Origin of the sequence: Polynucleobacter sp. UK-Mo-2m-Kol15, from assembly GCF_018881505.1 — a bacterium.
Lineage (GTDB): Bacteria > Pseudomonadota > Gammaproteobacteria > Burkholderiales > Burkholderiaceae > Polynucleobacter.
This window is the reverse complement of record NZ_JACVQC010000001.1, coordinates 1288350-2176649: the sequence shown is the minus strand read 5'-3', so window position 1 is coordinate 2176649 and position 888300 is coordinate 1288350. Positions and strand designations below refer to the sequence as shown.

The following is an 888300-nucleotide window of genomic DNA, read 5'->3' as shown; positions in this document are numbered from 1 at the left end:
TTATTTAATACCCCACTGTTTACTAAAAATCTGGAAACTGCTTATTCCAAAATGTATGAGTGTTATCAGGCAGATTTGCCGGTAGACCATATATCCATCTGCTAGGAAGATTTTGGGGGGTTGAAAGATTCAATAGTTTCGGACTACTCGGCTACTTTCCACTCCCCAGACTTACCGCCATTCTTCTCAAGTAGTTTTACCTCCCCCATCACCATACCTCTATCAACGGCTTTGGCCATATCGTAGATTGTGAGTAGGGCGACTTGGACTGCGGTGAGAGCTTCCATTTCGACGCCAGTAGGGCCAGTGGTCTCGGCTCTCACTTGGCAGGTAATGCTGCTGCTTTCTTTGTTCAGAGCAAAATCAAGGCTTACATGTGTTAGGGCTAATGGGTGACACAGCGGGATTAAATCCGGCGTCTTTTTAGATGCCTGAATGCCTGCAATTCTGGCAATACCCAAAACATCCCCTTTTTTATGGGTTCCTGCTTCAATCATGCTCAGGGTCTCTGGCAGCATAGTGATTCTGCCTGTAGCAATGGCAAGACGATGCGTATTGGGCTTGTCCCCAACGTTGACCATATGGGCTTGCCCGCTGGCATCAAAATGAGTTAGTTTGTTCATGGGATAAGTTTTACCATATAGGGATGAAAGTCATAAAGACATCACAAAAATCATCGATATTTAAGCGAATTTTGGCTAGCCAGCTCATTTTGGCCTTAGCTTGCCCTGGTGCCGGCTTTGTCTACGCGGCTGGACCTGTACCTTCACCAATCACGGGCGATGTATCGGTACAAGGTGAGTCAGCAGCTTTTCAAAATTTGGGCAGAGCTGTGCAGTCGCCTGATGCCCGCTCCTCTAACCTACCAGCACGTAATACACCCCAAACTCAACCAAGTTTTGTGCTCCCAGATATGGGCGATCCTGGTGGTGATAGTTTAAGCCGCTTGGATGAGAAAAAGTATGGCGAAATGATCATGCGCCAGATTCGTCCAGATGTAGATTATTCCAATGATTTACCAATCTATGATTATTTAAATCAAATGGAGCGACGCTTATTACAAGCAGCAAAACGTTTGCAATTGGCTGGCGCTAATGAGCTAGGTAGTGGCGCCTATAACTTTGAAGTATTCGCAGTTAAAGACAGCAGTATTAACGCATTTGCCTTACCTGGTGGATTTATTGGTTTTCATACGGGGCTACTAGTTAGTGCCGAAACAGACTCTGAAGTTGCCTCAGTTATGGGTCACGAGACTGGCCACGTTTTACAACGCCACTTGGCTCGCCAGATGGATAGGCAGACTACTAATACGATGATCGCTCTTGCGGGCATATTATTGGGTGCCTTAGCTGCTTCACGTAATCCAGGCGCAGCTGCTGGTCTGATGCAGGGTGGTCAAGCAGTGGCCGTGAATAACCAGCTTTCTTATTCAAGAGATGCTGAGCGCGAGGCTGACCGTATCGGTTTTCAGATCCTGGCGGCAAGTGGTTATGACGTAAATGGCGCCCCGGGGTTTTTTCAGCGCCTACAAAAAGCTACCGGAATTATGGATAACGGTGTTCCATCCTATGTACGTACTCACCCCTTAACAACGGATCGTATTGCGGACATGCAAGATCGTGCTCGTAATGTCGCCAATAGAAATGTGCCGACAGCACTAGAGTTTTATTTTATAAAAGCACGTGCTCGCATGGAGCAGTCTGGAAGTTCGAGCCAGATGTATGACTTAAAAAATATCTTTGAATCTTTGAGTAAGCAATCTAGTCCTGGCAAGCAAATGGAGGGTTTTTATGGACTTGCGCTAGTTGCTCAAAAACAGGGGAAGTTTGATCAAGCTGCAAGCTATTTGCAGCAAGCGCGTAATCTAGCCAATGGTGCTAGTGCGCCAGGATCACCGATACTGCAACAAAGCTTATCTTTGGATATTACAGCTTCCGAGTTAGCGTTAGCTAGAGGCAAGGGTGATGAGGCTTTGCAAATTGCTCAAGCGACTTTAAAGGCCTATCCACAGTCCTATGCTGCTGGTGCGGCGATGATGAGTGCCTACCTGAAACTAGGGCGCACTAATGATGCGATTAACTGGTTGAGAGCGCGCACCAGATTGCAGCCAAACGAAGTAGTTTGGTGGAGCATGCTTTCGAATGCCTATGATCAGGCAAAAAATGTGCCGATGCGCCATTACGCACTAGGAGAAAAGTATGCACTTGAGGGTGCTTGGCCCTCAGCAATCGAACAGCTCAAGATTGCAAGATCGTCTGGAGGGGCAGATTTTTATCAGGCATCCAGTATTGATGCACGCTTACGTGAAATGCAAAAGCAATACCAAGAGGAGTTGAAGGAGCAGGGTAAAAATATGCCCGGCTAATTAATTTCTAGGCGCTTTCACAAAATGAAAGCGTTCACTGAGTTCAATTGAGTGGATGGGTTCTATTGGAATTTTTTTCCCACTCCATAACCATAAACCTCTAAAGCTGCAGGCATCTTCATGGACTGTGGATTGCTCTGAGAAAATATCTAAATCATGATCGTGCAGTAACGCAACTGATGTCAATGCAGTTCTAGTGAATATCGTCTTATCGATTTGATCAGATAGCGATTGTGTAATTGATCCGGTGATGTAGACGTTACCCTTTTCATCAATTAGGGCACTTTGTGGCTCTATCTTTCCGCCACACTGATTTAATAGTTGTATGCCGCTTTCGCTGGGAATCATTCTGGCAATCCATGGCGTGGCATCCAGTGTGATAAATACCCTTTGAGCACCATTTTGAAAAAAATATCTACCCAGAGAGTCGCATGCATAATTTCTGGAAATGAAATCATTGAGGGCTGTATGCTGAATAATGGTCCCGGCTAATTGATTGGCTTGCGCAAATTCATCACGCATGCGCCATTGGCCTCGACGATCAAGTGCTAGCCAGCCAAAGCAGTGTGGTACATTGGGCCACTTAATTAGCGACCTAAGTACTTGCTCATCCATGAGACAGTAATTTTTTGATCGTCATGAATTAATGTAGACCGTGTGGAGTCGATGGTGCATCAAAAGTATCCTCAGTAGAATGACTTGCATGCAAGTGAGCAATTCGCCAGCCTTGACTATCTTGTAGTAAAACTAAAGTGATGTTGAGAAAGAACTCCGTTTCAATTTGATCATCACGTAGATGTACTGCTTCAGTAGTGTCGTATATTGCAGCACCTAAAATAGAGTGGCTAATACAGGCAATAGGTTCTAAAAAAAGTGCTTGTTTTGCCAAGAGGCGCTCCAAGCCTGCCCGAATTTCTGCATGACCACTTAGGCGCTGACCTTCTGGGAGTACGCAAGTAATCGAGTCATCATCTAACCAGATCGCCAAAGCGCCTTTGACATCGCGATGTTTTAAGGCATCACGCCAAGCATCTACTACTTCGTCTGCGTTATGAAATAGTCTGGCTAGTTTTGACATGGCTTACTTTCAATATATGACGCTACAAAATTAACGAAGTGTCTGAATGGCGCCCAATACGGTGGCTGGCGAAATATCTTTTAGGCATTTGAGATGTCCCAATGGACATTCTCTTTTGTGGCAAGGACTACAAGGCAGGTTAAGCCAAATCACTTTAGCTTTATCAGATAGCGGTGGAGTATGGTGCGGATCGCTTGAGCCAAAGATGGCTACTTGAGGAATCTTTAATGCAGCGCCGATATGCATTAAACCGGAGTCATTGCTGACTAAGGCTTTACTCATACCAATGAGTGCAATCGCTTCGTCAAGCGAAGTCTCGCCGCACCAGTTATGTATTTTCAGGGTATTGCTTTTTTGAGTCCTGATGCGCTCACCTAAAGCATGATCACTTTTACTGCCTAGAAGAATCACTTGAGCATCTGCCTCATTGACGATTAACTGCTGAGCTAGAGTAGCGAAGTGCTCGATGGGCCAGCGTTTTGTTGCTCCGTACTCGGCGCCTGGGCAAAGCACATAGATCGATTTTTCATCGATCGCGGCTGCTTGCAGCTTAGTGCTGATAAATTGTTTGGCTGAAAGTGAGAGGTTTAGCTTCGGATCCACGGGCTGATTGGTATCAATCTCTTCTGCATGATCTATGACATTGCAGAGCGCAAGGTAATGATTTGCCATCGGCGGACGATGTAGTTTGCTAGGATTATCCAAAGCAAAATTGATTAGCCCAAAGCGCATCTCTCCACGATAGCCAATGCGTAGTGGAATATTGGCGAGCCAAGGGATGAGGGCAGATTTCAAGCTATTAGGTAGAACAAAGCAAGCATCATATTGATTTAATTTGAGTTGCTTTGCGAGTTGCTTGCGTAAGCCCCATTGCAATTGCTTGTGCTCTAGGCGAGCCTCAATGACTTCATGGGCTTCTGCGCAGGCACGATAAATCGGTGTAACCCAGGGACTTGCTAGGACATCTATTTGAGACTGCGGGTAAATAGCTTTGAGATTCAACAGCAGCGGCTGCGACATTACAGCATCACCAATCCAGTTGGGGGCGATGATCAGAATACGATTCATATGAGGTATCCCGACACGGCACCCCGCTCTAGGGTGCCCATAGGATTAATGCCCGTGAGGCTCGGTACCAGGAATGAGCTTGTACTCAGTGCCACAGTAAGGACACTTCGCCCAACCCGTCTCAGCAACATCTAGGAATACACGTGGATGTGAATTCCAGCTAGGGGTTTTATTGGTTGGGCAATGCAAAGGCAAATCTGCATTGCCGTCAACCATGACAACTTGAGCTTCACTCATTCTCTGATTCCCTATTACTTAACGTAAGTTAACCAAGATTTGTACTTATCAGTTCTGCCGTACACCGCATCAAAATAGGTCTTTTGGATTCGCTCAGTAATTGGACCGCGTTTACCGTCACCAATAGTGCGGTCATCCAGTTCACGAATCGGCGTTACTTCAGCAGCGGTGCCAGTAAAGAAAGCTTCATCAGCGGAGTAGACCTCATCACGGGTAATACGTTTTTCACGTAATTCGAGACCAAGGTCTTTTACGATTTCAATAATGGAGTCACGGGTTATGCCATCTAGGCATGAAGCGAGATCCGGGGTGTAAACAATCCCATCGCACACCATGAATACGTTTTCACCGGAACCTTCAGAAACATAACCTTCTGTATCCAATAAAAGTGCTTCATCGTAGCCATTGGCAGTAACTTCCTGGTTGGCCAAAATGGAGTTGATGTAATAGCCAGACGCCTTGGCACGCACTAACGAGGAGTTCACGAAATGGCGAGTAAATGAGGAGGTTTTAACGCGGATACCCTTGTTAAGGCCATCTTCCCCCAAATAGGCGCCCCATTCCCAGGCAGCGATCGCCGTATGGATGCTATTACCTTTTGGTGAGATGCCGAGTTTTTCAGAGCCAATAAAGATAATTGGGCGGATATAGCAAGATTCCAGCTTATTGCTGTTAACAACCTCAATAATGCCGCTAGTGATTTGCTCAGGGGTCCATGGCATATTCATCTGGAAAATTTTAGTTCCATTAAAAAGGCGCTTAACGTGCTCTGGAAGGCGGAAAATGGCGGTGCCTTGGGGAGTTTTGTAGGCGCGAATACCTTCAAATACCCCCATACCATAGTGGAGACTGTGGGTTAGCACATGAATATTGGCCTCACGCCAGGGAACAAGCTTCCCATCGGACCAAATAAAGCCATCGCGGTCAGACATCGACATTTTTTCTACCTTTTAATAAGTAATAAATTGGGTAACTGAATTCGGTAAAACAGGACGCCAGCCGGGGATTTAGGCCCCTCTGCCTTTTAAAGCATCCCAGCCTTTATTGTAGAGCAGGGAGCGAAGCTAGGCAGCCCAATTCCTTTGGGGCGGGAAGTCCAGACGATTTAGAATGGAGCATTGCCCATAAATCATTAACTTTGCCCATTCTCATGCCGGAATCTCTCTTTAAAGTAAAACGCCTTAGTGAACTAGCAGCAGCAGGTCTTCTCAAAGGAAAGCGGGTTTTCATTCGCGCCGATCTCAATGTGCCTCAGGATGATGTCGGCAATATTACGGAAGACACCCGAATTAGAGCTTCCATGCCAGCGGTTCAGATGTGTTTAGATGCCGGAGCGGCGGTGATGGTGACTTCTCATCTAGGTCGTCCAACTGAGGGTGAATTTAAACCTGAAGATAGTTTGGCTCCAGTGGCGGATAGAATTGCAGCCCTTCTAAATAGAAAAGTCCCGCTTATCAGCGATTGGGTAAATGGTGGCTTTGAAGTGAATCCAGGCGAATTGGTATTGCTGGAGAACTGTCGTCTCAATGTGGGCGAGAAAAAGAATAATGATGAGTTGGCCAAGAAGATTGCCGCTCTGTGTGATGTGTATGTCAATGATGCTTTTGGTACTGCTCACCGTGCCGAAGCAACTACCCACGGTGTCGCGAAATTTGCACCGATTGCCTGTGCTGGGCCCCTAATGGCGGCAGAGCTAGACGCATTGAGTCGTGCACTCGCAAGTCCTAAGCGCCCTCTTATAGCGATTGTTGCTGGCTCTAAGGTATCTTCGAAACTCACTATCCTAAAGGCTTTAGCTGACAAGGTAGATGAGTTAATTGTTGGCGGTGGCATTGCCAATACTTTTATGTTGGCTAAAGGCTTGCCAATAGGTAAGTCTTTGGCGGAGCCAGACTTGGTGAATGAGGCGCGAGAAATTATGGAGATTATGGAAAAGCGCGGTGCGCATGTTCCCATTCCTGAAGACGTAGTTGTTGCGAACGAACTTTCTCCATTAGCGCGTGCAAATCGTGTTCCTGCAGATCAAGTTGCAGAAGACGACATGATCTTAGATATTGGCCCTAAAACTGCCGCGCGTTTATCGATCATGTTGGCGCATGCTGGCACGATTGTTTGGAACGGCCCATTGGGCGTATTTGAAATTGATCAGTTTGGCGGTGGCACTAAGATGTTGGCAGCAGCAATTGCCCATTCACCTGCATTTTCAATTGCTGGTGGTGGTGATACCTTGGCGGCAATTGCGAAGTACGGTATTGAGAATCAAGTGGATTACATCTCAACTGGCGGTGGCGCCTTCTTGGAGTTCTTGGAAGGTAAGACCCTGCCAGCCTTTGCAGTATTGGCTGAAAGAGCGAAAGAATAAATATGTTGAGAGCAACAAAGATCATTGCCACGCTAGGACCTGCGTCGGAAAAGCCTGAAGTATTGCGCGAGATGATTCGTGCAGGCGTAGATGTTGTCAGGATGAACTTTTCTCATGGTACGGTTCCTGACCACAAAGCACGTCATGATTTAGTTCGCAGTATTTCTGCAGAAGTTGGTAAGGAGGTTGGCATCATGGCTGATCTTCAGGGCCCAAAAATTCGCGTAGGTAAATTTGTCGATAGCAAAATTCTTTTGAAAGAAGGCGCGCAATTTATTCTAGATGTTGCCTGTGAGCTTGGTAGTCAAGAGCGCGTAGGCTTGGATTACAAAGAGTTGCCACAAGATGTCAAGCCTGGCGATCGCCTCTTATTAAATGATGGCTTGGTTGTTCTTCGCGTAGAGAGTGTTAAGGGTGGAGAAATCTTTACTCTGGTAGAGCAGGGTGGACCGCTCTCTAATAACAAAGGCATTAATCGTGCTGGCGGTGGTTTGACCGCGCCAGCGCTGACAGAAAAAGATATTTCAGATTTGGATGCAGCAATTGCGATGGGCGTAGATTTTCTAGCGATCAGCTTTCCAAAAGATGGCGCAGACATGGCCTATGCCCGTAAGTTGGCAGATGCTGCAAGTGCTAAGCATGGTGTTGGTAAGGTTCGTACCATTGCTAAAGTTGAGCGCGCTGAAGCGATCGAGCCAGATGCGTTAAATAGCATCATCGCAGAGAGCGATGGCATTATGGTCGCGCGTGGTGACTTAGCTATTGAGGTTGGTAATGCTGCTGTCCCTGCTTTACAAAAGCGTATGATTAAACTCGCGCTCGAGGCTGATAAATTTACGATTACAGCAACACAAATGATGGAGTCCATGATCAATGCTCCAGTGCCTACCCGAGCTGAGGTGAGCGACGTAGCTAATGCAGTATTGGACGGTACTGATGCCGTCATGCTATCTGCAGAATCTGCAGCCGGTATGTATCCTGTACAAACGATTAAAGCAATGGCTGAGATTTGCGTTGAAGCCGAAAAGTCGGATCGTGTAAAGCTGGACACTGATTTCCTAGATCAAACCTTCACACGTATTGATCAAACGATTGCTTTGGGCGCGCTATTTACGGCACATCATCTCAATGCCAATGCTATCGCCGCTTTGACTGACTCGGGATCTACTGCGGTGTGGATGAGTCGTCACAATATTCACTTACCTATCTTTGCCTTAACTTCCAAGATTGCAACTCAGCGTGCCTTGAGCACCTATCGCAATGTATTTCCCATTGGACTGGATTACACCAAGCAACGTGATACTGCATTGAAGGAGGTAGAAGATTGCTTGAAGAAGGTAGGCGCAGTGAAGCAGGGTGATGTGGTGGTGCTGACTTCGGGTGAGCCTATGGGCGAGCCTGGAGGCACCAATTCACTCAAGATTATTCAGGTGAAGTAATTCACTTTAGAGCATAACCCTTCAAATTCTTTATCACTAACATTTCTAATTAAGAGGTCATCATGGCTTTAGTATCTTTACGACAACTCTTGGATCATGCTGCTGAAAATGGCTATGGCTTGCCAGCATTTAACGTTAACAATTTAGAGCAAGTCACGGCGATCATGGAGGCTGCTCATGAGGCAGATTCTCCGGTCATCATGCAAGCATCTGCCGGTGCTCGTAAATATGCTGGTGAATCTTTCTTGCGTCATTTAATTTCTGCGGCAGTTGAAGCTTATCCACATATTCCAGTCGTAATGCATCAAGACCATGGCCAAAGTCCAGCAGTGTGTATGGCTGCTATTAAGAGTGGCTTTACTAGTGTGATGATGGACGGCTCTTTAGAGGCTGACGGCAAAACTGTTGCTAGTTATGAATACAACGTAGATGTGTCTAGAGAGGTGGTGAAGTTCTCTCACTCTATTGGGGTTACTGTTGAGGCTGAGCTAGGCGTTCTTGGTTCTTTGGAGACTATGCAGGGTGATAAAGAAGATGGTCATGGTGCTGATGGCAAAATGACGCGCGAGCAATTGCTAACAGACGTTGAGCAAGCGGCTGATTTTGTAAAGGCTACACAGTGCGATGCCTTGGCGATTGCTATTGGCACTAGCCATGGCGCATATAAGTTTACTAAGAAGCCCACTGGTGACATCTTGGCAATCGAGCGTATTAAAGAGATTCATACACGGATTCCGAATACGCATTTAGTGATGCATGGTTCGTCAAGCGTTCCGCAAGAGCTGCTCGCCGAGATTCGTGAGTTTGGTGGCGATATGAAAGAAACTTATGGTGTGCCGGTTGAAGAAATTCAAGAAGGTATTAAGAACGGTGTTCGCAAGATCAATATTGATACTGATATTCGGTTGGCGATGACTGGCGCGATCCGTCGCTATCTGTTTGAGAACCCGAGCAAATTTGACCCACGTGATTATTTAAAGCCTGCGCGTGAAGCAGCTAAGAAGGTATGTATCGCACGTTTTAATGCCTTTGGTAGCGCAGGCCAAGCATCTAAAATTAAGCCCATTCCCCTGGAAAAAATGGCTGAGCTGTATAAGAGTGGCAAATTAGCCCAGATCGTGAAGTGAAGTAACTATGCCAGCTTTGTATGCCACCTCTATTAAGTCATTGCCTTTGCTCTCCAAAGGGAAAGTGCGTGATGTCTACGCATTGGGTGATGACAAGCTACTCATGATCACTACGGATCGCTTGTCTGCATTTGACGTAGTGATGGGTCAGCCTATTCCCGAAAAGGGTATTGTGCTTAACCAAATGGCCAACTTTTGGTTTGCTAAGTTAGCTAACGTAATTCCTAATCACTTGACGGGCATTGATCCTGAAAGCGTTGTGCCTGCCGATGAGGTGGATCAGGTTAAAGGTCGTGCAGTAGTGGCCAAACGACTGAAGCCAATTTTGGTTGAAGCGGTAGTGCGTGGTTACCTAGCTGGTAGTGGTTGGAAGGATTACAAAGAAACTGGCAAGGTTTGCGGCATCACATTGCCAGCAGGTTTAGAAAATGCACAGAAGTTGCCTGAACCTATTTTCACGCCTGCCGCTAAAGCAGAGTTAGGTGAGCATGATGAAAACATATCCTTTGACAAAGTCATCGAGATGATTGGTGAGAAGTTAGCCAATCAAATTCGTGAGGTCAGTATTCGCTTATACAAAGAGGCTTCGGAATACGCCGCGACTCGCGGCATCATCATTGCTGATACCAAGTTTGAATTTGGTTTGGATGATGCTGGCCAGTTGGTGTTGATGGATGAAATCCTTACTGCCGATTCTTCTCGATTTTGGCCGGCTGAAACCTATCATGTGGGCGCAAACCCCCCTTCCTATGACAAGCAATTTGTTCGGGATTGGCTCGAAACGGCCATGGTCGAGGGTAGGCTTTGGCCAAAAACCGCACCAGCACCTGCGTTGCCAGTAGATGTTATTGATAAAACAGCGCAAAAGTACCGCGAAGCCCTCGCTCGCCTCACTAATGCCTAATTTCCTTGGGGCTCTAAAAAAGGCTGGGATAATAGCTTCTTAGTTAGATTAACGATGTAAATCAGGGCATTTGGAGAGGTAAATGAGCAAAAAGCCGGTAGTCGGAATAGTAATGGGATCCAATTCAGATTGGGATACCATGCAACACGCCGCTCAAATACTGGAGCAATTTGGTATTGTTCATGAGGCCAAGGTGGTATCTGCCCATCGTATGCCAGATGACATGTTTGCCTACGCCGAGAATGCCTCCAAGAATGGTCTAAAAGCCATCATTGCTGGTGCTGGTGGCGCTGCGCATTTACCGGGAATGTTGGCATCAAAAACCATTGTGCCTATTTATGGCGTCCCAGTTGCCAGTAAGTATTTGCGCGGAGAGGACTCTCTCTATTCCATTGTTCAGATGCCAAAAGGCATTCCAGTTGCGACATTTGCCATTGGTGAGGCAGGGGCTGCAAATGCAGCACTGCACGTGATTGCTAATTTGGCAGTCAACGATTCTGCCTTAGCAAAACAGTTAGAAGAGTTTCGTGCGAAGCAGTCCGATACCGCGCGTTCCATGAATTTGCCTGGATATTAATCAGATGGCAGATCGTATGGAGCCTATTTTGCCGGGCTCATATTTGGGAATATTGGGTGGTGGTCAATTGGGGCGAATGTTTACACAAGCCGCTCAAGCCATGGGGTACAAGGTCTGCGTTCTTGATCCTGGATCGGACAGTCCTGCTGGATCGATTGCGGAAAAATTCATTCAGGCTGATTACACAGACTCTGCTGCTTTAAAAGAGATGGCTGCCCTGTGTAAATCTGTCAGCACCGAATTTGAAAATGTTCCAGCGCAAGCCTTGGATGAGCTGGAGTCTTTAGGTGTCTTTGTAGCGCCTCGCAGTAGTTGCGTTTCATTGGCTCAAAACCGCGTTGCTGAGAAAAAGTTCTTAGCCACCTGGAAATCTGAGACCAATATTGGCCCTGCACCTTACTGTGTTATTGAGCATGATGCTGATATTGAGCATGTGCCAGCCGACCTATTCCCAGGTATTCTGAAAACTGCACGAATGGGTTATGACGGCAAGGGTCAAATTACTGTTTATGACTCTAGTAACTTAGTTGCAGCTTGGGTAGGGTTAGGAAAAGTGCCTTGTGTTCTTGAAAAGCGCATGGATTTAGATTTTGAGGTATCTGCTTTGGTGGTTCGTGGATATGATGATGCTGTAGTGGCATATCCTGTATCTCAAAATATTCACCGCAACGGTATATTGCATACCTCTACTGTGCCAGCGCCATCACTTAAGCCTGGACAAGAGAAAAAAATGATTGAAGCTGCTAAAGCGCTGATTCGTAAGATTGATTACGTGGGTGTTTTATGTGTAGAGTTCTTCGTTCTAAAAGGCGGAGATATTGTTGCAAATGAAATTGCCCCGCGTCCCCATAACTCTGGTCACTACACCATGGATGCCTGTGTCAGCAGTCAGTTCGAGCAACAGGTTAGAAGTATGGCTCGGTTACCCCTGGGTGACACACGCTTGCTAGCCCCTGTCTCTATGCTCAATATTTTGGGCGATCTTTGGTACGAGGGTAGCGAAGATAAGGCAAGAGAACCCGCTTGGGATAAGGCGCTCTCTCACCCGGATGCCAAGTTACATCTATATGGCAAGTCCGATCCACGCATCGGTCGCAAGATGGGGCATATTAATTGTTTAGGCGAGTCACTTAGCCAAGCGCGTAATAATTGTGCGGTGGTCGCTGTTGAATTAGGGATCGAGCCCTAGCAATGTCTGGTGATGGTAGCGTATTGCATACAACTGCGGTAATTAAAGAAGCAGTACAAACTCTACGAGACGGTGGTTTGGTCGCCTTTCCGACCGAGACGGTTTATGGCTTAGGAGCGGATGCTAAAAACCCTGAAGCAATTAAACAGATTTTTACCGTTAAGGGCAGGCCATCTAATCACCCGCTGATTGTGCACTTGGCGGCCCCCGATAAGTTCGATGAAGCTCAAGTTGATTGGGTGCCAGTGCTAGCGCCATGGGTAAGGGATTTATCAGAAGATGCCCTCAAACTTATTCAAGCTTTTTGGCCGGGCCCACTGACCTTAGTCTTTAAAAAAGATAAAAGTGTTTTAAATGAACTGACTGGTGGTCAGGATACCGTTGCGATTCGTGCACCTGCCCATCCGATTGCACAAGAGTTGCTTCGGAGGTTTAAGGGTGGGGTGGTTGCTCCATCGGCCAATCGTTTCGGAAAAGTATCTCCCACAAGTGCTGCCGACGTGCGAAGTGAGTTTGAGGATATATTGGACTTGATGATTTTAGATGGCGGTGATTGCGAAGTTGGGATTGAGTCGACCATTATTGATCTATCTTCCGGTGATCATCCGATCTTGTTGCGGCCAGGCCTCATTACTCCCGGAGAAATTTTTAGCAAGACTGGTATCAAAGTCTACTTACCTAGTGAGCTTGGCTCAATAAAACAGAATAGCGATACACCAAGAGTCTCTGGCAGCCTACGAGCTCATTACGCTCCGACAACCTCTTTGAGAATGTATGCACCAGGCAGAGTCTTGGATGCGCTTAGTGAATTCCCCGATATCAAGTCAAGAGTGGCGGTTGCCGTATGGGATTCAGACTCTTCGTTAGGCGAAGATGGGCATCCATCCGTGCATTTTGAGGAGGTGATTGTGCCTAGTGATAGCGCTACATTTGCAAGTCGTTTATATCGATCTTTGCGAGATTTAGATCAGCAGGGCTGGGATTTGATTCTGTATCCAGAACCGCCAGCAGGCGAAGAGTGGGATGGCGTCCGAGATCGACTTCAGCGAGCGTGTTTTGGTTCTGGACCATCATCAAGTAGCCACGATAAAAGTTGATCATGCGCGTCTAAACCTCTCCACGCATTGGGGTGATTAATGAATGAGGTCACCGCATACATCTTTCCAGACTTACTCATTACATAGCCTGATATAGCCCTGACATCAGCAAGTGATCCTGTTTTGATTCGAGCCTCAGGTTTTTTCTTTAAGTGCAGAAATTTCCGTAAATGTGCCATCAGCCGATTGCGCATCGTACCATCTGTACCCGCAATCGGTAGGCTGTTGTAAAACGTTTCCGCTACGGATAAGTTGCGAGCTACAACTAATAGTTGATTCATATGCTCAGCTGAGATTGCCTCATTACGTGATAGACCGGAGCCATTTTCAATTACGAGTTCTGGGAACTGAAGCCCTAAACCCTTTAGCCAACTCTGAATGACGAGCTCCCCATTTTCAGTGCTCGCCGGTTTACCCATCTTCTCCAGAGCTAAAGTCAGCATCAGCTGTCTAGCCATGACGTTATTGGAATACTTATTAATATCTTGGACGTCATCAGCTAAAGGAATTCCCTCAAACTGCAGCAGCATTCGCGCCGCTAGGGGAACGGTAGCAGACTTGCCGGTGGGTGCTTGAGTCCAAGTTCCACCTGCCAATTCCCAGGCTGCAGTGAATCCTTGAGTCAGAAAAGTGTTGGCATCTAAAGCAACGACGTTGTAGTTCACGCCTTTACAAGTATTTGGAAAGCTGCCAGAGAACTGCGCAGTGATGAGTCGGTTGGTGATGGCTCTATCGCCCTCGGGATCTAAATTAAAGCGAATATTACTTTTCCAGCTATCGCAAGATTGATTAACCAATTGCATTTGATTAATTACTTTGAGTTGGGATAGAGGTGGAGTGTAGCTAATATCAATAAAGTCGGCAGTGCGCGATTTACTTAGTTGAAATGCAAGGGTTCTAAAAGCATATAGCAGGGGATCGGGAGGCACGTTGTAGGCACGTAGAGATTCGCCATCAATTGTATTGTGTTCCATCACGCTGGGAGCATAGGCACTTCTATCAAAGAATAGGTTGCCATCAATTTTTTGGATACCTAGATTTTGTATCGCCTTCATCATTTTGGCGAGTTCTTCTGGAACTAGCTTTGGATCGCCGGTACCCTGTAAATACAGATTACCCTTAAGGATGCCTTGACGAATGAATCCATCGGTATAGATATTTGTACGCCAACGATATTGAGGGCCCAGCATATCCAAGCCTGTTAGGGTGGTGATGAGCTTCATAGTCGAGGCTGGATTCATGGCCTGCTTGGAGCGCCAGTCTAATTCTGTTTTTGCCTTCACTTTTCCTGGACGCTCTAGCTCAATTTCTACCACTGAAATACTGATCGCCTCTTTGGGAATCTGATTCTTTTCAAGGCTTACAGCTACAGCCTTAGGTATGTACCGAATTGCAGCATCTTGGGAGGTCGATTCAGCAGAATGCACTTGTGGGCTGAATAGCAAACATGCTGATAGATTGGCTAACAGGGTGGCGATTATGAGTGAGGAATTTTGGGTATGCATTTCCAATAGGATAAACCTTGTCGCACATCAGCTTATAACGACCCAAAATCACCGGTGATATCTTTTCTTATAAGCCTTGATAGTTTGATTTTGTTTTTCTAGAAGGGCTATGAATCGTTCAATACGTTCTAACAGAGGCCCCTCAACTTCAAGTGATTTACAGGCATCGATAAATTCATTAGCCTGTAATAGTTGTGACCCACCTTTGACTTTATGAACTAGGCTCTGAAAATGGGCTTCATTAGTTAGGGCATGATTATTGTCTGAGCGCAATTGAATCAAGGTCTCCAGGTGAACTTTTTCGATTTCTTCCAATATCACAATGATTTGGTGAGGATCATTTTTGATGAGATTAGAGAAGGCATCAAATGAATAAGGCTCATCGGTGCAGATGGAATTTTGGCTGGACTCAAAGTAGCGCATGAGCTCATTCTCAAGAGCGCCTAAGCTGAGTGGCTTGATCAGTACTCCGTTCATGCCAGAGGATAAAAATTGATGACGTGAGTCTAGAGCGTAAATATCAGCAGTGACGCCAATAATGATTAAGTTACGGTTGCCTAGGGATCGAATTTGTTTGGCTAATTCGGAGCCCTGCATACCAGGCATCGATTGATCTGTCAGCATCAGATCAAAATGATGGTCTTTGATTAACTCTAGCGCAACAGTAGCGTTCTCACAAACACAAGTATTGATCCCAAGCGCTTCTAACTGTAGCGATAAAATTTGGCGACTAGCTGGGTGGTCTTCAACCACCAAAGCATAAATATCGCAGTTTTTTTGCCCGGATTTTTTCGACACCAAGGTCCTAGATGAAGGTCTAGACGAATCAAAGCCTGGACCCCGTGGAGCCGCAACACTAGTTCTGGGAAGTGCTACTGAAAAGTGGATATTACTTCCAAAGCCTGGAGCACTATCAAAATAGAGATGGCTATTCATGGAGTTTACTAGGTGATTGGTAATAGTGAGCCCAAGGCCAGTCCCCCTTGTTTGCTCCGATAGATGGGAATCTTGAGTAGCGGGTAATTGTTCAAAGGCTTGTAGGGCTAATTTAATTTGCTCGCTCCCCATGCCTACCCCAGTATCGATGACCCTGAATTCAAGTAATTGACCCGCGTGATCATCTGCCAGGACGGTAATAGAAAAGTAGACTTCACCCTCGGTAGTGAATTTGATTGCGTTACTCAGTAAGTTCTGAAGAATTTGTCTTAGGCGCAAGGAATCAATCATGAGTACTTCCGCGATTCTGGGATCAACTGAAGTGTGGAGTAGTAGATTCTGTTTCTTAGCAACTGTTGAAAATGCTGCATGAATATCCATGATCAATTGATGAGGATTGCAAGGCTCCAGATTCAGGGTAAGCTTGCCAGCTTCAATCTTAGAAATATCCAATACCTGATTCAGCATACCCAAAAGAGATTCGGCAGAAGCTTGAGCACTCTTTAATAGTGGTTTATCTTTTTTGGGAAACTGCTCGCTACTAAGTAGTAGCTCTTGAACCCCCAAGATGGCATTCATCGGCGTACGAATTTCATGGCTCATAGTTGCCAAAAAAGCAGACTTGGCAGCATTCGCTTTTTCTGCCTCCTCTTTTGAGTGCAATAGGTCAAGAGCAGCTTGTTTCTGATAGAAATACTTTCTTTGGAGCTGGTAAAACATTGCCCCGCCAATTAGGAGGACGAAGATAGCGCTGAGCCAGGGGGCGATGTTTGACTTTGCTTCAGTTTCAATTCCTAAGGCAAAGAGTTGGCGCGAGGCCATCGGATCTAGGTCGCTTAGAAAGTGGCTCAATACACCATGCAAAGGGGCATCTTGATCTGGGATTAGCCAGCGATAGGCAAAAGGAGTCCGACTGTATAAACCATCTATTTTTAGATCTGAACTGTAAGTTTCGCGTATAAGTTGGTGAGCCAAGCGAATAGGCATGACTAGTGCCTCGATATCATTTTTGATGAGGGATTGAATTAAGTTATGCGTGGACCGTATTTCTTTACCCTCACTGCGACCATCAATGCTCGAGGGTGCATTCTCAAGGCCCCGATCAAAGTATGCAATCCTTAAATCAGGCGAATCTAGTCTGCCTGAGGATTTGGTGATAACGGCATCATGCCCCCAAAAGATGGGCTCAGAGAGGGATCCAAATTGCAGTACATAGTTATTAATGCTTGGCGGATCAATGATGAAATCTACCTCGCCTTTGCCAAGCTGCCTTAATCCCTCCGAGTCAGATTTTCTCCATACTGGTATGTATTGCTGTCGAGTACATTCTTCAATTTTTGATAGTAGCACCTGAAAAGGCCCTGCAGACACTTGATTTTTGGATGGCGTGAGATAGGGTGCATATTTTTCGTGAATACTAAATCGTACGACTGGATGGGCATCGATCCATGATTGTTCTACCGCACTAAAGGAGCCTGCATGTACCAGACCCTCATAGACACAAAAGAGTGCGAATATGTTTTTCAATATGAATCGATGCATACCGTCTTTAGCTTTCGATGATGTTATTCATGCGGCAGAACAAGATCAAATCTGCAATATTGTTAATACCTAATTTATCGAAGACTCTGGTTTTATAGGTTGCTACCGTCTTATTGCTAATGTGTAGCAAGTCCGATATCTGCTGATTTGTATTACCTTTGCCAAGATACTTCATGACCTGTAGCTCGCGATCGGATATCAGCGCCAATTTGTCGTTATCGCTCAGGGAGGTATTGCCATTCTTCCCATGCGTGAAAAAGGTATATCCCTGTGAGATGGCAACGCATGCAGCCAAAATGACATCAGCTCCAGCCGTCTTATTAACAAAACCATGTGCGCCTAAGGATCGAACTCTGCCACCATAGACTGCCTCATCTAAACTAGAGAGGACCAGAATTCGGACCTCTGGGTGCATCAAGCCAATTCGGCGTATGACATCAAACCCATCTGTCTTGGGCATATCCAAATCTAAGATCACCATATTGGGATTTACTTCTTTGATTGAGCGTAGGCACTCTTCTCCATTCTGTGCCTGTCCTGCTATCTCAAAAAGTAATTGATCCTGCAGCATACTTTTTAAAGCCATCAGCATAGCTGGATGGTCATCTACCAACATCACGCGTTTTCTCATTACTTGTCTCCGTTTTGGTTTTTATGAGGGTGCAGCGAAAAAATGGCCTTAGCGATACGGCTATCACTGGTGTGTAGCATTTGATGTCGGCTTATCGGAGGCATCATGAGTCCGCCATAGCAGTGTTGTGCTCCGATTGCCATGACATTCTCTAAATCCTTCACCAGGGTGACGTTGCTCGCATAGATTTGAGCGTAAAATTTCTGGTCAAGGGACATCATTTCGTTTGGCAAGCCCTTGGTTCGGAATTGGCCTATCTCGATATGAATGCCCTCGGGCTCAATTTCCTCAATCCAGCGGATTTGTAAGCTGGAGCCAGAAAAATGTAGGAGATGAATGAGGACTCCAAGGCGACGCATTCTTAGTAAGCCTTCGTTACAAGAATTGATGGAATCAGCTTCATTTAGCTTCTGAACTCCTAAGCTCACTAGCCCAACTGGAAGCCTAGAGTTGAGGATGAGATCGCTCAAAGCGTCTATGAACTTACTAGATGCCAAGTATTTCGCTGGCAAAGGCAGGATGCCCTGAATGAACCGACCACTGCGGTACCAGTACGTGATCGTGTCCAGCCCCTCCATGAACAATCGAAGGAGCTGCGTTTCAGTGGCGGTAAGTAATGGTGTAAATAAAGAGCTCGTCAGCTTAGTTCCTTGGCTATTAAAAATGGGTTCGTTACTAATCGCTTGTCGTTGGGACCAGGATTGGTGTTCTTCGAGCGCTTCGCTGCTAAGACCAAGCCAAGGCTGGCCACAGGCATCGCGCACTTCTTGGAAGGGTTTGTTCTTCCAGGCCTTTACAAGCGTGTACAGCCGGGATTTCGGGCTCATCAGCATTCTCCAGTCATTGAATAGCCAGTCTAGGCAGGTCAGATTGGAGCGGTAAGGGCTTAAGGCTTATTTATATGTAGGAAATCACCTACTTGCCTGACTCCATTATAGAAAGCCTGACAACCCATTTGAAATTTAAGATGAATTTGCTCTTGAAATCCCGAGAATCAGGCCTATATAATCAGCACTCCTTACACGCGAGTGCTAAAACAAACTAATTAAGCTCCATAGTTTGTTACCTTCGCGTTAAGAGATTGCATCACATTGATTTATATTGGTTTTTTAATTAGTTAACACTTACTAACATAGGAGAAGGAATGAATCTGCGTCCTTTACATGATCGCGTAATCATTAAACGTTTAGATCAAGAATCAAAAACTGCCTCTGGAATCATCATTCCGGATGCTGCTGCTGAAAAGCCAGATCAAGGCGAAGTATTGGCAGTTGGCCCAGGCAAGCGTGATGACAGCGGCAAGTTGAATGCACCAGACGTCAAAGTTGGCGATCGCGTGTTGTTCGGCAAGTATGCAGGTCAAACAGTTAAGGTCGGCAGCGATGAGCTTCTCGTCATGCGCGAAGAAGACATCATGGCTGTTGTACAGAAGTAATCGCTACCTAAGAAAGGAATTCAATCATGGCAGCAAAAGACGTCGTATTTGGAGATAACGCCCGTACCAAGATGGTAGAAGGCGTAAATATTCTTGCTAACGCAGTAAAAGTAACTTTAGGACCAAAAGGTCGCAATGTGGTTATCGAGCGTTCATTTGGCGGCCCAATCATCACTAAAGATGGTGTGTCCGTAGCAAAAGAAATCGAACTTAAAGACAAGCTCCAGAACATGGGTGCTCAGATGGTGAAGGAGGTTGCTTCTAAAACCAATGACATCGCTGGTGACGGTACTACTACCGCTACTGTATTGGCTCAGTCTATCGTTCGCGAAGGTATGAAATACGTAGTATCAGGCCACAATCCAATGGACTTGAAGCGGGGTATCGACAAAGCGGTTACAGCGGCACTCGAAGAGCTCAAGAAAATTAGCAAGCCTTGCACAACCACTAAAGAAATCGCTCAAGTTGGTTCTATCTCGGCTAATAGCGACCAAAGCATTGGTCAGCGAATTGCTGAAGCCATGGAAAAAGTAGGCAAAGAAGGCGTTATCACTGTTGAAGATGGTAAGTCTTTGGAAGATGAGCTTGAAGTTGTTGAGGGTATGCAGTTTGATCGCGGTTACCTCTCCCCATACTTCATTAACCAACCTGAAAAGCAAGTTGCCGTATTGGAAACTCCATACGTTCTCTTGTTTGACAAGAAAGTTAGTAACATCCGTGATTTGCTCCCAGTGCTCGAGCAAGTAGCGAAGTCTGGTCGTCCATTGTTGATTATTGCAGAGGATGTTGAAGGTGAAGCCTTGGCAACCTTGGTTGTGAACAATATTCGCGGCATCATCAAGACCTGCGCTGTTAAGGCTCCAGGCTTTGGCGATCGTCGTAAAGCCATGTTGGAAGACATCGCAATTTTGACTGGTGGCACTGTGATTGCTGAAGAAATCGGCCTCACACTTGAGAAAACAACTCTTGAGCACTTAGGTCAAGCTAAGCGTATCGAAATCGGCAAAGAAAACACCATCATCATTGATGGTGCTGGCGATGCTAAAGCAATCGAAGCGCGCGTGAAGAACATCCGTGTCCAGATCGAAGAAGCGACTAGCGACTACGACAAAGAAAAATTGCAAGAGCGTGTTGCGAAGTTAGCAGGCGGTGTTGCAGTGATTCGTGTTGGTGCTGCTACTGAAGTAGAGATGAAAGAAAAGAAAGACCGCGTTGATGATGCATTGCATGCAACTCGTGCAGCGGTTGAAGAAGGTATTGTTCCTGGCGGTGGCGTTGCTTTGTTACGTGCGATGCAAGGTATCAAGGGCTTGAAAGGCGATAATGCTGACCAAGATGCTGGTATCAATATTGTATTGCGCGCAATGGAAGAGCCAATTCGCATCATCGTTTCTAACGCAGGTGATGAAGCCAGTGTAGTTGTTAATGCAGTATTGGCCAGCAAGGGTAATAACGGCTATAACGCAGCAACTGGTGAGTATGGCGACCTCGTTGCTCAGGGTGTGATCGATCCAACTAAGGTAACAAAAACTGCATTGGTTAATGCAGCCTCTGTTGCCGCCTTATTGTTGACTACTGATTGCGCAATCTGCGAAGCTCCAAAAGATGATTCCGCTGGTGGTGGCATGCCTGATATGGGCGGTATGGGCGGTATGGGTGGAATGGGTGGCATGATGTAATTGCCCCTAACTTCGCCAGCTATCAAGCTGTAGAAACTAAAACGCCTGGTTCACAAGACCAGGCGTTTTGCATTGGTGCCTCTTAATCATTAATTTGGCTGAATTCCACCATCTTTTATCACTTTCTCATTTTAACTAGACCTTGTGCAATCCTTTCTTTTAGATGATGAGGTTTTTGAGATTCATTTTTTTCTCGTTCTAATGGTATTTTTTAGAGCTGAGGTATTGAAATTTACATTAAGGTAATAAAAAACCTCTCGAAGGCGAACTTTTATTTAATGCACTTGAATCTGGGGATCACTTCTCGCGAATCGTTAGGAGGGTTCCAACCGTTCCCGCGTAGACAACGACTAAGTCAATCGTTTCAGCCCCTGGATTTAAGCCACAGTGCCACTCTTTAAAATGTTCAACGAGGGGTTCGCCAGCCTTTAGTGTTATTTTTTCACCTATTGTGAGAAAGCATTAGTGCAAAAGCGACTAGAAAATATTTCAGGAATTTCATTTGGCCTTCTCGCCTTTGAGAATAAGAAAATGGCTAGTAAGTTTTACTAGCCATCTTAATTCACTACAGTCTGAACTTAGTTTGCCTGCATTAACTGACAGACTTCACCATATCTTCCACAACCTTCTTTGCATCACAGAAGACCAGCATAGTTTTATCCATGTAGAAGAGCTCATTATTAAGACTAGTAAAAATAGAGACTTAGCGCAGCGTTAAAAATAGTAAGAAAAACTAAATTCTGTCAGGTAAAAAAAATTATAAAATTAACTTCAGCGGGCCAAATTTGGGCCTGAAAAAAGAATGGCGCAGGAGTTATATAAGGTCAAATCCATCAACATATTAGCTAAGCGCAATTTGATGTTCATGGCGGCAAAGTAGGGCGCATTTCAATAAAAGAGGGGCACCCCTTTTTGATTTTCTAGAAACCGACCCCCACCATACCCCCACTCCCCATTTTTTAAAAAATGGTCCCATCTATCTACCTTCGTAAACTGTTTTGTGCGGCTGACCAGTTATTTTGTAAATTAATGTTCATTTAAGAGCTTTGATAATAAAATAGCCGGCTATGAACCCTCTTCAAATAGCCATACAAGCCTTTCAGGCTGAAAATTTTGAGAGTGCCAATTCAATGCTAAGGGTAGCTCTTCAAAAGGATATTAATGCTGCCAATGCTATTTTTGAAGTAGCGACTCATTTTGCAGAGAATGGAGGGGTTAAAAACGCATTAGTAATATTTGAGTGCTTAAAGACATACATCAAAAATGATGCCCAAATTCCATACAATTTAGGATGTCTTTACAGCATGCAAAGCAACTATGAAAGTGCTTATGAAAATTTTTACGAAGCACTTGCAATATCTCCAAAAGATATTGCTTCATTAGTTAATTGTGCGAGCGCTCTCCATGAGCTTAAACGTTTTGATGAGGCTATTTCCTATTTCGATATAGCCTTAAGTCTTGAATCTAATTACGCTCAAGCTTGGTCTAATAAAGGCAATTCATTATATAAGCTGAAGCGTTATGACGAGGCCATTACCAACTTGGATAAGGCGCTTTACCTTAATCCTGATGACTATAAGGCTTGGTCCAATAAAGCGCTCACCCTGCACGAACTTAAACGGTTTGATGAGGCAATTATTCACCACGATAAAGCGCTAAGTCTTAAACCTGACTATGCGAAGGCTTGGACTAATAAAGGTATTACATTAAGTGAACTTAAACGGCATGACGAGGCCATAGCTCACTATGATAAGGCGCTTAGTCTGAAGCCTGATTATCACGAGACATCTTGGAACAAAAGCTTATCTCTGCTATTGCTGGGTAATTTTGAAAAAGGTTTGCCACTATACGAGAGTAGATGGGATTTGGATGAAGTCAGCAAAATTGCAGGAAAACGTTACTTTGATAAGCCCACTTGGCTTGGGGTTGAATCGCTTCAAGGTAAAACAATCCTAATTTATGGGGAGCAAGGGCTAGGCGATTTCATTCAATTTTGCAGATACGTTAAATTGGTTTCTGATTTGGGCGCCAAAGTCATTTTGGAGACTCCAAAGCCACTTGCTAGTTTGATGGAAAATTTAGAAGGAGTCTCACAATTGGTCATTAAGGGTCAAGAGTTGCCACTTTTTGATTATCAGTGCCCTCTTTTGAGTCTTCCTTTGGCTCTTAATGTAAATATTTTTACAATTCCAGCGGATGTGCCTTATTTAATCTCCAATCCATCTAAGGTGGATAAGTGGCGGCTCAAGTTAGGGGAAAAAAAGAAAAAGCGAGTTGGCATAGCTTGGAGCAGTATGTCTGAATTTAAGGATGACCACAAAAGAAGCTTGTTACTTATGGATTTTGTTCAGGCACTTCCTTTAGGAGAATTTGAATATATCTGCTTACAAAAAGAAATAAAAGATTGCGACAAAGAATTTTTTGAAAATTATAAAAATATTAGATTTTTTGGGAATGAATTGAGAGATTTTTCAGATACAGCGGCTCTGATTGAAAATGTTGATTTAGTTGTTAGCACCTGCACAAGCATTCCTCATTTAAGTGGGGCTTTGGGCAAGGAGACGTGGATTCTTTTGTCTTATGTACCTGATTGGCGATGGCTGTTAGATAGAGTTGATAGTCCTTGGTACCCGTCAATAAAGTTATATAGACAGCCTTCTATTGGTGACTGGGGCAGTGTTTTAGGTAAAGTCAATTTCGATTTAAATCATTTTTAAGTTTTTCGGTATGAGTATCAGATACCGCCTAGTTTTACATGTTATTTACTTGACTGCGTTTTGATTATCGCAAGTGCTAATTGTTTAGGGTCGGCCCCATGTCTTGATTTGTCTATAGAACATATTGCCATGGTTCCCAATATCCGTTAAGTGTCGAAACATCGCACTCTTTGCACTGCCCTCTGCCAGCACTAGATTGGTGTAACCACCCTTATCCATTTCAGAATCAAGCTGCCTAGTCCACTTCTCTGCATCTTGTTTGGATTAGAACGACTTAGTGACGGGCTGCCGCCCTTTGCGGTGAACACGGGCTTACCATTTCCCGTGCCTATTTCTAAATGTTGCCATGTTCTACCCCTCAGTGGGGCAGATTTGAGCCTTGCACATCCTTCTCCGCCTCTAAGCCTTACCTAGTAAGGCCAACACTATTTAGGATACCGATTTCACCATATCTTCCACGACCTTCTTTGCATCACCGAAGACCATCATGGTTTTATCCATATAGAAGAGTTCGTTATCCAGACCAGCATAACCGGCGGCCATGGAGCGTTTGTTGACAATAATTGTTTTGGCCTTATATGCTTCTAAAATTGGCATGCCAAAGATTGGGCTGCCTGGAGTGCGAGCAGCAGGGTTGACCACGTCATTTGCGCCAAGGACTAAGACTACATCTGCTTGACCAAAGTCACTATTAATATCTTCCATTTCGAACACTTGATCGTATGGAACTTCAGCTTCGGCCAAGAGCACATTCATGTGGCCAGGCATACGACCTGCAACTGGGTGAATCGCATACTTTACTGTCACACCATGATGGGTCAACTTCTCTGTCAATTCTTTTAGCGCGTGTTGAGCTCGTGCTACGGCCAAGCCATAACCAGGAACAATCACCACAGTGTCAGCATTTTCCATGAGGAAGGCCGCATCTTCTGGAGAGCCAGTTTTGTAATTCTTTGGACCACCATCATCAGTGCCGCCAGCAGAAGCCTCGGCACCGAAGCCGCCAAGTAAGACTGCCAAAATAGAGCGGTTCATAGCCTTACACATGATGTAAGACAGAATTGCACCAGAAGAGCCTACGCAAGCGCCAGCAATAATTAACACAGGATTGTTCAAGGTAAAGCCAATACCAGCGGCTGCCCAACCAGAGTAGCTGTTGAGCATCGATACAACCACGGGCATATCTGCGCCGCCGATTGGGATAATTAAGGTCACACCCAATACCAAAGCAATCGCGCACATCACCAAGAATGCCTCGTGACTGCCAGTCATAAAGTACATGACGCCGCCAGCAACCATGCCGATTGCTAGGATCAGATTGAGTAAGTGTTGGCCAGCAAATGTCACCGGCTTGCCGCTAACCTTGCCAGAAAGTTTTCCGAAAGCGATGACGGAGGCTGTAAAGGTAATTGCGCCGATAAATGCCCCAATAAAGAGTTCAATCTTTTGTACACCAGTATGGTTTTGTGCTGGATTAAATACCGCTGCAATGGCGATTAATACAGCTGATAAACCTACAAACGAGTGCATAAGAGCTACAAGCTCGGGCATCTTGGTCATCTGTACACGTTTTGCTGCAAGAATTCCAATTACAGCACCGGCAACAATGGCGCCGATAATCAATGAGAACACTGGCTTAAAGTCAGGAATCATGAAAGTAGTAATGACGGCAAGCAACATGCCGACCATGCCAAAGGTATTACCTTGGCGTGAGGTTGTTGGTGAAGACAATCCACGCAATGCGAGGATGAAGAGCACCGATGAAATAAGGTAGGAAATCGCGGTTATGTTTGACATTATTGTGGTCTCTATAAGATCTTGTTCTAGTTTTATTTAGTGCCAGCTGCATCAGCCTTGGGGGCTTTTTTCTTGAACATTTCAAGCATGCGGCGGGTGACCATAAAGCCACCAAAAATATTGATTGAGGCTAAGAAGACTGCCACCGCACCAATGATGCTGGTGAGGGTAATCTCATCACCACCAATCACTTCAGTTTGAAGTAGTGCGCCAACAATAATGATTCCTGAAATAGCATTAGTAACAGCCATCAGTGGGGTGTGTAGTGCAGGAGTAACGTTCCAAACTACGTGGTAGCCAACAAAAATAGCCAGTACAAACACAGTGATGTTTTGGACTGTAAGGATGCTTTGAAAAGCAGCGAGATCCATGATATTTCCTTCGAATGTTCTTTATTAGTTTTTACGGACGGCTTGGCCGTCGCGACACATGAGACAAGCAGTAACGATGTCGTCATCCGTTGGGATGACTAACTTCGCCTCTGAGTCAACGATTAGCTTCATAAAGTCGAGCAAGTTGCGCGCATACAAGGCAGAAGCATCTGCAGCTACCATGCTGGCGAGGTTGGTGTAACCAATAATTTTTACACCATTTTTCATAACGATCTTGTCTGCTTCTGTCAGTGGGCAGTTACCTGAACCGTTATCCCCGCGACCAGCAGCTAAGTCGATCACGATAGAGCCAGGCTTCATATTCGCAACAGTATCGCTGTGTAACAAGACTGGGGGTTTGCGACCTGGAATCAAGGCAGTGGTAATTACAATATCTGCTTGTTGAGCGCGTTCTGCAACAAGGGCAGCTTGACGCTTCATCCAGGCTTCTGGCATTGGACGGGCATAGCCACCAACACCTTGAGCAATTTCACGCTCTTCATCAGTTTCGTAAGGAACATCAACAAACTTAGCGCCAAGAGATTCAATTTGCTCTTTGGCCGCAGGGCGAACATCAGACGCTTCGATAACTGCGCCTAAACGCTTTGCAGTTGCAATCGCTTGGAGGCCAGCAACACCGGCACCTAAAATTAGTACGCGTGCAGCTTTAACAGTACCAGCCGCAGTCATGAGCATTGGCATGAAGCGTTGGTATTCATTTGCAGCAACCATCACTGCTTTGTAGCCTGCAATATTGGCTTGTGAAGACAAGACGTCCATGCTTTGGGCGCGAGTAGTGCGTGGTGCAGCCTCTAATGAAAACGCAGTAACACCTTGCGCAGCCATGGCTGCAATATTGTCGTTATCAAATGGATCGAGCATGCCAAGGAGCACGCTGCCAGATTGAATTTGTTTGAGCTCTGCAGCCTCAGGCGCACGCACCTTGAGAACAATTTCTGCTCCAAGGGCATCGGTAGCGCTACCGATAGTCGCGCCAACAGCTTCATAAGCCGAATCTGGCTGGCTAGCTGTAAGGCCCGCATCTTTTTGAATAACGACTGTATGGCCTTGACCAATCAGCTTCTTAACGGTTTCCGGTGTGGCGGCAACACGAGTTTCCCCGGGTCTGATTTCCAGCGGTACTCCTATGCGCATGGCATGTCTCCAAATGCAAATTTTTCAAAAAATCTATTTTAATTAATTAGGCATGAGGCTGCCTATTAATTACCCCTGATCACCATTCCTTAAGGTTTCCTTCCAATCTTGGTAAGTTTGAAGGAAGACTTCTACAATGGGGTTTTTCAGCTTATATCGAATTTTCGCATTTTTTGATGATCCCGTTCAATTCTTCCGCAATCCCTGCCTCAAAACGTCATAAAGTCGTTATTGGGATGTCTGGAGGCGTAGATTCATCGGTTGCGGCTTGGATGCTCAAGCAACAGGGTTATGAAGTTATAGGCCTTTTCATGAAAAACTGGGAAGATGATGACAGTGATGAGTATTGCTCTGCACGTCAGGATTGGTTAGATGTGGTGTCAGTGGCGGATCTAATTGGAATTGATGTTGAGGCAGTCAATTTTGCCGCTGAATACCGTGAGCGGGTCTTTGCGGAGTTTTTACGGGAATATGCTGCTGGCAGAACACCAAACCCCGATGTTTTGTGCAATGCAGAAATTAAGTTCAAGGCTTTTTTAGATCACGCGATGAGCTTAGGTGCCGATGCTATTGCAACCGGCCACTATGCGCGGGTTCGCCATGAGGGTGGTAAAGTCCAGCTTTTAAAGGCCTTAGACGCCAGCAAAGATCAAAGTTATTTCTTACACCGATTAACTCAAAGTCAACTTGCCAATGTTCTTTTCCCACTTGGAGAGATTCCAAAGACGGAAGTACGCAAGATTGCTGAGCAAATTGGTTTACACAATGCACGTAAAAAAGATTCGACTGGCATTTGCTTTATTGGCGAACGCCCTTTTCGTGAATTCTTAAATCGCTACTTGCCGCGCACTCCCGGCCCTATTAAAACCCCTGAGGGTAAAACGGTCGGAGAGCATATGGGGCTTGCCTTCTTTACCTTAGGGCAGCGTAAGGGTATCGGTTTGGGGGGCAGTCAAGATGGCAATGGCGATGCTTGGTATGTTGCCCGCAAAGATATTGCCAACAATACTTTGTATGTTGCCCAAGGGCATGAGCACCCTTGGCTACTAGCGAATCAACTCTCTGCCATTGATGCCAGTTGGGTTGCTGGCGTCACTCCTGTGTTGGGACAGTATTCCGCTAAAACTCGCTATCGTCAGGCTGACTCCGCTTGTTCCATTACCACCGGAACTGAAGGGCCTCTTAGTTTTGCATTGGCTTTTCCACAGACTCAGTGGGCAGTGACACCAGGCCAGTCTGCCGTTGTATATGACGGAGATATTTGCTTAGGCGGTGGAATTATTTCCGCCTAAGTGCTCATAAATGGTTCAACAGTAATTTGCCAATTTAGGCTGCTGGGGGTGCTGTTTCAATAAAGGAAGGCCTTTGGATCAATTTTTGATACAAAGCATCCAGATTGGGATATTGCGCTTGCCAAGCAATAGTTGGGAAGCGGAATAGTAGATAACCTAAGGCGCATCCCACTGCAATGTCCGCCAAAGTCATCTGATTGCCATGGCACCAAGAGTTTTCGCCTAATTCACGGGACATTTGCTCTAAAGCTGCCTTAATTTTGCCTATTTGGCGATCTACCCAGACTGGACTTTGTTGCTCAGGTGGGCGCAAAGTTGCCTCTAGGCGGGCCAAAATTCCCGCATCTTTTATGCCATCAGCCAAGGCTTCCCAGGTTTTGATGGTGGCGCGTTCGCGACTTTCGGTTGGAATGAGCCTGCCGACCGGACTGAGCGTATCCACGTACTCTGCAATTACCCGCGAGTCATAGATGGCCTCGCCATCATCCAAAAGTAGGCAGGGAACCTTGCCCAAAGGGTTGTAATTAGTGATTTTTGTATCTGCAGCCCAGACATTCTCAATTTCTAGGTCTATATCAACCTTTTTTTCGAAGAAAACAATACGTACCTTACGTACGTAGGGGCTAGTGAGGGATCCGATGAGTTTCATAGGGTTTAGTATAGCTACCCCAGTCATATTGGGTTGCCCTCAACAACGATTAAAATCGGGGTTTATTGACACATTCAATGTAAAGGCGATATTTGTGAGTCAGCCGATTTCTACCCTAAATGCACTTTCCCCTTTAGATGGCCGCTATGCCGGAAAACTAGATGCCTTGCGCCCTTGGTTGTCTGAGGCTGCATTTATGCGTCAGCGGGTGTTTGTAGAGATCCATTGGCTGCTAGCTTTGGCATCAGCAGGCCTGCCAGATATGCCGAAAATTAGTACGGCCGATGAGACTTTTTTATTATCCTTACCAGAAAACTTCTCTGATGAAGATGCACAGCGCATTAAAGATATCGAGGCAGTTACTAACCATGATGTCAAAGCGGTTGAGTATTTTTTAAAAGAAAAAGTGGCCGGCCGTCCAGACCTCTTAAAAGCTAGTGAGTTTATTCACTTCGCTTGTACTTCTGAAGACATTAATAATACTTCGCATGGTTTGATGTTGCGTGGTGCTCGTGATGAAGTTCTGTTGCCACAACTCAGAAAAGTACTTTCTGTATTAACTGATCTTGCAATTGAAAATGCTAAGGTCCCCTTGTTGTCACGCACCCATGGTCAGCCAGCTTCTCCAAGTACATTGGGTAAAGAGTTAGCAAATATTGCTAAACGGCTAGAGCGTGCGATTACGACCATTGCAGCAGTTCCACTCCTGGGAAAAATGAACGGTGCAGTTGGTAACTACAATGCACACTTATCCGCTTACCCTAATTTTGATTGGGAAAACTTTTCTAAGAATGTGGTTGAGAAGCGCTTAGGACTGACATTTAATCCCTATACGATTCAGATTGAGCCCCACGATGGCATGGCCGAATTGTTTGATGCGATTGCACGCGCTAACACGATCTTACTAGATATGGACCGTGATTTTTGGGCCTATATTTCTATTGGCTACTTTAAGCAACGCACTAAAGCAGGTGAGATTGGTTCTTCAACCATGCCGCATAAGGTGAATCCAATCGATTTTGAAAATTCTGAGGGTAATTTGGGGGTTGCCAATGCTCTACTGCGTCATTTAGCAGAGAAGTTACCGATTTCTCGCTGGCAGCGCGACCTCACCGACTCTACTGTGCTGCGGAACCTTGGCCCAGCCTTTGGCCACAGTGTTTTGGCTTATGACAGTGCTTTGCGCGGTCTGGGTAAGTTGGAAGTAAATCATGCGGCAATTGCTGCTGACTTAGACGAGTGTTGGGAAGTATTGGCAGAGCCTGTACAAACTGTAATGCGTCGTTATGGCATCGAGAATCCGTATGAGCAACTTAAAGAGCTCACCCGCGGCAAAGGAATCAATCAGGCTGATTTACAAACTTTTATTCGTAGCCTACAAATTCCAGACGATGCAAAAGCATTGCTACTCGAGATGACACCATCTTCTTATTTAGGTAAGGCGGTCGAATTGACCGAACGTCTGAAAAAGTGAATTTGACTCCAAGCCTTGAGCGTACACCGCAGGATTCACAATACGGTGTCCGCCCCAAGATCTGGTTTGCTGTTTATCAATTGCTTTGGCATCTTCTGCTGCCATTTGCATTTATTCGCCTGGCTTTGCGCACTCGACATTCAACTGAATATTTAAATCATTTCTCTGAGCGCCTAGGCTTTGTTGATGGCAAAGCAATTGCCCGGGGATCCGTTTGGATTCATGCAGTATCTGTTGGTGAGACTAGAGCTGCTCAGCCATTAGTTGAAGCTTATTTAGCGCGTGGCGAAAAGGTTTTACTGACGCATATGACGCTCAATGGTCGGCGAACAGGTGCTACTCTATTTGCAAAAGCAATTACTGCAGGTCAGCTACACCAAGTCTATTTGCCCTATGACCTGTGCTGGTCTGTCGCTAATTTCATTCGTGTACTAAAGCCAAAGCTTGGTTTATTTATGGAAACCGAGGCCTGGCCAACCGTAGTATTTTATTGCGCAGAAATCGGCCTGCCATTATTTTTAGTAAATGCGCGTCTATCTGAACGTAGTGCTTCTCGTGTGAATAAGTTTGGTAAAGCAGGCAGAGCGTTATTTCAAGCATTTGCTGGTATCTTGGCTCAAACGCAACTTGATGCCCAGCGCTATCGTAGTCTTGGCGTCAAGCAAGTTCAGATTGTGGGTAATCTCAAGTTTGATGTTCCGCTTGATCCAAGTCTAGTTCAACAAGGCAAAGCTTGGAAAGAGAGGCTACATGCCAAGCAACGTCTTATGGTCTGTGCTGCAAGTACTCGTGATGGTGAAGAAGTAATTATTCTCAAGGCCTGGAAAGATCTCTTGCTTACTAATGCTTTTGAGATTAACCCTTTGCTGTGTCTCGTTCCTCGGCATCCAGAGCGATTCTCTGAGGTGGCAAGTCAAATTCATGGGGCTGGTTTGCAATTTCGACACCGTACGGCATGGACTGAAACGCCGAATGGAGAAGTCGATGTCGACGTGATTCTGGGTGATTCAATGGGTGAGATGCCGATGTATTACAGTGCGGCTGACTTGGTGGTCATGGGTGGCAGCATCCTTCCCTTCGGAGGTCAAAATTTGATTGAGGCATGTGCTGCTGGCTGCCCCGTATTGCTTGGTGAGCATACTTATAACTTTCAGCAGGCTGCTCTTGATGCGATTGAGATGGGTGCTGCAAAGCGTATTCAGGGCGAGCTTATCTTAAGCGAGTCAGTTGCCCTGATGGAGGCTTTAAAAGAATTGCTGCTTAATACGGTCAAGCTGGCAAAGATGTCGAGGGCTGCAACAGCCTACTCTATTGAGCATCAAGGTGCAACTAAGAAAATATTAGCCGCTCTCGAGCATCAGAATTTCACACTAAATTAAACTTGGGCTCCAAAGTTTGGGTCATCGCTCCGGGTAGTGTCTTCAGGTTTGCGCTCACCCTTTACTAAATCCTCTCGAGTAACACCAAGCCACATGGCTAGCGCTGCTGCCACGAATACTGAAGAGTAAATACCAAACAAAATACCGATGGTGAGTGCTAAGGCAAAGTAAAAGAGTGTGGGGCCGCCAAAAATCAACATTGCTAAAACCATCATCTCAGTGCTACCGTGAGTAATCACGGTACGGCTGATGGTGCTGGTAATAGCGTTATCGATAATCTCGCGAGTGTCCATCTTGCGGAACTTGCGGAAGTTTTCGCGAATACGGTCAAAGATCACCACAGACTCATTTACTGAATAGCCTAAAACAGCCAATACCGCAGCTAATACCGAGAGTGAGAACTCCCATTGGAAGAAGGCAAAGAAGCCAAGAATAATCACGATGTCATGTAAGTTCGCGATGATGCCTGCAACAGCAAATTTCCACTCAAAACGGAAAGAAAGGTAAACCACAATACCAATGATCACAAATAGCAGAGCCATCAATCCATCTATTGCCAGCTCTCGACCAACCTGTGGACCAACAAACTCGACGCGTTGAAGTTTCGGGCCAGAGGTGGTCGGTTCCAGTGCTTGCATGACAGACGCGCTTTGATCTGCTGAAGAAATTATTTTTCCTTCAGCATCTTTTTGAAGTGGTAGGCGAATCATCACATCACGTGAGCTACCAAAGTTCTGAATTTGGGTATCGGCGTAGCCAAGCTTTTCAACCTTCGATCTAATTGAATCCAGAGGCGCTGTCTGCGGATAAGAAACCTCCATCACTGTGCCGCCGGTAAACTCAATCGAAAGATGCAGGCCGTTCTGCCATAGGAAGAATACAGCCGCTAAAAAGGTGATTAAAGAAATTGCATTCAGCGCCAATGCATGGCGCATAAACGGAATATCTTTTTTGATTCGGAAAAATTCCATGGCTTATTTCTCCTTTGCGCGCCAAACTTGGCCGATAGCGAGTTTTTGAACTTTTTTACCTCTGCCGTACCAGAGGTTAACCAGGCCACGTGAGAAAAAGACTGCTGAAAACATGGAAGTCAAAATACCAAGGCAGTGCACTACCGCGAATCCCTTAATGGGGCCAGAACCAAAGGCTAGCAATGCAAGACCTGCAATTAAGGTCGTGACATTTGAATCTAAGATCGTTGCCCAAGCTTTATCAAAGCCAATGGCGATCGCAGTTTGTGGGGCGGCACCATTTCGTAGTTCTTCGCGAATACGTTCATTGATTAACACGTTGGAGTCAATCGCCATACCTAGCGCCAATGCCATCGCGGCAATACCTGGCAAGGTTAAAGTAGCTTGTAGCATCGACAAGATAGAAATCAAGAGTAGTAAGTTGACTGCTAGAGCGATTACTGAGAATGTGCCAAATAAGAGGTAGTAAGCAATCATAAAAATAGAGATTGCTCCAAAGCCAATAATCAGGGACTTAAAACCCTTTTCAATATTTTCTGCGCCTAGGCTTGGTCCAATCGTACGCTCTTCAATGATTTCCATTGGTGCTGCTAATGAGCCCGCACGCAATAAGAGTGCTAAGTCATTGGCACTCTCAGTAGTTGGTTGACCGGTAATTTGAAATTTAGAGCCAAACTCACCTTGAATCGTTGCAATTGTGAGAACCTCACCTTTACCTTTTTCAAACAAGATCATGCCCATCGGTTTACCAATATTTTCACGGGTCACTTCTTGCATCACGCGACCACCAGCGGCATCTAAAGAGATGTTGACTGCAGGACGTTGATTTTGATCAAAGCCGGCGCTTGCATCAGTAATGCGATCGCCGCTAAAGATGACTGATTTTTTGAATACACCCTGACGGTTTTCTCCGAAGCGGAATACATCCATGCCTGGAGGCGGGGTCTCACCAACTGCAATAGTTGAAACAATGGGATCTGCTAATCTGGATTCGAGGGTGGCAGTGCGGCCGATAATATCTTTGGCGCGAGCAGTATCTTGAACACCAGGTAGCTGAACAACAATACGCTCTGCACCTTGTTGTTGAATCACTGGCTCTTTAACGGCCAACTCATTCACACGCTTATTCAATGTAATGATATTTTGCTTTACTGCGTTATCTTGAATTTCTTTCAAGGCGGTGGCTTTAAATTCACCCACTAGTTTTGGGGATAAGCCGGTAGGCTTGATTTGCCAGGTTAGATCAGGCTGACTGGTCATTAAGACAGAGCGTGCTTTTTCAGCATCTTCAGTGCTACCGAAAGTCAAAGTGATGGAGTCTTGGCCGCGCTCAATACCTTGTTGCCGAATGGATTTGTCACGTAATTGACTGCGAATATCGGTAGCTAAAGAAGTGACCTTCTTTTGAACTGCACCCCTCATATCAACTTGTAACAGGAAGTACACACCGCCACGTAAGTCAAGACCAAGAGGCATCGGCAATGCATTCAAGGCATTTAACCAGCTTGGTGTATTGGAGAGCAGGTTTAATGCAACCGTGAAATTAGGATCATTTTGATCGATGTTTAATTTCTGTTGAAGTAAGTCGCGAGCACGAAGTTGGATATCGGTATTGTCAAAACGAATTTTTATTGAACCTACATTGCCTGTAGATTCAAAAAATATACCGGTGTTACTAATATTGTCTTCAGTCAGAATCTTTTCAACGCGAGACTGAGTCGCCAAATCAACCTTGATGGTTGGTTTGGCAGACGAGACTTGAACTGCTGGAGCCTCTCCGAAGAAATTAGGTAATGAATATAGTCCCCCGATTAATAAAGCAAACAGGATGACTATGTATTTCCAGAGAGGGTAGCGATTCATATTGAGTTACTTTTAAAAGCTTATTAAGAAGACTTCAGCGAGCCTTTTGGCAATACTGTTACGATGGCGCCTTTTTGCATTTGTACTTCAGTGCCAGTAGCAATCTCAACAGTCACAACTTGATCTTTTAATGCAGTTACTTTACCGATGATGCCGCCAACAGTGACTACTTCGTCGCCAACAGAAAGAGACTCAAGCATTGCTTTGGTTTCTTTTTGACGCTTCATTTGTGGGCGAATCATGATGAAGTACAGCACTGCAAACATCAAAATAAGGGGAAGGAAGCTCATCAAGCCACCGGAATCTGCACCCGCGGCTGGAGCCTGGGCAAAAGCGTTACTAATCCACATATAAAACCTCCATTAAGTACCAATTGGAAACTGCTTTAGTTTTAGGCTTTTAAAGCCAAGCCGTAACTCACAATTCTAAACTGTATGGGGGTTTGGGGCTGATTTAATGGCCTAAGGCCATTAATCCTGTCCGGGCTCTACGCCCCGTTGGCGATTTTGATGAAATTCCTCGCGATAGGCGCTAAAACGATCTTTGGCTAGAGATTCTCGAACCTCTTCCATTAGTTGGAGATAGTAGGAGAGGTTGTGGATGGTATTGAGCTGTGAGCCAAGGATCTCATTCGCCTTTTGGAGGTGATTTAAGTAGGATCTAGTGAAATTTTGGCAGGTATAGCAAGCGCAGGTTGGGTCGACAGGACGGTCATCGTCCTTGTATCCTGAATTACGTAGTTTAAGATCACCAAAGCGGGTAAAAAGCCAGCCATTGCGGGCATTTCGAGTCGGCATCACGCAGTCAAACATGTCAATGCCTAGGCTAACGCCCAACATCAGATCCTCAGGGGTCCCAACACCCATTAAGTAGTGGGGCATGTGTTCTGGTAACTTGGGGGCAGTGAAATTCAGAATGCGCTCAAATTCAGGCTTTGGCTCTCCAACAGACAGACCCCCAATGGCAATTCCATCAAAGCCCTGCTGACTTACTGCATCTAGGGAAAACTCACGCAGGTTTTCAAACATCCCGCCTTGAACAATACCAAAGAGGCCATTACCCGTCTCAAGCTCACGAAAGCGTTTTAAGGAGCGATCACCCCAGCGCAGCGACATTTCCAGGGAAGCGCGTGCGGTTTTTTCTGAAGTTGCTTGTCCCTTAACTTCATAAGGGGTGCACTCATCAAACTGCATAGCGATATCGCTATTAAGTACCGCCTGAATTTCCATCGACACTTCTGGAGACATAAATAACTTATCCCCATTGATTGGTGATGCAAAGGTTACCCCCTCTTCGGAGATTTTTCTCAGAGCGCCCAAACTGAAAACCTGAAAGCCACCTGAGTCTGTGAGGATTGGTTTATCCCAGCCCATGAAACGATGTAAGCCACCATGCTTCTTGATTACATCTAAACCAGGCCGAAGCCAAAGATGAAAGGTATTGCCCAAAATAATTTGGGCTTTAGCCTCATTTAAATCGCGAGGTGTCATAGCCTTCACCGTGCCATAAGTACCCACTGGCATAAAGATTGGTGTCTGCACGCTACCGTGGGGGAGGTCAAGCTGGCCGAGGCGGGCAGGGCTTGCTGAGTCGCGTGCCAGGATATTAAAGTGAACGGGTTTTGTCATGAGCTTATTTAGTTATTGCGGCTTAAGAACATCGCATCGCCGTAGCTAAAAAAGCGATATTGATTTTTAATGGCATGTTGATAGGCATTACGGATATTGTCTACCCCAGCAAAGGCGCTCACCAACATCAATAAAGTGGATTTTGGTAGATGAAAGTTTGTGAGCAGGCAATCTACAGACTTAAAGGTATAGCCCGGCGTGATAAATAAATTGGTTTCGCCACTGGTTTTTTGTGTCTGAGCATAACTCTCAAGGGCTCGCAGGCTGGTTGTCCCAATCGCAATGACTCTTTTTCCTGCTTTTTGAGTAGCCTGTATCGCTGCAATCGTTTCCGTAGGGACTGAGAACCACTCGTAGTGCATTTTGTGTTTACTGAGATCTTCCTCTCGGACCGGTGTAAAGGTTCCTGCACCCACGTGCAGAGTGATGCTGGCCTGTTTGACACCGAGTTCGCCTAGCTGCTTGAGAATAGCTTGATCAAAGTGCAAGCCTGCCGTAGGGGCTGCGACAGCACCGGGGTATTTGGCAACGACTGTTTGATAGCGAGTGGCATCTTCTTGATCTGGCTGATGTTCAATATAAGGGGGGAGTGGTAATTCGCCGAAGCGCTCAAGTAAATGAAATACATTCTCGGGGAAACGGACTTCATAAAATCGGCCGTCATAGCCAATCATCTCTACAGGAAAGGTCTCACCCGCTTTGTTATGCACATGAACAATGCTGCCGGTCTTAGGAACTTTGGAGGCTCTGATTTGTACCCAGGCCTGCATGTCTCCACTAATGCGCTCAATCAGGAGCTCAACATTGCCACCCGTCTCCTTTTTGCCATGAAGGCGAGCAGGAATGACCTTGGTGTCATTAAAGACCAGTAAATCCCCAGGTTTGATAAGGTTAAGAATGTCCTGGAACTGCCGATCAATCAATTGGGCGACATTACCCCCCTCTATATTTAGCTCTAAGAGGCGACTGTCCGTCCTATTAGCCAGGGGATGCTGGGCAATTAGTTCGGGTGGGAGGTCGTAATTGAAGTCGGAAAGTTGCATAGCATTACCATCAGGTATTGGATTTTAACGATGACGACTAAGCGACCGCCAACTGCACTCGAAAAGATGGGTTTAAACAGCCCTATGGCACTTGCTTTGCACTTGCCATCCCGTTATGAGGATGAGACCGAGCTCTTTACTATCGAGGAAGCCTTGGGTCTTGGAAGATTTCATTCCATTCAAACTCAAGGTACCGTGATTCGAAATCAGGTGATGTTCCGGCCTAGAAGGCAGCTTTTAGTCACGATTGAAGATGACACTGCCTCGCTACAACTTCGCTTCCTCAATTTCTATCCTAGCCAACAAAAGCAAATGGCGGTCGGTACTCATATACGAGTTCGAGGTGAGATTCGAGAGGGTTATCAAGGGGCTGAGATGGTTCACCCTACGGTTCGGGCTGTGACCTCAGATGCGCCATTGCCAGCGAGTTTGACTCCGGTATACCCAGCTAGCGCAGGAATCTCACAAACGATTATTCGCAAGGCCGTCTTACAAGCTTTGCGTGATAGCAGTCTGAAGGAGAGCTTGGCAGAATTCTTACCACCCAAACTGATGGCTGAAATTTTGCCTACACATGATTGGCCGCCACTGCAAGATGCCATTACCTTTTTGCACCAACCGCCTGCCGATGCCAATACCCAATCGCTTCTAGAGCGCACGCATCCTGCATGGCGCCGGGTGCAGTTTGAAGAATTGCTGGCTCAACAAATTTCTTTAAAGCGGGCTCATGCCATTCGTAGAGAAAGACGTGCTCCTTCATTTACTAAGGATTCGCAAGTAAGTAAGCAAAACAAAAAAAATGCCAGTATTGAGAAGGGCTTATTCAAAGTCTTACCCTTTGAGCTGACTAGCGCCCAAGCTCGTGTCTGGTCCGAGATCGGTCTTGATCTGTCGAATGCCTATCCAATGAATCGCTTATTACAGGGCGATGTTGGTAGTGGAAAAACCGTCATTGCAGCATTGGCTGCTGCGCGTGCAATGGATCACGGCTATCAAGCTGCCATCATGGCACCTACAGAAATTTTGGCTGAGCAACACTATCTCAAAATGCAGGAGTGGTTTGAACCCTTGGGTATCAAGATTGCATGGCTATCCGGTAGCTTGAAGGCTAAGGAAAAAAGACTTGCACAACAAATGATTGAGAATGGCCAGGCTCAACTGATTATTGGGACGCATGCTCTGATTCAGGATAAAGTGAGTTTTGCAAAGTTAGGTTTAGCGGTGATTGATGAACAACATCGTTTTGGAGTGAGGCAGCGTTTAGAGATTCAGCAACGGGTTGGCTCTGAATTGTTTTATTGCCATCAGCTCATGATGTCAGCTACGCCAATCCCTCGCACCCTGGCGATGACTTATTACGCTGACCTAGATGTATCTGTCATCGATGAATTGCCTCCCGGGCGAAAGCCTATTTCTACCAAGGTGTTGAAGGCTGCCCGCAGGGATGAAGTAATTAGCGGTCTACATGATTGGCTAGCCAAGGGATTACAAGCTTATTGGGTCTGCCCTTTGATTGAAGAGTCTGAGGTATTGCAATTACAGACTGCTGTTGAAAGCTTTGAACAGCTCACACAGGCATTGCCGAATTTCAAGGTTGGTCTGGTACATGGTCGCTTAAAAAGCGAAGAGAAGGCTGCAGTGATGGCTGCATTTAAGGTCAATGAGATTCAGTTGCTGGTGGCGACTACGGTGATTGAGGTTGGTGTAGATGTATCAAATGCAGCTCTCATGGTGATTGAGCACGCTGAACGTTTTGGTTATGCGCAGATTCATCAGTTGCGTGGGCGCGTAGGACGAGGTTCGGCAGATTCGGTCTGTATCTTGATGTATGCAGAACCTTTATCTTTAGCAGCTAAAGAGCGCTTACAAACCTTACGAGAAACTTCGGACGGATTTTTGATTGCGGAGCGCGACTTATCACTACGGGGTCCAGGCGAGTTATTGGGGGCAAAGCAATCAGGCGATGCGATGTTGAGATTTGTTGATCTTCAGCGTGACGCATGGCTGATCGAGCTAGCGCAGACTGCGGCAGAGCGTTTGCTAGCTGAGCATGGTGATCTAGTGGAGAGGCATTTAGAGCGCTGGCTTGGATCTCGCACAGAGTTTTTAAAGGCCTGATAATTAACTCATGAATATAAAACGACAATTTCTCTGATGCGTGATCGTATTGTTGCTTACGCCTATTTGATTCGTCTAGATAAGCCGATTGGCACTCTACTGCTATTGTGGCCAACCTTATGGGCACTTTGGCTAGCTAGCGGCGGCTTTCCTGTATGGCATCTGCTCATTATTTTTACGCTGGGAACATTTTTAATGCGAAGTGCGGGATGCGCTATTAATGACTATGCGGATCAAGATTTTGATCGTCACGTCTTAAGAACTAAAGATCGACCCATTACGAGTGGGAAGATTTCTGGAAAAGAGGCATTGGTCGTTGCTGGTTCTCTTGCACTAATAGCCTTCCTGCTCATTCAGCCCTTAAATGTTTTAACTAAAGAGCTTTCATTCTTTGCCTTGGCAGTTGCGATTTTCTATCCTTTTACTAAGCGCTTTTTTGCTATTCCGCAAGCGGTTTTAGGTATTGCCTTTGGCTTTGGCATTCCGATGGCTTATGCCGCGGTATTAGATTTCATTCCAATGGAAGCTTGGATTTTGTTTATTGGCAATATCTTTTGGGCTATCGCTTATGACACCGCTTATGCCATGGTCGATCGCGATGATGACCTGCGTTTGGGTTTGCGCACATCAGCTATTACTTTCGGTCGGTTTGATGTTCTCGCAATTGCACTGAGTTACGGCGCATTATTTCTGAGTCAGATTTGGGTTGCGCAATTGGCAAATCTCAGTAATTACTTTTGGGTGGGATGGTGTTTGGCTTTAGCTTGCGCTATGTATCACCTCAAACTAGTGGCTACTCGCAAGCGCGAGGATTGCTTTAAAGCTTTTCGCCACAACAACTGGTTGGGCGGATTTCTATTTCTAGGAATCCTCTTGGGTTTAACGCGTTTTTAGTTCTTACCTAACTCATCACCCATGGCCTTACTACGTTGGCTGGCGGCATCAATTGCTTTTTCAAGTGCGCCTTGCCAATCAAGTTGCTTGAGCATATCTAGGGCAGCAGCTGTTGTGCCACCTTTAGAGGTGACTCTTTCACGAAGTACACCTGCATGCTCATTGGAGTTATGGGCAAGCTGTGTTGCACCTTCCAAGGTGGCGTAAGCTAATTTGCGAGCAGTGGACGCATCAAGCCCAAGCTGCTCACCGCTTGATTGCATTGCCTCTAAGAAGGCAAAGACATAGGCGGGACCACTTCCAGAAACGGCGGTAACAGCATCCATCAGTTTTTCTTCATTAACCCAGACTGCTTGACCTACTGCATTACAAATAGTTTCCGCTAAGGTGCGATCTGATGCATTGACTGCGGAATCGGCGAATAAACCAGTAATACCCTTACCAATTAGGGCGGGGGTATTAGGCATCGCACGCACACAGCGCTCATATCCAAGCCAGCGAGTCATGTCTTTAAGACGAATTCCAGCTGCAATACTAAGGATGAGCGGACCTGAATCAGTTGCATGCTGAAGTTTTTTACCCAAAGACTGGGCAACCACATTGAAGTCCTGAGGTTTGATCGCCATGACTACAACATTAGTCTTGGAGAAATCAAAGGCGATTTGATCTAAAGCGCTGATGATCTCTACATCAAAATCTTGATGTAATTGCGAGCCAGTACTGGCATTAGCTTCGACTACAGATAGTTGATGGGCCCCAAAACCGTTGGCTAGTAAGCCGCTAATCATGGCGCGGCCCATGTTACCGCCGCCAATAAAAGTGATGTGGGCATTTTGGTTTATTTTTTGCGTGCTCATACTTTGTTCCTATCGCGCTTCCCAAAAATGGCGCTTCCTATACGTACCATAGTACTGCCTTCGACAATTGCAGCTTCCATATCGTCTGACATTCCCATGGAGAGGGTATCGAAGAAATCATACCCAAGGTCATTGCTGTGCTTTACTTTAATTCCAGTAAAGCACTCCCTAACGGCCGCAAAGGCCCTACGTTGTTGGCTGATATCGTTACTGGGTGCTGGGATGGCCATGAGGCCGCGAAGAATGAGATTGGGCAATTTAGCAATCGCATCACAAAGAGACTCCACTTCTTCAAGTGGGAGACCACTCTTACTACCTTCTTCACTGACATTAACTTGGATGCATACCTGAAGTGGGGATAAATCAGAAAATTCTCCGCGCTGACTTGAGAGTCGTTCTGCAATTTTGAGGCGATCAATGCTGTGCACCCAGTCAAAATGCTCTGCGACATCGCGCGTCTTATTGCTTTGCATTGGGCCAATAAAATGCCACTCTAGCCAAGGGCGCAATTTAGTAAGTTGTTGAATTTTCTCAACACCTTCTTGAACATAGTTTTCACCAAAGGCGGTTTGGCCAGCATGCATTGCTTCCTCAACCGCTATTGATGGAAAAGTTTTGCTTACTGCAAGCAGTTGAATATCTTCCGGATCACGTTTGGCTGCTAGGGCTGCTAATTCCAGTCTTTGCTTTACCAACATCAGGTTGGCGGTAACTTGACTCATTATTTGGTTCGATTGTTTTGGTTAATAAGTTGATCAACGATCTCGATCCAATGCAGGACTGGTATCTCATCTTGCTGGAGGTGTGTAATACAGCCAATATTTCCAGAAACAATCACCTGAGCACCTGATTCTTCACAAGCAGCATTGAGGTGAGTCAGTTTGTTATGGCGCAATTGTTCCGAGAGCTCGGCTTGGGTTACCGAATAGGTTCCCGCAGAGCCACAGCAAAGATGGCTGTCAGCACAGAGGCGAACGCTAATACCAATACTAGATAGAAGGCCTTCAACCTTACCTCGAATTTGCTGACCATGTTGGAGAGTGCAGGGTGGGTGATACACCACACCAGGCTTAGGATCCACGCCTACTAGAGCGATAAGCTCTTCTTGAAGTGCGGGAAGTATTTCTGAAATGTCTTTAGTTAGGCTCGATATTTTCTTTGCCTTAGCAGCATATTGCGGATCGTTGGCAAATAAATGTCCATAATCTTTCACCATTACGCCGCAGCCTGATGCGGTCATCACAATGGCTTCTACTCCTTGCTCAACTTGTGGCCACCAGGCTTCGATATTCTGTTTGGCATTATCTAAGCCACCAGCTTGATCATTGAGGTGGTAACGTAATGCGCCACAGCATGTAGCATTGGACGCACTAATCAATTCAATTTTGAGTGCATCTAAAACACGTGCCGTTGCTGAATTGATATTTGGTAGCATACCCGGTTGGACGCAGCCTTCGAGCAATAACATCTTGCGAGAGTGACGCGCTTGGGGTCTGGCGTAGGGATCGGTATTGCTAGCTAAAGCTTTATTTTTAGCTTCTGGAATCTTGCGTTGGATACCATTTGGCATGAGAGGGCGGACCAAACGACCAATTGCCATTGCTGAATTAAATAATTTTGGACTAGTTAAACCTTCTTTCAGAGCCCAACGAGTGAGACGCTGACCAAGGGGGCGCTTAGGCGTATTTTCTTCCGCCCACTTACGGCCAATGTCGATCAAATTGCCGTACTGCACCCCGCTTGGACAAGTACTTTCGCAATTGCGGCAAGTCAGGCAGCGGTCTAAATGCATACGTGTTTTGTCGGTCGGCACTTGCCCTTCAGCCATTTGCTTGATGAGATAGATGCGACCACGTGGACCATCAAGTTCATCGCCTAGAATTTGATAAGTAGGGCAAGTAGCAGTGCAGAAACCGCAGTGCACACATTTTCCAAGAATTCTGGCAGCCTCAATACCGTCGAGGGTATTGGCGAATTGGGGGGCGAGTTGAGTTTGCATAGGAATACTAAATGAGGTGCTTAAGGAAGGCGCGAGGTAGCAAATATGCCTGCTGGATCGAAAGAAGCTCTCAAGCGCTGTTGAACCGCCTCGAGTGCCACTGAGTGTGCTTGTTCGCTCAGTAGAGTGAAGCGTTGCTTAGATTGATCTACATTAACGCCTTGTTTAAAGCGAGTGGCGTGTCCGCCATGAGTACTGGCCAATGCTTTAATGGATGCAAAGGTTAGATCATCTCCTGGCGCCTTTAACCAACGTTGCTGCCCATGCCACTCCAAAATAATATCGTCCCCGATATTGTCCAGGACAAGAGGTCCGCAGGCAGCAGGCAGCGCTAGACGATATAGGGTATCGTCAGCCTTTAGATTTGTAAATGCAGATAATTCTTGCTCGCGTAAGTGATTCCAAAAAGTTTGTGCTGTGCTTGGATCTAATTCTATTGAATTGACTGCTGCACTCATTAGAGGAATCGCCGACTTAATAGCGGCGGCGGCACCAGCTAAGCGAATAGTCAGCTCACCATCACCACCTTTTGGGCTTCCAATCCAGCAGCTGGCTGATAGCGGTAGAGGTTGACCCGCCCATTCATTTAAGAGTTGCAGTGCACGAGCTTGAGTAATGTGACAGCGAAGAGATGTGATGGCTGCTGGACGTGGTAATACTTTTACGGAGGCCTCGAGCAATAATGACAGTGTGCCCATTGATCCTGGCAATAAGCGTGATACATCATATCCAGCAACATTCTTCATTACTTTGCCGCCAAACGATAAGTCTTGACCTTTACCATCTAAGATACGTGCACCCAAAACAAAGTCACGCAAGTTGCCAACACTAATACGGGCTGGACCTGCTAAGCCTGCAGCAATCGCACCACCGAAAGTAGCGGAGTCGCCAAAGTGTGGAGGTTCAAAAGCAAGTACTTGATTTTTTTCGGCGAGAGCTGCCTCAATCTCCTTTAATGGCGTGCCGGCGCAAGCCGTTATCACAAGTTCCTCAGGTTGATATTCTAGGATGCCAGAGTAGGGGCGGGTATTTAACTTGGCATATAAATTAGCATTGCCATACCAACACTTTGTGCCACCACCTTGGATAGATAAGGGAGTTTTATTTTTGGCTGCCGCCTGAATTTGCTCGCGAAATAACTCAATATTCTTTGTGTTAGATGCCGACATTAGAAACGCTCCAACTCAGGATACGGTAAGTTACCACCACTAATACGCATCCGGCCATATTCAGCGCAGCGGTTTAAGGTGGGAATCGCTTTGTCCGGATTCAATAAACGAGCTGGATCAAATGCTGCCTTAACACCCCAAAACGATTCACGTTCACCCTCGCCAAATTGAACGCACATGGAGTTAATCTTTTCAATCCCAACACCATGCTCACCAGTAATCGTACCATCGAGCTCAACACAGGCCTCTAAAATTTCAGTACCAAATTCTTCAGCGCGATGCCATTCTTCTTGATCGGCGCCGTTAAACAAAATAAGTGGATGCATATTGCCATCTCCCGCGTGAAATACATTCAAGCAAGCAAGGCCATATTTCTTTTCCATACCCTGAATACGTCGTAGCAGGGTACCAATGTTTCTGCGTGGGATGGTGCCATCCATGCAGTAGTAGTCTGGTGCTAATCGTCCCGCCGCAGGGAAGGCATTCTTTCTTCCGCTCCAAAACTTCAAGCGCTCAGCTTCATTCTGGGAAATCTGAATGCCGCTAGCACCGGCTTGTTCAAGAACTTTAGTCATGCGCTCGATTTCTTCTGCAACCTCTTCGGGAGTGCCATCGGACTCGCAAAGGAGAATAGTCTCAGCTTCAAGGTCATACCCTGCATGAACAAATTCTTCTACTGCACGAGTAGTGGCTTTATCCATCATCTCTAAGCCGGCAGGAATAATGCCGGCAGCAATAATGGCCGCAACTGCATCGGCACCTTTTTCAATATCGTCAAAACTAGCCATGATGACACGGGCCAATTTTGGTTTAGCAATCAGTTTGACTGTGACTTCCGTTACCACCGCCAGCATGCCTTCGCTACCCATCACAATTGCCAATAAATCCAGACCTGGAGAGTCTGGTGCAAGGCTACCGAATTCTACAATCTCACCGTTCATCAAAATGCCGCGAACTTTTAATACGTTGTGAAGTGTTAAACCATATTTGAGGCAGTGCACACCACCAGAGTTTTCATTCACATTGCCACCAATAGAGCAGGCAATCTGTGAGGATGGATCTGGGGCGTAATACAAGCCCAGGTGGGCAACTGCTTCTGAGATCGCTAAATTACGAACACCGGGCTGAACAACTGCAGTCCTAGTAAATGGATCAATATTGATGATCTTTTTCAGCTTGGCCAGTGAGAGTACCAATCCTTGGGAAATGGGCATCGCGCCACCAGAAAGGCCGGTGCCAGATCCGCGTGGGACGATGGGTACCTGCATTTCAAAGCAAATCTTCAAAATCTGGACAACCTGCTCCTCAGTCTCTGGTAGGGCTACTGCCAGTGGCATGCGTCGATAGGCAGCTAAACCATCACATTCATAGGGAATCGTGTCCTCAGGCTCCCACAGCAAGGCATGCTCTGGGAGGATGGGGCGCAAGGCTGATACCAGTTTGGATTGGAGGGCTGTAATAGCCGCAAGCTCGGGGGGTGGGATCACCATATTCATAAGAATCATTTTAGCCATTTACCTATAATTAGTTTCATGGGAAATCGACTTTCAAAAATAGCCACCAGAACTGGTGATGCAGGTATGACTGGACTTGGCGATGGCAGCCGAGTGGAGAAGGATCATTTGCGCATCTGCGCTATGGGTGATGTGGATGAGCTGAACTCTGAAATCGGTGTTTTGATGACTGAATCGATACCCGAAAGTCTTGCAGAGGAGCTCAAGAACCTCTTTTTGCAAGTTCAGCATGATTTATTTGACCTTGGTGGGGAGCTTTGTATTCCTAATTACACCTTACTCAAACCTGAACAGGTAGCCCAGCTAGATGTTTGGCTAGAAAAATATAATACGACTTTGCCCCCTCTAACTGAATTCATCCTTCCGGGAGGTACTCGTGCCGCTGCTCAGGCGCATGTTTGTCGCACAGTATGTAGACGTGCCGAGAGATCAATTGTGCGCTTGGGCTGGGAGGAACCGTTGTACGATGCTCCGCGTCAATATGTCAATCGTCTTTCTGATCTCTTATTTGTACTGGCGCGCGTACTCAATCGTGCGGCAGGTGGTCAAGATGTTCTATGGAAGCACGAAAAAAAAGAGACTAAATAAATTAGTCTCTTTTGAGGTTAATAAAGCTGCCTTACTTTATTTCTTTGCTTTTCTGCGATTCTTTACGGCTAGAGCTAAGCGTTGCAATACATTAACTGAATCTTCCCAGTTAATGCAGGCGTCAGTAATACTTTTGCCATACTCCAACTTGTTCGGATCATCTTTTCCTGGTGAAAATTTCTGTGCGCCATCATTTAGATGACTTTCAATCATCACACCAAAAATTTGATCTGAGCCAGATTCAATTTGCTCGGCAATATTTTCTGCCACCACAATTTGTCGCTCATGTTTTTTGCTAGAGTTTGCATGCGATAGGTCAACCATCAAACCGGCTGGAAGCTTTGCTGCTGCTAGCTCAGAGCAGGCTGCTTGAACATACTGCGCTTCATAGTTAGGCTCTTTACCACCGCGCAAAATAACGTGACAATCTTTATTGCCTTTAGTTTCAACGATAGAAACCTGACCATTCTTATGAACCGATAAAAAATGGTGCGGGCGGCCAGCTGCTTGAATAGCATCGGTCGCAATCTTGATATTGCCATCAGTGCCGTTTTTAAATCCGATTGGTGCGGAGAGGCCTGAAGCCAGTTCGCGATGCACTTGGCTTTCCGTTGTGCGTGCTCCGATAGCGCCCCAAGAAATAAGGTCAGCAATATATTGCGGAGAGATAACGTCCAAGAATTCGCTACCAGCTGGCATACCAAGGCGATTGATTTCCATCAGCACCTGACGAGCCATTCGTAAACCTTCTTCAATACGAAAGCTTTCATCTAAGTAGGGGTCATTAATCAAACCCTTCCAGCCAACGGTTGTGCGTGGTTTTTCAAAATAGACGCGCATCACAATTTCGAGTTCACCAGCAAAACGATTACGTTCTGCTAGTAGTCGCTGGCAGTACTCTAAGGCAGCACGTGGATCATGAATGGAACAAGGTCCAATGATGACTAAGAGGCGGTCATCTTTGCCATGAATAATGTCGCGAATCTTTTTGCGAGTCTTGCTGATGAGCGCTTCAGTAGGAGTCCCAGAGATTGGGAAGAAGCGAATCAAATGCTCTGGCGGTGGCAGGACAGTAATGTTCTGAATACGTTGATCATCTGTATCTGACGTTTTATCAACGGCAGAGTACCAGTTTGCGGGATTGGTATTTTGTTGGCTCATAAGACTATTTTAAGCCGTATTAAGCAGTTCCTCCGACAGTCAGGCTATCGATGCGTAAAGTTGGCTGTCCAACGCCCACTGGGACGCTCTGCCCCTCTTTGCCACAAACCCCAATACCGCCGTCTAATTTCAGGTCATTTCCGATCATAGAGACCTGTTTTAGGGACTCTGGGCCACTGCCGATAATGGTGGCGCCTTTGACGGGATATTGAATTTTGCCGTTTTCCACCCAATAGGCTTCTGAGGCTGAAAACACGAATTTACCGCTAGTGATGTCGACCTGCCCACCCCCAAAGTTCACTGCATACAGGCCACGTTTAATGCTGGCTACGATTTCTTGGGGATCATCCTTGCCGGCCAACATATAGGTATTAGTCATGCGGGGCATTGGTAAGGAGGCAAAGCTCTCACGTCGACCATTGCCGGTTAGGGGCATATTCATGAGCCGGGCATTCAGACTGTCCTGAATATAGCCCTTCAAAATACCATCTTCGATCAAAGTGGTGCATTGGGTGGGTGTGCCTTCATCATCAATATTGAGTGAGCCGCGGCGACCGGACAGTGTTCCGTCATCTACTACGGTGACGCCCTTAGCGGCAACGCGTTGTCCAATGCGACCAGCAAAAGCGGAAGAACCCTTACGATTAAAGTCACCTTCAAGGCCATGACCTACCGCTTCATGCAGCAGCACTCCAGGCCATCCTGGCCCCATAACTACCGTCATTGGGCCCGCCGGAGCAGGGCGAGAGTCTAAGTTAATCAATGCACCATCAACAGCCTCATCAACATATTGATTAATGAGTTCAGTGTTGAAGTAGTGATAATCATGACGAGCACCACCCCCTGATGATCCAGATTCGCGACGACCATTTTGCTCAGCAATCACATGAACCGATACCCGCACCAGTGGTCGCACATCAGCAGCCAATAAACCATCAGCCCTCACTACTAGCACTACGTCAAACTCGCCGGCTAGGCTGGCCATGACTTGAATAATGCGTGGGTCACGCGCTTTTGCGCGACGCTCAATTCCTTCAAGTAAAGCAATCTTTTCTTGAGGGGCGAGAGAGTCTAGGGGATTTAGGTCTGAGTAGAGGCCGTTAGAGACGGGGGTAAATATTTTGCTTGCAACAGCCCGTGTTCCGCCTTGAGGCCCAATAACTCGAGTGGATTTGGCTGCCTTATTGAGAGCCTCTAAATTAATTTCGTCAGAGTAAGCAAAGGCAGTTTTATCTCCATAAATCGCACGCACACCAACGCCTTGGTCAATATTGAAGCTACCCGATTTAACAATGCCCTCCTCAAGACTCCAGCTTTCGCTTCGGGTATGTTGGAAATACAGATCGGCATCATCGAGCTGATGCGTAAACATATCGCCAAAGGTGTGATGCAAATCTTGCTCAGACAGGCCGGTTGGCTCCAGCAAAATAGATTTAGCTAGCTTGAGAAGGTCGGCCTGTTTCTTGGGCTTAGTCCAATCACTTGGAAATAATGCTTCTGGTGCTCTCATTTTGATTTTGCTGAACTTTCTGTTTTAAAGCTTGCGATGATTTAGTGCGGGTAGCTTAGAGCGTACCTCTTTTAATTTATCTTTGCTGAGTGTGCCCTGAATAAAGCCTTCGCCTTCGGGCAGATTACTTAATACCTCACCCCAAGGGCCAATAAACATACTCTCGCCCCACGTGCGTCGGCGATTCAGGTGGAGACCACCTTGCGCTGAAGATAGTACGTAGCATTGGTTTTCAATAGCGCGTGCACGCAGAAGAATCTCCCAATGATCTTTGCCAGTAGTGTAGGTAAATGCGGCTGGAAGGATGTGGCAATCAACTTGTCCAAGGAGGCGGTACAGTTCGGGAAAGCGTAAGTCGTAGCAAATACTCAAGCCAAAATGCCATTCAAGCTCATTGACTTTGATTGTGAAGTGACATGGATTACTGCCTGCCGCAATAGTTTCAGATTCTTCATAGCGCTCGGTTTCAGTTTGAAAACCAAACAAATGTATTTTGTCGTAGCGAGCGATTTGTTTTCCCTCTGGATCAAACACTAGAGAGGTGTTGAGAACTTTGTTGGATTGTTTAGCCTCTAGGGGAATGGTGCCTGCAACAAGATAAATATTATTTTCTTGAGCTATTGCAGCAAGACGCTCTTGAATCGGGCCGGAACCTGCGACTTCTCGCACATGTACCTTGTCGGTATCTTTCAGGCCCATTAAGCAAAAATATTCTGGTAGCACGGCAAGCTGAGCCCCATTATTTGCTGCAATTTTAGTTAAACGTGCTGCAACGTCTAGATTCTCATTAATGCTAGGGGTCGATACCATTTGTATCGATGCCATATTGAGTTCAGAATTACTTCTTGGCATATTCATTTGCTTATCCTGATGTTTCGGGAGAGATGCTTTAGTTTACGGGCAGGCCTGCAGGGGTTGAATTCGGCGAGCTTGGCTTAGCTTGTTCGATTAGTAGATTTTTAGTGCGAATTGTCTCTAGAGTCTTGGAGTCTAGAGGTTGACCCTGCTGATCAAGTGGAATCACCTCCGGATTTTCCCAGGAGCCCTGAATCAAATAATCTGTTTGCATCGTACGATTAATTTGATTAGTAATGAGGTATTGGCCCAACACAGCCCCTAGGCCAATGATGGGGTTAATTACAAATGCTGCCAGCGAGCCAGCCGTAGCATCAATCGTGGGGAAGATGGTGATTCGTAAATCTTGAGTTTCTTTGGGGACGTTAATTTGTCCCGTCATGGCCACACGAGCCTGATCCAAAATCATGGTGAATTGCTTGGTTTGTGCGATTCCTTGCGCTATCTCAAAATTACTAGTGATGGAATTAAAAGGAGTACCTTTAGTAGTCAGGTTACCAAGGCTGCCTTTTAGGTCTAAAGTTGCAAATCTGAATAAGCTTTGTAGACTAAGAACATCAAGTAACTTTGCTCCGTCAGAATTCACCTCTAGTAAACGACCTTTAGCGAGATCAAGGCTGGCCTCGCCAGCAAGAGAGTCAAAATCTGGGGAAAAGAGCGTGCCAGACCACGAGAGTGAGGCATTGAGCTTGCCTTCTCCGCCCTCCACAGATTTGGTATTGCTCCAGTGCGCAATAATTTGACCTGCATCTTTAATGTCGGTATCCACGATTACAGAGCTCTGTTCTGCAGTATTTGCATTACGAGCATTCCATTGACCTTTGATGATGGAGTTTCCTTGTGGATTATTGATCTGAATTGACTCAAGCTTCATTAGGTCGTTGCTAGTTTTAGATTTAATCTTGACCGCACCCAATCTTGCCCTTGTCCAACTTAAATCATCGATCGTTAAATCTAAGCTCGGAATAGCATTTGGGCTGACGGGTGTTTTAAGTGCAGTCGATTTTTTTGTTGAATCTTCCTTAGCGACCAAGTCGGAAGATATGCGTTGATCTGAGACATTGAGTCGCGCAAGCTTTCCAGAGATGAATCCGCTAGGGTGATCACTACTGCTTGGATGCCATTGAACTTGGCCAGCAATTTGAGGTGAATTCAAGCGCAGTTGCCAGACAGCATTTTTTTGATGGGATTGCATGCTGAAATCGGGCCATTCACGATCCATGACGATTAAATTTTTAACTTGAGCAGAGATTTGTATATCGTTTTCCTCGGCATTCAAATGCTTGCTATCACTCGTTATGGTTTTTGGTTTTCCTGTTCCTATAAATTCTATCCACTGATCAAGATCGAGTTCATTACTGACGAGGTGAAGTGAAAGACCTTGCTGAGGTAATGATGCTGGAGATCCTATTCCCAATGCATTTTTTATCTCGTTAGTGGAATTAAGATTTCCTTGGAGAAAATATTGATCTCCCAATTTTCCTGTCCAGTCGGCACTTATTAGATTGTTTTTACTTACAGCATAGGTTTTTAGGTTTAGCTCGCCTAACATGGGTGCGCCGACTAATTTCTGGGCGGGTACGGGGGCGGCACTCGACCAATTGCGTAAATCAAACTTCAGGTTGGTTTGACTGCCTGTTTTATTAACATTAATTAGGCCTTCGTATTTGGCTGATCCACCCATCGCAGTGAGTAGCGCTGGGTGCACTTGAGATTGTAAATTTCCTGAAATGTAATCTTTGAGGAAGCTGGCATTGATGTTGCCTCCGATACTAAAGCTTGTATTACCAGCTGAAGATGGCGCGCTCGCTATCTTGAAGGACCCGCCTAAAAAGTTTGCCGTTACATTCTCAAGCTCTGGATTGGTCTCCGTAATTCTTATCTTACCCTTCAGATTTTCCAGTGGAGGAATTTCCCCCCATTGCACTTGATTACCGGGAAGGTTAATTTTTGCGTCGAATTTGACATCGTCATTTCCGGATAGCGGGATATTTAAGTCAAGACCTAAGTTAACTGGACCTTTTAAGGCGAGATTCTTGGCTAAGCTGGCTTGTTGTATGCCTATAGGCGATGCAAATAGATAGTCGAGGATTTCAGAGCCATCACCATCCGCCAAGCCATGGATTTGTATGCTTAGATTTTTGGCGCTTAGATTGGCAATTTGGGATTTGACGTTTGTCAGAGCTACTTTTTTATAGTCTGCTCTATCGATATCGATGTTTAAGAGTGCTTGATTGATGTCGATATTGCCGCTGACATTGCTAAATGCTTGCCAAACACCTTGGGCGCTTGGTAGCAAGGGACTTGGTTTAAAGATGGCCTTGGAAAAAGGGAGATGGAGTGTGAATTGTCCAATCTTTTCCGTGGGAAAAGGGATTTGATCGGGGTCTCCCTTGATGTGAAGGGTACCATTCTGGATGTCTCCAGCTTCAAACGCTTTGCTGAGATATTGCCTGATATCTTTATTGATAGTGGCTGGTAAATATCGATGCGCTGTTGCCAGTTTGGCTTTAACAAACTCCATATTTAGGGTCATGTAATCGGGTTGTTTGAGAGCGCCGATCAGATAGCTCAGATCAAAATTGGTGGTGACTTCAGAATTACTTAATTGCAGTTTCTTGGCATTGATTAGCCAACCCTCTTTTTGCTTAGACCAACTGATTGCACCCTTTGCACGATCTAGTTGAATTTCCGATGCAGTTAGAAAGTCACTCATCTCTAACCCTAGATTGCTGGAGTCTAGTGTGAAGCTACCTTGTTTTTGATTACTCAGGAGATTGCCAGATAAATTCGATGCTGAGGGCATGGATTTATTGACTCCAGTGAAGCTAATGTTGTTGAGCTTTGCACTGATTGTGAAATCGAGCTTATTCGCAGAAAACCAATTTCCGGGAATTGGCAGAGCTGATAAAGCGGATTGGCTTTCGGACCAATTCATCTCCACATTCTCTAGCTCGCCATTGGCTTTTGAAATTTTGATCCACTGATGAATCTTTTTTGATAAGGGAAGATTGAGTGCGAAGAGCGCAATATTTTCAACTTGTATTTTGGGTGATGAGAAACCAAACTCTTTAATTTCTCCACCATTCTTTGGTGGACGCCAGCGAAAGGTAATCGGGCTTAATTTATCCAGCGGTGCTGTTTTGGGGCTATCAATATTGCGCCATGCCAAGGTTTTTGTTGTGATGGAATTAAGGCCGCTATCCGTCTCTTGTACTAAATCAGTTTCCAGCCTACCAAACTCTAAAGGCTCCTCATTTTTATTTAATTGCACTCTGAGGCGATCTGCAGTAAGAGACAGTTGACCGCCATTAGTTATGCCACCATCTAGTTTCAGGCTGCCCTTGGAGTTGAGCTTACCCTCCAAGTCATAAAGTGGAAGGCTCAAGTCTTTTGAAATTTGGCTGAGGTTAAGCTCAGCCAGATCCCATGAAAAATTTCCAACCCAGTCTCGCCAATCACCCATCTGTCCGCCAAGATGGTGCACAAAGTCGACCTGGAGTTTAATTGGGCTTGGGCTCCAAGGTGTTTGTGCCAGTAGCTGGCCTTGATGACTGCGAATACCGTTTTTTAGATGTGCATTTTGAAGCTCAATAGAGGTTTTTAACTTTCGACTTTGTTGGTCTTCCCAAAAAATTTTGGCATTATTAATTTGGATATCGTTTTGGGAGAGCAGCCAGTTCTCGGTAGCAAAATCATTGTTGTTGCTGTGAATTGGAATTCCGGCAATCGAAACCACACCTTTCGCATCTCGCTGTGCATATAACTCAGCTTGATTAAGTGTAATCTCGTGAAAATAGGGAGCCAGGTGGTAGAGGGAAAGCCAGCTCAGTTGCCCGCTGATGTTTTGAATGAGCAGTGGTGGGTTAGGGGTGTTTGCACTATTAAATCGCAACCCTTTAATCGAAAAGCTTGGGCGCATTCCAGTCCACGATACTTGCACGTCATCCATCGTGACATTGGCACCCAAGCGAGCACTCATTAAACGTTCTAAGGTGGGTTTAGATTTCTCGATCTGGGGCCATAAAACAAAACGAACTCCAAGATGACCCAGGACAAGAAAAGCAACGGTTACTCCAGCAAGAATAAGGGCACGCTTACGCCAGGAGCCACCAGAACCTGGAGGACGTTGTTGAAGCAAGCTCTGCAGGCGAGTTCGAATGATGTTGCTAAGCATAGGCTCTATTATCGTTCAGCATTTGGTTGATCGCCAAGCTTCTGTGGTTTCAGTCTAGAGTCGGATTAAGATGGAGAAATGACCGATTTTGCTACCCAGATTGAATTTTTAAAGCATCACTCCAGCTATGCTCAGCGCTGGCTGAATTCTCGACCTGAGTGGGTGGATTGGCTGCAGTCTCAGGGCGCTCATAAAGTCGATATTGCTGGCATTCGGGATTTATTAAGACCCTGTCAGGATGCTTTGGCTATTCCGGAGCAGGATGAGGCTCAATTTATGGCGGATTTGAGGCTCGCAAGACAACGTCTGATGCTCTGGATTGCCTTCCGAGACCTCAATGGTATGGCTGATCTCAGTGAGGTGACGCATGGCTTAAGTCATTTTGCCGAGGAGGTGGTGGCCCTATCCATTGCCTATATTCGCGTAGACCTCCAGCGTCGCTTTGGTATCCCATGGAGCAAGGTCACAGATTCCGAAATGCCTTTAATGGTCGTGGGTATGGGTAAGCTGGGTGGCTTAGAACTCAACCTGTCTTCTGATATCGACCTCATCTTTTTGTATGAGCATGAGGGCGATACTCAGGATGGGCCTAAAAGCTTGTCTTATCACGAGTGGTTTAGTCGAATGGGCAAGCGCTTAATCAAACTATTGGCAGAGCACGATGCAAATGGTTTTGTATTTCGGGTGGATATGCGCCTCAGGCCCAATGGAGATTCCGGCCCCCTAGTTTGTAGTCTTGACATGCTTGAGGAGTATCTGTTGGTGCAGGGTAGAGAGTGGGAGCGCTATGCTTGGATCAAGGGTAGATTAATTTCACCCTTGCCAGAATCAGCCGCCTTTGCCTATTGCGAGAGGGAGCTCGATCAACTTATTCGCCCCTTTGTCTATCGTCGCCATTTAGATTACGGTGTGGTTGCCTCCATTCGCGAATTACATGCGCAGATACAGCATGAAGCTGAGAAGCGCTCATCCAATCATCATGGCCGATCTCGGGATATTAAGTTGGGTCGTGGCGGTATACGTGAAATTGAGTTCTTAGCGCAAATGTTTCAGTTAATGCGTGGTGGCACAGATCCTCGCTTTCGTATTCGACCCACCCTTGAAGTATTGGATTTGGTAAAGCGCCAGGGTATTTTGCCCACAGCAGAAGTTGACGATCTGAAGGCGGCCTATGTTTACTTGCGAAACTTAGAGCATCGTATTCAGGTGTGGGAAGACCAGCAGACACACTATCTTCCTGAAGATGCAGATGCTCGCTCTCGCTTAGCTGCAAGCATGCTCGGCCCCAATCAAATTCAAGATCAGGCTACCTTTTTATCCGAACTCGACAAATACCAACTCTCGGTAGCTCAGTATTTTGAAAAAGCTTTTGTGCTCGATGATGCTGCACGCCTCGACAATACTTCATTGCCAGCTGGGTGGGAGCCTAACGATAGCCTTTTCCCACAGTCTGTGGCACGTTGGTTAGCCTGGACTGATAGCTCCAAGCAAAGGCAGTTACCAGAGAAAAGTAGAATCATTTTCAACAATCTCATTCGCAAAGCTGCGGACGGCTTGCAAGTAGATCCACCTACTGCCATTAGTGCAGATCAGGCATTGCTACGTTTCTTTGATTTATTGGAGGCAGTTGCTCGACGTAGCGCCTATCTATCGATTTTGTCGGAGTACCCTCAGGCACTATTTAATGTTTTGGCTTTACTTAAAGCCTCTCAATGGGGTGCAGAATATTTAACTCGGCATCCCCATTTGTTGGATTACTTACTCAACTCGCGTACTGAAAAGGCGCTAATTGAAGACCCCGAGCAGTATTGGCGTGAAGTAAAGGCGACTTTAGATATGCGTCTTGATGACGTGATGGCGGATGGTGATGGCTCAGAGCAGGCAATGGATATTCTGCGCGTTACTCATCACACTGAAACCTTTATCACTTTGCTAGCCGACTTGGGAATTGGAGTTGATCAAGAGCTTTCTGTGGAGAAAGTGAGCGATCATTTATCTGCCTTAGCAGACTTAATATTACAGACTACCTTTGAGCGTGTTTGGCCTGGTGTTGCTAAGAAATTTGATTTACCTCCAGATGTCCCGCTATTTGCTGTGATCTCTTATGGAAAGTTGGGCGGCAAAGAATTGGGATATGCCTCTGACTTAGACCTGGTTTTTTTATATCAAGCCAAAGAATCCGATTTTGCGGCTCAAGAAATTTATGCCTTACTGGCTAAACGAATGATTAACTGGTTAACTGCTTACACATCGACTGGCACCTTGTTTGAAATTGATACCCGTCTTCGTCCAAATGGCTCGGCAGGATTTTTAGTAACCAATGCTAATGCGTTTATGAAATACCAACTGCGCGAGGGTGATAACGCTGCATGGGTTTGGGAGCACCAAGCTTTAACCCGAGCAAGATTCTCGGCTGGGTCAAGAATCGTCGGCGAATTCTTTGACGGTGTTCGTTTTGAGGTTTTAAGTCAGGATCGTGATGTAGATGTGCTACGCCATGAGATTTTAGAAATGCGTCGTAAGGTTCATGCCGGACATCCAAATCCTAGCGCCGATTTTGATTTAAAGCATGATGCTGGCGGTATGGTTGATATTGAATTTATCGTGCAATTTTTAGTCTTAGCATTTTCAAACACCTATCCACAATTGATTGGTAACTTGGGAAATATTGCCTTGCTAAGAATTGCTGGCGCAGCGGGCTTAATTCAAGCCTCAATAGCTCTTCAGGTGGGAGATGCATATCGCTTGCTCCGAGCGCGTCAACATCGCTTGCGTTTAGATGGCGCAGAAAAGACTCGGGTAGATTTGGGGATTGAACCTCAACTGATAGAAGCAAGAGAGGTGGTGCTGGCTTTATGGCAAGAAATTTTTCTTGCCCCTTCAGATGCTTGAAAAAATTAGTTTGACTCTAAGAGCTCTCGAGCATGGCGACGTGTAGTATCGGTAAGAGTCGTTCCTCCTAGCATGCGAGCAATTTCTTCAACTCGCTCAGCTCTTCCTAGCGGTATAACCTGGGAGAGAGTTTTATCCCCCGCATGTGATTTGCTGACTTTCAGGTGGTGATTACCTTGCGCTGCTACTTGTGGCAAATGGGTTACACAAAGAATTTGATGTGACTCACCAAGTTGGCGCAATAATTTTCCAACGGTCTCTGCAACAGCGCCCCCAATACCTGCATCCACCTCATCAAATATGAGGGTTGGTGTAAAGGAGGCTTTGCTTGTGATTACGCTAATGGCTAGGCTAATGCGAGCCAACTCACCGCCAGAGGCTACTTTCGCTAGAGGGCGTGGGGTACTACCGACATGGCCTGCAACCAAGAATTCAATTTGCTCAAGTCCATTGGCACCGCCTTCGGCCAAAGGCAGCAGAGCTATATCGAGTTGTCCACCCGCCATCGATAAATCTTGCATTGCGGCAGTAACTTGCTTGCCCAAATCTACTGCCGCCTTTTTACGTTTTTGTGAGAGCTGCTTGGCTTGCTTGAGGTAGACAAGCTCTTCTTGCTTCACCTTCTCACGTAAAGCCTCGATATTTTGCGAGGCCGTTAGGGCCTCTAAACGCTCGGTGGTGTCAAGAAGTAGCTTTGGTAATTCATCTGCTTCAGTACGGTATTTTCTGGCTGCGCTATGGAGGGCTTGCATGCGCTCCTCTACTTCACTGAGGCGTGCAGGATCTAAGTCCAGTTTTTGTAAATATCGATTGAGGGTATGTACCGCCTCATCTATTTGAATTTGTGCCGACTCTAATGCTTGGCTAATATCGCTTAGTGCGGAGTCATGTTCTGCCAGTGCAGTCACATTAGAGCTGGCTTTAGAAAGAATGGACTCCACCGAATTGTCTGAGTCGCTCAGTACATCAATTGCCTCTTGGCAGCCACTAATAATTTTTGCGCCATTCGCTAGGCGAGCATGCTCACTCTGAATTGCAGTCCATTCACCTTCTTGTGGGGAGAGTTCAGTGAGCTCCTCTAATTGCCATTCTAGGCGCTCACGCTCACGCTCAATATCTTGCCCAGCATTTTCAGCTTGCTCTAATTTACGACGTGATTCACTCAGGGTTTTAAATAATAGAGAAATCTCTGCAACAAGATCCAAATGATTCGCATGGCGATCGAGAAGTGCACGCTGCGCACCACCTTTAAGTAATAGTTGATGTGCATGTTGCCCATGAATATCTACCAGCTGATCACCCGCCTCACGCAGCTGCGCTAAGGTTGCTACGCTGCCATTAATAAAGGCGCGGCTTCTGCCGCTAGCCTCTATAGTTCTTTTCAGGAGCAGGCTTTGTCCTTCATCTTCAGTGGGGAAGCCTTGTTCGTCAAGCCATTGATTGAAATGCTCAATTTGTTGGCGATCAATCCGAAAAAGAGCGCTAATTTCTGCTCGGTTGCAGCCCTCACGGATCTGACTGCTATCCGCACGCTCACCCAATACCAAGCTGAGCGCATCTAAAAGAATGGATTTACCGGCACCAGTTTCACCGGTGAGGACTGTAAAGCCCGAGGAAAATTCTAGCTCTAGCTGATCAACAATGACAAAGTCGCGAAGCGAAAGTGTTTGAAGCATGCCTTAGCGTACCAAAAAATTCGACATCAGAATGTCGAGGGATACTCATTCCAATGCAGCTTCTCTCGCAAGGTTTTGTAGTCACTGTGACTGCGAGGGTGAAGTAGGGTGATGGTTTTCTCAGACTGGCGTACTTCGATCGTATCGCCTGTTTGCAGATCGGTTTGGGATTGCATATCAAAGTTCACAATGACTTCTCTGCCATCAACCACCTCAATGCTGACCACAATCTCTTGTGGCAATACGATGGGGCGATTGGATAAGGAATGTGGGGCAATTGGCACCAAGAGGATTCCTGCTACCCGTGGATGTAGAATGGGGCCGCCGGCTGATAGGGCGTAAGCGGTAGAGCCTGTAGGGGTCGACACAATCAAACCATCAGAGCGTTGGTTGTACATAAATGAGCCATTGACGCGCACTGCCAGCTCGACCATTCCAGAGATTCCGGAACGATTTACAACTACGTCATTTAGAGCCAAAGCCTGGTTAATCTTTTTGCCATTGCGTATGACTACTGCATCCAATAATGTTCTAGTATCGGCCTCATACTCGCCAGTAATAATTTGCGGCAAGACTGTTTGAACATTTTGAATGGGGATATCGGTCATGTAGCCTAATCGACCCATATTGATGCCCACTAAGGGGACATTGCTGCCCGCAAGCTGCCTTCCAATGCCAAGCATCGTGCCATCACCCCCCAAAACTACCGCCAAATCTATGGTGTCAGTGAACTCCTCCACTTTTTTGATGGGAAAGGCGGTGAGCCCAAGATGGCTTGCGGTAGAGCTCTCGACATAGACTTCGCAATTTTGCTGGCGAAGAAGGGCCGCCAGGTCCTTGAGGCGCTCTTGGATGCCGTCAGCTTGATATTTGCCGACAAGCGCAACCCGGCTAAATGCCTTTTTGCTGGAATTTGGGGATGGGCTTAACATATAACGATTAAACCATACGCATAAAATCCCTTCAAATATGGATGATCGTTCACGCGCCTTACTAAAAACCCTCATCGAGCGCTATATCGAAGAGGGGCAGCCTATTGGCTCAAGAACCCTGTCTCGATTCTCGGGGCTGGATCTTTCTGCGGCCACAATTCGCAATGTTATGGCTGATTTAGAGGAAATGGGCTTAGTTACTAGCCCCCATACCTCAGCCGGCCGTATTCCAACCCCAAGAGGCTACCGTCTCTTTGTGGATACGATGGTGACAGTCCGCCCTCTAGAAGAAATTGCCACTCGCGAGATGGAAAAAGGGCTTTTGCCAGATTCTCCACAAAGGGTGCTGAACTCCGCCGCACAAATTTTGTCTAATTTGACCCATTTTGCTGGGGTGGTAATGACACCTAAGCGGGCACAAGTGTTTAAACATATCGAGTTCTTGAGGCTTGGTGAAGGGAAGATCTTGCTCATTATGGTGACCCCAGAGGGCGACGTTCAAAACCGCATTCTCCCCACTACGCAGGACTACACCCCAAGCCAGTTAGTGGAGGCGGGTAATTACATCAATACGCAGTTCGCTGGTAAGAGCTTTGCTGAGGTACGCGCACACCTTGCCTCCGATCTGGATAACTTGCGTACTGATATTTCTGGCTTAATGGCCTTGGCCTTGCACAGTGGCGTGAGCGATTACGGTATGGGTCAAGGCGATATGCTGCTATCAGGCGAGCGGCGCTTGCTTAATATTGGTGATCTCAGTACCAATTTAGATAAGCTGCGTAAGATGTTCGATATGCTTGAGCAAAAATCGGTTCTCATGCAGTTGCTTGATGTATCCAGTCATGCCGATGGCATTCAAATCTTTATTGGTGGTGAAAGTGATTTACTACCATATGAAGATCTCGCCGTCATTAGTGCGCCATACAGCGTAGATGGTCAGATCGTAGGAACTCTCGGTGTGATTGGCCCCACTCGCATGGCATACGATCGGGTGATTCCGATTGTTGACATTACCTCTAAGTTGTTATCTGGCGCATTGAGCTCTTCATAAGCAGTCTATATTTTTAGCCCCCATTTAATTAAGACGGATCTTCCTTGAATCAAAATCCCCACTTACGCCCCTCCAAGACAGCAGTGCTATTGCTGAACTTAGGCACGCCTTCCGCACCAACCGCTAAAGCGGTGAGGGTTTATCTCAAAGAATTTCTATCTGATCCACGCGTCGTAGAAATCCCCCGCATTATTTGGTGGTGCATTTTGAACGTTATTATTTTGCCAATTCGCAGTAGTGCGTCCGCAAAGAAATATGCATCAATTTGGTTGCCAAAATTAGGTTCGCCATTAATGCACTACTCCCGCCTGCAAGCCAAAGAGTTAGGTGAAAAATTCGCTAACCATGGTGAAGTGGTGTTGGTAGATTTAGCGATGCGCTATGGTGAGCCCTCCACTCAGCAAGCCTTGGAAGCCCTACAGGCTCAGGGTATGGAGCGCCTTCTATTGTTGCCACTATATCCGCAGTATTCAGCAACAACTACTGCCTCTAGTTTTGATGAGGTGTTTCGTATTCTTGGAACTTGGCGCAATCAACCTGAGCTACGATTGGTAAAGTATTACCACGACAACCCTGCCTATATTGCCGCACTGCGCGACCAAGTGCTCGGCGCATGGGATAAAGATGGGCGTCCAGATTTCGCTGCTGGCGACTATCTTGTGATGTCTTTCCATGGTTTGCCTAAACGTAATTTAATGAAGGGTGATCCATACCACTGTGAGTGCTTAAAAACAGGACGTCTGCTGGGTGAGTCATTGGGCTTAGAGCCTGGACAGTATTTGGTGACCTTTCAATCTCGTTTTGGTAAGGCGGAGTGGCTTAAGCCTTACACGGCTCCAACGATTGAAAAGTTAGGCAAAGAAGGCTGCAGAAGAGTGGATATTTTTTGCCCAGGTTTTCCGGCGGATTGCTTGGAGACATTAGAAGAGATCGCCATGGAGGCGCGCGAGATTTTCTTGGAGCATGGTGGCAAAGATTACCGCTATATCCCTTGCCTAAATAGCAATCCAAAGTGGATTGATGCCATGTACGAGATTGCCCAGCAGCATTTGTCTGGCTGGAGTTTAGGCGCAGAGTCTGATGCAGTATTGCACGAACGTGATCGCCTAGCTGAGCTGGCAAAAGCCAAAATTGCTTAAACTCCATTGCACTTGAAATTACCTTAGTCGGCCCCATACTGTTGAGTAGTAGACATCCTGATAGAAAAGTGAATTTGTACCCATGACCCAAGATAATCAAAATCCATCTCCTGAGCAGGAAAATATTGCCGCCGATTCTCAGGCTGAGGGCGGTGCCGATGCGGTTCCTGCAGATGCCGAAGTAAAGACACCGGAGCAAGAAATTGCTGAGTTAAATCAAAAGTTAACAGAGATGCAAGATAACTATCTTCGCTCAAAAGCTGAAGGTGAAAACATTCGTCGCCGCGCTGCTGAAGATGTCTCTAAGGCGCATAAGTTTGCGATTGAAAGTTTTGCTGAGCATCTTGTGCCAGTAACGGATAGCTTGTATGCAGCTCTGAACGCAGAAGCGGTGGATGCTAAAGCGTTTAAAGAGGGCCTAGAAATCACCCTCAAGCAGCTACTTTCAGCCTTTGAAAAAGGTCGCATGACTGAGATTAATCCTGCCATTGGCGACAAGTTTGATCCTCACCACCACCAGGCGATTGCTTCAGTGCCCTCAGAGCAAGAGGCCAATACCGTAGTTTCAGTGCTTCAGAGGGGCTATTCGATTGCGGACCGTATCCTGCGCCCTGCCTTAGTCACTGTGAGCGCACCTAAATAAGCTATAAAACCCCTAAACCAGGGGATTTTTAACAAAAAGCGGGCTAAAAAAGGCAGATTTCTGCCTTTTTTGCTTATTAGCCCTTGAAATAGCTCTTTTCGACCCCATTTATTGAATATCGATTTATTCGCAGTTTGACGAGATTACACATAACTTAATTTTTGGAGCCATTATGGGAAAGATTATCGGAATTGACTTGGGAACCACGAATTCGTGCGTTTCCGTTGTTGAAAACAATGCACCTAAGGTTGTCGAGAACGCTGAAGGCGGTCGCACAACTCCCTCCATCATCGCCTACGTAGAAGACGGTGAAGTATTGGTTGGCGCGCCTGCAAAACGCCAATCAGTTACGAATCCTAAAAACACCATTTATGCAGTGAAGCGTTTGATGGGGCGTAAATTTACTGATGCGGAAGTGCAAAAAGACATCGGTTTAATGCCTTACAAAATTATTCAAGCGGATAACGGCGATGCTTGGGTTGAAGCGCGTGATAAAAAAATGGCGCCGCAACAAGTGTCAGCAGAAATTCTGCGCAAAATGAAAAAGACTGCCGAAGATTATCTTGGTGAAGAAGTCACTGAAGCAGTGATTACTGTTCCCGCTTATTTCAATGATAGTCAACGTCAAGCAACTAAAGACGCAGGCCGGATCGCTGGTTTAGATGTGAAGCGCATCATCAATGAGCCAACTGCAGCGGCATTGGCATTTGGATTGGATAAGCAAGATAAAGTGGATCGTAAGATCGCTGTATATGACTTGGGCGGCGGTACATTTGACGTGTCCATTATTGAAATTGCCAACGTGGATGGAGAGAAGCAGTTTGAAGTGCTCTCTACTAACGGCGACACCTTCTTGGGTGGTGAGGATTTTGATCAACGCATCATTGACTGGATTATTGCTGAGTTCAAAAAAGAGCAAGGCGTGGATTTGAGTAAAGATGTATTGGCATTGCAACGTTTGAAAGACGCTGCTGAAAAAGCTAAGATCGAGCTCTCATCTGCACAGCAAACTGAAATTAACTTGCCTTACGTTACTGCAGATGCAGGCGGCCCTAAGCATTTGAACTTGAAGTTGACCCGCGCTAAGTTGGAGTCTTTGGTAGAGGAGTTGATTAACCGTACAGCTGGTCCTTGCTTAACTGCAATTAAGGATGCCGGTGTGAATGTGGCTGATATTGACGACGTGATTTTGGTTGGCGGTCAGACTCGTATGCCTGCTGTTCAGGACAAGGTAAAAGCAATTTTTGGCAAAGATCCGCGTAAGGATGTGAACCCAGACGAAGCGGTCGCGGTTGGTGCAGCGATTCAGGGCTCCGTGTTATCTGGCGATCGCAAAGACGTGTTGCTCTTAGATGTAACCCCATTGTCATTGGGTATCGAAACTTTGGGTGGCGTCATGACTAAGATGATCCCGAAAAATACAACCATTCCTACTAAGCATTCGCAGGTTTACTCTACAGCGGAAGACAACCAGCCAGCGGTAACAATTAAGTGCTTCCAAGGGGAGCGTGAGATGGCTGCTGCAAACAAACTACTTGGTGAGTTTAATTTGGAAGGTATTGCTCCAGCGCAACGCGGTATGCCACAGATTGAAGTGACCTTTGATATTGATGCCAACGGTATTTTGCATGTAACTGCAAAAGACAAAACGACTGGCAAAGAGAATAAGATCACCATTAAGGCAAACTCTGGCTTGACTGAAGAAGAAATTCAACGCATGGTGAAAGACGCTGAAGCGAATGCCGATGAAGATAAAAAAGCATTGGAATTAGTAACAGCGCGCAATACTGCGGATGCTTTGGCTCACTCAACCAAGAAGGCTTTGGAAGAGCATGGCTCTGCCTTGGAGGCTTCTGAGAAAGAGGCAATCGAAGCTGCCCTGAAAGAATTGGATGAGGCCATCAAGGGTAGCGATAAAGCTGCAATTGAAGCTAAGACTGAGGCTTTGGGTAAAGCAAGTCAGAAGTTGGGTGAAAAAGCCATGGCTGCTGAACAAGCTAAAGCTGGTGCTGCTCCTGGCGCAGCTACTGGTGGTACGCAAGCTGCCGCTCCGGATGCTGACGTGGTGGATGCGGATTTCAAAGAAGTGGATGACAAGAAGTAGTCCCTTAATTGATAGCCATTTAACGTAGTTTAGAAGTACTTAAATAACAAGTCGGCCCCGTGCCGACTTGTGTCATTCAGGTTGTTGAGAGGAATTTTGTGCCTACAAGTAAACGCGATTATTACGAAGTGCTTGGTCTTGCGAAGGGTGCCAGCGATGAGGAGCTAAAAAAGGCTTATCGGAAAATGGCGATGAAGTATCACCCTGATCGCAACCCTGATAGCAAAACGGCGGAAGCGCAATTTAAAGAAGTTAAAGAAGCCTACGAAACCCTCACGGATCCGAATAAGCGTGCCGCTTATGATCAATATGGTCATGCAGGCGTGGATCAATCCAGCGGCTTTGGTGGTGGTGGCTTTGGCGGCGGCGGTTTTGCGGATGCCTTCGGTGACATCTTTGGCGATATCTTTGGGCAAGGAGGTGGACGACAGTCTGGACCGCAGGTGTACAAAGGTGCTGATTTACGTTACAACATGGAGATCACTCTCGAACAGGCTGCTGAGGGTTACACCACGCAAATTCGAGTCCCAAGTTGGAGTGACTGTAAGCCATGTCATGGCACTGGCGCTGAGCCTGGCAGTAAAGCTGAGAGATGTACTACTTGCGATGGTCATGGCCAAGTCCGCGTCCAGCAAGGCTTCTTCTCGATGCAACAAACTTGCCCTAAGTGCCGCGGTACTGGTGAATATATTCCTAAGCCATGTAAGACTTGCCATGGTAGCGGTAAGCATAAAGAACAAAAAACACTTGAAATTAAAATTCCTGCGGGCATTGATGACGGTATGCGCGTCCGCTCTGTTGGAAATGGTGAGCCAGGCGTAAATGGTGGACCATCCGGCGATCTGTATGTCGAGGTTAGAGTCAAGCCTCATAAGGTATTCGAGCGTGATGGCAGTGATTTACATGTTCAGATGCCAATTTCTTTTGCTACTGCAACGATTGGTGGTGATATTGAAGTGCCAACTCTTTCGGGGCGCGTCGAGTTTCCGATTCCTGAGGGTACGCAAACTGGTAAAACATTCCGTTTGCGCAACAAGGGGATTAAGGGGCTACGCTCCACGATGGTGGGGGATCTCTTTGTTCATGTTGCCATTGAGACCCCAGTTAAGCTAACTGATGAGCAGAAAAAATTACTGCAGAAGTTCGATGACAGTCTTAAATCAGGTGGCGATAAACATAACCCCCATCAAAAGGGTTGGTTCGACGGCGTGAAGAGTTTCTTTAGCTAATTCTTTAGATGAGCTGGTAGCTCAAAACACTTAGCCAGCAAAGCCGTGTTCGGGTCCGGGGAATTTTCCAGATTTTACTTCTCGAACATAGGCTTTGACTGCTGCCTCAATCGAGGTATGCCCATCTAAAAAGTTTTTAACAAACTTTGGTGCCTTGCCTGGGCTGATGCCAAGCATATCTTGCAGAACCAAGACTTGGCCGGAGCAATCTGCGCCTGCACCAATTCCAATCGTTGGGATATGGAGTTCAGCGGTAATTTTTTCACCTAGAGATGCAGGAATAGCTTCAAGCACCACCATCTGTGCCCCGGCTTCCTGGCAAGCAAGTGCTTGTTCAAGCATATGGGTGGCAGCATCTTTCGATTTACCCTGTACCTTATAGCCGCCTAAGAGATGGACTGATTGTGGCAATAAACCTAAATGAGCGCAGACAGGAACACTTCGTTTCACTAAATAGTGAATGATGTCCACTTGCCAGTCACCGCCTCCTTCAAGCTTGACCATATCGGCTCCAGCACGCATGAGTGCTGCAGAAGAATCTAAAGCCTGTTCGGGGTCGCCGTAACTAGCAAATGGTAGATCGGCAATGAGAAAAGCGGAGGAGTTAGCCCGATTTACGCATTCTGTGTGATAGGCCATCTGCTCGACTGTGACTGGGGTAGTGCTGCTATGGCCTTGAATGACATTACCTAGTGAGTCTCCAACCAGGATGACTTCCACACCACAGCGATTCAATAGTGCGGACATCGTTGAATCATATGCAGTGAGCATCGTAATCTTTTCACCCTCGGCGTGCATCGAGAGGAGCTTTGTAATGGAGATTGGCTTTTCGCCTTGTAAGTAACTCATTGCCTGAGTTTAATGAATTAATGTGCGGATTGGCTATAAACGTCTTTTTCACCACAATTACAGTTGCGGCAAGGGAGTTTTTCAATGCGCTGATCCGCTACCTTGGGTAAATAAGCTTTCAGTTCACCCCAGTTAGGTAAGAAGAAGTCTGGGGCAATTTCTAGCAAAGGCAGCAGGACAAAAGAGCGCTCAATGATTCTGGGGTGGGGGATGGTGAGTTCGGTATCAGCTTGGGATACACCTTCAAATGCCAAGATATCTAAATCAATTGTGCGGGGGGCATTGGTGTAAGGACGCTCGCGACCGAATTCTTGCTCGACTGCTTGGCAGACGTGTAATAAGCCATATGGACTTAGTTGGGTTTCAATTTCAATTACTGCATTGATATAGTCTTCGCCAGTAGCTTGGAAGGGCGCGCTCTGGTAGAAGCAGCTTTTGGCTAGGATTTGGAGTTCGCAGCGCTGTGCAAGGCACACAATCGCGTCAGTAATAAGCTGACGCGTGTCACCGATATTTCCACCAAATCCAATAAAAGCTCGAGCCATGCTCATTCCAAACGATAGAAAGCTAAATGAAACTACCGAATCTACTTTACTGAATTTTTCTCAAGTCTGCTTAGTCTGCTGCACCCTCAGTGGGAAGGGCTGATTTGGCTTTTCTGCGGCGACGTCGTTTTGCGGGGCCGGCACTATTGCCAACCTCATTTTTGATGCCAGCCATTAAGTCATCTTGCCCTGCTGGATCGCTAGCGATGAAGTTGGTCCACCACTCTCCTAAAGCGGGATTTTTCTCGCCCGAAGCACAACGCAGGAGCATGAAGTCATAACCCGCTCTAAAACGTGGGGATTCAATGAGCCGGTAGGGATAGCGTCCAACGCGTTTTTCGAAGCGGGGCTGCATAGACCAGATTTCTCGCATATCGCTTTCAAAGCGACGTTGAATTACCATGCCGCTACTTTGGCTCGCAATGGTCTCATCCATGGCATCATGCAGCGCGGGAATATTGGCAATCCCCTTGGCAATATTCTTTTTCCAATTGCTCAGTAGGTCTGGCCAGAGCAAAGTCGCAAATAAGAATCCTGCTGAGACACTTTTACCTGATTGAATGCGTTGATCTGTATTAGCAAGTGCAATGCGAACAAAATCATTCGCCTCTTTTGAATCTGCGCTCTCATCTAGGATGTGATCTAGTAAAGGTAGTAGACCATGATGTAGTCCCGCCTCCTTAAGGCCTTGAATCGAAGCCCATGAATAACCAGACATGAGTAGCTTGAGGATTTCATCAAAGAGACGGGCGGATGGAACATCATTAAGCAACTTACCTAACTTGGCGATGGGTGCGCGAGTCGCTTCGTCTAAAGTAAATCCTGTCTTTGCAGCAAAACGAATAGCACGCAACATCCGAATTGGATCTTCGCGGTAGCGCTTAGTAGGGTCACCAATCATGCGCAATGTTTTCTTTTGCATATCGGCCATACCGCCGTGATAATCGAGTATGGTTTCAGTGGCGGGATCGTAGTACATTGCATTGATGCTGAGGTCTCTTCGAGCAGCATCTTCATGCTGGCTACCCCAGACGTTATCACGCAGGATGCGGCCATTTTCAGCCAGATGCTCACCAGCGTTTTCCAGTAAGGCTCTGAAGGTTGATACCTCAATGATCTCAGGCTGGCCTTTGCCAAAGAAGGTGACATGCACAATCTGAAAGCGACGACCAATCAGACGTGCCTTACGAAATAGTTTTTGTACTTGCTCGGGCGTAGCATTCGTTGCAACATCAAAATCTTTGGGGCCAATTCCTAAAGCTAAATCTCTTACTGCACCACCAACAATAAAAGCATCATAGCCAGCTTGTTGTAATGTCTGGGTTACCTTCACCGCATTTTTAGATAGCAAATGCGGATCAATACGATGTGTTTTTTTGGGGATTCGTTTCGGTGAACCTGAGCTATGAGCCACAGTATGTCGGATCATGGGGTCACGACGAAAAATGCGTTTAATAAATTTGGTAATCATGCGAAAAGTTCAAGTATGGGCCAGTGACGTTTTGAAGCTTCATCACGCAGGCGAGCATCCGGATTAGTGGCAACGGGATTGCTCACTTTTTCCAGGAGGGGTAAATCGTTGATGGAGTCAGAGTAAAAATAACTCTTTGGTAAATGATCTAACGCAAGGTTTTGAGTGGAAAGCCAATCATGCACTCGTTGAATTTTCCCTTCTCGGAAACTAGGTATACCTTTAACTTCACCAGTGAAATTAGCGAGAGGGTTATCTCCTAGGGTCGCGGGTTCAGTGGCGACAAGGTGTTCAATGCCAAAACTTTCTACGATGGGCCTAGTAACAAAGCTATTGGTTGCAGTGACAACGCAGCAAAGATCACCGGCATCTTGGTGACGCTTCACTAAATCAATTGCCTGTTGACGAAGTTGACCAGTAATCACTTCTTGCATAAAAGCGTCATGCCATTCTTTGAGTTGTGCACGAGAATGCTCTGAGAGCGGTTTTAATGCAAAGCGTAAGAATTCTTGAATGTTGAGCTTGCCATCTTTGTAATCTTGATAGAAGCGTTCATTTTGCTGAGCATAGTATTTGCTATCGACTACGCCAATACGCGATAAGAACTGACCCCACTCATAATCGCTATCGCAGGGAAGAAGGGTGTGATCTAGGTCGAACAGTGCTAATTGAGTCATTAATATTTATTTTGGCTGCAAGAGCTCTCTCACAAGAGGTAGGGTGACAGCACGTTTTGTTTCTAGTGAATAGGAATCCAAAGCATCAATCAATGCCATCAGGTTTGGCATATCGCGATAAAAGCGATTTAACAACCAAGGCAATACATCTGGCGATAAAACCAAGCCGCGCGCTTGCGCTGCTTGGTGAAGCGCCTCTATTTTCTCACCATCGCCCAAAAGGTGAGTTTGAAAGACTAATCCCCACCCTAGGCGAGTGCGAAGGTCTTCTCTGAGCCTTAATACGCCAGGGGCGGCATTGCCTGACATGAAAATATGAACCGCTTTACTGGCCTGGATGGTATTCAGAATGCGAAATAAAGAGGCTACCAAGCGCTCGTCAAGTCGATCCACATCATCTACGGTGATGACAGAGGGCTGTTCACTTTCGCTAAGCGACGGCAAGCACTCCTCTAGGCGCACCCAGGAAATTGGTTCATTTGGGCTCAGGGAAAAGCGGTCCAAACCAAGTTGCTGAGCAGCATCGCCAATTGCGCTGAGTAAATGACTACGACCAGAGCCTTCTGGGCCCCACCAATAAATCCAGCGTTGATTTAACGGATTCTCACTTACCAAGCTTGGCGTCTTCATTTCCCAGGATTTGACTAAAGCCAATAGGGCGGAGTGCAGTGCTAAATTTTCCCCGGCTAAAAAATTACTTAAGCTGGGTTTGGGCGTGTGACCTATGTCGAGCGCAAACTGTTTTGGTAGTGAGGAGCTATTCATTGCTACTAAAATTTACTTCTGATACCACGGGCTTTGGGTATAGCGTGACCAAGCATATTGCAAAAGAACTAAGCCGACTGCACTCGTTGGTAATGCCAGAAGTACGCCAAAGAAACCAAACAATTTTCCAAATAACAATAAAGCAAATAGTACGGCAACTGGATGTAGGCCGATGCGCTCGCCTACTAGCCGTGGTGTGAGGAAGAAGCCTTCAATAAATTGGCCGAGCCCATAGATCACAAGGACGCCAATAATTGCACCTCCAGGCCCAAACTGCAAAAGAGCTGCAAGGATTGCCAAGGTGAAGCCTAATGTAATGCCGATGTAGGGAATCACAATCATTAGTGCAGTAAAGACGCCCAATGCCGCCGCACCCTGAATGCCAAGCAAACTTAAGCCTACGCTATAGAAAACTGACATGATGGAAATGACAATCAGCATGCCTCGGAGATATTGTGATAGCAGTCCGTCAGCATGCATGGCTAAGCCATGCACCGTTTCTTGTGCTCGAAGAGGTACGATTTTTCTAATGAGTTTAAAAAAGTGATCCCAGTCAATGAGTAGATAAAACATGACAAAGAGAATCAGAACTGCATTGACGAATCCAGCAATCACCGAGCTACCGGACATTAATACCGTCTCCAGAGTAGAAGACATCAGCGCATCGGAGTTGTCATTGAGGTGCGTAGTAATTTTTTGGGTAGCACTATCTTTCAGTGTGCTCCAGTCAAGATTGATGTGAAATTCGCTTAACTTGGGCCCAAGCCATGATTGGGTATTTTGAATCCAGGTCGGAAATTGCGCCTTGATGAGGGGAATTTCAGTTTTCAGGAGGGTAATAAAGAGGGTCAAAATCGAAAATACGACTGCCAGGCCAATAATCATGGCAATCCCAGCGGCTGCTGCGCGGGGTAGGCGATGCCTCTCAAGCCATAGGCATACTGGGCGCAGGGCATAAGCCAAAATAAATGCAGTTAGAAAAGGGGTAAAAATTTCAGCCATCGTGCTCGAATCCTCTAGAATTCAATGATTCTACCGACCAAGTTACGTTTCTTACTAATCTTCTATCTCTGCCATGAACTCATCTACTAATTCCCCCTCAAAAGGCCTTTCCTACCGTGATGCTGGTGTCGATATCGACGCTGGGGATGATTTGGTAGATCGTATTAAGCCCATGGCCAAAAAAACTATGCGAGAAGGCGTTCTGGCGGGAATTGGTGGCTTTGGAGCCTTGTTTGAGGTGCCAAAACGTTACAAAGAGCCCGTATTGGTATCCGGCACCGATGGTGTTGGCACAAAGCTTAGATTAGCCTTTGAGTGGAATCGTCACGATACGATCGGTCAGGATTTAGTTGCGATGAGCGTGAATGACATTTTGGTCCAGGGTGCCGAACCCCTCTTTTTCTTGGATTACTTCGCTTGCGGCAAGCTTACTGTAGATACTGCAGCAACTGTAGTTGGTGGCATCGCTAAGGGTTGTGAGCTATCTGGTTGCGCACTGATTGGCGGTGAAACTGCTGAGATGCCCGGTATGTATCCTCCGGGTGAATATGACTTGGCTGGTTTTGCAGTTGGCGCAGTTGAAAAATCCAAAATCATTACTGGCGCAACAATTGCTCCTGGAGATGTGGTCTTAGCAATTGCCTCAAGTGGCGCACATTCAAATGGCTATTCATTGGTTCGTAAAATTATTGATCGCGCTGGCGCCAAGCCGACCGATGATTTGGGTGGTCGTCCTTTGGGTGATGTCGTGATGGCGCCTACACAAATTTACGTGAAGCCACTACTTAAGCTTATTAACGAAATTAATGTGAAGGGTATGGCTCACATCACTGGTGGCGGTTTAGTGGATAACGTGCCACGTGTGCTTCCAGAAAATATTCAAGCTGTTCTCCATCGTGATAGCTGGAAAATGCCAGAACTCTTCCGCTGGTTACAGATGAAGGGTGGCGTAGCCGATGCAGAAATGGTACGCGTATTTAACTGCGGTATTGGCATGGTGGTAATTGTGTCTGCTGAGCAAGCTGATACCGCAATCCAGTCTCTGAAAGCTGAAGGTTTGCATGCTTGGACTGTTGGTGAGGTTGTAGAGCGTCCTACTGGAGCGCCGCAAACAATCGTTATTTGATTTCAGTAAAAATCTATCTACTGAGGCTTTGTTTGCAGTAGTCTAGCGCTGCCTGCAACTCATTTGGATTGAAGGGGTCATATATTTTTCTTCCTGCGATTGCGCGCAACCAAGTCAATTGTCTTTTACCAAGTTGCCGAGTAGCTGCCAGAGCCTTGGAGCGCATTTCAGTTTGATCTACTTCTCCTGATAAATACTCCCAGACTTGTCGATAGCCAACGGAGCGAATTGCTGGAAGGTCACCATGCAGATCCGAATTTTTTCTCAGTAGCTCAACCTCTTCTAACAATCCTCCCGCAAGCATTTCATCAAAGCGTTTTTCTAAGTTTTGATGCAAGCGTAAGCGATCGCTGGGCTCCAGTGAGATCAGGTCAATCCACTCTGGAATGGCTGAACCTTCTCTACCATCTTCGCTTGGTGAATCTGCCAGTAGCTCTGACATCGGCTTTCCCGTAATTTCATAAACCTCTAAAGCACGTTGTACTCGTTGAGAATCGTTGGGCTGTAAACGCGCAGCAGTGATGGGGTCAACTTTGGCTAAACCAGCGTGCATCGCAGGCCAGCCAATCGCCTTACCTTGCTCATCGAGACGGGCGCGGATCTCTGGGTCTGCTGGCGGTAGGGATGAAAGGCCATATGCCCAGGCCCGCCAGTACAGCATCGTGCCCCCCACTACAACGGGAATATTTCCGCGATGACGAATTTCTTCACTTAGTCTTTTGGCATCATTTGCAAAGCGCGCCGCCGAATAGGATTCAGTAGGCTCTAAGATATTAATCAGGTGATGCTGAACGGCAGCCTGTTCAGCCTGAGTTGGTTTGGCGCTACCAATATCTAATCCGCGATATACCAAAGCCGAGTCCATACTGATTAATTCAATGGTTTGGCCTAAAGATTGAGCATGGTCTGCCAATGCCATCGCGAGATGGGTTTTGCCTGCGCCTGTGGGGCCAACAATACAGAGTATGGGTGGCTTATGAGGTAAATGCGAAGGCTGAATGTGAGGTTCAGTTTGCATATCTCATTATAAGAATGAAATCTCGCAATCTTTGCGGAGATTGCAAAATCTTCGCTTAATGAAGCTTAGTTTGACCCTCTAGAGTAGCTATATGTTCACGAATATCTGCCGCATCTTCTGCGCCAGGCATCTCGCTTAAGTAGTGATGAAGATCAGCTATTGCAGGGCGTACATACTCTAGTTGCGCAAAGATCAAGCCACGGTCACGAACCTCTTCGGATGAATCTGGCAGCAAAATCACTAAACGTTCCTGAATTCCCAAAAGACGCTCCCAACGTTCATCTTCCGAATAAATCATTTTGAGATTTCTCATAAAGCGCGAGAGAATTTCTCGAGAGCTAGAGACCCTCAAAAAAATATTGAGTGGCAGACTGAGTTCGCCGCGATAACCTTTGGCATCTAGGTAAGGATCCAACATTTCTTGTAATTGATTTTTGGAGAGTGACTCACCATTTAAAGGGTCCATGATAATTTCCCCTTGCTGCAAGGAGATGCGCATCATGAAGTGATTTGGAAAGGATACTCCGCGAATATTTAAACCAATTTGCTGTCCGAGTTCCATCATCAAGATTGCCAATGAGATTGGAATACCACGGCGATTCTCAATGATCTGGTGAAGATAAGAGTTTTCGGGCGCGTAGAAGTCATTCGGGTTAGGGCCAAAACCTAACTCGTTATAAAAGAAATGTTTGAGCAATTGCAAACGCTGAATCGGTGGCGTATCAGGAGTGATGCGCTGCTTGAGTTTATTGCCCCACTGATCAATCTGATCGAGGACTCCCTGAACATCGAGATCGGGATACGCATGTTGTGCAACGGCTACTGTCGCCTCAGTTAGAGGGAGGTGTTCGTCTTCAGCAACGAGAGATGTGAAATAGTCGAGTTGTTGTGTTGGCATAAAAGCTATTTTGCATGACGTAAGAATTTTTGCCAGCGGATACCGACAAGACCTAAAGAGACAAAATAAACCACTGCAGCCACGGCCAGCCAAGCAGCAAGCAATCCAACGCGAATCCAGGGGCTTGATTGCAGTGCAATCCAATCATGCGCTGTAGCTGCGTAGTACAAGAGCATTGCAAAAGGAATTAAAGCAAGCAAGAGTTGCCCTAAATACTTTAACCATGCAGCGCTGGGCAGGGCGCCGCGCTGATGCAGGCCCACCCACAGTAGTGCAGCATTTAGGCAGGCTCCAGCGCCAACGGAGAGTGCTAGCCCGGCATGCCCAAGCCAAGGCACAAAAGCTAAATTAGCTAATTGGGTTGCCACTAGGACTAGCAAGCCAATCTTTACTGGCGTACGAATATCTTGCCGCGAGTAATAGCCAGGAGCCAAGATTTTTACCAAAATGAGGCCAATCAGTCCAACACCATAGGCTGCCAGCGCACGCTGTGTCATTAATACGTCTAGGGCATTGAATTTACCGTAGTGATATAGAACTGCCGCCAGTGGCTCCCCAAAGATAAAGAGGGTGATAGCGCAAGGTGCTGCCAATAAAAATGTTAGCTGCAATCCCCAAATTAACAGTTCTCCAGCATGTACCAAATCATTTTTTGCATTTGCTTTACTCAGGCTTGGAAGCAGCACTGTTCCAAGCGCCACCCCCAAAAGGGCAGTTGGAAATTCCATGAGGCGATCAGCATAGGAGAGCCAGGAAACGCTGCCTGTTTGTAAACGAGAGGCAATATTGGTATTAATGATGAGAGAAATCTGGGCGACTGAAACTGCAAATACTGCAGGCCCCATTAATTTCATGACGCGTCTAGCATCTGGATTGTTGATGGCTGCTTTGATGGCTCTCGGTAAAAGGCCTACCTTAGGCAATAAGCCAAGGCGGGATAACGCTGGAATCTGAATTGCGAGCTGTAGCACCCCCCCTAAAAGCACGCCGATGCTCAAGGCATAGATTGGTTGCTCAAGATGGGGTGCTAAAAAGATAGCGCTGCCGATGAGGGCGAGATTGAGCAAAACCGGAGTAAATGCTGGAATGGCAAAGCGGCCAAAGGTATTTAGGATTCCGGCTGACAGCGAAACCATCGAAATGAGGCCAATGTAGGGGAACATGATGCGGGTCATGACTACGCTCGCCTCATATTCTGGGCCACCCTCAAAGCCCGTAGCAATGGCAAAAATCAACAGGGGGGCGCCAATCACCCCAAGGAGTACTGTGAGTAACAAAGCCCAAAATAAGAGCGTAGCTACGGCATTGACAAGGATTTGGGACTGTTTTACATCCTCTTTGCTCGAGATTTCTCCTAAAATCGGGACAAATGCCTGAGAAAAGGCCCCTTCGGCAAAAAGTCTGCGAAGCAAATTGGGGATTCTGAAGGCCACATTAAAGGCATCGGTCCACTCTGAGGCCCCAAAACTACGGGCAATCAGGGTCTCCCGGAGTAGTCCGGTGATCCTGGAGAGCATTGTGAGGGAGCTGACCTTAGCAGCAGCAGAAAGCAGATTCATGGGCTAATTTTCCCCTATTTATCAAGCTACTGGGCTTTTTTAGTCCTTTAATGTAAAATCTTGGGTTTTGGTGGGCTAGCTTATGAATTTAGCGAACCACGCAGATTTCCAGTTAATCGTATTTTGTAATTTTTATATAGCAAGGTTTAGAGATGGCCAATACCGCACAAGCGCGTAAACGCGCACGGCAGGCAGTAAAACAAAATGAACACAACTCCAGTTTGCGTTCAAAGCTTCGTACCTCCATCAAGGCGGTTCGCAAAGCAATTGAAACTGGCGATAAGGCTGCTGCAGCCAAGATCTTCGCAGCAACTCAATCAACAATTGACAAGATTGCTGATAAAAAGATCGCTCATAAAAATACTGCATCACGTCAGAAGTCACGTTTGTCTGCAGCTATTAAGGCAATGGCAGCATAAGGTTTTTATAGTTTTAGGCAGGCTCTAGAGTAATCTGAGTCTAAGCCCGCTCCTTATCAGAGCGGGTTTTTGTTTTTAGGACTGGGATTGAGAATTCGGTTCGAATTCGCAGGCCTCTTCGATTGGTAGGTAATTGTCTTTGGCAAAGTTCATGACAAAGTCAAGCGCTCTCGGATCAAGATTTCTTAGTCTGGTATCAATAACAACGCATTTCACGTTTGCAATAAGCACTGGTCTAACATAAGGCGAGTAAGTGAAGCGGGGGTCACCAGTATCGCCTGGTGGGCGAAAAGTAGCCATAACTCCGCAAAGACGCTCTGCCCAGTCACTAGGGCGAAAAGGTTTGCCGGACGTTGTAATGCCTTGAATGAAAAGCTTTTTGTGGTTCAAGTTGGCGTAGAAATCGTTGTAAGGAATCAGTGTTGCTCAGCCCTCTAGCTTAACAGTCTGCGAAGGCCTTAAGATGACTTTAGGAACTATTTTCGTGCAGTTCGATGTCTCAAACAAAAAATGCAAGCTAAAACTCCAGTAGAAAGCTCAACAATGACATCTTTGGCAAAGCCTCAAGTGCCTGGCCAGGTTAAGCATTACTTGCAGTTTGCTGACCTGACACGCGAAGAGTATGACTATCTCCTCAAGCGCTCTGCTTGGCTCAAGACGAAATTCAAAAGTTACGAGACTTGGCATCCTCTTCATGATCGCACCTTAGCAATGATCTTTGAGAAGCATTCGACTCGTACTCGTCTTTCTTTTGAGGCAGGCGTACACCAGCTTGGCGGTCACGCTGTATACCTAAACACCCGAGATACGCAGTTGGGTCGTGGCGAGCCGGTAGAAGATGCTGCACAGGTGATTTCTAGGATGACCGACATCATTATGATTCGTACCTTTGGCCAAGAGATTATTGAGCGCTTTGCAGCAAATTCTCGTGTGCCAGTAATTAATGGTCTAACTAACGAATACCATCCTTGCCAGGTGTTAGCTGATATCTTCACCCTTGTAGAGGCACGTGGCCCAATCCAGGGTAAAACAGTTGCTTGGGTCGGTGATGCTAACAATATGGCCTATACCTGGATTCAGGCGGCTGAGTGTTTGGATTTCCAAATTCGTTTCTCTGCTCCAGAAGGTTATCAGTTGGACGACTCTAGATTGACTGAGAAAGCTTCAAAGCACTTGACTATATGTGCTGATCCAAAAGATGCCTGCAAGGGCGCTGATTTGGTCAGCACTGATGTTTGGACCAGCATGGGCTATGAGGATGAAAATACCTCTCGTATGGCTGCTTTTAAAGACTGGAAGGTCGATGAAGAGTTGATGTCTTTGGCCAAGCCAGAGGCTTTATTTATGCATTGCTTGCCAGCACATCGCGGTGAAGAAGTTTCTGCAGAAGTGATTGATGGTCCACAAAGTTTTGTTTGGGAAGAGGCTGAAAATCGTCTGCATGTTCAAAAGGCTCTGATGGAGTATCTCCTCTGCGGCCGCTTAGATTAAGTTATTTTTAAGCAATTTGTTTTGGTTGTTATTGGTTAATTTTTTTGATTGAATAAAAATCATGTCTGATATTAAAAAAGTAGTTCTAGCTTATTCCGGTGGTCTTGACACTAGCGTAATCTTAAAGTGGCTTCAAGATACCTATCAATGTGAGATTGTTACCTTCACTGCTGATTTAGGTCAGGGTGAAGAGTTGGAGCCGGCTCGCGCCAAAGCGCTGCAGTTTGGCATCAAACCCGAAAATATATTCATCGACGACTTGCGTGAAGAGTTTGTTCGCGACTTTGTGTTCCCTATGTTCCGCGCCAATACGATTTACGAAGGCGAGTATCTGTTAGGCACTTCCATCGCACGCCCACTGATTGCTAAGCGCCAAATTGAAATTGCTCGCCAGACTGGTGCGGACTCCGTATCACACGGCGCTACCGGTAAGGGCAATGATCAGGTGCGTTTTGAATTGGGTTACTATGCACTCGAGCCAGGAATCAAAGTAATTGCTCCATGGCGTGAGTGGGATCTCCTCTCGCGTGAAAAATTGATGGCCTATGCGGAAAAACATGGCATCCCAGTCGAGATGAAGCATAAGCAAGGCGGTTCACCCTATTCTATGGATGCTAACTTATTGCATATCAGTTACGAAGGTCGCCACCTCGAGAATCCAAATGCTGAAGCAGAAGAGTCAATGTGGCGTTGGACCATATCCCCTGAAAAAGCGCCGGATGCTCCAGAAGTAATCGAAATTGAATTCCGCGCTGGTGATCCAGTTGCGATTAATGGCAAAGCCTATAAGCCGCATGAGCTGTTGGCTGAACTCAATCGCATCGGTGGTATGCATGGTATTGGCCGTCTGGACTTAGTGGAGAACCGCTTTGTTGGTATGAAGAGCCGTGGCTGCTACGAAACTCCTGGCGGCACTATCTTGTTAAAAGCACATCGCGGTATCGAGAGCATTACCTTGGATCGCGAAGTGGCTCACCTCAAAGACGACTTGATGCCACGTTACGCTAGCTTGATCTACAACGGTTTATGGTGGGCTCCAGAGCGTCTTGCCTTGCAAACCTTAATTGATCATACTCAAAAGATGGTCAATGGTGTTGTGCGCTTGAAGCTCTACAAAGGATCTGTCTCTGTAATTTCACGTGACTCAATAAATACTTTGTTTGACCAAACTATCGCCACCTTTGATGATGATGGCGGCGCTTATAACCAGGCTGATGCTGGGGGATTCATTAAGCTCAATGCCTTACGCATGCGGATTGCTGAAATCGCAAGACGTAAGCGCGCCAAGTAATTAAGACAAACAACTAGCTAGTAACTCAGATTAGAAGGAATAAAGATGCAATTTGATCAAGTTTCTGTAGGAAAAAAAGCCAATGTATTTTTTGATGGTAAGTGCGTGTCCCATACCGTGACCTTGCCAAATGGTAATCGTAAGTCGGTCGGCGTTGTACTACCAAGCACCTTACGTTTTGATCTCAGTACCAAAGAAATCATGGAAGTCATCGATGGTAATGCTTTTGTCAGCATTAACGGCGCCCCAGAAGTCGAGTTCAAGGCGGGTCAAAGCTGGGAAGTAGAAAAAGGTGGTTATTTCATCATTCGTGCCGAGTCTCCAGTGCATTACGTATGCCATTTTGAGTAAGTGATTTGGTGAGCAAGGCGATCATTTCTATTTCGCCCAAAAGAAAACGCAGACCGAGGTCTGCGTTTTTTGTTTTATAGCTACGATCACCCTCTTATTTTTTAGGTAGCCCTTGAATAACGGTGCCGGGTAAGATGACTCTCTCGGAGAACCACTGTTTATTCATCTCAAGCGCATAACGAACAGCTGCTTTAGGGCAGTGGTTGTTAGTAGTTTCCGCTTGCATCTCTTCGATATTCACAATCTTGCCGTCATCAGCAATGAAGGCAATCGATAGGGGAATCTTCGTATTGTTCATCCAGAAGCAATGACCAGCTTTTTGCTCAAAGATAAAGAGCATGCCGGAATTGGTGGGCATGCTGATGCGATTCATGAGCCCAACTTCACGTGCTTTAGGGGTGTCAGCTAACTCTGCCTGAATGCGATAGATTCCAGCCTTGAGTTCAATTGTAGGTAGGCCAATGTTCTGTTGAGCATGTGCAGAAGTTGAGAGGATGCAAGCGATTGCCGCGAGTGAAAAAATGCATTGCTTGAGCTTGAGTAAACACATGATGTTTTGTCTGATGGGTGTAGGTGAGGTAATTCTAAGGTAGGGTCAGCTAAGCTAGAAAATATGGACGAAAAAAAACCCAGGAACAAGTCCTGAGTTTTTAATAATGATCTAAAGCAGATTAAGCTGCTTGGATATTAGTAGCTTGTTTGCCCTTAGGACCTTGGGTAATGTCAAACGTTACCTTTTGGTTTTCCTTGAGTGTTTTAAACCCAGGCATTGTGATTGCGCTGAAATGCGCAAACAACTCTTCTTCACCATCATCAGGTTTGATAAAGCCAAAACCTTTTGCATCATTGAACCACTTAACAATTCCGGTCGCCATGCGAACTCCATTACATAAACTTAAAACAACCGTGATGAGGGTGAATACTTTTTAATCAGTCTCGCTCTACAACACGCCTAAATAGGACTTCAAATGAAGCCTACCCCCTGATTGTTTGCCCTTTATGGTGGGGTGTCAAGGGGGTGGCTAAATATAGTTACGATTACCCCCCCCTTTTTTTATCGAAAAATGCCCCAATATAGTGTTTAAGGCCCTTTCTTGATGGTTTTTTTGCAACAAAGCCCTCAAATCCTAATTTTTTACATCTGTGTTTAGAATGTTTCACATGAGTCGTACAACGAAAAACCCCACGGTTGGTAATCCAAACAACCCTCACATTGAGGACACCATTCTTCTCGAAAAGCAGGCCGAGAAGCTAAAGGCGCCTTCGATGTATAAAGTTTTACTATTGAATGACGATTACACGCCAATGGAATTTGTGGTGATGGTAATTCAGGAGTATTTTAATAAGGATCATGAGACGGCTACACGGATTATGTTGCAGGTTCATTTAGTTGGCAAAGGCATTTGCGGTGTATTCACGCGAGATGTTGCGGCAACAAAAGTGCATCAAGTTATCGAGCTATCCCGCGAAGCGGGTCACCCACTACAGTGCACTATGGAGGAAGCATGATTGCCCAGGAACTAGAAGTCAGTTTGCATATGGCGTTTGTTGATGCGCGAGCTTCAAGACATGAATTTATTACAGTAGAGCATTTGCTTGCTGCCTTGTTGGACAATGCAACCTCAGTTGAGGTTTTAAAAGCCTGTGCTGTCAATATTGCTGAGCTCCGTTCTCAGCTTAAGAATTTTATTAATGACAACACACCAGTTGTTCCGGGTAACGATGAGGTTGATACGCAGCCAACTTTAGGTTTTCAGCGGGTAATTCAACGCGCCATCATGCACGTGCAATCCACTTCAAATGGGAAGAAAGAGGTTACCGGAGCCAATGTGCTCGTAGCCATCTTTGGCGAAAAAGATTCACATGCGGTCTACTTCTTGCAGCAGCAGGGCGTTACTCGTCTAGATGTGGTGAACTTTATTAGCCATGGTGTACGCAAAGATCAAGCTGAACCAGTCAAGCCTGCTGAATCTACTCAGGAGACGGAAGATGCAAGCTCCGGCGGCAAAGAGAGTCCGTTGGAGCAGTACACCCAAAATCTCAATGTTCTAGCTAAGCAGGGCAAGATTGATCCGCTGATTGGTCGAGATAGCGAAGTTGAGCGCGTGATTCAGGTGCTGTGCCGTCGTCGCAAAAACAATCCGCTATTAGTAGGTGAGGCTGGTGTTGGTAAGACTGCGATTGCCGAAGGTCTGGCTTGGAGAATTGTGAAGGGCGATGTGCCTGAGATCTTGGCTGATGCCACAGTCTATTCATTAGATATGGGTGCCTTATTAGCGGGCACTAAATACCGTGGCGATTTTGAGCAGCGCTTGAAGAGTGTTCTGAAGTCTTTAAAAGATAGCGCCCATGGTGTTTTATTTATCGATGAGATTCATACCTTAATCGGTGCCGGTGCTGCATCTGGCGGTACATTGGATGCAAGCAATTTGTTAAAGCCTGCCCTATCGAATGGCCAGCTTAAGTGTATCGGTGCAACAACCTTCACTGAGTACCGTGGCATTTTCGAGAAAGATGCCGCATTGTCACGTCGATTCCAGAAGGTAGATGTGGTTGAGCCAACCGTTGATCAGACGGTGCAAATCTTGCGTGGCCTCAAATCTCGCTTTGAAGAGCACCATGGAGTTAAATACGCTTCCGCTGCTTTAGTGGCTGCCGCTGAGCTATCTTCACGTTATATCAATGATCGCCATTTGCCAGATAAAGCAATTGATGTGATTGATGAGGCTGGTGCGGCACAACGGATCCTGCCCAAGTCAAAACAGAAGAAAACTATTGGTCGTCCAGAGATTGAGGAGATCGTAGCAAAGATTGCTCGGATACCGCCACAGTCTGTAACTGTAGATGATCGCAGCAAGCTACAAACTTTAGATCGCGATATTAAGAGCGTGGTATTTGGCCAAGATCCAGCAATTGAGGCCTTAGCCAGTGCTATTAAGATGACCCGGGCTGGTCTTGGTAAGATCGATAGACCGATTGGCTCATTCTTATTCTCTGGCCCAACTGGGGTTGGCAAGACTGAAGTTGCCAAGCAGCTGGCTTATATTTTAGGTATCGAGCTCCTACGTTTTGATATGTCGGAGTACATGGAGCGCCATGCGGTCAGCCGTTTGATTGGCGCACCCCCAGGATATGTAGGCTTTGATCAAGGTGGCTTGCTAACTGAAGCCGTAAATAAGAAGCCGCATTGCGTTCTCTTGCTTGATGAGGTTGAGAAAGCCCATCCGGATATTTTCAATATTCTCTTGCAGGTAATGGATCACGGAACCCTCACTGACAACAATGGGCGAAAGACTGATTTCCGCAACGTCATCATCATTATGACAACCAATGCTGGTGCAGAAGCAATGCAGAAGTCCACCATCGGCTTTACCAATGCTCGTGAGTCTGGCGATGAAATGGCAGATATTAAGAAGTTCTTTACGCCAGAGTTCCGCAATCGTTTAGATGCGATTGTTTCCTTCAAGGCGCTTGATGAGACCATCATCATGCGTGTTGTTGACAAATTCTTAATGCAGTTAGAAGAGCAATTGCATGAGAAGAAAGTGGATGCAACCTTTAGTCCAGCATTGCGTGCGCATCTGGCTAAGCATGGTTTTGACCCACTTATGGGTGCAAGACCAATGCAACGCATTATTCAAGATACGGTACGTAAAGCCTTGGCTGACGAGCTACTTTTCGGTAAATTGGCGCAGGGCGGTCATGTCGCGGTTGACATCGATACAGATGGCAAGGTTCAGCTTCAGTTTGATGCCCCAGTAGTTCCTGGCAAGCGGCCTAAGGCTGATGTGGCTCCGGTTGAGGAAATTTGACAGAAAATAAAAAACCACCTTCGGGTGGTTTTTTATTGGGTAATACTATTCGGATTAAATCAGCTGCGTCCTGTACTTCCAAACCCACCAGCGCCACGACTACTCTCCGTGAATTCCTCAACCACCTTGAGCTCCACTTGTTGCACTGGCATCACCACTAATTGAGCTAAGCGCTCCATCGGCTCTAGCTTGAATGCTGAAGAACCGCGGTTCCAAGTGCTCACCATGAGTTGACCCTGGTAATCCGAATCAATCAATCCCACTAAATTGCCGAGAACGATGCCATGCTTATGGCCTAGGCCTGAGCGCGGTAGGATGAATGCCGCATAGCGTGGGTCTTCCACGTAAATTGCTAAACCCGTTGGGATAAGGACTGTGTGTCCCGGGGCAATCTCAATGGTTTCATCAATACAGGCGCGAAGATCTAGTCCAGCACTACCAGGAGTTCCATATGCAGGTAATTGGTCGCGCATACGTTCATCGAGAATTTTGACTTGAAGTTCTTGCATGGAGTTTCCTAAAACTGGTTTTGAGTTTTATATTTTTTTGGCAACTAATTGAATGAGTTGACGTGCAAGCTGAAGCTTTTCAGCTTTAGCAATTTTTTTACTACCGCTTTCATCGACGATGAGTAGCTGGTTGAGATCGCTACCAAAGGTATCTGGACCAATGTTGCCGATGATCATCGGAATACCTTTGCGTTTACGCTTTTCTTCTGCATGCTTTTGAAGGTCCGTAGATTCAGCTGCAAAACCAACGCAGTAAGGATATGACTTACCGTTTTTTATTTTGACTATTTTCGCGACATCAGCCAGGATATCTGGGTTGGCTATGAACTCTAGAGTTGGAGCCAGTTTCCCCTGGCGCTTCATTTTTTCTTTAGCTGGCTTGGCAACTCCCCAGTCTGCAACAGCGGCTACCGCAAAGAAAATATCGCAGTTTGCAGATTGTATTGTGGCTGCGTGCATTTCTTTAGCGCTAACTACATTCGTGCGCGTAATTTTTCCAGTCGCAGCCAGTGGTGTATCTAGCTCGCAAGGACCGGCTATCAGGTGAACTTCCGCACCAGCCTCTACAGCAGCGCGCGCGATTGCAAAACCCATCTTGCCAGAGCTACGATTGGTAATGCCACGTACGGGATCGATTGCTTCAAAGGTAGGCCCGGCAGTAATTAAAACTCTCTTGCCTAACAAGGGTTTCTTTTGGAAGAAGGCAATTAATTGCTCGGTAATTTCTGCGGGTTCGAGCATGCGACCAAAGCCCACTTCGCCACACGCCTGAAAGCCACTTGCAGGGCCGAGTAATGTGACATTGTCTTTAATTAGTCGTTCAGCACTTCTTTGGGTAGCATCATGCTCCCACATTTGTTTGTTCATGGCGGGAGCAAGTAGTAAGGGGCAATCTCTCGCCAGGCAAAGCGTGGTCAGTAAATCATCAGCCAGGCCAAGAGATAGTTTAGCCATCAGATCTGCACTTGCTGGCGCAATCAAAATCGCATCAGCAGCTCTTGAAAGCTCAATATGTGCCATGTTATTGGCAATGCTGCTATCCCATTGACTGGTGTAAACCGGATTGCCTGTGAGTGCTTGCATGGTGACGGGCGTCACAAATTGCTGGGCAGCTTGCGTCATTACTACTTGGACACTAGCACCCTCTTGTATCAACTGGCGCGCTAGCTCGGCAGACTTATAGGCCGCAATGCCCCCAGAAATGCCGAGAACGATTTTCTTATTTAAAAGTGATTGCATGGCGCCAGCTTAAAGGGAATGGGGGGTTTTGCCAAATGACTTGCGTAATTCACCCCAAATAATGAGGGTCGCCCCAATGCAAATGGCACTATCAGCAATATTAAATGCTGGCCAATGCCAATTGGCGTAGTGCAGGTCAATAAAGTCCACTACAGCGCCATACATGATGCGATCTAGGACATTGCCTAGTGCGCCACCCAGAATGAGGCTGAGAGCCCAGCAGAGCATTTTGTCATCAAGGCTCTTGCGTAATAGCCAAAGAATATAAACAGAAGCCGCTAGGCCAAGGACTGTGAAGAACCAGCGCTGCCAACCAGAGCTCTGCGCTAAAAATGAAAACGCTGCCCCTGGGTTAAACAGTAACAACCAGTTCATAAATGGTAAAACAGGTTCGGGTACGCCTAACTGCAAATTACTCAAGGCAGACCATTTGCTCAGCTGGTCTAGCAAAAGCGTAACAATTGCAATCACTAGGTAACGGAGAAAGGAGAGATTTTTTTTCATGATGTATTGACAATCTTTTCGCTATTTTGTTTATGCGAAAAGACGGGATTCACCACTTCCAAAAAGATTGCTGATACAACGACTACACAATTCTGGGTGCTCGGCATTAGCGCCAACATCGGCGGTGTGATGCCAGCAGCGCCCACACTTTTTATATTGACTACCTCTCACCAGGACTTCGAGGCCACCATTACTCAATTCAATGTTGGCACTAGACGTAATGGTCACAAAGCGTAAGTCATCTTCAAGAGAATGCAAAATTGCAAAATCGATATCACCTACTTTGATGGTGAGCTCTGCCTGTAGCGATGAACCAACATTACCTGCTTCACGTTCAATTTCAATTGCTTTAGTTACTTCGGAGCGAATTTCACGAATACGGCTCCACTTAGCAAGAAGTTCGGTAGCTTGAGTGATTTCTGGAAAAGTGCCAAACTCTTCCATGAAGATGGACTCCTTGGTTTTTTCATCTGAACCATGCGGGAATGATAACCAGGCTTCCTCAGCTGTAAAGGAGAGAAATGGGGCGAGCCACTTGAGTAGATTGCGGGTGATATGAAAGAGGGCATTCTGCGCCGCACGACGCTCTTTTGAATCTGGTGCGCTGGTATAGAGACGGTCTTTCAGAATATCTAAGTAGAAGCCACCCAAATCTTCCGAGCAGAAAGTCAGCATGCGCACTACAGCAGGCTGGAACTCATAAGCCTTGTAGTGAGCCTGAACTTCATTTTGTAATTGATTGGCGAGAGCAACAGCATAGCGATCAATCTCAAGCCACTCGCTTGCAGGCATGCTGTGCTTTGATGGATCAAAGTCGGAGAGGTTAGCCAGCAAGAAACGCAAAGTATTGCGAATACGACGATAGCTTTCCACTACCCGTTTCAGAATCTCATCGGAAATGGTCATCTCACCGGAATAATCGGTAGACGCTACCCACAAACGAATAATCTCCGCGCCCAGCTTGTCGGCAACCTGTTGAGGAGCTATGACGTTACCCACAGACTTGCTCATCTTGCGGCCTTGACCATCGACGGTAAAGCCATGCGTTAGGAGTGCTTTGTATGGTGGCTTGCCATCGAGCATTGCGCCAGTAAGCAGAGATGAGTGGAACCAACCGCGGTGTTGGTCTGAACCCTCAAGATATAAATCAGCTAAACGACCATCAGCGCTTTCGGCTTCAGGGCGATAGAGCTCATCACGGTGTGAGCCACGAATGACGTGCCAATGCGTGGTGCCAGAGTCAAACCAGACGTCTAGAGTGTCACGATTCTTCTCATATTGAGCCGCTTCTTCGCCAAGCATTTCAGACGCTTCTAGTTTTTGCCAAGCTTCAATACCTTCTTTTTCAACGCGCTTGGCAATTTCTTCAAGCAACTCCACTGTACGTGGATGGGGCTCTCCACTTTCTTTATGAACAAAGAAAGCCATTGGGACGCCCCACTGGCGCTGACGTGACAAAGTCCAATCTGGACGGTTGGCAATCATACTACTCAGTCGTTGTTTACCCCAAGCTGGGAAGAAATCGGTGTTATCAATACCTGCTAATGCAGTCTCTCGCAAACTTGTATTGCCATCAGAAGGTTTCTTATCCATACTCGCAAACCACTGTGAAGTGGCGCGATAAATAATCGGAGATTTGTGACGCCAGCAGTGCATATAAGAGTGGGTATAGGTCTTATCTCGCAAGAGGCTTCCCGCCTCACGCATGGCCTCTACAATCTTCGGATTGGCTTTCCAGATATATTCATTGGCAAAGAGTGGCAACCAAGAAGCGTAGACACCATTACCCATGACTGGATTCAAGATATCTTTATCTGCGAGTTTGTTTGCTTTGCAAGACTTAAAGTCTTCTTCTCCATAAGCCGGTGCGGAGTGCACTACACCAGTGCCTGTGTCGAGCGTGACATATTCAGCAGGATAGATTGGTGAAAGTCGCTTATAGCCTTCATGTAATGGAGCAAGCGGATGCCAGAAAGAAATATTGGCTAACTGACTACCCAGGCAAGTGGCAACCACTTTTCCTTCAAGACCGAAGTCCTGCAAACAAGATTCCACTCGATCCTCTGCCAGGATGAGTAACTTGTCACCAGTATCGACCAAAGCATAGGTAAGTTCAGGATGAACATTGAGTGCTTGGTTTGAAGGAATGGTCCAAGGTGTTGTTGTCCAGATCACGATCATTCCAGGCTTAGTTGGAATTTCAGTCAGACCAAATGCTTTTGCTAGCTGAGGACGCTGTGCATCATCAAAAGCAAAGCCAACGTCTACGGTTGGATCAATCTTATCTTGGTATTCCACTTCAGCTTCAGCCAATGCGGAGCCGCAATCGAAGCACCAGTTCACTGGCTTTAGACCACGGAAAACATAAGCTTTTTCCCAGATTTTCCCAAGCGCACGAATCTCATCGGCTTCATTGCGGAAATTCATGGTGAGATAAGGGTTATTCCAATCACCTAAGACGCCTAAGCGCTCAAAGTCTTTCTTCTGCTTATCTACTTGTACCTTGGCGTAGGCACGTGCTTTTGATTGGACTTCAGCAGTCGGTAAATTTTTGCCAAATTCTTTTTCGATCTGAATCTCAATTGGCATACCGTGGCAATCCCAACCTGGGACGTATACAGAGTCAAAGCCCATCAGCCAGCGGGACTTCACGATCATATCCTTCAGGATCTTATTTACGGCATGACCAATGTGAATGTCACCGTTTGCATAGGGAGGGCCATCATGCAAAATAAATTTTGGCTGATTAGCATGCGCTGCACGAATCTTTTCGTAGAGTTTATTTTTCTGCCACTGTGCAACCCATTGTGGCTCACGTTTCGGCAAATCTCCCCGCATCGGAAATGATGTTTCTAGAAGATTGACGGGATAAGAGTTTTCTTTTTCAGACATAAGTTTTTTTCTGGAAATAATTTCTGGCATGCGCTGCATCAGATGCAATCGCTTTGGTAAGGGTATCGAGATCAGCGTACTTTGCCTCATCACGAATTTTTTCTAAGAGCTCTACGGTAATAATTTTTCCGTAGACATCACCGTTGTAATCAAAGATATGGGTCTCAAGTAATACGCGACCCTCATCTTCTACCGTTGGTCTTACGCCGAGACTGGCAACAGCAGGGAGTGGCTTGTCTTCAAGCCCCAAGACTTGTGCAGTAAATATGCCAGAGCAAGCGGGCTTGCGGTGATGTAGGTGATTGGCAACTGCAAGATTGAGTGTTGGAAAGCCTAGTGTGCGTCCCAATTTTTGTCCATGAATAACATGCCCAGAGATACCATAAGGGCGACCTAATAGTTTTCTGGCTTGATCCATATTGCCATTGGCCAAAGCATTACGTAGTGCTGAGCTAGAAATTCTTTCACCATCTTCTTGTACGGTGAGAATACTAGAGACTTCAAAACCAAATTGTTCGCCAGCTGCTTTAAGACTTTCAAAGTTACCAGCGCGTTTTGCTCCATAGCAAAAATCATCCCCGATCAAAATCCATTTAGCATTAAGCTGTTTGACAATGATTTCAGAAACAAATTCTTCAGGAGTGAGGCGAGCAAATGCACTGTTGAAATGCTCCACCACTACACGATCAATGCCGATGTCGGCAAATGCAGCTAGCTTATCGCGTAAATTTAAAATGCGCGGGGGAGCTTGCTCTGGAGAAAAGAATTCCTTGGGGTGCGGTTCGAAAGTCATTAAGCAGCTAACCAAGCCACGTTCTTGGGCGCCATCTTTAAGTTGTTTCAGTAGGGCGAGATGACCCCTGTGCACGCCATCGAAATTACCGATGGTTAAGGCACAAGCTGGTCCTGCAGAAAACTGGGTAGGGCCACGGAATACGTTCACTAAATCACTTTCAGGGTCGCTTTCGGGGTAACCATCAATTATATTGTGGGCATGCCATCTATCGTCACCTTAATCTCAGGCCGCGGATCTAATTTCGAGGCCATCGTCAAAACAGCTCAAAAAGAGCGGTGGCCGGTCACTTTTGCCGGGGTTATTGCCAACCACTCTGCAGCTAAGGGCCTTGATTTTGCTCGTTCTCAGGGTATTCCAGCCTTTAGCATTGAGCACCGAGAGCATGCTTCGCGTGAGTCGTTTGATGCTGCTCTCATCGCGAAAATCGATGAACTAGGGGCAGATTTAGTGGTATTAGCGGGTTTTATGAGAATTCTGACCCCAGGCTTTATCCGTCATTTTGAGGGTCGCCTGATGAATATTCACCCCGCCTTGCTCCCTGCCTTCCCAGGTTTACATACCCATGAGCGCGCTTTGGAGGCTGGAGTGGGCGAACATGGTGCCAGTGTGCATTTTGTTACTGAGGGTGTCGATGAGGGCCCCATCATCTGCCAGGCCTCAGTTCCGGTACTTCCAGGTGATGATGCTGATAGCTTGGCAGCGCGAGTTTTAGCAGCTGAGCATCAGATTTATCCGCGGGCCGTAAAATGGTTCCTAGATGGACGATTGCGAATAGAAGGTAATCAAGTTCAGGTTCAACCACCGGAGTCGCAATTAATAAAATTATGAGTAAAGAACGTTCATCACGCGGAGCTAGCCCCGGATCAAAATCTGGATCCCGCTTGGGCCCACAAAAAAGTTATGCCGCTAAATCAAAAGATCCATTGCGTCGCCCAGAGCGTCGCAATGCGAGTGGCAACATTATTGCCCTTGAAGGTCAGAAAAACTTTTCAAATGCCAAGGCTTTGCCTCAGCATGCCATTCATTTAGAGCGTTTAATTCCAGAGTTACTCAACTTTGAGCAGCCTGCTGATCGTGTGGTGAGTCGGTATTTCCGCTCAGAACCGCAGTTAGGAAATCGTGATCGCGCCTTGATTGCTGAGAGTGCTTTTGCCATCCTACGTCGTAAAAATGAGTTCTCACAATTTGCCTCAAGCGGCGAGGGATCCCAAGCTAGACGATTAGCCCTGTTAGGCTTGCTGTCTGCTTTGTCTGAGGGTGGTTTAGGTTCTGCTAATCGTGCAGAGAGTGCAATTGCCGATTTGGCGCACGTGTTGAAGACCGGTGAGTATGAATGGTTACAACGTTTTGCAACGGTTGACCCTAGCGCCCTCAATCCATTAGTTCGCAATAATTTGCCCGAATGGTTGTGGGAGGCATTTGGAAAATATCCCGGTGAAGAGTCACGTGAAGCACTGGCTAAATCACTCATGCATCCAGCCCTTTTAGATTTACGTGCCAATACGATGAAGACGACTCGTGAGCAATTGCTTACCGAGATGAATGCCCTTGGTGGTCGCTATCAAGCCATTCCAACTCCTTACGCTCCTGATGGTGTTCGCATCATGGGTAAGCCTGCTTTACAAAATACCATTGGCTTTAAAGCGGGGATGTTTGAAGTTCAAGATGAAGGTAGTCAGTTGTTGGCTTACTTACTTGCACCTAAACGCGGTGAGATGGTGGTAGATTTTTGTGCAGGTGCCGGCGGCAAGACTTTAGCAATTGGCGCAATCATGCGATCCACAGGGCGTTTGTATGCATTGGATACATCGGAGCGTCGTTTGGCCAATTTAAAGCCACGGCAAGCCCGTAGCGGCCTCTCTAACGTTCATCCTGTTTGGATTGATAGTGAGAATGACACCAAGATTAAACGCTTGGCCGGTAAGATCGATCGCGTTTTAGTGGATGCCCCTTGTAGCGGGATGGGTACTTTGCGCCGCAATCCTGATCTCAAATGGCGCCAAACCCCAGAAGGCGTTCTGGAGCTCAATCAAAAGCAGATGAATATTTTGGCATCTGCAAGTCGCTTGCTAAAGCCTGGCGGACGCTTGGTTTATGCCACCTGCAGCCTATTACCCCAAGAAAACCAGCAAATTGCAGAGGATTTTTTAGCAAAGCATCCAAATTTTGAGGTTGTTCCAGCTGCTGAGGTTCTTAAACCTTTGTTTCCTAAGGATAAAATTCCTTTAGGCTGCACTCCAGATAATCCTTGGTGGCAGTTATGGCCACATATTCATGGTACGGATGGCTTCTTTGGTGCTGTTTTCCAAAAGAAGGCTCTTGCTCCCGTAGAGATGAGTGATCAGGGCAAAGCTAAAGATGGGGAAAAAGAGATCAAGATCAAAGTCAAGAAGGTTGCTAAAGAATTAAAATAAGGGTTTAGATCTCCTTCAGGGAAACCCTTTTGAACACAGCTTCTAATTTTGATTTATTCCTTAATTGGCTATCCCATGGCTATTTAAATTGGGCATGGTGGCAGATCCTTATTTTTACTTTGCTAGCCACTCACATCACTATTGCTAGCGTCACCATTTTTTTGCATCGTTGCCAGGCGCACCGAGCTTTGGAATTGCACCCCATCATGTCACATTTTTTCCGTTTTTGGCTATGGCTAACAACGGGCATGGTTACCAAAGAGTGGGCGGCCATTCATCGCAAACACCATGCTAAGTGTGAGACTGAAGATGATCCGCATAGCCCGCAAGTTCTGGGTATTAATACTGTGCTTTCTCGTGGTGCTGAGTTGTATAAAAAAGAGTCACACAATCAAGAGACTTTAGATAAGTTTGGCCATGGCACGCCAGATGATTGGCTCGAGCACAACATCTATTCGAAGTTTTCTTGGCAAGGTGTGGCCTTGATGTTGATCATCGACGTCATTTTGTTTGGCGCAATTGGTTTAACCGTATGGGCAGTACAAATGCTGTGGATTCCAATTACTGCCGCTGGAATTATTAATGGCATTGGTCACTACTGGGGTTATCGTAATTACGACTGCGAAGATGCCTCAAGAAATATTTTGCCTTGGGGTATTTTGATCGGTGGCGAAGAGTTGCATAACAACCACCACACCTTTGCTACAAGCGCTAAGCTCTCTAGCAAGTGGTACGAGTTTGATATTGGCTGGATGTACATTCAGATGTTGAGTGCTGTGGGCTTGGCCAAGGTGAAGAAGACTTCTCCTAAGCCAGTATTGAGTGACTTACGTCCTGCCGATCAAGGCACGCTAGAAGCTATCATCGCAAACCGTTATGAAATCATGGCCCGCTATAGCAAGACTCTGAGCGCCTTCTTTAGCAATGAGGCTCAACATATGCAGGTGTTAGCAGCTCATTTAAAAGATGTGCGCGCTTGGTTAGTCAAAGATGAATCACGTTTGACTGCAGAAGAAAAAATCAAGCTAGAGGAGTTGATGGCCAGCAATGCGCAACTGCGCAAGATGATCGAGATGCGTCGTGATTTGCAGGCAATCTGGGGTCGTTCTAATGCCACAGGCGATCAATTGGTTTCTCAGTTACATGCTTGGTGTCAGCGTGCAGAAGAAAGTGGTTTATCGAGTCTGCGTGACTTCTCTTTAAGATTACGTCGATACGCTTAAAGGATGATTTAACTTTGATCTTGGTAAAAATCAAGACAATAAAAAACCCGCTGGTGTAGCGGGTTTTTTATTTGCTGTAAATAAATATCGAGTCAATAAATTATTTGAGCTTTGTTTCTTTGTAAGCAACGTGCTTGCGAATGGTTGGATCGAATTTCATGATCTCCATTTTCTCAGGCTTTGTACGCTTGTTTTTTGAAGTTGTATAGAAGTGACCAGTACCAGCTGATGACTCTAATTTGATTTTTTCTCTGCCGCCTTTAGCCATTTGTGCGCTCCTTAAATTTCGCCACGAGCACGGAGATCAGACAACACAGCATCGATGCCGTTTTTGTCGATAACGCGCAAACCAGCATTGGTTAAGCGCAAGCTAATCCAACGGTTTTCAGATTCAACCCAGAAACGGCGATTTTGCAAATTCGGCAAAAAGCGACGCTTCGTTTTATTGTTTGCATGGGATACATTGTTGCCAACCATCGGCTTCTTCCCAGTGACTTGGCAAACTTTTGCCATGACATAACTCCATTAATTGCGAAAAAAGAAGATTGTATCAGTCTCCGGGCACTTTCATCTACCCCTAATTGACTTTAGTTTTAGGGGTGAGGTGTTTCAGCCTCGAGTATTGGTTAAAAATTGCTATTAAGTTAGTAATCACTTCTATTTAAAGTCATTTTTCATAAGACCTGCATCTGAAAATGAGAAAAAACCGCTGTCACTGACAATACAGTGATCTAAGAGCGGAATATCCACTAATCGCAAGGCTTTGGCTAGCAATTTGGTTAATTCTTGATCGGCGGGACTGGGTTCTGGGTTTCCGCTGGGATGGTTATGGGCCACGATGAGGGCGCTGGCATTCCTAGCCAGAGCCTCCTTGAGGATTTCTCGGGGGTATACAGCAGTGTGAGTCAGAGAGCCCCTAAAGAGCTCCTGGCACTCGATTAGATGCAGACGTGAGTCGAGGTATAAACAAAGGAAGACTTCGTGTGGCAGGCGCCCAAATCGGGCTTGCAAGAACTCCCTGACATAGCCTGGCGATGAGAAAACAGAGTTTTGGGAGAGGGTTTCCTCAAGGCTGCGCTTGACGAGCTCATAGGCCGCCTGAATTTGTGACCATTTGGAAATACCCATACCGTGAATCTGGGTTAACTCCTCTGCAGAGGAGGATAGTAGGCGTGGCAAGTTACCAAAATGGTGAATAAGGTCTTCAGCTAAGGCCACTGCAGTTTTCCCTTTGAAGCCAACCCGCAAAAAGATCGCAAGTAACTCAGCATCGCTGAGGGCTGACGCACCAAGATTACGAAGTTTCTCCCTAGGCTGCTCCATTTTGGGCCAATCAGTAATGGGTGAGTGCATGCTAGGGCTGGGCCTAGATACAATTACCTTATGACTAAGCTTACGGTGCTGCCCAATTCCTTCCTGACCCTGAACTATCGGCTGACTTTGCCTAGTGGGGATGATTACATCAATACTTTTATCGATCGTCCTGCCACGGTGATGATTGGTTCGGGTCAATTTGCGCCTTGTTTTGAAAAAGTATTAATCGGATTGGGTGTGGGTGAAAAGAAAAGTGCCTTACTGCCACCAGAAGAAAGTTTTGGTGAGCGCAAGGAGGAGTTAATTCAGTGGGTTTCTTTGGGTGCACTCAAGGAAGGTCGCGATGATGATGTGGAATTTAATCCTGGTGACGTAATTGAATTTAATGCGCCCGGTGGCGCCCAATATGCCGGTGTGTTGCAATCGATTAATGAAGAAGGCGCCTGGTTTGATTTCAATCACCCGCTTGCTGGAAGGGCTGTCACCTTCGAAGCTGAAATTATTGCAATTCTCTAAATGATGAATAAGCAAATATCTTCGCACACTGCTACGCAAGACGTCCCAGAAATCGTGATGGCGCAGCCCCGCGGCTTTTGTGCCGGCGTTGATCGTGCAATCAATATTGTGAATGAAGCACTGACGCGTTTTGGCGCACCAATTTATGTGCGCCATGAAATTGTTCACAACGCCTATGTTGTCAATGGTCTGCGTGAAAAGGGTGCTGTGTTTGTCGAGGAATTGCATGAAGTTCCCAAAGGCGGCATCGTCGTGTTTAGTGCCCATGGTGTTTCTCAGGAGGTACGTCAGGATGCAGAGGCGCGCGGACTGCAGGTGTATGACGCTACATGCCCTTTGGTTACTAAAGTACATCTTGAGGTCGTCAAGATGTGTAAGGATGGTTTTACAGTTCTGATGATTGGCCATGCTGGACATCCAGAGGTTGAGGGTACGATGGGACAAGTCAAGGAAGGTGTTCATCTAATTGAAAAGGTATCTGATGTTGCTAAGCTACCTTTTAGTGAAAATGAAAAACTTGCTTTTGTGACGCAAACTACACTCTCCGTAGATGAGACAAAAGAAATCGTCGATGCTTTAACTCAGCAATTTCCAAATATTGTCCGGCCTCGCAAACAAGATATTTGTTATGCAACTCAAAACCGCCAGGATGCCGTCAAATTTATGGCGCCTCAAGTGGAGATTGTGATTGTGGTGGGAAGCAAGGCAAGCTCGAACTCCAATCGTTTGCGTGAATTGGCTGAAAAACTGGGTGTACCGGCTTACATGGTTGATGCACCAGAACAGCTTGAGGCTGAATGGTTTGTTGGTAAAAGGCGAGTGGGTCTCACTGCAGGTGCATCAGCCCCAGAAAGTCTAGCGCTCTCGATTGTGAAAAAGATTCAAGAGTTTGGGCCACGCAGCATTCGTAACTTAGAGGGCGTGGTTGAGGATGTCACCTTTTCACTGCCAAAGAATTTAGTTGGCTAACTACAAAAAATAAAGGAGCTTAAGGCTCCTTTATGACATTCCATCTGATTGCTTTTATGCAACTTGCTTGAGTAACTCTCTCAAGATATTGCACATCTGAAGAATTTCGTCATCGGAAACATTGAGTGCTGGCATAAAGCGCAACAGATTAGGTCTTGGTGAATTAATCAGCAAGCCTTCTGGACCTCTATCGCGAGCTAGCTCAACCAGTTTGCCACCAACATCACTATTCAATATAAGGGCGCGCAACAAGCCTTCGCCACGTTCACCATTGAGGTTAAATTCTGCGGATATAGAAAGCAATTCTTTGCTTAGCAACTCACCCTTAGCGCGGACTGCATCTAAAAATCCTGGTGCCAATAATTGCTCGATGACACTAATACCTACTGCAGTCATGAGTGGGTTACCGTTATAGGTGCCACCTTGATCGCCTGGCACAAAACAAGCAACTGCATCAGTTGCCATCAGGGCTGCCAAAGGAACGCCACCACCAATACCTTTACCTAAAGTCATGATGTCTGGTTCGATGGCGTAATGCTGATAGGCAAAGAGTTGCCCGGTCCGACCACAGCCTGCCTGGACTTCATCTACGATCAGCAGGATGTTGTTTTCTTTGGTGAATTTACGCAAGCCTTGCATAAATTCTTTAGTGGTGGGAATGACGCCGCCTTCACCTTGAACTGGCTCTAGCATGACCGCAACCGTTTTATCTGTCACTAGTCTTTTGACAGAATCCAAATCATTCAAATCCGCCTTGAGAAAGCCAGAAACTTGCGGGGCAAACATAGTGTCCCAGCCCGGCTTGCCTGATGCACTCATGGTTGCTATGGTGCGACCATGAAAACTGTGATCAAAAGTAATAATTTCAAAGGCACCAGATTTATTAAGCTGCCCCCATTTGCGCGCTAGCTTGATGGCACCCTCATTAGCTTCCGCCCCGCTATTGGCAAAAAATACTTTGTTAAAGCAGCTATTTTGGGTCAGAAGATTCGATAGGCGAATCATCGGTTCGTTGTAGAACGCCGGACTCGGATTAATCAGTTTCTTCGCTTGCGTATTGAGTGCCTCAATCATGCCAGGGTTGCTATGTCCTAGGCAGTTCACAGCCCAGCCCTGTAAGAAATCCAAGTAACGCTTGCCGTTGTTATCAGTCAGCCATGAGCCTTTACCTTCAACCATTGCCAACTCTGGCCGTGGGGTAATAAACATCACTGAGTGGGCATCTAAGGATTGGGCTGGCTTATTCATATCGTATGCAGAGGAAGATCAAATGAGTATTCTATTATCGCGCTTAGTGGCAGAGTTAGTTTATTGCGAGATCAGCAGCGCTAGTAAAAGAGTCTGCAAAAAATTCTTCCTCAGGTAGGCGACAAAGGGATAAAAAGTCCTGGCGGGCTGCATTGACCATAGCGGGGGCACCGCAGGCATAAACCTGATAGGGGCTCATGTCAGGATGGTCGGTCATCACAGCTTGATGAACAAAGCCTGTTCGACCAGTCCATTGGTCCTCTGGGAGAGCGTCCGAAATAACTGGGATGTATTTGAAGTCTGGAATATCCCTTGCCCATGATTGACAAAGTGTCTGAAGGTAGAGGTCGCTTGGGCGTCGCCCTCCCCAGTAAAGATAAATCGGGCGCGTAATCTTTTTGATCTGCATTTGCTCGATGATCGATTTGATGGGAGCAAAGCCGGTACCCGCTGCAACAAAAATGATGGGCTTCTTGGAGTCTTCCCTTAGAAAAAAACTGCCTAATGGACCTTCAAAACGCAGGATATCTTTTTCCTTTAACACGGGATCTTTTACGCCAAAAACAAAGTCGGTAAAGCGGCCGCCTGGTAAATGGCGAATGTGTAAATCGATTGGACCCTCTTGATCGGGTGCGTTAGCGATAGAGTAGGCGCGGCGCTGCCCATCTTTGAGTAAGAACTCTAAATACTGCCCCGCCAGAAACTGAAAGCGCTCCGCAGCTGGTAATTGCAATTGAAGAATCGCCACATCCGCAGTGGGTTTGGAGATGGTATTCACGCGACAAGGCACCTTTCGAATCGCCATATCGCCAGCTACTTGAACTTCACGTCCCTCAATCAGAAGGTCTGATTGAGGGAGCGCACAGCAAAACAAGGTGCCGCCAGCAGCTTCATCTTTCGGAGTTAAAGCAGTAGCACTATGTTGGCCGTGTTCCACTATGCCTTCTAGAATCTTGCCTTTACAGGATCCACAGGCGCCATTTTTGCAGCCATAAGGTAGGGTAATGCCTTGTTGTAGTGCCGCCTCCAGAATAGTCTGGTCCTTCTGGACAGTAAATTGTTTGCCGCTCGCCTTGAGCGTGACTTGGTAAGACACTCTCATTCCTTTCAATAAATCGTTACGATATAAGCTATGCAATCTTTCAGTAAACCTCGAATCCTGATCATCGGCTGTGGTGACATTGGCCTGCGTGTTGCCAAGCAGCTTGCTCGAAGTCATCGCTTATATGCCTTAACTTCCCAGAAAACTCGTTTTCAGGAGTTGAGAGCGGTTGGCGCGATTCCAATTTTGGGGGATCTGGACAAGCCTGATAGCTTGTGGCGCTTAAGTAGCCTGGCTCAAACTGTGATTCACTTGGCGCCACCCCAAAATACAGGTCATCGTGATTGCCGAACTCGCAACCTTCTTCGAATTTTAGCCCAACGCCCTAATACTGTTAGCCGCCTGGTTTATGTGAGCACTACGGGAGTTTATGGGGATCATGCAGGCGGTAAGGTAAGCGAGGTGACTCCAGTTAACCCTCAAAGTGAGCGAGCCAAGCGCAGGGTGGATGCAGAAAATTATCTCCGTCTTTGGGCTCCAGCCCATGGAGTCGCACTTACCATCCTGCGAGTTCCAGGTATTTATGCTGCCGACCGATTACCAGTTGAGCGCATACAGGCCAGAACACCCACCTTAAATCCAGCTGAGGATGCTTACTCAAACCACATACAGAGTGATGATTTGGCGAGATTGGTTTGTGCTGCCGTCTATCACGGTAAGCCACAGCGTGTGATTAATGCCTGTGACGGCGGTGAAAGCAAGATGGGCGATTATTTTGACGAAGTCGCTGATGCATTTGGTTTAGAGCGACCACCCAGAATGCCAGCCGAGGAGTTGGAGAAAATCGTATCCCCAATGCTGTGGTCATTTATGCGGGAGTCAAGGCGTGTAACAAATGAACGACTGGCAGAACTAAAAACTCCACTACGCTATCCCAGCGTGGCAGAGTTTCTAAAAACTATTTCCAAGAATCCTTAAGTCCGACTGTACGATTAAATACGGGCTGACCTGGTTTGGAATCGCTTTGGTCTGCAACAAAGTAACCATGGCGCTCAAACTGGAAGCGATCCTCCGCCTTAGCATCTTTCATACAGGGCTCTAAGTACGCGGTAATGGTTTGCTTAGAGTTGGGATTGATTGCATCAAGGAAATTCTTGTCACCACTATCTGGATGTGGATCATTAAATAAATGATCATAGAGGCGAACTTGCGCTGGTATAGCCTCTACTACGCTAAGCCAATGAATGTTGCCCTTCACCTTGTAATTGTTGGAGCCAGGAGTGCCGCTTTTGCTATCTGCAAAGTGAGTCGCATTAACTTGAATCACATTGCCATCAGCATCTACTTCAAATCCGGTGCACTCAATGACAAAACCGTACCGCAAACGCACTCGTCCTCCGGGCTGATCACCAATTGGTGGGTAGAGTCTGAAGAACCCCTTGATAGGTTCTTGCATAAAGTCATCTTCTTCAATCCACAATTCTTTTGTGAAATGAAACTCACGATTACCCCAATCAGGATGCTGCGGATGGCGTGGCGCTGAGCAAGGTTCACTCGCCGATATATCAAAGTTGTCAATCACTAGCTTAAGTGGCTTGAGGACAGCAGTAGCCCGTGGAGCCTTGGCTTCAAGATCATCCCGGAGGGCTTGATCCAGAGTGCTCATATCAATCCAACTATCGGCTTTAGAAACGCCAATACGTTCGCAGAATAAACGAATACTCTCTGGCGTATACCCTCTGCGACGGATACCAACGAGGGTTGGCATCCTTGGATCATCCCAGCCATCGACCTGTTTTTCTTCTACTAATTGCAGCAGCTTGCGCTTGCTAGTGATGGTGTAGGTTAAATTCAGGCGAGCAAATTCGTACTGATGTGGCACGGGATTTTTAAAGACCCCCAGCTCTGCTAATGAGGCAACAATCCAATCGTAGAGAGGACGGTTATTTTCAAACTCGAGCGTACAAATAGAATGCGAAACATTTTCCAGGGCATCAGAAATGCAGTGCGTGAAATCATATAGAGGATAGATACACCATTTGCTACCAGTTCGGTGGTGATCTGTGTGACGAATTCGATAGATCACAGGATCACGCATCACAATATTGGGATGCGCCATATCAATTTTCAGGCGCAGAACATGTTCGCCATCTTTATATTTACCATCACGCATCTGACGGAACAAGGCAAGATTCTCATCGGCGGTGCGATTGCGATAAGGACTATTTTTTCCAGCTTGACCAAAGTTACCGCGATTGGTGTGAATGTCATCCGCACTCTGACTATCCACATACGCTTTGCCATTCTGAATCAGAATTTCCGCAAACTCATAGAGTTGATCAAAGTAATCACTTGCGTGATAAAGGTGAGTACCCCAATCAAAACCTAGCCATTTGACCGCATCCAAAATGCTGTCAGCATATTCAACATCCTCTTTGACGGGATTGGTGTCGTCTAGTCGCATATTGCAACGTGCACCCCCAGTTTGATTGTTGTAATCAGCAGCTAGGCCAAAGTTGAGGCAAATACTTTTGGCGTGACCAATATGGAGATAGCCGTTAGGCTCAGGGGGAAAGCGTGTAATGATAGAGGGGATAGCTTGGCCATCACGATTGCTGCGGGATTGGTAGGCGCCACTTGCTAGGTCGTGATCAATGATCTGGCGTAAAAAGTTAGAGGGCTCAGCAGCAGTGCTGGCAGGCGATTTGGTAGGTTTGCTATCTTGGGACATGCGCCCATTGTAGAGAAAAGCCCCGTCTATAAAGAAAAAAGCCCGCAAACTGCTGCGGGCTCGTTTTTGGGAAGCATTCGAGAGTTAATCTTCTACGAAAGCCTCTTCACGGGTTTTCTTAACGGCCGGTAGGGCAACGATCACGACCAAAAGGGCTGCAGCGATCAGCAAACCTAAGGACAGTGGGCGGGTTAAGAAGGTAGTGAAATCACCACGGGATAGCAATAGGGCGCGGCGGAAGTTCTCTTCCATCATTGGCCCAAGAACGAAGCCAAGGAGTAATGGAGGAGGTTCGCAACCTAGTTTAAAGAAGATGTAACCAATAATACCGAAAGCGGCGGTTACATAAACGTCAAACACGGTATTGTTCACGGTATACACACCAATACAGCAGAACACTAGAATCGCTGGATAGAGGAGGCGGTAAGGAATTTTTAATAGCTTGATCCAGATGCCAATCAAAGGCAAATTCAACAGGATCAACATCACGTTACCAATCCACATGGATGCAATCAGACCCCAGAAAAGGGATGGATTGCTTGTCATCACTTGTGGACCAGGCTGAATATTATGAATGGTCATCGCACCAACCATCAAAGCCATCACAGCATTTGGTGGAATACCTAAGGTCAGCAATGGGATAAATGAGGTTTGAGAAGCAGCATTATTCGCTGACTCTGGACCTGCAACACCCTCAATTGCACCTTTACCAAACTCATGGCTGTACTTGGAAGATTTTTTCTCTACAGAGTAGGCACCAAAGGCTGCCAAAGCTGCGCCACCACCAGGCAGAATGCCCAAGACTGAACCAATTGTTGTGCCACGCAAGATAGATGGAATCATGCGCTTGATATCTTGTTTGGTTGGGATCATGGTGGTCACCTTGTTCAGGAAGCCCTCATCATCAGCTTTCTTCTCAAGGTTGTTCATGATTTCAGCGAAACCAAATACACCCATCGCCACAGAAACGAAGCCAATACCGTCACTCAACTCAGGTACATCGAAAGCATAACGTGACACTCCAGAATTGACGTCAGTACCAATTAAGCCCATCAAGAGGCCTAGGATGATCATGCCGATTGCCTTGATCAAAGAGCCGGATGCTAAAACCACGGCGCCAATTAAACCCAGAACCATGAGAGAGAAGTACTCCGCTGGACCAAACTTAAAGGCTAGCTGTGACAGTGGGGCTGCAAATGCAGCCAAAATCAATGTAGCAACGCAACCCGCAAAGAATGAACCCATACCGGCAGTAAATAGGGCAACACCACCGCGACCATTCTTGGCCATCTGGTAACCGTCAATTGCCGTGACCACCGAGGACGTTTCTCCTGGGATATTTAGCAAAATCGCTGTTGTTGAGCCACCGTACTGGGAGCCGTAGTAAATACCAGCCAACATAATTAAAGCGGCAATTGGGGGCAATGCATAGGTTGCTGGTAAAAGCATGGCGATCGTAGCAACTGGCCCAAGACCAGGAAGCACGCCAATTAAAGTTCCGAGAACGCAACCAATAAAGCAATACAGTAGGTTTTGGAGCGTAAACGCCGTCTCAAAACCGAGAGATAAATTAGCAAATAATTCCATTTTTCAGTGTCCCGATTTTATTGTTGTAGGAAGAATGGTAGGAGGGGGAACTGAAGCTTTAGACCTATCACAAATACGGAGTAGGTAAAGGCAATCAGAACCACAGCATTAATTAGCGCTACTTTCCAGCTAAATTCCTTGCTAGCGCTAGAGGCGATCATGACCAGAACTAAAACAGCAACAATAAACCCCATTTTTGGTAGGAGTAATCCGTACAGGATGATTGAGCCAGTAATGAGACCGATGACTTTAAAGTTGAATTTAGGAATTGCCTCAATTGTGGCTTTTGCTCCCAGGGATCTGACCAAAACTAGTAGGCCCATAGCAGCCATTAACATACCGAGCCAGAAAGGGAAATAACCTGGCCCCATCTTGGCTGCAGTGCCGTACTGGTATTTTGTTGCCACGCCGGCAAAAAATAAGCCAATGAGCATATACATAACCCCGGCGCCAAAATCTCGTTGATTACGAATTTTCAAGTTGAGCTCCTTATCGTATCGACTTTGAAGTCGATCTATTTATTGATGTTGAGGGATTGTAAGGCAGAATTGTGCAGGATTACATAGGTTTTGCCCCCAACAAGTGCCAATGCGATAATTATTCTCATGAAAGTCTCCCAAATTCGCCAGGCATACCTGGACTACTTCGCCCAAAATGGCCACCAAATCGTCCCCTCTAGCCCCGTGGTGCCTGGGGATGACCCTACCCTGCTCTTTACCAATGCGGGGATGAACCAGTTTAAGGACGTCTTTTTGGGCTTTGATAAGCGCCCTTATAGCCGCGCAACTACCGCCCAAAAATGTATCCGAGCGGGCGGGAAGCACAATGATTTGGATAATGTTGGCTACACAGCCCGTCATCACACCTTCTTTGAGATGCTGGGTAACTTCTCTTTTGGTGATTACTTTAAGAAAGATGCTATTCAATTCGCCTGGGGTTTGTTGACCGAAGTCTTCAAATTACCAGAAGAAAGGCTGCTAGTAACCGTTTACGCTGAAGATGATGAGGCTTACGAGATTTGGAATAAGCACATTGGCGTGCCTGCCGAGCGCATTATTCGTATCGGCGATAACAAGGGCGCACGTTACGCTTCAGATAACTTTTGGATGATGGGTGACACCGGTCCATGTGGCCCTTGTACCGAAATTTTCTACGACCACGGCCCGCACATTGCTGGCGGCCCTCCTGGGAGTCCGGATGAAGATGGTGATCGCTATATCGAGATTTGGAACAACGTATTCATGCAGTTCAATCGCGATGAGGCAGGCAATATGCATCCCTTGCCTAAGCCTAGTGTGGATACTGGCATGGGTCTTGAGCGTATTGCAGCTGTGCTACAGCATGTGCACTCCAACTACGAGATTGACCTCTTCGTAAACTTACTCAAAGCGGCTAAAGAAGCTGTTGATGCAGCGGGTGGCGAGAATTGCGATCCAAGCAGCCCATCGCTTAAGGTGATTGCCGATCATATTCGTGCTTGTAGTTTTATCGTGGTGGATGGCGTGATTCCAGGTAACGCTGGCCGTGGCTATGTACTGCGTCGTATTACGCGCCGCGCAATTCGTCATGGCTATAAATTGGGTGCACGCAAACCATTCTTCTATCAACTTGTTCCTGCTCTTGTCAAAGAGATGGGTCTCGCTTATCCAGAGTTGCAAGCAGCAAAAGATAAGGTGAGTGATGTAATTAAACAGGAAGAAGAGCGCTTCTTTCAGACAATCGCTAATGGTATGGAAATTTTGGAGGGCGCACTTGCCGGTGGCGCCAAGACGGTTGATGGAGAAACCGCTTTCCGTTTGCATGACACCTTTGGCTTCCCATTGGATTTGACTGCGGACGTATGCCGCGAGCGCAATGTCACAGTTGATGCTGAAGGTTTTGATTTGGCGATGCAAAAGCAGCGTGATCAAGCAAGAGCGGCTGGCAAGTTCAAAGTCGCGCAGGGCTTGGAGTATTCAGGTAAGCCGACTCAGTTCCATGGTTATGACACCTTAAGGCATGAGGGCGCCAAAGTGACGGCGCTTTATATTGATGGTGCTGCCGTGTCATCTGTTAAGGCTGGCGATGCGGCAGTGGTCGTTTTAGATAACACCCCTTTCTATGCTGAATCTGGTGGGCAGGTGGGTGATAAGGGTGAGTTACGCAATGAAGTAGTGCGCTTTGCAGTTGAAGATACCTTCAAGATTCAGGCTGATGTTTTTGGTCATCAGGGTGAAATTCAAGAGGGTGAGCTGAAGGTGGGTGATGTACTCAATGCCTTAGTAGATGCTCAGCAAAGAACAGAAGTCATGCGTAACCATAGTGCTACACATATTCTGCATAAAGCATTGCGTGAGGTTTTGGGTGATCACGTACAGCAAAAAGGCTCCTTGGTTGATGCCAGTAAAACCCGTTTTGACTTTACTCACAATGCCCCTATTACTGCTGCAGAGATTCGTCGGGTAGAGGATATTGTGAATGCCGAGATTTTGGCTAATACCGCCACTTCCGGAAAAGTCATGTCATTAGATGATGCGCAAAAAACAGGCGCCATGATGCTTTTCGGTGAAAAGTATGGCGATGAAGTTCGCGTACTGGAGATCGGCACTTCTAAAGAGTTATGTGGTGGAACCCACGTAGGTCGTACTGGTGATATTGGCAGCCTGAAGATTGTTTCTGAAGGTGGTGTTGCTGCTGGTATTCGTCGTGTTGAGGCGATCACCGGTAGAAATGCCTTGAATTTCCTGCAGGGTTTAGAAGACAAGATCAATGAAGCGGCGACGATTCTCAAAACCCATCCTGGTGATTTGGTGAATCGGGTTGCACAACTCCAAGATAGTTTGCGTCAAGCTGAGCGCGAGTTAGATAAGGTCAACTCCAAACTCGCTGCTAGCCAAGGAGACGATTTGGCAACACAGGCGATTGATGTCAACGGCATCAAAGTCTTGGCTGCCCGCTTGGACGGTGCGGACTCTCAAGTCCTACGCGAGACCATGGATGCCTTGAAAACGAAGCTGAAAACAGCAGCTATTGTGCTGGCCTCCGTTCAAGGCGATAAAGTCAGTTTGATTGCCGGTGTAACTGTAGACTCGATTGCAAAAGTCAAAGCGGGTGACCTAGTGAATTTTGTTGCCCAGCAAGTAGGTGGCAAAGGTGGTGGTAAGCCAGAGATGGCGATGGCTGGTGGTACTGATCCCAGTAAATTGGCCGCTGCCTTGGCTGGTGTGAAAGATTGGGTGGCCTCTAAGTGAGTGATGCAATTGAATTTAATCTCGAGGTCGATGCCATTGGCATGAACTGCCCACTTCCGATTTTGCGCACCAAGAAAGCGCTAGCCACCATGCAGTCTGGCCAAGTTCTGAAGGTAAAGGCTACGGATGCTGGTGCGGCTCATGACTTTCCTGCATTTGCTAAGCAGACGGGTAACGAACTACTCTCTAGCACTACAGAGGGTGATGTATTGGTATTTTTCCTCAAAAGAAGATAAGGTGCTTGGGGTGTTATAACCCCTAGCTCCAAAGAGAAAAAGGCAGAAAGTGATTTCTGCTTTTTTGCTTTCTCCTGCTGGATATTTATCCAAAGCTTAGGTTAAAGAGCGACTCTTTAGATAAGCTGCAAACTCGGTACGCACTTCTGGGTGACGTAAAGCAAATTCTACTGAAGCCTTGAGGTAGCCTAGCTTGCTACCGCAGTCATAGCGAACGCCGTCATATTCATATGCGAACACAGGCTCTTCTTTAAGCAAGGAGGCAATCGCATCAGTAAGTTGGATTTCGCCGCCAGCGCCAGGTTTGAGTGTGCGAATGTGCTTAAAGATCTCCGATGAAAGGACGTACCGACCGACTACAGCTAAGTTGGATGGCGCATCTTTAGGCTGTGGCTTTTCCACAATCCCATTTAAGCGATGGATACCTTTAGATACCTCTGCTCCAGAAATAATTCCGTAAGAGCTACTTTTGGATGGATCAATTTTTTCTACTGCCAAGACCGAACCATTTTGCTCATCAAATACTTTGAGCATCTGTTTGAGTACTGGAGGTTGACCGTCAAGCAAGTCATCGGCAAGGATGATGGCAAAAGGCTCATCTCGCACTAGTTTTTCTGCGCATAAGACAGCATGACCTAAGCCAAGCGCTTCAGGCTGTCGTACGTACACACAGTCAATGTGGCTTGGTTTGACGCTACGTACAATTTCCAGCAATGCTTGCTTATTCTTTGCTTCAAGTTCTGCCTCTAATTCATAGGCTTTGTCAAAGTGATCCTCGATTGCACGCTTGCTGCGACCAGTTACAAAAATCATTTCAGTAATGCCGGCAGCAATCGCCTCTTCAACCGCATACTGAATGAGGGGCTTATCCACCACATTGAGCATTTCTTTGGGGCTAGCTTTAGTAGCTGGTAAGAAACGTGTGCCAAGGCCCGCAACAGGGAAAACAGCTTTGGTAACGGCTTTAGTGCTTAATGGCATGACGATTCCGATCGTTTTATTGCTGCTTTATTTCAGTCGCTCTAATTGTGCAACAAGCTTCTCATGATTTTGCTCAAAACCAGCAAGGCGTTGTTTTTCTTGAGCAACTACCTCCTCTGGAGCTCGAGCCACAAAGCTTTCATTGCCAAGTTTACTGCGCGCTTTCGTGATTTCATTGGCCAGGCGCTCAATTTCTTTGCCAAGACGAATTCTTTCGGCAGCGACATCTACTTCAATTTTGAGTAGTAACTTGAGATCGCCAACCAAGGCCATAGGGGCGCCAGGAGCATCTTTTTCTAGAGCAGACTCGTCATCGTAGATTTTGACTTCAGATAACTTAGCCAGTGCAGTTAAGTATGGGCTGGCCTTTTTCAAGAAATCCTCTGGACCACTAATCCAGAGAGGTACCTTAAGCGCAGGAGAGACTTGCATTTCACCGCGTAAATTGCGGCAAGCGTCCACAATCGATTTAATCTGAGCTACCCACGCTTCGCTTTGCTCATCAATCTTGTCATACTGCGCAACAGGGTAGGGCTGCAGAGCAATGCTTTGTTTATGTTGTTGCGCTAACTCTTTACCAACCTTAGGCCCAACGGTTTGCCACAGGGTTTCGGTAATAAATGGAATCAGTGGATGAGCCATGCGCAAAATAGTTTCCAAAACACGTAACAAGGTACGACGAGTAGCACGTTGCTGTGCGGTGGTGCCGGTTTGCAGTTGAACCTTGGCTAACTCAAGGTACCAATCACAATACTCATCCCACACAAACTGATAGATACTAGTAGCAATATTGTCAAAGCGATAGTTTTGGAAGCCTTTAGCAACATCAGCCTCGGTTCTTTGTAATAAAGAAACAATCCAACGATCTGCCGCTGAAAAATCGAGGTAACCTTCTGGCCCGCATTGGTTGTCACAAGGTGCAAAACCATTATCTTCATCATTGCCAGGACAGTTCATGAGCACAAAGCGCGTTGCATTCCACAGCTTGTTACAAAAGTTGCGATAACCTTCGCAACGCTTTTGGTCAAAGTTAATATTGCGTCCAAGCGATGCGAGTGAAGCAAAGGTAAAGCGTAGGGCATCCGTACCAAATGCAGGAATGCCTTCCGGGAACTCTTTTTTGGTTTTCTTGCCAATACTTTCTGCTTGCTTGGGATTCATCAAGCCTGTTGTGCGTTTCGCAACTAAGTCTTCAATCTGGATGCCGTCAATCAGGTCAATGGGGTCCAAAGTATTTCCTTTGGACTTACTCATCTTTTGACCTTCTGCATCACGTACTAAGCCGTGAACATACACAGTATTAAATGGTACCTTGCCAGTAAAATGACAAGTCATCATCACCATTCTGGCCACCCAGAAGAAGATGATGTCAAAGCCAGTTACCAATACTGAGGATGGCAAGAAGTGATTGAGTGCTGGCGTCTGTTCTGGCCAACCTAGCGAGCTAAATGGTACCAAGGCAGAGCTGAACCAAGTATCTAAAACATCAGGGTCGCGGTTGAGTTGGCCGGTATAGCCAGCAATAGTGGCTTTAGATTTAGCCTCCTCTTCAGAGCGGGCTACAAAGATCTGGCCATCATCACCATACCAAGCAGGAATTTGATGACCCCACCAGAGTTGGCGAGAGATGCACCAGTCTTGAATATTTTCTAACCACTGGGTGTATGTAGTAATCCAATTTTCTGGAACCAGCTTGATATCACCCTTAGTGACTGCATCTAATGCTGCGCCTGCAATCGAGGAGCCCGGCTGATATTGATTATCAGGGCTCGGCTTAGACATTGCCACAAACCATTGGTCGGTTAGCATCGGCTCAATAATGGTTTGAGTACGATCACCGCGCGGTACCATCAATTTATGAGGCTGAACTTTGTCTAGCAATCCGGCCGCATCTAAATCAGCAACAATTTGTTTGCGCGCTGCAAAGCGTTCAAGGCCTTGATAAGCATTCGGTGCATTCTCATTAATCTTCGCATCTAGGGTGAGGATATTAATGAGTGGTAATTGGTGCCGTTGTCCAACAGCGTAGTCATTAAAGTCGTGGGCAGGCGTCACTTTGACTACACCAGTACCAAAGGCTAAGTCCACATAGTCATCTGCAATGATCGGGATCTCGCGATTACACAGTGGTAGCTGTACTGATTTGCCAATAAGGTGTTTGTAGCGGTCGTCTTCTGGGTTAACCATGACAGCGACGTCACCTAATAAGGTCTCCGGTCGAGTAGTCGCAACAGTCAGGTATCCGGAGCTATCTGCTAAGGGGTAGCGGATGTGCCACATAGAGCCATCTTCTTCCTCACTCACTACTTCTAAATCGGATACGGCAGTTCCTAAAACCGGATCCCAGTTGACTAAACGTTTACCCCGATAAATTAACCCCTGCTCATGCAAACGAACAAATACCTCAACCACTGCTTTGGACATCTTACTGTCCATCGTGAAATATTCTTTACCCCAATCAATCGAAGCGCCTAAGCGACGAATCTGTCGAGTGATGGTGTTGCCCGAAGTTTCTTTCCACTCCCATACTTTTTCTAAGAATTTCTCGCGACCTAAGTCGTGACGAGAAATCTTCTGTGCATCGAGTTGACGTTCAACGACAATCTGCGTAGCAATACCAGCATGATCTGTGCCTGGAACCCATAAGGTATTTTTGCCAGACATGCGGGCATGACGCACCAAGCCATCCATGATGGTTTGATTAAAGGCATGACCCATGTGCAAGGTGCCCGTCACATTCGGTGGTGGCAGTTGTATCGAGAAATCTCCCTTGCCCTCATCTAGGGTGGCGTCGGCAATACCTCGGCGTTCCCATTCCGGACCCCAATAAGCTTCAATTGGGGCGGGTTCATAGGATTTGGCTAGTTCCTCTATAGAACTAGCTAATAGGGAGTCGGGTGAATTAGGGGTATTGGAAGCATTTGGCATAAGAGGCAAATTATAATTGGGGCGATGTACTCAGACCTACTCGCAAACCTTAATCCAGAACAACGCGAGGCAGTGACCCTCCCGTCCGTAAATGAAAATGGCCAGGCTCAGTCAGCCCTGATTTTGGCTGGTGCTGGCAGCGGAAAGACCCGTGTCCTCACCACCCGTATAGCTTGGTTGATCCAAACTGGCCAAGTTTCGCCAATTGGCGTCCTGGCGGTGACCTTCACCAATAAGGCTGCTAAGGAGATGATGTTGCGCTTAAGCGCCATGTTGCCGATCAATACCCGAGGTATGTGGATTGGTACTTTTCATGGCCTTTGTAACCGTTTACTGCGTGCACATCACAAAGAGGCTGGTTTGCCATCCACTTTTCAGATTCTGGACACTCAGGATCAGTTGTCTGCTATTAAGCGCCTTTTGAAGGGCTTAAAGGTCGATGACGAGAAATATCCCCCTAAGCAATTGCAATATTTCATTGCACATGCCAAAGAGCGTGGTCAGCGTGCCAAAGAGCTATCTGTGGGTGATGACTTCCAGGCAAAAATGGCTCAATTGTATGAAGCCTATGATGAACAGTGCCAACGCGAGGGTGTAGTCGACTTTGCCGAACTCTTATTACGTAGTTATGAGTTACTCAAACATAGCGAAGCCATTCGAACTCACTATCAAGAGCGCTTCCGTCATATCTTAATTGATGAGTTTCAGGATACCAACGCCTTGCAATACGCTTGGCTCAAATTACTCTCCGGTCACGATGCAAGTCGTGTCAATGTCAGTGGTATGGGAAGTAGTGCGGTTTTTGCGGTGGGCGATGATGATCAAAGCATTTATGCTTTCCGCGGCGCCGATGTGGAGAACATGCGCCTTTATGAAAAGCAATACCACCCGATGATGGTAAAGCTCGAGCAGAACTATCGCTCGCATGGCCACATCTTAGATACAGCCAACTATCTCATCTCCAACAATACTGATCGCCTTGGTAAAAATCTACGTACCGATGCAGGACATGGTGAGCCTGTCCGAATCTATGACGCACCAAGCGATCATGCAGAGGCGGCTTGGCTTGTAGATGAAATCAAAGCCCTAGTCAGTAGCGGTATCAAGCGTACTGAAATCGCTTTACTCTATCGCAGTAATGCGCAGTCACGCATTATTGAGCACGCTCTATTCTCTGCAGCGATTCCATACCGCGTTTATGGTGGTTTACGATTCTTTGAGCGCGCTGAAATTAAGCACGCTTTAGCCTATCTTCGTCTTTTGGAAAATCCGAATGACGATACCTCTTTCTCACGTGTGGTCAATTTCCCGACGCGTGGTATTGGGGCAAGGTCAATTGAGGCGGTGCAAGATGCAGCTCGTGCCCAAAATAGCTCTTTGTATTTGGCGGCATCGACATTAGATGGCAAGGCGGGTGCTGCATTAGGCGGCTTCGTTCGTTTGGTAGATCACATGCGTGAAGCCACTCGTTACAACACCCTGCCTGAAACAGTCGAGTTTGTGATTCAGAATAGCGGTTTGATTCAACACTACCTCTCAGAGCGGGAAGGCCAGGATCGCGTAGAAAACTTACAGGAATTAATTAACGCTGCCACTGCATTTATTGCAGAAGAGGGTTATGGTCAGGATGCAAGCGCTGCCACACTCCCTGGCGAAAATGCACCTGGTTTAATAGAGGTATCACCGCTAGCAGCATTTCTCTCACACGCTTCACTCGAGGCTGGTGATAACCAAGCTCAGGCAGGTCAAGATGCCGTACAGTTGATGACGGTGCACTCTGCCAAAGGCCTGGAATTTACCTCCGTATTTATTACGGGCTTAGAGGAAGGTTTATTCCCACACGAGAACAGCATCAATGAACAGCATGGTTTAGAAGAGGAGCGTCGCTTGATGTATGTTGCGATTACCCGAGCTAAGGAACGTCTCTACTTATCTCATACGCAGTCACGCATGTTGCACGGCCAAGTGCGCTACAACATGCCTTCTCGCTTCTTAGAGGAGTTGCCATCCGATTCATTGAAGTGGCTCACCCCAAAAGTGAAGGATGCCCGTTGGGGTAGTGCTAGTGGTGGGAATAGTAGTCGTTCAGGATCTACTTGGCAAGATGGCTATACCCGTCAGCGTGAGTTTGGGTCGAATGATTTTTTTGATAGCGGCAATGAGCGTGAGCGACCTGCAAGACAAATTGGGCGCGTTGGCTCCGTCTCAACTTCAGTCAGCCGAATGGCCTCACCACCCCGAGGTAATTACCCTTTTACGATCGGGCAAAATGTTTTCCACACCAAGTTTGGTGAGGGGCGTGTGACTGGTTTGGAGGGTAATGACGCAGATGCGCGCGCTCAAGTGAATTTCAAGCGCCATGGCGTGAAATGGTTGCAGCTCAGTATTGCGAAGCTTGCTGCGATAGATTAAGCGATTAAAGTGGCTGACTCTTTTTCAGCGAAGCACGCTTTCCAGGTCGCAAAGAAAGAACAATGCATCACCGTAAGTCCTGCCATGGAAATCGGGGCAATGATGAATGATGCTGCCTGACCTAAATCTAGCGCATCAAAGATGGCGCCAATTGTTAATGGAATAGCAATTAAGATCGCACCCCAAATGGCCAGGTACAAAAAGAAAGCGCCGCGATTTGTCCAGCAAGCAATTGCGCTGGAAAAAAGTGCCTGTGGAACTGACATATCAGCCCAAGCAATAAGTACGGGGGAGAACCACATTAACATTGCCACTGGAACATACAGTAGACCGCCAAAAAATAGAATCAGATAAATTTGATTGATAGCATCAGGTGTAATGGGTTTATCGTTTGCCATCAGCGGGATTAACAGCTCAAAATCCACCAACAAACTCAAGATAAAACTCAGTGTCAGAATGAGTGCAGCGTAAATCAGACCCAATTGCAGAATGCGCTTACGAATCAAGGGTGTTGATTGAAGTGCAGCCAAATACACTGTCGGACGAATACGTTCTTTTTGAATCGCAAAGCGGCAAGCAGTCATAAAGCCAACCGATAAAGTGGGTGTGAGTAATAAGACAGCAAAAACGCCAATCACGGGTACGAGTACCGCTAGCTGTGCTGCAAATATGTACATAAATACCAACATTAAAAACCCCAAAGGGTTTTGTTTGAACAGCCAAATTCCTTGACGTATCCAGGTGTGGCCCTCTTTTGGGGCGACGGAGTTTAGTTTCATATGGCTTTGCGGCTTAAGAGAATATTTTCAAAATGACGAGGGTCATGTGGAGTAAGCATTTGCGCATCACGCGGCAAGTAAAAATCCCACAAGCGGGAAATCCAAAAACGTAGTGCAGCAGCTCGCATCATCAGGGGCCAGCTTGACTGCTCTTCACTGGTGAGAGGGCGAACAGACTGATATGCATCGATCAAGGCCTGAAGGTGAGCGGGATCCAAATCTTTTTTGTTATCAGCAAGACACCAATCATTTGCGGTGACTGCTAAATCAAATAACCACTTATCAGTACCGGCAAAATAAAAATCGAAGAAGCCACCGAGCCGATCTTGAGAGTGATCACTTGCGCTTTGGGGATCAAACAGTACATTGTCTCTAAATAGGTCGCAATGGCTTGCCCCTTGCGGCAGCAATGCATAGGCTGCAGAGGCAAAGAATTGTTCTTGCGTAGCAAGTTCGGTTGTGAGTAGTTCTTTTTGCTCATCGCTCAGATGTGACAAAACTTGTGGAACAGTTTTCTTCCACCAAGAAAGACTGCGAAGATTTTCTTGGGCGTGTTTGAAGTCGCTGCTGGCTAAGTGCATCTTTGCCAAATTTTCACCAACTAGGGCGCAATGCTTTACTGCGGGCACTAGTCTGGAAATGCCTGGGAGCTTGCTCACAATGGCTGCAGGCTTGCCTTTGAGGGTGAATAGAATCTGCCCTTGTTTATTCTCCAGCGGCTTGGGCACTGGAATACCTTTATTAGCCAAGTGGCGCATCAACTCCAAATAGTAAGGGAGTTGCTCTGCTGACAGTCTTTCAAAAAGAGTCAGAACGTATTCTTGTTTTTTGCCACCCTTCTCGGTGTCGAGAAAGAAATTGGAGTTCTCAATCCCACCATGAATGCCGCGAATATCAACCGCTCGCCCAATCTCAAAATTGCTTGAGATCCAATCGGAGATATCGCTCAGTTCAATAGGTGTAAAAACGGCCATTGCTAAAAATGAATTATGCGAATTGAGGGTGTACTGATTACCATTTAAAAAGGAATTTTGATACTAGGTACGCTGATGAGATCAGTTTCTTTTGGTACGCCGGGCATCACTGTGGCTGGAGGTGCCATTTCATAAGTGGTGTAGCGTGTCTTCACATCGACCTGAGTAGGTGCATTTGCATCTTTATATTCGGTAATTTCAGTACCAGTTGCTTCTTTGTGCTGAAAGGTCGGTTTACGACCTTCAGGTGCATTTGTACCTTGAGATGCGCTGACTGCGGGCGCTAAGGGCTGATTATTAATACGCTGTAGCTCTGATGGGCTCAGCGCTTGAGAATTATTTTGGGCATATGCTGAATGCGGGCCAAAAGAGGCAAAAGCTACTAAAAAGCTTGCCAGAACAAGAGCTTGGCTCAAAGAGGGTTGGAGTAATTTAGTTAGAGCATGCATCATTTTTCACCTTTTTAGGCCTATTTTCAGGGGGATTTGAATCTGATCCATAGGCAGTTAGCAACTAGATTGTACGATTGCGGTATGACTAAACATAGACTCTTGTTGGTAGACGGCTCTAGCTACCTCTATCGCGCCTTTCATGCCATGCCAGACCTTAGAAATGGGGCGGGAGATCCCACCGGGGCAATCTATGGGATGGTAAACATGATGCGCCGGGCTCGTTCGGAGCTCAAGGCTGACCACATTGCCTGTGTTTTCGACGCCAAAGGCAAGACTTTCCGGGATGAAATGTATTCTGAGTACAAGGCGCATCGCTCGCCCATGCCTGAGGATTTGGTTAAGCAGATTGAGCCGATTCATGCCATGGTGAGGGCTTTGGGTTGGCCTGTATTGATGGTTTCTGGGGTTGAGGCTGACGATGTGATTGGCACCTTGGCTTGCCAAGCAACTCAGGCTGGCTGGGAAACCATTATTTCTACTGGAGACAAGGATTTAGCCCAGCTAGTAAATTCCTCTGTTACCTTAATTAATACGATGACCGATGAAAAGCTGGACATCGAGGGTGTCATTGCAAAGTTTGGCGTGCCTCCCGAGCGTATCGTAGATTACCTTTCAATTATTGGTGACACGGTTGATAACGTGCCTGGCGTTCCCAAGGCTGGCCCTAAAACAGCAAATAAATGGTTAGCTGAGTTTGGTGACTTAGACAGCTTGATGGCAAATGCCGATCAAGTAAAGGGTGTTGTAGGTGAGAACTTGCGTAACAGTTTGCAGTGGCTCCCACAAGCTCGTCAGCTCATTACCGTCAAAACTGATTGTGATTTATCACTACATCTCCCTGGCTTGGATGACTTGCACGCGAAACCAGAGGATGCCCCGCTCTTACGCGAATTGTTTGAACGTTACGCATTTAAGACTTGGTTGCGCGATGTAGAGAGGCAGTTGGGGGGAGCGGTTCCTGATGCTGGCGGTGGTTTTGATTTAGCCGGCAGCCCCATCAAGAATAGTTCCGAAGAAAATGTAAACCTGGTAACCAAGAAGTTTGGCCCAACGGCCACAGAAGCAACTACCGCTCTATCTCAGGAAACGAGTGACTTGCAGGGCGCAATAGTCAAGAAATATGAATGTATTGTTGATGAAGTCGAGTTAGAGCGCTGGATTAAAAAAATTGAGGGTGCATCACTAACGGCTGTTGATACAGAAACCACCAGCCTAGATGCGCTAGCAGCTGAACTCGTTGGCATCTCTCTTTGTGTAAATCCTGGGGAGGCATGCTACATACCATTAGCGCATCGTAACGAGGGGACTCAACTCAGTCGTGAACTCGTTTTAACTCGTCTAAAAACCTGGCTTGAAAGCGCAACTCATTTAAAGGTTGGTCAAAACCTCAAGTACGACAGTCATATCTTTGCGAACTATGACATTGTTTTGCAAGGTATTAAGTTTGACACCATGCTGGAATCTTACGTACTCGAATCGCATATGCCGCACAATATGGACAGCCTGGCTGAGCGGCATCTCGGCATGAAGACTATTAAGTATGAAGAGGTATGCGGCAAAGGTGTGCATCAGATTGGCTTTGATCAAGTGGATCTGAAAGTTGCCACAGACTACGCGGCAGAAGATGCGGATATCACTTTGCGCTTGCATCAAGTTTTGTGGCCACAAATTCAAGCCAGTCCTGGTTTGCTCTATATTTATGAATACATTGAAATGCCTGCAATGCGTGTCCTCGGCATTATGGAGCGCAATGGCATTCGGATTGACTCGGCCTTACTGTCTCAACAAGGCCAAGAGCTTGGGAAGCGTCTGCTTACCTTAGAAGGTGAAATTCATAATCTAGCTGGACAACCTTTTAATATTCAATCCCCCAAACAGATTGCTGAAATTCTCTTCGGGCAGTTAGAGCTTCCTGTGATTAAGAAGACGCCATCGGGCGCGCCATCTACTGATGAAGAGGTGCTGCAGAAGTTAGCTGAAGATTATCCTTTGCCTGCGCGAATTTTAGATTACCGCAGCCTTGCTAAATTGATGTCTACTTATGTTGAGAAACTGCCGCGGATGGCTGATCCGAAAACGGGGCGTGTGCACACAAGTTTTTCTCAAGCAACTGCAGTGACGGGACGTCTGGCTTCGAGCGATCCAAATTTGCAAAACATTCCAGTGCGCACAGAAGAGGGTCGTCGCATTCGGGAGGCATTCATTCCTGCCGAGGGTTGTAAATTACTCTCTGCTGACTATTCGCAAATTGAATTACGCATCATGGCGCACATTGCCGAAGATGCAAATTTATTGGCTGCATTTGCTGCAGGTAAGGACGTACACCAAGCTACAGCGGCCGAGATTTTTGGGGTGCCATTAGAAAGCGTTACTTCCGAGCAACGTCGCTATGCCAAGGTCATCAACTTTGGCTTGATCTACGGCATGAGTGCTTTTGGTCTGGCTGGAAATCTGGGTATTGAGCGATCTGCAGCCCAGAATTACATTGCCAAATATTTTGATCGCTATCCTGGAGTCGCTCAATACATGGAGCGTACTCGCCTGGAGGCCAGAGAGAATGGCTACGTTGAGACAGTGTTTGGTAGGCGCTTATGGCTTCCAGAAATTAAGGGAAGCGGTCCCCGTCGCCAGGGCGCGGAGCGAGCTGCGATTAACGCCCCAATGCAGGGAACAGCAGCTGATCTGATTAAATTAGCCATGATTGCCGTTGAAAACTGGTTGGAAAAAGAGCAATTAAAGACCCGAATGTTGCTTCAGGTACATGATGAGCTGGTATTTGACGTACCCTTAGATGAGCTGGAGCTCTTGCAGGCAAAGCTACCAGACTTGATGTGTCAGGTGGCTAAGTTAAAGGTTCCTTTGGTGGTTGGGATTGGGATTGGCGATAATTGGGAAGAAGCACACTAAATTAGGAGACTAAAAATGACGGCAAAGAAAGATCAAGATGCAGTAACGGTATCTAGGGATAGAAGAGGCTTTATGAAGGCCTCAGCTGTGACTGCAACAACTATAGGGATTGGTTTTGTGGCTGCTTCCGAGCCAGTCCTGGCCGCAGCGATTGAAACCGATTTCACTGGAATTAAAGCGGGCGAGCAAATGATTCCGGTGGGAAGTTTCCAGTTGCCAGCCTACGTTTCTCGTCCAGAGAAGGCTAAGGGTAATTTACCGATCATCATTGTTATTAGTGAAATCTTCGGTGTGCACGAGTACATTGCAGATGTCACAAGGCGTTTTGCCAAGCTTGGATACCTTGCGATTGCCCCGGAGAAATTCATACGTGCTGGCGATCCCAACTCGTATGGAACCGTAGCAGAGATTCAGAAAAATATTGTTGCCAAAACTCCTGATGCTCAAGTCTTAAATGACTTACAGGCTACTTTGGTGTGGGCTGGTAAAAATGGTGGCGATCTCAAACGGGTTGGCGTAACTGGATTTTGTTGGGGCGGTCGCATTACTTGGCTCGCTGCTACTTTGCCGCAAGTGCGCGCTGGTGTTGCTTGGTATGGTCGTTTAGTGGGTGAGAAGACTGAAGGTAACCCAAGACATCCCGTTGATATTGCCGCTGATCTCAAGGCTCCAGTTTTGGGTTTATACGGTGGGGCAGATACTGGTATCTCTCTCGAGAGTGTTGAGCAAATGCGTACAGCTCTTGCAAATGCGGCTCCAAAAAATCCAGCAGCTAAAGCCTCTCGCTTTGAAATCTATCCTGATGCGCCGCATGCCTTTCATGCTGACTACCGGGCCACCTATCGTGAAGGTCCTGCTAAGGATGGTTGGGAAAAATGTATTGCCTGGTTTAAGCAAAACGGGGTTGCATAAGCTTCATGTCAGTACTGCAAAGCATATTGTTGGTAACGGCGCTAGCGGGAACCGCTAGCGTTCTGGTTGCTGCGAGTTTTTCTTTGTCTTTGCTCTCAAAGATGGTTGATAACATGGTGAGCGTGTCGGTCGGCATCTTGTTGGCTACCGCGCTACTTCATTCTCTGCCAGAGGCATTTACGATGGCGGGTGCAAGCCCCCAGCTCTTATTTGCTACTTTGCTGGCAGGCCTATTAGGTTTTTTCTTACTCGAAAAAATTGCTTTACTCCGTCATAGCCATCACCATGAAGGTGATGGTCACGGCCATCACCATGGTCATGATGCCGAAGTGGCTGGCCGCAGTGGTTGGATGATTCTAGTTGGCGATGGATTGCACAACTTTGTTGATGGTATTTTGATTGCCGCCGCTTTTATGGCTGACTATCAATTGGGTATCTTTACGGCGATTGCTATCATTGCCCATGAGATCCCTCAAGAGATTGGGGATTTCATCGTATTGCTTAATGCTGGATTCACCCGCACTCGCGCCTTGATGTACAACTTCATTTGTGGCTTAGCTGCAGTGGTGGGTGGTGTATTGGCTTACTTCTTTTTGGAGAAAGCTAACGCAGCAATGCCTTACTTGCTAGTTATTGCCTCCAGTAGTTTTATTTATATTGCGGTAAGCGATCTGATTCCGCAAATGCATCGACGTCCACACTGGGCGGAGTCCTTGCGTCAAACCATTTTGATTGCTTGTGGAGTTGGCTTTGTAATTCTGCTTTCGCTCTTACATTAAAGTGCAATTGGCCGACTTGGATCGGCGCACCATTCACTCCAGCTACCTGCATACAGGCGAGAGCCTTTAAGTCCAGCAACTTCCATAGCTAGAAGGTTTTGACAGGCCGTAACCCCGGAACCGCATTGATGAATTACTTCGGAAGCTTTGCTGGATCCTAGAAGACCATGAAAGTCTTTGTAAAGCTGCTCCGGAGTCTTAAATGATTTACCGGAGAGATTTTCTCTAAAACAGTAATTGATTGCATTGGGGATATGCCCAGCAACTGGATCTAATGTTTCATTTTGACCATGAAAGCGATCGTTTGCGCGAGCGTCAACTACCACATTCAATTTGGTCTGCAGATTGTGAACAAGCTCTTCAACGGTTACTAGGCCAACATAAGGCATTACTGGTACAGGCGTGCTTGTAGCTTGAGCTTGGCGCGGCAGCGTGCCGATGGGGCCATTCCAAGCATCTAGACCACCATCTAATACTTGAACATTGGCATGGCCGGTAGCCTTGAGCATCCACCATAAGCGACTGGCATATACGGAGCCCTGATTGTCGTAAGCAATGACTAAAGTTTTGGAGTCAATGCCTAGACTGGATTTAGTTTGTGCCCATGTCTCTGGAGTGGGAAGTGGGTGACGACCATTTTTACCGGTCTTTGTGCCCGAGAGATCCTGATCTAAATCGACGTAGAGCGCACCCGGAATGTGACCCTCTAAATACGACTTTCGGCCTGCTAGGGGATCAACCAAGTCATAGCGGCAATCGCACAGCAAGACATTTTCACCGCTATTGATGATTTCTTCTAACTGGTTTGCAGTAATGAGAGGCGTCATGGTAGCTTCCTATTTGGTGCGATATGGGTGTTACTGAATTATGCGCCCTGATAGTTCATGGCACGACGGTACCACTCATGAAAATGCTGCATGCCGTCTTCCATCGGGCTTTGATAAGGCCCCACTTCATTATGGCCTCGGGCTAGTAGGGCAGCACGACCAGCATCCATGCGTTCTGCAATTTCATCATCTTCGATACAGGTTTCCATATAGGCTGCACGCTCAGCTTCTACAAATTCGCGCTCAAAAAGGGCGATCTCTTCTGGATAATAAAACTCGACGATATTGCGAGTCTTGTTGGGGCCCATCGGATGTAATGTCGAAACACATAAAACGCCTGGGTACCACTCCACCATCACATTGGGGTAGTAGGTGAGCCAGATGGCACCATGGCGTGGAGTCTTACCCCCATGGTGGCGCAACACAGCTTCGTGCCACTTTTGGTAGACCGGTGAGCCAGGTATCTCTAAGTTTTTATGAATACCGACGGTTTGTACGCTGTGCCAGTCGCCGAATTCCCAGCGTAAATCCTCGCAAGAAACAAACTTACCAAGCCCAGGATGAAACGGAACAACGTGATAGTCCTCGAGGTAGACCTCAATAAAGGTTTTCCAGTTGTAATTGCATTCGTGAACTTCAACATGATCCAATAAATAGCCTTCAAAATTGAGATCGTCAGCTACGCCGAGTTTGGCTAGATCCGCCCGAACATCCCTTGGACCCTCAAATAAGAGTCCTTGCCAATTCTGTAGGGGTGATTTGCCAAGATGAAGACAGGGCTTATCTTCAAAATGGGGTGCACCCATTAGTTGACCATGTAAATCGTAGGTCCAGCGGTGTAAGGGGCAAACAATATTATCTGTCTTACCTTTGCCGTTGAGCATCAATGCCTGGCGGTGACGGCAAACATTAGAGAGGAGTTCAACGCCTGCTTGGTTTCGAACCAAAAGACGACCTTCGTTTTCTGCGCTCAGGGTTTGGAATGAACCGAGCTCAGGAACCATCAGTTCGTGACCAATATAGCCTGAACCCTGCTTGAATAGCAGTTCAATTTCACGCTGATAGAGATCAACGTCAAAATAGGCCGAAACCGGCAGTTGTAAATTGGACGGCGCAAGCTGCTGCGCGGTAGCCAGATTAGTCATTCTCCCCACCCCCGAAAATGTCAGCCGAAGCTAAGCGGAATAACCAATCCAACCATCGACGGATCGATATTGGAAAGGAAGGAGGGGATTATACCCATCTGGCCCCCGTCTCGCTTTAATATGTAGGCCTATATCTGTAAGAAATTTGAGGGAAACAAGCCAATGCCAGCGAAGAAATCTGAGGGTCAGAACCCCGGTCTTGAGGTGCAAATCGACCCAAGCCTGCGTTATGAGCAGGCTGTAAAGGAGTTAGAAAAGCTGATTTCTGATATGGAGTCAGGCAAATTTTCTCTGGAAGAGACTCTTTTGGCTTACCAACGTGGTGCAGCACTTTTGAAGCATTGTCAGGCTATGCTTGCTCAGGTTGAGCAGCAAGTTCGGGTATTTGAGGCGTAAGCCGCACTAAGAAGTGACCTTTATGAGCCATACACATTCATTTGACGATTGGGTTCGCGTTCACGGGCAGCGAACTGAATTGGCGCTCGATCATCTGCTCGATCTTGCCAATGCTAATCCCGCTCGTTTGCATGAAGCAATGCGCTATGCCGCTCAAGGTGGCGGCAAGCGTATTCGCCCTTTATTGGTTTATGCGGCTGGCGAGCTAAGCAATGACTCCGGCGAAGAAAAAAAATCCGCTTTAGATTCTGCTGCAGTTGCAATTGAGTGTATTCATGCCTATTCATTGGTGCACGATGATCTACCTTGCATGGATGATGATGATCTTCGTCGTGGACGACCTACTGTCCATAAAGCCTACGACGAAGCGACTGCTTTGTTGGTTGGCGATGCATTACAAACTCGTGCCTTTGAAGTCTTAGCAAATACACAGTGTGCTGCTGATATGCGATTGGCGATGATTAGTGCCTTAGCTAGTGCATCAGGCTCTCGCGGGATGGCTGGTGGCCAAGCAATTGATCTGGAAAGTGTTGGCAAGAAATTAGATCTTGCTGGCTTAAAACAAATGCATGCGATGAAAACAGGGGCTCTACTTTCCTGTTCGGTTCAGATGGGCGGTATTGTAGCCAAACTGAATTTCACTCAAATGCAGCATCTCCAAAGCTACTCCAAGGCTTTAGGTTTGGCCTTTCAAATTGTCGATGATGTCCTCGATGCAACTGCTGATAGTCAAACCTTGGGTAAAACTGCAGGGAAAGACGCTGCCAACGACAAGCCGACCTATGTAACCTTGATGGGTTTAGACTATGCCCAGAAAGCAGCAAAAGATTTGCAAGAAAAAGCAATTGCTAGCTTGGAGAGTTTTGGAGCTCAAGCCCAGGCTCTCAAAGATTTGGCTCTGTTAGTGGTTAATAGAGGCAAATAAGATTACTGAAGATTTGATGACTTTAAATTCTATTCACTCACCTGCAGATTTAAAAAAACTTCCTCGCGAGCAGTTGCCTGTTCTCGCAGATGAGTTACGTCAGTTTGTATTGGATTCTGTTTCCAAAACGGGCGGGCATCTTTCCTCGAACCTAGGAACAGTTGAGCTATCGATTGCTCTGCACTATGTCTTTGATACGCCGCAAGATCGAATTGTGTGGGATGTGGGCCATCAAAGTTACCCACATAAAATTCTGACTGGTCGGCGTGAGCGTATGAATACTTTGCGTCAGTTTGATGGCTTATCTGGTTTTCCACGACGCATTGAAAGTGAATACGATGCTTTTGGTACGGGCCATTCTTCTACGAGTATTTCGGCGGCCATGGGAATGGCGCGTGCTTTCCAAACCAAAGGGGAGCGGCAAGTTGCGGTTGCTGTGATTGGCGATAGTGCTATGACTGGCGGTATGGCATTTGAAGCGATGAATAATGCAGGCGTTTACGACGACTTGCCATTAGTAGTTATTTTGAACGACAACGATATGTCGATTTCGCCAGCCGTAGGTGCATTGAATCGGCATCTCGCCAGATTATTGAGTGGCAATATTTACTCAGCCACGAAAAAAGGGATTGATAGTGTTTTATCAATTGCTCCCCCATTGCGTGAGTTTGCAAAACGCTTGGAAGATCATGCAAAGGGTATGGTCTCACCATCAACTATCTTTCAAGAGTTTGGTTTTAATTACTTTGGACCAATCGATGGTCATGATTTAGATGCTCTCATTCCGATGCTGCAAAACGTACGCCGCTTAGCGCTTGAGGGCGGCGGCCCGCAGTTTTTGCACGTAGTGACTCGTAAGGGTCAAGGCTATGAGTTAGCCGAAGCAGATCCAGTTCTGTATCACGGGCCAAGCAAATTTAATCCAGAGGAGGGTATTAAGAAGTTCGCTACCCCTTCTCCAAAAACCTTTACTCAAGTGTTTGGTGAATGGTTGTGCGATATGGCGCATGCCGACCCATTGTTAATTGGTATCACGCCAGCAATGCGCGAGGGCTCTGGTCTCGTGGAGTTTGAAAAGAACTTCCCTAAGCGTTATTACGACGTCGGTATTGCTGAACAGCATGCGGTGACTTTTGCTGCAGGTATGGCATGCGAAGGTATGAAGCCGGTGGTAGCGATCTATTCAACCTTCTTACAACGTGCTTACGATCAACTTATTCATGATGTAGCGATTCAGGATCTTCCGGTACTGTTTGCGCTTGATCGTGCTGGTTTAGTTGGGGCAGATGGTGCAACTCATGCAGGTGCATACGATATTCCATATCTTCGCTGCATCCCCAATATGTTGGTCTTGACGCCGGCTGACGAAGCCGAGTGCCGTGATTTATTGACAACCGCTTTCCACCAGCCTCACCCAAGCGCAGTGCGCTATCCACGCGGTGCTGGTGTCGGAACTATACCTTCAAAAGAATTGCGTACTGTTCCCTTAGGTAAAGGTGAAGTGCGGCGTAAATCCAGCGCTCCTGCTGGTCAGCGGATAGCGATTTTGGCTTTTGGTACCTTGCTTTATCCGGCGCTCGAAGTGGCTGAGCAAATCGATGCCTCCGTTGCGAATATGCGTTTTGTAAAGCCGCTGGATCTGGAGCTTCTCAAATCCCTGGCTCAAGACCATGATTACTTTGTGACGATTGAAGATGGTGCAGTTCAGGGGGGTGCTGGTAGCGCCTGCTTAGAGGCGCTCTCTGCGATGGATATCAATAAGCCCCTATTACAACTAGGCCTTCCAGATCAATTCATAGAGCATGGCGATTACCAACTTTTGATGCGCAAGTGCGGCTTGGACTCCGAGGGCATTGCAAAGGCCATTTCCCTACGTTTTCCAGTGAAAACTACTGCAAATTCTGTGGACGCAGGCAAATAAGTCATTTTTGCTTGAAAATAGAGTTATGAACGACATCAATACCGCCTTTCTCAAACCGCAAACCATGCCGGATATACAGTCCTCGCATGATGAGCGCGCCTTGCCAATTGAGCAGGTGGGGATTCGTGGTTTGCGTCATCCCTTGAGCATACGTACTCAGACAGGTGTAATGCCAGCCGTTGGTAATTTTGAGATGGATGTCGCTTTGCCTGCGCATGTGAAGGGCACACACATGTCCCGCTTTATTGCACTCTTACAAAAACACAATGAACCTATCGATAGCGCATCTTTAGTTGCCATGGTGCGCGAGATGCTGCCATTACTCAATGCGAGCGAAGGTCGTATTCAATTTACCTATACACATTTCGTAAAAAAAGCCGCGCCTGTATCTGGTGTGGAGAGTTTGATGGATTACGAAGTGACTTGGACTGCAAAAGCAAAACAAAATACGTCTAGTGCAATCGATGTTGAATTAAATCTCCGTGCTGTAGTCCCAGTCATGAGTTTGTGCCCTTGCTCCAAAGAGATTTCTGAGTACGGTGCGCATAATCAACGCTCTCATGTGACGATGTCTGTAGATTTAGATCCGCAGACCAAGATGACGGTGGAGGATTTAGTTGCTGCCGCTGAGAGTCAGGCTTCTAGTGAGTTGTGGGGTTTGCTCAAACGCCCTGATGAGAAATGGGTTACCGAGCGCGCTTATGACAATCCAAAGTTTGTAGAAGACTTGGTGCGTGATGTGGCTGGTCAACTAAAAGGTAATGATCGTATTTTGTCTTTAGTAGTTGAAGCTGAGAACTTTGAGTCGATTCATAATCACAGCGCCTACGCTAAGATTAGTCTTACTAAATAGCCCTAAGCAAGATTATTGCTTGCCAAATCCCATCGGGGTTTGATGTCAAAAGCACCTGAAGTAGTTGAACCATTGTTTTCTGCAAGCATGCGCAGTGCGCCAGCAAAAGCAATCATTACGCCGTTATCGGTACATAGATCGACTGGCGGGTAGTGCACTTGAAATTGATTCTTTTTAGCGCTGGCATTGAGGGCGGTGCGCAATTGCAAATTTGCCCCTACGCCGCCTGCAAGAACTATATGTTTGCAGCCGGTTTGTTTGAGTGCTTTCTCTGACTTACTGACTAATACTGCTACCAGCGAATCAACAAAGCTTCGCGCAAGATCCGCATGAAAGGTCGCAATTTCTTCAGAATCAGTAATCTTCAAGGCTTCAAATTTTTTCACCTGGTTGAGAACCGCTGTTTTGAGTCCAGAGAAGGAAAAGTCTAAATCCCCTGAATGGAGCATTGGTTTTGGTAAATCAAATCGTCCAGATTGACCTTTTTCTGCTAACTTGGAGATGGCAGCTCCGCCCGGATAATCTAAGCCCAGTAATTTGGCGGTTTTATCGAAGGCTTCGCCAGCGGCGTCGTCTAAGGTTTCCCCTAGAAGTTGGTATTTACCAACCCCGCTCACCAGCATTAACTGGGTATGCCCACCCGAAACCAGTAGGGCAATAAAGGGGAATTCCGGTACGGTGAGACCTAAAAGCGGTGAAAGCAGGTGACCTTCGAGGTGATGAACCCCAATCGAGGGTAAGTTCAGGCCTTGGGCTAGGGATTTCGCAAAAGCACTGCCCACAAGCAAAGCACCCGCTAATCCAGGACCTTGGGTGTAGGCTACGGCGTCAATATCCTTTAATTGGAGCCCGGCTTCCTCTAAAGCATCATCTAAAAGGGGCAAAACGCGTCGTATATGGTCTCTAGAAGCTAATTCAGGGACAACACCCCCATAATCCCGGTGCATAGCGATTTGTGAGTGCAGAGCCTGACCTAGGATGCCCTGATGGGCTGGGGCGTGGTTTTCCCAGGGGGTGGTGTTGTATAGGGCCACCCCGGTCTCGTCACAAGAAGTTTCTATACCTAAAACAATCATTTTTTTGCTTGGTCGTGCTAGAATCGCATTTCAGTTAATTTTTCGATATTTTTCGAGCATATACGAGTTAAACAAGTATGACTACAGTCCGCCTCCGTGAGAACGAACCTTTTGAAGTGGCATTGCGCCGTTTCAAGCGCACCATTGAAAAAAATGGTCTTTTGACAGACTTGCGTGCCCGCGAGTTCTACGAGAAGCCAACGGCTGAACGTAAGCGTAAGAAGGCTGCTGCTGCTAAACGCCATTACAAGCGTATTCGCAGCCAGATGTTGCCTAAAAAGCTTTACTAATCGAATTTAAAAGCTCTCCTCACCGAGAGGCTTTGAAACCCGCTGACGGTGAAACGCAGCGGGTTTTTTCCTTTTGAATCACCAGCAATTTATTAGATACTGAATACCGGGAAAAATGCTATGAGTCTGAAAGATCAAATCACCGAAGATATGAAAAACGCGATGCGTGCAAAAGAAGTAGCGCGCCTTGGAACAATTCGTCTTTTATTGGCGGCTATCAAGCAGCGTGAAGTGGATGATCGTATTGTGATGGATGATGCGAGTGTGATCGCTACCGTTGAGAAGATGATTAAGCAACGTAAAGACTCTATCTCTCAATTTGAAAAAGCAAACCGTGATGATTTAGTTGCAATTGAGGCGGCCGAGATGGTCATTCTCCAAGATTATTTGCCTGCGCAGTTATCCGATGCAGAAGTAGAAGCGGCCGTAGCTGCAGCAGTTGCATCGACAGGCGCCGCTGGTCCGCAAGATATGGGTAAAGTCATTGGCGTTCTCAAAGGTCAGCTAGCTGGTAAAGCCGATATGGGCAAAGTTTCTGGTTTAGTCAAAGTTGCGCTTACGAAGTAAGTTAAAAATAAGCTAAAACTGCACATCTAAAAACTCAGCCTCATCCACTACTGATGGCTCTCATACCTCAATCCTTTATTGCTGATTTGTTAAATCGGATCGACATCGTGGATGTGGTTGGGCAGCACGTAAAGTTAAAAAAAGCGGGCGCGAACTTTCAAGGTTTGTGCCCCTTTCATTCTGAGAAATCCCCCTCATTTTCAGTATCACCCACCAAACAGTTCTATCACTGCTTTGGTTGTGGTGCGCATGGGTCTGCCATTAGTTTTCTCATGGAGTACTCGGGCCTTGGTTATGTAGATGCCATTGAAGACTTGGCGCGTTCTGCAGGCTTGGATGTGCCACGTGAAGAACGCACTGCCAATGATATTGCGCGCCAACAGCAGACTATGGCATTGAGTGAAGTCATGAGTGCCGCCGCTGATTGGTATCGTCAGCAACTCAAAGTCGCACCACGTGCAGTGGAATATCTCAAGGGGCGCGGTCTCACAGGTGAGATCGCTAAACGCTACGCCTTGGGATATGCACCCGATGGTTGGCAAGGTCTTGAAGCAGTTTTTGGCACTTATGCCAATGATGAAGTGGCAAAGACTTTGCTTGAGGGTGGTTTACTGATTCAGAGTGAGCAAGGTGATAGCAATCAAACAGCGCGTCGCTATGACCGCTTCCGTGATCGCATCATGTTTCCGATTCGTAACCCTAAAGGGCAGACGATTGGATTTGGTGGGCGCATCTTGGATCAAGGCGAGCCAAAGTATTTAAATTCTCCAGAGACACCACTATTTTCTAAGGGCAATACGCTCTATGGATTGTTCGAGGCAAGACAAGCCATCCGCTCTCAAGAGTTCGTTCTTGTATGTGAGGGTTATATGGATGTGGTGGCACTCGCACAGCTAGGCTTTCCGAATGCGGTAGCTACTTTAGGGACGGCTTGTACTGCGAATCATGTGCGCATGTTATTGCGCCAAACTGATCGCATTGTATTTTCTTTTGATGGCGACTCCGCAGGTCAGCGCGCCGCCCAACGTGCATTAGAGGCATGTCTACCCTTGATGTCCGATGATAAAGAGATTCGTTTCTTGTTCTTGCCAACTGAGCATGATCCTGATAGTTATGTACGAGCCTATGGCGCTCCTGCCTTTGAGAAGGTGATCAAAGAGGCCATGTCGATCTCGAGCTTCTTCTTCAAGATTGCCAGCCAAGACCATGAGTTGACAACTCCGGAAGGAAGAGCGCAAACGCATCATGCAGCAAAACCATTGCTGCTATCTATGCCGCCAATTGCTCTGCGTACACAAATTTTACGTGAGCTGGCTATTCGCACAAATTCAACGCCAGCAGAATTGGAATCCTTCTGCGGCTTAACTGTCATACCCCCACCAGTGCCGCAAGGTTCTTATGCAGGTATAAGTCAACGCGTACCTAACTTTGTGCAAGCCAATAGTGGTAACAGAACGCAGGGCGCACCTTGGCAAGTCTCTAAAGGTTCGGCGAAAAGAGCCCCCGTATTAAATATTTCACCCCCTCAGGCTCCCACAGATTTGGCGGAGCAGATGTTGCGAGTGTTGATTCAGTTCCCGCACCTAGGAAAAGCCTTGGATACCAACAAGCGAGCACTAGCTTTGCAGGCGTCTGAGTTACGCTCAGAAAAAGCCTTAGAGCTCATGAAGGATTTATTAGCTCAATGCGACCAGATTGAATTGATTCCCGGTGAAAATGGTAAGCCGCCAACGGTGGGTGCTGGAGCATTTGCCTTGTTTCAGGATCAGTTATCTCGGAGCGAATTAGCTCCGCTATATGAGGTACTTAGAAAGCGAGTGATGGGTTCGGATTTAGATCTCGAAGGTGCGATTGCCGACCTTGAGGGGGCCTTCAAAAAGCTTGAACTGACCCATTTGAAAACAGAAATGACGGAAATTGCTCAAAAGATAGCTGCTAGTACCGCAACAGAGCAAGATCGTGCTCGATACCGCGAGTTGGGCGAAAGATTGAAATTCTCTTAGAATTTTCTGATTTAGCCCTAGAAAAACCCGAAATTTGCCCCATCTTTTGAGTATGGCAGGGGGTAAAAAAGCCGCAATCGACTATAATCCTCTATTCCCAGAAAAAAACCGATTTAATTCAGCCACTTGCGCTTTATTTTGAAGAAATTTGGGGCAAGTGGACAAAGTGGCTGCATTTAATCAGTCGAGAACAATCATCAGTAACGTGAGTAAGTGCTAATAAATGCCTAATACCAAGAAAAAACCAGCCGCTAAATCAGCAAAGCTAGCAGTAAAAGCAAAAGCACCAGCTAAGCCAGTAGCAAAAGCCAAGGCGCCGGTTAAGCCAGCGACCAAAGCAAAGGCTCCGGCCAAAGCAGCTAAGCCAGCAGTAAAAGCAAAAGCGCCTTCCAAACCAGCGGCAAAGGCTCCCGCCAAAGCAGCTAAGTCTGTAAAAGCCCCAGCTAAAGTGGCTAAGCCAGCAGCAAAAGCACCCGCTAAGCCAGTGATGAAAGCTGTAAAGGTAGCTAAGCCAGCAGCAAAAGCACCCGCTAAGCCAGTGAAAGCTCCTGTAAAGGCGGCTAAGCCGGCAGTAAAAACCCCAGCCAAGCCAGCAACGAAAACTGTAGCTAAGCCGACAGCAAAAGTAGAAGCTCCTAAAAAAGGTAAAGCGGCTGCAGCTCCTAAGCCTGTAGCAGAAAAGCCAGCTAAGCCTGCTAAAGAAACTAAGGCAGCAAAAGAGATTCAGCCAGCAAAAGAGGTTAAGGGCAAAAAAGCAAAAGCAGTTGAGGTGGAAGCTGAGCTTGTAGCGACTGAAGAGGTAAAAAAAGGTCGTAAGCCAAAAGCTGATGCTCCTGCAGAAGGTGCTGAGCCAGTATTGACGGATCGTCAAAAAGCGCGCGAGCGTAAGGCAAAAGAGAAAGCACTCCTAAAAGAATTCGCAGCGCAGCAGTTGGGCTCTGAAGAGCAGCAAGAACTACGCCGTACCCGTCTAAAGACATTGATAAAGATGGGTAAGTCCAAGGGTTATTTAACTCATGGCGAAATGAATGACGTGATGTCCGATGAGTTGTCTGATGCGGATGCTTTAGAAACATTGATTAGCCTCTTAAACGACATCAACATTACCGTGTATGAGCAAGCTCCAGATGCTGAAACACTTCTCCTGAATGAAAATGCCTCAGCAACCACTTCCGAAGAAGAGGCCGAAGAAGAAGCAGAGGCCGCTTTAGCTACTGTTGATTCAGAGTTCGGTCGTACTACCGATCCAGTGCGTATGTATATGCGCGAAATGGGTACAGTCGATTTGCTAACTCGCGAAGGCGAGATCGTCATTGCGAAGAAGATTGAGGCTGGCCTGAAAGACATGGTGATGGCTTTAGCTGCTTGCCCAGTCACCATTGGTGAGATCTTAACTAACGTAGATAAGATTGCCAGTGGCGAGATAGAGATTGATCAGTTCGTGGATGGATTAGTTGATCCTAACGCCGAAGATATTAAGCTTGGGCCGGAAGAGCCAGAAGTTGACCCAGATGCTGAAGAGGGTGATGAAGAAGGTGGCGATGATGAAGGCGGTGGTGGCGGCGGTGCTGCTACAGCTAACGCCAAGCAATTAGAGGAATTGAAACAAATCTCTTTAGAGAAGTTTGCAATTGTGCGCACCCAGGCTGACAAGATGCGCCGTGCTTTTGATAAAGAGGGCTATAACTGTCCAGCGTATATCAAGGCACAAGAAGCTATTCGTGGGGAGTTGCTTGGTTTCCGTTTGACTGCAAAGAGTGTTGAGAAGTTATGCGACACCATGCGCTCACAAGTAGACCAAGTTTGGAAACTCGAGCGCGGTATTGTGAGCTTGTTGGTAGATAAAGTGGGCGTTAATCGTGGCGAAGTATTAAAAGACTTCCCGAAGATGTCGATGAACTTAGAGTGGGTAAATAAGCTACTCAAAGAAAACAAGCCCTATACAGCATTGTTGCAGCGTAACGTTCCAGCCATTCAGGAATTACAGCAGAAGTTGATCGATATTCAGACGCGTGTTGTATTACCACTCCCAGAATTAAAAGAAGTAAACAAGCAGATGATTGCTGGTGAGAAGCGTGCGCGTGAAGCGAAACGTGAAATGACTGTTGCTAACTTACGCTTGGTAATCTCGATTGCTAAGAAATACACTAACCGCGGTTTGCAGTTCTTAGACTTAATTCAAGAGGGCAATATCGGATTGATGAAGGCAGTAGATAAGTTTGAATACCGTCGTGGTTATAAGTTCTCCACTTATGCAACCTGGTGGATCCGTCAGGCGATTACCCGTTCTATTGCTGACCAAGCCCGTACGATCCGTATTCCAGTTCATATGATCGAGACGATCAATAAGATGAATCGCATTAGCCGTCAAATCTTGCAAGAAACTGGTCATGAGCCAGACGCTGCAACATTAGCGCTCAAGATGGAGATTCCTGAGGACAAGATTCGCAAGATTATGAAGATCGCAAAAGAGCCAATCTCCATGGAAACACCAATTGGTGACGATGAGGATTCTCATTTAGGTGACTTTATTGAGGACGGTAATACTCTAGCTCCAGCTGAAGCAGCATTGCATGACTCTATGCGCGATGTGGTTAAGGATGTTCTCGATTCCTTAACACCACGCGAAGCAAAAGTATTACGTATGCGCTTTGGTGTTGAGATGAGCACAGACCATACTCTTGAAGAAGTTGGTAAACAGTTTGACGTTACTCGTGAGCGTATTCGTCAGATTGAAGCCAAGGCCTTAAGAAAAATGCGTCATCCAAGCCGCAGCGACAAACTCAAGACTTTCCTCGAAGAGGATTGATTGCCAATAGTTGAATATCGTGAATTCCTTATAAAAAAGGATTCATGATTTGTAGTCTTTTATCAATTATTTGCCGGTGCTGCATATCTTCTGAGTATAGTTTTTCACAGCCAGCTTGTAGGGCTGCAGCAATAATCATTGAATCATAATGATGGTATCCATATCGTCTGGATACCATCAATCCGGTTTCAAAAGTATCTATATCAAGCAATCTTACGTTGAATGTAGACGTAAATAGATCCAAAAATTCATCTAGTTCACTATTAGATATTTTTATTTTTCTAATGCTGGCAGAAGTAAATTCATTAAGTACTTGAACGCTTATCACGTTTGATTGCTGTAAATTTTGACTAACCCAGTCTGCTTTTTTTGTATCTGATGATAGTAAATAAAGTAGGGTGTTGGTATCAAAAAATATCTTCTTAGCGTTCATTTAATTCAGATCTGTCAAAGTGAAAATCCGCGGGCATACGACCACGAAATTTTCTCAAACTTTGAATCCTATCCTGTAAAGAAGGCTTCTTCTTAACTTGGAAATGCTTTTTATCCGCGACATGAACCTCAATGTCGTCTCCTTCTTTCAGGTCTAAAAATTCGACTACTTGAGCGGGTAGACGAATGGCAAGGCTATTTCCCCATTTTGATACGACCATGATTTTCATCTCCTATAGATATACATATAATAATGTATATCTACATAAAAACCAACAATTCATCAAGCGCATGCCAATCAATAATTTAAAGAGCCCCTTCAATTACAATGAGAGCTTAGGGCCTATAGCTCAGTTGGTTAGAGCAGAGGACTCATAAGAAAGAAGCCCAAGGGGTCTTGTAACAAAGACCTCAATAGATTCAAGAGGTTAGTGGTGAATTAGGCAGTCAAAATTGCTTACACACCGCTTACACACCGTAGCAAAAACCGAGGTGTGTAGTAAATGCGGTTTTTATGTGGTTTTGCAGTGGTAAACACCAGCAGTAAGGTGTGTAGTAAATGTAACGATTTAGGGCCCATAGCTCAGTTGGTTAGAGCAGAGGACTCATAGCGAAAGTTGTGCCTTATGCGTGGAAACTGCATAAGGGATGGTGTCAAATTCGGAGAAAGCTAAATGCAGCCAAAAGCTGCACAAGCTAACGCCGAGCCAAGCTTCAGCGTGAAAGTGCTGTTGAAGGTGTAGAGACTAGACGGCACCCATCTAAGTCGAGTAATCGATATGATGAAGGCATAGTCCAGGGAGTAATGAAAATTACACAAACCGGAATCCTTTGGTCCCAGGTTCAAGTCCTGGTGGGCCCACCAGAAAAGCAAACCCTCATCAGTAATGGTGGGGGTTTTGTCTTTTGAACGTTGCTTAAAGTAACGGTCACTGCAAATATCGAGTTTATTTCTGTTCAGGGAAGTAAACTTATATTCGAGGTCGAGGCACACGATGAGGTGGACGTCATTTCGCGAGGCAGATATGAAAGAATGATTATTAATAAAGAGCAGTTTGAAGAACGTATGCGATCAAAATTGATTTGTTCTCAATAAATTCGTGAGGCTCGCTTAATATTTGTTGTGCCCATATATGAAAAAGAGTGAAAGAGTAAAAAGAACACATGGAATTCGAAATACCAGAAACCCTGGCCGATGCGCTACTTGGAACGATCAATGAGGATTCTCTGCTTGCTAGGCGGCTGAGGGAGTACGGCCTTTCCCGAGGCAAACGTGTGGTGCCCAGCCGCCTTTTCGATGCCGACTCACTCAACACACTCTATGACCTGTGCCGTACGGCCAACGAGCGTGAGCTGTTGTTCCAAATGCTGGCGCTAGATAATATCCACTCTGCGCCGGCTGCCCGAAAAATTCCCAGCTTGGAGCATCTGATCCCCGGTCTGATCGCTTGGCTGTCGCGCGACATGATCGATGGCTGGCTTTATAAGCTCGGCAAGGACGGTGTGTTACAGCCTTGGTTGGTCCATTCTATGCGCCATGTGCAGCCTGTCGATAGCGCAGCTTACGTCATCATCGGCCTGCTGGCCAATACCTTGCAGGCTGCCGGACGGGGGCCGGTCGCCGATCCGAGGCTAAGGTACACCGCCATGACCAATAGCATTAGCTTTCATGCCGAGGATATTTTGGATTTCACGATTCCCGAATTGATGACGGGTCATGGTTACTTCAAAGAATGTACAGAATTCAAAAATGAATACGAGACACACTTAAAGCGTTTCATGCAGATGCAGCCAAAGTTTGGTGCGCAGTTTACTGTTTCTGGCAATGTCTGGATGTCCAGCGAAGGGCCTCGTCCACAACTTGAATGCATGCGGCTGCAGGCAGGCACAACGGTGCGTTGCGTAAATGACGAAGAGCTGCTGGAACGTCACTTTGACACCACCGCCGATGCAACCTTCTGGCGCGGAAGCGGTATCAGCGAGGGTTTTGAACGGATTCCCCAACATTGCTATCTACACCTATTCCACCTAGATTACCACCGCCACATATGGGCGCATGTACAAAATGTTAGTGCGTATCGTTACAAGCCGGAATTGCGTGACAAGCTGGTTTTGCCGCATGCTCATCGCGACTTGATTGATATCTTGACCGCTGATCGTAACTTCCTGATGGAGGACATTGTGGAGGGTAAGTCGGGCGGCACAACTATCCTGTGCAAAGGCGCGCCTGGCCTAGGTAAGACGCTGACAGCAGAGGTCTATGCCGAGGTCGTCGAGAAACCACTATACCGCGTGCATTCTGGTCAACTCGGCGTGACGGCAAGCTCAGTGGAAGCCAACCTTTCGAAAATCCTGCGCCGCGCGGCGCGCTGGGATTCGGTGCTGTTGCTCGACGAGGCCGACGTCTACATTCGCCGCCGCGACAACGATCTCCAGCACAACGCCATCGTGGCTGAGTTTTTGCGTACACTCGAGTACTTCAACGGCTTGCTGTTCATGACCACGAACCGGGTAGCCGATATTGATGACGCCGTCTTGTCTCGCTGCATCGCCATCATCCAGTTTGAGACACCGACACAAGTGCAGGCGAAACAACTATGGAAATCGCTAGCGCAGCAGTTCAACACTGAACTGCCTGATGACCTGGTTGAGCATTTGATAGTAACCTATGCAGCTGCCAGCGGCCGCGATATCAAGGAGTTACTCAAGCTGACGCTCAAGTTTTGCAAGGGTAAGAATTTGTTACTCAGCGAGGAAGCCTTTGCTCAGTGCGCGGCTTTCCGCAGTATCGGTAAACCCGTCTAAGATGGCAACGTTTGACACGTCTTTCCTAGGAGGTTCGCTGCTGGGCCGGCTCAGTTTTCGACCCGGCACTGTACCCGACAAACCAGCTTTGCCCGCTGGTCGTCACGACCTGGGTATTGCTAGCGAGCGCGACGCCGTATTGATAGTGCCGGATGGTCTGCAGCCTGGAGTTCCAGTCGCTTTGCTCGTGATGTTTCATGGTGCCGGTGGTAGCGCCGACAAAGTGCTGCCATTCTTGATCGACCATGCGTGTCAGCGTGGCTTTTTGCTTCTGCTGCCGCAGTCTCAGTTTCCAACTTGGGACTTGGTCGTGGGCGGTAACGGCCCAGACCTGGAGCGGCTGGACAAAGCATTACACGAAGTGGCATCACGTTTTTCTATCAATCCATTCTATTTGGGATTTGCTGGCTTTTCGGACGGAGGCAGCTATGCGCTGTCAGCAGGCGTGACCAATGGCGACGTCGTTAGCCACGTGATCGCATTTTCCGCAGGCTTCATGTCAGTCTTCCAGCAAAACGGTCTCCCCCGCATTTTCATCGCCCACGGTTTGCAAGACGAGCAGCTGCCAATTGAAACTAGTGCGCGTCCTCACGTAGCCAAACTTAAGACCGCAGGTTATGACGTAACCTCCTTGGAATTCAGAGGTCCGCACCACATCGAGCCGCCAGTGGTTGCATTGGCAATTGATTTCTTCCTGACACCGACAGCGCAGCCGTAACAAGTCATGCCTCGGAGTAGTAATAGATCGGGCTAATAATTTGACTATAGAGTACATGGGAGTGCGGTCATGTTTAGGGGATGAGCGCCAAAGTGTTGCTTGGAAAACAATGCTAAATTTGGTGAAGGCATAGTCCAGGGAGTAGTGAAAGCTACACAAACCGGAATCCTTTGGTCCCAGATTCAAGTCCTGGTGGGCCCACCAGAAATAAAAGTACCAACCTTCGGGTTGGTATTTTTTTGTTCTAAAAATGAGGATTTACTTAGTGATAGTCCTGATGTTTAATTTGTTATGTCTTTGATATTAACTTTTGATAAATCTTCTCTACAGCGACTAAGTCATGATGAGCTTATAAAGCTCTCAACTTATTACATGGTGTGCATTCCTCATGTATTGATATTTGAGTTGTTGGGTGATTTATCAAAAGACGAGGCATCCTCTGAGAAGTCCGAAAAAATCGTTCAAAGTCTTTCACGAAATCTTCGCGCAGTAATACCAAAAATATGCGCTGATTCAAGAGGTTTAGCCGTTGGGAATCTTTTGGGGCAGCCCATTCCTATGGACGGACGAATCCCAATGGCGGGCGGAGTGCAGTATCTTGATCACGAGGGCAAATTAGCTGTTGCCTACGATGTACCTCAAGAGATGGAGGCAATGTTTCGCTGGCATTTGGGAAAATTCAATAGCGATGAGAGAGCGACATCTCTTCATTGGCGTCAATCTATAAAGGCATTTGATGTTGAGCGTTATAAAAAATATCTAACTAAATTGCATCCAAAAATAGATGGTCTTAAAACTATCTCAGATGTTGTGGGTTTTGTTGATAATTTATTAAAGTTACCAAATTATCAACGGGAGTTGATAGTAATACTGTGTGCTGAATCCATGAGCGGGGTCCGGATAAAAGATGAAGCATTGAGTCGATGGGACAAGGGTGGGTGGAAATCTTTTGAGGCTTTTGCTCCTTATGGCTTTCATTATTTAAGGATTAGCCTCTGTTTTTATATTGGTCTTCAAGTTGGGGCTATTTCTACTAGAAAATCTAATTGGGTAGATATTGAGTACTTAAGGTATCTGCCGTTTTGTAATGTCTTTTCTTCAGGGGATAAATTACAAATTGACCTAGCCAATGCGTTGCTAAGAAAGGATCAAGATTTGATAACAGCCGATCAACTTAAGTCTGATATGGCGAAATTACTAAATTGGTGGGATGGGCTTTCAAAAGAGGCCAGGTTTGAGGAGGCTGCAGAGTATGGAAGTCAGCCACCAGAATTGCCTGAGTTACATACCTTCAGTATTTGGAGTAAGAAGCACGGGAAAAGAAAAATAGGCAGGGGTAATTTGGCGCTAAAGATGACGGAAGAAGAAAATAAAGCATTGTTCGAAAAGCTTCGCCCTCAAATGGAGGTTATGGAGACTGCATTAAAAAATGCAAAAAAATAGTTGGTATTTCAAGCGTTACTTTAAGTAACGCTCACCACTCCATTCTTCACCAATAATCTCCACTCTTAGCCATACTTTCTTTTGGCTAAATTGACCTGAATTATTCAGCCAACTTGGTTGCTCTAGCTGGAGCTCTGAAGCTAAAGTATATGTATGGCAATTAAAAAAGAAAGTACACATCAAGTCATACACCGTAACCTAACCCTCTATCAACGCGAGCATAGTGCAGTATGGCAATGCCGCTATAAGGTAGATAACAAGTGGATACGGGCAACTACTAAAGAAACTCAACTTAATTTAGCCGTCAATAAAGCCAAAGAGCTTTTAGTAGAGGCAGAGATTCGTAAACGCTCTGGCATCCCAGTAGTGACCAAACGCTTTAAAGATATCGCCATGTTGGCAATTGATCGCATGGAGCGGGATTTGAAGGGTGGCTTAGGTAAATCAATCTACAAAGACTACATTCGTATTATTAATGAGCACTTCATACCCAGTCTTGGGCAAAGGCTAATCACCAATATTGATTACGATGCCCTGCAGCAGTACTACGATGATCGTGAAGCTAGGTATGGCTTGGCAATATCCAATAGTAATCGTAAAACTCAAAATGCCGCATTTAACAGAGTATTTGATGAAGCTATCGTGCGAGGTTACTTAACTGAGAGTAATCGCCCTAAGTTAGATGGCAAGACTAAAGAGAGTATACGTCGTCCGGCATTTGAATTGCATGAACTTAGAGCGTTACTGAAGCTCTTGGGTCCATACATAGAATCAGGCAGAACCAAGGATGTTCGGGAACGTCGTGAAATCTTGCGTGACTATGTAGAAATGTTGGTTGATACAGGGGCAAGGCCAGGTATTGAGTTACTTGATATGAAATGGAAGCAAATCCGATTCATGATGAACCCTATTAGTACAGTGACAGATCAATTAGATGAAGATGGTGAAGTCATTGAAGTGCATAGCCTGAACCGTAGCTGTGAGATGACAGTAAAAGGTAAAACAGGGCAAAGACAGATTATTGGGCGCTTACCTAGCATTAGGGTTTTAGAGCGGATTGCCATGCGGAACTATGGGGTGACTAGCTCAATTAAGGATCCATTGGCTGAGCTCATTAAAGCTACCAATGATGACTATATCTTTAGAACCAAAGAGGGTAGAGATTTAAGTGATGTCTTAAACCATATGTTCGATGGTTTCTTAGCGGACCATGGATTACTGATAGATCCCAAGACCAATCAAAAGCGGGTGTTCTATAGCTTGCGCCATACCTATGCCACGTTAGCGCTTACTCACGATATGGTGCCTATTCATACGCTAGCTAAACAAATGGGTACAAGTGTATTAATGATTGAGCGGCACTATAGCCATTTACAAGTAATACAGGCTATAGAGCAATTACGTGGAGCTAATACAAGAAAGCTCATTGAGGCTGATAACAAGGCTGCGGATAACTATCCAAGTAAGAAAAGGGCTCAAAAGAATGAGGCGTTAAAGATAGGGGCTGTGTTGGCCTAGATTGCTGAATTTTTGTGCAAAAAAGGTGTTGGCCTGTTAAAAAACACTCTTTTCTATATAGATAGATGCTAACATGTATAAAAATATCGATTTTCTATACATATTAAAAGAACATGCATACATCCAAAATACAGCCGCTTGAAAGTCTAGATGGCGCAAGATTTGATACTCCCGTTATTTTAAAAAAATTAGCGGAAAGCAGCAGGCTGCTTGCTGAGCTAAAAGGGGTGGCGGCAACCATTCCAAATCAAGGCATATTGATTAATACGCTTGGTCTGCAAGAAGCTAAGGATAGCTCTGAAATTGAAAATATCGTAACAACTCATGATGAGCTTTTTAAAGATGATCTGTTGCCAGAATCAGTTGATGGTTCTGCTGCCAAAGAAGTCTTACGCTATAGACAGGCATTAAGGGTTGGTTTTGCGCAAGTGTGTGAGTCAGATTTATTAACTAGTAATCATATTTTGCTAATTCAGGCAGAGCTTGAGCGAAATAATGCAGGTTACAGAAAATTGCCTGGCACTAGCCTTAAGAACTCCCAAGGCGATGTCGTATATGAGCCACCACAAGATCCCGAAGAAATTATTCAATTAATGAATCAGCTTGAACGTTTTATCAACGATTCTGATTTATATCAAGTTGACCCATTGATCAAAATGGCTTTGATTCATCATCAATTTGAGAGTATTCATCCGTTTTACGATGGCAATGGCCGTACAGGCAGAATTATTAACGTGCTCTATCTAGTTAAAGAACGGTTGCTAAACATACCCGTTCTCTACTTGAGTAACTATATTGTTCGCAATAAGTCTGAATATTATCGACTGTTGCAAGCGGTGCGTGATGATGGTGCTTGGGAAGAATGGGTGCTGTACATGCTAGAGGCTGTGCGCGATACCTCAGGTCAGACTATTAAAAAAATTAATGAAATAAAAAATGCTCTATATGACTACAAACATCGCATTAGGGATAAGCATAAATTTTATAGCCAAGATTTAATCAACAATCTATTTGCTCACCCATATACAAAAATTGAATTTGTTATGCGTGATCTAAAAATTTCCAGACTTACAGCAACCAAGTATCTTGATAAGCTTACTGAGGATGGATTTTTGGAAAAGAGAAAAATTGGGCGCATTAACTATTATATTAATATCGCTTTGAATAAAATCCTTTTAAGTTAAGAACCCAAAGCCTTCCGTAAATAGGGATCAATATCCCCTTGAGTCAGTAGCCACTCTTTGTAGTCACTAGGCACATCTGCAAACAACGCGCCTTTATATTTGCCAAAGGGCATAGTGGATGGGGTTCTAGCTAATTCAGATTCCCTATACAAATCCTCAACGGTTTGAATGCCTAGCTGCTGGCAAATGTGATCCAAGATCACAGCACAAATACCCACATCAGCAATGGCTGAGTGTGCGCTACGTAATTGCTCGCGTGCTGTATCGCGTTCCAAGTAATACATAAGCGCACTTTGATTGTGGCTATCTAAATTAGGCCATAGTTTGCGAGCTAGGGCTAGCGTACAGATACGTTTGACTTCAGGCTTATCAATCACTTCCCAGTCAAAGTCCACGTTATGCCCAATCATGAAGTCCACGTGACCGGGCAGGCAAAAACTAGCTGCCTGCGGGCAATCAATCAAATCCTCATCCATGATGTGATGGGTAGCTAGCGCGCCGAGGGTAATGGGTTTGCCAGGGTTATAACGCTGCACAAAGGGGTTGGTAACAGCAAAGGGCTCAAGGGACTCAAGCTCAACCCAAGCAGCTTCTATTAATACGGGTTCTTTAATGCCTGTGGCTTCGGTATCGAAAATAATGGATTTTGTCATTGTTAATGGGGCTAGTGGTTATGGGTGTAATTATGAGCGTTACTTTAAGTAACGCTTGGGATGGCTATATGGCTTTAAATAACCTTAGATATTCTCAAGCGGAGTAAACCACCATCTTAGCGCTATCTACAATTTGCACTGCAATAGACCCTTGCTGTTTCTTTCTCAGTGCCGCAGCTAGTGCATCATTAAATGAGCCATAGGTGCCAATAGCAATCCAAGCAGAGTAAGGGTTATTGAGTTTATGTAATGCTCTAAAGGTTTTTGACATTGAATGGCCTTCTAGTTGATTGAGGGTGGTTTGAGCGGCCTGTATCTTTTGCCTTGCACGCTCGGCTTTAACTGCTGCTTGCGCTCGTTTAGCTTGATCTTTAAGTGCTCGAATGCGAGCCTGTGCTGGGGTTAATGGTTTAGTTGGACTAGATTTAAATTCATAAAATCGCATACTGATATTTAGCTGCTGATTTTTAGTTATCAATACTCTGTAGGTAACATTAGGATCCAACGCTCACTGTCCCAGCAGGCGTAGAGAGCTATGGAATCGAGCGGAAAGGTCGTATAGGTAATTTTCTGAGTGGCTAGTACATTGCCATTGCCATCATCGAGCACTAGCTTAGCAGTACCGTTTTCTACTGTTAACTTACAACTGACAAATACTTCTGCTTTAGGTAAATGCAGGATATGACTGGCTATGGCATCCATCAGCCAATAGCAAGCTGCCTCTTGTGCCAAAAACTGAGCACCATCCGTTAGAAAGACTTTAGGCCAGAGAGGGTAGTAGTACTGCGTTCCATAAAATTGCTCCAAATGATTCAAAATCTGGGTTTTAGATAGATTCATTTTTGCTATACCTCACCATCATTTATTTATGAATTGGGTTTGCGCAATAGATCTAGTCAAAACCTTGCTCTTCTGACTCGTTTTCGGGATTTTCAATTCAAAGCGACTGCGTAGCTGTAGGCTCGCCGCTTCGATGGCTTCATCAAAAGTACCTATTTCAGCTTCACGCTTGAGTAGTTCAAGTACTTCAATGACATTTTCTAAATTAGTAGCCTCTACAGCAGTTTTGCCATTAGCTAGCTCTAAAACCTTGCTGCCGTAAAACACATTGATACAGAGCGATCCTGCGCTGCTGGTAAACCACCAAGGTTTAATACGCTTAAGCTTTTCAATGCTCTTGATATTGCCTTCTAGATCTTTGACGTTTTTATAGCGCTTGATAACAAAGTCTTTACCGTTATGTTTTGCCCTGGCTAATTCCAGCTGTTCCCATAACTTGCTAATCAGCTTGTTTCTACGCTGCACTATAGGGGGTTGATTTTTAGGCCGTTTTGCATCGGTAAATTTGAGGGTATTGAGGTTCTCTAGTGTTGCCATCGTGTTCTCCACAAGTTATTAGGACAACACAACAATATGATCAGAAAACCCCTTTGGACAACCGAAAAAAGGCCGTTCTTGAGCTCTTTTTTGACCTTAGAACACATAGGCACTTTTTTTACTGATCTTTATGTTCAAGCTAAATAAATTCATAAAAAGCAGTAAAAACAGTAAGGCATAAAGGTTGGCACGCCGAAGGTAATAGTGCTGCGAAACCCGTTCTGATGTGTGACGGTACGCAATTCAGATCCCTTACTATCTGGCCTCATTGCACTACCCAAGACCCTGGTTGTTTTGGATGCTTTAAACGACGCCCCTGTGTGGCAGTACCGTTTGCGATGTTGTATTAGTTGGTAGCGTAGAAATACGTGAATGTAGGCTAAATTGTCGAATGATTGATTAATTCGTCTAGGCTGAAAGTGAGTGGGAAAGCCAATGAAATAAACCCACAAGCTAGTTTGCAATGGTTCCTGATATAGACCGCAAACTAGCTGCGTATGACGGCACGTAATAGGTGATAGCAATACCTACCTATCTTGCTTCTTGCAAGTTGTGTGTATATCAGTTGAAAACCTCAGTGAAAGAGGCTTGCATGAGTTGAGCCCTTTATCAGGGCTTGGCTTGTGCTTCCTAGTGAAAGATCTTGAAATTGAACACTTTCAATTATGACTATAAAAAACAAAAAAAGAAGAAAATTGCGATGAGCGCAAGCGAAGAGCAGGCTAACGCAGTTAGCTTTAAAACACATCAATCAAAAGAGCTTAAGTAGATTGCTGCTCTAAAAAACCACGCCAACAGTAGCTACCATATGATTTTTCATTTTCCTTGGTTCTCTTTTGATCAATACAGTCTTTAAGTAGAATTTTTGAATCAAACCATTTTTTCCCATTCCAATATGCATAGCCACTATGCTTAGGTGATTGGTAATCCATATCGGATATTTCATAGATACCAGTTCTTAATGGATTTATATCACTTGGGAACCAAATAGTTTTTTTGTTGTATTCGTATTTCTTTTTTGTTTCCGTATCTTCTTCAAGGTAGGTATGCATCTTATAGTACTCAATATCTCGTTGATCTAAGATTTGATCAGACACACCATCTGTATTCCATGTATCCGAATGGATGCAGTGAGCGATCGTATTTCTAAAGTCTTGAATAAATTGCTCCTCTTCATCTGAGTCAATAAATCCAAATAACACGCTGACACTTGGCGTGAAAAAATCATCATCGAACTCTTCTGATTCATCATCTTCATTTTCTTCAGTAGAGAATTCATCGCCTCTTTCATAAGCAGCATATTTCTTAACTGCAGATGGATATAGCTCAGACATAATTGAATCAAGATTTTGGTGGATTTCTTCATGAACCAATCCAAAACCTTCAAGTTGATCAAGTAAGCTGTAAAGCTTGTCAAGATTCCTGCTTGGGCTATTTGTATATCGTGGATGCTGCGGCATTTTCTCTCCTCATTTGATCGGTTTGCATAGATTAATCTGAAAATATTACATCAAGCATAAAACTTGTGATTGCGCCTTTGTTTGAGACGAGATTACTTAGCTGCAGATATATTTTCGTGGCAGATCTGCCACGAAATTCCATTAAATTCCATGATTTTTCCACTCAACACATTACTTACGTTAAGTGTTGAGTGCATGTAACCACTTGAAAATCAAGCAGTTATTTTTCGGTAAATTTCACTTGAAAAACCCATCAATGTGAGTGTATTTGTGGCCATTTCCGGTAGGAATATGGCAGTTTTGACTACAAAATATAAGTACATAGATGGCAATACAAGGAGAGACCATGGCACAAGCAAAAACATTAAGCGATACAGAATTACAGCGAGCACTAGATTACACAGCAACTACTAAAGCAGCAGTGCGTAATCGCGCAATACTGCTGTTAACGCACTGGGCGGGTATGCGTATAGGTGAAGTGGCTAGCGTGCGCTACAGCGACGTTTTAAACGCTGATAAACAGGTATTAAGTGAGATTCACTTAGCGGCCAATCAAACTAAGGGTTCTAAAAGTAGGGTAGTACTCTTATCTGAAAGGATGCAGCAAGAGTTAGCCATCTATATCGCAGCGCATCCACCAAAGGATATGAATCGTCCATTGTTTCCCACACAAAGGGCTTTGGGATTCACACCAAACACCTTAACGCATGTGATTAATGGCTTATATCGTCAAGCAGGACTCAATGGCGCTACTAGTCATAGTGGTCGTCGTGGCTTTTTGACACGACTCAGTGAGAAGGGTGTATCAGTAAGGGTGATGATGCAGTTAGCGGGCCATAGTCAGATGAGCACCACACAGCGCTATATTGACACTCGTCCTGATATCCTGCGCAATGCGGTGGAGCTCATTTAGCCTATTTTGATTTTGTGGTTTTGCCTGCTTTGAGCTGCGAATATCTTGCCTGTAGTCGTTTGAAAATAGCATCCAGATCAAATGTGGGCAGTACCAACTTAGATGAACTTGGAAATTGTCCTCTCGCTGCTTGTTCAGCAACGCATTTGGCTTTGAGTAAATAGCGACTTGTCAAAATACTCAAATGAATCTTAGCGTCAGCATCTTGCAAGCGTTTTTTATTGAGGGTGATTTCCGTTTGGGCGTATTTTTGACTCACACCTGCATGTTTGCCAATCCGCCATAAGGGAATTTCTGGATATTGGGCTCTCGCCATCAATATGCGCAACATGATAAAGAGTGGCGCTGAGCGTAAGCGTTTGGCTACAAGTGGCTTGATAGCCCTTTGGGACTTACTAGGTAAAGGAACTGCCTCAGCATCAATCAGTTTAGAGATATACGCGAGTAATTGCCTTTTAGGTTGCCCAAGAGGAACTGCTAATAGTAAAGCCGGTGGATTGCCTTCACCAGCTCGCTGTTTATTAAAGTAATGCTCCAATGCTCTTCCAAAGAGGGGTTCGTACAGCTCTCCTTGACTGATGCCGGCAATCTTCTTAACGATGGGTTTGTTATGGGGTGATCCATACATAGCTAAACCTCGATTAGCCCACCACTCTTCAAATGAACATTGGAATATGTCGCCGTATTCATCATAGGTCGATAGCACTCGCGCAAAGTCACTAATGACATCGCGCTCTGCTTGTTTGGTGAGCGGTTTATCCGTATCTCGGTAAAGCTTAAGAATGAGTGGAGCTTGTTTTGATGGGGCTATCTTCTTAGTTCTAATCTCATGCGCTAAGGCATAGCTTGGGCTGATCCGCAAAAATTCCACCATCAGCATGACGTAGCCCTGGATGCCTTTAGTCGACCAATCTTTGGTGGTTCGTCCCGGAATAGTGGTGTTTTTAGGTGCTGTAGCCATTCAAATATATTAACACTTAAAGGTGACAATAAACAGGCAAATCAAATAGTTGCTAATAGATTCTACACTCATTTCATGGATCGAAACACAGTGTCTAGACCATAAATGAGGAGAATTAAAGATGAGAAATACAGTGAAATTGGGGATGGTCAGTGCAGACAAAATCATGTTGTCCGGCACTGGAATTGGATTGCTAGATGTTCATAGCACCATTGAGGAAGGCTTAAGCCAAGAAGAATTGGCACTTTATACAAAAGCCATTAACAAGGTCAATCAAAGTGAAAAATTGAACCGTAAAGACCTAAAGGTACTTGATCGAATTGATCGGCTCACCATGGACGTACATGGTATCTGCTTAAAGGATTCGAAGGTGACCAAGGCGCGCATAAAAGCAGCCAAGCGCTATGGCGTGCAATTTATTGATCGGGATGGTTTAGTCGATCATATGAATATGGCTTTGGGGCTTACGGACGACTCTAGTGAGGAAGAGGCTTTTTTTGACCCAATCATGGAATGCCTAAATGCCAATATGTGCTCGGACTGCATGAATAAAGTACATCACGCGGCATTTAAGATCGCCAATCAAATTGCACTCACGGAAGACGACGTCTGGATTATGCAGGAAGCATCAAGCATCCTATTTGAGGAGCTGGGATTCTCATTTGATGACTCGGAAATTGGCGATGCATTAATCGAAGCTTGCGATCGCTTGGGCATTAAATACAACCGCCATTCAGAAATGAACCCGGATAGCTCGATACGCCCAAATGCCCATCGCTACCACTAATAGTAAAGAATGCAGCGCCGCTATTGGCGCTGCATAAGCAAACCAATAAGGAAATCAAAAATGAAAAATAATCAATTAGTTGTGAATAAATCACTAATTAGCCAAGCTGAAGAGTTGGCCACAGAGCATGATCTATTTAATGACCAATACATTGTTACTGGCAGACGAAAACTCTATGAGTTATTGTCAAAAATTATGGGATTGGCTGAGCAGTTTGAAGCCAGCCCAGACAAGGAAGATCTACTCTTTAATATACGTTATAAGCTCAAAGAGGCAAACATTAAGGTGCAAGAAAACACCAGCGATGTTGCCTTGCTTGTCAAATACATTACTAGGGCTGACCGTAAAACGGCGCATGTCTATACCAGGGCAATCGAGACTGCTATGGCGTGCCACTTTAAGGCGGCCGAATTACCGCAAGCAATTATTGAGGCAGGCGGCTTGGAAAAAATGCGTCTAGCTGGGGTAGATGATGAGAAAGTAGACGAGAAGCAACAGCTTGAGGATGAGCGTTTAGAACTTACGCGTACTTATTTGCAGTCACGTGGCTACTTTCCATTTGCTAAGTTTGCGGCGCCCAATCAGTTCGATGGCATTAATAACGACAACTGCGAATTTGAGTATGTGGTGTGCACTGTTAGTAATGGGCACTACAACGTCGTCTGTAAGTTGCCAGCTGAAGTCGAGCTTGAAAACTATGCGCTTAAAAAATTAAGTGCCTATCTTTGTAAAGATATGGATACAGCTCGAGAAGGCGTTGCGAAAATGCGAATCAAGGCAAATGAAGAGCGAGAAAAGCTCAATCAAGGCAGTCGGGCTGTAGAGCAGATTGAGCTTGTTAACGAAGCCACTGTCATCTAAAAAAGGAAATGATCATGAACTTAGCTTTTGAAACCGCACTTAAAAACGATGTCAATCAAATAATTAATGCATTAAAAAATCATGAAAGCGTTATTTTGCAGTTTGAGCATCTTTCGCCTGAGGTACTGATTGATACGCCTGAGCATTACCGTGCTAGGTATACAGATCGGTATGGTGATTATGAATTTGAAATCACCAAAACCAGTGCTGGGTGGAAAGTTACTAGCTCGGGAATGGTGATTGGTACATTTAAAGATGCTGACTACATAAAGTGGGATTTTGAATCACAGCTTGCAAAATACACGCCAAAGGTCTTAGGCTAGGAGGTAACGTATGTGAATTGCAACCGTTACGTAAAGTAACGGTTGCTTTCGGGGGTTGTGGCAATACAGCAGCTATGTGAGTGATTAATCCATTTGACTTGTATGGAAAAGCTCTAAATGCAAAATACGAAGAAATATACTATTATTAGCTAATGAGAAAAATCCTGATAATTCTGGCCCTGCTAGCTTTATCGATACAAACATCCTATGCTACGGTTTCTGCTTACTGCCAAGAAGAGCAGGCAGCAGCTTCTCATGTTTCACATCACGAGCATGAGAAGCCAGTCAGTATTGCCTCAGCTAGCGATTCTGCAAGCTACGATTCTGATTGTGGAGTCTGTCATTTGGCGCATTCTCCAGCATTGCACTCCACTTTTACCATTTCAATTGCCACTACCATCTTTCATTATGAAGATGCTCGAGTGGAGTTTTTAGTCAATATTTCTCCTCCCCCTCCTGAAAAACCCAATTGGTTCGCTCTCGCCTAAGTTAGCGAGAGCCTCAACCTAATTCTTCTTCTCTCGCTAACTCTGTTTTGAACAAACAAATGGAGTTTTTATGTTGCGAGAGTATTCGGGCGTAGTTCGTCGCTGCGTCATTCAATTTACTGGATTGGTTTTTATATTGGGATCGCCAATAGCGTTTGCTAATGCCGAGCTTAAAGGTGGATCGACCTTAAAGTCCTTCTATGAATCTTCATGGGAGCGCCAACCTGACTATAAGTCCTATCAGTATCGAGTAGAGGCCGCGCTTGCTAAGCAAAAAATTGCTAGCAGCCTTTTGGTAAGCCCAGCTTCGGTTGAAGTGTCGCAAAAGACCGATAGAACTAACAGCAATCAAGGCGCTAGTGAAACCATACTGGGTTTAGATATCCCCCTGTGGTTATGGAATGAGCGGTCAAGCTCAATTAAATTAGCGGATGCAGAATATAAAAAGCTTTTGTCTCAATACTATCTATCCCAATTGAGAATTGCAGCTGAAGTAAGGGATGCCTATTGGAATTACCAGAAATCAAAAATTGAGTCTGATTTAGCGCTACGCAGAAATGAGAATGCAAAGAGCTTAGCTCTTGACGTTGAAAAGAGATTTAAGGCTGGAGACTTATCTCGCGCAGATCTTCATCAGGCCAATGGCGCCCTCGCATCATCAGAAGCTTTTTTGGTCGAAGCACAAGCCAATGTCATTAATGCTGAGCAAAGGGTGCGTTCTTTATTGGGAAGTGAGTATCTCAAGAAAATCCAATTCGGTGACATTGCTAAAAATATTGAACCGTTACCTAAGGTTCCTGAAAACCTGTCAGGACTAGATTCCAGTTTGCCAATCGTTACAGCACTTGTAGATCAGTTAGAGGTTGCCAAAAAAGCAGTTGACTTAGCAAAGTCTCAAACTCGGGCATCCCCACAATTGCAAATATGGACTACTAAGGGCCGTGAAGTCTATGGCGTTCCCTATCAGCAATCAGTTGCTGTTGGGTTAAGAATTCCTTTTGGCTCTGATGCTCGCAATACCAATAGATTGGCCAGTGCTACTGCTGAGATGGTCGATTCAGAGGTTCGATTGTCCTATGAGCGAGAGTCTGCATTAAGTAATGTGGAATCAAATGTGGCTTTAGTGAAGTCGGCAAAAATGAAGCTTGACGCCGCAGATAAGAGGTCTAACTTAGCCAATGAAACACGTCAATTTTTTGACAAATCATTTCGCTTTGGTGAAACCGATTTACCTACAAGATTACGTATTGAGCTTGAAGCAGTAGATGCAAGCAGACAGGCAGCGATTGCAAAAATCAATTATGCAGTTTCAGTTTCAAATTTACGACAGGCTTTAGGTCTGTTACCAGAGTAAGGTCACTTTAGCTATGAATTTATTAAATAAATACACTCAGTTGTCATCAAAACTATTAATTGCACTATCTCTGACAATCACATCGGTAGCTTATGCAGGGCCTGGTCATGATCATGGGGAGGAAAAACTCACTACGATACAAACTCAAGTATCACCTCGCTTTTATGCTGAATCTGATCTCTATGAGGCGGTAGGAGTGATCAATGGAAAGGAAATCACACTCTACCTAGATCGCTACTCCTCCAATGAATTGGTCAAAGGAGCTAAGGTTGAAATTGAGCTTGAGGGCTTTAAAATTAGTTCAGAGCCCCATGGTGATGGAGAGTATCTTTTTCGCCTAAAAAATAAAATTAAAGATCAGCCTACTGCGATCACCATCACGGTTAACGATGATGATGTTACCGACATACTAGCAGCCACTATCGATCTAAGTTCCTTTGAACGCCCCTCATTGATCACTTGGAAATCAGCAATAAAGATCTTGCTTTATTTCAGCCTCTTGATGGCAGTCGCCTATTTTTCTTATCGTAAGAAAGAGGTGTTGATGACGCATGCAAAAAAATTAATCAAACAAATAAAGGAGCGGGTATGAATCGCAAACAAAGAGATTTTGGATTTCGCTCTATTGTCCTTATTGGTTTATCTGTGACGCTATTTGCTTTTAAGGTTCATGCTGGGCAAGGTCATGGCGAGTCGGAAGCATCCCAAGTTCAGGGCGACGTCCCGAAAAGACAGTCGGACGGCAGTCTTTTTATTCCCAAGCCTGCGCAACGCCAGTTACAAGTGATGACAACTCCTGGCCAGTTCGGTGAATATGCCAAAACCTATGATTTAGCTGGAAAAGTCATCATGGATCCCAACTTTGGCGGTAAGGTGCAGGCGATTGTTGCTGGCCGTATTACGCCGGGACCAGCTGGTTTTCCATTGCCCGGACAGAAGGTTAGTAAAGGCGATGTCCTGGCGTATGTAACGCCAGAGGCTGGCCCAGGAAAATCAAGATCACTTGCGGAAAGTCGACTAAAGCGTTTGCGAGATCTTAGCGATACGGTTCCACGTAAGACTATTGAAGAGGCAGAAGCGGCTGTCGCGAATGAGGAATTAAGAGCCCCAGTCAGCGGAATTATTTCTACTACGGGTGTTGTATCTGGCCAAGTAGTACAAGCAAGAGATTTAATCTTTGAGGTTGTTAATCCATCCAAGCTATTAATAGAAGCGCTTGCCTACGACTCAAATCTGAGTAAGAACATTGCTGATGGCAAGGTGGATGTCAATGGCAAAGTGATCGAGCTCAAGTATCTCGGTGGTGGACAGACCCTCAGAGAGCAAGCTTTACCTCTTACTTTTTCTGCTAAATCGGATGATCTCCAATTTTTACCCATAGGCCAGCCCATTCGAGTATTCGTAAATACCGATAGCAAGGTCACTGGAGTAAAGGCGCTTTCAAAATCATTAGTCAAAAGTAGCTCGAACCAAACAATTGTCTGGATTAAAAAGTCCCCAGAAATATTTGAGCCAAGAACAGTTGTATATGAGCCTTTAGATGGTCAGAACATTGTTATCACTAGCGGTATTAAAGATGGTGAACGAGTCATTACTGATGGGGCATCACTCATCAATCAAATTCGTTAGGGACTAAGACATGTTTACTTGGTTATTAGATTTCAGCTTAAAAAATCGCATGATAGTGATTTTGCTTAGTGCTATATCTATGGTCTATGGTGCTTACACCTTAAGCAAGATGCCTGTGGATGTCTTTCCCGATCTGAATAAGCCTACTGTCACCATCATGACTGAGGCTGGCGGAATGGCTTCAGAAGAAGTTGAGCAACTCATTACATTCCCACTCGAAACGGCTATGAATGGTTTACCGGGAGTAGAGGCCATTCGCTCAGTATCTAGTGCCGGCCTCTCTTTCATATACGTTACTTTTGACTGGTCTGTAGACATCTATCGTGCTAGGCAAATGGTTTCAGAAAGACTCTCATCTATGGACGGAGCAATTCCGGATGGCATTGTTTCGCGTATGGGGCCCATTAGTTCGATCATGGGTGAGATTATGCAAATTGCCATTCCGATTGATGAATCTAAAATTTCATCCATGCAGGTTCGCGAGTATGCTGATTGGGTTTTGCGGCCCAGATTGATGGCTATCCCCGGGGTAGCGCAAGTCATTCCTATTGGCGGGCAGGTCAGGCAGTTTCAAGTACAACCCAATACTCGTCGTATGGCGGAGCTAGGTCTTAGCATATTGCAGATTGAAGATGCATTGCGGGGCTACTCTGCAAATACGTCTGGTGGATTTCTTGAGTCCAATAATCGTGAGTATCTTATTCGTCATATAGGGCGAACTTCTAGCCTTGAAGACTTAAAGAACATTGCCGTATCAAACCGCAATGGACAAACAATACTTTTAAGGCAAGTTGCGGATATTACCTTTGCACCAGCAGTTAAGCGAGGTGATGCCGGTTATGAAGGTGGGCCAGCAGTCATTCTAGGTGTACAAAAACAACCTTCAGCAGATACGGTAGCGCTAACAAAAAAGATTGAATCAGCTATTGCAGAATTAAAGCAGGGCTTGCCAACTGGCATGGAAGCTCCAAAAGTAACATTTAGGCAGGCGAGCTTTATTGATGCATCCATTAGCACTTTAGAGGGTAAGCTCATCGGCGCATCAATCTTTGTTGCTGTAGTGCTGTATTTCTTTTTAGGAACAATTCGCCCGGTCCTCATCTCATTAACAGCAATTCCAGTTTCAATTCTCTTAACTGCCCTGGTTTTTAAGTACTTTGGTTTATCAATTAATACGATGACCTTAGGAGGCCTAGCCATTGCAATCGGCGGCCTGGTTGATGATGCAGTAGTTGATGTGGAAAACATAATTCGTCGCCTTAGAGTAAATCTAGATAAAGCATCTTTAGACCAATTAAGTCCACTAGCGATTGTGAGAGCCGCATCGCTTGAGGTAAGAACCGGAATTATCTACGCAACAGCCATCATCGTTTTGGTATTCATCCCATTATTTGCATTACCAGGTATAGAGGGGCGACTATTTGTTCCTTTGGGTATTGCATTTATAGTCTCCACTCTTGCATCACTTTTAGTTTCAGTCACTATCACGCCAGTACTCTGCTTTTATCTGCTGCCCTCAATGCAGTCTCTGAGGGATCACGATACAAAGATTGTCACTTGGCTTAAAAGCCATTATGAGGTTCAGTTATCAAGGTTATTGGCGGCGCCTAAAAAGCCTCTGATGTATGCTTTTGCATCTGTCATCGTAGCTGCTGCCAGTGTTCCCTTTATGGCGAGCTCATTTTTACCGCCCTTTAACGAAGGGACTTTACTGATCGGGCTGCGTTTAAATCCTGGTGTCTCTCTCTCTGAATCGGCAGGCGTAGCTAGCCAAGCAGAAAAGTTAGTCAGGCAGGTTCCTGAAGTGACTTATGTTGGACGCAGGAGTGGCCGCGCAGAATTGGACGAGCATGCGGAAGGTGTACACGTTAGCGAGTTAGATGTTGGTTTTAAGCCTGCGGGAGATTTAGACCGCTCCATGGCTGAGATACAGGCAGATATTAGGTCAAGATTAGTTAACTTACCCGCTGCAATTGCGATCGGTCAGCCAATTTCACATCGAATAGATCATATGCTTTCAGGAGTGCGATCGCAAATTGCGATTAAGATCTTTGGCGATGATTTAGACGTGCTGCGTAGCCAAGCCGATCTTTTGAGATCCAAATTAGCGGGCATTGAAGGCTTAGTTGATTTGGAAATTGAAAAGCAGGTTTTAGCACCACAAATTAAGGTGCGAATTGATTACGATAAAGCAGCGCAATACGGAGTTTCAACATCTCAGATTATGGCCACCTTGCAGGGCATGGTTGAGGGGGAGAGACTCTCACAAATTATTGAGGGTAATCGACGGTTTGCCTTGGTGATCAAGCTACCAGACTCAGCAAGAAATTTAGAAGGTCTTGCTGATATCTTGATTGATACGCCAAATGGAAAAATTCCACTCTCAAAAATTGCTAGCATTGAGGATGGGGATGGCCCAAATCAAATTAGCAGAGACGGCGGTAAGCGAAGAATTGTCTTATCGGCTAATGCCTCCAAGCGTGCCCTGTCGGATATCGTGGCTGACATTAGAGCTGTTATTTCTAATCAGACCCTTCCAGAGGGATACTTCATTACTTTAGATGGTCAATTTAAAGCGCAAGAAGAGGCATCTAAAGTAATTGGCTTGCTATCAATTGGCTCATTTCTCTTGATGTTTGCGGTTTTAAATAATCGCTATAAGTCCATACGCTTATCTTTAATGATTATGTCTAACATTCCATTGGCTATGGTCGGAGCAGTGATTGGTTTGTGGATTTCAGGACAGCCACTCTCGATTGCTGCACTAATAGGATTTATCACGCTAGCAGGAATATCTGTGCGTAACGGAATCTTAAAAATTAGCCATTACCTAAATTTGATGCAGTCAGAAGGTGAATCGTTTAGTCTGGCAATGATTATTCGCGGATCAATTGAGCGCTTAAGTCCTGTACTAATGACAGCTTTGGTCACAGCTTTTGCCTTGGCACCATTGTTATTTGAAGCAGAGCGTCCTGGTACAGAGATATTGCATCCGGTAGCAGTTGTTATTTTCTCTGGGCTCATCAGCTCTACCTTATTGGATACTTTTTTAACGCCAGCCATGTTTTGGCTTTACGGGAAAAAAGCATCTGAAATAGCCTTGAGCAATATGAAAACTAACGAAGTATTTTAATTTAAAGGGGTTTATATGAAATCAATGATGGTGATTGCAACCTTGCTCATCAGTTTTACTGGCTTAGTTCAAGCTGGAGCTGGCCATGAATTAAAACCAATGCATGGCGGTGTCATAGTAGAGGCTAAGGACATTGATGTTGAATTGGTTGCAAAGCCTGATAGCTTATCGCTGTATTTGATGGACCACGGTAAACCGATACCTATAGATGGTGGGACCGCAAAGCTGACAGTCTTAATTGGATCAGATAAAAAAGATTTCGAGCTACTGCCTAATGAAGGGAAATTGGAAGTGAAAGGTAATTTCGCTATTCCCAAAGGGGCTAAGGCCATAGCAGTTATCAAAATAAAGGCGAAAGTGATTACAGCAAGATTTAATTTATAAGTTAAATCACCTCAATCTAGCCTATAGATTGGGCTGTTGTTAAGTAATCGGATTGCTATCGTTGATTAGTGGAGCCATGTTCCGCCAAGGTTCGCTTTGGGTCGTAAGCGGTCGTTGAATATAGTCTCGGAGTGGTAATGGATCGCACTAATAAAATCTCTATGAAATTCTGATTGTTAGAGTATTTTTACCTCAATGTGTAACAAAATGTCGTTTTAAACGACAAATCATCACAATAGTTGAACTCCAAAGCTTTTCATTAATAAAGCAAAAAGCCCAAAACTGACAACAGTCACCACAACACTTGCTCCCATAGTTAACCAAAAACCTAATTTAGGAAGCAGGTATGGAAATAATAAAAACATTGGTAGCGTAGGAATCACATACCAAAAAGTGTAATAAGCGTGGTTTGCTATTTTTTCTTCTGATTGATTCTCAATAAAAAGCCAAGTTAAGGTAAGTAGAGTTATCAAGGGCAGTGCAGCAATGAATCCTCCTAACTTATCGCTTCGCTTTGCCACTTCGCTAATGAATACAACTACTCCTGCTGTTAGTAGGTATTTTGTAATGATCCAAGTCATAAAAGTCCCAATAATTTTAAATGTTCATATTGTAAAAATATTTGATTGGTGTTAAAGTCGAATCATGTTGAAAAAGTTAATCCTTATTCTTTTACTTGTTAGTGCACCCTTGCAAGCATGGGCTGCATCGCAGATGCCTTTCCAACATTCTTCCTTGACGCTCAGTGTTGAAGCAACTGATGCATCACAACATAATTGTCACCAAAAAACCTCAGATTCTTCTGCTGATGACAACCACTCATCGCCCCAATCTAATAGTTGTAACTCTTGCGCTTTGTGCATGGCTTTTGCCTTTTTTTACTCAAAGCCAGCCATAACTCCGACTTCATACTTCGCATCTTTTAAGTCTAGAGATGTAAGTTTCATTAGTCACGACATAGCCGCACCAATCAAACCACCCATTCTTTAACTCTTCTAGCATAAGTCCGCCCAAAATTTGGGCTAGATTCTTATTGGAGAGTTAAATTGAAAAAAATTGTTATTGCTGTACTAAGCCTTGCTATATCTCAGGCATTTGCTAATCCATCTTCATGGATTGAGCAAAACAAACTTGTTGGTGAGATAGGTGGTTGGAGGGTTTACTCAAAGGAGCAAGTCTCACGCGAGAGCCCTGCCAATCAAAATGTATTTACTTTGAACCAGGCAATTGAGAGGGCATTAAATCAACAGCTTGATTGGACTAATTATCTTCGTGGCTCCGAGTCAACATCTGACTACTATCTCTTAACGCCTGCGCAACGCTCAGCATTACAAAAGCGTTCATCAATTATTTACGATACGACCAAGTCATATTATGAGCTGGTAGCACTTAAAGAAAAGCTGATACATATGGAAGATGTTCTTGATGCTGTAGAGGCAGCGTCTGAGCTCAGTGCTCGTATGTATAAGGTCGGGAATATTAATGAGCTGGCGCTTTTAAAGCAGAACAAGGCTTTATACAAAAAAAGGCTTGAATACAAAGCATTACAGGGCAAATATCTAGAAGCAAAGGAGCGTTTAATTCAGCGCATGAACTTTGATAGTCGCGATGTCAGAGTGGATGTTGATGCTCGCTTACCAGAACCGCCCAAAGAGCAAAGAAAGTTAAGCGCTAAAGAGTTAAAAGCCATTGGACTAGGGGACATCAATAATCCAGAGTCAGTAAAAACTCGCTCAACAGCGCGCCTCTCTTACGAAGGCTATTTAGAAAAATATCAGGGCGTTAAATCATATAAAGAAGAAATCTTACCAACTCAGAAGAAAATTTCTGAAGAGAATTTACTGAGATACAACGGCATGCTCATTGATGTGTTTCATTTGCTAGAAGATGTAGAAACTCAAAGTAAAACTGTGATGGACTATATCGATGTCAATACAGCTTTTTTAATTCAGTCTGCTCGATTAGACAAAGATCTAATGGATGTCCAGATGGATTTCTCAAATATTAATGTGAGGTAATCAATGAACACACGCAGAAAATTTTTAACTGGGGCGGCAGTGACAATGGCTGCGGCTGGTGTAAGTCGTCATGCTTTAGCAGGTTTGCCCGAGCCAGTAATCCAAAATAGCCCAAATACACAGAAACCATTGATACCTAATAGTGGCCGAGACTACAACCCAGTTGTGACTTTAAATGGATGGACCTTGCCATGGAGAATGAACAATGGCGTTAAAGAATTCCATCTTGTTGCTGAGCCTGTAGTGCGAGAAATGGCCCCAGGATTTAAAGCACATTTATGGGGATATAACGGACAGTCGCCTGGCCCAACAATTGAGGTTGTTGAAGGAGACAAGGTGAGAATATTTGTTACCAATAAACTGCCAGAGCACACATCAATTCATTGGCACGGCCAGCGTTTGCCAAATGGTATGGATGGTGTAGCTGGTTTAAATCAGCCAGCCATTCCATCAGGCAAAACTTTCGTTTATGAATTTACCGCTCGGCGTCCTGGGACGTTTATGTACCACCCGCATGCCGATGAGATGACTCAAATGGCGATGGGTATGATGGGTTTTTGGGTAACGCATCCAAAAGTCAAGAATCCCGACATTGATGAAGTTAATCGTGATTTTTGTTTTCTGTTGAGCGCTTACGATATCGATCCAGGAAGCTTCACCCCAAAACCAGCAACCATGCTCGACTTTAATATCTGGTCATGGAATAGCAGAGTCTTTCCTGGAATAGACACATTGAATGTTCGATTAAATGACAAGGTTCGGATTCGTGTTGGTAATTTGACAATGACAAACCATCCAATACATCTTCATGGCCATGAATTTCAAATTACGGGCACAGATGGTGGGCCCACTCCAAAAGCAAGTCGTTGGTATGAAGTTACGGCTGATGTTGCTGTAGGGCAGATGCGCCAAATTGAATTCTTAGCAGATGAAGAGGGAGATTGGGCATTTCATTGCCATAAAAGCCATCACACCATGAATGCGATGGGTCACGATATGGCAAATTTAATTGGGGTTGATCACCGCGGATTAGCTGGAAAGATAAAAAAGATTATTCCAGACTACATGGCTATGGGTGAGCGAGGTATGGCTGATATGACTGAGATGGAGATGCCATTGCCAGTTAATACCATTCCAATGATGACAGGTGATGGCCCTTATGGCTCACTTGAAATGGGTGGCATGTTTACTGTATTAAAGGTTCGGAAAGATCAGGCGCCTAACGACTATAAAAATTCTGGTTGGTTTAAACAGCCAGCAGGCACTAGGGCGTATGAGTGGAAGGGCGCCATGCCCGCAGCCAAGCGCAGTAATAATGCTGGCGAATCAGCGATGAATCGCGTTCAACCCAAACCCGAGGTAGAAGTACAGGTTAAAAAGCCAGGTACTAATAATCACAAACACTAGGAGCAAAAAATGAAAATAATTTATTTAATGATTGGTTTAGCAATATCTCAGCTTAGCTTTGCTCATGGGGATCAGCATAAAAAAATGAATCAACAGGCATCCTTTCAACAAGAGGAGTGGGGTATTGGCGGCACAAAGAATGAAGTGAATCGAACCATTGCTATATCAATGGGTGATGATATGAAATTTAAGCCAGAAAAAATCAATATCAAGGTTGGTGAAACTATACGTTTTGAGATTAAAAATAACGGAAAGCTGTTACACGAAATGGTAATTGGCACAAAGCAAGTGCTTGATAAGCATGCCGAGATGATGGTAAAGCATCCCAATATGGAGCATGATGAACCCTACATGGCACATATCTCACCTGGTAAAAAAGGTGAAATTATTTGGAAATTTAATCGTGCTGGAAGTTTTGATTTTGCTTGCTTGATTGCCGGGCACTATCAGGCTGGAATGGTTGGAAAGATTGAGGTACAGCAATGAAAAAAATAATAACCTTAATGATGTGTTTAGTAAGTTTTGCTGTTGGAGCTACCGAGTGGACTAAGGGCGAAATTCGTCGTGTTGATGCTGAAAATAAGAAAGTCACCATCAAGCATGAGGAAATTAAAAGTCTTGATATGGCACCGATGTCCATGGTTTTTAATGTTGAGACTACAGAAGTTTTAAAGGGAGTTAACCCTGGGGATCAAGTTGAATTTGTAGCGGAGCAAAAAGGCACTAAGCTATTCGCAAAGCAGTTTAGAAAAGTTCAGTAGGGGGCCTAGTTGAATTTAATTAAAGATGAAATGATGAAAACTGTTAGATCAGTAAATCAACAAAGAAGGCTTATTTCTTTTGGCCTAGCTTTGTTGCCGACATTGAGTTTTGCTGTGACTGAAAAGCAAGTTATCACGATGTGGCGCGGCCCAAAATGCGGTTGCTGTAAAGATTGGGCGGCGTACTTAGAAAAAAATGGTTTTAATGTAAAGGCAATTGATATCGGCAATACTGAAATGCGCCAAAAGCTGGGGATGCCAGTTCAGTTTGGCTCATGCCATACCGCTCAAATCAATGGTTATGTTATCGAAGGACATGTACCTGCTAAAGAAATTAAGCGACTCTTGGCAGAAAAACCCAAGGCAATTGGGCTCGCTGTTCCTGCTATGCCGATTGGCTCACCAGGCATGGATGGCGCTGAATACAAAGGCAGAAAAGATCCATACGATGTTCTAATAATTGGGCTGAATGGCGAGCCTTCTGTCTATCAGTCCTATAAGTAGATTGATATCCAAAATTCTGGCTGACTTTGCTCTAGGATGCCAATCTATTGAGCGTTACATAAAGTAACGCTTACTCCTCTTTAAATACTTTGGAGCAACGAAGTACTAAATGGTTGCTCCAAAATTCCTTTGGTTTTCAATACCAAAGAGTGAGCTAGCTCTTCTAGTAAATGAGTGAATTCGCTTACACATTTACTTACACACCGACATTGACCACCCGCAGAGCCCCTGTTTATGTGGCTCTATTAAGGGCTTCTGCTCTCATAATCCTTTGGTCCCAGGTTCAAGTCCTGGTGGGCCCACCAGCAATATCAATGACTTAGCGTGAGAGCGCTAGGTCATTTTTCATTAATGCGTAGTCGGTGTGTAGCAAATATCACCGTTAGACCCCAATACATATATGGCTCTAGCTTGGAGCAATGAACTACTTGTAGATTGCTGTGGGTGGGTAGATTTAACCTTTTTAAGTTTTTCTTTGCCAGGGGAGCTACGTTCCACATAATCGGTAAACTGTTACTAATTAAAGATAGTAGTTCTAATTAATACATAAATTTAAAGGGTTTGGGATGTCAATATTCTTAAAAAGAATGCTTATTGGGATTTTGTCCATTTCAATCGCAGCTTCACCAGCGTTTGCACAGACCATTTCTGAGTCCAAGCAAAAAAAACCAAACATCGTTTACTTTCTGGTTGATAACACTGGGTGGGGTTCTTTTGGTGTATATGGTGGAACAGTAGCAACGCCAAACATTGATAAGTTAGCTAGCCAAGGTATTCGCTTTAATAACTACAACGTTGAGGCTCAGTGCACGCCATCACGTTCCGCCATCATGACGGGCCGTCACCCCGTTCGATCTGGAACTACTTCAGTTCCTTGGCCCGGTCAAGGAAAGGCTGGCATGGCGCCTTGGGAATACACCATTGCTAAGCTACTTTCTGATTCTGGCTATGCCACTGCTTTATATGGCAAATGGCATCTTGGAGATACCCAAGGACGTCTTCCTAATGATCAAGGTTTTGATGAATGGTGGGGCATCCAAAATACTTGGTTTGAGGCAGGCTATACACAGTGGCCATTATTTAAAGAGAGCGGTCTTCCTGTGCCAATGATTTGGGAGGGCAAGAAGGGGCAGCAATCTAAACCAGTGATGCCGCTTGACCTCAAGATTCGTCCAATCATTGATGAAAAGTACATCATTCCTAAGACCGTTGAATACATCAAGAAAAATGCAGCAGCGGATAAACCATTCTTTGTTTATGTAGGCTACTCAGAAATGCATGAGCCACCCATGCCAAATCCAAACTTTTCCTTAAAGTCAAAAGCTCGTGGAGGTGTCTTTGCAGACTTAATTGCCGAGATGGACTATCGCGTGGGCCAAGTCATGGATGCTGTTAAAGAAGCCGGCGTAGAAGACAATACAATCTTTATTTTCAGTAGTGATAATGCTGGCGGTGGCGCAAGCCCTCAAATTGGTGGGGCAACCAATGGACCATTTCGTGGTGATTTCTTCAACACTCCATTTGAGGGAAGCATGAGAGTTCCTGCAATGATTCGTTGGCCAGGAAAAGTACCCTCAGGCGTCGTTACCGAGGAGATGTTTGCTGCCGTTGACTGGATGCCAACAATCGCCGGAATGGTTGGTTCATCTAATTTGGTTCCTAAGGATCGACCGATCGATGGTATTGATGCCTCAAATTTCATGTTTGGAAAGAGCAAAACAACGGGTCGTGAATATTATCCATTCTTTGGTATTGATGGTCAGTTGATGTCGATTAAATGGAAGATCTATAAAACTATCTACAGGTATGCGCAGTCTCCCGTATCCATACAGCAGCCCTTTGTGACAGCTCAGATACCGATGATTTATGACTTAAGTAGTGATCCGCATGAAGATAACAATCTCATGTATACGGATCTGACCTTAGGCTGGGTTTATGCTCAGAACTTTAAATGGATTGATGGCTACGAGCGCAGTGTCAAGGAGTACCCCAATATTAAGGTCGGTGAAGACTTCAAGGGTTACCCGAAAAAGTAATGACTGGGTATTCAGACTAGAGAGTATGGAGAGATAAATGTTATTAAAACAAATGTTGATTGGTATCTTATCCATTTCAATCGCTGCGCCAACCGTATTTGCGCAATCAGCCCCTAAACCAAAAAAACCGAATGTTGTTTTCATTCTTGCTGATAACGTAGGTTATGGAGACATGGGGCCCTACGGTGGCGGTGAATTAAGAGGCGCTCCCACGCCACGCACTGATGAATTAGCTAAGAGTGGGCTGAAGCTGACTCAGTATTTGGTGGAGCCAGCATGCACACCATCTCGTGCTGCATTAATGACCGGGCAATACTCCATTCGCAATGGTTTATCACTTGTTGCAGAGACAGGAACTCCTAGTACTCTGCCAGGCAAAGCTTACACAATGGGTAAATTGTTTAAAGATGCAGGTTATGCAACCGCAATTTTTGGAAAATGGCATTTGGGCGCATCACCTCAGAGTTTGCCTGGTGCTCACGGATTTGATCAGTATTACGGCTTACCACCAGATGTCTCTTGGGACTCTGCCACCTACGTTGCACAAGCTATACAAACACATTCCTATCCAAATGTACCGGATAAGGTTTTGTATGAAAAAGGGCCATGGATTACTCAGCAAAAGGGAAATGGACCGCTTCAGCGTGTGAAGCCATTTACGATGGAGGTCAGAGCAGAGATTGATAATGAATTGACTGAAAAATCAATTGCATTCATGAAGCAGGAGAATGCAGCTGGCAAACCATTCTTTCTTTATCTGCCATTCTCAATGGGTCACTCACCGAATCTTTCTTCAAAGCAATTCGCTGGCAAGTCCCGCATTGGTCAGTACGGTGACAAATTGATGGAGGGGGATTATCACGTTGGCCAAATCATGGATGCCCTCAAAGAAATGAACATTGAGGACAATACTATTTTGGTTTTTGCCTCTGATAATGGTAGTACTGGACAATACATGATGACTTATGATCGATTGGGTCTTGGTGCTCCTGACATGGGATCAAATGGTCCATTTCGTGGGGATTTAGGCGAGGCTACTGAAGGCGCTGTTCGGACTTTTTGCTTTATTCGCTGGCCTGGTCACATCACCCCAAATACCTCTTCATATGCCATGTTTTCGATCATGGACTTTATGCCAACCTTTGCCGCTATCTTAGGCGCTAAGCTACCAACAGATCGAGCCATTGATGGAGTGAATCAATTGGGCATGCTTACCGGTAAGAATAAAACAGGTGATCGCGAACATTTAATGTCATTTATCGGCGCGGATTTGGTGGCAGTTCGTTGGAAGCAGTGGAGAATGTATTTTAGGGATATGAATCGCACGGGCACTGGCCAGCAAATGCTTGGTGGCATAGCTGCTAATTCAGTTCCAATGTACTACCCAAAGGTTTACAACATCGAAATGGATCCGCATGAAGATTTGCAATTAGTAAATTACGAATCAATTTCAGTTAACGCATTCAAAGTAATTCAAGAGTATCTTGCCTCGGTTCAGAAGTTCCCTAACCCGCCACCTGCTAACTTGACTAACTTTAATCAGCGTTAAGAAAGAATGTTGAGTGCATAGCCAGATTTGCAAAAGAAGTTTAGGAATTTTTTCTAAACTTCTTTTGATTTCAATCAACTTCTTTTCATCACAATCAGCATTAGCGGACGAGGGAGGCGTTCCCTTCTGGATGTCTGGTCAATACGCCAGTATGGCGGCAGTCCCAATGGCAACTGGATGGTCTTTGGTGGCGATCCCTTATGTCTATAGCGGTAAGGCAGATAAATCAAAAACTTTTCAACACGGCACAAGTCTTAATGCCGGAGTAAGTACAAGAGAATCTTTGATTTTGATGCAACTGGGCTATGTTGGAGAAGAAAAAATTCTTGGTGGGCAATCTTATATTGGTTTTGGTTGGGGTCCAGGATCAAATACCACGACTGCATCTCTAAGCACTACAAATCCAGGCACGCAATTTAACCGGGCCAATACAAGCAATGGAAGTACTGATATCTACCCACTGGCTAGCTTGACATGGAACCAAGGCAATAATAATTACAAAGCATATGTAACAGGTGATATTCCAGTAGGTACCTATAATCGAACAAGTCTTGCGAGCATTGGAATTGGTCATGCTGCATTGGATGCGGGCGGTGGCTATACCTACTTGAATAGCAAGACTGGCCTTGAATTTTCTGGAGTACTAGGCGCCACTTATAACTGGATGAATTCCCAAACTAATTATAAGAATGGCATTGATTCCCACTTGGATTGGTCTGTTTCACAATTTCTGTCTCAAAACTGGCAGGTGGGTATCGCAGGATATGGCTACTACCAGCTCACGGCTGATTCTGGCAGTGGAGATAAAGTGGGGGCTTTTAAATCTCGCATCGCAGCGATCGGCCCACAAATTGGCTATCTATTTAATATAGGGAAGAATCAGGCTTACATCAATTTGCGCGCTTATAAAGAGTTCTGGGCGCAAAATCGAGTAGAGGGATATGCAACGATTGCAACGATTAGTATTCCGCTTGGAAATTAATGAAATGAAGAATTCGCAGCGAAGCATTTTATTTATTGCAGCTCTGTTGTTGCTGGTTTTCGGGGCCTACTTTTTTTGGGGCGGTACTTTATCTCAAAATAACAAAGCTATGCCCGCGATTAAGATTGGTGATGGTACGAGTGGTCCTAAAGGAATGGCGTGGATTCCTGCTGGTGAATTTCTCATGGGTAGCGATCATAAAAAAGCGCAATCAAACGAAAAACCTACGCATAAAGTGAGCTTAGCTGGATTTTGGATGGATACCACTCATGTCACTAATGATCAATTTGCACAATTTGTTAAAGAAACTAATTACAAAACAACTGCCGAGCAAGTTCCCGACTGGGAAACGATTCGAGTGCAACTCCCGCTGGGAACGCCCAAGCCACAAGCTTCAGTATTTGTCCCTGGGGCCATGGTTTTTGTTGGTACAAAGGCTAAAGTGAATCTTAATGATTACTCACAGTGGTGGGCCTATGTGCCTGGTGCAAATTGGAGACACCCATCGGGTCCAAAAAGTGATATTGATGGCAAAGGAAATCATCCGGTAGTTCAGGTGAGTTACGAAGATGCTTTGGCATATGCCAAATGGGCAGGCAAGCGCTTACCTACAGAAGCGGAGTGGGAGTTTGCTGCACGAGGCGGCTTGAATCAGGCCACTTATGTTTGGGGTGATCAATTGGAGCAAGAAGGAAAATTGCCAGCCAATATTTGGGATGTGAGGAAGCAGGCTTTTCCAGTAATCAGTCCTAAGGCTGGTGGTGCACTAGGCACTAGTGCTGTTGGAACCTTTCCTCAAAATGGCTATGGCCTATTTGATATGACTGGTAATGCTTGGCAGTGGGTTGCTGATTGGTATCGAGCGGACTATTTTGCGATGCAGTCAAAAGAGTTTGGCAATAATGCAATTGATAATCCCTTAGGACCTATTAATTCATATGATCCAGATGATTACGGTGTCCCACTCAATGCTCCTAAAAGAGTTATTCGCGGCGGATCTTTTTTATGCAACGAAGATTACTGTCAATCCTATCGCCCAAGTGCAAGGCGCGGAGCAGACCCGTATAGCCCAATGTCTCACTTAGGGTTTCGCTTGGTAAAAGACTAGGGGTGGTACTTCAGCCAAAGGCGCTAAGCTAATGAGCGTTACTTTAAGTGACGCTTACTCTCATAGCAATCTGTCTGGAGCAACGAAGTATTAATTGCTTGCTCCAAAAATCCTTTGGTTTTGAAAACCCAATAGTGAGAGGCTACTTCTTTTAAATCCATGAATTTGCTTACTTATCTGCTTGCACGCCGATACTGACTACCCGTATACACGCTATTTATGGGGCCCTATCATGGGCTTCTGCTCTCACAATCCTTTGGCCCTGGGTCAAAGGCCCTGGTAGGCTCTGACAATAAATTCAAATATCCCATTCCTCGCCAGCCCAGCCCATCTGCAAAAGGATAAATATTAGGAGCCTTGAGGACATATAAAGACTATCGTGGTAAATTTATCCATGATGAATTTATGGTTAACGTGAGCCCTTAAAGGCGCTCAATAAAATAGGAAAAAGAGGATAAGAATGAACTTACTAATACTTTCAATCTTATCTTCTTTCACCTTGTTGAGACGTACTTTTGGTTTGGCCTAGAAGTGGAAATCTGAGGATATAGTTATATGACAAGCCCAATATATTTGAAAGTAAATGGTGTAGATCATTCCATCGTAGCAGATCAGAACACCCCGCTTTTATACATTCTGAGAAATGATTTACAACTGATGGGTACACGTTTTGGGTGTGGCCTTGGCTTGTGCGGAGCTTGTAGCGTTTTAATTGATGGAAAAAAAATACACTCTTGCGATGTTCCTTTGTGGGATTGTGTAGGTAAAAATATACAAACCATTGAGGGGATTGGGACACCGGATAATTTACATGCCCTTCAGCAAGCTTTTATTGATGAGCAAGCTGCTCAGTGTGGCTATTGTGTCAGTGGCATATTAATTTCAGCAAAAGCATTGCTGGATCAGAATCCTAACCCCACTGAATCTGAGATACGCGAAGCCCTTGATCGAAATTTATGTCGTTGTGGCACTCACAATCGATTTGTAAAGGCAATAGAGAAAGTGGTAGCAATGGGGAGGGGGTCTTAAATGTCTCAGCAAATTAAGGCTTCTGTGCCTATGACTTTCTTAAGTAACACGCGATTAGGTCAGCGTGTGAAATTTAATCAGGATGGCACTGTAACCATTCGACCTGGTAAGGTTGAGATTGGGCAGGGCATTGTTTCTGCAATTGCGCAAATTGCCGCTGAAGAGCTGGATGTTAGTTATTCCAAAATACAGATTTCTCCTGTCGATACAAGCATTAGTCCAGATGAGGGCGCAACAGCCGGTAGTCGATCAATTCAGGATGGCGGAGGAAGTATGCGCTTCGTCTGCGCAGAGATCCGACAGTTATTTTTAGAGACGGTTGCAGCTAAGTTCAATATTCCGGTTGATTCTCTAAGGGTAAGTGACGGACTTATCTATAGTGAAAAAAGTGAACCAATATCCTCCTATTGGCAGCTTTTGGATGAGGTAAATTTAGAGCTTGAGCCTACCGGCAAAGCGCAGCCTAAAGATTCAGGTGCCTATGAACTCATTGGTACGCCAGCTCCACGAAAGGATATTTTAAGCAAGGTTACCGGGGCAGCTTTTTTGCATGATATGGTCTTGCCTGGCATGTTGCATGGCCGAATAGCTCGTCCCCCATCATTTTATGCAAAGTTAATTTCTTTGGATGAGTCCTTGATTTTGGCAATGCCAGGAGTTAAAAAGTTGCTGCGAGATGGAAGTTTTATTGGAGTTGTAGCCCAAAGAGAAGAGCAGGCTATTAATGCCATGCTAGCAATAAAAAAACATTCCATATGGAGTGAAGTAGATTCATTGCCTGACATGAACAGCATAGAGCAATTTTTATATGCCCAAGCATCTGAAGATGAAGTTGTACATGACACAACAACTGAAGCTCATCCTCCTGGGGAGAAAATCTCTGCTACCTTTACTAGACCTTATTTGGCACATGCATCCATCGGGCCTTCATGTGCTTTAGCTTGGAAGCGCGATGACTGTCTAGAGGTTTGGGCACATAGCCAATCTATTTTTGCACTAAGACTAGAGCTTTCCAAAGTATTAAAGCTTGAATTAGATAAGCTTATTGTTCGTCATGCGGAAGGTGCTGGATGTTATGGTCACAATGGCGCTGATGACGTCGCCTTAGATGCCGCTTTGCTGGCGATATCGATGGACGGAATTCCAGTGCGTGTCCAGTGGATGCGCGAAGATGAGTTTGCTTGGGAGCCTTATGGCCCGGCTTCGGTTGTAAAGCTTTTGGGGTCCGTAAATAAGGAAGGCCAAATTACATCATGGCAAGAAGAAATTTGGGGTAATCGGCATAGTGGCCGCCCTCGTGGTCAAGAAACCCCGGGGCTATTAGCTGCTTGGCATATGGGTGATGGAATACAAGCTCCAATGCCGGTCGACATTCCTTTTGCATTGGGAGGCGGCAGTCATCGCAATGCCGTCCCATATTATGAGCTTCCAAACTGTAAGGTGGTGAATCACGCAATACAATCGATGCCAATTCGGAGCTCATCCCTAAGGGCATTGGGCGCACATTTAAATATTTTTGCTATCGAGTCGTTCATGGATGAACTTGCTGCTGAGGCAAGCCTAGATCCTATTGAATTCCGTCTTCGTCATCTGAGGGATGAGAGGGCTATTGCGGTATTAAAGGCGGTCAGCGCTAAAGCCCAGTGGAAAATGGATGCAAAAGGCGATGGGACCCATGGATATGGCGTAGCTTTTGGACGTTATAAAAATAGCGGTGCTTATGCGGCGGTTATTGCAGAGGTTGTGATGGAGGATACTGTTAAAGTTAAAAAGATCTTTGCTGCTGTTGATTGCGGTCTCATCATTAATCCTGACGGCGTATTGAATCAAATTGAAGGCGGAATTATTCAGGCTTCTAGCTGGGCACTAAAAGAGCAATTACAGTTTGATAGAACCAGAATTACCTCGCTCAATTGGGAGGACTATCCCATACTCACTTTTAAAGAAGTTCCTCAGCTGGAGATTGAATTGATTAATAGGCCCTATGAGCCTTCTCTTGGGGTTGGTGAGTGTATGCCTGGTCCAGTTGCCGCTGCGATTGCCAATGCTGTGAATAGTGCTATGGGAGTTCGCGTCCGTAATTTACCAATGAATCAAGCGAATGTTATTGCAGCCATGGATTTATAAATCGCTTGGATGGAACGCTAAGCTTGATACAGTTCCATACACAAACTTTATTTATTCTGCAAGATAAGCATTATCAATATACATTTTGGAGTTAAGATGACATTAATAAGCTTAGAAGAATTTACAGAGAAAACAAAAGCTATTGGATATGATGAGGTATCTGTCCGTAAATGGGATCCCAATCAAATAAGCCATACGCATACGCATGAGTTTGCTGTCCATGCTGTAGTAGCGGAGGGAGAAATGTGGCTTACACGTGGTAATGACACTGCGCACTTAAAAGTTGGGGATACCTTCACAATGGATTCTGATACTCCCCATGCTGAGAAATACGGACCAAATGGTGCCGTTTACTGGGCTGCTAGAAAATTCCCTAAAATTTAAAAAACTTTTTAATGGTATCTGGAGATTCCTTGAATTTTAGGAATCCCTTAGCAAAGAGTTCTTCAGCTAAAGTATTAAGAAAAAAACGTCAGTGATTTGATTAAATGATCAAATCACTGACGATGTTTTTTTGTTACTTGGGTTGATATCCAATTGCTTTGACGATATTGCCAAACCGCTCATATTGCTTTGTAAAGACTTGTTCAAAATACTCTGCCGATTGAACAATTGGTGTAAGTCCAAGGCCTGGAAGTTTTTCACGAACTTCTGGAGATTGAATCGCTGTATTAATTGCATTGTTCAGGATGCGAATATGCTCTGGGGACATTTTGGCTGGCCCAACGAAGCCGAATTCGCCGGCAGCAGAAAAGTCTGGGATCGTTTCTGCAACTGTTGGTGTATTCGGAAACTGGGGAGCTCGTGCTTCACTGGTTACAGCCACCAATTTAATTTGATTGCTATTGATGAATGGAACCATTGCAGAAACGCCATCAGCAGCCACCATAATTTGACCAGAAACTAGATCCGTAGCAACCTGAGTAGCGCCCTTGTAGGGTACAAAGGTGAATGTGAAGCCCGCCTGTTTTGCGAGATCCTCAAACCAGAGATGGGGAAATCCACCCTCTCCATTTGTGCCTAAAGTTAATTTCCCTGGATTTGCTTTAGCCCAGCTAATCATTTCTGGAAGGGTGCTAAATGGAGTGTTATTGGTGCGAACAAGTACATTAAAGTTACGCACCGATAATGCGATTCGAACGAGATCTTTTGAGGTATCGAATTGACTATCTTTGGTTGTATGAGGCTGAACCCAAAGAGTTCCAGACTGTCCGGCGCCAATCGTATAGCCATCAGGATTGGCTCTTGCAACTGCTGCCATACCAATTCTTCCGCCAGCACCAGAAATATTTTCAACAATGACGCTTTGCCCAAGCACGCTTGACATTTTGCCTTGTACTAATCTGGCTAATATATCGATCGTGTTGCCTGGTGGAAAAGGAACGATAATTTTAATTGGCCTATTTGGGTAGGCCCCTTGAGAAAAAGAGGTCAAAGGAAACCCAAGCAAGCTCCCTGCACCAGCCTGGAGAATTAAGCGACGTTTTTTTGATAGCAAATTCATTTGTTGCTCCTAAAAGTTATTTCAAGATCACAAAAGCAAAAATCTACTCTACATTAGTTTCTATAAATTAAGCATCCTTGTAAAGATCTAAATTCAATACCCTATTAGCGTTACCCCCTAGTATTTGGAAACGCTCATCATCAGTTAGCTCAGGTGTATTCATGATGTGACCAACTGGATCTAACTCCCATGGAATGGGCCAGTCAGTACCAATCATGATTTGACTCGCCCCAACTTGGGCAGCTAGGTGGCGCAGGGCTTCACCAGTAAATACCAAAGCATCAAAATAAATTTGATTGAGATACTCAGATGGTTTTTTCTTGAGCTTGATATCCGGATTGCAGTTTGTGGGCGAGATGCGGCAACTCACATCCATACGCGGGGCATAGGAACCTAAAAAACCTCCGCCATGAGCTGCTAATACTTTCAACTTAGGATACTTATCAAAGATCCCTTCAAAAATTAATTTTTCCAGGGCAATGGTGGTATCCAGTGGATTACCGATAGTATTCGCCAGCCAACCATTTCCTTTAAATCGCGAAGCTAACTGAGGCGTGCTTTGAGGATGAATAAATAAGGTAGCCCCCAACTCTTCAGCCTTAGCTAGCACCGGATGAAAGCGCGGATTTGCAAAGTCATCTCCCAAAACGCTACCACCGATAGCTGCACCTTTTAAGCCATGTTTTGTCATAGCCTCTTCCAACTGCTTTACAGCCAAGTCAGGGAATTGCATGGCTAAGGAGGCAAAACCATAAAGTCGATCGGGGTATTTATCGTTTAACTCCGTTAGGCATTCATTGTTAATGGCGCAAATTTTCTCTGCACGTTCACGGTCAAGTCCATACCAGTACGGGTTTACGCTAATAATCTCTACATCTATCCCCATCTCATCCATACCGCGAATGCGTTCTCTTAATCCATCTTCCGTACGAATGAAATGCTCTTGAGCACCTAAGGTTGGCGGGATAACAGACAGGCCTTTGTCATCCAGTAAGTCCATCGCTTCTTGAAAAAGGCAATGAGCATGTATGTCAACAGTTTTGGCTCGTTTCCCATTGATGATGACTGGGCTTCTTTTAGCCGACCTCGTAGAGCCGCCGCCCTCATTCGGGATGATTGGGCATAGGGAGCATCCGCAAAAAAGTATCCCACCTAAACGCTTTGATTTTTTTCCAAATAAATTCCAATTGCTTGTCATTGAAGTCTCCGTTGATTATTGTGGATATTTGTTGTTATGATCCTAGCATGAAGTTTGCTAGGCTTATTTTTTTAGTGTAATTTTTTTTACTTATTCGGATAAGAGGGGTATCAGTTATGCTTCTGAGTCAATGGGTTGGATCAAGACAATTCTTAAAAAACTGTATTTTTGTTTTATCAGCTTTTAGTTTCTTGAATACACAGACTGCTCTCGCGCAGACTGTAGAGAATGTGCAAAACTACCCCTCTCGTCCAGTAAAAATTATTGTTCCCTTTGCGCCTGGTGGAGCAACAGATATAGTGGCTCGTTATCTTGCTAGCAAGATGGCAGAGGCAACCGGTCAGGCATTTATTGTTGAAAATAAAACAGGAGCCTCTGGCAATATTGCACTTGAGGCAGCAATTAAGTCCCCGCCTGATGGCTACACCCTTTTTGTTGGCAATGTCACTACAAATGCGATCAATGAAAGTGGCAACGGAAATGTCAAGCCTTCCCGAGATTTAGTTGGGATTACCGAGCTTGCAGAAATTCCTCATGTGCTTGCTGCTAGTGCAGATTTTCCAGCCAATACTGTGCCTGAGGCGATCGACTACCTTAAAAAAAATCCAGGTAAGGTAAATTATTGCTCTGCAGGAATCGGATCATATCCACACTTGGATATGCTTAAGTTTGCCAGAACAACGAATACAAATATTGTGCACATACCTTATAAAAATGGTGCTGCCGGTATGGTTCCATCGCTAATGGCTAATGAAACGCAATTAGCATTTGTTAATTTGGCCTCAACCAACGAGCAAATTAAAGCTGGAAAGATCAAGGCTCTTGCCACTACTGCGCCAGTGAGATTGGTGGAAATGCCTAATGTGCCAACTATGGCAGAGCTTGGTTATCAGGGTGTTGGCACCAATGCATGGCAAGGAATTTTTGTCGCATCTGCAACGCCTAAGCCGATCATTGATAAGTTGTATAGCCTGATTGTAAAAGTCATGTCTACCCCTGAGACAAAGGAAAGAATGAGTAAAGGCATGATGACTGTGGTACTGTCAAAGTCACCGCAAGCATGGACCGATCAAGTTAAATCTGAGACAGGCAAATGGGCTGAATTTATTTCAGAAAATAAAGTCAAATTTGAGTGAGCATTTATCAAGTTTGAAAAATGAATAAACCCTGCTCGTATCGAAGATTCACAGAATCTAGTATGGCTGTGCAAGTTTTCTGATCCACCCAAGAGTATTTTTTCTTTTTAGGTGTTAACTTTTATAACTTGTAGAGTGGCAGCGAAGTTCAAATCAATATAACTATTTTTAGGAGACGCAATGTTAAAAAAACTGAGGACTGAGCGCGATAATCAACAGTGGATGCTTGATCTCGCATTAAATATGCGTGGTCGTGTGCAGAATTTTGAGCGCGATGATATTGAAGTGCCTACAGGAAAGCGCGCTAGAAACTATCGAATGTTGCCGAAGGTATGGCTTGAAGCAGCTGAGAGGCATGAGCGCCTAGGAAGGGCCGCTATGGCGCGCGGAGCAAACTCTTCTGCGACTTACCATTTCGATCATGCGATTGAATCTTATCGCCATGCACAACACCCTATTTATTTTGATGATCATCCTGTTAAGAAGAAGCTAAATGCAAAGTTAGCCGAGGTGGTTGATTTGCGAAGTCAAACTGCAGACTATCCTATTGAGCGGGTAGAGGTTGAGTTTGATGATGGTAAAACAATATCTTGCCTCCTACATCTTTTGCCAGATCGTCGGAAAGCGCCTGTGGTGATCTATGTACCAGGAATGGATCAGACAAAGGAAGTGTTTCCGAAGGCTTACCATAATATTGGCTTGGCACGTGGGTTCCACGTACTAGCGATGGATGGTCCTGGTCAAGGAAATTCGAACATTCAAAAAATTAGAGCGGTGGGCGATAACTATGAGCGCGCAGGAGCGGCAGTTATTAGTTATTTAATGACCCGACCAGAAGTTGATAAGGATAAGATTGCCATTTACGGCATTAGCATGGGGAGTTATTGGTCACTGAGATTATCAAGTTATGATCATCGAGCTGCTGTCGTTGTCTCTTCAGTTGCTTGCTTTAATCCTAATAATACGATCTTCACTCAATCTTCACCCCGCTTCAAACAAATGTTTATGTATATGGCTGGCTATGAAGACGAAGCCCGTTTCGATGAAGAGGTTGCTAAGGATATGACTGTCAGGGGTCATTTGGATAAAATTAAGTGTCCAACCTTGCTGGTTACTGGAGAGTTTGATCCTCTCTGCCCTTTAGAGGATGCTATTGAGGCCTATGAAGACTTAAAAGTTCCTAAGGAGATGTGGGTTTTTGAAAACCAATATCACCCGCTATGGAGTATTGCAAATTTAGGCGGCATGGATTGTCACGATTATGTATTTGATTGGCTGCAAAACTTTTTCAATGGTTCCCATAAGCCAACTAAAGAAGGTAGTATTTCTTACATTAAAGAAAATGGCGATGGCCCATGGTCAGATTGTGAGTGGGAGCCGCCAGTTGAGCGTGGTCAAGCCTATTTCTAGCGCATCATATTGTTAGAGATATCAAGGCATTTCCAATAGGGGCTACAGGTTATCTTGCAGGAGGTTAAATGCAATTGGTAGCCCCAACTTTTAAATCATCAGAGGTGCTTTTAACTCATGAATATATGGAGTTAGGTTCGCTGATGGCTCAATTAGTCTCGGTTCTTGATGGTCAGCACCCCATTTTTTCAATGGGTGGGTGCCTCGCGTGACCCTTTAGATTTTGCTCATTACATTCTTTCTGAGGTATTAGTACTGAGGATAAATAGTGGTGCTGAGCAGGTTGGTTTTAGTTGACGGGAGTATGCTGATCCCAATACTCACTTTGATCATATTGGGCCGCTCCTCCTTATAAGCGTTACTTTAAGGAGTGCTTATAAATCGCTTAAAAAGTACTTTGGGGCAGAAAAATGTTGATTGAGGGCATAGCTAATTTATGGGCAACTTATCGCGAAACTTTAGCTTAAGATTAGATCTAAAGAGAATCTCAGCCTTATACTCAAAATTACATTTTATTTCTTTAGGGGTAATCTTGCATGCATCAAATGCTTAGTGAAAATTCTTTGCTTGATATTCTGGGTGAAGTAAATACAAAGCAACTTATCGCCTTGGATAAGTTGGGTAAACTCAATGCGAACATGGATATTTCTCAATTGCCATTTTGCCTGAGGGTTGTTTTAGAAAGCAATCTGCGTCATTCCAAAAGTGAGCAAGAATTAAAATCTATAGTTGATCTATTTGTTAATTGGCAGGAAGCTAGTAAAAAAGGTTCTCCAATAAATATCTATGCCACTCGTGTTTTAATGCAAGACTACACGGGTATACCAGTCTTGGTGGATCTTTGCGCGCTGCGCCAAGCTGCAATCAATAAAGGCATCAATCCTGAGCAAATTAATCCGAAAATTCCAGTGGATCTTGTGGTCGACCACTCCATTGTTGTCAATAGCTCAGGTAGCTCTTTGGCAGCTGCTGAAAATTCAAGGCAACAGTATGAACAAAATATTGAGAGATTTTCATTTTTAAAATGGGTTTCCCATGCTTTTGAAAATTTAAGAATTATTCCTCCTGACTCTGGCATTTGTCATCAGGTTAACTTAGAGTCTTTGGCGACTGCTTATGTATTGGAGCAGGGGGATAAGACTATCAATATCTTCCCTGAATTGGTGATAGGAGCAGATAGTCACACGACAACAATTAATTCTTTAGGTGTACTTGGGTGGGGTGTAGGCGGGATTGAGGCCTTAGGTGCATCCCTAGGAGAGTCATTGAATATGCCCATGCCTGAGGTGATTGGCGTTCGATTATCTGGGCAATTGGCGGCTGGTGTAACAGCCACCGACTGCGTCCTTACTGTTACTTCATTATTGAGGTCAGTTGGAGTGGTGAATAAATTCGTAGAATTTTTTGGGCCTGGAGCTGCCAGTCTTCCAGTGCCAGATCGTGCAACTATTGCAAATATGGCTCCAGAATATGGTGCTACCTGTGCCTTTTTCCCATGGGATGAGCGGACGCTTGAGTATTTGTTGGGAACAGGTCGGGATCAAGAAGGCCTGTTCAAGCAATATGCTCAAGCTGCCTCTTTATGGTCTGATGGCAATGTACAGCCTACATACTCTCAAGTGATTGAATTTAATCTTTCTGAAGTTGAGCCTCGAATTTCTGGCCCCAAAAAACCTGAAGAAAAGAGGGCGTTATCCGAAGTTCCAAGTTCTTTTCCTAATCACGATACCTTAAATTCTGATCTCAATAAATCAGGCATCCCAAATGGGGCTGTATTGCTTGCTGCAATTACTAGTTGCACGAATACATCTAATCCCCATCTAATGATTGCCGCTGGACTATTGGCAAAAAAAGCTGCCCTTCTCGGCTTAACTGTGCCGCCCTGGGTGAAGACGCTCTTCGCACCTGGAAGTCTTGTTGTGGGCGAGTATCTTGAGCGTAGTGGCCTGCAACATTTCTTAGACCAGCTTGGCTTCCAGTTATGCGGCTTTGGCTGTACTGCCTGCATCGGAAATTCAGGCCCACTTTTACCGCTAGCTCAAGAGGCAATTGAAAGTGACGGCTTGGTTGGTTGTGCAGTTCTATCGGGTAATCGTAATTTTAGTGGTCGTGTTCAACAGCAATTACAGTTCAATTATTTAGCTTCCCCTCCACTTGTTGTGGCCTATGCCTTAGCTGGCAAGATTACAGCTGATTTGAAGAGTGAGCCATTAGCCACGATTAATGGGTCTGATATTTACTTGGCTGATATTTGGCCAAGCAATCAAGAGATTAATGAAGTCCTATCAAAATGTCTGAAACCGGAATTATTTAATATTAGAAGAGCTGCTTTAAAAAAAGGGTCTGACTTATGGGAAGCATTAAATATTTCTAACTCTAAGAATTATGATTGGGATGATATTTCTGGTTTTGTTAAGCAGCCCCCATTCTTTACTAAAGGTTCGGCGTCATCCCCCCCAAAAATGCTAATCGAAAAGGCGAGAATTTTATTATTACTCGGAGATGGTGTTACGACTGATGATATTTCACCCGCTGGAAGAATTCAGCCCGGAAGTGTAGCTGGTCAATATTTACAAAAATTGGGTGTTTCTTTGGAGCGACTCCATACCTTTGGGGCTAGAAGAGGCCATTGGGACGTGATGCTCAGGGGCGCCTTTACGAATCCAAATTTGTTGAATGAGTTGGCTCCAGGAAAAAAAGGTGGATTTACCAAGGCCTTTCCTAGCGGGGAAATAACAGAAATTTTAAAAGCCTCGGTCGATTATCAAAAACTCGGCACCCCACTGATTATTATTGCAGGTAAAAATTACGGCACAGGGTCATCCCGCGATGATGCAGCTCGAAGCACAAGATTGCTGGGTGTTGCCGCAGTGATTGCTGAGAGTTATGAGCGTATTCATCGGTCTAATTTAGCTGCTTTTGGTGTTATGCCTTTGCTTTTCAAGCCGGGTGAATCACGTAAGTCTCTTAACTTGGATGGCTCAGAAACTATTACCATTTCTATGGGCGATTCTCCTCCATTGACTGGTGAGTTGGTCAAAGGTTCAGTCGAGAGAGTTAATGGGGAAAGGTTCGATTGTGATTTTATAAGTGCACTCCGGCTTGAGGAGCTGCCTTACTTTCAGTGCGGCGGAATTCTCCCATTCTTGGCGTATAAATTAACTGCTTCAAATTCTTTTTAAGGTGAATCTATGAAACGGATTTTTTACTTTTGCTTATTGCTGATCTTGAGTGCTAACGTTGTTGCGCAATCAAAGCAAATTACAATTTATGTGCCATTTTCTGCGGGCGGCTCTGTTGACATCATTGCACGAATTATGGGTACTCAAATATCCCAAAAAATGGGCATACCCGTCCTGGTTGACAATAAGGTAGGTGCCGGTGGAAATATAGCGACAGCCCTCGTAGCTCAGGCCAAGCCTAATGGATTGACATTATTAGCCCATCATCAGGGGATTACCTATAGCAATGCGCTATCTGACAACTTATCTTTCAATGCTCAGAAAGATTTCGCACCAATAGCAACAGTTGGTGTTACCCCCAATGTGCTACTGATTCCAGCAAGCTTGAAATTTAAAAATCTTCAAGAGTTTGTTGAGTTTGCAAAAGCAAACCCTGGGAAATTAAATTATGGTTCTGCTGGTATAGGTAGTAATGGACATTTGGCAATGGAGTTATTTCAGTCTGCCGCAGGTATAAAGCTGACGCATGTTCCCTATAAAGGAATGCCTCAGGCGATTAACGATCTTGCGGGAGGGCAAATTCAAGCTGTTCTAACAACTATTCCTGCTGCCTTACCTTTTATTCAGGGTGGATCAGTTAGGGCATTGGGTACATCCGGTCAAAAACGATCTTCAGTTTTGCCAGATATACCAACTATTCAAGAGGCTGGTATTAAAAATTTCTATTATGAGCCTTGGTATGGATTTTTTGCTCCCGCTGGAACTCCAGAAGCAGACCTTGATAAGTTAAGTGCAATTATTGTTGAGTCTTCAAGTTCTCCAGAAATTTCTAAAAAATTTACTATGGATGGGATAGATGTAAAGCCACTTGGTAGACAAAAATTTACCCCTCTCTTTATTGCTGATATTAAAAAGTGGGGAGACGTAATTAAAGGCCTGGGTTTGAAGGGGAGTGATTGATCATAGGACCCTGATGGATTTTTACTGTACCAAGAAATCAACTTTCTACTAAAAAGATATATGAGATTTTTTGGTGCCACAGTAATTACATAAAATACTTTGGCCCTAGGCTAAAGTCTTGGTGGATCTATCAGCAATATCAGCGACCAAGGGATTGGTTCTAAGTTATTTTTTCTGACTCCCGGCATGCATGATTGCAATATCTATTGAATTCAAAATAGAGAATTGCTAAATATATTCCTCTAGATAAGGATGTTAATTTTTTTAAAGTAAAAAGACGGTCTTCATGGTGGTTGGTTATGAGACTAAGGGTAGTACATCGAAGCAATTAATGAAAAGAGATCAAAATGAATATTGTGTATTTCAATAAAAAAATAGCACTTAGCCTTTTACTATCCTTGAATTTAATTACCCCAGGATTGGTACTTGCACAGCAAAATTCTGCTGCCCAAATTGAGGGAGAAAAGCTTACTCAATTATTCTGGGAGCAACAGAAAAATGTTGATTTAGTTGGCTTTGAAAAAACTATAGGGCCAAGTTTCCAGCAGGCAATATCAACGGGCGTACAAAACCGTAGCCAATGGATTGAGTTAATTTCAAAGGCAAAGATTGGTACTTATAAGCTCAGTGACATTAAGGTGACTCAATCTGATAATGTCTACACCATTTCATACAAAGTGAGTACCGGGACTGAAACAATCGCTGGCAAGAAAATGTCCACGGAGCCGCATTATCGGCTGGATGTTTGGCAGAAGAACGCTAAAGGCTGGCAAGTGATTTCTCATGCTAATTTAAATCCAGTACCATAGCCGTTATTTCTTAGAGTCACTTGCTTAAACTGTCCTTGAACTTCGTTAACAGAAGGTCTTCTTAATCATCAAGCTTATATTGAATCTAAACTTGGTTTTTTCGGGAGTAGTGTTTTACACATCCTTCTTGGTTTGTCAGGATTCAATTTCCCTGTACAAAATATCTAATATGATCTCGTTGGTGCGAGACCATCTTTAGCTAGACGCTTAAAAATAAAGGCTAAGCTATTTCTTGATAATGGATATAGATTCAAGCGTTTTCTGAAATGGGGTTGGTTGTATCGTACTAGGACCCCAAAAAGGATTGTTATAGATGACTAAGAGAAAGAACATTACGCCAAGTGATCCGCCAACCAAAGCGATCATCACAGCATGAATGCGAATATTTTTTGTTTTAAAGAGGGCTGAAAATATGATCAATAAAACTGCTGAAATAATTAGCGCTGCCCACATCGGTTTTGCAAGAAAGGATTTCGCACTTTCAATTCGATTGCGACGTAAGTCCGTATAGTCCGATAGCAAGCTCAGGCCTTCATTGTGGATTGCTGTCCCTTCAAAATTGGATGGTTTGTGATTTACAAAAATATTCTTGATGCGATCAAGACTTTTAAAAGCATTAATGTCAAACTGCTGCTCATTCAAAATAGGCCACTCTTGCTTAATGACTATATTGGCATATTGAATTATTTCAGCTTGGCCAGCTTTTTTTGCCTCACCTGGATAGGCATCCATGATTTGATAGAGATTAAATAATGTGTGTGCTTCCTTTGAAACCGTATCACTTACAGAATTGTAGTTTTGCCAAGCTGCAACAGTCACAAATGCAAATACAAACCCCACTAATGTGGGCATAGTGTTGGCAAAGATGGTTCCGAAAATACCATCATCGTCTAGACTTAGCCAGGTGCAATATTTTTGAATTAAAAAGAAGCACAAAAGGCTCAAAGCGATAGAGCCTAGCAGTAGGATGATAAGCAAACTAGCTTCAGATAGATTGGATATGTAGATCATTTTTATTTCCGATTATAGATTTGATCAAGTGTATACCGATGAGGGGCGGTAATGAGTGAAACTATGCATTTATATTCTGCCGCATTTAATCTGGCTTTAGAATTCTATTTTTGAATCGCCAAATTGACTTCTTCAAGCTCTTGAAAGTAATTTTCTAGTGCCATATATTCCTAGTATCTGTAAATTGGTATATTTTAATTATGGTGCTTAGACCTTGTTACAAATTACTGTTTTTCTCAACAATTTTGAGTTTTCTGCGTTAAAACTTACTGGAAAAGCCAAAATAAAGCAGTCTAGAGTCCGGGCGATTTGGGCTTGGGCTTAATGATCTCGCTTGTGCTAAATTTTATTCAATGAAAACATTTGATTACTTAGGCCTAGTCCTAAAGCATGAGCTTATTGCAATCAAGGAATCTCTGGTTGAGCTCCGTATATCCGCAATTGTGATTTTGCTATTCATTGGCGGAGTCATTGTGTACCTGAAGCCATTTCCTTTTACCGGTATTACGATAGCCACCTCTTATAAGGGGGGAGATTGGTACCAATTCGGTGAGGGTGCTATCGCCCCATTAAAGGAGCATGGCATTACTGTAGAAGTAGTTGCTACTAACGGGGCGATAGAAAATGCCGAAGAGTTAACTGATGCTAAGAGTAAGGTGAATGCTGGATTTGTATATGGTGCAGCGCTATCTGAGGATCAAAAAAAGCAGCTTTATTCTCTTGGCAGTGTTAGTTATGACGCAGTTTGGATTTTTTATAAAAATGAGCTGGCCACTAAAATTACCACCTTACAAGATTTAACTAAATTTAGAGTAGTCTTGCCTCCGAAAAAAAGTGGTTCTTATATTTTGACTAAAAAATTATTTGAGGCTAATGGAATTAACATTGATACCAACTCTCAATTTATATCAAGGTCATGGGAAGACTCAAGAGAGAATTTTTTATCAGGTAAGGCCGATGTCTATATTTTTATAGCAACCATGCTCGATCCACTTGTGCAAGAGTTAATACACTCCCCAAATATGGCTCTGTTTAATTTACCAGATGCCATCGCTTATCAGAAAAAATTTAATTATCTTGATGCAGTCATCATCCCTGCTGGATCAATTGACATTGAAAAAAAATTACCGGCACGTGACATTTCTTTAATTGCTACTACAACCACTCTAGCTGTACGTAAGGATCTGCATCCCGCGCTACAGCTGGCTTTATTAATGTCGGGCAAGCAAATCATCCAAGATTCCTCGCGACTATTTTTCTCTAAGCGCAATGAGTTCCCCGCCTATGTTGATCCTTCTATTCCCATTAGCCCTATAGCTAGGAATTATTACAACTATGGACCCCCAAAAACTGCAGAATACTTACCTTATTGGCTTGTAGTATTTATTGAACGATTTTGGTTCGTAGTATTGGCAGCATTTGCAGTTATTTATCCCTTATCTAAGCTCAACTTTCATTTACGTCGGTTTCGCTTCATCATTCGCGAGCGGACTCACTATGCAATGCTCTTAAATATAGAGAAAGAAATAACGGGCAAGCCACTCTCAAGCGAGGAGAAAGAAAGGCTGCTCAAAAAATTAGAAATGATCAATAAGCAAGCTCTTCAGCATTTTGTCCCTGTTGGTGATGAGCCTAACTATTTTTTATTCGTGAATGCACTGCAATTACTGAGAAATAAGATCGAGCGAAATTGATAACCATTTTTTTACGGATTGCTTTGGTTTAAGATTGCGCTAGTCTTTGATTCAAGTCTAGGCGGGGCCATCTGAAAAGAAAACTCTCCACAGAAATGGTAAGAGTTTAATTATTCCGACGGATTCTGAGGAATGGAGGGAAAAAGAGTCTCAGTGAATCCAAAGTTACTAAAATCTTTCACTCGCATTGGAAAGAGCGTGCCCAGGAGGTGATCACATTCATGCTGCACAACGCGCGCATGAAATCCCTCCACCGTTCTATCAATTAGTTCTCCGGTGCGACTGTATCCTTGATAACGAAGTTTTTTGTAGCGCGGGACTTTTGCTCGAATTCCTGGAACAGATAGGCAGCCCTCCCAGTCTTCCTCCTCGTGATGATCAATGATGGTGATACAGGGATTAATGAGAATAGTTTTTTCTATAGGTTCAGCATCTGGGTAGCGCAGATTTTTTTCGAAACCAAATACAACAATTTGTTTGTTAATGCCTAACTGTGGAGCAGCAAGCCCTGCGCCATTTTGACTATGCATCGTCTCTAGCATGTCATCTATTAATGTTTGAATCTCAGGAGATAGAATTTGATTAATTTGGACGGGTGTAGAGGCTCGAAGTAAGAGCGGATCACCCATTTTTAAAATTGATCGAATTGCCATGGGTATAGTTTATGTTTGCTGAATATATTAGTCAGAGATCAATAGCTGCGCACCCTAATTCAAATAAAGTGACTTCCCATATGAAACACATTTACTTTAAATAATCAAATACAACCTCGCCCGTATCGAGCGTCATATCGCATAATAGGTGCTTTGCACTGATAATCTCCAGAACGGGTAGATCGGCAAGAGGTGCAAGCGCGTGCTCAAATAGTTGAAGTCGCGCAGGCCCTGACCAGGCGCCATGCATTTTGACGTTCTTACAGTAGTAGCGCACCAGCTCACAAATGCGCGGAGTACCATCCACATGAGGAATAATTTTCAGCAAGTACCCAGGCGTAGTAGAGATCTTGCGTTCTTCTGCGGTAACATCCAATTCAGTGTATTTGAAGCCCATAGTGCCGGTAGCAACGCGTACCGTGCCGTAGTCTAGCGTTCCCACTAGTGCATCGAGCTCAACTCGCAGTTTTGGATTAGCTAATTTCTTAGGAAACCCCCAGATTTCACGGCCGGCTGCAAGCGGAGCTTCATCATCTAAATACATCATGTGGGAATAGGTGCCGGGTTTACCATCGGGCCCCATTACATGAATTACTTGGCCACTTTCTGTGAAATTGCCAAAGCCACTGGAATCTGGCATACGAATAAACTCAAAACTCACAAGTGGATCTGTAACTGTGAGAGGTTCTGGCACCACTGCTTGCAGTTTTTTTAGATCAGTACGGTAAGTAATAATAAAAAATTCCCGATTTACGAAATGGTATGGGGGCTTAGCGTATGCAGGGCTTCTGATGGGTACTGCAAAGGCATTATTGCGGATATCAGAAATATTCATATTGGCTTATCAGAAAAGGGGCGGAAGCATTATTACCTAAATAATTGATTCAAATTTCATTGATGTTACAAAATTATTATACGGAGAAAATAGACTCATCAAGCTAAAGAGTTTTTCTTAACGGTGCTAGCAACGAGCCCCTTACTTATTTTAGGGTGTAAATTTTGAGTGTCTTCAAACGGGAATATGGAATCATTAAAAACCATAATGCAAATCACATTCCAATTAAAATATGAGTTCGATGCTTTCTTTGTCCGCTACATTTAGCTTATTTATTTTTATAAGGTTCTTTATGAAAAAAATACTACCCACTTTAATTTTTGGATCCTTACTGAGTTTCAATACCTCGGTTATTTATGCCGATCCGCCTGTACAGTCATTCTATGCGGCTGTCATGAAGATGGTGCCAGAGGGTCAATTGGGGCAAGTTATCAAGCAGGAAAAAATTACTACCTCTGTCAAAGGGGCTCAGGCCTGGAGGATTGCCTATATCTCTTCTGATATTTCAGGTCGCAAAACAATTTCAACGGGTTTAATTGTGGCGCCAGTAGGATCAGTTCCAGCCGGTGGTCGCCCTGTAATGAGCTGGGCCCATGGCACAACTGGTGCAGCTCAAAACTGCGGCCCATCCCAAGTTCTTGATCCAGCAGTGCCTTTGAATGAGTATTTCTTAGTGGGTGGAAATTCTTGGACTGATTATGGAATTCCTGCTGTGGAGGAATTTATTAAAGAGGGTTATGTACTTGTAGCCACTGATTATCAAGGTCTTGGAGGCGGCGGTAGACATCAATATAGCGTTGCAGCAACTAACGCTATGGATACGATGAATGCTGCGCGTGCTGCAGTCTCAATGAAAGATACGGGCGCAAATAAAAAGACAATTGTCTATGGTTGGTCTCAAGGTGGTGGAGCGGTAATTGCTTTGGCAGGAATGCCTGAATATATTAAGCAAAAAGGTACCGTAGCAGATAATCTAGATATGATTGGATTTGTCGCTTTAGCACCACAAGATATTTCGATACTAGCGCCAGCAGGCAAGCTGGATCAGGCAGCCGCGGATAAATATTTCCAGGGATCACAAAAGATGTTTTTGGATAATGTCTTTAATTTTACCCATGCAACAATGTATTACTGGGGAACGCAAGCTGCCTTTCCTAATCTGAAGTTGGCTGATATTTTTACTGATGAAGGGGTAAAAGTTGCTAATGAGATTTATGGTAATAAATGTATGCATGCAGCTAGCGATACATTGAATTTTAACTATGGCTCAAGCTATGCAACTTTATTAAAGCAAGCTCCTACTAATTCGGTCGCATGGTCGCAGGCAATGCAAAAAGGTGGCGTTCCAGTAGTTAAACCTGTTGCACCAGTACAGGTCTACTTTGGATCTAAGGACACCGCTGTTCCACCGATGATGCACAAGCTTTATCAAGATCAAGCGTGCAAACTGGGTGGTAATGTGGGAAGAATGCAGTTACCTGGTGAGCAATCTCACTTTACGACTCCCGGATCATCTAAGTCATTTTATTTGGCTTGGGTCAAAGATCGTATTGCTGGTAAATCATTGGCTAATGCATGTTCGCAAAACTAGCATAATAAATTGAGTCAAAAGGAAGCCGCCTCTTTGGGCGGTTTTTCTTTGCATGGCTCCTCTGATGATCCTTTGGTTCCCTTGTGTTCTTTCTGTGCAGCTTAGTCTATCGCTAATAATTGGAAGCCCCAGGCCGTAGCCCCAAAAAATAGGCCTACTGCTGGTGTAAGGATCAGTTTTTTTTGATTATTAAGAGACTTTTATTTTTTTATAGCTATTATTGAGCCATGAAAATCTTAATACTCCGTTTGGTGTGGGTTTTGATTGGTTCATCAGTAGCAATTACTTTAGCTTTATGGGTTACGAAAGCCAACTCTCCACTGTTATTGGCCTCCTTAGGTGGAACTACCCTGTTTTTATTTGCACTTACAACCGCTCCAGCTGCGCAGCCAAGGGCGGTATTTGGTGCACATATTATTAGTAGCATTGTGGGAATATTGACATATCAATTGTTTGGCGACACTTTTTGGGCCTACGTCATTGCCTTGGTTGTAACGATAGGAGCCCTATTAATTTTGAGATGTGTACATCCACCTGCTGGCGCAAATCCTCTTATTATGATTCAAGCACATGCCAGCTTTATTCATCTTGGGGTAACAGTATTAGTCGGTGTAAGCATCATTTTTATGGTTGCGTTTATATGGAGTCGCCTTGGTATTGGAGTGAGAAAGTATCCAGTATCTTGGACTCAGCCTTCGCCTGCGTCCATCAACTGGAGTATTTGGGACGATTAAATTAAAAACTAAAATCACTCAGTGCGGGATGGTCATCCGGCCTTCTCCCTAGTGGCCAAAAGAATTTTCTACCCACTCCTTGATGGGTAAATCATTAATGGTGACAATGAAAAACTTTTTCTAATACTATTACCAAAGATTACGTTGCATGGAATAGAATTGTTAAGGAATCAGGAGTGGCGATTGATTAATTCTGTATGCGCCTTCTGTTGATAATGTAATTTATAAATATAGGGAAAAAATAGTGCCAATTACTAAGCAAACTATCTCATTGAAGAGTGCATTAACTATTGCCCAGACTGCACTTGAGTGCGGGAAAAGTAATGGGTTTAAGCCATTAGCTGTAGTTATCTTGGATTCAGGGGGACATTTAAAAGCCTACTTGGCGGATGATGAGACTAGTTTATTGCGCTTCAATATTGCTTTCGGAAAAGCATGGGGTTGCTTAGGTATGGGTTTTGCGGGCCGTGAGTTTGAGAGAAGGGCTGCAGCTCAGCCACAGTTCATTAACGCCTTACAGGCAATGTCTGATGGTAAGGTGGTGCCGGTTCGGGGTGGTGTATTAATCCACAGCCAGTCTGGTCAAATCATTGGTGCAGTTGGCATAAGTGGCGATAACTCCGCTAATGATGAGTTGTGTGCCATCCATGGCATTAAGGCTGCCGGCTTGATCGCTAATCATGGGGATTCCGAATAGATTTGGATTAGCAGGCTTTATGAAAGAGAAAGCCACCTTAGGGTGGCTTTTCTATACCGAATATTTCAGGCGAGCTTGATTTACTGAAGCTTCGTTTTGATCTCTTAATATATGCTGTCGCAATATATTTACTTGATCCAGTGTATGAAGCTTTCTTTGGTTCTCCTCACCTTTTTCAGGTTTATCAGCCAATCTTCATCTGCCTTCCTGTATCCCAGCGGAAGAAGAAGAACGCTGCGCAATGATTGTTCTTTTAGGTTCAAAATTTCATCTAATGCAGCTGGATTAAAGCCCTCCATTGGGGTGCAGTCTACGCCTTCTTCAGCAGCTGCAATTAATGCGGTACCCAAACCGATATAGGCTTGTTTTGCTGTATGAATAAAATTGATCTCCGCGCCTCTTGGCGGATAACCATCCAGGAGCTTGTTGCGATAAACCTCACGGTCTGCAAGCACAACATCGCGAATTTTATTTGTTAGATCAAATGCTGCATTGATGCGATCTACAGTGTAGTCATCCCAGGCTGCAAATACGAGTAAGTGGGAGCAATCTGTTATTTGCGACTGATTGTTGGCAATAGGTTTAATCTTTTCACGGATGTCTTTATTAGTGATGACTAATATTTCATAGGGTTGTAGACCGCTTGAGCTTGCAGTTAATCGAATGGCCTCAAGAATTTTATCTACCTTTTCTGGTGGTACAGATTTAGTCGGATCCATCTTTTTTGTTGCATAGCGCCACTGTAAGGTATCAATAAGACTCATTTGGGTTTCCTCTGGTTTTAATTAATACAACAAAATATTTACTCTAAGCTACCGTTGATTTTGCAAAGTCACCTGCGCTAGGTAGATCTGCCATGTGCCATGTATTCGTAAGGAGCTCCCTACATTGAACAAGGGGTAGGATATCTGCAGCGAGATCTAAGAATTTTTCGTCCAGTTGTTCATTTGTCATCGGGTTTTCAAGGCCACCAACAGCGCTCTCGATCACTTTATTGAGTACTCGACCATCATTCAAAGTGATTGTTACTTCACCAGATTTTTTGTGAAGTCTGTTATCAATTTCAACGACAATCTTTTCTCGTAGCGTAATCGTTTGAGGATTATTAACGGCATCATCGGAATATTGTTTTTCGCCTGCGCGGCCATCAATCAAAGCAATGGCAACAGAGTGGTAAACACTAAACTTCCCTTCAAGCCCAGTTTGAGGTGTTTTTTTGCCGCAAAGCTCGAGTTGATATGGGTTAGCTTTGATGTGAATCGATTTGATTTGATCTGGCTGAAGATGATGTTCGTTTCTAAGTTGTATAGCGCCATCGATTGCAGGGTGAATCACGATGCCACAAGCATATGGTTTGTAAGTGTCCTTAGCAATTTCAAAGCGTGAACCAAGATCTCCCAGCATTTCCTGATAATCTTGTTTGGTACTCATAGAGTTTGCCCAGCCAATACGAGATTCGATCATTTGATTTGAGCTCGTAAAATTATTCTGCGCTAATAGTGCTGAGAAGAATCCGTTCTCTGCAGCACGACCAGGGTTAAAGCTCTTATTCATGGATCCGAAGGAGTCGCGAAAGCCAACTGGTTGTGATGCGGCCAGACCAAGCGCCCAAATCATTTGTTGCTCACTGAGACGCATTAGTCTGCCAATGGCCGCTGCAGCGCCTATTGTTGGGTGGGTGCCAGAGACATGCCAGCCTACATCCGCGTGGTTTGGTGCTAATGAATTTGAGAGGCGAATGGTGTACTCAACTCCTAAATAAAATGCATTCATAAATTCACGGCCGCTGACAGGCTTTAACTCTGCATAAGCGAGTAATGCGGCAGCAATTGGTCCGGCAGCATGAACATTGGTTACTAGATGAGTATCATCAAAATCGAAAACATGACTACTGACCCCATTTATAAATGCTGCATTTAATGGGTCAAACCGCTCTTTTCGTCCTAATACCGTCGCTTGGTTTGAATTTGATATTGGTCTGAGGCTATTAATAGCGATATTGACAGCTTCATGCTGGCAGCTGCCAACAGTGACCCCAACAAAATTAACAAACGCTCTAGAAGCCTCTTGATGAATCTTCTCCGGTAGATCTTCATACCTCGTGCTTAGAGCATATTGCGCGAGAATTCTAGTCGCATCTTTGCCAGATTCAAATTGCATTTGATTGCCACTCATTAGTAGTCTTTCTAGATATTTAAATTTGATTTTTCACAGTATACTAATTTAAACGGTTGTTTAAATACGTCATTTTTTGATATTGCAAAGCAGCATTTATACCAATTTTTTATATTGAATACTGTTGCAATAAACACAATACTTATCCAATAATAAAAGCCGTGGATTGATGTGGCTAGTGAGTAAAAATGGTGGACTTTTGAAGTATTGCAATTTTGCAAGAATCCAAAATGATAGAGAATATATATGAGTCTATTTTTTGAAAAAACCATTAAATGTTATGGTGCTCGCATTGGTTTGCTGGCACTACTAATTAGTCTCTGCTCAATAGTTCATGCTCAGGACTACCCCAATCGCCCTATCAAAGTAGTCATTCCATCCTCTCCTGGTGGACCTTCTGATATTTTTGGTCGATCACTTCTGCAGCAGCTTGGTGAAAATCTTGGCCAATCCTTTGTTATTGAGAACAAGCCGGGGGCCGGCTCTAAGATTGGCATTCAACAGGTTGCCAAATCCGTACCGGATGGTTACACGCTGTTGATGGTCAGCAGTACCTTTGTCATCAATCCCTCTCTCTATTCAGACCCAGGCTTTGACCCTATTAAAGATTTTGTCCCTGTTGCCTTGCCGGTGAGCTCTCCAAATGTGATTGTTGTGCATCCCAGTTTTCCAGCAAAAGATATTAAAGAATTTTTTGCAATTATTAAAGCTAATCCTGGTAAATATAACTATGCGTCTCCAGGCGGTGGCACTGGACCCCATTTAAGTGCTGAATTATTAAAGCTCAGAATGAATTTGGATATTGCACACATTCCTTACAAAGGAGGTGGCCCTGCATTACAAGCGGTGCTTGCCAATCAAGTACCAATTGGCCTATCGGCCATTCCTCCAGCGACGCCTCAAGTGAAAGCGGGCGCCCTCAGAGCGCTAGCCTTAACGAGCACTAACCGCTCAACTTCACTGCCAGACGTACCAACCCTCAATGAATCAGGGGTATCTGATTTTGAAGGAGATACCTTGAGTTTTATTATGGCACCAGCAGGCACGCCTACAGCAATTACTCAGAAATTAAATCGAGAAATTAATAAGGCATTGGAAAACCCAGAGCTACGGAATAAATTGACGGCTATGGGTTATCAGATCTATAACAGCAGCCCGGAGCAGGTTACCCAAAAAATTAAAGTAGATATTGAGAAGTGGGCTAAGGTCATTAAAAGCGGCAATATCAAGCCAGATTAATTTCATTAGTAAGGTAGCTATTGTGGGTATTGAGTTTATGGATACATGTAGACTCTAAAAATATAAGCTTAGCAAATCAAAAGAAAATACTATTAAGGGAGACAGTTTTGAAACTAGTAACTTATGAATTAAATGGTGCAATGCGTATTGGGGCTGAGGTGGATGGTCGAATTATTCACCTGAATAGTTTTTTGGGTGCGAATGAGCAACTGCCAGAAAATATGGTGAGTTTTTTGTCTTTAGGGTCACCTGCGATGCAGTCAGCACAAAAATCGATTGCAAATTACCAGGCAAAAAATGACCCAAGTTTGGGTATTCCGACTGAGCAGGCTAATCTCCAGTCTCCTATCTTAAATCCCAGCAAAATTATGATGGGTGGTAGAAATTATCTAAAGCATTTAGATGAGTTGCGCAAGGAAGGGGCAAGTCGACAAGAAAAAATTGTTACCCCTCCAATGCCGCATATCTTCTCAAAATATCCTACAGCAATTACTGGCCCAAATAAGCCAATTATTTATCCGAAGATTGTTAAGCAGCTTGACCTAGAGGGGGAGTTAACCGTCATCATTGGTAAGCGTGCTTACTATGTTGAAGAAGATCAGGCTCTGGATTATGTTGCCGGCTACACCATCATGAACGATGTGTCTGCACGCTGTCTTCAAGCTCAAGGCTTGCTCTTGATCTCAAAGGGATTTGAGACTTTTTGCCCAATGGGTCCATATCTTGTTACTAAGGATGAAATCCCAGACCCACAGAACTTATCTGTTAAGACCTATCTGAATGATTTGGAGATATGTTCTGCCCATACATCTGAGATGTTATTTTCAGTAAAGCAATTTATCGCCAGCTTATCGAGAATCTTCCCGCTAGAGCCGGGTGATGTTTTAGCCACCGGATCTCCTCCTGGTCCAGGGATGTACCACAATCCTCCATTGCTTGCGAATGTGGGTGATGTCATGCGTGTCACGATTGAGGGAATTGGAACGCTTGCAAATCCAGTTGTTGCAGCAACCCGCTAATACACATAGGGAGTTCGCAATCATGATATGCCTTAAGAAGATATTTCATTGCTGGAAACAATTTATTACATTAGCTGTATTTGCATTTACTCCGGTAATTACCCTGGCGCAAGCCTATCCTAATAAGCCAATAACTATCGTAGTGCCCTTTGTTGCAGGTGGTAGCACTGATGTTACGGCTCGGGCAATTGGTCAAAAGCTATCGACGCAGTTGGGGCAACCTATCGTTGTTGAAAACAAGCCGGGTGCTGGTTCTACGATTGGAGTTGCTTATGTCGCTAAGGCGCCCTCTGATGGATATACGCTTTTGTTCACAACCATTTCGATGGCAATTAATGCAAGTTTGAGGCCTAAGTTGACCTATGACTCAATCAAAGACCTGCAACCCATTATTCAGATATCGTCTTTACCTTTAGTGCTGGTTATTAACCCTAATCTTCCCCCTAAAACTTTTCAAGAATTTATTGCATACGCCAAGGCAAATGCTGGGAAGTTAAATTACGCATCTTCTGGATCGGGAACTTCTCCTCATTTAGCTGGGGAGATGTTTAAAACCATGACGGGCATCAGCATGACGCACATTCCCTACAAAGGAAATGCGCCAGTGTTAAATGATTTGTTAGCAGGCCAGGTAGATGCCCATTTTGGTTTGGTCCCAGGAATGTTGCCGTATATTAAAAGCGGCAAATTACGTGCTTTAGCAGTAACCACTAAAACAAGAGTGGCCTCCTTACCGGATGTGCCTACCATTATGGAATTAGGCTATCCAAATTATGAGATCAACTCATGGCAAGGTTTGTTTGCGCCTGCCAATACTCCGCCAGACATCATTACTAAATTAAATGAAACGACCAATCGGATTTTGAGTGATCCAGAGTTTCGTGCAGTCTTGGCAAAAGAGGGTTCAGATCCTGTTGGCGGTAGTATTTCACAGTTCAGTACCCATGTAGTTAGTGAAGTAAATAAGTGGGCTAAGGTCGTCAAAGATTCTGGTGCTCAAGCCGACTAGTTAATCATGAGGGCGATTCAAATCTTTGCCTACGGAGGCCCTGAGGTTCTTCAGTATGGTGAGGTTTCTACTCGCGCCTTACGGGCTGGAGAAGTTCGAGTTCAGGCTAAGGCAATTGGTGTTGGCAAGCCGGATGCCTTAGTCCGTAAAGGTATATATCGCTGGCAACCACCAATGCCAGCGATACCCGGAAATGAGTTATCTGGTGTAGTCATTGAAATAGCAGGTAATACTTGTGGAGATGTAAAGATCGGTAACCGTGTCTTAGTTAGCTCTCGTGAGTTAACTGAGCGAGGTGGATGTTATGCAGAAGAAATCATTGTTCCCGCACAGTCCTTATTTAAGTTACCCGACTCCATTTCTTTTGTTGATGCAGTTACTCTTCCTAATTACCAACTGGCCGGAGCACTTTTATATGAGTCTGGAATAAAAGCACCGAAGTCTTTGTTGGTGCATGGTGCTGCTGGCGGTGTAGCAATTGCAGTAATTCAGTTGGCTCAATTAGATGGCATTACCGTCATTGGAACGGTGAGTAGCAATCAAAAGAAGATCTTTTCTGAGGCTGCAGGTGGCAAATATATTTTTAATAGAAATACGGAAGATATTGGACAGCGTGTTCTTGAAGTAACTTCTGGAGTAGGTGTTGATTTAGTCTTGGATCACCTGGGTGGCCCTGAGTTCTCCAGCAATATGAGCTATCTCGCTCCTTTTGGAACCCTGCTTTCCTACAATATTATGGGTGGGCTTCCCGACGATAACTTACTGGGCACGATGCGCTCCTTAGGCGCGATCAGTCCGGCTGTCAGATGTTTTACGATTCATACTTTAGATGCATTTCCCTTGGTAAGAAGAAATCTCATGCACCGGGCAATTGCTTTAGCTGCGGATGGAAGAATTTCGCCTCCCGCCGCAACTATTTTTCAGTTATCTAATGCAATAGAAGCTCATGAATTGCTCGATAGTGGCAATTTTTTGGGTAAGATCGTACTTACCCCTTAATGAACTGGCTCCAAAAAATAGTGAAGGGTTTATCTTTTAGTTTTTTTGAATTAGCCGTTCAAATGCATTAACGAATGACTCAGACGGCTGAGCGCCTTGTAAAAGATATTGATCGTTAAGAATGATTGAGGGAACGGAGCTAATGCCTAAATTTGTATAGTTAGTCTCTGACTCACGTACTTCCCTAGTAAATTCATTATGATCGAGTACCTCTTGAGCTCTATCCCTATCTAACCCAGAACGGGTGACTGCATCTAGTAGATTTTTCTGCTCATCTAAATTAACCGCTAAGCAAAAATAAGTGTTAAGTAATTCCTTTTTGAGAGCTGCTTGCTTCTCTAAGCCAAACTCTTTCCCCGCCCAATATAAAAGACGGTGAGCATCAAATGTGTTGTAGACCCTTTTGCGACCCTCTGGATGAAATGCAAATCCCGCCTCTAAAGCCTTGGTCCTTATATTGGCTTGATTGGCCTTAACCTGCTCTACGCTTAAGCCATACTTTTCGGTGAGATGTTCAATTGCATCTTGACCGCCCAAAGGCATATTGGGATTGAGTTCAAAAGGATGAAAATGTATTTCAAAATTCGCTTTATCACTGAATTGATTCATTGCCTGATTTAGATTCCCCAATCCAACAGCACACCAAGGGCAGGCTATATCCGATATATAGTCGATTTTGATCGTGGGTTTCATAGATTTTCCTAAAGGGGTCTATTAATGATCAGATAGGTATCAACAATTAATCTTAATTGACAGATTCTCGTAAGGCTTGAATAAAGTCAGTTGCGGCAGGGGTTAAGGGTCTTCCGGGTACCGATATTATCCCCACTGGCCCCGATGGTGTTGGCGGCTTTACCGAAAGTATTGCTAACTCATCTAGATTGGCATAATGCTTTGCTACTCTGCTGGGCATGACTGCCAACATATCACTTTCTTTTATTAGCAGCATATTGGTCAGTATCGATATAGACTCTACAACAACGCTTGGTGGATTGGCACCACTTTTTCTAAATGCTTCATCTAAGCGCTTGCGATAAATTGAATCTGGTGTCGGAACAATCCATTCTTCTTTTGCAAGAGTGGAGAGTTTAATGTATTTGCGTTTGGTGAGCCGATGATCTTTTTTGGCAACAATACTCATTGGCTCCTCATAAAGGGCTTCGAATTTAAGGCCTTCTCCCGCAAGATTATTTGATGCTCTTCCTACAAGTAGATCAAGCTCCCCACGCCAAAGCGCTGGAAGTAAAGTAGAAGTTGTGCCATCCCGAACAAGTAGAGTGTGATTGGGGTGACTCTTTTTAAATCGAAGTATTCCTCTGGGAACCAGCATTGGGGCAGCAACCTGTAGTGTGCCGATTGCAGTTCTCCCAGTCGTCCCCGAGGAAATCGCATTAATTTCATCGCGCGCATGATCAAGTGTGGTTAGGATCATGCGGCAATGTCTAATGAGGCTTTGACCATAGCCGTTTGGAGATACGCCTCTAGTATTTCGCTCAAACAAGTTAATTTTTAAAAGTCGCTCCAAATCACTTAGCAATCTTGTGGCAGCTGGCTGGGTCATTCCTACATGCGATGCTGCTTTATGAATATTGCGATGATCATCTAGGGCCACTAAAAGGAGGATTTGCCTCATTTTAAGACGCGTCCGCAGATACCAATCTGGCAATGCGATGCCGTCTTTTGTAGGGGTGTTTATAGATTTATTTAGCGTCATGGATAAAGTGATGCAAAAATTGGTATCGGTGGGGCTATTAATTGTATTGGTAATCTATAGGGCCTGTATCTAGAATGGTTTAATGAATGGTCTTGCTTACTTTAATGGGGGATTTATGTGGCGCCGTATCGGCAATAAAGGGGTTGGATTAATGATCGCCCTTACTAAACATTTTGTTATTCTGCTTGCATTGGCATTTCCAATGATGCCAATTGCCATGGCAGACGATACCTATCCTAATAAGCCAATACGGATTATTGTGCCCTTCACCCCAGGGGGGAGCCCTGATATTTTGGCTAGAGCAGTTGGTCAAAAAATCACAGAATCTACTGGGGTTGCAGTCGTCGTTGAAAACGTGCCGGGGGCAGGTGGAACTATTGGTGCCGATAGAGTCGCTAAGGCTACTCCAGATGGATATACTCTTTTAATGGGGCATGTGGGTACTCTAGCGGTCGCACCATCCGTCTACCCTCAATTACCTTACGATCCCATCAAATCTTTTGCGCCGGTAGCCTTGGTAGCAAAGGTACCTAATGTATTGGCCGTTAATGCTTCGATGCCAGTAAAGAATATTCCAGAGCTTGTCGCCTTTTTGAAGGCAAATCCTGGGAAGGTTAATTATGGCTCGGGTGGAAATGGCAGTGCAGCACACTTGGCGATGGAGTATTTTAAGATGAATACTCAGACATTTATTGTTCATGTGCCTTATCGTGGAACGGCGCCTGCAGTAATGGATACGGTAGCAGGACAAATTCAGATGGTCTTTACTGGAGCCCCTGCAATCATACCAATGGTTAAGAGTGGAAAATTAAAAGCGCTGGGTGTTTCCAGCTTGAAGCGCATGGATTCCTTACCTGATGTTCCTACTTTGTCGGAGTCTGGCGTCAAGGGTTTAAATGGGTTTGAAGCCGATCAGTGGTATGGTCTAGTGGCTCCAGCAGGCACACCGGCAGCTATTACTCAAAAGCTAAATCAAGTGGTAAATAAGAGTCTTTCTGCTCAAGATGTAAGTACTCGCCTGAGATCTGAGGGTGCAATTGCAGCGCCTACTACGCCTGAGAGTTTTGAGCAGCTGATTCAGAGTGAAATCAAACGTTGGCGCGCGGTTGTAATTAAAGCGGGCATTAAGTCGGAATAAGTTCTCTCACCACATGAGCTTAGTGGGTGAATAAATATATTTAGGAGATAAAAAATGGACGCAGTTAAAAGAATGCTGATTGTGCTTGGCTTATTGCTCAGTTTTAATTCGTATGCGCAAGAGTTTCCAACCAAGCCAATTAAAGTAATCGTAGGTTATGCGCCCGGGGGCGCGGTAGACTTAATTGCAAGAGCGCTAGGCAAAAGTATGTCTGAGATTCTTGGGCAACCTATCGTTGTGGAGAATAAACCCGGCGGAGGAACTAATATTGCTACTAAATTATTGATTGATAGCCCATCCGATGGATATACCTTGATGTTGGCTGCAAATGCCTTAGCCGCAAACAAGTCACTTTATAAGCCTCAGCCGTTTGATCCTGAATCGGATATAACGCCAATTGCCCTGGTAGGCAATGTCCCAGTTGTGTTGGCAACTACGATCAATAGTAAGTACGCGAATATCAGTGATTTAATTAAGGCTGCAAAATCCAGGCCAGATGACATTACTTTTGGCTCGCCTGGTAATGGGGCAACTCCACATATGGCAGTGAAATTTTTTGAGCAGGCTGCCGGCATTTCCTTAAAGCACGTGCCGTACAAAGGGGGGTCTGCAGCAATTACCGATTTAATTGGGGGGCAAATCGATCTAGTAGCAACCAATATGCTAGAGATTGCTCCTCAAGTGAAGGCTGGTAAGTTAAAGATATTGGCAGTGATGAGCCCAAAGCGCTCATCATTATTTCCAGAAGTGCCGACAATTGCAGAAAGTGGATTTCCTGGGTTTGAGGCATTTGTTTGGTATGGCTTAATAGCGCCCGCTAAAACCCCTACAGCGATAGTCAACAAGTTATATGCCGCAGTAGAAAAATCATTAGCTAGTAAGGAGATGATCGAGCGACTGAGTTCAGCTGGCGGCGAAGTGACGCCAGGACCAAAAAATCAGCTGGGTAATTTAATTAAATTTGAATCTAGGCGCTATGAAAAAATGGTGCGCGAAGCAAATATTCAACCTGACTAAATCAATTAAAAAGAGGCAATATGTTTAAGACTATTCGTAGGCTCTCAAGCCTTAGCAGAGGTTTGATTGTGGGATTTTTTGCAGCAAGTCTTCTTGCTGCATGTGCAATGGGTATAAAAAATGATGTTGCCCCTACCGGTGCTCTTCGTATGGGCTTATACCAGGGCTCACCAACCTCTTATCTGGCTGATGGCAATTTAACGGATAACCGAGGCATTGGATTTGGACTTGGAAAGGAATTATCTGCTTCGATGGATTTGTCTTACAAGCCGATTGTTTATGGCAAAAATGCCGATGTTATGGATGCCATCAAAGCTGGCAAGGTTGATATGGTATTTACCAATGCTACTGCGGCAAGAGCAAAATTTATTCAATTTTCTGAGCCGGTTATTAGATTGGAAAAAGGATTCTTACTTTCACCAAAAAGTAATGTTAAAAATATTGCTGAATTAAATAACGCCAATATAAAGATTGGCGTTAGTGTGGGTAGTAGTTCTGAACGCGAGGTGGCAGAGCTTCTGAATAAGGCTAAGTTGGTGAAGATGGCTTCTACCAAAGAAACGATTGAGCAGCTTATCTCCGGAAAGATCGATGCTTTTTCTAGTAATAAAGGCATCCTCTTTGAGCTCTCTGACCAGACTCCAGGGTCTAAGGTGATGCCAGAAGTTATCGGTTATGAAAGTATGGCCTTAGGTGTACCGATTGATCGCCCTAATGTAAAGCCCGAGTTAGACCAGTTTATTCGATCTATGCAGGCCTCTGGACAGCTTGCTGCGATCATTAGTAGATCAGGTTTGCGTGGCGTAGCCAAGTAAATAGTGGTGAATTTAGAAAAGATAAACCGATGATTATTGATTGCCATGGCCATTACACGACTGCTCCAAAAGCTTTAGAAGAGTGGCGTAACAAGCAAATTGCAAACTTAAATACGCCAAGTTTGAGCCCTAAAGTTTCGGATCTCAAGATCAGTGATGATGAGCTTCGAGAGTCGATTGAGGTCAATCAGTTAGCTAAGATGCAGGAACGGGGTATTGATCTAACTATATTCTCACCTCGTGCTAGCTTTATGGCTCACCACATTGGTGATTTTAATACCTCGGCTACATGGGGCTCGATTTGTAATGAACTTTGTTACCGAATTTCTCAGTTATTTCCGGATCAATTTGTTGGTGCTGCAATGCTTCCACAATCTCCAGGTGTAGATCCAAAGTCGTCACTTCCGGAGATGGAAAAATGTATTAAAGAATATGGCTTTGCTGGTATTAATCTCAATCCCGACCCCTCTGGTGGTCACTGGCAAGAGCCGCCTTTGTCAGATCCCTATTGGTTTCCGATTTACGAAAAAATGGTTGAATACCAAGTGCCGGCCATGATTCATGTGAGCACAAGTTGCAATACGTGTTTTCATACAACGGGAGCGCATTATTTAAATGCGGATACGACTGCTTTTATGCAGTGCCTTACTTCGGATTTATTTAAAGAATTTCCAGATCTCAAATTTCTAATTCCGCACGGTGGCGGTGCGGTTCCATATCATTGGGGTCGCTTTCGTGGTTTGGCGCAAGAGTTGAAAAAGCCTCTGTTGAGCGAGCATCTGCTTAAAAATATTTATTTTGATACTTGCGTCTATCACCAGCCGGGAATTGATTTATTAACAAAAGTAATTCCTGTGGATAACATCTTGTTTGCTTCAGAAATGATAGGGGCAGTTCGAGGTATCGATCCAGAAACGGGTTTTTATTTTGACGACACAAAGCGCTATATAGAAAATTCGGTGCAGCTCTCAGAGTCTGATCGTCAGAAGATTTATGAGGGCAATGCACGAGGATTATTTACCAGACTAGATCAACAACTGAATGCAAGAGGGCTGTAAAAGATGGGTATGAATAATTTGGGTATCGTAAAAAGAAATATCACGAGAGCCGATAAAGCAGTTATTGAGAAACTATCTAAGTTTGGTGTAGCTACAGTACATGAGGCTATGGATCGGACTGGTTTAATGAAAACCTATATTCGACCAATATATAAAGGCGCCCATTTCTGCGGTCCCGCAGTAACTGTTTTATTGCAACCGGGTGATAACTGGATGTTTCATGTGGCTGCAGAGCAGATTCAACCGGGTGACGTGGTTGTTGCGGCGGTAACCACAGAAAATGTAGATGGATTTTTTGGGGATTTATTAGCTACCTCTTTTAAGGCTCGCGGAGCTAAGGGTTTGGTGATTGATGGTGGCACCAGAGATGTTGAAGAGCTCGAGAAAATGAACTTTCCAGTTTTCAGTAAGGATATTTCTGCAAAGGGTACTGTGAAGGCCACTATTGGCTCAGTCAATATCCCAATCATCTGTGCTGGTGCTATGGTTAATCCCGGTGACGTAATACTTGCTGATGCTGATGGTGTAGTTGTTGTGCCTGCAAGTATTGCTTTGCAAGTAGCTGAGGCAGCAGAGCTCCGTGAAAATTTAGAGACTGAAAAACGTGCTAAATTGGCATCAGGAGTATTGGGTCTAGACATGTACAAAATGCGTGAAGCACTTGAAAAAGCTGGCTTGAAATATATAGATTAATTTCTAGTTAGATGAATTGCCTCTTTAAATCTCGTCAAATATTTACTGGGGCGATCTCTCTTTGGCCGCGGATCTAGATAGACAGCAGTTAAAGTCAGATCACCTTTCTTTTTAGTGGGTATTAGCGGTTCTGCGAGATTTGGCGTCACCGAAACTCATTTTCAAACTTACTACAACGGGTTAAAAGCGCTGTTTTAACTCCAACATTCTCAATTCAGCACAGAAAAAATACTGCAGTATTGCGAAATTCATACTGATATCCCGCTTAAACCATTTCATTTAATTCCAAAAAATGCATTGGCTTCATCAATGATTGAATCATATTCCCTGAGATTAGGTTTATCAGGATTGCCGCCCTCAATAAAGGTGCCGCCGATGACTCCAATATCTTGGGGTGCTGAGTCTGGCAAGTGCTTAGGAAAAATGTAAAAAGAGCGTTTTACCTTTTGACCGGATTCCGTCACCCCCTCGCCGAAATAAACCAAGATCATATAGTTCATATTTTCAGGGATTTGGTTTTTCAGCATGATCAAATGGCCTTGAACTGGAACTAGGGCTTTATCTTTAGTTAATTCTGCTGCACCCAGTCCGCTGCAGTTAAAAATGAACTTTTGCTCTAATTCATCAAAGGCATGAATTTTTCCTAAAACGATGTTGATGTGGTGTACATTTATGAAATCATGTAATTCGGCCATGAGTAGCGCTGTGTTCATAAAAATACCATCGTCGTAAACTACCATCTTACGAGTCGTACCATTACCAAAATCGAGCATCACCTCTTTGGCTGGATTCATGACTTTACCTACATAGGCCTCTAGACCAGAATCTTCTCGGCTATTGAAGTAGCTAGGGACTAAGCGGGCACCTTGTTTGAAATCACTGTTTTTATTTCTGGCGACATCATCATAAAAGCGATAGGCATCAATCCCGATTTGATCGATAACGGCCTGCATCTCGTGATCGTTATCCATGGAGACTGGAGCTAATAGACCGCCGGCGTAATGGGAAGCTAGGGCGTCCAACTTTTCAGCATAAATGGTGATATTGCGATAACCGCGTTTCACTAAATCATAGGCGGTAAAGAGCCCGACTAAGCCTGCGCCAATAATGGCAATAGGAGCTGACTTATCGGTTAAGGCGTTTCCTAGTGCCGAATCAATCAGTAAAGAATTAACGTACTTTGCTGACCCTGGCCCTAGAGTCCAGCCACTCCCACCATGCCCATAGTTATGTGCAATCACCTTGCTACCCATTTGTTCGATACTTAAATTAGGCATCCCATGCTTCATGGGGCGATAGCATAGAATTTTTTCACCCAAATTGGTTTGTTCAAATGCAGGCGGAATAATCTTTCGCATTTCAATGGGGTTAGTCATGAAAATCCTTGGCTCTGTTATTTAGTAAGCTACTAAAACGGGTGTGGGATGAGTATGCGCTTGAGTGTGTGCTTGATCTTAGAAATTCTCGGTAGCACAAGAGACTTTGCCTGATTTAATCGCCTTTAAAAATGTGGCGTAGTCAGCCTCATTTTGTTTGCTGTAAGTAATTGAAAACTTGACGAGAGCATCATCTAGGACTTCACTTTTTCCACAGTAGCCAGCTAGAACAGCAGGATCTCCTGAGCGGGCATGGGCGTTGGCTAATGCCCATCCAAAGAGTTTTGCAAAATCAGGGAATACTTTGGTGTTGATGCCGTCTCCCCCAACTGAAATTCCACCCTTCATATCGCGTAGCTGCCTTACATAAAAATCTGTTTCTGCTGTTTTGCCAAAACCGAGAAAGAGATCCGGTGCCCCTTGTATTAAGCATTGCCCATGAACGACACGCTCTCCTTCTGACTTAAATTGCGTATCTGGAAAAAAGTCAGCTAGAACTGATTTTTGTGCCTGTTTGGTTTGAAGGAAAAGCGGGTCATTTGCATCGAGCCCCTCAAAGTACATTACCCAGCAACCAGTGCCTACACTGCCAACCCCGACAACCTTTCTGGCCCAATCAATCCATTTATAGCGTGCTAATAAATTTCTGCGATCTGGTGCTAAAGACTGAATATAGGAATTTATTCCTTCATCATTGAGCTCGGTAATTTTTCTTCCATGAGGCGAGAATTGAGGATGTTCTATGAGTGGGGGGTTATCAATAAGTCGAATTCCCTCATCACTTAATTCTGTTAATTTTCCAAGCATGCCATGGCCAATATTTTTTCGAGCTTTATCTAATAAACTCTTTAAATATGCTTGACTTGCCGCATTTGCATTTTTTGCAGCAATACTTTTTAGCGATTTCTCATCAATATACATGCGCTTGAGATCAATATAGGGTACAGAAGCATATTGGTGAAGATTATTTCTGTATGCCCTGGAAATATTTCGCACAATATCCTCTCCATAAGCTTGATCTTGACCAAGCAACTTTGAAGCAATCATCGCACTAGCAGTCAGCCGCTTTAAATCCCAGTCAAAATTTCCAGGAAGAGTTTCATCAAAATCATTAATTCCAAAGACTAATTGATGTTCTGTTGTGGAAAAGAATCCAAAGTTGCTTACGTGCATATCTCCACATAATTGAACTTGAATGGAAGGGCTTGGGAGTCTGGCTAAGTCATGTGCCATGGTTGCGGCGCCGCCTCTAAAAAACGCAAAGGGGTCGGCCGCCATTCGAGCGTGGCGAATTGGGACGTACTCAGGAATTCTGGTTTTAGCTTGAGCAAGCAGAATCTCAATTGGGTCTTGGCGTTTACTCACTTCAGTAAATTGCCCAATTGAGGAACGATTAACCTCTTTGCGAATCGTTTTTCCTAAGCTAAACCGCTCTTGAGGGCTTGGATTCTTTTTAAGAAATGATTCGTAGAGTTTGCTAGGCATCGTTCTATGATCTCATAGATTTTGGACAGTAAAAAGCCCCGCAGAGCGAGGCTTAGTAGTACTTGGTAGGTCGGGCGAGATTTGATCTAAAGCCCCAATAAATTGAGCTTCAATCTAATCCACTTTACCCATGGACTTGACTACTTTAAGCATGCGATCGCCATCTTCCTTGGCAAACTTTTTAAAGTCATTCGAATCACGGTAGTCAAAAATCATGCCCCGCTGATCCATAGCAGTTTCAATTTGCCCAGATTGAACAGCTTCCTTGACCGCCTTACTCAAGGTATCAATGATTGCTTGTGGAGTGCCGGCTGGAACGAATAAACCATTCCAAATATTGTACTCAGCATCGAATCCCGCTTCGCGATAAGAGGGTACATTAGGCAGCAGCTTGATTCGCTTTGGGCCAGAAACTGCAATCGGACGAACTTTGCCGGATTCAATTTGGGGGATTGCAACCGAAGGGATGGCTGTAGTCATATCAACCTGTCCACCCAATAATGCAAGCATGGATGGTCCACCGCCACCAAACGGAACCTGTAAGAACTTGGCGCCAGCAGAGAATGCGAGCATTTCAACTGATAAATTAATGGGGCCAAAGTTACCAGAGGAAGAGTAGGTTAAGCCATTTGGTTTATCTTTGGCAGCCTTCATCAGATCATTTAAATTTTTCCACGGCGCATCAGTCTGCACCAACATCACCATGGGGTCATTTGAGATCATTGCGATCGGTATCAGTTGATTGACTTCGTATAAAGATGTTTTTCCTTGAGCACGCTCTGCATCTGGGGACACCATGATCGAAGAAAGTCCCATTAGCAAGGTATAGCCATCAGGTTTTGATTTGGCTACAAATGAATTGCCTACTTGACCACCAACACCAGGCTTAAAGTTCACTATTACTGACTGCTTTAAAACTTTACTTAAGGCATCTGCCAGAATACGTGCATTGGCATCCGAGGATCCTCCAGGAGGATTAGGTACGACTAAGGTAATAGCTCTATTTGGGTATGGTTCTTGTGCAAATGCATTAGAAATGCATAGGGCTAAGAGCAAGAGCGCGGGGGTAAGAATTTTCTTAATAATGATGATCTCCTTTATTTATTCGGTTAAATCTATTTTTATATGAAAAACTAACCCATTCATATTAATATAGATTTTTATTGAAATCTATGGGTTAAAGTGCGCTGATCGTACCTTAACCTGTTCATGGGGTTTTACTATGGCTATTTATCCGGAGATTACAAATCGTGCGGTTGTCATTACGGGTGCTGGTGCAGGGATAGGTGAGGCAGCCGTAAGAGCGTTCTATAGCCAAGGCGCCCATGTATTTCTGTTGGATATTGATCGGAAAAAAATTGAGGATATTGCCAAGGACTTAGGTGATAGAGCTCATGCAATCCAGACAGATATTACCGATCCCAAGGCAGTTTTGTCTGCATTTGAAGCGATAGATCAAATGGGCCACGGTGTTGATATTTTTATCAATTGTGCTGGCGGCTACCAAAAACTACTTACTGTAGAAAAAATGGATTTAGAGGAGTGGGATCAAACCATTGCCCTTAATCTAAGGGCTGCCTTTTTATGCTGCCAAGCGGCGATTCCGAGGTTAAAAAAATCAAATGCAGGTCGTATCATTAACGTGACTTCTATATCTGGGAGGACGGTGCATGCAGCCTCTTCCCCGGCTTATGGAGCAGCTAAAGCAGGGGTTACCCAATTAACGCGATTTTTAGCTTATGAACTCGGACCCTTTGGAATTACAGCAAATAGTATTGCGCCGCTAACCACTTTGACGCCCAGAGTAGCTGCTCTTAGGTCGGAGGAGGATTTTCAGCGTATCGCAGCACAAGTTCCGCTGGGTAGATTGGCTTGTGTTGATGATCATGTTTCAGCAATGTTGTATTTGGCTTCTGATGGAGCGGCCTTTGTTACTGGTGTTGCTTTAGATACCAATGGTGGCAGGGTCATGATGTAGTACTGATCAATTCAGAACTTAGGGGGACTAGCGTGAGAATTTCTAATATTGGCAAAGTATTTATCTGTGTGTGCTTGGCAATGGGCGCTTCTCAGCAATTGTTTGCCCAATCCTGGCCAAGTAGGCCCGTCACTTTTGTTACGCCATTGGCAGTAGGTAGCGCCTCAGATGTGGCCTTGAGGATTGTTTCAGAGCAGATTGCAAGTACCTTGGGTCAGTCAATTCTAATTGATAACCAAACGGGTGCATCTGGTGCAATCGGCGCAGAAAAAGTTGCTAATGCAACGCCAGACGGCTCTATTTTTTGTGGTTGCAACAATGCCATTTTGGGGGTGCTTCCTCATTTAAGGAAGGTGCCTTACGACCCATTAAAAAGTTTTAAGCCAATCGGGATGGTTGCAGTTTTACCAACTGTACTCGTCGTGAATGCGAATTCACCTTTTAAATCAGTCAAAGAGATTATCGAGTTCGCAAAAAAGAATCCTGGAAAAATAGAATATGCATCTGGTGGGGTAGGCAGTCCACAGCATATTGCCATGGCCATGTTTGAATCTATGGCGGGAGTTAAATTTACTCATGTTCCTTATAAGGGGGCGAGCCAGGCAGCGGTTGCTGTTGCAGGCGGAGAAGCTCCAATCATGTTTAATGCAATCGGTACGGTGCTGCCTCTGATTAAGTCAGGAAAGTTGCGCCCAATTGCTATTGCAGGATCGCAGAGAACACTGGTGATGCCTGACATACCAACGGTGAGTGAATCAGGTGTTGCGGGTTATAGCTATGCATCTTGGGTTGGTATTGTTGGACCTGCTGGAATTTCTGATGAGATCGTCACCAAACTCTCAGGGGCTATTCTCAAAACACTTTCTTCGCCAGAAGTTGTGAAGCGACTAAATGAAAATGGTATTGATCCATTCCCAATGGGCGCTTCTCAGATGAGTACTTTTATCGCCGCAGATAATCAGCGTATGGGTAAGTTAATTAAAGATGCGGGGATTACTAGTGAATAGCAATCAACCCAAATGGCATGGGCGGCAATTTCACTATCAGCCAGAAAAAAGTCATGTACATCCATTTTTAGTGGCTTTATGGAATGCTGTTAAAGAAGAAACAGATGGATCTGTTGATATTGAGGTCTTGGCCGATAATGGCGGATTAAAGCTTTCTCATCTAGAAATCGTTGATCGAGTCACTCGCGGAGAAATTGAGTTTTATGCCTTGATGGGCAGCATCATGGGCCCATTGGTTCCCGCAATGAATATACAAAGTCTCCCTTTTATCTTTAGAAATAACGATGATGTTTATAGTTCTATGGATGGCCTATTAGGGGATTTCTTGCGCAAGGAATTACAAGCTAAAGGTATATATCTACTGCCCTCTGGGTTGATGGAGAATGGCTTTCGTCACATAGTGACTAATAATCGGCCAATTTATACGGCTGCAGATTTAGAGGGATTATCCATTCGGATTCCTGAGGGGGCAGTCTTTGAGGATACATTTAAAGCCTTTGGGGCAAACCCCGTTCAACTATTTGTGCTTGAGTTGTATGAAGCCCTTCGAATAGGAAAGCTACATGCCCAAGAAAATCCATTGGCGATTATTGACTCTCTAAAGCTTTATGAGGTCACCAAGTATATTTCGATGACATCGCATATGTGGTCTGGATTTAATATTATTGGCAGCTTAAGTTTTTGGGAGTCCTTACCTACGAATTTTCAACAAATTATTCTTAAAAACGTGAAGAAATTTGTAGATTTGCAACGGCAACACACCATCAATCTGAATCACACACTATCTCAGTCTCTTCAGACTAAGGGCATGCTGATTAATGTTGCGGATACTTCTAGTTTCCGCGCTCATTTAGGTAAAAGTTTTTATCAAAAATGGAAAAATGAAGTTGGTGCGCAAGCTTGGGATCTGCTAGAGGCCCAAGTAGGTAAGTTGACCTAAGTATTGCTAGCTAGTTGCGCCAGCATCTGTCCAGCTTGCTACACGACCTGCACTGACCGCCTCTTCCGCAGTAAAGTTGAGTTCAACCTTGATGCCGTTGATTGGTTCCCGCATAAATAACTGATAGAGATTGGAGTTATGGGCCTTGCGTTCACTAAATTCAATACCATGATCAGTAAGGCGTTTAATAAACTCATTGATTCCATCGCAGTTAAAGCAGACATGGTCAATGCGCCCAGATCCTAATGCACCTGCCGCTGAAAAATCTTGACCTTCTCGATCGCTTGGAGTCTGTAAATAGGTGTTTTGATGTTCTGAGAACTTCGCCTTGCCGATGTGAAGAACATCCTGATCGCCGATATATAGCCAATACACTGGGAACCCAAAGTCTGGGTGGTCGCCACTGCGAAATCCTAGATTTTTACAAAACCAGTCTCTTGTACCCTCTGGGTCATGAGTGAGGATGAGGATATGCTCCATAAACTTTAAACCCATTTTTTACCCTTTCTACTGATTCGAAACGTATTGCGCTGCGGTCTATATGGCGCCATGACTAAAGATGATTTTTCTATAGTAAATCATTACAAGGAAATGGGTCAATTTTGGATGAGTTACTTAGCTGGCGATCTTGGAGCTAATTCATTATGCGGCCCATGTAGCAACGGTGCCCCATTGCTGTAGCGCTATCTGCTTGCGAAACTTAGTGATGCTGGTGGGTCGGGCGAGATTGGCCTCGTCGAACTTTGTTTTCGAACTCGCTACCAATAGATTGAAAGAGCTTATGTAACGACGACAGGGTCAATTGAACACAAAAAAACACGATAAAGCTCATTATTTGAATATCTACTTTCGGCCAATAAGAGACTTTAGATTAGTAGAGGTAAGGCTCTTCTAAGGCGTAGGTCGCACGTTCGAATCGTAATATCGGAGATATGTTCCGCCAGGGTCTGCTTTGAGTCGAAAATTGACCGACGGATCATGGATGGTTGATCCGTTAGTTAAGTTTGCTACCAATGGACTGATGCGACGATGCACATTGGTTAAGTGGATGCCAAATCGCTATACTGATTGCAATATTAAAATTAGATAAATGTCCATTTAAAGCCATGTCAACGATTCTAGGTACCCTTCTATTAGTATTAGCCACTTTTCTTGGGATTTCGTTAACTCTATTTTTTATCACGAAAAAATATTTATCCTTCTTCAAATTTGAAAATAATGGTTACCCAGCTATTTTCTCATTTGCAATTGGCACGACTTTTGGCCTGACTCTGGCCTTTATTTGCGTCTCTACTTGGCAAAACTACAAACATATAGATTCTGTAGTTTCAAAAGAAGCCACGACACTTACCACCATATATAGATCTTTGGAGGCATTCAAACCAGAGTTTCGAGATTCCTCTGCCAAGCTTCTTACTGCATATACTAAAAAAGTGATTGAGCAAGAATGGCCATTAATGTCAAATGGTCAGTTTGATCATGATGCCTACAAGGAGTTCCATCAGTTTCAGATTGGCTTACTCAACCATATCCCGCTCAATAATGCTGAGTTGCTAGCCCAGCAAGAGGAGTTGAGATTGATATCTGATTATTACGCGCTTCGCTTGGAGCGAATTACTAGTGCCAAATCAGCCTTAGATCACTCTATGATATTGACCTTAAGCTTGGGTGCTTTCATCTTTATCTTGTATCAGTGTCTTCATGCTATGTCAGATAATCGTCAGCATTTGGTGATGATTTCTTTACTTTCGATATCAATCAGTTTAATTTTCTTTTTAATTCTCAGTTACAACACTCCATTTTCGGGGCCGAATGCTATTTCTCCAGAGGCCATTCGAAAAGCGTTGGCATTATGGCAGATCGATTCTGTTGCACCATTACGCTGAGCTTGATTGAAACGTAAATAAGGAGCTTTGATTGAGCAAGCAAAAAGATGTCACTGAAGTTGATTGCGCACTAGTTGGCGCTGGAATTATGAGTGCTACTTTAGGAGTTTTCCTAAAGGAACTCTCTCCAGGCCTCACAATTGAGTTGTTAGAGGTGCTTAAGCATGAGGCTCTGGAAAGTTCCAACAGCTGGAATAACGCTGGTACTGGTCATGCAGCAAATTGTGAATTAAATTACACACCGTTACAGTCTGATGGCACTGTGAATATTTCCAAAGCCCTAGAGGTCAATACCGAATTTGATCTATCAAGACAATTTTGGTCTTACCTTACTAAAAAGGGAGTCATTAAAGATCCCGCCTCTTTTATTCATCCAGTGCCTCATATGAGTTTTGTATGGGGTGAAGAGCATGTCAGTTTTTTAAAGAAACGTCATGCTGCCATGAGTGCCCACCACTGTTTTCGGGGTATGGAATATTCAGAAGACCCAGCTCAGATTGAACAGTGGGTGCCTTTAGTAATGAAGGGAAGGGATCCTACTGAAAAGATTGCCGCCACACGAATTATTAATGGCGCTGATGTGAGTTACGGATCATTAACATCAAATTTATTGACGTATTTAAAAACGGTTGATGGTTTTAAGGTGTCATTTTCAGAAAAGGTGACTCATATAAGTCGCACCCCCGATGGGCGTTGGCGCCTAAGCATTAGAAACCAAATTACCGATAGCTTACGTTTTGTTATAGCAAAGTTTGTATTTTTAGGCGCTGGTGGAGCGGCCTTAACTTTATTGCAGCAGTCAGGAATCCCAGAGGCTGATGGATACGGCGGTTTTCCTGTGAGTGGAATATGGTTGCGCTGTGATGATCAGGAGATTGTGAAACAGCACGAAGCTAAAGTGTATGGCATGGCATCCGTAGGTTCCCCTCCAATGTCTGTTCCTCATCTAGATACAAGAATTATTGATGGGAAGCGTTCTATCCTTTTTGGACCTTATGCTGGTTTTTCTTCTAAGTTTCTGAAGCACGGTTCTTACTTTGATTTAATCAACTCTATCCGCCTAGGAAATATTCTGCCCTTAATGGCTGTTGGGCTGAGCAATTTTTCTTTAGTGAAATATTTAATCAAGCAAGTACTCCAAACTCAAAAAGAGCGCTTTAATAGCCTAGCGGATTTCTATCCCAATGTTGATCCAAAGAATTGGCTTGAAGAAACTGCAGGTCAACGAGTGCAAATTATTAAAAAAGATCAGAAGAGCATTGGGGTTCTGGAATTTGGTACAGAAATTGTAGAGTCTGCTGACTCTTCGATGGTTGCCTTGCTTGGTGCATCACCCGGTGCCTCTACTGCGGTTTATATCATGATCAATGTGATTGAGAAGATGGGGCCAACAGGTTTGTTACCAGCTGGTTGGAAGCAAAGAATGCAGACTATCATTGAATCATATGGGGAGTCCTTGATTACTAACGAAGCTCTTTGCAATAAAGTCAGGGCTGAGACTGCAGCAGTATTGGGTTTGCACAACATAAACTAATCAGCATTGAATCTGCAAATATTGCACTAGAACAGTGAGATGAAACCAAGCAGATGCTTATCCCATCTCCTGGGAGCAATTCAGGGTTTTAGAAAAGAAAAAGCCCCGCAAGAAGCAAGGCTTAGTAAAGCTGGTGGGTCGGGCGAGATTCGAACTCGCGACCAACGGATTAAAAGAAGTCATGTCCCTTCAAAAACCTATATAGCGTATGGCTTTGAGCGACCAAAAAATGAGCGTGCAATTGACTGTGCGATTGCTTTTTTGGTGCATAGCGCTAAATCTCGTTATTACATCAAGTCTCGGGTAATAGTAGATCAACCCCAATAAATAATTGTGTAATATATTACACAATTTATGCTATAGTGCACTTATGAACTTACGCGAAATTGGTCTCAAAGTCGGGCAGCGTCGTACTGATCTGGGCTTATCCCAGGAGCGGTTGGCAAAACTATGCGGACTATCAAGGTCAACCATCCATCATCTAGAGAAAGGTAGTTTGAATGATTTGGGCGCAGCTAAATTGCTGTCCTTGTTATCGCTCCTAGGGCTAGATGTAATTACGCAAGAGCACAGCAAAAAGCATCATGGCTTAGATATGGCCAGTAAGACAGCCAGCGTTAGTTATAAGACTAAATTACAAAGTGGTGATTTATCTCATTCGTTGGCCTGTGGAGATCTGCCTGAAAGTATTTATCCTCATGTGGCAACGCTATTGGATGAGGCGCCACTAGAAATTATTGTGTCTGCGGTTGAGGAGGCTGCCAAAAATAATCACGTTGCACCCAAAGTAATTTGGAAAAATATTAATCGGTGGGCGCACGAGATGCATTCTCTCAGATCGGCTTGGACTTAATTCATGAATAATATTATTGAACGTGAACTTCCCGAAGGGGTGTGGAGAGATTTACTTCCGCATGCGCTTTCTATTATTGATGATATTAAAAATCACGGAACGCCCGATCCATTTTGGACTTTTGGTGGTGGCACGGTATTAATGTTTCGTTATCAGCATCGGCTTAGTAAGGATATTGATATCTTTGTTCCAGATCCACAGTACTTAGGTTTTGTCACGCCACGCTTAAGTGATGTGGCTGCAGCCGTTAGCACAGACTACGTTGAAGATCAGAGCTCTTACGTGAAGTTAATTCGTCCAGAAGGGGAAATTGATTTTGTGGCATCCCCAAATCTCACTGATACACCTTTTGAAATATGGAATATTGGCGGCCAGCAGATTCGGGTAGAAACTGCTGTAGAGATTGTGGCAAAGAAATTGTGGCACCGAGGTGACAGGGCTACTGCTCGTGATTTATTTGATCTGTCATTAATTATTGAGCGAGAACCCGAAGCCTTAGTAAAAGCTGCCAAATTCTTGCGAAAGAATGCTGAGCCATTTATTAGTCAGATATCTAGCAGGGCAGCGGTATTAAAAGTGCAGTTCGCTGAGATTGATATCTTGAATTACAGGCCAAGCTATGACGAGGCAGCGCAGAGGGCAGTCACATTCCTAGGTTCACTTAAGTAAGAGTGATTGATAGGTACACAGGTAATAAAAAAGCCCCGTAGAGCGAGGCTTAGTAATGCTTGGTGAGTCGGGCGAGATTCGAACTCGCTACCAACGGATTAAAAGAAGTCATGCATCTTCAAAACCCCATATAAATCGATGGTCTATACGGCCAAAAAGTTATTGTGCTATTGAGTATGCGATTGCTTTTGGTAATGCTTAAGGTAATGCAGGAATTATTGCATGCTTGACTTTGGGAAGTCCAAATTTACGTACCTGCCATAAGTCATAAGATGCTTGTAGGGCAAGCCAAGCGCCCGCACTACCACCATGCTTCTCGCCAAGCCAAGCTTCAATACGCAAAGCCATTTCTGGAGAAATGCCAGCTTTGCCATTGATCACCCTGGAAAAAGCAGCGCGAGTTACGCCAAGCTGTTCCGACGCTTCTGTTACGGTGAGATCTAATGCTGGAAGAATGTCTTCCTTTAGCGTGAGGCCTGGGTGGGGTGGGTTGTACATTTTAGTCATCATCATTCCTATTCTTTTAGTGGTAATCCTGGTAGTCAACTAAAATTACATCTTCACCATCAAATTTAAAAGTCATGCGCCAATTTCCATTTACTGATATCGAATAATGGTTGGCTAGCTTATTTTTTAAAAGATGTAAGTTCCAGCCAGGAATATTCATATCCTCCCATTTCTTTGCAACATGCAATCTAGCTAATTGCCTAGCAAGCTTATTAGCATGGACGGCTTGGATTCCAGACTTTTTACCTGTTTCAAAAAAGAGTTGTAAGCCCTTATGGCGAAAAGTTTTAATCATGATTTAGTGTATACTGAAACTATACACTATGCAAGTAGTTTAGTTACCCAGCAATCTACATTCTCGAACAATTCGTTTTAACCAAAAGAAAAGGGACCACATTTCTGTGATCCCTTTGTATAACTGGTGGGTCGGGCGAGATTCGAACTCGCGACCAACGGATTAAAAGAAGTTGTGACTCTTCAAAAGCTCATATAAATCAATGGTTTGTATGTTCAAAAAGTCACTGTGCGATTAAGTGTGCGATTGCTTTTTAGTACAAAGTTCGATTCTGTGAACCAGATTTTGAAATCTTTAAACGGCACATAAATGGGGTATTGACATTTTGTAATCGATCGAATACAATTTCATATGTTTAAAGTTTTAGAAACTAATAATTTCCTTGAGTGGTTGGGTAGCCTTAGAGATCTACCAACTCGAATTAGATTGGCCAGGCGCTTAGATAGGGCTAGATTGGGGAATTTGGGGGATGTCAAGGTATTGACTGATGGCGTTCATGAAATGCGCGAAAAATTTGGGCCTGGTTGGCGCATGTATTACGTATTGAGGGGTAAAACAATTATTGTGATGTTGGGTGGTGGAGATAAGTCCAGTCAAGCCAGCGATATTAAAGCGGCAAAAAAATTAGCCAAGCTATTGGAGGATTAAATGAAAACTGTAAAAACAGAAAAGAAAATTAAAGTCAGTGATTTAGCTGAATTTGACATGACTCGCCATCTCAAAAGTAAACGTGCGATGACTGAGTATTTGAATCAAGTTATTGCTGATGGTGATGATGCTGAATTGGCTACTGCTTTAGGGCATATTGCTAGAGCAAAAGGTATGGCTGAGATTTCTAAATCAAGCGGCATTACTAGAGAAGCCTTATATAAAGCCCTAAAGCCTAATACAAAGCCACGTTTTGACACTGTATCCAAGGTCCTTGGCGCCTTAGGTATGAGAATCACAATCCATGCCTAATGGTTTGATAATAAAAAAGCCCCGTAGAACGAGGCTTAGTGATGCATGGTGGGTCGGGCGAGATTCGAACTCGCGACCAACGGATTAAAAGTCCGCTGCTCTACCGACTGAGCTACCGACCCAGTAAAACAAAGATTATAGCAAGAAGTTTATAGACGCTCCTTGGGTCTATAGGTGCCTACCTTCAAGCCCTTGTAGTTACAAGACAGCTATGCGTTTGCCCGTCTGGCAACTGGTGGATTTTTCGAGAAATAGTCCTTAATTCCCCTCAAAATCGCTTCGGCAATACGGTCTTGATAAGCATCGTCATTGAGGCGCGCCTCCTCCTGGGGATTGCTGATAAAGGCTGTTTCGACCAGGATAGAGGGGATATCCGGAGCCTTGAGAACTGCAAAGCTGGCTTGCTCAACTTTTGGTTTATGTAAGGGCGCAAATCCACTAATTTGCTTCAGAATCGATGTGCCCACTTGAAGTGAGTCTTTGATCTGGGCAGTGGTCGACATATCTAGCAATAGGTTGGCTACTTGCTTATCTTGAGTCTTGATATTGATGCCGCCAATCAGATCTGAAGAATTTTCTTTATTGGCCATCCAGCGTGCAGTAGTGCTAGTAGCCCCCATTTGCGATAGGGCAAAAACTGAAGCACCCCTAGCTCTTGGTTCGATAAAAGCATCCGCATGAATTGAGACAAACAAATCCGCCTCTACTCTACGGGCTTTTTGTACCCTGGTATGAAGGGGTACAAAGTAGTCGCCATCTCTGGTAAGAAAAGGGCGCATATAGGGATCATTCTCAATCTTGTCGCGCAGGCGTTTGGCGATGGAGAGTACTACATGCTTTTCTTTGGAACCCATGGCGCCAATTGCACCTGGATCTTCACCACCATGACCGGCATCGATTGCAATCGTGATCAAGCGCTTCTGTTTAGCTTGTGTAGGCAACTCTTTAATATCTGGAATTGCTTGGGCTACTGGCGCTCGTGGAGCATCTTTCCCCTTTTTTACTGCAAACTGCGCAATTAAGTCGATTTCTTCATTGGCTTTTTCTAAGGCGCTTTCTTTGCGGGCGCTACTCTTCACTAATTCCATTAAAGGATCTGGGGCGATCGCTGGATAGAGGTCTAGCACCATGCGGTATTGATACTCCGCAATCGGATCAAGCGTAAATAGCTGCGGCTTCACAGGCTCTTTGAGGTCAAATACTAAGCGCACCATGCCGGGTTGAAATTGCCCTACGCGAATTTGTGAAACATAAGGATCGTTCGGCTTCACCTTGGCTACCAAGTCCTTCAGAGTGGAATTGAATTCCATGCCTTGAACATCCACTACTAAACGATCTGGATTGGTGAGCAGCTGTTGGGTAATGGGTAGTGCTTTATCGGACTCAAGGGTGATCCGAGTGTAATCTTCTGCTGGCCAAATACGCACACCTAAGATCTTGGCACCCCAGGCAATCTCTGCTTCACTAAAGAAGAGTATGTATCCCAACATCTTTGCGGAAGTCTTGAGATGTTTTCTTCTGGAGGGGTTGATGGGGGGCTTGCGCATCGCTATTGGAGAAATATTGTCTCTAAGGCATTGTGTCCTTGGATTGAGATTGCCTCAATGGTAATGTTTCTTTCATTTTCATCATCGCCAGCCTTGAGGTGAATCTGAATATCGAATGCTGGAAGGGTGCCCTCAGCTTTTTCTGGCCACTCCACTAAACAAAATCCAGGCTCATCAAATAGTTCTGCAAAGCCAGCCTCTTGCCATTCCAGCGGATCTTTCATACGGTAGAGATCAAAGTGATTGGCTGTGATGGTTGCTGTGATAGTTACTGTAGTGGGTGGATTGCCACTCTTAATCTGAATGGGGTAAGGCTCACACAAGGTATAGGTTGGACTCTTCACTCGACCCACATATCCCAAAGCTTGTATCAGATGGCGGGCAAAGGTAGTTTTGCCGGCCCCAAGATCCCCCTCTAGGGAGATATTGAGGTGAGTATTTTGATCTGATTGAAAGAAATGGCTGAGACTGAGCGCAAGTTGTTGCGCTAAGGTAGCCGTACCTGCTTCTTGCCTACAATGTTGTGTAAATGAATTCTGAGCCATTTGCCTAGTTTATTCAATTATTGAGCTACATTCTGTATTCCTAATGACTTCTTCCTCAATACCGAGCCCTGTCGATCAGGCCAATCTTCGTGAATGGTTGGATGGACAATCTCGTCAATTGGGTTTTGATAGCTTGCGTATCACTGATACCCATCTTGGATCTGCTACGGATAGGCTTCAGGAGTGGTTAGAGCAAGGTAGACATGGGCGGATGGAGTATATGGCTAGACATGCTCAATTACGTTCTGATCCAGCCCTCTTGGTCCCGGGTGCAGTCAGGGTGATTTGCGTCACCATGAACTACCTCTCCCCTGGAATCAATTTTGATGATGAGTGGCAGCGTTTAGCAAATCCTACCCAAGCCGTGGTGTCGATGTATGCCCGTGGTCGCGACTATCACAAGGTGATGCGCAACCGTTTACAAGAATTTGCTCAGATGATTGAGCAGCAGATCGGATCATTTGGTTATCGTGTATTCACCGACTCGGCGCCATTAATGGAGGTAGAGTTGGCTCGTAAGGCGGGCTTAGGCTGGCGAGGTAAGCATACTTTGCTGCTGAATCAACATTCTGGCTCGACATTCTTTTTGGGAGAGATCCTAGTAGATGTTCCTTTGCCAATAGATCAGGAAGAGGAGTCGCATTGTGGGACTTGCCAAGCTTGTATCGAGGTTTGTCCTACGCAAGCGATTACTGCACCATATCAGTTAGATGCCCGTCGTTGTATCTCGTACTTAACGATTGAAAATCCAGATAGTATTCCAGTAGAGTTTCGTAGGGCGATGGGAAATCGTGTTTATGGTTGTGATGACTGCCAACTGATTTGTCCTTGGAATAAATTTGCACAACGTTCAGCCTTGCCAGATTTTGCAGAGCGTCATGGTCTTGGGAGGGCGAGTCTCTTGCAACTTTGGTCTTGGACTGAGAATGAATTTAATCAGCGTCATGAAGGTAGTGCTATTCGTCGTATTGGTTACTCTAGATGGCGCAGAAACTTAGCAGTAGCGATGGGAAATGCCTTGGCCGCTAGGGGCGCATCTCAGGTAGAGAAAGATTTACTGCGCCAAGCTTTACTTAATGCCTTACCCTTGGCGGATACTTTAGTCGCTGAGCATATCGAGTGGGCCCTGAATAGTTAACAAATTTTGGCAAAGTTTATCGCCAGCTCTTACAATCAAACCATGTCATCAGCTGATCAACCATCCATTGACCCTAGCGAAATTTTGCAAGAAGCTGCAGCGGCGCAGCGCTTTAAAAATCGTAGCGAAGCTTTTTGGGCTGGTATTCGGGATGCTTCAGGTGTACCTGCAATGGTCCTCTTTGCCGGTATGGTGGGGTTTGGTGCGATGGGTAAAACCAACGGCGTAGATATTTGGTTTACGACTGCTACTAGTTTCTTGATGTTCGCATTGCCTGGGCAAGTTGTTTTGCTAGAGATGATTATTACTGGATCTTCCATTCTGGCTATTGCGCTTGCTGTGACTTTAACTGCCACACGTTTTATCACAATGACCGTGACACTCTTTCCTCAGTTTCATCAAAAAGATCGCAATCATGGACTGTATGCATCCGTGCATTTTTTAGCTATGACGGCTTGGGCTATTTCAATGCGTGAGTTTCAGACGATGGAAGCGAGGCATCGATCAAGTTACTTTATTGGTCTTGGTTTACTGTGCTGGCTTGTTTCTATTCCGGCCACAATGCTGGGATATTTATTAGCGGGTGTAGTGCCCCCGTACATTACGCTTGGCCTAGTGTTCATCAACCCCCTATTCTTCTTACTGGCATTTACAGAGGTGGGATCTTGGACCAATCGAATCGCTATTGGTTTGGGTTTTTTGCTCGGACCACTCTTCTTTATCTTGGATAGCGATACCAGCTTGCTCACGACTGGCTTGGTAGCAGGTACTATTGCATATTTAATTGATCTTAAAATTCTGCGTAAGAGAGCGGGAGTGATGAGTTAATGAATGCTGCGCTAGAGGGATGGGGATTATGGATTGCCTTAGCAGCCGCGACTCTGGGCACTTATTTTTGTCGTGCTATTGGTGTACTACTCGCAAAAAAAATTAATCAAGATAGCGAAATCTTTCGCTGGCTTGCAGCTGTGACTTATGCGATGGTTGCGGCTCTCGTTGTCAGAATGATTTTGATGCCGCTCGGTCTCTTATCCACAGTGCCTATTTGGGTTCGTATCTTGATCTGTATCCTGAGTATTGCCGTGATGGTATCTAAGCCAACCCGCCGTCTAGTGCCTGCCTTATTGACTGGAACATTGTTGATAGTGGCATATGGCGTGATTCGTTAAGACATCATCACACTCCATCTGACAGATGCGCTGCCAAGATCTTGGCAATATGGACTGCTCCCTTTTGTGTACCATCGGCGATCTGATGTCGACAACTGGTGCCATCTGCAACCACCCAGCTGTCTTGTGCTTTCCGTATCGTGGGCAATAAGCTCAGCTCCGCCATTTGCTTTGATACTTCAATATGCTCCGTTTCATAACCAAAGCTACCTGCCATGCCACAACAAGAGGACTCAATGAGTTTGGGTTGCGCATTGGGGATTAACTTTAAGAGCTCGATTGCTGGTGTAACAGCATCAAATGATTTTTGATGACAATGACCATGAAATAGCACAGGGCGCGAGGCCGGTTTCAGTTGCAGCTGGAGCTTTCCATTTCTGAATTCGCTAGCTAAGAACTCTTCCAAGAGTTGTGCGTGCCGACTTACAGTAATTGCACGTTCACCAAAGCCCATGACTAGTGCTTCATCTTTCAGGGTGAACAGGCATGAAGGCTCAAGACCAATAATCGGAATGTCTTTTTCTGCAAAAGGCGCCAGATGATCTACTAACTCATCTAAGCTTGCTTTGGCCTGATCAACCATGCCAGCAGCCAGATAGGTGCGACCGCAACAGAATTCCTTGGAGCAGGTATTGGGTGTTGCGTTTACTTTTTGTTTATTGAAGCTCTTCTGCGGAATATGAACGCGATAACCGGCAGCCTTTAAAACTTGTAGAGCTGCCTGTAGGTTTTCATCTTCAAAATAGGCATTAAAGGTGTCGGCTAACAGCACCACACCCTGGTTGCCATTCGCATCTGGAGTGCTCAGTTCTGCTGGCGTAAATTGATAAGGTCTAATTGCATTCTGCTTACTCCAAAATGTATTTGCTTTCCAAGTTGGCAAACTTCTTTGTGCAGAAATGTCCATAAGCCATTCTTGCAATTTGGCGATAGGGGCAATGTGATTACGTAAATTTAGTAATGCAGGTAGCCCCGGAATACTACTGATGATGGGGGCATATTTGGGTAGATAGGCAACTGCTAGATCCCGCAGCGTATGTCCAACCCGTTTCTTATACGCCGACAAAAACTCAATCTTCATCTTAGCCATATCAACGCCAGTAGGACATTCGCGGCGGCAAGCTTTGCAGCTGACGCAGAGTTCCATGACTTCCTTGATGGCGTCACTACCGAGGGGTGAACTTTCGTCTTTGATATCCAGTTGATTAGAGAGTGCAAGGCGCAATGTATTGGCGCGGCCACGGGTGAGGTGCTTTTCATCGCGAGTAACCCGATAGCTCGGACACATCACTTCAGCATCAAACTTTCGGCAATGACCATTGTTATTACACATCTCAACTGCTTTGGCTAAACCCATCGCAGGGTCACCGCCGGTACCTGGTGCAGTGGTTTCTTCAGTGGCGGTATCATTCTGTACATTCCATGCGGACCAATCTAAAGCTGGTTGCAGCGGAATCACTTTGTAGCTTGGTGGAAAGCGGAAGTAACTCGCATCATCCATCTTGGGAGGGTTAATGATCTTGCCTGGATTGAACAGCCCGGTTGGATCGAAACGATACTTGATTTCAGTAAGCGCTTCAGTAATCTTTGGGCCAAATTGCCAAGAGATCCATTCGCCACGAGAAAGCCCATCACCATGTTCACCGCTATAGGCACCTTTATATTTACGCACTAATTCAGAAGCTTCTTGGGCAACTGCACGCATCTTCTGCGCACCATCCCGGCGCATGTCTAGGATGGGTCGGACATGCAGAGTACCCACTGAGGCATGCGCATACCAAGTACCACGTGAGCCATATTTTGAAAATACATCTGTGAGTGCTTGGGTATATTCAGCAAGACTTTCTAATGGGACTGCGCAGTCTTCGATAAAGCTGACAGGCTTGCCATCACCTTTGAGGCTCATCATGATGTTTAAGCCGGCCTTACGCACTTCCCATAAATTCTTTTGCAAACTAGCATCAGCCATCGGAACTACGGAGCCTGGAAGCCCGAAGTCGCCCATGAGATTTTCGAGTAACTTTAATTTCTCTAGAAGGGGGGCATGCTCTTCGCCTGAAAATTCCACCAATAAGATTGCCTCAGGAGTTGTACCGCCAGAGTCGATGAGAGCGGTTTCGATAGTACTTTTAAAACTAGGATTGTGGCGCGCTAAGTCAATCATGGTGCGATCCACTAATTCAACTGCAGTTGGCCCAAGCTTGACGATATGCTGCGCACTGTCCATTGCTTTGAAGAAGCTCGCGAAGTTCACTACCCCAAGAACTTTATGTTGAGGTAGGGGTGATAGTTTTAGTTCAAGCGATTTGAAGTAAGCCAGGGTGCCTTCACTACCCACTAATAGGTGCGCTAAATTAACGCTGCCGTCTTGGGTATAGGGGAGCTCGCTCTGGGGATGAAATATATCGAGGTTATATCCAGCTACGCGACGTAAGACTTTAGGGAAACGTGCTTCGATTTCTGGTTGAAGTGTAGTAGCAAGACCTTTTACAAAGTCACCTAATTGCCTTGCAACACCAGAGCTATTGGCATAATTTCCAAAGTTTGCAAGCTGGCCATTTGCTAACCAGGCGTCAATACCCAACACGTTATGTACCATGTTGCCATAAGCAATGGAGCGACTACCGCATGAGTTGTTACCCGCCATACCACCAATGGTTGCCTGCCCAGAGGTAGATACATCTACGGGATACCAAAGTCCATGCGGTTTTAGGGTTGCATTGAGGTGATCTAAAACAATGCCAGGCTCAACTAGTGCGGTCGCTTTTTCAGGGTCTGCATGTAAAAGCTTGCGAAAGTATTTAGTGTTATCGATTACTAATGCGGTACCAGTAGTTTGGCCGCACTGGCTAGTACCTCCACCACGCGGAAGAACGGGTACGCCAAGATCAGCTGCAATCTGAATAGCCGTCGCAATGTCATCGGCGGTTTTTGGTACAAACACGGCGACCGGCATGGTTTGGTAAATCGATGCATCTGTTGCATAACGTCCGCGACTGGCGATGTCTGTCATGACTTCACCAGAAGTTTCTTGTTGAAGACGCTTCGCTAACTCTGCCTTGTTAGCGACGAATTCTGGGGGTGGAAAATCCAGTGGCTTATTCATGCTGCAACTTTCTCTTGGGATTCTGTATCAACTAATTGAATAACAACATCACGTTTATTCATGACGTGTTGCATCATGACTGCGCGCATGCGAACGCTGTCACGTGCTTTTAATGCATCCAACATTTCTTGGTGTTCACCAACAGCCTTTTCCCACTTGACGCCATCCTGATTGGAGCGAAAGCGAAGTGCTTCAATGCGCGCATTCACTTGCGCAAACAACTGGCTCAAGACAGGGTTATTCGCTGCTTGATTAATGGCTTGATGAATTTTGAGATTCAGGCGGTAGTAGCTAGAAAGATCTCTACGCGCATACGAAGCCATCATTTCATATTGAAGCGCTTCAAGCTCGTTCAGCGCCTGATCGCTAATATTTTGTGCTGCCAATTCTCCTGAGTAGCCTTCTAAATTAGCAATCACATCAAAGGTATGAATAATGTCTTCGCGGCTTAGTTGGACTGCAATCGCACCTCGATTGGCAATCAATTCAACAAGGCCATCAGCAGCCAGGCGTCGAATCGCCTCGCGTATTGGAGTGCGGGAGACATTCAGTTGTTCTGCCAACTCACGTTCATTGAGTTTGCTACCGGGCATGATGGCGCCTTCCACCAGTAAAGATCGGAGCTTCTGGAAGGTTGCTTCGTGTAAGTTTTGGGTATTGGGTGGTGCCATGAGCATCATCTGAAATGCCTTAAATTTGTATACATATTTACTATAACCGATGAATAAGCATAAATAACGCTATAAAACGCTTATTTTATGAATATTTTGCATACAAAATTGTAAATTGCCAAAAAGTGCCTTACACTGATTCGTAAGATTAACAACAAAACCCAATGAGACTTCGCATGCTAAAACTGGATAACCACACCTCAGGACGTCATTTTTTACACATTCCCGGCCCAAGCCCGGTTCCTTCACGCATTCTGCGTGCCATCAGCTATCAAACAATTGATCATCGTGGACCGGAATTCGGAGCGTTTGGTCTCAAGGTTTTGGGTGGCATTAAAAAGCTATTTAAGACTGAGCAACCCGTCATTATTTATTCCGCTTCTGGAACCGGTTCATGGGAAGCTGCCTTAGTGAATGTCCTTAATCCTGGTGACAAAGTCTTGTTTTATGAAACTGGCCACTTTGCTCACTTGTGGCGTGTCTTGGCTAAAAAGATTGGCATTGAAGTTGAGGTGACAGGCAAAGCGGGCGCGGATACTTGGCGCTGGGGGATTGATGCATCTGTAATCGAGGAACGTTTGAGTAAAGATACTCAGCACGAAATCAAAGCTGTCTGTGTTGTTCATAACGAAACTTCCTCTGGCATTACATCGAATATTGCTGCAGTTCGTAAGGCGATTGATGCTGCGAAACATCCAGCGCTATTACTCGTTGACAGCGTTTCTGGTATTGGTTCGGCCGACTACTGTCACGATGCCTGGGGTGTTGATGTGACTGTAGCGGGCTCACAAAAAGGTTTGATGTTACCTCCCGGCATTGGTTTTAATGCTTTGTCACCAAAGGCCATTGAGGCAAGTAAGCACAGCAAAATTCCAAAGGCCTATTTGGCTTGGGATGAAATCTTGGAGTCAAATAAAACAGGTTACTGGCCCACTACTCCAAGCACCAATTTGATGTACGGTTTACATGAGGCAATCGATATGATTCAAACCGAAGGTTTGGACGCGGTATTTGCTCGCCATCAACGTCTGGGGGAGGCTTGTCGTCGTGCAGTTGCTGCCTGGGGTCTTGAGAATCAGTGTTTAGATTCTGACGCCTATTCACCAGTACTGACTTCGATCCTGGTTCCGGAAGGAATGGATGCGGATGTACTTCGTAAACATGCCTTAGAAAAGTTTAATCTTTCACTGGGAACCGGCCTCGGCAAGCTGAAAGGTAAGGTTTTCCGTATTGGCCATCTGGGTGATTGCAATGAACTAAGTCTCATGGCGGCCTTAAGCGGGGTTGAAATGAGCTTGGGTACTATGGGCTTTAAACCCAAGGCCAGTGGTGTAGTTGCGGCTCAAGACTACCTAAAGTAAGGTTTGGTCGGCAGACTCAACCTATAATTCACCATATATATCAATAGTATTAGAGATAGAGAGATTAATTATGTTGGCAACTAAACCCTATTTAACCCAGGCGGATGTTCAAAAGATATTGGATGCGGCTAATCAACATGCTGCTAAAAATAATTTTGCAGTGACGATTGCTGTTTGTGATGAAGGCGGTCACATGATGGGTTTAATTCGTCGCGATGGTTGCGCTCCACTGTCTTCATACATTGCACAAGAAAAGGCGCGTACTGCTTCCATGGGTAAACGCGAGACTCGTGTTTACGAAGAAATTATTAATAATGGTCGTCATGCATTTTTATCTGCCCCGCACGTATCGGGCATGTTGGAAGGTGGCGTCAATATCGTGGTAGATGGGTTTACCATCGGCGCAGTCGGCGTTTCCGGCGTTAAATCGGCGGAGGATGCTGAGACCGCTAAGGCCGGCATCGCAGCCATTCTGTAAGTTACCTTGACAAATACTGTTCCTGAAATAAATTCACCTACCGGCGCTACAGAGAGTAGCGCCACCCCAGCAATAATTACCTTTGCTGACTTTGGTTTAGATCCAAAGATTCAAAAAGCGGTATCTGAGCAGGGTTATAACACCCCAACTCCGATTCAAGCGCAATCTATTCCGCACGTTTTGGCGGGTAGCGATTTGATGGGTGCAGCGCAAACCGGCACCGGTAAAACGGCTGCTTTTGTATTGCCAATTATTCAAAAGATTCTGCGTCATGCTAGTAGCAGTGCCTCACCTGCTCGTCATCCAATTCGCGCCTTGGTATTAACGCCGACCCGTGAGTTGGCTGTTCAGGTTGCTGAGAATGCGGCAAGCTACTCCAAGTACACCGATTTGCGTGCTGCCGTGGTCTATGGTGGTGTAGATATGAAGGAGCAGGTTGCTACATTGCGTAATGGTGTGGAGATCTTGATTGCTACCCCAGGACGCTTGCTTGATCACATTGGCTCTAAAGTGGCTAATCTCTCTCAAGTAGAAATTCTGGTTTTAGACGAAGCAGATCGCATGCTTGATATGGGCTTCTTGCCAGACTTGCAGCGGATCATTGATTTGATTCCAGCGCAGCGCCAAACACTCTTATTCTCGGCCACGTTTTCACCAGAGATTAAAAAATTAGCGCAAAGTTATTTGCGTACACCAGTGACTGTTGAAGTGGCGCGCCAAAATGCAGCCGCAGATACTGTCAAGCAAGTAGTACACATGGTATCGAGTGCTGACAAGCAACGCGCGATTGTGCAAGTGCTTGAAGCGCGCACGCGTCAAGGTTTGTCTCGTCAGTGCATCATCTTTACTAATAGCCGTTTAGGTTGCGCAAGACTCGCTCGCTCTTTAGAGCGTGATGGTATCAAAGCGGGTGCGATCCATGGTGACAAGAGCCAGGGCGAACGTACTCTTACTCTAGATGCTTTTAAATCTGGTGTGATTGAAGCTTTGGTTGCCACTGATGTAGCTGCCCGCGGTTTGGATATTCCCTCAATGCCTTGTGTAATTAATCATGAGTTGCCATTTAATGCGGAAGATTTTATTCACCGCATTGGTCGAACGGGTCGCGCTGGTAGCAAAGGTGATGCAATTGCATTGGTTGATGCTAGTGAAAAACGCTTGCTCGACGATATTGAAAAGTTGATGAAGCGCAAGCTGGATATTCAACCTTTGCCTGAAGGTAATCCCAGCTATAGTCCTGCGTCTAGTAGAAACTCATCAAGATCAGATGCGCCAGCAAAAATGTCAGACCCATTTTTCTATAAGCCTTACGAGCCTAGCGCTGCTCCACAATCCAGCTCTAGCGCTACAAAGACGGAAGAGAAAAAAGTTGGCATCACTCCTGCAAGACCCGCGGTTGGTGCTTTGCTAGGTGGCTTTAAGAAGAAATAATTTTTCTATCCCAAGCCTGGGTGGCCGCCAAAAGCCACTCAGCAATCGAAGTGGCTTTTCCATCTGGAAGATCCCTTAATCCTAAATGTTTTGCGGCCTTACGTAATTCTTTTAAAGCCTCCTGCGTATTCTCAGTATTGATGGCACTCGCCAAAGTTTGCTTACTCAGTTTTTCGCCATACTCATCAAGTACCAGAGGTAAGTGTATGTAGTTTGGGGTTGGGTATTCCAAAACACTTTGTAAATGTATTTGCCGTGCCGTATTGCTGAGTAAATCTACGCCGCGCACAATGTGATTGATTCTTTGTTCGGCATCATCTACCACGACGGCTAGTTGATAGGTAAACACGCTGTCCCGGCGACGCAGAACAAAATCACCCACGTCTCGATTGAGATCTTGACTTTGCTTGCCTAAGGCTAGATCTTCAAACTCTATAGTGAGATCGATTGGTAGGGCGAGTCGTAAAGCTGCTTGGGTTAAGAACTTGTTTTCATCCTGGTGTGTGGCTATTTTTTGGGGGCGGCAGGTTCCCGGGTAGACCATTTCTTGATTCCGGGGTGTGATCACGCCCTGAGCCTCTAGGGTGCTGACAATACTTTGACGGGTGCAAGTACAGTAATAGACGATTTGGAGCTCATTTAGACGCTCTAGAGCCACTTTATAGCGCTCTAGGCGCTTGGATTGCCAGGTGGGCTCCTCGTCCCAGAAAAGGCCGCAGGATTGCAATTGGCGCATGATTTCTTGATCTGCCCCAGGAATGCAGCGGGGTGTGTCTAAATCCTCGATTCTCAGGAGCCATTTCCCTTGGTTTTGTCGGGCATCTAGCCAACTCCCGAGGGCGGCAACTAGCGATCCCGCATGAAGCGGTCCGGTAGGCGAGGGGGCAAATCGCCCGCGATAGCCGTCTGCTGGGGATGAAGGGTTTTGGAGGTTCGGCACAGCTAAAATGATCTCATGGCTTCACCCCGTTTTGTTCATCTTCGCCTCCATTCCGAGTTTTCAATTACGGATGGTGTCGTTCGCATTGATGATGCGGTAGCTGCAGCTGAGAAAGATGGCATGGGAGCCCTAGCGCTCACTGATTTAAGTAATTTATTTGGCTTGGTCCGTTTTTACAGCGCCGCACGTTCTGGCGGAATTAAACCGATTGCAGGTGCAGACATTTGGGTGAGTAACCCACAGGATCCCGATCAACCCTATCGTTTGTTACTCTTGGTTCAAAACCACTCTGGCTATCTCAACCTATGCCAGTTATTGAGTAAAGCCTCACTAGAGAATCAATCCCGAGGTAGGGCTGAGGTAGATCTCAAATGGTTTAGTGAGCCCGCTTCTAAGGCTGAAGATAAAGCAGCAAAAAGAACGCTGGCTCATGGATTAATTGCGCTATCTGGCGGACGCTGGGGTGATGTTGGTTCCGCACTTTTAGCTGGCCAAGAAGATCAGGCCAAAATTGCCGCTCAGCAATGGGCAAAGTTATTCCCCAATTCTTTTTATCTTGAGGTGCAGCGCGGCGGCCATCCTCAGGATGAGCAGCAGTTGCAGCTTGCCTGTCATCTTGCCAATGAATTGGATTTGCCGATTGTTGCTACGCATCCAGTGCAGTTTATGCAATGTAGTGATTTCACGGCCCATGAAGCGCGGGTGTGTATTGCGGAGGGCGAGCTCCTAGGCAATCCTCGTCGGATCAAAAAATTCAATGAAGAGCAATATTTCCTATCTCAGGAGGAGATGGAAAAGCGCTTTGCAGATTTACCAGTGGCGCTTGCAAACTCAGTAGAGATTGCCAAGCGTTGTAACCTGTCCTTGACACTGGGTCAACCTCGTTTACCAGATTTCCCAACGCCGCCAGGCATTACGCTCGATGATTATTTGTTACAGCAATCAGAGATTGGTCTAAAGCGCCATATGGAGCGCAATTTCCCTGATCCATCAGAGCGCGCTAAAGAAGGTGCTCGTTATCATGAGCGCTTGGTCTTTGAGGTAAAGACGATTGCTCAGATGGGTTTCCCGGGTTACTTTCTCATTGTTGCGGACTTCATCAACTGGGCAAAAAACAATGGTGTACCAGTTGGCCCTGGTCGTGGATCTGGTGCAGGCTCCTTGGTAGCTTACTCACTAGGCATTACCGATCTGGACCCTCTGCGATACAACTTGCTCTTTGAGCGTTTCTTAAATCCTGAGCGGGTATCCATGCCCGATTTCGATATTGACTTCTGTCAGCATGGGCGCGATCGCGTTATCCAGTACGTAAAAGATAAGTACGGAAAAGATGCGGTTAGCCAAATTGCTACCTTTGGAACGATGGCTGCAAGGGCAGCAATTCGTGACGTGGGTCGCGTACTTGAACAAGGCTATAACTTCGTTGATGGTATCGCTAAGCTGATTCCAAATAAGCCGGGTCAGTACATGACTATTGAAATGGCGAAGAAGGAAGAGAAGCAATTAGGCGAGCGCGAAAAGAATGAAGATGAGGTACGTCAACTACTGTCTCTTGCGCAACAGCTAGAGGGAATGACTCGCAACGTTGGCATGCATGCAGGTGGCGTGTTAATTGCACCCGGGCGCTTAACGGATTTCTGTCCGCTCTACACACAAGAAGCAAAAGACTCTAAAGATCAGGAGAGCGGCTCAGTCATTAGCCAGTTTGATAAGGATGATGTCGAGGCGATCGGTCTAGTGAAGTTCGACTTCTTGGGTTTAACGACGCTTACGATTTTGGCAGCTGCTGAGAAGTGGATTAAGACGCTACATGCCGACCGTCAAGATTGGAATATCGGTGAAATTCCACTCGATGATGAAAAAGCTTTTGAAGTTTTAAAGAATGCCAATACGGTCGCGGTCTTTCAGCTGGAAAGTCGAGGCATGCAAGGCATGCTTCGTGAAGCTAAACCTGACCGTTTCGAAGATATTATTGCGCTCGTCGCGCTTTATCGTCCAGGCCCAATGGATTTGATTCCAGACTTTATTGAGCGTAAGCATGGACGTCAAAAAGTAGAGTATCCAGATCCCCGTATTGAGCCTGTTCTGCAAGAAACTTACGGCATCATGGTCTACCAAGAGCAGGTAATGCAAATGGCCCAGATGATCGGCGGCTACTCTCTTGGTGGCGCGGATATGTTGCGTCGTGCAATGGGTAAGAAAAAGCCAGAAGAGATGGCGCAGCATCGAAAGATTTTTAGTGATGGTGCAAAAGCAGGCGGGATTTCAGAGGGCAAAGCCAATGAGATCTATGACTTGATGGAACGTTTTGCGGGCTATGGATTTAATAAATCGCACGCAGCTGCCTATGCGCTCTTGGCATACCAAACTGCATGGCTGAAAGCATACTATCCAGCTGAATTTATGGCGGCCAACTTATCGCTTGCAATGGATGACACCGATAAGGTCAAAATTCTGTACGACGATTGCTTAGCCAATCAGATTCGTGTGTTCTCGCCCGACATTAATACTGGTGTTTATGTATTCACGCCATTACGTGCGCCAGATGCTGCCCCTGATTCCCCAATCAGCCATATACGTTATGGTTTAGGTGCTGTAAGGGGCACTGGTGAAGCAGCAATCGAAGTTATTGTGAAGGCGCGTGAAGTTGGTGGACCGTTTAAGGATTTATTTGATTTCTGCGCACGCGTGGATCGTAGACAGGTGAACCGTCGGGCAATTGAAGCATTAATGCGTGCCGGTGCCTTTGACAGTTTGTATAAAGACGCCATTCCAAGTGATGGAAATCTTTACGATATTCGATCTACTTTATTGGCTTCTCTTGCGCGCGCAATTGAGGCAGCAGAACAGGCTGAGGCTTCAATTAATCAAGTGAGCTTGTTTGAGGTGGCAGGAGAAGATGATCGTCACTTACCGGAGTTGGTGCGCGAACTGCCGTGGTCTGAAAAGAAACGTTTACAGGATGAGAAAAGTGCTTTAGGCCTCTGTCTCACGGGTCATATGTTTGATGCCTATCGTGACGAGACTGCACATTTCATACGCCAGCCCTTAGCTAAGGTGACAGAGGGTAAGGACCAATTAATCGCTGGCATTATTACTTCTGCCCGAATGTTGACAGGACAGCGTGGCCGCATGATGATTGCCACGATTGATGATGGCACCGCTGCAATTGAGGTGACGCTATATAGCGAAGTTTATGAACCTAATCGTTCTTGGCTTAAGGAAGATGAGTTGCTAGTGGCTAAGGTTAATGTCACTCCTGATAAGTTTTCTGGTGGGATGCGAATAGTCTCTGAGGCAGTGATGGATATCACTGGCGCTCGAATGCGTTTTGCGCGTAACGTACACCTATCTATTGATTCTGCGATTGATATTAAGTCCTTACGGAGTCAAATTAACCCCTATCTCATGAGTAATCGCGTCCGAGACCCTAAGCTGGGGCCTGCGGCTGCAACTGGGTCAAGTAGTAGCGAGGGCTTGAAAGGATTGATGCTAACGGCTGCTGTCACTACAAGTGGTGGCGCTTGTCTAATGCAGTTCCCGGAAGATTTGCGCATCTATCCGGACGATGCTTGCTTACATAGCTTGTATCAAATTTTAGCAGCCAAGCAATCCCATGCTGTTCAGGTTCAGTACCACTAAATTGCTTTAGACAAAGCCAGTTAGGCTGTTTTATTTATGGCACTTTGCAGCGCTTCTATAACTTGATTTGGATCTAGCTGATCCAAACATTCACTATGACTACTTGGGCGATCTTCGCAGCCTGCTTTGCGGCAGGGGACGCATTCACCAGGCCCTTGCAAAATGGTGACATTACCAACTGTTTGCGAGCGCGCTCTTAATTGATAAGGCTGCTTGCCAACAAATCCATTAGGCCATGGTCCAAAGTTAGTGGGTGGCGTAGGACCAAACAAAGCAATAGTGGGCGTATTACATGCTGCTGCTAGGTGTGTGATTGAGGTATCCACGCCAACATAGGCAAGCGCTCCACGAATCAGAGTACCCGCTTGCGGGATGGAAAGTAAACCAGCGGTATCCACAATCTGCTTACGCGTATCTTCATCAAGCAATGAAAGAATATCTTTGTTGAGTTCAAGATCTTGCTTAGCAGAAGATGCACTCAGTACAATTTGCCAACCTTGTTGTGTAATCCACGTTAGCAATGTTTGCCAATAGGTAAGCGGCCAACGCTTGTAAGCAGTTAAGGGTCCGGGATGCACCACCACATAAGGCGAATGAATTTGAGTTGCAATACTGGGGGTAATCGGATCACCAGTAGGCGCACTGACAGAAATAGGCTTGCTAAATAGATCTTGTGGTTGTCGATAAAAGACCTCAAGCAGACGAAGCTTTTCCGTAATGACATGTTGCGCAAAATAATCTACAGCAACTGTATGCAAGCAAATGGATTTTTTCCAGGCATTCTGTTTATCACTTTTATTTCTTTTTGCCTTATCTTGTTCCGTGATACCTTGAGGGTGACCACCTAAGACTCCTACTCGTCGATGAGCTGCTACTAGACCATAAAAATAGGCGCGGTCACTCGGTTGCGTCACTACAGCTAAGTCGTAACGTTGAAAGAGTCTAAAAAATAAGGAAAGATATTCTGTGAGCTTGGGTCGATCTGAAGTTTCAATCGTCTGGGTGATATCGGCATTGCCCTTGAGCATCTCGAGCTTGCCACGATATCCTAAAAAGTGAAACTCAGCATTAGGCCAAAGCTCTCGTGCTTGTGAGATTAGTGGCGTAGTCACAAGGACATCCCCAATTTGGCGTGTCGCAATAAATAAAATTTTCTTAGGTTTTAGTTCTGAGAATACGGGCATGGGGCTAATGTAACTCAAACCTACTGTGCTTTAGCTAGAATTTTTTCACGTACGCGACGCGCATTTTCTGCAGCATTAGATTGATCGTTGATGCGATGGTAGAGGTGCAATACCTCTGTAGACCATGACCCAGATTGACGAATCAAACCTCTATTTTGTAGCCGGAAAACAAAATCAGCATCTTCATGCCCCCAGCCAGTCATGCTCTCGTCAAAGCCGCCAATGGCCAAGGCATCTTCTTTCCAGCAGGCTAAATTACATCCTTTGATGCGGCGCCAGACAAACTTCTTATAGTGTCGCCAAACGCCTGCTCTGAGTTTAATTTTGAGTGGCCAATATTTATTAATCCCACCAGAGAGTCGATAACTTAACAGCTGATTTGTAAATTGATTGAAGTCCCAGCGGGGCCAAGAAAGAATATTTTTGGTTAATTCCTCATTGAGCAACACTCGACTACCAGTAGTGAAATAACCTTTTTTTGCTAACTTGCGGTGTTGTGAAACAAAGTCGGGCTGCACAATGCAGTCTCCATCTAGAAATATAAAGTACTGGCCGGAGGCCTCAGCGCTTGCCAGATTGCGAATCAAGGCTAAACGAAACCCTAAATCTTCATGCCAGATATGCTTCATTTGCAGCTTAGACTTCAGCATGAAGTTATCAATAAAATTCTTGGTATCTACTTTAGATCCATCGTCCGCAATTAATACTTCAAATTCAGGGTCGGTTTGGGTTTCTAGGGACTGCAAAACAAAATCGAGTGCATCGATTCTGTTGTAGGTTGCAACAATAACGCTGATCTTCATTTTTCTGTTTGGTTTTGAATGAGCCAAATTTTTATGTAACGATAGTAGCTACCTTCAGCATTGGAGATTGCTAATGCAAGGCCCTGGTAGCCATCTAGAAATCCCGCTCTAATAAAATAAGTTCTAATGAATGCCCATAAGCCGTGCAGAATTGCTTTAAAAGGATTGCTTCTTCTGCCTTTAGCAAAAGCTTGTTCTGCTGAGGCCGTTGAATAGCGATCAATTTTTTGCAGAACTTGTGAGAAGTTCATAAAACTGAAGTGCAGCATTGGGTTTTCCAGTTTGGCTACCTGGCCATTGGGGACTAAGCGTTCATGAACCAGATCATCTGAAAAGCGGGCGCTACCCCGCTTAAATAATCTATCAACATAATCTGGGTTCCAGCCAGAATGACGAATAAATCGACCGCAATACCAAGAAAGACGTGGAATTGCAAAACAGTCCACTTGGGCTGGGTGATTAATCGCAGTCAGAATCTCACTTCTAAGGGCTGGGGTAAGGCGCTCGTCTGCATCCAGAGAGAGAACCCACTCTCCAGTTGCTAATTCGAGGGCACGGTTCTTTTGGGGGCCAAAACCAGGCCAATCTGCTGGCTGGACAATCACGGCACCATGGTTTTTAGCGATTTGTAGGGTGAGATCGGTACTATTGGTATCAACCACCACGATTTGCTCGGCAATCCCGTCTAGGGACGCCAAACAGTCGGCCAAATTGGCCTCTTCATTGCGAGTAATGAGTATGACGGATAAGGTGGGCATAATTCATTATATGAATGCTCAAGACCGTACCTCCTTAAATCGCTTAATTCAGTACCTCAAGCCCCATATTCGCCTGATTATTGGGTCTTTATTGGCCATGGCCTTGGTGGCAGGAGCTGAAACCTCGATACCCGCCCTGATGAAGCCTTTGCTGGATCGAGGCTTTACTGGGCAGATGGATGACAAACTTTGGCAGGTTCCTGTTTTCTTAGTGGGTTTAGCTTTGGTTCGCAGTTTGGCCCAATTTCTATCAAATTATTTGCTAACTCGCGTAATTAACTCCGTCTTGCTTAAATTACGTGAACAGATGTTCCAAACCTTATTAAATGCATCTACTACTTTTTTTCAAAAGAATTCTGCATCAAATTTAATTAATGCGGTTGTGTTTGAGGTGAATAACGTTCTTTCTATTATGGGAGGAATGTTGATTAGTTTGGTGCGGGATTCCCTCACTGTGGTCGGCTTAATTGGGTATCTCATTTATTTAAATTGGCAACTGACTTTAGTTGTCCTGATTATTTTCCCCATCATTGCTTTCATCATGGGCAAAATTAATAAGCGTCTGCGATCTTTAAATCGTGAGCAGCAGACCCTAACTAGCGAGTTGGCTTATATCGTTGAAGAGTCTGCAGCTGGATATAAGATTGTGAAAGTACATGGCGCCGAAGAATACGAGATGCGACGCTTCATGCAGAAGGCGGAACGATTGCGTCAATTTGCCATGAAGTCTGCGGTAGCGGGTGGCTTGAATCAACCAATCACTCAATTGGTTGCCTCTATGGCCCTGTCGATCGTGCTAGTGATTGCCCTGATGCAATCAGCTTCCGAGGGTACTACTGTCGGAGGTTTCGCTGCCTTTATTACCGCCATGATGTTAGTGATTTCGCCGATTAAGCACCTCGCTGATATCAATCAACCCTTGCAGCGTGGCTTAACTGCTGCTGAAATGATTTTCTCGCTCATGGATCAACCCTTTGAGGAGGATGAATCCCGCAAAGAGAATATGACGACTCTTGACAAAACTCGAGGTGGGATTCGATTTGAAGACGTTGGGTTTTCTTACCAACAAGAGGCTGGACGCAAGGATGCCCTCACCGGCGTCAATTTGAATATTAAGCCTGGCGAAGTGGTTGCCTTTGTTGGCCCATCTGGCGGAGGAAAATCTACCTTAGTAAATTTATTGCCTCGCTTCTTCAAACCCACTAGCGGGCAAATTTTCTTAGACGATATTCCGCTTGAGAATATTGTTCTAGCCGATGTGCGTAAACAAATTGCTTTTGTGAGTCAGGATGTCATTTTATTTAATGACAGTATTGCTGCAAACGTAGCCTATGGTGCTGTAGGTCTCGAGGGTATTGACCGTGGGCGTGTGATGGAGGCTCTCGAGGCTGCTAATTTAGCCGCACTGATGAGAGAGATGCCTGAGGGAATTGATACGCAAATTGGCGATAACGGTAATCGTTTATCTGGCGGTCAGCGTCAGCGTTTAGCGATTGCGCGGGCGATTTACAAGGATGCACCTATTCTTATCTTAGATGAGGCCACTTCAGCATTGGATTCTGAATCAGAGCGTCAGGTTCAAGATGCTCTAGAGCATTTAATGGCAGGCAGAACTACTTTGGTAATCGCACATCGCTTATCAACTATTGAGCATGCAGATCGGATTGTCGTGCTAGAGCATGGTCATATCATTGAGAATGGCTCGCACGAGGAGTTAATTGCTAAAGATGGCTTATATGCCAACTTGCATCGTATCCAGTTCTCCAATGCTTAATCTCTGAGACTTAACTCTTCTTGGAGTTTTTGATCCAAAGCCAAGAGCTATTGCAGATATCCGATAACGTTTTTTTGGTTTTCCATCCAAGCACTTTCTCGGCTTTATCGGCCTTGGCATAGTACTCGGGAAGATCGCCTGGCCGACGCTCAACCACCTGGCGTGGGATTTTCTGACCACTGGCTTCCTCAAAGCGATTTAGTAGGTCTAGTACGCTGTAACTAGACCCGGTACCCAAGTTGAAAGTATGACAGCCGAGATTACTTTGCAGCCAGATTAGTGTTGCTAAATGGCCTTCTGCAAGATCCATCACATGAATATAGTCGCGCTTGCCTGTGCCATCATGGGTTTCATAATCATCCCCAAAGATATTGAGTAATGGAAGTTTGCCATTAACAACCTGTCCAATGACTGGCATCAAATTATTTGGAATACCATTGGGATCCTCTCCTATCAGTCCAGTCTCGTGGGCGCCGACTGGATTGAAATATCTCAGGCAGCCAATTCTCCAGGAACTATCACTTGCACTAAGATCTCTCAGAATTTCTTCTACTTGGAGTTTATTGCGACCATAGGGATTGGTTGGGTTAGTTGGATGGTCTTCATCGTAGGGTAGATAAACTGGGTCACCATAAACAGTAGCGCTACTGCTAAATACCAAGGTGTTAATACCGACTGCCTGCATCGCCTGTATGAGGCTAATGCTACCTTGCACATTATTTGCATAGTACTCAATTGGCTTTTGAGATGACTCGCCTACGGCCTTTAATCCAGAAAGGTGAATGACCGCATCAATTTTTTCGTCGCGCAGTACTTTGGTGAGTTTTTCGGTATCCCGAACATCTCCCTCTGTAAATCCAATCACTTGTGAGGCAATTTTCTGAATGCGATCTAGGGTCCCAATATTGCTATTGCAGAGGTTGTCATAAATATGCACTCGATGGCCAGCGCTCGCTAAAAGGGCGGCGGTATGACTGCCTATATAACCCATGCCGCCCGTCAGTAATATATTCAAAAGAGCCTCGTAAAATAATTAACTGAGAACGATATCGTACTGCTCTTGGCGGAAGCTTCCTTCGGCCTGCAGCTTGATCGGTTTACTAATGAAATCACCGAGTTGTGCTAAAAACTGGTTTTCTTCCTCTAGAAAAAGATCAATCACATCAGGGGCAGCTACGATCCTAAATTCCCGTGGATTAAATTGGCGATGCTCGCGCACAATCTCCCGCAAAATCTCGTAACAAATAGTTTGTGCAGTTTTAACCTCGCCCTTGCCCTGGCAAGTGGCACATGGCTCACAAGTAATATGAGCGAGTGATTCTCGAGTACGCTTGCGCGTCATCTCCACCAAACCGAGCGAGGAAAAGTCGCTTACTGAGGTTCGCGCATGATCACGATCTAAATTACGATTGAGTTCATGTAAAACCGACTCTTGATGATCTTTGCTCAACATGTCAATAAAGTCGATGATGATGATACCACCAAGATTACGTAAGCGCAGTTGTCGAGCAATAGCTTGAGCTGCTTCAAGATTCGTTTTAAATACGGTGTCATCCAGATTGCGTGCACCCACATAACTTCCGGTATTGACATCAATCGTGGTCATGGACTCGGTTTGATCAATCATGAGATAGCCACCCGATTTGAGATCCACTCTTCTACCAAGCGCTTTGTTGATCTCAGCGTCGACATCAAATAAATCAAATAGGGCACGCTCGCCGCGATGAAGAGTGAGTTTGTCTATCAGATTTGGCATATATAGCGCAGCAAATCCTTTTAGCTTTTCAAAGTTTTCTGCAGAATCCACTCGAATTTGCGTTGTCTCCTCCCCAGCAACATCACGCAATACGCGCTCGGCCAGACTGAGATCCTGATAGAGTAGGCTAGGTGCAGCCTGATGATTCACGGCCTCCCGGATTTTTTCCCAGGTAGTACGCAAGTAATGCATGTCGTACTCAAGCTCCGTATCGCTGGCATCTTGTGCGCTAGTGCGCACAATAATTCCGCCTTTTTCATTGGCAGGCATGAGTCCTGCAAGGCGAGCCTTGATGGCTTCTCGTTCTTCGGGCTGGTCAATGCGTTGAGATACACCAATATACTTTTCTGTGGCCGCATCTGTTCCAGCTGGCGGGAGGTAAACCAAATTACGGCCGGCAATACTTAATTGCGTGGTGAGGCGCGCACCTTTTGTTCCTAGAGGGTCCTTGAGAACTTGCACTAAAACATTTTGCCCCTCGAAGAGTAATTTTTCGATTTGTGCTTGAGGGTTATTTTGAGTGATATCGGCAACGTGCATAAATGCAGTGCGCTCTAAACCAATCTCAATAAAAGCAGATTGCATGCCAGGCAATACTCGTACTACTTTAGCCAAATAGATATTGCCAACAATGCCGCGTTGACGCGTGCGCTCAATTTGAAGTTCTTGAACGGCGCCTTGCTGAATTAATGCTACCCGTGTTTCTTGGGGGGTGATATTGATCAGAATTTCTTCATTCATATGCGGGCAACTTTAGCGAAATCCAATAATTGATTAACTTCGAAAATAGGTAATCCCATGATACCGCTATAGCTGCCTTTAATTGAGGGAATAAAAGCCCCGCCAAGACCTTGAATGCCATACGCCCCAGCCTTACCAAAGGGTTCGCCACTCTGAATGTAGTTGGTGATTTGTACTTCGGTAAGGTGGGCAAACTCCACCTCAGAAACTTGAACCAAGCAAAGGGGGCTAGTTTTAGGGTCGATTACCAGTACAACTGCGCTCAATACTTCATGCACTTTACCGCTGAGCATTTGCAGAATACGTGCAGCATCAGCAGCATCCTTAGGTTTTCCGAGGATTTCGCCGGCGGGGTTGCCGGGTAAGCTGACGGTAGTGTCAGCGCATAAGATTGGCGCCCAAGGTTTGCCGCTGTTTTGCCACCTCGCTAATGCCACAGAACTTTTAGCAAATGTGACTCGCTCAACATAGTCACGAGCCTTTTCATGGGGCAGGGCGATCTCAAGAGACTCTGTATCTTCGCCCGGGGCAGCAGTCAACATTTCAAATGGGATGCCAATTTGCTTGAGTAACTCTTGGCGTCTAGGGCTTTGTGATGCAAGATAAATATAGGAAAACATCAATAACTTACTCGCGGTGATAGGGGTGGCCTTGCAGGATGGTCCAGGCTCGATAGAGTTGCTCGACTAGCAAGACTCTTGCCATTGCATGGGGTAGCGTCAAGCTTGAGAGGCGCCACATCGCTTGGGCCTTTTCTTTGAGGCTGGGGTCTAGTCCATCAGCACCACCAATTAAAAAGGTGATGTCAAAACCTTCTTGTCGCCAGCCTGCTAATTGAGTTGCTAAATTTTGCGTGGTTTGATCTTTGCCGCGCTCATCAAGAGCGATGATACGAGAGCCCTTAGGAATGGCTGCTGTAATTTTGACGGCTTCTTTGGCTGGGCTGAGATCAGGTTTAATCTCCTTGATTTCAATACTGCAATCAGCGGGCATGCGCTTAATGTAATCATGGGTTGCAGTTGCAACCCATTCCGGCATTTTGTGACCAACAGAAACAATCGTTAAGCGCATTGTTAAAACATTAATCTTCGTCGTCGGTCTCGCTTGCCTTCACAAGCCCTCTATCGGCAGCCAATTTGACGCGTACAGGTTTAGCCCCCCACATACCTTCAAGCTGGTAGTAAGCACGCAGTGCAGGTTGCAGAATATGAACGACGATATCTCCACAATCAACGAGCACCCATTCACCTGTCTCTAGACCTTCTACAGAGATAACTTCGCCACCTTTTGCATTGACCGCCTCTTTAACCGACATAGCCAAAGATCTAGTCTGGCGATTAGAGGTACCCGTTGCAATGATGACTCGATCAAACAGTTCACTGAGTTTAGTAGTGTCATAAACACGAATATCTTGCGCCTTGACGTCTTCTAGAGCATCGATCACGACACGTTGTAATTTTGTTAAGTCCATAGTTTCTTTAATATTTTTTCTACGATATTTTGTATATAAGGATGATCTTAGCCTGATTATTTATACAGACCCAGATTTGTGATGATTTCTAAAGCATGAGACGGAATGTGCTCTGAGGCGATATCGCTACGAGAGGCACTTTTGAGCTGATTTCGAAGCTCGGTGGACGATAGGTCTACTGAAAGACTGTTATCAAGGTAGATGCGGCCAAATAGGCTATTTTCAAGGGTATCTGTATCAATACACTGATGTTCTTCCAATAAGTTCGTAATTTCAGGGCTTATATGCGAAGACAGTGCATGCTGAGGTCTACTGGCCACAGCAAAATTTACAAAACCAAGCAATTGGTCCCATAAGTTCCAAGAGTGCAGATTTGCAAGTGAGTCAGCCCCCATTAACCAAGTTAAGTTGACCCCAGCCCCAAATCTTGCTCTGAGTGCTTTGACGGTGTCGATAGCGTAGCTTGGTCCTGCCCTATCAATTTCGATGCGATCTACCCCAATTTGAGTTGGGATTTTTAAATACAGAAATGCTCTCGCTAGATCAACAGCAGCCGCCTCTATGAGTTGTAGGCGGATTTTTGCAGGAGTGATGCCAGTGTCTTTTTGCCAAGGTTCACCACTTGGGATGAGAAGCAAGGTATCGAGATGTAATGCCTTTGCAAAATGTGTAGCTAGTTTGAGATGGCCAAGATGTGGCGGGTCAAATGTACCACCCAGAATGCCAATTTTTTTTGGGGTATTCAAATGCGCTAAGATCAAGTTAGGCGAGCCAGTCGCGCGGTTTAAGGTAATAGTCGTAAAGCTTGGCTTCGGGTGTTCCTGGTTTCGGCTGCCAGTTGTACCACCACTGCACTACCGGCGGCATAGACATGAGGATAGATTCTGTCCGTCCACCAGAGTGCAGGCCAAAAATAGTGCCACGGTCAAATATTAAGTTGTATTCCACGTAACGACCGCGACGGTATTCTTGAAACGCTTTTTCTTCAGGTGTGAAGCTATCTTTGTAGCGACGCTCGACAATCGGCAGATACGCATCAATAAAGGCATCGCCAACAGCGCGCGTCATCGCAAAGCTTTTCTCAAAACCAAGCTCATTAAAGTCATCAAAAAAGACGCCGCCAATGCCGCGGGGCTCTTCGCGATGTTTTAAATAAAAATACTCATCACACCATTTTTTAAAGCGAGGATAGAGCTCCTTACCAAATGGATCCAAAGCATCCTTAGCGGTTTGATGAAAGTGTTTGCAATCTTCATCAACACCGTAATAAGGGGTGAGGTCAAACCCCCCTCCAAACCACCAAACTGGCTCTTGACCGGGAGCTTGTGCAATAAAGCAGCGCACATTCATATGGGTAGTTGGCGCTTTAGGGTTGTTTGGATGAAAGACCAAAGATACCCCCATGGCCTCAAAGCTACGTCCTGCAACTTCTGGACGATGGTGTGATGCGGAAGGAGGCATTTGATCGCCACGAACGTGTGAGAATCCTACCCCACCTTTTTCTAATATATTGCCCCCATCCAAAGTGCAGGTGCGCCCATAGCCTTTGAGTTTGCTGTCTTCAGGCTTATGCCATTCATCAGCAATAAAGGCTTTGCCATCAATTGCACTCATGGCTGTAGTAATGCGATCTTGTAGCCCTAAAAAGTAATCTTTTAAGTCCGCAATATTAATTTGTGTGTGTTGAGATGTTGACAAGGTGAAATGCTCTTCGTATTGGGTGATATAAATTGGTTTGGTTACTTCACTGCACGATAGCCAATATCTTTGCGATATTGCATGCCATCAAACTGGATCTGAGATATCGCTTCGTATGCTTTTTGTTGTGCGCCACGAACGGTATCCGATAGACCCACTACGCACATCACTCGCCCGCCTGAGGTGAGCAGCTTTCCATCTTGTAACTTCGTACCAGCATGAAAAGTTAATTGATCTTCAGTATCAGTAGGTATGCCGGTAATGAGGTCGCCACTGCGTGGGGTATCAGGGTAGTTATGGGCTGCAAGCACTACACCTAAGGCAGTACGACGATCCCATTCCAAATCTACCTCATTTAGGGTGCCATCAACTGCATGATCTAATGCGTTGACTAAATCGCTCCGCAGGCGCGCCATGATCGGCTGGGTTTCTGGGTCACCCATGCGGCAGTTAAACTCCAAAGTCTTAATTTTGCCGTCAGGAGAAATCATGAGACCTGCATAGAGAAAGCCAGTGTAAGGAATGCCATCCGACTCCATACCTTTGACGGTAGGCATGATGACCTCGCGTAAAGCCCGTGCATGAATTTCTGGGGTCACGACCGGGGCGGGTGAGTAGGCGCCCATACCGCCCGTATTGGGACCTTGATCAGCATCGAGTAAACGTTTGTGATCTTGGCTAGTGGCCAAGGCTAAAACGTTCTTACCATCAACGAGCACAATAAAGCTAGCTTCTTCACCGCTTAGAAATTCTTCAATTACTACACGTGCACCAGCATTACCCAGCTTGTTATCAGCGAGCATCATATCGACAGCCGCATGCGCCTCTGTCAGATCCATTGCTACAACCACGCCTTTACCTGCAGCAAGTCCATCTGCCTTGATAACAATCGGTGCACCTTTAGTATCAATATAAGCATGTGCCTCCAATATATTTGAAAAGGTTTGATATTCCGCTGTTGGAATGCCATGGCGCTTCATAAATGCTTTAGAGAAATCTTTTGAGGACTCTAATTGGGCTGCGAGTTGAGTTGGCCCAAAAATACGCAAACCATTGTTGCGGAATAGATCGACTATACCCGCGGCTAAGGGTGCTTCTGGACCAACAACCGTGAGATGAATCTTTTCTCGCTTGGCGAAGTCTGCTAACTCTTGAAGATCTGAGATCGGTAAGTTTTCAATCCCAGCGGCGGCCTGCTTGGCTGTTGCTGTACCGCCGTTACCTGGCGCTACATATACGGTTTGTACTTGTGGGGATTGGGCTAGCTTCCAGGCCAATGCATGTTCGCGACCGCCGGATCCAATTAGGAGAATTTTCATAAAGAGCTAAAAGGTTTATTGATGAAGGGTGATTACAAGGAGGCGTTTGTGAATACTTCTTGAACGTCATCTAAGTTCTCAAGCGCATCTAATAGTTTTTGCATGCTCTCAGCTTGTTCGCCTTCGAAGTCGGTTTCCGTTTCTGGGCGCATCGTTACTGTAGCTAACTCTGCTTTTAAGCCTGCGTTAGCCAGGGCATCTTGCACCTTAGAAAAATCAGGGACTGGAGTGAGAACTTCAAATGAACCATCTTCGTGGGTGATGACATCCTCTGCACCCGCATCTAATGCAATCTCCATGAGCTGATCTTCATTAGTACTAGGAGCAAATAGCATCTGACCGCAGTGCTTGAACATAAAAGCAACTGAGCCTTCAGCGCCCATATTGCCACCATTTTTTGCAAAAGCATGACGGACCTCGGCAACAGTACGAGTGCGGTTATCCGTCAGGCAATCGACGATGATGGCAGCTCCATTGAGGCCATAGCCTTCATAGCGAATTTCTTCATAGTTAACTCCCTCTAGAGAGCCGGTACCGCGCTGAATTGCCCGCTGCACGTTGTCATTGGGCATATTGGCATCTTTAGCCTTATCGATTGCTAGGCGCAAACGGGGATTTGTAGCAATATCGCCTCCACCTAATTTAGCTGCAACCGTGATTTCTTTGATGAGTTTGGTCCAAATCTTGCCGCGCTTTTCGTCTTGACGTCCTTTGCGGTGCTGAATATTAGCCCATTTCGAATGGCCGGCCATACGGGTAAGTCCTTTTGATTAATTTGGCTTCAAGACCTCATTTTAAGGGCTTCTGAGCTCAAGAATGGGGCTCTAGCAACTTTTTTGTTACACTCTGACCTCTTAGTTCGCTTCAATGCAGTTTTTCCACTGCAAACACCTGCCCCGGTGATGGAATTGGTAGACGTGCCGGACTCAAAATCCGGTGCCGCAAGGCGTGGCGGTTCAAGTCCGCCCCGGGGCACCACTCTTTTCTTATCTTTTTCTGATTTACAGGCTAATCAAACCATTGTTTCCAATGGAAATTTCTCTAGCCAAGCTTGGTAATTGCGCCAACAGCCTTAAATAGAGATTCAATAGTTTCTGCGGAAATATTGCTAGTGATAAATACTGCTCTAGACGTGTGATCATCGCTTGGCCAGGCATCGAGCTTCACAGGGGGGTGAAATATATGCTGTACGCCCTGTATTACCACAGGGTTTCCTTCGATATTCAGAATACCCTTGACCCTCAAGAGATCGGCTCCCCTTAGTGTGGTTAGCAGCTCTAATGCAGACGATGCTGCTTCCCATGTAAAGGGTTCTAAAAACCTCAGTGAATGCGTTTTGATGTTCCGATTGTGTTTTTGAGAAAAATCGCCAAGATATTTTGGGGGCGCATTGCTTTCATCATTGAGAAACGTACCTAAAAAGCTCAGAGTTTTAGCGCTTGCTCTAGCTGAGGACAATCCTAAATTAATCAGGCTATAAGGATCTAAATCACCATTGATGACCAAGAGGATTTTAGCGCTCGGGTTGATTTCGGCAATTTGAGATTTGAGAAGATCAAGATCTGAAGAGGTGATCAGGTCAGATTTACTAATGAGTACTAGGTCAGCGATGGCAAGTTGTTTTACAACTTCCGCTTGATGTTCAATTTGGTACAAGCCATTAAAGCCATCTACCAGGGTGACTAATCCGTCAAGTCGATACTGAGCCTCTAGCATGGTGTCGCTTACTAGCGTTTGAACTACTGGGGCTGGGTCGGCTAATCCAGTGGTTTCAATAATGACTCGATCAAACTCAGGGATTTCTCCGGTATGACGACGGGCGAACAGATCTCGCAATGTCTCTTGCATATCCGTTCTCACCGAACAGCAAATACAGCCATTAGCCAACAAAGAAATATTCTCGGATGACATCGTCACCAAGTCATTGTCAATACCAATTTCTCCAATTTCATTAATTACTACTGCAACCCTGTTCATATCAGGGTGCAGGAGTAATTTAGAAATTAGTGTAGTTTTACCACTCCCCAGAAAGCCTGTGATGATGGTGACAGGTATTTTTCCAGATAGGTGGTCTCTTTGAAACGACACAATCTTGCTTAAATATTCATTTCAAGTATGTACAAGCCGCCACCAAATCGATCAATGGTGTAGACAATACGTCGATCATCAACGAACACATCATTTAGTTGGATTGCGCCGGAGGGGCTGAGCTTAGGTGCGCCTGGGACGTAATACGCAATTTCCTCAACCTTGTAAGGATTGGTCGTATCGTAGACACGAACACCCGCATTAAAGAAAGTTCCAATAATGATGTTGTCTGAAACAAAGGAGCATGGACCGGGTAGATTCTCATGCAGGTTATGCGCTCCAAATCGGCCGCCACGCTTTGCAAAGGCATCATATGAAGGGGCTGGAAAGGTGCCGATAGGAACTGGATTGCCTTCGTTGCGGGCATCCAAAACCCAAACTAATTTTGGCCAATCTGCGCCATTGTCACGCACACATTCGTCACTCACAATCCAAAGACCTCTATCGAATAAAGGCAAGACGGTGTGAATAAATCCATTGAAAGGTGGAGAGTGATTCCACTTGGAAATAACCTTAATATTACTTTTATCTGAGATATCCAAAACAAATGCGCCACCATCGATGTAGCCTACATACGCACGATCTGGATGTTGTGGAAATACATTAGTGTTGTGGGCTCTAAATCCAGTATCAAATTCCTTTGGAAGACGTGTTGGCTCAGGTTCTGGATCACCAACTCGAGTGCCGGGGTACCACCAGCGCCCAGCCTCTACTGGCTTGAGGGGGTTAGAGACATCAATAATTTGATAAAACTGATCATCTAGTGGGTTTTTTGGTTCAAAATCTGCGGCACCTGAAGACATGTGCACAAAGTTTTCATCAACAAACCACAATGCATGAACTCCGCGGGAGTGCGGTCCTGAGCAATCATAGTAGGAAAGTAATTTAGGTTCTTCGGGAACTGTAATATCAAAAAGATAAAACCCGACTCCCGGCATTCCTACCTTTTTTCCTTGCCTTGCAACTACCATCTTGTTGCCCACAACATCCAGGGAGTTTGAGCGAACCTGCATATCGGGCAAATTTGTTTGAATAATTAATTTAGGATTTTTCGGGTCAGTTACATCAACGGCCGTGAAATCTTTTGGAGCTGACTCATGGGCCATCCACAATATACGTCTGCCGTCATCTGTTTTTTGCATGGCAATACCTTCACCCATGCCGCCGAATCCCGCTAATTCATGATGGGCGAGCAGCTTCATATTAAGTGATAAGGTTTGGTCAGGGCGGGATGTGGGGGTTGGGTTGTTCAACATAAGAGCCTTTTGTAATAAATGTATTGAGGGTTATCTTTTTTAAATTTAAACGTTATTCTGATCTAATTCGATTATCTCTGATCAATTTTCCATATCTAGCATTCTCACTGGCTAAGAATGCTTTAAATTCATCGGCAGAGATATTTTGAGCCTCAAAGCCCATCTCTGCATAGCGTTTGACTAAGTCCGGATCGGTCATTGCCTTCTGAATCCCCGCTTGCATTTGGCGGACGATTGGCGCAGGGGTACCAGCAGGCGCATAAGTACCCCAGGAATTTACAGTAATGAAATTAGGTACTCCACTTTCAATAAAAGTGGGCACATCTGGCAATAAAGGAAAGCGTTTTGCTGATGTCACCGCTAAGGCTTTTAATTTTCCAGACTTAATAAATGATAAAACAGGCGCAGGATCCGTAAAGCTGAATTGGATCTGATTGGCTGCCAGGTCATTAATTGCAGCAATGCCTCCTTTGTAAGGTACATGCACTGTTTTAATTTGAGCTAGATTATTAAACATCTCTGCACCAAGGTGGGCAGCCGTACCAACACCGCCACTACCGTAATTAATCTCATCAGGCTTTGCTTTTGCTGCAGAGATCAGGTCTTGAGCGGTGTTGTAAGGCGATGCCGCATTCACCATCAATACGCTTGGACCGGTTGCAATGAGGTTAAGTGGAATAAAGTCTTTGGCCATGTCATAAGGAACTTTTGATAGCAAAGGTGTGACGATGGTGGAGCCTTGGGCGCCAAATAAAAAAGAATATCCATCTGGCGGCTGGCTTGCTGCATAGACCATGCCGATACTGCCGGCTGCACCAGGTTTATTTTCAACTAAGACAGTTTGTTTCCAAACATCACTCAACTTTTGAGCAAGTATTCGAGCCATGATGTCTGAGCTACCACCCGGCGGGTTGGTAACAATCATTTTAATTGGTTTATTTGGATAGCTTTGCGCTAAGACTGTGTGCGAAAAGAATGCCGCAAAAAAAACAATAAATATATATTTACGCAAGGCCATTGTCTCCATCGATACAGTTTTTCTTTGAGAACTTCTTTTTATCGAATTAGCATATAGGAGGCCTCAGCCTCAGTCAACACCAAACAAGTTCCGCACAAGTTTAATATTTGTTTTCAGAGTCGCCATTCCAACTGAAAACTGAGAAGCTCAATAACTTTTATATTTCGTAAGACTCCGATTCATTATTCATTGCCTGCTCAACAATTTTCTTTGTGAGTGTTGGTGAGAATAGCTCTATGAATGTGTACACAAAAGAGCGCAGGTAGGCTCCTTGCTTAACGCCCAAATGGGTCACATTATTTCCAAATAAATGCCCAACTGGGATGACTCGCAGATTGCGATCTCGATCTGCGTCATAGGCTAGTCCAGCAACAATTCCAACACCCATCCCAGTCTCTACATAGGTCTTAATCACGTCTGCATCAATCGCTTCTAAAAGAATATCTGGATTGAGATTGCGTTGTGCAAAAGCGGCATCAATCTTACTGCGGCCCGCAAAAGCTCTGTCATAGGTAATTAACGGATACTTTGCAATTTCTTCTAATGTAATAGTGGACTGATTAAGGAGTGGGTGACTTAGGGGCACCATGATGACGTGTTGCCACTGGTAGCCAGGTAGTGCCAGCACACCAGGCGTATTGGCAATACCTTCGGTTGCAATTGCAATGTCAGCGCGATCATGAATCAACAGTTCCGCTATTTGTCCAGGATTACCCTGCTGAATACTTACCCGCACCTTTGGAAAACGTTTTGTAAATTCAGTAAGCACTTTAGGAAGGGCGTAACGGGCCTGAGTGTGGGTGGTCGCAATCACAAAGCTTCCCTGATCTTGACTAGCAAAGTCTTTTCCTACCCGTCTTAAGGTTTCCACTTCATCCAGAATTCGCTCAATGGAGATAAGGATGCGTTTGCCTGGCTCTGTAAGCGAGCGGATGCGTTTACCATGCCTGCGAAAGATCTCAACACCAAGCTCATCTTCAAGCTCGATGATCGCTTTGGAAACCCCTGGCTGAGATGTAAAGAGGGCTTTGGCCGCCGTAGTCAGATTAAAGTTCTGTCTTACGGCCTCACGAACAAAGCGAAATTGGTGCAGATTCATATGGATTCCATTCTTTATATCAATTAAGATATAGGAATTAAATTCTATATGATTTTGATATATTAAGCTCTAGACACCCAACGCAGACTAGCGATTGCAAAAATAAAATATAGCAATGGTGGGGTAAGGGCGGTCAGTAGTGCTGGCCATGCGCTTAGAAGTCCAACGTTAGAAAATAGCGAATTGAAGAGCTGAAAGCTCATTCCCAGCATGATGCCGCCGAATACCTTGATACCTACGCCGCCGGCCCGGGCCTTAAGGTAGGCAAACGGCAGCGCTAATGCCAGCATGACAAAAATCGTAAATGGATAAATCACTTTTTTCCAGAAGGCAATAGAGTGACGTTGTTCATCTTGCTTGTTATCCCTGAGGTGGGAGATAAACCTACCAAGATTAAAGATAGACATTTTTTCTGGACTTACTAATAGAACGCTCAAAATCTGGGGTGTGACCTCTGATTGAAGGCTGACGATTGGGTGCGTAAAAGTTTGCGCTGAATATACTGGGTTAAGTGGGTCAGCTGATTTAGATTCTTTAAAACGGGTTTCAATCACGTCATCTAAAACCCAGGTGCCCTCTTGGTCAAAGCGTCCTGATACTGCACTCCGAATCGAGAGTAGACGATATACATCGTCAAACTCATACATCCGGATATTTTTAATTTCGCTGTCATGATCAATTTTTCCTACATTAATATAGCGGACTCCTGGTCTAATTGGTCCGCTGCCATCTTCATCGCGCAGACGATCTTTTACCCACACCCCAGTTTTAAATTGAGAGCCGTAAGACGAGCCCAGCGCCTTCATTCGAATTTGTTCTGACAGTTTTTCGGTGTAAGGTCCAATCCCTTCACTCATTACCAGCGTGAGAACTACCAGGGGTAATGAAATTTTAGCCAGGGTACTTAAACCCCTTCGCATATCCAATCCTGCAATCCGTAAGATTGTGAATTCGGACTGGCTAGCTAGCATTGCAAAAACATAAATACTTCCAATCAGGCAGGCGATTGGAATGATTTCCGAAATACGACTTGGCGCTTTTAAAAAAACATGTAGGAGAGCTAGTGGAAGGGTGTATTGACCTTTTACTGAACCAAGCTCGCTCAGGGTGTCAAAAAATAAAAATAGCGCGACCAGGGCAAATAAGATGAATCCAAAAGCTGAATAAATCTGCCTTGCTAGATAGCGTTCAAAAATGTAAGGGAATAGATATTTCATCTATTGGCCAAAAAAGAAGGTAGTTGACGGCGCCACCAGCTCAAGGATGGGTTGATGCGATTGCGAATCAGTAAATAGGCTATACCGAAGGCTAGGGCATGTATAGGCCATGCCGCCACAAAAACATTCATCTTGCCCTGGGATACCAAGTTTTGTGTGAGATTCAGTATGTTGCTATAAATTAGATAAATCAACACTGCGTAAAACATTGCAGTGTAGCTACCCAATCTTGGGTTGACATAGGCAAGTGGGATGGCAATCAATGCTAAGCCTAATGCCATTAATGGTAGACCAATTCGCCACAATAGTTCCGCTCGATTGGCATTGATTAACCAAGGTTCACTAGTATCAAGAAGCTGTCCAACAGTTTTTTCCCTATCTCGGTGCGGCGGGTCGAGTATCTCTTTGCCATAAACATTAGTAACGTAATTGGAAAATTCTAGGATTCTAAAATCTGGCTGCGTTGGAAGTCCGTCATATCGCCGACCATTATTGAGGACAATCGATTTTCCGCCACCCTCCGCATTTTCAATAAATCCAGTGGCAGCAATGGCGACGCTCAGTCGACCGTTTTTAGTTTCAGCGGTAAAGATATTTTTAACTTCACCTTTATCGACATCAAGACTTTCAATGAAAAATACACGCTCTGCTTTGGCCGATTCCCTGAACTGTCCTGCGGCAACCATAGAGACATCGCTACGCTGCTGAAAGCGCTGACTGATCAGGGTGGATTCACGGTTTGCCCAGGGCCAAACAAAGAGTGCCAATAAGGCAATGATGATAATCAGCGGGATCGCAAAACGCAGGATTGGTCTTATGAGGCTGGCGATACTCAACCCACTGGCGAACCAAACAATCATCTCGGAATCCTTGTACCAGCGTACCAATACGATTAAGACGGCAACAAACAGGGAAACAGTCAGCAGAACCGCCATGTAACCTAGGGTCGCTAGCGCTATGAGAACTAGAGCATCCTCTGGATTTACGGCTCCATTTGCTGCAAATCCTAGGATTCGAATGACTAGGGTGGTGATCATGATGGTTACCAGGACCAAAAAAACCCCACCAGTAGTAAAACTGAGTTCTCGGCGAAGGGCTTGGTGAAAAATCATGAGTAGATGATGAGTTAGCTGTTATTGGCCCACTCAAGAGGTGAACCTGCATCTCGGAGGATAATGGATAAATACCCATTTTTTTCCTTGAATTTGCTTAAAAATACCTTAAGACATCATGACTATTCAATTTAGCACCAAGATTTTCGCTCAAGCCGATCTCAATAACCCCAAGCAACTCAAGCCTTGCCTTGCTACCTTATTGGCACAGAACTCCGATTGCTTGGTTTTGGCCTATTCAAAGGCAGATTTAGATACTCTGGCAACCGCCAAAGGAAAGTCAGGGCTTTTGGTCGAGCTTGACCACTTGCTCGGAAATTCAGTTACCCATGCCAAACTCGTTGGTGATTTAGATGCTCAGCAGGCCTCCACCTGTGTCATTCGTGCTGAAAAATCCTGGGCTGCATCCGGAGTAAAAGTAAAGCGCATTCTTCTGGTCTCTTTGGGCGATGTTGCTTCTGCTGAAGCGCGTAACTTAAATTCTTATTCAAAAATTGCGCGGGCTGCTTTAAAGCAGTTAAGTGGTGGTTCTATTCAAAGCGCTTTGTGGTTTATCCCCAGTTTTGCTTTAGGGCATCGCGCTGATTTCATTGCTGAAGAGATTCGTTTGACCATTCAGTATGCAGGCGACCATGCTTATCGATTTGGAGTTCGTCAGCCTGCAATGAAGTTCAAAGTTAAAGACAAAGCTGATACCTTTACGCATCTTATCTTTGCTGGTAATGACGCTTGTGCAAAAGAACTCAAGTCTTCTGTACCAGAGGGTGCAGCGATGGTTGAGGGAATGAATCTGGCAAAAGATTTGGGTAATTTGCCTCCCAATATTTGTACGCCGACTTACTTAGGTAAAGCGGCGCAAGGATTAACTAAGAAGACTGGCTTAAAAGTTGAAGTCTTGGGTCGCAAACAAATTGAAGCCTTAGGAATGGGATCTTTTTTATCTGTAGCCAAAGGGTCCGATGTGCCGCCCCAATTTATTGTGATGCGTCACTTAGGTGGCAAAGCAGGTGAAGCTCCAATTGTGTTGGTTGGAAAGGGGATTACCTTTGATACCGGCGGTATCTCATTGAAGCCTGGTGAGGCAATGGATGAGATGAAATACGACATGTGTGGTGCTGCGTCTGTCATTGGCACTATGTATGCAACTGCCCTAATGAAGTTAAAAAAGAATGTCATCGGCGTGATCCCAACTTGTGAAAATATGCCCTCTGGTCAAGCAACTCGTCCGGGTGACATTGTGAAGAGTATGTCTGGGCAAACGATTGAAATTCTGAATACTGATGCCGAGGGTCGCTTAATTTTATGTGATGCTTTAACTTATGTTGAGCGCTTCAAACCTCAAGCAGTGATTGATGTGGCCACCCTCACTGGCGCTTGTGTCATTGCATTGGGGCACGTGCATAGCGGCGTTTTTTCCGATGATGAAGGTTTGGTTAATGCACTCACTAAAGCCGGCCACGCTTCTTTGGATACCGTATGGCGCCTACCTTTAGATGCTGCTTACCATGAACAGCTTAAATCCAATTTTGCCGATGTGGCTAATATTGGCGGCCGTCCAGCAGGTAGCGTTACCGCAGCCTGTTTCTTATCGCGTTTCACAGAAAAATATAAATGGGCTCATTTAGATATTGCCGGTACCGCTTGGAAGAGTGGCGCCGCTAAAGGTTCGACTGGTCGCCCAGTACCTTTGCTTGTGAATTACTTGTTGGCACAAAAGTAAATACAGAAGGCAATTCATGGCCCGTATTGATTTTCATAGCAACGTGAGTGATAAGTTGGAATACGCTTGTCGACTAGCGCGCAAGATCTGGAGTGCCACACCTGTTGGCGAGCCTGTGCGCAACATCGTGATGGTTGGCGAAAAAGCAGATCTCAAAAAGTTAGATGAAATTCTGTGGACATTTAGTGCTACGGATTTTTTACCCCATTGTTTTATTGAAGATGAGTTGGCAATCGATACACCAATTTTGCTAACGGATAATTTCCTATCGCCCGCTTTGTCTCATCTTCCGCATGCAGATGTTTTGATTCATTTGGGAATGCGCATGCCTAGCGATGTCTCTGCAATGCTTGCACGCTTTCCTCGGGTTGTCGAGGTTGTTACTACTAATGATGCCGAGCGTCTTGCGGGTCGTGAGAGATACAAAGCTTATCGTGACTTGGGTCACGAATTGCATAATTTTGATCAAGCTAAAGCATGATGATTCACCCAGAATTTGACCCTGCTGCGATTCGCATAGGTTCATTTGCTATTCACTGGTATGGCTTGATGTATCTCTTTGCTTTTGCGCAATTCCTCCTATTGGGTCGTTTGCGTATACGTGCTCCGCAATGCCAATCCTTGGGTTGGTCATACAAAGATCTTGAAGATCTTTTATTTGCTGGTGTTTTAGGTGTGGTCTTGGGCGGACGCTTGGGTTACACCATCTTCTATATGCCCGCTTATTACCTTTCTCACCCCTTGAGCATTTTTAAGATCTGGGAAGGTGGCATGTCTTTTCATGGTGGCCTCTTGGGTGTTTTGTTGGCATTGCTGTGGTTCGCTTATCGGCGCAAAGTTTCATTTTTTATTGTTAGTGATTTGGTTGCGCCGCTAGTCCCATTTGGCCTGGCATTTGGTCGCTTAGGTAATTTCATTAATGGCGAGCTTTGGGGAAGGCCAACTGACTTACCGTGGGCTATGGTGTTCCCGATGGTCGACTCCATCCCCCGCCATCCTTCGCAGATCTATCAATTCTTTGGGGAGGGGATTTGCTTGGGTCTAGTCCTATGGATCTACTCCAGCAAATCACGCAGGCTGGGGCAAGTTTCAGGCTTATTTTTGCTGGGGTACGGGATTTGCCGGTTCTTGGCTGAATTTGCGCGTGAGCCAGATGCCTACTTGGGGCTTCTAGGTCTTGGTCTATCCATGGGGCAGTGGTTATCGATCCCTATGATCATTTTCGGAATTTACCTTATAGTGAGAGTAAATACGAAAAAAAGCACTTATCAGTAGTTAAAAATCGGTTTTTCTGGGGCTTTTGTAGTCAATTTCTAAAAAATTGATAAATTTCCTATGAGAGCATCGATTTTTGGCTGAATTGGCTCAATTTCCGACTATTTCCACCCCCGCTGAAAGAGTTCCATGCTCGAGAAGTTAACTAAAGCTCGCAATTTGTCTAAGGCAAATAACGCTATTAAGCGTTTGATATCAGAGCGGGGGGAGTCGAATGCGCTCAGCATGGCAGATGATGTCGTGAATAACTATCGCAAATTAGGAAAAGATCAGCATGTCTCATTTTTTACCTTGCTGTTTGAGAAACTAAACCCTAAAGCGGATGAAGTGCTCAAGGCAGCACAAAATTTTGTTGCGGACTCCAGTGCGCGTAATTACATTCAGTTGCAGAAAGTTTCGGAGTCTCCTCGCCAAGAATTTTTTCGGCGCCTGAATCGTGCCAGTCAAGGTACTGCGGCAGTAGTTCAGATGCGTCGTGATTTACTTCAGTTGTTGGATAAGAAACCAGAGTTGGCTGCAGTAGATTTCGATATGCGCCATCTCCTCTCCTCTTGGTTTAATCCAGGCTTTCTGAAGATGCATCGGGTGGATTGGAAGTCCCCAGCAGATGTACTTGAGAAGCTCATTCAGCATGAAGCAGTTCACGCCATTGATGGTTGGGATGATCTGCGTCGACGCCTCCAACCCGATCGTCGTTGCTTTGCATTCTTTCACCCTCAGCTGCCAAGTGAGCCTCTCATCTTCGTAGAAGTTGCGCTCTTGCCTGAAATCCCAACGGTGATCACACCATTGGTTGATAAAAAAGTAGAGACTGTAGATCAGCCATCTCAATATAAGGTTGCTGCTTTTTATTCCATCAGTAACTGCGAGTCTGGTCTTCGCGGTGTCTCCATGGGTAATTTTTTAATTAAGCGGGTGGCAGAACAATTGCATGCTGAATTCCCTGGAATCAAAACATTCGTGACTTTGTCACCGATCCCGGGGTTTATGGATTGGGTTACTGCTGGTGCAAATTTAGGGGAGGGCGTGCCTGCTGAAAGATTAAAGCCCAATCTCAAGGTGGCCCGAGATGCTGCTTTGGCGGCGCTAAAGCTCGACAATCAATCATGGAGCGAGCGATTGAGTTCAGGTTGGCATCCCGACCTAGCTTCTGAGAAAGAAAAAGTAGCCTTATTGAGCTTGGCAAGCATGTATTTAGGGCTTGTTTCTACTGGGCGTCAGGGCAATCCAGTGGCGAAATTTCATTTAGGTAATGGTGCTAAGTTACACCTGGTTAATTGGGCGGGGGATTTGTCTCGCAAGGGCTTGCGCCAATCTGCTGGTTTGATGGTGAACTACCTCTACGACTTGGCAAGCGTAGAAGATAACCATGAGCGCTTTGCCAATGGTGAGATTGTCTATTCTAGGGCGGTAGGACGCTTAATGGCACCCTAGTGTTTACTCTGAGGCTAATTTCCGCTTTTAAGCGAAAGTCCTCGTAGAATGTGACTTTAGGACTTAGCTAAAAAAATGAAACCAGCGCAATAGTTGGTAAAAATAAAGGAGACAACTATGTTTACCAAAACAAGCAGAAACTCTGCATTCCCATTAAATGCTTTGAAAAAAGCGCTTTTCTTAATTTGTGCCGCTCCTCTCGCTGTGATTGCTCAAGAGTGGCCAAATAAGCCCATTACTTTTGTCGTACCTTTTCCCGCAGGCGGGGGTACGGATGCTTTTGCTAGGCCACTGGCAGCTCAGCTTACTGAGCAACTGGGCAAGCAGTTCGTGATTGACAATCGCGGTGGTGCGGGTGGAACAGTTGGTGCATCAGTGGCTGCAAAAGCAGCCCCAGATGGCTATACCTGGTTTATCGGTGCAACACATCACACAATCGCGCCATCCATGTATAAAAATTTGGATTACGACATTGAGAAGAGTTTTGTACCAGTAGCAATGATTGCTAACGTGCCACAAGTTTTAGTAGTAAATCCACAAAAAGTGAGCGCTCGTAATGCCAAAGAATTTGTTGAGCTCATGAAGAAAAATCCTGGCAAATATAATTATGCTAGCGCAGGCAGTGGCACAGTCCATCACTTGGCGGGTGAGCTATTTAAGATTCAAACAGGTACATTCATAACTCACATCCCTTACCGTGGAGCTGGTCCAGCGATGAGCGACTTGTTAGCTGGTCAAGTTGACTTGGAATTTGATGGTTTAGCCACTTCTGCTGCGCAAATTAATGGAGGCAAGCTGGTAGCGATTGCTTTAGCATCTAATAAGCGCTCATCTGCTATCCCGAATGTACCTACATTCCAGGAGGCGGGCCTGCCTGACTACGTGGTATCGACTTGGTATTCTATGTTCGCTCCAGTTGGCACTCCTAAGCCAATAGTGGACAAGATGATTGTTGAAGTGCAAAAGGCCTTAAATACGCCTAAGCTAAAAGGCATTTGGGAGAAGAATGGTTCCGATACTCCTTCTCTGACTGGTGAGGCTTTTGGAAAGCAGGTACAGGCCGATGTTACGCGTTGGTCTGCAGTAGTGAAGAAGTCTGGCGCCTCCTTGGATTGATTCGCAGTTTTATTTGATTGGTTTTGAGGCTCTCATGAATTTATATTCTTTGTTGGAAAAAGGTTTTCCAAAAGATAAGCAAGCATGTGCACTAGAAACGCATGATGGACTGTATTACTCCTGGAGTGATCTGGAGCGCGCCACTGCCAAGATGGCTAACTTGCTTAAGAGCCTCAAATTACCCGCTGGATCACGAATTGCTGCTCAGGTTGAGAAATCGCCTGAAGCACTCTTTCTGTACTTGGCTACGATTAAGGCAGGCTATGTTTATTTACCTCTAAATACGGCTTACCAAGCAGCGGAGATTCAATACTTCCTGGAGAATGCTGAGCCTGCAGTCGTGGTGTGCAGTAGTAAAAATTTCTCTTGGGTATCGAAGGTGGCTTTTAAGGCGGGCACTAAACATGTGTTTACCTTGGATGAGGATCGTAAGGGTACTTTATTAGAGCGTGCTGCTGGTCAAAGTGATCAGTTCAAAACAGTTGCTGTGAATGATGATGATTTGGCTGCTATTTTGTATACCTCCGGCACAACTGGTCGTAGTAAAGGTGCAATGCTTACCCATAAGAATCTGGGTAGTAATGCGCAAGTACTGCAAAAGTTTTGGGGTTGGAAAAAAGGCGATGTTTTATTGCACGCACTCCCAATCTTTCATGTTCACGGTTTATTTGTGGCTGCACATGGCGCTTTGATTAACGGTAGCAAAATGATCTGGTTGCCTCGCTTGGATACATCCCAATTGATTCATCACATGCCGAATTCCACTGTGATGATGGGTGTACCAACTTTCTATGTGCGACTTCTTGCAGATAAAAACTTCAATCGGCATGTCACGCGTAATATGCGCTTATTTGTTTCTGGTTCAGCACCTTTGCTGACTGAAACATTTAATACCTTTAAAGAGGTAATTGGCCAGCCAATTCTTGAGCGTTACGGCATGAGTGAGACCGTGATGTTGGTGTCTAATCCTTACAAGGGGGATCGTGTAGGTGGATCAGTTGGCCTGCCCTTACCAGGAGTTAAGGTTCGTGTAGTCGATGAAAAAAATAAGCCCTGTGGTGTTGATGAAATCGGTGGTATTCAAGTGAAGGGCCCAAACATATTCAAGGGCTACTGGCGTATGCCAGAGAAAACCGCAGAAGAATTTACTGAAGATGCTTGGTTTAAGACTGGTGATGTCGGGCGTTGGGGTGGTGATGCCAATGGTGGTAAAGCCCCTAAGAACTACCTCTGTATCGTTGGCCGCAGTAAGGATCTGATTATTTCTGGTGGCTATAACGTATACCCAAAAGAAATCGAAAGTTTTATTGATGACATGGACGGCGTAGATGAGAGTGCTGTGATTGGTATTCCACATCCTGATTTTGGTGAAGCAGTAATGGCAGTGGTTGTACCAAAGGCGGGTGCTAAATTAGATGCGCAGGCGATGATCGCAACTCTCAAAACGCAAATTGCGAATTTCAAGATCCCAAAGCGTTTAGAAATTGTTTCTGACTTACCTCGTAATGCGATGGGCAAGGTGCAGAAGAATATTTTGCGTCAGCAATTCACTAGCTAAGAGCAGTAAGGATATCGTCTTAAAATCCAAATGCCTTGCGGCTCTCATTAAACATGAATACTGAGAGCATAAAGAGCATCACGCCAAAGATGCGCTTTAGCTGAGCTACATTGAGCTTTCTGGCCATTTTTGCGCCAAGCGGAGCGGTGAATATGCTGAGTGCCACAATACAAAGAACCGCTGGAACATAGACAAATCCCAATGAGCCTTCTGGTAGATTCGGGTTTCCCCAGCTTCCATACATGTAGCCAATCGTCGCTGCAGCTGCGATCGGAAATCCCAGGCCAGAAGAGGTGGCCATCGCCGTATGTGTTTTTACATTGCACCAAAGCATAAAAGGAACAGTAATAAATGCTCCGCCTGCGCCAACCAGGCTTGCCAGGACGCCCGCTAGGGCCCCGAATGAAAAAAGACCAACAGAGCCGGGCAACTCTCGTACAGCCGTAGGTTTTTTATTGATGATCATTTGGATCGAAGTATGAACAATAAAAATGGCGAAGAATAAAGATAGCCAAGATGTATTGATTGCTTCGAAAATCTCGCTACCGCCAATGAGACTACCAATGACTAAACCAGGACTAAGTGCTGCTACTAATTTCCAGTCTATGGAGTTGTGTTTGTGGTGTGCCCAGATAGCCGAAGTGGTGGTGAAGAGAATGGTTGCCATGCCAGTTGCAATAGCCATATGGACGATGACGCTCTGACTAAAGCCCAAATGATTGAACACCGCAATCATGAAAGGGACGAGAATCATCCCGCCTCCAATACCGAGGAGTCCTGCTAGGAAGCCTGATATGCTCCCACACAACATCAACATGACTATATCGGCTATTGGCATGAATTCCCCGCCTTAGCCGCTAGGCCGTCATCCTGAACCCTAGGGTTCAAGGTGGAACGGCTACTCTGCTTCGGGTGCATTAAGAAGTTCAGGGAGTGAACAGCGCGAAGCTGCCACTTTGAAGATTCGAAACGCTCACGCCCACAGTGTAAAGATCGTTCCTGATGCTTGCGCATCGGTTCAAGGAACTATTGGCCTTGGCGAACCAGGCAGGGAAAGGCTTTGCATTAGAGCGTCCACTTGATCTTCCAGGGTATGAATTTCGCTCTGGAGTCGAGCAATCTCTTCAGGATTGGTGTGGGATGAAGTGCTCTGCGCAGGAGTTTGTTGGGTTGCAGTTTGCAATTGAATGAGATCTCCGGCTATCTTGAGGGCAGCCATCATACTGGCGCGTTCAATACTGCGATTACCACCATTAATTGCTAATTGAATTTGCTCATCGACCAATGTGCAGGCTGCACGAAGTAATGGCTCATGTTCGGTACTCGTTGCTAATGTGATCTTTTGACCGGCGAGGGTTACTTCAATGCGTTGTTGGCTCATTGTCATCCTCTGGATTGGTTGGTGTTGCGGGCTCACCGAGCAAGTTCAATTGACGTCCATCACTTTGTTCTGGCAGACGACTCAAGATATGCTGAATCCGTTTTTGTGCATCATCAATTTTGGTTTCAAGCTGACTACGATCTTGATGTAACGCCTTAACGGCATCGGAGATCAGCCGAATTTTTTTGGAGAGCCTTTGCAACGATGCGGCTATCGGATCAGATTCAGCGGGGTCGCTTGGGACTTGAGGGGTGTACTCGGTCATGTGAGCATTGTAGCTCTAGGGAAATACTTTGTGAAATCCCTGATTTTGGGCTTAATTGGGCAAGGCGACCCAATCAGCCCCCAGCTTTTCTAGGCGAATGCGATTATTAAATAAGGCTATAAGGGCTTTATGAGTGTCGGGTTCTTGACTCCCCCCTTGAAAATACAGTTTGCCTTCATTCAGCATGACTACATGATCAGCTCGGAGTGCAAAATGAATTTCATGTAATACAGTCACCAAGGTTTTGCCCTGAGTCAGCAAATTATCTTGCCATTGCAAGAAATCGGCTTGATGAGGAGGGTCTAAGTTGGCGAGCGGTTCATCCATCAGGAGGATATTAGAGCCCACAGCAATAAGACGTGCTAGTAGCACTCTCTGACGTTCACCTCCTGATAGTTGCTGCAGAGGGCGTTGGCGCAAATGCCAAATGTCGGTCTGTTGTAAAACTTCCTCAACTACGATGTGATCGGTCTTGGAAGGTAGGCATAGCCATCCTTGGTGAGGGATACGCCCCAGCATCACGGTGTCATACACACTAAGAGAGTCGCCAAATTCTCCCGGCGTATTTGAGACTTGATCCAACCAGGCAATTTTCTTTGCAAGATCTTTTGGGGTAAATGATGCAATGTTGATCTCATCTACCGTGATGGATCCATTCCAGCGGAGTAGACCAGCCATTGCTTGCAATAGTGAGGATTTCCCCGCGCCATTAGGCCCAATAACGCTAGTCCATTTTCCTTGGGGAATATCTACATTGAGCTCAGAAAGAATGGTGCTGGGACCTCTAAATACATTGAGTTGACGGATTTTCATGGGCGCATCCCTGCATTGCTTCGTCTCAGTAAAACCAGTAGATATAGTCCGCCCAAGACCGCCGTCACAATCCCAACGGGAATTTCAATCGGCGCAAATATGGTGCGCGCAAGTAGATCCGAACTGAGTAAGAGGGATCCACCTGCCAGACAGGAAAGCACAAGTTGTTCTCGTTGCCGTCCACTACAAAGCCTTCTAATTAAGTGGGGAGCCGCCAGCCCAACAAAGGCGATCAAGCCTGTTTGTGCAACAGCACAGCCTGTTGCAAGTGCCAGAACGCCAATCAGTACAAGGCGCAATCGATCTAGTGCCAAACCTAGGGTACGGGCAGTATTTTCACCAAGAGATAAGGCATCGAGTACGGGACAGATGATGAGGGTAATAATTAGACAACATGCTAAAGCGCTGGCCATGATTGCTGCACCAGACCAACTCAGCAATGTGGTGTTGCCAAGCATGAAAGACTGAATGCTTTGAAATAAATCAGGGCGGATGAATGTAAATAATGAGTTTGCCGCACCTAGAATCACACTGATTACTACTCCAGATAAAAGAAGTCGCAAGGAGCTGCGATAGCCGCCCGCTAAAAGTAGAGAGGCGAATACTCCAAGCAGCGCCCCAAGAAAGGCGCCACCATTTAAGCCCAGAATATCTAGCCAAGAGTTTCCAAGATAAGCAAAGCAGAGAATGCTGCCAACCCCTAGTAGTGCGCCCGATGCGCTTCCCAGTAGATAGGGGTCAGCTAATGGATTGCGAAACAGGCTTTGGGCAATACCACCAGCAAGTCCCAATAAGGCACCTGCAAGATAGGCGCCCAATGATCGTGGTAGCCGAATATCGAATACAACAGCTTGATCAGATCCCGATAAGTTCCAGCTGCCCCCGGTACTTCCGAGTAATGTGCCAAGCAATACCAAGAGCAGACTTAGACCGAGCAACAAAGACAAGCTGACCAGAAAATGATTTTTTTTCATTATTTAGATGATGACATCTTCTCTTGAATGCATTGAGAAATAATTAAGGCTGCCTCACCCATTCGTGGGCCAGGACGAACGAGAACATCATTTTGGTTGCCGGTAAATACACAAATTCTATTTTTAGAAACAGCCGGAATGGACTTCCATCCTGGACGCTTCAGAATATCGGCCACCGTCGATTCGGTGAGGAGAATAACATCGGGCTTAGTCTGAACCACGAACTCAGGATTAATTTTGGGGAATGGTCCAAGTGTCTTTGGGATGATGTTGTCCAGATTCAATTGAGTCAAGATTTCTCCAATAAAAGAGGTGCTTCCTGCTGCAAATGGCGCAGGATTTACCTCAAAGTACACGCGGATACTTTCATCCTGAGTAGATAGCTGTTTATTGGCGCGCATGATTTCTTTTTCAATTTGATTCCAAACTCGAGCACTTTCAGAGCTGCCCAAGATAGCATCAAGTTTCTGCAGAGCTCTTTTCTCATCGTTCATAGACTTCACCTCTAAGGCAAAAGTTTTAATGCCCAATTGATTTAGGCGTGCAATGACAGGTGAGGCTCTTTCTAGTAGAACAACATCTGGTTTGAGTTGCACTATTCGTTCGATATTGATATCTCCCATTCCACCAAGCTTAGGCAATTCTTGAATTGCTTTTGGCCAGTTTGAGAAGCGATCTGCTCCAACTAAAGCGGCACATTTTCCAAGGGCACAGACAGATTCTGTAAGTGAGGGTAAAAGACTCACGATGCGTTGTGGCGGCTTATCAAAAGCCACCACAATGCCTCGGTCATCCGATACTGAGATAGACGCAGCAAAAACAGGAAAGGAAAATCCTAAAATCAATACAGCAACCCCGACAGCTAAATAGCGGGAGCGGTTCCAGGGCTGCATTCTTTTACGTTCTCTCTCTTAGGTTTAAAGACTATATTTTGCTGTTATGAAGTAGGTTGTTGGTGTCGTGGGGTAATAGTAGTAGCCACTGCTTGAGTTATATCCGCCCGTAGTTGCATAAGAATTTCCTCCGATGTTCTTAATCATGAATTTAGTGTCCCATGACTTGACTCTGTAGCTAGCGTAAATATCAGCAGCTACATAAGAAGGAATTTTTGCTAATGAATTTGTGATAGACGGGTCTGCATCGTAGTTTTGATTACCAACGTAATTCACTACAGCTCCAGCACTCCACGAACTATTAAACATATATTGTGCGCGAGCATTTAATAGTAAGTCTGGAGCTAAGCCAACGCCAACCCCGGATATTGATCCAGTCGTGTAAGTAGATCTTTGTATTTTTCCGCCACCAGCAATAGTTAAATTTTTGGTGATATTGCTTGAGGAGTCAAAAAGGAAGCCAGTGCGATTAATATTCCCGGCAGTATTGATGTTGCTGCCAGAAGATGGATCGTAGCGAATTTCATTTTGAGTAATTGATTGAAATACAAGCGCTGAAAGATGGGCTTGACGGAGATTCCAATCTCCTCCGGCTGAGTATGTTTGTGAGATCTGCGGCTTTAAGATGCCATTGAAAACAGGGGTGTAAGTGTTTGGATCAAATCCCCAGAATTCATCAGTATTTGGGAATCGATAAGACTGATCCCATTTAATAAATATTTTTTGCCCTGCTTGATAGTTGTAGTTAAAAGCGACATCTCCAGCGTTAGCAGAGTACTTTTGATTTGCGCTAATAGTTGATCCGCTGGAGAGATCATTTGCCCTTGCATTTTGTGCTTGATGTCTAAAGCCCCCGCTAGCCTCTAATCCATCAACTACCTTTACCGGAATTCGGGATACGAGATATGCGGATTGATTGAGGATGCTGACGTTTTGTTGGAGGCTTGTGTTTCCAAAAGTGGATCCAGAAGAGCTACTTTGAGAGGCTTGATTAAAGTCATAACCTATCACTGTGCTTCCCCAATCCCCAAAATTCGCTTTGATCTTTGGTGCAACTGCAAGCTGCCAGTTAGGATATAGAACGTAGTAAGGATAGGCAGGGATGTTGGAGCTGGTATTTTTATTGGAATACGTTCCATCAATGTCAAACGTGAGACGATCATCAATTGCCTTGATAAAGCCAGCTCTGATTCCGGAATTATCGGTAGTGATTGATGAGCCAATGAATGTTGGCCTGGCTGACTGTGAGTTACCTCTTCCCGCCTGACCAAGTACAGCCCCCGGAGTTTGAGAGTTAGAGTGGTTAAAGAATATGTCAGCGTAAACCTGATCAATTCCGCCTAATGATTGCGTTACTTTGCCGTCAAATGAGTAGGCATTTGCTGCAGAGTTTTGTCTCCAGCCATCCGTGTTCGAGCTATTGGCTGTTAGTTGAATTGTTGTGTCATTTATTTTGTTGCGCAAAATTGCATTACCAATGACAGTGTTATAGCTTCCGTATGTAACTGATGCCTGATTGAGGTTTTTTACGCCACCATTGGTGATGATGTTAATTACCCCACCTACAGCCCCATTTCCGTACTGCACGCTTGCGCCACCTTGCAGGACCTCAATGCGTTCGATGGAGTCGATGGGTATAGATTCCCAGTTAATAGTGCCTAAATCAATCGGGTTTAGTCGTTGACCATCAACCAGAACCAGGGTGTTGCTATTTGCGCTAGCCCCATAGCCACCCATATCAATAGTGGCATCCAGATTTAAGGGGTTGCCACTAGAGCTTTTTACGTTTAAGCCCCCAATTTGAGAGAGCACCTCTGGAATATTGTTTGAACTTGAATTTGCAATTTCATCTCGCGTAATGACTTTTACGTTTGCCGGAACCTCATTGAGGTTTTCTTGAAAACGTGAGCCAGAGACAATGACTGTCGATGGAGAGTTTTGTGCTGCTGCGTTAAAAGATGTGACTGCGCCGCAAAGTAGGGCGACAAGAGTTTTACTGCTGAACTGCTGTTTCATGATGAACCTTCTGCCTTCGAATCACCTAGCTCACTTCCCCGTAAGCTGGGTCGAACAGAATTTCACATTGTGAGAGCTCACGCGTCAATTGGACATCCTGCCGGCTTGGCTGGAGATGCTTCATCGGCGCGCGAAGGTCCCCGTCCGCAAAATTCCACCTGTCTTGGCCGGTATCCGGGCTAGTAAATCTCAGAATCTGGCCTTCCCATGCTATTGACGCGCACAGTGGCTTATTCAGATTCCTGACACCTTTACCTTAAAGTTAGGGCGCATTTACTTACCGTTGCGGGGGCAGCACACGTTTAGTGTTTCCCGTTTAACTTTATTGCACTGCAATAAAGCACCACGACCCCTCAATTATATCCTATCGGTAGGGCTTAAACCGTTTGGAATGACAAAAAAGCCTACAATGCTCTTTCTAGGAGTAAAGATTCATGACGGTATTAGATAAGCACCCCGAAAAAAACCTGATTCGCTTGCAGCTAAGCCAAAACTCGGTCTTAAAAAGTTTGGATGCTGAAGCGATGGCCGATTTAGAGCGCAATTTAGTCATCTCGGACCTGAAGAAATCAGAAATCTTGCTTCATCAGGGTGATCATCAGATGGAGCAGTACTTTGTGCTTGATGGAATTTTGAAGCGCATTGTTTCAAGCGCGGATGCAAAAGAGATGATTCTTCGTTTTGCCATCGAAAAAGATATCGAAACGAGTTATGCGGCTTGGCGCCTTAAGACGGCAGCTCCTTATAGTATTGCCTCGGTGACCAAGGCTCGAGTGGCCCGCATGCCCCTGAAGAAATGGGCTGAATTCTTGGAGGTCCACAAACCCCTCAAAGAAAGCTTTGAGTTTGAAGTCATGCGCTTGATGAGTGAGATCATGGCTCATACCATTACGCTGCATATGCTGGACGCACCAGGTCGTGTGGAGCGCTTTTTACGCAAATATGAAGATTTATTTGAGCTTCTTCCCAAAAAAGAGCTTGCCGCCTACCTCAACCTCTCCCCGGAGACTTTGAGTCGCCTCAAAACAAAGCATAAAGAGCTCTTCGCATAGCCGGTCTCAGTTATTTCTAGAATTTAGGGGAAATTGACCGAAGTCAATGATGAACCCCATCCCCAAGCCTAATATGCATACCAGCCTTAACGGGAATATTGATAGTTACCCGTGGCAATACTAATAACTTAATTGGAGACAGTTGGCGCAAGCTAAATTGCACCGAACAAGCTGTGTGTTCGGGCGGTGTAATTAACTATAAATTTCTATGACAACAGACAATCAAAATACCCAAGTCACTGATGGATTTCATCTTGTCATTGACGCCTTAAAAGCAAATGACCTAGATACTATTTTTGGTCTGGTTGGTATTCCCATTACCGACTTGTGCCGTTTAGCGCAAGCAGAAGGGTTGCGCTTTATTGGTTTCCGTCATGAGCAGCACGCTGGTAACGCTGCAGCAATTGCGGGTTACATGACACAAAAGCCTGGTATCTGTATGACTGTTTCAGCACCAGGTTTCTTGAACGGCTTAACAGCATTGGCAAATGCTACTGTGAACTGTTTCCCAATGATTTTGATTTCCGGCTCAAGCGAGCGTGAAATTGTTGACTTGCAACAGGGTGATTACGAAGAGATGGATCAGCTCAATGCTGCTAAGCCATATTGCAAAGCGGCATATCGTATCAACCATATTGAAGACATTGGCATTGGTTTTGCGCGTGCCATTCGTGCAGCTGTTTCTGGTCGTCCAGGCGGTGTGTACTTGGACTTACCTGCACAACTCTTGGCTCAAACAATGCCAGTTGAAGAGGCTAAGAAATCTATCTTCAAGGTAATCGATCCAGTGCCACGTCAAATCCCTGCTGCTGATGCAGTGGAGCGTGCATTGAATGTGTTAAAGGGTGCTAAGCGCCCATTAATTTTGTTGGGTAAAGGCGCGGCTTACGCTCAAGCCGATGCTGATATTCGTGCATTGATTGAAAAGTCTGGTATCCCTTACTTGCCAATGTCAATGGCAAAAGGTCTATTGCCAGATAACCATCCACAATCTGCTTCTGCAGCTCGTTCATTTGTATTGGCTGAGGCGGATGCTGTGATGTTAGTTGGCGCTCGCTTGAACTGGTTGTTAGCTCACGGTAAGGGTAAGACATGGGGCAAAGATCCTAAGAAATTTATCCAAATTGATATTCAAGCGAATGAAGTGGATAGCAACGTACAAATCGATGCGCCATTAATCGGTGATATTGGTTCCTGTGTTGGTGAACTCTTGAAGGGTATTGCAGCAGTTCCAAAACCAGCTGCTGAGTGGATCGCTGCGATCAACGAGAAGAAGGATAAGAACTTGGCAAAGATGGCTGAAACATTGGCCAAAGAAGCTTCACCAATGAACTTCCATGGTGCATTGCGCGCTATTCGTGATGTGATCAAGAAGAACCCGGATGTGAACTTGGTTAACGAAGGTGCAAATACACTTGACTATTGCCGTGCAATCGTTGATATGTATAAGCCACGTAAACGTTTTGACTCTGGCACTTGGGGCATTATGGGTATTGGCATGGGTTACGCCATTGGTGCTGCTGTAACGAGTGGCCTACCAACAGTAGCTGTTGAAGGCGACAGTGCATTTGGCTTTAGCGGTATGGAATTAGAAACCATTTGTCGTTATAACCTGCCAATTACTACAGTTGTGTTTAACAACAACGGTGTCTACCGTGGTACTGACGTGAACCCTACTGGCGGCGCAGATGTTGCCCCAACAGTATTCGTGAAAAATGCTCGTTACGACAAAATGATCGAGGCATTTGGTGGTGTTGGTTATTACGTTACTACCCCTGCAGAGTTAGAGGCTGCATTGACTAAAGCAATTGCTGAAGGCAAGCCAGCCTTAATTAATGCGGTAATTGACGAGACAGCTGGTACGGAGAGTGGGCGCTTGACTAACTTGAATCCATCCACTGCTGGTAAGAAGTAAAGCTTAGGTAATAAATACATAGGTAATAAATACGTAATTTTTTAAGAGTAAATTTAGTAATAAATACGAAATACTTTAAGGAGAAGTAAACATGACTAAACCATTAGACGGTATTCGCATCATCGATTTCACACACGTGCAAGCTGGCCCTGCATGCACTCAGTTATTGGCTTGGTACGGTGCTGACGTGATTAAAGTTGAGCGTCCAGGCTCTGGTGACGTAACTCGTAGCCAGTTACGTGACATTCCAGGTGCAGATGCTTTGTATTTCACGATGTTGAACGGTAATAAGCGTTCTTTGACCTTAGATACTAAGACTCAAGAAGGTAAAGAAGTTTTAGAGAAGATGATCAAGACTTCTGACGTCATGGTTGAGAACTTTGGTCCAGGCGCTCTGGATCGTATGGGTTTTAGCTGGGCGCGTATTCAGGAATTGAATCCAAAGATGATTATGGCTTCTGTAAAAGGATTTAGCGATGGCCATTCATACGAAGACTTAAAGGTATACGAGAACGTTGCTCAATGTGCTGGTGGTGCTGCTTCTACAACTGGTTTCTGGGATGGTCCTCCAACAGTTTCAGCTGCTGCTTTGGGCGATAGCAATACTGGTATGCACTTGGCCATTGGTATTTTGACTGCATTAATGCAGCGTCAAAAAACTGGCAAAGGTCAAAAAGTATCTTGCTCAATGCAAGATGCTGTATTGAACTTATGCCGCGTTAAATTACGTGATCAACAGCGTTTGGATAAAGTTGGTTACCTCGAAGAGTACCCACAGTACCCACACGGTACCTTCTCTGACGTAGTTCCACGTGGCGGTAACGCTGGTGGTGGTGGTCAGCCAGGCTGGGTGTTGAAGTGTAAGGGTTGGGAAACAGATCCAAACGCATACATCTATTTCACTATTCAAGGTCATGCTTGGGAGCCAATTACTAAAGCTCTGGGCAAGCCAGAATGGGCGACTGACCCAGCTTACATGACTGCAGAAGCGCGTCAAGATAAGATTTTTGATATCTTTGCAACGATTGAAGAGTGGCTCAAGGACAAGACTAAGTACGAAGCTGTTGACATTCTCCGTAAATTTGACATTCCTTGTGCACCAGTTCTCTCGATGAAAGAATTGGCTGCCTCTCCTGATCTGCGTAAGAGCGGTTCAATCGTTGAAGTGGATCACAAGGTTCGTGGTAAGTATTTAACAATCGGTAGTCCAATCAAGTTCTCTGATTTGGAAATCGAAGTGAAGCCATCTCCAGTATTGGGTGAGCACACTGATGAAGTGTTGTCTGACCTTGGTTACAGCGCCGATGACATTACTAAGTTGCATGCAGCAAAAGCGGTTTAATAACAATAAGCACTATTTGTTTTAGCTTCAAAGGCGCTCCTAGTGAGCGCCTTTTTTATTAACCTAGATGAACTTAAAGTCTTTAGACTGATGGTATGAAAACAACCGTAGATTTACCCCAATTAATCGACTGTATTGGTGATGCCGTCATTGTTGTCGATGCCCATGAAAAGATTGTTCTTTGGAATCCTGCGGCAACCCGAATCTTTGGCTACTCTGAGGAGGAGGCGCTGGGCAACACCTTGGATTTGATCGTTCCTGAACGGCAGCGTCAAAGACATAATGAGGGTTGCAGGAAGTCAATGGAGACGGGTACCACGCGCTACGGCACTTCCTTACTTAAAGTACCAGCCAAACATCAAGATGGTCGCACCTTATCGATCGCCTTTACCGTAGGTATGTTGTTTGATGAAAAGCATCAAGCTAATGGCGTAGTGGCGGTAATTCGGGATGAAACTGAGCGTTTTACTGAAGAAAGGGCTCTCAAAAAACGTCTTTCTGAGCTTGAAGCTCGTTAAATTTCAGGTCAGATAGGGAATCTGAAGTATTCAGAGCGGGTGTGCCCAAAAAACAGGCATCTCATATCGCACCACAATCGGTCGCTGGTAAAATCGAAGTAATTCAAAATTTCAATCTTATTAGGACTTAAATCATGGCAAAAGCATTAGAAGGGGTGAAAATCCTCGACTTTACGCACGTTCAATCTGGCCCTACTTGTACTCAGCTGCTCGCTTGGTTCGGTGCAGACGTAATCAAAGTGGAGAAATCTGGTGAGGGTGATGCAACTCGTGGTCAATTACGCGATATCCCAGATGCTGATAGCTTGTATTTCACGATGTTGAATCACAACAAGCGCTCAATTACGGTCAATACCAAAACACCTCGTGGCAAAGAAATTCTAGAGCGTCTTATTAAGGAATGTGACGTATTGGTTGAGAACTTTGCACCTGGCGCATTGGATCGCATGGGTTTTTCTTGGGAGCGCATTCAAGAATTGAATCCCATGATGATCATGGCCTCAGTAAAAGGTTTTGGTCCAGGTCCTTATGAAGATTGCAAGGTTTATGAAAACGTAGCACAGTGCGCTGGTGGTTCGGCATCGACTACTGGTTTTGATGATGGCCCTCCCATGGTGACTGGCGCTCAAATTGGAGATAGTGGCACTGGCCTACATTTGGCATTGGGAATTGTGACAGCGCTGTATCAGCGTACGCACTCTGGTCGCGGCCAAAAAGTATTGGCTGCCATGCAAGATGCCGTGTTGAATTTATGTCGAGTGAAGTTGCGTGATCAGCAACGCTTAGAGCGTGTTGGTTTGATGCAGGAGTATCCACAATATCCTAATGGCGAGTTTGGTGACTCTGTACCCCGTGCTGGTAATGCTTCTGGCGGCGGTCAGCCTGGTTGGATTGTGAAATGTAAGGGCTGGGAAACAGACCCAAACTCTTACATGTATGTCATCGTGCAAGCTCCAGTTTGGGAAGCCATTTGTAAGGTAATCGGTCGTGAAGATTGGATTACTGATGTGCGTTTTGCATCACCGATGGCTCGCTTGCCGCACCTGATGGAAATTTTTGGTGAGATTGAAAAGTGGACCATGACTAAGACAAAGTTTGAAGTCATGGATATTCTGAATAAATACGATATTCCTTGTGGCCCAATTTTGTCGATGAAAGAAATCGCTGAAGAACCTGCACTACGTGCCACTGGCACTGTGGTTGAAGTGGATCATCCGATTCGTGGCAAGTATCTCACGGTTGGTAATCCAATTAAGATGTCTGATAGCCCAACCGATGTAACTCGCTCACCATTGTTGGGTGAGCACACTGATGAGATTCTTACCGAATTGGGTTACTCAACTGATGAATTGATTAGCCTTCGTCACGATAAGGTGATCTAAGATGCGTGTTGCTCTAATCGGGAGTGCGGATTTTGGTAAGGCTGCATTAGAGGCCTTTTTAGATCGCGGTGACGAAGTGGTTGCTGTTTTCTGTCCACCCGACAATCCCAAGTCAACTAAGCCTGAAGTGCTTAAAGAAGCGGCTATTGCAAGAGGCTTAACCCCCTTGCAATTTGCCTCACTCAAGGGTTCTGAGGCAGCGCAAGCAATGATTGATGCTAATGCAGATATTTGCGTAATGGCATATGTTCTGCAGTTTGTGCCGCAAGAACTCTGCAAAATTCCAAAGCATGGAACCATTCAATATCATCCTTCGCTTCTACCGAAGTACCGTGGCCCTAGCGCTATTAATTGGGCAATCGCTTTAGGTGAAGAAAAAACAGGTCTTACCATCTTCCGCCCATCTGATGGTTTGGATGAGGGTGAGGTGATATTGCAAAAAGAGGTTGCGATTGGACCAGATGACACTTTAGGTAAAGTCTACTTCGATCATTTATTTCCTGTGGGTGTAAAAGCCTTGCTGGAAGCAGCTGACTTAGTGGTCGCCGGCAAGTATCAAGAAATATTGCAAGACGAATCACAAGCCAATTACGAAGGCTGGTTTGGTGTAGATGCGGCACAGATTCATTGGGCAACACACATCACTCAAATTTATAACTTGATTCGTGCATGCAATCCTGCACCTGGAGCTTGGACTAAATTTGGCGAGCACAAGGTACAGATCTATGACTGTCATAAGCACGTAGTAGCGACATTTGGTGCCGTTAAAGGTAAGCCAGGTGAAATCACTCAAATTACTTTGGACTCATTCTTTGTTGCCTGTCATGGTGGGCAAATTGAGGTCCTCAAAGCTAAAGGGGTAGCTGGCAAAGTATCCGGTGCTGAACTCGCTAAAGAGTTAAATCTAGAGGTGGGGCAGTTCTTTACACTCTAATTAACTTGCTTAATGTGGAATAAAGCCATGCTATGGCCAGCATTTAAAAGTTGGGTATGTATGCAAACAATCGATTCTCTTGTTAATGACCTTAAGCTTCTTCCTCATCCTGAAGGTGGCTTTTATAGGGAAATGTATCGATCACCAACCATTGTTAATTCTGATGGCTTAGTGCAAAAGAGTGCTTACACCAGTATTTACTATCTCCTATCGGGCGATGACTTTTCCTCTTGGCACCGGATCAAGTCAGATGAGACTTGGTACTTTCATAGTGGCGGCGATGTAACCATTTATTTTTTTGATGAAAATAAGGCGCTACAAACCATTCAATTAGGGTTGGATTCAAAATGCTTGCAGGCCACTATTCCTGCCAATACATGGTTTGCTGCTAAGCCATTAAGTCAAAACTCATTCTGTCTGGTAAGTTGTGCAGTTGCACCCGGCTTTGAATTTACCGATTTTGAAATCGGTCAGCGGAATAGTTTATTAAATGAGTTTGGCAGATCGCTAGATGGCGTTAAAGCAATTGAGGGTCTTACAAGGGTTTGATAATCCTCGACTATATTTCGAGGTTATCAATCAAACGTGTTTTGCCAAGCTTAGCCGCAGTCAGGATGACGAGTGGCTCACCCGCTTGCAACTGTTCATTGGACGCTGGCGCTAAATCACTTTGCTGACGAATAGCAATGTAATCAGGCAACCAGCCACGTTTCGCCAATGAGGCGACGGCTGCTTTTTCAATTTCGGAGATAGATTGAGTATTACGGTCTTTCAATTGCAGGACGCGATCGCGAGCCTCTTTGAGCGCCTTCATTAACTCGGGTGCTTCAGCACGCTCTTCGGTAGAGAGATAGCCATTGCGAGAGGAGAGGGCTAGGCCATCTTCGGCACGAATCGTTTCTCCTGGAATGATGTCAACTGGCAAAGCAAACTGTTTCGCCATTTGGCGAATGATCATCAACTGTTGGTAATCTTTTTTTCCAAACACGGCTACTTTGGGTTGCACGCACGAGAGTAACTTGAGTACGACAGTGCAAACCCCTTTGAAGAAGCCAGGGCGGAACTCGCCTTCAAGAATGTCGCCTAGTTGCTGTGGTGGATCTACGCGGTATTCCTGGGGTTGAGGATAGAGATCACGCTCAGTTGGCGCAAACAAGATGTACACACCTTCTTTTTCTAGCTTATCAATATCGGCCTGCATAGTACGTGGGTAGCTATCAAAGTCTTCGTTTGGACCAAATTGCAGGCGGTTAACAAAGATGCTGGCTACTACTGGATCACCATGTTGTCTAGCAAGGCGCATGAGAGATAAGTGACCCTCATGGAGGTTACCCATGGTTGGCACAAAGGAAGCGCGATTTTGTCCGCGCAAGTGATCGCGTAACTCCTGTATATCGCTAATAATTTTCATGCAACAGGGGTGTAGGCGAGTCGAACGTAAATTGGAGCATATGGCTCAGCTTGGGTAATTTCAACTAAGGCTTCACGAGAGAGTTCTAGCATCGCAATGAAATTCACGATGACTACTGGTATTCCTTTGCCAGACTTAATGGCTTCTTCAAATAACTCACCGAACTCTACGAATTTAGTGCTTTGCAAGCGACGCAAAATTCGGGTCATGAAGTCACGCACAGATAGCTCTTCGCGAGTAATCGTGTGGTGTTGGTTCAGTTTTGCGCGGTGGAGCACATCACGCCATGCCATTTGCAAGTCATCTTGATTAACATCTGGCCAAGTTACTGCAACAGTTGTATCAACGTAGCCATGAGCAATTTGGAAGTCACGTCCTTGTTGGGGAATCTGATCAAGTTCTTGTGCTGCCAATTTCATGCGCTCGTACTCTAAGAGACGGCGAACGAGTTCTGCGCGTGGATCTTCAACATCTTCATCGCTATCAGCCTTCTTCATTGGTAACAGCATGCGAGATTTAATCTCGATCAACATTGCTGCCATGAGAAGATATTCTGCAGCAAGCTCTAGGTTGTGATGGCGGATTTGATCAATGTAGCTCAGGTACTGTTGAGTCACCTGCGCCATTGGAATATCGAGTACATTGAAATTCTGTTTACGAATCAGGTAAAGCAGAAGATCAAGGGGGCCTTCAAATGCCTCTAGAAAAACTTCTAGCGCATCAGGCGGAATATATAGATCTGTAGGGAGTTTAAATAGCGGCTCACCATATAACTTAGCAAATGCAGACGACATTCCATCGGTAACCGATGGGGTGCTATCTAATAACTCAGATTGAGCGCCTGGCTCAGCTCCTAGCTCAGTCATTCGAATAGACGTAAGCACGCTGCTTCAATTTTGCAGCTTTAGCTCGTCGCTGATCTTCGGTGCTCAGAGGCTCTTTATCCCAAAGGAGTGCCCGACCCGCCTGCTGGCCTGCTTCAATATCCGGTTTCTCGGATTTGAGTTCATTTAAGAACTGGGTGAATTCCGATGTATATCTAGCCATCATATTTCCTAAAATTCTCAATTAATTCAATAACTTACATAAATTACAGCGCAGCAACATTCTGCTTAGGTCATTATTATTAACGATTTTTCCTACAAACCAGCCGACTTTTTGGCTAATTCCTAAAAATTAGTCCTTTTGAGGCCATTTTTATAGGTTTGCTGCCAATAAAGTCTCGATTTGAGCGGTTTCAACGCGGGTCATCAGGTGCTTGTAGACTTTGATCGGATTTTGGCTGGAAAGAGGTGCTTTAACGTCATTCCAGCTCATGGCTGGCACCGAGAGGAAGTCCTCAACCTCTGCGGTGACTTGAGGTAGTACTGGCTTGAGATAGAGGCTCAGCAAACGGAATGCCTCTAAGGTGACACTGCAGACTCGCTGCAAATCAGATTCGCGTTCAGGATCTTTGGCAATTTCCCAAGGTTTGTTTTCATCAACAAAAGCATTGACCTTATCCGCTAGCTCCATGATGGTGCGCAAAGCTTTGGCATATTCACGGGCTTCATATAGTTCGGCAATTTTTTCGCTGACAGAGGCAATGTCAGTGAGCAGTGGATTATTCATTGCTGCGTCAGAAACCACACCACCAAAACGCTTTACTAAGAAGCCTGCACTACGACTCGCAATATTGATGTACTTGCCTAGTAGATCGCTGTTGACTCGAGCGACAAAGTCTTGAAGATTTAAATCTAAATCCTCCATGCTGTCATTGAGCTTAGTTGCAAAGTAATAGCGGAACCATTCTGGATTGAATCCAGACTCAATTACGCTATGTGCAGAAATTAAAGTGCCGCGTGATTTACTCATCTTCTCGCCATCAACTGTGAGAAAGCCATGCGCAAATACATTCGTTGGTGTGCGATAGCCTGCAAAGTGGAGAGTTGCCGGCCAAAAGAGGGTATGGAAATACAGAATATCTTTGCCGATAAAGTGGTACTGCTCGGTCCTTGTATCCGGTCTAACCCATTCCTCAAAGTTCATGCCTTTAGCCTGGCAGTAATTGAGGAAGCTAGCGTAATAGCCAATTGGCGCGTCAAGCCACACATAGAAATATTTACCCGGCGCGTCAGGGATTTCAAAGCCAAAATAGGGGGCGTCACGTGAGATATCCCAGTCGCCGAGCTTACTCTCGCCAGGCTGTCCAACCCATTCTTTCATCTTGTTGCGAGCTTCGGGTTGGAGCGGGGTCTTGACTTGTGTCCACTCGCGTAAGAAAGTTTCGCAACGAGGATCAGACAGCTTAAAGAAGTAATGGTCGGAAACTTTTTTAATGGGTGTTGCACCACTTACCACTGAGAACGGATTTTTTAAATCCGTTGGGGAATAGGTTGCTCCACACTTTTCGCAAGAATCACCGTACTGATCTTTGGCGCCACACTTGGGGCACTCGCCTTTAATGAAGCGGTCTGGTAAGAACATCTCTTTGACAGGATCGTAAGCTTGTTCAATAGAGCGCATTTCAATTAAGCCAGCATCGCGCAACTTGAGATAGATGCTTTGAGACAATTTTTCGTTCTCAGGGCTATCTGTGGTGTAGTAGTTATCGAAAGAGATTAAGAAATCATCAAAGTCACGCTTATGCTCCTTCCAAACATTGGCGATTAACTCCTTAGGTGTGAGGCCTTCCTTTTCAGCGCGCAACATGATGGGCGTGCCGTGAGTATCGTCTGCACCAACGTAATGAACTTCATGGCCACGCATTCTTTGGAAGCGAACCCAAATATCCGTCTGGACATATTCCACTAAATGCCCAATGTGAATCTGACCATTGGCGTAAGGCAAGGCGGAGGTAACTAGCAGGCGACGTTTGGGGCTACTCATGCGGGCTTAAATAAAATATTTCAATAATGGTTAATACAAGATTATGGGGCTTGGGGCCCTACTTCAGCACCAATTTTAGACTGCGGTTAAAGTTAACATCGATTTGAACCTATTTAAGAGGCGTTTTATGGCTTTGCCCCACAACATTCAGATGTCTCACGCCTCCGTGCCCTTGGTGCACGAGGTGCAGATTATGGATGAGGCAGGGCGCATCAAGACAACCCACATCCCCGGTGAGCGCCCTTTAACTATTTATCTGGATAAGCGAGAAGTTGTCACTCTCATGACCTTAGGAAGTGCTCCTGAGGCACTGGTATTGGGTTACTTGCGCAATCAACGCCTAGTAGAGTCGCCAGACGACATAGCCAGCATTCAGGTAGATTGGGAGACCGACTCGGCAGCGGTGAAGACCCATCGCAGCACGGTAGATATCGATGCCCTCACCAGTAAGCGGGTAGTGACTACGGGTTGTGGGCAGGGTACGATGTTTGGAGGCTTGATTGAGGAGATGGCAGAGATTCGCTTGCCAGATGGCCCTCAATTAACCCAAGAGGCAATAGTGTCGCTCATCGATAGCATTCGGGTGCACGACACTATTTACAAAAAATCTGGCTCTGTTCATGCCTGTGCGGTTTTTGAACGGGATGGCAATGACAGTGTTCGTCTACTCCATTTTATTGAGGATGTCGGGCGTCATAACGCCGTTGACTCGATCTCTGGTCTGATGTGGCTTGCAGATAAGCCAGGCAAAGACCTGATTTTCTTCACTACTGGGCGCCTTACCTCAGAGATGGTGATTAAAGGTGCTCAGATGGGCATCCCTTTCTTAATGACGCGCTCCGGTATGACCTTAATGGGCTTGGAGCTTGCCCGCAAAACTAATCTCACCCTGCTATCTCGCTGCTCTGGGAAGCATTTTGAGATTTTTAATGCCCCTGAGAGGGTCATTTTTACCTCCCCGCCGATTGCTTCGTAAATTCGTGGGCATATGGTCTGCGATGGTTTTACAATTCGCCCATGACTATTAAATCTGACTACTGGATCCGCCGCATGGGCGAGCAAGGCATGATCAGCCCATTTGAACCTGGGCAGGTCCGCCAAGATGCTGCCGGACAAAAAATTGTGAGTTATGGCACTTCAAGCTATGGCTATGACATTCGCTGTGCTGATGAGTTCAAGATTTTTACGAACATCAACAGCACCATTGTTGATCCCAAGAATTTCGACGAGCAATCATTTGTGGATTTCAAGGGGCCGGTTTGCATTATTCCCCCAAACTCTTTCGCTTTAGCTAGAACTGTTGAGTACTTCAAGATTCCACGTAGTGTATTAACTGTTTGCGTTGGCAAAAGTACGTATGCACGTTGTGGAATTATTGTGAACGTAACTCCTTTTGAGCCTGAGTGGGAGGGTTACGTCACGCTTGAGTTTTCAAATACGACTCCACTGCCTGCAAAGATTTATGCCGGCGAGGGGTGCGCGCAAGTACTGTTCTTTGAAAGCGATGAAGTGTGTGGTACATCGTACAAAGATCGTGGTGGCAAGTATCAAGGCCAAGTCGGCGTCACTTTGCCGAAGACTTAATCTGCTTAATCTGCTTAATCGCCATATTGGCGAATTTAAAGGGTACTCATGAAATTTCGTTTTCCAATCATCATTATTGATGAGGACTTTCGCTCTGAAAATATTTCAGGTTCTGGTATTCGCGACCTAGCGGAGGCGATTGAAAACGAGGGCATGGAAGTGATTGGCTTAACCAGCTACGGTGACCTCACATCCTTTGCACAGCAGGCCTCCCGTGCCTCCAGCTTTATTGTGTCGATCGATGATGAAGAGTTTATTTCCGACTCTGAAGACCATGACTTACCTGCATTAAATAACTTACGTGCTTTTATTACCGAAGTACGCAAGCGTAATGAGGATATTCCGATCTTCTTGTATGGTGAGACCCGTACCTCACGTCATATGCCGAACGATATTTTGCGTGAGTTGCATGGTTTTATTCATATGAATGAAGATACGCCAGAGTTTGTGGCTCGTCATATCATTCGTGAGGCGAAGGTATATTTAGATTCATTGGCGCCACCATTCTTCCGTGCACTTACTAATTACGCTTCTGAGGGTTCTTATTCTTGGCACTGCCCAGGACACTCTGGTGGTGTGGCTTTCTTAAAGAGCCCAGTTGGTCGGATGTTCCATCAATTTTTTGGTGAGAATATGCTCCGCGCTGACGTCTGTAACGCAGTGGAGGAGTTAGGTCAGTTGTTGGATCACACTGGCCCTGTCTTGCAAAGCGAGCGTAATGCAGCACGCATCTTTAATGCTGATCATTTGTTCTTTGTAACCAATGGCACCTCCACTTCAAACAAGATTGTTTGGCACTCTACTGTTGCCCCTGGCGACGTGGTGTTGGTTGACCGTAATTGCCATAAGTCGGTGATCCATTCCATTACGATGATGGGCGCGATTCCTATTTTCTTAATGCCAACCCGCAATCACCTTGGCATTATTGGCCCAATTCCAAAAGAAGAGTTTGAGTGGAAAAACATTCAGAAGAAAATTGATGCTAACCCATTTATCAAAGACAAGAACGTAGTGCCTCGCGTCATGACGCTTACGCAAAGTACCTATGACGGTATTGTCTATAACGTCGAGATGATTAAAGATATGCTGGATGGCAAAGTAGATTCATTGCATTTTGATGAAGCTTGGTTGCCGCATGCTGCCTTCCACCCCTTCTATAAAGATATGCACGCAATTGGCTCTGATCGAAAGCGCACTAAGAAGAGTTTGATGTTTGCCACACAATCAACCCATAAGCTATTGGCTGGTCTCTCGCAAGCTTCACAGGTCTTAGTGCAGGATGCCGAAGATACTAAGTTGGATCGTGATTGCTTCAATGAAGCCTATTTGATGCATACCTCTACCAGCCCGCAGTACGCCATCATTGCTTCTTGCGATGTGTCTGCTGCCATGATGGAGTCTCCTGGTGGTACTACCCTAGTTGAAGAGTCGATTGCTGAGGCGATGGATTTCCGTCGCGCGATGCGTGAAGTGGATGATAAGTTCGGGGCAGATTGGTGGTTCAAGGTTTGGGGTCCAGATCATTTGGCTGATGAAGGTATTGGTGAGCGTTCAGATTGGATTCTGGAGCCTAATGCGAACTGGCATGATTTTGGCAAGGTTGCCCAAGACTTCAACATGCTCGATCCCATTAAGGCGACTGTGGTGACGCCTGGTTTAGACATCGAAGGCAACTTCGGCTCTATGGGTATCCCAGCAAGCATCGTGACAAAGTATTTAGCCGAGCACGGCGTGATCGTAGAGAAGTGCGGTCTGTACTCCTTCTTCATCATGTTTACTATCGGTATCACTAAGGGTCGTTGGAATACCTTGGTAACGGAGCTGCAACAATTTAAAGACCACTTTGATAAGAACGCTCCCCTATGGAAAGTGTTACCAGAGTTTGTTACTAAACATCCTCGCTATGAGCGTGTTGGCCTCAAAGATATCTGTCAGCAGATTCATGAGTTTTACAAGGGTCGTAACGTGGCCCGCATGACTACTGAGATGTATACCTCAGACATGGTGCCAGCCATGATGCCTTCAGAGGCTTGGGCAAAGATGGCGCATAAGAAAGTGGATCGTGTTCCCTTGGATCAACTTGAAGACCGCATCACAGCAATGTTGGTAACCCCATATCCTCCAGGCATTCCGTTGCTCATTCCGGGTGAGCGTTTTAACAAACGCATCATTGACTATCTCTACTTTGCCCGTGACTTTAATGAGCAGTTCCCAGGCTTTGAAACGGACATCCATGGCTTAGTCAAAGCGGATATTGATGGACGTAGCGAGTACTATGTGGATTGCGTAAGACAAGAGCCAGATATTACTTTGTAAGGAATATCTACTTCATAAAAAACCACCTACGGGTGGTTTTTTATTTACCGGGTTTGTCTAACTGAAAGACTGCAGGCGCATCTTCATCTGCCTTGCTGGATGATTCTTCCGATTTGGTCTCATCACCCCCAGTGAAATTAAAGTCCTGACTTTCTGCTATGGCAGCAGGTTTATCCAAGAATGTGGTTACTAGTGCTGGGAATGCGGCCACTAAAACCACCATGATGAGTTGCAGGGCAACCCAAGGTAAGGCCCCCCAATAAATGTCACTACTCTTGACTTCTTTAGGCGCAACCCCACGGAGGTAAAACAGTGCAAATCCAAAGGGCGGATGCATAAATGAAGTTTGCATATTGACGCAGAGCATCACACCAAACCATACTAGTGCCGCGCTGGCAGCAGCTTGGGGGTTGCCGTTCATGGAGGCGAGCAGTACTGGTGCGAGTAGTTTGACTGCGACTGGTGCAAGTAGCGGCACAACGATGAATGCAATCTCAAAAAAGTCTAAGAAGAATGCCAAGAAGAATACAAATAAATTAACGACCACCAGGAATCCAACCCAGCCACCTGGAAGATTGGAAAATAACTCCTCCACCCAGTGACCGCCATCAACACCCTGAAAGACCACTGAGAAGCAAGTCGAACCAATCAAAATGAACACCACCATGGCGGTAATGCGCATCGTGTTTTGATAGGCCTGTTGTATTAATTCCTTGAGATTAGGTATGCTTGCCCTACGAATCCAGGCAAGGAGCAATGCACCTATTGCGCCCATGGCACCAGACTCGGTTGGAGTGGCGATACCAGTCATGATGGTTCCCAGTACCAAGAAGATCAGGACAGCCGAGGGGATAATTCCTATGAGGCATTTTTTCCACAGCGCCCAGCCTTTGAGGGTGAGTTCATTTACTGGGGCAGCGGGCAGGTAGTCGGGTTTAAGACGAGAAAGGAAGAATGTGTAGAGGGCAAAAAGACCAATTTGTAAGAGTGATGGGCCCCAGGCGCCCAGATACATACTGCCCACATCTGCACTACCACTTTGGGTTTTTAACTGATCAGCCAGCACAATTAACACTAAGGAAGGTGGAACGAGTTGGGTAATAGTCCCAGAAGCTGCTAAAACGCCCGTAGCGTAGCGCATGTTGTAGCCATAACGCATCATGACTGGCAAGGAAATCATCGCCATAGCGATCACTTGAGCAGCCACTGTACCGGTGATTGCCCCCAGTATGAAGCCCACAATAATTACTGAGTAGCCAAGACCGCCTCGAATACGCCCAAAGAGCTGCCCCATCGAATCCAGCATTTCTTCTGCAAGGCCGCAGCGCTCCAGAATAGCGCCCATGAATGTAAAGAAGGGGATTGCGAGAAGTAAGTCGTTAGCGAGGACGCTACCAAAAATGCGCTGTGGGATGGCTTGCAGAAAAGGCATGCCAAAGAAGTTTTCACTAATCGCAATACCAGCAAAGAATAATCCTGCAGCCATCAAAGAAAAGGCCACCGGAAATCCGATCAACATAAATACAATGAGCCCGCCAAACATCAGCGGTGGCATCCATTCAAGCGGAATCATTGCAGGGGCTTTTCATAATAGAGATCGGCAGCGGGTAATGTTTCTTTACCTTTGAGGGCGCCAATGCGTTTAATAATTTCCGATAAGCCTTGAAGGCTCAGCATGAAGAAGCCAAATGGCACAATAAATTTAATGGGGTAGCGTGATAAGCCACCTGCATTGAGAGAGCGCTCTGAGACTAGCCATGAGGGGTAAAACAGGGTGGTCCAGGATAACCAGGCAAAAAGAATACAGGCTGGCATTAAAAAAACCATCAAACCAAAGAGATCTACATAAAGACGTCCATGCTCAGAAAGTTGTGAGTAAATTACGTCCACTCGAACATGTTCATTGCATTTGAGGGTGTAAGCAGCACCAATCATTACGGCAGCAGCAAATAGATACCACTGTAATTCCAGAGGCCAGTTGTTGCTCATGTCTAGACTGTAACGAAGTACTGCATTAGCAGCTGACACTACGCAAGACAGTAGGATCATGATGCTGGCTATCTTGCCCAGGAATTGATTTATTCGGTCAATTCCCGTTGAGAGTGTTCCCCAAAAGCCCATGTGGTCTAGAGATCTGCGCGACCCCGTTTGATTGCAGCAAGCACTTGCGTCGGAGCAGTGCCACCAGCATGTTGGCGAGAGTTGACTGAGCCATCTACAGTCAGTAGAGCAAAGACATCATCACCCATTAACTCAGGGCGATTATCTAGGCCGCAGGCAAAGCGCAGTTCAGGGAGCGTGAGGTCAGTGAGCATGCAGTTGCGTCCTACGCAAGCTTTTACCGCATGGGCTACCGCTTCATGAGCGTCCCGGAAAGCCAAACCTTTCTTAACTAAGTAATCAGCTAAGTCGGTAGCAGTTGCAAAACCTTCTTCAGCTGCCGCCTTCATGACATCGGCTTTAACCTGGATATGTGGAACCATATCAGCGAAGATGCGCAAAGTATCTTGTACGGTGTCAACAGCATCAAATAAAGGCTCTTTGTCCTCCTGATTATCTTTGTTGTAGGCTAATGGTTGGCTCTTCATCAAAGTTAATAAAGAAATCAAGTCGCCATAAACGCGACCAGTTTTGCCACGAGCTAACTCTGGCACATCCGGGTTCTTTTTCTGCGGCATGATTGAGCTGCCGGTACAGAAACGGTCTGGCAAGTCAATAAAACCAAAGCGTGGGCTCAGCCACAACACCAGCTCTTCAGATAGGCGTGACACATGCATCATCAAGATCGATGCAAATGCACAGAACTCGATTGCGAAGTCACGATCAGATACCGCATCTAGAGAGTTGTTACAGATGCCATCAAAACCCAGAATCTTGGCAACTTGCTCGCGATCGATTGGATAGGTTGTGCCAGCCAATGCTGCAGCACCTAAAGGCAAGCGATTAAAGCGGGCGCGTAAATCGGTTAAGCGACTCGCATCACGACTAAACATTTCGTAATAGGCCATCAAGTGATGGCCAAAAGTGATTGGCTGAGCAACCTGTAGGTGAGTATGGCCAGGCATGATCGTGGCAGAGTGGGTCTCTGCAAGGTCAAGCAGGGCGATACGTAGGGTTTTGAGGGTCGCTGCGATTTGATCAACGCTCCCACGCAGCCACAGACGCAAATCAGTGGCTACTTGGTCATTGCGTGAGCGGCCGGTATGTAGGCGCTTGCCGGCATCGCCAACCAATTCGGTTAGGCGCGCTTCAATATTGAGATGCACATCCTCTAAGGCGAGTTGCCAGTTGAACCCCCCAGCTTCGATTTCACCTTTAATCTGCGCCATACCCCGTTGAATATCGGCCAAATCTTGTGCGCTAATAATCTTTTGGGTAGCCAGCATTTCAGCGTGAGCCAAAGATCCAGCTATATCGACTAAAGCAAACCGTTGATCAAAGCCGATAGAGGCGGTATAACGTTGAACTAGTTCGTCAACAGGTTCGTTAAAACGGGCCGACCAAGCTTGGGCTTTGTTGGAAAGGGAATTTTTTGATGAGCTCATAAACGCAGTATATTGGTGTAAATCTTTGATTATTTTAAATGTTATGTCACAAACCCCTATTTCTAGCCCTACATCCCCCATCCTTGCTGCCCCTGAGCGCCTAGTAATCGCCTCTCGCGAGAGTCGTCTTGCTATGTGGCAGGCTGAACATGTTCGAGATTGCCTCAAAAAGCTTTACCCAGCCTGCGACGTGCAGATTCTGGGTATGACCACCCGGGGCGACCAAATACTGGATAAAGCCCTCTCTAAAGTGGGGGGTAAGGGCTTATTCGTGAAGGAGCTCGAAACCGCCCTAGAGGATGGTCGAGCTGATTTGGCGGTACATTCCCTTAAAGATGTACCTATGGTCATGCCAGAGGGCTTTGATTTATCTTGCGTGATGGCGCGAGAAGATGCGCATGATGCTTTTGTCTCAAATGATTACGCCAGCCTCGACGACCTGCCAAAAGGTGCCATAGTAGGTACTTCTAGCTTGCGACGCGAGTCGGTATTGAGGGCTAAGTTCCCACATCTAGTGATTCAACCTTTGCGAGGTAATTTAGATACCCGTATGGGCAAGCTGGATCGTGGCGAATATCAGGCCATCATTTTGGCTGCTGCCGGCCTCAAGCGATTGGGTCTAGGTAGTCGTATTCGTGCCTTGTTGCCAATTGATCCTTATACGCCGGCTGCTGGACAGGGTGCACTAGGTATTGAAACCCTTAGCAAGCACCCCAATATTAAAAGTTGGCTTGCTCCACTGAACGATTTGCCAACCCTCTATGCTGTCACTGCCGAGCGTATGGTGTCACGTCAACTAGGCGGTTCTTGTGAGGTGCCTTTGGCTGCCTACGCTACATGGGACAAAGATCATATGAATATCCGATCTTTTGTTGCTAGTGTCGATGGCACTGCCAGTTGCCTAGCTTCCGCTCAAGGCCCTGTTAAGAGCTTGGAAGATGCTGAAGCATTAGGTCTTTCAGTTGCTCAGGATTTAATTTCTCAAGGCGCTGAGCGTTTATTGCCGAATGGTTTGCCGAAGTAAGATTTAATGAGAAATAAGACTATTGTCATTACTCGTCCAAGTGGTCAGGCACGTCATTTATCAGAAGCGTTACTGACAAGCTTGCTTAAAAGTGGATTTACTTCAGAAACCTCGCCTCAGATTATTTCTTTACCTCTTCTCACAATTGCCCCAAAGGGCGATGATGTTTTATTGGGGCAAATAACTGCAGCTCTGAAAACTGCAGACTTGGCAGTTTTTGTGAGTCCGAATGCAATTGAATGCACGATGCGTTTACTGGAGCAATCTTGGCAAGATTTATCTGATAAACCTTTGCCGGTTGGAGTCATGGGGGGTAGCAGCATGGCAGCCCTCGAAAATCATGGTGTCGGTATTGAGTCCACACCCACGAAAGTGATTCTTCCCCAGAGCAATGCTCAATGGGACTCCGAGGGCTTATGGGCTGAATTGCAAAAGCTGAACTGGGATTGGTCTTCGAAGCGGGTGATTATTTTCAAGGGTGAGGGTGGCCGTGATTGGTTAGCAGAAACCTTAAAGCATGTTGGCGCGAAAGTTGAAGCATTTTCAGTCTATACCCGTGTACCTTTGGATCTGAATAGCCCTGCCTGGAGTGAAGTGCATGAGATGGATTTTTCTAAATCTCTTTGGCTCCTCACCTCATCTGAGGCAGTGCGTTATTTGGGTCAAGCAAAATTACCACTTGATCTTGCAACAGCCATTTGCCCCCATCACAATATTGCTGATGCCGCCGAACAAATTGGTTTTGGTGAAGTGCTTACTTGTGCGTCTGGAGATGAGGCTTTGATTGCCGCATCGCAAGCTTGGCTATCTGCTTAATTGCTGGGATAGTTTAGTAGGGCCGGAAGAAATACTTCGCTCACTAAGAGTGGGCGCCCCTGAAGTTGATAGAGTGTCCGCCTTGCCCAACTGACAGGCGGTAGGTCTGGATATTGATGAAAACATTTTTTCCACAAGGCACTCTGTTTATCTAGGCGAGCAATCTCTCGCGGTGATTTCTTTTTAGAGTGCATGCGCGTTTTGGCGAAAAGTACGGCCCCCAATGGTTTCCTGCCTAAACGTAGAATTTCATGGTTGCTACCGCTTGAGCTAGTTGTGGGGATGATGCTATGTGCCATGACCAGTGGAATGCCATTGGTACAAAGTAATACCTCTCGGACGCGACAACGTTTGATCTTGAAATGAAAATAGCGACTCTCGTCGCTATTTAGATTTTGCCGGCAATCTCGCAAAACTAGTACTTCTAGTTTTTGTCCAATAACACGTTCAATTTTTTGGGTTAAAGAACCGGTATCGCTAAGCCAAGGCTGCCACTTACGTGGCGCTTGATGTAATTCACCGGAATCGACTCGATTCCATGCAGAACGGAGACGACGACGGTGAAGCATTTTTAGTTACCGCTAAAGCTTCTGCGTTGACCACCAGTTTTGGGTTTAGCAAAACGTGGACCAGCAGATGGACGTGAATCTCCAGAACGTGCAGGACGTGAATCAGCAGAACGCGCAGGACGCGAATCAGCGGAGCGTGCAGGACGTGAATCGGCAAAGCGATTGGCACCAGCCGGACGTGAGTCGCCAACTGGGCGTGAATCGCTAGAGCGAGATTCAAAATGGTTACCGGAGCGATTGCCACCGCCGCCACCAGAACGAGACTCTGAACGAGCACCAGAACCATAACGACCGCCACCGCCACCAGAACGATTGCCGCCACCAAATCCACCACCAGAGCGACCGCCACCTGGGCGACCGCCGCCACCACCAAAGCTAGGCTTTGCTTGTGGCTCAAGGCCAGCAATGACTGAGGCCACGATGTCTTGCTGTGTAAAGCGTTCGATATTACGGATCTTGGCACGATCACGATGTTCAACTAAAGTAATAGCAACACCATTACGACCAGCGCGACCGGTACGGCCGATGCGATGGGTGTAGTCCTCTGGTTTCATTGGAAGGCCAAAGTTAATCACGTGACTAATACGTGGCACATCGATACCGCGAGCCGCTACGTCAGTCGCAACTAAAATCTTGGTATGACCCTTACGAAGAGACTCAAGACGGCGCATACGAACAGCCTGAGGCATTGCACCGTGTAAGGCGCTAGCTTCGTAGCCATTAGCACGCAATGTATCGGCAATTTTTTCACTTTCAACTTGAGTGCTTGCAAACACAACTGCTTGATCCAAAGAGGCATCAGCCAAAATGTGCTCGAGCAATTTATGCTTGTGTGACATGCTGTCAGCCCAATGGAGCTTCTGCTCGATATTTGCGTGCTTTTCACCTGCATGGGCAAGTTCAATGCGCTTAGCGTTAGTAGTCAACTCATTGGCCAAGGACATAATCTTTGGTGCAAAAGTTGCAGAGAACATCAAGGTTTGAGTACGACCAGCGCAACGCTTGTCAATCGCCTCAAGATCATCAGCAAATCCCATGTCGAGCATGCGATCGGCTTCATCGATAACGAGTTGTTTGACATCATCCAAGCGAATTGCTTTGCTATCAGTCAGGTCGAGTAAGCGACCAGGTGTTGCCACAACTAACAATGCGCCTTTCAGGGCTTGGATTTGCTTGCCGTAAGGCATGCCACCCATGACGGTTGCAATACGGATACCTTTCATGCCACGAACTAAGTTCACTGCATCTGCGGCAACCTGTTGGGCTAATTCGCGAGTAGGGCAGAGCACCAACACTTTAGGTTGTGCGCGGCCTGGTACAGGTGAGCCGTTAGGGTTATCTTCGATAAGCTGATTGATTAAAGGTAGTAAAAAGGCAGCAGTTTTACCGCTACCAGTTTGGCTGCTGACTAATAAGTCACCGCCAGCGAGAGCAGCAGGAATAACCTGCGCTTGCACTTCGGTAGCTTGGGTATAACCCAGTTCAGCAACGTTTTTAAGGAGTGCCGCCGCGAGGGCGAAAGACTGGAAATCATTTCCAGCGGGATTGGTTTCTTTAGAAAAAGTCATGCTATTACACATCCCTATCAAGGGATGTCTCCGTGTATACACTCGTTGTTTTTTACTGAGTGTGATGGTCAAAGGCATCGACCATCAGACAGGCGGCAGCGCGTTTTGGTAACTTCGGTGTTTATGACTTCTAAACGATGCGCTGAAATATAGCTGGGGGGCGATGAATCAAATTGCTTTAAAAAGCCATTCATTATGGCATTTTAAGAAGCTAATTACAAGGGTTTTCCCGAATTTAACTATGATGTGGTGATGGACTGGTTTATTTCGCCTGCGAGCGTGGGTATTGTCGATTTCCCAACCTATTTCGTTGGCGTCATTTTTGTCATCCTTTTTCCGGGTCCGAATTCTCTTTATGTACTGACGATTGCTGGCCTTAAAGGTTGGCGTGCGGGAGTTTTAGCATCATTAGGCATCTTTATTGGCGATGCCATCCTCATGATGGCTGTTGCCTTAGGGGCGGCATCTTTACTGCAATCATCGCCATCGATATTTAATCTCATACGCATACTTGGTGCTGCCTATTTAGCTTGGATGGGCTATGGTTTTATTCGAGGTGGTCTTGTTCGTTGGCGTGGTGCCCAACTCTTTGTTGCGGAGGATGGCAGTGCGCATTATTTAAATACCCTGCATCCATTCTTGGTTGCGCTGACTTTATCCTTAACCAATCCTAAGGCAATCTTTTTCTTTGTATCATTTTTTGCGCAATTTATTCAGCCGGGGTATGCGAAGCCGGGACATACTATTTTGTATTTAGCTTTAGTGTTGCAGGCGATAAGCATGAGCTATTTAGCAGGCCTGATTTTTACAGGACAATTTTTTCTGAGCTTTTTTAAAACACATCCGCATTACGCCGCAGCTCTTTGGCTGATTGTTGGCGTACTCTTAATTGCATTTGCTGGCAAGCTTTTGCTCTAATTGCAGATCTCGGTCAGTAATTATTTAATCCAACGCAGTACGCGTTCAACACCTTTGCCATAAGGTGGTCTCGCTAATGTTGTACCGCGCAAGAAATTAAAACCAAATAGACCCCGCACTTCCAGGACCGATTTGCGATGACTAAATGCGTCAAAACCTGCCTTACCATGGTAAGCGCCCATACCACTTGGGCCAATACCGCCAAAAGGTAAATCCTCTACCGCTATATGAAGTAGCGTGTCATTAATTGTTACCCCACCAGAGCGAGTCTCGCTGAGTATTTGCTTCATCACATCTTTGCTCTTACCAAACCAGTAGAGTGCTAGTGGTGTCGGACGACTATTGATATAGCGGATGATGGAATCTACGTCATTAATTACTATGATTGGGAGAATGGGGCCAAATATTTCCTCCTGCATGATGAGCGCATCTTCAGAAACATTTAAGAGTGCTACCGGGGTGAATGGTATTACGGTATTAGCAGGGGACTGAATTAGTGGAATTGCTTGTGCTCCACGATCTACTGCATCTTGAACCAGTTGATGCCAGCGCGTTAGTTGGCGTTCATCAATCGCACCAGTCAATTCTGTTGGATTGGAGAATTGTTTCTGGGACGCTTTTTGTAATTCTTGAACAAATGCCTCGCAATCACTTGCATGTACTATTACGTAGTCAGGTGCAATACAGGTTTGCCCGCCGTTTACTAGCTTCCCGTAAGCAATGCTAGCGGCAGCGTCTTGGAGTTTTGCTGAGGGATCAACAATCGCCGGGGATTTACCGCCCAGCTCAAGAGTAACCGGAGTTAGGTGATCTGCTGCTGCACGCATTACTTTCTTGCCAATTTCTCCTGAGCCTGTAAAAAAGAGGTGATCAAATGGCAGCGCAGCAAAAGATTCCGCAACTTCATTGCCGCCAACGCTAACGCAAAATTCACTCGGGTGAAAATATTCTTGGATCAATATTGCCAAGAACCCAGATGTACGTGAACTTCTCTCTGATGGTTTGAGCCAGACACGATTACCAGCTGCAAAAGCAGCAATGGCTGGAACTAAAGCCAGTTGCACTGGATAATTCCAGGGGCTCATAATGCCCACAACGCCCAAAGATTGCATTTGTGTCCAGGCATGAGATGAGCCCAAGAAAGCTGATGTAGTTACTAGCTGAGGCTTCATCCACTCTTTAAGGTGCTTGCGAACATGGCTACAGGCCTGATAAATCATCTGAAATTCTAGGAGTCGACTTTCAACCGAGTGCCGAGTGCCGAAGTCAGCGGCTAAAACTTTGCAGATTTTTTCTTCATTGGCTAAGATCATTTGCTCGATACGCCCAATCCGTTCAAGACGAAGCTCTAAGCTAGGGTTGGGTTCTGCAGCATAAGCTGCCTTAATTTCATCTAACTGGAGTGTGAAGCGATTTATCGACATGAATTTTTATTGGTCAAGCAAATGATTGAATAAGGCATTAGGATAAAGGTATGAGCGAAAACATCGATAAAAACCAAGCAACCCTTGAGCGAGCTACTTTAGGCGGTGGCTGTTTCTGGTGCTTAGAAGCGGTCTACCAGCAAATCAAGGGTGTGAGTGCGGTAGTTTCAGGCTATGCGGGCGGGGAAACGCTAAACCCTGACTATGAGTCTATTTGTTCAGGCCAAACAGGTCACGCGGAAATCGTTGACGTTTATTTTGATGCAGCTGTAGTGACATACCGTGATTTATTGGAAATCTTTTTTGTCATTCATGATCCAACTACTCTGAACTATCAAGGCAATGACCATGGCACCCAATATCGTTCAGTGATTTTTACGCATAGCGAAAGTCAAAATATTGCAGCACATGAGATTATTCAGGAATTGGAGGCAGCGGGGATTTACTCTAGTCCAGTAGTGACTCAAGTTGATGCTGCGCCTGTTATTTACCCGGCCGAGGATTATCACCAGAATTATTTTCGTCAGCATCCAGGACAGGGATACTGCATGGCAGTAGTCGCACCTAAATTAGCAAAATTCAGGGCAAAGTTTCAATCGCTCATTGCCCCAGAGTTTCGATAACCTAGTCAGCGAACTCCTCACCCAATTTCTTAGGGCGCCAAGCGAGTAATACGCCATTGATCACCTTCAAGTTGATAGTGAATGCGGTCATGAAGGCGGGAAGGGCGACCTTGCCAGAATTCAATTTCAGTAGGATGTAGGCGATAACCACCCCAATGCGCTGGTCTTGGTGGCTTATCGCCAAATTCGGCTGAGAAGCGCTTCTCAGCTTCTTCAAGAAATTCGCGATTTGGAATCTCAGCGCTTTGTGGTGAAGCCCAGGCTCCAATTCGAGAGGCTGCTGGGCGGGAATTGAAATATGCATCACTCTCATCAGAGCTGACGCGGTCAACCGTTCCTTTAATTCGAACCTGACGTTCTAGCTCATGCCAGTGAAATAACAATGCAGCATGAGGCCGAACAGCTAACTCTTTACCCTTTTGACTTTCGTAATTAGTGAAGAAGGTAAAACCAGCCTCATCAGCTCCTTTGAGTAATACGATGCGAGCTGATGGATTTCCTGCAGCATCTGCAGTCGCCAAGGTCATGGAGTTCGGTTCTGGACACTCCGCTTTTACAGCCTGGTCAAACCAGATTTGAAAAAAGGAGAGCGGGTTGGGAGCAAGTTCAGCCTCCAAAAGCTGGCCAAAGGTGTAATTTTTACGGAGTTGGGCAATAGATGCATTACTTGTCATGATTTAAGCATAACCCAAATGAATCTATTGACAGGGAAATTGGCGTTAGTTTTTATGGTCCAGATCTCTGATACCCCTTAATCAAACGGCATTAAAGGGGCTCTTGTAGAATGGAAATATAGTAGATACTCATTTACAGGAGAATATGTCTTGAATTTAGATCTCAACCAATTTGCCCTTCAATGCCGTACCATTTTGCAGCAGGATAACAGCCCATCTGGAAGGGTTCGTGTGGCTGAATTATTAAAGCAATTCTTGGCTGATCGTCAAACCTTGCAAGGATATTTTTTGCCGAATGCAGGGGAGCGCGAGTTGCTTTATGAGGACCCTGATTTAGGTTTCTGCATTTTGGCGCATTCCTACAAAGGCCCCAAAACTTCTGGCCCGCATGATCACGCTCACTCATGGGCTATCTATGGTCAAGCTGATGGAGAAACTCAGATGACCGATTATGAGTTGATCGAGAAACCTCAAGGTGATAACTCAGGAAAAGTTCGGGCCTCACGCGCTTATACACTAACGCCTGGGGAAGTTTATGTATATAACGAGGGAGATATTCATTCGCCATCCCGACTGGCCCCCACCAATCTCATTCGGATTGAAGGCACTAACATGATTAAGGTAAAGCGTGATAGCTTTACTGTTGTTCAGACCTAATGGAGCAAAGTTTCGACGAGCGTCGTTTTGGAGGTGTATCACGCTTATATGGCCCGGAACTTCGCGAACGTTTTCGACATGCTACTGTTGTTGTTGCAGGCTTGGGTGGGGTTGGCTCTTGGGCTGCGGAAGCTCTGGCGCGCACAGCGATTGGCCATCTCGTTCTCATCGATTTTGATCATATTGCGGAAAGCAATACCAACCGTCAGTTACATGCCTTAGAGGGTGAGTACGGCAAGGCAAAAGTACAAGTCATGACCAATCGCATCCGCCAAATCAATCCTGAGATTACGCTTACCATGCATGATGCGTTTTTGGAGCCAGAAAATCTAGATACTTTAATTCCAGACAATGCGATTATTTTGGATGCAACTGATTCGGTGCAAACCAAAATTGCTTTAGCAGTTTGGGCAAATAAAAATCAACGTGCGTTAGTGATGTGTGGCGCAGCTGGCGGAAAATCAGATCCTACTTCTGTGCGCTGCGACGATCTTTCTCGAACCGAGCAAGATGCCTTACTGGCAAAGGTGCGTCAAGGCCTGAGGCAGGATCATGGCTTCTCAAGAAATCTAAAGAGAAAAATTGGTATTCGAGCGATTTACTCTCATGAGCCTCGAGCTGGGGTTGCCAGTGGCGGTCTTGCATGCTCGGGGTACGGATCAACAGTCATGGTGACTGCGGCGTGTGGTTTTGCTGCGGCTGCCGAAGTGTTAAATCTTATTGCTGCTCAGCAAGTCATTCCCCAAAATCTATCAATAAATCCCTAGGGGAATCCCTGTAGGAAATTACGGATTCTGATGTCATCCAAAATTAATTAATTTCCTCTCAAGCAGATGCTTACTTGCTTAGTTCAATTCTTGGGCATCATATTTATTTGTTTTAGAACTTTAGGCATTTTTATCCTCTAGTGTAGAAGCGCAGTCCTCCATAGACTTTGCCTCGTTGGTGACTTACCAACGGCAAATTGAAAGGAGGTCTCTTTTGCAGACTGAACAAACTGGTTTACAACGCCACCTCAAAGTGCGGCACATTCGCCTCATGGCTTTGGGATCTACTATCGGTGTTGGATTATTTCTAGGCTCGGCAAGTGCGATTCAAATCGCGGGACCTTCAATCTTGTTGGGATATCTATTGGCTGGCATTGTCGCCTTCATTGTGCTTCGCACCTTAGGCGAGATGGCGGTACATGAACCAGTCGCAGGTTCATTTGCGGCATATGCCAATACGTATGTTGGCCCGCTTGCAGGTTATATGGTCGGCTGGGGTTATTGGACTTACTGGGTAGTTGTTGGCATTGCCGAAGTCACTGCTGTTGGTATTTACATGGGCATTTGGTTTCCTGAAACACCTCAGTGGATATGGGCCTTATCTTCTATTCTGATGATGGGTCTGATAAATCTCATTGCGGTTAAGGTCTTTGGTGAATTTGAGTTTTGGTTTGCTCTGATCAAGGTTGTTGCCATCATTGCCATGATCGCATTAGGTGGCTCAGTCATTCTCTTTGGTTTCACAAATGACTGGAATCCCATTGGCTTGAGTAACTTATGGAAACACGGAGGCTTCTTTCCAAACGGTATTAGTGGAATGCTACTGTCTTTGCAGATGGTTTTATTTGCTTACGTTGGTATTGAAATGATTGGCTTATCTGCTGGTGAGGCAGAGAATCCTCGCAAAACCATTCCGATGGCAATTGATTCATTAGCGTGGCGCATCTTAATCTTTTATATGGGCGCGATCCTCGTCATCTTAGCGATCTTTCCTTGGAATGAGGTTGGCCAACAAGGTAGTCCATTCGTGGTGATGTTTGAGCGAATAGGGTTACGTGAGGCTGCTGGAATTATTAACTTTGTAGTAATTACCGCTGCCTTGTCATCCTGTAACGCTGGCATCTTTAGTGGCGGAAGACTCTTATATGCGCTGTCAGTCAATGGTTATGCGCCATCACCATTTGCCAAGCTATCGAAGTATGGCGTTCCCCATCGTGCAGTGATGGCGACAGTGGCGGTTTGTATGACTGGTGTCGTGCTGAACTATTTTGTTCCAGATAAGGCGTTTCAATACGTCATGGCGGCAGTTACCTTCATTGGCTTGATGGTGTGGATTGCTATTTTGTTCACACAAATTCAGTTTCGTCGTTCACTTACCAGGGTCCAGGTTGCTGAGTTGGCATATCGCACACCCTGGTGGCCCTATTCATCGTGGTTCGCATTGGCATTTATTACTTTGGTAGTCGTGTTGATGGGATTTCATGAGGATGCGCGGATTGCACTGGTCTTAGGTCCGTGCTTATTAGGTGTGTATCTCGCCATGTTCTACATCGTTGGCTTGCATCGCAAAACAAAACTGAGTCGTGAATTCAAATAAGGAGACATAAATGATTGTTGGCGTACCTCAAGAAGTAAAAAATAATGAATTTCGTGTTGGCCTAACCCCTGGTAATGTCAGAGGCTTATGTAAGCGAGGTCATTCCATTCTGGTTCAGCGTGGAGCGGGCGAGCAAATTGGCTTGAGCGATGAGTCCTATCGTTTAGCTGGCGCCACTTTAATTAATAGTGCTGCCGAAGTGTTTGCGAAAGCGGAGATGGTGGTGAAAGTGAAGGAGCCTCAGCCACAGGAGTGTGCTATGTTGCGCGAAGACCAAATCCTTTTTACCTATTTGCATCTAGCGCCAGATCCGCAGCAAACAAAAGCATTGCTTGCATCAGGCGCCAGCTGCATTGCTTATGAGACAGTCACATCTTTTAATGGAACTCTCCCTCTTTTAGCTCCGATGAGTGAGGTTGCAGGCAGAATGTCTATTCAAGCAGCCGCCACCCATCTTGAGAAAACCAATGGGGGATTGGGTATCTTGATGGCGGGTGTTCCTGGTGTTGCGCCTGCAAGGGTAGTGATCTTAGGCGCTGGAGTGGTTGGACGGAATGCCTTGCAAATGGCCGTTGGTATGGGTGCGGATGTATGCATTTTTGATCGTAATATTGACTGCTTAAGGCAGATCGATACGCTTTACGGTAATCGCGTTAGAACCTTTTATGCCGATCCACTTTTGGTGGAGTTGGAGGTTTGCGAGGCAGATGTTGTCATTGGTGCCGTACTCTTGCCTGGCGCCGCAGCACCCAAATTAGTCACGAGAGAGATGGTGCGCAAAATGAAGACAGGAGCAGTAGTGGTTGACGTAGCAATTGATCAAGGCGGTTGTTTTGAGACATCAAAGCCTACTACGCATACTGACCCTACCTTTATTGTGGATGGTGTATTGCACTACTGTGTAGCGAATATGCCCGGTGCAGTTGCTAGAACCTCTACCTTTGCATTGACGAATGCAACATACCCATTCATCGAGGCTTTAGCAAACAGTGGCATGGAAAAGGCGCTATCTCAAGATCATCATCTGCGAAATGGCTTGAGCATTCACCGAGGTAACATCACATCCGAGCCAGTAGCCAAGGCGCAGAAGATTGATTTTGTGCCAGCGGAAGAGTTGTTAGCAGCCTAGTTATTTCCAGTGGTTTTTTAGATTCTATGTCTTGGGGGTCTAGGTCCCCAAGCTTTCCTCTATCATTCTACAGATGGACTTATCTGCATTAGCACTTTCTACTGGCGTAGTTGCACTTGCTGAGATGGGTGATAAAACCCAATTACTCTCTTTGATGCTAGCTTCGCGCTACCCTAAGCAGGCTCTTGCCATTATTGGCGGGATATTCATTGCCACTATTGCAAACCATGCTTGTGCTGCATTTTTGGGGCATTGGCTTACGACTTTCATGAGTCCAGATCTTCTGAGATGGATTTTAGGATTAAGCTTCTTGGGAATTGGGCTTTGGCTCTTGGTGCCCGATCGTATTGATGATGCCGCAGGATCAAGGGTGGCTGATAGAGCATTGTCAGTATTCATGCTGACAGTTGGACTCTTTTTCTTGGCAGAGATGGGTGATAAGACTCAAATAGCAACGATCGCCTTGGGCGCCAAATATACCGATGTCTTTTCAGTAACAGTTGGCACCACTTTGGGGATGATGATGGCTAATGCCCCAGCGGTTTGGATTGGGCAAAAATTTACTAAACGTTTGCCTATTCAGTGGGTGCATATCCTTGCTGCTATCAGCTTCATCGCGATCGGCATTACCACTCTTATTTGGGCTTAGTTAGGCTGAATTTTTCCGTGGGGCTTAAAATTGTCCTATGAAAACTGATCTGCCACAGAGCTTTCGCAGGCTCGAATACCGTTCTCCAATTTATACCTTCTCAAAGGTTGACTTAGACATTGCTCTAGATCCCGCTAGGACGATTGTGAAGAGTCGCCTAGAGGTTCTTCCTGGGGTGGGCCATGTGGATGGTGCGCCTCTGGTTTTGCAGGGCCATGAGCTTGAGTTTGTCAGTTTGCGTATTAATGGTGAAGCCCATCGCCAGTTTGAGCTGAATCCTGAGGCGCTGACTATTCATGCCTTGCCAAATGAAGGTAAGAATGCCTTCATCGTTGAAATTATCTGCGTCTGTGTGCCCGAGAAAAATACCTCACTCATGGGTCTGTATGTTTCTAATGGAAATTTCTTTACCCAGTGTGAAGCTGAGGGATTTAGAAAGATTACTTACTTCCTCGATAGACCGGATGTGATGGCGCGTTATCACGTGACTCTGCGTGCTCGTGAGCTGGAGTATCCAGTATTGTTATCAAATGGAAACTTAATCAGTACTGAAAAATTACCGAATGGCTGGCATAGCGCGGTCTGGGAAGACCCGTTTCCAAAGCCATCTTACTTATTTGCCTTAGTGGCCGGTAAGCTTGAATGTATTGAGGAAACCATCATCACTAGTAGTGGCGCGAAAAAGTTATTACAAATTTGGGTGGAGCCTCATGACTTGAAAAAGACCCGTCATGCGATGGATTCTTTGATTGCCTCTATTCATTGGGATGAGCAACGCTACGGTCTTGAGCTAGACCTCGAGCGCTTCATGATTGTGGCGGTAGGTGATTTCAATATGGGCGCCATGGAGAACAAGGGCCTCAATATTTTTAATACCAAGTATGTTCTTGCTCAAGCAGAGACTGCAACGGATGCCGACTTTGCCAATATTGAAAGCGTCGTGGCTCATGAGTACTTTCATAATTGGACTGGAAACCGTGTAACTTGTCGTGATTGGTTCCAGCTTTCTCTTAAAGAGGGCTTAACGGTATTCCGTGACCAAGAGTTTTCTGCGGATCAAATGGGTAGCGAATCTGGCAGGGCAGTCAAGCGTATTGAGGATGTGCGTTTATTACGCCAACTTCAGTTTCCTGAAGATGCTGGCCCAATGGCACATCCAATTCGGCCAGATGAGTATCAAGAGATTAATAACTTTTATACCGTGACGGTATATGAGAAGGGTGCTGAAGTCGTTCGCATGTATCAAACTCTCTTAGGTATTGAGGGTTTCCGTAAAGGGATGGATCTTTACTTCAAGCGACACGATGGTCAAGCGGTTACTTGCGATGATTTTTTGGCTGCTATGGCAGATGCCAATGGCCGCGACCTTTCTCAGTTCAGACATTGGTATAGCCAGGCGGGAACTCCCATGGTCAAGGTAGAAGAATCCTACGACGCAGATAAAAAGCGATACCAAGTTACCTTAACGCAAAGTCCTTCAAAAAATATAGCGCACAAAGATAGCAAGCCTTTTCATATTCCATTGAAGATGCGCTTGCTCACTACCTCGGATGATCAGGTCGAGACTTTGCTGGAATTGACTCAAGGTCAGCAGACTTGGACATTTGATCAGGTGTTAAGCCATCCAGTGCTGTCGATTAATCGTAATTTCTCAGCCCCAATTCATTTAGACTTTGATCAAGCTGAGGCCGATTTACTGACTATGTTCTCGAGTGATGACGATGCCTTTAATCGTTGGGAGGCTGGTCAGAAACTTGCTATGCAAATGATTCTGGGTAATCGCTTACCTGATAAAGCGCTGATCGAGGCTTATCGCAAGCTCTTGACTGATCCTGAATTAGATCCCGCCTTCAAAGAGCTGGCATTGACCTTGCCTGTGGAGACTTATTTGTATGAGCAGTGTGCCAGTGTTGATCCTCAGCAGATCTATGCTTCCCGTCGCGCTTTCCGTCACGCTATTGCCAGTGAGTTACGCATTGAGTGGGCCGCCCTCTATCAGCAGATGCAAACCCCGGGAACCTTTAATCCTGATGCAGCAAGTGCCGGTAAGCGTGCTTTAAAAAATCTAGCATTGAGTATGTTGCTCGAAGCGGATCCATTGATCTGGGCACCCATGGCGGTGAATCAATATCAGAATGCTGACAACATGACTGACCGATATGCTGCTTTAGCTGGTTTGGTGATTCATGGATCGAAATCAGCAGCATCTTGCTTGGCTGACTTTTATACCCGGTTTGCCGATGATGCTCTAGTGATTGATAAGTGGTTTGCATTGCAATCCAGTAGACCACCAGTAGCTAATGCTGAATCCACCTTGAATGAAGTCAAGCGTTTGCGTCAGCATGAAGCTTTCAAAATGAATAACCCCAATCGTGTTCGTAGTGTGATTCATGCTTTTTGCATGAATAACCCCGCTAGCTTTCATCAAGTGGATGGTAGTGGTTATGCATTTTGGGCAGAATCTGTACTTGCTTTAGACCCAATTAACCCACAAATTGCTGCTCGTTTGGCTAGAGGATTAGATCGCTGGCGTCAGTTTGCGCCGGTATATCAGGAGCAAATGCTGGTAGCCTTAAGGCGGGTTGCAGCATCCGAAACCCTCTCTGCGGATGTGAAAGAGGTAGTTTCTAAGGCCTTGGGCAGTTGATTGGTCTAGAACGAGGCAAAATAGAGCTCATTCAGAAATAAACCTATTACGGAGAAAATCCTTTTGACCGCTTCAAGTGCCTTCAATACTAATGTTAAGCAATACTTGTCATCCACCAAAGTGAAGGGTGGGGATATTCCTGCTGGTTTGCAAGAGCTGTTATTAGCAGTTGCAGATACCTGCTCGACTTTAAGTCATGAAGTTGCTCAAGGCGCCCTGATTGGCTTGTTGGGATCTGCTGGAACTGGTAACGTCCAGGGCGAAGTTCAGCAAAAGTTAGATGTGATTGCTAACGACCTATTAATTGATGGCGTGCAGGGATGCAAGTCTCTAGCGGGCTTAGCCTCAGAAGAAATGGAGTTGCCGCTCCCTGTTCAGGGAACGGGAGACTACTTGCTATTATTTGATCCATTGGATGGTTCATCCAATATTGATGTGAATGTATCTATTGGCACAATTTTTTCGGTTCTTAAGAAGCAAGATCCTAAAGCACCATTACAGACAACTGATTTCTTATTATCAGGCCGCCACCAGGTGGCTGCGGGTTATGTTGTCTACGGCCCGCAAACGACTATGGCATTAACGCTGGGCGATGGCGTAGTGATGTTCACGCTAAATAAGTTGACAGGGGAATTTGTCTTAATTAAGCATGCGGTAGAGATTTCACATTCCACCAAAGAGTTTGCTATCAATATGTCTAATATGCGTCACTGGGCTGAGCCTGTGCGTCGCTATGTAGATGAGTGCCTAGCTGGTGTGAGTGGCGAGCGCGATAAAGACTTCAATATGCGTTGGATTGCATCGATGGTTGCCGATGTTCACCGTGTCTTATCGCGTGGTGGTGTCTTTATGTATCCCTGGGATCAACGTGAGCCACATAAGCCAGGAAAGCTACGCCTGATGTATGAAGCAAACCCTATGAGTTTCTTGGTGGAGCAGGCTGGCGGCGTATCGACTAATGGGGACCAATTAATTATGGATATGGTTCCCACTGAGTTGCATGAGCGTGTCTCGGTGATGTTGGGATCCAAAGAAGAAGTCGAGCGATTACAGCATTACCATACTCAGCCCTAAGGCATTGATAGCAAAGCTAATAGCAAGAGTTTTTTTAGTTTAGGGAGTCTCCCAAAAAATCAGATGATTAAGGCTTAACCTGCTGTTTAAGGTAGGCCAGAGACTCTTCAACCTGATCAATCAGGATCAGGCAGATATCCCCAGCAGATAAATCATTGAGGGCAGTATCAATAGCGAGGAATTCGCCGGTGATCTCTTTGACCTGCTTTGCTTTCTTGGTACCCACTAAACCCTCTTGTAGAAGTTGAAGTACCTCCCCATCCTCGCGACCGCGTTGGCACTGATCTTGATAAAGGATCACATGATCAAAGCTATTGCCAAGAATGCGAGTGAGATCGCGAATATCTTCATCACGACGATCGCCGGCGCCGCTAATCACTACGTGGCTTCGCTTTGGCTTCATCGCCTCGATTGCGCTCGCTAAAGCACGCATTGCATCTGGGTTATGGCCATAGTCAGCAATGACGGTAGCGCCTTTGTGTTGGAATTGATTGAAGCGTCCTGGCACTGCATTAGCAGTGCTCTCAAAAGAGCGAAGGCCGCTGGCAATCTTTTCTCCGTCTAAGCCTAAAGCCCAAGCAGCACCAACTGAAGCCATCACGTTTTCAATTTGAAAGCCTAAAACACCATTTTGAGTGAGTGGTATCTCGCTCACAGGGAAGCGTAAGGATGTAGACTCTCCTTTGGAGCAAATAATATTGGCACCATCAAAATAGATCACTTTTTTATTTTTGGCACGATGGGCTGCAATGACAGGGTGGTGTTGATTTGGTGCAAAGAAAATGACGTCGCCAGCACAGACCTTCTCCATCTTGACCACCATGGGATCAGTGGCATTGAGGACTGCGGCCCCAGTTATCGCTACGTTTTGAACAACAACTCTCTTGAGTGTCGCCAACTCCTCAACACTATTGATGTAGTTGAGGCCGAGGTGATCGCCTTCGCCAATATTGGTAACGACAGCAACTTCACAGCGATCAAAGCCCAGACCTTCGCGTAGCATTCCGCCCCGAGCAGTTTCTAGAACAGCGGCATCGACATCTGGATGCATTAATACATTGCGAGCACTCTTGGGGCCGCTGCAATCACCCGAATCAATCAGGCGATGATTGATGTAAACACCATCTGTAGTGGTCATGCCCACGCGTAAGCCAGTCTCATTAAGTAAATGAGAAATGAGGCGAACAGTCGTAGTTTTACCATTGGTACCCGTTACAGCAACAACTGGAATGCGACCATCTTCCCCTGGTGGATACATCATATTAATAATGTCCTCACCAACGGGGCGGCTTTTTCCATAAGAGGGCTTGAGATGCATCCGCAGGCCTGGAGCAGCATTTACTTCAACGATACCCCCACCTTGAGCTTCTAAAGGCTTATAAATCGCCTCGCATAGAATATCAACACCAGCAATATCTAGCCCAATCATCTGTGCGGCAGCAATTGCACTAGCAGCAACGTCAGGATGAACGTCATCAGTTACATCAGTAGCAGTCCCGCCAGTGCTGAGGTTTGCATTATGGCGGAGTAGAACACGTTCACCAATTTTAGGAACATACTGTGGAGTGAGTTTATTGCTAGCTAAGTGCGCAAGAGCAATGTCATCAAATCGAATCTTTGTAAGTGCAGTTGCATGGCCATCACCACGCAATGGATTTTTGTTTTCTAGGTCTACCAGTTCAGCGATGTTATGTTTGCCATCGCCAACTATTTGAGCGGGTTCGCGACGTGCAGCAGCACAGAGACGATTGCCAACAACTAGTAAGCGATAGTCTGCGCCTGGTAGGTAGCGCTCAATAATAGTTTCTCGACCAAAGGCTTGCGTGACTACAAAACCAGCACGTACTTCTGCCTCTGTTCGGATATTCGCAACAACACCTTTGCCTTGATTGCCATCCTTTGGCTTAAGAACAATCGGACCGCCAATTCTTTGGGCCGCGCACCAAGCATCATCAGCAGTCCTCACTACTTCACCAACTGGAACAGATACACCTGCGGATGCTAGAAGGTTCTTCGTGAGCTCTTTATCTTGTGCAATCGCTTCGGCAATGGCGCTGGTATTGCTGGTTTCTGCAGCTTGAATACGCTTTTGCTTACTACCCCATCCGAACTGCACCATGCTGCCCTCAGTCATGCGGCGATAGGGGATATTTCTTTGGACCGCAGCATCAACGATAGATCCAGTGCTCGGCCCTAAGCGCACATCTTCATATAAGGCTTCTAACTCTGAGAGGGCGGCTGTTAGATCAAATGGCACATCACTAAGGGTTGCCTGGATCAGTCCAAAAGCAAAGTCAAAGGCCATTCGCCCCACAACCTCTTCTGTGTACTCCACCACGACTTGGTATACACCTGCATCAAGAGTTTCTACTGTACGGCTGAAGGTAACAGGGCAACCCGCCTGCGCCTGAAGACCTAAAGCGGCATATTCTAAAGCGTGTGCGAGGGAGAGACTCTCATTCGGTCCGCCGCGACGCATGCTGCCTAATTGAGGAAAGCGTTCTCGAATCTTGATTTCAAACTGTGGAATTGAATCGATTGAGCGCTCTGTTTCATCGCAAGAAACAATTGCCTCTAGGGTTGTGTGGCGGCCCCATAAATTTGGGCCGCGTAGCATGCGAATACGAGTAATTTCCAATTAAGTGCCTACTGGAGGATTGGAATTGGAGGCGAATGTTTCAACTCCAGCTTCGATAACGTTGAACGGAATATCCAAAGCCCAAGCAGCCCCAATTGCAGCTGCAAGACTTAAGTTTGGAGCCCAATCAAGAGCTGAATTCTGAACCAGGGGTGGAATGGGGATAAGCAATTTATCTGATTTGCCCTGTTTGAGGGTGATGACGGATGGGCCCACAATGATCGAGCGGCCATTTTGCTCTTGATGGGCAGCTATCACAGAAGAGCTTGGATCTTGGGAGAAATACATTACTTCACCCTTACTGAGCTCAGCCATTTTTATAATCATCGAATCATCTGCATTTAATACGCTGGTACCAGTCGGTAATACAACATCAACCTGTGTGCGAACCACGTTAAATAGCTGATCCTCATCGCAAATGTTATGTTCGGGAAAGAGTTTAAGTGGATCAATATTGAGAACGATGCCAACTTGGCATTGGTCATACCCAAGACCTTCTAGTAACAGGGATGAGTTGTCATTTTCAATGACAGCAACTTCAATGGCTCTATTTTGTAGGGTGCGTCGTGCATTTTCCCAATGGGAGCGCGAGGTTTGCTTGATGGTGCGGCTACCGAAGTAAAGGCCATGATTAGTAGAGAGTCCAACATGTGCATTTGTCAGTCTAATAAAATGCGCGACCATTTCAGCAACTAGGGTTCTTCCACAGTTTCCGCTGATGCCAACAATCGGAATTCTAAAATCGTAGCCTGGAGGAAACAAATGGTTTGCAATCTCTTCGCCTACCGGCTGGGGTTTCCCGCTAGCAGGTTTTAAGTGCATCAACAAGCCGGGGCCTGCATTCACTTCAACGATGGCAGCATTTTGTGACTCTAGCGGTTTACTAATATCCTGGGCGACGAGGTCAACACCAGCAATTTCTAATCCTACTACGCGTGCAGCTAGGGCAACTTGGTAGGCTACTTCAGGATGAACTAAATCTGTCACATCGAATGCCACATTACCGTTACTCTGAATCAGTACTTGTTGGTCGATGCTTGGGATACTGCTGCCCAATAATTTTTGACGGGCCAGTTCTAACTCAACGGCTGAATCAATACGAACTGGGTTGAGTGGATGCTCTTCAGTTGTACCTCGACGCGGATCGGAATTCAGCTGAATTTCAATGAGTTCAAGAACGGTATGCTTACCATCACCAGTGATCCAAACGGTTTCACCCTTGGCGGCTGCTACTACTTTATTGCCCACTACCAACAAGCGATGTTCGTCACCAATGATGTGGCGCTCAACCAAAACTTCGCTACCTTCCTCAATTGCGACGGCATAAGCCGCTTCAATTTCTTGTTGGGTGTAGAGGTTGATGAATACGCCGCGGCCATGATTGCCATCAATCGGTTTTACAACGACAGGTAAGCCAATATCTTGCGCAGCTTCCCAGGCATCATCTGGGCTCGTAACAGTTCTACCTTCAGGGGTTGGGACCCCTGCGCTTGCAAGTAAGCTCTTAGTGAGGTCCTTATCACGCGAGATGGTTTCTGCGATAGCGCTGGTTTGATCGGTTTCCGCTGTCCAGATACGTCGTTGTTTAGAGCCGTAACCCAGTTGCACTAAATTGCCACTAGATAGTCGTATGTGAGGAATTTCTCGAACTGTTGCAGCATGGACGATGCATGCAGTACTTGGTCCAAGGCAGAGATCATCACTGATATCACGAAGGGCTTCAACGATCTGCTCTCTCTGTGCAATCGCATCACCATTATCTTTAATTAAGGTGAGGAGAAGATCGCGTGCAAATTGAAAGGCTTGCAATGTCACAGCCTCTTCAGTGGCGCTCACAATGACTTTATAAACACCTCGGCGTCCACCATCGCGAGCTCGGCCAAAGCCGCCTGCAATACCAGCTAAGTTTTGCAATTCGATTGTGAGGTGTTCGAGAATATGTCCAGGCCAGGTACCCTCTTCAACGCGCTTTAAAAATCCACCAGGCTCTCCGTAGCTACAGCGATGCTCATGCAGGCTGGGAAGGCACTTGCTCAGACGATCATAAAAGCCTGGGATTAAGTCTGATGGATAGTCTTCTAGGTCGCCAATATCGATCAATACCTCAAGCGCTGGGTTGTAACTCCACATATTGGGGCCACGAAGATGTCTGTGGCTCAGAATTTCAATGGTTTTATCTAGTAATTGGGGCATATGTGGTGTGGGGAGTGCCGGCGCCGCTTAAAGAAGTGAGGGCGGGGACGTTTCGGACTGTCTCTCTAGTTCTAATAATTATTGAAAATCCACAAAATTAGCAAAAATGCATAAAAAAGCCTAGTTTTGTAATTTAACGGTTTTCAGCCCACTAAAGTTGACATAGTTAATAAATCTAAAGAATCTAGCTCCACTATACTTTTAGGACGAATGAAGCCAGATATTTCTCCATCCACACCCCTTTCACCAAGTCATTGGGCTAGCGTTTTAGAGGCTCCTCAATCCCCAGTAAAAGACCTGAGCTCAATACTGGCCTGGGTTGAGCTCGATCTTGATGGAGAAATGCGCTTTGAAAAAAGTCTGCTTTGCTTGATTCCTGCGGGACTTTTTTGGGCTGATGGCACCCACTCAGAATTCTGGCCCATTAGCTCTGGGGCGCATCTTTTGCATGGAGATCATGCTGGAGTTGGACACCTGAAGCTGGAGTCTGAGACCAGTCTCTTGCGCCTTTGGCATTTCACCTTGGCTGTTAATCCTCAGGTATTGCGCCTACAGAGCAGCTTTAGGCAGTTAATGCAGGGCGATCTAGCCACTCAAGAGCCCGAGGTTTCCGAATACGATAAGCAGGTGTGCCCAGTTTGTTTGAGCCCCAAGCCTGCTAATTCAGATGCTTGTCCGATATGCGATCCAGAGGAGGATGCACCTCCATCAACTTGGATCCTATTGAAGTTGTGGCGTTTTGCGCGCCCCTATAAGAAAGAGCTATTACTAGGATTTGTTCTGACTTTGCTCTCAACCGGTGCGACGCTCATTCCACCGTATTTGACCATGCCTTTAATGGATCACGTATTGATTCCCTATGAAAAGGGTAATCCAATTGATTTTGATTTAGCGACTAAATATTTGCTAGCTCTTTTAGCTGCCGCAATTGTTGCTTGGGGCCTCGGTTGGTGGAAAACCTATTCACTTGCATTAGTGAGTGAACGTATCGGCGCTGATCTACGTAATACGACTTTTGAGCATTTACTGAAGCTGTCTTTAGAGTACTTCGGCGGTAAAAGAACGGGTGACTTAATTGCGCGTATCGGAGCTGAGAGTGACCGAATTTGTGTATTTCTATCGCTCTACGCTTTAGACTTTGCGACCGATGTCATCATGATCACCATGACGGCAGCAATTTTGGTGTCAATTGATCCTTTGCTTGCCTTGGTCACTTTGGCGCCATTGCCATTTATCGTGTGGATGATTCATGTAGTTCGAGACAAGCTCCGCTTTGGTTTTGAAAAGATTGACCGTGTTTGGTCTGAAGTAACCAATATCTTGGCTGACACGATTCCGGGTATTCGGGTAGTCAAAGCATTTGCTCAGGAAGATCGCGAGCTGAAACGTTTTGTTGATTCCAATAAACACAACTTACAAATTAATGATCGCGTCAATCGTGTATGGGGATTATTTTCTCCAACAGTCACCCTCTTAACCGAGACGGGTCTCTTGGTGGTATGGGGTTTTGGTATTTGGCAGGTGGCACATCAAAAGGTGACTGTTGGCGTGCTCATCGCATTCCTTGCCTACATTGGACGGTTCTATATTCGACTTGATTCAATGAGTCGCATCGTTTCGCATACGCAAAAAGCCGCTGCTGGCGCTAAGCGTATTTTTGATATCTTGGATCATGTCTCCAGTGTTCCCGAGCCCATCAACCCGGCGCCTTTAGGTGATACTCGGGGCCGAATTTCTCTACGGGGCGTGGGTTTCCGCTATGGCAATCGTGCCGTCTCTAAAGGCATTGATCTGGATATTGCTCCTGGTGAGATGATTGGCCTAGTTGGACACAGTGGCTCTGGCAAGAGTACTCTCGTGAACTTGATTTGCCGTTTCTACGATGTGAGTGCTGGCTCTATTACATTGGATGGACGCGATATTCGTAGTATCCGAATTGCTGACTACCGTAAGCGCATTGGTTTAGTTCTTCAGGAGCCATTTTTATTTTTTGGAACAATAGCTGAAAATATTGCTTACGGAAAACCGGAGGCAACTCGTGAAGAAATTATTGAAGCTGCACGTGCTGCGCATGCTCATGAATTTATTCTTCGCCTCCCCCTTGGCTATGACTCATTAGTTGGTGAGCGTGGCCAATCTCTTTCGGGTGGTGAACGTCAGCGTATCTCTATTGCACGCGCATTATTGATTAACCCAAGTATTTTGATTTTGGATGAAGCTACATCATCTGTAGACACCACAACTGAAAAAGAAATTCAGCGTGCTTTGGATAACCTAGTTAAGGGACGCACAACGATCGCGATTGCCCATCGACTCTCCACTTTAAGAAAGGCAGATCGTTTGGTTGTGCTTGATAAAGGCGAGATTGTGGAGATTGGTTCCCATGACGAGCTCATGGATGCTCAGGGCGCATATTACGCGCTGTATCAAGCGCAACTTCGTCACGCAGCAGAATTGGTTGAAGGCGGCGCTATTGGCGAAAGCATTGATGAGGGCTTGCGTGAAAAAGAGGGCTTACAAATGATCGCCAAAGAAACTGGGGGCGGGGTATGAGCCATTATCACAAGCAGTCTGCGCTAGAGCGCGATGCTCTTGGTCGCCTAGTCTTCATAGATGAGGGCGGAACTCACCATGTTGGGGTCTATCCAGTCAGAGCCTTCCCGATCACCGAGCCTGGTGCTGGAATCTCCATCATGGACCAGTCGGGTAAGGAGTTGTGTTGGTTCGACAGTATTGCTGCCATTCCGGAAGGCGAGTTAGTCTTGATTGAAGAAGAGTTGGCTGCCCGTGAATTTATGCCCGTGATTGAGAAAATTACTAAGGTCTCTACTTTTGCTACCCCGAGCATTTGGGATATAGAGACCGACCGTGGCCCCACCAGAATTCGCCTAAAAGGGGAGGAGGATATTCGAAGAATTGCTGGCAATATCCTGCTTATTGCCGACTCCAATGGCCTCCAATTTTTGATCAAAGACTCCGCCCAGCTAGATAAAGTCAGCAAGAAGCTTTTAGATCGCTTCCGTTAGAAATTTTTCCTACAAAATACTTTCTAGGGTTACCCCTAATAAGCCATTTGGTATTTATTGATGGTAATCAAGTAATCGTGCTCTGATTTGGATAAAAATCCATGCACAACCAAGAGAAGCCAAAGTAATATTGGTATTGAACATTTATAGGAGGAGCGTTCATGAAGATGAAGTTAAAAGGGGCATTGATTTCCACCGCATTGGCCCTCGGTGCTGCCGGTGTTTCACCTGCTTTTGCTGCTTGGGAGCCAACTAAGCCAGTTGAGTTCATTATTCCTGCCGGTCCTGGCGGTGGTGCTGACCAAATGGCTCGTATGATCCAAGGCATCATCACAAAAAATAACCTTATGAAGCAGGCAGTCATTCCTGTTAATAAGGGTGCTGGTGCAGGAGCTGAAGGCTTCTTGGCAATGAAAGAAGCTAAGGGCGATCCTAATAAGATCGTGATTACGCTATCTAACTTGTTTACAACCCCATTGGCAACTGGTGTGCCATTCAACTGGAAAGACATTACTCCAGTAGCCATGTTGGCTCTTGATCAGTTTGTTTTGTGGACTAATACTGATAAGCCATACAAGACACCAAAAGAATATATCGATGCCGCTAAAGCAGCTGGCCCAGGTAAATTCAAAATGGGTGGTACTGGCTCTAAATCAGAAGACCAAATTATCACTGTTGCGCTTGAAAAAGCCACTGGCACCAAGTTTACTTACATCCCATTTAAAGGGGGAGGCGATGTAGCGGTGCAACTCGTTGGTAACCACGTGGATTCCACTGTGAATAATCCAATTGAGGCAGTTGCTCAGTGGCGCGCTGGTAAGTTACGTGCACAGTGCGTATTTGACGATACACGTATGCCTTACAAAGAAAAGATCACTCCAACACAATCTTGGAATGATGTTCCAACCTGTAAAGAAGTTGGCGTACCTACTGACTACGTCATGTTGCGCGGTATCTTCATGGCTCCTGGTGTGACTCAAGAACAGGTTGATTACTACATCAATGTGTTCAAAAAAGTACGCGAGACAGCAGAGTGGAAAAAGTTCATGGCTGATGGTGCATTCAATCAAACATTCATGACCGGTAAAGAATTTAATAACTGGTTGACATTGAATGAAGTGTTACATAAGCAATTAATGACTGAAGCTGGTTTCTTAGCTAAGTAATCCTAGTAAAACAAGATAGGACCCCTCATGCTGGGGTCCTATTTTTTGAGTAAATGTATCAATTAACTTTATAAAAAAATATAAAAATGTCTGAACATACAAATAATACAAATCAAGATTCAGCGATCAGCGTTAGAACCGTCGATATCATTACCGCTATCTTGTTCCTTGCGTTTGGCATCACAGTGATGATTGGAAGCCTTAAGCTTGGTGCCAGTTGGGGCGCTGATGGCCCGGAAGCAGGGTATTTCCCTTTCTACATTAGCTTAATTATTTTAATTTCAAGCTCAGTCACTCTTTTCCAGGCTGTCATTACCAATAAGAATAAGGAAACAGAGTCATTTGTTGATCGTGAGCCCTTAAAGCAGGTGATGGCCGTGTTGATACCGGCGATTATTTTTGTGCTGGGCGTGCAATTAATTGGTATTTATGTCGCTTCAGCTCTCTACATTGCTATCTTTATGGTGTGGTTAGGAAAGTATGCCGTTTGGAAAGCCATTGCGGTATCAGTTGGGGTGACCATAGCGCTTTACCTCATGTTCGAGTTCTGGTTCCAAGTTCCATTGCCGCATGGCTCATGGTTTAATCCGCTCGAGTTTGTTGGTGTGATCTAAAAAATACAATTAAAAAAATTAGAATAAAAGGAGTACAAGTTGGAAGAAATTAACGCTCTATTCAGCGGCTTTGCCGTTGCAATGACACCCTTTAACTTATTGTTAATGTTGGTTGGTGTCACACTTGGCGTGATCATTGGTGTATTGCCAGGACTTGGTGGTGCAAATGGTATTGCGATTCTGTTGCCATTGACTTTCACAATGCCTCCAACATCAGCCATCATCATGCTCTCTTGCATTTATTGGGGTGCATTATTTGGTGGAGCGATTACATCCATTCTCTTTAATATTCCAGGTGAGCCGTGGTCGGTTGCAACAACCTTTGATGGCTATCCAATGGCGCGGAATGGCAAAGCAGGTGAGGCTTTAACTGCAGCATTTACCTCCTCATTTATCGGTGCGTTCTTTGCAATCGTGATGATTACCTTCTTGGCTCCACTGGTTGCTAAGTTTGCCTTGCAATTTGGCCCACCCGAATTCTTCTCGGTTTACTTACTCACCTTCTGTAGTTTTGTGGGTATGAATAAGGGGTCGCCGTTTAAAACTATTTCTGCCATGATGCTCGGGTTTGCCTTGGCAACAGTAGGCATGGATACTGTTACAGGTCAATTGCGCCTCACTTTTGGTAATCCAGAGTTGATGCGTGGCTTTGACTTCTTGATTGCTGTGATCGGTTTATTTGGTATTGGTGAGATCCTGCTATCAATGGAAGAGGGCCTTGCGTTTAAAGGTGCGGCCGCCAAGATTCGCGCTAAGGTAGTTTGGGAAACTTGGAAGCAATTGCCTAAGTACTGGGCTACTTCATTACGTAGCTGCTTGATCGGTTGCTGGATGGGTATTACTCCAGGCGGAGCTACTCCAGCTTCCTTTATGGCGTATGGTGTTGCTAAGCGGGTATCCAAAGAAGGCGATAAGTTTGGTACTGGAAAAATGGAAGGTATTGTTGCTCCAGAAACAGCGGCTCACGCTGCTGGTACTGCGGCGCTTCTGCCAATGCTGTCCCTCGGTATCCCAGGTTCACCAACAGCAGCGGTATTGCTCGGTGGCTTGTTGATCTGGGGCTTACAACCTGGCCCATTACTCTTCGTAGAGAAGCCAGACTTTGTTTGGGGCTTGATTGCTAGTATGTACTTGGGTAACTTGGCAGGCTTGTTTGTTGTATTAACTTGCGTACCACTGTTTGCTTCTATCTTGAGAATTCCTTTCTCAATCATTGCGCCAGTCATTATTGTGATTTGTGCGGTAGGTGCTTATACCGTCCACAATGCGATGTTCGACGTTTGGTTGATGGTAGGTTTCGGTGTTCTAGGCTATCTCTTCAAAAAACTCGATTACCCAATGGCACCAATGGTCTTGGCTTTGGTATTGGGCGACCGTGCAGAAGATTCCTTCCGCCAGTCCATGTTGTTCTCACAGGGAAGCTTAGATATTTTCTTCTCTAACTACTTGGTAGGCGGCATTACAGCGTTTGCATTGTTATTGCTGTTCTGGCCATTGATTAGCAAGTTCATTGGCAAGAAAAAGGCTGTTGCAGCTTAAGCTAAACAGCCAAATCAGCAAAGGAAAGGGGGCGCAAGCCCCTTTTTCTATTCCTGCGAAAAATCCGATAAAATCAATCCATCATGAATTTCCGCAAAAACCGCCTCATTCACTGGATTGCCGCCCTTGCAATCGCAATGAGTGCGCTTGCGCCAGCAGTCTCTCAAGCAGTATCGCTAGCGAAGCATGGTCAAGGTTTTGCTATGGAGATTTGTGCGGCAGATGGGACGAAGTCGCAGATTAATGTGCAAAGTGAAGATCAAGCAGATCTCGCAGAAGTGCAGCCTTGCCCGTATTGCATTGCTCATACAGTCATCACGCCGGCATTCAATACCAATCTCACTTTCCAGGCGCCGCAAACACTTGCTTTGCTGCCACAGCTTTTCTATCAATCACCCAAGCCACTCGCTGTTTGGGTAACACCTCCTTCAGCAGCACCTCCTAAACAAGCCTAAATCTTTTTAGGGCATAGCCTTGCTATGTAGTTGGCAACCAAGTTGCCGTGATGTTGTGTGGAGAAGTATATGTTTTCTATTCAAATGAATTGGCCTTCTTTAAGGCAGATTTCATTATTCATATTTACGGCTATTTGCGTAGCTTCTAATGCTATTGCTCATCCACAGACTGAGGCAGAGTCTCAGGAGAGGATCAAAGCGTTGATTTCAAAGACGTTTGATCAGCCCAATCTGAAGGTGCAAACCAACCCGATCGTCATTGAGGGGAAAGTTGCCATTGCGGATTGGACTCAGGGTCAAAAAGGTGGCCGGGCGCTTCTCAGAAGAAAGCATGCTGATTGGGAAATCATTGCTTGTGGTGGCGCTGGATTTAAAGATCCTAGTGCTATTGCAGCGGCCGGCATTTCCAAAGGGATTGCCAGTAACATCACAGCAAAGCTGAAGACCGCAGAATCATCGCTACCCCCACAAAAAATTAAACAACTGGATTCATTTGATGGTGTCGTGACTATGGGTCAAGGCATGCAGCATGGATCTGATTCAAAACATTAACTCGAGGTTAAGAAATGAAACTATATAAAACAAAATTAGCACTTGCCGCTTCACTCATCGTGGCTGGCAATGTTTATGCGCAAAGCTTGCCAAATGTAATCGTTACAGCTAAGCCAGACGTAGCAGAGATTGAGATCGACCGATTTTCGAGCACCTCTGCTGTGATTACCGACGAAACGATTCGCGACTTGCATGCTGCAGATTTATCTTCAGCTTTGCGTAACACGCCAGGAACTCAAATTACTCGTTACAACCCGGTAGGATCTTTTGGCGGTGATCAGGGGGGGTCAGTATTTATTCGCGGCATGGGTTTGAGTCGCCCAGGTAGCGAGATTAAGACTTACATTGATAACGTACCAATGTATATGCCAGTTTGGGGGCATGCACTATTGGATTTGTTGCCAGTTAATGGCATGAAAGATATCACCATTTACAAGAGCCCGCAGCCTCAAATTAATGGAAATAACTTTGCTTCTATTAACCTAAATACAAAGACTGCTGGACCGAGCAACGGCGTATCCGGTAATGCACGAGTTTCCTATGGCTCTTACAACACAGTCATTGAGCAGGTGGATTTGGCCGGTCGCAGTAATGACGTTGATTTCTCACTTGCACAAGGATTTTCTAAATCCAATGGCGCAAGGGCAAATGGTAGTGGGCAGTTGGCCAACATTATGGGCTCCGCTGGATTTAAGATCGATCAAAACTGGAAGGTCGGCATCAGCGGAATGGCTATCAACAACACCGCTAAGGATCCTGGAAATAATACTCTAGCTGCCCCAGCCATTGCGCCGACATATGATAGTGGCGCCCAAATGGTGACGGCTTTTGCAAAACACAATTACGATGCAGTTGAAGGTGAGTTTCGTATTTATTCAAACACTGGAAATGGAAATTTGAATAATGATATGCAAACAGGCGGTTGGGGTAATAGTTACAACAATTTCTCAATGCAGGGCTTGCGCTGGAAGGAGTCAATTACAACTTGGCAAGGAGGAAATTTATTACTTGGTCTCGACTATGATTCCTCGTCAGGTAGCGTAACTAGTACGCCATTGGCTTGGGGCGGTGGTCTGGGTACAACTACCAAAACAACTTTGCCGACATATAAATTAACTTCCCCATATATGGGCTTAAGTCAAAATATTATGCTTAACGAAAAGTGGTCATTAATTCCGTCTGCAGGTGTGCGTAACTACCAAAACAATCAATACGCTTCAAAAACTGCTCCTTATGGAGGAATTTCTCTAGTTTCTGATGTCGCTACAATTTTCTTTAACGCCTCACAGGGTATTAACTATCCCGGGATGGAAGGCCCAGCATTACAAGCATCTATGGCTGCAAACTTTAACCAGTCCTGGAAAAGTTTATCCGCCGAAGAAATGAGTCATATGGAAGTTGGTGGGAAATTCATGATCGATAAGAAAACTAGGGTTGATACAAGCCTCTTCCAAGACACGGTTAAAAATCGGTATACCTTTACTGAAAATTGGCCAAATGCCTCTTGGGTTAGTTATGGCCAATACACCATGCAGGGTGTTGAGCTCTCAGCCCAAAGAGAAATCATTCCAGAGTTGACTATCTTCGGCGGATGGACATATTTAAATAACAACAGCGTTATGAATTTGCCGTATGTACCGCAAAATGCATTCAATGCCGCAGTTACTGGTTATCTTGGGCAATTCCGGTTGTCTGTTGATGCGCAGTATCAATCTTCCTTTTATTCGCAGAGTTTAAGCAGAAATACTGGATCAACTAACACAACTCAGGTTAATGGTTTCACCGTTGCAAACGCCCGCGTGTCATACCCAATCCCAGAGCTAGGTAAAAAGGGTGAAGTCTTTGTAATGGTTGAAAACATCTTTAACCAACAGTACAGCTATCGCCAAGGATACCCAATGCCAGGCACATGGGGTTCGATTGGATTGTCTGCAAGCTTTAACTAATTTAGTGATTTTGTGGTGGCGAGATTATTTGATTTAGATCAAGCTGCCACTTATATTTATTGGCAAAATTAGCCGTTGAATTTAAATAGGAATGTGAAATGTTTATTAAGACTTTGAAATCAGCAGCCTTCTTTCAGAGCAGGCCAAATCCTTGCGACCTGTCTATGCCATGATTGATGAGAGGCTCGACACTCTGAGATCTGAGCTGGCTGGAAAAAGAGATATCTTTGTGCGTGGCAGTGCCAATAGCTATTACGATAGACTTGCAGCATGAGTAAGTGGCTAAGGAAACTGCCCGGGTATCAAACCTATGAACCAGGTTTGGAGCGTAAGGTATTGCATCAGCTGCCCCAATTTACTGTCATGGGTAGCCTGGCAATAGCGCTGCCTAGTTTGCTGGCTAGATTGCTGATGTCGCCCAAAACAGAGAGGATCATTGACATACTGGTGATCAGTACAGAAATATTCTTTTTGGGTATGGTTTTGACCTTGGCTATAGCCGCTTTTATTGTGATGCTTTCAAAAGGGCCTGCTTATGTCGCAGATGCATATCCATTAATAGATTCTGACAGACCTAAAAAATAGTATGTCCTTGGGTGATGAGTTGCGATAAAGTTAATGGATAAGAATTAAATTTGAAAGAGAGCTCGAGAAATATCTCGAGATTTAAGAATAACTAGGAGGGTGTACAAATGAAACGCAATACATTATTAAATGCTTTATTGCTTGCTGCCGTGGGTTTTGGTTTGACAGCTACCGCACAAGCGCAAAACGCAAAAGTTGGTAGCGTGCAAATTGAAAATGCTTATACCCGCGCTACAGTCCCAGGGCAGCAGGTAGCTGGTGGTTTTATGAAGATTGAAAATAAAGGCGCTGCTGATCAACTCATTTCTGCAAGCTCTCCAGCTTCAGGTGAAGTGCAGTTACACGAAATGGCGATGGAAGGCAATGTTATGAAAATGCGCCAAGTGAAGGATATTCCAGTACCAGCAGGTGGCGCAGTCGAATTAAAGCCGGGTGGTTTACATTTAATGTTCATGAATATTAAAGCGCCATTGGCAGCTGGTGAGACTGTTCCGGTAAAGTTGAAGTTTGCTAAAGCAGGCGAAGTAGAGGTGAAGATGCCAGTCAATGCCATTGGTAATCCTGGAGCTGGTCATGGTGGGGCAATGAAGCACTAAGTACCAACTTTATTTACTTTTAGCTCCCGTATTAAAAAAGCCCCTGGTTTTACTTAGGGGCTTTTGCTTTGATGGCTTACTGCTTTAATCTAAGTTCAGATCTGTTACCGCACCTTTACTTGCAGTACTTGCTAAGCGAGCATATTTAGCAAGTAAACCACGGGTATAGCGTGGCTTAGGTTGCACCCAAACAGCACGACGCTTTGCAATCTCTTCATCGCTCACATTGAGTTGAATGAGGAGCTTATGGGCATCGATTGTGACGGAGTCGCCCTCATGAATTAGGGCGATGATTCCACCCACAAATGCCTCAGGTGCAACGTGACCGACAACCATTCCCCAAGTACCTCCAGAGAAGCGGCCATCAGTGATGAGGCCTACTGTCTCACCTAAACCTTGACCAACCAGGGCAGAGGTAGGAGCAAGCATCTCGCGCATACCAGGACCGCCTTTAGGGCCTTCATAGCGAATGATCACAACGTCACCATCCTTGATTTTTTGCGCCATGATGGCGGCCATTGCGTCATCTTCAGAATCAAATACTCGAGCAGGACCGGTAATGGATGGGTTCTTGAGACCAGTAATCTTGGCAACGCAACCCTCAGGCGAGATATTGCCTTTCAGAATAGCTAGGTGACCTTGCTTGTAAAGAGGGTTGTCTAAAGTGCGAATCACTTTTTGATCAGCGCGTGGCACGGATGGAACATCTTTTAATGTTTCTGCAATGGTTTTACCAGTGATAGTCATGCAGTCACCATGTAGGAGTCCACCATCTAACAGGATCTTCATCACTTGCGGAATGCCACCAGCTTGATGAAGGTCGGTTGCTAAATATTGACCGGAGGGCTTCATATCTACGATCACGGGAACGCGCTTACGAATGCGCTCAAAGTCATCAATCGTCCAATCGATTTCAGCGGCGCTAGTGATTGCCAGAAAATGCAGAACCGCATTAGTCGAGCCACCAACTGCCATGATGACGCTCACTGCGTTCTCAATAGATTTCTTGGTAATGATGTCGCGTGGACGTAAATTATTCTTTATTGCCTCGACCAATACAATGGCTGACTCATGAGCGCTAGTGACTTTTTCGGCATCTACGTTTGCCATGGTAGATGAGTAAGGCAAACTCATACCCAGGGCTTCGAATGAGGAGCTCATGGTGTTGGCGGTATACATCCCTCCGCAGGAGCCGCTTCCAGGGCAAGCATTTTGCTCTACACCCTTAAGATCTTCTTCGCTGAGACGGCCTGAGGTAAATTCACCAACAGCTTCAAATGCAGAAACAATATTAAGCTCTTTACCTTTGAAATGACCGGGCTTAATTGTTCCGCCATAAACATAAATTGCTGGAACGTTAGTGCGCGCAATCGCCATCATTCCACCTGGCATGTTTTTATCGCAGCCACCAATGACTAGAACGCCATCCTGCCATAAGCCATTTACGCAAACTTCAATGCTATCGGCAATCACTTCACGCGATACGAGAGAATATTTCATACCCTCAGTACCCATGCCGATACCATCAGAGACGGTAGGGGTGCCAAACATTTGCGCTTTTGCACCAGCCTCTTCAAGTGCGGTTACTGCCGCATCTGCTAGTTTTTGCAAGCCACTATTACAAGGTGTAATTGTGGAGTGGCCATTTGCTACGCCAACCATTGGCTTAACAAAATCCTTTTCTTCGTAGCCCATCGCGTAATACATTGAGCGATTGGGTGCGCGAGCAACCCCTTCGGTTACATTGCGAGAGCGTTCATTGAGGCGTTTCATGCTGATATTGACTCCAGAAAAGAATTTGTCGAAAAGCTCTATTGTGCCGTGAGAAAACAGCAAACGCAGGGCTTTATGCAGACTTGCCCACGTTCTTATCTTGCACTGCAACAAGAAGATTTCTATATTGTATTTGCTGACCGCCTGCATTATTAGCTTTAAAGCTAATATCCTTCTGGAATAAGCTACAGTAAATTGACTTATCTATTACTTTTTCTTTTAAATTCAATGACTAAAGTTGGCCATATTTATCTAATTGACGACGATGAGTCAATGCGCACCTCTTTAAGCAGAATGCTCAAGGAGTTGGGCTATATCGTAGAAGACTTCTCCTCTGCGGTGGCTTATTTAGAGCATTCACTGCCGGTAGCGCCAGCAGTTATTTTGCTCGATATGCAAATGCCGGATATGAGCGGACTAGATTTACAGGAAAAACTGTTGCAATTGGGCCGCAAGACCCCGATTATCTTTGTGAGTGGCCAAAGCCACCCCCATCAAATCGTTAAAAGCCTCAAGCAGGGTGCTGTCGATTTTCTCTTTAAGCCATTCAATTTGGAGGATTTATTGAAGGCGGTCGCAGATGCCCTTGAGTTCGATAGGCGTCAGCTAAAACGGATATCTAAAGAGGTGGAAACCAAGAAGGATTATTCGACTCTTACTCCTAGGGAGAGGGAGGTCTGTTTTTGGCTGGTAAAAGGATTGCTGAATAAGGACATTGCTGTCAAACTAGGGACAACAGATGCCACTATCAAGGTTCATAAGGCTAGGGTCATGGATAAGATGAATGTAAATTCAGTCCAATTATTGGTTGCAAAGTACCTTGAGTCTGATTTGGAAAATATTCACAATAACTAGCTCTTGAGCTAATTTCTCTGGTGTTGAGAGGGAACTATGATGAGGCATTATTTTGATAATAAAAGCACTTCAAACACTTCGTGATGTCTAACACCAAACTTCCTGAGATTCGCAAAGAAGCTTTCATTGAGGCTCGAGAAAAGCTCGGCTTAAGCACCAAGGACCTTGGTGGCCAGGCCTGTCTGTCTGCACGCCAAATTGAGCAAATCGAAAATGGTGAGACTAGCTCATTCTATGGCGCTCAGATTAAAGTAACTGCCGCTAAAAAAGTCGCAAAGCTACTCAACTTAAGTGATGAAGAGGCCTTTGATACTAACTCGCATGCCTCTGAAAAATTAAGCGCTACTCCAACGCAGTTACCTATTGCAGAAGTTAAGGTAGCAGATGCTCCAATAAAGGAAGAGGCTAAAAAGACTGGTGCCGAAGCACCAGAATTGGTGGCTAAAGAAGAAAAAGAGCCTATCAAAAAAGTAGAGTCTGCAAAAGTCATCTTAAAAGAAATTCCTTTTCCTGCGACTTCAGTTAGTCCAAAGTCTGCTTCCTCAAAGAAGTTATTTTTGTGGCTTAGCGTATTGGCTGCACTGGTGTTTTCGATAATTAACTTGCGCCCAATCTATTTCGCAGATAAGCCTGAAGAAATTCTTGTTGTAAAAGAAGAGCTTATTGAGCCAGCTCCTGCGGTAACTCCAGCTGAGCCTACGCCGGCTGCTCCGGTCGCTCCAGCAGTTCCAATTCCTGCAGCTAGCGCCGAAGTCTCAACAGCCTGCCCTACTGAGGAAGACATTATTAGCTATAAAACAGATGCACCGCGTAAGGCCGCAGACCTAGTTTATGTGCAGGTGAAATCCAAGCAAGTGATTTGTGTGAGTGACGCTTCTGGAAAGATGCAAAATAAGTTGATTGAGCCTGGAGTGGGCGCATCTTTTTATGGCAAACCACCATTCAAGGTGCTTACTGGTGGCCTTGCTCAGGTAGATGTCTTTTTTCAGGGAACAAAAGTTCGCCTGACAAATCTTAATTACAAAACATTGGTATTGGAGGCTGCTGAAGTAGTGGCTCCACCCGTTGACCGGACAGATTCTCAGCTACGCTAACCCTTTAGAGGATTAGCGTATTCAATACTGTTACTTAAACTGCTGAGTCATTCGTTTCGCCAGTACGAATACGAATTGCCTGCTCAATCGGGCTAACAAAAATCTTGCCATCGCCAATCTTGCCAGTGCGCGCTGCTTTGGTAATTGCTTCGATTGCTGAATCTACGCGGTCATCAGCGACAACTACTTCAACTTTTACTTTGGGTAAAAAGTCGACTACATACTCGGCGCCACGGTACAGCTCTGTATGGCCTTTTTGGCGACCAAAGCCTTTAACTTCAGTAACCGTCAGTCCGGTAACGCCTACTTCAGCTAAGGCTTCTCGAACTTCGTCAAGTTTGAACGGCTTAATAATGGATGTGATTAGCTTCATATATTCCCCTTAATACAGTAATCATACCTAGAACTGGAAACGAGTGCCCGGTTACGCCCTAAATTGGGATGTAATGGGATAGCGCCAGTCACGCCCAAAAGCTCGGGTAGTCACGCGAACACCGGGAGGTGCTTGGCGACGTTTGTACTCATTGAGCTTGATGAGGCGGGTTACTTTTTCGACGCTTTCAGAATCAAATCCAGCGGCAATTATTTGAGCAATGGACTGGTTTTGTTCCATATAGCGCTCTACGATACCATCCAGGACTTCATACGAAGGCAGGCTGTCTTGATCGGTTTGGTCCGGACGTAATTCTGCGGAAGGTGCGCGTGTCAAAATCCGTTCTGGAATGATTGGGGCAATAGTGTTGCGATATGCGCATAAGCGATAGACCAAGGTCTTGGCGATATCCTTGATGACAGCAAAGCCACCAGCCATATCTCCATATAAAGTGCAGTAGCCAACTGCCATCTCGCTCTTATTGCCTGTTGTTAGAACTAGGCGACCTGTTTTATTCGAGAGTGCCATGAGGAGGGTACCTCGTACCCGTGCCTGAATGTTTTCTTCTGTAGCATCAAGCTTCAAACCCTTAAATTGCTCGGCTAAAGCATGCTCTAAAGCATCAACGGGCTCACTAATCGGAATCTCATCATATTGAACGCCCAGATTCTGAGCCATTGCTCTGGCATCAATCCATGAGATGTCAGCGGTATAGCGTGAGGCCATCATGACAGTGCGCACTTTGTCTGCACCTAAAGCATCCACAGCTATCGCTAGTACTAACGCAGAGTCAACACCTCCGGAGAGGCCAATGATGACTCCCGGAAAGCGATTTTTTTGAACATAGTCACGCACACCCAAAACAAGCGCTTGGTAAGCCTGAGCTTCTACGCTTGATGGGGTAACTAGCGTGCCCAGCTCTAAATCCCCAGATGCATTGACATCCACAAAGCCAAGAGCAGTTTCAAACTGCGGCATAGTCATGACTACTTTTCCTGTACTGTTTAAAGCAAAGGATCCGCCATCAAAAACCAGTTCGTCTTGACCACCTACTGCGTTTACGTAGACCAATGGCATTTTGCTTAAAACAATCTGCTTACGCAGTATTTCAATGCGTAAGGATTCTTTTTGGAGGTGATAAGGCGAGGCATTCAAAACGAGTAGCACTTGGGCACCAGCAGCATGCACCTGTTTGGCTGGGCCTGCATGCCAAGCATCTTCACAAAGAATGAGTCCGTACTGAATGCCGGCATTTTCAAAGACGCAGGCTTCATTACCTGGCGTGAAATAACGCACCTCATCGAATACTTCGTGATTGGGCAATTCTTGTTTTGCATAGCCAGCGATGACTTTGCCATCACGAATAACGGAGGCGTAGTTTTGCAAACCAGCCGCAGTGTTTTTAGGGTGACCAATAATCACGGTTAGCCCTGGAAATTTTTGGAGCTCCTGTATTAAGCAACTAAGCTCGCGATCGGTCGCTTCAATAAAAGCAGGGCGCAATAACAAGTCTTCTGGCGGGTAGCCAGTGAGCGAGAGTTCTGGTGTGAGCACTACTGTGGCGCCTTGTGCATAAGCATCTGAGGCCGCTTGAGAGATAAGCTGGGCGTTGCCAGGCAAATCACCCAAAAGAGGGTTGATTTGCGCTAGGGCGATTTTTTGCGAGTTCAATCCAATTAACCAGTTGAATATGAATTAGCTTTGATGCTCTTTTTTGTAAGCCTCAATACCTTCAAGAATTTCTTTATGGGCATCAGCAACACCACCCCACCCTTTGACTTTCACCCACTTACCTGGCTCGAGATCTTTGTAGTGTTCAAAAAAATGCTGGATTTGATTTAAACGTAATGGATTGATGTCTTCTGGTTTTTGCCAATGGGTATAAATAGGTAAAATCTTATCTTCTGGAACGGCTAACAATTTGGCATCTTGTCCACCTTCATCTTCCATCATCAATACCCCAATTGCGCGACAACTAACAACCACACCAGGAATCAAGGGGAACGGAGTGATAACAAGCACATCAACGGGATCACCATCCCCAGCAATAGTTTTATTGATATACCCATAGTTGCATGGGTAATGCATTGCAGTGCCCATAAAGCGGTCAACAAAAATGGCGCCACTTTCTTTGTCAACTTCATACTTGATTGGATCTGCATTCATTGGGATTTCGATGATTACATTAAAGCTTTCAGGGATTTTTTTCCCTGGTTTGACGTTGTCGAGACTCATTCATGCTCCGGATAGTGATTAGTAAATACCCTGATCTTGCAAAAGCGCTAGGGTAGTAATTCTGCTACATACTGATAAGGCTTATAGGCTCTATTTTATCTCTTTCGGAATTGGGCTGACATAGCTGATAGATAAGCACTATTTAGATCTAATTTATAAGGGGTTCAAGCATGGGTAATGTCACATTAGGCTTGTATTTTTCCTTGGCGTGCGGTGTTCTAGCCGTGATTTATGGCTTTGTGATGCGCGGATGGATATTGAAGCAAAGTACTGGTAACGCAAAGATGCAAGAAATTGCTGAGGCGATCCAGCAGGGAGCTGCAGCTTACTTATCCCGCCAATACAAGGCGATCTCCATTGTTGGTGTAGTCCTCACGATCTTGATAGCGCTGTTTCTAGACTTTGCAACGGCTATCGGCTTCGTAATTGGCGCGGTACTTTCGGGCGCCTGCGGCTTTATTGGTATGAATATTTCGGTGCGGGCGAATGTCCGAACTGCGGAAGCGGCCACCAAAGGAATGAATGAAGCTCTCAATGTGGCATTCAAAGGTGGCGCTATTACCGGTATGTTAGTGGTAGGCCTTGGATTGCTCGGAGTAGGTCTTTTCTTTATGTTTTTGGTCTCAATGGGCTCTGGACAGGATCTCCCATCTATCCTGCATCCACTGATTGGATTAGCATTTGGCTCCTCATTAATTTCCATCTTCGCTCGTTTGGGCGGAGGTATCTTTACAAAGGGCGCTGATGTTGGAGCCGACTTGGTTGGCAAAGTAGAGGCAGGCATTCCGGAAGATGACCCTCGCAATCCAGCAGTCATTGCCGACAACGTCGGGGATAACGTGGGGGATTGTGCTGGAATGGCGGCTGATCTATTTGAGACCTACGCAGTAACGCTCATTGCAACCATGGTCTTGGGCGCACTGATGATTACTAGCGCACCAGTATCGGCAGTTGTTTACCCACTAGTGTTGGGTGGCGTCTCAATTATTGCCTCCATTATTGGATGCTCTTTTGTTAAGGCAACCCCTGGCATGAAAAACGTCATGCCTGCCTTATATAAGGGCTTGATTGTGGCAGGCGGTATTTCTTTAGTAGCATTTTATTTTGTTACTAATTTCATCATGCCCGATGATGCTTTGGGCTTTGCTGGAAGCCAGTGGCGCTTATTTGGATCTACCATCGTTGGCCTAGTGTTGACTGCAGGCCTAGTTTGGATTACCGAGTACTACACTGGCACGCAATTTAAACCAGTACAGCATATCGCTGAAGCTTCGACTAAAGGTCATGGTACAAATATTATTGCTGGTCTTGGTGTTTCTATGAGATCGACTGCATACCCAGTACTTTTTGTTTGTGCCGCAATTTATGTGGCTTACTGGTTAGCTGGTATTTATGGCATTGCTATTGCAGCTACAGCAATGCTCTCGATGGCGGGTATCGTAGTCGCTTTAGATGCCTATGGTCCGATTACAGATAATGCTGGTGGTATTGCAGAGATGGCTGGTATGCCGCAATCGGTTCGTGACATTACAGATCCATTGGATGCAGTGGGCAATACGACCAAGGCCGTAACTAAGGGATATGCGATTGGTTCAGCAGGTCTTGCTGCTTTAGTTCTGTTTGCGGACTATACCCATGCCTTGGAGGCTATTGGTCAGCAAGTGTCATTTGATCTCTCGGATCATATGGTAATTATTGGCCTCTTTATTGGCGGCATGATTCCATATTTGTTTGGTGCGATGGCAATGGAAGCGGTCGGACGTTGTGCAGGTGCGGTGGTTGAAGAGGTCCGCCGTCAGTTCCGTGAGATCCCAGGAATTATGGAGGGCACTGCAAAACCCGAGTACGGCAAAGCAGTAGATATGCTGACCTCAGCCGCGATCAAGGAAATGATTGTTCCTTCACTTTTACCGGTGGTGGCTCCTATCGCAGTAGGTCTCTTACTGGGACCCGCTGCTTTGGGTGGCTTGCTGATGGGCACGATTATCACGGGCTTATTCGTAGCAATCTCCATGTGTACTGGTGGTGGGGCCTGGGACAATGCCAAGAAATATATCGAAGAAGGAAACTTTGGAGGTAAAGGTTCTGAAGCTCATAAAGCGGCGGTTACTGGCGACACTGTTGGCGACCCCTACAAAGATACTGCTGGACCTGCAGTAAACCCACTCATCAAGATTATTAACATCGTGGCATTGTTGATCGTGCCGCTATTACCAGTGGTGAGCCGCTAACAATGTAGAGGAATAAAATGTAAGAAAAAAATGCCTAGCATTGCTAGGCATTTTTATTTGATCTCTCGACTGAGTTTGTATTAATCCAAAGTCTCCAAGTAACGCTGGGCATCTAATGCAGCCATACAGCCTGTACCTGCGCTAGTGATGGCTTGACGATAAATATGGTCTTGTACATCGCCCGCTGCAAATACGCCTGGGATATTGGTAGCGGTGGCATTACCTTCCAAACCAGAGTGTGTCTTGATGTAGCCATTGTTCATATCAAGCTGACCAACAAATAACTCGGTATTCGGTTTATGGCCAATCGCAATGAAGGCGCCAGTAACAGCAATATCTTCTGTGCTGCCATCGGCTTTCTTAATGCGGAGACCCGTCACACCTTTTTCATCGCCCAAGACTTCGTCAAGTGTTGAGTTCAATTTGAGTTCGACTTTACCTTCGGCTACCTTAGCCATAAGGCGGTCGTTAAGTATGGGCTCTGCACGGAATTTATCGCGACGATGAATCACGGTAACTTTTTTGGCGATACCAGTGAGGTAGAGCGCCTCTTCTACAGCGGTGTTTCCACCACCGACTACGCAAACATCTTGATTGCGATAGAAGAAGCCATCACATGTAGCGCATCCAGAGACACCGCGACCCATAAATGCCTCTTCACTAGGCAGGCCGATGTATTGAGCGGAGGCGCCTGTAGAAATAATCAAGGCATCACAGGTATAAGTGCCAGAGTCGCCAACTAGGCGAATGGGTTTTTCAGCAAGGGCAGCAGTATGAATATGATCAAAAATGATGCTGGTATTAAAGCGCTCAGCATGCTTTAAAAACCGATCCATCAGCTCTGGTCCCTGAACTCCATCTGGGTCCGCCGGCCAGTTTTCTACATCCGTTGTGGTCATTAATTGACCTCCCTGCGCCAAGCCAGTAATCAGCGTTGGGTTCAAATTGGCGCGGGCTGCATATACGGCAGCTGTGTAGCCAGCAGGGCCGGAACCCAGAATGAGGACTTTCGAGTGTTTTGGGGTATTTGTATTCATCTCCAAATTATAGGATTGCTTGATTACAATCGGTAGAACATGGCTAGAACCACATACCCGAAGTCCAAAACCCCTTTAAGCCCCCAGCCCCCTGAGAATAGCGGGCAGGGCAGGATGCCCCGCCTCCTGATGGAGGCTCGTTGGTTTATTTCTTGTGGCCTCTGTTTGGGCTTATTGGCTATTTTGTTGACCTATTCCAAGGCAGATCCAGCCTGGTCGCATGCCAGCTTTGAGGCTCCGAAGAATCTTGGAGGCCGTTTTGGAGCCTATTTAGCGGATTTATTGCTCTACATCTTCGGCGTTTCTGCTTTTTGGTGGGTAGCGCTCTTTGGGCGACGCGTTCTTAGTGGTTGGCGTGAGCTTTGGAGTATTCCTTTGCCAGCAGATCCTGACGCCAAGCCAGACTCTCTATTAATGCGTTGGATGGGCTTTGGACTGACTTTACTAAGCAGTATGGGCCTTGAATCTATTCGTCTTCATTCATTGAGCTGGGAGCTTCCCAGACCTCCTGGAGGCATTTTGGGTGAACTCATTGGGGATCCACTGCAAATGACCTTAGGGTTTACTGGTTCAACCTTGGTTTTACTCTTCACCCTGTGTGCTGGCTTGTCCTTATTTCTCCATTTTTCTTGGCTAGATGTCGCTGAAAAATTAGGCCGCTTCCTCGAGCTTGCCTATAACCGCTTACGTGAGCGCAGGGATAGTGAAGAAGATCGTAAGTTAGGTGAAGTTGCAGCTGAGGAGCGTGAAGAGTTCGTTGAAGAGTTCCGTGGGCGCGTTGAAATTGCTAAGCCAGTACAGATTATTCGAGCACCAGCAGAGATTCCGAAAAGTGCCCGAGTAGAGCGCGAAAAGCAGCAACCACTATTCGTCGATATTCCAGATTCAGAATTACCGCCATTAGCTTTACTTGATCCAGTGCCAGAAGTAAAAGAAACTATTTCAGCGGAGGTATTGGAGTTCACATCTCGCTTAATTGAGCGCAAGTTGGCTGAGTTCAATGTGGAGGTCAAGGTTATCGCAGCCTACCCGGGCCCGGTAGTGACCCGTTATGAAATTGATCCTGCTGTTGGTGTTAAGGGTAGTCAGATTGTCAATCTCTCACGCGACTTAGCGCGCTCCTTGGGCGTAGTGAGTATGCGTGTAGTTGAAACTATTCCAGGTAAGACTTGCATGGCTTTGGAATTGCCAAACCCAAAACGCCAATCCGTTTATCTCTCTGAGATATTGAGCTCACAGGTATATAACGACAGTCACTCTAACCTAACCCTGTCTCTAGGTAAGGATATTTCTGGTAGCCCCATCGTTGCTGACTTAGCAAAGATGCCACACTGTCTCGTTGCTGGTACTACCGGCGCAGGTAAATCGGTTGGTATCAATGCCATGATTTTGTCTATTCTCTACAAGGCAAAGCCTGATGAAGTGCGTCTCATCATGATTGATCCGAAGATGCTCGAGATGGCTATGTACGACAAGATTCCGCATCTCTTATGCCCAGTTGTAACTGATATGAAGCAAGCTTACAACGCGCTTAATTGGGCTGTAAATGAGATGGAGCGTCGCTACAAGCTTATGAGTAAGTTTGGTGTACGCAACCTTGCTGGCTTTAATAAAAAGATTTTAGAAGCAGAAGAAAAAGGCGAGAAGCTTACTAATCCATTTAGCTTAACTCCTGATGATCCAGAGCCAATTTATAAGGCACCAGTGATCGTCATCGTGATTGATGAGTTAGCTGACTTGATGATGGTTTCTGGCAAGAAGATTGAAGAGTTGATTGCGCGTATAGCCCAAAAGGCTCGTGCTGCCGGTATCCATTTGGTGTTGGCAACTCAACGCCCAAGTGTGGATGTTATTACTGGCTTGATTAAGGCTAACGTGCCAACCCGAATTTCTTTCCAAGTTAGCAGCAAGATCGATAGCCGCACTATCCTAGATCAACAGGGTGCCGAAGCATTACTCGGTATGGGCGATATGCTCTACATGGCTCCAGGTACCGGTTTGCCAGTTCGTGTTCATGGTGCATTTGTTTCTGATGATGAAGTTCATCGTGTGGTCGAGTGGCTTAAAGAGAAGGGTGAGGCTAACTACATTGACGGCGTTCTAGAGGGCGCTGACGAATCCACGATTGACGCCTTAACTGGTGAAGGTGGTGGCGAAGCGGATCCCTTGTACGATCAAGCAGTGGCTATCGTCCTAGAAAACAAACGTCCATCAATTTCTCTCGTGCAGCGTCACTTACGCATTGGTTATAACCGTGCTGCCCGTTTACTCGAGGATATGGAAAAAGCAGGCTTAGTTTCTAAGATGGGTAATGGCGGTAATCGCGAAATCCTCCATCGTCCTTCTGAATAAGGCGATCCACTTGTACAGATTTTTCTCAGTAGTATCAGCAATCCTCATTAGCCTGACACCTCTTTCATTTGCAAGTTCTGTACTTGCTCAAGGCGAAAGTGGGGCAGAGCAGTTACGTCAGTTTGTACGCAACTCCAAAACTGCTGAGGGTGAGTTTGTGCAGCAGCAATTGCGTGCACCCAAAGCAAATGAACCTCAAGATAAAGGTTTAAAAGTAGTTCGCCAAACCCAGGGACGTTTTGTGTTTCAGCGTCCAGGCCGATTTATTTGGGATACCCAAAAGCCGTACGAGCAAAAACTCATTGCTGATGGCAAACAACTTATTTTGTGGGATAAGGATTTAAATCAAGCAACTTTTCGGCCTGCCGGCCAAGCCTTAGCAGCTACTCCAGCTGCAATCCTGTTTGGAGAGACCTCCCTGGATCAGCATTTTGATTTGCTTGAGGGCGAAGATCGCCTGGGTATGAAATGGGTTAGCCTTGCACCAAAGAAAAGTCCCAATACAAAAAATGGCAATGACTTGCCGTATACCAAGATCTCTGTGGGAATGGTCAATGGCCTACCTAAAGCACTAGAGCTGATAGATGGTCTAGGAAGCGTGGTCTTGGTCACCTTGGATAAGATCCAGATCAACGTCAACCTGCCCGCCAACCGCTTTAGTTTTACTCCACCTGCCGGAGCAGAAGTCTTACGCTTAAACTAGAGCTACAGTAGTATTTAATACATCCTAACCAGTAGAGCATTACATGATTGATCCGCAATTACTCCGCAAAGATATCGCAGCTGTTGCTGCCCGTTTAGCCACTCGTAAATTCCAGCTCGATGTTGAGAAGTTCAACACCTTAGAGTCCGAGCGTAAATCTTTACAAACCCGTACTGAAGAATTGCAAGCCAAGCGCAATCAACTAGCCAAAGCTATTGGCATGAAAAAAGGTAAAGGTGAGGATGCTGCCGCTGAGATGGCTGAAGCAACGCAGATTAACGTCGACATGGAATCAGGCGCAGCTCGATTATCAGTTTTGCAAGCGGAGATTGCAGATTTCTTGATGAATATTCCCAATCTCCCGGATGAAGCAGTGCCGGTTGGTAAAGATGAGACTGAAAATATGGAAGTAAAGCGTTGGGGTGTGATTCCCGAGTTTTCATTTCCTATCAAGGACCATGTGGATTTAGGTGCACCATTGGGTCTGGACTTTGAATCTGCTGCAAAGATTAGCGGCTCACGATTTGTAGTTCTAAAGGGACCTGCTGCTAGATTGCATCGCGCCTTAGCGCAATTCATGATTGATCTGCATTCAACTCAACATGGTTACGAAGAGGTTAATGTTCCTCTCATGGTGAATGCTGCATCAATGCGGGGTACTGGCCAACTTCCTAAGTTTGAGGAGGATCTGTTTAAGGTTCCTCGCCAGATGGGCGGTGAGGATGGGGCGGGCGAAGCAAAAGTTGAAAACTTTTATCTCATCCCTACTGCAGAGGTACCGGTTACTAATTTAGTGCGCGACACCATTACTGCCGCTGAAGAGTTACCACTGAAATTCGTTGCGCATACTCCCTGTTTTAGATCTGAGGCTGGAAGCTATGGGCGTGATGTGCGCGGCATGATTCGTCAGCACCAGTTTGAAAAAGTAGAGCTCGTGCAAATTGCAAAGCCAGAAGAGTCCATGCAGTTACTTGAAGAATTAACTGCGCACGCAGAAAGGGTGTTGGAGTTACTTGAGTTACCTTACCGAAAGATATTGCTCTGCACTGGCGATATGGGTTTTGGTAGCACTAAAACTTACGACCTTGAGGTATGGATCCCCTCACAAAATGCTTATCGCGAGATCAGTTCTTGCTCTAATATGGGCGATTTTCAAGCCAGACGCATGCAGGCAAGATACAAATCTGGACAAGGTAAGCCAGAGCTGGTTCATACCCTAAATGGTTCTGGGCTTGCGGTAGGTAGAACTGGCGTTGCTCTTCTGGAGAATTGCCAGCAGGCCGACGGCAGTATCGCTATACCGAAAGCCTTGCGACCCTACTTGGGTGGTTTAGCAGTTCTCAAGACATCATGATTTTGCTTGATGTAGTGGTGACTCCTTAAAACTTTCCACCAAAAAATCAAGCAAAGCTCGCACCGCAGCAGACATATTATTTTTTGCTGGAAGTACAAGAGAGATATTTGCTGATGGTAAGGCCCAATCAGTCAGCACTTCCTGTAACCTGCCTGACCGTAAGTAAGGTTCAACCTCCCAAATTGACCTCATTAAAATTCCATGTCCCTCTAAGGCCCATGCTGTTGCTGATTCTCCATCATTCGTGGTGAGCTGGCCTCGTACCTTGATAGTTTCATGTTTATTGCCAGAATGTAAATGCCAAGTCCCAAAAGTTTCATTACTCTCTCTTAGAAAGATGCATTGATGTTGACTAAGATCTTTGGGGGTTTGAGGCGAATGATTGCGTTGTAGATATTTTGGTGATGCGCAAAGAATGCGTTTATTGGGAATTAAAATTCGGGATGTCAATCTGGTATGCGGTAAATCTCCAAAATGAATAAATAAATCGATTCCTTGCTCAAGTGCATTAATTGGCTTGTCTGTAAGGTGTAGTTGTATTTCTATATCTTTGTATGTACGTGCAAATTCAGATAGTGCTGGCGCTATATATTTACGGCCAAATCCTAGGGTGGCACCAATTCGTATTGTTCCCTTTGGCTTGTCTTTGCTGCCAGCTATGGACCGCTCAAGCGTCTCCAGATCATTTAGTACTTTCGATCCCTCTGTTAAATAAATATCGCCCTCTGGGGTCAGATTCATGTGTCTAGTGGTTCTATTGAGTAATCTGACACCGAGGCGCGCCTCAAGATTGGCGAGACGTTTGCTCACCGCCGGGGGTGTTACTCCCATTTCTTGGGCAGCACTATTGAGGTTACCTTTCTTTATAAGGAGTGAGAAAAAAGCAATGTCAGAGAATTGACCCATAATTAACTTAAAGTAACTAAAGTTATGAATAAATGTTAACTATAAACCCAATTTCTTCAGTTACTATCAAAAAAAGCGTAAGCAAATATGCTTAGATAGGCATAAAACGCATTTGAATCACTATTTCATTAAAGGGTATTGCATGAGTCAAAAACCAATTGTTGGTCTAATGCTGGGTGACGTAACGGGGATTGGTCCCGAGGTGGCAGTTAAGTTACTTGCAAAACCTGAGACGCACGAGCAAGCCAGAGTATTTGTTGTCGGAGACTTGAGGGTCTTAGAAATTGGTATGGCTGATGCCAAGATCAAGTTGACCGTTAATGTCGTCAACGATATAGATTCTGCTGATTGGTCAAAGCCTGGCATACAGTTTTTGGACCTAAAAAATATTAATCCAGCCGAGATTCCTCGTGGCCAGACATCGATTGAGTCTGGGCGATTGACTGGAGAAACACTTAAAGTCATGACGGATATGGTTCATGCCGGAAAAATGGATGCAGTCTGCTTTGCGCCTCTTAATAAGGGCGCATTGAATAAAGGTGGATGGAAGTATCGAGATGAGCATGAAATGTTTGCCAATTGGAATGGTCATGAGGGCTATTACGGTGAAGTCAATCTAATTAAGCTGTTCTGTACCTTCCGAGTCACCTCTCATGTGAGTCTTCGTCAAGCAGTAGATATGGTCATCCCCGAAAGAATCGAGGGTGCATTGCGATTGGCTCACGAGACCATGCGTGGTCTTGGCAAGACACATCCCCGAATTGGAGTAGCTGCCTTAAATCCACATAATGGAGAGGGTGGCCTATTTGGTTCTGAAGAGATTGAAATCATTCGACCTACATTAGATCGTTTGCGTGCAGAAGGCCTGCCATGCGAAGGCCCATTCCCATCAGATACAGTTTTCTTAAAGGCACGTGCTGGTGATTTTGATGCGGTTGTGATTATGTACCATGATCAAGGCCAGATAGCTACGAAGCTTCTTGGCTTTAGTGAAGGCGTCACACTAACGGGTGGTCTTAAAACGCTGTATACAACACCTTCCCATGGAACTGCATATGACATCGTGGGACAAGGCATTGCAGATGTTGGTGCAATGAAAAGGGCATTTGATGTCATTACAAACCTTGCGACTGCAAGAATAAATAAATAAGGAGGCCTTATGACTAGAAAGAGAATTCATACGCCTGCTGATGTTGAATCCTTGGAGTTCGATACGCTCATTCCGCATAATGCCAAGCTCATGGAAGGCTTCAAACCATTTAAATTGCCAGGTGACGGCGTCAATATCAATGGCGTTATTGGCGGTAGCGGTCCTCCTCTCTTACTAATTCATGGAAATCCACTAACCCATGTGACCTGGCATAAGGTGGCGCCTACCTTGGCTAAGCACTATACGGTGGTTGCAGTTGACCTACGTGGTTATGGTGATAGCGATAAGCCTTTGGGTGGTGGCGATCACTCAGCATATTCGTTTCGTTCGATGGCTAATGATGCTGTTAAGGTGATGGCTCAGTTAGGCTTCACAAAATTTCCCGTTGTTGGGCATGATCGGGGTGCGCGTGTGGGCTTCAGGATGTGCTTAGATCATCCTGAAACTGTGACTAAATTTATCCCCTTGGACATCGTGCCAACGCATGAAGTGTTGACCAAGGTAACAATGGGTTGGGGACTGGAATCCTATCACTGGTTTTTTATGGCGCAAAAGGAGCCCTTTCCTGAGCGCTTGATATGTGGTGATTTGGATTACTACATCAACTATAAGCTCAATAAAAAAGGTGTTGGTTTAAAAATATTTGCTCCTGAAGCATTGGCTGAATACGCTCGCTGTACTACTCCTGAGCAAATTCATGCTATCTGTGAGGACTATCGCGCTACGGTATCTGTCGATCTAGAAATGGATACTGCCGATCTTGCAAATAACAAGAAAATTGCTTGCCCAGTCATGGTTCTATGGGGAAGCAATAGCCATTGCGGAAGACACTTTACGCCAATAGCAGCTTGGGCTAAGTGGGCCGATGATCTTGAGGGGACTGATATTCCCACAGGGCATTACCCACAAGAAGAGCGCCCGGATTTAATTTATAAAGCGATTCGATCCTTTATTGGCTAGCCTCTAAATTCCCTACAGCCTTTCATCGTTTATGATGTGAGGCTACTTTGTATTTGCGGTTATGGAATCTTCATAAATGTCCATACATCGTCAAGCGGCCGATAAATAGTAATCAAATCGGCCTAAAGTCACGGAGAGGTGGCAGAGTGGTCGAATGTACCTGACTCGAAATCAGGCGTACTGTCAAAGGTACCGTGGGTTCGAATCCCACCCTCTCCGCCAAGTCAATAGGTATTAAAAGGGTTTGAACAGATACAACACCAATGTTACTAAAATCCTTACCAAAAACCATCTAAGGACAGTTTTTCTTTTTGGCGCAGATAGTCCGTTACGGCCCTTTAAGAGATTTTTGAGTTAGTTTTGAAATTGCGCCCCTCTAAGGCGTAGGCCGCCCACGTTGGAATCGTGCTGGGCAGGCCAAAATCCTATATTAAACAATGCTGTAGTTCATCTACTAACCTATAAAGTTGATTAAACGGTTTACTTGATAGGCTCTACACTGATAAATCATTAGAAATCTAATGATAATTATTAAGGTTTATAGTGATATTGCTTTAGTAGTAGCTCGCTGAACCTTTATAAAATCTATGGGGTGTTTTAATTACGGGTGAGGCCTACTATCTTATTCAATGTGATTGTGGCGCCCCTTTCAAAATGTGAGCCTATCAAACCATGCTATTTAATGAAGACCTGATCATATATCTTCTGACATCCAATATGATGTTCTGGGTATTATTGCTGTGTATGTTATTGATGGTAGAAATAGGGTGGCGTACTGGAACTTTTCTCGTTTCAAAATACCATATTCAAAAAGCAGATTCGAGCGATACATTCTTGGCGTCTATTTTTGGTTTGTTAGCCCTGTTAGTTGCCATTACTTTTTCTGGCGCCTCTGATCGTTTTGATCACCGACGACAACTCATTGTTCAGGAAGTTAGTTCCCTAGGAACGGCATATCAGTCCATTGATCTTCTAGCGACAAAAGACCAGCCTAAGATTCGAGAGCTTTTTAGAGAATACCTAGATACCCGAATTAATCTATATCAATCACAAGGTGATTTATCCGAGAAAGAGTTAAGGTCTCGGATTGATGTACATAATGCGATTGCTAGTCAAATATGGAAAGAGGTTGTGCTTGCAGTCAGTGAAACACCATTTCCCCAGAAATTAGTTGCTGCGCAAATCTTGCCCGAATTATCTGATATGTTTACTGCCTCAGAAAATCAGCGCTTAGCGATCAAATTTCATCCTCCACGCATTGTTTTTCAGGCATTAATTCTTTTATGTATGGTCGGATCTTTAGTTGCTGGCTACAATTTGGGAATCCAAAATCAAAGAGATTGGCTGCTCACCATTATGTTCACCATCTTAATGACGGGAACAATTTTTATTATTCTTGGACTCGAGTTTCCAAGGTTGGGCAAGGTTAATTTAGGTGATTTTGAGATTGAATTAATCGCCCTCAGAAAAATTTTTTAAATTTACTCAACTAAATTCAATATAAGATGGATTTCTAGATCTCACAAGTACTTACGCTAGTTTTTTTCCGTTACATAGCATTTTGAAAAAATTGATATTGCTAATATCTTCAGCTCTTAGGGGTTTAAGGAGCAGGCGATCTCATTGCAATTGATTTTTTAACGCCAACCTGGATTCTTTTATATCTAGATTAGTGAGATCACCTTGATTTTGGAAATGGCGCATGAAAAGAGTTCCTAAGCTGCTTGTTAATTTATAAATCGCAGCCGGTTGCGTAAGGACCAACAGAATGTTTCCTGCATAAGGAATTCCATATAACAACTCCTTGGCAAGATAGCCTAGAGAAAATAAGGCGGTTCCGCTGCCTAGGATACTGCTGATGGTCGCTTGAACCAATTCCTTGTGAAAGGGTATCTCATAAATAGAGCACAAATCTTTAATCATCTTTATCTGTACACCGCTGCTTGCAGCGGTAGCAAGTAGGGGTACTGGGGGTATTGCACAGGCGCTTGCTAGACGAGACCATTTTTTGATCGTAGACAAGGCAAGTAAATCTCGCTCTATCTCATTGGAGCCGCGTTTAGGGGTGCCAGATATGGTGATTGTCGACTTGGTGGCAGAGACCTTCTTTCTCTCGGGACTCTTATCGGGGGGTGGTGCCTTATCTTTAGCAGCAGAAGATTTCTTATTAATACTTTGTTTTTTTGGACCGATTGAATTTTTGATTTTCTCAACATCAGCAATAGGTGAAATTTGCTCTAAGGGGTTATTCTGAATGGTCGATTTTTTTGATCTTGGCATAACTTTTCCCCAATTGAATTACTTCTTGCGCTAATTCTCGATAATCCTTTGCTGCGCCTGATTGCCCATCATAAATTAATATATTTTCATTAAAAGAGGGGGCTTCCGCGAGTCGTATATTTTCGCGAATGACGCTTTTCAAGACTTTATTTCCAAATCTATCGATCAGTGACTGCAATATCTCTTTTGAGTGTTTAGTTCTAGTATCAACGCGTGATGGAAGAAAACCAAGGATTTCCAGATCTGGATTTAAGACTTCTTTAATCTCATTATATTTATTAATGAGTTGCGCTACACCAGTTAATGTCATGATGTGTGTTGTTACTGGGATTAATAGTTCGCCAGAGCTGGTGAGCGCATTCACTGTTAGCAAGCCGAGGGTTGGTGGGGTGTCGATTATGATGAAATCCCAGTCCTTGGGATTGAGGTCCCTTAAGCGTCGTTTCAGTAAAAAGTCGACCCCTAGTTCATTGGCAACCACTTTTTCTACAGATGCTAAATCTTGATGACCAGAAATGATGTTGATATCTGTCACTTGGGTGGGCTGAATAAGATCCTGAATAGGAATTTTTGAGCTGAATATCGAAAAAGAGGTTTTGGCTGGGTTACTAGCTCCAAGCCACTGGGATGCATTCGCCTGGGGGTCCAGGTCGATCAGCAAAACCCTCTTTTTGGTTTCAGCAAGGGAAGCAGCAAGATTAACTGCTGTTGTAGTCTTGGCGCACCCCCCTTTTTGGTTGGCAACACTAATAACTCTCATGCGAGCCAGCTGCAATACTTTGTGATTTAGTGATGCTTGGGAGGGGTATTTTCTTCACCCTCTTTGTTTTTTGCCTCTTCGACTATTCCACGCTCAGCAGTGGCGACAGCATCGGCCAAATCTTCCTTCGCTTTGGCCGTTGCCTTTTTAGCTTCCTCCACAGCGGAGTAAGAAAATTTAATGATTTCAATGAAAAAAGGCTTAATTAAAGGGCGCAAAATTGGCGCAAAAAATAGGCCGGCTAGGAAAGAAATGACTGCAATAAGCATAGTGGTCTAAGTTTTGAGAGGTTAATAAGGCACATTGTGAGACGCAAATTTAGTTAAATTTGCTCTCTCTATGGCTGTTACTATATACTGATACGGTATTTTTTTACAGCTATTTTAGGTCAAAAACTGCAACTTTAAGGGAGATATTCATGATTCAATTGGCTTCTAAGCCCCTGTTTACTTTTGTACTGGGTGCAGTTTCTACTGTTATTATTCCTAAGGTAATTCGCCCACTGTTGGTTGGTACAGTGAGTGCTGCTTTGTCTGCAAAAGAATTTTCCCAAACCGTATGGTCTGAAGGTGTTGAAGAAGCTAAAAAGATTCGTGAAGAAGCAATTGAAGGTCGCGAGAAAAATTTAGAACGCGAAATTCATGGTTTACGTTCCGAATTAAAAGACCTTAAGAAGTAATAGCGTTTGTTAATCAATTCAGAAGAGGCACTTTGTGCCTTTTTTGTTGTTGACTCTTTACTTTTAAAATTGAACTCCAGGGTTTATGTCCCAATCTAACCCTCCCAAGCTTCCCCCGCCAGAAAAAACTAGCCAGCTCTCTAAGGGGGAAGCTTTGGCGTCAAGTTCTTTTGCCAAGTTTATCAATTTCTTTAAAAGTATTTTCCGTATTTTTTGGGATTTGTTTTTAACTCTCCGCATTCTTCTTTTTATAGTCTATGTGTTTATTGCCATATTTAGGTTTTGGATTTGGTTCCTAGAGAAGGTATTAACAACCATGCGAATGTTGCTCCGCTTCTTGACTATTCCTCTGGGCGTCGCATCCGGCCTTCCTTTTGAAGCTTTATATAAGGCGCAAGAGAGTAACCTTTTCTTCAAGTCTTTCTGGAAATACACTTACTTTATGGTTATTGGAGAGTTTTTAATTGAGGTACGCAAAACCATTATTATTATTCAGTCGAGTATCTTCACTTTCTGGGAGCTAACATTTGCCAGAAAGGTGATCGTATTGGTTATCCCTTTCTTTTTAGTGCTTGGACCACTCGGTTTTATTATCCCCCGTCCTCAGGAGGTAGAGATCGTTGCGATTAACTCCATTAGAGATAATATTGCTACAGCTGGGGATGCCTCATATGTGATTTTGGCTAAAGGTTTTGATGGGCCTAATGACTTTAGGCAGTTTGTTAACAAGGATGCATGGTGGTTAGCCAAAGTTAACTCTCAAAGACTGAAAACTATACTTAAAGAAGGTAAAAAGTTTCAAGTATGGTTAGTGGGTTACCGAATCGCTTTCCCAATAGAGATGTATCCAAACATGGTTTATGCCATAGAGCTTGATGAAGATGGAAAACCGCTGCCGGTGGAGTTAGGGCCAGCAAAAACCTCAGATGATGAATAGCCAATTGCAGGTGGTAGCCAACCGGGTTGATTAGTGACTTGGAATTGCAATATCTAACTTTCTTGGTCCCCTGATTTGACCTGAACTCCATTTGACTTCAGATGGGTTGGCTAATGTGAATTCGGGGAAGCGTTTAATGAACTCTTCAATAGCGATTTTCAATTCTAGACGCGCTAAATTTGATCCAATGCAGCGGTGAATACCAAGCCCAAATGCGGCATGACGATTAATCCTCCTATCTAGCTGAACACTATCAGCATTCTCAAATGCTGCTGGGTCTCTGTTGGCGGCAGGATAAGGAACCAATATCCAATCATCTTTTTTAAGTTGGTGGCTAAAAAATTCAAAATCTTCTGTAACCAGGCGTGCCATTGTCACTGGAGCATAGGCTCTCAGAAATTCTTCTACAGCTGAATCAATGAGCTCTGGAGACTGGATCAATTTTTTTACATCATCTGGATGGGTTGCGAGGTGCCATATGCTGGAGCCGATCATGCTCCATGTTGTATCAACTCCTGCAATAAACATAAGTCCTATTGCGCCTCTAATGTGCTGCTCATCAAGAGGATTGTCATCTAGGGTGGTACTGATTAGGTACGAAATTAAATCATCTCTAGGGTTCTGGCGATGATCTTCGATTTGAATATCGAGATAGCTGTCTAGCCGATTTCGATTATCCATTAACTGTTCTGGAGTTAAATTAACGTCTTCGACTATATCCTTAATAAATGAAAAAAGAAGTGAGCTATCTTGCTCAGGTAATCCAAGCATTTTTACAATAATATTCAACGGAATATGTCTAGCGTAATGGTTAGAGGCATCAAAAGTTAAATCCCCATTTTTTAAATCTAGGCTATCCAATAGGTGCACACAAAGCTCTCGTATGCTGTTTTCAAGTAAGGCAATTTTTTTACTTGAGAAGGGGGGCAGTAAAAGCTTTCTGGCTTGGGTATGAAAAGGGGGGTCGCTAGTGATTGGGGGTGCGGCGCCTACCGGTCTGGGCACAATGGGTTTATCGGAGCTGACGATAATTCCATCGCTGGAAAAATGTTCTGTGTCATACGCAACTGCTCGGATCATGTCATAGGTTAAGGGTAGCCAAACTCCTCCGTAGCGATTGGTGTGTGCTATGGGACACTTTTCACGCATCTTTAGCCATATTTCATGGATATTTTCGTTATATGCTGGGTCCGCATGGTCAAAGTCGTTGTCCCAATTTGAGACGGGGCCATATATTGACTTAGTCATTTAGCTTGAAGAGTCTGTGATTGAAATTGCAAATTCCGGACAATTTTGAACTGCTAATTGCGCCTTTTCCATCAAGTTGTCAGGAATTGGATTGTTGGAAAGTAGTTTAGCCATTCCAAAGTCGTCGACATCGAATAATTCAGGGCAGATGAGATAGCAGCGATTGTGTCCCTGGCACTTCAATTCATCAATTTTCAAAAAAAGGGGAGGCGGTAATGTTTTAGTCATTCAATCTTCTTTCTAGAAAGGCTAGTCTAGGAATCTGCATTCATTTTTTCACCGGTTTGTATCTTCCACATTCCTGCATAAGATTGATCGAGCTTGAGCAGTTCAGTATGAGTTCCGCATTCACAAATTGAACCATTTTTCAGAACGTAAATCATATCTGCGTTCCGAATGGTTGCAAGGCGATGGGCAACAACGATGGTAGTTCTACCAGCAGTTGCAATGCGAAGGGAGCGCTGAAGAGAGGCTTCTGTTTCAAAATCAAGCGATGAGGTAGCTTCATCTAGAAGCAGTATGGGCCTATCTAAAAGAATAGCTCGAGCGATTGCTAGTCGTTGACGTTGCCCGCCAGATAAAGAGAAGCCACCAAATCCAAATGAGGTTTCATATTGATTAGGCAGGGACATAATAAAGTCATGGGCCTCTGCAATCTTTGCAGCATTGACCACATCCTCGTACGTTGCATCACGCCTACCGTAGGCAATATTTTCAAAAATAGTTCCACTAAATAGTGTCACGTTTTGCGATACAAAAGCCATCGACTCACGTAAGGTTTGTAGCGGGTAGTCTTTAATGTTTGTTCCATCAAGAGTAATTTCACCGCCTTGAGCATCATAAAAACGCATTAATAATTTGATGATCGTACTTTTTCCTGCTCCAGTTAAGCCAACAATACCAATAACTTTCTTTGGGGGCATCCAGAGATTTAAATGCTTGATTACAGGATAATTCGGATCATATCCAAAGGTAACATTATTGAAGCAAATATCACCTTGGATGAGTGTTGGGTCACTAATTAAATGACCCCCTAAAATTTTTGGCTTGATTTCTAAAGTGTCGTTTACATGGGTTAGGGCATTGGCGGTTTTTTGGTACATATCCAGACCATAACCAACTCTAGCAATGGCCGACAATAATCGAAGCTGAGTTAGAGCCATCGTATTAAGGGCCCCGGCAGAAATCTGTCCAGCACCTACTTTTAAGCCTCCCCAGAGAATGGAGGTAATAAAGCCACCCCCAGCAATAAGTCGAAGCGTAGGAACGTAGATTGCCTCTAACTGTTCGGCCTTTTGAATGCTATTGGTGTATTGCATACTAGCCAACTGAATGCGCGAGCTCTCGATTTGCTGGGAATTAAAGCTCGAGATAGTCGACATTCCGGCAATATTTCCGCTCATCATCGAGCTCATTTTTACGCCATCATCGTAAGCCCTCATAAAATTTAATCGGATTGGGTGAAGTAATGCTCGAGAAGCATAAATCAGTGGCGGAAGCATGAGTAATTGAAGGGCGGCAAATGCAGGCGAGACAATTAAAAATACTCCTGCAACTGATATTACGTTTGTAGTGACATTAAAGAAGGGGGTCATGCCATGACGAATAAAATGGTGAACTTGATTGATATCGCCTTCAAGTACTGCCATCCATTGGCTGATTTCACGAGACTCAACGTCACTAATATCAAGAGACTGAATGTGGTTATAGAGCTTTAGTCGTAGATCATGACGAACCGAATTTGCCAATTCCGCTTTAGCTCGATCATTCAAGTATTCAATCAGTGCAGCGAGCATCCAAAGAGAGATACTAAAACCACCTAAAGCAAAAAGTCGAGCACCTGCAGTCTTTAGCCCAAAAGAGGCAAGAATAGATGCAGAGCCGCGTGTAATGGTATCAATTGCAAGACCAAGAATTAGTGGTGGGGTTGCATCCTCGATACCATTTGCCAGGGAGAGGATTGCAACCTTACGTCGTAATTTGGGATACGGATTGGTGATCTCTATAAAGCTCTTAAATGGATTTAATCTGGCGGGGTTACTTTGTCGATCTCGTAAAACAAGTTCTTTTGAACACCTCATTTCACCAAGTCGCTTTTCTAATTGAAGAAGGATAGCTTTTTTGGTAATACTAATAACTTCTTCTTCGGAAAAATCCTGAGAAAAATAAATGAGAAGCGAGCCAGTGGTTGGGTTGGCAGTAACTTTATCGAACGAGGTTTTTAGGGTTAGTGCCTTAGCAACAGAATCACCTAGGGAGAGCTCAGTCTTAAATAGAGGCACCTCCAGCCGAATTCGACCAGGAATGCTAGAGAGTACTTTTACAGAGGACATGCTAGTAAATCCCCAACATTGGCAAAATGAGTTTGAAGCACGCTAAAGATGCATGCAGGGCGCAAGTTATTACATTAGTTTTGTTATTATAGCCTTACCGTTTTTTCTCACCTTTTTACCATTATGTCAATAAACCATTCCTACTCTTGCGTTGTCAAGGTAGACGGGCTGTCGCTGAAAGACCGTGAGGATATGTTTTTAATTCTTGAAGAGCATTTCGCTGGTTTAGATAGGGATGTGTTTAATCAGGACCTGGATGAAAAGGATTGGGTAGTTCGTATCAATGATACCGAGGGCAATATTGAGGGATTTAGCACCTTAAAAGTTTTGACTCAGGAATTTGAAGGTGAACGGATCCACGGTTTTTTTTCGGGTGATACGGTGCTATCAAAAAGATTTACCGGCGATCCGACTTGGATTCCAGTTTGGGGTGACCACGTTTTTGCTGAAGCTGCCTTATTGGAGCCTGAAAAATCCTATTGGGTGCTATTGACCGCTACCCATAGAACCTATCGTATTTTGCCGGTATGTTTTAAAGAATACATTCCAAATCCACATAAGCCAAGCGATCCTCGATTCAAGAAAATTTTAGACGGCTTTGTGCGTCAAAAGTTTCCTAAAGAGTACGATGCAGAATCAGGGCTGGTGGTGCTATCAAAATCTATCCCATATAAAAATATCGAAGACATTAAGTCAAAATTTGGTGACCACCATTTTTATACGGATTACTTTAGAAAACTAAATCCTCATTACGAGCGCGGAGATTTTCTATGTTGCATGACAGAACTCTGCCCTGAAAACTTGACTGATTCTTGTGTGCGCATTGTATATGGCATTAGACCAATCGTCGCTATTAGCTAATTGTTTAATAGGTGATCGATAGTTCGCTTAAAGCTTTTTCAAGATCATTAGGGTAGTTTACGATTGCCTGTATATATCTATCAGGCCGTATCAATATTGCTCTAGCATGATGTTCGTTGAGCCACTCTTGCATCTCCTCATTGGGCTTGTTTAGCAAAGTAATTAAAGATGAGTCAATTAATTTTTGAAGGTCTTCTGAAATCAACACTTCACCAATTAATGTGAGGTTTTTTCCTAAGAGTTCATCGTGCTTTATACCCCCTTGTGTAATTGGTTGGGGGGTAGGTAAACCACATACGCTTTCTTTATCAAAGGCTGGACCACCTAATTTAATTGTGGGAGGCTCCAACTTCCTCTCCGATGGAGGTAGTTTAAAGAGGTATTGATCTCGCTGAATGGCTAATTCACGGTCAGTAGTTTGAATCATTTTGCTAAGCCATAAATCACTCTCAATCACTTTTTCTACATAAGGCTTGCGTTCAGCTTCATAAGTGTTCAAAAGTTCATCAGAAGCAAATTCACGCAAAACAAAATCCAGTTTCCAGGCCAGATTTGCAGCATCCTTTATTCCTGAGCACATTCCTTGTCCTAAGAAGGGCGGCATTTGATGTGCGGCATCCCCTGCTAAAAAAAGATTGTCATGGCGCCACTGCTCAACTACAAGTGCATGAAACTCATATACAGCCGAACGGATAATCCGATATTGATCTGGGTTAAGCCATTTAGCCAAAAGCTCAGAGATTTTCTCCGGCCTTAAAATATCATCCGCATTTTCATCTGCCATCAGCATTAACTCAAACCGCCTCGTCTGGTCAGGTGTTGGGATATAAGTTGAGGGCCTATTGGGGTCGCAATATTGGACGGTGTTGAGGGGTAGATCTACTTCACCATTTAATTCAATATCAATAACAATCCACTGTTGGTCAGCGCCATAATCTCGGATATCTACATTTAACGCGCTACGAGTAATTGAGCGAGCCCCGCAGCAACCAATTAAAAACTTTGCCGAGTAACTTTCAGCCCCGTTAGGCCCATCGACCCCAATGCAGGCTTTGTCATTTACCAAACTTACCGTGCTGACACGATGCTCCAGATGTATCTCAACATTAGTATATTGAGCAAGCTTTTCTCTTAATTGACCCTCTAGAGTGGGTTGATGAAACATATACCCTGCATGCCAGCCAAGGGGGCCAACTTGGGTTGGCGCCTCATATGAGGACAGAGTTAATCCATCTTGATTGACAAGATCCATGCCCCGCACCTTAAAAGTGTATTTCAAAATATCTTCACTTAGTCCAATTTTCTGGAAGATGCGCATCACTTCGTCGTCAAAAAAAACGGCACGGGGTAAATCATAGATTTTTGAATTTTGCTCAAATATTTTGATATTCCAACCTAAGGGGGCCAATAAGTTCGCCAAGACTGATGAAGTGGGCCCAAAGCCCACTAGAATGATGTCGGTATTTGTCATAGTTGTAACTATAATCAACTGTTAAATAAAGTACATTAAGACCTTGAAATGATTTTTTTATTCCCCACTTTTCCTATGAGGTCTCCGGAGTTTGACATTTCAAAAATTTCAGGCCTTTCTGATATTTATCAATTATGGCTTGAACGTGCTAAAAAATGCGCACCCTTAAATCTAGCCCTGCTGGATGATCCCCGAAATAATAGTGCTTCGCATGCGCACATTACCGAACAGGCTCACTATGCCTGCATTATTGAAAATGTCTCAATGGCTCAGTGGGTTACTGAAAACTTAGGGAAATGTGATCGTGCGAGCTCTTACAGCATGGGATTTTTTTCCGCCTTAGTGCATTCAAATGCGCTGGATTTTGAATCTACCATGAGGCTCGTGCAGTCAATTTGCAATCAAGCCCATGAAGCTCTTAAAGAAACTCCATGGGCTGTTGGTGCTGTTGTTGAGTTTCCGGTAGAAAAACTCAATGTCATCATGAGTGATGTTGATAGCACACTTGAGATTACTGATTTTTATGGCCCGCATACAATCCTGTTTACCGGCTTGGCTAGCTCCGTTAAAGTAGTTTTAGATCGATCGCTTGAAGAGGGTGCCACTTTGACGCGTTTAATTCCTTTAACCGCTCCATTTCATACTACTACTTTGTTAAAAATAAGTCCAGAGCTTAATCGTTTGGTTAGTACCCTTGATGTGAGGACGCCTTCTTGGCCAATACTTTCCTCGCTTTCGCAAAAATGGCTAACTACGGCGGATGATATTTGTGCAGAAATTAGAAGTAATATTGCTGCCCCGATGAATTGGAATTTAACAATGAAGAAAATTGCTATTTTAGATAGCGGAACAATAGTTGAGTGTGGCGCCAGTGTTGGGTTAACCGATCTTGCTAAACAGATGCTTTCGAGCCAATGGAAATGCCTGGATTTTAAAGATTTTGAAAAAAAACAATGAGTCAAATTAAATTAATGCAATCAGGAGTAGAGGCCAAAGTAGAGGATGGCCTTTTCCATATCACGATCAATCGACCTGATAAAGCAAATTCTTATACTCAGCAAACACTTTCAGACTTGGAAACTTGTATCGATTTAGCGGCTAATAATGACCTGGTGAAAGTAATTATTATCAAGGGCGCAGGTGATAAGGTATTTTGTGCGGGTGCTGATCGTACCGAAATAGAGTCACGTAGCTGGAGATCTATTCTCAGCCTTAAAAGTGCTGCAGTATTTAAAGCTCTGCGAGACTGTCCAAAAATTAGTATTGCCGCAATTAATGGTTCGGCAGTTGGAGGTGGTTTTGAACTTGCAATCAGTTGTGATATTCGCATCTCAAGCCCAAATGCAAAATTTTGGCTTCCTGAGCTTGAGTTCGGCCTTCTTCCAGCTGCTGCAGCCACCAATCTCTTGCCGAAATATATTGGCATTCCAAGAACAAAAGACTTAATTCTTGGCGGTGCTCGCTGGAGCGCTCAGGAAGCTTATGCGGCTGGTCTGCTTTCTCAGGTTTGTATTGAGGGTGAGCTGATGAGTTGTGTTGCTCAATGGGTCGAGAGGATTCAGAAGAGAGATGCCGATGCAATCTCTGTTGGTAAGCAAGTATTAGAATTAAATGCTAGCGGGGGAGATTCTCTTCGTGCTGACTTATTAGCTCAAGCTTTGCTTGCTATCAATAAAGTGTCAAAAGCATGAGCCGTTCTATGTTGCCGCGATTGATTGAAGTTGGTACAGCCAATCCTGAGAATTTTTATACTCAAGAAGAAGTCTTGGCTTGGTCGGGCGAAAAAAATACTAAGATTCAGAATTTATTTCTTAATAGTCATATTGAAACTAGGGCACTTTATTTGCCTGAGCTACAGGATGGTTTGCCACCAGAAGAATCACCCCAATCTCTGATTGATCGACATCTGAACGGAGCTCTGGATATAGGAAGTAAGGCAATTGAAAGGGCTCTCAAAACCAGCGAAATAAAAGTGGATGAAGTAGGGTTTATTGTCTGCACTACCTCAACTGGCTTTTTATGCCCAAGTCTGACGGCCTATCTCATTCAGCACTTGGGTTTTAAGGATAGCATTCGCCGGATGGACTTAGTGGGTATGGGTTGCAATGCTGCTATTAACGGTCTCCAGGCTGCCACCGCCATCGCTCAATCAATGCCTGGAGTAAGCGGTTTACTCGTTAGCATTGAAATCTGTTCAGCTGCCTATGTCATTAATCAAGATTTATCAACGGCAGTGGTTAACTCTCTTTTTGGTGATGGGGCTTCAGCTTTGGTTATTAGGAGTGATCTTCATGATGATTGGCGCTCTGGCCCAGCTGTTTTGGATTTCGAGCCACTTATCATTACAGACTCGATTGGGGCTATGCGCTATAACTTGGATGGCACGCGGCTCTCCTTCTTCCTTGATCGAGATATTCCATATGTGATCGGCAGAAATGCCCCAATTCCAGTTAATCGTTTGCTTGAACGCCATGGTCTACAAAAGGAGGATATTAAACACTGGGTATTGCATTCAGGCGGAAAAAAAGTAATTGACTCTATCGTGGAAAATCTACAGTTATCCCAGGATGCTGTCCGCCATACTCGCAATATTTTGAAGCGTTATGGAAATGTATCTTCATCCGCTGTTATTTTTGCTTTAGGTGAGTTGCTAAAGGAAGGCACACCTAAAGAAGGGGATTATGGAATTTTAATGGCAATGGGCCCTGGATCTTCTATAGAAACTGCCTTGTTAAGATGGTAGCCCCCTCTAGTCGATAGCGGTGCTTTGGAAAAGACTTGGCCTCCATTTTCCATCTTCTTTGACCCATATTGTAGTGGTGTAGTTATTTAACCGCTTCTCATTGCCTAGTACGAGTACAGCACCCCTAACGAGTGATGTTTTGATCGCCATTTCGTTATGAAGTTGTAGCGCTTGAGTGCTTATTTCAATTTGTTGGTATTGCAGTATTTTATTTTTAATTTTTTCTAAATAAGTTTCATAATTATCAACATAGGCGTTTGAATGGATGTAAATTAAATTCTTTGACAGCATTTCTGAAAGAACATTCCAGTCACAGTTGAGTTGAGCCTCTCTTATTACACCTTCAGTTTTGATAATTTGAATTTCACTCATAAGTAGTTGGATCAGTAGATGATTGAGAGATGTGGGTATCTAAGGAAAAAGGCAGTCATGCTTAATGAATCGCCACGAGAATTTATAGAGCAACCTAAAAGAAGACAACAGTGAAATTAATCATAATTATGTGCCATGGGATATTGCCAATATCTTAAATATATGACTAAAGTTCAATTTTCTGACAATTTAGACAAGAAGATACACCTTCAGGATGGCTTAAGTCCAATTCGTCGACTGAATCATGCCTCTAAAATGCTCGGTAAAAGCGTATTTATTAAGGATGACTCAGATATCTCCTCAGTGTATGGGGGATCAAAAGTACGTAAACTAGAATTTATTTTGTATGATGCCCTTAATAAGGGGGCAAAGAATCTTGTAACTATTGGGAGCTGGGGCTCTCATCATATTCTAGCTACAGCACGTCATACTCAAGCTTTGGATCTGAACCTTCATGCAGTTGTTTTAGCGCAGCCAGAACTACCGCATATTGACTTCACCATTAGTCAATCGATCTCCGCTGGAGCTCATCTCTACCCAGTGAGTAATGAATTGAAGGCTTTTTTAAAGATACGATCCTTAATGAAGGCTATGCAGAAAGCGAGATTAAATCCATATTTCATCAGCTTAGGAGGATCAAGTGATTTTGGGGTTTTGGGTACCGTCAATGCTGCAATTGAAATACTTGACCAGACGGATGGAGTGCTGCGTTCTGATCGTTATCCAATTTATATGGCACTAGGAAGCGGTAGTTCGGTAGCTGGTTTGGCTCTTGGTTTAGCTCTTGCTGGAAGGGTAAATCCAATCAATGCAATTCAGGTCACTTCAAGTATGGTAGTGAACCGTTTTGTATTAAAACGTTTATTGAAGTCAGCAGCTCAATTATTGGTTGGGCCGTCTCAGCAGAAATCACTAGTTTCACTAGCAGAAAGTATGATCATAATAGACAAGACTCATCTAGGCAAAGGGTATGGTTGGCCGACGCCTGAGGGGCAGAATGCCATCGACATGTGCGCTGGAGATGATCTTACCTTGGATCCTATCTATACTGGCAAAGTATTTTCCGCTCTAATATCTTCCGGTGAATCTCAAGAAGAAATTCTATATTGGCATACGCATGCACATACTTTGCCCTTTAATCCACAGGATTTAAGATTGCCTTCATGGTATGCTCAAAGACGTAAAAGGTAAGTAAACAAATTACTTTTTTGAAATCATTATGAGCACAAACAGTAGATTTAATAAATTAATTCTTGACTTAAGCTCTGGCAGAGACATCTTGCATTCTCTTGCGTTTGAGCGTCTTATGAATGATCTGTGGAGCGCTAAGCCCCTTAATCCTAGTAGAAGTGTGTTTCTATGCAATGATCTAGCTTGCATAGATGTGTTGATTGAATCAATAGGGCGTCTTACTCCTGCGCTCCAAAACAAGATTGCATGGCTTCTGGGCGCGCTAGTAGATGCAGAAAGTGGCACATTAGAGCTTGATAAAAGGCGAAAAATTAGAGCAGGTATTCCAGAATATTTGAGCATTGTTGAGAATATTTTAAGGAGTGATCATTCCGTCGGAGATGCAAAAGAAATTCACGGATTTATTTTTTTGCTTGGACATTTCCCGGAGGATGCCTCATTGATTGGTGGGCGATTATCTGATTATCTTGGTCAGGATGCTTACCAAGCTACTAATCTTGGCCTAGTTTTTTCTTTGCTTGAAGACCATCCGGTCAGAAGTCAGTTCCTTTTGGCGTATCAAGGTGCTATGGCCTGCAATCAAGTATGCGATGCCAGAACATCAGTATTTAAAAATGTACTAGCTTGCCCTGAGTGCCTTGGAAAGCTTGATTATTCTGCAGATATTATTTGCTGTCAGAAGTGTCAGTCGAGCTATGAGTGGTGCTCTGATACCCCCAATTTAATCCCTAAAGATTGTGTAGATCCTGAGGAATACCCGGAGTCTCTTGTAAAAATTTATGGGGCGGAGACTCGCCCTAGATTTGTTCGTGTCATGGGTCAAGATTGGTTATCGTTAATTACTCATGATAGGGAGCAAGGATACTTAAATCAATTTTTACGACCTGTCGATGGGCCGATATTGGATTTAGCCTGTGGAATCGGAAATTCAACCCAGCTTTTAATTGATATTTTTGGAAGAGCGCGGGTAATTGCGGTTGATTACAGCACTGCCATGATTCAACACTGCGAACGAAATATCAAAGGGTCAACGCTAGCTCGTGGATCTTCCTCTGCGCTCCCTATTGCTAATGAAAGTCTCGGAGCTGTCAACTGTTCTGATGCCTTGCAGGCACTCCCCGATCCACAGCAGGCAATTTTGGAGGTAGCTCGCTGTATGCGTCCTGGTGCGAGTTTTACTGGGTTCACTTTTCTGGAGGCTTCATGGCCTTATAGTTATTTCCAGCATCGATTACATTTCGCAAAAAGACATCTTTTTACTCTTGATGGGATCAGGGGATTTCTAGAGAGCAGTAAACTAGAAATAGTTGACCTGATGGTGATTGAGCAGGCAATATTTTTCACTGCTAAAAAACCACTCAAGTAAGCATCACGACATCGAGGTACTTACCGACTGGTTAAGTTATTGCGCGAGAATTTACTAATATTGTTTTCGCCCCAGCGTAATGTAAGTACTGCAAACATGGCATATCCACCCGTACGATTTTCTACCCAAGATTCTTTATACCCTCGGATGTTTAAATAGGTCATTGGAGTGCCGTTTCCACCGAGGCTAAATAAGTAACCCACCTCGGGGCCTAAACCCAATACCCTACCTTTGTAGGGGCCTACAGTGTCACCACTACCACCATCAGCTGTTAACTGGTAGTAAACATAGCCGGCAATACCCGCAGATAATTCTCTAGTGATACCTTTGGATATGGCGAAGTCCAGATGGGAGTCAATTCCACTTTTATAATTAGTTGCATAATTTTTAAAGTTATTAGTAAAACCGAGAACAGCTGAGCCCTCCCATTGGGTTTCTCGGTTAGTGTAGGTGTAAGCGCCTCCTGCATCGACTGCAGCATGACCTAAGCCCAAATTAGCAAGGTTATTACTATTGTAAGTGCCAACTGGGATATTGCCAGTTAGATATGTCATATAGTGATTTTTATCGCTATCCGACCAATATAAGTTAACGATCGGATACAAATCAGTCATCCCATTGGTTGTTTGATTTCCTGAAAAGACTTGCTCTGCACCTGCCGAATAGGTAAGGCCCGTAAAAGCGTTACCGGGACCAAAGCCGACGCCAACTGAAGGTACTGCTCCTAAAAATTTAGTATCAAAGGTATAGCTTGGCTGAAGCAATAAGGCAGTTGTTGTTGCGCTGATATTGGATTTCAGGTTTGCTCCACCAGCAGGTACGGTTGAATTCTGAGTACCCTTGTAGTTGTAATACATCGTAGTGATACCAAATCCTGGTGAAGGGGGTAAAGCGGCGCCACTCGCATATTGTCCTGTAAGCCAAAACCCACTGCCGTTTTCATCTGCATACGATAAGGTATTAGCAAGCGTCAGACTGCTAATGACTATGCATTTTAGAGTCAAAGTAGTTAATTTGGCTTTAATTTTCATATGAATTTTTGCAAGTAAATGGTCGAAACTAAATACAGATAATAATAGATTAGATGTATATTAAATTAAATTAAATTAGGCAGGCCTTATCTTCCTGAGCTACACAGCTTGATCTTCCGCTTTTAAATTCCCATCTCTGCAAAGATTTCCTTGGCACATCTAAAGCTGTCAATTGCTGCAGGAACCCCGCAGTAAATTGCAGCCTGTAGAAACCTCCTGAACATCTTCCTTGCTGAGTCCATTATTGATAGCGCCTCTGACGTGAAGCTTGAGCTCATGAGGTCGACTCCAAATTTCATTCCTGTAATGGGTTGGACTAGGATGGAGTTGAATCTACAGATTTAGACATCTAATGAGAATTCACTACTTATGAAATCAGAACAACAGCAAGGTTTTGTAAGCTTTCCCAGTCTATAATGCAGACACATAAAGGCTAAAGAGTTCCATGCTCATACATGGCAAGGTTAGCCCAGCCTCTCCGCCAGCCACATTCTGTATTTGTATGTGCAGAGACAATATACATAAAGCCCCGCTTTGACGTGGGGCTTTTTATTTTAAGGGAGCCTTACTGTTGCAATCGAGTCAGCAAGTACTTCGTGATGTTTTTGGCTTTGATCAATTTCGAGGTGCTCAAGAATCTATTATTGGGCACGTAGTAGCAGGCGGTGATGCTTTAGTCCTCATGCCTACTGGCGCTGGGAAGTCTCTGTGCTATCAGATTCCCTCACTTGTTCGACGCGGTGTGGGAGTGGTGGTTTCGCCCTTAATTGCACTGATGCAAGATCAAGTAGATGCCTTAACCCAGTTAGGCGTGAAGGCTTCATTTCTAAACTCTAGTCTAGATGCCGCTTCATCTCAACAAGTAATTACTCAATTACTCGCTGGAGATCTTGACTTAATCTACGTAGCGCCAGAGCGACTGATGAGCTCTAGTTTTCTATCCATGCTCGATAGACTCGATGCTGGCCCTGGAATTGCTTTATTTGCTATTGATGAAGCGCACTGCGTTTCGCAATGGGGTCATGATTTCCGTCCAGAATATCTCCAGCTAACTGTTTTACATGAGCGCTTTCCGACAGTCCCTCGAATCGCCTTAACGGCTACCGCAGATACACCAACTCGAGCAGAAATTGTGGAACGTCTTTCGCTAGAATCCGCTGAGCAGTTTGTTTCTAGCTTTGATCGTCCCAATATTAAGTATCGAGTTTTGCAAAAGCAGAGCGCTAAACAACAGTTAGAGCATTTCTTAGATGCCGAGCATGCCGATGACTCAGGAATTATTTATTGCCTATCGCGTCGCAGCGTAGAAGAGACTGCACAATGGTTACAAGATCGCGGGTGGGATGCAATGCCCTATCACGCAGGTTTAAGTGTAGAAACGCGCAACGCTAATCAAAAACGCTTCTTACGCGAAGAGGGCGTCATCATGGTTGCAACCGTAGCTTTTGGTATGGGTATTGATAAGCCCAACGTCCGTTTTGTTGCTCACCTAGATCTACCCAAAAGTATGGAAGGTTATTACCAAGAAACTGGACGAGCAGGACGCGATGGCTTGCCTGCAAATGCTTGGATGGCCTATGGGTTTGGGGATGTAGTGAGCTTGAGGCAAATGGTCGACTCTGGTGAAGCTTCTGAAGACCGTAAGCGGGTAGAGCGCCAAAAACTGAATTCCCTACTAGGCTATTGTGAATCCACAAGCTGCCGCCATCAAACGATCCTGCGCTACTTTGGAGAGATACATGCCGGTAGCTGCGGTAACTGTGATAACTGTCTAGAGCCAGTAGCCACCTGGAATGCTACACAAGAAGTGCAAAAAGCATTGTCATGCGTATATCGCACAGGCCAGCGCTTTGGCGTGACGCATTTAATAGATGTGCTTATAGGCAAATTGACCCCCAGAGTGAAGCAGTATTTTCATGAGCAGGTGAGTACCTTTGGGATTGGCGCAGAACTCAATCAGGCGCAGTGGAATAGCATCTATCGTCAATTAGTAGCTGGTGGATATTTAGATGCAGACATTGCATTACATGGCGGCTTAAAGTTAGTAGATAACATTGCTTTACCTGTCCTACGTGGAGAGCAAGAGGTTTGGCTCCGAAAAGAAGCAGGCTATTCCAAGAGTAAGGCTACGAAATCTGGGGCGAGGAAGGGTTCTACACATCCCTTTAGCAATATTGCAGATGAGAAACTCTGGGAGGCGCTCAAGCTTAAGCGTACTGAGCTGGCACGCGAACAAGGAGTGCCCCCCTATGTGATTTTTCATGACAGTACTTTGCAAGAGATGGTTCAATCTACGCCCACCACCTTAGATCAATTCACTCGTATTGCTGGGGTTGGACAAGCAAAGCTAGAGCGCTATGGCGAATACTTTATCAAGGTTATTTTGGAGCATCTTGAGTCTAATTAGACTTCATTGCTCACCTAAGATTGCTCACCACAATCTGCAGTACTTGTAAGATGAGTAGCAGTAGTAGGGGTGATAAATCTAAGGCTCCGAAGCTGGGGATTGTTTTTCTGATTGGTGCCAGAAGGGGCTCAATTAAGAGTGATACCAAGTACTGAAGCTGGGATCCAGCACTAACCCACGAGAGAATGACACTCGCAAAAACCAAGCCAACCAATCCAGAAAGGATTAGATCCACCATGTCAATTAAGGCCAATAGGAGCCACGAGATATCGGTTAGAGATGCTCCTGAGAGCAGTAAAAGTATTGCTGTTTTTCCTGCGATCAGCAAATAAGCAGCCAAAAAGCTGGAGACATCAAAGCGACCAATACTGGGGATCAGCTTACGAAGTGGGATCACTATCCAATTACTAAGAGGTAGTACATAAGCACCAATGGTTCTACTTTGGCCTGAGCCTAGATTAAATGCGAGCCACTGGAGGTAGCATCTGAGGAGACATGCTCCTGCAACAATACTTACGAGGACCTGAAGGAGTAGATTGGCGATTTGGATCAACATATGCCTATTGTAGGGGGTTTAAAGCAGGGCTTCATTCAGACATCATACTTTCATGTTCTAATGCCCAGCAATATGATTACCGTCGTTATAGCCTCTTATAAGTATGGCCACCTTGCAGCGCACTGCATTGAGTCCTTGCTATCCCAAACAAAAGCTCCTGCCAGAATTCTATTTGTTGATGATGGGGCGCATGATTGCAGTCATTTACCTGACTTATATCCTGATATTGAATATATTCTGAGGCCTCAAAATTTAGGTACTGTGGCCAACTTCCATGATGTGCTAATGGGAGTCAATACGGAATACGTTCTTTTCATCGGCGCTGACAATTGGCTCAGATCGGATGCCATTGCGTTGCTATCCAATGCTCATGCAGATATTGTTACTTATGACATTATGGTTACCGGCGAATTAAAAGAAGAGATTCACGATCGCGTTCCTGGTGAGACTAGGTCTCACCAAGGAGATCTCTACTGGGATCGCGAAGGTAAGCATCATGGCTCAATGATGTATCGAACCTCTCTGGGTCAGCAAGTGGGTTACAAGCGAAAATATGCTGACGGGATTCATCCGCAAGAGGATTGGAATCTCTGGGACAAAATGCGAGAGCGGGGCGCCTCTGTGGCCAGCTTGAATGAAGGTCTTTTGTACTATAGAAGACATCGTGAAAATTTTCTCAAGTATGACCATCTTGTCGATGCGCTGGAGGAGGGCTTAAGCGGCTAAGTAGGTTCTGTCCTCATACGGGCTAGACTGCTTTCATCAAGGTATAGCTTGATCCCCAATACACCTGAACTCTCCAGAACGGGTGTTTTCCTAAGACTAATTTCTAGAGACTCAATTTCCGAATAGCGAGCACATGCCTCAACTATCCTGGTGATTAATCTTTCCTGAGTCTCGTAATGTCCATCAGCAGCTAAGCGATCAATTTCAATGACGAGGGGATCGTAATCAAACACCTGAGCCATGAGATCTTCTGAAATCAATATCAGTTTAGTGCTGATCCATAAAGTCAGATTCAGTAGATGTTGATCAGGGATGGTAGCGCCAGGTGCATAGGTACCGATTTGGGTATTGAGTCGGAGATCTTTTAATTCTACGCAGGCCGTTGATGTCATTGGATGCTTTTCGATGACTTTATGTAGCGCTTATTTATTCGCTAAAAGTTACAACGTGATCGGCTACCAGATGTATGCCAATCTTTTCTCCAATAGCATGATCATGGTGACTGGGTACAAAAGCAAAAATCTCAATGCCAGATGCTAGTTTCAGTGTGTACAGGAAGTCCGCACCTCTAAAGGTCTTGCGCACAACCTCTGCGAGCAGAGTGCTATGGTCATCATGTTGAATATCATCGGCGCGCAAGAGTACATCAATTTCTTTGCCAATTTCCTTGCTACGATCTTCTTCAAGATCGAGCTCGCCTAATTCAATCTTCACTTTATTGTTGGCTTGCACAACCCCTTTGACAAATACCCCGCGGCCAATGAAGTCGGCAATATAGCGATTGACGGGCTTGTGATAAAGCTCGTATGGTATGTCCCACTGCAGGACCTTGCCCTCTGTCATTACGCCAACCTTATCGGCAATAGCAAAGGCTTCAAATTGATCGTGAGTGACTAGTAGAGCGGTAATGTTATTTGCCTTGAGGATCTCCCTCATCTCGCCTGCCAGGCGCTCCCTGAGTTCAATATCCAAACTAGAGAAGGGCTCATCTAGCAAAATTAGGTCGGGCTCTGGAGCCATTGCTCTTGCTAATGCAACGCGTTGTTGTTGGCCACCACTCAACTCATGAGGGTAGGCATCTGCTTTATCAGAGAGGGAAACCCTTTTAAGCCATTCCATAGCTACAGAAGATCGTTGATTGCTCGGTAGGTGCTGCAATCCGAATGCAATGTTCTCTAAAACATTGAGATGGGGAAAGAGAGCAAAGTCCTGAAAGACCATACCCACTTTTCTTTGGTTGGGTGGGATGTGGACGGAGTTTGAGCTCACCACCTGATCGCGCAGGAGGATATCGCCCGCTTTTAATGCCTCAAATCCACAGATTGCCCTGAGAACGGTGGACTTTCCACAACCTGAGGAGCCCAGTAGGCAGCCAATCTCGCCTTGAGCAAGATGCAAATTAAGGCCTTTAACAGCTGTTACACGCCCTTGGCCATCCCGGCTAGGGTAGTCAATTTCCAGCTGTTTGATAGAAAGCAGCGTGTGAGCGGAGTTCATCCCTATAATTTTCTCATTAATGCTAGTGGTTTAATACATAGCTAGAGTCTAAACGGATTGTGGAATTAATGAATCGGATTGTGGCGCCGCTTGCCTTGTTGTTATTTTTGCCCTTATTTGGCTTGGCAGCGCCATTCCTGTTTTCGGGGAACGACTCTTTGGCCACTGGCACACTCAGCCATCTATGGAACTTTGTATTAGGTGGATACATTGCCTCGACCTTAGTGCTGATTCTTGGTGTAGGGGTCGGTGTATTTATCCTAGGTGTGGGTAATGCCTGGATTATTGCGAACTATGATTTTCCGGGTAAGAAAATATTTGAGTGGGCTTTGATTTTGCCCTTGGCCGTCCCCACTTATGTCATGGCCTATCTGTTTGTAGATCTTCTGCAATTTTCAGGTCCGATACAGAGTACGCTTCGCGCCATACTGGGAATGGACTCGCTCTGGTTCTTTCCGGATCCACGTTCATTAAGCGGCGCTATTTGGTCTTTCTCCTTTTGCTTATTTCCTTACGTCTATCTCATTACGCGTACAGCATTTTTAGAGCGTAGCGGGCGATTGATTGAGGTTTCAGAAACGCTTGGTTACAGTCAGCTTCAAGGATTCTTCAAGTTAGTTCTGCCGATGGCAAGACCAGCTATTTTTGCTGGTATGGCTTTGGCACTCATGGAAGTGTTGGCAGATTTTGGCGCGGTATCCTACTTTGGTGTTCAAACCTTTGCTACAGGCATCTTTAAGGCCTGGCTTTCTTTTGGCGACCGTGTGGCTGCAGTACAGCTAGCCTTAGGTCTATTAAGTTTTGTCTTGCTGATTTTCTTTATTGAGCAAAGTAGTCGCTCAAAATTACGTTATGCATCTTCAGCAAGGGGCAGGGCTTTGGCGAAACCTCTGACTGGCAAGGGCGCTCTTTTTGCCTTTGCATTTTGTGGCGTCACACTCTTGTGTGGATTTCTCCTGCCAGCATTTGCTCTACTGCAATTACTCTTTAAGCAAGGTCTGACAATCGATATTCGATATCTAGATTGGCTTACTAACTCTTTAGCAGTTTCAATTCTTACGGCAGTCATTTCTGTTGTACTCGCAGTATTTTTCGCCTACTCAGTGCGAATGAATCCACGCTTGAGCTGGGTTAATCGATTACTGGGATTTGGTTATGCGCTACCGGGTGCAGTACTGGCGATTGGTATTCTTTCCTTTTTGGAGATCTTTCAACTTGCTTGGTGGATGTCGGCCAGCATATTAGTGCTGGTCTATGCTTACTTGGTGCGCTTTCTTTCCTCCAGTCTGCAAAGCGTAGAAGCGGGGCTTGCACGCATCACGCCATCGATGGACGCTTCAGCAGCTCTATTAGGGCTGTCTAGGTCCCAGATTCTGAAGCAAGTGCATGTGCCCTTACTCAAACGCAGTCTCATCACTGCGGGGCTCTTTGTCTTTGTAGATGTCATGAAAGAGTTACCAGCAACCCTCTTATTGCGCCCGTTTAACTTTGATACCTTAGCTGTAGCTACCTATCAGTTGGCTGCGGATGAGCGCCTTGCCGAGCTGGCGCTACCCTCGCTAACGATTGTATTGGTTGGCCTTTTTCCAGTCCTGGTTCTTTCTAGGGTTATTTCCAAATCTTAATTGATAATCATTCGTATTTGTGATACATTGGATTCACTCCAATTCTGATTGCAAATACAGTAATGAAAACCCTTGAAATACGTAAATTCCTAGAGGCAACTGCATTGTTGCTAGGTGGCTTACTAGCTTTGCCACTGTATGCACAAGAAATCAAAGAGCTCAATCTGTATTCCGCTCGTCACTACCAAACAGATGAAGCACTCTATAGCGACTTCACTAAAAAGACAGGCATCAAGATCAATCGCATTGAGGCGGATGACAATGCTTTAGCGGAGAGACTAAAAAGTGAGGGTGCCAATAGTCCAGCAGATGTGATTTTGATGGTCGATGCCGCCCGACTGTGGCGCGCGCAAATTGATGGTTTTTTTAAGCCAATTCAGTCTAAATATTTAGAGAGCCGTATCCCGGAAAACCTGCGATCTAAGTCTGAGCCAGAGGGATTAACTTGGTTTGGCTTTTCAACTAGAGCTCGTCTTGTGGTCTACAACAAGGCGAAGGTAAATCCCCTAGATGTTGATACTTATGAGAAATTGGCTGAGCCAATAAATAAGGGTAAGGTATGCACTCGTTCGGGCGCTCATCCTTACATGTTGTCATTGATCGGCGCCATGATTGAACGTCGCGGTGAGAAGGCTACGGAAGAGTGGGCTAAGGGCATGGTAGTAAATATGGCTCGCCCTCCAAGAGGTGGTGACACTGATCAAATCAAAGCAGTTGCTTCGGGTGAATGTGGGGTCGCCTTAACTAATTCTTACTATCTAGTTAGGCTCTTGCGCTCCACTAAGCCAGAAGACCAGGCTATTGTCTCCAAAATTGGATTTGTTTGGCCAAATCAGAAAACGACTGGGGTGCATATCAATGTTGCAGGTGGTGGAGTTGCCAAGAATGCGCCACACTCGCAGGCTGCCATTCAGTTTCTAGAATATCTAGCCAGTGATTCCGCACAAGAGTATTTTGCTAATGGGAATAACGAGTGGCCGGTCGTGAAATCGGTCAAGATTGAAAATGAAGGGCTCAAAATTTTAGGGCCATACAAAGCTGAAAATATCTCTATTGCGGCAATCGGTAAGAATCAAATTGCCGCCCAAAGATTGCTAGACAGGGTGGGTTACAAGTAAGTCACTCTTTTTAGTAGCTCTTCTGCGCCGATAGCGGGCGATTGAAAGGTTTTCCCATCTTTGCTATTGACGATCACGCCAATCCCAGCTACCGGTGCTAAGCTGTCCACTTTGAAGCGACCTACATTGCCTTGTTGTCTGATAAAACACTCTTCATCAAAGAAGAGTCGATCGCCGTTATCGTCAATTTCATCCGAATCAATGGTGCTAAAACCAATCAGTTTTTGAAGTGCTTCTTTTGTATCGGCAATTTCTACCGCATTGATTTCTTTTGTGAGGGGGTTGATGGAAAATACCCGCATGGCGTGCTTTCTGTAGATTTGTTATTAGATAGACTCAATCCTAATTGAAATTCAGCCGGCTTGCCTTACTTGCCCATTTAAAAAATCTAGCTAGAATGGACCATTATTTATTTTGATGTTCGACTGGTGCTTATGAAACGTCTAATACCTGCTTTGGCTTCAAGCCTTGGATTACTATTGATGGCTTGTTCAACACCATCAAGTCAGTTTGGGGTCTATAGACAATCAGATGGAACGATTGGAGTGCATGCTCCAAAATCCGCTAAAGATAGCGAGGCTCAGGCGGCCGCAATAGAGGAGTGTAAAAAACTAGGAAAGCGAAGCGCTTCTATTGTCGAAACTCGCAAAACAGTAAACGACCGCTTTCCTATGACCTACATTTTTGTGTGTAATACCTATTAATAGACAATTACTTAGCTAAGCAACCATTTCTTAATTGATTTATTGACACACATTGCATCTAAAGCCAAACCAAAGAACTCTGAACCATTGGTGACCATACTTTCAATAGCCTCAACCTTGCCAGATTTGACGCCACGCAAATAGGTCGCTGCACGATAGCGTAGAAAGTGCTCATTCGCACCTTCTTCGTTGTCGGTAGAGCAAATCTCAAGGCTGCCATAACGCGTCTCTGGATTGACATTCAGAATGGAGAGACCTAATGCGCCAATGAGCTTCTCTGGAACGGGGATTGGAACATATGAATAGAGGGAAACTAGTTGTTCTTGTTCATCAACTTCAATAATGTGATCAACATCGAATACATCTTTTTCTGTCAATTCTGTTTCGCCGGAATCGCCGCCACCAAAGGTAGACTCAAATTGCAACATTGCCGTATTACTATCTTTGGAGATTTCAATCATGTCAGGATAGCCAAGTAAGCCCTTCCACCAGTACATGAGAGAGAAGGTGCAAGGTTTTACTTCAACCAAACCCTTGGCAGTTGATTTAGCAAAGTACAAGCCGTAGAACTCATCATCCTCTTCGAGTCCATACTGATCGACTTTTAATTTCTTGGGCGCAGCTGCTTTAGAAGACTTCTTGACCGCTTTTTTTGGAGCCGGTTTTTTGGCTGCAGGCTTTTTAGCTACCACCTTTTTAACTACTTTCTTGGCTACTGTTTTTTTAGCGATAGCCTTTTTAATTGCCGGTTTTTTCACTACCTTTTTTACGGCCTTTTTAGCAGGCACTTTCTTAGCGACTGCTCTTTTAACGGCCTTCTTTGCAGGGGCTTTTTTTACCACCTTAGTAGCTACTTTCTTTTTTGCTGGAGACTTCTTTGTAGCCATGGTCTATTACCCTTCCTATTGGTAGTTAATGTGTCTAGCGCACTTGGTAATCTTACTTCAGTTCTATCAACTTTTGCTGATACTGTTGTAGGGAGTTACTTGGTAATCTTCAGGGTGACCATCTAACTATCGCAATTCCGATTTGCATTTGATGGTTATATAGATCATGCTAGCGAAGTAAATAAATTATCAATTACAGCCCACTGCTAGCTAGGTAATTTAGAATCAATTCACTATGAGTAAATCAGTCAAGATCATCATCAGCGCTTTAGGCGGGGTAATTCTCCTACTTTTGGCGGGGGCGTGGTATGCATCTACTGTGGTGGATTCGGCGCAATTAACTAAGATGCTCTCTTCTTCAGTGAAGGCTGCTACCGGACGAGATTTAAAAATCTCAGGACCAGTGACCTTAAGATTTTTTCCGAGCATTTCTGTTTCAGCTGAGCGCTTGAGCTTAAGCAATGCATCTTGGGCATCGAGTCCAGATATGCTCACTCTCCAGCGTATTGATTTAAATATCAAAACTCTGCCACTGCTGACTAAGCGTATTGAGCTTGGTAATGTGAAGCTTACTGGTCTAGAGTTGCTTCTCCAAAAAAATGCATCTGGTAAAGCGAATTGGGACATGAGTACAGATACATCTAATGTTGCTACTGTCCCTAGTAATGGCAGTGCAGATACTTCATCGCTTGGGGATAATTTAATCTATATGGAGAGTGTCTCTGTAGCTGATGCCCGTATTCAGTATCAAGGTCCTTCCGGTGCCACAGCGAGTTATCAAATTAAGCATTTGTCTTTGGTGGAGGGCGGTGATAAAACAACTGTTTCACTCAGCATGCAAGCTTTAGGTCAAACTCTAGAGCTCAGTGGAAAAACGGGTCGTATATCTGGATTATTGAAGCAGTGGGATGTTTCATCGATGCAATTTCCGATCGATCTGAACTTGAGCATGAATGGCAAGTCTATGCTGATTAAGGGTGAGGTAAATAAGACCCCTAAGACCGAGCCTCAAATTCATTTGAGCTTGAGTTCAAAAGCATTTGACTGGCCTAGCCTTGATGTACCTGCCAGCCAGCCCCCTCAAAATGCGGGTGGAGGTCAATCGGCCTCAGTCTCACATCAGATCTCAAAACCAAAACCTAAATATTTATTCAGCAATGAGAGCATTCCCTTTGATGCGCTTCCTCGGGTCCAAGGGGAAATCCTGATCAATATTGGCGAATTGGGTTTATCAAAACGCAAGCCCATTGAAAATGTTCAGGCTACCTTGCGGCTCGATGGCAGTGCGATTGATATTCCAAGCCTGACCTTGCAGATGGGTAAGGGGAGAGCTGATTTGCAGATCAAGCTCTCCCAGTTAAATACAACATCCCCTATTCTCTCTGCGAAAGGGTTTACAAAGGACCTGATGCTTGAGAGTCTATTGGCCAGACTTGATGCCAATTCCAAGGTCAGTGGAGGCGCTATGAGGTTGGCATTTGATATAAAGACATCTGGAGGTAGCCTTCATCAAATGGCGGCAAATTCCAATGGCAAGATTCAGTTGAGTATTGCTCGGGCTCAAATGGGTACGAACTTTTTAAATGATGCTGGTGACTTTGTAGTCACGCTTTTGGATTCTATTAATCCACTGCGCAAAAAAACAAGTGAGACAGTTCTAGAGTGTGCGGTTGCTTATATGCCGATTAATAATGGTCAGATCAATATTGCCAAGACGGTTGGTGTTGAAACTGATAGATTAGATGTAGTTTTGGCTGGCTCTATCAATTTAAAAACAGAGGCGGTTAATCTCACTATTGATCCCCAAGAAAAATCAGGGCTGACTACTGGGCTTGATTTGGCGGGGTTAGTAAAAATGAGTGGAACCCTAGCAAATCCTAAGGCGGCTATTAATCAAGCTGGTGTTGTGAATAGCGCCGTTTCGATTGGGCTTGGATTTTTAACGGGTGGCGCAAGTATTTTGGCTGAGAACGCAAGATCAATGACTACAAAAAGTCACCCCTGCCAGAATGCACTCCACCCCTGGTCTGATATCTATCCTGGAGCAAAGTAATACTTAAGAGAGTAGTCCGCTGATAAAGAGGCTGAATAATGAAATAAAGATGCTGGCAAAGAAGGCGGTCCAGAAGCTGGAGATCGTAAAGCCGCTCACTACTGCAGAAACTAGCATCAGCACTAAAGCATTGACCACCAGCAAAAATAATCCCATGGTGAGGACAGTTAGCGGCAGAGTAAATAGAATTAATAAAGGCTTTACAACCGCATTGGCAAAGCCAAGCAGTAGAGCGGCGATTAGGAGCGAGCCACCATCAGCAAAACGCAAGCCACTAAACAGATAGCTGGCAACCCAAAGGGATAAAGAAGTCAAACCCCACTGAACTAAAAACGGTACTAAGTTACCCATTTTGAGTATCCTTTTTAATAATTTTCGAAATTAACTTCAATCGTAACTGATTTTTTTTGGGGATCAAGCTGCTAGCTTTTGCTTTGAGTTCTTAATTGGCTTAAAGTGAATTTCAATATGAGTATTAGTTGCAGCTGCCAGTTTTGTAAGGGTTCTTAGAGAGGGGAGTCCAGCGCCACTTTCAAGCCTTGCAATGGCAGATTGAGAGGTGCTCATCAGTGCTGCCAACTCCTCCTGAGATAACCCACTTTTCATGCGCGCCTCGATAATCTCTTGGGCAATCTCAAACTCCACACGAGATTCATTATAGGCTTTTTTGTACTCGGGATTTTTGATCCACTTTTTATGTAAATTTGAGATCTTAGTCATATTAAGTTTGCCTGTTTAGCTCTTCTTGTTGCTATTTCTAAAGCTGCTGATGGAGTTTTCTGAGTCTTTTTTATAAATACATGTAAAACGATAATTCTTTTGCCGCTGGTGTAGATATAAATTCCTCTGCCAATACCATCTCTACCTGAGACGCGTATTTCCCAAAATTGATCACCCAAAGATTTAATATGGGGCATACCGACATCCTGTGGGCCAAACTGCTCAAGTAGCCCAGAAACCCTTACAAAACGACTCCTCATATCCGTTGGCAGAGCCTCTAGTTCCCTATCAACAGTGGGGTTGAGGGTGTGTACGGTCCACGTGGTCATCCATAAATTATATCAATAATGGTATATGTCAAAAATGATATAACTTAACTAGCAATAAATCAAGGGCCTTAGTAATGAGGAGGAATTTCATCTTTAGGGCTGCTGTTGGCTGTGCCATCACCGCTGCTAGCTTGCTCCTTGATGGATTTAAGCTCACGGTATAGAAATTCAATTTGCTGCTGTTGCTTGTAGATGGTTTGATTTAGTTGATCAATTAAATCTTCAGTAAAGCTGAGTTTGATTTCAAGGTTAGTGATGCGATCTTCAGTCATTTTAGTTTCTTCATTCTTATCTTAGGCATCGATCAATTCAAATCGACCATCTTCCATTTCTGCTTTTGGTCGGATCCAAAAGTCATGCGACTGGAGTGATTCATATACGTAGGCTGGCTCTAAGTTGGCTTCAACATTGGCAAGCATTACCACTTTGTAAAAGCCGCCAGTTTTAATGTGTCTTAGTTTGCTGCCTGGCTTAAAGAGGCCATCATCGGCATCCGCCATCTTTGGTTTATTCATGTCAAAAAGGTGCTTTCTCGGTATGATCTAGAAATGACAAACGCTGTCCCGTATTCCATTCTAGATATATCTCCAATCCCCCAGGGATTTACCGCTGCGGACGCCTTGCGAAACTCCTTGGATGTTGCCCAGCATGCCGAGGCTTTGGGCTATACCCGCTATTGGGTAGCAGAAGATCACAATATGACTGGCAATGCCAGTTCTGCAACTGCGGTCTTGATTGGCTACATCGCTGGAGGCACCAAAACGATTCGAGTTGGGTCTGGTGGTGTGATGTTGCCTAACCATGCTCCATTAGTCATAGCAGAGCAATTTGGCACCCTGGCATCCCTTTATCCAGGAAGGATTGAGTTGGGTCTGGGGCGTGCCCCAGGCACCGATCAAATGACTGCCAGAGCCTTGCGTCGAGATTTACTTGCTAGCGATGATCGCTTTCCTCAGGATGTGCGGGAATTGCAGCATTACTTTGGCCCAATTCAGGAGGGGCAAGCTGTTAGAGCCATTCCGGGGGCTGATACAGAAGTCCCCATTTGGATATTAGGCTCCAGTTTGTATGGCGCTCAACTAGCAGCTCATTTTGGTTTGCCTTATGCATTTGCCTCACACTTTGCCCCCGAACAACTGATAGACGCAATGGCCATCTATCGTAAGCTATTCAAGCCATCTGATCAGTTAACAAAGCCGTATTGCGGATTTGTGATGAATGTAGTTGCCGCTGATACTGATGAGGATGCTGCTCATCTCTTTACCACCTTGCAGCAAAATGTGATCCGCATGCGCCGAAATACCCGTGGGCAATTACCACCACCGATTGAAAATCTAGATCACTTTTGTGAGCCACACGAAAAGACTACTGCTGCTCATGCTCTTCGCTGTTCTGCTGTCGGGTCCTTAGAAACTGTCAGAAAAGAAATGCAGTATTGGCTAGATCAGACTGGCGCTAATGAAATTATGATTACCGGCCAAATTCATGATCATCAAGCACGTCTAAGATCATTTGAGATTGCTGCTGAAGCTGCTAAAGGATTACGCTTTCACTCTAAAGCCTGAAGGCACTGTAATCGCTAGTAATGAGAATATTTTCTAGAGCCGCTTGGCTGGCTATGCAGAGTAAGGCATTGTCTTTGCTAATCAGTATTGCCGGCCTAAGTTGATAAGCTAGATCTAGGAAGACCTGATCATCCGTATCCTGGCATTTCCAGGGGGCGGGCACTAGATTTGAATCGTCATACTGCTGTGCCGTGGATTGCCATTGACTCATAATTACCGCTTGAGTTGCTTCATCGAGCTTAAAGAGGGGGCGCGAGATGACATCGGCAAACTCCAGTAAGGTCTTCTGACTTGCCACCGCAGAAATACTGCCATTCAGAAGTGCTTGCTTTAAATTTGTAGCCCTTTTGTCATTAAATACAAAAATATCTAACAAGATATTGGTATCTAAAACTACAGACTTCATTGCTGCTGGTTGCGCCAAATTTCTGGGGTGATAGTAACTTGACCCATGTCTGAAGAAACATATGCTTCCCCATCCTGGATATTGACATGCAGAACCATGCTGCGCTCAACTAATTTATTGAGCTCTTTAGCCTGTTCTGCCGGAATGGAGATCACCTGTAGATTGCGCGCACGCGTTAATTTGTTTGCAATGCCATCCCACCAGATTTTGCTAGTGTGTCCACCATAGCAATAGACGATGACTTGATCGGATCGACCACAGGCTTTAAGGATACGTCGCTCATCTGGTTGGCCTACTTCAATCCAAAGCTTAATGGCATCTGTGAGGTCTTTGATCCAGAGGTCGGGCTCATCGGTATCGCTCAAACCTTTGGTAAAAGCTAAATCTTCCTGTGCTTGCAGAGCAAAGGCAATGATGCGTATCATCATCCGCTCTTCAGTCTCAGAGGGATGCTTTGCGATAGTAAGGGCATGACTGCCGTAATAGTGACGGTCAGAGTCTGCGACGTGGAGGTCAGCTTTGTGGATAGTTGCGCGTAGAGCCATGGTGCATTATCGCCTTTTAACGAGGTCATTTGGTCGATGCCAGTATTATTTAGAAAATTCCCTTGATTTACTCTGTATCGTAGAGCCTCATGATCCGTATTACTGAACTTCGCCTGCCTATTAGCCATGCCCCTGAGGTATTGGAAGAGGCGATTTTGAAGCGCTTGAATATCCAAGCCCAGGACCTCATACAGTTTGATGTATTTAAGCGCAGTTACGATGCCAGAAAAAATGTAGCCCTTGCTTTTATCTATACCGTAGATCTATCGGTCAAGAATGAAGAAAAACTGCTAAAGCAGTTTATGAATGACATTCATATTCGACCATCGCCGGATATGAGCTATCACTTTGTAGCCAACGCCTCACAAGTAAAGAGTAAAAGCTTTGAGCGGCCTGTGATTATTGGATTTGGTCCTTGCGGAATTTTTGCCGCCTTGGTATTGGCGCAGATGGGCTTTAAGCCCATCGTATTAGAGCGCGGCAAGCCAGTACGTGAGCGCACTCAAGATACCTGGGGTCTATGGCGCAAGAATGTCCTCAATCCAGAATCCAATGTGCAATTTGGTGAGGGTGGTGCGGGCACCTTTTCTGATGGCAAGCTCTGGAGTCAAATTAAAGATCCGAAGTTTTACGGTCGTAAGGTCATTGCTGAGTTTATTAAGGCTGGCGCTCCAGAAGAAATTCGTTATGTAGCAAAGCCACACATTGGAACCTTCCGATTAGTCGGCGTTGTCGAAAAAATGCGTCAAGAAATTATTGCACTTGGTGGAGAAATTCGTTTTTCGCAAAAAGTCATTGGGTTTGATATTCAGAACGATCAAATTGCCGGAGTTAAGATTGAAGGGCAGCCAGATTTGTCCGCTAACCATGTTGTATTAGCTTTGGGTCATAGTGCACGCGATACCTTTGAGATACTTCACAAAGCTGGTGTTTATATGGAAGCAAAACCGTTTTCTGTAGGTTTCCGAATTGAGCATCCACAATCTTTGATCGATAAAGCACGCCTAGGACCGCACGCTGGTAATCAGCTAATCGGTGCAGCTGATTACAAGCTGGTGCACCATGCCAAAAATGGCCGTGCAGTTTATAGTTTTTGTATGTGCCCAGGCGGTACTGTAGTTGCAGCTACCTCGGAGCCTAATCGCGTTGTCACCAATGGAATGAGTCAATATTCTCGCAATGAGCGCAATGCCAATGCGGGCATCGTTGTCGGCATTACGCCAGATGATTATCCTGGTGGCCCCCTAGCCGGCATTGCATTTCAAAGGGCTTTAGAGTCAAAGGCTTATGAGTTAGGCGGATCTACCTATGAGGCTCCGGGTCAGCTTGTGGGTGACTTCTTAGCTGGTAAGGCTTCTACAGAGTTTGGTTCTGTAATCCCATCTTATAAACCTGGCGTTCATTTAACAGATCTTGCTGATGCATTACCTCATTACGCTATTGAAGCGATTCGAGAGGCGATCCCTGCTTTTGAAAAGCAGATTAAAGGATTTTCGATGAAGGATGCAGTATTAACTGGCATTGAAACGCGCACATCCTCTCCCTTGCGTATTACTCGAGGTGCGAACCTTCAGAGTCTGAATATCAAAGGTTTATATCCTGCAGGCGAGGGTGCTGGCTATGCCGGTGGAATTCTGTCGGCTGGGGTTGACGGGATTAAGGTAGCTGAAGCAGTTGCACTCGACTATCTCTCCAAATAATCGAATGAGTTGATTTCTAAGAGCGCTTATTTAAGCGAACTGTAAGTAGAATCAAGTCAGAATTCCTGCGCATTTGATCTGGATCAAAAACTAATCAAATCAGTGTTGCTTTTCAGTCAATAAAAAATTTCATCACACCTCGCATTTGATGTACATCAAATGGCTAGCCTAAATCACTTTGACAATAGATTTATCAAATTGATAACAATAAAGGTACATCATGCGCATTAAAACTTTCCTAGCTGCCACTGCAGTACTAGCTTCATTAACTCCAATCACTGCTCAAGCCCAATCTTCTAGCGAGAACCCGTGGATGATACGTGTACGCGCGGTTGACTTGCTTTGGCAAAATGGTCAAACCAGTGCCGTCCAAGCGCTTGACGTTAAAGCCAAGGATCAAATGATTCCTGAGTTTGACGTTTCCTATTTCTTTACAAAGAATATTGCAGCTGAGTTGGTATTAACCTATCCACAATCCATTCAGATTGACGCCGGTGGGAATAAATTGGGCACTATTAAAGCGCTGCCACCGTCACTCCTTTTACAATGCCACTTTACAGATTTTGGCGCATTCAAGCCTTATGTTGGCGCTGGTGTGAATTACACAATCTTTAGTAGTCGCAATAATCTCGGCGGTGGAGCATATTCTGTTGATAATTCAAGCCTTGGTGCGGTAGGTCAAATTGGTATGGATTACATGTTTGATAAAAACTGGGGTCTAAACCTTGACTTAAAGTATGCAACTATGAGTACAAATGTAACTACTGCTGCTGGTGCGAATGCAGGTAAATTGACATTAAATCCATGGATGCCAGCCGTTGGTATTACATACAAGTTCTAAACACACTTCGAAGTTAAAGCATTTTGGTGCTTGGAGTGGAGGTCCTGCATGCAGGACCTTTTTTCTTAATTGATTAAGTGATCGATGAGGTGCTCAAACTTCACCTCATCAAAATGTAGATTATCGAAACGCTGTATTGCAATATGTTCCGGAGGATTCACTCTACGTTTTATATACTCATCCCAGTGTTTGAGTTTGTACTCATCTCGGGGGTCTGCACGATTCTCAATACGATTTTTTGCTTCTCTTTCATCGAGATCTATCCAAGCGATTCTGATACTGGAGGTATTTGGTATGCCTAGATCTTCTGGATTAAATATTCGGCCACTTTGTATCTCGGTAGAGAATGGCCCTACCAGGATGACATTGACACCCAGCTGAAGATTTTCTTTGACAATGGCAATTAATCCTGCATATTCCCAATCCCTGAGGTTCTGAAGATAGAAGGGGCTATCCCGATCATTGGGATTATTGGTGGTGACCTCCATGACGTGGGCGCTATAGGCACCATACACCGTATCTTTATCTAAAAAGAAATAATCTTCCCCAGTCTTTTCAATAATGAGGGGCAAAGCCTTTTTGGCTAAAGAAGTTTTACCAGTACCGGCATGGCCGGCAAAGAGGATCAGTCGTGGAGCACTAGGGCTGAGCTTGCAGGTCATTTGTCCCTTGAATTGGCGGTCTTACTCAAGCAAATTCTACTTCTCAATCCCATGTTTATTGGAAATATCACCACTTTGGGTGAAGTGACGATAATGACGCCATGGCTTTAATCGTACTTACTGATGCAAAACTGGCTTTTGGCCATGTTGACCTCCTTGCAAATACTGCTTTCTCATTGGAATCTGGGGAGCGGGTTGGCTTAATTGGCCGAAATGGCACAGGTAAATCTTCTTTATTGAAGATTTTGGCTGGCATAGAAAAAATGGATGATGGTTTGCTGCAATACCAGCAAGGCCTTCGGATTGCCTATGTTCCTCAAGAGCCCATCTTTGAAGCTGAAGAGACCGTGTTTGATGCTGTATCCAAAGGTGTTGCTCAGGCTAAGGCTCTACGTGAAGAATATGAGGCTCTCAGTATTGGGGAATGGGATGATGCCGCTCATCATCGCTTAGATGAAGTGCAATCCCAATTAGAGGCTTTAAGTGGCTGGAATTGGGAGCAGCGTGTTTATGAGACTTTGGATCGCCTTCATCTAGAGGCTGATGTCAAAATTAATACTTTATCGGGTGGAACTAAGAAGCGGGTGGCTTTAGCACGTGCTCTAGTAGAGATGCCGGATGTATTGTTATTGGACGAGCCTACCAATCACTTAGATTTAGATTCGATTTCTTGGTTAGAGGATTTGCTCAAAGAGTACAAAGGCTCTGTCATTCTGATTACCCATGATCGTGCATTCCTAGACAATGTTTGCACTCAGATTGTTGAGCTTGATCGAGGTATCTTGCGGACATACCCAGGTAATTTCTCGGCATATGAAGTATTAAAAGATCAAGAAATGAATTCTGAGTCTCTAGCTAATGCGCGGGCTGATAAATTGCTTGCCCAAGAAGAGGTTTGGATTCGTAAAGGAGTGGAGGCCAGACGCACTCGCAGCGTTGCCCGTATAGCTCGTCTCGAGGCGCTTCGTACAACGCGCTCACAAAGACGTGATGCAGTTGGACAGGTCAAGCTGGCAGTTTCAGCGGGGGATAGAAGCGGCAAGATTGTTGCTGATCTTCAGAATGTATCTAAATCTTACGATCGCCCAATTGTGAAGGATTTCACAGCAACGATTTTGCGTGGTGATAAGGTAGGACTGCTTGGCCCTAACGGCGCAGGCAAAACTACGCTGCTTAAATTAATCCTCGGAACGATTGCGCCAGATTCAGGTACTGCAACGATGGGGACACGTATTGAGGTGGCCTATTTTGACCAGATGCGCGAAGGCCTTGATCTGAATGCTTCACTCGAGGACTACATCAGTCCAGGTAGCGAGTGGATTGAAATTAATGGCAATAAGAAGCATGTGAAGAGTTATCTGAGTGATTTCTTGTTTGCACCAGAGCGCACTAATTCACCGGTAAGTACTTTATCCGGTGGGGAGCGTAACCGCTTATTATTAGCGCGTCTTTTTGCGCGTCCTGCAAACGTCTTGGTTCTTGACGAACCTACCAATGACTTGGATATCGATACCCTAGATTTGCTCGAGCAGTTGCTGCAGGACTATAAAGGCACTGTGTTCCTGGTTAGCCATGATCGCTACTTCTTAGATAACGTCGTTACCAGCATTATTGCAAATGAAGGCGACGGGTTTTGGCGTGAGTATGAAGGTGGCTACGAAGATTGGAAGATTCAGAAGGCTCGTTCAGACAAGATTCGCGCGGCCAATAGCGGTGTTAAGTCTGTTGAAAAACCAGAAGCAAAGCCAGAGGCAAAAGTTGAATCAAAACCCACTCCTGTAAAGAATGGTGTGAATAAGCTCAACAGTAAAGAGCGTCAAGAGTTAGAGGCCTTGCCATTGCAGATTGAAACTCTCGAGATAGAGCAGGCGGATATTGGGATTGCGATGAGCAATCCAGATCTTTACAAGAATGAGCCTGAATTAGCCGCTAGCATGCAAGCCCGTCTGTCAGAAATCACTGCTGATCTCGATATTAAATTACAGCGCTGGGAACTGCTCTTAAGTCGTTCAGAATCTTAGGGTTTGCTAAGCACCATCGTTAAAAACCTAGAAATATCTACCAGCTCATCTGGATGAAGAGAGTGTTCCATTGGGTAGGTGTTCCAGTCTACCGAGTAGCCTAATTTTTCCAGAGTATCTAGTGAGGCTTCTGCGCGCTCTGGAATTACGACAGCATCCCAAATGCCATGAGCCATAAAAATAGGTGTCTTTTTATTGGCGTCACTTCTTTCGAGTGACAATGATGTTGCTAGGGGCAGGTAGCCTGACAGTGCCATGATGCCTGCAAGCGCATGTGGATAGCGTAAGCCGACCTGTAAAGACATAGCGCAGCCCTGTGAGAAGCCAGCCAAAACAATATTCTCGTAGGCAACACCACGGTTTTTTTCTCGCTCGATTAATTCGGAGATCGCAACTGCTGATCGGTGAATGCCGGTAACATCTTCACGGTCTGTGAGATCTCTCCCAGTAATGTCGTACCAAGCTGGCATAACATAGCCACCATTGATCGTGACAGCCATGGAGGGTGCGCTTGGGAAGACAAATCGAATGGCGGGGCATTCGGAGAGATGGAGTTGTGGAATGATGGGTACAAAGTCATTGCCATCAGCTCCTAGTCCGTGCAACCAAATTACAGAAGCGCTTGGATTGGGTGCGTTTTCAATTTCAATGCAAGGTAATGTAGTCATTTATGTTTCATCCTAGATTCTGACGAAGTAGCTGATTTCGCAGGCGGTTAATTTCGTCTAGAAGATCTAGTGCTAGGGCAACGCCAGGAGTATTAAGCTCCAGATCGTGGCTCAGATGAGCAGCGGTCTTTGCGCGTTTTAGGGATTCTCCGCTAAAGCGCCAGTCTTCGGGACTAGAACCGGCAGGGCTCAGAATACCCTCTGATACCCAGGCCATGATGAGATCTTCTGGTGCACGTGTGGCTTGTGAGATTTCCACAATGCTCATGTGCACCTCTTCCTCAACAACACTTCCTTCAATCCAGGTGATTTGTGTTTGGGTCATATTCATCATCCCTTCAAGTGAGTTCTGGGCTTGAAATCAAATGCCTTCTCAAGTGATTGATAGGCTTCTTTTTGTGCGTCTGTTTCAGCGCTGGGTAAAACAATATTCGGAACCACATATAGATCACCAGCTTCTTTGCTAGGAATTCCCCTTTCCTTCAGTCGCATCTTGCGGCCAGTTGCCGTGCCCGCTGGAATCTTTAATTCCAATGTGGAGCCTGCAGGGGTCGGGATATTCACGGTTGTTCCAAGCGCAGCCTCCCATGGTGCCAATGGCAAATCAAGATAGACATCTTTGCCATCTACACGGTAAATAGGGTTTGGATGGAAATCTATTTCGAGGTACAGATCGCCTGCGCCACCAGAACCCATGCCTGGCCCACCTTGGCCTGCGAGGCGTAAATTTTGTCCAGCCTTTATACCCTTCGGAATGCTGACATCCAGTTTGCGCTCTTGCGTACTGACGTGTCCATTAGCATCTTGCGTTGGCATATGAAGAGCAATAGTACGTTTTGCGCCGTTGTAAGCATCGGCAAGGTCAATTAATATTTTGGCGTGATGATCTTGCCCCTTAAAGTTCATGCCCTGACCGGGGTTGCCGCCACGACCTCCTTGACGATGTCGACCTCTACCAAAAAGAGATTCAAAGAATTCGCTTTGATCACCCTCGTAGCCACCACCAAATCCGCTATTGCCACCACCAAAGTTGCCATCGGAGTATTCAAACCCTTCATTCCAATTGGGCGGAGGAGTGAAGTCTTGGCCATTTTTCCAATTGGCGCCCATGCGATCGTAGGCGGCACGCTTTTCAGTATCTTTTAGAACTGAGTAAGCTTCGCCAACTGCCTTAAATTGCTCTTCAGCCCCAGCTTCTTTATTGACATCTGGGTGATATTTACGGGCCAGCTTGCGGTAGGCCGCCTTAATTTCTGCTTCGGTAGCTCCGCGCGCTACACCAAGTGTTTCGTAGTAGTCCCTGAATTTCATAATTCCAATGAAGTCCTGATTAAATCAATAAGCTTAATTCTACAGTCCTCTAGCTTGATTTCTGGCTTCTTTTGTTCAAAGAAAAAGCGGGCTAGAAGCCCGCTTGGTATTGCACTAGGTCTGAGGCTGTTATTAGCTCATTACACCAATTTGCCAAGGTACGAATTCATAATCGCCGAGGCCCAATAATTCGCTTTTGGAGGGTTCGCCTGAAGCGGTCCTGAGAAAGAGTTCAAAAATACGCTGCCCCATCTCTTGAACTGAAACCGTACCATCTAAGATCTCGCCGCAATTAATGTCCATATCTTCGGTCAGACGCTGATACATCGGTGTATTGGTTGCAAGTTTGATACAAGGCGCTGGTTTTGATCCAAACATGGAGCCACGCCCGGTGGTAAACGCGATGAGGTTTGCGCCCCCAGCAATTTGTCCTGTTGCTGAGACTGGGTCAAAACCAGGTGTATCCATAAAGACAAAACCTTTTGCCGTTACTGGCTCTGCATATCGATACACTTCCATGAGCGGTCCAGTTCCACCTTTCATTGAGGAGCCGAGTGACTTTTCAAAAATATTGGCTAGGCCGCCAACTTGGTTTCCAGGACTGACTTGGCCATTGATTTGGACATCACGTCCAACGGAGTATTCATCTTTCCACCAACGAATGCGTTTAATGAGCTTTTCACCTATTTCTTTATTAGCAGCTCTACGGGTAAGAGTGTGCTCAACCCCATAAATTTCTGGGGTTTCTGAAAGAATGCCAGTGCCACCATGACGCGACAGAATATCAATTGCAGCACCTAAGGCTGGGTTGGCTGTAATTGATGAGAAGCCATCTGAACCGCCGCATTGCAAACCAACGCAGAGGTGACTTGCGGAGACGGTCTGACGCTTCACCTTATTTGCTTCAGGAAGAAGTGCTTTTACAGCTTCAATGCCAGCCTCGATAGTTTTGCGAGTACCACCAGTTTCCTGCATGATGAAAGTGTGCAATGTGGAGTTCTCTTGTAGAGCTTCTTGCTCCATTAACCCCTTCAGTTGATTACGTTCACAACCCAAACCAATAATTAGGGCTGCAGCAAGGTTGGGGTGCTGCGCATAGCCCGCCATAGTTCGGCGAAGTAGTTGCATGGGTTCGCCACTCATTTCCATACCACAACCAATTCCATGGCTAAAAGCAACCACGCCATCAATATTTGGAAAATCTTTCAGCCGCTCGGGTGTGAACCAATCTGCAATTTTATTGACTACCGTTGCAGAGCAATTGACGGTTGAGAGGATGCCGATGAAATTGCGTGTTCCTACTTTGCCGTTGGCTCTCACGTAACCTTCAAACGTAGCACGCTCCGATTCAGGGAGGAGGGTGGTGGGCTTATATTCACTTGCATAAGCGTAGTCACGATCGAATTCACGAAATTCGGTATTGTGGCTGTGGACCATGGTACCCGGCTCAATATCCGTGTTGGCAAAACCTACAGTGACGTTGTACTTAAGAATAGGCTCACCCTTAAGAATTTTCTTGGCTGCAATTTTGTAACCTGCAGGAACTTGGCTGCGACTTGTGAAATGTTCACTTGGAACTTCCTCCCCAATCGCAACATCGATGCGAGCAACAACAATGTTGTCATTTGGGTGAAGGCGAATAATTGCGCCAGCTAATTTTTTTTCAGATGTTTCAATCATGCGATGCTTTCAGTAAATAGGTTTCTATTGGTCATTCCATGTTTAGAACGTCAAAGGCTGCCTTTAACCTCTTTGAGTAGGAGTTTGAGGTCTGCTGAATTTCCTCGGGAGTCCACTTTCGGAAGCCTTCGCCAGCTTTCATACCCGTTTTTCCTTCGCTCATCAGTTGTACCACTTTTGGTGGGAGACTGGTGATATTGGAGAGGGAGGGGTAGATTTCCTTTGCGGCATTTGCCATCCCATCCCATCCAGAGATTTCTTTTTGAGTCATGGGACCCACAGCTGCATATCGAAATCCGAAGCTATATCGAACAGCATCATCTATGTCCTCCGGGCTTGCTATTCCCTCCTGAACAAGCGAAAGGGCCTCTCTCATCAATGCATGCTGAATGCGATTTGCTAAAAATCCAGGTATATCTTTTTTAACTAGTACTGGTTTCTTATCAATATTCTTATATAGCTGACATACCTTTTCAGCAAAGGCGACATCAGTTTTTTCACCCATCACAATCTCTACCAGTGGAACAACATCTGCTGGCATAAAGTAATGAGCCCCCATCATTCGGTTGGCAGTTTTTAGGTCAGCAGCAATTTTGGTTATCGGAAACCCAGAGCTATTGCTTCCAATGGGAATGTGATTCGGGACGCGTTCATCAAGGTAGGCAAAAATTTCCTGTTTTAACTCTAGATTTTCTGCAATCGTTTCGATTACCCAGGAGCATTGATTCCAAAGCTGCCATGCTTCCATTGTGTCGACGACTTGATTGGACTCGATATCAGCTTCGCTGAGGGAGGCATTTGCCCCATGCAAGCCAATCTTGACTGCGAGTTGGATAGCTTTCTTTAAACAAGCTTTGGACTTCTCTGTACTTCTGCCCAATATGGCAACGGGAATGCTGTGAGAGATAAATCCAGCAGCAATGCCTGCGGCCATTGTTCCAGTGCCGATAACGGCGACATATTGACTCATATTTTTAGCTTATGCGGTTAAGTTAATGAAATGTGAAAATTTATAAATCCCTTATTGACAGTAGATTATCATTAATTATGTTTTAATGGTTTATTGTTTTATTTAACTTATCCGTATAACTATAAACAGGAGCAATTAATTATGACCATGCACAACCCATTTCAGCCTGTAGAAAAAATTAAGGCAGAAGTCTTTATGTCAATGCCTGCCAAATTTCGCAAAAAATCACGCACTGGTTGGTCTGACCCGAATCGTCAAAACGCAGAAGTGGAATGTTTTTTAGAGGGCCCTTCTTTTGATCGTGAGGGAAACCTCTGGTTTGTAGATATTCCTTTTGGCCGAATTTTTAGAATTACCCCAAAAGGGGATTGGGATCTGGTCACGCAATATGATGGCTGGCCTAATGGTTTGAAGTTCCATAAAGACGGACGCGCATTTATTTGTGACTACAAGATGGGCCTCTTGTCCCTTGATACGAAGACTGGAAAGATTGAAACAGTCCTGGGTTCCATGTACAGCGAGAACTTCAAAGGTTTGAATGATCTACATTTTGCATCCAATGGCGATTTGTACTTCACCGACCAAGGTCAAACAGGAATTGCAGATCCATCGGGCCGAGTATTTCGATTGCGTGAAAATGGTCAGCTAGACCGTTTAGTGCTTAATATCCCAAGCCCAAATGGAATCACTTTAAATACTCAAGAGAAGCACGTCTTTGTTGCTGCTACAAGATCCCAGCAAATTTGGAGATTGCCGTTAATGGCGGATGGCTCTGTTTCTAAAACTGGCGTAGCAATTCAGTTAACCGGTGGTGTTGCAGGTCCAGATGGTATCGAGATGGATTCTGAAAACGGTCTATTGGTTTGCCATTTGGGTATTGGCATCTGGAGATTTGACAATAATATGTTGCCAACGCATTTAATTTATTCCGATAACCCACACCATCATCATTTGGCAAATATGTGTTTCGGAGGTCCGGATGGGCGCGATTTGTACATTACTGAATCTCTCTCCGGCGATATCCTGAAGGCACGCTTGCCAGTTGCTGGTAAAAAAATGTTTGGCCTTTCTTAAGTTGAAAGAGTCCTTGCCGCTATATAAAACCCTAGCGAATGCGCTGGCTCAGCGCATTCGTGACGGCGATTGGTTGGTAGGCTCTTGCCTGCCTTCAGAGGCGGCACTTTGTAAAAGTTTTAAGGCAAGTCGGCATACTTTGAGGCATGCCCTTCAAACTCTCGAGTCAGATGGCTTGGTTTTACGTCGTCAGGGCGCGCCAACTCAGGTCATCTCACGACAGAAAGTCAGAAGATTTACTCAAAGCTTTAACTCGCCTATTGATATCCTTAGTTATCCAAGAAATACCTATCGCGAAAATGTTGTCGAAGAATTTATTGAGTTAGATCACTCTCTTAGTGAGATGATTGGCGGAGCAATCGGCTCCTCCTGGTATCACATTGGAGGTATTCGTAAGCAGCAAGATACCGAGAAAGTGATCGCTTGGACAGATATTTACATCCTCCCTCAATTTGCATCCTTAACATCTGATCCAGAGCATAGTCAGATTATGGTGTTTGAGCAGATTGAGAAAAAATATGGCACTCGAATTGATCGAGCTGAGGTTGATGTTTATGCAGCTGGCGCCCCTCTCAATACCGCTAAAAATATTCAATTGAAATCAGGTGATCCATGCTTGGTCATTGTGCGTCGCTACTTTGATGATCAAGACAAACTTTTCGAAGTCACATTTACTTATCACCCCGAAAATAATTACATTTATAAGATGGAGTTTAAGAGTGGTTCGGGTCATTAATTTATAGGAATAGAAATGAAATATTTATCCATAGTTAAGGCAGAAGAATTTATTGCTAATGCATTGAAGGCTAATAAAGTGCCTGCTGCAGATGCTTTAGTGATTGCGCAATTAATGGTGAAGTCAGATCTTGTTGGTGCTGATGGCCATGGCCTTTTTAGGCTGCCTGCCTACATCAAAAGAATTCAGGCTGGCGGCGTCAATCTCAATCCTAATATTCATATTGAGCGTGAGCAAGGTGCAACCGCTTTGATTAATGGTGACAATGCCTTAGGTCATTTAGTAATGAATAGGGCGGTAGAGCTTGCAATAGAGAAAGTGAAGAAGCATAGTGTTTGCTGGGTAGGAAGTCATTACGGCAATCATTCTGGTGCCGCATCTGTTTATGTTCGCAAGCTTGCTGAGCAAGGATATATTGGTATTTATATGGCGGTTGGGAACGCCAATCATATGGCTCCTTGGGGTGGTATTGACTTGCTTCTATCAACGAATCCAATAGCCATTGCCGTCCCTTCGGGCGATGCCCCAATAGTGTTGTTGGATATTGCAACTACGGTGGCTGCCTATGGCAAGGTGAAGCTTGCCGCCCAAAAAGGCGAACTGATGCCTGATACATGGATGATTGATCGTAGCGGTAAGCCAATTACAGATCCTCAAAAATCCAGCGAAGGATCTCTGCTGCCAATTGGGGGTTATAAGGGGTATGGCCTTGCAGTCATGATTGGCCTGCTTGCTGGGGCTTTAAATAATGCAGCAGTTGGCAAGAGTACAGTTGACTTCAATGCAAGCCATGATTTAATTACAAATACTGGGCAGACTATTATTGCGGTTGATCCAAGTGCTTTTGGAGATCGGGATCAATTTATTGCCAGAGTGGTTGAGTTAGTCAATGACCTTAAAGGTTCGTCCCGATTGCCTGGTGTAAATCAAATTCGTGTACCAGGAGATGGCGCTGCCAAGGTAATGTCTGAAAGATTGCAGCATGGAATACCGATTTCAACAGAGTTGCAGGAAGCGCTGAATAAATGCGCGCAGGAAAGTGGAATTGCAATATTGGATTTATAAAAAATACCGGAGGAGACAAAATGATTAAAAAATCAATAAAAAAAATAGTTGTAGGTTCTTTACTACTGCCCTTGGTTCTAGGTTCTGCTTTTGCGGCCTACCCAGATAAACCAATTAAGATGTTGGTTGGATATGCGCCAGGAAGCTCAACTGATATTGTTGGCAGGATGGTCGCAAATGAACTCAGTATTGCCTTAAAGCAACCAGTGGTTGTGGAGAATAGAGGCGGTGCTGCTGGTAGTCTGGCTGCTGATGCAGTAGCCAAAAGCGCCCCAGATGGCTACACCATTCTGTTTGCACAAAATGGCCTAGCAATTAATGTGGCTGCAAATCCAAGATTGCCATTCAATGGACAGAAGGATTTACTTCCAGTTGTTGGGGTGGCCGCTACTCCACATATTTTGATTGTGAATACCAAGTCGAAGGCTAAAAATGTTGCCGATTTGATTGCCATGATCAAGGCTGAGCCTGGAAAAATGAGCTTTGGCTCTTCTGGGATTGGGAATTCTGATCACATGGCTGGAGAATTATTCTTGGCAACTACCGGCACTCAAGCCATTCACATTCCTTATAAGGGCGGCTCCCCAGCTGCGACAGACTTGGTGGGTGGTCAGATTGATTTTTACTTTGCAGGTATGCCGGTTGGGCTTCCGCTGTATAAGGGTGAAAAAGTAAATGCACTTGCTGTTACTAGTAAGAACCGTTTTAGTGGCGCTCCAGAATTAGCTACGATGCAAGAGGCTGGTGTAAGGGGTTATGAAATGGCTCTTTGGCAGGGAGTATTTGTTCCTGCTGGCACGCCACCTGCAATTATTGATACCTTAAACAGCGCGGTTTTAAAAATACTAGATACCCCGGAAATGAAAGAGCGATTTGTAAAAGCGGGCGTTCAGATTGCTCCTATGAATACTCAGCAATTTACGGATTTGTATAATTCTGACATTGCTAGATGGAAGGTGGTAATCGAGAAGGCAAAAATTAAGCTAGATTAAATTTTTCTAGATCCAAGCGCGGGGTGTCGACTGAGGTCAACACCCCATTTTTTTAAGCTTGAGAAAGATCAAAAACTAATACTTCACTGTCTTTGCCAGCGCTAATCAATAAGCTACTCTCATTTTCGATCAGTAGCGCATCTCCAGCCGACAGTAATATACCGTTGACATGAAGTTGGCCTTTCACTAAGTGCACGTAAGCTTTGCGTCTGGGATCAAGCGTCAAGGTCTGAGATTGTGGTCCATCAAATAGCCCTGCATAGACCTTCGCATCTGCATGAATTTTCACTGCATTACCAGCTCCATCCGTTGAGGCAATTAAGCAAAGCTGTCCTTGCTTGTCTATCGCTGGAATCGATTTTTGCTCGTAACTGGGGGGCACCTCACTGACGTTTGGCTCAATCCAAATCTGCAAGAAATGGGTGGTTTGATCTGGGGCATGATTGAATTCACTATGGGTGACTCCGCTCCCAGCGCTCATTCGTTGCACGTCTCCAGGGGGAATGCCTTTGATATTTCCCATGCTATCTTCATGCGCTAGTTCACCAGATAAAACATAGCTGATGATTTCCATATTGCGGTGACCGTGCTTCCCAAACCCCTTGCCTGCTGCCACCCGATCCTCATTTATTACTCGTAAATTGCCCCAGCCCATAAATTTCGGGTCATGATAGCCAGCAAAAGAGAAGGAGTGAAAGCTTTTAAGCCATCCATGGTCGGCGTACCCACGGTCTTGAGATTTTCGGAGCATTAGCATAATGAATGCCTTTTCTAGAAGGGGATAAGCACATTATCATTAGCTTTTGAGATATTTGCTGATTTGCCTTCCAAGAAGATCATGGTGGCGTATAGTTTATTCATGTTTATAAATACCTAACTCTTATGAAATCTTACGATCACCCTGCTCGACAACAGTTGCATGAAGAGGTACATGCTCGGCCACCAATTGCGCTTTGGCCAAATGAAAGAGTCTTATCGCAATCTTTTTTGCTTGATGCCCATTCACGTCAGACTCAGATTGAGTGGATTCAGAAGCTCAGCGCTGCATTGGGTGCTCCTAATGACCGTGAGCAAGATCGCTCCTTTAAGATGCTCACTTTAGCGCCTGAGCCGCGGAGGGTATTGATTAAGTGGGAGTTGCATGGTGAGTTTGCAACGATTGCTGCTATTACGCACAATCCCGTCAAAATTACGGGACCATTATTAGAATCTCGTCTTGCCATTGAAAAGAGTTTGGATGATTTGCTTCACAGCTTGGGTTGCCCAACTATTGTTGAAGCTGGTGGCGAAAGAATTTCTGCATTAGATCTTGCTTTCGAGCATCGCCCTCTATTCTCGGAGGCACAAGAGGTGTCCTCTATTTTTAATGGTAATACTGTGCTGGGAAGTTATATTCTTTCGAGTAAGGAGGCCCAGTTATGGACGGATTTACATTTAGATCAAGATGGCTATATCTCCTACTTTATTCCGCACGCTATTTTGGGTTCACGGCAAGCTGGTCGTGTAGCCCGAGCGATCGCTGAGGCTGAAACCTATCGTATGGCTGCTATGATTGCTTTCCCGGTAGCGAAGAGTCTTTCAATGCCCCTCAGAAATGCTGAGTCAGAGTTGGCGGATTTGTCTGAAAGTATTTCTCAGTTGCAAACGGAGCCGGGTGTTCATACCGAGAAAGATGGCCAGTTTTTAGGTGAACTTTCTCATTTGGCTTCAAGAGCAGAGCAGTGGATCTCTGGGTATGGATTACGCTTTACTGCCTCCGAGGCCTATAGCCAATTGCTGAGTAAAAACTTATACGAGCTAGCGGAGTCCCCGATTCCTGGCGTGCAATCTCTCTCAGAGTTTATGGATCGACGTTTTCAACCTGCTATGGGTACCTGCATTTGGACTCAACGTAGATTAAAAGAATTATCTGATCGTATCTCGCGAACAACCCAAACTCTCAGAACACGTATTGAGTTTGTAAATGAAGAGCAGACACAAAAATTACTGGCCAGTATGGATCAGCGAGCACGTCTGCAACTGCGCTTGCAAGAGACTGTGGAGAGTTTATCGGTCTTGGTGTTGACTTACTATGCCGTTAGTCTGCTTGCTTATGTCGCTAAGGGGGGTAAGGAAGCAGGCTTAGCTATTCATCCTGAAATTATTGCGGCGATTGCCGCCCCAGTTGTTGCGATTACTTTCTTATGGATCAGTAAACGTAGACGTAGGCGAATCATTGCAATGGGTAAATCCCTGTAGACATTAAAAAAGAGGCCAAAGCCTCTTTTTTAATTGTCAAACTACTGGCATTAACCCAAGCTATCAGCCCAAATATTGTGAGCCCAGCCCCAAGCATAAATACCTTCGAGTACTGTTGGAGCTGGAGATAATCCACCAGATCCTGGAACAGTTTTAAAAGTCTTCTCGGCAGCGTTGTACTGATGAACGCTAGCAACGTGCACTACTTCTCTGCTGTTGACAAAGCTATAGCAGGTGTTTGTCAGGACTGGTGCCGGATTGACTTCCCAGGCACTTAACTCTGCAACGATTGCTGCCGCTGCTACTTTGGCATGTTGGTTAGCCATATGGCCAGACTTGGGCATGAGTGGTGCAATCTGAATCGAGTCACCTAGTACATGGATGTCTTTTTGAGCAGTTGATTCAAAGTTCAGGTAATTCACATTGACCCAACGACCATTGGAGTTGGCTAAGCCAGATTTCACAGCAATTTCACCAGCGGCCATCTGGGGTAGCAAATTGAGCACGTCAGCCTTAACATCATCTTGCACTTCGAGTTTAACGATCTTGTTTTTAGCGTCGACCCCAACCACATTGTGCTTAGGTAGGTATTCAATCATTCCAGCATATTGCTCAGCCCATACTTTTTTGAATAATGCCCCTTTAGACACCACATCTTGGTTTGCATCTAAAACTAACACCTTACCTTTAGGGTTGTGTTGCTTGAGGTAGTTTGCTACTTGGCAGGCACGCTCATAAGGTCCAGGAGGGCAGCGATAAGGCGCCTCAGGAATGCTGATAACGTAAGTTCCACCTTGGCGCATTGCAGCCACTTGCTTATGTAGAGCTACTGTTTCTGCGCCAGCTTTCCAGGCTTGTAGGGTGATACCATCTTTATTGGCTTGGGCAAGACCTTCAATGGTATTCATATTCAAGCTAATGCCAGGAGAGACTACTGCTTTGTCATAGCGCAAGGTTTTGCCTGAAGCGAGCTTTACCGTCTTTTGAGTAGGATCAATACTGACTACGCTATCTTGAATCATTTTGATGCCATGGCGCTTGCTGAGAGTGTCGTATGGCGAGGTAATTTCTGCCATCGTACGTGAGCCGCCGATAACCAAATTAGACATTGGGCAAGAGATAAAAGAGGTGTTAGGCTCAATCAGAGTCACTCTGGCCGTGTTATTTGAGAACAGGCGCAAATATTTGGCAGCAGTAGCGCCACCATATCCACCGCCAATAACTAAGATTTCCGCTTTTTGTAAATTCGCTGCTTTAGTTTGACTCGAAAGGCCTGCAAGTAAACCCACTGCTGCAGCGCTTTGGCCTATAAAATGTCGACGATCCATGGCGCCCCCTTATTGTTTCTTGCCAAGTTGATTGGCAATAATGGTGAGTTGTTCATCTGTGTAGCCCTTAGCAAGTTGCGGCATGATGGTGCCCTCTAATGCTCCAGACTTATACGCTTTTAGTTTGGCAAGCATTTGTTCGCTAGTGAGGGTATTGATGAGTGGCATGCCGCCATCAACCACTCCTTTGCCATCCGTTCCATGACAGTTAGCGCAAGTTGCCGCTAAACCGCGTTTATAGAGTTGGTCAGCGGTTTGTGCGAGGCCAAGTCCGCTCCATTGGCTTAAGCCAATTAGGGCGCTGGCCGCTAAGAGGGGTTTTACATACTTCACTTGCATAGAGATTGTCTCCTTACATGCTGCTGTTCTTGGGATGATGCTGATGGGCTCTATCTTAATCAGTAGTGGGCTGGATTAGTGGTTTTACTTAGATTGTTTTTTAATAAGCTCAGAGCAAAAAACAAGGGTATTTATGCCGATGGTTTTTTAGGATTTAACTCTAAGACCTATAAACTAGCGATATGCAAGGCTCATTCACCTACCGAAATGCAATTTTCATCCTACTTCTAGGTGTTTTTACCTATTTGTACGGTTTAGATAGTCGCTTTGCACCAAAAAATGGGGACGAGTATCCGTATATGCATATCGTCCGGATGACTGCTGATGCTGGGGCTTGGTTACCACTGCAATCTGAGATGGATGGCATTAAAAATACTAAGCCTCCATTGGTATTTTGGGAGGGCATTGCCAGTACAGGGTGGGGTGCCGAGTGGACACTCCTCGCACTAAGGTGGCCCAGTGTTTTATATACCGGTTTAACCGCACTATTCTTATTCTTGGCGGTTGCCCGATTTAGCGGTAAAAAACAGACTGGCCTATTGGCTGCATTAGTTTGGCTTTCCTTTTTTGCGACCTATCGCTATGGCCGCCCATTCCTGACAGATCCTCCCACGGTATTTTGGTTGAGCTTGCCATTCTTCGCACTCCTTTACTGGGGCAGAGCTGCGTTTGAATCTAAGCTCCTCTTTCCAGTATTGGCGGGAGCCTCTTTTGGTATGGCCTTGTTGTCAAAGTCTTTTGCTTATATGGTTCCTGCCGCATTTGCTATAGGTTTGTTTTACTGGCGCTGGCGTGAGTGGAGCATTCCTAGGATTGTCTTGCAGGATTTGTACAAAGTACTTTTGATCGCTGTTCTAGCCTTAGGTACATTCGCGCTTTGGTTTGTACTCGACCCTTTTCCAGAGGCGGTTTGGAAAGAGTTTGTGCTCGGTGAGAATGCAGGTAAGTTTGAGGCGCGTAGCTCTAGCTACTTCTTAGATTTACTACGTGGTGGCGATAGTATTTGGATGTTGGCTTTAACGACCCTAGCCAACGCCGGATTGTTCATCTTCGTGTTAATTTCAGCTTTGATTTTGTGCTGGAGGGAGCGTCGCTTCCTCTCTTTGGAAGAGACTTTATTGCTGCTCTTGATATTGGCTTTTTTTATCGTATTTAGTCTGCCAAGCCAACGCTCAGGTCGATACTTACTTCCAGTGATGCCAGCATTTGCAGCTTTGATTGCAATGTATTGGGATCGACTCCCTTTGTGGGGATTTCGGATTGCATTGATATTGCAATTGGTATTGCTATCAACCCTTACTTGGGTTGGCAGCAACTTACAGTTATCTAATTTTTTAGGGCAGCCCGGTATTTGGAATTACTCCCCTTGGCATTGGGGTTTCATGGTGGCTGCAATCATCTTGGTGATGTTGGGTATATTTAATCGGGAGAGAAGTAAAGCAATTGCTTTAGCGGGCTGTTTTCTTTGTTATTGCGCGCTCACTACTAGCCTCTCACCTCTTGAGGGTAGCTTGGGCCGATATTCTCAAGTGACTATCCAAAGCGTTGCCGGGAAAGATGTGTGGGTGCCTTGCGACTATCGAGCCAAGGATGAGGAGTATCGACTCTTATTGCCTGGTGCAATATTGCACGGCTATTTGGCAAAGGATGCCAATCAAATTCAATTGCTGAGTAGTACTTACCCATTGGTGGCGATACAGTCACCAGTTGGCGAAGAGCCTACGCTATGCGAATCTTGCAAGATCGAAGGAAAGCGTATGGAGATGCGAGCCCGTCATTCAAATGCCGAGATTCAAGCGATACTGAGAGGCCATATTGGAGAGCACCTATTTGTGAATGAATATTTAATTTCTACGCCTACAACGATCGCGCTACCTTTGATGAGTAAGGATGCTTGTCGATGAGCCGTGTGATTGCCTTCTGTTTTTTATTACTCGCCTCAGTATTGGGCTATCTTCACATTGATAGCCGTCCATCATGGGCGCCTTTTGCAGGCGACTACCCAGTCAGCAGTGCAAATCCACTGGATGATTCGCTAGGGCCAGCCGAAGTTGCTAAGCCGATAAAGACACTTAAAGGTTCTACGTCAGCCAAAGTCGCTACACCAAGTGTGCGCACTGATTGGTTGCCTGATACTGGAGCCCCCTCAGTACATGCTGCCTCCCTCATTGCGCTTAAAGAGGGTGCTGTCAGAGCTTTTTGGTTTGCGGGTAGTCGGGAGGGTGCACCGGATGTCGTCATTAATACCTCTGTTTTTGATCCTCAGACATCTAGATGGAGCGCTCCGACTGTGGTGATGGATCGCGTCAGTGCAGAGAAAGGCTTGTCTCGTTATATTGCCAAATTGGGTAATCCCGTCCCAGCAAGAATGGCTGATGGTCGTATGCAGTTATTTTTTGTCACCGTTTCTATTGGGGGTTGGGCTGGTAGTTCCATTTCTTCAGTCATTTCAGATGATGAGGGTTTAACCTGGGGTCAGCCTCAACGTTTAATTAGTTCTCCATTGATTAATCTAAGCACTCTGGTGAAGTCGCCAGCCATTGCATTTGCAGATGGAAGGCTAGGTTTGCCGGCATATCATGAATGGATTGGCCGCTTTGGTGAGTTTCTGAGAGTTGATGTCGGCCGGGTAATTGATAAACGACGTATGAGTTCGGGTAGGGGTGCAATTCAACCTGTTGTTTTTACAGAAGACTCGCAAGAGGCGAGTGCTTTTTTTCGCCAAACTCGATCTAGCTCTCAGCCAAAGAAAATTCCCGTTAGTGAAACCAAGGATGCTGGCCAGTCTTGGGTGATGGCAAAAGATCTCGAGATCCCTAATCCAAACTCAGCTCTTGCCGCACTCACTTTAGCTAATGGCACAAGATTAATGGTGCTCAATAATATTGAAGTAGCGCGTTATCGCTTGGTGATAGTGATGCGTGAACCAAACTCTCTTCAGTGGCAAGTGATACAAGTACTCGAAGATGATGAATCTTTGACTGATGGTCGCCATCGAGAGTTTTCTTATCCGTATTTAGTTTCTGCTAATGGTGAAGATGCTCATCTTGTCTACACATGGGATAGAAAAAAGATTAAGCATATTTATTTTTCAGCCGCCTGGTTCAAACATGCCATCAGTGGTCTTAAAGAAAAGGAGGTGCAATGATGACCCCATACCTACAAATCATTGCATTGCTTGAAATGTCGCTGACATGCTCCATAGTGCTCATGATGCTCTTGCAAAAAATATCCTCAATAGAGATCCCATTTGCAATTCGTTTGCTGATAGTTTTGCTGCTGTTAAATCTATTCTTCTGGCCACTAGGGATGTCGCTTGAGTTACCTTTGTCTGCCTATGTGCGCGGTGTTACTGGCGAACTCAGTATTGTGACCATGCTTTTGCTGTGGAGCTCCATTCTTCCTGCTGCCAAAAAGACGCCAATGGGATTTAAGGTGCCATTAGCTTTGATTGCAATTGTGTTTTACCCCTTGGCGCTTGGATTTGGAATGATGGACCCTTATGCATGGGGGTATAACTCCATTACCTTCTTGATTGCAATCATTCTCTTTGCACTTGCCTGTGGTCTTGCTGGGTGGATTAAGGGAGTCTGGATTATTTCTTTTGCGATCATGGCTTGGGCAGCCCATTGGCATGAATCAGCAAATCTTTGGGACTATCTCTTAGACCCCTTCTTGGCTATCTGGGCTGTATTAGCCATCCCAAATGCTATTTATCTTAAGCGCCGCGAGAAAGCGCAATCTGGCTATCTCTTTAGGGCGGGTTAACTCAGGTTTGGGACGGGGGTTTATTTAAGGATGCATTGACCCTCTAGCTGAGCAGTAAATCTTTGGATAACAAAAAAGCCAGCAGAACGCTGGCTTTTTTTCGACTACGATTCCAAATTAATCTGGAATGTTGGCTTTACGAATGACTGGACCCCAGACGTTGATCTCTTTATCAAGGTGATCTTTGAGGCCTTGAGCGGATACTTTATCCATAGGCACGATATCGATGTTGGCATCATCCAAGCGCTTCTTCACATCCGGTGAATTCAATGCCTTCTTCAATGCTGCATTGATCTTGTTCAGAATTGGCTGTGGAGTGCCTTTTGGTGCATAAACGCCGTGCCAAACCTTCACTTCAAAACCTTTGAGGCCTTGTTCGTTCAGGGTTGGTACATTAGGAATTGCAGGCAAACGCTTCATGGTTGTTGTACCAAATGCTTTTACACGACCATCCTTGATATAAGGAATGGTCTGTGTAGTTTGGTCGCACAAGAGGTCAACTTGACCGCCTAAAAGGTCAGTTAAAGCAGGGCCAGTTCCTTTGTAAGGAATGTTGGTCAGCTTAACGCCCATACGACTCTGGAATAAAAGACCGCACAGTTGTGACACTGCGCCAGGACCGGCGTTAGCCATAGTCACTTTTGAACCATTAGCCTTGATATAAGCTTCAAGCTCTTTAAAGTTATTTGCTGGCAAATCTTTTTTACCTAGTAATACCATTGGTACATCAGCAACTTGTCCGATGTATTCAAAACTCGTCATTGGGTCATAGGGAAGCTTGTCATACAAAGCTTGTGCTGTAGCCATACCCATATGGTGGATATAAATGGTGTAGCCATCTGGTGCTGCACGCGCTACTTTTGTCGAGGCAATTGTGCCGCCGGCACCAGGGACGTTCTCAACCACCACAGTCTGACCTAAAGCCTGCCCCATTGGCACGGAAATTAAACGTGCAATAGAGTCAGTTGGGCCACCAGCTGCGAATGGGACAACCAATTGAATCGTTTTAGTAGGCCAATCCGTTTGAGCGGATGCAATATTGCTTCCTAATAAAGTGCCGGCGCTGACAACTGCAGCGATTCCAGCGAAAAGGGTTTTCTTTAGTTTCATGTAAGTCTCCGTTAATATGCGATGCGAGCTAATTTTGCCACTTTTAAATCCTATCGGTCCTAGGGTTTACCAGCAATAGCTAAGGTTCTTTGGGCTAGTAAAACAACCGGGCGATCAATCATACGGTCATCTAATTTAATGGCGCCACCCTTGGATGCTTTATCAGCCTCAATCACCCGATATGCCCAAGAAACCTCAGCCTCAGTAGGCATAAAGGCATCTTTAACTAGGGAAACCTGTTTAGGATGGATACAAAGTTTGCCACCAAACCCCATTCTTTTTGCGCGCTCAGCATCATCTGCGATACGCTCAATATCATCGGTGGAGGGGGTAACCCCATCAATTGGAGGGGCAAGTTGGGCTAGACGTGAGGCCAACACAATCTGAAAGCGCGCAGTTTGCAGCTCAGTTTCTTGTGCGTCACATACCATTCCTAAGTCCGCCTGCAAATCAATATTACCCAAAGCTAGGCGCAATACCTGCTCAGAATTTGCGATCTCATTGACGCGATCAAGTCCGATCGCTGTCTCAATCATCGGAATGATTGCAGTATTTGGCAAGACCTGAGCAGCCCCGTTCACTTGATCAAGAGACTCGCTCTTAGGAATCAAGAGGCATGCCACATCCAACTCTTGCGCCAAGATAAGGTCTGCTGAATAAAATTTACTCCCAGGAGAATTCGAGCGGATGATGAGACGCTTTTTTTGTTCCGCGGTAAATGTAGGCCAAGCAGCACGTATTGCTGCGCGCGCAGATTCTTTGTCTTCCTCGGGAACGGCGTCCTCTAAGTCGATGATGACGCTATCAGCGCTACTTTCCAATGCTTTAGTAAAGCGCTCAGGCCGAGTGCCCGGGACAAATAAGAAGGTGCTGCTAAAGCCAAGGGGTGTATCGAGTGGGTTCATGTGTGAGACTTTATTGAATATGAAGCAAAAATAAAAAACTAAGTAGTTAGGAGATTAGTAGGCCTATCTTGGACTGCTTGCGGATATTCCACAAGCGCTCAATTGCATTACTCATCTCACTTGGCGTTGCACCACCGCTGAATGCAGCAAGACGCATGGCTTTATCCGTGATTTCGGTGCGACTCAAAGTATTGCCAGGATCTCCTTTGGGCTCATCAACACGACCCTCTAAAATTTCACCGTTCTGTAAATACACTTTCACTTTACCGATCCAGCGTTGGGGATAAGCACCATCTACTTCAGGATCTAAGATCATCGTGATGCGATCGCGGAATGCGCAAATTTCCTGATCATGAAAGTGTTGATCAAATTCTTGTAGACCGGCAAATTGATAGTGGGCGATCAGTGCCAGTACGGTGCCCATAGAAAACTTAGACTGATGAACAGTTGACGGATCTGTTACCGGTCCAAGCACGTCAATTGCACCTTGATGCACTAGCGTTTCTATCTTAGTGATATCAGTTGGTTTTAATTGATATGTCAACATCACTTGTAATAGGGCATCTGCAGCAGGATGGGTATGACGACATGAGGCGTGATATTTAAAACTCGTCTCAGCTATGGCCCAGCGACTACCCAATCGGTCAGTGAGCTTGCTAGGATCTGAATCGCTTGACATGCCAGCAGCCAAACCTTGTTTACCTTCTAGGATATGTTCGGCTCCAGTAAAACCGGATTGCGCCAAGTATGCTGACATCAAACCAGTAGCGGCAGCATGGGCCGTATGCAACTGCTTGGAGTCAGCGGCATCGCGGAGAAATTCCCAAAGACCGGCGGATTGGGTTCCCGCTGAACCAAAGGCATGCAACATTTGACTGGGGTTGAGTTTAAGCAAATGGCCAACAGCAGCAGCTGCCGCTAAGGTCCCTGCAGTACCGGTAGTGTGGAATGTTTTGTAATGCGAGCGACCTAAAAATTCTCCAACCCGAATGCCGACCTCATAGCCAGCAACTGCAGCTACTAATAGATCTTCTCCTGAGGCGCCAATAGTTTGCGCCGTAGCTAGTGCCGCAGGAAAGACCACGGTAGCCGGATGAAATACAGAGCCATTGTGAACGTCATCCTGTTCAGCAACATGGGAGGCAGCTGCATTAGCAAGCGCAGCTAAGAAGGGGCTTGAATGAGTTCGGCTAATCAGAACTTCAGCAGAACCGGGATTGGCGTTATTAAAGCCACCCATGTTTTGCGCAAATTGCGTAATAGTCTCAACAGGGCGTGAGCCTTTACCAGCAATCGCAGAGCCAAACCAATCCACTAATAAATCTTCAGTACGTGCAATCACTTCTTGAGGAATGTCGCCAATCTTTAATTTACAAGCAAATGTAGCTAAGGCTTTAGATAAGTGTGGAGTAGTCATTGGTTAATTATTTCCTAAGCTAAAACTGCGGTGGCTTGCATGGTGAGCCAACCTTCGTGGTCTTCGGCCCAAATGGAAATGGTTTTTCCAGAAGGATCTTTTTCCAGATCGGGCTTAGCGCTAACCTTAAAAATATTGATATCGAAGGTAGGGCGAATCGCGCGGAACTCAAAACTCTTAAGCGCGCAGCCTACAATACTTTGACGTACGAGATCGACCAATAGGGTTGCAATTAAGGGGCCGTGAACAATTAAGCCAGGATAGCCCTCTACTTCAGTAACGTATTTACGATCGTAATGAATGCGATGGCCATTAAATGTCAGCGCTGAATAACGAAATAGTAAAACATCATTTGGTGTAATTGTTTTAGACCACGTAGCGCCCGTGGGTGCAGGTGTTGGAGCAACTGGCTTATCTTCTGGGCCGGGAGCATCTCGGTATACGATGTCATGTTCTTCAACTAAAGCTAGACCATTTTGATTGGAGATCTCATGTTTGACTAATACAAATATGAGATCTCCAGTGCGACCTGCTTTGTGCGTAACTGATTCGATTTTCGAGACACGTTTGATTTCGTCGCCTACAGTAAGAGGAGCTAACCAATGAAGTCGACTACCGGCCCACATACGGCGAGGTAATGGTACGGGAGGCAAAAAGCCACCACGCTTAGGGTGACCATCGGGGCCGATTTCAGATTGAAGGGCGCACGGTAAAAAATAAAGCCAATGCCATAACTCCGGAAGAAAAGTTCCGTCATTGGGCGCGGGGTCTAGCCGGTCAAGTGTGGCTGATAAGGCTCTAACAGGTGCAGCAGTAACGATATCTTGAAGAGTCTCGGTTTTACCGAGCCATTCTTGGAGATGGGTGATGGTTTGAGGTTCGATTCGCATAAGTTCCATTATGCCAATGTCAATCTCGAATACGGTGTACTTAGATCAATAAAGTAGTCAGTAAATAGCTGAGTAATCCAGCTAGAGCTGACCCAGTCAAAACACTGATTACCCCTTTTTGAAACTGAAAGAGTGCTAAGCCTGCAAGCAAGGAAATGGCAATCGAAATCCAGGAGATGGTGCCACCAAGACCATGTGGAAAAAAGACGTGATAAGCAAAGAACAGGCCTAGGTTGGCGATCACCCCAACCACCGCTGCAGAGATTGTGGTTAGCGGGGCAGTAAAGCTTAGCTTGCCATGAGTTGATTCAATCAACGGGCCACCAACCAACACTAGAAAAAAAGAAGGCAGAAATGTAAACCAGGTAGCAACGCAGGCACCGAGAACGCCAAACCAAAATGGATCGTGATTACCTATCAAGTGTTGAATATGGCCGGCAAGGTAGCCAACAAAGGCCACCACCATGATGAGAGGTCCTGGAGTAGTTTCTCCGAGTGCTAAACCATCCATCATTTGACCAGCGCTGAGCCACTGAAATTGATCAACAGCACCTTGATAGACATATGGCAGAACGGCATACGCACCACCAAAGGTCAGGAAAGCGGCTTTAGTAAAGAACCAGGCAATTTGTGGATACAGTGTTTTCCAGCTAAAAATGAGGACTAAAGCAAAAAATGGAATGAACCAGAGTGTCGCAACAACGGAGCTATGTAATGCAAATCGCTTTTTAGAAAACTTGGCGTGGTCTGGGGTTGGGGTGTGATCATCGATCAGCGCTGCAGCGTGCGTCCCGCTCGCATTATTGTGGGAGGCAACTTGCTGAAAATATTCTGGATAGCGCTTACCACCCCAAAAACCCATCAAGGCTGCAAAAATGACAATGATTGGAAAAGCCAGATTGAAAATAAAGATTGCCAGGAAGGATATGAGCGCAATCCAGCGGAGTGCTTGATTGTGAAGCGTACGTTTACCAATACGGAATGCGGCATGGATGACAATGGCAGTGACTGCGGGTTTGATGCCAAAAAAGATCGCGGCAATCCAAGGCACTTGACCAAATGTCAGATAGACCCAAGACAGACCGATCAAGATAAAAAGAGAGGGCAATACAAATAGGGTGCCGGCTAAGATGCCACCCCAAGTACGGTGCATGAGCCAGCCAATATAAGTCACCAGCTGTTGAGCTTCAGGACCTGGGAGCAACATGCAATAGTTCAGCGCATGTAAAAAACGCCGCTCAGAAATCCAGCGACGCTTCTCAACAAGCTCTTGGTGAAGGACTGCGATTTGTCCCGCAGGTCCACCGAAGCTGATAAAGCCAAGCTTGACCCAAAACTTCAGGGCCTCGCGCAGTGAAACACTCAAACTTCTTCCATTCCACCAACAACTTGGCTAAAGCCGTTATCTACGTAAAGGATTTCAGCGGTAATGCCGTTTGCTAAATCGGATAATAGGAAGGCAGCAGTATTACCAACATCATCAATTGTGACATTGCGACGCATTGGGGCAGTTTTTTCAACCGCATCTAAAATCTTACCGAAACCCTTAATGCCCGCAGCTGCCAAGGTTTTAATTGGGCCAGCAGAGATGCCGTTAGCACGAATACCCTTAGGTCCAACTGAACCAGCGATATAGCGCACTGAGGCTTCTAGTGATGCCTTAGCTAGACCCATGGTGTTGTAGTTGGGAACATTTCGCAAACTACCGAGGTAGGTCAGCGTCAGTAAAGAGGATTTGTCACGCAACATAGGTAAAGCTTCTTTTGCCATCGCCGGGAAGCTATAGGCTGAAATATCATGGGCAATCTTGAAGCCTTCACGAGACAGGCCTTCTAAGAAGTCGCCGGCTATCGCCTCGCGGGGTGCAAAGCCAATCGCGTGAACAAAGCCATCAAATTGCGGCCAAGCCTTCGCTAAATCCTTAAATAAGGCTGAAATCTGCTCGTCACTGCCAACATCACAGTCAAAAATCAGGTCAGTATTGAATTCTTTAGCAAAATCGACAATACGGTCTTTAAAGCGCTCCCCCACGTAGGTAAAGGCTAATTCAGCCCCTTCGCGGTGGCAAGCCTTGGCAATGCCATAGGCAATAGAGCGGTTAGAAAGAAGGCCGGTAATCAGTATTTTTTTGCCAGCTAGAAAGCCCATATTGTGTCCTTTGCTTCAAATGTGATTTGCTATCTACAATTGTTGCATATATGCCCATGCTACCCGCCATCCGCTCAACCCCCACTTTCTTCTTCCTAGCCCTTCTAGCTGGGATGGCAGTCAATCCAGCTCAGGGTGCCCAGGGAATCGCTCAGTATGGCAAGCCCAAATACGCTGATGGATTTAGCCATTTTGATTATGTCAATCCCAATGCGCCAAGGGGCGGGACCTTAACTTTGCCAAATCCCGATCGCCGCACAAGTTTTGATAAGTTCAATCCATTTACCTTGCGTGGGGTTGCTGCCCCTGGTGTAGCGCAATTGATGTTTGAGTCTTTGGCGGTAGGTAGTGCAGATGAGGTTTCTAGCGCCTATGGCCTGATTGCCGAAGATATTCAAGTGGCAACTGACAAGATGTCTGTAGTGTTCCGGATTCGTCCCGAGGCCAAGTTTTCGGATGGCAGTGCAATTTTGGCTAGTGATGTGAAGTACAGCTTCGATACCTTAATGAGTTCACTTGCTAATCCGCAATTTAAAACGGTGTATGCCGATGTGAAGCAAGCAGTAGTGGTTTCTGATCGCGTAGTTCGTTTTGATTTTAAGAATCGCAATCCCGAGTTACCGGTAATGGTGGGTACCTTGCCTGTGTTCTCACGGAACTGGGGCAAGAAGCCTGATGGCAGCATTACACCATTTGATAAGTTGACCTTTGAGCTCCCGATAGCTAGTGGCCCTTATGTGATTGAGTCTTACAAGGCTGGCAAGACCATGATCTTTAAGCGCAACCCAAATTACTGGGCCGATCAAGGAGGTAAGCCACTCAATGTCCGCGTCGGTTTTTATAACTTTGATCGTGTGAATTACAAGCTATACAGTGATGACGCCGTGCGTCTAGAAGCCTTTAAGGCTGGAGAATTTGATGCTCTAGTGGAGTACCGCGCAAAGAATTGGGCTAAGAGTTATGTGGGGCCAAGATTTAATGATGGCACTTTAGAAAAGAAGGCCTTTCTCAATCACAATGGCGCAGGTATGCAAGGTTTTGCAATGAATGTACGCCGACCTATTTTTCAGGATCCGCGTGTACGACAAGCCTTGGGTTATGCACTCGACTTTGAATGGCTGAATCGCCAACTGTTTTTCGAGCAATACAGCCGCATTAATAGTTACTTTACGAACAGTGATCTCAGCGCAAATTTTGATGGTCCTCGCAAACCTACTGAAGCGGAATTAAAGTTACTCAAACCTCTCAAGGCGCAATATCCTAAATGGGTGCCTGATGCTGTCTTTGATCCAATGCCAGCTGCACCTTCAACCGCTTCACCAGATAGCTTGCGCCAGAATCTGCGCAAGGCACGTGATTTATTAGCTCAGGCTGGTTGGCAATACCGAGATGGCGCCTTACGCAATATGCAGGGCGAACCTTTTCGTTTTGAGATGGTCGAGGATGGTCCTTTTTTCTTGAGGGTGATTTCATCTTACGTGCGTAATCTGGAGAAGTTGGGTATTCAAGTAGATATTCGGACGAGTGATTTTGCTTTACATCAAAAGCGCATGGATGAATATGACTTCGACATGACTACTATTCGCTTCCCGGATTCACAAAGCCCAGGTAATGAATTGTGGGATCGTTTTGGTAGTCAGGCTGCAAAAGAAAAAGGTTCTGACAATGTGATTGGGGTCCAATCCCCCGTGGTTGATGCTTTGGTAGATGCGATTGTGAAGGCCCAGACTCGTGAAGAATTACGAGCGGCTACTAGGGCTTTAGATCGCGTTCTGTGGAATAGTTATTACGTGATTCCTCAGTGGTACAACCCAACGCACCGAATCGCGTATCGTAAAGAGATGCTCTATCCGGAACCTCCTTTGTATTACACCGCTGAATCCTGGATTCTGCTCAATTGGTGGAAAGAGGGGGCGCGCTAATGCAGGGACAAATGTGGTCTTATATTTTCAAGCGTGTGCTCTTGATGATCCCTACTTTATTGGGTGTGCTAACACTGACTTTTGCGGTGGTGCAATTTGTACCGGGTGGTCCAGTTGAGCAGTTAATGTTAGAGCTCAAGGGTAGGGGTGATGCTGCAGTTAGCGGAGCTGAGTCCTCGGGTGGTGGTAGTAATTATCGTGGCCGACAAGGAGTGGATGCTGAGCGCTTAGCGGAAGTCAAGGCGCTGTATGGATTTGATAAGCCTCCAATTGAGCGTTATTTCATGATGCTTAAGCGTTTTGCACAATTTGATTTGGGTCAGAGCTACTATCAGCACCAAAGTGTTTGGCAGTTGGTGGTTTCTAAATTACCAGTGTCTATCAGCATCGGTCTATGGACCTTCTTTCTTACGTACTTAGTGTCAATACCCCTAGGTATTGCTAAGGCAGTCAGAGATGGCTCTCGCTTTGATACCGTGACGAGTACGATGATTTTGGTGGGCTACGCTATTCCAGGATTTGTATTGGGAGTTTTATTGCTTGTCATCTTTGGTGGCGGCAGTTTCTTGCAAATATTCCCACTGCGTGGGCTGACTTCGGATAACTGGAGTGATCTGAGCATGATGGGTAAGGTGATGGATTATTTGTGGCATTTGGTATTGCCGATCACCGCATCCGTTTTAGGAAGCTTTGCAGTCATTACGATGTTAACTAAAAACTCCTTTTTAGAGGAGATTCGCAAACAGTATGTATTGACTGCGAGAGCCAAAGGCCTTACTGAGAAGCAAGTTCTTTGGAAGCATGTATTTCGCAACGCACTTTTACCTCTAGTGACTGGTTTCCCAGCTGCATTTATAGGCGCTTTCTTTACTGGCTCCCTGTTGATCGAGACCCTATTTTCTTTGGATGGCCTGGGTTTGTTGTCTTACGAGTCAGTGATGCGCCGTGATTACCCGGTGGTTTTCGGAACACTTTATCTCTTTACGCTGATTGGCTTATTTACTAAGCTGATTTCTGACCTTTGTTATGTCTATATTGATCCACGTATTCAGTTTGGTGCTGGAGGTGGATCATGAGTCGTTGGCATCGCTTTAAAAATAGTCGCATGGGCTATGTCAGCCTTTGGATCTTCATGATCCTATTTGGTCTCTCGATGGGCGCAGAGCTGATTGCGAATGACAAACCCCTGATTGTTCGCTATGAAGGAAAATTCTATTTCCCCATTGTGAAGTCACAACCTGAGAGAGTATTTGGCGGTGACTTTGCTACGCCAACCGATTTTTTAGATCCCGACATTCGCCATAACATTACGAGTAATGGTAATTGGGCGATTTATCCACCGATTCCTTATAGCTATGAAACGCTGAATTACTTCTCAAAAGTACCAAATCCTGCACCACCATCCTTTGACAACTGGTTGGGTACTGATGATCGTGGGCGCGATGTTTTGTCGCGTCTAATTTATGGCTTCCGCCTATCGATTCTGTTTGGTTTGGCGCTGACGATTGTCGGGGTCAGTGTAGGCATCATCACCGGCTCTTTGATGGGATTCTTTGGTGGCAAGTTCGATCTAGTTTCTCAGCGCCTGATTGAGATATGGTCTGCTATGCCTGAGTTATATCTACTCATCATCTTTGCCTCCATATTTAACCCAAGTATTTGGCTCTTGATTATTCTGTTAGCAGCATTTGGTTGGATGGGTTTATCTGACTATGTGCGTGCAGAGTTTTTCCGTAATCGTGCATTGGAATATGTCCGTGCTGCTAGAGCATTAGGCTTAACGAGCTTGCAAATTATGCGCCGCCATATTCTGCCCAATAGTTTGACGCCGATAATTACCTTTCTCCCTTTTAGAATGAGTGCCGCGATTTTGTCACTCACGAGTCTGGATTTCTTGGGCTTAGGCGTCCCACCGGGAACACCAAGCCTTGGAGAGTTACTCTCTCAAGGAAAGGGTAATTTAGATGCGTGGTGGATCTCTCTCTCAACCTTTGTTGTATTGGTAGCCACCTTACTCTTGCTGACGTTTATGGGTGAGGCCTTGCGTGATGCCTTTGATTCTCGTAAATCGGGTGCAATGCGTGGAGGTCGTTCATGAGTTCATCAAGCGTCTCAAATAAACCAATCGCCCCTTTGCTGCGCTATGAAGACTTCTCAATCTCATTCGGCTCAGGTCGACGTGAGAAATTTGCAGTGAGCCATCTTGACCTAGAGATTGGAATTGGAGAGCGCGTTGCTTTGGTTGGAGAGTCTGGCTCAGGCAAGACACTTACTGCCTTAGCTCCTCTCCGCTTGGAGCCTGAGGGCGCAAAAACTTCTGGCCGTATTTTATGGAGTGGTAAGAGCTCGAATGTGGGTAATCAGCCAGTCAATTTATTGGATTTACCAATACAACATATTCGCGAGATTCGAGGCCGTGAAATTGCAATGGTGTTTCAGGAGCCGATGACTGCGCTCAATCCTTTATTTACGATTGGTAATCAAATTGTTGAAGCGGTACAGATCTATGAACCTTTAATCTCCAAAGCAGATTCCATATCTGCAGCAGTTGAATTGCTACAGAAGACCGGTATTCCAGAGCCGCAGAAGCGCTTCCACTCTTATCCGCACCAATTGTCGGGAGGGCAACGTCAACGTGCCATGATTGCGATGGCTTTGGCTTGCAAGCCAAGACTACTGATTGCAGATGAACCCACTACCGCTCTTGATGTGAGTTTACGTTTGCAGATTTTGGATTTACTGAAAGACTTGCAAGAGGAGTCTAAAGATGATGGCGGCATGGCAATCCTCTTAATTACTCATGACCTTAATTTAGTAAAGCATTTTGCTCAACGTGTCGCCGTTCTAAATCAGGGCAATCTGATGGAAGTGGGTGCCATCAAGCAGGTATTCGAGCATCCTGACAACCCTTATACAAAAGCATTGGTAAATAGCGCTCCTGTCCGCAATCTCGCTCCAGTAATGCCATTGGCACCAGTGCTATTGAAGACGGAGAACTTATCTGTCTCCTATCCGGGCACGGAGTCTGTCTCTTGGTTTAAAAAATCCCCACGTCATCAAGTGTTGCGTAAGCTTGGGTTTGAACTCAAGCAGGGCCAGACCATCGGTGTGATTGGTGAGTCTGGTTCAGGTAAGACTACCTTAGGAATGGCGGTCTTAGGCTTATTGGGTGATTCAGCGGCCGAGATATCGGGTGATGTAGATGTGCTGGGTAATGATTGGCAAAAGTTAAAGCCTGCTGAGCGCCGGGCAATGCGTTCTAGTTTGCAGGTGATTTTTCAGGATCCGTTTGGCTCCCTTTCCCCGCGCATGAATGTGCTGCAAATAGTTTCAGAAGGTTTGGATGTGCACTTTCCCAATTTGTCTGCGGCGGAACGCGAATCTCGCGTCTTAGATATTTTGCGAGAAGTCGGCATTGATCGCTCTGCTCTCACGCGCTATCCCCATGAATTTTCGGGAGGTCAGAGGCAGCGCATTGCAATTGCCCGTGCCTTGATTTTGAAGCCACAGATTTTGGTCTTAGATGAACCCACTTCCGCTTTGGACGTATCGATTCAAAAACAAGTACTCGCTTTGCTGACAGAGCTCCAAAAAAAATATAACTTGGCCTATCTGATGATTAGTCATGATTTGGCGGTTATTCGGGCGATGTCGCACGAGGTAATGGTGCTAAAGGCAGGCAAGATAATAGAGTTTGGGGATACTGAGACTCTGATCAAGCATCCACGTCAAACCTACACGAAAGAGCTTTTTGCTGCGGCTGAGCTGAGCTAGTGGCTAATTCAAGCGGGCTTTAGAAGGCGTCATATTGGTGCATTCATGCACCGCAACAGAAAATACTCCATTGAAAACAATAACTTAGAAATTGACACAGCACTTTGTTAAATAGCCCTTCTTTGTTAGAATGGTCTGATGTCACTTCAAAAAGATCTCCTGCCAGTGCTTGCGAAGCAGTTGCCAATGGCTGTGCTGATTTCACTCACACTCTTTGCCCTTCCGGCAAGAGCGGTGGATGCTAATTCTGAGGCTCCGAAAGATGCGCCTGTTGAAGTTGCTAGAGATGTCCCCAAAGAAACTATGTTTCAGGTGGGCAAGTCCTACTTTGCTCGCGTATCAGATCGATTGGCGGATTCAGTAACCGGTAAATCGGATGAGTTGATTAATCGCGCCATGGAGGTTATTGGCGTGCGTTATCGCTGGGATACAGAGTTACCACAATCGGGTTTAGATGGCAGTAGTTTTGTTGGCTATGTCTTTAAAGATAAATTAGGCTTTTTATTGCCCCGTAAATCTACCCAGATGAGTCGAGTTGGCAAACCCATTAATCGCGAAGAATTGCAGCCTGGTGATTTAGTATTTTTTAATACTATGCGTCTAACTTTCTCGCATGTCGGCATTTATGTCGGCGACAATAAATTCATTCACTCTCCATCTAAAGGCACCAGCGTCCGTGTAGATGATCTTGGTAGCCTCTACTGGGATAAGCGCTTTGATGGTGCGCGTCGTTTGGATGGAAGTGATAATTTAGGTGACGCGGAACGCAAAGAGTTGTTAAACGAAGTTAATAAGCTCAAGCGTAAATCTCGCAGCCTTTAATTCTCTTTTCTTTAGAAGCTGGCTGCTAGCCCAACAGAGGTGCCTCGGACGTTCTGTCCAAATTGATAGCGAAATACTAGGCGTACCCTGCTAAACATGGGGCCTGATACGCTGCGGTCAAGCTCTATACCAGTGCCCACTGAGGAGAGTGAGTCAAGTGGTGATTGATAGGGATCCTGTGGTGACATTCGGAGTTAGCAAGTAACCAGTGATAGTCATGAATGCATCAGTGCGCTTCTTCAGATAATTATTGGCTGTTGTGCTGAGTTGACCTGATTGCAATACAAGCTCTAAGAAGAATGGTGATAAATTCATAAAAAAATAGTACGGAATCCTAAATCAATACCTTAGTCTTGGGTAGATGCTCTTGGGCTAGCCTCGAAGCTTTTCTTTTAGGGTATTCATTTGCTCTTGGGCTGCTACTTCGCCCGCTAGGATTGCTGCATTTCTGGATTTAAAATCACCACTACTCATTTGTTTGAGATGGGGAGTAATCACAATATCAGCGCTCTTCAATTCATATTGATTGATACTTCGCTGCATGATGGAAATAGTTTGCTGCATGACTCCAAAGGTTCCGCTGGCATCTTGGTGAACTGGCTCCGAGGAAATATTAACTGCAATAACTAGTGTTGCACCCATCTGCCTAGCGTAACTTACTGGGACTGGAGCAACCAAGCCTCCATCAACATACTCTTTGCCGCTAATCACAGCGGGCTGGAATACTCCCGGAATGCTACATGAGGCACGAACTGCGAGACCCGTGTTGCCGGACCGAAATAAAACTCCTTTACCCGACTGCAATTCAGTAGCCACAACTCCTAAGGGGATGCGCATCTGCTCGATAGATTTATTTTGTACCTCACGATTGACCATGTTTTGCAGTGCATCCCCTTTGATGAGGCCACCAAACCTTCCAGCAAAAGGGAGCCCCCAGTCGGCAATCGTTGCTTCATCGAGATTAAGAGCCAGTCGATTCAGGTCGTTACCGGTGGCGCCAGAGGCAAATAAGGCGGCAATCACGCTCCCAGCACTACTTCCGACTACGATATCGGGTCTGATGCCTTGGGCTTCTAGGGCCTTGATGACGCCTACGTGAGCAAAACCTCGGGCTGCTCCAGCCCCCAAGACTAAGCCAATGACAGGCTTGCGACTGCTCATTAAGCTACAAGCCGTGAGGCTTGAACCCCCAATGAGAGCCCCTAAACCTAATCCAAGGCCCAAAAAGCGACGTCTTCTATCAACCTTGGAGTGTAAAAGAGGGAGTGGGGCGTTAATTTCATGCATGTGGCTATTGTATTGAGCCTCCCTTATAATAGTAAAACGGTGAGCGAAAAAGACTTCGTTTCAGCGCGGGTATCTTTCCTATGTAGATTTTCGGAGATGAATTGCCCGTAGTAGCTAAATAGCGCCACCAGAACATCACCAACTAATTACTGAAATACATTTTTATAGTCTCATCAGGCCAATTGCCTGATAGCCCGAATTTTATGGATGATCACAATAAACGCGTAATTGAAACAGCCCTCTTGTGCGCGCAAGAACCTCTAACTGTTGCCGATCTGACGCGCTTATTTGCTGAAGATATAGCCTCTGTCGAAATTGATGATGCTCTCTTGGAGCTTCAAAAGACCTGGGAAGATAAGGGTATGGAGTTGGTACACATTGCGACCGGCTGGCGTTTTCAGAGTCGCTTGGCAATGCGTGAGTATCTTGATCGCTTGACCCCAGAAAAGCCTCCGAAGTATTCTCGCGCTGTGATGGAAACCTTGGCAATTATTGCTTACCGTCAACCAGTTACTCGTGGTGAGATCGAGGAGATTCGCGGGGTTGCAGTAAGCAGTAATGTGATGAAGCAATTAGAAGATCGTGGTTGGGTTGAGGTCATTGGTCATAAAGAGACTATTGGTCGTCCAGGTTTATATGCCACCACCAAACAATTTTTAGATGATTTAAGCCTCACGAATTTACAAAGCTTGCCAATGTTGGAAGATACCGCGCCGATGGCTGCGGCAGAGCATTTGGGTCAGGCGGTAATGGAGTTTGATCCGAGTGCTACGGTTGAAACAGTGATTGAGCTAGACGAAAACGGTCAGCCAATCATTCAGCAGACAATTGAAGAATCCGTAGGCGAAGAGACAATTGAAGTAGAAGAAGTTATCCCAAAGTCTGCAGATAAACCAGACGAACAAAAATAATTATTAATGACAAGTCATAACGAAAACGATTCATCTCCGATTAAATCAACATCGGATAATTCTCCTGATTCTGAATCTGCATCTCATTCTGCAGAGGGCATGAAGGGGGAAGTGCGAGAAGGCGGTCAGCGTCGTCCACGCCGCCAAGGCGCTGGTGCCGGCAAGCATCCCTTTAATAAGAAACGCCCATTTAACAAAGATCGGCCTCGTCGCGAGGGTGGAGATTCTGGAGGTATGCGAGAGGGTGGCAATCACTCGGCAGCCAAACTTGCTCCAAATCCAGCCGAGAGCGAGGCATTATTTGCATCGGTTGTTTCTGGAGAATTCGACGCTGCATTAGATGCGCCAGAAGTAGTTGAAGTTAAAAATCCTGATGGCCTCAATGAAAATGATATTTCTCACCAGACCGGTGCTGAGCGTCGCGCTCAACGTGTGCGTCATGATGATGATGCTGATATGCCTAGTGATGATGAGATGAGTAGTTTGCAATTTGCAAACATCGATGATTTACCGCTCAGCTTGCGTGATGAAGTTTGGTCTGACTTAGATGGTTTGGATGACGAAGCTGACGACGAGGACACTGTGAAGTTGCACAAAGTGCTGGCTGATGTTGGCATGGGTTCACGTCGCGATATGGAAGACTTGATTATTCAGGGGCGCGTATCTGTAAATGGATTGCCTGCTCACATTGGTCAGCGTATTGGACCAACAGATCAGGTGCGCATTAACGGTAAGCAAGTTCATCGTAAGATTCAGACCAAGCCACCACGCGTGATCATGTATCACAAACCTTCCGGTGAAATCGTGAGTCAGTCTGATCCAGAAGGTCGTCCCACAGTATTTGATCGTTTGCCAAAACCACGTCAAGGGCGTTGGATTGCAGTAGGCCGCTTGGACTTTAATACTGAAGGTCTCTTGTTATTCACCACTTCTGGCGAGTTAGCAAATCGATTAATGCATCCTCGTTACGGTGTTGAGCGTGAGTATGCTGTCCGCATCTTGGGTGATCTCAGTCAAGAAAATATGGCTCAATTAAAGACCGGTATTACCTTAGATGACGGCCAAGCCAAATTCTTGCGTCTCTCTATGGGTGGCGGGGAAGGTGCCAATCGTTGGTACCACGTTGCTTTGACTGAAGGTCGTAATCGCGAGGTTCGCCGGATGTTTGAGGCAGTTGGTCACACGGTATCTCGCTTAATTCGAACTCGTTATGGCATTTTCTTATTACCTCCACGTTTAAGGCGAGGTAAGTGGGAGGAGATTGAAGCCGGGGGCATCTATAACTTGATGAAGTTTGCGGGCTTAAAAATGCCGCAACCTCAAGACAAAGGTCGTAGCCCAGTTTCTGGGGGTCAAGGACGTGATCGTAATCCTGCTTCAGGCGGAGATTTCCAGCCAGATCCAATGCAAACTTCGGTTTCTTATTGGGGTTCTCGAGATGCCTTAACCCAGGCTAATGGCCACGGTGCGCTAACTCATCAAGCTCGGGGTGGTAAACCTGGTGGTGGTTCTGGCGAAGGTCGCGGCCCTTTCCGCGGTCGTACCCAAGGAGGTCGTCCTGGCTCAGGTGGTCAGGGTGGTCAAGGTGGCGGACAGGGAGGCCAAGGCCAGAACCGCAATAAAGGCAAGAAAGTCCATCATGGACAGTCGGCTTTTGTAACGGCAAGCCCTCAAAGCCCAGGAAATGGTCCTAAACGCGGAGCACCAAAAGGGCGTAAACCTTTCAATAAAGGCCCTAGAAAACCTCGAAATCCAAGCGAAAGCTTCTGATTTCTATCGGTTTTCCTCTAAATCGGCTATAATTTTGGACTTACAGCAGTTTGTTGCTGTTTTGAGTTGTTACCGACTGATGTTGCGATCAACGTAAGTCGGCCTGTTCTGAATTTCGAGAATATGGGCTTTGAAGCCCATTTTTTTTTGCCGTTTTGGATTGAAGGGTGTTCGTGAAAGATCAGCGGATTATTTCTGCAGAGGTGGAAAACTTGGGTTACACGCTAGTTGATATTGAGCGTGAAGCCGGAGGTTTGCTGCGCGTCACGATTGAAAACCCAGATTACGAGCACCTGATTAATGTCCAGGATTGCGAGAAGGTAAGTCACCAGTTGAGCTATACCTTGCCAGTGGAAAACATTCCTTTTGAGCGTCTAGAGATTTCTTCTCCTGGTTTAGATCGCCCTGTTAAATCAGCAGCTGATTACGAGCGCTTCTCTGGAATGGAAGTGGATTTGAAGTTGCGGGTTGCCGTTGGCGATCGCAAGAAGTTTCGTGGTGTGTTGCAAGGTTTGCTGAGTGGCGAGTTGGACTCGCCTGATGCGAAATTTGGTTTGTTGTTTGAAGGTGCCGATGGCGCTGAGTCTCAATTGGAGTTTTCTTTAGCCGAAGTCGATAAGACTCGGTTGGTCCCTGTTATTGATTTCAAAGGAAGAAAGTCATGAGCCGAGAAGTTCTCATGTTGGCAGACGCCCTAGCGCGTGAAAAGAACGTAGATCAAGCGATTGTGTTTGAGGCGCTAGAGATGGCGTTGGCATCAGCCACCAAGAAGCGTTATCCAACCGAAGATGTGGATATTCGTGTGTCGATTGATCGCGACTCTGGTGAATACGAAACCTTCCGTCGATGGTTGGTTGTTCCTGATGAGGCCGGCCTCCAAGAGCCGGATAAAGAAATTTTGCATTTTGAAGCCCTCGAGCAATTTCCTGATATGGAGGTTGGCGAGTACATTGAAGAGCAAATTGAATCTTTAGCCTTTGGTCGTATTGGCGCACAAGCCGCTAAGCAAGTGATCTTGCAGCGTATTCGTGATGCTGAGCGTGAGCAGATTTTGAACGACTACCTTGAGCGTGGCGAAAAAGTCATGACCGGTACCGTGAAGCGTGCTGATAAGAATGGTTTGATTATTGAATCTGGTCGTGTAGAAGCTTTGCTTCGTCGTGATCAAATGATTCCAAAAGAAAATCTGCGTTCTGGTGACCGTGTTCGCGCGTACATCCTCAAGGTAGATCGCGAAGCCCGTGGCCCGCAGATTGAACTTTCGCGTACTTGCCCTGATTTCTTGATCAAATTGTTTGAGAACGAAGTTCCAGAAATGGAGCAGGGTTTATTGGAGATTAAGGGTGCGGCTCGCGATCCTGGTATCCGCGCAAAAATTGCGGTGATTACTTATGACAAGCGTATTGATCCAATTGGTACTTGCGTTGGTGTTCGTGGTACGCGCGTTACTGCAGTTCGTAACGAAGTTGCTGGCGAAGCGGTTGATATTGTGTTGTGGTCTGAAGATCCGGCGCAGTTTGTAATTGGTGCTTTGGCTCCAGCACAAGTCTCTTCTATCGTGGTTGACGAAGAGCGCCATGCCATGGATGTGGTGGTTGATGAAGAAAACTTGGCAATTGCAATTGGCCGCAGCGGACAGAATGTACGACTTGCTAGTGATTTAACTGGTTGGCAGATCAACATCATGACTCCAGAGGAGTCTGCTGAGAAAACTGAAAAAGAAGCTGCTTCTGTACGTCAATTATTTATGGATAAATTGGACGTTGACCAAGAAGTGGCTGATATTTTGATTGAAGAAGGCTTCAACACCCTTGAAGAGGTTGCTTACGTACCCCTTTCTGAAATGTTAGAAATCGATTCTTTCGACGAAGACACTGTAAATGAATTGCGTACTCGTGCACGTGACTCCCTCTTGACTATGGAACTAGCTAAAGAAGAGCGCGTTGGCGAAGTCTCACAAGATTTACGTTCCCTCGAGGGAATGACTACTGAGTTGATTGCCAAGCTTGCTGACAATCAAGTTCACACACGTGACGACTTAGCTGAACTAGCTGTTGATGAGCTTGTTGAGGCGACACAAATTGACGAAGAAACCGCGAAAACGCTCATCATGAAAGCGCGCGAACATTGGTTTACTTCATGAGAGGAAGTAGTGCATGGCAACAACAGTAAAAGTACTCGCTAAAGAATTAAAACGTACCGCGCCAGATCTTCTGGAGCAATTGAAGGCGGCCGGTATCGACAAAGGTTCTGAGGACGACAGCATTACCGAGAAGGACAAGACTGTCCTGCTTGAGCATTTGCAAAAAGAGCATGGCAGCGCGGATACAGGTAGTCGCAAAAAGATTACTTTAATCAAGCGTGAAAACTCAGAGATTCGTCAGGCAGATTCTGCTGGACGCACTCGTACCGTTCAGGTTGAGGTTCGTAAAAAGCGCGTACTCGTTAAAGCGGGAGATAAAGCCCCTGAAGAGACACCAGCTCCAGTTGCTAAGGAAGTTGCTCCTGCAGCACCTGCTAAACCAATCCTCTCTGCTGAAGAGTTAGAAAAACGCGCTGCCGAAGCGACTCGTCAAGCTGAGTTATTGGCTCGTCAAGAAGCAGAGATGAAAGCCGCAGAAGATGCTCGCCAAAAAGAGGCTGATGCAGTAGCTGCAGCTAGTGCTGCTGAGCCAGTTGTGGAGAAGCCAGCCAAGTCAGTTGCTGATGCATCCGTTGCTGAAGCAGCAGCCGCAAAGGCTGCTGATAAGAAAGCTCAGGCGGATAAGGTTGCCAAAGATATCGCTGATTCTAATAAAGCACAGTTGGCTGACATTACAAAACGTCGTGCTGCTGCTGAGGCTGAGGCTTTGGCGATTCGCGACATGATGAGTACACCTGCCCGTGTCCTCAAAGCGCCTAGTGAAATTGCTGCGGAAGAGGCTAAAAAGGGTACTTTACATAAGCCTGCTAAGGCTGAGGGCGCTGACGATAAGAAAAAAGCAGTTGCTAAGGTTGGTGGTAAGACAATTAAATCTGCAGAGACTTCCTCTACCTGGCAAGAAGAGGGTGCCAAGAAACCTGGCGGCCTTAAGACTCGTGGCGACAGCTCAGGTGGTGTCGGTGGTTGGCGTTCAGGTGGCGGTAGAAGAAAGCAGCGTCAAATCGCAGAAGCTAACGTAGATACCAACTTCCAGGTCCCAACAGAACCAGTTGTACGTGATGTTCATGTTCCTGAAACTATTACAGTTGCAGAGTTAGCTCATGCCATGGCTGTGAAGAGTGCAGAGGTAATTAAGCTCTTGATGGGTATGGGTCAGATGGTGACGATTAATCAGATCTTGGATCAAGATACTGCCATGATCATCGTCGAAGAAATGGGCCATACTGCGCATGCTGCTAAGTTAGATGATCCAGATTTAGATCTCGGTATCACTGGTCACGATGCGGAGCTATTGTCGCGTCCACCCGTTGTTACGGTGATGGGTCACGTTGACCACGGTAAAACATCTTTACTCGATAAGATTCGTGCAGCTAAGGTTGCTACTGGCGAGGCTGGCGGCATTACTCAGCACATTGGTGCTTATCACGTTGAGACTCCACGCGGCATGATTACTTTCCTTGACACTCCGGGTCATGAAGCCTTTACGGCCATGCGTGCTCGTGGTGCCAAGGCAACGGATATCGTGATCTTAGTTGTTGCAGCAGATGACGGCGTAATGCCACAAACTAAAGAGGCAATTGCTCATGCGGTAGCGGGTGGAGTGCCAATTGTTGTGGCAATTAATAAGATTGATAAACCAGAAGCTAATTCAGAACGTGTAAAAACGGAGTTGGTTGCTGAGCAAGTGGTGCCAGAGGAATACGGTGGTGATGTGCCATTTATCGGAGTCTCTGCAAAAACAGGTGAAGGTATTGATGCCTTGCTTGAGAACGTACTTTTGCAAGCAGAGATTCTGGAGCTCAAGGCAGCAAAAGATGCTCCTGCGCAAGGTCTCGTAATTGAGGCGCGCTTGGATAAAGGTCGCGGTCCTGTTGCTACTATTTTGGTTCAGTCAGGCACGCTCAAGCGTGGCGATATGTTGTTGGCTGGTTCAACCTACGGGCGTGTCCGTGCGATGTTGGATGAAAACGGTAAACCATGCAATGAAGCTGGCCCATCTATCCCTGTAGAGATTCAAGGTTTATCTGAAGTACCTGCAGCTGGTGAATCAGTACAAGTGGTACCTGATGAGCGTAAAGCTCGTGAGATTGCGCTCTTCCGCCAAGGCAAGTTCCGGGATGTGAAGCTGGCTAAACAGCAAGCATTCAAGCTCGAAACCATGATGGAAAACATGGAAGAGGGTGCAATTGAAGCGAAGTTGTTACCACTCATTATTAAAGCTGATGTACAAGGTTCTCAAGAGGCCTTATCTCAGTCATTGCAAAAGCTGTCTACTGCAGAGGTGAAAGTTCAAATCGTTCATGCCGCAGTGGGTGGTATTACTGAAACTGACGTTAACTTAGCGGTTGCTTCTAAGGCCGTCATTATTGGCTTTAACTCACGTGCAGATGGTGCAGCACGTAAGCTGGCTGAAAATAATGGTGTGGATATTCGTTATCACAATATTATTTATGATGCGGTTGATGAAGTGAAAGCTGCGCTGAGCGGTATGTTGACACCAGATAAGAAAGAAGAAATCACCGGTATGGTGGAGATTCGTCAAGTCTTCTTGGTATCTAAAGTTGGCGCGATCGCAGGTTGCTTAGTGCTTGATGGTGTTATTAAGCGTAACTCTAGCGTTCGCCTCTTGCGTGACAACGTGGTGATCTGGACTGGTGAGTTGGATTCTCTCAAGCGCTTTAAGGATGATGCAAAAGATGTGCGCGCAGGTGTTGAGTGCGGCCTTTCTCTAAAAGGCTACAACGATATCAAAGAGGGTGATCAACTTGAAGTCTTTGAAGTTACTGAAGTTGCCCGCACACTCTAAGATGTACTCAGTTAATGCATAAAACTAGCCCTCATCGTAACCAGCGTCTCGCCGATCAAATTCAGCGAGACCTGGCCGAGCTTATTCCTCGCGAATTGCGTAGTCCAAGCTTAGGCTTAATTACTTTGCAGAGCATTGAGCTGACTCCAGATTTAGCTCACGCAAAAGTCTTCTTTACCGTCTTAGGTGCTGAGCCTGAGCTTGCATTGAAAGCACTCCAAGATAAGGCAGGTTATTTGCACTCTTTATTGTTTAAGCGTTTGCATATCCATACAGTACCAACTTTGCATTTCCATTACGATAGTTCTGTTGAGCATGGCATTGAAATGTCGCGCTTAATTGATCAAGCGGTGGATAGTGATCGCAAAGACGAGAACGCGTAAATAGTTATGTCTGTACGTATCGATGGCGTTGTACTGCTTGATAAACCAGCTGGTATGAGCTCGCAAGGGGCAGTTACTGCCGTCAAGCGTGCATTCAATGCAGAGAAAGCGGGACACACAGGCACTCTGGATCCCATGGCCACTGGTTTGCTTCCGATCTGTTTGGGTGAGGCGACTAAGTACTCTCAAGATCTATTGGAAGCTGATAAAACTTATATCGCACAAGTAAAGTTTGGTCAGCGTACTGATACTGGTGATGCCGAAGGCTTAGTCATTGAAGAATTACCGCTCCCAGTATTCGCAGATGAAGTTGCTTTGAAGTTAGCACTAGAGTCATTGCTTCCAACATTTACTGGACCCATCAGTCAGATTCCACCAATGTATTCTGCGCTGAAGCGTGATGGCAAACCTTTATATGAGTACGCCCGCGCAGGTGTAGAGCTAGAGCGTGCTTCTCGAGATATTACAATTCATGCAATTCGTTGGACTAATCTACGGTGGCCAGAAGCTACTTTAGAGGTGAGCTGCAGCAAGGGCACTTATATCCGCGTACTGGCGGAAGATATTGGCAAGGCCTTGGGTTGTGGAGCGCATTTAGTTGGCCTGTGCCGCACCGAAGTAGGTCACCTAAATCTAGAGCAGTCTTTCACAATTGAAACTATTCAGAAGGGCTTGCAAGAGAGCTCTAACTATATCTTGCCAGTCGATGCCCTATTGCAGACTTTGCCGCACTTAACTGTCGATGAGCAACAGGCAAAGCGATTGGAGATGGGGCAGCGGGTCCCGCTCAATTTGCCATCGATAGAGGCGCTAGTGCGCATCTATCGTGCAACTGCTGCTCCCCATAACTTTATTGGTACTGGTGATTGGCGCTCGGGGGTCTTGCATCCCAAGCGCTTGATTTCTTCGGCCCATTAACATTTTTGACTTATTAATTGATTAACCTTATCTAACCCGAATTTCATATTCTTAACTTCAGAAGCTTCACATGACTAAACGCGCACTTCGTAATATCGCCATCATCGCCCACGTTGACCACGGTAAAACTACTTTGGTTGACCAACTCTTGCGCCAATCTGGCACATTCCGATCCAATGAAAAAATGACAGAACGCGTCATGGATTCAAATGACTTGGAAAAAGAGCGCGGCATCACTATTTTGTCTAAGAACTGTGCTGTGGAGTATGACGGTACACATATCAATATCGTAGATACGCCAGGACATGCCGACTTCGGCGGTGAAGTAGAGCGTGTGCTTTCCATGGTTGACGGTGTTCTGCTCTTGGTAGATGCGGTTGAAGGACCAATGCCGCAAACTCGTTTCGTAACCAAGAAAGCCCTAGCTCTTGGATTGAAGCCTATCGTTGTGATTAACAAGGTGGATCGTCCAGGTGCTCGTTGTGATTACGTTATTAACGCTACATTTGAATTATTTGACAAATTAGGCGCCACAGAAGAGCAGTTGGATTTCCCGGTGGTATTTGCTTCTGGTCTGAACGGTTATGCTGGTTTAACTGATGATGTCCGCGAAGGCGATATGCGTCCATTGTTCGATACAGTTTTAAAGCACGTCCCAGTTCGTGATGACAATCCAGAAGGTCCTTTGCAGTTGCAAATTACCTCCATTGAGTACAGCACTTACGTAGGTAAGATCGGGGTAGGCCGAGTAAACAGGGGAACTGTGAAGCCATTGATGGATGTGGTATTCATGGATGGTCCTGATGGCGTACAACGCAAGGGCCGCATTAACCAAGTATTGAAATTCCGTGGTTTAGAGCGTGAGTTGGTTGATGAGGCTCAAGCTGGTGACATCGTATTAGTAAACGGTATTGAAGACTTGGCTATTGGTACAACGATCTGCTCTCCAGACGTTCCTGAATCATTGCCAATGCTCAAAATTGATGAACCTACTTTGACTATGAACTTCATGGTGAACACTAGCCCATTGGCTGGTCGTGAAGGTAAGTTTGTAACTAGCCGCCAGATTCGTGAGCGTTTAGATCGCGAATTAAAATCTAATATGGCTTTGCGTGTAAAAGAAACTGATGATGACACTGTATTTGAAGTGTCAGGTCGTGGTGAATTGCATCTTACGATCTTAGTAGAAACAATGCGTCGCGAAGGTTACGAGTTGGCAGTTTCCCGTCCGCGGGTAGTATTCCATGAAGTCGATGGCGTAAAGATGGAGCCGTACGAGAACTTAACGGTTGATCTGGAAGATACAACTCAGGGCGCCGTCATGGAAGACTTGGGTAAACGCAAAGGTGAGTTACTTGATATGGTGAGTGACGGAAAAGGTCGCACGCGTCTTGAGTATCGTATTCCTGCACGTGGCTTGATTGGTTTCCAAGGTGATTTCATGACCATGACTCGTGGTAATGGTTTGATGAGTCACACATTTGATTCGTATGCGCCTGCAAAAGATGGTATCTTGGGTGAGCGCCATAACGGTGTTTTGATTAGTCAAGATGATGGTGAAGCAGTTGCATATGCCTTGTGGAAATTACAAGATCGCGGCCGTATGTTTGTGAGTCCTGGCGATCCTTTGTATGAAGGTATGGTTATTGGTATTCATAGTCGTGACAATGACTTGGTTGTGAATCCAATTAAAGGTAAACAATTAACTAACGTGCGCGCCTCTGGTACCGATGAAGCCGTTCGCTTAGTAACACCAATCGCAATGAATCTCGAGTACGCTGTTGAATTTATTGATGATGATGAATTGGTTGAAGTAACACCCAAGAGTATTCGTATTCGTAAGCGCTACCTTAAGGAGCATGAGCGTAAGAAGGCTTCACGAGATTAAGTTAGCTCAGCTTTACAACAAAAGTCACCTCCGGGTGGCTTTTCTTCTTCATTGAAATCCATATTCCAAAAGTAATAGTAAAAATAGACTCTTATGCTGCCATCCATTGAACAACGTCTTGCCCAAGAGTTATCCGCTAAACCTGCACAAGTAGCTGCTGCTATCGCATTGATGGATGAGGGTGCAACCGTTCCCTTTATTGCACGTTATCGCAAAGAAGCAACTGGTGGTCTAGACGATACGCAGTTACGTTTACTGGAGGATCGACTCGGTTATTTGCGAGAATTAGAAGAGCGTCGTAAAGCAATTGTTGCGTCGATTGAAGAGCAGGGTAAGATGACCCCAGAGTTGCTCAAGACCATCATGCTGGCTGAGGATAAGGCGCGCTTAGAAGATCTCTATCTCCCTTATAAGCTCAAGCGTCGTACTAAAGCGCAAATCGCTTTAGAGGCGGGTCTAGAGCATCTGGCTAATGATTTATTGATCAATCCCATGCTTGATCCGGAAACGGAAGCGGTCAAATATCTTAAAGAGGCATTTACATCAGATCAGGGTGATAACCCTGGCGTAGTTGATATCAAGGCGGCTCTTGAAGGCGCACGTCAGATTTTGATGGAGCGCTTTGCTGAAGATGCTGAGCTAGTGCAATCACTCAGAACCTACTTGCAGGAGCATGGTGTCGTCGAATCTAAAGTGATTGCTGGTAAACAGCAGGAGGGTGAGAAATTCGCGGATTACTTTGATTATTCCGAGCCCATCTCGGCAATTCCATCGCATCGTGCCTTGGCTTTATTTAGAGGTCGTCGTGAGCAAATACTGATGGTTAACTTACGTCTGGATACTGAAGAAGAAAAGCCCAAATGGGACGCACCGCATAATCCTTGCGAGTCCCGTATTGCAAATCAGTTCAAGATTAAAAACGAAGGCCGCCCAGCCGATCAATGGCTTGCAGAGACCGTACGTTGGACCTGGCGCATCAAGTGCTCCATGCATTTGGAGTCTGAGCTGATGAGTGCTTTGCGTGAACGATCCGAAGCTGAGGCAATTAATGTCTTTGCACGCAACCTTAAGGCTTTACTGTTGGCTGCACCAGCAGGACCAAAGGTTACTATTGGTTTAGACCCTGGAATGAGAACGGGGGTTAAGGTGGCGGTAGTAGATGTGACTGGTAAGGTGGTGGATACTGATGTGATCTACCCGCACCAGCCTAAGAATGATTGGGATGGCTCACTGCATACCCTTGCAAAATTAGCCGAGAAGCACAAGGCAACCTTGATTTCGATTGGTAACGGCACTGCCTCACGTGAGACTGATAAGTTAGCGCAAGATTTAATAAAAGCCAAACCTGAACTCAAGCTGACAAAGATTGTGGTCTCTGAAGCAGGAGCATCGGTTTACTCTGCCTCCGAGTACGCCTCAAAAGAATTGCCTGGTATGGATGTGTCATTACGTGGAGCGGTCTCGATCGCACGAAGGTTGCAAGACCCATTGGCGGAGCTTGTCAAAATTGATCCGAAGTCCATTGGCGTCGGTCAGTATCAACATGATGTGATGCAAACCCAACTAGCTAAGTCGTTAGTTGCGGTAGTTGAGGATTGCGTAAACGCAGTTGGCGTTGATGTGAATACAGCATCAGCCCCTTTGTTATCAAGAGTATCGGGCTTAAGTAGCACAGTTGCTGAAGCTATCGTCACCTATAGAGATAGTAATGGCGCCTTTCAGACGCGGGCAGATTTACGTAGTGTGCCACGCTTAGGTGAAAAGACCTTTGAGCAGGCCGCTGGTTTCTTGCGCATCATGAATGGTAAAGATCCATTGGATGCTTCTGCTGTTCATCCAGAGTCCTACCCCTTAGTTGAGAAGATTCTGAAAGATATTCAGAAGGGTGTTAAAGAAGTGATCGGCGATGCCAGAATACTTAAAGGACTCAAGCCAGAAAAATATGCTGATGAGAAGTTTGGAGTTCCAACTGTTACTGACATTATTAAAGAATTAGAAAAACCTGGTCGCGATCCGCGTCCCGAGTTCACCACGGCGACTTTTAAAGATGGCGTAGAAAAAATCAGCGATCTCAAGGAGGATATGATCTTAGAAGGTGTTGTTACTAACGTTGCGGCCTTTGGCGCATTCGTGGATATTGGTGTTCATCAGGATGGCTTGGTTCATATTTCTGCATTAGCCAATACCTTCATTAAAGACCCACATACCGTAGTAAAAGCAGGGCAAGTTGTTAAGGTCAAGGTGCTGGAGGTGGATGAAAAACGCAAGCGGATTGCATTAACAATGCGACTCTCTGATGAAGCGCCTAAGGTTTCAGTCAGTTCAAGGCCTGAACATAAGCCAAATAGACCCTCTAACCCAAGAGCCCCAGAAGCGAGAAGATCGCAAGAGGATAGAAGAGCTTCGCCTCCAATCAATAATGCAATGGCTGATGCTTTGCGTAAATTAAAGGGATAAATCCCTCTCTCGGGAGGGTGTTTGAGCTCCCAAGATTAATGTAGTAACATTGCTACATTAATTATCCTTTGTGGAGGTTTCAATGATCACCACCTTATCGAGCCGAGAATTTAATCAGGATACTGGTAAGGCCAAAAAGGCCTCTGAAACAGGCCCAGTTTTTATTACTGATCGCGGTAAGCCTGCGCATGTACTAATGACTTTTTCAGACTACCAGCGAGTCCTGGGAAAAAGAAAAAATATGTGTGATCTTTTGGGGGTGAAAGGAGTGGGTGAAATTGAATTTGAGCCTGCGAAAGTGCAGGGCCTCACGAGGGCAATTGGAGATTCTTTGTAATGTATTTATTGGATACCAATGTTGTATCTGAATTGAGGAAATCAGCTGATGGTCGAATCAATAAGGGTGTTCAGTCCTGGGCTGAAGCAATCTTCCCAGAGTTCATGTTCATTTCTGCGATCACAGTATTAGAATTAGAAATCGGTGTGTTACAAATTGAGCGCCGAGATAAAAAACAGGGGGCTTTACTTAGAGGTTGGCTAAACCACAATGTCTTGCCAGCGTTCTCCGAGAGAGTCTTGCCGGTTGATCTAGCTGTTGCTCAACGCTGTGCGAGCCTGCATGTGCCAAAGCCTAAATCAGAGCGAGATGCCATGATTGCAGCTTCTGCTATTGAGAATCGAATGACTATCGTGACTAGAAATGTATCTGATTTCAGCCAATCAGGTGTGAAGGTTTTTGATCCCTGGATTTAGAAAGTCTTGATGAAGGTTTAAGGCGTCCTATATAGTTCGGTGGGTATACATATGAGTTTAGATAGTTAAAAAAATGACCCCAATCAAACAGATTCTTTTGGCTTTTCTAGCTCTGTATGTCTCAGCCTCTTTGGCTCAAAAAGCTCCGACAGTAGCCGCAGCTTCGGACCTCAAGTTTGCCTTAGAAGAAATTGCTGCTAACTATAAGGCCGATAAAGGACAAGAGGTAAGGTTGGTGTTTGGCTCATCTGGAGTACTCTGGCAGCAGGTAAAAAATGGCGCACCATTTGGTCTGCTGATGTCTGCAGATGAAGCTTATATAGATGATTTATATAAAAACGGTTTAACAGTAGATCAGGGAAGCCTTTACGCAATCGGCAGAATTGTCCTCCTGCAAAAAAAGGGAAGCCCAATCAAGCTAAGTGCTGATCAACAGAGTTTGATACAAGCAATTAAAGAGGCAAAGAAAATTGCTATAGCCAATCCAGAGCATGCACCCTACGGAATGGCTGCAAAAGAATACCTCATCAATATTGGAGCCTGGGATCTAGCCCAACCCAAATTGGTATTTGGAGAAAATATTTCTCAAGCAACGATGTTTGCTTTAACGGGCGCAGCAGATTTTGCAATTTCAGCTCTATCTCTAGCTATGGCACCCCAAGTTCAATCTGCCTATGTATTGATTCCGAGTAACTTACATAAGCCCTTAAGACAAAAAATGGCCCTTATCAAAAATAATACAACTAGCGCTAAAGATTTTTACCTTTACCTACAAGAGTCAAAATCTAAGGAGATTATGGGGCGCTATGGTTTTATTGCCCCATAGTCATCTATTTGTAATATAGTTCGATTATTATCGAATCATGAAAAATACTGAAGCCATTCAGGCATTCATTGCCCTTGGACAAGAGTCTCGCTTAAATGTATATCGCCTGATTGTTCAAAAGGGAGATGAGGGCTTATTGCCATCGCAAATCCATGAAATGCTGGGCATTCCTAATGCAACACTCAGCTTTCATTTAAAAGAGCTCTATCAAGCTGGCCTCATTACTGTTGAGCGTCAAAGTCGCAATCTGATCTACAGACCAAACCCAGGAATGGTTGAAGATCTTAGTCAATTCCTACTGGCTAACTGCTGCGGCGGTAAGTCATGCAAAACCGCAAAAACCGTTAAAAAGGTGAATACTTAATGAAACAGTACAACATTCTTTTCCTGTGCACCCATAACTCTGCTCGTTCTGTTTTGGGTGAAGCTTTAGCATCTACCCACCCTAGTGGCAAGTTTGTAGGTTACTCAGCTGGATCAACCCCAGGCACAAGCATTAATCCCATTGCTGCTGATATTGCGGAAGAGTTGGGTATGGACCGCACTCTGTTGAAGTCAAAAAGCTGGGATGTGTATGGGGAGCCCAATGCTCCAAAAATGGATTTCATCATCACAGTATGTGACAACGCTGCTGGCGAGGTTTGCCCTTTTTGGCCTGGTCAACCAGCTACCGCACATTGGGGTTTCCCTGATCCATCGCAAGTGCAAGGTACTAACTTAGAAAAAAGGGCAGCCTTTAATGAGGTGATGAATGGCCTTAAAAGACGGTTAGATATTTTGGCTTCGATGCCATTAGAGAAGCTCGATTCTATGAGTCTTAAAGAGATTCATAGCAAGGCATGAGCTCTATCACTAAAAAACTATCTTTCCTGGATCGCTATTTAACGGTCTGGATTTTTGCAGCAATGGTACTGGGAATTGCCTTGGGGCATTTCATTCCAGGTATCGAGGGGTTTATTAATGCTTTTCAGGTTGGGACAACCAATCTTCCGATTGCTATTGGCTTGATATTAATGATGTACCCACCGTTTGCCAAGGTTCGTTATGAAGACTTGCCTGACGTATTCAAGGATAAGCGCATCTTCGGTATCTCCATTTTGATGAATTGGATTATTGCGCCCACTTTAATGTTCTTTTTGGCGATTACTTTTGTTCCAGATCAGCCGGAGTATATGGCTGGCCTGATTTTGATTGGTATCGCACCTTGTGTTGCGATGGTGATTATTTGGAATGATCTGGCCAAAGGCTCTACTGAATATGCTGCTGGCTTAGTAGCATTTAATGCCATTTTTCAGGTGCTATTCTTTAGCGCTTACGCCTACTTCTTTCTCACTGTACTACCTCCTTTCTTTGGTCTCACTGGATCAAATGTCAGTGTAGGAATGGGGCAAATTACTGAGAGTGTATTTATCTATTTGGGTATCCCTTGCATTGCTGGAATATTGACCAGGGTTGTGATGCTTAAGTTCATGACAAGAGAGCATTACCACGAACATTTTGTGCCCCGCATTGGAAAGATCACATTAATTGCTTTGCTATTCACCATCATCGTCATGTTTAGCCTCAAGGGAGGCGTAATCTTAACGCTCCCCATGGATGTAGTGACTATTGCCGTGCCATTATTGATTTTCTTCCTCATCATGTTCTTGCTGACATTCTTAGTGACCGGCAAGATGGGAATTGATTACAAGAGATGCTGCACGCTTTCATTTACAGCGTCTAGCAATAACTTTGAACTTGCAATAGCAGTGGCCATTGCGGTATTTGGAATCAATTCTGGAGCAGCCTTTGCAGCAGTGATAGGCCCTCTAGTGGAGGTGCCCATCATGATTGGCTTGGTGACTGTAGCTTTGTGGTTTAAAGAAAGATTCTTTACAAAGGATGGAGTCTAAGTGTTTGAATCACCGCTTCAATTTCCAGCTTTAGAAGAGGCGCTTTTTCAGATTCCCTCAACTGAAAAATTGAATATTCAGTCTAGTGATCCTGCACCTCGATTTTTACTACTCTATGGTTCACTACGCGAGAGATCCTACAGTAGGCTTCTTACATTTGAGGCTGCTAGATTGCTAATCGCGATGGGTGGCGAGGTAAAAATATTTGATCCTACTGAGCTTCCTTTGGTTGACAGTGTGCCTGATACCCATCCTAAGGTACAAGAGTTACGTCAATTGGCTTCATGGTCAGAGGGTATGGTTTGGACTTCTCCAGAACGGCATGGCGCAATGACGGGGCTCCTAAAAACACAGATTGATTGGATTCCATTATCCGCTGGCGCTGTCAGACCAACTCAAGGCAAAACCTTGGCTGTAATGCAGGTATGTGGTGGATCACAGTCTTTTAATGCCGTTAATCAAATGCGTATCTTGGGTCGGTGGATGAGGATGATTACTATCCCCAATCAATCTTCGGTTGCTAAAGCCTTCGCAGAATTTGAGGAAGATGGACGCATGAAGCCATCCTCTTTTTATGATCGAGTAGTCGATGTTATGGAAGAGCTCTACAAGTTCACATTACTTACTCGCGGAATTAGTGCTTACTTGACAGATCGCTATAGCGAACGAAAAGAATCTGCCCAGGAATTATCTAAGCGGGTAAACCAGCGCTCACTTTAATAGGGGGCACATCAGGCCCTATAAGGCCTAAGCAAATTCTCTAAACCAAAGGCATCACTGGTATGCCTTAGTTCATCAATGGATGTTCTGAGATTCTTCAGTTCCTTGCAGGATAATTTCCGCAATTTTTTGCGATCCATGCCGTAAGTGTCTACCAGATAGCGGACTCTAGATAGACATAGCTGCAGGCGAATTAACCAGTAGATGGCAAAAATTCCTGGTGCGAATAAGAGCAGCAAAATACTCATTTAGTGGTCCATAAAAAGGCCGCCACATGGGCGACCTATTGAAGTTAATCTAATGATTTAACTGGCACTTATTTAATTAATAAAACAGGCTGTTTGGCTGTATTGCTTACCCTCTGAGCAACAGAGCCCATAACGGCATCCACAATTCCGCTACGGCCTTTTGAGCCCATGACGATCAGATCAAACTTTTCTTTATTGGCGATTGCAATAATCTCGTTAGCAATATTGCCGCGCTTAATGACCATGCTATGTTTCAGACCGGCCGCATCTAATGCCTTTTGGGCTCCCTTAAGCTCTTTCTCGCTCACCTCACGGAGATAGTCATCAATGACGCTATTAGCAACAAATTGCTTTACATGACCAAGACCAATATCATCATGAACACTAATTAATGTCACTGTGCACTTACTGCGCAAATCTTTTACTAATTTCACAACATACTTAGCTGCATTGAGCGAAGATTTGGAGCCATCAACTGGTAATAAAATTTTCATAACATCCTCTTTATAGTAAATGAACTAAAAATCCATAAGTTCAATTTACTCTTTAAATGTATTTAAATCTATTAATACCCTACTAATCTATTTATCTATTACTTATTTAAGGAAGGCATCATAGAAGGTTTTGATGATGAGAATAGCTACTAGAATGAAGAAAGCTTTGCGGATGAAGGAGTTGCCATGCTTGATTGCAATTTTGGTACCAATTTGTCCGCCTACAAGATTTGCGCTGGCCATGAGTAGACCAAGTTGCCAGTTAAAGAATCCAAGGTAGAAAAAGACGCAAAGTGCACCCAGATTGGAGGCGATATTGAGACACTTAGCGGGTGCTGCAGAGCGCAAAAAATCAAATCCCAAGATACGGGTATAGAGCAAATTATAGAAGGCACCAGCTCCGGGGCCTAGGAAGCCATCATAAAAACCAATGATGCCGGCGCCAGTTGAGGCAATAGCCTTTTGTTTATGGTGAATATGTTTCGGGGCATGCACTAGACCAGCGCTAGATTTGATATTGAAGATCAGAAGCGCTATTAATAAAAACGGCAGGGCTGCTCTGAGCCATTCGGTTGGCAATCGAGTTACAAGATAGGCACCGCCAACGGCAGCAAAAAAAGCAAACGAAGAAGAGATGATCACCAGTCCCCAAGGGCTTTTATTGACTCGACTGTACTGAATGGCGGATCCAATTGTGCCTACGATAGAGCCAATCTTATTCACGGAGAGAAGGGTGGCTGGTGGAAAGCCTGGTAAGACTGCAAAAAGAGCTGGTACCTGAATCATTCCTCCGCCACCAATAATGGAGTCAACCAAGCCCGCAAATAAGGCGCAGGCCAGCAATAAGCTGAGGTCAAATACGGAGAGTTCAAACATGCTGTCTATTCATTTTCTAGTTCTGATGGGGGCTGCTACCTCATTTTAGAGGGGTTTCTTTTTAGACGTGTTTAGATTGGATTGTCTACCTTGATTGAAGTGGATAATCTAGTACAAATGAAAGTCAATTCTGAAGGAGTCTCCTCATCTAGGGTGTATTTGCCTGCGGGGCAGAGCTATGCCTCTTTGCTGGATTTCTTTACCACTACTTTCCCGCATATTGAGAGGGGTGAGTGGGAAGCTCGCTTTGAAGAGGGTTTGGTATTGAATCAAGAGGGTGAAGTGCTTTCTGCTAGTGCTGCCTACCACCCTAATAGCCATTTACTCTATTTCAGGCGCTTAGCTCGTGAACCAGAAATTCCTTTTGAGGAAGTCATCCTCTTTCAGGATGAGCATATTTTGGTTGCTGATAAACCTCATTTTTTACCAGTAACCCCAAGCGGTCTTTATTTACATCAAACACTTCTCAATCGCCTAAAGAAAAAAACAGGCATTCAAGACTTAAGTCCTATTCATCGCATTGATCGCGATACCGCAGGGCTCGTCATTTTTTCAATCAACCCCCAAGAGAGATCACAATACCAAAATCTGTTTAGAGATCGAGCAGTCAAGAAAGTATACGAAGCTATAGCTCCGTATTCAGAAGGGCTCCTTAAAAAACTGCCAATGACTTATGAGAGCAATATCAAAGAGTCTAAACATTTCTTGCAAATGGAAGAGGTGGATGGCATAGCAAATACAGATACCTACATTGAGTTGATTGAAGTAAATGCACCCTGGGCTAAGTATCGCTTAACTCCTGGCAGTGGCAAGAAGCACCAATTACGTTGCCATCTCAATGCCCTCGGAATTCCAATACGTCATGATCAGATCTATCCAATCCTGACGCCTTATCAAGAGTATGATTTGGACTTTTCCAAACCCTTACAACTCTTGGCAAAAGAGATCCACTTCAAAGACCCGATAAAGGGGCAGGAGAGATCTTTTGTTAGTCAAAGAGTATTAGCTTGAAATCTGTATGACTGTAAAGCCTGCCAAACGACTAGCTGTAGCCCCAATGATGGAGTGGACTGACCGTCATTGTCGGTCTTTTCATCGTGCGCTGACCAAAGAAGCAGTGCTCTATACCGAGATGGTTACTACTGGCGCACTCATTCATGGGGATGTGCCGCGTCACTTAGATTATTCACAAGACCAACATCCAGTTGTTTTGCAATTGGGAGGCTCTGAACCCTCTGATTTGGCTAAAGCTGCAGAGTTAGCTCAGCAGTGGGGCTACGATGAGATTGACCTTAATTGTGGCTGCCCGTCTGAGCGCGTGCAACGTGGAGCATTTGGTGCTTGCTTAATGGCTGAGCCAAAATTGGTTGCTGATTGTGTCAAAGCTATGAAGGCTGCCGTTGATATCCCAATTACAGTAAAGCATCGCTTGGGATTAGATTCCATGGATGCTGCAAACTCTGAAAAAGATTATCAATTTGCTTTGAACTTTATTCTTGCGGTGGCTGATGCAGGTGCTAGCCAAGTCACCATCCATGCTCGTAACGCTGTTCTGAAGGGTTTGTCTCCAAAAGAGAATCGTAGTAAGCCGCCATTACGGTATGAGGTGGCCGCAAAGCTACGGCTGGATGCGCAAAAGCAATTTCCAGGTCTCAAGGTCTTGCTCAATGGCGGATTAGAAAGCAATGATCAAATCGCCGGACACTGGGATGACTTTGACGGCTTTATGGTGGGTAGGGCGGCATATCATTTCCCAGCGATGTTGCTCGGTTGGGATGACTTGATTAAGACCGATGGTGAAGCTGCTGGATATCTTTTTAGCGAGACCGAGTGGCATCGCATACAGATTGCATTAGTTCAACAAGTGCAAGCTTGGTATGAAGAATGTCGTGCTAAAGATAAACCTTTTTATATTGGCGCATTTACCCGTCATATCTTGGGTCTAGCTCATGGTAGGGCGGGGTCTCGCTACTGGCGCCAGCGTCTTTCTGACCACCATGCCTTGGCTAAAGTCCAGAGCAAGGCCGCTATTGTGGACTTCTTTATCGATGCTAGCCTAACTCTAGGGGATTGGGCTGCATTTGAGTTTGAGAGTGTCTAAATCGATAATCTAAGCCTTTTTTGACAGGGTTTTGACCCAAAAGCTATAATCTAGGTCTTCAGTGGCGGACGTAGCTCAGTTGGTAGAGTCCCAGATTGTGATTCTGGTTGTCGCGGGTTCGAGCCCCGTCGTTCGCCCCACCGAATATTGCATTATCCTAAGGCTCCCATCGTGGAGCCTTTTCTTTTTGAGATTTTATTCATGAAAAAATTCGACATTCTCCCAATCCTATTTGGTGTTTTGCTGTCAGTGATAGCTCTGTATTTCATGCTACGGCCATCTACCGCTACTAGCGCTCCTGCGTCAACTATCCCTGTGGTTAAAGTCGGCAATATCTCTTGGGATCAAACTGAGATGACCATTGCTGATATGAAAACGTTTGCGAATGCTACAGGCTTTGTGAGCCAAGCTGAGAAAAACGGCGGCGGGCTTAATTACGAATCTGGTTTTGTTAAGAAATCTGGTTGGACATGGAAAACCCCATACGGCGTTCCCGCAAAAGATCTTGAACCAGCAGTACATCTCAATCAATCTGAAGCTGCTTCTGCTTGTCGTTATTTTGGCAAACGTTTACCTACTGAAGCTGAGTGGACTTCTGCTGCATTTGTAGAGCAACGCGCTAATCCACCCTCTGGCTTCGTTAAAGGTGAGCGCTATCCATACCCCGGCGGTAGAACGCCTGCGGTATCGCATTGTTTAAGTGGCTGCGGCGACTACAAAGGCGTAGCTCCAGTAGGAACATTAAATCGAGGCACTGGTCACGTCCCCACGGGTACTACAAAGCCTGGAGTCAATGGACTATTGGATATGGGCGGCAACGTTTGGGAGTGGACCGCAACTGAGCGCAACGGCGGCTTCATTACCCGGGGTGCATCTTGGTGGTATGGCCCAGAGAGGCAAAAAGAATCTGATGTTGAGTCTAAGCCAGCCGATATTGGAGTGGTTTACATTGGATTTCGGTGTGTGGCTGATGCCGTGAAACAATAAGGGATGACCAATCTTGCAGTCGACCCATCAGCCCTTGAAATTACCTCTGAATACCAAGAGGTAATCGACGCTATTGAGCGTCATGATCCCTATATCTTTGTCAGTGGTAAGGCTGGAACAGGTAAGACCACTTTAATTGGCTATCTACGCGAGAACATTCATGGCAATGTAGTAGTGGTTGCACCAACTGGGGTAGCCGCGCTGCAAGTGAAGGGTGTCACCATTCACTCCTTCTTTCGCTTGCCACCTCGCTTGATCTTCCCAGAAGAAGATATCAAGCCTCTAAAGGATAAACGTCTCTATAAAGATATTCGACTGCTCATCATTGATGAGATCTCGATGGTGAGGGTAGATGTAATAGATGCTATTGATCTATTCCTACGTGCTAACGGACCCCATAAGAGTGAGCCCTTCGGTGGCATACAGGTGATGTTTGTAGGAGACTTGTTTCAGCTGCCGCCGGTTGTCTCTCAGGCGGATATGCAAGTGCTCTCTGAGCGCGGTTACGAAGGCCCTTATTTCTTCTGCGCTAATGCGCTGCATCGTAAAGATGTCACGATGGTGGAGTTGTCGAAGATATTTCGTCAAAAGGATGCTCACTTTGCCGGCTTACTCAATCAGATCCGCATCAATCAAGACATTGATGAAGCGCTCGACACCTTAAATACTGTTTGTTATGAAACTAAAAAAGAGGCTGATGAGCAAACTATCACCTTAACTACGACTAACGCCCGCGCTGATCAAATTAATGGTGCAGGATTACGAGCGCTTACAACCGATGCTAAAGTCTATATGGGTAATAGCACTGGTAAGTTTAATGTGGATGATCGCAATCTACCGTCGCCCAATCAGCTCACTCTAAAGGTGGGTGCAAAAGTGATGTTTACGGCGACTGATAGCAATTTTCCTAAGCGCTGGGTGAACGGTACTATTGGCGTCGTTCGCGAACTACTACCCAATACCGTTAAGGTGATGGTGCAAAACGGCCCTTACTCAAACACGGTTGAAGTTAAAGGCCATCAGTGGGAATCGTATCGCTATGACCATGACATGATGTCCGGAAAGATCTCACCAAATATTATTGGCACCTTCGTACAAATCCCATTGATGTTGGCTTGGGCTGTCACTATTCATAAGAGTCAAGGCAAGACTTTAGATAAGATCAAGGTAGATTTATCTTCAGGTGCTTTTGCATCAGGGCAGGTCTATGTGGCCCTGAGTCGCTGCACCTCAATCGAAGGCATCACTCTTGAGCGACCGATACAACCTAAAGATGTGAGCTGTGATCAGGAAGTGAAGCGTTTTTATTTAAATTGTTTGCCTGGTTAAGCTGCTTTTGCCATTTTCTTGCCACCCTTTTTTTCGGCTTGCTGCTGTTCCAATGTTTCACTAGCAATCAGTTGAAATTCAACCTCAATGAATCTTTTCATTGCCTCACGCATGAGAGCTTGCTAGCCTATATCGTATTTGGTGTCTAAGATTTTAAAAGACTCAATCAACTCCTGCTCCAGTCTGATGGAGATCATTTGTAGTCCTAGTGCTTCATCAGTTTGGGCGCTGATTTTTTTATCAACAACATTAATTTAAGGGGTATCGAACAGTAGCTAGGCGTAAATTATTGGTTTGACTTTTACCCTATAATGTTATAACATTGTTAATACTATGAAAAAGCAGTTACACCTCCAAATTCGTCAAATTGGTAACTCTCGTGGAGTGGTTATTCCAAAGGCTATCCTTGAGCAAGTAGGCTTTGAGGATGAGGCGGATTTAACTGTTGAGGGCAATAGACTGGTGTTGAGTAAGCCCAAAAAAAATCTCCGCGAAGGCTGGGCTGAGGCTTCAAAAGCAATTGCTGAGGCTGGTGAAGACAGCTTAGTAATGGGTGACTTTATGAACAAAGGTGATGAGGATTGGGTTTGGTAAAAAGTATCGTTGCACGCGGAGATATTTGGCTCATTAATTTAGATCCAACAAAGGGTAGCGAGATTAAAAAGACTCGACCATGCATTATTGTGTCTCCACAAGAGATGCATGATTTCTTACGGACAGTGATTATTGCGCCTATGACCACCAAAGGTCGCCAAGCACCTTATCGTTTGCCCATCACTCATGATGGCAAAAAAGGACTGGTAATGCTTGATCAGATACGTACGATTGATAAGGGTCGTCTAGTAAAGCGGCTAGGCTCAGTAAACAATAAAGTGTTAGGCGCTAGTTTGAACATTCTTCAGGGAGTATTCGCCCTATAGTAGTTATGTTCACATGGCACTTCCTGTGTCTCTGAGTATGAGGCTTGTTTAACAGTAGCTTGTATTAACGAATTAAAACCCAGCCGCCAAGCCATCGCGACGATGATCACTTCCAGCAATATAAGCATCCTGAGTTTCTTCACCCAATAGCGCAATCGCTTGAGCGCTACCAAAGTCTAGGCTATTTGCTGGCATCACACTCACTTCGTGACCCATTGCTTTAAGTCCTTCAACTACTACAGTTGGCATTGACGCTTCAACCGTGAGCTTGCCCACATCATCAATTCTCCAGCGCGGCGCATCAGAGCAGGCCTGTGGATTGAGATACTCATCCACAAAGCGCATGACAAACTGAATATGTCCTTGGGGCTGCATATTGCCGCCCATGACACCAAATGCCATCGTAGGTTGACTACCTTTGGTGAGAAAAGCCGGAATGATAGTATGGAATGGTCGCTTACCTGGCCCCACTTGATTAGGGTGACCGTTCACCAAGCTAAAGCTCATGCCGCGGTTATGGAATGCAATGCCACCAGGCGCAACGACTCCAGAGCCAAAGCCTTTAAAGTTTGATTGAATATAAGAAATCATCATGCCGGATTGATCTGCGGCACACAGATAAACAGTGCCACCAGCATGCGGATCCCCCGCACCATAGCTACCTGCTTGGTTGTGATTAATCAATGCAGCGCGACTAGCTAAATAATCTCTATCTAATAAAGCGCTTGTTGGCACCTTCATCGTGCTGGCATCAGATATGTGAGCATAAGCATCCGCAAAAGCAATCCGCATTGCCTCCACTTGCAGATGAATACGTTGTGCAGAATTGGCGGGATATTGCTTTACATTGGCTGCCTGTAGGATACCAAGAGCCATCTGGGCTGCGATCCCTGAGCCATTCGGTGGAATCTCATGCAAGGTGTAGTCGCCATAGTCAAAGGCCAATGGTTCCACCCATTCTGTTTTATTGTTGGCAAAGTCCGCCATAGTGAAGCAACCGCCAGTACTTTGAGCAAAGTCGACCATGCTTTGAGCCAATTTCCCGGTGTAAAAAGATTCACCTTCGGTCTCGGCGATTTCACGCAGAGTCTTTGCTTGAGAAGGGTAGCGCCAGATTTGACCTGCAGTAGGGGGTTTGCCATCAATCAAGAAAGACTCGCTAAAGCCAGGTTGATTTTTCAGAATTGGAACGGCCTCGCGCCATTGACGCGCAATGACTGGTGAAACCGGAAAGCCATTCTCTGCATAGTCAATCGCACGTTTAAAGAGTTGTGCAAAAGGTAGTTTGCCAAATTTACGGGATAACTCAATCCACCCAGAGACCATGCCGGGAACCGTCACGGTATTCCAGCCAATTAGATCCATTGCAGCTTTGCCAGAAAAGTAGTAAGGTGTCCATGCTGCAGGTGCGCGACCAGAGGCGTTCATGCCATGTAGTTTTTTACCATCCCAAATTAATGCAAAGCCATCTCCACCGAGGCCATTCATGGTGGGTTCAACCACGGTGAGTGTGATAGCGGTGGCTAGGGCTGCATCAACCGCATTACCACCATTGTGTAAAACTTCAATGCCTGCTTGAGTGGCTAATGGCTGTGAGCTTGCAACAGCGTTCTTCGCTAAGACTGGGGCACGGCCGCCACCATAAGGGGGTGATATCAACATAGATCTAATCGTTTCAATAAGAGGGGCTGCAAATCATTAATAGTAATTAATCAATTTTAACGTTTGCTGACTTTACTACTTTTGCCCATTTCTCTTTCTCGCTTTGGGTAATGATGAAGAGTTGTTCCGAGTTGGCAAATTGAGGATGGATTCCCTGATTGCCTAAACGTGCCTTAAAGTCGGGGTTGGTCAAAATCTTTCGAATTTCTCTTTCCAGTCTTGCAACAATGGCTGGAGGAGTTCCTTTGGGGGCATAAATAGCGTATAGATTCTCTACGTCAAACTGCTTCATGCCATCCTGACCAAGGGTCGGGATATTGGGCATTAATGGTGAGCGCTCAGCCGCAGCAATCGCAATTGGACGCAACTTACCGCTCTGAATATGTGGCAAGGATGCGGTGACGCTATCAAACATCATCAGCGTATTACCTGCAATTAAATCGGGTAGAGCAAAAGCGCTTCCTTTGTAGGGAATGTGCGTGCCACTGGCGCCAATACGCTGCATAAAGAGGGTTGACTCTAGGTGGGAGAGACTGCCATTACCCTGAGACGCGTAACTAAAGTCCCCATTTTTAGATTTAATAAACGCAATCAATTCTGGTAAGTTTTTAGCTGGCACAGAAGGATTTACAACGATCAAATGCGGAATCGTTCCGATGAGAGCAATAGGTGCAAAGTCTTTGGTGAGATCTGCTGGTGGATTCTTAAAGAGTGCTTGAGAAATAGATTGATTAGTTAATGCACTAAAAAGCAGGGTGTACCCGTCGGGCGCAGCCTTAGCTGAGGCACCCAAAGCGATCATTCCGCCAGCACCTGGTTTATTTTCAATCACGATGGGTTGGCCTAATGCCTCCCCAAGAGGCACGCCGATTGCGCGTGCAAATACATCAGTAGATCCGCCAGCAGGAAAAGGCAGAATGGCAACGATGGGTTTCTTGGGCCAATCAGCATCAGATGCTCCAAGTATGGGAGTGCAAATTCCGGTAGTTAATAGCAATCCCATGATGAGATGGCTTAGGCGGTTTTTAATGAGTTTCATATTGATACATTCTGATGGTGAGGGGTTGGACGGGATCAGCTAGGAAATGTATGCGAGTCTGATAAATAAGGTGAAATAAAGCATATGTTAGGAAGATTACAGCAGGAGTCAGAAGCTTCTTCAGTGCAATAGCACTCATATGGAAATATGGGATCCTTGTTGGTGCATCGCGCACAAAATGAGCTACATAGTTTTAGAGATATTGTTAATTAAATAAGTGGTACAACACTGGAATAGCCACAGCACTAATCACGCCGTTCATGCCCATAGCTAGACTGGCATACGTTCCAGCCTCCGGGTGAATGCTAAATGCACGTGATGTGCCAATACCATGCGCGCCAATCCCAATGGCAAAGCCACGCTGCCACCATGCTTTCATGCCTAGTGCATTCAAAATGAAGGGCGCCAAAATAGCCCCCAAAATGCCGGTCGTCACTGCAAAGATGGCAGTCAATGTTGGGGATACACCAATACGCTCAGCAATACCCATAGCAATTGGAGCGGTGACGGATTTGGGATACATTGCCCCAGTAATACTAGAATCAGCCCCAAATAATTTAGCGATATTCACTGCGCTAATAATAGATATCAAGCCACCAGCGAGTAAAGAGGCAAGCAGGGGTAGTGAGCGGCCCTTCAGACTGCTCAAGCCTCGATATATGGGTATAGCTAAAGAGACGGTTGCAGAGCCTAATAGAAAATGAATAAATTGAGCGCCTTCAAAGTAGGTGGAGTAGGGCATTTCAACAAATTGAATGATGCTAGCAACCAGAATGATGGCAATTGCTACAGGGTTTGCTAATGGATTCTGTTTAGTGGACTTATAAATTGAGAGACCAATTTGATAGGCCGCTAAGGTAATAAAGAGGGCGAATAAAGGGCTACCTGATAAGTAAACCCAAATCTCAACAATCGAATGCTTTTCATTCATTTGGCACTCCCCTCCGGCTTAACGCTGAAGAAGCGAACCACTATCGCGCTAGTGGCGATCGTCAAAATCACGCTACCAACTAAAGCGCTCACAATTGCCAGGGCATTTGCTTTGAGTTGGGGCAAAAACAGAACTACCCCAACAGCAGCTGGAACAAACAAAAGGCCGAAATACTGACTAAAGCCATCCGCAACCAGTGCTAGCTCATCGCTGATGCCCTTACGGAAAATTAGCCAAATAATCAGGAGTACCAAGCCAATCACAGGCCCTGGCAGGCTGGGTAGGATAAATTTGGATACCAGTTCACCTAGGCTTTGAAAGAGAAGAATTTGAACAAGGCCGGAGATCATGATCTGATCATATAAGAAGAATTAGGAGGGCACCTATGACTGACCTCAATGTCAACGATAAAAAGTATCAGGTGGATGTTGATTCAGAACCCCCATTGTCATGGGTGGTTCATCCTTAAAATGCAGATTAGTCTGAGAAGACTACAGAGGTTGCGCCGTTAATTAAGACACGGTCATGCAAGTAATAACGTAGTGCGCGTGACAGAACTGTGCGCTCCAAATCACGACCTTTGCGTACCAAGTCTTCAGGCGTGTCACCATGTGTCACACGAGTAACGTCCTGCTCAATGATTGGGCCCTCATCTAAATCGCTAGTCACAAAGTGTGCCGTGGCGCCAATCAACTTAATACCACGTGCGTGAGCTTGATGGTAAGGCTTGGCACCTTTAAAGCTTGGCAAGAATGAGTGATGAACGTTGATGCACTTTCCAGATAGCTTGGTGGATAAGTCATCTGACAGAATTTGCATATAGCGAGCCAAAATAACCATATCTACTTTTGAATTGGCAACGATTTCTAAAAGTTTGGCTTCTTGAGCCGGCTTAGTCTCTGACGTAACTGGTAGGTGATAGAAGGGAATATCAGCAAAATCAATACTGGAGTAAACCTCGCGTGGATGATTGGAAACGATTCCACAGATAATCATTGGTAGCTCACCAATGCGCCAGCGATACAGAAGATCTACTAGGCAATGATCCAGTTTAGACGCCATGATCAATACACGCTTTAAATCTTTGACTGCACGCAAGTCCCAAGTGAGATCAAAGCGTTCGGCGATTTCTACAAAGCCAGCTTTAAGTGTATTGCTATCAGCGCTAGAGCTAAAGCTCACACGCATAAAAAATCGTTTGGATGCTTTGTCATCGAATTGCTGAGCTTCTTCAATGTCACCACCTAATTCAAAAATATAGGTTGATACGGCAGCAACAATTCCTGGTCGGTTGGGGCAGGTTAGCGTGAGGTAGTAATTTTCTGTAGTCATGAATTCAATATCGGAATAATTGCCTTAAAAGTCAATTTTAGACTGCTTATTTAGAAGTGGGCAGAGTATCTGCAGGACCTGGATAGGGCTCGCTCATATCTTTCACTGGGGTAACTGGAATATTGACGCAGATTGGCTTTGATCCCAAAGCATTTAGAAAATTGCAGTCTTGCTTAGTTGCTGCAGAAGCAGCATGCTCTAAGGGGGATTTCCCGGTTGTGACAGTTGAGAGCGCGCTAGCGGCAGTTGAGGGATTAGTTGCGGCTACAGAGACAGTTGCGGTACCGACTGAGCTTGCTGCTGTGGTGGCCGAGGACCCTAAAGCTGCTAGTGGTGCTACACAGCCTATTAAGTTAGTAAGACAAGTGATGCTGAGAGTCAGGCCCAAGACAAACAAAAAAGCAGATCGTCTCCGCGGATTTGATCTGCTTGGATGGGTTCTCAAGGAGATCAGTTTATTTCGGCTGGCAGACAACATTAAATACTCCAGCTGCCCAAGATCCGCTTACAACTGGCTCGAATACGCTATCTGGAGTTTTATTATCTGAAACCAATTTACCAGCGCCCTTATTTTCAGAAAACTCTTTGTACTCAATTGGACGATAACTAACGGCTGGGCAGTTGTACTCATTGAGGCCGATAATGGAGCTGACTGCTTCCTTAGTATTTGGGTTCATGCCCGGTTTTTTAAAATCCAACATCGACATAATTTGCGCTTTTTCACCAGAGCTGCTGATAGTGTCTGTGTCGACATAAACTATTATCACCTCATTGGCTCCAAGTTCCTTCCAGGCTGCAAAGCTATTTGAAAGCGGTACTAAAGCTAGTGCAGCAACAAGAGTGAAGGCGGATATTTTTTTCATGATAGGTGTAGTTGTCATTAAATGGGTTAAGTCCAGTCTGGACCTATAAAGAGCATTCTAAACTCCCCCGCTTATTTTTCCTTGATATTTAGCTCAAGTTGCCTACTGATCTTTTGGGGCTTCATTTGAAGGGGGAGATATTCATTTCGGGCCCAGAGCGCACTCATATTTCGGTAGAGCTTATTTTGCACCCAGCCTGATTGCCCGGCTTGGTAAATAAAGAGAGATTGCTCTAAGTCGGAGAGATCGTAAAGTGTTCGAAGGCTGGCTGCTTGTTTGGTCTCAAAAGGATTTTTAGCCCTAAGAAGTTCAAGTCTACCCACGTTGATGCTAAAGCTATCCCCAGGGAAAGGCTGCGCCAAATTAAAGAGGCTTCCAAGCAGGGGGATCTTACTTAAAGGGCGGTGCTCTGAGACTGCAATATGGGCATTGCCCCACAACCAATTTTTAGGATTATTGCCAAATTGCGTGCTGAGTTGTTCTAGTGCTTTATCAAGTGCTACATTTGCAGCATCTGTACAGTTTTCAATCTGCTCAGTTTGTGGATCATTACACCATGGGCTATTCGGATTCTGTATTTGCAATATCAGCGGATGTCTAAAGTTGCGAGTACCGTAATTTTCTGTGAATAAATATCCTAAACGTGAAAATAATTGACGTGAGAGTTGATCAGCCCAGGCATTGAATATCAGTGCACCAGTACTATCGATTTTCATATCGCCATCAAAGTTTCTACTGAGCTCATTCGCTTGCTGTGCTAAAGGATGTTTTGATTGAGCTGATTTAAATAATTCGAGTAATGGTGTGGCGCCCAAAGAGAGGGTGTCTGCCTGCATCGTTTTCATGGAGTTGAGATCATGCTCCGGCTTGCTTTTAATCAACTCTACAATTCTGTCGTAGCGTGTAGGCAGATCCCAGTCGCCTGTTAGTGGATTCGGGTCATTGCTAGATACCATTTTTTGGTTGGCCGTGGCAATCCAGTGCGCATCTGGATTATTGCTATTTGGCAGTTGATCGAATGGAACATATCCTGCCCAGTCATATTGCCTCTCCCAGCCTAGCGCAGGCGCCACACCATAAAGACCTTGATGCAAAGTACGCTTGGGTGCGACACCGGCTGTTTGAAGGGAAATATTTCCATCTGTATCAGCCATCACGACGTTTTGCATTGGCGCGTAGTTCTTACGTAACGCCCGCTTAAATGCCTCTAAATCTTTTGCGTGATTCATGTCGAGTAAACCAGCAACAGATTGATTTTCAGTATCTAATGCAGTCCAGCGCAAAGCCAAAACAAAGCGATCGGTATCAATGGCTCGTCTTGCCCGCGCATAGGATTCAGAAATCACTGGACCATGTCGTGTCTCTTTCACCAAAAAGCGCAGCGGAGCCTCACCTTTGATATCAATGATTTCTTGGCGAACTTTAAAGGGGAGGGGGCCGTCTGGTCCGCGATACACACCAGGATTTTTAGGGTCTAACTGTTCAATGTATAAGTCCTGAACATCAGGACCTGTATTGGTAAAGCTCCAGGCAAACTTATCGGTTCTACCCAATACCACTGCCGGAATTCCTGGGAGGGTTGCGCCAATGACATTTAAACCGGGAGCTTCGAGGTGTGCCACATACCAAATCGCAGGCGCGGATAGGCCAAGATGTGGATCGTTGGCAAGCAAAGGTTTGCCGGATACAGTGAGTTTTCCATTGAGCGCCCAATTGTTCGATCCCACACCATCTTTGCCGCCTGGCACTTCATTGATAGCTAATTCTGTTGCAGGCAAATTCTTTGACTTCTGATCCCTTGCTAGTGGATTTGGATTAAAAACATTGATATCCTGATATATCTTGGCAAAGTCAAGATGACTTACGGGTTCGCCTGGGGTATAGGCTGGCATGACTTCCCATACTTGCTTGGTAGTCAAAAATTGTGAGAGCTCAAGACGCTGTAATTCTTTATGCCAGTTGCCGCCAAGATCTAATGCCATCATTAACATCCATGCCACGCTATCCGTAGGCGACCAATGGCCTGGCTTTGAACCGGATAGAAAGTATTCAACTGGAAGTGCCCAGCCAAGGTGAGCATTACCTGCATTGACTCCATCAGCATAGGATTGAAGTAATCGCTTGGTGGCAATAGGGTAGCGATCAAATTGTTTCTCGGCAGCATGTTTAATGCCTAGGGTGCGAATAAAACGATCGATTGCCAGGGTTTCTTTGCCAAGGATTTCTGATAGTCGTCCGCTCGAGAGTCTGCGGTTAATTTCCATTTGCCAGGAGCGCTCGCTAGCATGTAAATAGCCTAAAGCAAAGAGTGCATCAGTGGAGTTCTTTGCTTGGATATGAGGAATATCGCTCTCATCGAAGGAGATGGTAACGGCATCACCTAATGTTTTAATAATCCGCTTGCCTGAGGGGTTTGTTTGGGCTGAGACCAGATAAGCAATGCCCGCAGCAATAGTGAGCATGAGGACTATAGAACCAAGCCAAAAGAAGCCTTTAAAGACTGTTTTAAGACCTAAGCTTGGGGTAGGGATTTTCATAAGGGTAGTTTAGTGGGTTTGGCTTAATGACTGCCCAGGCTTGATGAAAACAGGCTTCCCATCGGCAATATGCCTCGCATGCTAAAATTTTGATGTCTTGATTTATTTAGTACGGCTTTATTGCTCGTGCGAGCCCGAGTGGTGAAATCGGTAGACACAGCAGATTTAAAATCTGCCGACTCAAAAAAGTCGTGCCGGTTCGATTCCGGCCTCGGGCACCAATCGATTGAATTCGGGCATCCTTGAAATATCTCCACACCCTTATCTTATTTTTGTTTAGCCTCCCCAGCTTGGCTGCAGAACCCTTGGTTTTTAGCTGCGAGCGCTCAGAAAAGAATTACACCGAAAATTACGAATTGAAAGTGGTCCCTGCTTCAAAAAATCAGAAGGCCAAAGTCTTCGTTGATGACCGAGACTTAGATCAAGTCAGTGAAATGGGTCGGCAAAATATTAAGAATGTCTTGATTACTGAATCTACAGTTCTCGTTTCCATAGAGGCATATTTTCCGCCAGAGAGTTTTGATGGCATACAGTATGGAGCTGGTTCAGTCATCACGGCAATTACGATCAATCGCTTAAATGGTCAGCTTAGAAAAGCAGAAACCGTCAAAGGCGGAATTCTCTCGGCAACCCTTGGTGAGGGCACTAAAACTTATCAAGAGCAGTGTGTTGTAGCGAAGAAACTTAATTAGGTTCAGTCACAAATCCTAGTTTTGTTAAGCCGGCGCGACGTGATGCTGCTAGTACTTGAGCAACGTATTCGTATTTAACAGACTTATCGGCACGCAAGTTGATTTCTGGCTGTGGCTCTTTCTGAGCAGCTTTTTCTGCATAGCCATCAAAAGTCTTTAAATCAATCGCTGTGCTGTTCCAAAAAATTTGACCCTGAGCATCGATAGAAAGCTGAACTGACTCTGGCTTTACCTCATTACGAACACTATTCGCTTTGGGGAGCTCAACCTTTACTGCTTGCTGAATTACTGGCAGTGTAATGATGAAGATAATTAAGAGTACCAACATGACATCCACCATTGGAGTCATGTTGATTTCGGCCATGATGCCGCTTTCTTCTGGATCGTTTTGAAGATTAAAGGACATATTTATTCCCCGGACTTCACGCGGGCACCAGTCACAAAGTAAGCAAGGAGATCATTGCCAAAGCGATTGAGATCAGCAATCATTAACTTATTAGCCCGATTAATCGCGTTAAAGCCTAGCACTGCTGGAATCGCTACGGCTAAACCTAGCGCAGTCATGATGAGTGCTTCGCCAATTGGGCCGGCAACTTGATCGATTTGCGCGCTACCTGAGCTGCTGATTGCGATCAAGGCATGATAAATGCCCCATACAGTTCCAAAGAGTCCAATAAATGGTGAGGTTGCACCTGTTGAGCCAAGGAAGGTGAGGCCCTTTTGGAGTGTGGCTGAAATGCTATCGATGCTGTTTTTCAAACTTCTAGCCATCCACTCAGAGTAGTTGAGTGTTTGCAGAAGTTCGCGATGATTTGTCGATTGGCTTTGGTGGTGGACAGAAGCAATACTTGCTGCTTTAGCAATCTGGTAATAGGGGTTGCTTGCATGGCTAGTAAATGCATTGAGACCTTGCTCATAAGAAGTAGCACGCCAAAATTGATCAAGCTCGGATTTGAGTTTGCGAAGATTGCGCAAATCCCAGAAGCGGGAGAGCAAAATGACCCATGTCACAACGGAGCAGGTGAGAAGCGCGATTGCTACAAAACGAGTAATAGCATCGCCCTCGAGCCATAAATTTGCTAAACCAAATGGTGTATTCGTCATGTTAATTCTTTAAATTAAATTTAATTAAAAGGTTGGTGGAAATTTTGGCGGGTGAACCGTTGACCAAAAATGGTTTAAATCGATAGCGACGGCCAATCTCACTTGCTGCTCGGTCTAGCCTTGGAAAAGAGCTTGAACGAAGTAAGGCAATATCTTCAACACTACCACTCTCATCAATAATGAGACGTACCACTACTTCACCTTGCTCTCCGGATCTCTTTGAGAAAGAGGGGTAGTAGGCATCTGCATCGGGTTGATAAAGAACAACTAGTTTACCAATATCGGTCTGGATCGGTGTGCCGCTCGCTCCGGAGGTGCTTGCGGGCGCAACTGCAGTATTTAGTGTCTGCGCGTCTGTTTTGGGTTGCTGTGATGTTGGTGGAGTAGCGGTCTGCTGTTGTGTTTGCGGTGGCGTTGGAGCCTGAGTGGATATCTCATCTACGACTCTCTTCTTTTGCTCTTGTTTCGGCTTAGGTGGGGGCGCTGCCGAAGCGGCTTGGGGCTGCTTAGCCGCTTCAGGGCTAACGAGATTCGCCATCACCCGCGCATCATCGAGCTTATTCTCGTTGTCTGGTTTCATACCACTCTGAAAGCCTATTAAAAATAGCAGATGCAGAATAACCACAATACCAATAATGATGCGTTCGGTTTTATCGAATGGTAGACGCGCGTTCATTTGATTTAAAAATTTGCTCACTTAAAAGCACTTACCAGTTGCGATTCAATACCGTGCTTATCGAGATTTGACTGCATCAGCTCTTGTGCCATTTGATGCAAAGTCTCTACATTTTTGCTGCTGATCAATTTAATGGAGCCACATTGATTGTTATATAGATGTTTACCTTGTGCCTCAAGCTTGCGCTTCAGCTGACGCACGACCGCATCACTGGTATCTATTAGATTAATTGAGTCACCCAAAAGCTTGCGAATCGATTTTCGTAAAAAAGGGTAGTGTGTGCAACCTAAGACTAGGGTATCTGCACCAGCATCTTGAATGGGCTGAAGATGTTCAGCAAGTAACTCTAAAGTTGCTTCGCCATTAGCTTGGCCCGCTTCAATCAGAGGAACTAAACCAGCCCCGGCTTGTTTTACAAATTGACAATTGGGAAGGGTGGCCAATAAAGCATTAAATTTATCGCTCTTAAGAGTGGCTTCGGTGGCAAGTACACCGACAATGCCATTGGAAGACTGCATGGCTGCAGGCTTGATGCCCGGTTCGACGCCGATGATTGGAATATTGTTAAGCTCAACCCGAATATCTGCGATGGCTTCAGCCGTAGCAGTATTGCAGGCAACCATAATGGCGTCACAACCTTGTGCAGCTAAATATTGGCAAAGCTCCATACTGCGTGAAGCAATCCACTCACTGGATTTTTCTCCATAGGGCGCATTGATGGAGTCAGCCAAGTAAATATAGTCATGTTCGGGAAGCTGGCGCAAAGCCTCATCCAAAATGGATAAGCCTCCAACGCCAGAATCAAAAACTCCTATGAGTGCCAAGTAAAAATCGCTTAATTAACGGTAGCTGACGTATAAATTAATGAACTGCTTAGGCGATCTTGACTGGAATATTGCCAATCTTCGCTCGCCATTCTTTTGGACCAGTCTCATGCATCGAAACGCCAGTGGAACTTACTGCTACTGTTGCTGGCATATCTTTGACATCGAATTCGTAGATGGCCTCCATTCCTAGATCAGCAAAGCCAACAACCTTTGCTGTCTTAATTGCTTTTGATACTAGGTAAGCTGCTCCACCAACAACCATCAAGTAAGCAGACTTATGCTTCTTGATCGCTTCAATAGCAACAGGACCACGTTCCGCTTTACCAATCATGGAGATCAAGCCAGTCTGGCCTAGCATCATCTCGGTGAACTTATCCATGCGGGTCGAAGTGGTTGGACCTGCCGGGCCAACTGCCTCATCGCCCACTGGATCGACTGGACCGACATAATAAATTACACGATTTTTAAAGCTCACTGGCAATGCTTCACCTCTGGCGAGCATGTCCTGAATGCGCTTATGGGCAGCATCACGGCCAGTCAAAATTTTGCCATTCAGTAGGAGTGTTTCACCTTCTTTCCAGCTAGCGACTTCCTCAGGAGTTAAGGTGTCCAAATTCACGCGCTTGGATTTTTTAGTATCTGGTGTCCATGTCACATCTGGCCAATCAGATAAAGAAGGCTTTTCTAATATTGCTGGTCCATCGCCATGTAAGTGGAAGTGCACGTGACGGGTTGCTGCGCAGTTTGGAATCATCGCCACTGCCAATGAAACGGCATGCGTTGGATATTCCATAATTTTGATATCTAGAACAGTGGTCAAGCCGCCTAGGCCTTGTGCGCCAATACCAAGCTTATTGACCTTGTCGTATAGCTCTAGACGCAGTTCTTCAGCGCGAGTCTTAGCTCCGCGTGCGATCAGTTCTTGAATATCAACGGGCTGCATTAAGGATTCTTTAGCCATCAACATGGCTTTTTCTGGGGTCCCCCCAATACCGATGCCTAAGATGCCAGGAGGGCACCAGCCAGCACCCATCGTTGGAACAGTCTCGAGTACCCAGTCTACGATGGAGTCAGAGGGATTGAGCATGACCATCTTGGATTTATTTTCAGAGCCACCGCCCTTAGCTGCACAGATGACTTCCACGCCGTCGCCTGGAACGATTTCATAATGAATCACAGCGGGAGTGTTGTCACCCGTATTTTTACGTTTACCAGCTGGGTCACTTAAAACTGAGGCGCGCAAGGGATTGTCTGGGTTCGTATAGGCCCGGCGCACACCTTCATTCACCATCTCGGTTACGCTCATCGTGGCATCGCTCCATTGGACGTTCATGCCGATTTTGAGGAAAACTACTGCAATACCCGTGTCTTGGCAAAGAGGGCGGTGGCCTTCGGCGCTCATGCGGCTATTAGTCAAAATCTGGGCAATCGCATCCTTGGCTGCTGGACCTTGTTCGAGCTCATAAGCTTTACTCATTGCCAAGATGAAGTCCTTTGGGTGGTAATAAGAAATGAACTGGAATGCATCTGCAACGCTTTGAATAAGATCGTTTTGTTTGATATTTGTCATAGTTTTAGGGTTGATTGTGTAAGGTTTCTTCTATTTTAAGGGTTTGCCATAGAGCAAATCTAGCGTGTTTTCACTTATCTTATATGGTCTTTAGGGTGTGATTCCCTAACTCTGCACTATTTTTGCGGAAAAAGACGACTGATTATTAAATAGAAGGGCTGTGAAGCATGGAACCATTAATGCAAGAAAACCGCGTATTTAACCCACCTGCAGACTTTGTTAAATCTGCCGCCATTTCTGGAATGGAGGCTTACAACAAGCTTTGTGCTGAAGCTAATGCAGATTATGATGGTTTCTGGGGTCGTCTTGCAAAAGAAAACATCTTCTGGAAAAAGCCTTTCACTAAGGTTTTAGATGAATCCAAAGCACCTTTTTATAAGTGGTTTGAGGATGGCACGACCAATGCTTCATATAACTGCTTAGATCGCCAAGTTGAAAATGGTCTCGGGAATAAGACGGCCATTATTTTTGAGGCTGATGATGGTTCAGTTAGCAATGTAAATTATCAAGACTTGCTTGAGCGTGTTTGCAAAATGGCAAATGCACTTCGCAAAATGGGCATCAAGTCAGGCGACCGTGTCATCATTTACATGGCGATGACTATCGAAGGTGTTGTTGCCATGCAAGCTTGTGCTCGTATTGGCGCAATCCACTCTGTCGTCTTTGGCGGGTTCTCTGCTCAAGCTTTACGTGACCGAATCATTGACGTTGGTGCTGTTGCTGTTATTACTGCAGACGGGCAGTTCCGCGGAGGCAAATCCCTGCCTTTGAAGGCCATTTGTGATGAGGCTCTATCTACTGGTGAATGTGCCAATGTAAAGCACGTCATCGTCAACAAGCGAACTGGTAACGAAGTTAATATGACCGCTGGTCGTGATGTTTGGATGCAAGAAATCGTAGCCAATGAATCCGTTACTTGCGAGCCAGAGTGGGTCAGCGCTGAGCATCCCCTCTTTATTCTGTATACATCTGGCTCAACAGGTAAGCCAAAAGGCGTACAGCACTCGACTGGCGGTTACCTCTTATGGGCGATTCTCACAATGAAGTGGACTTTTGACATCAAGCCAAATGATGTCTTCTGGTGCACTGCCGATATCGGTTGGGTAACGGGCCATTCCTATATTACTTATGGACCACTTGCAGTAGGCGCTACTGAGATTGTGTTTGAGGGTGTGCCAACCTTCCCAAATGCTGGTCGTTTCTGGGACATGATTCAGAAGCATAAGGCAAGTATTTTCTACACTGCACCAACTGCAATTCGCTCATTGATTAAAGCGTCTAGTAACGATCAAGCGGTGCATCCAAAGAGTTACGACTTATCTTCATTACGCCTTCTAGGTTCAGTTGGAGAGCCGATTAATCCTGAAGCCTGGATGTGGTATTACGAGAATGTAGGTGGCTCACGCTGCCCAATCGCAGACACCTTCTGGCAAACTGAAACTGGTGGTCATATGATTTCACCGTTACCAGGTGCAACACCAATGATTCCAGGTTCGTGCACATTGCCTTTGCCAGGTATTCAGGCGGCGATTGTCGATGAGGCCGGTGTAGACGTTCCAAACGGTCAGGGTGGTATCTTAGTTGTGAAGCGTCCATGGCCTTCCATGATTCGTACAATCTGGGGCGATCCCGATCGCTTCGTGAAGTCATACTTCCCAGAAGAGTTGGGTGGCACTTTGTATCTGGCAGGTGATGGCGCAATTCGCAATAAAGATACTGGCTACTTCACGATTACTGGCCGTATCGATGACGTGCTGAACGTCTCCGGTCACCGTATGGGCACGATGGAAATCGAATCTTGCCTAGTTGCTAATCCATTAGTTGCTGAAGCTGCCGTAGTTGGACGTCCTGACGAAATGACTGGCGAAGCGATTTGTGTATTCGTAGTGCTTAAGGGTGGACGCCCAACTGGCGAAGAGGCTAAGAAGATTGCAACTGAGTTGCGTAACTGGGTAGGTAAAGAGATCGGCCCGATCGCTAAGCCTAAGGATGTGCGCTTCGGTGATAACTTGCCTAAAACCCGTTCTGGCAAGATCATGCGTCGCTTGTTACGCGTGATCGCTAAGGGAGAAGAGATTACTCAAGATACCTCTACCCTTGAAAATCCGGCAATTTTGGATCAGCTTAAAGAGTCTGTATAAGTAGCTAAATGCGCTTTTACAGGTAAACCCTTCTGGCAAACGTATAATCAAAGGCTGTACGGAAGGGTGGATGAGCGGTTTAAGTCACACGCCTGGAAAGCGTGCGTAGGTTAATAGCCTACCGCGGGTTCGAATCCCGCCTCTTCCGCCAGTAGTTTGAAACCACCTTCGGGTGGTTTTTTCATTGTTTTGGCCTGATTATTACCCTAAATTTAGTATGACTATCCATTTATTTCACCCCTCAACCAGTTATTTTTAATCAAAAAACAGGGTTTTTGAACTTTTTGTTGCGTTGCCGCAAATAAATCTTGCAGTGCAATAAAAAACTTTTTACAATGGTGCATCGCAATAAATTTTATCAACTTAAAAAGTTAAGGAAAAATCATGTTCCAGAATCAATTAAACGACCAGTTAACACAAGCTCAAGCCAAAGCTGTTGAAAACGCAAAGCACTTAGCTCAAGTAGCTGTTGAAAGCGCAAAAGAATTAGCAGAAATCAACCAAGCTGCTGCAAAAGATGCATTAGTTGCTGCTCAAGATGCAAGTGCACAATTGTTAGCAATTAAAGATGCTCAGCAGTTGTCAAAGTTAGCTCAGCCAGAAGCTGCACAAGAAGCTGCTAAGTACGCTGCTGCTTACCAGGCTAAGGTAAATCAAGTTGTCCGTAATGGCAACAAAGAAGTTGCTCAATTAGTTGATGCTTCTATTGATGACGCACGTGCTGACATGGTTAAGTTTGTTAAAGAAGCCACTAAGACTGCTCCAGCTGGTTCTGAGGCATTCGTATCTGCATTTAAAACTGCATTCGAAACTTCACTCCAACAGTTTGACCAAGTGCGTGCTTCAGCAACTGATGCTTTCGCAAGTTTTGAGAAGAGTGTTGATGCTGCATTGGCCAACATTCAAGGTCAATACGCAGTATCAAAGCCAGCTGCTAAGAGCCGTAAAGCTGCTTAATTCGCTTTAACTGCTTTGTACGAGAAACCGCCTTCGGGCGGTTTTTCTTTTATGGGTGCCCTAATAGCATTGCATTGAGGGCGGATTAAAAGGCATGTGATCCTGAGGTTTTAATAACCTTCATTTCTTTGCATCTACCCGATTGGTAGTCGCTCTCGAACTTCCGTTCAGAATAAAGTAGACTTGCGTTATGAATTCAATTAAATTGCGCCTCTTTCTTATACTGGTTTCAGTTGCAACTATTGCCTTAACGGGGTGTGGCTCAATCGAGTCTGCTGCTCAAGATGATTGCACTTCTATTGGCTGGCAAATCGGCAGTAAGGGCTATAACGAGTGCTTTAAGGCCCGTGTCTATGAGCGTAAGCTTGATTATTCACTCCCACCGGGCGACAGGCCTTCCCCATCAGTCATTTAATCTAGGGTTTACCCTTAATAAATTCACTTGAGCGCCGTCAAGGACTTGAGTATAGAAATAACCCAAAATCGAGCGTGATTTTAGGAATTCCTATTTAAGGCGATAGAAGTCTTTTTTCGCTATTTCAGGCATTCTCAATCAAGGCCTTAGGTATATAAAACAGCATCATTATTGCGACAAGAAATTAGAGACTATTACTATGAATCACCCAAAACCCTCTGGCGAAATCCAGGCAGTTGCTGTAGCTACTGCAGATGATTTAAGGGAAACCATTCGTCGCAAAAGCAAACTCAAGGGCCGTCAAGCGGATGATGTGTCCCTGGCTGAGGTACGTCAGTTGATTGGCGCTGCAGCTAAACGTCGGGATTTACTTATTGAAAATTTACATAAGCTAAATGATGAATATCGTGCTTTGCATGACCGTCATTTAGTTGCCCTGGCAAAAGAAATGAATTTGCCGATGGCTGAGGTTTATGAAGTGGCTACTTTCTATCACCACTTTGAAGTGGTGCGTGGTAACGATCCTGTTGCTGATATTACTTTGCGCGTCTGTGATGGCATCGCTTGTGAGCTAGCTGGCGCGCAAAATCTGTTGGCAAAGCTGCCGGCAATGTTGGGTAATCCCAAGATTAAGGTGGAGGCTGCTCCATGTGTAGGCCGTTGTGAGCAGGCGCCAGTAGCAGTTGTGCATCAGTACCCAGTATTGTTTGCAACTCCCGATAAAGTGGCCGCTGCTGTCAAAAATAATTTGACAATGCACCCCATGGCTAAAGATAGCGCTAATTTTGATCCTGCAGCCTTAGCTGAAAAGGGAGTATCTCCTCAAGGTGAAAACCAAGCAGTCTCGCCCGACTATGTTGGCTACGAGTCTTATCGTGCACAAGGTGGTTATGCCTTAGCCAAAGAAATTATTGAAGGTAAAAAAGATGCCGAAGGTATCATCAAGGCCATGGAAAACTCTGGCCTTCGTGGTCTTGGTGGCGCAGGTTTCCCGGCAGGGCGCAAGTGGCGTATTGTAAAAGATCAAGTTGCTCCAAAGTTGATGGCAGTGAACATTGACGAAGGTGAACCAGGTACATTTAAAGACCGTACTTACCTAGAGCGTGATCCACATCGCTTTCTTGAGGGTCTATTAATCGCAGCCAATGTAGTTGGTATCGATGCTTGCTATATTTATCTTCGCGATGAATATCATGGCTGTCGTGAATTGCTTGAAGCGGAATTGGTCAAGCTCAAGGCTAATCCGCCATTTAAATTGCCCATGATAGAGTTGCGTCGTGGTGCTGGTGCTTACATTTGTGGCGAAGAGTCTGCCATGATTGAAAGTATCGAAGGTAAACGTGGTGAACCCCGTATGCGCCCTCCGTATATTGCCCAGGTTGGATTGTTTGGTCGCCCAACCCTTGAGCACAACTTTGAAACTCTCTACTGGGTGCGCGATATTGTTCAGCGTGGCCCTGAGTGGTTTAGCTCTTTTGGTCGCCATGACCGCAAAGGATTGCGTAGCTATAGCGTGAGCGGTCGAGTGAAAAAGCCCGGTGTGAAATTAGCCCCAGCCGGTATTACTATTCAAGAGTTGATTGATGAGTATTGCGGTGGCATGCAAGATGGCCACAAGTTTTATGGCTATCTCCCTGGTGGCGCATCCGGTGGTATCTTGCCAGCAACCATGAATGACATTCCACTCGACTTTGATACTTTGCAGCCTTACGGTTGTTTCATTGGTTCAGCTGCAGTAATGGTGTTTGGTGATCAAGATAGGGCGCGCGATATGGCGCTGAATGTAATGCACTTTTTTGAGCATGAGAGCTGCGGACAATGTACACCGTGTCGCGTGGGTACCAGTAAGGCTGCGAAGTTAATGCAGTCAAAATCTTGGGATCAAGGTACGCTTGAAGACTTAGCAACCGTGATGGTAGATGCTTCTATTTGCGGTCTAGGCCAAGCAGCACCAAATCCAATTCGCTGTATTGCTAAATATTTCCCAGAAGAAGTTGCTTGATTAGCAAGTCAAAAATTAAGGGAAAAACGAGACAAATATGAACGCACCAGTAAATCCTAAAGAACTCGAGCTACAAACAGTCGAGTTCAAACTAGACGGCCAAACCATCGTTTCTTACGAAGGCGAGACGATTCTCAAGGCAGCCAAGCGCCATGGTATTGATATTCCACACCTGTGCTTTAAAGATGGATATCGTCCCGATGGTAACTGCCGTGCTTGTGTTGTTGAGATCAACGGCGAGCGCACCTTGGCGCCGAGTTGCTGCCGCAGCGCAACTCCGGGTATGGAAGTCAAAGCGAATAGCGAACGCGCACTCAAGAGTCAAAAGCTAGTGCTAGAAATGCTGTTGTCTGATATGCCCGACGAAGGATTCAAGTGGGTAGGAGATAGCAAAGAGGAAGAGCAAAAAAATCAACATGGTGAACTGAGCACTTGGGCAGCGCGATTGGATGTCACTGTGCGACCAGAGCTCAAAGCACTACGTCGTGAAAAAGTGAGCAATGATGTTTCTCATCCAGCGATGGCTGTGAACTTAGATGCGTGTATCCAATGTAATCGCTGTGTACGTGCTTGTCGTGAAGAGCAGGTTAATGACGTGATTGGGTACGCAATGCGTGGCGCGCATAGTGAGATCGTATTTGATCTAAATGATCCGATGGGTGATAGCACTTGCGTTGCTTGTGGCGAGTGTGTTCAAGCTTGTCCAACTGGGGCATTGATGCCTAAGGGCTTAATTGGTTCACAAATGGTTGACCGCAAGGTGGATTCAATATGCCCCTTCTGTGGCGTAGGTTGCCAAATTACCTATAACGTTAAAGATGAAAAGATTGTTAGTGTCGATGGTCGTGATGGTCCAGCCAATCACAACCGTCTTTGCGTTAAGGGCCGCTTTGGTATGGACTACATCCATAATCCACAGCGCTTAACTAAACCACTCATTCGTAGGGCGGGCGTTGCAAAAGATGAGGCCTTGCTCGAAGGTAAGCAAGATTGGTCTAGTATCTTCCGTGAAGCTTCATGGGAAGAGGCTTTGGAAGCTGCTGGCGGTGGTCTGAAAAAGCTGAAAGATCAATACGGCAATAAAGTATTGGCTGGCTTTGGCTCTGCAAAAGGTAGTAACGAAGAAGCTTATTTATTTCAAAAACTGGTTCGTACTGGTTTTGGTAGCAATAACGTAGATCATTGCACGCGTCTTTGTCACGCATCATCAGTTGCTGCGCTTTTAGAAGGTGTTGGCTCAGGCGCTGTAAGTAATCAAGTAAATGATGTTGAGCACTCTAGTTTGATTTTCTTAATTGGATCTAACCCAACCGCAAATCATCCTGTGGCGGCAACTTGGTTTAAGAATGCCGCTAAACGCGGCGCCAAGATTGTTTTATGTGACCCACGCAAAACCGACATTAGTAAACACGCTTGGCGCACTATGCAGTTTAAGCCAGATACTGATGTAGCCATGCTCAATGCCATGATCTATACGATCATTGAGGAGGGGCTGGTAGATAAAGACTTTATTCAGAATCGCTCTAATAATTTTGAAGCGCTAAAAGAAAATATCAAGGGCTATAGCCCAGAAGCTATGGCACCAATCTGCGGCATTCCGGCAGAGACATTGCGTGAAGTTGCAAGAGAATTTGCCACCACTAAGTCTGCAATGATTTTATGGGGCATGGGCGTCAGTCAGCACATTCACGGTACTGATAATGCTCGCTGTCTAATCGCTTTGGTTAGCATTACTGGTCAAATTGGTAAACCAGGATCTGGTTTACATCCACTGCGGGGGCAAAATAATGTTCAGGGCGCTAGCGATGCGGGATTGATACCGATGATGTTCCCTAATTACCAGCGAGTTGATCATGATGCCGCGCATGCATGGTTTGAAAACTTCTGGGGTACTAAGTTAGATAAAAAACCTGGTTATACCGTAGTTGAAATCATGCACAAGATCACCGCACCTGATAGCGATCCCGATAAAATTCGTGGCATGTATGTTGAGGGTGAAAATCCAGCAATGAGCGATCCTGATTTGAATCATGCGCGTCATGCTTTAGCTTCTTTGGATCTCTTGGTAGTGCAGGATATCTTTATGACGGAAACTGCCTTGTTGGCTGACGTCGTATTGCCTGCAAGCGCATGGCCCGAAAAGGTTGGTACTGCAAGCAATACTGATCGCATGGTCCAAATGGGCAAGAAGGCTATCGATCCTCCTGGGGATGCTAAGGCTGATTTGTGGATCATTCAGCAGATTGCTAAGCGTATGGGTCTGAACTGGAACTATCAGGGTCCGGATGATGGTGTTGCAGAGGTTTATGATGAAATGCGTCAAGCAATGCATGCTGCAATTAAGGGTATTACTTGGGAGCGCCTCGAAAGAGAATCTAGCGTGACTTACCCATGCCTCTCCATGGAAGATCCTGGCCGTCCAATCGTATTTGATGATCACTTTCCTACAATTGACGGTAAGGTAAAGCTGGTGCCTGCCGATATCATTCCTGCCAATGAGCGTCCAGATGCAGAGTATCCATTTGTGCTGATTACAGGTCGTCAGCTAGAGCATTGGCATACCGGCAGTATGACTCGCCGCGCAACTGTTCTAGATGCGATTGAGCCGATGGCTACTGTCTCCATGCATGGCGAAGATATGACCCAATTAGGTGTTTCTGCTGGAGATGTCATTACGGTTCAATCTCGCCGTGGCGAAGTAAGCATTCATGTTCGCAGGGATGATGGCACTCCTCGAGGTGTGATCTTTATTCCGTTTGCTTACTATGAAGCTGCAGCCAACTTAATCACCAACTCGGCCTTAGATCCTTTTGGCAAGATTCCGGAGTTTAAGTACTGCGCAGTTAAGTTAGCAAAAGGCGGTCAGGCTGCGGCAGTGATGGGATACGGCACTAATGACTCAGTTGTAACCGCATCTTAAGTGCCTTGGCTAAATCAACAAAGCCCCTATTAACAGGGGCTTTGTTGTTGGGACAAGCTAAAAGTACCTTTTTTTCGATTGCCCTTTAGAATAAACCCTCTATGGCCAGTTCAAAACCTCAAACCCCTCCCGCTGATACAAAAGCAGAATTACCCGTCCTCATTATTGGGGCAGGCTTAGCAGGATTAACTGTAGCCCTGCATATGGCAGAGACACAGCCAGTGATTGTGATGGCTAAGCGCGGTCTTGGTGAGGCCGCGACTGCTTGGGCGCAGGGTGGCATTGTTGGTGTAGTTGATAAAGAGCACGATAGCATCGATGCCCATGTCAACGACACCTTAGATGCAGGCGCTGGCCTCGTAGTGGAATCTACCGCTCGATATATCGCTGAAGAGAGTGCCGATGCTATTCGTTGGCTAGTGGAGCAGGGAGTTCCATTTACTGCTGATGAAACTGGCCCGATGGGTTTACATCTCACGCGCGAGGGCGGTCATAGTCAACGTCGCATTGCGCACGTAGCCGATGCAACGGGTAAAGCTATTCATGAAGTATTGCTGGATAAAGCACGTACGCATAAAAATATTCAATTGCTAGAGCATTGGATTGCTTTAGACCTCATTACCAACCGTCACTTAGATGCAAAGACTCAACGAAGCAAGCCAAATCGTTGCTATGGTGTGTATGCCCTCGACATCAAAAATAATCGCGTAGAAAAGATTGAAGCAAAGTCAGTGGTATTGGCTACTGGTGGTGTTGGAAAGGTCTATAAATACACCAGCAATCCAGATACTGCTACAGGTGATGGTATTGCTATGGCCTGGCGCGCCGGTTGTCGCGTCGGCAATATGGAATTTATTCAGTTTCATCCGACGTGCTTGTATCACCCTAGCGATAGAACATTTTTGATTACTGAGGCGATGCGTGGTGAGGGTGGTTTACTCAAGCTGCCAGATGGCACTCGCTTTATGTCAGATCATGATGAGCGCGATGAGTTAGCACCGCGCGATATTGTTGCCAGAGCAATTGACTTTGAAATGAAAAAACATGGTTTAGATTATGTGCATCTTGATGCAACCCACTTGGGCGAACCATTTATTAAAGAGCATTTTCCAATGATCTATGCACGTTGTATGAGCTTAGGTCTAGATATCACTAAAGAACCTATTCCCGTAGTACCGGCAGCTCACTACACCTGTGGTGGTGTAGTAACCGACCTAAAGGGAAAAACGGATTTACCAGGGCTGTATGCAGTGGGTGAGGCTACCTATACAGGTCTTCATGGTGCAAATCGTTTGGCAAGTAATTCATTATTGGAATGCATTGTTATTGGTAAAGCAGCTGCTCTAGATATCTCATCACTCAAAACTCCAGTTATGCCTAATTTACCTTTGTGGGATGAGAGCCAAGTTGAAGATGCAGATGAGCAGGTAGTGATTGCTCATAACTGGGATGAGCTACGTTCACTAATGTGGAATTACGTCGGCATTGTGAGAACCAATCGACGCTTAGAACGCGCGCTGCATCGCATCAAACTATTACGTTACGAAGTTCAGGAGTATTACGCCAACTTTAAAGTTACACGTGACCTAATTGAACTTCGTAACTTGCTGGAATGCGCAGAGCTGATTGTGAGATCGGCACTTATGCGCAGAGAAAGCAGGGGATTGCATTACAGCCGTGATTACCCAGGTACTTGGGCAGTTTCTTATCCGACTATTTTGACTCCGCAGGCTGAAGGTAGCTTAGAAAAGCAAGAAAACTAGTTAATAATATTTTTTGAAAATAAAAAAGCGCTTAAATCTTGGCGCCACTAAATTTTAATCTTCAGTATTTTCCCCCTCGCCTTCCTCCGTAAGACGAGGTAGACCTGACAAAGCTAACAAAATATTTGCAGACTTGATTGAGCGAATTTTGCTATCCACTGGAAAGTGTAAGTTGCTTACTGGCGAGAACCAAATATCATGATTACCACGATGGCCTGGTTGTATGTATTCACAACCAGCCGCCTTTATTAGATCAATAATTTTTGGCGTAAGTGATGCGCCCATAGATTGAGAGTAGACGGTGACCATGCTAATTCTCCAGAGAATGGGTTTTTACAAATTTACGAGCAACAATTTCAATGGTGATCTGCTCTTCCGTAGCCTGCTTGTTTAAAAGTAGTAACTCTGGAACGAGGGACTGCAGTTTTGTTGAGAGCGATTCAATGCTATCAGCCTCTGCAACGAAGCCTGGGATGTCATTGGATGAGGCAATCCAAATATTTTCGGTGTTGCACCATTCAGCTAGGACTAAATAGACTTCTTTCATAGGTTTCCTGATATTACATTGACTTGATTTTGACTGTTGTATCTAAGTTTTTCTTGTTTTCAATATTGCGCTGATTTTGAGCAACTTTGGCATTGTATTTTTCCAGCTCTGCAGCCCTTGCAGTAGCAAATGCGCCATAGCTAATCTTTCTCAAATACAGTTTTTCGACTAACTTTTCAAAGTTTTGAAATGTTTCGGCTTGAGCTGACTGTAGGAACTCGGAGTCATGCTCTTTTCTGTATTCTTTTCCTAAATTAATACATTCCGTTACTGATGAGTTCCATTGAGAAATTGCAGCCTTTTCATTTTTCTTAGGCTTTGATTTATTAGTAAGCATTTCAATAGTTTGATTGCTTGCCCCGCCTAGAGCAACCTTAGTACTAATTATTTGAAAATCAGGATTCTCTGCTAAGTTAGAAATACACGCCATAGTGGGGTCTACCTCTTTTGCAAAGCCCAAGATTGAGTGAGATAAAAGAGTAATGACGAGAAGTGCTATTGAAGTTTTCATAATCTGGAATATTTCAAAATTTATTGGTATTTATAACGTTCATTATATTAGGGAGGCTTGGATGGGTCGCTTTAGATATTTTGGCTCATAAGCCATATGCTATGATAAAAATCTACCCTCACTCTAGAATTTTCTCCTATGATTCGAACCGCTGATAAGGATGTTGCGCGAGCCCTTTGTCGATCCTTTAATCGTAACTTTTCAGAAGGCGTGGATGTCAAGTCGAGCTTATTGATGATGATGAATTCCAATAAAAGCCAGTATCAAGAGCTGGGGTTAATTGATGCGGAAAAAGTGCTTGCTTTGTTTAATGCGCAAATCAAGGTTGTTATGCCAAGCGAGTTGAGAAACATGACTATTAATATCATTCGCCATGTAGTCACAACCTATATTAATCCGAATATTAGCGCTGTGGATGGATTTCAGCTAGGCATTTTGATTGATAGTGAAATTATTCCCTTAAATAAATGGTCATAGTTTGTTTATTTGAAAATCGCCAGCATTCTTTCAGAGTGCAGATTCATTTGTGAGACTAGGTAATAGTTAATACTTTGCTGTTGATTGAGCTCTTGCAACTTCATTTGTAGGGCGGTAGGGTCAATATTCTCAAGAGCTGCAATGTAGCCTTCTAAGCCCGAACTAATGCTGGAAGCAGCAGTTGAATTAATTGACATGGCCATATAGTTAGCACTCAATGAAGCTTGTCCTGCGCTAATATTGGTAAGCTGGGTTGACAAAATATATATCGCAGATGTTGCAGCTCCTGAGGATGTAATGCTGAGGGCGGTACAAATCGCTCCAATTGAATCCAGATTGATCCCGGCAATTGTCATTGAGCTTGATGATCGAGTCGCAGTGCTAATGCCAACGTAGAAAACAGCGCCAGTAGTTCCTACCAATAGGTTTGTACCGTTTACGGTGGCATTTGAAGCTGTTGAAATAATTTGCTTTGCTAGCACTAGAAATGTCGCATTCATATTCGACAAGTCAGTATCTGAAAATGTGCCACTTGAGGCACTGCTAGCCAGGGTTTGCAGTTGATAAACTAGACTAGTAGCACTATCTAATCCGGTTCTCGCAACGTCAATAATATTTTGGGTTTGATTAATGCTCTGCTGTCTTACCGCCCAAAGGCTAATTTCAAGGGCAATTGAATTGGAAACGCTTCTATCTGCAGCATTGATATTGGCATTTTTCCCGGTGGCTAAACTTCGCTGTACGTCATAAATACTTTGGTCGGTTTTTCTCACCGCAGCAGATAGAATTGGCTCTAAGGCCCTAGATAAATTGAGCATATATAGTTTTTAATGGATATTTTTCGTAAAAGAATGCCTCATCCCCTTGTTTACGGCTATTTTTAGTAAAGCTTTAGCCAATTGATAGAAATATTTTTCGCTGGATAGCTAATACATTCGCCCTTGATTGGGGCGCATAAAGATGTAAAATCTCGCTAAGATGACCGAAACCCTAATCCCCATCATTTTTATTATTGTCACGATAGCTTTCGTTGCAATAGCAGCCTTCGCCATTAAGCTTAATGATTCGTTTGACGCGTTAAACAGCAGTCAAAAATCAATGCATACAATTTTGCGCGAAACCCAGACTGAAAGCAGAAGCAATACCGATGCCCTTATGGTGACCCGCGACAAACTAGCGGATGCAATTAAAAAGCTTGAGGAAATTGAAGCTCTGATTGCGAGCTTAAATTTGGCCAAGGAGCAAATTAAACAGCACGTCAAAAAAACTCCCCCTTAATTTGCGCAGAGATGCCTTGAAGGCATTAGGTGCAATACCGATTGTATTTTTAATGTAAAGAGACTAGATTTTTAACTCTATCAATTTGAATGAATTTAGGTAAATATGGGATTCTTTTCTAAATTTAAACGTAAGCCAGAAGAGCCAGAAGAGCTTGTATTGCCCGATCCAATTGAGCCAGAAAATGCTTATTTTGGTCGCGAGCCAATTGTTGATAAAAATAGCGTCTTGATGGGTTTTGAATTGTTTTTCAGGATGGGCACTGAGGCGGATGCAGAGCGCGCAAATGCAATCGCCCTGAGGCGCGCGGAAATGATTTTCGCAGGCGCAACCCCCGAAGAAATTGCAGAAAAAGATTTGGATCCGAACTCTTATTTGCCATTCGATGATGCTGCTGCCACCGCTGATTCTGATCAGAGTGAATCTGAAGTGATTGCCGAAGGGGGCCAAGAGCAGCAGGGCGATACTCCTACTGAAGATGAGACTACGACAGATGATTTGCTAGAGCAGCCTCCTGAGCCATTTGTAAAGCTTAGTGAGATCATGCGTGCCCTGCGTGAAAAAGGGGTGGCAAATTCTCTTGGTCGTCAAATTGGTTTTATCAAGGTCAATAAAGAAATTTTGCTGGATAAGAAGCTGAGGTCAGTGCCAGCTCTTAAATTTGCTCTAGAGGTTCCCCATCAGCTTTTGGCTGATCCAGATGTTTTGAAGGAGTGCGAAAGCCTCAATAGGGTCAAATATCAACTGGTACTTACCCATTTTGACCATCTGTTTGAGGGTTACAAAGAGATTTTGCCGCTTTTCAGATTTGTGAAGCTGGATCCGGCCCATGGTAATCCAGAGCAATTAAAGGAAATTATTGATAAATGCCATGAGTTAGAAATTCGGACCGTGGCTACCGATGTCAACACGGTAGATGCGTTCCACCTGGCTAAAGAGCTTGGTTTTGATTTATTTGAGGGTTACTTTTTCACTCAGGCGGCCCCAGAAACATCCTTGAATAGAGATGAAAAGCATCTCAAGTTGTTGAAGTTGCTAACGCTGCTGCTCTCCAACCCTGAATTGTCCCAATTGGATTCTGAGCTTTCTGAAAATCCAACTGTGGCCAAGCACCTCATTAAGATTGCTGAAATTGAGGGAAAAAGAAAGCATCGCAAAGTTGAAAACGTGCGTGATGCGGTTGTCCTCTCTGGAATCAAGCGTATCACTCGGTGGACTCAGTTATTGCTATATGCAAACAATACTGCTGGTGTTCATTTAGATTCCCTACCTTTGTTGCAGCACGTTTGCGTAAGGGCTTTCTTTATGGAGAATGCTGCAGGTCGTCTGGGTGCCGGTGGCGGCCTCGCTTCTACTGATTTAGCCTTTCTTACTGGTGGATTGTCATTGGTTGAGGTGTTGTTCAATAAGCCTAGCCGAGAAGTGTTGCAAGACTTCAATTTGCCACACGTTGTAGTGGATGCCATCTCTGATGGAAGTGGTTTTTTAGGTCAATTGCTTGAGTTAGCTCGTGCTGCTGAGCTGGGTGATGAAGAGGCCATGCGCATACTTGCCGTTGATGATCTTGAGCCTTTGACAATGCAAGCTATTGCAGACGATTCCTTGCATGCTATTCGAAGCTTTGTTCAGCAGACCCAAGAGGAGCCCGACGAAGACGAGTGGCCTGATGCTGACGTTGAAGAGGCCGCAGACGAGCAGTCGAGTACATAATGAAGGCTGCTGTATTAATATAAAAAGGCTAGACCATGAGCTTTCGTAAAACATTAATGATCTTTTCGGTTGTCTTGGGCTCTTTAAGTTCAGGCATTGCCTTTTCTCACCCAATTGGGGGTGGTCCAGTTGGAGGGCCGCCAATGGGTGGTGGTCAGGTAGGTAGAAACCCTAATTATCCTGCTAATGTTTACCCTATTATTTCGCCTTATGCCTACCCTACTAATACTCCTGGAGCATATGATCCTATTAATTCACCTCCTGTGCAGGGTGGGAGCTCTGTTACTAATGGAAATCAAACAATTAATGCAAATGGCACTACTTGCACTGTGCAAGCTGATGGCAAAAAGATCTGCAATTGAGTATTTAAATCAATGATTTCAAGGGAAGAGGTATCTGAAAATGATGCTCAGGCTCTCATTTCCCATCTGGAACAGCTAGTCCATGATCAGGGTCAGCCCCTCCTGGTGATCCGATTTGCCATTGAGCTCTTGTTATCCAAGTCTGAAATGCCCTCTAAAGAGGATTTTGCTGCAAAAATCGCCCTCATTAACCAGGCTATCGATGAGTCCAGTGCCATTTCCAATGCTTTAAATGAAGATTTACAAAAATTAAAGAAATTTCTTGAATAATTATTAAAGTTTCCCAAATGGATGTCGTAAAGAAACTCATAGGAAGTGTATTAAAAGTTAGTTTTTTGGCTTTTTTGCATTTTTAATATATTTAACGTAATTTAGGAGATATTCTTTAGTTAGAGGAGGTCATATGAATATGCAGATAAATTCAATTTCATCTTATGGTGGTTCACCTGACCCATCTACTCAAGATATCAGAAGCAGGTATCTAGGGGCTTTAAGCGCAGCTTTGCGCAGCGGAGACATTGATGCAGCGCAGCAAGCACTGTTGGGCTTTGTTGGCAGTGGCGGTATCATTTCTCCAAGCACCCTGTTTGAGAGACTTGAGCGCTCCCTGAGCACTGGTGATAAAACGCAAATGGATCAACTTTCCAGAGATATTGCTAATTCTCAAGAAGCGCAGCATCAAAACAAGGTAGCTGGGCCTAATAATCCCCACAGCTCTGCCAATCCTGGAAATCCTACGGTTGATCATACTGATCATGCTTTATTGGTTGGCGCCAGTTTGGGCTCCCTAATCAACACTTCCGCCTAAATCCTACCTCGGTAGTCTAAAAATAGAATAGAGTGCTATTTATGCCTCTATTCTGCGGATTGAATCCGTTTTCCTCACATTACATTCTTTATGTCCCATGGTGATATCCAGGGGGTTATCGATTCTTTTTCGCAAAATGGGGATACATGATTGAGTCCGATCCGGTTCTAGTAGATGCAAATTCTGCAGATATTTTCCTGGGCAGAAATCCTATCCTCGATATTCGTGGAAAAATCGTCGCCTACGAAATGCTGTTTCGGTCTAAGGAAAGCTTAAACAATCACACTGATGATGATGATTTGGCTACAAGTAGCAACATCATTATTAATGCGATGAGCCATTTTGGACTTGAGAGTGTTCTTGGTGATGTAGATGGATTTATTCCTGTCTCCGAGAAGATGCTTGTCAGCAATACGATTGATCTATTACCTCCACGCAGAATTGTTTTGGAGTTGATTGATTTCTCCCGCTTTAGTGATGATGCCATTGAGCGCCTTCAGTCCCTGAAAAGAAAAGGATTTCGTTTTGCTGTGGAGTGGTTTAATTTTTCCACGGCAAATGAAAAAATTACCCCTTTACTCGACTTTATTAAAGTCAATCTTGCGTTGACCATGGCTGATGGTGGATCGTTAATCTTAAATCAGCTGTCGCAACCTAATTTCCAAGAACTGGTTGCTGAGATTCGTAAGAAATCTCCTGCGCTGGCAATTTTTGCATCACACGTTCAATCAGAGGCTGATTTTGATTTATGTAAAGACCTTGGCATTAAGCTTTTTCAGGGAGAGTATTTTTCTCAGCCAACCCTCCTAAAGGGTAAAAAGCCAAAAGCAGAGCAATTAAGTCTCATTCAGGTGATTGGTTTGTTGTTTAAAGATTCCGATATCGCTTCAATTGAACCTTATTTTAAAAATAGCCCAGATCTCACTCTAGGATTGTTACGCCTAGTCAACTCCGTTGGCATTGGCGGGCACATGCAAATATCGAGCGTGCGACAAGCTTTAGTGGTGCTAGGCCAAAAGCAATTACTGCAGTGGATGATGCTATTGGTCTACACACAAGCAGGATCAAAACTGAATACTGACTTACAGCAAAGAGTGGTTAACCGCGCTAAGTTCCTCGAACTCTTGTCGCAACAAAATAATGTTGCACAACCTGGCATTAGTGATCAGGCATTTATGGTTGGTATGCTATCTCTCATCAATCAAGTAACTGACTTATCTCTTGAGGAAGTATTGGCCCAAATTCCATTAGCAGAGCAGCTACAAAATGGACTGCTACATCGAGAAGGTTTATTTGGTCAATTGCTCAATCTTGCAGATGCCATTGAAGCGGTTAATTTTGACGAAATGGAATCTATTAGAAAGATTCTAGGTCTGACTGCAGAGCAAATCACTAATATCCAAATTCAGGCTATTCAGTGGAGCAATGAGCTAAATAGCCAAATCAATAGAGCAAAATCCTAGTTTTTTGGTATATTTAGTTAGCCGTTAATTTAACTGAATAGGATTTTCCCCGCATGACTCTAATGAGGCATATCCGCCTAGCTTTGGCAGATGATCATGTTGTTTTGAGAGAAGGGCTTGCGCAAATTCTCGCTACCTATCCCGGCATTGAAATTGCTGCACAGTTAGGTTCAGCTAGTGAAGTCCTCAAATACGTTTCAAATAATCTGATTGATTGTTTAGTACTGGATCTAGATCTTGAAGATAAGAGTGGAATAGATGTTATTAAGGCCATTCGCCGCGATAACAAAAAGTTGCCCATTCTGGTGCTGTCAATGCATCCAGAAAACCTCTATGCAGTACGAGTCCTAAAAGCTGGCGCCTCTGGGTATATTACAAAGTCCTCTTCAACCGCTGACTTGGTTGGCGCAATTCGACAGGTTGCATCTAATACCAAATACGTTAGTGCTAATGTTGCCAATATCTTAGCAACCCAGGCTTATGAGAAGAGCTTTGAAGGGGATCCACACCAATCCCTATCGGATCGTGAATATCAATACCTAGTCATGGTTGCTTCTGGATTAACCTTGACTCAAATTGCCGAGCGGATGAAGCTTTCTACCAAGACTATTAGCATGTACCGTTCGCGCGCATTAAAGAAAATGGGTATGACAAGCACGGCAGAATTGGCACATTACGCCATCAGAAATAACATTGTCTCCTAGTAGTTTTTAAATTTAATTGGTAGAGGGTCTTTTATGCCCTTTTACAGGCTTTGGTTTTGATTTAGATCGGTATGATCTGTTCATTGAAATTTATTCCTAAATCTTTTTAAGTCCTATCAAATTGATCTCACCTCCAAGCGACATGCTTTCTCTTTACGAGGCTGTAACTGAAATTAGCCAGCAAATGCTTGAGGCAGCGCGTCGGGAAGATTGGAAATGCTATGGCCAGTTAGAGCTGCTATGTAAGGGCTATATCCATCAAATACCCATGCATAATGGTAAAGCCCAGCTAAGCGCAGATGCGCTGCAAAGAAAGATAGCTTGCCTGAAAACGATCCTATCGAATGATAAGGAAATCATGGATTTAATGCAGCCATGGATGCTACGTTTATCCGACATTATGGGTGGCAGCGAAGGATTGAGAAAATAGTAGGCTCATTCAGTGGCAATTAAACCCATTACTGGTGCTGAATTTAATGCACTCAAAGACCACACTGCTCAAGCTACTCGGCTAGTGGTGGGCATGCAGTATATCGGTAGGGTGGTAGGCGTTGATTCTGACAATATCACCTCTGTTGAAATTGGTGATCAAGTCTTTAGGATGCAATTACCAGAGCCCCACAAGCTTGGTGAGAATATCAATTTACGCTATCTAGGTGGCGATCCAAAGCCCACTTTTATGGTGCTTCAGCCCAACCCCTCAGCTGTTCTGCCTAGTCATGTTTTATTGAGTGCCGCAGGAAAAGTAGTTTTAGAGGCCTTATCTGCAACTGCACAATTTGCCAACCTCAATCAAATTGAGGGTTCAGGTATGGCACCATTACTGACATCCATTGGAAATCCGCAGATATCAGCACTAGAGCTTCAAAATGCCTTGCGTTTTAGCGGTCTATTCTACGAATCACATATCGCGAATTTCATACAAGGTAAAAGAACAATAGAGCAGCTACGTAAAGAGATACAAAATCAAAAAGACCTTAATCATTCTGCCATTATCAGTAAGCAATTAGATGTTTTAGAAAAGCAGCAAATTCAGTGGGCTGGCATGATTTGGTCAAAACAGTATATGCAGTGGACTATCAGCAGGGATGATGGTGGATCAAGCCCAGACTCATCAGAAGAAAAATCATACAAAAGTACCCTCGAGCTTGACCTTCCTACCTTAGGTAAAATTATTTTTCATATTGCGATGAGCCGAGATCGCATCAATATAGAGATTGAAGTTGCAAGTCGACAGTCTAGGCAGGTAATTGAGGGGGCGGTAGCAAAATTACGAAATCATTTTGATTCCTACACTAATAAACTGGATCATATTAGCGTACTGAAAAATGGATAAAAATAATCCCAAATTAGTACAGCAAGCTGTGGCCTTAGCTTATGAGCACGGAGACTTTGCTCCAAAGGTAGTCGCATCTGGCCGAGGCATTGTTGCAGAGCAGATTATTCATACTGCAGTGGAAAATGATATCTTTATTCATGAATCAAAAGAGCTGGTCAGTCTTTTGATGCAGGTTGATCTGGATGACTATGTTCCCGAGGAGATGTATCGGGCAATTGCAGAAATTTTAGCTTGGATATATGAGCTAGAACACGGACAAAAAATATCTTAAATCTGCATATTCATGATGTCATGATAGGCAGACACTAGCTTATTTCGCACTTGTACTGTTGCCTGAAAAGAGATGCTGGCTTTTTGGGACGCAACCATCACATCAGATAGATTGACGCTATCATCCCCCATGGCAAAACTTTTACCGAGCTCAACGGCTTTTGACTGGCTATTGTTAACTTGATCCAAGGACGCTTTAAGCGCCTCTGAGAAGTCAACTTTAGTCTGACTATTGACGGATTGGGGTGCGGTTGGTTTCACAATCCCATTGAAACCACCCACCATTGTGGAGGTGTTGGTAGGTTGATTTTGAGCCGCTGCTTTCAATTGAGAAAGCATGGCTTGAATCTTGCCCGAATCTATTGCGCCAATTGCCATTATCTGTCTACCATTTCTATAACCTGGATGGAGCTTAATGTAGCAGTATTGGCCCCATTCAGTTAGGTCAATAAGGAGGAAAAAAACCCTCTATTCCCTCAATTGAATGAAAATAAAGATGCAGATAATATGTCCAAAGATAGGGCTACTGTTTATTGGGTAGCCACAGAAATTTAATTATTGGCCAAAAGGAATACGCAGTGGAAAAAATAATGGAGCGAATGAGCCTGAATGGTGAAAATAGCGCAAAGATGCTATTGGCCCTAGGTATTGCCGCAATCGTTGCCGTTATATGCGTCGTTTTAATGTGGAGTATGGGCGGTAAATATAAGGTCCTGTTCTCAAACTTTAACGATAAGGATGGGGGCGCAATCGTAGCTGCATTGGAGCAAATGAATGTTCCTTACAAGCTTGCGGATGGTGGCGCATCAATCCTAGTGCCCGAAGATCAGGTCTACCAAGCGCGGTTGAGGCTTGCATCAATGGGCCTTCCTAGAGCTGGCAATGTTGGATTTGAATTGCTGGAAAACCAAAAGTTTGGCGTGTCTCAGTTTGTTGAGCAGGTTAACTATCAACGTGCCCTAGAAGGGGAGCTTGAGAGAAGCATTCAGGCAATCTCAGGGGTTGATAATGCACGCGTTCACCTCGCAATCCCAAAGTCAACGGTTTTCATTCGTGAAGACCAAAAGCCTACTGCTTCTGTATTAGTGAAGTTAGCCCCAGGCCGCTCTTTGGAGCAGCGCCAAGTAAGTGCAATTGTTCACTTAGTGTCTAGTAGCGTCCCTAATTTATCTACTTCAGGTGTGGATATCGTTGATAGCGGTGGTAATTTATTGTCCGATCAAGGTAAAAAGGGTGAAAAAACACTTGATGCCAGTCAGATGAAGTATGTCGATGAAATTCAGCGTAATGTAGCTAAGCGTGTTCAGTCGATCATTACCCCAATTGTGGGCGCAAAAAATGTGAAAGCAGAGGCAAATGCTGAAATTGACTTCTCCACCATTGAAGAGGCCAATGAAATATTTAAGCCAAACCAAGACGTGAAGACGGCCGCTATTAGAAGTATGCAAACCTACGAGGCTAACCAGCCTGTGAATGGCGCCAATTCAGGTGGTGGCACTGCGGGCGGAGTGCCTGGTGCTGCAAGCAATCAGCCGGCAGCAAATGCGAATGCTCCTATTGCTAATGCAAGAGCTGGAGCGGGGCCTGCGGGCGATACCCCTGCACCTCCAGTGATGGGTAGCGACAAGAAAACCCTGACCAATTACGAGATTAATAAGACCGTTACCTATGAGCAAAAATCAATGGGTGGCATCAAACGATTATCCGTTGCGGTGGTTGTAAATAATAAGCAGGAAGTAGACAAGGATGGCAATATCACTAGCCGTCCTTTAAATGATGATGAAAAAGCTCAAATTTCTGAGTTAGCCAAAAAGGCTATGGGTTTCAATGAGGAGCGTGGTGATAGCTTGAGTGTGGTGAACACGCCATTTACAGACAACAGAGTCAGCGATATTCCTGATCTACCCGTTTGGAAGAATGCGAGCTATATAGATATGGCCAAAGAGTCAGGTAAGATCATCCTCAGCATCATCATTGCCTTCCTGCTGTATAGAAAAGCGCTCAAGCCAATGATGTCTAAATGGGCTTCCGGTGAGACCATATTCCCTGGGCGCGCCAAAGCTGCTCTCGCTTTTGAGGAAGATATGGATGATACAGGTATGCCAGTAATTAAGAAGTCGCCATATCAGCGCGATATTGATAATGTACAGTCATTGGCTAGAGATAATCCTAAGGTGGTTGCCGATGTTGTATCTAACTGGGTGAGTGGAAATGCCTCCTCCTAATACTGACGGTCTTAGTAAAGCAGCAGTGCTCATGCTCGCCCTTGGCGAGGAGGGTGCTTCTGAGGTAATGAAATATATCAGCCCAAGAGATGTTCAGCGCTTGGGCGGTATTATGGCCACCCTGAGAAGGGTAGAGCAAGCCGAGGTGGCTGCAACCTTACGTGAATTTTTTAGTGTGGCGGGTGAAGGTGCGGCACTGAACTTTGATACCGATGAATTTACTAGAAACGTATTAAGTAAGGCGCTTGGTAACGAAACCGCTAGTGGCTTATTTCAACGAATCCTAGATAGTCGCGATTCTGAGGGTATTGAAAGTTTGAAGTGGATGGATGGAACTGCGGTTGCAGATTTAATCCGCTACGAACATCCGCAAATTATTGCAACCATCTTAGTGCATCTGGAGCCTGATCAAGCCTCACAGATATTAACTTTATTTTCTGAGGACTTGCGCAAGGATGTCATGCTGCGCATTGCCACCCTTGAGGAAATCAAACCTACGGCACTCAAAGAGCTCAATGCAGTGCTAGGCAAATTATTGGCCACCAATCAAGCCGGAAGCAAAAAGCAGATTGGCGGAATACGAGCTGCTGCTGAGATCATGAACTTCATTACCGGCCCTCAAGAAGTCATTTTGATGGATAGCTTTAAAGAATATGACATCGATATGGCTCAAAAAATTATGGATGAGATGTTTGTATTTGATGACATCTTGGGCATTGACGATAAAGGTATTCAAACCATTCTGCGCGATGTTCAATCCGAGGTGTTAATTACTGCACTAAAGGGTACTGGTGCCGAGCTTAGAGAGAAAATCTTTAAAAACATGTCGACACGTGCTGCAGACATGATGAGAGATGATTTGGAAAATAAAGGCCCTGTCAAGCTATCTGACGTTGAAGGCGCTCAAAAAGAAATCCTGCAGATTGTTCGTACATTATTTGAAGAAGGCCAAATCATGTTGAGCAATAAGGGTGATGAGTCTTATGTCTAATAGGGACAATAGCTTAATATTTGTTGATTTGGTACCCCCTGGGTTTGCGAATCCACTGCCTAAAGAGGATCCGGATGCGGTTCCCCAGCTTACCGCCGATGAAATTCAAGCGGTCATTGATAAAGCCTATGCCGAAGGTCATGACTCTGGTTTTAAGGATGGTTATTCCAAGGGAAAATCTTTGGCACATTCTGAAAATGCAGATGAAAAGCTCGCCCTAGAGACTTTAGCCCAAAAATTTAGTGCCGCTATTATTGCCAAAAATGTAGAAATTTGTGATGACGTATTAAATCTATCCTTAGTTATTGCTAAGTCGATGATTCGATCAGAAATCAAAGTTAATCCGGATGTCATAAAGGCAATCATTGCGCAGGCGACAATAAAGTTCATTAATGCTACTGAATTAAAGCTTTCCGTTCATCCCGAGGATGCTGTCATAGTGCGACAGTATTTACAGGATGAGTTAAGTTCAATGCAATGGCATTTACTAGAAAATTCAGAAATTGATCGTGGTGGCTGCCTCATAGAGACAGCGCATAATGCGATCGATGCAAGTAATGAAGTGCGCTGGAAGGCGATTACTGAATCATTGGGTAAGAATCTCGATTGGCATGAGGAGATGTAATGCGGCCTCATGTGAACAAGGATATTCAACAAGATTTCACTGGCTTACTGTCTTGTTTTTTAAATAACTGTGAGCAAACCCTCTCCAATACAGAGACTACGCAGTTTGCTGGTCGCGTAGTGAAGGTGACGGGCCTAGTTATTGAGGTATCTGGCATAGAGTTATCGGTTGGCAGCACTTGTGTTATTCCTTTATCGGATAACAAATCTATCGAAGCCGAAGTAGTCGGTTTTGATAAGAATAAACTTTTCTTAATGCCTCAAGGTAGTACGGAGGGTATAGCACCTGGTACTAAAGTGTATTTGAAGAGTGTCCCGTCAAAGTATGGACGCTTATTTTCAGATACTCAGAATGATAAAAATATTCATGAGGGAACTAATTCTTATCGTGCGCAATTACCAGTTGGCACCCAATTATTAGGCAGAGTGTTGGATGCAACAGGACGACCGATTGATGAGCTCGGACCATTAAATGCTGAGCATTTTTCTTCATTACAGTCAGAACCAATCAATCCGCTAAAACGATCTCCGATTGACCATATTTTAGATGTTGGGGTGAGGGCAATTAATGGTTTGCTGACGGTAGGCCGTGGTCAACGTATGGGCCTATTTGCTGGATCGGGGGTTGGTAAAAGTATTTTATTGGGCATGATGGCTAGGTATACCGATGCTGACATTATTGTTGTAGGTTTAATTGGTGAACGTGGCCGCGAAGTAAAAGAATTTATTGAAAACATTTTGGGTGAAGATGGCTTAAAGCGTTCCGTTGTCATTGCCTCCCCAGCTGATGAATCTCCTTTAATGCGAGTTCAAGCTGCAAATTATTGTTCAAGTGTTGCAGAGTTCTTCCGTGATGAAGGCAAGCATGTTTTGTTGATCATGGATTCACTCACTCGATTTGCAATGGCGCAACGTGAAATTGCTCTAGCTGTTGGTGAGCCCCCAGCCACTAAGGGTTATCCGCCATCCGTATTTGCAAAGCTACCGAAATTGGTAGAGCGGGCCGGCAATAGTGATGTTGGTGGAGGAACGATTACGGCTTTTTATACTGTGCTCACAGAAGGAGACGATCAACAAGATCCGATCGCAGATTCTGCGCGAGCAATTTTAGATGGCCATATTGTTCTGGATCGAGCATTAGCAGAAGCTGGTCATTACCCAGCCATTAACGTAGAGCAGTCCATCAGTCGTGTGATGCATAGCATCGTTAAAGATGATCATCGAGTGCACGCGCAAAAATTAAAGCAGCTAAATGCAAAATATAGCCGCAACTTAGATTTAATCAACGTTGGTGCTTATGTTAATGGCGCCGACTCGATATTGGATGAGGCTATCCAAAAACACAATTCAATAGAAAATTTCTTGATGCAAGATTTGAATGTGAGGGCTAGCATCCAGGAAAGCCTTGATGGAATGAAAAATATTTTGGAGAGTGCATCATGAGCTACTCATCCCAGGCCATGCTCTTACTTTTAAAATTAGCCAAGCGCGAAGTCGATGTTGCAGCTGAGCAACTAGCAAAAGCACATCGTGCTGTCAATGAGTCTAAGGCGCAAAAAGAGCAACTTCTATTCTATAGACATGAGTATGTGGTGAAAAATGCGGTACGTCTTTCTCAGGGTATGACAGTTACAGATTTGCAAAATTTCCAAACTTTTTTAGATAGCATTGACTCTGCCATCACAACGCAAGAGAGCGTCATTGAGCAGTATCACGAGGTTGTCAAACAGCATATGAAGTTTTGGCAAGCTTGCGAGGCCAAGAAGCGAAAGTACGAAATACTCATTGAAAAGAATGTGCAAGAAAAACGTGCATTAGAGAAAAAATCAGAGCAAAAATTAATGGATGAATTTGCGATTACCCATCGCCAGTTCCAGGCAGTAGTGTTTCACTGAAGATATGGCCATTGAACTGCAAACCAACGATTCCCAGCTAGGAAAGGCTAATGGGACCTTATCTGTTACTGGAAATAGTGGCAGTAGTGTTCCTCGCTCTGCGGGCAGTTTTGGAGAAGTTCTCACTACTCAAGCCGCACTATTTAAAATGGATGATGGCAGGCAGGGCTTAAATACAGCTAAGCTCCTTTCCCCCGATGTAGCTCATGCTAATCAATTATTGAATCAATCTAAGACCTACAGCGATTCAAACGCCAAATCGATTCAGACTTTTGAGACTAATATTCATCAGGCTGAGTACATCCTGGCGATGAAAAACGTTGCAGAATATAAGCAAGCTAGCTCTAGTACCTCATCCCTATCTGTCGTGAGCAAGCTTGCTCAGAATATTTCTGGGGTTGGTGTATCAGGTTTAATGCACTCTGCTACTGGTTCTACAGGTTCAGTACACCAACGCACTACAAATCCCCTAAATCAAAAGCTAGATCAAGCTATTTTTCAGGTTCTTCGCAATACTGCCAATGATGCAGACGAGGCTGAGCCATTGGCAAAAGGTGAGGACTTCAGTCCTGCCGGATTCTTTAATCATTCTTCGAATCAGGGTAATTCTCAACAACATGCTCAAGATTCTGATGCACCCTCACCAGAGGAGCTTCAGGCTATGGGAGTAATAACTGCAGCTTCTGGGCAACATGTTATTCAAGATATGACTTCATCAACTTCTACTGCAATTCAATTACAAATGCAGTCATCGATGTCGAGTCCTCAATGGATTGCGGAGTTGGCGCAAAAGACCGTGGTAATGTTTGGGTCTGATAAGCATACCGCTGTCATTACCTTGAATTCAGCTGATAAAGGCTCTCTCAAGATTATTATTCACGTCAATGGTGATCATGTGAATGCTAGTTTTTATTCAAATGATTCCCATATTTTGCAAGCGCTTCAAATGGGTATTGATGATCTAAAAGCATCGATGCTGGAAGGTGGTCTTGTATTAAACCAGTTGAATGTGGGCCCTGATTCTAGTTATCACCAAAGTGAGCTTGCTGTAAAGGGCGAACCTTCAGCCTTTGACAGTAAGCTAGATGGGTTGGATTTGCATTCAGCCAAAATGGTTAATTTTTACGTCTAAGAACTAATCATGTACCAGCTCATCTACATTAGTTCATCTACTAAAAATCTTGCGAGAGAAGAATTTTTAGAGCTTGTTGCTCAGTCACAGCTTAAAAATGATGCGATGGGTATCACTGGTGTATTGATGTTTAAGGACGGTAATTTCATGCAGGTATTAGAGGGCGAACAAGAATTGATTGCCAAGCTTTATTCGGCTATTAAGGTGGATCCTAGGCACACTTTAGTTAGTATCATCCAGGAGGGTCCTATTAGTTTGAGGGAATACCAGGGGTGGTCTAGTACGTATTTCAATTCTGATGAGGGGCAGTATGAAGTTATTTGCTAACCCTATTCTCCTCAGGTTTGAGGCCGAATGCTCAAAATTTAGGCATTCCTTTGAATTAAGGGGTTTTATGCCCTTTATTTCTTCGATTGATCTCGGTCAGCGCTGCGACAATTGGCGTAAGATTGCAACTTGATAGAAAAAATTTACCTTGAATAGCTCAATAAACCCCTTTCTGATTGGTTCTGGTACTGTAGAAGCCCAGTCCAGCGGGAATATTGCGCCCAATAAAGGCATTCCCCAAAAGTCCAGTTTTTTCGCTGATTTCTCCAATCTACTGAGTAAAACATTGGGGGCGGGTGCTGGTATTGCGACTTCCGTGGCCTTGCCTGGAGTCTCTGGTTTAGGTTTGGGTGCTATCTCCGATAAATTGGTCCAATCCTTGGTTAAAAGTCTTGGACCGGATTCTTCGGGTTCTACGGGTAGCTCCATTCAGATCGTGAAGCAAAACGAGTTTCGCGCTCCGGAACTGCCTGCTGGTCAAAGTTTAAACTTCCTCCAGGCTGCATCAAACCCCTATATTTCTAATCAAAATACCTTCAAACCGGTTAATCCTAGCTCGGTTAGCCTGAGAATTTAATCCCCCGCGTTTGGTAATACTGTTTTTAGAGTCTCTAAATCAGTAGCAAGGGGCTAAATACCCCTCTTTTCTCGCTATCTACGTCATAGTTTCGACTTCATAATGGTTCTTATATTCAACATGGAGTTGTAAATGGCTATTGCACCTAACAAAAAAGACGCTAAGGATGACGCAGAAGTCACGCGCGCACCAAGAAAAAAATCCAATAAAAAGCTATTCGTCATGATTGCGGTTGGTGTTCTTGCATTGCTCGTCGCAGGTGCAGGTGCTTATTACTTTTTTGTTTATAAATCTGGTGCTGATACGGTAGAGACTAAGCCTGTTGTGCAGATCTTCGTACCTCTAGAGGTGTTCACCGTAAATTTAAGACCTGAGAGTGGTGACAATCAACAATATCTTCAGGCAATCATGACCTTGCAAGTGCCAAGTGAAAAAGATGCTCAGGCTTTAAAGGATCGCATGCCTGAAGTGAGAAATCGAATTTTATTTATCCTTTCGGCAAAATCTGCCTCTGAGGTTGCTTCGGTAGACGGAAAAGTTAATCTGACTTCTGAAATTATCGAATCACTCAAAAAACCATTCATGGGTTCTGAGTCGGAGCAGAGCTTGAGCGGCGCCTACTTTACTTCATTCATCGTTCAATAAAATCGACCTATAAAAAATGTCTGATGAAAATCTCTCCGATAAGGAAATTGATGCCCTCCTCAAAGATGTAGAGGAGGGTGCTGCAGCACCTGAAGTTGCGGAAAATAATCCTGGTGAAGCTAAAGCATTTAGTCTTGGCAGTCAGGAGCGTATTGTCCGCGGTCGTATGCCTACGTTCGAGAACATCCACGAACGTTTTATTCGCTTATTCAGAATTAGTATGTCGACCTTTTTAGGTCGTCTGGTAGAGATTAAAGCCACTGCAGTTGAAACCTGCAAGTACAGTGAGTTTGTTGCAAAGCATAAAGATCCAACCAATATCAATTTGATTAAGATCAAGCCTTTGCGTGCCACTAGCTTGATGCTATGTGATCCAGAGTTTGTCTTATTCGTAGTTGATAATTTATTTGGTGGCGGTGGCCGTTTTAAGACCTCCTCTAATGGTAGAGAATTTACGCCTACAGAGCTGCGTATTGTTGAGCGTATTTTAGAAGTCTTCTTTGAGCCCTATGCTGAAGCTTGGGCCCCTGTACATCCTGTCGAATATGAGTACATTCGCTCTGAGATGAATATGCAGTTTGCCAATATAGCCATGATGAGTGAAGTAGTAGTGACAACCACCTTCACGATTGAGCTTGAGGAAAAAAGTTTTGAAATGGATCTCTGCATTCCATATTCTGCTTTAGAGCCAATTAGAGATTTATTAACCTCACAAATGCAGGGCAGGGTTCAGGACGTCGATATCAAATGGATCGAGTCTATGGCTGAAACCGTGAATTCTGTTGAGCTTGAATTAGTCGCCAACTTAGGCGCTCAAAAACTATTTTTAGAAAATGTTGTGGCTTTAAAGATCGGTGATTTTATTCCCCTGGAATATGAACCATTGGTAACAGCAACTGTTGATAACGTGCCGCTTTTGCTGTGTAGATATGGCACTTTCAATAAAAAGTATGCATTAAGGATCGAAAAGTTTTTGCAATCAAACTTAAATGAGTATGTGAGGGAAGTAGAAGATGAGTAATGAAAATAATCAAGATAAAGATCTCGCTCAGGATGAGGTGCTTAATGAGATTGAGGGTAGCTCTGAAAATGAACCAATCAGAGATATTGATTTCATTCACGACATTCCAGTCCAGTTTACTGTTGAATTAGGTAGAACTAAGATCACCATCAAAAACTTATTACAGCTTGCGCAAGGATCTGTTGTTGAATTAGAGGGATCTGCAGGCGATTTGATGGATATTTTAGTCAATGGTTACATCATTGCTAAAGGCGAGGTCGTTGTTGTGAATGAAAAGTTTGGTGTGCGATTAACAGAAATCATCACACCGCTAGAGCGTATTCGAAAGCTTAATAAATAATTTATCAGACGCCCACATGCAACTCATTAAACCTCTCTTTCTGATTTTGGGACTAACTCCAAGTCTGGCACTTGCTCAGATGGCGCAAGGGGCTGGTTTTGATGACAGCTCTAGCCCATTTCGAGTGGTTTTTGGTTTGCTGATTGTGCTTGGTGTGATCGGTGCTTTTGCATGGTTGATGAAGCGCTTTAACAACTCAAAAATTGGCGGTCATTCTGTAGCAAAAATTGTTGGTGGGGTAAATCTTGGATCGCGTGAGCGCCTTGTTGTTGTTGAACTCGCTGGTCACTGGATTGTGACTGGAGTGACCCCAGGAAATATTAATTCCTTAGGTAACTTCAAGATCTCAGATTTTGAGCATACAAGTTCAAATACCATTTCGATAGCCTCTGATCAGACCGTTGCCCTGGAGTCAAATGAAGAATCAGAGGCACATATTGAGTCACCGATCGTTTCTAAGAACGATCGCTTTCGATTTGAATCTCGCCCGGTAATCGAGGAATCTCAGTCTTTTGAGCGTGTAGTAGCGATGGCTAATCCAGCCCTTACTGAAATATTTAAAAGGTTGCTCAAGAAATGAATATGCAATCCTTTTCAAAGGTCAAATCCCATTTAGCGCTATTTTCAGCGCTCACTTTAATTAGCGTCACATGCTTTGCAGCTGATAATTCTGCCTTGAACGTATTTACTAGCTCTGCAACTGCTAATGGTGGCCAGAACTACAGTTTGAGTCTGCAGACTCTAATTTTATTAACGGCATTATCATTTTTGCCAACCATTGTGTTGATGATGACTAGTTTTACGAGGATCATCATTGTTCTTTCATTGCTTCGTCAGGCAATTGGCGCGCAATCAGCGCCGCCTAATCAAATATTGCTGGGTCTTGCTCTTTTCTTGACATTTTTCATCATGAGTCCTGTCTTGGATAGGGTATATGGTGAAGCTTATAAGCCACTGAGTGAAAATAAAATTACCATGCAGCAAGCTCTAGATAAGGGTTCTGTACCAATTCGCGAGTTTATGTTGAAGCAAACCCGTGAAGCAGATTTAGCAATGTTTCTCAATCTAGCTGGCAAAAAGGTTGCCAACCCTAATGAAATCCCAATGAGTGTTTTGATTCCTAGCTTTATGACTAGCGAGCTTAAAACCGGATTTCAAATAGGTTTTAGTATTTTTATCCCATTTTTAGTCATAGACATGGTGGTAGCTAGCGTCCTGATGGCGATGGGCATGATGATGTTGCCTCCATCCATAGTCTCTTTACCATTTAAATTAATGCTTTTTGTATTGGTGGATGGCTGGCAATTGCTCATCGGATCATTAGCAAATAGCTTTCGCTAACTACCAGTAAGGGAAAAATATGTCTCCAGAAGCAGTCATGAATATCGGTAGAACCGCAATGGAAGTGACTTTGACTGTCGGTGCTCCACTGCTGTTGGTCGCTTTAATAGTAGGCTTGATTGTAAGTATTTTTCAGACAGTGACTCAAATTAACGAAGCAACCTTAACGTTCATTCCAAAATTAGTCGCTGTTTTGGCCACGATGATTATTGCCGGCCCCTGGATGATTTCAGTATTAGTGGACTTTATGAGTAAGTCTTTCACTAATTTTCAATTTTTAAATAATTGATCTAAGCCACGGCAGCGCATGCTTACTTTCAATAGCCACATCTTTGAAACATGGGTCTTTGGCCTGATGTTGCCATTGACGCGCATTTTGGGCTTCATTGCTATCGCCCCCTTTTTTTCGAGTAAGTCTTTTTCTGCTCCGGTAAAAGTTGCTTTTGGAGTATTGCTGGCCTTAATCATTATTCCTGCAGTACCAAGCGTACCAAGGATCGATATTCTATCTTTGAATGGTGTATTGATATTGGCTCAGCAAATCCTCATTGGCTTGGCTATGGGCTTGACTGCGCAGATTATCTTTACCGGTATCGAGATGGCAGGACAAATTAGTGGCCTCATGATGGGATTTGGTTTTGCAACCTTTTTTGATCCACAAACTCAAAATACAACCCCAGTTATCGGTTCGATGATGAACATTCTTGCCATGATGGTATTTTTGAGTATCAATGGCCATTTGATGCTGGTCTCTGGGCTTGTAGATAGCTTTCACTCATTTCCCATTGCAATGGAGGTCACCTCAATTAATGGCATGGCGATTGCCAATTGGGGATCACAAATTTTTAGTATTGGCTTACAAATTGCATTGCCAATGATTGCTGCCTTACTCATTACCAATATTGCATTGGGTGTGCTCACGAGAGCAGCTCCACAGTTAAATATTTTTGGTATCGGCTTTCCAATTACGATTTGTGTCGGATTTATTGTTTTCTCATTGATGATGCCATCACTAGCACCGGCTTATCGCCATTTCCTCGAACAGGGCATCACCGCCTCCCAGTCTATTTTGAAGGCGAAGTAACCACCATGGCAAAGTTTGAAAATAAGCAATTGATCTCTAATAAATTAAAATTAGGTCTTGAAAGGCAGGGCGCAGGTCGCCTGGAAGATGCACTAAGAATATATCAAGATATTCTGAAATCTTACCCAGATAATTTTCATGCATTGCAATTATCGGGAATGATCAGTGCGCAAAATAAAGATTTTGCAAGTGCCTTAAATTATTTAAGTAGGGCAATTGAAATTAATGATACCGAGCCTGATGTATTGAATAACCATGGCGTTGTATCTAAGGAAATGGGATTTTATGAGGCCGCCTTAGTTAGTTATGGTAAGGCAATACAAATTAACCCCAACCATTTTGAGGCTCATAATAATCGTGGCGTTGTCCTAAATCAGCTAGGAGAGCATGAAACTGCTGTGAGATGTTATCAAAATGCAATAACAATCAATCCAAATTATTTAGCTGCATATTTAAACCAAGCAAACTTACTACAAGAAATTGGCCGTCTAGATGACGCATTAAAAGCGTATGATTCGGCCATCAAAATCGAAAAGAACTGTATTGAAGCCATCATCAAAGCAGGCTTACTTTTACAGAGAATGGGACGAGATGACGAAGCTACTCAAAAATTACAACTAGCTTTTGATATCAATCCTAATTTGCCTGAGTTGCATAATTCCTTTGGGGTGGTGTACAGGGCGCAGGGAAAGATTGAACAGGCTTTTGATAGTTACCATACTGCACTTAAATTGGAGCCCAATTATTCTGAAGCCCACTTTAATCAAGGTGTTCTCCTTCAGGAAACCGGCCAATTGGATGATGCAATCAAGGCTTATGACAAGGCCCTGAGCATCAGACCAGACCACATCGAAGCTTGTAGTAATAAGGCAATTATTTATCGTTCATTTGGCGATTTGGAATCTGGGCTTGCCTCTCTAGATAAGGCGCTCGAGGTTAATGAAGCCTTTGCAGAAGGACACTGTAATAGAGGTCTTATCTTGCAGGGCTTAAAGCGTTTCGATGAAGCAATTATTGCTTACAACAGGGCCTTGGAATTAAAACCTGATTATGTAGAGGCGATGAATAATCGTGGCGTCATACTCAAAGATCTTGGCAAATTTGCTGAGTCAATGGCCAGCTTTTATGTCGCAATATCCTTAAAAAAGGATTATGCGGATGCCTATTCAAATTTAGGGTTGGTTTTTCAGGAGATTAATCAGCCTGATGCAGCGATTATGCAATATACCAAGGCAATTGATCTTAAGGGGGATTTTGCTGAGGCCTACTTTAACCGTGGTGTAACCTTGCAAAAGATGCAGGATTACGATGCAGCGATTAAGGATTATCAGACTGCCATTAGTAAAAAGAATCACTTTACTCAGCCCCATAATAATTTGGGCGTCATTTTTCATGAATTACAAGAGTTAGAGCTCTCCGTCTTGCATTTTGATCATGCTATCGAAGATCCTAGCACTATGGCTGATGCAAGCTGGAATCGATCATTAGTCTTTCTGACTCAAGGTAAATACTTGGAGGGGTGGAAAGAATACGAGTGGCGTAGAAGGGCATCCAAGTCCGGAGTGCTTACCAATAGAGTCTTCAATAAGCCATTATGGCTAGGCAAAGAGTCATTAGAAAACAAAACAATTTTAGTAGTTAGCGAGCAAGGACTTGGTGATACATTGCAGTTTTGTCGTTATGTGCCAATGCTATCTAAATTAGGCGCAAAGGTGATCTTTGAGGTACAAAAGCCATTATTGGCTTTAATGAAAGGCCTTGAAGGTGTTGCTGGTATGACAACAACAGGCATTGAACCGGCTGAGTCATATGATTACTATTGCCCCTTAATGAGCCTTCCCCATGCATTTCAAACTACTCTAGAAACAATTCCAAGTTCGATATCATACATACCATCTGATCCGACTAAAACTGAGTATTGGGCTAAGAAGCTTGGTAGTAAAGATAAGATGCGTATTGGCTTAGTCTGGTCAGGTGGATTTAGACCCGATCAACCAGAGGTTTGGGCAACAAATAATAGGCGAAATCTCCCGCTAGAAAAGCTCACTATTTTCAAAGACATTGATGCTAAATTCTATAGTCTTCAAAAAGGGGATCCAGCAGAATCTGAGTTGATTGAAGTTCAAAAGAATGGTTGGAATGGGCCAAATATCATCAACTATACAAGCGAGCTGAATGACTTTACTGATACAGCAGCGCTGATTGAAAATCTGGACTTAGTAATTGCAGTAGATACATCAACAGCACATTTAGCCGCCGCACTTGGAAAACCAACCTGGATCTTAAATCGTTTTGACACCTGCTGGCGTTGGTTCCAGGAGCGTGAAGACTCACCTTGGTACAAATCAGTTAGATTGTTCAGGCAAAAAGAGCAGGGCGACTGGGATGGAGTTTTAAACGCAATGCATGATGAGCTCAATAAATTGAGTTCTCAATAATTCTTTTATTTGAAGGAAATATATGAATATTGACTCTAATGATCTCATTAAGTCATTTCAAGGATCTTTACCAATTAACTTAAAACTATTGGCGAACTTGTTTCAGGTTAGGGAGCTAGTTATACATCCCGAAGAGGTCTCCCCCCTCTATTTGCTGAATGATGGAAAAAGCCCGGCAAGTCTTCATCTTCCACTTGACACATATATTGGAATGGAAACATTGTTAACAAAACAATATTTTCCGCAAACAATTCATATGATGAATGAAGTCATTAGAGGTGGAAATGAATCTTATGCTTTGATTGATATTGGTGCAAATATTGGGTTATATACGAGACAGTCTCTCAATATTTTTAAGAAAATTAATAAAGTTTTTGCATATGAGCCACACCCCAATAACTTCTCTCTGCTCCTAAAAAATCTCTCAAATATTAGAGATATTGAAATGAATATGTATGGTCTGGGCACTAAAAATGCAACCCTAGAATTTTATTTAGACCCGAATAATAATGGTAATTATTCACTTAATAAAAATGCCATGTCTGAAATGCATGGTCAGATTAACGTTGATGTTAAGAATGCAGCTGAGGAATCGATAAAATGGATGAACTCTTTTGAGGGAGAATTTATCTACAAATCGGATACACAGGGGTATGATGAAACTATTATTTCCGCAATTGAACCATCATTTTGGTCTAGAGTGAAGTGTGGTGTTATTGAGTTATGGAGAATTGAAGGTAAAGATTACGATGTAGATTCTTTCATTCGTATGTTAGATTCTTTTCCCTGTAAAATGTTTGAAAAGATGCCTGGGAAGAATGTTTCCTCGCTTGAAGTCCTACAATTTCTAAACTCAAACGATGGGGCATCAGAGGATCTATTATTTTGGAGAGTCTAAGAAGTTATGTGATTAGATTTGCACGACTTCGCTCCTGGGTAATTTTTTCTGAGCTATTTGATTAATTATCTACGATCAATTCTCTATAGCCAGTTATTTTCGCCCTTTTGAGATCAAATTTGCTGGAGGACCCAGAAAGACTGGACCAGTAGCTTAAAAATAGTGCGGAGTAATCAAATTCCAGTTCGCAGAAATACTGAATTTTTTCTAAAATATTGGTAGCGTTAAATTCACTCCAATCATTTACCTCCCATACAGGCAAATTTTTAAACAGATTGTGATTATTTTTCTTAACTACTGGAACGCACCCTAGTAGAAGTGCCTCCCATGTTCTATGGCAGTCCATGCCAATACCTTCAGGACTGATAACAAACATATGATTAGCTTGATTCTTCCAAGTTTCTATTCTTGGAATTGATGCATGTTCAAAATAGCATAGTTCTTTTTGTATTCGCTCTATACACAAAGCTCTATCGTGATTGTTTATAGAATTACTCCAGTTGCAATAGCCTAGAAATTTTCTTTCTTTAAAATTTTTAGAAGTATTAATCACCTCTAATAAATCTTGCTCTTGTGATAGTGCCGATTGGATGCCCGGACCACAGAAATTCGGTTTCTCATGCATCGTGTGGTAATCCATGCCTATAGGGAGAGGCTGAATCTTAGCGTGATCTACATCTAGATTTTGCGCATACCATTGACGCAATTTTGGATGACTCAAAATACTTTTAATTTGTGGAACATTTAACATTGAGGAATCCACCCTAATGTCACTATCACCACTTAATAAAGTAAAAGTTTCTGTAATCTTAGGTAAATAATTGATTGAAAAATTTAGTAATGCATCTGTACAAATGTAGATGCTTCCACCATTTTTATGCTCTCGTAGCAAGTCATCGTCTATATGAGCATTACTTGAGATAGGTTTTCTGTTGTGAGAGTTGCAAGATTTTAGGAGTCCACGACTGGAGATAAACTGATTTTGATTCTCGTGATTCAAAATGTTATTTATTTCCAAATCTATCTTTTTTACATCTTCTTTGAGGGGTAGATTGGGGATGCTTTCAATCAACCCAATATTGTTAAAAAATTTAAACGTTTTCTTTGTGCCTACTGCTTCATCCTGCGTAATATCCCTATATCTAAAAATTTCAAATACATTTTTCTTCGCAAATGGGTCAATAAAATTAGTATCGCGATATGGGTCTTGGTAGTCCCCCATCCAAACGAATGTCGGGATTTGTAGCATTGCAGTTATCGATTTAATGGCGCTATCGCTGCCCACAAAGCAGTCGCACAGTGAAACCAGGGACAAGCTTTCATCAATATTTTGGTAGCTTGCATGATGCAAGTGTTTATTCTCGAGAAGCCCGTATGATTCGATTTCTTCTTTTGAGCCAAAAAGAATGACATTGAATGCATTTATCGAAAGAATATTTTGCAGCAGACTTACAGGCAAAGATTTTTTTGGCAGCCCAATCTTACTTTGCATATCAATCGATATTGCACTCCCGCCTAGCTGCACTCCAATTGTGGGACGAGCGCTATCTAAGCTAATAATTTTTGAGTCAAATGGGTTTATATCTAAAAACCATCTTTTTGGACAAGGATAAAACTCTCTGGGACCAATAATTTCTGGTTGTAGCTTTAGTCGCTCCGCATCATTTGAGTAGTATGCAATTTTATTAACTGGAATTGAAAGCGAATCAAAAATTCTTTTAGCACCCTTAAAGTGGGTTAGAACATTAATTTTTAAATGTAGATCTTTGTTTTGCAGTAGAAATGGTAAGCAAAGCAATATGTCGCCAATGCCTCCGGTTATGACAAGTGTTCCAACATCACGTTTATGATCAATATAGTGCTTTGCAAAAATCTCATTAAAAATGACCGATGAAGAATTCAGTAAGAGTGCATTTTCGAGGGCAAGCATGCCATCGTTAATCGCGCCATTTTGTATTAATGCCTGACCACCCATAAACCATGCGTCTGCGAAATCGGGTTTGATTTCAATTGCTTTGCCAAACGAATCTACTGCTAACTCATAGCGCTTACAGATGTAATGGATTTGACCTAGTCTGAACCAAGCTAATGAATTTTTTGATTCTATATTGAGTACTTTTTGAATTGTTTTTAGAGCTGATTCAAATTCCTGTAGCTGAATCTGGCAACCTGCTAAATGATGAAGTGCATCTGGATCATTTGGTGTGTCGCTTAGGATCTCTTCAAAATACATTGTCGCTTGAGAATATGATCCACTAATGAAGCTCTCTAGTCCTCTGGAGATTATCATTTCCTTTGTAGCTGGACTAGTTGCTGTATTCATTTTTTAATACTCAATTTTTAATTATTTATTGTCTGAGTCAGATTTTCTATAGTAGGGCTGGACAACCGTTTCAAGACATGCAATCACAATGCCCAAATACTCAGTATTTCTAGTTTGGATTGCACCATTCATGATCTGAATAGAGGTGCTGTAGATAGACTTTAAAAGTGTTCTATGTTGTGAACTTAACTTTTCGTTTAAGTTCTCCTGTATCCACTGCAATCCCTCTGAGATCTCAAGCAGCTTCTTATGGGTCATCACCGCATCAAATTCACCAGCTTGTATTTTCCTGAGCAGGGCGATGACTGACTCGAACCATTTTTTCTCAAAATCTGCCCCAGTGATATTGTTGTCAATATCGACGTAGGTCTTTAGAGGATTATTTGATGTAAACATAATGTCCGTAGTTATAGGCTTCTAGGGTGCAAGAGGGAACTCTTGTGTTGGCCTATATCCTACATCCAATTTTATTTATGAAGATGAATTATCTAAAGATGGTTAATACTGCAGCCGCTTGTTGATTCATCTGTGTCACCAAATAATAGTCAATGGATTGTTGGTTATTTAGCTGCTGCAGTCTAGCTTGCAATGCAGTTGGGTCGATGTTGTAAATCGAATCAATTGTTGCTTGTAGTCCTGTTGATAATGCATTCGCTTCTGATTGATAGGCCTTAATACCAACTGTTGCTGCGCTAAATGTTGATTGCCCAGCACTAATAAGTGATAGTTGCGACGTTAATGTTGTAATAGCGGTATACGCACCCTGAACACTCGTAATGCTAAGACCAGTACAGGTGGCTGCAATTGCAGTTAAGTCTAATCCGGAGATTGTAATCAGGCTGCTTGTTGTAATGCCTGACATCACAGAGAAGCCTGAGGTGTTGTTAAGTAAGTTTTGACCGTTAACATCAGCGTTTTCGCCAATATTCGCAATTTGCGAGGCTAGTTGTGTGAAGGTAGTATTGATGGCTTCCATATCGGTACCACTTAGGGTTCCGCTAGCTGCTTGGTTTGCTAATGATTCCATCTGTTGCAAAAGATCAACGGCAGAGACTAAGCCAGTCTGCGCTACGTTAATTACGTTTTGTACTTGACCGAGACTGTGTTCAGTTGTCTTATACTTGTTCACTTGGGAAGATAAACGCGTAACCTCGCTGCTATTACCCGGGTTTAATGGTGCACGACCTGTTGCCAGTGCCGTACTGATTTCATTGATCTCTTTCTCAACCTGTTTTACTCCGTGAGAAAGAGTTGTAGACAAATCTGTAATCTTGGTCATGTTTAATTTACCCTGTGGTAATGTTTACAAAAATTTACGTTATTAATTAAAACTTACACGTATATTATTGATTTATTAGGGTATTTAATCATCATATTAAACAGACTTTTCTGGCCCTATTTATCTTTTTGGGGGCTAAAAAGCAAAAAAAGCCAGGTTTTACCTGGCTTTTTCCTTAAATCAAGCTACTTATCTGAATATTGCGAGCATTGCAGCTGCCGCTTGATTCATTTGGGTAATCAAGTAGTAGTCAATTGCCTGTTGATTATTCAGGGCCTGCAATCTTGCCTGAAGGGCAGTTGGGTCAATATTATTGATCGAGTCAATTGTATTTTGCAATCCATCGGAAAGACTTTGTGCCTGAGTTGCCTGGGCAGTTAGTCCACCGTTGCTGGCGCTCAATGAAGATTGTCCAGCGCTAATCAGTGTAAGCTGGGAGGTCAAGCTGGTAATTGCAGCTGACGCTAGTGCAGTGGTTGAGATTGCAAGACCAGTACAAGTAGCGGCAATCGATGTCAAGTTCATACCTGCAACGCTAAATGATGTGGTCGTATCAACGCCGCACAATACGCTAAATCCTGCTGTACCAGTCAGTAAGTTTACGCCGTTTACGGACGAGTTTGTAGCTGCACTATTAATTTGTTGAGCCAGTTGATTAAACGTAGTGTTAAGGTATGTTAAATCAGTTGCACTCATTGTTCCGCTGGTAGCTTGTAATGCCAATGCTTCCATCTGCTGAATGAGGTCAGTTGCTGTTTGTAAGCCTGTCAAGCCAACTGTCACAACGTTTTGCGCTTGGCCAATTCCCTTGGTTGCCGCATCATATTTATTAACTTGGGAAGACAAACGTGTAATTTCGCCAGAGTACGCAGGATTTAATTCACCCTTGCCAGTAGCCAATTGAGTTTGAACAGAATTAATTTCTCTTGTTACTTTATTCAGACTTCCAGTCAATGTGGATGTCAATGAAGTGATGTTAAATGGTGAGCTCATAAAATACTTTCCTTTAGATTAAGCGTATGCCTTGCTTACGCAATTCATACCAAAGCACTTTTATGCCCAATGCATAAAAAATGCTAACCTACAAAAAAGCATCAGTGAGCGATACGTAGACCACATCAACAGTGCAATGCGCTAGATAAACTAGCTTAACTTTACTTCCGAAGAAGTAATTTGATTTATATCTTAATTAACGGCCTGAGTTAAAAAAACTTTAGTAGTTTTTTAAATTTATAGAGAGGACGAGGCAGAATCGTTTAATTGACTAACGATGTTGTAATTTATTTTCTGTTGGAAGTACAAATCCTTCAGCTGCGCCTGAAGCTTTGCAATATCAACACTTTCCATTGTTTTAATTTGAGAAATATTTGAATTAATACTGGCCTTAATCTCAGTACTTTTCTTATCAAGCGTTTTATCGGATTGCTTTAGGGCCATTTCTCCGTTTCGAATTTGAGTGAGAGCCCCAGAGATTTGAGTAATCGCCTGCACAGCTTTTTGTGGTGTATCGATGGAGACACCTGTCAGTATCCCAGCGGTCATCATTCCATAGATATTTACTGGGTTGATGTGCATCCTAGAGGCTGCGTCTCGATTAAGCCCTGTATTAACGTTCAGACCCGCAGTTCCACTTAACAAGTTACTACCATTGAAGCTCGCACTAGTTGCTGCTTTACCGATCTTATTAAAAATAGCCAAGAATCGAACATTAAAGTTCATTAAATCAGAGCTAGAAATACCTGGTGCGCTGGCCATTTGGGCCATTTGCATCATTTGCTTTAAATAACCTGTGACTGATGTGAGGCCTGTTTGCGCAAGTGACACAACAGACTTTGCATTCTTGATGCTGGCTTCGGGGGTCGCGTAGCTCGTTACTTTTTTAGATAGATTAGCAACCTCAGTTAATTCCGTTGCATTTAATACTTTTTTTCCATCGCTGATCTGCGTGTTGATCGAAGCAATCTTCGTGTCAACTGCTTTGGCGCGATTTTGATAGAGGGCTGCTAGTGCAGTGAGTGCTTCACTCATCAGTCACCATTCAAGACTAAGTCTTTTTACCGGCTGTGAGTGCGCTGATCGAGTTAGAGATTAAGCCATCAGCAACCTTGCCAGTATCTACAACAAATTTACCGGATTCAATTTCATTACGAAGCGCTTCAACCTTTTTGGCATCAAAAACTGGCCCACTAGAGACGAGTGACTGAATAGATTGGAGAGTTGTTGACATGGTTGCCGTCGTAACATCGTTTTTGGCGACGACGGGGGTTTGAATCGGGCTATTGCTAGGTTGAGTTTCAACGGACGCATCCGGCTTATCAACCGCATGGTTAATGCCTTTATTGATCTGTTCGTTAATCTTCATATATTCACTCTAATTCTAGTCCAACCATTTATGCAATACATATGTGCTTGCCATCTCTCCTACGGCCAATTTTGGCAAAACTTTAGCTTCCTAGCGAATAACTACCTCAATTTGGCCATTATTTTTGGCTATTCCTGAAATAATCGTTCCGTTGGGCACTCTGACTTTCACTAATTCACCCTCAACTGCGTTTGTGAGGGCTTGTCCCTCTGTTGAAACTGAAAAGCCTTTCCCAATACCATTGACCCTGACATTTTGACCCTGAGCAACAATAATAGGCATTTTGAGCATTTCCTGCTTAATAACGCTACCACTAGCAAGAGAAACGCGTGCAACTTTTCCAACTGCAGCTGATGTATCGGTAAAGAAGCCTGTAGGTAGGGTAGTTAAATCCCCTTTTTGGAGCATGAGATCTGATGAAGTCAGGCTTTGCCCTTGAGTTAGGTTGTTTGCAGCTACTACATAGTCGCCAATAATACTGACAGTAGCTTCTACGTAAATATTCCAGTTATTCGGCTGTCCGCACTGGATGCCAACGGTTGTTTTCCCCCAGGCCTTGCTATTCGAAGGAAAAAACACCTGAGGAGAGGGGCAAAAGCTTAATTTGAGGTTTTTATCGATTGGATGAGCTGAAACTTCAGTCTTCCCAGGGGAGCCTGCACTTTGCGTCTTTAAAAAGGCGGCCACTTTTTGGTCAAGAACCTTGGTATCTTGCCACTGCGGAGTTTGGTTTTGGGCGAAGGAGGGCTGAACCACTACTAAAGTGGCGAACACCAAGCTCATTAATGAAATACCCTTATTAATCAATAGTTTATATTGTTTAAATGAACAATTGCCTAATGTCGTATTCATATTCAATCCCCGTTGAGTCTGAAGTGGTTGCGGTATTAATACCCCGAAATGCCTAGATGGACATTGTACGAAGCCGGCTTTAGCCCAATAGGTGAATAAGGATAGGAATTCTGCCTCTTATTCCACATTCAAATCGCTTACTGGAGAACTACATTGTTGCAATGTCGTTGTTAAATGATCTTCAAGCGTGAAGAATAGGTAAGGAGCGGAGATGAATGGTTTAGACCAACTATTAGATTTTAATGCAGCAGCTCTGAGAATTCGTGCTCACCGTCAAGAGATTCTAGCTGCAAATATCGCCAATGTGGATACGCCTAATTTTAAGGCCCGAGATATCGACTTTAAGTCGGCTATGCAAAAAGCTCTCGAAAGCAGTGCTGAGGTTTCAGGTAAGAAAAATGGCGCTCCACAGCTAAACACCACTTCGCCCTTGCATTTTAAGGGTGAGGGTGTTGCTGATGTTGGTGCAGTAGATTCAAGTGATTTGCTATATCGCTCCGTTGTGCAAGATAGCGCAGATGGAAATACTGTCGATGCTGACGTTGAACGCTCTGCGTTCGTAAACAATGCACTACGTTATGAGGCTAGTGTGATGATGATCAACGCACGCCTTAAAGAAATGAATATTGCGTTACAACCATAACGTTTATCAAAGGATAAATCATGTCATTATTTAATGTCTTTAACATCTCCAGCTCTGCACTCAGTGCACAGTCTCAGCGATTGAATACCGTTGCTAGTAATTTGGCCAACGCAGAGACGATTACTGGTGCTGATGGAACGCCTTATAAATCAAAGCAAGTGAGCTTTAAGTCTGCGTCCATTGATGGATCAAACTTCCACGGTGTTGCTGTTGATAAAGTGATTGAAGATCAAACTCCACCGCGCATGTCATATCAGCCAGGTAATCCTTTAGCAAATAAAGAGGGATATGTGACGATGCCGAATGTGAATGTCACACAAGAGATGGTCAATATGATCTCTACAACACGCTCCTACCAGAATAGTGTTGAAACGATGAATGCTGCAAAAGCCATGCTACAAAAAACCCTTTCTATTGGTCAATCCTAAGCGGATCTTAATATATGACAACTACAGTCTCAAACCTCAACCAAACTAGTAATGTTGGTGCTGCTGCAAACGCAGCTGTTGCTTCTAGTGGTAAAAAAATTCAAGATCAATTCATGACGATGTTGGTGGCTCAGATTAAATATCAAGATCCAACGAATCCAATGGATAGCTCACAGATGACGAGTCAGTTAGCCCAAATCAGCACTGTAGATGGCATTAACCAGTTAAATTCATCGATGGCAGAAATGTCTAAAACCCTGCAATCTGGTCAAACATATCAAGCATCAAGCTTGATCGGGAAAAGCGTTCTTGCGCCAGGTAAAGCATTTAATTTAGTTAATGGTGATTCAGCATTTGCTGTGCAGCTTCCTACCGCTGCTAGCAGCGTCATGGTCTCTATCCGAAATGCTGCTGGCCAGACTGTGGACAGCATGAATCTAGGAACTCAAGGCGCTGGCGTGATTCCTTTGACTTGGAATGGTAAAGACCAGACTGGCAAAGCATTGCCAGATGGAGCATATACATTGCAGGTCGCAGCAAACACGGGTGGTAAGTCTGTGAATGGTGTTGGACTTACTTATGCCAAAGTTAATGCAGTTGGAAATGATCCGAAGAGTGGTGCTACCCAGTTAGTTCTTGGAAATGGTACCACTACATCATTGTCAAGCGTTGTTCAAATTCAATAAATTTCATTAAGGAGACTGTTATGGCTTTTGAAACAGGATTAAGTGGGCTTCAAGCTGCTTCAGAAAACTTAAGTGTATTGGGTAAGAATATTGCCAACGTAACTACTTACGGTTATAAGTCTGCTAGTACAGATTTTAGTAATGTATTGGCGACCCATCTGAATGCGGCTAATGCAGGAGCAGGAAGTCAGACAGGTGATGGCGTAATGATCTCCAATATTAAGCAGTCATTTGCTCAAGGATCAATTACCAGCACAAATACATCGTTAGATGCGGCAATTTCAGGGCCAGGTTTTTTCATTACTTATGACAGTACTTTAGAGCTGACTTCATACACTCGTAATGGACATTTCTTGCAAAATAGTGAGAACTATTTAGTCAATAGTAGCGGCCAGTATGTCATGGGCTATACCGCTGCAACAGATGGTACGGTGACGGCAACGGGTACTCCGGCAGAGATTGATTTGAGCACCTATGACATTAATCCGGATACTGCAACTCGTGTATACGAGGAAGACACTATTACCTTTTATCCTCTGCAGGCCGAAGGATATGTCACATTAGGTGGCTTAACTTTTACCAATACTTCAGGTTCACAGATCTCAACGATTGATCTTGCGGACATTTTTTACAACTATGCAAACGATGGCTCAACTAGTGACTCCGGAGACTTTTCAGGAACCCTGGGCAACTATACATTTGCTGAGCCTGATGGTGACGGCACCTTAGTGGCCACAGGCACTGGTGACGAGGACAGTACGATTTTGGTAGATTTATGGTCCCCGCTTGGTGGTCTCCCACCTGATGTTGAGGTCACCGTTGAGGGTGTCACCGCAGCATATCTAGTTGATTTCAGTATCGGTAGTAGTGGCATTATTACAGGGATCTACAATGATGGTAGTACCTTCGATATTGCTCAGATTGCACTAGCTACTTTTGCCAATAACAATGGCTTGCGCTCTCAAGGAAATGTCTCTTGGTACGAGACTGCTGCTTCTGGTGAGCCTACGATTGGCGTTGCAGGCTCGGAAGGTGTTGGAACGCTCACAGGATCTTCTCTAGAGGCCTCTAATACGGACCAGACTGGCGATATGGTGAAGTTACTGGCTGCTCAGCAGGCATATCAAGCCAACGCTCAAGCGATTAAGCTTGAGAATCAAAACTATCAAACCTTAATTGCGATGGGCGGCTAACGTTCTTTTCAATAAAGGATAGTTAATAAATATATGGATAAAGCAATATATACCGTTGCAAGTGGCTTAGAGCAGATCATGAATCAGCAGGCTACTAATTCGCATAATTTAGCGAACGTATCAACTTTTGGTTTCAAAGCCCAAGTAGATTCCTTTCGTTCTGTTCCAGTAAATGGTCCAGGGGCTGACACTCGAGCATTTGTTGCGAGCGCAACTACTGGTACTGACTTTACACCGGGATCTATTCAGCAAACAGGACGTCCACTCGATGTTGCCATCGAGGGTAAGGGTTGGTTTGCAGTTCAACGTAGAGATGGTAGTGAGGGACTTACACGAAATGGTTCCTTTAGAGTAAGTGATAACGGTATTTTGCAGACTGCAGATGGCTTAAATGTATTGGGCGCTGGTGGCCCGATCACTATTCCGCCAAACGTCGTTGTATCGATTGGCTCGGATGGAACCGTTTCAAGCGTGGATGAATCTGTTGCTGGGCGTGCCTCCACTCCAATTGATACGCTAAAGCTGGTAAACCCAGATGAGGCAAATTTAGTTCGTGGTTTGGATGGACTATTTAACAACAGGGATCTATCGCCAACAGCTGCCGATATCAACGTCAGAGTCGTAGGCAGCGCACTTGAAAACAGTAACGTTAGTGTTGTGAGTTCGATGGTGAATATGATTTCACTGGCAAGACAATTTGATACCCAGTTGATGTTAGCAAAAAAAGCTGAAAATAATAATCAACAAGCTGCACAACTGTTTCGCCTCGCGTAATTGACTGCACTGAATAAACTAAAGGAAAGATAATGTTACGATCACTATGGATTTCTAAGACAGGTTTAGAGGCACAGCAGACTCAAATGGATGTGATATCCAATAACTTGGCTAACGTGAGTACTAATGGTTTTAAAAAGAGCCGCGCTGTTTTTGAGGACTTGCTGTATCAAAATATTCGTCAACCGGGCGCCCAGTCTACCCAGCAAACCCAGTTACCCACTGGATTGCAAGTTGGTACTGGTGTTAAGCCAGTTGCAACAGAGCGTATTTTTACTCAGGGCAACTTGCAGCAAACTAATAACAATAATGATTTAGCGATCAACGGCTCTGGATTCTTTCAAATCTCGATGCCTGATGGGTCTATTTCCTATACCCGTGATGGTAGTTTCCAGATCAATAACAATGGCAATGTGGTGAACTCGAGTGGCCATCCACTTTCTCCTGCAATTACTGTGCCTACAAATGCACAATCCGTTACTGTTGCAGCGGACGGCGTAGTATCCATCACACTACCAAACAGTGTAGCTGTTACTCAGGTTGGAACTATTCAGCTGGCTACTTTTATTAACCCAGCAGGCTTACAAGCCAAGGGTGAGAATCTCTACGTTGAAACAGCTGCATCCGGGACTCCCACTACTTTATCGCCGGGCTCAAGTGGCGCAGGTGTTCTTGTACAGGGATTCGTGGAAACTTCAAACGTGAACGTGGTTGAAGAAATGGTAAATATGATTCAAACCCAACGCGCGTATGAGATTAACAGTAAGGCAATTACAACCTCCGACCAAATGCTCCAAAAACTGGGTCAAATGGGCTAATCTCAATTAGGTATATGATGAAATCTGCGTTAGATATCCTCGTTTCAACAGCTTTTAAAGGGCTATCAGCAATCCTGATTGGATTGCTTTCTGCTTGCGTGTCAGTAGATCCTACAACTATCACCAAGAATGATGGCCCTCAAAAGACTCTACCGGTGAGGTACACACCTCCTGCGGGCTCAATCTTTAATGTCGGCTCATATAAGCCTATATTCGAGGGAATTAAGGCAAAGCGTGTTGGTGACATATTGACAGTGATTATCTCTGATAATACATCTGCATCAAATAGCCTTAATGATAAAAATGATAAAGCTGGAACTGCGGACTCATCATCTCAAAATCTGAATGGAGATAATGTTCAACCTACCTGGACTATCAGTAACTCTAATTCAGCTGAGGTTAAAAATAGTGGTGCTTCTAGCAGCGTATTTACTGGCTCTATTTCAGTAACTGTTACTGAAGTTATGCCAAATGGATTTTTAGTTGTTGCCGGAGAAAAGCAATTGGGGGGCAATCAAGGGACACAATTTATTAGATTATCTGGTGTGGTTAACCCCGCAATGATAACCACAGATAATGCTGTTTCTTCAAATACCATCGCTGATGCTCGCTTTGAATTCCGCTCAAATAATTTTATGGATGCTTCATATATTAGTAGTGCAATAACCCGCTTCTTTTATAGCGTCCTTCCTTTTTGATTAAGATCAACATGCTACTCCAGTCCTTAAGGCTCCCATCATTCTCTCTCAAGGTAGGCTCTTTCTTGGCGGCTTTGTTGATGTTTGGCTGTCTAGTATTCACGTCATCTGTTCAGGCTGAGAGAATTAAAGATTTAGTTAATCTGCAAGGTATGCGTGGTAACCAATTAATTGGTTATGGATTGGTAGTTGGACTTGATGGTACTGGTGACCAAACAACCCAAACCCCATTTACCATTCAGACCACCTTAAGTATGTTGCAGTCTTTAGGCATCACCCTTCCTCCTGGCACCTTTACACAGATCCAGCTCAAAAACGTAGCTGCTGTGATCGTGACAACGACACTCCCTCCATTTGCCCAAATTGGTCAAAACTTAGATGTCACTGTTTCTGCCATGGGTAATGCAAAGACTCTCAGAGGTGGAACTTTGCTAATGAGCCCGCTGAAAGGTGCTGATGGCCAAATCTACGCCATGGCACAGGGCAATATCGTCATTGGGGGTGCGTCCGCATCTGCAAATGGAAGCTCTGCCACTATCAATCAATTAAATGCCGGACGCATATCAGCAGGTGCTACGGTTGAACGTTTAGTTCCATATGAGCTTGCTCAGGCAAACTTTGTCAATTTAGAGCTAAAAAATTCAGATTTCTCTAATGCCAATACCATTGCCATGGCAATTAATAAGAAATTTGGTAAGAATATTGCCCTAGCTATGGATGCTCGAGTCATTAATATTAAATCTTCTGAAGTAGAGCAGGGTGATCGCGTTAAGTTTTTATCTGAACTAGAAAACATTGATGTCACTACCGCTAAGGGTATAGCGAAGGTCATTCTGAATGCGCGAACAGGCTCCATTGTTCTGAATCAGGCTGTTCGCTTGGAAGAATGTGCTGTTGCTCATGGTAATTTGACAGTAGTTATTAGTACTACACCTGTCATTAGTCAACCTAATGCATTTGCTGCAGGCAGAACCGTTGAGTCGGCGGTATCGCAAGTCAGCCTGAATCAAGCGCCTGGCAGCGTCATACAGTTGGCAACCGGGGCATCTTTAACTGAGGTTGTGAGGGCGCTCAATGCAATTGGCGCAACCCCACAAGATCTGGTTGCCATCATCCAAGCTATTAAGGCGGCCGGATCATTGCATGCTGAAATTGAGATTATTTAAGCTAATAGTATGGCATCACCAATTGATACCCGGTCAGCAACTGATGTCAGTAATCAGTTTGCATTAGATGCGAAAGCATTGGGCAACCTAAAGCTTTCGGCAAAAGAAAATTCTCCCGAAGCAATCAAAGGTGTTGCAAAGCAGTTTGAGGCTGTATTTGTTGCCATGATGCTCAAGAGCATGAGGGATGCGACGCATTCTGAGGGCATGTTTGATAACGAGGCCAGTAAAATGTATACCTCTATGTTTGATCAGCAAATTAGCCAAAAGATTGCTGCAGGCAAGGGTATAGGGCTAGCAGATATGCTTACGCGCCAATTGTCTAAAGCAGCTGGACAAGCTATTCCTGCAGACGTCAGTCAAGCTCAGTCTGGAATAAAGCCTAGCACTATTTTGGGAGCTCTGAGCTCAAGCAATTCGATCAATCAGGCTAATGCCGGTACAGATAGTCTATTTACGTCGATGTTTGAGGCTGACATTACATCGGGATCGATTGCTGGTAGCAATGCTTTTAATCGTTACGCAAATGCGTATCAAAAAATTGGAAATCTAACCAAATCCTCGGATGTTGAATCTATCTCTGCTCCTAAGCCAGGCAATATCAATGCCGAAACTAGTTGGTTGAATAAAGTCAGCCGCTTGAAAAATGAGCTGATCAGCTCTGCAGAAGAGGTGGTGACATCGCTTTCAAAGTCATTTAAAGATACCGCTGGACCATTTATGGATCGATTTGCATCTCATGCCCAAGAGGCAAGTAAAACTAGTGGATTGCCAGCAAACTATATGTTGGGTCAGGCTGCTTTAGAGACTGGATGGGGTAAGAAGGAAATTAAGGCTGCCGATGGCACACTCAGCTTTAATTTATTTGGCATCAAGGCAAGTCCTAATTGGACAGGTAAGGTGGTTAATGCCACAACTACTGAATATGTAAACGGGGTAATGCAAAGTTCCGTGGAGAAATTTAGAGCTTATGACTCATATGCAGACTCATTTAGAGATTTTGCCAACATGATTAGTTCAAGCCCAAGGTTCAGGGGGGTCATGAGTCAGCTTGATGCGCCTGCTAGCTATGCAAGTGCAATCGCGAGTTCAGGTTATGCAACTGATCCTCAATATGCTAAAAAGCTTAATAAAGTCATCGACCAAATTGTTAAGCTGAGCAAGTAATTCAATAGCAGTAATTTTCTATTGGTTTAATAAACCATCCTGTATTACAAATATTGAAACTCTTCTATTTTTAGCTCGTCCCTGTGACGACTCATTGCTGTCAATTGGTCTTGATGAAGCAAATCCTGTGGCACTCAAGTGCTCCTCATTAAGACCCTCTTCATTCAGAATTCTGAGTACAGCAGTTGCTCTTAATGCTGAGAGCTCCCAATTAGAGCCGTATTCTTTATTTTTGATGGGTCTGTTATCTGTATGGCCTTCAATATCAATAGGGCGGTTGCTATTGACTAAGATTGGCGTAATTTCGGTTAATGTACTAATGGCCAAAGGACTCGAAATTTTCGCTGATCCGGGGGCGAATAAGAAGTTATCTTGGATGTCAATCCGAATTCCCCTAGGAACTTGAGCAATACTAATTTTGCCTTGGTCAATTAATGGCTTTAGTTTTCTAATGAGATCACTTCGAGTGAGGTCAATTTTTGCCTTGGCAGCGAGATACTGATCCCTTTTTAATTTACCTATATCAATCGGATCTATTAATACTAATTTTTGCTCCTTTTTTTGACTTATGTTCGGAGTATCTTGGTGAACTGTATCCTTATTCTGATCTACGTTTTTAATAGGTGTGATTTGTACCAAACTAAAGGCTGAGGATATTGAGCTAGATAAAGCCTCATATTTCTTTTGATTCACAGTAGAGCTGGTGTACATCACTACAAAAAACGCAAAGAGTAGTGTTATGAAGTCTGCGTAAGATACCAGCCAACGATCGTGATGGATTGCTTCATCTTTGATAATTTTTCTACGTAACATCATCAATTTAAGTAGCTAGAAACTCTATCTTCCAAAACAATAGTGTGGTCACCATTTGCAATGCCGGCTAAACCATCAATCAGCATTTCATAATTAGCCAGCTCATCCTGCAGAATAGTTTTGAGTTTATTGGCAATGGGGATAAATATGAGGTTAGCAAGACCAACGCCGTAGATAGTTGAAACAAATGCAATCGCTATGCCACCACCGATTAGGGATGGATCTGACAAATTTTCCATTACATGGATTAGGCCAATAACGGCAGCCAAAATGCCAATAGTAGGGGAGTAGCCGCCAGCTGAATCCCAAACTTTGATCGCATTACGCTCTGATAATTCATATTGGTTTAATTCAATTGCACCAATCTCTCTGATGGTATTCGGCGTTGCTCCATCAACAACTAAGCGCAAGGTTTTCTTGATAAATGGGTCAGTAGTCTCTTCCATGATTGGCTCGAGATGTAAGGTGCCTTCCTTACGAGCAATCTGGCTCCACTCCAGAAGTATCTTAGCAATCTCTGGGCGATGATTGATTGGCTCAAAGAATACAAAACGTAGCTTATGAAAGGCTGCATTAAAGTTTTGCAGCGTACTTTGTAGTAAGACCGCACCAAAAGTGCCGCATATTACGATGATAAATGCTGATAATTGCAATAAAGATGAAAGTTTCCCACCATCAATTGACTGGCCAATAATGATTCCCAATAAGGCAAGCGTAATACCGCCTATGCTGGCCCGGTCCATAACTGCTCCTTTAATGTTGCGCGTATTCTGGCAATAGCAATGCTATGCATCTGAGATACGCGAGATTCTGAAATAGTCAATACGGCACCAATTTCTTTCAGATTCAGTTCTTGTTCATAGTAAAGACCCATGACGATCTTTTCGCGCTCAGGGAGGTTTTCAATCGCTTCTTTAAGAGCTTCTTTGAAGCCTCTAGAAAGCAATCCATTAACTACATCATTATTGCTTTTGATAAAGCGATCTAAAAAATGGTCTTCGTCATCTAATTTATTTACATCATCAAAATAAATGAGTTGGTGTCCAGTGCATTCTGTGATGATTTGGAAATATTCATCAATATTAATTTTCAACTTTTTAGCAATTTCACTATCCGTCGGTGCTCTGCCCAAAGATTGTTGCAAAGTTGAAATAGCTTTTTCAACATCCCGCATTTGCTTGCGAATATTGCGAGGCAACCAATCGGCACTCCTGAGCTCATCCATAATTGCGCCATGAATGCGCTGAGATGCATAGGTTTTAAATTGGGCGCCTAGGTTATCTTGAAACTTATTAGCAGCGTCAATTAATCCAATCATCCCAGCCTGGATGAGATCATCTACTTCGACATTGGCAGGTAACTTGGCCTTAATTTGATAGGCCATTTTTTTTACCATATCAGCATGCTCAGTGACTAAGCTATTCTGTCGGTCAACTTTTCCATCCGGTTTATACATATGACTTATCTCGATTTATATATCGCTATTATGAGCGCTGATATAAGTATTGCCAGTAACTAGGCAACCCAGATAGGTGGAATGGATATGATCAAAGGCATTTGCAGCCATTTTTATATTATGAAATATGATCTTTGATTTAGTTTCAGAGCTTGCCTGTATCAGAAAGCCAAGTTCACGGTCTTCCAGGCTTTTGCTTAACAGTTTCACTATTGCGTAGGCAGCCTTAATCGATTCTGAGGATTGGTTAATGTGAAGCACAATTCTGTTGGCATTCAGTATGTCTAAAGGAGCTCTTTGTGGCTTGCTATCTAGCAAGCTAATCATCGGGATATTGAGTAGGTCTAATTTGGCTTCAAAGCTCATAAAGCCTAATCCATCAATTTGACGATGCAAATCCTCCAGACTGGGCTCAGTCTTGGAATCCATGGGCTGGCCAAGGCACATCAAATTTCTGAGGCCTGAAGCTTGGTCATGAACAACTTTATGCATTAAATTGAGCCGCTCTCTTGCTGGTCTTTTTTGGACTAGACTTCATTTGCTTGAGGTTTTCTAAAGTAGATTCTTCGCCAGAATCAGCCTCTAAAGCTTCATTACTAGTCTGATTTAACAGCATCATCTCTAATTCATAGTTTTTATTTAGCAGGCAAATATCTTCTGGAACTCTTTGACCATTAGTTAAATAAAGTACTTTGAGTTTATTTTTCATGACTACATTCAAAGCAGAGCCTAGTGTCATTGCCTCATCAGACTTTGTAATGATGCAAGCTTCTAAACCTTTTTTTGCATAAGCCATAGTAACTGCATTTAATCCATCAGTTGTATTGTTAGCATTCAAACATAAAACCTTTTTGATCGAAGCCTTAGCATCAGACAACAGCTGTAACTGAGTCTCTACCATAGGATCTTTATGGCTTAATCCAGCCATATCAATGAGGATTATTTTTTTATCTGACAGTTTTTTAGTGGCAGCATCTAATTCTTCAATATTTTTTGCCACAAGCATCTCAACACCCATAATCTTGGCATAAATTCGGAGTTGTTCATTGCCGCCGATGCGATAGGTATCTGTTGAAATGAGTCCAACACTAGCGTTACCATTTTTCAGGGCGTAACGAGCCGCGATCTTAGCGATTGTTGTAGTTTTTCCTACGCCAGTAGGGCCAAGTAGCGCATAAATTCCTGTACCTTCCAGAATTTCAGCTTCATCTTCAGTAGATTTAATGTTCTTACTTAATAAATCTCTCGTCCAAAAGAGGGCATCTTCGTAGCCTAGATCCATGGGTAATTTTTTAATGACGCGTTTAATGAGATCTTGATTGAAGCCCAAGTTAATAAAATTGCTAATCAACATATTCTTGGTTTGATTGTGGGGTGATGTTGCACCCCAAGAGATATCATCCAATTGCGATTGAAGGCTGACTTTCATTTCACGAACTTCGGAAAGTAGGGCTTCTAAAGAATTTTGATCTACTTCTTTTTTGACTGCAGCATCTGGTGCCTGCTGCGCTGCAGTAGTTTTGGCTTCCCTTGCATCCTGCTTGCTATTAAAGAGAGCCAGCATTTCTTGCGCTCTTTTAGCTAAAATTTGCTTGTCGTTAGCAATCGGTTCTTTGGCGATATTTTGTGGCGCTGACTTTTGGGGCTGTGTCGCTGTAATTTCATGCCAGCCATTAATTTCTCTATGGCTAAGAATGGTCGCATCAGGGCCAAGCTCATTACGAACTTGCGTCATGACTTCGCGTGCTGTTTTTGCTACAAATCGTTTTGAGCTCATGCTATCTCTCCAATTAAATTATTGACTTTTACTACTTTTGATTCTGGAAGTTCCTCATGGGATAAAACCCGCAGATTCGGTGTAAATCGTCTTAAAAATTTTGCTAAGGTCAGGCGTAAAGAGGCTGGTACAAGCAATACAGGTGAAAAACCCATTTGCTCTTGTTTTTTGGCTGCTGCGCTCGCCTCATTTGCCAATGTTTGAGCAATACCCGGTTCAATTGAACTTCCATTAGTTTGGGTGTTGATTGCCTGCATGAGGATTCGCTCTAAATTATTATCCAAAGAAATCACATTGAGTTCATTGGTGTTTGGGAACAATTGCTGCGTGATAGCTCTTCCCAATTTAATTCTTACTTTGCTGGTTAACTCAGCAGCATCTTGCGTCTGTTTTGAGTTTTCAAGCAAGGTTTCCATAATAGTCTGCATATCCCGAATGGCAACACCCTCACTTAGTAGGTTTTGGAGTACTTTTTGTACTGTAGAGACTGAGAGTAGTTTTGGTACTAATTCTTCAACCAATCTTGGAGAGTCCTTGCTGAGTAAAGACATCAGTTGTTGGACTTCCATATGCCCAAGCAATTCACTTGCATGCAGCCCAATCATGTGGTTTAGATGGGTTGCAATTACTGTGCTTGGATCTACCACTGTGTAACCATAACTTTGTGCTTCTTCTTTCTGGGCATGCTCAATCCATACTGCTGGCAAGCCAAATGCTGGGTCAGTAGATATTGCGCCAGGAATTTCTGCTGTAATGTTGCCAGGATTAATAGCTAGATATTGACCAATGTGAGATTCGCCACTAGCAATTTGTACGCCTCTCAGTTTGATGAGGTACTCGGAAGGTTTTAGTTCTAGGTTGTCACAAATATGAACTGCCGGCGTTAAGAATCCGACCTCTTGAGCAAATTTCTTTCTTAAGGCTTTAATTCTCTTAATCAGTTCTCCGCCTTGATTCATATCAACCAATGGCACTAATCTAAATCCGACCTCAAGCCCAAGCGCATCTACTGGAATGACATCTCCCCAGCTGGCTTCCAAATTTTCCTTGCCAGTGTCCTCTTTCAGCTTAGCTTCACTCTCTTCCACTTTTTTACTGGTTTTCTTGACTGAATATGCAATGCCCCATAAACCCGCACCAGACAGGAGAAAGGCGATGTGTGGCATCCCTGGAATTAAGCCCATTCCAGCCATAATGATTCCCGTAATTTCCAGCACCTTAGGATTGGTAAACAGCTGCTTAGTTAGCTGTGTTCCCAGATCCTGGTGGTTTGCAACTCGCGAGATTACGATACCTGCTGCAACTGAGATAATGAGCGAGGGGATTTGCGCTACCAGACCATCACCAATGGTCAGTAAGGTGTAGTTCTTGGCAGCAGTTGCTAGCGGTAAATCATGCTGAATCATGCCTACAACAAGACCGCCTAAGATATTAATAATAATGACCAATATGCCAGCTATCGCATCGCCCCTGACGTATTTACTAGCACCATCCATTGCGCCATAAAATTCGGCTTCCTGAGCAATTGCCTCTCGTCGCTTGCGAGCATCTTCTTGGCTGATGAGTCCAGAATTGAGGTCTGCATCGATAGCCATTTGTTTTCCAGGCATCGCATCTAAGGTAAATCTTGCGCCAACTTCAGCAATGCGTCCCGCACCCTTGGTAACCACCGTGAAATTGATGATGGTCAGAATGATAAATACAACGATACCAACTGCGTAATTTCCGCCGATTAAGAAGTGGCCAAAGGCCTCAATCACCTTTCCGGCAGCATCTGGTCCGGTATGTCCTTCGGTTAGAACTAAACGGGTTGATGCAACGTTCAGGGAGAGGCGCAGCATTGTAGTGACAAGCAGTACAGTTGGAAATGCTAAGAAGTCTAGAGGCTTGGTTGTTTGCAATGCAATTAAGATCACCAATATCGAGAGCGCAATATTGAATGTAAACAATAAGTCCAAAGCAATCGCTGGCAAGGGAAGAATCATCATTCCTAACATGAGGATGATGAAGATCGGACCCGCTACCGCTTTAGAGTTCAGATCCTTTAAGTTACTGAGAAATTGATTCAAGTTCATTGGGTAAGTGCCGTTCTACTATTGATATCAAGAGTTAGTCTTGGATCGGTGATGTGAGGGTCTAGCTCATCAGGCACTTCAATTGATTGAGGCATGGTTGGGTATTCTCCATCACGCCCATTAAAGCTTTTCACCTGGAATACGTAGGCTAATATCTCTGCGACAGCTAAGTAGAGCGCCTCAGGGATTTCTTGCTCAACTTCAGTATGGGCATATAGCGCTCGCGCCAGTTTGGGAGACTCCACCATCAAAATTTGATGTTCATTAGCGATTTCTCGAATTCTTAAGGCCACAGCATCACTTCCTTTTGCCAGTATTCTTGGTGCGCCCATGACTTCAGAGTCATATTTCACTGCTACAGCATAGTGGGTTGGATTGGTAATCACGACATCAGCATTTTGAATCTGCGACATCATCCTGCGTCTAGACATGGCAATTTGTTGCTGTCTAATTTTTGCTTTAATTTCGGGGCTACCATTGCTATCCCGCATTTCTTCGCGAACTTCCTGCACGCTCATTTTGAGCTTTTCTGCATAACGATGTAGCTGATAGGGCACATCAATTGCAACAATGACGAGATAACCAATCAGAATGAGGAAGAAGGTAACAATGAGAAAGTTGACTGTATTGCTAAGGCCAGTTTCAATCGGTAATAAAGGCAATTTCATTAAATCAGGCAATGAGTAGCTAATTGCCAAATAAGAAATGATTGCGATTAATCCAACCTTACAAATGGATTTCAGTAACTCAACCCAGGAGTTCTTGTTAAAGATATTGCCAAATCCAGTAATCGGATTGAGTTTTTGAATATTGGGTGCGAGCATTTTTGTACTCATATTCCATCCGCCAATACCAATTGGGGAAAGGATTTCAGCCAATAGAATAAAAGTAAAGATCGGAATAAAGACAATCACGAGGTCGCCGATCTGTTCGTAGATTTTGCTCATAGCGCTGACGGGATCCATAGCGACTTTACTGTCGAATTTCATACCGCTGATCATCAGACTTTTTAAAGCATCTTCTAAAAAACCACCCATTCCCCATAGGCAAGCACCGGCAACAATCAATGTAGCTGCTGTAGAGAGTTCTTTAGAGCGCGGAACATCACCATCCTCGTAGGCTTTCTGTATTCGAGAACCCGAGGCCGTTTCCGTTTTTTCTAGATCGCTATCATTCGCCACCGGCTACCTCAAAACATTTAAAGGGATAATGACTTATTTTCCCTTAACGCCAGCGGTCTGAATCTCGAGAATAGGGGGGTAAATAGCTCACTATTCATCCTTGTGAGCTTACTTTTTGAGGTTTAGAAAAGTTCCCAGTCTGTCTCGACTTTTGCCTTCGGATTCTCTTCCTTTTCGGCGCTCTTGGCTTCGGCTTCAAGCCTCTCCTTTTCTATTCTTTCAGCATCTTCTTTCAAAATAAAACCAGAGGCCAGGGCCTTGAGATTGAGGATTTCATTGCTTTGAGAGATTGCTGCAAATTGATCACTTTTCTGAATGGTGTGATCAATTTTGACGAGATCTGAGTAACTGGCTGACAAATTACTATTTTGCTCTGCGTTGTTGAGCAAGGCCTTGGAGCCATCTTTTGCAATGCCATCTAAAGTTTCGAAAATTTGCTTCAGACTTGCAGTCATTTGATCAATATTCTCAATATCGTCCTTTGTTAGGGACTTTTTAGTCTCTTTTTTGATAATTGAAGTATTGCCACTATCCAAGCTGGTAAAACTAATATTGTCGAGGGGAGAAATGACACTTACTTCCTTATTGCTCTTATTGGATACCGCGAGCTGCTTAGTATGCAAGGTATCCATTTTCAGGCAAATAGCCTGGATTGATTTTGAGGCCTCAGTTGCTCGATTTTGGATTGACTTGATGCATCTAGCGCTAGTCTTATTTAAAGCCGTGACTTTATCGAGGCTATTCTTTGAATCCCCAACTATCGATCTTTGCTCATCAGATAGCGCGCGTAATTTTTCCTGAAGTGTTTTGATATCTTCGCCAGCACTTTCAGCCGTACTGGATTGGCTTCTGATCTTGGTCAAAACATCTTCAACTAAGTCCAAGATGTAATTGATAGTAATGGCTGCAGGAGCGTTACTCTCACTGTCAGGACTGAGGGCAAGCCTTTGGCTTAGGTTCTTATTCTGTACTGTTTTTAAAAGGTCTTGAATCTCTTCGTTTGTGCTGGCAAAGTAACGCGCTATTTCCTTATATTTTTTCTCTGATTCTTGACCAAAGCCCAGTGAATAATCAATGGAGGTATTGAGCTCCTGTGCCAGGCGTTGGAATTCACCTTGGTGTTGCTCAATATTTCTTCTGCCTAAGTTTTTACCTTGAGACATGGATTTATTTAAGATTTCAGTATCTAGAAGCAGTAATCTAAATTCTTCCTGGATTGCTTTAATGGCAGCCAGTACGCTACTATGATCGCCTGCACGCGTATTGATCTGAAAGTCTAAATTGCCGCTAGCGACATGTCCTGCTGCTTCAAGTAATTTTTCTGGATCCGCCCCTAGATTGAGGTCCAACATTCTTTTTGAGTTGGTGAGTAAGTAGCTAATGGCAATGATTGAGCAAAGGCTAATCAGTGCTCCAAAGAAAATAAAAAAGTATAAGTAGCCCTTTCCTTGAGAAGCCTCTTTCCTACCTTCTTCGTATTGAATTTTAATTAAGGCTTTTGCATTTTGATCTAGGATGGCAATCATGTCACCAGAATTAGTGTAGATCTGTGTTGCAAGCCCAATATTGTTTCCAATGATTGCAGACGCCGTGCCCTTTAAGTCTGTATTGATCCATTCTGAATACGTGCTGGTGAAGGCATCAAAAACCTCTTTTTCTTGAATTCCTTTTAGAGAAGGGTTGTTTGCATTTTTTAACTCACTTAATTTGGATATATTGCTAGCAATCAGACCATCAATAGCACCCAGTGATTTTTGCTTTCCCTTTGAAGTCTCATAAATGGCACTCTTCATCATGAGATCAGTTTTTTGAACTAATTCCTTGGTATCGTCAAGACCCTTGATGGTCATGAGTCGATTTTGATACAAAGATTGGGCATGGTTTTGATAGGCATAAAGACCGTATGCCCCGATGATCATCAGTACTAGGTACCCAGCAATCACCATTCCCACGATGCCTGTGTAGCTATCTTTAGCACTCAGGGTGGGTAACTTAATCTTCGGTAGATTCCATGAGAAATTAGCTAACCCCGTCAATAAACTTGGAAATTGCGGTGTATTTGCGCTTAATTTAATTTTTGACATGCTGTCTTATCTCAATCTTAAAGGGATATTCGATAAGATAATTCAGTCGGGGGTCTATCAAAGCCCCAAATAAGGCTGGTTAACCGATCTATTTCTTAGTTTGCTTAGCCCCTGACTCTTGAATGATCTCTTTGGTGGCCTCAGTGTTGTTTGCGACAACTGAGGCATTTTTTTCAATCCGATCTTGAGTCTTTTTATTGAGAATAATGATGGAAATTCTGCGATTAATCGGGTTAATTGGATTGGTTTTGTCATAAAGAATGGCTGACCCTAGTCCTACGACCTCAAGCACTTTGCCTTCATCCATACCTCCTTGAATCAATTCTCTACGCGATGCATTGGCGCGATCCGTGGATAGCTCCCAGTTGCTGTATGAGGCGGGGCCGTCTGAAAAAGGAATGGCATCAGTATGGCCAGATAGACTTACTCTGTTGCTAATTCCGTTGAGCGAAGAGCCAATAGCCCGCATAATCGCTTTAGCAAATGGCTCTAATTCTGGGCTAGAAAGAGCGAACATCGGTCTTTTCAAGTCATCCACGATTTGGATTCTTAATCCTTGATCCGTAATGTCAATTAACACCTGACTCTTGTAATTTTTAAACTGGGGCTTTTCTTGAAGTGATTTCTCAATTTTTTCTTTGAGGGCATTCAGGCCTGCTTGATCCAGTAATTTTTGCTGACCCTTTGATTTATCGGATGGTCTAACCTGAAATTCATCCGTGCCTTTGAGCACTTCACCTTCTTTTCTGGTGAGATCTTGACCTCCACCCGGTATTACGCTGCTAGTGCCTGATTTGTTTTCGCCGCTGACAAAGATTTTCTCAATAGGAGTTTTAAAGTAGCCTGAAATACCTTCCAAATCTCTTTTGGAGACGCTAGAAGATAGAAGCCACAGCAGCAGAAAGAACGCCATCATTGCCGTTACGAAGTCAGCATAAGCAATTTTCCAGGCGCCACCATGGGCTCCCCCGGCAACCTTGCGTTTTCTCTTTACAACAATGAGGGGTTTATCGTCAGCCATATTTATCTCAAGCAGCTCTGAAGAACTTACTTGGTTCTAGCTTCCTTAATATGGTCTTCGAGTTCAATAAAGCCAGGTCGCTCTGTTGAGAAGAGTACTTTTCGACCAAATTCAACGGCAATGGTTGGTGCATATCCATTAAGACTTGCAATCATGATGACTTTAGTAGTCTGCAACATCTTGCTAGATTCGGCATGCTTTTGTTCAAGCAGAGAGGCTAGTGGACCAATAAAACCATAGCCCAACAGAATGCCGAGGAAGGTGCCAACAAGAGCTTGTGCAATCAGCGCTCCTAAGGCTGCTGGGGGAACAGAGCCAACAGATTCCATGGTGTGTACTACGCCCATCACTGCAGCTACGATTCCGAAGGCGGGCATACCATCAGCCATCTTCGCAATCGCGTGGGAAACGATATGAGATTCTGCATCGTGCGTTTCGATATCGTTATCCATTAGGTTTTCAATTTGAAACGCATCCATGTTTCCCGATAGCATCAGGCGAAGATAGTCACAAATAAAATCAATGAGATGGTGATCTTTTAGTAGCTTAGGATATTTTCCAAAGATTGCGCTGTTTTCTGGATTCTCGACATCCTTTTCAATTGACATCATTCCATCTTTACGGATTTTGGTAAGGATTTCAAACATCATTGCTAGCAAATCCATGTACAGCTTTTTAGAGTATTGCGAGCCTTGTAAGAGGCTAGGTAATGCTTTAATAGTTGCGCGGATCGTCTTAGTATCATTACCAACCAAGAATGCGCCTGCGGCACCACCAAAAATCATCAACAATTCGATAGGCTGCAAAAGGGCAGCAATGTGCCCGCCGGCCATAATAAAGCCGCCGAAAATGGAGAAGATAACGATTCCGTAGCCAATTAATACAAACATTGACTGTCCCTTTTTGAAAAGTAATGGTTAAGAATACTAAAAAAATTACATCCTAATTCTATGAATAAGCTCACTTTAGGGCATTATTCCTTGGAAAACGGAATGTATTTAGGCAATTCGGTACAAATAGGTGACTTTAGAATCAAGGTCAGATTGCAATGCATCGCTTGGCTTTACTCCCGGCACATCAAATTCATGGCTAACTAAAATTGAGCCAGGTTTCATTTGTGCTTTGCATTGTTCAAATAATTTTGGCATGGCGGCCGGTGAAAGATAAGCAAATACTAAATCAAAGTCAGCAAAATTGATTTTTTCATAGTTCCCCAGCTTAAAACTCACTGTAGAGTCTTGCCATTTTGAGCGAATCAGGCTGATGAAGAAGGGTAAAGGGGCGATTTCTACTCCCATATAAGTACACTTCGGATGGATTTTTGCTAACTGAATGCTAAATCCGCCTAGACCACTGCCAATTTCAAGGATTTTGAGATGCTGATCATCGTTAATGAGTTCGGCAACAATGTCACAAGCTCCCTGTCCGGAGGGGTAGTAGGGTACCTGAGTGAGAAATACAGACCAGTACATGAGGACAAAGACAAGAAATCCACCAAATAGAAAACTGGGCGTTAGGTCCAGCTTTAAAGCCAGCCAGATGGCCAAGGGAAAGATCAATAGAATCCATTGCCACCAGATTGCTAGCTTTATGGCTCTAGCTAGCAGGGCGGCAACTAGGCCCTGAATGATTAAAAAAAAGAGCTCAGGCAGGGTTGTAGGAAGATATTTTGAGCAAATTTGCTCAAGGAGCAAGGAGAGTGCTACAGAAAAGCAGCCTATCAGCAGGGCAATTAATGCTGGGGAAAGGCGCATATTCGTAATAATCTTGTAACAGCGCTCATGAATTTGTAATTTGGGCCGTAATTGAACATGATGAGTAGTTTAACGAAACTACCCTGTGAGGCCAGTTTTGCTATTGAGGCAAATCTTGGTTTGCTGATTTAGGCGCTTAATTAGATAGAGGTTTTAGAATGAGTTACCACTGGTTATCAAGAGTGCAGCGCATGAGCTGGCATCTTTTTGCTGGGCTTTGCCTAACGATGATGAGTAGCCAATCCATGGCTTGGCTCTTTGATTCTAGTGATAAGGGGCCAGCCAAGCCTTATGTTGCTCAATCATTTCAGGATGGCGTTATCTCCATTGCTCAGCAGCTCGAAAAAAATATGGAGATGGTACCTCCAAATAGCAAGCTGATGATCGCCAATTTTGTTTCGCTCCAAGATCTAAATGAAACATCCTCTTTTGGGCAGCTGGCATCAGCCAATTTGATGCATGAATTACAGATACGCAATTGGAATATCATGGATCCGTTGTTTACGAGGGATCTTTATATAGGACCAAGCGGAGAATTCGCTCTCAGTAGAGATCCCAAGAAGCTACCCAGTTCATTACCTTCATTTGAGATCATTGCAGGTACCTATCAAGCAACTACGGATTCTATTATTCTGAATGTTCGTATGATCAATGCGCATAATAGTAGTGTTCTGTCCACTGCCCAGGTGATTTTCCCAAAAAGCCAGGCGATCAGTTCTTTAGTGGCGCAGCCTTCAGTAATGCCCATATTAAGCTTGACAAAGTGATCCCTCAAAAATATTTATGCTTCGTACATCTCTCATCACGCTTCTGGCCTCACTCCTTTTCTTATCTGCCTGTTCTGGCACAGGAAACCGAGTGGATAATCAATGCTTAACTTTTGAAGATAAGCTTCAGGCCACTGATTTGAGTAAGTTGATGCAAAGCTTGGCAGTGGAATTGGGTAATGGCTTACCATCGCCCGACCCCAGATCTCATGATCAGGTGGGGGTGCTTTTAGTGGCTGATTTTGTCAATATCAACACACTCAAAACTGAGCAAAATTCTCTGGTGATGAGTGATATGCTGCGCACTTATTTAGCGAACCTGCCGGGCAAGAAAGTAGTTCAGGTGGAGTTTGGCAAGGACATCCGCTTAAGTGATTCTGGAGTAGTTTCCCTGACAAGAAATCTTGATCTGACTAACAAGCAGAAAGTTGGGGCCAATCAAGTCGTAGTAGGGACCTATCTCGACTTACAAAGTAAGCTGATTATTAATTTACGTGCAATTGATCCTACTAATCAAATTATTTCATCTGCAGTGGTGCGTGAATTGAAGTACACCTGTAATGGTGGAAAACTCTATTTATCGAATTAATTCATGGGTAGTGCTAGGTATTGCAGAAATTCAGGATGAGATACTGCCCATCAACTGCCTTACATTGATTAATGCGCTTTTGAATTCTTTGTAGATTAAATTTTCTTCTCCCAGCTGCCTATCTAGCGGAATATTTCCGTCGATTTCTCCGATAGCATTATCAAATTCTACGGTCATTTTGAATAACTCATCAGCTCCTACGGCTGCCGCAGAACTCTTGAAGTGATGAATCTTCTTCTGTAGTGCATTAATGTCGTTTCTCAGGATGATCTGATCAATCTCATTCATTACATTACTAGTCTCTTGGTAAAACAGTGAGGCTATTCGCTCAAACACTTTATTTTGTTTGAGGGTTGCAATCACCTTGGGGTTAAAGCCAGGCAAAGCTTGTGAATAATCGATTTCTATCTGATTTCGTTTTTGAATGGGCTTCATGCCACGTGATGCTTTGTTATGCAAGAGAGCGTTTGATAGGATATTGATTAAATTTGCAGTATCGGTATTCTTAGCTACAAAATCATTCATACCGCTTGCTAAACAAGCATCTCGCTCCTTGGGGCTAATGCCAGCACTCAGGCCAATAATAGGAAGATGCTTGAGGTGCTCATGTTTACGAATCTGAATCGCCGCAGTTAAGCCATCCATGACAGGCATTTGGGTATCCATCAATACGGCAGCATAAGTCTTTTTGGATATTAACTGGAGTGCCTCTAGCCCATTATTGGCAACATCTACTTGGGCACCAGATAAATTCAGACATTCTCTTAGCGCATCTTGGATGAGAAGATTGTCATCTACTAAAAGAATATTAGTGCCACATAAGAGGGGATTAAATCTTGTTTTTTCAATTAAGGATCTGAGATTAGCAACTAACTGCATAGGTTTGAATGGTTTTGATAGAAAATCATTCATACCGCTTGCTAAACAAGCATCTCGCTCCTTGGGGCTAATGCCAGCACTCAGGCCAATAATAGGAAGATGCTTGAGGTGCTCATGTTTACGAATCTGAATCGCCGCAGTTAAGCCATCCATGACAGGCATTTGGGTATCCATCAATACGGCAGCATAAGTCTTTTTGGATATTAACTGGAGTGCCTCTAGCCCATTATTGGCAACATCTACTTGGGCACCAGATAAATTCAGGAATTCAGAAATCATCTCTTGAACTACGAGATTATCTTCAACAACTAATATGGGCATATCAACAAGTTGAAATTCAATCGATTCCGGGCTTGGAGCAGTCTCATTTGTGATGAGATCTTCTGCATTAGTGAGATAGGGCAGGCTCAGGGCAAATGAAAATGTCGAGCCTAAATTGGGTACGCTTTTGATTGTGAGATGAGAGCCCATTAAGGCCAGTATTTGATTGCTAATTAAGAGCCCTAAGCCAGATCCACCATAGATACGAGCAACGGAAATATTAGCTTGGCTATAGGGCTTGATGAGTTCTTTAATTTCAGATTCATTAATTCCAATACCAGTATCAGCAACAATGAAATGAACACTTGCCTGATTTCGATCAATTTTTTGGCAAATAACTGAGAGCTTCACTTTGCCCTTGGCAGTAAATTTAATTGCATTACCAATTAAATTAATTAGCACCTGCCTTATACGGTGCATATCCCCATTTAGGATCATTGGACTGGTAGCATCTAATGAGCAGTCAAATAGCAAGCCTTTAGTATCTGAAGCACCTTTGAAAAGTCCTTGGAGATCAGCTATGACCGCCTCAATCTTAAATGGTCTACATTCTAGGTCGAGTCGACCGTTTTCTATTTTGCTTAAATCGAGAGAGTGATCTAGTGTTTTGACAAGTGCTTCAGAGGACTCATGGATCTTTGTTAAATACTTGATCAAAGTATCTGGATCCTGATACTGCATTGCTAGCTTTGATAGGCCGATAATGGCACTCATTGGTGTACGTATCTCATGAGATACGGTTGCCAATAGCTGTGATTTTGTTCTATTGGTTTCCTCGGCAACGCGAACTGCCTCGATTAATCTGGCTTCAGCAATTTTTTGTGGAGTGATGTTTACTAAGATCCAGATCACTTCCTGAGAGCTCTCATCAAAAAGTCGTCCCGATACATTTAGCCAGATGGGGTTGTAGTTTTTATCCTTAAGTCTGATTGTGTCGCGAAATAAATTCGCGCGGTTAATTTCAACTAGGGCATTTTTAGCAATTTTTAAAAATTCTCGTTTGCTTGCAAATAGATGGCTTATTGGGTGTTGGCTAAGTTCCGCATCATTTTTGCCAATGACCTTCTGAATATAGCTATTGACCCAGACAATCCTCTGCTTGTGTGTGAGGATGATGCCAATAAGCTCACTTTGAAAGATGGCATCGCGTTGCTGGGCTAGCCTGTCGACAATTTCTCCCGAATGATTGGGGTGATTTGCCTCCTGATCCATTACGAAATCAGCCTATAGAAGGGGTTAGGATCCCCAAGTTTGACTTTCGACGCATTCATTTGGTTACTTATACCTGGGTTGCAAATGCTCAATTGCTTGGATTGCGGGTGAAAAACCCACTATTTAGGGGATTATGTCAGATTTTTCCCTACAAAAAGTACCGAATTCATCTTATTTAGAAATATTTTAAAGATAGCAAACTGTCCACCTGCAGCAAATAGTTTGAATTTTAATCAATGGAGGCTAGCAAGTGGAATTAGTCAATCAGTTTCAAGAAACGATCTTAGATGAGATTCGAGATGCGAATTTAAATTATTTAATGCTCGCACAGCAAATGATTAAGGCTGACAAGGCCCATGCGATCTTTAGGCTTGGCGTCAATTCTGATATTGCCGATCTTATTGGCAGTCTTAGTAATTCACAACTCATCAAATTGGCTAGCGCCAATATGATGCTCACCAGATTCCGCTTTGATGATTCAGTCATGCTCGGCATGCTCACTAGCAATCACAAAGGTCACTCGCAAGCTATTGCCCATAGCTCCATTTTGATGTCCTGCCAGCCAGCCCAGGCTATTGCCTAGTCTAAAAAAGAGAAAAAGATGAAAGTTAAAAGCATCATTGATGAGGCAGAGCAGCTTCAGCTAGCAATTGAGTTAATCAAATTAGGTGCTCGCCTACAGTTATTGGAGTCGCAGACTGACTTATCTCGCGAACGCTTAACAAAGCTTTATAAAGAAATGAGGGGTTCATCACCTCCTAAGGGCATGCTACCTTTTTCTACCGACTGGTTCTTAACTTGGCAGCCGAATATTCATTCTTCATTATTTTTAAATATTTATAATTTCTTAAAAATTAATGCCGGCTTAAGCGGTATCCAGGCCTTAGTCAAATCTTATCAACTCTATTTAGAGCAGTATCACAGTATTGAAAAAGCCGATGATCATCCAATTAGTGATGAGCCCGTATTGAGCTTGATTCGTGCGTGGACATTGATTCGCTTTGTTGATCAAAAGCTCCTAAAAACAGAAGCTTGCTCTTGTTGTAAGGGTAATTTCATTGTGGATGTATATGACTTGCATGAAGATTACTTGTGTAATTTATGCCATGTGCCATCAAGAGCTGGTAAGTACCAAAAGAATAAAAAATACCTATTAGCTGCATAGTACATAGTAATTACCCGCTTTTGGGTGAGGATATTTTTTATCTAATATGTTAATCTTTCCCTTGGGTATAAATCCTAGGTAAAGCAACATGATTTCAGATAATGATGAGCAAGTCTTAAAAAAAATCTGCGTCACTTTCAACACGAATTTTTTGAGTGGTGCAGATATGATCCAGGCAATCATCATTGCAATTGATGCGAATAAAATGAAGCATCCGGGTCTTTCCAAGGTTGACCCTAAAGAGTTTCTTAAAGTATTTTCTCGCGATATGAAAGTGCATGCGCCTTCGCATCTGAGGGAGCTCACGATTAATATTTTTGAACATCTCATGCTGACCCATGTCAACCCATCGCTTAAGGGCCCAGAATTGAGGCTAAAATTGGGGGCGCTACTCTTACCACTTTATCTTTGGTAGCTTTACTACCCCGTTTCTTATTGGCCTTGCTCGAACGCTATGAACTACTTAATAAAGCTACTTAGAAACACTGTCAATGAGCGTCGATCAGTATTTTTGAGTTATTTTTATACAGTTTTAATCATTCTTCTTGCATTTGTTATTCGCGTCTACTTTGACGAAGCTTTTGGCGATCGATATTTCGTTACCTATATTTTGGCAATACCAGCAATTGCCATCATTTTCGGTTATGGCCCAGGGGTATTGGCCGTTTTGCTTTCTTTCCTTTTAGCTTTTACCGTACAGCCAAGCTATATTTCGCATTCATTTACACGAATGAACTCGGTGATGGCCATCTCTGGATTGGTTTATCTTAGCTATGTCGCATTTTTATTACTTTATATCCGACACACAATTTCTAAGAATCGGGAAACGGTAATCCAGAAAGTAAGGGCTGTTGAGGAGATTATTCGGGATCAAAAGCAGATTATTTCTTTATCAGAGTCAGCAATGGAGCGGGCAAATGATGTCATCATTATTGCCGAAGCGGTTCCAACGATGAGTGTGGTGTACGTCAATAAGGCATTTACAGCGTTGACTGGATATAGCTCTGAAGAGATCCTAGGCAATACCCCAAAAATCTTGCATGGCCCCAAAACGGATCGCAATTCGCTCTTGCAAATTAGACAAGCTATGCAGAATGGCAAGCCGATTCGAAAAGACATTCTGAATTACAAAAAAAATGGTACAGAATTCTGGGTTGAATTGGACATTTCGCCAATTTACGATGCTGCTAATGTAGTTACCCATTGGGTATCCATTCAGCGGGAGATTACCGAGCGGAAAGAGTATGAAGCCTCTTTGTTGTGGGGGCAGAAACAAGCAATGCTAGCGCTCGAAGCAAGGTCATTATTCATCGCCAAAATGTCCCATGAAATCAGAACGCCAATGACAGGCATTCTTGGCATGTCTACCCTGGCACTCAGACAAGAAGACCCCATAAAAGCCAAAACCTACTTAGATTCAATTCATGAGTCATCACTGGCACTCATGAAGGTCTTGAACGATATCTTAGACTTTTCAAAATTAGAGTCTGGTTTTATGACTCTTGAAATCAAGCCATTTAAATTGGATTCTCTAGTTAGTGATACTCAAAAATTATTTTCTGATGCCGCCAATTTGAAGTGTATTCAATTGAACTGTAGCTTTAGCGGTGAAGAAAATACTCTTGTGATGGGAGATCGCTTTCGCTTAACTCAGGTAATCGGTAACTTGGTAGGAAATGCAATTAAATTCACTGAAAAGGGTGCTGTAGATTTTGCTTTGAATGTCCTTTCGCAGAATGCATCTTATATTCGCATTCAAATCATTGTTAAAGACACGGGAATTGGTATCCCAGAGCATGCTCACAATCAAATTATGGCTTCATTTGCTCAGGCAGACAGTTCTCTGTCTCGTCGTTTTGGCGGAACTGGCCTTGGCTTGTCGATTGCATCGGAACTGCTCATTCAGATGAATTCTGAACTCTTATTTAAGTCCTTGCATGGCGTTGGAAGTCAGTTTTATTTTTCGCTAGATCTGCCGATGAGTAAAATAAATTCTCAAACAGAACCATTTGTTGCGGACTCAAGCGCTGGATATTTGGGGGATAACTTCACTTATATGCTTGATAAAGATTTGGCTGGAAAAAACATTTTACTTGCCGAAGATAATCTAATCAATCAAATGGTGGTGACTGAAGTATTGCAAGCCGCTAAGGCAAAGATCTATATTGCAAACAATGGCTTAGAGGCACTCAATCTATTAAAAGATCATCTATTTGATGCTATTTTGATGGATATCCAGATGCCTCAATTGGATGGCTATGAAACAACCCGGCAAATTCGATTAACGGAAGCGGGGGCATCAATCCCAATTATCGGTATTAGTGCGGGAGTTTCTGAGGCGGAAATTGCCAATGCTCTTGATATTGGCATGGATGATTTCTTGCCAAAACCTTTGGACTTAGACGCTGTAGTTAAAGTCCTTATAAAGCATATTAACAAGTCTTGACGCTTTGAAAGTTGACCCCAAAGGCTTACAAAATTCGCATTGAGAAATCTACCGCCTTAATATCTTTAGTCAGTTTTCCAAGGGAGATGCGATCTACTCCAGTGGCTGCAATGGCGCGCATCTGATCTAAGTTGATGCCACCAGATGCCTCAAGTAGGGCGCGACCCTTGGTAAATGCAACCGCTTCTTTCATTTGCTCTGTACTAAAGTTATCGATCAAGATACTTTTTGCACCAGCATCCAAAGCCTCTTTCAATTCAGCAAAGTTTTCTACTTCCACCTGAATATCCACGCCAGCATTTAAGGCCTGCGCCGCTTTCACTGCAGCAGCAACACCACCTGCGGCAGCAATATGATTTTCTTTAATTAAGATGCCATGCCACAAGGCAAGACGTTGGTTTTGACCGCCACCAACTAATACTGCGTACTTTTGCGCACGGCGTAATCCCGGAATTGTTTTGCGAGTATCGAGTACTGCACAGCCTTTAGGATTGGGGCTAACGCCCGCAATTGCATCGACATGCTGACGTGCAATGCTAGCGGTCCATGACAATGTTTGTAGGAAGTTGATGCAAGGACGTTCAGCGGAGAGCAGGGCGCGAGAGTTGGCTTCAATATCGCAGACCTTGGTATCGGGCTTCATCAAGTCTCCCTCCAGGTAGCACCAAGTCACTTTTGCTGTGGGATCCAGTTTCTTGAGAGTTCCCTCAAACCAATCTACGCCACACAGAACAGCTTCTTGACGAACGATCAGTTGTGCATGTACAGGTTTACTGGGAACCAATTGCGCAGTCCAATCGCACTGACCAATATCCTCCATTAGCGCATCAGCAATGTTACGTTGGCGGGCTTGCTCTAATGTCTCGTTGTAATCAAACATCTGTATTTGGTCAAAAGGTTGAATTAGGCGGCGCCAATATTCTTCACAAAGCCATGTTGGGCTTTTGCAAGTAGGTCAGGATGATTCTGGGTGAAGTCGAGCATGCGCTCGATGCAATTTAGCGCCTTCACTCGAACACCCTCCTCAATGAATATTTCACCGGAAGCACTCTCTAGGCAGTTGAGGATTCCTTGTAAGCCATTCATGGCCATCCAAGGGCAATGGGCGCAGCTCTTACAGGTTGCACTGTTGCCAGCAGTAGGTGCTTCGATTAAGACTTTATTAGGCGCCAATTGACGCATACGATGCAAGATGCCATTGTCCGTAGCTACAATGTATTCGGTAGCGGAGCCTTCAACTACAGCTTTAATCATGGCAGAAGTAGAACCCACAACGTCTGCAAGGTCGACCACTGCTTGTGGAGATTCTGGGTGAACCAAAACCATGGCATTAGGGTGTGCAGCCCTCAACATTTCTAATTCAATAGCTTTAAATTCGTCATGAACAATGCAGGCACCATTCCATAAGAGCATATCGGCACCAGTCTGCTCTTGAATATAGCGACCCAGGTGACGATCAGGTGCCCACAGAATTTTCTTACCTTCAACTTTGAGTTGATGAACGATTGCTAAAGCGCATGAGCTGGTGACCATCCAATCGGCTTGGGCCTTAACAGCAGCGCTTGTATTGGCATAGACAACTACGGTACGATCTGGATACAAAGCTCTAAAAGCAGCAAAGTCAACCGCATCACAGCCGAGGTCTAGAGAGCAGGTTGCTTCTAGGTCTGGCATAAAAACATGTTTCTCAGGGCTTAGAATCTTGGCAGACTCACCCATAAAGCGCACGCCAGCCACAATCAGATTCTTGGCGGAATGATTCTTGCCAAAACGCGCCATTTCTAATGAGTCACCAACAAAACCGCCGGTCTGCATAGCAAGATCCTGAATATCTCCATCTACATAGTAGTGGGCAACTAAGGCTGCATCTTTCTCAAGCAATAATTGCTTGATCTGAGCAATAACAGCTACTTTCTCAGTGCCATGGAGTTGGGGAGGGGTCTTTGCCCAAGCTTGGGCAGTACAGGTGGCTCCTGCAGCATTTTGCTGAGGGTAGTCAAAGGCGATCGGGGAGATGGCGGTGGAAGTCATGCTCAATTTTAGCTTAGCGGCGCCCATTTTTGAATCTACAAACCAGGGTAGTGCTCAATACTTAGTCCCTGAGGTGCTTGAGGCTATTGTTCTTAGTACGGGTGGAAAATAGGGTGCAATGGTCCTTTGGTTCACTAACGCCCTGATTAGAAGCCATGAAAGAGTCTATCGATTGCAGTCATCACAATATGTTGCTGACTCTTTAAACTCCCAATTTCTTTTTTAAGAATTTTGCTTGGTACGGCAGCCATCTTAGGGGTTTCAAGAGCAAAATCACCGCCTTTAATTGAAAAGATCGGCATGAGATCTTGAGGAAGCCGTACTTTTTTATATAGGCTAGCTTTTCTTAGTGGGATGACGATTCGGGTATCAAGGCCACTTAATAAGTCGGTTTGTACATCCAGTAGAAAAGGGGTGGTCTTGGCGTATTCCCCGGTATTTTCATAAATACTAAATCTCGCCATTAGAAAGTTCTCCAGCTTTCCAATGGTAAACCTTCATCTTCAATAGTTTTGTTATAGCTGGCAATGAAGTCAGCATTTTCTAGCCTCCAAAGTCGTTCTTTTTCCTGCCGAACAAGAGATTCAAGAAATGCATCACAAGCCTTTGAGATATTAATGCCTAGTTTCTTGGCCTCAGCCAAAACCTCAGTATTTAAGGTCAGGTTAGTCGCCTTTTTTAAGACTTTGGCTTGAACGCGGATTGAGTTATGAATGATCATGTCTTAATTATAAGCATAATTTATGCGCAATTAATATGCGCATAAATTATGTGGATATTGTTATGAGGGATCTAGAACGGTAGCTTTGCTTCAGGCTTGGCAGCTAGCAGTACAGACTTAAATTCCGCCTGAATACGTTTGATGGCTTCTTCACTATCTGCCTCAAAGCGCATTACCACGACCGGGGTTGTATTGGATGGTCGAGCCAATCCAAAGCCATCAGCATATTCCACGCGAACACCATCAATCGTATTGATTGACTCTGATGTTGGGAACTTCGCGTTGGCCTTGATGGTTTCTAGTAAGGCAAATGGCTCACCTTCAGCGCAAGCCAGTTGCAATTCTGGGGTGCAGATGGCATTGGGTAAGTTATTGAGAGTATCGCTAGGATTGTTCTCTTTGGAGAGAATTTCTAATAAACGAGCACCCGTATAAAGACCATCATCAAATCCAAACCAACGATCCTTGAAGAAGATATGACCACTCATTTCACCGGCGAGTGGGGCACCAGTTTCTTTGAGTTTGGCTTTGACTAAAGAGTGACCTGTTTTCCACATAAGGGGTTGGCCGCCATGCTCTTTCACATAGGTCGCTAAATTGCGAGTGCATTTGACATCGTAAATAATTTGACTGCCTGGATTTCTGCTGAGAACGTCTTTTGCGAACAGCATCATTTGACGGTCTGGGAAAATCACCTGACCATCTTTGGTTACTACACCCAAACGATCGGCATCGCCATCAAAAGCAAGCCCTAATTCATTATCAGTAGTCTGGAGGTTCTTGATGAGGTCCTGAAGATTCTCGATGTGCGCAGGATCGGGATGGTGGTTTGGAAAATGACCATCGACCTCGCAGAACAGCTCTTGTACTTCGCAGCCCAAGGCTCTAAAAAGCTGACCAGCAAACGCGCCACCAACGCCATTGCCACAATCAACTGCAATCTTCATAGGGCGAGCCAATTTCACATCGCCAATAATGTACTTTAAGTACATTGGAAAAATATCAAAGGTGCCGCGAGTCCCTTGGCCTGTGGAAAATTGTCTTGCTTCAATACGTTTACGCAGATCCTGAATCTGCTCACCATAAATGGCCGAGGCACCTAAGACCATTTTGAAGCCGTTGTAGTTAGGGGGATTGTGGCTACCTGTAATCATGATGCCGGACTTCGGTGTCTTGCCATTGATGGTGTGATTGGCTGCAAAGTACACCATTGGTGTCGCTACCATACCCAAGTCAATCACATTGATGCCGGTAGATAGTAGGCCTTCTGTTAATGCCTCAATTAGACTCGGACCAGAAAGGCGGCCATCGCGACCAATGACAATATCGGCCTCGCCCAATGCACGCATTTCAGTACCAAAGGCTTGGCCAATGAGTTTGGCAATTGAAGGATCTAGGGTCTCATCAATAATGCCGCGGATGTCATAAGCTTTAAAAATAGATGGAGACAGTTGCATTCCAGATCCTTCAGTAAAAATATCCCAGTGTTACCTGGGCGATAACTAGTTATTTGAATTTAATAAATTAATGCGGGCGGCAGTAACTGCATCAATATTGGCACTAGCTACAATATCATTCTGATGACTGGTGAGCGCTTGTTCAATCGGCTTAGCAAGTACCTTACCGTATTCCACGCCAGGCTGATCAAAACTGTTGATATTCCACAAAGCACCTAATGTCGCTGTGCGATTCTCATATAAAGCGAGTAGGGCGCCGAGATAAAAAGCATTGAGCTTCGGTAGCAATAATAAATTGCTGGGGCGCTTACCTGGGTATACATCATTTGGATTACTGGCAGTTTTACCGTTGGCCAAAGCTTGCGCTTGTGCCAAACAATTAGATAGTAGGATACGATGATGCGCTTTAGCTTCTGGCCTATTACTCATTGGCTCACGTACTGCAATGAAATCAATTGGAATGATTTCAGTACCTTGATGTAGAAGCTGGAAATATGAGTGCTGCGCATTGCTACCTGCGCTACCAAACACAACCGGGCATGAGTGCTTGACTGGCTTACCATCGCGATCAATGCTCTTACCATTGCTCTCCATGTCGAGCTGTTGCAACCACCTCGGAAACCAATCCAAGGCATCCGCATAGGGGATCGCAGCGTAAGCTCTGATGTCGTGTCGCTCTTGCTGATGAAACAAGGCAAGGGCCATGATCACGGGCAGATTTTTTTCTAATGGTGTGTTCTTAAAATGCAAATCCATTGCTTCAGCGCCAGCCAAAAACTGTTGGAATGTTTCAAAGCCATATTGCAAGGCAATTGGCAATCCAACAGCTGACCACACAGAGTAGCGACCACCGACCCAATCCCAAAAAGGGAAAATATGATCTTCATTGATGCCAAATTCTTTAGCGGCAGTAACATTGGCTGTGACAGCATAGATCGCATGAGCAACTTGACTATTGCTGCAGCCGCTATCCTTGAGCCAGGCCACTACGGCCTTGGCATTCATGGAGGTTTCAAGAGTTGTGAATGACTTTGAGACCACAATGACGCGAGTGCTGTGCGGATGAGCCCATGTCAAGACTCGCGCAAGTTCGGCGGTATCAATATTGGCCACGAAATGCATGCGCATACCGCGGCTCTCAATACCTGGGGCATGCGCTAATGCTTCGATAGCAAGCCGAGGGCCAAAGTCCGAGCCACCAATGCCAATATGAATGACATCGGTAACACCAACCCATTTATTGCACAGCGCTTCAATACGATGCCAGACCTCAGAAACTGCCGGCATCACATCTGTGCCATTAATCAATACAGGGCGTTTGCTGAGATTGCGTAGCGCAGAATGTAGGGCTGGGCGATCTTCACTTTTATTGATGCGCTTACCGGCAAACATGTCAACAATGAACTGCTCAAGCTGGGATTTGCGAGCATCGGCGAACAGCTTTGCCCAGTTGCCCGCATTAATCCCCTGATAGGCAGTATCAAGGACTATATCAAGGGCGGCATGGGTATTTTCAGAGGCGAATTGGCTTTGCAAAGACATTTCTAGATTTTATCAAGAATGTGATTGAATCCCCTTAAACCTCTGAAAATGTTACGATTTCATCAATATGAAGGCTTAAGCAGATGCAAAAGTTATATCAAATCAGACATATCTGAAATCAGGTCAGGAATAACAGAATGGAGCAGGTTGATTGCGTAGTAGTGGGCGCTGGAGTGGTTGGTTTAGCGGTTGCCCGTGAGATGGCTTTGCAGGGTCGAGAGACTATTTTGCTCGAGCGTGAAGATTCTTTTGGAACCATCAGCAGCGCTCGTAATAGCGAGGTTATTCATGCGGGAATTTATTACCCCAAAGATTCTCTTAAGGCCAAGCTCTGCGTCAAGGGCAATCGTCTCTTATATGAATATTGTCGCAGCCATCAGGTAAGCACTCAGCCATGTGGAAAATTAATAGTCGCTACAGATGCTAGTCAACTAGATACTCTTCAGGCCATTCTATACAAAGCGCAAAATAATCAAGTCCCTGATATTAAGATGATTTCAGGGGAGGAGGCTATAACGATGGAGCCCCAATTGAAATGTGAGGCTGCTCTACTGTCGAGTTCAACAGGCGTAGTTGATAGTCATGGATTGATGTTGTCACTACTAGGTGGTTTTGAAGATGCCGGTGGCATGGTTGCCTATCAATCTCCCTTGCTCAGCGCCAAGCCAATTGGAAATAATGCTGAGGGTGGCTTTGAGCTCACCATTGGTGGTGCTGATGGCATGACAATTCAGACCAAGTTATTGATTAACTGCGCAGGACTTAGTGCCCCAGCCCTGGCCCAAAAAATTGAAGGCCTTTCAAAAGATCAAATACCGAAAGCTTATTTCGCCAAAGGAAATTACTTTTCTCTTTCTGGGAAATCTCCATTTAGCCGCTTGATATACCCGATTCCTGAGCCTGGCGGATTGGGTGTTCATCTGACTCTCGACATGGGTGGGCAGGCTAAGTTTGGTCCAGATGTGGAATGGCTCGATATTGAAGAGGAAAGTCAGATTAACTACACAGTTGACCCTCAGCGTGGTGAAGGCTTTTATGCGGCCGTCAGGCAGTACTGGCCGGGTCTAAAGGATGGTGCTTTGCAGGCCGACTACTCTGGCGTTAGAGCCAAAATTGCCCCGCCCAATGCCCCAGCGGGAGACTTTTACTTTGATGGACCCCAACAGCATCAGCTTCAAGGCTTATTTAATTTATACGGCTTAGAGTCCCCGGGCCTCACCTCCTGTTTAGCAACCGCCCAGCATTTGGAGGCACAAATCAAAAGTTCTTTATAATCTAGGACTCGAATCGCAAAGGAAGAGTGGCAGAGCGGTTGAATGCACCAGTCTTGAAAACTGGCGAGGATGAAAGTCCTCCGTGAGTTCGAATCTCACCTCTTCCGCCAATGATATATATAGATTAAGCCCTAACGGGCTTTTTTCTTTTCTACCTACCCATAAAGATACCCAAAATAAAAGAGCCTATTCGTCGAACCGTTCCCTGGTTAGGGGTAGCTTTTCTAGCTTATCTTTTGGTGGTGGTGTGGCTGTTCTATTGTGACGCTGCTGGTCTTCTGACGCCGCCTCGAACTCTCTGACGCGCTGCAGTTCTTGTTCTTTGGCCTCGGCTAGCTTGGAAGCTGGAATGACCTTACCGTCTTTAATAAGGCGCTCTAGCTGGAATTGCTTAAAGGTTTGAGTCATAACCTTGCCAGAATATTTAGCGGTGCTGTTATCTGAGCTGTCGAAGTCCATGCAATTACTCTAACAAAATTTTAGCGGGGTACCCCGTCATCAATTTTCTGAAAGCCGACCCCCACCCACCCGGCACCCCCCATTTTTGAAAAAGGGTCCCTCGCTTTACCCATACACATTGATCTGCTCAAACGATTTCAATTTTTCTAGTTTTTGTCAAAACTTATACATGTGATCACAGCGGTAAGGTGCATGGAAGTAATGTATTGTGCTATCAATGACCAGGATTTCTTCCTACGATATTTATCAATGCCCCGACTGTAATCGTGAGCATATCTTGCCGAACTACGCCTCTATAAGTGTGACGCCTGCCGTTGATGCATTTGTGTCAACCGAAGATTTAAGGATTTGTTTTTGTTGTGGGTCTGTAAAGCTGTTTTCGGCATTTGTGTATGTCGGCAGTAAGCAAAAGCCAAGACCTAGTTACACGCCGCCTAATGTGAAATTTATTAAGCTGTTATTTGGCGTGAAGCAGCCTGAGATTGAGCTGCATCCAACTCGTATATACCCCTATTTAAATCAAACAAGCCGCTAACCCGCTCTAATTCAAAAGGGCGCCAATGTCCCAAATCGGCCATTAAGCGACCATCATTGGTTTTGTACTACCTCTTCCGCCAGGCCAATAGGTATTACAAGGGTTTGTGGCAACACAACATCCTTGTTAGTAAAGCCATCCTACAGGGTTGCTTTTGTTTTTAGTGCAGTTGGTTGGCTGGCGAACGGAATAACGCTTAACCTCGGTCCACTGCTATATTCGCGAATTCTGAATATCTAATTAGAAATTTGGTCGCCTCTAATTAATTATGGGTTAGCCCAAGTAAATGTTGGCTAAGTAATATTGCGGCAGGCAGTTGGCTTGTATTTGCTTTCATTGCAAGCAGAAGATTTCGTTTTGCCCATGAATCATCCAGTTGAACAACCTTGAGATTCATAGCTCTAATCTGAGCTGCGCAGGCTTGATAAGGAAGGACTCCGATACCAAGATTCACGGCAATCATCTGGCACATTGCATCGTAGCTTCTAACCTGGATCCGAAGCCTCATTTGCTTGCCAAGCTTCTCCGCGCTTCGAGAGGTGAGCTCTAGTAATGAACTCCCTCGATTAAGTCCCACAAAATCATACTTAAGGCATTCCTCAAAAGAAATGACCTTTCTTTTGCTGAGTTGATGTTCTTTGCTGCAGGCAATGACAAGTTGATCTCTACCTATGACCTGAGTGTCCAATCCTGATGTGACGGGCCCCTCAGCAAAGACTCCAATATCCGCAATTCCATCCATCAGAGCTCTAACGATGTCGCCGCTTAACTGTTCCTCCACTTCAACCTGTATCTCGGTGTGAGCTTTCAAAAAGCTTGCTAGCGCTGAGGGTAGAAATTCAGTTAAGGCAGACATGTTTGCCCAAAGTCTTACATGCCCTTTTACCCCTTTGGAGTATTCGCCCAATTCGTTACTGAGCTGTTCAAAACCCTGAAACAATCTCAAAGCATGTTGCATTACAGCATGACCAGCTGGGGTCACTGTAACCCCTTTAACGGAACGATCTAGTAATGGGACGCCCACCGTCTCCTCAAAGTCCGAGATTCGTCTGCTAGCTGCAGATAACGCTAGGTTGCATGCGCTTGCGCCCTTGGTAATGCTCCCAGATTGCACTATGGAGCAGAACAATTTGAGGGTCACAAAATCAACTCTGGCGGGGTTTAGCTGTGTTTTCATAGGGTAATTCTACCCATACCTTCGCAAAATGAGAAGGAATCGTCTCCAAATAGCAATTTTCAAGAGTAATGAAGGGGCGTAACTTTGCTTAAAAGAACACCTTAGAGGATCCAATGGAGCCATTAGCAAAATTAAAAGTAATCGAGATGGGGCAGTTGATTGCGGGGCCCTTTGCAGCCAAAACTTTGGCTGACTTTGGCGCCGACGTAATTAAGATTGAGCCGCCAAAAGTTGGTGATGCACTACGTAAATGGCGATTACTCAAAGATGGAACTTCTGTTTGGTGGCAGGTCCAGTCACGCAACAAGCGCTCCCTCTCCTTGGATCTAAAGCAAGCTGAGGCTCAAGAAATTGTCAGAACTTTGGTCAAAGAGGCAGATGTATTAATTGAAAACTTTCGCCCTGGAACTTTAGAGGGTTGGGGTCTTGATCCGGCAAAGTTACTCGAGCTCAATCCTAAACTGATTGTTCTGCGTATTAGCGGTTATGGTCAGACTGGTCCTTACAGAGATAAACCAGGATTTGGTGTTGTTGCAGAAGCTATGGGTGGCTTGCGTCATTTGACTGCGGAGCCTGGCAGGGTGCCTGTACGTGTAGGCATCAGCATTGGCGATACCTTGGCCTCTTTGCATGGTGTGATTGGTATTTTGTTGGCATTGCAAGAGCGCCACAATAGCGGTAAAGGTCAAATTATTGATATTGCTTTATATGAAGCAGTATTTAACTGTATGGAAAGCTTGCTCCCTGAATACAGCGCCTTTGGTGAAGTACGTCAAGCAGCTGGAAGTGCTTTACCAGGCATTGCCCCAACCAACGCGTATCTGTGTGCTGATGGAGGGTATGTTTTAGTTGCCGGCAATGGCGATAGTATTTTTAAACGTCTAATGACAGTCATTGGGCGTGATGACCTGGGTAATGACCCTCAGCTAGAGAATAATGATGGCCGCGTTAAGCGCGTAGCTGAGCTTGATCAAGCCATTGGTGAGTGGGCTAAAACAGTTAGTACTGACAAGGCTCTAGAAATCCTAGATTCTGTTGCTGTGCCTGTTGGCCGAATTTACACCGTGGCTGATATTGCTAACGACCCCCATTACAAGGCAAGGGGAAATATTCAAACTATTCAGATGCAAGATGGATCCAAGCTTGATGTACCTGGAGTAATTCCAAAACTTTCCCGTACACCTGGTTCTATTAAAACTCTGGCTCCCGATATCGGCGAGAACACCGATGAGATTTTGCAAAGTATTGGATTAAATGACTCACAAGTCGCCTCCCTGAAAGAGCGTGGCATTGCATTTACTAAAAAATAAAGAGGAAAAGACTATGACAAGAATTTATTTCAACGATGTAGTGACAAGAGATGGCTTTCAGATTGAGCCAAACTTTATTCCGACTGATGACAAAGTTAAGTTAGTTAATGAACTTAGTGATTGTGGTTTTGCCAAAATCGAAGTCACTTCATTTACTTCACCAAAATCTATTCCAATGCTCAGGGATGCTGAAGAGGTTATGGGCCGTATTAAACGAGTTCCCGGAGTGGAATACACCGTATTAGTACCAAATCTTCGCGGTGCAGAGCGCGCTTTTGAATCTAAGGCTGATGAATTTAATCTAGTCATGTCAACATCCGAGACGCACAACCTGGCAAACCTCAGAATGGGTAGAGAAAAGAGCTTTGCAGGATTAGCTGAAGTTATTAAATATGTCGATGGCAGAACGCCTATTAATGTTTCGCTTTCCACCTGTTTTGGTTGTCCTATGGAGGGCGAGGTTCCTCAAGACGTTGTGGAAGGATTTGCTCAGCGCTTTGCCGATCTAGGTGTGAGGGGCCTAACGATTTGCGATACAACTGGTATGGCCAATCCAGATCAAGTAAAAAAGATTTGCGATTCTTTGCAGAAGCGGTTTCCAAGTCTTCAGCTTACATTGCATTTTCACAATACAAGAGGTATGGGTTTAGCCAATATTTTGGCTGCGGTCCAGTCTGGCATTGTTCGTTTCGACGGCTCTCTGGGTGGCTTAGGTGGCTGCCCATATGCGCCTGGAGCAAGTGGCAATATTTCTAGCGAAGATGCGATTCACATGCTTGATGCAATGGGCTATGACACTGGCATGAATATTCCTAAGTTATTGCAATTAGCAAAGGAATTGCCTCAGATCGTAGGGCACGAAGTCCCTGGTCAGGTCGCAAAGGCAGGTAGCACTTTCACGTTACACCCTGAGCCTAGTTATGTGGATGAATTACGCCGCGCTCAGTAATCGACCAACTAAATGCCAAATATGAAAAAACAATTCCTAATAAACGAGAGGGAGGAGCCGCTCTTGGAGGATATCCGGCTCCTGGGAAAGATATTGGGCGATATTGTTCGTGAGCAAGAAGGTAAAGCTATTTATGCGCTAGTGGAGCAGATCAGAAAGCTGTCAGTATCATTTCATAGAGAGTCGAACCAAAAGGCAAACCAAGAGCTAACAAAACTTCTTAAAGGCCTTAGCAGTGAGAATGCCATGAAGGTTCTTAGGGCCTTTACTTACTTTAGCCACCTAGCTAATTTAGCTGAGGATAGGCACCACATTCGACGACGTATTGCCCATGAGCGTGAAGGTAGCTATAGGGATGGGAGCATACCGGCGGCAATGAAGAAATTGCATTCAGCAGGTGTTACCAGTAAGCAAATATCAGAAACATTGGCGGGGAGTTTAATCTCACCAGTTCTCACGGCCCATCCAACAGAGGTTCAGCGTACGAGTATTTTGGAAGCTGAACGAGAAATTGCAAATTTATTAGCAGCCCGAGACCAAATTAAAGAATCATCAAAAGCAAGCAATCCTGCAAAAGATGCATTGTTGATGAAAGAGTTGACTGCGAATGAGGAATTAATACGAGCACGTGTTCTGCAGCTTTGGCATACCCGACTTTTGCGCTTTACCAAGTTAACGGTTGCGGATGAGATTGAAAATGCGCTTAGTTACTACGAGACGACCTTCCTAAGAGAAATACCTAAGATTTACGCTCAGATCGAAGATTCTCTCGATGGGCATGTAGTTGCAAATTTTTTCAAGATGGGTCAATGGATTGGTGGCGATAGGGATGGAAATCCAAATGTCAGCTCCACTACGCTTGAATATGCAGTTAAGCGTCAGGCTGAAATGGTTTTGCGCCATTATTTAACTGAAATTCACTATCTGGGGAAAGAGCTTTCCGTTTCAGCATTGCTTTTAAAATTCCCTAAAAAAATGCAAGAACTTGCAGCAGCTTCTCCTGATGTAAATGAGCACCGACAGGATGAACCATACCGTAGAGCCCTAACGGGTATGTATGCAAGATTGGCCGCCTCTCTTAAATCATTAACAGGTGCAGATGCCGCGCGTCACGCATTGCCTCCCCAAAATGCATACGCCAGCGCACAAGCATTTTTAGATGACCTAAAAACTATTGAAGCTTCACTTATTTCCCAAAATGCCGAGGCTTTAGCAAAAAAACGTTTGCGTGGGCTAATTAGGGCGGTTGAGGTATTTGGATTTCATCTGGCAACAGTTGATTTGCGGCAAAGCTCTGATATGCATGAAGCGGTCTTGAGTGAATTACTACGTGCTGCTGGGATAGGAAATGATTACTCGACCCTCTCAGAACATGAAAAACAGAAGTTATTACTCTCTTTACTTAAAGATCCTCGTTCATTGCGTGTGATGGGGCAGAAGTATTCTGATTTCACGCTATCAGAGCTTTCTATTTTTGAGATGGCGAAGAAATTGCGTCATGAGTTTGGGCTGAATGCAATCCGTCATTACATTATCAGTCACACAGAAACAGTAAGTGATTTGCTTGAAGTATTTCTCTTGCAAAAAGAAGTAGGTTTATTCGTTGGAGTGCTGGGTAAGAAGCCTATTGCTGACTTAATTGTGGTTCCGCTATTTGAAACCATTGAAGATTTACGTAATGCAGCTCCAATCATGCGCGATTTTTATGCGTTGCCAGGAATCTTGTCTTTGATTAAGGCTTCTGGTGCGGAGCAGGACATTATGTTGGGTTATTCCGATTCAAATAAGGATGGCGGGATCGTAACCAGCAACTGGGAGCTTTATCGAGCAGAAATTGCGTTAGTTGAGGTATTTGATCCGCTTGGTTCAGAACATGGAATTAAGTTAAGGCTATTTCATGGAAGAGGGGGTACAGTCGGTCGTGGAGGTGGACCAAGCTACGAGGCTATATTGGCTCAACCCCCTGGTACCGTACGAGGGCAAATACGTCTAACAGAGCAAGGCGAGGTCATTGGGTCGAAGTACTCTAATCCCGAGATTGGTAGAAGAAATCTTGAGACCTTAGTCGCAGCAACATTAGAGGCAACGCTTCTAAATCCAACTAAACCTGCTACTAAGAGCTTCCTAGAAGCCGCGGCACAAATCTCTCAAGCAAGTATGGATGCCTATCGTGGTTTGGTGTATGAAACTCCCGGATTTTCTGAATACTTTTTCGAGGCAACTCCAATTAAAGAGATTGCTAAGTTAAATATTGGCTCTCGTCCTGCCAGCCGCAAGGCGAATCAAAAAATTGAAGATTTAAGAGCTATCCCTTGGGGATTTAGCTGGGGCCAGTCACGACTTACTTTACCTGGTTGGTATGGTTTCGGATCTGCAATTGAGCAATTTCTCAACAGAAAAACCCCATCTGAAAAAAAGGCTGCATTGCTGATGCTGCAAAAGATGTATCAACAATGGCCATTTTTCCGAACACTTTTGTCGAATATGGATATGGTCATAGCTAAGAGCGATCTTGGTTTAGCTTCAAGATACAGCGATCTTGTTTCAGATGTGAAGTTGCGAAAAAGAATTTTTGGTGCAATCGAAGCTGAGTGGAATAAAACAGTAAATGCCTTAAACGTGATTACTGGTGAAAAAGTAAGGCTGGCAAATAACCCAGCCTTAGCTAGGTCAATACGTAATCGCTTTCCATACATTGATCCATTACATCACTTGCAAGTCGAGCTGGTACGGCGTTATCGATCTGGAAAGCAGGATGAGCGTGTGCAAAGGGGGATTCATATCGCCATCAATGGAATCGCAGCCGGGTTGCGGAACACGGGTTAATGTCGATGAACAAAACATACAAAGAAGACCCTATTAGCTTTCTCAGCACATTGTTCAAAGTTGCAGTTGCTGCTGCTATGCCAAACTTTAAAGAGCTTGGGCTTAAGTTCCCGACCCCAAAGCCTGGGAAGATAGTTGTTATTGGCGCAGGTAAAGGTGCAGCGGCAATGGCCAAATCGTTCGAGCAGGCTGCCAAAGATTTTTGGTCTACTGCGGACTATGAAAGACTGCAAGGACTTGTGGTGACGCGTTACGGTCATGGTCTCGCCTGTGAAAAGGTTGAAGTAATTGAGGCATCCCATCCGGTTCCCGATAAAGCTGGTCAAATTGCTGCTCAAAGAATCCTTGGGCTAATAAGTAATCTTAGTGCTGATGATTTAGTTGTGTTCCTCGCTTCTGGTGGGGGATCAGCATTACTTACGGCCCCAATAGATGGGATCACCTTAGATGAGAAGATGATGATTAACAAAGAGCTCCTGAAATGTGGGGCTTCCATCTTTGAGATTAATTGCGTAAGAAAGCATTTATCAAAAATCAAAGGCGGTCGACTAGCGCAGTTATGTCACCCAGCTCAAGTACTAACCTATGCAATATCTGATATCCCTGGAGATGATCCTTCGATTATTGCGAGTGGACCCACATTGCCAGATAGCAGTACTTGCGAGGATGCATTGAGGGTAATAACTAAATATGACATTCAGGTTCCTGACTTTATTCGTGAGGGCCTTAAAACCTCAGCATTAGAAACTCCTAAGGTCGGTGACCCTCTTTTTTCTTCGATTCCAGAGCCTGTGGTGCTTACAACTGCTAAGCACTCATTAGAGGCGGCAAAAAGGTTTGCCGAGGAAAGTGAGCTTAACGCTGAAATTTTGTCTGATTCTATAGAAGGTGAAGCTCAGCAGGTCGGGGCTGTATTTGGCGCAATGTCACTATGGTTAGCTCGTAAGGATTCAGATTCGGCCTTAAAAAAACCTCTTGTGTTGATTAGCGGTGGGGAAACTACCGTCACTGTTAAAGGGAGTGGACGCGGAGGAAGGAATACAGATTTTTTATTAAGTTTTGCTCATGCTGTCGATGGTGCAAAGGGTATTTATGCAATCGCGGCAGATACAGATGGCATCGATGGATCTGAAGATAATGCTGGCGCCACATATAGCCCCCAAACAATTCAAAAGGGTCATGATTTTGGAATGAATCTAGTGGACTGCCTCAACAAGAATGATGCCTACACATTTTTTGGTGCTACTGGCGACTTGCTAGTGACTGGCCCAACTAGAACAAACGTAAACGACTTTAGAGCAATTCTGATTATTTAAATTTATGAATAATAAAAACAAACCCCCCAAGATTCTAGTTGCTAGAGCGATTTTTCCGGAAGCTTTGGCCAAACTTGAGGAATCCTTTGAGGTAAGGTCCAACCAAGAGGACCGGATTTTTACTCCCGAAGAGTTACAAAAAGCACTTTCAGAAGTCCAGGGCGCCCTAGTGGCAGGAAGCGAACGCATTGATGCATCCGCTTTGGCTCAAGCCAGAGAATTAAAGGTGGTGGCTAATATCTCTGTGGGCTATAACAATTTTGATGTTCCGGCAATGACTGCTGCTGGCGTGATGGCGACAAATACCCCTGATGTATTGACAGATACAACCGCAGATTTTGGTTTTGCATTATTAATGGCAACTGCACGTCGCGTTACTGAATCTGAGCACTGGGTGCGTGCTGGTCATTGGGATAAGTGGTCGATAGTGAATAACCCCCTGGGCATGGATTTGCATCACAGTACTGTCGGCATTATTGGCATGGGTCGCATTGGGCAAGGTATTGCAAAGCGCGCATTGGGTTTTGGTATGAATGTGATCTATCACAACCGTAGTCATTTATCGGATGCTGATGAAAAAGCCTGCGGCGCTAAATATGCTTCAATGGAAGAGTTACTACGCACGGCTGATCACGTCGTTCTCGTGCTGCCATATTCGGCTGAGAGCCATCATACGATTGGCGCAAAAGAAATTGCCCTCATGAAACCGACCGCAACCCTGATTAATATTGCTCGCGGCGGCATTGTGGATGATGCGGCTTTAGCGCAAGCATTGCAAGCTGGGAGGATCTTTGCGGCAGGCTTAGATGTGTTTGAGGGTGAGCCATCAGTGCATCCAGAGTTACTCAAGTGCAAAAATATTGTGTTGGCGCCACACATTGCCAGCGCTACAGAAAAAACACGTAGAGCGATGGTAGATCTCGCAGTAGAAAACTTACGAGCAGGATTAGATGGCAAGAGGCCACCAAGCTTAATTAATTCAATATAAGGAGGTAAGCATGATTGATCACCTAGACCATTTAGTTCTTACAACAGCCAAGGAGGCTGAATGTGTCGATTTTTACACCCGCATTCTTGGGATGAAGCTTGAATCTTTCATTGGAGGTACGCCACCCGTAGAAAGAAAAGCATTTAAATTCGGCAATCAAAAAATTAATCTTCATATTAAGGGTAAAGAGTTTGAACCAAAGGCGGACATACCCACACCTGGTTCGCTTGACCTTTGTTTTATAGCTGATCGCCCGCTTGAGAAAGTAGTTGAAAAGCTAACAAACGAAGGCTGGCCAATTATTGAGGGGCCGGTTGTGCGGACCGGTGCTACACAAAAAATCAATTCCGTATATGTGCGGGATCCAGATCAAAACCTAATTGAGATATCTGAATTAATTTAACGATTTAAATAGGAGATAAGAATGAACAAACGTTTCTTTATTAAAAACCTCATGGCTATTTCGCTTATGGGTTCGGCTTTAACAGGTTTTGCTCAAGAGGGCTATCCTAATAGACCAATCACATTAATTGTCCCCAGTGCACCTGGTGGTACTACAGATTTCACAGCCCGTTTAATTGCAGATCCACTATCCAAAGTATTGGGTCAGCCGGTCGTAGTTGAAAACAAAGGTGGAGCATCCGGTAATATTGGCGGACAAGCAGTAGCGCTAGCTAAGCCTGATGGCTATACTTTTTTGGTTGCTTATAGTGGTTACCAAGTGGGAAACCCCCATTTATTTAAAAAGGCGCCTGACCCCATTAAAGATTTTGCGCCAATAGCTTTTTTAACCAAAGCGCCTCAGGTTATTGTTGCGACTCCTGGTTTACCGGTAAGTGATTTGAAGGAGTTAACGGCATATGCCAAAGCTAATCCAGGTAAATTAAATTATGCCTCTTCAGGGAATGGATCAATTCAGCATATTGCCGGAGAGTTATTAAAGCAAATTACTGGGGTCCGTATGGCACATATTCCATACAAAGGTGCGGGCCCAGCAGTGCAAGATCTTATGGCTGGTCAAGTAGATTTATTTATTACCACTCCAGCTTCCGTGATTGGGCAAATTAAGGGTGATAAGTTAAAGGCCTTAGCCGTTACCAGTCAGACTAGACTGAGTGCGTTACCAAATGTACCCACAGCAACCGAGCAGGGTATCAAGAACTTCAATCTTGATTCTTGGTTTGCCTTATATGCACCTGCAGGTACTCCTCCAAGCGTAATCAAGAAGATCAATGCGGAGGTCAATAAAATCCTTGCGCGTCCTGAAATTCAAAAGAAGGCCGAAGACTCTGGAACTTTTGTTGAACAAATGACGCCGGCTCAATTAGCAACATTTACCAAGAAAGAGTATGACTTCTGGGGGAAAGTGATCAAGGACGCCAGTATTACGGCTGAATAATATTGAACAATCATAATTTAGTAACATGACTTTACGCCACCTTCGGGTGGTTTTTTTTGATATTATTTTTTTATTGATCCCTATCCGCTAATGTTAGCTTTTGATTCTTAACGGTTATTGCGGAGGCTGTGTCTGTCAAAGTCTGCTTTGGGTTGATAGCAGTCATTCAATGTTCATCGGATTGATTATCCGTCGATCCAGCTAATGACCCCTATCGGCCAATAACGGACTATCAATAAAAGCTACCTGGCTCCAAATGACGCAATAGCGAAGTCAATTAATGTTTTCACTCTCACCGATGTTTTATGGCGCTCAGCATAGACAGCGTAAATATCGGCATCTGGTGTTTCAAAGTTTTTCATCACCTGTATCAACCTGCCAGACTGAAGGTGTTGTATGACATCCCATTCAGCCCTCAAAACAATGCCTCCGCCATCTAATGCCCAGTTCACGGCAATGCCACCATCATTTGTTGTTAAGTTACCGCGAATTTTTGCGCTATCAGTAAATTCATTTTTCGACTTACCTTTGCCGCTCGAGAAGCGCCACAGTCCATAACCCTCATCACCTTGGCGTATGCCAATACAGTTGTGTTTAATCAATTCACTGGGTGACTTTGGTTCGCCGAACTCCTTAATGTAGGAGGGAGATGCTACAAGTATTCTTTTGTTGGGGGCTATCAGCCTAGCAATTGATCTAGAGTCTGGTGGGTGGCCAAATCTAAAGCAAACATCATAGGCATCATCGGTAATCGGGGGAGGGTTTACCGATAGCTGTAATTGAATATCTACCTGTGGAAATTGTTTTACATATTCAGCAATTAAAGGCGCGATATGACTGCGTCCAAATCCAAGCGTCGCATTGACCCTAAGTAAGCCTTGTGGAGCTTTTGTTGAGCCCCACAGCATATGCTCAAGGTCATCAATTTCACCCAAAATTCTTCGGGCATGGTCTAGATAGATTTCGCCCTCATGGGTAAGGCTCATTCTTCGCGTGGTTCTATTTACGAGCACTAATCCCAGGCGAGATTCCATTTGCGCCAAATGTTTACTTACTGCGGCAGTTGTCACCCCAAGCTCACGGGCGGCGGCCCCAAGACTCCCGGAGCTGATTAGTGCTGAAAAGAATCCTAAATCAGCCGGATTAATACTTTTAGCCATTTTCGATTGTTAATTAAAAGTTAACTATGGTTTAACTTTATACATGATTTTTTAATACCCTTCAAATTTATAGTGCCAATATTCCAAGCCTCTAATGGGCTGATGGAGTCAATTATTGGAGGGGACAAAATGTTAAAGAAAGTAACAAAAAATAGCTTAGCGAGTATTTTGTTTTGTGGAATGGTCGGCGCGGTATCTGCGCAAAGTTATCCAACTAAAACAATCACTATTGTTGTGCCGTTTCCTCCTGGCGGGACGACTGATGTGTTGGCAAGGGCAGTTGCTCAAAAGTTAGGCCCAGTATTGGGTCAATCAGTCATTGTTGACAACAAGCCTGGTGCTGGAGCCACATTAGGTGCTGGCCTAGTAGCAAAATCCAATCCTGATGGTTACACCTTGTTTATGGGTGCGGTACACCATACGATTGCGCCCAGCGTATATAAAACATTGCCTTACAGCTTTGAAAAAGACTTCGCACCAATTACTACAGTCGCTTTAGTGCCGAACATTATGGTTGTGAGTGCCAGCTCTCCATATAAGAACGTTAAGGAAGTAATTGCTGCTGCAAAGGCCAAACCAGATGAACTCTCTTATGGTTCAAATGGCAATGGCACGGCACAACACATGATTGGCACCCAGTTTCAAATGATCACCGGTACAAAACTATTACATGTGCCGTACAAGGGTAGCGCCCCTCTGACGACTGACTTGTTGGGTGGTCAAGTGACCATGTCATTTGACACGATCACACCAGTTCTCCCATTCATCCGCGAAAACAAGCTTCGCCCATTGGCGGTAACAACGGCCAAGCGTTCATCAACTTTGCCAGGCGTACCAACATTGGCTGAGGCAGGCGTTCCAGGAATAAACATAGGCACTTGGTTTGGATTGTTGGCTCCCGCAGCAACACCAAAAGAGGTCACAGCCAAGTTAAATGCTGAGGTTGTAAAGATTATTAAGTCAGCAGAGTTTCAAAAGCAAATGTTTGATATTGGTGCTGAGCCTGTTGGTAATACTCAGGCACAAATGGCAAAGCAAATCGCAGATGAGACTGCCAAGTTCTCTGAAGTTGCTAAGGCAGCAAACATTTCAATTCAGTAATCACCCGACGACTTAAAAAGGAAATTACTCGTGGATAAGCAATCATCCGTAGTGGATAAAGAAGTAGCGGTAGCGGACTTAACCAATGTCCTTTCTAAATTTACTTCATATATCGGCAAGCGTTTGCCAACAGATGTAACTACCAAATTAGGTGAGTTACGAAGCAAGGAAGTGAACTTTTTGGCAAAAGAAGTTTTTGAGTCAATGCGCGAGAATCAAGAGTTGGCAGATAAGTTAGATCGTCCAAGTTGCCAAGATACCGGAGTCATTCAGTACTTCTTGTCTGCGGGTTCAAACTTTCCTTTATTGGGCGAGTTGGAAGATATTTTGCTTAATGCTACTAAAGGCGCCACCAAAGAAGGTCCATTACGTCATAACGCAGTTGAAACTTTTGAAGAAAAAAATACTGGCACCAATACTGGGTCAAAGATTCCATGGCTAGACTGGGAAATTATTCCTGGTGCTGATCACTGTATCGTTGACGTTTATATGGCTGGTGGTGGTTGTACATTGCCCGGCGCTGCTAAGGTACTGATGCCAGGACAAGGCTATGAAGGTGTCGCTGAGTTTGTATTTGATGTCATCACATCACGCGGTGTAAATGCCTGCCCACCGTTATTGGTTGGTGTTGGTGTTTCTACTTCAGCTGAGACTGCTGCCCGCTTATCTAAGAAGGCGATTCTTCGCCCAGTGACCTCAAGTCATCCAAATGAAAATGCGGCGATGATGGAAGAGTTGCTTACTGATGGCCTAAATGAATTGGGATTGGGTCCTCAGGGTTTGACAGGAGTAAATAGCGTGATGGGTGTAAACATTGAATCATCCGCACGTCACCCTTCCACAATCGGTGTGGCTGTATCAACTGGATGCTGGGCGCATCGCCGCGGCAAGATCAAGATCAATGCCGATATGTCTTACGAAGTTATTTCCCACGAAGGGTTCAAGCTGTGAAGAAAATTCTACAAACACCAATCAAAGACGAAGATTTAGAAGCATTAAACATCGGAGATGTGGTTTATCTAACTGGAACCTTGGTGACTTGTCGTGACGTTGCTCACCGTCGTTTAATTGAGTTAGGACGTGAGTTGCCAGTAGATCTTAAGGGCGGCGCAATTTTTCATGCTGGCCCGATTGTTCGCCAAAAAGAAGATGGCGAATACGAAATGGTTTCCATTGGACCAACAACATCCATGCGTATGGAAAAGTTTGAAAAAGAATTTATTAAACAAACAGGCGTTAAGCTAATTGTTGGTAAGGGTGGCATGGGTATTGAAACGCAAGAAGGTTGCGTTGAGAACAAGGCGGTTCATGCCATTTTCCCAGGCGGCTGTGCTGTATTAGCGGCCACTAAGGTTGAGAAAATTGAAGATGCCCAATGGAAAGACTTGGGTATGCCAGAAACGCTGTGGGTTAACCGAGTTAAAGAATTTGGACCGCTAATTATCTCTATTGATACTAAGGGCAAAAACCTGATTGAAGAAAATAAGAAAGTCTTCAATGCCAAGAAGGGCCCAATCTTAAGCAAGATTAACGAGAAGATTCGTTTTATTAAGTAATGGCCTTTCATGAAATGACGTGAGGTTACTTTGTGGCCCACGTCATTATTTAAAAAGGTTTGATTGTTAGGGAAAATTCATGCGTTCTGAAAATATCCAAAGCAGTTTTATTAAGTCCTTTAGAGGTAATTTCCCAGTCAGAACCTGGTGTGCCAACCAAATGTTATCTGATGATAGTTATTGGACTCTAGTCCTATGTAAAGAAGAGGCAGAGAAATACCAGACAAGAGATGAGTGGGAGAGAGGTAGCCCAGTTAGCTATCAAAAAGCAATTAATAGGGGCTGGTTAACTAAATGTACCACTCACATTGTCGGGTTTAAACGAAAGCCTGCTGTGTCGGTAACTTGGACACTGGAGCGGTGTGCAGAAATTGCCAACCAATGCCAGAGGCGCTCCGAGTTCAAGGAAAGATTTCATTACCCTTATGAAAAAGCTAGATTAAATGGCTGGCTCGATATTTGCTGTGCACATATGAGCTAGCTCCGCCAAGGTCTGCTTTGGGTCGATAGCAGCCATTGCAAAACCAGCGTTTATCCAAATATTCAGCTACTTTTGCATTTTCTTTCGAGTGACCGTATGAATGGCTGAAATCAGTTGTTCTGGCTCATTCATATCAAGTTTTATATAACCATTAGGCTTTCTACCTCGTGTATAGCCCCCATGAAACATGCCTATTGAGTCACCAATGTCCCTCAAGGTTAGGAGGATAGTCGCGGAAAGCCTATGGTCGGCCTCGGCTTCTTTGGTTCTTTCTCCATTTTTATATCGCCAATGATTTATGCCTTTGGGTACTTTGCGTGGATGTTGGGGTTGATGTATGGCGCAAGCGTGTAGGGATTTATATGCGCACGGGTTCTTGCAGCGCCTCCCAAGTCTAGTCAAGACTTGGCATCGTTTGGCACCATTTAATACACTTGGCAGCATGGTAAAGCCTTAGACATATAAAAACATATGGTGTAAGGGGTCTTTGGAGAGCTAATTTTTTTATTTCCCGTATTAAAAGGATCTGTTCGACCATTTCGTGTGTTTCGTAGGTATACCCCCACCATGTTTATATTTAATTGAAAAAAAATCCAAAAAACATAGCAGGGGGGTACCCACAAAACCTACGAAAGTCATACTCATAAATATGTGTCAGCAATGCGCGGATTTATTTTGTAAATAGTTGTCTTTCTTCCGCTGTTTTCAGATAGATGCTCAGTTAACCAGTTATGTTCAACCAGAGCATTTACCGCTAGAAGTACTGCATCTTTATTTGACAAACCCGCCCATCCCTTATGAAGAACGCTGCGCTGAGTAAAGTCATCTACTAATTTACCTTCCAGCAACTTCCTGGCCAGCGCCTTGGTTGGCGCTGAATCTAGCCCATTAACTGATCCATATATTCGTTTGGCATGCGACTTTAGATACCTTGCAAACTGTAATGCTGTTCTTAGGCAATCGCCTGAAACCGGCCCCTGATGACCGTTTATCAAGTGAAATAGTAAAGCTAATCCTGGCACTAGACTGCGGTATTTTGCAAAGTGACTATGCTCCGATGAATGAAGGGAGCCAGTGCGCAACATCAATTCATTCTTTTGATACCAGTCATTAAAAAGTCCTTGTGCTTCACTATCAAAATGCAATAACTGCACACCAGCTGAGTTCTTTGTAGCATCCTTAAGCAAGTTGTTGTTAAGTAGATTAAGTGCTTGGATTGCTTTATGCATTTCAAGTAGGGCATCTCTATTAGCGGGCCTATCAATGAGTTCAAAGTTGCCAGATAAGTCTGGCCAAACTAAGAGCTGGAATCTTTGAAGTAAGCCATCATTTTTGGAGTTGCCGCTTTGAGCATGTCGCACATATGCTTTTATTCTGTCAGGTTGAAAGCCGCCAAATACTGCTAACTGATATCTAGTAAGAGTAATAGAGTCTCTTGTGATGCGATCGAAGGTGTAATTTCCCTGACCGCCCCAGCCTGATAAGTAAAAGCCACGCGCAGCTTCTTGTCCAGGTGTATCCAGTGATTGCAATAGGCCGGAGAGTTCATCTGCCAAGGCAAGGATTCCGCGTGGATTCTCGGCCAGTATTTCACCTAATGCTTGGTAGGTCACATCATTAACAATGTATCGAGTTTTGACGGGTTTGGTCGGCTCCACTGGAAATACTGTGGTTTTTTCAGCCTTAAAACTTGCCATTGCTTTGTCAAAGGCTGCCTTATCGGTCCGATACTGTGCATAGTCTCTTTTGTATTGTGTTGCAGCCATTTCTTCAAGGTGTTGAAGTGGTTTGAGCGATGCATTTAGAGCAGGAGTTTTCATGCTGCCAGGCGAGCCGATGATGCCTCCCCAGAAGCCAGCATGAACCACCCAGGAGTCATCGAACTCTTTGGGGAGAATGCCCACTGTATTTCCTAATGCAGTACCGGCGCCAACTATTGCAGGGATGGCAACGTAATCAAGAGGGCAGCTAAGCCGTTCGGCGATATCTAAACACCCAGCTCGCAATCCTTCAGGAAGCCATTCTGGATCAAGCTCTAGTACAGGAAGTAACTCACCTGGTAGCTTTAGGGGTTCAGGCCAGTCAGAACTATCATTAACCGAGGCTGGAGGATCTAGATCAGTTCTCTTGGTTGGATTTACCCAGCCTTGTCTTTGAGCTTCAGCAAATATATAGCGATAGTCAATTGAAGTTGGTATGAGAGTGTCCCACGTGTTGGCTGCATCTATCGGATCATATTTTTTTGATGTCATAGACCACTCAATCCATAATCCTCGACCTACATCACCAAGATTCTTTAATGCAAGACCAGCTTTGATCCAATCTTTACGATCATCAGCGCGAAGATGAAGCAGGGCACTACGCAAATGTTGAATATCCTGATCCGAGAGCATCTGAGTAATAGCTGGCTGCTGTGGAATTAATGGTGAAGTAGCGCTCATTGACTGCAACTGGTTTCCATTAAGTAATTCTTCCCAGAGAATTAATAGTGCCTCTGGAATAAATGGAATATCACGCCAATCGCCTTTTCCAGCCCACTTGTATTCGATACCAGTTTCGGGATGTATAGAGGGTGGCAGCAGATCTTGAACCGTTTTCCCATTAGCAGATGCGCAACGTAATTCCAAAACCATATCCTTAGATACTGGATCTGATATTTGTTTTGTTTCCATAGGCATAGAGTCAAATGGCAGCCTATACAAAAGCTTTGCGCGATTTAGCCGACCTGAGGAAATTTGCACGGCATTTGGGGCGTCGAGTAACTTCTGTAAATCAATTCCGCGCTTACTTAAATAAGTGTTTGCAAGAGATAGGTCATCAATATCTAACGCTGCGGTTACATAAGGGCTGCAGTAAAGGTGGGCCAAACCTACGTTTCCATTGATCTGAGTTGCACCTTTAATGTCTCTAATTGCATTTTCACGAGTGTTCCATCCTTTACCCTTGGGACCTTTTTCGCCATGCGGGATTGAAACGAGTGCGTAGCCGTGTTCTACGTATTCTTGGATTATTTGGTTCATACGATTTCAACCCCTGGATTTAAGGTTTCGATAATTTTTTCAAGGCGATTTACAAGCTTTTCTGCATGTTGTTTTGAAATGCAGGGGGAAGACCCGTCCATAAAAAAATTACCATCCACGCTGTCCTCAGGGCCTTGATATAAGTGGTAGAGCGGTCTTATTAAAGCCACATCTGCTGCGGTTAGGTGAAGATGGGGGTATTTGTTGTAGTCAACCATATTTGACCAATGAAGTCCTATTGGTCTGTAATCCCTGTTTACTAATATGTACACCCCTGAAGTGAGTGTTTGATGTACAAGGTATGGGATATAGGGCCTCAAACTTTGTACAGCTCTTTTACTAAAGTTATTGTTTCTGTATGTTTCCATTCCAGCGGCATGTCTTAAGCTGACAATTGAGGAAATAATTGCTTGCTGCCAGTATGGAAGCGTCTCAATGCGACGTGTTGGTAGTTGTTTGTGTAATGTGTTTAATGTTGATAACATGTTGGTTCCTTACGAATTAATTTGCAATGGGTAGGGCAGTGAGCGAGATGCTGGTTGCAGCTCTGTCTGGCTCTTTTTGTCAGCGATTTCATGGTTTAGCTTTGTAATTGAGCGGATCCTTTTCCCACTCGGCTAAATCTAAAATTTTGAACGCAGTTATGCCCTCAGAAAGTTTCACGGGCTTTGGGAAGCTCCCATTTTTCACCTTGCGCCATAGACTAGCTGGTGATATTGGGTACTGTGCGCATACTGCTTTGGGGCGTTTGTAGCCTTGCAGTTCTTCGCTAGTAACATTGCGGCTTTTTATAGTCATCAAAAATCTCCTAAAGATGGCGCATTCAATTGAATGCTGTCCCATTTCAGAAAATTCTGAGGGTGGTTTTAACCGCCAAGACGTACCTTAGCCGCCAAAAAACCGCCAAGACGTACCTTAGCCTTTTAGATCAGGGCTGAGGAGGAGAATCTTTTTGCTTGGCTTCTTTAGCCGCAAGCGCGTTTGCGCAAGCTTTGTAGTGTTTCTTGATGTCATCCACAATTTCTTCAGATAGCGTTTTTCCAATCGTATGCTTATTTGCTTTTGCTATCTGACGAATAATTGTTGCAAATTCCGCTCTTTTAAGCCTGCCGTCTAAGAGCCGCTCATAGGTCTCCTTTAGGATCGGTGACGTGCTATTTAAACGTTCATCAACCAAGGGAAGAACTATGTTTAATACATCATCACGTAGTCTTAACTTATGAGTGCCGCGGGTTCCTTGATCAGCGCGGTTATTCCATACTTCTGCTTCCCACTCTTCGCCGTCAAGCTCAAAAGGGTGAACTTCAATTGGCTGCTTTTTTGGGGTTTTAGTTCTTGGCATCACGCTCTCCTTCTCATAGGTGTCACGTTGCTTGCTTTTAGGGCGCTAGGCTGGTCCAGAAATTTTGACCAATCATTCATTAGCTGCCTTCGTTTATCAAAGAAGTCAGTGCGCTCATAGGTTTTTACAATTGCGTCGGATACTTTGTGCCCATTAGCTGCTTTGCGTATTTCATCTGGGTAACTTGTTTGCTCTGCCAACCATGTTCTGAATGTGCTCCGAAAACCATGTGGAACGGCTTTTGTTGTGATTTCTTTGCGCTCAAGCATGCCGCGCATTATTTCTGATAGCGCCATATCGCTAAGCGGCTTACCTTTTAAATTCGGAAATAGATAAGGCGATTTAATGTGTTCAGCTGCATGGAATTGTTGTAGTTCTATTAAAAATTTAATCGCCTGGGATGATAGCGGGACGCGATGCTCAACTTTAGTTTTTGTTTCGTCCGCTGGAATATTCCAAACTTTGTCAGAAAAGTCGATGTCCGCCCACTGTGCCAGACGTACGGAGCCAGACCTAAACCCCGAGTAAATTAGAAATTCAAGTGCTCTTGCACTAATGCTGCGATTTTTTCGAAGTTTGACCATAAATTCCCCAACATGTGCATAAGGGATTGCTGGCAGGTTCTTGATTGGCTTTATCTTTTTGGGGGAGGGTAATAACGTCGATAGGTACCCCTCCCATTGGGCTGGATTGAGTGTTGTTCTGTATTCGTTAACGATTGCGTAATCAAGTACGACCTTAATTCGACCTAGTAGGCGTTCAGCAGTTGCAGTCTTATTTCGCCATAAGTCCCCAATCACAGCCCCATTCTTGTCTTTTAACTGTTGTTCCAACACGTTCAAGACATCCCTTTTAGTAATGTCGGCAACTAAAAGATGACCAATAATTGGGTATGCGTACATATCAAGTGTCGATGACCATTGCTTTCTGTGTTTATCGTTGGTGAACTCCCCAGACTTTGCATTCATGTACGCTGTGGCACAGTCCTTAAAAGTTTTGCTGCTTGCTTGGCTGGCAATGAGCTTGATGCGCGCATCACGTTTTTCAGCAAGTGGGTTTCCGCCAGCTTTGACGTTTGTAATATGTGTCTTCGCTGCAGCGCGCGCTTCTGCAAGAGTAACCTGCGGATATGGACCTAACCCAATGTGCTGTCTTTTGCTGCCAACTCGTGTTCTAAGAAGCCAGCTCTTTGCTTTGCCATCATTGCTTATCTGAAGTATCAGGCCCGCAACTCCACCTACAAAGTTAGGGCCGTTAGCGTTTAAGCGCTTTACTTCTATTGCAGTCAGTTCTTTAGCAACTTTTGGCATGCCATATTCCCCAATTGAAACCCAAATACCTACCCAAAATAATGAGATTCAATTGTACTGAATAAGATTGTTTGATGCTGAGTATTTTCTATTTATATACATAAATAAAGGGCTATAGCTATATTATGCTGTCTCAACTAGTCTCACTCAGTATTATTATTGGCTGCCACCTCTTCCGCCAAATAAAAAACCCCAACAATCACTTGCTGGGGTTTTGTCTTTCTGTTAACTAGAAAAGATTTAGTGCATTACTTCTTAGCGGCTGGCGCGCTGACTACTGCAGCAATTGCTTCTGTGTAAACCACTTTAACTTGGTCGTTTACAGCAATATCTTTCATCAAGTCAGGATTCTGAACTTTTACTTTGAAGATATTTCCTTGAGGACCTTTTAAAGAAACGATGTTCTTAGTTGCATCAATCGCTTCAATATTCGCAGTTGCAGTAACAGTGTTGGTTGTGATCATGCCAGGCTTATCACCTTGTGGTGCAGTAGCGGAAGTAGTTGTTACTTGCTCGCTAGTTACACCTGGGTTTTTTACCTTAACTAATTCAATTGCTACAGCGAGTTCATATACAACATCAAAACGATCGCCAACTTTGATTTCAGCAAAGTTCTTTACTTCAGGTCCTGCAACGATGGTAGATTCACCATCTTGATTTTTGAGAGTAACTGTACGAGTCGCAGCATCAATCTTGATGACTTCGCCATCATAAAGAAGGGCGGCTTCTTGAGCGGCTACAGCAGCTACTGGAGCCTTTGGTTTGTTCAGCATGAAGTAAGCACCAGCTGCTATAGCGGCAAGCACAATAATAATGAGTAGTTTTTTCATAACAGTATTAATCCTTAGTAAATAGGGGCGCACCACCTTTAAGCGGTCATGCGGTCAATGGAAATGCAGTTGTTTTGGCATTTGTGGAGATTGTATTACTCATGTTGTTAATGAGAATGAATTTTTAGGGCTAATTCAGCCAAAAAAAGGGGAATTTCACTTAATTTCCACCCTATTTATTGATCTATCGCAATCTTCTACCTTTTAAGGGGTGCATACTTAATAAGTACAGCTAATAGGGCCCCATATGTTTTGGAAGTTACTTTCAGGATCTGTCTTAATGGCTACAGCCCTTGGAGTTTGTGCAGTAACGCCACAAGATTTGCTTAAATCCTATGAGGCTCAATCAGGAAAGGGATCCCCAGTTCGTGGAGAGCAGTTCTTCAATGCAAAGCATGGCAATGAGTGGAGCTGTGCATCCTGCCATGAAAATCCCCCCAATCATGAAACTAAACATATTGTGACTGGGAAGGTGATTAAGCCCTTAGCACCTAGCGCCAATTCTGCACGCTTCACTGATGAGGCCAAGGCTGATAAATGGTTTAAGCGCAATTGCAATGATGTACTTACTAGAGACTGCACAGCGCAAGAAAAAGCAGATGTCCTTGCTTGGTTAATGACTGTTAAATGAGTTCCTTTTCAATGAAAAAAATGGTATTGATTGCTGCGGCCTTGCTAATAGCATCCCCAGGTACATTCGCCGCAAAAATGACAATGCCTACGGATACGCCAGCTTCTTATGAAGCCGAGTGCGCAAGTTGCCATATGGCCTATCCACCAGCACTCTTAAGTCAGCAGAGTTGGAAAAACATCATGTCTGGATTGTCAAAGCACTTCGGTACCGATGCCAGCTTGGATCCAAAGACCCAGACTGAGCTGACAAATTGGCTGGTCAAGAATGCGACTACTCGACAAAAGTACAGTGAGACCGCTCCTGAAAACCGCATTACTAAAACATCGTGGTTTATTCGTAAGCATGATGAGGTAAATGCTGACGTTTGGAAACGCGCAGGCATTAAGAGTCCAGCAAACTGTGGTGCTTGTCACATTGATGCAGCTAATGGTGTCTTTAGTGAGAAAAACATCAAGATCCCCGTGAAATGAGTAAGCCTTTGAACGACACAGTTGGGGCTACTGGCAAACTGAAGCAAGCCATTATGGTATGGGATATGCCTGTGAGAGTATTCCATTGGCTGTTAGTGATTTGCTTTGCTGGTGCCTGGCTCAGCTCTGAGAGCGAGCAATTGGCCATGATTCATTATGCATTTGGATATACCGCATGCTTACTGATCCTCATCCGATTGGTGTGGGGTGTTATTGGAACCCGCTACGCTAGATTTAATCAGTTCCTGAAAAGCCCCAAGGCGGTACTCGGACACTTCATGTCGATGTTGCGTGGCTATCCGCATCATGATGTTGGTCACAACCCAGCAGGTGGTCTAGTGATGTTTGCGCTGATGTTGCTCATACTATTGATTGGTTTAACCGGTTATCTATCTGTTAAAGAGTTTTTGGGGAGTTTTGTGTCTGAGGCGCATGAGGCAATTTCCAGTATAGTTCTGGGTCTAGTCATTGTTCACATCATTGCCGCAATTGGTATGAGTGTGATTGAAAGGCAGAACTTAGTTCGATCGATGGTAACTGGCAAAAAAAAGGGATTTCCAGAACAGGGGATTCGTTATCCACAGTACCTGATTGGCGCAGTTATATTTTTAGGCGCCCTTTACTTCTTCTACTTGACCTTGAGCGGCGGGTTACCTAGTCTGACTCAGTAAAAACCGAGTAGCGGGGCGCAATTTATTGTCTTTTTCCGACCATTTGGACTAAAGTTATTAGCTCTAAAGGTAATTGCCCAAAGCTAGGCCTATCTTTACATTTGTAAAATCAACTTTTGTAACAATTTCGGCTCCCCATCAAGGCTTACATGAAAACCAAAATTACACTGATTGCGTTGTCCATTTCACTCTTTTTGGGCAATTCTGCCTTAGCTGCTGGCGGCGGCGGAGTTGTTGCTGATCCGGGCGCGATGCAAGGTAAACATTTTGATCCAAAGGGTAAGGCACCTTCGACATTTACTGTTGAGTTACAAAATGGCTTACGTAAAACCTTACCTTTCGAAGACAAGCGCGACTTTGAAGAATCTAAGAGGGGATTTATTGCTGCGCCTACTTATAAAACCATCATGGCTGATGCCGGTAACGTCGCTTGGGATATGGGTAGTTATGACTTCCTCTTACAAGGTAAGGACTTTGATAGCGTTCATCCATCATTGCAACGTCAAGCGATTCTCAATATGGGTTACGGCCTCTATGAAGTCGTGCCAGGACAAATCTATCAAGTTCGCGGTTTTGACTTATCTAATATTAGCTTTGTCAAAACAAAAACCGGTTGGATTGTCTTTGATCCATTAACCTCCAAAGAGACTGCCAGAGCAGCTTTGGAGCTAGTCAATGAGAAGCTAGGCAAGCGTCCAGTAGTTGCAGTGGTTTACTCCCATTCTCATGCTGACCATTTTGGTGGTATACGTGGCGTAGTGGATGAGGCGGATGTGAAGAGTGGCAAGGTTAAGATTATTGCCCCAGCAGGTTTTATGGATCATGCCGTGGCAGAAAACGTATACGCTGGTAATGCCATGACGCGCCGCCTGTATTTCCAGTACGGCGTTTTATTACCACGCAGCCCATTTGGTCACGTTGATCAGTCGATTGGTAAAAATACTGCGGCCGGTAACCTAGGCTTAATTGAGCCCACCATTTTAATTAACGAGCCATTTGAAAAAATGACGGTGGATGGAGTGGAGATGGAGTTCCAGAACACCCCTGGCACGGAAGCTCCTGCTGAGATGAACACCTATTTCCCCCAGCTAAAAGCATTCTGGGCTGCTGAAAATATTACTGGCACTATTCACAACATTTACACCTTACGCGGCGCTTTAGTGCGTGACGCCTTGGCATGGTCTAAAAATATTAATAATGCTTTATATCGCTATGGCAATGAAGCGCAAGTCATGTTTGCTTCACACTCCTGGCCGCGCTGGGGCAATGATCGTGTTCAAGAAGTCATGCGCACTCAGCGTGATAGTTATGCCCACTTAAATAATGAAGTGCTTCATCTAGCTAACAATGGTGTCACCATTAATGAAGTACACAACGTTTACAAGCAACCAGAGAGTCTGAAATCTCAATGGGCTGCGCATAGCTACCATGGCTCAGAAGAGCACAACAGTCGTGCTGTGATTAATCGTTATCTAGGTTACTGGGATGCTAATCCTGCCACCTTAATTCCTTTATCGCCAAAAGACTCTGCACCCTTGTATGTAGAGATGATGGGTGGTTCAGGCAAGATTATGGCAAAAGGTAAACAGCTCTACAAGCAAGGTAAATATCGTGAAGCAATGGAGATTGTGAATAAGCTAGTTTATGCAGAGCCAAACAATACAGCTGCCAAAGATTTGCTAGCAGATATTTTTGAACAAATTGGTTATCAAAAAGAAAGTCCTAGCGTACGCAATAGTTTCCTAGGGGCTGCTTACGAATTACGCCATGGCATGCCTTCTGGCGCATCACCGAAGACCAATGGCCCTGACATGATCAGAGCAATGACTACAGAGCTTTGGTTGAACGCGTTGGCTATTAGCATGGATAGCAAAAAAGCTGCTGGCATGAAATTCAAGATCAACTTAAGCACTCCAGATAATGGCGAAAAGTTTGTGGTGGAGATGAGTAATTCTGCGCTAAGCAATATCAAGGGTTATCAGGATAAAAATCCAAACTTGTCGATCACCATTAACCGCAGTGACTTGGAAAAAGTCATGGGTGGTCAAACTACTTTTGAAAAACTACAAGCCGAAGGAAAAGCTAAGTTTGAGGGTGATCGCAAAGCATTTGATCAATTGCGCAGCACGATGACTACCTTTACTCCAGACTTTGAATTGATGCCTGGTACGAAGGCTATAAAAGCCCCAGCCACCAAACCAAGCAAAGATCCGTTTGAGGCTCCTCCAATCGCTAATTCTGATGGTGCTTGAGTAAAATAAAATAACGGAAAGATACTAGAAAGATGGGCTCCTTAGAGCCCATTTCTTTTCTAGGGGAGAAGTAAATGACTCAAGGTGCGAATGCGCCACCGTCTTCCAGTGCCTTAAGTTCCTCGCCAGCAATACCCAATTCCTCAAGCAATTCATTGGTGTGCTCCCCCAGTAAAGGTGGGTGACGAGATACCTGCTGTGGAGTTCCCATCATCTTGACGGCAAAGCCAATATTCGGAACTTTGCCTTCAATGGGATGATCAATCTCCATACGCATTTTGCGATGTTGACCATGCTCACTATCAAATGCCTGTGGATAGGTATTGATTGGTCCAGCAGGAATGCCTGCCGCCAAGAGGAGATCTACCCATTCTTCGCTAGTTTTGGTAATAAAAGTCTTTTCCAGTTCAGCCGCCAGAATTAAGCGGTTGGCTAGACGCAGTGGATTTGTTCTGAATAGTGGATCTTCAAATAATTCTGGGCGACCAATTGTGTCGCAGAGCAATTTCCAGAGCTTCTGATTGGTGGCCCCCATCACAAAGTAGCCATCAGCTGCTTTCATAGCTTGATAGGGTGCACTCATGTGATTTGCAGTACCTAGCTTATAGGGTTCAACTCCGGTACCCCAGTATTGCGCCGTATCCCAGATTGAGAAAGCCAAGGCTGAATCAAATAAGGAGGCGTCAATAAATTGCCCTTCACCAGATTTCATTTTGCCGATATAGGCTGACAAAATGCCATAGACTGCAAAAAGGGCGCAACCAATATCTGCCACTGGAACGCCTGCTTTTACAGGGGGGCCATCGGGATAGCCAGTGACGCTCATTACACCAGACATTGCTTGTGCCATTAGGTCAAAGCCCGGCCGATCTGCCCATGGTCCAGTTTGACCAAATCCCGAGATGCTGGCATAGACTAGTCCGGGATTGAGGTCCTTGAGTGAGGCGTAATCAATGCCCAGTTTTTTCATGACGCCAGGGCGATAGTTTTCCACCAAGATATCTGCCGTTTTAACGAGCTCAAAGAATACTTTTTTCCCGGCTTCCGTTTTGAGGTTGATTGTCACGCTGCGTTTATTGCGATTCATATTCAGAAAGCCCATACTGTCTGAGCCCTTCATTTTGAATCCCATTGCCCCGCGAGTTTGATCCCCAGTGCCCGGGGGTTCAATTTTGATGACGTCAGCACCTAGGTCAGCCAGTAGCATGCAGCAGTAGGGTCCAGCCATGACTTGACTGACGTCAAGAACCCTCACACCAGCCAGGGGTAATGGCTTGTTGATAGGTGTTTTCATCATTGTCTCAATTGTTTTTATATGTTTATATTAGCAAGCTTATTAATAGCCCTGAATATAAAACAAAAAATGGAGTCCGTATGATCAAACAATCCCCAACGCGCATTTTGCGTAGATTTGCTTTTTTGGCCCTCGGTATTTGTGGTGCCTTCTCATTTTCCGTCAACGCTCAGCAAGCTTTTCCAACTAAGTCAATTCGTTTGATCGTGGGTTTCGCTCCCGGTGGTGGTACTGATATTGTGGCTCGCGCAATTGCACCAAAGATGAGTGAAATTTTGGGCCAAAGTGTGATTGTTGAAAATCGATCAGGGGCGGCCGGCACTATTGGGGCCGATTTAGTGGCCAAGTCCCCAGCTGATGGCTACACCTTGTTAATGGGACACTCCAATTCCAATGCAATTGCCCCTTTCGTGCTTGCTAGCGTCCCTTACAACGCAGCAACGGACTTTACGCCAATTACTTATCTTGGATACGTTCCTAATGTATTGGTAGTGAAATCCTCCTTACCCGTAAACTCGGTTGCACAATTAGTTACATTGGCTAAACAAAACCCAGGTCAGATGACCTACGGCTCCTCAGGTATTGGTAGTACGCAGCATTTAGCAGGCGCCTTGTTCTCTAAGATTGCTGGTGTAGAAATGAACCACGTTCCTTATAAGGGTAGTGGTCAGGCGATTATCGATTTGCTCGGCGGGCAAATTACTATGAATTTCGATACCTTGCCGCCCAATTTGCAGCAAATCAAAGATGGCAATCTCAAGGCTCTTGCTATTTCTACTCCAAAGCGCTTATCCATCTTGCCGACAGTCCCCACTTTTAATGAAGTTGGCATTGTTGGTTTCGATGTGACTAATTGGTATTCCATTATGGGTCCCAAGGGAATGGATGTTGCTACGGTGAATAAGATTGATCAGGCTGTAAAAGCAGCTATGAATGATCCACAAATCAAGAGAACCCTAGATTCTCAAGGATTACAGCCGGAAGGACCCGCCACGCCGGCAGCCTTCAGTTTATTTTTAGCTGGCGAGTTAGTGAAGTATCAGCGCTTGGTAAAGAGTTTGAATATCAAGTCTGATTAATTTAGCAACTGAATTTTTTCAGTTATAGTATTTCCATACCCTCTCTCTTGAATGAGGGAGGGTTTTTATTTTATGACAACAGATCAAAATCTCTCCTCAGATCCCCATGCTGAAGTTCGCTTAGAGCTTTGTAATGATGTTGCGTACATCACCTTTGATCATGTTGCTGCGCGTAACGCAATGACTGTGGGAATGTACCAAACCCTGAAATCCATTTGCGAGGATTTGGCAAAGAGCTCTAATGTGAGAGTGGCTATTTTGCGAGGTGCTGGTGGAAAGTCTTTTGTCTCCGGCAGTGATATTGCCCAATTCTCAACATTTACTTCTGGCAATGATGGGATTCGTTATGAGGAGGGCATTGATGCATACCTTGCGCCCCTGGCAACGCTGCCCATGCCGACGATTGCGGTGATTGATGGCATGGCAATAGGTGGGGGTCTTGCAATTGCTACTTGCTGTGATTTTAGAATCTCCACCCCAGATGCTCGCTTTGGAGTTCCTATCGCTAAAACTCTCGGTAATTGTTTATCTGCGAGTAACCTTGCTTGGCTCGTAGCTCACCTAGGAGTAAATATTGTTAAACGTATGTTGTTATTAGCCGAGCTAGTGACTGCGCCGGAGCTACTTAAACAGGGCTACCTCTTGGCCACTTATCCGGCTGAAGCTCTTGAGAGTGAAGCAAATCAGTTGGCTGATCGCTTAATGAAGTTGGCAGCAATTACGCAGAAATCTAGCAAACAAACTCTTGCGAGGCATATCACAAACAATTTGCCTGATTGCAGTGATTTGATTCTAGAGTGCTATGGCAGTGAAGACTTTAAGAATGGAGTTACTGCATTTCTAGGTGGTAAGCCTCCCGTCTGGACTGGAAAGTAATTTAAGTTTATAAAAACATCTCTTGTAGGTTGTTGAGATAGCGTAAGCCTTGCTTAGTAGCCTTCAATTTATTTGGGTTTAAATCGAGCAAACCTTTTTTACAGGCTGCATCTAATCCTCTGGATACTGTATTGAGTGGCAATCCGGTGCGTTCACTAAAGGTAATAGTGTCTACGCCATCGGTAAGTCGTAAAGTGTTGAGCATGAATTCAAAAGGAAGATCTTTAGCGGATACCTCCTTGGCTTCGATTAAGGCATTGCCTTTGCTTTCCATCGCTTGCATATAAGCTTCTGGATGACGTTCTCGAACCTGTCGCGTAATTTTGTCAGGAAATGAAATCTTCCCATGCGCTCCTGCGCCAATACCGATGTAATCACCAAAGCGCCAGTAATTTAGATTGTGTTTGCACTCCTGATCTTTTCGGGCATAAGCAGAGATTTCATAGCGTCTATAGCCCGCCCCTTCCAAAAGCGCCAGGTTTTGTTCAAAGATGGCATCAATCTCATCTTCGTTAGGAAGCTTTGGGGGAAAGTTTGCGAAGTAGGTATTAGGCTCTAGCGTCAAGTTATAAAAAGAGAGGTGTGGAGTCTTAAAAGAGAGTGCAGTTTCAATATCAGATCTTGCCGCATCTAGAGTTTGATTTGGTAGTCCAAACATAAGATCAAGATTGACTGACTTAAAGTGCTCAAGTGCAATCTCAATCGCACGCTTGGCTTCCTCGCCGTTGTGAATGCGGCCCAAGGCTTTGAGCTGCGCATCTTGAAAACTCTGAATGCCTAGAGAGACGCGATTGATTCCTGCATTGGCAAAGCCGGCAAACTTTTCAGCTTCGACTGATCCAGGGTTCGCTTCCATGGTGATTTCACAATCCGGCTCCAAGTTCACGCGGGCTCGAATCGCAGAGAGTAATTCATTCATACCATTGGCTGAGAGAAGGCTAGGAGTGCCCCCACCAATAAAAATACTATGTACCTGACGACCCCATATTCTAGGAAGCTCTGTCTCTAGATCGGCAATGAGTGCTTTGATGTAACGCTCTTCATCAAAACCTGGTGACTTATTTTTATCTGAATTACTTCTGACATCTTTAATTTGATGTGAATTGAAGTCGCAGTAAGGACATTTCTTTTCACACCACGGAAAATGAATATATAAAGACAGTGGTGGCAGAGCCGTAAGTTTTGGCTGGTTCGCCAAAACAGGATTAAGCGTATTGTGCACGGATCTGCAGTTGTCCAATAAGTTCGAGTAAGGCCTGCCCCCGATGACTAATTAGGTTTTTCTGGGCCGGTTCTAACTGAGCAGCGGTCTTCCCAAGATCCGGGAGAAAGAAGTGAGGGTCATAACCAAAGCCATGTTCGCCCTTAGCATCATCAACGATTTGGCCATACCAGCGGGCCTGAATAATCAGTGGCTCTGGATCATTGGCGCTATTGACCATCACAAGTGCGCAGACATAGTGTGCTCCACGATCAGCATGCTTACCTAATGCTGCTATCAGCTTTTGATTATTGGCAGCATTGTCACCATCAATGCCCGCGTAGCGAGCTGAGTAGACACCTGGTGCACCATCTAAGGCGTGGGTACAAATTCCGGAATCATCAGCAAGTGCAGGTAGACCGCTTGCCGCACTTGCATGCCGTGCCTTTGCAAGAGCATTTTCAACAAAAGTATGATATGGCTCTTCCGCCGCTGAAATACCCAATTCACCTTGGGGAATCACATCAAAATCAAAGGGTGCCAAGAGTTCCTGAAACTCTCGAACCTTGCCTTGATTGTTGGAGGCGAGAATGAGTTTTTGCACGATTTAGCTTTTAATTTTTATTTGAATGCTTCTTTTTGTAACTGAGTTAAATCACGAATACCTTCTTCGGCTAGGTCTAACAGGGCATTTAACTCAGCGCGAGAGAAGGCAGGGCCCTCAGCGGTTCCTTGTACTTCGATCATGCCGCCCTTGCCGGTCATGACAACATTCATATCGGTATCGCAAGAAGAATCTTCTGGGTAATCTAAATCGAGTACGGGTGCGCCTTGATAGATGCCAACGGAAATCGCTGCAACGCTATCAATGATCGGGTCCGTTTTAAGTGTGCCACTTTGAAGGAGGGTATTAATTGCATCACGTGCTGCTACATATGCGCCCGTAATAGATGCAGTCCTTGTTCCACCATCAGCTTGCAAGACATCGCAATCTAAATGGATGGTTCTTTCCCCCAATACTTTCAGGTCAAAGATACTGCGCATTGCACGACCTATTAAACGCTGAATTTCTTGTGTGCGCCCAGATTGTTTGCCGCGAGCTGCCTCACGATCGCTGCGGGTATGGGTAGAGCGGGGCAGCATGCCGTACTCAGCGGTAACCCATCCTTCGCCAGAGCCTTTTTTATGAGGCGGTACCTTTTCCAGCACGCTGGCTGTACAGAGCACCTTGGTATCGCCAAAGGCAATTAAGACGGAGCCCTCTGCGTGCTTGGTGAAAGCGCGGCTAATGCTCACGGGGCGTAACTGGGTCGGGGTGCGGCCGCTGGGGCGAGTGATGTTGGGCTGAGTCATGGGGTGTGGTCCTAAAGATCTACAATGTTCATATGATATCGAGCATGACTGGTTATGGCAGCGCTTCTCGCCAAGTCTCCCTGGGAGCTGGTGTAGTTGCTGATCTGCAGGTGGAATGTCGGGCTGTTAATAGCCGCTTTCTGGATTTAGGCTTTCGTCTTCCGGATGAGTGTCGCGGGGCGGAGCCTGCCCTACGAGAAATGGCTACTCAAAGCCTTTCTCGTGGCAAGGTTGAGTTTCGAGCTGCTTGGCGCGTTAATTCGGGCACTGCTGGTGCTTCTAAGGCCACCCCACATGCCTTGGGCGCCTTAAATAAAGATCGCCTAGATGCCTTGTATACCCTTCAGGAGCATGCCCAAACAGCATTTCCTAATGCGGAAGCATTGCGTATCGCCGATATTTTGCGTTGGCCAGGAATTGTTTCTGAGCCTAGGGGTGAGGAGGAGGGCTGGATTGCCGCCACTGTTGAGGCTGGCCGTGCCGCCCTGGCTGCCTTAACAGACAGTCGCTATGCCGAGGGTAAAGCTTTGGTGGCTGTGTTGACTAGTATCACCAGCAAGATGCGCGAGATTGTGAAGCTGATTGAGCCTAAGGTGCCGGTCTATGTGACCCAGTATCAAGAGAAGCTGACAGAGCGTCTTGCCGAGGCTTTAGCTGCGCAAGAACAAGGTAAAGGTAGTAGTGGGTCTGGTACTGAGTTGATGGAACGTATTCGTCAAGAAGTCGTGCTCTATGCGGTTCGCATCGATGTGGCGGAAGAGTTTGCCCGTCTCAAGACTCATCTGCAGGCAGTAGATACTGCGCTTGCGGGCAAGGGGCCAGTGGGTAAGCGTTTGGATTTCTTGATGCAGGAGTTAAATCGCGAAGCCAATACCTTGAGCTCTAAATCGGTTTCAGAGGAGTGCACGCAAGCTGCTTTAGAGCTTAAGCTTTTGATTGAGCAAATGCGTGAACAAGTGCAAAATTTAGAGTAATTGATATTCAGATAATTGTGATGGCTAGCCCGAAAATAAAACCCAATCTCTCACCTGCCTATCAAGGCAGTATGTTGATGATCGTTGCTCCTTCGGGCGCTGGCAAATCCTCCTTGGTAAATGCTTTATTACAAGAAGATGCGGCACTAAAACTCTCTCTTTCTACTACGACACGCTCGCCAAGACCGGGCGAGACAGATGGCAAAGACTATCGTTTTATTACTAGAGAAGAGTTTGTAGCTGAGCGCGACCAAGGTCACTTTTTAGAGCATGCTGAAGTACATGGTAATTTTTATGGGACATCTAAAGCTTGGATTGAAGCCCAGATGAAAACCGGTCGCGACGTTATGTTGGAGATCGACTGGCAGGGTGCCCAGCAGATTCGTCAAATCATTCCCGAAGTGCAGTGGATCTTCATCTTTCCGCCTTCATTTGAGGCCTTAGAGGAGCGCTTGCGCAAAAGAGGGCAGGATGACGAGGCAACCATTCAGAGAAGGCTGGCTGCAGCACATTTGGAGCTCCAGCATGCCCATGAGGCAGATTTCATTGTGGTCAATGACGATTTTGAGCGGGCATTGATTGATTTGCGTCATGTGGTGGCGGCCAGCCGCTTGCGCTCTGGGCCGATTATGGCTCGCAACCCTGCACTTTTAAGGCGTCTTGGCGTCTAATCAGTTATCCTATCGGTATTGAAGCTAAATTTAAGTGAGTCCAGCATGGCCCGTATTACTGTAGAAGATTGTTTAAAAACTATCCCAAATCGTTTTGAGCTGGTATTGGCTGCGACTTATCGTGCGCGTCAATTGGTTCAAGGTCACTCCCCACGTGTTGAGTCCAGAGATAAAGCAACTGTAGTTGCATTGCGTGAAGTTGCTGCTGGTGTAACTGACCGTGACATGTTGACCAAAGTACCTTTGTAATCCAGGGGTTCCGTTGTGGAGCTCCCCTTAGGCGACCAAAACACATCGGAATCTAAAGGTAAGGTCTCGTCTGCAGAGACCGTGAAAAGCGATAAGTCTTCCATCATCGCAACCTTGTTGGCTCAGTCAAGCCGACATTTATTTGGCCCTACTTCTGCGCCAATATTGCCTCTAAAGCATCAAGTTGTTTCTATCGATGGGCTAATTTCTAAACTGGGCTATCTCAAGCCGGATGAAGTTGCTCTTATTAAGAAGGCATTTCACTTTGCCGATGCCGCGCATCTGGGTCAATACCGTCATAGTGGTGAACCTTACATAACCCATCCCGTAGCAGTTGCTGAACTTTGCGCTACTTGGCGTCTGGATGCCCCATCCATCATGGCAGCTTTATTGCATGATGTGATTGAAGATACCGGTTGCACCCAGGCGGATTTGGTTGGAAAGTTTGGCAGCAAAGTGGCGGAACTGGTAGAGGGGCTAACCAAGCTCGACAAGTTAGAGTTCCAAAGTCATGCTGAGGCCCAAGCTGAAAGCTTTCGCAAGATGTTTATGGCGATGGCGCGCGACGTCCGAGTTATTCTGGTCAAGCTTGCAGACCGAACCCACAATATGCGTACGCTCGACGCTGTACCGATGGCAAAGCGTCGCAGGGTGGCTGCGGAGACAATTGAGATTTATGCCCCGATTGCCCATCGTCTGGGCCTCAACATTATTTACCGTGACTTACAAGACCTGAGCTTTCGCTACTCGATGCCAATGCGCTTTAGGGTGATCGAGGGTGCGGTGAAGCGGGCGCGTGGTAATCGCAAAGAGATGGTGGAAAAGATTTTGCAGAACGCTCGCATGACCTTTGCAAAAGCCAATCTTGATGTTGATCTGCAGGGTCGAGAAAAAACTCTTTTTAGCATCTACAACAAAATGCGCAGCAAGCATTTAAGTTTTTCTCAGGTACTCGATGTATATGCTTTTAGAGTGACCGTCCATTCAATTGATGAGTGCTATCGTGCGCTAGGTCTGTTACATGCACTCTATAAGCCGATGCCGGGTAAGTTTAAAGATTACATTGCCATCCCTAAGCTAAATGGTTATCAGTCCTTGCATACGACGCTTTTAGGGCCATCAGGAGTGCCTGTGGAGTTTCAGATACGTACCAAGGATATGCATGCAGTCGCCGAAGCGGGAGTGGCTGCGCACTGGGCTTACAAGGATGGTGGACCTGATATGAGTGAGGTGCAAAACCGCGCACATCAGTGGCTGCAATCCTTGATTGATATTCAGGATAGCAGTGGGGATTCGCAAGAATTCTTGGAGCACGTCAAAATTGACCTATTCCCAGATGCGGTGTATGTTTTTACCCCAAAGGGGCAGATCAGAGCCTTGCCGCGCGGTGCTACTGCCCTAGATTTTGCCTATTCCATTCACAGTGATGTGGGTAACACTTGCGTGGCCGTGAAAATTAATGGCATGCAGCTACCTTTACGAAGTGAATTAAAAAATAGCGATATTGTTGAAGTAATCACATCGTCTAATTCCCAGCCCAATCCAGGATGGCTAGCGTTTGTTAGAACCGGTAAAGCTCGTGCCTCCATTCGCCATTCGCTGAAGACGAAGCACTATGGCGAATCTCTGCAGTTAGGTGAGCGATTCCTTGCTAATTCCTTGCGTCAACAAGGAGTTGATGCGGGGCTGCTCACACCAGAGATCTGGGAAAAATTATTACATTGGACTGGTGACAAAACGCGCGAAGAGGCTTGTGTCAATATTGCCTTGGGTCGGAGATCTCCACAGGAACTGGCTATTCGCTTAAAGATCTTGATTGATGATGAGGGTGGTTCAGAACAGATGCGCCTAGGTGCTGCAGACTGGGTTTCTCCTTTGCAAGAAATTGCATCTCATCACCATCAGCGTCAGGCTATCTTAGTAGATGGTCGAGAGGGTAATTCCATTAGCTTCCAAACCTGCTGTCATCCGATTCCAGGAGATAACATCATTGGTTATCTTGGTAAGGGCGAAGGTTTGCAGGTTCATACGAATGACTGTTCGGTAGCCCTCAGAATGCTCTCTAAGGATAGTGATAAGTGGGTAGAGGTTGAGTGGGGCAAAGAAGTTAATCGGGAATTTGAAGTTGACCTTGCAATCGACACTCGTCAAGGTAAAGGCGTTTTGGCAAGAGTGGCGAGCAGTGTTACTGCAGCTGACTCCAATATCATGAATGTATCGATGGATGATCGTTATAAAGAAGATGCTGTCACCATTCGATTTACGATCCAAGTGTCTGATCGACTGCACCTATCTAGAGTGATGCGCAGTTTGCGAGCCAACCAAGATGTCATGCGCGTTATCCGTGTTCGAGTTGGCTAAATTCCTTTAAGTCCCAATTACAGATACTGAACGTCAAGGATTTCAATTTCAGTTGGTCCGGTAGGCGTCTGGATTTTGACGCAATCTCCGAGGCGGGCCTTAATCAGTGCCTTGGCAATAGGCGAAACCCAGCTAACGTGGCCTAGATCTAAATCGACCTCATCTACTCCCACAATCGTGATCGTGGTCTCTTTACCAGAGTCAGCACCTTCCAAGTTGACGTAAGTGACAGTAGCCCCAAAAAAGACCTGCTCAGCATCTGCATCCCCCGATTTTCTGGCTTGATTGTCCACAACTACCGCAAATTCTAGGCGCTGATTGAGGAAGCGAATCCGACGATCTATCTCCCGAAGCCGCTTTTTCCCATAGATATAGTCCCCATTTTCGGAGCGGTCGCCGTTGGATGCTGCCCAGTGCACAACCCTGACAACCTCAGGCCGATCAAGGTTTAGAAGTTGTAAAAGCTCACTTTTGATACGTTCGTGACCAGCGGGTGTAATGTAGTTCTTCTCTTCCATGGCATAATTATGGCTGTTGCGGCTGTAGCTCAGCTGGATAGAGTACTTGGCTACGAACCAAGGGGTCGTGGGTTCAATTCCTGCCAGCCGCACCAACCTATACGGGGCCTAGTTGAAAAACTAGGCCCTTTTTCTTTTTAAAGACATTTCATAGTGGTTTCACATAGATACCTTATAGTTTGACTATGAGCATTTCAGACGCCGATTCTTCAAATCCACCAAGCCCAGTCGGAGTTTGGTTGCAAACCGACGCAACCCATGCTCAAGTCGCTTTGAGTGGTGTAGTCAATGTCTATTCATTGGCAGGGTTGTGGACTGATATTCGGAAAAAGCATAACTTATGGCTAGGGCAAAGCACCCAAGGCTGCTCACTAGTTATTGATGCCTCTAAAGTAAGTTCTTTGGATGGATCTGCATTTGCGTTTTTGATTGATGTGCAAGAGGCACAGCAAAACGCAGGGGGACAGTTTGATATTCAGGGTTTAGATCCAAAGTATCAACCGCTCTTACGGGAATTTGATCCAATCAAGAACCTCTTTCCTGTTCCAGCACAAAAGCAAAAGCGAAATTTTGTAGTGAGCACCGGAATGGCCACTCAAAATCTCATAGATGATGCCCGCGGACTAGTTACTTTTGTTGGTCATTTAACGGCTGATTTGGTCTGGTCAATACGTCATATCAATCAAGTGCGTTGGGGTGATTTTATTAATACTGCGGTAGAGGCTGGTGTAGCTGCATTGCCAATTGTTGGCTTGGTTGCATTTCTGATTGGGGTGATTTTGTCCTTTCAGGCCGCTATTGGCATGGAGCAATTCGGCGCCGTTTCTTTTGTCGGACCACTCGCTGCCTTGGGTATTGTGCGTGAGATGGGCCCGCTGATTACAGCAATCTTACTTGCTGGTCGTTCATCAGCTGCGTTCGCTGCAGAAATCGGTACGATGACTGTCAATAGTGAGGTGGATGCCTTAGTGACCGGCGGCTTAAGCCCGATTCGATTTTTGGTAGTCCCTAGAGTGCTAGCGGGAATTTTGGTAGCTCCCATCTTGACCTTATTTGCCGATATCGTCAGTATTTTTTCTTCGATGCTGACGATGCAAATTTACGGCATACCCTTCATCAATTTTTACAACGGGATGCTGGCTGCTATAGATGTTGAGGATGTTCTCTCCGGCCTTTTGAAGGCGACTTTATTTGGTGTGGTGATTTCTGCCATGGGTTGTTTGCGTGGCATGCAAACAGGAACTGGTGCAGCTGCTGTGGGCATCTCCGCAACCCGTGCAGTGGTCAGTAGTATTGTGATGATTGTTTTGGTAGATGGCATTTTTGCCTTCATCTCCTATAAGACAGGTTTCTGATGGATGCTCTAGATAACGCAATCGATGTTCAGAACTTGACTGTGGGCTATGGCTCGAAAGTACTCCTGCAGAACCTTGATTTCTCGGTCAAGAATGGCGAGATATTTGTGATCTTGGGTGGTTCGGGTTGCGGCAAATCTAGTCTCTTAAAGAACTTATTTGGCTTGTACCAACCGCTTGCGGGAGATGTATTGATTGAGGGTCAAAATATCACCACCGCACAAGGTGCCGAGCGCCAAAAAATCATGACGAGCTTTGGAGTGATGTATCAGCAAGGGGCTTTATTTGGTTCCATGAATTTGCTGGATAACGTGACGCTCTTTATGGAAGAGTACACCCAGCTCACTAGAGATCAAATGAATCTATTAGCTCGGTGCAAGCTTGATTTGGTCGGTTTATTACCTTATGAAACGTATATGCCAAGTGAAATTAGTGGCGGCATGCAAAAGCGAGCTGCGATTGCGCGTGCGATGGCTTTAGACCCTAAGATATTATTTTTGGATGAGCCTTCAGCAGGCCTGGATCCTATTACCTCAGCCGATCTCGATAGTACGATTCTCGATCTCTCAAAAAACTTAGGATTTACCTTTGTAATCGTCTCGCATGAGTTAGCGAGTATTTATTCCATCGCGGACAAGGTCATTATGTTAGATAAGGATGCCAAAGGCATTATTGCTGAAGGTGATCCCAAAGTATTAAGAGATACCAGTAAAGACCCTAGAGTGCATCAATTCTTTAACCGCATCATGAGTAAGGACGCAGCATGAGCAATAACTCCAATCCTAATTATTTTCGCTTGGGCATATTTGTCCTTGCCGCTCTTGGCGCATTATTGGCAGTGATATTAATTTTTGGTTCAGGACAGCTTTTTAAAAAATCGTTCACGGTAGAAACCTATGTCAAGCAGTCAGTAACCGGCCTAGATGCTGGTGCAGCTGTTCGATTTCGGGGGGTTAAGATTGGCCAAGTAACTTCTATCAATTTATCTGGCGATGTTTATGAGCGAGAAGTGCCAATGCCAGAACGTTATGAGTATGTGGTGGTGAGGATGCAAATCTTTGGCGATAAAGTGCAATTGGATCACTTGCAGGCCTTCCTTAACGACAATCTTCGTGCTCGAATTAAGTCGATGGGTATTACCGGGGTTAACTACATCGAGTTGGATTTTTATCCAAGCGCTGATCAGTACCCTCAGTTGAAGTACAAATGGAATCCCGATTACCCTGTTGTTCCCTCAATGCCCAACCAGGCTGATGAAATTATTTCCGGTATTCAAAAACTCATCGGCGCGCTCAATGCCTTAGATGTTGACGGAACTCAAAAGAAATTTGATGCCCTTTTAGGTAACTTGAATAAGTTAATGGCTGGTGAAGGAAAAGATAATGCCGGGCTGATTAATTCAGTGAAGGATCTCAATGTGCTGTTAGATCGGATTGCTAAAGTTACTGATAAAGATCAGCTCAATATTTTGATGCGTGAATTAGTGGCAACGATGGTTTCTTTGCGTCAAACTGTTACCAGTGTTCAGGGTGATACCACTGTCACTATAGAAAACCTGCGGCAAGCCAGTGAGCAGTTAAATGAATTTACTCGTATTGCAAGTCAATCGCCATCTACCTTGATTTGGGGTGAGCCTCCTGCACGCATTACACCCCCCATGAATGGAGCTGAAAAATGACACCATTGAAAATTCAGGTGACACGAAACCCACGCCTCATGAAGTTTGCTATCTTGGCATTCATCATGACAGTTTTGAGCGCTTGCTCTTTACCAACGAGACCTGCGCTAGAGACCAGTAGTTGGATGGTGGCGCCAGAGCGCATTGGCGCACCCTATAAGCCACGGAGTGATTTGTGGCTCAAAATGGGCTCCGTCACTACGACATCTCCATTTGATGGCAAGTCCTTTGTTTATCGCTTAAGTGATCAGCGCTACGAAAAAGATTTTTATAATGTGTATTCTGTACTGCCAAATGAAATGATTGGTAGCGCTACTCGTCAGTGGCTTAATAATGCGCAGATTTTCTCAATGACAGTGGGGCAGGGGAATAGCTTCTTTCCTTATTACATCTTGCAGACTTCTGTAGAGGAATTTTATGGTGACTATCGAGTGCGGCCAGAGGCTGTGGTCACGGTAGAGTTTTTTCTAACGGCAACTGACCCTAAAAAACGGAATCCCGTGATTGGTAAAAATCGCTATACCAAGAGGATTGCACTCAAGGACAACACTCCCCAAGCTTTGGCTTTCGGTCAACAAGAGGCCTTAGCGCAAATTCTGAAAGAATATGAAGTGGTGCTTTATCAATATGCTGGAAATCTGCCCCCACCTTTAGGGCAGTAGTTATTCTAGAATGGCAGCAAATAGAAGAAAATGGAGAAGACATGGATTTAGGGCTCAAAGGTAGGGTTGCACTGGTATTGGCTTCCAGTCGAGGTTTAGGACAGGCGATGGCGGTGTCCTTGGCGCGAGAGGGCGTCAAAGTTGCAGTGACAGGCCGTAATCCTGAGGGATTGAAAAAATCAGTCGAGATGATTGAGGCTGTCGGTGGAACCGCTTTGGCTTTAAGCTGGGACCTATCTGATTCTTCAGTCATTGACGGCATGGTGAGTAAGGTTGAAAGAGAGCTCGGACCAATTGATATTTTGGTGAATAACACTGGGGGACCTCCTCCAACCCTAGCAGCAGGTCAGGATCCTGCCTTATGGCAAAAGAGCTTCAATGATATGGTTCTCTCCCTTATTGGCATTACCGATCGTATTCTTCCGGGAATGCGTGAGCGCAAGTGGGGCCGTATTATTACTAGCACTACTTCAGGTGCGATTGCTCCCATCAAAAATCTAGCGATCTCTAATACCTTGCGAGCTGCACTTCTGGCTTGGTCTAAAACTTTGTCGGCGGAAGTGGCTGCCCAAGGCATTACTGTCAATGTGATCATGCCGGGACGCGTAGCGACAGATCGTTTGCGGCAGTTGGATGAGGCACGTGCTCAGCGTGAAAATGTCAGCTATGAATCAGTTGTACAGGCCAGTTTGAGGCAAATTCCTATGGGACGTTATGGGGATCCTCGAGAGTATGGAGATGCTGCAGCATTCTTGGCTAGTCAAAGCGCCTCCTTCATTACTGGATCAGTGATTCGTGTGGATGGTGGTCAAATTCAGGCAGTTTAATCTTAGTGCTAGCTAGTTTTCTTCGGAGTATCAGGCGGGATCTTCGGTCTAGTGAGCTTCTAGCACTCTTGGTTGCGCTGACGCTCTCGGTTGCTGCCTTATCAAGTGTTAGCTTTTTAGCTGACCGCATGCAGCGAGCCTTTCAGTTTGATGCTCGTCAGCTTCTCGCTGCAGATCTATTGTTGGTTGCCGATCAGCCTTTGCCCGAACGCTTTATTCTGGAGGCTCAGGAGAGAAAGCTCAGCTTTGCCCAAACGATTGTCTTTCCGAGTATGGCCACGGTTGGTGGGCAAAGTAAGCTTGCTTCACTTAAGGCGGTAAGCGCTACTTATCCTTTGCGTGGATCCTTAAAGGTTTCATCCTCTACTGTCACGCTAACTCCGCCAACCGGTTCAGTTTGGATCGATCCGGCTATGCTTAATGCCTTGCGCACTAAGGTCGGTGATCACATGCGCTTGGGGGATAAAGATTTTTTGATTGGAGGCATCTTAGAGCGGGAGCTAGATCGTGGTGCTGGCTTCATGAACTTTGCACCCCGCGTGATGATGTCCCTTGATGATCTGCCTGCTACAGGTCTCATTGGTCTGGGTAGTCGCGTTACTTATCGCTTACTGCTGGCAGGTAATGATCAAGCTATCTCTGATTATGAAACCTGGGCTGCTAAATCGATTGCATCCGAGGGTCTCAGAGGCTTACGCATTGAGACTTTGGAAAATGCCCAACCTATGATGCGTAAAACCTTAGAGCGGGCAGAGCGCTTCTTATCCTTGGTGGCCTTGCTAACTGCAATGGTGGCCGCAGTAGCCATTGCTTTATCAGCGCGTCGTTATGTCTTAAGGCAGGCTGATGTTTGTGCTGTCATGAAGTGCCTGGGTGCAAGCCAAAAGACTATTCTGGTCAATCAAATCAAAGTCTTGGGCGCATTATGCTTATTGGCTGCAATCATAGGGGCCGTTTTTGCATATGGAGTTCAGGAGATATTAATTCGTATTTTGGGAAATTTGGTATTAGCCAATCTACCTCCACTATCTCTTTGGCCGCTGGCCTGGAGCATTTTATTCTCCTCCTTCTTGTTAATTGGCTTTGCTGGCCCACCTCTTTTTAGCTTAGTCATGATTTCACCAGTTCGGCTCATTCGAAAAGAGTTGGGTTCGGTCAACATTAAAGCGCTTTGGGTCGGACTTTTTGGTTTGATTACTTGCCTTGCATTAATTGCTATTGCTTCGCAGGATTTGAAGCTGGCTTCTTGGGTTGCTCTTAGCTTTGCTTTAGCTGTTGCTGTATTTGCTGTTGTTTCCTGGCTATCACTACGCTCTCTTAATATTTTATTTTCTAAATGGTGTGCAAGGAGTTTCGCACTTCGTTTTGCATTGACTGCGCAAGCACGTCGTGCGGGATTCGCAGTGATGCAAATTACTGCCTTGGGTATTGCTTTGATGGCTTTGCTTTTGATTTTATTACTTCGCCAGGATTTATTAGCTACCTGGCAGGGGAATATTCCAGTCGATGCACCAAATCGCTTCATGATTAATGTTCAAGAGGATCAAAAGCTCGGCATTACTGAGTCTCTGATTGCTGCAGGAGTAGCAAATCCTAGCTTCAGCCCTATGGTGCGCGCGCGATTGGTGGAGGTTAATGGAAAAAACATTGGACCTAATGACTATCTTGATGAAAATGCGCGCCGCTTGGTTGATCGAGAATTCAATCTCTCCTATACAGAGCAATTACCTGAGGGCAATCGCATTACCTCCGGAAAATGGATTGAGGGCACTGCCCCACAAGTTTCCTTAGAGGTGGGGATTGCGAAGACTCTAAGGCTAAAGCTTGGCGATCAAATGACCTTTGAGCTTGCCGGTGAAAGAGTAACTGCACCAATTACCTCTTTGCGAAAATTAGACTGGGGTTCTATGAAGGTGAACTTCTTCGTCATCATGCCGCCGGCTATGCTTGCGGAAATGCCACAGTCATGGATTACTTCTTACTATCAGAGGGCGGGCATTGAAGGCCTCGACTATCAGCTAGCACAGTCATACCCTAATCTGACTATTGTGGATGTAGCAACATCCTTACGTCAAATACAGGATGTATTGGATCGACTATCTTCTGTCCTTGGACTATTGTTTACCTTCACTATCGTCGCTGCAATCTTGGTTTTGGTGGCAGCAATTGCAGCTACACAAGATGAACGCTTCAGAAGTGCGGCCTTACTCAAGGCGGTCGGCGCATCGCGCTACCTGCTTGGTAAGATTGCTATAGCCGAACTGTTAATTATTGGGACGCTTTCGGGAGCTTTAGCTGGAGTGACTGCTGGAATAGCAGCCTGGGCATTGGGCCACTTTGTTTTAGAGATTGAGTTCAATGCTTTTGCTCAGTCTTTAATAATGGGTATTTGCTTTGGGGTGTTCGCTTGCCTAATAGCTGGCTTCCGCTTTCAGAGAAGAATTCAAACCGCAACTGCTATGGAGTGTTTGCGCGAGCTCTAGATTACGAGATCGTGACTAAGTTCTTTGGTAGCTCAACCAAACGCGTTCCACTAAAACGGTCTGGCAGGCTTTGGCGCAATGAAGGACTGACGCGATTCAAGTAAATGCTTAGCGGCCACAGAAATAAAGCAACCGCAAACAGCATCTCAATAATTTGCCACTGATGCAGGTCGAAGAGCCATTGGATTGCAATGCAGGGGGCAATCCATAGAGATCCATAAACATAGCGCCAGATTGCTTGCTTGCGGTTTAAGTTATAGCCTCCTGGACCAATCATACGTACACGCCATGTTTGCATCGCAAGCGTTTGACCAGACTTTGTCCAATACCAAACAAAGTAAACGCCCAGAACAATATAGAGATAGAGAAAAGTAAGCCAGCTTGGCAGGGCCAAACCAAACAGCATACCAAGGCCTAAATTGGGAGCCAAGAATGTTAGGGCAATCACACCCAATAGAACTAACTGCTCATAGAGGCCGCATGAGACCCGTCGCCAAAATTGTGGGGCGGGCAGTGCGTCTAATTCAGCGGGAGTGATCACGACTTAAGAGTTCTTATGGATTGCTTGAGTTGCTATCTGGGCTTGCACTAGGTGCTGGAGATTCTTGAGTGGGGACAGCGCTGCTTGCAGGCAAGGTTGGGGCTAGATTTGTTTTTTGCGCTATTGGGGATTGTTGTAAAGTCGGTGAGCTTGTCGCCGTCCGCTTTTTATTGGTAACTTCGGCTTGAGCTAATTTCTTTTTCTGTTCGTCCGTAAGTTTTTGATATGCGGTCCAAGCTTCTGCTTTTTTCTCAGCAGGAAACTTAAGGCTACCCAAGTAGTTCTCCCGAGCTAAGCGACGATCTTTTTGCGAGAGATTAGACCAGCCTGTCATGCGAGACTGCAGTCTCTGCTGGTCAGCCTCGCTCATCTTAGGGTAAAGGTTGGCAACCTGAATCCATTTTTTGCGACTGTCCGGGAGCATGTAATCCCAGTCGCTCTCCAGAGGGGCCAAGATTTTTTGCTGCCCTGGTTTTAAGCTTTCCCATGTGCCATCTGGTTTTTTTTCTGGAATGCCAGTAGTTTTTCCATGAGCGCCTGCAGTAGCTTGAGCAAGTGCGTTTGAACTTTGTGTTGATCCAATCGCACTGATCGCCAGCATTATGCTGATGGCAATAGAAGCGCTCAAAGATTGTGAATGATTTAGCATGCGCTAATTGGATTCATTAAGTGCCTTAAGACGGTGATTTCACCGCATCAAGATTATCTTGATCAGATTCAGCTAGGGGACCATTTTTGAGGAAGCCCAAGAAGCCGCTATCTGCATAGGCATCTGGAGGAACATCATCGGTTAAGAGGGCAACATCTAGCTCGGCGATGTCATTAATGCGAGAGTCCTGTTGCCATTGGGCAATACCAACGATGCCAAAGACGAGTACAACTAGCGGGGCGATCCAGCCAACATTATCCCAAAATGGGCGTGAGCCTGAAGACCAGGTTCCAGTAGAATGAGCCAAAATATGCTGCTGAATGCGAACTTTTTCTGGTTTTTTAACGGAAAGCGCCTTTAGGCGAGCTGCGTAAAGACGATCTTTGATGGCTGCTGGCAGGGATTCTGATCCATGGCGAAGTAGGGCAGCAGCAGTTAGACCAAATTGATCTGCTTCAGTTGGGTTCAGGAGGTCTTTATTTTGGTTCACAGCGTAATTCCTTTTAATTTCAATGCTTTAGCTAGAGCCTGAGCGGCTCTTGAGCAGTGGGTTTTGACGCTTCCTTCGCTACAACTCATGGCTAGGGCAGTTTCAGTAATACTCAGCTCATCCCAATAACGCATCAGGAAGGCTTCTCGTTGACGGGCCGGCAATTTTGATATTTCCGACTCTAGGGATTGCAAGAGTTGACTACGTTCCAGCTTATAGGCACCATCCTGGTGAATTTCACTGTCATCTGGAGCTGAGAGTGACTCAAGAGGGTCGAAATCATCATTCTCATCGGATTTCTTACCCATACTGGAGAAGAGCGTAACCCAGGTATTTCTGACCTTTTGACGTCTAAACCAGTCATGAATGCGGTTCTGCAGAATTCTGGTGAAAACCAGGGGTAGCTCAGCTGCAGGACGATCGCCATACTTTTCAGACAGCTTGATCATGGCATCCTGAACAATGTCCAAGGCGGCATCGTCATCCCGAACAGCATACACAGCCTGCTTGAAGGCACGCTGTTCAACACTGCATAGAAAGTCAGAAAGTTCTTGGGATGAGGCCATTCAGTAGATTAGACCTGAATCAGATTCAATTCGTCTATTTTAGGGGATTGCTATAGAATATAGGGCTTACTACCTAGAATCTCATTCAAGAAGTGGTTTTTTCCGGTAGCAGCGCCGTTCGAACTCAGGCCATAAGCAGGAGACAGAACAGACCAAACAATTTTTTGCCGAAAATTGCAAAGGACGAAAGAAAATGAATACAAGCAGCGCCGAATTTTTAGCTTCTAAAGCTAACCAAGACACAGTAAATCCAAATTCCACAGCGAGTGCGCCTGAAATGATTGGCGCCGAGATGCTGGTAAAGGCTTTGCACAAAGAGGGTGTCGAATACGTTTGGGGTTACCCAGGCGGTTCCGTTCTCTTTATCTACGATGAAATTTTTAAGCAGGACAAGTTTGAGCATATTCTTGTTCGTCATGAGCAGGCAGCAGTTCATGCGGCCGATGGCTATGCACGTGCAACGGGTAAGGTCGGTGTTGCACTAGTCACCTCAGGTCCCGGTGTAACCAATGCGGTTACCGGAATTGCTACTGCTTACACTGACTCTATACCGCTGATAGTTATCAGTGGTAACGTACCAACCTATGCGATTGGTGAAGATGCTTTCCAAGAGGCGGATACCGTTGGTATCACTCGCCCAGTGGTAAAGCATAACTTCCTTGTAAAGGATGTTAAAGATCTTCCTTTAGTGATTAAGAAGGCTTTCCATATTGCGCAGACAGGTCGTCCAGGGCCCGTTCTAATCGATATTCCAAAAGATGTTTCAGCGGCCAAGGGGCCATTTGTCTATCCAGAGACATTAGAGATGCGTTCATATAACCCGGTTGTAAAAGGGCATAGTGGACAAATTCGTAAGGCAGTTTCTTTATTGCAAGAGGCTGAGCGCCCCTTTATCTATACCGGTGGTGGTGTGATCTTGGCTGATGCCGCTCCAGAATTAAAAGAGTTTGCTGACCTATTGGGTTACCCCGTTACCAATACCTTAATGGGGCTTGGCGGCTTCCCGGGCACTAGTCCCCAGTTTGTGGGTATGCTCGGCATGCATGGTACTTACGAGGCCAATATGGCAATGCAGCACAGCGACGTGTTGATTGCGATTGGCGCACGTTTTGATGACCGCGTGATTGGTAATACTGTTCACTTTGCAAGCCATCCACGCAAGATTATTCATATTGACATCGACCCATCCGTGATTTCAAAGCGGGTGAAAGTAGATGTGCCTATCGTTGGTAATCTCAAGGAAGTATTGCAAGAGATGACGGCTCAGCTTAAGGCTGCTGGTCCTCGTAAGAATGACGCCAAATTGGCAGCATGGTGGGCGCAGATTAACGAGTGGCGTAAAAAAGATTGCTTGAAGTACGACGAGGCATCGCAAATCGTCAAACCTCAGTACGTAGTTCAAAAGTTGTGGGAGCTCACTGGTGGTGATGCATTCATTACTTCTGATGTTGGCCAGCATCAAATGTGGGCTGCACAGTTCTATAAGTTCGATAAGCCACGTCGTTGGATTAACTCTGGTGGCCTCGGGACTATGGGTGTTGGCTTGCCATACGCTATGGGTATCAAGAAGGCATTTCCAGATCAGGATGTTTTCGCAATCACCGGCGAAGGCTCGATTCAGATGTGTATTCAAGAGTTGTCTACTTGCAAGCAATACAACACACCCGTCAAAATTGTGTCATTGAACAATCGTTATCTTGGCATGGTTCGCCAATGGCAAGAGCTGACTTATAACAAGCGTTACTCCAGTTCTTACATGGATTCATTGCCGGACTTTGTCAAGTTGGCAGAAGCCTTTGGCCATGTTGGTATGCGCATCGAGAAAAAGTCGGATGTTGAAGGCGCCCTTAAAGAGGCGATTCGCTTGAAGGATCGCACAGTATTTATGGATTTCCAGACGGATCCCGAAGAAAACGTTTGGCCAATGGTTCAAGCGGGCAAGGGTATTACTGAAATGCTTTTGGGTAGCGAGGATCTCTGATGCGCCATATTATTTCTGTATTGATAGAGAACGAACCGGGAGCATTGTCTCGTGTTGTGGGATTATTCTCGGCGCGTGGTTACAACATTGAGACGCTTAGTGTTGCACCAACTGAAGATGCATCACTCTCTCGTATGACGATTGTTACGATTGGTTCAGATGATGTCATTGAGCAAATCACTAAGCACTTAAATCGCCTGGTTGAAGTGGTGAAGGTATTTGATTTGACTGAAGGGCCTCATATTGAGCGCGAGCTCATGATGATCAAGGTTCGCGCTGTTGGTAAAGAGCGTGAAGAATTGAAGCGCACAACAGATATCTTCCGTGGTCGCATCATCGATGTGACTGATAAGAGTTACACCATTGAATTAACTGGTGATGGTGCCAAATTGGATGCCTTTATTGATTCAATTGATCGTGCATCTATTCTGGAAACTGTCCGTTCGGGTGGCTCTGGTATTGGGCGCGGTGAACGCATCCTCAAGGTTTAATTTTTAACTGATTACTGAATTAACTACATTTTCAAAACAAGGAAAGAGCATGAAAGTTTTTTACGATAAAGACGCTGATTTGTCCCTCATTAAAGGCAAAAAAGTAACCATCATTGGTTATGGTTCACAAGGCCACGCACACTCATTGAATCTGAAAGATTCAGGCTGCAACATTACTGTTGGTCTGCGTAAAGATGGGGCATCTTGGAGCAAGGCTGTCAATGCTGGCTTGACGGTTAAAGAAGTTGGTGAATCAGTAAAAGATGCAGATGTTGTGATGATGCTCTTGCCTGATGAGCAAATTGCTGACGTATATAACAAAGAAGTTCATGCCAATATCAAGCAGGGTGCTGCGTTAGCCTTTGCTCATGGCTTTAATGTTCACTATGGCCAAGTTCAGCCGCGCGCTGACTTAGATGTCATCATGATTGCTCCTAAGGCGCCTGGTCATACTGTTCGTGGTACTTATGCTCAAGGTGGCGGCGTCCCCCATTTGATCGCTGTTTACCAAGATAAATCTGGTTCAGCGCGTGATGTTGCTTTGTCATACGCAACTGCAAACGGTGGCGGTCGTGCTGGCATCATCGAAACTAACTTCCGCGAAGAAACTGAAACTGACTTATTTGGTGAGCAGGCTGTTCTTTGTGGCGGCGCAGTGGAGTTGATCAAAGCTGGTTTTGAGACTTTGGTTGAAGCTGGCTACGCCCCTGAAATGGCCTACTTCGAGTGTTTGCATGAGCTCAAGTTGATTGTTGACTTGATATACGAAGGTGGTATTGCCAATATGAACTACTCCATCTCTAATAATGCCGAGTATGGTGAGTATGTCACTGGCCCACGTGTTGTGACTGAAGATACTAAGAACGCAATGCGTCAGTGCTTGAAAGACATTCAGACTGGTGAGTATGCGAAGAGCTTCATCTTAGAAAACAAAGCAGGCGCACCTACTTTGATTTCACGTCGTCGTTTGAATGCTGAGCATGACATCGAGGTAGTTGGTGCTAAATTGCGCGCCATGATGCCTTGGATTGCTAAGAATAAGTTGGTTGACCAGACTAAGAACTAAGTAAAAAGTAGCAAGAAACCAATAGTAGTAACTAAAAAGGCTCAGAACAAAGATGATGTATCCGCACCCCATTATTGCGAAAGAAGGTTGGCCGTATTTGGCATTAGTGGGGGCCGTTACTTTGCTAGTCCACTATCTCGGTGGTATTGCATGGTCATGGCCTTTATGGATCATCTTTATTTTTGTTCTGCAGTTCTTCCGTGACCCGCAGCGTATTGCTGCTTTAGGCCGCGATCTTGTTTTATCTCCAGCCGATGGTCGCATCGTTGTTGTAGAAATAGCAAACGATCCTTATGCAGGTCGTGAAGCATTAAAGATTAGTGTTTTTATGAACGTATTTAACGTTCACTCCAACCGTAGCTCAGTCAATGGCTTAGTAAAAGAGATTCAGTATTTCCCTGGAAAATTTGTTAACGCAGATTTGGATAAAGCCTCCACAGAGAATGAGCGTAATGCTGTTGTGATTGATGCCAATGGCCAAATTGTGACGCTGGTTCAGGTTGCAGGCCTTATTGCTCGCCGTATTCTTTGCTACATCCATGTTGGCGATAGACTAAAAGCGGGTGAACGTTATGGTTTTATTCGCTTTGGCTCCCGTGTCGATGTATATTTGCCATTAACAGCTGAGCCTTTGGTTAGTGTCGGTGATAAAGTTTTTGCTACAAATACTGCATTAGCTCGTGTGCCTGGCTTAGATTAATCAAGCTGCTTAACCGGGAATATTTGTGCCTACATTTCGCCGTCGTGGCCGTATCGATCGCAGTCGCTTAGCGCCTGCTAGAACTGATCGCACTAAAGATGAGTGGGCGGAGGATCTTGGTGACGCAGTTGATTTCGAGGTAGAAGAGTTGCACGTGGATAAGCCGCGTAAACGGAGCAAAGGCATTTATCTGCTACCGAATGCATTTACTACCGCAGCCTTATTCTGTGGTTTCTTCGCAATTGTCAATGCGATGAACCACCAGTTTGAGATGGCTGCGATTGCCATCTTTGCATCTTTAGTCTTGGATGGCATGGATGGTCGCGTTGCGCGCATGACCAATACCCAAAGTGCATTTGGGGAGCAGTACGATTCTTTGGCCGATATGGTGTCATTTGGAGTAGCCCCAGCATTAGTTGCCTACGAGTGGGCTCTAAAGGATTTGGGTAAGTGGGGTTGGTTAGCCGCCTTTACTTACTGTGCTGGTGCCGCTTTGCGTCTGGCGCGCTTCAACGTCAATACGGCGGTAGTCGATAAAAAGTTCTTCCAGGGCTTGCCTAGCCCAGCAGCTGGCTCTTTAATAGCAGGCTTTATTTGGTTGGCTGACGATAATAAGATCCCGGTTCGTGATAGCGCTATTCCTTGGATTACCTTCTTCCTGGCCGTTTATGCTGGTTTAACTATGGTTTCTAATGCACGCTTTTATAGCGGCAAAGCACTTGATGTTCGGTATCGTGTGCCGTTTGGGGTGATGGTTCTGATGATTCTCACCTTTGTTTTGATCTCCTCTAACCCACCCTTAACTTTATTCGGCCTCTTTGTGGTGTATTCCATTTCAGGTTATGTGATTTGGGCATGGGAACGGCTGAGCGGTCGACGTTTTAGCTAATTTTGAATTTTTAGGTTATATTTAAACCATGTTGATGAATTTCTCACTTCCTTCCACGCTGCTTCTACTAGCGCTGAGCCTAAAGCTTGGGGCAGGTAAGGCCTGAGTTAATGAGAATAGAGTAATTCATTAGCCACGACATACCAGCCCCAGCAAATTGCTGGGGTTTTTGTTTTTAGATTGACAATGAAGTTTCAAAAGTTAAGCAATATTGAACCGGAGAGTAGTGATGAGTGACAAAGTAATCATTTTTGATACCACCTTACGTGATGGCGAACAGTCGCCTGGCGCCTCAATGACGAAGGATGAGAAGGTTCGTATTGCTCGTCAGTTGGAACGTCTCAAGGTTGATGTGATCGAGGCTGGGTTTGCTGCAAGCTCTGAAGGTGATTTTCAGGCGATCTCCGCTGTAGCAGCAGCCGTGAAGGATTCCATTGTGTGCTCGCTTGCACGTGCAAATGATAAAGATATCACTCGCGCAGCCGATGCATTAAAGGCTGCTAATGCCAAGCGAATTCATGCATTCTTGGCAACTAGCCCCTTGCATATGGCCGTGAAATTACGTATGTCTCCAGAAGAAGTATTGGAGCAAGCAAAACGTTCTATTCGCTTTGCTAGAAATTTGGCTGAGGATATTGAGTTTTCTGCCGAAGATGGCTATCGATCTGAAATGGATTTCTTGTGCAGAGTAGTTGAGGGTGTCATTAATGAGGGTGCTACCACCATCAATATTCCTGATACCGTTGGATATGCAACTCCAGAGTTGTATGGCGACTTCATCAAGACCTTGCGTACTCGGGTTCCCAATTCTGATAAAGCAGTTTGGTCTGTACATTGCCATAATGACTTAGGTATGGCTGTTGCAAATTCCTTGGCTGGGGTCAAGATTGGTGGCGCTCGTCAAATCGAGTGCACTATCAACGGCTTGGGCGAACGCGCTGGCAATACGGCATTAGAGGAAATTGTGATGGCTTTGCGAACACGCAAAGATTACTTTGATATGGTATGCGGCATAGATGCAACTCAAATTGTGCCCGCCTCTAAATTGGTTTCGCACATCACGGGCTTTGTAGTTCAGCCAAATAAGGCAGTGGTTGGGGCCAATGCTTTTGCTCATACTTCAGGCATTCACCAGGATGGCATCTTAAAGAATCGCGATACCTATGAAATCATGCGTGCAGAAGATGTGGGTTGGTCTGCCAATAAGATCGTCCTAGGTAAATTGTCTGGCCGTAACGCATTTAAACAGCGCCTTCAGGAGTTAGGTATTGCGATTGAGGCTGAGGCGGATTTGAATGATGCCTTCGTGCGGTTTAAGTCATTGGCTGATCAGAAATCAGAAATCTTTGATGAAGACATTATTGCCATCATGTCTCACTCTGCTGTAGCCGAAGAGGGTGAATTTTATAGATTCATTTCTATGAGCCAGCATTCCGAAACGGGTGAGCGCCCAAAGTCCAGGGTTACTTTTCGGGTGGGCGATAAGGAAGCGAGCTCCGAGGCTGAAGGTAATGGCCCTGTTGATGCCAGCTTGAATGCCATTGAGGAGATTGTCAAGAGTGGGGCAGAGCAGTTGCTTTACTCTGTAAATGCAATCACTTCTGGCACTCAATCTCAAGGCGAGGTTACCGTGAGACTCGCGAAAGGTGGGCGTATCGTCAATGGCGTTGGCACTGATCCAGACATCATTGCGGCATCAGCGAAAGCGTATTTATCGGCGCTAAATAAATTGCATGATCCGAGTCATGTCAAGCTCAATGCACAGATGACACCCTGATTAACTTCTAGCAATAATTACAGACCCCACATCTTACTTATTGAGGTCTGTATTTTTATAGTACTTAGTGCCTTTGCCGGTGATTTCAGCGGCAAGGCCTGAGTCGGTTAGTTGATACAGTAAGACACCCGGTGCTACTGTAGCGGCATCTTGGTATGCGTCACCATTATTTTCATATTTGGCTGCTGCAGTGACTTGACCGCCAAAGGTCCAGCCAGAGTTAACGAACTCATTCATAGCGGCTTCGGTTTGGAAAACAAAGATGTTTTGGAAGGACTTAATTCCAAAACCTAGGCCAGCTTGAACTTCAGCCATGCTCATGTAAATAGCTTTGCCACCATCCTTTTTTATCACTACGCCAGTGCCCGTGCCGCCACCAGCAATTAGAATTTTCATCCCAAAGTTACTAAATGTGGCATAACCAACCGACTTTTCGATTAACGCTTTTGCTTTGGGCTGAACTTGATAAAGCGCTTTTAGGGTCTCATCTCTCTTTTTGAGGATGTCTTGACGTTGTTGGGCAACGGTTTTATCCGAGCCAAAAGGGTTTGAAAGTTGCGCATAGCTTGTTGAGCAAAATAGGGCTATTAGACTATAGGCTAGTACGTGGAGAAATTTGCCTTGCATGAATACTCTTTCGCTTTATTTCTGTAGTTGATTTATTCCATCTTTATACTCCATCCAACTTCTCTCACTCAAAATTGCTCATCATGCCTATTCTGTTTCGCCTAACATTCATCTTCTTGATATTTGCCTTAGTGGGGTGTAGCAGCTTGCAGCGCAAAGCGGCAGTGCCATCCCAAGAGATGGGGCAGGCTCAAATCGCCGGCTTGTCAAGCGTGAGATATATGGTTGCCAGTCAATCGAGCATTGATCAAATGGCAGAGGATATTCAGACCGGGTTCAAGGTGAGGGATGAGAAAACATTAAATGCACCGGCAAATTATTTATCACTCTCCGGAGGCGGTGATGATGGTGCATATGGAGCTGGTTTGCTAATTGGTTGGGCTGATCGTGGCGATCGCCCTCAGTTTAATTTGGTCACGGGGATCAGTACGGGCGCTTTAATTGCGCCGTTTGCATTTATGGGGAGAGAGTATGATCCGGCCTTACGGGAGGTCTACACAAAATATGGTCCCCGAGATATTTTTATCGAGCGAGGATTGATCTCGGGTATTTTGAGTGATGGCCTATCTGACACTTCACCTCTCTTTCAATTAATTTCAAAATACATTGATCAAGACTTCTTAAAGAAGGTAGCTAATGAGTACACCTCCAAAAATCGTTGGCTATTGATTGGTACTACCAATTTAGATGCTGGGGTACCCGTGGTATGGAATATGGGCAAGATCGCCAGCATTGGAACTCCTGAAGCGCTTGAGCTATTTAGAAAAATCATGCTCGCCTCCGCATCCATTCCTGGTGCATTTTCACCAGTCATGTTCGATTTTGAGGTGTCCGGCCAAAGTTTTCATGAGATGCATGTGGATGGTGGCGCCATCACTCAAGTATTTCTCTATCCCAGCGCGTTATCTCAAAAGGTAAAAGACCTTGATCTAAAGCTGCAAAAGCAACGTAACGCCTACATCATTCGAAATGCTCGCTTAGATCCGGAGTGGCGTGAAACACAGCGGGGCACTCTGAGTATCATTCAGCGCGCAATCTCTAGCCTGATCCAGACTCAGGGAGTGGGGGATCTGTATCGGATTTATCACACCACTCAGCTTGATGGCGTCGGCTTTAACTTGGCTTATATCGGGTCAGACTTTAAATTTCCCCATAAGACCGAGTTTGATACCGCCTACATGCAAGCGCTGTTTGAGTATGGCTACAAGCAGGGCCTGAGTGGTAAGGAGTGGCAAAAATACCCTCCAGGCTACAAGCGCGGATTTGATGATGCGCCATCAAAGGCTAATTGATCTAGTTAGCTGAACCGCCGAGCGCTAAATATAAGTTGACTCGCTGCGTGAGGGCATCAAGCCTCCCTTGTCGCCAGTTCATTTCGCTGGTATTAGTTCTGATAGTTTGTTGCTGCACTTGGCGTAGATCAATGCGACCAATTTGCAGTTCAGCCCGGGTATTTTGCATGATGCGCTTCTGCTCATTGAGCTGTATCTCGAGTTGCTTACTTCGTTCTCGCCAGCTGGCTTCGCCGGAGAGTGCGTTTTCAACATCACTAAAGGCAGTTAATACGGTCTTGCCATAATTGGCTAATGCTGCTTGCGCCTCAGCATTTTGGTAGGCGATTTGAGCCTCAATAGTGCCACCTTGAAAGAGTGGGATCATTGCATTGGCGCCTACACCAAAACTAGTATTGGGACCATTAAGCAGAGTAAATACTTGACTATTGATATAGCCAAAGCCAGTGGTCAGACTAATCTTTGGCAGGCGCGCTAAACGTTTTTCATCAGCAAGATAGAAGGCGCTATTTACTCTGGCTTCGGCAGCAATGAGATCTAGCCGACGCTCTAACAAGTCAGCAGGTAAGCCTGTGCCAACGGGTTCAGGCAATGCCGGTAACTTGGTAGTTTTCAGAGCTTGCGCTTGAGGGTAGCGACCAAGCAAAATCTGCACTGCGCGCAGTGCTTGATCTCTGGTTTGTGCTGCATTAAGCGCAGCTTCTTTACTCTGAGCTGCGCTGGCGTTAGCCATTGAGACTTCAGTAAGAGATGATGCGCCAATTCTCTCGCGAGTTTGTATAAGTTCAGCATATTTTCCAGCAGCAAGCGCATTGTCATCAGCCAGCTGCGCTTGCTCTTGAAGATTGCGTGCAAGCCAGACAGATTTGGTCAGGGTAGCAATTAAAGAAAGGCGAGCTGCATCTTGATCGGCGTTGATTGCTTTGGCATTCTGCTCTGCACCTGCTACCGAGGTCCTCACTCTTCCCCAAAGATCAAGTTCCCAGTTCGCGCCGATATAGTAACCAGTAATGCCGGTACCGCTTGAGCCGACCTTTCCACCAGTATTGCCGATAGCATTGACGCCGGGGTATTGGGCACCACCTGCTGCATCAATGAGCGCAGTTGATTGGCTGCGTCTGGCGGCAATGATTTGAACATCGGGATTATTCTTGAGGGCCTCAGCTACGAGTTCATTCAGTTCAGGATCATTAAATTGTTTAAGCCACCCATCGTCTACTTGTAGCCCGCTGACATTTGAAATGACTGCAAATTGATTTGGTATTGCAACAGTCGGTAATGCTTTTTCGGCAAGCTCTTTATTGCCCTGAACTTTACTAATTGTGCAAGCACTTAGCAAGGCGGCGCTGATTAAAGCAAATGCCGCCAAAGTCCCTCGAGAGAAGAAATTTTTACGCATTAATGTAGCTTAGGAATAATGTAGTTCAGTTTGGTGCTAATTCTGAGCATCACTTTACGAATCACATGTAAGAATGCAAGATGATCTGTATATACCGCCCCATCTCCCACTGCACCGGCTGGTAATAGTAATTCAGCATGACGATCATCCATCACCAGTTTGACGGCAAAGCGATTGGGGGCTATGTCTTTTAAGCCGGTAGTTGGCATATTGCCGCTAGCATTTAGCTGACCCTGTCCTTCAGCGAGAATGACAGACTCTACTCGGGCCTTGAGAATCTTCCCGGGAAAGCTAGGGACATAAAACTCTGCTTCATTACCTACTTCAATTTGATGCAATTCGTTTTGTGAGAACAAGGCATATATTTGCGGAGCATCCTCCATGAATGTCATGACGGAGGCAATTGGAAATGCGGCAACAAAAGCACCGGGCCTTAATTGCACATTCACAATAGTGCCATCACTAGGCGCTCTTACTATAGTCTGATCTAAATCGTATTGAAGGCTAATTATTTGTTGGCTCAATTCAGCTAGATCCGCCTCTGCCTTTTCTAAGTCAAATCGATTGCCTGCGCCACTATTCACAAGCGCTTGATTTTCTTGTAAACGAAGTTTGGCTAGTTTCAGTTTGGCAGTCATCGCATTCACAGATGCCTGGTATTGAGTGGGATCAATCTTAAAAAGGATATCTCCTTTTTTAACGCGCTGGTTAATAGAAACGGGCACCTCGATTACGCGACCCTTCACTTGGCTGACAATGCCTACGGAATTTCTGATAACTAGTACGTTGCTAGAGGAGGGCGAGAATATATTCAACAGCAGGATCAAGGTGATCATGCCTACAACTGGGATAGTGAAAACAATGACCTTGGCAATGGTGTTCCAAGGCAAAAGTTTGTACTTAAAGAAGATCAACCAAACAATACCAGCGTAGATGCCAAGTATCAGCGCTTCCATAATTATTTCACCTCAGGATTCTGTTCTTTATCTAAGGGCATGTATTTATCAGTCCCATAGGCAATTTTGTACATCGTGGGGCGGGTATAGGCCCACAGATAGGCAAAAGGCCAGAGCAAACCACCTACAAAGAGGGACAGGATGCACAAGGCATGAATGGCATCTCTTTGAGGGTGCTCTCTTTGTTTGGCAATCGTATCTGGGAGGATGTGGACATACCAAAAGGCAGCAATGAGACCAATAGGCATCACGATCAGAACAACCCAGGAAATGATATTTGCGAAGTCATCTATGAGCTCTGGAGGCAGAAAAGAAGCGCTCACTAAAGTGGGGCAAAGCATTAAAGCAAGTAAAAGGGGGGTAAAAAAGGTCTTTTTCATGAGTTTTTGTCTTTGCTTGCTAGGTCTAACACCTTTTTTAAGGGTGATGCCAGGTTGCTAATATTGCTTATCCCATTGATTTATAAAGAAAATTATTAGAAATTAGCACTAATCGTTATAAAGTTCAGGGCTTATAGTAACGGAATTTCAGTGTCCTTAAGGTGTTTTAAGGCCTCATCTGCTACAATTCGATGGCTTTGATTTGTAAAGCTTTTTTGTTTTATTTGATTAATAAATGCACGACACAAATTGGGTGAAAGCTCTGGTGTTCGCAAGTAAGGAGTATGAAAATGGCAGTTGCTGATATTAAAACGGCGGAAATCGTCAAAGAAAACGCGCGCAGCGCAAACGATACGGGTAGCCCTGAAGTGCAAGTTTCATTGCTAACAGCCCGCATCAATGAATTAACCCCCCATTTCAAAGCTAACGCTAAAGATCATCACAGCCGTCGTGGTTTGTTGAAGATGGTTTCACGCCGTCGCCGCCTTTTGGATTACCTCAAGGGCAAGGATTTGGGTCGCTACCGCGCATTGATTGAGAAATTAGGTCTCCGTAAGTAATTCTTATCAGTATTGCAATGCCATCTTTCCTAGGGTTGTTTCTTAACAGAATCAGTCTTAAGTAGATGGCATGTTTTTTGAGCGCCTCAAGATTATTTGTGTAGGGGATTGTGTCATTCCAATGAGTTTCTGGGTTGAGGAATCCAGTGCCTCCCTGGAATGGCATCCCTTGTGATCTTCAAACGCTCCAGTGTTGTCGTGACACTGCTTTATCCCACGGCAAGCGTGAAATCCATGTGGCTTTCATGTGAACAATTTGGAGAAGATCAGAATGACTATGTTTAAAAAAGTAGTAAAAACGTTTCAATGGGGTAACCACCAAGTAACAATGGAAACAGGCGAGATTGCTCGTCAATCTGGTGGTGCTGTCATCGTTAATGTGGATGACACCGTAGTAATGGGCACTGTAGTTGCCTCTAAATCCGCCAAGCCAGGCCAGTCATTTTTCCCATTGACTGTTGACTACCTTGAAAAAACTTACGCTGCAGGAAAAATTCCTGGTGGCTTCTTCCGTCGCGAAGGTCGTCCATCAGAAGGAGAGACATTGATCTCCCGTTTGATTGACCGTCCATTGCGTCCCTTGTTTCCAGAAGGTTTCTTGAACGAGGTTCAGGTAGTAGTTCATGTGTTGTCTATCAACCCAGATGTTCCTGCGGATATTCCTGCATTGATCGCTGCTTCTGCAGCTTTGGCTGTTTCAGGTATCCCGTTTGCTGGTCCAGTTGGCGCAGCACGTGTTGGTTATGCTAATGGCCAATACCTCTTGAATCCTACTCGTACAGAGCAAGCTACTAGCGAAATGGATTTGATTGTTGCTGGTACACAAGCTGCTGTATTGATGGTGGAGTCAGAGGCGAACCAGTTGTCAGAGGAAGTAATGTTGGGTGCGGTTGTATATGGTCATGACCAAATGCAAACTGCGATCAATGCTATTAATGATTTAGTGCGCGAAGCTGGTAAGCCAGAGTGGGATTGGACTGCCGCTCCTAAAGATGAACCATTCATCGCCAAAGTCACTGCATTGGCTGAAGCGCCATTACGTGAGGCATATCAGATTCGTCAAAAAGGTGCTCGTTCAGACAAGCTCAAAGAAATCACTAAAACAGTTGTTGCTAAGTTACAAGAGGAAGGCGATGTTGACGCTGTTGCCGTTAACGACATCTTGTTTGAAATCGAAGCGAAGATTGTTCGTAGCCAGATTTTGAATGGCGAGCCACGTATTGATGGTCGTGATACACGTACTGTTCGTCCGATTGAAATTCGTAATGGTGTATTGCCACGCACACACGGTTCAGCATTGTTTACTCGTGGTGAAACGCAGGCGCTCGTAGTCGCCACTTTGGGTACTGCGCGTGATGAGCAGATCATCGATGCGCTCGAAGGTGAGTATCGTGATCGCTTCATGTTCCACTACAACATGCCTCCGTTCGCAACCGGTGAAACTGGTCGTGTAGGTAGCCCTAAGCGCCGCGAAATCGGTCATGGTCGTTTGGCTAAACGCGCATTGATCCCGGTATTGCCAAGTGCTGAAGATTTTGCCTACAGTATTCGCGTAGTTTCAGAAATTACTGAGTCCAATGGCTCTTCATCCATGGCTTCCGTGTGCGGTGGTTGTTTGGCAATGATGGATGCCGGTGTTCCAGTTAAGGCACACGTTGCTGGTGTTGCAATGGGCTTGATTTTGGATGGCAACCGTTTTGCTGTTCTGACAGATATCTTGGGTGATGAAGATCACTTAGGCGATATGGACTTTAAAGTAGCAGGTACTGCTAATGGTATTACTGCTTTGCAAATGGACATTAAAGTTCAAGGTATTACTAAAGAAATCATGCAAGTTGCTTTGGCTCAAGCTAAAGAAGGCCGTTTGCACATTTTGAGCAAGATGCAAGAAGCGATGGGTTCAGTTCGTACTGAGTTGTCTGCACATGCTCCACGTATGGTTTCTTTCAAGATTCATCCAGACAAGATTCGTGAAGTGATCGGTAAGGGTGGCGCAACAATTCAAGCCTTGACCAAAGAAACTGGCTGTAGCATCGACATTAAAGATGACGGCACTGTAACAATCGCTTCTACTTCTGCTGAAGGCATGGCTGAAGCAAAAGCACGGATCGAAGGCATTACTGCTGAAGCTGAAGTAGGTAAGATCTACGAGGGACCAGTAGTGAAGTTACTCGAGTTTGGAGCTTTGGTAAACATTCTTCCAGGTAAAGACGGTCTCTTGCATATCTCAGAAATTTCTAATGAGCGTGTAAAAGAAGTTAAAGACTATTTAGCAGAAGGCCAGGTAGTGCGCGTGAAGTTGTTAGCTGCTGATGAGCGTGGTCGTTTGCGCTTATCTCTGAAGGCTGCAATGGCGGATGAGGGCGGCACGATTGCTCCATTAGCTGGTGCTGAAGCTACTGCTGATACTGCTCCTGCATCTAGCGAATCTGCTTAAGTTAGGTTAGCGAGCGGGAGTTCATATGCGCGTAATGGAAATCAAAGAATTTGGCGCACCAGAAATGCTGGTGTCTGCTACTCGTCCTGATCCAGAAGCTCCGGCTGCTGGTTCGGGTGAGATTTTGATTAAGGTGATTGCTGCTGGAATTAATCGTCCAGATGTTTTGCAGCGCAAAGGTCATTACCCAGTTCCTGCAGGCGCATCTGATATTCCTGGTCTCGAAGTTGCTGGTGAGATTGTTGGCGGTGACTTATCCCATGCTGACAATTTGTTTGGTCTCAAGGTTGGCGATAAGGTTTGTGCGCTTGTGCAAGGTGGCGGTTACGCAGAATTGTGTACTGCGCCGATTGCTCAATGCTTACCTTATCCAAAAGGATTTTCCGATCAAGAGGCTGCTGCATTGCCTGAAACTTTTTATACCGTATGGAGTAATGTCTTCATGCGCGGTGAACTATCTGAAGGTGAAACTTTGTTGGTACAGGGTGGCTCCAGTGGAATTGGTGTAACTGCTATTTTGATTGCCAAAGCTTTGGGTCATAAAGTATTTGTTACCGCCGGTACAGATGAGAAGTGCGCAGCTTGCGTTGCTTTAGGTGCTGATTTGGCAATCAATTACAAGACGCAAGATTTCGCAGAAGAGGTGAAGAAGGCCACGGGCGGAAAGGGTGTCAATGTTGTGCTCGACATGGTTACTGGCGCTTATGTACAGAAAGAAATTGACTGCTTGGCTGATGATGGCCGTATTGTGATTATTGCAATTATGGGTGGTTCTAAAGCAGAAGTGAATACTGGACAAATTTTGCGTCGTCGTTTAACTATTACAGGCTCTACATTGCGCCCACGCCCAGTGTCATTTAAGAAGCAAATTACTCAGCAGTTGTATACGCGTATCTGGCCTTTGCTTGATGCGGGCAAGTTAAAGCCGGTGATTTATAAAACATTTACCTTGGATCACGCGGCTGATGCCCATCGTTTGATGGAGTCTTCTGAGCACGTTGGCAAGATTGTGTTGACCGTTTAAGTATTGGGTCTGATTTAATGCGTCCACTAACTGTTATCGGCAACTGGAAAATGAACGGTAGTCTTGCGAGTAATGCAGACTGGGTCAAGACCGTTTGTCGTGGCATGGAGCAGGGTATGCCAGCGGGTCGAAAATATGCTGTGTGTGTTCCGGCCCCTTATTTGTCCCAGTGTAGCGATTTGATTCGAGATTGCTCCTTAGCTTTTTTAAGTTTGGGCGCTCAAGATGTATCAGCGTATGCTTCCGGAGCATATACAGGTGACATTGCCGCATCCATGCTAAACGAATTAGGCTGTACTTATATTATTGTGGGGCATTCTGAGCGCCGCCAATTTCATCATGAGGTTGACGAGCAGGTCGCTGAGAAAGCCCTTCAGGCCCTAGATAATGGCATGACTCCAGTTATTTGCGTTGGCGAGTCTGCTGACGAACGCAACTCTGGCCGCGAGATCGAGGTGGTTCGAGGCCAAATTTCAAAGCAAGTAGCTATTTTGCAAGATCGATTGGCCGACTGTCTGATTGCATATGAGCCCATTTGGGCGATTGGCACCGGTAGGGTGGCAAGTGCGCAGATGGCTCAGGATATGCACCGAGCAATTCGCTTGCAGTTGGCGGAGTTTGATGAGGATGTAGCTTCCCATGTGGGAATTTTGTATGGCGGTAGTGTTAAACCTGACAATGCCGTTGAACTTTTTGCAATGCCCGATATTGATGGTGGATTGATTGGGGGTGCCTCTTTGAACCCACAAGATTTCTTGGCTATTTGTCGGGCCTAGATTTTTTATTTGGAGACAAGTCATGGAATGGTTTAAGACTTTACTGATCGTTTTACAGGTTATTTCAGGTTTGGCTGTGATCTTGCTTGTATTGCTTCAACAAGGCAAGGGCGCTGATATGGGTGCTGCTTTTGGTTCCGGATCTTCCGGTAGCGTTTTTGGCGCTAGTGGCTCAGCTAATTTCCTGTCCCATACAACTGCCATTTTTGCGGCAATCTTTTTTATTTGTACTTTGGGCATTACTTGGATTGGGAATAAAAAAGAGGTCAGCCCTGGTGTTTTGTCCGGTACCGTAGCTCCTGTTGTGGCCCCAGCTCCTGAGCCGATTGCCCCAGCGCAAGATCCAAGCAAGCCTGCTGTCCCGAAGTAAAAAAGTAGGTTTTAAGCCTTTCTGACTCGTTTTTTGGGTCAGTTTAGTGGTGCAATGCAGTAGAATTAACAAGTTTTACAAGATGCCGACGTGGTGAAATTGGTAGACACGCTATCTTGAGGGGGTAGTGGCTTAGGCTGTGCGAGTTCGAGTCTCGCCGTCGGCACCAAATTGTAAAATTTGTAGGGTTTCTTGCTGTAAATCAAAGTTTTATGTAGTGCAGTAATTGATAATTTGCTGTCTCCATTGTTTTACCAGACGAACGACTCAGGGCCATTTTGAATCTCGCTAATTACTTTCCCGTTCTTCTTTTCATCCTAGTAGGTATTGGGGTTGGTTTGGTCCCCATGTTCCTTGGGAAAATTTTGGCTCCTTCAAAGCCAGATGCTGAAAAACTGTCTCCTTATGAGTGTGGTTTTGAGGCTTTTGAAGATGCGCGTATGAAGTTTGACGTGCGTTACTACCTCATAGCCATCCTCTTTATCTTGTTTGACTTAGAAACTGCATTCTTGTTCCCGTGGGGCGTAGCCTTGCGTGACATTGGTTGGTTCGGCTACGCCTCTATGGTGATTTTTCTCTTGGAATTTATCGTGGGCTTCGTATATATCTGGAAAAAGGGCGCTCTCGACTGGGAGTGATCGATATGGCATTAGAAGGCGTTCTCAAAGAAGGATTTGTTACTACTACTGCAGACCAGCTTATTAACTGGACTCGTAATGGTTCTTTATGGCCAATGACATTTGGCCTTGCTTGCTGCGCGGTAGAGATGATGCACGCAGGGGCATCCCGTTATGACTTGGATCGATTCGGGGTGGTTTTTCGCCCATCTCCACGTCAATCAGATTTGATGATTGTAGCCGGCACCTTGTGTAACAAGATGGCTCCAGCCCTTCGTAAGGTTTACGATCAAATGCCTGAGCCGCGCTGGGTAATCTCTATGGGTTCTTGCGCCAATGGCGGGGGCTATTACCATAATTCGTATTCAGTAGTTCGCGGCTGTGACCGCATTGTGCCGGTAGATATCTATGTTCCTGGCTGCCCTCCAACTGCAGAAGCCTTGATCTATGGAATTATCCAGTTGCAATCTAAGATCGCTCGCACTAGCACGATCGCGCGGAAGGCTTAAACCATGTCAGATCGTTTAGTTCAACTCGCCACCAATCTAGAAAAATTTTTAGGTAAGCGTGCCCAGTCCATTGAAATTGCTTTGGGTGAAGTGACTGTAGTTGTTAAAGCAGAAGCTTACTTTGAGTCTGCCATGCTTTTGCGTGATGAGCCTTCATTGGCTTTTGAGCAATTGATTGATTTGTGTGGCGTAGATTACCAAGATTTCCGTGAAGGGCAGTGGGGTGGTCAGCGCTTTGGAGTTGTTAGTCACCTGTTGTCTATTGAGCATAACTGGCGTTTACGCTTACGTGTATTCGCACCAGAAGATGTATATCCGGTTGTCGCCTCTCTAACCCCCGTTTGGTCTTCTGCTAACTGGTTTGAGCGAGAAGCATTTGATCTGTTCGGTATCTTGTTTGATGGCCATGAAGACTTACGTCGCATCTTGACTGATTATGGTTTTATCGGCCATCCATTTAGAAAAGATTTTCCAATCTCTGGAAACGTAGAAATGCGTTACGACCCTGAGCTAAAGCGGGTGGTGTATCAGCCTGTCACTATTGAAGCCCGTGAGATTACGCCACGTATCGTGCGCGAAGAGCAGTACGGAGGCTCGGTTTAAGTCATGGCACAAATTAAGAACTACACCCTCAACTTTGGCCCTCAACACCCTGCGGCACACGGCGTACTGAGGCTAGTGTTAGAGCTTGATGGAGAAGTCATTCAACGTGCTGATCCGCACATTGGTCTATTGCATCGTGCTACAGAAAAATTAGCTGAGACACGTACTTGGATCCAAAATGTTCCTTACATGGATCGCTTGGACTATGTATCGATGATGTCAAACGAACATGCGTACGTCATGGCGATTGAGAAGTTACTGCAAATAGACGTACCTTTGCGTGCTCAATACATACGTGTGATGTATGACGAGTTAACCCGCCTACTGAATCATCTCTTATGGATTGGTTGCCATGGTCTCGATGTTGGCGCGATGGCTGTGTTTTTATATGCCTTCCGCGATCGTGAAGATATTTTTGATATGTACGAAGCTGTTTCAGGGGCTCGTATGCATGCTGCCTACTATCGTCCAGGTGGCGTCTATCGCGATCTGCCAGCGGAAATGGCTCAGTACTCAAAGTCTAAGATTCGTAGTGCTTCCGCAATCAAACGGTTAAATGAAAACCGTAGCGGCACTTTGCTCGACTTCATTGAGCAGTTCTCAGATGGGTTTGATGCCAATGTAGATGAGTATTGCAATCTCCTAACGGATAACCGTATATGGAAACAGCGCTTAGTTGGTATTGGTGTTGTCTCCCCTGAGCGCGCTTTGCAATTGGGTTTCACTGGCCCCATGCTGCGTGGATCTGGTATTGAGTGGGACTTACGCAAAAAGCAACCTTACGAAACTTACGACAAAATTGACTTTGATATTCCGGTGGGCGTAAATGGCGATTCTTATGATCGTTACCTTGTCCGCATGGAGGAAATGCGTCAATCCAATCGCATTATTAAACAGTGTGTAGCTTGGCTTAAAGCAAATGATGGCCCGGTTATGAGTGATAACCATAAAGTGGCTCCGCCAAAACGTGTCGATATGAAGACCAATATGGAGGAGTTGATTCACCATTTCAAACTCTTTACTGAAGGAATGCACGTTCCTGATGGAGAGGCTTACTCTGCTGTTGAACATCCAAAAGGCGAATTTGGTATTTATTTGGTTTCTGATGGCGCTAATAAGCCATACCGTATGAAGATTCGTGCGCCAGGGTTTGTACATCTCTCCGCAATGGATGAAATGTCACGCGGCCATATGTTGGCTGATGCCGTAACTATTATTGGTACCCAAGATATTGTGTTCGGGGAGATTGACCGCTAATACAGCGCGCCAAGGATGAATTCATGACAACAACTCTTCAACTATCTGATAAAACGCTTGCAGATATTGCGCGTAATGTCGCTAAATACCCCGCAGAGCAAAAGCAGTCTGCTGTGATGGCCGCTCTGATTGCTGCCCAAACTGAAGTGGGCTGGGTATCGCCGGAAGTTATTGCAACAGTTGCTCAAATTTTGGAAATGCCAACTATCGCTGTAGATGAAGTTGCTACCTTCTACAACATGTACAACACCAAACGAATTGGTAAGTACAAGTTAGTGATTTGTACAAATCTGCCTTGCCAGTTAACTCACGGTGAAACTGCTGCCAACTACTTGAAAGAAACTTTGGCTATTGGCTATAACGAAACTACAGCTTGCGGAACATTTACTCTAAAAGAAGGTGAGTGTATGGGGGCTTGTGGAGACTCGCCAGTCATGTTGGTTAATGACAAGCGGATGTGTAGCTTTATGAGCAAAGAAAAGATTGATGCTTTGTTAAGCGAACTCCGTGCAGAAGGGAAGGCGGTATGACCAGCTTGCACGATAGACACATTAAGCCTTTAATCCTCGCTGGGTTAAATGGCGAAAACTGGCGTTTAAAAGATTACGAAAGCCGTGGCGGTTATCAACAGCTACGTCGTATCATCAACGACAAGATTGCACCCGATGCAATCATTGCCGAATTAAAAGCATCCTCACTTCGTGGTCGTGGAGGCGCTGGCTTCCCAACAGGATTGAAATGGAGCTTTATGCCCCGCCAATTCCCTGGTCAGAAGTATTTAGTTTGCAATAGTGATGAAGGCGAGCCGGGTACATTTAAGGACCGCGACATCATGCGTTACAACCCGCATGCCTTGATTGAGGGCATGATTATTGGTGCTTATACTATGGGTATCAGCGTGGGTTATAACTATATCCATGGTGAAATTTTTGCAGTATATGAGCGCTTTGAAGAGGCGCTTGAAGAAGCCCGCGCTGCTGGATATCTCGGCGACAAAATTATGGGCAGTGATTTCAACTTCCAATTGCATGCCACTCCGGGTTGGGGTGCATACATTTGTGGTGAAGAGACTGCTCTTTTGGAGTCGCTTGAAGGCAAGAAGGGTCAGCCTCGCTTTAAACCACCTTTTCCAGCTAGTTTCGGTTTATATGGCAAGCCAACGACGATCAATAACACTGAAACATTTGCTGCCGTTCCATTCATCATGGCAATTGGTGGTCCAGCGTATTTAGAATTAGGCAAGCCAAATAATGGCGGTACAAAGATTTTCTCTATCTCTGGAGACGTTACCTATCCAGGTAACTACGAGATTCCATTGGGCACGCCATTTGCTGACTTGCTAAAGCTTGCTGGTGGTATGCGTGATGGGATTCCATTGAAGGCTGTAATTCCTGGTGGATCTTCTTCCCCAGTTATTCCTGGTGCTGAGATGATGACTCTCACAATGGATTACGACAGCATCGCGAAAGCAGGCTCGATGTTGGGATCTGGTGCCGTCATCGTCATGAATGAAACCCGCTGTATGGTTCGCGCCTTAGAGCGCCTGTCTTATTTCTATCACGAAGAGTCATGCGGTCAGTGCACCCCTTGTCGTGAGGGTACTGGCTGGTTATGGCGCATTGTTCACCGTATTGAGCATGGTGAAGGGCGTCCAGAAGATTTGGATTTATTAAATGATGTAGCAGCCAATATTCAGGGTCGAACAATTTGCGCCTTGGGTGATGCTGCTGCTATGCCGGTTCGTGGCATGTTAAAGCATTACATGGATGAATTTGCATATCACGTAGAACATAAGCGCTGCTTAGATTCTGCTAAACCTTTATAAGACATTGAGCACGGGACATCTTAAAGTGAGCATGGTTGAAATCGAATTGGATGGTAAGGTAGTAGAAGTTCCGCAAGGTTCGATGGTGATGCACGCCGCGAATAAGCTCGGCACTTATATTCCTCACTTCTGCTATCACAAGAAATTATCTATCGCCGCTAACTGCCGTATGTGTTTAGTGGAGGTTGAGAAAGCTCCAAAGCCATTGCCAGCTTGCGCAACACCAGTGACACAAGGTATGAAGGTATTTACGCACTCCGCTAAAGCTGTTGAGGCGCAACGCTCTGTCATGGAATTTCTGCTGATTAACCATCCTTTAGATTGCCCAATTTGCGATCAGGGCGGTGAGTGCCAGTTACAAGATTTAGCGGTTGGTTATGGTAAATCGAATTCACGCTATGAAGAAGAGAAGCGTGTTGTTTTTCATAAGAATGTAGGTCCACTTATCTCTATGCAAGAGATGACACGCTGCATCCATTGCACCCGTTGTGTGCGCTTTGGTCAAGAAGTTGCCGGGGTAATGGAATTGGGCATGGTCAATCGTGGCGAGCATTCTGAAATCACGACTTTTGCAGGTCAAACAATTGATTCAGAGCTTTCTGGAAACATGATTGATATTTGCCCGGTTGGCGCTTTAACAAGTAAGCCATTTCGCTATGCAGCGCGTACTTGGGAATTAGGCCGTAAGCGTTCAGTAAGTCCGCATGACAGTCTGGGTGCGAACACCACCATTCAAACTAAGGCCAACAAAGTAATGCGAGTTGTTGCCTTAGAGAATGATGCAATTAATGAGTGCTGGATTAGCGATCGTGATCGTTTTGCTTACGAAGGTCTAAACAGTGCAGATCGTGTCACTACACCAATGGTGAAGCAGGGCGGTCAGTGGTTGGAGACTGATTGGCAGTCTGTAATGGATTACGTAGCTCACTCACTCAAAACAATTTCTTCTGAGAGTGGTCCTGAAGCAGTTGCCGCATTAGCGCACCCCATTTCTAGTACAGAAGAGTTGTATCTCCTTCAGAAGATGATTCGCGGTTTGGGTTCTAAACAAATTGAGACTCGTTTACGTCAGACTGACGTAAAAGGTTCTGCCTCTGCTCCATGGTTGGGTATGCCGATTAGTAAGCTAAGTGAGCTGGATCGTATTCTGGTCATTGGAAGCTTCTTGCGTAAGGAGCAGCCATTGATTGCTGCGCGTCTACGCACTGCAACTAAGCGTGGCTTGCAAGTTTCACGTATTGATGCTGGTGGCGATGATTGGTTAATTCCTGCAATTAGTAGTGCTGCAACTCCAAGCGCATGGCTCAATACATTGAGTGAAGTCGCATTGGCTGTTGCTAAAGTGAAATCTGTTAGCGCTCCATCCGGTATACCTAACTTACCAGTGTCTGCAACTGCGCAAAAGATTGCAGATAGCTTGCTCTCCGGTACATCCACTTCTGTATTGCTCGGCTCTGCCGCAATCGCGCATCCACAAGCATCTGACTTGCATGTCTTGGCACAATTTATCGCAGAGCAAACTGGTGCAACTTTTGGCTTCTTGCCTGTCGGTGGTAACGCTGTTGGTGCTAGCTTGGCGAATGCCAACGGTGCTGGTATTGAATCGGTTCTTTCTGGTGATCGTCGTGCTGTGATCTTGATGAATATCGAGCCTGATATGGATTTACCAAATCCAGCAGAAGCGCGCGCTGCATTGTCAAAAGCCAATACGGTGATTGCCTTGAGTGCATATAAGAGTGCTGATCTGCTTGAGGTGGCTGATGTGATTCTGCCGATCTCTACATTTACTGAGACAGTGTCTACTTTTGTCAATGCTGAAGGTCGATCACAAACGATTCAGCCAGCCGTCAAACCTTTGGGCGATTCGCGTCCAGCATGGAAGGTTCTCCGTGTTTTAGGTGGTTTATTAAATTTAGATGGCTTCCTCTACAACATGCCTGAAGAGGTATTGGGTGAAGCGCTTGGTGAAAATTACTGCACTAAGTTATCAAATCAATCCACGGCTACTGGTTTAAGCAATGGGAATGTAAGCACATTTGCTGGTTTAGAGCGTTTATCTGATGTCGGTATTTATGCCGGCGATCCAATTGTTCGCCGCTCATCAGCATTGCAGCTAACGAGTGACGCTAAGCGTGGCAATCAAGTTGGTTTAGGTCAAGCACTATTTAATGAGTTGGGCTTGAAAGAGGGTGATGCTGTGCGAGTGACCCAGGGTGGTCATTCAACAGATTTGCCTGCCACATTAGAAGCGAACCTAGCTAAGGCTGCCGTCAGAATTTCTGCGGGAACAATAGCTAGCGCTCAATTGGGATCGATGTTTGGTCCAGTAACTGTTAGTAAGGTATAAGGGACGAGATGGATAATTTCTTGAACCTCATTACTACTCAAGGTGAGGCTATCTTCGGCTCACTATGGCCACTCGTTTGGGCTTTGGTACGCATTGTGATTATCGTGTTGCCGATGTTTGGCGCTGTTGCTTACATGACCCTTTGGGAGCGTAAGTTAATCGGCTGGATGCATATCCGCCTTGGACCGAATCGTGTTGGTCCCTTAGGTTTGTTGCAGCCAATTGCTGATGCCTTGAAGTTATTGATGAAGGAGATTATTTCTCCAACTCAAGCTAGCAAAGTGCTGTATTTCATTGCTCCAGTCATGGTGATTATGCCGGCTTTCGCTGCTTGGGCTGTAATCCCATTCCAAGCCAAAATGGTTCTGGCTGATGTCAACGCTGGATTGCTCTACGTTTTAGCAATCTCATCTATTGGTGTTTATGGCGTGATCTTGGCGGGTTGGTCTTCTAACTCTAAATATCCATTCTTGGGTGCTATGCGCGCTTCAGCGCAAATGATTTCCTATGAAATCGCCATGGGCTTTGCATTAGTTACTGTGTTGCTAACTTCCGGTTCTTTGAATCTGAGCACGATTGTTGCTTCACAAGAGCAGGGATACTTTGCTAGCATAGGCTTGAATTTCCTATCTTGGAACTGGCTGCCATTGCTGCCGATGTTCTTGATTTACTTTATCTCTGGTGTAGCTGAAACCAATCGCCATCCATTTGACGTAGTTGAGGGCGAGTCTGAGATTGTTGCTGGCCACATGGTTGAGTACTCTGGCATGGCGTTTGCGATGTTCTTCTTGGCCGAATATGCCAATATGATTTTGATCGCCGCATTGGCTTCCACCATGTTCTTGGGTGGTTGGTTGCCTATCGTTGACTTGCCAATTCTTCGCGATATCCCTGGCTTCTTTTGGTTGTTTGCCAAAACCTTTTTCCTCTTGTCTTGTGTTATCTGGTTGCGTGCCACATTGCCACGCTATCGCTATGACCAAATCATGCGTTTGGGCTGGAAAATCTTTATTCCCATCTCCGTATTCTGGGTGGTAGTTGTTGGCGCTTGGGTTGTTTCCCCACTGAATATTTGGAAATAAGTTGATCAATCATGTTTAAGAAAATCTCCCAATTCCTTGATAGCTTGATGCTGAGAGATATTTTGGTCGGTATGTCGATTACTGGTCGCTATCTCTTTAAACCAAAAATTACCGTCCAATACCCCGAGGAGAAAACACCACAATCTGCTCGCTTCCGTGGTTTGCATGCTTTGCGCCGCTATGAAAATGGGGAAGAGCGTTGCATTGGCTGCAAATTATGTGAGGCTGTTTGTCCTGCCTACGCTATCACAATTGAAACTGCTGAGCGTGATGACGGTACGCGTCGCACCAGTCGCTATGACATTGACTTAACAAAGTGTATTTTCTGTGGTTTCTGCGAAGAGGCTTGCCCAGTTGACGCTATTGTCGAGACTAATATTTTTGAGTATTTCGGTGATAAGCGTGGGGATTTATATTTCACCAAAGAAATGCTCTTGGCAGTAGGTGATAAGTATGAAAAAGATATTGCCGCTAACCGCGCAGCTGATGCGCCTTATCGTTAATCGAATAGAGCACAACGACATATGACATTCGATACCTCTACATTATTTGTAGCCTTCTTTTACGCGTTTGCCGGACTTTTGGTGCTATCAGCGCTGCGCGTGATTACTGCACGCAATCCGGTGCATGCCGCACTGTTCTTAGTTTTAGCTTTCTTCTGTGCTTCTGGCTTATGGATGCTTCTGAAGGCGGAGTTCTTAAGTTTGGCTTTGATTCTTGTCTACGTCGGCGCAGTAATGGTGCTCTTCCTATTCGTAGTCATGATGCTGGATCTTGATCTTGAGCATTTGCGACGCGACTTCAAGAAATTCTTACCTGTAGCCTTCTTGATGGGTGCGGTCATTGTATTGGAGTTGTCTATCGTCTTGATTCGTAGCTTTATCGGTACTAGTGCTCCAGTGCAGCCGATGCTCGAGGAGATGGCAACAAGTAATACGCATGCCTTGGGTATGCTAATTTTTGTTGATTATGTTTTCGCCTTCGAGGTTGCAGGTGTGATTCTGTTGGTAGCCATTATTGCTGCCGTTGCATTGACTTTGCGTAATCGCAAGGACTCTAAATCCCAAAATATCCACGAGCAGGTGAATGTGAACTCTGCCGATCGTATGCGCATTATCAAGATGGATTCAGATATGGCTGCCAAGCAAGATGCACGCGGGGGGAAAAAATGACTATTACCTTAGCGCACTACTTAGTGCTTGGTGCAATTTTGTTTGCGACTAGCGTGGTTGGTATTTTCTTGAACCGCAAGAACGTCATCGTGCTTTTAATGGCCATTGAATTGATGCTCCTCTCGGTGAACATGAACTTTGTAGCCTTCTCTCATTATTTGGGTGATATGGCTGGTCAAGTATTCGTATTCTTTATTTTGACTGTGGCTGCTGCTGAGGCGGCTATCGGTTTGGCAATCTTGGTTGTTCTCTTCCGTAAGGTAGACACCATTAATGCTGAAGACCTTGACCACCTAAAAGGCTAGGCATGCAATTGACCTTAACTCTTCCTGTTCTCTGTGCAATTCCGCTTGCACCACTATTTGGTTCAGTTATTGCCGGATTATTCGGTACTAAATTAGGCGGTAATCGCATCGGTAACGGTGCCTGCCAGTTTGTAACCATTCTTGGCGTAATGATCTCTTTCGTTCTCTCTTGCTTCGTGCTCGTTCAGGTGATGGATGGTTTCTATTTCAATGGCACCGTCTATCGCTGGATGCAATTAGGTGAGCTCAATCTCGATATTGGCTTCTTAATTGATCCACTGTCAGCTACTATGATATGTGTTGTGACCTTCGTCTCCTTGATGGTTCATATTTACACTATTGGTTATATGAAGGGCGAAGAGGGCTATAACCGCTTCTTCTCATACATCTCACTCTTTACCTTTGCCATGTTGATGTTGGTAATGAGTAACAACCTCTTGCAATTATTCTTCGGTTGGGAGGCAGTGGGCGTGGTTTCTTATTTGTTGATTGGTTTCTACTTTGAGCGCCAATCAGCCGTGTTTGCAAATATGAAAGCCTTTTTAGTGAACCGTGTTGGTGACTTTGGTTTCATTCTAGGTATTGGGCTCCTTTTAGCCAGCACTGGCTCTATGAACTACGACGTGATCTTTGCTCAGAACACCACATTAGCTGCGCAAACATTGCCGGGCACTAGCTGGAATTTAGTCACCGTAGCTTGTATCTGTCTCTTCATTGGTGCAATGGGTAAATCTGCACAGTTTCCATTGCATGTCTGGTTGCCCGATTCGATGGAGGGTCCAACCCCTATTTCCGCATTGATTCACGCTGCAACGATGGTTACTGCCGGCATCTTCATGGTGTCGCGCATGTCACCGTTGTTTGAGTTATCTGATGTGGCATTAAGCTTCATCCTGGTGATTGGTTCTATCACTGCTCTATTCATGGGATTCTTGGGCATAGTCCAGACCGATATCAAGCGGGTTGTCGCTTATTCAACGCTTTCTCAGTTGGGTTATATGACTATCGCTTTGGGTGTATCCGCCTATCCGATTGCTATCTTCCATTTGATGACACACGCATTCTTCAAGGCGCTCTTATTCCTTGCAGCAGGCAGCGTGATTTTGGGTATGCACCATGAGCAAGATATGCGCAAGATGGGCGGTCTTTGGAAGTATATGCCTATCACTTGTTTAATGATGTTATTGGGTAATTTGGCATTAATTGGTACACCATTCTTTTCAGGCTTCTATTCAAAAGACTCCATCATCGAAGCTGTAGCTGCTAGCCATATTCCTGGATCCGGTTTTGCTTACTTCGCAGTGATGGCAAGTGTCTTCGTAACGGCCTTGTATTCATTCCGTCTGTATTTCTATGTATTCCATGGCAAAGCACGTTGGGGTCATGAAGATGCCCATGCGCACGATCACCATCATGATCATGCAGAGCAGGGTGATGACCATGCGCACCATGGTTTGGCTCCCGGTCAAAAACCACATGAATCACCATTTGTTGTGACATTGCCCTTGATGCTTCTGGCTATTCCATCGGTCATCATCGGTTATTACACAATTACTCCATTATTGTTTGGTACCTATTTCGGCGATTCTATTTTTATTGATCTAGCTCGCCATCCAGTCATGAAAGAGTTAGAGGATGAGTTTTATGGCCCAATCGCGATGGCGATGCATTCACTGACATCCCCGGTATTGCTTTTGGTTGTTCTAGGTGTCTTGACCGCAGCAATTGGCTACCTCTGGGCCCCAAAACTGCCTGGCGTAGTAGCTCAAGCATTTGCCCCCATCAAGAAATTGATGGATAACAAATACTATCTCGACGATTTAAACCAAGTGGTATTCGCCAAAGGTTTGTTGTGGATCGGCGGCGTCTTGTGGCATCGCGGTGATCAACAGGCTATCGATGGCTTCTTGGTTAATGGTAGTGCGCATGCAGTAGGGCGCTTTTCAGCGGTGATTCGCCATTTGCAATCCGGTTATCTCTATCACTATGCCTTTGCAATGATTGCAGGCTTGGCGGTTTTGCTCGCTTGGGTTTTGTACGCTTACCTGCCTTTTGTTCGCTAGGCCTTTGTTACTTAAGTAGCCATCATGATTCTTTCTTACGCCATCTGGATCCCGATTTTTTTCGGCATCATTATTCTGTTCTTCGGCTCAGAGAAGCCGACCTCCGGTGTCCGCTGGTTGGCTCTCATAGGCTCTGTTCTTGGCTTTATTGCAACTCTTCCTCTAGTGATGCAATTTGATATCGCCAATCCTGGTATGCAGTTTGTTGAAAAGACGAGCTGGATTCCTCGCTACGATATTAACTATCACTTAGGTATCGACGGCATCTCCGTTTGGTTCATTGTTTTAACTGCATTCATCAATATTTTTGTTGTCATTGCTGCATGGGAGGTTATTGATAAGAAGGTCTCTCAGTATATGGCCTCTTTTTTGATTCTCTCTGGATTAATGATTGGTGTATTCGCTGCTCTAGATGCCTTATTGTTCTATGTATTCTTCGAGGCAACCCTTATTCCGATGTACATCATCATCGGTGTGTGGGGCGGTCATAACCGTATCTATGCGGCTTTCAAATTCTTTTTGTACACCTTGCTTGGATCATTGTTGACCTTGATTGCTATGTTGTACTTGTATAACGCAACCAATACTTTTGACATATTGGCTTGGCATAATGCCCGCCTCGATATTGTTGAGCAAATCCTCCTATTCTTTGCCTTTTTCATGGCGTTCGCTGTAAAAGTGCCAATGTGGCCATTACATACTTGGTTACCAGATGTTCACGTTGAGGCACCAACAGGCGGTTCTGTGGTCTTGGCTGCGATTATGTTGAAGCTGGGTGCTTATGGTTTCTTGCGTTTCTCTCTCCCGATTGCTCCAGATGCAAGTCAGTTCCTTGGACCATTTGTGATCTTCCTATCTTTGGTTGCTGTTATTTATGTTGGTGCCGTGGCTTTGGTCCAAAAGGATATGAAGAAGTTGGTTGCTTACTCATCAGTAGCGCATATGGGTTTTGTGACTCTTGGCTTCTTCCTCTTTAGTCCGCTGGGTATTGAGGGCGGTATTGTGCAGATGATCTCCCATGGATTTGTAGCGGGTGCAATGTTCCTTTCAATTGGCGTATTGTATGACCGTATGCATACCCGCCAGATAGCTGATTACGGTGGGGTGGTTCACCGTATGCCTGCGTTTACAGCTTTTGCGGTATTGATGGCAATGGCGAACTGCGGTTTACCTGCAACATCAGGATTTGTCGGTGAGTTTATGGTGATTTTGGGTGCCGTAGATTATGACTTTGTGATTGGCATCTTGGCGGCAACCGCTTTGATTCTGGGTGCTGCTTATTCCTTATGGATGGTAAAGCGCGTATTCTTCGGCGCGATTGCCAACCAACATGTCGAGGAATTAAAAGATCTCAATGCCCGTGAGTTCTTCATGATGGCTGTGCTCTCTATCTGCGTGATCGGAATGGGTGTTTATCCAAAACCGTTCACTGACATTATTCATCCGTCCGTGATTAATCTGCTGCAGCATATTGCTGTTAGCAAACTCTGAGTAAAAGCTAATGCAAGCATTTGACCTATACGCCGTAATGCCGGAACTTGTTTTACTTGTAGTTGCCTGCCTTTTATTAGTAGCCAGCGTCTATGTTCCGGAACGTCAACCAGCAACTCCTGGGGTGGAGCAGGATATTTTCCATACACCGCGTGGTGTTGGTTTTGTATATTTTTTCACCATCATTTTGTTGGTGTATTTGATTTTTGCATTCGTAGCCCGGATTGGCGATGTCTCCATTGTTGCCATGAATGGTTTATTTCAGTCTGACCCAATCTCCAATCTTCTCAAGGCGTGCTCCTGCGGTGCAGTTTTGGTGACCTTGGTATATTCAAAGCAGTACCTGACTGACCGTGCACTCTTTCGCCCAGACTTTATTGTTTTAGCCTTGTTGGCTTTATTGGGCCAGTGCGTATTGATCTCTGGCGCCAATCTGTTGACTCTGTATTTGGGTCTAGAGTTAATGGCTTTGCCAACGTATGCTTTGGTAGCAATGCGTCATAACAGCGAAAAGAGTGTTGAAGCTGGTATTAAGTATTTCATTCTTGGCGCCCTAGCTTCAGGCTTCTTGCTTTACGGAATGTCTATGCTGTATGGTGTAACTGGCTCGCTTGATTTGATTGAGATCTTCAGAACAGTAGCTGATCCACGCATCAATCACTTAGTGATGGCTTTTGGCTTAGTGTTTATTGTTTCTGGCTTGGCCTTCAAGTTGGGTGTTGTGCCATTCCATATGTGGGTTCCTGATGTGTATCAAGGTGCACCAACAGCAGTGACATTGATGATTGCCGCGGCACCAAAGATTGCTGCCTTTGCTTTGCTATTCCGCTTACTTGTAAATACCTTGTTGCCTCTCCTAGGGGACTGGCAACCGATGTTGGTATTGCTAGCCGTCTTGTCATTAGTAGTTGGTAACGTTACTGCTATTGCCCAAACTAATTTGAAGCGTATGTTAGCTTACTCTGCCATTGCTCAAATGGGCTTTGTACTTCTGGGTATGCTATCTGTATTTGATGATCATGCTTTTAGCGCATCCATGTTTTATGCCATTACTTACGTATTAACCACATTAGGTAGCTTTGGCTTCTTGATGATGTTGTCACGTAAAGGCCATGATTGCGAGACTCTTGATGACCTCAAGGGCCTAAATAAGCGCCATCCTTGGTTTGCTTTCATTGGCCTAGTGATGATGTTCTCGTTGGCTGGCATCCCTCCAACAGTAGGTTTTGCCGCCAAGTTAGGTGTTCTTGAAGCCTTGGTTGATGGTGAGCATACATTCCTAGCAATTATTGCCGTGATCGCATCATTGATCGGTGCTTTCTACTACCTCAGAGTGGTTAAGGTGATGTACTTTGATGAGCCAAAAGAAGAACATGCTGCAGAGATTTCGGGATCCAGTTTCGCTCGTGGATTATTGAGTCTGAATGCGGTATTTATTCTGGCCCTAGGCATTTTCCCGGCTGGCCTTATGGCTTTGTGTCTCGATGCTATGCGCCGCACCTTATTGGGCTCATAAGAGAAAGCATTAATGGCTTGTAATAAAGGCTCCTATTGGGAGCCTTTTTCATTTCTGTCATCTGAGTTTTGTAAGATGGATGTTCAATACACGAGAGAAGCGTAATGACTGAAAAATCCTTTAAAAATCTTCCTGTTGGCGATGCCCATTTGAAAGAAACGCGTTTATCTGGCGAAGATATCTACGGCGGCATCTTTTTGAAAATGAAGCGCGATCAAGTGAGCCTGCCTGATGGTAAGCAAGCGGTACGTGAGTACCTCACTCATCCTGGGGCAGTGGCTATTTTGGCAATCTTGGATGATGGCAGGATATTAATGGAGCGCCAATACCGATATCCTATTGCAAAGGCCTGTATTGAGATTCCTGCAGGTAAGCTAGAAATGGGTGAGGATCAATTGCTTTGTGCGCAGCGAGAGTTGGAAGAGGAGACGGGATATTCCGCAAGCAAGTGGAGCTTTATCCGCCGCATCCATCCAGTGATTTCTTATTCGACGGAATTTATTGATATCTATCTTGCTGAAGGCTTGGTCTCCGGCAAAAGTCATTTAGATGATGAAGAGTTTTTGGATGTCTTTGCTGCACCTCTTGAGCAATTATTGGAGTGGGTAGAGCAGGGTGAGATTACGGATGTGAAAACGACGATTGCGACCTACTGGTTAGACCGCTATCGTCGTGGTTTAGTGAGTCCTAAGCCCATCTCTGATTAATTTGATAATCCTATTAAAATAGAGCATTGAATTTGGTATTTTTGCCCCTATATAAGTCATATGAAAGTTTATAACCTCGCTTGCCCGCTGGATCATCGCTTTGAGGGTTGGTTTGCCTCTGAGGAAGATTGCCTTGCTCAACAAAGTAAGGGGATGCTGGCATGTCCTATTTGCGATAGTACTGAGATTGCTCGTATGCCATCGGCTCCGCATATTGCCAAATCGGGCTCTAGCAAGGCTATTTCTACCTCAACTGAAATGACTGTTCCCGCCCCTGCTGCAATGGATCATTCTGGCGTTAGTAGCGGAGTAAGTGGTGATGTTGTTGCCTTGACTGGTGGTGATCATTCGCAGTTGGAGGCGCAAGTACAGGCGGCCTTTTTAAAAGGCATGCGTGAGCTAATGGGGCGATCTGAGGATGTTGGTAGCTCTTTCGCCGAAGAGGCCCGCAAAATTCACTACAAAGAATCTCCTGAGCGAAGTATTCGTGGCCAAACTACTCTGGATGAGGCTGAGGCTTTACGAGATGAGGGTATAGAAGTCATGGCGATGCCGATGTTACCCGCCTTGAAAAATACCTTGCAGTAGCCAGCCCGCCCCTAATTCCCCTATACTTACTATGCACCCAGAGCTTGGGTATCAATACTTACTAGGATAGGAGAGGTACGCATGAAACGTTTTTTTCTGGCACTATTTTCGGCTGTTTTAGCGCTCAGCATTGTGGCTTGCTCCAAGTCCTCAGACACCAAAGAAATCAAAGTGGCTGTATCGCCTGCATCTGCTCCAATGTTGTTTGATGATAAGGGCAAGATTGTCGGCGTTGATATGGATATTTTTCAGGGCTATTGCCAGTCTCGGGGTTGCACTTTTAAGGTCACTCCATATGATTGGGCTGGGATGTTAGGCGCCGTATCTAGCGGTCAGGCTGATGTAGCTTTCTCAGGCATCTCAATTACGGATAAACGTAAGGAGGTGATGGATTTTTCTCAGCCTTACTATGACAATGCATGGCATTTGGTGAGTATGAAGAATAAAAATATTCAGATCACTGATTTAAGTCAACTCAAGAAATACTCAATTGGCTATCCACGTGGAATGGCTTACGATGATCTCATTAAGAATGAGTTGGAGCCAAAAGGCTATTACTCACTAAGCAAGGTCAAACTTTATCCTTCATATACCGAGGTAGTTACCGATCTCCAGAACGGTAACTTGGATCTAGCCTTTATTGAAGAGCCAGTATTTCTCAATTATGAAAACAAGCTAAAGCTACCGATTCAGAGTAGCTATGTATTCAAGGGCTTTGACAAGCTTGGCTTTGCTTTTGCTAAAGGCTCCAAGCTACGTGATGACTTTGATAAATACCTCAATGAACTTGGCCCAGAAAAAATCAAAGCGATTTTGGATAAGTGGATGAAATAATCGCCCCTCATCAAGATCTTAATAAGTAGTCGAAAGCCTGCCCTGTGACTTTTCTGGATATTCTTGCCCAGTTAGCTCAGGGCATTTTTTATACGGTTGTAGTGACGCTGGTTTGCTCGCTGACGGGCTTGGTAGTTGGTTTGCTAATGGCAAGTCTACGTCGCCTCGATAGTCCCTGGTTGATTCCATTGATTGATTGTTACACCTATGTATTTAGGGGCGTGCCAGTCTTAGTTCTGCTCTTCATGGTGTACTTTGGATTGCCGGGTATTGGTTTTAAGGTTCCTCCACTAATGGCGATGGCGCTCAGCTTAGGTCTAGTAGCGTCTGCCTATTTAGCAGAGGTATTTCGGGGTGCGTTTAATTCTGTAGATCCTGCTGAGATCATTGCTGCCCAAGCGATGGGTATGACCCGAATTCAGGTGCTGCGATATATTGAGTGGCCGCAAATGTTGCGCTTTTCGATTCCGGGCATGGTAAATGAATTCACCTCAGTTTTAAAGTACTCGCCATTTGCCTATACCGTTGGAATTCCCGAGATTACAAAACAGGCCATGACCTTGACTTCAACAACGCTACGCGGGATAGAGGTTTATCTAGCGGTGGGTATCCTCTATTTTGTGATTTACCGAATTTGCTTGGTCGGGGTTCAATTACTAAGTAAGCGTTTTCAAATCCCTGGAATGAGTCCAGCATGAGTATCAATATGACAATATTCAAAGAGGTAATTCTGTGGCATTAATTCAAGTAAGGGATCTGGTCAAAGAGTTTGATGGGCAAACTGTCTTGTCGAATATTAATCTCGATTTGAACGAGGGTAATGTACGAGTTTTAATGGGTGCCTCTGGCTCTGGTAAATCGACTTTATTGCGCTGTCTGAATCGCTTGGTTGAGCCCACTTCAGGATCGATTGTTTTCAGAGGCAGGGAAGTGCTTGGCCCGGATGTTGATGTGCTGGAGTTGCGCAAGCAAATTGGTTTTGTATTTCAGCAATTCGCTTTATATAGCCACCTCACAGTACTAGATAACGTCTCATTGGGCTTGCGTAAGCTACATAAGATGGGTAAAGCCGAGGCGAAAGAAAGGGCCTTGTTCGAGCTGTCTCGTTTTGAAATGACATCGCATCAAGATAAGTATCCTTCACAGCTTTCTGGGGGGCAAAAGCAGCGGGTGGCGATTGCGCGTGCGCTTGCCATGGATCCAGCGGTACTGGTTCTTGATGAGCCTACTTCAGCCCTTGATCCTATTATGTCTAGGGATGTGGGCGACCTGATTAATCGCCTGCACAAGGAGGGCATCACTATGATTTGCGTTACACATGATCTCAACTTAGCTCGCCATATTGCCGACACGGTGATGTTCTTGGATCGTGGTGTGATCCGTGCTGATGACCGGATTGACGCCTTGAGTCAGCATTCAGATCCAGAAATTAAAGCTTTCTTTGGCGCAGAGGAAAGCCGCTAATGGGTGGATGGCCATCCTTTGTTCGTGATCTCACGGAGCAGATGCCCTTGATTTTGACAGGGCTAGTGAAGACCTTGCAGCTGGCAGGTTTGATTAGCATTTCAGGATTACTTTTGGGTATTGTCGTTTTTTATCTCACGCTCAGCAAAAATAAGTATGTCTGTAGTGTAATCAACTCCTATATCTCCTTCTTTATTGGGATGCCTTTAATTGTTTTGCTGTTTTTGATGTACTACGGCCTTCCTCAGTGGGGGGTTCGACTCTCCCCATTCACAGTTGCTTTTATTGGTTTCACATTCAATGTAGCGGCATACAACGCAGCTTATTTAAAGACTGCATTTAATGGTTTAGATAAGAGTCAGATTGAAGCTGCGAGTGCGCAGGGATTTAATCCTTTGCAAATTTTTCAGCTAATTACATTGCCACAAGTCATCCGCCTTTCCATACCAGCGTTAACTAATCAAGTTATTGCCAATCTCAAAGATAGTTCAGTTGCCTTTTTAATTCAGTACACCGAATTCTTTGCTCGAGTGCAAGGATTGGCTGCAAGCAATTTCCAATTCTTTAAAGCCTATTTTTTTGCGGCCTTGGTCTATCTAGCCCTGGTATCAATCATTGTGTTGTTCGCCCGCGCCATTGAGAGGCGTTACTTTATTCCGGCTTGATGTTGTGATTAGGCGGAAAGTAACGATAAAAAATAGCGCCCCCTGAGACGCCATTTTTGTTTACGGATTTTTTACAAACCGCGAATCATTAATTACTTCGACGTTGGCATTACAAACTCTGCGCCCTTATCGATGCTCTCTGGCCAGCGCTGCATCACACTTTTTTGCTTGGTATAAAAGCGAACCCCTTCTTTGCCGTAGGCATGCATATCACCAAAGAGAGACTTCTTCCAGCCACCGAAACCATGCCATGCCATTGGAACTGGAATGGGTACATTGATACCCACCATGCCCACCTGAACGCGACGTGCAAACTCACGGGCAATATTGCCATCACTCGTAAAGCAAGCTACACCGTTGCCGAATTCACAGGAGTTCACTAGGTTAAGTGCCTCTGTGAAGTTTGCTACACGCAAGCAAGACAAAACGGGCCCAAAGATTTCTTCTAAATAAATCTTCATGTCTGGGGTGACGTTATCAAAGAGGGAGCCGCCAATAAAGAATCCATTGTCATGACCTGGAACCTTTAAGCCGCGACCATCCACCAATAACTTAGCACCTGACGCAATACCACTCTCGATGTAGCCAGTAATACGCTCTAAAGCAGCCTTCGTAACGATTGGACCCATTTCAGCGTCAAGCTCCATACCATTCTTTACTTTCAGGGCCTTGGTGCGCTCAATCAGTTTTGGCATGATTCTGTCTGCAACATCGCCAACCAAAACGGCTACCGAGATTGCCATGCAACGCTCACCGGCGGAGCCATAAGCCGCACCAATCAAAGCATCAATCGTTTTATCGATATCTGCATCTGGCATGACTACCATATGGTTCTTAGCGCCGCCTAAAGCTTGGGAGCGCTTGCCAAAGTGTGCACAACGCTCATAAATGTAATTAGCAATCGGAGTTGATCCTACAAAACTAACAGCTTTGACATCTGGATTCTCAATTAAGGCATCCACAGCTTCTTTGTCGCCTTGAACTACGTTGAATACGCCATCAGGCAAACCAGCTTCTTTTAAGAGCTTAGCCATTAATAAGGAGGCTGATGGATCTGTTGGGCTAGGTTTCAGAACGAAGGTGTTGCCACAGGCAATAGCTACTGGGAACATCCACATTGGAACCATAACGGGGAAGTTAAATGGTGTGATACCAGCAACCACGCCCAATGGCTGGCGCATAACCCAGTTATCAATATCGGTAGATACTTGCTCGGTGTAATCGCCCTTGAGGAGCTCTGGAATGCCGGTAGCAAATTCCACGATCTCAATTCCTCGAGTGACTTCACCTTGGGCATCTGTAAATACTTTGCCGTGCTCGGCAGTAATGATGGCGGCTAATGCATCGCGGTTGGCATTGAGTAGTTCAAGATATTTGAACATGATGCGCGCGCGGCGCAATGGCGAGGTCTGACTCCAGGTCTGAAATGCGACTTGAGCATTTGCTACAGCCTCATCAACCTCTTTGCGACTAGCTAAGGCTACACGTCTTGCGACAACACCTGTGGATGGATTAAAGACATCGGCAAATCGACCGTTTTTGGGGTTAAGGACTTGCCCGCCAACAAAGTGGCCAATATCTTCTTTTGATTCAAAGGCTTGTAGTGCGCTCATCGTATTTTACTTTAATTATTATTTGCAAATATTAGGTTTAACAAACTGGTATTCCCAGGAAATAGCACAAGTTTATGCTCTCGTTTATCCTACACAGTCTATTTTATCGCTTTCACTACTTTTAGGTATTTTGAGGTCCTGGGTATACATATGAGTCTTCTATTTTCGAGCTTTACATTAACCTCGCCTAAGGGGGATTTAATCCTCCCCAATCGCATCATCGTGGCTCCAATGTGTCAGTATTCTGCCGTCAATGGAGAGGCTCAGGACTGGCATTTAATGCACTGGGGCAATCTGCTTAACAGTGGGGCAGGCCTATTCATTATTGAGGCTACTGGCGTGACGCCTGAGGGGCGCATTACGCCAGCTTGTTTAGGTTTATGGGATGACCGTACCGAAGCTGCTCTCAAGGACAAGCTTGACAGAGCTCGCAAGCTAGCGCCGCCAACACCTATTTTTATCCAGCTGGCACATGCGGGCCGAAAGGCATCTAGTGCAACTCCTTGGGAAGGTGGTCAACTGCTTTCAAAAGAGCAGGGTGGTTGGGATACTCTTGCTCCCTCACCTATTCCGCAGTTAAAGGATGAGCGTTTGCCTCATGAGCTTTCCAAAACCGAGTTGACTGAACTGATTGAAGCATTTGTTATTGCAGCACAGCGCTCTGAGCGGATTGGCCTAGATGGCATTGAATTGCACGGAGCTCATGGATATCTTTTGCATCAATTCTTATCACCGATTGCTAACAAACGCACCGATCAATATGGCGGCTCATATGAAAATCGTATCCGCTTCCCCTTGGAATTATTTGCCGCAGTCCGCAAGGCATATCAGGGAGTATTGGGTATTCGGATCTCTGCAAGCGATTGGATTGAGGGTGGCTGGACTCCTGAAGAGGCTGCTGACTTTGCATCTCGTCTGAAACCCCTGGGATGTGATTTTGTTCATATCTCATCAGGTGGTATTTCACCATTACAGAAGATTGCCATAGGACCAAAGTATCAGGTGCCATTTGCCAAGATCGTAAAAGACCGATCAGGCTTACCTACCATGACAGTTGGTTTAATTACAGATCCCCACCAGGCTGAAGAGATTTTGCAGGATGGGGATGCAGATTTAATTGCGCTGGCTCGCGCATTTTTATACAAGCCAAGATGGGCTTGGGAGGCAGCCAAGGCTTTAGGTGGCACAGTGTCCTCAAATGAGCGTTATTGGCGCTGTTTACCGCGTGATGCCCAAGCGATATTTGGTGATGTCAAAGTAGGGCAACGCTAAGGTTTATCGAGCAACATATAAAATTGAGTTATTGGAGATCAAGATGAAATCAATCAAACTTATTTGCCATTCTTTGGCTGTCATTACTATTATTTTTGGGTCTAGCGTTAGTCATGCCCAGTCTTTTCCAGATAAACCCATTACTTTAATTGTTCCTAATCCACCCGGAGGTCTGGTTGACACATCCGCACGTTTACTCAGTGAGCCCCTAGCTCGAGTAATTGGTCAGCCCGTGATTGTTGACAACAAACCTGGTGCCAGCGGAAACACTGCCTATCAATATGTTGCCAAGGCAAAGCCAGATGGTTATACCTTGCTCATTTCTTATTCGGGGTATCACGTCGGTAATCCCTCCTTAATGGATAAGTTGCCATGGGATCCTATTAAAGATTTTTCGCCGATTGGTCTCCTTACCGTTTCTACCAATGTGATTGCAGTGCATCCATCAGCGCCCGTGAATAACTTAAAAGAATTTATTGCTTATGCCAAAGCCAATCCTGGAAAGTTGAACTATGCCTCCCAAGGCAATGGCTCGATATCACACATTGGAACTGAAATCTTTAAGCAAAATACTGGTGTGGATATTGTTCATGTTCCTTATAAAGGTTCAGGGCCTGCTATCCAGGATGTGCTGGCTGGTCAGGTACAGGTATTTATTACGACGCCACCCTCAGTAATGCAGCATGTTCAAAGCGGCAAACTCAAGGGCCTGGCTGTTACTGGAAGTAATCGTCATCCTGGAATGCCTAATGTACCAACCACTGCAGAGGCGGGTTTACCTTCCTTCCAGTTGGAGTCTTGGGTTGCCTTATATGCCCCTGCAGGCACGCCAGCGCCAGTAGTTGCTAAGTTAACTGACTCTGTTAAGAAGAGTCTTGCTTTGCCTGAGGTGAAAGAGCGTGCTGATACTGCTGGTGTTGAGTTACGCTACCTAACACCTACACAGATGGACGCATTACTCAAAAAAGAATTGCCTTACTGGGATAAAGCGATCAAATCCGCCAATATCAAGTTAGATTAAATTCCGAACACCCCCTGAATGAGTGATTAAAACGTAGATGAAGCAACATTCCGTAAGAGAATCTTGGCTAGAAGATGCCGTAAGACACTTAGAGCCAGTATTTTCAAAAGCAGGATATGCAATCCCGCCAGTAAGGGTATCTTGCGGCTTTCCAGCCTCAAGCAGCCCAAGGACAACCCTGGGGCAATGCTGGCCGCGAGAGCGTTCTGGTGGTGGCGTCAATGAGATCTTCATTTCGCCGAAGTTGGATGATCCAGTGCAGTTGTTAGATACTTTAGTGCACGAGCTATGTCACGCAGTAGACGATTGCTTCAGTGGACACGGCGAAGACTTTAAGGGTATTGCCCAGACCGTTGGTCTAGAGGGTCCTGCCAGAATGGCTCACGCTACTGAAGAGTTGATGGTGCGTTTGATGATGATTAGTCAGGAGCTTGGTCCATACCCTCATCAAGCAATTGTGTTCCCTCCACCAAGACCAAGTAATGTAAGTCGCAATAAGGCCAAATGCGGCCAATGCGGATATGAGGTGACACTCCTCAAGAAGTGGGCCACCTATGGTGCGCCTATTTGCCCCAAGGATAATATTCGGATGCAGGAAGCGGTCATTGAAACAATTGAAAATACGACAGATTACGATACTGAATCTGTTGCTGGATTCAAACCCAAGGTGGATGAAATTCGTCGAGCAATTAGCTAGACCAACAATGATTAATAACGGAAGACACTTAAATGAAGAAAAATAAAGTAGTTCAAAATCCAAAAATTGCTGTCATTGCTGGCGATGGTATTGGCAAAGAAGTCATGCCAGAGGGCGTTCGTGCGCTTGAGGTAGCGAACAAAAAATTTGGCATTGGTATGCAATTTGATCATTTTGATTTTGCAAGCTGTGACTACTATCTCAAGCATGGCAAGATGATGCCTGATGATTGGTTCGATACCTTAATGCAGTACGACGCAATATTTTTTGGCGCTGTTGGTATGCCCAATATTCTTCCGGATCATATTTCTCTGTGGGGAAGTCTCATTCAATTCCGTCGCTGCTTTGACCAGTATGTTAATTTGCGACCAGTACGACTCCTTCCCGGTGTGCCATGCCCATTAGCAAATCGCAAGCCAGGGGATATTGATTTTTTTGTTGTGCGTGAAAATACTGAGGGCGAATACTCCAGTGTTGGTGGAAAAATGTTCCCAGATACTGACCGTGAGTTTGTGATCCAAGAATCGATTTTTACTCGCCAGGGCGTTGACCGCATTCTTCAGTACGCATTTGATCTTGCGCAAAGTCGCCCCAAGAAGCATTTGACCTCCGCTACGAAGTCCAATGGTATTGCGATCACTATGCCTTATTGGGATGAGCGGGTAGAAGCGATGGCCAAGCAATTTGGTGATGTGCGGATGGATAAATATCATATTGATATTCTGGCTGCGCACTTTGTTATGAATCCCGATCGATTTGATGTTGTAGTTGCTAGCAATCTTTTTGGCGACATCTTGTCGGATTTGGGTCCAGCCTGTACTGGCACAATTGCTGTAGCACCATCTGGCAGTATTAATCCAGAAGGAAAATTCCCTTCGTTATTCGAGCCGGTCCATGGATCTGCGCCGGATATCTACGGAAAGATGATTGCCAATCCGATTGGTCAGATCTGGTCTGGATCAATGATGTTAGATCACCTAGGTTATCCAGAGGCAGGCAAAGCAATATTCAATGCGATTGAGAAAGTGCTAGCTGCTGGCCCAAATTCCTCACCATTAACACCAGACCTGGGCGGCAATGCAAAGACGGACGAGTTAGGTAAAGCGATAGCTGCTCAAATCTAAATTGATATTTAGCCTAGTGGCTAGAAGTAACTGAAGGACTCCAAACGGGGTCCTTTTTGCTAGCCTTTGCGATTTCGCCCAAAATCTTTTCATGTAAAACGCAATCCTCTTCGCTCGCTGTCATGAGCTTGAGCTTGCTTGGTAGCGCCTTCATTTGTCCAGAAGCATCTGTTCCTACGGTGTAGTCAATTAGATCAATGGACAAGTCTTCTTGACCCCGTGTCATGGCTACATAGACTTCGGCTAGCAGCTGGGCATCTAGTAAAGCGCCATGCAAAGTGCGATGTTGATTGCTAATGGCAAAGCGTTCACAGAGTGCATCTAGTGAATTTCGCTTACCTGGAAACATTTGGCGCGCATCTAACAAGGTATCGGTAACTTTTGATGCGAGACCTCTAAAAGCAGGGCGCTTGAGTAAAGCAAATTCGTTATCCAGGAACCCCAAGTCAAATGCTGCGTTATGAATCACAATCTCGGCGCCATCAACAAACTCAATCAACTCTTCAACAATATTGGCAAAGACGGGTTTATCAGACAGAAACTCACGCGAGAGTCCGTGCACAGCAAAAGCGCCGGCATCGATATCGCGCTCAGGGTTGATGTAGTAATGGAAGGTGCGATCAGTTAATCTGCGACCCACCATTTCAACGCAGCCAATTTCAATAATACGATCGCCTGTAGCGGGATTGAGGCCGGTAGTTTCGGTATCGAGAATAACTTGACGCATTAGGTGCCCTCTAATACGGATTCAGGGATTTCCATGGGCCCATTGCCAGCATATTTATCTAAATATAAATAGATGACGGGGGTAATGATTAAGGTCACAAACTGCGAGAAAATTAATCCACCCGCTACGCTAATACCTAGAGGTTGACGTAGCTCTGCACCGGCACCTAAACCCAGCGCAATTGGTAGTGCGCCCATGAGGGCGGCGATCGTTGTCATCATAATGGGGCGGAAACGCAGTATGCAGGCCTCACGTATCGCTTTCTCAGGTGACATGCCTTGGTTTCTTTGTGCATCAAGAGCAAAGTCGATCATTAAGATCGCATTCTTTTTCACAATACCAATGAGGAGCAATATACCAATCGATGCAACAACAGTTAATTCAAAGCCAAAGATGCGAAGAGAGAGGATTGCACCAATTGCAGCTGAAGGCAGGCCAGCTAAGATGGTAAGGGGGTGAATATAACTCTCATAAAGTACACCGAGCAAAATATAGATAACGCCCAAAGCCGCCAAGATCAAAATAATTTGACCGGACTGGTTATCTTTAAATACTGCGGCATCGCCACCATAGCTAGTAATAATCGACGGTGGCAAGCCAACATCCTTGACGAAGCCATCAATTGCCTTGGTAGCATCACCTAGGAATACGTCCGGAGCTAGGTTGAATGAAATTGTCACAGCTGGGATTTGCCCTTGATGGTTTACGGCCGTAGGTCCGATGGAGCGAACAAAGGTAGCTAAGCTAGATAGGGGAATCAGTTTATCGGTAGCACGACCTCTGACGAAAACCTTATTTAGATCTGTTTCAAATTGACGATCGTTCTGAGCAGTTTCTAGAATGACGTAATAGGTATTGACCGGCGTATAGATGGTAGATACTTGACGTTCCCCAAAAGAGTTATAAAGTGCGCTACGAATATCGGCAATGGTGACGCCGGCGCTTGCCGCCTGCTCACGATTGATCTCGATTCTGACGCTAAGCCCCTTGAGTTGAGAGTCGCTAGTCACATCTCGGAAGATAGGGTCAGCTCGCATCTTTTGGGTCATTTTATCGGCCCACTCATTAACACCTTCAAAGCCAACGCTCTGTAAAGTAAATTGGTAACGACTCTTACTGCTACGCCCACCAATTTGTAAATTTTGAACGGGGCGCATGTAAACCTGCAGCCCTGGAATCTCTCTAAACTTAGTCCGCAATCCCTCGATGACCTTAGCCATTTTTTCTCGATCACCCTTGGGTTTAAGGATGATGAAAAAACGCCCAGTGTTACGTCCTGCGCTTAGACCTCCGCCTAGAATAGAGATTGAATTAGCCACATTAGGATCTTTACTCACAATCTCTGCAGCGCGATCTTGAAGTTCTACCATCGTTGCAAAGGAGGTATCTTCAGAGGCCTCTGTTGTTGCTGTAATTTGCCCAATATCCTCTTCTGGGAAAAAGCCCTTAGGACTGTACACAAAAAGTGCAATCGTAATAAAGAAGGTTGAGAAGGCACCCCACAATACTTTTTTCCGATTGGCTAAAGCCAGATCTAAATAGTGAATGTAGGTTTTGAGGGTGTAATCGAAAATTCGATCAAATTGTTTCGTGATGGCATATTCTTTTCCATGATCACCAGGTTTAGGCAAAAAGCGACTGCAAAGTAGGGGCACTATGGTGAGTGAGACTACTGCAGATACTAGGATGGAAAGCGATACCACAACAGCAAACTCTCTAAAGAGTAGGCCGATCGGACCCGCCATAAAGAAAAGGGGGATGAAGACAGCTACTAAGGAGATTGAGATCGAGATGATGGTGAAGCCGACCTCTTTACTGCCTTTGAGCGAAGCCTTGAGGGGATCCATTCCTTGCTCAACATAGCGCATGATATTTTCAAGCACTACAATCGCATCGTCAACCACAAGACCAACAGCAAGGGTAATGCCTAATAAGGAAATGTTATCCAAGCTATAGCCGAAAAGGTATAGCAAGAAAAAAGCGCCAATAAGTGAGATGGGTAGACTTACGGATGGAATTAATGTGGCTGAAATGCGTTTGAGGAATAAAAAGATCACTAAGATCACCAAAAGAATAGTGAGTATCAGCGTGATATTGACGTCATGGATGGCCTCAATAATCGACAGTGATCTATCGTTAACTATGGTTAGTTGCATTGAGGCGGGCATCTGCTCTTTAAAAGTGGGCAGTAATTTTTTAACGGCGGCAACCACGTCTACCGTATTTGCATTTGGCTGTCGCATGATGCCAATCGCAATGGAGCGCTCGCCTCCTGAGCTTGCGAAGGTCTTCACATCCTCAAAACTTTCTTGAACATCTGCTACGTCTCTGAGGTAGATGGGGAGACCATTGCGCTGAGCAATGATGAGGTTCCTGAATTCCTCTGCTTTAACAAGTTGTGGATTGGCATAGATAGTAATAAGTTGCCGCGGTCCATCTAAGGTGCCGACCGGACTATTAGTATTAGCCTTATTAATTGCCAGTGCCAATTCTTCCATGGTGATGTTTCGATTGCCAAGGGCATCAGGTCTAGCGCTTACTCGAACGGCATATCGTTTAGCGCCATAAACTTGCACTTGTGAAACACCAGTGATGGTAGAAATTGATGGTGATAAAAGATTTTCTGCATACGCATTGATCTCGGATAGACTCAGAGATGGTGAGCTGATGCGGATGACAAGGGCTGCTGTGTCTGCCGGATTAATCTTACGGTAAGACGGTGGCACCGTCATTTCAATTGGAAGGCGCCTTTGAGCCCTTAATAGAGCCGCTTGCACGTCAACCGCTGCTTTATCAATGTCGCGGTCATTATTAAATTCCAAAGTGATGTTAGTTGAACCAAGGGTATTGGTTGAGCTAATCATTTTGATGCCATCAATAGTTGAGAACTCTTTTTCTAATGGCAGTGCGACGGAAGATGCCATGTTTTCAGGAGCCGCTCCTGGCAAACTCGCGCTGACAGAGATAATTGGTGTATTAAAACTTGGTAGCGCAGCAACTGGGATCTTAAAGTACGCAACCGTACCAGCAATCACCGTTGCAATTGATAACAGCACCGTCATGACGGGCCGTCTAATACATAACTCAGAAAGCGTCATTTTTTCTCGGGGGCAGGAGCCGCTGCTTTAGCTGGAGCGGATGCAGCAGTTGCTTTTTTTGCTTCCTTCACTTTGCTGCCAGGCCGCAAGTTCTGCTTGCCTTCAACAACAACTCGGGAACCTGATTCAACTCCGCTAATCACGGATGTGCCTTTATATTCATAAAGGACTTTAACGGGCTTAGACTCGACTTTGTCGTCTTTATCAACGATATAAACAACGCGACCCCTAGGGCCTATCACGATTGCTTCGGAGGGAACCGAAATAGCGTCTTTGAGGGTATTCGCATTTAATGAGACGCGAGCAAACTGTCCAGGCAATAAAGTCATCTTCTCGTTTGGAATTTGAGCGCGCACTCGCACTGCTGCGATGCTAGGGTCTACCTGGTTGTCAATCACAAGCACTTCACCCTCGAATGCTGGCTTGCCATCATTTCCAACGCTTACCCTTACCTTGAGTGGGGCGTCAGCTTGCTTGCCATCCATGAGTAATGGAATATCCTTTTCAGGTACTACAAATTGGACGTTGATCGGGTTTAGTTGGGTAATGGTCACCATAGAACCAACGCTAGAAGTTGCTGTGGAGCTAGTAGCGGTAGTGACTACGTTGCTAGCTTGTACTAGGGAGCCTGGAAATACATTAATGATGCCAGCGCGACCCGCAATAGGAGAGCGAATGGAATCGAACGAGAGTTGGACTTCAGCGGAGCGGGCCGCCGCCTGAGCTGACGTGGCATTTGCGAGGGAAGTTTCTAGGCCGGCTCTAGAAATAAAGTTCTTAGCAACTAGCTCCTTAGCACGCAGGTATTGTTTTTGTGCATCATCAGCTAATGCTTTTAATTTTTCATAATTAGCCCGGTCATTACGATCATCAAGCGTGAATAGTAACTGACCCTCTTTGACTTCTTGCCCATCTTTGATATGAATCGTTTTTACTGTATTGGTGGTCATTGGACGTATATCAACAATACTATTTGAAATAATCGTACCAGTGGCTTCAATAATTAAAGGGATGTCCTTCTTTTCGACTATGACACTTGTAATGGTTTGAGGGCCACCAGCTTTTTTGATTGCAGGAAAGAAATGGTCATACGCTTTAGATCCAGCATATAAAACAATCAACAAAAGCAAAATACGCCACTTGTACTTCACTGTAAATTCTTTTACTGTCGCGTAATTTAAATTTTTGATCCAATTTAGATAGGGCAAGAGTTTTTGCCAAAGCTTGCATAACTGAGACATGACCCAATTTTTCAGGACTGGTAACTTCGCAAGCACTTTATCGAGTGCAGATTCAATTTTTGACACGGTCTCGTTTTTCTTTGTTCTATATGGTTTAGGCGGGCAATTTTTCCCCTACCTTCAATGCGTTCATTCTCTCATAAGACTTCTGAATCTGGGCTTGGGCATGCCTGCTTTAACTAAGGGAGAAATTCCTCGACCCCCTTATTTGCGAGGAGATCTGCCAGCTCATTTCCTGGGTGGCCGTTGTGTCCGCGTACCCAGTGCCAAGAGATCTGATGGTCAGGGATGAGGGCGTCTAATTCTTGCCATAAATCGGCGTTTTTTACAGGATCTTTACCGGCAGTCTTCCAACCCCTTTTTTTCCAGCCCTCTAGCCATTCGGTTACCCCTTTTTGGACATATTGAGAGTCAGTCCAAAGCTCAACCGAGCTAGTTTGATTGAGGGCTCGGAGCGCATGGATTACGGCACTAATTTCCATCCGGTTATTGGTAGTGTGTTCGGCGCCACCATGGAGGTGTTTTTCATGAGCTCCAGAGCGCAGAACAGCGCCCCAGCCGCCAGGACCTGGATTACCTTTGCAGGCACCATCCGTATAGATAATGATATGGGGCAGGGATTTATTGTGCGGCATGACGTTAATTTACTTGGTCTTCGTTATTAGCCAAATTCTGCCTGCTTTCTGCGGCAGGGCTCAATTGGGTAATTGCCGGAATACGCAAGCCTTGGACTCGTCCAATCAGGCGGATCCCTTGTTGACGCTTAATCGCAGAAACCAAGAAAACTGCTCCAAAAATAGGCCACCAGCGATTACCAGCTGCTTCCATAAAGTCCATCCTAGCCATACCTGCCTGACCATTCAGAGGGAGTTTGTAGCAGCCAAAATGACCACGATCCAGCGAGAAGTTCAATAGCTGCAACCAGTCTTTAATTCTGAGTAGACCAATGAATTGACCATCTCTAGGCAAATAAGGGTTACCAATAAGCCTGCTGAGGTATTGCCGCATCCCCCACAGACTTGCGGGATTAAATCCGGAAATAACCAGGCGACCCTCTGGGCGAAGGACGCGCTCAGCCTCCCTTAGCGTTTGATGAGGATCAGCAGCGAATTCCAAAACATGTGGCAACACCAATAGGTCTATGCTTTCAGATGCAAAAGGTAGCTCGTTGGCATCACCTTCTATCTGGTGCCAGTTAAATTCGCTGGCATGTTTTTGGCGATCATTGGAGTTAATCAGCAGGGCATGCAAAGGCATCCGGTTTTCTGCTAAGGTGTTGATTTGTGGCAGGCCGACTTGAACAGCATAAAAACCAAAGACATCGGCAACGATTTGATTGAAGCATTTCTGCTCCCAGTCAAGCACATAGCGCCCTGGAGGGGATTGCAGCCATTTCTCCCATGAACTCCATGGTGGCACAGGCATCTGAGACGGGGTGGTTGGGGTTGGTATCATCGGTCTATGGTGAAGAATACTTTATTGCAGGTTTGGCCGATACCGGCATTTGATGACAATTACATCTGGTGTATCCATGATGGTCAATCCGCCTTGATCGTAGATCCGGGTGATGCCGGCCCAGTCTTGATATACCTCGAGGAAAAAAAGCTTGCTCTTAAGGGTATTTTAATTACCCATCATCATGCTGACCATACTGGTGGCATTCTGACCTTATTGCAGGCTTTGGGCTCAGTTCCGGTTTATGGCCCTGCGAGTATTGATATTCCCGGCCGGACAAATGCCATGATGGAAGGTGACAAGCTAGAAGTTGCTGCGCCTCGTATTAGCCTTGAGGTGTATGAGGTGCCAGGACACACCCTGAGTCATATTGCATACTTTGCGAACACGCAGGAAAATATTGTTGAGCCGATGCTGTTTTGCGGAGATACCTTATTCGCCTCAGGTTGTGGTCGCTTGTTCGAGGGGACTCCAACGCAGATGAGTCAATCTCTCGCTAAGTTCATTGCACTGCCAAAAAACACTCTGGTGTATTGCACCCATGAGTACACCCTATCTAATATTCGCTTTGCATTGGCAGTTGAGCCAAATAATACAAATCTCATTACTTGGTCAGAGACTGCTAAAGCGTTGCGTGATCAAGGTTTGCCAACCTTACCAACAACTATCGGGCAGGAGCTGCAAGTCAATCCATTTATGCGCTGTGATCAGCAAGCCGTAATTGATGCTGCTCTTGAGGTTTCTGGCGAAAAATCTCTCCCGACACCGGCACATGTCTTAGCGGTGATTCGGGCGTGGAAGGATCGTTTCTGATGTTATGGCGCTATGCAGCGATATTATTTATTGCTGGGCTCACGGCTTGTGCAGGCACTGGAGATTGGTCCTCTAATGCGCCGACACCTCAGGATCCACGCGTCTCCAAGGCAAAACGGGTAAACCTCCAAAATCAATCTGTTAGCGATGTATACGCACCATCAAGCAACCTCTGGATTCGCATTCGGGATGGCTTTGAGATGGAGCCGATGAACACGCCGCTGGAGATTGAACAGGTGCGTTGGCTTAGTGCACGCCCTGATTATGTTCATCGCTCCATGGCACGCTCGTCACGCTATCTCTTTTATATTGTGCAAGAGGTCAATGCACGCAAAATGCCAACAGAGATTGCCTTGCTCCCATTTGTCGAGAGCGCATTTGTGACTAATGCGAAATCTAGTGCTAAGGCAATGGGCTTATGGCAATTTATGCCAGCAACTGGCAAAGATTTTCGTTTAACGCAAAACGTCTTTCGAGATGAGCGCAGAGATGTATTGCAATCTACGGATGCTGCACTCGATTATTTGCAGCGCCTATATAAGCAGTTTGGTAGCTGGGATCTCGCTCTGGCAGCCTACAACTGGGGTGAGGGTAATGTTTTAAAGGCGCAGAAGCGCAACTTGGCTGCAGGACTTCCTACGGATTACCTGAGCCTCAAGATGCCCAATGAGACTCGTAACTATGTGCCCAAGCTAATGGCCTATCGACAGATTGTGTTGGATCCTCAAGCCTATGGGATTGTGTTGCCTGAGCTAGAAAACCATCCTTATTTCATAGCGGTGGACGTTGGTAGCGATATTGATGTCGATTTAGTGATCAAGTTAGCCGAAATTCCATCTGCTGAGTTCCATAGCCTAAACCCTTCTTTCAATAAACCAGTAATCCTGAGTAATGCCAATCAGCAAATACTGCTTCCGTTTGGGCATGCAGAAGTCTTCCAAGAAAATCTCAAGAAGTACACCTTGCCACTCTCGTCATGGACTGCCGTTCAGATCGCTAAGACTGAATCTGTAGATCAAGCCGCCAAAACTTTGGGGGTAGATGCGGATACGCTTAGAGAAATTAACGGCATTCCAAAAGGGATGCGAATTCGTTCTGGATCGACCGTGCTGATACCTAAAACCAGCCGTCGTCCAGGCGATATCCCATTGGCAATGGCTGAAAATGCCAGCCTGAATTTAGTTAAACCAGTGCCTCCAGCGCCTAAAAAATGTGCAACAGGGGCAAAATGTCCAGCCAATAAGCCCGCAAAAGGGGTGAGTAAGGGTAATTCTTCTGCAAATAATGCTGCATCTCAGCATAAATCCGCATCGACAGGGCTTGCAAAATCTGCGAAAAATGTTACTTCGAATACAGCTAGCTCAGCTCCCAAGACCTCCAACGGCAAGGGAACTAGCAAGATTCAGTAATTCTAGGTACTTTAATTTACTTATTTAGGTTGACCATGTCCTACAAATCAGAACACGAACGCTCCATTAACGACCCAGATGGTTTCTGGGGAGAGCAGGCAAAACTCATCCACTGGGAAAAGCCATTTAATAAAGTTCTGGATTATGCAAACCCTCCGTTTGCAAAATGGTTTGAAGGTGGCCTTACCAATCTCTGCTACAACGCAGTTGATCGCCACCTCAAAGATCGTTCAGATCAAATTGCTCTAGTTGCAGTTTCAACGGAAACTAATGTAGAAAAAGCCTACACATTTAAAGAGCTCTACGAAGAAGTCAATCGTATAGCTGCAATCTACAAAGCTAACGGCGTTAAAAAAGGTGATCGTGTATTGATCTATATGCCGATGATTGCAGAAGCTTGTTTTGCAATGCTTGCATGTGCGCGTATCGGTGCAATTCACTCGGTGGTGTTTGGCGGTTTTGCATCTCATAGCTTGGCTTCACGCATTGATGATGCAAAACCAAAAATGATTGTGACTGCAGAAGCGGGTGCTCGTGGAGGTAAGCCTGTCCCTTACAAGCCTTTGCTGGATGAAGCAATCACGCTCGCATCCTATAAGCCTGAGAAGGTATTGATTGTGAACCGTGGTTTAACTGAGTTCACCACAGTTGCTGGCCGTGATTTGGATTATGCGACTGAGCGCCAGAAACACCTCAATGATTTAGTCCCAATTGAGTGGGTAGATGCAACTCATACCTCCTATATCTTGTATACCTCTGGTACGACAGGTAAGCCTAAGGGTGTTCAGCGCGATACTGGTGGTTACGCCGTTGCTCTGGCATCAACGATGAAGCATATCTTTTGCGGCAATCCCGGTGAGACCATGTTCTGCACATCTGATATTGGTTGGGTTGTGGGCCACAGTTACATCATCTATGCGCCATTGCTAAACGGCATGGCAACCATCATGTATGAAGGTACACCTCTTCGTCCAGATGCTGGAATTTGGTGGGAGCTGGTAGAGAAGTACAGGGTATCCGTTATGTTCTCTGCGCCAACTGCAGTGCGTGTTCTCAAAAAACAAGACCCAGCATTCTTAACTAAATATGATCTTTCAAGTTTACGTGCCTTGTTCTTGGCAGGAGAGCCTTTAGATGAGCCAACTGCGACATGGATTCATGATGCAATCAAAAAGCCAATCGTAGATAACTACTGGCAGACAGAAACGGGTTGGCCAATGTTGGCAATTCAGCGTGGCGTTGAAGTGATGCCACATAAGTTTGGATCGCCTGGTGTCCCTTCATTTGGTTACAACATGAAGTTGTTGGATGATGCAACTTCTGAAGAGTTAGGTCCAGATCGGAAGGGCGTTATTGCGATTGAAGGCCCTTTACCCCCTGGTTGCATGCAAACTGTTTGGGGTGATGACAAGCGTTTTGTGAGTACCTATTGGGAAACCATCCCTGGTAAGACTATTTACTCCACCTTTGACTGGGGTATCAAAGATAAGGACGGTTATTTCTTCATCCTGGGCCGCACTGATGATGTGATTAACGTCGCAGGACACCGTTTGGGTACTCGTGAGATTGAGGAGAGTATTTCTAGTCACCCAAATATCTCTGAAGTAGCGGTCGTGGGTATTGAAGACAAGCTCAAGGGTCAGGCTGCGATTGCATTTGTGATTCCGAAGGATTCCTCCAACACGGCCACACTAGAAGCTGAGTGCATGAAAACTGTGGACACCACCTTAGGTGCGATTGCACGTCCGGGTCGTGTTTATGTGGTTACAGCCTTGCCTAAGACTCGGTCTGGCAAGATTGTTCGCCGTGCACTTCAGGCGGTAGCGGAGGGTCGTGATCCTGGAGACATCAGCACCATGGAAGATCAAACTGTTTTAGCTCAAATTAAGACCATCATCGAGCAAAGCACAAAGCCTTAAATTTAGCCGGGAATTGGTCAAAATAAGCCCCTTTGTCATCTGACTCAGGGGCTCATTGGCTTCAAAGCCTCAGTGGCTGGGAATCCAAGGGTTTACACGCAAAACTGGTATGATTGCAAGGTTCAAAACTTAATAAATTACCCTAGCGCTTAAAGACACTCACCTCCCGCACAAACAGTCCTGGGTTGGTCTTTTTGGGGTGTTGAGCGTCGGATGGAGCAGGGATTGGAGATGGTTTGTCACCCTTGCTTCCTTCTTTTCCTCCCGCTGTGTTGGCTTTAGCTGACGGCACTATTTTTCCTGGTCTTAGCATTGGCGCCCCTGGCGAGACTACCGGTGAAGTTGTATTTAATACCGCACTCACTGGTTATCAAGAGATCATCACTGATCCGAGTTACGCGCGCCAAATTGTCACCTTGACCTATCCTCATATTGGTAACGTTGGTGTGAATGCTCAGGATGCTGAGTCCGATCAGATTCATGCGGCTGGCTTGGTCGTAAAAGATCTCTCTAAACGCGTCTCGAATTTCCGTTCTGAAGAAAGTCTTGATTCTTACCTCACCAAAGCAGGTGTAGTTGGCATCTCTGGTATCGACACTCGTAAGCTCACTCGCATCCTGCGTGATAAAGGTGCTCAGTCTGGCGCAATTGTTGCTGGCAAGATGGGTGATGATGTTGAAGCTCTTGGCAAGAAAGCGCTAGAGCTGGCTAAAGCCTTTCCTGGTATGGCCGGTTTGGATTTGGCAAAGGTTGTTACGACTAAAGCTCCTTATCAATGGCGCGAAGCCGAGTGGGATCTGCATGGCCCTGACGGTAAACCTACATACAGAACTTTAGATACTAGCAAGCCAATTAAGAAAGTCATTGCTTATGATTTTGGTGTGAAACGTAATATCTTGCGTATGCTCACTGAACGCGGTTGCGAATTAACCATCGTTCCTGCACAAACCACCGCCGCTGAAGTATTGGCAATGAAACCAGATGGCGTGTTCTTTTCAAATGGCCCTGGAGATCCGGGTCCTTGTGATTACGCAATTACTGCTGCAAAAGAAATTATTGAAAAGGGTGTTCCAACTTTCGGCATCTGCTTGGGTCACCAGATCATGGGCTTGGCCGCTGGCGCTAAAACCTTGAAGATGAAGTTTGGCCATCACGGTGCAAACCATCCCGTAAAAGATTTGGATACTGGGCGCGTAGCGATTACCTCTCAGAACCATGGTTTTGCGGTGGATGCGAATACTCTGCCTGACAATATTCGTGTGACTCACGTTTCTTTATTTGATGGATCGCTGCAAGGTCTTGCTTGGAAAGATAAGCCAGCTTTATGTTTCCAAGGTCATCCTGAGGCCTCACCCGGTCCTCATGACATTGCCTATCTATTTGATCGTTTTGTGGAGCTGATGAATGCTACCGCTGTTGGTAATAAGGGGGGCAAATAATGCCTAAGCGTAGCGACATTAAGAGCATCCTCATCATTGGCGCAGGCCCGATCGTGATCGGTCAAGCCTGTGAGTTTGATTATTCTGGTGCTCAAGCCTGTAAAGCATTGCGTGATGAAGGCTACAAAGTCATTTTGGTGAACAGTAATCCTGCCACGATCATGACCGACCCAGAGATGGCTGATGTGACATACATTGAGCCAATCACTTGGGAGGTGGTGGAACGCATTATTGCTACTGAAAAGCCAGACGCGATTTTGCCGACAATGGGTGGTCAAACCGCCTTGAACTGCGCACTCGACTTACATCGTCATGGTGTTCTCGAAAAATATGGTTGTGAATTGATTGGTGCTTCACCAGAAGCGATCGATAAGGCGGAAGATCGTCAAAAGTTTAAAGATGCGATGACCAAGATTGGCCTTGGTTCTGCGAAGTCTGGCATTGCTCACTCGATGGATGATGCGCATGAAGTGCAGCAGCGCATTCAGAAAGAGACTGGCAGTTTGGGTTTCCCGGTCGTGATTCGACCCTCATTCACTATGGGTGGATCAGGCGGCGGTATCGCCTATAACCGAGAAGAGTTTGAAGAGATTTGTAAGCGCGGTTTAGATTTATCGCCAACCCGCGAGCTCTTGATTGAAGAGTCTCTCTTGGGTTGGAAAGAGTTTGAGATGGAAGTAGTGCGTGACCGCGCGGATAACTGCATCATCGTTTGTTCAATCGAAAACTTAGACCCAATGGGTGTGCATACCGGTGACTCGATTACGGTTGCGCCCGCGCAAACATTGACGGATAAGGAGTATCAAATTCTCCGAAATGCTTCAATTGCGGTATTGCGTGAGATTGGTGTTGATACTGGTGGTTCAAACGTTCAGTTCTCGATTAACCCAGTTGATGGTCGCATGATCGTCATTGAGATGAACCCACGCGTTTCACGTTCATCCGCATTGGCCTCCAAAGCAACCGGCTTCCCTATTGCGAAGATTGCCGCGAAGCTGGCTGTTGGCTATACCTTGGACGAGTTGAAGAATGACATTACTGGTGGCGCTACCCCGGCATCCTTTGAACCCTCAATCGATTACGTAGTGACTAAGATACCCCGCTTTGCGTTTGAGAAATTCCCGCAAGCGGATTCTCGTCTGACAACGCAGATGAAGTCCGTGGGTGAGGTAATGGCCATTGGTCGTACATTCCAAGAATCATTCCAAAAAGCATTGCGCGGTTTGGAGGTTGGCGTAGATGGTCTAGATGAGGTTTCCACAGACTTGGATGACATTATTCAGGAGATTGGCGAGCCAGGCCCAGATCGTATTTGGTATTTAGCAGATGCTTTCCGAATGGGTATGGGGCTTGATGAGGTTTACAACGAGACTAAGGTCGACCCTTGGTTCTTGGAGCAGATCGAAGAACTCATCACTATAGAAACTGAAATTAAGCAGCGCAAGATCGATGGCTTGTCAGCTACTGAACTACGCTTTATTAAACAAAAAGGCTTCTCTGATCGTCGCTTAGCGAAATTATTGGGAGTGGATGCTTCCTCCGTTCGTGCGGTGCGTCATCGTCTCGGGGTAGTACCCGTCTACAAGCGGGTCGATACCTGTGCGGCTGAGTTCTCAACAAATACCGCCTACTTGTATTCCACCTACGAAGCAGAGCACGGCGAGTGTGAATCTCAGCCCACCACCAAAGATAAAATCATGGTACTCGGCGGCGGTCCAAACCGTATTGGTCAGGGCATTGAGTTTGACTATTGCTGTGTTCATGCTGCTTTAGCAATGCGCGAAGACGGCTATGAAACCATCATGGTGAACTGCAACCCAGAAACCGTTTCTACTGACTACGACACGTCTGATCGTTTGTATTTTGAGCCATTGACTTTAGAGGATGTTTTAGAGATCGTTGCTATTGAAAAACCAAAAGGCGTCATTGTTCAGTATGGCGGACAGACTCCTTTGAAGTTGGCTTTGGATCTCGAGGCTAATGGTGTTCCGATTATTGGAACTTCTCCTGACATGATTGATGCTGCAGAAGATCGTGAACGCTTTCAGAAGTTATTGCATGAGTTGAACTTGCGTCAGCCACCTAACCGAACAGCACGTGCGGAAGACGAGGCGCTAAAGCTTGCTGAAGAAATTGGCTATCCATTGGTGGTTCGTCCCTCCTACGTATTAGGTGGTCGCGCTATGGAAATCGTTCATGATGGTCGTGATCTCGAGCGCTATATGCGCGAAGCAGTAAAAGTCTCTCATGACTCACCAGTATTGTTAGATCGCTTCTTGAATGATGCGATTGAGTGTGACGTTGACTGTATTAGCGATGGCCAACATGTATTTATTGGCGGTGTGATGGAGCATATTGAGCAAGCCGGCGTACATTCAGGCGACTCTGCTTGTTCATTACCACCATATTCTTTATCTGACGAGACGATTGCAGAAATCAAGCGCCAAACTGCAGCGATGGCTAAAGGCTTAAACGTAGTTGGTTTGATGAATGTGCAGTTTGCGATCCAGAATGTCGATGGCAAAGATGTTATCTATGTTCTCGAAGTAAACCCACGCGCTTCTCGTACTGTGCCCTTTGTATCTAAGGCAACTGGTTTACAGTTGGCGAAGATTGCAGCTCGTTGTATGGTTGGTCAGACCTTAGAGCAGCAAGGCATCAAGAACGAAGTCAAACCTGCTTATTTCTCTGTTAAAGAAGCGGTATTCCCATTTAATAAGTTCCCAGGCATTGATCCGATTCTTGGGCCAGAGATGCGTTCAACGGGTGAAGTGATGGGTGTGGGCAAGACTTTTGGTGAAGCACTTTTCAAATCCCAACTAGGCGCAGGTATTAAGCTTCCTAAGAGTGGAACTGTGGTGTTGACGGTAAAGGATAGTGATAAACCAAAGGCGGTTGAAGTGGCTAAACTGCTGCATCAATTAGGTTTCCCTATGGTTGCTACCAAAGGCACTGCAGCAGCTATTGAGGCCGCTGGTCTGCCAGTACGCGTTGTCAATAAAGTAAAAGATGGGCGCCCACACATTGTTGACTTAATCAAGAATGGCGAGATCTCGCTTGTATTTACGACTGTTGATGAGACTCGAACTGCGATTGCAGATTCGCGCTCTATTCGCACCAGCGCCCAAGCCAATAATGTGACTTACTACACTACGATTAGTGCAGCACGCGCAGTAATGGATGGATTGATGGCTTCGCAAAGCGGTAATAAGGAGTCACTTGAAGTGTATTCATTACAGAATCTGCATAAGACTCTCATTTAATTTTAAGTTAGGTAAGAAGCATGAACACAATCCCTATTACTAAGCGTGGCGCAGAGCTTCTCAAAGATGAATTGCATCGCTTAAAGCATGTAGAGCGACCATCAGTGATCAATGCGATTTCTGAAGCGCGTGCACAGGGCGATCTTTCCGAGAACGCTGAGTATGATGCCGCCAAAGAGAAGCAGGGCTTCATTGAGGGTCGCATCCAGGAGCTCGAAGGTAAGCTTTCTGCTGCCCAAATCATTGATCCCGCAAGCTTGGATGTTAATGGCCGCGTGGTGTTTGGTGCGACTGTAGATCTTGAGGATTTAGAGGATGGCACAAAGCTGACTTACCAAATTGTTGGTGACGATGAGGCGGATATTGAGCTGAATAAGATCTCGATTAGCTCTCCCATTGCTCGCGCATTGATCAGCAAAGAGGAGGGTGATGTTGTTGCAGTTCAAGCGCCTGGCGGTAATCGCGAAGTAGAAATTCTCGCAGTTCGTTACATTTAATACGATTCAGTTTTAATATGAAGACTTTAGAGGCTCGCAATTATGATGGGGCCCAAAGACTCTTTATTTTGATTGCGGGTTTATGGGTAGGTAGCTTGCTCACAGTCGGCTACTTGGTTGCTCCTGCTATTTTTAGCACTATGACTGATCGTCAAGCTGCTGGCATGGTTGCTGGGAGCATCTTTAGGTTAGAGGCTTACCTGAGCTTGATCGTCTGTATTGGCCTGATGGTGCTAGCCAATCTTTTAGTGAATCGCGGCCTTAATCAATTTCGGTTTATTCGTTGGCTCTTATTAGCAATGCTGTTGTGCTCTGTAGCTGCTGCCTTTATTTTTATTCCTTGGATGAACGCCTTAAGAGATGATGCTCTGCTTCAAGGTATGCCAGTCATGCTCTCTCCTTCGGCCACATTGTTTGGTAGACTTCATGGCGCTTCAAGCATTTTATTTATGTTGCAGAGTCTTTTAGGAATCTTCTTGGTCTGGCGACTCACCAAAAGATAATCTAAGGCGTAAGCAATAAAAACGCCGACTAGTAGCGTTTTTATTAGAAGCTCAAATGCTCATTCTTTGTTCTAAGAGCCTAGTGATTTCTTCTTCGTGCTACTCATACGTGCCTTGCGCTTCTTAATCGGCGCAGGTGTGGCAACTGCTTTACGGTAGCCTGGTGATGACCAGCCAATCTTGGATTCAGCGGCATCGGCACGTAGAACACGCTTCTTCGGGGCTGCACTTTTCACTGCGGCAGCTCTCTCAAACGGTGATTTACTTGCAGCAGAGCGTCGATCTGATCTCTCGGAAGTGCTTGTGCGAATACCTGCCTTTGCTACAACCCGATTCGGTTGACGCTTGGTGCGGGGGGCTTGTAGTGACTTCTTGGTTTGTTTGCTCGATCTTCCTAAATTGGAGAGGGCTGCATCAACAATGTCAATTGGCTTCCAAAGCACAAGTAATTTCCCGATATGTTGAACGGGCGCTGCGCCAAGTTTGTCGCAAAGCTCATCATAGATGGCGATACGAGCTTCACGATCATCGCCAAACACGCGAACTTTAATCAAGCCGTGATGAGAAATGGCTAATTTAGCCTCTTTCACAACCGCAGGGCTCAGGCCATCGCCACCAATCATGACCACTGGACTCAGTCCATGGGCATCAGCTTTGAGGGATTTGCGTTGTGCAGGGGTAATAGTAAGTGCAGTCATGGGCTCGATGATAGAGCATTGGGGCTAGCAAAACAGGGCTTTCGGCCTCATATATGCTTATATGAGGGCGTTTTACGTTGATTCCTTTTGCCTTGTAGGGCATAAACAAGGAAAATGGATGTCGAAAGTGGGTAAGTTGTGGCAAAGAATAAATTTAATAAAAGTTGGTTGCAGGATCATTTAAATGATCCGTACGTGAAGATGGCTCAAAAAGAGGGTTATCGTGCACGAGCCGTTTATAAGCTAAGTGAGATAGACGAGCAAGACCGACTCATCAAAGCAGGTATGACCATAGTAGATCTTGGGAGCGCTCCTGGGAGCTGGTCTCAGTACGCTCGTAATCGGCTGACGGAGCTTGGTAAAAATAACCCCAATATTGAGTCTGGCAAGCCCGATGGAATCATTATTGCCATCGATATTCTGCCGATGGAGGATATTGCGGACGTCTCCTTTATTCAGGGGGATTTCCGTGAGGATGAGGGATTAAAAGCGCTAGAAGCCCTTTTGCCAGCCGATGCGGGTGGCAAAGTTGATTTGGTGATGTCTGATATGGCTCCAAATTTATCTGGGGTGGGGGTAGCAGATGCCGCCAGAATGGCCTTTTTGGCAGAAATTGCCTTAGATTTCTCGGTCCAGCACCTTAAGCCGGAAGGCGCTTTATTGATTAAGTGCTTTAACGGTAGTGGCTACAGCCAGATCGTGGAATCCTTTAAAAAGGTCTTTAAAACCGTGGCATCCAGAAAGCCTAAGGCCTCTAGGGCGAAGTCCTCGGAAATCTTTTTGCTAGGCCGAGACCTCAAAATACCCAAATAACCCCCATAAAATAGGGGTTTATAAAATAAATTAGCTCTTCGCTATTGAAAAAGCCTAGTAGTAGAATCAAATACTTAGATATAGCAATCCGCTTTAACTCCCGGATTAATCCGGCAAAGGTCTCCTTTTGAATAGCAATATGTTGCAAAAAATTGGTGTGTGGCTCATTGTGGGTCTGGTGTTGTTTACTGTTTTTAAACAGTTCGACAAACCAAAAGATCAGACTCAGGTCACGTATTCTCAATTCATGGACGATGCCAAGGCTGGCAAAGTCAAGCGAGTTGACGTGCAAGGTCGCACACTGCAAGTAACCCCAAATGACGGCAACAAATATTCCATCATCTCCCCAGGAGATATCTGGATGGTTGGCGACTTGATGAAGTTTGGTGTGCAGGTTACTGGTAAAGCGGATGATGAACCCAATATGTTGGTTTCTGCTTTGTATTATCTCGGACCAACTCTATTGATTATTGGTTTCTGGTTCTTCATGATGCGTCAGATGCAGGGTGGCGGTAAGGGTGGGGCATTCTCTTTCGGCAAATCCAAAGCACGTTTGATTGATGAGAACAGCAATACCGTAACTTTTGCTGATGTTGCTGGTTGCGATGAGGCTAAGGAAGAAGTCTTCGAGATTGTTGACTTCCTCAAGGATCCACAAAAGTTTCAGAAGCTCGGTGGTCGCATTCCTCATGGCGTATTGTTGGTAGGTCCTCCAGGTACTGGTAAGACCTTGCTCGCGCGTGCAATAGCAGGCGAAGCGAAGGTTCCCTTTTTCTCGATCTCTGGTTCAGACTTTGTGGAGATGTTCGTTGGTGTTGGTGCATCACGCGTGCGTGACATGTTTGAGAATGCTAAGAAAAATTCACCTTGCATTATCTTTATTGATGAGATTGATGCAGTTGGTCGTCACCGTGGTGCTGGTATGGGCGGTGGCAATGATGAGCGCGAACAAACTTTGAATCAGATGCTAGTTGAGATGGATGGTTTTGAAAGTAATAGCGGTGTGATCGTTGTTGCTGCAACCAACCGTTCCGATGTATTGGATAAAGCCTTATTACGCCCAGGCCGTTTTGATCGCCAGGTACACGTTGGTTTGCCAGACATCCGTGGCCGTGAGCAAATTCTGCAAGTGCATATGCGTAAAGTTCCAATTGATCCGGATGTGGATGCGGCGGTATTGGCACGCGGCACTCCTGGTTTCTCAGGGGCAGATCTAGCAAACTTGGTTAATGAGTCTGCATTATTTGCGGCACGTCGCAATAAGCGTGCCGTTGATATGAAAGACTTTGAAGACGCAAAAGACAAGATCTATATGGGCCCTGAGCGTAAGTCTGCGGTGATGCGTGAGGAAGAGCGTCGCAATACGGCGTATCACGAGTCTGGTCATGCCGTAGTTGCTAAGATCCTGCCTAAGGCAGATCCAGTCCATAAGGTCACCATCATGCCTCGCGGTATGGCATTAGGTGTGACTTGGCAGTTGCCTGAGTTTGATCGTGTGAACCTGTACAAAGATCGCATGTTGGAAGAGTTGGCTATTTTGTTTGGCGGCCGTGCTGCTGAAGAAGTCTTCTTGCACTCCATGAGTACGGGTGCCTCAAATGACTTTGAACGTGCCACCAAAATGGCGCGTGACATGGTAACCCGCTATGGAATGAGTGATAGCTTAGGTACGATGGTCTATGTCGATACTGAGTCTGAAAGTATTTTTGGACGCAATAGCTCAAAGACAGTTTCTGAGTTGACCCAGCAAAAGGTGGATGCTGAGATTCGTGCGCTGGTGGATAGTTCGTATGCATTAGCTAGATCTATTCTTGAGCAAAACCGCGATAAGGTTGAGGCGATGGTGACTGCTTTGCTTGAATGGGAAACCATTGATGCTGAGCAGATTAACGACATCATGGAAGGTCGCCCGCCACGCGCTCCAAAGCCGCCACCAGCAACCCAGTTTGGTAACTCTGCTGGTACGCCAGGTCCTGCTGCGGGCACTGCTCCAGCTACTGCTTAACTCATCTTTAGCTCATAATTAGTTGATGAAGCAAACTCTGCCCGCAACATGGCGTTGCGGGCGTTTTCTTTTTGACCTTAGCAAACGTCAACGCCCATTAGTCATGGGTATTTTGAATGCCACGCCAGATTCCTTTTCAGATGGTGGTAAGTTCAGAACCCCAAGCGATGCCATTGCACAAGCAGAGCGCATGATTGCCAACGGAGCAGACATGATTGATATTGGCGGTGAATCTACTCGCCCAGGTGCTGAGCCTGTCTCCCTGCAAGAAGAATTAGATCGCGTCTTACCAGTAATTGATGCTTTGAAAGATTGTGGTGTCCCCTTATCAATTGATACCTATAAATCTGAGACCATGCGTCAGGCACTCAATGCTGGAGTTGATTGCGTCAATGATATTTGGGCTCTACGACAAGAGGGGGCGGTAGAGGTGATCATTGAGAGTGATCAGTGTGATCCAAGTAAGCAGTGCGGCCTTATCCTTATGCACATGCAGCGTGATCCACAGACCATGCAATTTGATCCCGAGTATCGTGATGTCATTGCCGAGGTAAAGGTGTTTCTGCAAGAACGTGCAGCTTTGCTGGAGAGTCAAGGGATTGCTCAAAATAGAATTACCATCGATCCTGGCTTTGGTTTTGGTAAAAGTCTAGAGCACAACCTGAGGATGCTGGCGGATTTTGATCAATTCTCGCAATTAGGCTATCCGGTATTGGCCGGGATATCTCGTAAATCAATGCTAGGTAAATTAACAGGTCGCGATACTAATGACCGTGTAGCACCCAGTGTGGCAGCTGCCATTCTGGCCGCAGATCGTGGCGCTCGTATCATTCGCGTCCATGATGTTCAGGAGACGGTTGACTCCCTAAAGCTCTGGGAAGCGATCCAGGCATAACTTGCTTGGCTAAATACTCACAAGTTTTATAATTAAGAGTATGAAAAAACAATACTTTGGTACTGATGGCATCCGCGGCGAGGTAGGGCAATTTCCGATTGTTCCGGAATTCATTACACGTCTTGGCTATGCTGCAGGTAAAGTATTGAGTAGTCAGGTAAAGCCTGGTGAGCGCTGCAAGATTTTGATTGGTAAAGATACCCGTGTTTCTGGTTACCTATTAGAGGCAGCTCTAGAAGCTGGTTTCGCTGCCGCTGGTGTGGACGTCATGCTGTGTGGACCAATGCCCACCCCAGGGGTTGCTTACCTTACTAAAGCCTTGCGCTTATCTGCAGGTGTAGTCATCTCCGCTTCACACAACCCTTATCAAGATAACGGTATTAAATTTTTCTCCGCAGAGGGCGGTAAGTTAAGCGATGATTTTGAATTAGCGATTGAAGCTGAGCTTGCTAAGCCGATGGGTTGCGTTAGCTCAAAGGAGTTGGGTAAAGCTTTTCGTATAGATGATGCTGCTGGCCGTTATATCGAATTTTGTAAATCCACCTTTCCAGGTGAGCTAAATCTCAAAGGGATGAAGTTGGTTGTCGATTGTGCTCATGGCGCTGCATACCATATTGCCCCTCATGTCTTTCATGAGTTGGGTGCTGAAGTAATCTCGATTGGTGTTCAGCCCGATGGCCGTAATATTAATGATGGCTTTGGTGCTACCGCCCCTGCAGCATTAATCGCCAAGGTTAAAGAAACCAACGCTGATCTCGGCATTGCTTTGGATGGCGATGCGGATCGTCTGCAAATGGTTGATGCCTCTGGCCGATTATTTAATGGCGATGAACTCTTATACGTTCTTGCAAAAGATCGGATTAATCGCGGCCAAGCAATTAGTGGGGTGGTTGGTACATTGATGACGAACCTTGCAGTAGAAAATGCAATTCAGGGTTTAGGAATTGGCTTTGAGCGCGCCAATGTAGGGGACCGTTATGTCTTAGAGTTACTGAAGCAAAAAGGCTGGATTATTGGTGGTGAAGGTTCGGGCCATCTCCTTTGCCTTGATCAGCACTCAACTGGTGATGGCACTATTGCTGCGTTACAGGTGCTAGCAGCCATGAGTCAAGCTAAGAAGAGTTTGGTAGAGCTTCTGGACTCCGTAACGCTCTTCCCGCAGGTGCTTCTGAATGTCAAATTTAAGGCTGGCTACGACTGGAAGTCTGATGAGGCCCTTAAAGCTCAGATAAGCCAGGTCGAGACTGCTCTTAAGGGTAAGGGAAGGGTTCTTATTCGCGCTTCGGGTACAGAACCAGTCCTGCGGGTCATGGTAGAGGCTCAAGATGGAGATCTAGCTATGAGCTCAGCTAAAAGTATTGCAGATCTGGTGCCGATATCTAAGTAATTGATTTTATTAATTAAATTTGCATTAAAAAAGCTGTCATAAAAGGGTCACACTCAAGACGTATCTTCCTCCTATCGCAATGTTGCGTAATTTATCTGAGGAACGATCCATATGAACTCATTTTTGAAAAAAGCGTTGGTCATTGGCGCGATTTCAATTGCTCCAGTTGCCTTTGCAGCCGACATGACCGGTGCTGGCGCAACATTTCCATATCCAATCTATGCAAAATGGGCCGAAGCTTATAAAGCAAAAACTGGCTCAAACTTAAATTACCAGTCCATTGGTTCTTCCGGTGGTATCAAGCAAATCAAAGCGAAAACAGTGGATTTTGGTGCAACTGATAATCCAGTGAAGTTCGAAGATTTAGAAAAAGACGGCATGGTTCAGTTCCCAGCCATTATTGGAGGCGTGGTACCAGTCATGAACGTTGACGGTGTTAAGCCTGGTGAGCTCAAATTGGACGGCCCAACATTAGCTGATATTTTCCAAGGTGTGATTTCGGATTGGGGTGACAAGCGTATTGCTTTGATGAACCCAGGAGTGAAGATCCCCTCGGGTCCAATTACTGTTGTTCACCGTGCCGATGGATCCGGAACAACTGCAATTTTTACTGACTACTTAGCCAAAGCTAGTACCCTCTGGAAAGATGCTGTTGGTGCAGGCGCTGCCGTTAAATGGCCAGCGGCTTCATCTGTTGGCGGTAAAGGTAATGAAGGTGTTGCTGCAAACGTTTCTCGTGTTAAGAACTCAGTAGGTTATGTTGAGTATGCTTACGCCAAGAAAAACAAAATGACGCACATCTCTTTGAAAAATAAAGATGGCAATTATGTCCAGCCTGATGATGTAACTTTTGCTGCTGCTGCTGCTGGAACTGATTGGGCAAAGATCCCAGGTATGGGTACATTCATTACCAATGCTTCTGGTGCTAAATCCTGGCCAATCACTGGTGCATCTTTTATCCTCTTGTACAAGAATCCAGAAAATAAGGCGAATGCTGCTGAAGTAATGAAGTTCTTTGACTTCGGATTTAAAGATGGCAAGAATATGGCTTTAGAGTTAGATTACGTTCCAATGCCTGATGTAACTACCGATTTCATTCGCAAGAATGTATTTTCTAAGGTTGTTACCAAGTAAAGACAGATGATTAAGCCTTCTTAATCATTCATAAATAACAGCTCCACTAAAAGTGGGGCTGTTTCAATATTTAAATAAGCGTAATTTATGATGGAATCGACCCAGTCTCACGCGGCACCGACGCCTCAGGCGCTGAGTATCGCTAAGTTGCAGCGTATTCAGGACTTCCTCTTTCATGGAGTCACTCAATTTTTCGCCTTATCAGTGCTGATTGCTCTAATTGGGATCATCATTTCACTCATCATCAATGCTTGGCCGGCGCTAGATAAATTTGGAATTGGTTTTTTCTTTACCAAAGAGTGGGACATTATCAACGGAGAGTTTGGCGGCTTGATTGCAATCTATGGCACCATCGTGACCTCCCTGATTGCTCTGCTAATAGCCGTACCATTAAGTTTTGGTATCGCAGTCTTTCTTACAGAATTATGTCCTGCTGTTTTACGCAGACCCCTGGGCACAGCGGTTGAACTACTTGCGGCAGTCCCTTCCATCATCTACGGTATGTTTGGCTTATTTGTATTTGCACCACTATTCGCCGAGTATATTCAGCCAGCTTTGGCGGGTACTCTCGGACAGATTCCTGGTTTGGGAATTTTGTTCTCAGGTGCTTTTAATGGTATTGGTATTTTGTGTGCTGGTTTAATCTTGGCGATGATGATTTTGCCATTTATCGCCTCAGTGATGCGCGATGTTTTTGAGATTGTTCCGCCAGTATTAAAAGAGTCTGCTTATGGAATTGGCTGTACGACCTGGGAAGTGGTTAAAAATGTCGTTTTGCCTTATACCAAGGCAGGTGTCATTGGTGGAATTATGTTGGGATTAGGTAGGGCGCTTGGTGAAACCATGGCGGTTACCTTTGTTATTGGTAACGCCCATCGTCTGTCAGCATCTTTATTTGCCCCTGGTAATTCTATTGCCTCTACTTTGGCAAATGAGTTCGGTGAGGCTGAACTTGGACCCCATTACTCTTCATTATTTGCGTTGGGTCTAGCGCTATTTATGATTACATTCATTGTGTTGGCTATCGCGAAATGGATGCTCATGAATATGGAGAAAAAACAGGGATTGAAAACATGAACGGCCTCTCAAATATTAATCCCGCAATTTTTGCGAAACGCAAGCGCGCAAATAAAATTGGTCTAATCCTATCTACTGGGGCCATGATTGTAGGAATGGCATTCCTTTTATGGATCTTGAGCATTCTCTTTATCAAGGGATTCTCCTCAATTAATCTGGATGTTTTCACGCAAAGTACTCCTGCCCCTGGATCTGAGGGCGGCGGTTTGGCGAATGCAATTCTTGGAAGTTTAATGATCGTAGCCAGTTGTACTTTGATTAGTACGCCTATTGGGGTGCTTGCTGGTTTGTATCTTTCTGAGTATGGCGATAGAAGTAAGATTGCTTCCATCACTCGATTTGTTACAGATATTATGCTTTCGGCACCGTCAATTGTGATCGGCTTGTTTGTCTACGCCATTGTGGTTGCTCAAGTAAAGCATTTTTCTGGCTGGGCAGGCACTATTGCATTGGCGCTGATTGCTATTCCGGTGGTGGTACGAACTACTGAAAATATGTTGCGCTTAGTCCCTGGAAGTTTACGTGAGGCAGCTTATGCCTTGGGTACGCCGAAGTGGAAGGTAGCTTTTATGATCACCTTGCGCGCTGCACAAAGCGGTGTGATTACCGGAATCTTATTGGCACTTGCGCGTGTGAGCGGTGAAACTGCACCTTTACTCTTTACTGCGCTAAACAATCAATTTTTCTCTACAAATATGAACGCGCCAATGGCAAATTTACCGGTAGTCATATTCCAATTTGCAATGAGCCCCTACGATAACTGGGTGGATCTCGCTTGGGCAGCCGCTTTATTAATTACATTTGCAGTGTTGGGATTAAATATTCTGGCGCGAGTAGTGTTCCGTGAAAAAGTGCAAAGCTAATGGCCAATATGAAAACCATGTTTGACTTAAATACAATCGATAGTCAAGGAATCAAAATGAATGATCAAACCAATATGCAAACAGCAAAAGAAGTAAAAAATGCGCTTGAAGTGCGTAATTTAAACTTCTTTTACGGTTCATTTCAGGGTCTAAAAGATATTAATCTGGATATTGAAGAAGGCAAAGTGACCGCCTTCATTGGTCCTTCAGGTTGTGGTAAATCTACTTTGCTCCGAACTTTAAACCGCATGTATGACCTTTATCCTGGGCAACGTGCCGAAGGCCAGATTAACTTCTACGGTCAGAACACTTTGGAGCCTGGACAGGATCTCAATTTACTCCGCTCAAGAATCGGTATGGTTTTTCAGAAACCAACTCCGTTCCCAATGTCGATTTATGAAAACATTGCTTTTGGTGTGCGTCTATATGAAAAGCTTTCTCGCTCTGAAATGGATGAGCGTGTAGAGTGGGCCTTAAATAAGGCTGCATTATGGAATGAAGCCAAAGACAAATTAAACCAAAGTGGGTTATCTCTTTCTGGCGGTCAGCAGCAGCGCTTATGTATTGCACGTGGCGTGGCGGTTAAACCTTCCGTGATTCTGCTAGATGAGCCAACTTCTGCCTTGGATCCAATCTCTACCGGTAAGATTGAAGAGTTAATTAATGAGCTCAAGCATGAGTACACTATTGCGATTGTTACTCATAATATGCAACAAGCTGCTCGTGTATCGGATTACACTGCGTATATGTACCTAGGAAGCTTAATCGAGTTCGGTAAGACAGATGAAATCTTCATCAAGCCTAAGCGTAAAGAAACAGAAGATTACATTACCGGCCGTTTCGGTTAATTGGAGCTCTAAATGCCAGATAAACACCTTTCCTCACAATTTGACGTAGATTTAAATTCTCTCTCTAGCCGTTTGCTAGAAATGGGTGGTCTTGTTGAGTCTCAGATTTCAACGGCGATGCGTGCCTTTACGCAAATGGATGTTGAAACTTGTAATGTAGTTATTGCAAATGAGAAGTCTGTTAATGATCTTGAAATTCAGATTGATTCGGCCTGTACCGAATTGATTGCACGTCGTCAGCCTACGGCGCGAGATTTGCGACTAGTAATGGCCGTATCTAAAGCGATTACTAATCTGGAGCGAGCCGGCGATGAGGCAGAGCGTGTCGCCAAGAGAACGAAGCGCTTGATCGAGTCTGGAGAAACTTACAATATTAATGTCGCTGAAATTCGCCTATCTGGTCAAATGGCTATTTCACTATTACGTCGTAGTCTTGATGCTTTTGCTCGCTTAGATACAATTGCTGCTGCAGAAGTTGTGGAAGAAGATCGTCAGATTGATGAGGAATTTAGAGGCTTTGTGCGTAAGCTGATCTCTTACATGATGGAAGATCCACGTTCAATCTCTACTGGCTTAGATATGTTGACGATTGCTAAGGCGATTGAGCGTATTGGCGATCATGCAAAGAATATTGCTGAGTTCGTTATTTACATCGTCAAAGGCTCTGACGTACGACATATTCCTCATGAAGATTTAGTGCGCGAGGCAAATAGAGAATAAGCAATATCAATACGGACTTCATGATGACACACCGAATATTGATTGTTGAAGACGAGCCATCTATCGCGGAACTCATTGCGATTAATTTGACACATGCGGGGTATGATGTTCAAAAGGCTATGCAGACTGATATTGCACTAAATATGATGCGAGATGAGTTGCCTAGTTTATTAATTTTGGATTGGATGTTGCCAGGAAAATCTGGAGTTCAGTTTGCTCGAGAACTTAGAGCCAACGATAAAACACGGTCGCTCCCAATCCTAATGCTCACAGCTAAAAGCGAAGAATCCGACAAGGTTTTGGGCTTGGACTCGGGGGCAGATGATTATGTAACTAAGCCCTTTTCACCAAAAGAGTTGGTCGCCCGCGTTAAGGCTTTGCTGCGTCGTCAAACTCCGGTTGAGGATACTGGCCCGCTAGCTGTTGGCCCACTTAAACTTGATCCTTTATCCCATCGAGTCACTGCTGTTTGGCCTAATATGGACCCACAACCGGTCTCTTTGGGGCCCACGGAATACCGTTTACTTCAATTTTTAATGGCTAATCCGGAGAGGGTCCACTCCAGGGCGAATTTGCTAGATAAGGTCTGGGGTAATGAAGTCTATATCGAAGAACGTACTGTTGATGTTCATATCAAAAGACTGAGAGCTGCTTTGGCTCCCTCAGATTGTGATCGTTATATCGAGACTGTGCGTGGAAGCGGTTATCGAATCACCAAGATTCCTACCCAGACCTAAATAAGAAGGTCTTCTTGGCCCTTTTTTGTCTGGTATCGACCAGATGCTCTAAGATTGTCGTATGTTCTCTGTCATTTCCCGTTTTACTTTACTTATTTCCCTGGCGTTTATTGGGGGTTATATTGCGCTGAGCTTTCTTGGTCCTAGTGCAGCAATTGCCTCTGCAATTTGCGTGCTTTCCATACCCTTAATTTACTCATATATCAATCTTGCGCGACTGCGAAAATTTACTGTTGCCGACTCGGTTGAAACGATGCCGTTGCCAAGTGGATATTGGGAAGAAATTCTTTTCCGTCTTCAGCGTTTAGTTCGTAACCTTAAGCTGCAAATTCGATCTATAGAAAAGCAGCATGCTCGTTTCATTGAAGCATTTCAGGCCTCACCTAATGGCATCGTGATGTTGGATGATCAGGACCAAATCGAATGGTGTAATGGAATTGCTGAGCGTTTCTTCGGCTTAAACTTTAAGCGTGACGCGCTGCAACGGGTCAACTTTCTCATCCGTCGCCCAGAATTTATTCAGTATCTCTATAAACGTCAATTTGAGGAGCCATTGCTGCTGGAGCGAATGGGAAAGGGTGCAAACCTGAGTTTGATGCTACAGGCTTTTCCATTTGGGGATAATCGCCATCTCATGCTAATCCAAGATATTACTGATTTGCAAAAGGCAGATGCGATGAGGCGAGATTTTGTGGCAAATGTTTCTCACGAAATGAGAACCCCCATCACTGTATTGATGGGTTTTTTAGAAACCATGCAGTCGCTAGAGTTGGATAAGAGCCAACAAAATCAATATTTTGAAATGATGATGTCTCAGGCTCAGCGCATGAAGACTTTAGTTGAGGATTTGTTAACCCTCGCCAATCTTGAGTCAAATACTTTGCCTGCTCCGATGCAGGTAATTAGCATTCCAACTCTGATGGCCTTACTAAGAAATGATGCTGAGGCACTATCGCAGGGTCATCATGTCTTTAATTTTGAGGTCTCGAGCCCATCTAATTTAATGGGTGAAGAGCGGGAGATTCTTTCTGCTTTCGGTAATCTGGTTTCCAATGCGATTCGATACTCTCCAGATACTGCCTCAATTAGTGCTAATTGGCGCTTAAATCAGGATAGAGAGGGAGAATTTTCAGTAACCGATACTGGGCCTGGCATCGCCTCAGAGCACTTGTCTCGCTTAACTGAGCGCTTCTATCGTGTAGATAGAAGTCGCTCTAGGGATACAGGGGGAACTGGCCTAGGATTGGCAATTGTGAAGCATATTGCTAATCGCCATCAAGCACAGTTAATTATTGAGAGCACTCCTGGAAAGGGCAGTACTTTTATTTTGCGTTTCCCCAAGGAGCGTATTGCGGATTAAGTGGGTCTTACAGCATTAATCCTTCTTATCCTTCTTATCCTTCTTATCCTTCTTATCCTTCTTCTTTTTAGATTCTTTTGGAAGCTTATCTAGCTTGCCGTTCGCATAAAGACACCAAACTTTGATTTCTTCAAGAAGTTCATTTAGATCTTCATACGATAGATTTTTAAAGTCTTGCAAGCCAATAGCACCAGACTCTTGAAGCTGTTTTACAGCATCTTCGTATTTGTAATCGCCCATGGATTTTTCACTTTAAAGTAATAAGAACGACCCTATCCTAGCAAAGTAATATGACAAAACTACTTTTTTTGCCTTTAAATGCCGTTTTTAGTCTGGATCCGAGGAAATCTCTGAGCTACGCTTAGTCCCTGTGAGGCTGCTAAACAGCCGTTCTAGCGGCCCCCCTATGATCAGGGTAATTATGATGGCGGACAGCGCTAAACAGCCTAAAATAAGTTCACCAGCCCCGAATGCAGCTGCAATTAAGGCGCAAGACCAGATGCTAGCTGCAGTAGTGAGGCCATGGACTCTTTGTGAACTGCGCTCTCGAATGATTACGCCTGCACCCAAAAAACCTAAGCCGGTGACTAATCCCTGTAATACACGACTAAGGGCTTGAACATCGCTTGGTCCAAGGTGCCCAATGGTTAATACTGCCGTGGCCGAACCTATGGCAACTAGCGAGTGCGTTCTGATTCCGGCAGATTTATGATGCAGCCAGCGATTTAAGCCCAAAATTATCCCTGCCAATAGGGCTAGCAGGAGGCGAATGATCATTTCCCCATAGATATTCCAATATTCCATATTTTCCTTGGCGCTTCTAGATGTATTTGATTGGATATGTAAGGTTAAATGATTTTTCTAAGCTTAAGAGCGATATATACGGCAGCACCGGCAGTGGCCATGAGTGCCATCACAAAATAGAAGGACTCCTTTAATCCTGGCAAGTCCTCCATATTCATGCCCATGATGCCGGATAGTAAGGTCATTGGTAGGAAGATTACCGTCATTACGGATAAGACCTGTAAATTCCGTGCATTAAATTCAGCAACATGAGCTGCCTGTTCATCTTGTAATACCTTCGCGCGATCATATAGATTCGATATCTCTTGAACTAAGTAAGAGAGAAGATCCAAATCATCATTTAAGCGGTACCTATCCTCATCTGCAAACCAATAAGGTAAATGCTTTTGCAGTCGATGCAGAGCAATGAGCTCGGGTGAGAACTGGCGACGCAGGCGACTACATTGAATACGTATTCGACCAAGGTATTCATGCTCAGGCAATTCCTTACCCTTCAGTAAAATTTCCTCGAGATCATCCATGGTTTCAGAAAGACGCATAAGGAGCGTCCGCAGATACTCTGCACGTAAATCAATCAGCTCGTGAAATAGCTCAATGGCAGAGCATGGATTTAATTGACCATTTTTTAAGTCTGAGCGTAACTGATCTGTTGTTCTTAATGGATTATTTCTCAGAGAAATCATGAGGCGAGGGGTGAGAATGGCCCATAAGGTCCCTAGGCTTGAGCCACTGTCCTTCTCGCCAAACTCTTGATGAAAGTCATTCATCACCATGAGTAAGCAGTCGTCTAGCTTCTCAATTCTCTCTAGACGACTACGAGTAACGCCTTCATCGATCATCTCTATAACTCGCTCTGGTATCAAGCTAGTATTTTTTAACCAACGTTGAACTTGAGAGTTTGATAGGTTTAGATGAAGCCAGATTGATATATCTGGATCATTTAGCGCGTCGGCAATATCGAAGAGTGGGATTTCATGACTTTTGCCAGATGGGGTCATGGCCCAAGCAAATACAACACCATTGATCGGGAAGGGGTGGCTTAGGTTTTGAGTCACGGCAGGGAATTAATTTTCTTCAGATGTCATGTAAGTAATGAAGATTGTACGGTAGGCACTTCATCAATAGTGCCTGACATACTACTGACTCATTGTTTATTTAATATAAGATTTGAAATTTAGAGCATTCTTTTTAATAAACTTTTCAAAACTATCAAGGAATCTACTGTTATGAAAAAAACAATCTTCAAATTATTACTAATGTGGCGTGAAATAAGAATATCCTATTTGAATCGCTCTCTAAGACATCGTCTTGGAAGCTAGGGAATTAAAGGCCCATTGAAATCTTATTTCTTATTTTCGATACCCAAGACATTCAAGGGAATCAAGATAGGGCGAAAACTAAATGGGCTAGATTCTTTTGAATTTACCTGCACCTCGACCGCTTGCACTAGATCTGCACCCATCACTTCTAGTCTATAGACATTTTCTAATGTTTTCTTCTTACTACTAAGTAGAGGGTTATCGATCTTTAATTTGTGGCTGTCGCCATGTATCAAGAGAATAGGGATTGTTAAATTTTCAGAGCGATCTCGAAAAGTAGAGACAGTCTCACGATAGCCGCTGTTACTGCCATTCGCTGTTTCATCGGAGTAAAAAATATCCGCTTGAAATGCGAAAATAATCCCTGCATAAGCTTTTTCTTTGGCCAGATCAAAAGCATAATTGATCCAGGCTAAATTTGCTTCATTACGTAATGCATATTCTTTATTGGACTCTTCATCTCGACCAAGGTTATTGTTGGACCCCGGAATATGCAAATTCACAAATAAGAAGTTATCTCTAGTCCATAGAGAATTCTCTACATAGGTGCGGAAAATTGGCATTACATCTGCTTGCCGTTGCAGTTTTAACTTTGACCTTCCAAAGCTATTGCTAGAGTTAAATTGTAAAGTGCGGATATGTTCTAGACGCTCTAGGGGGTTATATGCTCCTGCCAAAATTCGGTGGCAGTCAGTCCACTCGTTATCACCAATGCTGTAGATCAAGGGGGATTTAAACGAGTTGAAATAGCTCGTCATTTTATGAACATGTTCATTGCTACATGGGGTGCTACCAGATTTCGTATCACCAACGAATATGGAGAACGCATTTTTTTTAGAATTAATGACCTTGATGAGACGCTCAAATCTTAGAAAGTCTGCTGGTTGGGAGTACGGCATATCTCCCAATGCAACGAACTTAAATGCCTCAGCCTGAGCGTTTCCAATGAATATGAAGGATAGGGCAATAAGACAAAGCTTGATGATATGCGATAGTTTGTTTATGAACATCATTGAAACCTCCAGGTAAACCCAATTTCAGAGCGAGATGAATTCGCCCCAGCATTGGAAATAACAATGCCCATGTTAGCTGCACTTCGCATATAAGATAGGCCAATATCTAAACTATCGTTTACAGAGAAGATGCTTGCCAATAAGGCGTAACTTGTTAAGTATTGCTCGTTGCTTGGTGGATTGGTCGTGATGCCCATATCTAGAGCTAGCCTCACACCCTTAACTACTGTCCAAACTGGTGCCGCAGAAAAGAATAGGATATTAGTTCGGTTAGCAATGGAGTTCATTCCAACTTGATAATTGGTGTTGTAGGGTGACTTCATAAAAGAACCATTTAAATGTAGCTCCACATCATCCCAGTACTTAGACCCGATCATATTTAAGCCAAAGTTAGGTAGTGCAAGATCCAGTCCGTAGACTTGCTGCTGATGTGTTCCTGGCAATGTTATGCTTGGCTTAATTGCCAGCGCCCACTTGTCTTGATTGCTTTCCGCAAACCGCCATTTAAGTGCAATGACCTTGTTCGATATGGGTGAGTAACTTCCCCTTGGATTGGCAAAGTAGGTCGCACCTATGCTGGCCTCTATATTTTCAGTAATGCCTCGGGTATAGGTAAATGGAAATGCTTTAGCCACGCCGCCACCAAAATATTCCTCTCCGGGAGTAATAATATCTACCGTATTGGCTGTGCTGCCACCACGTGACGCGGTTGTAAAAAAATATTGCTCAATTTGATTTCTATCTTTTGCTACGGTTCCCGCATCATCAGTATTGAGCGGTTCAAACGCATGACTAATGATCGGGATAAGAAGGAAAAGTAGGGCGGTTAAGCGCATTTCCAGGATGACTTATCTCATATAAATTGACTAACATATCCGATCAATGTGACAAATTGGGGTAATGGATTCAGCGTGGAGTATTTGTCATATTTCCTTAATCAAACTGAAATACTTAGTTTCTATGATTCATATTGCTCTATCAATTTAGATTTGAAGGGGATTGAACATGATGACTATTGAAATGAAAAGTAATTTATCTCAAATTTTTCGTCAATCTGAGTCCAGGCTGAATTTAGCTCAGAATGATCTAAATGAACAATCCCCAGTATGTAAACCATTGTCCTTGCGAACTACGGCAACCCCTTTTATTGTCGATAATAAATTTGCTTTGCAGCTAGATGAAGTTATTTGATATTAATAGCCATGAATAAACCGCATAATATTCTGTTTCTTTGTAATGGCAATTCTGCGAGATCGATTCTTGCTGAGGCCCTCGCCACCACCTTAAGTAATGGCCGATTGATTGGTTTTTCAGCTGGAGCAAAGCCTACCGGTGAGATTCATCCCATGGTGATAGAGATAGTAAAAGCGATGGGCTACCCCTTAGAGCTTCTGAGCAGTAAAAGTTGGGATCAGTTTGGTCGTGAGGATGCCCCAAAAATGGATTTCATCATCACCTTATGTGATTCGGCCGCCGGGGAAGAATGTCCATACTGGCCAGGACATCCTTCAACAGCTCATTGGGGTTTCCCGGACCCAGCTGCAGTAGAGAGTGGTGATGAGGCTATGATGCATGCCTTTAAGCAAGTAGAGATCGGCTTACGCAATCGGATTGAATTGCTGATGGATCTGCCGCTAACCCAATTGGATCGCTTGGAGCTCAATGAGCACTTGCAGAGTATTCACCATCGTATTAAGTTCGGTCAGTAGTTAGCTGCCTATTTCTGTGAGTCCTGTAATAATGAGCGCATTATTTACACTGGACCAGACATGTCAGCTACCCACAGAATTCGTAAATCAGGCGCAAAGGCTAGGCCAACACCCCTAGACGAATTTTCTGTTCTAACGCCTGTTGAGTTACATAATGGGAAGCGTTTAAGCCTTCAGAGACGCTTCAAAGATGGCAAGGCTTTACGCAAGATTGTGAGCTTTGCTGATCAAGCTATCTACACTCCTCCAAAGCATCGGATTGGTCCGATTGAAATTCTTGAGAAGCAAGCTAGGCAGCGGATTAAATCGCTAATTCCCATCCGGTATGAGCGCATGTTGGAGTCACCATTTGCTTTTTATCGTGGTGGCGCCGCAATTATGGCTCAAGATTTAGCCAATCAGCCAAGCACTAAGATCGTTGTTCAGCTTTGTGGTGATATGCACGTTTCAAATTTTGGTTTATTCGGAACAGCAGAGCATCGCCTAGTCTTTGGAATTAATGATTTTGATGAAACCCTTCCCGGAAGCTGGGAATGGGATATGAAGCGTTTGGTTGCAAGCGCTGTGATTGCCTGCGAAACCTTGGGCGGCTCTCCGGCCCTGAGTAAAAAATTAGTATATCGAATCAGCTCTGAGTATCGTAAGCGTATGGCTAAGTATGCACAGATGCCTTATCTGGAGCTTGCACAGCAATTCATTGGCGAGAAAGAAATTCGTAAGCACTTTAATAGCGTTCATCAAAAAAAGTTAGATGCCTATTTAAAAGAGACTAAGGGGCAAAATAACGTTCAGATATTGGAAAAGCTCACCAGATTGGTAGGTAAAAATCGTAAGATCATTAATAGGCCACCACTGATTGAGCACTTTGATAAGTCAATACATGGAAGGTCAATGGCGCATCTAGTTGATAAGGCCTTATTAAATTACAGTTTCACTTTACTGGCTGATCGTCAGGCCTTATTTCAGCGTTATACATTACAGGATTTCGCTAGAAAAGTAGTGGGCGTAGGTAGCGTTGGGACAACTTGTGTGATGCTGTATTTTGTTGGAGATGACCCAAAGGATCCACTTTTTTTGCAATATAAAGAAGCGCAGGAGTCGGTATTGACTCCCTATCTTGGTAAGTCTATCTACCCCAATATGGGTCATCGCGTAGTTTCTGGACAGCGATTACTTCAGGGTGCGCCCGATATTTTCTTAAATTCAGGATCTATTACGGAACGTACTGATGTTACTCAGCACTTTTATCTCCGCCAGCTAAGGGATATGAAGGGTGGAGTCGTTGTCGGTCCCGACGGCGTATCACTCAAGAACTTTCCTGATTACTGCAGGCTTTTTGGCTGGGCACTGGCATTAGGCCATGCTCGTTCAGGGGATGCTGCCATGATTTCTGGTTATTGCGGTGAGATGCGAGAGTTCGATGAGGCAATGTACAGTTTTGCTAAATCCTACTCCAAACAGAATCAGGCTGATTACGAGATATTTTGCCAAGCAGTCAAGAGTGGAAAAATTCATGCGGCAAAAAAGCAAACCCTAAAATAAGTCTCAAAGTAAACCGGCATTTAAGATGATGAAGGTTTGCTCAAGCGCCTCTAGTCATAAATAAGCAAAATTAGCTCACTTTTATAGCGGCCGGAATTGCAGTGATGTAACCTACTGCCGCACCAAATCCATCCTTGTAATTTTTTTGAATCAAGGGATCGAGGGTGGGCTTGACCTTTGCGTGTAACTTTGCTATCCAATCACCCGGATGTTGAAAATTCGCAGTGATATATGTCCAGCCATTGAGGTTATCAACTACACTTAAACCAGTTGCCTCTGCACCGGATGGCATGGAGGCAATTCTACTGAGCTTCTTGGTATCGACGTTATAAGCCCAAATAAAATTATTGATATGAGTACCGCTGTCTTCACCAATAAATAGAGTTCTCAGTTTTTCAGAAAACTTTAAGTTATCTGGATTGGAGATGGTGTTGGGATCCGCTAAATTACCTAGTTCGTCCGGTGCAATATCTTTGCCAACTAGAAGCGCTGATAATTGGCTAGGAACCCAATTGCTTTTGATAATGCTGTCTGATTGATCGCGTTGATTACCCTCAAGCTTACTTGTCATGACAGCGCCTGCAATTAAGGGCTTATCGAGCTCAACCATACCCTGGGCATTCCAGCCCTTGCCTCCTTTAATCATTGAGTCTTGTATGTTTTGCAGGGCAAAATAGGCAACTTTATCTTTGAGATTGGCGGTAGTGCCCTCCATCTTGCTAAAGCCCATGCTGCCACCCATTAAATAGGCATAACGATGAGTTTCTAAAAATGCGGCCGCCTTTTCCATTCCGGGTTTGAGCTTTACCCAGTTCGCTATACCGTCGTAGTAAATTTTGGTGAAGGTGTCGTCATTGGGGTCAGTCTTTAAAACAGTCATGATGTCTGAGGGTTTTAAAGTCATTGCCAATTTTTTAATTTCATCACTGCTGGCATGCCCGAGTTTGATCCAAGATAATTTTGTGCCTTCATCTTGAGGATCTAGCGAAAATCCCTGACCAAGCTTTGCTACATAAAGTGTGCCTGAGGAAAGGTCGGCTTCTTTATCTGCAATGAATAGAAATAGACCGCTATTCGTATAGTCATCACCCATTAAAACAGTTCTTCTGTCTGGCATCACTTCGACTAACTCATGTGAAATTCGGCCGAGGCAATAGTGCTTTACAAGCGTTCCTGTGCCGTCGGGATTGACTGTGACCTCGGGAAGGTGGCCATAGTTATAGGGATTCGCACTAGTTTCATTACCATAGAGATTTTTACTAAAAGCCTTGAAGCGGGCATTCTCATGTGCAAATGGAGCATCTGGCTCATATTCTTCGCTGGATAAATGGGTGTTCCATGGTGATAAGCTAGCACCGCAGGTGATCCATAGGCCTTGAGCGCTAGAGGTATCTACCGGAGTATATTTTACTAAGGTGAGTTTTCCGTTAGCTCGATCCTGATTGAGTGTTAACACGGCAATTTGAGAGGGCAGTACCCCGTACATTTTTTGTTTGCCCTGATTGGCATTTGTATATTCAAACTGAACAACTGCAAATACGGTATTTCCTTTGACGCCCTTAATATTTGCCTTTTCAAGTTTCAGTAATGACATGCCATCCGGGCAATCGGAAAAGAATTGCCTTTCTTTGCCCAATACTGAGTTATCCATAATTGGTCGGTTTTGGATGTCTACATATCCTCCGGCTAATATTTTTCCACCCTTACCATCTGGAACCATGTCTCCAGTAATAAAGAATGGCTCATAAGCAAGTTTGTATGTTTTTTTATTCCCATTCTGGGAAGTGATTTCAAGCATTGATCCTACTGTAGTGGCAGCCATCGCTTCTGGATTGGCTAAAGAGGGGGCTTCCATGGAGATAAATTCTGCAGATTTGAAATTTGAAGCTGTTTCAGCAGCCAGTAATGAGGGGCTATTACAGAGCGCAGTAAAACCAGCAGACCCCAGCGGGAGCATGGGTGCTCCAACAGCCATTTTGATAAATGAACGGCGATGTAGTGCAGTAGGTTTTGAAATTTTCAACATGATTTTTCTTTAGGATTTGTTTTGTTAGCGGAAGAGGGGAGCAAAACTAATAAAGAATGAAATGATTGTCTAGCTCAAATATGACAGTTTGATTATTGATTAGATCAATACATCTATTTCATTTGTCTTGATACTGAAATATTTATAATTTAATGTTCTGGGGTGAATAACTCTTCCCAAAATCAGCATTCTGTAATTACATGTCCCAACTGTCAGGGTCACGAAATTCTAGAGATTCCTCGTGGATCCTCTCAGCACCTATACCGTTGCCCATCTTGCAGCTCTATTTTGAAGCCCAAGTCAGGCGACTGCTGTATTTTTTGTAGTTTCGGGAGTTTAGATTGTTCTAGTTCGGAGCAGAATTTGGCTGCATAGACTGATTTCTGTGCAGATGCTAGTAGACTGTTATTCTTTTCACGAATATGTCACGATAGTTTCATAAAATAGACATATTCATAGAAAATAGGATCTATTGGAATTATCTTGGCACAAAAAGACATCCCTGTAAAACATGCAACAGACCTAGTTGCAGCAGTTGACTTAGGTTCGAATAGCTTTCGGATGTTGGTCGCTCAAGTTGTACGTACCCCATCTGGTACTCAGCTTCGTCCTATTGATACTCTAAGGGAGTCTGTTCGGCTTGCAGCGGGCTTAACTGATAACAAATTACTCGGTAATGATGCTTATCAGCGTGGTATTACGGCGATACGCCGCTTCGGCGAACGCATCCGAGGCTTTGAGTCTTCCAAAGTTCGTGCGGTTGCTACCAATACCCTACGAGTCGCAAAAAATGCCTCTAGCTTTATTCGTGATGCAGAAGAGGCTTTGGGTTTTCCAATTGAAGTCATTGCTGGAGTAGAGGAGGCGCGCTTAATCTATATAGGTGCTGCGCATGAGGTTCCAGCCGTTCAAGGTAACCGCCTCGTAGTCGATATTGGCGGTGGTTCTACTGAATTTATTATTGGTAAAGGCTATGAGCCTAAGCTCATGGAGAGTCTTTATATTGGCTGTGTTTCTCATAGTCTTCGCTTCTTTCCTAAGGGAAATATTGATTCTCATGCTTTTAAAGAGGCCGAGCTGGCGGCGCGTCGAGAAATCCAAGTAATTGCTGGGGCCTATTTAAAAGCAGGCTGGAAGCAGGTGATCGGCTCTTCAGGAACCGCTCGTGCCTTAGCAGAACTCATTGCAGAAAATAACTTTAATGGGCAGTCAGATAGCCTTACTATGGGAAGAGTTAATGGCTCTAGTGGCTTGATCACTCGCGATGGTTTGAGGGCCATGAAGAGGTATTTACTGAAATATGAGCACATTAGTCAGGTTGAGCTAATTGGCCTCAAGGACGATAGACGCTCAGTCTGGCCTGGCGGACTTGCGATCATGATTGCCGTCTTTGATGAGCTTGGGATTGAGAGTATGGAAGTAACTGATGCCGCATTGCGCATCGGCGTTCTATACGATTTATTAGGGCGCTCTCAGCATGATGATATGCGTTTTGTAACGGTTGAGCAGTTCATGCAACGCTACGCGGTAGATCGAGAGCAGGCTAAACGTGTCGGTAACTTAGCAGCAGAATTTTTGACCCAATTACCTAAGCCAGACTCTGAAAGCAGGGCAGACAATATAGCCTTATTGCAGTGGGCTGCTAACTTACATGAAATTGGTCTGTCGATCTCTCATAATGGCTATCACAAGCATTCGGCCTATATTGCAGGAAATGCCGATATGCCGGGCTTCTCTAAAAATGATCAAGCGAGATTGGCTGCCTTATTGATCGGACACACTGGAAAATTAGGTAAGCTGGCAAACAATGCCAGCTTTTCAGATTGGCGTATGCTGTTCTGTCTACGTTTAGCCCAAGTGCTTTGTCGTGGTCGTAGTGATGGTAATTTACCCAAAGTAAAAGTATCTGAACACAACGGCTCCCATATGCTCACTCTTTCAAAAGAATGGGCAAAAGAACATCCCCTGACCGAATTTAGCTTGCAAAAAGAGGCGGCCGAGTGGGAGCGTATCGGCCGACCTTACAGCATTAGCTTGAAGTAATTAAAGCCCTAAGAAGTGCTTGGCGTAGCGCGGATTAATCTCCGACAGGCGCAACATGGTCAGTACATCTGCAGTATTGAAGTCTGGATCCCAGGCTGGAGCGCTACAAATCTTTGCCCCCAATTTCAGGTAGCCCTTAATTAACGGGGGTGGTTCTACCTCTAGTCCGCCATTAAGGCGATCCAGAGGAAGTGGTAGGCGCGGGAATGCATGATTTTCTACTGGCGCCATTTGCTCATTGCCTAGGGAGTTGTAGAGGCTGGCCGCGAAGTGACCGCCATCGGCCATAGGAATACTTGCGCATCCCAGCATAATTTCATAACCATGTTTTTGCATGTATTGGGCAAGACCACTCCATAAAGCCATGATGACGGCGCCAGAGCGGTAATCTGCATGAACACATGATCTGCCGAGCTCTACCATTTTTGGGCGCAAATGATTTAAACGCGACAAATCAAATTCAGAATCAGAATATAAACGACCAATTTCTAGGGCCTTATGTGGAGGTAGTACACGGTACGTACCGACCACCTTGAGCGACTCTTGGTCGCGAATGAGTAAGTGATCGCAATAGGCGTCAAACTCATCTATATCTAGGTTCTCAGGATTTGATGGCAGATTTGCACCCATCTCTTCAGCAAAGACTTTGTAGCGTAAGCGCTGAGCCTCTTTTATCTCATTGGCATTGCTTGCCCAGGAAATTTGAAAAGCAGGTCGTTTTGGCTTAGAAATCGATTTTTCAACAATAACTGGCTCATGCAAGCTTAACTCGGTACGAGTTCGAGTAGCAAACTTCTTACCAAAAAGTTTCTTGGCAATTTTTTTAGAGAAGAGTTTTTTGATAACCTCTGTTTTGCTTTTCTTAAGCTTCTTTGGCTTGCCTTCAAAGCGTGAGTTGAAGATGTCAAATGCACCTAATGGGTTTGGAATATCAGACATATTATTTCCTTAAGTATGTATCTTTTATCTTATGAGAGATCTATTGCCAATGGATGACAAGAGGAGCGCAGATAGTTAGCCAAAGTAGCACGGCAACAAAAAGCGCCAGCATCACTGCCGCCGATCCAAAATCCTTAGCTCTCTTAGAGAGATCATGGTGATCGAAAGAAATTCGATCAATTGCTGCTTCAACACTAGAGTTCAGTAACTCAACGACCAAGACCATGATAAGTGAGACAATCAGCACGCATTTTTCTATGGGGCTGACGGGGAGGAATAGGGCTACAGGTGTGAGTAAGATCAGTAATACAAGTTCTTGTCTAAATGCACTTTCTTCCTCGAAGGCATAAACAATGCCACACCAAGAGTTTTTTGCTGCGTGCCAAGCTCTAGTAAGCCCCCGGTTTCCCTTGTGAGGGTTTTGATTAATGTTGTAAGGAGCTGTCAAAATGCAATCTCAAGCGAGGGCGGTTACGTGAACTTCAGGCGATGGAACTGGCTTGAGGTGATTGGCAAACTGTTCTGAAGCGGCTCTCCAGGAGAACTTTTCAGCATGTGCTCGCGCTACTTCTCTTGGAATTTTGAGGGCCTGCAAGCAAGCGACGCGTAAATCTTCGTTCATGGCACCTGCTGGGGAGTTTCCTAGCACATCGATTGGCCCAGTAACTGGATAAGCGGCTACAGGTGTGCCACAGGCCATTGCCTCAAGTAATACGAGTCCAAATGTATCTGTTTTACTCGGGAAAACAAAAACATCCGCTGCTGCATATACCTTGGCTAATTCATGCTGTTGTAAAACACCTAGGTAGTTAATGTTAGGGTACTTTTCTTTAATGCCGGCCATGGCTGGACCATCTCCAACCACCCATTTAGATCCAGGGAGATCTAATTCCAAGAAAGCGTTAATATTTTTTTCAACTGCAACTCTTCCAACATATAAAAAGATTGGATGGGCGCTATTGAGCACTTTTGATTCTTGCGTTTTAAAGATATCCAAATCTACGCCTCTAGACCAGAGCACTACATTATTGAGGCCATATTTCTCTAAATCATCCTTAACCACAATTGTGGGAGCCATCACTGCCATGGAGGGACCATGGAACCAGCGTATGAACGCATAAGTAATCGCTAGTGGAATGCCGGTACGTGCTTTTACGTACTCTGGAAAGCGTGTATGGTAAGCGGTGGAGAAGGGGAGTTTATTCTTGACTGCATAGGCACGCCCTGATAAACCTAATGGACCTTCTGTAGCAATATGCATTGCATCCGGTGCAAATGCTTTAATTCTGCGGGCAACTTCTCTTCCAGGAAATAGGGATAGAGCAATATCAGGGTAGGTGGGGCAGGGAATAGATTTGAATCCATTGGGTGTAATCATTTCAACCTCGTGGCCCATACCAATCAGCTCGGCGCGAGTTTGCTTAAGTGTTCTCACAACGCCATTCACTTGTGGATCCCATGCATCGGTGATGATCATAATTTTCATACAGTAGCCTCTTTAATCAGTACTTCAATTGCTGGTTGGGGAGTAATTTCGGTAGCATGGACTGGATCACCTTTAATGTTGGTCCAGTAAATAATCTTGAGTTCTCCTTCTAATGTCTCAACTAATGCAGACAAACTTTCAACCCAATCACCATCATTGCAGTAGAGTAGGCCATCGATTTCTCGGATCTCAGCTTTATGAATATGCCCACATACGACGCCATCACAACCACGTAAGCGCGCTTCTCTGGCCATAATGTGTTCAAAGTCTGCGATGTAACTAACTGCATTCTTCACTTGATGTTTGAGATATTGGGAGAGGGACCAATATTGCAGGCCCATTTTGACCCGCAACATATTGAAATATCGATTGATATACAAAATGAAGGAGTACAAAGTATCTCCGACGTATGCCAGCCATTTGGCATATTGCATTACGCCATCAAATAGATCACCATGAGTAACCCAAAGCTTGCGCCCATCTAGGGTTGTATGAATGACTTCTTCCTGAACTTTGATATCTCCAAAGGACATGCCAAAGTACTGCCGAGCAGCTTCGTCATGATTGCCTGGAATATAAATAACTTCAGAACCTTTTCGTGCCTTGCGTAATAGCTTTTGAACAACGTCATTATGAGTTTGAGGCCAATAAAAAGACTGTTTAAGGCGCCACCCATCGATAATGTCACCAACTAAATAGAATTGATCTGCTTCGTTGTGTTTCAAGAAATCGAGGAGGTAGTTTGCCTGACACCCTGATGTTCCTAGGTGTACATCTGAAATCCAGATAGCTCTGTAATGCGTCATGAGTAGGTATTTAGCCTATTTAATATGTAAGCAATGTGACGCTTTTAAGTCAATTTGATGACTTGATTTATATTTACATTTGCTTATGAAAAATTCTTCCGATAAACCCCAGTCAATGATGACGCCAAAAGTCTTGCGCATTTGGATATGGGTCCAGATTTGGGTGCATGTATTGTGCGGTATCTGTACCTTATCTTTCATTATTCCTTTTCTTAACCGAGAAAATAAAGATAAAAAAATTCAGGCGTGGTCAAAGCGGCTGCTGGGTATATTTAATATTGAGCTTGAAGTGCTGGATGCTAGGCTGCTCGGTAGCACCCCACATTTGATTGCCTCTAACCATATCTCTTGGCTAGATATTCATGTTATCAATGCGTTTAAGCCGATCCGCTTTGTTGCGAAGTCTGAGGTGGCCTCTTGGCCTATATTTGGCTGGATGGCGACACAGCTTGGTACGGTATTTATCAGGCGAGATAGTGCAAGACATGCTCGATTGGTTGTAGCCCATATGGCCGATGTATTAAAAACACAATCTATCTGTATTTTTCCAGAGGGCACATCAACTAATGGCTCAACCGTTTTACCGTTTAAGCCCAATCTTTTTGAATCAGCCATAGTCGCTCAGACCCCCGTTTGCCCTATTGCCATTCAATATATTTCAAAAATTACTGGGGTTATGAGTGAATCACCTGCTTTTGTAGGTGATATGGGTCTTCTAGAGTCGATGTCCAAGGTCATTAAAGATCGATCCTTGCTCGCAAAAATCACCATACTTACACCCTGTTTTCCGGGTTCAAGTTCACATCTAGATCGAAAAAAACTGGCTAATACCTGTCAAGAATCTATTGCTAAAACCCTTTAATCAGCATTTGTAATAAAAGTGTCATATCCTTAAGATACAAAGAAAGCAACACTTCAGAGGATGAAATGACGTCAAAACATAATGAAATGGCTGAGTGGTACAAGCGAGCCCAAGAAGAGATTCTGGATAGCATGGATGAAGAGCTCGAAATGGAGCTGGATGACGATCGCTTAACTCAGGATGGAGGAAGCAGTTCAGTCATTCCTCGTCATATCTACTTTAAAGAGCTTTTCCGCCTTCAGGGAGAGTTGGTTAAGCTTCAAGACTGGGTTGTAGAGAATAAGTTAAAAGTTGCAGTGCTATTTGAGGGTCGTGATTCAGCTGGTAAGGGTGGTGCTATTAAGCGGATTACGCAACGGCTCAACCCTCGCGTATGTAAAGTGGTTGCATTGACAGCTCCTAGTGAGCGTGAAAAATCTCAGTGGTATTTCCAGCGATATATTTCTCAGTTACCTGCAGGCGGAGAAATCGTTCTGTTTGATCGCAGCTGGTACAACCGAGCTGGCGTTGAAAGAGTGATGGGGTTTTGTACGGACGCCGAGTATGAAGAGTTTTTGCGTACGGTTCCAGATCTGGAGCGCATGATGATTAACTCGGGAATTATTCTGATTAAATATTGGTTTTCGATTTCCGATGATGAGCAATACAACCGTTTCATGATGCGTATTCATGATCCATTAAAGCAGTGGAAGTTAAGCCCAATGGACCTTGATGCACGCCGGCACTGGGAGGCTTACACCAAAGCTAAAGAGACTATGCTAGAGCGCACGAACATTCCAGAAGCACCATGGTGGGTGGTAGCAGCTAACGATAAGAAAAAGGCGCGTCTAAATTGCATCACCCATTTGCTTAGTCAAATCCCTTATAAAGAGATTGACCATCCCGTAATTACCTTGCCGGCTCGTGTTCATAATCCAGATTATTTACGTGGCCCAGTCCCCCGTGAAATGTATGTCCCAGAGGTTTACTAGCTAGAAGGTGCCTCTTAAGCCTACCATCAGGCTTCTGCCGGGTTGTGGTGCAAACAGTCTTACTGCCATTGGTGTAGTGGCATACCGAATTTGCTCATTGAGTAAATTCTTGAGGTTCATGTAAAGGGTCCAATTTACATCCTTAATTTTCTCCGTATAAGAGATGCCAGCATTGAGAAGGTTGTAGCTTGGCGCAGGCCCAATCTCCCAGCTAGCTAATCGATTTTGCTGATAGCTATAAATATAGGTGGCATTCGTTAGCCAGCCATTTTTCTGATGCGCAATCTCAGCACCTAAACGTGGAGCAGGTTGGAGTGGCAAATTACCGCCCGCATCAAATGTGCCTTGTGAGGCATCTCCAAATAAGCGCCCACCCACACCATGTTGTTGCCAGTTATAAGTCAGCTCACCCTCAATGCCTTTAATAGTTGCCGCTGCTTGTTGTGCAACTACTACTGAGAAATTTTCTACATCAGGTACTGATTGGCCGGTGTAGTAGCCATAGATGTAATTATTAAAGCGATTGGCGTAGATGCTTGCCTTGCCCCGCATCAAACCGCTCACTTTTTGAATATTAAATTCCAGATTGTGTGAAGTCTCTTTATTTAAATTGGGATTACCAATATCAAAGGTAGCGGTTGATTCATGCGCTCCATATGAATAGAGTTCCTGGGCGCTAGGCGCGCGTTGGGAAACAGTATAAGCAATACCCGCACCATGTCCCTGCATGAAGTTCCACAAACCGCCAGCAGAATAGGACATTAAATTAAAGTTACGATTTTGAAGAGTAATAGCCGGTGTGTCGCCGCCAGTATTCATGGGCTCAGTAACCAACTCAGTACCCAGATTGGGTTTTTGCGCAACATTGTTGTAGCGCAAACCTAGGTTACCTTGCAGTGAATTCCATTTTCCTTCCTCAATCCAAAACAGAGCGTTGGAATTGGTTTTAGTTGGTGGCACGATTGCATAGCTACCTGAGCCAACTTCAGTGGCATTCAGTGAAGCAGCGGACACCTGGGCTCCGAAAGTACCCTTCCAGCCAGCAATAGGGTTGTGGGCCAATTCAAAGCGAGCCTCATTGGCAATATTTTGCCAGACGGAAGCAGCCTCGCCAACGTTATTAAACTCTGTGTGGTTGTAATTCGTATTGGCTGCACTAAATTTAAAGGAAGAGAACCCTGCAAATGGATCCCGAGTTTGATGTTGCAGATCATAGCGATTTTGCGACTGGTTAATTGATCCACCTTCGGGCGTTGGAATGCCGTAATTATTATTAAGACGCTCCACAGAAATCCCGGTATAACCTGATTCACCAATGTAAGAAACGCCAACGCCTAAATTATTTTGATTGCTAAATGAATTTGGTAGCTTTCCTGAATAGGGCACGCTTTGCGGCTCTCCTGGATTAATTGACCACTCTTGATTCGGTCCGCCCTGATTGGCATAACCCGGAATCCGGTAATTATTAGCATTATTAATAGCAGTGTCTACGTGGACTGCTACAGAACCAAATGCGCCATCCACTTCAAGGGCGGCAGCTCTGCCATTATTCACAGTCTCGTAGCTAGTATTGATAGCGCCGGTAGGTCTATCAGGTAAGTTAGTTAAGATACGATCGTTTATAACGTTGACAAGTCCACCACTTGAGCCTGAGCCATAGAGTAGGGCGGCAGCCCCGCGTAAGATCTCTACTTGATGGGCGTTTTGCATATTATTTCCAACAGCATGATCCTGAGAGATATTAGAAACATCCCCCACTGATAAACCATTCTGCAAAATCTGTACACGGGCACCTTCAAGACCTCGAATGACTGGACGCGATGAACCGGCGCCATAGCCAGTAGCGCTTACCCCTAACTCATTAGCGAGCGTGGCACCCAAAGTTGAGCCTAATTTATTGAGTAGCTCATCGCCTTGCAAAACCTTGGTCGGCGTTAATATACTTTGTGTTGCCTCTTGAGCTCCAGTGGCAGTAATTTCGAGAGAGGGTTGAGACTGTGCAAAGGCTGCAGTGCTGATTAATCCTGAAATTAAAACGTAGATTAGTTTGTGCTTAGCCAATGGCTGATGAATTTGATGCATATTATTTCCTTCATTCCTGTTGCATTCCACTGAGTAAGTGGCGCAATAAATCTAGAGACCAAACTATGAAGTTTGGCGTATCGGGCGATTTATAGAATGAGGCTAGGTGGGGCTCTGGACTGATAAAGTCCAGTATGAATTCTGGCTAGTAAGAAGTCATCAGATGACAACTGCACCTCATGAATGAAGTGGCTAGCAATGAGGAGTTTGGATGTTGAGGCAACGAAGCCGGCAAGTGTCAGTGAGTCTAATAAATGGCAGCTGGCGGAGCTGTGGCCAAGGGCAGGCTCTTGATCTTCACAGATCTGTTCAACATGTTGATGATGTATTCCAGAGTGGGAAATACTGTGAGCAAACCCAATCCAATGGTTACCCAATAAACATGCAAGCAGAAAACTCAGGGCAATGAATCCCTTGAGCTGTTTTCTGATTTTGCTTAAAAATAAGGCTTCCATGTACCGAATCTTACAGTATTTGCCCTCTCAGGCCATCTCAGTGTAGAATATCCCTTCCGTCGGAGTGTAGCGCAGCCTGGTAGCGCACCTGCTTTGGGAGCAGGGGGTCCAAGGTTCGAATCCTTGTACTCCGACCACTTTCCCTTATTGTTCTAGATATACCCAGCATACATCTGCCCATAGCTCAGCTGGATAGAGCAACGCCCTTCTAAGGCGTAGGTCGCACGTTCGAATCGTGCTGGGCAGGCCAAAAATACAAAGCCAAAAGCAACTAAAACAAAGGCTAGCGGGTGAAAACCTCAAAATCCGATAACGCCGACTTGATTCAATTTATACACCTGTTTTGACCAAGTGAGGTTGCATTTAATACGCATACTAGGTAATGGGGTCATAAATAATAGATAGATACTTCAACAACACTTACCACCCAACCCATAGGGTCTCAAAATAGGCAAACATTGCCCTGGATGCATCCTCATTGTTTTGTAGTCGTATCAGAAAATTTCTGCAAAACATGTAATGGATTTGTCTAATGGATTGCTGTGCATGGAGGGCATTTATTAATTACCTACGATTTGATGCTACTAACGATCAATAAATAAGGTGAAATTCGGATATAGGATGGGAAATTATTTGCATTCAACAATCATGGGATTTAGTTCTTCTCCCTTGCGAACCGTAATTAAGGCAATTGGAGTCGTTACGGCCATTGTTACCGCTGACATCGGCTTTGGCGTTCTTAAGCAAATTTCGTAAACATTTTGAGTTCTATTAACTTCAAAAATATATCCACCAGAACCTTTAGTTGGGCTAACAGCGTAGTAATAGTCATTGTCATTGATTGACGTAATAAGTTTACGAAACTCTTCAGGCAATATGCTTACATCCTGATTATTTGAGATCTTTTTTAGGCTAAATTGTTGCGATATTTCAGAAGGCAAGCTTGATGTAGCAATTGAAATATTGCCACTTAGACTTCCTGCAGATATAAATTGACTAGAATAAATAGCGCTTATAAAAATCAGCATTATCTTAGAGAGCAGCTTAAATGGAATCATTCAAATATTCCTAAGGGTATTCCAGTATTTGTAGACAATACTTCAAAGTTTTTACAAGAATTGGTTTATAAATTAACTATAAATTTAATAATTTATATGTACCAATTTAAATGGAGATATTCAGATGAGTCAAAGGTTATTTATCTTCTTACTCCCTTTTGTTTTGGTCGCATGTGCTGGCGGTGGTGGGGGTGGTGGATCATCTAGCTCTTCTGGATCAACGCGAACTCTTTTGTATACGAGCGCTTCTGCATTTGAAACCTCAGAATATAGCGCTCAGTCTGGGTTAACTTTGGTTAAAGCCTCATCAATGTATTACAACGGTCATTATCGATGGTACGCCCAAAATGGAGGTACTGCAGGCAATCCATCTGAATCCACTGCTGGTACTGGAGTAAATATTATTGTTGCAGTTGCAGATACTGGGATTAATTCAGCCGAAGCTTCAACAGGTTCTCAGATTTCTATTAATTCAAATAGCTATGACTATGTTCAAAACATATCGGGTTCAACATCTGATCCCAATGGGCATGGAACCCATGTTGCAGGACTAATTGCCGCACCCATGAATTCATCCGGCATGCATGGAATTGCATACAATGCGAGCATTCTTAATTTAAGGATTGGCGACTCCACTGGTGCCATTACTGCTACCGATGCGCAGATTGGCGCCTCTGCAACTAGGGCATATAACGCCGGTGCCTATATTATTAATAATTCATGGGGCTCTACTACTACTATTACCTCGGTAACTGCCAGCCAATTAAATGCAGCAATACCTAATTCAATTGCGGGGTATCAGTCCTATGTTGCAAATGGTGGGGTAGCAGTTTGGGCTGCTGGTAATAGTGGATTTACCCAAGTTAGCTATCAAGCAGGATTGCCTTACCGCATTTCAGGACTGCAGGCAGGTTGGCTTGCAGTTGCAGCGACTGACTCTAGCGGTACTATAACTAATTATTCAAATAGATGCGGTGTATCTGCAGCATGGTGTTTGGCTGCTCCCGGAGGTGGTGATAACTCTGCCACTAATGGCCTATATTCAATGTATAACAATGGGAGCTATACAAAGATGTCAGGGACATCTATGGCTGCGCCATTAGTGAGCGGAGCAATTGCAGGCTTAAAGAGTATGTTCCCAAATCTATCCTATCAAGACATAGCAGCAAGGTTGCTTACCACTGCAAATAAGACAGGCATTTGGGCGGATTCTACGATTTATGGTCAAGGGTTAATGGACTTGGAGGCAGCATCAAACCCAGTTGGCGGCCTTTCTTTGCCAACAGGCTCACATACCAGCGGCTCATCAGGATCGGTTTCTATTTCAAAAATAACGCTTCCAAGCTCTGTGGCCAGCTCAATGCGTAACTCAAAGATTTTATTGGTTGATAGCTATCAAAAAGCCCCCTTTTGGGTGTCTGCATCAAACTTTGTTCAGGAATCAAAGATTCAGTCTGATTTTGCCGTAAGGCATATGGCTACCATGTCTGAGCCTATGCCGGTTAATACTGGTGACGAGGAGGGGATTAAATTTAATCATCTTCAAGGCCTACATTCTTCGGTTGGTTTAAATCAATTTGGCCATTCTTTTGCTTTTTCCAGCGGCATCAGATCTGATCAGTCGTTAAGCAAACAGCTTAATCTTCACTACTTACCGCATCTTAATGATTCAGCTACCAACACAAATGGATTTGGATACGCAACTAATTTTGGTAAAACAAAGATAGCTATGATGGGGAGCATGCCAAATACTCAAAGCGGCTATAACGCTAATGAGTTAACCCAGAATAGATCGATGATGGGGTCTCGAACCTCGTATAGTTTTGTTTCTCAGCGTGAGCATGAAAATTTTGCGTATGGACTGACTTATTCTTTAGCAAATTCATTTACGCAACCCCTAGGATTGAATGCAAGTGGGGTATTTGGACTTAGCAATGCCCAAGCATCCTCATTGGGCAGTTTTTATTCTCACTCACTTTTCAACGGTACAACGAAATTTAGAACCGGAGTTGAGATGGCGAGCTTTAATGCGAGCTCTACAGGCTTAACTTCTTTTGATAGCGGTAAATATGCTGTATTTAAGGTTGGCGCAGACCACTTCTTAAGCAAACAAACTACTTTGAGTATTGGCTTTAAGCAAGAGCAAGCAATGTCGGGTCAACTCAATACAAAATTATCTTCAACTATCGATTCAAGTGGAAATATCGGATATCAAAACTATTCATCAGGATTTAGTAATTTTATAAATTCAAGTCAAGTAAATTTTGATGTTCATCATCGTCTAAATGCCGTTAGTCGCATTAAGGGTGGTTTGATGTATGAGCAAAGGCCCTATGGTCTTAATGGTGCTGGGGCGGCATTTTTTTATGAGCATCGCCTGTAATCTAGGCAAGATTAGTGCAACAGAGGTTTGTAATCCTACTTCTGAGAGCGGTTGTTAATGGGGGGTTATCACAGAGTTCACCTATTGATAAAAACCCTTAAAATATATATGTATCCTCGGCATTACTTTTTATTAAGGACGGCGTATATGCGATTATTAAAGTTCACTCTTGGTGCGTTATTGGTTGTGTTTTCTATTTCTACTTATGCTCAAGATTGTATTGTTATAGTCATGCACGGAAAATGGGGTGGACCAAAATCGCCATACTTAAAAGTTCTTGCTGACAAAATTCAGCGGGTTTGCGACGTAGAGCTTAGGGAGATGCCTTGGTCAAGAAATCGTAATTACGATGAAACATACGATGGCGCCCTGGTAAGACTCTCCGATTCAGTGCGTAGCTATAGAGAAAAAGGTTATAAAAGCATATTCTTGGGCGGTCAAAGTTTCGGCGCTAATGCATCAATTGCCTATCAGTCAGTCTTTGGTAATATCGACGGAGTTATCGCACTAGCGCCAGGTCATTCGCCATACGAGATGTATCAGATGGGTATGAATCGATCACTGCTTGAAGCTGCTAATAAACAAATAACTGAGGGAAAACCAGAAGCATTAATTGAGTTCACAGACCTAAATCAAGGCGAGCGAAAAAATTTCTCGATTCGCTCTGATGTTTTGTATAGTTATTTCAGGCCTGATGGGCTTGGGAACATGGGCTTATCAGCATCTCGCTTTAAGAAATCAGTGCCATTTATGTGGGTTATTGGAACAAAAGATCCGTTGTATCGCGATGGTCCCGGCTACGCCTATGAAAAGGCTCCCCCAAATCCATTAAGTCAGTACTTAGTTGTCGAAGCAAATCACGCCACGACACCCGAGGTTGCTTCTGATCAAGTGCTTGAATGGATTTTACGAGTCAAGCAATAACGATTACATCAGTTATCAATTCATTTTTTTCTTTATCTCTTGCTCAATTGCCTTATCTTTTGGACCGGCAAATTTTATATAGACATCCCATATCTCAGGATTATTAGGAGATTCTTGATAGGCGAGGTTAAGATAATTCGCAGCTTGTTCAAGCCGCTGTCTTTCGATGAGATGTTTCGTGTATTTCAGTAATATCTCTGGACTTCTCGGAAATTTCCTAATTGCCTTCAAAAAAGTTTGCTCAAGATTTTTTTCATCATTTATCGAGGAGAAAAAATCAATAAGCTCTATATATTGGATCACCCAATTAGGATTTCGATCTAGAGCCTTAAGATACTCAACTTTAGCTTTGGCAGGTTCATCCATTCCCTTATATGCATCACCAGTATTTGCATAAGGCTGCCAACGGTCTGGCAGTGCCTTCTGTGCACGCTTTGCCCACGCAAGGGCCTCTTGATGTTTTCCAATTTCATTGAACAAGTAACTTTGGACATTAATTGACCAAGCAAAATGGGAATCAATAGAAAATACGCGATCAAGATCGCCTTGAGCAAGATCAAATTTCTTAAGCTGAATATACATTGAAGCACGATTATTCAATGCATAAAGATCATCCTCAAACCGGTCATCTTTTAGCGCTTCCTCGATTAACCTAAAGGAGTTTTTGTAATCTTTTTTCCAGCGATAGTACGATGCTGCTGCAACGGGATCAACTCTCTCAACTAGCTTAATAGCTATCTTGCGAAGTAATTCAGGAATATCTTTATCCGAATTAAAATCTACCAAAAGTTTATTTTCGGCACTTGATCGCATTCTTATCAGATAAGTAATTTTTCCATTCATCTCGGAGGTGGTAATTTCGCTTGAGATTTTTTCCTTACGAATCCCAAGTGATGTTTGAATTAATGATCTAATCATATTGATATCAATTCCACCCACTAATGGCTGAGACTGCAGCTTAGATAGCTCCTCCCCAGGCGGCTTAGACTTTATATTATTGCTTTGTAAATTTACGGTTGAAATCTCCCTAATTTTTGAAACTTCATCAAGGATCTGGGTTGTGGCAATTTCAGAGCTGTAGCCCTTTTGCAAAAATCCATCAGGGACTTTAATGGGTTCTATCTCAACACTATTTACTAAGATACTGTTCCAAAGAAATCCTATAAAGATAATTCCCCCAGCAATTGAGCTGATAGAGATAAGGAATTTTTTTGCCCGATCTGTAAAAACTTGCCAGTCTGGCAGTTGCATTAGGAGAGTTTTTAACCGCTCAAGTAATTGCCGCATTTTTCTTCATATAAAACATAAAAGTATTAAGAGACAAGCGCTTCTCCGTTGGTTAAGCTCAAATATTAACCTATTTAGCTATGTGACCTTGATGAATCTAATCTAAAATCTTGCCGTATTGAGATTCTAGTTTGTAATAAGGTGATCGGCATTTAGTGGGTTGGCGCGCCCAAAATTGGGCCGACTTATTTTTTACTGCCACTCCAAAGAAGAAGGGATTTGGTAATCTACATCTTAAAGAATTGTTTAATGCGGCTAACGATCGATGTCTCAAGTCTATAAAATTCATTAATTGAGTTCGTAATTTGGCTTAACTTTGAGATAAAAGATTAAAAATAATTCGAACAATAAGACTTAGGCATTGCACGGTTTATGTATTTTAACTTCAGCCGTTCAATTCTTTGATATTTCTAGCGGCCACTATTTCCTCTAAGGGCATAGGTCGCACCTTCGAATCGTGCTGGGCAGGCCAGATATCCCATCTCTAGACACCTTGCTTATTTGAGTAAAAGATTATTACAATTGGTTTGATAGCAATCTTTCACCGGGACATTTTATGGCCGTCAATATCGAAGCAAGTCTGATTCAGAATATGAGTCAACTCTACAACGTCCATTTTATTAAGAATGCCAACGCGGGCGAAGCTTTGATTCATATGATGCAAATGACCAAGATGGATCATCCAAATTTAAGAAACATTAATCCCAACGATATTTTGATTTCTCTTTCACGTGGCATGAATCTGTCTAGCAGAGAGAAGCTCAAAACTTTTGCTTGCGAAGTGGTTGTCCATCTTATTAAAAACGTGGTTGGCTCCAAAATGACACAGGCTGAGCTCATGTCAATGACTGAGCCTAAGATCAAGGCTTAGTCGTTTCCAGCGCCAGTTCAAATCCTTTTAAAAAAATGCTTTTAAGCTTAGTTATACGGCTCAGATAGCGCTCTGGTAAGTTTTTCAATCTAACTGGTATTTCTCCAAAGTACCATTTGCCTTAAATAATGCTCGAATAGATGCTCCTTTAAAGGATATACATTTTGTAGGCAGGAGAGTCAGATCTTATCTCCACCGAAGGCGCAAACTCCCATGAACGCTAAGTATCTTCCAGGGGGCACTGCTGATCCTAAATAGCTGTCTGGAGAGTCACCATCTCGATGGTGCACCGAAGGAGCAAGTACTCAGCCACGCTGTAGTGCGCATCTCTTAGGAATTAGGGGCAGGGCGGCGGCACCCATATTGATATGGCACTTTAGGAGATTTCGCATGCGCACACTTCCAAGCTAATGCAGTTTTTGGTAATACAGATTAATTGATTCAATTTTCACTGACTGAAAAAGGATGTTCATCATGATCAATAAACTAGTCCAAGAAGCCTCTTTTCATCCTGGATATGATGATGCCGGATATAAAAATGTTGTTTCACCAACAATTGCTGAATTGGAGGGCTTTAGAAAAACAAATGCTCGTTACCTCGGCTTTTCAGAGTTAATTGTGGATTTCTGTAAGTCGTCAAAGTCACTTGCTCCAGCCTGATGGTCAATCAATAACCCAAGCTAGAAACGACTGGGGTTTATTTAAGCTGCAGATCGCACGCTCAAATCGTACTGGGTAGGCCAACTACATAAATTACGTGTCAGATATAAAACATAGGCTAAGTTTTGCCTGGTACATAGCTTTGCTTGTTCAATGCTTATATTCTTAGATACTAGCTCAGGAAAAACCCCTAGAAATATGTAAATTCCTTATTGGCGGCCTACTAAATACGACATACTATGGGTAGTATTTGGGCGCACACAATTAAGCGTCATCACCAAGTTACAGTTAAGAAATTACACTTTATTTAAAGGGTTTTGTATGAAATTCTTCTCTAAGTTAGTTGGCTTTTTGTCTTTGTTCTTTATTTGCGCTTCCATTGCTCATGCTCAGGCTTACCCCAATAAACCAATTAAGTTAATCGTGCCATTTCCTCCTGGAGGAACGGCCGATATTCTTGGAAGGATGCTTGGAGATAAGTTGGCTACAGTTACCTCGCAGTCAGTAATTATCGAAAATCGTGCTGGCGCCGCGGGTGGTATTGCTGCACAATTTGTCGCAAAGTCACCAGCCGATGGGTACACATTACTGCTCGGAACTACTGGTACACAAACCATGAATCCAGCAATAAATTCTAAATTGTCATATGACCCCTTAAAAGATTTCGCTAGCGTCAGTAATTTTGGTGCATCGCCATTTGTTTTGGTGGTTAATCCAAATGTGCCAGCACAAAACTTAAAAGAATTGATTGATCTGGCAAATAAAAAACCTGGATCTTTACGTTACGCTTCCTTTGGCTCTGGAAGCTCCGCTCATATGACTGGCGAAATGTTTAAGTTACGCGCGGGAGTTGATATTGTCCATGTTCCTTATAAAGGAGCTGCTCCAGCGTTAATTGATGTTGTTGGCGGACACGTTGATATGATGTTCACATTAACCCCTAGCGTACTACAGCAAATACGTACTGGGTCCTTGCGCGCAATTGCAGTCGCCGCTCCACAAAGAGACCCAGCAATTCCTTCAGTTCCCACCTTTGCCGAAGCGGGCCTTAACAATTTCATGTCTGATTCTTGGTATGGAGTATTTGCCCCAGCTGGAACTCCTCAACCTATTATTGCTAAGTTAAATGCAGATATTCAAAGAATATTGGCCATGCCTGATGTGAAGCAAAAATTAGCCAGTGAAGGTGCGATCGCGGTTGGTAATTCACCTGAGCAATTTACTGAACAAGTGCGCAAAGAGCTTGACCATTGGACTAAGATTGCCAAAGAGGCAAAAATCAGTGAGTAATTTTATGATTGCAATCACATGCTCATAAGTCTAAAAAATCAATCTCTCTTTCGCGAGCAGGGGTTAATAGATGGTATCTGGTGTGGGGCTGATTCCAATCAGACTCTGAGCGTGCTCAACCCTGCATCGGGAGGGTTGTTGGGCACAATCCCAAATATGGGTGCTTCAGAAACTAGGCGAGCTATACATGCCGCACAGAGTGCTTGGCGTGGATGGCGAGAAACAACCGCCCGTGACCGAGGGGTCATTTTGCGTCGCTGGCATGACTTGGTGCTTGAACATAAAGATGATCTTGCAGCCATGATGACCCTAGAGCAAGGTCGCCCCCTAAACGATGCTAAAAATGAGGTCACCTATGCTGCTAGCTTTATTGATTGGTATGCGGAAGAGGGTAAACGAATTTATGGGGACGTCATTCCTCAGCCGCAACGGGATTCCAGAACAATTGTTCTAAAAGAACCTATCGGCGTGTGTGGCGCTATCACGCCATGGAATATGCCTAGCGCTATGGTCACCAGAAAGGTTGCCACTGCCCTAGCTGCTGGATGTACCGTGGTACTGAAGCCTGCAGAGCAGACACCATATTCGGCAATTGCCCTTGCTGCACTTGCGCAGCAAGCAGGAGTCCCCAAGGGTGTTTTTAATTTGGTCACTGGTGAGCCTGAGGCCATTGGAATGGAGTTAACTACTAATCGTATTGTTCGCAAGATAACCTTTACCGGCTCGACTGAGGTTGGAAAGATATTGATGCGACAAAGCAGTGATTCCATTAAAAAACTTTCTCTAGAGCTCGGCGGAAACTCACCATTCATAGTCTTTGATGATGCCGATATTAAAAAAGCAGTAAAGGATGCTGTTTCATGCAAGTTTCGCAATTCTGGGCAAACTTGTGTTTGTGCTAATCGTATTTATGTACAAGAATCTATTTATGATCAATTCGTACAGCATTTTTTGGAGGCAGTTCAGGAATTAAAAGTGGGAGACGGATTCGGCGATGGAGTTACTCAAGGTCCGCTGATTGACCAACACGCAGTCGATAAGATGGAATCCCATGTGAAAGATGCCTTATCACATGGCGCTCAATTACTTATCGGGGGTAAGCGTCATGCTCTGGGTGCAAATTTTTATGAACCTACGATCTTGTTAAATCTCAACAATAAAATGCGACTGTATTCAGAGGAGACCTTTGGTCCTTTAGCGGCGATTGCCAAATTCAAAACTGAAGAAGAGGTTATTGATCTAGCTAATGACACAGACTACGGCCTTGCTGCCTATGTGCATACAACAAATATTGGTCGAATGTTTAGAGTTTCAGAGCGATTAGAGGTTGGGGTAGTAGGAATCAATAAAGGGGTATTTGCAACCGAAGTGGCCCCATTTGGAGGCACTAAACAATCTGGGATTGGTGCGGAGGGTTCCAAGTATGGCATCGAGGAGTACCTTCACCTAAAACGCCTATCTATTGGTGGGGTCGATGATTAGTGATTCATAAATAATGGATACTCGATAATCACATTTTCTCCATTCGTATTTGATTGTGGGCTGGCCAAATAACCCAGTAACCATTACTTTATCGATTTAGTCGATAAATGAAGAGTTAAGGGTTAGCAAAACATAAATTAACCAAGAGCTTAGTTTTTTATCCTAAAAGATTTTTAGTTTGTTTTTACTTTGGAGAAACTTACCAGCTCTTTCCATCGCAAAGTTTCTGATTTTAAATAAGCCTCAGCACTCATGGGAGTTGATGATGCATTTATATCGATCACTAATTCATGAAGTTTTTTTGCGACTATTGGATTTGACAAAACTTTATTTATCGCGACATTCAATTTATCTATGATGAATTTTGGTGTCTTTTCTGGAGCAAAAACCATATTCCAAGTTCCGGCACTCACACCTTGAATTCCAGACTCTGCAATCGTAGGTACATTCGGTAAAAGAGGTGAACGTTGATCGGTAGCTAAGGCAATTGCTTTTAGCTTCCCGGATTTCACAAGGCTTATTGCAGAGCTGGCTGTTTCAAAAGTATAGAGATGTAAATCAGACATAAGCCCTTGTTTGGCTGGTCCAGCACCTTTATAGGGAACTGCAAATGCATCTATATTTGCTTTTTGGTTAAAGTATTCTGCAACGATATGCGTTGCACTCCCTATCCCGGAGGCAGCATAGCTATATACTCCAGGCTGTGCTTTTACTTGGGCGATAAGTTGGTCAATTGTATTTGGTCCAGCTGGTGTGGTGAGAACAAGAGCGGGGGAGCTTCCGACTAATGCGATAGCTTGTAAATCTTTCTCAGCATCGTAGTTAAGGTTTTTATAAACAGATGGTGCAATCGCAATTGCTGCAGTTCCAAAAAGCAAGGTATATCCATCGGATGGTGAGCGTGCTACAAGAGCTGCTCCTACATTGCCGGCGGCTCCTGCTTGATTATTGACTATGATGCTTTGGCCTAATTCTTTGCCTAGTTCTTGGCTAAGAATTCTCGCAAATACATCGGCTGACCCTGCAGGTGCGTAGGGAACAACAAGGGTAATAGGTTTATCTGGATAGTTTTGCTGTGCAAGGGCGCTGTAAGAAGAAAGTATTCCCCATCCTAGGGCTAGACACCAGCTTAAATTCTTAATTAATTTTGTCATTTTTAGCCCATTACCAATTCACCACGAATTTGTGTGCGATACATTAAGCGTCTACTTGAAGCATCAAAGGAGTCACGTTGATGCATCGTACAGCGGTTATCCCATAGAATGGCATCACCAAGCTGCCAGACTTGAGTCCACTTTAATTCAGGGTCGGTACTAGCTGCCCATAGTTCATCCAGTAACTCTTCGCTCTCGTTTAAAGGTAAGCCAACTATATAGGCATTTTTTCTTCGTCCTAAAAAGAGACATTTCTGTTGAGTGACAGGATGAATGCGGACTAGTGGGTGGGAAGCGCCCACAGCATTTCTTGGGTCAGTTACTTCGGTGAATCCTTGACGCAATTCTCCTGTGCTATTTTTACTTGCGTCATGTATGCACTTCAAGTTCGCAATTTTTTGTTTTGTTTTATCGGACAGCCTGTTGTAAGCCTCATACATATTGACAAATGATGTATTGCCGCCTGTAGGGGGAATTTCTACGGAGTAAAGAACGCAACCCTTAGGCGGTATATCAACATATGACATATCTGTATGCCAATCTGCCTCGTAAGATCCTAGGCCACCAATAGGCTTTCCGTCATCTCCAATGATATTTGAGATGACATTAATTTCTAGCGGTAAATCGTTGTAGCCACCATTAACAGTTCCACGAACAGGTCTTTTATCAAGATCTCCCAATGCGTTGGAGAATTGCGTTAATTCTTGAGGAGTAACATTTTCTTGACCCCTAAATCTCAGGACTAAATTGTCTGCCCAGGCCTTTTCAATAAATTGCTTATCCTCGCTTGAGAGAGGTAGTTTTAGGTTAACTCCATAGATATCGGCACCCAGCAAATTTTGACTGGGAACAACTTTAAGTCCCCCATTTGTTGTATCTGTGGCCTTATTCATAGCGAACCCTTTCTCATTTAAATGTTCCTTGGTAGATAAGACTAGAGCATATAACCAAAAAACCATTTTTTAACGTTTAATAAGGCCTATTTGGGGTAAACCATAGGCTCTAGCATTAACATCATTTATTTAGGATGGAGTTCATACGCCTTCATGGATTTAGTATCCGGTTATCTGATTTGTTGATGTACCTAATTTTTGTAGGTGTTTATACTAAGTAAAAGTAAATTGGTTTTTATATTGCTAAAGGGAGAATCATGCAAAGTAAAAAAATGAGTGGCAATTATCTAGTGTCGGCCATCTTGTTGTTAGGTTCGCTCAACGCATATGCCGCAAGCCCAACACTCGATAAAATTAAATCCAGCGGTGCAGTGACAATGGGCGTTCGAGAATCATCCATTCCAATGTCATACACCACTGGGGATAGTCGCTTTGATGGCTATCATGTTGAGGTATGCCGCATGATTTTGGCTGATGTAAAGGATAAGCTGGGTTTGAGTACACTGCGAATCAACTACCAGCCGGTTACTTCACAAAATCGTGTTCCATTAGTTCAAAATGGCACAGTTGATATTGAGTGTGGTACCACAACGAACAATAGTGCAAGAGCCAAAGATGTTGGTTTTGCAAACACCCTTTACGTTGAAGAGGTCCGGATTGCAGTTAAAGCAAATTCTGGTATTACTTCAATCTCTCAGCTAGCAGGTAAAAAGGTTGCTACAACTACTGGTACCACATCCGTACAGTTATTACGAAAACATGAAAAAGCCAATGGCGTTAATTTTGACGAAGTATTTGGTAAGGATCATGCTGATAGCTTCCTATTGTTAGAGTCGGGTCGCGCAGATGCTTTTGTAATGGATGGTTCAATTCTTGCTGGCAATATTGCCAACTCAAAAAACCCTAAGGACTTCAAGATTGTTGGTGAGGTTCTGGCAACTGAGCCTATTGCCATTATGGTGCCTAAGAATGATCCAGAATTTAAGGCTACTGTGAATGCTGCAATTGCCAAGATTGTGGCTAATGGAAATATGCCCAAGCTTTGGAATAAATGGTTTTTAGCCCCAATTCCACCAAAGAATATTGTTGTTGGTCTTGAATTGTCTCCAGCAACTAAAAACGCATGGGCTAATCTCAACGACAAGCCTGCTGAAGACTACAACAAAAAATAATAGGTAGCTCTTACTAAATATAAGCCAATATTATGTCCTTAGATTTAGGTGTTTTTTGTAAGAACACCTTAGACGGAGAGGTGGTTGATCACTGCTTCTCCGCACTTTTTGGTTTAGCCCAAAATAGTGATCCCAGCTACTTGGACTGGCTTATGAAGGCCTGGGGCTGGACCTTAGCTGTAGCGGCTCTTAGCTTGATGATTGCTTTAATTCTGGGGACGGTTATGGGTACTTTACGTACTCTGCCAGCGACCAAGTCTCTGAATAGATGGCTAATTCATATTTCTACAGCTTGGGTGGAGCTATTTAGAAACATTCCACTCTTGGTTCAAGTATTTCTTTGGTATCACGTTATTCCTTCTTTTGTATTGCCCTTGAAGTCTCTGCCATCCTATTGCTTAGTGAGCATTGCTCTTGGATTTTTTACATCTGCTCGTATAGCTGAGCAAGTTAGGGCAGGAATTCAGGCGCTCCCCAGCGGACAAGCGGATGCTGCAACTGCATTGGGTTTAACAACTGCACAAAGTTACCGTTACGTTATCTTGCCGATGGCGTTGCGGATTGTCATGCCACCACTGACTTCGGAGAGCATGAATCTCATTAAAAACTCCTCAGTAGCCTTTGCAGTTTCTGTACCTGAGCTGACTTTATTTGCGATGCAGGCACAGGAAGAAACATCTAAAGGCGTTGAGATCTACTTAGCAGTGACTCTCTTGTACGCTCTTTCTGCTTTTGCAGTAAATCGAGTGATGACTCTGATTGAAAAACGTAACCGTATTCCAGGTTTTATTGTTTCTAATGATGCAAGCTTGGCTCACTAGGCCTTAATGGGATCGATTTTATGTTTAGCTTAGATCTGAGTTTTTATAATTGGGAGTTATTTACCAACTATATTTTGAAGGGCTTGTTATTTAGTTTTCAGCTGACTGTCTTTGCAACGGTTGGAGGCATTCTCTTTGGGACATTTTTAGCTTTAATGCGCTTGTCTGGAAAACCGGTCCTAGTATATCCCGCTACTTTTTATGTGAATACCATGAGGTCAATTCCCTTGGTGATGGTGATTCTCTGGTTTTTTTTGCTCATCCCTATATTGGTTGGCAGACCTATTGGCGCAGATCTCTCGGCGACGATTACTTTCATCGCATTTGAGGCAGCATTTTTCTCGGAGATTGTTCGTGCTGGTATTCAATCTGTACCAAAGGGGCAAAGCTATGCGGGAGAAGCTTTGGGTATGACGTATGGCCAGAACATGCGCCTTGTAGTTTTGCCTCAAGCTTTTAGAAACATGATTCCCGTTTTTATGACCCAAACAATTGTCTTATTTCAGGATACCTCTTTGGTTTATGCCATTGGTGCATACGACTTACTTAAAGGATTTGAGATTGCTGGTAAAAATTATGGTCGCCCAATTGAAACCTATATTTTGGCTGCAGCAACTTACTTTTTAATTTGTTTTTCGCTTTCTAAAGTAGTTCGTAAGATACAAGCTAGAGTCGCCATTATTCGCTAATCTCATTAGGTGCAAAATAAATAGATCATCATGATTGAACTTCAAAACGTATCTAAATGGTATGGCTCATTCCAAGTCTTAAATGACTGCTCCACATCGATAAAAAAGGGTGAGGTTGTGGTGATTTGTGGGCCTTCCGGCTCTGGCAAATCTACCTTGATAAAAACCATTAATGCTCTAGAGCCTTTTCAGGCAGGTGAGATTACAGTTGATGGAGTTGCTCTGCATGACCCAAAAACAAACTTACCGAGGCTCCGTTCACGTGTGGGCATGGTGTTTCAACACTTTGAGCTTTTCCCGCATCTCAGTGTTACTGAGAATCTGACACTTGCTCAAATGAAAGTCTTGGGTAGATCAGTAGATGAAGCCAAGACGCACGGCCTCACGTATTTAGACCGTGTTGGGCTAATGGCTCAAAAAGATAAGTTTCCCGGGCAGTTGTCAGGTGGTCAGCAGCAGCGGGTAGCAATTGCACGAGCCTTGAGCATGGATCCAATTGTGATGTTATTTGATGAGCCAACTTCAGCCTTAGATCCTGAGATGGTGGGTGAGGTGCTAGATGTCATGGTGAAGCTTGCTAATCAGGGAATGACGATGTGCTGCGTCACCCATGAGATGGGATTTGCTCGGAAGGTGAGTCACCGTGTGATCTTTATGGATCAAGGTAAGATCATTGAGGACTGTAGCAAGGAGGATTTCTTTGGCAAACCAGAGGCGAGATCGCCGAGAGCCAAAGACTTCCTCTCAAAAATATTGGATTACTGAACTAGGTTTCTGTTTTGGCTACAAGTTCTATGGCACAACTTTTCTATTACAAGGCCCATTTTTTATACTTAAACCCATCTAAATATATAGATTGGCTAGAAACTGTGATTTCTTCTAAGGCTTAGATCGCACTTTTGAATCGCGCTAGAAAGGCCAAAGGTCGGGCTGGCACATGAAATCATTCAAAACCTGATTTCCCCCTGCCTTAATTTAGTGCAAACATCCATTTAAACTATCATCTAGGCTTGATATCATTAGCCGCACAAATCAAATATAGGGGAAATAAAATGTCACACGTTGCACACATGTCACTTCAAGCTAAGCCCGGCTCATTCCAAAAAGTTTGTGATCGCTTTCATCAGTTTGCTACAGAGGTATTGGCAGGCCATCCTGATTTACATGATGTCATCATCGTGGGTAATCAAGCGATGAATATTGTTGAAGGCTTCGGAATTTGGGAGAATGCAGAGCAGGCTGCGTCCCTTGAAGATACAAAAGACTTTGCAGATTTTTTAGCTGACATCCAATCCAATCTTGCGGCACCCGTAGAAAGAAGTGATCTGTTAGTGTTCTATCGCATGAATCCCAAAAGCTGATTAAACAAGACAAAATCAGGAAACTAAGGATGGCTGGCAAAATGTATTTGCAAACTTAAATACGTTGAACTAAAAAATTACTTTATGCTAGCAAAAAACACAAAAACCACCTTCGGGTGGTTTTTTGTTACTCGCCACTATTGCCTAAAAGATTTTTTGTTTTCTTACACTTATTTAAAGCTTCTAAGACATGGGTTATGCGTTCGAATCGTGCTTAGCGGGCCAGTCTTGATGTGTCACTCAGCTTTAAATCCCCATTTCTGTAAAGACTTCCTTGGCACATCTAAAACTGTCAATTGCTGCCGGCACTCCACAGTAAATTGCGGCCTGTAAAAATACTTCCTGAATATCTTCTTTGCTTAAGCCATTGTTGATAGCACCTCTCACATGAAGCTTGAGCTCATGGGGGCGATTTAACGCTGTAATCATTGATAGGTTAATAATGCTTCTAGTCCTTCGATCTAAACCAGGACGGTTCCAAATTTCATTCCAGCAATATTCAGTAACTAATTCCTGCAAGGGCATATTGAATGCATCAGCATTCTTGATAGAGTTGTCTACATAATCCGAACCTAGTACCTCCCGACGAGTTTTTAAGCCTTTCTCAAATGCTTCTTTATTCATCTTGTTCTCCTTTGTATATGCCGTATTGAATAAACACCCTATATTGTCACTATGCATCAAGCCCTGTTTGGCCTAGAATGGTTTTTATGAATATTGTCCACTCTTTACCTATTGCCGTGTTGTCCTCCGTCCTTGTCCTGCTAGGCGCCTGCTCTGCAGATAAGCTCGAGGCAAGGCTACAGGCTGATCCCCAATGTAAGTCAGTGATGAATGCTAAAACTGGTGCATTAATGCCATGCCCGGGTACTGATAAGGAATTTTATAAATATATTCCAGCTTTGAATGTGTCTCAATCAAAAGTAACTCAGGCTGACGTGCTTCAAGGATCTACTTCTAGCCCATCATTGGCCTCAAAACCTATTTTGGTACCAGTAGAGTGCAGGCCTCAATTGCACCAAAAGTCAGGTGGCTTGATGCCTTGCCCGGCCCCATAGGGTTGGAGTGAATATAGCTAGGTATTTAAGCGTATGATTTGATAAAACTCGCTTTAAGATAGATTGCAAATAAACCACCCACTGGATATAACAAATGAATAAATTAGGCTCTTTAGTGTTAGCAATCTCTGTAGCTACTTTGCTGGCAGCTTGTAGCAACACCCCAAAACTTGCAAGTCAGCCCATGCCAAAGTCTGGCTTTCTACCAAACTATTCAGTACTCGTTCCCATTGCCACCTCTGAGGCTGATACTCGCATTTGGAGATATCGCAAGGCCGGTGTAAATCCAGGTACATACACGGCAGTAATTTTGGATCCAATTTATTTAAACCAGAACGCAACTAAGGAAATTTCTCCGGAGGCAATTAATCAGGCTAAGTTGGCATTGCAAGACTCAATGGTGAGCGCGGTGAACAGTCGCGGCAGCATTAGGATCGTAAATCAGCCGGGCCCAGGAGTAGCTCGTATCTCTGTTGGTATTACTGGTGCAGAGAGTTCTGCTGACAGTTTGCAGCCGTGGAATTTCACGCCAATTGGTTTAGCAATGAATGCGGCTGCATATGCTGGTGGTGTGAATTCCAAGACTCCAGCAATGTTGGTTGAGAGCAAGATTACTGATAGCCAAACTAAAGAGGTAATCGGTGAGGGCTTGGTAACTATTCAAGGAGAGTCTTTCAGAACCGGTGGTGGTTCGGTTGAATCATTTGTAGCTATGGCTAAAAAAGTAGTTAGGGTAGCGTTGGAGACTTCTGCCGATCCAAGATCTACCGCTCCTTAAAGTTTGGGTTCATCAAAAACTTACACCCTGAGGGGCCAATACTAAGAAAATCAAGTCGGCCCACTTGACTATTCCATCATTTAAGATGGGATATTAAGAAGGCCATCAAATATCAAGGGACTGGGTGAGTGCATCCCTTGATATTTGATGCAATCTCATTTTGATATCTCTGCAATGACTGCATCTGTGACATCTTTCATCATTGCTGTGCCCCCTAAATCACGAGTATGTAATTTGGGGTTGGCTGTTACCTTCTCAATTGCTTGCATCAACTTGGCCCCCAAGTCCTTTTCGCCTAAGAAGTCCAGCATCATGACTGCAGACCAGAAGGTGCCGATCGGATTAGCCAGCCCCTTTCCCATAATGTCAAATGCAGAACCATGAATTGGCTCGAACATGGAAGGGTAGCGACGTTCCGGATCAATATTGCCTGTTGGTGCAATTCCCAGGCTACCAGCTAAAGCTGCAGCCAAATCACTGAGAACATCAGCGTGTAAATTGGTGGCGACAATGGTGTCTAATGATTCTGGGTGATTCACCATGCGTGCAGTGGCTGCGTCAACCAATTCTTTATCCCAAGTAACATCTGGAAATTCTTTTGCAACCTGTACAGCAATTTCATCCCACATTACCATTGCATGGCGCTGTGCATTTGATTTAGTGATGACGGTAATATGTTTACGGGGACGTGATTGCGCAAGCCTAAAAGCGTAACGTTGAACGCGCTCAACGCCAACGCGTGTCAATATGCTCATATCAGAAGCAACTTCAATGGGATGGCCTTGGTGGGCTCTACCACCTAAGCCGGAGTACTCTCCCTCAGAGTTTTCACGAACGATTACCCAATCCAGTTGATCGGGTTGACAGTTTCGTAATGGCGTTTGAATACCGGGCAAAATGCGGGTAGGTCGCACGTTGGCATACTGATCAAAACCTTGACAGATTTTGAGACGTAAGCCCCAGAGCGTAATATGATCTGGAATTTTTGGATCCCCGGCTGACCCAAACAAAATTGCATCTTTAGAGCGCAAAGGATCAAGTCCATCCTCTGGCATCATCACGCCATGTTTGCGGTAGTAATCACCACCCCAATCGAAATGTTCAAAATTAAATTCAATATTTTTATTTTGGGCTGAAAGGGCATGGAGCACTTTTTCACACTCAGGAATGACTTCTTTACCGATTCCATCTCCAGGAATAGAGGCAATCTGATATTTTTTATTCATTTTTTTTGTGGGGTAGAAGGGGTTGATGGAATGGCTAACATTCTAAGATGATTGCTCGATTAATAAAATCTTTTGGGATATTAGCGTGAATTTTTTTATCTCACTAATTTTTTAAACAAGCGTTTAATATAAGGGTTTCTACTGATATAAGATACCCCCAGTAATCCTAAGTGAAATATGTTTAGGGTTTCTATCTTGATGCATGCTAATCTAATGAATGAATAGATGTTAAAACTAAAAAATAATAAAATTTTGGAGGTGACTAAATTGAATCCATTTCAATCTAAACGTGGCATGATTAAGGGCGTTGTAGCGGCTTGTATTTTTTCGGCTGTGAGTTCAATTGCTAGTGTTTCATATGCGCAGGCCGACAACTATCCATCAAGGCCTATTACTGTAGTAGTCCCTTTTGCAACGGGCGGACAGAATGACCGTATGTCTCGTGCAATGGCTCCATTCTTGCAAAAATATCTTGGTCAACCTATTCAGATTGTGAACAAAGGCGGTGCTGGTGCCCAATTAGGTCATACCTATTTCTTGCAGCAGCCTGATGATGGATACACCATCTTGCAAACATCTGTAAATTACATCCCCTTAAATATTGGTTTAACAAAAGCGCCATTTAAATTAGAGGATTTTGATGTTATTAACTTGCCATCAAATGATTACACCATCCTAGCTACCGCATCTGACTCAAAATTTAAGTCATTTGAAGAAGTCATGAATATGCTGAAGAAAGACCCGAAGAGTGTCAGCATTGGTGTTCAGCCTGCTTCAGCTGACCTCATGAATTTAACGCTACTGCTAAATTCCTTCAATATTGATATCAAAAATGTTCGCGTTGTCACTTTTACTGGAGGTGGCCCTGCTCGTAATGCTGTCTTAGGTGGAACCGTCGACGTGGGTCTAGTTGGAGCCGAAGGTTTCCTTCCAGTTAAGGAACGCATTCGTGGATTGGCTTTATTCGATAAAGTACGTAGTCCAGATTTTCCTAATGTACCCTCCATTGATGAGCTGGGAAAAAAATATAAATTTGTAGCCGACTATGTACCTGGCTCTCAACGCGGGTGGGTTCTGCATAGCACTATGAAAACAAAAAATCCGAAGCAGTATGCTGCGTTGGTTAAAGCGATTACCCAGGCATCTAAGGATCCGGAGTACATCAAGATAGCTAAAGCTCAGTCTTTGCCAGTTGAATGGTATGGTCCTCAGCAATCACAAAAGAATTATCTGAATGCCTCAAGTGTTCTGTTAATCAACCTTGATACCATTCGAGCGAAGTAATAGTTTTTTACGATTTTTAGCAAAGAAATAAATGAATTCAAAATTAAGATTTGATGTCGATTATGGCCATCTATTATTTATAGTCGTCATTGCTAGTTGGGTAACTTGGTACTGGATGAGTGCTAGAGCAGTTTCTTTAAGTCCAGAGAATTTGCTGATCATTCAGCCAGTATCAGCTATTGTTTTGGTATGCCTTGCTTGTATTTTGCCGCAATGTTTTCGTTCACAATCTATTCCAGATGATTTAAAGCCCGAACCCCTAAGTATGATTGAATTCATCAAAATTGTTGGGGTGATGTTAGCAATGTTTGGTTTAGTTTATGTGATGTTTACCGTTGGGTTTGATGTAGGGGTTCTATTTTTCTCCGTGATCGTATGCATGATTTGCGGTGAAAGACGCCCCTTGGTGGTCGGCATTTATGCCATTGCAACTACCTTTCTGATGGTGAAGGCTTATAAGATGCTCATTAGCTTCCCAATGCCCACTTTGTACCTATAAGATTTCTTCCCATCACGCACTTCATTAAAAGATAAAAAATGTTTGATATATCTGCATTAATGGCAGCAATCGGTCTCATGACGGGTTCATTAGATACTTGGCTGTGGGTCGTACCTGGTATTGCCATTGGTTTATTTTTCGGGGCGCTTCCTGGCGTTTCGATCACCATGGCCATGGCATTAACCTTGCCAATTTCGATGTATATGGATTTTTTATCCGCAATTATTTTCTTGACTTCAGTCTATACAGGGGCGGGGTACGGTGGATCGATTCCAGCGGTATTAATCAATATCCCCGGTACTTCTGCCGCAGTTGCAACAACCTTTGATGGCTATCCAATGGCGCGGAAGGGGATGCATAACGAAGCACTTGGTGCAGCTCTTGGTGCCTCAGTCATTGGTTCCATCATTTCTTATTTAGTGCTTTTATTTTTAGTGGTCCCGATTGCAGATCTAGTGATCAAGATTGGCCCCATTGAAATGTTTGGTATTGCTCTTTGGGGTATGTTGATGATCGGCTCATTAACTGGCCCATCGATGCTGAGAGGTTTTGTTGCTGGTGGTCTTGGGGTTTTGTTAGGCACCATCGGCATGAATACTGTGGGTTTTATTCGAGGAACCTTAGACATACCTGAGTTACTGGATGGAATCGGCCCGATTCCTGCTTTGATGGGGCTGCTTGCTTCTAGCCAATTACTAGGTCTGGTAAGCGCAAATTTTATTATTGATAATAAAAATGCAAGATCTCTCAGTGCAACGAAGATCATGGCAGGCTTTATGGCTGTCTTTAAATATAAAGTGACGATGCTCCGGGGCACTGTGATCGGAATGATTATTGGTGCCGCCCCTGGTGTAGGTGCTTCCGTATCAAATTTGCTTTCTTATTCTGATGCCAAGAGACGCTCTAGCACTCCAGAAAAGTTCGGAAAAGGCGATATCGAGGGCGTTATTGCTGCTGAGTCGGGAAATAGTAGCGGTGAAGGTGGTTCAATGGCCACCACACTTTCATTAGGTATTCCGGGTGGTGGTGCTACTGCCGTTATCTTGGCTGCCTTTGCTATGCACAATATTGTTGTCGGCCCAAGCTTTATTGATAAGAGCAAAGATTTAGTTTACGTATTGATTTTAAATAACATTGCGCAATGCTTATTCCTCATACCAGTTGGCTTAATATTTATTTACTTCGCTGGTTCGATTGTTAAGGTACCAATTCGTTTCTTAATACCAACGGTATTAATAATCTCAGTATTTGGTTGTTTTGCAACGGATGGTAATGCAGCCGGTGCTATTACTTTATGCATTTTCTCAGTCATTGGCTGGACCATGGCGCGTTACCATTACCCACCTTCAGCAATGGTGGTCGGTTTATTGTTGGGCGGAATGTTTGAGACTGAAGCGATTAAGTCTATGCAATTGAGTGCCGGTAATATTTTCTATTTCTTAGAGCGACCAGGTGGCGTTGCAATTTTTGCCCTCATTCTGCTTTCAACAGGCTACGCAGTCTTTGATAAGTTTAAAAAGAAAGCGACCCAAAGTGTTTAGATTGTATTGGGCCCGTTTGATGGGCCCTTTATCCTTTTAATGTTTATATCAATCATGGAGAGAATTTAAATGTCAAGCAACACCTCTAATAAACAGAGCCTAACAGGCTATGCGGCTCAGTTTGTTTGCGATACTCAGTTGAAGGATTTACCGGCTGATGTAATTGAGCTCGGTAAAAAATCGATGCTAGATGGTATTGGACTGGCAATTTCTGGTTCAGTTGCTAAATCTGGTGAGCTTGTTAGAAATTACTTGCAGGCACAAGGCGTCACATCGGGAACTTCCACTGTTATTGGCTCCAACATTAAAACTGCACCACGATTTGCTGCATTTGCTAACGGCGTTGGTGTTCATGCGGATGATTATGATGACACTCAATTGGCTGTTGCTGCGGATCGTGTTTATGGTTTACTTACCCATCCAACTGCTCCAGCTTTGCCGTCTGCGATAGCAGTCGGTGAGCAGTTAAATGCTAGTGGTGCCAATGTATTTCTGGCTTATCAATTAGGTGTGGAGCTTGAGTGCAAGATTGCTGAGGCCATAAACCCAAGACATTACCAAACAGGTTTCCATGCAACGGCGACCTGCGGAACATTTGCATCGGCTGCAGCTGCTGGCAAATTAATGGGTTTAAATCTAGAAACGATGCGTCGTGCACTTTCTATTGCCGGCAGTCAGTCAGCAGGATTGCGTGAGAATTTTGGAACAATGACAAAGCCATTTCATGCTGGCCGTGCATCTGAAAGTGGTGTTGTAGCTTCTGAGTTTGCCTCGATTGGCTGGACGGCAACCGATGTCATTCTGGAGTCTCCACGTGGATTTTTTAGTGCTGCTGGTGGTGGTTACGATGAGGCATCCATTCTTGGCAAACTTGGCAGTCCTTGGACTTTCTCTTTCCCTGGTGTATCAATTAAGCCGCATCCATCCGGATCTTTAACTCATCCTGGGATGACTGAATTATTAAGGCTGATTAAAGAACATCATATTCAAGCCAAGGACGTAGCATCTATGAAGGTTGGTACCAACCACAATATGCCAAATGCCTTAATTCACCACAAGCCACAAAATGAACTACAAGCCAAGTTCTCGATGGAATTCTGTATGGCTATCTTGCTGCTTGAAGGTAGAGCGGGATTGTCGGAGTTTACTGATGAGGTAGTGTTGCGTCCAGATGTGCAGGAGCTGATCTCTCGAATTGATTTTGGTGTAGACGATGAAGCTGAGCGTGCTGGTTTCCATAAAATGACAACTATCTTAACTATCAACATGAAGGATGGCAGGGTTATTCGAGGTGCCGCTGATTTTGGTAGAGGTAGCCCGGCAATACCGATGAATTATGACGAGGTGGCAGATAAGTTCCGTGAAAACTGTGAGTTTGCTCGGTTTTCTTCAAGTCGCGCCGAAGAGGTTGTCAACATCGTGCGTAGTATTGAGAGCTTGAAATCGATCAAAGAGTTAACTGCATTATTGGCGATTTAAGTTTTAAACCATGCTCTATTGATTATCCAACTAGCCAGCCTAATAGAAATGCTAACTAGTTGGATTTTTTCACTCAGTGGTCAGGCGGGATTCAGGGTTGAGGATGAAATATTTCTAAATGCAATTTAATAAATTCATACTTAAACAGAGCTTATCTGAGTTAAAGACACTATTAACAACTCCTACTGGATTGACTGGATTGCTGCTCAATATTGGACATGCGATTGATCACATGTTCTTACTCATTTTTGCAGTGGCTGTTTCTTCTATAGCCCTTGATTTTGGCTTTTCTAGCTGGGAAGATCTGATGCCCTATAGCGTTGGGGCTTTTGTATTTTTCGGTTTAGGCGCATTACCTGCTGGTCGCTTAGGTGATTTATACGGCCGACGCATCTTAATGGCGATCTTTTTCTTTGGCATGGGTATTACATCGATCCTGGTGTCGTTTTCTCAAAACGCTTGGCAATTGGCAATCGCACTTTCTTTTTTAGGTGCATTTGCCTCGATTTATCATCCTGTTGGCATTCCCATGTTGGTGCGAGATTCTCAGAGGCCGGGTAGGGTGATTGGTATTAATGGCTTAGCCGGTAATTTCGGTATTGCTATAGCTGCAATCTTGACTGGATTCCTAGTGAGTTGGATTAGCTGGCGTGCTGCCTTTTTTATTCCAGGACTATTTGCCATCATTTGCGGATTAATTTTTATTAAAGTTGCTCCGCAAGAGTCGGAGTCTCCTGCTAAGAGTAAGAGACCAAAAACATCTAATCTGTCTAAAAGTGATTTAGCTAAAGTATTTATGGTGATGACAGTAACTGCTGTGACTGGATCTGCCATTTTTACTTTCATGGTGAACGGCAATATGCAAATATTGGGCAATGGATTTAAAGGACACATTGAAAATCCTGCTGTTCTTGGTACATTGCTAGCAATTATTTATATGGTTGCTTCATTTACTCAAATTCTGGTGGGCAACTGGATAGATCGTTTTTCAATGAAGCGACTCCAATTTTGGGTTGCACTCGTACAGATTCCCTTATTAATTTTTATTGCTTACGCTGATGGCTGGATGCTATTTATTGCCTTGCTAATAGGTATGGCTTTTATATTTGGTTCTATTCCATTTAATGACACCATGATCATCCGTTACGTAGATGATCAAATACGCTCGCGTGTTGCTGGTATGCGCTACACAGTTTCTTTTGCTATCAGCTCACTGGCTGTTTGGCTATTAGGGCCTATGGTTAAGGATAAAGGCTTCTTATTTTTGCTATGGATTATGGCTGCCATTGCCCTAATCAGAGTGATTTTTATTCTTCAATTGCCCGATGACAGTAACCACCATAAAGCCAGCCAGCCTCAATAAAAGACTTATGACTAAAAACATCTGCCTTGTTTGCACAATATTATTAATATCCTTAAGTGCACCTGCCCACGCAGATAACGCGTCTCGCAATAAAGAGATCCAAGAGCGATTTGCTAAATGTGATACCAATCGTGATGGTAAGCTGACTCGCAATGAGGCCAATGGTTGCATGCCTAGGATCTATGACAATTTTAGTAGAATTGATCAGCAGAATAAAGGCTTTGTCACGGTTCAGGAAATTGAGAAAATAGCCGATCGGTAGTAGTTAACAAAGCTAAAGAGACTCTTAAACGGCTCTTTTTATTGGGGTATAGGATGACATTGCGCATTGAAGGTTTCAAGGAGTCTGTAATTGAAATTCCTTCTGATGATGGCCCCATCCACATTTCCTGTCAGACTGCTGGTAGCGGACCACCCATCTTATTACTTCATGGCTTTCCTCAAACGAAAGCAATTTGGCGGCATATTGCGCCTACATTAGCAAAGCAGTTTAATGTTGTTTTAGCAGATCTTAGGGGTTATGGCGCCTCATCAAAACCGGCTGGTGAAGGGGATCACTCTACCTATTCAAAAAGAGCGATGGCTGCTGATCAACACGCACTCATGCAGGCGCTCGGGCATCAAAAATTCTTTCTTCTAGGTCATGATCGGGGTGGTCGAGTTGCCCATCGTTTAGCGATGGATTTTCCAGATAGCGTAGCGCGTTTGATGGTATTGGATATCTCACCAACGCTCACCATGTATGAGAACACTAGTATGGCATTTGCAAAGGGGTATTGGCATTGGTTTTTCTTAATCCAGGAGCATCCCATTCCAGAAACGATGATCGGTGCTAACCCAGAGTTCTGGCTTAGAAATCATATGGGTAGACATGCTGGTATTGGAATTTTTGATTCACTACCCTGGGCTGAATATCTTGCTGGAGCAAGTAATCCAGAGTCCATGCATGCGATGTGTGAGGACTATCGTGCCGCAGCCTCAATTGATTTAATTCATGATCGTGCCGATAGAGATGCTGGTAAAAAATTGCAAATGCCCTTGAGAGTTCTGTGGGGCGAACGTGGCCTAGTCGCCAAATGTTTCTCACCAATAGATGACTGGAAGGGGGTGGCTGAGGATGTTTCTGGCAAGGCGCTGCCTTGTGGCCACTATATTCCTGAGGAGTTGCCGCTTGAGTTGCTTGAGGAGGCCGAACTCTTTTTTGCCTAATTAAGTTACTTAGATAGCTTGGGAAGTTTTTTAGAATTTGCTGGCCAATTGAGTACGATTTTAGGATCTATCTTAAGGATGCTCTTATCTTTGTCTGGATAATTCAGTCGCGACAGTAGATCTGCTATCAGGTTTAGATGAGCCAGTTTCTTATCATTTGCGCTAATTACAGTCCAAGGTGCGTTTGATGAGCTGGTGTGTTTGAGCATCTTGTCTCTTGCATCTGAGTAGGCGCCCCACATTTTTTGTGCTTTTTGATCAATCGGACTAATCTTCCATTGCTTTAATGGATCTTTTGCACGATCTTTAAGTCGTAGAGCCTGCTCCTCTTTGTTAATGTCTAGGTAATACTTGATTACTTGAATATCAGACCCAACCAATAAAGACTCAAAGTCATTCACCGTATTCATAAACTGTTTGTACTGTTCATCCGTACAAAATCCCATCACCTTTTCTACGCCGGCGCGGTTGTACCAACTGCGGTTGAATAATACGAATTCACCAGCAGTAGGAAGCTGTGCAACATACCTTTGGAAATACCATTCGCCTTCTTCGCGCGGGGAGGGCTTGCTTAAGGCAACCACTCTGCTATCCCTTGGGCTTAAATGCTCGGTAATGCTTTTAATGGACCCATCTTTGCCAGCGGTATCGCGCCCCTCAAAGATGACCAAGAGACGTTTACCTTTTTGAATAATGTGGTGCTGTAGTTTGACTAACTCAATTTGAAGTAGTCGTAAATCTGCCTCGTAAGTATGTTCCGGAACTAAAGATTTACTCACGGGCAGCTTTTACCTTAAACATATTTTTTTATTAAGCGCTTGTTGTTGGCGCAACTACTTTCACTGGAGCTTTTTTAGTAACTACTTTCTTAGCTGGAGCTTTCTTCGTAGGCGCTTTTTTAGCTGGAGCTTTTTTAGCTGCAACTTTCTTAGCTGCTACCTTTTTCGCAGGCGCTTTCTTGGCAACAACTTTCTTAGCTGGAGTTTTTTTCTCAAGCTTATCTAATGCTTTTGCAAGTTTGTCGATCAACTTCTCTCTATCGGCTTCGAGCTTGTCTAGTTTTTTTAATAATTGCTTAACTAATTTTTTCTGACTCATGATGGATCCTTTATAGAGAGCGCTATATGTAAAAACTGAATAAAAGGCTGACGCCTACCCGACGATCCTACGTTTAATTGAGATGAGTTTCAAGCGATTGTGACAGTCAGGACCACATTTAATTTGATGCTACATTGGGTCTGTATGCTCAAGACTTTATTTTCTCTCCCCCGAACCGTCTGGCTCATTGGCCTCATTAGTTTTGTGAACGATGCTGCGAGTGAGATGCTGTATCCCCTGATGCCGCTTTACCTTGCCACTGTGCTGATGGCTGGCCCTAAGGCTCTAGGACTGATTGAGGGAATTGCTGAGGCTACTTCCAGTATCTTTAAATTGATTTCTGGTGTGATTGTTGATCGCACAAAAAAGACCAAGCCTTGGATTGTGATTGGCTATTTCTTGGCTGGCATTGGCAGGCCTCTCATTGCGATCGCCAACTCTTGGACATGGGTTTTATGTATTCGCTTCACTGACCGCCTTGGCAAGGGCTTGAGAAGTTCACCTCGAGATGCCTTGTTGGCAGAGAGTATTGATCCTAAGCAGCGGGGTATTACCTTTGGTCTTCATCGTTCTATGGATAACGCAGGCGCAGTTATTGGACCCTTGATGGCAGCTTTTTTGCTATCTATAGGCATTCCATTGAGGGATATCTTTTTGTGGGCAATTATTCCGGGAGTAATTGCCGTGGGCTTGGCTCTTTGCCTTAGGGAACCGCTTCGCCAGCAAGCTGAAGTGAAGCCATTGTCATGGTCGCTTGAGGGGCTGCCACCACAATTCAAGCGTTATATTTTGGTTGCCGGTATATTTGCTTTGGCAAATTCATCCGATATGTTTTTGTTATTAAGAGCAAGAGAGCTTGGCGTACCCCAGGAGCAGATTCCTCTATTGTGGGCGGCTATCTCCCTGATTACCACCGTTTTTGGAACGCCTCTTTCGGCACTTTCGGATCGATTCAGCCGTAAGAACTTTATCCTGATTGCCTGGGCTGCGTTTGTATTCTTCTATATGGCCATGAGTTTTTCTGGCACCAGCCTATGGATGCTATATGGCTTATTTGCTATCTATGGGCTGTTTAAGGCGGCGACTGAAGGGGTGGAGAAGGCGCTGGTAGCTGACTTAGCTCCAAAGGGGATGGCGGGTACGGCTTTTGGCTGGTTCAATCTAGTGTCTGGCTTAATGCTGCTACCCGCATCGTTAATATTTGGATGGCTTTATGAATCTTTTAATCCGAGCTACGCCTTTTTGTTTTCAGGATCGTGCGCTGGAATAGCCTTTCTACTATTGGCCTTTTGGGTTTTTGGGCTCCCAGAAACACAAAAACCCAGATGAATAGCTCATCTGGGTTTATTGGAGTGCAAAGGTTTTTGCAGGATTATTCTGGGTGGAAGTTGTTGCTGGCCATAAAGCTAATGGTGCGCTCAAAGCCTAGAATGCGGATATAACGCCAAGCAATATCGCGATACTTGCTATCTAAATAGCCAATGGCGACTTCCGGCGTCCTTTTGGACAGGTCGATTTGTTCAACTGCGCGGGCCCAACTTTTAAGTCTTGTTGACATATTTGTCACCTCCATGGGCATACAACGCATGGAAAACTAGATGAGATGACAGAAATAAGTAATATTTTTAAAAAATGAGCAAAAATCGGTCAAATAAGCTTTTTTAGGGCTTCTATTTGGACATTTCTGTTGTCGTGAGCTCTTTTTTTGCTGCTTTAGCTCGTGCTTTGATTGGTTTTAGGAACATGAGTAAGCATACAAAGCCGACAGTAGCTATGGTGGTTTCTAGGGTGGCCATCCAGAAATTAGTCCCTGTTTCCAGGATGCGGACCAGGCCTTCGGTGATGTAAAGAAGGATCAGCATCGATGCCCACTGCATGGTGTAGACATTTCCTTTCCACAGCCCCGGTATGGCAAATAAGAGGGGAATAGCCTTCAGTATTAGCCAAGATCCACCAGGTCTGAGGGGGGAAACAAACCATTCCCAGGCAACGCACAAAATAAAGAGGTCAATAAAGGCTGCGGTAGCAATCAGTTGGTAGGGGTTTTTGGAGAGCCAGCTTTTAAACATAAATCCTTAAATGAGTTTGAGTGCTGCCAGAGCCAGTCTTTTACCTTGGGCTTTAGCTAAGCGTTGCTCTTCTGTGCTAATCGGTGCTCGGCCATCAGCATGAGCGAGGTGGGTGACTCCATAAGGACTGCCACCAGTCGAGGTACTCATAAGGTCCGGTTCGCTGTACGGAATCCCCATGATCATCATGCCGTGGTGAAGCAGGGGGATCATCATGGTGAGCAAAGTGCTCTCCTGTCCGCCATGCAAGCTGCCAGTACTGGTAAAGACGCAGGCTGGCTTGCCAATCAATGCGCCATTCATCCACTCCGAAGAACTGCCATCCCAGAAGTATTTCATGGGTGCGGCCATATTGCCAAATCGAGTTGGGGATCCCAGGGCTAGACCCCTACATTCTTTGAGGTCTGAGTATTCAACATAAGGAGCTCCATCAGATGGAACTGCTGCCTCTGTGGACTCACATACTGCAGATACTGGCGGAACAGTGCGCATCCGGGCATTTACTCCAGGAACGCTTTCAATGCCTTCGGCAATCAGGCGCGCCAAATCCCGGGTAGACCCATAGCGCGAGTAGTACAAAACTAAAATGTCGGATTGACTCATATTGCTCTCTTATCTCTTATGATATGGGCGATGCGCCTCATACGGAATCCTCAATTATGGCTCTCTCTTGGAAAAGAGATATGGGAGCGTAATCGCGGCCAAAATCTGAAGCAGGTCGCGGCTAGCTTAGCCTTCACTACTACGCTTTCCTTGATCCCAATGCTGACGGTAGCCTCGATTTTGATTGGGTATCTCCCCAGCGTGATTCGAATTAAGTATGCCTTTCAGGCCTGGTTGCTAGATACCTATATGCCCGGGGGTTTGAATCAGCAAGTCTTTAACTATCTTGATCAATTTTCAGCCCAAGCTAAAGGACTTACCTTAATTGGTTTGCTTGGTCTGGTGATTACGACAATCATGACAATGGCGGTGATTGAGAGTGCATTTAATCAAATTTTTCGTGTTACTCAAAGTCGCCCTATTTTAAAGAAGATAGCGATTTATTCATCCGCAACCATATTAGGCCCTATCCTCTTAGGAATTGGAACCTACTTGAGTGGCCTCCTATTTAGTGCGGCAGAGGGATGGACTGAAACCTTAAGTTTTGGTCTAGGTTTATTTGCCACGGTCGTGCCTGTTTTGCTGGCCATGTCTGTATTCTCAGTGGCTTACAAAATTCTTCCATACACCCAAATTCAATGGCGCGATGCTTTGAGTGGTGCTTTTTTTGCTGCACTTACTTTTGAGTTAATGAAGTTTGGTTTTGGTCTATTTTTAACTAATGTTGCTTTTTATAAAACCGTCTATGGCGCCTTTGCAATCTTTCCTTTGGCGCTTATTTGGATTTATCTAACTTGGTGGATTACCCTGGCCGGCGCCGTTCTGGTGGCCAACCTACCTAGTATTCGAAGTGGTTTTGTTAGGGTTATTCGTTACTGAAATACCTCATATGACCCTTGATTCCTTAGGGGCTTAAGAATATATTGTTTAAATAAGAATTCATCGTTGGAGACCGTATGAAAGTTTGTGACATATTGCGCGTGAAGGGCAGTACGCTTTTTACAGTAGCGCCAGACACTGCTTTGCAAACTGCTGTTTTGGTCATGAGTGAGCACGATATTGGCTCCTTAGTGGTAATGGAGTATGAAAAGTTAGTGGGCATCCTGACATTTCGTGAGGTCATTGCGGCTTTGGCTCAGCACCATGGCAAATTGGATGACCTTAAAGTTCGCAGCGTTATGAATGCCAAGCCGCTGACATGCAATATGGAAACAGAGATTGATGAAGTGCGCCGGATGATGTTGGTTGAGCATGCCCGCTATTTGCCGGTGATTGATCAAAAAATGCTGATGGGGGTGATTTCTTTCTACGACGTCGCTAAATCGGTTGTTGAGGCTCAGGATTTTGAAAATACCATGCTCAAGGCATACATCCGTGACTGGCCGGAAGAGCCTGAAAAGGCCTCTTCCTAAGACTGCCTAGCCCAAGGCCCCAAGCAATGACATAATGTTGGAATGTCAGGAAACACTTTAGGCCTTCTCTTTGCCGTCACCACTTTTGGTGAATCCCATGGTCCCGCGATAGGCGCCGTTGTTGATGGTTGCCCCCCAGGCATGTTCTTATGTGAGGCAGACTTACAGATTGACTTGGATCGCCGCAGGCCTGGCACATCTCGCCACGTAACACAACGTCAAGAGGCGGACAAGGTTGAAATCCTATCTGGCGTGTATGAAGGAAAAACTACTGGTACACCCATTTGCTTACTGATTCGAAATACGGATCAGCGAAGTCAAGATTACGGCAATATCCTGCAAACATTTAGACCTGGCCACGCTGACTACGCCTATCACTATAAATACGGTTTGCGCGATCCCCGAGGTGGTGGACGCTCTTCAGCAAGATTAACTGCACCCGTAGTTGCTGCGGCAGCAATTGCTAAGAAATGGCTCAAGGAACAATATGGCACTGAGTTTTATGGCTATATGAGTCAACTAGGTGAAATTGAAATTCCGTTTCAAGATGCATCATTCATTGAAGGCAATCCTTTCTTTGCTGCAAATGCAGATATCGTTCCTCAATTGGAGGCCTATATGGACTCTCTGCGTAAAGCGGGAGATTCTTGTGGTGCGAAGATCGAGGTGCGGGCGCGTAATGTACCTATTGGATTAGGTGAGCCTTTATTTGATAAGTTAGATGCCGATATTGCTCATGCCATGATGGGCATCAATGCCGTCAAAGGTGTTGAGATTGGTGCTGGCTTTAGGTCGGTATCCCAACGCGGTAGCGAGCATGGGGATGAATTACATTCGGATGGCTTCGATAGCAACCATAGTGGCGGCACCTTAGGAGGGATTAGTACCGGTCAAGATTTGCGTGTATCGATTGCAATCAAACCCACCTCTAGTATTTTGAGTCCAAAAGAATCGATTGATTTGCATGGTAAACCTATCACCGTTCAAACCAAAGGTCGTCACGATCCTTGCGTTGGTATACGGGCTACACCTATTGCGGAAGCGATGCTAGCCTTAGTATTGATTGATCACGCTTTGCGTCACCGCGCTCAGTGTGGAGATGTGGAGCATTCCGTACCGGCAATACCAGCCGGTCGTCCGGGCTCTCCAACTCATTAAAAAAAGTATCTAAGAAAAAGAAAATGACACCATCAGTGCGTTGGGCCTTCGGGTCCTTTTTCTTTTTATATTTCGCTTATGTTGGCTTAGTTTCTCCATACGCTAGCCTCTTTTTTCTCGATCGCGGTTTTAATGTGATTGAGATTGCTATCTTAATGTCTATGCTGCAAATTACCCGTATAGTAGGACCATTCTCCTGGGGATGGTTATCCGACTATTTATCTGATCGTATCGGCATCATTCGTTTTTGCTCATGCCTAGCAGCAGTTACTTTTTTATGTATCTTTTTTCTTCAAAGCTACATTAGCTTCTTCGTTTGGATGTTTGTATTGCACACTATCCTGAGTAGCTTGATGCCATTGGGTGAGTCCGCAACGGTCCATGCTTTATTTAAAGACAATTCATTCGATAAACGTTATGGTCGTTTGCGTTTATGGGGGTCGATTGGTTTTATTGCGATGGTTTTATTTGCTGGTGAGTTATTTCAGCGGAAAGGTATCGAGCTTTATCCCATTGTGGGTACGGTAATTCTGATGTGCTTGGCCTTAGTCACCTTTCGCTTACATGAGCCTAAGATGGAGCGTCGCAAGATGGTGAAAGGTGAGCTTCTGATTGTTTTATTTAATCCCGATGTGCGTTGGTTTTTGCTGTCGGGATTTTTTATGATCTTTGCGCATGCAGCTTTGTATGTTTTTTATTCTCTTTACTTGGCAGATTTGGGTTACGACAAATTCCAGATTGGTTTGTTCTGGGCATTAGGCGTAGGTGCTGAAGTGATTTTCTTTTATTTCCAAAGCAAGGTTCTGAGTCGTCTAGATGCCGAAGTAGTCTTGCAAATGGCTTTTGGTATCGGCGTCTGCCGATTTATCTTGATTGCTTTTTTTCCCCTAACCTGGGTACTGATTTTGGCTCAACTGATGCACGCTGCTACCTTTGGTGCACACCATAGTGCAGCTACTAAATTATTACAACGCTGGTTTACAGGTCCACTGCAGGCTCGAGGGCAGGCTGTAATGGCAACCGTATCTTATGGTTTAGGTGGAACACTAGGGGGTTTAGTTGCTGGCTGGTTATGGGATGCAACTCAGCCGCGCAATGTGTTTGTGATGTCAGCTCTAGCATGCGGACTAGCAGGCATGGCAATTCAGAAGCTGCGTCCGCATAATGGGTTGCAGTGAAGAGCAAGCTTACGTTGATCCGTAATTGGGGCCACCACCACCTTCTGGAGTAATCCAAATAATATTTTGGCTTGGATCCTTGATGTCGCATGTTTTGCAATGTACGCAGTTTTGCGCATTTATTTGTAATTGTGCTTGACCATCTTTTTCTACATACTCATACACGCCAGCAGGACAGTAACGTTGCTCTGGACCCGCATAGGTTTTGAGATTTAAGCCCACCGGTAGCGATGCATCTTTTAGAGTGAGATGGACTGGTTGATTCTCAGCGTGATTGGTATTCGAGATAAATACAGATGAGAGACGATCAAAAGTGATGTTGCCGTCTGGCTTTGGATAGTCGATTGGTTGATGCAGTGCTGCTGGTTCTAGGCACTCATGATCTGCATGCTTTAAGTGAATTGTCCAAGGCATATTGCCGCCCAAAAGCTTTTGCTCCAGGCCAACCATGAGTGTGCCGATATAAAGTCCTTTTGACATCCAGGGCTTAAAGTTACGCGCTTGGCTTAACTCGGTATGTAGCCAGCTATTCTTAAAGGCGCTTGGATACGCAGTTAAGATATCTGCTGAGCGATTCTCTCCAAGTGCTGCAAATGCAGCCTCGGCAGCTAGCATGCCGGTCTTGATAGCAGCGTGACTTCCCTTGATGCGTGAAGCATTTAAAAATCCAGCATCGCAACCAATGAGTGCTCCACCCGGGAATACAGTTTTAGGTAAGCTATTTAAGCCTCCAGCAGTAAGGGCTCTAGCACCATAGGCCAAGCGTTTTCCGCCTTCAAATGTCTCACGAATCTTTGGATGTAACTTATAGCGTTGGAATTCTTCAAAAGGTGAGAGATAAGGGTTTTTATAAGAAAGGCCAACTACAAGTCCTACTGCAACTTTGTTATCACCCAAGTGATACAAGAATGAGCCACCATAGGTATCACTCTCTAATGGCCAGCCTGCCGTATGAACTACTAGGCCGGGTTTACTCTTGGAGGGCTCGACTTCCCATAATTCTTTAATGCCAATGCCGTAGCTCTGAGGATCGGCATCATTATCCAATGCAAACTTGCTAATCAATTGTTTGCCTAAATGACCACGTGAACCCTCGGCAAACAGGGTGTACTTGGCGCGTAACTCCATCCCGAGTTGAAATTGATCAGTAGGCTGACCTTCTTTGTCTAAGCCCATTGCGCCAGTAATAACGCCGCAAACTGCACCTTGTTCGTTATACAGAATTTCTGCAGCAGGAAATCCTGGAAAAATTTCTACGCCTAAATTTTCAGCTTGCTGACCAAGCCAGCGCGTGACATTGGCTAGACTAACAATATAGTTACCTTCATTCTTAAAGCAGTGGGGCAACATCCAATTCGGAACTTGAAATGAACCACTCTTTGTTAGAAACAAAAATTGATCTTGGGTAACCTCGGTATCCAGTGGCGCACCTAATTCTTTCCAGTCTGGAAAGAGTTCAGTCAATGCCTTGGGGTCCATGACTGCGCCAGAGAGGATATGCGCACCAATTTCGGATCCCTTTTCAAGGACGCAGACGGTAAGCTCTTTGCCGGATACATTGGCCAGCTGCTTTGCTTTGATGGCTGCAGATAAGCCAGCTGGGCCACCTCCGACGATGACCAAGTCATAGTCCATGGATTCTCTAGGTCCAAACTGTTCGAGTAATTCCTGGGCAGTCATTTCATTTCTCCGACAATACTTAACAATAGGTGCTTAATGGATTTTGAGGATTTTTAGCATTTCTACTTCTTATTTAGCCTCTAAACATACCTATAGTTTAGTTCTAAGCTAGAAAAACTAGGTTGGTGAGCATTGCTGGTGTGGTGGGGAGCCTAAAGCGTTATGATTACTTTTTTACCTTTTTTGGCAATATTAGGACGAATTTATGAATAAAACATACCCATCGGCTGTAGATGCCTTGAGGGATATCTTGAGGGATGGTCAAAAGCTGGCTGTTGGCGGTTTTGGCCTGTGTGGAATTCCTGAGACGCTAATTCAAGCGGTAAAGGATCTTGGTGCTCAAAATTTGACGGCAATTTCCAATAATGCTGGGGTTGATGGCTTCGGTTTAGGTCTGCTATTGAATTCAAGACAAGTTAAAAAGATGATTGCCTCTTATGTTGGTGAAAACAAAGAGTTTGAGCGGCAATTTTTAGCCGGTGAGCTTGAGTTGGAATTTACTCCACAAGGAACGCTGGCAGAAAAGTTGCGTGCAGGTGGTTGCGGTATTCCTGCTTTCTATACCAAAACCGGTGTTGGCACTTTGATTGCTGAAGGCAAAGAAGAAAAGGAGTTTGACGGCGAGCGCTACATCATGGAGCATGCACTTGTTTCTGACATTTCTCTTGTTAAAGCATGGAAGGCTGATAAATCAGGTAACTTGATTTATCGCTATACCGCACGTAATTTCAATCCAGTTGTGGCTATGGCTGGCAAGATCACGGTTGCTGAAGTGGAAGAGATTGTAGAGAACGGCGAGCTCGATCCAGATCAAATTCATACTCCAGGTATTTATGTTCATCGCCTGGTTGTGAATAGTGCTCCTGAAAAACGTATTGAGCAGCGTACCTTATCTGCCTCTTAATTTAGCCTGACAGTACAGAATACAAATAGAAAGATCGATATGCCTTGGACAAGAGATGAAATGGCAGCACGGGCTGCTAAAGAATTAAGAGATGGTTACTACGTAAACCTCGGAATTGGTATGCCTACATTAGTAGCTAATCATGTACCAAAAAATATGGAAGTCTGGCTGCAATCAGAAAATGGTTTACTGGGTATCGGCCCATTTCCTACTGAGGACACCATTGATGCTGATTTGATTAATGCTGGTAAACAAACCATTACTACTTTGCCAGGCTCTTCGATATTTTCCTCAGCTGATTCCTTTGGAATGATTCGTGGCGGCAAAATCAACATCGCCATCTTGGGAGCAATGCAAGTGAGTGAGTATGGTGACTTAGCCAACTGGATGATTCCTGGGAAAATGGTTAAGGGTATGGGTGGTGCGATGGATTTGGTAGCAGGTGTAAAGCATGTGGTGGTAATGATGGAGCACGTTGCTAAGAAAAAAGACGGCACGGAAGAGTTGAAGATTCTGCCTAAATGTACATTGCCATTAACTGGTGTACGTGTGATTAGCCAAATCATTACTGATCTCTGCGTTTTAGATGTCACTCCTGGTGGTTTGAACTTGGTTGAATTGGCTCCTGGCGTAACTAAAGAAGAGGTGATTGCCAAAACAGGTGCTCCTGTTGATACCTCGCGCTTTTAACCCTTTTCATCGGATAGTGAAATAATGGGGTCATTGACCCCATTTCTATTTCTAAAGAGTCTTTTATGAGTGCTGTAGACCATTCGCTTCACGCACACAAGCAGGGTGATGCTAAGCACTCTCATGCAAAAGAAGTCTCCAATCAAAATTTATTATTAATTGCCCTAGTGCTGACTCTGGGTTTTTCCGGAGTGGAGGGGGCAGCAGCTTATTTCGCTAATTCACTAGCCCTGATATCAGATGCAGGTCATATGGTGACGGATGCAGCCGCATTGGGATTGGCTTTATTAGCTCAAATTATTTCTAGACGTCCCCCTTCGCCAAAGCATTCTTTTGGGTTTGGGCGTGCGGAGGCATTAGCTGCCTTTGTAAATAGTATTGCGATGTTGGCTTTAGTGGTGTGGATTGTGGTGGAAGCGGTAAGCCGATTTTATGATCCTCACCAAGTGGATGGATTGACAGTTACAGTTGTAGCCGCAATTGGTTTGCTAATGAATATCGTAGTGGCATGGGTACTTTCACGTGATAAGAAAAGTGTGAATACTCGCGCCGCCTTAGTGCATGTCATGGGGGATTTATTGGGCTCCGTAGCTGCTCTAATCGCTGGCGTGGTTATTCAGCTTACCGGTTGGATGCCGATCGATGCAATTCTTTCTATCCTCGTCTCGTTACTGATCTTGAAATCCACTATTTCTATCTTGCGCGAGTCTTATCATTTTTTAATGGAAGGTGTTCCACTACACATTGATTATCTTGAAGTCGGTCGGGATTTAAAAAAGGTCTCAGGTGTACTGGCGGTTCATGATTTACATGTTTGGGAAATGACGCCTAGCTTCCCAGCTTTGATTGGTCATATTGAAATTGAGCGTATAAATGATTGGCCAGAAATCATGGCTCGTATTAACGAGATGCTTTTAAATAAACATGGTATTGATCATGTAACCCTGCAGCCCGAAATTTCGGCCATGGTGAATGAATATACGCACGATGAACGGCTCACAGATGAAATTAAACAATCTGATGTAATTCATCACGGCGATACTTTTTATGTGGCTTGCACCAGTGGTGACGATTCCCATCGTATGGCGTATCACGCCTGGGGAAATCCCAATAATCCAAAGGTCTTGATCTGCGTTCATGGTCTAACCCGAAGGGGCAGTGACTTTATCACCCTAGCAGAGGCGATGAGTAAAGATTATTACGTTGTCTGTCCTGATGTGGTGGGTCGAGGTGATTCCGATCGATTAAAGAATCCAATGCTCTATGCTGTTCCCCAATATGTTGCCGATATGTCGAGTTTGATTGCACATTTAGGCGTCTCTCAAGTGGATTGGTTTGGAACTTCCATGGGTGGTCTGATTGGTATGGTCTATGCCTCAATGCCCAAGAATCCGATTCGTCGAATGTTGATTAATGATGTGGGCCCACGCATTGAACCTGAGGCCATTAAGCGCTTGGGTTCCTATGTAGGTCAGCCATTTGGCTTTACCAATCGTGCTGATGCATTGCAGCGTTTGAATGAGATCTGCGCTTCATTTGGCGCTCATACTGCAGAAGAGTGGGAGATTTATAACGGCCCAATGCTAGTGCAAAAAGATGGTCTTTGGGCAATGCACTATGACCCAGATATTTCTGTACCGTTTGCATCAGTCAATCCCATCATGGCAAAAGCGGGAGAAATGGCAATGTGGCATGCATTCAAGCAAATTCACATCCCGATGCTGATCGTACGAGGTGGCGACTCAGATTTACTCTCAGCTAAAACAGTAGCTGAGATGTGTAAGGTCAATCCCTATATTCGGAGTATTGAAATTCCGGGGGTAGGGCATGCGCCTGCTTTTGTTAAGTCAGAGCAAATTGCTTTAGCAAAAGAATTCTTTAGTTAAGGATTTCAGTCGCCTATGTCAAATATTGGCAATGCATCTGAGAGCATCAAAATTATTGATGGCTGGTATGGTGAGCCTTCCGAAAACCATGCTGCTGGCGTTTTTAGTATTCTCAAACAACTTCATCTAGACGAAGCAACGCTAACTGCTGCAGGCAATATTGCACGCACTCATGGCAAAGAATCACTCACCAAACTCATTGGTGATGAATCAGCCAGACTACTGATTGGGTACCGCGGCCTAAGGCAGGCTCAAGCCAAGCTTGTACGTAACGATGGCGGTCTAAGTATTTCTGGGCAAGAAGAAATGCTTAGAAAGATGTTGCTCGCCTTTGGCGATGATTTGCGCGTCGTTCTGATTTATCTTGCCTCTCGCCTACAAACGCTGCGTTGGATTACTCAAGAAAAGATGGAGATGCCTAAAGCTTGGGCGCAAGAGATTCTGAATATAGATGCAAGTCTTGCTAATCGCCTCGGGATTTGGCAAATGAAATGGGAAATGGAGGACTTGGCGTTTCGAGTTCTATCTCCACAAATCTATCGGAACATTGCCAAGATGTTGGATGGCAAACGCATAGAGCGTGAATTCTTTATTGAGCAAATTGTGAAAAGGCTCAAAGAGGAATTAAATGCTGCTCATATTCAGGGTGAGATTCAGGGTCGCCCAAAGCATATTTACAGTATCTGGAAAAAGATGCAGGGTAAGTCACTCGACTTTGCCAATCTTTATGATGTTAGAGCATTCAGGGTTTTAGTCGATGACGTCAAAGCCTGTTACGCTATTTTGGGAATAGTTCATAACATTTGGCAGCCAGTACCACGTGAATTTGATGACTATATTGCTAGGCCAAAACCCAATGGCTATCAATCTTTGCATACCGTAGTGATGGATGAGCATGGCACCGCATTTGAGATTCAGGTGCGTACCAATGAAATGCATCAACAGGCCGAGTATGGCTTAGCTGCACATTGGCGCTATAAGGAGGGCGCTTATATTGGTGCTGCAACTCCGCCGAAAAATAAGTCCAACGATCCAAATCTAAGCCATCAAACTGGCACACATAGTGCGGCAGTAGCCTATGAGCGTCAGATTGCTTGGGCAAGACAGCTTATCTCCTGGAAGGAGGATGCTTGGGAGCAACTTAAGCATCATGAGATTGATGATCATATTTATGTTCTCACTCCACTGGGAAAGGTGATTTCATTGGAGAAGGGCTCATCTCCTATTGACTTTGCTTATGCAGTTCACACTGACCTCGGTCATCGCTGTCGCGGTGCTCGCGTTGACGGTGCGATGGTGCCACTGGATACACCGCTCCAAAATGGTCAAACCATTGAAATCATCGCTGTGAAGCATGGCGGCCCCTCGCGAGACTGGATTAGTCCTGGCAGAAATTACTTGCGATCACAGCGTGGCCGTACTCGAGTACGTGCTTGGTTTAATGCTTTGGATGATGAAGAGGCGGGAGCTAAATCCATCATCAGCAAAGAAGAGCAAAAGCCTGAGACTAAGGTGATTGCACCTGCTCCAGAAATTATTCTTAAACAAAGTACCCAAAAGCAGGGCCACGTAGGCGATGTATTGGTGGTTGGAGTGGATTCACTGTTGACGCAGTTGGCGCGTTGTTGTCGACCTGTCCCCCCTGATGCGATTGCCGGTTTTGTGACTCAAGGTCGTGGAGTATCAATTCATCGCCGATCTTGCAAAACTTTTAGGGGTCTCCTGGATCGCGCTCCTGAACGTGTAATCCAAACAGCCTGGAATGAATCTAGCCTTGAAACGGTGACTAGAAATGAGGTTAAACGAGTATTTCCAGCGGATTTGGCGGTAACCGGCCTAGATCGCCCTGAGCTCATGCGTGAACTATTTGAGATTCTGACAAGGCAAGGTATTCACGTCATTGATTTGCGTAAATCCGCCAAAAGAGGCCTTGCTCAAATACTGTTGACCGTAGAAATTAAGGACTCGGAAGCCTTGCGCTTAGTTCAAAATAGCCTCGAAGAGGTCAAAGGGGTGACCCAAGTGCGCCGCCGGTGATAAACTCTATGTCGATATAGGCTCGTAGCTCAGCTGGTTAGAGCACCACCTTGACATGGTGGGGGTCGTTGGTTCGAGTCCAATCGAGCCTACCAACGAATAAAGACCCAAAAGTGCGCGGTTGCCCAAAAGCTTCCGCGCTTTCTTTTTGGTGGGTGTTATGCAGTACATCAGTCAATTGGCTGAATCTTAATAAGATGGAGTGGTCATGCTTGTAGTTACTCTGCCAGATGGATCTAAACGTGAGTTTGATGCTCCCGTGCGCGTTCTTGATGTTGCCCAAAGCATTGGAAGTAGTCTAGCCAAAGCTGCCCTTGGCGGCATTGTTGATGGCAAGATGGTTGATGCCAGCTTTGTTATCGATAAAGATAGTCAATTGGCCATCATCACCGATAAGAGCCCAGAGGCTCTCGATATTGTGCGTCACTCCACTGCACACTTATTGGCTTATGCCGTTAAAGAACTCTTCCCGGATGCGCAGGTCACAATCGGGCCTGTGATCGACAACGGTTTTTATTACGACTTCTCATTTCATCGTCCATTTACTCCGGAAGATCTAGTCGCAATTGAACGGAAAATGGCGGAGCTTGCTAAAAAAGACGAGCCAGTAACTCGTACGGTGATGCCGCGCGATGAGGCTGTCAAGTTTTTCAAAGATCAAGGCGAAAACTATAAGGCAGAAATTATTACTAGCATTCCGCAAGGTGAGGATGTTTCTTTGTACACGGAAGGGAAGTTCACCGACTTATGTCGCGGACCCCACGTGCCATCTACTGGCAAACTAAAGGTATTTAAGCTTCTCAGCGTTGCTGGTGCTTACTGGCGTGGTGATAGTAAGAATGAGATGCTACAGCGGATCTATGGCACAGCTTGGCTGAAAAAAGAAGATCAAGATGCGCATTTACATATGCTGGAAGAAGCTGAGAAGCGTGATCATCGTCGCCTTGGTAAGTTCTTAGATTTATTTCACTTTCAACCTGAGGCACCAGGTTTAATTTTCTGGCATCCAAAAGGCTGGTCTATTTGGCAAGAGGTTGAGCAGTACATGCGCCGCGTTTATCAGCGCGAAGGTTATCAAGAAGTGAAGGCTCCACAAATTCTCGATCGTGGATTGTGGGAGAAGTCTGGTCACTGGGATAACTACAAAGAAAATATGTTTACGACCGAGTCGGAGAATCGTGCTTACGCATTAAAGCCGATGAACTGTCCAGGACACGTGCAGATTTTTAATTCCGGCTTACATAGTTATCGTGAGTTGCCATTGCGTTACGGTGAGTTTGGTCAGTGCCACCGCAATGAACCCTCAGGCGCATTGCATGGCTTGATGCGTGTTCGTGGCTTCACACAAGATGATGGCCATATTTTTTGCACCGAAGATCAGATTCAGTCAGAAGTAGCTGCATTTGATAAGGCGGTTCGTGAGGTCTATCAGGATTTTGGTTTTACTGAAGTCGCTGTCAAGCTAGCCTTGCGCCCGGCAAAACGCGTTGGTGATGATGCGATTTGGGATAAGGCCGAGGCTGCTTTGCGTGGCGCCTTGACTGCCTCAGGCCAAGAGTGGGAAGAATTGCCAGGCGAGGGCGCTTTTTATGGTCCAAAGATCGAATATCACCTCAAGGACTCGATTGGGCGTACTTGGCAGTGCGGCACGATCCAGGTGGATTTCTCAATGCCGGCCCGCTTAGGTGCCGAATACGTTACAGAAGAGAATACTCGTAAGGCCCCAGTAATGCTTCACAGGGCAATTGTGGGATCCTTGGAGCGTTTTATTGGTATTTTGATCGAAAACCATGCCGGAAATATGCCAGTTTGGCTCGCCCCGACCCAGGCTGTAGTCCTCAATATCTCCGATAATTCCGCTGCCTACGCACAAAAAGTCCAGCAATCTCTGAAAAAACAAGGGTTTAGAGTTGAATCTGATTTGCGAAATGAGAAAATTACGTATAAAATACGCGAGCACGCATTACAGAAGCTCCCATTTTTGTTAGTTGTAGGGGATAAAGAAGCAGAAAGTAATTCGGTGGCCGTTCGTGCCCGTGGCGGAGTGGATTTAGGTGTAATGCCTCTTGATGCCTTCGTTGCCCGACTCCAGCAGGATATTTCCCAGAAAGTCGGACCCGAGCCTAGCTAGGGGTGGAATGGTTTTTATTGTTTTTTTAAAGGAATTAAGAAGATCGCTACTGATAAATCGCAGCGCATAAACCGGGAGATTACGGCTCCTGAAGTGCGTCTGATTGGACTGGATGGAGAACCCATCGGTGTAGTTAAGTTGAGTGAAGCCTTGGCTTTGGCGGAAGAGAAAGAGACCGATTTGGTTGAAATTGCTCCGACTGCTGTGCCACCTGTAGTCCGGATCATGGACTTCGGCAAATTCAAGTACCAAGAAGCCAAACGTTTGCATGAAGCAAAGCTCAAGCAAAAAGTGATTCAGGTGAAGGAAGTGAAGTTCCGCCCTGGCACAGATGATGGTGACTATGGTGTGAAGCTACGCAATCTAATCCGCTTTTTGGAAGATGGCGATAAGACAAAGATTACGCTGCGGTTTCGGGGTCGTGAAATGGCTCACCAAGAAATCGGAGTCAGAATGTTGGAGCGCCTGAAGTTGGACTTGCAAGAGCATGGCCAAGTCGAGCAGTTTCCAAAGATGGAAGGCCGCCAGATGGTGATGGTATTGGCCCCCATTCGTAAGGCTAAGTAACTAGGTCCTACCTGGTTCTTATGTAGGGAGGAGTCGCAAGACTCTGGCAGTTTGAAGTGCTTCTAGGTACAGGAAGCGTAACCGTCGGTTACCACCTATGTTGCACAAGTAATTGAAGGGGTGCTTTATGCCCAAGATGAAGAGCAAGAGTAGCGCTAAAAAGCGCTTCACGGTTCGCGCAGGCGGAACGATCAAACGAGGTCAGGCTTTCAAACGCCATATCCTCACCAAGAAGACCACAAAGAACAAGCGTCATTTGCGTGGTTCCACAGAAGTTGCGAAGGCAGACGTTAAGTCAATTCGCTCTATGCTTCCATACGCTTAACCTCAGACTAGATTAGGAGAAATAAATGCCAAGAGTCAAACGTGGGGTTACAGCAAGAGCCCGTCATAAGAAAATCACCGATGCTGCAACAGGCTATCGTGGACGTCGTAAGAATGTATTCCGTATTGCTAAGCAAGCAGTTATGCGTGCTGGTCAATATGCATACCGTGACCGTCGCAACAAGAAACGTGTATTCCGCGCTTTATGGATTGCTCGTATCAACGCGGCAGTTCGTCAGCATGACATGACCTATAGCGTATTCATGAATGGTATGAAGAAGGCTGCGATCGAGCTCGACCGTAAAGTGATTTCTGATATGGCCATTGCTGACAAAGCAGCTTTTGCTGCTTTGGTTACTCGGATCAAATCCGTAGTAAGCGCTGCAGCTTAATTCTTAGTTCATTTAAAACTAAGCTGCAATGGTTTCTCTCGACCACATTGTCGAGGATGCTAAACGTGATTTCCTCGGGGCTGCCGATGCGGCAGCTCTAGAGGACGCGAAAGCCAAGTATCTCGGTAAGTCAGGTGTTCTCACTGAGCGTTTAAAAGCGCTTGGTGGAATGTTGCCTGATGAGCGCAAAAGTGCTGGTGCCCAAATTAATCAAATCAAAACCCAAGTAGAAGCTGCATTACAAGAGCGTCGCCAAGCTTTGGCTGATGCGGTATTGCTGCAACGACTTGCCGCTGAGTCTATCGATGTTTCCTTGCCTGGCCGTGGCCAAGCAGTAGGCAGTCTGCATCCGGTGATGCGTACCTGGGAACGTGTTGAAGAGATCTTCCGCTCCATTGGTTTTGATGTGGCTGATGGCCCTGAGATTGAAACCGATTGGTTTAATTTCACCGCCTTAAATAGCCCCGAGAATCATCCCGCACGTTCTATGCAGGATACTTTTTATATTGATGGCAAAGATTCCAATGGAAAGCCTTTGTTATTGCGCACGCATACCAGTCCCATTCAGGTTCGTTATGCGAGTGAACATGTAAAGAAATATGCTCATGTTGATGTGATGCCGCCAATCAAAGTAATTGCACCGGGAAGAACATATCGAGTCGATAGTGATGCAACCCATTCACCGATGTTTCATCAGGTTGAAGGGCTTTGGATTTCTGAGAGTGTTTCTTTTGCAGATCTCAAAGGTGTGTACACCGATTTTTTAAGAACCTTTTTTGAAACAAATGAATTGCAGGTTCGTTTCCGTCCCTCGTATTTTCCTTTTACTGAACCTTCGGCTGAAATCGATATGGCTTTTGGTGGCGGTAAGTTAGCCGGCCGCTGGTTGGAAATTTCCGGGGCAGGACAGGTTCATCCAAATGTATTGCGTAATATGGGTATTGATCCAGAGCGCTATACCGGTTTTGCTTTTGGCTCTGGCTTAGAGCGCTTGACGATGTTGCGTTATGGCGTTGATGATTTACGTCTTTTCTTCGAGAACGATCTCCGTTTCTTAGCGCAATTTCCGGCTTAATTCGCCAACCTTCTAATAGTAGATAGCGCATATGCAATTTTCTGAATCTTGGTTACGTCAATATGTAAACCCTTCGCTTGATAGTAATGCCTTAGGCCATGCGATGACTATGGCAGGTCTTGAGGTTGAGGAGCAGCATTCAGTAGCCCCTGCATTTACGAAGATTGTGGTCGCAGAAATTCTCTCTGCTGAGCAGCATCCAGATGCAGATCGTTTGCGAGTCTGTAAGGTAAATGCAGGTACTGGTCAAGACTTACAAATTGTTTGCGGCGCTCCAAATGCACGTGTAGGTATCAAAATTCCCTGCGCATTAGTTGGCGCAGAATTACCGCCAGCTGAAGCGGGTGGTAAGCCCTTCATAATCAAATTAGGCAAGCTACGTGGTGTTGAAAGCCAGGGGATGCTGTGCTCTGGTCGCGAGCTAGGCTTGGGTGATGATCATGAAGGTATTTTGGAGTTACCTACAGATGCGCCAGTGGGTGAAGATATTCGTCAGTATTTAAATCTAGATGATCAGATCTTTGTAATTAAATTGACGCCTAATAAGGCGGATTGTCTTTCACTCATAGGCATGGCACGTGAAGTATCTGCTATAACTGGTGCTGCGCTGTGTGCTCCCAAGTGGACTGCTGTAGATGTTTCCATACAAGACAAGCTGAAAGTGTCTGTTGAAAATACTGATCTTTGTGGTCGTTTTGCTGGTCGCGTGATTCGCGGCGTTAATCCAAAAGCCAAAACGCCTGATTGGATTATTCAGCGTTTATGTAATGCTGGTCAAAGAAGTATTTCCCCTTTAGTGGATTTATCTAACTACGTTATGCTGGAAATGGGTCAGCCGACCCACGTGTTCGACATTGACAAATTGACTGGTGACTTATCTGTTCGTTGGGCTAAGTCAGATGAGAGTATTGAGCTTTTAAATGGTCAGACGGTAACTTTACAAGGTCCAGATTCTGCTGGGAAGATACAAGATGCTGGTGTGGTTGCTGATCAAGCGGGCCCAGTTGCATTGGCTGGAATCATGGGTGGTAATCATTGTGCTGTGACTGACGACACAAAAAATATTTATGTTGAAGCGGCGTACTGGCAGCCTTCAGCAATTCAAGGGCGTGCTCGTCGATTTAATTTCAGTACCGATGCAGCGCATCGCTTTGAGCGTGGGGTTGATCCACAAAATACTGCCAACTGTTTAGAGTATTTAAGTGCTCTGATTGTTAAGGTATGTGGTGGCCAAGTTGGACCAATTGATGACCAAGTGCTAGCTATTCCTGAGCGTAAGCCAGTGAGTATGCGTTTGGCGCGCGCCATGAAAGTCATTGGCATTCCATTGACGGCTGAAATTGTGGCTGATGTGTTTAATCGTTTGGGTTTTGAATTTAAGCAAGAGGCTGGCGATGTGTTTGTAGTGATGCCACCAAGTTTTCGCTTTGATATCGAAATTGAAGAAGATTTAATTGAAGAAGTCGCGCGTATGTACGGCTTTGAAAATATTCCTGATGTGCCGCCCGTCTCTTCGTTGAAGATGAGCGCTAAAGCAGAGGCAAAGCGGGGAGTGCATTTATTACGTCAGCGTTTAGCTCTTCAAGGTTATCAAGAGGCTGTGAATTTTGGATTTACTGATTTAGAAAGTGAGCAACGTTTAGCTGCCGCGACTGAAAAAGATTTGATTACTGTTCTTAACCCAATTGCTAGCCAATATGGTGTTATGCGAAGCAATCTCTGGGGTGGCTTGTTGGATAACCTCAAGTCAAACCTCAATCGGGGTGCAGGTCGTGTCCGTTTATTCGAAACGGGTCGCGTCTTTAAGCGTGACTCTAATATTCAAGAGCAGGCTGGCAAAGTGGCTGGTTTCCATCAGCCACAGCAAGTTGGCGGCTTGGCTTACGGTTCATTTGTTCCAGAACAGTGGGCCATCGCTGATCGTGCAGTTGATTTCTTTGATGTAAAAGGTGATCTTGAGCGCGTGCTCGATCCCTTGCATTTCACAACTCAGGCTGCAGTTCATCCTGCACTTCATCCTGGCCGTTGCGCTCGAATCCATTTAATAACTTCTTCTGGCAAGCAAGAGATTGGCTGGATTGGCGAATTGCACCCTGGACTGCAGCAGGCCTACGATTTACCATTGGCGCCAGTGCTTTTTGAATTAGACCTAGAGTCTGTTCGTATGCTCGGTATTCCGCAGCCAGAAGAGTTAAGTAAGTTTCCTGCAGTTCAGCGCGATTTGGCGGTAGTGGTTAAGCAGGCGGTCTCTTCGCAGACTCTACTTGATGCCATGAATGCTAAGAAGCAGAGCTTTGTCAAAGCAATCGAGTTATTTGATGAGTTCAAGCCAAAATCTGGCTCTAGCAGTATGGGTGATGATGAGAAGAGCTTGGCATTCCGGATAACCCTATTGAACACCCAGGAAACTCTGCAGGATGCGCAAATTGAGACAGTTATGACAGCTTTGTTGACTGCTCTTGAAAAAAATTGCTCAGCCCGTCTGCGCTAGGGTTTAATATTAGTAACAGTTTAGTTTGAAGAGGCTTCTGTCATGAATGATTTAGTTAGTAACGATACCGTAACCAAGAATGAGCTCTCAGAAGCGCTCTTTGATCAAGTTGGCCTGAATAAGCGTGAAGCTAAAGATATGATTGATGCGTTTTTTGATCGTATTGGAGAATCTCTGGAGACTGGTGTTGAGGTAAAGATTTCTGGATTTGGTAATTTCCAGTTACGCAATAAATCAGCTCGCCCAGGTCGCAACCCAAAGACTGGACAAATGATACCGATTGCTGCGCGTCGCGTTGTTACATTCCATGCCAGCCAAAAGTTGAAGGATGTTGTCGAATCACATGCTCGAGAAAACAGTATTTGAGTCTGGGTCGGCGCTGCCTAGTTCGCAGCTCCCCCCAATCCCCGCTAAGCGTTATTTCACTATTGGTGAAGTATCGGATCTTTGTGGCGTTCGTTCTCACGTACTGCGTTATTGGGAGCAAGAGTTTTCTCAGCTAAGTCCGCAAAAGCGTAGAGGTAATCGTCGCTATTACCAGCATCATGAGGTTGTCTTAATACGTAAGATTAGAGCGCTTTTATACGAAGAAGGTTTCACGATCAGCGGTGCCAGAAATCGCTTAGATGAGGCTCGCGGGGAATTGCGCTTACGCGATGAATTGCACGCTGTTTTGCAAATTCTATCCAAATAGTTGCTGATACAATTTGTTCTCAGTCGGGGCGTAGCGCAGCCTGGTAGCGTACATGCATGGGGTGCATGTGGTCGGAGGTTCAAATCCTCTCGCCCCGACCATCTTCCGCTTGATGCGATGATGTCTTATCTCGGTCTTAACTCGCGATAGAAGTTTAATTCACAATCATATCTACCTTCGGGGTGATAGCTTACGGTGATCTCAAATGCATTCTTTTGGGCATTTTGATAGCTTCTGATAATTCGAAGCGCTGCTGAATTGCTTGGGACATCAAGCTGTTTCGCCATATCCGCTTCTAATTTTGCAAGACTAATTTTTACTGTAGCACTTTCAACTCTCTCCCCATATAGCTCCTCTATTTGTTCATGCACCGGAGTGCTGAAGTGAGCCTTATGCTTCACTACATCCGAGTAGCGGGGCAGAATATAAAAATCGGTCCAGCATAAAGCTTGAGAGTTGCCATCGAGTCTTCTGAGCGCCCCAATCTTGAACCATGGCGTTCCAATTGTGCAGCCCAGTAACTGGGATAGGATTCGATCGCTCACAATATGCTCATGAACAATATTTTGACGAAGAGTATTTTGTGGATAGCTAAATAGGTGGCGCAAATCGCCCGCTACGTGAGCAAAGACTGTGGGTTCGCTAGCGGCAATTACCTTAGTTCCAGCCCCAGGACGTCGGGTAATCAGCCCCTTATCAATTAAAAGCTTTAGCGCATCTCGAATCGTGTGGTGACTTGCCTTAAATTCTTCGCATAAATTTGCCTCAGTTGGGAGGTTGGTGCCAAGCGGATAAACTCCGCTGACAATGCGGTCGGACAAGATAGTGCTAATTTTTTGATAGAGCGTTTGCTTCAGACTCATTTACTCCAACTGAATATTGTTATTTTTAATAACTTCAGATTGTTTTCCATATTAGTCCGCCTTAATATTGCCGTCTTTAACAATCTTGCTTAAACGCTGCATCTCTTTTTGAAAGTAAATTTGACTTTCGGCAGTGGTGGTGAGATTCATTACTTCACCTCCATCGGCAGCCACTTTTTCTTTAAAGGCATTTGAGCTTATTACTTGTTCAATGGTTTTACTCAGTTTATTGAGAATGGGTGCTGGTACTCCAGTAGGTGCCCATAAGGCATAAACAATCGACATTTCATAGTCTTTTAGATTGCCAGCCTCGGCAATAGTGGGCACGTCTGGTAATAGTTTGGCCCTAGAAGAGCTGGTAGTTCCAAGGGCAACTAGCTTGCCAGCTTTGATATGGGGAAGCGCCAGACCAAATGCTGAAAAACTCAAGGGTATCTGACCGCCAATTGTGTCGGTAATTGCAGGTGCCCCACCTTTATAGGGGACATGCGTCATCTTGATGCCGGCTTGATTGGTAAATAGAGCGCCTGCAAGATGGCTTGCGCTACCGTTTCCAAAGCTTGCATATGCAATACCATCAGGATCCCTTTTTGCCATTGCAATTAATGCATTAATATTTTTTGCTGGAAAGTTGGTATTTGCAACCAGCAACATAGGTACTGATCCAACGATTGCAATCGGCACAATATCTTTTTCTGTTGAGTAAGGTGTTTTTTCATACATAGACGGATTGATGGCGTGTGATGTCACAGATTGAAACATTAACGTGTATCCGTCCGGTGCTGATTTTGCAACCACGTCAGCGCCAATCATCCCGTTTGCACCCCCACGATTTTCAACCACTACCTGTTGCCCAAGAAGGGCGCTCATTTGGGTGGCCAATGCTCGGCCTAGGGTATCTGCAAAGCCACCCACAGGCCAAGTAATTACCAGTTTGATAGGTTTGTTAGGATAGGCATCGCCTTGAGCCCAAGTTGTCGAGGACAGGATTGTCAGTACGGCAAATCCTGCTAGAACACGTTTCAATTTTGTAAGTCTTTTCATTGTCTCTCCGCAGATGATTGTTTGTACTATCAAGCAATTATTTTTTTGTTTTTTAATTCATGGATTACATCGTTAGTTAAATTAAGATACTCGGCTAAAACCTGATCTGTATGCTCGCCAAGCAGGGGAGGCGCATAACGAATTGAGCTTGGAGTTGCGTTCATTTTTACCGGTACTCCTAAGGTTTTAAATTTACCAATTTTTTTATGGTCTAGCTCAATCACCATCTCTTTTGCATGTGCCTGTTCAGTAGCAAGTGCCTGTTTAATCGTATTCACTAGTCCAACTGGAATGCCATTCTGACGAAGCAGTGCAATGAGCTCTCCACTGGAAAAATCAATTAATTTTTCTCTAACTAATTGCTCGCATTGAGACCTATGATTCACTCTTGCTGTGTTTGATTTAAATCTCTCGTCTTCAGCCCACTCAGGGTGATGAAGGATTTCAGCAAGTTTTGCAAATTGCTTATCGTTACCAATGGCAAGGGCGATGACGCCATCACTACAGGCGAAGGTGGTGTAAGGCACGATTGTTGGATGGCCATTACCGTAGCGACCTGCCTCTTTTCCGGTGGCAAGATGACTGCTGCCTACGTTGGCAAGAAGTGCAATCGAGGTGTCAAATAAAGATACCTCTACCGCTTGACCTTTGCCAGTTCTATAGCGTGCCAATAGGCCAGCTTGTATTGCATTGGCTGCCATCATTCCCGTAGCAAGATCAACAATAGCAACCCCATATTTTGAGGATTCACCATCGGCATCTCCTGTAATACTCATCAATCCAGATTCAGCTTGCAAAATAAAATCATAGCCTGGCAGTCCGGCTTGAGGTCCAGCGCTGCCATATCCAGTAATAGAGCAGCGCACAACGGCAGGAGCATGAGTTTCAAACCAAGCAGAGTCAAACCCCCATTTTTCTAGAGTCCCACTCTTAAAGTTATCAAGTAATACATCAAACTTTGGAATGAGTGCAGCCAGTAAATCCCTGCCTTCTGGCTGCGAAAAATCAATCGTTACGCCGCGCTTATTCCGATTGCAGCCTAAAAAATAGGCTGATTCACCCTCTAAAAATGGCGGACCCCATCCGCGGGTATCGTCGCCTGCATTGGGCGATTCAACCTTGACAACCTCGGCACCCAAGTCACCTAACAATTGGCCGCACCAAGGTCCAGCTAAAACGCGGCTTAGATCGAGAACTTTGAAACCTGCCAATGCTCCATTGTGACTGGTGGGATTGGCAGAGTTACCTTGTTGTGAGCTCATAGTGGCTTGAGTTAATCGCGCATATCGGGAGGTGCATTTAAGTTCTTGCGGAAGCCATCCATGTAATCTTCTAATGCCGCTTTATTTTTTAAGCGGAATTGTTGGAAATCAGGTTTACGACCTTCCAAGAAGGCATTCATTCCTTCAAGACTTTCCTCTGAGCCCCAAACATAGGCAAGCAATTCCATACCGTGCTGCCATGATGCATAAAGTTGATCGGATTCAAAATTCAAACTCTTCTTGGTCATGCGAATCGTTTGCGAACTATTTGATTTAATGTTTTCGCACCATGCCAATGTTTCTGACAGGAGATCTTCCTCTGGAACACATTTGTTAATCAAGCCGATTCTCTCGGCTTCTTTTGCATCAAATCGCTTCGCTAAAAAAATCATCTCGCGAGCAATGCGTTCACCAACAATGCGTGGCAAGTATTGTGTTGCACCAACTGTCGGGCAGGCTCCAACCTTGGCACCAGTTTGTCCAAATACTGATTTTTCTGAGCCAATCACTAGATCGCACCAAAGGGCTAATTCATGACCCCCACCAACACACCACCCATTAACCATAGCAATTGCAGGAATGGGTACTCCACGAATAGCCATTGCTAGGCCGAGCATTCGATCATTCCACATGGAGCCATTGGTAAAAGTAAGCCGCTTCATCGCATAGAAGTCACCGCCAGCCGAAAAGGCCTTGTCTCCCGCGCCCTTGAATACGATGCACGCAATAGAGGGGTCTTCACGGGTTAACTTAACAGCATCAATCATCTCATCCAAAGTTTGCTCGCGGAAGGCATTGAGGACCCTTGGGCGATTGATTGTGATCCAGGCAACCTGGTCCTTCACTTCAAAAAGGATATCCTTGTAGGGTTTTTCTGGTTTGATGCTCATGTTATCTCCGTTAGTTAGTTTGCTAAGCTTATCCGAATAAATTTTAATAAATTTATAATCTAGTGGAATATCATACATCCTACATATGTTTTTTGAATAATAGCTTTTGCAAATATCCGAATAAATAGGAGAATATTTTTTATGACTATAGACAGCCCCAATCGTTCTGGTGAGTTCTTTGGGCTCTCAATTCCTTTTTTGAAACATTTGGGGGTTGTTGCTGAGCATGCAGAGGGTGGTAAGTCTCGAATTAGTCTTGTCTTAAGGCCGGAATTCGAGAATAGCTTCCAGATTGCTCATGGCGGTGTAGTGATGACCTTGTTGGATTTTGCTATGGGTGCAGCTGCTCGTAGCACGACTAATCAGCCCTTGGGGGCTATGACAATTGACATGACTGTTAGCTTCTTGCGCCCAAGTGTGGGAAAAATTGTTGTCGAGGGTACTGTTCTCAAGGCTGGAAAGACGGTGAATTACTGTGAGGCCGTGGTTTTAAATGAGGCTGGTGAAATTACTGCTAAATCCAGTGGTACTTTTATGCTTAGAAGGTAGGTAGTATGTACCCATAATAAATATATTATTTATAATGATTAAGTTAATTGTAATGATTAAGTTAATGAATTAAAAAATAGTATTATTTCTTTAGAGCCAAAGAAATGCCTATATTTTTTTAATAGGTTATTAATAAGCGTATATAATCGCCAATAAGATATAGCAAATTCCTTGCTATATCCTAAAACTAATATGTGGAGAAATTAATACATGTCCTCTTATAAGGAATTATTGGCTCAGCGCGAATTGTTGGATAAACAAATTAAAGAAGCAGTTATGCGTGAAAAAGCAGATGGAATTGCCAAGGCTAAGCTGATTATTGAGCAATATGACTTAACAGCTTCAGACTTATTTAGCCGTAAGGCTGGTGCACGTAGCTCTACTGGTAAGGTTGCTCCCAAGTACCGTAACCCATCTACTGGGGATACATGGACTGGTCGTGGCAAGGCGCCAAAATGGATAGAAGGTAGAGATCGAAATAACTTTTTGATATAAATAACTGATTTATATAGATTTATTTACTTAAAGGGGCCGCTCACTGTTGATTGAGCGGCCTTTAGTCTTTTGTGATTATGCGCACTTTCGATTAAGCGCCTGAATAAATATGGCCTCTAGTAGTTCATGGCGATTCTTGTCTCCGAATGCTGTTTCAAGCTCTAGATTGGTCGCTGGATAGCCAATAATGAGGGGATTTTGGTCAATTAAGCCTTTTTCAATCTCCTCCTGAAGGACCTCTGGATTCTGAGGTCTCACTCCAATCATATTTTCATCTGCTAGCCCCATGACCCCGGGGTGTAGGCGAATAAATCCTTCATCTACCAAGATAGGAATGCGCTGCGTGTCCTTGTTTTTGCTCAAATAATGGATAAGATGTACTTGCTCAACTGGTGGTATCAGCGCATCAAGGAATATCAAGTCAGGGGCAATTGATACTGCCTTCATCAGCCCTTCTAGACTATCTACCGACACTTCAATATCAACCTTTAGTTGCCAATGTTGAATGGATTCGATTAATTCATGACTATTTTCAGCTCTCCTAAATATCCCCATGGCAATACAGTTTTGAGTAGTCTTTTGCCGCATAGCTCTTTTACGGCGAGCAAGTTGCTGATCAAGTGAGCTTGCGAGGATGCGGCGATGGCCTCCACGGGTTTTCCAGGCAATTAATTCACCTAATTCAACCATTTTCTGCACGGTGCCGAGCGATACTTGCAATACTTGGGCGCTTTGGCGAGTGCTAAGGTATTCCAGATCTGGGGTAATTGCTTTCATATATCCTTAATCTCATTAATTCATTTAAAGATTTAGAGAATACGAATCAAATCTCAGGTAATCTGTCAGGAGTTATTTAAATCCAGGTAGGAAAATTCTTATTCTGGGTCTCAATTGAGGCAATACCTCCTAAAGCCCCCTTAATCAGGGAAAGCCCTTTGTTAATCTATGGGTAATCGTGTTAAATTAATGCACTAGTAAAAGTATTCGCACAGATCAATTCGTAAACCGGTTAAGCCGGAGAGTGAATGGTTTTAACCACAGTTTTTATTCGGGAAACCCGATGAAAGGTGAGCATCATGATGCAAGATCAAAGAGATAGCTCCTATCTCTTCGGTGGTAACGCCCCCTACGTAGAGGAACTCTACGAATCCTACTTGCACGATCCAGCTTCTGTAGCTGATCACTGGCGAGATTATTTTGATAATGTGAAACAAATTCCTGCAGTTGATGGGTCTTCTAGAGCCGATGTTGCCCATGGACCGATCGTTGCCTCCTTTGCTGAGCGCGCGAAGCAGGGCCCCATTCGCACAGTGTCTGCTGATTCATCTGACTCTGATATGGGCCGCAAGCGCGTGGCTGTTCAGCAGTTGATTGCAGCGTATCGCAACGTTGGCAATCGCTGGGCAGATATTGATCCATTAAAGCGCACAGAGCGTCCGGATATTCCAGAATTAGATCCAGCCTTTTATGGTTTTGGGGATGGCGATATGGATATCGTCTTCAACACCAGCAACACCTTCTTCGGTAAGAATGAAATGACCTTGCGTGATTTATTGCAAGCATTGCGTCAAACCTACTGCGGCACTCTTGGTGCAGAGTACATGTACATTGCCGACCAAAAGATTAAAAAGTGGTGGCAGGAGAAGTTGGAGTCTACCCGCTCAACCCCCTATTTTAATGTGGATCAAAAGCGCCAGATCTTAGACCGTGTTACGGCAGCCGAAGGTTTAGAGCGCTACCTCCAGGCAAAGTATGTAGGTCAAAAACGCTTCTCTCTTGAAGGTGGCGAAAGTTTTATCGCCTGCATGGATGAGTTAATTCGTGAGGCTGGTGCTAAGGGTGTCCAAGAAATTGTCATTGGTATGGCCCACCGCGGTCGTCTTAATGTTCTCGTAAATACGCTAGGCAAAATGCCGACAGATTTATTTGCTGAGTTTGAGCATAAGGGCCCAGAGACGCTACCTGCTGGTGACGTTAAGTATCACCAAGGTTTCTCTAGTGATATCTCCACTCCAGCCGGTCCAGTTCATCTGTCTTTGGCATTCAACCCATCCCATTTAGAAATTGTTAACCCAGTAGTAGAGGGTTCAGCACGTGCCCGCATGGAGCGTCGTGGCGATTTATTGGGTGATCAAGTTTTGCCAGTATTGGTACATGGTGATGCAGCGATTGCAGGACAGGGTGTCATGCAAGAGACTTTGGCAATGGCGGAGGTTCGCGGCTATTCCACTGGCGGTACGGTCCATATTGTTATTAACAACCAAATCGGTTTCACCACATCTGACCCGCGGGATTTACGTTCTAGCTTGTATTGCACCGACATCATGAAGGTGATCGATGCGCCGGTATTGCACGTGAATGGTGATGATCCTGAGGCGGTTGTATTGGCCACTAAATTGGCGATTGAGTTTAGAACCCAATTTCATAAAGATGTTGCCGTTGATATCGTTTGCTTCAGAAAGCTAGGTCACAACGAGCAAGACTCACCAGCAATGACTCAGCCTTTGATGTACAAAATCATTTCCGCTCACCCTGGTACACGTAAGCTTTATGCAGATAAATTAGAGGCCCAAGGCATATTACCTTTAGGTACCGGTGACCTTATGGTGAAGGAGTATCGCGCCGCTATGGATGCAGGCAAGCAAACTTCTGATCCAGTATTGAGTAATTTCAAGGGTAAGTTCGCTGTAGATTGGTCGCCTTTCTTAAATAAAAAATGGACCGATGAGGCTGATACTGCAATTCCATTGACTGAATGGAAGCGTTTGGCAGAGAGGGTCTCCACGGTTCGCGAAGGATTCCAGGTTCACCCGCTAGTAGAGAAGGTGCTTAAAGATCGAGCTGCTATGGGTCGTGGTGAAACGAACATTGACTGGGGTATGGGTGAGCATATGGCCTTTGCCTCTCTTGTCGCCAGCGGCTATCCAGTGCGTTTATCTGGAGAGGATAGTGGTCGCGGCACCTTCACACACCGCCATGCAGTTCTTCATAATCAAAGCAGAGAGAAGTGGGATAAAGGGGTTTACATTCCTCTCCGACACATTGCCAAGGACCAGGCTCCTTTCTTGGTTATCGATTCCATCTTGTCAGAAGAGGCTGTGCTTGGTTTTGAATATGGCTATGCCGCTGCTGAGCCAAATACTCTAACAATTTGGGAGGCCCAGTTCGGTGACTTTGCAAATGGCGCGCAAGTAGTGATTGACCAGTTCATAGCTTCAGGAGAAGTCAAGTGGGGTCGTGCCAATGGTTTGGTGATGATGTTGCCTCATGGGTATGAAGGTCAAGGCCCGGAGCATTCATCTGCCCGTTTAGAGCGCTATATGCAGTTATGCGCCGACACCAATATGCAGGTGATTCAGCCAACTACTGCATCTCAGATCTTTCACGTATTGCGTCGCCAGATGATTCGTCAGTTCCGTAAGCCGCTGATCTTGATGACGCCAAAATCACTTTTGCGTAATAAAGAAGCTTCCTCACCCTTGACCGAGTTCACCAAAGGTGGTTTCCAAACTATTCTTCCAGAGCGCGATGAGAGCATAGATGGCAAAAAAGTTACGCGTTTAGTGATGTGCTCTGGTAAGGTTTATTACGACTTGGCCAAATTACGCTCCGAGAAAAAGCTTGATAATGTGGCAATTATTCGCCTGGAGCAACTCTATCCCTTCCCGCATAAAGCATTGACTGCTGAGCTGAAGAAATATCCAAATCTAGAAGAGATTGTTTGGTGTCAAGATGAGCCGCAAAACCAAGGGGCTTGGTTCTTTGTTCAACACAATATTTTGGAGAATATGTCTGAGGGTATGAAGATGTCCTATGCGGGCCGTCCAGCATCAGCATCGCCAGCTTGCGGTTATGCCCATCTCCATCAAGAACAACAGAAGTCTCTTCTTGCCGCAGCATTTGCAAAACTAAAAGGTTATGTCATTACGAAGTAATCGTATACATCACGCAATATACAAATATTAAACAGGATTAATCATGGCTATTTTTGAAGTTAAAGTTCCCCAACTCTCTGAGTCAGTAGCTGAAGCTACTTTGTTGCAATGGAAAAAGAAGGTCGGTGATGCTGTTGGTCAAGATGAGATCTTGATTGAAATTGAAACTGACAAAGTGGTGTTGGAGGTTCCAGCACCATCTGCTGGTGTTGTTACGGAGATTATTGTTGCTGACGGTGGAACTGTGGTTGCCGAGCAATTGATTGCGAAGATTGATAGTACGGCTGTTGCTACTTCAGCCCCTGCAGCTGCTGTAGTGGCACCTGCTGCAGCTCCAGTTGCTGCACCCGTCAAGTCATCAGGAGCGACTGCCGCACCTTCCGCAGCAAAAATTCTTGCGGAAAATAATATGAGTGCTGGCCAAGTTGCAGGCTCTGGCCGCGATGGTCGTGTAACTAAGGGCGATGCACTTAATGCTGTTGCTGGCGGTTCAAATTCTGCTCCTTTGCCAAGTGCGCCAATTCCAATGGGCGATCGCCCTGAAGAGCGCGTACCAATGACTCGCTTGCGTGCTCGCATTGCGGAGCGTTTGCTTGAGTCCCAGGCAAACAACGCTATCTTGACTACTTTTAATGAAGTTAACATGGCTCCAGTAATTGCTATGCGCAACAAGTACAAAGATCAGTTTGAAAAAGTCCACGGCGTGAAGTTGGGCTTTATGTCTTTCTTTGTTAAAGCTGCCACCCATGCTTTGAAGAAATTTCCATTATTAAACGCGTCCGTTGATGGTAATGACATCGTTTACCACGGTTACTTTGACATCGGGATTGCTGTTAGTTCACCACGTGGTTTGGTGGTTCCAATTCTGCGTGATGTCGATCAAATGAATTTGGCTGATATCGAAAAGAAGATTTCTGATTTCGGCGTTAAGGCTCGCGAAGGTAAATTGTCGCTGGAGGATTTAACTGGCGGCACATTCTCCATCTCTAATGGTGGTGTATTCGGATCTATGCTGTCCACCCCAATTATTAATCCTCCACAGTCTGCAATCTTGGGTATTCATGCAACTAAAGAACGTGCAGTGGTTGAGAACGGTCAAATTGTGATTCGTCCGATTAATTATCTAGCTTTGTCATATGACCATCGCATTATTGACGGTCGTGAGGCTGTTCTTGGCTTGGTAGCCATGAAGGACGCATTGGAAGATCCTTCACGACTTCTTCTTGATTTATAAGAGGAAAGAATATGAGTCAATCATTTGATGTATTAGTCATCGGCGGCGGTCCCGGCGGCTATATTGCTGCAATTCGTGCTGCGCAATTAGGTTTTAAGGTTGCCTGCGCTGAATCTAACGCCTACGACGATCCAAAGGGCGAGATACGCTTGGGCGGAACTTGCTTAAACGTTGGTTGCATTCCTTCTAAAGCTTTACTCGCCTCTTCTGAAGAGTTCGAGAAAATTAGTCATCATGTTGCAGACCATGGCATCACCGTTGGATCGGTAAAGTTAGACTCTGGCAAGATGATTGCCCGTAAAGATGCGATTGTGACCAAGATGACTGCTGGCATTCAATTCTTGTTCCGTAAAAATAAAATTACTTTGCTAAAAGGCCATGCTTCATTTGAAGGCAGGGGTGCTGATGGCTATCAGGTCAGGATTGATGGCAAAGATAAAGAAGTGGTTACATCAAAAAATGTAATCATTGCTACAGGATCTAAAGCGCGTCATCTGCCTGGTATTCCTGTCGATAATGAGTTGATTAGTGATAACGAAGGTGGTTTGAAGTTTGATTCCATTCCGAAGAAACTTGGCGTGATTGGTGCTGGCGTCATTGGCTTAGAGCTTGGTTCCGTTTGGCGTCGTGTTGGCTCTGACGTTACTATTCTTGAGGCGCTCCCAACTTTTTTAGGTGCCTGTGATCAAGGTGTTGCCAAAGAAGCACATAAGATTTTCACTAAGCAAGGCCTGAAAATTAATATGGGTGTCAAGATTGGTGAAGTTAAAGCTGACAAGAAGGGCGTTGTTGTTAATTACACCGACAGCGAAGGCAAGGCTCAGAAGTTAGAATGCGACCGTTTAATTGTTTCTGTTGGTCGTGTTCCGAATACTGAAAAATTAGGTCTTGATAAGATTGGCCTCAAAGTCGATGAACGTGGCTTTATTCCAATTGATGATCATAGTTGTGCAACTGCCGCTCCTGGTGTTTACGCAGTAGGTGATGTTGTTCGTGGTCCAATGTTGGCTCATAAAGCCGAAGATGAAGGCGTGCTTGTTGCTGAAATTATCGCTGGCCAAAAGCCACATATTGATTACAACTGTATTCCTTGGGTGATTTACACCGACCCAGAAATTGCTTGGGTTGGTAAAACTGAAGAACAGCTAAAGCAGGCTGGCATTGCCTTTAAAGCAGGCCAGTTCCCATTTGCTGCTAATGGGCGTGCATTAGGCATGGATCGAGCTGACGGCTTTGTCAAAGTATTGGCTGATGAAAAAACTGATGAAATCTTAGGTGTTCACATCATTGGACCAAATGCTTCTGATTTAATTGCTGAAGCGGCAGTAGCAATGGAATTTAAAGCAGCAGCTGAAGATATTGCTCGTATCTGTCATCCACATCCAAGTCTATCGGAAGTGGTTCGCGAGGCGGCATTAGCGACTGATAAACGTGCATTAAACATGTAATTGAAAGCATTAGAGTATTACCATCAAGAGTTAAAAGCGCGTGGGTATCATAGTGATCCCGCGCAGCTCGCTGCTATTGAGCGCTTGCAGCGCTGTGAAGATGAGTGGGTTGCTTATAAAGAAATCCGCAGCAACGGCTTAAAAAAGAAACTCTTTAAACCAAAACTCCCACGAGGCGTCTATTTATGGGGAGGAGTAGGCCGCGGAAAATCCTTTTTAATGGATGTCTTTTTTGCCGCCTCTCCCCTTGAGAAAAAGATCAGAATTCATTTTCATGAGTTTATGCGTGAGGTGCATCGTGAGCTTCATGAACTCTCTGGCATGGCTGATCCACTCGATGAGCTGGCAAAAAGAATTGCCAATAGATACCGACTCATCTGTTTTGACGAGTTTCATATCAATGATATTGCCGACGCAATGATTTTGTACCGCTTGCTGAGCGCACTTTTTGAAGATCGTGTCCAGTTTGTAATGACCTCTAACTATCAACCGAGCCAGCTTTATCCAAATGGCTTGCATCGCGATCGTTTATTACCAGCCATTAAGCTATTAGAGGAGCAGCTCGATGTCATGAATGTCGATGCTGGTAATGACTATCGTCGGGTGCAGATGGCTCAAGTTGAGGCATACCTGACTCCAGTTAATGCAGCAACTCATACCGTATTGATGCAGATGTTCCAAACTTTGATTGGCAATCAAAAAGAAACGGTTCGCCCAGTTCTTCGTATTGAATCCCGTGAATTAAGACCTCTGCATATGGCTGAGGGGGTAGTATGGTTTGACTTTCAAACTCTATGCTGTGGCCCAAGGTCCCAAAATGACTATTTAGAGATTGCAAACCTGTTTCACACCGTGATTTTGTCTGGGGTGCCTTATATGCCCCCTAGAATGACCAATGAGGCTCGTCGTTTTATTTGGCTAATTGACGTCTTATATGACCATAAAATCAAGTTAATCATCTCTGCAGAGGTCCCGGCAGTAGATTTATACACTGAGGGGCAGATTACGAGTGAGTTCTCCAGAACGGTTTCTCGCTTAATTGAGATGCAGTCTCGAGATTATCTAGATGCACCTCGCCGGGTAATTGATACCAGCTTGACCTAAAATAGGCTCATGACTAGCAATTCCAGCCTCAATGCAGATTTACACTGCCATTCCGTTGTTTCGGATGGAACGCTCACGCCTGAGCAGTTGGCTGAACGTGCCTACGCTAATGGAGTCCATCTCTGGGCTTTAACAGATCATGATGAATTGGGTGGACAAGTAAGGGCTCGTGCTGCGGCAAGTTCGCTTGGCATGGATTACCTTTCCGGAGTCGAGATTTCTGTAACCTGGATGGGTCAGACCATTCATATCGTTGGTTTAGGAATTGATGCAGCCCATGCTGGAATTCTGGAGGGTCTACGTCGTACTCGTGAAGGTCGCGGCAATCGCGCTATGCAGATGGCTGAACAATTGTTGAAGGTTGGTATACCTGGTGCCTATGAAGGTGCATTGCACTTTGCCGGTAATCACGAATTGATTTCTCGAACACACTTCGCACGTTTCTTGGTGGAGCAGGGCGTATGTCGCGACACCGATCAGGTCTTTAAAAACTATTTAGTTGAAGATAAGCCTGGTTATGTTCCTCACCTTTGGGCTACATTAGATGATGCTGTTGCCTGGATCAAGGAAGCAGGTGGCGCCGCAGTAATTGCACACCCCGGCCGCTATAAGCTCAATGCTATGCAGATGGATGAGCTTTATAAGCACTTCAAAGAAATTGGCGGCATAGCTATTGAGGTCATTACTGGTAGCCATAGCCCGAATCAATATCAAACTTATGGCAAGATTGCCCAGCATTATGGATTTTTAGCTTCTCGAGGGTCGGATTTTCATGATCCAGAGGAAAGCTTTATTGACCTCGGAACCTTGCCCCACTTACCAGATCACTTAACTCCAGTATGGTCGCTATTTCATTAAATCCCCTTCAATACTTAACCATTTTTAATTACCCCTAAAGAGTAAAGATCAAGATGTTTGCAGAACGCGTTCTCTCTGGCATGCGACCAACAGGTAGCTTGCACCTCGGCCATTACCATGGCGTTTTAAAGAACTGGGTTCGCTTGCAGTCTGAGTACCCTTGTTACTTTTTTGTTGCAGACTGGCATGCCTTAACAACCCACTACGAAACCCCGGATGTGATTGAGCAATCTGTATGGGATATGGTGATTGACTGGTTAGCTTGCGGTGTTGATCCAAACCAAGCTACTTTATTTATTCAGAGCAAAGTACCTGAGCATGCAGAACTTTTCTTGTTGCTTTCTATGGGAACTCCTTTGGGCTGGCTGGAGCGCGTTCCAACCTATAAAGACCAAATTGAAAAACTCAAAGAAAAGGATTTGCAAACCTATGGTTTCTTAGGCTACCCGTTGCTACAGGCTGCCGACATTCTGATGTATCGTGCGCAATTTGTACCGGTTGGTGAAGATCAGGTGCCTCACGTAGAGATGACACGTGAAGTGGCGCGACGTTTTAATTATCTCTATGGGCGTGAACCTGGTTTTGAAGAGAAGGCGCTAGAGGCTGTTAAGAAGCTAGGTAGTAAGCGTGCGAAGATGTACGCCGAGCTGCGCGTCGCTTTTCAGGAGCGTGGTGATGATGAGGCTCTAGAGCAAGCTAAAGCATTATTACAAGAGGCACAAAGTCTCTCGATGGCAGATCGCGAACGATTATTTGGCTTCTTGGAGGGCGCTCGCAAAATTATTCTGCCAGAGCCACAGGCTTTGTTAACGACTGCGTCACGTATGCCAGGTATTGATGGGCAGAAGATGTCAAAGTCTTACGGTAATACTATTAGTATTCGTGAAAAGCCTGAAGAAGTCATTCGCTCAATTCGTACGATGCCAACTGATCCTGCGCGGGTGCGCAGGACTGATCCAGGCGACCCTGCGCGCTGCCCTGTATGGCAACTTCATACGGTATATTCAAATGAAGATATCAAGGCCTGGGTACAAAAAGAATGTCAGTCAGCTGGTATAGGCTGTTTGGAGTGTAAACAGCCTGTGATTGATGCCATCCTTTCTGAACAACAGCCCATGTTTGAACGTGCCCAGAAATACTTGGATGATCCTAGCTTGTTGCGTTCGATCATTGCGGATGGCTCTGATAAGGCTCGTAAGGTTGCCCAAGAAACGATGCGCGAGGTCCGTGAATCTATGGGCTTAGCGTACGACTAAGCCTTGTGACTGAAATGCATGGTGCAATTCTCAATGCCTCACCTTGGGTGAGGCATTTTGCCTTGGCAATACCAAAACAGGGTTTGGTATTGGATCTTGCATGTGGTGCCGGCAGACATGCAGCTTTACTGCTATCTCTGGGGCACACTGTTTTAGCTGTTGATCAGGATATCTCCGCAATTGAATTGCTGAAAAACAAATCGCTTCAGATTCAAAAATTAGATCTTGAGGGTGCGGATTGGCCTCTCTTGGGTCAGCAGTTTTCAGCAATTGTGGTGACCAATTACCTATACCGTCCTTTTTTAGATGAATTACCCAAAATGCTGATTGAGGGTGGCGTTTTAATCTACGAAACCTTTGCCGATGGCAATGCCGAATTTGGCAAGCCCTCAAACTCCGATTTCTTGCTTAAGCCTGGGGAATTGCTTGCTTTAGCGAGGCGGGCGAGTTTAAGGGTGATTGCCTATGAGGATATTTACCAGGAGCAACCTAAACCAGCCATGGTTCAGCGAATATGTGCAGTAAAAGGTCATTTAAAAGGGTGCATTCCGTTACAATTTGGACGTTAACATTCAGATAATTCAGATACATTCAGTGATTAATACACCACAATTCCAAGCTAGTAAAAAGCCTATTGCTGGCAGCATGCCTGCCATTGTGACGCCGATGTTCGAGGATGGAAGTCTTGATTTCCCAGCCTTACGCTCCTTGTTGGATTGGCATGTTGCTGAAGGTTCTGATGGCATTGTTATTGTTGGTACTAGCGGCGAGTCTCCTACAGTATCTGTGGAGGAGCACTGTGAGCTCATCAAAGCGACGGTTGATCACATTGCTGGACGTATTCCAGTAATCGCCGGCACTGGTGGTAATTCAACGACAGAGGCAATCGAGTTAACCAATTTTGCTAAGTCCGTTGGTGCTGATGCTAGCCTTCAGGTAGTCCCTTATTACAACAAGCCTACACAAGAGGGGATGTACGCCCACTTTAAGAAAATTGCTGAGTCGGTTGATCTCCCCTTAATTCTTTATAACGTTCCCGGAAGAACTGTTGCCGATCTTGCTGGTGAGACAACTGTTCGTCTCGCAGCCATCCCGGGCATCATTGGTATTAAAGATGCTACTGGTAGCATTGAGCGTGGTACCTTGTTGCTGACGGATCTCAAGCGTGCAGGACATGAAAATTTTTCAGTATTTTCTGGTGATGATCTCAGTGCTGCAATGTTGATGCTCATGGGTGGTAAGGGTAATATTTCTGTAACTGCGAATATTGCACCACGTTTGATGCATGAACTATGTCGGGCTGCCATGTCTGATGATGTAGTCAAGACTCGTGAGATTCAATATCAACTACTGGCTGTTCATAAGGCCATGTTTACTGAGGCAAATCCGATTCCTGTTAAGTGGGCTTTGCATGAAATGGGCAAAATTACAGCTGGAATTCGTCTGCCTTTAACCCCTTTGAGCGATGGCTTGCGCGAATCTTTGAAGGCTGCAATGAAACAGGCTGGCTTACTATGATGAATTTGATACAAACCCTGCGGCATTATTGCGCAACTCTTCTTATCCTCTCGTTAACAGGCTTTATCTTAGTTGGCTGTAAATCTGTTACAACTAACGACACTGTGGATTATAGGTCTGCCGGTGCGGTACGTGGACCCAACCTATCTCTACCTCCAGATCTCATAGCTTCACAAGCGGATCGTCGCTATATTGTTCAGGACGGCTCAGCCACTATGTCCGAGTACAATGCCGCAGTAAAAAAATCCGTTCAATCTCGTAAGAACGTGATGACTGGAATCCCAGGGATGCGTATTGCTCGAGACGGAGAGCGTCGATGGTTGGTGGTTGAAAAGCCTGCCGTGGAACTCTACCCTCAAGTTAAGGATTTTTGGCAAGAGAACGGTTTCTTGCTGGTTATTGATTCACCATCTACCGGCATCATGGAGACAGATTGGGCAGAGAATCGTGCCAAGATTCAGCAAGATTTTATCCGCAATATTATTGGCGGTGCCTTAAATTCAATTTATGACACTGGTGAGCGTGATAAATATAAGACACGCCTTGAGGTTAGCAATCCAAATGAAACTGAGATTTATATTACTCAGCGTGGTGCGCTTGAAAAATGTACCACTGATACTACTGGCGCTTGCATTTCTACCATTTGGACCTCTCGTCCAAATGACCCTGATCTGGAGGCTGTATTCTTAGCTCGCTTGATGGAGCGTTTAGGTATGACTCAGGAGATGGCTAAAGCTCAAGTAGCGGCACCTTTGCCTACCAAGACGGCAAAAGCAAAATTGGTCCAAGAGGGTGTCAATACTGCGTTTATTGAAATGGTAGTAGGTTTTGACCGAGCTTGGCGTGATACAGGACTGGCTTTAGATCGTTCCAACTTTACGGTTGAAGATCGTAACCGCGCTAACGGTATCTACTATGTTCGTTACGTCAATCCTAAGGATTTAGGGGATACAAAGGGATTCTTCTCCAATCTCTTTAGTAGCAAGGATGATTCCAGTCTAAAGGCAAAAAAATATCGCGTGGTAGTGAAGTCGACTGGAGATAATTCTTCAAGAGTGTATGTTCAGGATGCGGATGGTAGGCCAGAAAATACTGCAGCTGGCCTTCAGCTATTAACCCTGCTTACCGAGCAAATGTCTCGATAGGGTCTTCGGCTTCAAAAAATCGAGACGATAAAAAAGCCGCTGAAAAGCGGCTTTTTTTCTCCAAGAAGAAGATTACTTCTTAGCATCAGCAGCTGGAGCAGCTGGAGCAGCTGGGGCAGCAGGAGCATCAGCAGCTGGGGCAGCAGGAGCAGCAGGAGCAGCAGCAGGGGCAGCTTCTACAGGTTTTGCTTCTTCTTTTTTACCGCAAGCGGCCAAAGCAATTGCCAACATTGCTACTAGTGCGAGTGACTTCTTCATTTGTAATTTCCTCTTAAAAAATTATTATTAATAACCGGTTATTAATACACAGAAAGCACAGGGTTACCCCTTAGGTACTTTCCAGCAATCATTATAGCTATCTCCTAATTTAATCCTGGAAAATCAACCATCCTGCCAAAAAGGCGTCAAAAAGACTGTTGTCCGGTTGAAGTGAATTTATGGAGCCTCTGAACTGTTTTTTTGATGCTAGAGAGCGCCAAGCAGTTTTTGTCGTGGAGCTCTGCCCATTGGTCATGTCTTCCCCGTTACAGTAAATCCTTGCTCCTAGTGCCAGCAATCTTGTTTGAGGGTGTGGCTTAAGAGTCTCTTTGGCAAGCTGGTGCGCAAACTCTTCGAGTGAAAGACCATTTTTTTTGCCATCAAAATAGGCTTGAGGTTTTGGTTCGCTGAGGTAGGCAGCGATGCCTGGAAGAAGCGTCTCAACACGATCGAGCTTTAAACCTTTTAATTTTTGTGCTACTTGTTTAATGAGTTCTTCTGGAAGTTGTTCAGCAGATTTGCTGGCTATCTGTTTTGGGTCTGCAAAGCGTTTTTGGAGCTCGGGGATATCCTCTAGCGATTCAGCTAAATTCCATAATCCTTCTTGCAGGATTTCTTTATAAGTCGGAGATCTAAAGCCAACTGACCAAGTTTGACAGCCAGCATCTAATGAGATGCCATCATGGGCAATATGGGGTGGTAGGTAAAGCATGTCGCCGGGCTCTAGATCCCATTCCTGTTCTACCTCAAATTTTTGAAGAATCTTCAAAGGTAAATCTGGATTTAAGCTCAAATCCTCTTGCTCAGAGATACGCCAACGCCTGCGCCCCGACATTTGAATTAAAAAGACATCATATGAGTCAAAATGGGGGCCTACGCCACCGCCTGGACCGGCGATGCTAATCATCAAATCATCTAAGCGTGCATCTGGAATAAACCGAAACCATGAGAGTACTTTTGCGGCAGCAGGATGCCTTGCTTCCATACCTTGAAGAAGTAATGTCCAGTCTGGTGTCTCGAGAGAGGGAATGGATTTCTTCTTAAATGGACCGCTTGAAAATGTCCAGGGATTCGCCTTAATTAGTCTTGACTCCAGCGTATCTTCGCCTGCTATTTTAAATAGCTCCTCGGAGGATATTGCGCTCCCCAAGGTCTCGCCTAATTTTTTGGAGATCTCAAAGGCAGGGATGGCCCCACGTACTAGAAGTGGCCTCTTATGCCAATAGGCTTTCATAAACTGCTGAGGGCTATTGCCGCCCAGAAGCGCCCATGGGAGATCCAGTGGAAGGTTTTGGGGTGCCTGAGGCGGATTGTAGGACTTGCTCAAGTAAAATGCAGTCATATAGGTAAGAAGCTATTTAAAACACAATGTTGAATGAATTACGCATGAAAATCGAAAAAAATACCGTTGTATCCCTGCGCTACAAATTAACTGATGCGCAAAACAATATTATCGAGGAACCTGATTCCCCGATGGTATACCTGCATGGCGGATATGAGGGCACTTTTCCTAAGATTGAAAATTTACTGGATGGTCAAGATGTGGGTTATGAAGCCAGTATTCAGCTTGAGCCAAGTGAGGCGTTTGGTGAATATGATCCAGAATTACTAAAGATTGAACCACGTGCGCGCTTCCCGGAGCCTTTGGAGATTGGCATGCAGTTCGAGGGAGTTCCCGACGCCGAGGAAGAGGAGGGGGATGACTCTAGTGATGTTGATGAAGAGCCCCTTATCTATACCGTTACCGATGTTGCTGATAGCCAAGTGGTATTAGATGGCAATCATCCGCTTGCTGGTATGGCCTTGCGTTTCTGGGTGCAGGTTGAAGATATTCGCGCCGCTACTGATGAGGAGATTGAAAATCGCCATCCTCAGGGCGGTGAGGGGTTTGCTTTCGGAATGCCCGATGATTCCGATGAGGGTGATGATGAATTTGTGGTCGGCATTACCGGTGCGAGTGGATCATCCCCAACTCTGCATTAAGGCTAAAAAACTACTCTTTAAGCCACTCTTTTAGAGCGCCTAGATCGCGTTTAGTATCGCTCGATTCACTGGCATCAGATGCTGGAGTATTGCTTAATTTTGCCAATGCCTTCTCGAGAGCAGTGATCTTAGCTTCTTGCTCTAAGGTTGCATCAATTAAACCTTTTAAGGCCATCGACACTGGATCATCTACGTTCGGCGTCACGCCATAAGCGGAGAAGTATTCTTTAGCCTTGCTATCCGGTGTGCTTGCTTGCGGCAAATCTGGATGCAGGATACGTGCAGGAATTCCAACTGCAGTTGCCCCGGCGGGGATTTCTTTTAGCACTACGGCATTGGAACCAACGCGGGCTCCATCCCCTACGGTAAAGCCTCCGAGCACCTTAGCGCCAGCACTGATGACTACTCCCTTGCCTAGGGTGGGGTGACGCTTTACGCCTTTATATAAAGAGGTGCCACCTAGGGTAACTCCTTGGTAGATGGTGCAGTCATCACCAATTTCAGTAGTTTCTCCAATCACAATGCCAAGACCATGATCTAAAAATACACGGCGACCAATCTTCGCCCCAGGATGAATCTCAATACCAGTAATCCAGCGCGATACCATCGAGAGAAGGCGTGCAATCCACTTCAAACCCAAATTCCATAAGCCATGAGACGCTCGATGAATCCATACAGCATGTAAGCCTGGATAGCAGGTAATAACCTCCAGGCGATTTCTAGCGGCAGGGTCTCGGACAATGATGGAATCGACTTGGTCGAACAGCGAATTAAACATGTGACAATTTTAACGGGTAAAGCCTGAATTTATTTTTTGAGTAGCATCTGCTTAGCAATCCCACGCAGAAGGTCTACTTCTTCTTTGTGGAGTCTTGCTCTGGCAAAGAGGGCTTGTAAACGGGGCATGAGTTTCTTGGGGTTGGCAGGATCGAGGTAGCCAATGGCCTCCAAGCCTTCACGCCAGTGATCTAGCATCGCGGCTACAGCGGCTGGATCGGCATAGTCCACCTTTTCCAATGGGGCGGGGCTGATTGAGGGGATTCCCAGATCAGTATTTAAGGACTCCCTAAGGGTGAAGGCGCAAACCATGATGGCCTGAGCGAGGTTTAGCGAGGGGTAGAGCGGGTTAGCATCCAGCCAGACTCGATGGGTGCATAGGGAGAGATGCTTGTTGTCCAAGCCGGTTCGCTCTGGTCCAAATAGGAGGGCAACTTTTTGATTATCCCTTATGGCTGCCTGAACTAGACAGCGAGCATCTTGCCAATTGAATGCTGGCGGCCCAAATTCACGATCACGACTTGTTAGTCCCAACACTAGGGAGCAGTCCTGAACTGTTAATTCTAGTGAGGAGGTCTCTTGACTGGACTCCAAGATATCAACCGCACCGCTAGCTAAAGCAATCGCCTCGGGTGCCTGAGCAACAGCCAGCATCTTTGGTGAAATCAGGCGGAGATCGCTAAACCCCATGGTTTTTAGTGCGCGCGCAGCCGAACCCACATTTCCAGGGTGGCTGGTTTCGACTAGAACCCAGCGGAGTAACTGGGCTTGTGCGGTATTCATATCAACAAGAATTCTCTATGGGCCTGGGTATTCAAAGGGACAATCGTTTAGAATCAGAGTGTTAGCTCCTTATTGTCCTGCAGTTTGCAATCTAGTGAGCTTGTTCTTATTTAATTTGTCCATCAATACTATGCATCCCATGTTAAATGTGGCCGTGAAGGCTGCCCGCCGTGCCGGAACCGTAATTAATAGAGCCTCTCTAAATCTAGAGCGCCTTCAGGTTGATCGTAAACAGCATAATGATTTTGTTACCGAGGTGGACAGACAGGCTGAAGCAGCCATCATTGAAACGCTAAGTGATGCCTATCCTTCGCATGGTTTCTTGGCCGAAGAAGCTGGCGCCCAAAATACCGATGCTGAAAATGTCTGGATCATCGATCCTTTAGATGGCACAACTAACTTTATTCATGGTTTTCCGCAATATGCAGTTTCTATTGCACTATCTGTAAACGGGGTAATCCAACAGGCTGTGGTGTATGACCCAACACGCGATGAACTCTTTACGGCTACACGTGGTGCTGGCGCCTATCTAGATCGTCGGCGTTTGCGAGTTGCCACTCAAGATCGTTTAGCAAATTCTTTATTAGGTACTGGCTTTCCTTATAGAGAGGATCAAGACTTAGAGAGGTATTTAAAAATCTTTAGCGATATGTCACGTCAATGTACCGGACTGCGTCGTCCGGGCGCTGCTTCTCTCGATTTAGCTTATGTTGCAGCTGGCCGCTATGATGGATTTTTTGAAAGCGATCTCAAGCCATGGGATATGGCTGCAGGTGCTCTATTGATAACTGAGGCTGGTGGACTTATCGGCAACTATCGCGGCGAAGAAGGTTTCTTACAAAGCGGTGAAGTAATGTGTGCAAACCCACGCATCTTTGCTCAGATGGTGCAGTGCTTATCCAAGTATTCTATCTGCTAGATTACGCTTTAATAAGGTCAGCATAGCTTACGCCACCCTGATTAATGAGTAGTGCGCTGGCACGGGGTCGCCCACTTTCTGGGTGATCTAAATCCCAGTCTGATAAGACCCAGCGCTGCCAATCTTGACCTTGAAGTTGTTCATGATGATGCTTGGGTAAATGGGTATGCCCATGAATTAGTTGATTAGATGATGCATCCCTTAGAACTGCTGCGCATGCTGCTAAGGTGACATCTGTTTTGGCTTGCACCCCGTCAACAGAGGATTTGATTGCCTTTTGATATTGCACTCCGCTTTTACTACGTAGTTGATTTGCAATTGAGCGGCGCCAATTTAAAGGTAATCTTAAAAATAGTTTTTGGACCCAGGGTTTGCGAACCCAGCTACGGAACACTTGATAACCTGTATCCGCCGTACAAAGTGAATCTCCATGACAGAGAACATATTCAGAGCCAGCAATATCGATCTTAGAAGGATCAGGCAGCAGGGTCATGCCTGTTTTGCTTAAGAAATATTTGCCGACAAGAAAGTCTCGATTGCCGTGAAGATAATAAATTTTTACCTTTGTGGATAGTTTTGCGAGCGCATGCTTCACTTCTAGTTGAAAAGGTGATTGCAGGGCGGCATCATCTCCAACCCAATATTCAAATAAGTCACCCAGGATAAATACGGCCTCTACCTTAGGGGCATCCTTCTCACAAAAATCGAAGAATCGTTGTGCCGTCAGGGGCATTGACGGCGAGAGATGTAAATCAGAAATGAGCAGCGCGCTCGCGCATTGCAAAATCATTCCTCGAGAACAGTTGCCTTTTCAATGACAACATCTTCCACAGGAACATCTTGATGAAATCCAGCATTGCCAGTTTTAACTTTACGAATGGCATCAACCACATCAAGGCCATCAGTTACCTTTCCAAAAACAGCATAACCCCAGCCCTGAGCATTCGGAGCGGTATGGTTTAAGAAGTCATTGTCGTTTACGTTAATGAAAAACTGTGCTGTCGCGGAGTGTGGATCGCTAGTGCGGGCCATAGCTACTGTGCCACGTTCGTTTTTGAGACCATTGTTTGCTTCATTCTCAATTTTTGTGCCAGCAGTTTTCTCTTTTAGGCCAGCAGTCATACCGCCACCTTGAATCATAAAGTTATCAATCACACGATGGAAAATAGTGCCGTCATAGTGACCGCTCTTCGCGTACTGTAAAAAATTGGCAACAGTCTTAGGAGCCTTAGTAGCATCCAATGTGAGGGTGATATCACCCTTGTTTGTTTTTAGTAGAACTTTAGCCATGATGTATTAACTTTCTGAGGGGTTAGTAAATAAAAAAAGTAAAAAATTAAAGTAAAAAATTATTTTGAGGCTGGTGATATGGGTGTGACCGCCTTTGTAGCTGGCTTCAGTATGTCCATTAATGCTTTTGCACGATTAGTATATTGACGCTGATTCAGAAGAGCATCTTTTGCTGCATTATCGTAGGCTTGAACTGCAAGGCGGATATACACTTCACCCAAGTTGGCGGAGGCGACCGTATAGCTAGGACGCAATTTTAAGGCGAGCTCCAAGTAATCTCTTGCTTCTATCCAATTATCTTGATTTGCCGCTAGCGCTGCTAAGTTGTTATAGGGCTCTGGTAGCTCTGGAAATTGCTGGGTGATTTCAATAAGAGTTTTCTTGGCCGCTTCCCACTGACGCATTTCAATCTGTATACGCGCTTTAACGTAACGTAATTGGACATTGCCGGGAGTTTTCTTAAGTTGCTTATCGATACCCTCAATCGCTTCTGGATATTTTTTAGCTTTCACTAGCTTTTCAATGTCCGATGGAACCCCGTTTTTAGTTACGGGATCCGGCTCGATAATCAAAAAAGATAAAAAAGGAACTGCTACAGAATCAGAAAGTTCCTGGTTAAATTGGTCATATCCCGATGCATTGCTGGCTAATCTAGGCGGCTCCCCTGGTGAGTAAGAGCCTAAATATGGTTGGGATATAGTCTGTTGGCTGGGACAGGCGCATGGGGTATTTAGGGCCTTAATTTCAGCATCTGCCAACTGTTGCCCGGGGGTACTACATCCTGAGAGGATTAAAACGGCAAAAATGACGATTAAGCTGGCAAATACGGCTGGACGTAGGGAAAAAGGGTAGGCTGGCATAGGGGGTGGGGTGAAAAACTGGCTCATTCGATATACTCAGCGCTCAGTCTAACAAATTAGCGCTACTTGCCCATCTTTATAGCCCCTATGCTGCAAATCTATAACACCCTCAGTCGCTCTAAACAGGCCTTTAAACCCATCGAACCTGGCAAGGTCAAGATGTATGTCTGTGGGATGACGGTTTATGACTTTTGTCATATTGGCCATGCGCGGGTGATGATTGTTTTTGATATGGTGGTACGCTGGTTGCGCGCCAGTGGCTATGAAGTAGTTTATGTCAGAAATATTACCGATATTGATGACAAGATCATTAATCGCGCTGTTGAGAACGGTGAGTCTATTTCTGCGCTGACGCAGCGCTTTATCGATGCTATGCATGCCGACTCAGATGAATTGGGCTTGATGTATCCGGACCATGAGCCCCGCGCAACCGATTACATTGGGCAAATGCAAGGCATTATCGGCCGCTTAATTGAAAAAGAGTTGGCCTATCAGGGCGATGATGGCGATGTCAATTTCGCCGTACGATTGTTTCCCGAGTACGGTCGCCTCTCTGGCAAGTCTTTGGACGAACTTAATGCTGGTGAGCGTGTCGCTGTGAGTGGTGGCAAACGTGATCCATTAGATTTCGTTTTGTGGAAAAGTGCTAAGCCTGAAGAGCCTGATGATACGCGTTGGAAATCTCCATGGGGTGAGGGTCGCCCAGGATGGCATATTGAATGTTCTGCTATGTCATGTGATTTACTGGGTGAGCATTTTGATATTCATGGTGGCGGAGCAGATTTACAGTTTCCCCATCATGAAAATGAGATCGCTCAAAGTGAAGGCGCTCTATATGGCCAAGACCATAAGACTAGTGACCAGCCTTTTGTAAATTATTGGATGCACAATGGCCACATTCGCGTCAATGAAGAGAAGATGTCAAAGTCTTTAGGCAATTTTTTCTTGATCCGCGATGTCTTACAAAATTTCGATCCTGAAGTATTGCGTTTCTTTATGTTGCGAGCGCACTATCGTAGCCCGATCAACTATAGTGATGCTCAACTTGAGGAGGCCCGCTCTGGTTTGGTTCGCCTTTATACCGCCTTATCCCAGGTTCCCGCCGCTATTGAGTCTCTAGATCCTCATTCGCCATGGGTTAAGCGATTTTCCAATGCCATGAATGATGACTTCAATACACCTGAGGCTATTGCGGCTCTGTTTGATTTGACAAGCGAAGTCAATCGCGCTCAGGGCAAGGAAAAAGTGCAATTAGCTACGACACTAAAGTCCCTAGCTGCTACCCTAAATTTTTTGCAGCGTGACCCAACCGTATTTTTACAGGCAGGATCACCTAGTGGTGAAGTAGGCTTATCCGTTATTGCCATCGAAGAGCAGATTGCTGCACGGGTTGCCGCTAAGCAAGCCAAAGATTTTGCTAAAGCAGATTTCATTCGTAAGAGTTTATTAGAGCAGGGCGTTGTTCTCGAGGACAAGCCTAGCGGCCTTACTGAATGGCGCAGAAATTAATTGAAGATCACTTATTTTGAGTAAAGCTGCAGAACCAGTCATTGTCGAAGAGCATGCCCCTGATTATTGGGAGCAGGCGTGCGCGGAACTAATGAAGCATGATCGCATTCTTAAAAAGCTCATTCCAAAATATGGATCCGGTTTTTTGAGAACACGTGGTGATGCATTTACAACATTAGCAAGAGCCATTGTTGGTCAGCAAATCTCTGTAGCAGCAGCCCAATCGGTTTGGAATAGAGTCTTATTGGCCTCTAAAAACAAAGTAAACCCTAAAAATATCCTAGCCTTAAGCGCTGAAGAGTTGCGCGCAGCGGGATTATCAGGTCGTAAGGTGGAGTACATCCGCGATTTAGCCAAACACTTTGATTCAGGTAGATTGCACGCTAATCAGTGGAAGGGGATGGAGGATGAGGCCATTATCAAAGAATTATGCGAGATTAGGGGCGTTGGGCGTTGGACGGCTGAAATGTTCCTGATTTTCAATATGGTTAGACCGAATATTCTCCCTTTGGATGATGCTGGCTTGTTTAAGGCGATTTCTCTCAATTACTTCAGCGGAGAGCCTGTTAGCAGGCATGAAGCACGTGAAGTAGCCGCGAATTGGGCTCCTTGGCGAACAGTTGCAACCTGGTATATGTGGAGAAGTCTCGACCCCATTGCCATTGAACATTAAAATCAAGCTATGAAAACGACTTTCCTGGATTTTGAGCAGTCAATCGCTGAACTAGAGTCAAAGATTGAGGAGCTGCAATTTGTGCAAGATGAGTCATCGGTAGACATCTCCGATGAGATCAAAACGCTGAGCGAAAAAAGTCAGCAACTGACTAAAGACATTTATGCCAACTTAACCCCTTGGCAAGTGTCCCAAGTAGCTCGTCATCCGCAGCGTCCATATACCTTGGATTATGTGAGTGCATTGTTTACCGATTTTCATGAGCTCCATGGCGACCGTAATTTTGCAGATGATCAATCCATTATTACCGGCTTAGCCCGTTTTGAGAATCAACCCTGCATGGTGATCGGTCATCAAAAAGGTCGCGACACAAAAGAACGCGCTTTACGAAACTTTGGTATGAGCCGTCCTGAGGGTTATCGAAAAGCAAAGCGTGTAATGCGCTTGGCAGAAAAATTTAAATTACCTGTATTTACTTTTGTTGACACACCAGGCGCATTTCCTGGTATCGATGCAGAAGAGCGCAATCAATCTGAAGCCATTGGCCACAATCTATATGTGCAGGCTGAATTAGAGGTGCCTATCATTGCTACGATTATTGGTGAAGGTGGTTCTGGTGGCGCCCTAGCAATTGCAATGGGTGATGTGGTACTGATGTTGCAGAACTCCACTTACTCTGTGATTTCCCCTGAAGGCTGCGCATCCATTCTTTGGAAGACTGCTGAAAAAGCACCAGAGGCTGCCATGCAATTGGGCTTGACCGCACAACGTTTAAAAGCAATTGGCCTGATTGATAAGATCGTTACTGAACCAACGGGTGGTGCACATCGTGATTACGACACCATGATGAGTAATATGCGGAAAGCTTTAGTTGAGTCCCTTAAAACCTTCGATGGTATGAAAGTGGATGCGCTTTTGGAGCGTCGCCATGAGCGCTTGATGAGTTATGGCAAGTTCAAGGAAATCGAAGCCAAGCCTTAGGGCAATCCCCAAATCAGCCAAACGTATTGGGCTTGCTGTCAGCGGCGGGCTTGATTCGGTTGTGTTGCTGGATACCGTTTGCAAAGCGGTGCAAGTCAATTCTAGCTCTCCTGCTGAGATATGGATATTTCATATCCATCATGGATTACAAAAGCCGGCCGATCAATGGCTAGCGTTTTGTGAGAAGCTCGCTAAAAAATACCGAGTATATTTTGACTTCCGTTTATTGCATTTTGCTGATCAGTCTCAGGGCAATATTGAAGCCAAGGCTAGGGCGGAGCGTTATGACGCTTTAACTGAGTTGTGCATTGAGCATGGCATTGAAGATTTGCTGCTGGCGCACCACCAAAATGATCAAGCTGAAACCGTGCTCTTGCAGTTACTCAGGGGGTCAGGCGTAGCGGGTCTTTCGGGCATGCCGCTACATCGCCTGAATTCGAAAAAAGAGCGCCCTATTAATCTTTGGCGCCCACTGCTAAATCAAAGTAGAGCCGAGTTAGAGCTTTACGCCAAAGACAATAAACTGAAGTGGGTAGAGGATCCCAGTAATCAAAATACGCGCTATCGCCGTAATGCTGTTCGTAAGGAAATTATTCCAAAGCTAGAGAAAATTCAGCCTGGGGCAGTTGCTAATTTAGCTCGCAGCGCAGACTTGCTCGCCCAATCTCAGACTCTTCTTGATCGTTTAGCTCGGCAGGATGGGAAAGGTATTTTTCAAGGTCGCCACTTGAAGCTATCTCCTCTCCTGACTCTGGCTCAGATGGATAAGTCTGCTGCCAGTAATTTGATGCGTTATTGGTTGAAGCTCAATGGACTAGTAATGCCTTCTCAAGAGAGGTTGGAGTCTTGGTGGAAGGACTTAATAGCTGTAAAAACAGATTCAAGCCTAGAGTGGCAGCATGATGAAGTCAGTATTTATTTATGGCGTGGCGTCTTACAAGTGGCTATTTCCCATGCTGGGGCTTGGATATTTAAAAATATATCTCCGCGGAGTAGCTTGCTTGGCCTGCCTGCGGCCTGGGTATACGCTGCTCAAGAGCAGGGCCTCATTGAGGAAAGACTACGGCAAGGGGCTGAAAAGATCCAGATCAAGCCCAATACCCCTCGCAAAACTCTCAAGAACCTCTTTCAAGAGTCAGATACGCCACCTTGGGACCGGCAGGCCCCGCTCCTGTTTATTCGGGGTCGGTTGATAGCGGTGGCTGGGGTAGGGGTGAGCTACCCAGATTTAGTGTCTACTGGTAAGCGAGTGCTCCCCGTATGGCTTGAGAAGCCATAGCGCAGTGCAAAACCCTGTAAAATAAGCCCTTTTTAGACCCTGGGGAATGTAATTCCCTGTAAATAGACAATACAACGGTTTTTATGGCTCTTATCGTTCATAAGTATGGTGGCACCTCCATGGGCTCAGTTGAGCGCATTCAGAATGTCGCCAAACGTGTTGCCAAGTGGATGCGTGCAGGTCACCAGGTTGTAGTAGTACCCTCAGCAATGTCTGGTGAAACTAATCGCTTACTTGGTTTGGCAAAGGATATCAATCCCGATGCGAATCCACGCGAACTTGATCAAATTGCCTCCACAGGAGAGCAAGTTAGCTCTGGTTTATTGGCCTTAGCATTGTTACGTGAAGGTGTCGATGCGGTCAGTTATGCCGGTTGGCAAGTAACCGTCCATACGGATTCTTCATTTACCAAAGCTCGCATTAAGAGTATTGACGATAAAAAAATTCTTGCGGATCTCAATGCGGGGCGAGCCGTAGTTGTGACTGGCTTCCAAGGGGTCGATCCCAATGGCAATATCACCACTTTAGGTCGTGGTGGCTCTGATACATCTGCTGTTGCGATGGCTGCGGCACTGAAGGCGGATGAGTGTCTGATCTACACCGACGTGGATGGTGTGTATACAACTGACCCCCGCGTTTGTGAAGATGCACGTCGCTTAGACAAAATTACTTTTGAAGAAATGCTAGAGATGGCAAGTCTTGGTTCAAAGGTATTGCAGATTCGTTCAGTGGAGTTTGCTGGAAAGTATAAAGTTAAAACCCGCGTTCTGTCATCGCTGACAGATCCGTTGATGCCCCTTGATCAAGAGATGAAGTCGGGCACCTTGATTACATTTGAAGAGGACAGCACTATGGAAGCCGCAGTTATTTCCGGCATCGCCTTTGCGCGTGATGAAGCAAAAATTACCGTTCTTGGGGTTCCTGATCGCCCAGGTATTGCTTATCAAATCTTAGGCCCGATTGCGGATGCCAATATTGATGTGGATATCATTATTCAGAATCAATCCTTCGAAGGTAAGACAGACTTTACTTTTACGGTTCCGCGTGCTGATTATCAAAAAGCCCTAGACTTGCTTAAGACTAATGTGCAGTCTCATATCGAAGCAAAAGAGATTAATGGAGACCCGAGGGTTTCGAAGGTCTCCGTAGTTGGCGTTGGTATGCGCTCCCATGTAGGCGTTGCTAGCAAAATGTTCCGTACATTGTCGGAAGAGGGTATCAATATCTTGATGATCTCCACTAGCGAAATCAAGATTTCTGTTGTGATCGATGAGAAATACATGGAGTTAGCTGTGCGCTCTCTCCATAAGGCTTTTGAGCTAGACCAGAAGTAAAAATACGCAACAAACGCTTTAAAACGGCAGTAAAACCCCGCTGTCAACGGAATCCGTTAAACTGTGGGTCGTTGTAAATGTATTAATACGGAGACGTGGCCGAGCTGGTCGAAGGCACTCCCCTGCTAAGGGAGCATCGGGGCTAAAACTCTGATCGGAGGTTCGAATCCTCTCGTCTCCGCCAAGGATGACCGCAAAGCCCCTAACCACGGGGCTTTGTTTTTTTCAGGGTCTTCTACCCACCAGTAAAACATTGCTTGATTTGGGATTTTTGATTAGCCCAAACTCAGGAATTGCGCCTTTGATATATCCATACTGTTATATACGCAAAAAGCTCTATTGAAATAATAATTTAATTGTTTGATATTGACCCCATGCCGTTTAGAGTTACTTCTCTGATGAATGGCATTTGCATTTAAAACTGACAAGTACCATAACTAGAGCGTGACAATTATCCTAAGGAATAACCATGACATTACGAATTAACGATTTATCGCCGAACTTTACAGCAGAATCTACAGCTGGCAATTTGACTTTGCATGACTGGATTGGCGATCACTATGCTATTTTATTTTCTCATCCAAAAGACTTCACCCCGGTATGCACAACAGAGTTTGGTGCCGTTGCAAGCCTGGCCCCCGAGTTTGCCAAACGCAATACTAAGGTAATGGGTATTTCCGTTGACAGCGTAGAAGATCACCAAAAATGGAAAAAAGATATAGCTGCTTTTGCTGGAGTACCTGCAGATTTTCCAATTATCGATGACACTTCATTAAAGGTTGCTAAGCTCTATGACATGTTGCCGGCTGATGCATATTTGCCTGATGGCCGTACTCCTGCTCATAGCGCTACTGTTCGCACTGTTTTTATCATTGGACCAGATAAAAAGTTACGCTTAACTATGTCTTATCCAATGTCTGTTGGCCGTAATTTTGCTGAAATTCTTAGAGCTCTTGACGCTATTCAGATAACAGATGGCGTTCCATTGGCAACGCCAGCAAACTGGGTTCCTGGTCAGGATGTAATAGTGGGCCTAGCTTTAAATGATGAACAAGCGGTAGCTAAATATGGTGAGCTTGATGTCAAGTTGCCATATGTACGCTTTGCTAAGGCACCTAATAATTAATAGATTTTTCACCATATCCTAACCACCTTCGGGTGGTTTTTTCAATGCTGTCTGGTTTTGGCCTACTAAGCCTGAATAACCAGTTTTAGATATCTACCCAAACAAAAGTCCTTTTTAGGACTTTTTCTTTTTCCTCTTTTTTTGTGTGTTTTATTTCCAACACCTTTATTTTTTTTAAGGTTCACAAGTTCACAACTTCTGTGGTATAGTATTAACAAAGGAGGGTAAATGAGAAAAGCGATACCAAAAACACATCAAGCTTTGGATTGGATAGGGAAGGGAATGACCGCTGCTCAAGCCGCTAGGAAGATGGAAATTTCAGAATCCAGTGTCTACGCCGCCTTAAGAAAAACAAAAGCAAAAGATTTGGGGTGTTGTCCAACTTGTGGTCACAAACTAAGGAAATAGAATGAAAAAAACTCTATTAGCTGTTGTCTCAATCTCTGTAGCTGCAATCGCTTATGCAAATACCTCATCTGATTCCTCTGAATTATTGAGTCAGCAATGTAAGATTTCAGCTGAAGCGGTTTCTACATTGAAGGAATTGCGCTATGGAAATACCTCCATTCGCAAAGATGTGGCAGGACTAATTAACTTAAATCTTAAGAAGCAGGAAAATAAAGATGCTGCTCAACTAACCTTAAATCAGATGGTTGATGATCGAGTAAATTCAGCATCTGCTTTAGAAGCAAAGTATTGTTCTTAATCTTGTTATGAATGGGTTATTACCCAATCATCTTTGAAGGTATTTGATGACCCATTCATTTGAGTGTCCAGAATGTGGCAATCCTCGAGGAATGCTGGGGGAGTGTCGCCAATGCGGAAGCGAGGATCTGCCCATTCCCCATAGCGATACTATGGTGTTGAATTTGAAGTTTGATAGTCCGAGTGCTGAAGACGCATTGGATAGATTAACCATTGGTCTTCGAAGAGCATCTGAAGTGGGTATCAAAGTAATTATCTTGATACATGGCTATGGCGCTAGTGGAGAGGGTGGCAGAATTAAATGGGCTGTGCACGATGCCCTGGAAAATAACTACTTCTCAGATCGGGTAGATGAGTACCATTATGGTGAACAAACTGGGTTTGGTAGCGAGGCTTACCATGCCCTTTTGAGAAGAAGACCTGGTTTAAAGCCATATCTCAAGCACTTTAAGGAAGGCAATGCGGGGATGACGGTATTAATACTGTGATCTCAATGAGAATTGCTTAGAATAGTCTAAATCTACTTAATTGCCATCGGCTAGGAGCGGTAATGACTGCTAAAAAATCAAGCACTACGCATGAAGAAGCTCAGATCAATTCTGAAAATTTGATTGGTGACTTCAAGGCGCTCATGGCCGATGCTGAGGATCTTATCAAGGCAACTGCAGGCCATGAGGATGGGCCGCTTGGCGTAATTCGCTCCAAAGCCTTGGATACACTCAACAACGCAAAAGAAAGCCTCTCTTCTGTTGAGGGTACTGTGACAGAAAAAGCCAAGGTCGTAGCTGAGCGTGCTGATGAGTTCGTTCACCGAAACCCTTGGGAGGCTGTCGGCGTTGCCGCGGGTCTGGGTTTGTTGATCGGCCTTTTTATTCGTCGTCGCTAGGCGCACATGTCACAAGAAAATCTTTTATCTTCCCTGAAGAATCTCGTTTCGACCGGGGCATCTATTGCGCAGACACGTTTGGAGTTGATTTCTACTGACATTCAGATTGCACGCGCGAAGTTTCTGAGCTTGCTGCTTTTGATCATCTGCGCTTTATTTTTCCTGTTCTTTGGCTTGGTGATGCTGGCGCTATTAATTGTGATTTATAGTTGGGAGACTGACCGCATTTTGGCCTTAAGCTTACTCACGAGTGGTTTTTTGGTGGTGGGTTTTATTTTTGCTTTAGTAGTTTTGCGCTCACTCAAAACTATGCCAAGACTATTTGAGGCAACTATTTCTGAGTTGGCCAAAGATCAGCAGGAGCTGGCAAAACGATGACTCACACCTTAGCGGAACTTCAAGCTAGGCAGAGAACCTTACAAGAGCGAGCCGCTCAAGAGCGTAATGATTTTGCCCTTCATTTTGAGCCGATTGAGAAGCCGCTATCTTGGGCTGATAAAGGGATTGATGTCTTCAATTTTGTTAAGGGCACTCCGATCCTGTGGACCAGCGCATTTGCAGTCTTAGCTCATTACAAACCAAAGCTTGCTAGCAAGGTGTTGGCTGTGGGCTGGGGTGCCGTTAAGCTCCTCAAAACTGCTAAAAAGTTGGTTTAACCCAAGCTTTTACGCTGTTAATACTGCTTTATTCAAAATTCCTTTTTTGCTAAGAAGATTATCGCCGTCTAAGCCGTCAATCTTTAACAAGGTGATGGCGCCTACGACTTCATAACCCGCTTTTTTAAGTAATTGACTGGCTGCAATGATGGTTCCACCGGTCGCTAGCACGTCATCCACAATCAAAACTCGTGCACCTGCCGGCAGGGTAGATTGCTGAATTTCTAGGGAATCAGCGCCGTATTCCAGGCCGTAGGATTCTCGATGGCTAGCCAATGGCAGCTTATTGGGTTTTCGGGCTAAAGCCAGGCCTTTATGGGCTTGGTGGGCCAGTGCACTGCCAAAGATAAAGCCACGTGATTCAATGCCTAGGATATGGCTGTAGTCAAACTGCTGTGCCAGTGCCTCCATTTGCAAGATGGCCTCTCTAAATGCGGCAGGATTGGCCAAAAGAGGGGAAATATCCCGAAAGAGGATTCCTGGCTTAGGAAAGTTAGGGACGCCGGGTAGATAATCTAATAAATTCATTATTAACTGATATGAAAACACAATTACTCATTATTACCGCACTCGAGACCGAGCTTGATAAAAGCGCATTGCCCGAGGGTGTAGATATTGTGTATTCAGGGGTGGGTAAGATTAATGCAACAGCTGTAAGCTTTCGAGCTATCCAGGAATTTCAGCCTACACAGATAGTGAACTTTGGAACAGTTGGAAAAATCAATCCCACACTTCAAGGGCTATTGGAAATCGGCAAGGTGATTCAGCGAGATATGATGACGGCCCCACTAGCCCCAAGAGGAAAGACCCCGTTTTGCCCTAAACCATCGCAATATCTATCTTTGGGCGGAAATCATGTTTGTGGTACCGGTGATAGCTTTGTGACGGCTCATGATCCATGGTTAGCATCTCAAGGTGTGGACGTGGTGGATATGGAGTTATTTGCCATTGCAAATATAGCCTACCAATTTAATATACCCTGGCAATCATTTAAGTATGTTTCGGACGATGCGAATGCAGATGCTGGAAATCAGTGGGCGGATCGCGTTAATCATGGACAAGAGCTATATTTGGAAAAGCTCAAAGAGCTAATGAGCGCCTAAAGAGCGCCTAAGCTTAGACCAACAATTGGTGATGCAAATGAATGCTCAAAAACCCTGGCTGAAAAATTATCTTGAGGGTGTCCCCCATGAGATTGGCTTGTCGAGTTACCCATCGATCATTGAGTTAATAGATGAATCATTTGAGGCATACCCTAATCACGTTGCAATCGAGTCGATGGGGAAGTCAATAACTTACCGCCAGCTGGATATTCTGTCAAAAGACTTTGCCGCTTATTTGCAAACTTTGGGTCTAGATGCGGGATCACGTATCGCCATCATGTTTCCTAATGTTCCGCAGTATTTGATTGCAATGCTTGGCACTCTACGCGCTGGCTTTGCAGTCGTTAATATTAATCCCTTGTATACAGCCCGCGAACTAGAACATCAATTGCAAGATAGTGGTGCCTCTATTTTGGTTATGCTGGAAAACTTTGCTCACGTCTACCAGGATATTGCCAATCAAGGACTTGTAAAAAAAGTTATTGTCAGTAATTTAGGTGACACTCTAGGCCCCAAAGGCGTCATCGTTAATCTGGTTGCGCGCCATATTAAAAAGCTGATTCCGCGCTGGAGCTTTCCTTGCATCAAATTCAATCAAGCACTCAAAATTGGTTCTGGACATGGCTTTACTAAGTCCCATCTCAGGCCGGAAGATATCGCTTTTTTACAGTACACAGGCGGCACTACGGGAGTTTCTAAAGGTGCCATTTTATTGCACCGAAACATATTGGCTAACATTGCGCAGATAGAGTCTTGGCTTGAGCCTGCCTTACAAAATAGACAGCAGCAGTTAGTCTTTTTATGTGCATTACCAATGACGCATATTTTTGCATTAACTGCTTGCGGGCTTCTGGGAATCCGCAAAGGCGGAAAATTATTATTGGTAGCCAATCCCCGTGATATCGGCGGCTTTATCAAATTGTTGATGAAGCATCCTGAGATCAATTTTTTTCCAGGAGTGAATACACTTTTCCATGCTTTGATTCATCATCCAGAATTTACCAATGTGAAATTACCTCATTTACTGGTAACCATTGGCGGCGGCATGGCGGTACTCAAGAAAACTGCCGACCTTTGGCAGAAATTGATGGGTGTGCCCATTGCGCAGGGTTACGGTTTATCTGAGACCTCGCCAGTTGTCTGTGTTAACACACCCTTTGTAAAAGAATTCACTGGATCAATTGGTATGCCCGTGCCTAGTACAGATGTTCTGATATTGGATGATGATGGAATGGAAGTTCCATTTGGCACGCCTGGAGAGATTTGCATCAAGGGGCCACAAGTGATGGCGGGCTACTGGAATCGTCCTGAGGAGACTGGCTATTTTATTACCCCAGAAGGGTATTTCAAATCTGGTGACATTGGCATCATGAGCCCTGAGGGTTATGTGCAGATTGTGGATCGCAAGAAGGACATGATTGTGGTTGCCGGATTTAAAGTTTTCCCGAATGAAATTGAGGAAGTGATTGCATTTATCCCTGGTGTAAGAGAATGTGCTGTGATTGGGGTTCCGCACCGCAAACTTGGTGAGATTGTAAAGGCCTATATTGTGAAAGATGAGCCTGAGTTAACAGAGGCTCAAGTCATTCAGTACTGCAAAGAGCAGATGACGAGCTACAAGCGCCCGAGGAAAATTGCCTTTATTGATGAAATGCCAAAGTCTAATGTTGGTAAGATCTTACGGCGCCACTTGCGTGATTTATAAAAAACTAGAGGCCACCGCCAAAGCGGTATTGCCATGAAATTCCATACAGATCGTAACTATTATTGGTCCTAGAGTACGCCCCAGTACTTGCTGAAAGTCGAATTGAGTTTTCTCTATTTACTGGATATGACATCGTTGTACCAAAGCGCCAGTTTTCCTGGCTTCCGCTGATGGGATTTCCGTTTACATAGGATTGCCCACCAGTAAAGTAGGTGGCATCAACTGAGATCCAGGCGGTATTCTGGAAGTAATAAATTGTATGGGTTTGCGTTGAATAGACGGGATGTTGGGATAAAGAGTTTCCGCCCATAAAATTGGTATTGCTAGTGTAAAAAATACCCGGACCTGCTAATTCAAGTCTCCAGGGACCAAGCGCCTTCGATACTCCTATACCGGGCTATATAAACCAGCGATTTGCACCAACATTGATCAGTTGATTATCGTCATATTTACCCCATGGAGCTTATGCTGCAAGGCTCACGCCAACAATTAGATCTTGCTGATACTCCTTAAATTGATCTAGTGTTAGGGCTGGAGCACCGTCAAGATTAATTGCGGCCTTGAGCAGTGGATCAGATAATCCTTCGGTGCTAGCATTGACTGTGCGCCCGCCAATTGAGCTTGATCCTGTCAGTTGTCCGTATGGCAACACTAGAGTCAGTTTTCCGGATTGACCGCCGGCGTCAAAGATATGCGTTAAGCCCATGACTTCGCTAGTCAGGGTGTAATTATCGGCCTTAGCTTGAGCAACTCCAGTGCTAATAAAGTTAATCCCAATGGGTGATTGGAATAGGTGCGCGCCTCAATTTCCTGGGCATGGGAAGGAGGCGATAAGAAGGCGCTGAAGGCCAATGCAACCCTAACACCTATTTTGTAACTCTTGTCTTGAAGTATTAGGGTTAACTTCATCATCAAGACAGTCGAGCAACACCTTTATTTATTTGAGCTTGACTGATCGCCAAACAAAATTTTTAAGGTAGCGTTACTGCCTAGCATCAGAGTCATGCCCATTAATAAAAGATAGGGCCATACAATCAACCAGTAAATAATTGACATAGCCACTACGCGCAAGGGATTGGATTGACCAAATGCGGTCATGGATATGAGAAATTCTTTTCCATGAATTAATCCGTGAACTCCAGCCTCAAGGTAATTTAAACCCAAGACAACGAGAAGATAAACCAAGGATTCTAGAAGTAGGGAGCCTACGATGCCATGTTCTTTATTAACTTTGATTGGGAATGCTGCTTGCGCTATGAGCATAAACTTGGCACATATTGCTGCTTTAAATAAGGCAAAGCCAAAAATAGATAAAGGAATTGGCCTTTCATCTAATGAGGTAGCTCCCAAAAAAGCAAGGGCGCAAAACCAAGCTCCGAAGTACAGCGTCAGCTTAAAAGCTTTTATAAATTCTTCTTTAGCTTTTTCCTTAAAACTATGTTGCTTAGTATCTGAAGCATTGCTTACATTCATGCTATTTTATTCGCTAGTAAATTTCGATTCCCACGCTTGAACTTCTGAAAGTCCTAGTGCTTCGTTATATTGTGCAGAACTGAACATGTTCTCAGCATAGTTGCTGAGTTTTTCAGCTGATTGAAGATGTTTTAATGCTGACTGCATTGCATGGCCAAATACACCACGGGCAAGACTTGGGTGAATTGCAATATCGATACCATGACTTTTAAGTTCCGATGCCTTCAATTGTGAAATTGGCCCGCCTACATCTACATTAAATAAGCAGGGCGCCTTTACTTCCTGTTTGATTGTTTTGATCATACTCAAAGCATCAGGGTTAGCTTTCAGCTCCACAAAGACAGCATCTGCGCCAGCTTCAATAAATGCCTTGGCTCGTTTAATAGCTTCTTCGAGCCCATAATGACCTGCGCTGTCAGTGCGAGCAATGAGCATCATCAGAGGATCATTTCTTGCTGATACAGCTGCTTCTATATGGTTTAGCGCATCATTAAAGCTTAGGACTGTTCTGGCACCTGGAAATTGAGCGCATCGCTTTGGAAAGGTCTGATCTTCTATATGAATTGCAGCAACTCCAGCGGCTTCAAATTCAGCAATGGTGCGTTTGATGTTCAGCACGCCGCCGTATCCGGTATCTGCATCACAGATGAGTGGAATATCAATACAGGCTGCAATGCGCCTTGCATGGTCTGACATCAGGGTTAAATCAATTTGACCAATATCAGGGGTTCCAAGCAGAGTGGCTGAAACACCATTACCCGTCATGTAGGCAGCATGGAAGCCTGCGTTTTGGACCATTCTGGCTCCGTACCCATCGTAAATCCCTGGTGCCACGACCGCCCTCGGTTCTTCGAGCAGCTTTCGAAGGTGTTGTCGCTTTTGGGATGGTGTGGGTGTCGACATCAAAACTTCCAATCGGGATGTTCTTTTAGGTAGGGAATTAAGCCCCCAAACTCAATCAGCTGAATAATTTCACGAGGCAGCGCGGTTGCTTGAATGATTGAATTATCGCTGCGGGTAATTTTCCCTGCTGCAAAATTGACATTCAATATTTCACCATCTAGAAGGTCTGATGTGTCGCATTCCAAAACAGGCATACCATTATTAATAGCATTTCGGAAGAACTGACGCCCAAATGATTTGGCGATGATGCCGCGAATATTCATCATGTGCATAATGTGAACTGCTTGTTCTCGTGAGGAGTTAATCCCAAAGTTATCGCCAGCTACAAGTATGCCCCCATTTGCGGCGGCAATTTTGCTTGCAACACCGGTAGAGATTTTGTCAAACGCGATTTTTGCAATTGATTCTACTGAATGGTTCGGCAAGTATTTTCCAGAGCAGTTCAAGTCAGTATTTACATGATCGCCCAATAGAAAAGCTTGGCCTTGGACGCAAGAGAGATTTGCTTTACTCATGAGTTTGACCTCCAGTCTCCACCGCTGACCGTTCGAGGGTCTGTAATGTATCCAGTTAATGCGGATGCTGCAACAGTTGCTGCTGAGCCTAACCAAATCTCTGAATCTGGATTAGATAATCTACCTTTAAAATTTCGGTTTGCAGTTGAGATAATGGTATCGCCATCGCCGGGCACTAAGTGATTAGTAATTCCAACGCAGGTTCCACAACCCGCGGATTCAAAAGATGCGCCAGCCATTGTCAGTATTTCAATGAGACCTTCACGCAGGGCTGATAAATAAATTTGTCTGGATGCCGGCGTCACAATCATCCTCACCCCTGAAGCTAATTTCTTACCTTTCAGAATTGCAGCGGCTTGCCGAATATCATCCAATCTTCCGTTAGTGCAAGTGCCAATCAGGGCAAATTGAATCACCTGTTTATTCACTTCATGAGCAGCAACAATGTCGTCTACCTGATGTTTTCTGGCTACTTGAGGTGCTAGGAGGCTAGCATCGATTTCAAGAGATTGAACATATATAGCATCTGGGTCAGCAAACACGGGCTTGGGTGTTTGGGCACCATGTTCATTTAGCCAGGCAACGGTTTTCTCATCCGCTTCGAGAAGTGCTGCTTTAGCACCTAACTCAGCTGCGTGATTACAGAGTGTCATGCGATCATCAATATTCATCGCCGATACACCTTGACCAACATATTCAATTGCTTTGTAGTTCAGGCCTTCTGCGCCAAATTTACCCAGCATATATAAGGTAATATCCTTAGCCCATACTCCTGGTTGAAGCTGGCCTTTAATGTTGACTTGAACAGATTCAGGGACTCGAAACCAAAGTTTGCCCGAGGTCATTACTGCTGCAATATCGGTGCCTTCGATGCCTGTACCAAAGGCATTGAACGCTCCGTAGGTAGTCGAATGGGTATCCGTGCCAACAATTAAGTTGCCTGATGTTAGGTGGCCGCCCTCGGGTAGCACTTGATGGCAAATTCCATCGCCAATGTCATAAAGTTTGGTACCTTCTTGCGTAGCGAATGAGCGCATCTCAGTATGTATTTGCGCTGCCTCAAGATTGGGTGGAGGTGAGTAGTGATCTAAAACCAAAGCTGTTTTATTGGCAAACTCTAAATTCTTGCTGCCAATACGATTAATCATCTTGATGGAGTTGCTTGCCCTAGTGTCGGTAACCATTGCGTAGTCAACGTCACAAACGACAACCTCTCCAGCTTTTACTGATTCTTGGTGAGCATGAGCCGCCAGAATTTTTTCACTAATTGTTGATCCCATATTATTGAGCCGTAAGGTTAATTGTGTTGATGAGCTTGCCCCAGAGTTTGTATTCAGAATGAACTGATAACCGCTCTAGGGCAGTTGATTGACCAATTTCTTCTCCAGACGTGGAGTTCAGAACTCTTGATATTTTTACCGTTCTACCAGCTAGTGCAAATACTGTGATAGAACGGGTGGACTTATTCGGATAGGTTACCGCTTGATAATACCCGCTAGAAGATGTCTTAATTAAAGTGGTAGCAGCGGGAGCGGAGGTTCTCATTGATTGGTGGTACATAGCCAGCCTATTTTGTCTCAAAGTTTTGTTAATGATTTTATTTAATATTAACCTAAACAGGCAGGCTACGTAGTGATTTGGCTGGCGATAATCATGTTATAAATAATCCATAAAACACAATATGAATAATCAAAACTGGAGATAAAAATGTGGGCAATTAAGGTTAAATCATTTGTTATTCTGATCTCCCTTCTTTGGGGATCCTTCGGTATAAGTGCTTATGCTCAAAGTTGGCCTCAAAAGCCGATTAAATTCATCGTCCCGTTTTCAGCGGGTGGCGCAAATGATTTAATGGCTAGGGCTGCAGCTGAAGGAGCATCTAAAGTTTTAGGCCAAACTATTGTAGTTGAGAACAAGCCAGGAGCTGGAGGCTCTATTGGAACAGTTTTTGTTAGCAAAAGTGCTCCTGATGGCTATACATTTCTGATCAGCGCTGCGGGAGTGATCTCAAATAATATGATCAAAAAAACCACGAACTATAAAGATAGTGATTTAGTTCCAGTTGTAATGATTGGATTGGCTCCATCAGTTATTGTGGTTTCCTCTGAGTCTAATTACAAAAACTTAAGAAATTTTGTGGATGCATCGAAAGAGGGTGCTGGCCTTCATTTTGCAACAGCGGGGACAGGAAGCACTCCACATTTTGTTGCTGAACTCTTAAATACACGTTACGGTGCCAAGCTGATTCCGGTTCCTTATAAGAGTGGTTCAGAAGGCGCATCTGCAGTCATGGGTGGGCAAGTGGCTGGAACATCTGAGGCGAGTATTGTTGCCTTACCGCATATCAAGCCGGGTGGAAAGTTCAGAGCATTAGCTACAACCTGGACTAAGCGCATCTCTGTCTATCCGGAGCTATCTACTGCAGTCGAGCAAGGCTTCCCTGACTTGCAAATTGCTCACTGGGCTGGTATTCATGCCCCTGTTGGAGTACCGCCTGACATTATGGATAAGCTCGCGGCAGCGGTAGATGTGGCGATGAAATCCCCCCAAGTTTCGGATCGATTAAAGAGTCAAGGAATTGAACCAGTAGGTGGGACTCGTGCCTCATTTAATGAATTTGTAGATGCGGAGCGTGCTCGCTTAGGTGCAATCGTGAAGGCTGCCAATATGAAAGACGAACAATGAAATCGGATGAGAGCTTAAATCTAGCTCTTAGTCAAAAGATCAAGACAAAGTCTGGACTCTTGGTCGCTGGTGCAGCGAATGCGCTTGCCGCACGGATTATTTACCAATTAGGTTTTGAGGTCGTATATCTCAGCGGGGCTGGGCTAACTAATAATTTTTATGGCATGCCAGATTTAGCTTTTGTTGGTCTTCATGATTTAGTTGAGCATACTGCCGCTATGCGAGATGCAATGCCTTTGCCAATTATTGTGGATGCTGACACTGGTTTTGGTAATGCTCTGAATGTTCGGCATACCGTGCGCTCTTTAGAGCGTGCTGGTGCGAATGCAATTCAGATTGAAGACCAGATCATGCCCAAGAAGTGTGGCCACTTTTCCGATAAGTCAGTAGTGGATGCTGGTGAGATGGTATCTAAAATTCGTGCTGCCGTGGATGCCAGACAAAGTGGGAATCTTTTAATTATTGCTCGTACAGACTCTCGTGCGATGCACGGTCTTGATCATGCAATCGAGAGGGCTCAACTCTATGCAGATAATGGTGCAGATATTACTTTTGTGGAGGCGCCCGAGGGTATTGATGAATTAAGGCGAATACCGCTTGAAATTACTTGCCCTCAGGTAGTCAATGTAGTCATCGGCGGAAAGACCCCAAGTCTCTCACAGCAAGAATTCAGTAAAATGGGATTTGGAATGGTTTTATATGCTAACGCCGCTCTTCAAGGTGCAATGCGAGGAATGACAAATGCCTTATCCCACCTAAAGGAGCATGGCGAACTCAAAGAAGATTTGAATCTAGTCGCATCTTTTGAGGAGCGCCAAAATTTTGTACAGAAGCCATTTTTTGATCAGTTAGACAGTCATTACAAAAAATAAGGCCTCTAGTAAATGGATTTGAAGTGCTCTAGTCTGTGGAACAGGAGGAGCATGCACTTTCCTCTACTGGAGCAGGCTCATTGGTATAGCGGGCAATAAAAGCATGCTTGCTCTTGAGTGGCAGTTTGATCCAAACAAAGTGACCTGATCCAGGCGCAACGCTAATTGGCTCTCCCTTCAGATTCCACATTGCGTCAAGCACCATGTCTTGATTGCCCTCGGGTTCAATGATTTCTAGCTTATCTCCAACAGAAAAGCGATTCTTGACATCCACCTTGACACGGCCTGAAGTCTCATCTATTTCTAGAGTTTCGCCAACATACAAACTTCTGCCCGATAGAGAGTGTCCACGCATGTAGAGTTGATACTCTTTGTCGTGATGACGCTCGTAAAAGCCATCGGTATAGCCACGGTTTGCAAGTCCCTCTAGATTGCCAATGAGTGACATATTCATCGGACGACCTGCCACCGCATCATCAATTGCGGTGCGATAAGATTGGCAAGTACGGGAAACGTAATAAGGTGACTTGGTCCTACCCTCAATCTTGAACGAGTCAACACCCATCTTAGTTAGGCGCTCAATATGCTCAATTGCCCTTAAGTCTTTTGAGTTCATGATGTAAGTGCCATGCTCATCTTCTTCCATGGGCATTAAATCATTTGGCCTTCTGGCCTCCTGCAATAGAACAACATCGCCACTGCTATTTTGTTGCCCAGGTTTAACCTTGTAATCCCAGCGGCAGGCATTAGTACAGGCGCCTTGATTGGAATCGCGATGCGACATATAGCCAGATAGTAAGCATCGACCTGAGTAGGCAATACACAAGGCGCCATGAACAAATACCTCTAATTCCATTTCTGGGCAGTCTTGACGAACTTCTTCAATTTCATCAAAAGAGAGTTCACGCGACAAAATCACTCGACTAATACCAACAGAGCGCCAGAATTTAGCAGATGCGCCATTGACAGTATTGGCTTGTACCGATAAATGAATAGACATATCTGGCCAAGCTTCTCGCGCCATCATAATGAGGCCTGGATCTGACATGATCATCGCATCGGGTTTTAATGCAATCACTGGATCCATATCTTTAATATATGTGCGCGTCTTGCCACCATGAGGTAGCAAATTGGAGACTAGGTAAAACTTTTTACCTAATTCGTGAGCGGTATCAATACCTTCTTTAAGCGTCTCCATTTTTCCGAAATCATTATTACGAACCCGTAATGAGTACCGAGGTTGACCGGCATAAATGGCATCGGCGCCAAAGTCAAAGGCAGTGCGCAGCATCGAAAGGCTGCCAGCAGGGGCTAGAAGTTCAGGAGTCTTGATCATGTTTTGCATTTTAAGGCCTACCGTTGTGATTTGCTGATGGCAATCGATCTTGAGTTAGCCCTTTAGGTCGAATAGATTGAGGAATTGGCTGAAGTCCAGCCCTACCAGTAAGTTCTAGATGCTTAATTTGCTATTTTATTGATCCAGGGACCAGATGAAGTGTGATAACTTTCCGGATGTCCTGCGCAAATATTAACCATACTTTGAAAGAATGAAACCCGAATGGAGATGTCAAATACCGGTTTAAATGGCGGCCAAATCCTTGCAAATGCTTTGGTAAGGCAAGGGGTGGATATCGCTTTTGGCGTCCCTGGTGAGAGTTTTCTGCCTCTGTTAAATGGTCTTGTAGATCATTCTGATTTTAGATTTATTACCTGTCGTCAAGAAGGCGGCGCTGCCTACATGGCTGAGGCCTATGCAAAACTGACAGGCAAACCAGGTATCTTAATGGTTACCCGTGGTCCTGGCGCCTCAAACGCGATGATTGGTATGCATACAGCCTATCAAGACTCGACACCAATGGTTTTACTGATTGGTCAAGTGGGAACAGACATGGTTGAGCGGGAGGCATTTCAAGAGATGGACTACCGCCGCATGTATTCAGAATGCGCAAAATGGGTAGGAAGTATTGATCGAGTCGATCGGATTGATGAATTTGTTTCCCATGCTTTTCATGTGGCTCAGGCTGGTCGTAAAGGCCCCGTTGTATTAGCTCTTCCAGAAGATGTGTTGTATGCGATCGGACAAGAGAATCCTGTAGCCCCAGCTCATATTATTCAGCCCGGTTTGGATGTCAAAATTTTTGACCAAGCAATGAGCGCTTTTTTATCTGCTAAAAACCCAATGATCGTTGCTGGTGGTGGTAATTGGAATAGCAATGCTTGCGCAGATTTACAGCGATGGGCTAATGCCGAGGGCGTTCCAGTTGCAACTAGCTTTCGCTCTCAAGATGTAATTGACAATCTTGATCCTGCATTTGCTGGTGACTTAGGTATTGGCGCTAATCCAGCCTTGGTTAAGCGTATTCAGCAGGCGGATGTATTACTTGTTATTGGAGAGCGTCTGGGGGAAATGACAACTGCCGGTTACAGCATATTGACCGTACCCCAGGCCAAAACAAAATTGATTCATGTACTTTCGGGTTCGGAAGAGTTAGGCCGCGTTTACAGGCCAGAATTTGCTCTGAATTGCAGCCCTGAAAATTTTTGTGCAGCCTTAAAGCTGGTGAAGATGCATTCTGCTTATGATCGCAGCAGTATGAAGCGGGCTCATGACGAGTACCTCACCTTCTCTAGTCCAGTGACGGTGGCAGGTGATTTGCAATTAGCCTTCATCATGGACTCATTGCCAAGCCTAATACCGCGTGATGCCATCGTTACTAATGGTGCTGGAAATTTTGCAACTTGGGTTCATCGTTTTTATCCCTATGGACCATATAAAACCCAGCTAGCTCCAGCGAATGGCTCCATGGGGTATGGCTTACCCGCAGCTATTGCCGCAAAAATTACTAGTCCGCAAAAAGTAGTCATCGCCGTTTGTGGGGACGGCGACTTTATGATGAACTGTCAAGAGCTGGCAACCGCGGCTCGATATGATGCCTTCCCAATTATCTTGCTGGTTAATAACAGTATGTTTGGTACCATTCGTATGCATCAAGAGAGGGAGTTTAAGTCCCGAGTCATGGCAACTGATCTAACCAATCCTGATTTCGTGAAATTTGCAGATAGCTTTGGAATGCCTGGCTTTAGGGTAAGTAAAACAGAGGAATTTGCACCAGCATTTGCTAAGGCACTTGCTAGCAAAAAAGGGGCTTTGATTGAATTGATCTTGGATCAAGAGGTAATTTCACCTACGAAACTGCTTTCTGAATTAGGAAAATAAAAAAGAGGAGCATGGCTCCTCTTTTGGTAGTTGATGCTTGAGGGGTTTAATCTACCCTTGCTCCGGACTCTTTAACCACCTTCGTCCACTTTGTAATCTCACTTTTAATGAAGGCTGAGAATTGCGCAGGTGTATTGCCAACAGGTTGTGCACCCATTGCTAAATATTTTTCTTTCACAGAAGCGCTATTAATGGCAGCCATCAGCACAGCACTATCTTTATTGAGAATATCTGCCGGCATATTCGCAGGACCAACCACCCCAAACCAGGAGGTTGCCTCATAGCCAGGTAAGTTGGCGGCTTCAGCAATGGTTGGTAGGTCTGGGAATGCAGGCGAACGCTTGGCCGTTGTGACTGCCAATGCCTTTAATCGACCAGCGCGGATGTAGCTAATTGAGGATGGGAGATTGTCAAACATAATGTCAACATTGCCCGCCATGAGGTCAGTCACAGCAGGAGGACTTCCTCTATAAGGAAGATGCACCATAAAGGTTTTTGTCATCGATTTAAATAGCTCACCAGCCATATGAATCGAAGTACCGTTGCCACTCGATGCCATATTGACTTTACCCGGATTAGCTCTTGCGTAAGCAATTAAATCATTCACGCTATTGATTTTATTTTTAGCAGCAAATTCAGGATTTAGTACCAAGACGTTTGGCAATTCCGCTACCAAGGTAATTGGGGTGAAATCTTTAATAGGGTCAAATGGTAATTTGCCGCTGCCTTGAGTGTATAAGGGCAGATTGATTCCATGAGTACCGACTGATGCCATTAGCCAGGTATAGCCATCAGGAGCTGCTTTGGAGACAAGCTCTGCGCCAATATTGCCACCAGCACCGGGCTTATTGTCAATGATGACATTCCACTTGACTGTATTTAAGAGTTCATTTTGGAGTGGTCTGGCGATATTGTCAGTTGCTCCAGCAGCAGGGAAGGGAATTACGAACCGAATCGGTTTATTGGGGTAATCCGACTGAGCGAGAGATGCTTGGCTAGTGCCAATGAATAAGGTTATAACCGCAGTAAAAAATAGAGTTGTGCTTTTAATTACATGAGAAAGCTTATCTTGAATCATAGTGATCTCCTGGTTACCAATGTCATTCTGATGATGATTTTTAAAATTAGTGCTTAAAGCATAACAGACCAATCTGTGGCCAGGTCCCGAAGTATCCTTAGAGTAATTTGGACGTCAATCTTGAGCAATCAAGAGTATTCTAGGGGGTCTGTGGTGAGCATTGTCAAAAATGAGTGAGGGGTTTCCCTTACAACTTCCACTCTAAATTGAAGGCACTGATTAAAGAGTGCAGAAAGAACGTAATGGCAAAACTCACATCCAAACCCATCCTCAAAAAAGCGAGCGGCATTCTGAATCAGGAATTTGCTACCCCCAAAGATATTGCTTGGGCTTGGGTTACTTTATTGCTTTCGCAAGAAGAGCAAAAGCGCGATAGTGAAGAAAAGCGCTATGCCTGTATTGCAGAATTTGAAGCCTGGATTACCGAGCTCAACTTGCCAGCTGATCCAAATAATCCTGCTAGTGGCGCAGTAAGTCCAGAGTCAGTAAAAAACTTAGCGCGAAATGTATTTGAGTGGCCGCACGAATACATCTTTGAAACCCCAACTTCTGCGAAGCATCCCGACTCGAAGGTGACCTATAGCGACACAATTACTAAACCCATTTTGGATGCAATTAAAGATATCGGGGGGTCTGATGATCGTGCGGCATTAATTGCTGCTTTGGAAGGCTTTGCAAAAGAGGGTAGGGAGCCATTTGCGGATGTCACAGCAGAGGGTATTGAGTGGAAAGGCAGCAATTGGTCTGAAGGTGATAAGTTCAACTTGCTCACTATTAAATCTTTAAATAACCGGCTCGCCAATCTGCGTAAAAAAAGGTTGATCTAAGCTCGGCTACTTCATCAGCCCTTTAGAAGATGGTTGATAGAAAAATGGTAGCATCTACTGGTCATAATCTTGCGATGTCAGCTTTTATTCATACTAGCTCACCTCGTAATAACTAAAAAAAGAATTTAAATTATATGGATTGGGGATTAAAAGGCAAAACAGCGTTGGTTACTGGAGCTAGCCAGGGAATTGGCAGAACTACTGCTCGTCTTTTGGCTTCAGAGGGTGTGACAGTAGTCGGTGTTGCAAGGCGTCATGCACTGGTTGAGGAATTAACTACAGAAATTTCCAGTCAAAATGGTGGCAAGATCATTGCCTTAGAGGCTGATTTTTCTATTGAAGGCGAGCCTGAGCGCGTGGCAAAAGAGGCGGAAGCTTTATTGGGTCGCGTTGATATCCTCATTAATGCTGCTGGTGGTAGCCGCCCCGTGCCCTTTGATGCAACCAAAGAGCAATGGCTTGAAGGAATGACCCTCAATTTTTTCCGAATTAGAGAGTTAACGCATGCAATAGTCCCTGGAATGCAGCGAAACAATTGGGGGCGTATTGTTACTTTTACGGGAACATCTGAGCCAAGAATGTTAAATGCAGCATTTACTGCAAAAGCTGCCGTTCATGTTTGGGCAAAAGCGCTTTCACGTGATGTTGCTCTGTATGGTGTTACTGTAAATTGTTTGCAACCGGGCCGCATTCGAACTGAGCAAATTCAAAAGCGCTATCCAACATTGGAGGATGAGCTTGAGTATTCTCGGCAAGAGATTCCGGTTGGTCGTTTTGGTACTACGGAAGAAATCGCAGCAGTTGCCTTATTCTTGAGTTCGCCATTAGCTAGCTATGTAACTGGAACAGTGATTCCAGTAGATGGTGGCTCAAGTCGCTTCGCCTTTTAATTTAACAATCCGCTTGCTTAAGTAATTATTAATATTTTGGAAAATACAATTTAAAGGAATAATCATGACCTACCCCAATACGCAACTTTTCATTAATGGCCAATGGTGTGATGCCGCAGCAGGTGAATCGCTTGCTGTTTTTAACCCCGCCACAGGTAAAGAAATTGGTCGAGTAGCGCATGCTCGTGTCCCTGACTTAGATCGCGCTTTACAGGCTGCGCAAAAGGGCTTCGAAATATGGCGAGATATGCTCCCCGTAGAGCGTAGCAAAATCATGCGTAAGGCCGCGAGCTTGATGCGGGAGCGAGCTTCAGATATTGCAGTCATGCTGACCCAAGAGCAAGGCAAACCACTGATGGAGGCCAAGGTTGAGGCTATGTCAGCAGCTGACATCATTGAATGGTTTGCGGATGAAGGCATGCGCGTCTACGGCCGCATTGTGCCATCGCGATTTAACTTGTCAGTGCGTCAAATGGTAATCAAGGATCCGGTAGGAGTAGTTGCGGCATTTACGCCATGGAACTTTCCTATTAATCAAGTGGTTCGCAAAATGTCAGCTGCTTTGGCCTCAGGTTGTTCGATGATTGTCAAGGCGCCGGAGGAAACTCCCGCAGCACCTGCAGCACTTATTCGTGCGTTTTCAGATGCAGGTTTGCCAGAGGGTGTGCTGGGCTTAGTCTATGGCACGCCAGCAGAGATTTCAAATTACCTCATCCCACACCCCATTGTTCGCAAGGTTACCTTCACTGGATCAACGCCTGTTGGTAAACAGCTAGCTGGGTTGGCGGGTCAGCATATGAAACGTGTCACGATGGAATTGGGTGGCCACGCGCCAGTGATTGTTGCCGAGGACGCAGACATTGTCCTGGCGGTGAAGTCGGCGGGAGCAGCTAAGTTTCGTAACGCTGGACAAGTCTGTATCGCCCCCACACGCTTTCTGGTGCATGAGAGTATCAAAAAAGAATTCGTTGCCGAGATGGTCAAGTTCACTCAAGGGCTTAAGGTTGGTAACGGCACTGCGGAAGGCACAACAATGGGCCCCTTGGCCAACGCGCGCCGTGTTACAGCCATGGCAGAATTTACCGCCGATGCGATCAAGCATGGAGCTCAACTTGAAACTGGAGGAGAGCGGATTGGAAGTGAAGGTAACTTCTGGCAGCCTACCATCTTGACTGATGTACCACTGCATGCCAAGGTTTTCAACGATGAGCCATTTGGACCTATGGCAGCAATCCGCAGTTTCAATACTCTAGATGAGGCCATTACAGAAGCTAATCGTCTAGCATTTGGTCTTGCAGGCTATGCATTTACAAAGTCTTTGAAAAATGCTGATTTATTAGCTCGTCGAGTCGAAGTGGGAATGCTTTGGATGAACATGCCAGCAATGCCTTCTGCCGAAATGCCTTTTGGTGGCATCAAAGATTCTGGTTATGGTTCAGAAGGTGGACCAGAAGCCATGGAAGCTTATTTGAATGCTCGTTCAGTTGCAATCATGAACGTCTGAGGATCTTTTTGTATAGTTTTCTTAGTATCTATATCTAAGTCAATCGTACAGTTCTTATAGATACCCCCCAAGAGCAATCTTAAAGTTGCTCTTGGGCCAGGAAGTAAAAAGCCTTACAGTGATTCCAGCAGATGGTGGCTAAAGTCGCTTCGACTCTAATTTAACAATCTTCTGCCCACCAAGATATTAAATAATCGCCTCGTAAATCTGCGTAATAAAAGAGATGATCTAGGTTCAATCATCCTCAACATGACTGCTCAACAACTGTGGCCGATTTATTTCACAGAATGTTGCTTAATTAAAATCCCGACATTAGCTTTAACTTGTAGGGATAAGTAATAGCACCCTTGATTTCCCATATTTTGGCTAATATCAGGAAATCGTTCGGGAGAGATAAAGGTTATTCGCTAGAAATTTGATTGTGACGCCTATTTCTGATTCCTTGAATAACTTAAGAAATAAGAAAAGGTCTATCTTGCTTAATTAATAAATATTCATGTATAGTAAATTTCAATAAGCCATGATTTTTATTAAATCAATAATAGGAGACAGCTATGCGTTTTTTTGCTCGCGGTATTCATTGGTATTTCGCTATTGTAATTCTCAGTATCAGCACCTTTTCACACGCTCAGGGATCCGGCTCTTTTCCTAATAAACCAATAAAAATAATTGTTCCTCTTGCTCCTGGTGGCGGGACTGATATTGCAGCTCGCATACTCGCGGCTGCTCTATCGGAAGTTGTTGGCGAAAGTGTTTTTGTGGAGAATAAAACTGGTGCCAGCGGCAATATTGGCATGACTGCCGTTGCTCAGTCTGCACCGGATGGCTACACATTGCTCATGGGTAACGTTTCGACTAATGCAATTAATGAATTTATTTATGCGAAGCAATTAAAAGTAAGCCCTTCTCAAGATTTAGTGCCAATCACAATGATTGCCTCCATACCAAATATAATAGTTTCTGGTCCTAACTTTCCGCCGAACAATCTGAAAGAGTTGGTTGCATACGCGAAACAACGCCCTGGTGAATTAAATTTTTCTGCCCCATTGGGTGGTTACTCGAATCTTGATATGCTTGATTTTAATCGTCAGGCTGGTATTTCAATGGTTAATATCCCATCTAAGGGAGCAGGGTCATCACAGACATCTATCATTGCCGGCGAAATTCATTTTTCAATTCTGAATGCAGCGACAGTTACTGAGATAATCAAGAGTGGAAGAATGAAAGCATTTGCGACAACATCAGCAACACGCTTGCCAGCATTTCCTGACCTCCCCACAATGATCGAGAGTGGCTATGTGGGAATAGGTAGTGATAATTGGAATGCTATATTCGTTCCCGCAAAAACTCCAAAGCCAGTAGTTGATTATCTTTTTGCGGCTATCACTAAAGCAATGCAAAACCCTAAGGTAAAAGAATCTTTTGCAAAGGCCTACTTGCCGATTGTATTAAGTAAGTCACCCGAAGATGCTAAGAACTTTGTTCGAAATGATAGTGTGCGTTGGAAGCGCGTAATTAGCGAAAATAACTTCAGCATTGATTGAGATGCTAATTTTGTCGCAGATGTACTGTCCTTTCAACAATCAGTACTGCCAGCACTTATAAAAAAAGCCCCTAGATTGCTCTAGGGGCTTACTTATTTGGCTCCTCGACCTGGGCTCGAACCAGGGACCTACGGATTAACAGTCCGGCGCTCTACCGACTGAGCTATCGAGGAATAAGCCGATATTATAGCAAGATGAAATCATCTACCCCAAGTTCTGTACAGATCCCTAAAGTATTGACCATTGCTGGGTCCGATAGCGGTGGTGGCGCAGGCATCCAAGCCGACCTCAAAGTCATTACAGCCCTTGGTGGGTATGGGATGACTGCTATCACCGCTATTACAGCCCAGAACACCCTGGGGGTGAGTCGCATTCAGGATATTGATCTTGATGTGGTTGAGGCTCAGATCGATGCAGTCTTTATGGATATTGGGGTGGATATTGTCAAGATTGGCATGTTGGCTAGTCCTGAGATCGTCCGCACTGTAGCGGTAGCACTCAAGCGCCATGGAGCCAAAAGAATTGTCCTGGATCCCGTCCTAAGGGCAACATCTGGCGCAAGTTTGGGTGGTGACGATACTGCTCAGGCCATGATTAAAGAGCTGTTTCCAATGGCGATGTTGGTAACTCCAAATCTGGAGGAGGCCTCCTTATTATTAGGTCGTGAGCTTATGGGTCCGCAAGACTTTAAGTTGGCGGCTGAAGAGTTGTTAGATATGGGGCCTCAAGCTGTATTGATTAAGGGTGGTCATCTTGATGCTACCCATACACAACTGATAGATTTTCTGATGTGGCGAACTCTTGAGGATGGTCTTGAAGTAGTTCAGTCAAAAGAATTCAAGCACTATCGTGTTAACACGGCCAATACCCATGGCACTGGTTGTTCACTAGCCTCTGCTATTTCAACCTATTTAGCAGATGACCATGATCTTCCTCATGCAGTTGCTAAAGCGATCTCTTATGTTGAGGCAGGACTAGAAGCAGGGCGTTTCTTAAATATTGGTGAGGGTCCAGGACCTTTGTGGCATATGCATGATTTTTATCCAACTGCATTACCAGATGAAGAGGGTAAGTATTAGGTTTTCATGAGCTCTTGCAATCGCTTCACTGCTGCTTTAGGATCATTCGCCCCATTGATTGCTCGAACAACAGCAACAGACCCAACACCACTTTGTGCCACCGCATGAATACTGCCTTCATCAATCCCCCCGATGGCAACTAATGGATAGTGACTCATCAATTGAGCGTACTTATATAAGCGTCCAAGGCCTTGGGGTGCTGTAGCCATCTTTTTAAGATTGGTTGGGAATACCGCACCCATGGCGATATAGCTTGGGCAGAAGCGATCGGCATAGACCATCTCAGCATAGCCGTGAGTACTGAGGCCTAAGCGCAGACCTGCGGATCGAATGGCATCTAAATTTGCCGTCTCTAAATCTTCTTGACCTAGATGAATGCCGTATGCACCAGCTTCAATCGCCTCTTGCCAATAGTCGTTGATAAAAAGCAAAGTTTTACTACCTTGAACCGCCTCAACAGATTGTCTAATTTGCTTGTGGATAAGTTTTTTATCATTGGACTTCAGGCGCAGTTGTACGGTTGGCACTTCAGCATCAACCATTCGCTTTACCCAATCCGCATCCGGCATAACAGCATATAAACCTAAGCGTTTTGGACATTCTGCAAATGCTTTGGGATTCATGTTCCGTGTCCAAGGCAGTAAATCAAAATGCTCCGGCCTAGAGGGCCACTTAATTGGATTGAAGCCACCATCTTGGTGAACCATGCGTGACCAAGCCTTACCAAGAACCTTGGAGTCACTTTCTATAAACCCCATCTCAATGGCTGCAACCATACCGGCTAGCTCATAGTGATCGGCAGCATGCTCATTATCAATACTTGGTGGTGGCAACGACATGCTGTATGCCGGAATAGGCAAACACAAGTCATCCTTGATATGGGCTGCAACAATTTGATCCGCAAGGTCGCGAACTAAGCTCATCAGAGTTACTCTTTAACTTTGGTGCCAGAAAGGTGTGCCAACTAAGGGCGTGCTAGCTTGAGCGGATTGCTGAGCCTTCATGGCGCCTGAAAGGAAAGCCATGCGACCAGCGTCAACTGCCATCGCAAAAGCCTTTGCCATTGCAATAGGGTCATCAGCTAATGCAACAGCGGTGTTCAGCAAGACGCCATCAAAACCCCACTCCATTACACTGCAGGCATGAGAGGGTAGACCCAAGCCAGCATCAACTAGTAGCGGAACCTTTAAGCGATCACGCAAGAGTTTTAATGCATAAGGATTTAAAGGTCCTTGACCTGTACCGATAGGCGCAGCCCAAGGCATTACGGCCTGGCATCCAACGTCAACTAAACGTTGGCACAAGATGAGATCTTCTGTGCAATATGGCAATACTTTGAAGCCATCTTTAATTAACGTTTCTGCGGTTGAAACTAAGCGCAAAGTATCGGGCTGTAAAGTGTAGTCATCACCGATGAGCTCTAACTTAATCCAGTTAGTTTCAAATACTTCCCGAGCCATCTGTGCGGTGGCAATGACTTCTTTGGGGCTATGACAACCTGCGGTATTGGGTAAAACCGGTACAGCCATTTTCTTTAAGAGATCCCAAAATCCAGAGTGCGCCTCTGTAGTTGAAGTCCCTTGTCTACGAAGGCTTACAGTAATCATCCCAGGATTAGATTGCTTGACAGCATTTTCTAAAACTTGTGGAGAGGGGTAACGCGAAGTTCCTAGCAATAAACGGCTAGCAAAAGTCTCGCCATAAAGCATCAATGGATCTGCAGCAATTAAGGGGTTGGGTAAGGGTGCTGTCATATTAATCAATTGCGGTGGTCTACATTTATTCTGATGTTCATTACTAGATTAGCCCCCAGTGACTGGTGCTATGACTTCCATTTCATCACCTTCATGCAATACTTCGTCGGCATGCCTAGCTTTAGGAACAAATTCATAATTGATGGCAACGGCGAAGGGCGGTTTTGCATTAATTAGTAGCAAAACATCGTGAATAGTACTTTTACTCGGCACTTCTTTAGCAAGCTGATTCACCATTATGCGCATGCAATTAACTCCTGCTGAGCGGTATCCGTCACCTGTAATCCCAGCTTCTTTGCTGTAGAGCTGAAGCCCACGCTCAATACTTCTAATGCGCAATCCAGAATAGCGGGCGAGATCATGAATCCATGCCGATACAGACCATTGATCATCATGAGGCCAGCCTCATTTGGTTTTTGCTCAATCTGGATCTCTGGAAGATTATCTTTGAGTGTAGGGCGGTTTTGTGTTGCCATTTCTAAGATACGTGCCTCAGCAAAACCACTATGCACGGTATAGACTGCACTCAGCAACTCCATTGCAGAGCGCACGCTCATGGGGGATAAATCTTCAGACTCAATCTCCGTTGCGCCAACAACATACACGTCATCTTCTTTGGGAGCAATATATATGGGATAACGAGGGTGTATGAGTCGAGTAGGGCGACGTAGCTTAACTTCAGGCGCATACAAACGTATGACCTCACCACGCACACCTCGCAAATTCTTGGAAGCATTGCCTACTTCTTTCCAAGCATCTTTAGCACCAAGGCCGCGGCAGTCAATCACCCAATCAAAACCATTCTGTTGAGCGCAGAGTTGCTCTGGGTCTGCAGCTTGATTCCAGTGACAAGGCACCTTCATTAAAGTGAGTTCAACTAACAAAGCCTCCAGTAATTGGCGGTTATCTAGTTGTCCCTCATTTGGAAGGTAGAGGCCTTGCTTAAAACACTCACCAAGGCTGGGTTCGATTTCTGCCAAAGACTCACTGTCTAAATGTATCGGTTTAGAAAGCGCTTGATTGCGATCACAATTTCTCTCGAGGTGAGAGGCAAAACGCTCTGCATCGCTAGTATCTTGACGATGCCATAAGATCAAGGTCCCATCATGCTGAAAGAACACTGGCTTCGCCAATTCATCGATCAGTTGCTTCCAGCGCGGCAGACTGTGAATGCCCATGCGCACAACGCTATCTTCAGTAATGGCAGATTCAGCTAGTGGGGCTAACATTGCGGCCGCAATGCGTGCAGCCGAATTAGCAGCATCTGAGCTGCCTTTCTCAAACAGCTCTACCTGAGCCCCGCGCTTAGCAAGTGCAACAGCTAGCAACCGACCCATGAGGCCGGCGCCAACAATAGCGTATTTACCGTTTGAGAATACGCTTTTCACTTACTGATAAATCTCACTACCGCGCTTACGAAACTCTGCTGACATCTCTTCCATTCCCTTTTGTGGATCGGTAGAGGCCTCTGCAGTGATCGGAATGACTTTCACTTTTGGATTGCCATCAGCATCTAAAGTCGCTGCGTAATCACGCACCTCTTGTGTGATCTTCATAGAACAGAACTTCGGTCCACACATCGAGCAGAAGTGCGCAATCTTTGCACCTTCTGCAGGCAAGGTGGCGTCATGGTATTCGCGGGCACGCTCAGGATCTAAACCAAGGTTAAATTGATCTTCCCAGCGGAACTCAAATCGCGCTTTGGATAGGGCGTTATCGCGGACTTGAGCGCCTGGCAAGCCCTTAGCTAAGTCTGCACCATGGGCCGCAATCTTGTAAGTGATGATGCCGGTGCGGACATCCTCTTTATCTGGCAAGCCCAAATGCTCTTTTGGTGTTACATAGCAAAGCATCGCTGTACCATACCAACCAATTTGCGCAGCACCAATACCGCTAGTGATGTGATCGTAACCAGGGGCGATATCAGTAATCAATGGCCCGAGTGTATAGAAGGGAGCTTCTAGGCAGTGCTTTAATTCCTCAGTCATATTCTCTTCAATGCGCTGCATTGGAACGTGACCAGGGCCTTCAATCATAACTTGAACATCATGCTTCCAAGCTTTGGCAGTCAATTCACCAAGGGTATGGAGTTCCCCAAACTGCGCGGCATCATTCGAGTCAGCAATACAGCCTGGACGTAAACCATCGCCTAAACTAAATGAAACGTCATAGGCTTTCATGATTTCGCAAATCTCATCAAACTTTGTGTAAAGGAAGTTTTCTTTGTGATGAGCCAAACACCACTTCGCCATGATGGAGCCACCGCGAGATACGATGCCAGTGATACGGTCAGCAGTCAAAGGAACATAACGCAGTAATACCCCAGCATGAATAGTGAAGTAATCCACACCTTGCTCAGCTTGCTCAACTAAAGTGTCGCGGAACATTTCCCAAGTGAGGTCTTCTGCAATGCCACCGGTCTTATCTAGTGCTTGATAGATTGGAACGGTACCAATTGGAACTGGTGAGTTACGAATAATCCACTCACGAGTTTCATGAATATGTTTGCCTGTGGAAAGATCCATGATGGTGTCTGCACCCCAGCGGATTGACCACACCATTTTCTCTACTTCCTCATTAATCGAGGAGGTCACAGCAGAGTTACCAAGATTGCCGTTGATCTTCACGCGGAAATTGCGACCAATAATCATTGGCTCAAGTTCTGGGTGGTTGATATTAGCTGGGATAATCGCGCGCCCAGCAGCAATTTCAGAGCGAACAAATTCACCAGTAACAATTTCAGGTAGATTGGCTCCATAGCTCTTGCCAGGATGTTGTTTCAGCAATTGTTTATATTCAGGATTTTTACGTAATTGCTCAAGACCCATGGATTCACGTAAAGCGACATATTCCATTTCAGGGGTCACGATGCCCTTACGGGCGTAATACATTTGGCTCACATTCTGGCCTGCTTTAGCAACGCGCGGAGGATTGATATGGGCAAAACGCAAATTCTGTGTGGCTGCATCTTGTGAGCGGGCAACACCATACTCAGAGCTTGGCCCAGCTAATTGCACAGTATCACCACGTTCTTCAATCCAACCTTTACGCAATAAAGGCAAACCTTTTTCAAGGTTAATCACAATATCGGGATCGCTATACGGACCTGATGTGTCATATACCGGCACTGGAGGATTGGAGACCATCGCTTCGCCAACACGCGTTGACAATTGCTCGATCATTCGAATTGGGGCTTTAATATCTGGACGCGAACCCTCTAGATATGTTTTAGTAGATGCGGGGTAGGCAAATTTTTGACCAAAGTCACGCTCCAAGCTTTTTAGACTTGGAATCTCTTGCTTTAATTTATTTTTGGTATCGCTCATGTCCATCTCCTAACTGTGTTTAGATGGACGAAACCGGGTGACGGTCTGATGGAAAACTCCCCACGCCAGCATTACCTGGATCGGGTTATAGGGTCTTTCTCAGCGCCTTATAGCAAAAATTACTAAAAGGGCACCCCTGTTTCATCCTTAGACCTTATTTAACCACGAAATGACTCTAATCCAGATGATCAAAATCAAGTCATTTAGCCAACTTGGAATAACTTAACTCGCCTTGCTATTGCGCAAGATGAAATCCGCGGTCACAAATGCGGCATCGCTAGTGAACTCGTCGGCCAAAATGCGTGCTGCGGCCTCCGAAAGCGAGATTTCAATAAAACCGCTGACTTCACCATCATGATTGGTGGGAATAAAGTTCTCGGCTAGCTCTAGATCATAAATATAGAGTTGCTCATCATGAAAACCCTTGCCTGGAATTGCGCGCCGCATATGAATACGCCCAACCGGCTCAATTTGATCAGAAATCTGGGCTGGGACGCCGGCCTCTTCCCACAACTCCCTCCGGGCATTAACCCAAGGGGTTTCATCTGCCCCAATACCTCCTGCTGCAAGATTATCTAGACGCCCTGGATCAGTAGCCTTGGTTTCACTGCGGCGACTAAGCCAGAGCTTACCCGCCTTGGTATAGCCATTGATATGGGTTGCCATGCTCCGGAATCCAAAAGTACGGAAAGCGGCGCGCTCTAGTCGAAAGTACTCATGACCATTTTCATCAATCCACGCAAAATCTTCATGCCGCCAGCCTGGAATGAACGCGCCTTGCCGCATTCGGTCCGCTAATTTAGCTAGACTTCCAGACAGAATCAGGGGTCGAGCGTGATGAATGGTCAGGCGATCATGACCCATCGTTACTTCAGCGATCGGGTGTTTGGCTAGAGATTCTTGTAAGTAAGAGATAAATTCTGGATTAAGGTGACCAATGACCTGTCCAGCGGAAGCGCCGCCTAGAAAATGAATGGGTAAAAAATCTTGTGGGGCTGATCTTGCCGTGTTTTGGAGCATTTCCTCTAATGCGGCGATCGTGCTAGTTGTGAGCTTATACATGCATCAAGTGTAAGAGAAATAAAAAATGCTGTATTGATACCAAAAAAAATAATAAATGAATTCGAAATGTCAATAGATCTTTATTTAAATTTTTAGTGGAAGTAGATGCTTATATTTTAAGCAAGCTAGGTCACTCTATACAAATCCGCAACTTACGAAAACTTTTGGGGATTTATCCACAAAATCTGTGGATAAGTTTTGTAACCTGAAGTGGTCCCGCCGACAGGAATCGAACCTGTATCCCACGCTTAGGAGGCATGTGCACTATCCATTGTGCTACGGCGAGAATTAAAAAATAAAAATATTTTTTAAAAAAGTTGTGAAGATAAACATTATCCACTGATTACCAGCCACACATCGCCCATACTGAGTTGGTGATTGCAATCATGACACCAGGAGTAAAGTAGGCGGAAAAAATCATTCCTAAGATAATTGACAATGCGCAATAAATGAAAAAGCGCAGGATTGAAATTTTCATAATCACTGATTAAGTTGCAACAACGCGATGAATAGCTCGCTCTTTAATGGGTAGGTTCACCAGGAATGCAAATACACCTAAGGCAATAGCGATATTCCAAACAAGCATATACGAGCCTGTGCTATCAAATATATATCCCCCAAAATAAGCTCCGCAGAAGCTACCCAATTGATGCGAGAAAAAAACCAAGCCAGAAAGCATCGTAAGGTATTTAACCCCAAAGATCTGGGCCACGATTGCATTGGTAAGTGGGATGGTAGAAAGCCACAGGAAGCCCATAATGGAAGCAAAAATGTAGGTGGAGGCAGTGCTGATGGGTAGCCACACAAAGGCCATGATAACAACGGATCTGATGATGTAGATGCCTGATAGCAGATAGCGTTTTTGAAAGCGTTGACCCAATATCCCGGCACTGTAGGTGCCAAAAATGTTAAACAGCCCAATTAATGCTAGCGCAGTAGTCGCCACAGTAGGCGCACCAACATCGGGGTAACTCTTTGATAAATCTTTTAGGTAGGGCGCCAAATGGACGGCAATAAAGACCACTTGAAATCCACAAACAAAATAGCCTAAGGTCAGCAATCTAAAGTTGGGATTGCCGATTGCCTCCTTTAAAGCTTGCTGAATGGTTTGATCGCTGCCTTGGTTCGCTCTCAGTAGATTGGGCTCACGCAACATAAAAGCAATTGGGATCATGAGACTTGCCATTAGCGCCAAAATGAGTAGTGCATCGTTGGCACCAAAACTGGAGAGTAAACCTTGCTCAACAGGAATCATTAGGAACTGTCCAAATGAACCTGCAGCAGCAGTGATTCCCATTGCCCATACTCGTTTTTCCGGGGGAACATTTCTACCCAAGATGCCGTACACAACACTATAAGTTGTTGCTGTTTGTGCAAGACCAATCAGTAAGCCGCCTGCAAGTAAAAAGTTTATGGTATCGGTTGATAGTGCCATGCCAGCCAAACCTAATGCATACAGAGCTCCACCTACAATCATGATTTTGAGTGCGCCAAAGCGATCAGCTAATGCGCCTGTAATTGGTTGTATTGCTCCCCAGGTGAGATTCTGCAGTGCAATAGTAAGAGCGAAAGTTTCTCGTCCCCAGTCATTTGCAGAGGTGATGGGTAGATTAAATAGTCCAAAGCCATGACGAATACCCATGGATAAGGTCACCATCAAGCCGCCAAAAATTAATAGGGCTTTTAATGAAAGAATGTTTGGCGCTAAGTCCCTTGACCTCATGGTTTAACTTAAAAAATGCAGGCGATATTTAGTTCAAGAATATCAGGGTGGTGTCTTTGATTGAAAACTAATCACTTTTCAGGCTCCTAGGTGCCTATAGTCGACTTTGATGCTGATTAAGCACAGATTTTTATATAAGGGTTTCTACCGATGTTGAGGGGTACCCCCCCTGTTCTAATGATGAAACAATTTTTAATTCACCAGATTACTTGGAGTATTTTTTATGCCTGCAGCAGACAGTATCAGTTCATTGTTAAAAGATAAAAATCTTCTAAAGGGGGATGCCTTTATTGGTGGTAAATGGGTTAAGGCTAAATCTGGCAAACTTTTTCCAGTAACTAACCCGGCAACCGGCGAGGTTATTGCGCAGACTCCAAATTTAGATGTTGCTGATGCTGAGCATGCAATTTCATGTGCAGAAAGTGCATTTCTCCTATGGAGAGCGAAAACCGGCAAAGAACGCGCTGCCGTTTTGCGTAAGTGGTTTGATCTGATTACCGAACATGCAGAAGATTTGGCGATCATTATGTCTTTGGAGCAAGGAAAACCCTTGGCAGAGGCGAAGGGAGAAATTCATTATGGATCCTCTTTTATTGAATGGTTTGCCGAGGAGGCAAAGCGCGTAACTGGCGCTATTCCGAGTACAACCTGGGAAGATAAGCGTTTGATGGTTCTCAAGCAGCCAATTGGTGTTTGTGTGGCGATCACTCCTTGGAATTTTCCTAGCGCAATGATCACTAGAAAAGTCTCTCCTGCGATTGCGGCAGGCTGTTCAATCATTATCAAACCAGCCGAGCAAACCCCGCTTTCAGCTCTGGCTTTGGCTGAATTGGGCTCACGAGCTGGCATACCAGATGGTGTAATCAATATTTTGACTGCTGATGCTCACAATTCAATTGGCATTGGTAAGGCGCTATGCGACTCTCAAGTTGTCAAACACCTTTCATTTACCGGTTCAACCGAGGTTGGTAAATTGCTCATGATGCAATGCGCCCCTACGGTAAAGAAGGTTGCTCTGGAACTTGGTGGCCATGCGCCTTTCATCGTATTTGAGGATGCCGACATTGATAGCGCGGTTGCTGGTGCAATGTTTGCTAAATATCGTAATGCTGGCCAAGCTTGTGTTGCTGCAAACCGCTTTTATGTTCACAAGAAGGTTCATGACGAGTTTGTTGAAAAGTTTGCTGCAGCCTCAAAAGCAATCAAGGTGGGTTATGGCTTAGAGCCTGGCGTAACTCAGGGCCCGTTAATTGATGAGCAAGCTCTCGCTAAAGTACAAAGGCATATTGCAGATGCTTTGGAAAAAGGTGCAAAGCTAATTACTGGTGGTAAGTTATCTGAAATAGGTGGTACGTTTTTCGAGCCAACTGTTATTGCAAATGCTAACAATTCAATGACGATTGCCTACGAAGAAACATTTGGTCCTGTAGCTCCCGTTATCCCATTTGAATCTGACGATGAGGTGGTTCGATTGGCTAACCACAGCCAATTTGGCTTGGCTTCTTACTTCTATAGTCGCGATATCGGGCGTATCTGGAGGGTGGCTGAGGCGCTTGAATTTGGAATGGTTGGTGTAAATACTGGATTATTTTCCAACGAAGTAGGTCCGTTTGGTGGTGTAAAGCAATCAGGCCTTGGTAGAGAGGGTAGCTCGTGGGGTATAGATGAGTACCTAGAGATGAAATATGTTTGTGTTGGACTATAAAAACCGACTATCTAGATGGGCTAGAGTTCTTAGCCTTCTGGAGCAAAGATATCGTGTGGATGAACTAGGTTCTTAAAAAAATTGGTAAGCTTGATTAAATTGAACCATTTTTTCTGAGCAAATCTATATCCTGCGCAGTTAGACCTAGTCTTTCGTGCAGGATTTCATCTGTATGCTGTCCAAGGGTTGGTGGCGCCATCCGAATCTCAACTGGTGTCTTTGAGAGTCTCATGGGGCTGGCCACGAGTTTCATCTTTCCTGCAGTTGGGTGTGGAACTTCTAATTGAATGTTGCGTGCTTTAACCTGTTCGTTAGCAAAAACCTCTTCAAAATTATTTATGGGACCGCAAGGCACATTCGCCGTCTCAAGTAAGTTAATCCACTCCATCTTTGTTTTCTTTCGAGTCATTTCCTCCAGGAGCGGTACCAGTTGATGGCGGTTTTGGACTCTTGCTGGATTTTCTGAATACAGCGGGTTATCAGCCAGATGCGGCTCATCACCTGCTGTTACAAACTTTCTAAATTGACTGTTATTTCCTGCTGCTACGATCATCCAGCCATCTGAAGTGGGTAGTGTTTGATAGGGGACGATGGTTGGTGATGCATTTCCCCAGCGCTTAGGTATTTCGTCGGAGCATAAATATGCACTTGCCACGTTTGCCATTACCGCTATCTGCGTATCTAAAAGTGCCAAGTCAATGTATTGACCTTCCCCAGTGTGGTCTTTGTAGGCGATAGCCGCCAAAATTGAGGTGGTTGCGTACATGCCTGTAAAAATATCGGCAATAGCAACTCCCGCCTTTTGCGGGCTGGCCCCTTCAAATTCATCTGCTTCGCCAGTGACGCTCATAAAGCCACCCATGCCCTGAACGATAAAGTCATAACCAGGCCTTCGAGAATAGGGGCCAAATTGACCAAACCCGGTAATGGAACAGTAAATAAGGTCTGACTTCACTTTTTTTAAACTCTCGTAGTCAAGTCCATATTTAGCGAGTTGACCTACTTTGTAGTTTTCAATCACTACATCCGAGTCTTTTGCGAGCTGGCGAATGATTTCTTGACCCTCAGACTTGCTAATATCGACTGTAATTGACCGCTTATTACGGTTTATCGAGATGAAATAGGCGCTTTCTGAAGTGTCATGCCCAGTCTCATCTCTCGCAAAAGGCGGCCCCCAGTGGCGGGTATCATCCCCCTCACTAGGTTTTTCGACTTTAATTACGTCAGCACCAAGATCTGCTAAATTTTGTGTGCACCAAGGACCGGCAAGTACACGGCTGAGGTCTAAAACACGAATATGACTTAAGGCTCCCATACTTCAATTTTGGCATGAATTTAAAGGGAATTCTGAAAAATTCAGGTTTTGTTTCCAGACATGACTACAATTTGCGCGCATGGCTACTCGTAAAACATCCGAATACAGCGAATCATCGATTCAGGTCCTCAAGGGGCTCGAGCCCGTCCGTCAACGGCCGGGAATGTACACTCGCACCGATAATCCCCTTCATATCATTCAAGAAGTATTGGATAACGCTTCTGATGAAGCTTTGGGTGGATTTGGTAAGCACATCATCGTCACTTTGCATGCTGATAGCAGCGTGAGTGTGGAGGATGATGGCCGCGGAATTCCGGTGGGAATGCACCCAACTGAGAAGCTACCGGTAGTAGAGATCGTTTTTACTCAACTTCATGCCGGTGGTAAGTTTGAAAAAGGTACCGGGGGTGCTTATGCATTCTCGGGTGGTTTGCACGGTGTTGGCGTTTCAGTAACCAATGCCTTATCTAAGCGCCTTGAAGTTACAGTCTGGCGTGAAGGACAGGTCTCTACTTTGACCTTTGCGGATGGCAGGGTCATCGAAAAGCTACAAACCAGTGCTTCTAGTAAAGAAGACAAATCACACGGCACACGCGTACGCGCATGGCCTGATGCTAAGTACTTTGATAGTGCTGCAATCCCCATGCCTGAACTCATTCGCCTCTTGCGATCTAAGGCGGTCTTGTTGCCGGGTGTCAAAGTTACCCTGATTCAAGAAAAATCTGGTGACACTCAAACTTGGCAATATGCTCAAGGCCTACGTGGCTATCTGAATGAGGCTATTGCTCAAGCTGGTCATGGTGCAGAAGTCATTCCACCATTTGAGGGTGAGCAATATGCCTCCGGAAATAGTGATGATGATTCATTTGCTGAAGGCGAGGGCGCGGCCTGGGTAGTTGCTTGGACTGAAGATGGTGCCCCAGTGCGTGAGAGTTATGTGAATTTAATCCCCACTCCTGCCGGCGGAACACATGAAAGCGGATTGCGCGAAGGCCTCTTTAATGCGGTTAAAGGTTTTATTGAGATGCATGCCTTACAACCTAAGGGCGTTAAGCTCATGCCTGAGGACGTCTTTGCTCGCGCCTCTTTTATTCTGTCTGCAAAGGTATTAGATCCTCAATTCCAAGGGCAAATTAAAGAGCGGCTTAACTCCAGAGATGCGGTGCGTCTGGTATCTGGTTATGCTAAGTCTGCGCTTGAGCTTTGGCTCAATGAACACGTAGATTATGGTCGTAAATTAGCGGACTTGGTAATCAAGCAGGCGCAAGCAAGAACTCGAGCCGGCCAAAAAGTAGAGAAGAAAAAATCTTCGGGTGTAGCAGTTCTCCCTGGAAAGCTGACTGACTGCGAGAGCGAAGATATTGGCCTCAATGAAATTTTTCTCGTTGAGGGCGATTCAGCTGGGGGCTCTGCAAAAATGGGTCGCAATAAAGAATATCAGGCAATTCTGCCTTTACGCGGCAAGGTTCTTAATACCTGGGAAGCAGAGCGAGATCGCTTGTTTGCGAATAATGAGGTGCATGATATTGCAGTTGCAATTGGCGTAGATCCGCACGGTGCTAATGACACCCCTGACCTCTCGAACTTGCGTTACGGTAAAGTCTGCATCCTGTCGGATGCTGACGTTGACGGTGCGCATATTCAGGTGTTGCTACTCACCCTGTTTTACAAGCATTTTCCTAAGTTAATTCAATTAGGGCACATTTATATTTCCAGGCCGCCATTGTTTAGAGTCGATGCACCAGCACGAGGTAAAAAACCAGCGCAAAAAATATATGCCCTAGATGCAAATGAACTTCAGGCGATTGAAGATAAATTGCGCAAGGATGGTGTAAAAGAATCGGCTTGGCAAATTTCTCGCTTCAAAGGTTTGGGTGAGATGAGTGCTGAGCAATTGTGGGATACCACCTTAAATCCAGATACTCGTCGGCTCTTACCGGTTACTTTGGGTGCCTGGACCGAAGATGAAACAATTAAAACAATGGATATGTTGATGGGTAAATCTGAATCCGGAGCACGTCGTGATTGGCTTGAAGAGCGCGGCAATGAAGTGGAGGCCGATATCTAATGGCAACTAAAAAAATTCCAGGTAGTACAGACTCAAGCGAACAGGCAGACTTATTTGCGGGCGAGCCAATGGAAATGAATATTGTTGAGATTGATGAGCCTCTTTCTTCACAAGCTGGTGGCCCTAAGGATCCGCATGACCCCAAAATTGTTGAGCTCAATGAAGATGATAAAGATAGCTTGACGCTGGCAGTCTACGCAGAGCGTGCTTATCTGGATTACGCAATCAGCGTAGTTAAGGGTCGTGCTTTACCAGATGTATCGGATGGTCAAAAACCAGTTCAACGCCGCATTCTGTTCTCGATGAGTGAGATGGGTTTACGTGCCGATGCTAAGCCGGTTAAAAGTGCTCGTGTGGTTGGTGATGTGCTGGGTAAATTCCATCCTCATGGTGATCAATCTGCTTATGATGCACTAGTTCGTCTTGCACAGAGCTTTTCATTGCGTTATCCGCTGATCGATGGTCAGGGTAACTTTGGCTCACGTGATGGTGATGGTGCAGCGGCAATGCGTTATACCGAAGCACGTTTAACCAAAATTGCTGGTCTCTTGTTAAGTGAGATTGACGAAGGCACGGTAGATTTTGCACCAAACTACGATGGATCGTTCCAAGAGCCTAAGTTATTGCCAGCACGCCTACCATTTGTTCTGTTAAATGGAGCATCTGGTATTGCCGTGGGTATGGCGACTGAGATTCCTTCGCATAATTTACGAGAAGTGGCTAGCGCAGCAATTGCTTTGATGAAGTCTCCTAAAATGACTACCGCAGAGCTATTGGAAATTCTGCCTGGCCCAGATTATCCGGGTGGCGGTCAAATCATCTCTTCCTCGGCAGAAATCGCCCAGATTTATGAAGCTGGCCGTGGTAGCGTCAAAGTACGTGCTCGCTGGTCCATCGAAGAATTGGCACGCGGTCAGTGGCAAATTGTGGTGAATGAATTGCCACCATCCACTTCATCGCAGCGCGTACTTCAAGAAATTGAAGAGATCACCAATCCAAAGGTCAAGGTTGGTAAAAAAACCTTAACCCCTGAGCAGAGCAATCTAAAGTCTACCATCTTGAATGTGCTCGATGGCGTGCGTGACGAGTCCAGTAAAGATGCTGCTGTTCGCTTAGTGTTTGAACCGAAGAGTAAGAATATTGATGTCAATGAATTCGCCAACTTATTGCTTGCCCATACCTCTCTAGAGTCGAATGCGCCAATGAACTTGGTGATGATAGGTGCGGATGGACGTCCACGTCAAAAGGGTCTTAAGGAGATTATTGCCGAGTGGATTTCTTTTAGGGTTGCTACTGTTACACGTCGTACTCAGCACCGCCTAGGTAAGGTGAATGACCGCATGCATATTTTGGAAGGGCGCTTAATTGTTCTTCTGAATATTGATAAGGTCATTAAGATCATTCGCAATAGTGATGATCCGAAGGCAGACCTCATTAAAGAATTTAAGCTTAGCGATCGTCAGGCAGAAGATATTCTGGATATCCGTTTGCGTCAATTGGCTCGCCTTGAGGGTATCAAGATTGAACAAGAGTTGAAAGAGCTGAAGTCTGAGCGTGATGATCTTGAGGGCTTGTTACAGAGCGATACTGTTCTCCGTAAACGTATCATCAAAGAAATCGAATCTGACATGAAGGATTTTGGTGATGATCGCCGTACCCTTATTCAGGAAGATAAGCGCGCTGTAGCAGAAACTAAGATTTTGGATGAGCCAGTAACAGTCATCGTGTCTCAAAAAGGTTGGGTACGTGTGCGCCAAGGACATGAGCATGATGCAACTCAGTTTGCTTTCAAGTCAGGTGATGCACTTTACGGAACATTTGAATGCCGGACGGTAGATGTGATGCAAGGTTTTGGCAGTGATGGCCGTGTCTATACCGTACCGGTGAGTGAGCTGCCGGGTGCTCGTGGCGATGGCTCGCCTTTGACCAGCTTCGTGAACTTAGCAGCGGGATCACAGATGGTGGCTTATTACGCTGGCCAATCTGATGACCTGGTGCTAATTTCAACTCGATCAGGTAATGGCTTCCTTGCCAATGTAGCGGATATGACTACTCGTAACAAGGCCGGAAAATCTTTTGTTGGAATTGATAATAAATTCCCAGGTGGCGATGCGCCTCTTGGCGCGGCTAAAGTTAAAGTTGGCATGAAGCAGGTCGCCTGCTTATCTGAAAGCTCTAAGTTATTGGTATTCCCCCTTGATGAACTCAAGCGCTTGCCAACTGGTGGTAAGGGTGTGATTCTGATGGGTCTTGATGACAAGGAGAAGTTGGCTTCTGCAATTGCCGTTGGTCCTGATGGCGCTACGTATTCTGGTGCTGGACGTGCAGGTAAGCCAACAGAGTTGAGTCTTGATGTAAAAACCTTGAAATCATTTGCTGGTAATCGCGCGCGTAAAGGCCATTTTGTAGAACCAAGACTCAAAGATGGAAAGCTCAAGGCAAACTAAGTAGCTAGGCTGGCTCGTTAGGGCTTAAAAAAACTCGCTCATTATTTGATCGGCTTTTTTATCTCCACCTATACCTTTTTTGGAATAGGCACGCCGTATTTGACAGAAATTACTTCAGCCAAAATTGATATGGCGATTTCAGGTGGTGTTAAAGCGCCGATAAATAGACCAACGGGTCCGTGGAGACGTTCTATCTGCTCTTGCGATAAATCAAATTCTAATAGGCGGGCTTTGCGTTTCTGAGTATTAATTCTGCTGCCGAGTGCGCCAACATAAAAAGCAGGGGACTTTAATGCTTCCATCAAAGCCATATCATCAAGCTTAGGATCATGGGTTAAAGCAACTACAGCTGTATGAGAGTCAATGCCAATATCTAGTAGTACATCATCTGGCATGCCCTTGATAAATTGAATCTGTTCGCGATTAATGCCTTCTACATACTCTTCACGAGGATCAATGATAGTCACCTCAAAGTCAGAAGCGAGAGCAAAGTCTGCCGTATAGAGTGATAGTTGCCCCGCACCAATAATCACCATGCGCCAGCGAGGACCGTAAGTGGTTTTCATTATCCGCTCGTCGCAAATAAATGGCTCGTTACGATTAGCATCCTCTAGGGTGGATTTGCCGGTTACAAGGTCAACTGTGCGAGAGGTAATTTGGTGATTAGAGATAGAGGCCAGAATAGCTTCAAGGATAGCTAATTCTGGTTTTGGTTCGACAAGCAAACGTAGCGTTCCACCACAAGGCAGACCAAAGCGAGCAGCCTCCCGTTGACTGACTCCATAGATCACCATCTCTGGCAAGTCTTTGGTCAAGATTTCAGTTTGAACTCGACGAATCAAGTCGTCTTCGACGCACCCACCAGATACTGACCCAGTAACCTGTCCATCAGCCCGAATAGCCAACCAAGAGCCGATTGGTCTTGGGGACGAGCCCCATGTTTGAACAACTGTGGCGATGGCAACAGGATGGCAAGACTTGAGCCAGTCGACGGCAACATTTAGAACGCTTAAATCAGTGCTGTTCATTTCTCGACTTTAATTTTATTTATTATTGTTAGCTAGTAATGTAATTATTATCACTCTAATGACAAGTTCTAGCTCACCCATTCAAGCCTTACAGTTACGCCTTGCCGTCCTCTTGCTGGCAGCGGGAGAGGGTAGTCGGCTGGGTAGACACCCCAAAGCCTTGCTTCGAAAGGACGGCCATACTCTGTTGCAGCGTTTTTCAAGTGCAATTCAAGGATTTGCCCTGACTGAATACATTGTAGTGACCGGCTTTCATGCTGAAGCCATTGAGTCGGAGATCGAGAAGTTGAATCTCTCCTTGGCTCATCCAATTAAAGTTATTAAAAATCCTGCCCCAGAAAGGGGTCACGCTTCATCAGTTCGTCTGGGCCTTGAGTCATTTAAAGGGGTATTTGATGTCTTACTGGTAGCGCTGTCAGATCAACCTGTAATAGGGGAAAAGGAAGTTCAGGAGCTGCTTGATGCATTCCTTAAGCTAAAGATTGGCGAGGAAATTATTCTCCCAATGGTGGAAGGTAAGCGCGGCAATCCTGTGGTCTTCTCACGCAAAGCCATATCAGAAGTCCTTGGAACTCCGGGAATGGTTTGTCGTGAATATATGGATCATCATCCCAGCCAAGTGAGGACTATGCTCACCAGCAATCAGGCATTTTTAATGGATGTCGACACACCGGAAGACATCCAACTACATAAATTAAGCCTTACTTAGTTTTTTAAATCTCGGCAATCAACTCGATTTCAACACAAGCACCCAAAGGGATTTGTGCGACACCAAATGCACTACGCGCATGTTTACCGGCATCGCCAAATACCTCAAAAAGTAATTCTGAACAGCCGTTAACAACTAAGTGTTGTTCAGTAAATTCAGGGGTGGAATTCACTAGACCCATGACCTTCACAATGCGCTTTACTTTATCTAGAGAGCCCAAGTGACTTTGTAAAGTGGAAATTAAATCAATCGCGATTGACTTAGCTGCTGCTTTGCCTGTCTCTGTATCCATATCTTGGCCAAGCTTGCCAACCCAGGGCTTGCCATTTTTCTTGGCAATATGGCCAGATAGAAAAACAGTGTTGCCGGAAGTGGCTGCCATCACATAAGCTGCGGCAGGAGGTCCGGGCGGCGGTAGATCAATGCCTAGAGTTTTCAGGCGATCGCTAATGTAATGTGTCATAGAGTTTTAGTGAGGAAAAATTAAGGAAATAAAGAGGATTGACGTAATTTTAATGGATTACTTTGATAGCTGACGCATGGCACTCTCAAGACCATTTAATGTCACAGGAAACATGCGGTCTTTCATTAGACCTTTCATGATGTCAATAGATTGACGATACTGCCAGACTGATTCTGGCTCTGGATTGAGCCAGGCAAAATGCGGGAAATGATCGATGAGTCGATTAATCCAAGCTGCACCAGTTTCTCGATTGTTATATTCTACCGATCCATTCGGACTTAGAATTTCATAGGGAGACATAGTGGCATCGCCAATGAAAATGAGTTTGTAGTCGGGACCATACTTATTGATGATGTCTTGAGTTGCGCTTACCTGGTCTCGTCTACGGCGATTGCTTTGCCAAAGATGTTCGTATACACAGTTATGAAAGTAGTAATACTCCAAGTGCTTAAATTCAGTTTTGACGGCGGTAAATAATTCAGAGATACGCTGAATATGATCGTCCATTGAGCCGCCAACATCCATTAACAATAGGACTTTGACCTGATTATGCCGTTCAGGGCGCATTTGTATATCAAGCATCCCTGCATTTGCGGCAGTTGAATGAATGGTCTTATCAAGGTCCAGCTCAAGATTGGAGCCTGCTCTAGCAAAGCGTCGTAAGCGACGTAATGCTAATTTGATATTGCGAGTTCCTATATACAGATCACTGTCGTAATCTTTAAATTCTCGTGCTTCCCAGACTTTAATGGCTGTACGATTGCCTGCGCTTTCACCACCAATACGAATACCTTCCGGGTGATAGCCGCTATGACCAAAAGGGGATGATCCTCCAGCACCAATCCATTTATTTCCACCGCCGTGCCACTCCTTTTGTTCCCTTATAAGCTCCTGAAGACGCTTTTGCAATGCCTCAGGACCACCTAACTTTTTGAGTGCCGCTTTTTCTTCTTCAGTTAATACACGCTGTAATTTTTTCTCAAGCCAATCCAAGGGGATATCGGGCACTAAGGCAATGATTTGCTCTACACCATTAAAGTAAGAGCCAAAGACCTGATCAAAGCGATCAAAATATTGCTCATCTTTGACTAAAGTCATGCGTGCAAGTTGATAAAACTCATTAATTGAAGGCTCAATAACGCCTTTCTTTAGGGCTTCTAGTAGGGTTAAAAATTCCCGAACTGAAACAGGTACCTTCGCCTCTTTGAGTTTGAGAAAAAAATGAATCAGCATAATTCAGCTATTGCGGTATGCGAATACTTGGCATCAACGGTGAACGCGATTCATCATTACTAAACGTTCAAATAGGTGTATATCTTGCTCATTTTTAAGAAGCGCCCCATGCAGCGGAGGAATCGTAATTTTGTCATCGCTGCTACACAGTGCCCCGGCTGGAATGTCTTCTGCCAGTAATAGTTTTAACCAGTCAATGAGTTCAGAAGTCGAAGGTTTCTTTTTGATGCCAGGTAATGATCGAATTTGGTAAAAACATTTAAGAGCTGCGTCAAGTAATTCGTGCTTAATATTGGGGTGATGGACATCAACAATGCTTTGCATAGTTACGGCATCTGGAAATGAGATGTAATGAAAGAAGCAGCGACGCAAAAATGCATCTGGTAATTCTTTTTCATTATTTGAGGTAATGATGACAAGAGGGCGGTGTTTGGCCTTAATCAACTCACGTGTTTCGTATACATAAAACTCCATACGATCAATCTCTCTCAGGAGATCATTCGGGAATTCAATATCTGCTTTATCAATCTCATCAATTAATAGAACAACAGGCTCATTCGCTTCAAATGCTTGCCAAAGAACTCCCTTAACAATGTAATTGCGTATGTCATTTACTTTTTTATCGCCAAGCTGAGAGTCCCTAAGGCGGCTGACGGCGTCATACTCATAAAGGCCTTGTTGAGCTTTGGTAGTTGACTTGATATGCCACTGCATTAGAGGCATATTTAAGGCTGCAGCAACTTCCTCAGCCAACATAGTTTTACCTGTGCCCGGTTCTCCCTTAATCAAAAGAGGGCGCTGAAGTTGAATCGCTGCATTTACTGCCAACTTTAAGTCATCTGTAGCCACATAGCTTTGTGAGCCATCGAAGCGGGATTTAGTCTTAGTCATTGTGATCGTCAATCATTTGTCTGTAAGTAGCGTTCAAGTATAGGTAAAAGGGTTGTTATTTACCGTGTTTTTACTAATTTCATGCTATGAAAAAAGAGTGTCTTTGTCGGTCTCCGCTATACTCTTCCCAAATTGATTCAAATCAAACTCGTTAATTATGATTTCTATGAAAAAACAACTCATTCTTTCCCAATTGACCCTCTGTGCTGGCTTGGCTTTTGCCGGATTTACAGCACATGCTCAAGATGTTAAAGGCTCCGCCCAAGCAGGACAGGGTAAAGTTTGGCTCTGTATTGGTTGCCATGCTATCCCTGACTACCGCGCTGACTATCCCTTGGTTTATAAGGTGCCCATGATCGGCGGTCAAAATGCTGCCTATATCGCTAGCTCCCTAGCAGCATACAAAAAAGGTGAAAGAAAGCATCCAACTATGCGTTCTATTGCAGGCAGCCTATCCGACCAGGACATGGCTGATCTAGGCGAGTACTATGCTGCGCAAACTGCCAGCTCACCAAACAACCCATTGAAGTGATATTAGAGGCACCTTTTATGAAATTCCCACTAATTACCCTCATTTTGTTATCCAGTATTGGTCTAGCTCAAGCAGCTAGCGCTGAAAAAGGTAAGGCCCTGGTTGAAAAGGCTAATTGCGCCTCATGCCATGGCGCCGGTCTAAACGCTCCAATCTTGCCAGCTTACCCAAAGTTAGCTGGTCAATATTCTGATTACCTCTTCTACGCCTTAAAAGCTTACAAAGTTGGCAATGGAAACCCTCAATACGGTCGTAATAATGCAGTCATGTCCTCCCAAGTTCAGGCTTTCACTGATGCCGATCTTGAAGATATGGCCTTGTACATCTCTAAATTACCCGGTAATTTTGTAATTAAGAAGTAATTCTGATATCGGCTGTAGATATGACAAAGGCTTAGGTTAACCACCTAAGCCTTTATTTTGTTGCCTCAAGACCTCTAGCGAGGTGTTTTCGCATGGCCAGCTCCGATGCCTGGGGATCTCTTTTAAGAATTGCCTGGAGTATCTCCCGGTGCTCAACAAGTGAACTTAATAGCCGTCCGCTTCTGGTGAGAGAATCACGTCTTTGGAGCTTGAGAACCTTACGCAGGTCTTCAATAACCCCGTTCATCCATTTATTCCCAGCAATCTCTTGTATTAGCTCATGGAATTTGACGTTTATTTCAAAGAATTGCCCAGTATCACGATCTGCAGCAGCTTTTTCTAAGCGGTGATGCAAATTATCTAGCTGTGTGAGTTGATCTTCTGTGGCATTTAATGCGGTTTCTTTTGCGGCCTGACCCTCCAGCAAAGAAAGAACAGTAAATATTTGCTCCAGATCGCGCCTATCCACTTCTGTTACGTAGGCGCCTTTATTCATTTTGGTAGTTACTAGGCCCTCTGAGGCCAGAACCTTGATGGCCTCTCTCATAGGTGTTCGGCTAATTCCGAAGGCTGCAGCTAGATTTTGCTCATCTAGCCAGCTCCCTGGGGCTAGTTCATGGGCGAAGATCTGCTCGCGTAGTCTCTCGGCCACATCCTCATATAAGGGTCTATTAATTAGTTTTGTATTCATAATTATGTATACAGTATCTAGACAAATTCAAAAATGTCAAGCAAAATAGCCCTACAAACATAGCAACAATGCAATAAAGCCAACCAGGAGTGCTTTATGAGTACAGGTGATAAAAAGTCCATATCCAATATATCCAATGCTTGGCCAAATGTGCCGGATAGTGATTTAGAAGCATGGAAAAAATCAGCACAAAAGTCAGCTCCAAGTGGTGATGTTGATAAATTGGGTTGGCAAACTCCAGATGGCATTCATCTCAAAGCCTTATATACAGCAGAAGATATTGAAGGACTTCAGTACACGCATTCTTTACCGGGTTTTGAGCCATTTGTCCGCGGACCCCAGGCAACGATGTACTCGGTACGTCCTTGGACTATTCGTCAGTACGCCGGTTTTTCAACTGCAGAAGAATCCAATGCCTTCTATCGAAAGGCTTTGGATGCAGGTGGCCAGGGTGTTTCAGTAGCATTCGACTTGGCAACCCATCGTGGCTATGACTCTGATCATCCACGTGTGACTGGTGACGTTGGTAAAGCAGGCGTTGCGATTGACTCTGTAGAAGATATGAAGATATTGTTCGATGGCATCCCATTGGACAAAGTTTCTGTTTCAATGACGATGAATGGGGCAGTTTTACCAGTATTAGCTGGTTACATCGTTGCGGGTGAAGAGCAGGGCGTAAAGCAGGAATTATTGTCAGGAACAATTCAGAACGATATTCTGAAAGAGTTCATGGTGCGCAATACTTACATCTATCCACCAGAGCCCTCCATGCGCATCATCGGTGACATTATTGAATACACCGCTAAGAACATGCCTAAATTTAACTCGATCTCCATTTCGGGTTATCACATGCAAGAGGCTGGTGCAAACCAAGTCCTCGAATTGGCATTTACATTAGCCGACGGTAAAGAGTACGTAAAAACTGCACTGGCTAAAGGTCTCGATGTCGATGGCTTTGCTGGTCGCCTTTCCTTCTTCTTTGCAATCGGAATGAACTTTTACTTAGAGGTTGCCAAGCTTCGCGCCGCTCGTCTTTTGTGGTGGCGCATTATGAAGTCCTTTGAGCCAAAGAACCCAAAGTCACTCATGTTGCGAACACATTGCCAAACTTCAGGCTGGTCCTTGACTGAGCAGGATCCTTATAACAACGTTGTGCGAACAACGGTTGAGGCCATGGCTGCTGTATTTGGGGGTACGCAATCCTTGCATACAAATTCTTTTGATGAAGCGATTGCTTTGCCATCTGAGTTCTCTAGCCGTATTGCGCGTAATACTCAATTAATTCTTCAAGAAGAGACCCATATCACTAGTGTGATAGATCCATGGGCTGGTTCCTACATGATGGAGAACCTTACTCAGGAGATGGCCGATAAAGCTTGGGAAATTATTCAAGAAGTGGATGCAATGGGCGGCATGACCAAGGCAGTAGAAAGCGGTTGGGCTAAGCTCAAGATTGAGGCTGCCGCAGCTGAGAAGCAAGCCAAAATTGACTCCGGTACTGATGTCATTGTTGGTGTAAATAAATATAAGCTTGGCAAAGAAGACTTGGTTGATGTCTTGATGATCGATAACGATAAGGTTCGTGAAAGCCAAGTTGCACGATTAAAAGATATTAAGGCAAGGCGCGACTCTAAAAAAGTTGAGGCTACATTAGAGGCATTAACCAAAGCTGCAGATGAAAACACCGGCAATTTGTTGGAACTTGCTGTTCAGGCGATTCGTTTGCGCGCTACAGTTGGTGAGGTTTCAGATGCATTGGAAAAGGTTTACGGGCGCCATCGCGCCGATACTCAAAAGGTGACTGGTGTGTATGCAGCTGCTTATGACTCAGCAGAAGGCTGGGAAAAATTGAAAGTAGAAATTTCTGATTTTGCTAAAGACTTTGGCCGTCGTCCACGTGTAATGATTGCGAAGCTTGGTCAGGACGGACATGATCGCGGTGCTAAAGTAGTTGCAACCGCTTTTGCTGACTTGGGTTTTGATGTAGACATTGGACCTTTGTTCCAGACACCTGAAGAGTGCGCTCGTCAGGCGATTGAGAATGACGTCCATGCCCTTGGTATTTCTACATTAGCTGCAGGTCACAAGACTTTAGTGCCAGCCATTATTGCTGAACTTAAAAAACAGGGCGCTGACGACATTATCGTTTTCGTAGGCGGCGTGATTCCGAGACAAGATTACGATTTCTTATACGAGGCAGGTGTGAAGGGTATTTATGGCCCTGGTACTCCGATCCCAGCTTCTGCAAAGGATGTACTTGAGCAGATTCGCAAATCTGCAAAGCCTGAGTAATTCAAGGTCGAATACACAGCATGCTTAATGCAGTTGACCTAGCTTTAGTGAATGACCTCATTGGTGCGCCCTCATCGGCGCAGCGTCGGGCCTTGGCCAAGGTCATTACTTTGCTTGAGTCCACGCGCATGGACCACCGTCAACGTGCTGATGAGGTTCTGAACACTTTATTACCAAAGACGGGTAAGTCATTTCGCTTAGGTATCTCCGGTGTGCCTGGTGTTGGCAAGTCGACTCTGATTGAGGCTTTAGGCTTATATCTCATTGAAAAAGGCCATCGTGTTGCAGTTTTGGCAATTGATCCTTCCTCCAGTCTATCCGGCGGATCTATTCTGGGTGACAAGACTCGTATGGAGAGGTTATCGGTTTTAGATAATGCGTTTATTCGACCTAGTCCTTCATCTGGAACTTTAGGTGGTGTTGCTGAGAAAACTCGGGAAGCTATGTTGGTTTCTGAAGCCGCTGGATTTGATGTTGTGATTGTTGAAACAGTTGGGGTTGGTCAAAGCGAAATTGCAGTTGCTGGTATGACTGATATGTTCCTGCTATTGCAATTGCCAAATGCGGGCGATGATCTTCAGGCAATTAAAAAAGGTGTCATGGAGATTGCTGACTTAATTGTGATCAATAAGCTAGATATTGATCCCGATGCTGCAATGCGCGCACAATTATTTATTACAAGTTCTTTGCGCCTGCTCGGCTTCCAAGGAAATCCCGATCATGCTTCGCATAATCAAGAATATTGGCATCCTACTGTGATGACCTTAAGTGCATTAGAGGGTAAGGGTATTCCTGAGCTATGGGAAAAAATCCTGCATTTTCAGAACTTACAAAACCATAACGGTCAGTTGCAGGCTAGGCGCAAGCAACAATCAGGTGCTTGGATGTGGGATCGAATTGACGCAGGTCTAAAAAATGCTTTTCAAAATAATCCAGCAGTACAAGCACTTTTACCTAGTTTAAGTAGCCAGGTGAATCAAGGCACCATGGCCCCATCTGTTGCTGCGAGACGTATGCTCGAAGCCATGGGACACGAATTTTTCTAAGGAGCAGTTATGAAGGAAATCATTCAGCAACTTGAAGCAAAGCGTGAACTAGCCAGATTAGGTGGCGGGCAAAAACGCATTGCTGCTCAACATTCCAAAGGAAAATTAACTGCACGCGAGCGTATTGAGCTTTTATTGGATGCGGGAACTTTTGAAGAATGGGATATGTTTGTTGAGCATCGTTGCTTCGACTTTGGTATGGCTGATCAAACCGTTCCAGGAGATGGGGTTGTTACCGGTTATGGCATGATTAATGGTCGCTTAGTTTTCGTTTTCTCACAAGACTTTACCGTTTTAGGCGGATCACTTTCAGAGGCGCATGCTGAGAAGATTTGCAAAATTATGGATCAGGCTCTTAAAGTAGGTGCGCCTGTAATTGGTCTAAATGACTCTGGTGGTGCACGTATTCAAGAGGGTGTTGCATCTTTGGGTGGCTATGCTGAAATTTTCCAGCGAAATGTGACAGCTTCTGGCGTGATTCCGCAAATCTCTTTAATCATGGGCCCATCAGCTGGTGGCGCCGTGTATTCTCCAGCATTAACCGACTTCATCTTTATGGTGAAAGATAGTTCATATATGTTTGTGACGGGTCCAGAGGTGGTAAAGACTGTGACGCATGAAGATGTGACTGCTGAAGAATTAGGTGGTGCAGTTACTCACTCAACTATTTCTGGCGTTTGCGACTTGGCTTTTGATAATGATGTTGACGCCATTATGATGCTCCGTCGATTCTTTAATTATCTCCCGCTATCTAATCGCGAGAAGCCTCCGATGATTAATGGTGCCCAACGTACGGAGGAACCAGATTTCTCGCTGGATACCTTGGTACCAAGCAATCCCAATCAACCTTACGATATGAAAGAGTTAATTGAGAAGATTGTGGATGATGGCGAATTTTTTGAGCTCCAGCCTGATTATGCAAAAAATATTTTGATTGGTTTTGCTCGCATGGAAGGGCGTTCAATTGGTATTGTTGCTAACCAACCTTTAGTCTTAGCTGGTTGCTTGGATATCAAAGCATCTGTTAAAGCCGCACGTTTTGTGCGTTTTTGCGATGCTTTTAATATTCCAGTTGTCACATTAGTTGATGTGCCTGGATTTATGCCGGGTACATCACAGGAATACGGCGGCATTATTAAGCATGGCGCAAAGTTACTCTATGCCTATGCTGATTGCACTGTGCCTAAAGTGACTCTGATTACACGTAAAGCCTATGGTGGTGCTTACGACGTGATGGCCTCAAAACATTTACGTGGCGATGTGAACTTTGCATGGCCATCTGCTGAAATTGCAGTAATGGGTCCAAAGGGTGCTGTTGAGATTATTTTCCGTGAAGAAAAGTCCGATCCAACAAAAATTGCAGCACGTGAGGCCGAGTACAAGTCCAAGTTTGCAAACCCATTTGTTGCTGGTCGTCGCGGCTACATTGATGACGTGATCCTGCCCCATGAAACTCGCAAGCGGATCTCACGTTCTTTGGCGATGCTTAAAGATAAAGAACTGACAAACCCACCGCGTAAACACGGCAATATTCCTCTTTAAGGCGCCGATAAATCATGACTACGAAAATGTTCAAGAAAATTTTGATTGCTAACCGCGGTGAGATCGCCTGTCGCGTGATGAAAACCGCTAAGAAGATGGGCATTAAGACTGTTGCTGTCTATTCTGAAGCTGATAAAGAGGCGCGTCACGTGCAGATGGCTGATGAAGCGGTTTGTATCGGGCCTGCTCCCTCACGTGAATCCTATTTAGTGATGGATCGTATTATTCAGGCCTGTAAGGATACCGGCGCTGAAGCAGTCCATCCAGGCTATGGCTTCTTATCTGAGAATGAGCAATTTGCGCGTCGCTGCGAAGAGGAAGGTATTGTTTTTATTGGCCCTAAGCACCAGTCTATTGCGGCAATGGGCGACAAGATTGCTTCTAAAAAGTTAGCCTTAGAGGCCAAGGTAAACACAATCCCTGGGTTTAATGAGGCAATTGATAAAGCAGAAGATGCTGTCAAGATTGCTCAAAATATTGGCTATCCAGTCATGATCAAGGCATCTGCAGGTGGTGGTGGTAAGGGCTTGCGCGTTGCTTTTAATGACAAAGAGGCCTTTGAAGGATTTACAGCCTGCCGTACTGAGGCTTTAAATAGCTTTGGCGATGATCGCGTCTTCATTGAAAAGTTCGTTGAAGGTCCTCGTCACATTGAGATTCAGGTGCTAGGTGATTCACATGGCAATGTGGTGTATTTGGGTGAGCGCGATTGCTCTATTCAAAGACGTCATCAAAAAGTGATTGAAGAAGCGCCATCCCCGTTCATTGATCCTGTAACGCGTAAGGCGATGGGCGAGCAAGCTGTTGCGTTAGCAAAAGCGGTGGACTATCAATCTGCCGGTACTGTAGAGTTTGTGGTCGGTAAGGATAAATCTTTTTACTTCCTTGAAATGAATACCCGCCTACAAGTAGAGCATCCAGTTACCGAGGGTATCACTGGCTTAGATTTGGTCGAGCAGATGATTCGTGTGGCTGCCGGTGAGCAGTTAGCATTTAAGCAAGAAGATATTAAGCTCGACGGTTGGTCGATGGAGTGTCGAATTAATGCGGATGATCCATTCCGCAACTTCTTACCATCCACGGGACGCTTAGTGAAATATCGTCCACCAGAAGAGTTTGATGGCGTGCGTGTAGATACGGGCGTTTATGAAGGTGGTGAGATTCCGATGTACTACGACTCTATGATCGCCAAGCTCATTGTGCATGGCAAGGATCGTACTGAGGCAATTGAAAAGATGCGTGCCGCACTGAATGATTTTGTTATTCGTGGTATTCATTCGAATATTCCTTTTCAGGCAGCTCTCTTACAGCATCCACGCTTTGTATCTGGTGATTTCACTACCGGTTTTATTGCTGAGGAATACCCAGACGGCTTCAAAAAAGATTCTGTACAACCGGCAGATCCAAATCGTTTGGCAGCTTTGGCAGCTTTTATGCGTTATCGCTACCTTGAGCATATTCAGATGATTGACGGTCAGTTGGCTGGTCATGAGATGACTATTGGGAAGAAATTCGTGGTGGTTACCGGATCACGCGTTGGATCTAATGAAGAGATCATAGAGATCCCTGTGCGAGTCGATGTTAAAGAGGGTGTTTATGCTGTTTACATTGAAGATGTGGATGGCGATACTCCTTACAACATCGTCAGCAGCTGGCGTCCAGGTCAACTTTGTTTGCATGCAACCATTAATGGCGTACACAAGGTTACCGTACAAGTAGAGCGTAGGGGCATTAAATTGGCTCTCGTCTTAGATGGCGCCCATTATGAGTGTATGGTACTAAGTCCATTGGGTGCCGAGCTACAGCGCCGCATGCTGGTTAAGGTTCCGCCAGATACTTCCAAGTTGGTGATGTCTCCAATGCCTGGTCTGTTGACCAATATTTCTGTCAAAGTAGGTGAAGCGGTGACAGCTGGTCAGAAATTAGCTGCGATTGAAGCAATGAAGATGGAAAATACATTAGTTGCCGCTCAAGATGGGATAGTTGCTGAAATTTACGCTAATGTGGGCGAAAGTCTGGCTGTTGATCAATTAATCATTCGCTTCGAATAACAGGGTGAACATGAGTAAACCATTTAAAATTTTAGGTATTCAGCAAATTGCTATTGGCGGGGAAGATAAAGATCGCCTCCGAAAACTTTGGGTTGACTTGTTGGGATTTGAATTCAAAAGTACTTTTGTGTCTGAGCGTGAAAACGTTGTCGAAGATATTTGCGCCATTGGCAAGGGTGCCCATGAGATTGAGGTTGATCTCATGCAGCCCTTTGATATTGAAAAGAAGCCAGCCGTTCATCAAACCCCACTTAATCACATTGGTTTGTGGGTGGATGATCTTCCGAAGGCGGTTGAATGGCTGTCTGCCCAAGGACTTCGCTTTGCTCCAGGCGGTATACGTAATGGCGCAGGTGGTCATGACATTACGTTTGTCCATCCCAAAGGCAATGAAGATTTTCCTCTGTGCGGTGAAGGCGTATTGATTGAGCTTGTCCAGGCGCCACCAGATATCATTGCAAGTCTGAGTTCATAAGATCTAGAGAGTTTAAATTGACCTGTATATTGGCCATCGACACCTCATCGGCTTGGTGTTCGGTGGCTTTATCTTTAAATGATGCCGCGCCCTTATTTCGACACCAAAAAGTGTCGATGGGTGCCAGTCAACTTTTGTTACCTTGGGTTAAGGAGTTGCTATCCGAAGCCTCTACGGAGCTTTCATCACTCGATGCCATTGCGATTGGCATTGGTCCTGGAGCATTTACTGGGGTACGCCTTGGTGTTGCTGCAGCTCAAGGTCTAGCAACTGCTGCTAAGTTACCTGTGCTTCCCGTGGTCAGTCTGGATGCTATTGCTTGTCAGCTGACACAAACCCATATGTTTCTCTCCTCAAGGGCTCAGTCTTTTGTTATTGCTGTGGATGCTCGTATGGGTGAGGCCTACTGGGCCAGTTATGAAGTGACGGTAAATCAATTACCTCAGCGACAGGGTGATATACATTTGACGGCTCCAGAGGATATACAGCTCTCCAATATTGACTTTCTTGCGGGTAATGCGATTGCAGAGTTTGGTGATCGCGTATTTGCCAGCATCTCTCAGCCATTTGTCGCAACTCATATCGACTCAACTATTGGGATAGATACCTTGGGCATTCTGACTTGCGCACAGGATATGTGGAGTAAAGGTTTACAGCAGGACATCCATTTACTTGAGCCACTCTATATTCGTAATAAGGTGGCTCTGACCTCTTCTGAACGAATTCAACAAAATGGTTGATGAGATCAGTTCTATTGGACCTAATACTGAAGGTGTTTCAGAGCTTTCATTCTTGCCAATGACGACCACTGATTTAGATTCCGTTTTAGCCATTGAATCTGTCTCGCATATTCATCCTTGGACTAAGGGCAATTTCTCGGATTCTCTATCTGCTGGACATTGGGCTTATTGCGTCCGACCGCAACTAGTAAATGCAGTAAAAGGTAGCTATTTAGATCCAGATATCCTATGGGCTTATTGCATTTTATTTCCCGCGGTGGATGAGTTGCATCTACTAAACATCACTGTTTCTCCAAAATTACGCCGTTTAGGTATTGGTTTAAAAATGATGAATGCCATTGAGGGTGTGGCCGCACAACAAAAAATGCCTCGAATTGTTCTAGAAGTTCGTCCCAGTAATGAATCTGCTTTGGGGCTCTATCAAAATCTTGGGTACGAGCAGATTGGGGTGCGAAAGAACTACTACCCAATTGATTCCACTAATGGTCTACGTGAAGATGCTCTAGTTTTATCTAAATCGATTAAGCTTGAGGTATGAACATGAGCACAAACTCCACCTTTCTTAAAGAGATGGGCATTACCGAGTGGACTTCCCGCGATCTTGTGCAAGAAAAATCTGAACCAATAGCCTCTGTTGAGGCCTCGGAATCGACTATTAGCGAAGAAACACACGCGAAAATTTCTTTTGGAATATGGTGGTTTTTTGGTAGTAAACCTGAGGGTGCTGCTGATGTACTTTTTCAGAACATTATTAGGGTTCTTGGACTATCCCCACAAGAGTGGTCTTGGAAGAATCCAATGGAAAAATTTAATCCCGAGCAATTGCCTCAGGATGGAAGCCCAATAGTAGCTCTGGCCTTTGGTGGAGCTGCCGCGCAAAAGTTGTCTGGTGAGCGTGATGCTCTTTCAGATTTGCGTGAAACTGTTTTAGTAATCAATGCAAACGGAGCTGAGGATCTACCCCTCATTGCTACTTTTGAATTAAATCAGTTGGTATCTAGGCCAAAAGACAAGGCTCTATTTTGGCAAGATGTACAACTTGCTAAATCAGTATTGCAGAATATCTAAGTTTGAGCTTAATGCTTGTGCTCACCAATTAAATGCATTGAGTCATATTCAGCTTGATTTTCTGCATGGCGTTTCATAACAAACCACATGATGATGCTAACGGCTACGCCAAAGCCAATAATCACTACTTGAATTGGTGCATCTAACCAAATCAATCCAGAGTAAATTAGCAGCATCATCAATACAGAAATATTCTCATTAAAGTTTTGTACCGCAATAGAGTGGCCAGCCGACATCAACACATGCCCACGATGCTGAAGTAGTGCGTTCATGGGAACTACGAAATAACCAGCTAACCAGCCCACTAATATTAGTAGGAAGTACGCTGGCAGCAAATTCAGTGAAAGCTCAAACTTACCCACTGTCAAGACGGTAATATTGGGCAGCATATCTGAGTTATAAATGGCCATGACACAGACTACCAAGCCCATGGCAATGCCGTATGGCAGAACCTTAAGAGAACTTTTGAGGGGAATTCGCCAAGCAGCCCATACGGCTCCACCTGCAACTCCAAATGCTGAGATTGCCTGAAGAATAGCTCCTTGCGACAAGGTCATGTGCAATGAAACCTGAGCCCACTTGATTACAATAAATTGCAATGTGGCGCCTGCACCCCAAAATAAGGTGGTAACTGCCAAAGAGATCTGCCCAAGACGGTCGGCCCAAAGAGTCTTAAAGCAAATAGAAAAATCTTTTATCAATTCAATTGGATTGGTTTTTTGTGATTCATAGCGTGCCCCAGTATCTGGAATGCGCAAATTAATAAGAGCTGCTAGCACATAAATCATCATGATGATCATAATTGCAGACTCGGCAGCGGTATCAATGCTGGTATCTAGAACGGGCATATCAAGGCCAAGGAGACTCTCGGAGACTGATTTGCTGATCAGAACGCCACCAAGAACGGTTCCCATGATGATTGAGCCCACTGTAAGACCTTCAATCCAGCCATTAGCCTGAACCAGCTTTTCGGGTGGAAGAAGTTCAGTCAGAATGCCATATTTGGCAGGGGAGTAGGCCGCAGCCCCCAGACCAACAATTGCGTAAGCCAACAAAGGATGGCTACCAAACAGCATGACCACGCAGCCAATAAACTTAATCGTATTGGTAATGAACATGACATTGCCCTTAGGGCGGGAGTCTGCAAATGCACCAACAAAGGCTGCCAACAATACATAAGAGAGTACAAAGAATAATTTGAGTAAAGGAGTCATCCAGGCCGGAGCACTGAGCTGGACCAATAGAGCTATTGCTGCGATTAGCAATGCGTTATCAGCGAGCGACGAAAAAAATTGCGCCGCCATAATGATGTAAAAACTACGGTTCATTCGTACAATCTAGTCATATAGCAATTAAAACATGAAAGGAGGGTGTAAATGAGCTTGCCAGTTAATCGCTTTGTTAATAGACCAATTTTGGCAACTATACACACAGATGCCTTTCGACATAATTTAGGGCGAATTCGAGAGCTTGCTCCTCAATCCAAGATTTGGTCGGTTATCAAGGCCAAAGCCTATGGCCACAGTCTTGAGGCCGCATTTCAGGGTCTGGAGTCTACAGATGGCTTTGCCTTATTAGATATTGCGGATGCGCAATGGTTGAGAGACCATGACTGGGCTGGCCGTATATTGTTACTAGAGGGTATTTTTAGCCTGGCAGAGCTTGAATTTGCAATAAAGCTACATTGTGACTTGGTTGTCCATAACGAACAGCAGGTCTCCTGGCTTGAGACCTTTAAAAACCACTCAGGTAATCCGGTTAATATTTTTTTGAAACTCAATTCTGGCATGAATCGTCTTGGTTTTAGGCCTGAACAATATCGTACCGCTTTTCATAGGCTGCATTCTGCTGGTTATCATTTGCATCACATGACCCACTTTGCCAACGCCGATCAAGTAGACGGCTTACCATCGGTAGGTGAGCAAATGGAGTGTTTTGAGAAAGCCATTGAAGGACTTCAAGCCCCATCATCCTTGGCTAACTCAGCAGCAATCCTCTGGCATCGGAATGCCTTAGGGGATTGGGTTCGCCCTGGAATTATGTTGTATGGGGTCTCACCAACTGGTGTCCATGCTGATATTGTTCGATCTGAGCTTCAAGCTGTTATGCATTTGCGCAGTGAAATCATCGATATTCAAGAATTAAAGAAGGGGGATCACGTAGGTTACGGTGGTTGCTACGAAGCTCCAGAAGATATGCGTATTGGCGTTATTGCATGTGGATATGCAGATGGCTATCCACGACACGCTGAGGATGGAACGCCGGTTTGGGTGGATGCTGCTGACGCCAAAGGTGAAGGTGTGATCTGCCCCACTGTTGGCCGTGTGTCAATGGACATGTTGACAGTGGATTTGCGTGAAGCGCCCAATGCCAAGGTTGGGGCTACAGTTGAGCTTTGGGGTAATGAAGTTCCCGTTGATGATGTGGCTCAAATGAGTGGAACAATCGGATATGAGCTCATTTGTGCCTTAGCGCAGAGGGTACCTGTACTTATCAAGTAAAAAGGTTTTACTCGATAACTTTGGAAGTTTTTACTTATTCCAGATTTGCCACCAGGGACGCTCTTTTTTAATGCGTTGGCCAGTTAGAAGCATTTGGCTTTCTGGGAAATTAAGCTGAAACACGCGGGCCGCATCATTACTGAGGTCAGTCATGCCTAGCTTTTCATAGGATTTTGTAAGAATAAAGAGCGCTTCCTCAACTGCTGGGGCACGATCATAATCGCGAATCACTAGTTGCGCCCTATTGGCAGATGCTAAATAAGCACCACGTTGATAGTAAAAGCGAGCAACTATGACATCTGCCTCAGCAAGGGAATTCACGATGTAGCGCATACGATCTAAAGAGTCGGGGGCATACTTGCTATCGGGGAATCGCTCAACAACCACTTTGAATGACTCAAAGGCTTCTTTGGCGGCTTTTGGGTCACGCTCGCTCAGATCTTGACCAGTGAATTTTCCAAGCCAACCCAAATCATCATTAAAGCTAATTAGACCCTTAAGGTAATAGCCGTAATCTAAATTAGGACTACCTTGGTGAAGTTTAATAAAGCGATCGATAGCTATTTGAGCTTGAGCCGTCTCTTGAGCCTTCCAGTAGCAGTAAGCTGCATTAATTTGCGCTTGCTGTGAGTAGGGCCCAAAAGGAAAGCGGCCTTCTAGTTTTTCAAAGTATTTGCCGCACTTTGCATAATCAGCATCATTTAATTTTTCTGTTGCCTCGGAGTACAGCTTTGTTTCGGACCAAAGATCTGTATCGTCTTTTGTGCCATCCGACCCTGCGCAACCACTAAGTATTAGGCAGACGGCGCTAGCTCCAAGCAATAGTGAAACCAGGGATTTTCGAGAAGATGCCCCAATAGTGACAGCAAGCCTTAAACTGGCGTCTGTAATAACGTCCGACATAACTAAAAGGCTCTTTAAGCGTGGCATTGCCGCATACTCCCGATTCGAATCCTAATGATTATATCGATGATGAGGACTTCATTACCCTAGAAGCTCCTCTCGAGGTCAGTGGAGAGCGTTTAGATAAGTTTTTAGGTGCCGCTTTACCAGATTATTCCCGTAATCGGCTGAAGGCTTGGGTTGAGGCTGGAGCCGTCACAGTCGACGGCAAGGTCACTAAAGTCCGTCACTTACTCCGTGGAGGTGAAGCTATTAAGGTTTTTCCACAGGAATTGCCTGAGCAATTTGCTTTTACCCCTGAAAATATACCTCTGGACATTGTTTATGAGGATGACTCGGTAATCGTCATTAATAAGCAGGCTGGACTTGTAGTTCATCCTGCAGCTGGCAACTGGACTGGCACCTTATTAAACGGTCTATTACATCGCTTCCCAGAGTTAAAGCTTCTTCCAAGAGCAGGCATTGTCCATCGCTTAGATAAAGATACTTCTGGCCTGATGGTGGTAGCTAGGACCGATATCGCTCAAATCTCATTAGTGAGGCAATTGCAGGAGAGGACAGTGGGGCGACGCTACCTCTCTTGGGTTTGGGGTGACGCACCTTCTCAGGGAAAGGTGCTAGCAACCGTAGGTCGGGATCAGCGTGATCGCCTCAAAATGGCGGCTGGATCATCCCAGGGTAAGCCCGCAGCTACATTATTTCGACGAATAGCTAAAGGTGCTTTTTCTGATAGCCCCCTAGCCTTGTTGGAGTGCCGTCTGGAAACTGGCCGAACCCATCAAATTCGGGTGCATCTCGAATCCTTGGGCTTTCCATTGTTAGGTGATCCGGTATACCGCAAAAGAACGCCTGGTGTAGCGAAATCACTCCCTTTTGAACGACAGGCTTTACATGCTTTTGCTCTGAGCTTACGGCATCCAGGTACACAAGAGCTAATGACCTGGTTTAGATTGCCACCTCAAGATTTAATAGACTTATTGCCTCTTGTTGGTATGAGTGAGGCAGACTTGCCCAAGGAAGACGCCTTAATGGCTTTAATTAAAAATGAGCAGCAAAATTCATAAGATTGATCTCGCTTGGGTTGTGCCTTCGGAAATTAAGGCTTTTTGTACAACTAGAGTCGGCGGGTTCAGTAAGCCTCCATTTGATGGTCTTAATCTAGGGCTGAATTCGGGTGATGACCCAATAGATGTTCTGCAAAATCGTAGCCTCTTAAGATCAATCCTTCCTGCAGACCCATGTTGGCTTAAGCAGATTCATGGGTTTACTGTTAGCACTCCAGTTACGAGAAATGCTTTTATAGGCGGGCCATTTGAAGCCGATGCTTCAGTAACAAATATTCCCAACGAGGTTTTGGCTATTCTGACTGCCGATTGCATGCCTGTTCTATTTGCAAGCAAGAATGGCGACGTTATTGGTGCGGCACATGCTGGTTGGCGAGGCCTCAGTGGCGGAGTTTTGGAAAATACAATTCGGGAAATGCGCACTCTATCTAATGGTTTGATGCCCCAAGATATTAGGGTGTGGATGGGTCCAGCAATCGGACCTACAGCATTTGAGGTTGGCGAAGATGTACTACAAGCATTCTCCAGTTATTCTGAAGCCATCTTGTCAGAGGCATTTAAGCCGATTAATGGAAATCCAGGAAAGTATTTGGCCAACCTTTACCTTCTTGCAAAGGACCGCTTAAGATCTTTAGGAATTGAACATATCTATGGTGGTGACTTTTGCACTGTCGGAGATCGTGAAAACTTTTATTCCTATCGTAGGGATAAAAAAACAGGAAGATTTGCCTCCTTGATTTGGATTTCGGACAAGGGCTAATCTTCGGGTTATTACTAGCCCAGCCCTAGGGCTAGGGCTAGGGTTAGTGCGTATAACCCTTCTAGCCTGATAGATGGAGAATGAAATGAATAACTTTACGAGATCATTATGTTTGCAGGTATAAACACAGGTGCTGCGCCATCTTTGGCTCCTCACCACATGGCATTAATTCCTCCAGAGCGTGTATCGGAAATTCAAAAAGAATATTTTTCCGAATTTGCTCATCTTGCAACTAATCCTGAATCAGTTGAAGTTAAAGATCGTCGTTTCTCTGGCAAAGCATGGCATTCCTCTTGGAGCAAGATGATTGCAGCTACTTATTTGCTTAATTCAAAGCATTTACTCTCTCTCGCTAAAGCAGTTGAAGCGGATGAAAAAACTAAGGCCAAAATTTTGTTCACTACAGAGCAAATGATTGATGCTTTATCGCCCTCAAATTTTATTGCAACCAATCCTGAAGTTCTGGAAAATATTATTAGCTCGCAAGGACAGTCTATTCAAAACGGCATAGTGAATTTGCTGGGTGACTTAAAAAAAGGAAAAGTTTCACTAACTGATGAAAGCGCTTTTGAAGTTGGTAAGAACATTGCAACAACCGAAGGTCAGGTAGTTTTTCGAAATGATCTCTTTGAATTAATTCAGTACGCACCATTAACTGAAACAGTTTATGAGCGCCCATATTTAATGGTGCCTCCTTGCATCAATAAGTATTACATCTTAGATTTACAACCAGATAATTCCTTAGTCCGCTACATGGTGGAGCAAGGTCACACGGTCTTCTTGGTCTCCTGGAAAAATCCCGATGCCTCCATGTCTAAGGTCACTTGGGATGATTATGTTGGCGATGGTGTGATCAAAGCGATTGAGGTAGTTAAAGAGATTGGCTCCACAGAGCAGATCAATGTGCTGGGCTTTTGTGTTGGTGGAACTTTAACCTCTACTGCTTTAGCGGTCCTGGCTGCACGAAAAAAAGATTATGTCGCTAGCTTGACCTTGCTAACGACCTTATTGGATTTTACTGATACCGGCATTTTGGATGTGTTTATAGATGAAGGCACGGTAAAGCTTCGTGAGAGCACTATTGGTGGGGAGGGTGGCCACTTCGGCATGATGTCTGGTTTGGATTTGGGTAATACATTCTCCTTCTTGCGTCCGAACGATTTGGTGTGGAATTATGTTGTTGAGAATTACCTAAAAGGAAATTCACCGCCCCCATTTGATCTGCTCTATTGGAATGGAGATTCAACCAATTTACCTGGCCCAATGTACTGTTGGTATCTACGACATACCTATCTACAAAATGAATTGGTGAAGCCAGGAAAGCTGACCGTTTGCGGTGAAAAGGTGGACTTAGGCAAGATCACCGTTCCAGCATATATCTATGCATCTCATGATGATCACATCGTCCCTTGGAAATCAGCTTATGAGTCTACGCATATTCTGAAGGGTAAGAATCGATTTGTCTTAGGTGCGTCAGGCCATATTGCTGGTGTGATTAATCCGCCGGCAAAAAATAAGCGTCATTATTTTGAAAATAATAAATTAGCTAAAACCGCTGATGAGTGGTTGGCTGCAGCAAAAGATATTAAGGGTAGTTGGTGGCCTAATTACGCTAAATGGTTAGAACAGTTTGGTGGCAAGAAAATTAAAGCTAGCAAAACGTTTGGTAGTGCACAGTACAAAAAACTAGAGTCTGCACCTGGTAAGTACGTGAAAGAAAAAGTATCTACAACTGCTCAATAATTTATTCATAAGGGGAAATACATGTCTCAAAAGATTGCATACGTAACTGGCGGTATGGGTGGTATTGGTACTGCTATTTGTCAGCGCCTTGCCAAAGATGGATTTAAGGTCATTGCTGGTTGTGGCCCGAACTCCCCGCGTAAGGATCGCTGGCTTGGTGAGCAAAAAGTCCTAGGTTATGACTTCATCGCATCTGAGGGTAATGTTTCCGACTGGGATAGTACAGTTGCTGCCTTTGATAAGGTGAAGGCTGAAGTAGGTCGTGTGGATGTTCTAGTAAATAACGCGGGTATCACTAAAGATAGTGTATTCCGCAAAATGACCCCAGAGCAATGGAAGGCGGTAATTGATACCAATCTCAACTCCTTATTTAATGTCACTAAGCAAGTGGTTGATGGCATGGCTGATAATGGGTGGGGTCGCATCATCAATATTTCCTCTGTAAATGGTCAGAAGGGTCAGTTTGGTCAGTCAAACTATTCCACTGCAAAGGCAGGTTTGCATGGATTTACGATGGCCTTGTCTCAGGAATTAGCGTCCAAGGGCGTGACCGTAAACACGGTCTCCCCCGGTTACATCGGCACAGATATGGTTAAAGCTATTCGTGAGGATGTGCTGGAGAAGATCGTTGCGGGCGTTCCTGTTAAGCGTTTAGGCACCCCAGAAGAGATCGCTTCTATTTGTTGTTGGATTGCCTCTGCTGATGGCGGCTATGCCACTGGCGCTGACTTTTCCTTGAATGGTGGTCTTCATACAGGCTAAACGCCTCAAAAATGCAGTTTTAGTGGTCTACTCATCGGCATATTTACCTTTAGGTGAAACTAGGGATAAACTATGCCGATGTTGCATTGCAGTACCAAGAATTAGGAAAAATTACATGGCCACACGTACTAAAAAAGCCGGCGATAGCCGCTTGATTAAGAAATATCCGAATCGTCGTCTTTATGACACTCAAACCAGCACCTATGTGACGCTGGCTGATATCAAAAATTTAGTGATGGCCGGTGATGCTTTTAGTGTTGTAGATGCTAAAACTGATGATGATTTAACTCGCAATATTTTGCTCCAAATTATCTTAGAAGAAGAGGCTGGCGGTGCGCCAGTTTTTTCTACCCAAATGCTTTCTCAAATCATTCGCTTTTATGGAAACTCTATGCAAGGTTTGATGGGTAGTTATCTTGAAAAGACCATGCAATCTTTTGTGGATATTCATAATAAGCTTGGCGATCAAACTCAGGGTTTGGGTGTAGGCAGTACTCCTGAGGCATGGGCCAAGATGATGAATCTACAAAACCCAATGATGCAAGGCTTGATGGGTAACTATATGGAGCAAAGTAAAGATTTATTTGTGAAGATGCAAGAACAAATGCAGAATTTCCCATTTGCTGGGCAATCTAATAAAACAGAAAAAGAATAGTTGTGGTGGGTAAAGTTGGTTTCGTTTCCTTGGGGTGCCCCAAGGCATTAGTTGATTCTGAACTCATCCTCACCCAACTGAGTGCTGAAGGTTACGAAACTGCTAAGGATTACTCTGGTGCCGATCTCGTAGTTGTGAATACCTGCGGCTTTATCGACTCCGCAGTAGAGGAAAGTCTTGCAGCGATTGGTGAAGCTTTATCTGAAAACGGTAAGGTAATCGTTACCGGCTGTCTTGGTGCTCGTAAGAATGCAGATGGTAGTGATCTCATTCAGAGCATTCACCCTAAAGTCCTTGCCGTTACTGGCCCTCATGCAACCCAAGAGGTGATGCAAGCCATTCACTTGCATCTGCCAAAGCCTCATGACCCATTTACTGATTTACTACCACCCATTGGTATCAAGCTCACCCCGAAGCATTATGCTTATCTAAAAATTTCAGAAGGATGCAATCATCGCTGTACTTTTTGCATCATCCCTAGCATGCGCGGCGACCTTGTTTCAAGACCCATTGGTGAAGTATTGCTAGAGGCTAAAAAACTTTTTGAGTCAGGCGTAAAAGAATTATTGGTTGTTTCTCAAGATACTAGTGCCTATGGTGTTGATATCCAATATCGCACTGGCTTTTGGGATGGCAAACCGGTTAAGACCCGCATGTTGGATTTAGTTAATGCCTTAAATCAAATCGCGAGAGAGCATCAAGCTTGGGTTCGTCTACATTATGTTTACCCCTATCCGCACGTTGATGATGTTTTACCTTTAATGGCAGAATTTGCTGAGCACGGATATGGCGTTTTACCGTATCTCGATATTCCTTTGCAGCATGCTCACCCAGATGTATTAAAACGTATGAAGCGTCCTGCGAGTGGTGAAAAAAATATAGAGCGTATTCAAGCTTGGCGAGCCGCTTGTCCTGATTTGGTTATTCGCAGCACCTTTATTGCTGGCTTCCCAGGTGAAACGGAAGAGGAGTTTGAGTATCTCTTGAATTTCTTGGATGAAGCACAAATTGATCGTGCCGGATGTTTTGCTTTTTCGCCAGTCGCTGGTGCTACTGCAAATAGCTTGGATAATCCGGTACCTGAGGGTGTGCGTGAAGATCGCCGGGCTCGTTTTATGGCAAAGTCCGAAGAAATCTCAAGCAAACGACTTGCTAAAAAAATAGGCAGCCGGGTTCAGGTGATCATTGATCGCGTCGATGAATCTGGCGGAATTGGTAGAACTATTGGCGATGCCCCTGAAATTGATGGTCTAGTGAGGGTTTTGCCCCCAAGCAAGCCTTCCAAGCGTTACCGTTCAGGTGACATTATCAAAGTAACGGTGATTAGCTCCCAAGGGCATGACCTAATAGCCGAAACTTGAGTATTAGAATAAAAATAGTCTTTTAACCAGCTAGTAAAGTCATTATTTTTTGCCTATTTAGGCGCCGTAAAGGGGATTGATATGAGTCGTGATGTCGTTGTTTTGAGTGCTGTACGTTCTGCAATTGGTGCTTTTAATGGTTCGCTTAGTAGCCTCGAGCCAAGTGAGCTCGGCGGTATCGTGATGAAAGAGGCGGTAGCCCGCTCTGGAGTAGACCCAGCATTAATTAATTACATTACTGTAGGCAACACCATTCCAACCGATAATCGCTACGCCTATGTTGCGCGCGTGGCCTCAATTCAAGCTGGCCTTCCTATGGAGTCAGTTGCGATGGCCTTGAACCGTTTGTGCAGCTCCGGTTTGCAAGCGATTGTGACAACAGCTCAAGCAATCATGCTGGGTGATTGTGATTATGGCGTTGGTGGCGGTGTTGAGGTGATGTCTCGCGGTATGTATGGCTCACCAGCAATGCGCAGTGGCGCACGCATGGGTGATACCAAAATGATCGATTTGATGGTGTCTGTTTTGACTGATCCATTTGGAGTTGGTCATATGGGTGTTACTGCAGAGAACCTTGTTGAGAAATGGAAGTTGACCCGCGAAGAGCAGGATGCTCTTGCGGTTGAGTCACATCGTCGAGCTGCACATGCAATTAAAGAAGGGCGCTTCAAATCTCAAATCGTTCCAATCACTATTAAAACTCGCAAGGGTGATGTGGTCTTCGATACCGATGAACATTGCAAGCCAGATACCACAATGGAAACTTTGGCGAAGATGAAGGCAGTCTTCAAAAAAGAAGGTGGTAGCGTTACTGCAGGCAATGCATCTGGTATTAATGATGGCGCTGCTTTCTTCGTATTGGCTGAGGCTGAAGCGGCTAAGAAGGCTGGTCACAAGCCAATCGCTCGCTTAGTTTCTTATGCGATTGCTGGCGTTCCAAATCACATCATGGGTGAAGGTCCAATCCCAGCCACCAAGATTGCGCTTGAGCGTGCTGGCTTAAAATTAGACCAAATCGATGTGATTGAATCGAATGAAGCCTTTGCTGCCCAGGCATTGGCCGTTACTAAAGGCTTGGGTTTAGACCCAGCGAAGACCAATGTAAACGGTGGTGCTATTGCATTGGGTCATCCAATCGGTTGCTCTGGTGCTGCAATTGCTACTAAAGCCATTCATGAGTTACATCGCGTTCAAGGCAAATATGCCTTGGTAACAATGTGTATTGGTGGTGGACAAGGGATTGCCACCATTTTTGAGCGCCTCTAATATAGGTAAGATTTAGGCTATCAGTAATAAGGCAGCATCTAAGCCGACTCGGTCAAAAGCCGCGTCGGCTTTTTCTTTGACGATGGGTTTTGCTTTGTAGGCAATGCTGATGCCAGAGCCATGCATCATCAGTAAATCGTTAGATCCATCACCTATGGTAATAGAGTTCTTTTTATGGCAATTCATGAGAACGCAGGCTTGCTCTAAATAAGAGTTTTTAGCTGCGCCATCAACGATATCGCCAATGACCTTGCCCGTTAATTTGCCGTCAATGATTTCTAAGGTATTGGCTTGAGTTTGCTTAAATCCTAATTCCTTCTGTAGCTTTTCGGTAAAGAAGGTAAAGCCACCGGAAACAAGCAATGTATAAAGCCCGCTTATATTTGCCCCAGTTAATAATTCAGCAGCGCCAGGATTTGGTCGCAAACGCTCTTTATAGACTGAGGCCAATACGTCTGCGGATACGCCAGATAAAAGTGCTACGCGTCTACGCAAGCTTTCTTTAAAGTCCCTAATCTCACCTCGCATGGTGGCCTCGGTAATTTCAGAAACCGCCGCCTTTTTGCCAGTGAAGTCAGCAATCTCATCAATGCACTCAATATTAATTAGGGTCGAGTCCATATCCATTGCTAACACCTTCACTTCATCTGGCTTATATCCAGCTGAAAGAAAGGCTAAATCTGCATCGTATTTACCAGCGATATCTCGCATAGTCATTCTTGCTTCGGATGCTAAGGCTTTGACACAAGTCCAGCGGGCGGTAAAGTATTTTGAGGGCTTACTTTCCTCGACATCTCCGGTAATTTCAATCCCTAAAACTTTTGCCCGTTCCATGAGTGCAGTACTTAACTCATTGGGGATCGGGTTATTGGCAATTGCTACAAGTGTGAAGTGACTGGACATATTTAGTAAGCGATAGATAATTAATTAGCCTTAGCAGTATTCAGCATGGCAGATTCATTTAGGCCCCTAAGAATCTTCCGGATATGGTCTAGGCGTTGCTCTAGTTTCTCAAAATCTTTCTCTTTTTGCGGCAGAATTTTTAATTTATCTTGCCCATTCAGTTGTATATATTTTGAAGATTGAATTAATTGAATAATTTTCATCGGATCAATTGGAGGATTGGGGATGAACTGAATCTGTATCGATACTGGGCTCGCATCAATCTTCTTAATTCCAAAGCCTGACATCTCTAAGCGTAAGCGATGAGTCTCGTATAGCGATTTAGCTTGGTCAGGTAAATCACCATAACGGTCAACTAACTCTTCTCTTAGGCCCATGAGCTCTGAGAAATCATTTGTACCGGCAAAGCGCTTATACATCGAGAGTCGCTCATGGACATCGGGACAATAGTCGTTAGGAAAGAGGGCGGGTATACCTAAATTCACATCAGTAGTCGCCTGAAGCGGTGATAGTAAATCTGGTTCTTTTCCACTGCGGAGAGATTTAACAGCACGATTAAGCATCTCTGTATAAAGTTGAAAACCAATTTCATGGATTTCGCCAGATTGTTTATCACCCAGCACTTCACCGGCACCGCGAATCTCTAAATCATGCATTGCCAAATAAAAACCAGATCCGAGTTCTTCCATTGCTTGAATTGCATTTAAACGCAGTTGCGCTTGTTTGCTCAGTGCCTCAGGATCAGGTACGAGTAAATAAGCGTAGGCCTGGTGATGCGAGCGACCAACGCGCCCACGTAATTGATGTAGCTGGGCTAGTCCAAATTTATCTGCACGATGCATGATGATGGTATTGGCGGTTGGAACATCAATGCCTGTTTCAATGATGGTAGTACAGAGTAGGATATTGGTGCGTTGAGTCACAAACTCACGCATCACTGATTCAAGTTCCCGCTCATGCATTTGGCCATGTGCTACGCTGATTCGCGCCTCCGGGATCAGTTCTTGTAAAGCATGTTTACGATTTTGAATGGTTTCAACTTCGTTGTGTAGGAAGTAAACCTGACCACCACGCTTGATCTCACGAAGAATGGCCTCACGAATAACGCCATCACCCTCACGCCGCACAAAGGTTTTAATTGCTAAGCGTTTCTGTGGGGCTGTAGCAATAACTGAGAACTCCCGCAATCCTTCCATGGCCATACCAAGCGTTCTCGGAATTGGAGTAGCAGTCAAAGTCAGAATATCAACTTCCGCCCTTAATGCCTTGAGCGCATCTTTTTGACGAACCCCAAAACGATGCTCTTCATCCACAATCACTAAGCCTAAATTAGCGAACTGGGTCTCTTTAGATAGTAGCTTATGTGTACCAATAATAATGTCGGCATCACCTTTAGCAATCGCTTCTAGTGCCGCATTAATTTCTTTAGTAGTTTTAAAGCGTGACAGCTCAACAATACGCACAGGCCAATCAGCAAAGCGATCTTTCCATGTGGCTACGTGCTGTTCAGCCAGTAGGGTAGTTGGCGCCAAAATAGCCACCTGCTTGCCACCCATTACAGCAACAAAACTGGCGCGAAGGGCAACTTCAGTTTTACCGAAACCGACATCTCCGCACACTAGTCGATCCATGGGTGTACCGCTGGTCATATCTCCAATGACTGCAGCGATTGCATTGGCTTGATCCGGCGTTTCCTCAAAGCCAAAACTTTCAGAAAATGCAGCGTAATCATGGGCGGAAAATTCAAAGGCATGACCTTTACGAATAGCCCTGGCTGCATACAGACTCAATAACTCGGCAGCAGTATCCCGAATTTGTTGTGCGGCTTTACGTCTTGCTTTCTCCCACTGACCTGAGCCAAGTTGATGTAACGGTGCTGCATCTGGATCAGAGCCCGCATAACGTGTCACCATCTGCAGCTGTTGGACAGGCACATACAGCGTGGCATCTTTAGCGTAAACCAAGTGCAGGAACTCTTCAAAAATTGGCTCTTCTTTTGGCGGTGCTAAATTTAAAAGAACTAAACCTTGATATCGACCGATACCATGATCGGAGTGAACAACCGGGTCGCCAATCTTGAGCTCAGATAAATCTTTGAAGAGCATGTCTGGATCGGCGCTTTCACTCTCCTTGCTCTTACGTCGTTGACGTGCAGTTGTTGTAAAGAGTTCAGCTTCGGTAACAACAATCAGATTTTCTGATGGCCAAGTAAAACCATTAAATAATTGGGCCGTAACTAGACCAAACAGCGCAGCACTCTTAATAAAATCAGCAACACCTTCAAAACTCTCTGGCTTTAATGGATAGAGTGGGTTGCCATTGAGACCCAGAACTGAGTTGCTTTCTTCAAACAGTTGGCGAATAGATTCTTTCCGGCCATTGCTATCGCTACAAATGAGTACGCGTACTTTTTCCTGGGAAACTAAAGTGCGTAAACGATTCATTGGATCTGCATCACGGCGATGTACCGCTAAATCAGGTACAGCTAAAAATTGAGGGATCTCTCTTGCTTCTTTATCAATCTCTTTATTTAAAACCAAACGCGCATTGGGTTTAGCTGCCACAAAGAATTGATCGACATCTAGAAATAACTCCGCTGGCGGAAGAATTGGTCTATCTAGATCGTGTTTTAAGAATTCATATCGAGAAAGAGTGTCCTTCCAAAAACCCTTAATAGACTCCTCAAGATCACCAATGCTCACTAACCAAACGGGGTCGCCTGAGCGTGGGAAATAATCAAAGACGGTGGAAGTCTCTTCAAAAAAGAGAGGGAGGTAGGATTCAATTCCTGCACTAGGGATGCCAAGGTTGGCATCTTTATAAATTGAGCAGCGGGTTGGATCGCCCTCGAATACCTCGCGCCACCTACCGCGGAAGGCAGTGCGCGAAGCATCATCAAAAGGAAATTCGTGCCCTGGCAATAAACGTACTTCTTTAACTGGATAAAGGCTGCGCTGAGTATCAGGGTCAAAAGCCCGAATTTGTTCAATCTCATCGCCAAAGAGATCTAAACGATATGGCAGACTAGAGCCCATTGGGAACAAGTCAATTAAGCCACCACGAATACTGTATTCACCTGGTCGCATTACTGAGCTGACGGGATCGTAACCGGCCTGTTGGAGCTGAAGTTTTAACGCCACTTCATTGAGCTTGTCGTTTTGCCTAAAAAAGAAGGTATGACCCGATAAGAAGTTTGGCGGGCCAAGTCTTTGAAGTGCAGTTGTAATTGGCAAAAGGACAATATCGCAACTACCGTTTAGTAATTCGTAGAGCGTAGCTAAACGTTCTGAGACCAAATCCTGATGTGGGGAGAAATGGTCATAGGGCAGAATTTCCCAGTCGGGTAATAGACGTGTTTTGAGCTGTGGCGCAAAAGCCGGAATTTCCTCAAGGAGACGTTGTGCTTCCTGTGCTTGCGCACAAAAAATGATCATGACTGAGAATTCAGACCGATAGCGCAGGGCCGATTGGGCGATTAATGCCGCATCAGATGAGCCCACCAAGCCAGAAAAGGTAAAGCGCTGCCCAGCCCGTGGCCCGGGTATGGGGGGTGCTAGTTTTAATGCATCAGACATCTGCGCTCATTATAGAATCAGGTATGCACCTTGGAAATCAATCTTTACAGTCTTTGGCTCAATGCCACGCTCTATTACCTACAGCTGGTACTGGATCTAGACTGGGCGGAGCCTTGCCAAAGCAGTTTCAGGAGTTGGCTGGAAAACCTATGTTGGCCTATGCCCTAGAAGCTTTTATCCATTCACCAGAAATTGCTTCTATTTGGGTGGGCGTAAATCAGCGTTTTATCGACAACCCTATATTGAGCGAGCTCTCCAAGATATCTACAAAAGTCCATTTCCTCCCCAGTGGCGGTCCAACCCGTCAAGAAACAGTCAGAAATACTTTGGCGGCAATGCTCGATGCGGGTATTTCCGACACTGACTGGGTCTTGGTTCATGACGCTGCCCGACCAGGAATTTCCCCTCAGCTGATTCACAAACTGATTGATGCTGTCAGGCAAGCTGGTGAGGGCGGCCTCTTGGCAATGCCCTTAGCCGATACCTTAAAAATGGCTGATGCTAATTCTGCGATTGCCGGTAACCCTAGTAGGGCGATGAAGACAATTTCTCGAGAGCACCTCTGGCAGGCTCAAACACCCCAGATGTTTGGTTTAAAACAACTGCATGATGCAATTGAAGAGGGGATTCGTTGTGAAGCGGACATTACTGATGAGGCCAGCGCGATGGAGCTTTCTGGAGTGAAACCTTTATTAATTGAGGGTGCTACTCGCAACTTCAAGGTAACTCACCCGGCTGACTGGGACCTGATGCAATCCATAATTCAGTCCCTGGAACATAAAACTTAAATATCATGACCACAAGCGCTGCTCATATTCCTCAATTTCGAATTGGCCAAGGCTATGACGTCCACGCCCTTGTGGAGGGTCGCAAGCTCATTCTTGGAGGAGTTCATATCCCAAGTGATAAAGGGTTGCTAGGACACTCTGATGCGGATGCCTTATTGCACGCTTTAACGGATGCATTATTAGGTGCTGCAGGATTAAATGATATTGGCCAGCTATTCCCAGATACAGATCCTCAGTTTAAGGATATGGATAGCCGTATTCTGCTCAGAGCTGCTCTCCAGAAGGTTCAGGCAGCTGGTTTTCATGTGGGTAATGTGGATGCAACGATTATTTGTCAAAAGCCGAAATTAGCCACTTTTTTACCAGAGATGGTCCGCAATATTGCAGCAGATTTGGCCGTCACACCAAGCCACGTCAACCTCAAAGCTAAAACCAATGAATCCCTTGGGCACTTAGGGAGAGGTGAGGGCATTGCTGTCCATGCTGTAGCTTTGGTCTACAAGGCCTAAATATCCTCCATAAGCGCTAAGCATTGTAGAATGACGGTCTTTAGAGTGAAGCTTTAGCTCGGTAGTGTTTGCGGAGTTCGCGCGAGGATGGCGAAATTGGTAGACGCACCAGGTTTAGGTCCTGACGCCAGCAATGGTGTGGGGGTTCGAGTCCCCCTCCTCGCACCACAAGATTGCTACTTGGCTTGGGCTTCACATATACCGATTTTCAATTAAAAGACGAGAATGGCTGTGCAGATAGAAAATTTAGGTCAGTTAGACCGCAAAGTGACCTTAGAGTTCGCTCGTGCCGATTTGGCTAAGGCAAGAGAAGACCGTTTGGCTAAATTGGGTAAAACCTTGAAAGCTCCGGGATTCCGCCCTGGTAAAGTGCCTAAAAGTATGGTTGAAAAGCAATACGGTATGCAGGTGGATTTCGAGCTTCAGTTCGATAAAGCTTCTGAGCTCTTCTACGGATGGGCTCAAAATGAAAAAATTCTTCTGGCAGGTCAGCCACGTTTTGACCCTAAATCTGAGTTAGATGCAGATAATGTTGTATTTGAAGCGTATTTTGAAGTCTTACCTGATGTAAAAATTGGCGATTTTACTAAGTTAGAAGTCACGAAGTACACAACAGATATCTCAGATGCAGAGATCGATCGCGCCGTAGATGTCTTAAGAAAACAACAAGTTCACTACCATCCTCGCGGTGAGGCTGGTCCCCATGGCAACGGTGGTGAAAATACAGCCGCTCAAGCTGGTGACCAGGTAGTGATTGACTTTGTAGGCAAGATTGATGGCGTTGAATTCGCTGGTGGCAAAGCTGAAAATTTTGAATACGTTCTTGGTGAAGGCCGTATGCTGCCAGAGTTTGAAGCCGCTACATTGGGTCTCAAGGCGGGTGAGAGTAAGACTTTCCCATTGAGCTTCCCAGCTGATTACCACGGCAAAGAGGTAGCTGGTAAGACTGCTGATTTCACTATCACCGTGAAATCGGTGAACTGGGCTCATCTTCCTGCGATTGATGATGCATTTGCATTGTCCTTGGGGGTGACTGAAGGTGGCGTTACTAAGATGCGTCAAGAAGTAAAAGAAAATTTAGATCGCGAAACAAAGCGTCGGATTACCTCCTTGCTAAAAGGTGAGGTAATGGAAAAGCTCAATAGCATTTGCGAACTCGATACACCAAAATCCTTGGTTGCTCAAGAGCAAGAGCGTTTGGCTGAGTCTGCCCGTCAAGACTTAATCCAACGCGGAATTCCCAATGCTAAAGATGCGCCAATTCCTGCAGAGATGTTTGCTGAGCAAGCCCTCAAACGCGTTCGTCTTGGTTTGATTTTGAGCGATTTGGTTAAACAGCATAATTTGGCTGCTACTGCGGATCAAATTAAAGCGGAGATTGATGAGCAAGCCGCAACTTACGAGGATCCAAAAGAAGTAGTGCGTTGGTTCTACAGCAACCCTAGCCGCCTCAAAGATATTGAGAACCTGGTTCTTGAAAATAACGTCATTCAGTTTTTCACTTCGCAAGCTAAAGTGGTTGATAAAGCGTTAAGCTTTGAAGAGCTAAGCAAACTCAACTAAGCTACCCCAATTATTAAATAAAGGTCCCATCACATGAACCAGAATCACTTTCAATCTGAGAATTTAGAGCCAAAAGGTTTAGGTTTAGTTCCAATGGTGATTGAAACCTCTGGACGAGGTGAGAGGGCCTATGACATTTACTCTCGCTTACTTAGGGAGCGCGTTGTTTTCTTAGTTGGTGAAGTTAATGATCAAACTGCAAATTTAGTTATTGCGCAGCTGCTTTTTTTAGAGAGCGAAAACCCTGACAAAGAAATTTCTTTGTACATCAATTCACCTGGTGGTTCTGTATCCGCTGGTTTAGCAATATATGACACGATGCAGTTTATTAAGCCTCATGTAAGCACTCTGTGCATGGGTATGGCCGCGAGCATGGGTGCATTCTTGTTATGTGCTGGCGAGAAAGGTAAGCGTTATGCCTTGCCTAATTCACGCGTAATGATCCATCAGCCATTAGGTGGCGCTCGTGGGCAAGCCTCTGATATTGAAATTCAAGCTCGTGAAATTCTCTATTTACGTGAGCGTTTGAATAAAATTTTGGCTGACCGAACCGGACAAACTATTGAGACTATTGCTAAAGATACTGATCGTGATAACTTCATGTCTGCTGATCAGGCTCAAGAGTATGGCTTGATTGATAAAGTCATCGATAAGCGCCCTTAATTCTCATCACTATTTAGACGGCCATCTTGAGCGATATTAAAACTACGAATACTGCAGATAAAGTTCTGTATTGCTCTTTCTGTGGCAAAAGTCAGCATGAAGTTAAGAAGCTGATTGCTGGCCCATCCGTATTTATTTGTGATGAGTGTATTGATCTCTGCACAGACATTATTCAAGAAGAGTTGTTAAAACTGCCTAAGTTAGAGGGAGATGAGTCTTTACCAACGCCACATCAAATTCGTGAAAACCTTGATCAGTATGTCATTGGTCAAGATCACGCTAAGAAGACTTTGGCGGTAGCTGTATATAACCACTACAAGCGTCTACAGTATTTGCCAAAGCCAAAAAAAGAAAAGTTAGATAAAGACGGAAAGCCTATTGAGGTTGCCGACAAAAAAGAATCTAAAGCTCCTGCCAAAGCAATGGTCGACGGTGTTGAATTGGCAAAAAGTAATATTTTGCTGATCGGCCCAACGGGATCAGGCAAAACATTACTAGCTCAAACATTAGCGCGCATGCTGGATGTTCCTTTTGTAATGGCTGATGCAACAACATTAACCGAAGCAGGTTATGTTGGTGAAGACGTTGAAAATATTATTCAAAAGCTATTGCAAGCTTGTGACTACAACGTAGAAAAAGCGCAACGCGGAATTGTATACATCGACGAGATTGATAAGATCTCTCGAAAGTCGGACAACCCATCCATTACTCGTGATGTATCGGGTGAGGGCGTTCAACAAGCTCTGTTGAAGTTGGTTGAAGGAACTATGGCTTCTGTGCCTCCGCAAGGTGGCCGCAAGCATCCCAACCAAGATTTCTTGCAGGTTGATACTACTAATATCTTATTTATTTGTGGGGGTGCTTTTGATGGACTTGAGAAAGTTATTCAGCAGCGCACTGCCAAGACTGGCATTGGATTTAATGCTACTGTCCCAGGTAAAGATGATCGCGGCGTAAGCGACCTCTTAATCGAGGTGGAGCCAGAGGATTTAATTAAGTTTGGCCTTATTCCAGAGTTGATTGGTCGTTTGCCAGTTGTAGCCACTTTGGCTCAATTGGATGAAACAGCCCTGATCCAGATTTTGACTGAGCCTAAGAATGCCTTGGTTAAGCAATATCAGGCACTCTTGACTATGGAGGGTTCTGAACTTGAAGTCCGGCCAGCCGCACTATCAGCCATTGCCAAGAAAGCTATTGCACGCAAGACTGGTGCTAGAGGCCTACGTTCCATTCTCGAGGGTTCACTCATGGATGTGATGTATGACCTGCCTTCCCTAAAGAATGTGCAAAAAGTTGTTATCGATGAAAGCACTATTGCCGAGGGTGGTAAGCCTATCTTGGTATACAAACAAGGTGACGAATCTACAGAATTGAGTAAAAAAGCCTAATTTTTAGTATTTTTTGGTCTTTTCGGTGGTTTTTGGCACACTTTTCGCATATTTCCCCCTTGTTTTTCACTTGGTGCTACCCATATAGGTAGTATCCTATTCCTAAATTAGGTCCGTATCTAGTGGTACGGCCTTTTTAGAGATTTTTACGGAATGACTATTTTGGAGGAATTGCCCCATGCCTGGCCACTTATTACTACCCTCTGAACCTATTCAACTGCCTCTGCTTCCCTTGAGAGATGTTGTAGTTTTTCCCCATATGGTTATCCCTTTATTTGTTGGTCGCCCTAAATCAATCAAAGCGCTTGAGGCCGCTATGGAAACTGGCAAGAATGTGTTGCTAGTTGCCCAAAAGACTGCTGCCAAGGATGAGCCCAGTGTTGAGGATCTATATGAGGTTGGCTGTATCGCGAATATTCTGCAAATGCTTAAGCTGCCTGATGGCACTGTTAAGGTTCTGGTTGAGGGTGTTCAGCGCGCTGAAGTAAGTCAGGTTGAAGATAGCCAAGGGTATTTTGGATGTGAAGCTACGCCAACTCCAATGACCGCCTTAGATGCTCATGAGACTGAAGCATTGCGTCGTGCGATCATGGCTCAGTTTGATCAGTATGTAAAACTCAATAAAAAGGTTCCTCAAGAAATTCTTTCATCACTTGGTGGAATTGACGATCCTAGTCGTTTAGCAGATACGATATGCGCGCACCTGCCGGTTAAGCTTGAGCAAAAGCAGCGTTTACTTGAGATGACTGATGTAGTTCAGCGCTTAGAAAGTCTATTAGCTGACCTTGAAAGTGAGATTGACATCTTACAAGTTGAGAAGCGTATTCGTGGACGCGTAAAACGTCAGATGGAGAAGAGTCAGCGTGAGTATTACCTGAATGAACAAGTCAAAGCTATTCAGAAAGAATTAGGTGAGGGTGAAGAGGGTGCCGATCTCGAAGAATTAGAGAAGCGCATTAAAGCTGCTCGCATGCCTAAGGAAGCATTGAAGAAAGCCGAGTCTGAGTTGAAAAAACTCAAACTCATGTCTCCAATGTCTGCTGAAGCAACAGTGATTCGCAATTTCATTGACACCTTAGTTTCTCTGCCTTGGAAGAAAAAAACTAAGATCAATAATGATTTGGCTAATGCTGAAAAAGTATTGGATGAAGATCACTATGGACTTGATAAAGTTAAAGAGCGTATTTTGGAATATCTTGCAGTTCAACAACGCGTTGACCGTGTTAAGGCTCCGATCCTTTGTTTGGTTGGACCTCCTGGTGTTGGTAAAACTTCGCTCGGTCAATCTATTGCACGAGCCACAAACCGTAAGTTTGTGCGCATGGCATTGGGTGGTGTACGTGATGAATCTGAAATTCGCGGTCATCGACGTACCTATATTGGATCTATGCCCGGCAAGATTCTTTCGAGCTTGACCAAAGTAGGCGTTCGCAATCCTTTATTTCTTCTAGACGAAGTCGATAAAATGGGCATGGATTTCCGTGGCGATCCTGCTAGTGCCTTGCTGGAAGTTTTGGATCCAGAGCAAAATCACACCTTCCAAGATCACTATGTCGAAGTTGATTTTGATCTCTCGGATGTGATGTTTGTTGCCACATCAAACTCATTAAATATTCCTGGTCCTTTATTGGATCGCTTGGAAATTATTCGTCTTGCGGGCTATACAGAGGATGAGAAAACCAGTATTGCAATCAATTATCTTATTCCCAAGCAGATTAAAAATAATGGCCTCAAGAAGGATGAGTTAAAGATTGAGGAATCTGCTGTTCGAGGCATGATTCGTTATTACACTCGAGAAGCTGGTGTTCGTTCCTTAGAGCGTGAAATTAGTAAGATCTGCCGCAAGGTAGTGAAGCTATTGCTGCTCAAGAAGGAGGCTGCACCAATTACTGTGAATGCTGACAATCTAGAAAAGTTCCTATCTGTGAAGATGTATGACTTTGGTCTTGCTGCCAAGGAGAATCAAGTTGGCCAGGTAACTGGTTTAGCTTGGACTGAAGTTGGTGGTGATTTATTAACTATTGAAGCCGCAGTCATGCCTGGTAAAGGGGTGATTACTCGGACCGGCTCCATTGGTGATGTAATGAAAGAATCTGTCGAGGCCGCAAAAACGGTTGTTCGTTCCAGAGCTAGAGCCTTGGGGATCCCGGATGAAGCTTTTGAGAAAAAAGATATTCATATCCACTTCCCAGACGGTGCGACCCCAAAGGATGGTCCATCTGCAGGTATCGCAATCACGACAGCTTTGGTATCGGTCTTTACAGGCATTCCAATCCGCTCTGATGTGGCAATGACTGGCGAGATCACATTGCGCGGCGAGGTGCTTCCGATTGGCGGCTTAAAAGAAAAGTTATTGGCAGCCCACCGCGGCGGTATCAAGTTAGCTTTAATTCCAGAAGAAAATATCAAAGACTTGATCGATATTCCTGATAACGTAAAGAATGCGATTGAAATTGTCCCAGTTCGCTGGATTGATAAAGTTCTTGAGTTGGCATTAGAGCGAAAACCAGTGGCCTTATCCGATCCAACGCCAGAGGAGCTTGCAAAAAAGGCTGCTGAAGCCAGTAAAGCCAATGAAAAGATTTCTTCTGGAGAGGTCTTAAAGCATTGATGAATAGGGATGCGTGAGGGGTTTTAAGTCAAATTGAGCGCTAAATTGAATTCCTTTTTGATGCGGAATCCCTCCTTTATTTCTACACTAGGTTACAATCTTGTCTGTATTAACTTGGGGCGCTTAGCTCAGATGGTAGAGCGTCTGCCTTACACGCAGAATGTCGGCGGTTCGATCCCGTCAGCGCCCACCAGTTTCCCAATTTTTATTTGCATTTCTTCTCGCAGGCTTTCTAGATTCTCTAGACCTTCAGCCTATTACACTCGCATCATTGACTTTATTTCGAGCGATTAATTCATGTTTGATTCAGTACGTAAAAACCAAAAAATTCTACAGCTTGCCTTGATGTTGATCATCATCCCTTCTTTTGCACTATTTGGAATATCAAGCTATTCCGAGTTTATGGATAAAGAAACCGATATCGTAAAGGTTAACGGTAAGCCTATTACAGCTCAAGAAGTTGAGACTGCAGCCAAGCGCCAGGTAGAGCGAGTTGGTGGAAATATGCAAATTGCCCAAAGTCTACCTTTTCGTGAAGCCATTCTTAACGAATTACTTCAACAGCGTATTTTAGGTTTTGCGGTTGGCGATCTGCGTTTGCAAGTCGGCAAGCAGGAGCTGGTTAATAGCCTACAAAAGATTCCACAGATTCGCGCTTTATATCGTCAAGACGGTACTTTTGATGATGTTCGCTTTAAACAGTTACTTGCAAGCAATGGTATGAATGAAGAACAGTTTTATGCTGGCCAAAGTTTTGACTTGAAAATTCAACAGCTAGTCAATTCAGTGGCTCGCACAGAATTAGCCAGTCCAAAGTTATCGGCAATAGTTTCATCCTTATATGAAACTGAAAGACAAGTACAGACTTTGCAGTTCAATGCAAAAGACTATCTATCAAAAGTTAATCCAAGCCCTGAAGAGCTGCAATCTTTTTATGAGGCTAACGCTAAATTATTTGAGACTCCTGAATATATCGATGTGGAATATATTGTTCTCAAGGCTGATCCTAAAGAGGATCCTAAGACTTTTAATGAAAAAGCAGATCAGTTTGCCAATATGACTTACGATCAATCCGATAGTCTCAAGCCAGCCGCAGACAAATTGAAGCTCAGTATTCAAACTCAGAAGGGTGTGACACGTAGTGGAGCTGCTGGTGTGTCTAAGGATCATCCTTTGGCCAATCCAAAGGTAGTGCAGTCACTTTATGGAGATGAGGCTCTTAAGAACAAGCGTAACACTGAAGCCGTGCAAATATCTCCAGGTGTATTTGTTTCTGCAAGGGTGCTAACTTTCCATTCCGCTCAAATCCTCCCTTTTAAAGATGTTGCTGCAGAAGTGAAGCGACAGGTGAGTCAGCGCGCTGCTGTGAAGCTGGCTAATTCCGCTGCTAGTGAGAAATTAGCTAATCTTGAAATGGATCCAAAAAATACAGCTGGTTTTAGTGGTTCAAGCTGGATTTCACGAAATAAACCTGGCGGCTTAGTAGGGCCTTCAATGGATGAAGTGATGTCCGTGAGTGTCAATAAATTACCAGCTGTAGTTGCGGTTACTAATCCTGGCGTAGGTACGACAATTTATCGCATTGATCAGGTTCGTCAACCGGCATCGATGGATGCAAAGGTTTATAAGGCACAGGCTCAACAAATCCAAGCTCTGGCTGCACAGTCTGAATTTGCAGGATTTATGGGCTACTGGCGTAACGGCGCTGATGTTAAAGTGATTAATCCGCTTAAGCAGGCAAATTCAGGTAGCGCTGGTAGCTAATCCTAAGGTATTTTTTTCAGCAAGTTACTGTATGGGGCCATTGAGCTCCATACATTTCTGAATATAGTGCTTTGCGCTTCAACATTTGGATGTAATCGATCTGCCTGAAATAATTCTGGTTTGCTTGCAACGCCCTCTAAGAAAAAAGGAAGTAATTCAACTTGCTCTTGTTGAGCTAATTGAGGGTAGAGCTGTTTAAATTGCATGGTGTAGGTTTGGCCATAGTTGGAGGGAATCTGGATACCGCACAGCAAGACCTTAGCGCCGGATTTTTTACTGATCTGAATCATCTTGCGTAGATTTATTTCGGTTTGACTTACTGCTAACCCGCGCAGAGCATCGTTTGCTCCTAGCTCAATCACGACGATTCCAGGTTTTTTTTGACTAAGAAGGCTGGGGAGCCGAGTGAGTCCACCCGAACTGGTTTCGCCGCTAATGCTTGCATTAAATACAGTCCAAGGACTTTTGTCCTTAATCAACTGCTCTTCGAGTATGCGAACCCATCCGGTACCGCGTGGTATGCCGTATTCAGCGGACAGGCTATCCCCCAAAACCAAAACTACTGGTTTTACTTGTGCCCAAGAAGAAATAGCCATTAACAGGCAAAATAGACCTGTTATTAATTTGTTAACAGTTAAAAGCTGAACCCGCATATTTCCACTCTAGAAAAATTCACATGAACAAACAGTCTAATTCCATTGTTGCCGATCATGTTGGCAAGCTGGTCAAAACGGCTGATGGCGACCTTGAGATTTTGCATGATCTTAGCTTTCAAATAGAGCATGGAGAAAGTGTTGCGATTGTGGGGGCATCTGGCTCTGGAAAAAGCACTTTGTTGAGCCTCCTAGCCGGATTGGATCTACCAAGCTCAGGTCAGATCAACTTAATGGGGCAGAACCTCAATCAGCTAGATGAGGATGGCAGAGCACGTTTACGGGGCCAGTATATAGGCTTTGTTTTTCAATCATTCCATCTCTTGCCGCACTTAACTGCCCTAGAAAACGTTATGCTTCCTTTAGAGATGGCTGGTGTCGTTCAAGCTGAGGCTAAGTTAGCCGCCTTTCAATGGCTTGAAAAGGTTGGTCTCGGGCTCAGGGCAAATCATTTCCCAAAGACCCTATCTGGCGGCGAACAACAGCGTGTAGCCTTGGCTCGAGCCTTTATTAATAAACCTGCAATTCTCTTTGCAGATGAGCCCACTGGAAGTCTAGATGAGATAAGCGGAAATAGGGTGATAGAGCTCCTTTTTGAATTAAATCGGGAGAATTCCTCAACCCTGGTTCTGGTAACTCATGATCCAGCCCTAGCTGCTCGGTGCGGACGTCAATTAAACCTTCATGGCGGACGCCTGGCCTAATCAAAACCTTATAATCTTGGGATGTCATCATTCTGTTGCTTGCCCGGGGCAAATGCCCTTTCAGTCTTCCGCCAACAGCGACTTTTAGCCTCGCTCGCAGCCCAGGGAGTTCAACTTGAGTCTATTGAGGCTCAATATCTTCATTTCATTTGGTCTGAGTCTGAAATCATAGCCAAAGATGGAGAGGTTCTCAAAAGTCTTCTGACTTATGGTCAACCTTTCGCGTCGCAAATGAAAGAGGGCGGCTCCTTGTTTGGTAAGCCTGCTGATAAGCAATCTGTGATTTCCATTCCCCGTTTCGGCACAGTTTCTCCATGGGCTAGCAAAGCTACCGATATTGCTCGTCAATGTGGCCTTCACATTTTACGTATTGAGCGAGGCGTTCAATACACATGGCAAAGTAAAAAATCTCTCAATTCTGAACAAATACAACTGGTATTAGCGTCTGTTCATGATCGGATGACTGAGCTTGTTATTAACGAGGTCGATGAGGCATCAGCCTTGTATCAATCTCTGCCTGATAGGCCTTTTATCCGAATCCCAATTCTCACAGAGGGTAGATCTGCATTAGATAAAGCCAATCAAGAATTAGGTCTTGCACTCTCAGAGGATGAAATCCTGTATTTGGTTGAGAATTTCATCCGCTTAGAGCGCAACCCTAGTGATGTTGAATTAATAATGTTTGCTCAAGCAAATAGTGAGCATTGTCGCCACAAGATATTTAATTCTAGCTGGACGATTGATGGCGATGATCAAGAGAAATCACTGTTTGCCATGATTCGCAACACACATCAATTGCAGCCTGAAGGTACGATTGTTGCCTACTCTGACAACTCGGCAGTAATGGTGGGATCCGAGTCGGAAACTTGGTCACCAAAAGGTCAGGACCGACGCTACGAAAAAGACACTCGCTTGGTGCATACCTTGATGAAGGTGGAGACGCATAATCATCCAACAGCGATTGCACCGTTCCCGGGCGCCTCTACTGGTGCTGGTGGTGAGATTCGAGATGAGGGTGCTACTGGTGTTGGTGGACGACCTAAGGCTGGCCTAACAGGCTTCTCAGTATCCAATCTCCATATTCCTGGAACTGATCTACCTTGGGAAGCGGAGAAATATGGCAAGCCCGAACGCATTGCCACTCCACTACAAATTATGATCGATGGCCCATTGGGTGGAGCTGCTTTTAATAATGAATTTGGCCGCCCTATTTTAGGTGGTTATTTCAGGGTATTTGAACAAACTCTAGAAGGGGTACGTCGCGGCTATCACAAACCAATCATGATTGCCGGTGGTATCGGCAGTATTGATTCAATTCATACGACAAAAAAACAAATTAAAGCAGGACACCTGTTTATTCAATTGGGTGGTCCTGGCATGAAGATTGGTATGGGCGGCGCAACTGGTAGCTCTGTTGCAACTGGAACAAATACTGCTGATTTAGATTTTGATTCTGTCCAGCGTGGCAATCCTGAAATGGAGCGTCGCGCGCAAGAAGTCATTAATTCTTGTATTGCGATGGGTCAGAGAAATCCGATTGTATCGATCCACGACGTCGGTGCTGGTGGTATCTCAAATGCATTCCCAGAGCTTGCTGATGGGGCTGGCTTGGGTGCACAATTTCAATTGCGTAACGTCCCACTTGAGGAGAGTGGTATGAGTCCTGCGGAGATTTGGTGTAACGAATCTCAAGAGCGCTATGTTCTCGCAATTGAATCTAATGATCTGGAGCTTTTTAAATCACTCTGCGAGCGCGAGCGTTGCCCATTTGCTGTGGTCGGTGAGGCAACTACTGAGCGACAACTCCAGCTGAGTGACAACAAAGAGCTTGCTGGTAGTGATTCTGCCATGCCAATTGATATGCCAATGGAAGTATTGCTTGGAAAGCCTCCACGTATGCATCGCGATGTAAAACGCGTTGCTCAAGAATTTGATGAGCTTGATGTCACTGATGCTGATTTAGCCCAATGCATTGCTTGGGTTTTACAGCAACCAACTGTTGCCAGTAAGTCATTTTTAATTACTATTGGTGACCGTACTGTTGGCGGCCTTAATGCGCGAGACCCATTCGTTGGTCCTTGGCAAGTGCCTGTTGCCGACTGCGCAGTTACCTTAATGGATTACAAGGGCTATCGTGGTGAAGCGATGTCCATGGGTGAGCGAACCCCGTTGGCTGTAATGGATGCTCCAGCTGCAGCCAAAATAGCTGTTGGTGAGGCTATTACTAATTTATTGGCTGCAGATATTCGTCGCTTAGAAGATGTCAAGCTCTCTGCCAACTGGATGGCTGCTTGCGGTTCGCCAGGCGAGGATGCAAAGTTGTATGACTCAGTCAAAGCAATTGGTATGGAATTGTGCCCAGCCCTTGGCATTTCGATACCTGTCGGCAAAGATTCCTTATCCATGGCTACAGCATGGCAAGAGGGTGATCATGCCAAGAAAGTGGTTTCACCTGTTTCATTAATCATTTCTGCTTTTGCTGCAGTTCAAGACGTTCGTAAAACTACAATACCTTTACTGCAGCTCAAGGATGAGTCTGGCGCAGCCTTAGAAACTGAATTAATTTTGATTGATTTAGGTCGCGGCAAAAATCGCATGGCTGGTAGTATTTTGGCGCAAGTGCTTAACCAATCTGGCCATTCGGCCCCGAATGTAGATCACCCGGAGGATCTAAAAGCATTGGCTACTGCCGTCATTGAGTTGCGTCAGAGAAATCAATTATTGGCTTATCACGATCGTTCCGACGGTGGTTTATTTGCCTGTATCGCGGAGATGGCTTTTGCATCGCATACCGGTATCTCTATGAATGTTGACATGATTGCGGTAGATGTAGGCCAAGAGGCTGATTGGGGCGATGCCAAGAATTGGGCGCAACAAGTTTCTGGTCGACGTCACGAACAAACCATGCGCGCTTTATTTAATGAGGAGCTGGGAGCAGTGATTCAGATTCGCAAATCAGATCGAGACGCCGTATTTGCTCTTCTGCGCAGGTTGAATCTTAGTGCTTGCAGTCACGTCATTGCAAAGCCAAACACTAATGGGCGCATTGAAGTTTGGCGTGATGCTAAAAATATCTTTGCTGAGCCACGTGAAGTGCTACAAAAGATATGGGCTAATACTAGCTATCAGATTGCTCGTTTAAGAGATAACCCAGACTGTGCTGATAGTGAGTTTTCTCTGCTGGATGATATTGCTGATGCAGGTATGTCTCCCCGGTTGACATTTGATATTGCTGAGGATGTTTCCGCGCCATTCATCAATAAGAATGCCCGTCCTAAAGTGGCTATTTTGCGTGAGCAGGGCGTAAATTCTCATGTAGAAATGGCTTATGCAGTGAACTGGGCAGGCTTTGATAGCTATGACGTTCATATGTCAGACTTGCTTGCTGGAAAGGCAGCATTAGATAATTTCCGCGGATTAATAGCCTGTGGTGGATTTAGTTATGGAGATGTCTTGGGGGCAGGTGAAGGCTGGGCAAAAACCATTCTCTTCAATAGTCAATTGCGTGATCAGTTCTCTACATTTTTTGGCCGTCAAGATAGTTTTGCATTGGGCGTCTGTAATGGATGTCAAATGATGAGTAATCTGGCTGCAATTATCCCGGGAGCAGAAGCTTGGCCTAAATTTACCCGAAATCAATCCGAGCAATATGAAGCTCGCTTGGTGATGGCCGAGGTGATGGCATCACCATCGATTTTTACCCAAGGCATGACTGGAAGTCAGTTGCCGATAGCGATTGCTCATGGCGAGGGTTTTGCCAATTTTAGCCAGCAAGGCAATTTAGAGGTGTTGCAGAAACAGGGATTGCTAGCTCTACGTTTTGTAGATCACCAAGGCAATCCAACCGAAACCTATCCTATGAACCCGAATGGCTCTCCTGGCGGTTTGACTGGGGTTACTACTCCAGACGGTCGCTTCACCGTCATGATGCCTCATCCTGAGCGTGTATTTAGAGCAGTGCAGATGAGCTGGGCTCCGAAAGAATGGTTGGATACCCCTGATGGAGCTAGCCCATGGATGCGTTTGTTCCGTAACGCTAGGTTCTGGGCTAAGTAATATATGCCAGATGAATTCATGGCTATGGAGCCAGTCACGTTTTCTGAAAGTGGTGGTGTACGCTATCTGCACTTTGGTAGCGAGTTAATTCAAGGTGCGATGCGTATCCGTGATCCGGATGAGATTTATCTGGAGTACAACCAGCAGATGATGGCTTGGCTTCTTTTTTTGGAGACTAAGCCGGGCATGCGTATTGCTCAACTTGGCTTAGGCACTGGTGCGCTCACAAAGTTTGCTCACCGCTATTGCCCGGCAGTCAAAACAACGGTTGTTGAGCTAAATCCCGCTGTGATTGTATCGGCCCGTAGCATGTTTTTTACGCCTGATGATGATCGCCGTCTGGAGACCTTGCAAATAGACGCTAAAGCGTTCGTTCAAAATATAAAACTCCAGAATCATTTTGATGCAGTTCAAGTTGATTTATATGACGCAATTTGTGATGGGCCTGCAGCCAGCTCTTTAGACTTTTATAAGGGTTGTTACAACATTCTGAAATCACCCGGCGTTTTAACTGTGAACTTATTTTCACGTCACAAAAGTTTTGACATTAATTTGAATCATATTTGTGAGGCATTTGATAACCGTGTCCTGCTCTTTCCGGAATCACATGATTGCAATGTAGTGGCTATTGCTTTTAAAGGTCCGCAGTTGGATGTGGAGTGGAAAGAAGTCTCTAAGCGTGCAAAATTAATCATGGAGAAGACAGGCTTACCAACCAATGCTTGGGTATCTGGACTGCATCGCGAAAATGCGCATCAAGAAAACAAACTGTCTATTTAATAACAGATGGTTAATAAAAAAGGCGATCTATTGATCGCCTTTTTTAACGCCTCAAACTTCAGGGCTTAATACTATTTAGACTGTGACAGTGTCAGCAACATCGCTGAATGACTTAATCTTGTCAAAACTCATGTAACGATACACTTCAGCAGATTTTGCATTTAGTGACTCAACTTGCTCAAGGTATTCCTTTGGAGTTGGAAGTCTACCCAGTAAGGCTGCGACAGATGCTAATTCCGCTGATGCCAGGAATACACGTGTGTCTATACCTAAGCGATTGGGGAAGTTTCGTGTCGAAGTTGAAACAGCGGTAGATCCTTTGCGAATTTGGGCTTGATTACCCATGCACAAAGAACAACCGGGACTTTCCATGCGCGCACCTGCTGCACCTAACATTCCGTAGTAACCTTCCTCCATCAGAATCATTGCATCCATCTTGGTTGGAGGTGCTACCCACAGGCGTGTTGGCATATCTTTCTTGCCTTGTAATACTTGGCCAGCAGCACGGAAGTGGCCGATATTAGTCATGCATGAGCCGATAAAGACTTCATCGATTTTCTCTCCAGCAACCTCAGACAAGTACTTCACATCATCTGGATCGTTAGGGCATGCCAAGATCGGCTCTTTAATTTCATTCATATCGATTTCGATAATCTCAGCATAGTCAGCATTGGCGTCCGCTTTAAGCAATTCAGGTTTAGCAATCCATGCCTCCATTGCCTTAATCCGGCGACTAAGCGTACGCTTATCTTCATATCCATTGGCGATCATCCATTTCATTAAAGTGATGTTGGAGCGCATGTATTCAATGATTGGCTCTTTGTTCAGATGAACAGTGCAACCACCAGCAGAGCGTTCAGCAGAGGAATCTGATAATTCAAACGCTTGCTCAACTTTTAAGTCTGGTAAACCTTCTATTTCTACAATTCGGCCGGAAAACACGTTTACTTTTCCTTGCTTTTCTACGGTTAAGAGACCGCGTTTAATTGCAAATAGGGGGATTGCGTTTACCAAATCACGCAAAGTAATGCCAGGCTGCATTTTGCCTTTAAAGCGCACCAATACAGATTCAGGCATGTCTAAGGGCATCACCCCTGTAGCGGCAGCAAAAGCAACCAAGCCAGAACCGCCAGGGAAAGAAATGCCAATTGGGAAACGTGTGTGACTATCGCCGCCGGTTCCGCAGGTGTCTGGCAACAATAGGCGATTTAACCAACTATGAATCACGCCGTCACCTGGGCGCAACGAAACCCCACCGCGATTAGTCATGAATGGTGGTAACTCATGTTGAGTCAAAATATCAACTGGTTTTGGATATGCCGATGTATGGCAGAAAGATTGCATCACGAGTTCGGATGAGAATCCAAGGCATGCCAGATCTTTCAATTCATCGCGTGTCATTGTGCCGGTAGTATCTTGTGAGCCTACAGTAGTCATGCGTGGCTCGCAATATGTACCTGGTCTAACACCTTGACCTTCGGGTAAGCCGCAAGCGCGACCCACAATCTTTTGGGCAAGGCTAAAACCCTTCTTATTATCGGGAGGGCTAACAGGCACGCGGAATTCAGTAGATGCAGGCAAGCCTAGGGCAGCTCTAGCTTTGGCAGTTAATCCACGACCAATGATTAAAGGGATACGGCCGCCAGCCCTTACCTCATCCAAAATAACAGGGGACTTTAGAGTAAAGGTAGTAATCTCACTGCCATTCTTCAGTACTTTGCCTTCATAGGGGCGTAATTCAATTTCATCGCCCATGCTCAGTTGAGAGACATCTAATTCAATTGGTAGTGCACCAGAATCTTCCATTGTATTGAAAAAGATTGGCGCAATATTTCCACCAAGACAGACCCCACCAAAGCGCTTATTGGGTACAAACGGGATATCTTGACCGGTCCACCATAAGACAGAATTTGTTGCTGATTTACGTGATGAGCCGGTACCAACTACATCGCCAACATAGGCAATTTGGTTGCCCTTCTTCTGTAGCTCAGCAATTTGTTTCATCGGCCCACGAACGCCGCTCTCATCAGGATTAATTCCTGGGCGGGGGTTCTTTAGCATCATCGTTGCATGCAATGGAATATCAGCACGACTCCAAGCATCAGGGGCGGGAGAGAGGTCATCTGTATTGGTCTCACCGGTAACTTTAAATACTGTGAGCTTCATACTGTCAGGAACAGCCGGACGACTTGTAAACCATTCGGCATCTGCCCAACTCTGCATTACTTCCTTAGCTTGCTTATTTCCCTTTTCAGCAAGCTCTTGTACATCATTGAAGTAATCAAACATGAGCAATGTATTTTTTAGGGCTGTAGCAGCTGTTGCTCCACATTCAGCATCCTCCAAAAGCTCCACTAACGGCTTGATGTTGTATCCACCAAGCATAGTACCCAAGAGTTCTGTTGCCTTGATGCGTGAAATTAATGGTGATTTTTCTGTGCCTTTGGCAACAGCATCTAAAAACTCAGCTTTTGCTTTAGCAGCCTCATCAACGCCAGCAGGAACTCGATTGGTAATCATTTCGAGCAATTCCGCCTCTTTACCTTTAGGGGGATTCTTAAGCAAGCCAATGAGTTCGGCAGTTTGGTCTTTAGTAAGGGGAAGGGCTGGTATTCCAAGGACTGCGCGTTGGGCAACTTGGGCGTTGTAGGCTTCTAGCATCGTGTTTCCTATTGGGTAAGAGTTATCAACAGTAAAGCTAAGCAGGGTTTATTACCCTAACCGGCTTATTGTAATTGCTAATTCATGTCTTATATAAGACTTAATTGTCAAAAATTCTTAAAAAATTAGTAAAAAAGAGATGAAAACACCCTTTTTGAGGGATTTAAGAAGAATTTGGGTATGTGCTCTGAGATGGAGGGTTTGATCTTATTCATCCTGCGATATCGCTTGACTCAAAAAATGAGAACTAATTATCCATAAGTTGACCGATAAATTAGACGAGTTTTTGGTGGAGTCAAGAAATTTTCACAACAGATTCGCTATCGTTATAATTACTATTTCCAACAGAGCTTAAGCGATGACCAAATACGTTTTTGTCACTGGTGGTGTGGTTTCTTCTCTAGGGAAAGGAATCGCAGCTGCCTCGCTTGCCGCGATTCTCGAATCCCGCGGCCTGAAAGTCACCCTCCTAAAATTAGACCCCTATATCAACGTTGACCCTGGGACAATGAGCCCGCTTCAACATGGCGAGGTCTTTGTTACTGAAGACGGTGCTGAAACTGACCTCGATCTTGGCCATTACGAGCGCTTTGTATCCGCAAAGATGCGTAAAAGTAACAACTTCACCACTGGCCAGATCTATGAATCTGTCATCAGTAAAGAGCGACGCGGTGAGTACTTGGGTAAAACCGTTCAGGTGATTCCGCACATTACAAATGAAATTCAAGCATTCGTAGAGCGCGGTGCGAAAGCGAGTCATGACGGAAATGCTGATATTGCTATTTGCGAAATCGGTGGAACAGTAGGCGATATTGAATCGTTGCCATTTCTTGAGGCAGCCCGCCAGATGAGTATTCGTCTGCCACGACACAGCTGCGCTTTTGTGCACCTCACTTTGGTGCCCTATATTGCTAGCGCAGGAGAGTTAAAAACAAAGCCTACCCAGCACTCTGTACAAAAGTTACGTGAAATCGGCATCATGCCTACAGTCCTATTGTGTCGTGCTGATCGCCCAATCCCAGAAGATGAGCGCTCCAAGATTTCACTCTTTTCGAACGTACGTGAAGAGGCCGTTATCTCAGTGTGGGATGTAGATACCATTTACAAGATTCCTGAAATGCTCCAAGCGCAGGGTATGGATGATTTGATTTGTCGTGAGTTAGATATTCAAGCCAAACCCGCGGACCTATCAGTTTGGGCAAAGCTAGTCTATGAATTGGCTAACCCGCAACATGAAGTCACGATTGGCATGGTCGGCAAGTATGTTGAGTTAACAGAATCCTACAAATCATTGATTGAGGCTTTGCGGCATGCAGGCATCCACAATCACACACGTGTCAATATTAATTACATTGATTCTGAAGTGATTGAAAAAGATGGCGTAGATTGTCTTCAAAATTTGGATGCAATTTTGGTGCCAGGCGGTTTTGGTAAACGCGGTACTGAAGGAAAGATTGCCGCTATTCGTTATGCACGTGAGAATCAGATCCCATATCTAGGCATCTGTTTAGGAATGCAATTAGCTGTAATTGAATTTGCGCGTCATGTTGCCAATATTGCCCAGGCAAACAGTACTGAGTTTGATCCCGAGACAGAGAGCCCTGTGGTTGCTTTAATTACGGAATGGCTAGATCGCGAAGGTCGAGTTGAGAAGCGCACAAATGATTCTGATCTTGGCGGAACCATGCGCTTAGGCTCACAGCGTTGTCCAGTGAAGGCTGGTACTTTGGCTCATAATATTTATGGGGCCGAAGTAAACGAGCGCCATCGTCATCGTTATGAGGTTAATAATATTTACGTACCTCGCCTCGAAAAGTCTGGCATGATTATTTCTGCTAGAACTCCAAATGAGTCTTTGCCTGAAATGATGGAATTACCGAACTCCATGCATCCTTGGTTCTTTGGCGTGCAGTTTCATCCGGAGTTCACCTCAACGCCAAGAGATGGTCATCCATTATTTTCTGCATTTATCAAGGCGTCATTAATTCATCAAGCTGCCTCTCAAAAGCAAGCAGCCTAGGAGATCGCAATGCGTGTATTTAAGTTATGCGGTTTTGATGTTGGTTTAGATCATCGCTTTTTTTTGATAGCGGGACCTTGCGTTATTGAGTCAGAGCAATCGGCTTTAGATATTGCTGGTGAGTTAAAGGAAATTACCTCTGCACTAAATATTCCATTTATCTATAAGTCTTCTTTTGATAAGGCTAATCGCTCATCTGGCACATCTTTTCGTGGCTTAGGTATGGAAAAGGGTCTTGAGATTCTTGCCCGCGTTAAGCGTGAAATTGGTGTGCCCATATTGACTGACATTCATGACATCAGTGAAATTGCGCCCGTCTCAAAAGTGGTTGATGTTCTTCAGACACCAGCTTTCTTATGTAGGCAGACTGATTTCATTCGAGCTTGCGCCCAGAGCGGTAAGCCGGTGAATTTTAAAAAAGGACAATTTTTATCCCCCCATGAGATGCTCAATGTAATTGATAAAGCTCGTGCAGCTGCTGTTGAATCCAATCTCCCGGATCAATTTATGGTTTGCGAGCGTGGCGCTTCATTTGGTTACAACAATTTAGTTTCAGATATGCGTAGCTTAGCAATCTTGCGTGAAGCCAAGGCACCAGTTGTCTTTGACGCAACGCATTCGGTCCAGCTGCCAGGTGGACAGGGTAATGCTAGTGGTGGTCAACGTGAATTTGTTCCCGTATTGGCTCGTGCTGCAGTTGCTGTCGGCATCAGTGGTTTATTTATGGAGACGCACCCCGATCCTGCTAAGGCATTATCAGATGGTCCAAATGCAGTTCCGCTGAACCGCATGAGAGAGTTACTTGAATCTTTGCTTGCGATTGACTCAGTTGTTAAAAAATCTGGATCTTTTTTAGAAGATAGCTTTAAGTAACATCCCATATTCATTTTTTTATTTAGGAGAAGGTGCATGAGCGCCATTGTTGACATCATCGGTAGAGAAGTCTTAGATTCACGCGGAAACCCAACGGTTGAGTGTGATGTATTGCTTGAATCTGGAGTTATGGGACGCGCAGCAGTACCTTCTGGCGCGTCAACAGGTTCACGCGAAGCTATTGAACTTCGCGATGGTGATAAAGCCCGTTACCTAGGTAAAGGTGTCCTTAAAGCTGTTCAAAATATCAACATCGAGATCGCTGAGTCGATCCTAGGCCTTGATGCAACTGAGCAAGCATTTCTTGACCGCACTTTGATTGAATTAGATGGCACTCATAACAAAGCACGCTTAGGTGCGAATGCAACTCTGGCTGTTTCGATGGCTGTTGCTCGGGCAGCTGCAGAAGAAGCAGGGCTACCTTTATATCGCTACTTTGGCGGATCAGGCGGCATGCAATTACCTGTGCCAATGATGAACATCGTCAATGGTGGGGCGCACGCAAATAATAGTTTAGATATTCAAGAATTTATGGTGATGCCGGTTGGTGCGCAAAGTTTCCGTGAAGCGCTACGTTGTGGTGCTGAAATTTTCCATGAGTTAAAGATAATTTTAGGTGCGCAAGGTATGCCTACTACTGTTGGTGATGAAGGAGGATTTGCTCCAAACTTTAAGAGCAATCAAGAGTGCTTACAGACAATCATGAAGGCCATTGAAGCTGCTGGCTATCAAGCGGGTGAAGATGTCCTATTAGCCTTGGATTGTGCCGCTAGTGAATTCTATAAAGATGGTAAATACCACTTATCAGGTGAAGGCTTGCAACTCTCCTCAACTGAATTCTCCGATTATCTGGGTAACTTGGCTGATCAATTTCCAATCGTTTCGATTGAAGATGGTATGCATGAGAGTGACTGGGATGGCTGGGCTGATATTACTCAAAAATTAGGCAAGAAAATCCAATTAGTTGGAGATGACCTCTTTGTGACCAACACTCGCATTCTTAAAGAAGGTATCGATAAAGGTATTGCTAACTCAATTCTCATTAAGATTAACCAGATTGGAACACTGACTGAGACTTTTGCGGCGATTGAGATGGCTAAGCGCGCCAATTACACTGCTGTGATTTCTCATCGTTCTGGCGAAACAGAAGATAGCACAATTGCTGATATTGCTGTTGGTACGAATGCTGGTCAGATAAAGACAGGCTCCTTGTCTCGTTCAGATCGTATCGCTAAGTACAACCAGTTACTACGGATTGAGGAAGATCTGGGTGATGTTGCCACTTACCCTGGAAAGTCTGTTTTTTATAACTTGAAGCGCTAATTACTAGCTAGCTTTTTAGCCCCATGCGTATCGTCATCTACTCCATGCTGTTATTGCTGATCGCAATACAGTACCCACTCTGGTTGGGTAAGGGTGGGTGGCTAAAGGTTTATGAAATGGAGAAACAGCTTGAGTTACAGCAGGCTAAAAATAGCCTGCTCAGCTTGCGTAATGCGAAGTTGACTGGTGACGTTAAGGATTTGAAAGATGGAACTCGTGCAATTGAAGAGCGTGCTCGTGTCGAACATGGAATGATTAAAGAGGGTGAATTTTTTATTCAGATACTGCCAGTGGAAAAAACCACCTCCAACACTGCCGATGGTGTGAAGCCAGAAGTTACTAAACAATAATGAATGAGTCTACTCGCTAATGACCGCTAGATGGCGGTCTCGTTGCATCTACTAATAAGTCGGTTTTAAAAACCTGCCTGCAATCAACGGCATCAAAGCGATAGGCTTTCGCACAAAAATCACATTCAGTTTCAACAGCACCTTGCTCCGTAAGAATGCTTTCAACTTCTTCTTCACCTAGCATTCTGAGGACATCGGCAACTTTAGCTCTTGAACAACGACAGCTAAATCGAATTGGGCGTGATGGGAAGCTACGAACGCCGCTTTCAGCAGACTCCTCTAAAAATAGACGGCGCAGGATAGTTTGTGGCGAAAGGGTTAGCAACTCTTCGTCGGTGATGGTTTCTCCAAGCGTTTGAATTCGGCTCCAACCCTCCGCTGCGAGTTGAGGGTCTAAATGGGCATAGCCGCCGGAGTCAGGTAGGCGTTGCAAAAGCAGTCCGCCCACGTGGGTTTCATTTGATGCAAGCCAAATGCGGGTGTCTAGTTGTTCTGAATTTTGCATATACAGGGCTATGGCCTCAGCAGCACTGGTAACAGGCTTAATTACGGTTCCCTGCTGCTCTTGAAGCGCGACAATACCTTGGTAGGGCGGTTGACCGGGTTGGCGGTCGGATGGATCAAGAGTAATCACAAGGCGCCCAGTATTGTCAGCATCCAGTAATTCATCTAAGGTGGCATTAGGATTAATGTCAGCAGGCTCTACAGATAGCTTTACAGTAGCTCGCATTGTGAGGTCTGACTTGCATTCAACCACCAAAAGCTGAATTGGGCCCTTGCTTTGAGCTTGAATAATCAAGGTGCCATCAAATTTGAGGCTAGCGCTTAAGAGGGTCGCAGCACCTACAAAATCACCGAGGATTCGTTGAACTACAGGGGGGTCATTGCGACGCTCTAAAACGGCCTGCCAGGCACTACTTATAGAGACAATTTCACCGCGGACGGGGGCGCCATCACAAATAAAGACAAGTAATTCATTCATAAATGAAAGTATCCACTTTTTTGCGATTAGAGGTGCTAAATAAGGAAAATGATAGCCAACCTGAGATAATGCCAATTATGCATATACGTACACGATTCGCCCCCAGTCCAACGGGCTTTATTCATTTGGGCAACCTCCGCAGCGCTTTGTATCCTTGGGCTTTTGCCCGCCATAACAAAGGTGATTTCATTTTGCGTATTGAGGATACGGATTTGGAACGCTCAACACAGGAAGCTGTCGATGTCATCATTGAGGGTATGGCATGGCTTGGGCTGGATTTAGATGAGGGTCCGATTTATCAGATGCAGCGTATTGATCGATACCGAGAGGTATTAAAACAAATGCTCGATGCTGGCCTTGCATACCCTTGTTATATGAGCGAGGAGGAGCTCAATCGGCTGCGTGACCAACAGATGGCTAATAAGGAAAAGCCTCGCTATAACGGCCTATGGCGTCCTGAGTCTGGCAAAACGTTGCCAGATATTCCGAAAGACGTTTTGCCGGTAATTCGCTTTAAGAATCCCATTGGCGGATCTGTCATTTGGGATGATGCCGTTAAAGGCAAAATTGAAATCAGCAATGATGAGTTGGATGATTTGGTGATTGCCCGTCCAGATGGCACTCCAACCTATAACTTTTGCGTTGTAGTCGACGATCTTGATATGAGTATCACCCATGTGATTCGTGGTGATGATCATGTAAATAATACGCCACGCCAAATCAATATCATGAAGGCTCTTGGTGGCACGCCTCCCGTATACGCTCATTTACCAACAGTGCTAAATGACTCTGGTGAAAAAATGAGTAAACGTAATGGCGCCATGAGTGTGCGTGATTATCAAAAAGCAGGGTACTTGCCTGAAGCCATTCTGAATTACCTGGCAAGGTTAGGATGGTCTCATGGTGACGCAGAAATTTTTACTAAGGACCAGTTCGTCAATTGGTTTGATCTTGATAGTCTTGGTCGATCACCCGCACAACACAATCCAGAAAAGCTACTGTGGCTTAATCATCAATATATACAAAATACTGATCCAGAGATATTGGCTGAATTAACTAAGCCATTTGCGCATGAGTTAGGCATCGATACAGAAAATGGTCCAGACTTTGTTCAGGTGGTAGCACTCCTAAAAGACCGTGCAAATACTCTTATAGAAATTGCTGAGGGTGCCAAACTTTTTTATTTACCGGCACCTGTTCTAGGCACAGAACAAATTACCGCAAATATCCCATCTGAAATTATTCCAGCACTTAGAGATTTGATCGATGCAGTACAGTCTTCGGAGCATACAAAATCTGCCTATAGCGCAGCTTTTAAAGAAGTTTTAGCCAAGCATCAGATCAAAATGCCGGCTTTAGCGATGCCTGTCCGTTATGCTTTATTTGCTACAACACAAACCCCAGCCATTGATTCTGTATTACTTGTTTTAGGTAAGGAGGAGGCGATAGAAAGGCTCTCCAAGGTCGTCTGAGCCAGAATTTGCATCCACCTACAAAAATAGGATAAAATCTTGGATTGTTTTGAGTGTCTTGTAGATTTTTAGCGAGATTATGGGGGTATAGCTCAGCTGGGAGAGCGCTTGCATGGCATGCAAGAGGTCAGCGGTTCGATCCCGCTTATCTCCACCAAGCATTTAAAATGGCATTATTAGTTTAGTAGTAGTCTAGGTCCCCATCGTCTAGAGGCCTAGGACATCACCCTTTCACGGTGAGTACGGGGGTTCGAATCCCCCTGGGGACGCCAAAATTTTTGGCTAGTTGTGAGAAGTAAGTTGTGACACAAGTAGCAATCGATGTAATTGGAGCGGTAGTTCAGTTGGTTAGAATATCGGCCTGTCACGCCGAGGGTCGCGGGTTCGAGTCCCGTCCGCTCCGCCAAGTATGTTGAAATAGCCCCTGATAAGGGGCTTTTTTCTTTTTTCTGCACAATCTCCCTATAACTTCGTAGAGGGTGGCGCCTTTGGTGCTAATTTGTATAGAGGCTCAACTGTTGGCATGAGCGCAGTAAGTTTTTCGATTCGGGTTTCGCCAGAAGGGTGGGTAGATAAAAATTCTGGGGAGTTTTTACCCTTTGTTGCTTTCAGCATCTTTTGCCAAACACTAATCGCACCCATCGGGTTATAACCAGCTCTTGCCGCAAGCTCTAGTCCAATTGCATCCGCTTCAGATTCATTTTCTCGTGAGTTGGGTAAAACAATGGCGTATTGGGCAACTTGGTTGGCAGCGCTCACAGCGTAGCCATAGGGACCAGCTAAAGCAGCGGCAATGTTTACAAATACATTTTGAGCTGCAGCTTGAGATACTCGTTCTCTGCCATGCTCTCTAAGTGCATGAGCAATTTCATGTCCCATGATGGCAGCGATTTCATCATCACTTAAATTCAGCTGTTCAATAATTCCCGTATAGAAAGTAATCTTACCGCCTGGCGCACAAGTAGCATTCAGTACGGGCGCATCAATCAGTGTAAGACGCCAGTCCCATTGATTCGTATCATCTCGAAAAGCGACTGTCTGGGGGATTAGTCGATTCGCTATAAACTTTAGGCGATCATAAGTAGGGCCCGAAGACACCAAGATATTCTTATCTTTTGCTTTTTGATTCTGCTCGTTATAGCTTACTGCAGAGATACGATTAACCTCTTCAGATGAAGTCATCATCAATTGAGAGCGATTAACACCTACCGCTCCTGGGCGAGTAGTGTTAGCACATGCCGATAGTAAAGCAGCGAGAGCAAGGATCGCATAGATGCGAATACTCAAATGAAACCCTTGCATTTACAGACCGAATATTTCTAGATTATTTCTTTTTAGGGCTTGTGATTGAAGCAGCCATAGCGTCAAAATAGATTACCTTAACTTGTTCACCTACATTCACATCAGCTAGTAATTGCGGGTTCTTTACAGTCACTACAGTCACTTTACCACTGGGGCCCTTAACTGAAACGAGTTTCTTGGGTCGATCAACTGCAATAATGTCAGCAATGATAGTTGTTGTATTTGTAATCGTGCGGGTTGGCTTTTCACCGGCCTTCGAAGCAACTTCAGACGAAGTTTCTACTTTGCTGCGGATGCCATCACTCTTAGTTTTAATGAGCTCGATTGCAACAGCTAGCTCGTAAGTAACACTGAGACGATCACCATTTTTGATTTGGTCAAAGTTTCTGATTTCAGGGCCCGCCACGAATTTAGATTCACCTTCATTATTTTTAAAGAAAATGGTGCGCGTCTTCTTATCAATTTTGGTAACGATGCCTTCATACAGCTGAAAAATATTGTCTGTGACGGCTGCATCTACTACTACAGCATTTGGTGCGCTGGGAGTTTGAGCCATTGCAGGTGCTAGGAACCCTAAAAGAGCGCTAGTTATCAGGGTAATAGGTGTGAATTTGATTTTCATAACTTTCCTTAAGAATAAGCATTGCTTCACTGATATTAGCGTATTTTTGCCCTGAATTTGACTTAAAGTGCCATCCATTGAGGCTTGCGGAAATTTATAGTCTTCTTTGATAACATCAGGGCTTTAATAGAGCCCTGACTGTAAGGAATGCAATGCCTCGATTTGCTGCCAACCTCACCATGCTTTTCAATGAAGTTCCATTCTTAGAGCGCTTTGCACTGGCTAAGAGCTCTGGCTTTAATGCAGTGGAATTTCTATTTCCCTATTCATTTGATGTGCAGGCGATTAAATCGGCCCTAGATCACAACAACCTAAAGCTAGTTCTACATAACCTGCCTGCAGGTGATTGGGACGCTGGAGAGCGGGGAATTGCTTGTTTACCCGATCGAGTTTCCGAGTTTCGCTCTGGTGTAGCTAAGGCGATTGAATATGCCAGCATATTGGGTGTGCCCCATCTCAATTGTTTAGCTGGCAAGGAGCCTGTTGGATCCAACCCAAAAGTACTTCATGACACATTTGTAGCCAATCTTCAATACGCTGCCAGTGAGCTAAAAAAAGTAGGCTTAAAACTCTTGATTGAGCCGATCAATACCTTTGATATTCCTTGCTTTTATCTCTCTAAGACGGAGCAGGGTATTGCGATCTTAGATGCCGTAGGAGCAGATAACGCTTTTTTGCAATACGACATCTACCACGCTCAGCGTATGGAAGGTGAACTGGCCATTACGATTCAAAACAACCTCAGCCGTATTGCGCATATTCAGTTAGCGGATAACCCTGGGCGCAATGAACCCGGTACCGGTGAAATTCACTATGACTACCTATTCGGCTTATTAGATCGTATTGGGTATACCGGTTACATTGGTTGTGAATACAAACCCCTGAGATCTACTGTAGCAGGTCTGGGATGGATGGATTCATACAAATAAGTTTGATTAAAGTTATAAATCATTCAATATCAAAAATATTCAACATTCATAAATTAAGGAAGATGTGATGAATCAGTTAAAGCTCGGTTTTATTGGCCTAGGGATTATGGGCACTCCTATGGCGGGCCATTTATTGGCAGCTGGACATACCCTTTATGTCAATACCCGCAGCCAAGTTCCACAAGAGCTGCTAAATAACGCTGCAATTGTCTGCTCTAGCGCTGCAGAGGTTGCCAGCCAAGCAGACATCATCATCACCATGGTTCCAGATACTGCGGATGTAGAAAAAGTTCTTTTTAGCGAGAACGGCATCGCTAGTGGCATCAGTAAAGGCAAGATCGTAGTTGACATGGGCTCGATATCACCGATCGCTAGCAAAGAGTTTGCAAAGAAGATAAATGCACTCGGATGCGAGTATCTTGATGCCCCGGTTTCGGGTGGGCAGCTTGGTGCAAAAGCTGCCACGCTCACTATCATGGTGGGTGGTAGTGAAGCAACTTTTGTCAAGGTCAAGCCCGTTTTTGAATTAATGGGCAAGAACATTACCTTGGTTGGTGACAATGGTGCCGGTCAAATTACCAAGGTGGCTAATCAAATCATAGTAGCCTTAAATATTGAGGCAGTTGCTGAAGCGCTAGTATTTGCTGCTAAAGCAGGCGCTGATCCTGCAAAGGTGCGCGAAGCACTCATGGGTGGCTTTGCTAGCTCTAAAATATTAGAGGTACACGGAGAGCGCATGATTAAGAGAACCTTTGATCCAGGTTTTAGAATTGAACTCCACCAAAAAGATTTGAACCTAGCCCTCAGTTGCGCGAAAGTTCTAGGTGTTTCATTGCCAAATACTGCAACCGCTCAAGAACTGCTGAACTCCTGTAGTGCTTATGGTGATAAAGCTTGTGATCACTCGGCGATGGTGAGGGCACTTGAAAAGATGGCTAACTTTGAAATTGGGCAAAAGGCTTAAGACATCCAATGACATCAACCTTGCTTGTCTATCTTCACGGCTTTCGATCATCGCCAAACTCCACTAAGGCGGTAATGACTGGTGAGGTAGTAAGGGCTCTATCAAACTCAGAAAATAGCTATGAATGGTATTGCCCTCAATTGCTAGCATCACCTCAAGAAAGTATAGAGATGGTGATTAATCACATTGATCAATCTCATTTTGATCGTATGGTGATTATTGGATCATCTTTAGGTGGCTTTTATACAAACTATCTTGCTGAAAAATATCAATGCAAGGGAATTGTGCTTAATCCCGCTGTATACGCTGCAAGAGAATTAGAGCCGCATGTTGGCATGATGACGGCATATGACAGCGAAGAGCCATTTGATTTCAAAGCTGAGTACATTAATCAATTACGCGCTTTACAAGTAGATGCAATTAATAATCCTGAGCGTTATTTTTTAATTGCCGCAAAGGGGGATGAGTTGCTAGATTGGAAGGAGATGGCCGCTTTTTATCCAGGTGCAAAACAGCTGATCCTTGAGGGAAGTGATCATGGAATTACTGACTACGCTACTCATCTTCCATCTGTGATCGAATTTATCGAGCATTAATGTCTTGATTGATTCATTTAGCAACTTGTTTCAAGTTATACGCAATAGATCCCTATGGATTCTGATTGCTGCTATTTTTCTATCTCTTATTGGCCATCTCATTTTATTTTTTGGCCTGCCATTTTTTTCTTTCGCTAGTCCACCACCAATTGCTGAAGATCTCATTATCAAAACAGATCTCCGTGTTGAGCCACCCAAGAAAATTCAGATGGCAAATACGCCAAAGAATAAATCTCCACCTACGCAAACTAATGCTGTGTCTGCAGATCCATTATCAGATCAAGGCATGGGGGAAGAAGGAGAGCAGGGGGCATTAGGCGATCAATCTGGTCAAGCGTTTAGACTTCCTGAATCAGGCACTTATTACTTTGACGCCTACGTTGATGGACAACTGATTCAAGCGGCACAACTAGACTGGATAACGGAAGGCAACAATTACCGCCTCTATATCAATATTCCTTATGCAATAGTTGGCCCATTTGTTTTTGAGTCCCGCGGCTCGGTTGATGCATATGGAATAGCGCCATCCATTTACTGGACTCAACGTGGGACTAGGCCACCGCGATATTCTAGATTTGATCGTACAGAGAATGGAGCAGGGAAGATGTATTTTTCCGAAAAGCCTGATTTCACCCCAGATTTGCTTCCGGGAACCCAAGATCGATTTAGTCTGATGTTTCAGCTGGCCTCACTTTTAAACGGCAGTGAGAAGATTGATGAAGCAGGAAGTATCAGATCTCTTCCAGTTGTTGACTATGACACCCTAGAAATGTGGCAATTTAAGAGTTATGGTGAAGCTGAATCCGAGGATATTCCCAGCCTAGGAAAGTCAGTTAATCGCCGTTATGGACTCATGCAACGTGAGAGCAGTCCTTACAAGCGTCAGGTCGACATTTGGCTTGCTAGGGATCTTGACTGGCTACCCGGCAGGATGCGCTCTCTAGAGGCTAATGGACGCATTCTGGAGCTAGTCTTTAAACAGAGGGCGCCGATAGATAAGTCAAAACTCATTAATTAAGGTAGAAAAAGCTCAAAACAACTTTTTTAGCTTCTTCCTATAAAGGACTTTGATTGGTGGGCCTATTCAACAATGCGCCCATCATGGAATACAAAGCTGCACCAGACATTGATACGGCAAAAATTCCAGAGAATGAAATGATGATCGGCAGTATTCTCCATTGCTCAGATAAGGTGTAAGTTCCATAGCCTACTGTGGTGTACATTTCGCCAGCAAAATAGAAGGTTTGGGGGTTGGTAGGAAACACTTGCAGAGCAACGCAGATATAAGCCCATCCAATGATTTCAATTAAATGGCTGCCAATAATGAACAATATAGCAATGAAATAGGATAAGAAGTTTGCGCCATAGATGTGCTTATTTTCCAGCTTACCGTCTATCCAATGGAATGCGCCAGCAATCATTAATACTGCAATTCCGTGCAATGTCAGCATCAAGCATGCCAATATGAGAACAAACCAGATCTGGCTATTACCCATATCTGTATTGATCTCTGCAAATAGAGTGGTAAAGCTGGGAAGATTATTAATCCCTGGTAATTTGGCTATATGCTCAAGTAGGTACATTTATTCTTTAAGTGCTGTAAGGTAAGGTCAATTTCTTGTTTTACATAATAATGATTATACGCAAATAGATATATCAATTATGAAGCCATTTTCATGGGACCACCGGGATACGATTGCTTATAAAGCTTCTCCCAGCGGGAGATTAAACCTTTCCGAATATCGTCTTTATCAAACAATACTGCTACATCAATTGCAGAAAAGCCTTCGTGATTACGGATGCGAAGATCTGCTCCATGGTCCAATAAAAACTTAATGAGAACCTCGTTTCCAGAGCTGACTGCCATCATTAATGGAGTTGTGTCGCTGGGGCTCAGCGCATTTACTTTGGCTCCATTAGCCACTAGAAATTGTGCAACGCTGAGCCTTCCTGTGCTACAGGCGTAATGTAAAGGCGTCCAGCCTTGTCTATTAACCTCTGCCTTCTTTTTCAGTATCAAGGTCTCTACGACTGGCAACTCACCCTCAATTGAGGCAATCATTAGAGGGTTCTCACCACTTTTATTGGCTAAATTGACATCAATTGCCTTGTTGTCTAAAAGTAAATCAATGACCTTAAAGGATTTGTCCCTTATAGCAACAATTAACATTGGATTGCCCTGGGGATCAAGAGTATTTGGGCTTACGCCTGACTTGATTAGTGATTGAACCCCAGAAACATCATCAAACTTAGCAGATTTGGTGAAATCCGTAACTTGGTCTGGTGATTGGGCATAACAAGAGCTAAAAATACTTAGGGATACAGCAATTAAAAAAGTATTAAATTTAAATGAATTTATCATGATAGTTCTCTATCTATATGAAAACATTGGAAAAAATTATTAGAAGTGTGTTCTGCTAAGCTCTCAATAGAAATGCCCTTCAATTGAGCAATAAATTCGCCGACCTTTGAAACCCATGCCGGTTCGTTTGTCTTGCCGCGATACGGTATTGGGGCTAGATAGGGTGAATCTGTTTCAATTAACATGCGATCCAAGGGAACATGTTTACAGGTATCTTGCAGGTCTTTAGCGCTCTTAAAGGTCACAATTCCAGAAAAGGAGATATAAAAACCCATCTCCATAGCCGCAATAGCAACTTCAGTAGATTCTGTGAAGCAGTGCATGACACCGCCAATTTGATCGGCACCCTCTTCCTTGAGTATTTTGAGAGTATCCAATGAAGAAGATCGAGTGTGGATGATGAGAGGCTTTTGTGATGCTATAGAGGCTCTAATATGGGTTCTAAAGCGATCCCTCTGCCATTCCATGGATTCATAGCTACGCTCACCCATGCGATAGTAATCAAGCCCTGTTTCACCGATAGCAACGATTTTGGGGTGCCTGGCTTGCTCAACCAGGAACTCAAAGCTAGGTTCTGGAGTATCTTCGTAATCTGGGTGAACACCAACAGAGGCATACAAATGGGGGTGATCCTCAGCAAGCTTTTTCACCTTGGGAAAGTCGGGAATATCAACAGAAACACACAATGCATGGCTTACCTTGCAGGCAGCCATGTTAGACAAAACCTCAGGTAGACGGGCTTGAAATTCAGGAAAGTCTAGATGGCAATGAGAATCTATAAACATAACTCGCCATTTTAGTCTTCAAACACCTGCTGGTATTGAGAAAGCAAAGCCTCCAACTGTATGCGGGTAGCTAAAGGGTGGTTTTCATGACGTCGTGCCTGAATTAAGGATTTCCAAAGGCGGAGTAACTTAGGTAGGCGAGCCTGTTGAGCAAGCATCTGGATTGTGATTTCATGCTTAGGGTAGTAGCGTGGAGAACCCATTTGGGCGCAACTTTGTAGGTCAGAAACCCAGCGTTGCATGGTAGCTAATAAAAATGAATAGCGGGCTTTTTGAGTCTTATCGGCAGCATCAAGCCAATTAGTTCTATGGCCCTGTGACATTGATTGCAATAAATATCGCGATGCCTGAATGGCGATAGTGAGCTCATCCTTATTGTGTCGCGCAACGATGGAGTCAAAAACGGCATAAGGCGCCCCGCCCTGCTCATCATAAATAGACTCGATATCGGTATCGCTCATCTTCAAACCAGGAATCATGCTTAATTGAGTGCGTAACCAATTTAGCCCACTTAATCGATCAGGACGTGGCGCGGATAGCAAACGGCAACGTGAGCGAATAGTTGGTAGCACGCGATCGAGGCGATCCGCCAACAATATAAAGATTGTATTTTTTGGCGGCTCTTCTAGAGACTTCAGTAAAGTATTTGCAGAATCTGATCTCAACATCTCTAATGGATAAACCAAGATGATGCGATTACCGCCCCGGTGAGATCCAATTGAAAGACTTTCAATAGCACTGCGGGCATCTTCAATCGAAATACTTTTCTTTTCTTTTTTTTCGGCCACATCACCATCGCTATCAGCCTGGCTTAACTTGGATTTTTTAGGTGAGTCAGAATCAGAATCAAAATCACTATGAGGCAAAAGCTTGCGATGTGTTTCAGGAACAAGAGCTATGAAATCAGGATGATTAGCAGAGTCAAACCATCTACACGCCTCGCAGTGATTGCAAGGTTTTGCCCCAAAAGATTCCTCACATAAAAGCGCCTTAGCCAATTCAATGGAGAACTCAAACTTACCAATGCCGGATTGACCATGAATGAGAATGGTATTGGGAAATTTAGCTAAGTTCATGCCATCCCAAATAGGCTCTAGCCAAGGAGCTATTTTCTTGGTTGACTCATTGGGAGGTATTAGATCACCCATTTATAGCTTGAACTCCAATGCCTCAAGATCATTCCAAATAACCTCTGGGGTGCGTGTGGCATCTACTAGATAAAAGCGAGAGGGGTCTGCCTTTGCTCTTCGCAAATACTCTTGGCGAACCTGTTCAAAAAAATCTAAATCCATCTTCTCAAACTTATCAGGCGCCCTCACCTTGGATCGTCTAGACTCAGCAACAGAACCAGGTAGGTCAAATAAAATGGTGAGATTGGGTTGTAGTAATGAACCGTCTGAGCGACCCTGCACCCACCGCTCTAAATCATTTAATTTCTCGAGACTTAAGCCACGGCCACCGCCTTGATAAGCAAAGCTGGCATCGGTAAAGCGATCAGAGATAACGATCTTTCCAGCGCTCAATGCTGGTTCTATGACTTGAGCAATATGTTCGCGACGGGCAGCAAACATTAGCAAAGCCTCAGTCTCTAAATTCATAGGGGCATCCAGCAGTAATGCGCGTAGCTGTTCTCCTAACTGCGTACCACCAGGCTCTCTAGTCATGACAACTTCGCGGTCTGGATAGCGATCTCTTAAAAGCATAGCAAAGGAATCAATATGCGTGCTCTTTCCTGCACCATCGATGCCCTCAAAACTAATAAAATATCCTGGATATTGAGTTGTCATAGCAATTACTGTGAAGTTAATTTAGTACTTACATTACGTTTACGTTGAAACTGGTCAACAGCATTTTCATGCTCTTTTAAGGTTTTCGAAAAGTGGCTACTGCCATCACCTCGGGCCACAAAATAGATAGCTTCACTATTGGCCGGATGCATTACGGCATGAAGAGACTCTTTGCTCGGCATTGATATTGGTGTTGGGGGTAAACCTTTGCGCATGTAAGTATTGTAGGGACTGTCCCTACGCAAATCCGCTTTTCGAAGATTGCCGTCAAATTTGGGGCCAATACCGTAAATCACGGTTGGATCGGTCTGAAGCGGCATATTAATTTTGAGGCGATTTACAAATACTGCTGCGACCAGAGACCTGTCGCTAGAGCGCCCAGTCTCTTTTTCAACAATAGAAGCCAAAATGAGGAGGTCATAAGGAGTTTTCAAAGGAGAAGTGGCCTCTTTCTGCTCCCAAACTGCTGTAAGTTGTTTCTGCATGGCTTGGGACGCCCTACGATAAATTGAAATATCAGAGTCGTCTGGATCGAAGATATAAGTATCTGGATAGAAAAGTCCTTCATCACCAGGATAAGATAGACCGAGTGCCTGCAATAAGTCCTTAGGGCCCATTCCTTTAGTTTGATGAATGAGCGCTGGGTGATTATCAATGAGGCTTCTCAGCTGCCAGATTGTCATGCCGGGGATGATGGCTAAGCTTTCTCTGACACGGTCACCTCTGGCAATTTGTAGCAAAATATTTCCCAAGCTTGCGCGATACGGCAGTAGATATGTGCCTGGCTTTAGCTTAGAACCTACAAAAAGTACTCTCGCAGCAATGTGAAGGCTTAGTGCATTTGTAGTTAGCCCCTGCTCGGATAACTGTACTGCAATTGCGGATAGACCTGATTTGGGGTTAATCTTGACCTTAAAGGATGAGCTCTCTGGAATATTGGGCTTAGCTGGCACAACAGGCCATAAAAAAATGGCCCCATATAAAATGATCAGAAAGGCTGCAAGGTAGAGTGCTGATGTTTTCCATAGCCTAGTATTGGAATAGCGAATATAAAGAGTTCTTCCCTGAAATTTTCTGCTCATCAAGCTATGATAAAAGCTCATGAGCCAAAGCACAGAAAATACCATAATGTCCGCCACCAACCTGAACCACGGATTTACCTCCCTGACCGATTGGGGCTTGATCCTTGTTGAGGGCCCCGATGCCGCAACCCTGCTTCAAAGCCAATTCAGCAACTCCGTAGTTGGACTCAAGCGGACCATATTAGGTGATATTGCTCAAGGATTGGGCTCTGTTCGTTTAGTTGGGTACTGCAATCCAAAAGGTCGCCTTTTGGCAAGCGCTTGGCTTGGCTTATTTCCAGAATCTAATGATGCGGACGACCGTTTCGCCCTTTTTATTTCCAGAGACATAGCGGCCAGTACTGCAAAGCGATTATCCATGTACGTTTTACGTTCAAAGGTAAAAGTGCTGGATGCTTCAAACGACTGGGAGGTTTTTGCTTCCTATCAAAAACTACAAAGCGAGCAATTCACCGCTCCATTGAAGGACTCTCTCGCATTACGGATGCCGGATGTACTAATTCACAATCAGACCTTCCAGAGAACTCTTTTTGCGAAAAGGAAAACAGAGTCGAGTAACTCAGTAGTGGATCAGATCTCGCTAATGCAATGGAACAACTTGGAGGTATTGAGTGCAATTCCACGCATTGTCTTGGCCACACAAGAGCAGTTTGTTCCGCAAATGATTAATTTTGAATCTGTTGCTGGCATAGATTTTAAAAAAGGTTGCTATCCAGGCCAGGAAATTGTTGCCCGCAGTCAATATCGTGGGGCAGTGAAACGTAGACTCCAGCTTGCGCATGTCAGCTTAAGTCCAGCAGCATTAGAACTTGCCAAACCTGGCGTCGAGTTATTTCTAGAGGGTGATGTTGATCAGCCATGTGGCATGTTGGTGCTTGCGGCCACCAGTCCAGAAAATATAGATCGTATTAATCTCCAGGTTGAATGTAAGTTAGATGCGCTTGAGCTTGCCAATATTCACCTAGGTGTAAGTGATGGGCCCTTATTGCAAATAGATCACCTACCCTACCATCTATTAGAAATTTAACTTCTCTAGATCGATTTATTTTCTTATGTGCCTTATTCTCTTCGCCTGGAAATCACATCCAGACTACCCTCTGGTTGTGGCAGCAAATCGAGATGAATTTTATGAGCGTAACACCGATCCCATGGGCTGGTGGTCAGAACACCCTCATGTATTAGCAGGCAAAGATCGTGCAGACGTATTGGGTAGTCCTGGAACCTGGCTAGGATTTACCAAGACAGGTCGATTTGCCGCCCTGACAAATGTCAGAGCACCCAGCGAGAAAAATCCGGATGCAAGAACTCGCGGAGAGTTAAGTCTGCACTATCTAACGGGGCATCACAAACCCCATGCTTATATTCAAGAAAATGCCAAACGATTTGATCAATACAACGGATTCAATCTCTTAATGGCGGATCTCAGCGATCCAGAGAATGCTGAAATGCACTGGGTAAGTAATCGCCTGTTGATGGGTCAAAATATTCGTCCAAGAAAAGTATTTCCCGAGCAAGCCCTCAGTCCGGGAGTCTATGGTCTATCGAATGCCATGCTCGATACACCCTGGCCTAAAGTCAACCACAGGGTTGCTGCTTTTGCTCAAGCATTAGCGATGGATAGCGGTCAACTGAAGAATGCGGATCACTATTTAAAAGTATTAGCAGATACGCACGAAGCAAATACTCAAGAGTTACCTAGCACCGGTGTAAATGCAGATTGGGAGAAGGCTCTATCTGCTGCGTTCATTAAGACACCCTCTTATGGCACTCGCTCTAGCACTATTTTGCGTGTACGAAAAGATGGTCAGTTTGAGATGGTTGAAAGGCGATTTGATGCTAGCGGCACCGTAGGTCACGATGTGGTTACTGGGGAGCTAAGCGCTGCCTCAGGATCAAACCTCTCTATTTAAAAAAGTTAATGCAGGTAAATTAACGTTTCTGTCGCAGATCTTCATTCACCACACGCCCACCATCCACATCCTTAGTGGCTAGACGCTTTAAAAACTGAAACGTTCCTGTTGACATGCAGCAAATTTGGCCTTGATCGTTGTAGAGCTTAGCCTCACAAAACGCCATTGTTGCAGTGCGTCTCACGGTATCTGCTTTTACACGTAATATGCCGTTAGCAGCTTGCATAAAATTATTTTTCATCTCTACAGTGACGACACTTCGATCATCGGGATCGCTTGAGCGGGCAGCAACTGCCATAGCAACATCCATTAGCGTCAGCAATACACCACCATGAGCAACATCCCAGGTATTGGTATGCTCGGGCTTAAGCGCTAGAAGTATTTCACCTTTACCCATTTCAGCGCTGATAAGACGCACCCCAAGTAGCTTTAAGAAAGGAACATTGAGCTCCTCACCTAGATTGGCAAGCTGGGTTGCCGCATTCAGTTGTACTTTATTTGTCATAGGGGGATTTTAAAGGCTTCTGCGACGCTTGTGAATTACCCATAGAATACGAAGATGCCTTTTACCCTCCGCGGCGATGATGTTTGCCAGCCGACCCCGCCTACCCCGATATCTGATCCCTATTGGGTTGCCCTTTCACCATCTGTCGCCGAGCTCATTGGCGTGGAACTCGGAGATCAAGGAAAACCCAGGAATCCTGAATGGCTGGATGTCTTAGCAGGAAATCGACTTGATGTTGGCGGGCTTGCGTTTTCTTACCCAGTTTCCACGGTCTATAGTGGACATCAATTTGGGGTGTGGGCTGGTCAGCTGGGCGATGGTCGCGCTATTCTGCTGGGTGATATTAATGGGCTAGAACTCCAGTTAAAAGGCGCCGGTAAAACACGCTACTCTAGGATGGGTGACGGAAGAGCAGTATTAAGATCTTCAATTCGTGAGTTTCTCTGTAGTGAGGCAATGCATGCTTTGGGCATTCCTACCAGTCGTGCTCTTGCTGTAGTTGGCTCCAAACAAACCGTCATAAGAGAAACTATTGAAACCGCGGCAGTATGCTCTCGAACCGCTCCAAGCTTTATTCGCGTTGGTCACTTTGAACACTTTGCGTCGCAACAAAATTTGACTCGCTTAAAAGAACTTGCAGATCTCTTGATGAACAAATTTTATCCAGAATGCCTTTCTGATAAAGACCCCTATTTGAGCTTATTTAAAGAGATCAGCTCTCGAAATGCAAAATTAGTTGCTCAATGGCAATCGGTAGGTTTTTGTCATGGCGTTTTAAATAGCGATAACATCAGCGCGCTGGGCCTAACTATTGACTATGGGCCATTTGGATTTTTAGATCAATTTGAAATAGACCATATATGTAATCATAGCGACCATGGCGGCCGCTACGCTTACCACCGACAACCCCAGATCATGCACTGGAATATGGCTTGCCTAGCTAGCGCGATGCTCCCCTTGCTAGAGTTAGATCATTCCCTAGAGGAATCTCAAGACCTTTTACGCTCTGCCCTTGAGGAGTTTCCACTTGAATACGCAAAAGAATGGCAACAAGCATTTCGCCTAAAGTTAGGATTGCAATCTGAACAAGATGGTGATATTCAGCTTATTGAGCGGCTCCTACAAGCCATGCATGATTCAAAAGTAGATTTCACTAGTTTCTTCCGCAAGCTGGGTAATCTAAAAAAAGACTCAAAGCCAATAGAAATTTTACAAAGAAATGAATTTATTGATCGCGTTAATATCGATGAATGGTTTTCTGATTACATTGGTAGACTTCAATTAGAGTTGTTAGATGATCAGTCTAGAAAAGTACTGATGAATCGAATGAACCCAAAATACATTCTGCGCAATCATTTAGCCCAAGTAGCGATTGAAAAGGCTCAGCAAAATGATTTTTCTGAGGTAGATACCTTGCTGAAAATACTAAGCAAGCCCTTCGATGAGCAGGAAGCATTTGAAGACTACTCAAAACCACCGCCCTCTGACATGTACCGAGTTGCAGTCAGTTGCTCCTCATAGTCAACATTTTTTATAATATGACCAAAAAAACAGATCAGGAATATAAAACTTCACTTAACGATATTCAATATCGCGTGACCCGTGAGGCTGCAACAGAGAGACCTTTTTCTGGGGAATTCTGGGACCACTGGGCAAATGGTCAATATCGCTGCATCTGCTGTGACACGCCGTTGTTTCAATCCTCTACGAAGTTCGATGCGGGTTGTGGCTGGCCGAGCTATAACGCACCTGAAAATGAGGATGTAATTACTGAAATTCGAGATGTCTCACATGGAATGATTCGAACCGAAGTGCGGTGTACTGAGTGCGATGCCCACTTGGGGCACGTATTTAATGATGGCCCTCATCCTACAGGGCTTCGCTACTGCATCAACTCGGCATCCTTGAAATTTGAACCCTCAGATAATGCTGATCCTATTAAAGCAAAATAATTCTCAAATAGTTAGATAATCATCCTATGAAATTCCTTTTCGACCTCTTTCCTATCATCCTCTTTTTTATTGCTTTTAAATTTGGTGATATCTACACTGCAACTATCGTTGCCATGGTTGCCACTATTGGGCAGATACTTTGGGTGTATTACCGCCATCGTAAGATCGATGCCATGCAGTGGGTTAGCCTAGTCATGATTTTAGTGTTCGGCAGCCTCACCATTTTCTTGCACGATAAAACCTTTATTCAACTAAAGCCAACTGCCCTCTACTGGCTGTTTGCAAGCGCCCTATTTATTAGTGCGCAATTTTTCCAAAAAAATTGGATCCAAGTGCTAATGGGTAAGCAGATTACTCTTAAAGAGCAAGCCGCAAAATCCATTTGGCATCAAGTGAATATGGCATGGGCAATCTTTTTCTTTTTTATGGGCGTCCTAAATCTTTATATTGCCTTTGAGTACTCCGAAGAAACTTGGGTCAACTTTAAGCTATTTGGTAGCACTGGATTACTGGTTGCTTTTGTAATTCTTCAAGGGGTTTGGCTCAGTCGACACATGGAACATCCTGCAGAATGAGCACAAATCAAGATCGCATTACGCTTTTCGAAGCCGATTTAAGGTCAGCCTTCCAAGTCATGCAATTGGATATAGAGGATGAGAGCCATCTACATGCAGGTCATGTTGGGGCAGCTTCTGGCGGAGGGCACTTTAAGCTCACGATTGTTGCTCCAGAATTTGAGGGAATGTCTAAGGTGGCTCGTCATAGAGCTATCTACGCAGCCTTAAATAAACACTTTCCCGTGGCAATCCACGCCTTAACCATTTTGGCGTCCACCCCTAGTGAAAGCACTAGTTAAGATCAGATTGCTTTAATATTGCTTTTTACCCTCTTTTTTACATTATCAGCCCATGTTGAATACACGCCAAATTTTGACCATTAGCGCTTTAAGTGCTGCAATCCTCTCTTCATCTGTTTACGCGCAAAATGCTGCCATTGTGAATGGCAAGGCTATTCCTAAGGCGCAACTGGATAAATTGGTTCAAAAATCGAATCAACCAGATAACCCACAAGTACGAGACCAGGCGAGAGAGATGCTAGTAACTCGCGAACTGATTTTGCAGGAAGCCAATAATCGTGGTCTCACGCAAAAAGAGTCGGTACGAGAGCAATTAGAGCAATCTAGGATGGGAGTTTTGATTGCTGCAGTTTTTGAAGACTTTGTAGAAAGAGAAGGTGTTGCAGAGTCAGATCTGAAAGCTGCTTATGAACAAGTTAAAGGTCAGTACACCGGCAAGGAATATCACGTTGAACATATTCTCGTAGAGAAAGAGGCTGATGCAAAAGCAATAACAGCGCAAATTAAAGCTGGTGGAAACTTTGAACAAATTGCCAAGGACAAATCAAAAGACCCTGGTTCTGCACCTAATGGCGGAGATCTTGGTTGGGTTAGTGATAAAGCGCTTGTCCCTGAATTTTCTAAAGCAATGGTTCAACTGAAAAAAGGTCAAGTAACTGACAAACCAGTCAAAACTCAATACGGCTGGCACATTATCAAATTAGACGATGTAAGAGATGTAAAGGCGCCGAGCATAGAGGAGATTCAGGATCAGCTTAAGCAAATGATCACGGCTGACCAAAACTGGCAAAAAGCCAAATTTTCTGAATTAATGCAAAAACTTCGCGCTAAGGCAAAGATTCAATAAGCCTTGACTTTTTACCCTATAAACCCAGGCCAAGACCCTGGGTTTTTCTTATTCAACGAGAAAGTATTTTTAGCTATATATTTACATCATGATGATTCTTCACACTATGCTCAGAGTCGGCAATATGACTCGCGCGATTAATTTTTATACTCAGGTTCTTGGCATGAACTTGCTGCGCACCACTGAACGCCCTGAGCAAAAATATTCCCTTGCATTTGTGGGTTTCGGCAAAGGCAATGCAGATGGGCATTCTGAGATAGAGCTCACTTATAACCATGGTATTGACAAGTATGATCTAGGTAACGCTTATGGACATATTGCTATCAGCGTACCCGATGCTTATGCCGCTTGCAAAAAAATCAAGGATGCAGGTGGTAATGTCACGCGTGAAGCTGGACCAGTTATGGGTGGGGATACTGTCATCGCCTTTGTTACTGATCCTGATGGCTATAAGATTGAGTTAATTCAGCGCTAAATCTCCCGCCACAGTTGAAACAGGATGCCATCCAACTTCGAGTAATACAGAGCCTTTCAGATATTACTGAAGAGAGTTGGAATGCCCTCCTAAGACCCGATGCAGGACCATTTCTAAAGCATGCATTTCTAAGTGCTCTAGAAGAAACAGGCTGCGTAGGTGGCAATACTGGATGGCAAATTGCACACCTTATTGCAGAGGATTCCAAATCAAGAATTCTCGGAGCAATGCCGCTTTACCTTAAGCAACACTCCTATGGTGAGTTCGTTTTTGACTGGGCCTGGGCGCAAGCTTACGAGCAAAACAATATGCGCTACTACCCAAAGGCACTCTCAGCCATCCCCTTCACCCCAGTTCGTGGTCCGAGGCTACTTGTATCAGCAACCGCCAATAAAAATCTTATCCAAGGAATCTTGATCTCTGGCCTGAAAAAGCTAGTAACTCAAAATGCACTTTCTTCTGCCCATGTACTTTTTCCAGAGGATGGCGAATTGGAGGAGCTTCAGAAGCAAGGATTCATGTTGCGTGACTCTGTACAGTTTCATTGGCATAACACTGGATATCAAGATTTTGAGGGCTTTTTGGCTGCGCTCACAATGAAGCGTCGCAAGAATATCCGGCGAGAGCGTGCAGCAGTTGCTAGCCACCAAATCCGCTATCGACATATTCCTGGATCAATCGCTTCAAAGGAAGATTGGACATTCTTTTATCGCTGCTATAAAAATACCTATGTTGAGCACCACTCTTCACCATACTTAACAGAAGAATGCATTCAATTGCTTGGTAGCAGCGTGCCCGAGAATCTGCATCTGATTATTGCCATGCAGGATGAAAGACCAATTGCCTCATCACTACTAGTCGTTGATCAAATGACAAAAACAGCCTACGGCCGTTACTGGGGTGCAATCGAACATATTCCTTGTTTGCATTTTGAGTTGGCTTACTACCAAGCCATTGAATATTGCATCAAGTCAGGAATTCAGATATTTGAAGGTGGCGCTCAGGGTGAGCATAAGATGGCTAGAGGTTTTTTACCAACCACCTTGCAGTCTGCCCATTGGATAGAAGATCCAGGCTTTTCCAATGCGGTTAAGCGCTTCTTGGAGCGTGAACATGCGGGCATGGCAGCATATATTGATGAGCTTGAACAACACATTCCTCTGAAATCGTCTAAAGTACTGCCATGACTTCATCCAGCAACTCACCAGAGCAATCTGGGGCCAATTCCCTTGCGGTTGGTGACGATGCCTCTGACTCACCCTGTATTGGCGTTTGCACAACTTTGTATGACGAAATCTGTCAGGGTTGTGGTCGCACTCTAGGCGAGGTAAGTAATTGGGTATTTTTCAGTCAGGAAGAAAAAGAAGTGGTGTGGAAACGCATTCGTGCTGACGGCACTGCAATGCGATTTCAACGTCAAGCAAAAGAAAATACTTAGCCAGCTAATGCCTGGCTGCGTAAATACTCTTCATAGGTACCAGAGTAGTCAGCAATTGTTCCATCCATCTTTACTTCGAGAATGCGGTTAGCTAAAGCCGACACAAACTCTCGGTCATGGGACACGAAAATTAGAGTGCCCTCATATTTCTCGAGCGCAATCTGCAAACTTTCAATGGATTCCATATCCATATGGTTTGTTGGCTCGTCCATTGCAAGAACGTTATATTTTTGAAGCATCAATTTGCCCCAAATCATTCTGCCCTTCTCGCCCCCGGATAGCACTTTGACAGACTTGCCAATATCATCACCGGAAAATAGCAAGCGACCTAATGTGCCACGAATCACTTGATCATCGTCCCCTGTATTGCGCCAGTTATTCATCCAATCCATGAGCAATTCATCTTTTGCGAACATCTCAGTATTGTCTTGAGGCATCACGCCTACTGAGGCATTTTCTGCCCACTTGACATCACCGCTATCTGCAGCAATTCCATCAAAGCGTTTGCTCAAGATGGTTTTCAACAGCGTTGTCTTACCAGCGCCGTTTTGTCCAATGATCGCTATTTTTTCACCGGCACGGACACCTAGCTTAAAGTTTTTGAAGATGGTGCGGTCATAGGCCTTAGTCAACGCATTGCATTCGACGGCCATATTATGAAGTTTTTTCTCAGCATCAAATCGAATAAATGGATTCTGGCGTGAAGAAGGTTTTACTTCAACAATCTCAATTTTCTCTAACTGCTTTTGACGTGATGTAGCCTGACGTGCTTTTGATGCATTTGCAGAGAATCGAGCTACAAAAGCTGCCAGTTCGGCAATTTTTTCTTTGGCTTTAACGTTGTTGCTTAGCTGTTGTGTTCTTGCCTGAACGGATGCCAACATATAGGAGTCGTAATTTCCTGGATAGACCTTCAGTGTTCCAAAGTCCATATCCGCCATATGTGTGCAAACTTCATTAAGAAAATGGCGATCATGAGAAATGATGACGATCGTGCTCTTAATTTGGTTGAGAATATCTTCAAGCCAATGAATGGAGTGAATATCCAAGTTATTGGTTGGCTCATCAAGCAGCAGCACATCCGGATCGGAGAACAAGGCTTGCGCCAATAATACGCGCAACTTCCAGCCTGGAGCAACAGCACTCATGGGGCCATTGTGTTGTTCAATTGGAATGCCGATACCTAATAACAACTCCCCTGCTTTAGCCTCTGCGGTATAGCCGCCGTACTCAGCATATTTACCCTCTAACTCAGCAGCCTTCATGTAATCTTCATCGGTGGCTTCTGGATTGGCATAAATAGCATCGCGTTCCGCTGCGGCTTTCCACATCTCTTCGTGACCCATCATGACCACATCAAGTACGCGCACATCTTCGTAGGCAAACTGATCTTGGCGCAATTTACCTAAGCGAATACCGGGATCCAAACTCACGTTTCCACTAGTTGGCTCAAGTTCTCCACCTAAAATCTTCATGAAGGTAGATTTACCGCAACCATTCGCGCCAATGAGGCCATAGCGATTGCCGCCACCAAACTTAACGGAGATATTTTCGAACAGGGGCTTCGCCCCAAACTGCATAGTGATATTAGATGCTGACAGCACGGATGTGTTCTTACTTTCTGATAGGTCAATACGAGGTCATGGATGCAGCTTTGCACCAAAGATCGTTATTTTAACGGCTAGCGCTTAAAAAAACCCGTAAATTAGACTTTCAGCTTAAAGGGCGTGAAATCCGTGTGTAAGTCATAGTGATCCTGATTTTCCTTGCGCTTTAGAAAATTAACCACCCAGTACGTTAAGGGGGTCGCTAGAACCTCCCAGGCAGTTTTAAGGATGTATTGAGAGGCTGCAACAGCCAAGACCTCATTTAAGGGCCAAATACCATAAAAAGCCAGCATATAGAACAGAGAAGAGTCCACCAATTCTCCGCAGGCTGTGGAGCCGATAGTACGCATCCAAAGATGGCGACCTTGGGTCAAAACCTTCATTTTGGCCAAGGTATAGCTATTTACAAAGCTTCCGCACCAAAAGGCTGCCATAGACGCTAGGGCTATGCGCCAAGAGTTGCCAAATACTGTTTCTAGGCCTTGCTGGTAATTAGCCATATATGAACCAGGTGCAACTGGTAATGCAATGACGAGCTGCGCCATTAAAGCCGCAAAGGCGAGCGCCGCAAAACCTGCCCAAACTGCTCGACGGTCATAAGCATAGCCATAGACCTCAGTAAGAATATCGCCAAAGAAATAGGCTATCGGAAAAAAGAGGATTCCTGCCCCAAAGGTCACATTACCGAAGTAAGGTAAGTCTAAAGTTGCAGCCTTGCCGGCACCAATAAAGTTTGAGCAAAGCAAAACAACGACAAATGCTGCCAATATTAGATCGTAGTAGCGGTGATGGCGTCTAGGGGAGTCCATAAGTCAAGAAAAATGGATAATAGGAGAAAGAATATCCGCATTCCTGAAAATTCACAGGATGTGCATGAAAACCTAGATAGGATGACTAAGAGCCATGAGTAAAGCTAGTTTTAATTGGGCAGACCCCCTACTTCTTGACACCCAATTAACAGAAGATGAACGCATGATTCGCGATGCTGCTGCAGATTATGCTCAGGGTCGTTTAATGCCACGCATTCATGATGCATTTCGCAATGAAACCACAGATCCCGCTATCTTCCGTGAGATGGGTGAGTTAGGTCTTTTAGGAATCACAATACCCGAGGAATATGGCGGCGCAAATTTAAATTACGTATCTTACGGATTAATTGCTCGAGAAATTGAGCGTGTTGATTCTGGATATCGCTCCATGATGAGCGTTCAATCATCTCTAGTAATGGTACCCATCAATGAGTTTGGTAGTGAAGCTCAAAAACAAAAATATTTACCCAAGCTAGCAACTGGTGAGTGGATTGGTTGCTTTGGATTAACAGAGCCTAACTTTGGTTCAGATGCTGGGGGTATGATCACTAGAGCGAAAAAAGTTCCAGGTGGCTTCTCTTTAACTGGTTCAAAAATGTGGATCTCTAACTCCCCAATCGCTGACGTATTTGTCGTGTGGGCTAAAAACGATGAGGGCTTGATCAGAGGCTTTATTCTTGAAAAAGGTATGAAGGGACTTTCGGCCCCTAAGATCAGCGGCAAAATGGGTCTGCGCGCGTCGATTACCGGTGAAATCGTGATGGATGAAGTTTTTGTACCTGCCGAGAATGAGTTCCCCGAAGTTACTGGTCTCAAGGGTCCTTTTACTTGCTTAAATTCTGCGCGTTACGGCATTGCTTGGGGAACGCTTGGTGCTGCTGAGTGGTGCTGGTATGCCGCTCGTCAATACACCATGGATCGCAAGCAATTTGACCGCCCACTCGCTGCTAACCAACTTATCCAGAAAAAGCTGGCAGATATGCAAACGGAAATCACTCTTGCGCTTCAAGGAGTCTTACGTTTAGGCCGTATGAAGGATGAAGGTACCGCAGCTCCTGAGATCACCTCCATTATGAAGCGCAACTCCTGTGGCAAATCCTTAGATGTTGCGCGACTAGCTCGAGATATGCACGGTGGAAATGGAATCTCCGATGAGTATGGCGTGATCCGCCACATGCTCAATCTTGAAGTCGTTAATACCTATGAAGGTACCCATGATATTCATGCTCTAATTTTGGGTCGTGCGCAAACCGGAATCCAGGCCTTTAGTTAAAGCCTGAGTTTGGTGATGAGGTCTTTTGCTGTTCTTGCGAAGGCTTCATCACTATCATCCTCAAGCTGCACAAAATGATCCTCACGATAATTCGGAAAATTGCGAATGATTGAGGATTGGTACGATGGGTCGTAATGCATTACCAATAATTCCTCAACCAAATTCTCAAAATCTCCTGCGTCAATCGCCGTATGCCATTTTGCAATTTGTTCCTTGCCATAACGCGATGTCAGCAGACTCAACTTATCCTTAAAACTTTCGGGATTGGATAAGAAGTGCTTATATTCACGCAGCAACCAAGAGACGCGCGTATTGGTACTTGAGCGAAGCTCAATACATTCACCCTCTCGGATACGCTCCATCAGAGAATCGGGAATATGCACTCCACCCACCTTTTTGCTTTCGGACTCGACAAAAACTATCTTGGATGGATCTAAAGAATTAAATACATTCCATAAATTAGTCTCAAAACTTTTTTGTGATGGCTGTTCAATATTGGGCTCATTACCAAGAACAGAGCCGCGGTGAATAGCCAAGCTCTCTAAATCAAGAATCTGTGCACCCAAAGAACCTATTTCCTGGAGGATACGCGTTTTGCCACTGCCAGTCATTCCGGCAATGACTTGAAAGGAAAAATCATTCGCAGCTTTATCCAAGTCATCAATCACAACACGCCGAAAACCTTGATAACCGCTCTGCAGCTGCATGGCCTTCCAGCCAATGCGATTCAGGATATGGGTAAATGCGCCGCTACGTTCACCACCACGCCAACAGTAAATCAAAGGACGCCATTCCCTTGGGAAATCAATCAAAGTATTTTCTAAGTGATTCGCAATATTGCGCGAAACATAGGAGGCCCCTAATTTCTTGGCAGCAAAAGGCGATACTTGCTTATACAAAGTACCGATCTCAATCCGCTCTTCATTATTTAAAACAGGCAGGTTTATAGCGCCTGGGATGTGATCAAGAGCAAATTCTGCTGGCGATCTCACATCAATGATTGCATCGAACTCACCTAAAGAGGAGGCAAGTTTATCTATTCCAAAAATGTGCGGATTACTGAGCTGCAAACAATATCCTAGCGTAGCCGCAAGATCAGCGAACTTGCAGAGCCATATGATACAAATTGGTTGAGCGGGCGCCTGAGCGACAAAAGGCCAAAATGGGACCGGGCATAGTTTTTAGCAAGTGCGCCATCTCAACTACTTGCTCTGGCGTAAATGCACCTGGAATCACCGGTAAAAAAGCGTAGTTCAAACCCAATGCTTGAGCTTGTGCCTGGATTTGGGCATTAGTGGGCTGATCAGGGCCGCCCTCAAAATCAGGACGATTATTAATGATACTTTTGTAACCTTGTTCAACAATTTCAGATAAGTGGCTGGGATCAATTTGACCGAGAGTACCGAACTGATCAGTGTGGCAAGAAATAGGAAGGCTCATATAAACATCAAAAAATGAAAAAAGGGTTTAAAAACTAACAAATTTAGATTTTAAATCAGACTTACCTTTTGTGGCCCGTAAAGAAGCGGTTGCAGATAGCCATACCAGCCAACATTGCCAATACAAAGACCAGCGCCTTAAGGTGGCCAGCTCCGAGAGCAACTATTGCAGGGCCTGGGCAGAAGCCAGCAATACCCCAGCCGGCTCCAAAAATAAGACTGCCAATCACAAGGGGCCTGGAAATATCCCTTCTCGTAGGAATATGGAGGGCGCCACCAAAAAAGGCCTCAGTTCGTTTTGAGACTATGTAAAAGCCACCTAGCCCTACAAGAATTGCTCCACCCATTACAAATATCAAAGATGGGTCCCAATTGCCAGCAAGATCAAGAAAGTTCAGAATCTTCTGCGGGTTGCTCATGCCGGAAATTATAAGGCCAAGTCCAAATAAAACGCCGATTAAATACTGGCTATAGAAAGTAAGATGTCTTCTCATCATTTATAGGCCCAGCATATGGCGAATTACAAACACCATCAAAAAACCGGCACTCATAAAAGATATGGTGGCAACCAAAGATCTTGGAGATAAGCGAGATAGGCCACAGACACCATGGCCGCTTGTACAGCCGGATCCATAGTTCGCACCAAAACCCACTAGAAAACCGGCAATAATGATAGCCAACCAATCAGCATCAATTACAGACCTTGTGTGAAGATCAAATATCAAACTTCCTAAAAATGGGGCGCTCAATAAGCCCAATACAAGGCTTAAGCGCCAATGAACATCACCCTCTTTAGGTGAAAGTAATCCAGAAATAATTCCACTAATACCAAGAATACGGCCATGAAGAATGACATATAAGGCAGCTGAAACCCCCAATAAGATGCCACCTAAAAATGCAGGGCCGGGAGAAAATGCTAACCAATCAATTTGCATATTGTTGAATCTACTTAAAAGTTAACTACAGGGATTGGGAGCATCACGTGTTTCCAAATAACGAAGAGCTAAGTATGCTCCAACGATAAATCCCGGTAAGGCAAGAAACGAACCAATCGCTAACGTAGAAATCCCGCTCAAGCCTTGGCCAACAGTACAGCCAAGTGCAGTGACCCCACCGAATCCCATCAAAGCAGCACCAACTAAATGATTGGCTGTGTCTTCGGTATCTCGAAAACTCTCCCAGCGGAAAGACTTAGTCAGTAGAGCAACACAGGCTGATCCAGAAATCATTCCACCAACAGCCGCAATACCAAGTGTAATAACCTTAGAAGTATCGCTATATAACATCAACCAATCCAGTGAGAATGCATAAGGCGCCACAAAAGAAAGGCTCTCCATGCGCCCAGAGTTGGTGACCAAGAATACTTCTTCCAGGGTATTAGGATCTTCGGCAACAAAACCTACGTTTCCAGATACAAACCATACGGCGCAGATAGCTAGTCCAACAGCAATTCCAGCAAATACATTCTCCGCCGTCCAAAAAGCTTTGCTCGCAAGCGCATAGGCAATAAAGGCAAATCCAATAATCAAGCCAAGGGCAAGATGGAGATTATTTCTAGCAATCCCAATAATGGGGCTCAGAATACTTGGCAAGTCTTGAGGGGTATTGAGCGCAATAAATACAGAATCTAAGGTATTAATGCGAATTACACCCAGAAAGCCTTTCATGGTCATGTAAGCAGTCAGCCCAAGAACAATAAACACAATGATGGACTTGAGGTTACCGCCGCCGATTCGAACAAGGGTTTTGCTTCCACATCCCGACGCAAGCACCATTCCAAAGCCAAACAATATGCTGCCGACAATACTGGAAAGCCATAAAAACTTACTACCGGTATACATGCTCTTCAGTGGATCTATCAACCCCAAATACGACATTAAAGCAAAACCAACAATAGCAACGCCGATAGCGAGGAACCATTGCTTCAAGCGACTCCAGCTAGACATAATAAAAATATCTGATACTGCACCCATGCTACAAAAACCTGTTTTTTGCATTACCGCACCAAGCAAAAAAGTGATCGCAAAGGTAGCAAGTAAAACTGATTTGCTAAGTGAAGAAATATATACCACATCCATAATCAAAATTCTTTACTGAAATTATTTAAATTTATAAAACTGTTGATTGAGAAAGGCTGTGACATCAGCCTCGTCCTCAGGGAAAAGATCAAGGCGCAGTTCAGTGTTGCACCTTGCTACCATCGTCTTTAAATTCTGCAGGGTTTTTACCCTACTATCGCTGCGCGTGTAGATCATATCGCCATTACCAAAGCCAGATTTTTTTGCGTGGCAGGCGTAGCATTGCTGCTGATCAATTTTTTTGCCATTGGCTATATCTGGTGCAGCATAGACGGACAGATTCAGCCCAAATAGGCTAAGCAGAATAAAGAAAAGCTTAATCAGTGGTAATTTCATTTGAAATCAGTCGTTTAGCTAAGTAATTGGCTATTTTAAAGCCCAGATGACAAATCTGCCCTATTCCGCCTGAATTGATAAATAAACGTTATAGGCATTCATCCGGTTTGCGGCCCTAAACAAGGGCATTCCTTCGTATTCTGACCAATCAGTCTGTTGATAGGCCTCCTCAAAGGGGTCCATATTGACAGCTGATTTTGTCATTGATTCACGTAAATACCTTAAATACTCTCTAGTGAAGCGTATATCGTCGACGGGATTAATGGAGTGCGCACCATGGCCCGGAATCACAACATTAGGATTCAGTGACCCAATTTCATCCAAAGCCTGCAACCAACCCTTGCTATCCGCATTACCGACAAAAGGAATGCGACCACGAAATACTAAATCACCGGCAAAAAGTACTTTCTCGGATGGGACATAAATAATTAAGTCCTCTGGAGCGTGGGCAGGACCTACTCTGCTTATCTTAAACACAACACTACCAACTGTTAGGGTGTAGCTCCGGTCTATCCAGACATCAGCCCCTATCAGCTTAGTAGAAGCATTCACCCAGGGAGCAAAATCTATTCTAGAAGCAATCAGCCGCTGTTTAGCGGTTTCTGAGGTGATATAGCTTCTACCCTCACCTTGCGCATAAATCTTTGCTCCAATGCTCCTAAACTCTTGTAGACCATAAACATGATCTGCATGGTAGTGAGTCACAATGACGGCGACTACTCTCTGGGAAGTAAGCTTTTTAATTTCAGCTATGAGTTTCTTTGCGAGAACCGGCGAGCCTAGGGCATCAACTACCACTACACCTTTGGGTGTAATGACAAAGCCCGCATTCGAAATAAAGTTTTGGTTCTTACTGCTACCCATTTCCGGTAAGCCTCTCACAAAATAAGTGTGAGGAGCTACCTGAATAGGCTTTAAAACAAGTTGATCAATCTTATTAGCTGTAGCGCTAAATGCCAAAAGAGAGAGAATACCAAATAATAATGATCGCATTGCGCCAAATCCTAAGTTGGACCCCATGGCAGTCAAAACTTAAGGTTTGATATAGGCGAAATGATTTTGATACTGAAGGTCTGCCACTCGCACAACGCCAGATGGAGTGAAGTCAGTATCAAGAGTGAACTGATCTTTTGTGAGATTGCGATTCTTTAAAGTGATTTCGCAGACTTCAAAACGAACGCCGCGTGATTTTAATGCGCCGACTAGAGGCGCATATTCAATTCCATTCCTCTTATCTTTCGCGCCTTCCATCATAATATCTACGCCATTGGCATGGGTAACAACAATGATCTTGGTTTGGGGGGATACGTCTAAATGATTCCGAATATTACGCAACCCTTTAATTCCTTGAGACTCTGCATCATCTATGTGATAAACCACTTCTGTTGGCCCTGCAGCATAAGCGCCTGGGAAAAAGAGAATGAAAGAAGTGGCAAGGCACTGAAGTATTTTTTTCATGATTTGTTTCGAGTAAAAAGAATTAGAGTGAAACCATTCCAGGGTTATTTTTTATTCCCTTAATAATTGGCTCATTAAGCTTAACTGCTTTAACAACTTTGACATCGCGTAAATGACGCTCAATAACATCCCAGATTGGTTCGCCACCAGCATTCTTCGCATCTTCACTAACTGGAGCCCAGCCGGCGACTTTATAAGTTTTGCTTGGGTCAATATCTTTACCATTTAAGCGCATATCACTAATGCGTTTTCCGGCAGATGCAGTTGGATCAATGGTGTATTGCATACCCCCTACACGAACCATGTCTCCACCCTGTTGATAATAAGGATCAGGATTAAAAAGGTTATCTGCTACATCTTCAAGAATAGTCTTGATAGTTTCACCAGACATATTGGTAACTGTGGTGTAGGGATAGGTAATAGCAGTTTGATCTAGTAGATTTTCGCGAGTAATTGCTTGACCTGGTAGCAAACTTGTACCCCAGCGGAATCCTGGCGAGAATGCGATCTCCGCATTTTTCTGAGCCATTAATCCGTCCAAAATTAATTGATCAAAGCTACCATTGAAGTTACCGCGACGATATAAGAGACCATCTGTAGTGGCTAATTTTTCATTCAACTTCGTTTCATATGGCGCCCGCACTTTTGCGATCAGCTTATTCATCGCCGGATCTGCAGGAATCATGTTGGAGAAAATTGGGAATAGCTTATAACGAAAATCGACCGGCTTACCACCCTTAACGTCAAAATCCAGTACACCTAAAAATTTACTATTTGAACCTGCATTAGTAACCAAGGTGACTCCACCTGAATTTTTGACCTTGACTGGAATTGGTACGCCATCATGCGTATGACCGCCCATAATGGCATCTAAACCAGTAATACGGGAAGCCATTTTTAAGTCGACGTCCATGCCATTATGGGATAGCAACACAACTACTTTTGCACCCTTAGCTTTCACTTCATCAATAGTCTTCTGGAGATTGTCTTCTTGAATGCCAAATGTCCAGTCAGGGGTGAAGTAACGTGGATTAGCAATTGGCGTATACGGGAATGCTTGACCAATAATGGCAACCTGAACGCCATTCTGCACCTTCATCACATAAGGATTAAATACGGAATCACCGAAGTCTGCAGTTTTAATATTTTGCGCTACAAAAGAAACCCTACCCTTGAAGTCTCCATTGACAATCTCCATAACCCGACTCTCGCCGAGCGTCATCTCCCAGTGCGGCGTCATGACATCAACACCTAAGAGCAGCGCTGCATCAACCATATCCTGGCCATTAGTCCAGAGGGATGTACCTGAGCCCTGCCATGTATCACCACCGTCTAACAGCAGCGCACTCGGACGACTAGCTTTGATTTGTTTAATCAAAGTTGCCATATGAGCGAAGCCACCCATCTTTCCATAATTTTGAGCTGCAGCCACGTAATCAAGATAAGTAAAAGCATGGGCATCACGCGTCCCAGGCTTGATGCCATTGGCCTTTAGAAAATATTCGCCCACCAAATGAGGTGTTTTTCCTTCTTGACCACTAATACCTATGTTGACATTCGGTTCGCGAAAATAGATCGGCAGTAGTTGCGCATGGCAGTCGGTAAAGTGTAAGAAATGGACATTGCCAAACTTGGGCAAATCATAAAATTTTTGTGCAGTAGTTTGTGCGTTAGCAAAATTAGATTGCAAGCTCATGCCACCAGCGGAGGCAATAGCTAATGCCTGCAAGAATTCACGACGATTTAAAGACATGGTATTCCCTTAAAAAAACAGGCCTTTCGGCCTGTTTTAGCGCGTTATTTATTCACAGGAGATTCTGGATCAAGCAATAAAGCCATCACATCTTGGATTTGCTGTTCATTTAATAATTTGAAATGCGCAAAACGCGGCATATTGCTGCAAGCGTTGTACGCCTTAGAATTATTAATACGATTCCAGGTGTAGGTTATGACTTCCTTGGAATAGCCACGTAATTTTCCATAACCAGTCAATGAAGGACCAATGTTTCCATAAGAAATTTCTTTGGAATCAATTTGGTGGCAGTTATAACAACCGCCCCCGATTGGGGTATCAGCTTTGTCAGACCATGTTGCGCCACGACCACTTTGGGCAATCCTTTCACCATTCTTCCAATCACCAATGTACTTACCATCAGATGGCTGTTTAATCGAGTCCATATTCATTTTTTGGATCTTCTCTCTCATCGCTTCGCCTTTTTTGCTATTAGCGAATTGGGGGTCTGAGCAGAACTTCTGTGTAGCATCTTGATCGATACGATCTAACCCGGCGATTCCCTCGGCTCTGAAACTATCTTGGATCATCTTGTTAAATTTGGGATCATTCTTTTGCTGAGCAGACGCAGGAGTAACTATAAAACCCGCTACAACAAGAAAACTAGAGATAGCTAAGAGTTGTTTTAAGTATTTAATTTTCATATTCTTCTCTCTTATCTATTAACGCTTTAAGCCAGGTGTTTCAACAGTGCCGCCATTAGCGGTCTTGGCCATATACATAGATAAAGCAATAGTGACATCAGAGCCGTAAATAGGGTATGGGAAGCGTTGCTGACGGAAGCAATCATTTAGACGTTGCTGCATAGTCCAAAATTGCCCACTAGATACGCGATATGCAGGCCAGTAACCCCAACCAAGGGCTGCACCCTTTTGCTCTGTGATATTCGGAAGGTCTTGTAAACGAATACGCTTGTCATTCTCAGCATGGCAAGAGGCACAGGAGAAATCCATTGGACCGCCCTGGAAAAAGAAGGCACGCTTACCAAGGTCATACATTTCTTTTTCTTTTGGATGCGCAGTACTTACTTTGATCTTCTCGCCTTTAGATAGCGTAACAACGTAGGCAACAATAGCCTCCATATCCTTCTTCGGACCTCTTTGGAATGGTGAATCAATCATCTCCTGAGGATCTCGACCCTGCAGCACTTGCATACAGGTCATTAAACGCGATTCCAGATCTTGAACCTTATTTGTATCTTTAAAGTATCGAGGTAATTGCGCAGCAGCGCCCTTTACAACACCAGGACCTAAACCTAAATTACATTGTTCAAGGGTGGCATTTTTGGGGCCAGCAGGTTTTTTCCATAATTCCTCACCCGCTGCCTCGTAAAGCTCTGAAGGATTACCATCTGCAATCATCTCTCGATATTTGGCAATATCATCTGCTGCACTTTTTTGTGCTGACACTGAAGATGCAAAAGTTAATAAAGTTGCTACTAAACCAGTAGCTAACCCTAAGGTCAATTTACGCTGCATTTCCTACCCTTTCAGAACCACGGAGGCGGTGATCATTATTAAAGCAAATTAGGAAGCGGTTGCTTCGTCAGTGCGCTTGTCGCCCTTACTATCGTTCCAAGTCACGACGATCTTGTCACCCTTTGCGCCTTTGTACTTAAAGTTCAAGAATGGATCCTTAGAAACTGCCGGACCAAATTGGCCATTAAACACATCTTTGCCATTGGCTTTTACATTGATTGTGCTGATGAACCAAGCCGGAATTGTTTTACCAGCAGCATCCTTACGCTGTCCTGATTCCATATCATGTTTCATCAAAATTTTTACATCTACAGTACCGCCGCTTTCAGCAGCTCTTACGCGCATTGGATCACCCATTTTGCTTCCTCTTTTTGTATGTTGTATTTATTAATCTAGTTCAGCATTAACCGCCGCAACCACCAAGCGTCACTTTGACTTCTTTAACAGTCATTAGCCACTTACCATCAGCCTTTACCAGACCGTATACATTGGATGTTTGGCCCATCTTGATGCGGGTAGTAACAAAAGAATCAGTCCCTGCTGGAATAAAAAATTGTGCAGCCAGTGCGCTTGGGTTCTTTTCAACCAAAATTGCCATCTGCTCAGCCTTCAGCGTAGTGGTAATACCAACAGGAACAACTGCACCGTTTTCGGCAATATCGGGGGCGTTTAAAGTTACTGAAGATGATTTATCTGGGCTACCAGCGCCCATGATCTTGAACACATCATCAATACCTTTGCCCTCAAAGGCAGCCTTATTCCACTCTTGAGCTTGAGCAGTGCTGATAAGGCCTGTAGAGGCCATCAAGCCAAAAACTGCTGAATACTTCAATACACTACGACGCTGCTGATTCATAAAAACTCCTTTATTAATCTGTACTATCCTCAATTTATTGCTTATTTTTGCATGAAAACACGCTACTTAATGCCAATTCACCATTTTATTTGCCGCCAGAAAGCATCCAGACCACTAATGTCTTACGATCTTCGTCAGAAAGCTGGGCTTGAGCTGGCATTGGAATAGAGCCCCAAACGCCTGCGCCACCTACTTTTACTTTAGCCATCAACTTTTCGACTGCGCTACTCTGACCTTCATACTTCTTAGCAATATCAGCGATCGAAGGGCCAACCAACTTAGCATTCTGGGCATGACAGGCGGAACAGTTCTCATTCTTAAACAACGCAGCCGGTCCTTTTGCTGATGAAGAATGGGTATCTGAAGCGTGAGCTAAACCAACTCCTGATGAGCCAGGCAGCTCTTTAATTGGCGGCTTAGTGGTATCCGCCCCGCGATAGGGACCATACATCCGATTTTGCTCTGCAATATTTTCATGCGCATTACGTGCAAAATCAGGTAATGTCGAGCCAATTTGAACGAATTGAACGCAGTTCTGCATGCAAGCCTTTCCATTGACATCAGGTTTGCCGCTAACACTCCAAAAGCCATGCTTGGTGGTCATTCCATTTCGATTTGGCATCTGGATTTTGGCAATATTCTTATCACTAAGTACAAAATCATCTGGAACGATATCACCAAGATTCAGAATAAATGCAACCAGAGCATAAGTATCGTCAGGCGACAATGACCTAGGAGCATTCCATGGCATCGCGCGATAGATGTAATCCCATAATGTAGACACTGTCGGCACTTTCATTAAGGTCGTTCTTTGGGGCTGCTTCATATCTTTTAATGAGGCAACGCGACCAGTCTTAACGTCATCTTTAGTAGTGCCACCAGCGATCGGGGTAAAGATTTCATTTGACTCACCAAAGGTGCCGTGACAACTTGCACACTTGGCCTCCCAAATGACTTGACCTTTTTCAACTGAACCAGATCCATTTGGTAACCCTTTAAAGTCGGGGCGCACATCAATGTCCCAAGCAGCAACTTCAGCAGGTGTAGCCGCCCTACCAATACCGGGATATTTAGCCGAGCCTGTTTGGGCAAATGTTAATTGGGTAGCAAGCAAGATAAGCGTTGCAAATCCTAGACGGGCTCTAAATTTATCCAACTTGAACATTACTCACCTCGCCGTTGGAATCTAATTTCCAAGATTGAATTGCATTGTTGTGGTAGATGGATCGAGTACCACGTACGTTTCTGAGTGCCTTAATGGAAGGTTGAATATAGCCGGTATCGTCTATCGCTCTAGATTGCATGATTGAAGGAGATCCATCCCATACCCAATCAATATTGAAACGAGTAATGGATTTGGTAAGAACTGGGGTTTCTAGGCGGGCGGTCCGCCAGTTATTGCCGCCATCAAAAGAGACATCTACACGGGTAATTTTTCCGCGGCCAGACCAAGCCATGCCACTCACGTTATAGAAGCCTTTATCTAAAAGCTGTTGTCCACCAGATGGCGTTGTGATTACAGACTTGCACTCTTGAATAGAGGCGTATTGGCGGTGATCACCATTTGGCATTAGTTCAATGTAGTGCACTGCCTCGTCTTTTGAATTCCAAGGCATATCGCCCACCTCTAAACGGCGCAACCATTTAACCCAACTGACGCCTTGAACACCAGGTACTACTAAACGCAATGGAAAGCCATTTTCGGGACGCAGCATCTCACCATTCATAGCCCAAGCAACGATCGTGTCGTTAAGACAGCTCTCGAGATTAATGGTACGAGTCATCCCTGAACCATCGCCACCTTCAGCCAGCATGAACTTTCCTTTTTTTAAGTCGGCGCCGCACTCCTCAAGCAAGACCTTCAAAGGTACTCCGGTAAATTCGCAGCAAGAAAGCATGCCGTGGGTGTACTGAACGGTAGGAACAGCAACATTGCCCCACTCCAATCCAGTGTTTGCACCACACTCAATGAAGTGTGTGCGAGAGATAGACGGTAAGCGCATGAGGTCGTTCATTGTGAAAACGCGTGGGTTTTTCACCAAGCCATTCACCATCAAGCGATGGGTTTCTGGGTTGACGTTATACCAACCTTGATGATGACGCTCAAAATGTAATCCATTGGGAGTAATCGTTCCAAACAAACCTTGAAGCGGAGTAAACGCAACCGAGGCAGCAGATACACGTGTTAAACCTGGAGACTCGCGTCGAATAAGATTAGATTCATAAATAGAAGGGATGCCGTAAGGCATAGTTGCCACATTCTTACCAAGTGTTGTTTGCCATTCTTGCTTTTCTAAAATGGCTGGATCCCCCTCACCGGCAGCAATTGCCAGTGGGGCAGCCAAACCAGCTGTCGCGCCACCCAAAGCAGACATGAATCCTTTGCGCAAGAATCCGCGACGATTTTCATCTAGGCCGTTTGCATTGATATCAGCAATCAGCTCTTGGGAAATAAAATGTTCAGGAGCTTTAACCAAGCGAGCCTGATTAGCTGGCTTTTCGATAGCGCTAATATCCTGCGCTTTAATCTCCAATTGTTTTTTGCTCATGTAATCTCTGCTTTAATAAATAGATACTTCAAAATTAATGCAAACTCTCCGCGATCTTGGCGCACACTGTTTGACACATTTCTACAGTTGCGTTGTCTGCGATTGAGTAAAAAACAGTAATGCCTTCTTTGCGCCTTAGTAAAATGCCTGCTTTGTGGAGTTCTGCAAGGTGACGTGAAACATTAGCCTGACTAGAGCCGCACAACTCAACAACTTCAGAAACAGATTTTTCACCACTGCACACCGCATACATAATGCGCAGACGAGAAGGCTCTGAAAGTACAGTGAAATATTGAGCAACCCGTGTGAATACCTTCTCCATCTCTTTAGGAGAAAGATCTTTTGTTGCTTTCTTGACTTTGGCTTTAATATTCATTGCCTTAATAATATATGCATATATACGCATATATTGGACTCCTAAAGTCCAAAGACTTATATAGTGAAATACCCTAAGCCACAAAGCAATACAATCAAGGAATGGATATTGATGCAATTATGCTATCCCTAAAGCTCGCTTTTTGGACTATGGCACTGATACTCCCATTTGGGATATGGGTAGCCCATAAGCTAGTGACGCTGAATAGAAGTCGCCCATGGCTCGAGGCTGCCCTCGCACTTCCCTTGGTACTTCCTCCTACTGTTTTGGGCTACTACCTCTTGGTTTGTTTTGGCAACACCAGCATTTTCGGCATCCCTCTCGTGTTTTCATTCGCGGGCATTCTGATAGCGTCATTGATAGTAAATATCCCATTTGCCATTCAACCCATCCAAAGGGCATTTGAGGCTATAAACCCTGAAATTAGGGAAGCTGCTCAAGCGAGTGGCCTCAGCAACTGGCAAATATTTCGCTTAATAGAACTGCCTCTTTCTTGGCGAGGTATTACTGGTGCAGCCGCCCTCACTTTCGCACATACTCTTGGGGAATTCGGGGTGATCCTCATGGTTGGTGGTGCCATACCTGGGGAGACGAAAACAGCATCCATTGCAATTTATGACAAGGTCCAAAGCTTTGACACGGCTGGCGCCGGCACTATAGCGCTTGTACTCCTTGGAACGTCGCTTCTTTGTATTGCGCTTTCATATGGGATATTTGGCGGTAATCCAACTCGACGCAGAGGGTTGAATTAATGTTGATGGTAAAAATTAATCAGGTCACCCCTAGCCCGTTACACATTAGCCTGGAATGTGCGCCTGGTGAACTTCATGCTTTAGTTGGCCCCTCTGGAAGCGGCAAAACTACAGTCCTCAGATCTATTGCCGGCCTAAATAAAACAGCAAGCGGAAAAATTGAATGTAATGGCGAAGTCTGGCTTGACGCTGATAGTACTGCTAGCAAAGCCCTTGAGCTTACTCCTGCAGAAAGATCGTGTGGGTTCTTATTTCAGCAGTACGCACTCTTTCCTCATCTCAGCGCATTAGGCAATGTATTGATTCCTTTGGAAAACTCCGGACTAAATGCAATTGAACGTAAGACAATTAGCATGGAGTTACTGGATCGCATGGGCATTGCAAGTCTTTATGAACGCATGCCACACCAACTTTCTGGCGGACAACAGCAACGCGTTGCTTTAGCAAGAGCGCTAGCAAGGCAACCTAAAGCATTGCTTCTAGATGAGCCATTTTCAGCAATTGACGCGCCAACCCGTCAAAGTCTTTACAAGACATTGGCTGAGCTTCGCGCTGATTTGAATATTCCTATCCTATTGGTAACACATGATTTACGAGAGGCTGATTTATTGGCTGACCGCATCACGGTAATAGATCAAGGCATTAGCTTGCAGACTGCAACTCCACAGACCCTATTTCAGAAGCCAAGAAATTCAAGGGTTGCTGAATTGGTTGGCATCAGCAATAAGTTTCATGGCGTTTTTGACTCGGGAAAGTTAAGCTGGGATGGCTGCAGAGAAGTCTTCAGCGTTATCGATAAAGGCAAAATCCCACCTAAAGCTCGTGTAGCTTGGGTTATCCCCCAAAGCGGTTTAAGCGTTCATAACATTCCGACTAACGCCAGCGTACCAGTAGTAGTTGAAAGGATGAGTAGTCTGGGTCAAATTGCAGTGATTCAATTAAGAATTCAGGATAGTGAAAACACGATTGAATGGGAGGCTTCCTCTGCGGAGGTAAAGCGCTTATGCATGGAGCTTGGAGGTCAAATGCATCTCGAGTTCGATGGTAATCAAATTCATATCATGCCCTTAAGGCCCATTAATGACCCAAGAAGGTTTCAAGAGTCATCTATTTTTAAATAGTCTTTTGAGCAACCATACCAAGCAGGGCTGAGATACCACTATGTTTGGTACCCTCAGATAATTCTTTTTCATAACACCGTAGATCAAGAATATTAAATTCCTGACTGAGCCCACGAATCATTTCTTCGGTGTACAGATGCTCTATCAGTGATGGACCACCTGTTTTATATTCCAATTGCTTAGGTGTGTAGCCCTGAAGAATAAATACACCACCTGGTTTAAGAGTTTGATGTACTTGTCTGAAAATTCTGGCACGCATTTCAGGGTCAGCAAACTGAATAAAGATAGCAATAACAGCATCATATGAATTGGCCTGCCAATTAAAGCCATCAGTATCACAAAGGTTATATTGAATATGAACTGCATTATCAGCAGCAAACTGATGAGCTTTCGCAAGCGCAATCTCAGAAATATCAAAACCTGTGACGTTCATACCCTGCTTAGCTAGCCAGACACCATTGCGCCCTTCCCCATCAGCAATACAGAGAACGGAGGAGTTTGGCTTTAGATATTTAGATGCTTGCTCAACCAGATATTCATTGGGATCTTTGCCAAATATAAACTCTGGTTTGTTGAAACGCTCGTTCCAAAACTGTTTTGCATCAATAAAGCGCATTGATTAGTAGATATTCAATAAATTCAAGCTTTACTTCTTTAATCCACCGATGAGGTCATTCTTTAGGTCTATTGCATTTTCTAAGCCAACTGCAATCCGAACTAGGCCATCAGTAATGCCAGCCGCTTGGCGAGCTTCAGGGCTAACACGACAGTGCGTTGTTGTTGCTGGATGTGTAATCGTAGTGCGAGTGTCGCCCAAATTTGCCGTGATTGAACAAAGCTGAGTTTGATTAATAAGCTTGAAGGCCGCTTTTTTGCCACCCTTGAGAGTAAACGACAAGATTGCACCAGCTGCCTTTTGCTGACGTTTTGCTAAAGCATGCTGAGGGTGAGACTTTAAACCAGGGTGATAAACACGCTCTACTCCAGGCTGCTTTTCTAACCACTGGGCAATCTCTAAAGCATTCTGACTCTGCTGCTTCATACGCAACTCTAGAGTCTCTAAACCTTTTAAAAATACCCAGGCATTGAATGCTGAGAGCGTTGGTCCAGCAGTTCGAACATATGGAAATACCTTGCCCATAATGAAATCATTACTACCGACAATGGCGCCACCTACTACACGACCTTGGCCGTCAAGGTATTTAGTTGCCGAATGGATAACTACATCAGCACCTAATGCAAGTGGTTTTTGTAGTGCTGGTGTGCAGAAGCAATTATCTACAGCAAATAATACCTTCGATTTTTTTGCAATCTTGGAGATTGCTTTAATATCCGCAATCTCAGTCAACGGGTTTGAGGGTGTTTCTAAATAAAATAGCTTCGTATTTTCTTGGACAGCATTCTGCCAAGCCTTGGTATCGGATAAATCCACATAAGTAGTTGTGATGCCAAATCGCCCTAAGATATTGCTAAATAATTGGATGGTTGCACCAAACACAGAGCGAGAGCAAACCACATGATCGCCAGCTTGGAGATGAGACATTGCCATTGTCAAAATGGCCGCCATGCCGGAGGAGGTTGCAATGCAAGCTTCACCACCCTCTAGCGCAGCCAAACGGTCTTGGAACATGCTGACGGTTGGATTAGTGAAGCGCGAATAAATAAAGCCCTGATCTGCATGTGCAAAGCCATCAGCCGCAAGCTCAGCGCTATCAAAGCAAAAGCTTGAGGTGAGGAACATCGCCTCTGAATGTTCTTGAAATTCAGCGGTACGACGTGTGCCTGCACGAACCGCTAAGGTCTCAAGTGCAAGCCTAGAAAAATCGGGTTTTTTGCGGGTGGTTTTACTCTTCATACTTCTATTTTGACACCGAATTGCAGAATTGCCTCAGACAGGCATGCCCGAGGAACCCAATCGTTGTTTTTAGTCTTCCGTAGCTAGATGCAGATGTAGTTGTGAGCGGGCGAAGTCGCTGGAATCACGCTGACGATCTGCCTTAGCCTCTGAGGTATTGCGAGCGGCCTCTAAGGCGTCCAAGTAAGATTCATTGATATCACCAGTAATATAATGACCATCAAAACAGGATGCTTCAAAGTGCTGGATATTAGGGTTGATATCTTTCACAGCCTGCTTCATGTCTTCAACACTTTGGTAGATCAACTGATCTGCACCAATCATCTTATTAATCTCTTCGTCGGTACGGCCATAAGCCACTAACTCACTGCGGGTTGGCATATCAATACCGTAGACATTTGGGAAACGAACAGGAGGTGCAGCAGATGCAAAAATGACCTTCTTAGCGCCAGACTCTCGCGCCATCTGCACGATCTCAAATGATGTTGTGCCGCGGACTATAGAATCATCGACAATTAATACAGTCTTATCTTTGAACTCAATACGCATGGCATTGAGTTTTTGGCGTACTGATTTTTTACGCACAGCCTGTCCCGGCATGATAAAAGTTCTACCAATGTAGCGGTTCTTGAAAAAACCTTCGCGGTAATCTACACCAAGGCGTTTAGCCACCTGCATTGCCGCTGGACGGCTAGAGTCAGGAATAGGCATCACCACATCAATCTCACCAGGAATGGTTTCTTTACGGATCTTCTCGGCTAGATAGTCACCCATACGCATGCGTACGTTGTAAACAGTCACCCCATCAATCGTAGAGTCTGGACGAGCCATATATACATATTCAAAAATACACGGAGTCAGAACTGCATCGGGTACACATTGGCGCGAGTAAAAATTACCATCCAAATCAATATAAATTGCTTCACCAGGATTTACATCACGCACGAAGGTAAAACCGAGGCCATCGAGTGCAACAGACTCAGAGGCGATCATCCATTCAGGCCCCTTAGGCGTATCAATTCGTCCAATACATAAAGGACGAATACCAAATGGATCGCGGAATGCCAATAAGCCATAACCGGCTATTAAGGAAACAACAGCATAAGAGCCTTTGACACGCTTAGTCACCTGAGTGACTGCGTTAAACATGGCGCCTTCATCTAATGCAACACTATTAGTTTCTTTTTGAAGCTCATCAGCGAGAACATTTAATAAGACTTCTGTATCGGAACTAGTATTGATATGCCGACGATCACGGTAAGCCATCTCGACCCGAAGGCTAGCGGCATTAGTAAGATTGCCGTTATGCGCTAGGATAATTCCATAAGGTGCACTCACATAGAATGGCTGCGCTTCTTCTTCGCTACTGGCAGAGCCTGCTGTGGGGTAGCGAACTTGGCCGATACCAGCACTACCCAATAAACTACGCATATTACGAGTTCTAAATACATCTCGAACTAGTCCATTAGCCTTATGCATCGTAAATGAGTTACCGTTCATGGTTGCCATGCCGGCAGCATCTTGGCCGCGATGTTGTAAGAGCAACAAGGCGTCATAAATGAGCTGATTAACTGGGGAGTGTGAAACTGTTCCAACGACGCCGCACATAAGTCTAGATCCCTATTGTTAATGAAGGTGTAACGGTGGGTGTAATTTTAGGCAATGAATCACCTAATTTTTTTGCCCAATCAGCAGGTAACCACCCCTTGATTAAGCTAGTTGCCATATCGATTGCTGGACGAGTAATAGCTTTTTGCCAAGCCACGCTTTGTGGAATTGGAGTAAGAGCTGCCAATGTTGCCAATACAACCACCACAAGGCCACCACGCACTAAGCCAAAAACAAGGCCAAGAAAACGATCTGTCAAACTCAAACCGACGGACAAAATAATCTTTTGGATGACATTACCAATGAGGCCGCAAACAATCAAAGTCAGAATAAATAGAATAAGAAAGCTCACACCCAAGGTAAGCAACTCATCCATGTGAAAAGTGGATAACCATTCAACTGATAGGTAATAGGTATAGTGATAGGCAACCCAAGCAGCAACAAACCAAGAAGCTAGAGCAAGTACTTCTTTAAAAAACCCTCGAGATATTCCCACTAAAGCGGACACCAGAAGCACTACCAGGGTGAAATAATCCACCGTAGTTAAATTCAAGGTGGATAGATATTCCATTAAGGAGACCCAACCTCAACAAGTCTTGGGGATAGGCCCATGGCTTTGACTTTTTTCTCGGCTGCTTCAGCTGCATCCTTATCGGTAAATGGCCCTGCCCTCAACACATAGAGCTTCGCGCCATCAGCACCAGTTTTATTGAGTACGTAATTCGGAATCTTTTGATCCTTCATCTTGGCTATCCAACCATTTGCACGTTCTTCAGAAGCGAAAGCACCAATCTGAATAACGAATTTACCAGCCCCTACTTTTTTTGGCAGCTCTTCAGACTTTGATTTGTTGTTTGTGCCAGGTATTGCCACAACTTCCTCGCCAGCAGCTAAACCAATTGGATTGGCCTTGTTTGTAGTTATTGATTTGGCATCTGCCTTTACTTGAGGAGATGGCGTAACTTCAACATCTTTAACTTGAGGGGTTTCTTTATCTTTTTCAGGGGCTTGTGTGATTAAGGATGGTTTTACCTTTTCTTCTACTCCAGGCATTGCCAGATTGGGTGTAGGCAGGCTAGTAACAATATTTACGGCAATATCATTATTCACAGACTTAGGCTTGTTATCTAAGATGCGAGGTAAACCTACTACCGCAATCAAGACTAGAACAGAGGCACCAATTAAACGATGGCGGGCACGCTGTTTCTCTGGGTCTTCGGTCAGAGTAAGCTCCTCAGTCTCTTGAGCACGCTGAAAACTACGAGGAGCTAATTTATTAACGGTACGACGACTCCTGGCTGAACCTTGATCAAGGTCTTCAGTCTCAGAGTTTCGCTTAAAAAGCTTCGGTAAACGAATCATGGATCAATGCGCCTGGTTGTTTCGATATGCCATTACACCGGCAACGGTATAGAAGGATCCGAAGATCACAATTCTATCACCCTCAGCAGCCTTGGAAAGCGCTTTTTGATACGCTGCAGCAGGATCTGGGAAGCACTCAATACCGCCATCCTCCACATTTGTAACCATTACCCCCTGCTCTACCAGTTTCTCAGAGAGAGTGACTGCACTTGCGGCACGAGAGGTTGGTAAGTCGGTGCAATACCAGAAGTCTACGCTGCTCAATAAAGGTTTAATCACCCCAGCGATGTCCTTATCCGCCATCGCGCCAAAAATGGCGTAGGTATAGGGGTGATAGCCCATCTTATCAAGACCCTGTCCCAAAGTGGCCGCGGCATGGGGGTTGTGGGCAACATCGAGTACTACAGTTGGTTGACCTGGAAGTACCTGAAATCTACCCGGCAGCTCTACTAGAGCAAATCCGTTTCGAATATCTTGGGCACTTACTGGCAGGCGTTGATGCAAAGCCATTAAGGCGGCAATCACGGCGGAAGCATTCAGGATTTGATTTGCACCTCGCAATGCAGGATAGCCAAGTCCACTGAAGCGTTTTTGACGCCCTGCCCAACCCCACTGCTGCTTATCACCTTGGAAGTTATAGTCACGTCCATGAAGCCATAAATCACAACCTAGCTTATCGGCGTAATCAACTAAAGTTTGAGGGGGTAAAGGGTCACCACAAACTGCAATAGCGCCAGCTCGAAAAATACCTGCCTTCTCAAGTCCGATTGCTTCACGCGTGCTACCTAGAAAATCAGCGTGATCAATATCAATGCTTGTAACGATTGCGCAATCTGCATCCACAATATTTACAGCATCCAGGCGACCACCCATACCCACCTCTAGAACTACCGCATCTAAATGCGCCCTGGAAAATAAATGCATGATTGCTAAGGTAGTAAATTCAAAATAGGTTAGGGTTGGTGCATCAACCAGAGTGACACGTGCATTTTCAACTGCGGCAAAGTGCTCCAACAAGAGAGCATCTTTTACCTCTTCACCATTAACTCGAGCACGCTCATTAAATGCAAGCAAATGAGGAGACATATGGCAGCCAACTTTGTACCCAGATGCCAACAAAATACTTTCAAGATAGGCGCATGTTGAACCCTTGCCATTGGTGCCGGCAACAGTAATCACTGGACAATCAAAATGAAGGCCTAGAGACTCTTTAACGCGATTAATACGCTCAAGACCCATATCAATACCGACGGGGTGAGCAGTTTCGAGGTGACTAAGCCAAGCCGTTAGGCTAGAAAACAGAATGGGGGGTTGGTGGGCGGAGCTCAAGCGCTTTATAAAGCTGCGCTACCCGCAATCGCAGGCTCGGGCAACTGCTGGAGTAATGCCAACAGACGAGCAATTTCACCTCGCATTTGGCGTCGATCCACAATCATGTCAATACCACCTTTTTGCAACAGGAACTCGGAACGCTGAAAGCCTTCAGGTAATTTTTCACGGACAGTTTGCTCAATAACGCGAGGGCCCGCAAAGCCAATTAAAGCTTTAGGCTCAGCCATCACCACATCACCCATAAAAGCAAAGCTTGCAGAAATTCCACCCATAGTTGGATCTGTTAAGACGCTAATATACGGTAAACCTTTTTTAGAAAGCAATGTCAGCATGGAGTTGGTCTTTGCCATTTGAAACAAGGAAAGCAAGCTTTCTTGCATACGCGCACCACCAGTAGCGGTAATACAGATAAAGGCACATTTTTTAGCTATCGCCTCCTGAACGCCGCGCGCAAAACGCTCGCCAACAACAGAGCCCATTGAGCCACCCATATACTGAAACTCGAAACAGGCAGCAACTACTGGAATAGCCTCTATTTTCCCGCCAAGAACGATTAAAGCCTCGGATTCACCGGAAGCATCGTTTGCCTCTTTTAGTCGATCAGGGTATTTTTTAGAGTCTTTAAACTTGAGTGGATCGATTGGGTAGATATCAGCACCAATCTCATAGCGCCCTTTTGGATCCAGGAGGCTATCTAGACGCTGACGAGCGCCAATCCGCATATGGTGACTACATTTTGGGCAAACCGATAAATTAGCTTCAATATCTGTGCTGTAAAGGACTGTTTCACAGCTGGGGCACTTGACCCACAGTCCCTCAGGCACAGATTTGCGGTTCGCAGGATCCGTATGTTGGATTTGTGGGGGTAGTAGTTTATCGATCCAGCTCATCAGTATTTAACTATCCAGTGCATTAACTATCTAAAGCGACGCGAATTTCACGTATGAAGGTTTCAAGTGATTGTACTGCTTGGCCTGGGGCGGAATCCTCCAAAAGTCGAATAATTCGACTGCCAATCACCACCGCATCCGCTGTTTTGGATACTACACGGGCACTTTCAGCATCATTGATACCAAAACCTACCGCAATCGGGATTGGGGTAGCTTCACGAATTTTGGGAATAATACTAGCAACATCCTGAGTATTCAGGTGAGATGCTCCTGTTACCCCACGCATGGATACGTAATAGATATAACCAGAAGCTATCTTTGCTGCATCCCTTATGCGATCTAATGATGAAGTGGGTGCTAGCAAGAAAATAGGATCCACTCCTGCCACTTTCATGCGGGCAGCAAAGTCGACGCACTCTTCTGGTGGGTAGTCCACGATCAAAACACCATCAACACCAGCGGCTTTAGCCTCAGTTGAAAATCGTTCAGCACCCATCTGCTCAACCGGATTAGCGTAACCCATCAAAACCACTGGCGTATTAGCATCAAGCTTGCGAAACTCTTTAACCATATCCAAGCAACCATGCAAAGTAACGCCCTGGGTAAGCGCTCTTTCTGATGAACGCTGAATCACTGGACCATCCGCCATCGGATCAGAAAAGGGAACACCAAGCTCGATGATATTTGCACCACCACGAACCAATGCATGCATTAACTCAACGGTGAGTTTGGGATCAGGATCACCTGCAGTAATAAAAGGAATCAAACCTTTTTTGCCTGTGGCTTTGAGTTCGTTAAATAGTGATGTAATTTTTGACATGGGCAATTCGTATTAATTATTCTTCAAAATCTTTATGATGGGCCACGAATTAACCTTCAGAGCCTGTAGCTTGTGCAACAGTATGCATATCTTTATCGCCACGGCCTGACAAATTCACTAAGATCGTTTTATCTTTAGAAAGTGTAGGCGCTAATTTGCATGCATATGCAATGGCGTGTGAAGACTCCAAAGCAGGAATGATGCCCTCGATACGGCAGCAATCATGAAATGCTTTCAAAGCCTCTTCATCAGTTATCGCCACATAGTCGGCACGACCAGAATCTTTTAACCAAGCATGCTCTGGGCCAACACCGGGGTAATCCATCCCAGCAGAAACAGAGTGCGTTTCAGAGATTTGACCATTCTCATCTTGTAATAAATATGTGCGGTTACCATGCAATACACCCGGCTTACCAACGCAAAGGGCGGCAGAGTGTAGGCCGCTATTTAAGCCGTGGCCTGCAGCCTCAACACCAACTAATTTAACCTCTGGGAAATCAATGTATGGATAGAAGATACCCATGGCATTAGAGCCGCCGCCAACACAAGCCATGACATAGTCAGGCTGACGGCCAGTCATTTCAGGCATCTGTACTTTACATTCTTCGCCAATGACACTCTGAAAATCTCGGACCATCATCGGATATGGATGAGGACCTGCAACTGTACCAATAATATAAAAGGTATCTTCCACATTCGTCACCCAATCACGCATCGCTTCATTTAATGCATCTTTAAGGGTCTTCGTTCCGGATTCAACAGGAACAACTTTTGCCCCAAGTAATTTCATACGAAACACGTTTTGAGCCTGACGCGCTACGTCAACGGATCCCTGGTATACGGTGCAATCTAAACCAAAGCGGGCACAAATAGTTGCAGTTGCAACACCATGTTGCCCCGCTCCAGTCTCTGCAATAATGCGTGGCTTACCCATGCGTTTTGCCAGCATAGCTTGGCCAATCACGTTATTAATTTTGTGAGCGCCAGTGTGATTTAAATCTTCGCGCTTGAGATAGATCTGCGCACCGCCTAGCATCTGACTCCAACGCTTAGCGTGATATACCGGTGAGGGACGGCCTACAAAATGCTTGAGCTCATAATGGAACTCTTCGAGAAACTCAGGATCATATTGATACTTTGCATATGCCGCCTTGAGCTCATCCAAGGCGAACATGAGCGTCTCAGAAACAAATACGCCACCGTAAGGACCGAAGTGCCCTCTTGCATCTGGCTTATCGTACATAAATACCTCTTTTAATTAGTTACAGCAAATAATTAGAGTGATGTGCTTGCGTCTGCAGCACGCACCGCCTCAATAAACTGCTTCATCAAGGCGTGATCTTTTACACCTTTGCTGATTTCTACGCCGCTAGAGACGTCAACCGCGCAAGGATGCAGGCGAGCAATAGCTTCGCCCACGTTGTGAACGTTCAACCCACCACTCAAAACGACCCGAGGCGCGTTTGCGCTTATCCATGCTTGTGGAATTCCTGACCAATCAAAAGGAACGCCCCCTCCTCCATAGCCCTCGACTAGGGCATCGAGCAAAAAGGCGCTTGCATGGCTATATTGTAGGGAAAAATCATCGAACGCGAAGCTATTCCCAACACGAGCCGCCTTCATCCAAGGCTGGCCTGCAGCCAGACGCTGGCATTCCTCAGGGGACTCATCCCCATGAAACTGCCATAGGGTAATGGAACTTGCTGCCCTGATAGCCTCAAATTCAGCATCTGTAGCATTTACAACGAGACCGACAGCATCAACTCCGGCCGGGAGCCGGGAAATCAATGTGGCGGCAATATTGGGGGTAACAGCCCTTGGGCTTGGGGGATAGAAAACAAAGCCGACGGCATCAACCCCTGCGGCAACAGCAGCATCAACATCAGCAGGCGCCTTAAGACCGCAGATTTTGACCCTGGTTCGACTTGGAGAAAATGTAAGTAAGCCCATATACGAAATGATAAGGCCTATGGTAAATAAAGGTTAGCTTAGGAGAAAACATTGGTGGGGAGCCATGAATTAGCAAGCCAGGGCCTTGGAATCTGGAACTCATCAGGATAGGCAATTTGAGTCAAATAGAGTCCTGTAGGAGAAAACGTTGGCGCTGCAATACTTCGGTCCTTTGCAGCAAGAACTTCAGCCATCCATTCAGCCTTCTGCTTGCCAATGCCAATCTGAATAAAACTACCTACTAAATTACGCACCATATGATGTAGAAAAGCGTTCCCTTTGATTCTGAAATATAACCATGGCTCACTAGAAAAAATCTCAATCGAATAGATCGTCTTAATAGGGGTCTTACTTTGACACTCTGAAGAGCGGAATGAAGTGAAATCATGCTCACCAATTAAACATTTAGCAGCAAGTCTCATCGCATCAACATCAAACCAACGATCCGCTGGAAGCATGACATAACCAGCACGATTGGATGCCATAGGAGAGCGGCATGGGCCGGCATGCAATGCATAAATATAAGTACGTTCATAAGCAGAATACCGCGCGCTAAATTCTTCTGGAACGGCCTTTGCCCAATTGACTACAATAGACTCTGGCAAGAAAGTATTTAACCCCCTAACCCACGACCAGGTCTCACGCTCAACCCCAACATCAAAGTGCACAACTTGACCTAAAGCATGAACGGCTGTATCTGTTCTGCCGGCCGTAATGACACGAATGGGATTTAATTTAGCGGCATCAACCCCTATAAATGAAGTAATTGCTTTTTCCAACTCATCTTGAATAGTATTTTGATTTAGTTGCGATTGCCACCCTGAATAGGGGCTGCCATCATATTGAAGGCCTAAAGCGATACGCATAGCAAAATTTAGTTATTGCGTTGTGATAACTCAGTCAACAAGCCCTGAGCTTCTACCGTAATTACAGGATCTATAGATCCACCAATCTGCACAATCTCTTGAAGAGATTTTTTAGCAGCAGAAAAATCCTCAATCGTAATGTAAGCACGCGCAAGATTCAACTTAACGCGAAGAGCATCGGCCAGTGGGCTTATTTCTGCAGTTGAAGTGGGAGTTAAGATCGATTTATTAACAGGCTTTAACTCTAGGTCAATTCCAGCAAATAATGACTTAGCACGCTCTGGCATTCCACCAGAGGATGGTTGAAATTCTTTGGCAACATGATTATCTTTAGGAATGCTATTTGAAAAATACAAGGCTTCAGAGCGACGGGCATTTTTTGCCAATAACCACAGCAACAAACCAGTAAGCACTATCAAAACCAAAGCTAATAAAGCTGGGGCAAAACCACCCAAGCCAAAATACCCATCATTTTTTTCTGAGTCTAAAGACCTAGCTTTAGCCTGATTAAGCAAGCGCTGCAAATCAGCAATATTTTTTTCAAGTTCAGCAACGCGAATCCTCGACTGTTCAAGTGCTTTTTCTTGAGCTACCAAGTCTTCTGTGTAACGCCGCTCTTCAGAAATGCCTTCAGTGCTAGAGCCAATCTTGAGTCGATCCTTGGCTGGCTCGATTACACCGTTCTGAGAAACACTTGAGCCAACCGCGCCGCCCTTTAGTTCGCGCTCAGATAGCCACTGAGCATGTGACTCAGCTACAAACTGCTGAGCTTCTGCTGGGCTAATAGAGCGCAATAAAGCTTGATTGGGTTGATTCAGTTCGGCACCAGCCTGGAGACGATTAATGCTGCCACTAGCAAAAGCATCTGGATTGGCTTTAAATAAAGCCATCATGGTTTGATCTAGAGTTGCACCCTGAAATCGTGGTGCCAGCTGGGCTGCGATTTCAGATAAGGTTTGACCAGATCTAACGAACAATTTCTGGTCATCGCCAATCAACAAGGTATAGGTTTTGGTGATACTTCCTGCCGACCAATTCAAAATGATTAAAAGATCTAAAAATGGATCATCCGAGATGCTTACGGGCTCCACAGTCTCTACCAAAACCATTAATTGCTCTTGCTGATTTCGATAAATCATTGCCTGAGGGTTAAAGGTCAGAATCTTTTGAGATATTCCTATGCGATCGAAGGATGCCTTATTGGCAATAGCGACATTTAGAGTGGAAAGTGTGGATTGCTCATCCGCAGCAACCCGAATTGGAAACTCTACCCTGAGAGGCTCGCCGGGTTTAGAAAGCAGTTTTGGAGAGCCAAGAGAAATGGCTCCGGCAGTGAAGGACCAACTTAAACAAATTAAGCAAAGCGCTCTAGAAAACTGAACTTGGCTAAATCTAAACATTAGTGCTCTAGCAAAATACGGAGCATGCGACGCAATGGCTCAGCAGCACCCCATAAAAGTTGATCACCTACTGTAAAGGCACCAAGATATTCAGGGCCCATCGCCATTTTGTGAAGGCGACCGATAGGCACTGTCAATGTACCGCTAATGGCTGCTGGAGATAATTCACGTTCAGTAGTCTCACGATCATTTGGTATGACCTTAACCCATTGATTATCGTTAGCCAAGATTGCCTCAATCTCATTTAATGGAATATCTTTCTTTAGCTTTACAGTTAGGCCTTGTGAGTGGCAACGCATAGCACCAACACGAACACACAAGCCATCAATTGGAATGCTTCCTGAGGTTCTAAATGCAGGTCGCCCCAGGATCTTATTAAACTCAGCCCCGCCCTTCCACTCTTCTTTAGTTTGTCCATTCTCAACAGGGACATCAATCCAAGGTATCAAACTACCAGCTAAAGGAGTATTGCGGAAGTTTTTCTTAGGAAAATCCGATGAACGTAAAGTCTCGGTAATTTTGCGATCAATATCTAAGATCCATGAAGAAGGATCCGCTAACTCAATAGCTACGCTGTCACGCAATGCGCCCATTTGCAACAATAACTCACGCATATTTTGAGCGCCGGCACCAGAAGCAGCCTGATATGTCATAGCGCTGATCCACTCAACCAAATCGGCCTTCACTAAACCACCCATAGCCATCATCATTAGGCTAACTGTACAGTTGCTTCCTATCCAGTTTTTTCCACCAGCAGCCAATGCTTTATCAATAACCGGACGATTAACTGGATCTAAAACTAGAACCGCATCATCCTTCATGCGTAATGCACTAGCGGCATCAATCCAATGGCCTTCCCAACCAGCTGCACGCAGCTTAGGGAAAATCTCATTGGTGTAATCGCCGCCTTGGCAAGTCAAAATAATATCGCAGCGAGAAAGCGCTTTGATGTCATTGGCATCAAGTAAAGTATTTTCGCTCTTAGTTACCTTCTGACCATTTAAGAGCGGAACTTCTCCACCAGACTGGCTAGTACTAAAAAATACAGGCTCAATTAAGTCGAAATCTTTTTCAGCGAGCATTCTCTCCATAAGAACGCTGCCAACCATACCGCGCCAGCCAACTAAGCCAACTAAAGGTGTTTTTGTATTTGCCATGATGAATAATCTAATAAGTATATCTATGCAGAGTGATGCATTATTTTGCAAGGGCCGCTACAACAGCATCACCCATCTCAATGGTGGAAACTTTTTTAGTGCCTTCGGTATAGATGTCCGCGGTACGCAAACCTTGTGACAAGACATTTTGTACTGCTACCTCGATACGATCGGCTTCAGTTGGCATACCCAATGAGTAGCGCAACATCATCGCAGCAGAAAGAATGGTTGCCAATGGATTGGCAATACCCTTGCCTGCGATATCCGGAGCTGATCCATGACTTGGCTCATACAAACCTTTATTGTTTTTATCTAATGAAGCTGATGGCAACATACCAATTGAGCCTGTCAACATCGAGGCTTCATCAGACAGAATATCGCCAAATAAGTTACCGGTCACCACCACATCAAATGCTTTTGGAGCCTTCACTAATTGCATTGCGGCATTATCAACATACATGTGTGATAACTCAACATCAGGATAATCCTTGCCAACCCGAATCATTACCTCGCGCCATAGCTGTGAGGTCTCCAAAACATTAGCCTTATCTACGCTACATACTTTTTTGCTACGTTTACGAGCAGCCTCAAAAGCAACACGACCAATTCGCTCTACCTCTGGCTCGCTGTAGTGCATCATGTCATAGCCTTCACGCGCACCTTTGAATAAGGGGAGCTCAGAACTACGAATACCGCGTGGCTGACCAAAATAAATGTCGCCATTGAGCTCGCGAATAATCAAAATATCCAGCCCACTAACAATCTCGGGCTTGAGACTTGAGGCTGCCGTTAATTCTTCATAACAAATTGCAGGCCTGAAATTGGCGAACAATTCCAAATGCTTACGTAAACCTAAAATAGCTTGCTCAGGACGGAGTTCGCGAGCCAATGCGTCATATTTCCAGTCGCCTACAGCACCAAATAAGATGGCATCCGCCTTTTTAGCAAGCTCTAATGTTGCAGGCGGCAACGGATGTCCAGCGACATCATAAGCAGCGCCACCAACAGGGGCTGTCTCAAGGTCAAATTTAGGACCGAGCGCGTTTAATACCTTTACGGCTTCAGCAACGATTTCCGGGCCGATACCATCGCCCGGTAGGACTGCAATTTTCATGAAATGGCCTTTAACTGAGTAAAACTATGGCAGTTGTGTTGCAAGCCAAGGCATCTTGAGGATGCGCTCAGCTTCGTAAGCCTTGATTTTATCTGCATGTTGCAGAGTTAAGCCAATATCGTCCAAGCCGTTCAATAGGCAATGCTTTCTAAATGGCGCCACATCAAAGCTATATGCGGTTCCATCAGGGGTAATTACCTGTTGAGCTTCCAGATCAATAGTGAGCTGATAGGCGCTAAAAGCGAGGGTTTCGTTGAATAAATGGTCCACCTGAAGTTCTGTCAGAACAATCGGTAAAAGTCCATTTTTAAAGCAATTATTGTAGAAAATATCTGCGAAACTTGGGGCAATCACCGCTCTAAAGCCATATTGGTCCAAAGCCCAAGGTGCATGCTCACGGGAACTGCCGCATCCAAAATTTTTACGGGCAAGCAAAATCCCGGCATCTTTATAGCGCGGCTGATTTAAAACAAAATCTGGGTTAAGGGGGCGACTACTACAGTCTTGACCTGGCTCTCCATGGTCTAAATAACGCCACTCATCAAACAAATTTTGCCCAAAACCCGTTTTTTTAATGGATTTCAAAAACTGCTTTGGAATAATGGCATCGGTGTCCACATTCTCGCGGTTGAGCGGAGCTACTAAACCCTTATATACAGTAAATTTTTCCATAATGATCTTTAAAAATTTTTGCTGTGCGCTTATTTCACTGGCGTCACAACAACATCTTTCCCTTGAGTTTGGGACTGATTGGTAGTGTTGGGCGAATTAGAGGTGTTGGAGGTTTTACTAGTGCCCATAGAATTACCCATGGTTTGAAGGTCTTTACCAACACCCTCCATTGTATTTGCACATGCGGAAAGGATGATGCCGATACCAGCAACAATCAGCAGTTTTTTAATCAATGTGAGAGAGGATATTTTACGCATTATCATTCCTTAAGAAATCTTACGAATATCAACGAAATGGCCTTCAATTGCTGCAGCAGCTGCCATTGCTGGACTAACCAAGTGCGTTCTTCCGCCATTTCCTTGACGACCTTCAAAATTACGGTTTGAAGTTGAGGCGCAGCGCTCACCCGGCTCTAAACGATCGGCATTCATTGCTAAGCACATCGAACAACCTGGTTCACGCCACTCAAAGCCCGCGGCTTTAAACACACGGTCTAAACCTTCACGCTCAGCTTGAGCCTTTACTAAGCCGGAACCAGGAACTACGAGAGCTAATTTGACATTGGAGGCAACTTTTTTACCAAGGCGATCAACAACCTTGGCAGCGGCACGAATATCTTCAATACGGCTGTTGGTACAAGATCCAATAAATACCTTATCAATAGAGATATTACTCAATGGTGTATTAGGAACAAGGCCCATGTATTCAAGCGCTCGCTCCATTGCAGAACGTTTATTTGAGTCACGCTCCTTTTCAGGATCAGGAACACGATCGCTGATTGCCAAAACCATTTCTGGTGATGTGCCCCAGGTCACTTGAGGAGCAATTTCCTCCGCACGCAATTCAACTACAGCGTCAAACTGCGCATCTGCATCAGAATGTAAGCTGCGCCAATATTGCAAAGCATGACGCAAAGACTCACCCTTAGGGGCATAAGGCCTGCCTTGAATATAGTCAATGGTAGTTTCGTCAACGGCCACTAGCCCAGCACGAGCACCTGCCTCAATTGCCATATTGCAGAGTGTCATGCGACCCTCCATAGACAAGTTACGAATGGCCTCACCTGCAAACTCAATGGTGTAACCAGTTCCACCTGCAGTACCAATCTTGCCAATAATAGCGAGCACGATATCTTTTGCAGTAGAGCCTGGTTGTAGACGGCCATCCACCTTCACCAGCATATTCTTACTCTTTTTCATCAGCAGGGTTTGAGTTGCTAAGACATGCTCAACTTCTGATGTACCAATACCAAATGCGAGTGCACCAAAGGCACCGTGTGTGCTTGTATGTGAATCTCCGCAGACCACTGTCATGCCTGGCAAAGTTGCACCCTGCTCAGGCCCAATGACATGAACAATCCCTTGGCGGGCATCGTTCATTTTGTATTGGGTAATACCAAATGCATCACAGTTTTGATCCAGCGTATCGACTTGCAACTTAGAAATCGGGTCAACAATACCCTCAGAGCGATCGGTTGTTGGCACATTGTGATCTGAAACAGCCAAATTAGCAGAAATACGCCAAACTGGTCGACCAGCTAAATTCAAACCCTCAAAAGCCTGAGGACTTGTCACCTCATGCAATAACTGACGATCTATATAAATCGTGGCTGTGCCATCTTGCTCAGAATAAACAACATGGTCATCCCACAGTTTGTCATATAGCGTACGTGACATGAAATCCCTTAAAGGCTGTTATTTACGATCGGAGATGTTAGGAACTTTACGAAGAGTTTCCCCAACATACAGCTGGCGAGGACGGCCAATCTTGTACTCAGGATCAGTAATCATCTCCTCCCACTGTGCAATCCAACCAACAGTTCTTGCCAAGGCAAAAACACAGGTGAACATATCAGTAGGGATACCAAGAGCTCGTTGAACAATACCAGAGTAGAAATCTACATTAGGGTACAGCTTGCGGCTAACAAAGTACTCATCTTCTAAGGCAATCTTTTCAAGAGTCATGGCCAACTTGAATAATGGGTCATTCTCTAAGCCCAACTCTTTCAATACCTCATAACAAGTTTCACGCATGAGTTTTGCACGTGGATCAAAGTTTTTATAAACACGGTGACCAAAGCCCATCAAGCGTACGCTAGAGTTTTTGTCCTTTACTTGAGCAATGAATTCATGAATTTTATCTACACCACCTTGAGCTTGAATATCATTAAGCATTTGTAGGCAAGCTTCGTTTGCACCACCATGGGCTGGACCCCAAAGACAAGCAATACCGGCAGAGATAGCAGCAAATGGGTTTGTACCAGAAGATCCACACAGACGTACAGTTGAAGTGGAAGCATTTTGCTCGTGGTCTGCATGTAATATAAAGATACGATCTAAAGCGCGAACTAAAACTGGATTTACTTTGTACTCTTCACATGGTGTTGCAAACATCATTCGCATAAAGTTTGCAGTGTAAGAAAGTGAATTATCTGGATAAATAAATGGTTGGCCCACTGAATACTTGTAAGACATTGCTACCAAAGTAGGCATCTTTGCGATTAATCGAATCTGTGCAACTTCGCGCGCATACGGATCACTATAGTCAATCTCATCATGATAGAAAGCAGCCATTGCCCCAACAAGGCCTGTCAAAACTGACATTGGATGGGCATCACGACGGAAGCCGCGCAAGAAAAATTGCATCTGCTCATGCACCATAGTGTGATGAATGACCATTTGATCAAAATCATTCTTCTGCTTCTCATTTGGCAGTTCGCCATTAATCAACAGATAACAAACTTCCAAGAAGTCGCAATGATGAGCCAACTCCTCGATTGGATAGCCGCGATAAAGCAGTTCACCTTTATCGCCATCGATGTAAGTAATTTTGCTATTACAAGAGGCGGTGGAAAGAAAGCCTGAATCATAAGTGAACTTACCAGTTTGACCATACAGCTTACGAATATCAATTACCTCAGGCCCAATCGTGCCTTTATAAATTGACAGGTCGATATCTGGTGTGCCGTCCGAAAACGATAATTTTGCCTTGATGTCCGATTCAATCATTTCTAATCCTTAGTCATTCAAATTGATGATTAATACACTATTTGATCATGCGTCTGCGCTACTATTGCACCATAAATCCGATTTACTTCTGCCTCAGTCTTTGTAAAACCAACTTAAAAGAGGCCTCTTGCGATACTTTTTCTAAGGTCGCAACAGAATCCTTGCGACCGATCAATAAATCCATCAGATCATTGTCTTCCAGAGCTAGCAACTGGCTTAATACTTTTCCATCATCTGCATTCAGTTGGGCGCCATAACGCTCAAAAAAACGCTGCAAAATCAAATCATTCTCAAGCAAACCCCTACGAGCATCACTCTTGAGACGATATAACTCTGCATTACTAAGGGTCATACCGCCCTTCGAACCATTAATTCCTTGATCTTTCCAATTGCCTTAGTCGGATTCAAATGCTTCGGACATACATCCACACAATTCATAATGGTGTGGCAGCGGAATAAACGGTAGGGGTCTTCCAAGTTATCCAAACGCTGCGAGGTTTCTTCATCACGACTATCTGCAATAAAGCGATAAGCCTGAAGCAAACCAGCTGGTCCAACAAACTTATCTGGATTCCACCAGAAAGATGGGCATGAAGTAGAGCATGATGCACACAAGATGCACTCATATAAACCATTCAACTCTTCACGCTCTTCAGGACTCTGGAGACGCTCTTTTTCTGGGGGTGGATTTTCATTCACCAAATAAGGCTTGATTGACAGGTACTGCTTAAAGAATAAAGTCATGTCAACAATTAAGTCACGCACAACCGGTAATCCAGGCAATGGACGCAAAGTAATGACTTTAGGCAAGGTCAACATGTTGGTCAAACATGCCAAGCCATTTTTACCGTTAATGTTCATCGCATCAGAGCCACAGACCCCTTCACGACATGAACGACGGTAGGAAATGGATTCGTCCTGTTTCTTTAAGGAAATCAAGGCATCCAACAACATACGCTCACCCGTTAATTCAAGTTCATAGCGTTCCATGCGAGGTGCAGCATCAACATCTGGATCGTAGCGGTAAATTTCAAATATACGAATATCACTCATTTTTTTATTTCTCTTCGCTTAGAAAGTACGTTCTTTAGGAGGGAAGGACTCAACAGTTAAAGGCTTTAATACAACCGGCTTATATTCCAAGCGATTGCCTTCGCTGTACCACATCGTATGCTTCATCCAGTTTTCATCATCACGCTCCTGGTGATCATCATGCGAATGTGCTCCACGACTTTCTTTGCGGGCAGCAGCAGAAATCATGGTTGCATTAGCAGTCTCCACTAGGTTGGCTACTTCCAAGGCCTCAATACGCGCAGTGTTGAAAATCTCGGATTTATCTTTGAGCCACAAGTTTTTGGCACGCTCAGTTAACTTAGCCATTTGACGGACACCTTCATCCATCAACTCCTGATTGCGGAATACACCAGCATATTTCTGCATAGTTTTGCGAATATCATTAGCAACATCTTGAGCATACTCACCAGAGGTAGAGTTATCTAGAGCAGCAATACGCGCCAATGTTTGCTCGCCAGCATCTGCAGGTAATGGTTTGAATTCACGATTCTTGAGATCCATTGCAACAATGTGATTACCAGCTGCACGGCCAAACACCAATAAGTCGAGCAATGAGTTTGTACCTAAACGGTTAGCACCGTGAACAGATACGCAAGAGCACTCACCAATTGCATATAAGCCGTTAACGATTTCATTATGCTTGCCATTAGCTGGGACAACTACTTGACCGTTGATATTTGTGGGAATACCACCCATTTGATAGTGAATGGTTGGTACGACAGGAATTGGCTCTTTAGTAACATCGACGTTGGCAAAGTTAATGCCGATTTCATATACAGAAGGCAAACGCTTCATGATGGTCTCGGCACCAATGTGGGTTAAGTCAAGAACCACGTAGTCGCCATTTGGACCACATCCGCGCCCTTCTTTGATTTCTTGGTCCATACAACGAGAAACGAAATCACGTGGCGCTAAATCTTTATAGGTTGGAGCATAACGCTCCATAAAGCGCTCACCATCCTTGTTACGCAAGATGCCACCTTCACCACGACAACCCTCTGTCAACAACACGCCTGCACCAGCAACACCAGTTGGATGGAATTGCCAGAACTCCATATCTTCCAATGGAATGCCTGCACGCGCTGCCAATCCCATACCATCGCCGGTATTAATAAAGGCGTTTGTAGATGCATCCCAAATGCGGCCTGCACCACCAGTAGCCATCATGACGACCTTTGTTTCGAGGATATAAACCTGACCCGTCTCCATTTCAAGCGCTGTAACGCCAACAACATCACCCACGTCGTCACGAATCAGATCAAGCGCCAACCACTCAACAAAAAAGTTGGTTCTAGCGCGAACATTTCGCTGATACAAAGTGTGTAGCATCGCGTGGCCAGTTCTATCGGCAGCCGCACAAGCGCGCTGCACAGGCTTTTCACCATAGTTAGCGGTATGACCACCAAATGGACGCTGATAAATAGTGCCATCTGGATTGCGGTCAAAAGGCATACCGAAATGCTCTAACTCATAGACAACTTTAGGAGCTTCACGGCACATAAATTCGATCACGTCCTGATCACCCAGCCAATCAGAACCTTTAATCGTGTCATAAAAATGATAGTGCCAGTTATCTTCGCTCATATTACCTAGCGAAGCACCAATACCGCCCTGCGCAGCAACAGTGTGAGAGCGAGTCGGGAAAACTTTTGTTAATACCGCAACATTCAGGCCGGCTTCTGCTAATTGCAACGAAGCGCGCATACCTGAACCACCTGCACCAATAATTACCGCATCGAAACGACGGCGTGGCAATACTTTTTTAATCGCGGTCATTGAATTACACTTTCCACAAAATTTGTACGGCATAAGCCGCACAGGCTACGAGATACAAAACAGTTAACACTTGAAGTGTTAAACGAATGCTGACAGGCTTGATGTAATCCATCCAAATGTCACGGATACCAATCCAAGCGTGATAGAACAAGCTGATAAAAAATAGAAGCGTTAAGAGCTTCATTAATTGGTTGCTAAATAAGGCAGCCCAGCCCTCATAAGTAGCGCTACCAGTAATGGCGTAATCCACCAACAAAACAATCGTAAAAATGACCATTACGATGGCAGTGGCTCGCTGAATAATCCACTCTTTAAGGCCGTAATGAGCGCCAACCACTAAACGTTTCGGTCCGATTTGATAAATAGGCATTAGATTTCCTTAATAATTTAGCGCTTAGTACAGGCCAAACAGTTTTAAACCAACGACTGCAGTCAAAGCAAGGCCCAAGAAAAATACAACGATCGCAGAACGGTTAGCATCGGCCTTTTCAACGCCAATCTCTAGGTCCAGCAAGAGGTAGCGGATGCCGGCGCAGAAATGGTGTAAAAAAGACCAAATCAAGCCTAAAAGAATGATTTTCACCAACACATGGCCTGTAAGAGCCTGGAACTTTTGATAGCTCAATTCAGAGGCCAAACTCTGGTCGAAAAGATAAAGCAGGAAAGGCAACATTAAAAATAATGCTGCTCCACTAATGCGATGAAGAATTGATACTTTTCCAGCCCAAGGAAGGCGATATTTGATTAACTGGGCAAGACCAATGTTTCTGTAAATAGGTCTATCTTTTTTTACATTTTGCTCTGTATCAACCATGGGTAATCTCAATCTTTCGGTGGAGGTTCAGTGTGGTTTTGTTGTGTTGCAACATATTCTATTAGAAACCTTGGGTATGGTGGGGACTTTTTAGCGTTTAAAGGGGTTAAATAGTGGTTTTTACTGATTTTCGAGTGTACTACCTAGTTCAATTTATTGTCGTAGTGCTGATCAGAAGTGTCATATCTTGCCCGTCGAATTTCAACTGGTTTATTCCCGTAGGTGAAAGCCACACGCTCAACTGAAAGCAAGGCGGCACCTTCGGAAACTTGTAAATGCTTGGCAAGTTCAGAATTAGCCAAAACAGCCTTAATTTTTTCCTCAGCCCTGACCATGTGAGTAGCATATTCACACTCATAAAAAGCATACATAGGACCAGGCCAGGCATTGAGTGCCTCTAGGGTAAGTCCTTTGAAGCGCCCTTCTGGCAGCCAAATCTCCTCAAAGACGATTGGGCGACCATCCGAGCTTTGCACTCGATCAATGCGAATAACACAATCGCCTACCTTTAATTTAAGCAGTCGCGCAATAAGAACATCGGACTTCAGGTTTTCACAGGCTAAAAAATGGCTTTTTAGGTGTAATTTATGCCCAGAATCTGGTTCTAGACGCAAAAAACGGTATTGGAAGTCTTCTTCTTGATGTGTCGCAACAAATGTACCCTTGCCTTGACGCCTGACAAGTAAATTTTGAGCCGCTAACTCATCAATCGCCTTACGCACAGTTCCTTGACTCACGGCATAGCGTGCTGCGAGCTCCATCTCACTAGGAATAGCATCGCCAGGCAACCATTCTGAGGCCTGCAAGCTCGCCAAAATCATGGCTTTAATTTGCTCATAAAGTGGACTAAATGAGGCAATCGATTCAGGTATTTGTGACAAATTAACTCCAGAACAGCTTCCATTGGATAAAATTTAAGCTTATCTCATATCTTATATAAGACATGATTGACAGTGTAAATGGAAAGTCCATACACTTGAATGGATAATAGAAAAGATTTCATTAATTAACCTCAACTGGAGTTATTAGTAATGGCAAAAGCCCCAATGCGTGTCGCAGTCACCGGTGCAGCCGGTCAAATCGGATATTCCCTACTTTTTCGCATCGCCAATGGCGATTTGTTAGGCAAGGATCAGCCAGTAATTCTCCAGTTACTCGAAATTCCAGACGAAAAAGCACAAAAGGCACTTGCCGGCGTCATGATGGAGTTAGAGGATTGCGCCTTCCCTTTATTGGCTGGCATGACTGCCCACTCCGATCCAATGACAGCATTTAAGGATATTGATATTGCTTTGTTGGTTGGCGCACGTCCCCGTGGCCCTGGTATGGAGCGCAAAGATTTACTCTCAGCAAATGCGCAAATTTTTACTGCTCAAGGTAAGGCTTTAAATGCTGTAGCTAAGAAAACTGTGAAGGTATTGGTCGTTGGTAACCCAGCCAACACGAACGCCTACATCGCCATGAAATCTGCTCCAGATATTCCTGCAAAAAACTTCACTGCAATGTTGCGCCTTGATCACAACCGCGCTCTTTCACAATTAGCGATCAAGTTAAATAAGCCTGTTGCTGATATTGAAAAGTTGGTTGTTTGGGGTAACCATAGCCCAACAATGTATCCAGACTATCGTTTTGCGACAGTTGATGGAAAGTCAGTCAAAGACAGCATCAATGATGCAGCATGGAATAAAGATACATTTATCCCCACAGTTGGTAAACGTGGCGCAGCCATTATCGAAGCGCGTGGACTTTCTTCTGCTGCATCTGCTGCTAATGCTGCGATTGACCATATTCGTGACTGGGTTCTTGGCACAAACGGTAAGTGGGTCACGATGGGCATTCCATCTAAAGGCGAATACGGCATTCCAGCTGAAGTTATTTATGGCTATCCAGTAGTGTGCGAAAACGGCGAATACAAGATGGTTGAAGGTTTGGAAATTGATGAGTTCTCACGTGAACGCATGAACCATACCTTGAATGAATTACTTGAAGAGCAGGCTGGCGTTAAACATCTCCTCTCATAAGGATTAATTCACATGAAGAAAAACCTTCTCATCGCTAGCTTGGCAATATCAGGTCTTCTGGGCTCTGCAACAGCTTTTGCTAGCGAGGAAGTATCAACATGGACTTGCAATGAAAGCAAACAGTTTAAAACTTCAGGAACAATGGAAAAGGTTCGTCTTACTTGGGAATCTAAAACCTTTGATTTGAAGCGTGAAAATTCTTTGCCAGGTAGCTTGCGTTATAAAAACACCACTACTGGACACGATCTTGTAGTGCTGGGAAATAAAGCAATGTTATTCAACATTAAGTCTGGAACTCGCCTCGCTGATTTTTGTCAAACAGCGGAAATGAAAACAGGCAAACTTCCTCACTTATTTGCTGATGCTGAACCATTTACGCAGAATTAATTGCAACTGCTTCAAACAAAAAAGCCGAGAGATTCTCGGCTTTTTTACATCTTGAACCTTGAACGAGACTTCATTTTGCTAATGAAACAAGGGTTGCTGTGTAGGTGCATCATCAGGGAGCTCTGCATGAACCACGTCTCCAGATCGATCTGGAAAGAGCGGCGCTCCGCAGTCATCACAAAGCTCTGGATCAAACAACATTGCATGGCGGAAGACATCATCGATACCGGCATCATGAAGTGCATCTGCAATCCGCTTCATCGGACTTTCATCATCCGATAAATCATTCAAGGCATCATTTGCTACACTCTCTCGATCGTACAGAGGCCAGATTACACCGTATACAACATCGGACGAACCTTTCAGGCTAAAAGAGATTCGATATTCATCGGCTTGATCCTCACCAAAAGCCCCCACAACACAGGACAATCCCGCAGGCAGAACACCCAAAGTGCTCTCGAGAAAATTGACTCCCGATCGAATGCTTAATGGGCGTACTTGTTTATCGGCCAACCTACAGTTTGTAAAATATGCCTCGGGCAATAAGAGTTCGAACTCACAACCTGGCAAGAGAGCGGCAATAGGCTCTTGCATGGTGTTTTGCCACCCAATTAAGCTAACGCCACGCTCTAGCCGTGTTGGTGTCTCAGCCTGCCATCGGAAAAGCGGCGACCCAGAAGGCGCTGCAACGGCAGCAATAATAAAACGCGGATCAGCTAATACCGCAATGGTCTCCGACATCTCACGCAGCTCTAATTTAATTTCGCTAGCTGTGATTGCAGCAGTCGCAAGCGCCTCAGTCAGTAAGCGGGTTTGACAATGCGAGTGTGGCATTTGATCAATACTATAAAGCCAGGGCACAATCGCTAAGCGGGTCTCCGCGGAAGAAATGGAAGCATGTAATGCAGCGGCAGTAGATTCAATCATATTGACGGGAAGAGCGCCTGAAGGAATTTGATAGCGAGTATGCGCAACTATTGGCAAAGCTAGTAACAGTACATCCCAACTCTGACCATCATGTTCCATAACTAAGGATTCAGCGAGCGTCTCAGCACAGTCGGCAAGCACCTCAAAAGCAAGGGTATTAATGCGAAAAGTTTGATCCAGAGCAGCATCAATCACATTTTGATTTTGACTTTTAAGAAGGCGCATTAAGCGAACATTTAAGCGTTCCTCCCAAAATTGGTCTTCCATGTGGCTACCAGAAGCTGCCAAGGAGATTGCATCTGCGACTAGGCGCTCAACATCTGGGGAGGCGCGTTGCGAGGATTTTGTGCGATGAACAGCCATGGTGCACTCCCCTACTTTCTTTCTGGACGTCTAAATATCGGTTTATCCAGCCTAGATTCAGATGCAACAAACTTATAGCCATCTAAATTGAAACCCTTTAAATCTTCAGGATCAGTGATGCGGTTTTCAACTACATACCGTGCCATTAGGCCTCTAGCTCGCTTTGCATAAAATGAAATGATCTTATATTTACCATCCTTACCATCCTGAAAAACTGGAGAGATCACTGGGCAACCTAAGCTCTTGGCTTGCAACACCTTAAAATATTCTTCAGAAGCTAAATTAAGCAGTAGAGGATTCTTTTCTTGCTCTAGCATCTTCTTTAGTGAATTGGTTACTCGTTCGCCCCAGAATGCATAAAGATCTTTACCTCGAATGTTTTTAAAGGCTGTACCCATCTCTAGGCGGTAAGGCTGCATTAAATCCAAAGGTCGCAATGAACCATAAAGCCCAGACAAGATACGAAGATGATTCTGCGCAAAATCAAGAGATTTAACATTCAGGGTCTGTACATCAAAACCATCATAGACATCGCCATTAAAGGCGTAAATAGCTGGCTTACTATTTTCTTCAGTAAATTTCTTGGACCAATCTCGATAGCGCCCCACGTTAAGAGCCGCCAATTGGTCAGATAAACCCATCAGATTGGCAATCTCCTGAGGCGATAGCTTCTTGAGCTCAGCTATTAACTTAGCCGATTCAGCAACAAACTCTGGCAAGGAGGTGGTCTTGACCTTGTAGGGGGTTTTGTAATCCAGGGATTTAGCGGGCGAAAGGACGATCAGCATGGCACAATTTGAATATGAATATCTTCCATTCTAGCGACTACCCACTTTATTTGCCTTAAACCGCCTGCATGGACCAAATCCGCCCACTAGCGCCACCTTTCCCTAGCCGCCTACCTGCAGTAGGGACAACGGTATTTACAGTCATGTCCGCCCTTGCTGCAAAGCACCAGGCAATCAATTTAGGCCAAGGTTTTCCTGACTTTCCGTGTGATCGGGAGCTGATATCTCATGTAAATGCTGCAATGCTTGCCGATCATAATCAATACCCCCCAATGACGGGCATTGCAGATCTGCGCCAAGGTATAGCTCAAAAAATATATGAGCTATACGGTTATCAATACAACCCTGACACAGAAATAACCATTACTGCCGGCGGTACTCAAGGAATCATGACCACAATCTTGTCCTGCGTCAGCCCGGGGGATGAAGTCGTCATCATCGAACCTGCTTACGATAGCTATCGCCCTTCGGTTGAATTGGCTTGCGGAAAAATTGTTGCAGTACCTTTAATTGCCAAGCGTGATAATCAAGGTGGTGTTTGCTCATATTTAATACCTTGGACTGAACTAGCCAATTCAATCAATGCAAAAACGCGCCTGATTATTATCAATACACCGCACAATCCAACCGGTATGGTTTGGAAGGCATCTGATCTTGATCGCTTAGCCGACTTAGTAAGGGGCACTAATGCGCTACTCTTAAGTGACGAGGTCTATGAGCATATGGTGTTTGATGGAATAAATCACGTCAGCATTGCAAGTCATCCAGAATTAGCAGCGCGAAGTTTTTTAATATCGAGTTTTGGTAAAACCTATCATGTCACTGGATGGAAAGTTGGCTATGTAGCTGCGCCTGAAAAGATGATGCAAGAGTTTCGTAAGGTGCATCAGTTCAATGTGTTCACAGTAAATACACCGATGCAGTTTGGGTTAGCAGAATATCTCAAGAATGCAGATCACTATTTAGGGCTAGCATCTTTTTATCAAGCTAAACGAGATTACTTTAGCAGAGGCTTAAAAGAAACTGGCTTCAAATTATTGCCAGCGCCAGCAAGCTATTTTCAGTGCGTTAATTACACCGAACTGAATATTCCCCAAGCCAAGATGAGCGAAGCAGATTTTTGTTTCTGGCTAACTGCAGAGATTGGCGTAGCCGCTATTCCGGTTTCTGCTTTTTACGCTCAGCCAGTTGAGTCTGGTGTAATCCGTTTTTGTTTTGCAAAAAAAGAAGAAACGTTATCAACTGCATTAAAGCGTTTACAAACCCTGTAGAAGAGGAATTGATCATGGCAATAAGCAAGCCCAATAAGGACATCATTGATGTTTACAGCTGGGCAACCCCAAATGGGCATAAGGTTCACATCATGCTCGAAGAGTGCGGTTATAAATTAGGCAAAGACTGGCTTGCTCACCCAATTGACATTGGTGCTGGCGATCAATTTAAGCCAGATTTTTTAGCGATAAGCCCAAATAATAAGATTCCAGCCATCACTGATCCAAATGGTCCAGATGGAAAACCCATTCATCTCTTCGAATCTGGTGCTATCTTGCTCTACATAGCTGCTAAAACCGGGAAATTTTTACCTAAATCCACCCGAGGCAAATACGAAGTTTTGCAATGGCTCATGTTCCAGATGGGTGGCTTGGGACCTCTTTTAGGACAAAACCACCACTTTCGAATCTATGCTCCAGAGAAGATTGACTACGCAATCAATCGCTACACTAATGAAGCTAAGCGTTTATATGGTGTGATTGACCATCAACTGAAAGATAATCCTTATATTGCTGGAAAAACTTACTCAATCGCTGATATCGCCATCTTTCCATGGACTCGCAATTGGAAGAATCAAGGCATTGATATCAATGAGTATCCACATTTCAAACACTGGTTTGAAATAGTGGCTGAACGTCCTGCCGTCAAGCGTGGCGTTGAAGTATTAAGCGCATTACGTAAGCCCGTGCATGATGACAAAGCAAAAGAGCAATTATTTGGCTCATCACAGTACCAAAAAAGGAAATAGCATGAAGATTCAGTCGGTCGGGGTTATTGGTGCAGGCACGATGGGCAATGGTATAGCACAGGTCTGCGCTGTTGCTGGTCTTGATGTCGTCATGGTTGACGTTAATGATGCCGCAGTTGATAAGGGCTTAGGTCAAATCAGCAAGAGCTTGGATCGCCTTGTTAAGAAAGAGATCCTCACAGCGGAAGAAAAAGATGCCGCACTCAAGCGTATCAAGGGGAGTACTTCCTACGCTGACTTTAAGGACCTGCAACTAGTCATTGAAGCTGCCACCGAAAATCAAGCTATTAAAGAAAAGATTTTGAAGCAAGTTGATGAGATCGTCAGCAAAGAAACTATCATTGCCACTAATACTTCTTCACTTTCAATTACGAAGCTTGCCGCTTTAGATTCCACACCAAGCCGCTTTATTGGTATGCACTTTTTTAATCCGCCACCTATGATGGCATTAGTTGAAGTCATTCGGGGTTTGCAAACTTCAGACGCAACCCACTCTGCCATCATTGAAATGGCTAAGCGCATCGGCAAAGAGCCGATCACAGTCAAGAACTCTCCTGGCTTTGTAGTGAACCGCATTCTATTGCCAATGATTAATGAAGCTTTCTTTGTTCTTCACGAAGGCCTTGCTAGCCCCGAAGATATTGATGCTGGCATGAAATTGGGTTGCAATCAACCGATAGGGCCACTCGCTTTAGCCGACTTAATTGGTCTTGATACATGCCTAGCAGTTATGGAAGTCTATTTTGAGAACTTCAGCGACTCCAAGTATCGCCCTTGCCCATTGCTCCGCGAGATGGTTGATGCTGGCTACCTAGGTCGCAAAACTGGGCGCGGTGTCTACACCTATGATCAGTAACTCTCAACATACCAACCCATTATTTCTATAAAAGAGTTCTTGTGAACCCCTTACCTCCTCTAGTTCAAAAATTAGGTTATGCCGGCCTCATTCCTTTTGTTGGCCTAGCTTTAATGGTTCAATTGGCTCCTACACCGCTGAATTATCTAAGCGCTGAGTCGCTAGCAGGTTATGGGGCTGTTATTACTTCATTTATGGGCGCTCTACATTGGGGCGCCAATTTGCATAGGCTAGGCAAAGCGCCGATAGGTGATCGTTGGGAGGATCGTAACGCATGGATATGGGGTGTGATACCTGCCCTAGTTGCCTGGGTTGCGCTGCATATTTATATTCCAGTTGGTATGGTGATCTTGGCATCAGCTTTGATCATCCAACGTAATATCGATAAAGAAACCTATCGACGCTATTTTTCTAACGAAGAAGCATTCACTGCATTCATGACTATGCGCAATCGACTGACGGTAGTTTCTGCAGGATGCTTAATTTGGGCCGCTCTCGTTATTTTATTTGTCCAAAACTAATTAGGGTACATGGGTAATCTTTTTAACCAATCGCCTCCCCCGCCATTAGCGGAGTCGTTGCGCCCAAAAACTATCGAAGAAGTCATCGGACAAACACATCTACTAGCAAACAGCAAACCACTCCATCTTGCATTTGCATCTGGCAAGCCGCACTCAATGATTCTTTGGGGTCCACCAGGGGTAGGTAAAACCACCTTAGCAAGACTCTCAGCAAAGGCTTTTGATCGAGAATTTATAGCGATATCTGCTGTTCTTGCTGGTGTTAAAGAAATTCGCGAGGCAATTGAGCAAGCACAACAAAGCATGTCTCAATATGGTCGGCAAACCATTCTGTTTGTTGATGAAATTCATCGTTTTAATAAAAGTCAGCAAGATGCCTTATTGCCACACGTTGAGTCTGGCTTATTTACTTTTATTGGCGCAACAACTGAAAATCCTTCATTTGAAGTGAATTCAGCCTTGCTTTCACGTGCACAAGTCTATGTACTTAAATCATTAAGCGCTGAAGAGCTTAAGCAATTATTTGATCGGGCGCAACAATTTTCAATGCCTGATACAAAGTTTGAATCGGCAGCAATTGATACCCTAATTGCTCATGCAGATGGCGACGCTAGAAGACTACTCAATTTGGTCGAGCAAGTAAGTAATGCTGTCTCTACCCCAAATTCTCAGATTCTTAAAGTTGATGAGCATTTCATTGAGAACGCTTTAAGTGTTCAAGCTCGCCGTTTTGATAAAGGAGGCGACCACTTTTATGATCAAATCTCCGCCATGCACAAATCAGTACGGGGCTCTAATCCAGATGCAGCGCTATATTGGTTCTGCAGAATGTTAGATGGTGGTGCCGATCCTCGCTATCTGGCCCGAAGAATTATTCGCATGGCCTGGGAAGATATAGGACTAGCCGATCCTAGAGCAATGCAGCTTGCGAATGATGCAGCGCAAACCTTTGAACGACTTGGCTCCCCTGAGGGTGAACTTGCACTTGGGCAAGCCGTGGTGTATTTAGCAATCGCTGCTAAAAGTAATGCAAGCTATAAGGCGTATAACGCTGCAAGAGCCTATGTTGCGAGCGACCAAAGTAAACCCGTACCCAATCATTTGCGTAATGCCCCAACCAAGCTAATGAAAGAATTAGGTCATGGTAAAGAATATCGTTATGCGCATGATGAGCCACATGCCTATGCAGCTGGAGAGTCATACCTACCAGAGGGAATGGCGGAGCCTCATTGGTATGAGCCTGTCGATCGTGGGCTTGAAAGCCAAATTAGCGAGAAGATGACCTTTTTACGAAAATTAGATGCCGAATCTAAAAAGAAATGACCTTAGACCAGATGAGCTCAAAGACCGTAAGGGGAACTTTTTATTACGACATTATTTCTCCATTCTCCTACTTTTATATTAAGCAACGTCATCGGCTTGACCAGCGTGTAAAAATTGAGCCAGTGCCAATATTATTAGGCGGTTTATTTCGCGCAACTGAAAATCGGGGCCCTGGAGAAGTAGCAGCCAAACGACCCCACACCTATCAATACTGTGTATGGCTTGCAGAAAAACTGGGGCTCCCTTTTCGTTTCCCAAAACATCATCCATTCCTTACAGTTGCGGCGCAGCGCTTGTTAGTAAAAGAAGAGGCTCAATGGGAAATGATAGAGCGCGCATTTGAGTTTGTCTGGGCAGAAGGCAAGGATCCCAATTTATCCTGGCCGGAGTTTTGCCAATATTTAGGATTAGCAGAAAACACAGCTAAACCAGATTCACCAGAGATCAAAGCAAAGCTCATCAGCAATACAGAAAGCGCAAAATCGGATGGTGCATTTGGCGTCCCAACGCTAATCATCAATGGACATGCCTTTTGGGGTGTAGATACTATCGATTGGACCTTGGATTACCTAAATAGGCCGGGCATGTTTAATGAGGAAACCTATCGACACGCTGGACAAGTACCCTCTGGACTTTGAGCAATACAATCAGAATTATTCATTTTTTAGTAGATTTTTAAGGACTATCACCATGCGCAAAATTATCGCCTCACTTTTTATTATTGTTAGTTTCCTTGCCAGCGCTACCAGCTATGCCGGCCCTAAAGTGGAATTCAAAACTACTATGGGGAATTTTGTAGTGGAACTAGATGATGTCAAAGCGCCTAAGACAAGTGCTAACTTCTTGAACTACGTCAAGAGCGGGTTTTATAATGGAACAATTTTTCACCGTGTTATCGATGGTTTCATGATTCAAGGCGGAGGCTTTACGCCAGACCTAAGCCAAAAGGCGACTAATGCACCTGTAGTATCTGAAGCTCAAAATGGTCTCAAGAATCAGACTTATACCATAGCAATGGCTCGCACTTCTGACCCAGATTCAGCAACAGCTCAGTTCTTTATTAACGTTAAGGACAACGAAGGATTGAATTATCCAAATGCTATGGGCAATGGGTATACCGTATTTGGTAAAGTTATCTCTGGTACGCAAACAATTGATGCCATTCGTAAAATTCCTACCATGGTTGCATCAGCACCAAAAATGGGTCGCATGTCGGATGTGCCAAGCAAGACCGTCACAATTGAATCGGCCACTGTTTTAAAGTAATTTCAAGCTAATATTTGAGCCCCAACAGTCATCAGCATGATATTGCTTGACGATGCCCAAAGCAGTCATGCTAGGCCAAGTAGTCGCCTTTATGAAGCGCTATTGCAATCATGGACGATATACCCTCAGTCTAAGCCCTCTGCAACAATCGCGGCCGTAAATCAATGTCTACAGAGTATTGATGAGGCATTAGCTCGCGGAGAATATGTTGTCGCTGCTTTTGCTTATGAATTGGGCCTATACATTCATAAAATTGATCAGCGCCCAGCATTGAAAAATCATCCCCATCCACTTGTACAGGCCTGGTCTTTTAAATCTTTTAAAAGCCTGAGCAAGGAAGATGTTGATGCCTTTATTAATCATGAAGTTGCGACCCTTGAGCCTGATAAGCAAATTGCAGGAATTGCCAATCTTCACTCCTCGATTGATAAAAAACAATTCTCTTCCGAGATTGAGAGTATTCAAGAATACATCCGTAATGGCGATACTTATCAAATTAACCATACATTTCGAATTACTGGTGAGACCTACGGTGATCCACTTGCCCTGTATGCGCGCTTAAGAGAAAGGCAGCCGGGAAGATTTGGTGCATTTATTTCCCAAGACTCAAGCTTTATTTTGTCACAATCACCGGAGTTATTTATTCAAAAACAAGGAGTTACTTTAAAGGCCATGCCTATGAAGGGTACTGCTAGCGCACTAAATGACTCAGCCGAGCACTTGTCAGCAGATGCAAAGAATCGAGCTGAGAATGTCATGATTGTTGATTTACTGCGCAATGATCTCAGTCGCATAGCTTTGCCAGGTACGGTTACCGTTCCTACTCTTTTTGAGGTTGCTAGGTATGGCGACGTTCTACAAATGACCTCAACTATTCAAGCTGAAATAAAACCCGAAACTAGATTGACTAATATCCTGAATGCAGTTTTTCCCTGTGGCTCTGTCACTGGGGCACCAAAGAAGCGTAGCATGGAGATCATCCAAGAATTAGAGCCGCAAAATCGCGGCTACTATTGTGGCGCTTTGGGCTGGATTGATCCTAGCGGCGACTTTGCATTTAGCGTGCCAATCCGTACCCTTGAAATTGATCAAGATACAAAGACGCATGCATCATCTTTTACATTGGGTATCGGTGCTGGTATTACGATTGATTCTGAAGCAGATAAAGAATGGGAGGAGTGCCAAATTAAAGCGTCCTTCTTAAGTAAGATGCCAAGTGAACTAGCTTTATTTGAGACTATTTTGATTCGTCAAGGCAAGGTACAACATCTGCAACTTCATATGGAACGCTTAGTAAATTCAGCTTTGATGCTGGGGATTCCTTGCCCCATTGCTGAGGTAATCAGAGTTATTGAGCTCAACTGCAAAGATTGCAATACTAATTCTGAATATCGTTTGCGATTAGACCTCGACTATACAGGCATACCGAGCTGTAAGGTTACCCTGCTTAACCCACTGCATGGTCCAACCAAGCTATTTTGGGCGAGCGATATTCTTCCTGATCCTAGTAAAGCCATACTTCATTCAGGCAATATTTTATTGAGACACAAGTTGAATTGCCGAAGTATTTATGATCAAGCATGGCAATTATCTGAGTTGCTCGGTGGCTTTGACGCACTTTTTATTAATGAGCACGGCTTTGTTACTGAAGGTGGAAGAACTAGTGTTTTCATTAAATCCGGAGATGCCTGGCTTACGCCACCTGTTTCAGCCGGCCTTCTGCCGGGAGTAATGAGATCAATCGTATTAAATGATCCACAATGGAATGCCCATGAAGCCAACCTGACCATTGAAGATGTTCGGAATGCAAAAGAGATTATGCTTAGCAATGCACTCCGGGGCCTCATACCCGCCCATTTTTAGAAAGTAAGTATGAAGTTTTGCTCGCACTGTGCAGCGCCTATTAGCATCAAGATTCCTGCGGATGATTCTCGGGAACGTCATGTCTGTGAATCTTGCGGCATCATCCATTACTTCAATCCACGCAATGTAGTTGGCAGCATTCCTATCTTCGGTAAACAAATTTTGCTATGCCGTCGCGCCATAGAGCCTCGCTATGGCTACTGGACTCTCCCAGCTGGATTTATGGAGCTTGGTGAAACTACTAGCATTGGAGCTGCAAGAGAAACCCAAGAGGAGGCTGGTGCAATTGTTCAAATTGGCCCACTCTATTCACTGCTAAACGTGCCACATGCAGAGCAAGTTCATCTTTTTTACCTCGCCTCAATGAGCTCACCAGACTTCCAGGCTGGTGAGGAGAGTTTAGAGGTTGGCCTTTTTAATGAGGAAGATATCCCTTGGAGTGAGATTGCATTTCCAACAGTCAAGCAAACTCTAGAGTGGTTTTTTAATGACCGTACCGCAGGAGTCTTTGATTCTGGTCTTGAATTTAGCGTTCGCAGCAGAGATATCTTGCCATCAGAAAAAATCTAAGTCTGGCTATATCATGAGCAATATCAATTGGCTGGGGTCTCAGGATGAATTTCCAAATCCAATCGAATATCCTGATCCAGATCCAAGTGTCCCAGGCCTAATTGCAGTAAGCGATCGTATTTATCCAGGGCAACTAGCTCGTGCATACCAGATGGGGATTTTTCCGTGGTACTCAGATAACCAGCCAGTGCTCTGGTGGTCACCTAACCCCAGAATGGTACTAAAGCCCAAGGACTTTAAATGCCATGACTCCCTAAAGAAAAGCATTCGTCATTTTTTAACAGCTGAACAAAAAAATATCTATGTTGATGAAGACTTTGGAGCAGTGGTCCGCTCCTGCGCAACCGCAAGAAGAAAGAACCAAGATGGTACGTGGATTACTCATGAAATCATGGACGCCTACACCAATCTTTATGAGCAAGGCCATGCCCATAGCATTGCTATAAAAGAGGATGAAAGAATAATAGGCGGCCTCTATTGTGTGTCATTTGGTGGAATGATTTTTGGAGAGTCGATGTTTAGCCATCAAACTGGCGCATCTAAAATTGCCTTGGCCGCTCTTGCCGCATGGTGCCAACAACATCAGGTAGAAATGATTGATTGCCAACAGGAGACGGCGCATCTGGATTCTCTGGGCGGAGCACCAATACCTCGACATGAATTTTTAACTCACCTGCAAATTGCCTTAAAGCAATCTAATATAGAGATTCCATGGAAATTTGATAAAGCAATTCTGCGTCACTGGCTATGACCCAACTAAAAGAACTCCCCTTAACTGAACTTCAGTTTTACGCAACAGCACCCTACCCCTGTAGCTATTTGCCGGGAAAAACT

At 44.9% G+C, this 888300-nt stretch carries 853 protein-coding genes, 21 tRNA genes, 1 other RNA gene, 4 pseudogenes and 3 riboswitches (1 of these 882 cut by a window edge); of the genes and pseudogenes, 506 read left to right on the top strand and 373 right to left on the bottom strand.

The features are described from left to right. Positions 1–143: 143 nt before the first annotated feature. Positions 144–623: a cyclic pyranopterin monophosphate synthase MoaC gene (moaC, locus tag ICN43_RS11070; protein ID WP_216199769.1), complete on the bottom strand. Its 480-nt coding sequence runs from the start codon at positions 621–623 to the stop codon at positions 144–146. 23 nt (positions 624–646) lie between these two features. Between moaC and ICN43_RS11065 the strand changes: the two genes are divergently transcribed. Beyond that, the gene (locus ICN43_RS11065; protein ID WP_216199767.1) at positions 647–2365 is read left to right on the top strand and encodes a M48 family metalloprotease; all 1719 of its coding nucleotides are present in this window, start codon (positions 647–649) and stop codon (positions 2363–2365) included. Here the strand turns inward: ICN43_RS11065 and ICN43_RS11060 are convergent, their stop codons facing one another. The 5 genes from ICN43_RS11060 to ICN43_RS11040 are packed head-to-tail and all read right to left on the bottom strand — an operon-like array spanning position 2366 to position 5686. Beyond that, positions 2366–2980 (bottom strand): DUF2946 family protein, encoded by a 615-nt coding sequence (locus tag ICN43_RS11060; protein ID WP_216199765.1) that lies wholly within the window; start codon positions 2978–2980, stop codon positions 2366–2368. 28 nt (positions 2981–3008) lie between these two features. Beyond that, the gene (locus tag ICN43_RS11055) at positions 3009–3443 is read right to left on the bottom strand and encodes a nuclear transport factor 2 family protein (protein ID WP_216199763.1); all 435 of its coding nucleotides are present in this window, start codon (positions 3441–3443) and stop codon (positions 3009–3011) included. 30 nt (positions 3444–3473) lie between these two features. Then, the gene (gene waaF, locus ICN43_RS11050) at positions 3474–4511 is read right to left on the bottom strand and encodes a lipopolysaccharide heptosyltransferase II (protein ID WP_216199761.1); all 1038 of its coding nucleotides are present in this window, start codon (positions 4509–4511) and stop codon (positions 3474–3476) included. A gap of 45 nt (positions 4512–4556) precedes the next feature. Further along, the gene (locus ICN43_RS11045) at positions 4557–4748 is read right to left on the bottom strand and encodes a zinc-finger domain-containing protein (RefSeq protein WP_216199759.1); all 192 of its coding nucleotides are present in this window, start codon (positions 4746–4748) and stop codon (positions 4557–4559) included. Positions 4749–4762: 14 nt separating this feature from the next. Further along, entirely contained in the window at positions 4763–5686 is a 924-nt protein-coding gene (locus ICN43_RS11040) for a branched-chain amino acid transaminase (RefSeq protein WP_216199757.1), read from the bottom strand. 212 nt (positions 5687–5898) lie between these two features. Here ICN43_RS11040 and ICN43_RS11035 point away from each other — a divergent pair, with 212 nt between their 5' ends. The 7 genes from ICN43_RS11035 (at position 5899) to ICN43_RS11005 (ending at position 13443) form a co-directional block, all read left to right on the top strand. Then, complete coding sequence (locus ICN43_RS11035) at positions 5899–7110, top strand: phosphoglycerate kinase (RefSeq protein WP_216199755.1); 1212 nt, start codon at positions 5899–5901, stop codon at positions 7108–7110. Between the two features lie 2 nt (positions 7111–7112). Continuing rightward, complete coding sequence (gene pyk, locus ICN43_RS11030) at positions 7113–8549, top strand: pyruvate kinase (protein ID WP_216199753.1); 1437 nt, start codon at positions 7113–7115, stop codon at positions 8547–8549. Between the two features lie 62 nt (positions 8550–8611). Beyond that, positions 8612–9676, top strand: coding sequence for a class II fructose-bisphosphate aldolase (gene fba, locus ICN43_RS11025; RefSeq protein WP_216199752.1), 1065 nt, complete (start codon positions 8612–8614; stop codon positions 9674–9676). 7 nt (positions 9677–9683) lie between these two features. Then, complete coding sequence (locus tag ICN43_RS11020; RefSeq protein ID WP_216199750.1) at positions 9684–10580, top strand: phosphoribosylaminoimidazolesuccinocarboxamide synthase; 897 nt, start codon at positions 9684–9686, stop codon at positions 10578–10580. An 82-nt stretch (positions 10581–10662) separates the two neighbouring features. Continuing rightward, positions 10663–11157 (top strand): 5-(carboxyamino)imidazole ribonucleotide mutase, encoded by a 495-nt coding sequence (gene purE / locus ICN43_RS11015; RefSeq protein ID WP_216199747.1) that lies wholly within the window; start codon positions 10663–10665, stop codon positions 11155–11157. A gap of 4 nt (positions 11158–11161) precedes the next feature. After that, on the top strand, positions 11162–12346 hold the full coding sequence (locus ICN43_RS11010) for a 5-(carboxyamino)imidazole ribonucleotide synthase (RefSeq protein WP_216199745.1): 1185 nt from the start codon (positions 11162–11164) through the stop codon (positions 12344–12346). A 2-nt stretch (positions 12347–12348) separates the two neighbouring features. After that, positions 12349–13443, top strand: a complete 1095-nt coding sequence (locus tag ICN43_RS11005; RefSeq protein ID WP_216199743.1) for an L-threonylcarbamoyladenylate synthase — start codon at positions 12349–12351, stop codon at positions 13441–13443. Here the strand turns inward: ICN43_RS11005 and dacB are convergent. From dacB to ICN43_RS10985, 4 genes are read right to left on the bottom strand one after another with little or no spacing between them, the layout of a single operon-like run. Next, the gene (gene dacB / locus ICN43_RS11000; protein WP_216199741.1) at positions 13389–14948 is read right to left on the bottom strand and encodes a D-alanyl-D-alanine carboxypeptidase/D-alanyl-D-alanine-endopeptidase; all 1560 of its coding nucleotides are present in this window, start codon (positions 14946–14948) and stop codon (positions 13389–13391) included. The genes ICN43_RS11005 and dacB overlap by 55 nt on opposite strands. A 48-nt stretch (positions 14949–14996) precedes the next feature. Continuing rightward, on the bottom strand, positions 14997–17426 hold the full coding sequence (locus ICN43_RS10995; RefSeq protein ID WP_216199739.1) for a response regulator: 2430 nt from the start codon (positions 17424–17426) through the stop codon (positions 14997–14999). 7 nt (positions 17427–17433) lie between these two features. Further along, positions 17434–18057, bottom strand: coding sequence for a response regulator transcription factor (locus tag ICN43_RS10990; protein WP_015421957.1), 624 nt, complete (start codon positions 18055–18057; stop codon positions 17434–17436). After that, a complete protein-coding gene (locus tag ICN43_RS10985; RefSeq protein ID WP_216199737.1) occupies positions 18057–18884 on the bottom strand; it encodes a diguanylate phosphodiesterase in 828 nt (275 codons plus the stop codon). The genes ICN43_RS10990 and ICN43_RS10985 overlap by 1 nt, the downstream gene beginning before the upstream one ends. Positions 18885–19201: 317 nt before the next feature. Here ICN43_RS10985 and ICN43_RS10980 point away from each other — a divergent pair, with 317 nt between their 5' ends. The 3 genes from ICN43_RS10980 to ICN43_RS10965 all read left to right on the top strand — a co-directional run bounded on the left by ICN43_RS10980 (position 19202) and on the right by ICN43_RS10965 (position 23888). After that, on the top strand, positions 19202–19492 hold the full coding sequence (locus tag ICN43_RS10980) for a co-chaperone GroES (protein WP_015421939.1): 291 nt from the start codon (positions 19202–19204) through the stop codon (positions 19490–19492). Between the two features lie 26 nt (positions 19493–19518). Continuing rightward, entirely contained in the window at positions 19519–21171 is a 1653-nt protein-coding gene (gene groL, locus ICN43_RS10975; protein WP_216199735.1) for a chaperonin GroEL, read from the top strand. A 1067-nt stretch (positions 21172–22238) separates the two neighbouring features. Then, entirely contained in the window at positions 22239–23888 is a 1650-nt protein-coding gene (locus tag ICN43_RS10965; protein WP_216199733.1) for a tetratricopeptide repeat protein, read from the top strand. A 429-nt stretch (positions 23889–24317) separates the two neighbouring features. On the opposite strand, the gene ICN43_RS10960 is transcribed toward ICN43_RS10965, so the two are convergent. The 3 genes from ICN43_RS10960 to ICN43_RS10950 are packed head-to-tail and all read right to left on the bottom strand — an operon-like array spanning position 24318 to position 27211. Beyond that, positions 24318–25685 (bottom strand): NAD(P)(+) transhydrogenase (Re/Si-specific) subunit beta, encoded by a 1368-nt coding sequence (locus ICN43_RS10960; protein WP_216199730.1) that lies wholly within the window; start codon positions 25683–25685, stop codon positions 24318–24320. A 32-nt stretch (positions 25686–25717) separates the two neighbouring features. Then, positions 25718–26056 carry a proton-translocating transhydrogenase family protein gene (locus tag ICN43_RS10955; RefSeq protein WP_011903634.1) on the bottom strand — a complete coding sequence of 113 codons (339 nt, stop codon included), beginning with the start codon at positions 26054–26056 and terminating at the stop codon, positions 25718–25720. A gap of 24 nt (positions 26057–26080) precedes the next feature. Continuing rightward, positions 26081–27211, bottom strand: coding sequence for a Re/Si-specific NAD(P)(+) transhydrogenase subunit alpha (locus ICN43_RS10950; protein ID WP_216199728.1), 1131 nt, complete (start codon positions 27209–27211; stop codon positions 26081–26083). A gap of 176 nt (positions 27212–27387) precedes the next feature. On the opposite strand from ICN43_RS10950, the gene mnmA reads away from it, so the two are divergent. Next, a complete protein-coding gene (gene mnmA / locus ICN43_RS10945) occupies positions 27388–28503 on the top strand; it encodes a tRNA 2-thiouridine(34) synthase MnmA (RefSeq protein WP_216199727.1) in 1116 nt (371 codons plus the stop codon). 34 nt (positions 28504–28537) lie between these two features. On the opposite strand, the gene ICN43_RS10940 is transcribed toward mnmA, so the two are convergent. Then, complete coding sequence (locus ICN43_RS10940; RefSeq protein WP_216199725.1) at positions 28538–29152, bottom strand: glutathione S-transferase; 615 nt, start codon at positions 29150–29152, stop codon at positions 28538–28540. Positions 29153–29246: 94 nt separating this feature from the next. Here ICN43_RS10940 and purB point away from each other — a divergent pair, with 94 nt between their 5' ends. Both purB and ICN43_RS10930 read left to right on the top strand, forming a co-directional pair. Beyond that, positions 29247–30626: an adenylosuccinate lyase gene (gene purB / locus ICN43_RS10935; protein ID WP_216199723.1), complete on the top strand. Its 1380-nt coding sequence runs from the start codon at positions 29247–29249 to the stop codon at positions 30624–30626. Beyond that, positions 30623–32005 carry a 3-deoxy-D-manno-octulosonic acid transferase gene (locus ICN43_RS10930; protein WP_370623182.1) on the top strand — a complete coding sequence of 461 codons (1383 nt, stop codon included), beginning with the start codon at positions 30623–30625 and terminating at the stop codon, positions 32003–32005. The genes purB and ICN43_RS10930 overlap by 4 nt, the downstream gene beginning before the upstream one ends. Here ICN43_RS10930 and secF read toward each other — a convergent pair. The 5 genes from secF to queA form a co-directional block, all read right to left on the bottom strand. Continuing rightward, complete coding sequence (gene secF / locus ICN43_RS10925; protein WP_216199720.1) at positions 32002–32976, bottom strand: protein translocase subunit SecF; 975 nt, start codon at positions 32974–32976, stop codon at positions 32002–32004. The genes ICN43_RS10930 and secF overlap by 4 nt on opposite strands. A 3-nt stretch (positions 32977–32979) precedes the next feature. Continuing rightward, positions 32980–34839 carry a protein translocase subunit SecD gene (secD, locus tag ICN43_RS10920; protein WP_216199718.1) on the bottom strand — a complete coding sequence of 620 codons (1860 nt, stop codon included), beginning with the start codon at positions 34837–34839 and terminating at the stop codon, positions 32980–32982. A 23-nt stretch (positions 34840–34862) separates the two neighbouring features. Then, on the bottom strand, positions 34863–35189 hold the full coding sequence (gene yajC / locus ICN43_RS10915; protein ID WP_216199716.1) for a preprotein translocase subunit YajC: 327 nt from the start codon (positions 35187–35189) through the stop codon (positions 34863–34865). Between the two features lie 120 nt (positions 35190–35309). Next, complete coding sequence (gene tgt, locus ICN43_RS10910) at positions 35310–36467, bottom strand: tRNA guanosine(34) transglycosylase Tgt (protein WP_216199714.1); 1158 nt, start codon at positions 36465–36467, stop codon at positions 35310–35312. 8 nt (positions 36468–36475) lie between these two features. Beyond that, the gene (queA, locus tag ICN43_RS10905) at positions 36476–37510 is read right to left on the bottom strand and encodes a tRNA preQ1(34) S-adenosylmethionine ribosyltransferase-isomerase QueA (protein ID WP_216199711.1); all 1035 of its coding nucleotides are present in this window, start codon (positions 37508–37510) and stop codon (positions 36476–36478) included. 30 nt (positions 37511–37540) lie between these two features. Between queA and recG the strand changes: the two genes are divergently transcribed. Both recG and ubiA read left to right on the top strand, forming a co-directional pair. Continuing rightward, positions 37541–39628 (top strand): ATP-dependent DNA helicase RecG, encoded by a 2088-nt coding sequence (gene recG / locus ICN43_RS10900; protein WP_216199709.1) that lies wholly within the window; start codon positions 37541–37543, stop codon positions 39626–39628. 36 nt (positions 39629–39664) lie between these two features. After that, entirely contained in the window at positions 39665–40522 is an 858-nt protein-coding gene (gene ubiA, locus ICN43_RS10895) for a 4-hydroxybenzoate octaprenyltransferase (protein ID WP_216199707.1), read from the top strand. Here the strand turns inward: ubiA and proC are convergent. Genes proC through ICN43_RS10870 form a run of 5 tightly spaced genes read right to left on the bottom strand, consistent with a single transcriptional unit; the run spans position 40519 to position 46052 of the window. Next, on the bottom strand, positions 40519–41379 hold the full coding sequence (gene proC / locus ICN43_RS10890; protein ID WP_216199705.1) for a pyrroline-5-carboxylate reductase: 861 nt from the start codon (positions 41377–41379) through the stop codon (positions 40519–40521). The two genes, ubiA and proC, sit on opposite strands and share 4 nt — an antisense overlap. Continuing rightward, the gene (locus ICN43_RS10885) at positions 41376–42101 is read right to left on the bottom strand and encodes a YggS family pyridoxal phosphate-dependent enzyme (RefSeq protein WP_216199703.1); all 726 of its coding nucleotides are present in this window, start codon (positions 42099–42101) and stop codon (positions 41376–41378) included. The genes proC and ICN43_RS10885 overlap by 4 nt, the downstream gene beginning before the upstream one ends. Next, complete coding sequence (gene glcF, locus ICN43_RS10880) at positions 42101–43378, bottom strand: glycolate oxidase subunit GlcF (protein WP_216199701.1); 1278 nt, start codon at positions 43376–43378, stop codon at positions 42101–42103. Before glcF ends, ICN43_RS10885 begins: the two co-directional genes overlap by 1 nt. A 20-nt stretch (positions 43379–43398) precedes the next feature. Next, a complete protein-coding gene (glcE, locus tag ICN43_RS10875) occupies positions 43399–44547 on the bottom strand; it encodes a glycolate oxidase subunit GlcE (RefSeq protein ID WP_216199699.1) in 1149 nt (382 codons plus the stop codon). Further along, positions 44547–46052 carry an FAD-linked oxidase C-terminal domain-containing protein gene (locus tag ICN43_RS10870; RefSeq protein WP_216200089.1) on the bottom strand — a complete coding sequence of 502 codons (1506 nt, stop codon included), beginning with the start codon at positions 46050–46052 and terminating at the stop codon, positions 44547–44549. Before ICN43_RS10870 ends, glcE begins: the two co-directional genes overlap by 1 nt. A gap of 27 nt (positions 46053–46079) precedes the next feature. Between ICN43_RS10870 and ICN43_RS10865 the strand changes: the two genes are divergently transcribed. Beyond that, complete coding sequence (locus ICN43_RS10865) at positions 46080–46649, top strand: cob(I)yrinic acid a,c-diamide adenosyltransferase (RefSeq protein WP_216199697.1); 570 nt, start codon at positions 46080–46082, stop codon at positions 46647–46649. 36 nt (positions 46650–46685) lie between these two features. Here the strand turns inward: ICN43_RS10865 and ICN43_RS10860 are convergent, their stop codons facing one another. From ICN43_RS10860 to ICN43_RS10845, 4 genes are read right to left on the bottom strand one after another with little or no spacing between them, the layout of a single operon-like run. Continuing rightward, positions 46686–47810 (bottom strand): 3-deoxy-7-phosphoheptulonate synthase, encoded by a 1125-nt coding sequence (locus ICN43_RS10860; RefSeq protein WP_216199695.1) that lies wholly within the window; start codon positions 47808–47810, stop codon positions 46686–46688. Positions 47811–47829: 19 nt separating this feature from the next. Next, positions 47830–49320 carry a metalloprotease TldD gene (gene tldD / locus ICN43_RS10855; RefSeq protein ID WP_255533491.1) on the bottom strand — a complete coding sequence of 497 codons (1491 nt, stop codon included), beginning with the start codon at positions 49318–49320 and terminating at the stop codon, positions 47830–47832. 24 nt (positions 49321–49344) lie between these two features. Beyond that, entirely contained in the window at positions 49345–50178 is an 834-nt protein-coding gene (locus tag ICN43_RS10850) for a carbon-nitrogen hydrolase family protein (RefSeq protein WP_216199693.1), read from the bottom strand. A gap of 31 nt (positions 50179–50209) precedes the next feature. Beyond that, complete coding sequence (locus ICN43_RS10845; RefSeq protein WP_216199691.1) at positions 50210–54352, bottom strand: YhdP family protein; 4143 nt, start codon at positions 54350–54352, stop codon at positions 50210–50212. Between the two features lie 78 nt (positions 54353–54430). Between ICN43_RS10845 and glnE the strand changes: the two genes are divergently transcribed. After that, on the top strand, positions 54431–57244 hold the full coding sequence (glnE, locus tag ICN43_RS10840) for a bifunctional [glutamate--ammonia ligase]-adenylyl-L-tyrosine phosphorylase/[glutamate--ammonia-ligase] adenylyltransferase (RefSeq protein ID WP_216199689.1): 2814 nt from the start codon (positions 54431–54433) through the stop codon (positions 57242–57244). 5 nt (positions 57245–57249) lie between these two features. Here glnE and recN read toward each other — a convergent pair whose 3' ends face one another. Next, positions 57250–58920, bottom strand: a complete 1671-nt coding sequence (gene recN, locus ICN43_RS10835) for a DNA repair protein RecN (protein ID WP_216199687.1) — start codon at positions 58918–58920, stop codon at positions 57250–57252. A 26-nt stretch (positions 58921–58946) separates the two neighbouring features. Continuing rightward, the gene (locus ICN43_RS10830) at positions 58947–59852 is read right to left on the bottom strand and encodes an NAD kinase (RefSeq protein WP_216199685.1); all 906 of its coding nucleotides are present in this window, start codon (positions 59850–59852) and stop codon (positions 58947–58949) included. Positions 59853–59889: 37 nt separating this feature from the next. On the opposite strand from ICN43_RS10830, the gene hrcA reads away from it, so the two are divergent. The 5 genes from hrcA to dnaJ all read left to right on the top strand — a co-directional run bounded on the left by hrcA (position 59890) and on the right by dnaJ (position 66018). After that, a complete protein-coding gene (gene hrcA / locus ICN43_RS10825; RefSeq protein ID WP_216199683.1) occupies positions 59890–60903 on the top strand; it encodes a heat-inducible transcriptional repressor HrcA in 1014 nt (337 codons plus the stop codon). A 44-nt stretch (positions 60904–60947) separates the two neighbouring features. Further along, positions 60948–62042, top strand: a complete 1095-nt coding sequence (gene hemH, locus ICN43_RS10820; RefSeq protein ID WP_216199680.1) for a ferrochelatase — start codon at positions 60948–60950, stop codon at positions 62040–62042. Positions 62043–62124: 82 nt separating this feature from the next. Beyond that, positions 62125–62685: a nucleotide exchange factor GrpE gene (grpE, locus tag ICN43_RS10815; protein WP_216199678.1), complete on the top strand. Its 561-nt coding sequence runs from the start codon at positions 62125–62127 to the stop codon at positions 62683–62685. A gap of 172 nt (positions 62686–62857) precedes the next feature. Beyond that, positions 62858–64789 carry a molecular chaperone DnaK gene (dnaK, locus tag ICN43_RS10810; protein ID WP_216199677.1) on the top strand — a complete coding sequence of 644 codons (1932 nt, stop codon included), beginning with the start codon at positions 62858–62860 and terminating at the stop codon, positions 64787–64789. 98 nt (positions 64790–64887) lie between these two features. Then, entirely contained in the window at positions 64888–66018 is a 1131-nt protein-coding gene (gene dnaJ / locus ICN43_RS10805) for a molecular chaperone DnaJ (RefSeq protein WP_216200086.1), read from the top strand. Between the two features lie 30 nt (positions 66019–66048). Here dnaJ and panB read toward each other — a convergent pair whose 3' ends face one another. The 6 genes from panB to ICN43_RS10775 form a co-directional block, all read right to left on the bottom strand. Next, positions 66049–66867, bottom strand: coding sequence for a 3-methyl-2-oxobutanoate hydroxymethyltransferase (gene panB, locus ICN43_RS10800; RefSeq protein WP_216199675.1), 819 nt, complete (start codon positions 66865–66867; stop codon positions 66049–66051). A 17-nt stretch (positions 66868–66884) separates the two neighbouring features. Continuing rightward, positions 66885–67412 carry a 2-amino-4-hydroxy-6-hydroxymethyldihydropteridine diphosphokinase gene (folK, locus tag ICN43_RS10795; RefSeq protein ID WP_216199673.1) on the bottom strand — a complete coding sequence of 176 codons (528 nt, stop codon included), beginning with the start codon at positions 67410–67412 and terminating at the stop codon, positions 66885–66887. A gap of 70 nt (positions 67413–67482) precedes the next feature. After that, positions 67483–68883: a polynucleotide adenylyltransferase PcnB gene (pcnB, locus tag ICN43_RS10790; protein ID WP_216199671.1), complete on the bottom strand. Its 1401-nt coding sequence runs from the start codon at positions 68881–68883 to the stop codon at positions 67483–67485. Further along, a complete protein-coding gene (locus ICN43_RS10785) occupies positions 68880–69560 on the bottom strand; it encodes an HAD family phosphatase (RefSeq protein WP_216199669.1) in 681 nt (226 codons plus the stop codon). The genes pcnB and ICN43_RS10785 overlap by 4 nt, the downstream gene beginning before the upstream one ends. A gap of 6 nt (positions 69561–69566) precedes the next feature. Further along, positions 69567–70325, bottom strand: coding sequence for a DnaA regulatory inactivator Hda (gene hda / locus ICN43_RS10780; RefSeq protein WP_216199666.1), 759 nt, complete (start codon positions 70323–70325; stop codon positions 69567–69569). Between the two features lie 12 nt (positions 70326–70337). Further along, positions 70338–71327 (bottom strand): AI-2E family transporter, encoded by a 990-nt coding sequence (locus ICN43_RS10775; protein WP_216199664.1) that lies wholly within the window; start codon positions 71325–71327, stop codon positions 70338–70340. 73 nt (positions 71328–71400) lie between these two features. Here ICN43_RS10775 and purM point away from each other — a divergent pair, with 73 nt between their 5' ends. After that, positions 71401–72453, top strand: a complete 1053-nt coding sequence (gene purM, locus ICN43_RS10770; protein ID WP_216199662.1) for a phosphoribosylformylglycinamidine cyclo-ligase — start codon at positions 71401–71403, stop codon at positions 72451–72453. Positions 72454–72466: 13 nt separating this feature from the next. On the opposite strand, the gene miaA is transcribed toward purM, so the two are convergent. The 3 genes from miaA to murJ are packed head-to-tail and all read right to left on the bottom strand — an operon-like array spanning position 72467 to position 75928. After that, positions 72467–73471, bottom strand: coding sequence for a tRNA (adenosine(37)-N6)-dimethylallyltransferase MiaA (gene miaA, locus ICN43_RS10765; RefSeq protein WP_216199660.1), 1005 nt, complete (start codon positions 73469–73471; stop codon positions 72467–72469). Positions 73472–73526: 55 nt separating this feature from the next. Further along, on the bottom strand, positions 73527–74369 hold the full coding sequence (locus ICN43_RS10760) for a SirB1 family protein (protein WP_216199659.1): 843 nt from the start codon (positions 74367–74369) through the stop codon (positions 73527–73529). A gap of 5 nt (positions 74370–74374) precedes the next feature. After that, positions 74375–75928, bottom strand: a complete 1554-nt coding sequence (gene murJ, locus ICN43_RS10755) for a murein biosynthesis integral membrane protein MurJ (RefSeq protein ID WP_216199657.1) — start codon at positions 75926–75928, stop codon at positions 74375–74377. Positions 75929–76080: 152 nt separating this feature from the next. Here murJ and rpsT point away from each other — a divergent pair, with 152 nt between their 5' ends. Continuing rightward, complete coding sequence (rpsT, locus tag ICN43_RS10750; protein ID WP_216199656.1) at positions 76081–76347, top strand: 30S ribosomal protein S20; 267 nt, start codon at positions 76081–76083, stop codon at positions 76345–76347. A 75-nt stretch (positions 76348–76422) separates the two neighbouring features. Here rpsT and ICN43_RS10745 read toward each other — a convergent pair whose 3' ends face one another. Continuing rightward, a complete protein-coding gene (locus ICN43_RS10745; protein ID WP_216199655.1) occupies positions 76423–76737 on the bottom strand; it encodes a DUF3579 domain-containing protein in 315 nt (104 codons plus the stop codon). Between the two features lie 153 nt (positions 76738–76890). On the opposite strand from ICN43_RS10745, the gene argF reads away from it, so the two are divergent. The 3 genes from argF to ICN43_RS10730 all read left to right on the top strand — a co-directional run bounded on the left by argF (position 76891) and on the right by ICN43_RS10730 (position 79480). After that, complete coding sequence (argF, locus tag ICN43_RS10740; protein ID WP_216199654.1) at positions 76891–77838, top strand: ornithine carbamoyltransferase; 948 nt, start codon at positions 76891–76893, stop codon at positions 77836–77838. Between the two features lie 61 nt (positions 77839–77899). After that, complete coding sequence (locus tag ICN43_RS10735; protein WP_216199653.1) at positions 77900–79129, top strand: argininosuccinate synthase; 1230 nt, start codon at positions 77900–77902, stop codon at positions 79127–79129. A gap of 45 nt (positions 79130–79174) precedes the next feature. Beyond that, entirely contained in the window at positions 79175–79480 is a 306-nt protein-coding gene (locus ICN43_RS10730) for a pyrimidine/purine nucleoside phosphorylase (protein ID WP_216199652.1), read from the top strand. A gap of 94 nt (positions 79481–79574) precedes the next feature. Here ICN43_RS10730 and ICN43_RS10725 read toward each other — a convergent pair whose 3' ends face one another. Together ICN43_RS10725 and ICN43_RS10720 are read right to left on the bottom strand one after the other, a co-directional pair. After that, on the bottom strand, positions 79575–80030 hold the full coding sequence (locus tag ICN43_RS10725) for a DUF192 domain-containing protein (protein WP_216199651.1): 456 nt from the start codon (positions 80028–80030) through the stop codon (positions 79575–79577). A gap of 121 nt (positions 80031–80151) precedes the next feature. Beyond that, on the bottom strand, positions 80152–80355 hold the full coding sequence (locus ICN43_RS10720) for a cold-shock protein (RefSeq protein WP_011903586.1): 204 nt from the start codon (positions 80353–80355) through the stop codon (positions 80152–80154). A 277-nt stretch (positions 80356–80632) separates the two neighbouring features. On the opposite strand from ICN43_RS10720, the gene clpS reads away from it, so the two are divergent. Both clpS and clpA read left to right on the top strand, forming a co-directional pair. Continuing rightward, complete coding sequence (gene clpS, locus ICN43_RS10715) at positions 80633–80989, top strand: ATP-dependent Clp protease adapter ClpS (protein ID WP_216200083.1); 357 nt, start codon at positions 80633–80635, stop codon at positions 80987–80989. Continuing rightward, the gene (gene clpA / locus ICN43_RS10710; RefSeq protein ID WP_216199648.1) at positions 80986–83292 is read left to right on the top strand and encodes an ATP-dependent Clp protease ATP-binding subunit ClpA; all 2307 of its coding nucleotides are present in this window, start codon (positions 80986–80988) and stop codon (positions 83290–83292) included. The genes clpS and clpA overlap by 4 nt, the downstream gene beginning before the upstream one ends. Positions 83293–83351: 59 nt before the next feature. Here clpA and dut read toward each other — a convergent pair whose 3' ends face one another. The 5 genes from dut to ICN43_RS10685 are packed head-to-tail and all read right to left on the bottom strand — an operon-like array spanning position 83352 to position 89379. Then, positions 83352–83801, bottom strand: a complete 450-nt coding sequence (gene dut, locus ICN43_RS10705) for a dUTP diphosphatase (protein WP_216199646.1) — start codon at positions 83799–83801, stop codon at positions 83352–83354. Positions 83802–83828: 27 nt separating this feature from the next. Continuing rightward, on the bottom strand, positions 83829–85040 hold the full coding sequence (coaBC, locus tag ICN43_RS10700; RefSeq protein WP_216199644.1) for a bifunctional phosphopantothenoylcysteine decarboxylase/phosphopantothenate--cysteine ligase CoaBC: 1212 nt from the start codon (positions 85038–85040) through the stop codon (positions 83829–83831). Positions 85041–85049: 9 nt separating this feature from the next. Continuing rightward, positions 85050–85544, bottom strand: coding sequence for a signal peptidase II (lspA, locus tag ICN43_RS10695; RefSeq protein ID WP_216199643.1), 495 nt, complete (start codon positions 85542–85544; stop codon positions 85050–85052). Positions 85545–85574: 30 nt separating this feature from the next. Beyond that, positions 85575–88454, bottom strand: coding sequence for an isoleucine--tRNA ligase (gene ileS / locus ICN43_RS10690; RefSeq protein ID WP_370623203.1), 2880 nt, complete (start codon positions 88452–88454; stop codon positions 85575–85577). Continuing rightward, positions 88429–89379, bottom strand: a complete 951-nt coding sequence (locus ICN43_RS10685) for a bifunctional riboflavin kinase/FAD synthetase (RefSeq protein ID WP_216199639.1) — start codon at positions 89377–89379, stop codon at positions 88429–88431. Before ICN43_RS10685 ends, ileS begins: the two co-directional genes overlap by 26 nt. Before the next feature lie 51 nt (positions 89380–89430). Here ICN43_RS10685 and purN point away from each other — a divergent pair, with 51 nt between their 5' ends. From purN to ICN43_RS10670, 3 genes are read left to right on the top strand one after another with little or no spacing between them, the layout of a single operon-like run. Beyond that, a complete protein-coding gene (gene purN / locus ICN43_RS10680; protein ID WP_216199637.1) occupies positions 89431–90060 on the top strand; it encodes a phosphoribosylglycinamide formyltransferase in 630 nt (209 codons plus the stop codon). Beyond that, positions 90057–91646 (top strand): RsmB/NOP family class I SAM-dependent RNA methyltransferase, encoded by a 1590-nt coding sequence (locus ICN43_RS10675; protein ID WP_216199635.1) that lies wholly within the window; start codon positions 90057–90059, stop codon positions 91644–91646. Before purN ends, ICN43_RS10675 begins: the two co-directional genes overlap by 4 nt. A gap of 29 nt (positions 91647–91675) precedes the next feature. After that, positions 91676–92869, top strand: a complete 1194-nt coding sequence (locus ICN43_RS10670) for a fatty acid desaturase (RefSeq protein ID WP_216199633.1) — start codon at positions 91676–91678, stop codon at positions 92867–92869. Positions 92870–92969: 100 nt separating this feature from the next. Here the strand turns inward: ICN43_RS10670 and rpmG are convergent, their stop codons facing one another. The 3 genes from rpmG to radC all read right to left on the bottom strand — a co-directional run bounded on the left by rpmG (position 92970) and on the right by radC (position 94222). Next, complete coding sequence (gene rpmG, locus ICN43_RS10665; RefSeq protein WP_015421876.1) at positions 92970–93137, bottom strand: 50S ribosomal protein L33; 168 nt, start codon at positions 93135–93137, stop codon at positions 92970–92972. An 11-nt stretch (positions 93138–93148) separates the two neighbouring features. After that, positions 93149–93382, bottom strand: coding sequence for a 50S ribosomal protein L28 (gene rpmB, locus ICN43_RS10660; protein ID WP_011903570.1), 234 nt, complete (start codon positions 93380–93382; stop codon positions 93149–93151). Between the two features lie 144 nt (positions 93383–93526). Continuing rightward, complete coding sequence (radC, locus tag ICN43_RS10655; protein WP_216199631.1) at positions 93527–94222, bottom strand: DNA repair protein RadC; 696 nt, start codon at positions 94220–94222, stop codon at positions 93527–93529. 30 nt (positions 94223–94252) lie between these two features. Here radC and ICN43_RS10650 point away from each other — a divergent pair, with 30 nt between their 5' ends. Together ICN43_RS10650 and ispH are read left to right on the top strand one after the other, a co-directional pair. After that, a complete protein-coding gene (locus ICN43_RS10650) occupies positions 94253–94699 on the top strand; it encodes a peptidylprolyl isomerase (protein ID WP_216199629.1) in 447 nt (148 codons plus the stop codon). Further along, complete coding sequence (ispH, locus tag ICN43_RS10645) at positions 94700–95668, top strand: 4-hydroxy-3-methylbut-2-enyl diphosphate reductase (RefSeq protein ID WP_216199628.1); 969 nt, start codon at positions 94700–94702, stop codon at positions 95666–95668. A 54-nt stretch (positions 95669–95722) separates the two neighbouring features. Here ispH and ICN43_RS10640 read toward each other — a convergent pair whose 3' ends face one another. Continuing rightward, the gene (locus ICN43_RS10640) at positions 95723–96916 is read right to left on the bottom strand and encodes an acetylornithine transaminase (protein ID WP_216199627.1); all 1194 of its coding nucleotides are present in this window, start codon (positions 96914–96916) and stop codon (positions 95723–95725) included. Positions 96917–96971: 55 nt separating this feature from the next. Further along, positions 96972–98012, bottom strand: coding sequence for a 2Fe-2S iron-sulfur cluster-binding protein (locus ICN43_RS10635; RefSeq protein WP_216199626.1), 1041 nt, complete (start codon positions 98010–98012; stop codon positions 96972–96974). A 36-nt stretch (positions 98013–98048) separates the two neighbouring features. On the opposite strand from ICN43_RS10635, the gene ICN43_RS10630 reads away from it, so the two are divergent. Next, positions 98049–98936: an SDR family oxidoreductase gene (locus ICN43_RS10630; RefSeq protein ID WP_216199625.1), complete on the top strand. Its 888-nt coding sequence runs from the start codon at positions 98049–98051 to the stop codon at positions 98934–98936. On the opposite strand, the gene ICN43_RS10625 is transcribed toward ICN43_RS10630, so the two are convergent. From ICN43_RS10625 to ICN43_RS10615, 3 genes are all read right to left on the bottom strand, one after another. Next, on the bottom strand, positions 98917–100689 hold the full coding sequence (locus tag ICN43_RS10625) for a glutamine--tRNA ligase/YqeY domain fusion protein (RefSeq protein ID WP_216199624.1): 1773 nt from the start codon (positions 100687–100689) through the stop codon (positions 98917–98919). The genes ICN43_RS10630 and ICN43_RS10625 overlap by 20 nt on opposite strands. Positions 100690–100773: 84 nt before the next feature. Next, positions 100774–102276 carry a tripartite tricarboxylate transporter permease gene (locus ICN43_RS10620; protein ID WP_216199623.1) on the bottom strand — a complete coding sequence of 501 codons (1503 nt, stop codon included), beginning with the start codon at positions 102274–102276 and terminating at the stop codon, positions 100774–100776. Between the two features lie 17 nt (positions 102277–102293). Continuing rightward, the gene (locus tag ICN43_RS10615) at positions 102294–102755 is read right to left on the bottom strand and encodes a tripartite tricarboxylate transporter TctB family protein (protein ID WP_216199622.1); all 462 of its coding nucleotides are present in this window, start codon (positions 102753–102755) and stop codon (positions 102294–102296) included. A 126-nt stretch (positions 102756–102881) separates the two neighbouring features. Here ICN43_RS10615 and alaS point away from each other — a divergent pair, with 126 nt between their 5' ends. Further along, positions 102882–105506 (top strand): alanine--tRNA ligase, encoded by a 2625-nt coding sequence (alaS, locus tag ICN43_RS10610; protein WP_216199621.1) that lies wholly within the window; start codon positions 102882–102884, stop codon positions 105504–105506. Between the two features lie 8 nt (positions 105507–105514). Next, entirely contained in the window at positions 105515–105742 is a 228-nt protein-coding gene (locus tag ICN43_RS10605) for a sulfurtransferase TusA family protein (RefSeq protein WP_216200081.1), read from the top strand. 96 nt (positions 105743–105838) lie between these two features. On the opposite strand, the gene galU is transcribed toward ICN43_RS10605, so the two are convergent. Together galU and ICN43_RS10595 are read right to left on the bottom strand one after the other, a co-directional pair. Then, positions 105839–106723: a UTP--glucose-1-phosphate uridylyltransferase GalU gene (gene galU / locus ICN43_RS10600; RefSeq protein WP_216199620.1), complete on the bottom strand. Its 885-nt coding sequence runs from the start codon at positions 106721–106723 to the stop codon at positions 105839–105841. A 27-nt stretch (positions 106724–106750) separates the two neighbouring features. Next, positions 106751–109651, bottom strand: a complete 2901-nt coding sequence (locus ICN43_RS10595) for a valine--tRNA ligase (RefSeq protein WP_216859743.1) — start codon at positions 109649–109651, stop codon at positions 106751–106753. A gap of 24 nt (positions 109652–109675) precedes the next feature. On the opposite strand from ICN43_RS10595, the gene ICN43_RS10590 reads away from it, so the two are divergent. Beyond that, positions 109676–112063, top strand: a complete 2388-nt coding sequence (locus ICN43_RS10590; protein ID WP_216199619.1) for a UvrD-helicase domain-containing protein — start codon at positions 109676–109678, stop codon at positions 112061–112063. On the opposite strand, the gene ICN43_RS10585 is transcribed toward ICN43_RS10590, so the two are convergent. Genes ICN43_RS10585 through ICN43_RS10575 form a run of 3 tightly spaced genes read right to left on the bottom strand, consistent with a single transcriptional unit; the run spans position 112060 to position 114268 of the window. Next, on the bottom strand, positions 112060–112842 hold the full coding sequence (locus tag ICN43_RS10585; protein ID WP_216199618.1) for a BPSS1780 family membrane protein: 783 nt from the start codon (positions 112840–112842) through the stop codon (positions 112060–112062). The genes ICN43_RS10590 and ICN43_RS10585 overlap by 4 nt on opposite strands. Further along, on the bottom strand, positions 112839–113816 hold the full coding sequence (locus ICN43_RS10580; RefSeq protein ID WP_216199617.1) for a homoserine kinase: 978 nt from the start codon (positions 113814–113816) through the stop codon (positions 112839–112841). Before ICN43_RS10580 ends, ICN43_RS10585 begins: the two co-directional genes overlap by 4 nt. Positions 113817–113860: 44 nt before the next feature. Then, positions 113861–114268, bottom strand: a complete 408-nt coding sequence (locus ICN43_RS10575; protein ID WP_255533489.1) for a hypothetical protein — start codon at positions 114266–114268, stop codon at positions 113861–113863. An 81-nt stretch (positions 114269–114349) separates the two neighbouring features. On the opposite strand from ICN43_RS10575, the gene polA reads away from it, so the two are divergent. The 3 genes from polA to ICN43_RS10560 are packed head-to-tail and all read left to right on the top strand — an operon-like array spanning position 114350 to position 118866. After that, positions 114350–117175 (top strand): DNA polymerase I, encoded by a 2826-nt coding sequence (gene polA / locus ICN43_RS10570; protein WP_216199616.1) that lies wholly within the window; start codon positions 114350–114352, stop codon positions 117173–117175. Positions 117176–117190: 15 nt separating this feature from the next. Next, complete coding sequence (locus ICN43_RS10565; RefSeq protein ID WP_216199614.1) at positions 117191–118087, top strand: dienelactone hydrolase family protein; 897 nt, start codon at positions 117191–117193, stop codon at positions 118085–118087. Then, positions 118084–118866: a ZIP family metal transporter gene (locus ICN43_RS10560; RefSeq protein ID WP_370623202.1), complete on the top strand. Its 783-nt coding sequence runs from the start codon at positions 118084–118086 to the stop codon at positions 118864–118866. The genes ICN43_RS10565 and ICN43_RS10560 overlap by 4 nt, the downstream gene beginning before the upstream one ends. Here ICN43_RS10560 and ICN43_RS10555 read toward each other — a convergent pair. Both ICN43_RS10555 and ICN43_RS10550 read right to left on the bottom strand, forming a co-directional pair. Next, entirely contained in the window at positions 118863–119693 is an 831-nt protein-coding gene (locus tag ICN43_RS10555; protein ID WP_216199610.1) for a sulfurtransferase, read from the bottom strand. The two genes, ICN43_RS10560 and ICN43_RS10555, sit on opposite strands and share 4 nt — an antisense overlap. A 38-nt stretch (positions 119694–119731) precedes the next feature. Then, positions 119732–120838, bottom strand: a complete 1107-nt coding sequence (locus tag ICN43_RS10550) for an aromatic ring-hydroxylating dioxygenase subunit alpha (protein WP_216199609.1) — start codon at positions 120836–120838, stop codon at positions 119732–119734. A gap of 162 nt (positions 120839–121000) precedes the next feature. Here ICN43_RS10550 and xseB point away from each other — a divergent pair, with 162 nt between their 5' ends. The 4 genes from xseB to folE2 are packed head-to-tail and all read left to right on the top strand — an operon-like array spanning position 121001 to position 124933. Further along, a complete protein-coding gene (gene xseB / locus ICN43_RS10545; protein ID WP_216199607.1) occupies positions 121001–121234 on the top strand; it encodes an exodeoxyribonuclease VII small subunit in 234 nt (77 codons plus the stop codon). Positions 121235–121256: 22 nt separating this feature from the next. Next, positions 121257–122159: a polyprenyl synthetase family protein gene (locus ICN43_RS10540; protein ID WP_216199605.1), complete on the top strand. Its 903-nt coding sequence runs from the start codon at positions 121257–121259 to the stop codon at positions 122157–122159. Positions 122160–122175: 16 nt separating this feature from the next. Further along, complete coding sequence (dxs, locus tag ICN43_RS10535) at positions 122176–124080, top strand: 1-deoxy-D-xylulose-5-phosphate synthase (RefSeq protein ID WP_216199603.1); 1905 nt, start codon at positions 122176–122178, stop codon at positions 124078–124080. Positions 124081–124105: 25 nt separating this feature from the next. Beyond that, on the top strand, positions 124106–124933 hold the full coding sequence (folE2, locus tag ICN43_RS10530) for a GTP cyclohydrolase FolE2 (RefSeq protein WP_216199601.1): 828 nt from the start codon (positions 124106–124108) through the stop codon (positions 124931–124933). Positions 124934–124935: 2 nt separating this feature from the next. Here the strand turns inward: folE2 and tsaD are convergent, their stop codons facing one another. Beyond that, a complete protein-coding gene (gene tsaD / locus ICN43_RS10525; RefSeq protein ID WP_216199600.1) occupies positions 124936–126009 on the bottom strand; it encodes a tRNA (adenosine(37)-N6)-threonylcarbamoyltransferase complex transferase subunit TsaD in 1074 nt (357 codons plus the stop codon). Positions 126010–126086: 77 nt separating this feature from the next. Between tsaD and rpsU the strand changes: the two genes are divergently transcribed. The 4 genes from rpsU to rpoD all read left to right on the top strand — a co-directional run bounded on the left by rpsU (position 126087) and on the right by rpoD (position 131678). Next, entirely contained in the window at positions 126087–126299 is a 213-nt protein-coding gene (gene rpsU / locus ICN43_RS10520) for a 30S ribosomal protein S21 (RefSeq protein WP_011903537.1), read from the top strand. Positions 126300–126419: 120 nt separating this feature from the next. Further along, positions 126420–126866, top strand: a complete 447-nt coding sequence (locus ICN43_RS10515) for a GatB/YqeY domain-containing protein (protein ID WP_216199598.1) — start codon at positions 126420–126422, stop codon at positions 126864–126866. Between the two features lie 53 nt (positions 126867–126919). Then, a complete protein-coding gene (dnaG, locus tag ICN43_RS10510; RefSeq protein WP_216199597.1) occupies positions 126920–128869 on the top strand; it encodes a DNA primase in 1950 nt (649 codons plus the stop codon). Between the two features lie 223 nt (positions 128870–129092). Beyond that, positions 129093–131678: an RNA polymerase sigma factor RpoD gene (rpoD, locus tag ICN43_RS10505; protein WP_216199595.1), complete on the top strand. Its 2586-nt coding sequence runs from the start codon at positions 129093–129095 to the stop codon at positions 131676–131678. Between the two features lie 28 nt (positions 131679–131706). Here the strand turns inward: rpoD and ICN43_RS10500 are convergent, their stop codons facing one another. Continuing rightward, entirely contained in the window at positions 131707–132111 is a 405-nt protein-coding gene (locus ICN43_RS10500) for a PIN domain-containing protein (protein ID WP_216199594.1), read from the bottom strand. After that, complete coding sequence (locus ICN43_RS10495) at positions 132101–132331, bottom strand: AbrB/MazE/SpoVT family DNA-binding domain-containing protein (RefSeq protein WP_216200075.1); 231 nt, start codon at positions 132329–132331, stop codon at positions 132101–132103. Before ICN43_RS10495 ends, ICN43_RS10500 begins: the two co-directional genes overlap by 11 nt. Before the next feature lie 943 nt (positions 132332–133274). Between ICN43_RS10495 and ICN43_RS10490 the strand changes: the two genes are divergently transcribed. The 5 genes from ICN43_RS10490 (at position 133275) to ICN43_RS10470 (ending at position 139778) form a co-directional block, all read left to right on the top strand. Next, on the top strand, positions 133275–134915 hold the full coding sequence (locus ICN43_RS10490) for an ATP-binding protein (protein ID WP_216199592.1): 1641 nt from the start codon (positions 133275–133277) through the stop codon (positions 134913–134915). A 1-nt stretch (position 134916) separates the two neighbouring features. Continuing rightward, positions 134917–135633: an alpha/beta hydrolase gene (locus ICN43_RS10485; RefSeq protein WP_216199590.1), complete on the top strand. Its 717-nt coding sequence runs from the start codon at positions 134917–134919 to the stop codon at positions 135631–135633. 291 nt (positions 135634–135924) lie between these two features. Then, the gene (locus ICN43_RS10480; RefSeq protein WP_216199588.1) at positions 135925–137076 is read left to right on the top strand and encodes a hypothetical protein; all 1152 of its coding nucleotides are present in this window, start codon (positions 135925–135927) and stop codon (positions 137074–137076) included. Positions 137077–137229: 153 nt separating this feature from the next. Continuing rightward, entirely contained in the window at positions 137230–138594 is a 1365-nt protein-coding gene (locus ICN43_RS10475; RefSeq protein WP_216199585.1) for a hypothetical protein, read from the top strand. 113 nt (positions 138595–138707) lie between these two features. Then, positions 138708–139778: a Fic family protein gene (locus ICN43_RS10470; protein WP_216199583.1), complete on the top strand. Its 1071-nt coding sequence runs from the start codon at positions 138708–138710 to the stop codon at positions 139776–139778. Here ICN43_RS10470 and ICN43_RS10465 read toward each other — a convergent pair. The 5 genes from ICN43_RS10465 to ICN43_RS10445 all read right to left on the bottom strand — a co-directional run bounded on the left by ICN43_RS10465 (position 139775) and on the right by ICN43_RS10445 (position 143268). Beyond that, positions 139775–140431 (bottom strand): putative quorum-sensing-regulated virulence factor, encoded by a 657-nt coding sequence (locus ICN43_RS10465; protein ID WP_216199580.1) that lies wholly within the window; start codon positions 140429–140431, stop codon positions 139775–139777. The two genes, ICN43_RS10470 and ICN43_RS10465, sit on opposite strands and share 4 nt — an antisense overlap. A 94-nt stretch (positions 140432–140525) precedes the next feature. After that, positions 140526–140876, bottom strand: a complete 351-nt coding sequence (locus tag ICN43_RS10460; RefSeq protein WP_216199578.1) for a hypothetical protein — start codon at positions 140874–140876, stop codon at positions 140526–140528. A 29-nt stretch (positions 140877–140905) separates the two neighbouring features. Further along, positions 140906–141271 (bottom strand): DUF6876 family protein, encoded by a 366-nt coding sequence (locus tag ICN43_RS10455; protein ID WP_216199576.1) that lies wholly within the window; start codon positions 141269–141271, stop codon positions 140906–140908. An 18-nt stretch (positions 141272–141289) separates the two neighbouring features. Next, complete coding sequence (locus ICN43_RS10450) at positions 141290–141808, bottom strand: DUF6641 family protein (protein WP_216199574.1); 519 nt, start codon at positions 141806–141808, stop codon at positions 141290–141292. 761 nt (positions 141809–142569) lie between these two features. Beyond that, a complete protein-coding gene (locus tag ICN43_RS10445; protein WP_216199572.1) occupies positions 142570–143268 on the bottom strand; it encodes a hypothetical protein in 699 nt (232 codons plus the stop codon). A gap of 346 nt (positions 143269–143614) precedes the next feature. Here ICN43_RS10445 and ICN43_RS10440 point away from each other — a divergent pair, with 346 nt between their 5' ends. Then, a complete protein-coding gene (locus ICN43_RS10440; RefSeq protein ID WP_216199570.1) occupies positions 143615–144181 on the top strand; it encodes a site-specific integrase in 567 nt (188 codons plus the stop codon). A 1-nt stretch (position 144182) separates the two neighbouring features. On the opposite strand, the gene ICN43_RS10435 is transcribed toward ICN43_RS10440, so the two are convergent. Then, complete coding sequence (locus tag ICN43_RS10435; RefSeq protein ID WP_216199568.1) at positions 144183–145142, bottom strand: hypothetical protein; 960 nt, start codon at positions 145140–145142, stop codon at positions 144183–144185. A gap of 121 nt (positions 145143–145263) precedes the next feature. Between ICN43_RS10435 and ICN43_RS10430 the strand changes: the two genes are divergently transcribed. The 9 genes from ICN43_RS10430 (at position 145264) to ICN43_RS10390 (ending at position 154101) form a co-directional block, all read left to right on the top strand. Further along, the gene (locus ICN43_RS10430; protein ID WP_216199566.1) at positions 145264–145929 is read left to right on the top strand and encodes a hypothetical protein; all 666 of its coding nucleotides are present in this window, start codon (positions 145264–145266) and stop codon (positions 145927–145929) included. 60 nt (positions 145930–145989) lie between these two features. Then, on the top strand, positions 145990–146790 hold the full coding sequence (locus ICN43_RS10425) for a hypothetical protein (RefSeq protein WP_216199564.1): 801 nt from the start codon (positions 145990–145992) through the stop codon (positions 146788–146790). A 14-nt stretch (positions 146791–146804) separates the two neighbouring features. Beyond that, a complete protein-coding gene (locus tag ICN43_RS10420; RefSeq protein ID WP_216199562.1) occupies positions 146805–147113 on the top strand; it encodes a hypothetical protein in 309 nt (102 codons plus the stop codon). 152 nt (positions 147114–147265) lie between these two features. After that, positions 147266–147601 carry a hypothetical protein gene (locus ICN43_RS10415; RefSeq protein ID WP_216199560.1) on the top strand — a complete coding sequence of 112 codons (336 nt, stop codon included), beginning with the start codon at positions 147266–147268 and terminating at the stop codon, positions 147599–147601. A 70-nt stretch (positions 147602–147671) separates the two neighbouring features. Continuing rightward, positions 147672–148955, top strand: coding sequence for a TolC family protein (locus ICN43_RS10410; RefSeq protein ID WP_216199559.1), 1284 nt, complete (start codon positions 147672–147674; stop codon positions 148953–148955). A gap of 13 nt (positions 148956–148968) precedes the next feature. Continuing rightward, positions 148969–149547 (top strand): hypothetical protein, encoded by a 579-nt coding sequence (locus ICN43_RS10405; protein WP_216199557.1) that lies wholly within the window; start codon positions 148969–148971, stop codon positions 149545–149547. Beyond that, complete coding sequence (locus ICN43_RS10400; protein ID WP_216199554.1) at positions 149544–150584, top strand: efflux RND transporter periplasmic adaptor subunit; 1041 nt, start codon at positions 149544–149546, stop codon at positions 150582–150584. The genes ICN43_RS10405 and ICN43_RS10400 overlap by 4 nt, the downstream gene beginning before the upstream one ends. 10 nt (positions 150585–150594) lie before the next feature. After that, entirely contained in the window at positions 150595–153717 is a 3123-nt protein-coding gene (locus tag ICN43_RS10395; RefSeq protein ID WP_216199553.1) for an efflux RND transporter permease subunit, read from the top strand. A gap of 15 nt (positions 153718–153732) precedes the next feature. After that, on the top strand, positions 153733–154101 hold the full coding sequence (locus ICN43_RS10390; protein WP_216199551.1) for a hypothetical protein: 369 nt from the start codon (positions 153733–153735) through the stop codon (positions 154099–154101). Between the two features lie 230 nt (positions 154102–154331). Here ICN43_RS10390 and ICN43_RS10385 read toward each other — a convergent pair whose 3' ends face one another. Continuing rightward, positions 154332–154682, bottom strand: a complete 351-nt coding sequence (locus ICN43_RS10385) for a DUF3147 family protein (RefSeq protein WP_216199549.1) — start codon at positions 154680–154682, stop codon at positions 154332–154334. Positions 154683–155147: 465 nt separating this feature from the next. Between ICN43_RS10385 and ICN43_RS10380 the strand changes: the two genes are divergently transcribed. The 12 genes from ICN43_RS10380 to ICN43_RS10325 all read left to right on the top strand — a co-directional run bounded on the left by ICN43_RS10380 (position 155148) and on the right by ICN43_RS10325 (position 168006). Then, entirely contained in the window at positions 155148–156119 is a 972-nt protein-coding gene (locus ICN43_RS10380; protein WP_216199547.1) for a hypothetical protein, read from the top strand. A 3-nt stretch (positions 156120–156122) separates the two neighbouring features. Continuing rightward, complete coding sequence (locus ICN43_RS10375; protein WP_216199545.1) at positions 156123–157526, top strand: multicopper oxidase family protein; 1404 nt, start codon at positions 156123–156125, stop codon at positions 157524–157526. Between the two features lie 9 nt (positions 157527–157535). Then, on the top strand, positions 157536–158012 hold the full coding sequence (locus tag ICN43_RS10370) for a plastocyanin/azurin family copper-binding protein (protein WP_216199543.1): 477 nt from the start codon (positions 157536–157538) through the stop codon (positions 158010–158012). Further along, entirely contained in the window at positions 158009–158287 is a 279-nt protein-coding gene (locus ICN43_RS10365; RefSeq protein ID WP_216199542.1) for a copper-binding protein, read from the top strand. The genes ICN43_RS10370 and ICN43_RS10365 overlap by 4 nt, the downstream gene beginning before the upstream one ends. 30 nt (positions 158288–158317) lie before the next feature. Further along, positions 158318–158791 (top strand): DUF411 domain-containing protein, encoded by a 474-nt coding sequence (locus tag ICN43_RS10360; RefSeq protein ID WP_216200073.1) that lies wholly within the window; start codon positions 158318–158320, stop codon positions 158789–158791. A gap of 566 nt (positions 158792–159357) precedes the next feature. Then, positions 159358–160827: an arylsulfatase gene (locus tag ICN43_RS10355; RefSeq protein WP_216199539.1), complete on the top strand. Its 1470-nt coding sequence runs from the start codon at positions 159358–159360 to the stop codon at positions 160825–160827. A 37-nt stretch (positions 160828–160864) separates the two neighbouring features. Further along, the gene (locus ICN43_RS10350) at positions 160865–162376 is read left to right on the top strand and encodes an arylsulfatase (RefSeq protein WP_216199538.1); all 1512 of its coding nucleotides are present in this window, start codon (positions 160865–160867) and stop codon (positions 162374–162376) included. Between the two features lie 64 nt (positions 162377–162440). Next, positions 162441–163358: a transporter gene (locus tag ICN43_RS10345; protein ID WP_216199536.1), complete on the top strand. Its 918-nt coding sequence runs from the start codon at positions 162441–162443 to the stop codon at positions 163356–163358. Continuing rightward, the gene (locus ICN43_RS10340; RefSeq protein WP_255533488.1) at positions 163318–164466 is read left to right on the top strand and encodes a formylglycine-generating enzyme family protein; all 1149 of its coding nucleotides are present in this window, start codon (positions 163318–163320) and stop codon (positions 164464–164466) included. Before ICN43_RS10345 ends, ICN43_RS10340 begins: the two co-directional genes overlap by 41 nt. A gap of 555 nt (positions 164467–165021) precedes the next feature. After that, on the top strand, positions 165022–165495 hold the full coding sequence (locus ICN43_RS10335) for a (2Fe-2S)-binding protein (RefSeq protein WP_216199534.1): 474 nt from the start codon (positions 165022–165024) through the stop codon (positions 165493–165495). After that, complete coding sequence (locus tag ICN43_RS10330; protein ID WP_216199532.1) at positions 165496–167622, top strand: molybdopterin cofactor-binding domain-containing protein; 2127 nt, start codon at positions 165496–165498, stop codon at positions 167620–167622. A 96-nt stretch (positions 167623–167718) separates the two neighbouring features. Next, positions 167719–168006, top strand: a complete 288-nt coding sequence (locus ICN43_RS10325; RefSeq protein ID WP_216199530.1) for a cupin domain-containing protein — start codon at positions 167719–167721, stop codon at positions 168004–168006. 133 nt (positions 168007–168139) lie between these two features. On the opposite strand, the gene ICN43_RS10320 is transcribed toward ICN43_RS10325, so the two are convergent. Next, positions 168140–169126: a tripartite tricarboxylate transporter substrate binding protein gene (locus ICN43_RS10320; protein WP_216199529.1), complete on the bottom strand. Its 987-nt coding sequence runs from the start codon at positions 169124–169126 to the stop codon at positions 168140–168142. A gap of 67 nt (positions 169127–169193) precedes the next feature. After that, on the bottom strand, positions 169194–170324 hold the full coding sequence (locus tag ICN43_RS10315; RefSeq protein ID WP_216199527.1) for an amidohydrolase family protein: 1131 nt from the start codon (positions 170322–170324) through the stop codon (positions 169194–169196). 191 nt (positions 170325–170515) lie between these two features. Between ICN43_RS10315 and ICN43_RS10310 the strand changes: the two genes are divergently transcribed. The 5 genes from ICN43_RS10310 to ICN43_RS10290 all read left to right on the top strand — a co-directional run bounded on the left by ICN43_RS10310 (position 170516) and on the right by ICN43_RS10290 (position 177821). Beyond that, positions 170516–171460 (top strand): tripartite tricarboxylate transporter substrate binding protein, encoded by a 945-nt coding sequence (locus tag ICN43_RS10310; protein WP_216199526.1) that lies wholly within the window; start codon positions 170516–170518, stop codon positions 171458–171460. 180 nt (positions 171461–171640) lie between these two features. After that, positions 171641–172870, top strand: coding sequence for a S9 family peptidase (locus tag ICN43_RS10305; RefSeq protein ID WP_216199525.1), 1230 nt, complete (start codon positions 171641–171643; stop codon positions 172868–172870). Positions 172871–173406: 536 nt separating this feature from the next. After that, positions 173407–176052 carry an aconitate hydratase AcnA gene (gene acnA / locus ICN43_RS10300; RefSeq protein ID WP_216199524.1) on the top strand — a complete coding sequence of 882 codons (2646 nt, stop codon included), beginning with the start codon at positions 173407–173409 and terminating at the stop codon, positions 176050–176052. Positions 176053–176061: 9 nt separating this feature from the next. Next, entirely contained in the window at positions 176062–177012 is a 951-nt protein-coding gene (locus ICN43_RS10295; RefSeq protein ID WP_216199523.1) for a tripartite tricarboxylate transporter substrate binding protein, read from the top strand. Between the two features lie 356 nt (positions 177013–177368). Further along, on the top strand, positions 177369–177821 hold the full coding sequence (locus ICN43_RS10290) for a nuclear transport factor 2 family protein (RefSeq protein ID WP_216199522.1): 453 nt from the start codon (positions 177369–177371) through the stop codon (positions 177819–177821). Between the two features lie 225 nt (positions 177822–178046). On the opposite strand, the gene ICN43_RS10285 is transcribed toward ICN43_RS10290, so the two are convergent. Further along, complete coding sequence (locus ICN43_RS10285) at positions 178047–178832, bottom strand: DUF4239 domain-containing protein (protein ID WP_216199521.1); 786 nt, start codon at positions 178830–178832, stop codon at positions 178047–178049. A 353-nt stretch (positions 178833–179185) separates the two neighbouring features. Here ICN43_RS10285 and ICN43_RS10280 point away from each other — a divergent pair, with 353 nt between their 5' ends. Further along, entirely contained in the window at positions 179186–180526 is a 1341-nt protein-coding gene (locus ICN43_RS10280; RefSeq protein WP_216199519.1) for a TAXI family TRAP transporter solute-binding subunit, read from the top strand. A gap of 110 nt (positions 180527–180636) precedes the next feature. Here ICN43_RS10280 and def read toward each other — a convergent pair whose 3' ends face one another. Beyond that, positions 180637–181179: a peptide deformylase gene (def, locus tag ICN43_RS10275; protein ID WP_216199517.1), complete on the bottom strand. Its 543-nt coding sequence runs from the start codon at positions 181177–181179 to the stop codon at positions 180637–180639. A gap of 91 nt (positions 181180–181270) precedes the next feature. After that, positions 181271–182014: an acetoacetate decarboxylase gene (locus ICN43_RS10270; protein ID WP_216199516.1), complete on the bottom strand. Its 744-nt coding sequence runs from the start codon at positions 182012–182014 to the stop codon at positions 181271–181273. A gap of 292 nt (positions 182015–182306) precedes the next feature. Between ICN43_RS10270 and ICN43_RS10265 the strand changes: the two genes are divergently transcribed. Together ICN43_RS10265 and ICN43_RS10260 are read left to right on the top strand one after the other, a co-directional pair. Next, a complete protein-coding gene (locus ICN43_RS10265) occupies positions 182307–183605 on the top strand; it encodes a lipase family protein (protein WP_216199514.1) in 1299 nt (432 codons plus the stop codon). Positions 183606–183832: 227 nt separating this feature from the next. Next, a complete protein-coding gene (locus ICN43_RS10260) occupies positions 183833–184339 on the top strand; it encodes an HPP family protein (RefSeq protein WP_216199512.1) in 507 nt (168 codons plus the stop codon). 1 nt (position 184340) lies between these two features. Here ICN43_RS10260 and ICN43_RS11210 read toward each other — a convergent pair. Continuing rightward, positions 184341–184441, bottom strand: a pseudogene (locus ICN43_RS11210) (DUF1348 domain-containing protein); the annotation flags it as partial. A gap of 142 nt (positions 184442–184583) precedes the next feature. On the opposite strand from ICN43_RS11210, the gene ICN43_RS10255 reads away from it, so the two are divergent. Continuing rightward, complete coding sequence (locus tag ICN43_RS10255) at positions 184584–185036, top strand: heme-binding protein (protein WP_370623181.1); 453 nt, start codon at positions 184584–184586, stop codon at positions 185034–185036. A gap of 128 nt (positions 185037–185164) precedes the next feature. On the opposite strand, the gene ICN43_RS10250 is transcribed toward ICN43_RS10255, so the two are convergent. Together ICN43_RS10250 and ICN43_RS10245 are read right to left on the bottom strand one after the other, a co-directional pair. Further along, entirely contained in the window at positions 185165–185800 is a 636-nt protein-coding gene (locus tag ICN43_RS10250; protein ID WP_216199510.1) for an NAD(P)H-dependent oxidoreductase, read from the bottom strand. Positions 185801–185843: 43 nt separating this feature from the next. Then, positions 185844–187211, bottom strand: a complete 1368-nt coding sequence (locus ICN43_RS10245) for an MmgE/PrpD family protein (protein ID WP_216199508.1) — start codon at positions 187209–187211, stop codon at positions 185844–185846. Positions 187212–187457: 246 nt separating this feature from the next. Here ICN43_RS10245 and ICN43_RS10240 point away from each other — a divergent pair, with 246 nt between their 5' ends. From ICN43_RS10240 to ICN43_RS10225, 4 genes are all read left to right on the top strand, one after another. Next, positions 187458–188450, top strand: a complete 993-nt coding sequence (locus tag ICN43_RS10240) for a tripartite tricarboxylate transporter substrate binding protein (protein WP_216199506.1) — start codon at positions 187458–187460, stop codon at positions 188448–188450. A gap of 107 nt (positions 188451–188557) precedes the next feature. Beyond that, positions 188558–189469 (top strand): fumarylacetoacetate hydrolase family protein, encoded by a 912-nt coding sequence (locus ICN43_RS10235; protein WP_216199504.1) that lies wholly within the window; start codon positions 188558–188560, stop codon positions 189467–189469. A 22-nt stretch (positions 189470–189491) separates the two neighbouring features. Then, positions 189492–190478 (top strand): tripartite tricarboxylate transporter substrate binding protein, encoded by a 987-nt coding sequence (locus ICN43_RS10230; RefSeq protein WP_216199503.1) that lies wholly within the window; start codon positions 189492–189494, stop codon positions 190476–190478. 6 nt (positions 190479–190484) lie between these two features. After that, the gene (locus ICN43_RS10225) at positions 190485–191477 is read left to right on the top strand and encodes a zinc-dependent alcohol dehydrogenase family protein (RefSeq protein ID WP_216199501.1); all 993 of its coding nucleotides are present in this window, start codon (positions 190485–190487) and stop codon (positions 191475–191477) included. 36 nt (positions 191478–191513) lie between these two features. On the opposite strand, the gene ICN43_RS10220 is transcribed toward ICN43_RS10225, so the two are convergent. Both ICN43_RS10220 and ICN43_RS10215 read right to left on the bottom strand, forming a co-directional pair. Next, positions 191514–192170, bottom strand: a complete 657-nt coding sequence (locus ICN43_RS10220) for a DsbA family oxidoreductase (protein ID WP_216199499.1) — start codon at positions 192168–192170, stop codon at positions 191514–191516. A 52-nt stretch (positions 192171–192222) separates the two neighbouring features. Then, positions 192223–193110 carry a LysR family transcriptional regulator gene (locus ICN43_RS10215; RefSeq protein ID WP_216199498.1) on the bottom strand — a complete coding sequence of 296 codons (888 nt, stop codon included), beginning with the start codon at positions 193108–193110 and terminating at the stop codon, positions 192223–192225. A 163-nt stretch (positions 193111–193273) separates the two neighbouring features. On the opposite strand from ICN43_RS10215, the gene ICN43_RS10210 reads away from it, so the two are divergent. From ICN43_RS10210 to ligK, 5 genes are read left to right on the top strand one after another with little or no spacing between them, the layout of a single operon-like run. Then, positions 193274–194329 carry a tripartite tricarboxylate transporter substrate binding protein gene (locus tag ICN43_RS10210; RefSeq protein WP_255533487.1) on the top strand — a complete coding sequence of 352 codons (1056 nt, stop codon included), beginning with the start codon at positions 193274–193276 and terminating at the stop codon, positions 194327–194329. A gap of 54 nt (positions 194330–194383) precedes the next feature. Continuing rightward, positions 194384–195346: a tripartite tricarboxylate transporter substrate binding protein gene (locus ICN43_RS10205; protein ID WP_216199496.1), complete on the top strand. Its 963-nt coding sequence runs from the start codon at positions 194384–194386 to the stop codon at positions 195344–195346. 20 nt (positions 195347–195366) lie between these two features. Then, positions 195367–196161: a transporter substrate-binding domain-containing protein gene (locus ICN43_RS10200; protein ID WP_216199494.1), complete on the top strand. Its 795-nt coding sequence runs from the start codon at positions 195367–195369 to the stop codon at positions 196159–196161. Between the two features lie 29 nt (positions 196162–196190). Beyond that, the gene (locus tag ICN43_RS10195; RefSeq protein ID WP_216199492.1) at positions 196191–197219 is read left to right on the top strand and encodes an amidohydrolase family protein; all 1029 of its coding nucleotides are present in this window, start codon (positions 196191–196193) and stop codon (positions 197217–197219) included. 9 nt (positions 197220–197228) lie between these two features. Next, positions 197229–197912, top strand: a complete 684-nt coding sequence (gene ligK, locus ICN43_RS10190; protein WP_216200066.1) for a 4-carboxy-4-hydroxy-2-oxoadipate aldolase/oxaloacetate decarboxylase — start codon at positions 197229–197231, stop codon at positions 197910–197912. Positions 197913–198187: 275 nt separating this feature from the next. On the opposite strand, the gene ICN43_RS10185 is transcribed toward ligK, so the two are convergent. The 3 genes from ICN43_RS10185 to ICN43_RS10175 form a co-directional block, all read right to left on the bottom strand. Continuing rightward, a complete protein-coding gene (locus ICN43_RS10185) occupies positions 198188–199288 on the bottom strand; it encodes an FAD-dependent oxidoreductase (RefSeq protein ID WP_216199489.1) in 1101 nt (366 codons plus the stop codon). A 78-nt stretch (positions 199289–199366) separates the two neighbouring features. Continuing rightward, entirely contained in the window at positions 199367–200773 is a 1407-nt protein-coding gene (locus ICN43_RS10180; protein ID WP_216199487.1) for a DUF2252 domain-containing protein, read from the bottom strand. Between the two features lie 114 nt (positions 200774–200887). Further along, positions 200888–201829 (bottom strand): tripartite tricarboxylate transporter substrate binding protein, encoded by a 942-nt coding sequence (locus tag ICN43_RS10175; RefSeq protein WP_216199485.1) that lies wholly within the window; start codon positions 201827–201829, stop codon positions 200888–200890. A gap of 166 nt (positions 201830–201995) precedes the next feature. Between ICN43_RS10175 and ICN43_RS10170 the strand changes: the two genes are divergently transcribed. Genes ICN43_RS10170 through ICN43_RS10160 form a run of 3 tightly spaced genes read left to right on the top strand, consistent with a single transcriptional unit; the run spans position 201996 to position 204698 of the window. After that, on the top strand, positions 201996–202751 hold the full coding sequence (locus tag ICN43_RS10170; RefSeq protein ID WP_216199483.1) for an SDR family NAD(P)-dependent oxidoreductase: 756 nt from the start codon (positions 201996–201998) through the stop codon (positions 202749–202751). Between the two features lie 32 nt (positions 202752–202783). Continuing rightward, complete coding sequence (locus tag ICN43_RS10165) at positions 202784–203758, top strand: tripartite tricarboxylate transporter substrate binding protein (protein ID WP_216199482.1); 975 nt, start codon at positions 202784–202786, stop codon at positions 203756–203758. After that, positions 203751–204698: a TRAP transporter substrate-binding protein gene (locus ICN43_RS10160; protein ID WP_216199480.1), complete on the top strand. Its 948-nt coding sequence runs from the start codon at positions 203751–203753 to the stop codon at positions 204696–204698. The genes ICN43_RS10165 and ICN43_RS10160 overlap by 8 nt, the downstream gene beginning before the upstream one ends. A 6-nt stretch (positions 204699–204704) precedes the next feature. Here ICN43_RS10160 and ICN43_RS10155 read toward each other — a convergent pair whose 3' ends face one another. Next, complete coding sequence (locus ICN43_RS10155; protein ID WP_216199478.1) at positions 204705–205193, bottom strand: VOC family protein; 489 nt, start codon at positions 205191–205193, stop codon at positions 204705–204707. A gap of 611 nt (positions 205194–205804) precedes the next feature. Here ICN43_RS10155 and ICN43_RS10150 point away from each other — a divergent pair. The 5 genes from ICN43_RS10150 to ICN43_RS10130 are packed head-to-tail and all read left to right on the top strand — an operon-like array spanning position 205805 to position 209640. Beyond that, complete coding sequence (locus ICN43_RS10150; protein WP_216199476.1) at positions 205805–206584, top strand: DUF4239 domain-containing protein; 780 nt, start codon at positions 205805–205807, stop codon at positions 206582–206584. A gap of 31 nt (positions 206585–206615) precedes the next feature. Then, the gene (gene mqo / locus ICN43_RS10145; RefSeq protein WP_216199475.1) at positions 206616–208118 is read left to right on the top strand and encodes a malate dehydrogenase (quinone); all 1503 of its coding nucleotides are present in this window, start codon (positions 206616–206618) and stop codon (positions 208116–208118) included. Positions 208119–208157: 39 nt separating this feature from the next. Then, on the top strand, positions 208158–208445 hold the full coding sequence (locus tag ICN43_RS10140) for a hypothetical protein (protein ID WP_216199473.1): 288 nt from the start codon (positions 208158–208160) through the stop codon (positions 208443–208445). Between the two features lie 43 nt (positions 208446–208488). Then, positions 208489–208971 (top strand): helix-turn-helix transcriptional regulator, encoded by a 483-nt coding sequence (locus tag ICN43_RS10135; RefSeq protein WP_216199471.1) that lies wholly within the window; start codon positions 208489–208491, stop codon positions 208969–208971. A 3-nt stretch (positions 208972–208974) separates the two neighbouring features. Further along, complete coding sequence (locus ICN43_RS10130; RefSeq protein ID WP_216199469.1) at positions 208975–209640, top strand: nucleotidyl transferase AbiEii/AbiGii toxin family protein; 666 nt, start codon at positions 208975–208977, stop codon at positions 209638–209640. A 198-nt stretch (positions 209641–209838) separates the two neighbouring features. Here the strand turns inward: ICN43_RS10130 and ICN43_RS10125 are convergent, their stop codons facing one another. Together ICN43_RS10125 and ICN43_RS10120 are read right to left on the bottom strand one after the other, a co-directional pair. Beyond that, positions 209839–210147: a HigA family addiction module antitoxin gene (locus ICN43_RS10125; protein WP_216199467.1), complete on the bottom strand. Its 309-nt coding sequence runs from the start codon at positions 210145–210147 to the stop codon at positions 209839–209841. 16 nt (positions 210148–210163) lie between these two features. Further along, positions 210164–210442: a type II toxin-antitoxin system RelE/ParE family toxin gene (locus ICN43_RS10120; protein WP_216199465.1), complete on the bottom strand. Its 279-nt coding sequence runs from the start codon at positions 210440–210442 to the stop codon at positions 210164–210166. 351 nt (positions 210443–210793) lie between these two features. Here ICN43_RS10120 and ICN43_RS10115 point away from each other — a divergent pair, with 351 nt between their 5' ends. Both ICN43_RS10115 and ICN43_RS10110 read left to right on the top strand, forming a co-directional pair. After that, the gene (locus tag ICN43_RS10115; protein WP_216199463.1) at positions 210794–211090 is read left to right on the top strand and encodes a type II toxin-antitoxin system RelE/ParE family toxin; all 297 of its coding nucleotides are present in this window, start codon (positions 210794–210796) and stop codon (positions 211088–211090) included. Next, the gene (locus tag ICN43_RS10110) at positions 211091–211402 is read left to right on the top strand and encodes an addiction module antidote protein (RefSeq protein WP_216199461.1); all 312 of its coding nucleotides are present in this window, start codon (positions 211091–211093) and stop codon (positions 211400–211402) included. 46 nt (positions 211403–211448) lie between these two features. Here ICN43_RS10110 and ICN43_RS10105 read toward each other — a convergent pair. The 3 genes from ICN43_RS10105 to tsaE form a co-directional block, all read right to left on the bottom strand. Continuing rightward, positions 211449–211524, bottom strand: a tRNA-Lys gene (locus tag ICN43_RS10105). A gap of 87 nt (positions 211525–211611) precedes the next feature. Next, positions 211612–212949: an N-acetylmuramoyl-L-alanine amidase gene (locus ICN43_RS10100; protein WP_216199459.1), complete on the bottom strand. Its 1338-nt coding sequence runs from the start codon at positions 212947–212949 to the stop codon at positions 211612–211614. A gap of 2 nt (positions 212950–212951) precedes the next feature. Continuing rightward, on the bottom strand, positions 212952–213494 hold the full coding sequence (tsaE, locus tag ICN43_RS10095) for a tRNA (adenosine(37)-N6)-threonylcarbamoyltransferase complex ATPase subunit type 1 TsaE (protein ID WP_216199458.1): 543 nt from the start codon (positions 213492–213494) through the stop codon (positions 212952–212954). A gap of 43 nt (positions 213495–213537) precedes the next feature. On the opposite strand from tsaE, the gene queG reads away from it, so the two are divergent. The 3 genes from queG to ICN43_RS10080 are packed head-to-tail and all read left to right on the top strand — an operon-like array spanning position 213538 to position 215801. Next, on the top strand, positions 213538–214632 hold the full coding sequence (gene queG, locus ICN43_RS10090) for a tRNA epoxyqueuosine(34) reductase QueG (protein WP_216199456.1): 1095 nt from the start codon (positions 213538–213540) through the stop codon (positions 214630–214632). A 42-nt stretch (positions 214633–214674) separates the two neighbouring features. After that, positions 214675–215460 (top strand): AzlC family ABC transporter permease, encoded by a 786-nt coding sequence (locus ICN43_RS10085; RefSeq protein WP_216199454.1) that lies wholly within the window; start codon positions 214675–214677, stop codon positions 215458–215460. After that, positions 215460–215801 (top strand): AzlD domain-containing protein, encoded by a 342-nt coding sequence (locus ICN43_RS10080; protein ID WP_216199452.1) that lies wholly within the window; start codon positions 215460–215462, stop codon positions 215799–215801. Before ICN43_RS10085 ends, ICN43_RS10080 begins: the two co-directional genes overlap by 1 nt. Positions 215802–215808: 7 nt before the next feature. Here the strand turns inward: ICN43_RS10080 and ICN43_RS10075 are convergent, their stop codons facing one another. Next, a complete protein-coding gene (locus ICN43_RS10075) occupies positions 215809–218907 on the bottom strand; it encodes an FAD-binding and (Fe-S)-binding domain-containing protein (protein WP_216199450.1) in 3099 nt (1032 codons plus the stop codon). Beyond that, positions 218904–219587 (bottom strand): GntR family transcriptional regulator, encoded by a 684-nt coding sequence (locus ICN43_RS10070; RefSeq protein ID WP_370623180.1) that lies wholly within the window; start codon positions 219585–219587, stop codon positions 218904–218906. Before ICN43_RS10070 ends, ICN43_RS10075 begins: the two co-directional genes overlap by 4 nt. A 167-nt stretch (positions 219588–219754) precedes the next feature. On the opposite strand from ICN43_RS10070, the gene ICN43_RS10065 reads away from it, so the two are divergent. From ICN43_RS10065 to ICN43_RS10055, 3 genes are all read left to right on the top strand, one after another. Beyond that, complete coding sequence (locus tag ICN43_RS10065) at positions 219755–220939, top strand: alanine--glyoxylate aminotransferase family protein (protein ID WP_216199448.1); 1185 nt, start codon at positions 219755–219757, stop codon at positions 220937–220939. Between the two features lie 73 nt (positions 220940–221012). Continuing rightward, positions 221013–221417, top strand: coding sequence for a heme-binding protein (locus ICN43_RS10060; protein WP_216200063.1), 405 nt, complete (start codon positions 221013–221015; stop codon positions 221415–221417). A 6-nt stretch (positions 221418–221423) separates the two neighbouring features. After that, a complete protein-coding gene (locus tag ICN43_RS10055) occupies positions 221424–222848 on the top strand; it encodes a DEAD/DEAH box helicase (protein ID WP_216199446.1) in 1425 nt (474 codons plus the stop codon). Here the strand turns inward: ICN43_RS10055 and gluQRS are convergent. Next, positions 222835–223788: a tRNA glutamyl-Q(34) synthetase GluQRS gene (gene gluQRS / locus ICN43_RS10050; protein WP_216199444.1), complete on the bottom strand. Its 954-nt coding sequence runs from the start codon at positions 223786–223788 to the stop codon at positions 222835–222837. The genes ICN43_RS10055 and gluQRS overlap by 14 nt on opposite strands. A 15-nt stretch (positions 223789–223803) precedes the next feature. Between gluQRS and dnaE the strand changes: the two genes are divergently transcribed. After that, a complete protein-coding gene (gene dnaE, locus ICN43_RS10045; protein WP_216199442.1) occupies positions 223804–227430 on the top strand; it encodes a DNA polymerase III subunit alpha in 3627 nt (1208 codons plus the stop codon). Positions 227431–227450: 20 nt separating this feature from the next. Here dnaE and ICN43_RS10040 read toward each other — a convergent pair whose 3' ends face one another. The 3 genes from ICN43_RS10040 to ICN43_RS10030 all read right to left on the bottom strand — a co-directional run bounded on the left by ICN43_RS10040 (position 227451) and on the right by ICN43_RS10030 (position 230175). Further along, positions 227451–228542, bottom strand: a complete 1092-nt coding sequence (locus ICN43_RS10040; protein ID WP_370623179.1) for a glycosyltransferase family 9 protein — start codon at positions 228540–228542, stop codon at positions 227451–227453. Between the two features lie 92 nt (positions 228543–228634). Beyond that, positions 228635–229417, bottom strand: a complete 783-nt coding sequence (locus tag ICN43_RS10035; protein ID WP_216199438.1) for a glycosyltransferase family 2 protein — start codon at positions 229415–229417, stop codon at positions 228635–228637. After that, a complete protein-coding gene (locus ICN43_RS10030; RefSeq protein WP_216199437.1) occupies positions 229414–230175 on the bottom strand; it encodes a glycosyltransferase family 2 protein in 762 nt (253 codons plus the stop codon). Before ICN43_RS10030 ends, ICN43_RS10035 begins: the two co-directional genes overlap by 4 nt. A 10-nt stretch (positions 230176–230185) precedes the next feature. Between ICN43_RS10030 and msbA the strand changes: the two genes are divergently transcribed. Next, complete coding sequence (gene msbA / locus ICN43_RS10025; RefSeq protein WP_216199436.1) at positions 230186–231949, top strand: lipid A export permease/ATP-binding protein MsbA; 1764 nt, start codon at positions 230186–230188, stop codon at positions 231947–231949. A gap of 10 nt (positions 231950–231959) precedes the next feature. On the opposite strand, the gene galE is transcribed toward msbA, so the two are convergent. The 9 genes and pseudogenes from galE to ICN43_RS09980 all read right to left on the bottom strand — a co-directional run bounded on the left by galE (position 231960) and on the right by ICN43_RS09980 (position 239686). Next, positions 231960–232964 (bottom strand): UDP-glucose 4-epimerase GalE, encoded by a 1005-nt coding sequence (galE, locus tag ICN43_RS10020; protein WP_216199435.1) that lies wholly within the window; start codon positions 232962–232964, stop codon positions 231960–231962. Between the two features lie 18 nt (positions 232965–232982). Next, positions 232983–234446, bottom strand: coding sequence for a ribonuclease G (rng, locus tag ICN43_RS10015; RefSeq protein ID WP_216199434.1), 1464 nt, complete (start codon positions 234444–234446; stop codon positions 232983–232985). Next, positions 234443–235066 carry a nucleoside triphosphate pyrophosphatase gene (locus ICN43_RS10010; RefSeq protein ID WP_216199433.1) on the bottom strand — a complete coding sequence of 208 codons (624 nt, stop codon included), beginning with the start codon at positions 235064–235066 and terminating at the stop codon, positions 234443–234445. Before ICN43_RS10010 ends, rng begins: the two co-directional genes overlap by 4 nt. A 7-nt stretch (positions 235067–235073) precedes the next feature. Continuing rightward, complete coding sequence (rlmH, locus tag ICN43_RS10005; RefSeq protein ID WP_216199432.1) at positions 235074–235517, bottom strand: 23S rRNA (pseudouridine(1915)-N(3))-methyltransferase RlmH; 444 nt, start codon at positions 235515–235517, stop codon at positions 235074–235076. Between the two features lie 13 nt (positions 235518–235530). Next, positions 235531–235917, bottom strand: a pseudogene (gene rsfS, locus ICN43_RS10000) (ribosome silencing factor); the annotation flags it as partial. A gap of 56 nt (positions 235918–235973) precedes the next feature. Further along, on the bottom strand, positions 235974–236663 hold the full coding sequence (gene nadD, locus ICN43_RS09995; protein WP_216199430.1) for a nicotinate (nicotinamide) nucleotide adenylyltransferase: 690 nt from the start codon (positions 236661–236663) through the stop codon (positions 235974–235976). A gap of 16 nt (positions 236664–236679) precedes the next feature. Continuing rightward, entirely contained in the window at positions 236680–237591 is a 912-nt protein-coding gene (hemF, locus tag ICN43_RS09990; protein WP_216200062.1) for an oxygen-dependent coproporphyrinogen oxidase, read from the bottom strand. Between the two features lie 65 nt (positions 237592–237656). Next, entirely contained in the window at positions 237657–238934 is a 1278-nt protein-coding gene (gene purD / locus ICN43_RS09985) for a phosphoribosylamine--glycine ligase (protein WP_216199429.1), read from the bottom strand. Between the two features lie 32 nt (positions 238935–238966). Further along, positions 238967–239686, bottom strand: a complete 720-nt coding sequence (locus ICN43_RS09980; protein ID WP_216199428.1) for a YebC/PmpR family DNA-binding transcriptional regulator — start codon at positions 239684–239686, stop codon at positions 238967–238969. Positions 239687–239827: 141 nt separating this feature from the next. Here ICN43_RS09980 and ICN43_RS09975 point away from each other — a divergent pair. Continuing rightward, positions 239828–239912, top strand: a tRNA-Leu gene (locus ICN43_RS09975). Between the two features lie 63 nt (positions 239913–239975). Here the strand turns inward: ICN43_RS09975 and ICN43_RS11280 are convergent. From ICN43_RS11280 to lptF, 6 genes are all read right to left on the bottom strand, one after another. Beyond that, complete coding sequence (locus ICN43_RS11280) at positions 239976–241022, bottom strand: GTP-binding protein (RefSeq protein WP_216199427.1); 1047 nt, start codon at positions 241020–241022, stop codon at positions 239976–239978. An 8-nt stretch (positions 241023–241030) separates the two neighbouring features. After that, on the bottom strand, positions 241031–242278 hold the full coding sequence (locus ICN43_RS09965) for an LVIVD repeat-containing protein (protein ID WP_216199426.1): 1248 nt from the start codon (positions 242276–242278) through the stop codon (positions 241031–241033). A 52-nt stretch (positions 242279–242330) separates the two neighbouring features. Then, on the bottom strand, positions 242331–243290 hold the full coding sequence (locus ICN43_RS09960; protein WP_216199425.1) for a tripartite tricarboxylate transporter substrate binding protein: 960 nt from the start codon (positions 243288–243290) through the stop codon (positions 242331–242333). Between the two features lie 163 nt (positions 243291–243453). Then, positions 243454–244395, bottom strand: coding sequence for a CysB family HTH-type transcriptional regulator (locus tag ICN43_RS09955; protein ID WP_216199424.1), 942 nt, complete (start codon positions 244393–244395; stop codon positions 243454–243456). A 62-nt stretch (positions 244396–244457) separates the two neighbouring features. Continuing rightward, the gene (gene lptG, locus ICN43_RS09950) at positions 244458–245612 is read right to left on the bottom strand and encodes an LPS export ABC transporter permease LptG (RefSeq protein WP_216199423.1); all 1155 of its coding nucleotides are present in this window, start codon (positions 245610–245612) and stop codon (positions 244458–244460) included. Beyond that, positions 245609–246724, bottom strand: coding sequence for an LPS export ABC transporter permease LptF (gene lptF / locus ICN43_RS09945; RefSeq protein ID WP_216199421.1), 1116 nt, complete (start codon positions 246722–246724; stop codon positions 245609–245611). Before lptF ends, lptG begins: the two co-directional genes overlap by 4 nt. A gap of 124 nt (positions 246725–246848) precedes the next feature. Here lptF and ICN43_RS09940 point away from each other — a divergent pair, with 124 nt between their 5' ends. The 6 genes from ICN43_RS09940 (at position 246849) to ICN43_RS09915 (ending at position 253827) form a co-directional block, all read left to right on the top strand. Continuing rightward, positions 246849–248444 carry a leucyl aminopeptidase gene (locus tag ICN43_RS09940; protein ID WP_370623201.1) on the top strand — a complete coding sequence of 532 codons (1596 nt, stop codon included), beginning with the start codon at positions 246849–246851 and terminating at the stop codon, positions 248442–248444. Positions 248445–248460: 16 nt separating this feature from the next. Next, positions 248461–248925: a DNA polymerase III subunit chi gene (locus tag ICN43_RS09935; RefSeq protein ID WP_216199417.1), complete on the top strand. Its 465-nt coding sequence runs from the start codon at positions 248461–248463 to the stop codon at positions 248923–248925. Beyond that, entirely contained in the window at positions 248922–249719 is a 798-nt protein-coding gene (gene lgt / locus ICN43_RS09930) for a prolipoprotein diacylglyceryl transferase (RefSeq protein ID WP_216199414.1), read from the top strand. The genes ICN43_RS09935 and lgt overlap by 4 nt, the downstream gene beginning before the upstream one ends. A gap of 129 nt (positions 249720–249848) precedes the next feature. Beyond that, positions 249849–251153 carry a malonyl-CoA decarboxylase domain-containing protein gene (locus ICN43_RS09925; protein ID WP_216199413.1) on the top strand — a complete coding sequence of 435 codons (1305 nt, stop codon included), beginning with the start codon at positions 249849–249851 and terminating at the stop codon, positions 251151–251153. A gap of 117 nt (positions 251154–251270) precedes the next feature. Beyond that, positions 251271–252269, top strand: a complete 999-nt coding sequence (locus tag ICN43_RS09920; RefSeq protein WP_216199411.1) for a tripartite tricarboxylate transporter substrate binding protein — start codon at positions 251271–251273, stop codon at positions 252267–252269. 34 nt (positions 252270–252303) lie between these two features. Beyond that, complete coding sequence (locus ICN43_RS09915) at positions 252304–253827, top strand: malonyl-CoA synthase (protein WP_216199409.1); 1524 nt, start codon at positions 252304–252306, stop codon at positions 253825–253827. A 19-nt stretch (positions 253828–253846) separates the two neighbouring features. Here ICN43_RS09915 and ICN43_RS09910 read toward each other — a convergent pair whose 3' ends face one another. The 8 genes and pseudogenes from ICN43_RS09910 to ICN43_RS09875 form a co-directional block, all read right to left on the bottom strand. Continuing rightward, the gene (locus ICN43_RS09910; RefSeq protein WP_216199407.1) at positions 253847–254665 is read right to left on the bottom strand and encodes a sulfite exporter TauE/SafE family protein; all 819 of its coding nucleotides are present in this window, start codon (positions 254663–254665) and stop codon (positions 253847–253849) included. Continuing rightward, a non-coding RNA gene (gene ssrS, locus ICN43_RS09905) (6S RNA) lies at positions 254666–254884 on the bottom strand. A 99-nt stretch (positions 254885–254983) separates the two neighbouring features. Next, positions 254984–255208, bottom strand: a pseudogene (locus ICN43_RS11275) (cell division protein ZapA); the annotation flags it as partial. Continuing rightward, the gene (locus ICN43_RS09895; protein ID WP_216199405.1) at positions 255189–255473 is read right to left on the bottom strand and encodes a hypothetical protein; all 285 of its coding nucleotides are present in this window, start codon (positions 255471–255473) and stop codon (positions 255189–255191) included. The gene ICN43_RS09895 and the pseudogene ICN43_RS11275, both read right to left, overlap by 20 nt. Positions 255474–255524: 51 nt before the next feature. Then, the gene (locus ICN43_RS09890; protein ID WP_216199403.1) at positions 255525–256286 is read right to left on the bottom strand and encodes an ABC transporter ATP-binding protein; all 762 of its coding nucleotides are present in this window, start codon (positions 256284–256286) and stop codon (positions 255525–255527) included. Next, positions 256283–257260, bottom strand: coding sequence for an iron ABC transporter permease (locus ICN43_RS09885; protein WP_216199401.1), 978 nt, complete (start codon positions 257258–257260; stop codon positions 256283–256285). Before ICN43_RS09885 ends, ICN43_RS09890 begins: the two co-directional genes overlap by 4 nt. Then, positions 257260–258153, bottom strand: a complete 894-nt coding sequence (locus tag ICN43_RS09880; protein WP_216199399.1) for an ABC transporter substrate-binding protein — start codon at positions 258151–258153, stop codon at positions 257260–257262. Before ICN43_RS09880 ends, ICN43_RS09885 begins: the two co-directional genes overlap by 1 nt. A gap of 24 nt (positions 258154–258177) precedes the next feature. After that, positions 258178–260169 (bottom strand): TonB-dependent receptor, encoded by a 1992-nt coding sequence (locus tag ICN43_RS09875; RefSeq protein WP_216199397.1) that lies wholly within the window; start codon positions 260167–260169, stop codon positions 258178–258180. Positions 260170–260316: 147 nt separating this feature from the next. Then, a riboswitch (cobalamin riboswitch) is annotated at positions 260317–260532 on the bottom strand. Positions 260533–260603: 71 nt separating this feature from the next. Here ICN43_RS09875 and ICN43_RS09870 point away from each other — a divergent pair. The 7 genes from ICN43_RS09870 to ICN43_RS09840 all read left to right on the top strand — a co-directional run bounded on the left by ICN43_RS09870 (position 260604) and on the right by ICN43_RS09840 (position 267861). Next, complete coding sequence (locus ICN43_RS09870) at positions 260604–261221, top strand: Crp/Fnr family transcriptional regulator (RefSeq protein ID WP_216199395.1); 618 nt, start codon at positions 260604–260606, stop codon at positions 261219–261221. Between the two features lie 208 nt (positions 261222–261429). Then, positions 261430–263136, top strand: coding sequence for an oxalyl-CoA decarboxylase (oxc, locus tag ICN43_RS09865; protein ID WP_216199393.1), 1707 nt, complete (start codon positions 261430–261432; stop codon positions 263134–263136). A 91-nt stretch (positions 263137–263227) separates the two neighbouring features. Further along, positions 263228–264478, top strand: coding sequence for a formyl-CoA transferase (gene frc, locus ICN43_RS09860; protein WP_216199392.1), 1251 nt, complete (start codon positions 263228–263230; stop codon positions 264476–264478). A 95-nt stretch (positions 264479–264573) separates the two neighbouring features. Then, positions 264574–264996 (top strand): PAS domain-containing protein, encoded by a 423-nt coding sequence (locus ICN43_RS09855; RefSeq protein ID WP_216199390.1) that lies wholly within the window; start codon positions 264574–264576, stop codon positions 264994–264996. 134 nt (positions 264997–265130) lie between these two features. After that, positions 265131–266378: a formyl-CoA transferase gene (frc, locus tag ICN43_RS09850; RefSeq protein ID WP_216199388.1), complete on the top strand. Its 1248-nt coding sequence runs from the start codon at positions 265131–265133 to the stop codon at positions 266376–266378. Position 266379: 1 nt separating this feature from the next. Further along, positions 266380–267312: a methionyl-tRNA formyltransferase gene (locus ICN43_RS09845; RefSeq protein WP_216199386.1), complete on the top strand. Its 933-nt coding sequence runs from the start codon at positions 266380–266382 to the stop codon at positions 267310–267312. Between the two features lie 60 nt (positions 267313–267372). Further along, the gene (locus tag ICN43_RS09840; RefSeq protein ID WP_216199385.1) at positions 267373–267861 is read left to right on the top strand and encodes a cupin domain-containing protein; all 489 of its coding nucleotides are present in this window, start codon (positions 267373–267375) and stop codon (positions 267859–267861) included. Between the two features lie 10 nt (positions 267862–267871). On the opposite strand, the gene panC is transcribed toward ICN43_RS09840, so the two are convergent. The 4 genes from panC to metG all read right to left on the bottom strand — a co-directional run bounded on the left by panC (position 267872) and on the right by metG (position 271591). After that, positions 267872–268723, bottom strand: coding sequence for a pantoate--beta-alanine ligase (panC, locus tag ICN43_RS09835; RefSeq protein WP_216199383.1), 852 nt, complete (start codon positions 268721–268723; stop codon positions 267872–267874). Then, on the bottom strand, positions 268720–269589 hold the full coding sequence (locus ICN43_RS09830; RefSeq protein ID WP_216199381.1) for a ScpA family protein: 870 nt from the start codon (positions 269587–269589) through the stop codon (positions 268720–268722). The genes panC and ICN43_RS09830 overlap by 4 nt, the downstream gene beginning before the upstream one ends. After that, positions 269582–269770 (bottom strand): DUF3460 family protein, encoded by a 189-nt coding sequence (locus ICN43_RS09825; RefSeq protein WP_216199379.1) that lies wholly within the window; start codon positions 269768–269770, stop codon positions 269582–269584. Before ICN43_RS09825 ends, ICN43_RS09830 begins: the two co-directional genes overlap by 8 nt. Before the next feature lie 150 nt (positions 269771–269920). Next, positions 269921–271591: a methionine--tRNA ligase gene (gene metG, locus ICN43_RS09820; protein WP_216199377.1), complete on the bottom strand. Its 1671-nt coding sequence runs from the start codon at positions 271589–271591 to the stop codon at positions 269921–269923. A 133-nt stretch (positions 271592–271724) separates the two neighbouring features. On the opposite strand from metG, the gene ICN43_RS09815 reads away from it, so the two are divergent. The 3 genes from ICN43_RS09815 to ICN43_RS09805 are packed head-to-tail and all read left to right on the top strand — an operon-like array spanning position 271725 to position 275491. Beyond that, on the top strand, positions 271725–272567 hold the full coding sequence (locus ICN43_RS09815) for a formate dehydrogenase accessory sulfurtransferase FdhD (RefSeq protein ID WP_216200060.1): 843 nt from the start codon (positions 271725–271727) through the stop codon (positions 272565–272567). A 41-nt stretch (positions 272568–272608) separates the two neighbouring features. Further along, entirely contained in the window at positions 272609–273175 is a 567-nt protein-coding gene (dcd, locus tag ICN43_RS09810; RefSeq protein ID WP_216199375.1) for a dCTP deaminase, read from the top strand. A gap of 48 nt (positions 273176–273223) precedes the next feature. Beyond that, positions 273224–275491 (top strand): arginine/lysine/ornithine decarboxylase, encoded by a 2268-nt coding sequence (locus ICN43_RS09805; RefSeq protein WP_216199373.1) that lies wholly within the window; start codon positions 273224–273226, stop codon positions 275489–275491. 40 nt (positions 275492–275531) lie between these two features. Here ICN43_RS09805 and ICN43_RS09800 read toward each other — a convergent pair whose 3' ends face one another. The 3 genes from ICN43_RS09800 to argH are packed head-to-tail and all read right to left on the bottom strand — an operon-like array spanning position 275532 to position 279036. Then, positions 275532–277064, bottom strand: coding sequence for a TRAP transporter large permease subunit (locus ICN43_RS09800; RefSeq protein ID WP_216199371.1), 1533 nt, complete (start codon positions 277062–277064; stop codon positions 275532–275534). Continuing rightward, entirely contained in the window at positions 277061–277612 is a 552-nt protein-coding gene (locus ICN43_RS09795) for a TRAP transporter small permease subunit (protein WP_216199369.1), read from the bottom strand. Before ICN43_RS09795 ends, ICN43_RS09800 begins: the two co-directional genes overlap by 4 nt. A gap of 5 nt (positions 277613–277617) precedes the next feature. After that, positions 277618–279036, bottom strand: a complete 1419-nt coding sequence (gene argH, locus ICN43_RS09790) for an argininosuccinate lyase (RefSeq protein ID WP_216199367.1) — start codon at positions 279034–279036, stop codon at positions 277618–277620. Between the two features lie 43 nt (positions 279037–279079). Between argH and hemC the strand changes: the two genes are divergently transcribed. Next, on the top strand, positions 279080–280060 hold the full coding sequence (gene hemC / locus ICN43_RS09785; RefSeq protein ID WP_216199365.1) for a hydroxymethylbilane synthase: 981 nt from the start codon (positions 279080–279082) through the stop codon (positions 280058–280060). A 6-nt stretch (positions 280061–280066) separates the two neighbouring features. Next, positions 280067–280876, top strand: a complete 810-nt coding sequence (locus ICN43_RS09780; RefSeq protein WP_216199363.1) for a uroporphyrinogen-III synthase — start codon at positions 280067–280069, stop codon at positions 280874–280876. Here ICN43_RS09780 and ICN43_RS09775 read toward each other — a convergent pair. Together ICN43_RS09775 and ICN43_RS09770 are read right to left on the bottom strand one after the other, a co-directional pair. Next, a complete protein-coding gene (locus ICN43_RS09775; protein WP_216199361.1) occupies positions 280873–281445 on the bottom strand; it encodes a chorismate lyase in 573 nt (190 codons plus the stop codon). The genes ICN43_RS09780 and ICN43_RS09775 overlap by 4 nt on opposite strands. 2 nt (positions 281446–281447) lie before the next feature. Then, the gene (locus tag ICN43_RS09770) at positions 281448–283013 is read right to left on the bottom strand and encodes a DEAD/DEAH box helicase (protein WP_216199359.1); all 1566 of its coding nucleotides are present in this window, start codon (positions 283011–283013) and stop codon (positions 281448–281450) included. A 252-nt stretch (positions 283014–283265) separates the two neighbouring features. Between ICN43_RS09770 and leuE the strand changes: the two genes are divergently transcribed. Next, positions 283266–283931: a leucine efflux protein LeuE gene (gene leuE / locus ICN43_RS09765; RefSeq protein WP_216199357.1), complete on the top strand. Its 666-nt coding sequence runs from the start codon at positions 283266–283268 to the stop codon at positions 283929–283931. 20 nt (positions 283932–283951) lie between these two features. Here the strand turns inward: leuE and ICN43_RS09760 are convergent, their stop codons facing one another. Beyond that, the gene (locus ICN43_RS09760) at positions 283952–285355 is read right to left on the bottom strand and encodes a coniferyl aldehyde dehydrogenase (RefSeq protein WP_216859741.1); all 1404 of its coding nucleotides are present in this window, start codon (positions 285353–285355) and stop codon (positions 283952–283954) included. A gap of 50 nt (positions 285356–285405) precedes the next feature. On the opposite strand from ICN43_RS09760, the gene msrA reads away from it, so the two are divergent. Then, the gene (gene msrA / locus ICN43_RS09755; protein ID WP_216199356.1) at positions 285406–285978 is read left to right on the top strand and encodes a peptide-methionine (S)-S-oxide reductase MsrA; all 573 of its coding nucleotides are present in this window, start codon (positions 285406–285408) and stop codon (positions 285976–285978) included. A 29-nt stretch (positions 285979–286007) separates the two neighbouring features. On the opposite strand, the gene pdxH is transcribed toward msrA, so the two are convergent. Beyond that, positions 286008–286652 carry a pyridoxamine 5'-phosphate oxidase gene (gene pdxH, locus ICN43_RS09750; RefSeq protein WP_216199354.1) on the bottom strand — a complete coding sequence of 215 codons (645 nt, stop codon included), beginning with the start codon at positions 286650–286652 and terminating at the stop codon, positions 286008–286010. A gap of 150 nt (positions 286653–286802) precedes the next feature. Here pdxH and ICN43_RS09745 point away from each other — a divergent pair, with 150 nt between their 5' ends. The 7 genes from ICN43_RS09745 (at position 286803) to ICN43_RS09715 (ending at position 295172) form a co-directional block, all read left to right on the top strand. Beyond that, the gene (locus ICN43_RS09745; RefSeq protein ID WP_216199352.1) at positions 286803–287309 is read left to right on the top strand and encodes a hypothetical protein; all 507 of its coding nucleotides are present in this window, start codon (positions 286803–286805) and stop codon (positions 287307–287309) included. Then, positions 287309–288076: a ThiF family adenylyltransferase gene (locus ICN43_RS09740; RefSeq protein ID WP_216199351.1), complete on the top strand. Its 768-nt coding sequence runs from the start codon at positions 287309–287311 to the stop codon at positions 288074–288076. Before ICN43_RS09745 ends, ICN43_RS09740 begins: the two co-directional genes overlap by 1 nt. 271 nt (positions 288077–288347) lie before the next feature. Further along, on the top strand, positions 288348–289673 hold the full coding sequence (locus ICN43_RS09735) for an amino acid permease (protein ID WP_304609232.1): 1326 nt from the start codon (positions 288348–288350) through the stop codon (positions 289671–289673). A gap of 10 nt (positions 289674–289683) precedes the next feature. Further along, positions 289684–290802: an alanine dehydrogenase gene (ald, locus tag ICN43_RS09730; protein ID WP_216199347.1), complete on the top strand. Its 1119-nt coding sequence runs from the start codon at positions 289684–289686 to the stop codon at positions 290800–290802. A 73-nt stretch (positions 290803–290875) separates the two neighbouring features. After that, the gene (locus ICN43_RS09725; RefSeq protein WP_216199345.1) at positions 290876–291451 is read left to right on the top strand and encodes a TMEM165/GDT1 family protein; all 576 of its coding nucleotides are present in this window, start codon (positions 290876–290878) and stop codon (positions 291449–291451) included. A 37-nt stretch (positions 291452–291488) separates the two neighbouring features. After that, a complete protein-coding gene (gene pepN, locus ICN43_RS09720; RefSeq protein WP_216199343.1) occupies positions 291489–294098 on the top strand; it encodes an aminopeptidase N in 2610 nt (869 codons plus the stop codon). Between the two features lie 63 nt (positions 294099–294161). Further along, positions 294162–295172 (top strand): class 1 fructose-bisphosphatase, encoded by a 1011-nt coding sequence (locus ICN43_RS09715; RefSeq protein ID WP_216199341.1) that lies wholly within the window; start codon positions 294162–294164, stop codon positions 295170–295172. Positions 295173–295239: 67 nt separating this feature from the next. On the opposite strand, the gene cphA (ICN43_RS09710) is transcribed toward ICN43_RS09715, so the two are convergent. Both cphA (ICN43_RS09710) and cphA (ICN43_RS09705) read right to left on the bottom strand, forming a co-directional pair. Next, positions 295240–297810: a cyanophycin synthetase gene (cphA, locus tag ICN43_RS09710; RefSeq protein WP_216199330.1), complete on the bottom strand. Its 2571-nt coding sequence runs from the start codon at positions 297808–297810 to the stop codon at positions 295240–295242. Further along, positions 297811–300003: a cyanophycin synthetase gene (cphA, locus tag ICN43_RS09705; protein ID WP_216199328.1), complete on the bottom strand. Its 2193-nt coding sequence runs from the start codon at positions 300001–300003 to the stop codon at positions 297811–297813. A 210-nt stretch (positions 300004–300213) separates the two neighbouring features. On the opposite strand from cphA (ICN43_RS09705), the gene ICN43_RS09700 reads away from it, so the two are divergent. From ICN43_RS09700 to ICN43_RS09655, 10 genes are all read left to right on the top strand, one after another. After that, positions 300214–302556 carry an ABC transporter ATP-binding protein gene (locus tag ICN43_RS09700; protein ID WP_216199326.1) on the top strand — a complete coding sequence of 781 codons (2343 nt, stop codon included), beginning with the start codon at positions 300214–300216 and terminating at the stop codon, positions 302554–302556. Then, on the top strand, positions 302553–303029 hold the full coding sequence (locus ICN43_RS09695; protein WP_216199324.1) for a DUF1854 domain-containing protein: 477 nt from the start codon (positions 302553–302555) through the stop codon (positions 303027–303029). The genes ICN43_RS09700 and ICN43_RS09695 overlap by 4 nt, the downstream gene beginning before the upstream one ends. A 167-nt stretch (positions 303030–303196) precedes the next feature. Next, positions 303197–304195: a tripartite tricarboxylate transporter substrate binding protein gene (locus ICN43_RS09690; RefSeq protein ID WP_216200056.1), complete on the top strand. Its 999-nt coding sequence runs from the start codon at positions 303197–303199 to the stop codon at positions 304193–304195. A gap of 86 nt (positions 304196–304281) precedes the next feature. After that, positions 304282–304809: a tripartite tricarboxylate transporter TctB family protein gene (locus ICN43_RS09685; RefSeq protein ID WP_216199322.1), complete on the top strand. Its 528-nt coding sequence runs from the start codon at positions 304282–304284 to the stop codon at positions 304807–304809. Positions 304810–304848: 39 nt separating this feature from the next. Next, positions 304849–306348, top strand: a complete 1500-nt coding sequence (locus ICN43_RS09680) for a tripartite tricarboxylate transporter permease (RefSeq protein WP_216199320.1) — start codon at positions 304849–304851, stop codon at positions 306346–306348. Between the two features lie 83 nt (positions 306349–306431). After that, positions 306432–306803, top strand: coding sequence for a DUF2946 domain-containing protein (locus ICN43_RS09675; RefSeq protein ID WP_216199318.1), 372 nt, complete (start codon positions 306432–306434; stop codon positions 306801–306803). 69 nt (positions 306804–306872) lie between these two features. After that, complete coding sequence (locus ICN43_RS09670) at positions 306873–307355, top strand: copper uptake system-associated protein (protein ID WP_216199316.1); 483 nt, start codon at positions 306873–306875, stop codon at positions 307353–307355. Between the two features lie 14 nt (positions 307356–307369). Beyond that, complete coding sequence (locus ICN43_RS09665) at positions 307370–309301, top strand: TonB-dependent receptor (protein ID WP_216199314.1); 1932 nt, start codon at positions 307370–307372, stop codon at positions 309299–309301. 270 nt (positions 309302–309571) lie between these two features. Continuing rightward, the gene (locus ICN43_RS09660) at positions 309572–309886 is read left to right on the top strand and encodes a hypothetical protein (protein WP_216199312.1); all 315 of its coding nucleotides are present in this window, start codon (positions 309572–309574) and stop codon (positions 309884–309886) included. Between the two features lie 107 nt (positions 309887–309993). Further along, the gene (locus ICN43_RS09655) at positions 309994–310482 is read left to right on the top strand and encodes a copper chaperone PCu(A)C (protein WP_216199310.1); all 489 of its coding nucleotides are present in this window, start codon (positions 309994–309996) and stop codon (positions 310480–310482) included. 84 nt (positions 310483–310566) lie between these two features. Here ICN43_RS09655 and ilvD read toward each other — a convergent pair whose 3' ends face one another. Continuing rightward, a complete protein-coding gene (gene ilvD / locus ICN43_RS09650) occupies positions 310567–312255 on the bottom strand; it encodes a dihydroxy-acid dehydratase (RefSeq protein WP_216199308.1) in 1689 nt (562 codons plus the stop codon). A gap of 228 nt (positions 312256–312483) precedes the next feature. Between ilvD and ICN43_RS09645 the strand changes: the two genes are divergently transcribed. Then, a complete protein-coding gene (locus ICN43_RS09645) occupies positions 312484–313110 on the top strand; it encodes a response regulator transcription factor (RefSeq protein WP_216199305.1) in 627 nt (208 codons plus the stop codon). Positions 313111–313193: 83 nt separating this feature from the next. Then, positions 313194–314204, top strand: coding sequence for a RodZ family helix-turn-helix domain-containing protein (locus tag ICN43_RS09640; protein ID WP_216199304.1), 1011 nt, complete (start codon positions 313194–313196; stop codon positions 314202–314204). Positions 314205–314238: 34 nt separating this feature from the next. Here ICN43_RS09640 and glnK read toward each other — a convergent pair whose 3' ends face one another. The 3 genes from glnK to ppa are packed head-to-tail and all read right to left on the bottom strand — an operon-like array spanning position 314239 to position 316812. Continuing rightward, a complete protein-coding gene (gene glnK, locus ICN43_RS09635; protein WP_015420723.1) occupies positions 314239–314577 on the bottom strand; it encodes a P-II family nitrogen regulator in 339 nt (112 codons plus the stop codon). A 51-nt stretch (positions 314578–314628) separates the two neighbouring features. After that, the gene (locus ICN43_RS09630; protein ID WP_216199302.1) at positions 314629–316248 is read right to left on the bottom strand and encodes an NAD+ synthase; all 1620 of its coding nucleotides are present in this window, start codon (positions 316246–316248) and stop codon (positions 314629–314631) included. 24 nt (positions 316249–316272) lie between these two features. After that, positions 316273–316812, bottom strand: coding sequence for an inorganic diphosphatase (ppa, locus tag ICN43_RS09625; protein WP_216199300.1), 540 nt, complete (start codon positions 316810–316812; stop codon positions 316273–316275). 170 nt (positions 316813–316982) lie between these two features. Here ppa and ICN43_RS09620 point away from each other — a divergent pair, with 170 nt between their 5' ends. Next, entirely contained in the window at positions 316983–319043 is a 2061-nt protein-coding gene (locus tag ICN43_RS09620) for a sodium-translocating pyrophosphatase (RefSeq protein WP_216199298.1), read from the top strand. A gap of 80 nt (positions 319044–319123) precedes the next feature. Here ICN43_RS09620 and trxB read toward each other — a convergent pair whose 3' ends face one another. Continuing rightward, positions 319124–320080 (bottom strand): thioredoxin-disulfide reductase, encoded by a 957-nt coding sequence (gene trxB / locus ICN43_RS09615; protein ID WP_216199296.1) that lies wholly within the window; start codon positions 320078–320080, stop codon positions 319124–319126. Between the two features lie 39 nt (positions 320081–320119). Between trxB and ICN43_RS09610 the strand changes: the two genes are divergently transcribed. Genes ICN43_RS09610 through serS form a run of 3 tightly spaced genes read left to right on the top strand, consistent with a single transcriptional unit; the run spans position 320120 to position 324489 of the window. Next, positions 320120–322432 carry a DNA translocase FtsK gene (locus ICN43_RS09610; protein WP_216199295.1) on the top strand — a complete coding sequence of 771 codons (2313 nt, stop codon included), beginning with the start codon at positions 320120–320122 and terminating at the stop codon, positions 322430–322432. 10 nt (positions 322433–322442) lie between these two features. Then, entirely contained in the window at positions 322443–323135 is a 693-nt protein-coding gene (locus ICN43_RS09605) for an outer membrane lipoprotein carrier protein LolA (RefSeq protein ID WP_216199293.1), read from the top strand. Positions 323136–323178: 43 nt separating this feature from the next. Beyond that, the gene (gene serS / locus ICN43_RS09600; protein ID WP_216199290.1) at positions 323179–324489 is read left to right on the top strand and encodes a serine--tRNA ligase; all 1311 of its coding nucleotides are present in this window, start codon (positions 323179–323181) and stop codon (positions 324487–324489) included. On the opposite strand, the gene ICN43_RS09595 is transcribed toward serS, so the two are convergent. Next, a complete protein-coding gene (locus ICN43_RS09595; RefSeq protein ID WP_216199288.1) occupies positions 324484–325395 on the bottom strand; it encodes a LysR family transcriptional regulator in 912 nt (303 codons plus the stop codon). The two genes, serS and ICN43_RS09595, sit on opposite strands and share 6 nt — an antisense overlap. Before the next feature lie 142 nt (positions 325396–325537). On the opposite strand from ICN43_RS09595, the gene ICN43_RS09590 reads away from it, so the two are divergent. From ICN43_RS09590 to ICN43_RS09575, 4 genes are all read left to right on the top strand, one after another. Further along, entirely contained in the window at positions 325538–326545 is a 1008-nt protein-coding gene (locus ICN43_RS09590) for a 4-hydroxythreonine-4-phosphate dehydrogenase PdxA (protein WP_216199285.1), read from the top strand. Between the two features lie 9 nt (positions 326546–326554). Beyond that, positions 326555–327505, top strand: a complete 951-nt coding sequence (locus tag ICN43_RS09585) for an alpha/beta fold hydrolase (RefSeq protein ID WP_255533485.1) — start codon at positions 326555–326557, stop codon at positions 327503–327505. Positions 327506–327637: 132 nt separating this feature from the next. Then, a tRNA-Ser gene (locus ICN43_RS09580) sits at positions 327638–327727 on the top strand. 495 nt (positions 327728–328222) lie between these two features. Beyond that, positions 328223–328984, top strand: a complete 762-nt coding sequence (locus tag ICN43_RS09575) for a hypothetical protein (protein ID WP_216199282.1) — start codon at positions 328223–328225, stop codon at positions 328982–328984. A gap of 141 nt (positions 328985–329125) precedes the next feature. On the opposite strand, the gene ICN43_RS09570 is transcribed toward ICN43_RS09575, so the two are convergent. Genes ICN43_RS09570 through ICN43_RS09560 form a run of 3 tightly spaced genes read right to left on the bottom strand, consistent with a single transcriptional unit; the run spans position 329126 to position 330814 of the window. Next, positions 329126–329785: a YcjF family protein gene (locus ICN43_RS09570; RefSeq protein ID WP_216199280.1), complete on the bottom strand. Its 660-nt coding sequence runs from the start codon at positions 329783–329785 to the stop codon at positions 329126–329128. After that, complete coding sequence (locus ICN43_RS09565; protein WP_216199277.1) at positions 329751–330545, bottom strand: ParA family protein; 795 nt, start codon at positions 330543–330545, stop codon at positions 329751–329753. Before ICN43_RS09565 ends, ICN43_RS09570 begins: the two co-directional genes overlap by 35 nt. Before the next feature lie 26 nt (positions 330546–330571). Then, positions 330572–330814 (bottom strand): hypothetical protein, encoded by a 243-nt coding sequence (locus ICN43_RS09560; RefSeq protein ID WP_216199274.1) that lies wholly within the window; start codon positions 330812–330814, stop codon positions 330572–330574. A 149-nt stretch (positions 330815–330963) separates the two neighbouring features. On the opposite strand from ICN43_RS09560, the gene ICN43_RS09555 reads away from it, so the two are divergent. Continuing rightward, entirely contained in the window at positions 330964–331224 is a 261-nt protein-coding gene (locus ICN43_RS09555) for a hypothetical protein (RefSeq protein ID WP_216199271.1), read from the top strand. Between the two features lie 85 nt (positions 331225–331309). Next, entirely contained in the window at positions 331310–332161 is an 852-nt protein-coding gene (locus ICN43_RS09550) for a hypothetical protein (RefSeq protein WP_216199269.1), read from the top strand. Positions 332162–332191: 30 nt separating this feature from the next. Here the strand turns inward: ICN43_RS09550 and ICN43_RS09545 are convergent, their stop codons facing one another. The 3 genes from ICN43_RS09545 to ICN43_RS09535 are packed head-to-tail and all read right to left on the bottom strand — an operon-like array spanning position 332192 to position 335742. Continuing rightward, the gene (locus tag ICN43_RS09545; RefSeq protein WP_216199266.1) at positions 332192–333409 is read right to left on the bottom strand and encodes a cytochrome P450; all 1218 of its coding nucleotides are present in this window, start codon (positions 333407–333409) and stop codon (positions 332192–332194) included. Then, complete coding sequence (locus ICN43_RS09540; protein ID WP_216199264.1) at positions 333410–333637, bottom strand: ferredoxin; 228 nt, start codon at positions 333635–333637, stop codon at positions 333410–333412. A gap of 26 nt (positions 333638–333663) precedes the next feature. Continuing rightward, positions 333664–335742 (bottom strand): ABC transporter ATP-binding protein/permease, encoded by a 2079-nt coding sequence (locus tag ICN43_RS09535; protein ID WP_216199261.1) that lies wholly within the window; start codon positions 335740–335742, stop codon positions 333664–333666. Positions 335743–335934: 192 nt separating this feature from the next. Here ICN43_RS09535 and ICN43_RS09530 point away from each other — a divergent pair, with 192 nt between their 5' ends. After that, positions 335935–336603, top strand: a complete 669-nt coding sequence (locus tag ICN43_RS09530) for a hypothetical protein (RefSeq protein ID WP_216199257.1) — start codon at positions 335935–335937, stop codon at positions 336601–336603. Between the two features lie 4 nt (positions 336604–336607). On the opposite strand, the gene ICN43_RS09525 is transcribed toward ICN43_RS09530, so the two are convergent. Next, on the bottom strand, positions 336608–338074 hold the full coding sequence (locus ICN43_RS09525; RefSeq protein ID WP_216199254.1) for a bifunctional 3-(3-hydroxy-phenyl)propionate/3-hydroxycinnamic acid hydroxylase: 1467 nt from the start codon (positions 338072–338074) through the stop codon (positions 336608–336610). A gap of 48 nt (positions 338075–338122) precedes the next feature. On the opposite strand from ICN43_RS09525, the gene ICN43_RS09520 reads away from it, so the two are divergent. Genes ICN43_RS09520 through ICN43_RS09510 form a run of 3 tightly spaced genes read left to right on the top strand, consistent with a single transcriptional unit; the run spans position 338123 to position 340817 of the window. Further along, entirely contained in the window at positions 338123–339031 is a 909-nt protein-coding gene (locus ICN43_RS09520) for a hypothetical protein (protein WP_216199251.1), read from the top strand. Beyond that, positions 339028–339765, top strand: coding sequence for an enoyl-CoA hydratase/isomerase family protein (locus ICN43_RS09515; RefSeq protein ID WP_216199249.1), 738 nt, complete (start codon positions 339028–339030; stop codon positions 339763–339765). Before ICN43_RS09520 ends, ICN43_RS09515 begins: the two co-directional genes overlap by 4 nt. Beyond that, positions 339762–340817: a type III polyketide synthase gene (locus ICN43_RS09510; protein ID WP_216199247.1), complete on the top strand. Its 1056-nt coding sequence runs from the start codon at positions 339762–339764 to the stop codon at positions 340815–340817. Before ICN43_RS09515 ends, ICN43_RS09510 begins: the two co-directional genes overlap by 4 nt. 6 nt (positions 340818–340823) lie before the next feature. Here ICN43_RS09510 and ICN43_RS09505 read toward each other — a convergent pair whose 3' ends face one another. After that, positions 340824–341189 (bottom strand): nuclear transport factor 2 family protein, encoded by a 366-nt coding sequence (locus ICN43_RS09505; RefSeq protein ID WP_216199244.1) that lies wholly within the window; start codon positions 341187–341189, stop codon positions 340824–340826. A 162-nt stretch (positions 341190–341351) separates the two neighbouring features. On the opposite strand from ICN43_RS09505, the gene ICN43_RS09500 reads away from it, so the two are divergent. Both ICN43_RS09500 and ICN43_RS09495 read left to right on the top strand, forming a co-directional pair. Further along, positions 341352–342380 (top strand): pyridoxal-phosphate dependent enzyme, encoded by a 1029-nt coding sequence (locus ICN43_RS09500; protein WP_216199241.1) that lies wholly within the window; start codon positions 341352–341354, stop codon positions 342378–342380. Between the two features lie 28 nt (positions 342381–342408). Next, a complete protein-coding gene (locus ICN43_RS09495) occupies positions 342409–343746 on the top strand; it encodes a class I SAM-dependent methyltransferase (RefSeq protein WP_216199238.1) in 1338 nt (445 codons plus the stop codon). A gap of 20 nt (positions 343747–343766) precedes the next feature. On the opposite strand, the gene ICN43_RS09490 is transcribed toward ICN43_RS09495, so the two are convergent. After that, entirely contained in the window at positions 343767–344777 is a 1011-nt protein-coding gene (locus ICN43_RS09490; RefSeq protein ID WP_216199235.1) for a transporter, read from the bottom strand. Positions 344778–344899: 122 nt separating this feature from the next. Continuing rightward, positions 344900–345065, bottom strand: a pseudogene (locus ICN43_RS11195) (carboxymuconolactone decarboxylase family protein); the annotation flags it as partial. Positions 345066–345348: 283 nt separating this feature from the next. On the opposite strand from ICN43_RS11195, the gene recQ reads away from it, so the two are divergent. Next, the gene (gene recQ / locus ICN43_RS09485; protein WP_216199232.1) at positions 345349–347184 is read left to right on the top strand and encodes a DNA helicase RecQ; all 1836 of its coding nucleotides are present in this window, start codon (positions 345349–345351) and stop codon (positions 347182–347184) included. Between the two features lie 10 nt (positions 347185–347194). Here recQ and ICN43_RS09480 read toward each other — a convergent pair whose 3' ends face one another. Continuing rightward, entirely contained in the window at positions 347195–347740 is a 546-nt protein-coding gene (locus ICN43_RS09480) for a YggT family protein (RefSeq protein WP_216199227.1), read from the bottom strand. 72 nt (positions 347741–347812) lie between these two features. On the opposite strand from ICN43_RS09480, the gene ICN43_RS09475 reads away from it, so the two are divergent. Beyond that, a complete protein-coding gene (locus tag ICN43_RS09475) occupies positions 347813–348466 on the top strand; it encodes a glycosyltransferase (protein WP_216199224.1) in 654 nt (217 codons plus the stop codon). Here the strand turns inward: ICN43_RS09475 and ICN43_RS09470 are convergent. Together ICN43_RS09470 and ICN43_RS09465 are read right to left on the bottom strand one after the other, a co-directional pair. Continuing rightward, the gene (locus ICN43_RS09470; protein ID WP_216199221.1) at positions 348463–348858 is read right to left on the bottom strand and encodes a dihydroneopterin aldolase; all 396 of its coding nucleotides are present in this window, start codon (positions 348856–348858) and stop codon (positions 348463–348465) included. The two genes, ICN43_RS09475 and ICN43_RS09470, sit on opposite strands and share 4 nt — an antisense overlap. A 34-nt stretch (positions 348859–348892) precedes the next feature. Beyond that, on the bottom strand, positions 348893–349963 hold the full coding sequence (locus ICN43_RS09465; RefSeq protein ID WP_216199217.1) for an ABC transporter ATP-binding protein: 1071 nt from the start codon (positions 349961–349963) through the stop codon (positions 348893–348895). Between the two features lie 68 nt (positions 349964–350031). Between ICN43_RS09465 and ICN43_RS09460 the strand changes: the two genes are divergently transcribed. Then, complete coding sequence (locus tag ICN43_RS09460) at positions 350032–351588, top strand: iron ABC transporter permease (protein ID WP_216199215.1); 1557 nt, start codon at positions 350032–350034, stop codon at positions 351586–351588. A gap of 62 nt (positions 351589–351650) precedes the next feature. Next, complete coding sequence (locus ICN43_RS09455) at positions 351651–352706, top strand: extracellular solute-binding protein (RefSeq protein ID WP_216199212.1); 1056 nt, start codon at positions 351651–351653, stop codon at positions 352704–352706. On the opposite strand, the gene ICN43_RS09450 is transcribed toward ICN43_RS09455, so the two are convergent. Next, on the bottom strand, positions 352697–353008 hold the full coding sequence (locus ICN43_RS09450) for a hypothetical protein (protein WP_216199209.1): 312 nt from the start codon (positions 353006–353008) through the stop codon (positions 352697–352699). The genes ICN43_RS09455 and ICN43_RS09450 overlap by 10 nt on opposite strands. Before the next feature lie 132 nt (positions 353009–353140). Between ICN43_RS09450 and ICN43_RS09445 the strand changes: the two genes are divergently transcribed. Then, entirely contained in the window at positions 353141–353410 is a 270-nt protein-coding gene (locus ICN43_RS09445) for a hypothetical protein (protein ID WP_216199207.1), read from the top strand. 11 nt (positions 353411–353421) lie between these two features. Here the strand turns inward: ICN43_RS09445 and ICN43_RS09440 are convergent, their stop codons facing one another. Continuing rightward, positions 353422–354297 carry a hypothetical protein gene (locus ICN43_RS09440; protein WP_216199205.1) on the bottom strand — a complete coding sequence of 292 codons (876 nt, stop codon included), beginning with the start codon at positions 354295–354297 and terminating at the stop codon, positions 353422–353424. A gap of 235 nt (positions 354298–354532) precedes the next feature. On the opposite strand from ICN43_RS09440, the gene ICN43_RS09435 reads away from it, so the two are divergent. Next, positions 354533–356350, top strand: a complete 1818-nt coding sequence (locus tag ICN43_RS09435) for an AsmA family protein (RefSeq protein ID WP_216199202.1) — start codon at positions 354533–354535, stop codon at positions 356348–356350. A gap of 3 nt (positions 356351–356353) precedes the next feature. On the opposite strand, the gene ICN43_RS09430 is transcribed toward ICN43_RS09435, so the two are convergent. The 5 genes from ICN43_RS09430 to ICN43_RS09410 form a co-directional block, all read right to left on the bottom strand. Then, positions 356354–356701 carry a phage holin family protein gene (locus ICN43_RS09430; protein WP_216199200.1) on the bottom strand — a complete coding sequence of 116 codons (348 nt, stop codon included), beginning with the start codon at positions 356699–356701 and terminating at the stop codon, positions 356354–356356. 63 nt (positions 356702–356764) lie between these two features. After that, a complete protein-coding gene (locus tag ICN43_RS09425) occupies positions 356765–357070 on the bottom strand; it encodes a helix-turn-helix domain-containing protein (RefSeq protein WP_216199198.1) in 306 nt (101 codons plus the stop codon). Further along, positions 357067–357399, bottom strand: coding sequence for a type II toxin-antitoxin system RelE/ParE family toxin (locus ICN43_RS09420; RefSeq protein ID WP_216199196.1), 333 nt, complete (start codon positions 357397–357399; stop codon positions 357067–357069). Before ICN43_RS09420 ends, ICN43_RS09425 begins: the two co-directional genes overlap by 4 nt. Positions 357400–357467: 68 nt before the next feature. Then, complete coding sequence (locus ICN43_RS09415; RefSeq protein WP_216199194.1) at positions 357468–357671, bottom strand: SlyX family protein; 204 nt, start codon at positions 357669–357671, stop codon at positions 357468–357470. Positions 357672–357692: 21 nt separating this feature from the next. Then, positions 357693–357914, bottom strand: a complete 222-nt coding sequence (locus ICN43_RS09410) for a hypothetical protein (protein WP_216199191.1) — start codon at positions 357912–357914, stop codon at positions 357693–357695. A 33-nt stretch (positions 357915–357947) separates the two neighbouring features. On the opposite strand from ICN43_RS09410, the gene ICN43_RS09405 reads away from it, so the two are divergent. Continuing rightward, on the top strand, positions 357948–358964 hold the full coding sequence (locus ICN43_RS09405; RefSeq protein ID WP_216199188.1) for an LLM class flavin-dependent oxidoreductase: 1017 nt from the start codon (positions 357948–357950) through the stop codon (positions 358962–358964). Here ICN43_RS09405 and ICN43_RS09400 read toward each other — a convergent pair. Both ICN43_RS09400 and ICN43_RS09395 read right to left on the bottom strand, forming a co-directional pair. Further along, the gene (locus ICN43_RS09400; RefSeq protein WP_255533484.1) at positions 358954–359388 is read right to left on the bottom strand and encodes a putative toxin-antitoxin system toxin component, PIN family; all 435 of its coding nucleotides are present in this window, start codon (positions 359386–359388) and stop codon (positions 358954–358956) included. The two genes, ICN43_RS09405 and ICN43_RS09400, sit on opposite strands and share 11 nt — an antisense overlap. Beyond that, positions 359367–359915, bottom strand: a complete 549-nt coding sequence (locus ICN43_RS09395) for a YaeQ family protein (RefSeq protein WP_216199186.1) — start codon at positions 359913–359915, stop codon at positions 359367–359369. Before ICN43_RS09395 ends, ICN43_RS09400 begins: the two co-directional genes overlap by 22 nt. 89 nt (positions 359916–360004) lie before the next feature. Between ICN43_RS09395 and ICN43_RS09390 the strand changes: the two genes are divergently transcribed. Together ICN43_RS09390 and ICN43_RS09385 are read left to right on the top strand one after the other, a co-directional pair. Continuing rightward, a complete protein-coding gene (locus ICN43_RS09390) occupies positions 360005–361615 on the top strand; it encodes an NAD(P)/FAD-dependent oxidoreductase (RefSeq protein WP_216199183.1) in 1611 nt (536 codons plus the stop codon). Positions 361616–361835: 220 nt separating this feature from the next. Further along, positions 361836–362456: an OmpW family protein gene (locus ICN43_RS09385; RefSeq protein ID WP_216199179.1), complete on the top strand. Its 621-nt coding sequence runs from the start codon at positions 361836–361838 to the stop codon at positions 362454–362456. A 65-nt stretch (positions 362457–362521) separates the two neighbouring features. On the opposite strand, the gene ICN43_RS09380 is transcribed toward ICN43_RS09385, so the two are convergent. Beyond that, on the bottom strand, positions 362522–363118 hold the full coding sequence (locus ICN43_RS09380; RefSeq protein WP_216199177.1) for an AAA family ATPase: 597 nt from the start codon (positions 363116–363118) through the stop codon (positions 362522–362524). Positions 363119–363219: 101 nt separating this feature from the next. Between ICN43_RS09380 and ICN43_RS09375 the strand changes: the two genes are divergently transcribed. Next, positions 363220–365139, top strand: a complete 1920-nt coding sequence (locus tag ICN43_RS09375; RefSeq protein ID WP_216199174.1) for an ATP-binding cassette domain-containing protein — start codon at positions 363220–363222, stop codon at positions 365137–365139. Here the strand turns inward: ICN43_RS09375 and ICN43_RS09370 are convergent. From ICN43_RS09370 to ICN43_RS09350, 5 genes are all read right to left on the bottom strand, one after another. Continuing rightward, positions 365136–365807 carry an alpha/beta hydrolase gene (locus ICN43_RS09370; RefSeq protein WP_216199171.1) on the bottom strand — a complete coding sequence of 224 codons (672 nt, stop codon included), beginning with the start codon at positions 365805–365807 and terminating at the stop codon, positions 365136–365138. The genes ICN43_RS09375 and ICN43_RS09370 overlap by 4 nt on opposite strands. A gap of 7 nt (positions 365808–365814) precedes the next feature. After that, on the bottom strand, positions 365815–366132 hold the full coding sequence (locus ICN43_RS09365) for a chaperone modulator CbpM (RefSeq protein ID WP_216199169.1): 318 nt from the start codon (positions 366130–366132) through the stop codon (positions 365815–365817). Positions 366133–366137: 5 nt separating this feature from the next. Further along, positions 366138–367118 (bottom strand): DnaJ C-terminal domain-containing protein, encoded by a 981-nt coding sequence (locus tag ICN43_RS09360; RefSeq protein WP_216199166.1) that lies wholly within the window; start codon positions 367116–367118, stop codon positions 366138–366140. A 132-nt stretch (positions 367119–367250) separates the two neighbouring features. Beyond that, entirely contained in the window at positions 367251–368798 is a 1548-nt protein-coding gene (locus tag ICN43_RS09355) for a UxaA family hydrolase (protein WP_216199163.1), read from the bottom strand. A 31-nt stretch (positions 368799–368829) separates the two neighbouring features. Further along, a complete protein-coding gene (locus ICN43_RS09350) occupies positions 368830–369768 on the bottom strand; it encodes a 3-hydroxyacyl-CoA dehydrogenase NAD-binding domain-containing protein (RefSeq protein WP_216199160.1) in 939 nt (312 codons plus the stop codon). Positions 369769–369909: 141 nt separating this feature from the next. Between ICN43_RS09350 and ICN43_RS09345 the strand changes: the two genes are divergently transcribed. Genes ICN43_RS09345 through ICN43_RS09330 form a run of 4 tightly spaced genes read left to right on the top strand, consistent with a single transcriptional unit; the run spans position 369910 to position 373635 of the window. Next, complete coding sequence (locus tag ICN43_RS09345; protein WP_255533483.1) at positions 369910–370842, top strand: SMP-30/gluconolactonase/LRE family protein; 933 nt, start codon at positions 369910–369912, stop codon at positions 370840–370842. A 13-nt stretch (positions 370843–370855) separates the two neighbouring features. Then, complete coding sequence (locus ICN43_RS09340; RefSeq protein WP_216199157.1) at positions 370856–371578, top strand: GntR family transcriptional regulator; 723 nt, start codon at positions 370856–370858, stop codon at positions 371576–371578. Between the two features lie 15 nt (positions 371579–371593). Continuing rightward, entirely contained in the window at positions 371594–372643 is a 1050-nt protein-coding gene (locus tag ICN43_RS09335; RefSeq protein ID WP_216199155.1) for an Ldh family oxidoreductase, read from the top strand. A 20-nt stretch (positions 372644–372663) separates the two neighbouring features. Further along, positions 372664–373635 (top strand): tripartite tricarboxylate transporter substrate binding protein, encoded by a 972-nt coding sequence (locus ICN43_RS09330; protein ID WP_216199152.1) that lies wholly within the window; start codon positions 372664–372666, stop codon positions 373633–373635. A gap of 52 nt (positions 373636–373687) precedes the next feature. On the opposite strand, the gene ICN43_RS09325 is transcribed toward ICN43_RS09330, so the two are convergent. After that, positions 373688–374392: a pirin family protein gene (locus ICN43_RS09325; RefSeq protein ID WP_216199147.1), complete on the bottom strand. Its 705-nt coding sequence runs from the start codon at positions 374390–374392 to the stop codon at positions 373688–373690. A gap of 125 nt (positions 374393–374517) precedes the next feature. On the opposite strand from ICN43_RS09325, the gene ICN43_RS09320 reads away from it, so the two are divergent. Beyond that, positions 374518–375873: a DUF3422 domain-containing protein gene (locus ICN43_RS09320; protein ID WP_216199145.1), complete on the top strand. Its 1356-nt coding sequence runs from the start codon at positions 374518–374520 to the stop codon at positions 375871–375873. Between the two features lie 50 nt (positions 375874–375923). Here the strand turns inward: ICN43_RS09320 and ICN43_RS09315 are convergent, their stop codons facing one another. Both ICN43_RS09315 and ICN43_RS09310 read right to left on the bottom strand, forming a co-directional pair. Further along, positions 375924–377201 (bottom strand): NAD(P)/FAD-dependent oxidoreductase, encoded by a 1278-nt coding sequence (locus ICN43_RS09315; RefSeq protein WP_216199142.1) that lies wholly within the window; start codon positions 377199–377201, stop codon positions 375924–375926. 9 nt (positions 377202–377210) lie between these two features. Further along, entirely contained in the window at positions 377211–377540 is a 330-nt protein-coding gene (locus tag ICN43_RS09310) for a c-type cytochrome (protein ID WP_216199139.1), read from the bottom strand. Between the two features lie 182 nt (positions 377541–377722). On the opposite strand from ICN43_RS09310, the gene ICN43_RS09305 reads away from it, so the two are divergent. Genes ICN43_RS09305 through ICN43_RS09295 form a run of 3 tightly spaced genes read left to right on the top strand, consistent with a single transcriptional unit; the run spans position 377723 to position 381308 of the window. After that, a complete protein-coding gene (locus ICN43_RS09305) occupies positions 377723–379444 on the top strand; it encodes a glycosyltransferase family 39 protein (protein ID WP_216199136.1) in 1722 nt (573 codons plus the stop codon). Then, complete coding sequence (locus ICN43_RS09300) at positions 379441–380688, top strand: exo-alpha-sialidase (RefSeq protein WP_216200049.1); 1248 nt, start codon at positions 379441–379443, stop codon at positions 380686–380688. Before ICN43_RS09305 ends, ICN43_RS09300 begins: the two co-directional genes overlap by 4 nt. After that, complete coding sequence (locus ICN43_RS09295) at positions 380685–381308, top strand: hypothetical protein (protein WP_255533481.1); 624 nt, start codon at positions 380685–380687, stop codon at positions 381306–381308. The genes ICN43_RS09300 and ICN43_RS09295 overlap by 4 nt, the downstream gene beginning before the upstream one ends. Before the next feature lie 117 nt (positions 381309–381425). Here ICN43_RS09295 and ICN43_RS09290 read toward each other — a convergent pair whose 3' ends face one another. The 6 genes from ICN43_RS09290 to fabI are packed head-to-tail and all read right to left on the bottom strand — an operon-like array spanning position 381426 to position 387778. Next, positions 381426–382418: a tripartite tricarboxylate transporter substrate binding protein gene (locus ICN43_RS09290; RefSeq protein WP_216199133.1), complete on the bottom strand. Its 993-nt coding sequence runs from the start codon at positions 382416–382418 to the stop codon at positions 381426–381428. A gap of 59 nt (positions 382419–382477) precedes the next feature. Beyond that, a complete protein-coding gene (locus ICN43_RS09285; RefSeq protein WP_216199131.1) occupies positions 382478–383323 on the bottom strand; it encodes a CoA ester lyase in 846 nt (281 codons plus the stop codon). Positions 383324–383369: 46 nt separating this feature from the next. Further along, on the bottom strand, positions 383370–384740 hold the full coding sequence (locus tag ICN43_RS09280) for an MmgE/PrpD family protein (protein WP_216199129.1): 1371 nt from the start codon (positions 384738–384740) through the stop codon (positions 383370–383372). Between the two features lie 14 nt (positions 384741–384754). After that, positions 384755–385639 (bottom strand): MaoC family dehydratase N-terminal domain-containing protein, encoded by an 885-nt coding sequence (locus ICN43_RS09275; protein ID WP_216199126.1) that lies wholly within the window; start codon positions 385637–385639, stop codon positions 384755–384757. A gap of 31 nt (positions 385640–385670) precedes the next feature. Then, the gene (gene chrA / locus ICN43_RS09270) at positions 385671–386996 is read right to left on the bottom strand and encodes a chromate efflux transporter (protein WP_216199123.1); all 1326 of its coding nucleotides are present in this window, start codon (positions 386994–386996) and stop codon (positions 385671–385673) included. Next, the gene (gene fabI, locus ICN43_RS09265; protein ID WP_216199119.1) at positions 386993–387778 is read right to left on the bottom strand and encodes an enoyl-ACP reductase FabI; all 786 of its coding nucleotides are present in this window, start codon (positions 387776–387778) and stop codon (positions 386993–386995) included. The genes chrA and fabI overlap by 4 nt, the downstream gene beginning before the upstream one ends. 56 nt (positions 387779–387834) lie before the next feature. Between fabI and ICN43_RS09260 the strand changes: the two genes are divergently transcribed. The 5 genes from ICN43_RS09260 (at position 387835) to ICN43_RS09240 (ending at position 394296) form a co-directional block, all read left to right on the top strand. Beyond that, positions 387835–389700 (top strand): extracellular solute-binding protein, encoded by a 1866-nt coding sequence (locus tag ICN43_RS09260; protein WP_255533480.1) that lies wholly within the window; start codon positions 387835–387837, stop codon positions 389698–389700. Positions 389701–389711: 11 nt separating this feature from the next. Beyond that, on the top strand, positions 389712–390776 hold the full coding sequence (locus ICN43_RS09255) for a microcin C ABC transporter permease YejB (protein ID WP_216199113.1): 1065 nt from the start codon (positions 389712–389714) through the stop codon (positions 390774–390776). Beyond that, positions 390773–391798 (top strand): ABC transporter permease, encoded by a 1026-nt coding sequence (locus tag ICN43_RS09250; RefSeq protein ID WP_216199110.1) that lies wholly within the window; start codon positions 390773–390775, stop codon positions 391796–391798. The genes ICN43_RS09255 and ICN43_RS09250 overlap by 4 nt, the downstream gene beginning before the upstream one ends. Continuing rightward, on the top strand, positions 391795–393474 hold the full coding sequence (locus tag ICN43_RS09245) for an ABC transporter ATP-binding protein (RefSeq protein ID WP_216199106.1): 1680 nt from the start codon (positions 391795–391797) through the stop codon (positions 393472–393474). Before ICN43_RS09250 ends, ICN43_RS09245 begins: the two co-directional genes overlap by 4 nt. Positions 393475–393612: 138 nt before the next feature. Beyond that, positions 393613–394296, top strand: coding sequence for a C40 family peptidase (locus ICN43_RS09240; RefSeq protein WP_216199104.1), 684 nt, complete (start codon positions 393613–393615; stop codon positions 394294–394296). A 153-nt stretch (positions 394297–394449) separates the two neighbouring features. Here the strand turns inward: ICN43_RS09240 and ICN43_RS09235 are convergent, their stop codons facing one another. Then, on the bottom strand, positions 394450–394611 hold the full coding sequence (locus tag ICN43_RS09235) for a hypothetical protein (protein WP_216199101.1): 162 nt from the start codon (positions 394609–394611) through the stop codon (positions 394450–394452). 57 nt (positions 394612–394668) lie between these two features. Next, the gene (locus tag ICN43_RS09230) at positions 394669–395583 is read right to left on the bottom strand and encodes a patatin-like phospholipase family protein (RefSeq protein WP_216199098.1); all 915 of its coding nucleotides are present in this window, start codon (positions 395581–395583) and stop codon (positions 394669–394671) included. A gap of 203 nt (positions 395584–395786) precedes the next feature. On the opposite strand from ICN43_RS09230, the gene scpB reads away from it, so the two are divergent. From scpB to arsH, 16 genes are all read left to right on the top strand, one after another. Next, positions 395787–396494 carry an SMC-Scp complex subunit ScpB gene (gene scpB, locus ICN43_RS09225; RefSeq protein ID WP_216199095.1) on the top strand — a complete coding sequence of 236 codons (708 nt, stop codon included), beginning with the start codon at positions 395787–395789 and terminating at the stop codon, positions 396492–396494. A 6-nt stretch (positions 396495–396500) separates the two neighbouring features. Next, entirely contained in the window at positions 396501–398264 is a 1764-nt protein-coding gene (gene rluB, locus ICN43_RS09220; RefSeq protein WP_216199093.1) for a 23S rRNA pseudouridine(2605) synthase RluB, read from the top strand. Positions 398265–398437: 173 nt separating this feature from the next. Next, entirely contained in the window at positions 398438–398929 is a 492-nt protein-coding gene (gene rimP, locus ICN43_RS09215; protein ID WP_216200046.1) for a ribosome maturation factor RimP, read from the top strand. Continuing rightward, complete coding sequence (gene nusA, locus ICN43_RS09210; protein ID WP_216199090.1) at positions 398926–400407, top strand: transcription termination factor NusA; 1482 nt, start codon at positions 398926–398928, stop codon at positions 400405–400407. The genes rimP and nusA overlap by 4 nt, the downstream gene beginning before the upstream one ends. 13 nt (positions 400408–400420) lie before the next feature. Next, positions 400421–403213, top strand: a complete 2793-nt coding sequence (infB, locus tag ICN43_RS09205; protein ID WP_216199087.1) for a translation initiation factor IF-2 — start codon at positions 400421–400423, stop codon at positions 403211–403213. Positions 403214–403227: 14 nt separating this feature from the next. Continuing rightward, positions 403228–403596 carry a 30S ribosome-binding factor RbfA gene (rbfA, locus tag ICN43_RS09200; RefSeq protein ID WP_216199084.1) on the top strand — a complete coding sequence of 123 codons (369 nt, stop codon included), beginning with the start codon at positions 403228–403230 and terminating at the stop codon, positions 403594–403596. A gap of 6 nt (positions 403597–403602) precedes the next feature. Next, positions 403603–404514: a tRNA pseudouridine(55) synthase TruB gene (truB, locus tag ICN43_RS09195; protein ID WP_216199082.1), complete on the top strand. Its 912-nt coding sequence runs from the start codon at positions 403603–403605 to the stop codon at positions 404512–404514. A 70-nt stretch (positions 404515–404584) separates the two neighbouring features. Beyond that, the gene (gene typA / locus ICN43_RS09190) at positions 404585–406402 is read left to right on the top strand and encodes a translational GTPase TypA (RefSeq protein WP_216199079.1); all 1818 of its coding nucleotides are present in this window, start codon (positions 404585–404587) and stop codon (positions 406400–406402) included. 93 nt (positions 406403–406495) lie between these two features. Beyond that, a complete protein-coding gene (locus ICN43_RS09185) occupies positions 406496–408859 on the top strand; it encodes a Tex family protein (RefSeq protein WP_216199076.1) in 2364 nt (787 codons plus the stop codon). 82 nt (positions 408860–408941) lie between these two features. Beyond that, positions 408942–409196 (top strand): type II toxin-antitoxin system prevent-host-death family antitoxin, encoded by a 255-nt coding sequence (locus tag ICN43_RS09180; protein ID WP_216199072.1) that lies wholly within the window; start codon positions 408942–408944, stop codon positions 409194–409196. Beyond that, complete coding sequence (locus tag ICN43_RS09175; RefSeq protein ID WP_216199070.1) at positions 409196–409612, top strand: type II toxin-antitoxin system VapC family toxin; 417 nt, start codon at positions 409196–409198, stop codon at positions 409610–409612. Before ICN43_RS09180 ends, ICN43_RS09175 begins: the two co-directional genes overlap by 1 nt. Before the next feature lie 73 nt (positions 409613–409685). Beyond that, the gene (modA, locus tag ICN43_RS09170) at positions 409686–410438 is read left to right on the top strand and encodes a molybdate ABC transporter substrate-binding protein (RefSeq protein WP_216199067.1); all 753 of its coding nucleotides are present in this window, start codon (positions 409686–409688) and stop codon (positions 410436–410438) included. A 37-nt stretch (positions 410439–410475) separates the two neighbouring features. Further along, a complete protein-coding gene (locus ICN43_RS09165; RefSeq protein WP_216199064.1) occupies positions 410476–410802 on the top strand; it encodes a helix-turn-helix transcriptional regulator in 327 nt (108 codons plus the stop codon). Next, on the top strand, positions 410802–411281 hold the full coding sequence (locus tag ICN43_RS09160; protein WP_216199061.1) for an arsenate reductase ArsC: 480 nt from the start codon (positions 410802–410804) through the stop codon (positions 411279–411281). The genes ICN43_RS09165 and ICN43_RS09160 overlap by 1 nt, the downstream gene beginning before the upstream one ends. Next, entirely contained in the window at positions 411278–412330 is a 1053-nt protein-coding gene (gene arsB, locus ICN43_RS09155) for an ACR3 family arsenite efflux transporter (RefSeq protein WP_216199058.1), read from the top strand. Before ICN43_RS09160 ends, arsB begins: the two co-directional genes overlap by 4 nt. Next, on the top strand, positions 412331–413050 hold the full coding sequence (gene arsH / locus ICN43_RS09150; protein WP_216199055.1) for an arsenical resistance protein ArsH: 720 nt from the start codon (positions 412331–412333) through the stop codon (positions 413048–413050). 316 nt (positions 413051–413366) lie between these two features. Here the strand turns inward: arsH and ICN43_RS09145 are convergent, their stop codons facing one another. Then, on the bottom strand, positions 413367–413792 hold the full coding sequence (locus tag ICN43_RS09145; RefSeq protein WP_216199053.1) for a universal stress protein: 426 nt from the start codon (positions 413790–413792) through the stop codon (positions 413367–413369). Positions 413793–413894: 102 nt separating this feature from the next. After that, positions 413895–414668, bottom strand: coding sequence for a TSUP family transporter (locus ICN43_RS09140; RefSeq protein WP_216199051.1), 774 nt, complete (start codon positions 414666–414668; stop codon positions 413895–413897). Between the two features lie 117 nt (positions 414669–414785). Here ICN43_RS09140 and ICN43_RS09135 point away from each other — a divergent pair, with 117 nt between their 5' ends. From ICN43_RS09135 to ICN43_RS09105, 7 genes are all read left to right on the top strand, one after another. Further along, a complete protein-coding gene (locus ICN43_RS09135; RefSeq protein ID WP_216199046.1) occupies positions 414786–415679 on the top strand; it encodes a pseudouridine synthase in 894 nt (297 codons plus the stop codon). Positions 415680–415686: 7 nt separating this feature from the next. Next, entirely contained in the window at positions 415687–416769 is a 1083-nt protein-coding gene (gene dusA, locus ICN43_RS09130) for a tRNA dihydrouridine(20/20a) synthase DusA (protein WP_216199044.1), read from the top strand. A 64-nt stretch (positions 416770–416833) separates the two neighbouring features. Next, positions 416834–416909 (top strand) — tRNA-His (locus ICN43_RS09125). Positions 416910–416970: 61 nt separating this feature from the next. Beyond that, positions 416971–417756, top strand: a complete 786-nt coding sequence (locus ICN43_RS09120) for a formylglycine-generating enzyme family protein (protein WP_216199041.1) — start codon at positions 416971–416973, stop codon at positions 417754–417756. 3 nt (positions 417757–417759) lie between these two features. Next, positions 417760–419085 (top strand): ATP-dependent RecD-like DNA helicase, encoded by a 1326-nt coding sequence (locus tag ICN43_RS09115; RefSeq protein WP_216199040.1) that lies wholly within the window; start codon positions 417760–417762, stop codon positions 419083–419085. 333 nt (positions 419086–419418) lie between these two features. Then, complete coding sequence (locus tag ICN43_RS09110) at positions 419419–419679, top strand: AbrB/MazE/SpoVT family DNA-binding domain-containing protein (protein ID WP_216199037.1); 261 nt, start codon at positions 419419–419421, stop codon at positions 419677–419679. 5 nt (positions 419680–419684) lie between these two features. After that, a complete protein-coding gene (locus tag ICN43_RS09105; RefSeq protein WP_216200044.1) occupies positions 419685–420005 on the top strand; it encodes a type II toxin-antitoxin system PemK/MazF family toxin in 321 nt (106 codons plus the stop codon). Positions 420006–420077: 72 nt separating this feature from the next. Here the strand turns inward: ICN43_RS09105 and ICN43_RS09100 are convergent, their stop codons facing one another. The 8 genes from ICN43_RS09100 to ICN43_RS09065 all read right to left on the bottom strand — a co-directional run bounded on the left by ICN43_RS09100 (position 420078) and on the right by ICN43_RS09065 (position 428369). After that, entirely contained in the window at positions 420078–421667 is a 1590-nt protein-coding gene (locus tag ICN43_RS09100; RefSeq protein WP_216199033.1) for a gamma-glutamyltransferase family protein, read from the bottom strand. A gap of 46 nt (positions 421668–421713) precedes the next feature. Continuing rightward, complete coding sequence (locus tag ICN43_RS09095) at positions 421714–422706, bottom strand: tripartite tricarboxylate transporter substrate binding protein (protein ID WP_216199030.1); 993 nt, start codon at positions 422704–422706, stop codon at positions 421714–421716. Between the two features lie 205 nt (positions 422707–422911). Next, the gene (locus ICN43_RS09090; RefSeq protein ID WP_216199027.1) at positions 422912–423637 is read right to left on the bottom strand and encodes an LrgB family protein; all 726 of its coding nucleotides are present in this window, start codon (positions 423635–423637) and stop codon (positions 422912–422914) included. Next, positions 423634–423987 carry a CidA/LrgA family protein gene (locus ICN43_RS09085; RefSeq protein WP_216859739.1) on the bottom strand — a complete coding sequence of 118 codons (354 nt, stop codon included), beginning with the start codon at positions 423985–423987 and terminating at the stop codon, positions 423634–423636. The genes ICN43_RS09090 and ICN43_RS09085 overlap by 4 nt, the downstream gene beginning before the upstream one ends. 127 nt (positions 423988–424114) lie before the next feature. Further along, positions 424115–424969 (bottom strand): formyltetrahydrofolate deformylase, encoded by an 855-nt coding sequence (gene purU / locus ICN43_RS09080; RefSeq protein WP_216199024.1) that lies wholly within the window; start codon positions 424967–424969, stop codon positions 424115–424117. A gap of 46 nt (positions 424970–425015) precedes the next feature. After that, complete coding sequence (locus tag ICN43_RS09075) at positions 425016–425447, bottom strand: hypothetical protein (RefSeq protein ID WP_216199020.1); 432 nt, start codon at positions 425445–425447, stop codon at positions 425016–425018. Then, a complete protein-coding gene (locus tag ICN43_RS09070; RefSeq protein ID WP_216199017.1) occupies positions 425425–425832 on the bottom strand; it encodes a surface-adhesin E family protein in 408 nt (135 codons plus the stop codon). The genes ICN43_RS09075 and ICN43_RS09070 overlap by 23 nt, the downstream gene beginning before the upstream one ends. A gap of 71 nt (positions 425833–425903) precedes the next feature. Beyond that, the gene (locus ICN43_RS09065) at positions 425904–428369 is read right to left on the bottom strand and encodes a penicillin acylase family protein (RefSeq protein WP_216199014.1); all 2466 of its coding nucleotides are present in this window, start codon (positions 428367–428369) and stop codon (positions 425904–425906) included. Positions 428370–428501: 132 nt separating this feature from the next. Between ICN43_RS09065 and ICN43_RS09060 the strand changes: the two genes are divergently transcribed. Both ICN43_RS09060 and ICN43_RS09055 read left to right on the top strand, forming a co-directional pair. Further along, positions 428502–428590: transfer RNA gene (locus ICN43_RS09060), tRNA-Leu, on the top strand. 21 nt (positions 428591–428611) lie between these two features. Further along, positions 428612–429061, top strand: coding sequence for a hypothetical protein (locus ICN43_RS09055; RefSeq protein ID WP_216199012.1), 450 nt, complete (start codon positions 428612–428614; stop codon positions 429059–429061). On the opposite strand, the gene ICN43_RS09050 is transcribed toward ICN43_RS09055, so the two are convergent. The 5 genes from ICN43_RS09050 to ICN43_RS09030 are packed head-to-tail and all read right to left on the bottom strand — an operon-like array spanning position 429054 to position 433238. Continuing rightward, positions 429054–429467, bottom strand: a complete 414-nt coding sequence (locus tag ICN43_RS09050) for a biopolymer transporter ExbD (protein ID WP_216199009.1) — start codon at positions 429465–429467, stop codon at positions 429054–429056. The genes ICN43_RS09055 and ICN43_RS09050 overlap by 8 nt on opposite strands. Positions 429468–429469: 2 nt before the next feature. Then, positions 429470–430165 (bottom strand): MotA/TolQ/ExbB proton channel family protein, encoded by a 696-nt coding sequence (locus tag ICN43_RS09045; RefSeq protein ID WP_216199006.1) that lies wholly within the window; start codon positions 430163–430165, stop codon positions 429470–429472. 1 nt (position 430166) lies between these two features. Beyond that, positions 430167–430862, bottom strand: a complete 696-nt coding sequence (locus ICN43_RS09040) for a TonB family protein (protein ID WP_216199003.1) — start codon at positions 430860–430862, stop codon at positions 430167–430169. Continuing rightward, positions 430859–431665, bottom strand: a complete 807-nt coding sequence (gene murI / locus ICN43_RS09035) for a glutamate racemase (protein WP_216199000.1) — start codon at positions 431663–431665, stop codon at positions 430859–430861. The genes ICN43_RS09040 and murI overlap by 4 nt, the downstream gene beginning before the upstream one ends. Before the next feature lie 49 nt (positions 431666–431714). Next, complete coding sequence (locus tag ICN43_RS09030) at positions 431715–433238, bottom strand: fumarate hydratase (protein ID WP_216198997.1); 1524 nt, start codon at positions 433236–433238, stop codon at positions 431715–431717. Between the two features lie 167 nt (positions 433239–433405). Between ICN43_RS09030 and acs the strand changes: the two genes are divergently transcribed. From acs to nadB, 7 genes are all read left to right on the top strand, one after another. Continuing rightward, positions 433406–435379: an acetate--CoA ligase gene (acs, locus tag ICN43_RS09025; RefSeq protein WP_216198992.1), complete on the top strand. Its 1974-nt coding sequence runs from the start codon at positions 433406–433408 to the stop codon at positions 435377–435379. Between the two features lie 60 nt (positions 435380–435439). After that, positions 435440–435530, top strand: a tRNA-Ser gene (locus tag ICN43_RS09020). 233 nt (positions 435531–435763) lie between these two features. Continuing rightward, positions 435764–436336 carry a phasin family protein gene (locus ICN43_RS09015; RefSeq protein ID WP_216198989.1) on the top strand — a complete coding sequence of 191 codons (573 nt, stop codon included), beginning with the start codon at positions 435764–435766 and terminating at the stop codon, positions 436334–436336. Positions 436337–436526: 190 nt separating this feature from the next. Continuing rightward, positions 436527–436751 (top strand): hypothetical protein, encoded by a 225-nt coding sequence (locus ICN43_RS09010; RefSeq protein WP_216198986.1) that lies wholly within the window; start codon positions 436527–436529, stop codon positions 436749–436751. A 199-nt stretch (positions 436752–436950) separates the two neighbouring features. Beyond that, on the top strand, positions 436951–438753 hold the full coding sequence (locus ICN43_RS09005; protein ID WP_216198983.1) for an NAD(P)H-dependent oxidoreductase subunit E: 1803 nt from the start codon (positions 436951–436953) through the stop codon (positions 438751–438753). A 37-nt stretch (positions 438754–438790) separates the two neighbouring features. Continuing rightward, positions 438791–441673: a formate dehydrogenase subunit alpha gene (gene fdhF / locus ICN43_RS09000; RefSeq protein ID WP_216198980.1), complete on the top strand. Its 2883-nt coding sequence runs from the start codon at positions 438791–438793 to the stop codon at positions 441671–441673. Positions 441674–441774: 101 nt separating this feature from the next. Beyond that, positions 441775–443436: an L-aspartate oxidase gene (gene nadB, locus ICN43_RS08995; RefSeq protein WP_216198977.1), complete on the top strand. Its 1662-nt coding sequence runs from the start codon at positions 441775–441777 to the stop codon at positions 443434–443436. Between the two features lie 54 nt (positions 443437–443490). Here the strand turns inward: nadB and ICN43_RS08990 are convergent, their stop codons facing one another. Genes ICN43_RS08990 through ICN43_RS08980 form a run of 3 tightly spaced genes read right to left on the bottom strand, consistent with a single transcriptional unit; the run spans position 443491 to position 444443 of the window. Then, a complete protein-coding gene (locus ICN43_RS08990; RefSeq protein WP_216198974.1) occupies positions 443491–443745 on the bottom strand; it encodes a hypothetical protein in 255 nt (84 codons plus the stop codon). 1 nt (position 443746) lies between these two features. Continuing rightward, positions 443747–443983, bottom strand: coding sequence for a DUF1902 domain-containing protein (locus ICN43_RS08985; protein WP_216198970.1), 237 nt, complete (start codon positions 443981–443983; stop codon positions 443747–443749). A gap of 13 nt (positions 443984–443996) precedes the next feature. After that, positions 443997–444443 carry a hypothetical protein gene (locus ICN43_RS08980; RefSeq protein ID WP_216198968.1) on the bottom strand — a complete coding sequence of 149 codons (447 nt, stop codon included), beginning with the start codon at positions 444441–444443 and terminating at the stop codon, positions 443997–443999. 189 nt (positions 444444–444632) lie between these two features. On the opposite strand from ICN43_RS08980, the gene ICN43_RS08975 reads away from it, so the two are divergent. After that, positions 444633–444971, top strand: a complete 339-nt coding sequence (locus ICN43_RS08975; RefSeq protein WP_216198965.1) for a hypothetical protein — start codon at positions 444633–444635, stop codon at positions 444969–444971. Between the two features lie 5 nt (positions 444972–444976). Here the strand turns inward: ICN43_RS08975 and ICN43_RS08970 are convergent, their stop codons facing one another. Further along, positions 444977–445789, bottom strand: a complete 813-nt coding sequence (locus ICN43_RS08970) for a flagellin (protein WP_216198963.1) — start codon at positions 445787–445789, stop codon at positions 444977–444979. A gap of 160 nt (positions 445790–445949) precedes the next feature. Between ICN43_RS08970 and ICN43_RS08965 the strand changes: the two genes are divergently transcribed. The 10 genes from ICN43_RS08965 (at position 445950) to ICN43_RS08920 (ending at position 452906) form a co-directional block, all read left to right on the top strand. Further along, on the top strand, positions 445950–446249 hold the full coding sequence (locus ICN43_RS08965) for a hypothetical protein (RefSeq protein ID WP_216198961.1): 300 nt from the start codon (positions 445950–445952) through the stop codon (positions 446247–446249). 105 nt (positions 446250–446354) lie between these two features. Further along, a complete protein-coding gene (locus ICN43_RS08960) occupies positions 446355–447959 on the top strand; it encodes an EAL and HDOD domain-containing protein (RefSeq protein WP_216198958.1) in 1605 nt (534 codons plus the stop codon). A 35-nt stretch (positions 447960–447994) separates the two neighbouring features. Further along, positions 447995–448321: a hypothetical protein gene (locus tag ICN43_RS08955; protein WP_216198956.1), complete on the top strand. Its 327-nt coding sequence runs from the start codon at positions 447995–447997 to the stop codon at positions 448319–448321. 12 nt (positions 448322–448333) lie between these two features. Continuing rightward, positions 448334–448591 carry a hypothetical protein gene (locus tag ICN43_RS08950; RefSeq protein ID WP_216198953.1) on the top strand — a complete coding sequence of 86 codons (258 nt, stop codon included), beginning with the start codon at positions 448334–448336 and terminating at the stop codon, positions 448589–448591. A 133-nt stretch (positions 448592–448724) separates the two neighbouring features. Then, positions 448725–449129 (top strand): hypothetical protein, encoded by a 405-nt coding sequence (locus ICN43_RS08945; protein WP_216198950.1) that lies wholly within the window; start codon positions 448725–448727, stop codon positions 449127–449129. 146 nt (positions 449130–449275) lie between these two features. Next, positions 449276–450592 carry an EAL and HDOD domain-containing protein gene (locus ICN43_RS08940; RefSeq protein ID WP_216198947.1) on the top strand — a complete coding sequence of 439 codons (1317 nt, stop codon included), beginning with the start codon at positions 449276–449278 and terminating at the stop codon, positions 450590–450592. A gap of 53 nt (positions 450593–450645) precedes the next feature. Then, a complete protein-coding gene (locus ICN43_RS08935) occupies positions 450646–451296 on the top strand; it encodes a response regulator transcription factor (RefSeq protein WP_216198944.1) in 651 nt (216 codons plus the stop codon). A 121-nt stretch (positions 451297–451417) separates the two neighbouring features. Continuing rightward, a complete protein-coding gene (locus ICN43_RS08930) occupies positions 451418–451726 on the top strand; it encodes a flagellar protein FliT (protein ID WP_216198941.1) in 309 nt (102 codons plus the stop codon). A 12-nt stretch (positions 451727–451738) separates the two neighbouring features. Beyond that, the gene (locus tag ICN43_RS11270; RefSeq protein ID WP_216198939.1) at positions 451739–452632 is read left to right on the top strand and encodes a flagellar hook-length control protein FliK; all 894 of its coding nucleotides are present in this window, start codon (positions 451739–451741) and stop codon (positions 452630–452632) included. Further along, positions 452625–452906: an EscU/YscU/HrcU family type III secretion system export apparatus switch protein gene (locus tag ICN43_RS08920; RefSeq protein WP_216198937.1), complete on the top strand. Its 282-nt coding sequence runs from the start codon at positions 452625–452627 to the stop codon at positions 452904–452906. The genes ICN43_RS11270 and ICN43_RS08920 overlap by 8 nt, the downstream gene beginning before the upstream one ends. On the opposite strand, the gene fliE is transcribed toward ICN43_RS08920, so the two are convergent. After that, positions 452903–453283, bottom strand: a complete 381-nt coding sequence (gene fliE, locus ICN43_RS08915; protein ID WP_216198934.1) for a flagellar hook-basal body complex protein FliE — start codon at positions 453281–453283, stop codon at positions 452903–452905. The two genes, ICN43_RS08920 and fliE, sit on opposite strands and share 4 nt — an antisense overlap. Positions 453284–453483: 200 nt before the next feature. Between fliE and fliF the strand changes: the two genes are divergently transcribed. The 17 genes from fliF to ICN43_RS08830 all read left to right on the top strand — a co-directional run bounded on the left by fliF (position 453484) and on the right by ICN43_RS08830 (position 468443). Continuing rightward, positions 453484–455130: a flagellar basal-body MS-ring/collar protein FliF gene (gene fliF / locus ICN43_RS08910; RefSeq protein ID WP_370623178.1), complete on the top strand. Its 1647-nt coding sequence runs from the start codon at positions 453484–453486 to the stop codon at positions 455128–455130. Further along, a complete protein-coding gene (gene fliG / locus ICN43_RS08905) occupies positions 455117–456121 on the top strand; it encodes a flagellar motor switch protein FliG (protein ID WP_216198931.1) in 1005 nt (334 codons plus the stop codon). Before fliF ends, fliG begins: the two co-directional genes overlap by 14 nt. Further along, positions 456114–456746 carry a FliH/SctL family protein gene (locus tag ICN43_RS08900; RefSeq protein WP_216198929.1) on the top strand — a complete coding sequence of 211 codons (633 nt, stop codon included), beginning with the start codon at positions 456114–456116 and terminating at the stop codon, positions 456744–456746. Before fliG ends, ICN43_RS08900 begins: the two co-directional genes overlap by 8 nt. Continuing rightward, positions 456746–458188 (top strand): flagellar protein export ATPase FliI, encoded by a 1443-nt coding sequence (gene fliI, locus ICN43_RS08895; RefSeq protein ID WP_216198926.1) that lies wholly within the window; start codon positions 456746–456748, stop codon positions 458186–458188. The genes ICN43_RS08900 and fliI overlap by 1 nt, the downstream gene beginning before the upstream one ends. Next, positions 458185–458640 carry a flagellar export protein FliJ gene (gene fliJ / locus ICN43_RS08890; protein ID WP_216198924.1) on the top strand — a complete coding sequence of 152 codons (456 nt, stop codon included), beginning with the start codon at positions 458185–458187 and terminating at the stop codon, positions 458638–458640. The genes fliI and fliJ overlap by 4 nt, the downstream gene beginning before the upstream one ends. A gap of 4 nt (positions 458641–458644) precedes the next feature. Continuing rightward, a complete protein-coding gene (locus ICN43_RS08885; RefSeq protein WP_216198921.1) occupies positions 458645–459772 on the top strand; it encodes a flagellar hook-length control protein FliK in 1128 nt (375 codons plus the stop codon). A 9-nt stretch (positions 459773–459781) separates the two neighbouring features. Then, entirely contained in the window at positions 459782–460099 is a 318-nt protein-coding gene (locus ICN43_RS08880; protein WP_216198917.1) for a BLUF domain-containing protein, read from the top strand. Positions 460100–460247: 148 nt separating this feature from the next. Further along, positions 460248–460676, top strand: coding sequence for a hypothetical protein (locus tag ICN43_RS08875; RefSeq protein WP_216198914.1), 429 nt, complete (start codon positions 460248–460250; stop codon positions 460674–460676). 132 nt (positions 460677–460808) lie between these two features. Continuing rightward, positions 460809–461321 carry a flagellar basal body-associated protein FliL gene (gene fliL, locus ICN43_RS08870; RefSeq protein ID WP_216198909.1) on the top strand — a complete coding sequence of 171 codons (513 nt, stop codon included), beginning with the start codon at positions 460809–460811 and terminating at the stop codon, positions 461319–461321. A 16-nt stretch (positions 461322–461337) separates the two neighbouring features. Further along, complete coding sequence (gene fliM, locus ICN43_RS08865) at positions 461338–462342, top strand: flagellar motor switch protein FliM (protein WP_216198907.1); 1005 nt, start codon at positions 461338–461340, stop codon at positions 462340–462342. After that, positions 462335–462682, top strand: a complete 348-nt coding sequence (gene fliN / locus ICN43_RS08860; protein ID WP_216198903.1) for a flagellar motor switch protein FliN — start codon at positions 462335–462337, stop codon at positions 462680–462682. Before fliM ends, fliN begins: the two co-directional genes overlap by 8 nt. Before the next feature lie 16 nt (positions 462683–462698). Next, positions 462699–463262, top strand: coding sequence for a flagellar biosynthetic protein FliO (gene fliO / locus ICN43_RS08855; RefSeq protein ID WP_216198900.1), 564 nt, complete (start codon positions 462699–462701; stop codon positions 463260–463262). A 2-nt stretch (positions 463263–463264) separates the two neighbouring features. After that, positions 463265–464023: a flagellar type III secretion system pore protein FliP gene (gene fliP, locus ICN43_RS08850; RefSeq protein WP_216198897.1), complete on the top strand. Its 759-nt coding sequence runs from the start codon at positions 463265–463267 to the stop codon at positions 464021–464023. A 19-nt stretch (positions 464024–464042) separates the two neighbouring features. Further along, positions 464043–464312: a flagellar biosynthesis protein FliQ gene (fliQ, locus tag ICN43_RS08845; RefSeq protein WP_216198895.1), complete on the top strand. Its 270-nt coding sequence runs from the start codon at positions 464043–464045 to the stop codon at positions 464310–464312. A gap of 18 nt (positions 464313–464330) precedes the next feature. Then, a complete protein-coding gene (gene fliR / locus ICN43_RS08840; protein WP_216198892.1) occupies positions 464331–465107 on the top strand; it encodes a flagellar biosynthetic protein FliR in 777 nt (258 codons plus the stop codon). Positions 465108–465112: 5 nt separating this feature from the next. Then, a complete protein-coding gene (locus ICN43_RS08835) occupies positions 465113–467545 on the top strand; it encodes a tetratricopeptide repeat protein (protein ID WP_216198889.1) in 2433 nt (810 codons plus the stop codon). Positions 467546–467567: 22 nt separating this feature from the next. Further along, a complete protein-coding gene (locus ICN43_RS08830; RefSeq protein WP_216198886.1) occupies positions 467568–468443 on the top strand; it encodes an FkbM family methyltransferase in 876 nt (291 codons plus the stop codon). Positions 468444–468504: 61 nt separating this feature from the next. On the opposite strand, the gene ICN43_RS08825 is transcribed toward ICN43_RS08830, so the two are convergent. The 7 genes from ICN43_RS08825 to flgA form a co-directional block, all read right to left on the bottom strand. Continuing rightward, the gene (locus ICN43_RS08825; RefSeq protein WP_216198883.1) at positions 468505–470766 is read right to left on the bottom strand and encodes a tetratricopeptide repeat protein; all 2262 of its coding nucleotides are present in this window, start codon (positions 470764–470766) and stop codon (positions 468505–468507) included. 21 nt (positions 470767–470787) lie between these two features. After that, a complete protein-coding gene (locus tag ICN43_RS08820; RefSeq protein ID WP_216198882.1) occupies positions 470788–471162 on the bottom strand; it encodes a hypothetical protein in 375 nt (124 codons plus the stop codon). Positions 471163–471250: 88 nt separating this feature from the next. After that, a complete protein-coding gene (locus ICN43_RS08815; protein WP_216198879.1) occupies positions 471251–472045 on the bottom strand; it encodes a flagellin in 795 nt (264 codons plus the stop codon). A 189-nt stretch (positions 472046–472234) separates the two neighbouring features. Continuing rightward, entirely contained in the window at positions 472235–473038 is an 804-nt protein-coding gene (locus tag ICN43_RS08810) for a flagellin (RefSeq protein WP_216198876.1), read from the bottom strand. A 237-nt stretch (positions 473039–473275) separates the two neighbouring features. Then, entirely contained in the window at positions 473276–474073 is a 798-nt protein-coding gene (locus ICN43_RS08805) for a hypothetical protein (RefSeq protein WP_216198873.1), read from the bottom strand. 16 nt (positions 474074–474089) lie between these two features. Further along, complete coding sequence (gene flgM, locus ICN43_RS08800; protein ID WP_216198870.1) at positions 474090–474407, bottom strand: flagellar biosynthesis anti-sigma factor FlgM; 318 nt, start codon at positions 474405–474407, stop codon at positions 474090–474092. Between the two features lie 90 nt (positions 474408–474497). Further along, positions 474498–475259, bottom strand: coding sequence for a flagellar basal body P-ring formation chaperone FlgA (flgA, locus tag ICN43_RS08795; RefSeq protein ID WP_216198866.1), 762 nt, complete (start codon positions 475257–475259; stop codon positions 474498–474500). Between the two features lie 211 nt (positions 475260–475470). Between flgA and flgB the strand changes: the two genes are divergently transcribed. From flgB to flgJ, 9 genes are read left to right on the top strand one after another with little or no spacing between them, the layout of a single operon-like run. Beyond that, the gene (gene flgB, locus ICN43_RS08790) at positions 475471–475902 is read left to right on the top strand and encodes a flagellar basal body rod protein FlgB (RefSeq protein ID WP_216198863.1); all 432 of its coding nucleotides are present in this window, start codon (positions 475471–475473) and stop codon (positions 475900–475902) included. Positions 475903–475922: 20 nt separating this feature from the next. Next, positions 475923–476330 (top strand): flagellar basal body rod protein FlgC, encoded by a 408-nt coding sequence (flgC, locus tag ICN43_RS08785; protein ID WP_216198861.1) that lies wholly within the window; start codon positions 475923–475925, stop codon positions 476328–476330. Positions 476331–476344: 14 nt separating this feature from the next. Further along, positions 476345–477016 (top strand): flagellar hook assembly protein FlgD, encoded by a 672-nt coding sequence (locus tag ICN43_RS08780; protein WP_216198857.1) that lies wholly within the window; start codon positions 476345–476347, stop codon positions 477014–477016. A 20-nt stretch (positions 477017–477036) separates the two neighbouring features. Beyond that, positions 477037–478209, top strand: coding sequence for a flagellar hook-basal body complex protein (locus ICN43_RS08775; RefSeq protein ID WP_216198854.1), 1173 nt, complete (start codon positions 477037–477039; stop codon positions 478207–478209). 33 nt (positions 478210–478242) lie between these two features. Next, positions 478243–478983: a flagellar basal-body rod protein FlgF gene (gene flgF, locus ICN43_RS08770; RefSeq protein ID WP_216198852.1), complete on the top strand. Its 741-nt coding sequence runs from the start codon at positions 478243–478245 to the stop codon at positions 478981–478983. Between the two features lie 32 nt (positions 478984–479015). Further along, complete coding sequence (gene flgG / locus ICN43_RS08765) at positions 479016–479801, top strand: flagellar basal-body rod protein FlgG (RefSeq protein ID WP_216198849.1); 786 nt, start codon at positions 479016–479018, stop codon at positions 479799–479801. Between the two features lie 14 nt (positions 479802–479815). Next, on the top strand, positions 479816–480499 hold the full coding sequence (locus ICN43_RS08760; protein WP_216198846.1) for a flagellar basal body L-ring protein FlgH: 684 nt from the start codon (positions 479816–479818) through the stop codon (positions 480497–480499). 11 nt (positions 480500–480510) lie between these two features. After that, positions 480511–481665: a flagellar basal body P-ring protein FlgI gene (locus ICN43_RS08755; protein WP_216198843.1), complete on the top strand. Its 1155-nt coding sequence runs from the start codon at positions 480511–480513 to the stop codon at positions 481663–481665. A 9-nt stretch (positions 481666–481674) separates the two neighbouring features. Then, positions 481675–482832 carry a flagellar assembly peptidoglycan hydrolase FlgJ gene (gene flgJ / locus ICN43_RS08750; RefSeq protein ID WP_216198838.1) on the top strand — a complete coding sequence of 386 codons (1158 nt, stop codon included), beginning with the start codon at positions 481675–481677 and terminating at the stop codon, positions 482830–482832. Positions 482833–482850: 18 nt separating this feature from the next. Here the strand turns inward: flgJ and ICN43_RS08745 are convergent, their stop codons facing one another. The 11 genes from ICN43_RS08745 to ICN43_RS08695 all read right to left on the bottom strand — a co-directional run bounded on the left by ICN43_RS08745 (position 482851) and on the right by ICN43_RS08695 (position 494993). Further along, positions 482851–483648, bottom strand: a complete 798-nt coding sequence (locus tag ICN43_RS08745) for a flagellar motor protein MotB (protein ID WP_216198835.1) — start codon at positions 483646–483648, stop codon at positions 482851–482853. Then, positions 483648–484388 carry a flagellar motor protein gene (locus ICN43_RS08740; RefSeq protein ID WP_216198833.1) on the bottom strand — a complete coding sequence of 247 codons (741 nt, stop codon included), beginning with the start codon at positions 484386–484388 and terminating at the stop codon, positions 483648–483650. Before ICN43_RS08740 ends, ICN43_RS08745 begins: the two co-directional genes overlap by 1 nt. After that, a complete protein-coding gene (locus tag ICN43_RS08735) occupies positions 484370–485101 on the bottom strand; it encodes an RNA polymerase sigma factor FliA (protein ID WP_216198830.1) in 732 nt (243 codons plus the stop codon). The genes ICN43_RS08740 and ICN43_RS08735 overlap by 19 nt, the downstream gene beginning before the upstream one ends. Positions 485102–485116: 15 nt before the next feature. Continuing rightward, a complete protein-coding gene (locus ICN43_RS08730) occupies positions 485117–485593 on the bottom strand; it encodes a hypothetical protein (RefSeq protein ID WP_216198827.1) in 477 nt (158 codons plus the stop codon). After that, on the bottom strand, positions 485586–486878 hold the full coding sequence (gene flhF, locus ICN43_RS08725) for a flagellar biosynthesis protein FlhF (protein WP_216198824.1): 1293 nt from the start codon (positions 486876–486878) through the stop codon (positions 485586–485588). Before flhF ends, ICN43_RS08730 begins: the two co-directional genes overlap by 8 nt. After that, positions 486875–488953 carry a flagellar biosynthesis protein FlhA gene (flhA, locus tag ICN43_RS08720; RefSeq protein WP_216198822.1) on the bottom strand — a complete coding sequence of 693 codons (2079 nt, stop codon included), beginning with the start codon at positions 488951–488953 and terminating at the stop codon, positions 486875–486877. The genes flhF and flhA overlap by 4 nt, the downstream gene beginning before the upstream one ends. Further along, positions 488950–490134, bottom strand: a complete 1185-nt coding sequence (gene flhB, locus ICN43_RS08715; protein ID WP_216198818.1) for a flagellar biosynthesis protein FlhB — start codon at positions 490132–490134, stop codon at positions 488950–488952. Before flhB ends, flhA begins: the two co-directional genes overlap by 4 nt. A 122-nt stretch (positions 490135–490256) precedes the next feature. After that, a complete protein-coding gene (locus tag ICN43_RS08710) occupies positions 490257–492218 on the bottom strand; it encodes an MCP four helix bundle domain-containing protein (RefSeq protein WP_216198815.1) in 1962 nt (653 codons plus the stop codon). Between the two features lie 88 nt (positions 492219–492306). Continuing rightward, positions 492307–493239 carry a flagellar motor protein MotB gene (gene motB / locus ICN43_RS08705; RefSeq protein WP_216198812.1) on the bottom strand — a complete coding sequence of 311 codons (933 nt, stop codon included), beginning with the start codon at positions 493237–493239 and terminating at the stop codon, positions 492307–492309. A 26-nt stretch (positions 493240–493265) separates the two neighbouring features. Next, positions 493266–494129, bottom strand: coding sequence for a flagellar motor stator protein MotA (gene motA, locus ICN43_RS08700; protein WP_216198810.1), 864 nt, complete (start codon positions 494127–494129; stop codon positions 493266–493268). A gap of 108 nt (positions 494130–494237) precedes the next feature. Beyond that, positions 494238–494993, bottom strand: coding sequence for a class I SAM-dependent methyltransferase (locus ICN43_RS08695; protein ID WP_216198807.1), 756 nt, complete (start codon positions 494991–494993; stop codon positions 494238–494240). 191 nt (positions 494994–495184) lie between these two features. On the opposite strand from ICN43_RS08695, the gene ICN43_RS08690 reads away from it, so the two are divergent. Beyond that, positions 495185–495760 carry a FlgO family outer membrane protein gene (locus ICN43_RS08690; RefSeq protein ID WP_216198804.1) on the top strand — a complete coding sequence of 192 codons (576 nt, stop codon included), beginning with the start codon at positions 495185–495187 and terminating at the stop codon, positions 495758–495760. Positions 495761–495776: 16 nt separating this feature from the next. Beyond that, positions 495777–496349 carry a FlgO family outer membrane protein gene (locus ICN43_RS08685; RefSeq protein WP_216198803.1) on the top strand — a complete coding sequence of 191 codons (573 nt, stop codon included), beginning with the start codon at positions 495777–495779 and terminating at the stop codon, positions 496347–496349. Positions 496350–496379: 30 nt separating this feature from the next. Here ICN43_RS08685 and ICN43_RS08680 read toward each other — a convergent pair whose 3' ends face one another. After that, positions 496380–498761 carry a response regulator gene (locus tag ICN43_RS08680; protein WP_216198800.1) on the bottom strand — a complete coding sequence of 794 codons (2382 nt, stop codon included), beginning with the start codon at positions 498759–498761 and terminating at the stop codon, positions 496380–496382. Between the two features lie 250 nt (positions 498762–499011). Between ICN43_RS08680 and flhD the strand changes: the two genes are divergently transcribed. The 4 genes from flhD to ICN43_RS08660 all read left to right on the top strand — a co-directional run bounded on the left by flhD (position 499012) and on the right by ICN43_RS08660 (position 502372). Then, positions 499012–499344, top strand: a complete 333-nt coding sequence (flhD, locus tag ICN43_RS08675; protein ID WP_370623177.1) for a flagellar transcriptional regulator FlhD — start codon at positions 499012–499014, stop codon at positions 499342–499344. A gap of 18 nt (positions 499345–499362) precedes the next feature. Continuing rightward, positions 499363–499926, top strand: a complete 564-nt coding sequence (gene flhC, locus ICN43_RS08670; protein WP_216198798.1) for a flagellar transcriptional regulator FlhC — start codon at positions 499363–499365, stop codon at positions 499924–499926. 88 nt (positions 499927–500014) lie between these two features. Further along, positions 500015–500341, top strand: a complete 327-nt coding sequence (locus tag ICN43_RS08665; protein WP_216198794.1) for a hypothetical protein — start codon at positions 500015–500017, stop codon at positions 500339–500341. Between the two features lie 39 nt (positions 500342–500380). Beyond that, a complete protein-coding gene (locus tag ICN43_RS08660) occupies positions 500381–502372 on the top strand; it encodes a response regulator (RefSeq protein ID WP_216198791.1) in 1992 nt (663 codons plus the stop codon). Between the two features lie 25 nt (positions 502373–502397). On the opposite strand, the gene nadC is transcribed toward ICN43_RS08660, so the two are convergent. The 6 genes from nadC to pgi form a co-directional block, all read right to left on the bottom strand. Beyond that, positions 502398–503252: a carboxylating nicotinate-nucleotide diphosphorylase gene (nadC, locus tag ICN43_RS08655; protein WP_216198789.1), complete on the bottom strand. Its 855-nt coding sequence runs from the start codon at positions 503250–503252 to the stop codon at positions 502398–502400. 23 nt (positions 503253–503275) lie between these two features. Beyond that, positions 503276–504403 carry a quinolinate synthase NadA gene (gene nadA / locus ICN43_RS08650; protein WP_216198786.1) on the bottom strand — a complete coding sequence of 376 codons (1128 nt, stop codon included), beginning with the start codon at positions 504401–504403 and terminating at the stop codon, positions 503276–503278. Between the two features lie 146 nt (positions 504404–504549). Beyond that, complete coding sequence (locus tag ICN43_RS08645; RefSeq protein ID WP_216198782.1) at positions 504550–504867, bottom strand: CcdB family protein; 318 nt, start codon at positions 504865–504867, stop codon at positions 504550–504552. Then, positions 504867–505124, bottom strand: coding sequence for a type II toxin-antitoxin system CcdA family antitoxin (locus tag ICN43_RS08640; protein ID WP_216198779.1), 258 nt, complete (start codon positions 505122–505124; stop codon positions 504867–504869). Before ICN43_RS08640 ends, ICN43_RS08645 begins: the two co-directional genes overlap by 1 nt. 71 nt (positions 505125–505195) lie before the next feature. Next, complete coding sequence (locus ICN43_RS08635; protein WP_216198777.1) at positions 505196–506581, bottom strand: phosphomannomutase/phosphoglucomutase; 1386 nt, start codon at positions 506579–506581, stop codon at positions 505196–505198. 45 nt (positions 506582–506626) lie between these two features. After that, a complete protein-coding gene (gene pgi / locus ICN43_RS08630; RefSeq protein ID WP_216198772.1) occupies positions 506627–508123 on the bottom strand; it encodes a glucose-6-phosphate isomerase in 1497 nt (498 codons plus the stop codon). Between the two features lie 137 nt (positions 508124–508260). On the opposite strand from pgi, the gene ICN43_RS08625 reads away from it, so the two are divergent. Both ICN43_RS08625 and ICN43_RS08620 read left to right on the top strand, forming a co-directional pair. Continuing rightward, positions 508261–509397 (top strand): NAD(P)/FAD-dependent oxidoreductase, encoded by a 1137-nt coding sequence (locus ICN43_RS08625; protein ID WP_216198769.1) that lies wholly within the window; start codon positions 508261–508263, stop codon positions 509395–509397. Positions 509398–509417: 20 nt separating this feature from the next. After that, positions 509418–509507 (top strand) — tRNA-Ser (locus tag ICN43_RS08620). Positions 509508–509583: 76 nt separating this feature from the next. On the opposite strand, the gene ICN43_RS08615 is transcribed toward ICN43_RS08620, so the two are convergent. Continuing rightward, on the bottom strand, positions 509584–509856 hold the full coding sequence (locus tag ICN43_RS08615) for a hypothetical protein (protein WP_216182372.1): 273 nt from the start codon (positions 509854–509856) through the stop codon (positions 509584–509586). Positions 509857–510073: 217 nt separating this feature from the next. On the opposite strand from ICN43_RS08615, the gene ICN43_RS08610 reads away from it, so the two are divergent. Beyond that, a complete protein-coding gene (locus ICN43_RS08610; protein WP_216198766.1) occupies positions 510074–510391 on the top strand; it encodes a hypothetical protein in 318 nt (105 codons plus the stop codon). 262 nt (positions 510392–510653) lie between these two features. Here the strand turns inward: ICN43_RS08610 and ICN43_RS08605 are convergent, their stop codons facing one another. Beyond that, positions 510654–511568: a LysR family transcriptional regulator gene (locus tag ICN43_RS08605; RefSeq protein ID WP_216182378.1), complete on the bottom strand. Its 915-nt coding sequence runs from the start codon at positions 511566–511568 to the stop codon at positions 510654–510656. A 113-nt stretch (positions 511569–511681) separates the two neighbouring features. On the opposite strand from ICN43_RS08605, the gene ICN43_RS08600 reads away from it, so the two are divergent. The 7 genes from ICN43_RS08600 to ICN43_RS08570 are packed head-to-tail and all read left to right on the top strand — an operon-like array spanning position 511682 to position 520356. Beyond that, complete coding sequence (locus ICN43_RS08600) at positions 511682–512878, top strand: CaiB/BaiF CoA-transferase family protein (protein ID WP_216198764.1); 1197 nt, start codon at positions 511682–511684, stop codon at positions 512876–512878. Between the two features lie 13 nt (positions 512879–512891). Then, complete coding sequence (locus tag ICN43_RS08595) at positions 512892–513827, top strand: hydroxymethylglutaryl-CoA lyase (RefSeq protein WP_216198761.1); 936 nt, start codon at positions 512892–512894, stop codon at positions 513825–513827. 21 nt (positions 513828–513848) lie between these two features. Then, a complete protein-coding gene (gene ppc / locus ICN43_RS08590; RefSeq protein WP_216198758.1) occupies positions 513849–516653 on the top strand; it encodes a phosphoenolpyruvate carboxylase in 2805 nt (934 codons plus the stop codon). Continuing rightward, positions 516653–517969, top strand: coding sequence for a glycerate kinase (locus ICN43_RS08585; protein ID WP_216198755.1), 1317 nt, complete (start codon positions 516653–516655; stop codon positions 517967–517969). The genes ppc and ICN43_RS08585 overlap by 1 nt, the downstream gene beginning before the upstream one ends. A 4-nt stretch (positions 517970–517973) precedes the next feature. After that, positions 517974–518957: a D-glycerate dehydrogenase gene (locus ICN43_RS08580; protein WP_216198752.1), complete on the top strand. Its 984-nt coding sequence runs from the start codon at positions 517974–517976 to the stop codon at positions 518955–518957. Between the two features lie 10 nt (positions 518958–518967). Continuing rightward, complete coding sequence (locus tag ICN43_RS08575; protein ID WP_216198750.1) at positions 518968–519360, top strand: VOC family protein; 393 nt, start codon at positions 518968–518970, stop codon at positions 519358–519360. 21 nt (positions 519361–519381) lie between these two features. Next, entirely contained in the window at positions 519382–520356 is a 975-nt protein-coding gene (locus tag ICN43_RS08570; protein WP_255533220.1) for a tripartite tricarboxylate transporter substrate binding protein, read from the top strand. Positions 520357–520598: 242 nt separating this feature from the next. Here the strand turns inward: ICN43_RS08570 and ICN43_RS08565 are convergent, their stop codons facing one another. Beyond that, positions 520599–521516 (bottom strand): LysR family transcriptional regulator, encoded by a 918-nt coding sequence (locus tag ICN43_RS08565; protein ID WP_216198748.1) that lies wholly within the window; start codon positions 521514–521516, stop codon positions 520599–520601. A gap of 129 nt (positions 521517–521645) precedes the next feature. Between ICN43_RS08565 and ICN43_RS08560 the strand changes: the two genes are divergently transcribed. Genes ICN43_RS08560 through ttdB form a run of 3 tightly spaced genes read left to right on the top strand, consistent with a single transcriptional unit; the run spans position 521646 to position 524173 of the window. Then, positions 521646–522617: a tripartite tricarboxylate transporter substrate binding protein gene (locus tag ICN43_RS08560; protein ID WP_216198746.1), complete on the top strand. Its 972-nt coding sequence runs from the start codon at positions 521646–521648 to the stop codon at positions 522615–522617. Between the two features lie 51 nt (positions 522618–522668). Next, a complete protein-coding gene (ttdA, locus tag ICN43_RS08555; protein ID WP_216200036.1) occupies positions 522669–523568 on the top strand; it encodes a L(+)-tartrate dehydratase subunit alpha in 900 nt (299 codons plus the stop codon). Then, positions 523565–524173: a L(+)-tartrate dehydratase subunit beta gene (ttdB, locus tag ICN43_RS08550; protein ID WP_015421408.1), complete on the top strand. Its 609-nt coding sequence runs from the start codon at positions 523565–523567 to the stop codon at positions 524171–524173. Before ttdA ends, ttdB begins: the two co-directional genes overlap by 4 nt. A 1122-nt stretch (positions 524174–525295) precedes the next feature. Here ttdB and ICN43_RS08545 read toward each other — a convergent pair. From ICN43_RS08545 to ICN43_RS08520, 6 genes are all read right to left on the bottom strand, one after another. Beyond that, positions 525296–527674 carry a DUF3987 domain-containing protein gene (locus tag ICN43_RS08545; RefSeq protein ID WP_216198743.1) on the bottom strand — a complete coding sequence of 793 codons (2379 nt, stop codon included), beginning with the start codon at positions 527672–527674 and terminating at the stop codon, positions 525296–525298. Beyond that, positions 527671–528159: a hypothetical protein gene (locus ICN43_RS08540; RefSeq protein WP_216198740.1), complete on the bottom strand. Its 489-nt coding sequence runs from the start codon at positions 528157–528159 to the stop codon at positions 527671–527673. Before ICN43_RS08540 ends, ICN43_RS08545 begins: the two co-directional genes overlap by 4 nt. 88 nt (positions 528160–528247) lie before the next feature. After that, positions 528248–528472, bottom strand: coding sequence for an AlpA family transcriptional regulator (locus ICN43_RS08535; protein ID WP_216198737.1), 225 nt, complete (start codon positions 528470–528472; stop codon positions 528248–528250). Between the two features lie 130 nt (positions 528473–528602). Continuing rightward, a complete protein-coding gene (locus ICN43_RS08530; RefSeq protein WP_216198735.1) occupies positions 528603–529016 on the bottom strand; it encodes a hypothetical protein in 414 nt (137 codons plus the stop codon). Next, the gene (locus tag ICN43_RS08525) at positions 529016–530326 is read right to left on the bottom strand and encodes a site-specific integrase (RefSeq protein WP_216198732.1); all 1311 of its coding nucleotides are present in this window, start codon (positions 530324–530326) and stop codon (positions 529016–529018) included. The genes ICN43_RS08530 and ICN43_RS08525 overlap by 1 nt, the downstream gene beginning before the upstream one ends. A gap of 248 nt (positions 530327–530574) precedes the next feature. After that, a complete protein-coding gene (locus ICN43_RS08520; protein ID WP_216198729.1) occupies positions 530575–531156 on the bottom strand; it encodes a hypothetical protein in 582 nt (193 codons plus the stop codon). A 247-nt stretch (positions 531157–531403) separates the two neighbouring features. Between ICN43_RS08520 and ICN43_RS08515 the strand changes: the two genes are divergently transcribed. The 4 genes from ICN43_RS08515 to ICN43_RS08500 all read left to right on the top strand — a co-directional run bounded on the left by ICN43_RS08515 (position 531404) and on the right by ICN43_RS08500 (position 535183). Beyond that, a complete protein-coding gene (locus tag ICN43_RS08515; RefSeq protein ID WP_255533475.1) occupies positions 531404–531787 on the top strand; it encodes a DUF1924 domain-containing protein in 384 nt (127 codons plus the stop codon). A gap of 11 nt (positions 531788–531798) precedes the next feature. Continuing rightward, positions 531799–532260, top strand: a complete 462-nt coding sequence (locus tag ICN43_RS08510) for a diheme cytochrome c (RefSeq protein ID WP_255533474.1) — start codon at positions 531799–531801, stop codon at positions 532258–532260. After that, positions 532257–532931 carry a cytochrome b/b6 domain-containing protein gene (locus ICN43_RS08505; RefSeq protein ID WP_216198726.1) on the top strand — a complete coding sequence of 225 codons (675 nt, stop codon included), beginning with the start codon at positions 532257–532259 and terminating at the stop codon, positions 532929–532931. The genes ICN43_RS08510 and ICN43_RS08505 overlap by 4 nt, the downstream gene beginning before the upstream one ends. A gap of 149 nt (positions 532932–533080) precedes the next feature. Then, entirely contained in the window at positions 533081–535183 is a 2103-nt protein-coding gene (locus ICN43_RS08500) for an alkyl/aryl-sulfatase (RefSeq protein ID WP_216198723.1), read from the top strand. Positions 535184–535262: 79 nt separating this feature from the next. Here the strand turns inward: ICN43_RS08500 and ICN43_RS08495 are convergent, their stop codons facing one another. Further along, positions 535263–536477, bottom strand: a complete 1215-nt coding sequence (locus tag ICN43_RS08495) for a CaiB/BaiF CoA transferase family protein (protein WP_370623176.1) — start codon at positions 536475–536477, stop codon at positions 535263–535265. 80 nt (positions 536478–536557) lie between these two features. On the opposite strand from ICN43_RS08495, the gene ICN43_RS08490 reads away from it, so the two are divergent. Together ICN43_RS08490 and ICN43_RS08485 are read left to right on the top strand one after the other, a co-directional pair. Then, complete coding sequence (locus tag ICN43_RS08490) at positions 536558–537556, top strand: tripartite tricarboxylate transporter substrate binding protein (RefSeq protein ID WP_216198717.1); 999 nt, start codon at positions 536558–536560, stop codon at positions 537554–537556. 72 nt (positions 537557–537628) lie between these two features. Then, positions 537629–538432, top strand: a complete 804-nt coding sequence (locus tag ICN43_RS08485; RefSeq protein ID WP_216198714.1) for an enoyl-CoA hydratase/isomerase family protein — start codon at positions 537629–537631, stop codon at positions 538430–538432. Positions 538433–538439: 7 nt separating this feature from the next. Here ICN43_RS08485 and hemW read toward each other — a convergent pair whose 3' ends face one another. From hemW to rph, 3 genes are read right to left on the bottom strand one after another with little or no spacing between them, the layout of a single operon-like run. After that, positions 538440–539654, bottom strand: coding sequence for a radical SAM family heme chaperone HemW (gene hemW, locus ICN43_RS08480; protein ID WP_370623175.1), 1215 nt, complete (start codon positions 539652–539654; stop codon positions 538440–538442). Continuing rightward, positions 539638–540237: an RdgB/HAM1 family non-canonical purine NTP pyrophosphatase gene (gene rdgB, locus ICN43_RS08475; protein ID WP_216198707.1), complete on the bottom strand. Its 600-nt coding sequence runs from the start codon at positions 540235–540237 to the stop codon at positions 539638–539640. Before rdgB ends, hemW begins: the two co-directional genes overlap by 17 nt. A 17-nt stretch (positions 540238–540254) precedes the next feature. Further along, on the bottom strand, positions 540255–540986 hold the full coding sequence (gene rph, locus ICN43_RS08470; protein WP_216198704.1) for a ribonuclease PH: 732 nt from the start codon (positions 540984–540986) through the stop codon (positions 540255–540257). Between the two features lie 32 nt (positions 540987–541018). Here rph and ICN43_RS08465 point away from each other — a divergent pair, with 32 nt between their 5' ends. The 4 genes from ICN43_RS08465 to ICN43_RS08450 all read left to right on the top strand — a co-directional run bounded on the left by ICN43_RS08465 (position 541019) and on the right by ICN43_RS08450 (position 545241). Next, positions 541019–541960, top strand: coding sequence for a YicC/YloC family endoribonuclease (locus ICN43_RS08465; protein WP_216198701.1), 942 nt, complete (start codon positions 541019–541021; stop codon positions 541958–541960). A 20-nt stretch (positions 541961–541980) separates the two neighbouring features. Next, positions 541981–542631, top strand: coding sequence for a guanylate kinase (gene gmk / locus ICN43_RS08460; protein ID WP_216198698.1), 651 nt, complete (start codon positions 541981–541983; stop codon positions 542629–542631). 45 nt (positions 542632–542676) lie between these two features. Continuing rightward, the gene (gene rpoZ / locus ICN43_RS08455; RefSeq protein ID WP_011902918.1) at positions 542677–542880 is read left to right on the top strand and encodes a DNA-directed RNA polymerase subunit omega; all 204 of its coding nucleotides are present in this window, start codon (positions 542677–542679) and stop codon (positions 542878–542880) included. 81 nt (positions 542881–542961) lie between these two features. Further along, the gene (locus ICN43_RS08450; protein ID WP_216200030.1) at positions 542962–545241 is read left to right on the top strand and encodes a RelA/SpoT family protein; all 2280 of its coding nucleotides are present in this window, start codon (positions 542962–542964) and stop codon (positions 545239–545241) included. A gap of 17 nt (positions 545242–545258) precedes the next feature. On the opposite strand, the gene greB is transcribed toward ICN43_RS08450, so the two are convergent. Continuing rightward, positions 545259–545759 carry a transcription elongation factor GreB gene (gene greB, locus ICN43_RS08445; RefSeq protein WP_216198695.1) on the bottom strand — a complete coding sequence of 167 codons (501 nt, stop codon included), beginning with the start codon at positions 545757–545759 and terminating at the stop codon, positions 545259–545261. An 18-nt stretch (positions 545760–545777) separates the two neighbouring features. Here greB and ICN43_RS08440 point away from each other — a divergent pair. From ICN43_RS08440 to ICN43_RS08410, 7 genes are all read left to right on the top strand, one after another. Then, positions 545778–545854, top strand: a tRNA-Arg gene (locus ICN43_RS08440). A 90-nt stretch (positions 545855–545944) separates the two neighbouring features. Continuing rightward, complete coding sequence (locus ICN43_RS08435; protein WP_216198692.1) at positions 545945–547114, top strand: ABC transporter permease; 1170 nt, start codon at positions 545945–545947, stop codon at positions 547112–547114. Continuing rightward, positions 547114–547881: an ABC transporter ATP-binding protein gene (locus tag ICN43_RS08430; RefSeq protein WP_216198689.1), complete on the top strand. Its 768-nt coding sequence runs from the start codon at positions 547114–547116 to the stop codon at positions 547879–547881. Before ICN43_RS08435 ends, ICN43_RS08430 begins: the two co-directional genes overlap by 1 nt. Further along, positions 547878–548792, top strand: a complete 915-nt coding sequence (locus ICN43_RS08425) for an MlaD family protein (RefSeq protein ID WP_216198686.1) — start codon at positions 547878–547880, stop codon at positions 548790–548792. The genes ICN43_RS08430 and ICN43_RS08425 overlap by 4 nt, the downstream gene beginning before the upstream one ends. Further along, positions 548789–549454, top strand: coding sequence for a membrane integrity-associated transporter subunit PqiC (locus tag ICN43_RS08420; protein WP_255533473.1), 666 nt, complete (start codon positions 548789–548791; stop codon positions 549452–549454). Before ICN43_RS08425 ends, ICN43_RS08420 begins: the two co-directional genes overlap by 4 nt. Positions 549455–549495: 41 nt before the next feature. After that, complete coding sequence (locus ICN43_RS08415; RefSeq protein ID WP_216198683.1) at positions 549496–550281, top strand: SDR family oxidoreductase; 786 nt, start codon at positions 549496–549498, stop codon at positions 550279–550281. Between the two features lie 68 nt (positions 550282–550349). Further along, positions 550350–552764: an ABC transporter permease gene (locus tag ICN43_RS08410; RefSeq protein ID WP_216859737.1), complete on the top strand. Its 2415-nt coding sequence runs from the start codon at positions 550350–550352 to the stop codon at positions 552762–552764. 1 nt (position 552765) lies between these two features. Here the strand turns inward: ICN43_RS08410 and ICN43_RS08405 are convergent, their stop codons facing one another. From ICN43_RS08405 to ICN43_RS08390, 4 genes are read right to left on the bottom strand one after another with little or no spacing between them, the layout of a single operon-like run. After that, on the bottom strand, positions 552766–553305 hold the full coding sequence (locus ICN43_RS08405; RefSeq protein ID WP_370623174.1) for an RDD family protein: 540 nt from the start codon (positions 553303–553305) through the stop codon (positions 552766–552768). 13 nt (positions 553306–553318) lie between these two features. Next, entirely contained in the window at positions 553319–553954 is a 636-nt protein-coding gene (locus ICN43_RS08400; RefSeq protein WP_216198682.1) for a DUF3106 domain-containing protein, read from the bottom strand. A gap of 25 nt (positions 553955–553979) precedes the next feature. Beyond that, positions 553980–554444, bottom strand: a complete 465-nt coding sequence (locus ICN43_RS08395) for a DUF3619 family protein (RefSeq protein WP_216198647.1) — start codon at positions 554442–554444, stop codon at positions 553980–553982. Further along, positions 554441–555010 carry an RNA polymerase sigma factor gene (locus tag ICN43_RS08390; protein WP_216198644.1) on the bottom strand — a complete coding sequence of 190 codons (570 nt, stop codon included), beginning with the start codon at positions 555008–555010 and terminating at the stop codon, positions 554441–554443. The genes ICN43_RS08395 and ICN43_RS08390 overlap by 4 nt, the downstream gene beginning before the upstream one ends. Positions 555011–555203: 193 nt before the next feature. Here ICN43_RS08390 and ICN43_RS08385 point away from each other — a divergent pair, with 193 nt between their 5' ends. The 6 genes from ICN43_RS08385 to ICN43_RS08360 all read left to right on the top strand — a co-directional run bounded on the left by ICN43_RS08385 (position 555204) and on the right by ICN43_RS08360 (position 561914). Continuing rightward, positions 555204–556991 carry an acetolactate synthase 3 catalytic subunit gene (locus tag ICN43_RS08385; protein ID WP_216198641.1) on the top strand — a complete coding sequence of 596 codons (1788 nt, stop codon included), beginning with the start codon at positions 555204–555206 and terminating at the stop codon, positions 556989–556991. Then, entirely contained in the window at positions 556991–557482 is a 492-nt protein-coding gene (gene ilvN / locus ICN43_RS08380) for an acetolactate synthase small subunit (RefSeq protein WP_216198638.1), read from the top strand. Before ICN43_RS08385 ends, ilvN begins: the two co-directional genes overlap by 1 nt. A gap of 49 nt (positions 557483–557531) precedes the next feature. Continuing rightward, positions 557532–558548 carry a ketol-acid reductoisomerase gene (gene ilvC, locus ICN43_RS08375; RefSeq protein WP_216198635.1) on the top strand — a complete coding sequence of 339 codons (1017 nt, stop codon included), beginning with the start codon at positions 557532–557534 and terminating at the stop codon, positions 558546–558548. 52 nt (positions 558549–558600) lie between these two features. Next, the gene (locus ICN43_RS08370) at positions 558601–559248 is read left to right on the top strand and encodes a phosphatidylserine decarboxylase (RefSeq protein ID WP_216198632.1); all 648 of its coding nucleotides are present in this window, start codon (positions 558601–558603) and stop codon (positions 559246–559248) included. 25 nt (positions 559249–559273) lie between these two features. Continuing rightward, complete coding sequence (gene pssA / locus ICN43_RS08365) at positions 559274–560137, top strand: CDP-diacylglycerol--serine O-phosphatidyltransferase (protein WP_216198629.1); 864 nt, start codon at positions 559274–559276, stop codon at positions 560135–560137. A 229-nt stretch (positions 560138–560366) separates the two neighbouring features. Continuing rightward, positions 560367–561914, top strand: coding sequence for a 2-isopropylmalate synthase (locus tag ICN43_RS08360; protein ID WP_216198627.1), 1548 nt, complete (start codon positions 560367–560369; stop codon positions 561912–561914). A 33-nt stretch (positions 561915–561947) separates the two neighbouring features. On the opposite strand, the gene ICN43_RS08355 is transcribed toward ICN43_RS08360, so the two are convergent. Next, positions 561948–562541 (bottom strand): YSC84-related protein, encoded by a 594-nt coding sequence (locus tag ICN43_RS08355; protein ID WP_216198622.1) that lies wholly within the window; start codon positions 562539–562541, stop codon positions 561948–561950. Positions 562542–562624: 83 nt separating this feature from the next. Between ICN43_RS08355 and ICN43_RS08350 the strand changes: the two genes are divergently transcribed. Beyond that, positions 562625–563833 (top strand): patatin-like phospholipase family protein, encoded by a 1209-nt coding sequence (locus ICN43_RS08350; RefSeq protein WP_216198619.1) that lies wholly within the window; start codon positions 562625–562627, stop codon positions 563831–563833. Position 563834: 1 nt separating this feature from the next. On the opposite strand, the gene ICN43_RS08345 is transcribed toward ICN43_RS08350, so the two are convergent. From ICN43_RS08345 to ICN43_RS08335, 3 genes are read right to left on the bottom strand one after another with little or no spacing between them, the layout of a single operon-like run. Then, positions 563835–565232, bottom strand: coding sequence for an efflux transporter outer membrane subunit (locus ICN43_RS08345; RefSeq protein ID WP_216198616.1), 1398 nt, complete (start codon positions 565230–565232; stop codon positions 563835–563837). Continuing rightward, positions 565232–566188 (bottom strand): HlyD family secretion protein, encoded by a 957-nt coding sequence (locus tag ICN43_RS08340; RefSeq protein ID WP_216198612.1) that lies wholly within the window; start codon positions 566186–566188, stop codon positions 565232–565234. Before ICN43_RS08340 ends, ICN43_RS08345 begins: the two co-directional genes overlap by 1 nt. Positions 566189–566190: 2 nt before the next feature. After that, positions 566191–566568 (bottom strand): DUF3302 domain-containing protein, encoded by a 378-nt coding sequence (locus tag ICN43_RS08335; RefSeq protein WP_216198609.1) that lies wholly within the window; start codon positions 566566–566568, stop codon positions 566191–566193. A 290-nt stretch (positions 566569–566858) separates the two neighbouring features. Here ICN43_RS08335 and rpsO point away from each other — a divergent pair, with 290 nt between their 5' ends. The 26 genes from rpsO to ICN43_RS08205 all read left to right on the top strand — a co-directional run bounded on the left by rpsO (position 566859) and on the right by ICN43_RS08205 (position 590780). Continuing rightward, positions 566859–567128, top strand: coding sequence for a 30S ribosomal protein S15 (rpsO, locus tag ICN43_RS08330; protein ID WP_015420915.1), 270 nt, complete (start codon positions 566859–566861; stop codon positions 567126–567128). A gap of 271 nt (positions 567129–567399) precedes the next feature. Further along, positions 567400–569565: a polyribonucleotide nucleotidyltransferase gene (gene pnp, locus ICN43_RS08325; protein WP_216198606.1), complete on the top strand. Its 2166-nt coding sequence runs from the start codon at positions 567400–567402 to the stop codon at positions 569563–569565. Between the two features lie 25 nt (positions 569566–569590). Next, positions 569591–570589 (top strand): NAD(P)H-quinone oxidoreductase, encoded by a 999-nt coding sequence (locus tag ICN43_RS08320; RefSeq protein WP_216198602.1) that lies wholly within the window; start codon positions 569591–569593, stop codon positions 570587–570589. Positions 570590–570606: 17 nt separating this feature from the next. Beyond that, on the top strand, positions 570607–571365 hold the full coding sequence (gene tpiA, locus ICN43_RS08315; RefSeq protein WP_216198599.1) for a triose-phosphate isomerase: 759 nt from the start codon (positions 570607–570609) through the stop codon (positions 571363–571365). Between the two features lie 22 nt (positions 571366–571387). Beyond that, positions 571388–571735 (top strand): preprotein translocase subunit SecG, encoded by a 348-nt coding sequence (secG, locus tag ICN43_RS08310; protein WP_216198596.1) that lies wholly within the window; start codon positions 571388–571390, stop codon positions 571733–571735. 84 nt (positions 571736–571819) lie between these two features. Further along, positions 571820–571904 (top strand) — tRNA-Leu (locus ICN43_RS08305). A 109-nt stretch (positions 571905–572013) separates the two neighbouring features. Next, complete coding sequence (locus ICN43_RS08300) at positions 572014–572373, top strand: NADH-quinone oxidoreductase subunit A (protein WP_011902892.1); 360 nt, start codon at positions 572014–572016, stop codon at positions 572371–572373. Between the two features lie 5 nt (positions 572374–572378). Beyond that, positions 572379–572861 (top strand): NADH-quinone oxidoreductase subunit B family protein, encoded by a 483-nt coding sequence (locus ICN43_RS08295; RefSeq protein ID WP_011902891.1) that lies wholly within the window; start codon positions 572379–572381, stop codon positions 572859–572861. Between the two features lie 3 nt (positions 572862–572864). Then, positions 572865–573464: an NADH-quinone oxidoreductase subunit C gene (locus ICN43_RS08290; RefSeq protein WP_216198593.1), complete on the top strand. Its 600-nt coding sequence runs from the start codon at positions 572865–572867 to the stop codon at positions 573462–573464. Between the two features lie 3 nt (positions 573465–573467). Further along, entirely contained in the window at positions 573468–574721 is a 1254-nt protein-coding gene (locus ICN43_RS08285; RefSeq protein WP_216198591.1) for an NADH-quinone oxidoreductase subunit D, read from the top strand. Positions 574722–574744: 23 nt separating this feature from the next. Next, positions 574745–575251: an NADH-quinone oxidoreductase subunit NuoE gene (gene nuoE / locus ICN43_RS08280; RefSeq protein WP_216198589.1), complete on the top strand. Its 507-nt coding sequence runs from the start codon at positions 574745–574747 to the stop codon at positions 575249–575251. Continuing rightward, a complete protein-coding gene (gene nuoF, locus ICN43_RS08275) occupies positions 575248–576546 on the top strand; it encodes an NADH-quinone oxidoreductase subunit NuoF (RefSeq protein WP_216198586.1) in 1299 nt (432 codons plus the stop codon). The genes nuoE and nuoF overlap by 4 nt, the downstream gene beginning before the upstream one ends. Positions 576547–576577: 31 nt before the next feature. After that, entirely contained in the window at positions 576578–578893 is a 2316-nt protein-coding gene (gene nuoG, locus ICN43_RS08270) for an NADH-quinone oxidoreductase subunit NuoG (protein ID WP_216198583.1), read from the top strand. 8 nt (positions 578894–578901) lie between these two features. Then, the gene (gene nuoH / locus ICN43_RS08265) at positions 578902–579975 is read left to right on the top strand and encodes an NADH-quinone oxidoreductase subunit NuoH (protein ID WP_216198580.1); all 1074 of its coding nucleotides are present in this window, start codon (positions 578902–578904) and stop codon (positions 579973–579975) included. Between the two features lie 11 nt (positions 579976–579986). Beyond that, complete coding sequence (gene nuoI / locus ICN43_RS08260; protein ID WP_216198577.1) at positions 579987–580478, top strand: NADH-quinone oxidoreductase subunit NuoI; 492 nt, start codon at positions 579987–579989, stop codon at positions 580476–580478. A 21-nt stretch (positions 580479–580499) separates the two neighbouring features. Beyond that, positions 580500–581147, top strand: coding sequence for an NADH-quinone oxidoreductase subunit J (locus ICN43_RS08255; protein WP_216198574.1), 648 nt, complete (start codon positions 580500–580502; stop codon positions 581145–581147). Further along, positions 581144–581452 (top strand): NADH-quinone oxidoreductase subunit NuoK, encoded by a 309-nt coding sequence (gene nuoK, locus ICN43_RS08250; RefSeq protein ID WP_216198571.1) that lies wholly within the window; start codon positions 581144–581146, stop codon positions 581450–581452. Before ICN43_RS08255 ends, nuoK begins: the two co-directional genes overlap by 4 nt. 2 nt (positions 581453–581454) lie before the next feature. Then, on the top strand, positions 581455–583515 hold the full coding sequence (nuoL, locus tag ICN43_RS08245; RefSeq protein WP_216198568.1) for an NADH-quinone oxidoreductase subunit L: 2061 nt from the start codon (positions 581455–581457) through the stop codon (positions 583513–583515). A 24-nt stretch (positions 583516–583539) separates the two neighbouring features. Further along, positions 583540–585006, top strand: a complete 1467-nt coding sequence (locus tag ICN43_RS08240; RefSeq protein ID WP_216198564.1) for an NADH-quinone oxidoreductase subunit M — start codon at positions 583540–583542, stop codon at positions 585004–585006. Positions 585007–585016: 10 nt separating this feature from the next. Then, positions 585017–586522, top strand: coding sequence for an NADH-quinone oxidoreductase subunit NuoN (gene nuoN / locus ICN43_RS08235; RefSeq protein WP_216198560.1), 1506 nt, complete (start codon positions 585017–585019; stop codon positions 586520–586522). 104 nt (positions 586523–586626) lie between these two features. Then, positions 586627–587229 carry an NUDIX domain-containing protein gene (locus ICN43_RS08230; protein WP_216198557.1) on the top strand — a complete coding sequence of 201 codons (603 nt, stop codon included), beginning with the start codon at positions 586627–586629 and terminating at the stop codon, positions 587227–587229. A gap of 60 nt (positions 587230–587289) precedes the next feature. After that, complete coding sequence (locus ICN43_RS08225; protein WP_216198554.1) at positions 587290–587817, top strand: DUF1178 family protein; 528 nt, start codon at positions 587290–587292, stop codon at positions 587815–587817. Between the two features lie 81 nt (positions 587818–587898). Further along, positions 587899–588651 carry a transporter substrate-binding domain-containing protein gene (locus tag ICN43_RS08220; RefSeq protein ID WP_216198551.1) on the top strand — a complete coding sequence of 251 codons (753 nt, stop codon included), beginning with the start codon at positions 587899–587901 and terminating at the stop codon, positions 588649–588651. Between the two features lie 44 nt (positions 588652–588695). Further along, positions 588696–589349, top strand: a complete 654-nt coding sequence (locus tag ICN43_RS08215) for an amino acid ABC transporter permease (protein WP_216198549.1) — start codon at positions 588696–588698, stop codon at positions 589347–589349. A gap of 34 nt (positions 589350–589383) precedes the next feature. Further along, positions 589384–590115, top strand: coding sequence for an amino acid ABC transporter ATP-binding protein (locus tag ICN43_RS08210; protein ID WP_216198546.1), 732 nt, complete (start codon positions 589384–589386; stop codon positions 590113–590115). Then, on the top strand, positions 590115–590780 hold the full coding sequence (locus ICN43_RS08205) for an amino acid ABC transporter permease (RefSeq protein ID WP_216198543.1): 666 nt from the start codon (positions 590115–590117) through the stop codon (positions 590778–590780). Before ICN43_RS08210 ends, ICN43_RS08205 begins: the two co-directional genes overlap by 1 nt. 92 nt (positions 590781–590872) lie before the next feature. Here ICN43_RS08205 and ICN43_RS08200 read toward each other — a convergent pair whose 3' ends face one another. After that, entirely contained in the window at positions 590873–592393 is a 1521-nt protein-coding gene (locus tag ICN43_RS08200) for a CoA-acylating methylmalonate-semialdehyde dehydrogenase (RefSeq protein ID WP_216198540.1), read from the bottom strand. A gap of 150 nt (positions 592394–592543) precedes the next feature. On the opposite strand from ICN43_RS08200, the gene ICN43_RS08195 reads away from it, so the two are divergent. From ICN43_RS08195 to ICN43_RS08180, 4 genes are read left to right on the top strand one after another with little or no spacing between them, the layout of a single operon-like run. Beyond that, positions 592544–593665 carry an NADH:flavin oxidoreductase/NADH oxidase gene (locus ICN43_RS08195; RefSeq protein ID WP_216198537.1) on the top strand — a complete coding sequence of 374 codons (1122 nt, stop codon included), beginning with the start codon at positions 592544–592546 and terminating at the stop codon, positions 593663–593665. 43 nt (positions 593666–593708) lie between these two features. Continuing rightward, complete coding sequence (locus ICN43_RS08190; protein WP_255533472.1) at positions 593709–594686, top strand: tripartite tricarboxylate transporter substrate binding protein; 978 nt, start codon at positions 593709–593711, stop codon at positions 594684–594686. A gap of 37 nt (positions 594687–594723) precedes the next feature. Further along, positions 594724–595383, top strand: coding sequence for a SprT family zinc-dependent metalloprotease (locus ICN43_RS08185; protein ID WP_216198534.1), 660 nt, complete (start codon positions 594724–594726; stop codon positions 595381–595383). A gap of 32 nt (positions 595384–595415) precedes the next feature. Further along, positions 595416–596507: a tartrate dehydrogenase gene (locus tag ICN43_RS08180; RefSeq protein WP_216198531.1), complete on the top strand. Its 1092-nt coding sequence runs from the start codon at positions 595416–595418 to the stop codon at positions 596505–596507. Between the two features lie 13 nt (positions 596508–596520). Here the strand turns inward: ICN43_RS08180 and dnaQ are convergent, their stop codons facing one another. The 5 genes from dnaQ to ICN43_RS08155 form a co-directional block, all read right to left on the bottom strand. Next, positions 596521–597234 carry a DNA polymerase III subunit epsilon gene (dnaQ, locus tag ICN43_RS08175; RefSeq protein ID WP_216198529.1) on the bottom strand — a complete coding sequence of 238 codons (714 nt, stop codon included), beginning with the start codon at positions 597232–597234 and terminating at the stop codon, positions 596521–596523. Next, entirely contained in the window at positions 597234–600332 is a 3099-nt protein-coding gene (locus tag ICN43_RS08170) for an efflux RND transporter permease subunit (RefSeq protein ID WP_216198526.1), read from the bottom strand. Before ICN43_RS08170 ends, dnaQ begins: the two co-directional genes overlap by 1 nt. Beyond that, the gene (locus ICN43_RS08165) at positions 600329–601639 is read right to left on the bottom strand and encodes an efflux RND transporter periplasmic adaptor subunit (RefSeq protein ID WP_216198522.1); all 1311 of its coding nucleotides are present in this window, start codon (positions 601637–601639) and stop codon (positions 600329–600331) included. Before ICN43_RS08165 ends, ICN43_RS08170 begins: the two co-directional genes overlap by 4 nt. Positions 601640–601752: 113 nt before the next feature. Further along, on the bottom strand, positions 601753–602208 hold the full coding sequence (gene rnhA / locus ICN43_RS08160) for a ribonuclease HI (protein ID WP_370623173.1): 456 nt from the start codon (positions 602206–602208) through the stop codon (positions 601753–601755). 4 nt (positions 602209–602212) lie between these two features. Further along, positions 602213–603028 (bottom strand): class I SAM-dependent methyltransferase, encoded by an 816-nt coding sequence (locus ICN43_RS08155; protein WP_216198519.1) that lies wholly within the window; start codon positions 603026–603028, stop codon positions 602213–602215. A 6-nt stretch (positions 603029–603034) separates the two neighbouring features. Here ICN43_RS08155 and gloB point away from each other — a divergent pair, with 6 nt between their 5' ends. The 7 genes from gloB (at position 603035) to ICN43_RS08120 (ending at position 612871) form a co-directional block, all read left to right on the top strand. After that, the gene (gene gloB, locus ICN43_RS08150; RefSeq protein ID WP_216198516.1) at positions 603035–603841 is read left to right on the top strand and encodes a hydroxyacylglutathione hydrolase; all 807 of its coding nucleotides are present in this window, start codon (positions 603035–603037) and stop codon (positions 603839–603841) included. Further along, entirely contained in the window at positions 603841–605250 is a 1410-nt protein-coding gene (locus tag ICN43_RS08145) for a transglycosylase SLT domain-containing protein (RefSeq protein WP_216198513.1), read from the top strand. Before gloB ends, ICN43_RS08145 begins: the two co-directional genes overlap by 1 nt. Before the next feature lie 35 nt (positions 605251–605285). Continuing rightward, on the top strand, positions 605286–607169 hold the full coding sequence (locus tag ICN43_RS08140) for a propionate--CoA ligase (protein ID WP_216198510.1): 1884 nt from the start codon (positions 605286–605288) through the stop codon (positions 607167–607169). A 245-nt stretch (positions 607170–607414) separates the two neighbouring features. Next, on the top strand, positions 607415–608608 hold the full coding sequence (gene carA / locus ICN43_RS08135; protein ID WP_216200020.1) for a glutamine-hydrolyzing carbamoyl-phosphate synthase small subunit: 1194 nt from the start codon (positions 607415–607417) through the stop codon (positions 608606–608608). Next, positions 608608–611871: a carbamoyl-phosphate synthase large subunit gene (gene carB / locus ICN43_RS08130; RefSeq protein WP_216198509.1), complete on the top strand. Its 3264-nt coding sequence runs from the start codon at positions 608608–608610 to the stop codon at positions 611869–611871. The genes carA and carB overlap by 1 nt, the downstream gene beginning before the upstream one ends. Positions 611872–611891: 20 nt before the next feature. Then, positions 611892–612368, top strand: coding sequence for a transcription elongation factor GreA (greA, locus tag ICN43_RS08125; protein WP_216198506.1), 477 nt, complete (start codon positions 611892–611894; stop codon positions 612366–612368). Positions 612369–612385: 17 nt separating this feature from the next. Further along, positions 612386–612871, top strand: a complete 486-nt coding sequence (locus ICN43_RS08120) for a DUF4149 domain-containing protein (protein ID WP_216198503.1) — start codon at positions 612386–612388, stop codon at positions 612869–612871. A gap of 71 nt (positions 612872–612942) precedes the next feature. On the opposite strand, the gene ICN43_RS08115 is transcribed toward ICN43_RS08120, so the two are convergent. Beyond that, complete coding sequence (locus tag ICN43_RS08115) at positions 612943–613569, bottom strand: YhbY family RNA-binding protein (protein WP_216198501.1); 627 nt, start codon at positions 613567–613569, stop codon at positions 612943–612945. Positions 613570–613707: 138 nt separating this feature from the next. Between ICN43_RS08115 and ICN43_RS08110 the strand changes: the two genes are divergently transcribed. From ICN43_RS08110 to phoR, 11 genes are all read left to right on the top strand, one after another. After that, entirely contained in the window at positions 613708–614382 is a 675-nt protein-coding gene (locus ICN43_RS08110; protein WP_216198499.1) for an RlmE family RNA methyltransferase, read from the top strand. Positions 614383–614509: 127 nt separating this feature from the next. Continuing rightward, positions 614510–616387, top strand: coding sequence for an ATP-dependent zinc metalloprotease FtsH (ftsH, locus tag ICN43_RS08105; protein ID WP_216198495.1), 1878 nt, complete (start codon positions 614510–614512; stop codon positions 616385–616387). A gap of 25 nt (positions 616388–616412) precedes the next feature. Next, positions 616413–617282 carry a dihydropteroate synthase gene (gene folP / locus ICN43_RS08100; RefSeq protein WP_216198492.1) on the top strand — a complete coding sequence of 290 codons (870 nt, stop codon included), beginning with the start codon at positions 616413–616415 and terminating at the stop codon, positions 617280–617282. A gap of 40 nt (positions 617283–617322) precedes the next feature. Further along, a complete protein-coding gene (glmM, locus tag ICN43_RS08095; RefSeq protein ID WP_216198489.1) occupies positions 617323–618669 on the top strand; it encodes a phosphoglucosamine mutase in 1347 nt (448 codons plus the stop codon). 111 nt (positions 618670–618780) lie between these two features. Further along, a complete protein-coding gene (gene pstS / locus ICN43_RS08090; RefSeq protein ID WP_216198487.1) occupies positions 618781–619803 on the top strand; it encodes a phosphate ABC transporter substrate-binding protein PstS in 1023 nt (340 codons plus the stop codon). A gap of 90 nt (positions 619804–619893) precedes the next feature. Beyond that, on the top strand, positions 619894–620880 hold the full coding sequence (gene pstC / locus ICN43_RS08085; protein ID WP_216200018.1) for a phosphate ABC transporter permease subunit PstC: 987 nt from the start codon (positions 619894–619896) through the stop codon (positions 620878–620880). Further along, positions 620877–621743 carry a phosphate ABC transporter permease PstA gene (gene pstA / locus ICN43_RS08080; protein ID WP_216198484.1) on the top strand — a complete coding sequence of 289 codons (867 nt, stop codon included), beginning with the start codon at positions 620877–620879 and terminating at the stop codon, positions 621741–621743. The genes pstC and pstA overlap by 4 nt, the downstream gene beginning before the upstream one ends. A 56-nt stretch (positions 621744–621799) precedes the next feature. Next, positions 621800–622591 carry a phosphate ABC transporter ATP-binding protein PstB gene (gene pstB, locus ICN43_RS08075; RefSeq protein WP_216198482.1) on the top strand — a complete coding sequence of 264 codons (792 nt, stop codon included), beginning with the start codon at positions 621800–621802 and terminating at the stop codon, positions 622589–622591. A gap of 12 nt (positions 622592–622603) precedes the next feature. Then, positions 622604–623311, top strand: a complete 708-nt coding sequence (phoU, locus tag ICN43_RS08070) for a phosphate signaling complex protein PhoU (RefSeq protein ID WP_216198479.1) — start codon at positions 622604–622606, stop codon at positions 623309–623311. 23 nt (positions 623312–623334) lie between these two features. Continuing rightward, entirely contained in the window at positions 623335–624048 is a 714-nt protein-coding gene (gene phoB / locus ICN43_RS08065) for a phosphate regulon transcriptional regulator PhoB (protein WP_216200016.1), read from the top strand. A 61-nt stretch (positions 624049–624109) separates the two neighbouring features. Next, positions 624110–625408, top strand: a complete 1299-nt coding sequence (gene phoR, locus ICN43_RS08060) for a phosphate regulon sensor histidine kinase PhoR (protein ID WP_216198476.1) — start codon at positions 624110–624112, stop codon at positions 625406–625408. A 15-nt stretch (positions 625409–625423) separates the two neighbouring features. Here the strand turns inward: phoR and ICN43_RS08055 are convergent, their stop codons facing one another. The 5 genes from ICN43_RS08055 to ICN43_RS08035 form a co-directional block, all read right to left on the bottom strand. Continuing rightward, a complete protein-coding gene (locus ICN43_RS08055) occupies positions 625424–625648 on the bottom strand; it encodes a hypothetical protein (protein ID WP_216198473.1) in 225 nt (74 codons plus the stop codon). A gap of 87 nt (positions 625649–625735) precedes the next feature. After that, on the bottom strand, positions 625736–626212 hold the full coding sequence (locus ICN43_RS08050; protein ID WP_216198470.1) for an MgtC/SapB family protein: 477 nt from the start codon (positions 626210–626212) through the stop codon (positions 625736–625738). Between the two features lie 44 nt (positions 626213–626256). Further along, on the bottom strand, positions 626257–627267 hold the full coding sequence (locus ICN43_RS08045) for a CorA family divalent cation transporter (protein WP_370623172.1): 1011 nt from the start codon (positions 627265–627267) through the stop codon (positions 626257–626259). A 287-nt stretch (positions 627268–627554) separates the two neighbouring features. After that, positions 627555–628544: a hypothetical protein gene (locus tag ICN43_RS08040; protein ID WP_216198468.1), complete on the bottom strand. Its 990-nt coding sequence runs from the start codon at positions 628542–628544 to the stop codon at positions 627555–627557. Beyond that, positions 628541–629380, bottom strand: a complete 840-nt coding sequence (locus ICN43_RS08035) for a hypothetical protein (protein WP_216198466.1) — start codon at positions 629378–629380, stop codon at positions 628541–628543. The genes ICN43_RS08040 and ICN43_RS08035 overlap by 4 nt, the downstream gene beginning before the upstream one ends. A 169-nt stretch (positions 629381–629549) precedes the next feature. On the opposite strand from ICN43_RS08035, the gene ICN43_RS08030 reads away from it, so the two are divergent. The 3 genes from ICN43_RS08030 to ICN43_RS08020 are packed head-to-tail and all read left to right on the top strand — an operon-like array spanning position 629550 to position 631795. Next, complete coding sequence (locus tag ICN43_RS08030; protein ID WP_216198463.1) at positions 629550–629735, top strand: hypothetical protein; 186 nt, start codon at positions 629550–629552, stop codon at positions 629733–629735. 11 nt (positions 629736–629746) lie between these two features. Further along, positions 629747–630253 (top strand): arsenate reductase ArsC, encoded by a 507-nt coding sequence (locus ICN43_RS08025; RefSeq protein ID WP_216198460.1) that lies wholly within the window; start codon positions 629747–629749, stop codon positions 630251–630253. 60 nt (positions 630254–630313) lie between these two features. Then, positions 630314–631795 (top strand): DUF2252 domain-containing protein, encoded by a 1482-nt coding sequence (locus tag ICN43_RS08020; protein ID WP_216198457.1) that lies wholly within the window; start codon positions 630314–630316, stop codon positions 631793–631795. A gap of 70 nt (positions 631796–631865) precedes the next feature. Here ICN43_RS08020 and ICN43_RS08015 read toward each other — a convergent pair whose 3' ends face one another. Further along, entirely contained in the window at positions 631866–633821 is a 1956-nt protein-coding gene (locus ICN43_RS08015; RefSeq protein ID WP_216198454.1) for a PhoX family phosphatase, read from the bottom strand. Between the two features lie 162 nt (positions 633822–633983). Between ICN43_RS08015 and ICN43_RS11220 the strand changes: the two genes are divergently transcribed. Together ICN43_RS11220 and ppx are read left to right on the top strand one after the other, a co-directional pair. Continuing rightward, positions 633984–634196: a GDCCVxC domain-containing (seleno)protein gene (locus ICN43_RS11220; protein WP_370623171.1), complete on the top strand. Its 213-nt coding sequence runs from the start codon at positions 633984–633986 to the stop codon at positions 634194–634196. A 108-nt stretch (positions 634197–634304) separates the two neighbouring features. Continuing rightward, a complete protein-coding gene (gene ppx, locus ICN43_RS08010) occupies positions 634305–635864 on the top strand; it encodes an exopolyphosphatase (protein WP_255533471.1) in 1560 nt (519 codons plus the stop codon). Here the strand turns inward: ppx and ICN43_RS08005 are convergent, their stop codons facing one another. Genes ICN43_RS08005 through ICN43_RS07990 form a run of 4 tightly spaced genes read right to left on the bottom strand, consistent with a single transcriptional unit; the run spans position 635865 to position 639095 of the window. Next, a complete protein-coding gene (locus tag ICN43_RS08005) occupies positions 635865–636803 on the bottom strand; it encodes a GNAT family N-acetyltransferase (protein WP_255533470.1) in 939 nt (312 codons plus the stop codon). It lies immediately after the preceding gene. Positions 636804–636843: 40 nt separating this feature from the next. Continuing rightward, positions 636844–637251 (bottom strand): diacylglycerol kinase, encoded by a 408-nt coding sequence (locus ICN43_RS08000; RefSeq protein WP_216198451.1) that lies wholly within the window; start codon positions 637249–637251, stop codon positions 636844–636846. Between the two features lie 9 nt (positions 637252–637260). Then, entirely contained in the window at positions 637261–638289 is a 1029-nt protein-coding gene (locus ICN43_RS07995) for a glycosyltransferase family 1 protein (RefSeq protein WP_216198449.1), read from the bottom strand. Beyond that, entirely contained in the window at positions 638286–639095 is an 810-nt protein-coding gene (locus ICN43_RS07990; protein ID WP_216198447.1) for a UDP-2,3-diacylglucosamine diphosphatase, read from the bottom strand. The genes ICN43_RS07995 and ICN43_RS07990 overlap by 4 nt, the downstream gene beginning before the upstream one ends. A gap of 85 nt (positions 639096–639180) precedes the next feature. Here ICN43_RS07990 and ICN43_RS07985 point away from each other — a divergent pair, with 85 nt between their 5' ends. Then, positions 639181–639957: a 1-acyl-sn-glycerol-3-phosphate acyltransferase gene (locus ICN43_RS07985; RefSeq protein ID WP_255533469.1), complete on the top strand. Its 777-nt coding sequence runs from the start codon at positions 639181–639183 to the stop codon at positions 639955–639957. 65 nt (positions 639958–640022) lie between these two features. Continuing rightward, the gene (gene ppk2, locus ICN43_RS07980; protein WP_216198445.1) at positions 640023–640928 is read left to right on the top strand and encodes a polyphosphate kinase 2; all 906 of its coding nucleotides are present in this window, start codon (positions 640023–640025) and stop codon (positions 640926–640928) included. Here ppk2 (ICN43_RS07980) and ICN43_RS07975 read toward each other — a convergent pair whose 3' ends face one another. Together ICN43_RS07975 and ICN43_RS07970 are read right to left on the bottom strand one after the other, a co-directional pair. Then, a complete protein-coding gene (locus ICN43_RS07975) occupies positions 640929–643010 on the bottom strand; it encodes a TonB-dependent receptor (RefSeq protein WP_216198443.1) in 2082 nt (693 codons plus the stop codon). It lies immediately after the preceding gene. An 89-nt stretch (positions 643011–643099) separates the two neighbouring features. Beyond that, a complete protein-coding gene (locus tag ICN43_RS07970) occupies positions 643100–643465 on the bottom strand; it encodes a hypothetical protein (protein WP_216198441.1) in 366 nt (121 codons plus the stop codon). Positions 643466–643525: 60 nt separating this feature from the next. Between ICN43_RS07970 and ICN43_RS07965 the strand changes: the two genes are divergently transcribed. Together ICN43_RS07965 and ICN43_RS07960 are read left to right on the top strand one after the other, a co-directional pair. Next, positions 643526–643602, top strand: a tRNA-Pro gene (locus tag ICN43_RS07965). A gap of 36 nt (positions 643603–643638) precedes the next feature. After that, positions 643639–643715, top strand: a tRNA-Arg gene (locus ICN43_RS07960). Positions 643716–644094: 379 nt separating this feature from the next. Here the strand turns inward: ICN43_RS07960 and ICN43_RS07955 are convergent. Then, the gene (locus ICN43_RS07955) at positions 644095–644523 is read right to left on the bottom strand and encodes a hypothetical protein (RefSeq protein WP_216198440.1); all 429 of its coding nucleotides are present in this window, start codon (positions 644521–644523) and stop codon (positions 644095–644097) included. Positions 644524–644647: 124 nt separating this feature from the next. Between ICN43_RS07955 and ICN43_RS07950 the strand changes: the two genes are divergently transcribed. Both ICN43_RS07950 and ICN43_RS07945 read left to right on the top strand, forming a co-directional pair. Then, positions 644648–646906, top strand: coding sequence for a S8 family peptidase (locus tag ICN43_RS07950; protein ID WP_216198438.1), 2259 nt, complete (start codon positions 644648–644650; stop codon positions 646904–646906). Between the two features lie 147 nt (positions 646907–647053). After that, on the top strand, positions 647054–647830 hold the full coding sequence (locus ICN43_RS07945; protein ID WP_216198437.1) for an alpha/beta hydrolase: 777 nt from the start codon (positions 647054–647056) through the stop codon (positions 647828–647830). 15 nt (positions 647831–647845) lie between these two features. On the opposite strand, the gene ICN43_RS07940 is transcribed toward ICN43_RS07945, so the two are convergent. Next, the gene (locus tag ICN43_RS07940) at positions 647846–649081 is read right to left on the bottom strand and encodes a lipopolysaccharide assembly protein LapB (RefSeq protein WP_216198436.1); all 1236 of its coding nucleotides are present in this window, start codon (positions 649079–649081) and stop codon (positions 647846–647848) included. Positions 649082–649673: 592 nt separating this feature from the next. Between ICN43_RS07940 and ICN43_RS07935 the strand changes: the two genes are divergently transcribed. From ICN43_RS07935 to ICN43_RS07920, 4 genes are all read left to right on the top strand, one after another. Beyond that, positions 649674–649988 carry a hypothetical protein gene (locus tag ICN43_RS07935; protein WP_216198434.1) on the top strand — a complete coding sequence of 105 codons (315 nt, stop codon included), beginning with the start codon at positions 649674–649676 and terminating at the stop codon, positions 649986–649988. Positions 649989–650240: 252 nt separating this feature from the next. Next, positions 650241–650346, top strand: a riboswitch (glycine riboswitch). A 116-nt stretch (positions 650347–650462) separates the two neighbouring features. Beyond that, on the top strand, positions 650463–650648 hold the full coding sequence (locus ICN43_RS07930; RefSeq protein ID WP_216198432.1) for a hypothetical protein: 186 nt from the start codon (positions 650463–650465) through the stop codon (positions 650646–650648). A 321-nt stretch (positions 650649–650969) separates the two neighbouring features. Next, positions 650970–651938, top strand: a complete 969-nt coding sequence (locus ICN43_RS07925; RefSeq protein WP_216198430.1) for a tripartite tricarboxylate transporter substrate binding protein — start codon at positions 650970–650972, stop codon at positions 651936–651938. An 18-nt stretch (positions 651939–651956) separates the two neighbouring features. Continuing rightward, complete coding sequence (locus ICN43_RS07920; RefSeq protein ID WP_216198428.1) at positions 651957–653420, top strand: NAD-dependent succinate-semialdehyde dehydrogenase; 1464 nt, start codon at positions 651957–651959, stop codon at positions 653418–653420. 173 nt (positions 653421–653593) lie between these two features. Here the strand turns inward: ICN43_RS07920 and ICN43_RS07915 are convergent, their stop codons facing one another. Both ICN43_RS07915 and ICN43_RS07910 read right to left on the bottom strand, forming a co-directional pair. Then, positions 653594–654574: a tripartite tricarboxylate transporter substrate-binding protein gene (locus tag ICN43_RS07915; RefSeq protein WP_216198426.1), complete on the bottom strand. Its 981-nt coding sequence runs from the start codon at positions 654572–654574 to the stop codon at positions 653594–653596. A 2-nt stretch (positions 654575–654576) separates the two neighbouring features. Next, on the bottom strand, positions 654577–655467 hold the full coding sequence (locus ICN43_RS07910) for a TauD/TfdA family dioxygenase (protein ID WP_216198425.1): 891 nt from the start codon (positions 655465–655467) through the stop codon (positions 654577–654579). A 272-nt stretch (positions 655468–655739) separates the two neighbouring features. Between ICN43_RS07910 and ICN43_RS07905 the strand changes: the two genes are divergently transcribed. From ICN43_RS07905 to ICN43_RS07885, 5 genes are all read left to right on the top strand, one after another. After that, positions 655740–656639 (top strand): amino acid ABC transporter substrate-binding protein, encoded by a 900-nt coding sequence (locus ICN43_RS07905; protein WP_216200008.1) that lies wholly within the window; start codon positions 655740–655742, stop codon positions 656637–656639. 32 nt (positions 656640–656671) lie between these two features. Beyond that, on the top strand, positions 656672–657460 hold the full coding sequence (locus tag ICN43_RS07900; RefSeq protein WP_216198423.1) for an amino acid ABC transporter permease: 789 nt from the start codon (positions 656672–656674) through the stop codon (positions 657458–657460). 20 nt (positions 657461–657480) lie between these two features. Continuing rightward, a complete protein-coding gene (locus tag ICN43_RS07895; protein ID WP_216198421.1) occupies positions 657481–658149 on the top strand; it encodes an amino acid ABC transporter permease in 669 nt (222 codons plus the stop codon). 30 nt (positions 658150–658179) lie between these two features. Beyond that, positions 658180–658914, top strand: a complete 735-nt coding sequence (locus tag ICN43_RS07890) for an amino acid ABC transporter ATP-binding protein (RefSeq protein WP_216198419.1) — start codon at positions 658180–658182, stop codon at positions 658912–658914. A gap of 287 nt (positions 658915–659201) precedes the next feature. Next, on the top strand, positions 659202–659510 hold the full coding sequence (locus ICN43_RS07885) for a hypothetical protein (protein ID WP_216198418.1): 309 nt from the start codon (positions 659202–659204) through the stop codon (positions 659508–659510). A gap of 246 nt (positions 659511–659756) precedes the next feature. On the opposite strand, the gene ICN43_RS07880 is transcribed toward ICN43_RS07885, so the two are convergent. Next, positions 659757–660134, bottom strand: a complete 378-nt coding sequence (locus ICN43_RS07880) for a carboxymuconolactone decarboxylase family protein (RefSeq protein ID WP_216198415.1) — start codon at positions 660132–660134, stop codon at positions 659757–659759. Positions 660135–660220: 86 nt separating this feature from the next. Here ICN43_RS07880 and ICN43_RS07875 point away from each other — a divergent pair, with 86 nt between their 5' ends. Further along, complete coding sequence (locus ICN43_RS07875; protein ID WP_216198414.1) at positions 660221–660568, top strand: hypothetical protein; 348 nt, start codon at positions 660221–660223, stop codon at positions 660566–660568. Positions 660569–660662: 94 nt separating this feature from the next. Beyond that, entirely contained in the window at positions 660663–661346 is a 684-nt protein-coding gene (locus ICN43_RS07870) for a DUF3313 domain-containing protein (protein WP_216198412.1), read from the top strand. Positions 661347–661501: 155 nt separating this feature from the next. Here the strand turns inward: ICN43_RS07870 and ICN43_RS07865 are convergent, their stop codons facing one another. Next, a complete protein-coding gene (locus tag ICN43_RS07865) occupies positions 661502–662572 on the bottom strand; it encodes a tartrate dehydrogenase (protein ID WP_216198409.1) in 1071 nt (356 codons plus the stop codon). 267 nt (positions 662573–662839) lie between these two features. Here ICN43_RS07865 and ICN43_RS07860 point away from each other — a divergent pair, with 267 nt between their 5' ends. The 6 genes from ICN43_RS07860 to ICN43_RS07835 all read left to right on the top strand — a co-directional run bounded on the left by ICN43_RS07860 (position 662840) and on the right by ICN43_RS07835 (position 669947). Beyond that, entirely contained in the window at positions 662840–663856 is a 1017-nt protein-coding gene (locus ICN43_RS07860) for a tripartite tricarboxylate transporter substrate binding protein (RefSeq protein WP_216198407.1), read from the top strand. Between the two features lie 31 nt (positions 663857–663887). Next, positions 663888–664355 carry a hypothetical protein gene (locus ICN43_RS07855; protein WP_216198405.1) on the top strand — a complete coding sequence of 156 codons (468 nt, stop codon included), beginning with the start codon at positions 663888–663890 and terminating at the stop codon, positions 664353–664355. A 38-nt stretch (positions 664356–664393) separates the two neighbouring features. Beyond that, entirely contained in the window at positions 664394–665896 is a 1503-nt protein-coding gene (locus ICN43_RS07850) for a tripartite tricarboxylate transporter permease (RefSeq protein ID WP_216198403.1), read from the top strand. 69 nt (positions 665897–665965) lie between these two features. Continuing rightward, positions 665966–667375, top strand: coding sequence for an MmgE/PrpD family protein (locus ICN43_RS07845; protein WP_216198401.1), 1410 nt, complete (start codon positions 665966–665968; stop codon positions 667373–667375). A gap of 118 nt (positions 667376–667493) precedes the next feature. After that, a complete protein-coding gene (locus tag ICN43_RS07840) occupies positions 667494–668738 on the top strand; it encodes an MFS transporter (RefSeq protein WP_216198399.1) in 1245 nt (414 codons plus the stop codon). A gap of 315 nt (positions 668739–669053) precedes the next feature. Continuing rightward, the gene (locus tag ICN43_RS07835) at positions 669054–669947 is read left to right on the top strand and encodes an alpha/beta hydrolase (protein WP_216198397.1); all 894 of its coding nucleotides are present in this window, start codon (positions 669054–669056) and stop codon (positions 669945–669947) included. A 5-nt stretch (positions 669948–669952) separates the two neighbouring features. Here the strand turns inward: ICN43_RS07835 and ppk2 (ICN43_RS07830) are convergent, their stop codons facing one another. Together ppk2 (ICN43_RS07830) and ICN43_RS07825 are read right to left on the bottom strand one after the other, a co-directional pair. Further along, on the bottom strand, positions 669953–670726 hold the full coding sequence (gene ppk2 / locus ICN43_RS07830; RefSeq protein WP_370623170.1) for a polyphosphate kinase 2: 774 nt from the start codon (positions 670724–670726) through the stop codon (positions 669953–669955). A 31-nt stretch (positions 670727–670757) separates the two neighbouring features. Continuing rightward, complete coding sequence (locus ICN43_RS07825) at positions 670758–671045, bottom strand: serine/threonine protein kinase (protein ID WP_216198395.1); 288 nt, start codon at positions 671043–671045, stop codon at positions 670758–670760. A gap of 126 nt (positions 671046–671171) precedes the next feature. Between ICN43_RS07825 and ICN43_RS07820 the strand changes: the two genes are divergently transcribed. Next, positions 671172–672374 (top strand): MFS transporter, encoded by a 1203-nt coding sequence (locus ICN43_RS07820; protein WP_216198393.1) that lies wholly within the window; start codon positions 671172–671174, stop codon positions 672372–672374. Between the two features lie 43 nt (positions 672375–672417). On the opposite strand, the gene ICN43_RS07815 is transcribed toward ICN43_RS07820, so the two are convergent. The 3 genes from ICN43_RS07815 to wrbA all read right to left on the bottom strand — a co-directional run bounded on the left by ICN43_RS07815 (position 672418) and on the right by wrbA (position 673717). Beyond that, positions 672418–672603: a hypothetical protein gene (locus ICN43_RS07815; protein WP_216198391.1), complete on the bottom strand. Its 186-nt coding sequence runs from the start codon at positions 672601–672603 to the stop codon at positions 672418–672420. Positions 672604–672715: 112 nt separating this feature from the next. Then, entirely contained in the window at positions 672716–673114 is a 399-nt protein-coding gene (locus ICN43_RS07810; protein WP_216198389.1) for a DUF2069 domain-containing protein, read from the bottom strand. Positions 673115–673120: 6 nt separating this feature from the next. Next, positions 673121–673717, bottom strand: coding sequence for an NAD(P)H:quinone oxidoreductase (wrbA, locus tag ICN43_RS07805; RefSeq protein ID WP_216198387.1), 597 nt, complete (start codon positions 673715–673717; stop codon positions 673121–673123). A gap of 30 nt (positions 673718–673747) precedes the next feature. On the opposite strand from wrbA, the gene ICN43_RS07800 reads away from it, so the two are divergent. The 4 genes from ICN43_RS07800 (at position 673748) to ICN43_RS07785 (ending at position 677465) form a co-directional block, all read left to right on the top strand. Further along, positions 673748–674596, top strand: a complete 849-nt coding sequence (locus ICN43_RS07800) for a YhjD/YihY/BrkB family envelope integrity protein (RefSeq protein WP_216198385.1) — start codon at positions 673748–673750, stop codon at positions 674594–674596. A gap of 77 nt (positions 674597–674673) precedes the next feature. Beyond that, positions 674674–675129, top strand: coding sequence for a CBS domain-containing protein (locus ICN43_RS07795; protein WP_216198383.1), 456 nt, complete (start codon positions 674674–674676; stop codon positions 675127–675129). A gap of 42 nt (positions 675130–675171) precedes the next feature. Then, positions 675172–676287, top strand: a complete 1116-nt coding sequence (gene aroC / locus ICN43_RS07790; RefSeq protein ID WP_216198381.1) for a chorismate synthase — start codon at positions 675172–675174, stop codon at positions 676285–676287. A gap of 23 nt (positions 676288–676310) precedes the next feature. Continuing rightward, complete coding sequence (locus tag ICN43_RS07785) at positions 676311–677465, top strand: MFS transporter (RefSeq protein ID WP_216198379.1); 1155 nt, start codon at positions 676311–676313, stop codon at positions 677463–677465. 9 nt (positions 677466–677474) lie between these two features. On the opposite strand, the gene ICN43_RS07780 is transcribed toward ICN43_RS07785, so the two are convergent. Next, entirely contained in the window at positions 677475–679145 is a 1671-nt protein-coding gene (locus ICN43_RS07780) for an electron transfer flavoprotein-ubiquinone oxidoreductase (RefSeq protein ID WP_216198377.1), read from the bottom strand. 205 nt (positions 679146–679350) lie between these two features. Between ICN43_RS07780 and ICN43_RS07775 the strand changes: the two genes are divergently transcribed. From ICN43_RS07775 to ICN43_RS07710, 14 genes are all read left to right on the top strand, one after another. Next, the gene (locus ICN43_RS07775) at positions 679351–680049 is read left to right on the top strand and encodes a CoA transferase subunit A (RefSeq protein ID WP_216198375.1); all 699 of its coding nucleotides are present in this window, start codon (positions 679351–679353) and stop codon (positions 680047–680049) included. A 39-nt stretch (positions 680050–680088) separates the two neighbouring features. Further along, a complete protein-coding gene (locus ICN43_RS07770) occupies positions 680089–680739 on the top strand; it encodes a CoA transferase subunit B (protein WP_216198373.1) in 651 nt (216 codons plus the stop codon). A gap of 65 nt (positions 680740–680804) precedes the next feature. Then, positions 680805–682625, top strand: a complete 1821-nt coding sequence (locus tag ICN43_RS11265) for an alpha/beta fold hydrolase (RefSeq protein WP_216198371.1) — start codon at positions 680805–680807, stop codon at positions 682623–682625. Between the two features lie 15 nt (positions 682626–682640). Then, positions 682641–684662, top strand: coding sequence for a bifunctional (p)ppGpp synthetase/guanosine-3',5'-bis(diphosphate) 3'-pyrophosphohydrolase (locus ICN43_RS07760; RefSeq protein ID WP_216198369.1), 2022 nt, complete (start codon positions 682641–682643; stop codon positions 684660–684662). A gap of 18 nt (positions 684663–684680) precedes the next feature. Beyond that, positions 684681–684757, top strand: a tRNA-Val gene (locus ICN43_RS07755). Positions 684758–684870: 113 nt separating this feature from the next. Continuing rightward, a complete protein-coding gene (thrS, locus tag ICN43_RS07750) occupies positions 684871–686793 on the top strand; it encodes a threonine--tRNA ligase (protein ID WP_216198367.1) in 1923 nt (640 codons plus the stop codon). A 42-nt stretch (positions 686794–686835) separates the two neighbouring features. Continuing rightward, positions 686836–687360 (top strand): translation initiation factor IF-3, encoded by a 525-nt coding sequence (gene infC / locus ICN43_RS07745; RefSeq protein WP_215303837.1) that lies wholly within the window; start codon positions 686836–686838, stop codon positions 687358–687360. 127 nt (positions 687361–687487) lie between these two features. Next, entirely contained in the window at positions 687488–687685 is a 198-nt protein-coding gene (gene rpmI / locus ICN43_RS07740) for a 50S ribosomal protein L35 (protein ID WP_011902674.1), read from the top strand. 25 nt (positions 687686–687710) lie between these two features. Next, entirely contained in the window at positions 687711–688076 is a 366-nt protein-coding gene (gene rplT / locus ICN43_RS07735) for a 50S ribosomal protein L20 (RefSeq protein ID WP_216198365.1), read from the top strand. 28 nt (positions 688077–688104) lie between these two features. Continuing rightward, a complete protein-coding gene (pheS, locus tag ICN43_RS07730) occupies positions 688105–689151 on the top strand; it encodes a phenylalanine--tRNA ligase subunit alpha (protein WP_216198363.1) in 1047 nt (348 codons plus the stop codon). A 31-nt stretch (positions 689152–689182) separates the two neighbouring features. Continuing rightward, the gene (gene pheT, locus ICN43_RS07725; protein ID WP_216198361.1) at positions 689183–691642 is read left to right on the top strand and encodes a phenylalanine--tRNA ligase subunit beta; all 2460 of its coding nucleotides are present in this window, start codon (positions 689183–689185) and stop codon (positions 691640–691642) included. A 42-nt stretch (positions 691643–691684) separates the two neighbouring features. After that, entirely contained in the window at positions 691685–692008 is a 324-nt protein-coding gene (locus ICN43_RS07720) for an integration host factor subunit alpha (RefSeq protein WP_216198359.1), read from the top strand. Next, positions 691986–692336, top strand: a complete 351-nt coding sequence (locus ICN43_RS07715; protein ID WP_216200006.1) for a MerR family transcriptional regulator — start codon at positions 691986–691988, stop codon at positions 692334–692336. The genes ICN43_RS07720 and ICN43_RS07715 overlap by 23 nt, the downstream gene beginning before the upstream one ends. Positions 692337–692360: 24 nt before the next feature. Beyond that, positions 692361–692437 (top strand) — tRNA-Pro (locus ICN43_RS07710). A gap of 24 nt (positions 692438–692461) precedes the next feature. Here the strand turns inward: ICN43_RS07710 and ICN43_RS07705 are convergent. The 4 genes from ICN43_RS07705 to ICN43_RS07690 are packed head-to-tail and all read right to left on the bottom strand — an operon-like array spanning position 692462 to position 696395. Further along, a complete protein-coding gene (locus tag ICN43_RS07705; protein ID WP_216198357.1) occupies positions 692462–693199 on the bottom strand; it encodes a GntR family transcriptional regulator in 738 nt (245 codons plus the stop codon). A gap of 51 nt (positions 693200–693250) precedes the next feature. Next, a complete protein-coding gene (locus ICN43_RS07700; RefSeq protein WP_216198355.1) occupies positions 693251–694243 on the bottom strand; it encodes a tripartite tricarboxylate transporter substrate binding protein in 993 nt (330 codons plus the stop codon). Between the two features lie 29 nt (positions 694244–694272). Continuing rightward, the gene (locus ICN43_RS07695) at positions 694273–695505 is read right to left on the bottom strand and encodes a CaiB/BaiF CoA-transferase family protein (RefSeq protein WP_216198354.1); all 1233 of its coding nucleotides are present in this window, start codon (positions 695503–695505) and stop codon (positions 694273–694275) included. Positions 695506–695516: 11 nt separating this feature from the next. Continuing rightward, positions 695517–696395 carry an enoyl-CoA hydratase-related protein gene (locus ICN43_RS07690; protein WP_216198353.1) on the bottom strand — a complete coding sequence of 293 codons (879 nt, stop codon included), beginning with the start codon at positions 696393–696395 and terminating at the stop codon, positions 695517–695519. Positions 696396–696536: 141 nt separating this feature from the next. On the opposite strand from ICN43_RS07690, the gene ICN43_RS07685 reads away from it, so the two are divergent. Further along, entirely contained in the window at positions 696537–696944 is a 408-nt protein-coding gene (locus ICN43_RS07685; RefSeq protein ID WP_216859736.1) for a PaaI family thioesterase, read from the top strand. Positions 696945–697154: 210 nt separating this feature from the next. Next, a complete protein-coding gene (locus ICN43_RS07680) occupies positions 697155–697439 on the top strand; it encodes an H-NS family nucleoid-associated regulatory protein (protein ID WP_216198351.1) in 285 nt (94 codons plus the stop codon). A 75-nt stretch (positions 697440–697514) separates the two neighbouring features. Here the strand turns inward: ICN43_RS07680 and ICN43_RS07675 are convergent, their stop codons facing one another. Beyond that, on the bottom strand, positions 697515–698216 hold the full coding sequence (locus ICN43_RS07675; protein WP_216198348.1) for an excisionase family DNA-binding protein: 702 nt from the start codon (positions 698214–698216) through the stop codon (positions 697515–697517). 299 nt (positions 698217–698515) lie between these two features. Between ICN43_RS07675 and ICN43_RS07670 the strand changes: the two genes are divergently transcribed. From ICN43_RS07670 to bamC, 9 genes are all read left to right on the top strand, one after another. Then, positions 698516–701374 (top strand): 2-oxoglutarate dehydrogenase E1 component, encoded by a 2859-nt coding sequence (locus tag ICN43_RS07670; RefSeq protein WP_216198347.1) that lies wholly within the window; start codon positions 698516–698518, stop codon positions 701372–701374. A gap of 43 nt (positions 701375–701417) precedes the next feature. Continuing rightward, a complete protein-coding gene (gene odhB / locus ICN43_RS07665) occupies positions 701418–702608 on the top strand; it encodes a 2-oxoglutarate dehydrogenase complex dihydrolipoyllysine-residue succinyltransferase (RefSeq protein WP_216198345.1) in 1191 nt (396 codons plus the stop codon). An 11-nt stretch (positions 702609–702619) separates the two neighbouring features. Then, positions 702620–704056 carry a dihydrolipoyl dehydrogenase gene (gene lpdA, locus ICN43_RS07660; RefSeq protein WP_216198343.1) on the top strand — a complete coding sequence of 479 codons (1437 nt, stop codon included), beginning with the start codon at positions 702620–702622 and terminating at the stop codon, positions 704054–704056. Further along, complete coding sequence (zapE, locus tag ICN43_RS07655) at positions 704057–705160, top strand: cell division protein ZapE (RefSeq protein ID WP_216198342.1); 1104 nt, start codon at positions 704057–704059, stop codon at positions 705158–705160. It begins immediately after the preceding gene. A gap of 9 nt (positions 705161–705169) precedes the next feature. Then, the gene (locus ICN43_RS07650; RefSeq protein ID WP_216198340.1) at positions 705170–706018 is read left to right on the top strand and encodes a 3',5'-nucleoside bisphosphate phosphatase; all 849 of its coding nucleotides are present in this window, start codon (positions 705170–705172) and stop codon (positions 706016–706018) included. A 53-nt stretch (positions 706019–706071) separates the two neighbouring features. Next, on the top strand, positions 706072–707274 hold the full coding sequence (locus ICN43_RS07645; protein ID WP_216198338.1) for a tryptophan--tRNA ligase: 1203 nt from the start codon (positions 706072–706074) through the stop codon (positions 707272–707274). Between the two features lie 14 nt (positions 707275–707288). Continuing rightward, positions 707289–707843 (top strand): bifunctional 2-polyprenyl-6-hydroxyphenol methylase/3-demethylubiquinol 3-O-methyltransferase UbiG, encoded by a 555-nt coding sequence (locus ICN43_RS07640; protein ID WP_216200004.1) that lies wholly within the window; start codon positions 707289–707291, stop codon positions 707841–707843. Between the two features lie 76 nt (positions 707844–707919). Next, positions 707920–708792 carry a 4-hydroxy-tetrahydrodipicolinate synthase gene (gene dapA, locus ICN43_RS07635; protein ID WP_216200002.1) on the top strand — a complete coding sequence of 291 codons (873 nt, stop codon included), beginning with the start codon at positions 707920–707922 and terminating at the stop codon, positions 708790–708792. Beyond that, on the top strand, positions 708789–709937 hold the full coding sequence (gene bamC / locus ICN43_RS07630) for an outer membrane protein assembly factor BamC (protein WP_216198336.1): 1149 nt from the start codon (positions 708789–708791) through the stop codon (positions 709935–709937). Before dapA ends, bamC begins: the two co-directional genes overlap by 4 nt. 72 nt (positions 709938–710009) lie before the next feature. On the opposite strand, the gene ICN43_RS07625 is transcribed toward bamC, so the two are convergent. Together ICN43_RS07625 and ICN43_RS07620 are read right to left on the bottom strand one after the other, a co-directional pair. Continuing rightward, positions 710010–710195 carry a hypothetical protein gene (locus tag ICN43_RS07625; RefSeq protein ID WP_216198335.1) on the bottom strand — a complete coding sequence of 62 codons (186 nt, stop codon included), beginning with the start codon at positions 710193–710195 and terminating at the stop codon, positions 710010–710012. A 109-nt stretch (positions 710196–710304) separates the two neighbouring features. Beyond that, entirely contained in the window at positions 710305–711537 is a 1233-nt protein-coding gene (locus ICN43_RS07620; RefSeq protein ID WP_216198334.1) for a cupin domain-containing protein, read from the bottom strand. Between the two features lie 44 nt (positions 711538–711581). Here ICN43_RS07620 and ICN43_RS07615 point away from each other — a divergent pair, with 44 nt between their 5' ends. Then, the gene (locus ICN43_RS07615; RefSeq protein WP_216198332.1) at positions 711582–712178 is read left to right on the top strand and encodes a peptidylprolyl isomerase; all 597 of its coding nucleotides are present in this window, start codon (positions 711582–711584) and stop codon (positions 712176–712178) included. Between the two features lie 10 nt (positions 712179–712188). Here ICN43_RS07615 and cysE read toward each other — a convergent pair whose 3' ends face one another. Then, positions 712189–712956, bottom strand: coding sequence for a serine O-acetyltransferase (gene cysE / locus ICN43_RS07610; protein WP_216198329.1), 768 nt, complete (start codon positions 712954–712956; stop codon positions 712189–712191). 29 nt (positions 712957–712985) lie between these two features. After that, positions 712986–713738, bottom strand: coding sequence for an RNA methyltransferase (locus ICN43_RS07605; RefSeq protein WP_216198327.1), 753 nt, complete (start codon positions 713736–713738; stop codon positions 712986–712988). Positions 713739–713868: 130 nt separating this feature from the next. Between ICN43_RS07605 and ICN43_RS07600 the strand changes: the two genes are divergently transcribed. Next, positions 713869–714657 carry an inositol monophosphatase family protein gene (locus ICN43_RS07600; RefSeq protein ID WP_216198325.1) on the top strand — a complete coding sequence of 263 codons (789 nt, stop codon included), beginning with the start codon at positions 713869–713871 and terminating at the stop codon, positions 714655–714657. Between the two features lies 1 nt (position 714658). On the opposite strand, the gene ICN43_RS07595 is transcribed toward ICN43_RS07600, so the two are convergent. Genes ICN43_RS07595 through ICN43_RS07585 form a run of 3 tightly spaced genes read right to left on the bottom strand, consistent with a single transcriptional unit; the run spans position 714659 to position 716807 of the window. After that, positions 714659–715447, bottom strand: a complete 789-nt coding sequence (locus ICN43_RS07595; RefSeq protein WP_216198323.1) for a UDP-2,3-diacylglucosamine diphosphatase — start codon at positions 715445–715447, stop codon at positions 714659–714661. Continuing rightward, entirely contained in the window at positions 715444–715947 is a 504-nt protein-coding gene (locus ICN43_RS07590; protein ID WP_216198321.1) for a peptidylprolyl isomerase, read from the bottom strand. The genes ICN43_RS07595 and ICN43_RS07590 overlap by 4 nt, the downstream gene beginning before the upstream one ends. Before the next feature lie 59 nt (positions 715948–716006). Beyond that, positions 716007–716807, bottom strand: a complete 801-nt coding sequence (locus ICN43_RS07585; protein WP_255533465.1) for a lipopolysaccharide assembly protein LapB — start codon at positions 716805–716807, stop codon at positions 716007–716009. A gap of 87 nt (positions 716808–716894) precedes the next feature. Here ICN43_RS07585 and cysS point away from each other — a divergent pair, with 87 nt between their 5' ends. The 12 genes from cysS to ICN43_RS07525 all read left to right on the top strand — a co-directional run bounded on the left by cysS (position 716895) and on the right by ICN43_RS07525 (position 725956). Next, entirely contained in the window at positions 716895–718316 is a 1422-nt protein-coding gene (cysS, locus tag ICN43_RS07580; RefSeq protein WP_216198317.1) for a cysteine--tRNA ligase, read from the top strand. Positions 718317–718332: 16 nt separating this feature from the next. Further along, complete coding sequence (locus ICN43_RS07575) at positions 718333–718989, top strand: DNA-3-methyladenine glycosylase (RefSeq protein ID WP_216859735.1); 657 nt, start codon at positions 718333–718335, stop codon at positions 718987–718989. Positions 718990–718998: 9 nt separating this feature from the next. After that, the gene (locus ICN43_RS07570; protein ID WP_216198315.1) at positions 718999–719970 is read left to right on the top strand and encodes an acetyl-CoA carboxylase carboxyltransferase subunit alpha; all 972 of its coding nucleotides are present in this window, start codon (positions 718999–719001) and stop codon (positions 719968–719970) included. After that, positions 719936–721249 (top strand): tRNA lysidine(34) synthetase TilS, encoded by a 1314-nt coding sequence (gene tilS / locus ICN43_RS07565; protein WP_216198314.1) that lies wholly within the window; start codon positions 719936–719938, stop codon positions 721247–721249. The genes ICN43_RS07570 and tilS overlap by 35 nt, the downstream gene beginning before the upstream one ends. Positions 721250–721332: 83 nt before the next feature. After that, positions 721333–722583, top strand: coding sequence for an aspartate kinase (locus ICN43_RS07560; protein ID WP_216198311.1), 1251 nt, complete (start codon positions 721333–721335; stop codon positions 722581–722583). Between the two features lie 89 nt (positions 722584–722672). Then, a tRNA-Ser gene (locus tag ICN43_RS07555) sits at positions 722673–722767 on the top strand. Between the two features lie 285 nt (positions 722768–723052). Continuing rightward, on the top strand, positions 723053–723709 hold the full coding sequence (locus ICN43_RS07550) for a peroxiredoxin (protein ID WP_216198309.1): 657 nt from the start codon (positions 723053–723055) through the stop codon (positions 723707–723709). A 409-nt stretch (positions 723710–724118) separates the two neighbouring features. Further along, entirely contained in the window at positions 724119–724415 is a 297-nt protein-coding gene (locus ICN43_RS07545) for a hypothetical protein (protein ID WP_216198306.1), read from the top strand. Positions 724416–724461: 46 nt separating this feature from the next. After that, positions 724462–724902, top strand: a complete 441-nt coding sequence (locus ICN43_RS07540) for a Smr/MutS family protein (RefSeq protein WP_216198303.1) — start codon at positions 724462–724464, stop codon at positions 724900–724902. A 62-nt stretch (positions 724903–724964) separates the two neighbouring features. Then, on the top strand, positions 724965–725300 hold the full coding sequence (locus ICN43_RS07535; protein WP_216198301.1) for a YqjD family protein: 336 nt from the start codon (positions 724965–724967) through the stop codon (positions 725298–725300). Positions 725301–725306: 6 nt separating this feature from the next. Then, a complete protein-coding gene (locus ICN43_RS07530) occupies positions 725307–725678 on the top strand; it encodes a phage holin family protein (protein ID WP_216198299.1) in 372 nt (123 codons plus the stop codon). Continuing rightward, positions 725675–725956, top strand: a complete 282-nt coding sequence (locus tag ICN43_RS07525) for a YqjK-like family protein (protein WP_216198297.1) — start codon at positions 725675–725677, stop codon at positions 725954–725956. The genes ICN43_RS07530 and ICN43_RS07525 overlap by 4 nt, the downstream gene beginning before the upstream one ends. Positions 725957–725965: 9 nt before the next feature. On the opposite strand, the gene ICN43_RS07520 is transcribed toward ICN43_RS07525, so the two are convergent. Then, positions 725966–726484: an adenine phosphoribosyltransferase gene (locus ICN43_RS07520; protein ID WP_216198296.1), complete on the bottom strand. Its 519-nt coding sequence runs from the start codon at positions 726482–726484 to the stop codon at positions 725966–725968. 11 nt (positions 726485–726495) lie between these two features. Between ICN43_RS07520 and ICN43_RS07515 the strand changes: the two genes are divergently transcribed. Continuing rightward, positions 726496–727059, top strand: coding sequence for a 5'-methylthioadenosine nucleosidase (locus tag ICN43_RS07515; protein ID WP_216198294.1), 564 nt, complete (start codon positions 726496–726498; stop codon positions 727057–727059). 31 nt (positions 727060–727090) lie between these two features. Further along, entirely contained in the window at positions 727091–728764 is a 1674-nt protein-coding gene (locus ICN43_RS07510) for an AMP-binding protein (RefSeq protein WP_216198292.1), read from the top strand. A gap of 4 nt (positions 728765–728768) precedes the next feature. Here the strand turns inward: ICN43_RS07510 and ICN43_RS07505 are convergent, their stop codons facing one another. From ICN43_RS07505 to ICN43_RS07475, 7 genes are all read right to left on the bottom strand, one after another. Then, positions 728769–729074, bottom strand: a complete 306-nt coding sequence (locus ICN43_RS07505) for a hypothetical protein (RefSeq protein ID WP_216198291.1) — start codon at positions 729072–729074, stop codon at positions 728769–728771. Between the two features lie 153 nt (positions 729075–729227). Continuing rightward, the gene (locus ICN43_RS07500; RefSeq protein ID WP_216198290.1) at positions 729228–729470 is read right to left on the bottom strand and encodes a hypothetical protein; all 243 of its coding nucleotides are present in this window, start codon (positions 729468–729470) and stop codon (positions 729228–729230) included. 227 nt (positions 729471–729697) lie between these two features. After that, the gene (locus ICN43_RS07495; RefSeq protein WP_216198289.1) at positions 729698–730237 is read right to left on the bottom strand and encodes a hypothetical protein; all 540 of its coding nucleotides are present in this window, start codon (positions 730235–730237) and stop codon (positions 729698–729700) included. Between the two features lie 6 nt (positions 730238–730243). After that, entirely contained in the window at positions 730244–731140 is an 897-nt protein-coding gene (locus tag ICN43_RS07490) for an oxaloacetate decarboxylase (protein ID WP_216198288.1), read from the bottom strand. After that, entirely contained in the window at positions 731140–731655 is a 516-nt protein-coding gene (locus ICN43_RS07485) for a hypothetical protein (protein WP_216198287.1), read from the bottom strand. Before ICN43_RS07485 ends, ICN43_RS07490 begins: the two co-directional genes overlap by 1 nt. Beyond that, positions 731652–732935, bottom strand: coding sequence for a 3-isopropylmalate dehydratase large subunit (locus ICN43_RS07480; RefSeq protein WP_216198285.1), 1284 nt, complete (start codon positions 732933–732935; stop codon positions 731652–731654). The genes ICN43_RS07485 and ICN43_RS07480 overlap by 4 nt, the downstream gene beginning before the upstream one ends. Position 732936: 1 nt before the next feature. Then, entirely contained in the window at positions 732937–733215 is a 279-nt protein-coding gene (locus ICN43_RS07475) for a hypothetical protein (RefSeq protein WP_216198284.1), read from the bottom strand. Positions 733216–733362: 147 nt separating this feature from the next. Between ICN43_RS07475 and ICN43_RS07470 the strand changes: the two genes are divergently transcribed. After that, entirely contained in the window at positions 733363–734340 is a 978-nt protein-coding gene (locus ICN43_RS07470; protein ID WP_216198282.1) for a tripartite tricarboxylate transporter substrate binding protein, read from the top strand. Further along, positions 734337–735212, top strand: coding sequence for an oxaloacetate decarboxylase (locus tag ICN43_RS07465; protein WP_216198279.1), 876 nt, complete (start codon positions 734337–734339; stop codon positions 735210–735212). Before ICN43_RS07470 ends, ICN43_RS07465 begins: the two co-directional genes overlap by 4 nt. Before the next feature lie 28 nt (positions 735213–735240). On the opposite strand, the gene yegQ is transcribed toward ICN43_RS07465, so the two are convergent. After that, a complete protein-coding gene (yegQ, locus tag ICN43_RS07460) occupies positions 735241–736548 on the bottom strand; it encodes a tRNA 5-hydroxyuridine modification protein YegQ (protein ID WP_216859734.1) in 1308 nt (435 codons plus the stop codon). A gap of 228 nt (positions 736549–736776) precedes the next feature. Here yegQ and ICN43_RS07455 point away from each other — a divergent pair, with 228 nt between their 5' ends. Beyond that, positions 736777–738429 carry a thiamine pyrophosphate-binding protein gene (locus ICN43_RS07455; RefSeq protein WP_216198277.1) on the top strand — a complete coding sequence of 551 codons (1653 nt, stop codon included), beginning with the start codon at positions 736777–736779 and terminating at the stop codon, positions 738427–738429. A gap of 46 nt (positions 738430–738475) precedes the next feature. Here the strand turns inward: ICN43_RS07455 and ICN43_RS07450 are convergent, their stop codons facing one another. Beyond that, positions 738476–739507 carry a tripartite tricarboxylate transporter substrate binding protein gene (locus ICN43_RS07450; protein WP_216198275.1) on the bottom strand — a complete coding sequence of 344 codons (1032 nt, stop codon included), beginning with the start codon at positions 739505–739507 and terminating at the stop codon, positions 738476–738478. Positions 739508–739749: 242 nt separating this feature from the next. Here ICN43_RS07450 and ICN43_RS07445 point away from each other — a divergent pair, with 242 nt between their 5' ends. The 4 genes from ICN43_RS07445 (at position 739750) to ICN43_RS07430 (ending at position 744272) form a co-directional block, all read left to right on the top strand. Beyond that, positions 739750–740334, top strand: a complete 585-nt coding sequence (locus ICN43_RS07445) for a hypothetical protein (protein WP_216198273.1) — start codon at positions 739750–739752, stop codon at positions 740332–740334. Between the two features lie 134 nt (positions 740335–740468). Next, on the top strand, positions 740469–741224 hold the full coding sequence (locus ICN43_RS07440; protein WP_216198271.1) for an SDR family NAD(P)-dependent oxidoreductase: 756 nt from the start codon (positions 740469–740471) through the stop codon (positions 741222–741224). 64 nt (positions 741225–741288) lie between these two features. After that, positions 741289–742728, top strand: a complete 1440-nt coding sequence (locus tag ICN43_RS07435; protein WP_216198269.1) for an NAD-dependent succinate-semialdehyde dehydrogenase — start codon at positions 741289–741291, stop codon at positions 742726–742728. A gap of 554 nt (positions 742729–743282) precedes the next feature. Continuing rightward, positions 743283–744272 (top strand): tripartite tricarboxylate transporter substrate binding protein, encoded by a 990-nt coding sequence (locus ICN43_RS07430; protein WP_216198268.1) that lies wholly within the window; start codon positions 743283–743285, stop codon positions 744270–744272. A gap of 97 nt (positions 744273–744369) precedes the next feature. Here the strand turns inward: ICN43_RS07430 and ICN43_RS07425 are convergent. After that, positions 744370–744445: transfer RNA gene (locus tag ICN43_RS07425), tRNA-Asn, on the bottom strand. A 21-nt stretch (positions 744446–744466) separates the two neighbouring features. Between ICN43_RS07425 and thiD the strand changes: the two genes are divergently transcribed. Further along, positions 744467–745351, top strand: coding sequence for a bifunctional hydroxymethylpyrimidine kinase/phosphomethylpyrimidine kinase (gene thiD, locus ICN43_RS07420; RefSeq protein ID WP_216198266.1), 885 nt, complete (start codon positions 744467–744469; stop codon positions 745349–745351). Here the strand turns inward: thiD and ICN43_RS07415 are convergent. The 8 genes from ICN43_RS07415 to ICN43_RS07380 all read right to left on the bottom strand — a co-directional run bounded on the left by ICN43_RS07415 (position 745348) and on the right by ICN43_RS07380 (position 753216). After that, complete coding sequence (locus ICN43_RS07415; protein WP_216198264.1) at positions 745348–746274, bottom strand: thiamine phosphate synthase; 927 nt, start codon at positions 746272–746274, stop codon at positions 745348–745350. The genes thiD and ICN43_RS07415 overlap by 4 nt on opposite strands. 12 nt (positions 746275–746286) lie before the next feature. After that, entirely contained in the window at positions 746287–747105 is an 819-nt protein-coding gene (locus tag ICN43_RS07410; protein ID WP_216198261.1) for a thiazole synthase, read from the bottom strand. 48 nt (positions 747106–747153) lie between these two features. Continuing rightward, positions 747154–747351: a sulfur carrier protein ThiS gene (gene thiS / locus ICN43_RS07405; protein ID WP_216198258.1), complete on the bottom strand. Its 198-nt coding sequence runs from the start codon at positions 747349–747351 to the stop codon at positions 747154–747156. Further along, a complete protein-coding gene (locus ICN43_RS07400) occupies positions 747342–748493 on the bottom strand; it encodes an FAD-dependent oxidoreductase (protein WP_370623169.1) in 1152 nt (383 codons plus the stop codon). Before ICN43_RS07400 ends, thiS begins: the two co-directional genes overlap by 10 nt. Continuing rightward, positions 748494–750431, bottom strand: a complete 1938-nt coding sequence (gene thiC, locus ICN43_RS07395; protein WP_370623168.1) for a phosphomethylpyrimidine synthase ThiC — start codon at positions 750429–750431, stop codon at positions 748494–748496. It lies immediately after the preceding gene. 40 nt (positions 750432–750471) lie between these two features. Beyond that, a riboswitch (TPP riboswitch) is annotated at positions 750472–750579 on the bottom strand. Positions 750580–750653: 74 nt separating this feature from the next. Next, complete coding sequence (locus ICN43_RS07390) at positions 750654–751493, bottom strand: NUDIX hydrolase family protein (protein ID WP_216198256.1); 840 nt, start codon at positions 751491–751493, stop codon at positions 750654–750656. Between the two features lie 211 nt (positions 751494–751704). Further along, positions 751705–751779 (bottom strand) — tRNA-Arg (locus tag ICN43_RS07385). Between the two features lie 201 nt (positions 751780–751980). Then, positions 751981–753216: an MFS transporter gene (locus tag ICN43_RS07380; RefSeq protein ID WP_216198254.1), complete on the bottom strand. Its 1236-nt coding sequence runs from the start codon at positions 753214–753216 to the stop codon at positions 751981–751983. A 223-nt stretch (positions 753217–753439) separates the two neighbouring features. On the opposite strand from ICN43_RS07380, the gene ICN43_RS07375 reads away from it, so the two are divergent. Further along, a complete protein-coding gene (locus ICN43_RS07375) occupies positions 753440–754921 on the top strand; it encodes an NAD-dependent succinate-semialdehyde dehydrogenase (RefSeq protein ID WP_216198253.1) in 1482 nt (493 codons plus the stop codon). 94 nt (positions 754922–755015) lie between these two features. On the opposite strand, the gene ICN43_RS07370 is transcribed toward ICN43_RS07375, so the two are convergent. Further along, a complete protein-coding gene (locus ICN43_RS07370; protein ID WP_216198251.1) occupies positions 755016–756236 on the bottom strand; it encodes a CaiB/BaiF CoA-transferase family protein in 1221 nt (406 codons plus the stop codon). A 79-nt stretch (positions 756237–756315) separates the two neighbouring features. Here ICN43_RS07370 and ICN43_RS07365 point away from each other — a divergent pair, with 79 nt between their 5' ends. Next, on the top strand, positions 756316–758304 hold the full coding sequence (locus tag ICN43_RS07365; RefSeq protein WP_216198250.1) for a DNA topoisomerase IV subunit B: 1989 nt from the start codon (positions 756316–756318) through the stop codon (positions 758302–758304). A 74-nt stretch (positions 758305–758378) separates the two neighbouring features. Beyond that, positions 758379–760751 carry a DNA topoisomerase IV subunit A gene (gene parC / locus ICN43_RS07360; protein WP_255533524.1) on the top strand — a complete coding sequence of 791 codons (2373 nt, stop codon included), beginning with the start codon at positions 758379–758381 and terminating at the stop codon, positions 760749–760751. Positions 760752–760819: 68 nt separating this feature from the next. Here the strand turns inward: parC and ICN43_RS07355 are convergent, their stop codons facing one another. After that, positions 760820–761779, bottom strand: a complete 960-nt coding sequence (locus ICN43_RS07355; RefSeq protein WP_216198248.1) for an XdhC family protein — start codon at positions 761777–761779, stop codon at positions 760820–760822. Positions 761780–761837: 58 nt separating this feature from the next. Between ICN43_RS07355 and ICN43_RS07350 the strand changes: the two genes are divergently transcribed. Then, on the top strand, positions 761838–762488 hold the full coding sequence (locus ICN43_RS07350) for an NTP transferase domain-containing protein (RefSeq protein WP_216198242.1): 651 nt from the start codon (positions 761838–761840) through the stop codon (positions 762486–762488). Between the two features lie 4 nt (positions 762489–762492). On the opposite strand, the gene ICN43_RS07345 is transcribed toward ICN43_RS07350, so the two are convergent. From ICN43_RS07345 to ICN43_RS07335, 3 genes are read right to left on the bottom strand one after another with little or no spacing between them, the layout of a single operon-like run. Beyond that, positions 762493–762951: a RidA family protein gene (locus tag ICN43_RS07345; protein WP_216198239.1), complete on the bottom strand. Its 459-nt coding sequence runs from the start codon at positions 762949–762951 to the stop codon at positions 762493–762495. 57 nt (positions 762952–763008) lie between these two features. Continuing rightward, positions 763009–764184, bottom strand: a complete 1176-nt coding sequence (locus ICN43_RS07340; protein ID WP_216198236.1) for a VWA domain-containing protein — start codon at positions 764182–764184, stop codon at positions 763009–763011. Between the two features lie 33 nt (positions 764185–764217). Next, positions 764218–765075 (bottom strand): MoxR family ATPase, encoded by an 858-nt coding sequence (locus ICN43_RS07335; RefSeq protein WP_216198235.1) that lies wholly within the window; start codon positions 765073–765075, stop codon positions 764218–764220. A gap of 166 nt (positions 765076–765241) precedes the next feature. On the opposite strand from ICN43_RS07335, the gene ICN43_RS07330 reads away from it, so the two are divergent. Together ICN43_RS07330 and ICN43_RS07325 are read left to right on the top strand one after the other, a co-directional pair. Continuing rightward, the gene (locus ICN43_RS07330) at positions 765242–765607 is read left to right on the top strand and encodes a cytochrome c (RefSeq protein WP_216198233.1); all 366 of its coding nucleotides are present in this window, start codon (positions 765242–765244) and stop codon (positions 765605–765607) included. A gap of 17 nt (positions 765608–765624) precedes the next feature. After that, entirely contained in the window at positions 765625–765969 is a 345-nt protein-coding gene (locus tag ICN43_RS07325) for a cytochrome c (RefSeq protein ID WP_216198230.1), read from the top strand. A gap of 52 nt (positions 765970–766021) precedes the next feature. On the opposite strand, the gene ICN43_RS07320 is transcribed toward ICN43_RS07325, so the two are convergent. Next, on the bottom strand, positions 766022–766660 hold the full coding sequence (locus ICN43_RS07320; protein WP_216198229.1) for a GntR family transcriptional regulator: 639 nt from the start codon (positions 766658–766660) through the stop codon (positions 766022–766024). A gap of 96 nt (positions 766661–766756) precedes the next feature. Between ICN43_RS07320 and scpA the strand changes: the two genes are divergently transcribed. The 8 genes from scpA to ICN43_RS07280 are packed head-to-tail and all read left to right on the top strand — an operon-like array spanning position 766757 to position 775874. Continuing rightward, positions 766757–768952: a methylmalonyl-CoA mutase gene (scpA, locus tag ICN43_RS07315; protein ID WP_216859733.1), complete on the top strand. Its 2196-nt coding sequence runs from the start codon at positions 766757–766759 to the stop codon at positions 768950–768952. 20 nt (positions 768953–768972) lie between these two features. After that, on the top strand, positions 768973–769998 hold the full coding sequence (gene meaB / locus ICN43_RS07310; RefSeq protein ID WP_216198226.1) for a methylmalonyl Co-A mutase-associated GTPase MeaB: 1026 nt from the start codon (positions 768973–768975) through the stop codon (positions 769996–769998). A gap of 9 nt (positions 769999–770007) precedes the next feature. Then, a complete protein-coding gene (locus tag ICN43_RS07305) occupies positions 770008–771540 on the top strand; it encodes an acyl-CoA carboxylase subunit beta (protein ID WP_216198224.1) in 1533 nt (510 codons plus the stop codon). A 26-nt stretch (positions 771541–771566) separates the two neighbouring features. Continuing rightward, positions 771567–773591, top strand: a complete 2025-nt coding sequence (accC, locus tag ICN43_RS07300) for an acetyl-CoA carboxylase biotin carboxylase subunit (RefSeq protein ID WP_216199988.1) — start codon at positions 771567–771569, stop codon at positions 773589–773591. Positions 773592–773601: 10 nt separating this feature from the next. Further along, the gene (locus ICN43_RS07295; protein ID WP_216198222.1) at positions 773602–774066 is read left to right on the top strand and encodes a VOC family protein; all 465 of its coding nucleotides are present in this window, start codon (positions 773602–773604) and stop codon (positions 774064–774066) included. A 17-nt stretch (positions 774067–774083) separates the two neighbouring features. Continuing rightward, positions 774084–774806 (top strand): tRNA (adenosine(37)-N6)-threonylcarbamoyltransferase complex dimerization subunit type 1 TsaB, encoded by a 723-nt coding sequence (tsaB, locus tag ICN43_RS07290; protein WP_255533461.1) that lies wholly within the window; start codon positions 774084–774086, stop codon positions 774804–774806. Further along, positions 774799–775344: a GNAT family N-acetyltransferase gene (locus tag ICN43_RS07285; RefSeq protein ID WP_216859732.1), complete on the top strand. Its 546-nt coding sequence runs from the start codon at positions 774799–774801 to the stop codon at positions 775342–775344. The genes tsaB and ICN43_RS07285 overlap by 8 nt, the downstream gene beginning before the upstream one ends. 2 nt (positions 775345–775346) lie before the next feature. Beyond that, a complete protein-coding gene (locus ICN43_RS07280) occupies positions 775347–775874 on the top strand; it encodes a DNA polymerase III subunit psi (protein ID WP_216198220.1) in 528 nt (175 codons plus the stop codon). An 8-nt stretch (positions 775875–775882) separates the two neighbouring features. Here ICN43_RS07280 and lplT read toward each other — a convergent pair whose 3' ends face one another. Beyond that, positions 775883–777202 carry a lysophospholipid transporter LplT gene (gene lplT / locus ICN43_RS07275; RefSeq protein ID WP_216198218.1) on the bottom strand — a complete coding sequence of 440 codons (1320 nt, stop codon included), beginning with the start codon at positions 777200–777202 and terminating at the stop codon, positions 775883–775885. A 48-nt stretch (positions 777203–777250) separates the two neighbouring features. Here lplT and alr point away from each other — a divergent pair, with 48 nt between their 5' ends. Next, positions 777251–778375 carry an alanine racemase gene (alr, locus tag ICN43_RS07270; RefSeq protein WP_216198217.1) on the top strand — a complete coding sequence of 375 codons (1125 nt, stop codon included), beginning with the start codon at positions 777251–777253 and terminating at the stop codon, positions 778373–778375. A gap of 30 nt (positions 778376–778405) precedes the next feature. Here the strand turns inward: alr and ICN43_RS07265 are convergent, their stop codons facing one another. Beyond that, entirely contained in the window at positions 778406–779278 is an 873-nt protein-coding gene (locus ICN43_RS07265) for an outer membrane protein assembly factor BamD (RefSeq protein ID WP_216198215.1), read from the bottom strand. Positions 779279–779298: 20 nt separating this feature from the next. On the opposite strand from ICN43_RS07265, the gene ICN43_RS07260 reads away from it, so the two are divergent. The 7 genes from ICN43_RS07260 (at position 779299) to ICN43_RS07230 (ending at position 786889) form a co-directional block, all read left to right on the top strand. Next, entirely contained in the window at positions 779299–780342 is a 1044-nt protein-coding gene (locus ICN43_RS07260; RefSeq protein ID WP_216198213.1) for an RluA family pseudouridine synthase, read from the top strand. Further along, entirely contained in the window at positions 780323–781102 is a 780-nt protein-coding gene (gene pgeF, locus ICN43_RS07255; RefSeq protein ID WP_216198211.1) for a peptidoglycan editing factor PgeF, read from the top strand. Before ICN43_RS07260 ends, pgeF begins: the two co-directional genes overlap by 20 nt. Positions 781103–781210: 108 nt before the next feature. Then, on the top strand, positions 781211–782845 hold the full coding sequence (phaC, locus tag ICN43_RS07250) for a class I poly(R)-hydroxyalkanoic acid synthase (protein WP_216198209.1): 1635 nt from the start codon (positions 781211–781213) through the stop codon (positions 782843–782845). A 21-nt stretch (positions 782846–782866) separates the two neighbouring features. Further along, positions 782867–783607 carry a 3-ketoacyl-ACP reductase gene (locus ICN43_RS07245; protein ID WP_216198207.1) on the top strand — a complete coding sequence of 247 codons (741 nt, stop codon included), beginning with the start codon at positions 782867–782869 and terminating at the stop codon, positions 783605–783607. Positions 783608–783722: 115 nt separating this feature from the next. Further along, on the top strand, positions 783723–784262 hold the full coding sequence (phaR, locus tag ICN43_RS07240; RefSeq protein ID WP_216198205.1) for a polyhydroxyalkanoate synthesis repressor PhaR: 540 nt from the start codon (positions 783723–783725) through the stop codon (positions 784260–784262). A gap of 2 nt (positions 784263–784264) precedes the next feature. Continuing rightward, positions 784265–785623, top strand: coding sequence for a 30S ribosomal protein S12 methylthiotransferase RimO (gene rimO, locus ICN43_RS07235; RefSeq protein WP_216198202.1), 1359 nt, complete (start codon positions 784265–784267; stop codon positions 785621–785623). A gap of 81 nt (positions 785624–785704) precedes the next feature. Then, positions 785705–786889 carry an acetyl-CoA C-acyltransferase family protein gene (locus ICN43_RS07230; protein WP_215377909.1) on the top strand — a complete coding sequence of 395 codons (1185 nt, stop codon included), beginning with the start codon at positions 785705–785707 and terminating at the stop codon, positions 786887–786889. 12 nt (positions 786890–786901) lie between these two features. On the opposite strand, the gene serB is transcribed toward ICN43_RS07230, so the two are convergent. After that, positions 786902–787792: a phosphoserine phosphatase SerB gene (gene serB / locus ICN43_RS07225; protein WP_216198200.1), complete on the bottom strand. Its 891-nt coding sequence runs from the start codon at positions 787790–787792 to the stop codon at positions 786902–786904. Positions 787793–787812: 20 nt separating this feature from the next. After that, entirely contained in the window at positions 787813–791367 is a 3555-nt protein-coding gene (gene mfd, locus ICN43_RS07220; RefSeq protein WP_216198198.1) for a transcription-repair coupling factor, read from the bottom strand. A 23-nt stretch (positions 791368–791390) separates the two neighbouring features. Between mfd and ispD the strand changes: the two genes are divergently transcribed. The 9 genes from ispD (at position 791391) to ICN43_RS07175 (ending at position 800653) form a co-directional block, all read left to right on the top strand. Next, on the top strand, positions 791391–792155 hold the full coding sequence (ispD, locus tag ICN43_RS07215) for a 2-C-methyl-D-erythritol 4-phosphate cytidylyltransferase (RefSeq protein WP_216198196.1): 765 nt from the start codon (positions 791391–791393) through the stop codon (positions 792153–792155). A gap of 5 nt (positions 792156–792160) precedes the next feature. Continuing rightward, entirely contained in the window at positions 792161–792664 is a 504-nt protein-coding gene (gene ispF, locus ICN43_RS07210; RefSeq protein ID WP_216198194.1) for a 2-C-methyl-D-erythritol 2,4-cyclodiphosphate synthase, read from the top strand. Between the two features lie 81 nt (positions 792665–792745). After that, positions 792746–792832, top strand: a tRNA-Leu gene (locus ICN43_RS07205). Between the two features lie 57 nt (positions 792833–792889). Then, positions 792890–794227, top strand: coding sequence for a trigger factor (gene tig, locus ICN43_RS07200; RefSeq protein WP_216198193.1), 1338 nt, complete (start codon positions 792890–792892; stop codon positions 794225–794227). A gap of 33 nt (positions 794228–794260) precedes the next feature. Beyond that, positions 794261–794890: an ATP-dependent Clp endopeptidase proteolytic subunit ClpP gene (gene clpP / locus ICN43_RS07195; RefSeq protein ID WP_216198191.1), complete on the top strand. Its 630-nt coding sequence runs from the start codon at positions 794261–794263 to the stop codon at positions 794888–794890. Between the two features lie 26 nt (positions 794891–794916). Further along, positions 794917–796278, top strand: coding sequence for an ATP-dependent Clp protease ATP-binding subunit ClpX (gene clpX, locus ICN43_RS07190; RefSeq protein WP_216198188.1), 1362 nt, complete (start codon positions 794917–794919; stop codon positions 796276–796278). A gap of 178 nt (positions 796279–796456) precedes the next feature. Further along, complete coding sequence (lon, locus tag ICN43_RS07185; protein WP_216198186.1) at positions 796457–798889, top strand: endopeptidase La; 2433 nt, start codon at positions 796457–796459, stop codon at positions 798887–798889. 117 nt (positions 798890–799006) lie between these two features. Then, positions 799007–799082: transfer RNA gene (locus ICN43_RS07180), tRNA-Val, on the top strand. Between the two features lie 104 nt (positions 799083–799186). Beyond that, positions 799187–800653 (top strand): peptidylprolyl isomerase, encoded by a 1467-nt coding sequence (locus ICN43_RS07175; protein WP_216198184.1) that lies wholly within the window; start codon positions 799187–799189, stop codon positions 800651–800653. Between the two features lie 2 nt (positions 800654–800655). On the opposite strand, the gene ICN43_RS07170 is transcribed toward ICN43_RS07175, so the two are convergent. After that, positions 800656–801306, bottom strand: a complete 651-nt coding sequence (locus ICN43_RS07170; RefSeq protein ID WP_216198182.1) for an arylesterase — start codon at positions 801304–801306, stop codon at positions 800656–800658. A gap of 23 nt (positions 801307–801329) precedes the next feature. Here ICN43_RS07170 and ICN43_RS07165 point away from each other — a divergent pair, with 23 nt between their 5' ends. The 3 genes from ICN43_RS07165 to ICN43_RS07155 are packed head-to-tail and all read left to right on the top strand — an operon-like array spanning position 801330 to position 806846. Further along, entirely contained in the window at positions 801330–802010 is a 681-nt protein-coding gene (locus ICN43_RS07165) for an ABC transporter ATP-binding protein (protein WP_216198179.1), read from the top strand. Between the two features lie 21 nt (positions 802011–802031). Beyond that, positions 802032–806066: a phosphoribosylformylglycinamidine synthase gene (gene purL / locus ICN43_RS07160; protein WP_216198178.1), complete on the top strand. Its 4035-nt coding sequence runs from the start codon at positions 802032–802034 to the stop codon at positions 806064–806066. A 3-nt stretch (positions 806067–806069) separates the two neighbouring features. Further along, on the top strand, positions 806070–806846 hold the full coding sequence (locus ICN43_RS07155; protein ID WP_255533460.1) for a spermidine synthase: 777 nt from the start codon (positions 806070–806072) through the stop codon (positions 806844–806846). Positions 806847–806921: 75 nt separating this feature from the next. On the opposite strand, the gene ICN43_RS07150 is transcribed toward ICN43_RS07155, so the two are convergent. Next, entirely contained in the window at positions 806922–809507 is a 2586-nt protein-coding gene (locus ICN43_RS07150) for a bifunctional aconitate hydratase 2/2-methylisocitrate dehydratase (RefSeq protein WP_216198176.1), read from the bottom strand. Positions 809508–809865: 358 nt separating this feature from the next. Here ICN43_RS07150 and ICN43_RS07145 point away from each other — a divergent pair, with 358 nt between their 5' ends. The 4 genes from ICN43_RS07145 to ftsB are packed head-to-tail and all read left to right on the top strand — an operon-like array spanning position 809866 to position 814073. Further along, a complete protein-coding gene (locus ICN43_RS07145; RefSeq protein WP_216198174.1) occupies positions 809866–811527 on the top strand; it encodes a CTP synthase in 1662 nt (553 codons plus the stop codon). Between the two features lie 9 nt (positions 811528–811536). Continuing rightward, positions 811537–812400, top strand: a complete 864-nt coding sequence (gene kdsA, locus ICN43_RS07140; protein WP_216198172.1) for a 3-deoxy-8-phosphooctulonate synthase — start codon at positions 811537–811539, stop codon at positions 812398–812400. A 36-nt stretch (positions 812401–812436) separates the two neighbouring features. Next, entirely contained in the window at positions 812437–813723 is a 1287-nt protein-coding gene (eno, locus tag ICN43_RS07135) for a phosphopyruvate hydratase (protein WP_216198171.1), read from the top strand. A 23-nt stretch (positions 813724–813746) separates the two neighbouring features. Further along, a complete protein-coding gene (ftsB, locus tag ICN43_RS07130; RefSeq protein WP_216198168.1) occupies positions 813747–814073 on the top strand; it encodes a cell division protein FtsB in 327 nt (108 codons plus the stop codon). Between the two features lie 16 nt (positions 814074–814089). Here the strand turns inward: ftsB and ICN43_RS07125 are convergent, their stop codons facing one another. Then, the gene (locus ICN43_RS07125) at positions 814090–815055 is read right to left on the bottom strand and encodes an Hsp33 family molecular chaperone HslO (protein ID WP_216198167.1); all 966 of its coding nucleotides are present in this window, start codon (positions 815053–815055) and stop codon (positions 814090–814092) included. Positions 815056–815123: 68 nt separating this feature from the next. Between ICN43_RS07125 and gltX the strand changes: the two genes are divergently transcribed. The 4 genes from gltX to ICN43_RS07105 all read left to right on the top strand — a co-directional run bounded on the left by gltX (position 815124) and on the right by ICN43_RS07105 (position 816933). Beyond that, the gene (gene gltX / locus ICN43_RS07120) at positions 815124–816527 is read left to right on the top strand and encodes a glutamate--tRNA ligase (RefSeq protein WP_216199980.1); all 1404 of its coding nucleotides are present in this window, start codon (positions 815124–815126) and stop codon (positions 816525–816527) included. An 81-nt stretch (positions 816528–816608) separates the two neighbouring features. Then, positions 816609–816684: transfer RNA gene (locus ICN43_RS07115), tRNA-Ala, on the top strand. Positions 816685–816723: 39 nt separating this feature from the next. Continuing rightward, positions 816724–816799, top strand: a tRNA-Glu gene (locus ICN43_RS07110). Between the two features lie 57 nt (positions 816800–816856). Further along, positions 816857–816933 (top strand) — tRNA-Asp (locus ICN43_RS07105). A gap of 56 nt (positions 816934–816989) precedes the next feature. Here the strand turns inward: ICN43_RS07105 and ICN43_RS07100 are convergent. Further along, positions 816990–817814 carry a M48 family metallopeptidase gene (locus ICN43_RS07100; RefSeq protein ID WP_255533459.1) on the bottom strand — a complete coding sequence of 275 codons (825 nt, stop codon included), beginning with the start codon at positions 817812–817814 and terminating at the stop codon, positions 816990–816992. A 37-nt stretch (positions 817815–817851) separates the two neighbouring features. After that, positions 817852–818451, bottom strand: coding sequence for a hypothetical protein (locus tag ICN43_RS07095; RefSeq protein WP_216198163.1), 600 nt, complete (start codon positions 818449–818451; stop codon positions 817852–817854). A 152-nt stretch (positions 818452–818603) separates the two neighbouring features. Between ICN43_RS07095 and hyi the strand changes: the two genes are divergently transcribed. The 4 genes from hyi (at position 818604) to ICN43_RS07075 (ending at position 821958) form a co-directional block, all read left to right on the top strand. Next, a complete protein-coding gene (gene hyi, locus ICN43_RS07090) occupies positions 818604–819380 on the top strand; it encodes a hydroxypyruvate isomerase (RefSeq protein WP_216198160.1) in 777 nt (258 codons plus the stop codon). A 67-nt stretch (positions 819381–819447) separates the two neighbouring features. Beyond that, the gene (locus tag ICN43_RS07085) at positions 819448–820344 is read left to right on the top strand and encodes a 2-hydroxy-3-oxopropionate reductase (protein ID WP_216198158.1); all 897 of its coding nucleotides are present in this window, start codon (positions 819448–819450) and stop codon (positions 820342–820344) included. A gap of 8 nt (positions 820345–820352) precedes the next feature. Further along, the gene (locus ICN43_RS07080; RefSeq protein WP_216198157.1) at positions 820353–820940 is read left to right on the top strand and encodes a YqiA/YcfP family alpha/beta fold hydrolase; all 588 of its coding nucleotides are present in this window, start codon (positions 820353–820355) and stop codon (positions 820938–820940) included. Positions 820941–820965: 25 nt separating this feature from the next. Beyond that, complete coding sequence (locus ICN43_RS07075) at positions 820966–821958, top strand: DUF3108 domain-containing protein (RefSeq protein ID WP_216198155.1); 993 nt, start codon at positions 820966–820968, stop codon at positions 821956–821958. Between the two features lie 37 nt (positions 821959–821995). On the opposite strand, the gene ICN43_RS07070 is transcribed toward ICN43_RS07075, so the two are convergent. The 6 genes from ICN43_RS07070 to mltG all read right to left on the bottom strand — a co-directional run bounded on the left by ICN43_RS07070 (position 821996) and on the right by mltG (position 826956). Further along, positions 821996–822436: an ion channel gene (locus tag ICN43_RS07070; RefSeq protein WP_255533458.1), complete on the bottom strand. Its 441-nt coding sequence runs from the start codon at positions 822434–822436 to the stop codon at positions 821996–821998. A gap of 164 nt (positions 822437–822600) precedes the next feature. Further along, positions 822601–823302, bottom strand: a complete 702-nt coding sequence (locus ICN43_RS07065) for an ankyrin repeat domain-containing protein (protein WP_216198151.1) — start codon at positions 823300–823302, stop codon at positions 822601–822603. Further along, on the bottom strand, positions 823299–824087 hold the full coding sequence (locus ICN43_RS07060) for a TatD family hydrolase (RefSeq protein WP_216198150.1): 789 nt from the start codon (positions 824085–824087) through the stop codon (positions 823299–823301). The genes ICN43_RS07065 and ICN43_RS07060 overlap by 4 nt, the downstream gene beginning before the upstream one ends. A gap of 11 nt (positions 824088–824098) precedes the next feature. Continuing rightward, on the bottom strand, positions 824099–825235 hold the full coding sequence (locus ICN43_RS07055) for a DNA polymerase III subunit delta' (protein WP_216198148.1): 1137 nt from the start codon (positions 825233–825235) through the stop codon (positions 824099–824101). Further along, positions 825236–825874 carry a dTMP kinase gene (tmk, locus tag ICN43_RS07050; protein ID WP_216198146.1) on the bottom strand — a complete coding sequence of 213 codons (639 nt, stop codon included), beginning with the start codon at positions 825872–825874 and terminating at the stop codon, positions 825236–825238. A gap of 5 nt (positions 825875–825879) precedes the next feature. Then, positions 825880–826956, bottom strand: a complete 1077-nt coding sequence (mltG, locus tag ICN43_RS07045) for an endolytic transglycosylase MltG (protein ID WP_216198143.1) — start codon at positions 826954–826956, stop codon at positions 825880–825882. 46 nt (positions 826957–827002) lie between these two features. On the opposite strand from mltG, the gene ICN43_RS07040 reads away from it, so the two are divergent. Both ICN43_RS07040 and ICN43_RS07035 read left to right on the top strand, forming a co-directional pair. Then, entirely contained in the window at positions 827003–827983 is a 981-nt protein-coding gene (locus ICN43_RS07040; RefSeq protein ID WP_255533457.1) for a folate-binding protein YgfZ, read from the top strand. Positions 827984–828008: 25 nt separating this feature from the next. Then, positions 828009–828866 (top strand): NRDE family protein, encoded by an 858-nt coding sequence (locus tag ICN43_RS07035; protein WP_216198140.1) that lies wholly within the window; start codon positions 828009–828011, stop codon positions 828864–828866. Between the two features lie 19 nt (positions 828867–828885). Here ICN43_RS07035 and ICN43_RS07030 read toward each other — a convergent pair whose 3' ends face one another. After that, on the bottom strand, positions 828886–829371 hold the full coding sequence (locus ICN43_RS07030) for a PaaI family thioesterase (RefSeq protein ID WP_216198138.1): 486 nt from the start codon (positions 829369–829371) through the stop codon (positions 828886–828888). A gap of 54 nt (positions 829372–829425) precedes the next feature. On the opposite strand from ICN43_RS07030, the gene ICN43_RS07025 reads away from it, so the two are divergent. The 8 genes from ICN43_RS07025 to ICN43_RS06990 all read left to right on the top strand — a co-directional run bounded on the left by ICN43_RS07025 (position 829426) and on the right by ICN43_RS06990 (position 834939). Continuing rightward, the gene (locus ICN43_RS07025; RefSeq protein WP_216198136.1) at positions 829426–830892 is read left to right on the top strand and encodes a YdiU family protein; all 1467 of its coding nucleotides are present in this window, start codon (positions 829426–829428) and stop codon (positions 830890–830892) included. Positions 830893–830909: 17 nt separating this feature from the next. Further along, positions 830910–831323 carry a peptide-methionine (R)-S-oxide reductase MsrB gene (gene msrB, locus ICN43_RS07020; RefSeq protein WP_216198134.1) on the top strand — a complete coding sequence of 138 codons (414 nt, stop codon included), beginning with the start codon at positions 830910–830912 and terminating at the stop codon, positions 831321–831323. A 26-nt stretch (positions 831324–831349) separates the two neighbouring features. Continuing rightward, positions 831350–831898 (top strand): septation protein A, encoded by a 549-nt coding sequence (locus tag ICN43_RS07015; protein WP_216198132.1) that lies wholly within the window; start codon positions 831350–831352, stop codon positions 831896–831898. Next, positions 831895–832179 carry a BolA family transcriptional regulator gene (locus tag ICN43_RS07010; protein ID WP_216198129.1) on the top strand — a complete coding sequence of 95 codons (285 nt, stop codon included), beginning with the start codon at positions 831895–831897 and terminating at the stop codon, positions 832177–832179. The genes ICN43_RS07015 and ICN43_RS07010 overlap by 4 nt, the downstream gene beginning before the upstream one ends. Positions 832180–832231: 52 nt before the next feature. Then, a complete protein-coding gene (locus ICN43_RS07005) occupies positions 832232–833026 on the top strand; it encodes a peptidylprolyl isomerase (RefSeq protein WP_216198127.1) in 795 nt (264 codons plus the stop codon). Positions 833027–833114: 88 nt separating this feature from the next. Further along, positions 833115–833501 (top strand): lactoylglutathione lyase, encoded by a 387-nt coding sequence (gloA, locus tag ICN43_RS07000; protein ID WP_216198125.1) that lies wholly within the window; start codon positions 833115–833117, stop codon positions 833499–833501. A gap of 14 nt (positions 833502–833515) precedes the next feature. Continuing rightward, a complete protein-coding gene (locus tag ICN43_RS06995) occupies positions 833516–834688 on the top strand; it encodes a GNAT family N-acetyltransferase (RefSeq protein WP_216198123.1) in 1173 nt (390 codons plus the stop codon). Beyond that, complete coding sequence (locus ICN43_RS06990) at positions 834685–834939, top strand: DUF1289 domain-containing protein (RefSeq protein ID WP_216198121.1); 255 nt, start codon at positions 834685–834687, stop codon at positions 834937–834939. Before ICN43_RS06995 ends, ICN43_RS06990 begins: the two co-directional genes overlap by 4 nt. On the opposite strand, the gene ICN43_RS06985 is transcribed toward ICN43_RS06990, so the two are convergent. After that, positions 834936–836543 carry an ABC-F family ATPase gene (locus tag ICN43_RS06985; protein ID WP_216198119.1) on the bottom strand — a complete coding sequence of 536 codons (1608 nt, stop codon included), beginning with the start codon at positions 836541–836543 and terminating at the stop codon, positions 834936–834938. The two genes, ICN43_RS06990 and ICN43_RS06985, sit on opposite strands and share 4 nt — an antisense overlap. 101 nt (positions 836544–836644) lie before the next feature. Continuing rightward, complete coding sequence (locus tag ICN43_RS06980) at positions 836645–837355, bottom strand: queuosine precursor transporter (RefSeq protein WP_216198117.1); 711 nt, start codon at positions 837353–837355, stop codon at positions 836645–836647. Between the two features lie 94 nt (positions 837356–837449). Here ICN43_RS06980 and ICN43_RS06975 point away from each other — a divergent pair, with 94 nt between their 5' ends. Next, positions 837450–838628 carry an acyl-CoA dehydrogenase gene (locus tag ICN43_RS06975; RefSeq protein WP_216198115.1) on the top strand — a complete coding sequence of 393 codons (1179 nt, stop codon included), beginning with the start codon at positions 837450–837452 and terminating at the stop codon, positions 838626–838628. On the opposite strand, the gene mnmH is transcribed toward ICN43_RS06975, so the two are convergent. The 16 genes from mnmH to ICN43_RS06895 form a co-directional block, all read right to left on the bottom strand. Beyond that, a complete protein-coding gene (gene mnmH, locus ICN43_RS06970) occupies positions 838625–839698 on the bottom strand; it encodes a tRNA 2-selenouridine(34) synthase MnmH (protein WP_216198113.1) in 1074 nt (357 codons plus the stop codon). The two genes, ICN43_RS06975 and mnmH, sit on opposite strands and share 4 nt — an antisense overlap. A gap of 25 nt (positions 839699–839723) precedes the next feature. After that, the gene (locus ICN43_RS06965; RefSeq protein WP_216198111.1) at positions 839724–840068 is read right to left on the bottom strand and encodes a TIGR01244 family sulfur transferase; all 345 of its coding nucleotides are present in this window, start codon (positions 840066–840068) and stop codon (positions 839724–839726) included. A gap of 61 nt (positions 840069–840129) precedes the next feature. Further along, complete coding sequence (locus ICN43_RS06960) at positions 840130–840561, bottom strand: DUF6691 family protein (RefSeq protein WP_216199978.1); 432 nt, start codon at positions 840559–840561, stop codon at positions 840130–840132. A 3-nt stretch (positions 840562–840564) separates the two neighbouring features. After that, positions 840565–841002: a YeeE/YedE family protein gene (locus ICN43_RS06955; protein ID WP_216198109.1), complete on the bottom strand. Its 438-nt coding sequence runs from the start codon at positions 841000–841002 to the stop codon at positions 840565–840567. A 21-nt stretch (positions 841003–841023) separates the two neighbouring features. Further along, entirely contained in the window at positions 841024–842145 is a 1122-nt protein-coding gene (locus ICN43_RS06950; protein WP_216198107.1) for a YeeE/YedE family protein, read from the bottom strand. A gap of 21 nt (positions 842146–842166) precedes the next feature. Then, positions 842167–842481, bottom strand: coding sequence for a hypothetical protein (locus ICN43_RS06945; RefSeq protein ID WP_255533455.1), 315 nt, complete (start codon positions 842479–842481; stop codon positions 842167–842169). A 60-nt stretch (positions 842482–842541) separates the two neighbouring features. Next, a complete protein-coding gene (locus tag ICN43_RS06940) occupies positions 842542–843474 on the bottom strand; it encodes an MBL fold metallo-hydrolase (RefSeq protein ID WP_255533454.1) in 933 nt (310 codons plus the stop codon). A 39-nt stretch (positions 843475–843513) separates the two neighbouring features. Further along, positions 843514–843939 carry a DsrE family protein gene (locus tag ICN43_RS06935; protein WP_216198103.1) on the bottom strand — a complete coding sequence of 142 codons (426 nt, stop codon included), beginning with the start codon at positions 843937–843939 and terminating at the stop codon, positions 843514–843516. A gap of 22 nt (positions 843940–843961) precedes the next feature. After that, positions 843962–845692: a thiosulfohydrolase SoxB gene (gene soxB / locus ICN43_RS06930; protein ID WP_216198101.1), complete on the bottom strand. Its 1731-nt coding sequence runs from the start codon at positions 845690–845692 to the stop codon at positions 843962–843964. A 44-nt stretch (positions 845693–845736) separates the two neighbouring features. Next, positions 845737–846375 carry a sulfur oxidation c-type cytochrome SoxX gene (soxX, locus tag ICN43_RS06925; RefSeq protein ID WP_216198099.1) on the bottom strand — a complete coding sequence of 213 codons (639 nt, stop codon included), beginning with the start codon at positions 846373–846375 and terminating at the stop codon, positions 845737–845739. An 18-nt stretch (positions 846376–846393) separates the two neighbouring features. Then, positions 846394–847209 carry a sulfur oxidation c-type cytochrome SoxA gene (gene soxA, locus ICN43_RS06920; RefSeq protein ID WP_216198097.1) on the bottom strand — a complete coding sequence of 272 codons (816 nt, stop codon included), beginning with the start codon at positions 847207–847209 and terminating at the stop codon, positions 846394–846396. Between the two features lie 48 nt (positions 847210–847257). Continuing rightward, positions 847258–847566, bottom strand: a complete 309-nt coding sequence (soxZ, locus tag ICN43_RS06915; RefSeq protein WP_216198095.1) for a thiosulfate oxidation carrier complex protein SoxZ — start codon at positions 847564–847566, stop codon at positions 847258–847260. A 46-nt stretch (positions 847567–847612) separates the two neighbouring features. After that, a complete protein-coding gene (gene soxY / locus ICN43_RS06910) occupies positions 847613–848065 on the bottom strand; it encodes a thiosulfate oxidation carrier protein SoxY (RefSeq protein ID WP_216198092.1) in 453 nt (150 codons plus the stop codon). An 85-nt stretch (positions 848066–848150) separates the two neighbouring features. Next, on the bottom strand, positions 848151–849230 hold the full coding sequence (locus ICN43_RS06905) for a c-type cytochrome (protein WP_216198090.1): 1080 nt from the start codon (positions 849228–849230) through the stop codon (positions 848151–848153). After that, positions 849214–850569, bottom strand: a complete 1356-nt coding sequence (soxC, locus tag ICN43_RS06900; protein ID WP_370623200.1) for a sulfite dehydrogenase — start codon at positions 850567–850569, stop codon at positions 849214–849216. The genes ICN43_RS06905 and soxC overlap by 17 nt, the downstream gene beginning before the upstream one ends. A gap of 79 nt (positions 850570–850648) precedes the next feature. Further along, the gene (locus ICN43_RS06895) at positions 850649–851020 is read right to left on the bottom strand and encodes a metalloregulator ArsR/SmtB family transcription factor (RefSeq protein WP_216198087.1); all 372 of its coding nucleotides are present in this window, start codon (positions 851018–851020) and stop codon (positions 850649–850651) included. Between the two features lie 71 nt (positions 851021–851091). Between ICN43_RS06895 and modB the strand changes: the two genes are divergently transcribed. Further along, entirely contained in the window at positions 851092–851742 is a 651-nt protein-coding gene (gene modB, locus ICN43_RS06890) for a molybdate ABC transporter permease subunit (protein ID WP_216198085.1), read from the top strand. After that, positions 851742–852863: an ABC transporter ATP-binding protein gene (locus ICN43_RS06885; protein WP_216198083.1), complete on the top strand. Its 1122-nt coding sequence runs from the start codon at positions 851742–851744 to the stop codon at positions 852861–852863. The genes modB and ICN43_RS06885 overlap by 1 nt, the downstream gene beginning before the upstream one ends. On the opposite strand, the gene ICN43_RS06880 is transcribed toward ICN43_RS06885, so the two are convergent. From ICN43_RS06880 to ICN43_RS06765, 24 genes are all read right to left on the bottom strand, one after another. Further along, a complete protein-coding gene (locus tag ICN43_RS06880; RefSeq protein WP_216198081.1) occupies positions 852856–853479 on the bottom strand; it encodes a bifunctional 2-polyprenyl-6-hydroxyphenol methylase/3-demethylubiquinol 3-O-methyltransferase UbiG in 624 nt (207 codons plus the stop codon). The two genes, ICN43_RS06885 and ICN43_RS06880, sit on opposite strands and share 8 nt — an antisense overlap. 30 nt (positions 853480–853509) lie before the next feature. Then, on the bottom strand, positions 853510–854718 hold the full coding sequence (locus ICN43_RS06875) for an O-succinylhomoserine sulfhydrylase (RefSeq protein WP_216198079.1): 1209 nt from the start codon (positions 854716–854718) through the stop codon (positions 853510–853512). 69 nt (positions 854719–854787) lie between these two features. After that, positions 854788–856326, bottom strand: coding sequence for an amidophosphoribosyltransferase (gene purF, locus ICN43_RS06870; protein ID WP_216198076.1), 1539 nt, complete (start codon positions 856324–856326; stop codon positions 854788–854790). A gap of 4 nt (positions 856327–856330) precedes the next feature. Further along, entirely contained in the window at positions 856331–856897 is a 567-nt protein-coding gene (locus ICN43_RS06865) for a CvpA family protein (protein ID WP_216198075.1), read from the bottom strand. Then, positions 856897–857688, bottom strand: a complete 792-nt coding sequence (locus ICN43_RS06860; protein ID WP_216198073.1) for an SPOR domain-containing protein — start codon at positions 857686–857688, stop codon at positions 856897–856899. The genes ICN43_RS06865 and ICN43_RS06860 overlap by 1 nt, the downstream gene beginning before the upstream one ends. Positions 857689–857691: 3 nt before the next feature. Continuing rightward, positions 857692–859017, bottom strand: a complete 1326-nt coding sequence (folC, locus tag ICN43_RS06855; protein ID WP_216198070.1) for a bifunctional tetrahydrofolate synthase/dihydrofolate synthase — start codon at positions 859015–859017, stop codon at positions 857692–857694. 5 nt (positions 859018–859022) lie between these two features. Continuing rightward, positions 859023–859910: an acetyl-CoA carboxylase, carboxyltransferase subunit beta gene (gene accD, locus ICN43_RS06850; RefSeq protein WP_216198069.1), complete on the bottom strand. Its 888-nt coding sequence runs from the start codon at positions 859908–859910 to the stop codon at positions 859023–859025. 22 nt (positions 859911–859932) lie between these two features. Beyond that, positions 859933–860730 carry a tryptophan synthase subunit alpha gene (gene trpA / locus ICN43_RS06845; protein ID WP_216198067.1) on the bottom strand — a complete coding sequence of 266 codons (798 nt, stop codon included), beginning with the start codon at positions 860728–860730 and terminating at the stop codon, positions 859933–859935. Between the two features lie 49 nt (positions 860731–860779). Continuing rightward, positions 860780–861973: a tryptophan synthase subunit beta gene (gene trpB, locus ICN43_RS06840; RefSeq protein WP_216198065.1), complete on the bottom strand. Its 1194-nt coding sequence runs from the start codon at positions 861971–861973 to the stop codon at positions 860780–860782. 32 nt (positions 861974–862005) lie between these two features. After that, complete coding sequence (locus ICN43_RS06835) at positions 862006–862680, bottom strand: phosphoribosylanthranilate isomerase (RefSeq protein ID WP_216198063.1); 675 nt, start codon at positions 862678–862680, stop codon at positions 862006–862008. Between the two features lie 38 nt (positions 862681–862718). Further along, positions 862719–863546 carry a tRNA pseudouridine(38-40) synthase TruA gene (truA, locus tag ICN43_RS06830; protein WP_216198061.1) on the bottom strand — a complete coding sequence of 276 codons (828 nt, stop codon included), beginning with the start codon at positions 863544–863546 and terminating at the stop codon, positions 862719–862721. A gap of 8 nt (positions 863547–863554) precedes the next feature. Continuing rightward, positions 863555–864946, bottom strand: a complete 1392-nt coding sequence (locus tag ICN43_RS06825) for a FimV/HubP family polar landmark protein (protein ID WP_216198059.1) — start codon at positions 864944–864946, stop codon at positions 863555–863557. Beyond that, positions 864946–866103: an aspartate-semialdehyde dehydrogenase gene (gene asd, locus ICN43_RS06820; RefSeq protein WP_216198058.1), complete on the bottom strand. Its 1158-nt coding sequence runs from the start codon at positions 866101–866103 to the stop codon at positions 864946–864948. Before asd ends, ICN43_RS06825 begins: the two co-directional genes overlap by 1 nt. 40 nt (positions 866104–866143) lie before the next feature. Further along, a complete protein-coding gene (leuB, locus tag ICN43_RS06815) occupies positions 866144–867217 on the bottom strand; it encodes a 3-isopropylmalate dehydrogenase (protein WP_216198057.1) in 1074 nt (357 codons plus the stop codon). Between the two features lie 24 nt (positions 867218–867241). Then, positions 867242–867889 (bottom strand): 3-isopropylmalate dehydratase small subunit, encoded by a 648-nt coding sequence (gene leuD / locus ICN43_RS06810; protein ID WP_216198055.1) that lies wholly within the window; start codon positions 867887–867889, stop codon positions 867242–867244. Between the two features lie 29 nt (positions 867890–867918). Next, positions 867919–868146 (bottom strand): hypothetical protein, encoded by a 228-nt coding sequence (locus tag ICN43_RS06805; RefSeq protein WP_216198053.1) that lies wholly within the window; start codon positions 868144–868146, stop codon positions 867919–867921. Between the two features lie 9 nt (positions 868147–868155). Then, the gene (gene leuC, locus ICN43_RS06800; RefSeq protein ID WP_216198052.1) at positions 868156–869565 is read right to left on the bottom strand and encodes a 3-isopropylmalate dehydratase large subunit; all 1410 of its coding nucleotides are present in this window, start codon (positions 869563–869565) and stop codon (positions 868156–868158) included. Between the two features lie 18 nt (positions 869566–869583). Continuing rightward, positions 869584–870897, bottom strand: coding sequence for a citrate synthase (gene gltA / locus ICN43_RS06795; protein ID WP_216198050.1), 1314 nt, complete (start codon positions 870895–870897; stop codon positions 869584–869586). Positions 870898–870979: 82 nt separating this feature from the next. Further along, on the bottom strand, positions 870980–871249 hold the full coding sequence (locus tag ICN43_RS06790) for a succinate dehydrogenase assembly factor 2 (protein ID WP_216198047.1): 270 nt from the start codon (positions 871247–871249) through the stop codon (positions 870980–870982). Next, the gene (locus ICN43_RS06785) at positions 871246–871950 is read right to left on the bottom strand and encodes a succinate dehydrogenase iron-sulfur subunit (protein ID WP_216198045.1); all 705 of its coding nucleotides are present in this window, start codon (positions 871948–871950) and stop codon (positions 871246–871248) included. Before ICN43_RS06785 ends, ICN43_RS06790 begins: the two co-directional genes overlap by 4 nt. 18 nt (positions 871951–871968) lie before the next feature. After that, positions 871969–873747, bottom strand: a complete 1779-nt coding sequence (sdhA, locus tag ICN43_RS06780) for a succinate dehydrogenase flavoprotein subunit (protein WP_216198044.1) — start codon at positions 873745–873747, stop codon at positions 871969–871971. Positions 873748–873751: 4 nt separating this feature from the next. Beyond that, on the bottom strand, positions 873752–874117 hold the full coding sequence (sdhD, locus tag ICN43_RS06775; protein ID WP_216198042.1) for a succinate dehydrogenase, hydrophobic membrane anchor protein: 366 nt from the start codon (positions 874115–874117) through the stop codon (positions 873752–873754). A 24-nt stretch (positions 874118–874141) separates the two neighbouring features. Further along, on the bottom strand, positions 874142–874561 hold the full coding sequence (sdhC, locus tag ICN43_RS06770; protein ID WP_216198040.1) for a succinate dehydrogenase, cytochrome b556 subunit: 420 nt from the start codon (positions 874559–874561) through the stop codon (positions 874142–874144). A 143-nt stretch (positions 874562–874704) separates the two neighbouring features. Continuing rightward, on the bottom strand, positions 874705–875442 hold the full coding sequence (locus ICN43_RS06765; RefSeq protein ID WP_216198038.1) for a GntR family transcriptional regulator: 738 nt from the start codon (positions 875440–875442) through the stop codon (positions 874705–874707). A gap of 150 nt (positions 875443–875592) precedes the next feature. Between ICN43_RS06765 and ICN43_RS06760 the strand changes: the two genes are divergently transcribed. Both ICN43_RS06760 and ICN43_RS06755 read left to right on the top strand, forming a co-directional pair. Beyond that, positions 875593–876582 (top strand): malate dehydrogenase, encoded by a 990-nt coding sequence (locus tag ICN43_RS06760; RefSeq protein WP_216198036.1) that lies wholly within the window; start codon positions 875593–875595, stop codon positions 876580–876582. Between the two features lie 12 nt (positions 876583–876594). Further along, positions 876595–876969 carry a hypothetical protein gene (locus tag ICN43_RS06755; RefSeq protein WP_216198035.1) on the top strand — a complete coding sequence of 125 codons (375 nt, stop codon included), beginning with the start codon at positions 876595–876597 and terminating at the stop codon, positions 876967–876969. 78 nt (positions 876970–877047) lie between these two features. Here ICN43_RS06755 and ICN43_RS06750 read toward each other — a convergent pair whose 3' ends face one another. After that, a complete protein-coding gene (locus ICN43_RS06750) occupies positions 877048–878259 on the bottom strand; it encodes a DUF2863 family protein (RefSeq protein WP_216198033.1) in 1212 nt (403 codons plus the stop codon). Between the two features lie 11 nt (positions 878260–878270). Then, positions 878271–879047: a peroxide stress protein YaaA gene (yaaA, locus tag ICN43_RS06745; protein ID WP_216198031.1), complete on the bottom strand. Its 777-nt coding sequence runs from the start codon at positions 879045–879047 to the stop codon at positions 878271–878273. A 68-nt stretch (positions 879048–879115) separates the two neighbouring features. On the opposite strand from yaaA, the gene ICN43_RS06740 reads away from it, so the two are divergent. The 11 genes in view from ICN43_RS06740 to ICN43_RS06690 are tightly spaced (at most 52 nt apart) and all read left to right on the top strand, a layout consistent with a single transcriptional unit that may run on beyond the window. Then, on the top strand, positions 879116–880318 hold the full coding sequence (locus tag ICN43_RS06740) for a methionine aminotransferase (protein ID WP_216198029.1): 1203 nt from the start codon (positions 879116–879118) through the stop codon (positions 880316–880318). Between the two features lie 41 nt (positions 880319–880359). Beyond that, a complete protein-coding gene (locus ICN43_RS06735; protein WP_216199973.1) occupies positions 880360–881067 on the top strand; it encodes a glutathione binding-like protein in 708 nt (235 codons plus the stop codon). A 1-nt stretch (position 881068) separates the two neighbouring features. After that, a complete protein-coding gene (locus ICN43_RS06730) occupies positions 881069–881923 on the top strand; it encodes a 3-hydroxybutyryl-CoA dehydrogenase (protein ID WP_216198027.1) in 855 nt (284 codons plus the stop codon). A gap of 41 nt (positions 881924–881964) precedes the next feature. Next, a complete protein-coding gene (locus ICN43_RS06725) occupies positions 881965–882444 on the top strand; it encodes a DUF3429 family protein (protein WP_216198025.1) in 480 nt (159 codons plus the stop codon). 9 nt (positions 882445–882453) lie between these two features. After that, on the top strand, positions 882454–883767 hold the full coding sequence (locus tag ICN43_RS06720; RefSeq protein WP_216198023.1) for a replication-associated recombination protein A: 1314 nt from the start codon (positions 882454–882456) through the stop codon (positions 883765–883767). 11 nt (positions 883768–883778) lie between these two features. Further along, a complete protein-coding gene (locus ICN43_RS06715) occupies positions 883779–884405 on the top strand; it encodes a 2-hydroxychromene-2-carboxylate isomerase (protein WP_216198021.1) in 627 nt (208 codons plus the stop codon). Between the two features lie 52 nt (positions 884406–884457). Further along, on the top strand, positions 884458–885033 hold the full coding sequence (locus tag ICN43_RS06710; protein ID WP_216198018.1) for a peptidylprolyl isomerase: 576 nt from the start codon (positions 884458–884460) through the stop codon (positions 885031–885033). A gap of 36 nt (positions 885034–885069) precedes the next feature. Further along, positions 885070–886896 carry a chorismate-binding protein gene (locus ICN43_RS06705; protein WP_216198016.1) on the top strand — a complete coding sequence of 609 codons (1827 nt, stop codon included), beginning with the start codon at positions 885070–885072 and terminating at the stop codon, positions 886894–886896. 9 nt (positions 886897–886905) lie between these two features. Beyond that, positions 886906–887466: an NUDIX hydrolase gene (locus tag ICN43_RS06700; protein WP_216198014.1), complete on the top strand. Its 561-nt coding sequence runs from the start codon at positions 886906–886908 to the stop codon at positions 887464–887466. Positions 887467–887479: 13 nt separating this feature from the next. Beyond that, positions 887480–888217 (top strand): leucyl/phenylalanyl-tRNA--protein transferase, encoded by a 738-nt coding sequence (aat, locus tag ICN43_RS06695; protein WP_216198011.1) that lies wholly within the window; start codon positions 887480–887482, stop codon positions 888215–888217. Beyond that, positions 888214–888300, top strand: partial view of an arginyltransferase gene (locus ICN43_RS06690; protein WP_216198009.1) — the 5' end (the start) only. 660 nt of this gene lie beyond the right edge of the window; the window shows 87 of its 747 coding nt (coding positions 1–87); its start codon is at positions 888214–888216; its stop codon lies beyond the right edge, outside the window. Before aat ends, ICN43_RS06690 begins: the two co-directional genes overlap by 4 nt.

Bases quoted from the DNA above. Each gene is read 5' to 3' on its own strand.
- moaC (WP_216199769.1), bottom strand. From the start codon at position 623: ATGAACAAACTAACTCATTTTGATGCCAGCGGGCAAGCCCATATGGTC.
- ICN43_RS11065 (WP_216199767.1), top strand. From the start codon at position 647: ATGAAAGTCATAAAGACATCACAAAAATCATCGATATTTAAGCGAATT.
- ICN43_RS11060 (WP_216199765.1), bottom strand. From the start codon at position 2,980: ATGGATGAGCAAGTACTTAGGTCGCTAATTAAGTGGCCCAATGTACCA.
- ICN43_RS11055 (WP_216199763.1), bottom strand. From the start codon at position 3,443: ATGTCAAAACTAGCCAGACTATTTCATAACGCAGACGAAGTAGTAGAT.
- waaF (WP_216199761.1), bottom strand. From the start codon at position 4,511: ATGAATCGTATTCTGATCATCGCCCCCAACTGGATTGGTGATGCTGTA.
- ICN43_RS11045 (WP_216199759.1), bottom strand. From the start codon at position 4,748: ATGAGTGAAGCTCAAGTTGTCATGGTTGACGGCAATGCAGATTTGCCT.
- ICN43_RS11040 (WP_216199757.1), bottom strand. From the start codon at position 5,686: ATGTCGATGTCTGACCGCGATGGCTTTATTTGGTCCGATGGGAAGCTT.
- ICN43_RS11035 (WP_216199755.1), top strand. From the start codon at position 5,899: ATGCCGGAATCTCTCTTTAAAGTAAAACGCCTTAGTGAACTAGCAGCA.
- pyk (WP_216199753.1), top strand. From the start codon at position 7,113: ATGTTGAGAGCAACAAAGATCATTGCCACGCTAGGACCTGCGTCGGAA.
- fba (WP_216199752.1), top strand. From the start codon at position 8,612: ATGGCTTTAGTATCTTTACGACAACTCTTGGATCATGCTGCTGAAAAT.
- ICN43_RS11020 (WP_216199750.1), top strand. From the start codon at position 9,684: ATGCCAGCTTTGTATGCCACCTCTATTAAGTCATTGCCTTTGCTCTCC.
- purE (WP_216199747.1), top strand. From the start codon at position 10,663: ATGAGCAAAAAGCCGGTAGTCGGAATAGTAATGGGATCCAATTCAGAT.
- ICN43_RS11010 (WP_216199745.1), top strand. From the start codon at position 11,162: ATGGCAGATCGTATGGAGCCTATTTTGCCGGGCTCATATTTGGGAATA.
- ICN43_RS11005 (WP_216199743.1), top strand. From the start codon at position 12,349: ATGTCTGGTGATGGTAGCGTATTGCATACAACTGCGGTAATTAAAGAA.
- dacB (WP_216199741.1), bottom strand. From the start codon at position 14,948: ATGCATACCCAAAATTCCTCACTCATAATCGCCACCCTGTTAGCCAAT.
- ICN43_RS10995 (WP_216199739.1), bottom strand. From the start codon at position 17,426: ATGCATCGATTCATATTGAAAAACATATTCGCACTCTTTTGTGTCTAT.
- ICN43_RS10990 (WP_015421957.1), bottom strand. From the start codon at position 18,057: ATGAGAAAACGCGTGATGTTGGTAGATGACCATCCAGCTATGCTGATG.
- ICN43_RS10985 (WP_216199737.1), bottom strand. From the start codon at position 18,884: ATGAGCCCGAAATCCCGGCTGTACACGCTTGTAAAGGCCTGGAAGAAC.
- ICN43_RS10980 (WP_015421939.1), top strand. From the start codon at position 19,202: ATGAATCTGCGTCCTTTACATGATCGCGTAATCATTAAACGTTTAGAT.
- groL (WP_216199735.1), top strand. From the start codon at position 19,519: ATGGCAGCAAAAGACGTCGTATTTGGAGATAACGCCCGTACCAAGATG.
- ICN43_RS10965 (WP_216199733.1), top strand. From the start codon at position 22,239: ATGAACCCTCTTCAAATAGCCATACAAGCCTTTCAGGCTGAAAATTTT.
- ICN43_RS10960 (WP_216199730.1), bottom strand. From the start codon at position 25,685: ATGTCAAACATAACCGCGATTTCCTACCTTATTTCATCGGTGCTCTTC.
- ICN43_RS10955 (WP_011903634.1), bottom strand. From the start codon at position 26,056: ATGGATCTCGCTGCTTTTCAAAGCATCCTTACAGTCCAAAACATCACT.
- ICN43_RS10950 (WP_216199728.1), bottom strand. From the start codon at position 27,211: ATGCGCATAGGAGTACCGCTGGAAATCAGACCCGGGGAAACTCGTGTT.
- mnmA (WP_216199727.1), top strand. From the start codon at position 27,388: ATGATCCCGTTCAATTCTTCCGCAATCCCTGCCTCAAAACGTCATAAA.
- ICN43_RS10940 (WP_216199725.1), bottom strand. From the start codon at position 29,152: ATGAAACTCATCGGATCCCTCACTAGCCCCTACGTACGTAAGGTACGT.
- secF (WP_216199720.1), bottom strand. From the start codon at position 32,976: ATGGAATTTTTCCGAATCAAAAAAGATATTCCGTTTATGCGCCATGCA.
- secD (WP_216199718.1), bottom strand. From the start codon at position 34,839: ATGAATCGCTACCCTCTCTGGAAATACATAGTCATCCTGTTTGCTTTA.
- yajC (WP_216199716.1), bottom strand. From the start codon at position 35,189: ATGTGGATTAGTAACGCTTTTGCCCAGGCTCCAGCCGCGGGTGCAGAT.
- tgt (WP_216199714.1), bottom strand. From the start codon at position 36,467: ATGACAAAACCCGTTCACTTTAATATCCTGGCACGCGACTCAGCAAGC.
- queA (WP_216199711.1), bottom strand. From the start codon at position 37,510: ATGCAACTTTCCGACTTCAATTACGACCTCCCACCCGAACTAATTGCC.
- recG (WP_216199709.1), top strand. From the start codon at position 37,541: ATGACGACTAAGCGACCGCCAACTGCACTCGAAAAGATGGGTTTAAAC.
- ubiA (WP_216199707.1), top strand. From the start codon at position 39,665: ATGCGTGATCGTATTGTTGCTTACGCCTATTTGATTCGTCTAGATAAG.
- proC (WP_216199705.1), bottom strand. From the start codon at position 41,379: ATGAGCACGCAAAAAATAAACCAAAATGCCCACATCACTTTTATTGGC.
- ICN43_RS10885 (WP_216199703.1), bottom strand. From the start codon at position 42,101: ATGAGTCAAGTTACCGCCAACCTGATGTTGGTAAAGCAAAGACTGGAA.
- glcF (WP_216199701.1), bottom strand. From the start codon at position 43,378: ATGCAAACTCAACTCGCCCCCCAATTCGCCAATACCCTCGACGGTATT.
- glcE (WP_216199699.1), bottom strand. From the start codon at position 44,547: ATGTCGGCATCTAACACAAAGAATATTGAGTTATTTCGCGAGCAAATT.
- ICN43_RS10870 (WP_216200089.1), bottom strand. From the start codon at position 46,052: ATGATTCTTATGAATATGGTGATCCCACCCCCCGAGCTTGCGGCTATT.
- ICN43_RS10865 (WP_216199697.1), top strand. From the start codon at position 46,080: ATGGGAAATCGACTTTCAAAAATAGCCACCAGAACTGGTGATGCAGGT.
- ICN43_RS10860 (WP_216199695.1), bottom strand. From the start codon at position 47,810: ATGAGCCAACAAAATACCAATCCCGCAAACTGGTACTCTGCCGTTGAT.
- tldD (WP_255533491.1), bottom strand. From the start codon at position 49,320: ATGAGAGCACCAGAAGCATTATTTCCAAGTGATTGGACTAAGCCCAAG.
- ICN43_RS10850 (WP_216199693.1), bottom strand. From the start codon at position 50,178: ATGAATATGCCAAGAAGTAATTCTGAACTCAATATGGCATCGATACAA.
- ICN43_RS10845 (WP_216199691.1), bottom strand. From the start codon at position 54,352: ATGCTTAGCAACATCATTCGAACTCGCCTGCAGAGCTTGCTTCAACAA.
- glnE (WP_216199689.1), top strand. From the start codon at position 54,431: ATGACCGATTTTGCTACCCAGATTGAATTTTTAAAGCATCACTCCAGC.
- recN (WP_216199687.1), bottom strand. From the start codon at position 58,920: ATGCTTCAAACACTTTCGCTTCGCGACTTTGTCATTGTTGATCAGCTA.
- ICN43_RS10830 (WP_216199685.1), bottom strand. From the start codon at position 59,852: ATGTTAAGCCCATCCCCAAATTCCAGCAAAAAGGCATTTAGCCGGGTT.
- hrcA (WP_216199683.1), top strand. From the start codon at position 59,890: ATGGATGATCGTTCACGCGCCTTACTAAAAACCCTCATCGAGCGCTAT.
- grpE (WP_216199678.1), top strand. From the start codon at position 62,125: ATGACCCAAGATAATCAAAATCCATCTCCTGAGCAGGAAAATATTGCC.
- dnaK (WP_216199677.1), top strand. From the start codon at position 62,858: ATGGGAAAGATTATCGGAATTGACTTGGGAACCACGAATTCGTGCGTT.
- panB (WP_216199675.1), bottom strand. From the start codon at position 66,867: ATGAGTTACTTACAAGGCGAAAAGCCAATCTCCATTACAAAGCTCCTC.
- folK (WP_216199673.1), bottom strand. From the start codon at position 67,412: ATGGCTCGAGCTTTTATTGGATTTGGTGGAAATATCGGTGACACGCGT.
- pcnB (WP_216199671.1), bottom strand. From the start codon at position 68,883: ATGATTACCAAATTTATTAAACGCATTTTTCGTCGTGACCCCATGATC.
- ICN43_RS10785 (WP_216199669.1), bottom strand. From the start codon at position 69,560: ATGACTCAATTAGCACTGTTCGACCTAGATCACACCCTTCTTCCCTGC.
- hda (WP_216199666.1), bottom strand. From the start codon at position 70,325: ATGAATAGCTCCTCACTACCAAAACAGTTTGCGCTCGACATAGGTCAC.
- ICN43_RS10775 (WP_216199664.1), bottom strand. From the start codon at position 71,327: ATGGCTGAAATTTTTACCCCTTTTCTAACTGCATTTATTTTGGCTTAT.
- purM (WP_216199662.1), top strand. From the start codon at position 71,401: ATGAACTCATCTACTAATTCCCCCTCAAAAGGCCTTTCCTACCGTGAT.
- miaA (WP_216199660.1), bottom strand. From the start codon at position 73,471: ATGCAAACTGAACCTCACATTCAGCCTTCGCATTTACCTCATAAGCCA.
- ICN43_RS10760 (WP_216199659.1), bottom strand. From the start codon at position 74,369: ATGCCAACACAACAACTCGACTATTTCACATCTCTCGTTGCTGAAGAC.
- murJ (WP_216199657.1), bottom strand. From the start codon at position 75,928: ATGAATCTGCTTTCTGCTGCTGCTAAGGTCAGCTCCCTCACAATGCTC.
- rpsT (WP_216199656.1), top strand. From the start codon at position 76,081: ATGGCCAATACCGCACAAGCGCGTAAACGCGCACGGCAGGCAGTAAAA.
- argF (WP_216199654.1), top strand. From the start codon at position 76,891: ATGACATCTTTGGCAAAGCCTCAAGTGCCTGGCCAGGTTAAGCATTAC.
- ICN43_RS10735 (WP_216199653.1), top strand. From the start codon at position 77,900: ATGTCTGATATTAAAAAAGTAGTTCTAGCTTATTCCGGTGGTCTTGAC.
- ICN43_RS10730 (WP_216199652.1), top strand. From the start codon at position 79,175: ATGCAATTTGATCAAGTTTCTGTAGGAAAAAAAGCCAATGTATTTTTT.
- ICN43_RS10725 (WP_216199651.1), bottom strand. From the start codon at position 80,030: ATGTGTTTACTCAAGCTCAAGCAATGCATTTTTTCACTCGCGGCAATC.
- ICN43_RS10720 (WP_011903586.1), bottom strand. From the start codon at position 80,355: ATGGCGACCGGAATTGTTAAGTGGTTCAATGATGCAAAAGGTTTTGGC.
- clpS (WP_216200083.1), top strand. From the start codon at position 80,633: ATGTTTCACATGAGTCGTACAACGAAAAACCCCACGGTTGGTAATCCA.
- clpA (WP_216199648.1), top strand. From the start codon at position 80,986: ATGATTGCCCAGGAACTAGAAGTCAGTTTGCATATGGCGTTTGTTGAT.
- dut (WP_216199646.1), bottom strand. From the start codon at position 83,801: ATGCAAGAACTTCAAGTCAAAATTCTCGATGAACGTATGCGCGACCAA.
- coaBC (WP_216199644.1), bottom strand. From the start codon at position 85,040: ATGCAATCACTTTTAAATAAGAAAATCGTTCTCGGCATTTCTGGGGGC.
- lspA (WP_216199643.1), bottom strand. From the start codon at position 85,544: ATGAAAAAAAATCTCTCCTTTCTCCGTTACCTAGTGATTGCAATTGTT.
- purN (WP_216199637.1), top strand. From the start codon at position 89,431: ATGCCATCTATCGTCACCTTAATCTCAGGCCGCGGATCTAATTTCGAG.
- ICN43_RS10675 (WP_216199635.1), top strand. From the start codon at position 90,057: ATGAGTAAAGAACGTTCATCACGCGGAGCTAGCCCCGGATCAAAATCT.
- rpmG (WP_015421876.1), bottom strand. From the start codon at position 93,137: ATGGCTAAAGGCGGCAGAGAAAAAATCAAATTAGAGTCATCAGCTGGT.
- rpmB (WP_011903570.1), bottom strand. From the start codon at position 93,382: ATGGCAAAAGTTTGCCAAGTCACTGGGAAGAAGCCGATGGTTGGCAAC.
- radC (WP_216199631.1), bottom strand. From the start codon at position 94,222: ATGCACTCACCCATTACTGATTGGCCCAAAATGGAGCAGCCTAGGGAG.
- ICN43_RS10650 (WP_216199629.1), top strand. From the start codon at position 94,253: ATGACTAAGCTTACGGTGCTGCCCAATTCCTTCCTGACCCTGAACTAT.
- ispH (WP_216199628.1), top strand. From the start codon at position 94,700: ATGATGAATAAGCAAATATCTTCGCACACTGCTACGCAAGACGTCCCA.
- ICN43_RS10640 (WP_216199627.1), bottom strand. From the start codon at position 96,916: ATGAATAAGCCAGCCCAATCCTTAGATGCCCACTCAGTGATGTTTATT.
- ICN43_RS10630 (WP_216199625.1), top strand. From the start codon at position 98,049: ATGCAATCTTTCAGTAAACCTCGAATCCTGATCATCGGCTGTGGTGAC.
- ICN43_RS10625 (WP_216199624.1), bottom strand. From the start codon at position 100,689: ATGTCCCAAGATAGCAAACCTACCAAATCGCCTGCCAGCACTGCTGCT.
- ICN43_RS10620 (WP_216199623.1), bottom strand. From the start codon at position 102,276: ATGGAATTATTTGCTAATTTATCTCTCGGTTTTGAGACGGCGTTTACG.
- alaS (WP_216199621.1), top strand. From the start codon at position 102,882: ATGAAAGTCTCCCAAATTCGCCAGGCATACCTGGACTACTTCGCCCAA.
- galU (WP_216199620.1), bottom strand. From the start codon at position 106,723: ATGCCATTAAGCACTAAAGCCGTTACCAAAGCTGTTTTCCCTGTTGCG.
- ICN43_RS10595 (WP_216859743.1), bottom strand. From the start codon at position 109,651: ATGCCAAATGCTTCCAATACCCCTAATTCACCCGACTCCCTATTAGCT.
- ICN43_RS10590 (WP_216199619.1), top strand. From the start codon at position 109,676: ATGTACTCAGACCTACTCGCAAACCTTAATCCAGAACAACGCGAGGCA.
- ICN43_RS10585 (WP_216199618.1), bottom strand. From the start codon at position 112,842: ATGAAACTAAACTCCGTCGCCCCAAAAGAGGGCCACACCTGGATACGT.
- ICN43_RS10580 (WP_216199617.1), bottom strand. From the start codon at position 113,816: ATGGCCGTTTTTACACCTATTGAACTGAGCGATATCTCCGATTGGATC.
- ICN43_RS10575 (WP_255533489.1), bottom strand. From the start codon at position 114,268: ATGATGCATGCTCTAACTAAATTACTCCAACCCTCTTTGAGCCAAGCT.
- polA (WP_216199616.1), top strand. From the start codon at position 114,350: ATGACTAAACATAGACTCTTGTTGGTAGACGGCTCTAGCTACCTCTAT.
- ICN43_RS10565 (WP_216199614.1), top strand. From the start codon at position 117,191: ATGACGGCAAAGAAAGATCAAGATGCAGTAACGGTATCTAGGGATAGA.
- ICN43_RS10555 (WP_216199610.1), bottom strand. From the start codon at position 119,693: ATGACGCCTCTCATTACTGCAAACCAGTTAGAAGAAATCATCAATAGC.
- ICN43_RS10550 (WP_216199609.1), bottom strand. From the start codon at position 120,838: ATGACTAATCTGGCTACCGCGCAGCAGCTTGCGCCGTCCAATTTACAA.
- xseB (WP_216199607.1), top strand. From the start codon at position 121,001: ATGCCAGCGAAGAAATCTGAGGGTCAGAACCCCGGTCTTGAGGTGCAA.
- ICN43_RS10540 (WP_216199605.1), top strand. From the start codon at position 121,257: ATGAGCCATACACATTCATTTGACGATTGGGTTCGCGTTCACGGGCAG.
- dxs (WP_216199603.1), top strand. From the start codon at position 122,176: ATGACTTTAAATTCTATTCACTCACCTGCAGATTTAAAAAAACTTCCT.
- folE2 (WP_216199601.1), top strand. From the start codon at position 124,106: ATGAACGACATCAATACCGCCTTTCTCAAACCGCAAACCATGCCGGAT.
- tsaD (WP_216199600.1), bottom strand. From the start codon at position 126,009: ATGATTGTTTTAGGTATAGAAACTTCTTGTGACGAGACCGGGGTGGCC.
- rpsU (WP_011903537.1), top strand. From the start codon at position 126,087: ATGACTACAGTCCGCCTCCGTGAGAACGAACCTTTTGAAGTGGCATTG.
- ICN43_RS10515 (WP_216199598.1), top strand. From the start codon at position 126,420: ATGAGTCTGAAAGATCAAATCACCGAAGATATGAAAAACGCGATGCGT.
- dnaG (WP_216199597.1), top strand. From the start codon at position 126,920: ATGGCTCTCATACCTCAATCCTTTATTGCTGATTTGTTAAATCGGATC.
- rpoD (WP_216199595.1), top strand. From the start codon at position 129,093: ATGCCTAATACCAAGAAAAAACCAGCCGCTAAATCAGCAAAGCTAGCA.
- ICN43_RS10500 (WP_216199594.1), bottom strand. From the start codon at position 132,111: ATGAACGCTAAGAAGATATTTTTTGATACCAACACCCTACTTTATTTA.
- ICN43_RS10495 (WP_216200075.1), bottom strand. From the start codon at position 132,331: ATGGTCGTATCAAAATGGGGAAATAGCCTTGCCATTCGTCTACCCGCT.
- ICN43_RS10490 (WP_216199592.1), top strand. From the start codon at position 133,275: ATGGAATTCGAAATACCAGAAACCCTGGCCGATGCGCTACTTGGAACG.
- ICN43_RS10485 (WP_216199590.1), top strand. From the start codon at position 134,917: ATGGCAACGTTTGACACGTCTTTCCTAGGAGGTTCGCTGCTGGGCCGG.
- ICN43_RS10480 (WP_216199588.1), top strand. From the start codon at position 135,925: ATGTCTTTGATATTAACTTTTGATAAATCTTCTCTACAGCGACTAAGT.
- ICN43_RS10475 (WP_216199585.1), top strand. From the start codon at position 137,230: ATGGCAATTAAAAAAGAAAGTACACATCAAGTCATACACCGTAACCTA.
- ICN43_RS10470 (WP_216199583.1), top strand. From the start codon at position 138,708: ATGCATACATCCAAAATACAGCCGCTTGAAAGTCTAGATGGCGCAAGA.
- ICN43_RS10465 (WP_216199580.1), bottom strand. From the start codon at position 140,431: ATGACAAAATCCATTATTTTCGATACCGAAGCCACAGGCATTAAAGAA.
- ICN43_RS10460 (WP_216199578.1), bottom strand. From the start codon at position 140,876: ATGCGATTTTATGAATTTAAATCTAGTCCAACTAAACCATTAACCCCA.
- ICN43_RS10455 (WP_216199576.1), bottom strand. From the start codon at position 141,271: ATGAATCTATCTAAAACCCAGATTTTGAATCATTTGGAGCAATTTTAT.
- ICN43_RS10450 (WP_216199574.1), bottom strand. From the start codon at position 141,808: ATGGCAACACTAGAGAACCTCAATACCCTCAAATTTACCGATGCAAAA.
- ICN43_RS10445 (WP_216199572.1), bottom strand. From the start codon at position 143,268: ATGCCGCAGCATCCACGATATACAAATAGCCCAAGCAGGAATCTTGAC.
- ICN43_RS10440 (WP_216199570.1), top strand. From the start codon at position 143,615: ATGGCACAAGCAAAAACATTAAGCGATACAGAATTACAGCGAGCACTA.
- ICN43_RS10435 (WP_216199568.1), bottom strand. From the start codon at position 145,142: ATGGCTACAGCACCTAAAAACACCACTATTCCGGGACGAACCACCAAA.
- ICN43_RS10430 (WP_216199566.1), top strand. From the start codon at position 145,264: ATGAGAAATACAGTGAAATTGGGGATGGTCAGTGCAGACAAAATCATG.
- ICN43_RS10425 (WP_216199564.1), top strand. From the start codon at position 145,990: ATGAAAAATAATCAATTAGTTGTGAATAAATCACTAATTAGCCAAGCT.
- ICN43_RS10420 (WP_216199562.1), top strand. From the start codon at position 146,805: ATGAACTTAGCTTTTGAAACCGCACTTAAAAACGATGTCAATCAAATA.
- ICN43_RS10415 (WP_216199560.1), top strand. From the start codon at position 147,266: ATGAGAAAAATCCTGATAATTCTGGCCCTGCTAGCTTTATCGATACAA.
- ICN43_RS10410 (WP_216199559.1), top strand. From the start codon at position 147,672: ATGTTGCGAGAGTATTCGGGCGTAGTTCGTCGCTGCGTCATTCAATTT.
- ICN43_RS10405 (WP_216199557.1), top strand. From the start codon at position 148,969: ATGAATTTATTAAATAAATACACTCAGTTGTCATCAAAACTATTAATT.
- ICN43_RS10400 (WP_216199554.1), top strand. From the start codon at position 149,544: ATGAATCGCAAACAAAGAGATTTTGGATTTCGCTCTATTGTCCTTATT.
- ICN43_RS10395 (WP_216199553.1), top strand. From the start codon at position 150,595: ATGTTTACTTGGTTATTAGATTTCAGCTTAAAAAATCGCATGATAGTG.
- ICN43_RS10390 (WP_216199551.1), top strand. From the start codon at position 153,733: ATGAAATCAATGATGGTGATTGCAACCTTGCTCATCAGTTTTACTGGC.
- ICN43_RS10385 (WP_216199549.1), bottom strand. From the start codon at position 154,682: ATGACTTGGATCATTACAAAATACCTACTAACAGCAGGAGTAGTTGTA.
- ICN43_RS10375 (WP_216199545.1), top strand. From the start codon at position 156,123: ATGAACACACGCAGAAAATTTTTAACTGGGGCGGCAGTGACAATGGCT.
- ICN43_RS10370 (WP_216199543.1), top strand. From the start codon at position 157,536: ATGAAAATAATTTATTTAATGATTGGTTTAGCAATATCTCAGCTTAGC.
- ICN43_RS10365 (WP_216199542.1), top strand. From the start codon at position 158,009: ATGAAAAAAATAATAACCTTAATGATGTGTTTAGTAAGTTTTGCTGTT.
- ICN43_RS10360 (WP_216200073.1), top strand. From the start codon at position 158,318: ATGATGAAAACTGTTAGATCAGTAAATCAACAAAGAAGGCTTATTTCT.
- ICN43_RS10355 (WP_216199539.1), top strand. From the start codon at position 159,358: ATGTCAATATTCTTAAAAAGAATGCTTATTGGGATTTTGTCCATTTCA.
- ICN43_RS10350 (WP_216199538.1), top strand. From the start codon at position 160,865: ATGTTATTAAAACAAATGTTGATTGGTATCTTATCCATTTCAATCGCT.
- ICN43_RS10340 (WP_255533488.1), top strand. From the start codon at position 163,318: ATGCAACGATTGCAACGATTAGTATTCCGCTTGGAAATTAATGAAATG.
- ICN43_RS10335 (WP_216199534.1), top strand. From the start codon at position 165,022: ATGACAAGCCCAATATATTTGAAAGTAAATGGTGTAGATCATTCCATC.
- ICN43_RS10330 (WP_216199532.1), top strand. From the start codon at position 165,496: ATGTCTCAGCAAATTAAGGCTTCTGTGCCTATGACTTTCTTAAGTAAC.
- ICN43_RS10325 (WP_216199530.1), top strand. From the start codon at position 167,719: ATGACATTAATAAGCTTAGAAGAATTTACAGAGAAAACAAAAGCTATT.
- ICN43_RS10320 (WP_216199529.1), bottom strand. From the start codon at position 169,126: ATGAATTTGCTATCAAAAAAACGTCGCTTAATTCTCCAGGCTGGTGCA.
- ICN43_RS10315 (WP_216199527.1), bottom strand. From the start codon at position 170,324: ATGACAAGCAATTGGAATTTATTTGGAAAAAAATCAAAGCGTTTAGGT.
- ICN43_RS10305 (WP_216199525.1), top strand. From the start codon at position 171,641: ATGTTAAAAAAACTGAGGACTGAGCGCGATAATCAACAGTGGATGCTT.
- acnA (WP_216199524.1), top strand. From the start codon at position 173,407: ATGCATCAAATGCTTAGTGAAAATTCTTTGCTTGATATTCTGGGTGAA.
- ICN43_RS10295 (WP_216199523.1), top strand. From the start codon at position 176,062: ATGAAACGGATTTTTTACTTTTGCTTATTGCTGATCTTGAGTGCTAAC.
- ICN43_RS10285 (WP_216199521.1), bottom strand. From the start codon at position 178,832: ATGATCTACATATCCAATCTATCTGAAGCTAGTTTGCTTATCATCCTA.
- ICN43_RS10280 (WP_216199519.1), top strand. From the start codon at position 179,186: ATGAAAACATTTGATTACTTAGGCCTAGTCCTAAAGCATGAGCTTATT.
- def (WP_216199517.1), bottom strand. From the start codon at position 181,179: ATGGCAATTCGATCAATTTTAAAAATGGGTGATCCGCTCTTACTTCGA.
- ICN43_RS10270 (WP_216199516.1), bottom strand. From the start codon at position 182,014: ATGAATATTTCTGATATCCGCAATAATGCCTTTGCAGTACCCATCAGA.
- ICN43_RS10265 (WP_216199514.1), top strand. From the start codon at position 182,307: ATGAAAAAAATACTACCCACTTTAATTTTTGGATCCTTACTGAGTTTC.
- ICN43_RS10260 (WP_216199512.1), top strand. From the start codon at position 183,833: ATGAAAATCTTAATACTCCGTTTGGTGTGGGTTTTGATTGGTTCATCA.
- ICN43_RS10250 (WP_216199510.1), bottom strand. From the start codon at position 185,800: ATGAGTCTTATTGATACCTTACAGTGGCGCTATGCAACAAAAAAGATG.
- ICN43_RS10245 (WP_216199508.1), bottom strand. From the start codon at position 187,211: ATGAGTGGCAATCAAATGCAATTTGAATCTGGCAAAGATGCGACTAGA.
- ICN43_RS10240 (WP_216199506.1), top strand. From the start codon at position 187,458: ATGAGTCTATTTTTTGAAAAAACCATTAAATGTTATGGTGCTCGCATT.
- ICN43_RS10230 (WP_216199503.1), top strand. From the start codon at position 189,492: ATGATATGCCTTAAGAAGATATTTCATTGCTGGAAACAATTTATTACA.
- ICN43_RS10225 (WP_216199501.1), top strand. From the start codon at position 190,485: ATGAGGGCGATTCAAATCTTTGCCTACGGAGGCCCTGAGGTTCTTCAG.
- ICN43_RS10220 (WP_216199499.1), bottom strand. From the start codon at position 192,170: ATGAAACCCACGATCAAAATCGACTATATATCGGATATAGCCTGCCCT.
- ICN43_RS10215 (WP_216199498.1), bottom strand. From the start codon at position 193,110: ATGAGGCAAATCCTCCTTTTAGTGGCCCTAGATGATCATCGCAATATT.
- ICN43_RS10210 (WP_255533487.1), top strand. From the start codon at position 193,274: ATGAATGGTCTTGCTTACTTTAATGGGGGATTTATGTGGCGCCGTATC.
- ICN43_RS10205 (WP_216199496.1), top strand. From the start codon at position 194,384: ATGGACGCAGTTAAAAGAATGCTGATTGTGCTTGGCTTATTGCTCAGT.
- ICN43_RS10200 (WP_216199494.1), top strand. From the start codon at position 195,367: ATGTTTAAGACTATTCGTAGGCTCTCAAGCCTTAGCAGAGGTTTGATT.
- ICN43_RS10195 (WP_216199492.1), top strand. From the start codon at position 196,191: ATGATTATTGATTGCCATGGCCATTACACGACTGCTCCAAAAGCTTTA.
- ligK (WP_216200066.1), top strand. From the start codon at position 197,229: ATGAATAATTTGGGTATCGTAAAAAGAAATATCACGAGAGCCGATAAA.
- ICN43_RS10185 (WP_216199489.1), bottom strand. From the start codon at position 199,288: ATGACTAACCCCATTGAAATGCGAAAGATTATTCCGCCTGCATTTGAA.
- ICN43_RS10180 (WP_216199487.1), bottom strand. From the start codon at position 200,773: ATGCCTAGCAAACTCTACGAATCATTTCTTAAAAAGAATCCAAGCCCT.
- ICN43_RS10170 (WP_216199483.1), top strand. From the start codon at position 201,996: ATGGCTATTTATCCGGAGATTACAAATCGTGCGGTTGTCATTACGGGT.
- ICN43_RS10155 (WP_216199478.1), bottom strand. From the start codon at position 205,193: ATGGGTTTAAAGTTTATGGAGCATATCCTCATCCTCACTCATGACCCA.
- ICN43_RS10150 (WP_216199476.1), top strand. From the start codon at position 205,805: ATGTCAACGATTCTAGGTACCCTTCTATTAGTATTAGCCACTTTTCTT.
- ICN43_RS10140 (WP_216199473.1), top strand. From the start codon at position 208,158: ATGAAACCAAGCAGATGCTTATCCCATCTCCTGGGAGCAATTCAGGGT.
- ICN43_RS10135 (WP_216199471.1), top strand. From the start codon at position 208,489: ATGAACTTACGCGAAATTGGTCTCAAAGTCGGGCAGCGTCGTACTGAT.
- ICN43_RS10130 (WP_216199469.1), top strand. From the start codon at position 208,975: ATGAATAATATTATTGAACGTGAACTTCCCGAAGGGGTGTGGAGAGAT.
- ICN43_RS10125 (WP_216199467.1), bottom strand. From the start codon at position 210,147: ATGACTAAAATGTACAACCCACCCCACCCAGGCCTCACGCTAAAGGAA.
- ICN43_RS10120 (WP_216199465.1), bottom strand. From the start codon at position 210,442: ATGATTAAAACTTTTCGCCATAAGGGCTTACAACTCTTTTTTGAAACA.
- ICN43_RS10115 (WP_216199463.1), top strand. From the start codon at position 210,794: ATGTTTAAAGTTTTAGAAACTAATAATTTCCTTGAGTGGTTGGGTAGC.
- ICN43_RS10110 (WP_216199461.1), top strand. From the start codon at position 211,091: ATGAAAACTGTAAAAACAGAAAAGAAAATTAAAGTCAGTGATTTAGCT.
- ICN43_RS10100 (WP_216199459.1), bottom strand. From the start codon at position 212,949: ATGCGCAAGCCCCCCATCAACCCCTCCAGAAGAAAACATCTCAAGACT.
- tsaE (WP_216199458.1), bottom strand. From the start codon at position 213,494: ATGGCTCAGAATTCATTTACACAACATTGTAGGCAAGAAGCAGGTACG.
- queG (WP_216199456.1), top strand. From the start codon at position 213,538: ATGACTTCTTCCTCAATACCGAGCCCTGTCGATCAGGCCAATCTTCGT.
- ICN43_RS10085 (WP_216199454.1), top strand. From the start codon at position 214,675: ATGTCATCAGCTGATCAACCATCCATTGACCCTAGCGAAATTTTGCAA.
- ICN43_RS10080 (WP_216199452.1), top strand. From the start codon at position 215,460: ATGAATGCTGCGCTAGAGGGATGGGGATTATGGATTGCCTTAGCAGCC.
- ICN43_RS10075 (WP_216199450.1), bottom strand. From the start codon at position 218,907: ATGAATAAGCCACTGGATTTTCCACCCCCAGAATTCGTCGCTAACAAG.
- ICN43_RS10070 (WP_370623180.1), bottom strand. From the start codon at position 219,587: ATGATGCTCATGGCACCACCCAATACCCAAAACTTACACGAAGCAACC.
- ICN43_RS10065 (WP_216199448.1), top strand. From the start codon at position 219,755: ATGCTAAAACTGGATAACCACACCTCAGGACGTCATTTTTTACACATT.
- dnaE (WP_216199442.1), top strand. From the start codon at position 223,804: ATGGCTTCACCCCGTTTTGTTCATCTTCGCCTCCATTCCGAGTTTTCA.
- ICN43_RS10035 (WP_216199438.1), bottom strand. From the start codon at position 229,417: ATGAAGATCAGCGTTATTGTTGCAACCTACAACAGAATCGATGCACTC.
- ICN43_RS10030 (WP_216199437.1), bottom strand. From the start codon at position 230,175: ATGCCCACCTTATCCGTCATACTCATTACTCGCAATGAAGAGGCCAAT.
- msbA (WP_216199436.1), top strand. From the start codon at position 230,186: ATGAATGCTCAAGACCGTACCTCCTTAAATCGCTTAATTCAGTACCTC.
- rng (WP_216199434.1), bottom strand. From the start codon at position 234,446: ATGAATGAAGAAATTCTGATCAATATCACCCCCCAAGAAACACGGGTA.
- ICN43_RS10010 (WP_216199433.1), bottom strand. From the start codon at position 235,066: ATGTTTTCCTATATTTATCTTGCATCACAAAGCCCTAGACGCCAAGAG.
- rlmH (WP_216199432.1), bottom strand. From the start codon at position 235,517: ATGCGCTTAACGATTGTTTCTGTTGGTCACAAAATGCCGGAATGGGTT.
- purD (WP_216199429.1), bottom strand. From the start codon at position 238,934: ATGAAAATTCTCCTAATTGGATCCGGCGGTCGCGAACATGCATTGGCC.
- ICN43_RS09980 (WP_216199428.1), bottom strand. From the start codon at position 239,686: ATGGCCGGCCATTCGAAATGGGCTAATATTCAGCACCGCAAAGGACGT.
- ICN43_RS09965 (WP_216199426.1), bottom strand. From the start codon at position 242,278: ATGTTGAACAACCCAACCCCCACATCCCGCCCTGACCAAACCTTATCA.
- ICN43_RS09955 (WP_216199424.1), bottom strand. From the start codon at position 244,395: ATGAATCTGCACCAATTTCGCTTTGTTCGTGAGGCCGTAAGACAGAAC.
- lptG (WP_216199423.1), bottom strand. From the start codon at position 245,612: ATGAAATATCTATTCCCTTACATTTTTGAACGCTATCTAGCAAGGCAG.
- lptF (WP_216199421.1), bottom strand. From the start codon at position 246,724: ATGATTTTTCACCAAGCCCTTCGCCGAGAACTCAGTTTTACTACTGGT.
- ICN43_RS09935 (WP_216199417.1), top strand. From the start codon at position 248,461: ATGGCCCGTATTGATTTTCATAGCAACGTGAGTGATAAGTTGGAATAC.
- lgt (WP_216199414.1), top strand. From the start codon at position 248,922: ATGATGATTCACCCAGAATTTGACCCTGCTGCGATTCGCATAGGTTCA.
- ICN43_RS09925 (WP_216199413.1), top strand. From the start codon at position 249,849: ATGCTCGAGAAGTTAACTAAAGCTCGCAATTTGTCTAAGGCAAATAAC.
- ICN43_RS09920 (WP_216199411.1), top strand. From the start codon at position 251,271: ATGTTTACCAAAACAAGCAGAAACTCTGCATTCCCATTAAATGCTTTG.
- ICN43_RS09915 (WP_216199409.1), top strand. From the start codon at position 252,304: ATGAATTTATATTCTTTGTTGGAAAAAGGTTTTCCAAAAGATAAGCAA.
- ICN43_RS09910 (WP_216199407.1), bottom strand. From the start codon at position 254,665: ATGCCAATAGCCGATATAGTCATGTTGATGTTGTGTGGGAGCATATCA.
- ICN43_RS09895 (WP_216199405.1), bottom strand. From the start codon at position 255,473: ATGACCGAGTACACCCCTCAAGTCCCAAGCGACCCCGCTGAATCTGAT.
- ICN43_RS09890 (WP_216199403.1), bottom strand. From the start codon at position 256,286: ATGAAAATCCGTCAACTCAATGTATTTAGAGGTCCCAGCACCATTCTT.
- ICN43_RS09885 (WP_216199401.1), bottom strand. From the start codon at position 257,260: ATGAAAAAAAATCATTTTCTGGTCAGCTTGTCTTTGTTGCTCGGTCTA.
- ICN43_RS09880 (WP_216199399.1), bottom strand. From the start codon at position 258,153: ATGCAGCCCTGGAACCGCTCCCGCTATTTAGCTGTCGGGGTTGCTGTA.
- ICN43_RS09875 (WP_216199397.1), bottom strand. From the start codon at position 260,169: ATGAAACAGCAGTTCAGCAGTAAAACTCTTGTCGCCCTACTTTGCGGC.
- ICN43_RS09870 (WP_216199395.1), top strand. From the start codon at position 260,604: ATGACGGTATTAGATAAGCACCCCGAAAAAAACCTGATTCGCTTGCAG.
- oxc (WP_216199393.1), top strand. From the start codon at position 261,430: ATGACAACAGACAATCAAAATACCCAAGTCACTGATGGATTTCATCTT.
- frc (WP_216199392.1), top strand. From the start codon at position 263,228: ATGACTAAACCATTAGACGGTATTCGCATCATCGATTTCACACACGTG.
- ICN43_RS09855 (WP_216199390.1), top strand. From the start codon at position 264,574: ATGAAAACAACCGTAGATTTACCCCAATTAATCGACTGTATTGGTGAT.
- frc (WP_216199388.1), top strand. From the start codon at position 265,131: ATGGCAAAAGCATTAGAAGGGGTGAAAATCCTCGACTTTACGCACGTT.
- ICN43_RS09845 (WP_216199386.1), top strand. From the start codon at position 266,380: ATGCGTGTTGCTCTAATCGGGAGTGCGGATTTTGGTAAGGCTGCATTA.
- ICN43_RS09840 (WP_216199385.1), top strand. From the start codon at position 267,373: ATGCAAACAATCGATTCTCTTGTTAATGACCTTAAGCTTCTTCCTCAT.
- panC (WP_216199383.1), bottom strand. From the start codon at position 268,723: ATGAAAATTATTAGCGATATACAGGAGTTACGCGATCACTTGCGCGGA.
- ICN43_RS09830 (WP_216199381.1), bottom strand. From the start codon at position 269,589: ATGACTGAGCTAGGAGCTGAGCCAGGCGCTCAATCTGAGTTATTAGAT.
- ICN43_RS09825 (WP_216199379.1), bottom strand. From the start codon at position 269,770: ATGGCTAGATATACATCGGAATTCACCCAGTTCTTAAATGAACTCAAA.
- metG (WP_216199377.1), bottom strand. From the start codon at position 271,591: ATGAGTAGCCCCAAACGTCGCCTGCTAGTTACCTCCGCCTTGCCTTAC.
- dcd (WP_216199375.1), top strand. From the start codon at position 272,609: ATGACTATTAAATCTGACTACTGGATCCGCCGCATGGGCGAGCAAGGC.
- ICN43_RS09805 (WP_216199373.1), top strand. From the start codon at position 273,224: ATGAAATTTCGTTTTCCAATCATCATTATTGATGAGGACTTTCGCTCT.
- ICN43_RS09800 (WP_216199371.1), bottom strand. From the start codon at position 277,064: ATGATTCCGCTTGAATGGATGCCACCGCTGATGTTTGGCGGGCTCATT.
- ICN43_RS09795 (WP_216199369.1), bottom strand. From the start codon at position 277,612: ATGGGCTTTTGGGGAACACTCTCAACGGGAATTGACCGAATAAATCAA.
- argH (WP_216199367.1), bottom strand. From the start codon at position 279,036: ATGAGCTCATCAAAAAATTCCCTTTCCAACAAAGCCCAAGCTTGGTCG.
- hemC (WP_216199365.1), top strand. From the start codon at position 279,080: ATGTCACAAACCCCTATTTCTAGCCCTACATCCCCCATCCTTGCTGCC.
- ICN43_RS09780 (WP_216199363.1), top strand. From the start codon at position 280,067: ATGAGAAATAAGACTATTGTCATTACTCGTCCAAGTGGTCAGGCACGT.
- ICN43_RS09775 (WP_216199361.1), bottom strand. From the start codon at position 281,445: ATGCTTCACCGTCGTCGTCTCCGTTCTGCATGGAATCGAGTCGATTCC.
- ICN43_RS09770 (WP_216199359.1), bottom strand. From the start codon at position 283,013: ATGACTTTTTCTAAAGAAACCAATCCCGCTGGAAATGATTTCCAGTCT.
- leuE (WP_216199357.1), top strand. From the start codon at position 283,266: ATGGACTGGTTTATTTCGCCTGCGAGCGTGGGTATTGTCGATTTCCCA.
- ICN43_RS09760 (WP_216859741.1), bottom strand. From the start codon at position 285,355: ATGTCGATAAATCGCTTCACACTCCAGTTAGATGAAATTAAGGCAGCT.
- msrA (WP_216199356.1), top strand. From the start codon at position 285,406: ATGAGCGAAAACATCGATAAAAACCAAGCAACCCTTGAGCGAGCTACT.
- pdxH (WP_216199354.1), bottom strand. From the start codon at position 286,652: ATGACAAGTAATGCATCTATTGCCCAACTCCGTAAAAATTACACCTTT.
- ICN43_RS09740 (WP_216199351.1), top strand. From the start codon at position 287,309: ATGGAGCAAAGTTTCGACGAGCGTCGTTTTGGAGGTGTATCACGCTTA.
- ICN43_RS09735 (WP_304609232.1), top strand. From the start codon at position 288,348: ATGGCTTTGGGATCTACTATCGGTGTTGGATTATTTCTAGGCTCGGCA.
- ald (WP_216199347.1), top strand. From the start codon at position 289,684: ATGATTGTTGGCGTACCTCAAGAAGTAAAAAATAATGAATTTCGTGTT.
- ICN43_RS09725 (WP_216199345.1), top strand. From the start codon at position 290,876: ATGGACTTATCTGCATTAGCACTTTCTACTGGCGTAGTTGCACTTGCT.
- pepN (WP_216199343.1), top strand. From the start codon at position 291,489: ATGAAAACTGATCTGCCACAGAGCTTTCGCAGGCTCGAATACCGTTCT.
- cphA (WP_216199328.1), bottom strand. From the start codon at position 300,003: ATGCCCCAATTACTAGATAAAACCATTGAAATTCTGAGCCACAGACAT.
- ICN43_RS09700 (WP_216199326.1), top strand. From the start codon at position 300,214: ATGAAGCCAGATATTTCTCCATCCACACCCCTTTCACCAAGTCATTGG.
- ICN43_RS09695 (WP_216199324.1), top strand. From the start codon at position 302,553: ATGAGCCATTATCACAAGCAGTCTGCGCTAGAGCGCGATGCTCTTGGT.
- ICN43_RS09690 (WP_216200056.1), top strand. From the start codon at position 303,197: ATGAAGTTAAAAGGGGCATTGATTTCCACCGCATTGGCCCTCGGTGCT.
- ICN43_RS09685 (WP_216199322.1), top strand. From the start codon at position 304,282: ATGTCTGAACATACAAATAATACAAATCAAGATTCAGCGATCAGCGTT.
- ICN43_RS09675 (WP_216199318.1), top strand. From the start codon at position 306,432: ATGAATTTCCGCAAAAACCGCCTCATTCACTGGATTGCCGCCCTTGCA.
- ICN43_RS09670 (WP_216199316.1), top strand. From the start codon at position 306,873: ATGTTTTCTATTCAAATGAATTGGCCTTCTTTAAGGCAGATTTCATTA.
- ICN43_RS09665 (WP_216199314.1), top strand. From the start codon at position 307,370: ATGAAACTATATAAAACAAAATTAGCACTTGCCGCTTCACTCATCGTG.
- ICN43_RS09660 (WP_216199312.1), top strand. From the start codon at position 309,572: ATGAGTAAGTGGCTAAGGAAACTGCCCGGGTATCAAACCTATGAACCA.
- ICN43_RS09655 (WP_216199310.1), top strand. From the start codon at position 309,994: ATGAAACGCAATACATTATTAAATGCTTTATTGCTTGCTGCCGTGGGT.
- ilvD (WP_216199308.1), bottom strand. From the start codon at position 312,255: ATGAAACGCCTCAATGAACGCTCTCGCAATGTAACCGAAGGGGTTGCT.
- ICN43_RS09645 (WP_216199305.1), top strand. From the start codon at position 312,484: ATGACTAAAGTTGGCCATATTTATCTAATTGACGACGATGAGTCAATG.
- ICN43_RS09640 (WP_216199304.1), top strand. From the start codon at position 313,194: ATGTCTAACACCAAACTTCCTGAGATTCGCAAAGAAGCTTTCATTGAG.
- glnK (WP_015420723.1), bottom strand. From the start codon at position 314,577: ATGAAGCTAATCACATCCATTATTAAGCCGTTCAAACTTGACGAAGTT.
- ppa (WP_216199300.1), bottom strand. From the start codon at position 316,812: ATGAGTCTCGACAACGTCAAACCAGGGAAAAAAATCCCTGAAAGCTTT.
- ICN43_RS09620 (WP_216199298.1), top strand. From the start codon at position 316,983: ATGGGTAATGTCACATTAGGCTTGTATTTTTCCTTGGCGTGCGGTGTT.
- trxB (WP_216199296.1), bottom strand. From the start codon at position 320,080: ATGAATACAAATACCCCAAAACACTCGAAAGTCCTCATTCTGGGTTCC.
- ICN43_RS09610 (WP_216199295.1), top strand. From the start codon at position 320,120: ATGGCTAGAACCACATACCCGAAGTCCAAAACCCCTTTAAGCCCCCAG.
- serS (WP_216199290.1), top strand. From the start codon at position 323,179: ATGATTGATCCGCAATTACTCCGCAAAGATATCGCAGCTGTTGCTGCC.
- ICN43_RS09595 (WP_216199288.1), bottom strand. From the start codon at position 325,395: ATGGGTCAATTCTCTGACATTGCTTTTTTCTCACTCCTTATAAAGAAA.
- ICN43_RS09590 (WP_216199285.1), top strand. From the start codon at position 325,538: ATGAGTCAAAAACCAATTGTTGGTCTAATGCTGGGTGACGTAACGGGG.
- ICN43_RS09585 (WP_255533485.1), top strand. From the start codon at position 326,555: ATGACTAGAAAGAGAATTCATACGCCTGCTGATGTTGAATCCTTGGAG.
- ICN43_RS09575 (WP_216199282.1), top strand. From the start codon at position 328,223: ATGATGTTCTGGGTATTATTGCTGTGTATGTTATTGATGGTAGAAATA.
- ICN43_RS09570 (WP_216199280.1), bottom strand. From the start codon at position 329,785: ATGCCAAGATCAAAAAAATCGACCATTCAGAATAACCCCTTAGAGCAA.
- ICN43_RS09565 (WP_216199277.1), bottom strand. From the start codon at position 330,545: ATGAGAGTTATTAGTGTTGCCAACCAAAAAGGGGGGTGCGCCAAGACT.
- ICN43_RS09560 (WP_216199274.1), bottom strand. From the start codon at position 330,814: ATGCTTATTGCAGTCATTTCTTTCCTAGCCGGCCTATTTTTTGCGCCA.
- ICN43_RS09555 (WP_216199271.1), top strand. From the start codon at position 330,964: ATGATTCAATTGGCTTCTAAGCCCCTGTTTACTTTTGTACTGGGTGCA.
- ICN43_RS09550 (WP_216199269.1), top strand. From the start codon at position 331,310: ATGTCCCAATCTAACCCTCCCAAGCTTCCCCCGCCAGAAAAAACTAGC.
- ICN43_RS09545 (WP_216199266.1), bottom strand. From the start codon at position 333,409: ATGACTAAGTCAATATATGGCCCCGTCTCAAATTGGGACAACGACTTT.
- ICN43_RS09540 (WP_216199264.1), bottom strand. From the start codon at position 333,637: ATGACTAAAACATTACCGCCTCCCCTTTTTTTGAAAATTGATGAATTG.
- ICN43_RS09535 (WP_216199261.1), bottom strand. From the start codon at position 335,742: ATGTCCTCTGTAAAAGTACTCTCTAGCATTCCTGGTCGAATTCGGCTG.
- ICN43_RS09530 (WP_216199257.1), top strand. From the start codon at position 335,935: ATGTTTTTAATTCTTGAAGAGCATTTCGCTGGTTTAGATAGGGATGTG.
- ICN43_RS09525 (WP_216199254.1), bottom strand. From the start codon at position 338,074: ATGACAAATACCGACATCATTCTAGTGGGCTTTGGGCCCACTTCATCA.
- ICN43_RS09520 (WP_216199251.1), top strand. From the start codon at position 338,123: ATGATTTTTTTATTCCCCACTTTTCCTATGAGGTCTCCGGAGTTTGAC.
- ICN43_RS09515 (WP_216199249.1), top strand. From the start codon at position 339,028: ATGAGTCAAATTAAATTAATGCAATCAGGAGTAGAGGCCAAAGTAGAG.
- ICN43_RS09510 (WP_216199247.1), top strand. From the start codon at position 339,762: ATGAGCCGTTCTATGTTGCCGCGATTGATTGAAGTTGGTACAGCCAAT.
- ICN43_RS09505 (WP_216199244.1), bottom strand. From the start codon at position 341,189: ATGAGTGAAATTCAAATTATCAAAACTGAAGGTGTAATAAGAGAGGCT.
- ICN43_RS09500 (WP_216199241.1), top strand. From the start codon at position 341,352: ATGACTAAAGTTCAATTTTCTGACAATTTAGACAAGAAGATACACCTT.
- ICN43_RS09495 (WP_216199238.1), top strand. From the start codon at position 342,409: ATGAGCACAAACAGTAGATTTAATAAATTAATTCTTGACTTAAGCTCT.
- ICN43_RS09490 (WP_216199235.1), bottom strand. From the start codon at position 344,777: ATGAAAATTAAAGCCAAATTAACTACTTTGACTCTAAAATGCATAGTC.
- ICN43_RS09480 (WP_216199227.1), bottom strand. From the start codon at position 347,740: ATGTTGATCCAAATCGCCAATCTACTCCTTCAGGTCCTCGTAAGTATT.
- ICN43_RS09475 (WP_216199224.1), top strand. From the start codon at position 347,813: ATGATTACCGTCGTTATAGCCTCTTATAAGTATGGCCACCTTGCAGCG.
- ICN43_RS09470 (WP_216199221.1), bottom strand. From the start codon at position 348,858: ATGACATCAACGGCCTGCGTAGAATTAAAAGATCTCCGACTCAATACC.
- ICN43_RS09465 (WP_216199217.1), bottom strand. From the start codon at position 349,963: ATGAACTCCGCTCACACGCTGCTTTCTATCAAACAGCTGGAAATTGAC.
- ICN43_RS09460 (WP_216199215.1), top strand. From the start codon at position 350,032: ATGAATCGGATTGTGGCGCCGCTTGCCTTGTTGTTATTTTTGCCCTTA.
- ICN43_RS09455 (WP_216199212.1), top strand. From the start codon at position 351,651: ATGAAAACCCTTGAAATACGTAAATTCCTAGAGGCAACTGCATTGTTG.
- ICN43_RS09450 (WP_216199209.1), bottom strand. From the start codon at position 353,008: ATGCGGGTATTTTCCATCAACCCCCTCACAAAAGAAATCAATGCGGTA.
- ICN43_RS09445 (WP_216199207.1), top strand. From the start codon at position 353,141: ATGAAACGTCTAATACCTGCTTTGGCTTCAAGCCTTGGATTACTATTG.
- ICN43_RS09440 (WP_216199205.1), bottom strand. From the start codon at position 354,297: ATGGCTACAAAGAAGTCTCCAGCAAAAAAGAAAGTAGCTACTAAGGTG.
- ICN43_RS09435 (WP_216199202.1), top strand. From the start codon at position 354,533: ATGAGTAAATCAGTCAAGATCATCATCAGCGCTTTAGGCGGGGTAATT.
- ICN43_RS09430 (WP_216199200.1), bottom strand. From the start codon at position 356,701: ATGGGTAACTTAGTACCGTTTTTAGTTCAGTGGGGTTTGACTTCTTTA.
- ICN43_RS09425 (WP_216199198.1), bottom strand. From the start codon at position 357,070: ATGACTAAGATCTCAAATTTACATAAAAAGTGGATCAAAAATCCCGAG.
- ICN43_RS09420 (WP_216199196.1), bottom strand. From the start codon at position 357,399: ATGACCACGTGGACCGTACACACCCTCAACCCCACTGTTGATAGGGAA.
- ICN43_RS09415 (WP_216199194.1), bottom strand. From the start codon at position 357,671: ATGACTGAAGATCGCATCACTAACCTTGAAATCAAACTCAGCTTTACT.
- ICN43_RS09410 (WP_216199191.1), bottom strand. From the start codon at position 357,914: ATGAATAAACCAAAGATGGCGGATGCCGATGATGGCCTCTTTAAGCCA.
- ICN43_RS09405 (WP_216199188.1), top strand. From the start codon at position 357,948: ATGACAAACGCTGTCCCGTATTCCATTCTAGATATATCTCCAATCCCC.
- ICN43_RS09395 (WP_216199186.1), bottom strand. From the start codon at position 359,915: ATGGCTCTACGCGCAACTATCCACAAAGCTGACCTCCACGTCGCAGAC.
- ICN43_RS09390 (WP_216199183.1), top strand. From the start codon at position 360,005: ATGATCCGTATTACTGAACTTCGCCTGCCTATTAGCCATGCCCCTGAG.
- ICN43_RS09385 (WP_216199179.1), top strand. From the start codon at position 361,836: ATGCGCATTAAAACTTTCCTAGCTGCCACTGCAGTACTAGCTTCATTA.
- ICN43_RS09380 (WP_216199177.1), bottom strand. From the start codon at position 363,118: ATGACCTGCAAGCTCAGCCCTAGTGCTCCACGACTGATCCTCTTTGCC.
- ICN43_RS09375 (WP_216199174.1), top strand. From the start codon at position 363,220: ATGGCTTTAATCGTACTTACTGATGCAAAACTGGCTTTTGGCCATGTT.
- ICN43_RS09370 (WP_216199171.1), bottom strand. From the start codon at position 365,807: ATGACTACATTACCTTGCATTGAAATTGAAAACGCACCCAATCCAAGC.
- ICN43_RS09365 (WP_216199169.1), bottom strand. From the start codon at position 366,132: ATGACCCAAACACAAATCACCTGGATTGAAGGAAGTGTTGTTGAGGAA.
- ICN43_RS09360 (WP_216199166.1), bottom strand. From the start codon at position 367,118: ATGAAATTCAGGGACTACTACGAAACACTTGGTGTAGCGCGCGGAGCT.
- ICN43_RS09355 (WP_216199163.1), bottom strand. From the start codon at position 368,798: ATGATTGAAACATCTGAAAAAAAATTAGCTGGCGCAATTATTCGCCTT.
- ICN43_RS09350 (WP_216199160.1), bottom strand. From the start codon at position 369,768: ATGAGTCAATATGTCGCCGTTATCGGCACTGGAACAATGGCCGCAGGC.
- ICN43_RS09345 (WP_255533483.1), top strand. From the start codon at position 369,910: ATGACCATGCACAACCCATTTCAGCCTGTAGAAAAAATTAAGGCAGAA.
- ICN43_RS09335 (WP_216199155.1), top strand. From the start codon at position 371,594: ATGAAATATTTATCCATAGTTAAGGCAGAAGAATTTATTGCTAATGCA.
- ICN43_RS09330 (WP_216199152.1), top strand. From the start codon at position 372,664: ATGATTAAAAAATCAATAAAAAAAATAGTTGTAGGTTCTTTACTACTG.
- ICN43_RS09325 (WP_216199147.1), bottom strand. From the start codon at position 374,392: ATGCTAATGCTCCGAAAATCTCAAGACCGTGGGTACGCCGACCATGGA.
- ICN43_RS09320 (WP_216199145.1), top strand. From the start codon at position 374,518: ATGAAATCTTACGATCACCCTGCTCGACAACAGTTGCATGAAGAGGTA.
- ICN43_RS09315 (WP_216199142.1), bottom strand. From the start codon at position 377,201: ATGGATCGTCGACATTTTATAGGCCAAAGCGCTGCAGCAGTGGGTTTA.
- ICN43_RS09310 (WP_216199139.1), bottom strand. From the start codon at position 377,540: ATGCAAGTGAAGTATGTAAAACCCCTCTTAGCGGCCAGCGCCCTAATT.
- ICN43_RS09305 (WP_216199136.1), top strand. From the start codon at position 377,723: ATGCAAGGCTCATTCACCTACCGAAATGCAATTTTCATCCTACTTCTA.
- ICN43_RS09300 (WP_216200049.1), top strand. From the start codon at position 379,441: ATGAGCCGTGTGATTGCCTTCTGTTTTTTATTACTCGCCTCAGTATTG.
- ICN43_RS09295 (WP_255533481.1), top strand. From the start codon at position 380,685: ATGATGACCCCATACCTACAAATCATTGCATTGCTTGAAATGTCGCTG.
- ICN43_RS09290 (WP_216199133.1), bottom strand. From the start codon at position 382,418: ATGAAACTAAAGAAAACCCTTTTCGCTGGAATCGCTGCAGTTGTCAGC.
- ICN43_RS09285 (WP_216199131.1), bottom strand. From the start codon at position 383,323: ATGAACCCACTCGATACACCCCTTGGCTTTAGCAGCACCTTCTTATTT.
- ICN43_RS09280 (WP_216199129.1), bottom strand. From the start codon at position 384,740: ATGACTACTCCACACTTATCTAAAGCCTTAGCTACATTTGCTTGTAAA.
- ICN43_RS09275 (WP_216199126.1), bottom strand. From the start codon at position 385,639: ATGGAACTTATGCGAATCGAACCTCAAACCATCACCCATCTCCAAGAA.
- fabI (WP_216199119.1), bottom strand. From the start codon at position 387,778: ATGGGCTTTCTAGCTGGCAAAAAAATACTGATTACCGGCCTTCTTTCT.
- ICN43_RS09260 (WP_255533480.1), top strand. From the start codon at position 387,835: ATGCTACCCGCCATCCGCTCAACCCCCACTTTCTTCTTCCTAGCCCTT.
- ICN43_RS09255 (WP_216199113.1), top strand. From the start codon at position 389,712: ATGTGGTCTTATATTTTCAAGCGTGTGCTCTTGATGATCCCTACTTTA.
- ICN43_RS09250 (WP_216199110.1), top strand. From the start codon at position 390,773: ATGAGTCGTTGGCATCGCTTTAAAAATAGTCGCATGGGCTATGTCAGC.
- ICN43_RS09245 (WP_216199106.1), top strand. From the start codon at position 391,795: ATGAGTTCATCAAGCGTCTCAAATAAACCAATCGCCCCTTTGCTGCGC.
- ICN43_RS09240 (WP_216199104.1), top strand. From the start codon at position 393,613: ATGTCACTTCAAAAAGATCTCCTGCCAGTGCTTGCGAAGCAGTTGCCA.
- ICN43_RS09235 (WP_216199101.1), bottom strand. From the start codon at position 394,611: ATGAATTTATCACCATTCTTCTTAGAGCTTGTATTGCAATCAGGTCAA.
- ICN43_RS09230 (WP_216199098.1), bottom strand. From the start codon at position 395,583: ATGCATGAAATTAACGCCCCACTCCCTCTTTTACACTCCAAGGTTGAT.
- scpB (WP_216199095.1), top strand. From the start codon at position 395,787: ATGGATGATCACAATAAACGCGTAATTGAAACAGCCCTCTTGTGCGCG.
- rluB (WP_216199093.1), top strand. From the start codon at position 396,501: ATGACAAGTCATAACGAAAACGATTCATCTCCGATTAAATCAACATCG.
- nusA (WP_216199090.1), top strand. From the start codon at position 398,926: ATGAGCCGAGAAGTTCTCATGTTGGCAGACGCCCTAGCGCGTGAAAAG.
- infB (WP_216199087.1), top strand. From the start codon at position 400,421: ATGGCAACAACAGTAAAAGTACTCGCTAAAGAATTAAAACGTACCGCG.
- rbfA (WP_216199084.1), top strand. From the start codon at position 403,228: ATGCATAAAACTAGCCCTCATCGTAACCAGCGTCTCGCCGATCAAATT.
- truB (WP_216199082.1), top strand. From the start codon at position 403,603: ATGTCTGTACGTATCGATGGCGTTGTACTGCTTGATAAACCAGCTGGT.
- typA (WP_216199079.1), top strand. From the start codon at position 404,585: ATGACTAAACGCGCACTTCGTAATATCGCCATCATCGCCCACGTTGAC.
- ICN43_RS09185 (WP_216199076.1), top strand. From the start codon at position 406,496: ATGCTGCCATCCATTGAACAACGTCTTGCCCAAGAGTTATCCGCTAAA.
- ICN43_RS09180 (WP_216199072.1), top strand. From the start codon at position 408,942: ATGATCACCACCTTATCGAGCCGAGAATTTAATCAGGATACTGGTAAG.
- ICN43_RS09175 (WP_216199070.1), top strand. From the start codon at position 409,196: ATGTATTTATTGGATACCAATGTTGTATCTGAATTGAGGAAATCAGCT.
- modA (WP_216199067.1), top strand. From the start codon at position 409,686: ATGACCCCAATCAAACAGATTCTTTTGGCTTTTCTAGCTCTGTATGTC.
- ICN43_RS09165 (WP_216199064.1), top strand. From the start codon at position 410,476: ATGAAAAATACTGAAGCCATTCAGGCATTCATTGCCCTTGGACAAGAG.
- ICN43_RS09160 (WP_216199061.1), top strand. From the start codon at position 410,802: ATGAAACAGTACAACATTCTTTTCCTGTGCACCCATAACTCTGCTCGT.
- arsB (WP_216199058.1), top strand. From the start codon at position 411,278: ATGAGCTCTATCACTAAAAAACTATCTTTCCTGGATCGCTATTTAACG.
- ICN43_RS09145 (WP_216199053.1), bottom strand. From the start codon at position 413,792: ATGAAAATTTTATTACCAGTTGATGGCTCCAAATCTTCGCTCAATGCA.
- ICN43_RS09140 (WP_216199051.1), bottom strand. From the start codon at position 414,668: ATGTTTGAACTCTCCGTATTTGACCTCAGCTTATTGCTGGCCTGCGCC.
- ICN43_RS09135 (WP_216199046.1), top strand. From the start codon at position 414,786: ATGAAAGTCAATTCTGAAGGAGTCTCCTCATCTAGGGTGTATTTGCCT.
- dusA (WP_216199044.1), top strand. From the start codon at position 415,687: ATGACTGTAAAGCCTGCCAAACGACTAGCTGTAGCCCCAATGATGGAG.
- ICN43_RS09120 (WP_216199041.1), top strand. From the start codon at position 416,971: ATGAAAAAATTCGACATTCTCCCAATCCTATTTGGTGTTTTGCTGTCA.
- ICN43_RS09115 (WP_216199040.1), top strand. From the start codon at position 417,760: ATGACCAATCTTGCAGTCGACCCATCAGCCCTTGAAATTACCTCTGAA.
- ICN43_RS09110 (WP_216199037.1), top strand. From the start codon at position 419,419: ATGAAAAAGCAGTTACACCTCCAAATTCGTCAAATTGGTAACTCTCGT.
- ICN43_RS09100 (WP_216199033.1), bottom strand. From the start codon at position 421,667: ATGTTGATATCACCCCCTTATGGTGGCGGCCGTGCCCCAGTCTTAGCG.
- ICN43_RS09095 (WP_216199030.1), bottom strand. From the start codon at position 422,706: ATGAAACTCATTAAAAACCGCCTAAGCCATCTCATCATGGGATTGCTA.
- ICN43_RS09090 (WP_216199027.1), bottom strand. From the start codon at position 423,637: ATGAATGAAAAGCATTCGATTGTTGAGATTTGGGTTTACTTATCAGGT.
- ICN43_RS09085 (WP_216859739.1), bottom strand. From the start codon at position 423,987: ATGATCTCCGGCCTTGTTCAAATTCTTCTCTTTCAAAGCCTAGGTGAA.
- purU (WP_216199024.1), bottom strand. From the start codon at position 424,969: ATGACTACAGAAAATTACTACCTCACGCTAACCTGCCCCAACCGACCA.
- ICN43_RS09075 (WP_216199020.1), bottom strand. From the start codon at position 425,447: ATGTTGTCTGCCAGCCGAAATAAACTGATCTCCTTGAGAACCCATCCA.
- ICN43_RS09070 (WP_216199017.1), bottom strand. From the start codon at position 425,832: ATGAAAAAAATATCCGCCTTCACTCTTGTTGCTGCACTAGCTTTAGTA.
- ICN43_RS09065 (WP_216199014.1), bottom strand. From the start codon at position 428,369: ATGAAAATCCCTACCCCAAGCTTAGGTCTTAAAACAGTCTTTAAAGGC.
- ICN43_RS09050 (WP_216199009.1), bottom strand. From the start codon at position 429,467: ATGTCCTTTAATCTTCAAAACGATCCAGAAGAAAGCGGCATCATGGCC.
- ICN43_RS09045 (WP_216199006.1), bottom strand. From the start codon at position 430,165: ATGACGAATACACCATTTGGTTTAGCAAATTTATGGCTCGAGGGCGAT.
- ICN43_RS09030 (WP_216198997.1), bottom strand. From the start codon at position 433,238: ATGACAAATATCAAACAAAACGATCTTATTCAAAGCGTTGCAGATGCA.
- acs (WP_216198992.1), top strand. From the start codon at position 433,406: ATGGAACCATTAATGCAAGAAAACCGCGTATTTAACCCACCTGCAGAC.
- ICN43_RS09015 (WP_216198989.1), top strand. From the start codon at position 435,764: ATGTTCCAGAATCAATTAAACGACCAGTTAACACAAGCTCAAGCCAAA.
- ICN43_RS09010 (WP_216198986.1), top strand. From the start codon at position 436,527: ATGAATTCAATTAAATTGCGCCTCTTTCTTATACTGGTTTCAGTTGCA.
- ICN43_RS09005 (WP_216198983.1), top strand. From the start codon at position 436,951: ATGAATCACCCAAAACCCTCTGGCGAAATCCAGGCAGTTGCTGTAGCT.
- fdhF (WP_216198980.1), top strand. From the start codon at position 438,791: ATGAACGCACCAGTAAATCCTAAAGAACTCGAGCTACAAACAGTCGAG.
- nadB (WP_216198977.1), top strand. From the start codon at position 441,775: ATGGCCAGTTCAAAACCTCAAACCCCTCCCGCTGATACAAAAGCAGAA.
- ICN43_RS08990 (WP_216198974.1), bottom strand. From the start codon at position 443,745: ATGGTCACCGTCTACTCTCAATCTATGGGCGCATCACTTACGCCAAAA.
- ICN43_RS08985 (WP_216198970.1), bottom strand. From the start codon at position 443,983: ATGAAAGAAGTCTATTTAGTCCTAGCTGAATGGTGCAACACCGAAAAT.
- ICN43_RS08975 (WP_216198965.1), top strand. From the start codon at position 444,633: ATGATTCGAACCGCTGATAAGGATGTTGCGCGAGCCCTTTGTCGATCC.
- ICN43_RS08970 (WP_216198963.1), bottom strand. From the start codon at position 445,789: ATGCTCAATTTATCTAGGGCCTTAGAGCCAATTCTATCTGCTGCGGTG.
- ICN43_RS08965 (WP_216198961.1), top strand. From the start codon at position 445,950: ATGACCGAAACCCTAATCCCCATCATTTTTATTATTGTCACGATAGCT.
- ICN43_RS08960 (WP_216198958.1), top strand. From the start codon at position 446,355: ATGGGATTCTTTTCTAAATTTAAACGTAAGCCAGAAGAGCCAGAAGAG.
- ICN43_RS08955 (WP_216198956.1), top strand. From the start codon at position 447,995: ATGAGCTTTCGTAAAACATTAATGATCTTTTCGGTTGTCTTGGGCTCT.
- ICN43_RS08950 (WP_216198953.1), top strand. From the start codon at position 448,334: ATGATTTCAAGGGAAGAGGTATCTGAAAATGATGCTCAGGCTCTCATT.
- ICN43_RS08945 (WP_216198950.1), top strand. From the start codon at position 448,725: ATGAATATGCAGATAAATTCAATTTCATCTTATGGTGGTTCACCTGAC.
- ICN43_RS08940 (WP_216198947.1), top strand. From the start codon at position 449,276: ATGATTGAGTCCGATCCGGTTCTAGTAGATGCAAATTCTGCAGATATT.
- ICN43_RS08935 (WP_216198944.1), top strand. From the start codon at position 450,646: ATGACTCTAATGAGGCATATCCGCCTAGCTTTGGCAGATGATCATGTT.
- ICN43_RS08920 (WP_216198937.1), top strand. From the start codon at position 452,625: ATGGATAAAAATAATCCCAAATTAGTACAGCAAGCTGTGGCCTTAGCT.
- fliE (WP_216198934.1), bottom strand. From the start codon at position 453,283: ATGGCAATTGGCGCAATAGATTCGGGCAAGATTCAAGCCATGCTTTCT.
- fliG (WP_216198931.1), top strand. From the start codon at position 455,117: ATGCCTCCTCCTAATACTGACGGTCTTAGTAAAGCAGCAGTGCTCATG.
- ICN43_RS08900 (WP_216198929.1), top strand. From the start codon at position 456,114: ATGTCTAATAGGGACAATAGCTTAATATTTGTTGATTTGGTACCCCCT.
- fliI (WP_216198926.1), top strand. From the start codon at position 456,746: ATGCGGCCTCATGTGAACAAGGATATTCAACAAGATTTCACTGGCTTA.
- fliJ (WP_216198924.1), top strand. From the start codon at position 458,185: ATGAGCTACTCATCCCAGGCCATGCTCTTACTTTTAAAATTAGCCAAG.
- ICN43_RS08885 (WP_216198921.1), top strand. From the start codon at position 458,645: ATGGCCATTGAACTGCAAACCAACGATTCCCAGCTAGGAAAGGCTAAT.
- ICN43_RS08880 (WP_216198917.1), top strand. From the start codon at position 459,782: ATGTACCAGCTCATCTACATTAGTTCATCTACTAAAAATCTTGCGAGA.
- fliL (WP_216198909.1), top strand. From the start codon at position 460,809: ATGGCTATTGCACCTAACAAAAAAGACGCTAAGGATGACGCAGAAGTC.
- fliM (WP_216198907.1), top strand. From the start codon at position 461,338: ATGTCTGATGAAAATCTCTCCGATAAGGAAATTGATGCCCTCCTCAAA.
- fliN (WP_216198903.1), top strand. From the start codon at position 462,335: ATGAGTAATGAAAATAATCAAGATAAAGATCTCGCTCAGGATGAGGTG.
- fliO (WP_216198900.1), top strand. From the start codon at position 462,699: ATGCAACTCATTAAACCTCTCTTTCTGATTTTGGGACTAACTCCAAGT.
- fliP (WP_216198897.1), top strand. From the start codon at position 463,265: ATGCAATCCTTTTCAAAGGTCAAATCCCATTTAGCGCTATTTTCAGCG.
- fliQ (WP_216198895.1), top strand. From the start codon at position 464,043: ATGTCTCCAGAAGCAGTCATGAATATCGGTAGAACCGCAATGGAAGTG.
- fliR (WP_216198892.1), top strand. From the start codon at position 464,331: ATGCTTACTTTCAATAGCCACATCTTTGAAACATGGGTCTTTGGCCTG.
- ICN43_RS08835 (WP_216198889.1), top strand. From the start codon at position 465,113: ATGGCAAAGTTTGAAAATAAGCAATTGATCTCTAATAAATTAAAATTA.
- ICN43_RS08830 (WP_216198886.1), top strand. From the start codon at position 467,568: ATGAATATTGACTCTAATGATCTCATTAAGTCATTTCAAGGATCTTTA.
- ICN43_RS08825 (WP_216198883.1), bottom strand. From the start codon at position 470,766: ATGAATACAGCAACTAGTCCAGCTACAAAGGAAATGATAATCTCCAGA.
- ICN43_RS08820 (WP_216198882.1), bottom strand. From the start codon at position 471,162: ATGTTTACATCAAATAATCCTCTAAAGACCTACGTCGATATTGACAAC.
- ICN43_RS08815 (WP_216198879.1), bottom strand. From the start codon at position 472,045: ATGACCAAGATTACAGATTTGTCTACAACTCTTTCTCACGGAGTAAAA.
- ICN43_RS08810 (WP_216198876.1), bottom strand. From the start codon at position 473,038: ATGAGCTCACCATTTAACATCACTTCATTGACATCCACATTGACTGGA.
- ICN43_RS08805 (WP_216198873.1), bottom strand. From the start codon at position 474,073: ATGAGTGAAGCACTCACTGCACTAGCAGCCCTCTATCAAAATCGCGCC.
- flgM (WP_216198870.1), bottom strand. From the start codon at position 474,407: ATGAAGATTAACGAACAGATCAATAAAGGCATTAACCATGCGGTTGAT.
- flgA (WP_216198866.1), bottom strand. From the start codon at position 475,259: ATGAATACGACATTAGGCAATTGTTCATTTAAACAATATAAACTATTG.
- flgB (WP_216198863.1), top strand. From the start codon at position 475,471: ATGAATGGTTTAGACCAACTATTAGATTTTAATGCAGCAGCTCTGAGA.
- flgC (WP_216198861.1), top strand. From the start codon at position 475,923: ATGTCATTATTTAATGTCTTTAACATCTCCAGCTCTGCACTCAGTGCA.
- ICN43_RS08780 (WP_216198857.1), top strand. From the start codon at position 476,345: ATGACAACTACAGTCTCAAACCTCAACCAAACTAGTAATGTTGGTGCT.
- ICN43_RS08775 (WP_216198854.1), top strand. From the start codon at position 477,037: ATGGCTTTTGAAACAGGATTAAGTGGGCTTCAAGCTGCTTCAGAAAAC.
- flgF (WP_216198852.1), top strand. From the start codon at position 478,243: ATGGATAAAGCAATATATACCGTTGCAAGTGGCTTAGAGCAGATCATG.
- flgG (WP_216198849.1), top strand. From the start codon at position 479,016: ATGTTACGATCACTATGGATTTCTAAGACAGGTTTAGAGGCACAGCAG.
- ICN43_RS08760 (WP_216198846.1), top strand. From the start codon at position 479,816: ATGATGAAATCTGCGTTAGATATCCTCGTTTCAACAGCTTTTAAAGGG.
- ICN43_RS08755 (WP_216198843.1), top strand. From the start codon at position 480,511: ATGCTACTCCAGTCCTTAAGGCTCCCATCATTCTCTCTCAAGGTAGGC.
- flgJ (WP_216198838.1), top strand. From the start codon at position 481,675: ATGGCATCACCAATTGATACCCGGTCAGCAACTGATGTCAGTAATCAG.
- ICN43_RS08745 (WP_216198835.1), bottom strand. From the start codon at position 483,648: ATGATGTTACGTAGAAAAATTATCAAAGATGAAGCAATCCATCACGAT.
- ICN43_RS08740 (WP_216198833.1), bottom strand. From the start codon at position 484,388: ATGGACCGGGCCAGCATAGGCGGTATTACGCTTGCCTTATTGGGAATC.
- ICN43_RS08735 (WP_216198830.1), bottom strand. From the start codon at position 485,101: ATGTATAAACCGGATGGAAAAGTTGACCGACAGAATAGCTTAGTCACT.
- ICN43_RS08730 (WP_216198827.1), bottom strand. From the start codon at position 485,593: ATGCATAAAGTTGTTCATGACCAAGCTTCAGGCCTCAGAAATTTGATG.
- flhF (WP_216198824.1), bottom strand. From the start codon at position 486,878: ATGAGCTCAAAACGATTTGTAGCAAAAACAGCACGCGAAGTCATGACG.
- flhA (WP_216198822.1), bottom strand. From the start codon at position 488,953: ATGAACTTGAATCAATTTCTCAGTAACTTAAAGGATCTGAACTCTAAA.
- ICN43_RS08710 (WP_216198815.1), bottom strand. From the start codon at position 492,218: ATGTCAAAAATTAAATTAAGCGCAAATACACCGCAATTTCCAAGTTTA.
- motB (WP_216198812.1), bottom strand. From the start codon at position 493,239: ATGGCTGACGATAAACCCCTCATTGTTGTAAAGAGAAAACGCAAGGTT.
- motA (WP_216198810.1), bottom strand. From the start codon at position 494,129: ATGTTTGTATTAATTGGCTACGGAATCGTTATCTTCTCCATTTTCGGC.
- ICN43_RS08695 (WP_216198807.1), bottom strand. From the start codon at position 494,993: ATGCGCCTTTCCCCAGCATTAATTGCCCTGCTGATAGGCTGCTTTTCT.
- ICN43_RS08690 (WP_216198804.1), top strand. From the start codon at position 495,185: ATGAGCTGGCATCTTTTTGCTGGGCTTTGCCTAACGATGATGAGTAGC.
- ICN43_RS08685 (WP_216198803.1), top strand. From the start codon at position 495,777: ATGCTTCGTACATCTCTCATCACGCTTCTGGCCTCACTCCTTTTCTTA.
- ICN43_RS08680 (WP_216198800.1), bottom strand. From the start codon at position 498,761: ATGGATCAGGAGGCAAATCACCCCAATCATTCGGGAGAAATTGTCGAC.
- flhC (WP_216198798.1), top strand. From the start codon at position 499,363: ATGAAAGTTAAAAGCATCATTGATGAGGCAGAGCAGCTTCAGCTAGCA.
- ICN43_RS08665 (WP_216198794.1), top strand. From the start codon at position 500,015: ATGATTTCAGATAATGATGAGCAAGTCTTAAAAAAAATCTGCGTCACT.
- ICN43_RS08660 (WP_216198791.1), top strand. From the start codon at position 500,381: ATGAACTACTTAATAAAGCTACTTAGAAACACTGTCAATGAGCGTCGA.
- nadC (WP_216198789.1), bottom strand. From the start codon at position 503,252: ATGTTTGATTACAACGAGACATTAGAGCAAGCCCGCCAACGTAACATT.
- nadA (WP_216198786.1), bottom strand. From the start codon at position 504,403: ATGACTTCCACCGCCATCTCCCCGATCGCCTTTGACTACCCTCAGCAA.
- ICN43_RS08645 (WP_216198782.1), bottom strand. From the start codon at position 504,867: ATGGCGAGATTTAGTATTTATGAAAATACCGGGGAATACGCCAAGACC.
- ICN43_RS08640 (WP_216198779.1), bottom strand. From the start codon at position 505,124: ATGATCATTCATAACTCAATCCGCGTTCAAGCCAAAGTCTTAAAAAAG.
- ICN43_RS08635 (WP_216198777.1), bottom strand. From the start codon at position 506,581: ATGCAACTGTCTCCATCTATTTTTAAAGCTTATGACATCCGCGGCATT.
- pgi (WP_216198772.1), bottom strand. From the start codon at position 508,123: ATGTCTTTGCAAAGCCAATTCGCCTCTGAAAATACCCATGCCGCCCTT.
- ICN43_RS08625 (WP_216198769.1), top strand. From the start codon at position 508,261: ATGGAGCAGGTTGATTGCGTAGTAGTGGGCGCTGGAGTGGTTGGTTTA.
- ICN43_RS08615 (WP_216182372.1), bottom strand. From the start codon at position 509,856: ATGGACTTCGACAGCTCAGATAACAGCACCGCTAAATATTCTGGCAAG.
- ICN43_RS08610 (WP_216198766.1), top strand. From the start codon at position 510,074: ATGACCAGGATTTCTTCCTACGATATTTATCAATGCCCCGACTGTAAT.
- ICN43_RS08605 (WP_216182378.1), bottom strand. From the start codon at position 511,568: ATGAAAACACAGCTAAACCCCGCCAGAGTTGATTTTGTGACCCTCAAA.
- ICN43_RS08600 (WP_216198764.1), top strand. From the start codon at position 511,682: ATGGAGCCATTAGCAAAATTAAAAGTAATCGAGATGGGGCAGTTGATT.
- ICN43_RS08595 (WP_216198761.1), top strand. From the start codon at position 512,892: ATGACAAGAATTTATTTCAACGATGTAGTGACAAGAGATGGCTTTCAG.
- ppc (WP_216198758.1), top strand. From the start codon at position 513,849: ATGAAAAAACAATTCCTAATAAACGAGAGGGAGGAGCCGCTCTTGGAG.
- ICN43_RS08585 (WP_216198755.1), top strand. From the start codon at position 516,653: ATGTCGATGAACAAAACATACAAAGAAGACCCTATTAGCTTTCTCAGC.
- ICN43_RS08580 (WP_216198752.1), top strand. From the start codon at position 517,974: ATGAATAATAAAAACAAACCCCCCAAGATTCTAGTTGCTAGAGCGATT.
- ICN43_RS08575 (WP_216198750.1), top strand. From the start codon at position 518,968: ATGATTGATCACCTAGACCATTTAGTTCTTACAACAGCCAAGGAGGCT.
- ICN43_RS08570 (WP_255533220.1), top strand. From the start codon at position 519,382: ATGAACAAACGTTTCTTTATTAAAAACCTCATGGCTATTTCGCTTATG.
- ICN43_RS08565 (WP_216198748.1), bottom strand. From the start codon at position 521,516: ATGGCTAAAAGTATTAATCCGGCTGATTTAGGATTCTTTTCAGCACTA.
- ICN43_RS08560 (WP_216198746.1), top strand. From the start codon at position 521,646: ATGTTAAAGAAAGTAACAAAAAATAGCTTAGCGAGTATTTTGTTTTGT.
- ICN43_RS08545 (WP_216198743.1), bottom strand. From the start codon at position 527,674: ATGAACCAAATAATCCAAGAATACGTAGAACACGGCTACGCACTCGTT.
- ICN43_RS08540 (WP_216198740.1), bottom strand. From the start codon at position 528,159: ATGTTATCAACATTAAACACATTACACAAACAACTACCAACACGTCGC.
- ICN43_RS08535 (WP_216198737.1), bottom strand. From the start codon at position 528,472: ATGACTATAAAAAGCCGCAATGTTACTAGCGAAGAACTGCAAGGCTAC.
- ICN43_RS08530 (WP_216198735.1), bottom strand. From the start codon at position 529,016: ATGCCAAGAACTAAAACCCCAAAAAAGCAGCCAATTGAAGTTCACCCT.
- ICN43_RS08525 (WP_216198732.1), bottom strand. From the start codon at position 530,326: ATGCCAAAAGTTGCTAAAGAACTGACTGCAATAGAAGTAAAGCGCTTA.
- ICN43_RS08520 (WP_216198729.1), bottom strand. From the start codon at position 531,156: ATGAAAAAACTACTCATTATTATTGTGCTTGCCGCTATAGCAGCTGGT.
- ICN43_RS08515 (WP_255533475.1), top strand. From the start codon at position 531,404: ATGTTTTGGAAGTTACTTTCAGGATCTGTCTTAATGGCTACAGCCCTT.
- ICN43_RS08510 (WP_255533474.1), top strand. From the start codon at position 531,799: ATGAAAAAAATGGTATTGATTGCTGCGGCCTTGCTAATAGCATCCCCA.
- ICN43_RS08505 (WP_216198726.1), top strand. From the start codon at position 532,257: ATGAGTAAGCCTTTGAACGACACAGTTGGGGCTACTGGCAAACTGAAG.
- ICN43_RS08500 (WP_216198723.1), top strand. From the start codon at position 533,081: ATGAAAACCAAAATTACACTGATTGCGTTGTCCATTTCACTCTTTTTG.
- ICN43_RS08495 (WP_370623176.1), bottom strand. From the start codon at position 536,477: ATGAAAACACCTATCAACAAGCCATTACCCCTGGCTGGTGTGAGGGTT.
- ICN43_RS08490 (WP_216198717.1), top strand. From the start codon at position 536,558: ATGATCAAACAATCCCCAACGCGCATTTTGCGTAGATTTGCTTTTTTG.
- ICN43_RS08485 (WP_216198714.1), top strand. From the start codon at position 537,629: ATGACAACAGATCAAAATCTCTCCTCAGATCCCCATGCTGAAGTTCGC.
- rph (WP_216198704.1), bottom strand. From the start codon at position 540,986: ATGACTCAGCCCAACATCACTCGCCCCAGCGGCCGCACCCCGACCCAG.
- ICN43_RS08465 (WP_216198701.1), top strand. From the start codon at position 541,019: ATGATATCGAGCATGACTGGTTATGGCAGCGCTTCTCGCCAAGTCTCC.
- gmk (WP_216198698.1), top strand. From the start codon at position 541,981: ATGGCTAGCCCGAAAATAAAACCCAATCTCTCACCTGCCTATCAAGGC.
- rpoZ (WP_011902918.1), top strand. From the start codon at position 542,677: ATGGCCCGTATTACTGTAGAAGATTGTTTAAAAACTATCCCAAATCGT.
- greB (WP_216198695.1), bottom strand. From the start codon at position 545,759: ATGGAAGAGAAGAACTACATTACACCCGCTGGTCACGAACGTATCAAA.
- ICN43_RS08435 (WP_216198692.1), top strand. From the start codon at position 545,945: ATGAGCATTTCAGACGCCGATTCTTCAAATCCACCAAGCCCAGTCGGA.
- ICN43_RS08430 (WP_216198689.1), top strand. From the start codon at position 547,114: ATGGATGCTCTAGATAACGCAATCGATGTTCAGAACTTGACTGTGGGC.
- ICN43_RS08425 (WP_216198686.1), top strand. From the start codon at position 547,878: ATGAGCAATAACTCCAATCCTAATTATTTTCGCTTGGGCATATTTGTC.
- ICN43_RS08420 (WP_255533473.1), top strand. From the start codon at position 548,789: ATGACACCATTGAAAATTCAGGTGACACGAAACCCACGCCTCATGAAG.
- ICN43_RS08415 (WP_216198683.1), top strand. From the start codon at position 549,496: ATGGATTTAGGGCTCAAAGGTAGGGTTGCACTGGTATTGGCTTCCAGT.
- ICN43_RS08400 (WP_216198682.1), bottom strand. From the start codon at position 553,954: ATGCTAAATCATTCACAATCTTTGAGCGCTTCTATTGCCATCAGCATA.
- ICN43_RS08390 (WP_216198644.1), bottom strand. From the start codon at position 555,010: ATGGCCTCATCCCAAGAACTTTCTGACTTTCTATGCAGTGTTGAACAG.
- ICN43_RS08385 (WP_216198641.1), top strand. From the start codon at position 555,204: ATGAATACAAGCAGCGCCGAATTTTTAGCTTCTAAAGCTAACCAAGAC.
- ilvN (WP_216198638.1), top strand. From the start codon at position 556,991: ATGCGCCATATTATTTCTGTATTGATAGAGAACGAACCGGGAGCATTG.
- ilvC (WP_216198635.1), top strand. From the start codon at position 557,532: ATGAAAGTTTTTTACGATAAAGACGCTGATTTGTCCCTCATTAAAGGC.
- ICN43_RS08370 (WP_216198632.1), top strand. From the start codon at position 558,601: ATGATGTATCCGCACCCCATTATTGCGAAAGAAGGTTGGCCGTATTTG.
- ICN43_RS08360 (WP_216198627.1), top strand. From the start codon at position 560,367: ATGAGTGACAAAGTAATCATTTTTGATACCACCTTACGTGATGGCGAA.
- ICN43_RS08355 (WP_216198622.1), bottom strand. From the start codon at position 562,541: ATGCAAGGCAAATTTCTCCACGTACTAGCCTATAGTCTAATAGCCCTA.
- ICN43_RS08350 (WP_216198619.1), top strand. From the start codon at position 562,625: ATGCCTATTCTGTTTCGCCTAACATTCATCTTCTTGATATTTGCCTTA.
- ICN43_RS08345 (WP_216198616.1), bottom strand. From the start codon at position 565,232: ATGCGTAAAAATTTCTTCTCTCGAGGGACTTTGGCGGCATTTGCTTTA.
- ICN43_RS08340 (WP_216198612.1), bottom strand. From the start codon at position 566,188: ATGGAAGCGCTGATACTTGGCATCTACGCTGGTATTGTTTGGTTGATC.
- ICN43_RS08335 (WP_216198609.1), bottom strand. From the start codon at position 566,568: ATGAAAAAGACCTTTTTTACCCCCCTTTTACTTGCTTTAATGCTTTGC.
- rpsO (WP_015420915.1), top strand. From the start codon at position 566,859: ATGGCAGTTGCTGATATTAAAACGGCGGAAATCGTCAAAGAAAACGCG.
- pnp (WP_216198606.1), top strand. From the start codon at position 567,400: ATGACTATGTTTAAAAAAGTAGTAAAAACGTTTCAATGGGGTAACCAC.
- ICN43_RS08320 (WP_216198602.1), top strand. From the start codon at position 569,591: ATGCGCGTAATGGAAATCAAAGAATTTGGCGCACCAGAAATGCTGGTG.
- tpiA (WP_216198599.1), top strand. From the start codon at position 570,607: ATGCGTCCACTAACTGTTATCGGCAACTGGAAAATGAACGGTAGTCTT.
- secG (WP_216198596.1), top strand. From the start codon at position 571,388: ATGGAATGGTTTAAGACTTTACTGATCGTTTTACAGGTTATTTCAGGT.
- ICN43_RS08295 (WP_011902891.1), top strand. From the start codon at position 572,379: ATGGCATTAGAAGGCGTTCTCAAAGAAGGATTTGTTACTACTACTGCA.
- ICN43_RS08290 (WP_216198593.1), top strand. From the start codon at position 572,865: ATGTCAGATCGTTTAGTTCAACTCGCCACCAATCTAGAAAAATTTTTA.
- ICN43_RS08285 (WP_216198591.1), top strand. From the start codon at position 573,468: ATGGCACAAATTAAGAACTACACCCTCAACTTTGGCCCTCAACACCCT.
- nuoE (WP_216198589.1), top strand. From the start codon at position 574,745: ATGACAACAACTCTTCAACTATCTGATAAAACGCTTGCAGATATTGCG.
- nuoF (WP_216198586.1), top strand. From the start codon at position 575,248: ATGACCAGCTTGCACGATAGACACATTAAGCCTTTAATCCTCGCTGGG.
- nuoG (WP_216198583.1), top strand. From the start codon at position 576,578: ATGGTTGAAATCGAATTGGATGGTAAGGTAGTAGAAGTTCCGCAAGGT.
- nuoH (WP_216198580.1), top strand. From the start codon at position 578,902: ATGGATAATTTCTTGAACCTCATTACTACTCAAGGTGAGGCTATCTTC.
- nuoI (WP_216198577.1), top strand. From the start codon at position 579,987: ATGTTTAAGAAAATCTCCCAATTCCTTGATAGCTTGATGCTGAGAGAT.
- ICN43_RS08255 (WP_216198574.1), top strand. From the start codon at position 580,500: ATGACATTCGATACCTCTACATTATTTGTAGCCTTCTTTTACGCGTTT.
- nuoK (WP_216198571.1), top strand. From the start codon at position 581,144: ATGACTATTACCTTAGCGCACTACTTAGTGCTTGGTGCAATTTTGTTT.
- nuoL (WP_216198568.1), top strand. From the start codon at position 581,455: ATGCAATTGACCTTAACTCTTCCTGTTCTCTGTGCAATTCCGCTTGCA.
- ICN43_RS08240 (WP_216198564.1), top strand. From the start codon at position 583,540: ATGATTCTTTCTTACGCCATCTGGATCCCGATTTTTTTCGGCATCATT.
- nuoN (WP_216198560.1), top strand. From the start codon at position 585,017: ATGCAAGCATTTGACCTATACGCCGTAATGCCGGAACTTGTTTTACTT.
- ICN43_RS08230 (WP_216198557.1), top strand. From the start codon at position 586,627: ATGACTGAAAAATCCTTTAAAAATCTTCCTGTTGGCGATGCCCATTTG.
- ICN43_RS08225 (WP_216198554.1), top strand. From the start codon at position 587,290: ATGAAAGTTTATAACCTCGCTTGCCCGCTGGATCATCGCTTTGAGGGT.
- ICN43_RS08220 (WP_216198551.1), top strand. From the start codon at position 587,899: ATGAAACGTTTTTTTCTGGCACTATTTTCGGCTGTTTTAGCGCTCAGC.
- ICN43_RS08205 (WP_216198543.1), top strand. From the start codon at position 590,115: ATGGGTGGATGGCCATCCTTTGTTCGTGATCTCACGGAGCAGATGCCC.
- ICN43_RS08200 (WP_216198540.1), bottom strand. From the start codon at position 592,393: ATGAGCGCACTACAAGCCTTTGAATCAAAAGAAGATATTGGCCACTTT.
- ICN43_RS08195 (WP_216198537.1), top strand. From the start codon at position 592,544: ATGAGTCTTCTATTTTCGAGCTTTACATTAACCTCGCCTAAGGGGGAT.
- ICN43_RS08190 (WP_255533472.1), top strand. From the start codon at position 593,709: ATGAAATCAATCAAACTTATTTGCCATTCTTTGGCTGTCATTACTATT.
- ICN43_RS08185 (WP_216198534.1), top strand. From the start codon at position 594,724: ATGAAGCAACATTCCGTAAGAGAATCTTGGCTAGAAGATGCCGTAAGA.
- ICN43_RS08180 (WP_216198531.1), top strand. From the start codon at position 595,416: ATGAAGAAAAATAAAGTAGTTCAAAATCCAAAAATTGCTGTCATTGCT.
- dnaQ (WP_216198529.1), bottom strand. From the start codon at position 597,234: ATGCGTCAAGTTATTCTCGATACCGAAACTACCGGCCTCAATCCCGCT.
- ICN43_RS08170 (WP_216198526.1), bottom strand. From the start codon at position 600,332: ATGACGCTTTCTGAGTTATGTATTAGACGGCCCGTCATGACGGTGCTG.
- rnhA (WP_370623173.1), bottom strand. From the start codon at position 602,208: ATGCCGCACAATAAATCCCTGCCCCATATCATTATCTATACGGATGGT.
- ICN43_RS08155 (WP_216198519.1), bottom strand. From the start codon at position 603,028: ATGATACCAACCCCAACCACCCCGTCTCAGATGCCTGTGCCACCATGG.
- gloB (WP_216198516.1), top strand. From the start codon at position 603,035: ATGGTGAAGAATACTTTATTGCAGGTTTGGCCGATACCGGCATTTGAT.
- ICN43_RS08145 (WP_216198513.1), top strand. From the start codon at position 603,841: ATGTTATGGCGCTATGCAGCGATATTATTTATTGCTGGGCTCACGGCT.
- ICN43_RS08140 (WP_216198510.1), top strand. From the start codon at position 605,286: ATGTCCTACAAATCAGAACACGAACGCTCCATTAACGACCCAGATGGT.
- carB (WP_216198509.1), top strand. From the start codon at position 608,608: ATGCCTAAGCGTAGCGACATTAAGAGCATCCTCATCATTGGCGCAGGC.
- greA (WP_216198506.1), top strand. From the start codon at position 611,892: ATGAACACAATCCCTATTACTAAGCGTGGCGCAGAGCTTCTCAAAGAT.
- ICN43_RS08120 (WP_216198503.1), top strand. From the start codon at position 612,386: ATGAAGACTTTAGAGGCTCGCAATTATGATGGGGCCCAAAGACTCTTT.
- ICN43_RS08115 (WP_216198501.1), bottom strand. From the start codon at position 613,569: ATGACTGCACTTACTATTACCCCTGCACAACGCAAATCCCTCAAAGCT.
- folP (WP_216198492.1), top strand. From the start codon at position 616,413: ATGAAGCAAACTCTGCCCGCAACATGGCGTTGCGGGCGTTTTCTTTTT.
- glmM (WP_216198489.1), top strand. From the start codon at position 617,323: ATGAAAAAACAATACTTTGGTACTGATGGCATCCGCGGCGAGGTAGGG.
- pstS (WP_216198487.1), top strand. From the start codon at position 618,781: ATGAACTCATTTTTGAAAAAAGCGTTGGTCATTGGCGCGATTTCAATT.
- pstC (WP_216200018.1), top strand. From the start codon at position 619,894: ATGGAATCGACCCAGTCTCACGCGGCACCGACGCCTCAGGCGCTGAGT.
- pstA (WP_216198484.1), top strand. From the start codon at position 620,877: ATGAACGGCCTCTCAAATATTAATCCCGCAATTTTTGCGAAACGCAAG.
- pstB (WP_216198482.1), top strand. From the start codon at position 621,800: ATGAATGATCAAACCAATATGCAAACAGCAAAAGAAGTAAAAAATGCG.
- phoU (WP_216198479.1), top strand. From the start codon at position 622,604: ATGCCAGATAAACACCTTTCCTCACAATTTGACGTAGATTTAAATTCT.
- phoB (WP_216200016.1), top strand. From the start codon at position 623,335: ATGACACACCGAATATTGATTGTTGAAGACGAGCCATCTATCGCGGAA.
- phoR (WP_216198476.1), top strand. From the start codon at position 624,110: ATGTTCTCTGTCATTTCCCGTTTTACTTTACTTATTTCCCTGGCGTTT.
- ICN43_RS08055 (WP_216198473.1), bottom strand. From the start codon at position 625,648: ATGGGCGATTACAAATACGAAGATGCTGTAAAACAGCTTCAAGAGTCT.
- ICN43_RS08050 (WP_216198470.1), bottom strand. From the start codon at position 626,212: ATGGAATATTGGAATATCTATGGGGAAATGATCATTCGCCTCCTGCTA.
- ICN43_RS08040 (WP_216198468.1), bottom strand. From the start codon at position 628,544: ATGATGTTCATAAACAAACTATCGCATATCATCAAGCTTTGTCTTATT.
- ICN43_RS08035 (WP_216198466.1), bottom strand. From the start codon at position 629,380: ATGCGCTTAACCGCCCTACTTTTCCTTCTTATCCCGATCATTAGTCAT.
- ICN43_RS08030 (WP_216198463.1), top strand. From the start codon at position 629,550: ATGATGACTATTGAAATGAAAAGTAATTTATCTCAAATTTTTCGTCAA.
- ICN43_RS08025 (WP_216198460.1), top strand. From the start codon at position 629,747: ATGAATAAACCGCATAATATTCTGTTTCTTTGTAATGGCAATTCTGCG.
- ICN43_RS08020 (WP_216198457.1), top strand. From the start codon at position 630,314: ATGTCAGCTACCCACAGAATTCGTAAATCAGGCGCAAAGGCTAGGCCA.
- ICN43_RS08015 (WP_216198454.1), bottom strand. From the start codon at position 633,821: ATGTTGAAAATTTCAAAACCTACTGCACTACATCGCCGTTCATTTATC.
- ICN43_RS08005 (WP_255533470.1), bottom strand. From the start codon at position 636,803: ATGTCTGATATTCCAAACCCATTAGGTGCATTTGACATCTTCAACTCA.
- ICN43_RS07995 (WP_216198449.1), bottom strand. From the start codon at position 638,289: ATGAAAATTATGATCATCACCGATGCATGGGATCCACAAGTGAATGGC.
- ICN43_RS07990 (WP_216198447.1), bottom strand. From the start codon at position 639,095: ATGACGCATTACAGAGCTATCTGGATTTCAGATGTACACCTAGGAACA.
- ICN43_RS07985 (WP_255533469.1), top strand. From the start codon at position 639,181: ATGAAAAATTCTTCCGATAAACCCCAGTCAATGATGACGCCAAAAGTC.
- ppk2 (WP_216198445.1), top strand. From the start codon at position 640,023: ATGACGTCAAAACATAATGAAATGGCTGAGTGGTACAAGCGAGCCCAA.
- ICN43_RS07975 (WP_216198443.1), bottom strand. From the start codon at position 643,010: ATGCATCAAATTCATCAGCCATTGGCTAAGCACAAACTAATCTACGTT.
- ICN43_RS07970 (WP_216198441.1), bottom strand. From the start codon at position 643,465: ATGGAAGCCTTATTTTTAAGCAAAATCAGAAAACAGCTCAAGGGATTC.
- ICN43_RS07955 (WP_216198440.1), bottom strand. From the start codon at position 644,523: ATGATTCCATTTAAGCTGCTCTCTAAGATAATGCTGATTTTTATAAGC.
- ICN43_RS07950 (WP_216198438.1), top strand. From the start codon at position 644,648: ATGAGTCAAAGGTTATTTATCTTCTTACTCCCTTTTGTTTTGGTCGCA.
- ICN43_RS07945 (WP_216198437.1), top strand. From the start codon at position 647,054: ATGCGATTATTAAAGTTCACTCTTGGTGCGTTATTGGTTGTGTTTTCT.
- ICN43_RS07940 (WP_216198436.1), bottom strand. From the start codon at position 649,081: ATGCAACTGCCAGACTGGCAAGTTTTTACAGATCGGGCAAAAAAATTC.
- ICN43_RS07935 (WP_216198434.1), top strand. From the start codon at position 649,674: ATGGCCGTCAATATCGAAGCAAGTCTGATTCAGAATATGAGTCAACTC.
- ICN43_RS07930 (WP_216198432.1), top strand. From the start codon at position 650,463: ATGATCAATAAACTAGTCCAAGAAGCCTCTTTTCATCCTGGATATGAT.
- ICN43_RS07925 (WP_216198430.1), top strand. From the start codon at position 650,970: ATGAAATTCTTCTCTAAGTTAGTTGGCTTTTTGTCTTTGTTCTTTATT.
- ICN43_RS07920 (WP_216198428.1), top strand. From the start codon at position 651,957: ATGCTCATAAGTCTAAAAAATCAATCTCTCTTTCGCGAGCAGGGGTTA.
- ICN43_RS07915 (WP_216198426.1), bottom strand. From the start codon at position 654,574: ATGACAAAATTAATTAAGAATTTAAGCTGGTGTCTAGCCCTAGGATGG.
- ICN43_RS07910 (WP_216198425.1), bottom strand. From the start codon at position 655,467: ATGAATAAGGCCACAGATACAACAAATGGGGGACTTAAAGTTGTTCCC.
- ICN43_RS07905 (WP_216200008.1), top strand. From the start codon at position 655,740: ATGAGTGGCAATTATCTAGTGTCGGCCATCTTGTTGTTAGGTTCGCTC.
- ICN43_RS07900 (WP_216198423.1), top strand. From the start codon at position 656,672: ATGTCCTTAGATTTAGGTGTTTTTTGTAAGAACACCTTAGACGGAGAG.
- ICN43_RS07895 (WP_216198421.1), top strand. From the start codon at position 657,481: ATGTTTAGCTTAGATCTGAGTTTTTATAATTGGGAGTTATTTACCAAC.
- ICN43_RS07890 (WP_216198419.1), top strand. From the start codon at position 658,180: ATGATTGAACTTCAAAACGTATCTAAATGGTATGGCTCATTCCAAGTC.
- ICN43_RS07885 (WP_216198418.1), top strand. From the start codon at position 659,202: ATGTCACACGTTGCACACATGTCACTTCAAGCTAAGCCCGGCTCATTC.
- ICN43_RS07880 (WP_216198415.1), bottom strand. From the start codon at position 660,134: ATGAATAAAGAAGCATTTGAGAAAGGCTTAAAAACTCGTCGGGAGGTA.
- ICN43_RS07875 (WP_216198414.1), top strand. From the start codon at position 660,221: ATGAATATTGTCCACTCTTTACCTATTGCCGTGTTGTCCTCCGTCCTT.
- ICN43_RS07870 (WP_216198412.1), top strand. From the start codon at position 660,663: ATGAATAAATTAGGCTCTTTAGTGTTAGCAATCTCTGTAGCTACTTTG.
- ICN43_RS07865 (WP_216198409.1), bottom strand. From the start codon at position 662,572: ATGAATAAAAAATATCAGATTGCCTCTATTCCTGGAGATGGAATCGGT.
- ICN43_RS07855 (WP_216198405.1), top strand. From the start codon at position 663,888: ATGAATTCAAAATTAAGATTTGATGTCGATTATGGCCATCTATTATTT.
- ICN43_RS07850 (WP_216198403.1), top strand. From the start codon at position 664,394: ATGTTTGATATATCTGCATTAATGGCAGCAATCGGTCTCATGACGGGT.
- ICN43_RS07845 (WP_216198401.1), top strand. From the start codon at position 665,966: ATGTCAAGCAACACCTCTAATAAACAGAGCCTAACAGGCTATGCGGCT.
- ICN43_RS07840 (WP_216198399.1), top strand. From the start codon at position 667,494: ATGCAATTTAATAAATTCATACTTAAACAGAGCTTATCTGAGTTAAAG.
- ICN43_RS07835 (WP_216198397.1), top strand. From the start codon at position 669,054: ATGACATTGCGCATTGAAGGTTTCAAGGAGTCTGTAATTGAAATTCCT.
- ICN43_RS07825 (WP_216198395.1), bottom strand. From the start codon at position 671,045: ATGAGTCAGAAAAAATTAGTTAAGCAATTATTAAAAAAACTAGACAAG.
- ICN43_RS07820 (WP_216198393.1), top strand. From the start codon at position 671,172: ATGCTACATTGGGTCTGTATGCTCAAGACTTTATTTTCTCTCCCCCGA.
- ICN43_RS07815 (WP_216198391.1), bottom strand. From the start codon at position 672,603: ATGTCAACAAGACTTAAAAGTTGGGCCCGCGCAGTTGAACAAATCGAC.
- ICN43_RS07810 (WP_216198389.1), bottom strand. From the start codon at position 673,114: ATGTTTAAAAGCTGGCTCTCCAAAAACCCCTACCAACTGATTGCTACC.
- wrbA (WP_216198387.1), bottom strand. From the start codon at position 673,717: ATGAGTCAATCCGACATTTTAGTTTTGTACTACTCGCGCTATGGGTCT.
- ICN43_RS07800 (WP_216198385.1), top strand. From the start codon at position 673,748: ATGCGCCTCATACGGAATCCTCAATTATGGCTCTCTCTTGGAAAAGAG.
- ICN43_RS07795 (WP_216198383.1), top strand. From the start codon at position 674,674: ATGAAAGTTTGTGACATATTGCGCGTGAAGGGCAGTACGCTTTTTACA.
- aroC (WP_216198381.1), top strand. From the start codon at position 675,172: ATGTCAGGAAACACTTTAGGCCTTCTCTTTGCCGTCACCACTTTTGGT.
- ICN43_RS07785 (WP_216198379.1), top strand. From the start codon at position 676,311: ATGACACCATCAGTGCGTTGGGCCTTCGGGTCCTTTTTCTTTTTATAT.
- ICN43_RS07780 (WP_216198377.1), bottom strand. From the start codon at position 679,145: ATGACTGCCCAGGAATTACTCGAACAGTTTGGACCTAGAGAATCCATG.
- ICN43_RS07775 (WP_216198375.1), top strand. From the start codon at position 679,351: ATGAATAAAACATACCCATCGGCTGTAGATGCCTTGAGGGATATCTTG.
- ICN43_RS07770 (WP_216198373.1), top strand. From the start codon at position 680,089: ATGCCTTGGACAAGAGATGAAATGGCAGCACGGGCTGCTAAAGAATTA.
- ICN43_RS11265 (WP_216198371.1), top strand. From the start codon at position 680,805: ATGAGTGCTGTAGACCATTCGCTTCACGCACACAAGCAGGGTGATGCT.
- ICN43_RS07760 (WP_216198369.1), top strand. From the start codon at position 682,641: ATGTCAAATATTGGCAATGCATCTGAGAGCATCAAAATTATTGATGGC.
- thrS (WP_216198367.1), top strand. From the start codon at position 684,871: ATGCTTGTAGTTACTCTGCCAGATGGATCTAAACGTGAGTTTGATGCT.
- rpmI (WP_011902674.1), top strand. From the start codon at position 687,488: ATGCCCAAGATGAAGAGCAAGAGTAGCGCTAAAAAGCGCTTCACGGTT.
- rplT (WP_216198365.1), top strand. From the start codon at position 687,711: ATGCCAAGAGTCAAACGTGGGGTTACAGCAAGAGCCCGTCATAAGAAA.
- pheS (WP_216198363.1), top strand. From the start codon at position 688,105: ATGGTTTCTCTCGACCACATTGTCGAGGATGCTAAACGTGATTTCCTC.
- pheT (WP_216198361.1), top strand. From the start codon at position 689,183: ATGCAATTTTCTGAATCTTGGTTACGTCAATATGTAAACCCTTCGCTT.
- ICN43_RS07720 (WP_216198359.1), top strand. From the start codon at position 691,685: ATGAATGATTTAGTTAGTAACGATACCGTAACCAAGAATGAGCTCTCA.
- ICN43_RS07715 (WP_216200006.1), top strand. From the start codon at position 691,986: ATGCTCGAGAAAACAGTATTTGAGTCTGGGTCGGCGCTGCCTAGTTCG.
- ICN43_RS07705 (WP_216198357.1), bottom strand. From the start codon at position 693,199: ATGAGTCTGAAGCAAACGCTCTATCAAAAAATTAGCACTATCTTGTCC.
- ICN43_RS07700 (WP_216198355.1), bottom strand. From the start codon at position 694,243: ATGAAAAGACTTACAAAATTGAAACGTGTTCTAGCAGGATTTGCCGTA.
- ICN43_RS07695 (WP_216198354.1), bottom strand. From the start codon at position 695,505: ATGAGCTCACAACAAGGTAACTCTGCCAATCCCACCAGTCACAATGGA.
- ICN43_RS07690 (WP_216198353.1), bottom strand. From the start codon at position 696,395: ATGAGCATCAAACCAGAAAAACCCTACAAGGATATCCTTTTTGAAGTG.
- ICN43_RS07685 (WP_216859736.1), top strand. From the start codon at position 696,537: ATGACTATAGACAGCCCCAATCGTTCTGGTGAGTTCTTTGGGCTCTCA.
- ICN43_RS07680 (WP_216198351.1), top strand. From the start codon at position 697,155: ATGTCCTCTTATAAGGAATTATTGGCTCAGCGCGAATTGTTGGATAAA.
- ICN43_RS07675 (WP_216198348.1), bottom strand. From the start codon at position 698,216: ATGAAAGCAATTACCCCAGATCTGGAATACCTTAGCACTCGCCAAAGC.
- ICN43_RS07670 (WP_216198347.1), top strand. From the start codon at position 698,516: ATGATGCAAGATCAAAGAGATAGCTCCTATCTCTTCGGTGGTAACGCC.
- odhB (WP_216198345.1), top strand. From the start codon at position 701,418: ATGGCTATTTTTGAAGTTAAAGTTCCCCAACTCTCTGAGTCAGTAGCT.
- lpdA (WP_216198343.1), top strand. From the start codon at position 702,620: ATGAGTCAATCATTTGATGTATTAGTCATCGGCGGCGGTCCCGGCGGC.
- ICN43_RS07650 (WP_216198340.1), top strand. From the start codon at position 705,170: ATGACTAGCAATTCCAGCCTCAATGCAGATTTACACTGCCATTCCGTT.
- ICN43_RS07645 (WP_216198338.1), top strand. From the start codon at position 706,072: ATGTTTGCAGAACGCGTTCTCTCTGGCATGCGACCAACAGGTAGCTTG.
- ICN43_RS07640 (WP_216200004.1), top strand. From the start codon at position 707,289: ATGCATGGTGCAATTCTCAATGCCTCACCTTGGGTGAGGCATTTTGCC.
- dapA (WP_216200002.1), top strand. From the start codon at position 707,920: ATGCCTGCCATTGTGACGCCGATGTTCGAGGATGGAAGTCTTGATTTC.
- bamC (WP_216198336.1), top strand. From the start codon at position 708,789: ATGATGAATTTGATACAAACCCTGCGGCATTATTGCGCAACTCTTCTT.
- ICN43_RS07625 (WP_216198335.1), bottom strand. From the start codon at position 710,195: ATGAAGAAGTCACTCGCACTAGTAGCAATGTTGGCAATTGCTTTGGCC.
- ICN43_RS07620 (WP_216198334.1), bottom strand. From the start codon at position 711,537: ATGACTGCATTTTACTTGAGCAAGTCCTACAATCCGCCTCAGGCACCC.
- ICN43_RS07615 (WP_216198332.1), top strand. From the start codon at position 711,582: ATGAAAATCGAAAAAAATACCGTTGTATCCCTGCGCTACAAATTAACT.
- cysE (WP_216198329.1), bottom strand. From the start codon at position 712,956: ATGTTTAATTCGCTGTTCGACCAAGTCGATTCCATCATTGTCCGAGAC.
- ICN43_RS07605 (WP_216198327.1), bottom strand. From the start codon at position 713,738: ATGAATACCGCACAAGCCCAGTTACTCCGCTGGGTTCTAGTCGAAACC.
- ICN43_RS07600 (WP_216198325.1), top strand. From the start codon at position 713,869: ATGCATCCCATGTTAAATGTGGCCGTGAAGGCTGCCCGCCGTGCCGGA.
- ICN43_RS07595 (WP_216198323.1), bottom strand. From the start codon at position 715,447: ATGATTTTGCAATGCGCGAGCGCGCTGCTCATTTCTGATTTACATCTC.
- ICN43_RS07590 (WP_216198321.1), bottom strand. From the start codon at position 715,947: ATGGCTAAAGTTCTACTAAAAACAAACAAGGGTGATATCACCCTCACA.
- ICN43_RS07585 (WP_255533465.1), bottom strand. From the start codon at position 716,807: ATGCCAGCCTACCCTTTTTCCCTACGTCCAGCCGTATTTGCCAGCTTA.
- cysS (WP_216198317.1), top strand. From the start codon at position 716,895: ATGCTGCAAATCTATAACACCCTCAGTCGCTCTAAACAGGCCTTTAAA.
- ICN43_RS07570 (WP_216198315.1), top strand. From the start codon at position 718,999: ATGAAAACGACTTTCCTGGATTTTGAGCAGTCAATCGCTGAACTAGAG.
- tilS (WP_216198314.1), top strand. From the start codon at position 719,936: ATGGCAAGTTCAAGGAAATCGAAGCCAAGCCTTAGGGCAATCCCCAAA.
- ICN43_RS07560 (WP_216198311.1), top strand. From the start codon at position 721,333: ATGGCTCTTATCGTTCATAAGTATGGTGGCACCTCCATGGGCTCAGTT.
- ICN43_RS07550 (WP_216198309.1), top strand. From the start codon at position 723,053: ATGACATTACGAATTAACGATTTATCGCCGAACTTTACAGCAGAATCT.
- ICN43_RS07545 (WP_216198306.1), top strand. From the start codon at position 724,119: ATGAAAAAAACTCTATTAGCTGTTGTCTCAATCTCTGTAGCTGCAATC.
- ICN43_RS07540 (WP_216198303.1), top strand. From the start codon at position 724,462: ATGACCCATTCATTTGAGTGTCCAGAATGTGGCAATCCTCGAGGAATG.
- ICN43_RS07535 (WP_216198301.1), top strand. From the start codon at position 724,965: ATGACTGCTAAAAAATCAAGCACTACGCATGAAGAAGCTCAGATCAAT.
- ICN43_RS07530 (WP_216198299.1), top strand. From the start codon at position 725,307: ATGTCACAAGAAAATCTTTTATCTTCCCTGAAGAATCTCGTTTCGACC.
- ICN43_RS07525 (WP_216198297.1), top strand. From the start codon at position 725,675: ATGACTCACACCTTAGCGGAACTTCAAGCTAGGCAGAGAACCTTACAA.
- ICN43_RS07520 (WP_216198296.1), bottom strand. From the start codon at position 726,484: ATGAATTTATTAGATTATCTACCCGGCGTCCCTAACTTTCCTAAGCCA.
- ICN43_RS07515 (WP_216198294.1), top strand. From the start codon at position 726,496: ATGAAAACACAATTACTCATTATTACCGCACTCGAGACCGAGCTTGAT.
- ICN43_RS07510 (WP_216198292.1), top strand. From the start codon at position 727,091: ATGCAAATGAATGCTCAAAAACCCTGGCTGAAAAATTATCTTGAGGGT.
- ICN43_RS07505 (WP_216198291.1), bottom strand. From the start codon at position 729,074: ATGGGCGGAAACTCTTTATCCCAACATCCCGTCTATTCAACGCAAACC.
- ICN43_RS07500 (WP_216198290.1), bottom strand. From the start codon at position 729,470: ATGGGCTTAACGCATATCTTTGACGCCGGCGGTCAATCCGGAAAACTG.
- ICN43_RS07495 (WP_216198289.1), bottom strand. From the start codon at position 730,237: ATGAATGTAAGCAATGCTTCAGATACTAAGCAACATAGTTTTAAGGAA.
- ICN43_RS07490 (WP_216198288.1), bottom strand. From the start codon at position 731,140: ATGTCGACACCCACACCATCCCAAAAGCGACAACACCTTCGAAAGCTG.
- ICN43_RS07485 (WP_216198287.1), bottom strand. From the start codon at position 731,655: ATGAGTAAAGCAAATCTCTCTTGCGTCCAAGGCCAAGCTTTTCTATTG.
- ICN43_RS07480 (WP_216198285.1), bottom strand. From the start codon at position 732,935: ATGGGATCAACAATTAGTGAAAAAATTCTGGCGGCTCATGCTCACCAA.
- ICN43_RS07475 (WP_216198284.1), bottom strand. From the start codon at position 733,215: ATGTACCACCAATCAATGAGAACCTCCGCTCCCGCTGCTACCACTTTA.
- ICN43_RS07470 (WP_216198282.1), top strand. From the start codon at position 733,363: ATGTGGGCAATTAAGGTTAAATCATTTGTTATTCTGATCTCCCTTCTT.
- ICN43_RS07465 (WP_216198279.1), top strand. From the start codon at position 734,337: ATGAAATCGGATGAGAGCTTAAATCTAGCTCTTAGTCAAAAGATCAAG.
- yegQ (WP_216859734.1), bottom strand. From the start codon at position 736,548: ATGATCAAGACTCCTGAACTTCTAGCCCCTGCTGGCAGCCTTTCGATG.
- ICN43_RS07455 (WP_216198277.1), top strand. From the start codon at position 736,777: ATGTCAAATACCGGTTTAAATGGCGGCCAAATCCTTGCAAATGCTTTG.
- ICN43_RS07450 (WP_216198275.1), bottom strand. From the start codon at position 739,507: ATGATTCAAGATAAGCTTTCTCATGTAATTAAAAGCACAACTCTATTT.
- ICN43_RS07445 (WP_216198273.1), top strand. From the start codon at position 739,750: ATGGCAAAACTCACATCCAAACCCATCCTCAAAAAAGCGAGCGGCATT.
- ICN43_RS07440 (WP_216198271.1), top strand. From the start codon at position 740,469: ATGGATTGGGGATTAAAAGGCAAAACAGCGTTGGTTACTGGAGCTAGC.
- ICN43_RS07435 (WP_216198269.1), top strand. From the start codon at position 741,289: ATGACCTACCCCAATACGCAACTTTTCATTAATGGCCAATGGTGTGAT.
- ICN43_RS07430 (WP_216198268.1), top strand. From the start codon at position 743,283: ATGCGTTTTTTTGCTCGCGGTATTCATTGGTATTTCGCTATTGTAATT.
- thiD (WP_216198266.1), top strand. From the start codon at position 744,467: ATGAAATCATCTACCCCAAGTTCTGTACAGATCCCTAAAGTATTGACC.
- ICN43_RS07415 (WP_216198264.1), bottom strand. From the start codon at position 746,274: ATGAGCTTAGTTCGCGACCTTGCGGATCAAATTGTTGCAGCCCATATC.
- ICN43_RS07410 (WP_216198261.1), bottom strand. From the start codon at position 747,105: ATGACAGCACCCTTACCCAACCCCTTAATTGCTGCAGATCCATTGATG.
- thiS (WP_216198258.1), bottom strand. From the start codon at position 747,351: ATGCGCATAATGGTGAATCAGCTTGCTAAAGAAGTGCCGAGTAAAAGT.
- thiC (WP_370623168.1), bottom strand. From the start codon at position 750,431: ATGAGCGATACCAAAAATAAATTAAAGCAAGAGATTCCAAGTCTAAAA.
- ICN43_RS07390 (WP_216198256.1), bottom strand. From the start codon at position 751,493: ATGTATAAGCTCACAACTAGCACGATCGCCGCATTAGAGGAAATGCTC.
- ICN43_RS07380 (WP_216198254.1), bottom strand. From the start codon at position 753,216: ATGAGGTCAAGGGACTTAGCGCCAAACATTCTTTCATTAAAAGCCCTA.
- ICN43_RS07375 (WP_216198253.1), top strand. From the start codon at position 753,440: ATGCCTGCAGCAGACAGTATCAGTTCATTGTTAAAAGATAAAAATCTT.
- ICN43_RS07370 (WP_216198251.1), bottom strand. From the start codon at position 756,236: ATGGGAGCCTTAAGTCATATTCGTGTTTTAGACCTCAGCCGTGTACTT.
- ICN43_RS07365 (WP_216198250.1), top strand. From the start codon at position 756,316: ATGGCTACTCGTAAAACATCCGAATACAGCGAATCATCGATTCAGGTC.
- parC (WP_255533524.1), top strand. From the start codon at position 758,379: ATGAATATTGTTGAGATTGATGAGCCTCTTTCTTCACAAGCTGGTGGC.
- ICN43_RS07355 (WP_216198248.1), bottom strand. From the start codon at position 761,779: ATGAACAGCACTGATTTAAGCGTTCTAAATGTTGCCGTCGACTGGCTC.
- ICN43_RS07350 (WP_216198242.1), top strand. From the start codon at position 761,838: ATGACAAGTTCTAGCTCACCCATTCAAGCCTTACAGTTACGCCTTGCC.
- ICN43_RS07345 (WP_216198239.1), bottom strand. From the start codon at position 762,951: ATGACACATTACATTAGCGATCGCCTGAAAACTCTAGGCATTGATCTA.
- ICN43_RS07340 (WP_216198236.1), bottom strand. From the start codon at position 764,184: ATGCTGATTCATTTTTTTCTCAAACTCAAAGAGGCGAAGGTACCTGTT.
- ICN43_RS07335 (WP_216198235.1), bottom strand. From the start codon at position 765,075: ATGACTAAGACTAAATCCCGCTTCGATGGCTCACAAAGCTATGTGGCT.
- ICN43_RS07330 (WP_216198233.1), top strand. From the start codon at position 765,242: ATGAAAAAACAACTCATTCTTTCCCAATTGACCCTCTGTGCTGGCTTG.
- ICN43_RS07325 (WP_216198230.1), top strand. From the start codon at position 765,625: ATGAAATTCCCACTAATTACCCTCATTTTGTTATCCAGTATTGGTCTA.
- ICN43_RS07320 (WP_216198229.1), bottom strand. From the start codon at position 766,660: ATGAATACAAAACTAATTAATAGACCCTTATATGAGGATGTGGCCGAG.
- scpA (WP_216859733.1), top strand. From the start codon at position 766,757: ATGAGTACAGGTGATAAAAAGTCCATATCCAATATATCCAATGCTTGG.
- meaB (WP_216198226.1), top strand. From the start codon at position 768,973: ATGCTTAATGCAGTTGACCTAGCTTTAGTGAATGACCTCATTGGTGCG.
- ICN43_RS07305 (WP_216198224.1), top strand. From the start codon at position 770,008: ATGAAGGAAATCATTCAGCAACTTGAAGCAAAGCGTGAACTAGCCAGA.
- accC (WP_216199988.1), top strand. From the start codon at position 771,567: ATGTTCAAGAAAATTTTGATTGCTAACCGCGGTGAGATCGCCTGTCGC.
- ICN43_RS07295 (WP_216198222.1), top strand. From the start codon at position 773,602: ATGAGTAAACCATTTAAAATTTTAGGTATTCAGCAAATTGCTATTGGC.
- ICN43_RS07285 (WP_216859732.1), top strand. From the start codon at position 774,799: ATGGTTGATGAGATCAGTTCTATTGGACCTAATACTGAAGGTGTTTCA.
- ICN43_RS07280 (WP_216198220.1), top strand. From the start codon at position 775,347: ATGAGCACAAACTCCACCTTTCTTAAAGAGATGGGCATTACCGAGTGG.
- lplT (WP_216198218.1), bottom strand. From the start codon at position 777,202: ATGAACCGTAGTTTTTACATCATTATGGCGGCGCAATTTTTTTCGTCG.
- alr (WP_216198217.1), top strand. From the start codon at position 777,251: ATGAGCTTGCCAGTTAATCGCTTTGTTAATAGACCAATTTTGGCAACT.
- ICN43_RS07265 (WP_216198215.1), bottom strand. From the start codon at position 779,278: ATGTCGGACGTTATTACAGACGCCAGTTTAAGGCTTGCTGTCACTATT.
- pgeF (WP_216198211.1), top strand. From the start codon at position 780,323: ATGAGCAGCAAAATTCATAAGATTGATCTCGCTTGGGTTGTGCCTTCG.
- phaC (WP_216198209.1), top strand. From the start codon at position 781,211: ATGTTTGCAGGTATAAACACAGGTGCTGCGCCATCTTTGGCTCCTCAC.
- ICN43_RS07245 (WP_216198207.1), top strand. From the start codon at position 782,867: ATGTCTCAAAAGATTGCATACGTAACTGGCGGTATGGGTGGTATTGGT.
- phaR (WP_216198205.1), top strand. From the start codon at position 783,723: ATGGCCACACGTACTAAAAAAGCCGGCGATAGCCGCTTGATTAAGAAA.
- ICN43_RS07230 (WP_215377909.1), top strand. From the start codon at position 785,705: ATGAGTCGTGATGTCGTTGTTTTGAGTGCTGTACGTTCTGCAATTGGT.
- serB (WP_216198200.1), bottom strand. From the start codon at position 787,792: ATGTCCAGTCACTTCACACTTGTAGCAATTGCCAATAACCCGATCCCC.
- mfd (WP_216198198.1), bottom strand. From the start codon at position 791,367: ATGTCTGATGCATTAAAACTAGCACCCCCCATACCCGGGCCACGGGCT.
- ispD (WP_216198196.1), top strand. From the start codon at position 791,391: ATGCACCTTGGAAATCAATCTTTACAGTCTTTGGCTCAATGCCACGCT.
- ispF (WP_216198194.1), top strand. From the start codon at position 792,161: ATGACCACAAGCGCTGCTCATATTCCTCAATTTCGAATTGGCCAAGGC.
- tig (WP_216198193.1), top strand. From the start codon at position 792,890: ATGGCTGTGCAGATAGAAAATTTAGGTCAGTTAGACCGCAAAGTGACC.
- clpP (WP_216198191.1), top strand. From the start codon at position 794,261: ATGAACCAGAATCACTTTCAATCTGAGAATTTAGAGCCAAAAGGTTTA.
- lon (WP_216198186.1), top strand. From the start codon at position 796,457: ATGCCTGGCCACTTATTACTACCCTCTGAACCTATTCAACTGCCTCTG.
- ICN43_RS07175 (WP_216198184.1), top strand. From the start codon at position 799,187: ATGTTTGATTCAGTACGTAAAAACCAAAAAATTCTACAGCTTGCCTTG.
- ICN43_RS07170 (WP_216198182.1), bottom strand. From the start codon at position 801,306: ATGCGGGTTCAGCTTTTAACTGTTAACAAATTAATAACAGGTCTATTT.
- ICN43_RS07165 (WP_216198179.1), top strand. From the start codon at position 801,330: ATGAACAAACAGTCTAATTCCATTGTTGCCGATCATGTTGGCAAGCTG.
- purL (WP_216198178.1), top strand. From the start codon at position 802,032: ATGTCATCATTCTGTTGCTTGCCCGGGGCAAATGCCCTTTCAGTCTTC.
- ICN43_RS07155 (WP_255533460.1), top strand. From the start codon at position 806,070: ATGCCAGATGAATTCATGGCTATGGAGCCAGTCACGTTTTCTGAAAGT.
- ICN43_RS07150 (WP_216198176.1), bottom strand. From the start codon at position 809,507: ATGCTAGAAGCCTACAACGCCCAAGTTGCCCAACGCGCAGTCCTTGGA.
- ICN43_RS07145 (WP_216198174.1), top strand. From the start codon at position 809,866: ATGACCAAATACGTTTTTGTCACTGGTGGTGTGGTTTCTTCTCTAGGG.
- kdsA (WP_216198172.1), top strand. From the start codon at position 811,537: ATGCGTGTATTTAAGTTATGCGGTTTTGATGTTGGTTTAGATCATCGC.
- eno (WP_216198171.1), top strand. From the start codon at position 812,437: ATGAGCGCCATTGTTGACATCATCGGTAGAGAAGTCTTAGATTCACGC.
- ftsB (WP_216198168.1), top strand. From the start codon at position 813,747: ATGCGTATCGTCATCTACTCCATGCTGTTATTGCTGATCGCAATACAG.
- ICN43_RS07125 (WP_216198167.1), bottom strand. From the start codon at position 815,055: ATGAATGAATTACTTGTCTTTATTTGTGATGGCGCCCCCGTCCGCGGT.
- gltX (WP_216199980.1), top strand. From the start codon at position 815,124: ATGCCAATTATGCATATACGTACACGATTCGCCCCCAGTCCAACGGGC.
- ICN43_RS07095 (WP_216198163.1), bottom strand. From the start codon at position 818,451: ATGAAAATCAAATTCACACCTATTACCCTGATAACTAGCGCTCTTTTA.
- hyi (WP_216198160.1), top strand. From the start codon at position 818,604: ATGCCTCGATTTGCTGCCAACCTCACCATGCTTTTCAATGAAGTTCCA.
- ICN43_RS07085 (WP_216198158.1), top strand. From the start codon at position 819,448: ATGAATCAGTTAAAGCTCGGTTTTATTGGCCTAGGGATTATGGGCACT.
- ICN43_RS07080 (WP_216198157.1), top strand. From the start codon at position 820,353: ATGACATCAACCTTGCTTGTCTATCTTCACGGCTTTCGATCATCGCCA.
- ICN43_RS07070 (WP_255533458.1), bottom strand. From the start codon at position 822,436: ATGGGTAATAGCCAGATCTGGTTTGTTCTCATATTGGCATGCTTGATG.
- ICN43_RS07065 (WP_216198151.1), bottom strand. From the start codon at position 823,302: ATGATAAATTCATTTAAATTTAATACTTTTTTAATTGCTGTATCCCTA.
- ICN43_RS07060 (WP_216198150.1), bottom strand. From the start codon at position 824,087: ATGTTTATAGATTCTCATTGCCATCTAGACTTTCCTGAATTTCAAGCC.
- ICN43_RS07055 (WP_216198148.1), bottom strand. From the start codon at position 825,235: ATGGGTGATCTAATACCTCCCAATGAGTCAACCAAGAAAATAGCTCCT.
- tmk (WP_216198146.1), bottom strand. From the start codon at position 825,874: ATGACAACTCAATATCCAGGATATTTTATTAGTTTTGAGGGCATCGAT.
- mltG (WP_216198143.1), bottom strand. From the start codon at position 826,956: ATGAGCAGAAAATTTCAGGGAAGAACTCTTTATATTCGCTATTCCAAT.
- ICN43_RS07040 (WP_255533457.1), top strand. From the start codon at position 827,003: ATGTCCGCCACCAACCTGAACCACGGATTTACCTCCCTGACCGATTGG.
- ICN43_RS07035 (WP_216198140.1), top strand. From the start codon at position 828,009: ATGTGCCTTATTCTCTTCGCCTGGAAATCACATCCAGACTACCCTCTG.
- ICN43_RS07030 (WP_216198138.1), bottom strand. From the start codon at position 829,371: ATGACAAATAAAGTACAACTGAATGCGGCAACCCAGCTTGCCAATCTA.
- ICN43_RS07025 (WP_216198136.1), top strand. From the start codon at position 829,426: ATGCCTTTTACCCTCCGCGGCGATGATGTTTGCCAGCCGACCCCGCCT.
- msrB (WP_216198134.1), top strand. From the start codon at position 830,910: ATGACCAAAAAAACAGATCAGGAATATAAAACTTCACTTAACGATATT.
- ICN43_RS07015 (WP_216198132.1), top strand. From the start codon at position 831,350: ATGAAATTCCTTTTCGACCTCTTTCCTATCATCCTCTTTTTTATTGCT.
- ICN43_RS07010 (WP_216198129.1), top strand. From the start codon at position 831,895: ATGAGCACAAATCAAGATCGCATTACGCTTTTCGAAGCCGATTTAAGG.
- ICN43_RS07005 (WP_216198127.1), top strand. From the start codon at position 832,232: ATGTTGAATACACGCCAAATTTTGACCATTAGCGCTTTAAGTGCTGCA.
- gloA (WP_216198125.1), top strand. From the start codon at position 833,115: ATGATGATTCTTCACACTATGCTCAGAGTCGGCAATATGACTCGCGCG.
- ICN43_RS06990 (WP_216198121.1), top strand. From the start codon at position 834,685: ATGACTTCATCCAGCAACTCACCAGAGCAATCTGGGGCCAATTCCCTT.
- ICN43_RS06980 (WP_216198117.1), bottom strand. From the start codon at position 837,355: ATGGACTCCCCTAGACGCCATCACCGCTACTACGATCTAATATTGGCA.
- ICN43_RS06975 (WP_216198115.1), top strand. From the start codon at position 837,450: ATGAGTAAAGCTAGTTTTAATTGGGCAGACCCCCTACTTCTTGACACC.
- ICN43_RS06965 (WP_216198111.1), bottom strand. From the start codon at position 840,068: ATGAGCCTTCCTATTTCTTGCCACACTGATCAGTTCGGTACTCTCGGT.
- ICN43_RS06960 (WP_216199978.1), bottom strand. From the start codon at position 840,561: ATGAGAAGACATCTTACTTTCTATAGCCAGTATTTAATCGGCGTTTTA.
- ICN43_RS06955 (WP_216198109.1), bottom strand. From the start codon at position 841,002: ATGCAAATTGATTGGTTAGCATTTTCTCCCGGCCCTGCATTTTTAGGT.
- ICN43_RS06950 (WP_216198107.1), bottom strand. From the start codon at position 842,145: ATGGATGTGGTATATATTTCTTCACTTAGCAAATCAGTTTTACTTGCT.
- ICN43_RS06945 (WP_255533455.1), bottom strand. From the start codon at position 842,481: ATGAAATTACCACTGATTAAGCTTTTCTTTATTCTGCTTAGCCTATTT.
- ICN43_RS06940 (WP_255533454.1), bottom strand. From the start codon at position 843,474: ATGCGATCATTATTATTTGGTATTCTCTCTCTTTTGGCATTTAGCGCT.
- ICN43_RS06935 (WP_216198103.1), bottom strand. From the start codon at position 843,939: ATGAAAAAAATACTTCAGTGCCTTGCCACTTCTTTCATTCTCTTTTTC.
- soxB (WP_216198101.1), bottom strand. From the start codon at position 845,692: ATGTCTTTAAATCGTCGTGAATTCTTGCAGGCATTAGCTATTGCCTCC.
- soxX (WP_216198099.1), bottom strand. From the start codon at position 846,375: ATGAAAATTAAATACTTAAAACAACTCTTAGCTATCTCTAGTTTTCTT.
- soxA (WP_216198097.1), bottom strand. From the start codon at position 847,209: ATGCAGCGTAAATTGACCTTAGGGTTAGCTACTGGTTTAGTAGCAACT.
- soxZ (WP_216198095.1), bottom strand. From the start codon at position 847,566: ATGGGTGATCCAATGCGCGTAAGAGCTGCTGAAAGCGGCGGTACTGTA.
- soxY (WP_216198092.1), bottom strand. From the start codon at position 848,065: ATGAATCAGCAGCGTCGTAGTGTATTGAAGTATTCAGCAGTTTTTGGC.
- ICN43_RS06905 (WP_216198090.1), bottom strand. From the start codon at position 849,230: ATGTTCAAGTTGGATAAATTTAGAGCCCGTCTAGGATTTGCAACGCTT.
- ICN43_RS06895 (WP_216198087.1), bottom strand. From the start codon at position 851,020: ATGCGTATATATGCATATATTATTAAGGCAATGAATATTAAAGCCAAA.
- modB (WP_216198085.1), top strand. From the start codon at position 851,092: ATGGATATTGATGCAATTATGCTATCCCTAAAGCTCGCTTTTTGGACT.
- ICN43_RS06885 (WP_216198083.1), top strand. From the start codon at position 851,742: ATGTTGATGGTAAAAATTAATCAGGTCACCCCTAGCCCGTTACACATT.
- ICN43_RS06880 (WP_216198081.1), bottom strand. From the start codon at position 853,479: ATGCGCTTTATTGATGCAAAACAGTTTTGGAACGAGCGTTTCAACAAA.
- ICN43_RS06875 (WP_216198079.1), bottom strand. From the start codon at position 854,718: ATGAAGAGTAAAACCACCCGCAAAAAACCCGATTTTTCTAGGCTTGCA.
- purF (WP_216198076.1), bottom strand. From the start codon at position 856,326: ATGTGCGGCGTCGTTGGAACAGTTTCACACTCCCCAGTTAATCAGCTC.
- ICN43_RS06865 (WP_216198075.1), bottom strand. From the start codon at position 856,897: ATGGAATATCTATCCACCTTGAATTTAACTACGGTGGATTATTTCACC.
- ICN43_RS06860 (WP_216198073.1), bottom strand. From the start codon at position 857,688: ATGATTCGTTTACCGAAGCTTTTTAAGCGAAACTCTGAGACTGAAGAC.
- accD (WP_216198069.1), bottom strand. From the start codon at position 859,910: ATGAGCTGGATCGATAAACTACTACCCCCACAAATCCAACATACGGAT.
- trpA (WP_216198067.1), bottom strand. From the start codon at position 860,730: ATGTCAAAAATTACATCACTATTTAACGAACTCAAAGCCACAGGCAAA.
- trpB (WP_216198065.1), bottom strand. From the start codon at position 861,973: ATGTACGATAAGCCAGATGCAAGAGGGCACTTCGGTCCTTACGGTGGC.
- ICN43_RS06835 (WP_216198063.1), bottom strand. From the start codon at position 862,680: ATGGGCTTACTTACATTTTCTCCAAGTCGAACCAGGGTCAAAATCTGC.
- truA (WP_216198061.1), bottom strand. From the start codon at position 863,546: ATGCGTATCGCTTTAGGCCTTCAATATGATGGCAGCCCCTATTCAGGG.
- ICN43_RS06825 (WP_216198059.1), bottom strand. From the start codon at position 864,946: ATGTTTAGATTTAGCCAAGTTCAGTTTTCTAGAGCGCTTTGCTTAATT.
- asd (WP_216198058.1), bottom strand. From the start codon at position 866,103: ATGGCAAATACAAAAACACCTTTAGTTGGCTTAGTTGGCTGGCGCGGT.
- leuB (WP_216198057.1), bottom strand. From the start codon at position 867,217: ATGAAAATTGCAGTCCTACCGGGCGATGGTATCGGCCCGGAAATCGTT.
- leuD (WP_216198055.1), bottom strand. From the start codon at position 867,889: ATGGAAAAATTTACTGTATATAAGGGTTTAGTAGCTCCGCTCAACCGC.
- ICN43_RS06805 (WP_216198053.1), bottom strand. From the start codon at position 868,146: ATGCGTAAAATATCCTCTCTCACATTGATTAAAAAACTGCTGATTGTT.
- leuC (WP_216198052.1), bottom strand. From the start codon at position 869,565: ATGTCACGTACGCTATATGACAAACTGTGGGATGACCATGTTGTTTAT.
- gltA (WP_216198050.1), bottom strand. From the start codon at position 870,897: ATGATTGAATCGGACATCAAGGCAAAATTATCGTTTTCGGACGGCACA.
- ICN43_RS06790 (WP_216198047.1), bottom strand. From the start codon at position 871,249: ATGACCCTTAGTAATGCAGAGTTATATCGTCTCAAGAGTGATGCTCGT.
- ICN43_RS06785 (WP_216198045.1), bottom strand. From the start codon at position 871,950: ATGAGTGATATTCGTATATTTGAAATTTACCGCTACGATCCAGATGTT.
- sdhA (WP_216198044.1), bottom strand. From the start codon at position 873,747: ATGACCGCGATTAAAAAAGTATTGCCACGCCGTCGTTTCGATGCGGTA.
- sdhD (WP_216198042.1), bottom strand. From the start codon at position 874,117: ATGCCTATTTATCAAATCGGACCGAAACGTTTAGTGGTTGGCGCTCAT.
- sdhC (WP_216198040.1), bottom strand. From the start codon at position 874,561: ATGGTTGATACAGAGCAAAATGTAAAAAAAGATAGACCTATTTACAGA.
- ICN43_RS06760 (WP_216198036.1), top strand. From the start codon at position 875,593: ATGGCAAAAGCCCCAATGCGTGTCGCAGTCACCGGTGCAGCCGGTCAA.
- ICN43_RS06755 (WP_216198035.1), top strand. From the start codon at position 876,595: ATGAAGAAAAACCTTCTCATCGCTAGCTTGGCAATATCAGGTCTTCTG.
- ICN43_RS06750 (WP_216198033.1), bottom strand. From the start codon at position 878,259: ATGGCTGTTCATCGCACAAAATCCTCGCAACGCGCCTCCCCAGATGTT.
- yaaA (WP_216198031.1), bottom strand. From the start codon at position 879,047: ATGCTGATCGTCCTTTCGCCCGCTAAATCCCTGGATTACAAAACCCCC.
- ICN43_RS06740 (WP_216198029.1), top strand. From the start codon at position 879,116: ATGGACCAAATCCGCCCACTAGCGCCACCTTTCCCTAGCCGCCTACCT.
- ICN43_RS06730 (WP_216198027.1), top strand. From the start codon at position 881,069: ATGAAGATTCAGTCGGTCGGGGTTATTGGTGCAGGCACGATGGGCAAT.
- ICN43_RS06720 (WP_216198023.1), top strand. From the start codon at position 882,454: ATGGGTAATCTTTTTAACCAATCGCCTCCCCCGCCATTAGCGGAGTCG.
- ICN43_RS06715 (WP_216198021.1), top strand. From the start codon at position 883,779: ATGAGCTCAAAGACCGTAAGGGGAACTTTTTATTACGACATTATTTCT.
- ICN43_RS06710 (WP_216198018.1), top strand. From the start codon at position 884,458: ATGCGCAAAATTATCGCCTCACTTTTTATTATTGTTAGTTTCCTTGCC.
- ICN43_RS06705 (WP_216198016.1), top strand. From the start codon at position 885,070: ATGATATTGCTTGACGATGCCCAAAGCAGTCATGCTAGGCCAAGTAGT.
- ICN43_RS06700 (WP_216198014.1), top strand. From the start codon at position 886,906: ATGAAGTTTTGCTCGCACTGTGCAGCGCCTATTAGCATCAAGATTCCT.
- aat (WP_216198011.1), top strand. From the start codon at position 887,480: ATGAGCAATATCAATTGGCTGGGGTCTCAGGATGAATTTCCAAATCCA.